770 protein-coding genes, 1 tRNA gene, 51 pseudogenes and 1 riboswitch (2 of these 823 cut by a window edge) are annotated in these 915,564 nt (G+C 69.9%); of the genes and pseudogenes, 402 read left to right on the forward strand and 420 right to left on the reverse strand.

The genetic code is table 11. The features are described from left to right. The 4 genes and pseudogenes from OG568_RS43340 to paaN form a co-directional block, all read right to left on the reverse strand. A protein-coding gene (locus OG568_RS43340; RefSeq protein ID WP_329535508.1) for a 3-hydroxyacyl-CoA dehydrogenase family protein crosses the window boundary here: on the reverse strand, positions 1–375 show its start. Its footprint begins 501 nt before the window's first position; the window shows 375 of its 876 coding nt (coding positions 1–375); the start codon lies at positions 373–375; its stop codon lies off the left edge, out of view. Then, positions 372–1,125: pseudogene (locus tag OG568_RS43345) on the reverse strand (enoyl-CoA hydratase/isomerase family protein). Before OG568_RS43345 ends, OG568_RS43340 begins: the two are co-directional and overlap by 4 nt. After that, complete coding sequence (locus OG568_RS43350; protein ID WP_329535509.1) at positions 1,122–2,345, reverse strand: thiolase family protein; 1,224 nt, start codon at positions 2,343–2,345, stop codon at positions 1,122–1,124. Before OG568_RS43350 ends, OG568_RS43345 begins: the two are co-directional and overlap by 4 nt. Next, entirely contained in the window at positions 2,338–4,062 is a 1,725-nt protein-coding gene (gene paaN, locus OG568_RS43355) for a phenylacetic acid degradation protein PaaN (protein WP_329535510.1), read from the reverse strand. The genes OG568_RS43350 and paaN overlap by 8 nt, the downstream gene beginning before the upstream one ends. A gap of 148 nt (positions 4,063–4,210) precedes the next feature. Between paaN and paaI the strand changes: the two genes are divergently transcribed. Together paaI and paaK are read left to right on the forward strand one after the other, a co-directional pair. Beyond that, the gene (gene paaI, locus OG568_RS43360; protein WP_266622170.1) at positions 4,211–4,600 is read left to right on the forward strand and encodes a hydroxyphenylacetyl-CoA thioesterase PaaI; all 390 of its coding nucleotides are present in this window, start codon (positions 4,211–4,213) and stop codon (positions 4,598–4,600) included. Then, entirely contained in the window at positions 4,597–5,952 is a 1,356-nt protein-coding gene (paaK, locus tag OG568_RS43365; protein WP_329535511.1) for a phenylacetate--CoA ligase PaaK, read from the forward strand. The genes paaI and paaK overlap by 4 nt, the downstream gene beginning before the upstream one ends. A 71-nt stretch (positions 5,953–6,023) precedes the next feature. Here the strand turns inward: paaK and OG568_RS43370 are convergent, their stop codons facing one another. Both OG568_RS43370 and OG568_RS43375 read right to left on the reverse strand, forming a co-directional pair. After that, entirely contained in the window at positions 6,024–6,374 is a 351-nt protein-coding gene (locus tag OG568_RS43370) for a hypothetical protein (protein WP_329535512.1), read from the reverse strand. 4 nt (positions 6,375–6,378) lie between these two features. After that, positions 6,379–7,026, reverse strand: coding sequence for a TetR/AcrR family transcriptional regulator (locus OG568_RS43375; protein ID WP_329535513.1), 648 nt, complete (start codon positions 7,024–7,026; stop codon positions 6,379–6,381). A 152-nt stretch (positions 7,027–7,178) separates the two neighbouring features. Between OG568_RS43375 and OG568_RS43380 the strand changes: the two genes are divergently transcribed. The 3 genes from OG568_RS43380 (at position 7,179) to OG568_RS43390 (ending at position 10,399) form a co-directional block, all read left to right on the forward strand. Further along, positions 7,179–8,210, forward strand: coding sequence for a medium chain dehydrogenase/reductase family protein (locus OG568_RS43380; protein WP_329535514.1), 1,032 nt, complete (start codon positions 7,179–7,181; stop codon positions 8,208–8,210). A gap of 136 nt (positions 8,211–8,346) precedes the next feature. Beyond that, positions 8,347–8,934 (forward strand): ester cyclase, encoded by a 588-nt coding sequence (locus OG568_RS43385; RefSeq protein WP_329535515.1) that lies wholly within the window; start codon positions 8,347–8,349, stop codon positions 8,932–8,934. Positions 8,935–9,295: 361 nt separating this feature from the next. Beyond that, positions 9,296–10,399, forward strand: a complete 1,104-nt coding sequence (locus OG568_RS43390; RefSeq protein ID WP_329535516.1) for a PP2C family protein-serine/threonine phosphatase — start codon at positions 9,296–9,298, stop codon at positions 10,397–10,399. 10 nt (positions 10,400–10,409) lie between these two features. Here OG568_RS43390 and OG568_RS43395 read toward each other — a convergent pair whose 3' ends face one another. The 3 genes from OG568_RS43395 to OG568_RS43405 all read right to left on the reverse strand — a co-directional run bounded on the left by OG568_RS43395 (position 10,410) and on the right by OG568_RS43405 (position 11,760). Continuing rightward, positions 10,410–10,670, reverse strand: coding sequence for a hypothetical protein (locus tag OG568_RS43395; protein WP_329535517.1), 261 nt, complete (start codon positions 10,668–10,670; stop codon positions 10,410–10,412). Beyond that, positions 10,657–10,923, reverse strand: a complete 267-nt coding sequence (locus tag OG568_RS43400; protein WP_266580011.1) for a DUF6400 family protein — start codon at positions 10,921–10,923, stop codon at positions 10,657–10,659. Before OG568_RS43400 ends, OG568_RS43395 begins: the two co-directional genes overlap by 14 nt. A 132-nt stretch (positions 10,924–11,055) precedes the next feature. After that, a complete protein-coding gene (locus OG568_RS43405) occupies positions 11,056–11,760 on the reverse strand; it encodes a GAF and ANTAR domain-containing protein (RefSeq protein ID WP_329371699.1) in 705 nt (234 codons plus the stop codon). A 255-nt stretch (positions 11,761–12,015) separates the two neighbouring features. On the opposite strand from OG568_RS43405, the gene OG568_RS43410 reads away from it, so the two are divergent. From OG568_RS43410 to OG568_RS43420, 3 genes are all read left to right on the forward strand, one after another. Next, positions 12,016–12,276, forward strand: coding sequence for a WhiB family transcriptional regulator (locus tag OG568_RS43410; protein WP_266417899.1), 261 nt, complete (start codon positions 12,016–12,018; stop codon positions 12,274–12,276). 55 nt (positions 12,277–12,331) lie between these two features. Then, positions 12,332–12,766, forward strand: a complete 435-nt coding sequence (locus OG568_RS43415; protein ID WP_329535518.1) for an ATP-binding protein — start codon at positions 12,332–12,334, stop codon at positions 12,764–12,766. A 269-nt stretch (positions 12,767–13,035) separates the two neighbouring features. Next, positions 13,036–13,371 carry a hypothetical protein gene (locus OG568_RS43420; RefSeq protein ID WP_266417902.1) on the forward strand — a complete coding sequence of 112 codons (336 nt, stop codon included), beginning with the start codon at positions 13,036–13,038 and terminating at the stop codon, positions 13,369–13,371. A gap of 110 nt (positions 13,372–13,481) precedes the next feature. On the opposite strand, the gene OG568_RS43425 is transcribed toward OG568_RS43420, so the two are convergent. From OG568_RS43425 to OG568_RS43435, 3 genes are all read right to left on the reverse strand, one after another. Beyond that, positions 13,482–13,937, reverse strand: a complete 456-nt coding sequence (locus tag OG568_RS43425; protein ID WP_329535519.1) for an ATP-binding protein — start codon at positions 13,935–13,937, stop codon at positions 13,482–13,484. Positions 13,938–14,149: 212 nt separating this feature from the next. Beyond that, positions 14,150–14,548 (reverse strand): hypothetical protein, encoded by a 399-nt coding sequence (locus tag OG568_RS43430; RefSeq protein WP_329535520.1) that lies wholly within the window; start codon positions 14,546–14,548, stop codon positions 14,150–14,152. A gap of 166 nt (positions 14,549–14,714) precedes the next feature. Beyond that, positions 14,715–15,605 carry an LLM class F420-dependent oxidoreductase gene (locus tag OG568_RS43435; RefSeq protein ID WP_266579999.1) on the reverse strand — a complete coding sequence of 297 codons (891 nt, stop codon included), beginning with the start codon at positions 15,603–15,605 and terminating at the stop codon, positions 14,715–14,717. Between the two features lie 121 nt (positions 15,606–15,726). Between OG568_RS43435 and OG568_RS43440 the strand changes: the two genes are divergently transcribed. From OG568_RS43440 to hypE, 16 genes are all read left to right on the forward strand, one after another. Next, complete coding sequence (locus OG568_RS43440) at positions 15,727–17,358, forward strand: family 43 glycosylhydrolase (RefSeq protein WP_329535521.1); 1,632 nt, start codon at positions 15,727–15,729, stop codon at positions 17,356–17,358. A gap of 162 nt (positions 17,359–17,520) precedes the next feature. After that, positions 17,521–19,338, forward strand: a complete 1,818-nt coding sequence (locus tag OG568_RS43445; RefSeq protein WP_329536606.1) for an enoyl-CoA hydratase-related protein — start codon at positions 17,521–17,523, stop codon at positions 19,336–19,338. Between the two features lie 49 nt (positions 19,339–19,387). Beyond that, positions 19,388–20,476, forward strand: a complete 1,089-nt coding sequence (locus tag OG568_RS43450; RefSeq protein ID WP_329535522.1) for a hydrogenase expression protein HypE — start codon at positions 19,388–19,390, stop codon at positions 20,474–20,476. Positions 20,477–20,561: 85 nt separating this feature from the next. Then, positions 20,562–22,346, forward strand: coding sequence for a nickel-dependent hydrogenase large subunit (locus tag OG568_RS43455; RefSeq protein WP_329535523.1), 1,785 nt, complete (start codon positions 20,562–20,564; stop codon positions 22,344–22,346). Next, on the forward strand, positions 22,343–22,954 hold the full coding sequence (locus OG568_RS43460) for a hypothetical protein (protein WP_329535524.1): 612 nt from the start codon (positions 22,343–22,345) through the stop codon (positions 22,952–22,954). The genes OG568_RS43455 and OG568_RS43460 overlap by 4 nt, the downstream gene beginning before the upstream one ends. After that, positions 22,951–23,607, forward strand: coding sequence for a DUF5947 family protein (locus tag OG568_RS43465; protein ID WP_329535525.1), 657 nt, complete (start codon positions 22,951–22,953; stop codon positions 23,605–23,607). Before OG568_RS43460 ends, OG568_RS43465 begins: the two co-directional genes overlap by 4 nt. Further along, on the forward strand, positions 23,604–24,302 hold the full coding sequence (locus OG568_RS43470) for a DUF6084 family protein (RefSeq protein WP_329535526.1): 699 nt from the start codon (positions 23,604–23,606) through the stop codon (positions 24,300–24,302). The genes OG568_RS43465 and OG568_RS43470 overlap by 4 nt, the downstream gene beginning before the upstream one ends. Continuing rightward, a complete protein-coding gene (locus OG568_RS43475; protein ID WP_329535527.1) occupies positions 24,299–25,747 on the forward strand; it encodes a hypothetical protein in 1,449 nt (482 codons plus the stop codon). Before OG568_RS43470 ends, OG568_RS43475 begins: the two co-directional genes overlap by 4 nt. Beyond that, positions 25,744–26,304: a hydrogenase maturation protease gene (locus OG568_RS43480; RefSeq protein WP_329535528.1), complete on the forward strand. Its 561-nt coding sequence runs from the start codon at positions 25,744–25,746 to the stop codon at positions 26,302–26,304. The genes OG568_RS43475 and OG568_RS43480 overlap by 4 nt, the downstream gene beginning before the upstream one ends. Before the next feature lie 11 nt (positions 26,305–26,315). Further along, positions 26,316–26,420, forward strand: coding sequence for a DUF6893 family small protein (locus OG568_RS61580; RefSeq protein ID WP_373558897.1), 105 nt, complete (start codon positions 26,316–26,318; stop codon positions 26,418–26,420). Positions 26,421–26,576: 156 nt separating this feature from the next. Continuing rightward, the gene (hypA, locus tag OG568_RS43485) at positions 26,577–26,972 is read left to right on the forward strand and encodes a hydrogenase maturation nickel metallochaperone HypA (RefSeq protein WP_329535529.1); all 396 of its coding nucleotides are present in this window, start codon (positions 26,577–26,579) and stop codon (positions 26,970–26,972) included. Positions 26,973–26,975: 3 nt separating this feature from the next. Further along, complete coding sequence (gene hypB / locus OG568_RS43490; RefSeq protein WP_329535530.1) at positions 26,976–27,746, forward strand: hydrogenase nickel incorporation protein HypB; 771 nt, start codon at positions 26,976–26,978, stop codon at positions 27,744–27,746. Next, complete coding sequence (hypF, locus tag OG568_RS43495) at positions 27,743–30,202, forward strand: carbamoyltransferase HypF (protein ID WP_329535531.1); 2,460 nt, start codon at positions 27,743–27,745, stop codon at positions 30,200–30,202. The genes hypB and hypF overlap by 4 nt, the downstream gene beginning before the upstream one ends. 20 nt (positions 30,203–30,222) lie before the next feature. Next, positions 30,223–30,531 (forward strand): HypC/HybG/HupF family hydrogenase formation chaperone, encoded by a 309-nt coding sequence (locus tag OG568_RS43500; RefSeq protein WP_266579982.1) that lies wholly within the window; start codon positions 30,223–30,225, stop codon positions 30,529–30,531. After that, the gene (gene hypD / locus OG568_RS43505; protein ID WP_329535532.1) at positions 30,528–31,652 is read left to right on the forward strand and encodes a hydrogenase formation protein HypD; all 1,125 of its coding nucleotides are present in this window, start codon (positions 30,528–30,530) and stop codon (positions 31,650–31,652) included. The genes OG568_RS43500 and hypD overlap by 4 nt, the downstream gene beginning before the upstream one ends. Positions 31,653–31,743: 91 nt before the next feature. Next, the gene (gene hypE / locus OG568_RS43510) at positions 31,744–32,733 is read left to right on the forward strand and encodes a hydrogenase expression/formation protein HypE (RefSeq protein ID WP_266422093.1); all 990 of its coding nucleotides are present in this window, start codon (positions 31,744–31,746) and stop codon (positions 32,731–32,733) included. Positions 32,734–32,848: 115 nt separating this feature from the next. Here the strand turns inward: hypE and OG568_RS43515 are convergent, their stop codons facing one another. Further along, entirely contained in the window at positions 32,849–33,643 is a 795-nt protein-coding gene (locus OG568_RS43515) for a COG4705 family protein (RefSeq protein ID WP_329535533.1), read from the reverse strand. Positions 33,644–33,926: 283 nt separating this feature from the next. On the opposite strand from OG568_RS43515, the gene OG568_RS43520 reads away from it, so the two are divergent. Continuing rightward, positions 33,927–34,418, forward strand: a complete 492-nt coding sequence (locus OG568_RS43520; RefSeq protein WP_329535534.1) for a VOC family protein — start codon at positions 33,927–33,929, stop codon at positions 34,416–34,418. Continuing rightward, a complete protein-coding gene (locus OG568_RS43525; RefSeq protein WP_329535535.1) occupies positions 34,415–35,251 on the forward strand; it encodes an SDR family oxidoreductase in 837 nt (278 codons plus the stop codon). The genes OG568_RS43520 and OG568_RS43525 overlap by 4 nt, the downstream gene beginning before the upstream one ends. A gap of 153 nt (positions 35,252–35,404) precedes the next feature. Here OG568_RS43525 and OG568_RS43530 read toward each other — a convergent pair whose 3' ends face one another. Both OG568_RS43530 and OG568_RS43535 read right to left on the reverse strand, forming a co-directional pair. Next, positions 35,405–35,593, reverse strand: coding sequence for a ferredoxin (locus tag OG568_RS43530; protein WP_329535536.1), 189 nt, complete (start codon positions 35,591–35,593; stop codon positions 35,405–35,407). Beyond that, positions 35,590–36,879: a cytochrome P450 gene (locus tag OG568_RS43535; protein ID WP_329535537.1), complete on the reverse strand. Its 1,290-nt coding sequence runs from the start codon at positions 36,877–36,879 to the stop codon at positions 35,590–35,592. Before OG568_RS43535 ends, OG568_RS43530 begins: the two co-directional genes overlap by 4 nt. A 538-nt stretch (positions 36,880–37,417) precedes the next feature. On the opposite strand from OG568_RS43535, the gene OG568_RS43540 reads away from it, so the two are divergent. Further along, positions 37,418–38,212 carry an RNA polymerase sigma factor SigF gene (locus OG568_RS43540; protein ID WP_329535538.1) on the forward strand — a complete coding sequence of 265 codons (795 nt, stop codon included), beginning with the start codon at positions 37,418–37,420 and terminating at the stop codon, positions 38,210–38,212. A gap of 178 nt (positions 38,213–38,390) precedes the next feature. Here the strand turns inward: OG568_RS43540 and OG568_RS43545 are convergent, their stop codons facing one another. The 3 genes from OG568_RS43545 to OG568_RS43555 all read right to left on the reverse strand — a co-directional run bounded on the left by OG568_RS43545 (position 38,391) and on the right by OG568_RS43555 (position 40,984). Then, positions 38,391–38,765: an ANTAR domain-containing protein gene (locus tag OG568_RS43545; RefSeq protein WP_329535539.1), complete on the reverse strand. Its 375-nt coding sequence runs from the start codon at positions 38,763–38,765 to the stop codon at positions 38,391–38,393. A 113-nt stretch (positions 38,766–38,878) separates the two neighbouring features. Then, the gene (locus OG568_RS43550) at positions 38,879–40,189 is read right to left on the reverse strand and encodes an FtsX-like permease family protein (RefSeq protein WP_329535540.1); all 1,311 of its coding nucleotides are present in this window, start codon (positions 40,187–40,189) and stop codon (positions 38,879–38,881) included. Positions 40,190–40,192: 3 nt separating this feature from the next. Further along, the gene (locus OG568_RS43555) at positions 40,193–40,984 is read right to left on the reverse strand and encodes an ABC transporter ATP-binding protein (protein WP_329535541.1); all 792 of its coding nucleotides are present in this window, start codon (positions 40,982–40,984) and stop codon (positions 40,193–40,195) included. Positions 40,985–41,144: 160 nt separating this feature from the next. Between OG568_RS43555 and OG568_RS43560 the strand changes: the two genes are divergently transcribed. The 3 genes from OG568_RS43560 to OG568_RS43570 are packed head-to-tail and all read left to right on the forward strand — an operon-like array spanning position 41,145 to position 43,425. Continuing rightward, entirely contained in the window at positions 41,145–41,825 is a 681-nt protein-coding gene (locus OG568_RS43560) for an ABC transporter permease (protein ID WP_329535542.1), read from the forward strand. Beyond that, on the forward strand, positions 41,822–42,493 hold the full coding sequence (locus tag OG568_RS43565) for an ABC transporter permease (RefSeq protein ID WP_329535543.1): 672 nt from the start codon (positions 41,822–41,824) through the stop codon (positions 42,491–42,493). Before OG568_RS43560 ends, OG568_RS43565 begins: the two co-directional genes overlap by 4 nt. Then, complete coding sequence (locus OG568_RS43570) at positions 42,490–43,425, forward strand: ABC transporter substrate-binding protein (protein ID WP_329535544.1); 936 nt, start codon at positions 42,490–42,492, stop codon at positions 43,423–43,425. Before OG568_RS43565 ends, OG568_RS43570 begins: the two co-directional genes overlap by 4 nt. 5 nt (positions 43,426–43,430) lie before the next feature. Here the strand turns inward: OG568_RS43570 and OG568_RS43575 are convergent, their stop codons facing one another. Beyond that, on the reverse strand, positions 43,431–44,270 hold the full coding sequence (locus OG568_RS43575) for a DUF1206 domain-containing protein (protein ID WP_329535545.1): 840 nt from the start codon (positions 44,268–44,270) through the stop codon (positions 43,431–43,433). 352 nt (positions 44,271–44,622) lie between these two features. On the opposite strand from OG568_RS43575, the gene OG568_RS43580 reads away from it, so the two are divergent. The 3 genes from OG568_RS43580 to OG568_RS43590 are packed head-to-tail and all read left to right on the forward strand — an operon-like array spanning position 44,623 to position 46,219. Beyond that, a complete protein-coding gene (locus tag OG568_RS43580) occupies positions 44,623–45,219 on the forward strand; it encodes a hypothetical protein (protein WP_329535546.1) in 597 nt (198 codons plus the stop codon). Next, entirely contained in the window at positions 45,216–45,605 is a 390-nt protein-coding gene (locus tag OG568_RS43585) for a hypothetical protein (protein ID WP_329535547.1), read from the forward strand. Before OG568_RS43580 ends, OG568_RS43585 begins: the two co-directional genes overlap by 4 nt. 29 nt (positions 45,606–45,634) lie before the next feature. Then, the gene (locus tag OG568_RS43590) at positions 45,635–46,219 is read left to right on the forward strand and encodes an RBBP9/YdeN family alpha/beta hydrolase (protein ID WP_329535548.1); all 585 of its coding nucleotides are present in this window, start codon (positions 45,635–45,637) and stop codon (positions 46,217–46,219) included. Between the two features lie 125 nt (positions 46,220–46,344). On the opposite strand, the gene OG568_RS43595 is transcribed toward OG568_RS43590, so the two are convergent. The 7 genes from OG568_RS43595 to rhaI form a co-directional block, all read right to left on the reverse strand. Next, positions 46,345–47,499 (reverse strand): ABC transporter ATP-binding protein, encoded by a 1,155-nt coding sequence (locus tag OG568_RS43595; protein WP_329535549.1) that lies wholly within the window; start codon positions 47,497–47,499, stop codon positions 46,345–46,347. 22 nt (positions 47,500–47,521) lie between these two features. Beyond that, a complete protein-coding gene (locus OG568_RS43600) occupies positions 47,522–48,169 on the reverse strand; it encodes a LutC/YkgG family protein (RefSeq protein ID WP_266417948.1) in 648 nt (215 codons plus the stop codon). Continuing rightward, positions 48,166–49,668, reverse strand: a complete 1,503-nt coding sequence (locus OG568_RS43605; protein WP_329535550.1) for a LutB/LldF family L-lactate oxidation iron-sulfur protein — start codon at positions 49,666–49,668, stop codon at positions 48,166–48,168. Before OG568_RS43605 ends, OG568_RS43600 begins: the two co-directional genes overlap by 4 nt. After that, entirely contained in the window at positions 49,665–50,420 is a 756-nt protein-coding gene (locus tag OG568_RS43610; protein WP_329535551.1) for a (Fe-S)-binding protein, read from the reverse strand. The genes OG568_RS43605 and OG568_RS43610 overlap by 4 nt, the downstream gene beginning before the upstream one ends. Positions 50,421–50,585: 165 nt before the next feature. After that, positions 50,586–52,034, reverse strand: coding sequence for a rhamnulokinase (locus tag OG568_RS43615; protein ID WP_329535552.1), 1,449 nt, complete (start codon positions 52,032–52,034; stop codon positions 50,586–50,588). Next, entirely contained in the window at positions 52,031–54,070 is a 2,040-nt protein-coding gene (locus tag OG568_RS43620; protein ID WP_329535553.1) for a bifunctional aldolase/short-chain dehydrogenase, read from the reverse strand. The genes OG568_RS43615 and OG568_RS43620 overlap by 4 nt, the downstream gene beginning before the upstream one ends. 170 nt (positions 54,071–54,240) lie before the next feature. Then, complete coding sequence (rhaI, locus tag OG568_RS43625; RefSeq protein WP_266579948.1) at positions 54,241–55,401, reverse strand: L-rhamnose isomerase; 1,161 nt, start codon at positions 55,399–55,401, stop codon at positions 54,241–54,243. Between the two features lie 340 nt (positions 55,402–55,741). Between rhaI and OG568_RS43630 the strand changes: the two genes are divergently transcribed. From OG568_RS43630 to OG568_RS43670, 9 genes are all read left to right on the forward strand, one after another. Next, positions 55,742–57,259, forward strand: a complete 1,518-nt coding sequence (locus OG568_RS43630; protein WP_329535554.1) for a sugar ABC transporter ATP-binding protein — start codon at positions 55,742–55,744, stop codon at positions 57,257–57,259. A 103-nt stretch (positions 57,260–57,362) separates the two neighbouring features. After that, the gene (locus tag OG568_RS43635; RefSeq protein WP_266579942.1) at positions 57,363–58,403 is read left to right on the forward strand and encodes an ABC transporter permease; all 1,041 of its coding nucleotides are present in this window, start codon (positions 57,363–57,365) and stop codon (positions 58,401–58,403) included. Beyond that, complete coding sequence (locus tag OG568_RS43640; protein WP_266622086.1) at positions 58,396–59,373, forward strand: ABC transporter permease; 978 nt, start codon at positions 58,396–58,398, stop codon at positions 59,371–59,373. Before OG568_RS43635 ends, OG568_RS43640 begins: the two co-directional genes overlap by 8 nt. 124 nt (positions 59,374–59,497) lie before the next feature. After that, positions 59,498–60,580: a rhamnose ABC transporter substrate-binding protein gene (gene rhaS, locus OG568_RS43645; RefSeq protein ID WP_266417962.1), complete on the forward strand. Its 1,083-nt coding sequence runs from the start codon at positions 59,498–59,500 to the stop codon at positions 60,578–60,580. A gap of 17 nt (positions 60,581–60,597) precedes the next feature. After that, positions 60,598–60,918 (forward strand): L-rhamnose mutarotase, encoded by a 321-nt coding sequence (locus tag OG568_RS43650; RefSeq protein ID WP_060899292.1) that lies wholly within the window; start codon positions 60,598–60,600, stop codon positions 60,916–60,918. A 64-nt stretch (positions 60,919–60,982) separates the two neighbouring features. After that, the gene (locus OG568_RS43655) at positions 60,983–62,407 is read left to right on the forward strand and encodes a BNR repeat-containing protein (protein WP_329535555.1); all 1,425 of its coding nucleotides are present in this window, start codon (positions 60,983–60,985) and stop codon (positions 62,405–62,407) included. Between the two features lie 76 nt (positions 62,408–62,483). Then, positions 62,484–63,509, forward strand: a complete 1,026-nt coding sequence (locus OG568_RS43660) for a LacI family DNA-binding transcriptional regulator (protein ID WP_266417968.1) — start codon at positions 62,484–62,486, stop codon at positions 63,507–63,509. A 135-nt stretch (positions 63,510–63,644) separates the two neighbouring features. Continuing rightward, positions 63,645–64,946 carry an alpha/beta fold hydrolase gene (locus OG568_RS43665; protein ID WP_329535556.1) on the forward strand — a complete coding sequence of 434 codons (1,302 nt, stop codon included), beginning with the start codon at positions 63,645–63,647 and terminating at the stop codon, positions 64,944–64,946. A 179-nt stretch (positions 64,947–65,125) separates the two neighbouring features. Continuing rightward, complete coding sequence (locus OG568_RS43670) at positions 65,126–65,968, forward strand: pentapeptide repeat-containing protein (RefSeq protein ID WP_329535557.1); 843 nt, start codon at positions 65,126–65,128, stop codon at positions 65,966–65,968. On the opposite strand, the gene OG568_RS43675 is transcribed toward OG568_RS43670, so the two are convergent. Next, entirely contained in the window at positions 65,936–67,420 is a 1,485-nt protein-coding gene (locus OG568_RS43675; protein WP_329535558.1) for a cytochrome P450, read from the reverse strand. The two genes, OG568_RS43670 and OG568_RS43675, sit on opposite strands and share 33 nt — an antisense overlap. A 122-nt stretch (positions 67,421–67,542) precedes the next feature. Between OG568_RS43675 and OG568_RS43680 the strand changes: the two genes are divergently transcribed. Both OG568_RS43680 and OG568_RS43685 read left to right on the forward strand, forming a co-directional pair. Further along, positions 67,543–68,160: a TetR/AcrR family transcriptional regulator gene (locus OG568_RS43680; RefSeq protein ID WP_266579929.1), complete on the forward strand. Its 618-nt coding sequence runs from the start codon at positions 67,543–67,545 to the stop codon at positions 68,158–68,160. 98 nt (positions 68,161–68,258) lie between these two features. Next, complete coding sequence (locus OG568_RS43685) at positions 68,259–68,984, forward strand: DUF2470 domain-containing protein (protein ID WP_329536607.1); 726 nt, start codon at positions 68,259–68,261, stop codon at positions 68,982–68,984. Here the strand turns inward: OG568_RS43685 and OG568_RS43690 are convergent. The 3 genes from OG568_RS43690 to OG568_RS43700 form a co-directional block, all read right to left on the reverse strand. Then, positions 68,952–70,172, reverse strand: coding sequence for a lactonase family protein (locus OG568_RS43690; RefSeq protein WP_329535559.1), 1,221 nt, complete (start codon positions 70,170–70,172; stop codon positions 68,952–68,954). The genes OG568_RS43685 and OG568_RS43690 overlap by 33 nt on opposite strands. Positions 70,173–70,289: 117 nt before the next feature. Next, complete coding sequence (locus tag OG568_RS43695) at positions 70,290–71,330, reverse strand: hypothetical protein (protein ID WP_329535560.1); 1,041 nt, start codon at positions 71,328–71,330, stop codon at positions 70,290–70,292. A 51-nt stretch (positions 71,331–71,381) separates the two neighbouring features. Further along, entirely contained in the window at positions 71,382–72,653 is a 1,272-nt protein-coding gene (locus OG568_RS43700) for an FUSC family protein (protein WP_329535561.1), read from the reverse strand. 234 nt (positions 72,654–72,887) lie between these two features. Between OG568_RS43700 and OG568_RS43705 the strand changes: the two genes are divergently transcribed. Both OG568_RS43705 and OG568_RS43710 read left to right on the forward strand, forming a co-directional pair. Then, entirely contained in the window at positions 72,888–73,781 is an 894-nt protein-coding gene (locus OG568_RS43705; protein WP_329535562.1) for a DUF3626 domain-containing protein, read from the forward strand. A gap of 165 nt (positions 73,782–73,946) precedes the next feature. Then, a complete protein-coding gene (locus tag OG568_RS43710; RefSeq protein ID WP_329535563.1) occupies positions 73,947–74,930 on the forward strand; it encodes a phosphotransferase family protein in 984 nt (327 codons plus the stop codon). 79 nt (positions 74,931–75,009) lie between these two features. Here OG568_RS43710 and OG568_RS43715 read toward each other — a convergent pair whose 3' ends face one another. From OG568_RS43715 to OG568_RS43730, 4 genes are read right to left on the reverse strand one after another with little or no spacing between them, the layout of a single operon-like run. After that, the gene (locus OG568_RS43715) at positions 75,010–76,368 is read right to left on the reverse strand and encodes a GH1 family beta-glucosidase (RefSeq protein WP_329535564.1); all 1,359 of its coding nucleotides are present in this window, start codon (positions 76,366–76,368) and stop codon (positions 75,010–75,012) included. Between the two features lie 29 nt (positions 76,369–76,397). Continuing rightward, positions 76,398–77,237: a carbohydrate ABC transporter permease gene (locus OG568_RS43720; protein ID WP_266422099.1), complete on the reverse strand. Its 840-nt coding sequence runs from the start codon at positions 77,235–77,237 to the stop codon at positions 76,398–76,400. Positions 77,238–77,283: 46 nt separating this feature from the next. Then, positions 77,284–78,285 (reverse strand): carbohydrate ABC transporter permease, encoded by a 1,002-nt coding sequence (locus tag OG568_RS43725; RefSeq protein WP_329535565.1) that lies wholly within the window; start codon positions 78,283–78,285, stop codon positions 77,284–77,286. 14 nt (positions 78,286–78,299) lie between these two features. Next, on the reverse strand, positions 78,300–79,616 hold the full coding sequence (locus tag OG568_RS43730) for an ABC transporter substrate-binding protein (RefSeq protein ID WP_266579913.1): 1,317 nt from the start codon (positions 79,614–79,616) through the stop codon (positions 78,300–78,302). A gap of 169 nt (positions 79,617–79,785) precedes the next feature. Here OG568_RS43730 and OG568_RS43735 point away from each other — a divergent pair, with 169 nt between their 5' ends. Both OG568_RS43735 and OG568_RS43740 read left to right on the forward strand, forming a co-directional pair. Next, positions 79,786–81,216, forward strand: a complete 1,431-nt coding sequence (locus OG568_RS43735; protein ID WP_329535566.1) for an ROK family transcriptional regulator — start codon at positions 79,786–79,788, stop codon at positions 81,214–81,216. Between the two features lie 341 nt (positions 81,217–81,557). Continuing rightward, positions 81,558–82,391, forward strand: a complete 834-nt coding sequence (locus OG568_RS43740) for an alpha/beta fold hydrolase (RefSeq protein ID WP_329535567.1) — start codon at positions 81,558–81,560, stop codon at positions 82,389–82,391. A gap of 13 nt (positions 82,392–82,404) precedes the next feature. Here the strand turns inward: OG568_RS43740 and OG568_RS43745 are convergent, their stop codons facing one another. Next, complete coding sequence (locus OG568_RS43745; protein WP_329535568.1) at positions 82,405–83,364, reverse strand: SDR family NAD(P)-dependent oxidoreductase; 960 nt, start codon at positions 83,362–83,364, stop codon at positions 82,405–82,407. A gap of 397 nt (positions 83,365–83,761) precedes the next feature. After that, positions 83,762–84,796, reverse strand: coding sequence for a PHP domain-containing protein (locus OG568_RS43750; RefSeq protein ID WP_329535569.1), 1,035 nt, complete (start codon positions 84,794–84,796; stop codon positions 83,762–83,764). Positions 84,797–84,965: 169 nt separating this feature from the next. On the opposite strand from OG568_RS43750, the gene OG568_RS43755 reads away from it, so the two are divergent. The 4 genes from OG568_RS43755 (at position 84,966) to OG568_RS43770 (ending at position 86,948) form a co-directional block, all read left to right on the forward strand. Beyond that, the gene (locus OG568_RS43755; RefSeq protein ID WP_266417990.1) at positions 84,966–85,202 is read left to right on the forward strand and encodes a hypothetical protein; all 237 of its coding nucleotides are present in this window, start codon (positions 84,966–84,968) and stop codon (positions 85,200–85,202) included. A 232-nt stretch (positions 85,203–85,434) separates the two neighbouring features. After that, the gene (locus OG568_RS43760; RefSeq protein ID WP_329535570.1) at positions 85,435–85,821 is read left to right on the forward strand and encodes a hypothetical protein; all 387 of its coding nucleotides are present in this window, start codon (positions 85,435–85,437) and stop codon (positions 85,819–85,821) included. 3 nt (positions 85,822–85,824) lie between these two features. Then, the gene (locus OG568_RS43765) at positions 85,825–86,574 is read left to right on the forward strand and encodes a hypothetical protein (RefSeq protein ID WP_329535571.1); all 750 of its coding nucleotides are present in this window, start codon (positions 85,825–85,827) and stop codon (positions 86,572–86,574) included. Continuing rightward, a complete protein-coding gene (locus OG568_RS43770; RefSeq protein ID WP_385502288.1) occupies positions 86,571–86,948 on the forward strand; it encodes a peptidase inhibitor family I36 protein in 378 nt (125 codons plus the stop codon). The genes OG568_RS43765 and OG568_RS43770 overlap by 4 nt, the downstream gene beginning before the upstream one ends. Positions 86,949–87,023: 75 nt before the next feature. On the opposite strand, the gene OG568_RS43775 is transcribed toward OG568_RS43770, so the two are convergent. The 4 genes from OG568_RS43775 to OG568_RS43790 all read right to left on the reverse strand — a co-directional run bounded on the left by OG568_RS43775 (position 87,024) and on the right by OG568_RS43790 (position 93,023). Then, positions 87,024–87,605 (reverse strand): VanZ family protein, encoded by a 582-nt coding sequence (locus tag OG568_RS43775; RefSeq protein WP_329535572.1) that lies wholly within the window; start codon positions 87,603–87,605, stop codon positions 87,024–87,026. A gap of 128 nt (positions 87,606–87,733) precedes the next feature. After that, entirely contained in the window at positions 87,734–88,396 is a 663-nt protein-coding gene (locus tag OG568_RS43780; protein ID WP_266579901.1) for a DUF4230 domain-containing protein, read from the reverse strand. A gap of 184 nt (positions 88,397–88,580) precedes the next feature. Continuing rightward, on the reverse strand, positions 88,581–90,086 hold the full coding sequence (gene arfA, locus OG568_RS43785) for an arabinosylfuranosidase ArfA (RefSeq protein ID WP_329535573.1): 1,506 nt from the start codon (positions 90,084–90,086) through the stop codon (positions 88,581–88,583). Positions 90,087–90,137: 51 nt separating this feature from the next. Continuing rightward, positions 90,138–93,023 (reverse strand): glycoside hydrolase family 2 TIM barrel-domain containing protein, encoded by a 2,886-nt coding sequence (locus tag OG568_RS43790; RefSeq protein WP_329535574.1) that lies wholly within the window; start codon positions 93,021–93,023, stop codon positions 90,138–90,140. A 325-nt stretch (positions 93,024–93,348) separates the two neighbouring features. On the opposite strand from OG568_RS43790, the gene OG568_RS43795 reads away from it, so the two are divergent. The 8 genes from OG568_RS43795 to OG568_RS43830 all read left to right on the forward strand — a co-directional run bounded on the left by OG568_RS43795 (position 93,349) and on the right by OG568_RS43830 (position 102,665). Then, positions 93,349–94,674, forward strand: a complete 1,326-nt coding sequence (locus OG568_RS43795) for an ABC transporter substrate-binding protein (RefSeq protein ID WP_329535575.1) — start codon at positions 93,349–93,351, stop codon at positions 94,672–94,674. Continuing rightward, a complete protein-coding gene (locus tag OG568_RS43800; RefSeq protein ID WP_329535576.1) occupies positions 94,671–95,624 on the forward strand; it encodes a carbohydrate ABC transporter permease in 954 nt (317 codons plus the stop codon). Before OG568_RS43795 ends, OG568_RS43800 begins: the two co-directional genes overlap by 4 nt. Further along, positions 95,621–96,568 carry a carbohydrate ABC transporter permease gene (locus OG568_RS43805; RefSeq protein WP_434481680.1) on the forward strand — a complete coding sequence of 316 codons (948 nt, stop codon included), beginning with the start codon at positions 95,621–95,623 and terminating at the stop codon, positions 96,566–96,568. The genes OG568_RS43800 and OG568_RS43805 overlap by 4 nt, the downstream gene beginning before the upstream one ends. 64 nt (positions 96,569–96,632) lie before the next feature. Beyond that, a complete protein-coding gene (locus tag OG568_RS43810) occupies positions 96,633–97,532 on the forward strand; it encodes a 5-dehydro-4-deoxyglucarate dehydratase (protein ID WP_329535577.1) in 900 nt (299 codons plus the stop codon). After that, entirely contained in the window at positions 97,529–98,770 is a 1,242-nt protein-coding gene (locus tag OG568_RS43815) for a glucarate dehydratase family protein (protein WP_329535578.1), read from the forward strand. Before OG568_RS43810 ends, OG568_RS43815 begins: the two co-directional genes overlap by 4 nt. Then, on the forward strand, positions 98,764–99,975 hold the full coding sequence (locus OG568_RS43820; RefSeq protein WP_329535579.1) for a hypothetical protein: 1,212 nt from the start codon (positions 98,764–98,766) through the stop codon (positions 99,973–99,975). The genes OG568_RS43815 and OG568_RS43820 overlap by 7 nt, the downstream gene beginning before the upstream one ends. Before the next feature lie 230 nt (positions 99,976–100,205). Continuing rightward, entirely contained in the window at positions 100,206–101,159 is a 954-nt protein-coding gene (locus tag OG568_RS43825) for a ribose-phosphate diphosphokinase (protein WP_266418006.1), read from the forward strand. A 276-nt stretch (positions 101,160–101,435) separates the two neighbouring features. Beyond that, positions 101,436–102,665, forward strand: a complete 1,230-nt coding sequence (locus OG568_RS43830; protein WP_329535580.1) for a ricin-type beta-trefoil lectin domain protein — start codon at positions 101,436–101,438, stop codon at positions 102,663–102,665. A 157-nt stretch (positions 102,666–102,822) separates the two neighbouring features. On the opposite strand, the gene OG568_RS43835 is transcribed toward OG568_RS43830, so the two are convergent. Beyond that, a complete protein-coding gene (locus OG568_RS43835; RefSeq protein ID WP_266418008.1) occupies positions 102,823–103,203 on the reverse strand; it encodes an anti-sigma factor antagonist in 381 nt (126 codons plus the stop codon). Between the two features lie 164 nt (positions 103,204–103,367). Next, complete coding sequence (locus OG568_RS43840; protein WP_266418010.1) at positions 103,368–103,805, reverse strand: MarR family winged helix-turn-helix transcriptional regulator; 438 nt, start codon at positions 103,803–103,805, stop codon at positions 103,368–103,370. 168 nt (positions 103,806–103,973) lie between these two features. On the opposite strand from OG568_RS43840, the gene OG568_RS43845 reads away from it, so the two are divergent. Continuing rightward, positions 103,974–105,431 (forward strand): aldehyde dehydrogenase family protein, encoded by a 1,458-nt coding sequence (locus OG568_RS43845; RefSeq protein WP_329535581.1) that lies wholly within the window; start codon positions 103,974–103,976, stop codon positions 105,429–105,431. A 33-nt stretch (positions 105,432–105,464) separates the two neighbouring features. Beyond that, entirely contained in the window at positions 105,465–106,571 is a 1,107-nt protein-coding gene (locus OG568_RS43850) for an NAD(P)-dependent alcohol dehydrogenase (protein ID WP_329535582.1), read from the forward strand. A 21-nt stretch (positions 106,572–106,592) separates the two neighbouring features. Here the strand turns inward: OG568_RS43850 and OG568_RS43855 are convergent, their stop codons facing one another. Then, positions 106,593–107,543 (reverse strand): NADP-dependent oxidoreductase, encoded by a 951-nt coding sequence (locus OG568_RS43855; protein ID WP_329535583.1) that lies wholly within the window; start codon positions 107,541–107,543, stop codon positions 106,593–106,595. A gap of 69 nt (positions 107,544–107,612) precedes the next feature. Here OG568_RS43855 and OG568_RS43860 point away from each other — a divergent pair, with 69 nt between their 5' ends. After that, positions 107,613–108,560, forward strand: a complete 948-nt coding sequence (locus OG568_RS43860) for a GlxA family transcriptional regulator (RefSeq protein ID WP_329535584.1) — start codon at positions 107,613–107,615, stop codon at positions 108,558–108,560. Positions 108,561–108,673: 113 nt separating this feature from the next. Further along, a complete protein-coding gene (locus OG568_RS43865; RefSeq protein ID WP_329535585.1) occupies positions 108,674–109,528 on the forward strand; it encodes a hypothetical protein in 855 nt (284 codons plus the stop codon). Positions 109,529–109,532: 4 nt separating this feature from the next. Here OG568_RS43865 and OG568_RS43870 read toward each other — a convergent pair whose 3' ends face one another. The 4 genes from OG568_RS43870 to OG568_RS43885 form a co-directional block, all read right to left on the reverse strand. After that, positions 109,533–110,087 (reverse strand): TetR/AcrR family transcriptional regulator, encoded by a 555-nt coding sequence (locus OG568_RS43870; RefSeq protein ID WP_266579887.1) that lies wholly within the window; start codon positions 110,085–110,087, stop codon positions 109,533–109,535. Continuing rightward, entirely contained in the window at positions 110,084–110,446 is a 363-nt protein-coding gene (locus OG568_RS43875; RefSeq protein WP_101403984.1) for a DUF1304 domain-containing protein, read from the reverse strand. The genes OG568_RS43870 and OG568_RS43875 overlap by 4 nt, the downstream gene beginning before the upstream one ends. Before the next feature lie 135 nt (positions 110,447–110,581). After that, positions 110,582–112,240 (reverse strand): amidohydrolase, encoded by a 1,659-nt coding sequence (locus tag OG568_RS43880; RefSeq protein ID WP_329535586.1) that lies wholly within the window; start codon positions 112,238–112,240, stop codon positions 110,582–110,584. Between the two features lie 12 nt (positions 112,241–112,252). Next, positions 112,253–113,746: an APC family permease gene (locus OG568_RS43885; RefSeq protein ID WP_329535587.1), complete on the reverse strand. Its 1,494-nt coding sequence runs from the start codon at positions 113,744–113,746 to the stop codon at positions 112,253–112,255. Positions 113,747–113,897: 151 nt separating this feature from the next. Here OG568_RS43885 and OG568_RS43890 point away from each other — a divergent pair, with 151 nt between their 5' ends. Next, on the forward strand, positions 113,898–114,659 hold the full coding sequence (locus OG568_RS43890; protein ID WP_266422105.1) for a TetR/AcrR family transcriptional regulator: 762 nt from the start codon (positions 113,898–113,900) through the stop codon (positions 114,657–114,659). A gap of 22 nt (positions 114,660–114,681) precedes the next feature. After that, complete coding sequence (locus tag OG568_RS43895; RefSeq protein ID WP_329535588.1) at positions 114,682–115,143, forward strand: pyridoxamine 5'-phosphate oxidase family protein; 462 nt, start codon at positions 114,682–114,684, stop codon at positions 115,141–115,143. A gap of 34 nt (positions 115,144–115,177) precedes the next feature. Here OG568_RS43895 and OG568_RS43900 read toward each other — a convergent pair whose 3' ends face one another. From OG568_RS43900 to OG568_RS43910, 3 genes are all read right to left on the reverse strand, one after another. Next, the gene (locus OG568_RS43900) at positions 115,178–115,495 is read right to left on the reverse strand and encodes a DUF4235 domain-containing protein (RefSeq protein WP_329535589.1); all 318 of its coding nucleotides are present in this window, start codon (positions 115,493–115,495) and stop codon (positions 115,178–115,180) included. A 246-nt stretch (positions 115,496–115,741) separates the two neighbouring features. After that, positions 115,742–116,185 carry a nitroreductase family deazaflavin-dependent oxidoreductase gene (locus OG568_RS43905; RefSeq protein ID WP_329535590.1) on the reverse strand — a complete coding sequence of 148 codons (444 nt, stop codon included), beginning with the start codon at positions 116,183–116,185 and terminating at the stop codon, positions 115,742–115,744. A 121-nt stretch (positions 116,186–116,306) separates the two neighbouring features. Next, complete coding sequence (locus OG568_RS43910; protein ID WP_329535591.1) at positions 116,307–116,939, reverse strand: LysE family transporter; 633 nt, start codon at positions 116,937–116,939, stop codon at positions 116,307–116,309. A 406-nt stretch (positions 116,940–117,345) separates the two neighbouring features. Between OG568_RS43910 and OG568_RS43915 the strand changes: the two genes are divergently transcribed. Then, positions 117,346–118,533 carry a cytochrome P450 gene (locus tag OG568_RS43915; protein ID WP_329535592.1) on the forward strand — a complete coding sequence of 396 codons (1,188 nt, stop codon included), beginning with the start codon at positions 117,346–117,348 and terminating at the stop codon, positions 118,531–118,533. Positions 118,534–118,552: 19 nt separating this feature from the next. After that, the gene (locus OG568_RS43920) at positions 118,553–118,747 is read left to right on the forward strand and encodes a ferredoxin (RefSeq protein ID WP_329536608.1); all 195 of its coding nucleotides are present in this window, start codon (positions 118,553–118,555) and stop codon (positions 118,745–118,747) included. Between the two features lie 33 nt (positions 118,748–118,780). Here OG568_RS43920 and OG568_RS43925 read toward each other — a convergent pair whose 3' ends face one another. Then, entirely contained in the window at positions 118,781–119,362 is a 582-nt protein-coding gene (locus OG568_RS43925) for a TetR/AcrR family transcriptional regulator (RefSeq protein ID WP_329535593.1), read from the reverse strand. A gap of 130 nt (positions 119,363–119,492) precedes the next feature. Here OG568_RS43925 and OG568_RS43930 point away from each other — a divergent pair, with 130 nt between their 5' ends. Together OG568_RS43930 and OG568_RS43935 are read left to right on the forward strand one after the other, a co-directional pair. Continuing rightward, a complete protein-coding gene (locus OG568_RS43930) occupies positions 119,493–119,951 on the forward strand; it encodes a nuclear transport factor 2 family protein (RefSeq protein ID WP_329535594.1) in 459 nt (152 codons plus the stop codon). A gap of 42 nt (positions 119,952–119,993) precedes the next feature. Next, a complete protein-coding gene (locus OG568_RS43935; protein ID WP_329535595.1) occupies positions 119,994–120,527 on the forward strand; it encodes a flavoprotein in 534 nt (177 codons plus the stop codon). A 10-nt stretch (positions 120,528–120,537) separates the two neighbouring features. On the opposite strand, the gene OG568_RS43940 is transcribed toward OG568_RS43935, so the two are convergent. Both OG568_RS43940 and OG568_RS43945 read right to left on the reverse strand, forming a co-directional pair. Further along, a complete protein-coding gene (locus OG568_RS43940) occupies positions 120,538–122,229 on the reverse strand; it encodes a phospholipid carrier-dependent glycosyltransferase (RefSeq protein ID WP_443077822.1) in 1,692 nt (563 codons plus the stop codon). Between the two features lie 115 nt (positions 122,230–122,344). Then, positions 122,345–123,145, reverse strand: a complete 801-nt coding sequence (locus OG568_RS43945; RefSeq protein WP_329535596.1) for an endo alpha-1,4 polygalactosaminidase — start codon at positions 123,143–123,145, stop codon at positions 122,345–122,347. Between the two features lie 355 nt (positions 123,146–123,500). Between OG568_RS43945 and OG568_RS43950 the strand changes: the two genes are divergently transcribed. Further along, positions 123,501–124,106, forward strand: a complete 606-nt coding sequence (locus OG568_RS43950) for an NADPH-dependent F420 reductase (RefSeq protein WP_329535597.1) — start codon at positions 123,501–123,503, stop codon at positions 124,104–124,106. 21 nt (positions 124,107–124,127) lie between these two features. Beyond that, positions 124,128–125,051, forward strand: coding sequence for an alpha/beta hydrolase (locus OG568_RS43955; protein WP_329535598.1), 924 nt, complete (start codon positions 124,128–124,130; stop codon positions 125,049–125,051). 2 nt (positions 125,052–125,053) lie between these two features. On the opposite strand, the gene OG568_RS43960 is transcribed toward OG568_RS43955, so the two are convergent. Continuing rightward, entirely contained in the window at positions 125,054–125,863 is an 810-nt protein-coding gene (locus OG568_RS43960) for a phytanoyl-CoA dioxygenase family protein (RefSeq protein ID WP_329535599.1), read from the reverse strand. A 65-nt stretch (positions 125,864–125,928) separates the two neighbouring features. On the opposite strand from OG568_RS43960, the gene OG568_RS43965 reads away from it, so the two are divergent. Beyond that, positions 125,929–126,885: a helix-turn-helix domain-containing protein gene (locus OG568_RS43965; RefSeq protein WP_329535600.1), complete on the forward strand. Its 957-nt coding sequence runs from the start codon at positions 125,929–125,931 to the stop codon at positions 126,883–126,885. On the opposite strand, the gene OG568_RS43970 is transcribed toward OG568_RS43965, so the two are convergent. The 3 genes from OG568_RS43970 to OG568_RS43980 are packed head-to-tail and all read right to left on the reverse strand — an operon-like array spanning position 126,815 to position 131,114. After that, positions 126,815–127,339, reverse strand: coding sequence for a universal stress protein (locus OG568_RS43970; RefSeq protein WP_329535601.1), 525 nt, complete (start codon positions 127,337–127,339; stop codon positions 126,815–126,817). The genes OG568_RS43965 and OG568_RS43970 overlap by 71 nt on opposite strands. A 35-nt stretch (positions 127,340–127,374) precedes the next feature. Then, positions 127,375–128,670, reverse strand: a complete 1,296-nt coding sequence (locus tag OG568_RS43975; protein WP_329536610.1) for an arsenic transporter — start codon at positions 128,668–128,670, stop codon at positions 127,375–127,377. Between the two features lie 59 nt (positions 128,671–128,729). Further along, the gene (locus OG568_RS43980) at positions 128,730–131,114 is read right to left on the reverse strand and encodes a SpoIIE family protein phosphatase (protein WP_329535602.1); all 2,385 of its coding nucleotides are present in this window, start codon (positions 131,112–131,114) and stop codon (positions 128,730–128,732) included. 254 nt (positions 131,115–131,368) lie between these two features. On the opposite strand from OG568_RS43980, the gene OG568_RS43985 reads away from it, so the two are divergent. Next, on the forward strand, positions 131,369–134,467 hold the full coding sequence (locus tag OG568_RS43985; protein WP_329535603.1) for a glycoside hydrolase family 2 TIM barrel-domain containing protein: 3,099 nt from the start codon (positions 131,369–131,371) through the stop codon (positions 134,465–134,467). On the opposite strand, the gene qcrB (OG568_RS43990) is transcribed toward OG568_RS43985, so the two are convergent. Both qcrB (OG568_RS43990) and sigJ (OG568_RS43995) read right to left on the reverse strand, forming a co-directional pair. Continuing rightward, complete coding sequence (qcrB, locus tag OG568_RS43990; RefSeq protein ID WP_329535604.1) at positions 134,378–135,925, reverse strand: cytochrome bc1 complex cytochrome b subunit; 1,548 nt, start codon at positions 135,923–135,925, stop codon at positions 134,378–134,380. The genes OG568_RS43985 and qcrB (OG568_RS43990) overlap by 90 nt on opposite strands. Then, positions 135,922–136,893, reverse strand: coding sequence for an RNA polymerase sigma factor SigJ (sigJ, locus tag OG568_RS43995; protein ID WP_329535605.1), 972 nt, complete (start codon positions 136,891–136,893; stop codon positions 135,922–135,924). The genes qcrB (OG568_RS43990) and sigJ (OG568_RS43995) overlap by 4 nt, the downstream gene beginning before the upstream one ends. 173 nt (positions 136,894–137,066) lie before the next feature. Here sigJ (OG568_RS43995) and OG568_RS44000 point away from each other — a divergent pair, with 173 nt between their 5' ends. The 4 genes from OG568_RS44000 (at position 137,067) to OG568_RS44015 (ending at position 142,126) form a co-directional block, all read left to right on the forward strand. Further along, positions 137,067–138,692, forward strand: a complete 1,626-nt coding sequence (locus OG568_RS44000) for an MFS transporter (protein ID WP_329535606.1) — start codon at positions 137,067–137,069, stop codon at positions 138,690–138,692. Then, on the forward strand, positions 138,689–139,318 hold the full coding sequence (locus OG568_RS44005) for a hemerythrin domain-containing protein (protein WP_329535607.1): 630 nt from the start codon (positions 138,689–138,691) through the stop codon (positions 139,316–139,318). Before OG568_RS44000 ends, OG568_RS44005 begins: the two co-directional genes overlap by 4 nt. A gap of 7 nt (positions 139,319–139,325) precedes the next feature. Further along, positions 139,326–139,517: a hypothetical protein gene (locus OG568_RS44010; protein WP_329536611.1), complete on the forward strand. Its 192-nt coding sequence runs from the start codon at positions 139,326–139,328 to the stop codon at positions 139,515–139,517. A 695-nt stretch (positions 139,518–140,212) separates the two neighbouring features. After that, complete coding sequence (locus OG568_RS44015; protein WP_329535608.1) at positions 140,213–142,126, forward strand: RICIN domain-containing protein; 1,914 nt, start codon at positions 140,213–140,215, stop codon at positions 142,124–142,126. A 23-nt stretch (positions 142,127–142,149) separates the two neighbouring features. Here OG568_RS44015 and OG568_RS44020 read toward each other — a convergent pair whose 3' ends face one another. Then, entirely contained in the window at positions 142,150–143,160 is a 1,011-nt protein-coding gene (locus tag OG568_RS44020) for a 2-hydroxyacid dehydrogenase (RefSeq protein WP_329535609.1), read from the reverse strand. Then, positions 143,157–144,326: a lactate 2-monooxygenase gene (locus OG568_RS44025; protein WP_329535610.1), complete on the reverse strand. Its 1,170-nt coding sequence runs from the start codon at positions 144,324–144,326 to the stop codon at positions 143,157–143,159. The genes OG568_RS44020 and OG568_RS44025 overlap by 4 nt, the downstream gene beginning before the upstream one ends. A gap of 113 nt (positions 144,327–144,439) precedes the next feature. Between OG568_RS44025 and OG568_RS44030 the strand changes: the two genes are divergently transcribed. After that, the gene (locus OG568_RS44030) at positions 144,440–145,618 is read left to right on the forward strand and encodes a helix-turn-helix domain-containing protein (RefSeq protein WP_329535611.1); all 1,179 of its coding nucleotides are present in this window, start codon (positions 144,440–144,442) and stop codon (positions 145,616–145,618) included. A gap of 122 nt (positions 145,619–145,740) precedes the next feature. Here the strand turns inward: OG568_RS44030 and OG568_RS44035 are convergent, their stop codons facing one another. The 5 genes from OG568_RS44035 to OG568_RS44055 form a co-directional block, all read right to left on the reverse strand. Next, the gene (locus tag OG568_RS44035) at positions 145,741–146,430 is read right to left on the reverse strand and encodes a cyclase family protein (protein ID WP_329535612.1); all 690 of its coding nucleotides are present in this window, start codon (positions 146,428–146,430) and stop codon (positions 145,741–145,743) included. Between the two features lie 7 nt (positions 146,431–146,437). Continuing rightward, positions 146,438–148,021 carry a purine-cytosine permease family protein gene (locus OG568_RS44040; RefSeq protein ID WP_266418075.1) on the reverse strand — a complete coding sequence of 528 codons (1,584 nt, stop codon included), beginning with the start codon at positions 148,019–148,021 and terminating at the stop codon, positions 146,438–146,440. A gap of 230 nt (positions 148,022–148,251) precedes the next feature. After that, positions 148,252–148,698: a TIGR03668 family PPOX class F420-dependent oxidoreductase gene (locus OG568_RS44045; RefSeq protein ID WP_329535613.1), complete on the reverse strand. Its 447-nt coding sequence runs from the start codon at positions 148,696–148,698 to the stop codon at positions 148,252–148,254. Positions 148,699–148,763: 65 nt separating this feature from the next. Then, positions 148,764–149,591, reverse strand: a complete 828-nt coding sequence (locus OG568_RS44050; RefSeq protein ID WP_329535614.1) for an LLM class F420-dependent oxidoreductase — start codon at positions 149,589–149,591, stop codon at positions 148,764–148,766. 50 nt (positions 149,592–149,641) lie between these two features. Beyond that, positions 149,642–150,193, reverse strand: a complete 552-nt coding sequence (locus tag OG568_RS44055; protein ID WP_329535615.1) for a hypothetical protein — start codon at positions 150,191–150,193, stop codon at positions 149,642–149,644. 311 nt (positions 150,194–150,504) lie between these two features. Here OG568_RS44055 and OG568_RS44060 point away from each other — a divergent pair, with 311 nt between their 5' ends. The 6 genes from OG568_RS44060 to OG568_RS44085 all read left to right on the forward strand — a co-directional run bounded on the left by OG568_RS44060 (position 150,505) and on the right by OG568_RS44085 (position 158,174). Next, positions 150,505–150,999: a subtilase-type protease inhibitor gene (locus tag OG568_RS44060; protein WP_329535616.1), complete on the forward strand. Its 495-nt coding sequence runs from the start codon at positions 150,505–150,507 to the stop codon at positions 150,997–150,999. Positions 151,000–151,398: 399 nt separating this feature from the next. Then, on the forward strand, positions 151,399–152,253 hold the full coding sequence (locus OG568_RS44065) for an ABC transporter permease (protein ID WP_329535617.1): 855 nt from the start codon (positions 151,399–151,401) through the stop codon (positions 152,251–152,253). After that, complete coding sequence (locus tag OG568_RS44070; RefSeq protein WP_266418088.1) at positions 152,250–153,137, forward strand: carbohydrate ABC transporter permease; 888 nt, start codon at positions 152,250–152,252, stop codon at positions 153,135–153,137. Before OG568_RS44065 ends, OG568_RS44070 begins: the two co-directional genes overlap by 4 nt. 29 nt (positions 153,138–153,166) lie before the next feature. Beyond that, entirely contained in the window at positions 153,167–154,816 is a 1,650-nt protein-coding gene (locus OG568_RS44075; protein WP_329535618.1) for a sugar ABC transporter substrate-binding protein, read from the forward strand. A gap of 58 nt (positions 154,817–154,874) precedes the next feature. Continuing rightward, complete coding sequence (locus OG568_RS44080; protein WP_329371963.1) at positions 154,875–155,933, forward strand: LacI family DNA-binding transcriptional regulator; 1,059 nt, start codon at positions 154,875–154,877, stop codon at positions 155,931–155,933. 291 nt (positions 155,934–156,224) lie between these two features. Then, positions 156,225–158,174 (forward strand): DUF2264 domain-containing protein, encoded by a 1,950-nt coding sequence (locus tag OG568_RS44085; protein WP_329535619.1) that lies wholly within the window; start codon positions 156,225–156,227, stop codon positions 158,172–158,174. Positions 158,175–158,196: 22 nt separating this feature from the next. Here the strand turns inward: OG568_RS44085 and OG568_RS44090 are convergent. Beyond that, positions 158,197–158,490, reverse strand: a pseudogene (locus OG568_RS44090) (STAS domain-containing protein); the annotation flags it as partial. Positions 158,491–158,634: 144 nt separating this feature from the next. Here OG568_RS44090 and OG568_RS44095 point away from each other — a divergent pair. After that, positions 158,635–160,227 (forward strand): bifunctional phosphatase PAP2/diacylglycerol kinase family protein, encoded by a 1,593-nt coding sequence (locus tag OG568_RS44095; protein WP_329535621.1) that lies wholly within the window; start codon positions 158,635–158,637, stop codon positions 160,225–160,227. An 11-nt stretch (positions 160,228–160,238) separates the two neighbouring features. Here OG568_RS44095 and OG568_RS44100 read toward each other — a convergent pair whose 3' ends face one another. Continuing rightward, positions 160,239–161,738, reverse strand: coding sequence for an MFS transporter (locus tag OG568_RS44100; protein ID WP_329535622.1), 1,500 nt, complete (start codon positions 161,736–161,738; stop codon positions 160,239–160,241). Positions 161,739–161,951: 213 nt separating this feature from the next. On the opposite strand from OG568_RS44100, the gene OG568_RS44105 reads away from it, so the two are divergent. Together OG568_RS44105 and OG568_RS44110 are read left to right on the forward strand one after the other, a co-directional pair. Beyond that, complete coding sequence (locus OG568_RS44105; protein WP_266418101.1) at positions 161,952–162,305, forward strand: ArsR/SmtB family transcription factor; 354 nt, start codon at positions 161,952–161,954, stop codon at positions 162,303–162,305. Positions 162,306–162,310: 5 nt separating this feature from the next. Further along, the gene (locus tag OG568_RS44110) at positions 162,311–162,847 is read left to right on the forward strand and encodes an SRPBCC family protein (protein WP_329535623.1); all 537 of its coding nucleotides are present in this window, start codon (positions 162,311–162,313) and stop codon (positions 162,845–162,847) included. Between the two features lie 22 nt (positions 162,848–162,869). On the opposite strand, the gene OG568_RS44115 is transcribed toward OG568_RS44110, so the two are convergent. The 5 genes from OG568_RS44115 to OG568_RS44135 form a co-directional block, all read right to left on the reverse strand. Continuing rightward, positions 162,870–165,695, reverse strand: coding sequence for an NHLP bacteriocin export ABC transporter permease/ATPase subunit (locus OG568_RS44115; RefSeq protein WP_329535624.1), 2,826 nt, complete (start codon positions 165,693–165,695; stop codon positions 162,870–162,872). A 1-nt stretch (position 165,696) separates the two neighbouring features. Further along, complete coding sequence (locus OG568_RS44120; RefSeq protein WP_266579807.1) at positions 165,697–167,919, reverse strand: NHLP family bacteriocin export ABC transporter peptidase/permease/ATPase subunit; 2,223 nt, start codon at positions 167,917–167,919, stop codon at positions 165,697–165,699. Then, a complete protein-coding gene (locus OG568_RS44125) occupies positions 167,916–168,725 on the reverse strand; it encodes an HlyD family efflux transporter periplasmic adaptor subunit (protein WP_266579805.1) in 810 nt (269 codons plus the stop codon). The genes OG568_RS44120 and OG568_RS44125 overlap by 4 nt, the downstream gene beginning before the upstream one ends. Before the next feature lie 92 nt (positions 168,726–168,817). Continuing rightward, a complete protein-coding gene (locus OG568_RS44130) occupies positions 168,818–169,033 on the reverse strand; it encodes a type A2 lantipeptide (RefSeq protein ID WP_329535625.1) in 216 nt (71 codons plus the stop codon). Between the two features lie 504 nt (positions 169,034–169,537). Continuing rightward, complete coding sequence (locus OG568_RS44135; protein WP_329535626.1) at positions 169,538–169,951, reverse strand: PaaI family thioesterase; 414 nt, start codon at positions 169,949–169,951, stop codon at positions 169,538–169,540. A gap of 196 nt (positions 169,952–170,147) precedes the next feature. On the opposite strand from OG568_RS44135, the gene OG568_RS44140 reads away from it, so the two are divergent. After that, positions 170,148–171,527, forward strand: a complete 1,380-nt coding sequence (locus OG568_RS44140) for a S1 family peptidase (RefSeq protein WP_329535627.1) — start codon at positions 170,148–170,150, stop codon at positions 171,525–171,527. A gap of 161 nt (positions 171,528–171,688) precedes the next feature. Here OG568_RS44140 and OG568_RS44145 read toward each other — a convergent pair whose 3' ends face one another. Next, the gene (locus tag OG568_RS44145) at positions 171,689–173,854 is read right to left on the reverse strand and encodes a SpoIIE family protein phosphatase (protein ID WP_329535628.1); all 2,166 of its coding nucleotides are present in this window, start codon (positions 173,852–173,854) and stop codon (positions 171,689–171,691) included. A 179-nt stretch (positions 173,855–174,033) separates the two neighbouring features. Between OG568_RS44145 and OG568_RS44150 the strand changes: the two genes are divergently transcribed. The 4 genes from OG568_RS44150 to OG568_RS44165 all read left to right on the forward strand — a co-directional run bounded on the left by OG568_RS44150 (position 174,034) and on the right by OG568_RS44165 (position 179,855). Beyond that, positions 174,034–176,469, forward strand: coding sequence for a SpoIIE family protein phosphatase (locus OG568_RS44150; RefSeq protein ID WP_329535629.1), 2,436 nt, complete (start codon positions 174,034–174,036; stop codon positions 176,467–176,469). A gap of 65 nt (positions 176,470–176,534) precedes the next feature. Further along, the gene (locus tag OG568_RS44155; protein ID WP_329535630.1) at positions 176,535–178,055 is read left to right on the forward strand and encodes a HEAT repeat domain-containing protein; all 1,521 of its coding nucleotides are present in this window, start codon (positions 176,535–176,537) and stop codon (positions 178,053–178,055) included. A gap of 105 nt (positions 178,056–178,160) precedes the next feature. Then, positions 178,161–179,327 (forward strand): acyltransferase family protein, encoded by a 1,167-nt coding sequence (locus OG568_RS44160; RefSeq protein WP_329535631.1) that lies wholly within the window; start codon positions 178,161–178,163, stop codon positions 179,325–179,327. A gap of 27 nt (positions 179,328–179,354) precedes the next feature. Beyond that, the gene (locus OG568_RS44165) at positions 179,355–179,855 is read left to right on the forward strand and encodes a metallophosphoesterase family protein (protein ID WP_329535632.1); all 501 of its coding nucleotides are present in this window, start codon (positions 179,355–179,357) and stop codon (positions 179,853–179,855) included. 5 nt (positions 179,856–179,860) lie between these two features. On the opposite strand, the gene OG568_RS44170 is transcribed toward OG568_RS44165, so the two are convergent. From OG568_RS44170 to OG568_RS44200, 7 genes are all read right to left on the reverse strand, one after another. Beyond that, the gene (locus OG568_RS44170; RefSeq protein WP_329535633.1) at positions 179,861–180,541 is read right to left on the reverse strand and encodes an SRPBCC family protein; all 681 of its coding nucleotides are present in this window, start codon (positions 180,539–180,541) and stop codon (positions 179,861–179,863) included. Beyond that, complete coding sequence (locus tag OG568_RS44175) at positions 180,525–181,664, reverse strand: XdhC/CoxI family protein (protein ID WP_329535634.1); 1,140 nt, start codon at positions 181,662–181,664, stop codon at positions 180,525–180,527. Before OG568_RS44175 ends, OG568_RS44170 begins: the two co-directional genes overlap by 17 nt. A 33-nt stretch (positions 181,665–181,697) precedes the next feature. Continuing rightward, a complete protein-coding gene (locus tag OG568_RS44180; RefSeq protein WP_329536612.1) occupies positions 181,698–182,810 on the reverse strand; it encodes a vWA domain-containing protein in 1,113 nt (370 codons plus the stop codon). Between the two features lie 101 nt (positions 182,811–182,911). Continuing rightward, positions 182,912–183,796: an AAA family ATPase gene (locus OG568_RS44185; RefSeq protein ID WP_329535635.1), complete on the reverse strand. Its 885-nt coding sequence runs from the start codon at positions 183,794–183,796 to the stop codon at positions 182,912–182,914. A gap of 5 nt (positions 183,797–183,801) precedes the next feature. After that, a complete protein-coding gene (locus OG568_RS44190; protein WP_329535637.1) occupies positions 183,802–184,653 on the reverse strand; it encodes an FAD binding domain-containing protein in 852 nt (283 codons plus the stop codon). Continuing rightward, on the reverse strand, positions 184,650–187,052 hold the full coding sequence (locus OG568_RS44195) for a xanthine dehydrogenase family protein molybdopterin-binding subunit (RefSeq protein ID WP_329535638.1): 2,403 nt from the start codon (positions 187,050–187,052) through the stop codon (positions 184,650–184,652). Before OG568_RS44195 ends, OG568_RS44190 begins: the two co-directional genes overlap by 4 nt. Continuing rightward, positions 187,049–187,519: a (2Fe-2S)-binding protein gene (locus OG568_RS44200; protein WP_266579779.1), complete on the reverse strand. Its 471-nt coding sequence runs from the start codon at positions 187,517–187,519 to the stop codon at positions 187,049–187,051. The genes OG568_RS44195 and OG568_RS44200 overlap by 4 nt, the downstream gene beginning before the upstream one ends. 247 nt (positions 187,520–187,766) lie before the next feature. Here OG568_RS44200 and OG568_RS44205 point away from each other — a divergent pair, with 247 nt between their 5' ends. Then, complete coding sequence (locus OG568_RS44205; RefSeq protein ID WP_329535639.1) at positions 187,767–189,752, forward strand: translation factor GTPase family protein; 1,986 nt, start codon at positions 187,767–187,769, stop codon at positions 189,750–189,752. Positions 189,753–189,856: 104 nt separating this feature from the next. Further along, positions 189,857–191,725: a cellulase family glycosylhydrolase gene (locus OG568_RS44210; RefSeq protein WP_329535640.1), complete on the forward strand. Its 1,869-nt coding sequence runs from the start codon at positions 189,857–189,859 to the stop codon at positions 191,723–191,725. Here the strand turns inward: OG568_RS44210 and OG568_RS44215 are convergent. Continuing rightward, positions 191,718–192,986: a YncE family protein gene (locus tag OG568_RS44215; protein WP_329535641.1), complete on the reverse strand. Its 1,269-nt coding sequence runs from the start codon at positions 192,984–192,986 to the stop codon at positions 191,718–191,720. The genes OG568_RS44210 and OG568_RS44215 overlap by 8 nt on opposite strands. Positions 192,987–193,159: 173 nt before the next feature. Between OG568_RS44215 and OG568_RS44220 the strand changes: the two genes are divergently transcribed. After that, positions 193,160–193,822, forward strand: a complete 663-nt coding sequence (locus OG568_RS44220) for a TetR/AcrR family transcriptional regulator (RefSeq protein WP_329535642.1) — start codon at positions 193,160–193,162, stop codon at positions 193,820–193,822. Positions 193,823–194,238: 416 nt separating this feature from the next. On the opposite strand, the gene OG568_RS44225 is transcribed toward OG568_RS44220, so the two are convergent. Further along, positions 194,239–194,586, reverse strand: a complete 348-nt coding sequence (locus OG568_RS44225; RefSeq protein WP_329535643.1) for a hypothetical protein — start codon at positions 194,584–194,586, stop codon at positions 194,239–194,241. Next, the gene (ctaD, locus tag OG568_RS44230) at positions 194,583–196,268 is read right to left on the reverse strand and encodes an aa3-type cytochrome oxidase subunit I (protein WP_329535644.1); all 1,686 of its coding nucleotides are present in this window, start codon (positions 196,266–196,268) and stop codon (positions 194,583–194,585) included. The genes OG568_RS44225 and ctaD overlap by 4 nt, the downstream gene beginning before the upstream one ends. Before the next feature lie 105 nt (positions 196,269–196,373). Here ctaD and OG568_RS44235 point away from each other — a divergent pair, with 105 nt between their 5' ends. Next, positions 196,374–196,937 carry an RNA polymerase sigma factor gene (locus OG568_RS44235; protein ID WP_329535645.1) on the forward strand — a complete coding sequence of 188 codons (564 nt, stop codon included), beginning with the start codon at positions 196,374–196,376 and terminating at the stop codon, positions 196,935–196,937. Continuing rightward, positions 196,930–197,910, forward strand: a complete 981-nt coding sequence (locus OG568_RS44240) for a CU044_5270 family protein (protein WP_329535646.1) — start codon at positions 196,930–196,932, stop codon at positions 197,908–197,910. The genes OG568_RS44235 and OG568_RS44240 overlap by 8 nt, the downstream gene beginning before the upstream one ends. 55 nt (positions 197,911–197,965) lie before the next feature. Here OG568_RS44240 and OG568_RS44245 read toward each other — a convergent pair whose 3' ends face one another. Continuing rightward, positions 197,966–198,817: a bifunctional 5,10-methylenetetrahydrofolate dehydrogenase/5,10-methenyltetrahydrofolate cyclohydrolase gene (locus tag OG568_RS44245; protein ID WP_329535647.1), complete on the reverse strand. Its 852-nt coding sequence runs from the start codon at positions 198,815–198,817 to the stop codon at positions 197,966–197,968. A 23-nt stretch (positions 198,818–198,840) separates the two neighbouring features. Continuing rightward, positions 198,841–198,927, reverse strand: a riboswitch (ZMP/ZTP riboswitch). 17 nt (positions 198,928–198,944) lie between these two features. Then, complete coding sequence (locus tag OG568_RS44250) at positions 198,945–199,106, reverse strand: hypothetical protein (RefSeq protein ID WP_329535648.1); 162 nt, start codon at positions 199,104–199,106, stop codon at positions 198,945–198,947. A 41-nt stretch (positions 199,107–199,147) separates the two neighbouring features. Between OG568_RS44250 and OG568_RS44255 the strand changes: the two genes are divergently transcribed. Continuing rightward, on the forward strand, positions 199,148–199,747 hold the full coding sequence (locus OG568_RS44255) for a MarR family winged helix-turn-helix transcriptional regulator (protein ID WP_329535649.1): 600 nt from the start codon (positions 199,148–199,150) through the stop codon (positions 199,745–199,747). 24 nt (positions 199,748–199,771) lie between these two features. On the opposite strand, the gene OG568_RS44260 is transcribed toward OG568_RS44255, so the two are convergent. Next, complete coding sequence (locus OG568_RS44260; RefSeq protein WP_266418162.1) at positions 199,772–200,137, reverse strand: nuclear transport factor 2 family protein; 366 nt, start codon at positions 200,135–200,137, stop codon at positions 199,772–199,774. Positions 200,138–200,309: 172 nt separating this feature from the next. On the opposite strand from OG568_RS44260, the gene OG568_RS44265 reads away from it, so the two are divergent. After that, positions 200,310–200,606, forward strand: a complete 297-nt coding sequence (locus OG568_RS44265; protein ID WP_329535650.1) for a hypothetical protein — start codon at positions 200,310–200,312, stop codon at positions 200,604–200,606. Positions 200,607–200,757: 151 nt separating this feature from the next. Here OG568_RS44265 and OG568_RS44270 read toward each other — a convergent pair whose 3' ends face one another. Continuing rightward, complete coding sequence (locus tag OG568_RS44270; RefSeq protein WP_329535651.1) at positions 200,758–202,512, reverse strand: ABC transporter ATP-binding protein; 1,755 nt, start codon at positions 202,510–202,512, stop codon at positions 200,758–200,760. A gap of 863 nt (positions 202,513–203,375) precedes the next feature. Between OG568_RS44270 and chvE the strand changes: the two genes are divergently transcribed. Both chvE and OG568_RS44280 read left to right on the forward strand, forming a co-directional pair. Next, positions 203,376–204,464: a multiple monosaccharide ABC transporter substrate-binding protein gene (chvE, locus tag OG568_RS44275; RefSeq protein WP_329536613.1), complete on the forward strand. Its 1,089-nt coding sequence runs from the start codon at positions 203,376–203,378 to the stop codon at positions 204,462–204,464. Positions 204,465–204,864: 400 nt separating this feature from the next. After that, positions 204,865–205,137 carry a hypothetical protein gene (locus OG568_RS44280; protein ID WP_329536670.1) on the forward strand — a complete coding sequence of 91 codons (273 nt, stop codon included), beginning with the start codon at positions 204,865–204,867 and terminating at the stop codon, positions 205,135–205,137. 72 nt (positions 205,138–205,209) lie between these two features. Here the strand turns inward: OG568_RS44280 and OG568_RS44285 are convergent. Continuing rightward, a tRNA-Met gene (locus OG568_RS44285) sits at positions 205,210–205,283 on the reverse strand. A gap of 188 nt (positions 205,284–205,471) precedes the next feature. Here OG568_RS44285 and OG568_RS44290 point away from each other — a divergent pair. From OG568_RS44290 to OG568_RS44300, 3 genes are all read left to right on the forward strand, one after another. Continuing rightward, positions 205,472–206,557 (forward strand): S-(hydroxymethyl)mycothiol dehydrogenase, encoded by a 1,086-nt coding sequence (locus OG568_RS44290; RefSeq protein WP_266418170.1) that lies wholly within the window; start codon positions 205,472–205,474, stop codon positions 206,555–206,557. Then, a complete protein-coding gene (locus OG568_RS44295; protein ID WP_329535652.1) occupies positions 206,557–207,186 on the forward strand; it encodes an MBL fold metallo-hydrolase in 630 nt (209 codons plus the stop codon). Before OG568_RS44290 ends, OG568_RS44295 begins: the two co-directional genes overlap by 1 nt. 125 nt (positions 207,187–207,311) lie before the next feature. Further along, positions 207,312–208,226 carry an SDR family oxidoreductase gene (locus tag OG568_RS44300; RefSeq protein WP_329535653.1) on the forward strand — a complete coding sequence of 305 codons (915 nt, stop codon included), beginning with the start codon at positions 207,312–207,314 and terminating at the stop codon, positions 208,224–208,226. Between the two features lie 2 nt (positions 208,227–208,228). On the opposite strand, the gene OG568_RS44305 is transcribed toward OG568_RS44300, so the two are convergent. After that, positions 208,229–208,765, reverse strand: coding sequence for a hypothetical protein (locus OG568_RS44305; protein WP_329535654.1), 537 nt, complete (start codon positions 208,763–208,765; stop codon positions 208,229–208,231). A gap of 18 nt (positions 208,766–208,783) precedes the next feature. Here OG568_RS44305 and OG568_RS44310 point away from each other — a divergent pair, with 18 nt between their 5' ends. Beyond that, positions 208,784–209,560, forward strand: a complete 777-nt coding sequence (locus OG568_RS44310) for an SDR family NAD(P)-dependent oxidoreductase (RefSeq protein WP_329535655.1) — start codon at positions 208,784–208,786, stop codon at positions 209,558–209,560. Here OG568_RS44310 and OG568_RS44315 read toward each other — a convergent pair. After that, complete coding sequence (locus tag OG568_RS44315) at positions 209,550–210,944, reverse strand: pyridoxal phosphate-dependent decarboxylase family protein (RefSeq protein ID WP_329535656.1); 1,395 nt, start codon at positions 210,942–210,944, stop codon at positions 209,550–209,552. The two genes, OG568_RS44310 and OG568_RS44315, sit on opposite strands and share 11 nt — an antisense overlap. Before the next feature lie 181 nt (positions 210,945–211,125). Here OG568_RS44315 and OG568_RS44320 point away from each other — a divergent pair, with 181 nt between their 5' ends. Then, positions 211,126–211,821 carry a L,D-transpeptidase family protein gene (locus OG568_RS44320; protein WP_329374184.1) on the forward strand — a complete coding sequence of 232 codons (696 nt, stop codon included), beginning with the start codon at positions 211,126–211,128 and terminating at the stop codon, positions 211,819–211,821. A 28-nt stretch (positions 211,822–211,849) separates the two neighbouring features. Here OG568_RS44320 and OG568_RS44325 read toward each other — a convergent pair whose 3' ends face one another. After that, positions 211,850–213,052 carry a Gfo/Idh/MocA family protein gene (locus OG568_RS44325; RefSeq protein WP_329535657.1) on the reverse strand — a complete coding sequence of 401 codons (1,203 nt, stop codon included), beginning with the start codon at positions 213,050–213,052 and terminating at the stop codon, positions 211,850–211,852. Positions 213,053–213,236: 184 nt separating this feature from the next. On the opposite strand from OG568_RS44325, the gene OG568_RS44330 reads away from it, so the two are divergent. Next, a complete protein-coding gene (locus OG568_RS44330) occupies positions 213,237–214,409 on the forward strand; it encodes an ROK family transcriptional regulator (RefSeq protein ID WP_329535658.1) in 1,173 nt (390 codons plus the stop codon). Positions 214,410–214,512: 103 nt separating this feature from the next. Next, positions 214,513–214,701, forward strand: a complete 189-nt coding sequence (locus tag OG568_RS44335; protein WP_266579732.1) for a hypothetical protein — start codon at positions 214,513–214,515, stop codon at positions 214,699–214,701. 88 nt (positions 214,702–214,789) lie between these two features. Here OG568_RS44335 and OG568_RS44340 read toward each other — a convergent pair whose 3' ends face one another. Then, the gene (locus tag OG568_RS44340; protein WP_266418188.1) at positions 214,790–216,169 is read right to left on the reverse strand and encodes a S1 family peptidase; all 1,380 of its coding nucleotides are present in this window, start codon (positions 216,167–216,169) and stop codon (positions 214,790–214,792) included. Between the two features lie 219 nt (positions 216,170–216,388). On the opposite strand from OG568_RS44340, the gene OG568_RS44345 reads away from it, so the two are divergent. Next, entirely contained in the window at positions 216,389–216,730 is a 342-nt protein-coding gene (locus OG568_RS44345) for a type 1 glutamine amidotransferase domain-containing protein (RefSeq protein ID WP_329535659.1), read from the forward strand. Between the two features lie 182 nt (positions 216,731–216,912). Further along, positions 216,913–217,173, forward strand: coding sequence for a hypothetical protein (locus OG568_RS44350; protein ID WP_329535660.1), 261 nt, complete (start codon positions 216,913–216,915; stop codon positions 217,171–217,173). A 3-nt stretch (positions 217,174–217,176) separates the two neighbouring features. On the opposite strand, the gene OG568_RS44355 is transcribed toward OG568_RS44350, so the two are convergent. Then, on the reverse strand, positions 217,177–218,523 hold the full coding sequence (locus OG568_RS44355; RefSeq protein WP_329535661.1) for an NAD(P)/FAD-dependent oxidoreductase: 1,347 nt from the start codon (positions 218,521–218,523) through the stop codon (positions 217,177–217,179). A gap of 225 nt (positions 218,524–218,748) precedes the next feature. Between OG568_RS44355 and OG568_RS44360 the strand changes: the two genes are divergently transcribed. Both OG568_RS44360 and OG568_RS44365 read left to right on the forward strand, forming a co-directional pair. Further along, positions 218,749–219,387, forward strand: coding sequence for an HAD family acid phosphatase (locus tag OG568_RS44360; RefSeq protein ID WP_329535662.1), 639 nt, complete (start codon positions 218,749–218,751; stop codon positions 219,385–219,387). A gap of 44 nt (positions 219,388–219,431) precedes the next feature. Further along, positions 219,432–219,818, forward strand: a complete 387-nt coding sequence (locus tag OG568_RS44365; protein ID WP_266579722.1) for a PPOX class F420-dependent oxidoreductase — start codon at positions 219,432–219,434, stop codon at positions 219,816–219,818. A gap of 60 nt (positions 219,819–219,878) precedes the next feature. Here the strand turns inward: OG568_RS44365 and sigJ (OG568_RS44370) are convergent, their stop codons facing one another. Genes sigJ (OG568_RS44370) through OG568_RS44380 form a run of 3 tightly spaced genes read right to left on the reverse strand, consistent with a single transcriptional unit; the run spans position 219,879 to position 222,098 of the window. After that, complete coding sequence (gene sigJ / locus OG568_RS44370) at positions 219,879–220,814, reverse strand: RNA polymerase sigma factor SigJ (protein WP_329535664.1); 936 nt, start codon at positions 220,812–220,814, stop codon at positions 219,879–219,881. 7 nt (positions 220,815–220,821) lie between these two features. Further along, entirely contained in the window at positions 220,822–221,676 is an 855-nt protein-coding gene (locus OG568_RS44375; RefSeq protein WP_329535665.1) for an SDR family oxidoreductase, read from the reverse strand. Beyond that, positions 221,673–222,098 carry a hypothetical protein gene (locus OG568_RS44380; RefSeq protein WP_329535666.1) on the reverse strand — a complete coding sequence of 142 codons (426 nt, stop codon included), beginning with the start codon at positions 222,096–222,098 and terminating at the stop codon, positions 221,673–221,675. Before OG568_RS44380 ends, OG568_RS44375 begins: the two co-directional genes overlap by 4 nt. A gap of 399 nt (positions 222,099–222,497) precedes the next feature. Here OG568_RS44380 and OG568_RS44385 point away from each other — a divergent pair, with 399 nt between their 5' ends. Both OG568_RS44385 and OG568_RS44390 read left to right on the forward strand, forming a co-directional pair. Further along, a complete protein-coding gene (locus OG568_RS44385; RefSeq protein ID WP_329535667.1) occupies positions 222,498–223,478 on the forward strand; it encodes a pectate lyase family protein in 981 nt (326 codons plus the stop codon). 32 nt (positions 223,479–223,510) lie between these two features. Further along, positions 223,511–224,317 (forward strand): pectate lyase, encoded by an 807-nt coding sequence (locus tag OG568_RS44390; RefSeq protein ID WP_329535668.1) that lies wholly within the window; start codon positions 223,511–223,513, stop codon positions 224,315–224,317. A gap of 62 nt (positions 224,318–224,379) precedes the next feature. On the opposite strand, the gene OG568_RS44395 is transcribed toward OG568_RS44390, so the two are convergent. After that, positions 224,380–224,805: a Zn-ribbon domain-containing OB-fold protein gene (locus OG568_RS44395; RefSeq protein ID WP_385072033.1), complete on the reverse strand. Its 426-nt coding sequence runs from the start codon at positions 224,803–224,805 to the stop codon at positions 224,380–224,382. A gap of 136 nt (positions 224,806–224,941) precedes the next feature. Then, positions 224,942–225,616, reverse strand: coding sequence for a TetR family transcriptional regulator (locus tag OG568_RS44400; protein ID WP_329536614.1), 675 nt, complete (start codon positions 225,614–225,616; stop codon positions 224,942–224,944). A gap of 425 nt (positions 225,617–226,041) precedes the next feature. Between OG568_RS44400 and OG568_RS44405 the strand changes: the two genes are divergently transcribed. Further along, positions 226,042–226,983 (forward strand): LAETG motif-containing sortase-dependent surface protein, encoded by a 942-nt coding sequence (locus tag OG568_RS44405; RefSeq protein ID WP_266652053.1) that lies wholly within the window; start codon positions 226,042–226,044, stop codon positions 226,981–226,983. A gap of 217 nt (positions 226,984–227,200) precedes the next feature. Here OG568_RS44405 and OG568_RS44410 read toward each other — a convergent pair whose 3' ends face one another. Then, positions 227,201–227,551, reverse strand: coding sequence for a VOC family protein (locus OG568_RS44410; protein ID WP_266418210.1), 351 nt, complete (start codon positions 227,549–227,551; stop codon positions 227,201–227,203). 272 nt (positions 227,552–227,823) lie between these two features. On the opposite strand from OG568_RS44410, the gene OG568_RS44415 reads away from it, so the two are divergent. Together OG568_RS44415 and OG568_RS44420 are read left to right on the forward strand one after the other, a co-directional pair. After that, on the forward strand, positions 227,824–228,390 hold the full coding sequence (locus OG568_RS44415) for a flavin reductase family protein (RefSeq protein ID WP_329535669.1): 567 nt from the start codon (positions 227,824–227,826) through the stop codon (positions 228,388–228,390). 79 nt (positions 228,391–228,469) lie between these two features. Beyond that, positions 228,470–230,134: a Na+/H+ antiporter gene (locus OG568_RS44420; protein WP_329535670.1), complete on the forward strand. Its 1,665-nt coding sequence runs from the start codon at positions 228,470–228,472 to the stop codon at positions 230,132–230,134. 76 nt (positions 230,135–230,210) lie between these two features. On the opposite strand, the gene OG568_RS44425 is transcribed toward OG568_RS44420, so the two are convergent. Next, positions 230,211–232,925 carry an NB-ARC domain-containing protein gene (locus OG568_RS44425; protein WP_329535671.1) on the reverse strand — a complete coding sequence of 905 codons (2,715 nt, stop codon included), beginning with the start codon at positions 232,923–232,925 and terminating at the stop codon, positions 230,211–230,213. Positions 232,926–233,325: 400 nt separating this feature from the next. On the opposite strand from OG568_RS44425, the gene OG568_RS44430 reads away from it, so the two are divergent. After that, positions 233,326–233,637, forward strand: coding sequence for a tetratricopeptide repeat protein (locus tag OG568_RS44430; RefSeq protein ID WP_329535672.1), 312 nt, complete (start codon positions 233,326–233,328; stop codon positions 233,635–233,637). Between the two features lie 239 nt (positions 233,638–233,876). Beyond that, the gene (locus OG568_RS44435; protein ID WP_329535673.1) at positions 233,877–234,500 is read left to right on the forward strand and encodes a TetR/AcrR family transcriptional regulator; all 624 of its coding nucleotides are present in this window, start codon (positions 233,877–233,879) and stop codon (positions 234,498–234,500) included. Between the two features lie 307 nt (positions 234,501–234,807). On the opposite strand, the gene OG568_RS44440 is transcribed toward OG568_RS44435, so the two are convergent. Beyond that, on the reverse strand, positions 234,808–235,584 hold the full coding sequence (locus OG568_RS44440) for an SDR family oxidoreductase (protein WP_329535674.1): 777 nt from the start codon (positions 235,582–235,584) through the stop codon (positions 234,808–234,810). On the opposite strand from OG568_RS44440, the gene OG568_RS44445 reads away from it, so the two are divergent. After that, positions 235,583–235,708 carry a hypothetical protein gene (locus OG568_RS44445; protein WP_329535675.1) on the forward strand — a complete coding sequence of 42 codons (126 nt, stop codon included), beginning with the start codon at positions 235,583–235,585 and terminating at the stop codon, positions 235,706–235,708. The two genes, OG568_RS44440 and OG568_RS44445, sit on opposite strands and share 2 nt — an antisense overlap. A 47-nt stretch (positions 235,709–235,755) precedes the next feature. Here the strand turns inward: OG568_RS44445 and OG568_RS44450 are convergent, their stop codons facing one another. After that, the gene (locus OG568_RS44450) at positions 235,756–236,595 is read right to left on the reverse strand and encodes an SDR family NAD(P)-dependent oxidoreductase (RefSeq protein ID WP_329535676.1); all 840 of its coding nucleotides are present in this window, start codon (positions 236,593–236,595) and stop codon (positions 235,756–235,758) included. Positions 236,596–237,053: 458 nt separating this feature from the next. Here OG568_RS44450 and OG568_RS44455 point away from each other — a divergent pair, with 458 nt between their 5' ends. Both OG568_RS44455 and OG568_RS44460 read left to right on the forward strand, forming a co-directional pair. Continuing rightward, on the forward strand, positions 237,054–237,953 hold the full coding sequence (locus OG568_RS44455; protein WP_329535677.1) for a helix-turn-helix transcriptional regulator: 900 nt from the start codon (positions 237,054–237,056) through the stop codon (positions 237,951–237,953). Between the two features lie 516 nt (positions 237,954–238,469). After that, positions 238,470–238,835, forward strand: a complete 366-nt coding sequence (locus OG568_RS44460; RefSeq protein WP_329535678.1) for a hypothetical protein — start codon at positions 238,470–238,472, stop codon at positions 238,833–238,835. Positions 238,836–238,931: 96 nt separating this feature from the next. Here OG568_RS44460 and OG568_RS44465 read toward each other — a convergent pair whose 3' ends face one another. The 3 genes from OG568_RS44465 to OG568_RS44475 form a co-directional block, all read right to left on the reverse strand. After that, positions 238,932–239,849 (reverse strand): aminoglycoside phosphotransferase family protein, encoded by a 918-nt coding sequence (locus OG568_RS44465; protein WP_329535679.1) that lies wholly within the window; start codon positions 239,847–239,849, stop codon positions 238,932–238,934. 80 nt (positions 239,850–239,929) lie between these two features. After that, the gene (locus tag OG568_RS44470) at positions 239,930–240,319 is read right to left on the reverse strand and encodes a luciferase domain-containing protein (protein ID WP_329535680.1); all 390 of its coding nucleotides are present in this window, start codon (positions 240,317–240,319) and stop codon (positions 239,930–239,932) included. Positions 240,320–240,478: 159 nt separating this feature from the next. Then, a complete protein-coding gene (locus OG568_RS44475; protein WP_329535681.1) occupies positions 240,479–241,159 on the reverse strand; it encodes a DUF6445 family protein in 681 nt (226 codons plus the stop codon). 208 nt (positions 241,160–241,367) lie between these two features. On the opposite strand from OG568_RS44475, the gene rpmF reads away from it, so the two are divergent. The 3 genes from rpmF (at position 241,368) to OG568_RS44490 (ending at position 242,986) form a co-directional block, all read left to right on the forward strand. Then, positions 241,368–241,538 carry a 50S ribosomal protein L32 gene (rpmF, locus tag OG568_RS44480; RefSeq protein WP_329535682.1) on the forward strand — a complete coding sequence of 57 codons (171 nt, stop codon included), beginning with the start codon at positions 241,368–241,370 and terminating at the stop codon, positions 241,536–241,538. Position 241,539: 1 nt separating this feature from the next. Continuing rightward, complete coding sequence (locus OG568_RS44485) at positions 241,540–242,502, forward strand: ATP-binding protein (protein WP_329535683.1); 963 nt, start codon at positions 241,540–241,542, stop codon at positions 242,500–242,502. Between the two features lie 91 nt (positions 242,503–242,593). Beyond that, a complete protein-coding gene (locus OG568_RS44490; RefSeq protein WP_329535684.1) occupies positions 242,594–242,986 on the forward strand; it encodes an SCO5389 family protein in 393 nt (130 codons plus the stop codon). Here the strand turns inward: OG568_RS44490 and OG568_RS44495 are convergent. Continuing rightward, positions 242,963–245,479 carry a SpoIIE family protein phosphatase gene (locus OG568_RS44495; RefSeq protein ID WP_329535685.1) on the reverse strand — a complete coding sequence of 839 codons (2,517 nt, stop codon included), beginning with the start codon at positions 245,477–245,479 and terminating at the stop codon, positions 242,963–242,965. The two genes, OG568_RS44490 and OG568_RS44495, sit on opposite strands and share 24 nt — an antisense overlap. Positions 245,480–245,646: 167 nt before the next feature. Between OG568_RS44495 and OG568_RS44500 the strand changes: the two genes are divergently transcribed. Continuing rightward, positions 245,647–246,417 (forward strand): peptidoglycan-binding domain-containing protein, encoded by a 771-nt coding sequence (locus OG568_RS44500; RefSeq protein ID WP_329535686.1) that lies wholly within the window; start codon positions 245,647–245,649, stop codon positions 246,415–246,417. A gap of 31 nt (positions 246,418–246,448) precedes the next feature. Here OG568_RS44500 and OG568_RS44505 read toward each other — a convergent pair whose 3' ends face one another. From OG568_RS44505 to nac, 6 genes are all read right to left on the reverse strand, one after another. Beyond that, positions 246,449–247,303: an alpha/beta fold hydrolase gene (locus OG568_RS44505; protein ID WP_329535687.1), complete on the reverse strand. Its 855-nt coding sequence runs from the start codon at positions 247,301–247,303 to the stop codon at positions 246,449–246,451. Further along, positions 247,300–247,560, reverse strand: a complete 261-nt coding sequence (locus OG568_RS44510; protein WP_329535688.1) for a hypothetical protein — start codon at positions 247,558–247,560, stop codon at positions 247,300–247,302. The genes OG568_RS44505 and OG568_RS44510 overlap by 4 nt, the downstream gene beginning before the upstream one ends. Positions 247,561–247,674: 114 nt before the next feature. Continuing rightward, a complete protein-coding gene (locus OG568_RS44515; RefSeq protein WP_329535689.1) occupies positions 247,675–248,736 on the reverse strand; it encodes an L-idonate 5-dehydrogenase in 1,062 nt (353 codons plus the stop codon). Between the two features lie 23 nt (positions 248,737–248,759). After that, the gene (locus OG568_RS44520; protein ID WP_329535690.1) at positions 248,760–249,530 is read right to left on the reverse strand and encodes an SDR family oxidoreductase; all 771 of its coding nucleotides are present in this window, start codon (positions 249,528–249,530) and stop codon (positions 248,760–248,762) included. Next, complete coding sequence (locus OG568_RS44525) at positions 249,527–250,546, reverse strand: 2-hydroxyacid dehydrogenase (RefSeq protein WP_329535691.1); 1,020 nt, start codon at positions 250,544–250,546, stop codon at positions 249,527–249,529. The genes OG568_RS44520 and OG568_RS44525 overlap by 4 nt, the downstream gene beginning before the upstream one ends. 145 nt (positions 250,547–250,691) lie before the next feature. After that, complete coding sequence (nac, locus tag OG568_RS44530; protein WP_266418255.1) at positions 250,692–251,630, reverse strand: nitrogen assimilation transcriptional regulator NAC; 939 nt, start codon at positions 251,628–251,630, stop codon at positions 250,692–250,694. Between the two features lie 322 nt (positions 251,631–251,952). Between nac and OG568_RS44535 the strand changes: the two genes are divergently transcribed. From OG568_RS44535 to OG568_RS44590, 12 genes and pseudogenes are all read left to right on the forward strand, one after another. Next, a complete protein-coding gene (locus tag OG568_RS44535; RefSeq protein WP_329535692.1) occupies positions 251,953–252,735 on the forward strand; it encodes a LamB/YcsF family protein in 783 nt (260 codons plus the stop codon). Position 252,736: 1 nt separating this feature from the next. Further along, positions 252,737–253,450, forward strand: a complete 714-nt coding sequence (locus OG568_RS44540; RefSeq protein ID WP_329535693.1) for a 5-oxoprolinase subunit B family protein — start codon at positions 252,737–252,739, stop codon at positions 253,448–253,450. Further along, positions 253,443–254,429: a biotin-dependent carboxyltransferase family protein gene (locus OG568_RS44545; RefSeq protein ID WP_329535694.1), complete on the forward strand. Its 987-nt coding sequence runs from the start codon at positions 253,443–253,445 to the stop codon at positions 254,427–254,429. The genes OG568_RS44540 and OG568_RS44545 overlap by 8 nt, the downstream gene beginning before the upstream one ends. Before the next feature lie 90 nt (positions 254,430–254,519). After that, on the forward strand, positions 254,520–255,830 hold the full coding sequence (locus tag OG568_RS44550) for an MFS transporter (RefSeq protein WP_329535695.1): 1,311 nt from the start codon (positions 254,520–254,522) through the stop codon (positions 255,828–255,830). Between the two features lie 53 nt (positions 255,831–255,883). Further along, positions 255,884–256,627, forward strand: coding sequence for an SDR family oxidoreductase (locus OG568_RS44555; protein WP_168499282.1), 744 nt, complete (start codon positions 255,884–255,886; stop codon positions 256,625–256,627). A gap of 4 nt (positions 256,628–256,631) precedes the next feature. Beyond that, positions 256,632–257,876 carry an aspartate transaminase gene (locus OG568_RS44560; protein WP_329535696.1) on the forward strand — a complete coding sequence of 415 codons (1,245 nt, stop codon included), beginning with the start codon at positions 256,632–256,634 and terminating at the stop codon, positions 257,874–257,876. Between the two features lie 9 nt (positions 257,877–257,885). Further along, complete coding sequence (locus tag OG568_RS44565) at positions 257,886–258,560, forward strand: 4-carboxy-4-hydroxy-2-oxoadipate aldolase/oxaloacetate decarboxylase (RefSeq protein WP_266579659.1); 675 nt, start codon at positions 257,886–257,888, stop codon at positions 258,558–258,560. Between the two features lie 243 nt (positions 258,561–258,803). Then, positions 258,804–259,301 (forward strand): annotated as a pseudogene (locus OG568_RS44570) (hypothetical protein); the annotation flags it as partial. Positions 259,302–259,391: 90 nt separating this feature from the next. Further along, a complete protein-coding gene (locus OG568_RS44575) occupies positions 259,392–260,732 on the forward strand; it encodes a hypothetical protein (RefSeq protein WP_329536615.1) in 1,341 nt (446 codons plus the stop codon). After that, a complete protein-coding gene (locus OG568_RS44580) occupies positions 260,729–262,156 on the forward strand; it encodes a vWA domain-containing protein (protein ID WP_329535697.1) in 1,428 nt (475 codons plus the stop codon). The genes OG568_RS44575 and OG568_RS44580 overlap by 4 nt, the downstream gene beginning before the upstream one ends. 59 nt (positions 262,157–262,215) lie before the next feature. Continuing rightward, positions 262,216–263,328 (forward strand): ATP-binding protein, encoded by a 1,113-nt coding sequence (locus tag OG568_RS44585; protein WP_266418272.1) that lies wholly within the window; start codon positions 262,216–262,218, stop codon positions 263,326–263,328. Beyond that, positions 263,325–266,150 (forward strand): hypothetical protein, encoded by a 2,826-nt coding sequence (locus OG568_RS44590; protein ID WP_329535698.1) that lies wholly within the window; start codon positions 263,325–263,327, stop codon positions 266,148–266,150. The genes OG568_RS44585 and OG568_RS44590 overlap by 4 nt, the downstream gene beginning before the upstream one ends. Positions 266,151–266,178: 28 nt before the next feature. Here OG568_RS44590 and OG568_RS44595 read toward each other — a convergent pair whose 3' ends face one another. Further along, positions 266,179–267,087, reverse strand: coding sequence for an SGNH/GDSL hydrolase family protein (locus OG568_RS44595; protein WP_329535699.1), 909 nt, complete (start codon positions 267,085–267,087; stop codon positions 266,179–266,181). 313 nt (positions 267,088–267,400) lie between these two features. On the opposite strand from OG568_RS44595, the gene OG568_RS44600 reads away from it, so the two are divergent. Together OG568_RS44600 and OG568_RS44605 are read left to right on the forward strand one after the other, a co-directional pair. Continuing rightward, entirely contained in the window at positions 267,401–270,370 is a 2,970-nt protein-coding gene (locus OG568_RS44600) for an aminotransferase (RefSeq protein WP_329535700.1), read from the forward strand. Between the two features lie 8 nt (positions 270,371–270,378). Continuing rightward, positions 270,379–271,410, forward strand: a complete 1,032-nt coding sequence (locus OG568_RS44605; protein ID WP_329535701.1) for a LacI family DNA-binding transcriptional regulator — start codon at positions 270,379–270,381, stop codon at positions 271,408–271,410. 96 nt (positions 271,411–271,506) lie between these two features. Here the strand turns inward: OG568_RS44605 and OG568_RS44610 are convergent, their stop codons facing one another. The 11 genes from OG568_RS44610 to eccD all read right to left on the reverse strand — a co-directional run bounded on the left by OG568_RS44610 (position 271,507) and on the right by eccD (position 297,390). After that, positions 271,507–272,721 carry an RICIN domain-containing protein gene (locus tag OG568_RS44610; RefSeq protein ID WP_329535702.1) on the reverse strand — a complete coding sequence of 405 codons (1,215 nt, stop codon included), beginning with the start codon at positions 272,719–272,721 and terminating at the stop codon, positions 271,507–271,509. A gap of 75 nt (positions 272,722–272,796) precedes the next feature. Further along, a complete protein-coding gene (locus OG568_RS44615) occupies positions 272,797–273,453 on the reverse strand; it encodes a type VII secretion system-associated protein (protein ID WP_329535703.1) in 657 nt (218 codons plus the stop codon). 184 nt (positions 273,454–273,637) lie between these two features. Beyond that, positions 273,638–289,408, reverse strand: a complete 15,771-nt coding sequence (locus OG568_RS44620) for a hypothetical protein (protein ID WP_329535704.1) — start codon at positions 289,406–289,408, stop codon at positions 273,638–273,640. 6 nt (positions 289,409–289,414) lie between these two features. Beyond that, entirely contained in the window at positions 289,415–289,765 is a 351-nt protein-coding gene (locus tag OG568_RS44625; RefSeq protein ID WP_266418284.1) for a hypothetical protein, read from the reverse strand. Continuing rightward, positions 289,758–290,270, reverse strand: a complete 513-nt coding sequence (locus OG568_RS44630) for a YbaB/EbfC family nucleoid-associated protein (RefSeq protein ID WP_329535705.1) — start codon at positions 290,268–290,270, stop codon at positions 289,758–289,760. The genes OG568_RS44625 and OG568_RS44630 overlap by 8 nt, the downstream gene beginning before the upstream one ends. Then, on the reverse strand, positions 290,267–292,933 hold the full coding sequence (locus OG568_RS44635) for an AAWKG family protein (RefSeq protein ID WP_329535706.1): 2,667 nt from the start codon (positions 292,931–292,933) through the stop codon (positions 290,267–290,269). The genes OG568_RS44630 and OG568_RS44635 overlap by 4 nt, the downstream gene beginning before the upstream one ends. A gap of 99 nt (positions 292,934–293,032) precedes the next feature. After that, a complete protein-coding gene (locus tag OG568_RS44640) occupies positions 293,033–293,485 on the reverse strand; it encodes a type VII secretion system-associated protein (RefSeq protein WP_266579645.1) in 453 nt (150 codons plus the stop codon). A gap of 97 nt (positions 293,486–293,582) precedes the next feature. Then, positions 293,583–293,906 carry a WXG100 family type VII secretion target gene (locus OG568_RS44645; RefSeq protein WP_266418292.1) on the reverse strand — a complete coding sequence of 108 codons (324 nt, stop codon included), beginning with the start codon at positions 293,904–293,906 and terminating at the stop codon, positions 293,583–293,585. Between the two features lie 49 nt (positions 293,907–293,955). Continuing rightward, positions 293,956–294,297 (reverse strand): hypothetical protein, encoded by a 342-nt coding sequence (locus OG568_RS44650; RefSeq protein ID WP_266418294.1) that lies wholly within the window; start codon positions 294,295–294,297, stop codon positions 293,956–293,958. 106 nt (positions 294,298–294,403) lie between these two features. After that, positions 294,404–295,954, reverse strand: coding sequence for a type VII secretion protein EccB (gene eccB, locus OG568_RS44655; RefSeq protein ID WP_329535707.1), 1,551 nt, complete (start codon positions 295,952–295,954; stop codon positions 294,404–294,406). 35 nt (positions 295,955–295,989) lie between these two features. Beyond that, positions 295,990–297,390 carry a type VII secretion integral membrane protein EccD gene (gene eccD / locus OG568_RS44660; protein WP_329372231.1) on the reverse strand — a complete coding sequence of 467 codons (1,401 nt, stop codon included), beginning with the start codon at positions 297,388–297,390 and terminating at the stop codon, positions 295,990–295,992. A gap of 224 nt (positions 297,391–297,614) precedes the next feature. Here eccD and eccCa point away from each other — a divergent pair, with 224 nt between their 5' ends. Continuing rightward, complete coding sequence (gene eccCa / locus OG568_RS44665) at positions 297,615–301,535, forward strand: type VII secretion protein EccCa (RefSeq protein WP_329536616.1); 3,921 nt, start codon at positions 297,615–297,617, stop codon at positions 301,533–301,535. Between the two features lie 64 nt (positions 301,536–301,599). Here eccCa and OG568_RS44670 read toward each other — a convergent pair whose 3' ends face one another. Both OG568_RS44670 and OG568_RS44675 read right to left on the reverse strand, forming a co-directional pair. After that, a complete protein-coding gene (locus OG568_RS44670; RefSeq protein ID WP_329535708.1) occupies positions 301,600–302,790 on the reverse strand; it encodes a S8 family serine peptidase in 1,191 nt (396 codons plus the stop codon). 69 nt (positions 302,791–302,859) lie between these two features. Next, entirely contained in the window at positions 302,860–306,177 is a 3,318-nt protein-coding gene (locus OG568_RS44675; protein WP_329535709.1) for a right-handed parallel beta-helix repeat-containing protein, read from the reverse strand. Positions 306,178–306,687: 510 nt separating this feature from the next. On the opposite strand from OG568_RS44675, the gene OG568_RS44680 reads away from it, so the two are divergent. Then, positions 306,688–307,533, forward strand: coding sequence for an MIP/aquaporin family protein (locus OG568_RS44680; protein ID WP_329535710.1), 846 nt, complete (start codon positions 306,688–306,690; stop codon positions 307,531–307,533). Positions 307,534–307,681: 148 nt separating this feature from the next. On the opposite strand, the pseudogene OG568_RS61585 reads toward OG568_RS44680, so the two are convergent. After that, a pseudogene (locus OG568_RS61585) lies at positions 307,682–307,762 on the reverse strand (ArsR family transcriptional regulator); the annotation flags it as partial. Positions 307,763–307,925: 163 nt separating this feature from the next. On the opposite strand from OG568_RS61585, the gene OG568_RS44690 reads away from it, so the two are divergent. After that, a complete protein-coding gene (locus tag OG568_RS44690) occupies positions 307,926–308,354 on the forward strand; it encodes a LysR substrate-binding domain-containing protein (protein WP_329535711.1) in 429 nt (142 codons plus the stop codon). Between the two features lie 42 nt (positions 308,355–308,396). On the opposite strand, the gene OG568_RS44695 is transcribed toward OG568_RS44690, so the two are convergent. Beyond that, entirely contained in the window at positions 308,397–309,152 is a 756-nt protein-coding gene (locus OG568_RS44695) for an SDR family NAD(P)-dependent oxidoreductase (RefSeq protein ID WP_329535712.1), read from the reverse strand. Between the two features lie 296 nt (positions 309,153–309,448). Here OG568_RS44695 and OG568_RS44700 point away from each other — a divergent pair, with 296 nt between their 5' ends. The 6 genes from OG568_RS44700 to OG568_RS44725 all read left to right on the forward strand — a co-directional run bounded on the left by OG568_RS44700 (position 309,449) and on the right by OG568_RS44725 (position 314,379). Further along, entirely contained in the window at positions 309,449–309,778 is a 330-nt protein-coding gene (locus tag OG568_RS44700) for an SDR family NAD(P)-dependent oxidoreductase (RefSeq protein WP_329535713.1), read from the forward strand. Further along, positions 309,775–309,990, forward strand: coding sequence for an SDR family oxidoreductase (locus OG568_RS44705; protein WP_329535714.1), 216 nt, complete (start codon positions 309,775–309,777; stop codon positions 309,988–309,990). The genes OG568_RS44700 and OG568_RS44705 overlap by 4 nt, the downstream gene beginning before the upstream one ends. Positions 309,991–310,318: 328 nt before the next feature. Beyond that, on the forward strand, positions 310,319–311,221 hold the full coding sequence (locus tag OG568_RS44710) for a GNAT family N-acetyltransferase (RefSeq protein ID WP_329535715.1): 903 nt from the start codon (positions 310,319–310,321) through the stop codon (positions 311,219–311,221). A gap of 235 nt (positions 311,222–311,456) precedes the next feature. Next, complete coding sequence (locus tag OG568_RS44715; protein ID WP_329535716.1) at positions 311,457–312,785, forward strand: cytochrome P450; 1,329 nt, start codon at positions 311,457–311,459, stop codon at positions 312,783–312,785. Between the two features lie 273 nt (positions 312,786–313,058). Further along, positions 313,059–313,304 carry a hypothetical protein gene (locus tag OG568_RS44720; protein ID WP_329535717.1) on the forward strand — a complete coding sequence of 82 codons (246 nt, stop codon included), beginning with the start codon at positions 313,059–313,061 and terminating at the stop codon, positions 313,302–313,304. Beyond that, complete coding sequence (locus OG568_RS44725; protein ID WP_266579636.1) at positions 313,297–314,379, forward strand: response regulator; 1,083 nt, start codon at positions 313,297–313,299, stop codon at positions 314,377–314,379. The genes OG568_RS44720 and OG568_RS44725 overlap by 8 nt, the downstream gene beginning before the upstream one ends. Before the next feature lie 111 nt (positions 314,380–314,490). Here the strand turns inward: OG568_RS44725 and OG568_RS44730 are convergent, their stop codons facing one another. The 9 genes from OG568_RS44730 to OG568_RS44770 form a co-directional block, all read right to left on the reverse strand. Beyond that, the gene (locus OG568_RS44730; protein ID WP_329535718.1) at positions 314,491–317,034 is read right to left on the reverse strand and encodes an alpha-L-rhamnosidase-related protein; all 2,544 of its coding nucleotides are present in this window, start codon (positions 317,032–317,034) and stop codon (positions 314,491–314,493) included. A gap of 1,073 nt (positions 317,035–318,107) precedes the next feature. Beyond that, positions 318,108–318,506 carry a phosphotransferase gene (locus OG568_RS44735; protein WP_329535719.1) on the reverse strand — a complete coding sequence of 133 codons (399 nt, stop codon included), beginning with the start codon at positions 318,504–318,506 and terminating at the stop codon, positions 318,108–318,110. Beyond that, the gene (locus tag OG568_RS44740; protein WP_329535720.1) at positions 318,496–319,485 is read right to left on the reverse strand and encodes an alpha/beta fold hydrolase; all 990 of its coding nucleotides are present in this window, start codon (positions 319,483–319,485) and stop codon (positions 318,496–318,498) included. Before OG568_RS44740 ends, OG568_RS44735 begins: the two co-directional genes overlap by 11 nt. A gap of 17 nt (positions 319,486–319,502) precedes the next feature. Then, positions 319,503–319,733, reverse strand: a complete 231-nt coding sequence (locus OG568_RS44745; RefSeq protein ID WP_329535721.1) for a hypothetical protein — start codon at positions 319,731–319,733, stop codon at positions 319,503–319,505. A gap of 12 nt (positions 319,734–319,745) precedes the next feature. Continuing rightward, the gene (locus OG568_RS44750) at positions 319,746–320,102 is read right to left on the reverse strand and encodes a DUF6204 family protein (RefSeq protein WP_329535722.1); all 357 of its coding nucleotides are present in this window, start codon (positions 320,100–320,102) and stop codon (positions 319,746–319,748) included. A gap of 121 nt (positions 320,103–320,223) precedes the next feature. After that, positions 320,224–320,961 (reverse strand): 2OG-Fe(II) oxygenase, encoded by a 738-nt coding sequence (locus OG568_RS44755; protein WP_329535723.1) that lies wholly within the window; start codon positions 320,959–320,961, stop codon positions 320,224–320,226. Between the two features lie 14 nt (positions 320,962–320,975). After that, the gene (locus OG568_RS44760; protein WP_329535724.1) at positions 320,976–321,485 is read right to left on the reverse strand and encodes a methylated-DNA--[protein]-cysteine S-methyltransferase; all 510 of its coding nucleotides are present in this window, start codon (positions 321,483–321,485) and stop codon (positions 320,976–320,978) included. Positions 321,486–321,672: 187 nt separating this feature from the next. Further along, positions 321,673–323,622: a phosphatase PAP2 family protein gene (locus OG568_RS44765; protein WP_329535725.1), complete on the reverse strand. Its 1,950-nt coding sequence runs from the start codon at positions 323,620–323,622 to the stop codon at positions 321,673–321,675. 324 nt (positions 323,623–323,946) lie between these two features. Continuing rightward, positions 323,947–324,852 carry an N-acetylglucosamine kinase gene (locus tag OG568_RS44770; protein WP_329535726.1) on the reverse strand — a complete coding sequence of 302 codons (906 nt, stop codon included), beginning with the start codon at positions 324,850–324,852 and terminating at the stop codon, positions 323,947–323,949. A gap of 322 nt (positions 324,853–325,174) precedes the next feature. On the opposite strand from OG568_RS44770, the gene OG568_RS44775 reads away from it, so the two are divergent. From OG568_RS44775 to OG568_RS44800, 6 genes and pseudogenes are all read left to right on the forward strand, one after another. Beyond that, positions 325,175–326,308: an ROK family transcriptional regulator gene (locus OG568_RS44775; RefSeq protein WP_329535727.1), complete on the forward strand. Its 1,134-nt coding sequence runs from the start codon at positions 325,175–325,177 to the stop codon at positions 326,306–326,308. A gap of 274 nt (positions 326,309–326,582) precedes the next feature. Beyond that, positions 326,583–327,911, forward strand: coding sequence for an ABC transporter substrate-binding protein (locus OG568_RS44780; protein ID WP_329535728.1), 1,329 nt, complete (start codon positions 326,583–326,585; stop codon positions 327,909–327,911). A 120-nt stretch (positions 327,912–328,031) separates the two neighbouring features. Beyond that, positions 328,032–328,943, forward strand: coding sequence for a carbohydrate ABC transporter permease (locus OG568_RS44785; protein WP_266418340.1), 912 nt, complete (start codon positions 328,032–328,034; stop codon positions 328,941–328,943). Then, the gene (locus OG568_RS44790) at positions 328,940–329,842 is read left to right on the forward strand and encodes a carbohydrate ABC transporter permease (protein ID WP_329535729.1); all 903 of its coding nucleotides are present in this window, start codon (positions 328,940–328,942) and stop codon (positions 329,840–329,842) included. Before OG568_RS44785 ends, OG568_RS44790 begins: the two co-directional genes overlap by 4 nt. Continuing rightward, a pseudogene (locus OG568_RS44795) lies at positions 329,839–330,060 on the forward strand (hypothetical protein); the annotation flags it as partial. The gene OG568_RS44790 and the pseudogene OG568_RS44795, both read left to right, overlap by 4 nt. Beyond that, positions 330,054–330,503 (forward strand): annotated as a pseudogene (locus tag OG568_RS44800) (hypothetical protein); the annotation flags it as partial. The pseudogenes OG568_RS44795 and OG568_RS44800, both read left to right, overlap by 7 nt. On the opposite strand, the gene OG568_RS44805 reads toward OG568_RS44800, so the two are convergent. From OG568_RS44805 to OG568_RS44845, 9 genes are all read right to left on the reverse strand, one after another. After that, the gene (locus tag OG568_RS44805) at positions 330,433–331,131 is read right to left on the reverse strand and encodes a nucleoside/nucleotide kinase family protein (RefSeq protein ID WP_266579617.1); all 699 of its coding nucleotides are present in this window, start codon (positions 331,129–331,131) and stop codon (positions 330,433–330,435) included. The pseudogene OG568_RS44800 and the gene OG568_RS44805 overlap by 71 nt on opposite strands. After that, positions 331,128–331,292 (reverse strand): DUF6191 domain-containing protein, encoded by a 165-nt coding sequence (locus tag OG568_RS44810; RefSeq protein WP_329535730.1) that lies wholly within the window; start codon positions 331,290–331,292, stop codon positions 331,128–331,130. Before OG568_RS44810 ends, OG568_RS44805 begins: the two co-directional genes overlap by 4 nt. Positions 331,293–331,667: 375 nt before the next feature. After that, entirely contained in the window at positions 331,668–332,888 is a 1,221-nt protein-coding gene (locus tag OG568_RS44815) for a serine hydrolase domain-containing protein (protein WP_329535731.1), read from the reverse strand. A gap of 121 nt (positions 332,889–333,009) precedes the next feature. Beyond that, a complete protein-coding gene (locus OG568_RS44820) occupies positions 333,010–334,302 on the reverse strand; it encodes a CAP domain-containing protein (protein ID WP_329535732.1) in 1,293 nt (430 codons plus the stop codon). An 80-nt stretch (positions 334,303–334,382) separates the two neighbouring features. After that, positions 334,383–334,703 (reverse strand): DUF1232 domain-containing protein, encoded by a 321-nt coding sequence (locus OG568_RS44825; RefSeq protein WP_266418352.1) that lies wholly within the window; start codon positions 334,701–334,703, stop codon positions 334,383–334,385. Between the two features lie 88 nt (positions 334,704–334,791). After that, positions 334,792–335,226 (reverse strand): VOC family protein, encoded by a 435-nt coding sequence (locus OG568_RS44830; protein ID WP_266418354.1) that lies wholly within the window; start codon positions 335,224–335,226, stop codon positions 334,792–334,794. Positions 335,227–335,271: 45 nt separating this feature from the next. Further along, positions 335,272–336,180: an MBL fold metallo-hydrolase gene (locus tag OG568_RS44835; RefSeq protein WP_329535733.1), complete on the reverse strand. Its 909-nt coding sequence runs from the start codon at positions 336,178–336,180 to the stop codon at positions 335,272–335,274. Between the two features lie 50 nt (positions 336,181–336,230). Beyond that, positions 336,231–336,611, reverse strand: a complete 381-nt coding sequence (locus tag OG568_RS44840; RefSeq protein WP_266422140.1) for a hypothetical protein — start codon at positions 336,609–336,611, stop codon at positions 336,231–336,233. Between the two features lie 339 nt (positions 336,612–336,950). Continuing rightward, entirely contained in the window at positions 336,951–337,874 is a 924-nt protein-coding gene (locus OG568_RS44845) for a MurR/RpiR family transcriptional regulator (protein WP_266418358.1), read from the reverse strand. A gap of 290 nt (positions 337,875–338,164) precedes the next feature. Between OG568_RS44845 and OG568_RS44850 the strand changes: the two genes are divergently transcribed. Beyond that, positions 338,165–339,316: a glycoside hydrolase family 88 protein gene (locus OG568_RS44850; protein ID WP_329535734.1), complete on the forward strand. Its 1,152-nt coding sequence runs from the start codon at positions 338,165–338,167 to the stop codon at positions 339,314–339,316. Between the two features lie 53 nt (positions 339,317–339,369). On the opposite strand, the gene OG568_RS44855 is transcribed toward OG568_RS44850, so the two are convergent. The 3 genes from OG568_RS44855 to OG568_RS44865 all read right to left on the reverse strand — a co-directional run bounded on the left by OG568_RS44855 (position 339,370) and on the right by OG568_RS44865 (position 344,347). Beyond that, on the reverse strand, positions 339,370–340,662 hold the full coding sequence (locus OG568_RS44855; RefSeq protein WP_329535735.1) for a ThuA domain-containing protein: 1,293 nt from the start codon (positions 340,660–340,662) through the stop codon (positions 339,370–339,372). Between the two features lie 25 nt (positions 340,663–340,687). Beyond that, a complete protein-coding gene (locus tag OG568_RS44860) occupies positions 340,688–342,847 on the reverse strand; it encodes an RICIN domain-containing protein (RefSeq protein ID WP_329535736.1) in 2,160 nt (719 codons plus the stop codon). 111 nt (positions 342,848–342,958) lie between these two features. Beyond that, a complete protein-coding gene (locus OG568_RS44865; RefSeq protein ID WP_329535737.1) occupies positions 342,959–344,347 on the reverse strand; it encodes a ricin-type beta-trefoil lectin domain protein in 1,389 nt (462 codons plus the stop codon). A gap of 385 nt (positions 344,348–344,732) precedes the next feature. Here OG568_RS44865 and OG568_RS44870 point away from each other — a divergent pair, with 385 nt between their 5' ends. The 4 genes from OG568_RS44870 to OG568_RS44885 all read left to right on the forward strand — a co-directional run bounded on the left by OG568_RS44870 (position 344,733) and on the right by OG568_RS44885 (position 351,124). Further along, positions 344,733–345,389, forward strand: coding sequence for a TMEM175 family protein (locus tag OG568_RS44870; protein WP_329535738.1), 657 nt, complete (start codon positions 344,733–344,735; stop codon positions 345,387–345,389). A 179-nt stretch (positions 345,390–345,568) separates the two neighbouring features. Then, the gene (locus tag OG568_RS44875) at positions 345,569–346,552 is read left to right on the forward strand and encodes an aldo/keto reductase (RefSeq protein WP_329535739.1); all 984 of its coding nucleotides are present in this window, start codon (positions 345,569–345,571) and stop codon (positions 346,550–346,552) included. A 694-nt stretch (positions 346,553–347,246) separates the two neighbouring features. Continuing rightward, positions 347,247–348,425: an FAD-dependent oxidoreductase gene (locus tag OG568_RS44880; RefSeq protein WP_329535740.1), complete on the forward strand. Its 1,179-nt coding sequence runs from the start codon at positions 347,247–347,249 to the stop codon at positions 348,423–348,425. 257 nt (positions 348,426–348,682) lie between these two features. Next, entirely contained in the window at positions 348,683–351,124 is a 2,442-nt protein-coding gene (locus tag OG568_RS44885; protein WP_329535741.1) for a GH92 family glycosyl hydrolase, read from the forward strand. A gap of 51 nt (positions 351,125–351,175) precedes the next feature. On the opposite strand, the gene OG568_RS44890 is transcribed toward OG568_RS44885, so the two are convergent. Beyond that, positions 351,176–352,204: a hypothetical protein gene (locus tag OG568_RS44890; RefSeq protein ID WP_329535742.1), complete on the reverse strand. Its 1,029-nt coding sequence runs from the start codon at positions 352,202–352,204 to the stop codon at positions 351,176–351,178. Between the two features lie 238 nt (positions 352,205–352,442). Between OG568_RS44890 and tgmA the strand changes: the two genes are divergently transcribed. Beyond that, complete coding sequence (gene tgmA / locus OG568_RS44895; protein WP_060896220.1) at positions 352,443–352,634, forward strand: putative ATP-grasp-modified RiPP; 192 nt, start codon at positions 352,443–352,445, stop codon at positions 352,632–352,634. Between the two features lie 15 nt (positions 352,635–352,649). After that, the gene (gene tgmB / locus OG568_RS44900; protein ID WP_266418391.1) at positions 352,650–353,594 is read left to right on the forward strand and encodes an ATP-grasp ribosomal peptide maturase; all 945 of its coding nucleotides are present in this window, start codon (positions 352,650–352,652) and stop codon (positions 353,592–353,594) included. Between the two features lie 210 nt (positions 353,595–353,804). Here the strand turns inward: tgmB and OG568_RS44905 are convergent, their stop codons facing one another. The 3 genes from OG568_RS44905 to OG568_RS44915 all read right to left on the reverse strand — a co-directional run bounded on the left by OG568_RS44905 (position 353,805) and on the right by OG568_RS44915 (position 360,215). Further along, positions 353,805–355,439, reverse strand: a complete 1,635-nt coding sequence (locus OG568_RS44905; RefSeq protein WP_329535743.1) for a serine/threonine protein kinase — start codon at positions 355,437–355,439, stop codon at positions 353,805–353,807. Positions 355,440–355,605: 166 nt separating this feature from the next. Next, complete coding sequence (locus OG568_RS44910) at positions 355,606–356,832, reverse strand: 4-hydroxybenzoate 3-monooxygenase (protein WP_329535744.1); 1,227 nt, start codon at positions 356,830–356,832, stop codon at positions 355,606–355,608. Positions 356,833–356,939: 107 nt separating this feature from the next. Beyond that, positions 356,940–360,215 carry a family 78 glycoside hydrolase catalytic domain gene (locus OG568_RS44915; protein ID WP_329535745.1) on the reverse strand — a complete coding sequence of 1,092 codons (3,276 nt, stop codon included), beginning with the start codon at positions 360,213–360,215 and terminating at the stop codon, positions 356,940–356,942. 207 nt (positions 360,216–360,422) lie between these two features. Between OG568_RS44915 and OG568_RS44920 the strand changes: the two genes are divergently transcribed. From OG568_RS44920 to OG568_RS44960, 9 genes are all read left to right on the forward strand, one after another. Beyond that, complete coding sequence (locus OG568_RS44920; RefSeq protein ID WP_329535746.1) at positions 360,423–361,874, forward strand: serine hydrolase domain-containing protein; 1,452 nt, start codon at positions 360,423–360,425, stop codon at positions 361,872–361,874. A 491-nt stretch (positions 361,875–362,365) separates the two neighbouring features. Continuing rightward, entirely contained in the window at positions 362,366–363,391 is a 1,026-nt protein-coding gene (locus OG568_RS44925; RefSeq protein WP_329535747.1) for an alcohol dehydrogenase, read from the forward strand. Between the two features lie 190 nt (positions 363,392–363,581). Then, complete coding sequence (locus OG568_RS44930) at positions 363,582–364,856, forward strand: NAD(P)/FAD-dependent oxidoreductase (RefSeq protein ID WP_329535748.1); 1,275 nt, start codon at positions 363,582–363,584, stop codon at positions 364,854–364,856. A 225-nt stretch (positions 364,857–365,081) separates the two neighbouring features. Next, entirely contained in the window at positions 365,082–366,455 is a 1,374-nt protein-coding gene (locus OG568_RS44935; protein ID WP_329535749.1) for an MBL fold metallo-hydrolase, read from the forward strand. Positions 366,456–366,567: 112 nt separating this feature from the next. Next, entirely contained in the window at positions 366,568–366,927 is a 360-nt protein-coding gene (locus tag OG568_RS44940; protein ID WP_329535750.1) for a rhodanese-like domain-containing protein, read from the forward strand. Next, entirely contained in the window at positions 366,924–367,676 is a 753-nt protein-coding gene (locus OG568_RS44945; protein WP_329535751.1) for a sulfite exporter TauE/SafE family protein, read from the forward strand. The genes OG568_RS44940 and OG568_RS44945 overlap by 4 nt, the downstream gene beginning before the upstream one ends. A gap of 169 nt (positions 367,677–367,845) precedes the next feature. Further along, a complete protein-coding gene (locus OG568_RS44950; protein WP_329535753.1) occupies positions 367,846–368,436 on the forward strand; it encodes a rhodanese-like domain-containing protein in 591 nt (196 codons plus the stop codon). 159 nt (positions 368,437–368,595) lie between these two features. Continuing rightward, a complete protein-coding gene (locus OG568_RS44955; protein ID WP_266418410.1) occupies positions 368,596–368,970 on the forward strand; it encodes a hypothetical protein in 375 nt (124 codons plus the stop codon). A gap of 200 nt (positions 368,971–369,170) precedes the next feature. Beyond that, positions 369,171–369,530, forward strand: coding sequence for an ArsR/SmtB family transcription factor (locus OG568_RS44960; protein WP_266418412.1), 360 nt, complete (start codon positions 369,171–369,173; stop codon positions 369,528–369,530). A gap of 142 nt (positions 369,531–369,672) precedes the next feature. Here the strand turns inward: OG568_RS44960 and OG568_RS44965 are convergent, their stop codons facing one another. Next, complete coding sequence (locus tag OG568_RS44965; RefSeq protein ID WP_329535754.1) at positions 369,673–370,314, reverse strand: TetR/AcrR family transcriptional regulator; 642 nt, start codon at positions 370,312–370,314, stop codon at positions 369,673–369,675. Positions 370,315–370,386: 72 nt separating this feature from the next. Here OG568_RS44965 and OG568_RS44970 point away from each other — a divergent pair, with 72 nt between their 5' ends. Beyond that, entirely contained in the window at positions 370,387–371,085 is a 699-nt protein-coding gene (locus OG568_RS44970) for a carboxymuconolactone decarboxylase family protein (protein WP_329535755.1), read from the forward strand. A 26-nt stretch (positions 371,086–371,111) separates the two neighbouring features. On the opposite strand, the gene OG568_RS44975 is transcribed toward OG568_RS44970, so the two are convergent. Together OG568_RS44975 and OG568_RS44980 are read right to left on the reverse strand one after the other, a co-directional pair. Continuing rightward, positions 371,112–371,327 (reverse strand): hypothetical protein, encoded by a 216-nt coding sequence (locus OG568_RS44975; RefSeq protein ID WP_329535756.1) that lies wholly within the window; start codon positions 371,325–371,327, stop codon positions 371,112–371,114. A gap of 53 nt (positions 371,328–371,380) precedes the next feature. Continuing rightward, positions 371,381–372,163, reverse strand: a complete 783-nt coding sequence (locus OG568_RS44980; RefSeq protein WP_329535757.1) for a MerR family transcriptional regulator — start codon at positions 372,161–372,163, stop codon at positions 371,381–371,383. A gap of 801 nt (positions 372,164–372,964) precedes the next feature. Between OG568_RS44980 and OG568_RS44985 the strand changes: the two genes are divergently transcribed. The 3 genes and pseudogenes from OG568_RS44985 (at position 372,965) to OG568_RS44995 (ending at position 374,738) form a co-directional block, all read left to right on the forward strand. Then, positions 372,965–373,723 carry a hypothetical protein gene (locus tag OG568_RS44985; protein ID WP_329535758.1) on the forward strand — a complete coding sequence of 253 codons (759 nt, stop codon included), beginning with the start codon at positions 372,965–372,967 and terminating at the stop codon, positions 373,721–373,723. Positions 373,724–374,057: 334 nt separating this feature from the next. After that, positions 374,058–374,303: pseudogene (locus OG568_RS44990) on the forward strand (hypothetical protein); the annotation flags it as partial. Positions 374,304–374,324: 21 nt separating this feature from the next. Then, a complete protein-coding gene (locus OG568_RS44995) occupies positions 374,325–374,738 on the forward strand; it encodes a cytidine deaminase family protein (RefSeq protein WP_329535759.1) in 414 nt (137 codons plus the stop codon). Positions 374,739–375,049: 311 nt separating this feature from the next. On the opposite strand, the gene OG568_RS45000 is transcribed toward OG568_RS44995, so the two are convergent. Beyond that, entirely contained in the window at positions 375,050–375,652 is a 603-nt protein-coding gene (locus tag OG568_RS45000) for a hypothetical protein (RefSeq protein WP_329535760.1), read from the reverse strand. Between the two features lie 624 nt (positions 375,653–376,276). On the opposite strand from OG568_RS45000, the gene OG568_RS45005 reads away from it, so the two are divergent. Continuing rightward, entirely contained in the window at positions 376,277–376,441 is a 165-nt protein-coding gene (locus OG568_RS45005) for a hypothetical protein (protein ID WP_329535761.1), read from the forward strand. A gap of 737 nt (positions 376,442–377,178) precedes the next feature. Here the strand turns inward: OG568_RS45005 and OG568_RS45015 are convergent. The 4 genes and pseudogenes from OG568_RS45015 to OG568_RS45030 form a co-directional block, all read right to left on the reverse strand. Then, positions 377,179–377,676 carry a winged helix-turn-helix transcriptional regulator gene (locus tag OG568_RS45015; protein WP_329535762.1) on the reverse strand — a complete coding sequence of 166 codons (498 nt, stop codon included), beginning with the start codon at positions 377,674–377,676 and terminating at the stop codon, positions 377,179–377,181. 104 nt (positions 377,677–377,780) lie between these two features. Next, positions 377,781–378,534 (reverse strand): annotated as a pseudogene (locus tag OG568_RS45020) (LLM class flavin-dependent oxidoreductase). Continuing rightward, the gene (locus OG568_RS45025) at positions 378,531–379,055 is read right to left on the reverse strand and encodes an SRPBCC family protein (protein ID WP_329535763.1); all 525 of its coding nucleotides are present in this window, start codon (positions 379,053–379,055) and stop codon (positions 378,531–378,533) included. Before OG568_RS45025 ends, OG568_RS45020 begins: the two are co-directional and overlap by 4 nt. A gap of 100 nt (positions 379,056–379,155) precedes the next feature. Next, entirely contained in the window at positions 379,156–379,830 is a 675-nt protein-coding gene (locus OG568_RS45030; protein WP_329535764.1) for an acyl-CoA dehydrogenase family protein, read from the reverse strand. Between the two features lie 615 nt (positions 379,831–380,445). Between OG568_RS45030 and OG568_RS45035 the strand changes: the two genes are divergently transcribed. The 3 genes and pseudogenes from OG568_RS45035 to OG568_RS45045 form a co-directional block, all read left to right on the forward strand. Next, the gene (locus OG568_RS45035) at positions 380,446–380,868 is read left to right on the forward strand and encodes a nuclear transport factor 2 family protein (protein WP_329535765.1); all 423 of its coding nucleotides are present in this window, start codon (positions 380,446–380,448) and stop codon (positions 380,866–380,868) included. Positions 380,869–381,188: 320 nt separating this feature from the next. Further along, the gene (locus OG568_RS45040) at positions 381,189–381,821 is read left to right on the forward strand and encodes a hypothetical protein (protein WP_329535766.1); all 633 of its coding nucleotides are present in this window, start codon (positions 381,189–381,191) and stop codon (positions 381,819–381,821) included. A gap of 425 nt (positions 381,822–382,246) precedes the next feature. Then, a pseudogene (locus OG568_RS45045) lies at positions 382,247–382,486 on the forward strand (aldo/keto reductase); the annotation flags it as partial. Positions 382,487–382,532: 46 nt separating this feature from the next. Here OG568_RS45045 and OG568_RS45050 read toward each other — a convergent pair. Next, positions 382,533–383,084, reverse strand: coding sequence for a TetR/AcrR family transcriptional regulator (locus OG568_RS45050; RefSeq protein ID WP_329535767.1), 552 nt, complete (start codon positions 383,082–383,084; stop codon positions 382,533–382,535). Between the two features lie 93 nt (positions 383,085–383,177). Between OG568_RS45050 and OG568_RS45055 the strand changes: the two genes are divergently transcribed. After that, positions 383,178–383,657, forward strand: a complete 480-nt coding sequence (locus tag OG568_RS45055) for a hypothetical protein (RefSeq protein ID WP_329535768.1) — start codon at positions 383,178–383,180, stop codon at positions 383,655–383,657. 88 nt (positions 383,658–383,745) lie between these two features. On the opposite strand, the gene OG568_RS45060 is transcribed toward OG568_RS45055, so the two are convergent. Further along, positions 383,746–386,496: a SpoIIE family protein phosphatase gene (locus OG568_RS45060; protein WP_329535769.1), complete on the reverse strand. Its 2,751-nt coding sequence runs from the start codon at positions 386,494–386,496 to the stop codon at positions 383,746–383,748. A gap of 155 nt (positions 386,497–386,651) precedes the next feature. Here OG568_RS45060 and OG568_RS45065 point away from each other — a divergent pair, with 155 nt between their 5' ends. Continuing rightward, entirely contained in the window at positions 386,652–387,071 is a 420-nt protein-coding gene (locus OG568_RS45065) for a winged helix-turn-helix transcriptional regulator (RefSeq protein ID WP_266418437.1), read from the forward strand. A 57-nt stretch (positions 387,072–387,128) separates the two neighbouring features. Here the strand turns inward: OG568_RS45065 and OG568_RS45070 are convergent, their stop codons facing one another. The 3 genes from OG568_RS45070 to OG568_RS45080 form a co-directional block, all read right to left on the reverse strand. Beyond that, a complete protein-coding gene (locus tag OG568_RS45070) occupies positions 387,129–387,542 on the reverse strand; it encodes an SRPBCC family protein (RefSeq protein ID WP_329535770.1) in 414 nt (137 codons plus the stop codon). A 108-nt stretch (positions 387,543–387,650) separates the two neighbouring features. Then, complete coding sequence (locus tag OG568_RS45075) at positions 387,651–388,097, reverse strand: nitroreductase family deazaflavin-dependent oxidoreductase (RefSeq protein WP_266418441.1); 447 nt, start codon at positions 388,095–388,097, stop codon at positions 387,651–387,653. A 125-nt stretch (positions 388,098–388,222) separates the two neighbouring features. After that, a complete protein-coding gene (locus tag OG568_RS45080) occupies positions 388,223–388,837 on the reverse strand; it encodes a flavodoxin family protein (RefSeq protein WP_329535771.1) in 615 nt (204 codons plus the stop codon). Positions 388,838–389,051: 214 nt separating this feature from the next. On the opposite strand from OG568_RS45080, the gene OG568_RS45085 reads away from it, so the two are divergent. The 3 genes and pseudogenes from OG568_RS45085 to OG568_RS45095 all read left to right on the forward strand — a co-directional run. After that, positions 389,052–389,675 (forward strand): TetR/AcrR family transcriptional regulator, encoded by a 624-nt coding sequence (locus OG568_RS45085; protein ID WP_266579546.1) that lies wholly within the window; start codon positions 389,052–389,054, stop codon positions 389,673–389,675. Between the two features lie 695 nt (positions 389,676–390,370). Next, entirely contained in the window at positions 390,371–391,276 is a 906-nt protein-coding gene (locus OG568_RS45090) for a helix-turn-helix transcriptional regulator (RefSeq protein ID WP_329535772.1), read from the forward strand. Continuing rightward, positions 391,273–391,533: pseudogene (locus tag OG568_RS45095) on the forward strand (alcohol dehydrogenase catalytic domain-containing protein); the annotation flags it as partial. The gene OG568_RS45090 and the pseudogene OG568_RS45095, both read left to right, overlap by 4 nt. On the opposite strand, the gene OG568_RS45100 reads toward OG568_RS45095, so the two are convergent. From OG568_RS45100 to OG568_RS45120, 5 genes and pseudogenes are all read right to left on the reverse strand, one after another. Next, a complete protein-coding gene (locus tag OG568_RS45100) occupies positions 391,529–391,684 on the reverse strand; it encodes a hypothetical protein (RefSeq protein WP_329536617.1) in 156 nt (51 codons plus the stop codon). The pseudogene OG568_RS45095 and the gene OG568_RS45100 overlap by 5 nt on opposite strands. 230 nt (positions 391,685–391,914) lie before the next feature. Then, on the reverse strand, positions 391,915–392,523 hold the full coding sequence (locus OG568_RS45105) for a TIGR03086 family metal-binding protein (RefSeq protein ID WP_329535773.1): 609 nt from the start codon (positions 392,521–392,523) through the stop codon (positions 391,915–391,917). Between the two features lie 421 nt (positions 392,524–392,944). Next, complete coding sequence (locus OG568_RS45110; protein ID WP_266579538.1) at positions 392,945–393,853, reverse strand: MBL fold metallo-hydrolase; 909 nt, start codon at positions 393,851–393,853, stop codon at positions 392,945–392,947. Positions 393,854–394,268: 415 nt separating this feature from the next. Further along, positions 394,269–394,592, reverse strand: a pseudogene (locus tag OG568_RS45115) (alcohol dehydrogenase); the annotation flags it as partial. Positions 394,593–394,895: 303 nt separating this feature from the next. Next, positions 394,896–395,048 (reverse strand): hypothetical protein, encoded by a 153-nt coding sequence (locus OG568_RS45120; protein WP_329535774.1) that lies wholly within the window; start codon positions 395,046–395,048, stop codon positions 394,896–394,898. A 310-nt stretch (positions 395,049–395,358) separates the two neighbouring features. On the opposite strand from OG568_RS45120, the gene OG568_RS45125 reads away from it, so the two are divergent. The 3 genes from OG568_RS45125 (at position 395,359) to OG568_RS45135 (ending at position 397,349) form a co-directional block, all read left to right on the forward strand. Further along, complete coding sequence (locus OG568_RS45125; RefSeq protein WP_329372399.1) at positions 395,359–396,060, forward strand: SDR family oxidoreductase; 702 nt, start codon at positions 395,359–395,361, stop codon at positions 396,058–396,060. Positions 396,061–396,114: 54 nt separating this feature from the next. Next, positions 396,115–396,270, forward strand: a complete 156-nt coding sequence (locus OG568_RS45130) for a hypothetical protein (protein ID WP_329535775.1) — start codon at positions 396,115–396,117, stop codon at positions 396,268–396,270. A 95-nt stretch (positions 396,271–396,365) separates the two neighbouring features. Next, entirely contained in the window at positions 396,366–397,349 is a 984-nt protein-coding gene (locus OG568_RS45135; protein ID WP_329536618.1) for a patatin-like phospholipase family protein, read from the forward strand. 37 nt (positions 397,350–397,386) lie between these two features. Here the strand turns inward: OG568_RS45135 and OG568_RS45140 are convergent, their stop codons facing one another. From OG568_RS45140 to OG568_RS45170, 7 genes are all read right to left on the reverse strand, one after another. After that, a complete protein-coding gene (locus OG568_RS45140) occupies positions 397,387–398,070 on the reverse strand; it encodes a DUF169 domain-containing protein (RefSeq protein WP_329535776.1) in 684 nt (227 codons plus the stop codon). 32 nt (positions 398,071–398,102) lie between these two features. Next, the gene (locus OG568_RS45145) at positions 398,103–399,647 is read right to left on the reverse strand and encodes a linalool dehydratase/isomerase domain-containing protein (protein WP_329535777.1); all 1,545 of its coding nucleotides are present in this window, start codon (positions 399,645–399,647) and stop codon (positions 398,103–398,105) included. Positions 399,648–399,685: 38 nt separating this feature from the next. After that, positions 399,686–400,303: a hypothetical protein gene (locus OG568_RS45150; protein ID WP_329535778.1), complete on the reverse strand. Its 618-nt coding sequence runs from the start codon at positions 400,301–400,303 to the stop codon at positions 399,686–399,688. Beyond that, positions 400,300–401,178 carry an alpha/beta fold hydrolase gene (locus tag OG568_RS45155; protein ID WP_266418467.1) on the reverse strand — a complete coding sequence of 293 codons (879 nt, stop codon included), beginning with the start codon at positions 401,176–401,178 and terminating at the stop codon, positions 400,300–400,302. Before OG568_RS45155 ends, OG568_RS45150 begins: the two co-directional genes overlap by 4 nt. Positions 401,179–401,816: 638 nt before the next feature. Further along, entirely contained in the window at positions 401,817–402,539 is a 723-nt protein-coding gene (locus OG568_RS45160) for a hypothetical protein (RefSeq protein ID WP_329535779.1), read from the reverse strand. A gap of 123 nt (positions 402,540–402,662) precedes the next feature. Continuing rightward, positions 402,663–403,382, reverse strand: coding sequence for a hypothetical protein (locus OG568_RS45165; RefSeq protein WP_329535780.1), 720 nt, complete (start codon positions 403,380–403,382; stop codon positions 402,663–402,665). Positions 403,383–403,434: 52 nt separating this feature from the next. Continuing rightward, complete coding sequence (locus tag OG568_RS45170; RefSeq protein WP_329535781.1) at positions 403,435–404,163, reverse strand: alpha/beta fold hydrolase; 729 nt, start codon at positions 404,161–404,163, stop codon at positions 403,435–403,437. Between the two features lie 169 nt (positions 404,164–404,332). On the opposite strand from OG568_RS45170, the gene OG568_RS61590 reads away from it, so the two are divergent. Beyond that, entirely contained in the window at positions 404,333–404,758 is a 426-nt protein-coding gene (locus OG568_RS61590; protein ID WP_443077823.1) for an alpha/beta hydrolase, read from the forward strand. Here the strand turns inward: OG568_RS61590 and OG568_RS45180 are convergent. Then, positions 404,671–407,427, reverse strand: coding sequence for an AAA family ATPase (locus OG568_RS45180; protein ID WP_329535782.1), 2,757 nt, complete (start codon positions 407,425–407,427; stop codon positions 404,671–404,673). The two genes, OG568_RS61590 and OG568_RS45180, sit on opposite strands and share 88 nt — an antisense overlap. 224 nt (positions 407,428–407,651) lie before the next feature. Here OG568_RS45180 and OG568_RS45185 point away from each other — a divergent pair, with 224 nt between their 5' ends. Both OG568_RS45185 and OG568_RS45190 read left to right on the forward strand, forming a co-directional pair. Next, positions 407,652–408,212, forward strand: coding sequence for a winged helix-turn-helix transcriptional regulator (locus tag OG568_RS45185; protein WP_329535783.1), 561 nt, complete (start codon positions 407,652–407,654; stop codon positions 408,210–408,212). A 197-nt stretch (positions 408,213–408,409) separates the two neighbouring features. Continuing rightward, positions 408,410–408,832, forward strand: coding sequence for a tautomerase family protein (locus tag OG568_RS45190; protein WP_266418479.1), 423 nt, complete (start codon positions 408,410–408,412; stop codon positions 408,830–408,832). A gap of 270 nt (positions 408,833–409,102) precedes the next feature. Here OG568_RS45190 and OG568_RS45195 read toward each other — a convergent pair whose 3' ends face one another. Beyond that, positions 409,103–411,850 carry an Ig-like domain-containing protein gene (locus OG568_RS45195; RefSeq protein WP_329535784.1) on the reverse strand — a complete coding sequence of 916 codons (2,748 nt, stop codon included), beginning with the start codon at positions 411,848–411,850 and terminating at the stop codon, positions 409,103–409,105. Between the two features lie 570 nt (positions 411,851–412,420). After that, positions 412,421–412,642 carry a hypothetical protein gene (locus OG568_RS61595; protein ID WP_443077824.1) on the reverse strand — a complete coding sequence of 74 codons (222 nt, stop codon included), beginning with the start codon at positions 412,640–412,642 and terminating at the stop codon, positions 412,421–412,423. A gap of 42 nt (positions 412,643–412,684) precedes the next feature. Here OG568_RS61595 and OG568_RS61600 point away from each other — a divergent pair, with 42 nt between their 5' ends. Beyond that, positions 412,685–413,017, forward strand: a complete 333-nt coding sequence (locus tag OG568_RS61600) for a HupE/UreJ family protein (protein ID WP_443077825.1) — start codon at positions 412,685–412,687, stop codon at positions 413,015–413,017. Between the two features lie 228 nt (positions 413,018–413,245). Continuing rightward, positions 413,246–413,542: a hypothetical protein gene (locus OG568_RS45205; protein ID WP_329535786.1), complete on the forward strand. Its 297-nt coding sequence runs from the start codon at positions 413,246–413,248 to the stop codon at positions 413,540–413,542. 86 nt (positions 413,543–413,628) lie between these two features. Here the strand turns inward: OG568_RS45205 and OG568_RS45210 are convergent, their stop codons facing one another. The 10 genes from OG568_RS45210 to OG568_RS45255 all read right to left on the reverse strand — a co-directional run bounded on the left by OG568_RS45210 (position 413,629) and on the right by OG568_RS45255 (position 423,111). Further along, entirely contained in the window at positions 413,629–413,841 is a 213-nt protein-coding gene (locus OG568_RS45210) for a hypothetical protein (protein ID WP_329535787.1), read from the reverse strand. Positions 413,842–413,914: 73 nt separating this feature from the next. Then, positions 413,915–414,640, reverse strand: coding sequence for a flavin reductase family protein (locus OG568_RS45215; protein ID WP_329535788.1), 726 nt, complete (start codon positions 414,638–414,640; stop codon positions 413,915–413,917). A 170-nt stretch (positions 414,641–414,810) separates the two neighbouring features. Further along, positions 414,811–415,752: a D-2-hydroxyacid dehydrogenase family protein gene (locus OG568_RS45220; RefSeq protein ID WP_329535789.1), complete on the reverse strand. Its 942-nt coding sequence runs from the start codon at positions 415,750–415,752 to the stop codon at positions 414,811–414,813. Positions 415,753–416,038: 286 nt separating this feature from the next. After that, a complete protein-coding gene (locus OG568_RS45225) occupies positions 416,039–416,398 on the reverse strand; it encodes a hypothetical protein (RefSeq protein WP_329535790.1) in 360 nt (119 codons plus the stop codon). Between the two features lie 162 nt (positions 416,399–416,560). Next, complete coding sequence (locus OG568_RS45230; RefSeq protein WP_329535791.1) at positions 416,561–417,766, reverse strand: hypothetical protein; 1,206 nt, start codon at positions 417,764–417,766, stop codon at positions 416,561–416,563. Positions 417,767–417,819: 53 nt separating this feature from the next. Then, positions 417,820–419,022 carry an NAD(P)-dependent malic enzyme gene (locus OG568_RS45235; protein ID WP_329535792.1) on the reverse strand — a complete coding sequence of 401 codons (1,203 nt, stop codon included), beginning with the start codon at positions 419,020–419,022 and terminating at the stop codon, positions 417,820–417,822. A 392-nt stretch (positions 419,023–419,414) separates the two neighbouring features. Further along, positions 419,415–420,203, reverse strand: a complete 789-nt coding sequence (locus tag OG568_RS45240; protein ID WP_329535793.1) for an enoyl-CoA hydratase/isomerase family protein — start codon at positions 420,201–420,203, stop codon at positions 419,415–419,417. A gap of 32 nt (positions 420,204–420,235) precedes the next feature. Beyond that, positions 420,236–421,129: an alpha/beta hydrolase gene (locus tag OG568_RS45245; RefSeq protein ID WP_329535794.1), complete on the reverse strand. Its 894-nt coding sequence runs from the start codon at positions 421,127–421,129 to the stop codon at positions 420,236–420,238. Positions 421,130–421,189: 60 nt separating this feature from the next. Further along, positions 421,190–422,374 carry an alpha/beta fold hydrolase gene (locus OG568_RS45250; RefSeq protein ID WP_329535795.1) on the reverse strand — a complete coding sequence of 395 codons (1,185 nt, stop codon included), beginning with the start codon at positions 422,372–422,374 and terminating at the stop codon, positions 421,190–421,192. Between the two features lie 8 nt (positions 422,375–422,382). Beyond that, positions 422,383–423,111, reverse strand: coding sequence for a flavin reductase family protein (locus OG568_RS45255; protein WP_266579498.1), 729 nt, complete (start codon positions 423,109–423,111; stop codon positions 422,383–422,385). A gap of 250 nt (positions 423,112–423,361) precedes the next feature. Between OG568_RS45255 and OG568_RS45260 the strand changes: the two genes are divergently transcribed. Beyond that, on the forward strand, positions 423,362–424,030 hold the full coding sequence (locus OG568_RS45260) for a 2-dehydropantoate 2-reductase N-terminal domain-containing protein (RefSeq protein WP_329536619.1): 669 nt from the start codon (positions 423,362–423,364) through the stop codon (positions 424,028–424,030). Here OG568_RS45260 and OG568_RS45265 read toward each other — a convergent pair. Further along, positions 423,967–424,824, reverse strand: a complete 858-nt coding sequence (locus OG568_RS45265) for an MBL fold metallo-hydrolase (RefSeq protein WP_329535796.1) — start codon at positions 424,822–424,824, stop codon at positions 423,967–423,969. The genes OG568_RS45260 and OG568_RS45265 overlap by 64 nt on opposite strands. A 263-nt stretch (positions 424,825–425,087) precedes the next feature. On the opposite strand from OG568_RS45265, the gene OG568_RS45270 reads away from it, so the two are divergent. Further along, complete coding sequence (locus OG568_RS45270; protein ID WP_329535797.1) at positions 425,088–425,936, forward strand: MBL fold metallo-hydrolase; 849 nt, start codon at positions 425,088–425,090, stop codon at positions 425,934–425,936. 261 nt (positions 425,937–426,197) lie between these two features. After that, complete coding sequence (locus tag OG568_RS45275; protein ID WP_329535798.1) at positions 426,198–426,803, forward strand: CGNR zinc finger domain-containing protein; 606 nt, start codon at positions 426,198–426,200, stop codon at positions 426,801–426,803. 94 nt (positions 426,804–426,897) lie between these two features. Here OG568_RS45275 and OG568_RS45280 read toward each other — a convergent pair whose 3' ends face one another. From OG568_RS45280 to OG568_RS45300, 5 genes are all read right to left on the reverse strand, one after another. Beyond that, entirely contained in the window at positions 426,898–427,902 is a 1,005-nt protein-coding gene (locus tag OG568_RS45280; protein ID WP_329535799.1) for a zinc-binding dehydrogenase, read from the reverse strand. Positions 427,903–427,947: 45 nt separating this feature from the next. Further along, entirely contained in the window at positions 427,948–428,565 is a 618-nt protein-coding gene (locus OG568_RS45285; protein WP_329372447.1) for an NADPH-dependent F420 reductase, read from the reverse strand. Continuing rightward, positions 428,562–428,765, reverse strand: coding sequence for a hypothetical protein (locus OG568_RS45290; RefSeq protein ID WP_329535800.1), 204 nt, complete (start codon positions 428,763–428,765; stop codon positions 428,562–428,564). The genes OG568_RS45285 and OG568_RS45290 overlap by 4 nt, the downstream gene beginning before the upstream one ends. A gap of 444 nt (positions 428,766–429,209) precedes the next feature. Beyond that, positions 429,210–429,767 (reverse strand): hypothetical protein, encoded by a 558-nt coding sequence (locus OG568_RS45295; protein ID WP_329535801.1) that lies wholly within the window; start codon positions 429,765–429,767, stop codon positions 429,210–429,212. Positions 429,768–430,133: 366 nt separating this feature from the next. Beyond that, entirely contained in the window at positions 430,134–431,417 is a 1,284-nt protein-coding gene (locus OG568_RS45300) for a phosphatase PAP2 family protein (RefSeq protein ID WP_329535802.1), read from the reverse strand. 900 nt (positions 431,418–432,317) lie between these two features. On the opposite strand from OG568_RS45300, the gene OG568_RS45305 reads away from it, so the two are divergent. Continuing rightward, complete coding sequence (locus OG568_RS45305; protein ID WP_266418524.1) at positions 432,318–432,818, forward strand: VOC family protein; 501 nt, start codon at positions 432,318–432,320, stop codon at positions 432,816–432,818. A gap of 12 nt (positions 432,819–432,830) precedes the next feature. On the opposite strand, the gene OG568_RS45310 is transcribed toward OG568_RS45305, so the two are convergent. The 8 genes from OG568_RS45310 to OG568_RS45345 form a co-directional block, all read right to left on the reverse strand. Further along, the gene (locus OG568_RS45310; RefSeq protein ID WP_329372458.1) at positions 432,831–433,181 is read right to left on the reverse strand and encodes a UBP-type zinc finger domain-containing protein; all 351 of its coding nucleotides are present in this window, start codon (positions 433,179–433,181) and stop codon (positions 432,831–432,833) included. Beyond that, on the reverse strand, positions 433,178–434,626 hold the full coding sequence (locus OG568_RS45315) for an ATP-binding protein (protein ID WP_329535803.1): 1,449 nt from the start codon (positions 434,624–434,626) through the stop codon (positions 433,178–433,180). The genes OG568_RS45310 and OG568_RS45315 overlap by 4 nt, the downstream gene beginning before the upstream one ends. Continuing rightward, entirely contained in the window at positions 434,623–436,299 is a 1,677-nt protein-coding gene (locus OG568_RS45320; protein WP_329535804.1) for an FAD-dependent oxidoreductase, read from the reverse strand. Before OG568_RS45320 ends, OG568_RS45315 begins: the two co-directional genes overlap by 4 nt. 122 nt (positions 436,300–436,421) lie before the next feature. Next, on the reverse strand, positions 436,422–437,672 hold the full coding sequence (locus tag OG568_RS45325) for a DUF4032 domain-containing protein (RefSeq protein WP_266579472.1): 1,251 nt from the start codon (positions 437,670–437,672) through the stop codon (positions 436,422–436,424). 49 nt (positions 437,673–437,721) lie between these two features. Continuing rightward, positions 437,722–438,546: an amidohydrolase family protein gene (locus tag OG568_RS45330; RefSeq protein WP_329535805.1), complete on the reverse strand. Its 825-nt coding sequence runs from the start codon at positions 438,544–438,546 to the stop codon at positions 437,722–437,724. Between the two features lie 131 nt (positions 438,547–438,677). Further along, a complete protein-coding gene (locus OG568_RS45335) occupies positions 438,678–439,448 on the reverse strand; it encodes an N-formylglutamate amidohydrolase (RefSeq protein ID WP_329536620.1) in 771 nt (256 codons plus the stop codon). Positions 439,449–439,607: 159 nt separating this feature from the next. After that, complete coding sequence (locus tag OG568_RS45340; protein WP_266418536.1) at positions 439,608–440,066, reverse strand: cyclic nucleotide-binding domain-containing protein; 459 nt, start codon at positions 440,064–440,066, stop codon at positions 439,608–439,610. A 150-nt stretch (positions 440,067–440,216) separates the two neighbouring features. Next, positions 440,217–442,922 (reverse strand): SpoIIE family protein phosphatase, encoded by a 2,706-nt coding sequence (locus OG568_RS45345; RefSeq protein WP_329535806.1) that lies wholly within the window; start codon positions 442,920–442,922, stop codon positions 440,217–440,219. Positions 442,923–443,111: 189 nt separating this feature from the next. Here OG568_RS45345 and OG568_RS45350 point away from each other — a divergent pair, with 189 nt between their 5' ends. Then, positions 443,112–443,348 (forward strand): DUF6296 family protein, encoded by a 237-nt coding sequence (locus OG568_RS45350; RefSeq protein ID WP_266418540.1) that lies wholly within the window; start codon positions 443,112–443,114, stop codon positions 443,346–443,348. Here OG568_RS45350 and OG568_RS45355 read toward each other — a convergent pair. Continuing rightward, positions 443,306–444,529 carry an MFS transporter gene (locus OG568_RS45355; protein WP_329535807.1) on the reverse strand — a complete coding sequence of 408 codons (1,224 nt, stop codon included), beginning with the start codon at positions 444,527–444,529 and terminating at the stop codon, positions 443,306–443,308. The two genes, OG568_RS45350 and OG568_RS45355, sit on opposite strands and share 43 nt — an antisense overlap. Positions 444,530–444,750: 221 nt before the next feature. Here OG568_RS45355 and OG568_RS45360 point away from each other — a divergent pair, with 221 nt between their 5' ends. Then, a complete protein-coding gene (locus OG568_RS45360) occupies positions 444,751–445,746 on the forward strand; it encodes an ArsR/SmtB family transcription factor (protein ID WP_329535808.1) in 996 nt (331 codons plus the stop codon). Between the two features lie 41 nt (positions 445,747–445,787). Here OG568_RS45360 and OG568_RS45365 read toward each other — a convergent pair whose 3' ends face one another. Then, positions 445,788–446,588, reverse strand: coding sequence for a VOC family protein (locus OG568_RS45365; protein ID WP_329535809.1), 801 nt, complete (start codon positions 446,586–446,588; stop codon positions 445,788–445,790). Positions 446,589–446,817: 229 nt separating this feature from the next. Continuing rightward, positions 446,818–447,033, reverse strand: coding sequence for a DUF4177 domain-containing protein (locus OG568_RS45370; RefSeq protein ID WP_060898994.1), 216 nt, complete (start codon positions 447,031–447,033; stop codon positions 446,818–446,820). Positions 447,034–447,200: 167 nt separating this feature from the next. Between OG568_RS45370 and OG568_RS45375 the strand changes: the two genes are divergently transcribed. Next, positions 447,201–448,682 carry an aminotransferase class V-fold PLP-dependent enzyme gene (locus OG568_RS45375; RefSeq protein WP_329535810.1) on the forward strand — a complete coding sequence of 494 codons (1,482 nt, stop codon included), beginning with the start codon at positions 447,201–447,203 and terminating at the stop codon, positions 448,680–448,682. Between the two features lie 58 nt (positions 448,683–448,740). Here the strand turns inward: OG568_RS45375 and OG568_RS45380 are convergent, their stop codons facing one another. Both OG568_RS45380 and OG568_RS45385 read right to left on the reverse strand, forming a co-directional pair. Continuing rightward, positions 448,741–450,444, reverse strand: coding sequence for an ATP-binding cassette domain-containing protein (locus tag OG568_RS45380; protein ID WP_329535811.1), 1,704 nt, complete (start codon positions 450,442–450,444; stop codon positions 448,741–448,743). 84 nt (positions 450,445–450,528) lie between these two features. After that, positions 450,529–452,331 (reverse strand): acyltransferase, encoded by a 1,803-nt coding sequence (locus OG568_RS45385; RefSeq protein WP_329535812.1) that lies wholly within the window; start codon positions 452,329–452,331, stop codon positions 450,529–450,531. Positions 452,332–452,723: 392 nt separating this feature from the next. Here OG568_RS45385 and OG568_RS45390 point away from each other — a divergent pair, with 392 nt between their 5' ends. The 5 genes from OG568_RS45390 (at position 452,724) to OG568_RS45410 (ending at position 457,909) form a co-directional block, all read left to right on the forward strand. Beyond that, positions 452,724–453,443, forward strand: a complete 720-nt coding sequence (locus OG568_RS45390) for a hypothetical protein (RefSeq protein WP_329535813.1) — start codon at positions 452,724–452,726, stop codon at positions 453,441–453,443. A gap of 341 nt (positions 453,444–453,784) precedes the next feature. Continuing rightward, a complete protein-coding gene (locus OG568_RS45395) occupies positions 453,785–454,339 on the forward strand; it encodes a toxin-antitoxin system, toxin component (protein ID WP_329535814.1) in 555 nt (184 codons plus the stop codon). A 3-nt stretch (positions 454,340–454,342) separates the two neighbouring features. Then, complete coding sequence (locus tag OG568_RS45400; protein WP_329535815.1) at positions 454,343–455,038, forward strand: hypothetical protein; 696 nt, start codon at positions 454,343–454,345, stop codon at positions 455,036–455,038. 127 nt (positions 455,039–455,165) lie between these two features. Next, a complete protein-coding gene (locus tag OG568_RS45405; RefSeq protein ID WP_329535816.1) occupies positions 455,166–456,371 on the forward strand; it encodes an MAB_1171c family putative transporter in 1,206 nt (401 codons plus the stop codon). A gap of 137 nt (positions 456,372–456,508) precedes the next feature. Then, positions 456,509–457,909, forward strand: coding sequence for an FAD-dependent oxidoreductase (locus tag OG568_RS45410; RefSeq protein WP_329535817.1), 1,401 nt, complete (start codon positions 456,509–456,511; stop codon positions 457,907–457,909). Between the two features lie 48 nt (positions 457,910–457,957). Here OG568_RS45410 and OG568_RS45415 read toward each other — a convergent pair whose 3' ends face one another. Together OG568_RS45415 and OG568_RS45420 are read right to left on the reverse strand one after the other, a co-directional pair. Further along, entirely contained in the window at positions 457,958–459,058 is a 1,101-nt protein-coding gene (locus OG568_RS45415; RefSeq protein WP_443077909.1) for a M23 family metallopeptidase, read from the reverse strand. 110 nt (positions 459,059–459,168) lie between these two features. Then, complete coding sequence (locus OG568_RS45420; RefSeq protein ID WP_329535819.1) at positions 459,169–467,211, reverse strand: type I polyketide synthase; 8,043 nt, start codon at positions 467,209–467,211, stop codon at positions 459,169–459,171. 390 nt (positions 467,212–467,601) lie between these two features. Here OG568_RS45420 and OG568_RS45425 point away from each other — a divergent pair. Beyond that, a pseudogene (locus tag OG568_RS45425) lies at positions 467,602–467,820 on the forward strand (M55 family metallopeptidase); the annotation flags it as partial. Positions 467,821–467,904: 84 nt separating this feature from the next. Next, complete coding sequence (locus OG568_RS45430) at positions 467,905–468,339, forward strand: DUF1877 family protein (RefSeq protein ID WP_329535820.1); 435 nt, start codon at positions 467,905–467,907, stop codon at positions 468,337–468,339. 42 nt (positions 468,340–468,381) lie between these two features. Here the strand turns inward: OG568_RS45430 and OG568_RS45435 are convergent, their stop codons facing one another. Next, positions 468,382–468,987, reverse strand: coding sequence for a TetR family transcriptional regulator (locus OG568_RS45435; protein ID WP_329535821.1), 606 nt, complete (start codon positions 468,985–468,987; stop codon positions 468,382–468,384). 103 nt (positions 468,988–469,090) lie between these two features. Between OG568_RS45435 and OG568_RS45440 the strand changes: the two genes are divergently transcribed. Together OG568_RS45440 and OG568_RS45445 are read left to right on the forward strand one after the other, a co-directional pair. Next, a complete protein-coding gene (locus OG568_RS45440; RefSeq protein WP_329535822.1) occupies positions 469,091–470,071 on the forward strand; it encodes an aldo/keto reductase in 981 nt (326 codons plus the stop codon). Positions 470,072–470,296: 225 nt separating this feature from the next. Beyond that, positions 470,297–471,185, forward strand: a pseudogene (locus OG568_RS45445) (class I SAM-dependent methyltransferase). 293 nt (positions 471,186–471,478) lie between these two features. Here the strand turns inward: OG568_RS45445 and OG568_RS45450 are convergent. Beyond that, entirely contained in the window at positions 471,479–472,471 is a 993-nt protein-coding gene (locus tag OG568_RS45450; protein WP_266590893.1) for a LacI family DNA-binding transcriptional regulator, read from the reverse strand. Between the two features lie 282 nt (positions 472,472–472,753). On the opposite strand from OG568_RS45450, the gene OG568_RS45455 reads away from it, so the two are divergent. The 5 genes from OG568_RS45455 (at position 472,754) to OG568_RS45475 (ending at position 480,426) form a co-directional block, all read left to right on the forward strand. Next, entirely contained in the window at positions 472,754–473,680 is a 927-nt protein-coding gene (locus OG568_RS45455; protein WP_266579431.1) for a carbohydrate ABC transporter permease, read from the forward strand. Positions 473,681–473,684: 4 nt separating this feature from the next. Then, entirely contained in the window at positions 473,685–474,641 is a 957-nt protein-coding gene (locus tag OG568_RS45460) for a carbohydrate ABC transporter permease (RefSeq protein WP_266579429.1), read from the forward strand. Between the two features lie 100 nt (positions 474,642–474,741). Continuing rightward, the gene (locus OG568_RS45465; RefSeq protein WP_329535823.1) at positions 474,742–476,082 is read left to right on the forward strand and encodes an ABC transporter substrate-binding protein; all 1,341 of its coding nucleotides are present in this window, start codon (positions 474,742–474,744) and stop codon (positions 476,080–476,082) included. 107 nt (positions 476,083–476,189) lie between these two features. Then, positions 476,190–478,250 (forward strand): beta-galactosidase, encoded by a 2,061-nt coding sequence (locus tag OG568_RS45470; RefSeq protein ID WP_329535824.1) that lies wholly within the window; start codon positions 476,190–476,192, stop codon positions 478,248–478,250. A 109-nt stretch (positions 478,251–478,359) separates the two neighbouring features. After that, entirely contained in the window at positions 478,360–480,426 is a 2,067-nt protein-coding gene (locus OG568_RS45475; protein WP_329535825.1) for an RICIN domain-containing protein, read from the forward strand. Positions 480,427–480,520: 94 nt separating this feature from the next. Here OG568_RS45475 and OG568_RS45480 read toward each other — a convergent pair whose 3' ends face one another. The 3 genes from OG568_RS45480 to OG568_RS45490 form a co-directional block, all read right to left on the reverse strand. Next, on the reverse strand, positions 480,521–481,150 hold the full coding sequence (locus OG568_RS45480) for a DUF6629 family protein (RefSeq protein ID WP_329535826.1): 630 nt from the start codon (positions 481,148–481,150) through the stop codon (positions 480,521–480,523). Between the two features lie 118 nt (positions 481,151–481,268). Next, positions 481,269–483,659 (reverse strand): excinuclease ABC subunit UvrA, encoded by a 2,391-nt coding sequence (locus OG568_RS45485; protein ID WP_329535827.1) that lies wholly within the window; start codon positions 483,657–483,659, stop codon positions 481,269–481,271. Positions 483,660–483,892: 233 nt separating this feature from the next. Beyond that, the gene (locus OG568_RS45490) at positions 483,893–484,813 is read right to left on the reverse strand and encodes a LysR family transcriptional regulator (RefSeq protein ID WP_266418586.1); all 921 of its coding nucleotides are present in this window, start codon (positions 484,811–484,813) and stop codon (positions 483,893–483,895) included. A gap of 80 nt (positions 484,814–484,893) precedes the next feature. Between OG568_RS45490 and OG568_RS45495 the strand changes: the two genes are divergently transcribed. Continuing rightward, entirely contained in the window at positions 484,894–485,820 is a 927-nt protein-coding gene (locus OG568_RS45495; RefSeq protein ID WP_329535828.1) for a DMT family transporter, read from the forward strand. Between the two features lie 122 nt (positions 485,821–485,942). Here OG568_RS45495 and OG568_RS45500 read toward each other — a convergent pair whose 3' ends face one another. Next, entirely contained in the window at positions 485,943–486,662 is a 720-nt protein-coding gene (locus tag OG568_RS45500; RefSeq protein WP_329535829.1) for a DinB family protein, read from the reverse strand. A gap of 575 nt (positions 486,663–487,237) precedes the next feature. Then, positions 487,238–490,231 (reverse strand): glycosyl hydrolase, encoded by a 2,994-nt coding sequence (locus tag OG568_RS45505; RefSeq protein WP_329535830.1) that lies wholly within the window; start codon positions 490,229–490,231, stop codon positions 487,238–487,240. A gap of 249 nt (positions 490,232–490,480) precedes the next feature. Here OG568_RS45505 and OG568_RS45510 point away from each other — a divergent pair, with 249 nt between their 5' ends. After that, complete coding sequence (locus OG568_RS45510) at positions 490,481–491,173, forward strand: response regulator transcription factor (protein ID WP_266638638.1); 693 nt, start codon at positions 490,481–490,483, stop codon at positions 491,171–491,173. Further along, the gene (locus OG568_RS45515) at positions 491,170–493,041 is read left to right on the forward strand and encodes a sensor histidine kinase (protein ID WP_329535831.1); all 1,872 of its coding nucleotides are present in this window, start codon (positions 491,170–491,172) and stop codon (positions 493,039–493,041) included. The genes OG568_RS45510 and OG568_RS45515 overlap by 4 nt, the downstream gene beginning before the upstream one ends. 597 nt (positions 493,042–493,638) lie before the next feature. On the opposite strand, the gene OG568_RS45520 is transcribed toward OG568_RS45515, so the two are convergent. From OG568_RS45520 to OG568_RS45530, 3 genes and pseudogenes are all read right to left on the reverse strand, one after another. Further along, positions 493,639–495,540 (reverse strand): AMP-dependent synthetase/ligase, encoded by a 1,902-nt coding sequence (locus OG568_RS45520; RefSeq protein ID WP_329535832.1) that lies wholly within the window; start codon positions 495,538–495,540, stop codon positions 493,639–493,641. A 226-nt stretch (positions 495,541–495,766) separates the two neighbouring features. Beyond that, positions 495,767–496,282: pseudogene (locus OG568_RS45525) on the reverse strand (restriction endonuclease); the annotation flags it as partial. A gap of 121 nt (positions 496,283–496,403) precedes the next feature. Continuing rightward, a complete protein-coding gene (locus tag OG568_RS45530; protein ID WP_329536621.1) occupies positions 496,404–497,279 on the reverse strand; it encodes a carbohydrate kinase family protein in 876 nt (291 codons plus the stop codon). Positions 497,280–497,580: 301 nt separating this feature from the next. Here OG568_RS45530 and kstD point away from each other — a divergent pair, with 301 nt between their 5' ends. From kstD to OG568_RS45545, 3 genes are all read left to right on the forward strand, one after another. Continuing rightward, on the forward strand, positions 497,581–499,407 hold the full coding sequence (kstD, locus tag OG568_RS45535) for a 3-oxosteroid 1-dehydrogenase (protein WP_443077826.1): 1,827 nt from the start codon (positions 497,581–497,583) through the stop codon (positions 499,405–499,407). 62 nt (positions 499,408–499,469) lie between these two features. Further along, positions 499,470–499,988, forward strand: coding sequence for a GNAT family N-acetyltransferase (locus tag OG568_RS45540; RefSeq protein ID WP_329535834.1), 519 nt, complete (start codon positions 499,470–499,472; stop codon positions 499,986–499,988). 89 nt (positions 499,989–500,077) lie between these two features. Further along, the gene (locus OG568_RS45545; protein ID WP_329535835.1) at positions 500,078–500,674 is read left to right on the forward strand and encodes a DinB family protein; all 597 of its coding nucleotides are present in this window, start codon (positions 500,078–500,080) and stop codon (positions 500,672–500,674) included. A gap of 33 nt (positions 500,675–500,707) precedes the next feature. Here OG568_RS45545 and OG568_RS45550 read toward each other — a convergent pair whose 3' ends face one another. Then, complete coding sequence (locus tag OG568_RS45550; RefSeq protein ID WP_329535836.1) at positions 500,708–501,175, reverse strand: hypothetical protein; 468 nt, start codon at positions 501,173–501,175, stop codon at positions 500,708–500,710. Positions 501,176–501,421: 246 nt separating this feature from the next. Between OG568_RS45550 and OG568_RS45555 the strand changes: the two genes are divergently transcribed. Together OG568_RS45555 and OG568_RS45560 are read left to right on the forward strand one after the other, a co-directional pair. Further along, a complete protein-coding gene (locus tag OG568_RS45555; RefSeq protein WP_329535837.1) occupies positions 501,422–501,679 on the forward strand; it encodes a mycothiol transferase in 258 nt (85 codons plus the stop codon). Between the two features lie 34 nt (positions 501,680–501,713). Further along, a pseudogene (locus OG568_RS45560) lies at positions 501,714–502,165 on the forward strand (NUDIX hydrolase); the annotation flags it as partial. Positions 502,166–502,331: 166 nt separating this feature from the next. On the opposite strand, the gene OG568_RS45565 reads toward OG568_RS45560, so the two are convergent. Continuing rightward, complete coding sequence (locus tag OG568_RS45565; protein WP_329535838.1) at positions 502,332–502,949, reverse strand: hypothetical protein; 618 nt, start codon at positions 502,947–502,949, stop codon at positions 502,332–502,334. 374 nt (positions 502,950–503,323) lie between these two features. Here OG568_RS45565 and OG568_RS45570 point away from each other — a divergent pair, with 374 nt between their 5' ends. Continuing rightward, complete coding sequence (locus tag OG568_RS45570) at positions 503,324–503,557, forward strand: hypothetical protein (RefSeq protein ID WP_266418610.1); 234 nt, start codon at positions 503,324–503,326, stop codon at positions 503,555–503,557. Positions 503,558–503,716: 159 nt separating this feature from the next. Here the strand turns inward: OG568_RS45570 and OG568_RS45575 are convergent, their stop codons facing one another. From OG568_RS45575 to OG568_RS45585, 3 genes are all read right to left on the reverse strand, one after another. Then, a complete protein-coding gene (locus OG568_RS45575; protein WP_329535839.1) occupies positions 503,717–504,898 on the reverse strand; it encodes an amidase domain-containing protein in 1,182 nt (393 codons plus the stop codon). A gap of 255 nt (positions 504,899–505,153) precedes the next feature. Beyond that, positions 505,154–506,023 (reverse strand): alpha/beta fold hydrolase, encoded by an 870-nt coding sequence (locus OG568_RS45580; protein WP_329535840.1) that lies wholly within the window; start codon positions 506,021–506,023, stop codon positions 505,154–505,156. A gap of 187 nt (positions 506,024–506,210) precedes the next feature. Beyond that, positions 506,211–507,941, reverse strand: a complete 1,731-nt coding sequence (locus OG568_RS45585) for an MOSC and FAD-binding oxidoreductase domain-containing protein (protein WP_329535841.1) — start codon at positions 507,939–507,941, stop codon at positions 506,211–506,213. A gap of 59 nt (positions 507,942–508,000) precedes the next feature. Here OG568_RS45585 and OG568_RS45590 point away from each other — a divergent pair, with 59 nt between their 5' ends. Then, positions 508,001–508,177 (forward strand): hypothetical protein, encoded by a 177-nt coding sequence (locus OG568_RS45590; protein WP_266638626.1) that lies wholly within the window; start codon positions 508,001–508,003, stop codon positions 508,175–508,177. 113 nt (positions 508,178–508,290) lie between these two features. Here the strand turns inward: OG568_RS45590 and OG568_RS45595 are convergent, their stop codons facing one another. From OG568_RS45595 to OG568_RS45605, 3 genes are all read right to left on the reverse strand, one after another. Continuing rightward, positions 508,291–509,025, reverse strand: coding sequence for a DUF427 domain-containing protein (locus OG568_RS45595; RefSeq protein ID WP_329535842.1), 735 nt, complete (start codon positions 509,023–509,025; stop codon positions 508,291–508,293). After that, positions 509,018–509,182, reverse strand: coding sequence for a hypothetical protein (locus OG568_RS45600; protein ID WP_329535843.1), 165 nt, complete (start codon positions 509,180–509,182; stop codon positions 509,018–509,020). Before OG568_RS45600 ends, OG568_RS45595 begins: the two co-directional genes overlap by 8 nt. Positions 509,183–509,284: 102 nt before the next feature. Next, entirely contained in the window at positions 509,285–509,455 is a 171-nt protein-coding gene (locus OG568_RS45605) for a hypothetical protein (protein WP_329535844.1), read from the reverse strand. A 315-nt stretch (positions 509,456–509,770) separates the two neighbouring features. On the opposite strand from OG568_RS45605, the gene OG568_RS45610 reads away from it, so the two are divergent. Both OG568_RS45610 and OG568_RS45615 read left to right on the forward strand, forming a co-directional pair. Next, on the forward strand, positions 509,771–510,967 hold the full coding sequence (locus OG568_RS45610; RefSeq protein WP_329536622.1) for an NAD(P)/FAD-dependent oxidoreductase: 1,197 nt from the start codon (positions 509,771–509,773) through the stop codon (positions 510,965–510,967). 234 nt (positions 510,968–511,201) lie between these two features. Beyond that, entirely contained in the window at positions 511,202–512,098 is an 897-nt protein-coding gene (locus OG568_RS45615; protein WP_329535845.1) for an RNA polymerase sigma-70 factor, read from the forward strand. A 166-nt stretch (positions 512,099–512,264) separates the two neighbouring features. On the opposite strand, the gene OG568_RS45620 is transcribed toward OG568_RS45615, so the two are convergent. Continuing rightward, positions 512,265–512,594, reverse strand: a complete 330-nt coding sequence (locus OG568_RS45620; RefSeq protein ID WP_329535846.1) for an antibiotic biosynthesis monooxygenase family protein — start codon at positions 512,592–512,594, stop codon at positions 512,265–512,267. Positions 512,595–512,745: 151 nt separating this feature from the next. Then, positions 512,746–513,723, reverse strand: coding sequence for a cytochrome c oxidase assembly protein (locus tag OG568_RS45625; RefSeq protein ID WP_329535847.1), 978 nt, complete (start codon positions 513,721–513,723; stop codon positions 512,746–512,748). Positions 513,724–513,935: 212 nt separating this feature from the next. Here OG568_RS45625 and OG568_RS45630 point away from each other — a divergent pair, with 212 nt between their 5' ends. Further along, positions 513,936–514,625: a M24 family metallopeptidase gene (locus OG568_RS45630; protein ID WP_329535848.1), complete on the forward strand. Its 690-nt coding sequence runs from the start codon at positions 513,936–513,938 to the stop codon at positions 514,623–514,625. Between the two features lie 166 nt (positions 514,626–514,791). Here OG568_RS45630 and OG568_RS45635 read toward each other — a convergent pair whose 3' ends face one another. After that, complete coding sequence (locus OG568_RS45635; protein ID WP_329535849.1) at positions 514,792–515,139, reverse strand: hypothetical protein; 348 nt, start codon at positions 515,137–515,139, stop codon at positions 514,792–514,794. Between the two features lie 553 nt (positions 515,140–515,692). On the opposite strand from OG568_RS45635, the gene OG568_RS45640 reads away from it, so the two are divergent. The 5 genes from OG568_RS45640 to OG568_RS45660 all read left to right on the forward strand — a co-directional run bounded on the left by OG568_RS45640 (position 515,693) and on the right by OG568_RS45660 (position 520,750). Continuing rightward, on the forward strand, positions 515,693–518,365 hold the full coding sequence (locus tag OG568_RS45640; protein ID WP_329535851.1) for a LuxR C-terminal-related transcriptional regulator: 2,673 nt from the start codon (positions 515,693–515,695) through the stop codon (positions 518,363–518,365). A 260-nt stretch (positions 518,366–518,625) separates the two neighbouring features. Then, positions 518,626–519,144, forward strand: a complete 519-nt coding sequence (locus tag OG568_RS45645) for a hypothetical protein (RefSeq protein ID WP_329535852.1) — start codon at positions 518,626–518,628, stop codon at positions 519,142–519,144. A gap of 22 nt (positions 519,145–519,166) precedes the next feature. Then, complete coding sequence (locus OG568_RS45650) at positions 519,167–519,364, forward strand: hypothetical protein (RefSeq protein ID WP_266418638.1); 198 nt, start codon at positions 519,167–519,169, stop codon at positions 519,362–519,364. Positions 519,365–519,515: 151 nt separating this feature from the next. Continuing rightward, complete coding sequence (locus tag OG568_RS45655; RefSeq protein ID WP_329535853.1) at positions 519,516–520,178, forward strand: HdeD family acid-resistance protein; 663 nt, start codon at positions 519,516–519,518, stop codon at positions 520,176–520,178. Positions 520,179–520,294: 116 nt separating this feature from the next. Next, the gene (locus OG568_RS45660) at positions 520,295–520,750 is read left to right on the forward strand and encodes an SHOCT domain-containing protein (RefSeq protein WP_266579357.1); all 456 of its coding nucleotides are present in this window, start codon (positions 520,295–520,297) and stop codon (positions 520,748–520,750) included. Between the two features lie 46 nt (positions 520,751–520,796). Here the strand turns inward: OG568_RS45660 and OG568_RS45665 are convergent, their stop codons facing one another. From OG568_RS45665 to OG568_RS45675, 3 genes are all read right to left on the reverse strand, one after another. Continuing rightward, positions 520,797–523,055: a SpoIIE family protein phosphatase gene (locus OG568_RS45665; RefSeq protein ID WP_329536623.1), complete on the reverse strand. Its 2,259-nt coding sequence runs from the start codon at positions 523,053–523,055 to the stop codon at positions 520,797–520,799. Between the two features lie 254 nt (positions 523,056–523,309). Beyond that, positions 523,310–525,757 (reverse strand): SpoIIE family protein phosphatase, encoded by a 2,448-nt coding sequence (locus OG568_RS45670; RefSeq protein ID WP_443077827.1) that lies wholly within the window; start codon positions 525,755–525,757, stop codon positions 523,310–523,312. 180 nt (positions 525,758–525,937) lie between these two features. Then, entirely contained in the window at positions 525,938–526,639 is a 702-nt protein-coding gene (locus tag OG568_RS45675) for a CBS domain-containing protein (RefSeq protein ID WP_329535855.1), read from the reverse strand. Positions 526,640–526,900: 261 nt separating this feature from the next. Here OG568_RS45675 and OG568_RS45680 point away from each other — a divergent pair, with 261 nt between their 5' ends. The 3 genes and pseudogenes from OG568_RS45680 (at position 526,901) to OG568_RS45690 (ending at position 528,928) form a co-directional block, all read left to right on the forward strand. Continuing rightward, positions 526,901–527,785, forward strand: coding sequence for a universal stress protein (locus OG568_RS45680; RefSeq protein ID WP_329536624.1), 885 nt, complete (start codon positions 526,901–526,903; stop codon positions 527,783–527,785). Between the two features lie 85 nt (positions 527,786–527,870). Further along, positions 527,871–528,041, forward strand: a pseudogene (locus OG568_RS45685) (zinc-dependent alcohol dehydrogenase); the annotation flags it as partial. Positions 528,042–528,046: 5 nt separating this feature from the next. After that, complete coding sequence (locus OG568_RS45690) at positions 528,047–528,928, forward strand: universal stress protein (RefSeq protein WP_329535857.1); 882 nt, start codon at positions 528,047–528,049, stop codon at positions 528,926–528,928. Between the two features lie 5 nt (positions 528,929–528,933). On the opposite strand, the gene ppk2 is transcribed toward OG568_RS45690, so the two are convergent. After that, positions 528,934–529,737, reverse strand: a complete 804-nt coding sequence (gene ppk2 / locus OG568_RS45695) for a polyphosphate kinase 2 (RefSeq protein ID WP_266418657.1) — start codon at positions 529,735–529,737, stop codon at positions 528,934–528,936. Positions 529,738–529,834: 97 nt separating this feature from the next. On the opposite strand from ppk2, the gene OG568_RS45700 reads away from it, so the two are divergent. The 3 genes from OG568_RS45700 to OG568_RS45710 all read left to right on the forward strand — a co-directional run bounded on the left by OG568_RS45700 (position 529,835) and on the right by OG568_RS45710 (position 536,573). After that, complete coding sequence (locus tag OG568_RS45700) at positions 529,835–532,234, forward strand: phosphoketolase family protein (RefSeq protein ID WP_329535858.1); 2,400 nt, start codon at positions 529,835–529,837, stop codon at positions 532,232–532,234. 26 nt (positions 532,235–532,260) lie between these two features. Then, complete coding sequence (locus OG568_RS45705) at positions 532,261–534,645, forward strand: glycoside hydrolase family 65 protein (RefSeq protein ID WP_329535859.1); 2,385 nt, start codon at positions 532,261–532,263, stop codon at positions 534,643–534,645. 182 nt (positions 534,646–534,827) lie between these two features. Further along, positions 534,828–536,573, forward strand: a complete 1,746-nt coding sequence (locus tag OG568_RS45710) for a sensor histidine kinase (RefSeq protein ID WP_329535860.1) — start codon at positions 534,828–534,830, stop codon at positions 536,571–536,573. A 28-nt stretch (positions 536,574–536,601) separates the two neighbouring features. Here the strand turns inward: OG568_RS45710 and OG568_RS45715 are convergent, their stop codons facing one another. Together OG568_RS45715 and OG568_RS45720 are read right to left on the reverse strand one after the other, a co-directional pair. Next, positions 536,602–537,303, reverse strand: coding sequence for a response regulator transcription factor (locus OG568_RS45715; RefSeq protein ID WP_329535861.1), 702 nt, complete (start codon positions 537,301–537,303; stop codon positions 536,602–536,604). 208 nt (positions 537,304–537,511) lie between these two features. Next, a complete protein-coding gene (locus OG568_RS45720; RefSeq protein ID WP_329536625.1) occupies positions 537,512–537,976 on the reverse strand; it encodes a cyclic nucleotide-binding domain-containing protein in 465 nt (154 codons plus the stop codon). Positions 537,977–538,175: 199 nt separating this feature from the next. Between OG568_RS45720 and OG568_RS45725 the strand changes: the two genes are divergently transcribed. Further along, positions 538,176–539,084, forward strand: a complete 909-nt coding sequence (locus OG568_RS45725) for a universal stress protein (protein ID WP_329535862.1) — start codon at positions 538,176–538,178, stop codon at positions 539,082–539,084. Between the two features lie 75 nt (positions 539,085–539,159). On the opposite strand, the gene OG568_RS45730 is transcribed toward OG568_RS45725, so the two are convergent. After that, positions 539,160–539,750 carry an Rv1733c family protein gene (locus OG568_RS45730; RefSeq protein WP_329535863.1) on the reverse strand — a complete coding sequence of 197 codons (591 nt, stop codon included), beginning with the start codon at positions 539,748–539,750 and terminating at the stop codon, positions 539,160–539,162. Positions 539,751–540,065: 315 nt separating this feature from the next. Between OG568_RS45730 and OG568_RS45735 the strand changes: the two genes are divergently transcribed. The 3 genes from OG568_RS45735 to OG568_RS45745 all read left to right on the forward strand — a co-directional run bounded on the left by OG568_RS45735 (position 540,066) and on the right by OG568_RS45745 (position 542,378). Continuing rightward, entirely contained in the window at positions 540,066–541,136 is a 1,071-nt protein-coding gene (locus OG568_RS45735; RefSeq protein ID WP_266579333.1) for a zinc-dependent alcohol dehydrogenase family protein, read from the forward strand. A 20-nt stretch (positions 541,137–541,156) separates the two neighbouring features. Then, entirely contained in the window at positions 541,157–541,843 is a 687-nt protein-coding gene (locus tag OG568_RS45740) for a helix-turn-helix domain-containing protein (protein ID WP_266579331.1), read from the forward strand. 94 nt (positions 541,844–541,937) lie between these two features. Further along, positions 541,938–542,378 carry a pyridoxamine 5'-phosphate oxidase family protein gene (locus OG568_RS45745; protein WP_266579329.1) on the forward strand — a complete coding sequence of 147 codons (441 nt, stop codon included), beginning with the start codon at positions 541,938–541,940 and terminating at the stop codon, positions 542,376–542,378. Between the two features lie 33 nt (positions 542,379–542,411). On the opposite strand, the gene OG568_RS45750 is transcribed toward OG568_RS45745, so the two are convergent. After that, entirely contained in the window at positions 542,412–543,995 is a 1,584-nt protein-coding gene (locus OG568_RS45750) for an AbgT family transporter (protein ID WP_329535864.1), read from the reverse strand. Further along, complete coding sequence (locus tag OG568_RS45755) at positions 543,995–545,281, reverse strand: metal-dependent hydrolase family protein (RefSeq protein ID WP_329535865.1); 1,287 nt, start codon at positions 545,279–545,281, stop codon at positions 543,995–543,997. Before OG568_RS45755 ends, OG568_RS45750 begins: the two co-directional genes overlap by 1 nt. Positions 545,282–545,413: 132 nt before the next feature. Here OG568_RS45755 and OG568_RS45760 point away from each other — a divergent pair, with 132 nt between their 5' ends. From OG568_RS45760 to OG568_RS45770, 3 genes are all read left to right on the forward strand, one after another. Further along, positions 545,414–546,439, forward strand: coding sequence for an Lrp/AsnC family transcriptional regulator (locus OG568_RS45760; RefSeq protein ID WP_329535866.1), 1,026 nt, complete (start codon positions 545,414–545,416; stop codon positions 546,437–546,439). A gap of 109 nt (positions 546,440–546,548) precedes the next feature. Beyond that, complete coding sequence (locus OG568_RS45765; protein WP_329535867.1) at positions 546,549–547,100, forward strand: cysteine hydrolase family protein; 552 nt, start codon at positions 546,549–546,551, stop codon at positions 547,098–547,100. Further along, positions 547,097–548,023 carry a GlxA family transcriptional regulator gene (locus OG568_RS45770; protein ID WP_329535868.1) on the forward strand — a complete coding sequence of 309 codons (927 nt, stop codon included), beginning with the start codon at positions 547,097–547,099 and terminating at the stop codon, positions 548,021–548,023. Before OG568_RS45765 ends, OG568_RS45770 begins: the two co-directional genes overlap by 4 nt. Positions 548,024–548,214: 191 nt before the next feature. Here the strand turns inward: OG568_RS45770 and OG568_RS45775 are convergent, their stop codons facing one another. Further along, positions 548,215–548,835, reverse strand: coding sequence for a helix-turn-helix domain-containing protein (locus tag OG568_RS45775; protein WP_329535869.1), 621 nt, complete (start codon positions 548,833–548,835; stop codon positions 548,215–548,217). A 97-nt stretch (positions 548,836–548,932) separates the two neighbouring features. On the opposite strand from OG568_RS45775, the gene OG568_RS45780 reads away from it, so the two are divergent. The 5 genes from OG568_RS45780 to OG568_RS45800 all read left to right on the forward strand — a co-directional run bounded on the left by OG568_RS45780 (position 548,933) and on the right by OG568_RS45800 (position 553,530). After that, positions 548,933–550,414 carry an MFS transporter gene (locus OG568_RS45780; RefSeq protein WP_329535870.1) on the forward strand — a complete coding sequence of 494 codons (1,482 nt, stop codon included), beginning with the start codon at positions 548,933–548,935 and terminating at the stop codon, positions 550,412–550,414. A gap of 240 nt (positions 550,415–550,654) precedes the next feature. Beyond that, complete coding sequence (locus OG568_RS45785) at positions 550,655–550,858, forward strand: cold-shock protein (RefSeq protein WP_030872951.1); 204 nt, start codon at positions 550,655–550,657, stop codon at positions 550,856–550,858. 416 nt (positions 550,859–551,274) lie between these two features. Continuing rightward, complete coding sequence (locus OG568_RS45790; protein WP_329535871.1) at positions 551,275–552,795, forward strand: DEAD/DEAH box helicase; 1,521 nt, start codon at positions 551,275–551,277, stop codon at positions 552,793–552,795. 55 nt (positions 552,796–552,850) lie between these two features. Beyond that, entirely contained in the window at positions 552,851–553,153 is a 303-nt protein-coding gene (locus tag OG568_RS45795; RefSeq protein WP_329535872.1) for a CBS domain-containing protein, read from the forward strand. A gap of 59 nt (positions 553,154–553,212) precedes the next feature. Continuing rightward, on the forward strand, positions 553,213–553,530 hold the full coding sequence (locus OG568_RS45800; RefSeq protein WP_329535873.1) for an SCO5918 family protein: 318 nt from the start codon (positions 553,213–553,215) through the stop codon (positions 553,528–553,530). An 88-nt stretch (positions 553,531–553,618) separates the two neighbouring features. Here the strand turns inward: OG568_RS45800 and OG568_RS45805 are convergent, their stop codons facing one another. Next, complete coding sequence (locus OG568_RS45805) at positions 553,619–553,993, reverse strand: hypothetical protein (protein WP_329535874.1); 375 nt, start codon at positions 553,991–553,993, stop codon at positions 553,619–553,621. A gap of 542 nt (positions 553,994–554,535) precedes the next feature. On the opposite strand from OG568_RS45805, the gene OG568_RS45810 reads away from it, so the two are divergent. Continuing rightward, the gene (locus OG568_RS45810; protein WP_329535875.1) at positions 554,536–554,880 is read left to right on the forward strand and encodes a helix-turn-helix domain-containing protein; all 345 of its coding nucleotides are present in this window, start codon (positions 554,536–554,538) and stop codon (positions 554,878–554,880) included. Positions 554,881–555,049: 169 nt separating this feature from the next. Here OG568_RS45810 and OG568_RS45815 read toward each other — a convergent pair whose 3' ends face one another. The 4 genes from OG568_RS45815 to OG568_RS45830 are packed head-to-tail and all read right to left on the reverse strand — an operon-like array spanning position 555,050 to position 557,813. Then, a complete protein-coding gene (locus OG568_RS45815) occupies positions 555,050–555,511 on the reverse strand; it encodes a S26 family signal peptidase (RefSeq protein ID WP_329535876.1) in 462 nt (153 codons plus the stop codon). A gap of 25 nt (positions 555,512–555,536) precedes the next feature. Continuing rightward, complete coding sequence (locus tag OG568_RS45820; protein ID WP_329535877.1) at positions 555,537–557,423, reverse strand: ABC transporter ATP-binding protein; 1,887 nt, start codon at positions 557,421–557,423, stop codon at positions 555,537–555,539. Next, a complete protein-coding gene (locus OG568_RS45825) occupies positions 557,423–557,593 on the reverse strand; it encodes a hypothetical protein (protein WP_329535878.1) in 171 nt (56 codons plus the stop codon). Before OG568_RS45825 ends, OG568_RS45820 begins: the two co-directional genes overlap by 1 nt. 52 nt (positions 557,594–557,645) lie before the next feature. After that, positions 557,646–557,813 carry a hypothetical protein gene (locus OG568_RS45830; RefSeq protein WP_329535879.1) on the reverse strand — a complete coding sequence of 56 codons (168 nt, stop codon included), beginning with the start codon at positions 557,811–557,813 and terminating at the stop codon, positions 557,646–557,648. A 218-nt stretch (positions 557,814–558,031) separates the two neighbouring features. Between OG568_RS45830 and OG568_RS45835 the strand changes: the two genes are divergently transcribed. Beyond that, the gene (locus OG568_RS45835; RefSeq protein ID WP_329535880.1) at positions 558,032–558,592 is read left to right on the forward strand and encodes a MauE/DoxX family redox-associated membrane protein; all 561 of its coding nucleotides are present in this window, start codon (positions 558,032–558,034) and stop codon (positions 558,590–558,592) included. A 187-nt stretch (positions 558,593–558,779) separates the two neighbouring features. Then, positions 558,780–559,319 carry a hypothetical protein gene (locus tag OG568_RS45840; RefSeq protein WP_329535881.1) on the forward strand — a complete coding sequence of 180 codons (540 nt, stop codon included), beginning with the start codon at positions 558,780–558,782 and terminating at the stop codon, positions 559,317–559,319. 97 nt (positions 559,320–559,416) lie between these two features. Here OG568_RS45840 and OG568_RS45845 read toward each other — a convergent pair whose 3' ends face one another. From OG568_RS45845 to OG568_RS45855, 3 genes are all read right to left on the reverse strand, one after another. After that, on the reverse strand, positions 559,417–561,708 hold the full coding sequence (locus OG568_RS45845) for an FUSC family protein (protein ID WP_329535882.1): 2,292 nt from the start codon (positions 561,706–561,708) through the stop codon (positions 559,417–559,419). A 429-nt stretch (positions 561,709–562,137) separates the two neighbouring features. Continuing rightward, complete coding sequence (locus tag OG568_RS45850; protein WP_329535883.1) at positions 562,138–562,710, reverse strand: hypothetical protein; 573 nt, start codon at positions 562,708–562,710, stop codon at positions 562,138–562,140. Positions 562,711–562,792: 82 nt separating this feature from the next. Further along, positions 562,793–563,422 (reverse strand): carbonic anhydrase, encoded by a 630-nt coding sequence (locus OG568_RS45855; RefSeq protein WP_329535884.1) that lies wholly within the window; start codon positions 563,420–563,422, stop codon positions 562,793–562,795. 289 nt (positions 563,423–563,711) lie between these two features. Between OG568_RS45855 and OG568_RS45860 the strand changes: the two genes are divergently transcribed. From OG568_RS45860 to OG568_RS45870, 3 genes are all read left to right on the forward strand, one after another. After that, positions 563,712–564,125, forward strand: coding sequence for a protease complex subunit PrcB family protein (locus OG568_RS45860; RefSeq protein WP_329535885.1), 414 nt, complete (start codon positions 563,712–563,714; stop codon positions 564,123–564,125). 101 nt (positions 564,126–564,226) lie between these two features. Continuing rightward, positions 564,227–567,601 (forward strand): pyruvate carboxylase, encoded by a 3,375-nt coding sequence (locus OG568_RS45865; protein ID WP_266579286.1) that lies wholly within the window; start codon positions 564,227–564,229, stop codon positions 567,599–567,601. A 214-nt stretch (positions 567,602–567,815) separates the two neighbouring features. Next, positions 567,816–569,102, forward strand: a complete 1,287-nt coding sequence (locus OG568_RS45870) for an MFS transporter (RefSeq protein ID WP_329535886.1) — start codon at positions 567,816–567,818, stop codon at positions 569,100–569,102. Between the two features lie 105 nt (positions 569,103–569,207). Here OG568_RS45870 and OG568_RS45875 read toward each other — a convergent pair whose 3' ends face one another. Beyond that, on the reverse strand, positions 569,208–570,005 hold the full coding sequence (locus OG568_RS45875; RefSeq protein WP_329535887.1) for an SAM-dependent methyltransferase: 798 nt from the start codon (positions 570,003–570,005) through the stop codon (positions 569,208–569,210). Between the two features lie 255 nt (positions 570,006–570,260). On the opposite strand from OG568_RS45875, the gene OG568_RS45880 reads away from it, so the two are divergent. From OG568_RS45880 to OG568_RS45890, 3 genes are all read left to right on the forward strand, one after another. Further along, entirely contained in the window at positions 570,261–570,827 is a 567-nt protein-coding gene (locus OG568_RS45880; RefSeq protein WP_329535888.1) for a hypothetical protein, read from the forward strand. Between the two features lie 235 nt (positions 570,828–571,062). Further along, a complete protein-coding gene (locus tag OG568_RS45885; RefSeq protein ID WP_266418791.1) occupies positions 571,063–571,650 on the forward strand; it encodes an RNA polymerase sigma factor in 588 nt (195 codons plus the stop codon). Beyond that, entirely contained in the window at positions 571,640–572,395 is a 756-nt protein-coding gene (locus OG568_RS45890; protein WP_329535889.1) for a zf-HC2 domain-containing protein, read from the forward strand. The genes OG568_RS45885 and OG568_RS45890 overlap by 11 nt, the downstream gene beginning before the upstream one ends. Here the strand turns inward: OG568_RS45890 and OG568_RS45895 are convergent. The 4 genes from OG568_RS45895 to OG568_RS45910 form a co-directional block, all read right to left on the reverse strand. Then, a complete protein-coding gene (locus OG568_RS45895; protein WP_329535890.1) occupies positions 572,373–573,320 on the reverse strand; it encodes a serine/threonine-protein kinase in 948 nt (315 codons plus the stop codon). The genes OG568_RS45890 and OG568_RS45895 overlap by 23 nt on opposite strands. Beyond that, positions 573,317–575,179 (reverse strand): ABC transporter ATP-binding protein, encoded by a 1,863-nt coding sequence (locus tag OG568_RS45900; protein WP_329535891.1) that lies wholly within the window; start codon positions 575,177–575,179, stop codon positions 573,317–573,319. The genes OG568_RS45895 and OG568_RS45900 overlap by 4 nt, the downstream gene beginning before the upstream one ends. Positions 575,180–575,317: 138 nt before the next feature. Next, positions 575,318–575,473 carry a hypothetical protein gene (locus OG568_RS45905; protein WP_329535892.1) on the reverse strand — a complete coding sequence of 52 codons (156 nt, stop codon included), beginning with the start codon at positions 575,471–575,473 and terminating at the stop codon, positions 575,318–575,320. A gap of 119 nt (positions 575,474–575,592) precedes the next feature. Further along, entirely contained in the window at positions 575,593–576,609 is a 1,017-nt protein-coding gene (locus OG568_RS45910; protein ID WP_329535893.1) for a helix-turn-helix transcriptional regulator, read from the reverse strand. A gap of 118 nt (positions 576,610–576,727) precedes the next feature. On the opposite strand from OG568_RS45910, the gene OG568_RS45915 reads away from it, so the two are divergent. Beyond that, the gene (locus tag OG568_RS45915) at positions 576,728–577,312 is read left to right on the forward strand and encodes a DinB family protein (RefSeq protein WP_329536626.1); all 585 of its coding nucleotides are present in this window, start codon (positions 576,728–576,730) and stop codon (positions 577,310–577,312) included. Positions 577,313–577,383: 71 nt separating this feature from the next. Here OG568_RS45915 and OG568_RS45920 read toward each other — a convergent pair whose 3' ends face one another. The 3 genes from OG568_RS45920 to OG568_RS45930 form a co-directional block, all read right to left on the reverse strand. Continuing rightward, positions 577,384–578,364: a phosphotransferase enzyme family protein gene (locus tag OG568_RS45920; RefSeq protein WP_329535894.1), complete on the reverse strand. Its 981-nt coding sequence runs from the start codon at positions 578,362–578,364 to the stop codon at positions 577,384–577,386. A 220-nt stretch (positions 578,365–578,584) separates the two neighbouring features. Further along, positions 578,585–579,787, reverse strand: a complete 1,203-nt coding sequence (locus OG568_RS45925; protein ID WP_329535895.1) for an MFS transporter — start codon at positions 579,785–579,787, stop codon at positions 578,585–578,587. A gap of 107 nt (positions 579,788–579,894) precedes the next feature. After that, the gene (locus tag OG568_RS45930; protein WP_329535896.1) at positions 579,895–581,835 is read right to left on the reverse strand and encodes a glycoside hydrolase family 5 protein; all 1,941 of its coding nucleotides are present in this window, start codon (positions 581,833–581,835) and stop codon (positions 579,895–579,897) included. A 347-nt stretch (positions 581,836–582,182) separates the two neighbouring features. Between OG568_RS45930 and OG568_RS45935 the strand changes: the two genes are divergently transcribed. Next, positions 582,183–582,920 (forward strand): SAM-dependent methyltransferase, encoded by a 738-nt coding sequence (locus OG568_RS45935; protein WP_329535897.1) that lies wholly within the window; start codon positions 582,183–582,185, stop codon positions 582,918–582,920. 840 nt (positions 582,921–583,760) lie between these two features. On the opposite strand, the gene OG568_RS45940 is transcribed toward OG568_RS45935, so the two are convergent. Together OG568_RS45940 and OG568_RS45945 are read right to left on the reverse strand one after the other, a co-directional pair. Continuing rightward, positions 583,761–584,657 (reverse strand): RNA polymerase sigma-70 factor, encoded by an 897-nt coding sequence (locus OG568_RS45940; RefSeq protein ID WP_329535898.1) that lies wholly within the window; start codon positions 584,655–584,657, stop codon positions 583,761–583,763. A gap of 134 nt (positions 584,658–584,791) precedes the next feature. Then, positions 584,792–585,991 carry an NAD(P)/FAD-dependent oxidoreductase gene (locus OG568_RS45945; RefSeq protein WP_329535899.1) on the reverse strand — a complete coding sequence of 400 codons (1,200 nt, stop codon included), beginning with the start codon at positions 585,989–585,991 and terminating at the stop codon, positions 584,792–584,794. A 397-nt stretch (positions 585,992–586,388) separates the two neighbouring features. Here OG568_RS45945 and OG568_RS45950 point away from each other — a divergent pair, with 397 nt between their 5' ends. Next, positions 586,389–587,816: an alkaline phosphatase family protein gene (locus OG568_RS45950; protein ID WP_329535900.1), complete on the forward strand. Its 1,428-nt coding sequence runs from the start codon at positions 586,389–586,391 to the stop codon at positions 587,814–587,816. A gap of 145 nt (positions 587,817–587,961) precedes the next feature. Here OG568_RS45950 and OG568_RS45955 read toward each other — a convergent pair whose 3' ends face one another. Beyond that, positions 587,962–588,219, reverse strand: coding sequence for a hypothetical protein (locus OG568_RS45955; RefSeq protein WP_329535901.1), 258 nt, complete (start codon positions 588,217–588,219; stop codon positions 587,962–587,964). 279 nt (positions 588,220–588,498) lie between these two features. On the opposite strand from OG568_RS45955, the gene OG568_RS45960 reads away from it, so the two are divergent. Then, positions 588,499–588,822: a GNAT family N-acetyltransferase gene (locus OG568_RS45960; RefSeq protein ID WP_329536627.1), complete on the forward strand. Its 324-nt coding sequence runs from the start codon at positions 588,499–588,501 to the stop codon at positions 588,820–588,822. 176 nt (positions 588,823–588,998) lie between these two features. Here the strand turns inward: OG568_RS45960 and OG568_RS45965 are convergent, their stop codons facing one another. Next, complete coding sequence (locus tag OG568_RS45965) at positions 588,999–589,616, reverse strand: CGNR zinc finger domain-containing protein (protein ID WP_329535902.1); 618 nt, start codon at positions 589,614–589,616, stop codon at positions 588,999–589,001. 173 nt (positions 589,617–589,789) lie between these two features. Between OG568_RS45965 and OG568_RS45970 the strand changes: the two genes are divergently transcribed. Further along, complete coding sequence (locus tag OG568_RS45970) at positions 589,790–590,530, forward strand: metallophosphoesterase (protein WP_266418815.1); 741 nt, start codon at positions 589,790–589,792, stop codon at positions 590,528–590,530. Positions 590,531–590,775: 245 nt separating this feature from the next. Here the strand turns inward: OG568_RS45970 and OG568_RS45975 are convergent, their stop codons facing one another. The 3 genes from OG568_RS45975 to OG568_RS45985 all read right to left on the reverse strand — a co-directional run bounded on the left by OG568_RS45975 (position 590,776) and on the right by OG568_RS45985 (position 593,109). Continuing rightward, positions 590,776–591,210 (reverse strand): tetratricopeptide repeat protein, encoded by a 435-nt coding sequence (locus OG568_RS45975; RefSeq protein ID WP_329535903.1) that lies wholly within the window; start codon positions 591,208–591,210, stop codon positions 590,776–590,778. A 139-nt stretch (positions 591,211–591,349) separates the two neighbouring features. After that, positions 591,350–592,453, reverse strand: coding sequence for an LLM class flavin-dependent oxidoreductase (locus tag OG568_RS45980; RefSeq protein WP_329536628.1), 1,104 nt, complete (start codon positions 592,451–592,453; stop codon positions 591,350–591,352). A gap of 188 nt (positions 592,454–592,641) precedes the next feature. After that, entirely contained in the window at positions 592,642–593,109 is a 468-nt protein-coding gene (locus tag OG568_RS45985) for a MarR family winged helix-turn-helix transcriptional regulator (RefSeq protein ID WP_329535904.1), read from the reverse strand. 256 nt (positions 593,110–593,365) lie between these two features. Here OG568_RS45985 and OG568_RS45990 point away from each other — a divergent pair, with 256 nt between their 5' ends. The 5 genes and pseudogenes from OG568_RS45990 to OG568_RS46010 all read left to right on the forward strand — a co-directional run bounded on the left by OG568_RS45990 (position 593,366) and on the right by OG568_RS46010 (position 596,286). Next, the gene (locus OG568_RS45990) at positions 593,366–593,674 is read left to right on the forward strand and encodes a GNAT family N-acetyltransferase (RefSeq protein WP_266418821.1); all 309 of its coding nucleotides are present in this window, start codon (positions 593,366–593,368) and stop codon (positions 593,672–593,674) included. A 43-nt stretch (positions 593,675–593,717) separates the two neighbouring features. Then, positions 593,718–594,128, forward strand: a complete 411-nt coding sequence (locus tag OG568_RS45995; RefSeq protein ID WP_329535905.1) for a (4Fe-4S)-binding protein — start codon at positions 593,718–593,720, stop codon at positions 594,126–594,128. Positions 594,129–594,185: 57 nt separating this feature from the next. Continuing rightward, positions 594,186–595,106 (forward strand): NADP-dependent oxidoreductase, encoded by a 921-nt coding sequence (locus OG568_RS46000; RefSeq protein WP_329535906.1) that lies wholly within the window; start codon positions 594,186–594,188, stop codon positions 595,104–595,106. Positions 595,107–595,985: 879 nt separating this feature from the next. Next, positions 595,986–596,066 (forward strand): annotated as a pseudogene (locus OG568_RS61605) (hypothetical protein); the annotation flags it as partial. A gap of 67 nt (positions 596,067–596,133) precedes the next feature. Next, on the forward strand, positions 596,134–596,286 hold the full coding sequence (locus OG568_RS46010; RefSeq protein ID WP_329535908.1) for a hypothetical protein: 153 nt from the start codon (positions 596,134–596,136) through the stop codon (positions 596,284–596,286). On the opposite strand, the gene OG568_RS46015 is transcribed toward OG568_RS46010, so the two are convergent. From OG568_RS46015 to OG568_RS46025, 3 genes are all read right to left on the reverse strand, one after another. After that, positions 596,280–597,260, reverse strand: a complete 981-nt coding sequence (locus OG568_RS46015; RefSeq protein WP_329535909.1) for an NADPH:quinone reductase — start codon at positions 597,258–597,260, stop codon at positions 596,280–596,282. The two genes, OG568_RS46010 and OG568_RS46015, sit on opposite strands and share 7 nt — an antisense overlap. Positions 597,261–597,280: 20 nt before the next feature. Continuing rightward, a complete protein-coding gene (locus OG568_RS46020) occupies positions 597,281–597,811 on the reverse strand; it encodes a PadR family transcriptional regulator (protein WP_329535910.1) in 531 nt (176 codons plus the stop codon). Positions 597,812–598,445: 634 nt separating this feature from the next. Then, on the reverse strand, positions 598,446–599,681 hold the full coding sequence (locus OG568_RS46025) for a DUF2716 domain-containing protein (protein WP_329535911.1): 1,236 nt from the start codon (positions 599,679–599,681) through the stop codon (positions 598,446–598,448). 220 nt (positions 599,682–599,901) lie between these two features. Between OG568_RS46025 and OG568_RS46030 the strand changes: the two are divergent. Together OG568_RS46030 and OG568_RS46035 are read left to right on the forward strand one after the other, a co-directional pair. Beyond that, a pseudogene (locus OG568_RS46030) lies at positions 599,902–600,039 on the forward strand (IS5/IS1182 family transposase); the annotation flags it as partial. Between the two features lie 420 nt (positions 600,040–600,459). Beyond that, the gene (locus OG568_RS46035) at positions 600,460–600,978 is read left to right on the forward strand and encodes an HAD domain-containing protein (protein WP_329536629.1); all 519 of its coding nucleotides are present in this window, start codon (positions 600,460–600,462) and stop codon (positions 600,976–600,978) included. 16 nt (positions 600,979–600,994) lie between these two features. Here OG568_RS46035 and OG568_RS46040 read toward each other — a convergent pair whose 3' ends face one another. The 4 genes from OG568_RS46040 to OG568_RS46055 form a co-directional block, all read right to left on the reverse strand. Next, on the reverse strand, positions 600,995–602,113 hold the full coding sequence (locus tag OG568_RS46040) for a serine hydrolase domain-containing protein (protein ID WP_329535912.1): 1,119 nt from the start codon (positions 602,111–602,113) through the stop codon (positions 600,995–600,997). A gap of 110 nt (positions 602,114–602,223) precedes the next feature. Then, the gene (locus OG568_RS46045) at positions 602,224–603,030 is read right to left on the reverse strand and encodes a thioesterase family protein (RefSeq protein ID WP_329535913.1); all 807 of its coding nucleotides are present in this window, start codon (positions 603,028–603,030) and stop codon (positions 602,224–602,226) included. A gap of 66 nt (positions 603,031–603,096) precedes the next feature. Further along, complete coding sequence (locus OG568_RS46050; RefSeq protein WP_329535914.1) at positions 603,097–603,423, reverse strand: branched-chain amino acid transporter permease; 327 nt, start codon at positions 603,421–603,423, stop codon at positions 603,097–603,099. Next, positions 603,416–604,183 carry an AzlC family ABC transporter permease gene (locus OG568_RS46055; RefSeq protein WP_329535915.1) on the reverse strand — a complete coding sequence of 256 codons (768 nt, stop codon included), beginning with the start codon at positions 604,181–604,183 and terminating at the stop codon, positions 603,416–603,418. The genes OG568_RS46050 and OG568_RS46055 overlap by 8 nt, the downstream gene beginning before the upstream one ends. A 79-nt stretch (positions 604,184–604,262) precedes the next feature. Here OG568_RS46055 and OG568_RS46060 point away from each other — a divergent pair, with 79 nt between their 5' ends. Further along, positions 604,263–604,700 carry an Lrp/AsnC family transcriptional regulator gene (locus OG568_RS46060; protein ID WP_329535916.1) on the forward strand — a complete coding sequence of 146 codons (438 nt, stop codon included), beginning with the start codon at positions 604,263–604,265 and terminating at the stop codon, positions 604,698–604,700. Positions 604,701–604,849: 149 nt separating this feature from the next. Here OG568_RS46060 and OG568_RS46065 read toward each other — a convergent pair whose 3' ends face one another. The 6 genes from OG568_RS46065 to OG568_RS46095 all read right to left on the reverse strand — a co-directional run bounded on the left by OG568_RS46065 (position 604,850) and on the right by OG568_RS46095 (position 613,698). Continuing rightward, entirely contained in the window at positions 604,850–605,779 is a 930-nt protein-coding gene (locus tag OG568_RS46065) for an SDR family NAD(P)-dependent oxidoreductase (RefSeq protein WP_329535917.1), read from the reverse strand. 90 nt (positions 605,780–605,869) lie between these two features. Further along, on the reverse strand, positions 605,870–606,607 hold the full coding sequence (locus tag OG568_RS46070) for a carbonyl reductase (protein ID WP_443077828.1): 738 nt from the start codon (positions 606,605–606,607) through the stop codon (positions 605,870–605,872). Positions 606,608–606,691: 84 nt separating this feature from the next. Then, the gene (locus OG568_RS46080) at positions 606,692–609,055 is read right to left on the reverse strand and encodes an FdhF/YdeP family oxidoreductase (protein WP_329535918.1); all 2,364 of its coding nucleotides are present in this window, start codon (positions 609,053–609,055) and stop codon (positions 606,692–606,694) included. A 163-nt stretch (positions 609,056–609,218) separates the two neighbouring features. Continuing rightward, positions 609,219–611,609, reverse strand: a complete 2,391-nt coding sequence (locus OG568_RS46085) for an FUSC family protein (RefSeq protein WP_329535919.1) — start codon at positions 611,607–611,609, stop codon at positions 609,219–609,221. 48 nt (positions 611,610–611,657) lie between these two features. Beyond that, complete coding sequence (locus tag OG568_RS46090; RefSeq protein ID WP_329535920.1) at positions 611,658–612,284, reverse strand: DUF1345 domain-containing protein; 627 nt, start codon at positions 612,282–612,284, stop codon at positions 611,658–611,660. A gap of 184 nt (positions 612,285–612,468) precedes the next feature. Beyond that, complete coding sequence (locus OG568_RS46095; protein WP_329535921.1) at positions 612,469–613,698, reverse strand: glycosyltransferase; 1,230 nt, start codon at positions 613,696–613,698, stop codon at positions 612,469–612,471. A gap of 389 nt (positions 613,699–614,087) precedes the next feature. Here OG568_RS46095 and OG568_RS46100 point away from each other — a divergent pair, with 389 nt between their 5' ends. Beyond that, positions 614,088–614,459 carry a thioesterase family protein gene (locus tag OG568_RS46100; protein WP_329535922.1) on the forward strand — a complete coding sequence of 124 codons (372 nt, stop codon included), beginning with the start codon at positions 614,088–614,090 and terminating at the stop codon, positions 614,457–614,459. Between the two features lie 107 nt (positions 614,460–614,566). Here the strand turns inward: OG568_RS46100 and OG568_RS46105 are convergent, their stop codons facing one another. From OG568_RS46105 to OG568_RS46115, 3 genes are all read right to left on the reverse strand, one after another. Then, positions 614,567–614,950: an NUDIX hydrolase gene (locus tag OG568_RS46105; RefSeq protein WP_329535923.1), complete on the reverse strand. Its 384-nt coding sequence runs from the start codon at positions 614,948–614,950 to the stop codon at positions 614,567–614,569. 139 nt (positions 614,951–615,089) lie between these two features. Further along, positions 615,090–615,887 carry a family 1 encapsulin nanocompartment shell protein gene (locus OG568_RS46110; RefSeq protein ID WP_329536631.1) on the reverse strand — a complete coding sequence of 266 codons (798 nt, stop codon included), beginning with the start codon at positions 615,885–615,887 and terminating at the stop codon, positions 615,090–615,092. Positions 615,888–615,909: 22 nt separating this feature from the next. Then, complete coding sequence (locus OG568_RS46115) at positions 615,910–616,893, reverse strand: Dyp-type peroxidase (RefSeq protein WP_329535924.1); 984 nt, start codon at positions 616,891–616,893, stop codon at positions 615,910–615,912. A gap of 629 nt (positions 616,894–617,522) precedes the next feature. Between OG568_RS46115 and OG568_RS46120 the strand changes: the two genes are divergently transcribed. The 3 genes from OG568_RS46120 (at position 617,523) to OG568_RS46130 (ending at position 620,274) form a co-directional block, all read left to right on the forward strand. Beyond that, a complete protein-coding gene (locus OG568_RS46120) occupies positions 617,523–618,272 on the forward strand; it encodes a TolB family protein (protein WP_329535925.1) in 750 nt (249 codons plus the stop codon). After that, on the forward strand, positions 618,215–618,871 hold the full coding sequence (locus tag OG568_RS46125; protein WP_329535926.1) for a TolB family protein: 657 nt from the start codon (positions 618,215–618,217) through the stop codon (positions 618,869–618,871). The genes OG568_RS46120 and OG568_RS46125 overlap by 58 nt, the downstream gene beginning before the upstream one ends. Positions 618,872–618,993: 122 nt before the next feature. Further along, positions 618,994–620,274 carry a TolB family protein gene (locus tag OG568_RS46130; RefSeq protein ID WP_329535927.1) on the forward strand — a complete coding sequence of 427 codons (1,281 nt, stop codon included), beginning with the start codon at positions 618,994–618,996 and terminating at the stop codon, positions 620,272–620,274. Between the two features lie 503 nt (positions 620,275–620,777). On the opposite strand, the gene OG568_RS46135 is transcribed toward OG568_RS46130, so the two are convergent. Continuing rightward, entirely contained in the window at positions 620,778–622,031 is a 1,254-nt protein-coding gene (locus tag OG568_RS46135) for an MFS transporter (protein WP_329535928.1), read from the reverse strand. A 306-nt stretch (positions 622,032–622,337) separates the two neighbouring features. Then, positions 622,338–623,060 (reverse strand): TetR/AcrR family transcriptional regulator, encoded by a 723-nt coding sequence (locus tag OG568_RS46140; protein ID WP_329535929.1) that lies wholly within the window; start codon positions 623,058–623,060, stop codon positions 622,338–622,340. A gap of 62 nt (positions 623,061–623,122) precedes the next feature. On the opposite strand from OG568_RS46140, the gene OG568_RS46145 reads away from it, so the two are divergent. The 6 genes from OG568_RS46145 to OG568_RS61610 all read left to right on the forward strand — a co-directional run bounded on the left by OG568_RS46145 (position 623,123) and on the right by OG568_RS61610 (position 628,927). Continuing rightward, positions 623,123–624,751 carry an FAD-dependent oxidoreductase gene (locus OG568_RS46145; RefSeq protein WP_329535930.1) on the forward strand — a complete coding sequence of 543 codons (1,629 nt, stop codon included), beginning with the start codon at positions 623,123–623,125 and terminating at the stop codon, positions 624,749–624,751. Next, positions 624,748–624,918: a hypothetical protein gene (locus tag OG568_RS46150; RefSeq protein ID WP_329535931.1), complete on the forward strand. Its 171-nt coding sequence runs from the start codon at positions 624,748–624,750 to the stop codon at positions 624,916–624,918. Before OG568_RS46145 ends, OG568_RS46150 begins: the two co-directional genes overlap by 4 nt. Before the next feature lie 149 nt (positions 624,919–625,067). Further along, the gene (locus OG568_RS46155; protein ID WP_329535932.1) at positions 625,068–626,807 is read left to right on the forward strand and encodes a hypothetical protein; all 1,740 of its coding nucleotides are present in this window, start codon (positions 625,068–625,070) and stop codon (positions 626,805–626,807) included. 90 nt (positions 626,808–626,897) lie between these two features. Then, positions 626,898–627,833, forward strand: coding sequence for a MerR family transcriptional regulator (locus tag OG568_RS46160; RefSeq protein ID WP_329535933.1), 936 nt, complete (start codon positions 626,898–626,900; stop codon positions 627,831–627,833). A 77-nt stretch (positions 627,834–627,910) separates the two neighbouring features. Then, positions 627,911–628,480, forward strand: a complete 570-nt coding sequence (locus OG568_RS46165; RefSeq protein ID WP_329535934.1) for a GNAT family N-acetyltransferase — start codon at positions 627,911–627,913, stop codon at positions 628,478–628,480. A gap of 177 nt (positions 628,481–628,657) precedes the next feature. Continuing rightward, positions 628,658–628,927: an ATP-binding protein gene (locus OG568_RS61610; protein WP_443077829.1), complete on the forward strand. Its 270-nt coding sequence runs from the start codon at positions 628,658–628,660 to the stop codon at positions 628,925–628,927. A gap of 134 nt (positions 628,928–629,061) precedes the next feature. Here the strand turns inward: OG568_RS61610 and OG568_RS46175 are convergent, their stop codons facing one another. Beyond that, a complete protein-coding gene (locus tag OG568_RS46175; RefSeq protein WP_329535935.1) occupies positions 629,062–630,540 on the reverse strand; it encodes a hypothetical protein in 1,479 nt (492 codons plus the stop codon). A 108-nt stretch (positions 630,541–630,648) separates the two neighbouring features. On the opposite strand from OG568_RS46175, the gene OG568_RS46180 reads away from it, so the two are divergent. After that, positions 630,649–630,843 carry a hypothetical protein gene (locus tag OG568_RS46180; RefSeq protein WP_329535936.1) on the forward strand — a complete coding sequence of 65 codons (195 nt, stop codon included), beginning with the start codon at positions 630,649–630,651 and terminating at the stop codon, positions 630,841–630,843. Positions 630,844–630,880: 37 nt separating this feature from the next. Here OG568_RS46180 and OG568_RS46185 read toward each other — a convergent pair whose 3' ends face one another. Next, positions 630,881–631,228, reverse strand: a complete 348-nt coding sequence (locus OG568_RS46185; protein ID WP_329535937.1) for a VOC family protein — start codon at positions 631,226–631,228, stop codon at positions 630,881–630,883. 163 nt (positions 631,229–631,391) lie between these two features. On the opposite strand from OG568_RS46185, the gene OG568_RS46190 reads away from it, so the two are divergent. Then, positions 631,392–632,180, forward strand: coding sequence for an ArsR/SmtB family transcription factor (locus OG568_RS46190; protein ID WP_329536632.1), 789 nt, complete (start codon positions 631,392–631,394; stop codon positions 632,178–632,180). Between the two features lie 127 nt (positions 632,181–632,307). Here OG568_RS46190 and OG568_RS46195 read toward each other — a convergent pair whose 3' ends face one another. Both OG568_RS46195 and OG568_RS46200 read right to left on the reverse strand, forming a co-directional pair. After that, complete coding sequence (locus OG568_RS46195) at positions 632,308–633,999, reverse strand: acetolactate synthase large subunit (RefSeq protein ID WP_329535938.1); 1,692 nt, start codon at positions 633,997–633,999, stop codon at positions 632,308–632,310. A 201-nt stretch (positions 634,000–634,200) separates the two neighbouring features. Continuing rightward, positions 634,201–634,527: a hypothetical protein gene (locus tag OG568_RS46200; protein ID WP_329535939.1), complete on the reverse strand. Its 327-nt coding sequence runs from the start codon at positions 634,525–634,527 to the stop codon at positions 634,201–634,203. On the opposite strand from OG568_RS46200, the gene OG568_RS46205 reads away from it, so the two are divergent. Then, on the forward strand, positions 634,483–635,094 hold the full coding sequence (locus OG568_RS46205) for a LysR substrate-binding domain-containing protein (protein ID WP_329535940.1): 612 nt from the start codon (positions 634,483–634,485) through the stop codon (positions 635,092–635,094). The two genes, OG568_RS46200 and OG568_RS46205, sit on opposite strands and share 45 nt — an antisense overlap. A 139-nt stretch (positions 635,095–635,233) precedes the next feature. On the opposite strand, the gene OG568_RS46210 is transcribed toward OG568_RS46205, so the two are convergent. From OG568_RS46210 to OG568_RS46240, 7 genes and pseudogenes are all read right to left on the reverse strand, one after another. Further along, positions 635,234–636,145 carry an ABC transporter substrate-binding protein gene (locus OG568_RS46210; protein WP_329535941.1) on the reverse strand — a complete coding sequence of 304 codons (912 nt, stop codon included), beginning with the start codon at positions 636,143–636,145 and terminating at the stop codon, positions 635,234–635,236. 107 nt (positions 636,146–636,252) lie between these two features. Next, a complete protein-coding gene (locus OG568_RS46215) occupies positions 636,253–637,017 on the reverse strand; it encodes an SDR family NAD(P)-dependent oxidoreductase (protein WP_329535942.1) in 765 nt (254 codons plus the stop codon). Beyond that, positions 637,014–637,238 (reverse strand): hypothetical protein, encoded by a 225-nt coding sequence (locus OG568_RS46220; RefSeq protein ID WP_329535943.1) that lies wholly within the window; start codon positions 637,236–637,238, stop codon positions 637,014–637,016. Before OG568_RS46220 ends, OG568_RS46215 begins: the two co-directional genes overlap by 4 nt. After that, positions 637,220–637,360 (reverse strand): hypothetical protein, encoded by a 141-nt coding sequence (locus tag OG568_RS46225; protein ID WP_329535944.1) that lies wholly within the window; start codon positions 637,358–637,360, stop codon positions 637,220–637,222. Before OG568_RS46225 ends, OG568_RS46220 begins: the two co-directional genes overlap by 19 nt. A gap of 367 nt (positions 637,361–637,727) precedes the next feature. Beyond that, entirely contained in the window at positions 637,728–639,911 is a 2,184-nt protein-coding gene (locus OG568_RS46230; protein WP_329535945.1) for a SpoIIE family protein phosphatase, read from the reverse strand. 213 nt (positions 639,912–640,124) lie between these two features. Beyond that, positions 640,125–640,631: pseudogene (locus OG568_RS61615) on the reverse strand (alpha/beta hydrolase family protein); the annotation flags it as partial. Positions 640,632–641,146: 515 nt separating this feature from the next. Beyond that, positions 641,147–641,278 (reverse strand): annotated as a pseudogene (locus OG568_RS46240) (MBL fold metallo-hydrolase); the annotation flags it as partial. A gap of 335 nt (positions 641,279–641,613) precedes the next feature. Here OG568_RS46240 and OG568_RS46245 point away from each other — a divergent pair. The 4 genes from OG568_RS46245 (at position 641,614) to OG568_RS46260 (ending at position 644,669) form a co-directional block, all read left to right on the forward strand. Beyond that, entirely contained in the window at positions 641,614–642,849 is a 1,236-nt protein-coding gene (locus OG568_RS46245) for an aminotransferase class V-fold PLP-dependent enzyme (RefSeq protein ID WP_329535947.1), read from the forward strand. A gap of 255 nt (positions 642,850–643,104) precedes the next feature. Further along, the gene (locus OG568_RS46250) at positions 643,105–643,575 is read left to right on the forward strand and encodes a helix-turn-helix domain-containing protein (RefSeq protein WP_266624875.1); all 471 of its coding nucleotides are present in this window, start codon (positions 643,105–643,107) and stop codon (positions 643,573–643,575) included. Continuing rightward, positions 643,464–644,246, forward strand: a complete 783-nt coding sequence (locus OG568_RS46255) for an IS630 family transposase (protein ID WP_329534954.1) — start codon at positions 643,464–643,466, stop codon at positions 644,244–644,246. The genes OG568_RS46250 and OG568_RS46255 overlap by 112 nt, the downstream gene beginning before the upstream one ends. A 162-nt stretch (positions 644,247–644,408) precedes the next feature. Beyond that, complete coding sequence (locus OG568_RS46260; RefSeq protein WP_329535948.1) at positions 644,409–644,669, forward strand: hypothetical protein; 261 nt, start codon at positions 644,409–644,411, stop codon at positions 644,667–644,669. Here the strand turns inward: OG568_RS46260 and OG568_RS46265 are convergent. Then, on the reverse strand, positions 644,653–645,438 hold the full coding sequence (locus OG568_RS46265) for a TIGR03619 family F420-dependent LLM class oxidoreductase (RefSeq protein WP_329536633.1): 786 nt from the start codon (positions 645,436–645,438) through the stop codon (positions 644,653–644,655). The genes OG568_RS46260 and OG568_RS46265 overlap by 17 nt on opposite strands. Positions 645,439–645,487: 49 nt before the next feature. Here OG568_RS46265 and OG568_RS46270 point away from each other — a divergent pair, with 49 nt between their 5' ends. The 4 genes from OG568_RS46270 to OG568_RS46285 all read left to right on the forward strand — a co-directional run bounded on the left by OG568_RS46270 (position 645,488) and on the right by OG568_RS46285 (position 648,643). Continuing rightward, positions 645,488–645,859, forward strand: a complete 372-nt coding sequence (locus tag OG568_RS46270) for a hypothetical protein (RefSeq protein ID WP_329535949.1) — start codon at positions 645,488–645,490, stop codon at positions 645,857–645,859. A gap of 374 nt (positions 645,860–646,233) precedes the next feature. Further along, the gene (locus OG568_RS46275) at positions 646,234–647,463 is read left to right on the forward strand and encodes a sensor histidine kinase (protein WP_266579178.1); all 1,230 of its coding nucleotides are present in this window, start codon (positions 646,234–646,236) and stop codon (positions 647,461–647,463) included. Beyond that, positions 647,435–648,118: a response regulator transcription factor gene (locus OG568_RS46280; protein WP_266418907.1), complete on the forward strand. Its 684-nt coding sequence runs from the start codon at positions 647,435–647,437 to the stop codon at positions 648,116–648,118. Before OG568_RS46275 ends, OG568_RS46280 begins: the two co-directional genes overlap by 29 nt. A 147-nt stretch (positions 648,119–648,265) precedes the next feature. Continuing rightward, entirely contained in the window at positions 648,266–648,643 is a 378-nt protein-coding gene (locus OG568_RS46285) for a zf-HC2 domain-containing protein (protein ID WP_329535950.1), read from the forward strand. Between the two features lie 205 nt (positions 648,644–648,848). On the opposite strand, the gene OG568_RS46290 is transcribed toward OG568_RS46285, so the two are convergent. Continuing rightward, a complete protein-coding gene (locus OG568_RS46290) occupies positions 648,849–648,974 on the reverse strand; it encodes a hypothetical protein (RefSeq protein ID WP_329535951.1) in 126 nt (41 codons plus the stop codon). 460 nt (positions 648,975–649,434) lie between these two features. On the opposite strand from OG568_RS46290, the gene OG568_RS46295 reads away from it, so the two are divergent. From OG568_RS46295 to OG568_RS46320, 6 genes are all read left to right on the forward strand, one after another. Continuing rightward, entirely contained in the window at positions 649,435–649,728 is a 294-nt protein-coding gene (locus tag OG568_RS46295; RefSeq protein ID WP_329535952.1) for a hypothetical protein, read from the forward strand. Between the two features lie 88 nt (positions 649,729–649,816). Continuing rightward, a complete protein-coding gene (locus OG568_RS46300) occupies positions 649,817–650,722 on the forward strand; it encodes an NAD(P)H-binding protein (protein ID WP_329535953.1) in 906 nt (301 codons plus the stop codon). 145 nt (positions 650,723–650,867) lie between these two features. Next, positions 650,868–651,806 (forward strand): DMT family transporter, encoded by a 939-nt coding sequence (locus OG568_RS46305; RefSeq protein WP_329535954.1) that lies wholly within the window; start codon positions 650,868–650,870, stop codon positions 651,804–651,806. Positions 651,807–651,878: 72 nt separating this feature from the next. Beyond that, positions 651,879–652,883, forward strand: coding sequence for a LysR substrate-binding domain-containing protein (locus tag OG568_RS46310; protein WP_329535955.1), 1,005 nt, complete (start codon positions 651,879–651,881; stop codon positions 652,881–652,883). A 129-nt stretch (positions 652,884–653,012) separates the two neighbouring features. Further along, positions 653,013–655,100 (forward strand): xanthine dehydrogenase family protein molybdopterin-binding subunit, encoded by a 2,088-nt coding sequence (locus OG568_RS46315; protein ID WP_329536634.1) that lies wholly within the window; start codon positions 653,013–653,015, stop codon positions 655,098–655,100. A 21-nt stretch (positions 655,101–655,121) separates the two neighbouring features. Beyond that, positions 655,122–655,577, forward strand: coding sequence for a (2Fe-2S)-binding protein (locus tag OG568_RS46320; RefSeq protein WP_329535956.1), 456 nt, complete (start codon positions 655,122–655,124; stop codon positions 655,575–655,577). A gap of 62 nt (positions 655,578–655,639) precedes the next feature. On the opposite strand, the gene OG568_RS46325 is transcribed toward OG568_RS46320, so the two are convergent. The 5 genes from OG568_RS46325 to OG568_RS46345 all read right to left on the reverse strand — a co-directional run bounded on the left by OG568_RS46325 (position 655,640) and on the right by OG568_RS46345 (position 658,346). Then, positions 655,640–656,080, reverse strand: coding sequence for an OsmC family protein (locus tag OG568_RS46325; RefSeq protein WP_329535957.1), 441 nt, complete (start codon positions 656,078–656,080; stop codon positions 655,640–655,642). 97 nt (positions 656,081–656,177) lie between these two features. Next, positions 656,178–656,402 (reverse strand): hypothetical protein, encoded by a 225-nt coding sequence (locus OG568_RS46330; RefSeq protein WP_329535958.1) that lies wholly within the window; start codon positions 656,400–656,402, stop codon positions 656,178–656,180. After that, positions 656,399–657,034 (reverse strand): ParA family protein, encoded by a 636-nt coding sequence (locus OG568_RS46335; protein ID WP_323137000.1) that lies wholly within the window; start codon positions 657,032–657,034, stop codon positions 656,399–656,401. Before OG568_RS46335 ends, OG568_RS46330 begins: the two co-directional genes overlap by 4 nt. A 182-nt stretch (positions 657,035–657,216) precedes the next feature. After that, positions 657,217–657,690 carry a hypothetical protein gene (locus OG568_RS46340; RefSeq protein WP_266579161.1) on the reverse strand — a complete coding sequence of 158 codons (474 nt, stop codon included), beginning with the start codon at positions 657,688–657,690 and terminating at the stop codon, positions 657,217–657,219. Positions 657,691–657,770: 80 nt separating this feature from the next. Continuing rightward, the gene (locus OG568_RS46345; protein WP_329535959.1) at positions 657,771–658,346 is read right to left on the reverse strand and encodes an ATP-binding protein; all 576 of its coding nucleotides are present in this window, start codon (positions 658,344–658,346) and stop codon (positions 657,771–657,773) included. Positions 658,347–658,548: 202 nt separating this feature from the next. Here OG568_RS46345 and OG568_RS46350 point away from each other — a divergent pair, with 202 nt between their 5' ends. Further along, entirely contained in the window at positions 658,549–658,779 is a 231-nt protein-coding gene (locus OG568_RS46350; RefSeq protein ID WP_266579157.1) for a DUF397 domain-containing protein, read from the forward strand. Between the two features lie 98 nt (positions 658,780–658,877). After that, complete coding sequence (locus OG568_RS46355; protein ID WP_266418931.1) at positions 658,878–659,798, forward strand: helix-turn-helix domain-containing protein; 921 nt, start codon at positions 658,878–658,880, stop codon at positions 659,796–659,798. 104 nt (positions 659,799–659,902) lie between these two features. Here the strand turns inward: OG568_RS46355 and OG568_RS46360 are convergent, their stop codons facing one another. Then, positions 659,903–660,721: an SAM-dependent methyltransferase gene (locus OG568_RS46360; protein ID WP_329535960.1), complete on the reverse strand. Its 819-nt coding sequence runs from the start codon at positions 660,719–660,721 to the stop codon at positions 659,903–659,905. Positions 660,722–660,953: 232 nt separating this feature from the next. Here OG568_RS46360 and pgm point away from each other — a divergent pair, with 232 nt between their 5' ends. Further along, on the forward strand, positions 660,954–662,594 hold the full coding sequence (pgm, locus tag OG568_RS46365; protein WP_329535961.1) for a phosphoglucomutase (alpha-D-glucose-1,6-bisphosphate-dependent): 1,641 nt from the start codon (positions 660,954–660,956) through the stop codon (positions 662,592–662,594). 137 nt (positions 662,595–662,731) lie between these two features. Here the strand turns inward: pgm and OG568_RS46370 are convergent, their stop codons facing one another. From OG568_RS46370 to OG568_RS46380, 3 genes and pseudogenes are all read right to left on the reverse strand, one after another. Further along, positions 662,732–664,243 carry a PA domain-containing protein gene (locus OG568_RS46370; RefSeq protein ID WP_329535962.1) on the reverse strand — a complete coding sequence of 504 codons (1,512 nt, stop codon included), beginning with the start codon at positions 664,241–664,243 and terminating at the stop codon, positions 662,732–662,734. A 47-nt stretch (positions 664,244–664,290) separates the two neighbouring features. Then, positions 664,291–664,446, reverse strand: a pseudogene (locus tag OG568_RS46375) (FAD-dependent oxidoreductase); the annotation flags it as partial. Between the two features lie 173 nt (positions 664,447–664,619). Further along, entirely contained in the window at positions 664,620–665,237 is a 618-nt protein-coding gene (locus OG568_RS46380) for a TetR family transcriptional regulator (protein WP_329535963.1), read from the reverse strand. A gap of 95 nt (positions 665,238–665,332) precedes the next feature. Here OG568_RS46380 and OG568_RS46385 point away from each other — a divergent pair, with 95 nt between their 5' ends. Together OG568_RS46385 and OG568_RS46390 are read left to right on the forward strand one after the other, a co-directional pair. Continuing rightward, positions 665,333–666,373 (forward strand): NAD(P)-dependent alcohol dehydrogenase, encoded by a 1,041-nt coding sequence (locus OG568_RS46385; protein WP_329535965.1) that lies wholly within the window; start codon positions 665,333–665,335, stop codon positions 666,371–666,373. Between the two features lie 365 nt (positions 666,374–666,738). Beyond that, positions 666,739–668,829: a SpoIIE family protein phosphatase gene (locus OG568_RS46390; protein ID WP_329535966.1), complete on the forward strand. Its 2,091-nt coding sequence runs from the start codon at positions 666,739–666,741 to the stop codon at positions 668,827–668,829. Positions 668,830–668,883: 54 nt separating this feature from the next. Here the strand turns inward: OG568_RS46390 and OG568_RS46395 are convergent, their stop codons facing one another. From OG568_RS46395 to OG568_RS46410, 4 genes are all read right to left on the reverse strand, one after another. Continuing rightward, positions 668,884–670,047, reverse strand: coding sequence for a substrate-binding domain-containing protein (locus tag OG568_RS46395; RefSeq protein WP_443077830.1), 1,164 nt, complete (start codon positions 670,045–670,047; stop codon positions 668,884–668,886). A gap of 69 nt (positions 670,048–670,116) precedes the next feature. Beyond that, positions 670,117–671,256 (reverse strand): ABC transporter permease, encoded by a 1,140-nt coding sequence (locus tag OG568_RS46400; protein ID WP_329535967.1) that lies wholly within the window; start codon positions 671,254–671,256, stop codon positions 670,117–670,119. Next, complete coding sequence (locus OG568_RS46405) at positions 671,253–672,800, reverse strand: sugar ABC transporter ATP-binding protein (protein ID WP_443077910.1); 1,548 nt, start codon at positions 672,798–672,800, stop codon at positions 671,253–671,255. The genes OG568_RS46400 and OG568_RS46405 overlap by 4 nt, the downstream gene beginning before the upstream one ends. Before the next feature lie 211 nt (positions 672,801–673,011). Beyond that, complete coding sequence (locus OG568_RS46410) at positions 673,012–675,849, reverse strand: SpoIIE family protein phosphatase (RefSeq protein WP_443077911.1); 2,838 nt, start codon at positions 675,847–675,849, stop codon at positions 673,012–673,014. 739 nt (positions 675,850–676,588) lie between these two features. On the opposite strand from OG568_RS46410, the gene OG568_RS46415 reads away from it, so the two are divergent. Next, entirely contained in the window at positions 676,589–678,772 is a 2,184-nt protein-coding gene (locus tag OG568_RS46415) for an RICIN domain-containing protein (protein WP_329535970.1), read from the forward strand. A 44-nt stretch (positions 678,773–678,816) separates the two neighbouring features. On the opposite strand, the gene OG568_RS46420 is transcribed toward OG568_RS46415, so the two are convergent. The 8 genes and pseudogenes from OG568_RS46420 to OG568_RS46455 all read right to left on the reverse strand — a co-directional run bounded on the left by OG568_RS46420 (position 678,817) and on the right by OG568_RS46455 (position 689,248). Further along, a complete protein-coding gene (locus OG568_RS46420) occupies positions 678,817–679,860 on the reverse strand; it encodes a LacI family DNA-binding transcriptional regulator (RefSeq protein ID WP_266418985.1) in 1,044 nt (347 codons plus the stop codon). A 132-nt stretch (positions 679,861–679,992) separates the two neighbouring features. Then, positions 679,993–682,359 (reverse strand): glycoside hydrolase family 3 N-terminal domain-containing protein, encoded by a 2,367-nt coding sequence (locus tag OG568_RS46425; RefSeq protein ID WP_329535971.1) that lies wholly within the window; start codon positions 682,357–682,359, stop codon positions 679,993–679,995. Positions 682,360–682,473: 114 nt separating this feature from the next. Next, entirely contained in the window at positions 682,474–683,403 is a 930-nt protein-coding gene (locus OG568_RS46430; RefSeq protein WP_329535972.1) for a carbohydrate ABC transporter permease, read from the reverse strand. Continuing rightward, positions 683,400–684,308, reverse strand: coding sequence for a carbohydrate ABC transporter permease (locus OG568_RS46435; protein WP_329536636.1), 909 nt, complete (start codon positions 684,306–684,308; stop codon positions 683,400–683,402). Before OG568_RS46435 ends, OG568_RS46430 begins: the two co-directional genes overlap by 4 nt. 8 nt (positions 684,309–684,316) lie before the next feature. After that, positions 684,317–685,618 (reverse strand): extracellular solute-binding protein, encoded by a 1,302-nt coding sequence (locus OG568_RS46440; RefSeq protein WP_329535973.1) that lies wholly within the window; start codon positions 685,616–685,618, stop codon positions 684,317–684,319. Between the two features lie 489 nt (positions 685,619–686,107). After that, positions 686,108–687,580, reverse strand: a pseudogene (locus OG568_RS46445) (dihydrolipoyl dehydrogenase family protein). A 112-nt stretch (positions 687,581–687,692) separates the two neighbouring features. Then, the gene (locus OG568_RS46450) at positions 687,693–688,475 is read right to left on the reverse strand and encodes a maleylpyruvate isomerase family mycothiol-dependent enzyme (protein WP_329535974.1); all 783 of its coding nucleotides are present in this window, start codon (positions 688,473–688,475) and stop codon (positions 687,693–687,695) included. After that, positions 688,472–689,248: an enoyl-CoA hydratase/isomerase family protein gene (locus OG568_RS46455; RefSeq protein WP_329535975.1), complete on the reverse strand. Its 777-nt coding sequence runs from the start codon at positions 689,246–689,248 to the stop codon at positions 688,472–688,474. Before OG568_RS46455 ends, OG568_RS46450 begins: the two co-directional genes overlap by 4 nt. A 166-nt stretch (positions 689,249–689,414) precedes the next feature. On the opposite strand from OG568_RS46455, the gene OG568_RS46460 reads away from it, so the two are divergent. Continuing rightward, entirely contained in the window at positions 689,415–690,308 is an 894-nt protein-coding gene (locus OG568_RS46460; protein ID WP_329535976.1) for a LysR family transcriptional regulator, read from the forward strand. A gap of 13 nt (positions 690,309–690,321) precedes the next feature. Here OG568_RS46460 and OG568_RS46465 read toward each other — a convergent pair whose 3' ends face one another. Continuing rightward, positions 690,322–691,986, reverse strand: coding sequence for a tetratricopeptide repeat protein (locus tag OG568_RS46465; protein ID WP_329535977.1), 1,665 nt, complete (start codon positions 691,984–691,986; stop codon positions 690,322–690,324). A gap of 382 nt (positions 691,987–692,368) precedes the next feature. Here OG568_RS46465 and OG568_RS46470 point away from each other — a divergent pair, with 382 nt between their 5' ends. Beyond that, entirely contained in the window at positions 692,369–693,754 is a 1,386-nt protein-coding gene (locus tag OG568_RS46470) for an FG-GAP-like repeat-containing protein (RefSeq protein WP_329535978.1), read from the forward strand. Between the two features lie 318 nt (positions 693,755–694,072). Here the strand turns inward: OG568_RS46470 and OG568_RS46475 are convergent. Both OG568_RS46475 and OG568_RS46480 read right to left on the reverse strand, forming a co-directional pair. Further along, positions 694,073–694,529: pseudogene (locus OG568_RS46475) on the reverse strand (DUF5709 domain-containing protein). Between the two features lie 328 nt (positions 694,530–694,857). Next, entirely contained in the window at positions 694,858–695,025 is a 168-nt protein-coding gene (locus tag OG568_RS46480; protein WP_329536671.1) for a hypothetical protein, read from the reverse strand. Between the two features lie 105 nt (positions 695,026–695,130). On the opposite strand from OG568_RS46480, the pseudogene OG568_RS46485 reads away from it, so the two are divergent. Both OG568_RS46485 and OG568_RS46490 read left to right on the forward strand, forming a co-directional pair. Then, positions 695,131–696,051 (forward strand): annotated as a pseudogene (locus tag OG568_RS46485) (ADP-ribosylglycohydrolase family protein); the annotation flags it as partial. A gap of 704 nt (positions 696,052–696,755) precedes the next feature. Beyond that, positions 696,756–697,667, forward strand: a complete 912-nt coding sequence (locus OG568_RS46490) for a polysaccharide deacetylase family protein (protein WP_329535979.1) — start codon at positions 696,756–696,758, stop codon at positions 697,665–697,667. An 88-nt stretch (positions 697,668–697,755) separates the two neighbouring features. Here OG568_RS46490 and OG568_RS46495 read toward each other — a convergent pair whose 3' ends face one another. Continuing rightward, positions 697,756–698,346, reverse strand: coding sequence for a TetR/AcrR family transcriptional regulator (locus tag OG568_RS46495; RefSeq protein WP_329535980.1), 591 nt, complete (start codon positions 698,344–698,346; stop codon positions 697,756–697,758). Between the two features lie 125 nt (positions 698,347–698,471). Between OG568_RS46495 and OG568_RS46500 the strand changes: the two genes are divergently transcribed. The 5 genes from OG568_RS46500 (at position 698,472) to OG568_RS46520 (ending at position 703,237) form a co-directional block, all read left to right on the forward strand. Continuing rightward, positions 698,472–699,290 carry an SDR family NAD(P)-dependent oxidoreductase gene (locus tag OG568_RS46500; protein ID WP_329535981.1) on the forward strand — a complete coding sequence of 273 codons (819 nt, stop codon included), beginning with the start codon at positions 698,472–698,474 and terminating at the stop codon, positions 699,288–699,290. Positions 699,291–699,556: 266 nt separating this feature from the next. Continuing rightward, positions 699,557–700,636, forward strand: coding sequence for an NAD-dependent epimerase/dehydratase family protein (locus OG568_RS46505; RefSeq protein ID WP_329535982.1), 1,080 nt, complete (start codon positions 699,557–699,559; stop codon positions 700,634–700,636). A 59-nt stretch (positions 700,637–700,695) separates the two neighbouring features. Continuing rightward, the gene (locus OG568_RS46510) at positions 700,696–701,175 is read left to right on the forward strand and encodes a MarR family winged helix-turn-helix transcriptional regulator (protein WP_266579114.1); all 480 of its coding nucleotides are present in this window, start codon (positions 700,696–700,698) and stop codon (positions 701,173–701,175) included. After that, the gene (locus OG568_RS46515) at positions 701,172–702,650 is read left to right on the forward strand and encodes an MFS transporter (RefSeq protein WP_329535983.1); all 1,479 of its coding nucleotides are present in this window, start codon (positions 701,172–701,174) and stop codon (positions 702,648–702,650) included. Before OG568_RS46510 ends, OG568_RS46515 begins: the two co-directional genes overlap by 4 nt. Continuing rightward, positions 702,647–703,237 (forward strand): cysteine hydrolase family protein, encoded by a 591-nt coding sequence (locus OG568_RS46520; protein ID WP_329535984.1) that lies wholly within the window; start codon positions 702,647–702,649, stop codon positions 703,235–703,237. The genes OG568_RS46515 and OG568_RS46520 overlap by 4 nt, the downstream gene beginning before the upstream one ends. 71 nt (positions 703,238–703,308) lie before the next feature. Here OG568_RS46520 and OG568_RS46525 read toward each other — a convergent pair whose 3' ends face one another. Next, positions 703,309–703,770 (reverse strand): hypothetical protein, encoded by a 462-nt coding sequence (locus tag OG568_RS46525; RefSeq protein WP_329535985.1) that lies wholly within the window; start codon positions 703,768–703,770, stop codon positions 703,309–703,311. Positions 703,771–703,858: 88 nt separating this feature from the next. Between OG568_RS46525 and OG568_RS46530 the strand changes: the two genes are divergently transcribed. Next, a complete protein-coding gene (locus tag OG568_RS46530) occupies positions 703,859–705,034 on the forward strand; it encodes an epoxide hydrolase family protein (protein WP_329535986.1) in 1,176 nt (391 codons plus the stop codon). A gap of 127 nt (positions 705,035–705,161) precedes the next feature. Here OG568_RS46530 and OG568_RS46535 read toward each other — a convergent pair. Together OG568_RS46535 and OG568_RS46540 are read right to left on the reverse strand one after the other, a co-directional pair. After that, positions 705,162–705,491: pseudogene (locus OG568_RS46535) on the reverse strand (inositol 2-dehydrogenase); the annotation flags it as partial. Positions 705,492–705,624: 133 nt separating this feature from the next. Then, a complete protein-coding gene (locus tag OG568_RS46540; protein WP_329535987.1) occupies positions 705,625–706,407 on the reverse strand; it encodes a TIM barrel protein in 783 nt (260 codons plus the stop codon). Positions 706,408–706,584: 177 nt separating this feature from the next. Between OG568_RS46540 and OG568_RS46545 the strand changes: the two genes are divergently transcribed. Continuing rightward, complete coding sequence (locus OG568_RS46545; RefSeq protein WP_329535988.1) at positions 706,585–707,619, forward strand: LacI family DNA-binding transcriptional regulator; 1,035 nt, start codon at positions 706,585–706,587, stop codon at positions 707,617–707,619. Positions 707,620–707,837: 218 nt separating this feature from the next. On the opposite strand, the pseudogene OG568_RS46550 reads toward OG568_RS46545, so the two are convergent. Further along, positions 707,838–707,945, reverse strand: a pseudogene (locus OG568_RS46550) (cupin domain-containing protein); the annotation flags it as partial. 211 nt (positions 707,946–708,156) lie between these two features. Between OG568_RS46550 and OG568_RS46555 the strand changes: the two are divergent. The 3 genes from OG568_RS46555 (at position 708,157) to OG568_RS46565 (ending at position 711,039) form a co-directional block, all read left to right on the forward strand. After that, entirely contained in the window at positions 708,157–708,540 is a 384-nt protein-coding gene (locus OG568_RS46555; RefSeq protein ID WP_266579090.1) for a VOC family protein, read from the forward strand. 165 nt (positions 708,541–708,705) lie between these two features. Then, entirely contained in the window at positions 708,706–710,061 is a 1,356-nt protein-coding gene (locus OG568_RS46560) for an NAD(P)/FAD-dependent oxidoreductase (protein WP_329535989.1), read from the forward strand. 633 nt (positions 710,062–710,694) lie between these two features. Beyond that, a complete protein-coding gene (locus OG568_RS46565; RefSeq protein WP_329535990.1) occupies positions 710,695–711,039 on the forward strand; it encodes a hypothetical protein in 345 nt (114 codons plus the stop codon). 110 nt (positions 711,040–711,149) lie between these two features. Here OG568_RS46565 and OG568_RS46570 read toward each other — a convergent pair whose 3' ends face one another. Next, on the reverse strand, positions 711,150–712,094 hold the full coding sequence (locus OG568_RS46570) for an alpha/beta fold hydrolase (RefSeq protein ID WP_329535991.1): 945 nt from the start codon (positions 712,092–712,094) through the stop codon (positions 711,150–711,152). A 501-nt stretch (positions 712,095–712,595) separates the two neighbouring features. Between OG568_RS46570 and OG568_RS46575 the strand changes: the two are divergent. Beyond that, positions 712,596–712,985 (forward strand): annotated as a pseudogene (locus OG568_RS46575) (IS481 family transposase); the annotation flags it as partial. Between the two features lie 40 nt (positions 712,986–713,025). On the opposite strand, the gene OG568_RS46580 reads toward OG568_RS46575, so the two are convergent. From OG568_RS46580 to OG568_RS46595, 4 genes are all read right to left on the reverse strand, one after another. After that, positions 713,026–714,873 carry a S9 family peptidase gene (locus OG568_RS46580; RefSeq protein ID WP_329535992.1) on the reverse strand — a complete coding sequence of 616 codons (1,848 nt, stop codon included), beginning with the start codon at positions 714,871–714,873 and terminating at the stop codon, positions 713,026–713,028. 446 nt (positions 714,874–715,319) lie between these two features. After that, positions 715,320–715,910: a hypothetical protein gene (locus OG568_RS46585; RefSeq protein WP_329535993.1), complete on the reverse strand. Its 591-nt coding sequence runs from the start codon at positions 715,908–715,910 to the stop codon at positions 715,320–715,322. A 477-nt stretch (positions 715,911–716,387) separates the two neighbouring features. After that, positions 716,388–716,603, reverse strand: coding sequence for a hypothetical protein (locus OG568_RS46590; RefSeq protein ID WP_266419069.1), 216 nt, complete (start codon positions 716,601–716,603; stop codon positions 716,388–716,390). A 293-nt stretch (positions 716,604–716,896) separates the two neighbouring features. Beyond that, complete coding sequence (locus OG568_RS46595) at positions 716,897–717,328, reverse strand: cupin domain-containing protein (RefSeq protein ID WP_266579076.1); 432 nt, start codon at positions 717,326–717,328, stop codon at positions 716,897–716,899. A gap of 434 nt (positions 717,329–717,762) precedes the next feature. Between OG568_RS46595 and ilvC the strand changes: the two genes are divergently transcribed. After that, complete coding sequence (gene ilvC / locus OG568_RS46600; protein ID WP_266419075.1) at positions 717,763–718,761, forward strand: ketol-acid reductoisomerase; 999 nt, start codon at positions 717,763–717,765, stop codon at positions 718,759–718,761. A 5-nt stretch (positions 718,762–718,766) separates the two neighbouring features. Then, positions 718,767–719,261, forward strand: a complete 495-nt coding sequence (locus OG568_RS46605; protein ID WP_329535994.1) for an MEKHLA domain-containing protein — start codon at positions 718,767–718,769, stop codon at positions 719,259–719,261. Positions 719,262–719,773: 512 nt separating this feature from the next. On the opposite strand, the pseudogene OG568_RS61620 reads toward OG568_RS46605, so the two are convergent. Next, a pseudogene (locus OG568_RS61620) lies at positions 719,774–719,848 on the reverse strand (hypothetical protein); the annotation flags it as partial. A 439-nt stretch (positions 719,849–720,287) separates the two neighbouring features. On the opposite strand from OG568_RS61620, the pseudogene OG568_RS46610 reads away from it, so the two are divergent. From OG568_RS46610 to OG568_RS46625, 4 genes and pseudogenes are all read left to right on the forward strand, one after another. Next, positions 720,288–720,834, forward strand: a pseudogene (locus OG568_RS46610) (alpha/beta hydrolase fold domain-containing protein). A gap of 325 nt (positions 720,835–721,159) precedes the next feature. Beyond that, on the forward strand, positions 721,160–721,408 hold the full coding sequence (locus tag OG568_RS46615; RefSeq protein ID WP_329535995.1) for a hypothetical protein: 249 nt from the start codon (positions 721,160–721,162) through the stop codon (positions 721,406–721,408). A gap of 114 nt (positions 721,409–721,522) precedes the next feature. Beyond that, positions 721,523–722,029, forward strand: a complete 507-nt coding sequence (locus OG568_RS46620) for an SsgA family sporulation/cell division regulator (RefSeq protein WP_329535996.1) — start codon at positions 721,523–721,525, stop codon at positions 722,027–722,029. A 981-nt stretch (positions 722,030–723,010) separates the two neighbouring features. Then, a complete protein-coding gene (locus OG568_RS46625; RefSeq protein WP_329535997.1) occupies positions 723,011–725,752 on the forward strand; it encodes a helix-turn-helix transcriptional regulator in 2,742 nt (913 codons plus the stop codon). Between the two features lie 464 nt (positions 725,753–726,216). Here the strand turns inward: OG568_RS46625 and OG568_RS46630 are convergent, their stop codons facing one another. Then, positions 726,217–726,519 carry a DUF5133 domain-containing protein gene (locus tag OG568_RS46630; RefSeq protein ID WP_329535998.1) on the reverse strand — a complete coding sequence of 101 codons (303 nt, stop codon included), beginning with the start codon at positions 726,517–726,519 and terminating at the stop codon, positions 726,217–726,219. A 496-nt stretch (positions 726,520–727,015) separates the two neighbouring features. On the opposite strand from OG568_RS46630, the pseudogene OG568_RS46635 reads away from it, so the two are divergent. The 7 genes and pseudogenes from OG568_RS46635 to OG568_RS46665 form a co-directional block, all read left to right on the forward strand. Continuing rightward, positions 727,016–727,393, forward strand: a pseudogene (locus OG568_RS46635) (transposase); the annotation flags it as partial. A 547-nt stretch (positions 727,394–727,940) separates the two neighbouring features. Next, a pseudogene (locus OG568_RS46640) lies at positions 727,941–728,066 on the forward strand (transposase); the annotation flags it as partial. A 293-nt stretch (positions 728,067–728,359) separates the two neighbouring features. Beyond that, complete coding sequence (locus OG568_RS46645) at positions 728,360–728,764, forward strand: MarR family winged helix-turn-helix transcriptional regulator (protein WP_266419093.1); 405 nt, start codon at positions 728,360–728,362, stop codon at positions 728,762–728,764. Between the two features lie 39 nt (positions 728,765–728,803). Further along, positions 728,804–729,091, forward strand: a pseudogene (locus OG568_RS46650) (IS110 family transposase); the annotation flags it as partial. Positions 729,092–729,108: 17 nt separating this feature from the next. Continuing rightward, a pseudogene (locus OG568_RS46655) lies at positions 729,109–729,308 on the forward strand (IS5/IS1182 family transposase); the annotation flags it as partial. Between the two features lie 82 nt (positions 729,309–729,390). Next, positions 729,391–729,930, forward strand: a complete 540-nt coding sequence (locus OG568_RS46660) for a DUF1003 domain-containing protein (protein ID WP_329535999.1) — start codon at positions 729,391–729,393, stop codon at positions 729,928–729,930. Between the two features lie 774 nt (positions 729,931–730,704). Further along, positions 730,705–731,109 carry a cupin domain-containing protein gene (locus OG568_RS46665; RefSeq protein WP_329536000.1) on the forward strand — a complete coding sequence of 135 codons (405 nt, stop codon included), beginning with the start codon at positions 730,705–730,707 and terminating at the stop codon, positions 731,107–731,109. Between the two features lie 88 nt (positions 731,110–731,197). On the opposite strand, the pseudogene OG568_RS46670 reads toward OG568_RS46665, so the two are convergent. Next, positions 731,198–732,849 (reverse strand): annotated as a pseudogene (locus OG568_RS46670) (IS1182 family transposase). Positions 732,850–733,591: 742 nt separating this feature from the next. Between OG568_RS46670 and OG568_RS46680 the strand changes: the two are divergent. Continuing rightward, on the forward strand, positions 733,592–733,927 hold the full coding sequence (locus tag OG568_RS46680) for a DDE-type integrase/transposase/recombinase (RefSeq protein WP_329536002.1): 336 nt from the start codon (positions 733,592–733,594) through the stop codon (positions 733,925–733,927). Between the two features lie 277 nt (positions 733,928–734,204). Beyond that, positions 734,205–734,456, forward strand: coding sequence for a hypothetical protein (locus tag OG568_RS46685; protein WP_329536003.1), 252 nt, complete (start codon positions 734,205–734,207; stop codon positions 734,454–734,456). 94 nt (positions 734,457–734,550) lie between these two features. On the opposite strand, the gene OG568_RS46690 is transcribed toward OG568_RS46685, so the two are convergent. Continuing rightward, the gene (locus tag OG568_RS46690) at positions 734,551–735,390 is read right to left on the reverse strand and encodes an alpha/beta fold hydrolase (protein ID WP_329536004.1); all 840 of its coding nucleotides are present in this window, start codon (positions 735,388–735,390) and stop codon (positions 734,551–734,553) included. Between the two features lie 904 nt (positions 735,391–736,294). Further along, positions 736,295–736,768, reverse strand: a complete 474-nt coding sequence (locus OG568_RS46695) for a carboxymuconolactone decarboxylase family protein (RefSeq protein WP_329536005.1) — start codon at positions 736,766–736,768, stop codon at positions 736,295–736,297. Between the two features lie 603 nt (positions 736,769–737,371). On the opposite strand from OG568_RS46695, the gene OG568_RS46700 reads away from it, so the two are divergent. The 4 genes from OG568_RS46700 to OG568_RS46715 are packed head-to-tail and all read left to right on the forward strand — an operon-like array spanning position 737,372 to position 740,993. After that, the gene (locus OG568_RS46700; protein WP_329536006.1) at positions 737,372–738,349 is read left to right on the forward strand and encodes a patatin-like phospholipase family protein; all 978 of its coding nucleotides are present in this window, start codon (positions 737,372–737,374) and stop codon (positions 738,347–738,349) included. Next, the gene (locus OG568_RS46705) at positions 738,346–739,569 is read left to right on the forward strand and encodes a macrolide family glycosyltransferase (protein ID WP_329536007.1); all 1,224 of its coding nucleotides are present in this window, start codon (positions 738,346–738,348) and stop codon (positions 739,567–739,569) included. Before OG568_RS46700 ends, OG568_RS46705 begins: the two co-directional genes overlap by 4 nt. Before the next feature lie 3 nt (positions 739,570–739,572). Then, on the forward strand, positions 739,573–740,064 hold the full coding sequence (locus OG568_RS46710; protein WP_329536008.1) for a hypothetical protein: 492 nt from the start codon (positions 739,573–739,575) through the stop codon (positions 740,062–740,064). Further along, complete coding sequence (locus OG568_RS46715; RefSeq protein WP_329536009.1) at positions 740,061–740,993, forward strand: hypothetical protein; 933 nt, start codon at positions 740,061–740,063, stop codon at positions 740,991–740,993. Before OG568_RS46710 ends, OG568_RS46715 begins: the two co-directional genes overlap by 4 nt. A gap of 417 nt (positions 740,994–741,410) precedes the next feature. Here OG568_RS46715 and OG568_RS46720 read toward each other — a convergent pair whose 3' ends face one another. From OG568_RS46720 to OG568_RS46740, 5 genes and pseudogenes are all read right to left on the reverse strand, one after another. Continuing rightward, positions 741,411–742,340 (reverse strand): UTP--glucose-1-phosphate uridylyltransferase, encoded by a 930-nt coding sequence (locus OG568_RS46720; protein ID WP_329536637.1) that lies wholly within the window; start codon positions 742,338–742,340, stop codon positions 741,411–741,413. Positions 742,341–742,665: 325 nt separating this feature from the next. After that, positions 742,666–742,917, reverse strand: coding sequence for a hypothetical protein (locus OG568_RS46725; protein WP_329536010.1), 252 nt, complete (start codon positions 742,915–742,917; stop codon positions 742,666–742,668). 77 nt (positions 742,918–742,994) lie between these two features. Then, positions 742,995–743,102, reverse strand: a pseudogene (locus tag OG568_RS46730) (IS5/IS1182 family transposase); the annotation flags it as partial. 64 nt (positions 743,103–743,166) lie between these two features. Then, a pseudogene (locus tag OG568_RS46735) lies at positions 743,167–743,630 on the reverse strand (ISNCY family transposase); the annotation flags it as partial. Positions 743,631–743,916: 286 nt separating this feature from the next. Further along, positions 743,917–744,627, reverse strand: coding sequence for a sigma-70 family RNA polymerase sigma factor (locus OG568_RS46740; protein ID WP_329536011.1), 711 nt, complete (start codon positions 744,625–744,627; stop codon positions 743,917–743,919). A 1,459-nt stretch (positions 744,628–746,086) separates the two neighbouring features. On the opposite strand from OG568_RS46740, the gene OG568_RS46745 reads away from it, so the two are divergent. The 3 genes from OG568_RS46745 to OG568_RS46755 all read left to right on the forward strand — a co-directional run bounded on the left by OG568_RS46745 (position 746,087) and on the right by OG568_RS46755 (position 750,832). Beyond that, positions 746,087–746,998: a sigma factor-like helix-turn-helix DNA-binding protein gene (locus OG568_RS46745; protein ID WP_329536012.1), complete on the forward strand. Its 912-nt coding sequence runs from the start codon at positions 746,087–746,089 to the stop codon at positions 746,996–746,998. Positions 746,999–747,358: 360 nt separating this feature from the next. Beyond that, on the forward strand, positions 747,359–749,254 hold the full coding sequence (locus OG568_RS46750) for an N-acetylmuramoyl-L-alanine amidase (protein WP_443077831.1): 1,896 nt from the start codon (positions 747,359–747,361) through the stop codon (positions 749,252–749,254). A 645-nt stretch (positions 749,255–749,899) separates the two neighbouring features. Further along, positions 749,900–750,832 carry an RNA polymerase sigma-70 factor gene (locus tag OG568_RS46755; protein ID WP_329536013.1) on the forward strand — a complete coding sequence of 311 codons (933 nt, stop codon included), beginning with the start codon at positions 749,900–749,902 and terminating at the stop codon, positions 750,830–750,832. A 22-nt stretch (positions 750,833–750,854) separates the two neighbouring features. Here the strand turns inward: OG568_RS46755 and OG568_RS46760 are convergent, their stop codons facing one another. Continuing rightward, on the reverse strand, positions 750,855–751,826 hold the full coding sequence (locus OG568_RS46760) for an RNA polymerase subunit sigma (RefSeq protein WP_329536014.1): 972 nt from the start codon (positions 751,824–751,826) through the stop codon (positions 750,855–750,857). Between the two features lie 574 nt (positions 751,827–752,400). Between OG568_RS46760 and OG568_RS46765 the strand changes: the two genes are divergently transcribed. After that, a complete protein-coding gene (locus OG568_RS46765) occupies positions 752,401–752,691 on the forward strand; it encodes a WhiB family transcriptional regulator (RefSeq protein ID WP_329536015.1) in 291 nt (96 codons plus the stop codon). Between the two features lie 490 nt (positions 752,692–753,181). Next, positions 753,182–754,807, forward strand: coding sequence for a cytochrome bc1 complex cytochrome b subunit (gene qcrB, locus OG568_RS46770; RefSeq protein WP_329536016.1), 1,626 nt, complete (start codon positions 753,182–753,184; stop codon positions 754,805–754,807). 269 nt (positions 754,808–755,076) lie between these two features. On the opposite strand, the pseudogene OG568_RS61625 reads toward qcrB (OG568_RS46770), so the two are convergent. Then, positions 755,077–755,519 (reverse strand): annotated as a pseudogene (locus tag OG568_RS61625) (transposase); the annotation flags it as partial. A 151-nt stretch (positions 755,520–755,670) separates the two neighbouring features. Here OG568_RS61625 and OG568_RS46780 point away from each other — a divergent pair. Then, positions 755,671–756,528: an inositol monophosphatase family protein gene (locus OG568_RS46780; RefSeq protein ID WP_329536017.1), complete on the forward strand. Its 858-nt coding sequence runs from the start codon at positions 755,671–755,673 to the stop codon at positions 756,526–756,528. A gap of 57 nt (positions 756,529–756,585) precedes the next feature. On the opposite strand, the pseudogene OG568_RS61630 reads toward OG568_RS46780, so the two are convergent. Then, positions 756,586–756,777: pseudogene (locus OG568_RS61630) on the reverse strand (hypothetical protein); the annotation flags it as partial. Positions 756,778–756,875: 98 nt separating this feature from the next. On the opposite strand from OG568_RS61630, the gene OG568_RS46785 reads away from it, so the two are divergent. From OG568_RS46785 to OG568_RS46805, 5 genes and pseudogenes are all read left to right on the forward strand, one after another. Then, a complete protein-coding gene (locus tag OG568_RS46785; RefSeq protein WP_329536018.1) occupies positions 756,876–757,415 on the forward strand; it encodes a hypothetical protein in 540 nt (179 codons plus the stop codon). A gap of 429 nt (positions 757,416–757,844) precedes the next feature. Continuing rightward, positions 757,845–758,241: pseudogene (locus OG568_RS46790) on the forward strand (alpha/beta hydrolase fold domain-containing protein); the annotation flags it as partial. A gap of 285 nt (positions 758,242–758,526) precedes the next feature. After that, positions 758,527–758,900 (forward strand): annotated as a pseudogene (locus tag OG568_RS46795) (type 1 glutamine amidotransferase domain-containing protein); the annotation flags it as partial. Positions 758,901–759,114: 214 nt separating this feature from the next. After that, positions 759,115–760,032, forward strand: a complete 918-nt coding sequence (locus OG568_RS46800) for an acetoacetate decarboxylase family protein (protein ID WP_329536019.1) — start codon at positions 759,115–759,117, stop codon at positions 760,030–760,032. Between the two features lie 11 nt (positions 760,033–760,043). Continuing rightward, positions 760,044–761,645: a succinic semialdehyde dehydrogenase gene (locus OG568_RS46805; protein ID WP_329536020.1), complete on the forward strand. Its 1,602-nt coding sequence runs from the start codon at positions 760,044–760,046 to the stop codon at positions 761,643–761,645. A 607-nt stretch (positions 761,646–762,252) separates the two neighbouring features. Here OG568_RS46805 and OG568_RS46810 read toward each other — a convergent pair. After that, positions 762,253–763,509, reverse strand: coding sequence for an NADH:flavin oxidoreductase/NADH oxidase family protein (locus tag OG568_RS46810; protein WP_329536021.1), 1,257 nt, complete (start codon positions 763,507–763,509; stop codon positions 762,253–762,255). Positions 763,510–763,598: 89 nt separating this feature from the next. On the opposite strand from OG568_RS46810, the gene OG568_RS46815 reads away from it, so the two are divergent. Beyond that, positions 763,599–764,222 carry a TetR/AcrR family transcriptional regulator gene (locus OG568_RS46815; protein WP_329536022.1) on the forward strand — a complete coding sequence of 208 codons (624 nt, stop codon included), beginning with the start codon at positions 763,599–763,601 and terminating at the stop codon, positions 764,220–764,222. A 46-nt stretch (positions 764,223–764,268) separates the two neighbouring features. On the opposite strand, the gene OG568_RS46820 is transcribed toward OG568_RS46815, so the two are convergent. After that, positions 764,269–764,916 carry a histidine phosphatase family protein gene (locus tag OG568_RS46820; protein WP_329536023.1) on the reverse strand — a complete coding sequence of 216 codons (648 nt, stop codon included), beginning with the start codon at positions 764,914–764,916 and terminating at the stop codon, positions 764,269–764,271. A 516-nt stretch (positions 764,917–765,432) separates the two neighbouring features. Between OG568_RS46820 and OG568_RS46825 the strand changes: the two genes are divergently transcribed. After that, positions 765,433–766,392 (forward strand): NAD(P)H-quinone oxidoreductase, encoded by a 960-nt coding sequence (locus OG568_RS46825; protein WP_329536639.1) that lies wholly within the window; start codon positions 765,433–765,435, stop codon positions 766,390–766,392. 522 nt (positions 766,393–766,914) lie between these two features. On the opposite strand, the gene OG568_RS46830 is transcribed toward OG568_RS46825, so the two are convergent. From OG568_RS46830 to OG568_RS46845, 4 genes are all read right to left on the reverse strand, one after another. Further along, complete coding sequence (locus tag OG568_RS46830; protein ID WP_266419165.1) at positions 766,915–767,511, reverse strand: YceI family protein; 597 nt, start codon at positions 767,509–767,511, stop codon at positions 766,915–766,917. Positions 767,512–767,781: 270 nt separating this feature from the next. Beyond that, positions 767,782–768,528, reverse strand: a complete 747-nt coding sequence (locus OG568_RS46835) for an SDR family oxidoreductase (RefSeq protein ID WP_329536024.1) — start codon at positions 768,526–768,528, stop codon at positions 767,782–767,784. A gap of 292 nt (positions 768,529–768,820) precedes the next feature. Next, complete coding sequence (locus tag OG568_RS46840; protein WP_329536025.1) at positions 768,821–770,521, reverse strand: L-aspartate oxidase; 1,701 nt, start codon at positions 770,519–770,521, stop codon at positions 768,821–768,823. Between the two features lie 200 nt (positions 770,522–770,721). Continuing rightward, complete coding sequence (locus OG568_RS46845) at positions 770,722–771,945, reverse strand: NAD(P)/FAD-dependent oxidoreductase (protein WP_329536026.1); 1,224 nt, start codon at positions 771,943–771,945, stop codon at positions 770,722–770,724. 221 nt (positions 771,946–772,166) lie between these two features. Here OG568_RS46845 and fdxA point away from each other — a divergent pair. Beyond that, a pseudogene (gene fdxA, locus OG568_RS46850) lies at positions 772,167–772,475 on the forward strand (ferredoxin); the annotation flags it as partial. A 120-nt stretch (positions 772,476–772,595) separates the two neighbouring features. On the opposite strand, the gene OG568_RS46855 reads toward fdxA, so the two are convergent. The 5 genes from OG568_RS46855 to OG568_RS46875 form a co-directional block, all read right to left on the reverse strand. Further along, positions 772,596–773,018, reverse strand: a complete 423-nt coding sequence (locus OG568_RS46855; RefSeq protein WP_329536027.1) for an OsmC family protein — start codon at positions 773,016–773,018, stop codon at positions 772,596–772,598. A gap of 670 nt (positions 773,019–773,688) precedes the next feature. Then, the gene (locus OG568_RS46860; protein WP_329536028.1) at positions 773,689–774,186 is read right to left on the reverse strand and encodes an Ohr family peroxiredoxin; all 498 of its coding nucleotides are present in this window, start codon (positions 774,184–774,186) and stop codon (positions 773,689–773,691) included. A gap of 217 nt (positions 774,187–774,403) precedes the next feature. After that, positions 774,404–775,300, reverse strand: a complete 897-nt coding sequence (locus OG568_RS46865; protein ID WP_329536029.1) for an RNA polymerase sigma-70 factor — start codon at positions 775,298–775,300, stop codon at positions 774,404–774,406. A gap of 277 nt (positions 775,301–775,577) precedes the next feature. Then, positions 775,578–778,265 (reverse strand): pyruvate dehydrogenase (acetyl-transferring), homodimeric type, encoded by a 2,688-nt coding sequence (gene aceE, locus OG568_RS46870; RefSeq protein WP_329536030.1) that lies wholly within the window; start codon positions 778,263–778,265, stop codon positions 775,578–775,580. A gap of 120 nt (positions 778,266–778,385) precedes the next feature. Further along, positions 778,386–779,111 carry an SDR family oxidoreductase gene (locus OG568_RS46875; protein WP_329536031.1) on the reverse strand — a complete coding sequence of 242 codons (726 nt, stop codon included), beginning with the start codon at positions 779,109–779,111 and terminating at the stop codon, positions 778,386–778,388. A 466-nt stretch (positions 779,112–779,577) separates the two neighbouring features. Between OG568_RS46875 and OG568_RS46880 the strand changes: the two genes are divergently transcribed. Beyond that, positions 779,578–779,949: a cupin domain-containing protein gene (locus tag OG568_RS46880; RefSeq protein WP_329536640.1), complete on the forward strand. Its 372-nt coding sequence runs from the start codon at positions 779,578–779,580 to the stop codon at positions 779,947–779,949. Positions 779,950–780,717: 768 nt separating this feature from the next. Here OG568_RS46880 and OG568_RS46885 read toward each other — a convergent pair. The 3 genes and pseudogenes from OG568_RS46885 to OG568_RS46895 all read right to left on the reverse strand — a co-directional run bounded on the left by OG568_RS46885 (position 780,718) and on the right by OG568_RS46895 (position 782,856). Further along, positions 780,718–781,200, reverse strand: a complete 483-nt coding sequence (locus OG568_RS46885; RefSeq protein WP_266419187.1) for a cupin domain-containing protein — start codon at positions 781,198–781,200, stop codon at positions 780,718–780,720. A 467-nt stretch (positions 781,201–781,667) separates the two neighbouring features. Beyond that, positions 781,668–782,224: pseudogene (locus OG568_RS46890) on the reverse strand (SDR family NAD(P)-dependent oxidoreductase). A 158-nt stretch (positions 782,225–782,382) separates the two neighbouring features. Next, complete coding sequence (locus tag OG568_RS46895; RefSeq protein ID WP_329372971.1) at positions 782,383–782,856, reverse strand: carboxymuconolactone decarboxylase family protein; 474 nt, start codon at positions 782,854–782,856, stop codon at positions 782,383–782,385. A 422-nt stretch (positions 782,857–783,278) separates the two neighbouring features. Here OG568_RS46895 and OG568_RS46900 point away from each other — a divergent pair, with 422 nt between their 5' ends. Then, the gene (locus OG568_RS46900) at positions 783,279–783,593 is read left to right on the forward strand and encodes an ArsR/SmtB family transcription factor (protein ID WP_329536032.1); all 315 of its coding nucleotides are present in this window, start codon (positions 783,279–783,281) and stop codon (positions 783,591–783,593) included. 57 nt (positions 783,594–783,650) lie between these two features. On the opposite strand, the gene OG568_RS46905 is transcribed toward OG568_RS46900, so the two are convergent. Both OG568_RS46905 and OG568_RS46910 read right to left on the reverse strand, forming a co-directional pair. Next, entirely contained in the window at positions 783,651–784,475 is an 825-nt protein-coding gene (locus OG568_RS46905) for a helix-turn-helix transcriptional regulator (RefSeq protein WP_329536033.1), read from the reverse strand. A gap of 97 nt (positions 784,476–784,572) precedes the next feature. Continuing rightward, positions 784,573–785,505, reverse strand: a complete 933-nt coding sequence (locus tag OG568_RS46910; RefSeq protein ID WP_329536641.1) for an SDR family oxidoreductase — start codon at positions 785,503–785,505, stop codon at positions 784,573–784,575. A gap of 476 nt (positions 785,506–785,981) precedes the next feature. Between OG568_RS46910 and OG568_RS46915 the strand changes: the two genes are divergently transcribed. Continuing rightward, positions 785,982–786,329 (forward strand): alpha/beta fold hydrolase, encoded by a 348-nt coding sequence (locus tag OG568_RS46915; RefSeq protein ID WP_329536034.1) that lies wholly within the window; start codon positions 785,982–785,984, stop codon positions 786,327–786,329. Between the two features lie 212 nt (positions 786,330–786,541). Here OG568_RS46915 and OG568_RS46920 read toward each other — a convergent pair whose 3' ends face one another. Then, positions 786,542–787,003, reverse strand: coding sequence for an RrF2 family transcriptional regulator (locus OG568_RS46920; RefSeq protein WP_329536035.1), 462 nt, complete (start codon positions 787,001–787,003; stop codon positions 786,542–786,544). Positions 787,004–787,236: 233 nt separating this feature from the next. Between OG568_RS46920 and OG568_RS46925 the strand changes: the two genes are divergently transcribed. From OG568_RS46925 to OG568_RS46945, 5 genes and pseudogenes are all read left to right on the forward strand, one after another. Beyond that, positions 787,237–788,442: an NAD(P)/FAD-dependent oxidoreductase gene (locus OG568_RS46925; protein WP_329536036.1), complete on the forward strand. Its 1,206-nt coding sequence runs from the start codon at positions 787,237–787,239 to the stop codon at positions 788,440–788,442. Positions 788,443–788,900: 458 nt separating this feature from the next. Continuing rightward, a pseudogene (locus tag OG568_RS61635) lies at positions 788,901–789,032 on the forward strand (hypothetical protein); the annotation flags it as partial. A gap of 771 nt (positions 789,033–789,803) precedes the next feature. Beyond that, entirely contained in the window at positions 789,804–790,142 is a 339-nt protein-coding gene (locus OG568_RS46935) for a cupin domain-containing protein (RefSeq protein ID WP_329536038.1), read from the forward strand. Between the two features lie 592 nt (positions 790,143–790,734). Continuing rightward, a complete protein-coding gene (locus OG568_RS46940) occupies positions 790,735–790,938 on the forward strand; it encodes a cold-shock protein (RefSeq protein WP_266422220.1) in 204 nt (67 codons plus the stop codon). Between the two features lie 567 nt (positions 790,939–791,505). Next, the gene (locus tag OG568_RS46945; RefSeq protein ID WP_329536039.1) at positions 791,506–791,847 is read left to right on the forward strand and encodes a hypothetical protein; all 342 of its coding nucleotides are present in this window, start codon (positions 791,506–791,508) and stop codon (positions 791,845–791,847) included. A 471-nt stretch (positions 791,848–792,318) separates the two neighbouring features. Here the strand turns inward: OG568_RS46945 and OG568_RS46955 are convergent, their stop codons facing one another. The 3 genes from OG568_RS46955 to OG568_RS46965 all read right to left on the reverse strand — a co-directional run bounded on the left by OG568_RS46955 (position 792,319) and on the right by OG568_RS46965 (position 794,407). Continuing rightward, entirely contained in the window at positions 792,319–792,687 is a 369-nt protein-coding gene (locus tag OG568_RS46955; protein WP_329536040.1) for a nuclear transport factor 2 family protein, read from the reverse strand. A gap of 266 nt (positions 792,688–792,953) precedes the next feature. Continuing rightward, positions 792,954–793,367 (reverse strand): SRPBCC family protein, encoded by a 414-nt coding sequence (locus tag OG568_RS46960; protein ID WP_329536041.1) that lies wholly within the window; start codon positions 793,365–793,367, stop codon positions 792,954–792,956. A 29-nt stretch (positions 793,368–793,396) separates the two neighbouring features. Continuing rightward, a complete protein-coding gene (locus OG568_RS46965) occupies positions 793,397–794,407 on the reverse strand; it encodes an aldo/keto reductase (protein ID WP_329536042.1) in 1,011 nt (336 codons plus the stop codon). A gap of 147 nt (positions 794,408–794,554) precedes the next feature. Here OG568_RS46965 and OG568_RS46970 point away from each other — a divergent pair, with 147 nt between their 5' ends. From OG568_RS46970 to istB, 4 genes and pseudogenes are all read left to right on the forward strand, one after another. Further along, positions 794,555–795,454, forward strand: coding sequence for a LysR substrate-binding domain-containing protein (locus OG568_RS46970; RefSeq protein ID WP_329536043.1), 900 nt, complete (start codon positions 794,555–794,557; stop codon positions 795,452–795,454). A 129-nt stretch (positions 795,455–795,583) separates the two neighbouring features. Continuing rightward, a pseudogene (locus OG568_RS46975) lies at positions 795,584–795,694 on the forward strand (NADP-dependent oxidoreductase); the annotation flags it as partial. A 576-nt stretch (positions 795,695–796,270) separates the two neighbouring features. Continuing rightward, positions 796,271–797,551 (forward strand): IS21 family transposase, encoded by a 1,281-nt coding sequence (istA, locus tag OG568_RS46980; RefSeq protein ID WP_329533422.1) that lies wholly within the window; start codon positions 796,271–796,273, stop codon positions 797,549–797,551. Continuing rightward, positions 797,551–798,369: an IS21-like element helper ATPase IstB gene (istB, locus tag OG568_RS46985; protein ID WP_329533421.1), complete on the forward strand. Its 819-nt coding sequence runs from the start codon at positions 797,551–797,553 to the stop codon at positions 798,367–798,369. Before istA ends, istB begins: the two co-directional genes overlap by 1 nt. A gap of 24 nt (positions 798,370–798,393) precedes the next feature. On the opposite strand, the gene OG568_RS46990 is transcribed toward istB, so the two are convergent. Next, positions 798,394–798,678, reverse strand: a complete 285-nt coding sequence (locus OG568_RS46990) for a putative immunity protein (RefSeq protein ID WP_329536044.1) — start codon at positions 798,676–798,678, stop codon at positions 798,394–798,396. A gap of 29 nt (positions 798,679–798,707) precedes the next feature. Between OG568_RS46990 and OG568_RS46995 the strand changes: the two genes are divergently transcribed. Next, entirely contained in the window at positions 798,708–799,451 is a 744-nt protein-coding gene (locus tag OG568_RS46995) for a class I SAM-dependent methyltransferase (protein WP_329536045.1), read from the forward strand. Between the two features lie 151 nt (positions 799,452–799,602). Here the strand turns inward: OG568_RS46995 and OG568_RS47000 are convergent, their stop codons facing one another. Together OG568_RS47000 and OG568_RS47005 are read right to left on the reverse strand one after the other, a co-directional pair. Further along, positions 799,603–799,752, reverse strand: a complete 150-nt coding sequence (locus tag OG568_RS47000; protein WP_329536046.1) for a hypothetical protein — start codon at positions 799,750–799,752, stop codon at positions 799,603–799,605. A gap of 161 nt (positions 799,753–799,913) precedes the next feature. Continuing rightward, the gene (locus OG568_RS47005; protein WP_329536047.1) at positions 799,914–800,612 is read right to left on the reverse strand and encodes an SDR family oxidoreductase; all 699 of its coding nucleotides are present in this window, start codon (positions 800,610–800,612) and stop codon (positions 799,914–799,916) included. A 459-nt stretch (positions 800,613–801,071) separates the two neighbouring features. On the opposite strand from OG568_RS47005, the gene OG568_RS47010 reads away from it, so the two are divergent. Next, positions 801,072–802,613: an amidohydrolase gene (locus OG568_RS47010; protein WP_329536048.1), complete on the forward strand. Its 1,542-nt coding sequence runs from the start codon at positions 801,072–801,074 to the stop codon at positions 802,611–802,613. A gap of 74 nt (positions 802,614–802,687) precedes the next feature. Next, complete coding sequence (locus OG568_RS47015; RefSeq protein ID WP_329536049.1) at positions 802,688–803,344, forward strand: isochorismatase family protein; 657 nt, start codon at positions 802,688–802,690, stop codon at positions 803,342–803,344. 213 nt (positions 803,345–803,557) lie between these two features. On the opposite strand, the gene OG568_RS47020 is transcribed toward OG568_RS47015, so the two are convergent. Continuing rightward, positions 803,558–804,865, reverse strand: a complete 1,308-nt coding sequence (locus OG568_RS47020; RefSeq protein WP_443077832.1) for a lysine N(6)-hydroxylase/L-ornithine N(5)-oxygenase family protein — start codon at positions 804,863–804,865, stop codon at positions 803,558–803,560. A gap of 99 nt (positions 804,866–804,964) precedes the next feature. Here OG568_RS47020 and OG568_RS47025 point away from each other — a divergent pair, with 99 nt between their 5' ends. Further along, positions 804,965–805,918, forward strand: a complete 954-nt coding sequence (locus OG568_RS47025; protein ID WP_329536050.1) for a methionyl-tRNA formyltransferase — start codon at positions 804,965–804,967, stop codon at positions 805,916–805,918. A gap of 49 nt (positions 805,919–805,967) precedes the next feature. Here the strand turns inward: OG568_RS47025 and OG568_RS47030 are convergent, their stop codons facing one another. The 3 genes from OG568_RS47030 to OG568_RS47040 are packed head-to-tail and all read right to left on the reverse strand — an operon-like array spanning position 805,968 to position 809,048. Beyond that, positions 805,968–806,939 carry an ABC transporter ATP-binding protein gene (locus OG568_RS47030; protein ID WP_329536051.1) on the reverse strand — a complete coding sequence of 324 codons (972 nt, stop codon included), beginning with the start codon at positions 806,937–806,939 and terminating at the stop codon, positions 805,968–805,970. Between the two features lie 4 nt (positions 806,940–806,943). Next, positions 806,944–808,050: a FecCD family ABC transporter permease gene (locus tag OG568_RS47035; RefSeq protein WP_443077833.1), complete on the reverse strand. Its 1,107-nt coding sequence runs from the start codon at positions 808,048–808,050 to the stop codon at positions 806,944–806,946. Positions 808,051–808,052: 2 nt separating this feature from the next. Beyond that, positions 808,053–809,048: a FecCD family ABC transporter permease gene (locus tag OG568_RS47040; RefSeq protein ID WP_443077912.1), complete on the reverse strand. Its 996-nt coding sequence runs from the start codon at positions 809,046–809,048 to the stop codon at positions 808,053–808,055. 281 nt (positions 809,049–809,329) lie between these two features. Between OG568_RS47040 and OG568_RS47045 the strand changes: the two genes are divergently transcribed. After that, on the forward strand, positions 809,330–831,370 hold the full coding sequence (locus OG568_RS47045; RefSeq protein WP_329536052.1) for a non-ribosomal peptide synthase/polyketide synthase: 22,041 nt from the start codon (positions 809,330–809,332) through the stop codon (positions 831,368–831,370). A 56-nt stretch (positions 831,371–831,426) separates the two neighbouring features. Continuing rightward, entirely contained in the window at positions 831,427–831,630 is a 204-nt protein-coding gene (locus OG568_RS47050; protein WP_329536053.1) for an MbtH family protein, read from the forward strand. A gap of 80 nt (positions 831,631–831,710) precedes the next feature. Here OG568_RS47050 and OG568_RS47055 read toward each other — a convergent pair whose 3' ends face one another. The 3 genes from OG568_RS47055 to OG568_RS47065 form a co-directional block, all read right to left on the reverse strand. Continuing rightward, positions 831,711–832,793: an iron-siderophore ABC transporter substrate-binding protein gene (locus OG568_RS47055; RefSeq protein WP_329536054.1), complete on the reverse strand. Its 1,083-nt coding sequence runs from the start codon at positions 832,791–832,793 to the stop codon at positions 831,711–831,713. 79 nt (positions 832,794–832,872) lie between these two features. After that, on the reverse strand, positions 832,873–834,663 hold the full coding sequence (locus OG568_RS47060) for an ABC transporter ATP-binding protein (protein ID WP_329536055.1): 1,791 nt from the start codon (positions 834,661–834,663) through the stop codon (positions 832,873–832,875). Beyond that, positions 834,660–836,375 carry an ABC transporter ATP-binding protein gene (locus OG568_RS47065; protein WP_329536056.1) on the reverse strand — a complete coding sequence of 572 codons (1,716 nt, stop codon included), beginning with the start codon at positions 836,373–836,375 and terminating at the stop codon, positions 834,660–834,662. Before OG568_RS47065 ends, OG568_RS47060 begins: the two co-directional genes overlap by 4 nt. A gap of 159 nt (positions 836,376–836,534) precedes the next feature. On the opposite strand from OG568_RS47065, the gene OG568_RS47070 reads away from it, so the two are divergent. Continuing rightward, positions 836,535–838,145 (forward strand): adenosine deaminase family protein, encoded by a 1,611-nt coding sequence (locus OG568_RS47070; protein ID WP_329536057.1) that lies wholly within the window; start codon positions 836,535–836,537, stop codon positions 838,143–838,145. 214 nt (positions 838,146–838,359) lie between these two features. On the opposite strand, the gene OG568_RS47075 is transcribed toward OG568_RS47070, so the two are convergent. Continuing rightward, entirely contained in the window at positions 838,360–838,986 is a 627-nt protein-coding gene (locus OG568_RS47075; protein ID WP_329536058.1) for a TetR/AcrR family transcriptional regulator, read from the reverse strand. Positions 838,987–839,113: 127 nt separating this feature from the next. On the opposite strand from OG568_RS47075, the gene OG568_RS47080 reads away from it, so the two are divergent. After that, positions 839,114–840,070: an alpha/beta fold hydrolase gene (locus OG568_RS47080; RefSeq protein WP_329536059.1), complete on the forward strand. Its 957-nt coding sequence runs from the start codon at positions 839,114–839,116 to the stop codon at positions 840,068–840,070. Positions 840,071–840,371: 301 nt separating this feature from the next. Here the strand turns inward: OG568_RS47080 and OG568_RS47090 are convergent, their stop codons facing one another. Both OG568_RS47090 and OG568_RS47095 read right to left on the reverse strand, forming a co-directional pair. Next, complete coding sequence (locus OG568_RS47090; RefSeq protein ID WP_329536060.1) at positions 840,372–841,922, reverse strand: APC family permease; 1,551 nt, start codon at positions 841,920–841,922, stop codon at positions 840,372–840,374. A 618-nt stretch (positions 841,923–842,540) separates the two neighbouring features. After that, entirely contained in the window at positions 842,541–843,851 is a 1,311-nt protein-coding gene (locus OG568_RS47095; RefSeq protein ID WP_329536061.1) for a bifunctional pirin family protein/GNAT family N-acetyltransferase, read from the reverse strand. A 51-nt stretch (positions 843,852–843,902) separates the two neighbouring features. On the opposite strand from OG568_RS47095, the gene OG568_RS47100 reads away from it, so the two are divergent. After that, on the forward strand, positions 843,903–844,385 hold the full coding sequence (locus OG568_RS47100) for a carboxymuconolactone decarboxylase family protein (RefSeq protein WP_329536062.1): 483 nt from the start codon (positions 843,903–843,905) through the stop codon (positions 844,383–844,385). 126 nt (positions 844,386–844,511) lie between these two features. Here OG568_RS47100 and OG568_RS47105 read toward each other — a convergent pair whose 3' ends face one another. Next, a complete protein-coding gene (locus tag OG568_RS47105) occupies positions 844,512–845,096 on the reverse strand; it encodes a TetR/AcrR family transcriptional regulator (RefSeq protein WP_329536063.1) in 585 nt (194 codons plus the stop codon). Between the two features lie 285 nt (positions 845,097–845,381). On the opposite strand from OG568_RS47105, the gene OG568_RS47110 reads away from it, so the two are divergent. Beyond that, complete coding sequence (locus OG568_RS47110; RefSeq protein ID WP_329536064.1) at positions 845,382–846,146, forward strand: SDR family NAD(P)-dependent oxidoreductase; 765 nt, start codon at positions 845,382–845,384, stop codon at positions 846,144–846,146. Between the two features lie 113 nt (positions 846,147–846,259). Here the strand turns inward: OG568_RS47110 and OG568_RS47115 are convergent, their stop codons facing one another. The 5 genes from OG568_RS47115 to OG568_RS47135 form a co-directional block, all read right to left on the reverse strand. Beyond that, on the reverse strand, positions 846,260–847,648 hold the full coding sequence (locus OG568_RS47115; RefSeq protein ID WP_329536065.1) for a hypothetical protein: 1,389 nt from the start codon (positions 847,646–847,648) through the stop codon (positions 846,260–846,262). Next, entirely contained in the window at positions 847,645–848,871 is a 1,227-nt protein-coding gene (locus tag OG568_RS47120; RefSeq protein ID WP_329536644.1) for a bifunctional glycosyltransferase family 2/GtrA family protein, read from the reverse strand. Before OG568_RS47120 ends, OG568_RS47115 begins: the two co-directional genes overlap by 4 nt. A gap of 215 nt (positions 848,872–849,086) precedes the next feature. Then, entirely contained in the window at positions 849,087–849,614 is a 528-nt protein-coding gene (locus OG568_RS47125) for a hypothetical protein (protein WP_329536066.1), read from the reverse strand. A gap of 8 nt (positions 849,615–849,622) precedes the next feature. Further along, entirely contained in the window at positions 849,623–850,129 is a 507-nt protein-coding gene (locus tag OG568_RS47130; protein WP_329536067.1) for a SigE family RNA polymerase sigma factor, read from the reverse strand. A 415-nt stretch (positions 850,130–850,544) separates the two neighbouring features. Beyond that, on the reverse strand, positions 850,545–851,588 hold the full coding sequence (locus OG568_RS47135) for a LacI family DNA-binding transcriptional regulator (RefSeq protein ID WP_266578939.1): 1,044 nt from the start codon (positions 851,586–851,588) through the stop codon (positions 850,545–850,547). Positions 851,589–851,831: 243 nt separating this feature from the next. On the opposite strand from OG568_RS47135, the gene OG568_RS47140 reads away from it, so the two are divergent. The 8 genes and pseudogenes from OG568_RS47140 (at position 851,832) to OG568_RS47170 (ending at position 862,282) form a co-directional block, all read left to right on the forward strand. Beyond that, positions 851,832–853,148, forward strand: coding sequence for an ABC transporter substrate-binding protein (locus OG568_RS47140; RefSeq protein ID WP_329536068.1), 1,317 nt, complete (start codon positions 851,832–851,834; stop codon positions 853,146–853,148). 96 nt (positions 853,149–853,244) lie between these two features. Continuing rightward, on the forward strand, positions 853,245–854,129 hold the full coding sequence (locus OG568_RS47145) for a carbohydrate ABC transporter permease (protein ID WP_329536069.1): 885 nt from the start codon (positions 853,245–853,247) through the stop codon (positions 854,127–854,129). 3 nt (positions 854,130–854,132) lie between these two features. Continuing rightward, entirely contained in the window at positions 854,133–855,041 is a 909-nt protein-coding gene (locus OG568_RS47150; protein WP_329536070.1) for a carbohydrate ABC transporter permease, read from the forward strand. Positions 855,042–855,112: 71 nt separating this feature from the next. Then, positions 855,113–857,707, forward strand: a complete 2,595-nt coding sequence (locus OG568_RS47155; RefSeq protein WP_329536071.1) for a family 78 glycoside hydrolase catalytic domain — start codon at positions 855,113–855,115, stop codon at positions 857,705–857,707. A 450-nt stretch (positions 857,708–858,157) separates the two neighbouring features. Further along, positions 858,158–860,029, forward strand: a pseudogene (locus OG568_RS47160) (glycoside hydrolase family 3 protein); the annotation flags it as partial. A gap of 250 nt (positions 860,030–860,279) precedes the next feature. Continuing rightward, positions 860,280–860,519 (forward strand): fibronectin type III-like domain-contianing protein, encoded by a 240-nt coding sequence (locus OG568_RS61640; protein WP_443077913.1) that lies wholly within the window; start codon positions 860,280–860,282, stop codon positions 860,517–860,519. Positions 860,520–860,711: 192 nt separating this feature from the next. Then, positions 860,712–861,305: a helix-turn-helix domain-containing protein gene (locus OG568_RS47165; protein ID WP_329536073.1), complete on the forward strand. Its 594-nt coding sequence runs from the start codon at positions 860,712–860,714 to the stop codon at positions 861,303–861,305. 92 nt (positions 861,306–861,397) lie between these two features. Further along, positions 861,398–862,282 (forward strand): class I SAM-dependent methyltransferase, encoded by an 885-nt coding sequence (locus tag OG568_RS47170; protein WP_329536074.1) that lies wholly within the window; start codon positions 861,398–861,400, stop codon positions 862,280–862,282. Positions 862,283–862,316: 34 nt separating this feature from the next. Here the strand turns inward: OG568_RS47170 and OG568_RS47175 are convergent, their stop codons facing one another. The 3 genes from OG568_RS47175 to OG568_RS47185 form a co-directional block, all read right to left on the reverse strand. After that, positions 862,317–863,756, reverse strand: coding sequence for a gamma-aminobutyraldehyde dehydrogenase (locus OG568_RS47175; RefSeq protein ID WP_329536075.1), 1,440 nt, complete (start codon positions 863,754–863,756; stop codon positions 862,317–862,319). 16 nt (positions 863,757–863,772) lie between these two features. Next, positions 863,773–864,174 (reverse strand): nuclear transport factor 2 family protein, encoded by a 402-nt coding sequence (locus tag OG568_RS47180; RefSeq protein ID WP_266578921.1) that lies wholly within the window; start codon positions 864,172–864,174, stop codon positions 863,773–863,775. A 79-nt stretch (positions 864,175–864,253) separates the two neighbouring features. Continuing rightward, positions 864,254–865,789: a purine-cytosine permease family protein gene (locus OG568_RS47185; RefSeq protein WP_329536076.1), complete on the reverse strand. Its 1,536-nt coding sequence runs from the start codon at positions 865,787–865,789 to the stop codon at positions 864,254–864,256. A gap of 102 nt (positions 865,790–865,891) precedes the next feature. Between OG568_RS47185 and OG568_RS47190 the strand changes: the two genes are divergently transcribed. Beyond that, on the forward strand, positions 865,892–867,343 hold the full coding sequence (locus OG568_RS47190; RefSeq protein WP_266419282.1) for a PucR family transcriptional regulator: 1,452 nt from the start codon (positions 865,892–865,894) through the stop codon (positions 867,341–867,343). Between the two features lie 178 nt (positions 867,344–867,521). Here OG568_RS47190 and OG568_RS47195 read toward each other — a convergent pair whose 3' ends face one another. From OG568_RS47195 to OG568_RS47230, 8 genes are all read right to left on the reverse strand, one after another. Beyond that, the gene (locus tag OG568_RS47195; RefSeq protein WP_329536078.1) at positions 867,522–867,701 is read right to left on the reverse strand and encodes a hypothetical protein; all 180 of its coding nucleotides are present in this window, start codon (positions 867,699–867,701) and stop codon (positions 867,522–867,524) included. Positions 867,702–867,720: 19 nt separating this feature from the next. After that, on the reverse strand, positions 867,721–868,377 hold the full coding sequence (locus OG568_RS47200) for a maleylpyruvate isomerase N-terminal domain-containing protein (RefSeq protein ID WP_329536080.1): 657 nt from the start codon (positions 868,375–868,377) through the stop codon (positions 867,721–867,723). Between the two features lie 139 nt (positions 868,378–868,516). Beyond that, complete coding sequence (locus tag OG568_RS47205; RefSeq protein WP_329536081.1) at positions 868,517–869,518, reverse strand: PfkB family carbohydrate kinase; 1,002 nt, start codon at positions 869,516–869,518, stop codon at positions 868,517–868,519. Beyond that, positions 869,515–871,008 (reverse strand): purine-cytosine permease family protein, encoded by a 1,494-nt coding sequence (locus OG568_RS47210; RefSeq protein WP_329536083.1) that lies wholly within the window; start codon positions 871,006–871,008, stop codon positions 869,515–869,517. Before OG568_RS47210 ends, OG568_RS47205 begins: the two co-directional genes overlap by 4 nt. Before the next feature lie 79 nt (positions 871,009–871,087). Then, positions 871,088–872,095: an ADP-ribosylglycohydrolase family protein gene (locus tag OG568_RS47215; protein WP_329536084.1), complete on the reverse strand. Its 1,008-nt coding sequence runs from the start codon at positions 872,093–872,095 to the stop codon at positions 871,088–871,090. Between the two features lie 46 nt (positions 872,096–872,141). Beyond that, entirely contained in the window at positions 872,142–872,858 is a 717-nt protein-coding gene (locus tag OG568_RS47220) for a GntR family transcriptional regulator (protein ID WP_329536085.1), read from the reverse strand. Positions 872,859–873,222: 364 nt separating this feature from the next. After that, a complete protein-coding gene (locus OG568_RS47225; protein ID WP_329536086.1) occupies positions 873,223–874,089 on the reverse strand; it encodes an intradiol ring-cleavage dioxygenase in 867 nt (288 codons plus the stop codon). Positions 874,090–874,389: 300 nt separating this feature from the next. Then, complete coding sequence (locus tag OG568_RS47230) at positions 874,390–874,536, reverse strand: hypothetical protein (RefSeq protein ID WP_329536087.1); 147 nt, start codon at positions 874,534–874,536, stop codon at positions 874,390–874,392. Between the two features lie 220 nt (positions 874,537–874,756). Between OG568_RS47230 and OG568_RS47235 the strand changes: the two genes are divergently transcribed. Then, a complete protein-coding gene (locus OG568_RS47235; protein WP_329536088.1) occupies positions 874,757–875,530 on the forward strand; it encodes a hypothetical protein in 774 nt (257 codons plus the stop codon). Here the strand turns inward: OG568_RS47235 and OG568_RS47240 are convergent. The 6 genes from OG568_RS47240 to OG568_RS47265 form a co-directional block, all read right to left on the reverse strand. Further along, entirely contained in the window at positions 875,489–875,668 is a 180-nt protein-coding gene (locus OG568_RS47240) for a hypothetical protein (protein ID WP_329536089.1), read from the reverse strand. The genes OG568_RS47235 and OG568_RS47240 overlap by 42 nt on opposite strands. 374 nt (positions 875,669–876,042) lie before the next feature. Further along, a complete protein-coding gene (locus OG568_RS47245; RefSeq protein WP_329536090.1) occupies positions 876,043–876,258 on the reverse strand; it encodes a hypothetical protein in 216 nt (71 codons plus the stop codon). 184 nt (positions 876,259–876,442) lie between these two features. After that, on the reverse strand, positions 876,443–877,534 hold the full coding sequence (locus OG568_RS47250; RefSeq protein ID WP_329536091.1) for a hypothetical protein: 1,092 nt from the start codon (positions 877,532–877,534) through the stop codon (positions 876,443–876,445). Positions 877,535–877,820: 286 nt separating this feature from the next. After that, positions 877,821–878,822, reverse strand: a complete 1,002-nt coding sequence (locus OG568_RS47255; protein WP_329536092.1) for an alpha-hydroxy-acid oxidizing protein — start codon at positions 878,820–878,822, stop codon at positions 877,821–877,823. A gap of 117 nt (positions 878,823–878,939) precedes the next feature. Continuing rightward, the gene (locus OG568_RS47260) at positions 878,940–879,341 is read right to left on the reverse strand and encodes a tautomerase family protein (RefSeq protein ID WP_329536093.1); all 402 of its coding nucleotides are present in this window, start codon (positions 879,339–879,341) and stop codon (positions 878,940–878,942) included. A 141-nt stretch (positions 879,342–879,482) separates the two neighbouring features. Next, positions 879,483–880,280, reverse strand: a complete 798-nt coding sequence (locus tag OG568_RS47265; protein WP_329536094.1) for an acetoacetate decarboxylase family protein — start codon at positions 880,278–880,280, stop codon at positions 879,483–879,485. A gap of 112 nt (positions 880,281–880,392) precedes the next feature. Here OG568_RS47265 and OG568_RS47270 point away from each other — a divergent pair, with 112 nt between their 5' ends. Both OG568_RS47270 and OG568_RS47275 read left to right on the forward strand, forming a co-directional pair. Beyond that, positions 880,393–880,986 carry a TetR/AcrR family transcriptional regulator gene (locus OG568_RS47270; RefSeq protein ID WP_329536095.1) on the forward strand — a complete coding sequence of 198 codons (594 nt, stop codon included), beginning with the start codon at positions 880,393–880,395 and terminating at the stop codon, positions 880,984–880,986. 277 nt (positions 880,987–881,263) lie between these two features. Beyond that, on the forward strand, positions 881,264–881,671 hold the full coding sequence (locus OG568_RS47275; RefSeq protein ID WP_329536432.1) for a hypothetical protein: 408 nt from the start codon (positions 881,264–881,266) through the stop codon (positions 881,669–881,671). 27 nt (positions 881,672–881,698) lie between these two features. Here OG568_RS47275 and OG568_RS47280 read toward each other — a convergent pair whose 3' ends face one another. Beyond that, positions 881,699–882,910 (reverse strand): IS110 family transposase, encoded by a 1,212-nt coding sequence (locus OG568_RS47280; protein WP_329533076.1) that lies wholly within the window; start codon positions 882,908–882,910, stop codon positions 881,699–881,701. A 701-nt stretch (positions 882,911–883,611) separates the two neighbouring features. On the opposite strand from OG568_RS47280, the gene OG568_RS47285 reads away from it, so the two are divergent. Beyond that, on the forward strand, positions 883,612–884,154 hold the full coding sequence (locus OG568_RS47285; protein ID WP_329536096.1) for a DUF6882 domain-containing protein: 543 nt from the start codon (positions 883,612–883,614) through the stop codon (positions 884,152–884,154). Between the two features lie 88 nt (positions 884,155–884,242). Here OG568_RS47285 and OG568_RS47290 read toward each other — a convergent pair. Further along, positions 884,243–884,548 (reverse strand): annotated as a pseudogene (locus OG568_RS47290) (ATP-binding protein); the annotation flags it as partial. A gap of 427 nt (positions 884,549–884,975) precedes the next feature. Between OG568_RS47290 and OG568_RS47295 the strand changes: the two are divergent. The 3 genes and pseudogenes from OG568_RS47295 to OG568_RS61645 form a co-directional block, all read left to right on the forward strand. Then, the gene (locus tag OG568_RS47295; protein ID WP_329536098.1) at positions 884,976–885,881 is read left to right on the forward strand and encodes an aldo/keto reductase; all 906 of its coding nucleotides are present in this window, start codon (positions 884,976–884,978) and stop codon (positions 885,879–885,881) included. 38 nt (positions 885,882–885,919) lie between these two features. Continuing rightward, complete coding sequence (locus tag OG568_RS47300) at positions 885,920–886,261, forward strand: DUF5713 family protein (protein ID WP_329536099.1); 342 nt, start codon at positions 885,920–885,922, stop codon at positions 886,259–886,261. 697 nt (positions 886,262–886,958) lie between these two features. Further along, positions 886,959–887,363 (forward strand): annotated as a pseudogene (locus OG568_RS61645) (group II intron reverse transcriptase/maturase); the annotation flags it as partial. Between the two features lie 52 nt (positions 887,364–887,415). Here OG568_RS61645 and OG568_RS47305 read toward each other — a convergent pair. Beyond that, positions 887,416–888,714 (reverse strand): annotated as a pseudogene (locus tag OG568_RS47305) (FAD-dependent oxidoreductase); the annotation flags it as partial. A gap of 288 nt (positions 888,715–889,002) precedes the next feature. On the opposite strand from OG568_RS47305, the gene OG568_RS47310 reads away from it, so the two are divergent. Continuing rightward, on the forward strand, positions 889,003–889,869 hold the full coding sequence (locus OG568_RS47310) for an aldo/keto reductase (protein ID WP_329536101.1): 867 nt from the start codon (positions 889,003–889,005) through the stop codon (positions 889,867–889,869). A 308-nt stretch (positions 889,870–890,177) separates the two neighbouring features. Here the strand turns inward: OG568_RS47310 and OG568_RS47315 are convergent, their stop codons facing one another. From OG568_RS47315 to OG568_RS47370, 14 genes and pseudogenes are all read right to left on the reverse strand, one after another. Further along, the gene (locus tag OG568_RS47315) at positions 890,178–891,158 is read right to left on the reverse strand and encodes a hypothetical protein (protein WP_329536102.1); all 981 of its coding nucleotides are present in this window, start codon (positions 891,156–891,158) and stop codon (positions 890,178–890,180) included. A gap of 451 nt (positions 891,159–891,609) precedes the next feature. After that, positions 891,610–892,461: an alpha/beta fold hydrolase gene (locus OG568_RS47320; RefSeq protein WP_329536103.1), complete on the reverse strand. Its 852-nt coding sequence runs from the start codon at positions 892,459–892,461 to the stop codon at positions 891,610–891,612. A 97-nt stretch (positions 892,462–892,558) separates the two neighbouring features. Beyond that, positions 892,559–893,413 carry an alpha/beta fold hydrolase gene (locus OG568_RS47325; protein WP_329536104.1) on the reverse strand — a complete coding sequence of 285 codons (855 nt, stop codon included), beginning with the start codon at positions 893,411–893,413 and terminating at the stop codon, positions 892,559–892,561. A 352-nt stretch (positions 893,414–893,765) separates the two neighbouring features. Further along, complete coding sequence (locus OG568_RS47330) at positions 893,766–894,473, reverse strand: alpha/beta hydrolase (RefSeq protein WP_329536105.1); 708 nt, start codon at positions 894,471–894,473, stop codon at positions 893,766–893,768. 233 nt (positions 894,474–894,706) lie between these two features. After that, entirely contained in the window at positions 894,707–894,817 is a 111-nt protein-coding gene (locus tag OG568_RS61650; protein WP_443077834.1) for a hypothetical protein, read from the reverse strand. Between the two features lie 2 nt (positions 894,818–894,819). Next, positions 894,820–897,585: an AAA family ATPase gene (locus OG568_RS47335; protein ID WP_329536106.1), complete on the reverse strand. Its 2,766-nt coding sequence runs from the start codon at positions 897,583–897,585 to the stop codon at positions 894,820–894,822. 338 nt (positions 897,586–897,923) lie between these two features. Continuing rightward, positions 897,924–900,113 carry a helix-turn-helix transcriptional regulator gene (locus OG568_RS47340; protein WP_329536107.1) on the reverse strand — a complete coding sequence of 730 codons (2,190 nt, stop codon included), beginning with the start codon at positions 900,111–900,113 and terminating at the stop codon, positions 897,924–897,926. Positions 900,114–900,157: 44 nt separating this feature from the next. Next, the gene (locus OG568_RS47345; RefSeq protein ID WP_329536108.1) at positions 900,158–900,748 is read right to left on the reverse strand and encodes an ATP-binding protein; all 591 of its coding nucleotides are present in this window, start codon (positions 900,746–900,748) and stop codon (positions 900,158–900,160) included. Next, the gene (locus OG568_RS47350; RefSeq protein WP_329536109.1) at positions 900,720–900,968 is read right to left on the reverse strand and encodes a hypothetical protein; all 249 of its coding nucleotides are present in this window, start codon (positions 900,966–900,968) and stop codon (positions 900,720–900,722) included. The genes OG568_RS47345 and OG568_RS47350 overlap by 29 nt, the downstream gene beginning before the upstream one ends. A 106-nt stretch (positions 900,969–901,074) precedes the next feature. Then, positions 901,075–901,236 (reverse strand): annotated as a pseudogene (locus OG568_RS61655) (hypothetical protein); the annotation flags it as partial. A gap of 522 nt (positions 901,237–901,758) precedes the next feature. After that, positions 901,759–902,796 (reverse strand): nuclear transport factor 2 family protein, encoded by a 1,038-nt coding sequence (locus OG568_RS47355; RefSeq protein ID WP_329536645.1) that lies wholly within the window; start codon positions 902,794–902,796, stop codon positions 901,759–901,761. Beyond that, positions 902,783–903,565 carry an IS630 family transposase gene (locus OG568_RS47360; protein ID WP_266624874.1) on the reverse strand — a complete coding sequence of 261 codons (783 nt, stop codon included), beginning with the start codon at positions 903,563–903,565 and terminating at the stop codon, positions 902,783–902,785. The genes OG568_RS47355 and OG568_RS47360 overlap by 14 nt, the downstream gene beginning before the upstream one ends. Then, complete coding sequence (locus OG568_RS47365; RefSeq protein WP_266624875.1) at positions 903,454–903,924, reverse strand: helix-turn-helix domain-containing protein; 471 nt, start codon at positions 903,922–903,924, stop codon at positions 903,454–903,456. Before OG568_RS47365 ends, OG568_RS47360 begins: the two co-directional genes overlap by 112 nt. Before the next feature lie 570 nt (positions 903,925–904,494). Next, the gene (locus OG568_RS47370) at positions 904,495–904,905 is read right to left on the reverse strand and encodes a winged helix-turn-helix transcriptional regulator (RefSeq protein WP_329536110.1); all 411 of its coding nucleotides are present in this window, start codon (positions 904,903–904,905) and stop codon (positions 904,495–904,497) included. A 290-nt stretch (positions 904,906–905,195) separates the two neighbouring features. Here OG568_RS47370 and OG568_RS47375 point away from each other — a divergent pair, with 290 nt between their 5' ends. The 5 genes and pseudogenes from OG568_RS47375 (at position 905,196) to OG568_RS47395 (ending at position 910,086) form a co-directional block, all read left to right on the forward strand. Further along, positions 905,196–906,569: an MFS transporter gene (locus OG568_RS47375; RefSeq protein ID WP_329536111.1), complete on the forward strand. Its 1,374-nt coding sequence runs from the start codon at positions 905,196–905,198 to the stop codon at positions 906,567–906,569. 191 nt (positions 906,570–906,760) lie between these two features. Beyond that, positions 906,761–907,738 carry an LLM class F420-dependent oxidoreductase gene (locus OG568_RS47380; protein WP_329536112.1) on the forward strand — a complete coding sequence of 326 codons (978 nt, stop codon included), beginning with the start codon at positions 906,761–906,763 and terminating at the stop codon, positions 907,736–907,738. After that, positions 907,738–908,010: pseudogene (locus OG568_RS47385) on the forward strand (NADP-dependent oxidoreductase); the annotation flags it as partial. The gene OG568_RS47380 and the pseudogene OG568_RS47385, both read left to right, overlap by 1 nt. Positions 908,011–908,288: 278 nt before the next feature. Next, positions 908,289–908,744 carry a zinc-binding dehydrogenase gene (locus tag OG568_RS47390; RefSeq protein ID WP_329536113.1) on the forward strand — a complete coding sequence of 152 codons (456 nt, stop codon included), beginning with the start codon at positions 908,289–908,291 and terminating at the stop codon, positions 908,742–908,744. A gap of 355 nt (positions 908,745–909,099) precedes the next feature. Beyond that, a complete protein-coding gene (locus OG568_RS47395; protein ID WP_329536114.1) occupies positions 909,100–910,086 on the forward strand; it encodes an SDR family NAD(P)-dependent oxidoreductase in 987 nt (328 codons plus the stop codon). A 195-nt stretch (positions 910,087–910,281) separates the two neighbouring features. Here OG568_RS47395 and OG568_RS47400 read toward each other — a convergent pair whose 3' ends face one another. Then, a complete protein-coding gene (locus tag OG568_RS47400; protein WP_329536115.1) occupies positions 910,282–910,503 on the reverse strand; it encodes a hypothetical protein in 222 nt (73 codons plus the stop codon). 76 nt (positions 910,504–910,579) lie between these two features. Here OG568_RS47400 and OG568_RS47405 point away from each other — a divergent pair, with 76 nt between their 5' ends. Then, positions 910,580–910,951, forward strand: a complete 372-nt coding sequence (locus tag OG568_RS47405) for a hypothetical protein (RefSeq protein ID WP_329536116.1) — start codon at positions 910,580–910,582, stop codon at positions 910,949–910,951. A gap of 190 nt (positions 910,952–911,141) precedes the next feature. Here the strand turns inward: OG568_RS47405 and OG568_RS47410 are convergent, their stop codons facing one another. After that, a complete protein-coding gene (locus OG568_RS47410; protein WP_329536117.1) occupies positions 911,142–911,585 on the reverse strand; it encodes a MarR family winged helix-turn-helix transcriptional regulator in 444 nt (147 codons plus the stop codon). A 283-nt stretch (positions 911,586–911,868) separates the two neighbouring features. Between OG568_RS47410 and OG568_RS47415 the strand changes: the two genes are divergently transcribed. From OG568_RS47415 to OG568_RS47430, 4 genes and pseudogenes are all read left to right on the forward strand, one after another. Further along, complete coding sequence (locus tag OG568_RS47415) at positions 911,869–912,603, forward strand: acetoacetate decarboxylase (RefSeq protein WP_329536118.1); 735 nt, start codon at positions 911,869–911,871, stop codon at positions 912,601–912,603. Between the two features lie 36 nt (positions 912,604–912,639). After that, positions 912,640–913,593, forward strand: coding sequence for a 3-hydroxyacyl-CoA dehydrogenase NAD-binding domain-containing protein (locus OG568_RS47420; RefSeq protein WP_329536119.1), 954 nt, complete (start codon positions 912,640–912,642; stop codon positions 913,591–913,593). Positions 913,594–913,672: 79 nt separating this feature from the next. Beyond that, entirely contained in the window at positions 913,673–915,202 is a 1,530-nt protein-coding gene (locus OG568_RS47425) for a CoA transferase (RefSeq protein WP_329536120.1), read from the forward strand. A 337-nt stretch (positions 915,203–915,539) separates the two neighbouring features. Next, positions 915,540–915,564, forward strand: a pseudogene (locus OG568_RS47430) (IS5/IS1182 family transposase); its annotated part runs 304 nt beyond the window's last position; the annotation flags it as partial.

The following is a 915,564-nucleotide window of genomic DNA, read 5'->3' on the forward strand; positions in this document are numbered from 1 at the left end:
GCTGGCCAGGACGGTCGCCGGACTCAGGACCCGCTCGGCGGCGGCGAGCAGCCGGGCCTTGAGCGACGCGTCCTCGGGGACGGCCTCGACGACGAGATCGGACGTCGGCGGCAGCTCGTCGACCGAGCCCACGACAAAGACCCGGCCGAGCACCTCCTCGGCGGGCGAGCCGAGCCTGCCGCGCTCGGCGGCCCGCTTCAGCCCGGTGGCGACCCGGTCCAGCGCGGCGGCCGCGGCCTGCTCGCCGCTCTCCACGACGGTCACGGACGAGCCCGCGGCCGCGAACGACTGGGCGATGCCGGCGCCCATCCGGCCGCCGCCGATCACGCCCACGACGGAGGGTGCGGAGGCGGTGTCTGCCGTGGCGGTGTTCATGCCCTGCTCCTCTTCTCCAGGAAGCGGGTCATCCGCTCCCGCTTGTCCGCTCCCTCGAACAGCACGGCCTGCGCCAGGTCGTCGGCGATCGGATGGGCGCCCGGCGAGTCGACCACGAGCTTGGTCAGGCGCAGGGCCGCGGCCGAGGAGCGGGCCATCCGGTCCAGCAGCGCGTGCGCCTCGTCGAGGAGCCTGTCGGCCGGTACGACATCGATGACCAGCCCGGCCGCCAGCGCCGCCCGCGCGTCCAGGTTCCGTCCGGCGAGCAGCACCTGCTTGGCCACCGACTCGCCGACCAGCTCGGGCAGCCGCCAGCAGGCCCCCGCCGCGGCGAGGATGCCCAGGCCCGGCTCGGGGTTGCCGAACACCGCGTCCGGTCCCGCGATGCGCAGATCGCAGGCGTACGACAGTTCGGCGCCACCGCCCACCGCCCAGCGCCCAGCCGTCGACCGCGGCGACGGTCGGCATGGGCAGTCTGCGCACCCGCTCGAACAGACGGCTGTTGATGCCCCGCAAGGCATCGTCGCGGCCGCGTCGCAGCAGCTCGGCGATGTCGGCGCCGCCCGCGAAGACCCCGCCGTGCCCGGTCAGCAAGAGGAACTTCGGGTCACGTTCCAGCAGGTCGCAGACAGCGTGCAGTTCTCGGATCATCAGCCCGCTGATGGCGTTGCGGGCCTCGGGGCGGTGCAGGGTGACGACGACCCGGTCGTCGCGCTCCTCGACCACCAGCGTCTCGTACACGCCGCTCATACGCGCTCCACGAGCATCGCGACGCCCTGGCCGACACCCACGCACAGGGCGGCCAGACCCCGGCGGGCGTCCGCGCGCTCCAGCCGGCCGAGCAGCGTGAGCAGGATGCGGGCGCCGGAGCAGCCGAGGGGATGGCCGAGCGCGATGGCACCGCCGTCGGCGTTGACCCTCTCCTCGTCGAGCTTCAACCGCCGTATCACCGCGAGTGCCTGCGCGGCGAAGGCCTCGTTCAGCTCGACCGCGTCCAGGTCGCCGCTCTCCAGGCCGGCCCGGGCGAGGGCCTTCTCGGTGGCGGGGACGGGGCCGAGACCCATCAGGTTGGGCTGTACGCCGGCCGAGGCGGAGGTGATGATCCGGGCGCGAGGGGTGAGCCCGTACCGTTCGACGGCCGCGGCGCTCGCCACCACCAGCGCGGCGGCGCCGTCGGACAGCGGCGAGGAGGAACCGGCGGTGACGATGCCGTCGGGGCGGAAGATGGTCCGCAGGGTGCCGAGCTTCTCCAGGGTCGTACCCGGGCGTGGGCCCTCGTCGCGGGTGACCTCCCCGTCCTTCACCCGGACCGGCACGATCTCGCGGTCGAAGCGGCCGGCCTCCTGCGCGGCCACCGCCCGCTGGTGGCTGCGCAGTGCGAAGGCGTCGGAGTCGGCACGGGTGATGCCGTCGAGCGCGGCGACCTCCTCGGCGGTCTCCCCCATCGACAGGGTCACCTTCGCCGTCTCGGGGCCCGCGTCGGCGGTGACGGACCGGTCGGCGGCCGTGAAGCGCGGGTTGGTGAAGCGCCAGCCCAACGAGGTGTCGTGCACCTCGCCCGGCTTGGCCCACGGGGTGCCGGGCTTGGCCATCACCCAGGGCGCGCGGGTCATCGACTCCACACCGCCCGCGACGACCAGGTCGGCCTCACCGGACCGGATCGCCTGGGCCGCGCTCGCGACCGCCGTCAGCCCGGACGCGCACAGTCGGTTGACGGTGTAACCGGGCACGGTGTGCGGGAGACCGGCGAGCAGCACGGCCATACGGGCCACGTCACGGTTGTCCTCACCGGCCTGGTTGGCCGCACCGAGGATCACCTCGTCCACGGCCTCGCCCGGTATCCCACTGCGCCGCACCGCCTCGCCGACGACCAGGGCCGCCAGGTCGTCCGGCCGTACGGAGGCCAGCGCGCCGCCGTACCGGCCCTGCGGGGTGCGGGCGCCGTCGACCAGAAAGACCTCATCAGGCATGTGCGGACTCCTCGGTGTGTTCCTCGGCGGTGGCGGGCCGGCGCGACTGCAGCGTGGCGAAGCGGCCGGTGACGAAGGCGGGGTCGGAGAGGGTGGCGCTGGCCGCCGGGTTGGCGGCGCTGCCGTGGAAGTCGCTGAAGGCGGCGGACTGGTTGACGAAGACGCCGCCGGTGAGGTTCTCCGACAGGTGCACGCCCACGTCGAGGGCCGCCAGCTCGGCGGCTGCCAGCACGTCCTCGTCGGTGGAGTGGACGGCTGCGGTCAGTGCGCCGTGCGCGCGCACGGTCTCCCGGAAGATCCGCAGGCTGTGCTCGGTGGAGTCGGTGCCGATCACGAAGGAGATCGGCCCGAACCACTCGCGGGTGTAGGTCTCCCGGTCGGCGTCCGCGTCCAGCAGGGCGACCAGCGGCGTACGGACGACCGCCTCGGGGTGCTCCGGGTGCTCGACCGGCGCGGACGCCCGCACCGTACGGCCGAGCCCGGCCGCTTGTGCCAACCGCTCGCGCACCGCGTCGTTGACGATCGCGCCGAGCGTGCCGGCCGCCCGGGCGGGGTCGCCGAGCAGCTTGTCGAGCGCCGTGCCGAGGTCGGCGGCGAACTCGTCGGCGCTCTTCACGCCCTGGTCGGTGGCGAAGCCCTCGCGGGGGACGAGGAGGTTCTGCGGAGTGGTGCACATCTGGCCGCTGTAGAGGGACAGCGAGAAGGCCAGATTGCCCAGCAGCCCGCGGTAGTCGTCCGTCGAATCCAGGACGACGGTGTTCAGGCCCGCCTTCTCCGTGTACACGGCGGCTTGGCGGGCCTGGGTCTCCAGCCAGTCGCCGAAGGCGGTGGAGCCGGTGAAGTCGATGATCCGTACGTCCGGGTGGAGGGCGTACATCGAAGCCGTACGCTCCTCGGCGCTCTCCGCCGCCAGGATCACCAGGTTCGGATCGAAGCCGGCCTCGGCCAGCACCTCGCGTGCGATCCGCACGGTGATCGCCAGGGGCAGGACGGCGCCCGGGTGCGGCTTGACGACGACGGGGTTGCCGGTGACCAGGCTGGCGAACAGGCCGGGGTAGCCGTTCCAGGTCGGGAAGGTGTTGCAGGCGATCAGCAGCGCCACCCCGCGTCCGACCGGCGTGAACTTCTTCTCCATCACCAGCGGGCCGCCCTTGCGCTGCGGTTTGCTCCAGCGGGCCGCTCCCGGATGGCGCTTCTGCTCCGCCCAGGCGTACGCCACCGCTTCCAGACCGCGGTCCTGAGCGTGCGGTCCGCCCGCCTGGAACGCCATCACGAAGGCCTGGCCGGTGGTGTGCTGCACGGCGTGCGCGATCTCGAAACTCGCGGCGTTGAGCCGGGCCAGGATCTCCGCCGCCACACCGGCCCGGGTGTCGGGGCCCGCGGCACGCCAGGAACCGGTGGCGGCCTTCGCGGCGGCCACGGCCTCGTCCGGCGTGAGACGGGGGTAGGTGACACCGAGCGGGAAGCCGTACGGGGAGGTCTCGGTGGCCGGCACCGTGCCGCTCGCCGGGTGGCCGGTCAGCTCGAAGTGACCGCCCAGCCGCTCGTGGAAGGCGGCTTCCCCGGCCTTCGCCGCGTCCTCCCCGTACAGCGATTTGCTGGGCGACTCCGGATACGGGGTCCAGTGGCCGCGGTGCGCGGTGGCGGCGACCGCCTGCTCCAGCAGGGCGCGGTGCCGGGCGAAGAAGTCCGGGCGCTCGGGGCGGTTCTGGGGCATGCGTTCCACCTCTTGACAGGCAGTGGTGATGCTGGATTACTAGGCCGTGCCGAACGCTAACCGAATGTTCGGTCGGGACACAAGGTGGTGAAAACCGGTGACACGGGCCACAGGAACGACATCGGCCGAGGGGACGCCCACCGAGGCGATGTTCGCCGCGGACGAGGCGTCCCGGGCGCTGGGCATCGAGCTTCTCGATCAGGGCGAAGGGGCCGCCACGCTCCGGATGACCGTGACGCCGACGATGGTGAACGGACACAAGATCGCCCACGGCGGCTATCTGTTCCTGCTCGCCGACACCGCCTTCGCCTGCGCCTGCAACAGCCACGGACCCGTGACCGTCGCGGCCGGAGCCGACGTCGACTTCATCGCCCCGGCGTACGAGGGTGATGTCCTGGTGGCCACGGCGCGGGAGCGCACCCGGTTCGGCCGCAGCGGCATCTACGACGTGAGCGTGCTGCGCGGCGACGAGGTGATCCTGGAGTTCCGCGGACGCAGCCGCAGCATCAGAGGCACGACGACGAAGGAGTCGCGATGAACACCGCAGCGACGGCAGGCGCGGCCGCGGACCCCCGCCCGGCCCGCCTGGGAGAGCCGCTTCCCCAGGATCTGCTGGACGAGGGCGAGCGCCTCACCCGCGAGCAGCTGAGGGAGCTTCAACTCGACCGTCTGCGGGCGACGTTGCGGCACGCGTACGACAACGTGGAGCTGTACCGCAAGAAGTTCGACGAGGCCGGGGTCAAGCCCGACGACTGCCGCTCCCTGGCGGACCTGTCCCGGTTCCCCTTCACCACCAAGGCGGATCTGCGGGAGACCTACCCCTTCGGCATGTTCGCCGTCCCGATGGCGGACGTACGGCGCATCCACGCCTCCAGCGGCACCACGGGCCGCCCCACGGTCGTCGGATACACCGAGAACGACCTCTCCATGTGGGCCGACATGATCGCCCGCTCGATCCGCGCGGCCGGCGGCCGCGCGGGCCACAAGGTGCACATCTCCTACGGGTACGGCCTGTTCACCGGCGGCCTGGGCGCGCACTACGGCGCCGAGCGCGCCGGCTGTACGGTGATCCCGGCCTCCGGCGGTATGACGGCCCGCCAGGTGCAGATCATCCAGGACTTCGAGCCCGAGATCATCATGGTCACCCCGTCCTACATGCTCACCCTGCTCGACGAGTTCGAGAGGCAGGGCGTCGACCCGCGTACGACCTCCCTCCAGGTGGGCATCTTCGGGGCCGAGCCGTGGACGGAGGCGATGCGCCGGGAGATCGAGGAGCGCATGGACATCCACGCGGTCGACATCTACGGCCTGTCCGAGGTGATCGGCCCGGGGGTGGCGCAGGAGTGCGTCGAGACCAAGGACGGGCTGCATGTGTGGGAGGACCACTTCTACCCCGAGGTGGTCGATCCGTTCACCGGCGCCGTGCTGGCCGAGGGCGAGGAGGGCGAGGTGGTCTTCACCTCCCTCACCAAGGAGGCCCTGCCGATCATCCGCTACCGGACCCGCGACCTGTCCCGGCTGCTGCCCGGCACCGCCCGGCCCGCCTTCCGCCGCATCGAGAAGATCACCGGTCGCTCCGACGACATGATCATTCTGCGCGGTGTGAACGTCTTCCCCAGCCAGATCGAGGAGATCGTGCTGCGCACGCCCGGCGTCGCCCCGCACTTCCAGGTGCAGTTGACCCGGCGCGGCCGGATGGACCACATGACCGTCCGTGTCGAGGCGCGCCCCGGGGTCGGGAGCGAGCGGCGGGAGGCGGCCGCGAAGGAGATCGCCCAGGGTGTCAAGGACGGCGTGGGTGTCACCGTCGAGGTGACGATCGTCGACCCGGAGACATTGGAGCGCTCGCTGGGCAAGCTCCGCCGGGTGAAGGATCTCCGTCAGCAGTGACCGGCCGGTGACTGGCACGTCCCCGCCGTCGGCCGTGCGTCGGCTGCGGGGCGCAGGCACTCCTCCCGGCTTCAGGGGATGTCGGACGCGGCCTTCCGCAAGCGGCGGTCCGGCAGGGTGTCCAGTGCGGTCAGGTCGGGCTCGCCGAATTCACCGAACGCGGCCCGCGGGTTCCGTGCGTGGACGACCGCGGCCCGGTCGAGGACTTCGCGGCGGTGTCGGTGATGGCGGCGACGGCGACCCGGCGGTCGGTGGGGGCACGGGCGGCGCTCGACGTAGTCGGCCGTCTGAATCCGGTCGATCAGCCTGGTGATGCCGCTGGTGGTGAGCGCGATCTGGTCGGCCGGCGCGCCCCTGTCCTTCGGCGTCGCCAACTTCCTGATCCTGTGGTCGGGGTGGACCACGGACCGGAAACCGGGCATCGCGTCAGTGCGCCGACAGGTCGGCCAGTTCGGCGGCGAACATCAGGGCGGGGTCGAAGCCCATCCCGGTGAAGTGGCCCGCGAGCTCCAGAGACAGAACTCCGTGCAGCCGGGTCCAGAAGGCCAGGGCCCGGCGCAGGGCCTCGGGCGGGGCGGGGTGGCCGTCCGCCCACGCCCTGTGCGCTTCGACGTGTGTGTCGAACGGCGTCGCGGGGCCGCCGGGAGGCAGCGCGGCGCAGGCCTCGAGCAGGATCGTCATGATCTCGGACGCGATCACGGTGATGTCGTCCGGCGCGTGGTAGCCCGGTACGGGTGTGCCGTAGACGAGGAAGTACCGCTGCGGGTCCTCCAGGGCCCACCCGCGCAGGGCGTGCGCGAGCGCGACCGGGCCGGCACCGGATTCGGAGGCCGCGCGGAAGGTGTCGGCGAGGCTTCGGTACGCCTCCCTGACGAGATCGGTGATCAGCTCGTCGCGTCCGGCGCAGTACCGGTAGAGCGCGGGCCCGCTCATGCCCATCTGCCTGGCGATCGCGTTGAGGGAGAGCGCGGAAGCCCCCGCCGCGGCGATCTGCTCCCACGCCCGTTCCCTGATCTCCGCACGTACGTGGGCGCGGTAGCGCTCACGAGGGGTCCGCGCGCCTGTGTCGACCATTGGCCTGCCACCTTTCGGCCTTCGCGAAGATAGAGCATCAAGATTTAGTTAGAAGCTATCACGAAACTTCTTGACTCTCCCTGTCGCATCGAGTTATAACTTCTAACGAACGCAAGAGTGAGTAATCAACGCGGAGCGCAGTGGAGGTCGTCATGAACGCCGAAGGACTCGTCGAGGTCGTACTGCCGGGCAAGGTGGAGCCGGAAGGGCTGGAGATCCGGCACGGAGCCGTGCCCGTCGCGGGGCCCGGAGAGGTCGTGATCCGGATGGAGGCGACCGGTGTCTCCTTCGCGGAGCAGCAGATGCGCCGCGGCCGGTACTACGACCAGCCGGCGTTCCCGTTCGTGCCCGGCTACGACCTGGTCGGCACGGTCCTCACGGCCGGCGAGGGCGTAGAGCCCGGCCTGGCCGGGACCCGGGTGGCCGCGCTGGTCAAGGTCGGCGGCTGGGCCAGTCACGTGCTCGTCGAGGCGGCGGACGTGGTGCCGGTGCCCGACGGGGTCGGCGCGGCGGAGGCGGAGACCGTGGTGGTCAACGGCATCACCGCCTGGCAGATGCTGCACCGCAAGGCACGCATCCGCGCGGGGCAGACCATTCTGGTCCACGGTGCCAACGGTGGCGTCGGCTCGGTTCTGGTCCAGCTCGCCCACGCCGCGGGCGTGAAGGTGATCGGCACGGCGTCCGCGCGCCACCACGACGCGCTGCGGGAGCGGGGCGTCATCCCCGTCGACTACCGCACCGAGGACGTGGCCGCACGGGTCCGCGAGCTCGCCCCCGGCGGGGTGGACGCCGTCTTCGACCACGTCGGCGGCCGCAGCGCGGTCGACTCCTGGCACCTCCTCGCGCCCGGCGGCACGCTCGTCGCGTACGGCAGCGCCTCCACCCGGGACGACGAGGGCTCCAAGCAGTGGCCCGTGCTCAAGCTGCTCGGCCGGGTGTGGTTGTGGAACGCGCTGCCCAACCGCCGCCGCGCCTACTTCTTCAACGTCTGGGCCGGGCGGGCCCTGGCCAAGAACCGGTTCCGGGCCCGGCTGCGCGCCGACCTCACCCAGGTCTTCGGAGCCCTCCAGAGCGGTGACGTCACGGCCCAGATCGCCGCCCAACTGCCCCTCACCCGCGTCGGCGAAGCCCTGCGGCTGGCCGAGTCCGGCACCGTGGCCGGGAAGGTCGTACTGAACCCCTGACACGTGGTTCTGGTGCCGCCGATCGCACGCCCTTTCCCCGCACGCCCTTCCCCCTGCCTTCCCTTCACCTGCTTCCCCTTCCCTTGCCTTCCCTTCGCCTGTAGTCCCTCCATTACCCGAGACGCGAGGAACCGTCATGACCGCCACCCGCACCATCCGCACCACCCCGAGGCGCCACCGGGCGCGACTGCTCGTCCCCGCGGCGATCGCCGCCCTCGCCTTCACCGCCACGACGGCCGCCGCGGACACCGCACCGGCAACCGCGGCCGAGCGGACGGTCGCGGCCCACGACCGCCGGGGAGCCGAGCAGACGCCGAAGGCGATGCTCGACGCGTGGCTGCGGCTCTGGAACGGCGATTTCGCCCAGGCCCCGGGCATCATCTCGCCCGGGTTCCGGGTCCACGCCGCCCTCCTCGACGGCGGTGACGGCAGTTCCATCCGGGGCGTCGACGGCCTGGTGGCCTGGATCGGCCAGACCCGCGCGGCATTCCCCGACCTGCGCTTCACCATCGAGGTCCCCCCTCTGGTCGACGGCCGCTACGCATCCGTGCGCTGGACGGCCACCGGCACCTACGCCGGCGGCTTCCCCGGGGCCAAGGCCGAGCCCGGGACCGTGGTCACCTTCACCGGTACCGACACACTCCGCACCCGGGACGGCAGGTTCGTGGAGTACTGGGTCAACACCGACACCCTGAGCCTGCTCACCCAGCTCCAGGCACTCTGAAGCACTGCCTCCCGGAGCAGGGCGGTGACGGGTGTGTCGTCGGCAGGGTCCGGTGCTTGACATGCCGTTGAGTGGAGCAATGACCGGTACGCCGTGCCGGGGCCCAGCAGGCTGGGCGTCCTGCCGAAACCGTGTGCCAGGAGTTCCGTGTGAACAGGCTGCATCAAACGAGCCGTCAGTCGTGCCGTCCGCTCGCGGGCCCGCTCTCAGTGCACCCCCCCGCTTCGGCGACGTCCCCGCTCCCGCCCCTCGCACAGCGTCGCGGGACGCCGTGAGGTGGCGGGGCCGCGGCACGGAGGCGGGGAGCGCCGCGCCGCAGCCGGACAGCACGGGCCGCTCGCTGCCGGCACCGCCCGTGTGGATGCGCTGGCTACCCCTGTTCTACGTCGCGGCCGTTCTGTTGATCGAGCCCATCACGCCCGTGGAGTGGCCGGTGAGCTTCCTGCTGATCGCGCTCCCGTTGGTGGCCGCCTTCGCCCACGGACCCCTGACGGTCGTCGGTGTCACCGTCTTCGCCGTCGTGCTTGAGGGGGTTCTCGCCGGCACCCCGTGCTGTGCGGGACGTTCCGTCGGCGACCTGTTGTGGGACCGCCACTACGTGGCCGCCTACATCTGCACCGTCCTCGTCGGCACCCTGGGAACCATCCTGGCCGTCAGCAGGACGCGAAGGGAGCGCACGCTGGCCACCGTGCGCTTCGTGGCCGAGATCGCCCAGCGCGTGCTGCTCAGGCCCGTTCCGCACCGCGTCGGTGACATCCTGGTGGAGAGCTTCTACCTCTCCGCCGACGCGGAGGCACGTGTCGGCGGCGACCTCTACGAGGCGGTGCCCACGACGCACGGCCTCCGCCTCGTGATCGGCGACGTCCGAGGCAAGGGTCTGTTCGCCGTGGAGACCGCCGCCGCCCTGCTCGGTGCCTTCCGCGAAGCCGCCCACGACGAACCCGATCTCGCCGCCCTGGCGCGCCGGGTGGAGACCAGCGTGAGCCGCCGGGCCTCCTACTACCCCGGCAGCGACATGGCGGAGCGCTTCGTCACCGCGGTCTTCGCGGAAATCGTGACCCCCGCCCGTGTCGTGCGGATCGTCAACTGCGGCCACCCGCCCCCTCTGCTCATCAGCGGCGCCGAAGTCACCGAACTGGAGACGCGCCAGTCCTCACCGCCCCTGAACCTCGGCGTGCTCGTCGGAGAGCCCTACCACTCCGACGAACATCCCTTCCGGCCGGGCGATCAGCTCCTGCTGTACACCGACGGCGTCAGCGAGACACGCGACCGGGACGGCGTCTTCTACCCCCTCGTCGAGCGAGTCCGCTCCTGGGGCCTTCTCCCGCCCCGGGAACTCCTCGACCGTCTCCACCACGATCTGCTCGCCTACAGCGGCAACCGTCTCCACGACGACACGGCCGCCCTCGTCGCCTGCTACGTCCCCGACGAACGGCTGGCACCCACCGACCAGCACGCCCTCTGAGCCGGAGTGATCAGTGGGTATCCGGGCGGCCGCCGGTGATGCGGTTCCACAGGGAGCGGGTGGCGCCGAAGCCGCTCTCGTGGACCCACACATGCGTGCAGGACGGGCACTGAAGGTGGAGCAGGCTGCCGGTGTTGGAGAGCAGATAGCGCCAGTGGTCGGAGCAGGTACGCCGTTGCTCGCACGGTACGCATCCGCGACTGTCGTTGCAGTTCGGACAGCTCACCCAGGCGCGGCGCCCGCGGTCCGCCTGCGGGTCAAGCGGCAGCACGGCCGTCGCCCCGCGGGGGGAGCACCCCGGCCGCGACCAGGTCGTCGTACAGGCGCTGCTGCTCCTCGTCGAGACCGGAGTACAGCAGGTCGTACGCCGCCTCCTCGCCGCGCATGACCTCGATCGGGTCCCAGTCGGAACCGAGGGCGGCCAGGACCTGGGCCTGTCGTTGCCCCTCTTGAGCGGTGAGGTCGACGGAGAAGTCGACCAGCGCGGGGGTGTCGTCGGGAGGCGGGGGGTTATGTGGGGCCATGAAACAAAACTTAGGTATGCCTTCTTTGCCGGGGCAAGAGAGGGTGGCCGAAGTCACAGCAGGTCGGCGGCCGTTTCGACGGTCTTCGCCGGGTGGCCCGTGCCGGCTCGCCGCCCGCTGAGCCCGCGGCGGTCAGCTGGGCTTCTCGCCGGTCTCGCAGATGCGGCGGGCGATCTCGCGGAGTTTTATGTTGTGGTCCTGGGACGCCTTCTTGAGCAACTGGAAAGCGGTGTCCTCGGTCAGCTCGTAGCGCTCCATGAGGATGCCCATGGCCTCGCCGATCTCGTGACGGGTCTCCAGGGCGTCGCCGAGCTGCTGATGCGTACGGGCCGCGGAGAAGGCCACCGCGGCGTGCGAGGCGAGGATCCAGCCGGCACGCTGAGCGGCCTCGTCGAAGGTGTGCGGCCGACGGGAGTAGAGGTTGAGGGCGCCGAGCTCGTCGTCCTCGGTGAAGAGGAGGAAGCCCATCACGCTTCCCATGCCCAGCTTCCTCAGCTCGGGAGCGAAGCGGGACCAGCGCTCATGCGGCCGGTTCAGGTCCTCGATGGTGTAGATCTGCTGACGGTCGGTCACGGCGTCGAAGCACGGGCCTTCCCGCAGATCCTGCTGGATCCGGTCCGCGCGGCGCACCACGTCGCTCGTGGCGGCCAGGGGATGCACCTCACCCCGCCGCACGGTGAGGATGCCGGCGTCGTCGCATCCGTTGATGAGAACCGTCGCATGCTGCACAACGCGGTCCAAGGTGTCCTGGACCGAGTCCTGGGCCAGCAGATCCCGCGCCATTTCCGCCAGGGCGACGGCGAACTGCTCCCAGACCTCGCCGGGCTCGTGCGACATGTGCCACCTGCTTGTCCGTCGAAGCGCCGCCGTCGCTCATCCGCGGTCCCATCTTCCCACTCGGGCGTCCCCGCCGCGCCGGACGGGCATGGGGGCGCCGTACCCGTACACGGCTGTCCGCGTCGTCCTCGCTCAAACGGTGCCGTTTCCGCGAAACCGGCTGTTTCACAGGTGCGATCAAGGGTGACCCGAAGGAGGACCGAAATCCCACGAACAACAGATCGCGCGAGACCATCGCGATCTCAGGAGGCCCCCATGAACGACTGGCGCGAGTCCGCGGCCTGCCGGACCGTCGATCCCGATCTGTTCTTCCCCATCGGTAGCACCGGCCCCGCGCTGCCTCAGGTCGAAGAGGCGAAGGCGGTCTGCCGACGCTGCCCCGTCCGTGAGGAATGCCTTCGCTGGGCGCTCGACACGGGCCAGACCATCGGCGTCTGGGGCGGTACGAGTGAGACCGAACGACGCGCGCTGAGGCGGCGCACGGTCGCCCGTAGGTCCCGGGACTCCGGCGCGTAGGCACGCGGTCGCGAGGAGGAGGAGGACATCCCGCCGACGAGACCGGGGAGGCGCGATGGAAAGCGACCCCAATGGGGACGAGAAGGTGTCGGGCGCCGAGCCCGAGGGCCTCACCAGCGCTTTTCCCGGACAGCTGCGCAACGTGACCGACGCTCGTCTCGTGGCGGACGACTATCTGCGCGAACTCGCGCGGACGTCGCCGCCCGAGTCGGCCGAGCACTGGGACGACGTTCTGCTGGTGGTGACGGAGCTGGCCGCCAACACGGTCCAGTACGCTCCGGGACCTTTCGAGCTCCGGATCCGCCGCACCTTCGACGGTGTGCATGTCACGCTGCGCGACAGCAGCACCACGCCGCCCGCGGCTCGCCGCGTCGACCCGGCCCACGGCTCGGGCGGAATCGGCTGGCATCTGCTCCACGCGCTCTGCCAGCAGGTGAGTGTCGTGGTGCGGCCCGACGGCAAGGATGTGCACGCCTTCCTCCCCTGGTGAGCGTTGTCTCGCCCCTGCTGCCGCCCGCGCACAGACACCGCCGCACCAGCGGTGAACGGGATCGGAAACCCGGACGGGACCGGAACCGGGGAGCGTCCCGGAACAGTCCGACCGCATTGTCAGTGCCCTCCGCGACAATGCCGAGCAGCGAGAACGTCACCGCTCCCGGCGGTACGCGATCGAACCCGTCCGTCGAAAGGCCGCCCGCACATGACGCCCGCTCTCCGCCGCCGCGCCGTGCCGCGAGCCCTGAACGGAGGCCGCTGACGATGCTCCGATCCCTCCCGCGCTCGCCCGCGGCACTCAGCCCCGGTGGCGCCGAGGTCCTGCGTCTGATCACCGTGCAGCGCGTTCCCGTCTGCCTCACCGTGCATGCCAACGGGCGGCGACGGTACGGCTATTGGCAGCCTCTCAGTTCCGAGACGGGACGGGGAGGCTGTTACGTGGCCCTCCCCACGGACGAGTGCGACGTGCTGCATGCGGCGGGCCGGATCGAGCTGGGCGACCCGGTGGTGGACCCGGCGAAGACCACGTATCCGGTGCGCCCCGTCGTGCGAGGCGCACCCTCGGCGACCGGCACGCCCCGGCAGGCGCTCACGGCGTGAGCTCGATCAGCCTGCCGGGGCCCGTCGCGCGGACGGCTTCCCGTCGGCCAAGGCGTCTCCGGCCGCTCGTCCCGCCGCTGGTACGAAAGGTGGGAACCCCGTTAGGGGACTCATCGCGGTGTGAGCGGTACGACGGCCGTGATGCGTTTGCCGCCGGCGTGGAGCTCCGCGATGGTGATGTCGCGGGCGAGTCGGCAGATGATCGGCCAGCCATGGCCTCCGATCCTCATGGGTCCGAGGCCGTCGGCGTGCTCTGCCGGTGTGGGCAGTTCCCGGCTGTGGTCGCTCACCGACAGGCGTACTTCCCGGTCGACCAGCATCACCTCGAACTCGGTGACACCGCCGCCGTGCAGCATCGCGTTGGTGGTGAGTTCCGAGGCGACGAGCAGGGCGTCGCCGACGGCGATGTCATCGCCCGCGCCCTCGCGTCCGCCGGATCGCCGCGCGCCTTCGAGCGCGTGCCTGACCGCCTCGCGCACGTCGGCCGGACTGTGCGGTCCGGGTGAGCACGGTCGCCCCGGGGCGGTCGCCGGGTCGGTGGAGTCGGTCCGGTAGTCCGCGCACATTCCTCTCTCCTTTGCCTGAAAAGACATGGGCCCACCGCAAGTGGGTGCGGCGGGCCCTGGGCAAGGCGTGGTCCTCGGCCACTGGGTTCGACGGTGCGCTCCAGCACTACGCCTGACCTGGCAAGCCCAGTCCAAACCTGTCCGTTGGGGCAGGACGTCCTGCGGGGTTGCGATCCACTTCGGAAGGGCGGCGGAGGCGGGGGGGCGACCGGTCAGTACCAGGGCTGGTCGACCACCTGGGCGGGCTTCTTGCGGCGGCCGGCGATGAGGCCGCCGGCCGCACCCAGCGAGACCAGGCCCATGCCGACGGCGGCCATGATCCCCTTCGCGCCGTCCATGGTGAAGTAGCAGACCGCGGCCACGGCGCCGTTGAACAGGAACAGGAACCACAGCACCGGCGGCGTCGACAGGAACGCCTTGATCCTCGGCTTCTTCGCGATGCGCGAGCCCGCGACGAGTGACACGGCGACACCGGCGTACGTGGCCACGTCCTTCCGCGTGCCGTCGAGCACGGCACCGGAGGCGGAGCTCGCGGCGAGGCCGCCCACGAAGAACGACCAGAGCAGCAGGTTGGCGACGAACGACTTCACGGCGGCGAGCAGCGACTTCACGGGATTTTCCTTTGGAAGGGGACGCGCAGGTCCGTTGCGATCTCTGCCGTCAACGATCCCGTCGCCCGCCCGCCGCCACGAGGGGCCGGCCCCCCGGATCGATGGTGTAGCGCGTTACACCATCGATCCGGGGGCGCCGGCAAGGACCTGGAAGCGCGGGGGAGAGTCAGAGCAGCATGCCCGCCAGCCGCCGCCACTCCTCGCGCGGAAGGGAGTCGGGGGACTGCCCGGTCACCACCTGGATTGCCACGTGGTCCGCGCCCGCCGCGTGGAAGGCGTCAAGACGTGCGCGGATACGGTCCTCGTCGCCCCAGGCGAAAAGCGCGTCCACGAGACGGTCGCTGCCGCCGTCCGAGAAGTCGGACTCGGCGAAGCCCAGCCGCAGAAAACTGTCGGTGTAGTTCGGCAGCGACAGATAGAGGGCGAGGACGCCCCGGGCCAGAGCGCGGGCGCGGTCCGGGTCCGTCTCCAGGACGACCTTGAACTCCGGTGCCAGCAGCGGGACTTCGCCCAGGATCTCGCGGGCCTGCGCGGTGTGTTCCGGCGTCACCAGGTACGGGAGCGCCCCGGCGGCGCGGTCACGCGACAGCTTCAGCATCTTCGGGCCGAGGGCGGCGAGCATCCGGCGCCCGGCGGGCACTCCCACCGCGTCCAGCGCGTCCAGATGGGCGACCATGCTCGCGTAGGGGCGGCGGTACTGGTCCGCGAGCTTGGCGTGGCTCACCCCGAGGCCGAGCACGAAGCGCCCCAGGTGGGCCGTCTCCAGATCGGCGAAGCTCACCGCGCTCGCGGAGGCGTCCTGCGTCCAGATGCTCTGGATGCTGGTCCCCACGATGAGCCGCTCGGTCGCCGCGATGAGCGGCGCCGCGTTCTCCGCGGTGCTGCTGCCGCCCAACCAGACCGCTCCGAAGCCGAGTTGTTCCAGCTCGACGGCCGCCTCGGCGCGCTCGCCCGCTCGCTGCGGATCCTCTGATCGCAGACCCACGCTCCAGATGCCGTACCGCCCGACGGCCTCCTTCAGCGAGCGGACCTGGTTCTCGGTCGTGACGTCGTTCATCGATTCCGATCCCTTCGGTTACGGGTTCCCGGCGGCCGAACCACCGTTGCCTGCGAACGTGTTCGACACTACGGTCCTCTTCGATCACCCGCTCTCGATCATCGCCCCTCGAAGGAGACGTATGCGGCAGCGGACCGCGCAGGTTGTCCGGAACCCGGTCCTGGCCGGCTCGCATCCGGACCCGTCCATCCTCCGTGTGGGGGCCGATTTCTACCTGGCGACCTCGACGTTCGAGTGGTGTCCGGGCGTACGGCTGCACCATTCCAGGGACCTCGTGCACTGGCGGCCCCTGGGCGGTGCCCTGGACGGCACCCGATTGCTGGACCTGACCGGCTGCCCGGACTCCGGCGGTGTGTGGGCGCCGAACCTGAGCTACGCGGACGGCTTGTTCCACCTGGTCTACAGCAATGTGTCGACATACGCGGGCGGCTTCACCGACAGCCCCAACCACCTGGTCACCGCGGAGTCGATCGACGGGCCCTGGTCCGACCCGGTGCCGTTGCACGCGCGCGGTTTCGACGCCTCCCTCTTCCACGACGGCACCGACAGCCGGCTGCTGAACCTGGTCCACGACTGGCGTCCGGGCCACGGCGGTTCGGCCGGCCTGGAGGCGACCCGGTACGACCGCGCCACGCGCCGCCTGGTCGGCGAGCCCGAACCCGTCGTGCTGCCGCCGGGGGCCGACTGGATCGAGGGCCCCAACCTCTACCGCCGCGGCCCCTGGTACTACCTGCTCACCGCGGACGGCGGCACGGGCTACGACCACCAGGTCACCGTCGCCCGCTCGCGTGCCTTGACCGGCCCCTACGAACGCGACCCCGGGGGCCCGTTGATCACCGCCCGCCACGACCCGGATCTGCCCCTCCAGAAGGCCGGGCACGGCAGCCTGGTGGACACCCCCGGCGGCCTGTCGTATCTCGCCTATCTGGTCGCCCGGCCGCACGGCCGGCACGGACCGTGCGTCCTGGGCCGCGAGACCGCGCTGGCACCCGTCACCTGGACCCCGGACGGATGGCCGCGCACCCTCACGGGCCTGCCCGCCCTGGAGGTACCGGCCCCCGACGCGCTCGTCGACGGCGCCCCCTCACGCCCGGACGGCCATGGCGACCCGCAAGACCCGGCGGACTCCGACGGTTTCGACCGGCCGGTGCTGGGACCCCAGTGGTCCACGCTGCGCCGACCCCCGGCCCCCGACTGGCTGTCCCTGACCGACCGCGCCTCCCACCTGCGGCTGCGCGGCGGTCGCTCCCCGCAGAGCCTGATCGGCCCCAGCCTGGTGGCGCGCCGGGTGACCGCAGCACGCTGCGCGTTCGAGGCCACGATGGAGTACCGGCCGCGGACCTTCCAGCAACTGGCCGGGATCACCGCGTACTACAACACCCGCACCTGGTACTTCCTGCACGTCACCGCGGACGACGAGGGGCGCGCGGTGCTGCGCGTGGCGGCCCGCGACCGGGGCGCGCTCACCGTCGACGAAGCGGGCGGGGAACCTCTCGGCGCCACCACGCGGCTGCGCCTCGGTCTCGACCTCGACGGATCCGCCCTGCGCTTCCGCTACGACACGGGCCCCGGCTGGCGTCCCCTCGGCCCGCCGCTCGACGCGACCGTGCTGTCCGACGAACACGCCGAGGAGATGGAGGGCGACCAGATCCGCGCCCTCGGGTTCACCGGCGCGTTCGTCGGACTGTGGGCCTGGGACCTGACCGGGGGCGGCCTGCACGCCGACTTCGACGAGGCGACGTACCGCACCTGAAGCCCGCCGTTCGGCCCGGGCCGCGGGGCCGCCGGGTGGCGGGTTGCCGTCCGCTTTCGGGTGACCCCTCAGCCTGTCGTCGGGGCGGGGTGGTTCGGCGTGTCCGAGCATCGCAGTCGACCGGGGCGTCGCCGCCCGCACCGTCCGCCGCCGGAGCTCGCCGTGCACATCCTGCTCGTGGCCAGCGCCTTCAACAGCCTCACCCAGCGCGTCCACGCCGAACTGCGCGACCACGGGCACACGGTCGCGGTGGAACTCGCGCTGCCCGAGCGCCCGTTGGCCGAGGCCGTCCGGCGGCACACCCCGGACCTCGTGCTCGCGCCGATGCTGAAGACGGCGATCCCCCGCGAGGTGTGGGCCGCGTACCCGTGCTTCATCGTCCACCCTGGGCCCTTCGGGGACCGGGGGCCGTCCTCGCTGGACTGGGCGATCCAGCGGGGCGCCGACCGGTGGGGGGTGACGGTCCTTCAGGCCGACGAGGAGATGGACGCGGGGGACGTCTGGGCGTCCGTCGACTGCGCGGTCCCGCCGGTGGGCAAGAGCGAGCTGTACCGGGGTGAGATCGCCGACGCCGCGCTCACGGCCGTCCTGCTCGCCGTGGAGCGCTTCGCCTCCGGGACCCACACCCCGCGCCCGCAGGGCCCGGCCCACGCGGAGTACACCCCGGTGCGCATCCGCCCGTACCTCGGCCAGAGCGTCCGGCGGATCGACTGGGACGCCGACTCCACGGAGACCGTCCTGCGCAAGCTGCGCGCGGCGGACTCGCAGCCCGGTGTGCTGGACGTGCTCTGCGACGCCGAGTGGTACCTGCACGGCGGCCACCCCGAGGGCGGCCTGCGCGGCACCCCGGGGGAGTTGCTGGCCACCCGGGCCGGCGCGATCTGCCGGGCCACGACGGACGGCGCCGTCTGGATCCCCGAACTGCGGCGCAGGCGCGCTCCGGGACGGCCGCCCACGTACAGACTGCCCGCCGCACACGCTCTCGGCGACCGGCTGCCGTCGCTGCCGGAGCTCGCCGCGCCGGACTGCGCGGACCCGCGCCGGCGCACCTGGACGGACATCGGGTACCGGGAGGACGGGAACGTCGGAATCCTCTCGTTCTCGTTCCCCGGCGGAGCGATGAGCACCACGCAATGTCGACGCCTTCTCGACGCCTACCGACAGGCGTGCGCGCGGCCCACCTCGGTGCTGGTGCTCGGCGGGCAGCGGGACTTCTTCTCCAACGGAATCCACCTCAACGTCATCGAGGCGGCCGAGGACCCCGCCGCCGAGTCATGGGCCAACATCAACGCCATGGACGACCTCGTCGAGGCCGTCCTGACCACCACGGACCGGCTCGTGGTCTGCGCCGTCGCGGGCAACGCCGCGGCGGGCGGCATGATGCTCGCCCTCGCCGCCGACGAGGTCTGGTGCCGCACGGGCGCCGTACTCAACCCGCACTACCGGCTCATGGGTCTGTACGGCTCGGAGTACTGGACCTACACGTTGCCACGGCGTGTGGGCGCGGCGACGGCCGACCGGCTCCTGAGTGAGGCCCTGCCGATGAGCGCGGTCGGCGCCCGCGATCTCGGGCTCGTCGACCGGGTGGTCGACTGCGGTCCTGGGGACTTCGCCGCGGAGGTCGGCCGCCTAGCGGCCCGGCTCGCGGCACTGCCGGGATCGCCGTCCCGGATCGCCGCGAAGAAGGCGGAACTGGAACGCCAGGAGTGCGGCGAGCCCCTGGCCGCCTTCCGGGAGCGGGAGCTGGCCAGGATGCGCCGCACCTTCGACGACCCGGACGCCCCCTACCACGCACTGCGCCGCGCGTTCGTCCACAAGGAACGGCCGGCTCGCACCCCGCCGCACCTCGACCTCGCGACGACCACGACCACGGCCACCAGGGCAGGGGCGGCGGCGGACCGGTCCGCCCGGGCGCGGGTCACTGGATCGGCCCTGGATGACCTCCCGCCCCGGCCGGATGGCTGGTACCAAGAGAGCTGATGGTCGAAATATAAGCTTTTGTCCCTCACCTCCCCGAGGAGGCGGTTCCATGACAGCGGCGACACCCAGTACGGCCGACGCGACGAACGCCGGTGGTGCGCCCGCCGACGAGACGCCCACGATCCACATCCTCTGGATCAACGCCGGGCTGAGCTGCGACGGCGACTCCGTCGCGCTGACGGCGGCCATGCAGCCGAGCATCGAACAGATCGCGCTCAGCGATCTGCCGGGTCTGCCCAAGATCGCCGTCCACTGGCCCCTCATCGACTTCGAATGCGGTCCGGTCGGCGGCGCGGACACGTTCATCGAGTGGTTCTTCAAGGGGGAGCGGGGCGAGATCGATCCGTTCGTGCTGGTCGTCGAGGGATCCGTCCCCAACGAGTCGATCAAGCCCGAGGGCTACTGGTGCGGCTTCGGCGACAACCCCGAGACCGGCCAGCCGATGACGACCAGCGAGTGGATCGACCGGCTCGCGCCCAAGGCGCTCGCCGTCGTCGCCATCGGCACCTGTGCCACGTACGGTGGCATCCACGCCATGGCGGGCAACCCGACCGGTGCGATGGGCGTGCCCGACTACCTCGGCTGGGACTGGAAGTCGCACGCCGGCATCCCCATCGTGTGTGTCCCCGGCTGCCCCATCCAGCCCGACAACTTCGCCGAGACACTGACGTACCTGCTCTACCAGGCGGCCGGCTCCGCCCCGATGATCCCCCTCGACGACAAGCTGCGCCCGTCCTGGCTGTTCGGCGCCACCGTGCACGAGGGCTGCGACCGCGCGGGCTACTACGAGCAGGGCGAGTTCGCGACCACCTACGACTCGCCCAAGTGCCTGGTGAAGCTGGGCTGTTGGGGTCCGGTCGTCAAGTGCAACGTGCCCAAGCGGGGCTGGATGAACGGCATCGGCGGCTGCCCGAACGTCGGCGGCATCTGCATCGCCTGCACCATGCCCGGGTTCCCCGACAAGTTCATGCCGTTCATGGACGAACCTCCGGGTGCGAAGTTGTCCGTCACGGCCAGCGGCGCCTACGGGGCGGTGATCCGCAGACTCAGGTCGCTCACGACCAACACCGTGGACAAGGAGCCGAAGTGGCGCCACACGGGAGACAAGATCACCACCGGATACCGGCCGCCGTGGTGAACCCCCGCCCCACCTGAGACACAGCTCCACCAGCCCGTCCACACCCTCCCGGACCACCCGCGCGAAGAAGGGCACGACACACACGATGGCACCGAAGACGAAGGCGGCCGGAGACGGTAGCGGCCTGATGGAGATGGCCTGGGACCCGATCACGAGGATCGTGGGCAGCCTGGGCATCCACACGAAGATCGACTTCAAGCAGAAGCGGGTCGCGGAGTGCTACAGCACCTCGTCCGTCTTCCGCGGCTACAGCGTCTTCATGCGCGGCAAGGACCCTCGAGACGCGCACTTCATCACCAGCCGCATCTGCGGGATCTGTGGGGACAACCACGCCACCTGCTCGGTGTACGCGCAGAACATGGCGTACGGCGTGAAGCCCCCGCACCTCGGTGAGTGGATCATCAACCTCGGCGAGTCCGCCGAGTACATGTTCGACCACAACATCTTCCAGGAGAACCTGGTCGGGGTCGACTACTGCGAGAAGATGGTCAAGGAGACCAACCCGGGCGTCCTCGAACTCGCCGAGCGCACCGAGGCGCCGCACGCCGCCGAGCACGGATACCGCACCATCGCCGACATCATGAGGTCCCTGAACCCCCTCGAAGGCGAGTTCTACCGCGAGGCCCTCCAGGTGAGCCGCTACACCCGGGAGATGTTCTGCCTCATGGAGGGCCGCCATGTGCACCCCTCCACGCTCTACCCGGGCGGCGTCGGCACCATCGCCTCCGTCCAGCTCTTCACGGACTACCTCAGCCGGCTGATGCGCTACGTCGAGTTCATGAAGCGCGTCGTCCCCCTCCACGACGACCTGTTCGACTTCTTCTACGAGGCCCTGCCCGGGTACGAGGAAGTGGGGCGCCGGCGGGTGCTGCTCGGCTGCTGGGGCGCGCTCAACGACCCCGAGTACTGCGACTTCACCTACGCCAACATGACGGACTGGGGCCGGCGGATGTTCGTCACCCCCGGCATCATCGTGGACGGCAAGCTCGTCACCAACGACCTCACCAAGATCAACCTCGGCATCCGCATCCTGCTGGGCAGTTCGTACTACGAGGACTGGGAGGGGCAGGAGCAGTTCGTCACCCACGACCCGCTCGGCAACCCGGTCGACCCGCGCCACCCATGGAACCAGCACACCATTCCCGCCCCGCAGAAGCGGAACTTCGACGACAAGTACAGCTGGGTCATGTCGCCCCGCTGGTTCGACGGCAAGGAGCACCTGGCCCTCGACACCGGCGGCGGCCCCATCGCCCGCCTGTGGTCCACCGCCCTGTCGGGCCTCGTCGACACGGGCTATGTGAAGGCGACCGGCCACAGCGTGGTCATCAACCTGCCGCGCACGATGACCAAGCCCGAGACCACCTTCGAATGGCAGATCCCGCGCTGGAGCAACGCGCTGGAACGCAACCGCGCGCGCACCTACTTCCAGGCCTACACCGCCGCCGTCGCCCTGCACTTCGCGGAGAAGGCGCTGGAGGAGGTCCGCGCCGGACGCACCCAGACCTGGGAGAAGTTCGAGGTGCCCGAAGAGAGCATCGGCGTCGGCTTCACCGAGGCGGTCCGCGGTGTGCTCTCCCACCACATGGTGATCCGCGACGGCAAGATCGCCAACTACCACCCGTACCCGCCGACCCCGTGGAACGCCAGCACCCGGGACACCTACGGCACGCCCGGCCCGTACGAGGACGCCGTGCAGAACACGCCGATCTTCGAGGAGAACTCCCCGGAGAACTTCAAGGGCATCGACATCATGCGCGCCGTCCGCAGCTTCGACCCCTGTCTGCCGTGCGGCGTGCACATGTACGTCGGTGGCGGCAAGACCGTCCAGAAGATGCACATGCCCACCGGCCTGAGCGGACTGGGCGGATGAGCGCGGGCACGACCATCGACACGACCAAGGCGGCACCGGCGGTCGACGCGGTGCGCACCGGGCAGCGGATCGAGGATGTACTCGACCGGCTCGCCACCACCGGTGACCCGGCCACCCGCGCGGCGGCCGAGGAACTCGTCCAGGCCCTCATGGACTTCTACGGGGCGGGCCTGGCCCGGATGCTCCAGCTGCTGTCCGTGCCCGTGGGCCGCAGATCCCCCGGTGACCCCCTGGCGGGCCTGCTCGGCGACGAACTGGTCGCGAGCCTCCTCGTCCTGCACGACCTGCACCCCGAGGACCGGACGACCCGCATCACCCGCGCCCTCGACAGCGTCCGCGACCACGAACTGGACGTCGTGGACTTCGACGAGGACACGGGCACCCTCCGGCTGCGGGCGGCCGGAGGCGGCGGATGCGGCTGCGCGGCGAGCGGTACGACGGCCCAGCAGGCCGCCGAGGGCGCGCTGGCCTGCTTCGCGCCGGAGGTCACGGCGGTCGAGGTACAGGCCGCCGACCGGTCGGGGGAGCCCACGCTGCTCCAGATCGGCACCGGCCCCGGGACCCGCGCCGGCACCACCGCCCGCCCGGCCCCGGCGAAGACCTCATGAGCGCGCCCCCGGCTCCCCGCCCAGCCACGCGCGGCTCCGGGCTGCGCAGGTTCCTGACCGGCCGTGAACCGCGGCCGGAGCGCTGCGGGCTGTGCGCGGTGGCGGTGGACGAGGCACGCCACCGCCACCTGGTGGACACCGAGCACCGGGCCATCGTCTGCGCCTGTACGCCCTGCGGCCTGCTGATGGAACAGCCGGGCGCCGCCCTCGGCCGCTTCCGCGCGGTCCCGGACCGCTGTCTCACCGACCCGGACCACCACCTCGACGAGGGTGCCTGGGAGGCGCTGCAGATCCCGGTCGGCGTCGCCTTCTTCTTCCGCAACGCCGCGCTCGACCGGCTGGTGGCCCTCTACCCGAGCCCGGCCGGGGCCACCGAGAGCGAACTCGATCCGGCGACCTGGACCGCCGTCCTCGGCGACAGCCGTCTCGCCGAACTGCTCGAACCCGATGTGGAGGCGCTGCTGCTGCGCCGTCACGAGGGCCGCTGCGAGTGCTATCTCGTGCCCGTCGACATCTGCTACGAACTCGTGGGCCGGATGCGCCTGTTGTGGCAGGGCTTCGACGGCGGCGCCGAGGCCCGCGCCGCTCTCGACGCCTTCTTCGAGCACCTCGGCCGACGCGCCCGCCCCGTCCGCGAGGAGGGCCCGGCGTGACGGAGTTCGCCTTCACCTGCACCGGTGTGCGCGCCGACCGGTTCGCCGCCGGACCGACCCTGGTCTTCCGGCTGCGCATCACCGCGACCGGCGACCAACCGGTCCACGCCATGGCGCTGCGCTGCCAGATCCGCATCGAGCCCGCCAAGCGCGGCTACGAGACCGCGGAGGCCGACGGGCTCGCCGACCTCTTCGGTGAGCGCTCGCGCTGGGGCAGCACCCTCCAGCCGGTGCAGTTCGCCCAGGTCTCCGTCATGGTCCCCGCCTTCACCGGGGAGACCGAGACGGACCTCGTCGTACCGTGCACGTACGACATGGACATCGCCGCGACCCGCTACTTCGCCGCGCTGACCGGCGGCGAGGTGCCGCTGCTGATGCTGTTCTCCGGCACGGCGTTCACCGGAGCGGGCGGCTTCCGCGTCGAACCCGTCCCATGGGACCGGGAGGCGGTCTTCCGGATGCCGGTGGCCACCTGGCGGGAGATGGTCGAACAGCACTTCCCCGGCTGCGGCTGGATCCGGCTGCCCCGCGACACCATGGACGCCCTGCTCGCCTTCCGCTCCCGAGGGGCCCTGCCCTCCTGGGAGGCGACCGTGCGGGCCCTGCTCGACGAGAACGACGGGGCGGCTCCCGCACCACCCCGAAGATTCAGTCTCACCGGCATCACCAGCACCACCGGAAGGACCGCTCCGTGAGCGTGACCACGTTCGCCCCGGAGACCGAGGCACGCCTCGCCGTCGCCCGGCAGGTGGCCGACGCCGTCCTCTTCGAGGGCTATGTGCTCTACCCGTACCGTGCCTCGGCGGCCAAGAACCGGCTGCGCTGGCAGTTCGGCGTGCTCGTCCCGCCCGCCTGGGGCGCCGACTGCGAGGAGTACGACTTCCAGCACACCGAATGCCTGATGGAACCCAAGGCGGACGCCACCCTCGCGGTCGAGCTGCGCTTCCTGCGCGCCCGGCGCCGCACGGTCCAGCAGGCGCGTCCGGACGGCGGGTTCGACACGGTCCCCGAACTACGGCTCGGGGACCGGACCCTGGTCCCCTGGGACGAGGGAACGGAGGAACGCGTCGAGGCGGTGGTGCCGGTCGGCGAACTCCTGGGCGACGGCGTCAGGGTCCCCTTCGACCGACCGGCAGGTGAGGACACCGAGCCCGTCCTCGACGAGACCGGCCGCGTTGTCGGCCGGATGGTCCGCCGCTACGAGGAGACGAGCGGCGTACTCCGGTTGTCCGCGAGCGAACTCGACGGCCCCTACCGCGTACTGCGGCTGACCGCCATCGTCGAGAACACCAGCACCTGGACACCCCCGGACGGCACGGCGGCCGACCGGGACGCGGCGCTCCCGCGCTCCCTGGTCGCCGCCCACCTCCTGATGGGGCTGAGCGCGGGATCGTTCCTGTCGATGACGGATCCCCCCGAGTGGGCGAAGCGCGCGGTCGCGTCCTGCCGCAATCTTCACACCTGGCCCGTACTCGCCGGCGACCCGGGGCGCGGGGACGTGGTGCTGTCCTCGCCGATCATCCTGGAGGACCACCCGGCCATCGCGCCGGAGAGCCCCGGGGCCCTGTACGACGCCACCGAGATCGACGAGATCCTCGCCCTGCGCACCGCCGCGCTCACCGACGAGGAGAAACGCGAGGCCCGGGGCACCGACGACCGGGCGGCCGCCGTGATCGACCTGGCCGACACCATGCCGCCCGAGGTGCTGGAGCGCCTGCACGGGGCGGTGCGCAGTCTGCGCGAGGTGACGGGAGCGGGCGAGAAGACCGCGGTGGCGTCCGCTCCGGCCGCGGACGGCTTCCCCGACGAGTTCGGCGTGCCGCGTCCCGACACCCCGTGGTGGGACCCGGCGAGCGACGCCGGTTTCGACCCGGCGCGGGACCGGATCGACGTCGACGGCCGCTCGCTGGGCGCGGGAAGCCGAGTGCTGCTGCGACCTGGGCTGCGCCGCGCCGACGCACAGGACCTGTTCCTCGCGGGCCGTACGGCGAAGGTCGAGGCCGTGCTGCACGACGTGGACGGCGGAGTGCACCTGGCGGTGACGGTCGAGGACGATCCGGGCGCCGACATCCGCCGCGAACAGGGCCGCTTCCTCTACTTCCAGCCCGACGAGGTCGAACCGCTGGAGGACGAGGCATGAGCCTGCCCGCGGACCCACCCCGCCCGGAGCGCGGCAAGGTCCTCGTCGCCGGGATCGGGAACATCTTCCTCGGGGACGACGGCTTCGGCGTCGAAACCGTGCGCGCCCTCACCGGGCGGCAACTGCCTCCGCACGTCGAGGCCGTGGACATCGGCGTACGGGGCGTGCACCTCGCGTACAAGGTCCTCGACGGCTACGACACCCTGATCCTCGTGGACGCCACCGCGCGCGGCGAGCGACCCGGGACCCTGTACGTCATCGAACACGACAGCGCCGACGCGGGCGAGCCGCACGACGTACCGCTCGACGGACACCGGATGACCCCCGACACCGTGCTCGCGCTGCTGGAGACCCTCTGCGCCACAACCGGCGGGCAGCCGCCGCGCCGCACGCTGGTCGTGGGATGCGAACCCGCCTCCGTCGAGGAAGGTATCGGGCTCAGCCCGCCGGTGTCGGCCGCCGTACCGGAGGCCGTCCGGCTGATCGAAGAGTTGCTGCGGGCCGACGAACCGGGAGAGTCCGCGCCGCGGGCCACGGTCGGCGAAGCCGCGAAGTGAGGAGAGAAGCCATGATCAAGACCCTCGTCGGCGGCGCGCTGGCCGCCGTTGTCACCGCCGTCCTCGTGCAGATCCTGCCCGACCTCAGACGCTATCTGCGGATCCGCAGCATGTGAGCCGACGTGCTCCCGGCCGAACGCCCCTGCCGCGCGGCGCCGTTGCGGCGAACGGCGTACGCGGCCTGGCGGCGACGGCGTGCCGGTCCACCGCCCCCGGACGCCTCCCCTCTAATGAGGGGCGGCGGACGCCCTGCCCGAGACGGAGACCGGTCGATGCACGAGATGTCCCTCGCGATGGCGGTGATCGGCCAGGTGGAAGAGGCGGCGCAGCGGGCCGGTGACGTCACGGCCGTGCGCTCGGTACGGCTTCAGGTGGGCGAGCTGGCCGGTGTGGTGCCCGACGCCCTCGCCTTCTGCTTCGAACTGGCCTGCGCCGGAACCTTGCTGGAGGGCGCCGAACTGGTCACCGAAGCCGTGCCGGGACGGGCCCGCTGCGCACCCTGCGCGCACGAATGGGCCGTCGGCATGCCGCCCGCGCTGACCTGCCCGCGCTGCGAAGGAGCCACCACAGAGCTGCTGGCGGGCCGCGAACTCCAGATCCTCAGCGTGCAGTGGGAGGACGGCCCGGCGCACGCCCACCCCCGCGAACCGATCTCCGAGGAGCGCTGAACCATGTGTCGTGTGGTCGACCTGCAGCAGGCCGTCCTGGCCAAGAACGACGAGACCGCGCACACCCTGCGCACCGGCCTCGCCTCCCGCGGCACCACGGTCGTCAACCTGCTCTCCAGCCCCGGCAGCGGCAAGACCGCACTGCTGGAAAGGGAACTGGGGCTCGCACGGCAGCGGTCCGTGCCGGTCGCGGCGCTCACCGCCGACCTCGCCACCGAGAACGACGCGCAGCGGCTGGCCCGCTCGGGCGTCCCGGTCAAACAGGTCCTCACGGACGGGCTGTGCCACCTGGAGGCCGGGATGCTCGGCCGCCACCTGGAGGGCTGGCTGCCCGACGACACCCGGCTGCTGTTCGTCGAGAACGTCGGCAACCTCGTCTGCCCGGCCTCCTACGACCTCGGGGAGACTCTGAGAGTCGTGCTCGCCTCCGTGACCGAGGGCGAGGACAAGCCGCTCAAGTACCCCACCGCCTTCGGCCTCGCCCACCTGGTGGTGGTCACCAAGACCGACCTCGCCGAGGCCGTCGAGTTCGACGAGGCGGCGTTTCGCGCGAACGTCGAGCGGGTCAACCCCGGAGTGGACGTGCTGCAGACCTCGGCCCGCCGGGACCGGGGCGTCGGCGCCCTGCTCGACCGGGCGCTGGCGGCCGCGGACGGCGCCCCGCTCCACGAGCCCGTCATGGCACGCCGACCTGACGGCGCCTCGACCACCCACCATCACCACGGCCATGAGCACCCGCACGGCACCGGCGCCATGGCGCACTCCCACTCGTGAGCGGTTCCCCTTCTCCGGCCGCCGTCGCCGACGGGACACCGCTGCGCCGACGGGTCACCGTACGGGGCGTGGTGCAGGGCGTCGGCTTCCGCCCGTACGTCTACACCCTCGCCACCGGCCTCGAACTGTCCGGGCATGTCACCAACACCCCCGAGGGCGTCATCGCGGAGGTCGAGGGCGCCCCCTCGGCCGTCGCCCGCTTCTGCGACCGCATCGCCGTCCAGGCACCGCCGCTGGCCCGCGTGGACTCCGTGCACCACGACGACGTACCCGTCACCGGTGACACCGCGTTCACCATCCTCGCCTCCCGCACGGGCGGACCGGCGGGCACCCTGATCCCGCCGGACACGGCGACCTGTGCCGAGTGCCTGCGCGAACTCGCCGATCCCGCCGACCGGCGCCACCGCCACCCCTTCATCAACTGCACCCACTGCGGCCCCCGGTTCACCATCGTCACGGGCCTGCCCTACGACCGCTCCCACACCACCATGGCCGGATTCCCGATGTGCTCCGACTGCGCCCGGGAGTACGCGGATCCGGCCGACCGCCGCTTCCACGCGCAACCCGTCGCCTGCCCGCACTGCGGCCCGCGACTGCGGCTGCTCGCCCCCCGACCGGGCGTGAGCGGCCCTCCGGAGCCCGTCGCCGGAGCGGACCCGGTCGCCGAGGCCCGCCGGCTCCTGGCGGACGGCGCGATCCTCGCGGTCAAGGGCCTCGGCGGCTACCACCTGGCCTGCGACGCCACGAACCCCGCAGCCGTCGACCTACTGCGCCGACGCAAGGCCCGAGGGGACAAACCCTTCGCCGTCATGGCCCGGAGCCTCGACGACCTCTGGCACCTCGTACGGATCGGCGCCGAGGAGCGGAGCCTGCTCGTCGGCGCCATCCGCCCCATCGTGCTGCTGCGCCGCCGTACGGAGGTACCCGTGGCGGGGGCACCACGGCCCGCCGACTCCGTCGCGCCCGGCAGCCCCGACCTCGGCGCCATGCTGCCGTACACCCCCCTGCACCACCTGCTGTTCGGACTGCCCGGAGACCCCGAGGGCCCCCCGTTGCTCGTCATGACCAGCGGCAACGTGTCCGGTGAGCCGATCGTCACCGACGACCGGGAGGCGCTGGAGCGGCTGGCGGGGCTGGCCGACGGCTGGCTCACCCACGACCGGCCGATCCATGTGCCGTGCGACGACTCCGTGGTGCGGGTGTGCGACGGCGAGTTGTTGCCGCTGCGTCGCGCCCGCGGCTACGCACCGCTGCCGCTGACCCTGCCGGTCCCGGTGCGCCCGGCCCTCGCCGTCGGCGGGGACCTCAAGAACGTGCTCTGTCTCGGTGAGGGGCGCCGGGCCTGGCTGTCCGCCCATATCGGCGACATGGACGACCTCGCCACCCAGCACGCCTTCGAACGCGCCGCGGCCCAACTGGAGTCCATCACCCCGGTACGCCCCGAAGTGATCGCGGCCGACCGGCACCCCGGGTACCGCTCGGCGCGCTGGGCCGACCGGAACGCGGCGGGCCGGCCCGTCGTACGCGTCCAGCACCATCACGCCCATGTCGCCGCCGCGATGGCCGAACACGGGCTGGACGGCGGCCGGCCGGTGATCGGGGTCGCCTTCGACGGCACGGGCTACGGCGACGACGGCGCGGTGTGGGGCGGGGAGATCCTGCTCGCCGACTACGACGGCTTCACCCGGTTCGGGCACCTCGCGTATGTGCCGCTGCCCGGCGGTGACGCGGCGGTGCGGCGGCCGTACCGGATGGCGCTCGCGCAGCTGCGCGCGGCGGGGATCGGCTGGTCGGACGAGCTGGCCTGCGTGAGGGCCTGCCCGCCCGATGAACGGCTCGTGCTGGAGCGGCAGTTGGAGCGCGACCTGAACTGCGTTCCGACCTCCAGCATGGGCCGCCTCTTCGACGCCGTGTCCTCCCTCGCGGGCGTCTGTCACGAGTCCGGCTACGAGGCCCAGGCGGCGATGGAGCTGGAGGCCGCCGCGCTACGGGCACCCGCGGGGGATCCCGGCGTGTACACCTTCGCCCTCCGGCCACCCGGGCCGGGCGAGGGCGGGCTCCCGAGGACGTGTGGCGCACGCGGACCTGGCGTGGGCGGCCCGGCGGATCGGGGGCCCGTTGTCGCCGACCCCGCACCGGTGTTCGCCGCCATCGTGGCCGATCTGCGCGCGGGTGCCGGACCGGCCGCCGTCGCGGACCGCTTCCACCGGGCCGTCGCCGGTCTCGTGCACCGTGTCTGTGTGCTGGCCCGCGAACGGCACGCGGTCGAGACGGTGGCCCTGACCGGCGGTGTGTTCGCCAACTCCCTGCTGTCCTCGGCCTGCGCGGCGGCCCTGGGCGCGGACGGGTTCACGGTCCTGCGCCACCACCTGGTCCCGCCGGGCGACGGCGGCCTGGCCCTCGGGCAGCTCGTGGTGGCCGCGCGCGCCGAGGACCGAACCCGAGCCAACGACTGACCAACAGCGAGGAGAGGCCCATGTGCCTGGCGGTACCCGGCAGAGTGCTGGACATCGAGGAACGGGACGGCACCCGGATGGCCAACGTCGACTTCGGCGGTGTGGTCAAGGAGGTGTGCCTGGAGTACCTGCCCGACCTCAAGGTCGGCGAGTACGCCATCGTGCACGTCGGATTCGCCCTGCAGCGCCTCGACGAGGAGTCGGCGAAGCAGACGCTCGAACTGTTCGCCTCCCTCGGCCTGCTGCAGGAGGAGTTCGGCGACCCCTGGGAGTTGGCCGCGGAGGTGGGCGAGACCCTGCCGTCCGCGGGAGAGGAGGCGCGGAAGTGAAGTACATCGACGAGTTCCAGGACCCCGACCTGGCGCGTCGGCTGCTCGACGACATCCACTCCACGGTGACCAGGCCATGGGCGCTGATGGAGGTGTGCGGCGGACAGACGCACACCATCATCCGCCACGGCATCGACCAACTCCTGCCGGACCAGGTCGAGTTGATCCACGGGCCGGGTTGTCCCGTGTGTGTGACCCCCTTGGAGGTCATCGACAAGGCGCTGGAGATCGCCTCCCGGCCGGGGGTGATCTTCTGTTCCTTCGGCGACATGCTCCGTGTGCCCGGCACGGGACGGGACCTGTTCCAGGTACGGGGCGCGGGCGGCGATGTGCGGGTCGTGTACTCGCCGCTCGACGCCCTGCGGATCGCCCAGCAGAACCCCGATCGCGAGGTGGTCTTCTTCGGCATCGGCTTCGAGACGACCGCGCCGCCCAACGCGATGACGGTGTATCAGGCCCGCAAGCTCGGCATCCCGAACTTCAGTCTGCTGGTGTCCCACGTCCGCGTACCGCCCGCCATCGAGGCGATCATGCAGTCGCCGACCTGCCGCGTCCAGGGCTTCCTGGCGGCCGGGCACGTGTGCAGCGTGATGGGAGTGGGGGAGTACCCGGAGTTGGCGGAGCGCTTCCGCGTCCCGATCGTCGTGACCGGATTCGAACCCCTCGACATCCTCGAAGGCGTACGCCGGACCGTGGTGCAACTGGAGCGCGGCGAACACACCGTCGACAACGCCTACCCGCGTGCCGTCCGCCCGGAAGGGAACCCGGCCGCGCGGGCCATGCTGGAGGACGTCTTCGAGGTCACCGACCGGGCCTGGCGCGGCATCGGTGTGATCCCCGACAGCGGCTGGCGGCTGTCGGCGAAATACCGTGACCACGACGCCGAGTACCGCTTCTCGGTGGAGGGCATCCAGACCCGCGAACCGGCCGAATGCCGCAGCGGCGAGGTCCTGCAGGGACTGCTCAAGCCGCACGAGTGCGAGGCGTTCGGCACGCTCTGCACCCCCCGCACCCCGCTTGGCGCCACCATGGTCTCCAGCGAGGGCGCCTGCGCCGCGTACTACCTCTACCGGCGCCTGGACATCACCCCCGCGCCTCGGGAGGCGACCTCCGTTGTCTGAGACCATCGGCACCACCGAACTCCGTACGCCCGTACTCGATCCCGCCGCCTGGACCTGCCCGGCCCCGCTGCGCGATCAGCCGCGGGTCGTCATGGGCCACGGGGGAGGCGGGGCGCTGTCCGCCGAACTCGTCCAGCACGTCTTCGCGCCCGCCTTCGGAGGTGAGGTGCTCGCCCAGTTGGGCGACGCCGCGGCGCTGTCGCTGGGCGGTGTCCGGATGGCCTTCTCCACCGATTCCTTCGTGGTGAGGCCGCTGTTCTTCCCCGGCGGCAGCATCGGTGACCTCGCCGTCAACGGCACCGTCAACGATCTCGCCATGAGCGGCGCCCGGGCCGCGTACCTCTCCTGCGGCTTCATCCTGGAGGAGGGCGTCGAGATGGAGACCGTCGCCCGGGTGGCCGGGGCGCTCGGCGCGGCGGCGCGGACCGCGGGCGTCGAGGTCGCGACCGGCGACACGAAGGTGGTGGAGGCCGGTCACGGCGACGGGATCTTCATCAACACGGCCGGTATCGGGCTCATCCCGGCGGGTGTCGACCTGCGCCCGCAGCGGGTCGTGCCCGGCGATGTGGTGCTGGTCAGCGGCGCGATCGGCGTGCACGGCGTGGCGATCATGAGTGTGCGTGAGGGCCTGGAGTTCGGGGTGGAGATCGAGAGCGACTGTGCGGCGCTGGGCGGTCTGGTCGACGCCATGCTCGCCGTCACCCCGGATCTGCGTGTGCTGCGCGATCCCACGCGGGGTGGGCTGGCCGCCGCGCTGAACGAGATCGCGGCGGCCTCGGGCACCGGCGTCGTCATCCGGGAACGCGACGTCCCGGTCCCGCCGGCCGTCGCCAACGCCTGCGCCGTACTGGGCCTGGACCCGATGTACGTCGCCAACGAGGGCAAACTGGTGGCGTTCGTGCCCCGTGAGCACGCCGACGCCGTACTGGACGCCATGCGGGCGCATCCGCTGGGTACGGAGTCCAGGATCATCGGCGAGGTCGTGGACGCGCATCCGGGCATGGTGGTGGCCCGCACCGGACTGGGCGGCACCCGGGTGGTCGACCTGCCGATCGGGGAACAGCTGCCGAGGATCTGCTGACGCGTGGCGGGACGGCGGCGCGGGCGTCAGGTGATGAACCCCACGTGGACATGGTCGTGGTGGGTGTCGTCGAAGAAGTACTGACGGCCCGAGCCGCCCGCGCGGCCGGTGTCCCCTAGGCGAGGTGCTCCGCGTTCCCGACGTCGTTGCGGGACACGGCCAGGTAGGCGACGAAGCCGATGATGGCGACGGTCCAGGACAGGGTGACCGGTCCCAGCCCGAGCCCGAGGCCGCCGCGGGTGTGGCCGAGGGCCATCCAGTCGGCGACCGAGGCGCCGAGCGGGCGGGTGATGACATACGCGGTCCAGAAGGCGGCCACCGCGTTCAGGGCGCCCCACTTGTGCATGACGGCCGGGACGGCGATGGCGACGGCGTACAGGACGGCCGAGCCGAGGTAGCCGAGGCCGATCGTGGCGGAGAGGTCACCGGCGGCGGTGCCGAGCGCGAAGGTGGCCAGCACGGTGGCCCAGTAGAAGAGCTCGCGGCGGCGGGTGCGGACGCTGTGGATGGAGAGGGTCTTCTCGCTGGCGTACCAGACGGCGAACACGGCTGCCAGCGCGGCCATGAAGAAGGGGGTGGAGATCGTGTACGGGACGCCCAGGCCGACGTGCAGGACATCGGCGGCCATGGTGCCGAACACGCTGACCATCACGATCGCCGTCCAGTAGATCCAGGCGACGTAGCGACGGGCCTTGAGCTGGATGGTGAGTGCCACCACGAGGGCGAGCCCGCCGAGGCCGACGGCGGGGATCGGCCCGAGCTTCTTGGCGAGGAGGTCCGAGGCGGTCTCACCCATACCGGTGGTCAGCACCTTGATGACCCAGAAGTAGAGGGTGACTTCCGGAACCTTGCTCGCCAGATGGGCGGTGTCGGGTGCGCGACGGCGGCGGGTGAGGGGCTCTGTGCTCATGCCCGCACGATGACATGGCGAACAGCCCTGGTCACAGGGGTCTTTGCCATTGCTTTGGTGCTTCTGGTGCAGGAGTTGCCAGGGCCCGCGGCGGGCCTGAACACAACCTGAACACCCACGCCGCAACCCCCGGTTCCGTTGGGAAACGGCATGAATCTGTTGATATGAAGAAAGGTTGCGGAGAGGCCTTCCGTTGCGCTGCCCGACGACCTATGAGAATATCATTCTCATTTCAAAGAACGCACTTCTTAGCGGCGGTTGAACTCAACGACGAGGGAGACGTGTGGAAGCGACGGAGTACGGGCGGGCGGCCGTCGGCCGGGTACTGAAGGCTCAGGACCAGTTCCATCTCGGCATCGTCGTCGAGGACTTCGAGACGACCTTGGCCGAGTTCTCTTCCCTGTTCGGGTACACGTGGTGCGGCGAGATCAGCGGACCGGTTCCCGTGACGCTGCCGGGTGGAGACGCGGTGGTCGAACTCGGGTGTGTGTTCTCGACGACGACACCCCGTCTCGAGATCGTCCGGCGCGTCCCGGGGACCCTCTGGGAACCGGCGGCCGGCGGCGCCGTCCATCATGTCGGCTACTGGTCCGACGACGTCGCCGCGGACGCCTCCGAACTGGAACGCCACGGTTTCGTCCGGGAGGCGACGCGCAGGGGCGGCGACGGCGCCCCGTTCGCGTTCCTCCGCAGCCCGGCCAGCGGCTACCGCGTCGAACTGGTGAGCAGGGTGGCGCGGCAGGGCCTGGAGCGGTTGTGGGGAATGAGCGCATGACGACCGTCGGGATCGTCACCGGCGCCGGCCGCGGGATGGGGCTGGCCTGCGCGCAGCGACTCACCGACCAGGTGGACACGCTGCTTCTCGTCGACCGGGACGAGGCGACCGTGACCGCGGCCGCCAAGGACCTGTCCGCGACCGCTCAGGGCGCTGTCGTCGAACCGTTCGTCCTCGACATCACCGATGCCGAGGGCCTGGCCGGGCTCGCCGCGCGGGTCGGGGAACTGGGCACCCTGCGCGCCGTCGCCCACGCCGCGGGCATCTCGCCCACCATGGCCGACTGGCGTCGCATCTTCACCGTCGACCTCGTCGGGACCGCGCTGCTGGCCGAGACGCTCCGCCCGCTCGCCACCGAGGGCACGGCCCTGGTGTGCTTCGCGTCGATGGCCCCGCTACTCGGCGGCACCGACCCGGACCCGGCCGTCGACGCGGTGCTGGACGACCCGCTCGACGAGCGGTTCCTCGACCGCGTGCACGAGGCCGTCGGACCGCGCATCGAGGACACCGGCATCGCGTACGCGTGGGCCAAGCGCGGGGTGCACCGCTTCGTCCAGCGTGAGGCGGTGCGGATCGGGCCGCTCGGTGCCCGTATCTGCTCGGTGTCTCCCGGGCTGATCGACACTCCTCAGGGGCGGCAGGAATCCGCGAGCCATCCGGGGATGGAACTGCTGCTGCGGCAGACCCCGCTCGGCCGGCAGGGGCGGTCCGAGGACGTCGCCGCGGCCGTCGCCTTCCTGCTGTCGTCCGAGGCCGGATTCCTGAGCGGGATCGACCTCCTCGTGGACGGCGGTGTGTGCGCCGCCGTCCGGACGCGAGCCGGTCGCACGTGAGGCCGCCAGCACGCACGTGAGGACCCGTGAGTGCCCATGGGCGGTGGATTCAGGGCCCCGGCTCCTGGAGGGCAGCCGGCACGGCAACCGTACGGTCGTCCTCGAATTCGAGTCCGTGCAAGCGGCCCGCGCGATGTGCGCGGGCCGCGACCCTCAGTGCAGCGTGATGGCTCGCTCGGGGCAACTGCCCATCGCCGTACGCACGGTCTCCTCGAACTCGGCCGGTACCTCTGGAGCGAGTACGACCGCGTAGCCGTCGTCGGTCAGGTCGAACACCTCGGGGCAGAGCGACCAGCAGACCCCGTGTCCCCGGCAGCGGTCCTCGTCGACGTCCGCCTTCACCGCGCCGGCTCCTCGGCGAGGGTGAACTCGACGTTCAGGTGGGTCAGACCGCGCAGGATGTACGTCGGGATGTAGTGATACCGGCGCTCGCTCTCAGGGCCATGGACGCGCTCCGAGAGCCTGATGTCGGCCGTGCGGTCGAGGAGCCGCTCGATGGCCACCCGGCCCTCGGCGCGGGCCAGCGGCGCACCGGGGCAGGTGTGGATGCCCCGTCCGAAGGCGATGTGGTGGCGGGCGTTGGCGCGGGCCGGGTCGAAGGTGTCCGGCTGCTCGAAGTGGCGGGGGTCGCGGTTCGCGGCCCCGTTCAGCACCATCACCGTGGTGCCGGCCGGTATGTCGACACCGCCCACCGTGGTCGGCACCCTGGACAGCCGGAAGTCGCCCTTGATCGGGCTCTCCATCCGCAGCGCCTCTTCGATGAAGTTGGGGATGCGGTCGCGCTCCTCGCGCAGTCGCCGCTGCAGCTCCGGGCGCTCGACGAGCAGCTTGAGCGCGGAGCTGAGCAGCCGGACCGTGGTCTCCTGGCCCGCCGCGAAGAGATTGGTCGCCACCCGGGCCACATCGGCGACGTCCGGTGCAGAGCCGTCCGGGAACGTCGCCGAGGCCAGTCCGGAGAGCACGTCGCCCCGCGGTTCACGGCGCCGTTCCTCGACATAGGCCGCGAACCGCTCGTACAGATACTCCAGCGGCGTGTGCTCCATCTCCCGTTCCGTGCTGCCCACCCCGCCGTCCGTCTGCGGCCGGTGCTCCAGCCCCTTGACGAACTCCTCGTGGTCCTCGGCGGGCACGCCGAGCAGGTCGGTGATCACGCGCAGGGTGAACGGGCCCGCGAACCCGCTGATGAAGTCGCCCTCGCCGTGGGCGAGGAACGTGTCCAGCTGGCGGTCGGCCAGCCGCCACATCGCCGCCTCGTTCTCCTTGAGGCGTCGCGGTGTGATCAGCCGCATCAGCAGCGCGCGGTGGTCGGTGTGCGTCGGCGGGTCGAGCGTCGGAAGCTGGTCGCTGAAGGGGAGTTCGGCACGGTGCCGCTCGATGAGCTCGCTCACGTCGTCCCCTTCGAGCGGGACCGGGAACCCCGGGAAGGGGCCGCTCACCGAGAGGCACGACGAGAACGTCTCGCTGTCGTTGAACACTTGAATCGCTTCGTCGTACCCCGTCACCATCACCACGTCGTGGTGGCTCTCGCGCTGTACGGGACACTTCCCCCGCATCGCCTCGAAGTACGGGTAGGGGTCCGCGACGAGCCCGTCGTCCCGGAAGAAGTTCATCGCCTCGAAGTCGTTCACCGTGTGCAACGCTCCCTTCGGCACCGCGACGCGTGTGTCCCGGTGGTCGTGAATGGTGGGTCGGCAGGGCTCGGGCGGCCGTCGAGCCGGGTCAGGGCAGCGGTTCGGCGACGCGGCGGATCTCGGCGTGGGCGCATCGCGTCGGTCCTCCGATGCGGACGTCGCGTGAACAGTCACGATCCTGCTGGTGAGAACTATATTCTCTTCATTGAGTATTAGATTTTCATGGTGCGGCTGCCCCGTCAACGGTCGGCGGGGGGTCCGGGTGAATCCGACGGATACGGATTCGCGGACGATTCGTGACGCTCCGGAAACGCCCCCTCGCCCGGTGTCACTTCCTTCGGGTGATTCTCCGAGGTTTGATCCAGGATTGTTTGCGTGCCCGATATGGGGGAATTGTCACGTCAGTGCTTCGGACAGGAGGCACGTCCGTGGGAGCTGGCTCCGCCAGATCGCCGGTGTCTCCCGTCCGGTTTTTTGTGCGCGCCCTCCCATGGGGACTGTCCCGTCGGCAACCCCATAGGGAGTTGTGAGCACCATGCGCATGACGTCCGGCACCAAGCGACACCCGCACGACGACGCCCCCGACACCGCCGCGGCCTTCATCCGCCTCGCCGCCCTGCCCGACGGGCCCGAGCGGCAGGCGCTGCGCGAGCGGATCGTCCGGTCCTGGCTGCCCATGGCGGAGCGAGTGGCCCGCCGCTACCGGGGCAAGGGCGAGTCCGTCGAGGACCTCAACCAGGTCGCGGCACTCGGCCTGGTCAAGGCCGTCGACCGCTACGACCCCGAGCTCGGCAACGCCTTCGAGAGCTACGCCGTCCCGACCATCACCGGCGAGATCAAGCGTCACTTCCGCGACCACATGTGGACCCTGCACGTCCCGCGCCGCGTCCAGGACGTGCGCAACAGGGTGCGGACGGCCCTCAAGGACCTGTCGCAGACCATGCAGGGCCGACGGCCCACCGTCGCCGAGATCGCCACGTACGCGCATCTCAGCGAGGACGAGGTACGCACCGGTCTCGAGGCCCTGGACAGCTTCTCCGCCCTCTCCCTGGACGCCGAACTGCCCGGCGGGGACGACGGTTACGCGCTCACCGACGCGCTGGGCGCGCTCGACGACGGGTTCGACCTGGTCATCGACCGCGAGTCGGTGAAACCGGCCCTCCACGAGCTCCCCGAGCGCGAACGCACCATCCTCTACCTGCGTTTCTTCCAGGGCATGACGCAAAGCTGCATCGCCGATCAGCTCGGCATCTCGCAGATGCACGTCTCCCGCCTCCTCAGCAACTGCTGCGCCTCCGTGCGCGAACAGGTGCTCGCCGATGCGGCATGAACCACGGGCGGAACCGCGGGCGGAACCATGGGCGGGGGACACACCCGACCGCCCGGGGGGTTGCCCCGTCCGGACGGTCGGAGGCGAGCTCACTGCCGAACCCTCCCGGGAGCGGTTGGCCAGCGGGCCACCTCTCTCTGGACTACCTGGGTGGATCAGTTCCAAACAAATTCCGCGGCTACGGGGCGGGGGAACCCCCGGGGATCTGCGTGGGCCCGTACTTGTCGAGCGTCTCCTCCAGGACCGCGCGAATTTCGGGCGGCAGATCTCCCTGCCGCCCCCAGACGAGGATCATTTCCGCGATGGCGCGCAGCTTGACGTTCGTGTGCTGTGAGACTTCCTGGAGCACGGCCCAGCCCTGGTCGGGGGAGACCCGGCCGAGGGCGACCATCATGCCGATGGCCTGGTCCACCGTGGCGTGCGAGGTGACGGCTTCCGTCAGCTGGTCGACCTCCTCCCGCAGCTCGACGATCCGGTCCGTGGTGCCGGCGGGTACGGACTCCTGCGGGGCGTCGGGCGGATCGGCGCCTCCCGAACGGGTGTCTGACGTCATCGTCCCCTCCGGGGTCCGGATCCTGGCGGCGGAAACCGTCGTCCTTCGAATCCATCGTGGCGACTCGGCCGGGCAGGTGCCAGTGGGCAACGCCCCCGCGGTCCGCCGCCCGTTCACGCGACCAGGGTCACCGCCGCCACGGCCGGCGCCCGCAGGGTGCGGCGGGCCGTGAACAGGACGGTCCCGAGGGTCACCACGGCCGCGACCGCGACGACGGCGAGCCAGATGCCCGGTCCCCGGCCCGGCCACGGGGAGTCCGTACGCACGGCGGTGAACGCGAGGACCCCGGCGAGCCCGGTCAGGGTGCCGAAGAAGACGCCGGTCACCGTCAGGATCAGGCCCTCGGCGCCGACCGCGCCGAGCACCTGCCCCGGCGTCGCACCGGCCAGCCGCTGCTGCCCGAACTCCCGGCTGCGGTAAGTCGTCGCCGAGTACAGGGAGTTGATCAGCATGACGCAGCAGAAGACCACGATGACGCCGACGACCGTGAGGTTGAGCGTCTCGAGGTTCTTCGCGTCGACCGACTTGGGGACACCGGAGGCCCTGATCGCGTCGCTCTCGACCGCCTGCATGGTCAGCGTCGCCGACGCCATGCACGTGAAGAGGATCAGCGGCATCAGGACACCGGACATCTCCGTGGCACGCCGACGCAGGTTCCGTACGGCCAGATACCCGCTCGGGCCCGCGAGGGGCAGCCGGTCGAGCAGGCCCTCCAGCAGCCGCGGCGCCAGCAGCGCGCATCCCACGGACAGCAGGATCGCCCCGTACGCGGGAGGCGCCATCAGCGCGGCGTCCTCGGCCGAGAACGCGAAGGTGGAACAGACCGCCGCACCACCGACGAGCAGAGCCGCGTACGCGAGGAACGTCCGCGCCCCGCCCCGGGTGCGACGCCGGAGCGTCACCCGCCGCACCGCGAGGAACGCCGCGCCCGCCGCGGCCGACACCGTGATGCCGATGCCCGACGCGAGGGCGACGGTACCGAAGGAGTAGTCGACGGAGCGGCGGACCTGACCGCTGTCCTGGAAGACGCCCAGCAGGGCGCGTCCGCCGAGCATCGCCGGACCGATCGCCAGCACCGCACCCACCAGGGCGATCGCCACCGCCTCAGCCACTACCAGCCGGTTGATCTGTGCGGGAGTCGCCCCTGAGCACCTCAGCAGCTCCATCTCGGCACCGCGCTGACGGACGTTCACCGTCAGCGTCGAGGCGATCGCGAAGAACACCAGCAGGGTGCCGTAGCCGCCGACGACGCCCGCGGCGGTGGTCAGCGACTCCGCGCTCACGGAGTCCACCCCGGGCTGCCCGGCCGTGTCGTGCAGCGACTCGAAGGTCATGACGATCGCCGCGCCGAGGAAGGCGGACAGCAGGGTCGCCGTGGCGCGCCCGGGGCGCTGCCGGAGGGAACGCAGGGCCAGAGCGAACACGGCTCACACCCCCACCTTCGTGTCGTCACCGAGATGCGCCAGGCGCCCGGCCACGGCGTCCGCCGTCGGCGCGTGCAGCTGACCGGCCGGCCGCCCGTCCGCGAGGAACACGACCGCGTCGGCGTATGAGGCGGCGACCGGATCGTGCGTCACCATGACGACCGTCCTGCCGTGCACCCGCACGGCCTCCTGAAGCAGCCGCAGCACATCCCGTGCGCTACGGCTGTCGAGGGCACCGGTCGGCTCGTCCGCGAAGATCACCCGAGGCTCGGCGACCAGCGCCCGGGCGATCGCCACGCGCTGCTGCTGACCGCCGGAGAGCTGGTCGGGCAGGCTGCCGAGCCGCTCGCCCAGACCGACCGCCGTCAGGATCTCCCGCGCCCCGGCCCGGTCGACGCGCCGCCCGGCCAGCTTCAGCGGCAGGATCGTGTTCTGGGCGACGGTCAACGTCGGCAGCAGGTTGTACTGCTGGAAGACGAAACCGATCCTCTCGCGCCGGAACTTCGTCAGCTCGGCCTCCCCGCCGCCCGTCATCTCCACACCGTCGACCCGCACGATGCCCTTGTCGGGCCGCTCCAGCCCGGCCGCGCACCGCAGCAGCGTGGACTTGCCGGACCCCGAGGGCCCCATGACCGCGGTGAAGCTGCCCCGTGCCAGACCGAGGCTGACCTCGTCCAGCGCGGTCACGGCATTCTCCCCGGCGCCGTAGGTCTTGCCGACCTTGACCAGTCGCAGCGCCTCCCGGTCGGGTTCCGATTCGTTCGTACGTCGCGAGGTGCGGCGAAACATCGTCATCACTCTCCGTCCGGCACGCCCTGTGCCTCGCTCACGACGCTACGGAGCGCACGCCCGCCCCACATGGGGCACAGAACCCGTATCGCGGGGTGTACCCAGTGCCACCCCGTACGGGTCACCAGAACGCGCCGACCCCCGCCCGCCCCGATGCAATGGACGCGTGACCGCGCCCCCGGACGACTGTCTCGCCCGCAACGAGTGGATCTGCGGTGAGTATCTGAGCACGCGCCGCCAGATCCTCCTGGACGCGGTCGTCCAGCACCTCCAGCTCACGGCGGTCTCCGTCCTCGTCGGACTCGTCATCGCGGTGCCGCTCGCCGTCCTCGCCCGTCGCTGGGGCTGGGCGGCCGGACCGGTCCTGGCGGTGACCACGATCCTCTACACCATCCCGTCCCTCGCGATGTTCTCGCTGCTCCTGCCCGTGTACGGACTGTCGGCCACGCTGGTCGTCTCCGGCCTCGTCCTCTACTCACTGACCCTCCTCGTCCGGAACATCCTCGCGGGCCTGCGCGCCGTCCCCGAGGAGACCCGGCAGGCCGCGCGCGGCATGGGATACGGGCCCATCCGCCTCCTGCTCACCGTGGAACTGCCGCTCGCCGTGCCCGCCGCGATGGCCGGACTGCGCATCGCCACCGTCTCGGCGGTCTCGCTGGTGACGGTCGGCGCGATCGTCGGTTTCGGCGGCCTCGGCAACCTCATCTACGCGGGCATGAACACCTACTTCAAGGCGCAGGTCCTCACCGCGTCCGTGCTCTGCGTCGTCATCGCCGTCGCCGCGGACCTCCTCCTGATCGCGGTGCAGCGGCTCATCACCCCCTGGACCCGGGCGAACCGCGGATGAACACCCTGACCGGGGCCTGGGACTGGCTCACCGACCCCACGCACTGGTCCGGCGACGACGGCGTCTGGCACCGCCTCGCCCAGCACCTCGTCCTGACCGTCGTCTGCCTCGTCATCAGCTGCCTCATCGCGCTGCCCGTCGCCCTCGTCCTGGGCCACCTCGGCAAGGGCGGCGCGCTCGCCGTGAACATCTCCAACATCGGCCGCGCCGTCCCCACCTTCGCCGTACTGGTCCTCCTGCTGCTCACCCCGCTCGGCAAGTGGGGCGAGGGCCCGACCGTCGTCGCGCTGGTCCTCTTCGCCGTACCGCCGCTGCTCACCAACGCGTACGTGGGGATGCGCGAGGTCGACCGGAGCGTGGTGCGCGCGGCGCGGGGCATGGGGATGACGGGGCGGCAAATGCTGTTCCACGTCGAACTGCCCCTCGCGTTGCCCATGGTGATGACCGGTGTGCGGATCGCCGCCGTCCAACTCGTCGCGACCGCCACCATCGCCGCGCTCGCGGGCGGCGGCGGACTCGGCCGGATCATCACCGCGGGCTTCAACCTGGCGAGCACCCCGCAGGTCGTCGCCGGCGCGATCCTCGTCGCCGTGTTCGCCCTGATCGTCGAGGGGGTCTTCGAGATCGCCGAACGGCTGGCACCGCGCTGGGCGAGGGGTGTCCGATGAGGCGGGGCGGCGCCCTGCTGTGCCTGGTCCTGCTGACCGGATGCGGCACCGGCCCGTCCCTGGAGAACCGTGGCGCGGTCACCGCCTCGCCCGGCGACAGCAAGCACCTGACCATCGGCTCGGCGGGGTTCACCGAGAGCGACCTGCTCGCCCAGATGTACGCGCTGCTGCTCGACCAGGCCGGATACAAGACCTCCATGCTGACGGTCGCCAACCGCGAACTCTACGAACCCGCCCTGGAATCGGGCCAGATCGACGTCGTACCGGAGTACGCGGCCACCTTCGCGGACTGGCTGAACGCCAAGACCCACGGCGCGGGCGCCCCGCCGGTCGGCTCACCCGACCTCGCCACCACGATGAAGGCGCTCCGGGCGCTCGCCACACCGCGCGGCCTCACCGTCCTCGACCCCGGCAGGGCCGTCGACCAGAACGCCTTCGCGGTGACGAAGGCGTACGCCAGGCGGCATCACCTGAAGACCCTCAGCGACCTGGGCGCGTCGCATCTTCCGGTACGGCTCGCGGCGGGCGACGAATGCGTTCAACGGCCCTACTGCGAACCCGGGTTGAAGAAGACGTACGGCATCGACATCACCGGCGTCGACCCGAAGGGCGTGGGCACCACGCAGGCGAAGCGGGCCGTGCAGAGTGGTCAGGACCAGATGGTCCTGACCACGACGACGGACGCGACGCTGGACGAGTTCGGCCTCGTCCTCCTCGCCGACGACAAGCACCTGCAGAACGCCGACTACATCGTGCCCGTCGTCAACCGCTCACGCGCCGGCAGCGAGGGCGTCACCAAAGCGCTCGGCAAGCTCAACGACGTCCTCACCACCGCGGACCTGGCATCGATGAACCAACAGGTGGACAGCTGGCGCCGACTGCCCGCGGACGTGGCCCGGACCTATCTGAAGGACAAGGGCCTGCTGAAATGACGTGCTCAGACCCGGCGCCAGCGCGCCATCGCGAAGGAGAACAGACCGAACAGCACGAGTCCGGCGGCGACGCACACCAGCAGCCACGGTCCCGCCGGGGTGTGGGCGAACGAGCGGATCGTGTCGTCCAGCCCCTTCGCCCGGTCGGGTTCGTAGTCGATCGCCGCACGCACGGCGAAGCACCCCGCCGCGGCGAACACCAGCCCCCGCGCCGCACCGCCGCCCACGCCGGTCACATCCACCAACAGCCGTGTACGCGCCGACATCTGACCGAGCTTCAGCTTCTTGTGGTACTTGCGCAACACGGCCCGCCCGCCGATCAGCACACCCGCCACGACGATGCCGACTCCGGCGGCGCCGACGATCCACTGCCCCGCCGACAGGTCCAGCACCTTGGCCGTCACATCCCGCGACTGCTGGTCGCTCGAACCCTGCCCACCACTGCCCGAGCCCGCCGCGAACGACAGCACGGAGTAGGCGACGAACGCATAGAAGACGAACCGTACGGCGGACAGCAGCCGCTTCTTCGCCGCACGGCCGTCCGGCCCGACGCAGCCGAAGCACGCCTCGGACAGCCGCCACACGGCCATGCCGACGAGACCGATACCCAGCACCCACAGCAGCACCGCACCGAAGGGCTTCTGCGCGATCTCGGCGACGGCACCGTTGCGGTCCGCCTGCTTCTTCCCGTCCCCGAAGGCGATCCGCAGCGCCAGCACACCGACCAGCAGGTAGATCACGCCCCGCGCGGTCAGACCCGCCCGGGCGGCGTACTCCATCACCGGGCCCCTAGCCACGCGCCGAGCCTCGACGCGTCCGGTCCGTGCCACCGTACTTGCGTTCATGTGGACCTCCCGCGATCCGGGTGCCCGCGCATCGGAGGGGCACACATGCACGGAAGTGGCCTGATTGCGGTACTCCGATGCCGGATGAGGCCTTCCTCCCTGGGTTTGTCTCGCTACGCTTCAAGGAGGGGCTTCGCCACGGGGGGTTCATATGCCCAGTTCGGGATTCCGGTACGAGCACGAGCGCCGTCGCGCCGGCGCTTTGCCCCAGCCCGTCACTGAGACCGCGCCTGAGACGGTGGAGTCGATCCACAGGCCGGGAGCGACTGAGGTATCGGTAACGACGCCGTATGGTGAACCGCCGACGGTGGAGCCGGCGCAGAAGCCGGTTGCGTCTCCTGAAGTGGGCTCCGTGTTCATCGAGTCCTCCGGCACTGCCGAGGGTTTGTATGAGGCACTGCGCGCCGCCGGGCCCCCGCTCATCGACTACGGCGACTACGAGTCCTTGCTGCGCCTGGCCCGTGAACCGGGTCCCCAGCAGATCAGCCCCCTGCGTCCCGAAGAACCGACGACTCCGTTGGTCTACGTCTTCGGCCCGATCACCGACAGCCAGGTCGCGATCAACGCCCAAGGGGATGTGATCCAGAACCGGACCGACGTACGGCCCGAGCAGTTCTACCGGACGCAGTTCCAGCCGGCGCGGCGTGCCGACCCCGTACAGGTGGTGGAAACCGTGCGGGTCGAGGTCGAACGGCTGGGGCTGGACCTCTACTCGCAGTACGTCATTCGGCAGGCCGCAGCGGAGATCAAGGTGGAGCTGGCCCGCCCTCCGATCAATGAGGCGCGTGTCCGCGGGGCCGTCGAGCAGATCCTCGCCTGCCTGGCCCGGCAGCCCGGCGGCCGCCCTCTCACCGCCCGTCTGGCGGCCCTGGCCGCTCGCCTGGAGGCTGTCCTCGGTGCCGTCGGCAACACGGCGCAGGAGAACTCCGGTTCAGGAGGCGTACGTTGACGAGTTCGGGCGGTGCCCAGTTCTACGGGCCCATTCACGGCAGCCAGATCGCGATCGGCGGGCACAACGTCACCCAGCACCAGTACGTGACGGCCGACGAAGGGGCGAGCGCCCGGCTCGCCGAGGCCCTGCGGTCCGTGCTCGCGGCGCTGGAGACGCTCGGTCTGCCCGCCGAGGACGAAACGGCCGTGCGCCAGGACGCTCTGTCGGAGGCCGCCCGGTCGCAGCCGGACGTGGGACGCCTGCGCGGTCTGCTGGGCCGGATCAGGGACGTACTGGCATCGGTGGCGGCCGGCGCGGCCACCGGGGCCGCGGCGGGCGCCGGTACCGGAGCGGCCGAACTGGCGCACGCCGTGCTCGTCGACCTGCGGAACGCGCTGCCCTGAGTCCGCCGCCTCGTGGCCGATACTGAAGGATGACTTCGAACTCGCGTTCTTTCCTCATCCTACACGGCTGGCAGAACCACCGTCCCGTGGACCACTGGGAGCACTGGCTGGCGGACGAACTGACCGCCCGCGGCCACGCCGTCACCTACCCGCAGCTCCCGGACCCCGACCACCCGGACCTCGCGGTGTGGCTCGACCGGCTCCACGCCCACCTCGACTCCCTCGGGCACGAGCACGAGCGCGTGGTCGTCTGCCACAGCCTCGCCGTCCCGCTGTGGCTGCACGCGGTGGCCCGCGGCAGGGCCCGGGCCGACCGGGTCCTTCTCGTCGCGCCGCCGTCCGACGAGGTCATGGCCGGCTACGAGGACATCGCCGGGTTCGCCGGTTCCGGCGCCACCGCGGCGCACCTGCGCGCCGCCGCCCCCGTGACCCGGCTCGTGGCCGCCGACGACGACCCGTACTGCCCGGGCGGCGCGGCCAAGGAATACGGCGTGCCCCTCGGCCTCGACACCGACGTCATCCAGGGCGCCGCCCACCTGGACCTCGACGCGGGTTACGGCCCCTGGCCGTCGGTCCTCGACTGGTGCCTCGACCCCGAGGTACGCCTCGCGTGACGGACGCGCGCCCCGAAGGGGCGCGGGGCTGTGACAATGTGCGGCTCCGCCGCGTGGGCGCGCCCAGCCACATCGAACCCGCGGCGTCGAACAACCCGCATCCCCCGCCCGACCCAGCGGAGCGCTCACGCGTCGGAGACAGAGTCGAACGACACCTGCCCCCGCCGCACCCCCCGCGCATCCGCGTCCACCGACCGCCGCAGCGCCTCGTGGAGTTTCGCCGGGGTGAGTACGCCGAGGAAGCGGGCCCCGTCCAGTACCGCGACCCAGCCCGCGTCGTGCTGGAGCAGCACGCCGAAGGCCTGCTTCAGCGGGGCGCCCACCGGGACCCAGGAGTTCATACGGTGGGCGCGGTCGCCGACGGACCCGCCCGCCGCCAACTCCTCGACGCCCACCCACCCGTGCAGATCACCCTCCGCGTCCAGCACGACCGCCCATCGTGCTCCCTCCGCGTGCAAGCGGGCGACGGCCGTCCCGGCGGGCTCGTCCAGGCGGGCGACGGGCGGCTGTTCCAGGTCGCCGGGCTCGATCTCGGTGACCGACAGCCGCTTCAGCCCGCGGTCGGCGCCGACGAACTCGGCGACGTAGGGGGTGGCCGGGGTACCGAGGACGGCCCCCGGCGTGTCGAACTGCTCGATGCGGCCCTGCCCGTACACCGCGATGCGGTCGCCGAGCCGTACCGCCTCCTCGATGTCGTGCGTGACCAGCAGCACCGTCTTGCGCACGGCCTCCTGCATCCGCAGGAACTCGTCCTGCAACTGTTCCCGGACCACCGGGTCGACGGCCCCGAAGGGCTCGTCCATCAGCAGTACGGGCGGATCGGCGGCCAGCGCCCGGGCCACGCCGACCCGCTGGCGCTGGCCACCCGACAACTGTTCCGGATAGCGCGAGCCGTACGTCTTCGGGTCCAGGCCCACCAGTTCGAGCAGCTCCGCGGCGCGCGTCCGCGCCTTCGCCTTCTTCCAGCCGATGAGCGTCGGCACGGTCGCCGTGTTGTCGAGGATCGTCCGGTGCGGGAACAGGCCCACCTGCTGGATGACATATCCGATACGCCTCCGCAGCCGCACCGGGTCGACCGTGGCGACGTCCTCGCCGTTCACGAAGATCCGGCCCGAGGTCGGTTCGATCAGCCGGTTCACCATCATCATGGTCGTCGTCTTGCCGCAGCCCGACGGGCCGACGAGGGTGACGAGTTCGCCCTCCGCGACCTCGAACGAGAGGCCGTCCACGGCCGTCGTGCCGTCCGGATAGCGCTTGGTGACCTGTTCGAACCGGATCATCCCCTCACGCTAACCGCGCCGCTCACTCACCGCTCACCAGCACCACTTCCAGGGTGCGCGGACCGTGCACCCCCTCGACCCGGTCGAGCTCGATGTCGCTGGTCGCCGACGGGCCGGAGATCCAGGTCAGCGGGCGGGTCGGGTCGAGGCGCTCCAGGGCCTGGGGGACGGAGGAGACGACCTGGTCGGGGACGCGGACGACACAGATGTGGTGATCGGGGACCAGGGTGATGCGACGACGTCCCTGGTCCGGGCCGCCGTCCAGGACGAGGGTGCCGGTCTCGGCGATGGCGAGCGCGCACGCGGTCACGACGCTGTCGACGCGGTCCAGCTCGCCCGAGGTGTCCTCGGCCCGGTCCGGGACGCGCGTCACCTCCGTCGCCGCCAGCCATGCCTCGTCCAGGCCCGCCGGCACCACCACCGAGGTCGAGCCGTGCCCGGCGAGCAGCCCCGCGATCGTGCCCGCCAACTCGGCGGCCGCGCACCGGTGCACCAGCGCCCGGTAGTCGGCGAGGTTCTCGGCCAGCAGATCCACCGTCTGCTCGACGCTCCGGCCCCCGTGCTCGCGCAGATACCCGCGTTCGACGGCCTGCTCGTACGGAGTGTCGTCGCGCGGCACATCGGCGAGCGCGCGCCGCACCCGCCCCAGGATCAGATCCCTGCTGCTCACTTCGCCGCCCCCTTGTCGGTGTTCCCGCCGTGCGTACGCTGCCACCAGTCGCGGAACGGCTCCGCGGGGACCGTCGGCAGATCCCGGGTGCCGCTCCACGCCTTGCCCGGGCCGGGCAGCGAGCGCGGGTGGAAGCGGCGCGTCCGGGAGGCGAGCCGCTGGCCGGTGCGCAGTGCGCCGGGGTGGCTGAACGCCCAGCGTGCCGCCCGCATCGCCGCCCGCTCGGCCGCGTGCCCCTTGGCGGGTTTGAGTACGACCTTGTTGCCCTCCCGTGTCACCTGGCCGCCCTCGGCGACCCGTTCACGCAGGTGGACGAGGACTTCGGGGATGTCGATGGCGACCGGGCAGACCTCGTAGCACGCCCCGCAGAGCGAGGAGGCGTACGGGAGGGAGGCGTCGATCTCGCTCGCGGTGCCCCGGAGTTGAGGGCTGAGGATCGCGCCGATCGGGCCGGGGTAGACCGAGCCGTAGGCGTGGCCGCCCGCGCGCTCGTAGACCGGGCAGACGTTGAGACACGCCGAGCAGCGGATGCAGCGCAGGGCCTGGCGGCCGACCTCGTCGGCGAGCGTGTCGGAGCGGCCGTTGTCGATGAGGACCAGGTGGAAGGTCTGGGGGCCGTCCCCTTCCCCGGCTCCGCCGTCCCTCGTGCCCGTCCACATCGAGGTGTAGGGGTTCATGCGCTCGGCGGTCGACGAGCGGGGGAGGGTCTGGAGGAAGACCTCCAGGTCCTGCCAGGTCGGCACGATCTTCTCGATGCCGACGACCGAGATCAGGGTCTCGGGGAGGGTCAGGCACATCCGCCCGTTGCCCTCGGACTCCACGACCATCAGGGTGCCGGTCTCGGCGACCATGAAGTTGGCTCCGGAGATGCCGACCTTGGCGCGCAGGAACTTCTCGCGCAGGTGCAGCCTGGCGGCCTCGGCCAGTTCGGCGGGCGTGTCGGTGAGGCCTTCCGGCGCCGGGCGGCCCCACTCGCTCATCTCGCGGGCGAAGATGTCGCGGATCTCGCCGCGGTTGCGGTGGATGGCCGGGACGAGGATGTGGGAGGGCCGGTCCTTGCCCAACTGCACGATGAGTTCGGCGAGATCGGTCTCGTAGGCGTGGATGCCCTCGGCTTCCAGGGCTTCGTTGAGGCCGATCTCCTGCGTGGCCATCGACTTGACCTTGACGACCTCGCTCTCGCCGGTCATCTTCACCAGGTCGGCGACGATCCGGTTGGCCTCGTCGGCGTCGGCGGCCCAGTGCACGACACCCCCGGCCGCGGTGACCGACTCCTCCAACTGGACGAGGTAGCGGTCGAGATGACGGAGCGTGTGGTCCTTGATCTGCTTGCCGGCCTCGCGCAGGGCGGCCCAGTCGTCGAGTTCGGCGACGGCGACCGCGCGCTTGGCGCGGATGGTGTGGGTGGCGTGGCGCAGATTGCCGCGCAGGGTCGGGTTGTTGACCGCGTCGTGCGCGGCCACGGGGAAGGCCGGCATGCCGACGAAGGTGCCACTCATGCGCTCGGCTCCTCTTCCGTACCGGCCAGGATCTCCGCGATGTGCACCGGGCGCATCCGCGTCTCCAGCCGGGCCATCGTGCCGCCGATGTGCATCAGACAGGAGTTGTCGGCGGCGCACAGCACCTCCGCGTTCGTCGACTCCGCGTTGCGCACCTTGTCGGCGCCCATCGCCGCCGAGACATCGGCGTTCTTGACGGCGAACGTGCCACCGAACCCGCAGCACTCGTCCGCGCCGGGCAACTCGCGCAGTTCCAGCCCCTTGACGGCCTGGAGGAGCCGGCGCGGCCGGTCGCCGAGCCCGAGACTGCGCAGCCCGTGACAGGTGGGGTGGTAGGTGACGGTGTGCGGGTAGTACGCGCCGACGTCCGTCACGCCGAGCACGTCCACCAGGAACTCGGTGAGCTCGTACGTCTTCGGCACGACCGGGGCGAGGGTGGCCGCGAGGGTGTCCCCGCGGCCCTCCGCCCGCGCCCGCTCGCCCATCCGCGGATACAGCTCCCGCACCATCGCGCCGCACGACCCGGAGGGCGTCACGATCGCCTCGTACCCACCGAAGACATCGGAGAAATGCCGGGCCAGTGGCTCGGCCTCATGCCGGTATCCGGTGTTGTAGTGGGCCTGCCCGCAGCAGGTCTGCGCCATCGGGAAGTCGACGTCGACGCCCAGTCTGGTCAGCAGTTTCACCACGGCACGGCCGGTGTCCGGATAAAGCGTGTCGTTGACACAGGTCAGGAACAGGGCGACACGCATCGCGGCTCCTTGGGATCGATCATCGGATGAGTGCAGGGTACGCGGAGGACGAGCGCCAGGGGAGCCCCCGCTCATGGACACGGGCGAGTCCCCCCTCGCGGACGGGTGCAGGGCCCCGTCACGGGAGGGCGGGAGTTTCCGTTCACCCGCGGGTGAGCTTCCCGTTCACCCGCGGGTGAGCCGGTCCTCCGCGGAGTGCCAGGCCGCCGCGTCACCCCGGGGCTCGTACCGCCGCAACGGCTGCGTACGGGCGAGGAGTCGCCGCATCGACATACGGTCACCGACCAGACCGTGTGCGCGGGCCTGGACCAGGACGTTGCCGAGCGCGGCCGCTTCCGCCGGGCCCGCCACGACCGGCAGTCCGCAGGCGTCGGCGGTCAGTCGGCACAGGAGCTCGTTACGGGTGCCGCCGCCGACGATGTGGACGACGTCGACCGGGTGGTCGGCGAGAGCCTCGGCCTCGCGGATCGCCCGGCGATGGGCGAGCGCGAGCGAGTCGAGAATGCAGCGGGTGATCTCGGCGCGCGACTCGGGCACGGGCTGTCCCGACTCCCGGCAGGCGTCGGCGATCCGCTCCGGCATCCGGCCGGGTGCCAGGAAGGCGGCGTCGCCCGCGTCCACCACCGACCGCAGCGCGGGCACCTCGGCGGCGGCCCGCAGCAGCTCACCCAGATCGGGCCGCCCCCATTCCCGTACACACTCCTGGAGCAGCCACAGCCCCATGATGTTCCGCAGATAGCGGACCGTGCCGTCCAGCCCCAGTTCATTGGTGAAGTTGGCCGCCCGGCTCGCCTCGGTGAGGACCGGCCGCTCCAGCTCCAGGCCCGCGAGGGACCAGGTGCCGGTGCAGATGTACGCGAACCGTTCGCCCACCGCCGGCACGGCGGCCACCGCGGAGGCGGTGTCGTGCGAGCCGACGGTCGTCACCGGGACCGGGCCCCTCAGCCCGGTCTCCTCCAGGACCCGCGGGAGCAGCAGCCCGGCCGGGTCGCCCGGCTGCCGCAGCGGCGCGAACAGCGTGAGGTCGATGCCCAGCCGGTCCGCGAGGCCGTGGGACCAGTCGCGGGTGCGCGGATCGATGAGCTGGGTGGTCGAGGCGTTGGTGACCTCTGTGCCCGCCTCGCCCGTGAGCCAGTACGCGAGCAGGTCGGGAACGAGCAACAGCCTTTCAGCGGCGGCGAGTTGTGCCGTCGAGCGGGCCGCCGTGAGCTGGTACAGGGTGTTGAAGGGCGCGTACTGGAGCCCGGTCGTCGCGTACAGCTCGGCGGCGGGCACGGTGGCCCACACCTTCTCCGCGACCCCCTCGGTGCGGGCGTCGCGGTAGTGCACCGGGTTGCCTAGCAGGGCTCCGTCGGCGTCCAGCAGGCCGTAGTCCACGGCCCAGCTGTCGATGCCGACGGAGTCGACCTGCCCGGCCGCCCGCAGTCCGTCGAGCACCCCCGCGTACAGCGAGAGAATGTCCCAGCGCAGCCCCTCGGGAACCCGCACCGGCCGGTTCGGGAAGCGGTGCGCCTCCGTCAGCTCCAGGGCCTCGGGGCCGACGCGGCCGACCATGACGCGTCCGCTGGACGCGCCGAGGTCGACCGCGGCGAAGCTCTTCACGTACTCGCTCATCGCAGGAATGCCGCCGCGACACCCGCGTCGACCGGGACATGCAGACCGGTGGTGTGGGTCAGGTCCCCGCCCGTCAGAGCGAACACGGCGTTCGCCACGTGCTCGGGCAGCACCTCGCGCTTGAGGATGGTCCGCTGGGCGTAGAACTCGCCGAGCTTCTCCTCCTCGATGCCGTACGTGGCCGCGCGCTGCGCGCCCCAGCCGCCCGCGAAGATGCCCGAGCCGCGCACGACCCCGTCGGGGTTGATGCCGTTCACCCGGATACCGTGCTCGCCCAACTCGGCGGCAAGGAGCCGGACTTGATGCGCCTGATCGGCCTTGGTGGCGGAGTACGCGATGTTGTTCGGACCCGCGAAGACCGCGTTCTTGGACGCGATGTAGACGATGTCACCGCCCAGCCCTTGCGCGATCATCACCCGCGCCGCCTCCCTCGACACGAGGAAGGAGCCGCGGGCCATGATGTCGTGCTGGAGGTCCCAGTCCTTCGCGGTGGTCTCGAGCAGCGGCTTGGAGATGGAGATACCGGCGTTGTTCACCACCAGGTCGACACCGCCGAAGGCGAGCACCGCCGCCTCGAAGGCCTCGGCGATCTGCTCCTCGGAGGTCACGTCGACGGTGACGGCGACGGCCTTGTCGGGACCGCCCAGCGAAGTGGCGACCTCGGCCGCGTTCTCCGCGTTCAGGTCGGCGATCACCACGCAGGCGCCCTCGGCGACGAGCCGCTCGGCGATCGCCTTGCCGATCCCGCTGCCCGCCCCCGTCACCAGCGCCACCCGGGTGGCGAGCGCCTTCGGCTTCGGCATCCGCTGGAGCTTGGCCTCCTCCAGCGCCCAGTACTCGATGCGGAACTTCTCCGACTCCTCGATCGGCGCGTACGTCGAGACCGCCTCGGCGCCCCGCATCACGTTGATCGCGTTGACGTAGAACTCGCCGGCCACCCGCGCGGTCTGCTTGTCCTTGCCGAAGGAGAACATGCCGACACCGGGGACCAGCACGATCGCCGGGTCCGCGCCGCGCATCGCGGGGGAGTCGGCGTCGGCGTGCCGCTGGTAGTAGGCGGCGTACTCCTCGCGGTACTCGCCGTGAAGCTCCTTCAGCCGCGCGATCGCCGCGTCCAGTTCCACGGTCGGCGGCAGGTCGAGGACGAGCGGCCTGACCTTGGTCCGCAGGAAGTGGTCGGGGCAGGAGGTGCCGAGCGCGGCGAGCCGCGGGTGCTCGGCGCTCGCGAGGAAGTCGAGGACGACATCGGAGTCGGTGAAGTGGCCGACCTGCGGCCTGTCCTGGGAGGCGATGGCCCGGATGTACGGCGCCAGCGCCGCGGCCCGCTCCCGGCGCGGGGCGGCCTCCAGGGCCCTGTACCCCTCGACGGCGGGCCCGAAGGGCTCCGCCTTGCCACGCTCGACGAGGAACGCCTCGGCGGTGCGGATGATGTGCAGCGAGTTGCGCTCGCACTCCTGGGCCGTGTCACCCCACGCCGTGATGCCGTGCCCGCCCAGGACGCAGCCGATCGCCCGCGGGTTGGCCTCCTTGACCGCCGCGATGTCCAGACCCAGCTGGAAGCCCGGGCGGCGCCACGGCACCCACACCACACTGTCGCCGAAACACTCGGCGGTCAGCTTCTCGCCGTCCGCCGCACAGGCCAGCGCGATACCCGAGTCGGGGTGCAGATGGTCGACATGGGCCGCGTCCACCAGCCCGTGCATCGCCGTGTCGATGGACGGGGCCGCGCCGCCCTTGCCGTGCAGGCAGTAGTCGAACGCAGCGACCATCTCGTCCTCGCGCTCCACCCCCGGGTAGACCTCCGTCATCGCCCGCAGCCGGTCAAGCCGCAGCACGGCGAGGCCTGCCTCGGTCAGCGTCCCGAGGTCACCGCCCGATCCCTTCACCCACATCAGCTCGACATCACCCCCGGTCACGGGATCCGTGTCGGTGCCCTTGGCGGAGGTGTTGCCGCCCGCGTAGTTGGTGTTACGAGGATCAGCACCGAGCCGGTGCGAACGGGCCAACAGAGCGGCGGCTTCGGGATGGGATGCCATGTTCTTGGTCCTTAGAGAAAAGAAGAGTGAAGAGAGGTGACATACCTGTGCTGAGCGCCCCGTCAGGGGCGCGGGGCGTGACATTTTGCGGCTCCGCCGCGTGGGCGCGACCAGCCACATCCGGCCCGCGGCCTGCGACGAGCCGAACCAGGCGGACGAGACTCAGCCGCTCACGCCCCCCACCCCGCCTGCTGCCCACCCACCCGCTCCGCCGCGATCTTCTCCGCCCACCCGGACCGGCGGTACGCCGAGACGGGATCCGCGTCCAGCCCCAACTCCTCCCGCACCTCACCCAGCAACGGCCGTACATCGGTGTTGTACGCGTCCATGATCACCGCGTTCGCGGCGAGCACGTCCCCCGCACGCTGAGCGTCGGCCAGCGCCGCACCGTCCACGAGCAGTGCCTTGGCCGTCGCCTCCTGCACGTTCATCACGGAACGGATGATCGCCGGGATCTTCGCCTCGATGTTGTGGCACTGGTCGAGCATGAAGGCGACGTCCGGAGTGAAGCCACCGCCCCGGATCACCTCGTACATGATCCGGAACAGCTGGAAGGGATCGGCCGCCCCCACCATCAGGTCGTCATCGGCGTAGAACCGGGAGTTGAAGTCGAACGCGCCGAGCTTCCCCTCGCGCAGCAGCGTCGCGACGATGAACTCGATGTTGGTGCCGGGCGCGTGGTGCCCGGTGTCGACGACGACCTGCGCCTTGGGGCCGAGCTTGAGGCAGTGCGCGTACGCCGTGCCCCAGTCCGGGACGTCCGTCATGTAGAAGGCGGGCTCGAAGAACTTGTACTCCAGCAGCATCCGCTGGTCGTCCCCGAGCCGCTCGTAGACCTGGGCCAGGCCCTCGGCCAGCCGGTCCTGGCGCTCATGGATGTCGTCCTGACCGGGATAGTTCGTACCGTCGGCGAACCAGAGCTTCAGGTCCTTGGAACCCGTCGCGTCCATGATGTCGACACACTCGAGCAGGTGATCGACGGCCTTCCGGCGGACGGCGGCCTCCGGGTGGCAGATGGAGCCGAGCCTGTAGTCGTCGTCCTGGAAAGTGTTGGAGTTGATCGCGCCCAGCCTCAGGCCGCGCTCCTGCGCGTACTTCGCCAGCGCACCGTAGTCGTCGACCTTGTCCCAGGGGATGTGCAGAGCGACGGTCGGCGCGGCTCCCGTGAAGGCGTGCACCTGGGCGGCGTCGTCCAGTTTCTCGCGCGGATTGCGCGGGACTCCGGGCTGCGCGAACACCTTGAAGCGGGTTCCCGAGTTCCCGTACGCCCACGAGGGCGTCTCTACTGCCTGGGTCTTCAGGGCGGTCTTCACCGCGGCGAGCTCGGTCACTTCGGGGCTCCTGTGACTTCGGGTGTGATTCGGGTGTGGCTTCGGTTTCGAACGGCTTGTGGAGTCGGATCCGAACTGCGCTTCTGCCTGATCGGAACAGCTCTTCCGCCTGAAACGATCTGAAACGATTCAGAGCGCCGAAGTTATGAGCCCTCCGCAGGCGTGTCAACCCCCTGAGCGGAGACCGGCCTCCGTGACTCGGTTGTGACCTTCTGCTATCGAAAATTTCGATCCGAACCCATTGACGTGACCTGGGCAACCTGCCTAACGTCCCGGCAACCTAGTTGAAACCTTTCACGACGTCGTGAGGCCTCTCCGCCCGCGTCGTTGAGGAGCTCACATGACCCACCGGTCCGACGCGGGTCCGGCCCCCGTACTGGCGCTGGAGGACATCTCCAAGTCCTTCGGCGCGGTACGCGCCCTGCGGGACGTGTCCCTGGAACTGTTCCCCGGCGAGGTGCACGCTCTCGCCGGCGAGAACGGCGCGGGCAAGTCGACCCTCATCAAGACGCTCGCCGGCGTGCACCGACCGGACGCCGGCCAGGTGCTGCTGGACGGTGAGCCCACCGTCTTCCACGGTCCCGCCGACGCCCGCGACGCGGGCATCGCGGTGATCTACCAGGAGCCCACCCTCTTCCCCGACCTGTCGATCGCGGAGAACATCTTCATGGGCCGCCAGCCCCGGCGCGCCCTCGGCCGTATCGACCACAAGGCCACCCACGCGGCGACCGCCGCCCTGATGAAGCGACTCGGCGTCGAACTCGACCCCGACCGCCCGGCGCGCGGACTGTCCATCGCCGACCAGCAGATCGTCGAGATCGCCAAGGCGCTCTCCTTCGACGCCCGCGTCCTGATCATGGACGAGCCCACCGCCGCCCTCACCGGCAGCGAGGTGGCCCGCCTCTTCGGTGTCGTCCGCACCCTGCGGGAGCAGGGCTCCGCGGTGCTGTTCATCTCGCACCGTCTGGAGGAGATCTTCCAGATCTGCCAGCGGGTCACGACCCTGCGTGACGGGGCCTGGATCTCCAGCGAGCTCATCGACGGAATGACCGAGGACGACCTCGTACGCCGGATGGTCGGCCGTGACCTCGACGAGCTCTACCCCAAGCAGGACGTCGAGGCGGGCGAGGTCGCACTGAGCGTGCGCCGGCTGACCCGCGAGGGTGTCTTCACCGACATCTCCTTCGACGTGCGGCGCGGTGAGATCGTCGGTCTCGCCGGACTCGTCGGCGCCGGGCGTACGGAGGTCGCCCGGGCCGTCTTCGGCGTCGACCGCTGGGACGCCGGAGAGGTCGAGGTCGACGGGAAGTCACTGACGAACGGGGCGCCCTCCACGGCCATGGCCGCCGGGCTTGCCCTCGTCCCCGAGGACCGGCGCGCCCAGGGCCTGGTGATGGACATGTCCATCGAACGCAACATCGGGCTCACCGGGCTGCGTACGACCGTCAAGGCGGGGCTGGTGGACCGCGGCGCCGAACGCAGCCGCTCCCTCGACTGGGCGGTCAGACTCCAGGTGAAGTACGCCCGGATCGCGGACACCGTCTCCACGCTCTCCGGCGGCAACCAGCAGAAGGTCGTCCTCGCCAAGTGGCTGGCCACCGGCCCCAAGGTGCTGATCGTCGACGAGCCCACCCGGGGCATCGACGTCGGCACGAAGGCCGAGGTGCACCGGCTGCTCTCCGCGCTGGCCGCCGACGGGGTGGCCGTCCTGATGATCTCCTCCGACCTGCCCGAGATCCTCGGCATGGCCGACCGCGTGCTGGTGATGCACGAGGGCCGGCTCACCGCCGAGATATCCCGGTCCGAAGCCACCGAGGAGACCGTGATGGCCGCCGCGACGGGGAGGGCCGCCGCATGACCGCCACCAGGAACGTCACCCTCGGCGCGGCACCGGCACCGGCACCGGCAGCGGACGGGACGGCCGACCGTCAGACCCCGAACATCCCCCGGAGGGCCGCCGCATGACGGTGACCGCACCCAATCCCGCCCCCGCCGCCGAGGTGCCCAAGTCGAGCGGCACCCGGCTGGTGGACCGCGTCTTCAAGATGCGCGAACTCGCCATCCTGGTCGTCTTCCTGGTGATGATCGCCATCACCCAGATGGGCAACAGCGAGTTCCTGTCCGAGCAGGGCATCAAGGACCTGCTGCTGAACGCGACCATCCTGGTGCTGGTCGCCACCGGGCAGTCGCTGGTCGTGATCACGCGGAACGTCGACCTGTCGGTCGGCTCCATACTCGGCATCAGCGCCTTCGCGGCCGGCACCTATCTGCACGGCGGCGGCAACCCCGTCGTCGCGGTGTTCCTCGCCGTCCTGCTCGGCATCGGCTGCGGGCTGGTCAACGGTCTGCTGGTCAGCCTCGGCCAGGTGCCCGCGCTGGTCGTCACCCTCGGCACGCTCTACATCATCCGCGGCGTCGACTCCATCTGGGTCGGCTCCCGCCAGATCACCGCGGCCGACCTGCCCGGCGGCTTCGTCGACTTCGGTTCCGGCGGCATCTCGGCGGTCCCGTATCTCGCCCTGATCGCGCTGGCCGTGCTGGTGGTCACCGCGTACTACCTCAAGCACTTCGGCAGCGGTCGCGAGCTGTACGCGCTGGGCTCCAACCCGGAGGCCGCCCGGCTCGCCGGCATCCCCGTCCGCAAGCGGATCCTGGCCGCGTACATCCTCTGCGGCGGCCTCACCGGCCTCGCGGGCGCCCTGTACCTCGCCCGGTTCGGCAACGTCGACTCCGGCACCGGCACCGGCTATGAACTCACCGTCGTCAGCGCGGTCGTGGTCGGTGGTGTCGTCTTCACCGGCGGCTCCGGCAGCGTCTACGGCGCGGCGCTCGGCGGGCTGCTGCTCACCTCGATCAACAGCGTGCTGCCCGCGCTCGGCGTCAGCTCCGTGTGGGTGCTCGCCATCAACGGCATTCTGCTCATCCTCGCCATCGCGGTCGACCGGGTCGTCGCGCTGCGCGTGGCCTCCGCACTGAAGAAGAGGAACGCCCGCCATGGCTGACTCGTCCCTCGCGCGCGCCGTCCGCTGGGACACGGCCGTCGGCGCCCTCCTCATCGTCGTGCTGCTGTTCTCCTTCGGGTTCGTGGACGGGTTCGGCAACGCGCTCAACCTGTCGTTCCTGATCGGCAACACGCTGCCCATCGCGCTGATCGCGCTGCCGATGACCCTGCTCGTGGTGGCCGGGGAGATCGACCTCTCCGTCGCCTCCACGGCGGGACTCTCCGGCTCGGTGATGGGCGCCCTGTGGAACCAGGGCATGTCGATCGAGACGATCATCCCGCTGTGCCTGCTGCTCGGCGTGGTGTGCGGGCTGGTCAACGGTCTGCTGGTGACCCGGCTCGGGCTCTCGTCCCTCGCCGTCACCATCGGTACGCTCGCCGCCTACCGGGGCATCGCGCAGATCGTGCTCGGCTCGGACGCGGTGACCGACTTCCCCGCGCAGTACCAGGACTTCGCCTCCGGACGTATCGGGAACACCTTCGTCCCGCAGGCCTTCCTTCCCTTCCTTGTGCTCCTCGCGGCAGCGGTGGTAGTACTTCATGCCACGCCCTTCGGACGCTCGTCGTTCGCGATCGGCGCCAACGAGGAGGCCGCGCGGTTCGCCGGCATCCGCGTCAAGCGGCAGAAGCTGATCCTCTTCGTCGCCACCGGCTTCATGGCCTCCCTCACCGGCATCTTCTGGGCCCTGCACTACGCAAGCGCCCGCTACGACAACGCCACCGGCCTCGAGCTCTCCGTCATCGCCGCGGTCCTGCTCGGCGGTATCGACTTCGACGGTGGCAAGGGCACACTCGGCGGCGCGATCGCGGGAGTCTTCCTGCTCGGCGCGCTGCAGAACGTGATGAGCCTCCTGAACGTCTCCGCTCAGTCGCAGATCGTCGTCACCGGCGTTCTGCTCGTCATCTCCGTGCTCGGCCCCCGGGTCGCGCGGCAGATCTCCGTGGCCAGGGCGGCACGCTCCGCCGCATAGACCGTTCGAGAACCGCGGGACCTCCGTGCCCGGTCCCGCCCACGCGGCGGAGCCGCACATCCGATACAAGCCCCGCACCCCTTCAGGCGCACGCCGCACTCACCTCCGTCAAAAGGAACCCGCCATGCGCAAGTCATCCCTCCGCCGTACCGGCGCGGCGCTCGCCGCCGTGACCTCGCTCGCCCTGGCCGTCACCGCCTGCGGCGGCACCACCAAGAACGACGTGAAGAACGAGGGCGGCTCGGCCGCCGCGACCGGCAAGGCCGACCCGAACGCGGCCACCAAGAAGGGCCTCACGGTCGGCTTCCTGCCGAAGCAGGTCAACAACCCCTACTTCACCTCGGCGGACAAGGGCGGCGAGAAGGCGCTGACGGAACTGGGCTCCAAGTACAAGGAGGTCGGCCCCAGCAGCGCCACCGACACCTCCGGCCAGGTGAGCTACGTCAACACGCTCACCCAGCAGCAGGTCAACGCGATGGCCGTGTCCGCGCAGGACCCGGGTGCCCTGTGCACCGCGCTCAAGCAGGCCATGAGCAACAAGATCAAGGTCGTCACGTACGACTCCGACACGAAGCCCGAGTGCCGCAACGCCTTCGTGTCGCAGGCCAGTGGCGAGGACCTGGGCCGTACCGAGGTCCAGCTGCTCGCCGAGCAGATCGGTTACAAGGGCGAGATCGCGATCCTGTCCGCCGCGCAGACCGCGACGAACCAGAACGCCTGGATCGACTTCATGAAGGAGGAGCTGAAGGACCCCAAGTACAAGGACGTCAAGCTGGTCAAGGTCGCCTACGGCAACGACGACGCCCAGCAGTCCTTCCAGCAGACCCAGGGCCTGCTCCAGGAGCACCCGAACCTCAAGGGGATCATCTCCCCGACCACCGTCGGTATCAAGGCCGCGGCCCAGTACCTGTCCGGCTCCAAGTACAAGGGCAAGGTCAAGCTGACCGGCCTCGGCACCCCCAACGACATGCGCAAGTACGTCAAGAACGGCACCGTCGACGCCTTCGAGCTGTGGGACCCGGCGAAGCTCGGCGAGCTCGCCGCGCGTACGGCCGTGGCGCTGTCCTCGGGACAGATCACCGGCGCCGAGGGCGAGACCTTCAAGGCCGGTGACATGGGCTCGTTCACCATCGGCAAGGACGGCGTGATCAACCTGGGCAAGCCGACCGTCTTCAACGCCAAGAACATCGACCAGTTCAACTTCTAGGATCCGGGGATTCCTTGATGCAGCGTGTGTGCTTTCTGCTGAAGGTCCGTGCGGACCGCCTCGACGAGTACCGTGAGCGGCACGCCGCCGTGTGGCCCGAGATGCTCGACGCGCTCTCGGCCACCGGCTGGCACAACTACTCGCTCTTCCTGCGCGAGGACGGCCTGCTGGTCGGCTACTTGGAGACCGAGGACTTCGCGGCCGCGCAGGCCGGCATGGAAGCCACCGACATCAATGCCCGTTGGCAGGCGGAGATGGCGCCGTTCTTCGAATCGCTGGACGGCGCCAGACCCGACGAGGCCATGAAGCCCCTCACCGAGGTCTTCCATCTCGCCTGACACCCGCCGACACTCGCTGACACCTGCTGATACCCGCGCGAAGCCCCACTCAGGAGCCCCGCACATGAAGAGACGCACCCTGCTGGCCACCGCCGTGCTGACCGGCGTGGCGGGCCCCGGAGCCGCCGCCGGTCCGGCTCGCGCGGCCGATCCCGGGCCTTCGGTCACCCTCACCGGCAGTAGCCGACTGGACGCCCAGGCGCTGTACTTCGTGTCGTACGACGGCCTGGTCAACAACAACTCGTTCCAGAAGAACGGGCTGTTGACCTACAAGGGCTACCAGTACGCCGTCTGGTACACCACCGACCGCAGCGCGGTCGTCGCCCGCCGGGCGCTCGGCGCGACGAGTTGGTCGACGGTCAAGCTCGGACACCAGCTCAAGAGCTCCGACTCGCACAACGTGATCTCCATGGGCGTGTCGAGGACCGACGGCCGGCTGCACCTCAACATGGACTCCCACAGCGACGGCTTCTTCTACGTGAAGTCGGTGGCCGGGCTGCTCGACAGTCCCGCCTCCACCGCCTGGACCTCCGCGGTCTTCGGAGCCGTACAGACCTCGCTGGACGGGCTCGCGCTCACGACACAGTTCACCTACCCCCAGTTCATCTCCACGCCCGAAGGCAAGCTCCAGCTGAGCTACCGCGTGGGCATCTCCGGAAACGGGCGCAACGCCCTCGCGGAGTACGACGGCTCGGCCTGGACCGCTCTCGGGGAGTGGTCCGGCTCGACCGGCACATACACCAGCGAGCACGGCTCCAGCACCGCCCGCAACATGTACCTGCACGGCATCGACTACGACGTCGACGGACGCCTGCACGCCTTCTTCACCTGGCGCGAGCAGAACGGCGCCGTGATGTGCAACGGCGGCGGCATCACCAACCACGACACCGGCTACGTCTACTCGACCGACCGCGGCCGCACCTGGCGCAACGACGCGGGCACCGTCGTCGGCACCACGGGCGGCTCCGACACGGTGGCCGTCACCGACGCCGGGCTCGTCGTCGACGCGCTCAACCCCGACCACTCCCTGATGAACCAGGAGAGCCAGACCACCGACTCCGCCGGCCTGCCGCACGCGATCATCAGCTATGTGCCCGGCCGCTTCGGCCAGTGCACCACCGACTACGTCACCGACCGGACGAACAACGGCCGCGCCTTCCACCTCCGCAAGAACGCCTCGGGCAGCTGGACCAAGACCGAGATCCCGATCGCGCTCGGCTCCAGCCAGCGCACCAGGCTGATCCTGGACACGTACGACAACGCCTACGCGATCATGCCCTTCGGCCGGATCGCGGGCGCCTCGAAGTCCTCCGGGTACACGGACTGGAGCCTCCTGTACGACGGCGGCGGCCTCAACGCCTTCGGCGAGGTGGTGATCGACGAGACGCGCGTCACGCAGGACGGGACGCTGTCGGTCATGTACCAGGAGAAGTCCAGCGGGACCACGCCTTCGGCGCTCCACGTCGTCGATTTCCGGCTGCCCGCATGACCACCGAAGCCGGCGGACTCGCGGGTAATGTGAAGACCCACCCGCCGCTTCTCATTCCCTTGGAGGTTCCTGCCTGATGGCCCAGTCGGTGGGTATCAAGGACGTCGCCCGCGCCGCCGGAGTCTCCGTGGGCACGGTCTCCAACGTCATCAACCGTCCGGACACCGTGGCCTCGGAGACCCGGGCCCGTGTCCAGTCGGCCATAGACCGGCTCGGCTACGTCCGCAGCGAGTCCGCACGCCAGCTGCGGGCCGGGCGCAGCCGGATCATGGGCCTGCTCGTCCTCGACATGGGCAACCCCTTCTTCGTGGACGTGGCCCGCGGTGCCGAGCGCGCCGCGCGGGACGCCGGGCTCGGCGTGATGGTCTGCAACAGCGCGCAGAGCGCCGGCGAGGAGGCCGACTATCTGTCGCTCTTCGCCGAGCAGCGGGTGCGCGGCGTGCTGCTGACGCCCGCCGACGCGACCGGGCGCAACATCGCGGCGTTCCGCCGCAACGGCATCCCCTTCGTCCTGGTCGACCGGGTGGCCGAGGGCACCACCGAGTGCTCGGTCTCGGTCGACGACGTGGCGGGCGGCGCGCTGGCCGTACGGCATCTCGTCGACGCGGGCCATCGATCGATCGCGTACGTCAGCGGGCCGCCCGGCCTCAACCAGGTCAGGGACCGCCGCGTGGGCGCCCTGAACGCGCTCGCCGAGGCCGGCCTCCCGCCCACCGCGATGCGGGAGCTGCCCACCGAGCGCCTCGACGTGGCCGCGGGCCGCGACGCGGGCGCCCGGCTGCTGGGCCTCGCCGAGCGCCCGACCGCCGTCTTCTGCGCCAACGACCTGCTCGCGCTCGGCGTCCTGCAGGCCATGTACGCGGCGGGCGTCGGTGTCCCGGACGACCTCGCGATCGTCGGCTACGACGACATCGAGTTCGCCGCCGCGGCGGCCGTCCCGCTCACCTCCGTACGGCAGCCCGCGATGACCATGGGCGCCCTCGCCGCCGAACTGCTGCTGGAGGAGACCGAGGCCGAGACGGCGCCCACCCCGCACGAACACCGGCGCGTGGTGCTCCAGCCCGAGCTGGTGGTGCGCCGCTCCAGCCTGTCGGCGCGCTGACGCGCGGCACGGTCCGCGCGGCCCGGACTGCTGAGCCACCATTCAGTACGACTTTCTTGATCCCCGGTCTCGGCGGGTCGGCGATCATGTGCTCAACTGGGACGCAGCCTGGATCCGTACGTCTCGGGAGCACTGTTGACCGTCAGCTACCGCCAGCCCGGTGTCGTCCTCACCGACCACCGCTTCACCGTGCCCCTCGACCACGACGACCCGGCGGGGGAGAGCATCGAACTGTTCGCCCGCGAGGTCGTCGCGAGCGAGAAGGCGTGCCAGGACCTCCCCTGGCTGGTCTACCTCCAAGGTGGTCCCGGCTTCGGCGCCAACCGCTTCGTCGGCAAGCAGGCCTGGCTCGGCCGCGCGCTGAAGGAGTTCCGGGTGCTGCTGCTCGACCAGCGCGGCACCGGCCACTCCACGCCCGCCAATCGCCAGACGCTTCCGCTGCGCGGCGGCCCCGGCGCGCAGGCCGACTACCTCGCGCACTTCCGCGCCGACTCCATCGTCCGCGACTGCGAGGCCATCCGCCCCCGTCTCACCGGCGGCGCCCCCTGGACCGTACTCGGCCAGAGCTTCGGCGGCTTCTGCGCCGTGCACTACCTCTCGACGGCGCCCGAAGGCCTGCGCGCGGCCCTGATCACCGGCGGCCTGCCCTCCCTCGACGCGCACGCGGACGACGTGTACCGGGCCGCGTATCCCCGTATCGAACGCAAGGTCGCGGCACACTACGCGCGCTACCCCCAGGACATCGAGCGGGCCCGCCAGATCGCCGAGCACCTGGTTCGCCACGAACCGGTCCTGAGCAACGGCTACCGCCTGACCGTCGAGGCCTTCCAGTCCCTGGGCATCCTCCTCGGCGGCGGTGAGGGCAGCCACCGCCTGCACTACCTCCTCGAGGAGGCCTTCGTCCGCACCCCGCAGGGCCCGGCCCTCTCCGACGCCTTCCAGGAGGAGGTGCAGGGCCTCCTCTCCTACGCCGGCCACCCGCTGTACGCGCTCGTCCACGAGGCCTGCTACGCCCAGGGTGAGAGGCCGACCGCCTGGTCCGCCGAGCGGGTGCGCGCCGAGTTCCCGCAGTTCGACGCGGCGAAGGCTCTCGCGGACGACGGACCGCTGCTGTTCACCGGCGAGTCCGTGCACCCCTGGCTGTTCGACACCGACCCCGCGCTGCGTCCCCTCCGCGAGACCGCCGAGGAACTCGCCGCCCGCACCGACTGGCGGCCGCTGTACGACCCCGCCCGCCTCGCCGCCAACGAGGTGCCGGTGGCCGCGGCGGTCTACCACGACGACATGTACGTCGACCCGGAGCACTCCCTGCGCACGGCCCGTGCCATCGGTGGTCTGCGGACCTGGGTGACGAACGAGTTCGAGCACGACGGCGTACGGGTCGGCGGGCCGCGCGTCCTGGACCGTTTGCTGGCGCTGACACGCGACGAGGTCTGACCTCCGGTTCCTCGCCCCCGCCGCCCCTACCCGTCCCCTCCCCACTTGGGGGCTCCGCCCCCAAACCCCCGGTGTGTTCCCTGTGTGCGGGCGGGTGGGGGCTTGTCGCGCAGTTCCCCGCGCTCCTTATGAGCGCTGGCACGCACGGGGCACCCTCATCGGCTCAGTACGCTGGTCACATGCGAGAAGACAGCGGAACGGCAGTCGACGACCGGCTCCTTGAGTTGCGGGCCGACTGCGGTCGGTGTTTCGGGCTGTGCTGTGTCGCCCTGCCCTTCACCCGCTCGACGGACTTCGCGATCGACAAGCCCGCCGGAAAGCCCTGCCAGAACCTGCGGGCGGACTCCCGGTGCGGGATTCACACCCAGCTGAGGCAGAAGGGCTTCAGCGGATGCACGGTGTACGACTGTTTCGGCGCCGGACAGCAGGTCTCCCAGGTCACCTTCGGCGGCCAGGACTGGCACACGGGCTCGCGAGAGCGGGCCCAGCAGATGTTCGACGTGTTTCCGGTCGTCCGCCAGTTGCACGAACTGCTCTGGTACCTGAACGAGGCCCTGACCCTCCCCGCGGCCCGCCCGATCCACGCCGACATCCGCCGCGCCCTCGCGGAGACGCAACGGCTGACGGACCAATCCCCCCAGGAGCTGGGGGAGTTGGATGTCAACGCACACCGGCAGCAGGTCAACCCCCTCCTGCTGCGGACCAGCGAACTCGTGCGCGCCGGGGTCGGCCGCGGCAAGAAGAAGGAGCGTCGCGGCGCCGACCTCATGGGTGCCCGCCTCAAGGGCGCTGACCTGCGGGGTGCCAACCTGCGCGGCGCCTACCTCATCGCCGCCGACCTCACCGGCGCCGATCTGCGCGGCGCGGACCTGATCGGCGCCGATCTGCGCGACACCGATCTGACGGACGCGGACCTGACGGACGCGTTCTTCCTGACCCAGCCCCAGCTGAACGCGGCCCGAGGCAGTGCCGGGACCAGGCTGCCGCGGTCAGTCACCCGCCCGGGCCACTGGACGCAGTGACACGGAGTCCGGCGCGGGTGCCCGGTCTTCGAGGTGCAGCCGCAGCCCCTCCGGCATCAGCGTCAGCCGCTCGGCGATCCGCAGCCGGTAGTCCGGCTCGGGCCGCAGCTCGTAGCGGCGCAGCAGCAGGCCCAGGACGAGGGTCGCCTCGTGCAGCGCGAACTGCCGGCCGATGCAGGCCCGCGCCCCGGTGCCGAACGGCTTGAAGGTGTGGGCGGGCCGGGACCGTACGGCCCCCGGGTCGAAGCGGTCCGGGTCGAATTCCTCGGCGTTCGCGCCCCATACCTCCGGGTTGCGCTGCAGCAGCGTCGTCAGGACCAGGGTCCAGGCACCCGTCCGCATCGGGTGGACCCCGCCCAGCACGGTGTCCTCGCGGGCCTCGCGCGCGAAGCCGGGCGCCGTCGGCCACAGCCGTAGCGACTCGTCGAGGACCCGGCGGACGTAGCGCAACTTGGCGACCTGGTCGTAGGCGGGCAGGAGGGTGTCGCCCCAGACCCGGTCCACCTCGGCCCGTGCGCGGGCGGCGACGTCCGGGTGCTGGGCGAGATAGTGCAGGGCGAAGGAGAGCGCGCCCGAGGTCGTCTCGTGGCCGGCGATCAGGAAGGTGATCACCTGGCGTCGGATGTTCTCGGGCGTCAGCCGCTCCCCGGTCTCGGGATGGGCGGTCTCCAGCATCCGGTCGAGCAGGTCACCCTCGCCGGAGGAGTGCTGACGGGCCGCGACGACGGCGTCGACCGTCTGGTTGAGGTACGCCACGTGCTCCTCGTTGCGCCGGGTGGCCCCGCGCAGCAGTACCGGAGCCAGTGGTGCGGGGAGCACGTTGAGGCGCTGCGCGTAGGTCAGGGTGCCTACCATCGCGGTGACGAACGGGTGCGGCCTGGAGCGCTCGAAGGAGCCGAAGTCGTGGCCGAAGCCGGTGCGGGCGATGGTCTCCAGTGTCAGTTTCGTCATGTCGCCGGGTACGTCCACCGCCCGGCCCGCCGCGCGTTCCCCGTCCCAGCGCTCCATGAGCCGCTCGGTCACGGCGAGCATCATCGGGTGGTAGCCCTCCATGGCCTCACGGCTGAAGCCCGGAGCGAGGACGTCGTGGGCCAGTTGCCAGTTCGGTTCGTGGTTGTACGCCGTGAACAGACCGTCCCCGGCGACCGGCCGGAGGTTGGCGACCCCGAGGCCGACGTGCTTGGCGAACCGTGTCTCCTCCGCCAGCTCGGCCGCGAGCTCGGCGCCCCACACGAACACGATCTCCTTGCCGAAGCCCTTGCGCCGGAAGATCGGCCCGAGCCGGCGCCCGAATCGCATCGAGTCCTGCACCGGAGAGCGGACGTGCGCCCCGATCACATCCCCGACGAGGGGGAGCCGGTAGGGCGGGCGGGGGATGCGGTGCAGCTCGGGCCAGCCCAGCTCCGCGCTCCGGAACCCCTTGGGCAGCACGGCCCCTGTCGTCTCCGCCATGACGCGATCTCCCTTGTGCCTGCGGCACGTCGACGCTGCTGTCCTGACCATGTTGTACGCGGGTTCAATAGCGGTTTTCAGTGTGATCCCGTTGTTGAACCGACGTCAAGTAAGGTGCGGCCATGATGGGCGAACAGGGGGAGCGAGGAGAGCGGACGCGCCGTCGGCTGAGTACCGAGGAGCGCAGGGAGCAGCTGTTGTCCGTCGGGGCGCGGCTGTTCTCGGAGAGCCCGTACGACGAGGTGTGGATCGAGCAGGTCGCCGAGATCGCCGGGGTCTCGCGCGGGCTCCTGTATCACTACTTCCCGACCAAGCGGGACTTCTTCGCGGCCGTCGTGGAGCGTGAGAGCGAGCGGATGCTGCGGCTGACGGCGGCGGTGCCCGGCACTCCCGTCCGTGAGCAGTTGAGCGCCGGACTGGACACCTTCCTGGCGTACGTCGAGGCCCACGCGCACGGCTTCCGGGCCTTCCATCGCGCCGACGCGGCCGGTGACCAGGCCGTGCGCAAGGTCTATCAGAGGGCGCTGGCCGCGCAGGAGCGACAGATCCTGGCGGCGCTCGACGCGGACCCCGATGTTCCCGGAGGGATCGAGGACCGGCCCGAGCTGCGGATCGCCGTCCGCGGCTGGCTCGCCTTCACCACGGCCGTGTGCCTGGAATGGCTCAGGGGGTCGGAGCTGACGCGGGAGCAGCTGCGGGATCTGTGCGCGCGGGCGCTTCTGGGTGCCATCGCGCCGTAACTCGTTCGAGGGTCGCGGGCGCGGCGTGGTTGGCGTGCATCCGGATCTCCGATAGGTTAGGCAAGGCTTACCTAAGGGAGGTTGGGATGGGTGACCGCATGGGTGACCGTCATGGCTGGACGGCCGCGCCCGCCGCTGCTGAGCGCGCCCGCTCGGTGCTCGCCGCGGCATGGTCCTGCGCGGTGACCGCGGAGGGCGGCAGGGAGGAGCTCGTCGGCGCGCACACCGTCACCGCGGACGGCCGCGTGCTCCTGCACGTACCGGACGGCAGCACACTGACGGCCGCGGCGGTGTGCGCGCCGCGCGGGGAGCCCTCCGCCGTCCTGGAGTTCGCGGACGTCGCGCCCGTGCCGGTGCGGGGCCGGATCCGCGCCCGGCTCTGGATGGCCGGCCGGTTCGTCCTGGCGGACGGGCACCTGGAGTTCCGGCCCTCGCGCGTCGTGCTGCGCGGGGCGTCCGGCGCGCTCGTGGTGGACCTCGACGAGTTCGCGGACGCCGTCCCCGACCCGCTCGCTACGGCCGAGGCGAGCCTGCTCACCCATCTGGCCGACGCACATCCGGACGCCGTCGAGCGACTGACCCGCCTCGTCGAGCCCGACAGCCTGCACGGCGCGGTCCGCGTCCAGCCACTCGCCGTCGACCGGCACGGACTGACACTGCGGATCGAACGGGCGCGCGGCAACGGCGACGTACGCCTGCCCTTCCACTCGCCGGCCGACGACGTCTCGCAGCTCACCGAGCGGATGCATGTACTGCTCACGCAGGCGAGCTCCGCCTCCTGCCCCCGCGCGCTACAGCGGCAGCGCACAGACGGCGACGGGTGAGGCGAACGGCTCGCCCGCGCGCCGGAGTCCACCGCTCGCGCCGTCGACGTGGAAGACACTGACCGTGCTCGAGCGCTGGTTCGCCGTGAACAGCAGCCGCTCGTCCGGTGAGAAGGCGACGTGGCGCGGGAAGTCGCCGTCGACCGGCACGGTGTCCAGGAGCCGCAACCGGGCGCCGGCCGCCTCGACCGCGTACCGCGTCAGGCTGTTGTGGCCGCGGTTGGCGAGATAGGCGTACGACCCGTTCGACGTCACCAGGATCTGCGCCGGGTAGTTCGTACCCGTGCCCGTGCCGGTGGACTGCGGGTCGCCCGGGGTGAGCCGTCCGCTCGCCGGGTCGTACGCGCAGACCACGACCGTGTTGTCGACCTCGTTCGCGAGATAGGCGAAACGGCCTGCGGGGTGGAAGGTGAGATGGCGCGGCCCCGCGCCCGGCCGGGTGTGCGCCTGGGAGACCTCGGTGAGTGTTCCCTTCGCCTGGTCCAGACGGTAGGTGTAGACCGTGTCGGTGCCCAGGTCGACGGCGAGGACATGCCCGCCGTCGGGACTGGTGAGGAACTGGTGGGCGTGTGGGCCGTCCTGGCCGGGGCCCGGTGCCGGACTGGAATGTGTGACCAGGTCGGTGCGCTCACCGAGTGCGCCCGAGGCGTCGATGGGGTGCACGGCCACGCTGCCCGAGGTGTAGTTGGCGCTCAGCAGCCAGCGTCCGCTCGGATGCACGGAGAGATGACAGGGGCCCGCGCCACCGGTGCTCCGGGTGCCCAGCACTCGGTTGTCGGCGAGCCGTACCGCCGTCACGGCGCCCTCGGGCCGCTCGTCGACCGCGTACAGCGTGTGGCCCTTCGGATGTGCGGCGAGGTACGACGGGTCGCCGATGCCGGTGAGTGTGCCGGTGGCGGTGACGGAGCCCGTCGCTGTGCCGTACGTGGCCAGGCCGATCCCCTTCCCGCCGCCCGCGACCGAGGTGTAGGTGCCGAGGAACAGCCGGCGGACGGTGGAGCGGGCCGGCGCGGGGGCCGAGGTGGTGTGGGAGCCGTCGGCGGGTGGGGCCGTGGTCGCGGGGCGGGTGCGCGGCGCGGCCGGTGCCGGAACCGTCGTCGCCGCGGCGATCCCCGCCAGCGCTCCGACGAACCGGCGCCTGCGCCAGCCGCCGCCCGTGTCCCGCGCCGGATCTGCACCACTGTTCATACCTGCACCTCGGGTGTCGGTCGACTCGGTCGTCACAGCCACCTTGGCGTGCGACACCCGAGGAGAGCAAGTGCGGCAATGGATGTTGCGTCCTGTGCAATGACTGGGTGGAGCCGCCTACCAGTCTCCGTCCTCGACCGGCTTGCCCGGCGCGTCACCCAGCTGCTTCACCTGGTGGGGCGAGGGTTCCTGCCAGGGCTCGTGGTCGTCGCCGAGCCACTCGCCGACCGGCCGCACCGAGCTCAGGGAGTCGGTGGGGGCGATGTCCTGGGCCGTGCCGTCGTAGTACTCGAACCAGGGCAGCCCGGCCCGTGTGTAGGCCGCGCGGTCGACAGGGGACGGCGGGGGAGCCTCGCCCGTGATCCGGCGCCACTCGGGAGGCGTCACAAGATGTACGAACACCCGGCCGGCGGGCTCCCTGGCCCAGGCGCCGCGCGATCGCTCGTCCCGGTAGACCTCCTGGCGCATCGAGCCTCCCACGCCGAGTCCCATGGCCGGGGCGCTCCTCGGGTGGGCCGCCGAGGCGGGCGCGGCGGCCATCGCGGCGCCGGGAGCCGGCGGCGCGGCGCCAAAGGCGGACACGCTCGTCGCCGACCGCGTCCTCACGGTCCGGCGGCGCTCCCGCTCACGCCACTTCGCGAGCTCCGCGTCGTTCAGCCGGAAGGACTGCAGCTGCACGCCGCCCCACACCTCCTCGCCGGTGACCTGGCCCTCGACCGTGGCGCCGAGCCCCAGCGGCACGGCGACGAACTGGCGGACCGTGCCCTTCCCGGAGTTGATGCCGTCGAGCCACGGCTGGCGGGGGAGCACCACATAGTTCTGCGGGTCCTGGGTGAGCAGGGGGCTCCACGGCTTGCCCGAGACCGCGCACACCTTGCCCACCCCGACCTGCAACGCGGCCGGCTCCGTCGAGCCCGCGAAGCTCAGCCACATCGCCTCGCGCAGATACACCGGCAGCATCACACCGCCGCGCGCACGCCACTCGGCGGGCACGGTGTCCTCGTGGTCCTCGACGCGGCGCAGGGGGAACTCGCCGAGCCCCGGTGGCAGTTCGTGCGTGCCCGTCTCGGGCAGGCGCAGCGTCCGCATGAACCGGATCCGCACCCCGCCCGGCAAGCGCAGGGTGTTCCCGTCGATCCGCACAGCGTCGTCGGTCATCCGCCCGCTCCCCCCGTCGTCGCCCCCGCTCCTGACGCGGAACGGCTGTCCTCAGAGAGAACGACCGGAGACGGGGGGACGGTTCCGGTCCGAGCGCGGCCGTCGCGGCCCGCGGGGCATCCGAAGGCGCCGCCGCAGCCGGAGGAGATGGTGACGGCGCTCGCGTTCTGCGCGGGTGCCGCGGTCGAGCTCCTCCAGGAGCCGCCGTGAGCGGTGCTCCGTGTCCAGCTCGTCCAGGATGCGGTTGACCTCGGTGAGGACGGCGCCGTGCAGCTGCCACTGCCGGGCGTCCCGCTGCACCTCCTCCAGCAGCAGCTGGGCCAGCTTGTCACGGGTCGCCGCGGCCGTGGACAGCTCCGCGGCGAGCCGGGCCTCCGCCGACTCGGCGTTCTGGCTGATGTCCGTGGTCACCAGGACCGCGAAACTCACCACGGCGTCGCCCACTTCCGACAGCAGCTGCTCCAGCGTCGCCCCCACCTGCGGTTCGAACAGCGGGTCGGGATCGCGCTCCTTGGCGAGGTCGGTCAAGGTGCGGGCGAGCACCCGCAGCACCACCGTGCAGATCTCCAGCGTGTCGAGGCCGGTACGCAGCACGATCCGGTGCAGCAGGCCCTCCCGTACGCGCGGATTGAGCTTGAGGCTGTCCTCGGCCTGCCGGAGCGCCGCGTCCACCTGGACGATGTCGTGGTCCAGGCGGCGCGCCTCGTGCAGCCGGGCGGTCGCGTGCTCGACGGGAGTGCGGCCCGCCGCCTCCTCACCCATGCGCAACATCAACTGGCGTACCCGCCGTGCCAGATCCCCGATGGACTCGCCGGCCGCGCCCACCCACACAGGGGGAGCGAAGAGCAGATTGCAGCCGAGTCCGACCACCGCGCCGATCAGTGTCTCCAGCACCCTGGCCCAGGCCGTGTCCCCGACCCTGGTCACGCCGAGCACCAGCATCGCGCTGATCGCCACCTCGGGCACGAACTCGCTGACCCGGACGAGATGGCCGACGGCCAGCGAGGCGAGGATGAGCAGGGCCAGACTCCACCACGTCAGACCCACGAGAACGCTGAAGGCGATGGCGACGACGACACCCGCCACCACGGAGTTCACCCGGCGGATGCCGGTGGTGAGGGTGGCGTAGAGCGTGACCTGCACGACCAGGAGCGCGGTGAGCGGGGCGGTGAGCGGCGCGGGCTCCGGACTGAGCCGCAGCGCGATCACATACGCGACGGTCGCGGCCGCGGCCGACCGCACCGACTGGACGACCACGGGTTCCTGGTGCCACTTCCGCAACTGTGCACCTGCCATGGCCCACGCACCACGTACGTCTCGCATCCTTGGCCTTTTCCCTTTTCGCAGGCGTACCGAACGTGCCGATCGAGGACCGTAACTGTCCGCAAGGGAGCCTAGTTTGTTCTCGTCGGTCGGAAGGCGTCCAGGGGGGACCAGGAGTGAGCGGTCTCGCGGGCCTCGAACAAACGAGTTGCGGACGTCCCGTCCGGCCAGTGATCTTTAGGGATACCCCGGTGGGGGCGAGGACGTGAGGAGACAGGGCGGGGGAGGGGTCCGGTGGATCTCGGGGACGGTCGCACACCTCAGGAGCGGGCGCTGCGCCATGTCGCGGCTCGATCCCGCGGCCCGGCGGTGGATCCGGCGCTGCGCATCACCCTGAACTTCCACCCCGACCGGCTGGTGGGCGGGCTCCCGATCCTGGAGGCACTGGCCCGGGACGGCACGTACGTCTCGCAGTTCGTCACCGGCACGAGCAACGGCGGGCTCACCGCGCGCCCCGGCGGCGACCGCTGGCGCTGGGAGAGCCGGATCTTCGGCGCGGCGTACGACGCCGAACCCGCGCGCGAGCGCCCCGTGTACGGCGGACTGAACTTCCGGCGCCAGGTCGTCGGCGCGGCGCCCCGCTTCGGCTCCTCGCACTTGCGACTGACCGGTGCGGCGCTGCGGCGGACCACCTTCTGCTACCCCGACAGCGCGGCCGAGCCGTCCGCGTTCGGAGTCGCCGCCGGGATGTCACTGATCGAACTGGCCGAGGCGGACGAACAGGACGCGCTCAACGACTACATCGAGGCACAGGTGCACGGACCTGTCGACCTGGCCGGTGACACGGAGGCCCTGGTCCTGGACGCGAGCTACCGGGGCACGGCCGTCGAGGCGGCGGCTCGCCGGCTCCTGTGCCCCGTGGAGTGGCACCCCGGGTACCGGCTCCCGGTCGAGGAACTGCGCCGCCACCCGGACTTCCGCGGTCCCGAGTCCGTCGCGCTCGGCGCCCGCATCGCCGAGGACGGCCGGCTCGACCCCCGGATCATCGGGGACGCCGCCCGCACCGGCCGCCACGAACTGCAGGACCTGAAGATGGTGTGGCACTGCCTCGCGCGCTTCGGCGCCCCTCAGGGGGCGGTCGCCGCCGTGGGCGGCCACACTCCCCGAGTCAGTACGTCCAGCGCGTAGGCGCGTGCGACCAGTTCCGCGAGGCCTTCCGTACGCTGTACCAGGACCGTACGCCCGACGCGGACGAGGCGACCGCCGAGAGGTGGCTGAACGAGCTGATCGCGACCGGGCGTTACGTGGAGGACGTGTACGCGGCCGGGTGACCGAAAGGGCGGGGTGGAGCGTATGGCGGAGGACTCCTGGGAGCGGGCGCGGCGGGTTCTCGCGGCGGCCGGACTGTCGCCGGACCGCCTCGCCCGCTGCCGCCCGCTCGACGGTGGCACGTACAACACCGTCGAGGAACTCCTCCTCACCGACGGCACCCGCCAGGTGCTGAAGGTCCCGCCCCCGGAGACCGCCCCGGGCCTGCGCCATGAGCGCGAACTCCTGGTCTCCGAGGCGGAGTTCTACCGTTCGGCCGCCACCGTCGACGTACCGGCGCCGCGCGTCGTGGCCATGGGGGGCCGGCACCTCCTCATGACGGCCTGCCCGGGCCAGTCGTGGGACGGCACGCTCACTCCTGACGAACAGACCGCTCTCCGTGCGGAGTTGGGCGGTCTCGTGGCCCGGCTCCACCAGGTCACCGGCCCCGGGTTCGGCTACCCGTCCGGGGCCCTCGGCCCGCTCGCCCCCGACTGGCGCACCGCCTTCACCACCATGTACGACGCCGTCCTGGACGACGCCCGCCGCTATCGGGCCTGGCTGCCCCGGCCCGTGGAGGAGGTGGCCCGCACCGCGAAGGCGGCGTACGACTCCCTGGACGAGGTCACCACCCCCCGCCTGGTCCACTTCGACCTGTGGCGGGGCAACATCCTCGTGGACCGCTCGGACGGTACACCCCGGATCGGCGGCCTCATCGACGGCGAGCGCATGTTCTGGGGCGACCCCCTGGGGGACTTCGTCTCCCTCGCCCTCCTCGGTGACATCGAACAGGACACCGCCTTCCTGACCGGCTATCAGAACGCGGGAGGCAACGCGGACTTCGGCGCCGCGGCCCGCCAACGCCTCGCCCTCTACCGCAGTTACCTCTACCTGATCATGCTCATCGAGACCGTGCCCCGCGCCGTGGACGACGACCAGGTCGCCTGGGTCCGCGAGGCGGTGGCTCCGCAGCTCGTGGCGGCCCTGGAGGACATCGGCCGGCGTGGAGCCGGCCGGTCGAACGGATGACCTCGCACCCTAGCCTTCGGCTGGACGCGGGCTCCGGTCGAGGGAACACCCGCGTCCAGCGCGAAGGCCGGGACGTATGTCAGGCCGCGTTGCGCCTGCGCTCCCCGTGGGCCCGGATGATGTCCGCGTACCGGTGCCCGCTGCCCTTCACCGTGCGCCGCTGGGTCTCGTAGTCGACGTGCACGAGGCCGAAACGCTTGTCGTAGCCGTAGGCCCACTCGAAGTTGTCGAGCAGCGACCAGGCGAAGTATCCGGCGAGGGGAACGCCCTTCGCGGCCGCCGCGGCACAGGCGGCGAGGTGCTGCTCCAGGTACCGCGTGCGCTCGGGGTCGTCGACGGTGCCGTCGGGGCGGACGACGTCGGGATAGGCCGAGCCGTTCTCGGTGACGTACAGCTTACGGGCGCCGTAGTCGTCGGTGAGGCGGAGCAGCAGGCGCTCGATTCCGGAGGCGTCGACCTCCCAGTCCATGCCGGTGCGGGGGACACCGAGGCGGCGCACCGTGCGCACGCGCGGCGCGGGTCCTGAGGGGTCGTCGGCGACGGTGGACGGGAAGTAGTAGTTGAGGCCCAGCCAGTCCAGGGGCTGCGCGATGGTCTCCAAGTCGCCCGGAAGCTCCGGGAGTTCGACGCCGTAGACCTCACGCATGTCCGCCGGGAACCCGCGGCCGTGCACCGGGTCCAGCCACCAGCGGTTGGTGTGCCCGTCCAGCCGGCGAGCCGCCGCGACGTCCTCGGGACGGTCGGTGGCGGCCTCGACGCTGGAGAGGTTGTTGACGATGCCCACCTGTGCGTCCGGCGCTGCCGCCCGGATGGCCTGCACGGCCAGGCCATGGCCCAGGAGCAGGTGGTACGAGGCGCGGACCGCGACCGTCAGATCGGCGAGGCCGGGGGCCATCAGGCCCTCAAGGTGGCCGATCCAGGCCGAGCACAGCGGCTCGTTGAGCGTCGTCCAGTGCTGGACGCGGTCACCCAGACGTTCCGCGACGACCGAAGCGTACGAGGCGAAGTGGTGTGCCGTGTCGCGCACCGGCCACCCGCCCCGGTCCTGGAGCACCTGCGGCAGGTCCCAGTGGTAGAGGGTGACGGAGGGGGTGATGCCCGCCTCCAGCAGGGCGTCGATCAACTGGTCGTAGAAGTCCAGCCCCTTGGCGTTGACCGGGCCGTCGCCGCCCGGCACCACCCGGGGCCATGCGATGGACAACCGGTAGGCGTTCGTCCCCAGTTGACGCATGAGCGCGATGTCCTCGCGCCACCGGTGGTAGTGGTCGCAGGCGATGTCCCCGTAGTCACCGTTGTCGATCTTGCCGGGCGTGTGCGAGAACGTGTCCCAGATGGACGGGGAGCGGCCGTCCTCGGCGACGGCTCCCTCGATCTGGTAGGCCGACGTGGCCGTGCCCCACAGGAAGTCCTCGGGGAGTGCGGCAAGGTCGATGGTCACGGAAGTCCCTTCAGGGGAAGAGGAGTCGGTCACTTGACGGCTCCTGCCGTCAGGCCGGCGACGAGGTAGCGCTGGAGCAGCAGGAACCCGGCGACCACCGGGACGCTCACCACGAGCGAGGCGGCCATGATCTGGTTCCAGTACACGTTGTTGAGCGTGGAGTAGCCCTGGAGCCCGACGGCGAGCGTGCGCGTGGTCTCGTTGGTCATCACCGACGCGAACAGCACCTCGCCCCAGGCGGTCATGAAGGCGTAGACGGCGACGGCGACGATGCCCGGGATCGCGGCGGGCACGACCACCCGAAACAGCGCGCCGAGCGGCCCGCAGCCGTCCACCAGCGCCGCCTCGTCCAGATCGCGCGGCACCGAGTCGAAGTACCCGATCAGCATCCAGATCGAGAACGGCAGGGAGAAGGTGAGATAGGTGAGGATCAGGCCCCCGCGCGAGCCGAACAGCGCGATGCCCGTGGTGTTGCCGATGTTGACGTAGAGAAGGAAGAGCGGGAGGAGGAAGAGGATGCCGGGGAACATCTGCGTCGACAGCACGGTCACCGTGAAGACGCGCTTGCCGCGGAAGCTGTAGCGGCTCACCGCGTACGCCGCGAAGACCGCGATCACCACCGAGCAGACCGTCGCCGCGCCCGCCACGATCAGCGAGTTGACGAAGTACCTCGCCAGCGGGACCGTCGACCAGATGTCGATGTACGGGCGGATCGTCAGACCGCTCGGCAGCCAGCGGAACTTCCCCGACACGTCCGCGAGCGGCTTCAGGGAGCTGGAGACCATGACATAGACGGGAACCAGCACGAAGCCGGTGAGCAGGGTGAGGAAGATCCGCCGGGACCAGAGGAAGGACCGCGGGGGAGCCATCGGCGAGCGCGGCGCCTTCGAGGCGCCGGACGCCGCCTGTGCGGTGCTAGACATCGGCCGTCTTCCTTCCTCGGGAGGTCAGCAGCAGGTAGACGCCCGTCACGACGAGCAGGAAGAGCAGCAGCAGGACCGACATGGCCGATCCGGTGCCGAAGTTCCAGGTGACGAACGACGCCTGGTAGATGTGGACCGAGATGAGGTCCGCGGCCTCCGGAGCGGTCCTGCCGAACAGGACGTACGGCGTGTTGAAGTCGTTGAACGTCCACAGGAACAGGACCAGCACCAGTACCTGGTTGACCGGGCGCAGTGACGGCAGGGTGATGCGGCGCAGCCGCTGCCACAGACCGGCACCGTCGAGGGCTGCCGCCTCGTACAGCTCCCCGGGGATGTTCTGCAGGCCGGCCATGACGATGAGGAAGGCGAACGGCCAGCCCTTCCACACCGACACGGTGAGCAGGGCGTAGAAGCTGTTGTCGCCGATGAGCCAGAAGGACGGCTTGTCGGTGAGGTGCAGCTGGTCGTGCAGGACGTGGTTCACCAGGCCGTTGTCGTGCTGGAACATGAACACCCAGGTGATGACCGCCGCGTACACGGGCAGTGCGTACGGGACGAGGAAGAGCGCCCGCAGCAGACCGCGGCCGCGGAAGGTGTCCTGCATGTAGATCGCGGCCGCCGTGCCGATCAGCCAGCACAGGCCCACCGACAGCAGGGTGAAGCCGACGGTCACGAGGAACGAGTGCAGCAGCGCCTTGCCGACGGGCGCGCTGAAGTCCATCGACACCTTGTAGTTGTCGAAGCCGGACCAGGGCGCGGTGCCCCAGTCACGGATGTAGAACTGGGTGAGCTGCTTGAAGCTCATGAAGATGCCGATCACCATCGGCACCAGGTGGACCAGGAGTTCGAGAAGCAGGGCGGGCAGGAGCAACAGATAGGGCAGTCCGATGCGCCGGATCCGCCCGGAGCGGCGCGGCCCGCGCGCCGCACCGGGGGAGTCCTTGCGCACCGTCCGTTCGCCGGAGTCGGCGGAGGCGGCGGTCGTGGTGGTCATGAGGGTGTCCGCGCTCACTTCGCCGGCATCTGCTGCTGGGCCTTCTCGAGCTCCGCCTTCACCGACTCCGTGGTCACCGCGCGTCCGGCGGCCGCGTCCGCGAACAGCTCCTTGACGGCCGTACCGACCGCCGTCTCGAACTGGGACTCGTCGGCGACCTGGGGAAGCGCGACGGCGCTCTGGGCCAGGGTGTCCTTGAGGATCGCGTTCGCCGGGGTGTTGAAGGTGGCGTCCGTCTGGGACGTCTTCACCGGCGGGATCGTGCTGTACGCGGTGTTGAGGATCTTCTGCTCGGCGTCGCTCGTCATGAACTTCACGAACTTGGTGGCGCCGTCGAGGTTGTGGGTGTTCTTGAACACGGCCAGGTTGATGCCCGCGACCATCGAGTTGACGTTGGTGCCGGTTCCCGGGGCGCCGGACTGCACGGGGACGGGGGCGATGCCGTACGCGTCGTCACTCATGCCCTGTGACTTGAGGTTGGAGGACGCCGACTGCCACAGCAGCATCGCGGTCTTGCCCTTGGCGAAGTCGCTCACGGACTGGTTCTGGGCGTATTCGGCGTTGCCGGGCGCGATGATCTTGTCCTTGGCCATCAGGTCGACGTACTGCTTGACCGCCGCGACCGTGCCGTCCGAGGTGAAGTCCGGCTTGCCGTCCGCGGTGAAGAAGTCGGCGCCGTGCTGCTTGGCGAAGACGAAGGTGTGGTGGATGTTCTCCGAGGGGTTCGAACCTTCGGCTCCCAGGCCCCACTTGCCGTCCTTGGACAGCTTCTTGCCGTCGGCGATCAGCTCGTCCCAGGTGGCCGGCGGCTTCGCGAGCCCCGCGTCGGCGAACAACTTCTTGTTGTAGTAGAGCGCGTACGCCATCGAGTACAGCGGGACCGCGGCCGGGTCCTTGCCCTGCGCGCCCGTCGAGCCGAGCGCCGAGTCGACGAAGCGGTCCTTGCCGCCGATCTTGGCGAAGTTGCTCGCGTTCCACGGCAGCAGTGCGCCGGTGGCCTGCAGCGAGGCGCTCCAGGTGTTGCCTATGTTCAGGACGTCGGGGCCCTGACCCGACGTGGTCGCGGTGAGAATCCGGTTCAGCAGGTCCGACCAGGGGACGACCTCCACCTTGACCTTGATCCCGGTCTGCTTCTCGAACTTGTCGAGTTCGGGCTGGAGGACCTTCTTGTCGACCTCGATGCTGGCGCCCTGGTTGGAGGCCCAGTAGGTGAGCGTCTTCGGCGAGTCGTTGGACCCGCCGCCCGTCGACGAGCCGCCACCACAGGCGGTCACGGCGGTCAGCAGGGAGACGGTGACCGCACCGGCGGCCGCGGCTCGGATTCTGCGCATGGCTGCGTATGTCCCTTTCCCGGAGGGAGAGCCACGAAGGGCGCCCGCGTTCACTTCCTGAACGACCCTCATGGCTTAATTTAGGACGTGAGTTAAGACCCGGAAGAAAGTCGCGTCAAGGGATCGCGCAGGGGTATCTTGCAGGTCGGGCGGGCCGGAAGGGATTCACATGGCGGTGCGGAACGGGCGGACAGTGCGTGACCTGCGACGCGGCAATCGCACCGCCGTCCTGCAACGGTTGTATTTCGACGGCCCCATGAGCCGCTTCGAGCTGGGCCCGGCCACCGGCCTGAGTTCCGGTTCCGTCAGCAACGTGGTCGCGGAACTCGTCGCGGACGGTCTGGTCGAGGAGGCCGGAAGCGTCGACTCCGACGGCGGCCGCCCGCGTACGCTGCTGCGGGTCGTACCCGACAGCGGCCACATGATCGGCGTCGACGTGGGCGAGACCCGCGTCCGCGTGGAACTCTTCGACCTCACCCTCACCGAACTCGCCCGCACGGAACGGCCGCTGGAGCGGCAGGGATACGGGAGCGACCCGGCGCCGGAGAGGGAGGGACCGTCCGAGGGGGAGGGCGCAGCCGCGGCCGACCGGCCGACGGGGCGACCGGGTGGCGAGCTCGCCCCGGCTCCGGGCGGCGGACCGTCGTCGAAGCGCCGGGAATACGACGTGGACGTCATCGTCGGACACATCCGGGACGGCATCGCCGAGGTACTGGCCGAGGCGGGCATCGCCCCCGAGCGGCTGCTCGGCGTCGGTATCGGCGTCCCGGGAATCGTCGCCCGTACGCCGGAGGAGGGTGCGGTGGTGCACGGTCAGACGATCGGCTGGGACGCCGTCCCGCTGGAGTCCCTGCTCCGCTCGTCCTGCCGACTCCCCGACACCGTCCCGTACTTCGCGGACAACGGCGCCCGGACCCTGGGTCAGGCCGAGATGTGGTTCGGCGCCGGACGCGGCGCCCGCAACGCGGTCGTCGTCCTCTTCGGCTCGGGCGTCGGCGCCTGCCTGGTCACCGAGGACGTGGAGCACGGCCGCTCGGTGGAGTGGGGCCACCTGACGGTACGGGTCAGGGGACGCCGCTGCCGGTGCGGAGCCCTCGGCTGTCTGGAGGCCTACGCGGGCGCGGAGGCGCTTCTCGACCGCTGGCGTGAGGAGGGCGGACGCCCGCCGGAGGGTACCGACGAGGAGACCGCGCTCACCGCGATGCTCACCGCGGCGTATCCGACCGAGGAGGGTACCGAGCCCGATCCCGTGGCGCTCGCCGTCCTGGAGGAGACCGCCGAGTACCTGGGCGCGGGCCTGTCCGACCTGATCAACCTCTTCCAGCCCGAGCGCATCCTCATCGGCGGCTGGGCGGGCCTCCAGCTCGGCACCCGCTTTCTGCCCGCCGTCCGCCGGCACGCGGCCTCGTACGCCCTGCGCTACCCGGCCGAGCGCGTCTCCATCGACCTCGGGCGCCTCGGTCCGGACGCCGTGACGGTCGGCGCCGCGATCCTGCCGCTCGCCGACTTCTTCGCGCGGGGCGGCCGACGCGCCGAGCCGGTGAGCGAGGGCCCCTCCCCGGCCTGGCGCACCGCGCTGGAGGAGCGCGCCCCGCACTGATCGACAGGGCACCGCACGGATCCGGAGACACGGGGTTTCGGCGATCGTCTCCCGCGTGGAGTGCGCTACCGGCAGGGCAGGGCAGGGCAGGGCAGGGCAGCGCAGGGCGGGCACGGCGCTGCGTGCCGCCCGGATTCTCACGGTGGGTGGCGCTCTCACGGGAGCCCTCCTCGCCGGCCGTCACCGGGGCGCCGCCGCACTGTCCGGTGCGGAGGGAACAGGAAGGGATCGGGGTGGCGAGCGGTCGGCATGACCTCGGGGGTAATCGACCCGCCCCCGGCCCTCCGGAACCATGAAGGACGTACCCACTCGTCCCGCCACCGGATTCCGGGAGGTTTCCCATGCCGTACTTCGAGAGCCCCGTCGATGGCACCCGGCTGCACTTCGTCGACTACGGTCCCGCCACCGGGCAGGTGATCGTGTTCGTCAACAGCGCCTACTTCGGTACGGAGATGTGGGAGTACCAGATGCTGCCGCTCGCCGCGGAGGGCTACCGCTGCGTCGGCTTCGACCGGCGCGGCCACGGCCGGTCCGACGACGTGTGGGGCGGGTTCGACCTCGACAGCCTGGCCGACGACGTCGACGGGCTGCTGCGCCACCTCGACCTGTCCGACGTGACCCTGGTCGGGCACTCCGTGGGGACCGCCGAAGTCGTGCGTTGTCTGACGCGGCACGGCGTCGAGCGGGTGGCGCGGGTGGCACTGGTCGCGGGCATGGCGCCCGGGGCCGTCCGGTCCGCGGACCATCCGGGCGGCATCGACCCCGGCGTCGTCGAGGCCGGCAACCAGGTCTTCCGCCGTGACCGGGCCGCCTTCTTCGCGGACGGGGCCCGCTCGTTCTTCGCCCTCGACCTCCCCGGGAACGAACTCTCCCCGGCCTATGTGCAGTCCATGATCAACCGCTGCCACGGCGCCACCGCGCGCGGCGGGGCGGCGCTGGGAGACCTCGCGGCCACCCTGAACGTCGCCCCCGACCTGGCCAAGCTCGACCTGCCCGCGCTGGTCGTCCACGGCACCCACGACACCTCGGCGCCGCTGGACCTGACCGGCCGCCGGTCGGCCGAACTGCTGGCCGACAGCACGCTCAAGGTCTACGAGAACGCGGGCCACGGCCTCTTCGCCACCCACGCGGAACGTCTCCTCGCGGATCTGCGGGAGTTCATGACCCGCGCGTGACGCCCCGGGCGCGTCACGCGAACGCGTTCACCCCGGTCAGCTCCGCCGACAGCGCCCACAGTCGCGCGGCCTGCTCGGGGTCGATCGCGTAGTCGCGTACGCCGGTCCGCTCGCCGTCCGCCGGAGCGACCTCGGCGATGTCGCAGTCCTCGCAGTACACCCCGCCCAGGCCGGCCAGCTGGGGTGAGGTCGCGGCCCACACCTGGGTCGCCGCACCCTCCTGGGGCGACTTGAAGCCGGACGGGTTCAGCGGGTTGCCGTCCTCGTCGATCCAGCCGCGCTCCACCATCTCCTCCTTGGCCAGGTGGCGCTGCAGCGGGGTGAGGATGCCGCCGGGGTGGAGGGCGAAGGCCCGAACGCCGGAGTCCCGGCCGAGCCGGTCGAGGTGGACGGCGAACAGGACGTTCGCGGTCTTCGCCTGTCCGTACGCCTCCCACTTGTCGTAGCCGGTGCGCCAGTGCACGTCGTCCCAGCGGATCCCCGAGTTGTGGTGAGCGCCCGAGGAGACGGAGACGATTCGCGCGCCGCCCGGCTCGATCGCGGGCCACAGACGGTTCACGAGCGCGAAGTGGCCGAGGTGGTTGGTCGCGAACTGGGCCTCCCAGCCCGGACCGACGCGGGTCTCCGGGCAGGCCATGATCCCGGCGTTGTCGATGACGATGTCGATGGTGCGGCCGGAGGCGAGGAAGCGTTCGGCGAAGGCGCGGACGCTGTCGAGGTCGCCGAGGTCGAGCTCGTCCACCTCGACCCCCTCGATGCCCTCCACCGCCTCCCGGGCCACGTCCGGGCGGCGCGCCGGGACGACGACGTGGGCGCCCGCCTTGGTGAGCGCGCGGGTGGTCTCCAGGCCGAGCCCCGAGTACCCGCCGGTGACGAGGGCGAGCTTCCCGGTCAGGTCGATGCCCTGGAGGACGTCGTCGGCGGTGCTGTGGGCGCCGAACCCCGAGCCGATCTTGTGCTGTGCAGTGGTCATGCTCCGACGCTACGGATTGGAGAGCACTCGAAGTCAAGCGGAGGCCGCTGCTCACGGCGGGGGACGGGCGTGGCCAGGGGCATGAAAAGGCCCCGACCGGATGGGGGAATCTCGGTCGGGGCCGTCTGTGGTGGGCACGGATGGCGGTCGCCTCTGGGCGAAAGGCTCCACAGGGCTTCAGCCGAACGATCGTCCCTGTGGGCGAAAGGTGAGGCCCGAGGACACTGTTCCATCCACACCCACGGTTGGTTCAACGGGGAACTACCGGTGGGTGTTCCCGCGTGACCAGGGAAGACGCGGTGACGTACGTCACCCGGGGGAGGCAGGGAAGCGGGCGGGTTCTCGCGGCGCCGTACGGGCCACACGGCCGGGCGTATGTACGTCAGGCGTACGCCCGTCAGGCGCGTGTCACACGGGTCGGCGTCGTCCGCTCCCGGGTCCAGGCCAGCAGTTCGGCCTCGCTCCAGGTGGTGATCACGCGCTCGGCGGGCACCCCGCACTCCTCGGCCCGCGCGCAGCCGTGGATCTGCCAGTCGAGTTGACCGGGGGCGTGCGCGTCGGTGTCGATCGAGAACAGCGCGCCCGCGTCGAGCGCCCGGCGCAGCAGTCGGCGCGGTGGGTCGAGACGTTCCGGGCGGCAGTTGATCTCGACGGCCGTACCCGACTCCGCGCAGGCGGCGAAGACCGCGTCGGCGTCGAACCGCGACTCGGGCCGCCGCTCGGAGAGCAGCCGGCCGGTGCAGTGCCCGAGCACGTCCGCGAGCGGATCGCGTACGGCGGTGACCATGCGGCGGGTCATGGACCTGGCGTCCATGCGCAGCCTGGAGTGCACCGACACCACCACGACGTCCAGCAGCTCCAGCAGCTCCGGCTCCTGGTCGAGCGATCCGTCGTCGAGGATGTCGCACTCGATTCCGGTGAGCAGCCGGAACGGAGCCCACTGGCGGTTCAGCTCCGCCACCACCGCCAACTGCTCGCGCAGTCGCTCGGGGGACAGGCCCCGCGCCACGGTCAGCCGCGGCGAGTGGTCGGTGAGCACCGCCCACTCGTGCCCGAGGTCCGCGGCGGTCCGGCCCATCCTCTCGATCGGGCTGCCGCCGTCCGACCAGTCGGAGTGCAGATGGCAGTCGCCGCGCAGCAGCGCCCGCAGCCGCTCGCCCCCCTCGGCAGGCGGTGTCGCGGCCTCCTGCTCCAGCTTCTCGAGGTAGTCGGGCACCTGACCGGCCGCCGCCTCGCGTACGACCTGTGCCGACCTCGGCCCGATGCCCTTCAGCGACTCCAGGGTCCCGGCGGCGACCCGCTTCCCGACCTCCCCGGCGGGCAGCCCGGCCAGCACGGCCTCGGCGGTGCGGAAGGCCCGTATGCGATAGGTGGGGGCCTGGGCGCGCTCCAGCAGGAACGCGATCCGGTCCAGGGCTTCGACGGGATCCATCGCCACCACCTTCCGTGAGCTCCCCGCGCCTTCAAGCCTTGCCGAGCCGCCGTCGGCCCGCACGACGGAGCGCCGCCCACCTGGCCACTCGCCTCGCCGCTCACCCCGGCGCGCTCACCTAGACGTGCTCTCCTCGGCCCGCTCGCGGGAATCGATCTACGCTCTAGACATGACCGAAATCTCGAGCCCCCACATCTCCTACCCGCGGGTCATGGTGTTCGGGGTGCAGCCGTGCGAACCGCCGTTCCGGATCGTGGAGATCGACGGGGAAATGGCCGGCGAGGCGAAGTCGATCACCGATGTCCTGACGATCGCCGGCGCCTACGGGATCCACATCCATGATCTCGACGACCCCGACGCGGTGCGCTGGGTGGGCGGCGGCAAGTTCACCTGGTCGCACCACTAGTACGGGGACAGCGGGACACGGGGACGGCGAGACAGCGGGACAGCGGCTCGGGGAGCGCGCGGACCTCGGGTTTCGCGCCGGTGCGAGCTGTCACGGGAGGAAGTGACCCCGCACCCCAGGAAAGATCACCGATGGGCGGGAACCCGGCATGGGCCGATTCCCGCGAGGGCACGGTTGATCTTGCCGGGTGATCACGACCGCCCCGGCGCCCCCTCTTCCTCCGGGAGTCGTCATGCCCCGTGGCCTCGCCGCGCCCGCCGCCGCCCTCCTCGCCTCGACCGGCCTGCTGGCCTCGACCGTCCTCCTCGTCGCCGTACCGGCGAGCGCGGCGACGTCCGGCGCGTCGCGTGCCGGAGACGTGTGCTTCTGGACCGCCGCCGGCCAGCACGGCTCGTCGTGGTGCTACACCCCACCGGGCTACACGGACGTCCCGGAGTTCCTGCACGACAAGGCCGCCTCCTTCCGGTCCAACGCCGACACCGCCGTGTACGCCATCGACTGGGGCCGCGGCACCTGCTACGCCCGGCTGATCCGGGCGCACGACCTGGCCGACAACTGGCCCTGGGGCGCCCGGCTCGACGGCGTCGCCGACACCACCATGGGCTGCGAGGTCGGCTGACCCGTGCGACACCTTCGCGCGCTCGCCGCCGCGCTCGCGCTGCTGGCGCTGACGGGGTGCGCCACGGCGACCGCGCAGCGGGCCGTGCCCCCGCTGCCCAGGACCGAGCGCGACCGAGGCGACCTCATCGACACCGCCCAGCAGGTGCTCGTCGACCGCTGTCTGGCCCGGCAGGGACTGACCCTCCAGCACGCCTCGGCTCCGCAGCACGGCAGCGCCTCGGACCCACGAGAGCGCAGCGCCTCGGACCCGCCGGACCGCCGGCTGCAGGGCGCCCTCTTCGGCCGCGGCCGCCCCGAACTCTCCGTCACCCTCGCCACCGGCTACACCGTCACCGCCCACACGGACGGCTGCCTGGCCGCCGCCGAGCGCGAACTCTACGGCGACCAGCGGCTCTGGTTCCGTACCCGGGTCGTGGTGAACAACCTTCGGGCCGAAGCCCAGCAGCGCATGAAGCGTGACCCCGACTACCGCGACGCGACCGCCCGCTGGACCCGCTGCGCCACCCCGGCGCACGGGACCCGCCCGGGCCGCCCCGACCCCGCCGTCTCCACCCGCTGCGCCCGCGAGAGCGGCCTCACCCGGGTGCGGGCGCGGCTGGAACCGGTGCTGCTGGCCCGGGTCCGCGCAGAGCGGCACGGACAACTGACCACCTACCGGCAGCTGCGCACCCGCGCACTGCGCCGCGCGGCGGACCTGTACGCCGAGCGGACCGTCCAGGTAACCCTGAAGAAAGGCAGTGACCCTTCGTGATCACCAAGCGCCTCGCCCTCTTTGCCGCCGCGGCCCTGCTCGCCCTCACCGGCGGCCTCGCCCTGGCCACCCCCTCCGGCGCGGCCGACTGCCCCAGCGGCAACTTCTGCGTCTGGGAGAACGCCAACTTCGACGGCCAGCGTGCCAACTGGTCGGGGGACGACGGGTGGTGGGAGAGCTGGATCGCCGACACCGACTCCTCCTGGGCCAACCACGGCATCGGGGGACCCGGAATCAAGGACCATGTGAAGGTCTACGAGAACGCCTGGCAGGGCGGCGCCATGACGATCTGTCTCGGACCGGGGGAGGAGGTCGGCTACAACGCCGTGGCGAACGACCGCGGTGACTCGCACACCTGGTCCATGGGCTGCTGAGAGGCCGACCCCGGCAGATCGACGCCGTCCGCCCGCGGTAGGGACCGCGGGCGGCCGGTCATGCCGTGCGGACCCTCACGCCTTCGGGGCCTCGCGCCGGTTGCGCCAACTCCTCCGACGGGGCTTGGGGTGCACCGCCCGGCCGATCCGCCGTCCCAGCAGCAGATAACCCACCAGTGCTCCGGACGTGTTCAGGATGACGTCGTCGATGTCGAAGGCGCGCCCGGTGATCAGCGTGCCCTGGACCAGCTCGACCAGCAGCATCACCACCGCGGTGAGCAGCAGCACGCGCAGGATTCCCCGAGCCTTGGGAATCAGCACGGGCACCAGCACACCGAAGGGCACACCGAGCAGGATGTTCCCGCCGATCTGCTTCACGGCGTCGCGCAGCGCCGGCTGGTCGAGATAGGCCCGCAGCGAACTGCCGGGGTGCAGATTGGTGTGGATCAACGCCTTCGACGCCGGTGACGGCTCCAGCGTCAGCCGGGCCAGCGCGACCGCGAACGCCACCATGGCCACGAAGGCCAGCAGCATCACGAGCAGCCGCACCGGCAACGGGAGCGCCTTGCGCTCCTGCGCGGGTACCGATGACCGTCGACCGGATTTCGCCGTACCGGTGGTGCGCAGGGTGCTTGAGAGTGACGCCGTACGGACCATTCGATTCTCCCGGTTTCAACTGCCCTCTAGATAAGGGCGGTTACCCGCAAAGCGTCCTTCGATGCGCGACGCGTCTGGGAGCCCTGGCGTCGCCGGGGATCCTGAGCGGCTGACCGCCGGAGCCCGGCTCAGGCGTCGTAGCTCACGGTCACCTCCTTGAAGCCGAGGGAGCGCAGCAGGCCGTCGAGCATGCCGGTGGTGTTCTCCTCGGCCCGCTTGGTGAGCTGGCTGTCCTTCGCCGCCGTGCCGATGTGCTTGACCGCGAGTTTCTGTACGGCCTGCTCGCTGCCCGGGTTGTCGGAGAAGAGGTCGCCGAGCCGGTCCAGCAGTCCACGCTGTTTGGAGACGGCGTACGAGCGGTCGGGGTCGAGTGCGGGCTTGCCGAGGAACGCGTGCGGCAGCCGCAGGGTGGCCGTGGTGCGGTCGGAGTTGACCGTCACGTCCTTCTTGGTGAGCGAACCGAGGTCGACGTACGCCTCGACCGTGCCGGCCCCCACGTACAGCGTGCGGGTGCCGCGGATCGCGTCGGGCAGGTACTTGGCATCCTTCTCCAGGTCCACCACCACCTGGAAGTTGCCCGAGGCGGCGTCGTAACGGCTCATGTCCTGGATCGACTCGAGGAGGGCTGGTCCGGAGCGGTCGTGCGTCTCGGTGCCGAACAGGTCACGCAGCCCCGGGAGAACGGCCAGTCGCAGTCCGGCGAACAGCACCACGAGCACCAGCACGACGGCAGTGATCACCTTGGCCCACGCGGGCATGCGCTTGGGCAGGCGCTTGATGGACGACGTCATTCGACGGTCCTCCTTCCTGCTGACCGAATGCCCCCCAAATCCACTACTAGGCCGCTCTGTTGGCGGATTCGTGTCATCGACGGGAGCGCGGGCGGGAGCGCGTCCACTCCGGCGGCACCGACCAGCGCACTTCGCCGTACGCCGACGGAGCACCGTGTCCGCCCGCCGTACCGCATCTGCCGCACTACATCAGCCGGATCATGTTCCAGGAGAGGGGTTCCAGGACGGTGGTCAGGGTGCCGTCGTCCTGGAGGGTGGCGCCCTGGACGGGGTGCGGGGTGACCCGTTCCTGGTCGTCCAGGGTGTTGCGGGCGTCGGGGTCGGCGTCGGCGATCGCGGTGTGCTCGACGACCGTCGTCAGTCCCAGGCGGTTCAGGGCGACTTCGAGCGGCAGGGGCTCGGTCTGGCTGCGGTTGACCGCGAAGACGGTGACCGAGCCGTCGTCGGCGCGTACGGCGGTGGCGTGCAGCAGGTCGACCTCGCCGTACTTCTTCGTCTCGTAGGTCGGCGACACCGCGCGGACGTCGAGGACCTCTCCGCGCCCGTACTTCGCCGCCTGTGAGAAGGGGTAGAACGTGGTCTGGCGCCAGGCGGGGCCGCCGGGTTCCGTCATGATCGGGGCGATGACGTTGACGAGCTGGGCGAGGCAGGCGACGGTCACCCGGTCCGCGTGCCGCAGCAGCGCGATGAGCAGGGAGCCGAAGACGACCGCGTCGGTGACGGTGTAGACGTCCTCCAGGATGCGGGGGGCCTCCTGCCAGTCCTCGACCGGATGCGGGTTCGGGCGGCTCTGGTACCAGACGTTCCACTCGTCGAAGGAGAGGTTGATCTTCTTCTTCGACTTCAGCCGGGCGCCCACGTGGTCGCAGGTCGCCACCACGTTCTCGATGAAGGACTCGGTGTCGACGGCGGAGGCGAGGAAGGAGTCGCGGTCGCCGTCGGTCTCCTCGTAGTAGGCGTGCAGGGAGATGTAGTCGACGAGGTCGTACGTCTCGGCCAGCACGGTCGCCTCCCACGCGGCGAACGTCTCCATGTCCTGTCCCGAGGATCCGCACGCGACGAGTTCGAGGTCCGGCTCGATCTGGCGCATCGCGCGGGCGGTCTCGGCGGCCAGCCGGCCGTACTCCTCGGCCGTCTTGTGGCCGGTCTGCCAGGGCCCGTCCATCTCGTTGCCCAGACACCACAGACCGATACCGAACGGCTCCTTGTCGCCGTGCGCCACCCGCAGGTCCGAACGGGCCGTCCCGCCGGGGTGGTTGGCGTACTCCTGGAGCTCCAGGGCCTCGGCGACCCCACGCGTGCCGAGGTTGACCGCCATCATCGGCTCGGCCTGCGGGCCGAGCTTCCGCAGGAACGCGATGTACTCCGACAGGCCGAAACGGTTCGACTCGGTCGAGCGCCAGGCCAGGTCGAGGCGGCGGGGCCGCTCCTCGACCGGGCCCACCGAGTCCTCCCAGTTGTAGGCGGAGACGAAGTTCCCGCCGGGGTAGCGGATGGTGGTGACGCCCAGTTCGCGGACCAGTTCCAGGACGTCCGTGCGGAGGCCTTCGGCGTCTGCGGAGGGGTGGCCGGGTTCGTGGATGCCGGTGTAGACGCAGCGGCCGAGGTGTTCGACGAAGGAGCCGAAGAGGCGGGGGTTGACCTCGCCGATGGTGAAGGCGGGGTCCAGGGCGAAACGGGCGGTACGCATCTTTACCTTCCGGAGGTTCGGTTGTGTCAGTCGTACATGGGCAGGAACTGGTCAGTGCTGCCCGGCGGCCGGTGACAGTCCCGCGAAGGTGACGGTGAACGAGGCCGGGGTGGCCCGCAGTTGGTAGGGGGCGAGGACCCCGGGGCCGCAGGAGGCGGTGCCGATGCCGTGCTGTGCCAGGTCGAGGTTGACATGGAGCACGTCGCTCGGGGTGAGGTCGGTGGGGTGGCGGGCGGATTCGAGCTGCTCGGTGGTCCACCGCCGGGCGGTGAGTGCGAAGACGGGGTCTCCCTCGACGCGCAGGCCCGCGCCCTCCGCATCGCGGAAGTCGGCCCAGCGTACGTCGCCGCGGCTGCCGTTCTCCTGCGGGAAGACGTAGGGGGTCTGGAGCTGGTCGACCGTCGCCACGTACCGCCCCACGCGGGCGGCGCGGCGGGTGTCCGCGTAGGACTCGCCGGGGCCGGTGCCGAACCACTCGACGGTGGCCAGCCGGGCGGGCAGGCCCATACGCACCCCGAGTCGGGGGAGCGGGCAGGGCCACTCGCCGTCCGGGGTGATGTCGACGGTGAGGGTGAGCCGGGTGCCGTCGCTGGTCCAGCGGTAGTCGGCGTACAGGCCGAAGAAGCCCGCCGGCGGGGCGACCCTGGTCCTGACGAGCACTGATGTCTCGTCCACGGTGAGGGAGTCGTGACGGTGTTGTACGCGGTCGAGCGCGTGGCGGCGCCACTGGGTGGCGACGGACTGGGCTTCGTCCGGACCCCGGTCGTTGTCCGTGGTGGCCCGCCACAGATCCAGGCGTGGTGCGGTGACCTCGAACCCGTGAAGGGTGCGCAGTGTGCCGCGTACGGGGTCGAACGTCGCCGGGCCCAGGGTGATCTGCGACCGGCCGGGTACGGGGGAGACGGACGCCCGCGCCTGCGGCCGGGCGGGGACGGCCGCGAGCGCCTGGCCCCAGGCGACCTCGTGCCCGGCGGACGCCCACGGAGTGTCGGCGGCGAGGACCGCCCGGACCGTCCACCAGGCTTCCGCCGAGGCTTCCGGCGCTGCCGGGAGGGGGATCTCGGCCGACTCGCCGGGCCGCAGCGGCGGAACCGGTAGGGCGCCCTCCGCCACCGGGCGCCCCTCGACCGCGTAGGACCAGGTGAAGGCCAGCTGGGACAGGTCGGCGACGTCGTACTTGTTGGCGATGCGGACGGTGACCGCGGCGGTGTCGACCTCGATGCCGACCGGCTCGATGACCTTCTTGTACTCCAGCAGTCCCGGCGAGGGGCTCCGGTCGGGGAAGAGCAGGCCGTCGGCGCAGAAGTTTCCGTCGTGCAGGGTCTCGCCGAAATCGCCTCCGTAGGCGAAGAACTCCCGGCCCTCGGCGTCTTGGGTGCGCAGCCCGTGGTCGATCCACTCCCACACGAAGCCGCCCTGCAGCCGCTCGTACGTCTCGAAGAGCCGCTGGTACTCGGTGAGGCCCCCGGGGCCGTTGCCCATGGCATGCGCGTACTCGCACTGGATGAACGGCATGGCGCGCCGGCGGGCGTCGAGTTCGGGGTCGTCGAGGGGCTTCTCCTCCCGGCGGCCGATCAGTTCGACCTCCTCGTGCGAGGCGTACATCCGGCTGTAGACGTCGACGTACGCGCAGCTCCAGTCGCCCTCGTAGTGGATGAGGCGCCGCGGGTCGCGGGCCCGGATCCACTCGGACATGGCGGCCAGGTTGCGGCCGGTGCCGGATTCGTTGCCCAGGGACCACATGATGACGCTCGGGTGGTTCTTGTCCCGCTCGACCATCCGGGCGGCCCGGTCGACGAGGGCCTCCTCCCAGCGTGGGTCGTCGGCGGGGTTGCCGCGCCAGTCGTCGCCGCCGAAGCCGTGCGTCTCCAGGTCGGCCTCGTCGATCACCCAGAGGCCGAACTCGTCGCACAGGTCGAGGAAGTCGGGGTGCGGCGGGTAGTGGCTGGCGCGTACGGCGTTGATGTTGTGCTGCTTCATCAACAGCACGTCCTCGCGCATGGTGGAGTACGGGAGGGCGCGGCCGTGGTCGGGGTGGAACTCGTGGCGGTTGACGCCGCGCAGCAGGATCGGATTTCCGTTGACCTTGATCACGCCGTCCTCGACGGCGACGGTGCGGAAGCCGACCCGGAACGGGACGCGTTCGGCGTCGGTGGCCAGCACGGCGTCGTAGAGCCGGGGCACCTCGGCGGACCAGGGCTCCACGGGGAGGGTCGCGCTTTGACCGGTCGCGAGGTCGATGCCGAGTTCGGGGACGGTGATCCGGCCGCCCGGTGTGGCGTCCACGCGAAGCGTGCCCTCGCCGGTGACGTGGTCGAAGCCGGCGTGGACGAAGAAGTCGCGGACCGCGCCCATGGGGCGGTGGACGAGCTCCACGTCGCGGAAGATGCCGGCCAGCCACCACATGTCCTGGTCCTCGACATAGCTGCCGGACGACCACTGGTGGACGCGTACGGACAGGACGTTGCCGTGCCGTAGCAGGTGAGGGCCGGTGTCGAACTCGTGCGGCAGCCGACTTCCCTTGGCGGTGCCGAGCTCGTGGCCGTTGAGCCGGACCCGGTAGCAGGACTCCACGCCCTCGAAGCGCAGTAGGGACGCGCCGTCCTCGGGCCAGGAGACGGGCAGGTCGAAGGTGAGCCGGTAGTCGCCCGTGGGGTTGTCCGTGGGGACGCGGGGGGCGTCCACCGGGAAGGGGTAGCGGATGTTCGTGTACTGGGGCGAGCCGTGGCCGTGCAGAGCCCAGTGGGCGGGCACGGGGAGCACGTCCCACGACGGGTTCGGCGCCGCTTCGGCGGCGTCGGCCGCGGCGACGGACGGCGAGAGACGGAACTGCCAGTCGCCGTTCAGGGACAGCCGGTCCGCGTCGGAGCCGAACGCCGCGCGTGGCGTGAGTGCTCCGGCACCCGGCGCGAAGTCCTCGTAGTACGGCGCGGTCATCGTTCTCCTCGGGTGTTGCTCGACATTCGTGTTCCTGAACTGCGGAAGAGATCTCAGCGCTCTCGTGGGCGACTTTAGGCCACTGCGACGCGAGCCGACGGCGGGGTCTCCGTGCCGCTCGGTGGGCCTTCTGCCGCCAGTCCGTCGACAGGGGAAGGCGCAGTTCACATGCTGGACAGGGGTGCGCGAGGGCCGTCCGGCACCACATTGAACAGGATGATTCAGAGATCAACAAGGAGGTTGACAGCGGCCTGATCCGTTCCTACTGTCCGCATAGTGTTTCGAGTATGTAACCGGAATTCATCTATCTGAACCGATGGTGGACATGTTTAGACGCTCAGCCCGCCCCGCACAGTTCATGGCCCTGGCCTCGGTGGCGGTCGCCGGCTGCCTCTTGGCCGGCTGCTCCAGCAGCGGCGGCGGCAGCGCCAGTTCCTCGGGCGCCCTTGAGGTGTGGACCCGCAGTGACGCGGTGGACGCGAAGGCCTACACGAAGATCTTCGCCGCGTTCACCAAGAAGACCGGCATCAAGGTCGACTACAAGCCCGTCGTCGACTTCGACAAGCTGCTCCAGCAGCGGGCGGCCAGCAAGAACCTGCCGGACGTCACCGTCAACGACATGGGCAGCCTGGGGAACTACGAGTCCCAGGGCCTGCTGCAGGAGGTCGACAAGAGCTCGATCACCGGCGGCTCCGACCTCACCGAGAAGTCCTGGGACGGCGCCAAGGGCATCGACGGCAAGTACTACGGCATCCCCTTCTCCGCACAGGCGCAGGGCATGTACATCCGCAAGGACTGGCTGGCCAAGGTCGGCAAGAAGGCCCCCACCACCTGGGCCGAACTGCTCGACGTCGCCAAGGCGTTCACCACCAAGGACCCCGACGGCGACGGCAAGGCCGACACCTACGGCATCCTCTCCCCGGGCTCCACCACCAACGGCTACCTCGGCTGGTGGACCTCCAACTTCGTGTTCCAGGCCGGCGGCGAGTTCGTCGCCCCGACCAACGACGGCAAGTACGAGGCCAAGGCCGACTCCGACGCCACCGTCACCGGAGTGAAGTACGTCGAGGACATGTACTGCCACAGCAAGGTCGTACAGCCCGGCGCCCTCACCATGACCACCGGTGACTCCTACCCCTTCTTCGACCAGGGCAAGGTCGGCATCGTCCTCACCGGCCCCTACCAGTTCCCGCGCTTCGACGCGACGCCGGGCAAGGACAAGTACGAGGTCATTCCCGTCCCCAAGGGCCCCGCGGGCAACACCGTGCTCGCCGAGGGCGAGAACGTCTACCTGATGGCCGGTTCCAAGAAGACCGACCAGCAGAAGAAGCTGGCCGCTTACCTCATCTCGCCCGAGGCGCAGAAGATCGGCATGACCGCCCCCGGCGCGCCCGTCGTCCGGCTCTCCGTCAACAAGACGGTCGACAACAGCGCGGTGTACAAGGACGACCGCTGGAAGCCGTTCGAGGACGCCTACAACAACAGCTCCAAGCCGTTCCCGTCCGCGATCAACTACCAGCCGATCCGGCAGGACACCGCTGACGCGCTCAACAAGCTGTTCGCGAACTGCGGCACCGACGTCAAGGGTGCGATGACCACGCTCAACAGCACCCTGCAGCAAGAGCTGAAGTCCCAAGGGGCAGCCAAGTGACCCTGACCCAGGGGCACCCGGGCGCGACGGCGCAACCCGCCGCCGCGCCCGCGCGGGAGCGGCGGACCCCCCGGGGCCGCCGCCTCGGCGAGGGTCTGGTCCCGTGGCTGTTCATCGCCCCCGCACTGCTGCTCTTCACCGTCTTCAAGTACCTGCCGATGTTCGACGGGGTCCGCCTCAGCCTCTATGAGGTGCGCCCCTTCCTCGGCAACCTGTGGGTCGGACTCGACAACTACCGCGTCGTGTTCAGCGACGATCGGTTCCGCGCCGCCCTCGGCCACACCCTGCTGCTCGCCGTCGGCGGCACCATCGGCTCGGTGATCGTCGGATTCCTGCTCGCCCTGCTGCTGGAGGGCACCGCGCGGTCGCTGTGGTTCCTGCGCACCGCGGTCTTCCTCCCCGTCATCACGGCCACCGCCGTGGTCGGCGAGATCTGGCGGCTGCTCTACTACCCGACCGGCGACGGCTTCGTGAACACCGTGCTCAGCTTCCTGGGCATCGGTCCCCTGCACTTCCTCGACACCACGGGCAGCGCCATCTGGTCGGTCATGGCCGTCAGTATCTGGAGCGGCGGTCCGTACAACATGGTGATCGTGCTCGCCGGTCTCACCCAGGTGGACCGCGGACTCTACGAGGCAGCCGCGCTGGACGGCGCCACCACCTGGCAGCGCCTGCGCTACGTCACCCTCCCCGCGCTGCGCCCCGCCATAGCGATCCTGCTGACGCTCGCGGCGATCCGGAGCTTCCGCACGTTCACCGAGGTGTACGTCCTCACCGGCGGCGGGCCCGCCGGATCCACCGACGTGTGGATGACCCGGGTCTACGACCTCGGGTTCAACCGTAACGAGATCGGCGTGGCCTCCGCCGCCGCCACCGTGCTGTTCCTGGTCACGGTGGCCCTGACGGCGTCGATCCAGTGGTACCAGCGCCGGAAGGAGGCACAGCTGTGACCGCTCTCGACAAGCGGACCGGCACCAAGCAGCCCGCGACAGCCGCACGATCCGGCGGCCGCAGAAAGGGTGTCGGGGTCTCGCAGAGCGTGGAGACCGCACTCGGCTGGCGTACCGGAAGCAACCACATCGTCAGCATGGCGCTGCGCGGCGTGCTCAGCCTGGTCGCGCTGCTGCTCTTCGCCGGCCCGCTGATCGTGCTGTTCTCCGGGGCCTTCGACAAGAACCCGGACCCCACCAAGCTGTCGCTCATCCCCAACTCGCCCACCCTCTCCAACTTCACGCTCGCGGGAGAGCGCGGCGTCTGGCACTACCTCGGCAACTCGCTGGTCATCGCGGGCGGCGGACTGCTGCTCCAGGTGTCGGTCAGCGTCTTCGCCGCCTACGCCCTCGCCCGCAAGCGGTTCCGGGGACGCGCGATCATCTCCATGCTGTTCCTGATCACGATGATGCTCCCGGAGGAGGTCATCGCCATCCCGCTGTCGCTGATCATCGGCGACATCCCGGTGCTGCACATCAGCCTCAAGGGCACCCTGGTCGGCATGATCCTGCCGCTCGGGGCCTGGGGCTTCTCCATCTTCGTGATGACCGAGTTCATGCGGGAGCTCCCGATCGAACTGGAGGAGGCCGCCCGGATCGACGGCGCGGGCGAGATGCGGATCTTCGCACAGATCATCCTGCCGCTGTGCCGCCCGGCACTCGGTGTGATCACCGTCTTCGGCTTCATCATGATCTGGGACCAGTACCTGCTGCCGCTGATCGTCGCCAACGACCCGTCGGACTACCCCCTGTCGGTCGCCCTGTCGACCCTCCGCAGCGACACCACCGGCCCCGGCCTCGTCCTGGCCGGCGCCCTGCTCGCCCTGGTGCCGAGCCTGGTGGTCTATCTGCTGCTCCAGAAGTCGCTGATCAGTGGCATGACCGCTGGAGCGCTCAAGGGCTGATGCCCTTCCTCCGCACTGCCCGTACCGCGCTTCCTCACTCCTCACCTCAGTTGAAAGGCCCCGCATGCGACTCGCAGGAGTCCTGTTCTTCCCCGTCACCCCCTTCGCCGCGGACGGGGCGGTGGACGAGGCGGCTCTGACCACGCACATCAAGCAGGGGCTGGACGCCGGCCCCGGCGGAGTCTTCGCCGCCTGCGGCACCGGTGAGTTCCACGCCCTGGACCCGCTGGAGGCCGAGCAGGTCGTACGCACCGCTGTCCAGGTCACCGACGGCCGGGTGCCGGTCTTCGCGGGCGCCGGCGGACCGCTGCCGCTGGCCAAGGAGTACGTCCGCGCCGCCGAACGAGCCGACGCGGACGGGGTGTTGCTGCTGCCCCCGTATCTGGTGAAGTTCCCGGTCGACGGTCTGGTGCGGTACGTCGAGGAGATCGCCGCCGAGAGCTCGCTGCCCGTGATCGTCTATCAGCGGGGGAACGCCGTCTTCACCCCCGAGGCCGCTGCCCGGATCGCCGCGCTCCCGGGCGTCGTCGGCTTCAAGGACGGCACCGGCGACCTCGACCTGATGCAGCGGATCGTGCTCACCGTGCGCGCCGCCGTCGGCGAGGACTTCCAGTTCTTCAACGGCATGCCCACCGCCGAGATGACCGTGCCCGCCTACCGGGCCGTGGGAGTGGACCTCTGGTCCTCCGCCGTGTTCTGCTTCGCCCCCGAGATCTCGCTCGCCTTCCACCGCGCGGTCAGCGAGGGCGACACCGCCACCGTGGACCGGCTGCTCTCCGGGTTCTTCCAGCCGCTGGTCGAACTGCGTCACAAGGCGCCGGGGTACGCGGTCTCCTTGGTGAAGGCCGCCGTGCGGCTCGGCGGCCTGGAGGTCGGCGGAGTCCGTCCGCCACTGGTCGACCCGGCCCCGGAGCACCTTGAGCAGCTGCGGCAGATCATCACCGCTGGAAAGGAACTGGTGTGAGCGACGTGCGTATCAAGGACCTGGTGGTCACCCCGATCGCCTTTCGTGACCCCCCGCTGCTCAATGCGGACGGCGTGCACGAACCCTGGGCGCTGCGCTCCGTCATCCAGCTGGTCACCGAGGACGGCGTGATCGGACTCGGCGAGAGCTTCGGCGACGCCGTCCACCTGGAGCGGCTGGCCGCCCTGCGCCCGCATCTGGTCGGCACCAGCGTGTACGCCCTGGGCGAGCTGTACATCAAGGCCGCCGAGCTGTTCGACTACACCGGGGGCAGCATCAGCTCCTTCGACCTCGGCCGGGTGCACTCCGCCGTCGAGGTGGCCTGCCTGGACGTCCAGGGCAAGCTGGCCGGCCGTCCGGTGAGCGACCTGCTCGGCGGGGCGGTCCGCGAGGCCGTCCCGTTCAGCGCCTACCTCTTCTACAAGTGGGCCGGACACCCCGGAGCCGAGCCCGACGAATGGGGCGCGGCCCTCGACCCGCAGGGCGTGGTCGACCAGGCCCGCCGGATGATCGACCGCTACGGGTTCGAGTCCATCAAACTCAAGGGCGGCGTCTTCCCGCCGGACCAGGAGATCGCGGCCATCCGCGCACTCCGGGAGGCCTTCCCGGACCATCCGCTGCGGCTGGACCCCAACGTCGCCTGGACCGTGGAGACCTCGCTGCAGGTCGCCGAGGAGCTCGACGGCGTCGTCGAGTACCTGGAGGACCCGGTCCGGGGCATCCCCGCCATGGCCGAGGTCGCGGCCAAGGCCCCGATGCCGCTGGCCACCAACATGTGCGTGGTCGCCTTCAACCAGATTCCGCCCTCCGTGGCACACGGCGCGGTCCAGGTGATCCTGGGCGACCACCATTACTGGGGCGGCCTCACCAGGACCCGGCACCTCGGGACCATCTGCGAGACCTTCGGCATCGGCATGTCGATGCACTCCAACTCGCATCTGGGCATCAGCCTCGCGGCCATGACCCACCTCGCCGCGGCCACGCCCAACCTGACGTACGCGTGCGACACCCACTACCCGTGGAGTGCGCAGGACGACGTGGTGGTGCCGGGCGCACTGGAGTTCACCGAGGGCAGCCTCCGGGTGCCCACCGGTCCCGGGCTCGGCGTCGAACTCGACCAGGAGGTGCTCGGCAGGCTGCACGAGAACTACCTCACCTGCGGGCTGCGGCGCCGGGACGACACCGGGTACATGCGGCGGGTGAACCCGGACTTCGTGGCCGAGCTGCCGCGATGGTGACCGCGACCGCCTACCTCTACCCGTGGGACGTGGTGGGCGACCCCGCCGCCGCCGAGCGCGTGGCGGCCCTGGGCGTTGACTCCGTGGCGCTGGCGGCCGCGTACCACTCGGTACGGGCCGCCACGCCCTTCCACCCGCGGCACCGCATGGTCGACGCCTACCACGCCGCGCTGTACCTTCCGGTGCGCGAGAAGGTCTGGGCGGGGGCCCGGTTGGTCCCCGGCACACCCGGCTGGATGACACGGGACGACTCGTTCACCGCCGCCCGGGACGCTCTGCGCGCCGTCGGCCTCCCCGTACACGCGTGGACGGTGCTCACCCACAACACCCGGCTGGGCCGCGCCCACCCCGAGCTGTCCGTGCACAACGCCTTCGGCGACCGCTATCCGTACGCGCTGTGTCCGGCGTCGGCCCAGGTGCGGGAGTACTGCGCCACCCTGGTCGGCGAGATCCTCGACCAGGGGCGCCCCGACGGTCTGGTGCTCGAGGCGTGCGGCCCCCTGGGCCTCGGCCACGGCGGCCACCATGAGAAGACCGACGGCGCCGACTGGGACGCCGCCCGCGACCGGCTCCTGTCACTGTGCTTCTGCGTGGCCTGCCTGGGCCGCTACCGGGACGCGGGACTCGACGCCGACCGGCTGCGTGACCAGGTCAGGGCAGCCGTGGACGGCGGGGCGAGTGCCGCCGTGGACGCGCAGACCATGGCGGCGGTCGCCGGGGTACGCACCCGGCTGGCGGCCGACCTGCGACGTGCCGTGCTCGACGCCCGCGCCTCGCGTCCGACGGTCACGGTCGCGCTGCACGCGAGCGCGGACCCCTGGGCCACCGGGCCCTTCGCCACCCTGGTCGCCGGCACCGGCCCGGACCCGGAGCTCGACGTGCTGGTCGCCTCCGCGTGGACCGGCGCCCGGCAGGGTGTGGCCAACCTTGCCGCGCTGCGGGACCTCGCCGGGCCTGCCGCGCGGCTCGGGGCCTATCTTCCCGTCCTGCCCCCCAGGCCCGGGGACGCGCGGGCCCTGGCCGACGAATGGGCCGCCTGCCTCGACGCCGGCGCGGACGAGCTGCACCTTTACCATGCGGGCCTGGCGTCGCGGGCCCGCTTGACCGCCGCGGGTGAGGCGCTGAGCGCGGTCCGGGCCGCACCGCGCGACCCCGCCCGCGCGGCAGCGGAATCGAGGATGCCGTCACCGTCATCGAGCACGTAGTCGTACGGCGCGGCGATGGCGGTGGTGCCCCTGTTCGGGTCGATGGCGTTGAAGTCGGGGCCGCCACCCTGTCGGTCGCCGAGTACGACGCCATCAGCGCCCACGAACGCCGGACGGACCGAGTTTCCCCCGGTGGGAGTACCCGGCCAGGCCCAGTAGCATGAAGCACGCATCCCGGGTCGATCATGCCGACCGGCGGCGCACCCGGATCGATCTTGCGAGGAGCGGTCGTGCGTGACATCGCCGTGTTCAGCGGTAGTGCCCATCCCGAGCTGGCGGCAGAGGTCTGCGCCCATCTCGGTGTGCCCCTCAGCCCGACCCGGGTCAGCCGGTTCGCCAACGACTGCCTGGAGGTCCAGCTCCAGGCCAACTGTCGCGAGCGCGATGTGTTCCTCGTGCAGCCGCTGGTCACCCCCGTGCAGGAACACCTCGTCGAACTGTTGATGATGTGCGACGCGGCGCGTGGTGCCTCGGCCGGTCGGATCACCGTGGTCATGCCCCACTATTCGTACGCACGTTCAGACAAGAAGGACATGCCGCGGATCTCCATGGGCGGACGGCTGGTCGCCGACCTGCTGGTGGCGGCCGGAGCCAGCCGGGTGCTGGCGATGACACTGCACTCCCCGCAGGTCCACGGGTTCTTCTCGGTGCCGGTCGACCATCTGCACGCCCTGCGGGAGCTCGCCGCGCACTTCCGCGGCCACGATCTGTCGCGTACGACCGTGGTGTCGCCGGACCTGGGAAACGCCAAGGAGGCCGCCGCCTTCGCACGGCTGATCGGCGCCCAGGTGGCCGCCGGTGCCAAGCAGCGGTTCGCCGACGACCGGGTCAGCATCAGCTCGGTCATCGGTGAGATCACCGGGCGCGATGTCATCGTCCTCGACGACGAGATCGCCAAGGGCAGCACGGTCCTCGAACTCCTTGAGCGGCTGCGTGAGTTGGGCCCTCGCTCCATCCGGGTCGCCTGCACCCACGGACTGTTCGCGGCGGGCGCGCTCAAGCGGCTCAGCGAGCAGGAGGACGTCCTGGAGATCGTGTGCACCAACACCGTGCCGGTGCCGGACGAGGAGCACACCGAGAAGCTGCGGATCCTGTCCATCGCCCCGGCGCTCGCCGAGGCCGTGCGGCGCATTCACAACGGTGAGTCCGTCAGCGCCCTGTTCGACGCGCCCCCGAGTGAATAGACGGTTCGCCATGGAGGCCTGACCCGGCGTTCGGGTCCGCACATGGTTTCCGCGACACGAAAGCCATGCCCGTTGTAGGTGAATTGCGAAGGTATGCCTCAAAGGGATCGCCGCTAGCGGACATTGGTGGCGTCGAATGCGCCACGCCGCCTCTCACGTCCCCAACTCCTGGTCTGTACTAGGCTATTGACGCCCCCTTACCTCACTTCTTAAATCAAGGGGCGCGCACTCACCCCCCACCTCGCTCGGCGCACGCGTGCGTCGGAAGGGAGAGCCGTGGTCTCACCACGATCGCTCCGCAGATGTCTCTTCGCCGCCCTCTCCGCCATGCTGGTCGCGACCGTCGCGATCGGCCCGGCAAAGGCGGACGCCCCGAGTGCCGGGGCCGCAGCCGTGACGTTCTCCGACACCTTCGACGGGGCCGCCGGATCGGCCGTCGACTCCTCGAAGTGGCAGATCGAGACCGGCGACAACGTCAACAACCACGAGCGGCAGTACTACACCTCGGGCAACAAGAACGCGGCCCTGGACGGTCAGGGTCATCTGGTCATCACGGCCCGCAAGGAGAACCCGTCCAACTACCAGTGCTGGTACGGCACTTGCCAGTACACGTCGGCCCGTCTGAACACGTCCGGGAAGTTCTCCGCGCAGTACGGGCACGTCGAGGCCCGGATGAAGATCCCGCGCGGGCAGGGCATGTGGCCCGCGTTCTGGATGCTCGGCACACCGGTCAACTGGCCGGCCTCGGGCGAGATCGACGTCATGGAGAACGTCGGCTACGAGCCCTCCACGATCCACGGCACGATCCACGGCCCGGGCTACTCCGGCTCGGGCGGCATAGGCGCGGCCTACTCCCTGCCCAACGGCCAGGCCTTCGCCGACGCCTTCCACACCTTCGCCGTGGACTGGGCCCCCGACTCGATCACCTGGTCGGTGGACGGGACCGTCTACCAGCGGCGCACACCCGCCGATCTGGGCGGGAACACCTGGGTGTTCAACAAGCCGTTCTTCCTGATCCTGAACCTGGCGGTGGGTGGCGACTGGCCGGGCGACCCGAACAGCTCCACCGCCTTCCCGCAGCAACTGGTGGTGGACTCGGTGTCGGTGACCACCGGTGACACGGCCGCCGGCGTCGCGATCAAGGGGCTTGCCGGGAAGTGCGTGGACGTCGCCGCGGCGAACTCCGCCAACGGCACCCCCGTACAGCTCTACGACTGCAATGGCAGCGCCGCCCAGCAGTGGACGGTCGGCTCGGACGGGACGATCCGCGCGCTCGGCAAGTGCCTCGACATCACCGACAACGGGACGGCGGACGGTTCGACGGTCCAGTTGTGGGACTGCGGGGGCGGAGCGAACCAGAAGTGGGTCGTCTCCTCGGCGAACGACATCGTGAACCCGCAGGCGAACAAGTGCCTGGACGTGACGGGCGCCAACTCGGCCAACGGCACCCGGCTGCAGATCTATACCTGCAACGGCACCGCCGCCCAGAAGTGGACGGTCGGCTGAGCCGCAGGCCCTGAGTCTGCCCGGCGGGGCAGGCCGCAGGAAACGGGCGGTGCCTCATCGGCACCGGTGAGGCCTCCAGGATCGCCGTCCTGGAGGCCTTCGCATGCCTGGCCCCGACTCGCGGCAGTCGTCCCCGTCGCAGCAGGTCGGTCGGGAGTCATAACGTGCCCGACGTGGCCTCCGGCTGTCCCAGCGCCGCGTCCAGCGATGCCGAGGGCGGCAGGAGTCGGGCCAGGCCGGTCACCTTGAGGACGCGCAGCGTCAGTGGCCGGGTGCAGACCAGGTGCAGCCGGCCGCCCCGGTCGAGAACGCGGCTTCTGGCGCGGTACAGCAGGCGCAGCCCGGAGCAGTCGAAGAAGTCGACGGGCCGCAGGTCGATCACGATCTGCGGCTCCGGGTGCCCCGTCAGGGCGTCCAGGTGCGGAGTGATCTCCAGCGCCGCGACGATGTCGATCTCCCCGCGGAACTCCAGCACCGTGTGACCCCGTTCCCGGCGGACGCGTAGATGCCGGGTGGGCGGTGCGGGGTCGTGCGTCACGGCGACATCGCCTCCAACCGGCTGCTGGCCCACTCCTGGTGGCAGGGCCCGCAAAACCGTTCCCTGCTCTGCAAGTTACCCTCGATGGAGTGAATTTCAGCATGTTCGATTGACATATGTCTGCGATTTGGGCGGCGAGTTGTCTCCCGAATCGGCCGCGCGGGTCACGACAGTGCGTGCCACGCCTTGGACAGCGCCTGGCGGAACTGGTCCGTCTGGTGCGCGGTGAGGTCGCGGACCATGCGTTCCTCCAGCTCGCGCACCGCGTCGGTGAATCGTGCCAGCAGCTCGCGCCCCTCGTCGGTGAGCAGGATCAGCAGCTCGCGCCGGTTGTGCGGATTGCGCTCGCGGCGGATCAGTCCGCGGTTCTCCAGTGAGCGCACCAGGTCGGCCATCGACTGCGCGGTCACGAAGGAGTCCCGGGCGAGCTGTGCCGCCGAGAGGCCGTCGTGTCGTTCCAGCACGGTGAGCGAGGTGTACTGCAGTGCGGTGATCCCCGCCGGCTTCACCAGCTCGTCGAGGTGGGAGCGTACGACGAGCTCCACCTGCTTGACCATGTAGAGCAGGGACGGAGGTGCCTTCGTTACCTGGGTGCCGACCATGGGTTCATCCTAAGGCATTGACAGGAAACCTGTCCGTAATGAGACTGCGAACCAACAGGAATCCTGTTGGTTGAAATCTTGGCGATCAATGGTCGAGATCACGCGTCACGGCAGTTACGTCAGTTACGGCAATCACGGCATGCAGGCATCAAGGCTGAGGAGTGGGCAATGACGACCACCTTCGAGAGCGGGCCCGGGCGGCTGTTCATCGGCGGACAGTGGCGCGAGGCGGCGGACGGAGCGCGTACGGACGTGATCGATCCGTCCACCGGCCAGGTGGTCACGACGGTCGCCGAGGCGGCTGCGGCCGACGTGGACGCCGCCGTACGCGCCGCACGGGAGGCCTTCGACCGCGGCCCCTGGGCCGGACTGAGCGGACGTGAGCGGGGCCGGGTGCTGCACCGCGTCTCCGAGCTGATACGCCAGAACGCCGACGAACTCGCCGCCCTGGAGAGCCTCGACGTCGGCAAGCCCATCTCCCTGTGCCGCCCCGTCGACGTGCTCACCGCGGCCGACGAGTACGAGTACTGTGCCGCGCTCGCCCAGACCCTGGACGGCGCCACCCGCGACACCCCGCTGGGCGCCTTCGCCTACACGCGCCGGGGGCCGCTCGGCGTGGTCGCCGCGATCACGCCCTTCAACTTCCCGCTGATCCTGTCCAGTTCGAAGCTCGCCCCGGCCCTCGCGGCCGGGAACACCGTGGTGCACAAGCCCGCGGACGAGACCCCGCTCAGCGCCCTGTACATGGCCCGCCTGCTCCAGGAGGCCGGGGTCCCGGACGGTGTGGTGAACGTCGTCACCGGCAGTGGACCCGTCGCGGGCGAGGCGTTGCTGCGCAACCCCGGTATCGACAAGCTCGCCTTCACCGGGTCGACCGCCGTCGGCCGGCACGCCGCGAGCGTCGCGGGGGAGGCGCTCAAGCCGGTCACCATGGAACTGGGCGGCAACGCGGCCCACGTCGTCTTCGCGGACGCCGACCTGGAGAAGGCGGTCGGCGCGGTCATCAAGGGGTTCGTCTTCAACACCGGGCAGTTCTGCATGGGCGGCCCGCGGCTGCTGGTGGCGCGCTCGGTGTACAGCACCCTGCTGAACATCCTCGCCGACGCCGTGCCCGGCGTCCCGGTCGGCGACCCCCGGGCCCCCGAGACCGTCGTCGGTCCGATGGCGGGGGAGAAGCACCTCAAGAAGGTCGAGGAGTACGTGGAGCTGGCCCGCAAGGAGGGCGCCCGCATCGTCTGCGGCGGCGAGCGGCTCGACCTGAACGGCGGCTACTACTACAAGCCCACGGTCCTCGCGGGTCTGCCGAACGACTCCCGCGTGATCCAGGAGGAGATCTTCGGCCCGGTTCTCACCGTCCAGCCCTTCGACACCGAGGACGAGGCCGTCGAACTGGCCAACTCCACCCCGTACGGCCTGGCTTCGGGAATCCAGACCACCGACCTCACCCGCGCGCACCGCGTCGCCGACCGGCTCCAGGCGGGCATCGTCTGGATCAACGACTGGGCGATGCTCGACCCCGCGGTCCCCTTCGGCGGGGTCAAGGACTCCGGCTTCGGCCGGGAGTACGGTCCGGAGGCGCTCGCCGCCTACACCAAGGTCAAGTCCGTGGTCGTCTCGCTCGGCTGAGCCGCGCACCCCGCACGTAAGGGAGTTCGTACGATGTCCATCACCACGCGCGCGGCCGTGGTCGAGTCCTCAGGCGCGCCGTTCACGCTCGCCGATGTCGAACTCGACGAGCCCGGTTCCCGCGAAGTCCTCGTCCGCATGGTGGCGACCGGCCTGTGCCACACCGACCTCGGTGTGGCCGGCGGCGGTCTGCCCTTCCCCCTGCCCGGAGTCCTCGGCCACGAGGGAGCGGGCGTCGTCGAGGCCGTCGGCCCGGACGTGACCGGCGTCGCCCCCGGCGACCATGTCGTCCTGTCCTTCACCTCCTGCGGCGGTTGCCGCAACTGCCGTGACGGGCACCCCGCCTACTGCGCCACCTGGCTGCCGCTGAACCTCATCGGCGGCCGGCGTGCCGACGGCACCGGTACGATCAGCCGCGCCGGGGCCCCGCTCGGCGGCCACTTCTTCGGGCAGTCCTCCTTCGCCGAGCTGGCGCTGGTGGACGAGCGCGGCCTGGTCAAGGTCGACCCCGATGTGCCGCTGGAGTCCATCGCCCCTCTGGGCTGCGGGGTGCAGACCGGAGTGGGGGCGGTATGGAACGTGCTGAAGCCGAGGCTCGGCGACACCCTCGTCGTGCTCGGCGCCGGAGCCGTCGGCCTGTCCGCGGTGATGGCCGCGGCTCTGACCCCCGCCACGAGGATCATCGCCGTCGACCGGGTCGCCGAACGCCTCACCCTGGCCGCGGAGTTGGGCGCGACGCACACGGTCGACGCGGGCGAGGTGGATCCAGGCGAGGCCGTCGCGCTGCTGACGGACGGTCACGGAGCCGACGGTGTCGTCGAGACGACCGGCAGTGTCGCCGTACTGCGCCAGGGCGCCGACGCGCTCGCCGCGCGCGGCACCCTGGTCGTGGTCGGTGCCCCGCCCTTCGGCACCGAAGTCGCCCTGGACGTCAACGGGTTGATCCCCGGGAAACGGATCGTCGGCCTCACCCTGGGGGACGGCGAGACCCAGACCTTCATCCCCGCGCTGGTCCAGCTGGTGAAGGAAGGGCGGCTTCCGCTGCACCGCCTGATCAGCCGCTATCCCTTCGCGGACATCGAGCAGGCGGTGCGGGACATGAAGGCGGGCAAGACGATCAAGCCCGTGCTGACCTTCTAGGCGACAGCCCGTACTTGCCCCCTAGTCGACCGTGAGCACCAGCTTCCCCGTGGTCCGGCCGGTGTCGCCGAGCGCGTGCGCCTCGGCGGCATCGGCCAGCGGGAACGTCCCGGCGATCGTCGCGCGGAGCTTGCCCGCGTCGACGAGGTCCGCGATGGCCCGCATGCCCGCGTGGTCGGCCTCCACCAGCATCCGCGCCGCCCGCACACCGAGCCCCGCGGCTTCCTTGTAGAGCTCCTCCGACCCCATGGGCAGGATCGACACCACGATCCCGCCCTCGCGCAGCACCCGCAGGGAACGGAAGGTGTTCTCCCCGCCGATCGTGTCCAGGACGACGTCGACGTCCCGTACCGCCTCGGTGAAGTCGGTCTCCCGGTAGTCGATCAGCTCGTCGGCGCCGAGGCCACGCAGGAACTCGTGCTTGCCCGCGCTCGCCGTGCCGATCACGTACGCGCCCCGTGCCTTGGCGATCTGTACGGCCACATGTCCGACGCCGCCGGCCGCCGCGTGGACCAGTACCCGCTGCCCCGGCCGCACATCGGCCGTGTCGACCAGCGCCTGCCAGGCGGTCAGGGAGACCAGCGGCAGGGCGCCCGCCTCCGTGTGGTCGATCCCGGCCGGCTTGGGCGCGAAGGAGCGGGTGGGCGCGGTCACGTACTCGGCGTGCGAGCCGTGCCCGAACGGGTAGGGCAGCATGCCGAAGACCTCGTCGCCGGGCTCGTACAGGGTGACGCCGACCCCGACGGCCTCCACCACGCCGGAGACGTCCCAGCCCAGGACGAAGGGCGGCTGTCCCAGGAACCCGCCGGTCGCCCGGTGCTTCCAGTCGGTCGGGTTGACCCCGGCGGCCCGCACCCGCACCAGTACCTCGCTCGGCCCGGGCGCCGGCCGTTCCTTCTCCACTTCCTTGAGGACCTCGGTCCCGCCGAGGACGTCCTGACTGATCGCGCGCATCGTGTTCGAAGTGCTCATGAACCCAGCGTGCCGGGCCGGCGCGCTCCGTGAAATGGCAAGATTGCCAACCTTCGATAAGATCGTGCCATGAGGAAAGTGGAGCGAGTGGTCGTCCTGGCGCTGGACGGTGTCTATCCCTTCGAACTGGGCATCCCGAGTCGGATCTTCGGCGCGGCGGACGGCCGGTACGAGGTGCTGACCTGCACCGTCGACGGCCGGCCAGTGCGCTGCAACGCGGACTTCTCGGTCACCGTCGAGCACGGCCCCGAGGCGCTGGGCACGGCGGACACGGTGGTGATCCCCGCGATGGACCCGGCCGCCGTGACCGCGGAGCTCCCCGCCGAGGTCACCGCCGCGCTCGCGCTCATCCGCCCGGGCACCCGCATCGTCTCCATCTGCACGGGCGCGTTCGTACTGGCGGCGGCCGGTCTTCTGGACGGGCGGCGGGCGACCACGCACTGGCAGCTGGCCGACGAGTTCCGGCGCCTGTTCCCGCAGGTGTCCCTGGACGCGGACGTGCTCTTCGTGGACGACGGCACGATCCTCACCTCCGCCGGTGCCGCCTCCGGCGTCGACGTCTGTCTGCACATCCTGCGGGGCGACCACGGCAGCGAGCTGGCCAACAAGGTGGCCCGGCGCTGTGTGGTGCCGCCCTGGCGCGACGGCGGTCAGGCCCAGTACATCGAGCAGCCCGTTCCCGACGCCACGGCGACCAGCACGGCGGCGACCCGCGCGTGGGCGCTGGCCCGACTGGGTGACCCGCTGACCCTCGCCGATCTCGCCGGGCACGCCCGGATGAGCCCGCGCACCTTCGCCCGCCGTTTCAACGACGAAGTGGGCACGAGCCCCGGCCGCTGGCTCATCCAGCAGCGCGTCGCCCGGGCCCGCCACCTGCTGGAGGCCAGTGACCTCCCGGTGGACCAGATCGCGGGCGAGGTCGGCTTCGCGACGGGTACCTCGCTCCGCCAGCACCTGCACGCGGCGATCGGCGTCTCCCCGGGGGCCTACCGGCGTACGTTCCAAGCGGCTCGCTGAGCGACGGCCGGTCACCGTCCCTCGTACGAACGATCCGGTCCCTCGCACGAACGATCACGGTCCCTCGTGCGTCGGAGGAGGGACAGGGAGCGTGTGTAGAACAGGGGGCGGGGATGCGCAGAGGGATCGTGGCGGCGGTGGCGCTGGTGGGTCTGGTAGCGGTGGGGTGCGACGACGAGGGGGTGCGCGAGGACCTCGTCGTCACCGGTACGCCTCCCGCCACGCCGTACGCCGGGAGGCTGGACCTGCCGTTCGAGGAGAGCGCCGACGGTAGCGCGCACGAGGCCGAGGAGAGCTCGGGAGCGGCCGGGCGGGCGCTGGAGTGCGACGGCGAGATCTACTCGGGCGGCGGGGGCGACGGATGGGCCGAGAGCGACGGCGGCTCGACACCGGAGGAGGGCCTGAACGCCTACTTCGACATGGACCTGCCCGAACTGCCCGACCATGGCTACCGGGTGGAGCGAAGGGAGAAGGACCGTGTGTTGTTCTCGTACGACGTCGACGGCAGAACCAAGGTCGCCGTCGTCGTCGCCAAGGACCAGCCGCACCGCCCCGGTTGGGGCCCGGAGACCAACGCCTCCTGCGATCCGGCCGAACTCCCCGCGAGTTTCACGGACACCAGGTTCGAGATCTGGACCGACCGGGACGGCCGTCGCGTGCCCACCACGACGGTGAGCAGCTCGACGGGGCCGGAGCACTGCGACTGGGAGAGCGTCCACTTCCTCACGCTGGGCGAGGGCGAGGACGCCAGACAGTACGCCCGCGATCCGCGCGGGGCGCTCGGGAGCCACCTGCTCACCGCCGCGTACAAGGCAGACGTCGGTATGCCCGCCGCCGCGCACGACACCGGATACCGCTTCCGCGACTGGGCACTTTGGCTGACGGACGACAAGGCCATGGCGTACGTACGCACGCACCACGGGGTGGAAGCGTGGCCCGCCACGAAGGAGTGGGCGGCCTGCAAGTGAGGCCTCAGCGGCTCATGTGCAGGGCGACCAGCAACTGCCAGACCTGGTCGGCGACTTCCTCCGGCGTGCCCTGAAGCAGTCCGTGCAGCCAGTCGGCGAGGACCCCCGCGAAGGTGGCGGCGACCGCGGAGGCCACCAGCGGGGCGTCCGCGGCGCCCGCGAGGGTGCGCTCGGCCAGGCTGCGGGCGCGCAGGTCGCGGTGCAGGACGTGCCCGAGCGGTCCGCCCCCGCCCGGGCTGAGCAGCGCGCGGTAGAGGCCGGCGTGCGGGGCGAGGTCGGCGAAGAACGCGAGCAGGGCGGGCGGCGCGGACACCGGGTCGGGCCGCCCGCGCCACGCGTGCAGCGCCTCCACGGCCTCCCGTACGACATCGGCGCAGGCGTCGACGGCCAGCGCCTCCAGGTCGGCGTAGTGCACGTAGAAGGTGGCCCGGCCGACCCCCGCCCGCCGCACCAGCGCGGCGACGCCGACCTCCTCCAGCGGGCGCTCGGCGCACTCCGCGAGGAGCGCCCGGCGCAGCTTCTCGCGGGTGCGGGCGGCCCGCGGGTCCTCCGGTGTCACCGCGCGAGCAGGACGGCGGCCAGGGCGAGCGCGCCGGGCAGGGCCTGCGCGAAGAGGATGCGACGGTTGGCGGTGACCGCCCCGTACACCCCGGCGACCACGACGCACACCAGGAAGAACACCTGGACGCGGAACCCGGTCGGATCTGCGGCGATCAGCCCCCACACCAGGCCCGCCGCGAGAAACCCGTTGTAGAGCCCCTGGTTGGCGGCCATCGGCGCGGTCGCCCGCGCCATCTCCGGGTCGAAGCCGTGCAGGCCGCGCCCCGGCTTCTTCTCCCACAGGAACATCTCCATCACGAGGATGTACGCGTGCAGCGCGGCCACCAGGCCCACCAGCACGTTCGCGACCGTCTCCATCGTCAGCAAGCTCCCTCGTACGCGGTTGTCCACGGCGTGTGTGGACAGATGTTTCCTGGACAGGTGTCCACTATAGCTGGACGACTGTCCAGGAAGTCCCGCGTCACCGTCCTGGTCCGGAGGGGGCCGGTGGTCTCAGGCCCCGGATGCCGCGTGGACGCGCTCGCCTCCGACATAGGTCAGGGCGACCTTCGCGGACGCGATCTCCTCCGGCGGACCGGCGTACGGGTCGCGGTCCAGCACCACGAGATCGGCCAGTGCTCCAGCCCGTACGCTCCCGGTGTCGTCGAGGTGGTTGGCGTACGCCGATCCCGCCGTGTACGCCACGAGGGCGGCCGTCAGATCGATGCGCTCGGCGGGCAGGAACACCGGCCCGGTCCCTTCCGGGGCCACCCGGTTGACCGCGACGTGGATGCCCTGGAGCGGGTCGGCGCTGCTGACCGGCCAGTCGCTGCCCGCGGCGAGCCTCGCGCCGGACCGCAGCAGCGCCCCGAACGGGTACTGCCACGCGGCCCGTTCGGGCCCGAGGAAGGGCAGGGTCAGCTCGTCCATCTGCGGTTCGTGCGCGGCCCACAGGGGCTGGATGTTGGCCGTGGCGCCGAGACGCGCGAAGCGGGGTACGTCGTCGGGGTGCACCACCTGGAGATGGGCGAGGTGCGGACGCGTGTCGCTTCGCCCATTGGCCCTCCTTGCCGTCTCCACGGCGTCCAGGGCGTCGCGTACCGCCCGGTCGCCCAGGGCGTGGAAGTGACACTGGAAGCCGAGCGCATCCAACTCGGTTACGTACGAGGGCAGTTGGGCCGGGTCGATGAAGCTCTTCCCTCGATTGGCGGTGGCGCAGCCGCACCGGTCGAGATAGGGGTCCAGCAGCGCGGCGGTGCCGTTCTCGGCGACGCCGTCCAGCATCAGCTTGACGCTGCCGGCGCGGAACCGGCCGTGACTCAACGCGGCCCGCCGTTCCACGAGTTCGGGTATCTGCTCGACCCCGCGCTCCCGGTCCCACCACAGCGCGCCGACGACACGTGCGGTCAGCGAACCGTCGCGGGCCGCCGTCAGATAGGCGTCCGACGGGTCGTCCATCCCCACGAACGCGCCGACCAGCGCGTCCTGCCAGGCGGTGATCCCGAGCGCGTGCAGCTCCCGCTGGGCGTGCAGCAGCGCGGCGAGCCGGTCCGCCGCGGTGGCCCGGGGAGTGTGCCGCCCCACGTACTGCATGGCCCCTTCCTGGAGCATCCCGTTCGGCTCGCCCGAGGGGTCACGCTCGAACCGCCCGTCGGCCGGGTCGGGCGTGTCCCGGGTGACGCCCGCGAGCTCCAGGGCGCGGCTGTTGACCCAGGCCCCGTGGTGGTCCCGGTTCGGCAGGTACACCGGACGGTCCGGTACGACCGCGTCCAGCAGTTCCTTGGTCGGTGTGCCGCCGGCGAAGGCCTCCATGGACCAGCCGCCGCCCGTGATCCACTCCCGCTCCGGATGCGCGTCGGCGTAGGCCCGCACGGCGGCGAGAGTCTCCTCGGCGGTCCTCGCCCCCGTGAGGTCGCACTGACCGAGCTCCAGCCCCGCCGGGACCGGGTGGACGTGGGCGTCCTGGAAGCCGGGCAGGAGCAGCCGTCCCGCGAGGTCGACCACCTCCGTCCTCGGGCCGATCAGGTCGTGGACCTCGGAGTTTCCGACGGCGGTGATCCGGTCGCCGGTGACGGCGACGGCTGTCGCGCCGCGGCCCGCGGGACCTCCGGGAGCCTCGTGGCCCTCGGGGGTGAGGACCGGGCCGCCGGTGAAGAGGAGATCGGCGTGCATGTGCTTCTTCCCTTAGTTGGATGTGGCCAGCAGATGGGGTGCGTCGGCGTCGGTGCCGTGTCCCGTGCGGAAGTAGGGGGACTTGCGGACCCACTTCGCCCACGCGGCGGCCAGGAAACCGGAGGCGATCATCAGGGCGGGGGTGAGCAGCAGGAACCAGCCGTTGTCCGCGCTGACTTCGAAGTGGTCGGTGGAGGTGTAGAAGGACCAGGCGAGATAGCCGCCGAGCCCGAGCAGGGCCGCAGCGCTCAAGGAGGGCAGGACCACCGCCCGTACCCCCTGCCGCCAGTCCTCCCGCAGCAGGCCCCGGAAGCGCGCGGCGGCCGCGAGGGCGGTGAGGGCGTAGGACAGGGCGACGACGATCCCGACCGCGTTCACCGTCGCCATGATCATGTCGGCGAGCCGGGGGATCACCAGGGCGAGCGCCGCCACGGCCGTCGCCAGCGCGCCGATCAGCAGTGTCCCGGTCGCCGGAGTCCCGTACCGGGCGCTGACCTTGGACCACACCGGTCCGAGCGTACGGTCCCGGCTCATCGCGAACATCCCGCGAGCGGTCGGGATCACCCCGGCCTGCAGCGAGGCGACGGCCGAGAACATCAGGGCCACCAGGGGCAGCGCGGCCAGCGGCTGGGAGGCGAGCCGGTCGCCGAAGAACGCCAGCCCCTGTGCGCCGTGCCCCGCCAACTCCTGCTCGGACAGCACGCGTTGGAACGCGACCGAGCCCAGGAGGAACAGCCCGAGCATGGTGACCAGCGTGATGAGCCCAGCCCGCGAGGCGTCGCGCGGGTCGCGCACCTCCTCGTTCACGGTGAACGCCGCCTCGAAGCCCCAATAGCAGAACACCGACAGCAGCAGCCCCTGCGCCAGCGCCGACGCCGAGGGAATCGCGAACGGGTCGAACCAGCTCAGCCGGAACGGGTGCGGACCGGTGACGATGCCGTAGCCGCAGAAGCCCAGCAGCACGACGTACTCGAAGACGAGCAGCCCGCTCTGCAGCCGGGCCGCGGTCTTGACCCCGGTGACCGCGGTGAGGGTCACGGCGACGAGGACCACGATGCCCACCGCGGTCGTCTGGGCGGTGGAACCCGGGTCCAGCACCAGCCCCGCCACCCTGTGCAGGCCGGCCTCACCGGCCAGTTGGAGCATCGCCGAGCCGGTCACGGCCGTGGTGTACGCGAGGAACGCCACCGTGGCCACGATGTTCACCCAGCCGACCAGGAAACCGAGCCACGGGGTGAGCGAACGGCCCACCCACACATAGCCGTTGCCCGCGTTCGGCTCGACCCGGTTCAGCCGGCTGTAGGCACCGGCGATCCCGAGGATCGGCAGGAAGGCCAGCAGCATGATGGCGGGCAGGTGCAGCCCGACCACACCGGCCGTCACACCCAGCCCGATGCCGATGCTGGTGGTCGCCGCCGTGCTGGAGGCGGCGATGGCGACGCCGTCCACGACGCCGAGCGTCTTGCGCAGGGACGGGGGGTCCTCACCGTGGGGCTGCTGCGTCATGGCCTGCTCCGATCGCACCCGGGGGCCTGATTCAGGCCCGATGACCGGAAATGAAACTGCCCAGGGCCTTAACAGGTCAACGCCGTTGACATAAGGTGCCCGCATCGGAGGCAGATCCCGTACGGCATCGGAGGGAGAGTCCATGACGTCCATGAACGACCGGGTCGTCCCGCCCGCCGCACGGCGGCGCAGGCGCCCCACCAAGACCGGAGTCGTGCTCTCCGAGGAGCTGATCGTCGAGACCGCGCTGCGGCTGCTCAAGGAGCACGGCGCCGACGCCCTCACCGTCCGCCGCCTCGGTCTCGCACTCGGCGCCGACCCGACCGCCCTGTACCGGTACTTCCGCGACACCGACGACCTGCTCCTCGCCATCGCCGACGAACTGATCGGCCGCACCCTGCGCACGTGGCGCCCCGCCGGGGACTGGCGCGCCGACCTGCGGGACCTCGGCCTGCGGATGCACGCCGGGGCGCTGTCGCATCCACAGGCCGCGGTGCTCAGTTCCTACCGCGTCACCGGCCGGGTCCACGAGATCGAGGCCGTCGAGACCATCCTCGGCGTGCTGCGCGGAGCCGGTTTTCCGGACCCGGACGCGGTGCGGATCTACCACGCCTTCGTGGACCAGTCCCTGGCCTTCGCGGCCCTCGACGCGGCGAGCCTGGCGCTTCCGCGCGCCGCGCGCGACGCGGAGGCGGGCGTGTGGCGGGCGACGTACGCCCGGTTGCCCGCCGACACACACCCGCACATCGCGGCGACCGCCCGCCATCTGCTGACGGACATGCGTCGCAGCGCCTATCCGGTGGCCCTGGACATGCTGCTGACCGCGGCGGCGGCCTGCCTCGAAGAGGTCGCCGATCACGCCGGTCCTTCGCACGCCCGAGCGGAAGAGCCGATCTCTCCCACACCCGAGTAGCAGATCAGGAGACCGCCCGCCCATGAACCCGCCCGCCCGCTCCCCGAAGCAACGCAAGCACGACACCCTCCACCGGCTGGAGAACGACGTCGACTGCTGGGTGTCCACGGCCGACGGCGCCGGGGAAGCGCCGTACCTGATCCCGCTGTCCTTCCTCTGGGACGGCACGACCCTGCTGCTCGCCACCCCGGCCGCCAGTCCGACCGGCCGCAACCTGCGCGCGACCGGCAAGGTGCGCCTGGGTATCGGCCCGACCCGTGACGTGGTGCTCGTCGAGGGATCCGCCGAGGCGCTGGAACCCGCCGCGCTGCCGGACGGGGTCGGCGAGGCCTTCGCCGAGAAGACCGGCTTCGACCCGCGCGGACTCACCACGGCGTACCTCTACTTCCGTATCACCCCGCGGCGCGTGCAGGCCTGGCGCGAGGCCGACGAACTCACCGGGCGCGACCTCATGCGCGACGGGGAGTGGCTCGCGACGGACTGAAGTGGCGGACCTGGACGAGGTGGAACGCCGGTCCTCAGTCCCGGCCGCCCTTGTCCGACGACGGCCAGACCCCCGTCGAGCGTTCGACGGCCTTCGCGCCCGTACGGTCCGCGGCGCTGCGCGCCACCGCGAACAAGGCGCCCTGGAGGGCCGCGGCGAGCAGCACCTCGCCCCAGCCGCGGTCCTTGTCCAGGGCGTCAGGGGCGTCCTCCTCGTGGCGGATCGCCTTCCACGTCGCCCGGAAGGCGATCCCGGCGAGGGTGCCGCTCGCCCAGCTCAGCGCGAAGCCGAGGGGCTTGTAGGCGAGGGGGAGTTTGAGTTTCTTCGGCTTCTTCGACACCTTCTTGGACACCTGGGCCTCCTACTCGGTCGAAGCCGACGGTGTCACCGAATCGGGACGGCGGGTAGAGGGCGTGGGCCTACGCCGAAGTGTGAGGCGGGTACGCCGGGGAAACCGGCGCCGGCATGGTGGCGCACATGGTCACCGGTCAGGTCGTGGCGGCAGCGGAAAGCCCCGCCGCGACGGGGGAGCGCGGCGGGGCCTGAGGCACGGGTGCCCGGCGTGCGACGGATCATGCACGCCGGTTTCCAGGGAATTTCAGCCCGTCGGTTCCAGCACGAAGACGGGGATCTCACGGTCGGTCTTCTTCTGGTAGTCGGCGTACGGGGGGTACGCGGCGACCGCGCGCTCCCACCACTGCGCCTTCTCCTCGCCCGTGACCTCACGCGCCGTCATGTCCCGGCGTCCCGGGCCGTCCTGGAGCTCCACATGCGGATCGGACTGCACGTTGAAGTACCAGACCGGGTGCTTGGGGGCGCCGCCCTGCGAGGCGACCACCGCGTAGCGTCCGTCGTGCTCGACCCGCATCAGCGGGGTCTTGCGGATCTTGCCGCTCTTGGCACCCCGGGTCGTGAGAATGATGACCGGCAGTCCCGTGTCCAGCAGCGTGGTCCCCTCGGTGCCGCCGGAGCCCTCGTACAACTCCACCTGGTCGCGCACCCACTGCGTCGGGCTGGGCTCGTACTCACCCTCAAGAGGCATGACTTCCGTCCCATCGTTGTTGGTACTGATCCTGTCTGGGCATGATTCAACACCAGCGCGGACGCGAATCATCCGTACCTTCACCCCGCGGGTGCCCGCGGTGTCGGCGAGGGTCCCGCACTCATCGCGGGGCGACGAGCGTCCGTACCGCCAGCACCGTGATCACGCCACTCGACGCGAGCGCCGTGACCAGCCGCCCCCGTCGTCCCGTCAGCGCCCGGCCGAGCAGCGCGCCGCCGCCGGCGAGCAGGAGTTGCCAGCTCGCGGACGCCACGAACGCGGCGAGCACGAACACCGCCTGCTCCAGGGGGCGCACCGCCTCGGCCGTCCGGCTGCCGAGCACCAGTGCGGCGAAGTAGATCACGGTGGTGGGGTTGAGGAGGGTGATCCCGAGCAGGGTCAGGTACGCCCGCGCCGGGTGTACCGGGTCCCGTACGGACCGGGTCGCGAGTCGCTGTTCGCGGTACTGCCGCACCGCGCCGACCGCGCCCCGTACGGCCAGCGCGAGCAGCACCAGACCGGAGGCCCAGCGCAACGGCACGAGCACGGGTTCCAGCGCGGCCGCGAGCGCGGCGCCCCCGAGGGCGGCGACCAGGGCGTACAGCCCGTCGGCGGTCGCGACGCCCAGCGCGGCGCACCCGCCGGTTGTCAGGGACGTACGCGCGGTGAGGGAGACGAGATAGGTCGCGACCGCTCCGACGGGGATGGCGATGCCATAGCCCGCGAGAAGCCCCGCGACGAGCGCGGCGGTCACGACCGGGGAGGTGAGGGCCTCCGCGGACGGCCGGGCTGCTGCTGGACCCGCACCGGACGAGCGGCGGCGGAGGTCGGCGGCAGGAGGGCTTCGATCGTGGGCATGCGCAGATCCTGGGGCCCGTCGAGCCGCCCGTGCAAGCGAATTACGCGAGGACGTCACCGAGCCACGAAAGGCGGGTGTGTACCGTGGAGGAAGTGGTTGGATCGAGCCACACGCGCACCGTGGGCATGGCACCCGGGCGGCGACCGAGGCCAGTGCGGGCCCGGCGGCCGCCCCGACCGGCGACGGCGTTCGGCCAGTTGGTCCGTTCGGGGCATCTGGCCGGACTTCGGGTGGCTCCTATAGGTGCCTGGGGCATCTAATGAAGATCGGCAAGAGGGAACCATCGCTTGCGAGGTCACTCATGACAGAACCCGTTGCCTTCCCCCAGGACCGTACGTGTCCTTATCACCCGCCCACCGCCTACGACGCCCTGCGCGAGGCGCGCCCCCTGTCGCGTGTCTCCCTGTTCGACGGGCGCAACGTGTGGGTCGTCACCGCGCACAGCACCGCCCGTGAACTGCTCACCGATCCCCGGCTCTCCTCCGACCGCACCCGCCCGGAGTTCCCGATGCCCACGGAGCGGTTCGCCCAGTCCCGCAACCGCCGGGTCGCGCTGCTCGGGCTCGACGATCCCGCCCACCACACGCAGCGCCGCATGCTCGTTCCGAGCTTCACCCTGAAACGGACCGCGGCTCTGCGCCCGCGCATCCAGGAGACCGTCGACCGACTGCTCGACGCCATGGAGCGACAGGGCCCGCCCACCGAGCTGGTCAGCGCCTTCGCGCTGCCGGTGCCCTCGATGGTGATCTGCGCGCTGCTCGGCGTTCCGTACGCCGACCACGACTTCTTCGAGGAGCAGTCCCGCAGGCTGCTGCGCGGCCCGACCGCCGCGGACACCCAGGACGCGCGCGACCGGCTGGAGGCCTACTTCGGGGCGCTGATCGACCGCAAGCAGAAGGACCCGGGGGACGGGCTCCTCGACGAGCTCATCCACGAACAGCTGCGCGAGGGGACGTTGGACCGCGAGGAACTGATCAGCCTCGCGACGATCCTGCTGGTCGCCGGGCACGAGACGACCGCGAACATGATCTCGCTCGGTACGTTCACCCTGCTGCACCACCCCGAGCAGCTGGCGGAACTGCGCGCCGAGCCGACGCTCATGCCCGCCGCCGTGGAGGAGCTGCTGCGCTTCCTGTCCATCGCCGACGGGCTGCTGCGGGTGGCCACCGAGGACATCGAGGTGGGCGGGGCGACGATCCGCGCCGACGAGGGCGTGGTCTTCTCGACCTCCGTCATCAACCGTGACGCGGGAACCTTTCCCGAGCCGGACGCCCTGGACTGGCACCGGTCGGTCCGTCATCACGTCGCGTTCGGCTTCGGCATCCACCAGTGCCTCGGCCAGAACCTCGCCCGCGCCGAGATGGAGATCGCCCTGCTGTCGCTCTTCGACCGGTTGCCGGGACTGCGTCTGGCCGCGCCGGCGGAGGAGATCCCCTTCAAAGCGGGAGACACGATCCAGGGGATGCTGGAACTCCCCGTGACCTGGTAAGAGGCTGGTGGCCATGAGTATCGAGATCGCCATCGACAAGAGTGTCTGCATCGGCGCGGGACAGTGCGCGCTGACCGCGCCGGACGTCTTCACCCAGGACGACGACGGCTTCAGCGCGCTGTTGCCCGGCCGCGAGGACGGCGGCGGCGACCCATTGGTCCGGGAGGCCGCGCGGGCCTGCCCGGTGGGCGCCATCACCGTCTCCGAGAGCTGAGGACCGCCCGACGGGCGTCGAGGCCCAGCGGCCCTAAGGTCGCTGGGCCTCGATGAGCACCCGTGCCGCCCCGCGCGCCTGCTCGGCCGGCTCCGTGCCGCGTGTGATGCCCGCGGTGACCATGGCACCCTCGGCCAGCAGGAACAGCTGGTCGGTGACGGCGTCGGGAAGTCCCGCGGCGCTCGAGAGACCTTCCAGGTAGGCCTTGAACGCCCCCTTGTGGGCGCGGACTTGGGTGACCACGCGCGGCGAGGTCGCGCCGAGTTCGCCGTAGGAGTTGATCCAGGCGCACCCGCGGAAGTCGGGCTCGGCGAACCATCGCCCCAGCCATTCGAACACCGCCAGGATCCGCTGCTCGGGCTCCTCGTATCCGTCGACGTGCTCCGCCAGCCGCTGCCGCCAGCGCACGTCGCGCCGCTTCAGATACGCCTCGACCAGTAGTTCCTTCGCCGGGAACAGCTGGTAGAGCCGCTTGAGGGAGACCCCCGAGGCGCCGCGGATGTCGTCCATGCCGACGGTCTGGATGCCGCGGGCGTAGAACAGCTCCTCCGCGGCGTCCAACGCCTGTTCCCGGGCGGCTGCCAGGGCCTGTTCGCGGGCGGCTTCGGTGTCCATACGGGCTGCTCCTTGACGCGAGAACCAACGTTCTCTACGTTAGCAGTCGAGCGTGAGAACGCACGTTCTCTGTCTGTGTGGAACAGATCTGTGTGGACCAGATCCGCGTGGATCCGAGAAGGAGACCCCCGTGACCGACCGTCCGCCCCTCCCGCCCTTCACCCGTGAGACCGCGGCCCAGAAGGTCCAGGCCGCCGAGGATGCCTGGAACACCCGCGATCCCCACAAGGTCGCCCTCGCGTACTCCGAGGACTCGGTCTGGCGCAACCGCGACACCTTCGTCACCGGCCGCGCCGAGATCGTCGGACTGCTCACCGACAAGTGGGCGCGTGAACGCGAGTACGCCCTGCGCAAGGACCTGTGGGCCTTCGACGGCAAGCGCATCGCCGTCCGCTTCCAGTACGAGTCGCACGACGCCGACGGGCAGTGGTGGCGGTCGTACGGCAACGAGCTGTGGGAGTTCGACGAGCACGGGCTGATGACCCGGCGCGAGGCCGGCATCAACGACGTACGGATCGAGGAGCGCGAGCGCCGGATCTTCGGCCCACGACCGGAAACCGAACGCGGGGATTCCTTCCCGGTCCACTAGGCACTCCGACTTGACCCGCCGGACAGGCCCTAGGGTTCCCACGTGACCGAACACACCGAGAAGCCCTTCCTCTACGTCGTCGTGTGTGCGGCCGGTGTCGCGCGGGACGTCAGCAAACTGATCACCGCGGCACAGGAACGGAGCTGGGAGGTCGGCGTGATCGCCACCCCGCAGGGGCTCGGTTTCTTCGACGCGTCGGCCGTCGAGACGCAGACCGGTCGCCCGATCAGGTCCGCCTGGCGGGCCCCGGGTGACCCGCGCCCCTTCCCGGCCCCCGACGCGGTGGCCGTCGCCCCGGCCACCTTCAACACCGTCAACAAGTGGGCGGCCGGCATATCCGACACCCTCGCGCTCGGCACCCTGAACGAGGCGTACGGCCTCGGCGTCCCGATCGCCGTACTGCCCTGTGTGAGCGACGCGTTGGCGGCGCACCCCGCGTACCGGGGGAGCGTGGAGCGGCTGCGCGGGATGGGCGTCGGGTTCGGTGACCGCTACTCCGGGGGGCCCGGGGAGGACGGCCTGCGCGCGGAGTTCCCCTGGGGTGCGGTCCTGGACCTGCTCGATTCCCGCCCCTGACCCTCGAGGGTCACGGGCGACGGTAGATCGTGATGGAGTGGCCGACGTCGTCGATGGGTGTGGCGCCGTCGAGCAGTGCCGCCAGACGGTCGTCGGCCTTCGCGACGGCGGTGTCCGACACGGCGAGCAGTCCGTGCACCTGGCTCGGCGGCTCCTTGCGCGGATCGGCCGCCTCGATGCCGTAGTACGAGGGCACGCCACTGCCCTTGTAGACCAGCCAGACCCGCTCGTCGGGATACCGCTCGGCCAGGCGGTCGGCCAGACGGCCCAGGTCCTGCCCCCAGTCGACATTCGAGTCGTGCAGCCGCAGACGGGTCTGGGAAGGGCCGCCGAAGGCCTCGTTGGAGTACGGCAGGTAGTACGGGAACGCGCGCAGCGAGCTGATCGCGACGAAGCCGACCAGCGCCGCCGTGACGAGATGGGCCCAGCGTCGGCGCAGGGCGACGACCCCGGCCGCGGCCACCGCGAGGAACACCGGCACGAAGAGGGCGTATCTGACGCCGAGGTCCCGGGACCCGGTCATGGCCACGGCCAGCAGCACGGCCGGGGGGAGCAGGACGTACGGAGCGGCCGGGCGCAGCCGGGGCACGGCGGCCATCACGGCGAGGCCCATGAGCCAGAGCGCGATCATGCCGAGCGGTGTCTTCACCAGCAGCGCGGCCGGCAGGTAGTACCAGAGCGAGCCGTGGTAGAGCCGTCCGAACAGGAAGCCGGTCCACACGTCGTTCTCGAATCCGAACTGGATGCGCATCCCGTCGCGGTACGGCCGGGGAACGGGCAGCCGGTCGATGACGAGACCGCGCAGACCGTGCACGGCCGGAAGATCCGCGGGCGTCGTCCAGCGCAGCTGTGGGTCGACGACCAGGTAGGTCGCCCAGACGACGGCGAGCGCCACCAGCGCCGTACCGGCGGCCACCGCCACACCCAGGCCGACGAGCCGCGGTTGCGCACGCAGGCCCAGGCCGGGCGCGCGGCGTGCCTGCCAGAAGGAGAGGAACGCCAGCAGGAGCAGTACGGGCACCGCGGGCAGGGTGCTCATCTTGGTGGCGAGCGCCGCGCCGAGCAGCACTCCCGCGAGAGTGAGGTGCAGCAGGGGCCGCTGCCGCCGGGCCCGCCACACCAGCCACACCGACGTCAGCAGGAAACCGGACGCCGGTACGTCGAGTGTGGCGAGCGAGCCGTTGGTGATGACGTCGGGCGAGAACGCGTACAGCGCGAGCGCCACCAACCCGCCCACGGTGCCGACGAGTTCACGGGCGAAAGCGAGGACGACCAGACCGAACAGCAGCGTCAGCACGACCACCGGCAGCCGCGCCCACAGCATCACCCGCCAGGGATCGTTGCCCGACTCGTACAGCAGCCGCCGTCCGAGCTCCGTCTGATCATCCGTGGAGTGGGCGTCCAGGTGCGGATGGGCGAACACCAGCCCGGTCGCGATGATCAGTTTGCCCAGCGGCGGATGCTCGGGGTTGTAGCGCAGGCTGTGTTCCCGCACATAGGTCTCCGCCGTGCCCACGTACACCGGCTCGTCGATCGTCGGCGTCTGCTGCACGGCCGCGGTGACCATCGCGACCGCCATCTGGGCCAGCAGGGCGACCACGGCCAGCGCGAACAGCCACCGCCGGTGGCGCCGGAGCCCCTCGAAACGGCCCGGCGGTCTGGCGGCGGGCGTCGGCAGGCGGTCGTCCTGCCTGCTGGCCATGGATGTCGACATGCCCTTTGATACGTCCGCTCCGTGCGCACCCGCTCATCCGGAAACCGTCCGGCTTCGCAGCGAGTATGCACGGTGACCTCTCCCCGTCAGGGGTGCCCGTCCGTCAGCGCGTCCGCCGGACGTACCGCGCACTGCCCGGCGTCGACACCTGCACATCCCGGCGTACGATGCTCAGCCGGTCCCCGTAGCTCGCGAGGGCCTTGCGCAGACCGCTGTCGGTGTACTCGATGTCCACCACCCGGTCGTCGAACGCCTTTGCGTACGTACCGCACTCGTCGTACTGGCCGCACTCCTCGGCCACCGCGAAGTCGAGCTTGGTCCTCGACCTGAGCCCGGCCAGTTCCGAGGTGTTCTTCTGTCCGATGGCCAGACCCCGGGCGTGCGCGTGTGCCGACAGGAGGGTGATGAACGCGGTGGCGTCGTTCGCCGTCAGCAGCTTCCCCGAGCGGGTGTAGCTGTCGTAGTTGTCCGGCTCGACGGCGTCGAACCCCTTGTCGGCGCACTCGTCGACCCACCGGTTGACCCGAGCGGCGACCCGCTTGCGCTTGGCCGGCGTGCGGATGTCGAGGAGCGCCTCGTTCCAGTCGCGGTCCATGACGACCTTGCCGTGCGCGTCCCGCAGCAGCAGATCGGCCGGCCATGCCGCCCGCTCGTCCGGCTGCGCCTGGAAGGCGTTGACATAACAGATGTTGTACAGGCCGGGCGCGGGTGAGTCCGAACGGTCGCGGCTGACGACGCGGACACCGGACGGCGGCCGATAGGCGCCGCCGATCTGGTAGTCGAAGTCCGCGTGGAGCGGGGGGAGTTGTACGGCCTTCGGGGTCGACGGGGAAGCCTTACCCTGCTGGGGTGGTGTCCCCTTGTCCGATCCGGCCGTACAACTCACCAGCGTCGAGAGCGCCACCAGGGCGGCGGCCGCCCCGACGCCGGTGACGCGGGAAACACGTTGAGCGGGAATGTCGGCTCCATCGATCGCGGGTACGACCCCGCCTCGGACGCTCCCGCGGTCCTGGCGACTTCGGCCGGACTGGAACGGTGTCCGCCACCGGCTGGGCGCACCTCTGGGTGCCCGGCCGGGTGCCTTGGCACAACAGGATCAAATCGCCTGGACGACGCCCGCGTCAAGGCCGTGCCCCGCGTGCCCGCGCGGGTCATGGACCCGGCCGGTCACATGACACGAGCGCCACTGTGACCTGCGGCGTGATGCTGATGGTCACCCTCTCGTTGCAACCGCCGAACTCGAGGAAGAGGACACCCCCATGCCCATCGGAATCATCGGTGCCGGAGCCATCGGACAGGCCCTCGCCTATCGGTTCGTGGCGGCGGGCGAGCAGGTCGTCATCAGCAACAGCCGGGGCCCGCGGTCACTGCGGGACCTCGCCGCCTCGATCGGGCCGGCCCTGATGCCCGCCACCGTCGCGGAGTCGGCCAGGGAGGAGATCGTCGTCCTCGCCGTGCCGTGGCGGCAGATGAGCGAGGCAGTGGCCGCCGCCGACGTCCTCGACTGGCAGGAGCGGATCGTCATCGACACCACCAACCCGCTCGGACCGCCCGACTTCAAGGTCGCCGACCTCGGCGGCCGCACCTCCAGCGAGGTCGTCGCCGAACTCGTACCCGGAGCACGCCTGGTGAAGGCGTTCAACACGCTGACACCGGCGGTGCTCGGCTCCGATCCCCGTACCTTCGTCGGACGGCGGGTGATCTTCCTCTCGGGAAACCACCCCGGGGCCAACGAGCGTGTCAAGCGGCTGGCCGAGCGGGTGGGCTGGGCGGTCATCGACCTGGGCCCGCTGGCGTCCGGAGGACGGCTGCAACAGTTCCCGGGCGGCCCGCTGCCCACGCTCAATCTGCTGCTGGAGCCCTGACCCACGCCGTATTGTCACGACATGACCGGAGACCGCATCGAACTGGCCGTACACGACCACGGGGGTGACGGCCCACCCCTGCTCCTCCTGCATGGAGCCAGGCGCACGCTCGCCGACTGGGCCGCCGTGGCGCCGCTCCTCGTCCCCCGGCACCGGGTGCTCGCCGTGGACCTGCGCGGACACGGTCTCTCACCGTCGGGTACCTGGAGTCTCCGCCAGGTGCTGGACGACATCGAGGCGGTACTGGAGCGGTACGGCCTTCCCGGCGCACTGCCCGTCGGGCACTCGCTCGGCGGGATGATCGCCGTACGGTACGCGCTGGAGCACCCGGACGTCACGCCCGGCGCGGTGAACCTGGACGGATACGGCTGGGGGCGCCCCGACCAGTACGTGGGCCTCGACCCGGCGTACGTCGAGGAGCGCCTCACCCAGATGCGTCAGGCGGCGGCCGCGACGGTGTCCGGCGAACCGCTTCCGGCCGACGGCCTCAAGGATCTGCTCGCCGAGCAGCGCGCGCTCTCGGAGCAACTGGGCATCCCTTACGAGCTGTTGGAGGCGGGCCTGCTGCGCACCGTGCGGCCCGCGCCCGACGGACGGCTGGAGGTGCGCCCGCGACGCGCGCACGTACGGGAGATGCTGGCCGCCATCGACGCACTCGACCTCTTCGCCCTCTTCGACGCCTTCGCGAGGACGCGCCGGCCACTGCTGCTCGCACGAGCCGCGCGGCCCGTACCGCCCGCCCCCGGCATGTCCTGGTTCGACGAACTGATGACGGCGTACGGGAAGGGGCTCGCCCGGGATCTCGCCGAACTGGCCGCGCGGCGGCCCAGCGTGCGGGTCGTCGCGATCGACGGCACGCACGAGATGCTCCTGGAGAGCCCCGGCGCGGTCGCGAACGCACTCCTCGCCTTCACCTCCGCCGCGCTGCCCGAGCCGGGTGAATGACCTCAGTGCGGTGCCGCCGGGGCGAACTCCGTGCCGCACGGGCCCGCGCCCTCGCTCTCGGACAGGACGACGGGCTCGCCGCCCATCGTCAGCGTGGCGTAATGGCGGCCTATGCGGTCGGTGGAGCGGCCGACGTAATGGCCGATGAAGGAGCGGCGGAAGCGGTCGGCACTGCGGTTGGGGCCGGAGCCGTGCACCAGACTGCCGTTGAAGAACAGCACGTCGCCCGGGGCCATGTCGACGGGCACGGTCGTCAGACCGGGCGGCGGCGGGACGTACTCCCGTACGAAGGACACCTCCGCGTCCGCCTCCTCCGGGCAGAACAGGTCCATGCGGTGCGTGCCCGGCACCACCTCCAGACCGCCGTTCTCCCGGTCGATCACGTCACAGGCGATCCAGGCGGCCACACAGGTGCCCGGCTCGACCCGCAGATAGAAGTTGTCCTGGTGCAGCGCCTGACCGCGGGCCCCGGGCGGCTTGAAGTAGAACATGCTCTGCGCCGCCAGGACCTCCTCGCCGAGCAGGACCTCCAGGATCTCCCGCAGCCGGGGATCGAGCAGACGGCGCAGGGACAACTCGTTGATGCGGTGCGGATGCATGACCCGGGGGTGGGCGGCGAGCGGATCCGCCGGACCGCTCGCCGGGGTCGCCCGGGGCTCGAAGTGCCCCGGGACCGGCCCGGCGGCGTGCAGGGCCGTGAACTCGGCGCACAGCTCGTCGATCTCGGCGGCGGTGAACAGTCCGCGCGCCACCACGAACCCGTTCTCGTCGAAGTCCGACCTCCGCGGCCCGCTCATGTCCATGACTGCCATTTCGACCGTCCCTTCTCATTGGAGTCCCAGGTGCTTCACGCTAGGTCGATGAGCCTTTCGGGAGGATGTCCGTGCGTGCTGAGGAGTTGCCCGAGCCTGCTGCCCCGTCCCCGCCGCCGGGTCTGGTGACCGTCGGACGCTTCGACCAGCGAACGGGATACCGCGTCAACCGACCGCGGGGCAGCGACAGCTGGCTGTTCATCTGGACCACGGGCGGACGGGGACGGCTCCGGCAGGGGGCGGCCCGGACGGCGGCCGGCCCCGGAGACCTGGTGGTCCTGGGGCCCGGCGTGCCACAGCGCTACGCCGTCGAACCGGGCGCCGGACACTGGGCGTTCTGGTGGGCGCACTGCCAGGCCCGCCCGTCCTGGACCGGGTGGCTGCGGCCCTACGCCGTCGACGACGGGCTGTACGCCGTCGGACCCGCGCCCGGCCGGGAACGTATCGAAGCGGCGTTCTGCCGGATGCTCACCGACGCCCGCTGGACGGGACACGGCCCGCCGCCCGAGGACGCGGAGCCCCTCCCGGGCGAGGTCGCGGTCGCACATGGCACCGCCGCCCGGGAACTGGCCCTGTGCTCGCTGGAGGAGATCGTGCTGCTCGCCGCCGCCCGGGCGGAGCGGAGCCGCCCCGATCTCGACGACCGCGTCCGCCACGCGGAGGCGGTGATCGCCGCCGACCCGGGCGCGCCGCACACCGTCCGCTCACTGGCCGCGGCGGTCGCCCTCTCACCCTCCCGGTTCGCCCACCTCTTCACCGAGCAGCTCGGCCGCTCCCCGATGCGGGCCCTGCGTGAGTCCCGGCTGCTGCACGCGGCCCGGCTCCTGGAAGCCACCGAACTTCCGGTGGAACGGGTGGCCGCGGCCTCCGGTTTCACCAGCGTGTTCCACTTCAGCCGCGTCTTCCGGCAGCGGTACGGGACTCCACCGGGCGCCTACCGGAAGGGCAGCGCTAGGAGTGCGGCGAATGCGGGTGATCCGGAGGATGCGGGGGAGGCGGGAGAGGCGGGGGGATCGTCGTGACGGCCGGCGTGGCCTCGGGCCAGATCAGCAGCACCGGGCACGGCGCGTGGTCGACGACGAACCGCCCGGCCCGCCCCAGGCTGTGCGGTCCGAGCCGGGCACGGTCGCCGTCCCGGGCCACCACGAGCAGATCGGCGCCCTCGGCGGCGGCGACCACCTCACGCTCCGTGCGCCCGGTGCGCTCCATACGGGTGCAGGGGCGGCCGAGGCGGTCGGCCGCCGTGTCGAGCAGCCGCGCCGCCGACCGGGCGCCGAGGTCCTCCAGCCGGTCCCCGGGATCGCGCTCGACGTGGCCACGGCCGAGCAGTCCGGCGAAGGCGCCGTGCGCCAGTCCGGGCACCCCCGGCTCACTGACGTGCAGTAAGACGACCTCGGTCGCCCGCGGTGCGTGCGTGTGCACGGCGTCCACGCAGGCCGGCCAGGTCCCCTCGACGAGCCAGACGACGACCCTCATGAGCATCAGCCTCCGGCCCTCACTCGTGCGACGACTCAGCCCCCGATGACGTGGAGCGAGAACCACAGTGCCAGTACGGCGGGAACCAGCGCCGCCGGCACGGCGATCAGACCCAGCCGGGTGAACTCCCGCAGATCGACGCCGTGGTCGTGCTCATGCACGATACGCCGCCACAACAGGGTCGCCAGGGAACCGGCGTAGGTGAGGTTGGGGCCGATGTTGACCCCCAGCAGCACGGCCAGCACCGCGCCGGAGCCGGACGTGGCGGCCAGCGGCAGCAGCACCAGGACCGCGGGCAGGTTGTTGATGAGATTGGCGAGTACGGCGGCGAGCGCCGCGATCCCGAGCAGCGAGGGCAGTCCGCCGCCGTCCGGGAGGAGATGTCCGAGGGCGTCGGAGAGTCCGTTGTCGACCACCGCCCGGACGACGACGCCCAGCGCGAGCACGAACAGGAGGAAGGCCGGGGCGACGGCCCTCACCACGGTGAGCGGGGTGGCGCGCCCGCGCAGGAGGGCCCGGGCGGCGAGCACCAGCGCCCCCGCCGCGGCGGACCAGGCGGGGTCGATGCCCAGCGCGGAGGCGACGACGAACCCCGCCAGCGTGCAGCCCACGGTGACGAGCGCGAACAGCGGCAGCTCCGGCGGCTCCCCGGTCGTCGGCTCGGGCACGGCCGCGGCCAGGTCGCCCGCGAAGAAGCGCCGGAAGACGACGTACTCGGCCCCGATGGCGACCAGCCACGGCAGCACCATCAGTGCCGCGAACCGGGTGAAGCTGAGGCCGCTCGCGGAGAAGGCGAGCAGATTGGTGAGGTTGGAGACCGGCAGCAGCAGCGAGGCCGTGTTCGACAGATGGGTGCAGGCGTACACGTGCGGCTTCGGACGGGCGCCCATCCGGGCGGCGGTGGCGAACACGACGGGGGTGAGCAGCACGATGGTGGCGTCCAGGCTGAGTACCGCGGTGATCGCCGAGGCCAGCGCGAAGACCGCGGTCAGCAGGCGCCCCGGCCGTCCCGCCGCCCAGCGGGCCATCCAGGCACCGCAGGTGTGGAAGAGCCCCTCGTCGTCGCAGAACTTGGCGAGCACCAGCACCGCCGCCAGGAAGCCGATCACCGGCCCCAGGTGCCCCGCCTCCGCCTCCGCGTGGTCCCAGGAGATCGCGCCGGTGGCGATCACCAGCAGGGCCGCCGGGACGGCGACGACCGCCTCGGGCCAGCCGAACGGGCGGACCACCGCGCTGACGAGGACGGCGACGAGCAGGACGACGGACAGGGTTTCGGCGAGCGGGGTGTTCAGGGTTCGGTCCTCCGGGACACGGTCGAGGTGCCGGACCATCACATCAGACGCGGCACCCTGTGCCCCTCATCGGTCTCTTCGGACCTGCGCCGATGTCGTCAGAACTCGCCGGGGAGCGTCAGCTCCGCCCAGATCGTCTTGCGGTCGGCCGTGTGGCGGCTGCCCCAGCGCTGGGTGAGCTGGGCGACCAGGAGCAGCCCGCGCCCGCCCTCGTCGTAGGTCTTGGCCCGGCGCAGATGCGGCGCGGTGTGGCTGCTGTCGGAGACCTCGCAGATCAGGGTCTCGGCGTCGTGGATGAGCCGTAGCCGGATGGGCGGCTCGCCGTACCGGATCGCGTTGGTGACCAGCTCGCTCACCACGAGCTCGGCCGTGAACGTCGCCGCGCTCAGCTCCCAGGTGTCGAGCTGGTCGACGACCTGCTTGCGGATCGGCGCGACCAGGGCGGGGTCGGGGGGGATGTCCCAGGTCGACACCTGGGAGGGCGCGAGTCCGTGGGTCCTGGCGAGCAGCAGCGCCACGTCGTCCTGGGCCCCGCCCGCCGGAAGCAGGGTCTGGAGAATGGCGTGGCAGGCCCCTTCCAGGGAGGCCGCGGAGTCTGCCAGGGCCTGGCACAGCAGCTCGTGGTTGGCGTCGACGTCCCGCTCGCGGTTCTCGATCAGGCCGTCGGTGAACAGCGCGAGCACCGTGCCCTCGGGCAGGGCGAGTTCGACGGACTCGAAGGGCAGGCCGCCCAGGCCCAGCGGCGGACCGGCGGGCAGGTCGATCTGCCGGGGCGGGCCGCCGGGGGTGAGCATGACCGGCGGGGGGTGGCCGGCCCGGGCGAGGGCGCAGCGCCGCGAGACCGGGTCGTACACCGCGTACAGGCAGGTGGCGCCGACCTCGCCGGTGGTGCCCTCGGCGCCCGCCTCCGTGGAGAGCCGTACGACGAGGTCGTCGAGGTGGGTGAGCAGTTCGTCGGGGGCGAGGTCGATGTCGGCGAGCGTACGGACGGCGGTGCGCAGCCGTCCCATGGTGGCGGAGGCCTGGATGCCGTGGCCGACGACGTCTCCGACGACCATGGCGACCCGCATCCCGGACAGTGGGATCACGTCGAACCAGTCGCCGCCCACCCCGGCCCGTGCGGCGGGCAGATAGCGGGAGGCCGCCTCCACGGCGGCCGTCCGGGCCAGTGACTGGGGGAGCAGACTGCGCTGGAGGGCCAGGGCGGTCTCCCGTTCCCGGGAGAAGCGCCGGGCGTTGTCGATGCAGACGCCTGCCCTGGCCGTCACCTCCTCGGCCAGCAGCACGTCGTCGGGGGTGAAGGGACCGGGGTGCCGGAACCGGGTGAGGACGGCCACCCCGAGGGTCTGGCCGCGGGCCTTGATCGGCACCGACATGCTGGTGTGCAGGCCGTACTCGGCGATGCGCGAGCCGCGCACGTCGTCCCAGGAGAGCCACTCCGCCAGCGTGGCGGTGTCGTCGGGGGCGACGATCGTGCGGCCGGCCGTGAGGGAGTCCGCCTGCGGCGAGCGCGCGGGGTAGACGTCGACCCGGCCGGGCTCGACGACCGCCTCCGGGCAGCCCGGGTTCACCGACTGGTGGGCGGCGCGGCGCAGCGTGATCGGCTCGGACGGCGGCTCCGGGTGGGGCTCGCCGCCGTGCTCCGGCGGATCCAGCAGATCGACGCTGACGAAGTCGGCGAGGGCGGGTACACAGACGTCGGCGAGCTCCTGGGCCGTTCGGGTGACGTCGAGGGTGGTGCCGATGCGTACGCTGGCCTCGTTGACGAGTTGCAGTCGCTCCCGGGCGTTGTACTGCTCGGTGAAGTCGTGCGCGGCCAGGCACACCCCCCGCACCCGGCCGTCGGTGTCGGTCAGCGGGGCGATCCGGGCCATCCAGGCGTGCGCGTGGTACTCGCCGCCCGTCTGCATGAACGTCTCCACGTCACGACCGGTTCCGGAGACGAGCACCTCGTGCAGCTGTCTCTCGAGGGCCTCGCTCTCCTCCTTGCCGCCGATCTCGGAGATCCTGAGGCCCTGGATGCGGGATTCGGGGAGGCCGATCACATCGGCCATCGCGTCGTTCACCCCGAAGAGCCGCAGTCGGTCGTCGTAGACGGCCATCGGGCACGGGGACTGCGCCAGCACCGCCGTCGTCAGGGGGTCGTCCGGCGAGCGCGGGCCGCGGGCGTCCAGCGGGGTGACCACGAGCCAGGTGGCCGGGCCGCCGTCCCGTGGCTTCCTGCGGTGGGCGAGCAGCCACACGGAGACGGTGTGTCCGTCGCGGTGGCGCAGGTCGAGGTTGCCGTTCCAGCGGTTGCCGGTCGGTTCGGCCGGTATGGGTGTGTCCGTGGCCAGCAGATCGACGACGGGCCGCCCCTCGACCTCCTCCGGGGCATGCCCCAGTAGCCGGCGGGCTCCTTCGCTCCATCGGAGCAGGGTGCCGTTCCCGTCGATGACCGCCCGTGCTGTGGCGGCCTCGTCGAGGGGGTGGACCGGGCTCATCGTCGCCACTCCATTGCGCACACTCACGGTGAACAGGCGCGTCACTCGGGTTCCAGCCTAGTGCGTACGCGCGTTCCGCACCCGGCACACGGGCGGCCCCAGGGGTACATCGGTACGGCGGGTTCCGGCCGATGTGAGGCGCGAGGCGGAAGTGAGTGCCGCACCCTTGACGGGCCTGTGTGTCACACCGTCAGAATCTGTTTGTTCACGATCAGTTGTGATGACTTATGGGCCCTTGACTAGGGAGAGCCGCCATGACGGTCACTCGAAGATCGGTATTGATCGCAGGAACCGCCGTACCAGCGGCCGGATCGCTCCTGGGCGCCGCCGACGCCTGGGCGGACTCGCCGGGGCGCGCCGCGGGCCGCCGCTCGGTCGAGCTGCGCGACGGCTGGCGCTTCGCGCTGGTCAACCCGGGTGGGATCACCGACCCCACCGGTGCGTACGAGGGCGCCGCGCAACCCGACTACGACGACTCGGCGTGGCGGGAAGTCTCCGTTCCGCACGACTGGAGCATCGAGCAGACCCCCACCACGGAGCACGGCACCACCAGCGGCACGGGCTTCTTCCCGGGCGGCCTCGGCTGGTACCGCACCACCTTCACGCTGCCGCCCGCCCTCGCCGGCCGGTGGATCTCCGTGGAGTTCGACGGCGTCTACATGGACTCGCACGTCTACTGCAACGGCGAGGAGGTCGGCCATCACCCCTACGGTTACACGGGGTTCGCCTTCGACCTCACCGGTCTGCTGCACACGGACGGCACCACCGAGAACGTCATCGCGGTGAAGGTCCAGAACCAACTGCCCAGCAGCCGCTGGTACTCGGGCAGCGGCATCTACCGCGAGGCCCGGCTCGTCGTCACCGAACCGGTGCACGTCCAGCGCTGGGGCACGTATGTCACCACGCCGGACATCACGGCGGAGCGGGCGGTCGTACGGGTGCGCACGACCGTCGTCAACGAGTCCGGTGGCGCCGCCGAGGTCCAGGTGGTCTCGCGGATCGTCGACCCCGACGGACGCACGGCGGCCCGTACGTCCACCACGGTCCCGGTCACCGACCGCGCGGACGAGACCCATGAACTCACCGTCGCCGAGCCCAGGTTGTGGGACTTCACGACCCCGGACCACCGCTACACCGTGGAGACCGAACTGCGGGTCGGCGGCGCGAGGGTCGACACGTGCCGCACCCCCTTCGGCATCCGCACGTTCCGCTTCGACCCGGACGAGGGCTTCCACCTCAACGGCGTCCACGCCAAGATCAAGGGCGTCGACCTGCACCACGACCAGGGCGCGCTGGGCGCCGCGATCAGCGTCGACGCCGTCCGCCGGCAGATGACGATCATGAAGTCGATGGGCGTCAACGCCTTCCGCACCTCGCACAACCCGCCCTCGCCGCAGATGATCCAGGTCTGCGAGGAGCTCGGCATCGTGATGATGGTGGAGGCGTTCGACTGCTGGCGGACCGGCAAGACGAGGTACGACTACGGCCGGTTCTTCGACGAGTGGTGCGAGAAGGACGCCACCGAGATGGTCCTCGCGGCCCGCAACTCGCCCGCCGTGGTCCTGTGGTCCATCGGCAACGAGATCCCCGACTCCACCTCCACCTCCGGGCTCGCGATGGCGGACCGGATCATCGCCGCGGTCAAGGCGGCGGACGACACCCGGCCACTGGTCATCGGGTCGGACAAATACCGTCGCGTGCCCACGAAGGGCTCCGCGGCCGACCTCATGCTCGCCAAGCTGGACGGGCTCGGTCTCAACTACAACACCGCCAAGTCGGTGGACGACCTGCACGCCGCCTATCCGCACCTCTTCCTCTTCGAGTCGGAGTCGTCGTCCGAGACCTCGACCCGCTCCACCTACCAGGAGCCGGAGCACCTCAACACCGGCGAGAACCACACCCCCGGACGGCGCGCGGTCTCCTCGTACGACAACAACCTCGCGTCCTGGACGATGAGCGGCGAGTACGGGCACAAGAAGGACCGGGACCGCAAGTGGTTCGCGGGGGAGTTCCTGTGGTCGGGCATCGACTACATCGGGGAGCCCACGCCGTACGACGTGTTCCCGGTGAAGGCGTCCTTCTTCGGCGCGGTCGACACGGCGGGCTTCCCCAAGGACATGTACCACCTGTTCAGGAGCCAGTGGGTGAGCGAGCCCATGGTCCATCTGGTGCCCATGACCTGGAACCACGAGGCCGGGGACACGATCGAGGTCTGGGCGTACGCGAACGTCGACACCGTGGAGCTCTTCCTCAACGGTAAGTCCCTCGGCACAAGGAAGTTCGACACCAAGACGACGACCGACGGCCGTACCTACCTGGAGACCACCGAGGCGAGCGGCGACGACAAGACCTTCACCTCGGGCCCCTACCCGGGCAGTTACACCAGCCCGAACGGCAGTGCGGGCAAGCTCCACCTCACCTGGAAAGTGCCCTACGAGCCGGGTGAGCTGAAGGCGGTGGCCCGCCGAGGCGGCCGTACGGTCGCCACGGACGTCCTGCGCACCGCCGGGGCGCCGCACGCGATACACCTCACGTCCGACCGCAAGTCGCTCGCCGTCGACGGCCGTTCGCTGGTCTTCGTGACGGCCGAGGTCGTCGACGCCCGTGGTGTGGTCGTGCCCGACGCGGAGCACCTGATCGCCTTCGACATCGACGGCGGCTCGCTCGCCGGGCTCGACAACGGCCGGGAGGAGAGCGCCGAGCGCTATCAGGCGAGCACCCGAACGGCCTTCCACGGCAAGGCGCTCGCGATCGTACGATCCGGCACGCGGCCGGGCTCGCTCAAGGTGACGGCCCGCTCCGAGGGACTGCGGGGCGCCGCCCTCACCGTACGCACCACCTCGGCACGATCGAAGGCGACCACCCCGCCCGCCGCGTTCCGGCCGGACCCGGGTCCCGGCGCCCCGAACGAGTCACGCGCGGACGCCAGTTACTCGGGCCGTCCGGACACCCTGCCCGCCGCCATGCTCGACGGCGACGCGGCGACGGGGTGGTCCAACGCCTTCTACAAGTCGGCGACGGCCCTGCTGCCCGCCTTCAGCGGGGCCCGTCCCGAGGACTGGGTCTCGGTCACCTGGTCCCGTCCCCGCGCGGTCGACCGCGTCGAGGTCTCCTTCACCGTCGACGCGACGCACGCACTGCCCGCGTCGGTCGAGGTCGCGGTGTGGGACGGCAAGCGGTACGTGCCGGTGAAGGGGACGGCCGTCGACTGGGCCACCGCGTCCGACGCGCCGACCGTGATCACCTTCGACGGGGCAAGAGGCTCAGGGCTGCGGCTCCTCATGACGAGCGGGCACCCGGGCGCCACCGAGGGCGGGCTGCGGATCAGCCGTCTGGAGGTCCCGGTGATCTGACGCGTCCCGGTGCTCGTGCTCGGTCAGCGTGTGGAGTTCGGCCGGGCCGAGCGGGCGGTGCACCTCGACGTACTCGCCGTGCGGCAGGCGTCTGACGACGCCGGTCGCACGGCCGTGCGCCACCAGTTCCCGGTCCTGTTGCTGCAGCCCCAGGCAGACGCGGCGGGTGACCACGAAGACGACGGCCGGTACGACGAACACGGAGATCCGCACCGCCCAGGTGACGGTGTTGATCGACAGATGGAAGCGCGTCGCCACGATGTCGTTGCCGCCGCCCGCGAGCAGGATCAGATAGAGGCTGATCCACGCGGCTCCGATCGACGTACGGACCGGCCGGTTGCGCGGGCGGTCGAGGAGATGGTGCTCACGCCGGTCTCCCGTGACCCACGACTCGATGAACGGGTACACGCCGATGGCGACCAGGAGCAGCGGGAAGACGACGATGGGGATCAGCACGCCGAGCACGAGCGTGTGCCCGGCCACGGTGATCTCCCAGCCCGGCATGACGCGCACCAGGCCCTCGGCGAAGCCCAGGTACCAGTCCGGCTGGGCGCCCGTCGACACCTGGTCGGCGCGGTAAGGGCCGTACGACCAGACCGGGTTGATGGTCGCGACCGCCGAGATCAGCGCGAGGACACCGAACACCAGGAAGAAGAAGCCGCCCGCCTTCGCCAGATAGACGGGCAGGAACGGGGTGCCCACGACGTTGCGTTCGGTCTTCCCGGGGCCCGCGAACTGGGTGTGCTTGTGGTACACGACGAGGATCAGATGCACGACGACGAGCGCCGCCATGATCCCCGGAATCAGCAGGATGTGCAGCGAGTAGAAGCGGGCCACGATGTCGTGGCCGGGGAACTCCCCGCCGAACAGGAAGAACGACAGGTACGTGCCGACCACCGGCACCGACAGGATCGCCCCGTCCACGAACCTGAGCCCCGTCCCGGACAGCAGGTCGTCCGGCAGCGAGTAGCCGAAGAGGCCCTCGAACAGACCGAGGAGCAGCAGCGTCCAGCCGAACACCCAGTTCACCTCGCGGGGCCTGCGGAACGAGCCCGTGAAGAAGTGCCGCATCATGTGCGTCAGCATCGCGGCGAGGAAGACCAGCGCGGCCCAGTGGTGGAGCTGCCGGACCAGCAGTCCGCCGCGCACGTCGAAGCTGATGTGGAGCGTCGAGGCGTACGCCTCGGACATCCGGATGCCGTTCAGGGGGACGTAACCGCCGTGGTACGTCACCTCGTTCATGGAGGGGTGGAAGAACAGGGTCAGGTACACCCCGGTGAGGATCAGCACGACGAAGCTGTAGAGGCAGATCTCGCCGAGGAGGAAGGACCAGTGGTCCGGGAAGACCTTGCGCAGATAGCGCCTGCCGAGGGCGTACACACCGAGCCGGCCGTCGAACCAGTCGGCGACGCGTTCACCGGAGGACGCCTTCGCGGGTCGGTGCTCCGTGGCGGTCACGTGCGCTCCCCTTCCGCGACCCCGGTCTCCCGGTTCTCGTCGTCGCGCCGCACATGCGCGAGCTTCTCGGGATTGGTGACGATGTAGACGCCGGACACCTGCTCGCCGTCCGCGGTGAGGTCCATGACCATGACCGCGTACGGTGACTCGCCCGCGAAGAGCACGGCGGAGTCGTCGCCGTTGACACGTCGGTAGCGAATGTCGATTCCGGTGCCGCGGCCCGCGCGCCGGGTGGCGTAACCGGCGAACAGCCGCGCCGCCTTGTCCCGGCCGTGCACCGGACGCAGCCCGCCCGAGGCCTTCCCGCCGCCGTCCGTCCACACCGTGACGTCCGGTGCCAGGATCTCCATCAGCGCCACGATGTCCCCGCCGAGCGCGGCCTCGACGAAACGCTCGGTCGCCTGCCGGCGGACGCGCGGATGGGCCTGGTAGCGCGGCCGACGGGCGTGCACGTGTTCCCGCGCGCGGTGCGCGAGCTGGCGTACCGCCGCGGGGCTGCGGTCGATGACCTCCGCGATCTCGGTGTGCGCGTAGCCGAACACCTCGTTGAGGACGAAGACCGCGCGCTCCAGAGGGGTGAGGGACTCGAGGACCACGAGCATCGCCAGTGACACCGACTCCGAGCGCAGAGCCCGGTCGTCGGCCGAGTCCTCGGGGGCGGGCTCGTCGAGCAGCGGCTCCGGCAGCCAGGGGCCCACATACGTCTCGCGACGGCGGGTGATCGCGGCGCGCCGCGCGAGCGCGTGGTTCACGGCGATGCGTACGAGATAGGCGCGCGGGTTGGTGAAGCCCTCCAACGGGGTGCGCCGGGCGCGGCCCGTCCAGGACAGCCAGGTCTCCTGGAGTACGTCGTCGGTGTCGGCGACGCTGCCGAGGATGTTGTAGACGATCGCGAAGAGAAGCTCGCGGTGGTCGACGAACACCTGCGTCGCGCCGTCGGCCGTCCCGGTCGCGGGGCTTTCGGACATGCCTTGCCTCCCTTGGTGCGCTCACTACTGCGAGGGAAGAAGCGGGCCCGAATGTGACGTCCGGAGGGTGAAATGTGACGTACGTCTCATGGGGTCCGCTGGGCGTCACACCGGTCGAAGTCCACGCCCTCTTGACCGCGAGTCCGATGCCTCGACACAAGGAGACAGACACCGTGTTCAAGAAGTGGCACGACAAGTGGCACGGCAACCCATGGGCGATCCTCATCACGCTCTCCCTGGGCTTCTTCATGACCCTGCTCGACCTGACGATCGTGAACATCGCGATCCCCGACATGGGCCAGGACCTCGACGCCTCCCTCGACGAGATCCTGTGGGTCGTCAACGCCTACACCCTCGCCCTGGCCGTCCTGCTGATCACCGCGGGCCGCCTCGGCGACCTGCGTGGCAAACGCAACCTGTTCCTCGCGGGCGTCGCCCTCTTCACCCTCGCCAGCCTCGCCTGCGGCCTCGCGCGGGATCCGGCGCAGCTGATCGCGTTCCGCGCGGTCCAGGGCCTGGGCGCGGCGCTGCTCATGCCGCAGACCCTGTCGATCATCGCGGAGGTGTTCCCGGCCGACCGGCGGGGCGCCGCGATGGGCGTCTGGGGTGTGGTCGCGGGCGTCTCCGGGGCCCTCGGCCCGATCATCGGCGGTGAGCTGATCACCCACCTCGACTGGCGGTGGATCTTCTTCGTGAACCTGCCGCTCGGGGTCGTGGTGCTGGGCCTCGCCATAGCGATCATCCCCGGTTCACGGAGCACCGTGGGCCACCGCTTGGACACCCTGGGCGTGCTGCTCGCCTCAGGAGCCCTGTTCTGTCTGGCCTTCGGTCTGACCGAGGGACAGCGCTACGACTGGAACGCCTGGATCTGGTCGCTGTTCGGCGCGGCGGCACTTCTCCTCGCCGCCTTCCTCCGTCATGAGCGCGGCCAGCAGGGCGACGACCCTCTCGTCCCCTTCTCGCTCTTCAAGGACCGCGACTTCACCCTCATCAACTTCGTGGGCGTCACCGTGTCCTTCGGCGTGGTCGGGATGTTCCTGCCGCTGACGATCTACCTGCAGTCCGTACTGGGCTTCAGCGCGCTCAAGTCCGGGCTCGTGCTGCTGCCCCTCGCGCTCGGCTCGTTCGTGACGGCCGGGCCCGCCGGAGTCCTCGCGGACAAGATCGGCGGCAAGTTCATCCTGATGACCGGGCTGCTCGCCTGGACGGCGGCCCTGGTGTGGATCGTGGCCGCGGCCGACGTCGGGTCGAGCTGGACGGCGGTCGCCTTCCCGCTCTTCCTCGCGGGTCTGGGCGCGGGCTGCACCTTCGCACCGATGGCCACGGAGGTCATGCGCAACGTACCGGCGAGGCTCTCCGGAGCGGCGTCCGGCGTCAACAACGCGCTGCGGCAGGTCGGTTCGGTGCTCGCGGGCGCCGTCGTCGGCGCCGTGCTCCAGGCCCGGCTCGCCTCCTCGCTCACCGACCAGGCCCGGCAGCGCGCCGGACAGCTGCCCGCCGCGTACCGCGAGGGCTTCGTCGGCGGCTTCTCCCGGGCGGGCACCGACGTGAACGCGCGACAGGCGGCACGGCTGCCGAAGGGTGTGCCGCACGACATCGCCGACCGCATGCGCGCACTGGGCGGCCAGGTCTTCGGCCACGGCTTCGTGCACGCCATGGGTCCCGCCGTCCTGGTCTCGGCCGCCGTCCTGCTGACCGGCGCGCTCGCCTGTCTCGCCGTACGCCGCCACCGCGGACCGTCGGCCAACCCGCACGCCCTTCCCGTCCACGAACCCGCACTGGAGGAAGTGACCTCATGACCACGGAAGCCACAGCCGGCACCGTCGACCTCACCGTCATGTACGCCGCCCACGACGCCTTCCGCCGCGACCTGGAACGCCTCGGCGACGCGGCGGCCGACGGCACCGCCTTCACCCCCCAGGTCCGCGCGGGCTGGGACAACTTCAGGCATCAGCTGCACATCCACCACACCGCCGAGGACAGTGATCTGTGGCCGCGCGTGGAGCACAAGGTCGCGGGCCGCCCCCGGGACGTCGCGCTCCTGGCCGAGATGGAGGCGGAGCACGCTCTGCTCGACCCGCGGCTCACCGCCGTCGACGCGGCCCTGAAGGACCGGTCCGCCGAACTCCCCTTCCTGGTCCGCACGTTGGCGGCGACGCTCGACGACCACCTCGCCCATGAGGAGGAGAGTGCCCTGCCGCTCATCCGGGAGGTGCTGACGCCCGCGGACTGGGGCGCGTTCACCGGTCGTATCCGCAAGACGCAGGGCGTGCGCGGGGCCGCGGTCTTCGTACCGTGGATCGTCGACGGAGCGTCACCCGCCGACCGTGCCAGGTTCCTCGGCGCGCTGCCGCCGCCCGCACGGGTCCTCAACAAGCTGTTCTGGGACGCGGGTTACCGCAGGCGCGGGCTGTGGAGGGCCTGAGCGGCGGATCGCCGAGGAGCGCGGTACGTCGATGAAGGCCCCGGTGCGCGAGGCGGCCGCGGCCGACATCGTGCGGCACCGGGCGCTGAAGGAGGGCGCGGAGGTGTTCCGCCGCTTCTTCGCGGCGCACGCCGACGAGTTCGCGGCGGCCTTCCCCGAGGACGAACCTCCCGGCAGGGGTGAGGGACGGGCCGCCTGAGCGGATCTGAGACCGGCCGCGCGGCCCGCAACAGCTCCCGAGGCCGCCGGCCGAGGGCGGGAGGATCGGGGCCGGCGGCCGGTTTCGCGCGGGAGAGCCGCCGTCCTGCGCGGGGCCTCCGAGAAGGGCCGGGTTCCAGTGGACTACGGAGATCCGCGCGCCGGGACCGTGCGACGGGCTCCGGCGTGAGCGCGCGGTTCACACGGGGCGCATGGGCCTCGGCGCATGCGTGGAGCGCCTGAACACGGCCGACCATGACCGCGGCCACGAACGCGGTCACGAAGGCGGTCACGAAGGCGGTCACGAACGCGACCGTGAGCGGTCATGAACGGTCAAGAACGTGGTGGATGACATGGTGTATGAACATGGCGTATGCACCTGGTGCGCCGACGAGGTCCGTGAGCATGGTAGGGAAAATTTCGAAAGCCGGTGCGAGCGGCGCGAGTTGGCGCAGTTACTGACTATCTTTCAATATGCAGATGTTGCCCAAGCGCCTTGTTGGTCGTGAGCGTTTTGTGCGAGGCTGAACTTACCGCGCGGGTCAATGGCCGGGTATGAAATCGGTGTTCATTATTCCGGCCCGACGGCCATTTCCCCGGCGCTCCGTCAAAAAGGTATGCACCAGGCAGGGGCCCCCTTTTCGGCGACCAAGAAAATTCTGTGTACCACCTTGCACCGTGGAAGGAACCCGGTCTGTGCCCACCCCCCACCCCCCTCGTCCCTCCTATCCTCCCGGCGGCGCTCCCGGGGAGTCCGACGAAGGTCTCGCCGCCCGGCTGAGAGGCCGGATGGAGGGCGAGGCCACGCAATCCGTCGCACTGCTGATGGCGCGGCACTGGCAGCCGACGTACGACTACGCGGCCATCTGCCTCGCCTCTTCCTCGAACGTCGCCTCGATGGTCGCCGCGACCTCGTTCCACTACGCGCTCGACTGCCTCATACGCGGCGAGTCCGGCGCGGCCCTGCGGCCCCGGCTTCTCGTGACCGTGCGGGACACCGTCAACGAGTGGTCCGGGGAGGACCGGATATCCGGCGTTCTGCCGGATTTGAGGAAACCCGCCGGGGGGCGGGGTATGCGGGCCGCGCAGTCCATGACCGCCGAAAATCGGAAGCTCGCCGAGCGCTCTTTCCATGCCCTGCCGCCGCTCGCCCAGTGCCTGCTGTGGCACACCGAGGTCGAGGCCGAGCACATATCCGTACCGGCCGGTCTGTCGGGCCTCGACGTCGACACCGCGTCGGCCGCTCTGGAGCAGGCCCGCGAGCAATTCCGCCAGGGATGTGTGCGCGCCCACCGGGAACTCGCGCCGACCGAGGAATGCGGGTTCTACAACCGGCTCCTGGACGTCCCGATTCGTCGCGGCGGCGCCCTGCTGCCGGATGTCCGACAGCATCTGGGGGAGTGCCGCCACTGCCGTCATGCCGCCGAGCAACTCAGCCATTTCGAGCGCGGCTTGGGCATCCTGATCGCCGAAGCGGTGCTGGGATGGGGCGCTCGACGCTATCTCGACGCACGCCCGGGGCGCACGGGGCAAGCGGCGCGCTCCGAGGGAGGTCCCGCGTTCGACGCCGGACGTGTGAGCGGCGGCGAACGGCTGGGCGCGGGCGAACGTGAGGGTACCGGCGGGCGTCTCGGCACCGGTGGGCGTCCGGGGAGTGCCGGTCGGCATCGCCTGCTGGCACAGATTCCCGCACCGGGACGGCTGGCCCAGGTTGCCCAGAAGCACTCGAAGGCCTTGCTCACGGGGGCGGGCACGGCCTCGGCGGTGCTGCTCGTGAGCGTGCTCACCATCAGCCTGTGGTCCCACGACGAAGGTGGCGCCGATCCGGCCGCCTCCACGGGCGTCGGCAGCAGCCGCACCGTCTCACCCAGCCCCGTCACCCCGGGCCCCTCCGCCGACTCCTCGCCGCCGACCTCGGCCGGACTGCCCACCAGCACCGAGCAGACCCGGCTGCGCAACCTCGCCGCCGACCTCTGCCTCGACATCCGGGGCGGCAAGGCCAAGGCCGGTGCCGAGGCCGAGCTGGCCGTCTGCTCCTCGGCCTGGACCCAGCAGTGGTCGTACGAGAACGACGGCCTGCTCCGCAGCGTCGCCGACCCCACACTGTGCCTGGACTCGCACGCCGAGGACGGTGTCGTCGCCCTGGACCGCTGCGTCGCGAAGAGCGCCGCGCGGGGCGGTGACGTGCGCTACGACCTCACCGTGCGGGGCGAGTTGCTGTCCCGCTCGCGCGAGGGGCTGGCGATCACGCCCAGCTCCACCGACCCGAGCGCTGACATCGTGGTCAAGGACCGGGACGGCTCCGACGCACAGCGGTGGCGGACCGACTCCGACTCCGCCTCGACCGATCCCGGGTCGCTGTCGATCGCGGGGACGGCGAGTGCCTCGACCAGGCCGGTCAGCGAGTCGCCGTCCCCACACGCCACGGCCGATGAGCCGAGCGCCTCGCCCAGCGAGCCGCCGGCGGATGACCAGGGCGACCCGTCCGCGACCCCGTCGGAGTCCTCTGCCGAGCCCCGCTCCGTGACCGTCGACGACCGCACGAGCCCCCGGCCCGCGCTGTCACTGCCCGCCCAACTCTCCGCCGTTGTGGAGGGGTTGGGGCTCTAACGGGCAAGCGCGTCGGTCGGTGGTCAGGACACCACGTCCCGGGGCGGCTTGCCCGCCACGAAGTCGGCGGCGTTCTGGACCGCCGCCAGCGCGATCCGTACGAGCGTCTCGCGCGTGACGCCCGCGACATGCGGCGACAGCACCACGTTCGGGGACTTGAGCAACCGCAGGGCCGCGGTGGGAGGTTCGGGGTCGAAGACGTCGATGCCCGCCCCGGCCAGGGCGCCCGCCTCGAGCGCGTCCGCGAGGGCGTCCTGGTCGATCAGGGCGCCCCGCGAGGTGTTGACCACGAACGCGGTGGGCTTGAGGAGCGCGAGCCGCTCGGCGTTCAGCAGATGCCGTGTCTCCTCGGTGAGCGGTGCGTGCAGCGTGACGTAGTCCGACGTGCGCAGCAGTTCGTCGAGTTCGACATGGCGGGCGCCGCCGAGCCGCGCCTCGGCCTCCGCGCCGACGGACTGCGGACCGGCGTACACGATGCTCATGTCGAACGCGACCGCGCGCCGGGCGACCTCCTCGCCGATGTGGCCGAGCCCGACGATGCCGAGGGTCTTGCCGGACAGCTCGGTGATGGAACGCTGGAGCCGCGGCAGCGCCCAGTCGGCGTCGACGAGCGCGGTGTGCGCCGGGATCAGTTGCTTGGCGAGGGCCAGCATGAGGGCGAAGGTCTGCTCGGCCACGTTCTGCTTCTCGGCGCCGCTGGAGCCGATGTTGCACACCGGCACACCCTTCGCGCGGGCGGCGTCCAGATCGACGTAGTCGAAACCGTGGCTCGCGCACTGGACCAGTTCCAAGTCCGGTGCGGCGGCGAGGTGTTCGGCGGTCACCGGACCGAGGCCCGTGATGATGACATGGGCCTCGCGCAGTGCGGCCGGGTCCTCGTCGGTCGTCTCCACGACGGTGACACGGGCCTCGCCCGGGAAGACGGTGGCGAGCGCGGCACCGGCGGTGCGCCCGCCGACGTGGGGCGAGACCACGGCCAGAACGTTCTTCGCCACCCCGGCGACCGTCGTGTCGGTCGTGTTGGTCGTGCTCATGCGGTTTCCTCGATCAGGTCGTCGGGGCCGAGGCCGGCGGGGCGGGCGTGCCCGGACAGGGCGAGGGTCAGGTCGAACTCGGCGAGCAGGCAGCGGACGACGTGCTCGACGCCCGCCTGTCCGTCCAGGCCCAGCCCATAGGCGTACGGGCGCCCGACGAGTACGGCCCGCGCGCCGAGCGCGAGCGCCTTGAAGATGTCGTCGCCGGTGCGGATGCCGCTGTCGAACAGGACGGTCAGCCGTTCGCCCACCGCCTCGACCACGCGCGGCAGCGCATCGGCCGCCGCCACCGACCCCGCCACCTGTCGGCCGCCGTGGTTGGAGACGACCACGCCGTCCATCCCGGCGTCGGCGGCACGGCGGGCGTCGTCCGGGCGCAGGATGCCCTTGAGGACGATCGGCCCCTCCCAGTTCTCCCGCAGGAACGCCAGATCCGGCCAGGTCTTGCCCGGGTCCGCGAACATGCCGACGAAGTGCATCACGGCCGCGTTCGGGTCCTCGTGCACCGGCTTGGCCAGACCCGCCTGGAACGCCGGGTCGGAGAAGTAGTTCGCCGTGCCCACACCGTGCAGGAACGGCAGGTACGCCTGGTCGAGGTCGCGCGGGCGCCAGGCCAGCAGAGGAGTGTCGAGGGTGACGAACAGCGCGGTGTACCCCGCCGCCTTCGCCCGGTTCAGGAAGCTGCGGGTGACCTCGCGGTCCTTCGCCCAGTACAGCTGGAACCAGCGCTCCGCCTCACCCATCGCCTCCGCGACCTGCTCCATGGGCGTGCTGGACGCCGAGGACAGGATGTACGGGACGCCCTGCGCGGCGGCGGCCCGCGCGGCGGCGGACTCGGCGTCCGGATGCATGATCGACAGCACGCCCACGGGTGCGAGCGCCAGCGGCGCGGGCAGGGCGCGCCCCAACACCTCCACGGACAGGTCGCGTTCGTGTACGTCGCGCAGCATGCGCGGCACGATCCGGCGCCGGTCGAGGGCGGCCCGGTTGGCCCGGGCGGTGCTGCCGTTGCCCGCGCTGCCCGCCACATAGCCGACCGGACCGGGCCCGAGCCGCTGCTCGGTGAGCTCCTCCAGCCGGGTCAGATCGGTGGGCAGCCGCGGTACGGCGCCCGTCATTCCGTTCAGATAGATCTCGTACTGGAAGTCGGCCCAATGCTTAGCCATCCGTACGTCCCGCCTCTCGTCCCTGAGACCGCGCTGTACGCCGTCGATCCTGGCGAAGGTGACAAGGTCCGTCCACTGTGGTGCGCACATCGCGCGGCTGGAATCATCATCCTGTGACAAGTCAGCCCGTTGCCGCCAGGGAACACGTCCGGCAGGAGATGCTCGCCGATCCGCGCGTCGTGGCGGCGATCGTCTCGGCGGTCCACGAACAGGTCCCGGTGTACGCCGCGCTCGACGACAGTCGGCTGCCGGAGATACGGGCCATCGCGGCCTGGGGGCTGGAGCGGCTCCTCCACCTGTGGGTCACCGACGGCACCCTCGAACCGTCGGACCTGCGGCGCTTGCGCGGCATCGCGGCGGCGCGCGCGGCGGACGGGCGGCCCGTGCAGGCGGTGTTGCGGGCCTACCGGGTGGCGGCGACCGTCCTCACCCAGGAGATCGCGGCCCGCGCGCCCCGGCTCGCCGCCGCGGACGCCTTCGCCCTCACCCGGATGCTGCTGACCGCGCTCGACACCCTCTCCGAGGAGATGACCACGGCGTACGCCGCCACCGACGAGGACCTCGCGGCGGACCGCGACCGGGCGCTGCGGCTGCTGCTCGACGATCTGATCGCCGGGCGGCACGCCTCGGTGGGTGCGCTGAGCGACCGGTCGGCCCGGCTGGGGGTCCAACTCCCCGACCCCTACTGTCTGCTGGTGGCCGAGCCGGTGGGTACGGAGCGCCCCGACATGGCGCTCGACGCGGCGACGGGGCTGCTCGACGCGTTGGCCGTTCCGGGCGACGAGGCCGCCTCGACCGCGACGGTACGGGGCTCCCGTGCCGTGCTGTTGCTGCCGGGCGCGGCTGCCGCCGGGGCGGGAACCGTGCTGGGTGCGCGGTCCTGGCGGGGCTGTGCGATCACCGGGGAGAGCCTGGACCGGGTCGCCGTGGCGTATCGGCTCGCCGCCGACGCCCTCGACACGGCGCCCGGCCATGCCCACCGGGCGGGGCGTGTCCTCACCGACGCGGACGCCCATGTCCTCGCCCTGCTCGCCGGGCACGCGGCCGCCGCGCCGGACCACGTCGCCCGCCTCGTCCTCGGTCCGCTCACCGACCCGGGGCAGCGGCATCTCATGGAGGCGCTCACCGCGTACATCGACACCGGTTCGGCGAATGCCGCCGCGCGAGCGCTCCATCTGCACGCGCAGTCCCTGCGCTACCGGTTGCGCCGCATCCACGCCCTGACGTCCCGCGACCCCAGAGACCCCTGGCAACGCCTCACCCTGGACATCGCCCGCACGATCAGGCCATAGCCCGTCGCCCCCGCCGCCCCGGGGCTTTTAGGGGCGCGGGGAACTGCGCGACCAGCCCCCTCCCGCCCGCACCTGATGAACGCACCCGATGAACGCACCCGGCGAACGCGCCCGGGTGGGGACTACCCCGCGCGCGGCGTGATGCGGGCCGTTGCCCGGACCGGGCCCCCGTCCGCGCCGGCGAGGCGCATCGGGAACAGGAAGGCCTCGATCGAACATCCCGCGGCCTGCGCGTCCGCGACGCCGCCGAGCCCGGTCAGGTTCTCGGCGATCACACCCCCCGCACCGCACAGCACCCGGTGGGAGGGAAGATCCGCGGGACCGGTCGGGTCGACGCTCAGCGCGTCGATCCCGACGGTGAGGCAACCCGCCGCGACCACGGCCTCCGCCGCCTCGGGCGTGAGCCAGGGGTGGCCGAGGTAGTCCTCGGTTCCCCAGTGCCGTGACCACCCGGTGGCCAGCAGCAGGACCGAGCCGGGCCGCAGCCGCAGCAGGTCCAGGGCGGAGGTGAGCAGGTCGGGAGTGATCGGCGCCCGCGCGGGCAGCCCGCGGACGTCGGCGACGACCGCCGGCCCCGCGAACCGCTCCAGCGGCAGATCGTCCAGCGTGGGCCACGCCTCGTCCACGTGGTACGGCGCGTCGACATGCGTCCCGGACTGCGACCCCATGTGCAGCCGAAGGACGTTCACGCCGTGCTCGGCGACCCGCAGCGCCCTGGAGACCTCCACCTCCGGGTCACCGGGGTAGACGGGCATCCCGGTGACCACGGGCACGGACAGGTCGAGCCAGCTCTCCATCAGCGCATCAGCCATCAGCGCATCAACCGCCTTCGACGGCGAGGGCCGCGGGCGTGCCCTCGCTCTCCGTACCGGGACCGGTGATCGGCGGCACCGGCACGTCGATCGTACGGGCCAGCCGCGGGCCCTCGGGCCCGTACACCGCCCGGGGTTCGGGGAACAGTCGCAGCATCGCCAGGTACAGCACGGCGGCGACGGCCAGTGACAGCGGCAGGCTGATGTCGATGCCGTTCGCGAGGTCGCCCAGCGGTCCGACGAACTGGCCGGGGATGTTGGTGAACAGCACACCGACCACGGCGCCCACCCACCAGGCCGTCATGCCGCGCCAGTTCCAGCCGTGTGTGAACCAGTAACGGCCGCCGCGCTGACGGCGGTTGAAGACCTGGAGCGCGTCCGGGTCGTACCAGCCGCGCCGGGTGTAGAACCCGAGCATCATCACGACCATCCAGGGCGTGGTGCAGGTGATGATCATCGTGGCGAACGTCGAGATGGACTGCACCAGGTTGAAGCCGAAACGGCCGATGAAGATGAACGCGATCGACAGGACTCCGACCAGGATCGTCGCCTGGACCCGCGACAGCTTCGGGAACACCGACGAGAAGTCGAGCCCGGTGCCGTACAAGGACGTCGTGCCGGTCGACATGCCGCCGATCAGCGCGAGCAGACACACCGGGAGGAAGAACCAGCTCGGTGAGATGGCCAGCAGGCCGCCCACGAAGTCGGGGGCCGCCGGGTCGACGTACTTCGGTGCCTTGGCCGCGATGATGCTCGCGGTCGCGAGCCCGAAGACGAACGGCAGCAGGGTCGCGATCTGGGACAGGAACGCGGCTCCGACGACCTTGCGGCGCGGCGTGTTCGCCGGGATGTAGCGCGACCAGTCGCCCAGGAACGCGCCGAAGGACACCGGGTTCGACAGCACGATCAGCGCCGAGCCGATGAAGGAGGGCCAGAACAGCGCCTGCGTCGCCGAGTCGGCCGAGGCCGTGAAGGCGCCGGCGTACGAGGGATCGAAGTCACCGGCGAAGGCGATCGCGCCGAGCAGGAAGAGCAGGGTCGCCGAGGTCACCGCGATCTTGTTGACGAACAGCATGAACCGGAACCCGTACACGCACACCGCGAGCACCAGGCAGCCGAAGAGCGCGTACGCGACCACGTACGACAGATCGTTCTGCTCGAGTCCGAACAGCCGGTGCGCGCCGCCGACCAGGGCGTCGCCGGAGCTCCACACCGAGATCGAGAAGAAGGCGACGGCCGTGAGCAGCGACAGGAAGGAGCCGACGACCCGGCCGTGCACACCGAGGTGGGCGGAGGAGGCGACCGCGTTGTTGGTGCCGTTGACCGGGCCGAACATCGCCATCGGGCACAGGATCAGCGCGCCGACGACGACTCCGAGGAGGGTGGCCGCGAGCCCCTGCCAGAAGGAGAGGCCGAAGAGGATGGGGAAGGCCCCGAGGACGCAGGTGGAGAAGGTGTTCGCACCGCCGAAGGCGACTCTGAACAGGTCGAGCGGCGACGCGGTGCGGTCCGCGTCGGGGATGCGCTCGACGCCGTAGGTCTCCACCTCGGTGAGAGACGGTGACGACGTGGCGGGGGAGTTCTCGGACAAGGGGGTGCTCCAGCGAAGTGCCTGGGCCCGGACGCGGGCGATGGAGCGCGTGATGGCGCGAGGGGAGAACGGTCCCGCTGTCGCCGCTGGGATGTGCGATGGGAGCGGAAGCCGTCCTTGGGAGGTCTGCCGACGCTAAGGCCGGGCCGGTGACCTGCACCAGAAGGTAAAACGTCCATCTTGCGTGCCCGAGGTGGAGCATTCGTCCATTGCGGGGAGCGCCCGGTGGCTCAGCTCTCCGGGTACGGCTGCGGCGAGGCGCGCCAGCCCTGCCACCGGTGGATGGTGACGGCGATCACCGGACCGTCCGGCGGCCGCCGGCGGTACGGCGCGTACTTGTCGCGCAGCAGGGCGATCGCCGCGGGGTACTCGCCCGGTGTGCCGGGCGGCAGGACGCGGGCGTCACCGTCCGCCCGTACCCACCACAACCGGTCCCAGTCCTCGTCGTAGGCATCGACGAGCAGGCACACGGCCGGGTGGGCGGCGATGTTGCGCAGTCGCCGCAGCCGCTGTGACCTCTTGGGTTTGTGGTCGACGGCGGTGACGAGCTCACCGCCGCGCGCCGCGAAGACGAGTGGCACGAGGTGCGGGCGTCCCTCGGCGTCCACCGTAGCCAGGCGCGCCACCCGTGCCGCGACGAACCGGCGGCGCGCCTCCTCCTCGTCCATGTCCGGCACGGTGAGCTCCAATTCCCCGGCGGCCGGAGCGCGCTGAGCCCGGATTTCCCGGCGGCCGGAAGCGGTCAGCGGTAGGTGGACACGGCCTGGGCCAGTTCGTCCAGCGTGCGCAGTGTCTCGTCCTCCGGCTGGGTCGGCAGATCCAGCAGCACGCGGTCGACGCCGAGTTCCGCGTAGCTGTCGAGGGACGCCCGGTCCTGCCCGGCCCCGTAGACCACGACGGTCGGCCGGTCACCGGCCGTCTTGCGCATCTGTTCGATGCGCGCGCCCAGTTCCTTGGGGGGTACGCCGCTGGGCAGCCAGGCCGATCCGTACTCGGCGACGCGGGCGAAGGTACGCTCGCTGTTGCCCCCGACCCAGATGGGTGGGTGGGGCCGCTGGACGGGCTTGGGCCAGGAGTGGACCGGTGCGAAGTCGACGAAGTCGCCGTGGAACTCGGCCTCGTCCTTGGTCCACAGTTCGATCATGGCGCGAATCCGCTCGTCCATCAGCCGGCCGCGGGACGCCGGATCCGTGCCGTGGTTGCGCATCTCCTCCCGGTTCCAGCCGGCGCCGACACCGAACACGGCACGGCCGCCGGAGATCAGGTCGAGGGAGGCGATCTCCTTCGCGGTGGTGATCGGGTCACGCTGGACCACCAGGGCGATCCCCGTGCCCAGCAGCAGGTCGCGGGTCACGGAGGCGGCGGCGGCGAGCGCCACGAACGGATCGAGCGTGCGGTAGTAGAAGCGGGGCAGTTCGCCGCCCATCGGATACGGCGTTTCCCGGCTCACCGGAATGTGCGAGTGCTCGGCCAGCAGCAGCGTGTCGAACCCGCGCTCTTCCAGAGCGGGGCCCAGAGCTGCCGGAGCGATGCCCTCGTCGGTGATGAACGTCGACACTCCGAACTTCATCCGCGACCACCTCGTCTTGTCGGCTCTTGCCGTCAGTGTGACGTGGTCGGTCACTCCTCGCCGGGTGTGGCCTCCCGGGGCGTGGCGTCCGGACCCTGGGCCCGGACCCGCTGCACTTGCTCCAGCGAGTCGCGCAGTTCCGTCAGCCAGTCGTCGGTGTGGCGCTGGACGAGGCGGACGCACCAGGCGAGGGCGTCGCTGCGGCTGCGCGCCACCCCGGCGGCGATGAGGGTGTCGAGGACCTGACGCTCGGGCTGTCGCAGCCGGGTCATGACGGGCGCGGCGATGTGCGTGAACAGGGCGCGCTCACCCCCGCACTCCACACCCCAGGAGACCTTCTTGCGGAACCGGTGCTCGGCCTCCCGTGCCAGCGCGACCCGGTCCTCGCGGGTGCGCTCGCGGAACTCCTGGATACGGGCCTGGGCGGCCGCCTCCTTCTCGGTGTCCGAGGCGCCTTCGGCGAGCCCGGGCGCGGGGATGCGGCCGACGACGGTGATCTCCTCCCGGTCGACCGTGACCTCCACCAGGCTCTCGAAGAGGTCGTCGGGCAGGCGGCCGGCGAACCAGCCGCGCAGCTTCTCGTGCTGCTCTGGAGTAATCATGTAATGACGATTACTCCGTTGCAGTGACGATGCAAGGGGCTCAGCCGGGAGCTGAACACCGGAATGTTTCAGGCCTATTGCGGAGCCGGGGGGATCCGGCCAGGAGGGTGTCCTTGGCGATCAACAACCCCTCAGTTCCGGGGCTCGAACGTTCGAGTTTCGTTACTTCACGCCAGTGATTCAATACTCAAAGTTACCGAAACGCATGGGGTCGATGTGTGTTTCCGGTCCGGACTCGGCAGACTCGCGCTCGCCGCACCGGCACTCAACCGAGCCGGTACTGCATTCAATCGAGCGGAAGGATGCACACAATGCCGACCACCGCGCGCTGGGCAGCGACTCTCACCCTCACGGCCGCTGCCGTCTGCGGCCCCCTCGGGGGGCCCGCCCTCGCCACCACGGCCCCCGCGACTCAGACGACTGTGACCCAGACGGCTGCCACCCAGGCCCACGCCACCCCGGCTCTCGCCCCCTCCGGGCTCTACGCCCCCTCGGCCCTGGTACTCACCATGGGCCACGGAGAGACCGCCGCCACCGTCACCCCGGAGCGCGCGGTCACGCTGAACTGCGCCCCGACCCCCTCCGGCACCCACCCGGCCGCCTACGACGCCTGCGCCGAACTCCGCGCGGTGAACGGCGACTTCGACGCCCTGTCCCTGAGAGACGGGGCGCTGTGTACGCGGCAGTTCGACCCGGTGGTCGTCACGGTCGAGGGCGTCTGGCGGGGCAAGCGCGTCGCGTACGAACGGACTTTCGCCAACGAGTGCGTGAAGAACTCCTACGGGACGACCGTCTTCACGTTCTGAGGGACCGGGATCGCGCGGCCTGCGTGAGCGTCGACCGGGGGCAGTAGGTGGGGAGTGCGCACCCCGGCACGGAGTACGACGCGATCTCGCATCGGGGGTCGGTCAGGCGGAGTGGGGCCGCCGGCCGGCCCCCGACATCTGTCCGGCCGGCCGCGGCGCATGCCCGGCCGGCCTTCCTCGTGTCCTCAACTCGCGGTTGTGTCAGAAGTGTTGACCCCACACTGAAAACGTTTTAATTTCCCCTCACCCGACAGTCCCAGGTGAGGAGGCTCCGTGGCCGCGGTGTTGCGGGATCACACAGGTACGGAGGCGGTGGACCCTTCGCCTCGCCCTCCGGTCGAGGCCCGTCGAGGCTTAAAACGTTTTCATAAACGTGGCAGCAGGACGCTGTTCCTGCTGATGCTCCCCGGGCTCGCCTACTTCCTGGTGTTCCACTACGGCGCCCTGCTCGGCAACGTCATCGCGTTCAAGGACTACGTGCCGTTCGACGGCGTCTGGGGCAGCCGTTGGGTGGGCCTCGACAACTTCCGGCGGATGTTCGAGGACGGCGAGTTCTGGGACGCGGTCCTCAACACCCTCTGGATCGCGGTCCTCCAGATCGTCTTCTACTTCCCCGTCCCGCTCGGCCTCGCCCTCCTGCTGCACAGCCTCACCCGCAGCAGCATCCGCCGCTTCGTGCAGTCGGTGGCCTACCTGCCGCACTTCATCTCGTGGGTGATCGTCGTCGCCCTGTTCCAACAGGTCCTGGGCGACACGGGGATGGTGAACAGCTATCTCGGCGACGCCGGCCTGCACACCGTGGACATCATCGGCAACCCCGACGCCTTCAAACCGCTCGTCGTCGCCCAGGTCATCTGGAAGGACGCCGGCTGGGGCACGATCATCTTCCTCGCCGCCCTCTCCCAGGTCGACGAGCAGCAGTACGAGGCCGCGGCCATCGACGGCGCGGGCCCCTGGCGCCGCTTCTGGCACGTCACCCTGCCCGCCATCCGCGCCGTGATCGTGCTGCTGCTCATCATGCGGCTCGGCGACATCCTCTCCGCCGGCTTCGAACAGATGCTGCTCCAGCGCGACGCCGTCGGCCCGCAGGCCGCCGAGATCATCGACACCTTCGTCTACTACCAGGGCATCGTCGGCGGCGACTACGGATTCGCCGCCGCCGCGGGCCTGTTCAAGGGTGTCGTCGGCGCCCTGCTCGTCTACGCGGCCAACAAGGTCGCCCACCGCCTCGGCGAACAGGGGGTCTACCGGTGAGCACCCATGCCCGGCCCGGCTGGATGGAGAAGCCGAAGCCCGCGACCCAGGCCGCCAAGGCCGTCGCCCTCGTCGCCGTCGTCCTGCTGGTGTGCGTGCCGTTCCTCGTCATCCTGTCCACCTCGCTCGCCTCCCAGCGGGAGGTCGTCGCGAACGGCGGCTGGGTGCTCTGGCCCCAGCACCCCACCCTCAAGGCCTACCGCGACATCCTCGACGGCGGCATCGTCACCCATGCCCTCGGCGTCAGCGCGGGCGTCACCCTCGTCGGGACCCTGCTCAGCCTCGTCTGCACCGTCACCCTCGCCTACGCGCTGTCGCGCCCCGGTGTCTTCGGCGGCAAGCCGGTCCTGCTCCTGATCCTGTTCACCTTCCTCTTCCCCCCGGGCATGATCCCCGGCTTCCTGCTGGTCAAGGAGCTGGGCATGCTCGACTCGTACAGCTCGCTGATCCTGCCCGTGCTCGTGAACGTGTTCAACCTGGTCGTCCTGCGCGGCTTCTTCCAAGCGATCCCGGAGGAGCTGTACGAGGCCGCACGGCTGGACGGGGCGGGGGACTGGCGGGTGCTGTGGTCGGTCGTGCTGCCCCTGTCGAAGGCGGCCCTCGCCGTCGTCGGACTCTTCTACGCGGTGGCGTACTGGAACTCCTGGTTCTACGCCTCCCTCTACCTGGAGAGCGACCACTGGCCGCTCCAACAGGTGCTGCGCACCTATGTGGTGGCCGGATCCGGGCTCACCGACACGACGGTCGGCGAGGGCACGGTCAACGCGCCGCAGACCGTACAGATGGCGGTCCTGGTGATCGCCACCGTACCGATCCTGCTCGTCTATCCCTTCCTCCAGAAGTACTTCACCAAGGGCGTGCTCACCGGCGCCGTCAAGAGCTGACTCCGTCCACCAGGAAAGGTCGGTATCCCATGCCCTCCCTGTCCCGGCGCACCCTGCTGCGCTCGATGGCCGTCGGCGGCGCCGCGCTCGCCGCACCTGGCGCACTGGCCGCCTGCTCGACCGGCTCGGGTGACGGCGACGTCTCCAACGCGGGCAAAAAGCTGGCCCCTTGGCCCGCGTACAAGGCGTTCGCCGGCCCGAAGCCCGACCTCGCGCCCACCGACGCCGGCGTCCAGGCCGGATACACGGCCTACCCCAGCGACCTGGTCACGGCCGTCTCGGGCACACCGGGCGACGGCTCCACCATCAAGGTCATGTCGGTGACCTTCGGCACGCCGCCCAAACCGGCCTCCGCGAACCGGTTCTGGGCGGCGGTCGAGAAGGCGCTCGGCGTGAAGATCGAGTACACGATCATCTCGGGGACCGACTACCAGAAGAAGATGGCCACGGTGATGGCCGGTGACCCGGGCGAACTGCCCGACATCATCAACGTATTCTCCGGCTTCGTGCTGCCCCGGGAGGCCCAGTTCGTGCAGCGCAGGGCCGAGGACCTCACCCCGTACCTCTCCGGCGAGGCGATCGCGGACCACCCCAACCTCGCCAACATCCCCACCCACGCCTGGCGCGACATGGGCCGCATCGGCGGCCGCATCTACGGCATCCCCCTGGAACGCCCGCTGCCGGGCTCCACCCTCTGGCTCAACCAGGCCTTCTTCACCGACGCGGGGATGAAGGAGGGCTGGACCTCCCAGGACTTCGCCGCCGTCGCCAAGAAGGGCACCAGCGGCAAGAAGTACGCCCTCGGGGCCGCGACCGGCTCGCTGTTCGGCAACGCGGTGCACTCCGCCGCGCACAACGCGCCGCAGGGCTGGACCGTGGACAAGGACGGCACCTTCCACGCCAACTACGGCGACGAACGCTACAAGGCGGCGGTCGCCTACCAGGCGCAGCTCCGCAAGAACGGCTCCTACCACCCCGACGCCACCTCCCTCTCCCAGCCGGACCTGAGCACGCTCTTCCTCAACGGCACCGTCGGCTCCATGCAGGACGGCTTCGGCGGGTACCTTCCCAAGTACCTCGACTCCAAAGGCCTGTTGACCCCGGCCGCCGCGCTGCCGTACAGCGTGGACGGGACACCCGGCGGGATCGTCGCCGGCCGCCGCTCCTTCGGCTACACGATCCTGAAGAAGGCGAAGAAGGAACGCATCGAGCTTCTCCTGCGCGTCCTGAACTACCTCGCCGCGCCCTTCGGCAGCAAGGAGTGGGAACTCGTCCACTACGGCGTCGAGGGCACCCACTTCACCCGCGGCAAGGACGGCTCGCCCGAGGCCACCAAACTCGGCGACGTCGAGAACAACACCAACCTGCCGCTGAAGTACCTCGCCGAGGGGCCCCAGGTGCTGTTCGTGCCGGGCATGCCAGATGCCGTACGCGCCCTGCACGCCTGGCAGGTGAAGGTGATCCCGGTGGCGATCCGCAACGCGTCCTTCGGGTTGCAGTCCAGCACGTACACCGCCCAGGGCACCACGCTCAGGGCGCTGATGGACGACACCGTCACCGGCGTCATCGCGGGCCGCCTGCCGCTGTCCGAACTCGACGCCGCCGCGAAGAAGTGGCGCGATCGCGGCGGCGACAGAATGGCCGAGGAATTCGCGAAGGACTACGCCGCCAACACCTGAGGCGGCGGAGCCGGTTGAAGGAGAGGCACGGGGGATGGGCATGGGGATGGGGAGCGACATGACGTCGAAGGGGCGGGTCACGATCCGCGAGGTGGCCGAGCGGGCCGGAGTGTCCATGGCCACGGTCTCACGCGTGCTCAGCGGCAACCACCCGGTGCCCGCGTCCACCAGGGCCCGGGTGCTGCGCGCCGCCCGTGACCTCGACTACGTCGCCAACGCGCACGCCCGCGCCCTGGTCGGCGGCGGCCGCAAGATGGTCGCCGTCGTCCTGCGCCAGGTCACCAGCCCCTTCTACGCCCAGGTCGCCGAGGGTGTGGAGGCGGAGGCCGCCGCCCGCGGCTGGCTCTGCCTGGTCGGCACCACGGGCGGTGACCCCGGGCGCGAGCTGGAGTTCGTCCAGTTGATGCGCGAGGAGGGCGCCCAGCTGGTGATCCTGGTCGGCGGCGTCGTCGAGGACGACGCCTACCGGGAGCGCGTCGCGCACTACGCGCAGGCACTCGCCTCGTCCGGTGCGCGGCTCGTCCTGTGCGGGCGGCCCGCCCCCGACCCCGACATCCCGGCGCTCGTCGTCGAGTTCGACAACGAGGCCGGGGCGCGCGCGATCACCGGTCATCTGCTCTCCGCCGGCCATCGAAGGATCGTCTTCCTCGGCGGCCTGCCCGGCAACACGGCCCTCGACGCCCGCGTCGCCGGATACCGGGCCGCACTCGCCGAACACGGCCTGGGTCCCGAGGCCGCCCACGTCGTCGACTGCGGCCTGGGCCGGGCGGCGGGCCACCGCGCGATGACGGAACTGCTCAAAGGGGCAGAGAACCCGGGGCACTTCACCGCGGTCTTCGCCGGGGACGACATGGTCGCCGCCGGGGCCCTGCGGGCCATCGCCGACGCCGGTCTGCGCGTACCGGCGGACATCTCCGTCGTCGGCTACAACGACATCCCGCTCGCGGAGGACTTCAACCCCCCGCTCACCACCGTCCGCACCCCCGCCGAGGAACTCGGCCGCGCCGCCGTCCGCATCGCCCTGCGCGACCCCGAACACGCGGCGGGCGCCCACCACTTGCTCGGCACCCACATCGTCGTACGCGACAGCGTCCAACCTCCCCCGCCGGGGGCCTAGGGCCTGTCCGGCGGATCATGCCGCAGACGCGGGGCCTGGCACGCCCTCCCCCAGAGGGGGTACCCCCAGCGGCGTTGTCGTCACTCGCCGACTCCCCCACTCTCGACTTCTCCCCCAGTGCCTTAAGGGTCTGGGGTACCCCCAGAGCGGGGGACCCCCATCGCGTCGACTCCCTCCTCCGCCTTGCAGCTGCACGCACCAAGCCCCGCTCACCAGCGTCGATGAGGCGCCGCCTGTTTCCTGCGACTTGATCCGCCGGACAGGCCCTAGAGACGGAGGATCCACCCCCGTATGACCGTCCCGCATGTGTCGCTCACCGCCCCGACACACCTGCCGCCCCCCGACCCCACCACCTCACCGGTCACCGGTTGGACCCGGGCCCACTGGGAGGCGACCGCCGACCGCCTCCTGGACGGTCTGCTCCCTTACGCCTCACCCGGGTCGGCCCAGTACCGGCTCCCCGGCCGGGCCAGTCACTCCGGTCCCTGGTCCGACGGCCTCGAGGGCTACGCACGTTCCTTCCTGCTCGCCGCCTTCCGTATCGCGGGATCCGGCGGCGGGGTCGGTCCCGCGCTGATCGAGCGGTACGCGGCCGGGCTCACCGCCGGTACGGACCCGCACGGCCCGGACCGGTGGCCGCCCATCACCGACCGGGGCCAGCCCATGGTCGAGGCCGCGTCCGTCGCGATCGCCCTGCACGAGACGCGCCCCTGGATCTGGGACCGCCTCGACGACTCCGTACGCGGTCGCGTCGTCGACTGGCTGAGCGGCTTCATCGGCGCGACGGTCAACGACTCCAACTGGCGGCTCTTCCAGGTCATCACGGAGGAGTTCCTCGCCTCGGTCGGCGCCCCGCACAGCCGGGACGAGATCGACGCGGGGCTGGCGCGGCTGGGGGACTGGTACCGGGGGGAGGGCTGGTACACGGACGGCGACGGCCGCAAGTTCGACTACTACAACGCCTGGGCCCTGCACCTGTACCCGGTGCTGTGGGCGCGCGTCGCCGGATCGCGGGCCGACCCGGAACTGGTGGCCGAACACCGGGCCAGGCTGGCCGAGTTCCTCGGCGTCCACCAGTACTTCTTCGGCTCCGACGGCGCCCCCGTGCACCAGGGCCGCTCCCTCACCTACCGCTTCGCGACCGCCGCCCCCCTGTGGGCGGGAGCCCTCGCCGACGCGACCCCGCTGGCACCGGGTCTGACCCGACGCCTCGCCTCCGGAGCCCTGAAACACTTCGCCGAACGCGGCGTGCCCGACGAGAGGGGACTGCTGTCCCTCGGCTGGTACCGCCCCTTCCTCCCGGTCACCCAGCGCTACTCGGGACCCGCCTCCCCGTACTGGGCGAGCAAGGCGTTCCTCGGTCTGCTGCTCCCCGCCGACCACCCGGTGTGGACGGCCCCCGAGGAGCCGGGCCCGGTCGACACGGCCGACGCGTGTGTGGCGTTGCCCGTCCCGGGCTGGCTTGTGCAGTCGACGGCCGCCGACGGCGTCGTACGCCTGGTGAACCACGGCAGTGACCGGCTGCCGCCCCCGCCCGCACCGGACGAGGACAGCCCGCACTACACGAGGTTCGCCTACGCCAGCGCGGCCGCGCCCGACACCGAGGGGGCCGGGATCGACAACCACCTCGCACTGGTCGCGGCGGACGGCACGGAGTCCCGGCGCGGCCGGATCCATCCGCTGGGCGCGGTCGGGCGCCGCGCCGCCTCCTGGCACTCGGCGCATCTGGCGGGCACCGAGCACCGCATCGAGACGACCAGTGTGGTGCACGGTCCGTGGGAGGCCCGGGTGCACCGGGTGGCGGGGCCGCGGGGCGCGGTCGTACGCGAAGGGGGGTGGGCGCTGGCCGACGACGCCGGGCCGTTGGAGGAGGCCACCGGGCCCGGATGGGCGCGGGCGCGACGCCCGGACGGGCTGACGAGCGCGGTGGTCGGGCTGCTCGGCTGGGACGCGTCGGGGGACGGTCTGGTCGCGCGGGCCAGGGGCGCCAACGCCTATGGGGTCCATTCGGCGACTCCCCATCTCGCGCTGCCCGTTCACCCCGGTGGGGTCCATCTCCTCGTCACCCTGGTGGTCCTCGGCCAGGATCCCGAACTCGCCGGTGCGAGCGCCCGGGTCACGAGCGGGGGCGGGGTTCTGATCCGCTTTCCGGACGGGCGGGAGGAGGAACTGACGGGGGGCCTTGCCGGTGCGGCGTTTCCGGTGGTTCCGGCAGGTCCGCCAGCGGCGGAAACCTACTGAGCAGGCACGCGGCGCGCAGGAGGCGGTGGACGCGGGGCCCGTCGGAGACGACGCGGAGCCGTCCGCCGCGCTCCCGCGCCCTCGTCTCGGCGCGGCACAGTACGCGCAGGCCCGAGCAGTCGAAGAAGGCGACCCGGCGCAGATCGACGAGCACGTCCGGTTCGTCCCGGGCCGTCGCGGCCGACAGATGCTCGGCCAGCGCGTCCGCCGTCGCGATGTCGATCTCTCCCGTCACCTCGACCACGGTGAACGGACCGCGCGGATAGCTGTGGGCGTAGGGATTGGTCGAAGCAAGCCCGGAATCTGCGAGGGTCATTTGATCTCGCTAGCTACCCCGGCCTGGCCGGAAACATCCTCAGGTAGCCCTGGACACGAAATTTCCTCACTCGAACGGGTGAATATTGGGTGCGATGTATTGACTGGGGGTGCCGAGGTGGCCGGGGTGCCGTAGCCGTGGGGCATGAGTGTTCTCGCCGAATGGGACCGACGACTGTTCACGCGGGTGGCCGCGGCGCGGGTGCCGGCCGCGGATCCGGCGCTGCGGCGGCTCAGCCGCTCCGCCGATCACGGACGGCTGTGGCTGGCCACGGCGGCCGGCCTCGCGCTCCTCGGGGGCCGGGCGTCCCGCCGGGCGGCTCTGCGGGGCGTGGGTTCGCTCGCGATCGCCTCGTCGGCCGTCAACACCGTCGTGAAGTGGAGCACCCGGCGCCCCCGTCCGCTGCTGGAGCATGTGCCGTCGATCCGGCACCTCAAGCGTCAGCCGCACACCACCTCCTTCCCCTCCGGCCACTCCGCCTCGGCCGCGGCGTTCGCCACCGGGGTCGCGCTGGAGTCGGCCGGACTCGGCGCCCTGGTCGGGCCCTTCGCGGCCGCCGTCGCCTTCTCGCGGGTGTACGTCGGGGTGCACTACCCCGGGGACGTGCTGGCCGGGGTGGCGATCGGCGTCGGGGCCGCCGCGCTCACCTGCCGCTGGTGGCCGCCGCGCCCCGCGCTCCCGGCGTGCGAGCGGCCCTCGGTGTCCGCGCCCGCGCTGCCCGGCGGTGAGGGACTCGTCGTCCTCGTCAACGCCCGGGCAGGGACGGCGTCGCCCGGTACATCGGTGCCGCCCGCCGAGCGGCTGCGCGCACTGCTGCCCCGGGCCGAGCTGGTCGAGTGCGGCCCGGACGACGACTTCGCCACGCTGCTGGAGCGGGCGGCGGAGAGGGCCCTGGAGCGGGCCGGGGAAGCGGGCGGTGTCCTCGGTGTGTGCGGGGGCGACGGCAGCGTCAACGCGGCCGCCCGTGCGGCGGCCGGGCGGGGGCTCGCACTCGCGGTGTTTCCCGGCGGCACCCTCGACCACTTCGCCCAGGACGTCGGCGTACGGGATTTCGAGGACACCGCCGTAGCGCTCGCGCGGGGCGAGGCGGTGGCCGTGGACTTCGGCGTGGCGTGGTCGGGGGCCGGACAAGCGGTGCGGTTCCTCAACACCTTCAGCATCGGCCTGTACCCCGAACTCGTGCGGGTGCGTGAGCACTTGGAGGAACGCTGGGGCAAGTGGCCGGCGGCGGCAGGCGCTCTCGTGCGAGTGCTGCGCACCGCGACCCCCGTCGAGCTGAGCCTCAACGGACACCGCCGCCGACTGTGGCTGCTCTTCGCCGGCAACGGCCGCTACGAGCCCCAGGGCTTCGCCCCCACCTGTCGGCCCCGACTGGACGACGGACTGATCGACCTGCGCCTGATCGACGGCGAACACCGGCTCGCTCGCACCCGGGTGATCGTCTCCGCGCTCGCCGGTACGCTCGGCCGGTCCCGGGTCTATGGCACGGAGGTGGTGCCATGGGTCGAGCTGGCGGGGATCAGGGGTGCGGACACACTCGCGTACGACGGTGAAGTCGCGTCCGCGCCACAGGTGTTGAGGCTGGAGAAGGAACGGCGGGCGCTCGTCGTGTACCGGCCCCGCGCACCGCGCGACGAGCTGGCGCACGGGGCCCGGCCGGCCGCCGCGACCGCCCGCCGCGGACGTGACAGGGGCCGCCGTCTCCCTGCAGACGGCGGCCCCTCGGCCGGTGGGTGATCACACGGGGCTTACATGTGGACGACCCGCGCGGCGTCCGGGTCCGCGTCCAGGGTTCCGCGGCGGTAGAGCAGGAAGGCGATCACCGCGCCCGCGGCGAAGAAGCCCGCCGACCACCAGAAGGCGGTGGTGTAGCTCTCGATCGTCGCCTGTGCCTGGACCAGCTTGCTGGTCGCGTCCTTGCCGGCCAGATAGCTCGTCGCGGCGCTCGCGGCCAGCGTGTTCAGCAGCGCCGTACCGATCGAACCGCCCACCTGCTGCATGGTGTTGACCGTAGCGGAGGCCACACCCGCGTCCTCCGCGGCGATCCCGCTGGTGGCCAGCGACATGGCGGGCGGCATCACGATACCGAGGCCCGCGCCGATCAGCAGCAGCTGCGGCAGTACGGCGGTCGAGAAGTCCGAGGCCACACCTATGCCGGTCAGCCAGGCCATGCCGCCCACCGCGATCGCGAAGCCCGCCGGGATGACGACCTTCGGCCCGATCCGCGGCACCAGGACGGTGGTGGAGACCTGAGCCATGATCATCAGGGCCGCCATCATCGGCAGGAACGCCACGCCCGTCTTGGTGGGGCTGAAGCCCAGGTTCAGCTGCAGGTAGTAGGTGAGGAAGAGGAAGACGCCGAACATGCCCGCGCCGGTGATCAGAACGGTGACGAAGGACGCGGCACGGTTGCGGTCGAGCAGCACGCGCATCGGCAGCAGCGGGTGCTCGGCTCGGGTCTGCCACCAGGCGAACGCGCTCAGCAGGACGCCACCGGCGATGAGGAAGCCCCAGGTCTGGGGCGAACTCCAGTCGTGCGTCTCGGCGTTGGAGAAGCCGTAGACGAGGGCGAAGAGACCGGAGGAGACGAGCAGCGTGCCCGGCAGGTCGAGCTTGGAGTTCGCCGCGTCACGGTGGTTGCTCAGCAGTACCCAGCCGCCGGCGAAGGCGACGACCGCGAAGACGAGGTTGACGAACAGCGTCCAGCGCCAGTCGAGCGCGTCGGTCAGCAGACCGCCGAGCAGGAGGCCCACCGCGCCACCGGCGCCGGCGATCGCCCCGTAGACACTGAACGCCTTGGCGCGCTCCTTGGCGTCGGTGAACGTCGTGTTCAGCAGCGAGAGCGCGGCGGGCGCGAGCAGCGCGCCGAAGACGCCCTGCAGGGCGCGCGCGGTGACCAGCATCCCGAAGCTGGTGGAGGCGCCGCCGAGCACCGAGGCTCCGGCGAATCCCGCGATACCGATGAGGAAGGCGGGCTTGCGTCCGAAGAGGTCGGCGATGCGTCCGCCGAGCAGCAGCAGGGAGGCGAAGGCCAGTGAGTACGCCGTGACGATCCACTGCCGGTTGCCGTCGGAGAAGCCGAGGTCCGCCTGGGCGGAGGGGAGGGCGATGTTCACGATGGTGGCGTCGAGGACCACCATCAGCTGCGCGATGCCGATGATCGCGAGGATCCACCATCGCTTCGACGATGGAGTGGACGAGCCGTCCACGGTGTCCTTGCGGGCACCTTCGATCAGGGTCTGGGACATGGGAGAACCACTCCAGGGAAGTCGCTCAGGGGGCTACGGGATGACGAAGTCGTAAACGAAACCGTTTCGTACACATCGACAGTAGACCACCTCCAGCGAAACGGCAACGTTTCGCTGAGTGGGTGAGGCGGGCGTCACGGCGGCGGCCGGGCCGGTCGGCTGCCCAGTGTGTATGCCTTGACGGGAATATAACCAGCGGGGCATATTGAAGCCATGTCCGACGCCGCCCTCTGGACCGCCCTCGCAGACCCCCACCGTCGCGAGATCGTCGCGCTGCTCCTTGAGCGTCCGCGGCCGGTCGGAGAGATCGTGGAGGCGTGCGGTCTGAGTCAGCCGAGCACGTCGAAGCATCTGCGGGTACTCCGGGACGCGGGCCTGGTGCGCGTACGACAGGACGCGCAACGCCGTGTCTACGCCCTCGACCCGGCCCCGATCGCCACACTCGACGCCTGGCTGACCCCGTACCGGAAGCTGTGGAACGAGAGCCTGGACGCCCTCGGCCGCCGCCTGGACGAGACGGCGGGGGAGCCGTCGGACCCCCCGGAAGATCCCACCCCTAAGGACTGAGCCACATGTCCGCCGAACCCACCGCCCTCACCGGCGTCTACCTCACCCTCGACGACGGCCGCCCCGCCGTTCGCTTCAGCCGCACCTACGACCACCCCATCGACCGCGTCTGGCGCTTCGTGACCGACCCGGACGAACTGGCCCAGTGGTTCCCCTCCCGGGCGGAGATCGAGCTGCGCCCCGGCGGCGCCATCACGTTCAGCGGCGACCCGAACATGCCCGAGTCCACGGGCCGGGTCCTCGCCGTCGCCCCGCCCCGGCACCTCTCCTTCGACTGGGGAGGCGACGAACTCCGCTTCGATCTCGAGGCACTGGAGGAGAAGCGCACCCGCTTCACCCTCACCCACGTCCTCGCGGCCGAGAACACCGCCGCCCGCAATGGCGCCGGCTGGGAGGTGTGCCTCGCCGCCCTCGACGCCAAGGCCCGCGGCGAGCGCTTCGAGGGCCCGCACGCCGGGGCCACCGCGCCCTGGAAGGAGATCTACGCCCGCTACGTCGAGGCCGGGGTTCCGTCCGGTGCCCCGGTGCCGGGAATGGACTGACGACCGCCCCGATGGGCGGCCTTCAGGCGAGCTGCCGCCGCACCAGCTCGTGCAGCCGGCCGCCCGTGTCCGCGAGCAGGTGCGCGGGCGGGCCCTGCTGGGCGACCCGGCCGTCCTCCATCACGATGACGCGGTCCGCGTCCATCACCGTGGACAGCCGGTGCGCGATCACGATCCGGGTGGCGTTGAGCGCCCGGGTGCTCTCGATGACCGTGCGCTGGGTCTCGTTGTCGAGCGCGCTGGTCGCCTCGTCGAAGAAGAGGATGCGCGGCCGGCGGATGAGCGCCTGGGCGATCATCAGGCGCTGGCGCTGGCCGCCGGAGATCGCCCCGCTGCCGGAGACGATGGTGTGCAGCCCCATCGGCATCCGCCTGATGTCCTCGGCCAGGCCCGCCATCTCCGCCGCCGCCATCGCCTCCTCGGGCGTGTACGGCTCGGTGCCGCAGATGCAGTCCAGGATCGAGCCGGTGAACGGCTGCGCGTGCTGGAGCACCACACCGCACTGACGGCGTACGGCGGACTGGTCGAGCGCTCCCAGATCCTGGCCGTCGTAGAGCACACTGCCCGAGACCGGTTTGTCGAAGCCGATGAGCAGCCGCAGCAGCGTGGACTTTCCGCAGCCGCTGGGGCCGACGATCGCCACGAACTCGCCGGGCTTGATGTCGAACGACACGTCGTCCAGGACCAGCGGGCCGTCGTCGGTGTACCGGAAGGACAGCCGCCGGGCCTCGATCGCGCCCGACAGCACGCCGGGCCGGGTGCTCGCCACCCGTACCTCCGGCGTGGCGTCGAGCACCGGCTTGATCTCCTCGAACATCGGCAGCGCGGCCGCCGCCGACACGAACGCTCCGGTCACCTGGGTGACCGAGGTCAGCAGCATCGTCATCGACGTGCTGAAGGTCAGGAAGTCGGCGGCCGACAGCGAGCCGCTTGCCGGACCCGCGAGCAGCATGAACATCAGCAGCGAGCACAGCGGCAGATATACCGCGCCCATCACCGTCGTGAGGTTCTTGATGCGGCCGACCTTCTGCTGGAGCTCACGGCTGCGCGCGAACTCACCCGCCCAGGCGGCGTACGCGTAGTTCTCGGCCGCCGCCACCCGCAACTTGGGCAGGCCGCGCAGAGTCTGGAACGCCTGGTTGTTCAGCTTGTTGCTGAGCACGACCAGCCGCCGCTGCCACCGCACCTGCCACAGGCCGAGCCCGAGGAACGCGGCCGCGATGACGACCAGCATGCCGATCGCGGCGAGCGCCAGAGGCACGCTGTACCAAAGGAGCAGCCCCAGGTTCATCGCGCCGACCGTGGCCGCCTGTGCGAGCGTCGGTCCGACGCCCGCGAGGAGGCGGCGGATCGCGCTGATACCCATGGCGGCGCTGGCCAGCTCACCGGTCGAGCGGGACGTGAAGAACTTCGTGGGCAGCCTCAGCAGCCGGTCCCACACGGCCGGTTGGAGCGTCGCCTCGATCCGCCCCTCCATCCGCAGCAGCGTGAGGTTCTGCAGCAGCATGAACGCCGCCGACACGATGCTGGTGACCATGATGGCCAGACAGACCTGCACGATCAGGCCGTGCTGCGCCTTGGGCACGTACTCGCCGAGCACCTTGCCGGTGGCGATCGGCACCAGCGCGCCGATCGCGACGGTGACGAGACCGCTGATCGCGAGGTTGCGCAGATCGCCGCCCGTGCCCTGGAGGCAGAACCGCAGCAGCCGCAGCGGGCTCATCTTCCGCTCGGGCAGCGGACGGTAGAACATCACGGCCCGAGGCTCGAACTCCGGCGCGTTGGCCTTCTCGACCGGGGTCTCCCGCCCCGACGACGGCTGTACGGCCACGTATCCGCCGCGCCGCCACAGCAGCGCGACCGGGGAGCCCGACACGGCACGGTGGCCCACCAGCGGGCCGATGTTGTCGCGCCACCAGCGCCCGTCGAGGCGTACGGCACGGGTGCGGACACGCGAGGCGAGCGCGATCCGCTCCACCGGGTCGAGCCGGTCGCTCTCCGTGCCGCTCTGCGCCGACTCCGCGAGGGTGATCCCGCAGGCGCGGGCGACCAGCTTGCAGGCCGCGTACGTGGCATCCGCGTCGGCCGTCGTCGGGCGCTTCGACGGCTTGCCGATCGACGCCAGCAGGGTCCGGTCGGCCTGGGCGCGGACCGCCTCGCCCGCCTTGATGCCCGCCGCCGTACGGTCCTCGTGGCTGGCCTCCAACTGCTCGATCCAGCGGTCGAGCGTGGACAGCAGCCGGTGCTGCTGGCTGACCATGCCCTGCCAGACACCGGAGTCCATCAGCAGGTCGGCCGCCGCTTCCGCGCCGTACAGGGAGCCGTACTGGACGCTCCCGGGCGGCACCTGCATCCAGAAGACGTCGTCGTCGGTGAGCGCGGCGGCGTTCTCCGTGGCCATGGGTGCCTGGAAGAGGATGGAGAGGCTGCGACCGACGCCGAGGGCGAGGGCGTACTCCAGTGGACTCGACGTCGGCGGTACGTACTGGGCGTTGCCGTACTCGTCGTAGGACCAGGTCTGGGTGTCGACGGGCTGGTACAGCTCGCGCAGCACGATCCGGCGCACCACACAGTCCCGCAACGGCCGCCCCACGAGCGTGTGCTGGGGCCCGACGACCGGGCCGAGCAGCAGGGAGCCGGCCTCGAGGCGGCCGAGGTGGTGCCAGTGGCCCTGCTGGACGGCGTCGACGGCGAACAGGTCCATGGCGCCCGCCGCCACCAGCCACAGGACCTGCGGTCCTTCCAGATCGAGGCGGCCGAGGCCGGAGCAGTCGACCGGCGTACCCATGCCGCCGAGCGCGCCGAGAACCAGGTCTCCTTCGCGTGCGTCCTCGTGAACCGTGGTCATCTCATCGCTCCTTGACCAGCTCGGCGTAGGGACCGCCGGCCGCCACCAGGGCGTCGTGCCGCCCGCGTTCCACGATCGTGCCGTGCTGGAGCACGACGATCTCGTCACTGTCGCGCACGGTGCTGAGCCGGTGCGCGATCACCACACAGGCGCAGCCGCGCTTGCGCAGGTTGTCGATGACGGTCTGCTCGGTCTCGGCGTCCAGCGCGCTGGTCACCTCGTCGAGGACCAGGATGCTGGGCCTGCGCACCAACGCCCGTGCGATCTCCAGGCGTTGACGCTGGCCGCCGGAGAAGTTGCGGCCGTCCTGCTCGACCCGGCTGTGGATGCCGCCGGGGCGACGCGTGACCACGTCGTACAGCGCCGCGTCCTCCAGCGCCGCGACCACGGCGTCGTCCGGGATCGACGGATCCCACAGCGCCACGTTGTCGCGAACCGTCCCCTCGAAGAGGAACACGTCCTGGTCGACGAAGGAGACGGAGGCGGCGAGCGCGCCGCGCGGGATGTCCTCCAGCCGCTGACCGTCGATGCGGATCGTGCCCTCCCACGGGGCGTACAGGCCCGAGATCAGCCTGGAGACCGTGGACTTCCCGCTGCCCGAGCCGCCGACCAGCGCGACCTGCTGGCCCGGGCCGACCGTCAGCGAGAAGCCGGTCAGCAGGGGCTTGTCGAGCGGGCTGTAGCCGAACGTGATGTTCTCCAGCTCCACATGGCCCTGCAGCCGACGGGTGGACTCGCCACTGCCCGAGCGGGCGTAGAGCGGGTCGGCCTGGAAGTTCTCGACGTCCTTGAGACGGGCCACGTCGGCGGCGAAGTCCTGGATGCGGCCCGCCACGCCGTTGAGCCGGGTGAGCGGCGCGGTGAAGCGGGTCACCAGGGCCTGGAAGGCGACCAGCAGACCCACCGAGATATGGCCCTCGACCGCCCGCATACCGCCGATCCAGAGAATCAGCGCGGAGTTGAGCGTCGCCAGGGTCGGTGCGACCACGCCCAGCCAGGCGCTGGGCACTCCGAGGCGCTGCTGCTCCTCCAGGGTGGTCGCGTGCTGGCCCGCCCACTTGCGGAAGTAGCCGTCCTCCCCGCCGGTCGCCTTCATCGTCTCGATCAACTGGAGGCCGGTGTAGGCCGTGTTGGTGAGGCGCGCGTTGTCGGCGCGCAGCTTCGCCGTACGGGTCGCGCGCAGCCGGATCACCACGCGCATCGCGACCACGTTGAGCAGCGCCACACCGATGCCCACGGCCGTGAGCTGCGGGTCGTACGTGTAGAGGAGCACCGCGTACAGGACGACCACGACCGCGTCCACACCCGCCGCCGCGAGGTCGCGGGCCAGGGTCTCGGCCACCGCGTCGTTCGACTGGAGCCGCTGCACCAGGTCGGCCGGGCTGCGCTGGGAGAAGAAGGTGACGGGCAGCCGCAGCAGATGGCGCAGGAAGCGGGCGCTGGAGAGGGTGGAGGAGATGATCCGGCCGTGCAGCAGGTTCGCCTGCTGAAGCCAGGTCAGTACGACGGTCAGCACCACACAGGCGCCCATGGACGCGAACAGCACGCCCAGCAGCGAGGTCCGGCCACCGATCAGGTACGTGTCGATGTACGTCCGGCTCAGCGCGGGCACCGCCGCGCCGACCGCGACCAGCAGCAGGCTCGCCAGCACGGCCGCGGGCATCGTGCCCGAGGTGCCGCGCAGCCGGGCCGGCATGGCGCCCAGGACGCCCGGTTTGCGGCCGCCCTTGCGGAAGTCGGGCCCGGGCTCCATGACCAGCACCACGCCCGTGAAGCTGGTGTCGAAGTCCTCCATCGGCACGAAGCGGCGGCCCTTGCCGGGGTCGTTGATGTGCACGCCGCGCCGTCCGAAGCGGCGGCCCATGCCGTCGTAGACGACGTAGTGGTTGAACTCCCAGAACAGGATCGCGGGCGCCTGCACCTCGGCGAGCGCGGCCGTGTCCATCTGCATGCCCTTGGCCGTGAGGCCGTAACTGCGTGCCGCCTTCAGGAGGTTGCTGGCCCGGGAGCCGTCCCGGGAGACACCGCACGCGATGCGCAGCTCTTCGAGGGGGATGTGCCGGCCGTAGTGGCCGAGCACCATGGCGAGGGAGGCGGCGCCGCACTCCACGGCCTCCATCTGGAGGACGGTGGGGGTGCGGACCGTCTTCCCCGTCGCCTTGGGGACGGTGCGCTTGGGCGGGGCGGCGCGGCGTCTGCTCCGGGTGTCTGGGGCGGTGGTCACGGCAGGAGCCAATCGACGGGGCGCTGATCGGCCAGGCGGATCGAACCCGTGGCCAGAGTCATGGAGGTGAGCGCGAACGGCGGCCCGTCCGCCGAGGACCACTTCAGACCGCTCTTCGTCGCGGCGGAGCGGTCCAGGCGGACCAGGACGGCCACCGGCCGGCCCTTCTTGGTGAACTGCTCGCCCAGTTGGCTGTCACCGAGGAAGGAGGAGATCTGCTGGGGGGTCTCTACGCTCCTGCCGACCGCCTTCACATGCCCGCGCAGCACTCCGTACTGCTGGGTCGGCACCGACTGGACGGTGAGGTCGACCGCGGCGTTCGCGGGGATGGTGGCGGCGCTCTCGGCGGGGACGTACACCGTCGCGTAGAGCGGATCGTCGGCGTGGGCGACCTTCTCCACGGCGGCGACGTTCGCACCGGTCGAGATGATCGCGCCGATGGTGGCGGCGAGCGCGGTGACGCGGCCCGCGGCGACCGTGCGGACGACGGTCGTGCCGCCCTGCGCTGTACGGACCTTGAGCACAGGCGCGTTCGCGGGCAGTCGCTCACCCTCCTGGGCGACGACCTCGGTGACCTGCCCGGCGACGGGGCTCTGCAGGACGTAACTGCCCTCGCCGTGGGTGAGGACGGCCGGCGCGCTCACGGTGGACGCCACCGTGCCCGTGACAGCCCAGACGGACGCCGCCGCCATGACGACCACCGTCACCGACAGGGCGAGCCAGCCCTGGGGGCGCGCGAAGCGCACCGGAAGGTCGAGCTCTTCGGGCGACTGCAGCTTGGCGAGGGCCTGTTGGCGGAACTGCACGGGACTTCCCTCACCTGTTCGAGAGGTTTACGGCATCCGAGAAGTCCCGGAACCGGGGGGTGGTTCCGGGACTTCTCGGCAATGAAACGCGATCAGAGACCGGAGACCAGGCCCGTGACGGGGGCGGTGTTCAGACCGGTGACACCCTCGACGGTGCCGACAACCGTGTTCACCAGGCCGGAGACCGGGGCAACACCGTCGACCAGGCCGGTGACGGTGCCAACGGCGTTCAGCGACAGACCGCCGGAGACGTTGTCGAGGTCGGCGTCCGAGATCTCGGCGGTCTCAACACGGGGGGTGGAGTTCATGATGGAACTTCCCTTCGTATGGATATTCATAAGGGGGAGAGCGGCCCCCCTCTGGGACAGATGACGGCCGCCACCGCGGGGCGCGGCACCCGATTCCGGGAGCCGTGCGGCGCCCGTTGCCGGGAGCCTTGCTGCGACCTCCGCGGTGCAACGGATCAAAGCACGCTCGCGGCACACGCATCCAATCAACCAGCGCTCTCACCTGCGAACTTGAGCACGGCGGGGGCTCAACCGTGCAGGTGTGCGCACGTCTCGGGAGCCAGTTCTTCACATGCCGCACAGCATTGTTCCGTCCCCGCGCTTGCCGCCCCGCGGCCGAAAGGGACACTCCCACCGCAATGGCGCGGAGGGGGGCGCGCGACTGTGTAGATCCGCTGTCCACCGTGACGCGCCTGCGTATTCGATGTGCAGATTCCCTGAAGCCGGGATTCCGTTCCAGTCGGAGGACGGAGCGTCACCGTCCGGTAGCGGAACGTGTCACCCGAGCCCGTTGCCGCCCCGGACTCAGCCCAGGAGCGCGTACACGGTGCTCGCGCGCGCCGCGATCTCCCCGGAGCCGTCGGCGGTCATCGTGATGTCGGCGAAGGCCATCCGGCGGCCCAACTTGGTGAGGACCGCCTCGATGAGCACGTCCGCGTCCGTCACCGCGCGCTGGAAGCTGGTGGACTGCTGAACCGTCGTCATGGGGACGAAGGCGCCGCGCGCGGCCGACACCGCGATCACGGTCGCCGTGTCGGCCGCCGCCATCAGCGCCTGCCCCGACAGGGAGCCGCCCTCCCGCGAGAGCCGCGCGGACCAGGGCAGCCGCAGTACCGCACGGCCCTCGCTCAACTCCGCGACCGACAGGCCCAGATCGAGCACCCAGGGAGCGAAGTGCGAGGAGAGGATCTTGTCTGCTTCGGCGAGGCTCAGTGTCATACGGGGCATTGTTCCCCGCTCACTCGGCGTAAAGGCCCGATTGCCTCGTAATCCATGCCTTTGGTCGAACCAACTCTTCTCTTTTTTAAACGCAGTTGAACAACCCTCGGGGCCCACGCGTATCAACAGGCATCCAGGCGCCCCCCAGTCAGCCGCCGGACGGTGGCCTCGGCCCCGTCCCCAGGAGGTCAAAGAGTTGAGTCACAAAAGGATTCCCAAGCGCAAGGCCGCGATCGCTGTTGGAGGCGTTGCGGCGCTCGGAGCGGCGGCTCTGCTGCTGCCCAACGCCAACGCCTCGCAGACCGACGCGAAGGACGCCGCTCCCAAGGTGCTGAAGTCCGCGGACGCCTCGGACCTGGCTTCGCTCATCGCCTCCCAGATCGGTGAGGCTTTCGGTGGTGCGTACTACGACGCCTCGAAGCAGCAGGTCATCATCAATATCGTCGGCAACAACAGCAATGTGGTCAACGAGATCAAGAAGGCCGGCGCCGTTCCCCGCAGCGTCGACAACAGCATGTCCAAGCTGACGACCGCGGCCAAGACGCTCAAGGCCGACGCGACCATCCCCGGCACCGCCTGGTCCATCGACCCCAAGACGAACCAGGTCCAGGTCACCGCCGACAGCACCGTCACGGGTGCGAAGTGGGCCAAGCTGACGTCGACCGTCGACTCGCTCGGTTCAGGTGTCGCCACGGTCAAGAAGTCCGCCGGTACGTTCAAGACGTTCGTGTCGGGCGGTGACGCCATCTTCGCCCAGACGGATGCCGGCGGCGTCCGCTGCTCCCTCGGCTTCAATGTCACAGCGAGTGACGGTGCCCCCGCCTTCCTGACCGCCGGGCACTGCGGTGTCGCGGCCAAGCAGTGGTCGGACTCGCAGGACGGCCAGCCGATCGCGACCGTCGACCAGGCCACGTTCCCCGGTGCCGGCGACTTCTCCCTCGTGAAGTACGACGACCCCAACACCCAGACGGCGAGCGAGGTGAACGTCGGCAACGGGAAGACCGTCCAGATCACGCAGGCGGCGGACGCCACGGTCGGTCAGCAGGTCCTGCGGATGGGAAGCACCACCGGTCTGCACGACGGCTCGGTCACCGGTCTCGACGCCACGGTCAACTTCCAGAGCGAGACCGACCCGGGCGGCGTGGACACCGTCACCGGTCTCATACAGACCGATGTGTGCGCCGAGGCGGGCGACAGCGGCGGCTCCCTGTTCACGCAGGACGGCAGCGCGATCGGCCTGACCTCCGGCGGCAGCGGTGACTGCACCGTCGGCGGCGAGACCTTCTTCCAGCCCGTGACCGCCGCGCTTCAGGCGACCGGCGCGACGCTCGGTGCCGGTGACGCGGGTGCCGGTGATGCGGGTGCCGGTGACGCGAGCGCCGCGGCGACCGACCCGGCCGCGACCGACCCCGCGGCCACCGACCCGGCAGCCACGGACCCGGCGGCGACCGACCCCGCGGCCACGGACCCGGCGGCGACCGACGACCCGGCCGCGGGCGACCAGTCCGGGACCGGCGAGGAGCAGCCCAGCACCGGTATGGACGCCGGCTCCGGCCTGGTGACCAGCACCCCGTGACACCGGTGACCACGAGCCACTGACCCGGCCGTGCCGACACGGCCCGGTCGGCAGTGGAAGGGTCCGGCCCTCCGGCGGGAGGGCCGGACCCCACCGCGTTCCGGCTCCGCCCGCGAGAGCGCCGGACCCCGCGGGGTTCCGATACCGCTCAGTGATACCGCTCAGTCGTGCGGAAGCGCCCGCAGCAGAAGCAGCGCCACGTCGTCGAGCCGCTCCTGCGTCACCGCCCCGCCCTGTTCGACGAGAGTGTCGGCCAGCGCGTTCAGCGACAGGCCACCGGCCTCGGTGAGTTTCCGCCCGAAGTCGGCCAAGGCGTCCTCGATGTCCACACCGGGGGACTCGATCAGACCGTCGGTGTAGAGGGCGAGGACCGAACCGGGGGCGAACGGGACCTCGGTCGTCGGATACGTGGCGGCCGCGTCGATCCCCAGCAGTGGCCCACCGGCCAGGTCGAGCACCCGGACCCGCCCGTCCGGCCGCAGCAGCAGCGGAGGCGGATGACCCGCGCGCGACATGACGGCCACCTCGCGCGCCGGGTCGAGACGCAGATAGAGACAGCTCGCGAACAGCTCGGCCCCCAGGTCGATCAGCAGCCGGTTGGTGCTGCGCATGACCTCCTCCGGCGGCTGACCGACGGTTGTGTACGCGCGTACGGCCGTGCGGATCTGCCCCATCAGGCCCGCCGCCGTCACGTTGTGACCCTGCACGTCACCGATGACCGCCGAGGCCAGACCGTGCGAGGGCATCAGGTCGTAGAAGTCCCCGCCGATCTCCATCCCCTGGGTGGCCGGGAGATAGCGCGCGGCCGCCTCGATCGAGGGCAGCGACGGCAACGAGTGCGGCAACAGCGCGGCCTGCAGACCGTGCGCCAGCTGGAGCTTGGCGTCGTAGAGCAGGGCCCGCTCCAGGGCCTGCGCGATCAGACCGCTCAGGCTCGTCAGCACCGCCCGCTCCTCCGCCGGGAAGGTGCGCGGCTCCGCGTACGCGAGGACGCAGGTGCCCACCGGACGCCCGGACGCGATCAGCGGCAGATACGCCCACGCCGCCATACCGTCAGGCGTCGCGTGCAGGGACGGGTAGAGCCGCTCCAACTGCTGACGGGAGTCGAAGAAGGCCGGCAGCCCGGTCTTCAGCGCCTGGGCGCCCGGGGTCTGCGCGTTCAGCGGCACCCCGTGCCAGCGCTCCACGATGTGCGGGTCCGCGTACCCCCGGTGGCCGAGCACCCGCAGTCGGCCGGATCGCGAGCCGAGGAGGACCAGTGCCTTGCATCCCACGGCGGGCGCGATCTCGTCCGCCACCAGTTGCACCACGTCCTCCACGCCCACGGCCTGCGTGAGCGCCCCGGCCAGGCTCAGCACCTGGGAGATGGTCACCAGGCGCGGGGTGGTGTCGTCTTCGTGCCGAGGCCCGGTGCGCGCCATCTCGGCCACCGCGCGGGCCCGGGAGATGCGCACGCTCAGTCCGGTCGTACTGGGATAGAGCCGGAACGACAGCCAGTCGCCGGGCGGCCGCAGCGCCACGAACGACGTCACGTGCTGGCTGATCACCGCGGCCCGGTAGCGGTCCTCGTAGACGGGGTCGTTGAGCCAGGGCACCGATGCCCACAGGTGGGTGCCCAGCAGCCCGCTGACCGGGACGCCGAGCATGTCCGCCGTAGCGGCGTTGGCGAAGCTGATCCGGCCGTTCAGATCCAGCGCACACATCCCGTACGGCAGTCGCGCCACCATCCGCACGGCCTCCACCGTGCCGAGTGTGCCGAGCGTGCCGGTCGCCAGTGCCGTGGACGGCGCCAGCAGATCGGGTTCGGGGTGGAGCGGACGCTGCTTGGCCGCCGCCCGCTCCAGACGCAGTGCGAGCCGGGCGCAGGACGCGGTGAGATGGTCGCGTTCCCGGTCGGAGAGCTCCAGGGGATGCGAGCCCGGCCAGGTCACGAAGACAGCGCCGTACACGGTGCCCGCGGTCGCCACCGGGAGGGCGGCCAGTGCGAAGGGGTACGGCAGGACCATGGCGATCCGCGGGAAGCGGCGGGCCATCTCCTCCTCGCCGCCGACCCAGATCAGCCGCCGCTCGCGCACCGCCACGGCGACCGGGATCGGCGCGTTGAGCCCCACCCGCTCCCACGGCGCCGCGAACGCCCTGGGCATGCCCGCCATGACCGCCATCTCCAGCACGGGTTCACCCCGCGTCAGCAGGTACACCGCCCCGGAGTGGGCGTGGACCTCGTCCATCATCGACGCAAGTGTCAGCGACAGCAGTGGTCTTCCGACCGGCGTCGGCCGCCCCGCCGGCGCCTGCTCGGACCCCTGCCAGCCGGACACGCCGACCACCTCCTCGCAGGGCCGTGCGACGGGCCTCAGGGATCAAGGCTCCCTCGTGACGGCCCTTCCCGCACGGCGAGCGCCACACGCGGCACAGGGTGCCGCCGTCGGTCTCCGCCGCAGGCCCGAGGCTCCCGGAACGGTCACAGGGGCTGCGCGACGGTCCCGGAAGCGCTGTAATTGCGGACGTGGTCAGTGAGGGCGCTGCGGAACGCGGAAAGAGAACGCTGCGTGCCGAACTTGCCCTCAAGACGTCCACCCCCGGCCTGGACCCGCGCGAGCGACTACGCCGCGTTCTCGAACAGGCACTTGTCTTCGCGGGCGCGAGCGTCGTCGCGGTGTACTCGCCCACCGACAGCGGCGACGTGTTGTACCTGTCCGAGTCGGCGGGCGTGCCCAGGACGCTCTACGGCCTGCGCGACAGCTATGTCCTCACCGGCGGCTCCCCGGCTGCGGACGCGTACCGCGCGGGCCGGCCGCTGTGGCTCGCTCCGGCGGAGATCGCCGACTGCGCCGACGCCCGCGGGCTGCCGTCCCAGGACTTCTGGCTGGCGGTCCTGCCGCTGCCGAACGGCTGCTGCCTCGTCGCGGCCGGCGAGCGCCCGGGCGGCTTCGACGAGGAGGACCGGGAGTGCCTGGGTCTGGTCGCCGAGGCCGCCGTCTGCCCCTCGCCCGGTCCGCCGGGCACCCTCACCGCCCGGCCCACCAGCTCGTTCGACCTCGCCATGGACACCGGACACCTGGAGGTCGACAACGAGTTGCTGGAGCTGTTCGGCCTCGACCCGGCCGAGTTCGACGGCAAGGTCGAGAGGCTGCTGTCGATGACCGTCCCCGAGGACCTGCCGACGCTGATGTCCGTGGTGGAGGCGGACCACATGTCCATCGGCGACCGCGAGCTGGAGTTCCGTATCCTCCAGCCCTCCGGGGAGCCGAAGTGGCTCCGGCTGCGCGGCCGCCTCCTGCCCGGCGGAGAGGGACGCCCGGCGCACCTCGTGGGCACCGTCGCCGACGCCTCCAAGCTGCGTTCCGGTGTCAGCGACGTGGCCCGTGTCCAGCGGCTCGCCGCGGCCCTCGCCACCGCGGGCACCGTCCGGGACGTCGGCCGGGCCGTGGTGGCCGCGCTGCGGCGCCCGCTGCGGGCCGACCGGATCGCCCTCGCCGAGCTGGAGGGCGACCGCCTCGTCGTCACCCTCCTCGACCCGCCCGAACCGGAGGCCTGGCCGGAGCTGTGGCGTTCCGAGTGGCGCTCGGAGTGGCCCGACGCGCCCGTACGCGCCATGCCCACACTGGAGGCGGCCCTCAACGAGGGGCGCGCCGCCGTCTGGCCCGCCGGAGCACCCCTGGAACCGGCGCTCGCCGACGTCGGCCCCGGCGGTCTCGCCATCCTGCCGCTGCCCGCCGGCGGCCGGATGGCGGGTGCCTGTCTGATCGGCTGGGACGACCCCCACGAGTTCGGCCCCGACGAGCGGGCGCTGCTCACCGCGTCCGCGGGCCTCGCGGGCCAGGCCCTGACGCGCGCCCGCGCCTTCGACGCCGAGCACGAGCTGGTCGGCATGCTCCAGCGCTCCCTGCTGCCGCGCCGCCTGCCCCGGCTCCCGGGCGCGGTCGCCGTCGCCCGCTATCTGCCCACCACGGCGGGTCTGGAGGTCGGGGGCGACTGGTACGACGTGATTCCGCTGCCCGACAACCACGTCGCCCTCGTCATCGGCGACGTCCAGGGCCACAACGCCCAGGCGGCCACCCTGATGGGCCAGATGCGCACGGCCCTGCGCGCGTACGCCGTCGAGGGCCACCCGCCGGACGTGGTCGTGCAGCACGCCAACCGACTCCTCATGGACCTGGAGACCGACCTCTTCGTCACCTGCTGCTACGTCGACGTGGACCTGGAGGAGGGCACCGCCTGGTGCGTACGCGCCGGACACCACCCGCCCGTGCTGCGCCACCCGGACGGCACAACGGAGGTCGCCGAGTCCGAGGGCGGACCGCCGCTGGGCGTCGTCACCCAGGCCGACTTCCCGATGAGCCCGCTGCGACTCCAGCTCGGCACGATCCTCGCCCTGACCACGGACGGTCTCGTCGAGTCCGCCGAGGTCGACATCGAGGACGGACTGGACAGACTGGCCGGTGAGCTGGCCGCGTCCGACCCCGCCCACCTCGGAGTGGTGGCCGACGGACTGCTCACGGGCGCCAACCGCAGCGACGACGTCGCCCTCCTCCTGATGCGCTACGACGGTATGGCGACGCGCCCGCTGCGGGAGAGCTGGACGGTGTGGCGCGTCCCGGAGGCGGTCCGGCACGCGCGCCGCTTCACCCGCCGTACGCTGCGCTCCTGGGGTGTGCCCGACGACAAGATGGACGGCGTACTCCTCGCCGTCTCCGAACTCGTCACCAACGCCCTCGTACACACCGACGGACAGGTCAGACTCGACATCACCCTCATCAACCACCGCCTGCGGATCTCCGTCGCCGACACCTCACCCCGTACACCCATCAAGCCCACCAGCATCGGCTGGGAGGCCACCGGCGGCCGCGGCATCCTCCTGGTCGAGGCGATGTCGGCGGTCTGGGGCACCGTGCCGGTCAGCGGCGGCAAGCAGGTGTGGAGCGAAATCCCGCTGGACTGAGGGGGATAGGGTCGGGCACCTGGTGCTCCTGGGGGTGGGGCCGGTCTGCACGGGGGGCACTGCGCATGGTGAAGACGCCTGAGCGGATATGGGAGGAAGCCGACCTGGCCGCGCGGCGGCTGGCCGGGCTGGCGCTCAACCCCTCCACCCCCGAGGACGTCCTGCTGCGGCTGCTCGCCGACGGTCCGGCGGCGGTACGGATGGTGCTGTGCCGGGACCGGGACCTGCCCGACGCCGTCGTGGACGCGGCGATCGAGCACCCCGACACGTACACGCGCAGCTTCCTCGCCCGCAATCCCCACGTCGGTCCCGCCCAGCGGGTACGACTGATCGACGATCCGGAGTGGTTCGTCCGCGCCCACCTCGCCGACGGGCCCCGGATGCCTTTCGGGGTCAGGCCCGAGCCACTGCCCGACGAGGCCGTCGTCCACATGATCAGGACGTACGGGAACGACGAACTCGCCGGTTCCTTCTACCAGCAGATCTCCACCGAGCTGCTGCGGACCCTGCACAGGCACCCGGATGCGAAGGTCCGCCACTGGGGATTCGGCGCGTGGGACCGGCTGTCCGCCGACGCGCGGTCCGCGCTGCTGGCGGACCCCGACGTGGGCGTCCGGGACAGGGCGATGCGCCTTACGCGCGAGAAGGATCCGGCCTGGGTGGAGAGCGCGCTGCCCGCCCGGCCCTGCCACGCACGCACCGACATACTGTGCAACCGGCCCCTCACCAGAGCCGTCGTGGACCGCGTCCTGACCGCTCCGGCCGGGGAGAACGAGCGGGTGATGATCGCCTACAACCCCAGCCTCCCCGCCGATGTGGTGGCCCTCCTGGCCGCCGATCCGGACCCGGAGGTACGGGAGCGCATCGCGTACCGCGCCGACCTCGGCCCCGCCGAACGCCGTGCGCTCGCCGTGGACCCCGACCCCAAGGTGCGGCTCGCGGTGTCCGTGCACCCGGCGTTGAGCGAGGAGGAGCGGGCCGCGATCGACTACGAGGTGCCCATGGACTGCGGTTTCTACCATCGGCCCGCACCGTCGGTGCCACGGGACCCCGAAAGCGTGCGCGGGGACGCCCTGTCCGCCCACCCGGTGCTGCGCAGGAGGGCGGCCGGGGTCCACTCGCTCCCGCCGGCCCTCGTGGCACGCCTGGCCGAGGACGAGGACCTCGGCGTACGCGTCACACTCGCCCAGAACCATCCGGGCGCCCCCGCGGCCCTGCTGCTGCGCAGTTTCCTTGAGTACACCGGTTCCGACCGCGCGCACCTCGCCACCCGGCCGAACTTCCCGACCGCCCGACTGGCCGCCTTCGCCGACCATGAGGACCCCGAGGTCAGAGCCCTGGCCGCGCGCGACCCCGAGACCGCGCCGACCGTCCTGGAACGTCTCACCTGGGACCCGGACCCCGCCGTCCGGGCCGCGGCGGCCCGCCACCCGAACCTCCCGCGGGCCCGGCTGACGGAACTCCTCGACGACGAGGAGCTGGCCCATCCGGCCGCGGCGAACCCGGCGTTGGACGTGGCGACGATACGGTGGCTGTCGCGAACGCTCGAGGACCCGGCCGGGTCCTCCGTCGATACGCCGACATGAGCGGTCCGGCCCGCTCGGCTGCTCCAGCTCATCGACTCCGAGGCGTACAGGCCGATGATCGGACGGTAGGTGAACATAGGCCGGGGACGACACGTGAGAAGGAGTATGGGAACCCCACTCACCGTCTCTCCACCGCTGGAGCGGCCCGAAACGCGCGACCGCGGCCAGGTGCTGGGCCTTGACGGGCTCCGCGGTCTCGCCGCGCTGTACGTGTTGCTCTTTCACTGCTGGCTTCTGACCATGCCGGGCTTTCCCGCGAACTCGGGTCCCGCCTGGCTGGGCTGGCTGATGTACGGGCGCCTCGCCGTGGTCTTCTTCCTGGTGCTGTCCGGTTTCTCCCTGGCCATCTCGCCGGCCCGCAACGGCTGGCAGCTGGGCGGCGCTTCCCGGTTCCTGCGGCGCCGCGCGTGGCGGATCCTGCCTCCCTACTGGGCGGCACTCGCGTTGAGCCTGGTGGTTGCCTGGTTCGTGGTGCCCGCCTCGCATTTCGGACCGCCGACCGGCACCTCGATTCTGGTGTACGGCTTCGTGGTCCAGGACATGTTCACGGCCCCCACACCGAACGGGGCGTTCTGGTCGATCGGTGTCGAGGCGGAGCTCTATCTCGTCTTTCCGCTCCTCCTGCTCGTCCGACGGCGGCTGGGCGCGGTCGTCCTGGTCGCGGGCGTGACGCTCCTGGTGGTCGCGCGTGGCCTGCTGTCGCCGAACGCGTCCCCGGTGGAAGGCGTGAACTGGCTGACTCCGAATCTCGCCCCCGTATTCGTCGCGGGCCTGGTGGGTGCGGGGATCACCGTCGCACCGGAGAAGGTCCGGCGCCTGCCGTGGCACTGGTTCGCCGCCCTGGCCGCCTTGCCGGTACTGGCCCTTGTCGTCATCAAGGGGTCGGTGTGGACGGTGGACCACTATTTCTGGGTCGATCTCGTCGCCGCGCCCGCCATGACGATGATCATCGCGGCCGTCGCCACCGGCAGGCCCGCCTCCCTCATGCGGCTCCTGGCCACGCGCCCCATGCGCGGCCTGGGCGACTTCTCGTACAGCCTCTACCTGGTTCACCTGCCGATCGTCATGATCGTCTGCCGAAAGATCGCCCCACGGTTCGTATTGCCCGGCCTGCCCGCGTTCTGGTTCACGCTGGCACTGGCACTTCCCGCCTCGGTGCTGGGAGCCTGGCTGTTCGCCAAGGTGTTCGAGCTGCCTTTCAAGCGGAACCGATCATGGAAGTCCATGTTCTCGGCAGGCCGCGCGGTGACCCGACCGCACTCCTCGCGCTGACCCGACCGCACTTCTAGGGTGGGTGCCGTGCGTCTGCTCCTGATGTCCGACACCCATCTGCCCAAGCGGGCCAAGGCGCTGCCGTCGCAGCTGATGGCCGAACTCCCGTACGCCGACGTCGTCGTCCACGCGGGCGACTGGGTGGACACCGCCACCCTCGATCTGCTGGAGGAGCGGGCACGCAGGCTCATCGGGGTGTACGGCAACAACGACGGCCCGGCCCTGCGCGCCCGCCTACCCGAGGTCGCCCGCGTCGAACTGGACGGCCTGCACCTCGGTGTCGTCCACGAGACCGGTGCCGCCCAGGGCCGTGAGCGGCGCTGCGCCGAGCGCTACCCCGACCTCGACGTCCTGGTCTTCGGACACAGCCACATCCCCTGGGACACCACCACCGAAACGGGCCTGCGCCTGCTCAACCCGGGCTCCCCGACCGACCGCCGCCGCCAGCCGCACCACACGTACATGACAGCGACCGTGACCGACGGACGGCTGACCGAGGTGACTTTGCACCGTATCGAGTCCGGCTGAGGGACTCAGGCGTGCCGGTGCCGTCGTATGCGCAGGAAGACCAGTGCCAGTACGGCGGTGGCCGCCGCGACCGCCACGCGCTTGGCGACCGGAAGCCCGGCGGTCCGCAACAGGTCGATCGGTTCGACCGGTTCGACTGTTTCGACTGTTTCGACTGGCCGGACCGTTTCAACTGGCTGGACCGTTTCAACTTGCTGGACCGGTTGGACGGGTTGGACTGCTTGTACCGGCTCCGGCGGCGCCGGTTCGTTGAGGCGCCGCGCCAGACACTCCGCGAACTGCCCGACCAGCTTGTCGCCCACCTCCGCCATGACACCGCGACCGAACTGCGCCGGACGCCCCGTGACGGTCAGATCGGTCCGCACGGACACCGCCGTGCCGCCGTCGCGTCCGGCGAGCGTGCCCGTGACGGTGGCCCGTGCGGTGCCCTGGCCGCGGGTCTCCTTGCCGCTCGCGATCAGCACCATCCGGTGCGCGGACTCGTCCTGCTCCTCGAAGACGGCGGTGCCCCGGTATGTCACCGTGATGGGCCCCACCTTCACCTTCACCGAACCGGTCACGGTCTTGCCGTCGTAGTCGTCCACCGTCGCGCCGGGCATGCACGGGGCGATCCGTTCGACATCGAGAAGCACCCGCCAGACATCCTCGACGGGAACGGGGACGGTGAACTCATGGTGCAGTTCCATGCTGCTCTCCTCCGGTCGGATCGACGTGCCCGGGATGGATGGCCCCGCCCGTCGCCGTCAGTGGCGCACCGCTGCCGCCCCACCGCTGCGCGACGATCTCCGCGGCGACGGACACGGCCACCTCCTCCGGCGTACGGGCTCCGAGGTCGAGGCCGACCGGCGAGCGCAGCCGGGACAGCTCGCCCTCCGACAGACCGGCGTCGATGAGCCGTTTCCTGCGGTCGTCGTGGGTACGACGGCTGCCCATCGCCCCGATGTACGCGGCCGGGCGGCGCAGTGCCTCCTCCAGCAGGGGCACGTCGAACTTCGGGTCGTGGGTCAGGACGCAGATCACCGTGCGCGCGTCGGTCGTCGTACCCCGCAGATAGCGGTGCGGCCAGTCCACGACGACCTCCACACCCGCGGGGAACCGTTTCGCGGTGGCGAAGACCGGGCGGGCGTCGCACACCGTGACCCGGTAGCCGAGGAAGTCCCCGATACGGGCCACCGCGGCCGCGTAGTCGATCGCGCCGAAGACCAGCATGCGCGGCGGCGGCGCGAAGGAGTGCAGGAAGACGGTGACGGCGTCCTCGCGGCGCTCGCCGTGCGGACCGTAGTGCCGCCGGATCGTGGCCCCCTGGGCCAGTTCACCGCGGGCGTCGGCGGTGACGGCCACATCCAGACCGGTGGAGCCCAGCGAACCCGCCACCTCGTCCGGCCACACCGCGAGCGTGGCCCCGAGCGGCGCCGGTCCCTCGATCACCGTCGCCACGGTCACGGGCCGGCCGGTGGCCACCGACTCGGCCACCGCGGCGAAGGAGGGATCCTCGGCGGGCGTCACCCGGCGGATGAGGAGGGTGATCTCGCCGCCGCAGGTGAGCCCCACGGCGAACGCGTCCTCGTCGCTGTACCCGAAGGTCTCCAGGCGGGCCTCGCCGGAGGTCACCACCTCCTGGGCCAGCTCGAAGACCGCCCCCTCGACGCAGCCGCCGGACACGCTCCCCACGACCTCGTCGCCGGGCCCCACGGCCATGGCGGCTCCCGGGTCCCTGGGCGCGCTGCGGCTGACCGCGACCACCGTGGCGAGCCCGAAGGGGGAGCCCGCCGCGTACCACCGGTCCAGCGCCGGGAGGATCTCACGCATCGCTCGCTCCGCTCACCACAGGGTGTGTCCCACTCAAGAGTCCGCTCCTCTCACCACCGCCGCCAGCCGCTCCAGCGCGGCCGGGCTGTGTCCCTCGACGAACGCGTCCACGCTCGGCAGGGCCGCGGCCATCCCGCCGGCCAGCGGCGCGTAACCGGGTCGGGCCTTGCGCGGATTCGCCCAGATCACCCGGTGCGCGAGCCGGTGCAGACGGCGCATCTGGTCCGCGAGCAGGGCCGGATCGCCGCGCTCCCACCCGTCGGACAGCACCACGACCACCGCGCCGCGCGCCATGCCCCGCCGCCCCCACCGGTCCAGGAAGCCGCGCAGCATCTCACCCAGCCGGGTGCCGCCACGCCAGTCCGGAACCGCCGCCGCGAGCGCGGCCATCGCCGTGTCGGGATCGCGGTGCGCCAGCTCCCGGGTCACCCGGGTCAGCCGGGTACCGATCGTGAAGACCTCCGTGCGGGTGCCCCGCGCGGCCCCGCCGGTACGGGGGCCGTGGAGGGCCGCGTGCGCGAACCGCAGCAGCGCGTCCGCGTAGGGCCCCATCGAGCCGCTCACGTCCACGAGCAGCACCACCCGGCGCGGCCGGTCCGCTCGCGCGTGGTGCCGCAGCCGCGCCGGCTCCCCGCCGCCGCGCAGCAACTCCCGTACCGTGCGCCGCGGATCGACCGCGCCCCGCCGGGCCGGATGCCGCCGCGCGGTGCGCCGGGCCTCGCCCCGCAGGGTGAACGCGGCCCGCAGGCGCCGCAGTTGGTCGCGCTCGGCGGCGGTCAGCTCGGCGAAGTCCCGGTGGCGCAGTACGTCGGTGGAGTCGGCCAGCACGGCTACGGGTACGGCGTCCTCGGCCCGCGCCGCCGGGCGGGGCACCGTACCGGCGCCGCGCAGGACCGTCCGGGTCCGCGGCGGGGGAGCGGACCGGGCCGGGCCGGGGCCGGGCCGCCCGCCGAAGTACGCGGCGAAGACCCGCTCATAGCGCTCCAGGTCGTCCTGGCTTCCGCACAGGGTGAGCCGGCCCGCCCAGTACACGTCCGAGCGCACACCGGGATCGAGCACGTCGAGCGCGCCCAGGAAGGCCTGCACGCGGTCGGGCGAGGCGTCGACGCCCGCGGCGCGCAACGCCCGGGCGAACCCGACGACCACGGCGGACGCGTCGACGGCGCCCCGCTGTCCCTCCTCGCCCCCGCCGGGCCCGCGGTTCCGGCCACCCCTGTCGTCCCTCCGGTCGCTGCTGTTCACGCTGTTCACGTCTTTCGCGCCGTGAGGATCGCCGCCAGATCCAGCCCCCGCGCCCGCTCGGTGTCCTCCCGGTACTTCAGCACCGAGCCCAGCGTCGCCACCGCCAGCTCCGCGTCCACCTCGGTCGCTCCCAGCGCGTCCAGGGCCTCCGCCCAGTCGATGGTCTCGGCGACCCCGGGCGGCTTGACCAGGTCCTCGGCGCGCAGGGCCTGCGCGAGGGCGGTCACCTGCTCGGCCAGCCGCTCGGTGACCCGCGGCAACCTCCTGCGCACGATGGCGAGTTCACGGGCGAACCCGGGGTGGTCGAACCAGTGGTAGAGGCACCGTCGCTTCAGCGCGTCGTGCACTTCCCGTGTCCGGTTCGAGGTGAGCACCACGACGGGCGGCACCTGTGCCCGCAGGGTGCCCAGTTCGGGAATGGTGATGGTGTACTCGGACAGCAGCTCCAGCAGGAACGCCTCGAACTCGTCGTCCGCGCGGTCGATCTCGTCGACCAGCAGCACCGACGGCTGGGTCTCCAGCGCCCGCAGCAGGGGCCGGGTGACGAGGAACCGCCGGTCGTACAGCTCCCCTTCGAGCCGGTCGGCATCCGTCACGCCCGCCGCCTCGGCCGCCCGCAGGTGCAGCAGCTGACGCGGGAAGTCCCAGTCGTACAGGGCCTGGGAGGCGTCGATGCCCTCGTAGCACTGGAGCCGGATCAGCGGGGCGTCCATCGCCTCGGCCAGGGCGGACGCGAGCGCGGTCTTGCCCACGCCCGCGTCGCCCTCGCAGAACAGCGGCCGGTGCAGCCGCAGCGCCAGGAAGCAGGCCACGGCCAGCCCGTCGTCGACGAGATACCCCGTCTTCTCCAAGCGGGCCCGCACCTCCGCCGGACCGCTCACCTCGTGCATGCGCGCTACTCCAGGGCGGCCAGCACCGAGCGCCGCGTGAGCACCCGGGCCAGGTGCGCGCGGTACTCGGGAGAGGCCGACGGATCGGACGAGGGGTGCGTGCCCTCCGCCGCCGCCTCGGCGGCACGGGCCACCGCGCCCGGCTCGGCGTCCGCGCCGGCGAGCGCCTCCTCGGCGGCCGTGGCCCGCAGCGGCGTGGAGCCCATGTTGCTCAGCCCGATCCGGGACTCGGCGAGGTGCCCGTCGTCCCGCCGGACGAGCGCCGCCACGCCGACCACCGCCCAGGCCTGCGCGACCCGCTGGAACTTCTCGTAGTGGAAACCCCAGCCCTCGGTCGACGGGATCTCCACCCCCACCAGCAGTTCGTCCGGGTGCAGCGCGGTCTGCAGATAGTCGAGGAAGAACTCCCGGGCCGGGATCGCGCGCCGCCCGCCCGGTCCCACCGCGATCAGGGTCGCGTCGAGGGCAAGGATCACGGCGGGCAGGTCGGCGGCCGGATCGGCATGCGCGAGCGAACCGCCGAGGGTGCCGCGATGGCGTACGGCGGGATCGGCGACCGTGGCGGTGGCCGCCGCCAGCAGCCCGGCGTGCCGGCGCACCAGCGGGTCGCGGATGACGTCGTGGTGCGAGGTCATCGCGCCGATGACCAGCGTGCCGGCCTCCTCGCGGATCCCGCGCAGCTCCGGGATCCGGCCGATGTCGACGACCAGTTCGGGGAAGGCGAGCCGCAGCCGGAGCAGGGGCAGCAGGCTCTGGCCGCCGGCCAGCACCTTCGCGTCCTCGCCCGCGTCCGCGAGGGTGCGCACGGCCTCGTCGACGCTCGCGGGCCTCACGTAGTCGAATGCCGGGGGAATCATGCCGACGCCTCCTCACCGGAGCGGGCGGACCGAGCCGGGGCCTGGGCGGATCGAAGGGCTTCCCAGACCCGCTGCGGTGTGCAGGGCATCCGCACCTCGGTCACTCCGAGAGGGCGCAGCGCGTCCACGATCGCGTTGACGACGGCGGGCGTGGAGGCGATGGTCCCCGACTCTCCGACTCCCTTGGCACCCAGGGGATTCGAGGTCGCCGGAGTCTCCGTACGGGCCGTCACGAACTCGGGCAGGTCGACCGCCGAGGGCACGAGATAGTCGGCCATCGTGCCCGAGACGAGGTTGCCCTCGTCGTCGTACACGGCCTCCTCGTACAGCGCCTGCGCGATGCCCTGCGCCAGCCCGCCGTGCACCTGCCCCTCGACGATCATCGGGTTGATGACACTGCCGACGTCGTCGACACAGACGTACGAGCGGATGGTGGTCCGTCCGGTCTCGGTGTCGACCTCGACCGCGCACAGGTGGGTGCCGTGCGGGTAGGAGAAGTTGTCCGGGTCGACCAGGTGCTCGGCGTTGATGGTGGGCTCCATGCCGTCGGGCAGGTCGTGCGAGGAGAACGTCTCGAAGGCGACCTCCTGGATGGTCCTGCGCGCCTCGGGCGAGCCCTTCACGGAGAACACGCCGTGCGTGAACTCCAGGTCGTGTTCGCTCGCCTCGAGCAGATGCGCGGCCACCTTCCGCGCCTTCTCCACCACCTTCCGCGCGGCGTGGTGCACCGCGGCCCCGCCCACGACGAGCGAGCGTGAGCCGTAGGTGTCCATGCCCTGGGGCGCCGCCCTGGTGTCGCCGTGCACCACCTCGATGTCCTCGAAGGGCACCCCCAGCACATCGGCGGCGATCTGGCTCCAGCAGGTCACATGGCCCTGCCCGTGCGGGCTGGTGCCGGTGACCACCTCGACCTTTCCGGTGGGCAGCATGCGGATGCTCGCCGCCTCCCAGCCCCCGGCCGCGTACCGCAGGTCCCGCAACACCCGGCTGGGCGCGAGCCCGCACATCTCGGTGTACGTGGACACGCCGATGCCCAGGCGTACCAGGTCGCCGCGCCGGTTGCGGTCCGCCTGCTCGGCGCGCAGCTCGTCGTACCCGAAGAGCGCGAGCGCCTTGTCCGTGGCGGCCTCGTAGTTGCCGCTGTCGTAGGTCAGACCCGCGACCGACGTGTAGGGGAACTCCTCGTGCCGGATCCAGTTCAGGCGCCTCAACTCGATGGGATCCATACCGAGTTCGACGGCCAGCTCGTCCATGATCCGTTCGATGGCGTACGTCGCCTCGGGGCGCCCCGCGCCACGGTAGGCGTCGGTCGGCGTCCTGGTCGTGAAGACGCCGGTGCATGTGAAGTCGTACGCGTCCATCTTGTAGATCGCCGGGTACATGAAGGCGCCCAGGATCGGGATGCCCGGGGTGACGAGCATCAGATAGGCGCCCATGTCGGCGAGGAGGTCGACCTTGAGGCCGAGCAGCCTGCCCTCGCGGGTGGCGGCGATCTCGATGTCCTGGATCATGCCGCGGCCGTGGTGGGTCGCGAGATAGCCCTCGGAGCGCGACTCGGTCCACTTCACGGGCCGCCCGAGGCGCCGCGCGACGGCCAGGGCGAGGGCCTCCTCGCCGTACACCTGGAGCTTGGAGCCGAAGCCGCCGCCGACGTCGGGAGCGATCACGCGCAGCTTCTGCTCGGGGATGCCGGTGACGACGGCGAGCATGATCCGCAGGATGTGCGGGATCTGCGTGGCCGAGTAGACGGTGTACTCGCCGGAGGCCGCGAGCGGGGTGACCACGACGGCGCGCGGCTCCATGGCGTTGGGGATGAGCCGCTGCTGGAGGTAGCGGCGCTTCAGGACGACGTCCGCGCGCTCCCGCACGGCCGCGTAGCTCTCGCCGGTGGCCAGCGGCCAGACGTAGCAGCGGTTGGTGCCCTTGTCGGAGTGGACCAGCGGGGCGTCGTCGGCGAGGGCGGCCTCCAGGTCGAGCACCGGGGGCAGCGGTGTGTAGTCGACCTCGACGGCCTCCAGGGCGTCGGCGGCCGCGTACCGGTCGCGGGCCACGACGACGGCCACCGGGTCGCCCGCGTACCGGACCTCGTCGACCGCGATCGGCGGGTGGTCGGGCAGGACGATGTCCTCGGTGACCGGCCAGGCGCAGGGGAGCGAGCCGAGGCCCTCGGCGAGGTCCTGGCCGGTGAACGCGGCGACCACACCGGGGCGCTCGCGGGCGGGTGCGACGTCGATCCGGTCGATCCGGGCGTGTGCCATGGGGCTGCGCAGGATCGCCAGGTGGAGCAGTCCGTTGACGTCGATGTTGTCGGTCCAGTTGGTCTGCCCGGTGACCAGACGGGCGTCTTCCTTGCGCGGCCGGGAGCGGCCGACCTCGGGTTCGACGATCTGGTCCGTCACGGCGAGACCTCCTGTCCGGAGGCGGCGAGGACCGCGCGCACGATGTTCTGGTAGCCGGTGCACCGGCACAGGTTGCCCTCCAGGGCCTCCCGCACCTCCCGCGCGGCCGGGGCCGGGTTCTCGCGGAGCAGATCCCGGGCCGCCATGATCATCCCGGGGGTGCAGTAGCCGCACTGGAGCGCGTGCCGCTCGTGGAACGCCTTCTGGAGCGCGTGCCACTCACCGTCCTGCGCCAGCCCCTGGATGGTGGTCACTTCGCTCCCGTCCGCCTGGACGGCGAGGACCGAGCAGCTCTTGACGGTCTCCCCGTCCAGGTCGACCGTGCAGGCCCCGCAGTTCGACGTGTCGCAGCCGATCGGGGTGCCGGTCAGGCCCAGGTGGTCGCGCAGGTAGTGGACCAGGAGGAGGCGGGGTTCGACCTCGTCCTCGTACGTGGTGCCGTCCACCTTCACCGATATGCGGGTCATGTGCCCTCCCGGAGAGCCAGGTGAGGGTTATCAGCCATTTTACGTGATGTGCGTCACTCTAGGTCCACATGGGGAGGGCGGCGAGTGCTGCGGCAGGGGTTTGTTGAGCGTTAATCCGTTGCTGCCGGGCCTGGCCGCCTGCTGCACTGAGGAGGACGCGTCCACCAAGATCAGGGAGCAGCAATGCGCACACCGTTCATGTCCACCCAGGAAGGAATCACTCCCACTTCAAAGGACATGACACCCGGTGCATATGCTCAACCTGGGAATCCTGGCGCACGTAGACGCCGGTAAGACGAGCCTGACCGAGCGGCTGCTGCACTCGGTCGGAGTCATCGACGAGCTCGGCAGCGTCGACGACGGAAGCACCCAGACCGATTCGCTCGCGCTGGAGCGGCAGCGCGGCATCACCATCAAGTCCGCCGTGGTCTCCTTCGCCGTCGACGACGTGACGGTCAATCTGATCGACACCCCGGGACACCCGGACTTCATCGCCGAGGTGGAGCGGGTGCTGAGCGTGCTCGACGGCGCGGTGCTGGTGATCTCCGCCGTGGAGGGCGTACAGGCGCAGACCCGGGTGCTGATGCGGACGCTCAGGCGGCTGCGCATTCCGACGCTCGTCTTCGTCAACAAGATCGACCGCGGCGGGGCGTGCCCCGAGCGCGTGCTCGACGCCGTCGCGGCGCGGCTCACGCCGGCGATCGTCCCCATGGGTGAGGTCCGGGCGCAGGGCACACGGGACGCCCGCTTCAGCCTGTTCGACGAGGCGCGGCTCGGCGCGCCGCTGCTCGACCTGCTCGCCGAGCACGACGACGGGCTGCTCGCCGCGTATGTCGAGGGCCGGGTGTCGTACGACCTGATCCGCACCGCTCTGGTGCGGCAGACGGGGCAGACCCTGGTGCATCCCGTGTTCTTCGGCTCGGCCGTGACGGGCGCGGGGGTCGATGAACTGATCGCGGGGATCAAGGAGTTGCTGCCCCGCGCCGAGGCGGATGTCGACGGCCCGGTCTCGGGCAGCGTGTTCAAGGTCGAGCGCGGGCCCGCCGGGGAGAAGGTCGCGTACGCCCGGATGTTCTCCGGGACGCTACGGACCCGCGACCGGCTGCCGCTGGGCGACGGTGTGGAGGGCAGGGTCACGGCGATCAGCGTCTTCGACCGGGGTGCGGCGGTGCGTGAGCAGTCCGTGGCCGCGGGGCGGATCGGCAAGCTCTGGGGCCTCGCGGACATCCGCATCGGCGACACCATCGGTGTACCCCGGAAGTCGTCGGCCGGCGAGCACCACTTCTCGCCCCCGACCCTCGAAACCGTCGTCGAACCCCGCCGTCCGACCGACAAGGGCGCACTGCACGGCGCCCTCACCCAACTGGCCGAGCAGGACCCGCTGATCGATCTGCGCCAGGACGAGACGCGGGGGGAGATCTCCGTGTCGCTCTACGGAGAGGTGCAGAAGGAGGTCATCCAGGCGACTCTGGCCGATGAGTTCGGCATCGACGTCCTGTTCCGCGAGACGACACCGCTGTGCATCGAGCGGCCCTGCGGCAGTGGCGCGGCGGCCGAGTTCATCAAGAAGGACCCCAATCCCTTCCTCGCGACCGTCGGGCTGCGCATCGATCCGGCCCCGGTCGGCTCCGGGGTGCGGTTCCGGCTGGAGGTCGAGCTCGGAGCGATGCCGTACGCGTTCTTCAAGGCGGTCGAGGACACCGTGAAGGAGACGCTCGCGCAGGGAATCCACGGCTGGCAGGTGACGGACTGCACGGTCACCATGACCCACTCCGGCTATTGGCCCCGGCAGAGCCACGCCCACCAGGGTTTCGACAAGAGCATGTCCAGCACGGGCGCCGACTTCCGGAGCCTGACCCCGCTGGTGGTGATGGACGCGTTGCGAGCCGCGGGCACCCAGGTGTACGAGCCGATGCACCGCTTCAGGCTGGAAGCCCCGGCGGACACGCTGGGTGCGGTGCTGCCGGTGCTGGCGAAACAGGGAGCCGTCGCGGGGACCACCGAGCTGCGGGGCACTTCGTGCGTGCTGGAGGGCCGGATCCCGGTCGCCCGGGTTCATGGGCTGGAGCGGCAACTCCCCGGGCTGACCCGCGGTGAGGGCGAGCTGGAATGCGCCTTCGACCACTACGCGCCCGTCCTGCGGGGCACGGTCCCCGACCGGCCGCGCACCGACCTCAACCCGCTGGACCGGAAGGAGTATCTGCTGAACGTGACGCGGAGGGTCGGGGCCTGAGCCCGCACCCCGCGACGCGTCTCCCAAATGATCCCCAAAAGCTGAAACTTACTCTGGAGTCAGAAGTATTGACGCCTTCTTGCGCACCCGCGACTGTTGTGGACATGTCGAAGTTACGTGCGCGTCTGCTCGGCGTCCTTGTGCTCCTCACCGGCTTCCTCTCGGCGGCGGGCGCCCAGCCCGCCGCCGCGGACGGACTCCCCGACTCCCTGTGGTTCGACGCCCCGGCGGCGGCCACCCTCACGGTCGACAAGGGCCGATTCCTCGACGGACTCGGCCGCGAGGTCGTCCTGCGCGGCTACAACGTCTCCGGCGAGACGAAACTCGAAGAGAACAGCGGCCTGCCCTTCGCGTCGGTCGCCGACGCCAAGAAGTCCGCGACGGCCCTGCGGGCCCTCGGCGGCGGCAACTCCGTGCGCTTCCTGCTCTCCTGGGCCCACGCCGAACCCGTACGCGGCCAGGTCGACTCCACCTACCTCGCCGCCGCCACCGACCAGATACGCGCCTTCCTCGACGCCGGAATCCGCGTGTATCCCGACTTCCACCAGGACCTCTACTCCCGCTACCTCTTCAACTCGGGCAGCTGGTACACCGGAGACGGGGCCCCCAAGTGGGCCGTGGACGCCGGAAACTATCCGAGCGAGTCCTGCGGGATCTGCCTCTTCTGGGGTCAGAACATCACCCAGAACGGGGCGGTGAAGCAGGCACAGTACGACTTCTGGCACAACGCGTACGGCGTCCAGGACGCCTTCCTCACCACGGCCCAGGCCACCATGACCTACGTCAGACAGCACCTCACCACCGCCCAGTTCGCGGGCCTCGTCGGCTTCGACCCGTTCAACGAGCCGTACGCGGGCACCTACGACTCCGGGCAGACCAGCCGCACCTGGGAGCGGGACCTGCTCTGGCCGTTCTATGTGAAGTTCCGGGCCCGGATGGACGCGGCCGGCTGGCAGGACAAGCCCGCCTTCGTCGAAGCCAATCTCTTCTGGAACTCCAACATCGACTCCCAGAAGCAGGAGGGCGGCCTGCTCGACGCGGGCACACTCGGCCCGCGCTATGTCTTCAACACCCACTTCTACGACCAGAAGGCCATCTCGGGCATCCTCATGTGGGGCAACGCCGAGGACGGCCAGTACGCCACCGACTTCGGGACGGTCCGCGACCGCGCCTCGGCCGCGGGGACGACGGCGATCGTCAGCGAGTTCGGCCATCCGCTGTCGGGAACGGTCGCCGGCAAGGCCCCGACCGTCGACAAGGCGATGTACCAGGCCCTCGACTCCCGCCTCAAGGGCGCCACCTGGTGGACCAAACCGGCGTCCTCCGGCCCGGTGCTCTCCGGCAACCAGTGGCAGTGGGACATCTACAACGGCCGCCATCACGAGCTGATGAACGGCAACGCGAGCAAGGTTCTCACCTCCGGCGACGCCTGGAACGACGAGGACCTCTCCGCCGTACGCCTCGACGACTCCGGCACGGCCGTCCTGCGCCAGGACGCCCGCCTCCTCGACCGGCTCTATCCGAGCGCGACCTCGGGCAGCACGGTCGCCTTCACCTACGAGGACCGCTCCCGGGACGGCTCCACCACCCTGACCTGGAACCCGGTTCCGTCGTCCCTGCCGCACGTCTCCCAGCTGGTGGGATCGGGCCAGTACGGGCTGCTCCTGTGGCGCTCGGGCGGCGGCAGCGCTCCCACCGAACTCCATCTCCCGGCGTCCTTCCCGACCGCGACCACGACGGTGGTCTCCGACCTCGGGGCGACGATCTCCCCACCCGCGTACTCCACGACCACCCCGATCGCCGTGGCCCCCGAGCCGGGCGGTACCGGAAGCCGCCGACTGCTGCTCACGGCACCGGACTCGGGGACCCTGCACTACGCGCTGGTCACGAACGGGGCGACGGCTCCGTCCGCCGACCTGCTGAGCGCGGCCCGCTCAGAACTGACCTCGTGGGCCGCGACGGCGGTCAACTAGTCGAAGAACCGGTCCAGTTCGCCTCCACATGGCCGAGGCGAACACGCTGGGGATGGTCGCCGACCGGCACCGACACCGTCTTCTGCCCCGTGGCGAAGTCGATGGCGGTGACCTGGTCGGCGCCGCTCTCGGAGACGATGCAGTCCTTGCCGTCACCGCTGACGGTCGCCCAGTACGGCTTCGAGGCGGTGACGAGCGGACCCTCCTGGAGGGTGGTGCGGTCGACGACGGTCGCGTAGTCGTCCATCGTTCCCGCGACACACAGCTTGGTGCCGGAGGGGTTCATCGAAATTCCGTGGTGGCGCGAGTCGTTGACCCAGGTGGTGCGGTCCGTGCTGGTCGCCGGGTTCATCGGCAGGGTCTTCACCCGGGTGATCCGGTCGGTGGCCACGTCGTACTCCAGGAAGCCGTTGAAGAACGACACCTGGAAGTACAGCTTGGACTCGTCGGGGCTGAAGACGGCGGGCCGGACCGCGTCGGAGAAGTCGGTGAGGCCGATGGCGTCCAGCCGCTGGCGCATGTCGATCACCTTGACCTGCTTGTAGGTGGTCGCGTCGACGACGGTGATGTGCCGGTCGCCCTTCGTCCAGTCCTGCCAAGGGGCGTCGAGCGAGGTGTTCACATCGCCGATCGCCATGTTCCAGATGTACTTGCCGTCCCGCGTGAAGATGTTCTCGTGCGGCTTGTCGCCGGTGCCGAAGGAGCCCAGCTGCTTACCGGTGTTGATGTCGAGCACGTGCACGGTGTTCGCGGTCGACGCGGAGACCGCGACGCGGGTGCCGTCGGGGGAGACGGCCATGTGATCGGAGCGGTAACCCGACACGGGGAAACGCCAGTTGATCTTGTCGGTGGCGAGGTCGATCGAGACGACATCGGCGAAGCTGGGGCGGGAGACGACCACCGACTTGCCGTCGGGCGTGGAGTACATGTCGTCCACGAGCTGGTCGTGGCCCTCGCCGACGCCGTTGCGGATGGCCAGGAAGTAGATCCACTTGATCGGATCGGCGTTGATCTCCGCCATCCGTGCGTCCTTGTCCGGGACGACGTTGATCCGGCCGATCTTCGCGAAGTCACCGGTGGACTTGATCACGTCCGCGGTGCCGTCCCAGTTGTTGCCCACGAACATCACTTCGCGCAGGTCGGCTGCGGCGGCCTGCGCGGCGCTCTGCGCGGAGGCCGCGGTCGCCGTACCGCCGAGCGTGAAGGTGAGAGCGACGGCGGCGGCGAGCGTACAGAGGTGCCTGGGTCTGAGGACAGACATGGTGGGTCCCTTGTCGTAGGCGGGGGGTGCGGGCTCCGAAGACTCTGAACACGACTGAGTTCAGAGGTGACTTACTGGAAAGTAAGGAGGGGGCGCCCCTCTCCACAAGGGTCCGTGCACGACAAAATCGTCCTAGGGGCGAACGGTTCGTCCCAGTGGCGAGGGGGGAACACGTGGCGGGCAGGCTCAAACAGCCGACCGGCCGTTACGGAGGCAGGACCGCCGCGGAACGGCAGGCCGAGCGGCGCTCGCGCTTTCTGACCGCCGCGCTCCAACTCTTCGGCGACGGCCCGGGGTTCAGATCCACGACCATTGCGGCGCTGAGCGAGGCGGCGGGACTGTCGACGCGTCAGTTCTACGAGGAGTTCCGCACCCTCGAGGACGTGCTGGCCGCCCTCCACCTCCAGGTCAACGACTGGGCCGAGGAGGCGGCCCTCGCCGCCCTCACCGACGCGCAGGACCTGCCGCTCGCCGAGCGCGCCACCGCGATCTTCCGCGCCTATGCCGCGAACGTGACGGCGGACCCGCGCCGCATCCGCATCACCTTCGTCGAAATCATCGGCGTCAGCCCGCGCATGGAGGAGCAGCGGCTCGCCCGCCGGGCCCGCTGGGTCGAGTTCATCTGCGCCGAGGCGAACGCGGCCGCCGCCCGAGGTGAGGCGGTGCCGCGCGACTACCGGATCGCGGCCGCCGCCTTCATCGGCAGCGTCAACGGCCTGCTGCACGACTGGCGCGCCGGCTGGGTGGACGCGACGCTCGACGAGGTGGTCGAGGAACTGGTCCGACAACTGCTGGGGATCCTGCGACCGGCGGGATGGTGCCCGGAGCCTCCGTGACGTGACCTCGCCGTGGGTGCCGGTCGAGAGTCGAGGTGTCCCCTCGAACCCGGCGGTGAGCCCCTGGAGATCCACCGCCGGGCTCGGGACCGCGCGCCGTTCCCGTTCCCACGGCGCGGCGGGGCCGCCTCCGCGCGCGACCGTGGGCTTGCGCGGTCCGAGGGCCCAGGGGTGGAGATGTGAACACGGTTGCTCCCTGGGCACCGTCCGTCCTGTCCGACCGGGACCCGCCGCGTAGTCGTGTGCGTGCCGAACATCGCGCCTTGGTCGGTACGAGGACGACATCAACAAGTTCCGCGGCGAAGCGCACCGCATTCTGGATGAACTGGGTGGTGAAGAGCCCTACTTGTCGGTGATGCGGAATCTGGTGGACGACTCGTCCAGGATGCTTCTGCGCGCCGGTCTCGCTCCCGAGGTCACCGTCGGCTGACCGAGACGACGGTCATCAGGGTGAGAGCGGTACCGAGGAGGAACCCGGCACACAGGCGTCGACGCAGGGCGTGGTACGTCGCCTCGTATTCGGCGCGCAGTTCCCGGCCGCGTCGTGCCGTCCGTTCCCAGGAGCGGCGGGTGAGGGCCAGGTAGGTGTCCGTGAAGCGTTCCTCGAGCTCCTCGCGTTGGGTGTCCGTCAGCCACGCCAGGGAACGGCTGAGACGAGCCGCTTCCGCCCGGCCCTCGGCCTTGGTGGCCTCGATGAGCAGATGGCCCTCCAGTTCGTCGATGAGTGCCCGCGGGGCCGGCGGGCGGTCGTCCATGGTCGTCATCGCAGTTCCTTCCGGGGCGTCTCCAGCTGCGCGGCCGCTGCCGTGATCTCCGGGTGGTGCAGGTCGAAGGCGGGGGACTCGCTGCGGATGCGCGGCAGGGTGAGGAAGTTGTGGCGCGGCGGCGGGCAGGACGTGGCCCACTCCAGTGAGCGGCCGTATCCCCACGGGTCGTCGACCTCGACCTTCTCGCCGTACTTGGCGGTCTTCCAGATGTTGTAGAAGAACGGCAGCAGGGAACTGCCGAGGAGGAAGGAGAAGATGGTCGAGAGGGTGTTGAGGGTGGTCAAACCCTCCACCGCCAGGTAGTCGGGAATGCGGCGCTGCATACCGTTCGCACCCAGCCAGTGCTGCACCAGGAACGTGCCGTGGAATCCGACGAACAGCGTCCAGAAGGTGATCTTTCCGAGGCGCTCGTCGAGCATCTTGCCGGTGAACTTCGGCCACCAGAAGTGGAATCCGGAGAACATCGCGAACACGACCGTACCGAAGATCACGTAGTGGAAGTGCGCCACCACGAAGTACGAGTCCGAGACGGGAAAGTCCATCGGCGGCGAGGCGAGCATCACACCGGTCAGACCACCGAAGACGAAGGTGATCAGGAAGCCGGTGGCCCACAGCATCGGGGTCTCGAAACTCAGCGACCCCTTCCACATCGTTCCGATCCAGTTGAAGAACTTCACACCCGTCGGTACCGCGATCAGGAACGTCATGAAGGAGAAGAACGGGAGCAGTACGCCACCGGTGACGTACATGTGGTGCGCCCACACGGTCACGGACAGACCGGCGATCGAGATCGTCGCGGCGATCAGGCCCATGTAGCCGAACATCGGCTTGCGGGAGAACACCGGGATGACTTCGGAAATGATGCCGAAGAACGGCAGCGCGATGATGTACACCTCTGGATGGCCGAAGAACCAGAAGAGGTGTTGCCATAGCAAGGCTCCGCCATTTGCGGCGTCAAACACATGCGCACCGAATTTTCGGTCCGCCTCCAGCGCGAACAGGGCGGCGGCGAGCACGGGGAAGGCCAGCAGTACCAGGACACCCGTGAGCAGCACGTTCCATACGAAGATCGGCATGCGGAACATCGTCATGCCGGGGGCGCGCATGCAGATGATGGTGGTGATGAAGTTGACCGAGCCGAGGATCGTGCCGAAACCGGAGAGAGCCAGACCCATGATCCACATGTCGGCGCCGACACCCGGTGAGCGGACCGCGTCCGACAGCGGCGCGTACGCGAACCAGCCGAAGTCGGCCGCGCCCTGAGGCGTCAGAAAACCGCCCACGGCGATCAGCGAGCCGAGGAGATAGAGCCAGTACGCCAGCATGTTCAGCCGAGGGAACGCCACGTCGGGCGCGCCGATCTGCAGCGGCATGATCCAGTTCGCGAAACCGGCGAACAGCGGCGTCGCGAACATCAGCAGCATGATCGTGCCGTGCATCGTGAACGCCTGGTTGAACTGCTCGTTCGACATGATCTGCAGCCCAGGCCGGGCGAGCTCGGCGCGCATCAGCAGCGCCATCACCCCGCCGACGCAGAAGAAGCCGAACGCCGTGACCAGATACAGCGTGCCGATCGTCTTGTGATCCGTGGTGGTCAGCCACTTCACCGCGGCGAATCCAGGACGCCGCGCACGCGTGGGAAGGGCTGCGGGTGGCGTCGTGACTGTGGTGCTTTCCATGCCCCGCCTGTGTCCGGCGCCGGGCCCGCTGTCACACTTGAGTGAAGCGACGAGCGTCACACCGACACCTGTGACGATCGCGCACCTGCCGGACACATATGGACCATGAGCAACGACGAGACCTTCGCCGCTGCCTATCGCGAGCACTACTGGGCGGTCAGCCGCTATGTGGCGAGGCGACTGGACGGCCGGAGCAGTGATGTCGAGGAGGTGGTGGCGGAGGTCTTCACCGTCGCCTGGCGGCGCCGGTCCGACCTTCCGCCGTTCCCGCTTCCCTGGCTGTACGGGGTGGCACGCCACTGCCTGGCCAACGCCGTACGCGGTTACGGGCGCCGCCGCAGGCTCCTCGACCGGCTCGGCAACGACGAGAGCGCGCACGGCAGACAGATCGTCGACAGTCCCGACTCGTCGTCGCCGGGCGACTGGGTGCACGAGGCGCTGGCCCGGCTCTCCCCGGCCGACCAGGAGGTACTGCGCCTGACGGCCTGGGAGGAACTCGGCGTCGACGAGGTCGCCGTCGCCCTCGGCTGCGGCACCCGCGCCGCGACCATGCGCCTGCACCGCGCCCGCCGCCGGCTCAGAGCCGAGATCGACCGTATGCACGTCACCGTGGCCGCTGGCACCGCCCCGCCCGGCCGCGACACCTCGAAGGAGCACGGCCATGGCTGACGAACTCGACATCCTGCGCCGTGCCAACCCGGTGACCGCCGCCGACCCCCGCTTCCACGACCGCCCCCTCGACCAGCACGCGGAGCGTCGCCTCAACCGACTGCTGCACGGCGAACGGGACAGCGGGCGCCCCCGCCCGCTGCGCCGCTGGGTCTGGAGCGTCGCCGGCGCGGCCACCGTAGGCGTCGTCGTCCTGACGCTCACGCTGTCGGGATCGACCACCACCCCGGCCGTGGCCGCACCCCGCCCGCTGATGGTCGAGGCGGGCTCCACACCCGTACCCCTGGACCGGCTCGCCGACGCGGTGGCGGCGTCCGGCGGCTCGCTGCGGCTCGTCCAGGGCACCCACGTACAGACCTGGAGCATGGGCATGGGGCCCGGGGCCCGGCCGCCGATCACCGTCCCCGAGGAACGCGTGGTCCGCTGGAAGGCCGACGACAGCCACACGGAGCTCGTCGTGGCGACCGACCCCCGCCACCCGGGCAGGCCGGTCCTCACCGACGCCGACCCCGCCCCCCGCACGGTCGAGGACGGGCACGTCCTCAGCAGGCAGACCTACCCGCCGAGCTGGAGCGACGCCCCGCCGGTGGCCCCGCCGCCGCGCGACGCCGAGCGGCTGCGCTCCTACCTCGAGGAGATCGACCTCAGGGGGGCGATGGACACCTCCGGACTCCTCGACGCCGTCGGCGAGTTGCTGAACAACTGGACCCTCGGCACCCGCGAGGACGCCGCGCTGGTCCGTGTCCTCGCCGACGCGAAGGGGCTGCGCCCGGCCGGAGCGGTCACCGACCGGCTGGGCAGGCAGGGGCAGGCGTACGTGTACGACGACGCCGCGCACTCCACGCGACGGATGCTGATCCTCGACCCGAGGAGCGGCGCCGTACTCGGGATCGAGGACACCGTCACCAAGGACGATCCCGAGTACGGGGTCAAGGCCGGGGACGTGATGTCGTACAGCGCGTGGATGCGCTGAGCGGCCCGAAGCCCGGTGAGCGGACCGAAAACGCCGCAAGCGACGTCGAAATGCCTTACCGGAGGCCGAGTTGGCGCTCGGCCCCGGTCACGGTCTGCTCCAGCAGGACCGCGATCGTCATCGGGCCGACACCGCCCGGCACCGGCGTGATCAACCGGGCCCGCTCGCGGGCGGTGTCGAAGTCGACGTCGCCGACGTTCCCGGGGTTGTAGCCCGCGTCGATCACGACGGCTCCCGGCTTGATGTCCTCGCCGCGGATCAGCCGGGGCCGGCCCACGGCGGCCACCACGATGTCCGCCTCGCGCACGACCGAGGAGAGACCGGTCGTCCGCGAGTGGCAGTAGGTCACCGTCGCGTCGCGGCCGAGCAGCAGCATCCCGACCGGCTTGCCGAGGATCGCGCTGCGCCCCACCACGACGGCGCGCCTGCCGGCCGGGTCGACGTCGTACTCGTCGAGGAGTCGCATGATGCCGCCCGGGGTGCAGGACACGAAGCCCGGCAGCCCGAAGCTCATCGCCGAGTACGAGCTCAGCGTCACCCCGTCGACGTCCTTCTCCGGCGCGATGGCCTCGAACGCGGCGCGCTCGTCGATGTGCGGCCCGACGGGGTGCTGGAGCAGGATGCCGTGCACGGCCGGGTCGCCCGACAGCGCCTTCAGCGTGTCGACCAGCTCGGCCGTGGTGGTGTCGGCGGGCAGGGCGACGTGCCGGGACTCGATGCCGGCCTTGTGGCTGCGGTTCTGCTTCATCCGGACGTAGGTGACCGAGGCGGGATCCTCGCCGACCAGCACCGTCGCGAGACACGGTGCCGTCCCCGTGCGCCCGGTGAGTTCGGCCGCGCGCTTGGCGGTCTCTTCCACGATGCGGCGCGCGAGACCCGCGCCGTCCATGAGCTGGGCCTGGGACATGAGCTACTCCTGAGCGTCGCCGACACAATCGCCCAGGCGCGCGGCAAAGACCCGTTCGTCAGGCCGCTCCCCGGTGGTACTCCACCTCAGCGCCAGTCACGGCCCGCGACCAGAGTAGCTCGTACGATCAGCGGCCCGAGTCGGCGGCAGCGGCCGCGTCGAGCAGGCGCGTCGCACGTTCCCAGCGATCGCCGGTCCTCAACTCCCTTGCCGTGGCGCTGAGTTCGTGGCGCAGTACGACCGTACCAAGGGTAACTGCGGTGCTCGTCAGGGCAGCGAAATCAGTCATCAGGAAAACCATCCACAAGAAAACTGTTTACGGAGAGGCGCATGGAAGACGTGAAGGCGGGAGAGGCGAAGGTCGTGCACGGGCAGGCCTCGGCGGCGGACTCGGTCGACCGCCACGTCGCGGTCTGGGCGAAGGAACTCGACTGGATGGACCCGGTCAAGGAGGAGATCTTCGTCAGGCTCGCGATCCTGGCTCGGCGGGCGGCTCAGGCCCGCCGGGACATGCTCGACTCCGACGGGCTGCAGCACTGGCAGTTCAAGGTGCTGCTGATGCTGCGCAGACTCGGGCCGCCCTACGCGGCGAGCCCCTCGCAGCTCGCCGACATGCTCGGGCTGACCCGCGGCGCCCTGTCCGCGCGGCTCGGCCCGCTGGAAGGGGCGGGGCTGATCGCGCGTACGCACCACACGGCCGACCGGCGTCGCGTGGAGGTGCGGCTCACCGATGCCGGATACGCCGCATTCGAACAGCAGGCGGTGTCGGAGGACCGGGGTGAGAACGCACTGCTCGCAGTACTGACCCCAGCAGAGAAGCTGACGCTCGCAGACCTGCTGCGGAAACTGGTCGTGGCAGCCGACGCCGCTGCGGGCGCGAGCGGCCCATCGCGGCCTTCGCCGAGAAGGTCCAGGTCAGGCGAGAGTTGATCTGGACCTTCGGCCAGTTCCTTCCTACTCGTCCCATGCCTGCAGCAGCGTGTGTTCGACGATCTTGCCGTCGCGCAGCGAGACCATCGAGCTGGCGAGTACCCGCACGCCGTCCGGGTACTGGCAGGACTCGGTGAACGCGACGTGGTCGCCCTGGACGACACACTCTTCCAACTTGTGTGTCATGTCGCGGCTGTACACGTCGTTGAGCATCTCGGCGATCTCGCGTCGACCGTGTTTGACCATCGGGTGACTCGGCTGGGTATTGCGGTCGACGATGGTCATTTCCGCGTCGTCCGCGTAGAGCGACAGGAGATCCGCCGCATTGTGTCCTTCTATGCCCCGGCGTAGCGCTTCGGTGTCGAAGGCGGGGCCTGCCATGGTGCCCATGTCGACCTCCTTGGAAGGCCGCGGTCCGCCACCGAGGGGACCGCGAAGGGCCTCTCTACCGAGAGTGCTCTGCCCCACCGTTCACGGCAAGCCCAGCCGATGCGATGCGCCTCTCGGGTGAGGAGCGGGGGACAGCCGTGACCGTGCGCCGTCCGGGACTGTTGCTGCAAGCATGATCTCAACACGACGTATGGTCGCCGCCGTTGGTCTCGCCGTCGGTGTGACGGGCCTTGCCGCGCCGATGGCGTCCGCGGCCGCCGCCGAGGCTCCGGCCGCGGGGAAGCTGAACCCGATGACCCAGCTCGACGCGCTCGCCGCCAGTGGCATCCCCGCGGAGCACCAGGCCGACATCCCGCGGGTCGCCGACCAGCTGGCCGGACTCAACCGCCTGAACGACCTCAACCAGTTGCGCCAGGTCACCGACCTGGTCGCCCCTGTCACCGGACTCCTCCCGGGCCTCCAGGCCTAGGACCTGTCTTCTGGATCAGGTCTTCTGGATCAGGCCTGGGCCTGTCCCAGCCCGTGTCCGCCGCCGGCATCCCGTGCCGGGGGCGGATACGGGTCGGCGGCGGTCGAGTGAAGGAAACCTCACATGGAGAACGCGCGACGGTCCGCTCTCCTCAGCCCGCCGTCGCGAGGAACTGGGTCGCGGCCAGCTCCGCGTAGAGGGGGTCCCCGGCCACCAGTTCCCGATGGGTGCCCACGGCGCGTACGCGGCCCGCGTCCATCACGACGATACGGTCGGCCATCGTCACGGTGGACAGCCGGTGCGCGACCACCAGGACCGTGGTCGTACGGGCCACATCGGCGACCGTGTCGCGCAGCGCGGCCTCGTTCACCGCGTCGAGCTGTGAGGTCGCCTCGTCCAGGAGCAGCAGGCGGGGGTGGCGCAGCAGCGCGCGGGCGATCGCGACGCGCTGGCGTTCACCGCCGGACAGCCTGGTGCCACGGTGCCCGACGAGCGTGTCCAGGCCGCGCGGCAGCCGGGCGACCAGCCCGTCGAGCCGGGTCGTCTTCAGCACCCGGGTGACCTCGGTTTCGTCGGCCTCCGGATTGCCGAGGAGCAGGTTCTCGCGCAGGGAGCCGGACAGGACCGGGGCGTCCTGCTCCACGTACCCGATGGCCGACCGGAGCCGGGGCAGGTCCCACTCCTCCAGCGGGCGGCCGTCGACCGTGATGACGCCCGCCTCGGGGTCGTAGAATCGCTCGATCAAGGAGAACACGGTGGTCTTGCCCGCGCCGGAGGGGCCGACGAACGCGGTCATACCGCGGGCCGGGACGGCGAAGGTCACGCCGTGGTGGACGTACGGCAGGTCGTCGGCGTACCGGAAGCGGACGTCGTCGAAGGCGAGTGCGGCCGGTGCGGAGCCGGGGGCCGGCAGCGGCGCGGGCAGGGCGTCCGGTTCGGCGGGCAGCCGCAGCGCCTCCTGGATGCGGGCGAGCGCGGCGGCGCCGGTCTGGTACTGGGTGATCGCGCCGACGACCTGCTGGATCGGCGACATGAGATAGAAGACGTAGAGGAGGAAGGCGACCAGCGTGCCGACGTCGATCGCGCCGGTCGCGACCCGCGCGCCGCCCACCGCCAGGACCGTGATGAAGGCGATCTGCATCGCCAGCCCGGCCGTGTTGCCCGCGGCCGCCGACCACTTGGCGGCCCGTACGCTCTGCCGCCATGACTCCTCGGCCGCCGCGTGGACGGTCTGCTCCTCCCGGTGCTCGGCACCCGACGCCTTGACCGTGCGCAGCGCGCCGAGGATCCGCTCCAGCGAGGCGCCCATCACGCCGACGGCGTCCTGCGCCTGCTTGCTGGCCCGGTTGATGCGCGGCACGATCACGCCGAGCACCGTCCCCGCACACAGAATCACCCCCAGAGTGACGCCGAGCAGCACCACGTCGACCAGGCCCATCATCACCACCGTCGCCACCAGGGTGAGACCACCGGTGCCGATGCCCACGAGCGAATCGGTGGTGACCTCGCGCAGCAGCGTCGTGTCGGAGGTAATACGGGCCATCAGGTCGCCCGGTTCACTGCGGTCCACCGCCGGTATCCGCAGCCGCAGCAGATACGAGGAAAGAGCGCGCCGCGCGCCGAGCACCACCGACTCGGCGGTACGCCGCAGTACGTACGAACCCAGCGCCCCCACCGCGGCGTTGGTGACCACCAGTGCCGCCATGCCGATGAGCGCCCGCCCGATCGGCCGGTCGTGCGACAGGTCGGTGATGAGCCCCCGCGCCACCAGCGGCAGCACCAGGCCGGTGGCGCCGGTCGTCAGCGCCAGCAACGCGCCTGCCAGCAGGGCCCATCGATGCGGTCGTACGTACCCGAGAAGCAGCCGCCAGGCGGGCGGTCCGGCGTGCGGCTCAGCGATGCTCACGGTGCTCCTAGCGGGAGTTCGGTGCGGGGCGTTCAGGCTACGTCGGCGCGGCCCCCGGACGGGAACGGGTGGCCCGCCGCGCAGGGCGTCCGCGTCGCGGACCATGGCGAGCGTCAGCGGGGCCCGTCCTTGTCGGGCGGGCGGTCGTCGAGCACGCGGACCAGTACCTCGCCCGGGCCCGGTTCGCAGTACGTCGCGTTTTCGGAGCAATCTCCAGTGCCTTTACGGAACCGTACTTGTTCGACCCGTTGACACTTCGCGCCCTGCCTACTTAGAGTCACGCCATCGTTCCGAACGTGTGACGACATTTCGAACGGTTGAAAGGCAACTTCCTTGCGCATCACCGGAGTCGGTACACACGTGGACGTAACGTCGCGGCGCAACCTGGCGTGCTTTCAGACACGCGCCGGCAACGGGATCGCGATCATGAGCGTCGGCAAGACCCGGAAGCCCCGGGCCGGTCGGCGCACCCATCGGCGATCTGTGAGGCACCAAGGCTCCTGAGCATCGACCTCGCCCATGCGATCGACGGCTTGACCAGCCGTCACATCACGCAGATCCATGGGCAGTTCACTCCCGTGGAGACGCGCACCCAAGACCCTGACGACCTCGGCGGCCATGTGCGGATCCACAAGGTCGCCGGGCTGATCCGCCGCGGCGCACCGCTCCACCTGAAGGTCACGCTGTCCAGGGCGGCCGAGATCCACCCGTACGTCGCCATCTGCGGGTACCTGAGCCTGGACACGGCACGGCCGGCTCGCGCTCGACCCGCTCGCCGGCTGCCCGGCCCGCTCCACCGCCACTTCCCCACAGGCATCAGTTACGCCGTCTCTCAACGACGAGAAGAACAAGGAACGATCACCATGCACAACCGCAGAACCGTCCTCGCCGCCATTGTCGGAGCTGCCTCCTCCGCCCTCACCCTGTCCGCCTGCGGCGGCGAGAGCAGCACGGGCAGCTCCAAGGGCGGCACCATCGGCATCGCCATGCCGACCCAGGCCTCCGAGCGCTGGATCACCGACGGCAAGAGCATCGTGAAGAACCTGCAGGGCAATGGGTACAAGGCCAAGCTGGTCTACGGCGAGAACGAGCCGGCAACCCAGGTCTCCCAGATCGAGAACCTGATCACGCAGGGCGTCAGTGCGCTGATCATCGCGGCCATCGACAACACGTCGCTGACCAAAGTGCTCCAGAAGGCGGCCGACGCCAAGATCCCGGTGATCTCCTACGACCGGCTCATCCTCGGCACCAAGAACGTGACCTACTACGCCTCCTTCGACAACGAGCAGGTTGGCCGGCTCCAGGCCCGCTACATCATCGACCAGCTCGGCCTGGAGAAGGGCAAGGGCCCGTTCAACATCGAGCTGTTCGCCGGCTCCGCCGACGACAACAACACCAAGTACTTCTTCAGCGGCGCGTTGCACCTCCTGCAGCCGTTCCTGGACAGCAAGCAACTGGTCGTCCAGTCCGGTCAGACCGCGCTCAAGCAGATCACCACCCTGCGCTGGGACGGTGCCACCGCGCAGAAGCGCATGAACTCCATCCTCGCCACGACGTACAAGAGCAGGACGGTCGACGCGGTCCTGTCGCCGTACGACGGCATCTCCATCGGCGTCCTGGCAGCGCTGAGGGCGTACAACTACGGGTCCGTCAGCAAGCCCCTTCCGGTCATCACGGGGCAGGACGCCGAACTGGCCTCGGTGAAGTCGATCATCGCGGGTCAGCAGTCGCAGACCGTCTACAAGGACAGCCGCCAGCTCGCCGAGGTCGCCGCGAGCATGGTCGACGACGTGCTCAACGGCAGGAAGCCGCAGCTCAACGACACCAGGACCTATGACAACGGTGCCAAGGTCGTGCCCGCCTACCTGCTGCAGCCCATCAGCGTCGACAAGACCAACTACGACAGCGTTCTGGTTGCGACCGGCTACTACACCGACGCCGAGCTCAAGTAGCCGTACGACACCGGCGGAACGGTACGAGTAGAGCCCCCGTCGTCCGGCGGCTCTACTGTTCGGTGAGGCCCTCGGTCGTGATGAACAGCGGGTCGATGGCCGGGTGGGGCATGGACCCGAATGGGTTGGCGGCCGCCGGAGCGGGAGGCGAGCACGTCGTGCCGGCGGGCGTCGTCGCGCGGTGTGCCCCCGGGCACGCGTCGGCCGTCGAGCCACACCAGGTGGGCAGGACCTCGGGCGCATGCGGCGCGATCCGCTCCGGATGCGGCCCCTGGAGGGGCGGATACGTGGGCGCACCATGTCTTTCGCCCACCAGGCGGTATCGCGGCAAGGGAGCCGCTGCGCCGTCCACATGTACGCCGCGGCCGGCGCGCTGAGACCCCCACCCGAGGGGGATCCGATGAACCTGGATGAAGTCCCGTACGAGCGCCGCAAGTTGTCGGCCGTTGACGCGGGCAGTTCCTTGAAGGACATGACCGGAACGGACGGGGCGGTTGCCGGCGTCTCGGCACTGGTGCCGGTCGTCGGCTTCACCATCGCCGGCTGGCAACGGCGTCGCAGACGAGCTCTCGCTATCACCTTGGTCGCGGTGCAGGCGGCGAGGGTCTTCACTATCCGCCGTAGCCGCCGCGGAGGGGCTCTCGCTGCGCGCGTGTCTCACCCGTCTCGCTGACACGCCGCTGACTCCGGCCGAGCGGGTCGAAGAGAGGGGCCGGCACCATGGTGCCGGCCCCTCACACATCAGTAGCGGGGACAGGATTTGAACCTGCGACCTCTGGGTTATGAGCCCAGCGAGCTACCGAGCTGCTCCACCCCGCGTCGGATTCCTCTACCCTACGCCACTTATTCGGGCCTCGAGACCATGATCGGACGCCCGCCGCAGAGGCGGGCTGGCGGCTGGCCATTGACCGCCTGCGCACGCCACCTGGCGTTCTACCGGTCGGTTACCGGCGGGTCACACCGTAGGGTCGGTTGACGAACGTCGATCTACGGAAGGGTTCACCACCATGGCGCAGGAAGTACGTGGCGTGATCGCCCCGGGCAAGAACGAGCCGGTGCGCGTCGAGACCATCGTCGTGCCGGATCCGGGGCCTGGAGAGGCCGTCGTGAAGATCCAGGCGTGCGGGGTCTGCCACACCGACCTGCACTACAAGCAGGGCGGCATCAACGACGACTTCCCCTTCCTGCTCGGCCACGAGGCGTCCGGGATCGTGGAGTCGGTCGGCGACGGTGTCACGGACGTGGCTCCCGGCGACTTCGTGATCCTCAACTGGCGTGCGGTGTGCGGGCAGTGCCGCGCATGTCTGCGCGGGCGGCCCTGGTACTGCTTCAACACGCACAACGCCAAGCAGAAGATGACGCTCAAGGACGGCACCGAACTGTCCCCGGCCCTGGGCATCGGAGCCTTCGCGGAGAAGACCCTGGTCGCCGCCGGACAGTGCACCAAGGTCGACCCCGCGGTCTCCCCGGCGGTCGCCGGGCTGCTCGGCTGCGGCGTGATGGCCGGCATCGGTGCCGCCATCAACACCGGCAACGTCGGCCGTGGCGACTCCGTCGCCGTCATCGGCTGCGGTGGCGTCGGCAACGCGGCGATCGCCGGAGCCCGGCTGGCCGGAGCGGCGAAGATCATCGCCGTCGACATCGACGACCGGAAGCTCACCACCGCGTCGAAGCTCGGCGCGACCCACACCGTCAACTCCAGCTCGACCGACCCCGTCGAGGCGATCCAGGAACTCACCGGCGGCTTCGGGGCCGACGTCGTCATCGACGCGGTCGGCCGCCCGGAGACGTACAAGCAGGCCTTCTACGCCCGCGACCTCGCCGGCACGGTCGTCCTCGTCGGCGTACCCACCCCCGAGATGAAGCTCGAACTGCCCCTGATCGACGTCTTCGGACGCGGCGGCGCCCTCAAGTCGTCCTGGTACGGCGACTGCCTGCCGTCCCGCGACTTCCCGATGCTCATCGACCTGCACCTCCAGGGGCGACTGGACCTGGGCGCGTTCGTGACCGAGACGATCGCCCTGGACGGGATCGAGGCCGCCTTCGAGCGGATGCACCACGGTGACGTGCTGCGTTCGGTGGTGGTGCTGTGATGGGCGCCCGGGTCGAACACCTCGTCACCTCGGGCACGTTCTCGCTCGACGGCGGCACCTGGGACGTCGAGAACAACGTGTGGATCGTCGGCGACGACCACGAGGCGATCGTCATCGACGCCGCGCACGACGCCGACGCCATCGCCGAGGCGGTGGGCGACCGGCGGCTGCTGGCCATCGTGTGCACCCACGCGCACAACGACCACATCGACGCCGCGCCCGCCCTCGCCGAGCGGACCGGCGCCACGATCTGGCTCCACCCCGACGATCTGCCGCTGTGGAAGCAGACCCACCCCGACCGGCTCCCCGACGCCTGGCTGCAGGACGGACAGGTGATCGAGGCGGCCGGCGCCGACCTGACCGTCCTGCACACGCCCGGCCACGCCCCGGGCGCGGTCTGCCTCTACGACCCGGGGCTGGGCACCGTCTTCACCGGCGACACGCTCTTCCAGGGCGGGCCCGGAGCGACCGGGCGCTCCTTCTCCCACTTCCCGACGATCGTCGAGTCGATCCGCGAGCGTCTGCTCACCCTCCCGGCCGACACGGTCGTCCGCACCGGTCACGGGGACTCGACCACGATCGGTGCCGAGGCCCCACAGCTGGAGGAGTGGATCGCGCGCGGCCACTGAGCGGGAAGCGGGACCACCGCGACACACCGGCGAATCACGACAGGAGATGTCCGGCTTCCGCGGGACTCTCGTGGGGACACACGGGCGAAGGCAGCCCGTGAACCCCACGAGTACGGAGGTCGGACATGGCAGGGCCGTTGGACGGCAGGGTCGCGCTGGTCGCGGGCGCGACCCGCGGAGCGGGCCGAGGCATCGCGGTGGAACTCGGTGCGGCCGGTGCCACCGTGTACGTCACCGGACGCAGCACGCGCGAGCGACGTTCGGAGTACGACCGCCCCGAGACGATCGAGGACACGGCGGACCTGGTCACCGCGGCCGGAGGCGTCGGCATCGCGGTGCCCACCGACCATCTGGTCCCCGCCGAGGTCGAGGCCCTGGTCGCCCGCATCGCGGACGAACGGGGCCGCCTCGACCTCCTCGTCAACGACATCTGGGGCGGCGAGAAGGACTTCGAGTGGGACACCCCGCTCTGGGACACCGACCTCGACCAGGGCCTCGCGCTGCTGCGCCGGGCCGTCGAGACGCACGCGATCACCAGCCATCACGCACTGCCCCTGCTGCTGCGCACCCCCGGCGGCCTCGTCGTCGAGATGACCGACGGCACCGCCGAGTACAACCACGACACCTACCGAGTCTCCTTCTTCTACGACCTCGCCAAGGCGTCCGTCCTGCGCATGGCGTTCTCCCTGGGGCACGAACTCGGCCCGCGCGGTGCCACCGCGCTCGCGCTCACCCCCGGCTGGCTGCGCTCGGAGATGATGCTCGACACCTTCGACGTGAGCGAGGAGAACTGGCGGGACGGCCTCGAGCGCGTCCCGCACTTCGCCATCTCCGAGACGCCCTCCTACGTCGGCCGTGCCGTGGCCGCGCTGGCCGCCGACCCGGACGTCGCGCGCTGGAACGGCCGGTCCCTCTCCAGCGGGCAACTCGCCCAGGAGTACGGCTTCACCGACCGCGACGGCAGCAGGCCGGATGCCTGGCGCTATCTCGTCGAGGTCCAGGACGCGGGCAGGCCGGCGGATGTGACGGGGTACCGGTGAGCTCAGGTGGGACTCACCGGTTGCAGCGGCCAGCGCGCGGAGTGGCCCGGGGGCAGCGCCAGATCGTCCCGCACGGCCGCGTAGTAGCCCTCGCGTCCGGCGCGCTGCCGCTCCAACAGTGCCTGCCACGCCCGCGGGTCACGCGTCCCCTCGCGCAGGAACTGCTCCATCTCCATCACTCCGACCACCCACGTCCGGGCCCGCTCCACCACCTGCGGACTGCCGAGGAGGATCAGCGCCTCCCCGGACGGATCCCGCGCGACGGTGGCCTCGGCCAGCAGCGGCGCGGCCTCCTCCGGGGACAAGGGGTGAGGGTGCGGGTCATTGCCCAGGTATGACGCCACCCGGTAAGTCAGAGTGACGCTCTTCTTCAGCGACCGCGCGTAGTCGGCGTACACCGCGAGCCGCCGTTCCTCCCACCGGGCCGTCCGCTCCCGGTGGAAGCGCGCCCGATCGCCCCGAACGATCGCCAGATACGAGCCGAGGGCACCGATGACCACGCCGATCAGCGCCGGAAGTTGTTGTATGAACGCGGACATGAGCGCACGGTATCCGTCATGAGGCGATTCGAGGGATACGGAGTTCTGATCACGGGCGCGGCCCGCGGCATCGGCGCGGCCACCGCCCGCCGGCTGGCCGAGGAGGGCGCTCAGGTGCTCGTCACGGACGTGGACCCGGCCGAGGCGGCGAAGACGGCCGCCTCGATCCGTGAACTGGGGGGACGGGCCGAGGAGTTGGCGTGTGACGTGGGGGACAGGGCGGCGGTGGAGGCGGCCGTCGCGAACGCCGTGGACTCCTTCGGCTCGCTCGACGTCCTGGTGAACAACGCGTACGGGTGCTCTCCCGACGCCCCGCTCTTCGAGGACGAGCCGGACGAGGTGTGGGCCCGCGACCTCGACCTCACCCTGACCGGCGCGTACCGCTGCTGCCGCGCGGCCCTCCCGCACCTGGTGGCCTCGGGCCGGGGCGCCATCGTCAACATCGGCTCGGTGAACGGCCTCCAGGACTTCGGTAACCATGCCTACAGCGCGGCCAAGGCTGGCCTCATGTCCCTCACGCGCACCCTCGCCGGGCACGCGGCGCCCCGCGGGGTACGGGTCAACCTGGTCGCGCCGGGCACGGTCCGCACCCCGGCGTGGGAGGGCCGCGACGACGATCTCGCCCAGGCGTCGGGGATCTATCCGCTCGGACGGGTCGGTGAGCCGGACGACATCGCGGCCGCCGTCGCCTTCCTCGCCTCCCGGGACGCGGCGTGGATCACCGGGACCACGCTGTGCGTCGACGGCGGCCTCACGGCGGTCAACACGGGTTTCCAGAGCGCGGTCAGGCCGTGAGGGCGGCCGACCGCAGGACGGAGAACACCCTCTCGGTGTCGGCCTTGGTCGTACGCCAGTTGCTGAAGGCGGCCCGCAGCCCCTGAGTCCCCGCGTACACGGTCGGCGTCACGTAGGCCTCGCCCGAGGCCCCGACCGCCGCCGCCAGCGCGTGCACCCGCTCCCGCGTGGGCTCCTCCGCGAGGGTGAAGCAGACGACGTTGAGCCGGACGGGCGCCAGGAGCCGCAACTCCGGTACGTCCGTGATGCGTTCGCCCAGCAGCCGGGCGAGCGCGATGTTCCGCTCGACGATCTCGCGATGCCCCTCGCGTCCGTACGCCATCAGGGAGAACCACGCCGGGAGCGCCCGCAGCCGGCGCGAGTTCTCCGGCGTGAGGTGCAGGAAGTCGGGGTCGCCGGTCGGCAGGCCCAGGTACGGGGACTCGTTGTGGAAGACGCGGACCTGGAGGTCCTGGCGGCGCGTGAACTGCACGGCCGCGTCGTAGGGGACGTTGAGCCACTTGTGCAGGTCGACACAGACGGAGTCGGCCGCGTCGAGCCCGTCGACGAGATGCGCGTACGACGGTGACAGCGCGGCGAAGCCGCCGAACGCCGCGTCCACGTGCAGCCAGAAGTCGTACCGCTCCTTGAGTGCGGCGATGGCCCGCAGATCGTCGAAGTCGACGGTGTTCACGGTTCCGGCGTTCGCCACGACGACCGCCGGGCGCCCGTCGAGCCCGTCGAGAGCGGCGGCCAGACGCTCGACGTCGACGGCCTCGCGGTTCCCGGACAGCACCGGCACCGTACGCAGCCGGTCCCGGCCGATGCCCAGCACGGACAGCGCCTTGGTGACGCTGGAGTGCGGGGAGCCGGACAGCACGTCGACCGGTCCGAGCGCGGCGGCACCTTCCCGTGACACGGACACGCCCAGCCGCTCGCCCAGCCATTCCCGCGCGATCGCCAGACCGACCGTGTTCGAGACGGTCGCACCGGTCACGAACGCCCCGCTGTGCGCCTCGCCCAGTCCGAACAGCTCGCGCAGCCAGCCCACCGTCTCCCGCTCCAGCGCGCTCGCCGACGACCCGCCGCCGCCGGACACGTTCTGGTCGTACGCACCGGTCAGCCAGTCCCCGGTGAGCGAGGCGGGCGTCGCGCCGCCGGTGACGAAACCGAGGTAGCGCGGGCCCGCGGAAGCGGAGAATCCGGGCGCCCAGCGCTCGGTGAACCGGCTCAGCGCGCCCTGCGCGCCGCGCCCCTCGGCCGGCAGCGGCTCGGGGTCGGGCACCTCGCCGGGGTCGGCGACAGGACGCCCGTCGAGTCCGCCCACCTCCCCGGCGGCGAAGTCACGGGCGGACTGCAGGAGCTCGGGAAGCCGGGAGAGATCGTCGGCGAGTGTGCGATGCATGGCGGCAGCCTAGGTCGGGCGGCGCACCCGGAGCCTGGTCCAATTCGGGGTAACTGGACTGCCCCCAATGTCACCGTTTCGTCGCAGACCGGACAGCCGTACAACGCCTGTGCCCCGACGCGGGTCTAGCAGGCGCACAACGAGGGAAACACCGGTGAACACGCAGACAGAAGGGCCTGACATGGGGCACATACGCAGACGGGGAGCCGTCGCTCTGGGCATCACCGGACTGGTCGCGCCGCTGACGCTCGCGCTGGGCACGGCGCCCGCGCAGGCCGCGAGCTGCACGACACAGACCGGCCCGTACCAGAAGCAGGTGGAGAAGTTCCTCGGCCGACCGGTCGACGGCCGGCAGTCCACCGCCGACTGCAAGGCGATCCAGGCCTTCCAGACGAAGCACGGCATCACCCCGAACGCGGGCTACGCCGGGTCCGTCACCTGGGGCGTGATGGACCTGATGAACAAGCAGAAGGCCGTCGGCAACAAGCCCAACAAGGACGGCAAGTGCCCCGTCAACAAGGGCCGCATCGCCTGCGTCAACCTGACCCTCCAGCTCAGCTGGATCCAGGACGGCAGCAGGCTCGTCTACGGTCCGGTGCCGGTCCGCACGGGACGCGACGGCTACGAGACCCGCACCGGTCTGAAGAAGATCTACTGGCGGGACATCGACCACGTCTCGACCATCTACAACGTGCCCATGCCCTACAGCCAGTTCTTCGACGGCGGGCAGGCCTTCCACTCGGTCGGCCTGAGCATGTGGAACCCGCCCGGCTCACACGGCTGCGTCAACATGACCACGACCACCGCCAAGAAGTACTGGTCGCTGCTGAAGAACGGCGACGACGTCTTCGTCTACGGCCGCAAGCCGGGCACCTGACGGCGCCCGGCCGCGCCCGGGGACGTCATCACGCCTCGGGCGCGTCCCCGAAGTCCGGGATCTCCAGCCTGACCCCACCCTGCCGCGCGGACTCGTGCGCGACGATGCCCGGCAGGGTGTAGCGGGCCGCGACCCACGCGTTCACCGACGGCGGCGTCCGGGTGTTGACCGCGGTCACGAAGTCGTCCACCAGGAAGTGGTGGCTGCCCTCGTGCCCGTTGTGCAGGTGGTCGAACTCCCGGGGGAGCCGTGCCCGGTCGTGCACGGGCGCCGACCCGGACGTGAACGCGGCCCGCAGCGCCGGCGCGATGTGCTGGAGCGAGGGATCGTCGGGCGCCAGCGTCGGCTTGGGCTCGAGCAGCTCCGTGATGTCCCGCACCCCCTTCTTGTCCTGCCAGAAGCTCACCGTCGCGAGCTGTTCCATGCTGGCGTCGGTCCCGAACAACCGGAAACGCGACTCCCGGATGTGCGAGGGATAGCCGACCCGCCGGAACTCATTCGTACGGAACGAGCCGCCGCCCGCCACCTCGAACAGCGCGGTCGCGTTGGAGAAGTCATTGCCGAACTGGCTGACCTCCTTGTCGAACACCCCGTCCCCGCGCTCGTCACGCACCCCGATCGCCGACACACTCACCGCGTGCGTCCGCCAGGCGCCGAGCACCCCGCCCACCGAGTGCGTCGGGTACAGGAGCGGGGGATAGCTGGCGGTCGCCTTCCAGTTCTCACCGCCGCTGTACTGGTAGGCCTCGTAGAACCCGAGATCCATGTCATGGACGTAGTCGCCCTCGGCGTAGAACAGCCGCCCGAAGGCGCCCTCGGCGATCTGGTTGCGGGCGTGCACCGTCGCGGGGTTGTACTGGCTGGTCTCGCCCATCATGTACGTCAGTCCGGTCGCCCGTACCGCGTCGATGATCGCCGCGATCTCGTCCCGGGTGATGGCCATCGGCACCGCGGAGTACACATGCTTGCCCGCCCGGAGCCCCTGGAGCACCAGCGGCCCATGGGTCCAGCGCTGGGTGAAGATCGCGACGGCGTCCACCGCCTTCGACTCCAGCATCGCCTCGTACGAGGGGAAGGTGCCCGACAGCCCTTCGGCGGCCGCCAGTTCGTCCGCCCGCTCGGGGAGCAGATCGGTGACGTGGACATCGCCGACGCCGGGGTGGGCGAGGAACAGCTTCGCGAACTGGCCGGAGAACTGGCCGGCGCCGACGATGCCGAGAGAGAACGTCATCTGAGCAACATCCTTCACTGGTGGAGACTTCACGGGTCGGGCTCGTCCTGGCCCCATTTACTTTTGATGCGGAACAATCAAAGCGTCAAGGGTCCTGCGTGCATCTCTTCCGGCAGGCTGTGGGGCCATAGAATGACGCCATTACTTCTGAGACAGAATAAAACCTTGTGGGAGTCCGACCCTCATGACCACACATGCCGCCGCCAGCTGGCTGCCACTGAGTCCGGGTGAGCGCGCGGTGGCGATCGAGGTGCTCGTGCGCGGACCGCTGTCGCGCAGCGAGATCGCCCGCCGCCTGAACCTGTCGGCGGGCAGCCTCACCCGGCTGACCAAACCGCTGATCGAGTCCGGGCTGCTGATCGAGGCCGCCGAGTCGGGGGAGGGGGAGGGCGCGGAGTTACGGCAGGGGCGTCCCTCACGGCCGCTGGACGTCGTGGCCGAGTCCCGCTCCTTCATCGGATTCAAGGTCACCGAGGACATGGTCTACGGCGTCGTCACCACGTTGCGCAGCGACATCGTGGCGCGTCATGACCGCCCGCTCGCCACCCACGACCCGGCCGAAGTCGCCGACCTGTTGGCGGAGATGGCCGACGGGTTCGCCCGCGCCTTTCCCGGGCCGGCCGGAATCGGCATCGGAGTCGGCGGCCGTGTCGAGAAACGATCGGTCGTCGCCGAGTCGGCCTTCCTCGGCTGGACGGACGTCCCGCTGGCCGAACTCGTGGAACTGCGCACCGGGTTGCCCGTGGTCGTCGAGAACGACGTCGCCGCCCTCGTGGAGGCCGAGAGCTGGTTCGGCGCCGGCCGCGGACTCGACCGCTTCGCGGTCCTCACCATCGGCGCCGGGATCGGCTACGGCCTCGTCCTCGGCGGCAGCCGGGTCGCCTCCGCCGAGGACGGGCGGGGCGTGGCCCGCCGCTGGCTCGTGAACCCGTACGGCCCCCTCACTCCCGAAGGGGAACGCGGCAGCGCCATCTCCCTCCTGGGCATCCCCAGCATCCGCTACCAGGTCCGCGCCGCCACCGGCGAGGACCTGACCTACGAGGAGATCCTCGCCCGTGCCGCGGCGGGTGACCCCCTGCCGGCCCGCGTCCTCGACGAGGCGGCCCGCGCCCTCGGCACCCTCGTGGCGCAGATCGCCAACTTCGCCATGCCGCAGAAGATCCTGCTCGCCGGAGAGGGCGTCGGACTCCTCGACGTGGCGGGCCCGGTCGTGGAGGAGACGATCCTCACACACCGCCACCCACAGGCCGATCCGGTCAATCTGGAGACGAAGGTCTCCGACTTCCACGACTGGGCGCGCGGGGCCGCGGTGCTGGCCATCCAGGTGCTGGTGCTCGGTGCGGGGGAGGGACGGTGAGCAGGTGCGAAGGGTGATCCCACGTCGGACGAGTGATCAGGTTCACGGTCCGTAATGTCGCGAGGTGCACCTTTACTCACATCGCCTTCACGCCAAGGCCCGTATGCTTCACACCATGTCCACCACTCCTGGAACCGACTCCGTGCGGTCCGCCGCCGATGTCAACGAGGAGATCCGGGCCCTCTGGTTCCGGGCAGGTGGGACGCTGAGCATGGAGGAGCGCCGGGAGTACCAGCGGCTCGTCCTGGAGTGGGCGGAAGCCGCCCCCCAGTCGCCCACACAGGCGGCCTGATCTCGCTCGGCCGCCCCGCGAGCCCGTGACGAACGGGGCCTGACTCCTCTGCGAGTCTCGGCCCCGTTCCCCGTCCGCCGCTGCGGCCTCAGCCCCAACTCTGCGAGTACTGCCGCCGATAGCGGTTGCGGTCCTGTTCCGTACGGATGTAACGCGTGGCGACCAGCGCGATGATGCTGCCGGCGATGACCAGCAGCCCCGGGCCGATGTTCTGCGGGTCCGTGAGGCGGGCCAGGAGCGACTCGGAGGTGCCCCCCACTGCCTGGACCGAGCCCGGTGCGGCGGATCCCGGCACGGCCGCCGTGCCCTGCGAGGCCGCGGGAGCGGAGGAGGACTGGGCGGTGGCTCCCGCCGCGCCCTGGGCCGCGGCCCCCGGTCCGGTCAGTTTCACCCCAAGTGCCGTGAGGGCCTTGGTGATCGGCTGGAAGAACGTCGTACCTCCCGCGGTGCAGTCCCCGTTGCCCCCCGAGGTCACGCCGAGCGCGATGCCCTCGGAGAACAACGGCCCGCCGCTGTCGCCCGGTTCGGCGCACACATTGGTCTCGATCAGACCGGTCACGGTGCCCTCGGGGTAGTTGACCGTCGCGTTGAGAGCCTTCACCTGACCGTCGTGGAGTCCACTGGTACTGCCGCTGCGGAAGACCCGCTGGCCGACCGTCGCATCGGCGGTGCCGATGATCTGGACGCCCTTGCCGCCCCCGATCGAGACGACGTTGTTCCCGGTGTCGTTCTCGCCGTTGTTGTACTGGATGAGGGAGAAGTCACTGCCGGGGAACGCCGTGGTGATCGTCTGCCCCAGCTGCTTGGTGCCCTGGTTGTCGCCGAACCAGACGGAGCCGGCCGGCCCGCAGTGCCCGGCCGTCAGGATGAACTCGTTGCGCCCGTTGGTCACGTTGTAGCCCGCCGAACAGCGCCCGCCGGTCGAGAACATCGGCAGGGCGGCGTTGAGCCGCGTGGTGAACGTGCCCTCGGTCCGCTCCATGCGGACCGAACTGCCCATGCTCTCGGCGAGCTTCTTCATCCGGGACCAGTCGGCGGCGGAGACGGTGCGGTCGGCCTGCACCACCACCTCGTTGTTGACATAGTCCATGGCCCAGGCGGTGCCCGCGACCCGCGGCGCCGCCTTGAGCGCCTTCGTCACGGACTTGAGGTCCTCCATGCTGTGGCTCACGACCTTGGGGCGTGCGCCCGCCTTCTTCACCTCGGCCGCCGCGGCCGAGTCGGTCACCGCGACCACGGGGCGCCCGTCGGCGGCGATCCAACTGCCCGCCGTGCGCGAGGCACCCAGGGTCGACACCAGACCCGCGCCCTTGCCCGCGGCGGCCAGAGTGGCGCTCTGCGGGGCACGTGACGCGGCGGACGGCTCGCTCGCCATGGCGTGCGTCACCATCAACCCTCCGCAGAGGACCCCGCCGACGGCCGCGAGCCGCGCCCCCCGTCGGACGATCCGTCGTCGTGCGTGCCTCATGCATGGGCTCCCGAAGCCGTACGGTGCGGCGTCGACGCCGCCGGGGCTCCGGTCGTGAGCCCTCCTTCCATACGCGCGCCCGTGTCCTCGCGTTCACCCTCGGCCGTTCTCCGGTTCAAGGTTTGCCACCCGCTCCGCCGAACACGACCACTTCCGCCGGTTCATCCCCTTTGTTCGGCACCGCCGGGCCGGTGATTCGAGGCCTGCCATGATGGGCGCATGCGCGTGCTGATGCCGGTCCCCGACCGCGACTTCGACGTCACCGAGGTGTCCGTTCCCTGGCGGATCCTCACCGATGCGGGGCACGAGGTCGTGCTCGCCACCGAGCACGCGGGCACCCGGCCTGCGGCGGACCCACGACTGCTGACAGGGGTGCTCTTCGGACAACTGGGCGCCGCGGAGGAGCCCCGGCGGTTCTACGAGCAGCTCACCGGGTCACCGGAGTTCACCAGCACCGTCTCCTGGGCCGAGGCCGAGGCCGACGTCGTGGAGTACGACGGCCTGCTGCTGGGCCGGATCGAACTCTGGCCCAGCACTCCACCCTTCAGGGTGAAGGTGTAGGGCAGCCTGCCCGTAGCGGCCGGGAGGGCCGCAGCACCACGTTACGGTAGTCAGGTCCAACACCGTAGGTGTTGGACCTACCGCCGGACGGGCGGGAAGTCAGGCCTGCGGAGGCCTTGTCAGACTGACCTTCACCGGTCGGCAGGGGCCCGTGAAACAGGAACCCAAGGTGGTACCGCGTAGTGGTACGGACCGGAATCTCCTGCTCCGGGCAGGAGAGGGCGTCAATACCGCACCTATCCGGTGTATGTCGAGGACGAGGTCAGGGCGGCCCTCACCGTCCCGGCCACGTTCCCCGCACCCTCACCCGGCGCGGCACCGCCACCGACGACACGGACGCGTTCGTCGTCGAGGACGGCCGCTACCTCTCGGCCCGCTGGCCCGGTGACGCCTACCTCTTCGCCCGCCGCTACCTCGCTCTGCTGGGTGGCACGGCCGAGTGATGCCTAACGGCTCAGTCGGGCGGCGACCTCCTGCGGACTCAGGTACCTGTCGGTGTGCTCGAATTCCCGCAGGGTCCCCTTGCGGTCGGCGAGGAAGCCGGTGCGCACGAAGTCGTCGCCCGCGACCGCGTTGAGGAACCAGTTGACGCCCGTACGGAACCGGGCCGTGCCCGTGCGCAGCGCGTAGAGGTGGTATCCACGGGCCACGACCTGCGCGGGCACGCCCCTGAGACCGATACCGAGCGGCTTGGACACCGCGTCGTGGCCGCCGAGGTCGACGACCAGACCGAGGTCCTTGTGCTTGTATGGCGTCATGGGCTGCCCCCGCAGCAGCGCCGCCAGGTTCTTCGCCGCGTGCCGGCCCTGCCGGGCGGCGTGCTGGGCGGTCGGCGGGCAGTACGAACCGTCGGCCCTGGCCAGGTCGGGTACGGCGGCCGCGTCGCCCAGGGCGAAGACCCCGTCCAGGCCCGGCACCTTGAAGTTCGGCTCGACGAGGACCCGGCCGCGTACGGTCTCCGCGCCCAGCGAGTCGACCAGCGGACTCGCCGCGACACCGGCCGTCCACACCAGCGTCCGCGACGGCAGGACCCGGCCGTCCGTGAGAGTGATCTTGCCTTCCGTGACCGAGGCGACGGTCGTCTCGAGGGAGATATGCAGTCCGCGCTTGCTCAGCAGACGCATCGCACTCGCCCCGAGCTTGTCACCGAGCTCCGGGAGCAGCTTGGGGGCGACGTCCACCAGGTGCCACTTGATGAGCGCGGGATCGATGCGCGGGTGGTAGCGCTTCGACGCGGCGGTGGTCAGGCGCTGCAGACAGGCCGCGGTCTCGGCGCCCGCGTAACCGCCGCCGACCACCACGAACTGCAGTCGCGCCGCCCGCTCGTCCTCGTCCGAGGTGGCCGCCGCCAGGTCGAGTTGCGCGATCACGTGGTCGCGCAGATACACGGCCTGGGCGAGCGTCTTCATCCCGCGCGCCTCGTCGAGGAGGCCGGGGATGTCGAAGGTGCGGGTCACGCTGCCCGGGGTGAGTAGCAAGTAGTCGTACGACAGGTCGACGAACTCTCCTGTGATCTTGCGTACGACGCACCTCTTGGACGTGGGATCCACGCCGACCACCCCGCCCGGCAGAAACGTCGTGCGGCGCAGGATCCGGCGCAGCGAGGGGGCCACGGACTGCGGGGTGACGACACCGGCGGCGACGTGCGGCAGCAGCGGCAGGTAGAGCTGGTAGTCGGTGGGGCTGACCAGGGTGATCCGGGCGTCACCCGGCTGAAGCGCGTGCTCGAGCCCGCGTGCGCATTCGACACCGGCGAACCCGCCGCCGACGATCACGATGTTCGGTGCATCCATCCGAGCTGCCTCCTTCGTGGGCCGACATCGCGGCCCGCCGCCGGTGGCACCCAGGGTCACACGGGATGACCCTGGGTGCCACCCCGCGTAAGGGGGGGGGCGGCCACGAGATCTTCTACCGATCGGTAACTTCGTCTTCCCTTTTCGTACATCCTTAGGCACGATCATCTGTCCAGCGGCGAAGGTCGAGGCACCTCGCCGCTCCGACGTGAAAAGGGGACGGGCATGACAGGACGCGGTGTGGGGCGCCGGATCGGCGCGGTCTCGGCGGTCGTGGCGCTGGGCATCGGGGGGACGGTCACCGCTGCGGGGACCGCCGCCGCGGCTCCGGCCCAGACGGCGGTGACCGCGACGGTGACGACGGCCGCGGTCGGCTACGCCACCTGGCAGAGCGACGTCAAGGCGGTCATCGACCAGGCACGGCCCTACGTCGAGCAGCGCACCGCGAACGTCGCCGGGCAGAAGCTGGCCCTCGTCTTCGACATCGACAACACCACGCTGGAGACGGACTTCCACCCCTGGTACGAGCTGCCGACCCCGGCGGTCAAGCCCTCGCTCGACCTCGCCCGCTACGCGCGCTCCCGCGGCGTCGACATCTTCTTCATCAGCGCGCGCCCGGGCATCATCTCGTCCTTGACGCAGTGGAACCTGACGAGCGTCGGCTACCCGGTCTCCGGTCTCTACACGCGCGACCTGCCCGATCTGTTCGACGAGGTCAGCGCCTACAAGAGCAGCAAGCGCGCGGAGATCGAGTCGCTCGGCTACACGATCATCGCCAACGTCGGCAACAACGACTCCGACCTCGTCGGCGGCCACGCCGAGCGCACCTTCAAGCTGCCGGACTACGACGGCCAGCTGTCCTGAACGGGCGCCCTGGACTCCCGGCCGTGACTGCCTAGACTCCCCGCATGGACGACACGACGCTGGACACGCTCGGTTCGGGCAAGTTCCTGCTGATCACGAGCTATCGCAAGAACGGTACGGGAGTGGCGACGCCCGTGTGGGTGGTCCGGGACGGTGCGGCGCTCGGCGCCTGGACCAGCGCGGACTCCTGGAAGGTGAAGCGGATCCGTAACCGGGCCGACGTCCTGGTGGGCCCGTGCGACGCGCGGGGCAAGCCGACCGGCGAGCCGGTCCCGGCCACGGCGGAGATCCTCGACCAGGCCGGCTCCGCGCGCTACCGACAGCTGATCGCCGGCAAGTACGGCATCCTCGGCCGCCTCACCCTCTTCGGCAGCCGTCTGCGGCGCGGCGAGGGCGGCACGGTCGGGATTCGCATCTCCCTCACCACGTGATCGTGCGGCCGCGTCCTGTGTGACCGCACGATCACGCCCCTCGGGTGGCCGATCCGGTCCTCAGGGGGTTTCGTAGCCGGTCCAGGCGTGGAGTTTGTCGGGGTTGAGGACCATCCACAGGTCGCTGATCAGCCCGTCGTGGATGTCCAGGGCGAGGACGGCGATGGTGGTGCCGGCGATGTGGACGGTGATGCCGGGGGCGCCGTTGACGTCCTCCTCGACGAGCTCGAACTCGGATGCGTTGCGCATGAGGCCGAGGACGAGGCGGGCGACCTTGTCCCGGCCGATGACCGGGTGCAGGGCCGCGCGGACCTTGCCGCCTCCGTCGCTGCGTGACTCGACATCGGGGTCGAGCAGGGTGACGAGGGTGTCGAGGTCGCCGCTCTGGCAGGCCTGGCGGAACGCGGTGACGATCTGCCGGTGTTCCGGTGCGGTGCTGCCGCCGGGGCGCTGGTCGGCGATGCGCCGACGGGCGGAGGAGGCGAGTTGGCGGCAGGCGGCGGGGGTGCGGCCCACGGTGTCGGCGATCTCGGTGAAAGGCATGCCGAAGACGTCGTGGAGGACGAAGGCGACGCGTTCCGCCGGAGTGAACGACTCCAGGACCACCAGCATCCCCATGCTGACCGACTCGTCGAGGGTGATCCGGTCGGCCGGATCACCGCCGCCCTCGTCGGCGCCGGTGCTGCTCCACGTGGCACTGTGCCGGATGGGCTCGGGCAGCCATTCACCGGTGTAGCGCTCGCGGCGGACGCGTGCCGAGGCGAGGTGGTCGAGGCAGATCCGGGAGGCGACCCGGGTCAGCCACGCCAGCGGCGCGTCGATCCCCTGCTGCCCCTCCTCGGACAGGCTGTACCAGCGGGCGTAGGTCTCCTGGACCACGTCCTCGGCGTCCTGCACGGAACCGAGCATGCGGTAGCCGAGGTTGAGCAGCCGACGGCGCTCGGTCAGGAGGGAGCCGAGGGTGGGGTCCTGGGCGGGTTCCGGGGTCGTGGACACGGGTCCGTCATCCTTCCCGGACGGCGTGGTTGCCGGAGTGCTGGGTGACGAGCTGGGTGAGCCATTCGTCGAAGGTCTGGCTGCCGCGGGGGCCGGGGCCGGTGGGGAGCAGGCCGTCGCCGGTCATGGCGGTGCCGGTGGCGCCGGGCATCTTCACGGGCAGCAGCAGCCGGTGCTGGTGCCGGGCCCGCAGCAGCCGGCCCGTCATGTCGACGACCTGTTCGACACGCGGTCCGGCGAGTTCGGGTGCCATGCCCTGCGCGGGGGCCTGGACCAGTCGTACGAGGTGCTGGGCGACCTCGCGGGCGGCGACGGGCTGGGTCCGCATCCGGGGCACCACCGCGAGGGGTCCCGGAACGCGGTCGAGGGTCTGCTGGGCGAACTCGTGGAACTGGGTGGCGCGCAGCACCGTCCACGGTGTGCGCCCGCTCTCCAGTACCTTCTCCTGGCGCAGTTTTCCCTGGTAGTAGCCGAGGCCGACCCGGTCGATGCCGACGATCGACAGCAGGACGTGGTGGCGGACCCCGGCCTGTTCACCGGCGTCCAAGAGGGTGTGGGCGACCCGGTCGAAGAACGCGATGGCCTTCTTGCCGCTCGTGGTGGTCACGTTGCTGACGTCGATGACCGCCTCCGCGCCTGCCAGGGCCGCGTCGAGTCCGGTGCCGGTCACGAGGTCCACTCCCGTGGAGCGGGCCAGTACCACCGGGTGGTGCCCGGCCGCGGTCAGTTCCTCGACCACGTACCGTCCCACGAGTCCGGTCCCGCCTGCCACTGCCACCCGCATGCCGGGCCTCCCCTTCGCGCTCACGTCGCTGTTGTCACCCTGGGCACTGCCGTTGCCGCTGTTGTCGTTGTACGTCATCGCGTGTGGTCCCGTCGTACGGGGAGGGCCGGTACCAGCAGCAGGGCCGCCAGCAGGATGAGTGCGGCCAGGAAGACGACGTTGAGGATCTGGTCGCGTGTGTTGTACATGTCGAGGTGCTGGACGTGGTAGCTGAAGTGCAGCACGTTGAAGACCAGCCACACCGCACCCGTCGTCTGCACCAGCCGGGTGTTGTCCACGGAACGCAGGGTGATGGCCGTCAGGACGGCCAGGGCCAGGAACATGGCCCCGGCGTCCTTGGTGAGGTGTTCGTTGTAGGGGCCCAGCTGGGGCAGCCAGCTCAGTCCCAGGCCGGGGAAGTTCGCGTACCAGCTCGTGGGGGAGCAGTAGGCCCAGACGCCTGTGTACAGGCCGGTCACGGCCAGGAGGCCGAGAGCGGCGTACCGGATTTTCGAGTTCATGCCCCTATGACGAGACAGCCTCCTCGAATGTGAGGCGGACTGCCCCGACCGTGTGAAGTCGGGCGACGGCCATCGCGTGGAGGTCATGGCGGACGGCGCGAGGACCCGGGCGAGCCGAACGCCGGGTGAGCGGTCCGGCGCGGGAGTCGACCGGATGTGTTCTGCGCGGGGCGTTGACTAGAAAGCGCTTACCCCTTACGTTTCCCGTTCAGCAGCGTGACCCGCGCCTGACATGCCATATGCGAGACGTCAGATCTCCGAGCCGCATCACCTGGGAATGTGCGCACTCCCTGGAGCTGATGATTCTTGGTGTGAGTGTCACGAACGCCTCACGCTGTTCGCCATGGCGTACATCGTTCGCGTACATGACCTACGGCACTCTCGAAGGGACGCACCCGCATGCGTACTCGCCCCCCACCGACACGTACTCGCAGACCGGCCCTGGTCACGGCCACCGCGGCCGCCCTGGCCGTCACCGCCGCCCTCGTCCTCCCGTCGTCCGCCTCGGCCGCCGACACCTCGCCGGTCGGCTTCGGCGCCGGGACCACCGGTGGCGGGGTCGCCACCGCCGTCACCGTCTCCACCCTCGACGCCTTCGAGGCGGCCGTCACGGGCGACACCGCCAAGGTGGTACGCGTGAACGGCCTGATCACGCTCGGCGGCCAGGTCGACATCGGCTCCAACACCACCGTTCTCGGCTTGGGTTCGTCGTCCGGCTTCACCGGCGGCGGACTGCGGCTGAAGAAGGTGACCAACGTCGTCGTCCGCAACCTGAACGTCAGCAAGCCGCTCAAGCCGGCGGACGGCATCACCGTGCAGGCGTCGACGAAGGTGTGGATCGACCACAACTCCTTCTCGTCCGACCGTGATCACGGAAAGGACTACTACGACGGTCTGCTCGACATCAATCACGGCTCCGACTACGTCACCGTGTCCTGGAACACCTTCAAGGACCACTACAAGGGCTCGCTCGTCGGACACAGCGACAACAACGCGAGCGAGGACACCGGCCATCTGCGGGTGACGTACCACCACAACTGGTTCAACGACGTCAACTCCCGCATCCCCAGCCTGCGCTTCGGCACCGGCCACTTCTACGACAACTACGTCGTCGGGGCCGACACCGCCGTGCACTCCCGCATGGGCGCCCAGATGTTCGTCGAGAACAACGTCTTCCGCACCACGACGGTCGCCGTCACGACCAACCGCGACAGCGACGTCGACGGATACGCCAACCTGCGTGGGAACGACCTCGGCGGAGCCGCCACCGAGATCTCGCGGGTGGGCACCTTCACCACCCCGCCCTACGGCTACACCGCCGAGCCCGCCTCGAGTGTCGTCGCCTCGGTGACGTCCGGCGCGGGCGCCGGAAAGCTCTGATCGCCCCCACGCTCAGAAGGAGGAATCGGGACATGACCTCATCAGCACGCCCGCGCGCCCGTCGGCGCGCCCTCACGGGCTCTCTGGCCGCGGTCGGCCTGTCGGCTGTCATGATCATGGCAGGCGGCGGTCTGTCTCCGGCGAGTGCCGCCACCTGGCCCACCGCGAACGGCAGCCAGGCGGTCTCCGCCACCATCTCGGTCTCCGGTACCAAGGACTACGGGATGAAGCGGCTCTACGGCACCGGTGACCTGGGCTCCGACAGTCAGGACGAGGACCAGGGGCCGATCCTGGAGCTCGCCGCCGGCACCGTTCTGAAGAACGTCATCATCGGGGCCCCCGCCGCGGACGGCATCCACTGCCTGGGCAGCTGCACGCTGCAGAACGTGTGGTGGGAGGACGTCGGGGAGGACGCGGCGACATTCCTGGGGTCCTCGTCGTCCAACGTCTACACCGTCTCGGGCGGCGGCGCGAAGGAAGCCAGCGACAAGGTGTTCCAGTTCAACGGTGCCGGAACGCTGAACGTCTCGAACTTCGCGGTGCAGACCTTCGGTACGTTCGTCCGCTCGTGCGGCAACTGCAAGACGCAGTACAAGCGGGCGATCAACCTCAGCGGGATCGAGGCCACCTACAAGGGAAGCAAGCTTGTCGGCATCAACACCAACTACGGCGACAGCGCGACCCTGAAGGCCATCAGGATCGTCGGGGATTCCAGCAAGAAGATCATCCCCTGCCAGAAGTACATCGGCAACAACACGGGGGCCGAGCCGACCACGAACGGGACCGGCCCCGACAGTACGTACTGCAAGTACGCGACGTCCGACATCACGTACGGCTGAGGGTTCTCTCCCGGCGGCTGGACGAACTGGCGGCGCGCACCGGTTCGTTCAGCCGTCCCATGTCAACTCCAGCCTCGGTAGGGGCCGTCGACGAGCTGGAACACCGGCTGGCTGCGCACCGGATCCTGAGCGGTGGAGAGCTGGACCCGGTCGCCGCTGTGGACGTCGGCGGGCGCGCCCATCACCCGGCCGCGGACGGTGAATCCCTCCGCCATCTCAACGAGGGAGACGTTCCGCGCCGCCGGCGTGTTGCGGTGGACGACGGTGGCATGGCGCACGACACCGGCCCCCGCGCTCGCCTCCGTCCGCAGGTCACTGCCCGCGCAGACCGGGCAGAGAAGGCGGTGGTACATCGCCGTCCCGCACCAGCGGCACCGCTGGAAGAGAAGGGCGTCCGATGTTGACGTCCCGTTCGGCGTGGAGTCGGTACCGAGTACGTCCGTCGCGGGTCCGATGCCCGGGTGAAGGGCGATTCCTGGGTGGTACACGATGTCATCTCCCTGCGCTCGGCCGGAGTCTGGGGTGCCCGGATCGCCGCGCACGAGCCACAGGTTATGGCACTGAGTGCCACTCGTAAAGGCACTCGGTACCCTCAAAATGGGGAAGTGGGCGGGACGAGGTGTCTCAGTCCAGGCCGAGCGTGGACTCGATCTCCTGTACGACGCGCCACATCGGTGCCCCACGTCGGGAGATCACGACCACCACGTCCTCCCGTTCCTCGGCCGACGCGTCGCTGTTCCCGGGGGAGTGGCCGAACGAGCCCTGCACGTATCCCAGCGCGTGGTCCACGGCGGTGTCCGGATCGCTCTGTCCGTCCGAACGCAGCCAGGAGCGCAGGGCGTTGTTGTGCGCGGCGACCACTGCCGCCGCGACGACGTCGGCCTGCAGGGTGCCGTCGGGTCGGCCGACGAAGCGGCCGCGCAGATACTCCGCGAGAGCGCGCTCGTAACGCCAGACGACCGACAACTCGTACGCGCGCAGGCCGGGGACCTTCTTGGTGAGGCGGTAGCGCTGCACGGAGAAGGTCGGGTTCTCCGCGTACATGCGCAGGACCAGCCGGGCGGCGTCGCACACCTTTCGCACCGGTTCCTCCTCGCCGGTGCCGTCGCCCAGGAACGCCGTCATGTCGGTCAGGCAGCGCTCGTGGTCCGGGAAGACCACGTCCTCCTTGGACGGGAAGTAGCGGAAGAAGGACCGTCGGCCGACCCCGGCGAGCGCCACGATGTCGTCGACCGTGGTCTGTTCGTACCCGCGCTCCAGGAACAGCTGGAAGGCCGCCGCGACGAGGGCGTCCCGCATGGGCGGCTTCGCCGTCGTCGTGTCGGCGGTGTCACTGTGCCGGGGTCCCTCACTCATGGACGGAACCTAGCATCGCGTATCGAGGATGGCACTCAGTGCGCATGATCGAGGGAACTGAGTGCCCCTGGTGAAGGTGCTGGTCGCCGGTCCTGCCGCGCGCGGCAGGAGGGCCGGCCGGCCGCCGTCCGGTCGCCGCGGAATAGCTGATTCCTTGTGTGTCGGAAATGTGATGGTGCGTGAACTCGTCGTGTTTTCAGCGAAGTTGACAGCCTCTGCGCGGTGATCGACTATGTGGTCGAGCTGTGGCCCACGTGACCAGTGGGCCCAGTGTTTCTTCGACCACTCATCCCCGGTGCGGCCCCCGGCTGCTGTGCGCTGCCCTGTCGCCGACGACCGGGTCTTGGATTCATCAAGATGGGATCTGCATGTCCATAGCGAGACGTGTCACCCTTCGTTGCCTGCTGGGTACGGGTGTGGCGGCCCTCGCCCTCTCCGCGGCCACCACCAGCGCCTGGGCCACGGGTACCCCCGGTGGCGACGGCTGGGACAGCGGCAAGGGCGCCTACAAGCCCGGCCAGGGCGCGGGTACGGTGACCGCGGCGGATCGCTGCGAGTTCTCCGTGGACGGGACGAACTTCTACGACTCGGTCCGCGTCGACGACCAGAACCTGAAGCCCACCGAGGACGGCAAGGTGCACATCAAGGTGCGCGCGGCGGGCGACGCCGGGTCCTGCACCGCCTCGCTCGCGGCGTATCGCACCCACGGAGCCACCTTCAAGACCTCCGGTGAGCAGGTCTTCCACGACTTCGACAGCGTCAAGGTCAAGCCGGGCGAGACCGACTCCCTCGACATCGCGGTGCCCGACGCCGGCTGCTACGCGCAGATCGACCTCTACCGTGGCGCCGTGAAGTTCGACGGCAAGTTCGACGCCAACGACGGCTTCGAGCACGGCGACCTGCCCAAGGGTCCGGACCGCGCGGTCATCAAGGACAAGCTGATCATGGCGTGGAACGGCGGCAAGAACGACTGCACGGCGCAGCCGCCGAGCACGCCCGAGACGACCCCGCCGGCCTCGACTCCGCCCGCCGCCACGCCGCCCGCGGAGACTCCGGGCAGCCCGACCCCGACGACGCCCGACAAGCCGTCGACCCCGGAGACGACGCCGGCCACCCCGTCGGCCTCCGACTCGACCACGCCGCCGGCTCCCTCGCCCAACGGCGGCCAGTCGACCCCGCCCGGCGACCTCGCGGAGACGGGCGGTGGCAACGCCCTGCCGATCGCCGCCGGTGCCGCGGCCCTTCTCGTGGCCGGTGGAGCGATCACCGTGGTCTCCCGGCGCCGACGTTCGACGCGCATCAGCTCCTGACGTCTGACACCTGGCGTCTGACACCTGGCGTCTGACATCTGAAATCTGACATCTGAAATCTGTCATTTGTCATCTGTCGTCTGACGGCTGGAGTCATCGGATTTCGATGATGCTTCGACGGGCCCCGTCACTCACCGAGTACGTGAGTGACGGGGCCCGTCGTGTGATTCAGATCGATGTCCTGTTGCCAGGGCCCGTGCTCAAGTGCCGTGCCGCCTCACAGGTCGGTGGCCCGTTCATGGCGGGGCTCGTACAAGCCCACCTCGCCGCCACCAGGCAGACGGAACCTGGTCAGCCGCCCCCAGCGCGCATCGGTGACTGGCTGCGTGAACTCCACTCCCTTCGCGGCCAGGCTTTCCACGGTCGCGTCGACGTCGTCGCACATCAGATAGAGCTCCTGCGTCTCCGGGCCGTCCGTGGGATGCACGGCGATCTCGGTCGGCGGAAGTTTGAAGATCAGCCAGCCACCTCCCACGTCGACATGCGGATACTCCAGAACGTCCCTGAAGAAGACCCGGTCAGCTTCCGCGTCACGGCTGTAGATGATGACGTGGCCACCATTGATCATGCGGTCCAGGGTAGGTCCTGACACGGACGGCACGGCGCTGCGCCGTCACACAGAGTGTTGCGGTTCCTCACCGGTCGACCGGCACCGCGGGGCGAGCAGGAACACCGGTGCGCGCAGCCTGGTCCTCGCGCACCTAGGAAAACTCCGGCCCTTACAACCACCGATCATCCGGCCAGACTGGACGGGCAAAGGGCCGAGGACACCACCCCGTACATTCTCCGAAACAGCGACCGTCTCCTCGGCCGCGGCCCGTACGTCTCAGGAGAGCAGCGATGATCACTGTCAGTGATTTGCAGGAACACCCCTTGGATCAGGTCCACCGACTGATCGAGCCCGGCCCGGTGATCCTGGTGACCACACAGCACCGTGGCATCCCGAACGTGATGACCAACGGGTTCAACATGATGATCCGCCACGCCCCGCCGCTGATCGGCTGCACCATCGGACCGTGGGACCACAGCTACACCGCGCTGCGGGATACCGGGGAATGCGTCATCTCCATCCCCGGCAGCGAACTTGCCGAGACCACGGTCGACATCGGCAACTGCTCGGGCCAGGACGTGGACAAGTTCCAGGAGTTCGACCTGACCCCGCTGGCCGCACAGCAGGTCGAAGCACCGCTGATCGCCGAGTGTTTCGCGAACATCGAATGCAAGGTCGCCGACACCACCCTGGTCGGCGCCTACAGCCTGTTCGTCCTCGAAGCGGTCCGGGCCTGGGTGGATCCGTCCCAGCCGCACCCGCAGATGTTCCACCACCGCGGCGACGGCACCTTCACGCTGGACGGCGAAACCGTCGACCTCAAAGACCACATGACCAAGTGGCAATACCTCCTGTGAACGTCCTCGCCACCTGCCTCGCTTGCGGACCACCGTCTACCCGACGCCCGGAACACCCCCTCGGGATGAGGAACGACCCATGACAGGCCTCGAACTCATTGCCGTGGTCCTTGTCGCGGTGCTGCTGATGACCTGGCTGGCCCGCCGTCTCCACCTGAGCGAGCCGTTGATGCTTCTGGGCGGAGGCGTCCTCATCGGCCTCACCCCGCACTTCGACCGTGTCGACCTGCCGCCCGACGCGGTGCTTCTGGTCTTCTTGCCGGCACTCCTGTACTGGGAGGCGCTGACCACGTCGCTGCGCGAGATCAAGACGAACTTCCGGTCGATCGTCCTGCAGTCGACCGGCCTCGTTCTGGTGACCGCGCTTGCCGTAGCCGCGGTCGCGCATGCGCTCGGCTACGCATGGCCGATCGCCTTCGTCCTCGGAGCGGTGCTGGCACCCACTGACGTCGCGGCGGTCGCCGCGGTGGTGACCGCCATGCCGCGACGCATCGTGACACTGCTGCGCACTGAGAGCCTCCTCAACGACGGCACAGCCCTGGTGCTTCTCGCCGTGAGCCTGGAACTCCTCACCACAGGCGAGCCGTTCTCCTGGGCCGGCACCACGCTGCGCTTCGTGGAGTCCTACGCCGGCGGCGCGGTCATCGGCGCGGCGATCGCTCTGGCCCTGATCCCTGTGCGCCGACACCTGAAAGACCGCAGCCTGCACAGCGGCCTGAGCGTCGCCACCCCGTTCGTCGCCTTCCTGCCCGCCGAAGCCCTGCACGTCTCGGGCGTCCTTGCCGTGGTCACCTGCGCACTGGTCACCAGCCGCGTAGGACCCGGACTCATCCGTTCCGACGCCCGTTTGGAGGCCACCGCCTTCTGGGAAGTCACCGCGTTCCTGCTCAACGGTGCGCTGTTCGTCCTGGTCGGCATCCAGACGCCCGCCGCCGTCCGCGCGCTGGCCTCCATCTCGCTGCTTCAGGCGACCATGATTGCCGCCGCGGTCAGCGCGACCGTCATCGCCGCCCGCGTCGCATGGTTCTACACGGTCCCCTACCTGATCCGCCTGGTGGACCGCCGCAGGCAGCAACGTCAACGCCGCATCGGCGCACGACAACGACTGCCACTGGCGTGGGCCGGGATGCGCGGAGCGATCTCCCTCGCCGCAGCACTGTCGATCCCCGCGACAACGGCCGATGGCCAACCCCTGGCGCAGCGCGACGCGGTCATCTTCATCACCGTGGTGGTCATCACCGTCACCCTCGCCGTACTCGGTCCGGCCCTCCCGGCAGTCGTGCGCGGCGCGCGATTCACCGAAGACGCCGACGAGGCAGCGGAGGAGGCACTCGCCGTACGTCAACTGGCCCACACCGCGCTGGCAGAGCTGCCGGCCCTGGCCGACCGGTTCCCCGTGCCCGAGGCGATCACGGCCCACATCGCGAAAGACCTGCGCAAACAGGCCGCACCCGCTTCGGACCGAACCCACGACCAAGTACTTTGCCGCGAGCGTCAGATCAGCACCACATATGCGCTCGAGGCCGCGCTCCTCGGCGTCAAGCGTGCCGCACTGAACGACCTGCGCAACCAAGCATTGATCGATGACAACGTGGTGCGCCGGGTACAACGCCATCTGGACACCGAGGAGCAGCGCCTGAGCATGAGGATGTCCTTGCTCCAGTCGTCCGCCCACGGAGTCGGCGAGCAGGGAGATGGCATAGACCAAGGCGGCCCCCCGCCCCCTGAAAGAACATGCGGATGAACACAAGTACGCGGCTGGGCGGATGTCATCCGGCAGCCCCGTGTGTGCGGCCGCGACGAAGTGACTCCTGGTCGGCTCAGAAGAGCCGGAACCGATGTCGGGGAGGCTTCGGTATCGGCTGGGCCAGAGCTTCCAGCAGGACATCGGCCGGGGCTTGTGGGAAGGGCATCCCGGTTGCCTGGTAGAGGGTATGGGCCCGTTCGAGTGTGGTGAGCAGGTTCCGGTGGCGCTGTGCGGCACCGTAGAGGCGGGCGAGCCGGAGGGCGGCGACGGCTTCGCCGACCTGGTCCGGCAGCAGGTGTCGGTGGATGGAGACGGCTGATTCGGCGAGAGAGATCGCCTCGTCGAGGTTCTTTTCCTCCGCACGGAGCAAGGCCCGCACCGTCAACGCCCGGCCCAAGGCACGGTGATCGGAGTGCGACTCGGATCGCAGGCGCGCCTGTTGGACGAGGCCGGTGGCCGTCCGGCGGTCGCCGTCGTGCAGGGCCATCTCGGCCCGGCCGAGGAGGGCCCAGGTGCGAGCGCGGTGGTCGCCTACTTCTTCCATGATCAGCTCGGCGTCCGCGTAGTGGGCGCGGGCTTGTGCCCAGAGCGGATCGTCCGTAGGGCGGGCGGGGAGCTGCCCCGGCCATGGGCCGTCGTACCAGTGGCGGGGCAGGGGGCAGCCGCGCGTGATGCTCTCGGCCTCGGTATCGGCTCGGGTGCGCAGCACCCAAGCCACTCCACGGGGTTCGTCGTTCGCGGTGAACAGAGCCGCGGCTCGGTCGAGTTTGCCGAGCGCCGACGCGTACTCGCCGCGGTGGCGGCTGATGACGGCCTGTTCACGCAGGGTCCAGGCCAGCCCGCGCTCCAGGGGGAGGGAGCGGAAGATGTCCTCGGCGGTGGCCAGGCCGTCGGCACTCTCCCTCAGCCGGCCCTGCTGACGCCGCAGGATGGCCAAGTTGCCCAGGGCGTCGCTCAGTCCGTAGTCGTCGCCGAGGTCGCGGAAGAGGCCGATCGCTTCGGTGAAGCAGCTTTCGGCCCCTTGAAGATCGGTTCCCCCGTCGCGCAGGGCCTCTCCCATGTTGCGGAGCAAGGCGGCTCGTGCTCCGCCGTCCGCCAGACGACCGGCCGCGTCCAGAGCGAGCAGATGGGCCTGCCGGCTTTCCCGCCAACGCCACTGGTGTTCCAGGGAGACACTCATGGCGTCCGTGATCTCCCAGCACAGGTCCCACCAGCCGGCCGCGTGAGCATGTTTCACTGCCGCCAGCAGGACACCGCGCTCAACGTCGAACCATCTGATCGCATCTGTAGCAGTGCCTGGCAGCGCATCCGACGGTGGCGGATACCGGGCCGCGCCGTTGCGCCCGGTATGCCGCCGCCCGGCGGGGCGCAGAGCGGCGTCGGCCGTGTCCGCGGCGGCCAGATAGGCCCCCAAGAGGCGTTGAACGGCAGCGTCGGCCTCGGCCTGCGGCCGCTGGGTGGACAACTCCCGTGAGAACAGGCGGGCGAGGTCGTGCAGGACGATCCGCTCGCTCCCCGCCTCGGGCTGGTGGGCCCCTACGAGGTGGATGAGCAAGAGCCGGTCGAGGCAGGCGGCGGCAGTGGCAGAGTCGACGCCCAGCAGTGGTGCCAGGGCCCATGCGGGCAGACTGGGCGTCTCCAGCGCGGACAGCAGGCGAAACGCCTGCTGTTGCTGAGCGGAACATGCCTGGTAACTGGTCTGGAACACCGAGCGCACGGTGGTGTCGCCGAAACTCATCACATCCAAGCGACCACGCTCGTCAGTGAGATCGCGGGTGAGTCGGCTGACCGGACGGGTGGGGAACGCCGCCAGGCGGGCTCCTGCGACGCGGAGCGCGAGCGGGAGGCCTCCGCACAGCCGGATGACCTCCCGGCCGGCATCGGCTTCGGCAGCGATGCGTTCCGTCCCACAGATCCGGCCCAGCAGGTCCCAGGCCTCTTGCTCGGGGAGGGCCGCCAGCAGGGTGCGTTGCGTGACAGCGAGCACTGCCAGGGGCGTACGGCTGGTGATCAGCGTGGCGCACTGCCCGGTTCCTGGCAGCAGTGGCCGAACCTGCTCTTCGTCCGCGGCATTGTCCAGCAGGAGCAGAACGCGACGTGCGGCCAACTCGGAACGGAACAAGCCGGTTCGTCCCTCAGGGGTGTCCGGGATCGCCTCCGGGGACACGCCCAGGGACCGCAGAAAGGTGCCCAGCACCTCGTCAGGTGCCGCCGGGACCGGATCGGCTCCGCGGAGGTCGGCGAAGAGCTGACCATCGGGGAATACCGCCGCCAGACGATGGGCGACCTGCAACGCCGTGACCGTTTTTCCGATCCCGCCCGGACCGTGTATCAGACAGACCCTGCTCCCCGAGGGTGAACTCAGCTCCGCTTCCAGCAGGTGCCGCTCCCTGTCACGACCGGTGAAATCACCTGGTACGGGAGGAAGTTGACGGGGTACGGGGAGGTGGGCGGCGGGAGACAGAAAGCCGCCGTTCAGCACGGCGGCCCTGGCCGGCACAATGAGGGCCTCGAGCTCCCCTGCGGCGTGGGGGTCCGCGTGAAGTGCTTCCGCCAGCTGCTGCCGGACCAACCCGCGGGCCACCGGGGACACGCCGAGCTGCTCGACAGCTGACTCGCCGCCGTGCCCGTGCAGCCGTGTGACCATCCATGCCCGCAGCCTGCCCAGATGTTCCGCTGCCGCCTGCTCCGTACTCTCCGCTGCCCGGTCGGCCAGACCAGCGGCAATCCTCTTCGCGTACAGCACGGTCAGCGACACGGCCGCCGCGATCAGCTCTTCCAGCGTCATGCACCGCCTCCGATGGATGGGAACCCCAGGCCGACGTCCCGCGTGTGTGCTGCCCCCTGTCCCACCCAGGCATGCCCGGACAACCGCCATCGCAAGGATCGTCTGGGCGGCGATGCGGCGATGCGGCGATGCGGCGATGCGGCGATGCGGCCGATACGGCGGATGCCGTGCGGCGAAGTGGATGGGGGCCGGAGACGTATTCGACGCGTGTTGTTTAAGCGACGTGCGTTGCATACCGTGCGTGCATGAGAGTCGAAGTCTGGGCGGATGTCGTCTGTGCGTGGGCCTACATCGGGAAGCGTCGACTGGAGAGGGCGCTCTCGGGCCGGCAGGGGGAGCCCGTGTCGCGCAATTCCTGCGCGGCAGCGAAGGTGGGACGGAAAGGAGCCTTCCCGCGGAGGTGAGCCGCTTCCGGCAGTCCGAGGCACTGCTGGATCTCGGCGATCCGCTGGGCTGCCTCTTCATGCTCCGCCCACTCCTTGACGAGCAGGCGGATGACCGGGGTGTGCGTCTGCTGGCCGCGCGTGCGTACTTTCATTCCGCTCAACTGGGCAGGGCCGAAACAGCACTGGAGCAACTGGTTGCCGAGTCGCCCGACGACTCCTACGCCCGTCTGCTGCTCGGACGTGTACTGGAAAGGCAGGGGAGGGGCGATGACGCGGCCGTGCATCTGCGGATCGCGGCCGCCATGAATCCCGTGTACGGACGCTGACTTGAGCGCGGGGAGGGAAGGCGACGTGCGCAGGCGCGGCGAGGGCGACGGGAGCGAAGGCCTCGTCGATCTCCATGGCGTCGATGTCGTCCGCCGTCGGGCCGGCCTGCTTCAGTGCATGCCGAAGGAGTGCACGCCTGCCAGTACTCCGCCCCGACGCGGCTATACGACGCCTGTCGCTTAAATGACACGCGTTGCTTTTGCGGCGAGGGTCGTGGAAACTGATTGCCATGCAGAACATGTCGAACACACGTGGTGCCTCACGGGACCCCCGCGCCCGCCGGACAAGAGCGCAACTGCGTGCGGCTGTCCTGGAACTTACGACGGAGCGCGACCTGGAGACCGTCACCATGGCGGAGATCGCGGAGCGGGCCGAGGTGAACCGCGCGACGGTGTACCTCCACTACAAGGACCGGGAGGACCTCCTCCTCGATGCGACCGACAGCACCATGAGCGACATCGTCGACGCGGTGCGCGCCTGTCGGCTGGCCGCAGCAGGAGGGTTCCCGACCTCGGAGAGGGACCCCGCGCCCGGACATCTCGTCAAGCTGTTCACCCACGTCGACCGTCACCGCGCCCTCTACGGGCGCATGTTGGGGGAGGACGGCAGCCCCCGCTTCGTCGCCCGCCTGCATCGTCGGCTCGCCCAGGCGTGGTTCGAGCAACTCACCGCCGACGCCGACCCGGAGAAGGCGAACGAGGCGGTTCTCCAGGTGCGTGCCCAATACGTGAGCGGTGGGCTGATCGCGCTCATCACGCAGTGGGCGCAGGGCAGCTTCGGCGGTGTGGGCGGTCCGGACGGATCGACGGCCGTCGAGTATCTCTCGCATCTCGCCTGGTCCTTGATCCGTGGACGGGAATGACGTCGACGCGTCCGCGCACCCGCTCCGCGGGCGTCACGCCAAGGCCCTTGTCCCATCCGAATCGAGCGGTCGGGACTTGCTCCAATCAGCGGATCGCGCGGGCCGGTTGCGTCCGGGCAGCAGGCCTGACGCCGTCGGTCGGGTCCTCGTTGGCCACCATGGTGGTGTTCTGAGCCGAGCCACCCGAATCAGCCATGGGCCCGGCTGCGCATCGCCCCTGCCTCCGGAAGCGGCGGGCACGGCGCTCCTCCTCAAGCGCCTCGGTGGGGCTGCCCTGGAAGGTGGCAGCCCCACTGGATCCGATGACTCAGATGGCCTGGGCGGTGGGCATGATGGTGATCTCGGTGAGGTTGACGTGGCGGGGGACGGCGGCCATGAAGGCGATGGTTTCGGCGATGTCGGCGCTCTGGAGGCAGTCGATGTCGTGGATGAGGTCGGCCATCAGCTTGGAGGCGTCGGGGTCGGTGACGTGGTCGGGCAGTTCGGTGTCGACCATGCCGGGTTCGATGGTGGCGACGCGGACCATCTTGGGGCCGAGTTCGACGCGGAGGAGCCTGGTGAGGTGGCTGATGTAGGCCTTGGTGCCGGAGTAGATGGAGAACTTCGCAAGGATGCGGGTGGCCGCGATGGAGGAGGTGTTGATCAGGTCGGCGGGCTTGCCGTGGGCGGCGGAGTCGGTCAGGTGGGGGAGGAAGGCGGCGATGACGTTCATCAGGCCGCTGATGTTGAGGTCGATCTGGCGCTGCCAGTCGTCGACCTTGAGTTCCTCGATGCCGGAGATGAGCTGGACGCCGGCGTTGTTGAACACGAGGTCGGCCTTGCCGAAGCGTTCGGCTACCTGGTCGGCGGCGGTCTGGACGGCGGTGCGGTCGGTGACGTCGACGGCCAGGGCGAGGGCGGTTCCGCCGGAGGCCTCGATGCTCTTGACGACGTTCTCCAGTTTGTCCTTGCGCCGGGCGAGTACGACCACGGTGGCGCCGAGTTCGGCGAGTCGTTCGGCGGTGACGGCGCCCATGCCGCTGGAGGCGCCGGAGACGACAGCGACACGGCCGGCCAAGGGGGTTCCGGTGAGGAGAGCAGACATGACAGGTTCCTTCGCGTACGTGGTGGAAGTGGCGAACGCGGAATCCGCCGAGGGGGATCCGTCGCGGGCCGGGGGTGCCCGGCCGGGCCGCGAGGGGGGAGCTGACCCGGCCGAGCAGTTGTGAGGCCCCACGCGCAGGGGCGAGGGCGCGTACCCCGGCGATCGGTGAACTCAGGCGGCGTCGTCGTGGGCGGTGGCGGCGGACTTCTCGCGCCAGGGGGCGAGGTCGTCCTGCACCTGCTGGTACTTGACGTCGAGACGCTCGAGGGTGTCGCGTCCGAGGTAGAGGTGCGTGGGCAGCTTCTCGGTGGAAGCGACCTCGACGATGAGGGCGGCGCCCTTGACGGGGTCGCCGAGCTGGGCGTGGTTGGCCCGGTCGATCCAGTCCAGCGTCACGTGGGCGGGGGTGTCGTCGTAGTCGGCGATACGGTTCGCGGCGACCGACAGAGAACTGGCGTCGAGGAAGTCGGTGCGGAAGACCCCCGGCTCGACCACCATCGACTGGATCCCGAACGGCGCCATCTCGACGGACAGCGCTTCGCTGATGCCGGCGACCGCGAACTTCGACGCGCAGTACAGGCTGACACCGGGTTCACCCTCGAAACCCGACCGTGAACCGATGTGCACGAGCCTGCCGGAACCCTGCTTACGCATGACGGGCAGGACGGCGCGGGTGACGTTGATCAGGCCGAAGACATTCAGGTCGAACAGTGACCGGGCCTCCGCGTCGGTGATCTCCTCCAGCGCGCCCAGCAGGCCGCGGCCGGCGTTGTTCACCAGGACGTCGATGCCGCCGAACCGGTCCAGGGCCGCCTCAATGGCCTGCGGAATGCTGTCGTTGTCGGTCACATCCAGCGCGACCGCGAAAACCTTGTCGGAATTCTTCAGATCGGCCGGTACCCGCTCCGGGTTCCGTACGCCGACCACGACGTTGTTGCCTTCCGCCAGCGCTGCGCGGGCAATCTCCGCACCGATACCTCGGGATGCGCCGGTAACGAACCAAGTAGCCACGATCAGGCCTCTTTCTCTGCTTCTCTTTCACATGTTCATCGGGGTTTTCCTCCGACGCATTCGATTCTGTGAGGCATCGCAAGGGGCAGGAAGGCCGGGAGTTTCCTGGGAGAAATTTTCCCAGGCTACGGAGTGCCCCTTCCGCCGTCGGCTCTCTACGGGCTGGGCCGACAGCGGACGGCCCGCGTTGCGCGACCATGCCGGTGAGGAACCGCACCTGTACCGCGTGCCACCGCGCGTACGCGCCCCGTTCGTCGGCCCTTGTTGAGGAGCGGACCCGGAGGCAGGGATGCGTACCAGCACCCGCCGAACCCGGACCAGGGAACGCGATGCCGCGGGTGAGGAAAGCCAGAAAAGCGCGTCCGCTCACAGCCGCGAGACTGGGCCATCCTTTCCTGGGTGTGTTACGGCCACCCTTGCGTCTCCCCATGCCCGCGGGCATTGCGGAGAATGACGGCATGAACCAGATCGTGGAGCTGGGAGAATTTCTCCGTTCGTGCCGAGGCCGGATCAATCCCGCAGACGCGGGAATGCCCAAGTCCGCCCGGCGTCGTGTCCCGGGCCTGCGCCGTGAGGAGCTCGCCCAGTTGGCAGGCGTCAGCGTCGACTACTACACGCGCCTGGAGCAGGGGCGCTGCCGTACCGCCTCGCCGGAGATCCTCGAGTCTCTGGCGACGGCGTTGCGCCTCGACGAAACCGAGCACGCACACCTGTTCGACCTTGCGAATCGGCGCCCCACCCAGCCCCGGCGGTCCGTGCCTTCCCCGGCCGAGCAGGTCAGCCCAGCCGTCCATCAGCTGCTGACCACCCTGGATGCCGCCTACTGCCCCGCATTCGTGCTGGGCCGGCGCACCGACGTGGTGGCCTCCAACCCGCTCTCTCGTGCACTGATCGCCGACTTCGACGCCATGCCCGCGAACGAGCGCAACCAGAGCCGGTTCCTCTTCCTCAGCCCCGCCGCCCGCGAGCTGTACGCGGACTGGGAGACCGTCGCCGCGGACACCGCCGCCATGCTGCGCATGGACGCCGGGCGCCACCCCGAGGACCCGCAACTGGGCGAACTGGTCGGCGAACTCGCCGTGCGCAGTGAGTACTTCCGCGCGTGCTGGGCCGAGCGCAGGGTCCACGAGCGAACCGAGGGGACCAAGAGCTACCACCATCGCGTCGTCGGGGACCTCACCGTCACCTACCAAGCTCTCGCCCTGCCCGGCGACAGCAACCAGACCCTGTTCATCTACAGCACCGAGCCCGGCTCCTCCTCCGAAACCGCCCTGCGGCTCCTGGCGACCTGGTCGACCGAGCCCCTCACGGGCGGGGCCCGTACCGCCGTACCGAGCGAGCCGGACACCGCCGCCTGACGGCGAGTCGGCGCTACCGAGGCGAGCGAGCGCTGTCCAAGGTCTTCTCCTCGGCCGGGCTTGGCCCGGACGAAGGCCGCGTTGGTCAGCGGGCTCATATCGCGCCCTTCCACGGGCATGCTGATGAGCGCGCGACGCTGTGCGAATTGCTAGGACCTGCGGAGGACACCAGCACCACCGTGGCTCTCGCCCCACGTCCGACGCGCAGATCGGCCTGCAGACCGCGATCCCCCGCCGTCGACGCGGTCAACGCCCTCTACGGCACCGACCAGCAGTCCTCCCGCATCACTGACCGGCGGCCACGGTCCACGACCTGTTCGCCTTGCCTGGTGGCGTCTGCCGGGTGCGGCGGGGGCATCCGCTGACTGGGACTGCCTCTCCCAGGAAACCCTCGCCCTTCCTGCCCATCCGGCATCTGGGGAGACTCGAAGTCATCGGTGGTGGGAGCGGTCTTCGGGAAGCGCTCAGCCGGTACAACGCACAACCGTACAGACCAGCCTGAGAGTGGACACCGTCATGACAACCCTGACCACAGCTTCGGATCCCGCCTATTGCGGGAACCCGATGAACTCCGCGCGTTCTTCTGGCTCGGACGCCCCTCCGCGGGCGTTGCACGGTGACGAGCAGTGGCTGGTGGGCTTCCGTTTCCGGACTGCCACCGGCACGCTGATGCGGCATTACTACGTGGTTCCCCGGGCTGCGGGTGCTGAGCATGCCGCGCAGCTGGCGGCCCAGCGGGCCCGCAGTGCGGGGGAGCAGGAGAGGCGCGCGTTCGCCCTGGTCGACGAACGTTGGATCGAGGTCCGCCGGCTACGCCGCAGCGTCGTAGGCGACTGGCGCCTGGGGTTGCGTCCCGGGGAGTGGCGTACAGGTTCCGTCTGATGCGGGAGTCCGCCTCTGCGTCGGAGGCCGAGGATTTCGCGCTGGCTGTGGTGGTCATGGTCTCGTCGGTGACGGTGGCCTGCTCGGGCCGGTCGTTCAGCGGGCTGTCGCGGTGAGGCGTCGCAGGGCGGTGTGGGCGGGTGGGCCCCAGGTCGGCTTGCCACCGGGGCGGCCGTGGATGCCGGCCTCTCCGATGAGGATGCCGCCGAGGGCTTGCAGCACGGCCCAGCCGCGGGCGCGGCGCAGGGTCGCGGGGTCCGGGGTCGGCTGGTAGGCGGAGTGGAAGCGGTCGGTGGCGTCGTCCGGCAGGAGCACCCAAGCGGCGGCGAGGTCACAGGCCGGATCGCCCGCGCAGAGATCGCCGAAGTCGATCACGCCGCAGAAGGTGCCCTCCGCGGTGAGGACGTTGGCCGGATGCAGGTCGCCGTGGAGCCACAGTGCCGGGCCCGCCCAGGCGGGTGCGGCGACGGCGTCTTCCCAGACCGCGCGGACGGCATCCGGATCGGGGACCAGCCCCAGCTCGGTGGCCGAAGTGAGCTGCTTGGCGAACGGCTCGGCACGCTCGGCCAGCGGCCCCCCGCGGCCATAGCCGCCGACGGGCGCCGCGTCGGGAGCGGGCCGGTGAAGAGCCGTCAGGAAGGTGGCCAAGGTGTCGGCCGCCTCCGCAGCGCTCGTGGCGGGGGCGCGGTCGGCGGGTGCGCCCGGCACCCAGGTGGTGACGATCCAGGGGCGCGGGAACCGCTCGGAGGGCTCGCCGAGGCGTTGCGGGACGGGGACCTGCAGAGGAAGGCGCGGGGCGAGGGAGGGCACCCAGGTGTACTCCTTGCGCAGCAGCGCGTCCGCGGACTGCGTCGCCCAGGGCAACCGGACGGCGAGGTCGTCGCCGAGCCGCCACAGCTGGTTGTCCCAGCCACGCGCGCCGAGCCGCACAGGGCGATCGGCCAGGTCGGGGTGCTGGTCGCGCAGTAGATCCCGAACCAACTCCGCGGTGATCTCGATCTCGGTGTGCGTCATGCGGAGCAACGGTAGCCGGGGCCGCCCGCCCGTACTCAACCCGTTCGGGGTTCTCGCTGACGGCCCTCGTCGGCGGCGTCTCAGCCGACGCTGTCGCGCGGAAGCACCATGCCGCGGTGGTCGTTGCAGCCCGCCGACGGAGTGTCGCCCGGAACCGGCCATGTCTGGTGGGCCTGCAGAGCGAGGCTCACCAGGGTGAGGAGCAGGCTGATGTCGGCGTTGACTTCGAGGCGTATGGTCACCCACCGAGATTCGGGCACTAGGTGGACCGCGGTCGCACCCCTGAGATGATCCTGGAAGCGCTGAATGGCACGGGCCGTGAGGTGCAGGTCGACATCGTGATCCGAATGGAAATGCACGATCTCGCCCTGTGCCGAACTCAGCGCCCGTCCCGTGCCGCAGCTCGGCCGGGCCTCCGCGAGGTCCGGCCAGTTCGCCAGTTGCGTCATGGCACGCGAGGCCAACGTCATGCCCCCATCATGACGAGCTCACCGTCCGGCCACCAGGACTTGAGCATGCCTTAACCGAGCCGTAGCCGGCGCATGTCCGGAAATGGCGGGTGGAAGCCAAGGGCGTCTCTCCCCGCCGATCAACCACGCGCACCGCCATGACCGCTGGCCTACACGGGATCACGCCATCCAGAAGAAGACGGCGGTCATCCGCTTGTCCTCCATCGTGCTGCCCCAGTAGCCGGTGGCGCTGTGCATCAGGTTGGCGTTGTAGAGGAGCAGCCGGTTGTAGCGGTGCGGGACCTCGAGGTCCTCGACGAAGGAGTCCGGCGCCACGAACCGCGTGCCGAGCGCGTCGACGAGGTTGTTGTGCGGAGCCGCCACCACGTTCCCGCCGAGTCGGCCGCCGGGCAGGTTCTGCCGGTAGAAGCTTGTTCCGCAGCTCTTGGGTACGACCGGGTTGAGATAGAGCACGGCGGCGTAGCGGCACAGCGCGCGGGAGTCGGTGTGCGGCCGCGGTTGGCCCTCGTCCTTGCCGACCACCTGGACGCAGTTGTGGTTGAGCGTGCCCCCGGAGGGCGTGCTCTGCACCCACAGCTCCTTCGCGCCGGTGGCCCTCTTCACCAGCCGTTCCACATGGGCCAGTTCGCCCGGTTCGAGCCCCGGCATCGTCCGCAGGCCCGGCCAGCTCTCCGAGGTGTACGGGTAGCCCTTGGCCCAGTCGTCCTTGGCGAGACAGCGGGCCCGGACGGCGTCCACGTCGGGCAGCACATCGTCGAAGACCCAGTAGTCCCGGTCACGGGTCGGTTTCCGATACGGGAGGACAGGGAGGGCCGGAGTCCGTGGGGGGTGTGAGGACATGCGGCCGACCATAGTGGCGGCGTTGGTCACCACTCGCCATGAAATTGGTCAACAATCTGTCAACTTCCCTTGGTCGCAAGGCCGTCTGCGCCCCGTGCGCACCCCCCGCGCATGCTCCGTACGCAGCGCGACACGCCTCGGGCGCGGCATGGAAATGAGATCCATTTTCAGATAGCGTGAGCGGTGTCCACCTACCTTGGAGACCGACATGGCCGTTCCCAAACGCAAGATGTCCCGCAGCAACACCCGCCACCGCCGCGCCCGGTGGAAGGCCGCCACGGTGCAACTCGCCCCGATCGCCGTCGACGGCGCCACCCGCCTCGTACCGCAGCGACTGGCCAAGGCGTACGAGCGCGGCCTGCTGCGTCCGGAGGGCTGACATGCGCGCGGCCTTCGTCGGAAAGGGCGGCAGTGGCAAGACCACGCTGTCGGCGCTCTTCTCCCGTCAGTTGGCGCACTCCGGCGCGCCCGTCGTCGCCATCGACGGCGACATTAACCAGCACCTGGCACACGCCCTCGGCCTCGGCGACGGAGAGACCTTCGCCGCCCCGCCCCTCAGCGCGCGGCTCGGCGAGATCAAGACGCACCTGCGCGGCAGCAACCCGCGCATCACCTCGTCCGAGGCCATGGTCAAGACCACCCCGCCGGGCCGCGGCTCACGCCTGCTGCGTCTGCTCGGCGACGACCCGGTGCACACTCCGCACCTCCAACGGGTCGGCGGTGTACCGCTGATGGTCACCGGTGAGTTCGAGGAGAGCGATCTCGGTGTGGCCTGCTACCACTCCAAACTCGGAGCGGTGGAGCTGTACCTCAACCATCTCGTCGACGGCCCCGGCGAGTACGTCGTCGTCGACATGACCGCCGGGGCCGACGCCTTCGCCTCCGGGCTGTTCACCCGCTTCGACATGACCTTCCTGGTCGCCGAGCCGACCCGCAAGGGTGTCTCCGTCTACCGCCAGTACCGTGACCACGCCGAGGAGTTCGGCATCCCGATCGCGGTGATCGGCAACAAGGTCACCGGCGAGGACGACCTGCTCTTCCTCAAGGAACATGTCGGCGAGCACCTCCTGACGTACGTCCGGCACTCCTCATGGGTGCGCGCCCAGGAGCAGGGCCGACCACAGGGCGACCTCGAACCGCACATCATCCACGCGCTGCGCCAGATGCGGACGGCCCTGGACGCCCGTACCAAGGACTGGGCGGCCTTCCAGGAACACGCCGTCGCCTTCCACCTCCGCAACGCCGCGGCCTGGGCCGACCGGGCCACCGGGACCGACCTCTCCGCACAGATCGACCCCGGCTTCCGCCACGGCCCCGCAGCTCTCGAGCCGTCTGCCGACTGAACTCCCACGCACGACCCACGAACGAGCCGAGCGCGACCCGAGTACGACCCGGCGCACCACCGAACCACCTACCGACAGGACTGCCTCTCTCATGTCACTCGACGTCTCCCCGAAGCTGCTGGCCGAAGCCGAACGCGGTCCGGTCCGCGAAGCGGACTTCGTGGACACCGTCCGTACGTCCCTGCCGTACGCGTACGACCTCATCGCCGACCTGACCGCCCAACTCCACGACGGGACTGCCGAGTTCACCGACAACCACACCCCGCCGCCCTCCGAGAAGGAACGCGGTCAGCTGCTGCGGGCGCTCGCCAGCGACGCGATCCGCGGCAGTCTGGAGCGGCACTTCGGTGTCACCCTCGCCTTCATGAACTGCCACCGCGTCGCCGTCTTCCGCCCCGAGGACCGGGGCGGGGCGACCCACGCCCGGTTCACCTCGCTGCGCTCGCAGATCCTCAACCAGTCACCCGAGTTCCGCGACTGCTGAACCCGCGGCCACGCGTCCCCACGTCACATCACGGGCTGGGGGGGTCAGGGACTGCTCGGCCCAGATGACCTTTCCCTCGGGGGTGTAGCGGGTGCCCCAGCGGCGGGTGAACTGGGAGATGAGGAACAGCCCGCGGCCCCCCTCGTCGGTCGTCTTCGGGTGCCGCAGATGCGGGGCGGTCGCGCCGCCGTCGGAGACCTCACAGATCAGTGCCTGCTCGGTGATCAGACGCAGCCGGACCGGCCCCGAGGAGTACCGGATCGCGTTGGTGACGAGCTCGCTCACGACCAGCTCCGTGGTGAAGGCCAGCTCGTCCAGACCCCACGCGGTCAGCTGCTGCGTGGCCGCTTTCCTGGCCTCGGCGACCATGGCCGGGTCCGTGGACAGGTCCCAGGTGGCGACCTGCTCGGCGCTGAGCCGACGGGTGCGCGCCATCAGCAGCGCCACGTCGTCGTACGGCCGCGACGGCACGAGATCGTCCACGATCGTGCGGCACAGGCCGTCCAACGGCTGGTGGTGCGAGGCCAGTGCGTACCGCAGACGCTCCCGGCCCGCGTCGGGGTCCCGCCCCGTACGGGGCGTGGCGATCAGCCCGTCGGTGTGCAGGGCCAGCACACTGCCCTCCTCCAGGGTGAACTCCACCGACTCGAAGGGCAGCCCGGCGACGCCCAGCGCCGGACCGCGGGGAAGGTCGGCGAACGTGACGGTGTCGTCGGGAGCGATGACCGCGGGTGCGGGATGTCCCGCGGCCGCCATCGCGCACCGCCCGCTCACCGGGTCGTACACCACGTACAGACAGCTGGCTCCGACAGCCTGCATCCCGCTGGTGAGGGTGTCCGCGCCGGTGCCCTCCTCCCGGGCGGCCCGGCTGACCAGGTCGTCCAGGTGCGCGAGCACCTCCTCGGGCGGCAGGTCCAGATCCGCGAGGGTCTGTACGGCCGCCCGCAGCCGCCCCATGGCGGCGGCGCCGTCGATGCCGTGACCGGTCACCTCGCCCACCACCAGCGCCACCCGGGCCCCGGACAGCGGAATGACGTCGAACCAGTCCCCGGCGAGGCCGGTCAGCTCGTCCGCGGGCCGGTAGCAGGCCGAGACCTCCACCGCGTTCTGCTCGGGGAAGCGGTGCGGGAGCAGATTGCGCTGCAGGACGAGCGCCGCGTCGCGCTCACGGGTGTATCGGCGGGCGTTGTCGAGACACAGGGCCGCCCGGCCGACGAACTCCTCCGCCAGGGTCAGATCGTCCTCGTCGAACGGGTCCTCGCGGTCACGCCGGAAGAACGTGGTGATCCCCAGGGTGATGCCGCGGGCCCGGACGGGCACGACCATCGCGCTGTGCAGCCCGAGGTCGAGGAACGAGGCGGCCGGGCCCTCGCGGGCGCTCGTGCTCCACTTCCTGGCCAGCGGATCCAGCCGCGCCTCACGCCAGGACCGGCCCTCGGCCAGAGCACGCACCGGCGGAGAGGTCGCCTGGTACCTCGCGGCGTCACCCACCTCGACGGCGGTTTCGGGGATCCCGGCCCGGACCGACTGCTGCCCGGCACGCCGCAGCGACACCACGTCCGTGTCGCTCAGCCGGCCGGGCACCGGCTCGGCCCCCCTGAGCACGGACTCCAGCAGGTCCACGGTGACGAAGTCGGCCAGCCCCGGTACGGCGACATCGGCCAGCTCCTGTGCGGTCTGCAGGACGTCCAGGCTGCGCCCGATGTGCTCGCCGGCCCGGTCGAGCAGCGCCAGCCGCCTTCGCGCACGGTGACGATCGGTGACGTCGACGACGGTGTAGTACACCCCGATCGGACGGCCGTGGTCGTCCTCCAGCCGGATGAACGACAAGGAGTGGGCGCTCTCGCGGTGCGGCGCGGACCGTATGCGGCCGACGTGCTCGTACCCGACGACCGGCCTGCCGCTCTCCAGCACCTGGCGCATCTTCGCCTCGAGCGTCTCGGCGTCCAGGCCCGGCTGTATGTCGGCGAGCCTGCGCCCCAGCCGCCGGTGCGGCGGGCCCCCGCCGAACTGCTCCAGCGCGGCGTTCGACCACACATAGCGCAGGTCCGTGTCCACGATGGCGATGCCCACCGGTGAGCGGGCGTTCATCCGCTCCAGCACCGACCGGCTCATGTCCCAGCCGGGACCGTCGGCCAGATCGGCGAGCAGCACCACCCAGCGCGTGGGCCCGCCGCGCTCCCGTATCGGGACGACCCGGACCATCACCCGGACCGCGTGCCCGTCCCGGTGCAGCGCGGACAGCAGTCCGGCCCAGCCGTCGCCGTCGCGGCAGCGCGCCGCCAGCTCGGGGATCCGGGCCGCGTCCTCCGGGAGCAGCAGGTCGGCGGCCGGGCGGCCGAGGACCTCGGCGGATTCGTACCCCAGCAGCCGCTCGGCGTCCGCGGTCCAGCTGGTCACCGTCATCCGGGCGTCGAGCAGCAGCGGTGCGGCGTCCGCCATGTCGAAGCGCTGGCGGGCGGCCAGCACGTCTTGTTCCTCGCTCGCAGCCACGGCGACCCTCTCCGCTCCCCGAAGGTGGTCCTACCCCCTATGTGCCCATTCTTCACTTTGTACGACCATGTGGGCTCCGGGGCCTTGAGCACCGTTGAACCCCCAGGCCGGTGGCCGCGTATCACTCCACGGGGATGGCGTGAAACCGCACGCGGAAGGAGAGCAGTGTGCCTACACCGTCCGAACCAGGGCAGCCCGGGGGGCGACGGGCGATCGAGCCCACCTATGTTCAGCGGCGCCGCCGGACGGAGGCACTCGCGCAACTTCTGAAGGAGGTGCGGGAGGAGCAGAACGGGCCCGACCCGGACGAGAACTACGAGGTCATCGCGGTACCGGCCACAAAAGTCGCCGTCATGCCGCAGGTGGCCGAGGACGCGACCGAGGAACTTCCACCCGTCCTGGTGGGCGAGGACTACACCCAGGGTCACACCCGGGGCGGGAGACCGGTGGGGGCCCGCAGACCCGCAGCCGCTCCCGGCGTCCACCACGGGCGCGGGCCCGCGGGGCAGCCGACGCCCAGGTGGGGCGCGGGGCAGCGCCGCGCGGCGGTCGTCATCGGGGTCACGGGGGCGGCCCTCGTGGGCTTCGCCCTCGCGCTCCTGGTGCCCGGCGGCGACCAGGACGCCGGTGCACAGGCCGGGCGGCCCCCCACCGCCGCGCCCACGACATCCGCCGCCCCGGCCCCGTCCGGGAACGCCGACCCGGACGGCGCGGGCACCCTCCGCGAAGGGGACAGCGGCCCCGCGGTCAAGGAACTGCAGCAGCGGCTGCTGCGGATCCCGAACGTGTACGACCGCGGCTCCACGAACGGCACCTACGACTCCACGCTCACGGCCGCGGTCGCGCGCTTCCAGCTCTGGTACGGGATCCGGGGCGACGAGACGGGTGTCTACGGCAACGACACCCGCGCCGACCTCGAATCCCGCACGACGCTGTGACCCCGTACGGCTGCCGGGTGCGCCAGGACCGTCAGGTGGCCGCGGACGATCGGGTGAACTCCCTTATGGCCCGGGCGAGTTCCGTCGGCCGGTCCAGGGGGACGAGGGTGTAGCTGTCGTCGATCTCGACCAGCCGTCCCCGCGGCAGCAGCGCGGCGAGGCGCCGGCCGTGTTCGGGCGGCATCACCCGGTCGTCGCGCGCCCAGACGACGAGCGCGGGGCGGTCGAAGGCAGGTAGCCGTTCGGCCGCGGCGAGCAGCAGACCGGTGTCCGCCGCCGCCGCGCGCAGTGTGTGTACGGCGTCGCGGCGGATCTCCGGCCGCTCGAGGACCGGCCGGATCCACCGCGCGGTGGCGGCGTCTCCCCGGAGGGTCAGCCACCCGAAGGCGACCGGCATGCGGCGCAGCGGCCGCAGCCGCATCTGGCCCATGAACATCCCGAACAGCCGGGGCGGGAGCCTGCCGCTGAGGACGAGCGTCCGGCCCGTCAGCCCGGGCGGGAAGTTGTCGAAGGCGTCGCACGAGACGAGCACCACCGCTGCCACCCGTGCCGCACCGTCGGCCATCACGAGCTGGACGAGCGCTCCACCGGTGTCGTTGCCGACCAGGACGACGTCCCGCAGATCGAGGCGGTCGAGGAACTCCACGACCAGCCGGGCCACCCCGGGCAGCGACAGGTCGGCGTCGGCCCGCATTCCGTGCCGATGCGCCCCGAGCGGCAGGGTCGGCGCCACGCACCGGTGGTCGGCGGCGAGCTCGGCGATCGTCTCGTCCCACAGCGAGGCGTCCATCATCAGCCCGTGCAGCAGCACCAGTACCGGACCGGCGCCGCCCGTGTCGCGGTACGTGAGCGTCCCCGCCGACAGCTCGATCTCCCCCGTCGTCATCGACGCTCCCCGGAGGCGGTGGAGCCCACCGGGGAATCGAGCACAGGCCGGCGCCGGAACGACGACTCCACGCCGACCGCGACCTGCGGCAAGGGTGCGGTGAACGCGACGGAGACCTGCCGACCCGTCAACTGCTCGCTGATCGAGTCGAATCGGCGCGGTCGTCCACCGCTCCCACCGAATCCGAATCCGCGACTGCCACCACTGCTGAAACGGACCTTCTCGTCCCCGGACACCGGATCGGTCACGTCGTTCATAAGGGCCTCCTGAGCGCGTCTGCCGCGTCTTCGCCGAGCGTCTGCGTCCAAGAGGGTTCGTGAGGGCTCCGGTGTGACATCGCCGCGACGTCCCGTTCCTGGACCTCGGACGCGTCAGCGCGGCCGACGGCCTCCCGGGCGAACCGGGTCGGGCGCGGTCAGGTCCAGGAGGACCTTGGAGGCGACGGCCCGGTCGTGGGCGATGTCGAACGCGGCGCGGGCCTCGGCGAGCGGGAAAGTGTGCGTCACGACCGCGTCGACGGGCAGCCCCTGGGCCAGCAGGGCGATCGCCTCGTCGAACTCGGCGTCGAAGCGGAAGGCGCCCCGAAGCTCCAGTTCGCGGGTGACGGCGATGTTGCCCAGCAGGGGCACCTCGCCGGGTGGCAGCAGACCGAGGAGTACGACGGTGCCCCCGCGGCGTACTCGTTCGACGCAGCTTCGTAGACCCGCGGACGCTCCGGACGCCTCGACGGCGATGTCGAACGGGTCCGTCCACGCGTCGTTGTCGGGATCGTCCGCCCGTACCGTCGCGGTGGCCCCGGATGCGGCGGCGATGTGCAAGGGGGTGTCGAGGAGATCACTCACGACGACCTCGGCAGCGCCCCTGTGCCGTAGAACGGCGGTGACCAGGCAACCGATCGGCCCCGCCCCGGTGACCAGGACCCGCTTGCCCGTCACGTCACCGGCCCGGCGCACGGCGTGCAGGGCGACTGACAGGGGTTCGGCCAGGACGGCACGGCGCAGGACGAGCTCTGGTGGCAACGGGCGGATCTGTGCCGCGGGCACGGTGACGAGCTGCGCGAAGCCGCCTTGGACGTGGGGCGTGCGTGCGGCGCTGCCGAGGTAGCGGGTGTCGGCGCAGATGTTGCGGCGGCCGGCCGCGCAGTCGGGGCAGCGGTCGCACGGTGTGGCGGGGTGGACGGCCACCGGGGTTCCCACGGCCGGTCCCTCGCCGTCGGCTCCCAGGGCGGCGACGTGGCCGACGACCTCGTGTCCGAGCACCATCGGCTCCTGGACGGTGAAGTCGCCGACCCTGCCGTGGCGGTAGTAGTGCAGGTCTGATCCGCAGATTCCGCCGAGGGCGACGGCGACGGTCACCTGGCCGGGGCCGGGCGGGACGGGGGAGCGGTGCTCGACGCGGAGGTCTCCTGCCGCGTGGACGACGCAGGCTCGCATGATGGGGTCCTTCCGTTGCGGCGTCACAGGACGGAGAGCATGCCGCCGTCGACGTAGAGCAGTTGCCCGTTGACGAAGTCGGATGCGGGGGAGGCCAGGAAGATCAGGGCGCCCACGAGGTCGTCGACGTCGCCCCAGCGGCCGGCCGGTGTGCGACCGCGGACCCAGGCGCTGAACTCGTCGTCGGCCACCAGGGCCGAGGTGAGTTCGGTGGCGAAGTAGCCGGGTCCGATGCCGTTGACCTGGATGCCCAGCGGGCCCAGGTCGGCGCACATTCCCTTGGTGAGCATCTTCAGGCCGCCCTTGGTGGCGGAGTAGGCGGCGATACCGGGACGGACCGCTTCGCTCTGCAGCGAGCAGATGTTGACGATCTTGCCCTGGCCTCGAGGCGCCATGCGCCGTGCGACCTCGCGTCCCACGAGGAAGGCGCTGGTGAGGTTGGTGTCGAGGAGGCGGTGCCAGTCGGCGTCGGTGAACTCCAGGAACGGGCTGCGGTGTTGGACTCCCGTGTTGTTCACCAGGATGCCGATCGGTCCGATCTCGTCCTCGATACGGGCGATGCCCGCGGTGACGGCCGCCGAGTCCGTCACGTCGAAGGCGGCCGTGCGTACCCGGTTCCCGAACGAGGTCGCGAGTTCCGTAGCGGTCGCCTGCAGGGCGGCGGTGTTCCGTCCGTTGAGGACGACCGTGCAGCCGGCCTCCAGCAGGCCCTTGGCCAGCGCCCTGCCGATGCCGCGGCTGGAGCCGGTGACCAGGGCGGTCTTTCCGGTGATGTCGAACAGTGGGTGGCTCATGAGAGCGCTCCGGCGGTGCCGACGGAGGTGCCGACCGGGGTGCCCGGCACCGGCGGACTGCCGGGCAGGGGCGTTCGGGCGGGGCGTCCGGCGAGGACGTCGAGGATGTTGTCGACCGCCAGGTCGACCATGGCGGCCCGAGTGGCCTCGGTGGCCGACCCGATGTGGGGCAACGTGACCACGTGCGGCTCCGCCACCAGCGGCGACAACTCCGGTCCCATCGGCTCGCGTTCGAAGACGTCGAGCCCCGCGGAGTGCAACCGTCCCTCACGGACGGCATGGAGCAGGGCCTCCTCGTCCACGACACCGCCGCGCGAGGTGCTGACCAGTGTGGCCGTGGGCTTCATCGTGGCCAGTTCGCGGGCCGAGATCAGATGCCGTGTCTCCTCGGTCAGCGGCACGTGCAGCGACACGATGTCGGACTCGGCCAGCAGCGTAGTCAGACCCACCGAGGCCGACAGGTCGTCGTCGGGGACATAGGGGTCGTGGTGGAGCACACGCATGCCGAACCCATGGGCCCGTCGGGCCACCGCGCGGCCGATCTGTCCGTAGCCGATCAGGCCGAGGGTGGCTCCGTGGATGTCCAGGCCGAGGTAGTCGTGCATCCGGAACAGCTCCCAGGAGCCTTCCGCCAGGCTCGCCTCGGCGGCGCCGAGCCGACGGCGGGCGGCGAGGATCAGCGCGAAGGTGAGGTCGGCGGTGGTCTCCGCGAGCACGCCGGGCGTGTGGGTGACGACGATGCCGCGCTCGGCCGCGGCGGCCCGGTCGACGTTGTCGAATCCCATGCTCGCCAGCGCCACGACGCGCAGGCCGGGCCCCGCCGCGTCCATCAGCCCGCCGTCCACCAGGTCGTTCCCCAGTGCCAGCACGCCACTCACTCCGGAGGCGAGCGCGGCGAGGTCAGGGGGCCCGGGCTTCCCGGTCCCCGGCCAGGCCACCACGTCCGCCGCCTCGGACAGGCGGTCCAGACCGCGGCCGGGCAGGTTTTCACGGGTGGTGAGGACACGCTTTTTCATCTATGTCTCCAGTGACGAGCCGTGCATTGTCGACCGGCGTTTCCGAAATAATCCGGTTCCGAAAGAAGCGGGTTCTGGAAGAACCTGGTTCCCGAAAACGCTAGCCGGGGCGTTCACCGGAAACAAATAACGGATTCGTGTGACGCTATCGGCGATCCTTATTCCCGTCGAGGGAACCGGGGGACCCGTCAAAGGTGGTGATCAGTTCAAGGAAGAGATCGTGCACCGCCAAGGCGGGTTCCGACAGGGGCTGATTGTCCGACGTGACCACGGACAGCTTGACCTGGATGACGGGCTCCACGATCCGGCGCACGGACAGGGAGCGGACGTCGAGGATGGCGCGCGCCGCCGACCAGGGCAGGACCGTGGCACCGAGGCCCGCGTCCACGGCGTTGACGAGGGTCAGCGCGGATTCGACCTCGCCCACCACGTTCAGCTGGAGCGACGCCTGTTGGAAGGCGGCGTCCACGACCTGCCGGATCGTGTGGATACGGCTGGGCAGCAACAGGGGCACGCTCGTGAGTTCCTCCAGGCGCACCTCGCCCCCTCCCGGCGGGGCCGTTTCGCCGGGTGCGCCGATCAGGAACAGGTCCTCCGTGCGTACGGGCTCGAACTGCACACCCCGCAGCGGGCCGGCCCCGTAGATGAACGCCATGTCCATCCGGCCCGTCATGATCGCTTCGCTGATCACGCCGCCGAAGTTCTCGTTGATGTGCAGCAGGATGTCCGGGTAGCGCTCGCGCACGCTCTTGAGGAGCGGCAACGCCAGCGCCGCGCCCAGGCTGTAGGGCGCGAGGCCCACCGACACGCTGCCGGCGGGAGCCCGGCCGGAGACGTCGACGGCCGCGTGCGCGAGGTCCACCTGCCGGAGGATCAACTGGGCGTGCCGGTACAGGGCCCGGCCCGCCTCGGTCGGGGCGACCCCGCGTTTGCTGCGGATCAGCAACTGCTGCCCGAACTGTGCCTCCAGCGCGGACAGTTGCTGGCTGAGCGCGGGCTGTGCGATGTGCAGGATGTCGGCCGCGCGCGTGATGCTCCCCGCGTCGATGATCTTGATGAACGAGTACAGACGCCTGGTGTCCATGCGGCGGGCCTTCCACGGGGAGCGGAGCCTCATCGTAGGGAGGGGCCACCTCGAAGCACAGCCCCGGCGAGCCTCAGGTGTGAGGCGGGTCATAGCCGTTCGCGATAACGCCAGACCGAACACATATTGGCGGTCATGCGAGCAGGGGATTAAGTTGAGTCGAACATCCAACCGGAACCGCCCGACAAGGTCGAAGCAAGCCCGCGCCCAGCGATTCCTTCTGCTCTCGGTCATCGTTTGTGCCGGAGAAAAGCGGATCCTTTCCGGATATCACGAAGACGTGCTGACATCTCCCTTCCAGCATTCTCTCCCGGAGGACGTCATGACCCCCATGGTTGATCTCGTCGCCGATCTCGGCGAGGGATTCGGCGCGTACACGATGGGCGACGACGGAGCCCTTTTGGAGATGCTCACTTCCGCCAATGTGGCCTGTGGGTTCCATGCCGGTGATCCGCGCATCATGGACGCCACCGTTCGGACATGCGTGGAGAAGCGGGTGTCCGTGGGCGCTCATCCGAGCTTTCCCGACCTGGTCGGCTTCGGCCGCCGCGCGATGGACCTCACGCCGGAGGAGGTCCGTACGGATGTGCTGTACCAGATCGGCGCCCTCCAGGCGTTCGCCGTCGCGCACGGCACCCGGGTGCACCACGTCGCCCCGCACGGACGCCTGGGCAACCTGGTCGCCGTACGCCCCGACTACGCCCGTGCCGTCGTGGACGCCGTCGCCTCCCTGGACGCGTCGCTGATCATCCTCGCGCAGGACGGTGAACTCGCCGACGCGGCCCGCGCCCGCGGACTGCGCGTGGGCATCGTCGGTATCGCCGACCGCGCGTACCGCGACGACGGGACCCTCGTCCCCCGCTCCGAGCCCGGAGCGGTGATCCACGACCCGGACGAGGTCGCCCGGCGGACGCTGCGGATGGTCACCGAAGGCGTCATCCGCAGCGTCGACGGCACGGACGTCGAGGTCGCCTGCGACACCGTCCTGCTGCACGGAGACAGCCCCGGAGCGATCGCGCTCGCGAGCCGCATCCGTGCACAACTCCTCGCCGCCGGTGTCGAGATCACCTCTCTCGGCAAAGTACTGAGCGGCAAGGGCGTCTGACATGAACAACAACGTGGTGATCACGGACTGCGGCGACTCCGCCCTGGTCGCCAAGGCCGTGGGCCTGGACGCCGAAGCCGCCTGGCGGCTCGTCCACGCCCTCGCCGACGCCCTGGACGCCGTCCGGCTCCCCGGCGTCCACGACATGGTGCCCACCTACGACGCCCTGCTCGTGGAGTTCGACTGCGCCGGCACCGACCACGACACCGTAAGGCGCGTCCTGGCCCACGAGGCCGCCCGCCTCGGTCCGCACCCCGCGAGGACGACACCGCCCCGCCGCTTCGTCGTCCCCGTCGTCTACGGCGGCGAGTACGGGCCCGATCTGCCGGAGGTGGCCGCGCAACTCGGCCTGGCCGAGAGCGAGGTCGTCGCCATCCACTCCGGGACCGATCTCACCGTACGCTGCCTCGGCGCGCCCGCCGGTGCGCCGATGATGGACGGGCCGCCCTTCCCGGTACCGGTGCCGCGGCTGGCGTCGCCCCGCACCCGCGTCGACCCCGGCTCGGTCGCCGTCGCCGGACGGCAGGCGGTCATCTGTCCGATGCCCTCGCCCGGCGGCTGGCCGCTCCTCGGTCGCACCCCCGTACGCGTCCTCGACCCGCACCGCGACCCGATCACCGCGTACCAGCCCGGAGACACCTTCCGGTTCCTCCCCATCAGTCCTGAACAGTGGGACGAGTACGCCGACATGCCCCTGGCGGACTGCCATGGCTGACACCCTCACCATCCGCACCGCGGGCATCGTCACCGTGCAGGACCTCGGCCGGGTCGGCCGCTCCCGCTACGGTCTGCCCGCCAACGGAGCCGCCGACCAGCACTCGGCGCGCGTCGCCAACGTCCTGTGCGGCAACGACGAGCGCGCCCCGCTGCTGGAGATCACGGCCCTCGACTTCGCGTGCGTTCCCTCCAGCGACATCCTCATCGCCGTGACCGGCGCCCCCGCCGACGTGACCGTCGAAGGAACGGTCCGCCCGCAGTGGGAACCGGTGCCCGTGCGCGCCGGTGAGACCGTCCGGGTCACCGGCATCCGGCGCGGACTGCGCGTCTACCTGGCCGTGCTCGGCTCGTTCGAAGCCGACTGTCTACAGGGCAGTTGCGCTCCCGACACCATCCTGGGATTCGGCCCCACCCTGCGCAACGGCGACGAACTCGTCCTGCACGCGGCCTGCCCGCCCATCGACCACCCCTTCTCGCGGATCCCGCTGTTCCGCCTGCACGCACCCGTCCGCCCGTTCCCCACCACCTGGACCATCGACGTCACCGACGGCCCCGACCGGACCGAGTTCGGGAACACGGGACGGCGCCTGTTCGACGCACCCTTCACCGTCAGCCCGCAGAGCAACCACATCGGCCTGCGGCTGCGGGGCGAGGTACCCCGCCGCGTCACCAAGGGCGAGGTGCTCTCCCGCGGCGTCCCCATCGGGGCGATCGAAGTACCGGCAGGGGACGAACTCCTCGTGCTGCACCGCGGCCGCGGCGTCACGGCCGGCTACCCCGTCCTCGCCGTCGTCACCGCCACCGGACTGTCCGACCTGGGGCAGGTGCGCCCGGGGCAGACCATCCGCTTCCGCCACCGCACCCGCGACCAGGCGGTCATGGCCCACCGCTCGCAACGCAACGCCATCGACGCCCTGAGAGGCCGAGTCCGCACGGCCTTCGACACCCTGCGCATTCGCGCCCCCGTCGGCAGCTGAGTTGCCCGCTCCCCGCTCAGCAGCCCCCTTCGCCCGCCCGCACGGAGCCGAACGTCCCTCGTCCCCAGCCTGCTGCCAGACAGGAGAGCCATGAGCACCGTGGCCACTCAGCCGGTCCCCAACACCGTCGACCCCAGAACAGCCCGAAAGGTCACCCTCGCGGGATGCGTCGGGATCTTCGCCGAGCTCTACGACAACGGCATCTTCGGCTTCATGGCCGGAACGCTCGCCGCGGTCTTCTTCCCCGGCTCCGACAACGCCATCCAGCTCGTCTTCCTCGGTTACGCCGTCTCCTTCTTCTTCCGCCCCCTCGGCGCCGTCATCTGCGGCCACCTCGGCGACCGCATCGGACGCCAGCGGATGCTGGTCTTCGTCATCCTGCTCATCAGCGTCGCCACCGCGGCCATCGGCATCCTGCCCACCTACGCGAGCATCGGCGTCGCGGCGCCCGCCCTGCTGGTCCTGTTGCGCGTCGCACAGGGCTTCTCCGTCGGCGGTGAGGCGTCGGGCGCGATGAGCTTCCTCGCCGAGCACGCCCCGGAGGGCAAGCGGGGCCTCTACAGTAGCTATGCGCAGATCGCGTCGTTCCTCGCTCTGCTCACCGGCACGCTGATCGCCGCCGCCATGACCAGCGGACTCGGCACCGAACGCATGGAGTCGTGGGGCTGGCGCATCCCGTTCCTGCTCGCCGTCCCGCTCGGCATCACCGGCATCTACATCCGTAAGCGCATCAGTGACACGCCCAACTTCACACGCCTGCAGGATGAGGGCGGCCTGGCCAAGAACCCCCTCAAGGAGGCGTTCACCTCCGCCGAACACCGCCGAGCGATGCTGCTGGCCCTGTTCATCCCCCTGATGAACGGCTCCGGTTACTACGTCCTGTTCAGCTACATGCCGACCTTCATGAGCAGCGAGCTGGGCTTCGGCAAGGTCCAGGGGCTCCTCGTCACGGCCTCCAGCCTCGTCGCGATCTGTATCGCCATCCCGTACATGGGCCGCCTCTCCGACCGGGTCGGGCGCAAGAAGGTCATCGCCGCAGCCGCGATCACCATGGCCGTCGTCGGCGTCCCCTGTTACCTCCTCATCGGCACCGGCAACGTCGCCCTCGCCGTCGTCGGCGCCTGTGTCATGGCCGTCGTGTTCGCCGGACACACCGGCGTCATCCACATCCTGCTCGTCGAACTCTTCCCCACCCGCGTGCGCTACTCCGCCTACGGCCTGGGCTACAACGTCTCCTCCGCCCTCTTCGGCGGCACGGCCCCGCTGCTGATGACCTACCTCATCGACCGCACGGGCAACGTCAACATGCCGGCCTTCTACGCCGTCGTCACCGCCCTCGGCACGCTCATCGCCGTGTCCCGGGTGCGGGACCGGGCCCACCTGCCGCTGCGCGACGCCTGACGGACATCGCACCCGCACGCCCCCACATCAAGCACATCAAGGAGCACATCAGCATGCCCATCTCCGACTACAGGACGGCCCTCGTCACCGGAGCGTCGACCGGCATCGGAGCCGTGGTCGTCGAGCGACTCGCCAAGCGCGGCCTGGAGGTTCACGCCGTGGCCCGCAACGCCGAACGCCTCGACGCCCTCGCCGACGCCACCGGCTGCATCCCGCACGCCGTCGACATCACCGACACCGAGGCGCTCACCGCCGTCCTGGACGGCCTGGAGATCGACGTCCTCGTCAACAACGCGGGCGTCTCACGCACCGGCAACATCCTGACCGCCGACGAGTTCGCCGTCGACGAGCAGATCGCCGTCAACATCCAGGCGGTCCTGCACCTGGTGCGCCTGCTCATGCCCGGCATGGTCGAGCGCGACCTCGGCCACATCGTCAACATCAGCTCCATCGCCGGCGTCTACAACTTCGGCGGCAACACCATCTACCACGCCACCAAGGCAGCCGTGCACACCCTCTCCCGTCAGCTGCGTGTCGACGGCTACGGCCGCCGCGTCCGCGTCAGCGAGATCTGCCCGGGCCGTGTGGAGACGGAGATCTTCGGCCGCCTGCTCGGTGACATGGAGGCCGCCCAGCGTGAGTACTACGACGGCTACGAGTCCCTCAAGCCCGAAGACATCGCCGACGCCATCGAGTTCGCCGTCGACTCGCCCCGGCACGTCAACATCGGCCACATCGAGATCCTGCCCACCTTCCAGGTGCCCGGCGGCCTCAACTTCGAGCGCCGGGAAGGCTGATCACATGAACACGGCAGACCGTGCGAACACCGCGGAGCGGGTGCGCCGTATCAACCCCTCGCCCAGCACGGCGGCGGCGCAGCGCGTGCGCGAACTCAAGAGCCAGGGGCTCACCATCCTCGACCTGACCGTGGGCGAGCCCGACTTCGACACTCCCGACCACGTCAAGGCCGCCGCGATCCGGGCCATCGAGGCGGGCGAGACCAAGTACACCCCCGTGAACGGCACCCCGGCCCTGCGCGCCGCGATCGCCGGGAAACTCCGCGAGCGCCACGGCCTGGAGTTCACCGACGCGCGGATCACCGTCGGCGGCGGAGCCAAGCAGGTCATCTTCCTCGCCCTGATGGCCACCCTGGACGAAGAGGACGAGGTCATCGTCCCCGCCCCGTACTGGGTCTCCTATCCCGACATGGTCCGCGCCAACGACGGCACCCCGGTGGTCGTCGACTGCCCCGAGGCGGACGGCTTCAAGCTGACACCGGAGCGGCTCGCGGCGGCGATCACCGAGCGCACGCGCTGGGTCGTCCTCAACACCCCCGGCAACCCCACCGGATCCGCCTACGCCAGCGGCGAACTGCACGCACTGGCCCAGGTGTTGCTGGAACACCCCCACGTCCGCGTCCTCACCGACGAGATCTACGACGAGATCTGGTACGGCGACGAGGACACCCCGTCCCTGGCGGCCGTCGAACCCCGGCTGTCCGAGCGGGTGTTCCTCACCAACGGCGTCTCCAAGACGTACGCGATGACCGGGTGGCGCATCGGGTACGGGGTGGGCCCGACGGACCTGGTGACCGCGATCAACACGCTCCAGTCCCAGACCTCCTCCTGCCCCTCCTCCGTGAGCCAGGCCGCCGCGGCCGCCGCGCTCACGGGGCCCCAGGACTTCGTCCGGGACACCGTCCGTGTCTACCGCGCCCGCCGCGACGCGACCGTGAAGCTCATCAACGACGTACCCCGGCTCAGCTGCACCGTCCCCGACGGCGGCTTCTACCTCCTCGTCAACTGCCGAGACACCATGGGACAGTTGACGCCGGACGGCAGCCGCATCGAGAACGACGAGGACTTCGCCCGCTACCTCCTCGACAGCCGGCAGGTGGCGGTGATCCACGGAGCCGCGTACGGCGCACCCGGCTACTTCCGCATCTCCTTCGCGACGTCGACGGACGTCCTCACCGAGGCCTGCGAACGCATCGCGACGGCCTGCGCCGCACTGACCTCCGCTCCTTCCGCCGTTCCCTCCGCCTGAAAGGTCACCATGATCCGCGTCAGCACCAAGTTCGAGCGGCCGGAGCCCGCCGCGGTCGAGCGACTGAGCGCCTTCTCCTCGGCGACCATCCACGAGGCACAGGGCCGACTCGGGGCGCTGGACTCGGCCATCAAGCCGGTCGACCACCGGATGTCCCTGTGCGGCCCCGCCTTCACCGTCCAGTGCGCCCCACGCGACAACCTCATGCTGCAGACCGCCATCGCCTACGCACGCCCGGGGGACGTCGTGGTCGTGTCCGCCGGCGCCTACGAGGAGGCGGGCTCCTTCGGAGACGTCCTCGCCAACGCCTGCCAGGCCAAGGGCCTCGGCGGCCTGATCACCGACACGGGTGTCCGGGACACCGAGGACCTGCGCGCCCTGGGCTTCCCCGTCTTCTCCCGCAGTGTGTCCATCAAGGGCACGGTCAAGGAGACCGTTGGACCGATGTGCGAACCGGTCACCGTCGGCGGCGTGCTCGTCCGCCCCGGCGATGTGATGCGGGCCGACGCCGACGGCGTGGTCGTCGTCCGCCGCGAGGACGTCGCCGAGACGGTCGCCGCCTCACAGGAGCGGGTCGACGCCGAAGCGGGGTACATCGCGGCGTATCGGGCGGGCAGGACGGTCGTCGAAATCTGCGCTCTCGCGCCGCTTCTCGCGGCCAAGGGGCTGGTGATCGAGGACTAGAACCTGTCCGGCGGATCGACATCGGAGGGAGGCGACGGCGCCGGATCAGCACGGGTGAGCTGTCGCCTGGTGGTACGCGCCCGCCCCCTCGGGCGCCTCCCCGCCGACGAGCAGGCTCCGCGCACCGACCTTCCCACCTCGGCCGTCGTCCGCGAAACGGCGTTGTCAGTGGTCGCCACTATGTTCAGTCGTGTCCGGCCGAAGTGGCGCGGAAGTCCCCTCTGATGCATAGGAGATGGTGCGTTGTCGGATTGGGAGAGGTCGAGCACGGCACGGGTGACAGCGCCCGCGCGGCCGCGGAAGCTCGCCAAGGTGCCCTTCGTCGAGCTGGCCGACGGGCGCCTCCAGGGCGTGGTGTCCAGCGGCTCCGACATCGAGCGGGTCTACGTCTCGTCGGTCGCGGCCGGCACCTACGCGTTCGCCTGCAGCACCAACAACAACCGCCCCTGCGGCGGCGCGCGGGGCATGTTCTGCAACCACATCCGGGCCCTCGTCAACGAGGCGGTGCTGCAGTACGGCGCTGAGCGCGTCGCCCGCTACCTGAGGGTCGAGCTCGCGGACGGTGAGCCGAGCGGACAGACCATCGCCCACGTCATGGGCACCACCCGGCCGGCGCAGGGAGACACCAAGGCCGCCGCGCCCGTCTTCAGCCGGTTCCTGCGCCACCTGGCCTATCTGGAACTCGCGCCGACCACCGCACCGTTGCCGGAGATGCAGTGGTTCCCGCCGACCAGGGCGGTGCAGACGGGGGTGCCCCCGCGCGAGCTCGGTTCGAGCGTGGGGGAGGGCGCGGACCTGCTCTCCGACAGCATCACCGGGCTCGACGAAGCGATGGCGGCCGTGGACGCCTTCGACCAGGCTCTCGTCGCGGGCCTGCTCCGTCCACAACCCTCCCAGGCCGCCGGTCCGACCGAACTCGCGCACGCCGTCGCGGGGACACCACTGGCCGCCAGAGTTTCCGAGGCGGCGGAGAAGGCGGCGGCCGGAGCAGCCGACGAAGACCACTTCGTCGCCCTCGCCGCAGCCCGCACCGCACTGCTCGGCTCCGTCCACGACGCACTGATGACCCGCGTCACGGAGGTGACCGGTCGACCCCGCGGCGAGGAGACCGTCCCGGTGACCGGTGGGCAACAGGCGGCGAACCTGCTCGCCGCCGCCCGCGCCTGGCTCTGCGACCTCGCGCGCGCCGGATGGCAGGGAATCGACCACGAGGTGGTCTCCGGGGCGGCGCAAGTCGTCTCCGCGATGCTTCCGGACCCGTCGCTGCGCCGACTGGCGACGCTTCTCGACGGCTTCGCCGCCGAACTGGCCGCGTCCTGCCCGGGCTCCGCCCTGGAGAGGATCCCGGCACGCCGCTGGGGCGACCTCTGGGCACGCGGGATGCTGCTGACGCTGCCCGGTGCCGCCGACACGCCGACGCCGGGCAGCGCCACCGGTCGTCTGCTGCCCCTGGGAGTCGACCTGCAGGAACACGCGACCGCGGCGCAGGCCCAGGTCCACGCGGTGTTCGAACCCGCCGACGGCTCCGCGCCCGGCCTGGTGCGCGCCACCGTGTCGGTGCCCAAACCCGACACGGTCGTCGGAGCCGGCCTCTGGCGGCTGCTGCGCCCGCACATGTCGCTTCTGGCAGCCGTCGGCGCAGGCCGCTCGATGGAGCTCACCGACATGCCGGTCACCGCCGAGGGCGACCTGATCTGGAGCGACGAGCACGCCCGCCCGAGCGAGCCCGCCGACGCCTTCACCACCGCCCGCGTCGCCCTGTCCACCGCCGCCGACCCGGCGACCGCACCGCTGGACCGGCACCCGACGCGCATCGCCGCCCCCGTGTTCCTGGAGGGCTACGCCGCCCAGAAGGACGACGAGACACTGACGTTCACGGTCGCCGGACACGCTCTCGCCGTCGACACCGACCGCGTTCCGACCGCCGGCCCGCTCACCCCCGAGGCCGTCGCGACCTCGAACGCCTGCATAGGGCTGCTCCGCTGGGACGCCGGAACGTATCGCGTCCAGCCCCTGGCCGTGGAGACGACCGTGCGGAAGAAACCAGTCGCGCTCCACGCCGGGGCATGGGCCGGGGGCACGACCGACAAGGTCGGCGTCAGGGCCGAGAAGGCCGCCACCGACGCCGTGGCCGTGCTGCGGGAGCGCGCCGGAAGGCTGCTGCGGAAATGACCGACGCGACGACCCCGACCCACCCCGAGGTGGACCCCCACGACAACCGCCGTCAGGTTCTGTACTGGCGGCTCCTCGCCCGGCTCTTCGACCACGAGGAGCAGGCCACGCTGGAGTCGGCGAGCCTCGCCGTCGTCGAGGACATCGGCCTGCCGCCCGCGCTGCTGGACCCGGGTGCCTCCGTCGACTCGATCGTGCAGCGCCATCCTGAACTGGCCGCCGAGTTCGACGGTCTGATGGTGCCCGAGACCGACGACGAGGCCCAGGACCGGTCGGCCGAAGTACGGCGCGCGGCACTGGTGTCGAAGGTGCTGCTCAACGTCTTCGCCGCCGGCTCCGGCACGGTCACCGCCGGACAGCTGGCGCGCTGGCAGTCCGACGCGGGCTGGCTGGAGCGCGCCCTCGGCTGCAAGCCGGGCGAACTGCGCGGCGGCCGCGCGGGGGCGGGGTCCGGGGCGGGCGCCGCGGGACCCGGGGTCAGCCCGACCGGCACCGGCGGCCCGGGCACGACTCCCGACCTGAGCCGGCTGATTCCGGCGATCGGCCCGGAACTCGGCGCGATCGAGGCCGACCTCGTCAAGCGCATGCGCCTGCGCGAGGTACTGGCCGACCCCAGGCTCGCCGCGCAGCTGACCCCGAGCATGTCGCTCATCGAGCAACTGCTGCGGGACAAGAACAACCTCTCGGGCGTGGCCCTGGCCAACGCCAAGTCCCTGATCCGCCGATTCGTCGACGAGGTCGCCCAAGTGCTGCGCACCCAGGTGGAGAAGACCGCGGCGGGCGCACTGGACCGCTCCGTCCCGCCCAAGCGGGTGTTCCGCAACCTCGACCTCGACCGCACGATCTGGAAGAACCTCACCAACTGGAGCCCGGAGGAGGAGCGGTTGTACGTCGACCGCCTCTACTACCGGCACACCGCGCGCAAGACGACGCCCCAGCGGCTGATCGTCGTCGTGGACCAGTCGGGCTCGATGGTCGACTCGATGGTGAACTGCACCATCCTGGCGTCCATATTCGCCGGGCTGCCGAAGGTGGACGTCCATCTGATCGCGTACGACACCCAGGCGCTCGACCTCACACCATGGGTGCACGATCCCTTCGAGACCCTGCTGCGCACCAACCTCGGGGGCGGCACCGACGGCACGGTCGCCATGGCCCTGGCCCAGCCGAAGATCGCTGAGCCCCGTAACACCGTCGTGGTGTGGATCTCCGACTTCTACGAATGGCGGTCCGAGCCGCTGTTCGACAGCATGGCCGCCATCCACCGCTCGGGAGCCAAGTTCATCCCGGTCGGCTCGGTGACCAGCTCCGGACGCGGCAGCGTCAACCCGTGGTTCCGCGAGCGCTTCAAGGACCTCGGCACGCCGGTGCTCTCCGGCCACATCCGCAAGCTCGTCCACGAGCTCAAGACGTTCCTCGCGTAGGCGTTTCGCCCGCTCGGTTACTTCTCACTTACTTGTTTCCCGTTCAGAAAGGCTCTGTGATGTCCGAACTGCTGCGCGCCCCCGCCGAGATCAAGTTCGCCGAGGAACTGGACTGGCTGGAGTCCGTCGACGACAACCCCAAGCCCTTCTCCTGGCGGCTGTCCCCGAAGATGGTCCGTCTGTTCATCCTGGGCTCCGAGCGCTCCGACGGCCTGGACCGGGAGATCTCGCAGAAGTGGTTCGGCGACCGCAGTTTCGTCGAGCGGTCCATCGTCACGCTGGCCTCCGACCGTGGTCTGCTGCTCATCGGCGACCCCGGCACCGGAAAAAGCTGGCTGGCCGAGCTGCTGTCCGCCGCGATCTCCCGCAACTCCACGCTGGTGGTCCAGGGCACGGCCGGTACCACCGAGGACCACATCAAGTACTCCTGGAACGTGTCCATGGTCATCGCCAAGGGCCAGTCGAGGGAGTCGATGATCCCCTCGCCGATCATGACCGCGATGGAGACCGGCGCGATCGGCCGTTTCGAGGAACTCACGCGGTCCACCAGCGACGTGCAGGACGCGCTGATCTCGATCCTGTCCGAGAAGTACATCTCGGTTCCCGAGCTGGACAGCGACAACATCGTCTTCGCGCAGCCCGGCTTCTCGATCATCGCCACCGCCAACAGTCGTGACCGGGGTGTCAACGACCTGTCCTCGGCGCTCAAGCGGCGCTTCAACTTCGTACGCATCCCCGTGGTGACGAACAAGAAGAGCGAGGCGGAGATCGTCCGCTTCCGCACCGAGGAACTGCTGGGCCGTCACCAGATCGAGCTGGACGTGCCGCCGACCCTGCTCGACGTGCTGCTGCAGAGCTTCGCCGACCTGCGCGCCTCCGCCGCCGCGGCCGGCAGTGACGACGAGAAGCTGGAGTCCGCGCTGTCCACCGCAGAGCAGATCGGCGTGCTCGAGGACGCGATCCTGCACAGCAACTTCTTCGGCGAACGCGCCCTGACCGCCCACACCCTGGCCTCCTCGCTCGTCGGTTCACTGGCTCGACGCGAGCCCGAGGACCTGGCCATCCTCAACAAGTACCTGCACGGCGTGGTCGAGCCGCGCAGCAAGGAAGAGGGGGGATCCTGGCCGGAGTTCCTGGAGGGCGGCCGCGACGCGATCGCCACCCTGTCATGAGCGGCACGCACGAGAGCACGCACAAGAGCACGCATGAGGGCACCTTCGAAGCGCTGCGCGCGCAGTTGCAGGGGGCCGCCGCGACGCTGGCCGACGGGCCCGACGCCCTGGAGGGCATCCTCCTCGGCATCGTCGAGGACGTCGACCGCGCGGTGCGCGAGCCCCTGGAGATCTTCCCCGTCTGCCACCACTCGCCCGCCTCGGCGCTCGCCATGGCACGCCGGCTGCGGGAGAAACAGCCGAAGGTCGTGTACCTGGAGCTGTGCGAGGACATGGCGCCGCTGCTGACCGAACTGCGCAACTGCCGGCTCCCGGTGGCGGTCCAGGCCTTCGCGACCGAGATCGACGGCTTCCCGGCCGAGTGGTCCCCGCTGTCGGTGGTCGCACCGATCACCGAGGCCTCCGCCGAGTACCAGGCGATCGCCTACGCACTGGACACGCCCGGCGTCGAACTGGTCCTCGTCGACCGTTCCTCGGACCACGTCTTCCAGTGGGACGCGCGCGGGACGCACGCCGGCGAGAGCGCCGACCCCGACGCGCCGCCCGTCGAGGAGGAGGCCGCGCTGCACGGCGACGCGGTCGGCGTGGAGATCGGCGACCTGCGCCCGCGCTTCGCCGAACTGGAGGAACACCTGCTGCGGCACGGCAGGGTCCGGCACTGGTCGGAGTGGTGGCACCAGTACGTCGAACTGCCGCTCGGCGACAGCGACCACGACACCTACCGCCAGGTGATGCTCCTGATCGGCAGCCTCTTCCGGCGCCTCGCACCCGGCGACCCGCACCGGGTGCGGGTGGACGAGGACCGTGAGCGCTACATGTGGACCAGGATGCGTGAGCACCTGACCGCGACCGGCACCGATCCCGACGACTGCCTGTATGTCTGCGGAGCCTTCCACGCGGCCAGCAGGGTCGAGGAGTTCGGCGTCCACGGCACCGACACCTTCGAGATCGCCCCGCGCAGCGCGACCAAGTGGCAGCACGGGCTGATCCCGTCCAGCCACGCGGCGATCGAGGCGCAGTTCGGTCTTGCCGCCGGTTCGGTGTCGATCGCCGCGACCGTCTGGGCGAAGAACGTCAGCCGCACCCGCGTGAAGCCCTACCGCCTGGCGGGGCAGGCGGGAGCGAAGAAGTCGAAGGCGAAGAAGACCGTCGCCACGGCGGCTCCGGTACCGGCGCTCCCGCCCGCGGACAAGCTGACCGGCTTTCTGCGTCGGCCGCCCGTCCTCGACCGGCTGGACGAGGACGAACTCCTCGGCTGGTCCGTGGAGATCGTGCGCGCCGCGCGCCGCAACGGTTACCTCGCCTCCACCGCCGACGCCATCGCCGTGTTCGAGACGTCGATCCTGCTGGCCGGGATGCGCGACCGGGCCAGGCCGACTCCGTACGACTTCCAGGACGCGGCCGTCACCTGCATCGAGAAGGACACCGTGCCGGGCCGGCGCGATGTGCGTCGGCTCGTGGAGATCATGATGGGGGGCGACCGGGTCGGCCAGGTCGGCTACGACGCGCTGCCACCGCTGGCGCGCGACGTGCACGACCGGCTCGCGCCGCTGCAGTTGAAGCTCCAACAGCGAGGTGTGCAAAGGGCGTTGCTGAACATAGCCGCCCAGCCGGAACTGGAGCGGTGCTCCGACGTGTTGTGGATGCTCCGTCATCTGATGCCCCAGGGCGCTGCACGGCCGATCATGGGCGAGCGGAAGTTGGGGGAGCGGTCGATCCAGGAGTCGTGGGACCTGGCGCTGGGCACCCACCAGCGTGCGCTCATCGAGCTCGGCTACGAAGGCGTCAGCATCGAACAGGTCCTCGAACAGCGTCTGCGCCGGACGGCGTACGGACCGCAGGCCACCACGGCGACGGTTCTGGGCACCGTCGAGGACGCGACACTGTACCTGCGCAGCCGCCGCCTCGCGGACGAACTGGGCACCCGTGCCCTGGAGGTGCTGGCCACCGAACGCAGCGTCGACGGCGCGCCGGAGGTGCTGCGCCGGGTGCGCCGGCTGCTGGCGTACTACCGCACCAGCGAGCCGACGCTGCCGCCGTGGATCGAGTCCTTCGTCAAGACCGGGTACGCGCACTACTGCACCCTGCTGCCGACGGCGTTCACCGACGAGGACGCCACGGTCCGCCACGTGGCGGCGATGCTGGGCTTCCTGTTCAGCATGGAGAGCCTGGCACTGTCGCTGGGCTGTGACCGGACCCAACTGGAGCTGGCCGTCGGCCAGTCGCATCCGGCGGACCCCGCGAAGACCGCGCTGTTGTGGGCGGCGCAGACACAGCTGGGGACCCTCTCCCGCGCGGACCTTCGGACGAGGTGCGACGAGCTGCTGGGCAACCCCCTGGTGGTGCCCGCCTATCCGCGCTACCTGAGCGGCTTCGTACAGGCCCTGGAGCCCGTCCCGGCCCTCACCGACTTCGTGGTGGAAGCGGTGTCGAACGCTTTCGGACGGCTGCCGGACCCGGTGCTCCTGCCGTGGCTGCCCACGCTGATCAGCACGCTGCGCTCGAGCGGCACCGAGCTGGCCCCGCTCCTGATCCGGGAGGCCGGACGGATCTTCCCCGGCCGGTTGGCGGCGCTGGACGCGTGGGTGCCGCCGTGGCGGGCGGAGTCGGCGCCGCAGGCCCTGCCCTCGGCGCGGAGCGCGGGCGACCGCCGGGGTGTCGCGCTGCTCGCCGCCCACCCCGCGACGTGCGACGCGGTGGCGAGTCTGCTGGGCTGCGACGGTACGTGGCGGACGGCGGCCCCCGTCCCGTCCGGGGCGGCGCTGGTCGGTCTTCATCCCGATACGGCGGTGGCACTGGAGGCGCTGCTGGCCGGCCCCTGACATCAGGTCCGAGGAGATCAGCCGGGTGCTATTCGAGGCCGAAGTCCCCTGGCATCGGCCGGAGTTGGAAGAGCCGGGCGGGGACGGTGTCCGCGAGGACCTGGTAACCGGCCGGATTGAGGTGGAGGTGGTCGCCCACGTCGATCGCGGTCAGGAGACGGGCCGGTTGCCGGGGGTCCCGGGCCGCCCGGTCGAAGTCGACGACGGCGTCGAAGCGGCCGCTCGTGCGGATCCACTGGTTGACCGCCTGCCGGGAGGCCTCTCGGTACCCGGCCGCGTCGTCGTACCCGGTGTTGCCCCCGAAGGGAGTCAAGGTCGCTCCGTACACCCGGATGCCCTGTGCGTGAGCCCTCACGACGTTCTGTTCGTAGGCCGCGATCAGATCCGCCGTGACCTGTTTCTGGGCGGCTTCGGTGGGCTCGGCGGTGCCGATGTCGTTGACGCCCTCGAAGACCAGCAGCCACGCGACACCACTCGGCGCGAGGACGTCACGGTCGAGCCGGGCCAGAGCATTGGGTCCCAGCCCGTCGTGGAGCACGCGGTTGCCGCCGGCCGCCTGGTTGAGGATCGCGGTCCCGGACGAACTCTCCACGGAGACCGAGGTGATCGGCAGCGCCGCGCCGCCGAACGCGTTGGAGAAGCGCAGCCGCAGCTGCCGTCCGCCGACCGACACATGGACGGTCTGCCGCAGGGTCGCGTCGGCGAGCACCCGGCTGCCCTGCGTGAACGGCGCGGGCGGCATGTTGGCGGGTTCGGTGAGCTGCGGCATGGAGACCCAGGTGTTCACCCAATGCCCGTTCGACGGCTGATGCGTTGCGGTGGGGCGAGACGACCCGGGGCCGACGTCCGCCGCCCGTACGGCGGACGAGGCGACCACGAAGGCGGCCGCGAACAGCCCCGCGACCACCAGACTCACGATCGACGATCTTCGATTCATGGATGTGCGCCCTCCCTGATCCCCGTGATGCCGGGTTTCCAGTGATGCCGGTGAGGAAGCTGAACCGTTGCAGTGGCGCACGCTAAGGCATCCCGCCGGGAGGCCGGGCTACGCTTCCCGGCCGTTCTGCACCGGGTGGGTGCGGGGGCCGGTCCGGGTGCGGGTACGGGGGCGGCTTCGGGGCGGCCAGGAGATCGCCCACGGGATCGTTGACACACGTCAGCGGGCGAACCTACGGTTGCCGGAACGTTCCGGCACCCCTTGCGCCGGACCCCGCGCACGTGCGGCGTGCCGAACAGAAGCGAGCGACCCCATGGGCATTCCGTCCGCCGACTGGCTGGTGCGGCCGATCGGTCCTGTCGACGAAGCCGAGGTGGCGGCGGTGCTCGCGGAGCGGTTCGGGGTGACGGGAACCATCCAGGACCTGGGCAGTCAGCAGGACCGCAACTACCGCGTGCGTACGGGAACGGGGGACTACGTCCTCAAGATCGCGAACCCCGCCTCGGACCCGGCCGCGCTGCGCGCCCAGTGCGCGGCCGTGGAGCGCCTGTCCGACGTGCTGTCCGGACTGAGGCTGCCGAGAGCCCACGCCGGCGTCGACGGCGAGGTGGTGCAGCCGCTCAGCGCGGGCGGCGTGGACCTCGTGTGCCGTCTGCTGGACTACGTGCCCGGTGAGCCGATCATGGACAGCCGCTATCTCGCACCAGCGGTCGTGGCCAGGCTGGGCGAACTCGCCGGACGTGTCGTGGCCGGGCTCGCCGACTGCGAGGGCATCGAGCCGGAACGGCCCCTGCTGTGGGACCTGCGCAACGCGCTCAACGTGGTCGAGACGCTCGCACCCCACCTGCCCGACCAGGACCGGGCCGCGCGGGTGCTGCGCGCGTCCCGAGCCGCGCACACGTTGCTCGAGCCGTACGTGGACCGCCTGCCGGTACAGGTCATCCACGGCGACGTCACCGACAACAACGTGGTGTGCGAGCCGGCGAGGGACGGCCGCCGGATGCCGGTCGGCGTGATCGACTTCGGTGACCTCGGTCTCGGCTGGACGGTGGCCGAACTGGCGGTCACCTGTGCCTCCGTGCTCCATCATCACGGGGCCGGACCGGCATCGGTGCTGCCCGCCGTGCGGGCCTTCCACGCGGTGCGGCCCCTCGCGGACGAGGAACTGGACGTGCTGTGGCCACTGGTCGTGCTGCGGACCTCCGTCATGGTGGTGAGCGGCCAGTACGACACCCTGCTGGACCCCGGCAACAGCTATGCCTCGGTCGCGCTGGACCGCGAGTGGGCGATGTTCGAGGCCGCGGTGTCGGTCCCGACCGAGGCGATGACGGCCCAGTTGCGGCACGCCCTCGGCCGCCCGTTGGCACAGCTGATACCGGTGGCCGAACATGCGCTGCTGCCTGGCTTGCCGGACGACGTGGTCAGCCTCGACCTGTCCGTGACGAGCGAGGAACTGCACACGGGACGCTGGCTGGCGCCCGACGCCGAGACCGCCCTGGCCCGGGCCGCCCTCGCGGCGGGCCACACGGCCGCGCGGACCCGGCACGGCGAGTTCCGGCTCACGCGCACCACCGTCGACGACTCCGCCCCCGCCGCGACCTGCGCCCTCGGCGTGGAGCTCCATATCGCCCGTCCGACGGAGATACGGGCTCCCTGGGCGGGCACGGTCACCCGGTACGGCGACACCGGCATGACGCTGCGCACGGGAGGGTTGGACCTGCTGCTGGACGGCGTCGACGCACAGGTCCGGCCCGGACCCGTCACCGCCGGGCAACCGCTCGGAACGGTGGCCGACCGAGAAGGCGTATGGGTGCTGGGCGTCCAGCTCTCCCGACCGTGCGCCACCTGGGACCGACCGCCACGGTTCGCGACGCCGGACCTGGCCGCCGGATGGCTGGAGGTGTGCCCGGACCCGACCCGCCTCTTCCTCGTCCCGGACGCGTCGCCCTCCGCTCCCGACGACGCGCCGCTCACCGCCCGCGATGCCCAACAGGCCGTCGCGGAAGCGGAGTTGCTGGAGCGGCGCGACCAATCCTTCGCCACCGTCCAGGAGCACTACTTCGAGGCGCCGCCCCAGGTCGAACGCGGCTGGCGGCACCATCTGGTGGACACCCGGGGCCGCGGCTACCTCGACATGCTGAACAACGTGACCATCCTCGGCCACGGCCACCCCGGGCTCAGCGAAGCCGTACACCGACAGTGGCAGCGGCTGAACACCAACTCCCGCTTCCACTACGCCTCGGTGGTCGAGCTCTCCGAGCGGCTCACCGGACTCCTCCCGGCCGAGCTGGACACCGTGTTCCTGGTCAACAGCGGTTCCGAGGCCGTGGACCTGGCCCTCCGGCTCGCCTGGGCGACGACCGGCCGCCAGGACGTCGTCGCGGTCGAGGAGGCCTACCACGGCTGGACCTACGCGAGCGACGCGGTGTCGACCTCGATCGCCGACAACCCGAACGCCCTTGTCTCGCGGCCGCCGTGGGTGCACACCGTCGCGGCACCCAACTCCTACCGGGGCCGTCACCGGGGACCGCAGGCCCGGCGGTACGCTCCCGAAGCCGCCGCCCGGATCCGTGAACTGGCCGAACAGGGACGCCCCTTGGCCGCCTTCGTGTGCGAGCCGTACTACGGCAACGCGGGCGGCATGGCCCTCCCCGACGGCTATCTCCGGCAGGTGTACGAGGCCACCCGTGACGTCGGAGGGCTGTGCGTCGCCGACGAGGTCCAGGTCGGCTACGGCCGGCTCGGTTCGCACTTCTGGGGATTCGAACAGCAGGGCGTGGTGCCGGACATCGTGACCGTCGCCAAGGCGATGGGCAACGGGCATCCGCTGGGCGCGGTGATCACCCGGCGCGAGATCGCCGACGCCTACCGTACGCAGGGCTACTTCTTCTCCTCCGCGGGCGGCAGCCCGGTGAGTTCGGTGGTCGGGCTCACCGTTTTGGACGCACTGCGCGACGAGGACCTCCAGACCAACGCCTGTGACGTCGGTGGCTACTTGAAGGACCGGCTCCTCGAACTCGCCGAGCGGCACCCACTGATCGGCGCGGTGCACGGCTCGGGGCTGTATCTGGGCGTCGAGTTCGTCCGGGACCGCGAGAGCCTGGAACCGGCGACCGAGGAGACGTCCGCGATCTGCGACCGGCTGCGCGAAATCGGCGTGATCGTCCAGCCGACCTCGGACCGGCAGTGCGTGCTGAAGATCAAGCCACCGCTGTGCCTGACCCGACGGAGCGCCGACGTGTTCGCCGATGCCCTGGACGACGTACTGACGCACGGCTGGTGACACAGGAGATGCCGACTCCCGGATCCGCGGCCGTACCACCGCCCCGCCCTGGCACCCCGCCCACGATCGCCGACGTGGCGCGCGTGGCCGCGGTCTCCAAGACCACGGCCTCGGACGCCCTGCGCGGTCACGGCCGGGTGTCGGGACCGACCCGGGAGGCCGTGCTGGAGGCGGCCCGGCGGCTGGGCTACGCGCCCAACCGCAGCGCCCGCAGCCTGCGCACCTCCGTCACGGACACCGTCGCGCTCTACCTCCCGGAGTTCCTGACGAGCGCCGAGTACTCCATGGCGTTCGTGTTCGGAGTGGCGGAGCGGGCCGCGGGGGCGGGCCTGAACGTCACACTGCTGTCCTCAGGCCATCTGCCGCAGCACGGCACGGCGCCCCAGGTGGACGGGCTGGTGCTGTGCGACCCGGCGCCCGAGGACCCGGTGGTCCGGCACCTGATGAACACCGGACTGCCGGTCGTGACGGCCGAGCGGTACGCGGGTGACCAGCGGCCGACCGGTGTGGTCCGCTCCGACCACGAGGCGTCGATGACCGAACTGCTGGACCATCTGCGCGACCGCGGTGCCCGGCGGCCCGCGCTCATCGCCTCCGAAGCCACCTCCGACTGGTCCCTCACCCTCCAACGCACCCACGCCCGCTGGTGCGCCGACCACGGCGTACCCCTCGTCCTGCGCGAGGCGCCCATCGGCGCCGCCCCCGAGGCACTGCGGGGTGTCGCGCGGGACCTGCTCGCCCAGGAACCCGGGATCGACGCCGTCGTATGCGCTCCCGACGGTGCGGCCGCGGCCGTGCTGCCCGAACTGCGTGCCGCGGGTCGCACCGTGGGAGGGGACCTGCTGCTGGCATCCTGCGTGGACTGCTCGGCGATGCGCACGGCGGAGCCGCCGATCACCGCGATCGACCTGCGCCCCCGCTCGATGGGAGCCGAATGCGCCCGCCTCCTCTGCGAGATCCTGTCCGGCCGGACGCCACCGGGAACCGTACGCACCCTGCCCGTCGAACTGAACGTACGGGCGTCGACCGGCTCCTGGTAGTGCTTCGTCAGGTTCTGGTTCTGCTGTCCGGCAGGGGTCGGCCCCAGCACTCTCGCCGGCCCGGGGCCCTTGTCGCGGCGGCCAACCGCTCTCCGCTCAGCGGCTGCTCCACTTCTGGTTGTCCTGGCCGTTGCAGCTCCACAGTTGCAGGCGGGCACCGTTGGCCGTGCCCTCGTTCCTCACGTCCACGCACTTGTCGGCCTGAGGGTTGGTCAGGTCGTGGGAGGAGTTGAGGCGGAACTGCTGGGCGGGGTTGCCGCTGCAGTTGGCGAGCTGGATCGTCGCGCCGTCCGCGGTGGACCCCCACGCGACGTCCATGCACTTGCCCATGGCGCGCACCGTTCCGTCGGACATGAACTGCCACTTCATCCGGGCGCCGCTGCCGCAGTCCCAGATGTCGAGCGGAGTGCCGTCCTTGCCCTGGCCGCCGGACACGTCGATGCAGCGTCCGGAGGCGTGGCTGAAGATCGAGAGGCCCACGACCGTGGACGAGGAGGTGCCGGACGAGACCGAAGACCCGGACGACCCCGACGAGCCCGAAGAGCCGGAGGAGCCGGAGGAGCCGGAGGAGGCCTTGGTGCCGCCGGACGAAGGCGGCTTGCTCGCGGACGTCGGCTTCTTTCCGCCGGAGGACGTGGACGAGCCGTGCTGCCCGGCTGTCGAGGCCGAAGGCTCCGCGCCGCCGCCCGAGCCGCCCGCCTGCCCGACCGTGTCGTGCTTCGTCTTTCCATCCGGGGTTGTCCTGGCGGATCCCTCCGCGGACGGCGACGCCGAGTCGAAGGCGCCGAGAGCACCCGCGCCCGGCAGCGTGCCGCCCAGGACGGTGCCCGGCGTCACGCCGGCCCGGGTGACCCGGTCCTTGCCGTCGTCGTTCCCCCCGGTCACCAGGAACGGGACGGACACCAGCAGCGTGCCGACGATGGCGGCCCCGGCCAGCAGACTCTTGTGCGGCCGGCCGGGCTGGGCGGCGGACGCCGTGTCCGTGTCCGTACTGCCGGACACCTCTTCCTCGGCCGCCGCGGCGGCGGTGGTGGCCGTCGCCTCGGACTTCGCGGAGTCGGGGGCCGATTCGGCGGCGGTGGCGGCCTCCGGTTCGCTTCCGCCCTCACCGGCCTCGGCCGACGCCTGCGCCGTCTCCTCCGCCGCTTCCTCCGCCGCTCCCGCGTCCGGCGCGACCGGCTCGGGTTCGGGCTCGGGCGCGATCCGTGCCGTGGCGGTCGCGGTGGCCGTGGCCGTGGCGGTCTGCCGGGACTCCTCGGTCTCGGCCTGCGTCGGCTCGTTCGGGGAGTTCTGGAACGGGGAGGCCGTCATGGCGTCCTTCCGGTGAAGACGGTGGTGGGAGGTATGACGTGGGGTGCGGCACGTCAGGAGGGCCGAGCGTGTCGATCACGGGGCAACCGTTTCCGAGTTCCGCTCCGGGGCCGTCACAGCGAGCGCGTCCAGCAGCGCATCGGTTTCGATCAGCATGGTCACGGCGCCGGTCGGGTTGACGTACAGCCGGTGCCCCTTCGGCAGCCGCCCGACGAGATCGGCGACCGGCACGGTCTCGGAGGCGAGCAGTCCGGCCGAGCGAAGATGGTCGGGGGAGGTGAAGACAGGGATGACCGGGTGGCCGTCCGGCGTCCGTGCGGCGAGCGGCTCGCCGTTCGGACCGAGCAGCACGGCGACCTCCGCGGATGCCAGCAGGCGGGCGACGTCCTTGACGGGGCCGTATCCAGTGGACGCCCGTTGCACGGCTTCGTCCACCTCGTCCGTCGGCTCCGGCCAGCCGAGCGCGGCCGGGGAGGGGCGGTACTCCTCGTTGGCACGCCACTCCTCGATCTCGCCGCTCGTACCCGAGCGCCATTCGCCCGCCAGCGCCCAGGCGGGCGGGGGGCCTTCGCCGCGCCAGGCGGGATCGACCATGCCGAGCCAGTGGTCGGGGGCGAGCCGTGCGGCCTCCCGTACGTCGGCCGGTGCCTCGGGTGGTGGCGCGGCGGGAACCGGTGATTCCGGCGAGGACAGGGGCGAAGACGAGGCCCGTGGCGGTGGGCTGTCGCTCACTGCGTGACTCCTTCATGAACAAGGGTGCCCAGGGCGGGGAGGGTGCCCAGGGCGGGTTCGAACCGGAGCCGGACGCCCGTGTCACCGCCCGGTGTTTCCCTTGATGGGCACTCCTGGTGCGGGAGTTGTGGCTGTGACCACAATACGGCCGATCGCACCGCCGATGATCTCGGCCTCCGGGGTATCACCGCGACTCCTTCGCCGGTCTGGCCTCCATGTCGACCGTGCCCTCCGTGCCCTCTGCGTCGACCGTGTCGACCGGGCCGGCCACCGGGCCCAGCAGATAGCGGACGATCCGGTCCAGGTCCTCCACCGCGAAGCCCTTGATCTTCGCCCGGAGTTCGGCGGGCTTCTCCGCACGGATCGCGGGGGCGCCGTACACCCACGGCGGGCGCTTGAGGTCCGGGGCGGGGTTGTGGTCGCCGCCCTGCTCGCGCAGGCCGACCAGGAACTTGCCCGACCGCGTCGGCGGGGCGGTCACTGCCAGGCGCTCGTAGCCCGGGGCGAGACCGCCCGTCGTGGTGTGCAGGGAGTTCTGGGCGGCGTGCCACTTCTCCATCCGTTCGCCGCCCTCGCTGCCCGGCTCCTCCATGTAGCGGACGGAGTGCCCAGCCAGCGCCAGGGCCTCGAGGTTGCCGCTGCGGAACCCGAGGTGGCGGCCGGTGCGGCTTTCGCGCCGCAGGTACTCGTACAGCCGCATCTGGCCGATACGGGTGTCGCCGCCCCAACTCGCCGTCCCTCCCTTGTCGTTGACCCAGAAGTTGGTGAGGTCGTGGACGTCCAGGCCTTCCGCCCGCAACTCCCGTTCCATGTCCGGGTACTTGTGCGCGTGTCGCGGGTCGGCATAGGCGTCGCCCGCGATGACGACGAGCGGGCGCCGCCCCGTGCTGCCGCCTTCTTCCCGCAGTCGGGTCAGGATCTGGCGAACGCCCTGGTAGCCGGTGTCGTGCTCGACGTGCACATCGCCCTTCTTGCCGCTGAAGCGCGACCACAGGATGACGGTGTCCCGCTCGCGCGAGGGACAGATCCCGCGTTCAGCCAGCCAGTTTTCGACCGCGGTGCGCGCCGGGGCGGGGAAGCCCGCGTCGTCGAGCCGCCATGCGCCGCGCACCTTGCGGCGGACCTCGGCACCGAAGTGCTTGCCGATCCATGTCGTCCCGGAGCCCACCGGGATCACGAGGTTCTTCCGCTCCCTGCCAGTGAGACTGCGGCCCAGGATCTCGGCGGCCTTGGCCTCGGCCACTTTCTGCGGTTTGCCGTTGCCGAGTGGCACGAGGTGAACGCGTTCTGCTGGGATGTCGCTGTCGAGGTAGAACTGGTGGACGGCGGGGCCCTTGTCCTGCTGCTCCCGGCCGGGGATTCCGGTGATCACGGCGACGTGCAGGTTCGCGTCGGCGATGAGTGCGGCGGCGATGCCGAACTGGTCGCCGGTGGCGTATCCCGGCTGCCACAGCAACCGCTTCGGGTCCGGCTCGGAGTCCTCGACGCGCTTGCCGAGCGCCGCCGCCAGCTCGGGGTCGAGATCCGGTTTGCGCAGCACCAGGCGTGCCCGGTTCAGATCGTCGAGTCCGGCCTCGCGGAGCGGCATCGAGGGGACCAGGTTCCAGGCGATCGCGGCTCCGGCGTCGTGGTCCAGGCCGTCCACGTCCTCGCGGGAGACGGAGGTGTCCAGGAGGGCGGGAGCGTTGAGCCGTTCCCTGATGGCGTCGGTCAAGTCTGCGTCGGTCAGGTCGGTCCCGGTGAGGCCGCCGGTGGCGGTGTCGGTGTCGTCGTCTGCGTCGGCGTCTTGGCCACCGTTCTCGGTCAGCGGCTGACTGGTCGGCTCCTCAGCCTCCGAGGCCTTCAAGGTCTCCGGAGGCCGCGGGGACTTGGGGCGCGCCAGCAGGTATTCCGCGCCGCGCCGGTACAGCGTGACCGTCCGGCCGTCCACCGCGTCGGCGGGGGAGTGGATGCGGAAGGTGCCGTCCTCCGAGACGACGGTGACGGTGGCGCGGTGGACGGCGGCGGCGAGCTCGGCCGCGGCCAACGCGTTGCCGTCGTCCCAGTGCCGCGGGGTGTGCAGCTGTGTGCGGATCAGCGTCCGCTCCTGGCCCTCGGGCAGCCGTACGCCGTCGGGCAGCCGGCCGCCGTCGCGGCGGAACTCCTCGGCCTGCGCGGAGTCGAGGGTGACCCCGGCCCGCTCCAGCTCGGCGTGGGTGAAGGGGGAACGGCGGTCCAGTCGCGCGGACGGCGGGAGCGATCGGCCCTGGACCATGGCGACCGGATCGCGGTCGCGGTCGGGGTGGAGGGCGGTGGCGAGCGCGGACCAGAAGCCGTTGCCGTCGCCGGACGGCTCGACCAGCAGGTGGACGGTGCCGTCCGGAGCGGTGAGCGTGGCGGCGGCGCCGTCGGAAGTGGCGGTGATGCCGTAGCGGCCCGTTCCGGCGGCCGCTGACGCGTCGGTCCAGGGCACCTGACGGTGCGCGGGGCGCAGGGTCGGGGCGGCGGTTCGCCGGTCCCGCTCCGGCTCCGGTGCGGGTGGCTCGTCGACGGGGTGCGGCTCGGGTGCGGCCGGGGCGGGCAGCGGCGGCCGGTCGTCCGGTGCCGGGTCTCCCGCGTCCGGGATCGCGACCTGGAAGTGGCGGTCCTTCAGATGCAGGACGACGTGGGGGAGGACGTCGGTGCCGTCTTCGTCCGGCTCCTTCGCGTCCCGAGGCGCGAACTCCTGGAAGGTCCCCTCGGCGTGCACCACGGACACCCGCACCCCGAAGGTGCGGGCGGCCAGCGCCGGGAGGACGTCGGCGGCCCCGTGGCCCCACCCGGCGTCCTTGGTCGCGGCGCCGGACCGGCGCAGCTGCGCCGCCGCGAGTCCGCCACGCTGCTCATCGGGCAGTGCGGCGTGCAGCGGCATGTGGCCCGTGTCCTCGTACTCCCGGCGCTCGGGCGAACCCTCGTCGAAGGCGACCCCGGCGTCGAGCAGTTCGGCCGCGCCGAAGGTGTCCGAGGTGTCGGGGGCGGTGAAGTCGAGCAGGTCGGCGTTGTCCCGGTCGTCCAGCCGGTCGGCGAGCAGCCCACGCAAGCCGGTGATCATGTCCTGACGATCTGTCAGCGGCACCTGGTCGGCCAGTAGCTCGGGGGCGGCGTGGTGCAGGCCTTCGGCGAGGGAGTGGTAGAAGGCGTCGCCGTCGGAGGGTACGTCCCGGAGCGTGTAGGTCTTGCCGGAGGGGGAGGCGAGCGTGCCGGAGCCGGTGGTGTACGAGGCCGGCTGGGGCTTGCTCTTGGCGGGCGGCGGGTCGAAGGCGACCGGCGCCGGCTCGGCCACCGCGGCGCGCCGCTCGGCCGACAGCCGGTGCCAGCGATTGAGGCGGTCGGTCTCCGCCCGGACGCGGTGGAACTCGGCGGCCGCGGCCTCCGCCTCGCTCAGCCCCTTGCCCAGGGCGGTCCACTTCTGGTGCAGCTCACGCCGGGTCGTCCTGAGTCCGGCGGTCACCTCGCGCACCCGCCGCCGGGCGTCGTCCGCGTCCGGGGTGTTCGACAACTCCTTCTTCGCGGCGGCCAGTTCACGCTTCAGCCGCCGGTACCGGTCACGCGCCTCGGGCATCGCGCGGCGCTGCTTCCAGTACGCGTTGTCGGCGGCGACCCAGGCGTCGCTCGCCTTGGTGACCTTCCCCCAGGCGTCGGCGGCCTGCGGCGGGAAGGTGTCGTCCGAGACGAGGCCGAGATCCCGGGCGATGTCCTCGCGGACCCAGGCGAGGACCTGGGTCCGTGTCTCCACGGCCTGCGGGCCGGGCTTGACGTAACCGAACGGGCCCAGGTGGCGGCCGAGCCAGGAGCCGGCCGTGCTGTCCTTGAAGTGCCGGTCCACGTCGGCGACACCGAGCCAGCTCGTCGGTATGGCGAACAGGAAGCTGCGGCCGGCCTTGGGCTTGATGTTCAACTGGGCGCCTTCGGCACCGGCCAGCTTGCGGCCGTCGGTCTCGGTGGTGTTGACCCCGGTGCCGGAGGCCTGGGCGGTGGCGGAGCCGGCCGTGTCGGTGGCGAGGACGGGCTGCCCGCCCAGGGAGGAGTCCTGTACGCCGGTGCGGGAGACCGACGCGTCCCGGCTGTCGGTGTGGCGCTCGGCGCTCTCCATCGTGGTGTCCGGGGCCACCGCCAGCAGCCGGGCGCCCGCGAAGTCGGGCTTGGAGTAGAGCCGGTAGTCGCCCTGGGCGCCGCCCACGAAGGTGTCCTCGGTCAGCCCGGCCACCGGATAGCCGTCGGCGGTCGCGCTGTCCTCGAAGAAGGCGGCCAGTGCCGTGTTGCCGGTGCCGTCGTGCAGCGCGAGCGCGGAGGCCGTGCCCGGCCGGGTCAGCCCGCTGCGACGGGCCTTGGCCACCGCGGTGTCCAGCTCCTTGCCGGTCAGCTCACGCCGCCCGTCGTGGGCGGGGGCGACCGCGGTGCCGTACGCCTTCGCGACGGCCAGGTCCCCCGCCGCCCGCAGGCTGTCGAGGCCGACGATCCGGCGTACGTGGAAGCCGTTGACCGGGGGCCGGAAGGGCCGGTCGGCGCCGTCCGGGTGCGCTACCGCGCGCCAGGCGTCGACGGCCTGCGGGGTGACGCTGCCCTGCTGCCAGACGGTGGCGGCACGGGCGGGGATGTCCAGCTCGGGGGTGCCGAGCGGGTCACCCGGACCGGTGTCGGTGTGCGGGACCGTCAGGCTCAGGGGCAGCTGTTCGCGCAGCCGCCCGACCTCGCCTTCCTGCCGGGCGATCGTACGGCCGTCGAGGTCCAGGGTGAGGCGCAGCCGGTAGCCGGTGAGGTACTCGGCGTAGGGCTCGTTGGCGTAGAAGACGTGTGTCTTCATGCGGGCGGTGGAGCGGCTGGTGGAGGTGGTCTGCGAGGAGGTGCCGAGCTCGTTGTAGGTGGGCCCGGCGGCCGTGGCGGTCTTGTCCCCCGTCCGCACGCTCTCGCCGACGTTCAGGCCGATCGTGCGCGTACGGGTGGTGACCAGGCCCTCTTCGACCGTCTCGGTCGCGACCCGGTTGTCCTGCAGGGTGGCACTGTGGTCGAGCCCGTCGAACCGCGGCTCGTCCGCGATCAGTTCCACGCGGACGGAAGCGGTCCGCCCCCCGACGCGAATGTTGTGCCGGCCCCAGCCGCCGATCCGGGTGCGGGCCGCTGTTCCGCCGGAGGACAGCTGGTCGCGCAGGGCGCGCACGGCGCGCGGGGTGACCAGGGAGTGGACGCGGTCGCGGCTCGCGTCGTCGATGCCCAGGCCGCGCAGCTGCCGGTCGAAGTCGGCCAGCACCTGGGTGGTGTCCAGGGAGTTGACGGGATACGAGCCGAAGGGGTTGTCGCGCAGCCACTTGGGCTGACTCCAGACCCTGGCCGTGTAGCGCGGCACCTCGCCCATCCGGTCCTTGAGCAGCCCCAGCCGGTGCGCGGCCTTCTCCGGGAGGTGGCCCAGCCAGTCGGCGGAGAAAGTGAGCCGTCTGCCCGCCCAGGTGGTGCGATACCAGGTGGCGAGCGAGTGCAGCGGGGAGAGCACCCCGTCCGTGCGCACCGAGGCCGCGATGTCGTGCTGGGTGCCCCCGGCCACCAGTACCTTGTGGCCTTCGGCGTCGCGGTCCATCTCCGAGGTCACGGTACGGGTCACGGTGCGTGAGACGGCGCGGGACCGGCCCAGGCGTCCCAGCAGGCCGTACGAGCCGCCGAGCGAGGGCCCGACGGGGTGGGTGTGGGTGAGCGTGCCGGCGCCGGCGAGGGTGAAGGTCTGGGTGGTGGTCACCGCGCCGGAGGCCTGGATGTCGCTGCCGAGCGTCTGTTCCGTCTCGATCTTGACGGGCTGGGAGACGACCACGGGGTCGACGACCCGCGTCCGGTGCACCAGCGCGCCCAGCCGGTTGAGGTAGGGGCCCTTCCCGAACAGCCCGCTGATCCGTGAGCCGGCCGGTCCGGACGTCTGGTCGAAGCCGGAGGTGAGGTACTGCGGCTGGAACGGCCGCACCGCGGCGTCGTGCGCGGACGCCCCGATCTCCGCGAAGTGCCACGAGCCGCCCGAGGCGTCCCGCATGACACCTTCGACGGCGGTGGCGAGCTCCTCGTGCGCGCCGACGCTGACGGTCTGGTACGGCTGGTCGCCGAACGGGTCCGCGCCGTGGCCCGCGGCCACTTCACGCGTGTCACCGGTTGCCAGGGCCTTGGCCTGTGCGGCATCCAGCGTCTCGGTCCGCGGCGGTGCGGTCGAGGCCGGCGCCGTGTGCGGGTCGGTGTCCGGGGTGTGCTCGTCGGGCACGGAGAGCACCACCCGGCCCACCACCGGCTTGCCGAGGAGGTCGGCCTCCGCCTCGCGCCGCACCAGGAAACGGGTGCCGAGCAGCCCCAGCGAGCCGATACCCCGCCACAGACTGCGCGGACGCCAGTAACCACCGCTCTCGGCGGTCAACTCCAGCCGATAACTGTGCAGATGGGAGGGGCTCGCGCTGACCGCCATGGGCTCGTACGACACCGTGGCCCCGTAACCCGTCTTGCGGCCCTGCTGCCGGCCCCACCGCGGACCGACCTGGACGGTGCCGATGTTGGAGGGGGCGCCGATGTTGTCCTTACCCGCGTCGCGCACCGACAGACTGACGTCGAAGCCGCCCTCCACGGTGCGGACCACGTTCTGCTGGCCGTCCAGGCGCTCGGTGCCGGGGGCGCTGCCGCGCAGGATGAGGTCGTTCTGGGTGCCCTCGTACCGCCGGTCGGACAGCTTGCCGTCGATCCAGATCCAGCGATAGGCGCGGGTGAAGCGACCCGGGTCGACCAGGCCGATCCGCACGCCGGTCGTGGTGAGCGCCTCGAGATTGCCCGTGACGCCGTGCTGGGAAAGGGTGTTGATGACGGTCAGGGTGTTCTGTAGCGCCATGCGGTAGTGCTCGGCGTTGCGCCAGCGACTGTCGGACGGGTCGCCGAGCTCCTCCAGTGGGGCGAGCATGCCGGGGTATCTGCGCGCGGCCGCCCGGATCACCTGGTCGGTGAACGAGTTCAGCAGGGTGAGCGGACGGGCCGAACCGTCACCGTCGGCGGCGGGGCGGACCAGATCGCCGTTGTCGTAGGTGAACGCCTCGGGCCGGCTCATGCCCAGCACGGCGGGTCTGTCCTTGGTCAGATAGACCGGGGCGAAGGGCTCGTTGCGGCCACGGCGACGCAGGGTGGTGCCGTCGTCCCAGCCCGCGTGACGGCGCGCCTCGGTACGCGTCATACGGTCCAGGCTCCAGGTGGTGAACGGCGTCGCCTCCCGGTCTCCCGTCCTGCGCACGTAGACGGTCTTGCCGACCCGATAGAGGTCCGTCGGGACCTTCTTGGCCCGGCCCACGATCTTGCGGCCGCCCGAGCCGCCGAACACGCCGCTGTGTGTGGTGCTGCGTCCGTATCGGCCGACCGCCCCGAACATGGCCCGCAGGTTGGCGGCGTGGCCGAAGAAGCCCAGCAGGTCGAAGCTGGGACCGATCGCGGCGTTGACCTCCTGGGTGTACGTCTTGGACAGCGTCCGCTCGTTCTTGACGGTCTGCTGGATGGTGCTGCGCATCTCGCCGGCGGCCGTCTCGGTGAGCAGCACGGCCTTTCCGGGCACCACCCGCTCCACGACGAACGCGCCCAGCGGGGAACGGGAGTCGTCCTCGCCGAACAGCTGCCGGCCGGCGACCTTGCCGTGCGCCAGCCGGTCCGCCATGCGGTGGAAGGTCTCCGAGGTGAAGAAGCCGGTGATCTCGTCGTAGGCGGCGCTGCCGGGCGTAGCGTTCGCCCGGGCTACGGCCCAGTCACGGATCTCCTTGACCGAGCCGTAGCCCTCGGTGTGCACCAGCCGGTAGTCGGTCTCCGGGCCGAGGGTCATCGTGCGCGGTGCCCGGCCGGGCTCGGCCGGCGAGGTCTCGCTGTCCGACAGCCGTACGGCCAGCCCGCCCCGGACCCCGAAGACCAGATGGGTCTCGCCCGGCGAGAACGGCCTCGGCAGCCCGGAGGACGCGACGGCGGACGGCGCGCCGCTCAGGGACACCTCGTACTGCACGTCGTCCAGATGCAGATGGGAGCCGTCCGTCATACGGGTCTCGACCTGGCTGAGCGTCTGGTCCTGCATCCCGTACTCGTACGAGCGGTTGAGCGCGAGGGCACCGCCGACGCGCCCGTACGCCACGGCTCCGGACGGCGGACCGATGCCGACGGACGGTGCCACCTGGAACGTCGTGCTCACGGTCTTGGCCGCCCCGGTGGTGACCTGGCTGCGCTGGCCCTCGTCCACCTTCACGGGGACACCGTGCACGTCGGTGAACCGCTCCCAGTTGCCGTGCGGCCGGGTGGTCACCCGCAGTACCCGGATCTGCCCCGTCCCGTCCCGGAAGGGCGGCGACTCGTAGCCGTCGCCGTGGAAGACGCGCGGCGTGGTGCGCAGCGCCTGTTCCAGGTGGGCCAGGGGATCGCCCGGCCCGGGGTGTGGCGAGCGCCGCAGTCCCATCCGGTCGCCGATCTCGCGGACGACGTCCTCGATGCCGCGCAGGGTGACCTGGCTGTGGCCGTAGCTGCCGCCCGTGGTGTCGTCGGTGCCGTCCCCGGTGAGGTAGGCGGGCAGGCGGCTGCCGTCGCTGAAGACCACCGGCCCTCCGGAGCGGGACGGCGGGAGCAGCGAACGGTCCAGCCGGGGCGGGCGGTGCGTGTCGAGCTGGGATTCGATCCGGGCGAACGGATCGCCGGTCTTGGTAGCGGGCTTGGCGCCGGTGTCCGGGCCGCCCTTGGTGCCGGGAGCGAAGTGGACCTTCTTCTTCGGTGGCGTCGGCGAGGGCGTGGAACCGCCCGGAGCCTCGGTGAGCGCGACGGCCGAGTAGTGGTCGGTGCCGTTGTAGTGGACGTACACCGGGCCGGGGGTGCCCTCGCTCAGATGGTGGTCCGGGGCACCGTCCTGGACCACGACCACGTCAAGGCCGATGCTTCGGGCGACTGCGGGCAGCGCGCGGTCGAAGAACGGGGTGGCCCAGAGGCGGACGTCGCGGATCGCGCGCTCGACGAGGTCCCCGGTCGTGGCTCCGGCGACCTCGGACAGGGCCGGAGCCGTCCGTGCCCAGCGCGGGTAGGCGGTCTTCAGGAGCCGCTGCCAGTGCTCCCGCGCCGCCGCGTCGTTCCCGCGCAACTCCGCGATGAGCCGGGTGCGCAGGAGGTCCTGGTGGTACTGGTCGGCGAGCCGGGCCCGTTGAGCGGCGGGGGCGCTGTCGACCCGGGCTCGCTGGTCGGGGGTGAGGCCGGGCAGCGGTGCTCCACCGAGGACATGGCGCAGCGTGCCGGTGTCCAGGTCCCCGGCCAGGACGTCCAGCGGATCCATCCGCAGGGGCTCTTCGTCCCGCAGGCCGGAGCCGGCGAACCAGTCCGCCGCGTGATCACGGAGTTGACGGACCGTCATGGTGCTTACGGGGGAGGCCGGGTGCTGACGGGCGGCGCTCGCCAGTACCGAGGTGAAGAAGCAGTCGCCGTCACCGGCCACGCTCAGCACGTCGAGTCCGGGCCGCCCGGCGCCCGGGGGGATCCGCCGGGTCACCGGGCGCTCCGCGGTCGCTTCCGGTGACGCTTTCGTGCCACCGTCCATGACGGCGTACGAGACCGGTGAACTCTCCCCGGAGGGCACCGCGGCGGCGGGGGGCGTGGCCGGGGAGGAGGACACGGACAACTGGTTCAGCGCAGTGCCCGGGTCGGCGTCGCGGGCGGTGCTCGCGGCGGCCAGGACGGCGGTGAGGTGGGCGGGTGCGGGCGGCGCCGTGTCCGGCAGCCCCAGCACATCGCGGGTGATGCGGCGCAGCAGGTCGGGGGTCATCCGGCCGTCCGTGTAGCGGGCGGCGGAGCCGTCGGGGCCGCCGTTCCAGCGCAGCGCGTCCAGGGCCGCCAGGCCCCGCAGCAGAGCCGGGTGGTCGGCGGAGTCCTCGATGCCGGTACCGAAGGTGCCCCGCAGGGTCCGTACGAGCTGGAGGGTACGCGTCCGCGCCCAGGGGTCCGCGGGCCCCGGGCCGTCGTGCAGCCCGGCACCGCGGGCCAGGTCGTCCAGGGCGTCACCGGCCGGTTCGGGGGTGAAGGCCGCCCAGGCACCCGGTGTGCCGTCGGAGTCCAGATAGAGGATCGGCCGCACTCGGCCCGAGCTGTCGAGGGCCGTACCGGCCTCGGTGCTCGGGGCGTGGACGACCCGCCCGGTCAGGTTGGCCACGTGCTGGGCGACGGGCAGACCGCCGTGCTCGGGCGGGCGGCCGGTCGAGCACGAATACAGCACGATGGGCCGGTCCTTGGGACCGAGATCCTGCCCGCGCTCCAGAAGACGGGCCAGCTCCTTGCCCGTGACCTGCACGGTCGTACCGTCGGACAGGGCCAGGGTGACCCGGGTCGCGGTGCCGTGCCCGGCGAAGAAGGTCGCGTTCCCGTTCTGCCAGGGCAGGGCATGCGGGGAGCCGACGAGGGCGGCCCTGTCGGAGCGGTGGTCGGAGTACGTCCCGCCGGTGAGCACCGCGGGCATCCGCCGCTCGCGCCGCGCCCAGTCGTTGGTGGTGTACGACGCCTGGCCCACGGGCCGGCCGTCGCTTCCCGCCAGCGTGAGCCGACGCAGCTCGTTGTCCGGGACCGTGCGGTCGTCCAGGGTACGTAGGGAGGGGCCGGTGTCCGTGGGACCGGCGGCCCGGATCACGATGCGGGTGGGAGGGGCGGCCGGGGACGGTGTTCCGGGCTCGCCGACGACCTCGTCGTTGCCGGAGCGCGCACCGATACCGCTTTCGGTGAGCACACCGGACGTCGCGTTGCGCAGGCTGGTGATCCAGTCGTCGAACGGCTTGGTGACGAAGACGTCCAGCATCGCGGCAGTCGCCTGCTGCCGTTCCACCGAAGCCTTGACCTCGCTGCGTGACATCCCTCGGGCGGCGGACGCCACGACCGCGGAGTATTTCGCCACGAGTTCTTCCTGCAGTTCTCCGCGCCGCCTCGGGAAAGTCCTCGTGTAGTCGTGGAGCGTCTGGAAATCGGTGACGTCTTCGAGCTGTCCGATCTCCTCGGTGATGTGCTCATTGACGCGATTGAAGATGTCCTGAAGCACGGCGGCTTCCGCGCCTGACGGCTTCGTTTCGGAGATGTCCCTGCGGAACACGTTCAGGAGTGACGTCGGGTCGTCGCGCTCGCTCCGTGCCTTGCTCTGATGGAGTGCGGAGACAGTCCGGGGGTGCGGTGCGGCGGCCTCGTCCCGCAGAAGGTCGATCCAGTTCTTCGCCGGATGGTGGATGAACTCCTCCACCATCCGCTGCGCGAGATCGCGTCGCTTGACGACGGCCTCACGTTCCTCCCGCGAGACCCGGCCCGCGCCCGTGCCGGCCTGGACGATCAGGCTTTCGAGCTGATCGCGCACCGCGCCGCGCTGGGCCTTGAACCCGTCCGCGTAGGAACGGAGGGTGTCGAAATCGGTGACCTGCCCAAGCTGCTCGATCTCCCCGTCGATGTGCTCGTCGATGGCACGGAAGAGGAGAGACAGCGTTTCCACATCGCCGCCTGCCGGGCGAGTGTCCAGGATCTTTCTGCGCAACTGCTGAAGGGGCCAGTTGTACTGGTCGCGCTCGCTGCGCGCCATGGCCTGGTAGAACGCCGCGGTGTGCCGAAGCTCGCCACCGGACTCAAGGATCAGGGGACGGTTGCGGAACTCCCCGAAGGTGATGGAGTCCTTCGACTTGGCACTGGTCTGGTTCTCCTGGCTGAGGATCTCCCACCCGTCCGGACCATGCCACAACATGTTCGCGACCTCGAAGAGTTGCTCGTCCCCGGCCGTCAGGTCGCCCCGGTAGTACTCGCCATGGCCGAACCAGTCGGTCGGCCGCATGGCACGCCGGAAATCGACGGGATGGCGGATGTTCGACTCCGGCGACTGGTAATGCCACACCGTGAAACGATCCGGATCCGAGTTGCGCGTCACCACGAACGCACAGCCGTTCATGGCGGGCGTCACGACCAGACCGGGACCGGATCCGCTGCCAGGATTCCGCGGAACATCGGTATGCCCGATATTTCGCTCAGGATCAGACGTGGGACCCGTCAGATAGGGAACGAAAGCGGCTTCCACGTAGCCGTGATCGCCACGGACGGCGGGGAGCGCGTCTGCCGGCAGACCGAACGACTTCACGCCCGCGTAGTGACGTGCGTACCACTCGACAGCGGGTGCCATCACATACACGGGCAGCCCGTTGGTGTCCCGCCGCCCATCCGTGACCACGACAAACCTGTGCTGATCCAGAGCCGGATCGGCCAGACCTCTGATGAAGGCGCGACGAGCATTCGTATCGAGCCCAGGAGCGTGAAGTGCCAGCCCCTGATCGAGATCCATGGTGAGAACATTCGAGCCCAGGAACTCCTTGGGGCTCTGGGTCAGTTCCTGCTCCGCACGGAACTCCCCGTCCGTCACCGGGGGGTCTGAAGCCGCCCCGGCGGTGCCGCTTTCGGTGAGGACGCCGGACGTGGGCTGGGAGTCCAGCAGGTCCGTGAAGTCCGTGAAGTCGCCGAAGTCCTCCTCGGAGGTGTCCGATGCGGCGGAATCCTGGGGCTGCGGGGCCTCGACGGTGGTGCCGGAGACGACGGTCGGCGCGGGCGGAGGCGCGGACACCGTAGGGACCGGGCTCGGTGCTCCGGACTCCGGCGATGCTGTCTCAGGCGCCGGTGCCGGTGCCGATATCGGTTCCGGTGCCGGCCGCGGATCGTGGGAGACCGTGCGCAGGGGCGTCGGAGAGGCGGTGGAGACGTGGGCGTGTGCGCCGGAGAAGACGAGGTTCAGGGCTTGGAGCACCTGGTCGTTGCGGGGATCCCGGGCCTGGGCGGCGAGCCCCTTGAAGTAGGCGTGCAGTCCCGCCCCTTCGTCCAGCGACTCCCTGATCGCGGCTCCGATGACCTCGCTCTGCTCAGGGCGGGGAGCCACCGAGTACGCGTTCGTCGCCTCCCGAACGACGGCCTCCTGCTCGGCGCGGTAGCCGTGGACCGCGTCCCGCAGCCGCGCCATCTGGTCGGTGGTGACCACGACTTCGACCGGATCCCGCATCTGCTGTTTGAACTGCCGCGTGTCGTTCGGGTCGTAGGCCACCATCCGCCGGACGGTGTCGTCGTCCCCGAGGATGTCGGTGATCCGTTCCGTGGGCAGCACATCGGTGAGCCGCCGCATCTCGTCCTGCGTCAGCAGCCGGCCACCCTCCTGCGCGGGGAGCGAGCGCAGCACCGAGTCGGCCGTCTGAGCCGCCTGGAGCTCCTCCCACCCGGAGGAGTCCTTCAGACGGGCACCCCACTCGCTCTCGCGGACGACGGCGTCGGTGACGTTCTGGAGCCGGTCGGCGGCGTCGGGGTCGAGCCGGTCGTACGGCGTGTGATGGGTCAGTACGGAGAAGAAGGGCCGGCCCAGGAGCTGTACCAGATTGCTGGTGTTGGCGCCCTCCAGGACGGCGGGCAGCGAGCCGAGTTGGTACACCTGCCGGAACACGTCCTGCGGCAGCCGTCCGCCGTTCACGACCAGCACCTGGTCCGGGCCCAGACCGGTGATCCTGGCGGCCAGGTCCGGGTCCCCCAGGTCGGCGTGGACGAGCCAGTCCGTGGTGTGCCGGGGAGCGAAGGGCACGGTGGCGTCGCCGAGCGTCAGCACCACCGAGGGCTTGCCGAGTCCCGCCTCGTGCACCCCGCCGGCCAGCGCGCTCACGGCGGAGGCACGGCCGGGGGCGGCCACGTTGTGCAGCCCGTAGACCGGCATCAGGTCGGCCCGGTCGCCGCGGACCGCGTTCGCCAGGGCCCGCAGACCCTCGCCGCGCGCGCCGCCGACCTGGGTGGTGATCAGGGTGTCCAGCTCGGGTCCGGTCAGTGTCGGGACGTGGAAGCGGTACAGGGCGCTGCCCGGGATCGGCGGGGTGTCCGTTCCGTCGTTCTCCCAGTCGTGGACCGTGACCGGCGAGTCAGGTCCGGACCGGGTGTAGAGCAGACGGTGCGACCCGTCCCAGGCGTACGGCTTCAGTACGACCGCGCGGTCGGACCCGACGAAGTCCAGGAAGTTCTTGGCCGTGTCCGGGTCGGGGTCGAGGCGGTCGCTCGCCGCCACCAGGACCAGGGAGTCCCCGTTGCTCGTGCCGGGGGAAGCGGGCTGCGGGGAACCCGAGTCGAAGGTGCCCGTCTGCCAGTCGATCTGCTGGTTCATCGTGTCCGGGACCAGCAGCCTCAGCCGGTCCTGCACGCTCTCCGGCGCGATCACCGTGATGCGCCCCGGATAGCCCAGCTCGTGGAGGGAGTCCATCAGCATGGTGGCCGCCGCCTGGTGACCGAAGTTCGCGGCGTCGTCCACGACGACCGTCACCCCTGGCAGCGAGGCGAGCTGGTCGTGCACCATACGGCGCGTGTCCAGCTCTTCCGGCGACGGTACGGACCCGTCGCGGTGCCCCGCGATCTCGTCGAGCAGCGCCTGATGCTCGACGGGTGAGGCGTGCGCGGAGTCGAACAGCCGCCGCCAGGCGTCGTGTTCGGCCGTGGGGTGGGTCTGGGCCGGGGCGGGCGGCTGGGTCGTGTGCGACGTGGGGGTCCGCGGGGGAGTGTTCCCGCTCTCCGTGAGAACGTCGGTGGTGGGACTCTCCGTGCCGCTCTGATCGGTCTGCTCGGACCGGTGCATAGGGTCCTCGGAGCTGGAGCTGGAGCTGGAGCTGGAGCTGGAGCTGGAGCTGGAGATGGAGTCGGGCAGAGAACGCGTACGAGTGCCAGAACCAGAAGGACCAGGAACCGATGTGCCACCCGTTCCTGACGCGCCCCCCGTTCCTGATGTGCCACCCGTTCCAGATGTGCTACTCGCTCCCGACGTGCCACCCGCTCCCGACGTGCCCCGCGTACCGCCGCCCTCCAGGTCGTCCGAGACCTGTCGCGTAGTGTTCCGGTCCCCACCCAAGTCGCTGGTCACGGCGGGCGTGTTGAACCCGAATGTGTTCCTGACCCAGTTCCCGGTACCGGCCGCTCCCTCGCTCAGTGAGTTCTCGACCTTGCCGCTGATGCCCGCGCCGAGGAAGGTGTCCCAGCTGGTCGACCAGTTACCGGTGAACAGACCGCTGCCCAGGAACTCGGCGAGTGCCTCGGACCCGCCTTCGGTGACGAAGTCCCGGCTGTCCCGGCCCAGGTCCCGCACTATGTGGTCCGGCGAGAAGCGGGAGTTGTTGCCGCCGATGTTGCCGAGGTCGTTCTTGACCGTCTTCGACGCGACGTCGTTGGCGAAGTCCTTGCCGAAGGGGCTGTTCTTGAAGTCGTTCTTGAAGAACTTGCCCAGGGTGTCCCCCACGTGGGAGAAGGCCCCGTGGAAGAGGGAGGCGAAGGCGCCGAAAGCGCCGTCCTGGGCGATCTGGGCCCAGTCGAAGCCCTTGGGCCGGCGGCCGTCGGGGCCGGCGACCATCATGGCGAGCCGGACCGCGAAGGTCATGAACGCCTCTTCGAACGCCTCGCTCAGCGTCGGCATCAGATGCGTCCGCTTCAGCAGCGTATCCATGACCGTCAGGACGACCACGCGGCTGCGGGCCCTGGCCACGGCGGCGTCGCCCGCGGACGAGCCACCGCTGAAGATGGACATCACCAGAATGATGGCGAGTTCGATGAGCAGCCGGATCAGCTCGGCGATGATCTGCCACTTGGACTCGGTGATGTTCATCGACGTCTGGGCGCGCCCCTCGGCGATCTCGTCCAGTTGGTCGGCGAAGTCCTTGAGGTAGTTCGTGCCGCCGTCGTTCACGAACAGGTTCATGGCCCGTACGTAGTTGTTCCCGACCTGGGGCGGCAGCGCCCTGCCCGTACCGACGACCGACTGCTCGATGACGTCGGACAGTTCCAGCACTCGCTTGCTCAGCCGCTTGTACGGCAGATGGCTGGCGTACGCCTGGTCCTCGTTCGCCTGCAGCAGCCTTTCGCCGATGAGGACGAACAGGAGGTTGTTGAGCTGGGGCGAGGCCTCGATCGCCATGCAGGCTCAGTGCCTTCCGCCGGTGTGTCCGCCGCCGGACGACTCATGGATGGCGTCCAGGTTTCCGCCCTGGGTGGTCAGGATGTTCTTCAGGTTCTCGGTCGTGCCGTTGGCGACGGAGACGATGGCGTCGCGCAGGGCCTGCCCGGTGTCCGCCGAGCCGTCGCGCTCCTTCTTCTCCTGCGGGACGACTTCCCTGGCGAAACTGTCGCTGGTGCCCGGCCAGTCCCGGGTGAGGTTCACCTCGTTCACGAAGTCCCGGATCATCTCCTGCGCGATGGTGCTGATCTGGTCGATCTGCCGGACGCCACCCTGGATCCGGGCGGGGTCGGCGAAGTAGGAGTTGCCCTCAGCCATGGTGGTTCGCTTCCTCCGCGTCCTCGTCGATCTCGTCCCGCAGCCGGTGGTCGTTCGTCCGCCCGGCGGTGCCCCGCGGGTCCTCCAGTACGGCGGGGCCGAAGATCTTCGCCCAGTCGACGTCGACTCCGGTCAGCTCCGGCACGGTGGTGCTGGGCCGGGTGTAGGGCTCGAACGTCTCCTTCACCCGGCGGGACATCTGTGTGCGGGCTTGTTCCGCCGACTCCAGCACGCTGGCGGCGAGTTCGGCCGCCGCCATGGTGCGGTACTTGCCGTCCAGGAACTTCAGCCCGGTCAGCTCGCCCTGCGGACCGACGGTGACTTCCACCGCCCGGTCCCTGGACCGCACCGTGACGGACGCCTGCCGCAGCTCCTCCTCCGCCTTGGCCACGCCCGCCTGCACGTTCTCCAGCTCGGTCATCGCCTCGGCCAGGCGCTGCTGAATCGACAGGGCCCGCACCGGCTCCTGACGGCCCGACCCCGCCGCGTTCCCGGACCCGGTCATCGGCCGATCACCGCCGGGGCGCCGCCCTCGTCGGTTCCCCAGACGTCCTCGTCCTCGGGCACCCAGCTGGACCGCTCCCGGTCGCCGCTCTCGGTGGACTGGTTCCCCTGGCCGGCCGCGGGCGAGCCGCCCGGCGCGTAGGGCGAACCGGAGCTGCTGGTGGGGGTGGAGCCGCGGGTGAGGATCATCTCCCGCTCCTCCTCGTCCCCGCTCGCCCGTGAACGGGAGACGGTCGGGCGGCGCAGCGCCGCGCCGCCGGTCTCGTCCAGCACCTTGCGGACCCGTTCGCTGCTCGACGAGTTGTTGGCGCCGCCCATCCCGCCGAGGCCGCCCGGGTTCAACGGGGTGCCGCCGGTGGGCTGTCCGGCGGCACTGCCGGCCGTCAGGGCGGAGCCGGCGGGTGCGCCGAGAGCGCCTCCGGTGAACGGGGTGCTGTCGTAGTCGTCGTATGCGAGGTCGTCACCGCCGAGGCCGTCGGAGCCGGAGTTGAGACCGCCGGAGTTCAGTGATCCGGAATTCAGAGATCCCGAGTTAAGGGAGCCCGAGTTCAGGCTGCCGGAGTTCAAGGACGTCGAACCGTCGAGTCCCTTCAGGCCGTTGAGGCTGTTCAGATCGGTGGAGGACCCGCTGTTCGAGTGGTGGGAAAGACCGTCGGTGCCCGAGCCGAGACCCGTATTGAGGTGGGTCGTGGTCGTCGAGCCGTCGGGGTGGGTGGTGGTCGCGGCCCCGGTGGTGGGGTTGAGCGTGGTGCTGGTGCCGTCCGGGAACTTCGTGGTGAGGGTGCCGTCGGCGTTGAGCGTCGTCGTGGAGCCGTCGGGGTTGGTGAAGGTGTCGCCCACGTTGAGCCGGCTGGTGGTGACCCGGCCGTTCGGGGAGGTCGTCGTCATCGTGCCGGTGGCCGGGTTGAACGTGGTCCGGCTGCCGTCGGGGAAGTCGGTGGTGAGGGTGCCGTCGGCGTTCAGCCGCGTCGTGCCGCCGCCCGGGTTGGTGAGGCTGCTCGAACCGCCGTTGTTGAGCTCGGAATTGAGGCCCAGGTCGTTGAGACTCGAGGAGAGCGTCGAACCCGGCCCGGTGTTGAGGTTGGACGTGCCGCCGTTCAGCCCGGAGTTCCCGTCGAGGCCCCCATTGAGACTGGTGATCAGGCTGTTCGGGCCGTTCAGCCCGCCGCCGATGTTGCCCAGGCCGTTGTTGAGGCCGGTGGTGATGTTGCCCAGGCTGTTGTTGAGGCCGTTGCCTATGTTCCCCAGGCCGTCGTTCAGCCCGTCGCCGATGTTCCCGAGGCCGTTGTTGAGGTTGGTCCCGAGATTGTTGAGGTTGTTCCCGAGGTTGTTCAGACCGTCGTTCAGGTTCTGCTGATTGTTGTTCAGGGTGTTGTTGAGATCCTGCTGATTCTTGTTGAGCTGGTCCTGGTTGAGTTGGTTCTGTTCCTGCTGGTAGAACTGCGTCAGGGACGAGGTGTCCTTGGTCTTCAGCGGCTCCTCGAATTCCGAGCTCGCGTCGATCCAGTTGCCGTTGAGCGTGGACAGCGACTGTGTGGCGACCGGCACCAGCGTCTGGTTCACATAGTTGTTCCAGCGCTCGACCGCGGCCTCACCGAGCTTCTTCCAGGACTGGATGTCGTTGAGGCTGCCGTAGGTCGGGTGGTTCTCCAGGAATCCCGCACGAGTCGAATAGCTGCTGTAGCTGCCCGCCTCGCCGCCGTATGTGGTGGTCTCCTCGATGTACGGCACGTTGTTCGCCAGTACCCAGGCGGACAGGTCGTCCAGCAGTTCCAGCACCGAACGGTGCGGATCGTGCTCCGAGGTGTTGGCCCACGTCGTCCACGCGTTCTGGAGGTTCGTGAGCTCCGCGACCAGTTGCTGCTGGGCCATCGCCAGCGTGTCGCCGAACGTCGACTTGGGGGAGTAGCCGCTCAGCGTGGTGTGGGCGGCCTGGTGGTCGACCCCGCCGAGCTGCTCCACATAGCTGTCGTAGTTCTTGTGCAGCTGGTGGACCAAATGCCAGAAGACGCCCGCCGCCTGGCCCTTCCACGACGACTGTTCGCTGCCCAGCGACGTCTCCCACTGCTCCAGGTGGGCGGCCTGGTCGATGAAGAACTTGGTCGCCCGGTCGAAGGCCTGGGCCGTCCGCTCGAACGAGTTCAGATCGACGGCCTCCGCGTCGGCCACGGGGGCTCCGGCGTACGAGAAGCCCCGAGTGGTGTGGTCCGCGAGCAGTTTGTCGAGCGCCGCCTTCGCACCGCTGATGTACTGCGACATGGGGCCGGAGTCCCACTGGTCGCCGTAGTGGCCGGTGAACGCACCGCCGTTGATCATCTCGCCCGAGTCGAGCAGCCGCGCCCTGCCGTTGGCGTCGTCGGGCACCCCGATCAGGACGATCCGCGCCCGGTGCATCTGCACTCCGCTGTGCGCACCGTCCCCGCCGGCCGTGTAGAAGACGAGGTCGTAGTCCTCGCCGTCGTGCTTCATCCAGCCGCTGATGGCGGAGTAGTCCTCGGCCGTGACCGCCCGGACATCCATGGACTGGATGTCCATGCGGAAGAGCGGAATGCCTTCCTTGCTCTTGAGCTTGTCGAAGACCGTCTTGCGACTGGGCACGGGATAGCCGGTGTAGAGGGTGACGGCCTTGCCCCAGTAGTCGTCGGCGTCGTTGGTGGCTGGCATGGCACGTGGCTCCGCGGAGATGGGGGAACGGGTGGGCGGGCGCTGTCCGGCGGGACCGGGGAGTTCATGGCGGGGGCGCTGTCCGGCGGGACCGGGGAGCTATGTGGTGGTGCTGTTCGATCCGCCCGTGTCGCCCAGGTCGCTGTCGACGTCGGAGAAGATGTCGAGCAGCTTCTCCCCGTCGATCGACGTCAGGTTGCTGCCCTGGGTCTTGAGCAGCGTTCTGATGGTCTCCCGCAGGTCCGAGTCGATGTCCTTGAACAGGGTCTTCTGCGCCCCGAAGATGTCGTCGACCGACTGGGCCATGTCCTTGATCTTCGAGATCAGGGTGGCGCCGTGCACGTCGTCGCCTCCGGCCATCAGACCGATGGCCAGGAACGGGTTCTCCTGAAGCGTGCCCGGCGTGTTGCGGCCGTCCAGAAGGCTCTTGAGTGCCTGCGCGCCCGCCGGGTCGTCCTTGCGGATCTTTTCCAGCTCGGTGATGAAATCGGCCAGATCTCCGTCGACGAACGCCTGGAGCCCGGGTGAGTCGAGGTGTGTCAGGTCCGCCATGGCGTCCTCCTGCTCTGCGTCCTGCTGGGGTGCCGGGCCCGCCGTCGCGGCGCGGCGGCCGGACGGCGAACGGCGTGGTGGGGGAACGGGCGGCGGCTCAGCGGCCGATCGTGACCTCGGACCACATCTGCGACAGGGAGTTCTCGCTGTACTTGTAGTTGTTGGAGATGTCCGTCAGCAGGCCGGCGTGCGAGGTGAGCAACTGCTCCATGTTCCGGACCGCCTCGTCCCAGGCGGCCTGCTTCTGCGTGTAGGTCTCGGCGTCGGAGCCGTACCAGGTCTTCTTCAGTTCGCTCAGCTCGGCTTCGAGCGACGACAGGGTGTTCGCGATCGCCCTGGTCTGCTGGACCATGTCGTCGGCCGCGTTCTCCATGTGGCGGTAGTCGACGTAGATCTGGCCGTCGGTCAGGTTGTCGGGCATCTGTGGTCTCGTCTCGGTCGTCGGTACGGGGACGTGGCGTACGGCCGGGTCAGGAGCCGGTCAGCTGGTGGAAGGCCGAGTCGGACGCGTTGTACGCCTGGTTGATCGCGTCGTTGGAGGAGCCCTGGGCCTTGCCGTGCTCGACGAGGCTCGTGTTGAGCTTGTCGACCATGTCTTCCAGGTTCCGCAGGATGACGTTGACCTGGTCGTCCCACTGCTGCAGGAGCTGCCCGTACTGACCGCCGTCGCTGCCCTGATAGCCGCTGGACAGGGTCGCGCGGGTGCCGTCCACGTCCTGACGTGCCTTCATGATCCCGGAGAAGGCGGACTCGAGCGCCTGGATGCCGTTCCGTGTCGCCTGTTCACTTGACTGCTGGCCATCGCCTGCCATGGTCTGCCTCTCGATGGATCGGATGATCTGTTTCTGATGAGACTAGAGTTGCCGCGGAGGAAGCAGCAACGAGCCCGGGAAATCTGTTCCTTCAGTGGTCCAATGTTCAACGTCCGTAACCTGAAGGCAACTTGGTGCCCAGTGCGCCGACGTTCGGCCCGCCGGGCGCTGCTCCGCCCGTGGCGCAGCCCGGCGGGGTGGTCGCCGCTCCCGCGCCGCCGCCGGCGGCCGTCTCCGGGCTCAGGTCCGGCCCTGACGGCAGCATCGAAAGCAGCGGTGAGGGCAGCGCCTCGACGTCGCTCTGGGCGTAGCCGAGGGACTGCAGCGCCGCCGCCGACGGCACGCGGTATTTGACACCGTTGTCCGCGACCAAGTAGGTCGTGTCGCCCACGGCCGTGCCGTCCGCGCCGAGCGCCCGTACGAGAGCGCCGTGACCCGGCCGTACGACGGTGGCGTCCACCCGCAGACAGGCCGCCGTCACCTCCGCGGAGTCCGGCTGGGTGACCGGGCCGAGCGAGGTGACGGGTACCAGCACCGTGGTGACCTTGGTGCCCGTCTCACCGGGCTCCACCCGGGCGCAGGCCGAGGAACCCTCCGCGACGTCCACCGCGCGCGGCGGGGAGTCGGGCAGCCCGGCGGAGGCGGGGGAGCGGCCCTCGCTGCCGGGGGCGGCGTGATCCTTCAACGCCGCGGCCCCGATCACCGCGGCGGCGGGCACCGCTCCGCCGTACGCCTTCTCGCGGGTGTCCGGGTCGCCGAGCACGAGGGCGGCGCCGGTGTCGGTGAGCGGCACCAGCCCCTCGCGCCGCAGCAGGTAGTACTGAGCGTTCGAGCCGGGCACCCGCACCTGGAACACCTGGCCCACCTTGCTGCGCTGTCCGCCCAGCGAGGGCCCCGTGTCGCCCCGGCCGGGAACGGCGGGCGCGGCCAGGTCGGGACCGGAGGCCAGGGCGTCGAGGAAGGCCGCGGACACCGGGCGCGGGGCGACCGAGCCGTAGCCGAGGGAGACCGCGGCCCCGGAGGCCTTGTCCAGCCGCAGCCGGCTGCCCCGCCACACCAGGTACGTCGCCTTGTCGGGCCCGGTCACCACGATGCCCCGGTCGGTGCCCACGCCGGTGCCGTCCGTGGGGGCGCCGGCGACCACCGTGGTGACCGCGGTCGGCACACCGCTCCCCGCGTCGTTCGGGACGGAGCCGACGGCGGAGCAGACCTGCCACGCTCCGCCGTCCAGGTCACCGGCGTCCGGCACGGAGTCCGGGGCGCCGGGGATGCCCACCGGGGCGCCCACGGGCGTGTCCCGCAGCGAGGCGGTGCGCACGTCGGTGGTCTTGAGGTCGGCGCCACCGACCAGCAGGGCCGAGGCGTAGTTGCGTACGGGCCTGAGACGGCCGTCGACATAGAGATAACGGGCGCCGGTGTCCTTGTTGACTATCAGGCCGTTCGCGGTGCGCCAGGAGTCGTTGCCCCCGGGGTTGATCAGCCCGTACACCACGGCGCCCGCCGAGATCACCACGGCGATGACGGTGCCGATGACGACGCCACGAGTGGTGCGCCCGAGCGGGCTCTCCGGGGCGTCCGGGTCGGCCAGCAGCATGCCGGAGGTCAGCCGGCTCATGACGAAGGCGTGGGCCTGGACCTGGTCGCGTTTGGACTGCATGATCGCCTATCTACCGATTCCCTGTGGTCCGCCGGTCAGCCGTTGATCGCCCGCAGGGCGCCGAAGACACCGATCACCCACAGCGTCAGCGGCAACAGGCCGATCGCCAGCAGGGAGTGGAGCAGCTCGCCCGCCCGGCCCCAGTACGGCGCCATGCGCCGGCCCGGAACGGTCCAGGAGACGATCGCCAGCACGGCGGCCAGCGCGAGCAGCCCCGCGACGAGCGTCGGCCGCGCGGCCGTGTCCAGCGCGGCGGCGCCCTGAACGGCCAGCAGGAACACACCCCAGGTGCCGGGTACGACCAGGGTGAGCCGCTGCCCGACGTTGACCATGCCCCGCCCGTGCAGCAGCAGGAGCAGCGACAGCGCCACCGCGGTGAGCGCCTCGGCGAGGCTGGGCCGCCGGGCCAGCGCGACCAGACAGCCGGCGCAGACGACACCGGTCGCGCCGTAGAGCGCGGTCATCCAGCCGCTCGCCAACTCGGTGCGGGTGGCCACGTCCTGGCCGTGATACGGCTCGATGCCCTCCTGCAACTGCTGCGGGCTGGTCGGCAGTGCGGGCATCCGCATGCCCGCCAGCCGGAACGACAGGGCCGGTACGAAGCCGCCGAAGAGGACGACGGCCGCCGCGACCGCGGCCGAGGCGGCGTCGACGGACACGTCCAGCACACTCATCAACGCACCCGCGACCGCCGCGGTGATCGCCACCACGGCGGTGGCCAGGAAGAACGGGGTGTACACGGCCGCCGCCGCCAGAGCCAGCACCGCGCCCCCGGCCCCCGCGGCGCCCGCGGCCAGCAGCCGGGCGCCGAGCACATGGTGGGCGTGGGCTCCGGACATCTCGCCGCCGGGCAGCAGCCAGCCGGCCAAAGCCAGGCTGGGCGCGGCGAGGAAGCCCAGGGTCGCGCCGGCCGCCGCGTCGCCCACCGCGCGGCTGGCGGAGGCGGCGCCCGCGAGCAGCAGCAGCCCGGCGACGCCCGCGGCGGCGGCACGGGCGGTCACCGGGCCGCCCGGCCAGGCAAGGACGCCCAGTCCTGTCAGGACGGTGAGGACGACCATGGTGCGCAGCAGACGCCGGCTCGTCTCCGGGGTCCAGCCGTGCAGGCGGTCCCGGGTGACACCCGCGATGCCGTCGACGAGGTCGTCCAGGCGCACCTCGGGCAGCGCCTCGGTGTGCGGACGCAGATAGAGGACCTCGCCGTCCTTCAGGTCGAGGGTCTCCAGGGTGCCTTCGTCGTCGAGCGGGCGGCCGCCGGGGCGTTGCAGCACCCAGCCGCCGTGCTCCAGGCCACTCTCCTCCAGTTCCTCACCCGCGTAACGCAGCAGGATCGGAAGGAGATCGGCGACCGGGACGTCCGCGGGCACCGCGAGGTCGAGCGATGTGGCAGGGGCACGGACGGTGAGGCGGCACAGGCCCGCCACCGAGCTGTCAGTCATGAAAGGGGTCAGGCCTCCGGGGAGAGTCTCCGACGAGACTTGGACCTAGGTGTGATGCACATGCAGACTACTGATAACACTGGGGCTGGTGTGAACGGCCTCGGGGTTTTCACTGCTTGACCTCCCGTCAAAGCATCCCGTCCGTCTACGGCGCCACCGTAAAAGGAGCCGGTTCGTTGAGCGTTGTCCTCTTTCGCCGCCCTGCCCGCCGACGCGGCCCGGACATGCCCGAGGGTGAGCTGAATCTCCAGGAGCCGCCGACGCTGCCGGAGACCGTGCCGGACAACTCGGCCGTGTGGACCTATCTGCCCATGGCGATGATGTCCGTCTCCATGATGCTGATCTTCGTCCGGCCCGGAGCCTCGGCCAGTGTCTTCACCTACATGGCGCTCGGCATGATGGTCCTGGCCGCGGCCGCCATGATGGTCGGTCAGGTGATGCGCAAGAGCAGCGACCGCAAGCAGCGGCTGCGCGGCGAGCGGCGCGACTACCTGCGGTATCTGTCCCAGACCCGGCGCAAGGTTCACCGGGCCGTGTTCGAACAGCAACGCGCGCTGGCCTGGCGGCATCCGGCACCGGCCACCCTCCGCTCGATGGTGCGCACCACCAGACTGTGGGAGCGCCGGCCCAAGGACGACGACTTCGGCGAGGTCCGCATCGCCGTCGGCGACCAGCAGCTGGGAATGCGGCTGACGCCGCTGTCGACCAAACCGGTGGAAGACCTCGACCCGCTGTCCGCACACGCGCTGCGCCGGTTCGTACGCGCCTACAGCACCGTGCCCGACCAGCCGATCGCGTTGTATCTGCGGTCCTGGTCGCGGGTGTTGCTGCGCGGCGACGAGCAGGCGGTACGGTCCGCGGTGCGGGCCGCGCTGTGCCAGCTGGCGCTCTTCCACCCGCCGGAGGAGCTGTGGATCGCGCTGTGCGTCTCGGACGAACGGCGTGCCGAGTGGGAGTGGGCCAAGTGGCTGCCGCACAGCCTGCACCCTCAGGAGCAGGACGGCGCCGGACCCGCCCGGATGGTGGCGTCGGCCTTCAACGACCTGGAGGACCTGCTGGGCGCCGAGTTCGCGGAGCGCCCCGCCTTCGACCCGGACGCGCTGCCCGGCCGTGACGAGCCGTTCACCGTGATCGTGGTGGACGGGGTCACCGTGCCTGCCGGACACCGGCTGGACGGGCCCGGTTTCCGCAACACGGTCGTGTGCGACCTGTCCGGTGCCCTGCGCTGGCGACCGGGGCGCACCACGCTCCGGCTGGACGTGCGCGGCGACTCCCTGCGGCTGGTCCGCACCGACAGCGACCGCAAGGAGCAGACGACCCCGCTGGGCCGTCCCGACGCGATCGGCCCGAAGGGGGCCGAGGCGCTGGCCCGGATGCTGGCGCCGTACCGGATGAGCCTGACCGCCGACACCGCGGAGCCACTGTCCAAGGACGTGGAACTGACCACCCTGCTCGGCATCCCCGATCTGCACCGCCACGAACCGGCCACGCTGTGGCAGCGCAACACCGGAGCGGCCCGGCTGCGGGTGCCCGTCGCGGTCGGCGCCGACGGCGCCCCGGTCGAACTGGACATCAAGGAGTCCGCGCAGGGCGGCATGGGCCCGCACGGCATGCTGATCGGGGCGACCGGTTCCGGCAAGAGCGAACTGCTGCGCACCCTCGTACTCGGCCTCGCCCTCACGAACTCCTCGGAAACGCTCAACTTCGTCCTGGTGGACTTCAAGGGCGGCGCGACCTTCCTCGGCCTGGACGAACTGCCCCACACCTCCGCGGTGATCACCAACCTGGCGGACGAGGTCGCGCTCGTCGAGCGCATGCAGGACGCGCTCCACGGCGAGTTGATACGCCGACAGGAACTGCTGCGGGCAGCGGGCAACTACACCTCGGCGCTGGAGTACGAGAAGGCGCGGGCGGCCGGCGCGGCCCTGGATCCGCTGCCGAGCCTCTTCGTGGTGGTCGACGAGTTCAGCGAACTGCTCGCCACGCACCGGGAGTTCATGGACCTGTTCGTGATGATCGGCCGCCTCGGCCGCTCCCTCGGGGTGCATCTGCTGCTCGCCTCGCAGCGCCTGGACGAGGGGCGCATGCACCAGCTGGAGAGCCATCTCTCGTACCGCATCGGTCTGCGTACCTTCTCGGCCATGGAGAGCCGGGGTGTGCTGGGCGTACCGGACGCCTACCAGCTGCCGTCACAGCCGGGCGCCGGGTTCCTCAAAAGCGGCGTGGAGGCGCTGACCCGCTTCCGGGCGGCGTACGTCTCCGGCGGCTACCGCCGGCGCCGGGGCGCGGCCGCGCAGGCGCGGGTGGCCAGCCAGGTGGTGCCGTGGACGGCGGGCTGGGTGGTGCCGCGCGCCCCGGTCCAACTGCCCGACCCGGCGCCGGAGGCCGCAGAGGAGGACGAGACCGCTCCCTCACTGCTGTCGGTGGCCCTGGACCGGCTGCGTGACTCCGGGCCGCCCGCCCACGAGGTGTGGCTGCCGCCGTTGGGACTGCCGCCCACCTTGGACACGCTGCTGCCCGGACTCGAACCGGACGCCGAGCGCGGTCTCGTCGCGGCGAGGTGGCCGGGAACGGGACAACTGCGCGTGCCGGTCGGCCTGGTGGACAAGCCCTTCGACCAGCGACGCGACCCGCTCGTGGTGGACCTCGCCGGCAGCGGCGGGCACCTCGGTGTCGCGGGTGGTTCACAGAGCGGCAAGTCGACCGTGCTGCGCACGCTGATCGCCGCGCTCGCCCTCACCCACACCCCGCGCGAAGTGCAGTTCTACTGCCTCGACTTCGGCGGCGGCACGCTCAGCGCCCTCGCCGGGCTGCCGCACGTCGGCGGGGTCGCGGCCCGGCTGGACAGCGAACGGATCACCCGTACGGTCGCCGAGGTCACCGCGGTGCTCAACCACCGCGAGCAGTTCTTCCTGGACCACAACATCGACTCGATGGCGACCTACCGCAGGCGCCGCGCGGCCGGCGAGTTCGCCGACGAACCGCACGGCGACGTCTTCCTCGTGGTGGACGGCTGGTCGACGGTCCGTCAGGACTTCGACACCCTCATCCCGACCTTCAACCAGATCGCCGCCCGCGGTCTGAACTACGGCATCCACCTGGTCGTAGCCGCCGCCCGCTGGATGGAGCTGTCCGCCCAGGTCCGCGACCAGATCGCCACCCGGCTGGAACTGCGGCTCGGCGACACCATGGACTCGGTGGTCGACGTCCGCAAGGCGGCCACCGTGCCGCGCTCGCCCGGCCGCGGTCTGACGACCGACGGAAAGCTGCACTTCCTCGCGGCCCTCCCGCGCATCGACGGCACCGAGAGCGCCGAGGATCTCAGCGAGGGGGTGGCCGAACTGGTTGAGCGCATCGCGTCGCACCGTACGGGACCCGCCGCCCCGCCCGTACGGATGCTGCCGCACCGCCTGCCCGCCGCCGAACTGCCCGCGCCGGAACTGGCGGACGGCCTGAGGATCCCGCTCGGCCTCGACGAGGAGACACTGTCCCCGGTCTGGCACGACTTCAGCCGCACCCCGCACCTAGTCGGCGTCGGTGACACCGAGAGCGGCAAGACCAACCTGCTGCGGCTGGTCGCCTCGGCCATCACCACCCGCTACAGCCCGGACGAGGCCCGCATCCTGGTCGTGGACTACCGGCGCGAGCTGGTCGAGGCGGTACCGCAGGAGTACCGCCTCGGGCATGCCGTCTCGGTCGACGGCCTCCGGGAGCTGGTGGGCGGCTCGGCACGCGCCATCAAGACCAGGCTGCCCGGCCCGGACATCACCCCGGCCCGCATGCGCCAGGCCGACTGGTGGACGGGCCCGCGACTGTTCGTCCTGATCGACGACTACGACATGGTCGGCGGCAGCAACGCCTACGACCACCCCTTCGCCCCGCTCTTCGACCATCTCGCCCTGGGCCACGAGGTGGGCCTGCACATGGTCGTCGTCCGCTCGGCCACGGGCGCGGGACGGGGACTGAACGACCAACTGCTGCGCCGGCTCGACGAGGTCAACACACCGGGGCTGCTGATGTCCTGCCCGCCGTCCGAGGGCTACGTCTTCGGCAACACCAAGCCGCGCAACCTGCCGCCGGGGCGGGCGCAGCGCATCGTCCGGCGCAAGGCGACGCTGATCCAGACGGCGCTCGTGGGGGAGTGACCCGACCCGACCCGACCCGACCTGTCCCGACCCGTCCCGACGCAACCCGGTCGGGACGGGACGGTCAGTGCCGGGACGGGCGCCAGCCGCGCGCCCGGCCACGGGGGACGACCACCGCGGCCCAGGCGACCAGCAGGACGATGCCGCCGCCTCCCGCGGCCAGCAGTACCGCGCGCCGCGTCGCGCGGGCATCGGCCTCGTCGGACGGGAGACTCACCGGCTCGGCGGCCGCGGCACGGGCGACGCCGGTGGACACGTCCCGTACGGACGTGAGGGCCGCGTACGGATCCAGCCGCGGCACGTCGGCCGGGTAGGCGGTCGTCGTCAGTCGCCTGACGATCTCCGCGGCCGTCAGATCGGGATGCGCGGCACGCAGGAGGGCCGCCGTGCCGGCGACGTAACCCGCGGCGAGGGACGCCCCGGAGCCGATGAAGTGGCCCGTCCCCTTGGGTCCGGTGCCGACGACTCCGTCACCCGGCGCCGCCAGGCCGGCGCTGCGGGGCGTGTACGCGCCGTCCGGCCGTTTGCCGTCGACGTCGACGTCGAGGACCGACAGGACGCCCGCTTCGGCAGCGGGCCAGTAGTCCTGGGGCGGCGGTGCGGAGGACGACTTGACGGCCGTGGGGGCGTCGGGGACCGCGGCGGCCACGATCAGGGCGTCGTGTTCGGCGGCGTGCCGCACCGCGGACGTCAGCGCCTTGGAGCTCTGCGCGAGGGCCGGCGACACCTCGATGACCTTCACCCCGGCGTCCACCGCGGCCCGGATGCCCGCCGCGACCGTCGCGGTGGTCGCCTTCCCGCGGTCGTCCGTCCCCCGTACGCCGAGAACGCGCGCTCCTTGGGCGACCCCGGCGAAGCGGACGCCCTTCGCCGGCGCGGCGGCGATGAGTCCGGCGACGAAACTGCCGTGGCCCACACAGTCCGTGCCCGCCCCGTCGGCCGCCTTGACACGTCCCTTCAGGGCCGGCGCCTGCTGCGACACCCCCGTGTCGACGACCGCCACGGTCACTCCGGCACCGTTGCCCAGCTGCCAGGTCCGTGCGAGGTCCAGGCTCTGCTGTTCCCACGGCACCGCCGAGGCGACGTTGCCCGACGCACCGGTGCAGCCGGCCCCGTCGGCGAGCTGTGACTTCAGCACGGGCAGCCGTACGGTGGCGCCCGCCGCGGTGGCCGAGGGAGCGCTCACCCCCAGCGCCGTCACCGTGGTGAGGAGGAGCGGCATCACGGGCCGCAAGGAAGGGGGGAGGCGACGCATGACACGCATCCTAGAGCGTGTCATGAACGCCTCCGGCCCCTCCCATATCCGTGCCCCCGCGGGCTTCTGTCACTCGGCCGGTTCCTGCCACGGCAGGTCCTGTGCCAGCAGCAGTCGCAGGTCGTCGATGCCCGGAGCCGCCATCGTGCTGAGCCGCCCGGCCTGACGGGTCATCATGCCCTCCAGTACCTGCCGGGCGAGCCGCGCGTTGCCGAACGAGCGGTCGCGTGGCAGCGAGTTGAAGTACTTCCGCAGCACCTGTCCCGTACCGGGCCCGCATTCGTACCCCGCCGCCGTGGCGTGCTGCCGCACGATGGTGACCAACTCGTCGGAGGAGTAGTCGGGGAACTCCACTCGCCGGGAGAAGCGGGACGACAGACCGGGGTTGGAGGACAGGAAGTGCTCCATCTCCTGGGTGTAGCCGGCGACGATGACCACGACCTCGTCCCGGTGGTCCTCCATGAGCTTGAGCAGCGTGTCCACCGCCTCCCGCCCGAAGTCGGAACCGGCGGACGGCCCGGTGGGGGTCAGGGTGTACGCCTCGTCGACGAACAGCACACCGCCCAGGGCGCGTTCGAAGACCTCGCGGGTGAGCTGCGCGGTGTGGCCCACGTACCGGCCCACCAGGTCCGCGCGGGAGACCTCGACGAGCTGGCCGCGCGGCAGCACGCCCAGCGAGACGAGCAGTCTGCCGTAGAGCCGGGCGACGGTGGTCTTGCCCGTGCCGGGCGGTCCGGTGAAGACGAGGTGGTGGCTGATGCGCGGCACGGGCAGCCCGGCGGCCGCCCGCTGCCGTGCGGTGGACAGCAGGTTGACCAGGTCGGTGACGTCCCGCTTGACGGCGGCCAGGCCGACCAGGTCGCCCAGTTGAGCCAGCGGATCGCTCTCCCCGCCCGCCCCGGCCTCGTCGGACGCCGCGGCCTCCTCGCCGAGGTCCTCCGGCAGCAGCACGGTCAGGTCCCGCTCGGTGACATCGGGCTGCGTGGCCAGACGGAACGCCTGCCGGTCCACCATCTCCTCGAACACCCGCCGCGCCGCACGCCCGTTGCCGAAGCCTGCGTCCTTCGGCATCCGCTCGAAGTGCAGGGCGAGTGCCTTGCGGGTGGTGTCGTCCAGCTCGTACTGGTGCTGGACACACATGCTCTCCATGATCGCCACCAGCTCGGGCACCGAGTAGTTCTCGAACTCGACGGTGCGCGAGAAGCGGGACGCCAGACCGGGGTTGGAGGAGAGGAAGGCCTCCATCTCGGCGGAGTACCCGGCGGCGACCACCACGATGTCCTCGCGATGGTCCTCCATGAGCTTCAGCAGGGTGTCCACGGCTTCCCGCCCGAAGTCCGCCCCGGAGCCACGGCCGTCGGACAGCAGGGTGTAGGCCTCGTCCACGAACAGCACCCCGCCCAGCGCCCTGGTGAACGTCTCGGTGGTCTTGATGGCGGTACCGCCGACGATCTGCGCGACCAGGTCGGCCCGGGAGACCTCGACCAGATGGCCGGAGCGCAGTGCTCCCAACTCCGCGAGGATGGTGCCGTACAAGCGGGCCACAGTGGTCTTTCCGGTACCGGGCGGCCCGGCGAAGACGAGGTGGCGGCTCATCGGCGGTGCGGACATGCCGAGTTGGGCGCGCCGCTGCGCGAGCTGGGTGAGGTTGACGAGCGTACGGACCTGGTGCTTGACGTTGTCCAGGCCGATGAGTCCGTCGAGCGCGGCCAGCGGCCCGTCCTCGCGGGTGAGCCCCCCGTCGTCGTGTCCGCCGCCGGCCGCCGGGTCGGTGCCCTCGGCATCGCCGATGCCCCACGCGTCCCGCTTTCCGTTCCCGGTGCTGGTCAGCCCTTCGACGGCGAGCCGGTCGCCGGGCCTGGCCTGGACGAGGCCGCCGCCGGTGTTGTCACGGGCGGTGCAGTTGACGACGGAGACCGGGGCGGTGCTCTCGATCTGGAAGCCGTTCTTGGCGCTCCCGGCGACCTCACACGCGTTGAAGGACCCCCGGCCGCCGTCGGAGACCAGCACACCATGGCCGGTGCTGCCGTTCACGTGTATGCGGGTGGCGGTGAGTTCACCGTCTCCGTCCACGGTGATCCCGCTCTCCGCGGGGGCCTGGACCTTGCAGTCCCGTACGGTCATGATGCCGCCCGGGCCGACCGAAAGGCCGCTCGCGGACGGCGAGACGACGGTGCCGCCGCCGACGTACACGTTGCCGTCGTCCTCGACCCGGATGCCCGTGCCGCCCGCACGGTCGATCTCGCAGTCCTCCAGGCGGCCCCGGCCGTCCTTGACGATCTCCACGCCATGGCCGCCCGGCGCGCTGATTCGGGCGCGGCGCACCAGCGGGTTGGCGCCGGAGCGTATGGAGATGCCCGCACCGGCCGCGTCGATGATCTCCAGCCGGTCCAGTTCGGCCGCCGAGTCCTCCTCCAACAGCACGGCGGTCCCGGCACAGTCACGGACCGTCAGGCCGACCAGAACGGGAGAGGCGGACCCCGTCACCCGCAGCGCGGGTGCCTGCGCCGCGTCCAGCCAGCAGTCCTCGAAGGTGCCGCGGGAGCGCTCGGTGACCAGCAGCGCGTGGCTCTTGGTACGGGCGGTACGGCAGCGGCGCAGCAGCGGGTCGGTGCCTTTGCCCAGGACGATGCCGGGGCCGGAGGTGCCCATGACCCGTACGTCCTCCAGCACCGTACGGGCCTGGCTGGTCAGGTGGATGCCTGTGCTGGTGTCGTGCACGACCGTGCGCAGCACCTGGGTGGTGCAGCGGTCCTCCAGCGCGATGGCCGGGCTGTCGGTGGAGGAGATGTCGCACTCCTCGACGGAACCCTGCGCCTCGCCGTTGGCGAGCACGCCGTTGCCACGGGCGTCGCGGATGGTGCAGCCGCGCACGGTGATCCGGCCGCTCTCGCCGATCACCACCCCGGAGGTACCGAGATGTTCGAGGGTGCAGGACTCGATGGAGCTGTCCACCGCGGAGGTGACGACGACCCCGGCGCCGCCCGGATTGCTGATCCGGCAGTCCCGCATGGCCAGCGAGCCGCTGCCGCGGGCGAGCAGCGCGGCCCAGGCCGCGCCCGTGACCTCGCAGCCGTCCATCGCGACCTGCCCGCGTGGGGCGTCGACGACCGGCAACTCCTCGTCCCGGCCGCGCAGCACGAGGTCGTTGAGCATCACGGCGTCCGCCTTGAGGACGACCGCGCTGCCCCGGCGGGGGGCTATCTCGACGGTGCCGCGGGCCTGTTCGGCCACGATGGTGACCGGGACGGTGATGGTCAGGTTCTCCGCGTACGTGCCGGGGAGCACGCTGATGACGGCGCCACTGCGTGCCCTCGCCAGGGCCTCGCCGATCGTCCGATAGCCGTCCGGCCGCTCCTGGCCGACCGTCAGCAACTGGCGTGACAAGCGCGAAACCTCCTGTAGACGGCACCGAGGGGTCACCGAACCGGGGTGCCTGACGGTGCCTGACGCGGGCGGCACCATCATGCAGGGCGAGGGTGGGAACGGGCCAGGGAAGGCCAGTCCTGCCACTGTTTCACAGGAGATCGCACAGGGGCGCACCGGACCGGCGAAGCGGGGCGGCGCCCGTACGCCCGCGGACGACCAAGGCCACCTCGCCAAGGCCACCTCGTCAAGGGCACCATCACGACCACCGGAACCCGCTACCACACCTGGACCGGCCGGACCATCGCGGTCCGTGCCAGGCCCGTGCGAGGGTCCATGTCGCACAGGGCCGGGACGGCCCCCCAACGTGCCAGGGCGGCCGGCCCCGAAGGGGGCGTCCCATCGCAGGACCGGGCCTGAGCGAATAAAATTACCCTGTCTGTGCGGTTATTTCTTGATCGTCCTATCCTGCTACCAGGAGGACTCGGGCAGTCGACGGGCCGGTCCTGGGCCGGCGGGAAGCGAGCTTCCATGACTGAGCGGTTGAGCAGGATGGGGTTGGTCGGTGAAATGGCGGCCGAGTTCTGCGGCACCATGATCCTCATCCTCTTCGGTTGCGGCGTGGTGGCCCAGGTGGTGGCCGGCGGAGCGCTCACGACTCCACCGGGCGGTCTCGGAAACCACGACAGCATCTCCTGGGCGTGGGGCCTCGGCGTCACCTTGGGTGTCTACGTCGCGGCACGGCTGAGCGGTGCCCATCTCAACCCCGCGGTGACCGTCGCCCTGGCCGCGTTCAAGGGCTTCCCGTGGAGCAAGGTGGCGCCCTACGCACTGGCACAGACGGCCGGCGCCTTCGTAGCGGCCCTCCTCGTGCGGTGGAACTACACCGAAGCGCTGGCGAAGGCCGACCCCGGTCACACCTTCAAGACGCAGATCGCGTTCTCCACGCTCCCCGCCAACGGCAACCCGAATCTGCCGGTCTACGAGTGGGGCGCGTTTCGCGACCAGGTCATGGGCACCGCCATCCTGCTACTGCTGATCCTGGCCATCACGGACATGCTCAACACACCCCCTGGCGCCAACATGGCCCCGTTCATCATCGGCCTGGTCGTCGTGGCCATCGGCATGGCCTGGGGTACCAACGCGGGCTACGCGATCAATCCGGCACGTGACTTCGGCCCCCGTCTGGCCAGTTTCCTCACGGGGTACGGCGGAGCATGGCGAGATCAGTACGGGAACTTCTACTTCTGGGTGCCGATCCTCGGTCCACTGGTCGGCGGTCTGGTCGGCGCGGCCCTGTACAAGTTCTTCGTCGGCCGGTTCCTGCCGACAGCGGAACCGGAGCCCCCGGGACGCGTCCCCGCCCCCGGGGACTGACATCAAGGTCCGGTCGTCGGGACGGCCGGCTGTCGGATCGGGCGTGGGCGGACGTCTGCGCGCGGACCAGATCGAGCAAGCCGGGAAAGCGACTCTCGAGTTCCGCCCGGCGGAGCATGACCTTGCGGCTGTTGCCGTAGTCGATCTGCCGTATCAACCCGGCCTCCCGCAGGACCCGGAGATGGTGCGTGAGCGTCGACTTGGTATTCCTCCCCAATACCTGATCCACCGTAGCCGGACGGGCCCCGGGTGGCCCGGCTGGGCGCCAGTCCGAGAGGCCCCCGCGGTGCGGTTCTGCTTATGGCCGCGAAAAGCAGCCGCAATGACGTTGAGGGAATCTCCTGATCAGCCCGGTAATTGACGGTCTTCGACGGGGGCAGGAGTTCGACGCGATGCTGGTCAACCGGGAGAATCTGGGCGTGCTGCTGGCCGAGCCACAGGCAGCCGAGCTCGCCGGGCCGAAGGGGATCGCGCTGGATGCCCTGGCCGGACTGGAGTGGGTGGCCTTTCCCCGTTCGGACGGTCCCGCCTGGTACGACGAACTGACCGCGATCCTGCACAGCCACGGCCTTGATCCAGGAGCGCGGCCACCGGAAGGGCAGCGGCTCATCGCCGAAGTGAAACTGGCGGCCGTCGCCGCCGGACACGCCTTCGCGTGCGCTCCGCCGGACTGGTCGCAGCCCCTTCCCGACGGTGTGGCGTGGTCACCGCTGGTCGGTCACCCCCTCATCCGCCGGACGTGGGCGGTGTGGCCGACCGACTCGCGACGACAGGATCTGGGCCGCCTCATCGCCGCGTTCGAACAACCGTCCAATGGATGATTCACGGCAGGGGGACAGGGCCCGGCCCGGGCGGGCGCTCGCTCAGACGGCGCTGCGACCACCGTCGACGGGCAGGACCGCGCCCTGCACGAAGCTGCTCGTCGCGTCGTCCGCCAGGTACACGATCGCCGCCGCGATCTCCGCGGCGGACGCCGGCCGTCCGGCGGGCGCCTGGGCGGCCAGGCGCCGCAGGTCCTCCTCGCTCTGGGCGGTGGTCTCGGTCCGGGTGGGGCCGACCTGTACGGCGTTCACCCGCACCCCGCGCGGGCCGTATTCGGCTGCCCACGCCTTCGTCAGCAGGTTCAGCGCCGCCTTGCTCGACCCGTACAGCGCCATTCCCGAGTAGCCGAGCACGGCCGCGACGGTGCTCACGTTGACGATCGCTCCGCCACCCCGCTCAGCCATCCCCGGGGCCAGTTCGGCCACCAGGTAGAAGGGGGCCTTGACGTTGAGGGCGTGTACGGCGTCGAAGAGGCTCTCCTCCATGTCCTCCGTCGGCCCGAAGGGGTAGATGCCCGCGTTGTTGACCAGCACGTCGACCCGGCCACCGCCCAGCCCGAGCGCGTCCTGCGCCAGTTGTCGCACTCCCTGGGTGTCGCGCAGGTCAGCGCCCACGAAATCGGCCTTCCCGCCGCGCTTTTGGATCGCGCTCACCACCTCCTTGCCGCGGGCGCTGTCGCGGCCTGCCACCAATACGTGTGCACCCCGCTCGGCCAGCGCTTCCGCTGTGGCCGAGCCGATGCCGCTGGTCGCCCCGGTGACGAGTGCGACCTTCCCTTGCATCGATGCAGACGCCATGACCGGATCCTTCGTCGACGATGAGGTACGCGGTCAGCGGCCCCGAAGTGGCCATGGACGTGACACACAGCCGAGTGGACGTATGCACCTCGGCCGCGCCCCGAGCGGGGTACTTCACGCCATCCTTTTGCGACGGCCCCGTCATGGCCGCCGCACTTCCACAGCATCACCTCCGGCCGCGCGCCGCAACCGGTGCTCCGCACGTGGTCCAGGCAGCAGGCAGCAGGCAGCAGGCGGCAGGCGGTCGGTTATACCGGCTATCGCGACGGCCTATGGCCGGCGCGGAATCCCCCTGAATGAGCCGACGCTTTACCCAATTGCCACCCGACGAGGTGGCATGGAATCCGGCCCGAAAACCATCATCGGTTTTGGCGCGCCAGGTCCGTATCGACCATCTGCAACTTCCAGGGTGGAGTGAAAAAACTATGGGACTGTTGGACGGCAAGGTTGCCCTGATCACTGGTGGCACGTCCGGGATCGGCCGGATCAGCGCGCTTCTGTTCGCGCAGGAAGGCGCGAGGGTGGCCATCACCGGGCGGCGGGAAGACGCGGGCCGGGCAGTGGTCGAGGAGATCACGCGGGATGGCGGCGAGGCGCTGTTGATCCAGGCCGACGCCACACCGTGAACCCGACCATCATCCGTACACCGCTGACCGAGGGCGGAATCACAACGACGGAGGACGGATCCGAATACCACCCGCACGGGGAAATGATCCCCCTCGGCCGTATCGGTGAGGCGGACGAGGTTGCCCAGGTGGTGCTCTTCCTCCTCTCCGACCGGGCCTCCTTCGTCACCGGACAGTCGGTCATGGTGGACGGCGGACAGAGCGTGAACTGAGTGCCGGCGCCCGGTGTCCTGCTCGAACAGGACACCGGGCGCCAGGCAGCAGACCCCGCGGAGAACCGGTGGAAGGTGACAGGCGGCAGTTGAACCTGTGGGACCACCAGTGCCCCAAGTCCCGCTCGGGGGAGCCGAGATGGGGTGCGTGCGGCGGTACGGCTGCTGTTGTCGGCGATTCGATGACGCTGTTACGCTGTGTTCGCGTCCTCGAGCGCAACAAGGAGGTGGGAACCGTGAGCCGACTGACTCTCATGTGCTCCCACCCCGTTCCGAGGGCGCCGAGGATCTGAACGGGAGCGCGTCGCTGCCCGAAAGGACCTCTCACATGACCGATCTGGTCATTCGCCCCCTCGCCGTAGGCGAGGAAGCACTATTCGAGTCTCTGCCCGATCCCGGTCTGGTCGGCTTTGCCGCCTTCGGCGACACCTACAGTGGGATGGCCGCCGCCGGTGAGTACCGCCCCGAGTGGACCTGGGTGGCCCTGCGCGACGGCGTCGTCGTCGCGCGTGCCGCATGGTGGGCCGGGCCGAAGGACGCCGACCCGCTCGCCCTTGACTGGTTCGACTTCACGGACGCCGATGCGGCCGCACAACTGCTCCGCACCTCACCGCTGTACGCCCAGTACTCCCTCAAACTGCCGCCCGGCTGGCGCGACATCCCCACGGTCCGTGAGCAGGCCCAGGCCCGCATCGACGCGGCTGTCGCCGCAGGTCTGTCCCCTCTGGTCGAGCGCTTTCGCTACCGCTGGACGCCGGACTGCGGCGTGCCCGCGCGCCCGGGCCGCCTCGAATTCCGTACCGAGCCCGACGACGCGGCGGTCCTCGACGTCTTCCGCCGTATCCACCAAGGCAGTCTCGACGTCCATGTGCGCCGCACCATCGCCGCATCCGGGCTGGAGGCGGCCGCCCAGGAAGAGCTGGACTATTTGCGCTGGTTGCCGAGCCCGCGCGAGTGGTGGCGCCTGGCCTACAACCCCGCCGGGGAGCTCGTCGGCCTGAGCGTCCCCGGCCGCCACTACGGGGACCCTCTCATCGGCTATATCGGCGTGGTGCCCGAGCACCGCGGCCACGGATACGCCTATGACCTGCTCGTCGAGGCCACGCACATGCTCGCCGACGAGGGCGTGGACCGTATCGTGGCCGGGACGGACCAGACCAACGTCCCGATGGCCGCCCACTTCGCGAGGGCCGGATACCCGATCGCCCAGGAACGCATCGACCTGATATAGCCCAGCGGCAGTGACGCCGGAAGCGGGTGCGGGACTCGGGCTGTGACAGCCGAGTCGGTGGTTCTGTGGCGTGACGACGGCGGGGTGCCGGACGACGCGGTGCTGCTCCGCGTCGCCGAGAAGGTGCTGCCGACGGTCCCGGGGTGGGCTGTCACCGGATGTGCCCGCTCCCGTACAGTCCGTGGTATCGACGCTTCGCTACGGCCGAAACCGGCGGTCGACCAGGAGAGGAAACATGGACACCGAAGCCAGCCCCGGCTCCCTTCCGTACCTTCCCGGAACGGGGCGGCCGGTCCCCGAGGCGGAGCCCGAACTCGTGGAGCGGTGGCGATCGGGGGGAGGCGAACTGGTCGAGCTGCTGTCCCAGGTGCGGGAGAGGCTCGGCGGCGTCGCCGCGTTCCGCCTCGGGCCGGCCCCCACCGTTCTCGTCACCGACCCGCAGGCGGTCCAGCATGTACTCGCCCGGCACCCGGAGCGGTACGTCAAGCGCTCCCACCGCGCCCGTCTGCTGATCGGCGACGGCGTCCTCGCCGCCACGGGTGAGGCGTGGAAGCGTCAACGCCGCCTGTTGCAGTCCCAGTTCACCGGCACCGGGATGCGCCGCTACGAACAGCGGATCACCGAGGCCGCCCGGACCACCGCCGGGCGCTGGGACGGGTACGCCCGTACCGGGCAGACCCTCGACATCGGGCAGGAGATGCGCCGCTTCGCCCTGGACGCCATCTGGCGCTCCCTCACCGGCCACCCCCTCGACGACGGGACCGAACGCGAACTGGCCGCCGTGGCAGCCGTGGCGACCGCCCTCCCGACCCTGCCCGCCGACGCCACCGACGCCCAGGACGCCGTCGCCGCCGATCTCGCCCGGATCGACGCGGTCGCCCGGCACGCCATCGAGGCCGCCCGCGGCGGGGAGGCCGGTCCCGACGGCCCGGGCCTGCTGCACGTCCTGATCGACGCCGCCACCGAGCGCCCCGAGTACACGGACCGGCTGATCCGCGACGAGCTGGTCACGTTGCTCGTGGCCGGGCACGAGACCACCGCCACCACCCTGACCTGGCTCTACCTGCTCCTCGACCAGCACCCCGCCGCCCGCGAACAAGCGCTCGCCGGCGGCGAAGGCTCGGCGCAACGCCGCCAGGCCATCCAGGCTCTGGTCCACGAGGCGCTCCGGCTCTACCCGTCCGCCTGGATCCTGCCCCGCCACGCCGCCGAGGACGACACCCTCGCCGGCTACGCCGTCGAGGCGGGCACGGATATCCTGATCTGCCCGTACCTCACACACCGCGATCCCGAACTGTGGCCGGAGCCAGAGCACTTCGACCCTCGGCGCTTCACCACCCCGGACGGCCGACCTGCCCACCCGGGCGCCTACTTCCCCTTCGGCATCGGTCCCCGCGCGTGCCTCGGTCTGCAATTCGCGCTCCGCGAATCGACCGTCCTGCTCGAACACCTGCTGCCGGTCCACACGCCGGCCTTCCACTCCACTCCCACGAAGGCGGTGTACGGGATCACCGTCCGCCCCGACGGCCCCACCCCCGCAACCCTGGTACCGACACTCACCTGAAGGACCGTGACGTCATTCTGGTCATTGAAGGGGAGCAACGTTGCAACGCAACGGCCCGGCAACAGGCAGGCCCGTCGCGGCTTCGATCAGCCAAAATGCCTACAGCGAAGGGGAGTTGGAGCAGTGGCAACAGGATTCGTCGTTGCGTCCGTCCCCTGATCACGGACCGCAACGGTTCCGATGTCCGCCATTCTGAGATTGCCCCTCTCGCGATCCGCTGGACGGGTGACAGGTCCTGTCGCTGTGCGGTGGGCCGAATGAATGGAGGCCTTGATGGACGGACCACTGCTGTCGGTGAGAACGACCTTGGTGTTCCTGCTCGCATTACTCGTCGGCGCGACGGCAGGCGGGCTGACCGCACTCGCGGGTGAAAGCACGCCGCGGGGCCTGCTCGCGGGCCTCGCCGCCGCCGGACTGGCGGTTCCCTTCTTCAACCGCCTCATCGACATCGAGGGCAGCGGGAGCCGACAGCACCGGAACGCGGGTGCCGGAGTCAGGGAGGGGGACGGAAATGGGTGAGCTGCGACCGCTGGGGCACGACCTTCCGGATGCTTCCCGTGCTCTCGCCCAAGCCCTACGGGAGCTGTTCGAGGGAATGGAGGTGTCCGTACGCAGGTACGCCGCCCGGCGGCAGCGCGATCCGGGGACGTTCTCCCGCTATCTGAACGGCACCCGCTTACCCCCGTGGCAGGTGATCACGGACCTCTTCACCGATCTCGCCCAGCACCGAGGAACCGCGGTCACCACCGAGGCCATCGAGTTGGTACGCGGGCTGTACGGGTCGGCCGTCGACGCCGCGTCCTCTCCCAAGCACGCGGTGGAGATCCTGGAGCAGCAACTGGCCGACGCCGACCGGGTGTCCCGACGGTCGAGCGTCCGCGGCGACGTCCTCGGTGACGCTCTGTTGGACCGCACACACCGCATCGCCGACCTGGAGGTGCGCCTCAATCAGCTGGAAGCCGACTGGAGCGCCGAGCGCAAGCGAGCGGACGAGCTCGCGGCGGCCCACCCCGACGTCTCCGGCCTGCTGCGGGAACGCGACATCCTGCAGCTCGACGTCGAGCGATTGGGAGCCGAGCTCCGCGAGGCCCGAGCGCAGCGCGCCGCGGCCGAGGACCGCTGCGATCTGCTCGAACGTCAACTGGACGCCGTCGAGGAATCCACGGCCGCGCTGCCCGCCGTCACGACCCCCCAGGACATGCCCAAGGTTCTCGTCGTCGACGACCAGCCGAGCAACCTGCTCGCGATGACCGCGGTGTTGGCGACGCTCGACCAGGAGCTCGTCACCGTCTCTTCCGGGCGAGAAGCACTCAAAGCGCTGCTCGATCACGACGACTTCGCGGTCATCATCATGGACGTACAAATGCCGGAGATGGACGGCTACGAGACATGCGCACACATCAAGCGCCGCCCTCGAACCCGCGACGTGCCCATCATCTTCCTCACCGCGATGGGCATGGACTCGGAGCACTCCGCCCGCGGATACGCGGCCGGCGCCGTCGACTACATCAGCAAGCCCTTCGACCCCTGGGCGCTGCGCGCCAAGGTCGCCGTATTCACCTCCATCTACCTGGAGCGCCGCACGCAACAGTGATCCCTGCGGGTGGCGACCGGCCCGGGACGGCCTTCGGCGGACACCATCGGGCCGAAGACCGGCGCCCCGCCTCAGAGTCGCCGCGCCGGCCGTCACCCCGAACGGAAGACCTCAGTGGCGAGGTGTCACGGTGAAGTGGTGAGTTCCGGCGTGCAGAGCGGTGATCGTGACGTAGCCATCGACGACCTTCACGTCACCATGCGCGGCGCGGTGTCCGTCCCACACCTTGTTCCCGTTGACCCGTACCACCACGTCCTTGGCCGCTTGCGGGAGGACGACCACACCGACGGTGTGCTTCGGCGCATGGACGGTCAGCTTGAACCGCGCGCGGGAGTTGGTCCACGCGGTCCCCAGCGGACCGTACGGGGTGGGCAGTTCACCTTGCGCCCAGGCGACGCTCCCCGGGTGGGGGCGCACCGTCCACTCGGTGTAGCCCGGCGAGGTCGGCTGGGCGCCCAGGAGCTCGTGCGTCAACGCCGGCAGCACACCCGTCGACCACCCGTGGGCCATGCTGGTGAAACCGTCCTCGTAGAGGGACCCGTTGGGGCCGATGCCCTCCCAGTTGGTGACGCCCGGGTCATGGCTGTCCATCCAGCCGTAGGTGCGCCGGATCTGGTCCAATGCGGAGTCCGTGCGCCCGGTCAGAAAGCGGGCGACGATCTCCGGGTACGAGGTGAACGCGTACACGCGCTGCGAGGCGCCACCGAAAATGGTGTCGTTGTCCATGAAGGCATTGCCGTAGCGCAGTTGTGTGGTGGCATCGAGATGCGCGAGAGCGCTGGTGGCGCGCTCGGAGTCGGCGACCCCCGCGGTGATGGCGATGGCGTTGCCGTCCTGTGCGTGCCGGACCGGGCCGGTCGCGGAGTCGAGGTAGGCGCCCGCCGACTCGTCCCACAGATAGGTGTTGACGGCCCGGATGACGTCGTCGGCGCGTCGTGCCCATCGTGTCGCGTCCGCGTCGTGCCCCAGCCACCGTGCCAGGCGCGCCGCGTCGTTGAGGGCCTGGACGTAAAGGGCGTTGTAGTAGGTGATCCGGCCGGTGCGGTCCAGGAAGGCGTAGTCGCCATAGCCCCCGGTGTCGTTGAGTCCCTTGCTGAGCAGTCCGGCCGTGTCGGTGACGCTGGGGTACCAGCCGTCCAGGACTTTCAGCAGGTTCGGGTAGTACTGGGCAGCGTAGGACCGGTCCCCGGTGTACAGGATGTAGTCCCAGCTGCAGGTCACCCACCACAGGGGATAGTCGAAGAGGTGGAGGTCGTAATTGGCGATGGACGCCGGGGGGATCCAGCCGTCGGCCCGCTGGTGGTCGGCGAGGTCCGCCAGGACGTTGCGAGCCGCGACCGCGGCGTCGTCGTGCGTGAGGTAAAGGGTGCGCGCGGACACCGCGAGGTCGCCGACGTAGGGGTCGCGGTCCCGCTTGGCGCCGTCTTGCAGAACCAGCTTTCCCTCGAGCGACGCGCTCCAGGCGTTGCGAGGATCGACGTCGTCACGGCGGAACGTGTCGGTGACAAGCTCATTGGTGTACGACGCGCCGTACCAGTAGCGGTTCAAGTCCTCCTCGGAGCACTCGAACCAGCCACGGTAGGTGTCCGGTGTCCCCAGATAGGCGCTGAACTCCAGGACGACGGAATCGACCGAGACCGTGCCCCAGGGCTGCGCCGCGGGGGCGTCGGTGGCCAGGGCATCCAGAGTGATCTTCAGGTACCGGAATCCGTGCAGTCCGTCCGCGTAGACCTTGTCTCCGGCCTGGAAGCCCTTGCGGTCGAGCCAGTCGGCGCCCTGGGCGGGAACGGCGAACTGGTCGGTTCCCTTGCCCGCTCCGCCGGCCTGGTCGGAGCGCGTGAAGTCGGAGCGGTCGCCCAAGAACTGCTTCGTCTCCGAGAAGGCCAGGCGCACCCCCGGAGAGTTGTCGGAGGCCGAGGCGAAGCGGACACGCGGGTACCCCACGACAACCTTGCCGAAGTCGAGCGTCACACTCGGTGCGGCGACCACCGCGATCGGCTCGGGCCACACCTCGTTGACACGGGTGAAAGCGCCGTGCGGCGTGTCCTGGACCGCGGTCACCGTGATACGGATCCGGGTGGTGGTCACCGCCGCCGCGAACGGCACCGCACGCTGGACGACATCGTTGTCTGCGATCGTGGCGACGGTCCGCCACTGCTCGTCCTGCCAGGCCTCGACAGTGAAATCGGTCGGCACGCCATCGCTGTTGGAGACGAGCGTGAGACCGGACAACTCCTTCGGGGCAGGCAGAGTGATGGTCAGCGTGTCGGGCCCGGCGCCTATCGTGTCGTCGTTCCAGAACGTGTCCGGGTTTCCGTCGATGGCGTTGTCGGCCACGTAGGTGCGCGGCTGCCCGTCATTCCCGTTGTTGCCCGCGTGTGCGGAGGACGCCTCGGCCACTGTCCCCTCGGGCCACCTGGGCGGGACCGCCGGCTTCTCGCGGCGCAGGACGGTCGCGGCACCGCCCGCTCGCAGCAGGGCGTCGGGCCGTCGTACATCGCCGGTGGTGGCGATGACCCGGACCGGCCGCACGGTGGGCGAGGGGGGAGCCTGCACGTAGCGGTGCCAGGATCGGCTCCGCTCAGCGGCCCCGGGCGCGGCCTTCTCCTGGGGAGCCGCGGCGGCCGATGCGGCCGCAGCTCCGGAAACAGTCATGGACAGCGCCACGGCGCTGGCTCCCGCCACCACCACTGCGCGCCGGCCTGGGCCTGGCTGCGGAGCCTGCTCGACACTCGGGCACATGCTGCCTCATCTCTGGAACACTGGTCGTTGAAACGATTCAATCCTGTGGGGTGAGGTGAAGTTATCGCAGAGCGTTCGCGCCGTACAGAGATCGCACAGGACGAGTCGCTCTTCGCGTGGGAATAGGCAGAAATGACCTGGTCGCCCCAGGGGGCGTGGGGCAGGCGCCTTCCGCCCCACGTGCCACGCGCCCGCTCGGCGATTCTTGCCCGACCGTCAGAGTCTGAAGTGGAGAAGCCGAGTTCAGCTCGGTGTCGAGGGTGGTCGGCCCCACGGGAGTCGCCGCACAGCGTCGTCCAGGACTGCGGTGAAAACCTTTCCCCGCGCCCGCCGACGCCACGAGCCGGACACTTGCCGCAGGCCGGTGCGGTCACATGGAATGCCGGATCACAGGCCGCCCGGCGCGGACACCGAAAACGTTTCACGACACCCTTCGGCCGTGCGGACAAGACGGCGGGCGCCACGGAATGCCGGGGGCGCTTCAGATCGCCGGATCGCCGGTAGTAGTGAATCCATGAAGCGATCTGCGGATGCACGGCGGCAGTGAGACGTGCGTCCGATTGCGTGTCCAACCGCGCATCCAGATGGGCGCCTTGCGCGAGATCCAAGACGCGTACGGTCAGACCGAGCGTCAACTGCCTGGCGCGTTCGACGGCTGATGCCCGAGCTGGAGCGGGGCGAGGGCGGCTCGAGCGATTCGGCTGTCGGAGCGGCCGCCCTCAGCGCAAGTGAAAGAACGTCTCAGGACAGGAGTCCCAACGTGCGGAAAGCAAGGCGAGGCACCGATCTCCCGCCCCTCCCCGACAGTGAGGAGGAGGACGGCCCCGTCGGCGCGAGCCGACGACGGCCCACCTGCCGGGCCGGCCGACGTCCCGCCGACGTCCGCCCGGCAGGTCCCCGTACGACCGCTGGACTGGAGCTCCTGCGCCCACTGCTCCATGGTGCACCCACGCCCGTCGGACCAGTGAGGGTCGCGGACGGACCCCTTACCCGGGATCCCCCCGTTCCAGCCGGGCCAGGGTCGCGCGGCCGCGTTCGACGATCTCGGGATCGTGGTGGGGGACACCCCAGGAGATAGTGCTCGCGGCATCGAGCGCGGACAGACAGCGAAGGGAGCGCTCCTCCTTGTCGGTGAGCTCGCGGCCGTAGCCCTCGAAGAACGCGGCGCGCAGGTCGGGTCGGCCCACCCACGGGCCGCAGGCCAGGAGGACCATGTCGAAGACCACGGCATGCGGCCTGGCCCGCTCCAGATCGACCACCGCCAGTCTGCCGGGCCCGGTGTCGAGCAGCCAGTTGCGCTCCTGGAAGTCGCCATGCACATATCCGTGGGGCAGCGGGCCCAGCCGTGTGACGCCGACACGGTGCCGGTGAACGTCACCTGTCACTCGTGACCTGGGCGAGCCAGTCGATCAGGATCCGGTTGACGTCCTCGGGCCGTTCCTGCTGGATCCAGTGGCCGCAGTCGTCGAGGAGGTGGGAGGAGAGCAGACCGGGAAGCGTGGTGGGGTAGGCCGCGATCGCGTCGGCCAGCCAGGTCGTGGAGGCGTCCCGGCCGCCGCCGATGAACAGCGAGGGCTGGGTGACGGGCGCGCCGTCGTGGTCGGCCAGGTCCTCCCAGTCCCGGTCCATGTTCCGGTAGCGGTTCAGCGCCCCGGTCATCCCGGTCCGCTCGAACTCTCCCGCGTAGACATCGAGGTCGTGCTCGTCGAGCCAGTGAGGGAGCCGCCCGGCGGGGAAGCGGTCGCGCTGAGCGCCCCCGGGGCTCACGAAGTGGGGGTCCGGCGCGCCGGGTGCGGGCATGGTGTCGGCGGACAGTGCCGCGTACAGGCCCGCGAGCCAGCCGCGGACGTCGGGCTCGATCTCGGCCTCGGCCCTACCGGGCTCCTGGAAGTAGGAGACGTAGAACTCCTCGTCCCCGCCCATCTGCGCGAAGATCTCGCTGGGACGCGGGCCGCCGCGCGGGGTGTAGGGCACGCTGAGCAGTCCGACCGCCCGGAACAGGTCGGGGCGGACGAGGGCGGAGACGGCGGCGATGTTCGCGCCCCAGTCGTGCCCGACGACGATGGCGGACTCCTCACCCAGGGCTTCCACCACGGCGACGTTGTCCTCCACCAGCTCGAGGATCCGGTACGCGGTCGGCGCCTCGGGCTTGGAGGAGCGGCCGTAGCCGCGGACGTCGAGGGCGACCGCCCGGTAGCCGGCCGCGGCGAGCGCGGGAAGCTGGTGGCGCCAGGAGTACCAGGACTCCGGAAAGCCGTGAACGAGCAGGACCAGCGGGCCGGTTCCCTGCTCCACCAGATGAGTCCGCCCGGCGGGTGAGGGGACAAGACGGTGGATAAGGTCTGTTGCGGACGACTGCGGCACGGATCCTCCCAGGGGGCTCAACGCGTGGCCGTCGCGGCGAACAGGCCGCGTGGCCCGTTCGCCACGCGGCCTCCGGTACTACCGCCGATCATGCGGCGGTCGGCGTGGCGCGGGCCAAACCTGTTGCCGATTCGGCAAAACCGGTCCCGGCCATGGGACGCGTCGGTGATCGCTTCGGAGACGACGGGCGTGCGGGCAGGTTCGCCGCCGAACCGATCCGCGAGCGCCTCGCACGGCTCACCGCTCACGGACCGCAGAGCCTAGACGCCCTGCGCGGCGGCGCGGCGCTGCCGTTTGCCGAGTGGGGCCTGGGACAGGTCCTCGGCCTTCGACCTGAGGTTCTTGTATCCGTAGCCGCGCTCGGTCAGCCACGCTTCCGCGGCGGCTTCGGCGCGCTCGGTCGCCTCCAGGATGTCCTCCTCCGCCTCTCCCGAGTCCTGGAACCGGAAGGTGAAGGCAGGCCGGGCCGCGAGGTCGTAGCTGAGGTGTCCCTCGGGGGTGAAGGCGGCGTGCAGCACGTCGTGCTCGGACGCGCGGGCCAGGAGCTCGGCGCGTTGATCCGCGCCGAGCCCGTCGAAGACGCCGCGGACGGTGACGCGGAAGGTACGTGTGCTCATCCGGCGAGCCTAACCAGCGGGTTCGCCGGGTCACCACCGTGTTTTCCGCGCGACGGCGCGGGGACGGTGCGAGGCCCACGTCGTCTGCCCGGTCGGGGCCGCCGCCGCTTCGGCGCGGATGTCACGCGGCGTCGTGGAAGACCAGGCCCAGCGTGTGGCGCCGCCCGGAACGGACGGTGCTCACGCCGTGCCGCATCGGTCCGGTCGACCAGCCGCGCCGGGAGGCGACGGGCCGGTCGCGGGTGGTGAAGACCAGCCCGTGTCCCTGCGGGAGGGTCGTGGAAGATCCCCGCGACTGCGCCCGGGGGCGCTGCTCGGTCATGATGAACTCGCCGCCGGCGAAGTCGACTCCGGGGGCGTCGAGGCCGATGACGACCTGGAGCGGAAACACCATCGCGCCGAACACATCGCGGTGCAGCGCGTTCCAGTCACCGGGCCCGTAACGCAGCAGGATCTGCGCGGACTTGGCCTGCCCGGCCGCGTGACACATCGCCAGCCACTCCTCCAGGTCCTCGGGCCAGGGGGCGGGCTGTCGGAGTTTGTCGGCCCAGTCCCGGGCGACGGGCAACAGCCGCGGATAGAACACCTCGCGCAACTGCCTTACCGCGTCCGGCAGTTCGTGGGTGAAGTAGCGGTACTCGCCGGAACCGAAGCGGTGGCGGGCCATGTCGACGGTGGTGCGGAAGCGGTCGGTCTCGTCGTAGAGCGCCGTGATCCCGTGGCATTCGTCGGGGGTCAGCAGCCGAGCGGTCAGTGCGTGCCCGTGCTCGTTCAGCTCGTCGGTCAGCGCCGTCCAGTCGTCGGCCACCACGCGGTCGGCCACGTGGCCCGCCAGATGGGTGGTGTCGAGCGTGTTCATGATGGTGACGATCCTCAGGTGGCCGGGCGTGCGTGCTCCAGGTTCAGAAGCTGGCGCTTGCGTTCCAGACCGGCGGCGTACCCAGTGAGGGAGCCGCCCGCGCCGATCACGCGATGGCAGGGGCGCACGAGCAGCAGCGGGTTCGCGCCGATCGCCGTGCCCACGGCGCGCACGGCGGCCCTCGACGCGCCGATCCGCGCGGCGATCTCGCCGTAGCTGACGGTCGTGCCGTACGGGACGGTCTCCAGCGCCTTCCACACCCGCTGCTGGAAGTCGCTGCCCGCGCCGCTCACGTATTCGATGTCGAAGCTGGTCAGCGCCCCGTCGAAGTACGAGCGCAGCTGCGAGACGATCTCGGCGAACGCCTGGTCGTCCCGGGTCCAGCCGTCCTGGACGACGGCGCCGGACTTCTGGCCTGGCATGGACAGCGAGACCAGCGCCGTGCCGCCCTTCGCGGTGGCCGATTCCTCGCCCACCAGCAGCAGCTCGCCCAGTGGGCTGTCGATCGTTGTGTACACCGGCATCGGTCGTGTCCTTTCGAAGTGTGTCCGTGCTGTCCACTCTGCGACATGGCCGCCGCCACGGCTGGCGGAAATCGGACGCGGCGCACGGGAGCGAAGGCGCGCGGGAACGACGAGGGCCCGTGGACCGTTCACGCACGGTCCACGGGCCCTGTCGCTCAGCTCATCCCATCATCCCGGCATCGGGGGATCAGTGCCGTACGAGTCGCACGGACAGTCCGTCCACCGAGTACACGGGCACGGCCCGGTACCCGTCCGCCTGGACCGTGATACGGGCGAACTGGCCCCGCAGCGACGACGTCCGGAGCACCGGGATCGTGGCGCCGGAGACCGGCGGGCGGTCGGCGTCCAGCCGGAGCGTGAGCGCGCTGTCCCTGCCCAGTACCACCCGGCGCTCCACCGTCAGCGCGGGCGCGCGGCCCGCACGGAGCGTCGCCTCCAGGCTCGCGCCGGACTCCTGCGTGTAGCTGCCATGTACACGTACTGGCGACGTCGCACTCACCCGCAGCGTTCCGCCGTTCACCCGCACGTCGCCGCACCCCAGCGCGGTGGACGAACCGGCGGTCAGCACGCCCGCCTCCAGCACGGTGCCGCCTGTGTGGGCGTTGTCGCCCGTCAGGGTCAGCGCACCGGTGCCGCGCTTGACGAGCCGGCCGCACCCCGAGATGTCGTTGCGCCAGGCGTCGGCCGCGCTGAAGCCCCCGTCGGCGGCGTTCATGGTGACGTTCACATCGGACTCGAACGCCCCGTACCCGTCGGCGGCGGCGAACAGGTTGAGCCGGCCCCACTGCTCGAAGCCGTCGAGGAGCACGTACCCGGAGGGCAGGGCGGTCGTGCGGAGCACCTCGCGGCGCTGGGCGGCGTCGAGGTAGGGCAGCCGCGTCTCCAGCAGGACCTCGGCGCCCTTGGGCACGGTCATGCCCTCGGAGCGGCCGTGCCGGGTGAGGACGTATGTCAGGCGCGGCGTGAGCGCGCGGGCGTTGGCGGCCCGGTCGGCGTACGGATCGGTGGCGACGCCCGCCGAGTGCGCGTAGGCGTACAGGGTGTCCGCCGTCGTACCGGTCCGCTGCTGGAAGTACGCGGCGGCCTGGGCGCGTGCCGCGGCCTTGAGGGCGGCGTTGGCCGGGTCGGCCAGCGTGGCGGCGGCCAGGGCCGTGGCCATGATCCGGCCGCCGAGGACATCGACGGTGGAGTGCATGCCCGCCATGATGCGGGTGTGGCTGAGCTCGTAGGCGCGCGCCACCAACTCCTGGAAACGCTCCGGCACCGCGTACGCGTACGCCAGCCCCGCCAGGTGGAAGGCGTTCGTGTGACCGCTGGGGAACCCGCCGTCGTCGACCGCGGGGGTGCCGCGCTGCCACAGCAGTTGCGGGGCGACGATCACGTCGGAGTCGTAGACCGGGAAGCCGAGCGCGTCGACCTTGCCCGTGTCGACGACCTCGCTGTTCTCGTTCATGCGCCACGGACGCGGGTACTGGAAGGCGTACTTGGACGGGTTGCCGGAGGCGTACGGCCCGCGCACGGTGTCGACCAGCTCGGCGACCTTGCCGAGCGCCGAGTCGTGCGAACCCGCACCCAGCGCGGAACCGGCGGGCGCGTCGGCCGGCACGGCGTCGTTGATCTTGCCGGAGGGGGTGGAGTCGGGAGCGCTGGTGATCGACGTGACCGCCATGGCGCCCGACTTGTAGAGCTCGGCGAGCGGGCCAAGACCGGCGATCATCGCGTAACTCTGGTGCTGCCGGTCGTAGATGAACGCCTCCTTCGCCTGCGCGTCGGTGCGGGCGTGCGTGATGCGGGCGCAGTAACGCATGTTGGCGCGCAACACCTCGGGCATGAGCGGCGTGCCGGTGTTCCAGGCACCGCCGGTCTTCCACACCTTGCTCATGCCACCGAGGATCCGGACCACCGCGTTGGTCTCGGGCGTCAGGTTGGTGATGACGTTGGTGGTGTAGTCGTCCACGAAGGCGGCGGGGCCCGTCGCGGCCTTCGCGTCCGCGGCGCCGAGCCAGGTGACGACCGTCGGAGCGGCCAGCACCCCGGCCGAAACCCCGAGCGAGTTCCGCAGGAACACCCGTCGGTTCAAGGCGCGTTCACGGACGGAGGCCGAGGAGGCGGACTGGTGCCCGGCTGGTGACGGCATGGATGTGCCTCTCCTGAGGGGAAATGGCGTCCTCGTCGGCCGGGTGAAGTCGTGAAGCGACCGTGCCCCTGCGGTGAGGACGAGTGATATGAGCGAAGATCTACGGCTGGTTCATGTCACGCTTGCGAAGCTCGGTGGGCGGTGAGGTGTCGTACGGGCGAATGCGCCGACCCTGTGTGCCCGCTGTACGGGCGAACGCGCCTGCGGCGCACGCTGTTTGTCCGCCGCCCACGCCTCGGCGGCGTTCGCTGCCGCGTGGGGTGCCGGTCGTCCCGCGAGCAACGCACCACCCCGTTCCCTTCATATGAGGGCATGCGGTTCCCTCTATATGAGGGCTTGCGCCAACGCCACGGCCCCCTCGACCGGCGCCACCCGCAGCGGCCTGGGGCGTGCCCCGGGTACGGCCTCGGCGAGTGACGTCGAGAAGGAGGTGTACAGGGCGGGCTGGGAAAGCACGGTGCCGCCGGCGACCACCACGTCGTCGACGGCGACCCCACGCTCGGCGAGCCGGACGACGAGCGCGGCCAGGGACCGGCCCCCGTCCGCGATCACCGACCGTGCGATCCGGGAACCCCGCTCCGCCGCCGTGAAGACGACGGGCGCGTGCCGACCCCACTCGGCCGACACATTCGTGGCGCTCTCCAGCGCGGCACCCAGGGCGGGTACCTCACTCACCCCGAACGCGGCGATGAGCCCCCGCGCGAGTTCGTCAGGGGCTTCACCACGGTCGTGCGCCGTCCACACGGCGCGCGCCGCTTCCCGTACGAGACCGGCGGAGCCGCCCTCGTCGCCGAGCGCCGCACCCCAGCCGCCGACCTGGACGGGGCTGCCGTCGGCCAGCCGCCCCACCGCCACCGAACCGGTACCGGCCACGAGACCGACACCCTTGTCCAGCCCCGCGGCGGGAACGAGGAGTTCGGCGTCGCCCACCACCATGACGGGTATGTCGAGGACCTCTCGCAGCGCGGCGGCGATGCCGGCGCACTGGCGGGGGGTCTCACAGGCGTGCCCGCCGACGGCCAGTGCGGCTGGGCGGGTGTCGACGGGCAGGGCCTCGTGGGCCAGTGCCGTCAGCCAGCGGGCGGCGGCGGCCGGTTCGTGCGGCCGCCAGCCGCTGCTCGGCCGGACGTGATCGGCGACCGGGTTCGCGCCGACGAGGGCGCGGAGATGGGTCTTGGTGCCACCCACGTCGATACCGACCACGAGCGGGGAAGAAGGAGTGTCCTGCACGGATCCTCTTTCGTCGTCTGGGCGAAGAGCGCCGAAGAACATGGCGCTGTGCTGTGACGGCGGGCGAACCGTGTCTGGCCGAACAGGATTTGAGCGAGTCGGGAAGCCCCGGGACGGGCTTCTTGCGGAGCACGGCAGGCGAGTACCGTGGACTTCGTTAGGAAGTTAACTAACGAAGTACAGTGCGTCAAGAGTTGTCGCGCAGTGGATCAACGGGACGCCGCCGGAGGGCGGGACCGCGCGGCACGAGGGCATCGCATCGCCGCATCCCGTCACCCGGGGAGCGCGGCCCCTGACCCCTGGGGGAACTGTGGAACACGTCGTGGCTAAGGCCCCCCGCCTCACCGAGAGCGCCGGTGCGGTGTTCGCCGTGCTGGCCGAGGCCGGCCGCGCCACCCGGCCGCAGCTCGCGAGCCTCGCCGGCCTGTCCAAGCCGACGGTCTCCGCCGCCGTCGCGGAACTGGAGAGCGCCCGGCTGGCCACCCACTCCGGCACCGCGTCCAGCGGCACCGGCCGCTCCGCCGCCGTATACGGCCTCGGTCCCGCCTCCGGCTCGGTCCTCGCCGTCGACCTCGGCCCGGCCCGCACCCGGGTGCGCGGCTGCGCCCTGGACGGGACCCTGCTCGCCGAGGCGACCACCCCTCGGACCCGGGCCCCCGACGCCGTGCGCGAGGCGCTGGCCGCGCTGCCCGCCGACGCCCCGCTGCGGGCCATCGTGGTCGCCGTCGGTGACGTCACCGAGTCCGACCGTGCGGGCGGCGGCATGCGCCCGGCGACCGCCAAGGCCGGGCCCGTCTTCGACGCCGTGTCGGTCGCGCTGCCGCCGGGCGTGCCCGTCCACCTGGAGAACAACGTCAACTGCGCGGCCCTCGCCGAACTCCAGGAGGGTGCCGCCCGGGGCCGCCGTACCTTCGGTTATCTGCGGATCGGCGTCGGTATCGGTCTGGGCATCGTCATCGGCGGCAAGGTGCTGCGCGGGGCGAACGGCGCGGCCGGTGAGCTGGCCCGGCTGCCGTATCCCTGGGACGACGACCGGGAGCCCCGTCAGGAGGCCCTGGAGGCCTACGTCGGCTCGCACGCCCTGCTGCGCCGGGCCGCCGAGGCTTGGCGGGATACCGACGGCCCCTGCCCCCGTACCGTCGAGCGGCTCTTCGCGCTGGCCGCGGCGGGTCGGGAACCCGCCCGTGGGCTCGTCGCCCGGCACGCCGCCGACGTGGGCCGGCTGGCCGCCGCGGTGGCCGCCGTACTGGATCCGGGACTGATCGTCCTCGGCGGCAGCACCGGCGCGGATCCCCAGCTCCTGCCCGGGGTACGGGCCGAACTGGGCCGGCTCAGCTGGCCCACCGAGGTGGTCAGCAGCCAGATCGGCGATCTCGGTACTGTGGTGGGTGCCGCCGGGCTCGCCGTGGCCAAGGGAGTCCAAACCGTGACCGAAGGCGCGCAGGTGAAGGATTGACGGTTTCCTTATCGGTCTGCCAATGTCCGGACAAGCGCTTTCTAAGTCGGCCGGGACGCCGACTCCGGGTGAGCCTTCAGCCCGTACGCGAAGTACGGCAGCCGCACGAGGGCGTGCTTGTGCGACGTCGGCCGTCATGGCCGGGGACCCCACCCGTCAAGGCGACACGGCCGGGCGAGGCCGTGCCCCCGGAAAGCGAAATTTCCCTCAAAATGCACCCGTGCCGCCTCGGCTGGCGCCGTGCTTCTTCCGCTACGACGAAAAGGGATTGAAGATGACCACTGTGGGTGTGCGGCACTCTCGCCGACTCGGCCGCGGCGGCGTGCGCCGCCTGGTTCCTCTCGCTGCCGTGGCCACGGCAGGAGCCCTGCTGCTCTCCGCCTGTGGGTCGGGTTCCGGCTCGGGCGGAACCGCGAAGTCGCTGACCTTCTGGATCTCCACGGTTCCGGGGCAGGACGCGGGCTGGAAGAAGCTGGTGGCGCAGTACAAGAAGGAAACCGGCGTCAACGTCAAGCTCGTCAACATCCCCTACGACGGCTACCCGACGAAGCTCCACAACGCCGCGCAGGCGAACTCCCTGCCCGACGTGGCGGACGTGCCCGCGCTGGACCCGATCTGGTCGAGCAAGCTGATCGACCTCAGCTCCATCGCCAACAACAAGACTAACAAGATCAACGCCAACTTCCTCGCCAAGGACTCGTCCGGGAAGGTGCTGTCCATCCCCTCGGACGTCACCGCGTCCGGCCTGTTCATCAACGAGACGCTGTTCAAGAAGGCCGGCGTCGCCGTCCCGACCTCGCCCCAGAACACCTGGACCTGGACCGACTTCATCAAGGCGGCGAACACGGTCCGCGAGAAGACCGGCGCCAAGTACTCCCTGACGTTCGACCAGTCACCGTCCCGGCTGCGCGCCATGGTGTACGAGATGGGCGGGCAGTACGTCCACGCGGACTCCTCCGGCAAGTTCTCGGTGGACGCGGCGACCAAGAAGGCCGTGAAGTACTTCGTCGGCCTCAACGACGACAAGACCATGCCGAAGTCGGTGTGGACCAGCGGCGCCGACCCGTCCGCCATGTTCCAGAGCGGCGACGTGGTCGCCTACTGGTCCGGCGTGTGGCAGGTTCCCGCCTTCGCGGAGAGCATCAAGAAGTTCGACTGGGCGAGCGTCCCGACTCCCGCCGAGCCGGTGCAGGCCAGTGACGTCAACAGCGGCGGCATGATGGTGGGCTTCAACAACAACGGCGCCGCGGCCACCGCCGCGAAGAAGTTCATGTCCTGGGTGTACGAGCCGAAGCAGTACACCGAGCTGGTCGAGACCTCCGGGTTCCTCCCGGTCGAGAGCGGTCTGAACCCGAAGTACCCCTTCACCTCCGAGGCGGCGCAGGCGGCGTTCAAGCTGTACAACGAGGAGATCCCGCTCTACGCCCCGATCTCGGGTTACTTCAACGGCGCGCAGACGAACTGGGTGCTGAAGGGCAAGAGCCTCGCCACCGATCCGACCAAGACGGAGCTCGGCAAGGCGATCAACGGCCAGCAGTCGGTCGACAAGGCCCTGGACAACATCGTGGACGGCTACAACCAGGCGGTCGGCAGCGGATCGTAGGCCAGAGGGCCCGGGCGGCGGTTGTCGAGACACCCGCCGCCCGGCCCTGGTCGCCCACGTGATGCCGGGCTCACGGCGTGAGCCCACAGCAATCCATCCACCAGCACGGAAGTCAGGAAGATGACAAAAAGCGCCGCGGACGTGTCCGTGAGGCCACCCAGGAGACGCAGCACCTACACCCTCGCGCCGCTCGTCCTCATCGCGGCCAATGTCGTGCTCTTCGCGCTGTTCTTCGTGTGGCCGGCGGTGATCGGGCTCGTCTACTCCTTCACGAACTACACCGGTGTGGGGGCGTTCCAGTTCATCGGACTGGACAACTACCACAACCTGTTCGGGGACTCCGCCTTCTACGACGCGCTGACCCGGACGCTGCTGTACACCGTCCTCTTCGTTCCCCTGAACTTCGCGCTCTCGCTGCTCGCCGCCAACCTGCTGGTGAGCAAGCACGCCAAGGGCGCGTCCGTCGCCCGTGTCATCTTCTTCATCCCGTGGCTGCTGTCGCCCATCGTCGTGGGTGTCCTGTGGCGGTGGCTGTTCGGCGAGAACTTCGGACTGGTCAACTACGTCATCGAGAAGTTCGGCGGGGCCGCCGTTCCGTGGCAGTCGAACGCGGACCTGTCGCTGCTGGTGGTGGTGTTCGCGGCATCCTGGGCCTGGACGGGCTTCTCGATGCTGCTGTTCATCGCGGCGATCAAGAACGTGCCGGTGTCGTACTACGAGGCGGCCTCGCTCGACGGCGCCGGCCCCTGGCGCCAGTTCATCAGCATCACGCTGCCGAGCATCGCGCCCACCTCGTTCATCGTGATCCTGCTCAACACGATCAACGCGATGAAGGAATACCCGGTGTTCGTCTCCCTCAACAACGGCGGACCCGGAACGTCGAACAACCTGCTTGTCCAGTACATCTATCAGACCGGCTTCCAACGGGGCCAGATCGGCTACGCGAGCGCCGCGTCATTCGTGCTCATGCTCATCCTGATGGCCGTCGCGATCATCCAGCTGATCGTCAACCGGCGGGTGGAGAACCGATGACAACCACAGACATGCCACGCAAGGTCGACGCCGATCCCGGTCGGGCCGTTTCCAAAAGGCGGCCCCGCGGTGCGGGCAGTGGTGGGCTCCGGCGGGCGGTACCCGCGACGACATTGCTGTGGATCCTGGCGTGTCTCTACGGGCTGCCGGTGCTGTGGTTCATCCTCAGCTCCCTCAAACCGGCCGGGGACCTGTTCTCCTATCCGTTGACGTTCGTTCCGCACCACCCCACCCTGTCGGGTTACTCCCAGGCGTGGCGCAGTGCCAACTTCTCCCAGTACTTCATCAACACGACCATCGTGTGCGTGATCACGACGATCCTCACGGTGGGAGCCAGCTGCTGCACCGGGTACGCGCTGGCCAAGTACGACAACAAATGGCTCAAGGCGTTCTTCATCTGCATCCTGGCCACCACGATGCTGCCGGGCGAGGTCATGCTCGCCCCCGAGTTCCTGGTGGTCCGCAACCTCGGCCTCTACAACTCGTTCGCCGGCATCGTCCTCCCGGCCGTGCTCACCGCGACCGGATGCTTCATGTTCCGCCAGTTCTTCCTGACGGTTCCCGACGAACTCGTGGAAGCCGCACGCATCGACGGCGCCCGCGAACTGTCGATCTTCCTGCGGATCATGGTGCCGCTCTCCCGGCCCATCATGCTGACCCTCGCCATCCTGTCCTTCCAGTGGCGGTGGAACGACTACATCTGGCCGCTTCTGATGCTGAACGACCCCAACAAGTTCACCGTGCAGATCGGCATCCAGAGCATCGTCGGCGCGCAGAACATCAACTGGTCGGTCCTGCTCGGCGCATCGGTCATCTCCATGATCCCCCTGATCGTCATCTTCCTGGTCTTCCAGCGCTACGTCATGGGCGCCGACATCAATGCCGGCCTGAAGGACTGACCTCGTCCACCCCGCTCGACCAGGAGTTCGTCCGCGCGGTGGCCGGCGCAGCCGACCGGCTGGCCGCCCCGCCGGCGGCCGGCCCCGACGAGGTACCCGCCGGTGCGACCCACCGCGCTCTGGCACGCCGGGTCAAGAGCCTGGTCGCGGCGTACCGTTCCACGGACTCGGCACCGCACGGCAGCAGGCAGGTTGTTGCCGCCACGATGGCCCACCTCGGCACCAACTGTGCGCGGGCACCGTCTCGGTGGCCTTCGACGACCGGATGACCGCCTCGCTGGTCGAGGCGGCGGGCACGTACCGCCTGCCCGCCGCGGTCAACCGCCGGCACGGGTTCGGCTCGGCCGTCGACGGCTTCCTGCTGAGCCGCTCCATGGGCGAGGTACCGGTGAGCGACCGGCTGACACATCCGCGCGGGGACGGCGTGGACCATTTCGACGCCCGCTCGGAGGCGACCCAGGAGGAGGCGGCCTTGGCCCTGGCCACCGACCCGCGCGGCCACGGCAACCCCGACGAGGGCCGACGCCAGCTCGTCACCTCCACCGCACTCGAGGCCGACCCGGCGGGACTGACGATCCGCACCGAGGCGTTCAGCGCACTGATCGGGAATCCCGCGGGCGATGCCCGAGGGGAACCCGCGCCGGAACTCCGGCGGCGGTGACCTCCGCGCCGACGACCAGGTCGGCACGGTCCCGTGTCGCGGCGACCAGATCGGCGTTGCGCTGGTCCGTGCCGAGCACCCAGGCCACCGCCGTGTCGTGGTCCTTGCCGAACTCCTCGTGGCGGGCGACGAGACGGCGTACGCGCTCTTGCGCGTCGAGCTCGCAGAACCACACCTCGTCCAGCTGCGACCGTACGCGCGCCCACGCACCGTCCTCAAGGAGAAGGTAGTTGCCTTCGGTGATGACCAGGCGGGCGCTGCGGGGGACCGGGACGGCGCCCGCGATCGGCTGCTCAAGAGTGCGTTCGAAGCCCGGCGCGTAGACGATGTCGTCGTCCTGCTCGTCGCGCAGCCTGCGCAACAGCGCCGCGTACCCCGCCGCGTCGAAGGTGTCCGGAGCGCCCTTGCGGTCCCGGCGGCCCAGCCGGTCCAGCTCGGCGTCCGCGAGATGGAACCCGTCCATCGGCACCTGCGCGACCTGGCCCGGCGCGTTGCCGTTCAGCTCCCGGACCAGGCGCTGTGCCAGCGTCGTCTTGCCCGCGCCGGGGCTGCCGGCGATACCGAGGATCGCGCGCCGCCCGGGACGCACCAGCGCGGCGGCCCGCTCCACGAGGTCGTCGAAGGTCATGAGCGGATCCCTCGGACGAGTGCCGTCCCGGCGGCCAGGTCGATCGACGTACGGTGCGGGGGAGCCCCGTCCGCCTCGTCCCGCAGCAGCTGGTCGGCGAAGGCCGCTAGGGTCAACAGGATGACCGGTCCCGGCAGTGTCGTGAAGACGGCGATTCCCATGTCACCAGTATCAGGGTGCGAGGGTGTGTTTCGGCCAGGCTCCGGCGGCCTCGGGTCTGGGGGCCGGTCATTCCGCCTATGCTCATCAGGCTGTTGAATATTGGTCAATAAAGGGCGCCGCCGTCGTCGTCCACGGGGAGAACGTCATGTCGCAGCACAGCCCTACGCTTGCCCCCCGCAGCTACCGGGCGTATTTCGACCATCTGCTCGCCTGCCAGAAATGCAGCGCGCCCCCGAGGCGATGCGACGAAGGCAGCGCCCTGTACCGGACCTACCGGTCCGACCTGAAGAAGTCATGAGCCCGGTTCAGGGGCGGATCCGCACCCCGGCGGAGGGGTGCGGCCGGACGGTCGGGTCCGGCCGCACCTTCGCGCGTCAGTCGCGGGCGATGCCCGGCGCGATGTCCTCGTAGCGCTCCACGGTGGTCGCCGAGGAGGTCGCGCTGCGCAGCTTCGCGGTCGTCGACTTGCCGCAGAACGCGGATTCCAGCGTGCGGGCCATCGTATTCAACACGTCCACGTTGTTGGAGGTGTTGGCGAGCGCGGTGACGCTGCGCTTGCCGTCCTTCGAGGCGAAGGCGTACGTGTAGTAGCCCTGCACGGTGCCCGTGTGGCCGTACACCGAGATACCGCAGGACAGATCACGGCGGCGCAGGCCGAGGCCGTACCCCTGGGTGCTGTTGACCGTCGTCCACTGCTGCATCTGCGCGAGCTGCGCGGCGGACATGAGCTGCCCGCTCATCAGCGCGGAGAAGAACGTGTCCAGGTCCTGCGTGCTGGAGATGACCGCGCCCGCGCTCTGCGCCCAGGACACCGTCTGCTCGGTGGAGTCGACCAGGGCCCCACCGGCCTCGTCCGGCGTGAGGTAGCCGTTGGCGTGCGTGCCCGGGATGGCGGTGTCGGGGTGCACGTAGAAGGTGTCGGTCAGATTCAGCGGAGTGAAGATCCGGTTCTGGTACTCCGTGGCCACGGAGTGGCCGGTGAGCTTCTCGATGAGCATGCCCGCGACGACGAAGTTCGTGTTGGAGTACGAATAGGCCGCGCCCGGGGCGTTGGTGACCGCGTGCTTCAGGGACAGGGTGACCAGGTCCTGGTAGCTGAAGACCTTGTTGCGGACGGACTCGAAGCCCGGGACCGTCTGCGCGAACATGTCGTTGGTGTAGTCGTACAGCCCACTGCGGTGGCTCATCACCTGGCGTACGGTGATCCGGTTGTCGGGCAGCAGCCCGGGCAGATAGGTGTTCACCGAAGCGTCCAGGTCGAGCTTGCCCTCGTCCACCAGTTGCAGCAGGACCACGGCGGAGAAGCTCTTGGTGACGCTGCCGACGCGGAAGCGGTCGGTCGTGGTGATGGCACGCCCGGTGGCCCGGTCGGCGACTCCCTCCGACAGCCGGTGGATCGTGCCGTTGTCGTCGACCCGCACCATCGCGCCGGGGGCTCCCTGGGACAGGGCCGTGTGCAGCACCGCCTGCAGACCGGCGTCGTCGGGTGCCGGCAGACCCGCGGCCGCTGCGGTGCCGGCCTGTGCGGGGACTGCGAGGAGGGCCAACAGCGCCGCGCTCAGCGCCGTACCTCTGCCCACCATTGCTGAGACCATCTGATTCTTCTCCCGAGTTCCCTCTGTGTACCGCGCCGCGGATGCGAACGTCGGCACCATCTGTACGCGCAGGAACGGCAGATGGGTTGCACGTCACGCGAAGGAAGGCGGAAATGATCTTTCAGTGGCTGAAAAGCTGCGTCCAGTAGGTGCCCGCCGCGCCGCCGCCCGCGAGGCCGATGCCTATGTGGGTGAAGTCGGGCTTGAGGATGTTGGCACGGTGGCCCGGGCTGTTCATCCAGCCGCGGACGACTTCGGCGGGGGAGCGCTGGCCACAGGCGATGTTCTCCCCGATGGTGCGGCGACTCGAGCCCGCGGTGGCCGCCCGGTCCCAGGGCCGGCTGCCGTCGGGGGAGGTGTGGGAGTAGAAGGCGCGGGCCACCATGTCGTCGCTGTGCGCCTGGGCCGCGGTGGTGAGCGGGGCGTCGACGGCCAGCGGCGCCAGGCCCTGTGCGGCTCGCTCGGCGTTGGTCAGCGCGACCACCTCACCCGCCGTCCGCCGCAGGCCCCCGTGGCTGAAGGGCCGGGCCCACAGCGCCGTCCAGTACACGTCGCCGGAGCGCTGGTCGCGGACGTACGCCAGCCCCGCCTGGCTGTACGCCGGGTTGTACAACGTGTCGCGGGACTGTTCGGTGGTGAGGCAGTACTCCACGAACTCGCCCGGGGTGCGCGGGCCGGAGACGAGGTGCTCGCCGACGGTCAGATACGCGTACCCGGCGGACGTGATGCGCTGGTAGACGGAGATCCCGTGGGCGTTCTCGGAGCTGAGGAGCCCGCGTGCCGCCATGTCGGAGGCGTGCGCCCGCGCCGCGGAGGCGAGCCGTGCGTCGAGGGAGACGGGAGGGGAACCGGCCGCGGCGCGGACGGAGTTGACCAGGTCGAGGAAGCCGTCAGGGTCGGGAGCCGCCACCGGCGCCGGGTCGCCCTCGGTGGCGTCCTCGACGACCTCGACCCCGAAGTCCCGCGCGATACCGGCCAGTCCGTCCGCGTACCCCTGGCCCAGCGCGCGCAGCTTCCACGCCGTGCCGCGTCGGTAGATCTCGGCGAGCAGCAGCACGGTCTCGCGCTGCGGACGCGGGGGTGTGAACCGGGCGAGGGTGTGGCCGCCGGGACCGGTGACGTGCAGGGTGGGAGCGGGCAGCCGGCCCAGCGGCGTACCGGGGTCGGCCGGACTGACGACCACGGTGACACGGCTTGCCCCGGAGCGCAGGCGCGGCGGGTCGATCGTGAGGTGCTCCCCGGCCAGTCGGGCGCCCGGCACTGTCGGCTGGTTGTAGAACACGAAGTCCGCGTCGCCGCGCACCTTGCCGCTGTCGTCGGTGATGAGCGCGGAGACGTCGAAGGGACCCGGCACCCGGATCGTCAGGGTGCCGGCCGGCAGGGGCACATTGCCCCCGGCAACCAGCTCGCTCATCGTGCCGCCCGTCGAAGTGATGATCCCCGCGGACCACCGGCCCGGGCACACCCGCTCCCGCTTCCCGCCCGCTCACCTCGTCAACGCCCCGTTCGCTCCCGAGGGTTCCCGCGCTTTTCGGTACCGTGCGCGTCGATCGCCTCGGGAGGGCGCAACGACCGCAGTGCGAACAGGAGTACGCCGATGTCGTCCAGGTAGATGGGGTCGGGCAGCAGGTCGGTCGGCAGCAGGAGATAGGCGACGGCACCCCAGAAGATCCAGCGGGATCCCGTCGGAAGTCCGGCGCGCCGCAGGTCGCGGCGGGTACGCACGAGCCGCACCAGGATCGCGATCGCCACCCCGAGCGCGGCGGCACCCAGGATCGCGACGATGACGACCACCGTCCATGCCGTGGAGTCCATGAGTTCCGTCCAGAGTTCTCGTAGGGCTGTTCCTTGCCTTCGTGTTCCCGCTCGCGCGGTTCGTATCGCCCCCGGAAGACCGGCCGGTTCAGGCCGAGGCGGCGGCGACGCAGAACTCGTTGCCCTCCGGGTCGGCCATCACGACGTGGTGCCCGTCGAACTCCTCCAGGACGGAGCCGCCCGCCTCCACGAGCCGCTCGGACTCCGCCCTGATCCGCGCCCACCGTTCCTCGGGACCGCCGTGCCCCGGCACGCGGACGTCGATGTGCAGGCGGTTCTTGGCCGTCTTCGGCTCGGGAACCTTGAGGATGGACAACCGGGGGCCGACGCCGTCGGGATCGCAGAGCCAGGCACCGTCGTCCGCGGAGTCGTCCTCCGGCAGGTCGAACTGCGCGAGCCACTCCTCACGGGTGGTGAAGGGAGCGGGCGGGGGCTCGTCGATGTACCCGAGTGCCGTCTTCCAGAACTCGGCGAGGAGTTTCGCGTCCGCGCAATCAAGGGTCAGATCGATTCTGGCTGCCATGACATGACCGTACTGCGCACCCCTGACAGTCCGGCCGTACGGCTTCTACTCCCCCCGGGGAACGTCACGGCGGCAGAGAACGAAGTCGTCGAAGACGTGTCGGCCGGAGCGGTCACCGACGGTCTCGATGGCAGCGCGGATGTCGCGCAGCTGATCCGTCGTCATCTGCAGGGGCGGCTCGTCGGGCTGGTAGGTGGTGCGGACGGGATAGTCCTGACCCGGTTGCCGGGTCATCTCGATGTGGCAGCCGAGCACGTGGGTGACCGGCCGCTGGGCACAGAAGTCGATCAGGCGGTCGACGGTGCGGGTGAACGCGGCCCAGTCCTCGACGTACAGACGGCCGGGATAGACCGTGTCACCGGTGAGGAGGAAGCCGGTCCAGGGGTCGAAGAACGTCACCGCGGCCGCGTGGTGGCCCGGCGTGGCCAGGCACTCCAGGACCCGGCCGCCGAGATCGACGTGGGCGACGCCTTCGGAGTCGTCGTCGAAGCCGAAGAACGGCCAGGCCGTGTCGAGGGCGGCGTCGACGACCGTGGTGCCGGGGCGGTCGGCGAACTGTCCGTCCCCCGCGATGTGGTCGCCGTGGGGGTGGGTGTGCAGCACCAACAGCTCGTAACCGTCCCGGGGGCGGGCGGTCAGCCACGCTTCCATCAGCTCGTCCACCACCCGCCGCAGCGGGAAGTACGCGGCCGAGGCCGTGGCGCCGGTGTCGATCAGCACGGCTCGCGCCTCGCCGAACAGCAGGAACAGGAACGGCGCCTCGTAGTCGACGGCCATGTTCTGCCGCAGGATCATCGTGTGCGCGTCGTGGGCGTGGACCTGGATGTCGGGATCGGTGTTGTGCTTGGCCGACGGGGATCCGTGGATCCACCGCACGTCCAGGGCCCGCGAACCCGCGGACTCCTCCGCTGCTCCACCGTTCGTCTGATCGGTCCTCGGCCTCTGGGTGTCCACGACGTCTCCTGGTGATGATCCCGCCGGGACCACCACCTGGACCCGGGACCTCAGTTTCGCGCGGGGCTGTGGTCGACGAGCGCCTGGGTGACCGCTCGGACGCTGCGGGCGATGTGGTTGAGCTGCAGGACTTCGGCGGCGTACATCTTGATGGTGTGCTCGATGACCGATTCGTGCAGGCCGAGGGCCGGAAGTTCGGACCGGGCGGTCTGCAGGGCGGTCCGGGCGACCCGGATCTCGTGCTGCACCTGGATCTGGGCGTGGCGGGCGAGCAGCACGGGGTGCTTCATGAGCGCCGGGTAACTCGCGTAGCGGGCCGGCACCAGTTCGCGCAGCCACTTGGTCGCGGAGCGCTCCCAGTCGAAGCTGCCAGGGGTCTTGACCTGGCACGGCCAGTCCGAGGTGATCGGGGAGTACGTCGTGAGGGCCATGTTCATCGCTTCCGGGTCACGTCGGCGGCAAGGGGTCAGCGGGTTGTGGGCGGCCCCGGTCTAGGGGATGGCCGGGGCCGCCACCGCGGGCACCCGCTCACGCGGGGCCCGTCCGAACATCCGGGGCCCCATGCGGGTAGGAGCGGACGGCCCCGGATGGCCGTAGGACGTGACCCGGAGGCCTCCTGGTCGCATCCGCGAGCAGTATTTATATATGCCGCCGGATGCGCAAGAACATGAAAAAATTCATGCACGATATGGGTCGAATGATCCCGTGATGCCGTGGTGACAGGGGGTGCGCGAGAGGGGAGCCGCGCCGGTTCAGTCCTTCGCGCCGGGTCAGTCCTTGAGGAAGAAGTGGTGCTGCTCCGCGATCTGCTCGTACTCCTCCAGTCGGGCCTGTGTCCGTTCCGGGTCGGCGTCGGACATGGCCTGGAGGAGTGCCGCCGACATCATGACGGGGGCGGCGTAGGAGTCGAAGACGAGGCGGGCCCCGGTGCCGACGGTGAAAGTGGCGTCGGCCTCGTCCGCGAGCGGCCCGAGCCCCAGGTCGGTGATCAGGGCGACCTTCAACCCCGCACTGCGGGCGACCCGTACCGCGGTCAGCGTCTCCTGGGCGTGCCGGGGCATCCCGAACGCGAGCAGCCAGGTGCCGCCCGCCTCGCGCGACTGGAGCAGCGCGTCGTAGGCGACGCTCCCGCCCCGCGTCACCAACCGTACATCGGGGTGGATGCGGCGGGCGGCGTACGCGAAGTACTCGGCCAGCGACACCGAGATGCGCAGTCCGAGGATGGTGAGCGGGGTCGACCGGGACAGCGCGCGGCCGATGGTGATCACCTGGTCCGGATCGGCGAAGTCGCGGCGCAGGTTCTCGAGGTTCTCGATCTCGGCGTCCACCGCCAACTGCAGCTCGTTGCCCTGGTCCTCCGCGGGCGCGCCCGGGGTGCTGGAGAGCGTGCTGAGTGCGATGGCCTGCAGTTTCTCCCGCAGTGCGGGGTAGCCGCTGAAGCCGACCGCCGCGGCGAAGCGGGTCACCGACGGCTGGCTCACCCCGACGCGCTCCGCGAGATCGGTGATCGACAGGAACGCCGCCTCGGTGATGTGCTCGATCAGGTACTGGGCGATGCGGCGCTGCCCGGGCGAGAGCCGGGGGCCGTCGAACAACTCCCTGAGCTGGGACGTGGGTGCCGCGCCCGCCTCCGGAGCAGTCTTCCCCGAGGTGATCGCGGACGCCTGAGCGCGTGCCTGCTGCGGCGATGGCACCGATGTGCCTCCTTCGTGTCCCACGAGAACTCAACATAGCTCACGGACCGTGCTGACCAGGGCATGGACGACCACACGCAGTAGCTCGGCGGACATGGAACGTGAGGTCGCGGGCCTGGTGGGCGACATGGGCCGGTGCGAGCGGGAAACCATACCGTCGGGATTTCGCTCCATGAAGATCGCATCAGGATGTGAACCTGGCCTGATCCGCGACAAGTTGACGACGGGCCATGGACACCGGCTGAGGCGGGTGTTGAGGATGTGAGTCCCCATCCGTAGGAGTTGTTCATATGCGTAGACGACGCCTGTTGACTGGTGGAGCCGCCCTCACGGCCGCCGCCGCGCTCCAGCCCGCCCTCACGGGAACCGCGCAAGCCGCTCCACCCGCCGGGCCGCTGCCGTCGAGAGGCGCGGTCGTGGCCGTTCTGCGGCGCGTGGCCGACCAGTGGATCGGCGCGCACACGGACCCCGGCGACAACGGCTGGGCCAACGCCACCTTCTTCAGCGGACTGCTCGCCCTCCAGCGCCTGACCGGCAGCCCGCGCTATCTGGCGTACGCCAGGAACTGGGCCGAGAAGCACGCGTACGGCCTCAACGGCGGGGTCACCACGCGCCATGCCGACAACCACAACGTCGGGCAGGCCTACCTCGACCTGTACGAGATCGAGCCGGAGGAGAGCAAGATCTCCGCCATCGAGGAGTCGCTCCACCGCATGGTCTACACCGACCAGCCGGACAAGAACGACGACTGGTGGTGGGACGATGCCCTGCACATGGCGATGCCTCCGTTCGCCAGGATCGGAGCGCTCCGCGGCGACCCCCAGTACTGGCAGAAGCTGTACGCCCTCTACGACCACACCAAGCGCGTCGAGGGCGGCCCCGGCTTGTACGACGACGCCACCGGGCTCTGGTACCGGGACAAGCGATTCCTCCCCGGGCTCCCCGGAGCGATCCTCTCGCCCGCGGGCAAGCCGGTGGTCTGGTCGCGCGGCAACGGCTGGGTGGCGGGCGGGCACGCCAAGACGCTCAAGGCGCTGCCGCCCGGTGAGCGGCACACCGGCGAATACAGCGACACCCTCGTACGCCTGGTGACGGCCGTCGCCGGGATCCAGCGCACCGACGGCTTCTGGAACGTCAACCTGGCCGACGCCACCCATCTGCCCGGCCCGGAGACCAGCGGCACCTCCTTCTTCCTCTATGGCACCTCCTACGCGATTCGCGCCGGCCTCGTCGACCGGCGCGCCTACGTCCCCGTCGCGGCCCGTGCCTGGAACGGCCTCGTCACCACGGCCGTACACCCCGACGGCTTCCTCGGCTACGTCCAGAACGTCGGCGACCGTCCGGAATCCAGCCAGCCCGTCACCTACGACAGCACCGCGAACTTCGGCGTGGGCGCCTTCCTGCTCGCCGGCACCGAACTCGCCCGCCTGGCACATCCCTGACGCGACGCACCGGTGCCCCCGCCACATACGGCGGGGGCACCGGTCCCTCGCTGTCAGGGCTGCGCGGTGAGCGTGAAACTCTGGGCCGCGGAGCCGTCGCAGGTGCGCTGGGTGAGCTGGACGCTGTTCGTCGAGGCGCTCGCCGCCGTCAGGCACTTGCCGCTGTGGCGAGCGGTGAAGTGGTAGCGCCCGGTGCTCTCCTTCACCGGTAGCCACTGCTGGTTCTGTCCACCCGAGTAACTCCACAGCTGGAGCGGCGCGTTGTCGGCCGTCGAGACACCGGTCACGTCGATGACCTGCTGTGGATCGACACGGATGGCGGCCTGCCGGTACCCGCTGTCGGTCGAGCGGAACTGGAACTGCTGGGCCTGGGTGCCGTTGCAGGTGTACTGCTGGATCACGGTCCCGTTCGCCGTGGCGGCCGAACGGGCGTCCACACAGGTGCCGTTGCCGGAGTTCGTCAGCGAGTACCAGGCGGTCTCGGAGGGGGAGTCAGCCGGGGGCGTGCCGGTGTCCGCTCCTCCCAGCCACTTCAGTCCGTCGAGCAGGAACTGATTCTGTGTCGCACTCGCGAACGTCGACGACAGGCGCGTGTTGGTCGTGTAGTTCATCGCGTTGTGGCCGAAGTTCGCGTACAGCATCTTGTACTGCGTGTTGGTCCACAGGATCGGGTAATAGCCGCTGTACCAGGACTGGTTGGGATCCGTTCCGACCGGGAAGCTGCTGGGATCGATCGAGGCCAGGATCTTGATGTTCGGGTTCTGCCGCAGATCGTTGGACCAGCTATACCACTCGCTGACCGACGAGGTGAACGTAGCCGGCAGATTCTTGGTGGCCGGCTGCGTACGGTCCTCGACCTTCAGGGTCACCGACGTCGGACCCCAGGTGTTCGACTGGAAGTTCCCGGAGCCGAGGAACTGGTTGTGGTACCAGGACCAGCTCGCGGCGTCGGTCGTGAAGGCGGAGACATGGAAGCCCATCCAGGCGCCGCCGCCCCGCATGTACGCCTCGAAACCGGCCCGTTGGGCGGAAGTCTGCGGCAAGTCGTCGAGGAACAGCACGACTTGATAGGCGTTGACACCGCCGTTGCTGAGCAGGTCCCAGTTGGTGCTGGCCGTGTAGGTGAAGCCGTTCGCCGCGGCCTGCTGCGGGAACCAGACGTTGGCCTCCTTGTCGAAGTCGATGTGCGCCGCGTCGTAGGTACCGCTGTAGAGGGCGAGCACCTTGAACGGAGTCGCGGCGGCGCTCGCGTGGGCGGCGGGCGGCACCGCGAGGCCGAGCAGGGCCGCCAGCAGCAGGAGGATCCGTAAGGCCGCGCGGGTGGAACCGGATCTGATGGTGTGCATCTGGTGAGCGTTCCTTTCGTGCGGTTTACGGGAAGTTGGTGAGGTAGGCGACGTTGGTGCTGGAGTTGGACGGTCCGCCGGTGCTGTTGATGATGTGGCTGATGGTGCCGACACCGCCCAGTGAGACGGTCACCATGTCGTGGAACTTGACGCCCGACACGCTCGGCACCTCGAAGGCGTGATCGGCGACCACACTCGAGTTGGCGCTGAAGTAGCAGTAGCTGCCCAGTCCCCACGCCTCGTGGGAGGTGACGGAGGCGGCGACCTTGTAGGCGGGATAGCCCTTTCCGGTGCCGTTCATCCAGGAGGCCTGGTTCGGCGGGTCGTAGGGCATCTCGTTCTGGAAGAAGTACGTTCTGCCGCCGTTGCCGTTCCAGATGACCTGAGTCTTCTGGTAGTGCTCGACGAACAGGCCGTACGCGGTCACGTTGTTGCCGTTGACGGTCAGGCCGTTGTCCGCCGTGTTGGTCGTCCAGCCGACCGTGCCGGAGTTGCCGTGGTCGGCCCGCCAGATCCAGGTGTGGTCGATGATCGTGTTGGCGCTGTTGATCACCAGCGAATTGGTCGCCTTGCCGACGGTGGCGCCGCCGATCCGGATGAAGACGTCGGACAGCTGTGTCGGGTCGGCCGCGTGGGTGGCGGACGAACCGGCCGGGCCGATCTGCATCAGCGTGGCGGAGTTGGTGGTACCCGCGTCGATCAGCAGGCCCGCCAGCTGGATGCCGTCCACGTCGGCGGTGGTGACGGCGGTGATCCCGCCGTCCGGCACGAAGGTGGCCAGGCCCATGCCCAGCACCACCGTGTCGGCGCGCGTGATGTTGATCGTCTGGTTGAGGTGGTAGACGCCGGGTGTGACCAGCAGGTTCTTGCCCGCCGCGAGGGCGGAGTTCATGTCGGCCGCGGTGGCGCCGGGCTTGACGATGTAGAACTGGTCGATCGGCATGGACTTGCCCGCCGGGGTCTTCCCGCTCCATGTGGTGCCCACGGCGTTGGACTGCAGCCCGGGCACGAACACCTGATAGGCGCCCGCGCTGTCGACGTACAGGAACGGCTTCTCGCGGATCGTCGGGGAGCTGGCGACGTTGGTGTACGTCGGGAAGGACTGGGCGGGTGCGCCCTGGTCGCCGACGAAGACCATGTTCCAGTTGGAGCCGGACCAGCTGCCCATCTGTGAGTTCCGGGTGAGGAACTGCTGCTGGGTGCCGGACTGGATCTGTCCGTCGACCTTGGTGTCGGAGATGAAGCCGCCGCTGGACCAGCCGCCGTCGTCAAGTGCGAGGTTGCCGCGCACGTGCATGCGCCGGTACGGGGCGGCCTGGGAGACGGCCCAACGGTCGGTGCCGCCCGTGGGGTTGACCGACAGGTTCTCGGCGTCGCGCCAGAAGTTCTGCGTGGCGTTGCCCTGGAACCAGTCGGCCTCCGCGTGCACGGAACCGTTGATGGTCACGTCGTCCGGCGAGAAGCCCAGGCCTGCGACCTGCGTGTAGAAGCCGACGTTGGCATTGGCGCTGTAGGTGCCGGGCTTGAACAGCAGGGCCTGGCGGGCCGAGCCGAACTGGTTGGTCTCCTGCTGGGAGAAGACCGAGTCCAGCTTGGACTGGATACTGGACGCCGACATCGACGGGTCGAACACCGTCACGTTGGGACCGAAGTCCGGAGTGCCCGGCGGGTTCGTCGTGCCGCCGCCCAGGGTGAAGGACTGCGCGGCCGTGCCGTTGCAGGTGTACTGCGCCAACTGCACGCTGTCCGAAGTGGAGGCGCTCGGGACGTCCAGACACTTCCCGCTGTTGCGGTTGACGAAGTGGTAGGCGCCGTCCGCCTCGGCGACCGGCAGCCACTGCTGGTTGTTGCCGCCGGAGTACGTCCACAGCTGGACGGGCGCGGAGTCGGCGGTGGAGACGCCGGTGACGTCCCAGGCCTTTGTGGCGTCCAGGTTGCTGTTCACGCGGTAGTAGCCGCCGCTGGTGGCCACCAGCTGCCAGTTCTGAGCGGTGCTGCCGTTGCACGTGTACTGCTGGACGGCGGTGCCGTCGGCACTCGCGGCCGAGCGGGCGTCGACGCACTTGCCGCTGCCCTTGTTGACCACGGTGGTGTAGCCGGTCGGGATGGCGGCGGCCGCCGCGCTCGCCGAGTCCTGCGAGGCGAACTCGATGCCGGACACGGTGGTCGCCACGAGCGCGGCCACGGTCACAACCCTCGGTATCCGGTGGCGACCGGACAGTCTCTTCCGTCTGGGCACGGATATGGGCACGGATTTCTCCTGTGGTGATGGGGTGTGGAGGGGGGAGCGCGTCCGTCAGCCGGTGTACTTGGCGAAGATGCTGGTGAACTGCCAGGCGTTCTGGGCCACACCGGAGCAGGTGTCGTCGTTCGGGTAGCTGCCCGGGCAGGGGCGGTCACGGTTGGCCGACCAGAACGTCAGCCGCGCGAGGTGGTGCTGCTGCGCGTAGCCGAGGATGGTCTGGAAGTCGGCGGTGGTGACGGTTTCGTTGTTGTCGGTGATGCCGTTCATGGAGGAGATGCCCATGTCCCGGTACGCCTGGTCGTCGCTGTAGCCGTACGCGTTCTTGAGGGCCGTCTTCAGACCCTCCGCGGCCCTCTGGGTCAGCGTGCCCATGTTCTGGCCGGCGCCGCCGAAGTCGAACGGCATGATCGTCCAGGCGTCCACGGTCAGTTTGGCTGCCGAGGCCCGGTTGATCAGGCTGGTGTCGGGGCCGCTCTGCCCGGTGCCGATGGTGACGTACACCTTGATGCCCGGGTTGTTGGCCTTCACGGTCTTGAGCGCGTCCACGGTGCGCTGCTGGACCGTCGTGTTGCTGTAGGCGTCGGCCTCGATGTCGATGTCGATCGCCTTGAGCCCGTACGCGTTGATGACCTTCTGGTACGCGGCGGCCAGTTCTCCGGCGCTGGAGCAGGAGCTCTCCAGCTTGTTGCCGCTGTAGCCGCCGAACGACGGGACGACGTCACCGCCGCCTGCCCGCACGGTGTTGACGGTCTGCTGGTCGACGCCGCCGGTCAGCGCGCGGCTGCCGTCCCACTGCGGGTTGCAGTAGCCGTTGCTCAGGACGAACGCGAGCGTGAACCACTTGACCCCGGTCGCGTTCATGACAGTCGTGGGGCTGGGCGGGTTGCCCCAGCCGTTGTAGAGGTACGGGGCGACGGCCATCGGCGCGGAGGGAGGCGTGCCTCCGCCGTCGGCGGCGGGCGCGGTCCACTTCTGGTTGGCGGCGCCGGTGCAGGTCCAGAGCTGGATCGGCGTGGCGTTGGCCGAGGTGTTGCCGGTGACGTCGGCGCACTTGTCGGCCTGCGGATTGACGAGGTCGCGGGCGGAGGAGACCGTCCACTTCTGGTTGGCGCCGCCTGCGCAGTCCCACAGTTGGAGCTTGGCCCCGTCCGCGGTCGAGTTGCCGGCGACGTCAAGACACTTGCCGAGGGCCCGTACGGTCCCGTCGGAGCCGACGGTCCACTGCTGGGCGGTGGTGCCGTTGCAGTCGTAGAGCTGAACGGCCGTGCCGTTCGCGGAGTTCGCGCCGGCCACGTCCAGGCACTTGCCCGCGAGTCCGGTGATCGTCCCGGTGGCGGCCGCGGCGGGGGAGACGCTCAGAGCGCCGGCGGAGAGAGCGAAAACCGCTGTGGTCAGGGTGGCGCGCAGTGCGGCGGAGCGCGCAAGGGATTGTCTTGCCATCAGAGGGTCACAGCCCTTCGGGGAGGCTGAATGTGGGGGGTGTTCACGTCCGTGAATGTCGAGTGCATCCATGGAGCTGTAGTGATCGGTGAACCTAAAGGTCTGAACCAGGATCGTCAAGAGATGAAGCATGGCTGGCGTCGAATTGACCTGTATTCACAAGGAGTTGAACGCTCGAACCCTCCCAGGGACGGCAAACAGCCGACGTTCCACGCGGAGGGGTGGGCGGTGTGAGGTTCGTCCGGCCGGGCGGTTTTCGGTCTGGCAAAGGAACTTCTCGGCTTCGTCCGGGGCGGGAGTGCACGGGAGTGGTCGCCTGTACTCTGACCGCTCGCCGTCCCCGCGGACGCCAACAGGCGTTCCCCACACCCCTGGTGCACTTCTGATGACCAATCGTGTCCAGCGCCCTCCCCGCCGCGACGCCATGATGGATCCCGATCGACTCGTCACCTTCGGCGACGCGGTGATCGCGATCGCCATCACGCTGCTCGCGCTCGACATCACCGTTCCCGAGGGACTGGCCGACGGCGAGGTCGGAGCCGCGCTGAGGGACGCCCTGCCCAAGTTCGGGGCGTATCTGCTGAGTTTCGCCGTCATCGGCGCCCTGTGGCTGGGCCAGCACGCGCTCTTCCGGCAGATCGCCGCGCTCGACAGCTGGCTGCTCCGCCTCTATCTCGCTCTGCTCGCCGTCGTGGCCGCGCTCCCGTTCCCCACGCGCCTCATCAGCGAGTACGGCGACACCTCTGTGGCCACCTCGGTCTACGCGGCGACGATCGTCCTGGCCGTCGGGCTGCTCACGGCCATGTCCGCCCGCCTGTGGGTCAGTCCGGCCCTTGCCAAGCCGACCGTGCTCCCCGTGCAGTTCAGGCAGTCGGTCCTGAGGGGCCTCCTGACCGTCCTCGTCTTCGCCACCTCGATTCCGGTGTCGCTCGCCTCGCCGACGGCGGCCAAGTACTGGTGGCTCCTCACGGTTCCCGCGCGTCTGCTGTTCCGCGAGACGAGCGCGCCCGCCCAGGAGCAGCCGATCGCTGCCGCCGAGTGAGACCGCCGCACTTCGCCCTTCACTTTCTGAATGGTCGGTCACACGGTTCACGGTGCGTGATGGTTGACACGCATCACCGGCTCGTCGAAACGATTCAGTTATGTGAGTGAATGACGCACGGTTGCGCCGCGTGGGGGGCGCGAGCGGGCACGGGTGCGTGGAGATGTCAGACTGACGGCATGGACGAGCGTGAATTCGGCAGGTCAGGGCAGAAGGCATCGGTCATCGGTCTCGGTACGTGGCAGCTCGGCGCCGACTGGGGCGACGTGAGCGCGCAGGACGCCGAGGCGGTGCTGGAGACGGCGGCGGAGTCGGGGGTGACCTTCTTCGACACCGCTGACGTGTACGGCGACGGGCGCAGTGAGCAGGCGATCGCGTCCTTCCTCAGTGGCCGACCCGACCTCCACGTGATGGTGGCGACGAAGATGGGCCGCCGGGTCGAGCAGATTCCGCAGAACTACGTCCTCGACAACTTCCGTGCGTGGAACGACCGGTCGCGGCGCAACCTCGGCGTCGACCGCATCGACCTCGTGCAGCTGCACTGCCCGCCGACCCCCGTCTACTCGTCGGACGAGGTCTTCGACGCGCTGGACACGCTGGTCGAGGAGGAGCGGATCGCCGCCTACGGGGTGAGTGTCGAGACCTGTGACGAGGCGCTGACCGCGATCGCGCGGCCGAACGTGGCCAGCGTGCAGATCATCCTGAACCCGTTCCGCATGAAGCCCTTGCGGCAGGTTCTGCCGGCGGCCCGGGAGGCGGGCGTCGCGATCATCGCCCGCGTTCCGCTGGCCTCCGGACTGCTCTCCGGCAGGTACACCAAGGACACGGTGTTCGCGGCGGACGACCACCGGACGTACAACCGTCACGGGGAGGCCTTCGACCAGGGCGAGACCTTCTCCGGCGTCGACTTCGTGACCGGCGTGGAGGCGGCGGCCGAGTTCTCCGCCCTCGCCCCGGAGGGCGTCACGCCGGCCCAGCTGGCGCTGCGCTGGATCATCCAGCAGCCCGGCGTGACCACGGTGATCCCGGGCGCCCGTTCGCCCGAACAGGCCCACGCCAACGCGACCGCCGCGAAGCTTCCGGCGCTGCCGGGGGAGACGCTGGACGCGATCGAGGAACTCTACGACCGACGGATCAAGGAGCAGGTGGAGGGCCGCTGGTAACGCCCCTGCGGGGGTCGGCCGCGCGACGGGGCCCGCGGTGGTCTCGGCTCTTCTGTGTGGGCTCGGGGGAGCGCCGTCCGCACCCCCGGCCCCCGCGGGTGAGCTTCGATGTGGGTGCCGCCCGCGGCCTCGGTCGCAGTGCGACGCGGCCCGCGAGAACGACTGAGCGTTGACTTAATGCTGGGCGGCCTTCCGACTGCCGCACCCGGTCTCGGACGGGACCGCCCGCTACCGGGCTTCCGGCGTGGCTGCCCGCACCCGGTATCAGCCGGGGCTGCCCGCCGGGAGTCAGGGTCGGTGGCTCGCCGCCCCGGCTTCCCGGCTTCCCGGATTGAGGTCCGTGGCCCCGGGCCGCACCGGCGGCGTGTCCATTCCGGACAGCCCCTATCTACCGGCATCTACCGGTATCTACCGGATCTACCGGCTCGCCACGTAATGATCCCCTTGTCTCTTCTCTCCGTGAGCGCGGAGAGCACCTGGTCGTGCGGTCGGCCGAGGGGCGGTACGGACACCCGCGGGCCGATCTGGGTGGCCAGACCCTGTCTCAGTGAGCCGGGCTGAAGTCCGGGCAGGGGTGGGTTCCTCGCGTCTCATGGGAACGAACGCGATCGCTAGATACTTGTTCGCGACGAACATGTTCGCTACCTTTGTGGTGACAGAAGGATCGAGTCACCCGTTCCGAAGGAGCGTCACCTTGTCCACTCACCACCCCATCGCCGTCGTCGGCGCCGGTCTCGGCGGCCTCGCTCTCGCCCGCGTCCTGCACCTGAACGGCATCGAGTCCGCCGTCTTCGACCTCGACGCCTCACCGGCCGCCCGTACGCAGGGCGGCATGCTGGACATACACGAGGACTCCGGGCAGGCCGCGTTGCGGGCCGCCGGTCTCCACGACGAGTTCCGGGCGATCATCCATCCCGGTGGCGAGGCCATGCGCATCCTCGACCAGGAGGCCACCGTCCGGATGGCGGACGACGGTGAGGGCGAGGGCGACGCACGGCCCGAGGTGGACCGGGGAGTGCTGCGCGACCTCCTGCTCGGCTCCCTGCCCGACGGCACGGTCCGCTGGGGCGCGAAGGTCACCGGCGTACGGACGCTCGATGACGGCCGCCACGAGGTGACGTTCGCCGACGGGCGGACGATCACCGCCGGCCTGCTGATCGGCGCCGACGGCGCCTGGTCGAAGGTGCGGCCGCTCGTCTCGGACGCCACCCCCGCCTACCTCGACCTCTCCTTCGTCGAGGCGCACCTCCTCGACGCCGACACCCGGCACCCGGACAGCGCCGCTGTCGTGGGCGGCGGCATGATGTTCGCGCTCGCCGAGGGGCACGGCTTTCTCGCCCACCGCACCCCCGACGGCTCGCTGCACGTCTACGCCGCGCTGCGCACGCCGGTCGACTGGGCCATGTCCGGCCCCATCGACTTCACGGACACCGAAGCGGCCAAGGCGAGTCTCCTGGAACACTTCGAAGGCTGGGACACGCGGCTGCGGGCGCTGATCGCCGACGCGGACGGGGCGCTCGTGGCCCGCCCGGTCCACGCCCTGCCGGTCGGACACCGCTGGGACCGCGTCCCGGGTGTCACCCTGCTCGGAGACGCCGCGCACCTGATGTCGCCGTTCGCCGGCGAGGGCGCCAACCTGGCCATGCTCGACGGCGCCGAACTCGCGACGGCCATCGCCGCCCACCCCGACGACATGGAGAAGGCTCTGACGGTGTACGAGCAGGCGCTGTTCCCGCGCAGCGAGGCCGCGGCGGCCGCATCGGCGGAGAACCTCGACCTCTGCTTCGCCCCGCACGCACCCCAGCCGCTCGTCGACCAGATGGCCTTCTACCGCGCGGCGGCCGAGACGGCGATGGCGGACGCGACCGACTGAGACCCACCCGCGGCCCCACCTGCCGCAACTCCACACCCCCGCCCCACCCGCGGGCCTCACGTGCCCGAGCTCCGCACCCCCGCCCCCACCCGCACCCTTCATCACCCCGTAACCAGCAGTCCGCATACGGCACTTCCGACTCATCCGACCGGCATCTATCCTCGCGCCCGGACCGGCCACCGGGGCTGCCAGCCGTCGGGAGAGACCGGTCCGACCCGTCATCGCACCTCCTCGTCCGACGGAAGGCGACACCACGTATGCGCCCCCAATGGCTGCGCACAGCAAGACAGTTCGCCAGTCGCACCGCAAGCAGGTCCGCCGCCGTGGCCGTGACCACGGCGGTCGTCCTGGCCCTTCCCGGCCCCGTGGACGCGGCCAGCCTCCCGCCCCAGCGGCCGGTCTCCGCCGTGGACCCGCTGATCGGATCGGCGAACGGCGGCAACACCTACCCCGGCGCCACCCTCCCGTACGGGATGATCGCCTGGTCCCCGACCAGTACCACCGGCGATCAGACCAGCACGGGGGCCGCCAACGGCTACCAGTACGACACCACCCGCATCCGCGGTCTGAGCCTCACCCATGTCAACGGCGCCGGCTGCAACCCGGGCGCCGCCGGTGACGTACCGATCATGCCGTTCGTCGGTGACGTGACCTCCTCGCCGTCCGCGGACACCAAGGACGCGGTCTACGCCGCCGACTTCACGCACGCCGACGAGAAGGCCGTACCCGGTCGCTACACCCTCGGTCTCAAGACGGGCGCCACCGCCGACCTGGCCGTCAGCCGGCGCGCCGGTGTCGCCGACTTCAGCTTCCCGAGCGACCGTCCCGCCAACCTGCTGTTCCGCGTCTCCAACTCCCTCAACGGCAGCGAGGACGCGCACGCCGACATCGACGCCGCGCACCGCAAGGTGACCGGCTGGGTCCTCACCGGCGCCTTCTGTGGACGCCGCGCCAACGGCGGCACGAACAACCGCAAGAGCTACTACAAGCTCTACTTCAGCGCCTCCTTCGACCGTGCCTTCTCCGACTTCGGTACGTGGAAGGACGGCACGCTGTCGGCGGGTTCGACCTCCGCCTCGGGAGGCGAGGGGTACGCCACCGGGGCAGCCCGCGCGGGCCGCGGTTCCGGCGGATACGTCGGGTTCGACACCAGCTCTGACAACGATGTCCACATGCGGATCGGGATCTCGTACGTCAGTCCCGGCGGCGCCGAGGCCAACCTCCGCGGAGAGATCCCGTCGCACGCGAGCGTCGCCCAGGTGGCCGACGCGGGTGCCCGCGCCTGGGACCGTGAACTGAGCACCGTACGCGTCGGGGGCGGCACGTCCGCCCAGCGCACCACCTTCTACACCGCGCTCTACCACGCGCTGATGCAGCCCGACCTGATCAGCGACGCGGACGGCCGCTACTACGGCATGGACGGCTCGGTGCACCGCCTCGCCCGTGGTCAGCGCGCGCAGTACAGCAACTTCTCCGGCTGGGACCAGTACCGCGCCCAGATACAACTGCTCGCCCTGCTCAAGCCGAGGATCGCGGGCGACTTCGCCCAGTCCCTCTACAACTTCGCGCAGCAGAACAACGGGGTCTGGGACCGCTGGGTGCACATCAGCGGTGCCACCCACGTCATGACCGGCGATCCCTCGGCGGCCACCCTGGCCACCTTCTACGCCATGGGCGTGCGCAACTTCGACTACGAGGGAGCCTTCGACTCGCTGGTCCGTCAGGCCACCGTGCCGAACGCCGACGGCCTCTCGGACGCGGGCTGCCCCGGACAGTGCGTGGGCCAACGCCCCAATCTCGCCCAGTACTTGACCTCGCACTACGCCGCGCAGGACGTCTGCCACTGCTGGGGAGGCGCCGCCGAGACCCTTGAGGACGCGGTCGCCGACTCCGCACTCGCGCGGTGGGCGAAGCTGATCGGCCGTGACCAGGAGGCCACCGTGTTCGCCGAGCGCGGCGCCTACTGGCGCAATGTCTTCAACCCCGCCGCCACCCCCGACGCCGGCTACATCCAGGCCCGCAGGCTCGACGGCTCCTGGGTGGGCCCGTTCAACCCGGGCAGCGACCTCGGCTTCGCCCAGGGCACCAGCGCCACGTACACCTGGATGGTGCCGCAGGACGTCCAGGGTCTGGCGGCCGCGATGGGCGGCCGGGAGAAGGCCGCCGCCCGCCTCGACGGGTTCTTCCACGCGGCGGACGGCTCTTGGTCGGTGCGCGGCGGCGACCCGCTGCGCTACGACCCGACCAACGAACCCGGCATCCACGCGCCCTGGCTGTACAACGCCCTCGGACAGCCCTGGAAGACGCAGGCCACGGTGCGGCAGATCCTCGACACCGTGTACGGGACCGGGCCTTCGGGGCTACCGGGCAACGACGACCTGGGCACCATGTCCGCCTGGTACGTCTTCTCCGCCCTCGGCCTGTATCCCCAGACCCCGGGCAGCGCCTCGATGCTGCTGGGCGCCCCGCTCTTCCCGAGCGCGGTCGTGGACCGTCCGGGCGGCGCCGACCTCACCATCGCCGCACCCGGCGCGGACGCCGCGCACCCGTACATCGACGCCGTACGGGTCAACGGGCGCCCCACGCAACGCTCCTGGACGGATGCCGGCCTGACGACCAAGGGCGGCAGGATCGCCTTCCGGCTCGCCGGACAGCCCAACACCCAGTGGGCGACCGACCCGGCAGGTCTGCCGCGGTGAACCCGGTGGTCTCCCGGGGACAGGCCGTTCCCGGGAGGCCACCGGCACGGCTCACTGCCCGGGAGCCGCGCTCCGAAGCGCCGTGATGCAGGAGCCGATCGCCTGCTGGAGCTCCTCCAGGCGCTGCACCATGTCGTCCTCGTAGATGTCGTCGGCGTCGTCGAAGGTCAGCTCCTCGAAGACCTTCGTGGCCTTCTGCAGGCTGCTGTAGAACTTCGTGCGACGCTCCTGGACGCGCAGTTCGGGGTCCGCCTCGACGGTCTCGACGACGAGGTTCTTCATGGTGTCGTACGCCTCGGTCGCCCACTCGCCGGTGTCCTCGCCCTCGTCCAGCTCGTCGAGGAGGGAGAGGTGGCGCTCGGCCTCGGAGCGGAGTTCGGCCGGGGCGTCGAGGGTCTGTCCGGCCGGTGTCCTGATCTGGCCCTTCTCCGCGATCTGGCGGACGTAGCCGATGCGGTCGGCCGCCCTGGTCTCGGTGGCGACGGCCTTCTTCAGCTCGTCGGTGCGGGCGATGTCACGGGCCAGCTCGGCCTGCAGCGCCGGGTCCTCCTTCACCCGGTCGAGGAGCGCGGCCCGGGCCGCCTGGGCCGTGGAGGGGTCGGCCAGGATGGCGGCCCGCAGCGCGGTGGGGTTCTCGGCGACCTCCAGGGCCTTGGTGGGGCGGATGCCCTCGGCCTCGGCGGCCTCGGTGATGGCGCTGCCGCGCTCGGAGGAGGCGCTGGAACGGGAGACGTAGTACGTCTGCCACACCTCGGCGTCCGGCAGGTCGATGTCCTGGCCCGGGACGAGGATTTCGAAGTGTGGTACGAGACCGTCGTCGGCGGCCCTGTCCCAGGCCTTGTAGTAGCGCATCACCCGTTCGGGGGAGCAACCGGCCAGCTCGGCGAACTCCCTCGCGGACACCTTCGGCGTCTCGTCGGCGGACTGGCCGCCGGGGCGCACACTGCGCGCCACCTTCAGGGCGAAGGTCCAGCCGCCGGTTCGCGCATAGGCCCCGAAGTCGCGTGCGTCACACGAGATGGGGTCCAACACGCCCTGGATCGGGGCGGATTGGGCACTCGGATCGAGAACTGCGGTCACCGGGAACTCTCCTGGGTGAGACGACGTCTAGATTACAGAGAATGAAGCCTTGGCCGAAGCTTTCGGCCTGGGCCAAGCAGACAACCAAGCACACACACGTGCAATACGGAAACTAGCAAGCCTGAAACGACGCGATGTGATGCCCTTCACCCCGATGTGGCGGAAAGTGATGAATTCCTTACGGTCGTGACACGTAGGGGAGGGTGCAGAACATCGTGAGATGGCGGGAGGATCCTTCGTGCGACCGTTCACCCTCAACTACGCCTTGCCCACAGGGCATTCGGCCGCAATACCCCCGTACCACTTCGACGTGTCCCTGCAGCTGAACGTGCTGCCGGACGGCCGCCCGGCCGTCAGTGACCATGCTCTCCTCATGGCCACCGGCACGACCACCTCGACCGCCGGTTCTCAGACGCACTTCGACGACTGACGGTCCCGCACTCACATGACGGTACTCATACTCACGGCGGAGCAGGACGTCACCGCCGACATGGTCGTGGCCAGGCTGCACGAGCAGGGCGTGCCCATGGTGCGCCTGGACCCGGCCGACCTGCCGGGCAAGGCGGTGCTGTCCGCGGACTACGCGCACGGCGACTTCGACGGCTACCTCTCGGTCAACGGCCATGTCCTCAGCATGGGTGGCCTGCGCTCCGTGTGGGTACGCCGGCCGGGTGAACCCGCGGCGCACGCGGCGGAGCCCTCGCCGTGGCTCACCGCGGAGACCAGGCAGGCCCTGTTCGGCATGCTCTACTCCGCCTCCACCCGCTGGATGAACCACCCGCGCCGGGCCGAGCAGGCCCGGCACAAGCCCTGGCAGCTGAGGGTGGCCCACAGCAGCGGGTTCGCGGTGCCGCCGACCGTGATCACCACCGCACCACGGGTGGCCCAGCAGTTCGTGGAGGAGTACCGGCAGGTGGTGGTGAAGTCCGCCTCCGGGCCGCCGCCCGGCGAACCCCCGGTGGCCCTGCCGACCACGCTGATCGGCCCCGACGCGGACTTCTCCGGCGTCGCGGCCGGTCCCGCGCTGCTTCAGCAGTACATCCCCAAGCGGGCCGACATCCGGCTCACCTGTATCGGGAACCAGCTGTTCGCCGCACGGAAGGTCGCCGAGGCCGGGCAGGTCGACGGGCGCTTCGGCGACACCGGACACGGCTGGGAGCCCACCCCGGTGCCGGGCCGTATCTCCCGCTCGGTCCAGGAGTACACGGCGTTCACCGGACTCGCGTACGCCGCCTTCGACTTCGCCGAGGACGAGGACGGCGTCTGGTGGTTCCTGGAGGGCAACCAGGGCGGCCAGTTCGGCTTCATCGAACTGGAGACCGGCCAGCCCATCTCCGAGGCGGTCGCGGTCTGGCTCTCCCAAAGAAGACCGGCTGCCAAGGGCCATTGACGCGCGTCAACCCGGCTCGACCCTCGATCCTCGACCTGCGCGGCGGGGCCCGGCCCCGTTCACGAGGCGGGCACCGCGTCGAGGCGGCGGCTCCACCCGCCGCACGTACCGCCGTACGGGGCTCAGCCGCGCGCCGCGGGCGGGTAGAGGTCGCCGGCCGATGCCGGCGCGCGATCCGCACGGTCTGCTGTGCGTCGAAGACGTAGTCCCTCACCGTGATGTGCCCTTGAAGGTCCGCAGGAACGTGGCCTGGGCGGCTCGGTTGGCGGTGGTGTCCCAGTCGGCGGCGGGGGTCGTCCACCGCAGCGAGAAGCCCTCGTGGTCGCTGATGAGGAACCCACGCCCGAACGTGCGCTCACGGACGCCGCCGGTCGTCGACAGCCACTCCATGTCGGCCCCCTGGTAGCCCTGGTAAGTGACGGCGCGGATGTCACCCAGCCGCTCGTAGGCGATGGAATCGTCGCGCAGCGAGGCGTCCACCTCGCGCCAGACCGCGACGGGGTCCGAGGCGAGCTGGGTGCTGTGGGTGACGACCAGCGTGCGTGGGTCCCCGCTCGCGCCGAGCGTGACCCGATAGGAGCCGTCGGCGGAACTCTCGGTCCGCACCGGCTTCCAGCCCTTGGGCAGCTCGACGGAGAAGCCCTGGGGCGCGGTGTAACGGAAGAAGCCGGCCGGCGGATCCTGGGTGACGGTGTGGGACGGCGAAGGGGAGGCGGAACCGGACGAGGAAGGAGAAGGGGAGGCGGACGCCGACGGGGCCTGCTGGGGGACGGTACTGCTGGGCGCGGCGCTCGGCGTGGGCGACGGCTTGGCGGAAACCGTGGGGGAAGGCGCGGCGCCGGACGCGGACGTGCCGCGCTCGGACAGTCCGCCCGCCGCGGTGAGCCCGGCGAAGCAGACGGCCGTCACGGCCAGCGCCCCGCCCAGCAGCACCGGGCGGCTGAGGGGCCGCTTGCCCCACACCCGCCCCGTGGGCGGGGTGCCGAGGTCCCGGAAGATCGGCAGGGTCTCGGTGGGCATCGAGTCCTCGTCGTGTTCCGCCTTGAGGATGCGCGTGAGCGCCTCCCGTACGACCGACTCGGGCACCCGTTCCACGGGATCCCTGCGCAGGAGTCCCTGAATGGCCGGACTGAGCGGCCCGGCGCCCAACGGGGCCCGGATGGGCAGCCGTTCCACGGCGCGCAACGTCGCTTCGAGGCCGCCCCGGTCCCGGATGGCCGGTCGGCCCTCGACCATCTCGTACATGATCGCGCCCAGCGCCCACAGATCCGTGGCCGGTCCACCGCCCTCCCCACGGGCCTGCTCGGGAGAGGCGTACGACGGTGCCGTCACGCGCGGCGACGCGGTGGTTCCCATCAGCCCGAAGCCGGCCACCGTGACCCCGCCATGCTCCTCCACCCACACCTGGCCGGGACTGAGGTCGCCGTGTGTGATCCCCTCCCGATGGGCCGTGCCCAGGACGTCGAGGACACCGAGCCCGATCCGGGCCGCCCGCACGTAGTCCACCGGGCCGTGCCCGAGGAGCGCGCCCAGCGGAACGCCCTCCGGCCGTGCGGTGACCGTCCACAGGAATTCGTTGTCCTCGACGACGTCGACCACGACGGGCACCCGCCCGGGGCAGACCAGTCCCAGGGCCTCGGACTCCCGGGTGATCCGGACGGCGGTGCGCAGCTCCGCCTCCTCACGGAGATGCGCCGGGAGGCGGGAGCGCGTCAGGGTGACCGGCCGCTCGGACTCGACGTCCTGACCGTGCCAGGCGTCGCGCCCCTCCTCGTGGTGGACGGCCTCCCGCAGTCGGTATCTTCCGGCGACCAACTCATCCGTGGAGACTTGCACCTTGACCATGGTCATCCCTCGCTGCGCACCGGATTCTCACCTTTCCCGGTTGTACGGCGGATGTGACGTTGTGTGTTCAACGGAAGGCGATACCAGGGGCCCGTTTTTCCGGAATTCTTTGCGCGTAGCGCACGCGTGCGAAAAAATTCAGGCCCCATCCGCACAGCGGTTCCTCTCACGGTGCCGTCGGACCGGTGTCCTTGCCGATGTACGACTCGGCGAAGGTGGCCGCCGCCGCGGGTGAGCCGAGGATCCGGCGCAGGCGGGCTCTCGCAGAACCGGCCCGGAAGGGATCGTCCGAGGACGGTCCGTGCAGCAACTCCGCGAGCCACTGCGAGAATTCCTGGTACTCCCACACTCGCCGCAGACAAGCCGCCGAGTAGCCGCGCAGTCCGCCGGTCTCCCCCCTGAGGTAGTAGGCGACGAGCGCGTCGGCCAGCAACAGGGCGTCGTGCAGCGCGAGGTTCATGCCCTTCGCGGCGATCGGCGCGACGAGGTGCGCGGAGTCGCCCGCCAGGAACAGCCGCCCGTACGTCATCGGCTCCACGACGTAGCTGTGCATGTCGAGGACCCGCTTCTCGATCAGCGGACCCTCGGTGAGCGGAGGCGCTCCGGCGGCCGACAGTCTGGCGTGCAGCTCGGACCAGACGCGGTCGTGCGACCAGTTCTCCGGGTTCTCGCCGGGTGCCACCTCCAGGTAGTACCGGGTGACCTCGGGGCTGCGGGCCATATGGGCGCCGAACCCACGCGGGTGGACACCGAAGACGACGCAGTCGCTGGACGGCGGCGCCTCGGCGAGCAGCGCCAGCCAGCCGACCCCGTAGTCGAACCGGGCCACCGTGCCCCGGTCCGGGGTCACATGGGTGCGGGTCACTCCGCGCGCGCCGTCGCAGCCGGCGACGATCTCACAGTCGATCCGCCGGCGCTCACCCGTCCCCGGATCGGTGTAGAGCACCGCGGGCCGGTCGCCGTCGATGTCGTGCAGGGCCACGTCCCGCACCCCGAAACGGATGTCGCCGCCCTTCACATCGGCGTACTCGCGCACCAGGTCCGTCACCAGCAGCGGCTGCGGATAGACGAAGTGCCGGTCCCCGGACAGCGCGGCGTACCGGAAGCGGTGCCGCTCGCCGTCGATGCGGAACTCGCACTCGCTGTGCGCCTGCGCCCGCTCCACCAGCCGGTCGGCCAGCCCCCGTCGGCGCAGTGCCCGCACCGCCCACTCCTCGATGAATCCGGCGCGGGGCCGCTGTTCGACGAACTCCCGGCTCTCGGTCTCCAGGACCACACAGTCGACGGACGCGGCCCGAAGGATGTTGGCGACGGTGAGCCCGGCCGGTCCGGCACCGATGATGACGACGGGGACGCGCGGCGTCGGCGCGGATGTGGGGGAGGGGTTGATCATCTCGGCATTATGGCGGCGGTCCGACAGGCCCCCACACCCCCTGCGCAACCCTCTGACACGGCCCGCACAACCCCTCCGCCCCGGCCCGTGGCATGCCTGGACAGACCCTAGACACGCGCCACGAACTCCCAACTCCCGTGCGGTACCGCGTATACGACGAATCCAGGCTCCGAACGTACCCACTTGGCTCCGTCCGGCGACGTGACGGCCGACCGACCGGCCGCCGGTACATGCACCTCCGCCGTCGCCCCGACCGGCACCCCCACCGACAGCCGGGTCGTCCCGTCCACGACGGACCACGCGGCCGCCGCCCGGCCGCGCACCGTGTGCACCGAGGTACGGGCCCAGTTCACGCCCGTACGGCCGTCCGGGCGGACCGTGAAGGTGCGGTAGCCGGCGTCGCCGGGGCGCAGGCCCGCCACGTTCTCGTAGAGCCACTGCACCACGGTGCCAAGGAAGTAGTGGTCCCGGGAGCGGGAGTCGAGCGGCCACATCTCCCACATGGTGTCGGCGCCGTTGTCGAACCAGTACCCCCAGCCGGGGTAGGTGCGCTGGGTGGCGAGGGCGCGGGCCACCTCGGGATGCCCCTGGGCCGAGAGCTCACGCAGCAGCACGCTGGTGCCGAGGGCCCCCGTGTCGAGGTGGTTGCCGCGCCGTGAGATGTCGGCGAGGAGCGAGTCGACCACGCTCGCCCGGGCGCCGGGCGGGACGAGCCCGAAGGCCAGCGGGACGCAGTTGCTGGTCTGGCGGTAGTCGGGGTCCTTCGCCGTGCGGTAGTGGCCCTCCGGACCGAGGAACGCCGCGTTGAAGGCCTCCTTCAGCGCGGCGGCCGCCTCGCGGTAGCGGTCCGCCGCCTCGGTGTCGTGCAGCAGATCGGCGAGTTCCGCGGTGCCGGTGAGCGCGCGGTGCAGATAGGCGGTGGCGGTCAGGCGGGTGTCCTCGGGCGGGTTGCCGCCGTATCCCGGTGGCAGCCAGTCGCCGAGCGCTGTCACCGCGAGGCCGTCCTGGAGGCGCCCGATCTCCCAGTCCAGGTAGCGGGTGAGCGGCGCCCAGTGGTCACGGGCGAGCCGCTCGTCTCCGTACACGCGGTACATCTCCCGCAGCAGGAAGGGGTACACCGTCGTCCACTCGGGAGCGGGGGCCAGATCGTGGTAGCCCCAGCCACCGCTCGGCACGATCACCGGCAGCTGCCCTTTGGCGTTCTGACTGTCCCTCAGGTCGCCCAGCCACTTCGTCAGGAAGCGGTGCACACCGAAGGCGTACGCCATCACGGGCGCGCCGAGCTGTGCGTCGCCGGTCCAGCCGTTCTTCTCGTACACGGGAGTGTCCGTCGGTATGCCGTGGAGGTTGTTGAGGACGGTGCGGCGCATCGCCCGGTCCAGCTGCTCGTAGAACGGTTCGGAGCAGGCGAACGTGCTCGTCGACGCCACCCGTGTGTGCACGACCCGGCCGAGCACCTGCTCGGGCCCCGGCTTCGCGGGCAGCCCGCTGACCTGCACGTAACGGAAGCCCTTGTACGAGAACTTGGGCTCCCACACCTCGTCCGTACCGCCGCCCGCACACACGTACTCGTCCGTCTGGCAGCGGCCCGGCACCAGGTCGTTGCGGGCGATCACACCGCCGTCGGCGTTCAGTCGTTCCCCGTGGGCCAGCCGGACGGTCGTCCCCGCCTCGGCACGCACGGTCAGCCGGGTCCAGCCCGCGAGTGTCCGCCCCATGTCGACGACGTACACGCCCTGGCTCAACTCACTGATGTCCACCGGGCGTACGGTTTCAGCCACCTCGATCGGGTCGTGCTCCTGAGCGCGCAGGGTGCCCTTGGGCGCCGTCTGTCGCTGGGCCTCCTGCCAGGAGCGGTCGTCGAATCCGGCGCGCGTCCAGCCCAGGGGTGCCTTGCGGGCGTCGTAGGTCTCGCCCGCGTACAGCGAGTTGGAGAGTGTCGGTCCGTCGGTGATCCGCCAGGTGCCGTCGGTGGCGACGGTGGTGCGCGAGCCGTCCGGGTGGTCGATCTCCAACTGCGCCAGCAGCCGGGGTTCGCCGTGCCAGGGCGCTCGGTTCCAGTTCCACGCGGTGGGTGTGGTCAGGCCGAAGAAGCCGCGTCCGAGCGTGACCCCGATCGCGTTGGCACCGCGCCGGACGTGGTCCGTGACGTCGTGCACCGCGTAGAGCACCGTCTCCTCGTAGTCGGTGAAGCCGGGGTCGAGGACCTGACGGCCGACGCGGACGCCGTTGATCTCGGCCTCGTAGTACGCGAGTCCGCTGATGTGGAGCCGGGCGCGCACGACGTCCTTCGGGACGCTGAACGTCCGGCGCAGCAGGGGAGCGGGCTGTTCGGGGACGCCGATGGACACGCCGGTGCCCCAGGGGCCCTGTCCCCAGGGCGCGAGAACGGCGGCCCCCGACCAACCCGTGTCGTCGAAGTCGGGTCGCTGCCAGCCCTGTTGCTCTCCGTCGACGCAGCGCCAGCCGTCACCGGTGACGAGCTCGACCGTGTCGCCGGACGTGGTCTCCACGATCATGCGCAGCAGGAGCCCGCCCGGATTGGCGGAGCCGTTGTCGCGGTTGGTCGCGACGGCGGCGACCACGATCCGCCCGCCGCTAACCCCGCGTACCTGCTCGGTGACGTCGGCGAGATGTCCGGTGCGCCAGGCGTCCGTCTGCTGGGGCTGATGCAGGACCTGCTGTCCGTCGACGTAGAGCGTGAAGTCGTCGTCGGCCGTGGCCACCAGCCTCGCCCCGCGCACCTCGCTGCCGGTGGGGAGGGTGGTCGCGGTACGGAACCAACGGGGCCCGACGGGGGCGGAGCCGGTGGTCGAGCCGGGCGACCAGATCCAGGACGCCCCGTCGAAGCCGGGCGGCTCGGGCAGGGCCGCCGCCCCGATCCAGCACCCCTGCCAGCCGTCCTTCGGCAATGTCGTCTCCCACCAGCGCGGGGCGCTCCACGCCGTCGGGCGGCCTTCGCCGTCCCACGCCCTGACCTGCCAGTGGTAGCGGGTACGGGGGCGCAGCGCGGGCCCCGCGTAGGCGATGCCGACGCTGCGGTCCGACTCGACACGCCCCGAGTCCCAGACCAGGTGCCGTCCCTCGCGCAGGTCCTTCTCGGCGAGCGCCACCCGCACCCGGTACGCGGACTGTCGCGCGCCCCGTCCGGGAGCGGTCAACTCCCAGGTGAGTCTGGGGTGTTCGACCTCGGTACCGAGAAGCGTCTCGGCGTACTCGACGGTCGTGCGGTCGATGCGCAGCCCACCCTCGCGCGGAGTGCCGGCGCTCGCCCCGGGTGTCGCGGAGGCGGTGCGGGCGCCCCCGGACCCGAGTGCGACGGTGGCGCCCGCTCCGACGGCGGAGCCGCGCAGGAAGACGCGGCGGTTCCAATCCTTGGCCATGTGTCGCCCCTCGATGATGAAGCGATGATTGAAACGTTTCACTGCGGTGTCGACGATCCTATGCGCCAGGTCACTTCAGCCTCAAGGGTCCTGCACGCACCTCATGGGCAGCCTCATGGACAGACGGTGTCCGCCGACGGAAAGATGACAAATGCACGCAACACCGCTCGCTCCCGTCACCGCCCGAGCCGCCCGGAGGCCGCCTTCATGAGCGCCCGTCCCCTGCCCGTCAGCACCCCCGCCGCCCAGGGGGTGGACGCCGCGGGCATCCACGCCTTCCTCGACGCCGTCGAGGCGGCGCCGGACATCGAACCGCACAGCCTGATGATCCTGCGCCACGGGCACCTGGTGGCCTCCGGCTGGTGGGCGCCGTACACGCCCGACCGCCGCCATCTGCTCTACTCGCTCAGCAAGAGCTTCACCTCGACGGCCGCCGGATTCGCCGTCGCCGAAGGGCTGTTGCGCCTGGACGACCCCGTGATCTCGTACTTCCCCGAGTTCGAGGCCGACATCACCGACCCGCGCAGCCGCGCCATGCTCGTACGCCATGTGGCCGCCATGGCCAGCGGCCACCTCGAAGAGACCTACGCGACCTCGATCCGGCGCGACCGCGAGGAGATCGTACGGGGATTCCTGCTCTTCCCGCCCGACCGGGACCCCGGGACCGTCTTCGCCTACAACCAGCCCTGTACCTACACCCTCGCCGCGATCATCCAGCGCGTGGCCGGCCAGTCGTTGACGGAGTATCTGCGGCCCCGGCTGTTCGACCCGCTGGGCATCGGCGACACGGGCTGGCTGCAGCGGCCGCCCGGACGCGACCTCGGCTTCAGCGGGCTGCACGCCACGACGGACGCGATCGCCCGGCTCGGCCAGTTCTACCTGCAGGACGGCGTCTGGGAGGGGCGGCGGCTGCTTCCGTCCTCATGGATCGCGGAAGCGACCCGCGCGCACATCCCGACCGCGGACGGCACGCAAGAGGGCGAGCTGTCGGACTGGCAGCACGGATACGGTTTCCAGTTCTGGATGGGCCGGCACGGGTACCGGGGCGACGGCGCGTACGGGCAGTTCTGCATCGTCCTGCCCGAGCAGGACGCGGTGATCGCGACGACCGCGGCGACCGAGGACATGCAGGGGCTGCTGAACCTGGTGTGGCGCCACCTCCTCCCGGCGTTCGGCGCCGAACCGCTCCCGGGCGCGGCGGACGAGGGCGTGCGCCGCCGCCTCGCGCAGCTGGCCCTGCCACCCGTCGAGGCGAGCCCCGAGCCGCCGGCGCGGGGCGACGGCTGGAGGAGCGTCGTGTTCGCGCCGAAGGACGGTGAGTGCCCGCAGCAGCGGACCCTGACGGGCGTCACGGTCACCGCCGACGCGGACGGGAAGAGCTGGGACGTGTCACTCGCGGAGGACGACGAGCCCATCGAGCTGCGGCTCGGCACGGCCGGCTGGACCGTCGCCGCGGGCGGCCCGCCCGCGGCGGTGAGCGGAGGCTGGACGGACCAGGACACCCTGAGCCTCGACGTGCTGTTCCTGGAGACCCCGCACCGACTGACCGTGACCTGCTCGCTGCCGGACCGCACGTTCGCCGTGCGCTGGCACACGACACCGATCCACGGCGGCCGACTGCGTTCGCTCCGGGCGCCCGTGGGGGATCGGGTGCGGTAGCCGAGGCGGGGACGTTTCGACGGCGGGCGTCACGGGGCGCCATGGCGGCGGTGCCGCGCCGTGATCGCGCGGCTCGCGAGTGGCGGCCCGTACTCGCCGAAGGTGTCTCCGCCGTGTTCCGGTGCTGCTCCGCCGTGCCGCCGTGCCGCCGTGCTGCTCCGCCGTGCTGCTCCGTCGGCGCGGGCAGCGCGCTCGTTCCGGTGGCGTCGGCGCGGCGCGCGGCGGACGGCGAACTCGCCGAGCGTCCTGCTGTGGCCTGAAGTAGCGTGAGGTTACCGGCGCCCGTCCGTGGCCTGCCGAGGCTCGGTAGGGGCTCCCGTGCGGCCGCCGACCGACGACATCACCGCGGTGAAGCAGGCCGATCAGGTTCGCGAGCCGATCGGGTTCGCGTGTTGGTCCGCGTGCGACGCGCGCGTCTGTCACCAGCCGGCGTGACGACCTGCGGGCGGAGCGCTTCGAGATCAGACCGACTCTCCAAGGCAGGGATCCGGATGACTACCTATCGTGTCGCGCAGGTGACCACCCCCGGCGGTTCGTTCCAGGTCGTCGAGCGTGAGGTGTCGCAGCCGGGCCCCGGACACGTACGGGTCGTCGTCGACGCCTGCGGGGTGTGCCACAGCGACACCATGTTCGTCAACGCCGGCGTCCCCGGAGTGACCTTTCCGGTGGTCCCCGGGCATGAGGTCGCCGGGCGGATCGCGGAGCTGGGTGAGGGGACACAGGACCGGGGCTGGCAGGTGGGTGACCGGGTGGCGGTGGGCTGGTTCGGCGGCTCCTGCGGCCACTGCACGCCCTGCCGGCAGGGCGACTTCATCGTGTGCGTGAACCTGAAGGTCCCTGGATGGGCGTACGACGGTGGCTACGCCGAGACGGTGGTCGTACCCGTGGACGCGCTGGCCCGGATCCCCGACGCGCTGGCGGCCACCGACGCGGCGCCCCTGGCCTGCGCGGGCGTCACCGTGTACAACGGCATGCGGCACAGCGCGGCACGGCCGGGTGACCTGGTCGCCATACTCGGCATCGGCGGCCTGGGGCACCTGGGGGTGAAGTACGCGGCCGCGATGGGATTCGAGACCGTGGCCATCGCCCGTGGTGCCGACAAGGCCGACTTCGCCAAGCAGCTCGGCGCGCACCACTACATCGACAGCACGGCCGGGACTCCGGTCGCCGAGGCACTGCAGTCCCTCGGCGGCGCGCAGGTCGTCCTGGCCACCGCGTCGAACTCCGCCGCCATCACCGCGACCGTCGACGGACTGCGTGCCCGCGGTGAGCTGGTGGTCCTCGGCGTGGACGCGGAGCCGCTCGGTATCAGCCCGGTCCAGCTGCTGCTGGCGGGCAAGGCCGTCCGCGGCCACCCCAGCGGCACCTCGCAGGACATCCAGGACACCATGGAGTTCAGCGCCCTGCACGGCATCCGTCCGATGACCGAGGTCGTGACGTTGAACGAGACCGACGAGGCGTACCAGAAGATGCTCTCCGGCGCCGCCCGCTTCCGGATGGTGCTCACGATGAGCTGACCGAGCTGACGCGGCAGCCTCACGGGATCCTGCGCGAGGCTGCCCAACCAGCAGTCGGCATATATGTCAACTCCCGTTGTCTGTAGGGCAATTAATCGACCGCACATTGGTCCCGTCGTCGTGCGTGGCCTAGCATCAGGCTCATCTGATACCCCTGGGGGTATACCTCAAGGAATCCGAGGAGCCGTCCATGTCCTCCAGCCACTCCGCCTCCAGCCACTCCGCCTCCAGCCACTCCGCCTCCAGCCACTCCGCCTCCGGCGTCGCCCGTGACCGCTTCCAGGTGTTGATCGTCGGAGGTGGAACCGCGGGCATCACCGTCGCCGCCCGCCTACGGCGCGCCGGTGTCACCGGCATCGCGGTGCTCGAACCGGCCGACGTCCACTGGTATCAGCCGTTGTGGACCCTGGTGGGCGGCGGTCGGGCCCCACTCGGTGTCACCCGCCGTCCGGAGGCCGCGGTGATACCCCGGCAGGTGTGCTGGATCCGCGAGGCCGCCACCGCCGTCGACCCCGAGGCGCGGACCGTCACCACCGCCGCGCACCGTGTCATTGGTTACGACCACCTCGTGATGGCCCCCGGTCTCCGACTGGACTGGGGCGCGACCCCCGGCCTCGACGCCGCCGTCGGACACGGTGCCGTTTCCAGCAACTACGCTTTCCAGCACGCCCCGTACACCTGGGAACTCATCCGTGACCTGCGCTCGGGCACCGCTGTCTTCACCCAGCCGAGCGGACCGGTCAAATGCGGCGGCGCCCCGCAGAAGATCGCCTATCTGGCCGCCGATCACTGGCGCAGGCAGGGGGTCCTGGATCGCATCCGGGTGGTCCTTGTTCTGCCCGCCGACTCCATGTTCGGCGTACCGGTCTGGCGCCGTGCCCTCGAGCGCGTCGCCGACCGTTACGGGATCGAGGTCCGGCTGAACTCCGAGATGACCGCCGTCGACGGCACGGACCGCCGGCTGACCGTGGCCGACCATTCCACCGGCACCGAGGAGAGTCTCGCGTTCGACCTGCTCCATGCCGTACCGCCGCAGAGCGCCCCCGACTGGGTCGAGCGCGGCCCGCTGGCCGACCCCGCGAGTCCCTACGGCTACGTCGAAGTCGACAAGTACACCCTGCAACACCCGCGGCACCGCAATGTCTTCGCCCTCGGCGACGTGGCCAACCTGCCCACCTCCAAGACCGGTGCCGCCGTCCGCAAGCAGGCTCCCGTCGTGGTGGCGAACCTGCTGGCCGAGATCGACGGCGCGCGCCGTGAGCGGCGCCGCTACGACGGTTATACGTCGTGCCCGTTGGTCACGGCCCGCGACAAGGTGCTGCTCGCCGAGTTCGACTACGACCAGCGCCCCACCCCCAGCATCCCCCTGCTGGACACCACCAAGGAGCGCCGCGACATGTGGCTGCTCAAGCGGTACGGCCTGCCGGCCCTGTACTGGCACGGCATGCTCAAGGGCCTCGTCTAGGGCGCCGTCGGCGTCACGCGCGGTCGCTGACCGGTTGCCGCCGTCCCTGAAACACCACCGCGAACACCACCGCGAACACCACCGCGAACACCACCGCGAACGCCACCGCGAACATCACCGTGAATACCCTCGCGGATACCTCGCTGGATACCCCCCTGGGTATCTCTGTTACGGTGATTTCCCAGATACCCCCCGGGGTACTTTCATTCAGAAGGAGCCGAACCCGTGTTCTTCGTCGACACCCTGGAGTTCGAGGGCCTGGGCAACCGCAGCTACCTGGCCGGCGGGCCTGGCGAGGCAGTCGTGGTCGATCCCCCGCGGGACATCGATCAGGTCATCGCCGCGGCCGCCCGGCGAGGTGTGCGGATCGCGTACGTGGCCGAGACGCACCTGCACAACGACTACGTGAGCGGCGGGCTCGAACTGGCCCGGGTCACCGGTGCCCGCTATCTGGTCCCGGCCGCCGCCTCGGTGGCCTTCGCCCGCACCCCGGTCGTCGACGGCGACACCGTCACGGTCGACCGGGGCCTGGTCCTGAGGGCACTGGCCACCCCGGGCCACACCCCGCACCACACGGCCTATGTCCTGGAAGAGGACGGGCACGGGGTGGCCGCCTTCACCGGCGGATCACTGCTGATCGGTACGGTCGGGCGGCCGGACCTGGTCGAACCGCGGCTGACCGAGCAGTTGGCCCGCGCCCAGCACGCCTCGGCCCACCGTCTGGCCGAGGAGCTGGACGACGAGGTGCCGGTGCTGCCCACGCACGGGTTCGGCAGTTTCTGCTCCGGCTCCCAGGCCGAGGGGGACACCTCCACGATCGGGCGGGAACGCAGGACCAACGAAGCCCTGACCCGCGACGTGGACACCTTCGTCGCCGACCTACTCGCTGGTCTGGACGATGTCCCGGCGTACTACGCGCACATGGGCCCGGCGAACGCCGCGGGCCCGGCGCCCGTCGACCTCACCCCGCCACGCCCGGCCGACGCGGGACAGATCGCCCAGCGGCTGGCGGCCGGTGAATGGGTGGTCGACCTGCGTAACCGTGTCGCGTTCGCCCAGGGGCACGTCGCCGGCTCCCTCAACTTCGAGGGCGAGGGCAAGCCGGCCACCTACCTGGCCTGGCTGATCCCGTGGGGAAAGCCCGTCACGCTGCTCGCCGACACACCCGAGCGGATCGCCGCGGCGCAGCGGGAACTGGTCCGGGTCGGCATCGACCGGCCGGTCGCCGCCGCCACCGGCAGCCCGCGGGACTGGGTGCCCGGCGGAGTGGGGCTACGGTCCTTCCCGCGCGCCACCTTCGCCGACCTCGCCGCCCGCCGCGGCCGAGGAGAGGACGTGCTGGTGCTGGACGTGCGGCGCGACTCCGAGCGCGCGGGCGGCTTTATTGAGGGCTCGGTGCACATCCCCGTCCATGAGCTGCCCGGCCGTATCGGGGAGGTGCCCGCGGGGGAGGTGTGGGTGCACTGCGCGGGCGGGATGCGCGCCGCGATCGCCGCGTCCTTCCTGGACGCCACGGGACGCGCCGTGGTCGCCGTCGACGACGCCTTCGCCGCCGCCGCCGAGGCCGGACTGACGCTCACCCGGTCCGGTACGGACTGACGCTCATCAGGTCCGGTACGGACTGACGCTCACCCGGCCCCGTACGGACTGTCCCTCAGCGAGTCCCGCACGGACCGCCCCCGCCGCACCACCCCTTCGGAGTGATGAACCCATGTTCTTCCGCAGTCGCGTCTCCCGTCGCCTCGTCCCTGTCCAGGCCCACCGACGGACCGCCCTCGGCGAGGCCGTCCTGCTCGACGTCCGTGAAACCGCCGAGTGGGAGGCGGGGCACGCACCGGATGCGCTGCACCTGCCCCTGTCGCGGCTGGTGGCGGGGGAAGCCCTGCCACCCATCGCTCAGGGCAGGCCCGTCGTGGCGGTCTGCCGTTCCGGCCGGCGTTCCCGGCAGGCCGTCGAGATCCTGACCGGCCGCGGCGTGAAGGCCACCGATGTCACCGGCGGAATGGTCGCCTGGGCGCGGGACGGTCTGCCGGTGGCCGGCCCGGACGGAGACGACGGTGTCATAGCGTGAGCGCGTTCGTCCTGGCGCTCCTCGCGGGGGCCCTGGTCGGTCTCGCGCTGGGCGCGCTGGGCGGTGGAGGCAGCGTCCTCGCGGTGCCCGCCCTGATCTACCTGCTCGGTTTCACCCCGGCCGCGGCCACCACCGCGAGTCTGCTGATCGTCACCGCCACCTCGCTCACGGCCCTGTTCGGCCACGCCCGCGGCGGCCATGTGCGGTGGCGGGCAGGCAGCCTGTTCGCGGCCGCCGGGATCCTCCCGGCCGTGGTGGCAGGGGCGGCCTCGGCCCAGCTGCCACAGCCGCTGCTGATCGCCGCTTTCGCCGCCGTGGCGGCCCTGGCGGCCATCCGCATGCTGCGCCCCTCCCGGGCCGTGTCCCCTGCGGAGCCCAGCGCGGTGCGACCTGCCAAGGCCCTCGGCACCGGAGCCGGGCTGGGCGCGCTGACCGGACTGCTGGGGGTGGGCGGCGGTTTCCTCGCCGTGCCGGCCCTGGTCACCGTCCTGGCCTTCGAGATGCAGGCCGCCATCGGCACCAGCCTGCTGATCATCTCGGTCAACTCGCTGGCCTCGCTGCTCACCCGCGGTGCCACGACGTCAGGCCTGGACTGGACCTTGATCGCCCCCTTCACCGGGACCGCGATCCTGGGTGCCTGGGACGGCAAACGCCTCGGCGGCAAGGTCTCCGGGCCCATGCTTCAGCGCGTCTTCGCCGTGGTCCTGTTGGCGGTGGCCGCGTTCATGCTCGTCGATGCCCTGACCTGACCTGACCTGACCTGACCTGACCCGGGCCGGCCCCGCGCCCTGCGCAGCCGGTTGACCACCGTCTTCAGTTCCTCGGCTGCCATCGCCAGTTCCACAAGCACTCCCCGCATATACCCCCATGGGTATCCCGTCCGTGGGCCTGAAGCACCAGAAAGAGAAGGAAATTCCCGTGACCCCCACTTCCCTCGCCCCGGACCAGGCCCACGCCCGGCTCCACGAACTGACCGTCATCGACGTGCGTACCTCCGGCGAGTACGCCTCGGGCCACATAGCGGGCGCCCACAACATCCCCCTGGACCACCTGGACACGGCCCTGCCCGTGCTGAAGTCCGCCGCCGGGCGTGGTGAGCTCCTCGTGGTGTGTGCCTCCGGCGCCCGCTCGGCCCAGGCCTGCGCCACCCTCGCCGCACACGGCATCCCCGCCGCCACCCTCACCGGTGGCACCACCGCCTGGAGCCGGCACGGACACGACCTGCACCGTTCCGCCGACGCCCGCGCCGTCTGGCCCATGGACCGTCAGGTCCGCTTCGTCGCCGGGTCCCTGGTCCTCACCGGACTCGCCGTCGGGCAACGGTGGGCAACGGCCCGCTGGTTGTCCGTCGGCGTCGCCGGAGGTCTGGTGCACTCCGCTGTCAGCGGCAGCTGCGCCATGGCCCGAGTCCTGGCCAGGCTCCCGCTCAACCAGCCCCGCGCCACCGACCTCGACGCCACCCTCGCCGTACTGGCCGACTCCGACGACCTGACCGCATCAGGACAGTAGTAGTCGAAAGACGGTGCCGCCGCGATCATCTCCGATCGCCAGACGTCAGCCTCGGAGATACTCCCGTCGGCGCCTCGGTCGTCCGCATACGGTGCGGTCACGCGGCGGGACGGGCATCGCCGATCCCGCCGCACAGCCGACAACCGAAGGGGAGGCGCTATGGCGAGTGTGGAAGTGTCGCTGAAGGAAATGATGACCGCGGTCGAGGGAGCGTTGGGGGCGGCCGTCGTCGACTACACCAGCGGCATGGCGCTGGGCACACTGGGCGGAGGCAAGGACCTCGACCTCACGATCGCTGCCGCGGGCAACACGGATGTCGTACGCGCGAAGGTGCGCACCATGGAACAGCTGGGTCTCAAGAGCCGGATCGAAGACATCCTGATCACTCTCGAATCGCAGTACCACCTCATCCGACCGGCCACCGGACGCTCCGGCAACGGTCTGTTCCTCTACCTCGTGCTCGACAAGGCGCGTTCGAACCTGGCGATGGCCCGCCACCAACTCAAGCGCGTCGAGGAGCAGCTGGAAGTCTAGGTCGGCCGGATCCTCGGGCCGAAGTGCGCCCATGATGTGAAGACTTCTTCAAGTCACCACATCAGCATGATCCCAACAAGCGGATGCGCGCGGCCGTGAGCGAGAAGGATCGGTAGCGACGGACACATCCTGCGGCGGCGCCTTCCGGGCGTCGCCGCACCAGGTGAAGACCATCCCCACGTGGCAGGGAGCGAGCACCGATGCGGGTCCCCCTCTACCAGGCCAAGGCAGAGTTCTTCCGCATGCTGGGACACCCCGTGCGCATCAGGGTCCTCGAACTGCTGCAGCACGGGCCCGTCCCGGTACGCGACCTGCTCGCCGACATCGACATCGAGCCGTCCAGCCTGTCGCAGCAGCTGGCCGTCCTGCGTCGTTCCGGCATTGTGGTGTCCATCCGCGAGGGTTCCACGGTCAGCTACGCGCTGGCCGGCGGCGACGTCGCGGAACTCCTGCGCGCGGCCCGCCGCATCCTCACGGAGCTGCTGGCAGGGCAGAACGAACTGCTGGTCGAACTGCGGCAGAACGACACGTCGCTGCCACCGGTGTCTTCCAGCGGCTGACCCAGTGAGGGGCCGTGGGCCGCACCGCGCGCCGTGGGCCTGCCCACGGGGGACGACCAAGTCCTGCGTAGGGCCCGCAGCTCAAAACCCGGCGTCGCGGGACGCGCTGCCGTGTGCGGCGACAGGGCCACACACCGCTCCGTCACCCTTTCGCGGGCGGCACACCGACCAGTTTGGCCAGGAACCGGTCGACCTGCTCCTCCAACGGAGGCCAGGGCAGCTCGGGTTGGTTGACGCGCAGCGACACCGCGCCATGGACGGCCGTCCGCAGATCCAGGGATACGGTCTCGGCGTCGCCCCGCGGCGCCAGTCCGGCGTCCATGCAGCGGCGGATCGCCGCGGTCGTGCGCTCGGCCATCTCCTCCTTGAAGGACATGTCCGTGCGCCGGTTGAGCGTGCTCTCGTGCAGCACCTTGTACAGCCCCGGGTGCTCGCGGGACCACGCGCCGAGCAGCGCCGTGCGGGCGCGCAGCGCGGCCACCGGGTCGGTGGCGCCGGACTCCGCCTCGTCCACGGCGCGCAGCAGGTCCGTGTGGCAGCGCTCCAGCGTGGCCAGCACCAGTGCGTCGCGGTCGGCGAAGTGGATGTAGACGGATGTCGCGGCGATGCCGACCTCACGAGCGACGGCGCGCAGCGACAGCGCCTCGTCGTCGGCGAGTTCGTCCAGCAGACGCAAGGCCGCGTCGACGATCTCGGCGCGCAGCCGCTCGCCCTGGCCTCGCGGGTTGCGGCCGCGCGAGGTGGTCCGGGCGGTCTTCCGGGCCGGGGGGGTGGTCGCGTCCATGGTTCGGCATTGTATGGGACGGCTTGTAGGGCTACGGTTGTAGCGCTACAGGCGTTCACATAGGGAGTCGCCATGACATTGCCGACCCAGAGCACGATCGTCGAGCTGGACCCGGTGTTCGCGGAGATGGCCGCCGCGAGCTTTCGACTCGCCGGAGCGGGCCCGGAACTGACGCCACGTGAGCGCATCCTGCTCAGCCTCGTCGCCGACGTGTGCGAACAGGTCCTCGGAATGCCGTACGAACTGCATGTGCGAGCCGCCCTGGACCAGGGCATCGACGCCGACGACCTGCGTGAACTGCTCCGCTTCATCGCCTACGACAGCGGGTACCCGGCGGCGCTGGCCGCTCTCGAGCGGCTGGCCGAGATCGAGCGCGAGCACGGCCTGCCCGGACCGACCGGTCAGGGCCACGAGGTGAACGCGGACGGCACCGGCAGCCCGCTTCCCGTCGCGATGCGTGCCCAGGTGCAAGCCCTGGACCCGGGGCTGGCCGACTACATGGACCTGCAGTCACGCATGCGGGCGGGCATGTCCCGCATCAGCGTCCGCGAGCGTGCGTTCGCCACGATGACGGTGGACGTCCTCTACCAGACCCTCCAGGAAAGCTTCCGCGCCCACGTCGGCCGCGCCCTCGGCGCGGGGGCGACACCGGCTGAGGTCCGCGCCGCCGTCCGCGTCACCGCGACGTTCGGAATGACACGAACCTGGCGCGCCTTGAACGTCCTCGACGTGCTGCTCGCCGAGCGGGAGGGACGGGACGGGAGTGACTGAGTGGGAGGTCTCCGTCGACCCCACCGTCACACGGTGTTCGTGCAGCCGGAACCGGTCTCCGACGGCCTCGGTTTCAGGAGGAAGAAGCTGCTGGCGGCGTGCACCACAAGCGCAACGGGCAGGGCAAGGAGAAGGGTCCACGGCACCGCGCCGACCGCGGCCAGGAGGCAGATGACCGGAACGGCGAGGAGAGTGGGGAACGTGGAGGCCAGGGCCATGCGCATACGACTTCGGGGGTTCATGGACAGACTCCTTTGGTAAATGAAGATGCCAGGGGGACCACGGCACGTGCCCGTCAGGCGGGGTTGTTGCGAGCGCGGTCCAAGTAGTCGGCGAGCTTTCGCCAGTCGTCAGCCGGAGCACCGGAATCTCCGGACATGGCGGCTGGATCGTCATGCCAGGCAGCCCTTACACCAGCGGAAATACCGGCATCACCGCCAGTGAACAACGCGCTCAGCTCATCCATGCGGGCCACCAGTCGGCGGACCTTCTGGTCAGCGGGAGGAGTTCCAGCCGCACGGAGCCGTTCGGCCCTGCGGTACAGCTCGGGCCACTCGACCTCAAGCAGGTAATGCGTCGCGGGTCCCAGGGCGGCGGCACGAGTCCGCATGACGTGAATCTGGTCGGCATCCAGGTGGCGGCCCAGCGTGTGCTCGCCCTCCGGACCGGTGCCGCCGATCGCCCGCAGCGCATCGAGCAGAGCCGAGACTGTGGGGGCCTGGTCGGCCGACAGCTCGTCACCAAGCCGCACGAGCCGCTCCCGCAGGACACCGAGCGCAGCGATAGACGCCTCCACACCGGCCAAGTGGTCCCGGACCAACCGCGCCGGGTCGACCCCGGCATCGAGGCAGAGGGCGACGGTGTCCAGAGCCAGCCCCAGACTACGGAGCGCCAGCACCTGATACAGACGGACGAGGTCTTCCTCGGTGTATTCCCTGTGTCCTCCCGTGGTGCGCTGTGAGGGGCTGAGCAGACCGATGGTGTCCCAGTGGTGCAGCGTGCGCACGGTCAGCCCGCTGGCCTCGGCGAGCCGGCCTACCTTCCAGGTCGCAGAAGTAGTCATGAAGCAACGATGCATCCTCACACCGCGTGAGGTTCAAGCCGTGACAGCGACCGACACTGCTTCTCAAACGCAGACGTAGGGCTTCGGGTCGGTGTTCCAAGCGGCGATCCCGTTGCGGATGTTCCTGCTCCAGGGCTTGGACGGACCTGTGGATCGGACTGGTCGGCGCCGCTGTGCAGGTCCTCTGGCGGCAGTGCTTCGGCGGCGAGTACGGCGTGGTGCACAGGCGGGACCGTGCGAAGCTCGGCCAGGCCCGCCTGGTCCGGGGCCATCGGCGTTTCGCCGCCTGTGACTTCGCGCGATGGATGGCCAGGGGCGCGCGACGACGTCCGGCGGTCCACGCGGTCTGGACCCAGCCGGCCGTGCGCATTGTGGCGACTTTCTGGCTGAGTGCCGAATGGGTGCGGTGGACCGACTCAGCCACTTCGGTGATGGTCATGGGTCCGCAGGCATGGAGCCGGAGCCGGAGCAGTTCCATGACGAAGCCTTATTTGAGCCTGTCGATCTGTTGCTCGGAGTAGATCCGGGCGATATCGGCGTCCATCGACGCTTGGAGCAGGCGCAAGGGCCGCCAGAGGCTCTGCCAGTTGCGGCCCCGCTTTCGTACGACGCCCGATGAACTCGCACCTCACGAAGCCACATAGCGGATGTGCGGGTGGTGGTGTCGCGCCGGGCGCCCAAGCGTGTCTGAGGATCACGTTGCCCGGATACGGCAAGGACCAGTGACCTCCGGCTGCCAGTCGATCTCCTTGTCTGGTTGATCGCGGCTGGAAGAGACTGATGTCCTTTCGGTGGGGAACGGCGGGGGGACCAGCGATGACCACGACGAGAATCGACACCGTCCGGGGTGCGGACGGACCGCCGCCCCCGCCGAGGGCCGGCCGCAACCGACTGGTGGGTGCGGCGCTGATCGTTCTGTCCCTGGCCGCTGCGCTCACCTGCTTTTTCGTCTTCACCATCTGGCTGCCCAACGATCGCACTCTGTACCGGGAGTACAAGGCGGCCGAGGCGTGCCCCGCCCGCAGGGTGATACCGAGGTCGGAGGACTGCCTACGGAAGGTCACCTTCACCGTCGAGGGCACCCGGAAGACCACCAAGAACATGCGGGCGACCCTGCTCGGCCCGGAACCCTTCCCGAGGATGGTCGTGCCGTTCGGCGACCGGGGGCCGGTGTTGAGCGGGCTTCAACAGGGGGACCGGGTCTCGGGTACCGTGTGGCGCGGCGTAGTCGTGGTGGTCGCCGAGGGGGACGTCCGGCAGAATTCCGCCGACGCGCCTCGCGACGAACCCCAGATGACAGCTGCCGTCGGCACGTTCGCGGGGCTGCTGGCGGCGTTGGCGCTGATGTTCGGTGCGATGCATCTGGCCAGGCCGCGCGACCCCGGACTCTTCACCTGGCGCCCGTACGGCAAGTGGCTGCTCATCGTCACGGGGGCCACCTGCACCGTCGTGGGTCTGTCCACCGTGTGGACGGGCCTTCCGTGGTTGCTCGTGCCCACGGTCTGCGGGGCGGTCGTCGCAGGTACGGCGTGGTTCCTCCACCGAGACCTGCGGCTCGGACGGGTCGGCCGGTAGAACGGGCATGACATTGCGAAGGGGGCGGCCCGCGCGGTGGGCGACCCGTGGTCTTCTTGAGTACGGGCATGAACTGCGGCTGTCCGCGGCCTGCCCCTCAGCCAGGACGAACGTTGTCGCTCCTCCCACTCGGGAGCGGGAGTCGCGTTCGGTGAGTTCGCGGTGAGCCAGAACAAGCAGGTCGTCCGACAGGCGGGTTTGGCCGGCGTCAATCACCTCGAGCACGGCCCAACCGGGCCCGCGTTCTGGCGCTTCGGCCGTGAGGACCGACAGAACCTCTGGGACGTGACCGGCAACCCCCGCCGGGATGTATGACTCACGAGGGCCGCCTACGTGTTCGCGGGTCGGCGACTGGGCCGCGGCCAACAACGTCGAACTCGCCTGCACACCGACCAGCAGCTCGTGGCTGAGCCGCATCGAAGCCCAGCGCACCGCCCTGCGCCGCTTCACGTTGGACGGCACCGACCACAGCAGCCACAAAGAACAGGGCAGCATGATTCGCTGCTACATCATCCGGCGGAACAAGCACGCCGCCGATATTCGCTTGCACACCATCGTCACTCGGGTCAACGTCGCCTGACACCTGACGAAGGCAGAGAAGATGACCACGCAGACCCACCACGTCGACCACGAACTCATCCAGGCCGCGGCGCACATCGCTCGCACTCGCTGTCGAGGCGACAACCACACCATGGCAGCCGCAGCCCGCGCCCAGGACGGCCGGATCGTGACCGCGGTGAACGCCTACCACTTCACGGGAGGACCCTGCGCCGAGCTGGTCCTCATCGGCGCGGCAGCCGCCCAGGGCGCCTACGAGCTGGACACGATCGTCGCCGTGGGCGACCGCGACCGGGGTGTTGTTCCCCCGTGCGGCCGGTGCCGTCAGGTCCTCCTCGACTACTTCCCCTCCCTCAAGGTCATCGTCGGTGAAGGGGACCGCATCCGAACCGTCCGTGTCACCGACTTGCTCCCCGAAAGCTACATCTGGGCCGACCACCAGCTCGACGCCGAGTAAGCCGCGCCACTCAGCACGAGCTGGTACCGCCGGCCGACAACAGGGCGAACGTTGCCTGGTGCGGCACCGGCTGGCGGATCCCAGTGATGAGCTGATCAGGCAGTGGCCGCCGCTCCGCAGCGCACCCCGGTGCTGGGCTGCCTGTTCGGCCGCAGCAGTGCCGCTACCACCGAAGTCGTGGGACCGGCCGGTGTACTTGGTGCCGTCCCCGTCCCGTACTGCTGTACGCCGGCTGGGCCCGCACGATCACGTTCGGGCCGGGGCGTCACGGACCGCGGTCAGGTGGCGAGGCCGGGGACTCCTGCGGATGCTCAGCCTGCCACTGCCTTCTGCTGCGGCTCGGCGGGAGCGGGCTCCGAGGCGGCCACGGTGGTGTAGAAGACCGACGAGCCCTGCTTGGTGCGGTGGGCATGGCTCTTGGCGACCAGCCCTTCGAGGGTGGTGCGCACGACCGTGGTCTTCACGCTGCGGTCGGGGTGGGCCTGCGTGAGCGCGGTAGTGATCTCGGCGGCGGAACGCGGCTCGCTCTGCTGCTCCAGGTGGCCGCGGATCAGCTCGACGAGGGTCGGCTTGGCGGCTGTCTCGGACGCCTTCACGGACGCCTTCACGGACGAAGCCTTGGCAGCGGGCTTCTTGGCAGTCGTCTTCTTCGGCTTGCTCTGCTTGGGTTCGGCGGAGGCCTGGTGAGGCACGGACGGCGCGGCTGCCTCAGCGGCGGGGGCCGCAGTGCCGAGAGCCTGCTGCATGTTCACCAGCACGGTGTGGTCTTGCCGCAGGGCACGCAACTGCTCCTGCAGGGCCTCGATCTCCTGACCGACACGGTCCTGCTCCTTGGTATTGCGCTCAAGGTCGCCCGTCACCTGGGCGATGTACTGTGAGGCCAGTTCTGTGGAGTGGGTCTGGCTTTCAGACATGACATGGGCCTTTCTGTAGTCCGCGGGCATGGCGGTCAAGGCAGGAGCCATGTGCGCGAACGGATGGAGGTGGGTGTCCCGTCTGAGATGACCGGATCACCCGCAGGACACAACTGCCGCAGCATGCGGCAGTCTAGAGATAGTACGCACGAGGGCAACCAGATGTTCCTGTCGTGTGATGCCTCACTCTCCTTTGCAGGGTGAGCAGTCGGCAGCGGCGGAGCATGTGACGCAGCTGCCGACCGGTGTGCTGTCACTGCTGAACCGCCGCGTGGCCCACCCTGACCTGGAGAGACAGGCGCCGGGCGACTTCGTCGACATCTCGGCAGTAGCGCTGGCAGTCGGCGAGCGCGAAGTCACCAGTCGGTCCAGGAATTCCTCGAATTGGTGGGGTGAATGGTCACACAGATGTGCGAGAACCTCCATGTCGGTACTGCCGGCCTCGCCCGATGTGCAGGTGGCCGGGACCACTGCGGTCAGTTGCACACGCGTGCTCGCACACGACGTCCCCGTCTCAGAGTGAAGACTGCGGCATCAACCAGTTGTGGCCGCACAGGCGCATGCCGCGGAGCAGACCGTCGGGCGGCGGGGGAGGAGAAGCGGGGCAGCGCGGCGGCGAGACAGGTGAACATTTCTCGCACACGCCGCTGCTCGTCCGGCCCGTACGGCCGCTCGCTGCACCCGGGATCCGGCCTGTTGGAGGCGGACTTCGGGCGGGCGGTGCTCAGCGGCGCGGAGGGCACGACGGCGGTGTGGCTCGTGGCGGAGGCACCTCCAGGCGCGGATTGAAGGGGAGAGTGACGAGCCCATACGGCTTTCCCAACTCGCACATCGACGACACCCACAGCGACCACCTGCCCCGTCGGATGATGGAGTGACGATCTTTCCGCCCGACCCCGACCCCGACCTCACCGCGCTGCGCCGAGCGTGACGGTCGCGAGGCTGAGGAACGAGCGCGGATGGACCTTCGACGAACTCGCCGGCCGCAGCGGCCTCCCAGGCCCGCGCCACCGTCACTGTCACCGCTGCCCGCAGCCCGTCCTGCCCCCCGCTGGTTCCATCAGGTCGAAGCATTGGGATCGAAAACGTGGTGGCCAACGGCGAGTTGGTGATCATGCGGCTCGCACCCGCGCCTGCGCGGAGCGGGTCTCGTCTCCTGCCTGCGGGAGGACGTAGGGCCGCTGACGTGAGGCCTACGCAACGACCTCGCCGCCCCGAATCGCTGGTCGCGGTGGCGCCGCGTCGAACCGCGGCAAGGCCGACAAAGACCCGGCGGAGTGGCTGCCGAGCCCCGAAGTGCCGTGCCGCTGTCCGTCGGAGTGGGGCGGCGCCAGAAACGATGGGGTCTGACCGCCGACGCCGACGACGCAGCTGTGCCGACCCAGCTCGTCGAGGCCTGCCTGACCCAACCGTCGATTGCCAGACCGCCCCCTGAACCACACGCTCCGCCGAAAACACGCGGTTCGCGAGGGAACGCGCCCGGACACGCTGCGGCCGCCTCGGCGCCGAGGACGGCCTGGGCCCTCTCAGGCGGTGAAGCGGCTCTGGATGTCCGGGCGCTCGGCGAGGTGCTGGGGATAGCCAGGGCCGAGGCACGGGTGGGTGTCGTCGGCTGTCATCGGTTCCTCGCAGGAGGCGCAAACGACCTCGGCGTCGCTCTGGTGACCGCAGCGGTCATGGTGGAAGACCACCGGCGGTCCCTGCTCGCCGCTGAGCCAGCGGGTGCCCCACGCGTTCATGGCAGCCAACACGCCGAAGAAGTCGCGCCCCTTGTCCGTGAGTACATAGTCGTAGCGCACTGGCTTGTGCTGGTAGGCCTTCTTCTCCATGAGGCCCTCATCGACGAGGCGGCGCAGACGGTCGGTCAGGGTGTTGCGAGCGATGCCGAGCTCCTGCTGGAACGCGTCGAACCGCTTGATCCCGTAGAAGGCCTCCCGCAGGACCAGCGGCGTCCACCAGTCCCCGAGCATGTCCATGGAGCGCGCGACTGAGCGCGACCAGTTCGCGAAAGAGGTCCGCCTCATGACCTCAGCATCGAGCGCCACATCGATGGCGACCAGCCGTCGTCGTGCCGGGCCGGGTCCGGCTCGAGCGTCGACCCGACGGGCGGCGTCATCGAGCGCTCGGGTTACCGGCCGGGCTCGCGCTCCAGGGCGCGGACCAGGTCGAGGGCCCGGCCCAGGGCGGTGAGCCGGGCATCCAGCGTCTCGCCGGCGGGGTAGAGGCGAACGGTGTCGACACCGGCGTCGCGCCACACCCGCAGCCGGTCCCGCACCATGTCCTCGGTGCCGATGAGCGTGGTGCCCAGCATCATCTCGTCGGTGACCAGTTCGGCCGCGCCGTCCCGGTCGCCGGCCTGCCAGCGCTCGCGGACCTCGGCGGCGACGTCGGCCCAGCCCTGGCGGCTGTATGCGTTGTTGTAGAAGTTGGTGCTCGCGGAGCCCATGCCGCCCAGGTTGAAGGCCAGTTCGTTCTTCCGGCCGGCCACCATCGTCCGCAGTGCGTCCTCGTCCTCGGCGAAGGCCACCTCGGCGCCCTGACAGATGTCGAAGTCCGCGCGTGAGCGGCCGGAAGCGGTGAGGCCCGAATCCAGGTGGTCGAAGTAGGCCTCTTTGGCGCCCTCGGGCACGAAGCCGGTGCCGAGCCAGCCGTCGGCGATCTCGCCGGTCATTTGCAGCATCTTGGGCGAGAGCGTCGCCAGGTAGATCGGGATGTCGTGCTCGGCGCGCGGCGAGATACCCCAGCGGCGACGGTGCCTCGGATCCCCATGCCTCCGCCACCCAGCAGATGTTCAGGCCCAGCTTCTCCGCCTCGATGACGAAGTCCACCGTCTCCGGCCAACTGCCCACGGATACCTCGATCGTGGTCGACGTACGCGTCACACACTCGCCTTTCCGGACTTCTCCGCAAGCATCTTGATCGCCGTGAGAGTGACGCCGATGTTGGTCTCGAACTCCCGCATTCGCACGAAGACGATCTTCTGTTCCTTCTCCGGCATGCGGTCAATGGCAAACGAAAGACCGGAGCGGCCCGGTCCCAGCTGCATCCACTGCCGCAGCAGCGTCCCGCCGTCCTTGGGGTCGAGGGTGAATCGCCAGATCGCCGAAGGCTGCTCGGGGTCCTCAACCGCCCAGGCGAACACCCTGGGCGGCTCGTACTCCACAACGTGGGAGGTGGTGGCCCACTCACCCAGCGCCTCGTGGCTGCTCCGGCCCACAAAGCGGACCCCCGGCGCGGGTTGTGTCGCCCCGTCCAGCCACTCCACCGACTGCAACTCCGCGCTCAGGCTCGGCATCAGCTCGATGTCGGTCACCAGCCCCCACACCCGTTCCGGCGGGGCGGCGATCCAGATCGGTACCTCGACCGTCGGCTTGTCCGCGTAGCGTGCGCCCGTCCATTCCATGGCCCGGCGGCCTCCTCATTCGGTAGTGAAGATCCCCGTAGGGTAGGGGTCTGAACGGCGCATGCCGCTCGCCGCGATGTGACAGCCAGTAAGGCCGATGTCAGGACGGATCCGCCGATCCGAGGAGGCGGTCGGCGAGTACGTCGAGCCGGTGGGCCGGCGAGCCTAGTAGTGAGCGCCGCGCTCGGGCGCGCCTGAGCAGTACGTGGGACCGGTGCTCCCAGGTGAAGTCGATGCCCCCATGGGTCTGCAGGGCGTCGGCCGTCACTGCCTCGACCGCGGTACGAGCCGCCACGTCGGCGTCAGCACGCTTGCCGTCGATGGCGTGGGCCGCCTCTCGGACGAGCATCCAGGCGGCGTCGAGCTGGACGGACCGGTCGGCGAGTACGTGCTTGATGGCCTGGAACGATCCGATCGGCCGGCCGAACTGCCGACGCTGCCCGGCATACTCAACGGCGCCTTCCAGTGCGCGTCGCCCGGTGCCGATGAGCTCGGCTGCCAGCACGGTGAGCAGGCGGGCGACCGTATGTGCGCCGAGGGGTCCGAGCGGTAGGGCGGGCGCGCCGGTCAGCCGCAGGCTCGCCATCGGCTCGGTGACGTCCAGCGACTCCACGGAGGTCCGCACGGTGGTCGGTTCGGCGAGTTCCACGAGGACCGGCCGCGCCGGGGCGCCGACCTCGTCGGCGAAAGCCAGGAGGTCTGCCTGCCGGAGTTCCCGTTCGCTGAACTCGGCACCGATGACACCGACCGCCCTGCCGTCATCGACACTTCCCATCGCGGCCACACCTGCGGTCAGTTGACCGCCGCGATGACGTGGCCGTCATCTTCACCCCCAACTGCCCGGAGTAGCCCGCACTGCCCGGAGTACCCCGCGGTCTTCCATGGTGTGCTGAGCGTCGGCGCCGTCTGCTCACCGGCGGTTCAGTTCGCTGACGGTACGTCTCGGTCTCCATCGACGTGACCGCATGGATCGGTGAGCAGACCGGTAATCGGACGCCCCACGGAGCATGACAGCGCCGGCCGCCGACTTGGCCGGGGGTTCGGGCTGCGGCGAGGCCGTCCAGCCGCGAGGGGTTCGCGCTGGAACTCGGCGAGGGCGGAGAGCGTGCCGAACATCGCGCGGCCCCACCGCGGCGGTGTCGATGCCCTGCTCGATGACCTACAGGTCCATCCCGCGCTCGAGCGGCTCGCTACGGGGGTGACCAGGGCAGACCTGGCCGGGGCGAACGATCGGACTCCCGCTTCCTGACCGCACGTGGATCTTCGCCTTTCCGGAGGCTGTCTGAGAGCGCCTTGCGCCGAGCTCCGGCATCGCGATTTGTTGACCGATCGGACCACATCATGTTTCGATAGTGGTCCAATCGGTCAACAAACCCGGTGGAGGATTCCGATGCACCAGACTCAGACTCAGACGGAGCGGAACAAGGCCGTCATCCTCGAGTTCCTGACGACCGCGTTCAGCTCCAAGGACTTCACCGCGCTGGACCGGTACCTGCACCCGGACTACGTGCAGCACAACCCGTTCATCCCGGCGGCCAAGGCCGGGCTGCGTGGGTTCATCGCCGGCCTGCCCGACGCCACCCGCTACGAGCCGGGAGCGATCATCGCCGAGGGGGACCTGGTCATGGTCCACGGCCGGTACTCCGGCGGACTCGACAAGCCCCTCATCGGGATCGACATCTTCCGTTTCGAAGACGGCCTGGTGGTGGAGCACTGGGACGTCCTGCAGGACGAGGTGGCCGCGCGGGACACCGTCGCGGGCAACCCCATGTTCACCAACCCTCAGGCCGGCCAGGCCGACCGGCAGGCCTGACTCGGAGGCGTGACGCCTCGGGTACGTACTCCGAGTCGGCGCCCGACGTACACCCGACACCGACCCCGGCGAGACCCCGCCGACCCCACGGCACGCCAACCTGGTGCCGGGGCACGGTGTCCACGCCGCTTCTCGCGGCCACTCCCGCCGCATACGCGCCGAACGCGCGCCACAGGCGAACGCCGCAGGAACATTGACACGCAAGCAGCGTCACTCACCACGGAGGCCCACCCATGGCGAACCTATTGGATCTTGTTCTTGAGGCCCACGGCGGCCTCCGGCGGTGGCAAGAAGCAAGAACCATCCACGCCAAGGGGTCCATGGGCGGGCTCCTGTGGACCCTCCGCGGCCGGCAGGGAATCCTCGCCACGGCCGACATGACCGTTGACGTGCAGCGGCAGCGCGTGGTCTTCGAGGGCTTCACCGGCCCGGAGCTGCGCGGCGTATTCACGCCCGGCCGAGTCGCGGTCGAGGGGCGGGACGGCGAGGTCGTGGCCGAGCGGACCTCCCCACGGGAAGCCTTCGCCGGCCACGGCCCGGACACCCCCTGGGACCAGCTCCATGTGCTGTACTTCGCGGGCTACGCCATGTGGAACTACCTCACGGCTCCCTACCTGCTGACGCGCCCCGGCGTTGTGGTGGAGGAGCTGGAGCCCTGGCAGGAAGTCGGCGAGAACTGGCGACGGCTGCGCGCGACCTTCCCTGACACTCTCGCAACGCATGCCAGAGAGCAGATCTTCTACTACGACACCACCGGGCTGCTGCGCCGTCATGACTACGCGGCCGACGTACTCGGCGGCGCGCCGGCTGCGCATCTGTGCCAGAAGCACGCAACGGTGTCGGGACTGGTCTTCCCGACTCACCGGTACGTCCTGCCCATGCAGGAGGATGCGCGGGTTCTGCCCGAGCCGGTCCTCGTCACCATCGATCTCACCGAGATCTCTGTTGCCTGACCACGACACGAGTACACCCCCGCGTCGGCGTCGCCCAAGCGGGTAGCCGTTCATCGCCGGCCTGACTTCCTTCACCTCTGCACCTGTGATCCACGTCCGCCCGCCGACCTTGAAGCTCAGAAATTTGCGTCAGGGCATGTGGGTGCTAAGCTCACTTAAAGCGCATGCTCGTGCGTTAAGTTTCGGGTCGGGATGGTCCGGATGTCGTGATCGGCAAGGTGACGGAGAGCCGCACCTTACGTGGCCACATCCCGAGAAGCCACCGAATCCGGGCCACGGGAGCGACTGGCACTGACTGCTGACCCACCGCACTCAACAGCGTCGGCGCTCTGCCCGCCGCGCCTCGCCTGCCGGCCACGCAAGCGCTCGCGCCGGGCGTTCGTTCAATGAGCGAGTGCAGGCCGTGGTACAGGAATCCGCACGGCCTCCCATGGTTCCCGATCGCCACCGGCCAACTGGCGCGCCCGGGCGGCCCACTGGACACTCTCGCCAAGGAGCTCGGCGCGAGCCCCTCCCAGCTGGCCCTGGCCTGGCTGCTGCGGCGCTCCCCGGTGATGCTGCCCATTCCCGGTACCTCCCGTGTGACCCACCTGGAGGAGAACATCCGGGCCGCGCAGGTCGCCTTGTCCGACGCCCGGTTCCGGGCGCTCGGTCAGGCGCTCTGACCGTCACCCGGCGTCGGCCGGTCTCGCCGCTTTGCGTGGCGGGGGATCAGGCGGAGCGGTTGCAGAGTTCGTCGACGTACGTACGCGCATCCACCTCGGACAGTGTCCAGGGCAGGAAGATGACCCGGTAGATGATCGGGGCCACCAGCCGGTCGATGACGTCGTCGCCGCTGAAAGTGCTGCCGGGACGTGCGGCGAAGCCGGCTGCCTCCGTCCGCCGGTCGCGCAGGCAGTCCGACTCGCTCTCACCCGCCGCGGCGGCCCCGCCGCGCAAGAGGGCGGCGTTCACCGGGGTGCTGTAGTGGCTGATCAGTTCCTGTGCCCATGCGATCAGATCGGCACGCAGGTCTCCGGTGTCGGGAAGGCCGCGCTCCGGGTCGAGGTGGTAGGTCGCCAGGTCGTTGATCATGGTCCGCGCGTCGCCCCAGCGTCGGTAGATGCTCGAGTGATTCACTCCCGCGCGCTCCGCGACCATGGGGATGGTGACGGCGTCACTGCCCTGTTCGGCGATCAGTTCCTCGACGGCCTTCCTGATGGACATGAGCACCACGGCGCTGCGGCCGCCGGTGCGCCGCCGCGGGGACGATTCTGCAACCATGCACCCCACTATAACGCACACCGCTTGGCATTAACCCTCCTTCGGGTCTACAGTGAAATTAATGCACAATACTTGGCCTTAGGGGGCTCTGAGGTGTCCCGCACCGAATCAAGGCATGACCGCATCCCCGGCCTGAACGGCGCCACGGCCTTCGTCGAGCCCGCGGCGGCCGCCGTGGCCGGCCTCTTCCTCGGCCGACTGACATCTCGCCGCACCGTCTTCGTCGGCGGTGCGGGTGTGCTGCTGGGAACCGTGGTGATCGAGGCCGGTGTCGCCACCGGAATGCTGTCTCTGCTGTGGGTGGGAGGCGTCATCGGCGGCGTGGGCTTCGGCGCCTCGTTCTCCGGCGCCATCCGGACCATCGCCCCGCTCGTGCAACCCCACCAGAGGGCAGGGCTCTTCGCATCCATCTACCTGGTCGCCTACCTGAGCTTCGGAGTGCCGGCAATCATCGCGGGACTCCTGATCGCTCCGGTCGGTCTGCAGGGCACCGTCCTCGGCTACGGTGTCGCCATCCTCGTCGCCGCAACCCTCGGCCTGGTCGCGCAGTACCGCGTCAATGCGCGCGGCTGACCCGGCAAGCGCGCAGGTTGCCGGGGCGGTACGGCTGGCGGCAGGCAGGCGGCTGGTCGACGTCTCCCATCGGGATCGGGAGCCCGCCTCACACGGACTCGTACGAGACTCGCTCACCAAGCGGGTCGGCGGACAAGAGCTGCTCGGTCCAGATGCACTTGCCGGACCCTGTGTAGCGGGCGCCCCACCGGCTGGTCACAGCGGCGATCAGCTGGAGCCCGCGGCCGTTCTCGTCGGTGTCAGCCGCTCGACGGATTCTGGGCATCGCGGGGCTGGCGTCTGCGACTTCGCAGATGAGGGTTCGGCCGCGCAGCAGCCGCAGGGTGATCGGCCCTCTTGCATGGCGGACAACATTGCCGACGAGCTCGCTGGCGACGAGTTCGGTAGTCATGATCAGCTCATCCAGGTTCCAGGCGGCGAGCTGGGCTCGGACATGCGCGCGGGCCTGGCCGGCGGCTGTGGGGTCGTCCTGCAGCTGCAGGCAGGAGATGTTCTCCGGAGCCAGCGCCTGGGTGCGGGCCACGAGCAGTGCGCTGTCATCGCGGCTGCGCTGGTCGGGCAGCAGGGTGGCGATCAGGCGGTCGCACAGGTCGTCGAGGCTCTCTGTCACCTGAACGTGGGCGGGGCGAAGGTGACAGGCGAGGCGGCCCATGCCCTCGGCGATGTCCAGTCCGCCGGATTCGACGAGGCCGTCGGTGTAGAGCGCGACGATCGAGCCGTCGGGCAGGCTGAACTCGGCCGTGTCGAAGGGCGGGGTGGCGGCGCCGAGCGGGGGGTTGACAGGCAGGTCCGGGAAGTAGCTGGTTCCGTCGGGCCGGAGGATGACGGGCGGGGGATGGCCGGCGGTGATGGCCTGGCACATGCGGCTGACCGGGTCGTAGACGATGCAGAGGCAGGTGGCGTAGAAGCCGTCCCCGAGGCCGCTGACGATTTCGTTGAGATGGAAGAAAAGCTCGTCCAGAGGCTGCTCGAGATCAGCGAGCGTATGGCCCGCGGTGCGCAGTCGGCCCATGGTGACGGCCTCGGACACGCCGTGCCCCATGACGTCTCCGACGACCAGAGCGACCTGCTCGGCCGACAGCGGGATGACGTCGTACCAGTCGCCGCCGGCAACCGTGCCGTCACCGGCGGGCTGGTAACGGGCGGAGGCGGTCACAGCGGGCAGGGCCGGCAGACACCGCGGGAGCAAACCGCGCTGGAGTTCCTGGGCCCGGCGGTGCTCGGCGTCGTACAGCCGGGCGCGCTCCATGGCCTGGGCGACCATGCCGCTCATGGCCGCGAACAGAGTGCGTTCCTCGTGGCTGAAGGCGTGCCGATGCTCGTAGATGACGCAGGAAGCACCCACGGTGCGCCCGGAGGCGATCAGCGGCAGGATCGCCCATGCCTGGGCCCCGATCGCAGCGGGCAGGTCGGCAAGCGCCGGGAAGCGGCTGATGAACTCCTCCGCGGACGAGATGAAGTCCAAAGTGCCGTCGATGAAGGCTTGGGTAGACGCCGGAAGCTCTGCGATGCGGGCGTCTTCGAAGCGGCGGAGACTCTCCCTGGGGCCGGCACTGCCCATCAGAAACGCTCGGCCGTTTTCGTGAGTCCAGACGCTGACACCTTTGGCGCCGAACAGGGGCACCATGTGGGTGGCCATCACATCGGCCACGTCATGTCCGGTGACCGCACCGGCGAGGGCTCGGGTCAACTCCACGAGGCGCATGGTGCGTTCGATGGCAGTGCCCTCGGCGGAGGCCTCGTCGGCTTGCAGGTGCCGGGCGCTGCTGATGTCGGTGACGCACAGGGCCAGGCCGTCCGACAACGGGGCCAGTCGCACATGCAGCCGTCGGCCGGTGTACGTGCGTATGTCCAGCTCGGTCGGTCTGCCCTCGGCCGCTGCTTGTCTGCCGGCTTCCTCCATGCCGGGCGAGCACAGCGCCGGAACCGCATCCCACAGCACCTGCCCGAGCAACTGCCGCGACGGGGCAAGCAGGCGCTCGGCGTTCGGATGGGCAAAGATGATCCGCCAGGAGCGGTCGACGGCCAGGAACCCGTTGTGCACAGCCCACAGGGCTTGCTCCGTCGGTTCCTCGGTCGGGTGGCCCGAGGTGATGTCACGCACGAACCCGGCCAGGCGCGGACCGGAGCCGTCGTCGGCACTCGATGCCTGGCCCCGGACCTCCATCCGGCGCATGCCGGTATCCGGCCGGCGGACCCGAAATTCCGCCTGGCACAGCGTGCGGGCGCGGATGGCCTGGTCGGCCCGCGCCAGCACCTGCGGGAGATCCTGCGGGTGGACCAGTCGCCGCCAGGTACGGATCTGCCCGTCGAACCCCTTCGCGTCGATCCCCAGGATGCCGAGCGCGGCACCGTCCCAGATCACCGTGCCGGTACCGAAATCCCAGCCCCAGAATCCTGCGGGGAGTTCCGCGGTGTCGCGGTCAGCCGGGCGTCCCGCATCCTCAGGTTGAGGAGGTCCCGGACTGTCGCGCAGGCAGTCGGCGATCCAGCTTGCCACGGCGGTCAGTTGCTGGTGCAGGGCCGGCGCCTCCGGCATCGGGGTGAAGACGGACAGTACGCCGAGGGGCTCGTCCGAGGCTGGTACCGGCACCGAGAGCAGTCCGGCTCCTGAGGGCACTCCAGGCAAGCGCGCGGCGAATTCGGGTCGCGTCGGCGCCGTCCATGCCGGGGCGTCGGTGCGTACGGCGTATGCGGGAGCCTCCGGCGAGTGGCGGTCGATCTCTTCCCAGCGTTGCGTCGCCGCCCCCTCGACGTTGCTCTCCACCGCCAAGTACAGGCTGCTGCTCCCCAGGGGCCCGAGGTGCACCATGCCGCCCATGGCCTGAGCCACTGCCATCGCGCGGTCCAGTCCGAGCCGTAGCGTGTCGCAAGCGTTCAAATCCGCGCGAAATGTCGGAGATTCCAACTTTCGTGATGGGGTAAGAGCTTGCTGGAGACCATGACTCCAGAAGAGTTCATGGGTCTCTTGGTTCCCTGGTATACAATGCGGTCATGGTAGAGCAGGAGCGGTCAGTGACCATCGACTCGGACCGGCCGATGGACATCCTCGATGCGGCCTGTCCCAGTCGCGATGTCTTTGTGGACCTGGCCGACAAGTGGGCCCTGCTGATGCTGGCGAGCCTGCGGGACCGTGGTGCCCAGCGGTACTCGGAACTGCAGCGGTCTCTGGGTGGGATCAGCCGGAAGATGCTGTCGCAGACGCTGCGGACGCTGGAACGTGACGGGCTGGTCCTGCGCAGCGTCGACCCCGAGGTCTTGCCGCCTTTGGTGCTGTACGGGCTGACCGACCTAGGCAGTGAGATCGCCGAGGAGACCCGGGCCCTGTGTTCTTGGACCGAGAAGCGGGCCGCGCGCGTGCATGCGGCCCGCGTCGCCTACGACGAGCGCCACGCCTCCGACCAGAGGGTGTGAGCCGACTCCGGCGGTGAGCGGCCGGGACCGGACCGCGCGGGCTGTTCCGCCGTATCGTCAGGTGCCGAGCATGGTGGTGATGCGGTCCAGGCATGCCTGGTAGAAGCCGCCCACCGCGGCCGCGGCCTCGTCGGCGGGGACGCCGGGGACAGGCTCGAAGGACCCTGTCCACTCGATCGCAGACCGGTCCGGCCCGTCCTCGACGACCGCGATCCTGGCGGTGAAGTCGACCACCGGAACCGGGCCGGGGTCGTCGAAGCGGTAGTGGTGGAACCACTTCCCCTCGTCGATCAACCGCTCGACGAGCCGTCCGCCGTCTTGCATGGTGAGTGTGCGGGTCCGCCGGTCGGTGTCCGGGACGGTGTCGGCGACGCCGGGCATCCAGGCTTCCACGGAATAGAAGTCCCCGATGAGACCCCACACCGCGGAGGCGGGTGCTGAGTAGCGCTGCTTCTTGCTGAAGGTCGTCATGTGCTCGTTCTCCGGTCGACAATTGGGTGAGCCGTCGGGGTGGCGCGGGTTCGTGGGTGTCCGGGTGGGGCGGTGCCGTTCGGTGTGCCCCACCCGGGTGAGGGTCGGTCAGCGCTTGTCTGTGACCGGCTCGAGGACGAAGAGCGGGATGTCGCGGTCGGTCCCCGCCCGGTATTTGACGAAGTCCGGGTAGGCGGCGTCCGCGCGCTTCCACCATTCGGCCTTCTCCTCGCCGTGGAGCTCGCGGGCGGTCATGTCCTGCTTGACCGTTCGGTCCTGCACTTCGACAAGGGGATGGGCGACTACGTTCCGGTACCAGGAAGGGTGTGTGTCGGCGCCTCCGTTGGAGGCGGCCACCGCGTAGGAGCCGTTGTGCTCGACCCGCATCAGGGGCATCTTGCGGATCTTTCCGGACTTCACGCCCTTGGTGGTCAGGATGATGACCGGCAGGTCCAGGAAGGTCCCGCCTTCCGCGCCGTCGGTGGCCTCGTACTGCGCGACCTGGTCGCGCACCCACGAGGTGGCGCTCGGCTCGTACTCACCGTGCAGAGGCATCGGTCGTGCTCCTAGTCAGTCGTTCTTCATGGCACGGACCGTGAGGATCCTCGCGGTCCTGGTAAGGGAAGGGCTTTTTCGCCAGAAGGCCCCTGGAGTGCCGGGAATCGGGGTGCCGGGATGGGTCAGGCGGTGACTTCAGCCAGGGCGGCCCGGCCGACGGTGAGGGCTGCGGCCTGTGCGGTGACCCGCGCCCCGAGGTGTTCGGCGGTGGCGATGTCGGCGTCGTGCACCGTCTCGATGCCACCGTCCTGGGGGGTCTGGGCGCCCGCACCGACCCAGAAGCCCAGCCGGTTGAGGTCGTTTTCGCTGGCCTGGAGGGCGTTCCAGCCCGGAGCCAGTCCCAGGCCCACCCAGATCATGCGGTGCTGGGCGGCGAAGGCGGCCAGGAAGTTCAGGGTGTTGAGCTTGTCACCACTCTTGGAGGCGGAGTTGGTGAAGCCGGCGGCGATCTTGTCCGCCCAGGTGCCGTTGAGGTACCTGCCGCTACTGGCCTCGGCGAACGCGTGGAAGCCCGCGGATGCGCCGCCCATGTAGGTCGGCGTCCCGAAGATCACTGCGTCGGCCGTGTCCAGCTCGTGCCACTGCTCGTCGGTGATGGCGTCCACCGCGACGAACGTCACGTGTGCGCCGGCCTTCTCGGCGCCGTGCTGGACGGCCTCGGCGAGGACGGCGGTGTGTCCGTATCCGGAGTGGAAGGCGACAACTACGCGCGGCTGGGGGGCAATGACCTGGGACATCTGGGACTCCTTGGTAAGTCGAACGACGCGGTTCGCGTCGTGGTCTCTAAAGTAGACCAAACCTCCATTGGTGTTCAAATAAAAAATAGAGTCCAGGTGCCCGGTGGAGTTTATGGAGGTGGTGTCGGGTGTGCCGGGGTGGGGGCGGTCGTGCGCCAGGCCACGACGGCAGCCGTTGTGGTCCAGGTGGACCACAACGGCGTACCCTGGCGGCATGGGAAGAAGACGAGGCTTCGACGAGACCGCTGTACTGAATGTCGTACGCGACCAGTTCTGGACGACTGGATTCGCCGGCACGTCCACCTATGACCTCATGGAAGCAACCGGACTGGGCAAGGGCAGCATCTACAAGGCGTTCGGCAACAAGCACGACCTGTACGTGCGTGTCTTCTCCGACTACTGCCAGGACCTCGTCGCCCAGGCCCGCGAGCAGCTGCAGGGCGGCCCGAAAGCGGTACTTCCCTCGCCGATGGCGCGACTCGAGCGCTACCTCGTCTCCCTCGCCAGCGCCTTCGCCGGCGAGTCGCCCCACCGTGGATGCTTCCTCACCAAGGTCACCGCGGACCGTGCCGGTGAGGACGAGGACGTGGCGCGGACGGCCCGCCGCGCGTTCGACGATCTCGCCGGCGTCCTCGCGGGCGCGATCCGCGACGCCCAGGACGCGGGGGAAGTGGCCGACCATGTCGACTCCTCGAGCCTGGGGTATCTGCTGCTGAGCGTCATCAGGGGCATCGATTCCATTGCCAAGGCGGATGTCGACGCGGCGACGCTCGAGCAGGCGGCGCGATCCGCCGTGGCCCTGATCCCGAGGGCAGAACCACCTCGTGCGGAGGTCTGACCCGCGTCGAAGCGCCTGGCCTGCTGCCGGATGGGCAGGCGCCGCGTCATAAGGGCCGGGTCAAGCACATGCCTTGTGGGCTGTGGGGCGTCAATGGGTGGCGGCAGCGGCCTGCTGTGGGTCGAGGGTGGCCGTGAGCAGTCCGGCTTCGAGTGTGAGGGTCCGGTGGCGCCGGGTGAGGTGACGGTCCAGCAGAGTGCTGCCCATGGCGGTGACGGCGAAGGCTGCGCCGATCCAGGCAGGCTGTGCCCGCCAGTCCGAGTCCGGTGTTGATGACGAGACCGGAGACTACGGGCTCCGGAAAGTGCGGTGGTGGCGTGGGCGACCCACAGCCGCGGCACCCTCAGCGAGCGCAGTTCCGTGCCCAGGTGGGGCCGCATGAACTCCGAGGTGCCCTGAGCGAAGATGCCCAGCCCGAGGACATGGATGACGAACGGCATGATCCAGCTGCTCCGTAAGGTGGTCGAAGGACGAACCAGGTGGCTTCCACTCGCTCCCCACGGTCACCACACGCGGGTGAGGGCTCCGCTTCCAGCCGTACAGCGCAGGTGAGGCGGCGCCGGCATCCCGGTTCACATCCAGCGTCGCGTCCTTCATGCCCATGCGGATCCCGTGCGCGCGCCTTGCTGAACCTAGGTCCAGGTGGTCCACCTTCACCGACCCCGTCACGGCGCTGCGGTGCTAACACTGGATACATGAAACAGAACGGCGAACTTGGTGACTTCCTGCGCTCGCGACGGGCGCGTCTGCACCCCGAGGACGCGGGGGTGGGCTTCAGCGGCGGCGCGCGCCGGGTGCCGGGACTGCGCCGCGAGGAGGTCGCGCACCTGGCCGGGGTGAGTACGGACTACTACGCCCGCCTCGAACAGGGCCGACACCCCCACGTCTCGGAGACGGTGCTGGAGGCTGTGGCTCGCGCTCTGCGCCTGGACGACCTCGAACGCGGCTACCTCTTCGAGCTCGCCCGGCCCAAGACACCTGGTCCGGGCCGGCGCCGTGCGGCCCGCGTGCCGCGGGTGCGGCCGGCGGTCCACGGCATGCTGGACGTTCTGAACAACGTCTCTCCGGCCCTTGTCATCAACCACCACAGCGACGTCCTGGCGGGCAACCACCTCGCCCACGCGCTGATCACCGACTTCGACACGCTGCCGTACCGCGAGCGCAACCTCGCCCGCTTCGTCCTGCTCCACCCCGCCGCCCGCGATCTGTACATGGACTGGGACAAAGTCGCCGAGACGTTCGTCGCCAGCCTGCGTCTGGCGGCCGGCCGTCAACCCGACGACCCCCGGCTGAACGAGCTGGTCGGGGAGCTGTCCATCAAGGTGCCCCAGTTCCACACCTGGTGGGCAAGCCACCGTGTGGACCAGTGTGCTCACGGCACCCAGCGCCTCCGTCACCCCGTGGTCGGCGAACTCACGCTTTCCTACGAAACGCTGGCCCTTCCCGCCGATCCCGACCAGATCATCTGCCTCTACACCGCCGAACCCGGCTCCGCCTCCGCGGAGACGCTCCGGCTGCTCGCCAGCTGGAGCGCCCCGGCAGACGCAGAGGCATCCTCTTCTTCCGGGCACGGCACGGCGCATCGGAACACCGCGTCATGAGCCGCGCCGTCCGTTTCCATGAGACGGGTGGCCCCGAGGTCCTGCGGCTCGAGAAGATCCCCGCCCCGGTTCCCGGTGCGGGTGAAGTCCTCATCCACACCCGGGCGTTGGGGCTGAACCGGGCGGAATCGATGTTCCGCCGGGGCGAATACGGCGTCGCCCCGGCCTTTCCGTCCGGTATCGGCTACGAGGTCGCCGGCGTGGTCGCGGCGGTCGGGGACGGGGGCAGGGGGTCCCGTGTGGGCCAGGCCGTCAGCGTGGTGCCGTCCTTCCCCATGACCGACTACCCGATGCACGGTGAAGCGGTCCTCGCTCCCGTGCACGCCGTCGTCGCCCGCCGGCCTCCAGGTAGCGATGGGCCTCCGCGATGGCACCGAGGGGGAAAGTCGTGTCGGTGACGGGGGCCAGTTCTCCCTTGGCGAGGCCATCACGGACGTAGTCGACCGCAGCGGCTCGCCGTGCGTCGTCGCCAGGTCGGCAAGATCGTCATCACGGTCACCCCCGAGGACGGAACGACGTCGTGACGTCGGCTTCAATGCCATCAGGCGGGACTCCTACGTGAAGTCACACCTGATGCATGGCACTCCCCACACCACCGGCAATCAGTCTTGCTCGTCACACCGGACGCAGTCGCAGAACTATCGCGTGGGTCGGGTCCATCGGGGGTCCCTGCCGGTCAGGCCCAGTGCGCGGTCGAACAGGGGCGCGTCGGTCTCTTGCGGCGCCTCGTCGCCGAGAAGGCCCAGGCCGCGCATACGGGGTGCCTCGCGTGAGTAGGTGTCGAACGCGGTGGTGGCCAAGGATGCGGGGATGTTGATGGACTGCCCGGTGGCCACTGCCACATCCCAGGCATGGATGGCGAATTCGGCGATGAGGATCCCGCCGAGCGCGGTGGCGGCCATGGGCGGTCCGCCGACGCTCGCCTCCCCTTCCCACGCCGTCGGCGCGGACCAGGCACTCACTGCCGGATCCGCCTTTTCAGCCACCAGTCCAGCCCAGTCGGACTCCGGGTGTCCGGCGAGAAAAGGCATCGGGTCGGCAGTCAGCAGGCTGGGATCCGGTGCCGCCCGGGTGCCCGCGTCCCTCGTCAGCAAGAGCATCATGCCGATGTGATTCACAAGGTCTCGCACCGTGAATTCCGAACAAGGGGTCGGATCTTGGTACTGGTCCACGGACACATCGCTGACCACGTCAAGGGCCAGATCGATGCTCTGCGCCAACAAGTCCACCCTGGTCGATTGCCGCATGTGGCGTTCCCTCCTTCTGGCGCCCCAGGCCGGGGCGAACGGTCCTGATGAGATGGTCTGTCAGACGATGTCGTATGACGATGTTGTATGTGGTGATCGCACGTTCGGCTGTGTATGGCGCTTCGTCCGAACGGCTCCTGGTCGACTGCCAAGTCGCTGATGACGCAGGAGCTGGTGCGCCCGAGGTTCGGCGGCACTCAGCGCTGTGATGCCTCTGGCGGGGTGGGCCTCCGTATTCCGGAGCGCCCCAAGTACGCCCGACGTGAGGGCCAATAGGAGGGGGCGTGGGCGAACACACGGTTCCGACTCGGGTCCGGCGGACGCCGGGCCGACGGCAGGTGGTCGAGCCGGAGAGTTCCTGGCCGCCGGCCTGCCGCAGGCCCGGTCCGCGTCACGTCCCCTCACTGCACAGGACATCGTCTTAGTCGAGGAAGAGGCTCCATGCGACGGCGTTGAGGTTGTCGGCGAGGAAGATGTCGGTCCCTCCCAGGCGCTTGTCATAGTTCGGCATCAGCTCGGCAGCGCGGGCGACGACCGCGTCCATCCAGACCTTCAGTTCGGCCTGCTTGTTGTTCGCCGGCACCTTGTGGGCGGCCGCGGCCTCCCTCAGGTCGACCGTCTGCAGCGCCTCGGCCGCGGACTTCCGCAGGTCGTTGATGTAGTCACGGTTCGTCGCCACGTCGTCGGGCGTGCCGAACAGGGACATGTGACCGCTGACGATGGTGTCGAAGTCGTACTCCAGCAGCTGATCCATGGCCTCGAAGTACGCGGGCACATGGGCGGAGAAGACGAGGCGGAAGAACGGCGGGTTCTTGACGGAGAAGCTGTCGATCGCCGCCATGGTCCTCAGTTCCGGGACGTGGATGAACAGGTTGCCCGCCTGGTGCCAGTCGCCCGTGTAGTCCAGGGTGAACCGGGTCCCGTCGATGTCCAGCGTCTTGTGCGGACCGCTGAAGGTCACGTTCGGCAGCGGACGGCGGTCGTCGTGCGCCTCCTCGATGAACCGGCCGGTCAGCTCGTGGCCGATGATCTGCAGACCGTCCCGGTTGAGCTGGTGAGCCGCACCGATGTGGTCGGCGTGCGAGTGGCTGTAGATCAGGTGTGTGAGCGGCTTCGGGGTGACCGACTCGATCGCCGCCAGCAGATTCTCGCCTCCCAGAGCCGGAGGAGCGTCCACGAGGACGACCCCCTTCTTGGTCTCCAGGAACATCGTGTTGACCATGCCCTGGGTGACGCCGTAGGCACCGCCACCCAGATCGGTCACGACGAACCCGGACTCCGGGATGTCCGGACCAAGGGCGAACTCGGGCATGGGCTTGAATGCGGTCATCAGGTATTTCCTTTCCGGGCCACCCGTCCGGCAGACGGGTGAAATGATGTGACAGTGAGTGGAAGGTGATCGAGGGCCCTGTGCGGTCACAGACCTAAGGGCCTGCGGCAGTCGGGCCCCCGATCACGGTCATGGGATTTCAGGACCACACGGTCGTTGATCGCCGTGTGGTTGCCTGACCAGTCCGGCGGTCGCTCGGACGGCGACCGGACCGGCGCGGCAGCGGCGCTGCCATCCCGATTCACATCCAGCGTCGCGCCCTTCATGCCCTTGTGGACCCCGTACGCGCGCCTTGCTGAACCTAGGTCCAGGTGGTCCACCTTCACCGAACCCATAGGGGCACTTCAGCGGTAAGACCTGATTGCATGGTTCACAACGGCAAGCCGGGCACGCCGTGAGGGGTAAGCCTCGGGTGTCAGCCGGCCGTGAGCACCATCCGGAAGCGGGCCTTGCCGGCGAGCATCTTCTGGTAGGCCTCGTCGGTACGGTCCAGTGGCACGGCCTCGGTTATCGGTCGGATGCCGTGCAGGGTGCTGAACGCCATGGTGTCCTCGACGTCCTGCGAGGTGCCGGCCGGGTGGCCGCGGACGATGTAGGCGCCCATGAGTAGTTGGGCCGGGTTGACGCCCAGCGGCGCGGTGTCCGCGCCGATCACCACGAGCTCCCCGCGGGGGGCCAGGCCGTCCACGGTGGCCGTGATGGCCTCGGAGTTCCCGGCGGTGGCCAGGACGGGCCCTGCAGGGAGGCTCTTGACCAGATCGAAGAGTCCCTCCCGGCCGGGCGCGAAGTGGGCGTTGTGCTGGACGTAGTCGGGGGACCAGAACCGCTCGGCAGCCGCGTAGTCCCGCCTGTTGAACAGAGCGTCGAAAGCTTCACGGACGATGGCCTTGTTCCTGTCTTCGACGGTGCTCATGGGGAAATCACCTTCTGTCTGCCGCTCGCAGAAATGGGCGCAAGCGCCCTGGAAGACTGGCAGGTCGAGCTGCGCACCGCCGACCGGACGCTGTCTGAGCTTTGGGATTTACTCCGATCGGTCGGGTATTCAGTCCTTGCCGAGGAGTTTCCTCGCGGTCTGCACGATCTTCTTGTCGGTGTGGGCGTGCCCGCCGATGCCCCAGCCGCCCGGAACGGCCTCGGGGGCCCCTTGTGGGGAGATGCCGTTGCCGTCGATGCTCGTCGGAGTCGCGACGATCAACGACGGTGTTCAGTGCCACGTTTCGTAAATTTCGGGACATTTAAGTCAATGGCCGGCCCTGGTCTTCCTCCACTACTGGGGTGGCTCCCACCGCACCTGGCGAGGTCCCAGACCAGCTCGCCTCCCACATCAGCGCGTTCGTCACCCGGCTCTAGCTTCTTGCCCGTGGCAGCCGCCGCGGACGGCGCTGTCGTCGCGGCGGGGGAACTCGTGTTCATGCCGGCCAGGGAGCGTCGTCGACTTGCCCGTAGAAACCGATCGGTTTACGGTGACCTGAAACTGATCGGTTTCCATGTTTGAGGAGAAGGCCATGACCGCGATCGCGGGCTCGACCGTCCTGGTCACCGGGGGCAGCAGGGGCATCGGCAAGGCTCTGGTCGAAGACCTGTACACGCGGGGCGCCAAGAAGGTGTACGCCACCGCCCGCGACCCGAGGACCGTCACCCACCCCGACGCCGTCGCGCTGGCCCTTGAGGTCACGGACCCGGCCTCGGTGGCCGCCGCCGCGGCGGCCGCGCCGGACGTCACGATCCTGATCAACAACGCGGGCGCGGCCGTCGCCGCCTCCTACTTGACGTCGCCGATCGAGGACGTGCGCCGCGAGTTCGAGACCAACTTCTACGGACCGCTGTACACCACCAGGGCCTTTGTCCCGATCATCGAGGCCAACGGCGGCGGCCACCTGCTCAACGTGCACTCGGTTGTGTCCTGGATCGCCCTCGGCGGCTCCTACAGCGCGTCCAAGGCCGCGTTCTGGTCCCAGACCAACTCCCTGCGCCTGGACCTCAAGCCCCGCGGTATCAACGTCACCGGACTGCACGTCGGTTACGTCGACACCGACCTGGCCGCCCGCATCGACGCCCCCAAGTCTTCCCCTGCAAGCGTCGCCGCGCTGACCCTGGACGGCGTCGAAACCGACGCTTACGAGGTGCTGGCCGACGAGGTGACCCGCCAGGTCAAGGCCGGCTTGTCCGGCGACCTCGGCGCGCTCTACCCGCAGCTTGCGCACTGATCACTCGGAGCCCAGGTCGGGCCTCGAAAACCACTGCGGAGAAGGACGCAAGCCATGAACTCCGCCACCGTCACCCAGACGTTCGCCGAGGAGACCACCACCACCGCCGACATCGTCGCTCGGATGGTCGATCTCCGCCCCGGCTGGGAGAACCGCCGCATACTGTGGCACTCGGCCAAGGCCGCCACCGCCCGCAAGGCCGACCAGTAGCAGCCGAGTGACACCGGGGCGGCGCCCACGCCGCGCCGTCCCCGACCCTGCGCGCAGTTCCCGCCCCCGAGCAGCCCCCTGGAGCCGTGACCACGATGACGACGACCGCCACACCTGCTGCGGCGAGAGAGCCCGAGGTGCCGCACCCGGTCTGGCGCGTGCTCACCGAGCGCGCACAGGCCGACAGCCGACCCGGCGCACGCACCGACGGGCACCGCGTCGCACTGGCCATCGAGGGCGGCGGGATGCGCGGCATCATTGCCGGCGGGATGTCCCTGGCGCTGCACGAACTCGGCCTGACCAACGGCTTCGACGCCGTCTACGGAGCCTCCGCCGGCGCCGCGTCCGGAGCGTGGCTGCTGAGCAGCAGCCCGCAGTCGTTGCGCTTCTGGGCGGAGCCCCGCTACGCCAGAACGGTGATCCGGCGCTCGAACCCTCTGCGCGGGCGGCCGCTCGTAGACCTGCACGCCTTCTACGAGGTGCTCTACCGCTACGGCGACCGCGACCGCGGCTTCGCGCCGATGGACTTCGCCTCGATCCTGGCCAGCGACATCGAGTACCACCCGCTGGCCACCGATGCCGCCACCGGGGACTCCACCGACCTGCGGCCCTTCATCGGCGACGCCGCGGAGTTGCGCCTGGCGCTGCGGGCCAGCGCCGCCCTGCCGCTCCTGGCGGGCGACCCCGTGCTGCTGGGAGGGCGCCGGTTCTACGACGCGGGCGTCTCCGAGTCCGTGCCCTACCGAACCGCGCTGGCCCAGGGCGCGACCCATGTCATGGTGCTGCGATCCCGGCGTGAGATCGACGTGGCGCGCCCCTCGCGCTCCGCCCCGGTCATCGCCAAGACTTTTCTGCGCCGTGAGCCTGCGGCCTTGCGCAAGGTGTTCCTCGACCGCGAGGCGCGCCTGGCCGAAGACGACGCCTGCCTGGCCCACCACCCGGCGATCGTCTCGATCCGCCCCGCCCCGGGCACACCGCAGGTCGGCCGCCTGGCTCGCCAGGGCGACCTCCTCGAAACCGCGCTGGAAGCCGGGCGCGCCGCCGTCCACGAGGCTCACAGCCACCTGTACGACGCCTGAACCCCAGCGGCCACTGACTCCCGAGAGGAATCCAGCCCTAGTCGAGCGTGGCGAAGCGCCGACGGTCGGCGGCGGCATAGTCGGCGGCCGTCTGGTCGGCGGCAACGGCCTGCCGCAGGCGGTCGATGACCGTGGGCAGGCTCGCGGCGGGCAGCGCGCAGGTCATCTCCTGCGCGGGAAGGCCGGTACGGGCGCGGCTGACCGCGCATCCCGGGCTGACCGCTATCTGGCCGCTGTAGGCCAGCGGAATGATCTGGCATTGCGGCCTGGTGGCGAGCCGCAGGTCCGGGCATGCGCCCTGGAGTGTCATGAGCGAGGCAGGTGAGAGCTGGACGAGCACGATGTCCGGGCTGGCCGCGACGGTGAGCGGTTCGTAGCGGATCGACGTTGGCCGGAACGGCAGGCGCCCGACGAGGTCGAAGTCCGCTGGGGTGATCCATCCACTGCTGATCAGGGCGGCGGTGTCGGCCCCGGAAGCGGCGGTGGCCATGTCGATCAGGCCGTGTGTGTAGCTTCCGGTGCTGCAGTTGGCGTGGTCCGCGGCGCGCGTGTCGAGGGATTGTCGCTGGGCGGGTTCCCAGAAGCAGCAGCCTGCGGGCTGGGCGGGGAGACCGCTGTCGCTGGAGGTGGCGGGCTGTGTGTCGAAGGTGATCGCGACTGGCGGGTGTGCGAGGCCGAGCAGTTCGATGAGCGGGGCCGCCCACGCGGATGCGGATGTCATAGAGGCACCTTTCATGTGTGGGGGACTGTTTTTCATGTGTCGGGACTGTTCTGCCGGGAGCTGCCACCCGGGAAGGCGACGCGGATCTGGTGGTCACCGATGTCGAGGTCGAGCCGGATGGAATCGCCACTGGTGACGTGCCAGCCGGTCGAGTCCTGGTTGTCGACGGTGACCGAAACCTCAGCGGGACTGGGCAGTTGATCGATGGTGAAACTGGTGGGTTTTCCTCGCTGAGAGGATGCTGTGGCCGCGGTCTCGATGGTGAGTACGCGCCGGGCCATGTCGTTCTGGGCGCGCCGGATGCTGATGTTGGGGTAGTCGACGCCGCGGAGTCGCGGTTCCGACGCCGACGCGAGCAGGGGTTCGTTGAAGATCCGCCACCACGATCCCGGGCTGCCGCACTCGGCGAGCATCAGGATGGCGTTGACCTGCCCGCGGGGCCAGGTGGAGTCGTAGCCGAACCAGAATCCGAATCGGTCGTTCTCCTCGCCGAAGAACCGGGGCTGGTATGTGCTCTCGATGTAGTCCCGGATGCGATCCTCGGTGGCGGTGTCCTTCACCTCATGTGCCATCCACATGGCCGTGCTGAGGTGGTTGGGGTCGGCCTGGAGCCTGCTCAGCGAGAGATTCGGGTCGGACCAGCCGAGTCGCCGCATCGCCAGCTCGTAGATCCACAGAGAGAACTCGCGGTCCTGCGGGTACATGTACAGCAGGCAGGGGAACACCCCGTGGGCCACGGAGGGTCCGGGCAGCGAGTGGAGGCGTTGCTCCATCGGGTCGTAGTAGAGCGCGAAGGTGCGCAGCTCGCCGGAGCGGGTCAGGCCCATGTAGTGCCGACGGAGGTAGTCGAACCAGCGCGGGACAGGCTCGCTCAGGGTGGTTCCGAGCTGCGCGTCGTAGAGTTTGAGCCCGAGCCCGGTGGCGCTGACGCAGAACGGCCAGATCTTGGTGTTCTCGCAGTGCGGGCCCTGGGGGCGGCTACGGAACTGGGCTGAGATGAATTCCGCGATCCGCGCGTGGGTCCAGGTGAACTGGCGGTTCTGATATCCGGTGATCTCGAGTGGTCGGTGCTCGGTGGCATCTCCGGAGACGTAGCGGCGTATGCCGAGGAGCAGGTTCAGCCAGCCCCGGTAGAAGACGTTCCCGTCGGCGCCGCAGGGGTCGGGCTGCAGTCCCCAGGGTTCGATCCCGTTTCCGGTCCAGCCCGGTACCGCGTAGCGGCCGCGAAGCGGTTCGGGGATGAAGGTCTGCCACGCGGGGGGATAGCGGTCCGCACCGGGATCGGGCCCGATCAGTGTGCACCAGTCGACTGCGCCCCAGAACGAGGTGTAGCGGCGGATGAGTTCGTCCGAGATGCGGGTGTAGACCTCCCGCCATGCCGGGGTTGCCTCGAGCATGACCGGGAGGACGTATGACATGTTGTGGACGTCGAATCGGGGGAAGGAGCACATGGGCGGCGCGGTGTAGCGGTCCCACCACGGGAGGGGTTCACCCTGGTCGCTCCAGTCGTCCGGGGTGGTCGCCTTGTCCCATATGAACCGCAGCCAGCCCAGAGCGCGGTCGTTCAGCCCGGGCATCGGCATTGCCTCCTCAGGAGTCTGGGCGCGTGTGCTCTTCAGGGCTCCCGCATCGGTTCGCCGTTGGTCCCGCGTACGATCCACAGCTTGGCCCGTGCGTTCCAGGCACCGGTCCACCGCGGGTCCAGTTGCCGTACGGCCGGCTCGATGGTGATCTTCTCGACACCGTTCGCGGCGGGGTCGTGCGCCACGTAGGCGCCCGGGAGGGCCCGCCGGGCAGGATCGGACTCGCCGATGGGCACCACTTTCCGGATCAGGCCGCGGAACCACATCAGGAGCAGATGGTTGCCCTCGACGCGGACGGTTCCGCGGATGCGGTCACGCATGATGGCGTCGATCGCGTCGCGCGACATCAGGTCACGAAGCGCGTGACCGCTGCCGGGGAAGCGGACGGCGAAGTCGGGTGCGGCGGCCCTGCCCGCCGAGGTGGAGACGCGGCGCCGCTGAGCGTCGAAGTCCCAGTGCCGTGCGGGACCGTCGTCGGCGGAGATCTCGACCGTGAGACTGCGCGTGATCTGGGACCGGAGCGCTGCGCTGAACCGCGCCGCCAGCACCAGCCCGTGCCCGAGCCACCACAGCAGCACCCGCAGCCCGGTGACCGCCGCCGCATGTGATGCTCGCTGCCGCCCGCGTACCTGGCTGGTCGTGTCCATCATGGGGCCTTTTCTTCGCCCGCACCGGACAGGAAACTGTGGACCAGCGCGGCGAATTCCTCGGGCCACTGCCAGAGGAAGCCGTGTCCGGAGTCGGGGTAGATCCTGACGCGTGCGTCGGGCAGGTGCTTGGCCAGCAGCCAGGAGTTCGGCGTCGGGATCATGATGTCGTTGTCACCGTTGGCGACCAGAACCGGCTGGGTGATCCCGGCCAGCCGGTCCAGCTGGGGCGGGTCGGGGATACCCCATTCGGTGATGGCGTCCATCTGGGCGTCGCGGGCCTGCAGGCCTGCGGGCTTGTCCCGGTCTTCCGTGCGGGAGGCGCGCCGCTCCAGGTACTCCCGGCCCTTTTGCTGGCTGGTCGGGGTGATGTCGAAGAACAGGGAGAGCAGATCCTCGGGATGGTTGTCGGCGACGTTGGCGAGGGACTGGACGTCGTTGATCCAGCCGTGCATCAGCACGCCGCTGCGCGGCCCGGTGCCGGCCAGCACGAGCCGACGGACCAGCTGGGGACGGATCAGGGTGAGTTCCTGGGCGACCATCCCACCGATGGAGAACCCGAACAGATCGATCCTGGGCAGCCCGAGCGCCTCGACGAAGGTGATGGCATCGCGGGCCATCCCGGTGATGGTGGGCGGCACCGTCCCGGATGACAGGCCGACACCGGCGTTGTCGACCGGGATGACCTCGCGGTGGGAGGCGAGGGCGCCGAGCAGCAACGGGTCCCAGTTGTCCAGGTTGCCGCGGAAGTGCTGCAGCATCACCAGCGGCAGCACGCCGGGGGAGGGAGTGCCGAACCGCCGATAGGCGTAGGTGACTCCGTTGGCACCCTCAACGAACTGGTTCGGGGCGGTCAGCGCGATGTCGCTGGTCGACATGATCAATCAACTCTTCCGTTTCGGTCGCTTCTGGATCCCGGCTCACCCCGCACGGGCAAGCGCGCAGTTCGGCCGAGACGTGCAACCGCGACCCGCAGCCAGCCGGCTCGCCATCACCCCCATCAGGTGACCGGGACGATGTGACGGGGTGTGATCCGCCATGGCCGCGTTGTGCCTGAATGTGGGTGGCTGGAGCGAGGCCTCATGGGGCCTCCCCTTGCGCGGGCTGGCCTCTCGCTCTTGCGAGCGGGCTTCGCCGACGTTGCCTTGGGAAAGGCACAGATCGAGCCTATGGCGCAGCCCGCCACGTCGCATCTTGAGCTGCTCTAAAGGGTGTTGTAGAAGCCTATGAGGCGTGGATGTGGCAGTGCGAGCGGCTGCTGAAGGTGGTGTGGGAACGGTCCTGGAGGTGGCCCGCCGTGGCGTGGTGTCCGCCGGCTGAGCGGGTGCTGCTGGTGTCTGTCTGGCACCCCGCTCACGTCGCCCCTGTCTGCACCACGCCGACTGTCGGTGACGCCCACGGCCCCGGTCGCCGGGCCGTGTCGCAGAGTCCGTGCGGCTCGGAAGAGCACCGCTTCACCGCGTCGCGGGCGGTGACAGATGGAGGCGTCGTGCGGCGCCGCGCTCGACCGGTGCTGTCAGAAGCAGTGGACGTCGCTCAGGTCGATACTGATCATGAGGTGATCGTGGTCAGGACGCCCGTCGGACCGGCGGAGATACGCGCGACGCCTGGTGGGGAACTTGATTCCGTTTGCTTCGTCGATGTCGTAGACGTACTGCGCGGCCGCGAAGCCGCCAGCGATGTCAACGTGGTAGTCATGGCGCCTGAGTAGACAGTCGTCCCCGAAGTAGAAGTCCTGCACGGTGCTGTGGCTTGCGATGTCGTCCGGGAAAGTGACCCGCAGATGACGCCATCGCTCGGTTGACGACTCGTTCCACGGTTCGGCCTCCTCTACGCCCATGCCGTTCATGATCGCGAAGAACGGCGTGGTCAGGTACGTCCACAGGGCGTAGCCGTTGAAGTAGGCGCGGTCCAGTGGATCCCAGGGCGTTTCCAGGGTGTGTCCCCGGAATGACGCTCGTGGATTGGAACGTTCGGCTACGACGGTGCCGTCGGCGCGTTCGATCGCGATGCGATCGGGTGTGAAGTCTGAGCGCTGTTCGGGAGCCCCGAAGGGGCGCACCGAGGCGTGTTCCTTGTGCGTGTCGACAGTCATCCGGCGCGGCTGGAGGTCCTGGGGCAGGCCCTTGGCCGCAAAGAGCTCTCCGTCACTGACGATGGTGGCAGTCACGGTGGTGAGCTGGTCCCACCGCTCCGTGCCGCCATGGGCCTTGAGAACCTCTGAAAGCAGGTTGCTCATATCTCCTCCAACAGCCAGGTCCGAGCCGGGATTGCCCGGACGAGCCGTTTGCTCCGCATGAGGATCAACTTCACCGACACCATGATGCCCAGGAATCTGCTTGTTGCCTCCCGGCCCTGTCCGTCACGTGAGGTAAGCGTCTTCGATGTCGATCGCGAGAGAGGTGGACTTGCGAGCCCGGGTTCCGTTCGGGTTGCGTACGTAGACCCGGTGCCGAGTAGGTATGACGATCCCGTCGAAACGTCGGTGCAGCGAGGCATAGTGCACCGCCGGGCTCGGGCCGAGCAGTTCGAAACCGAAGTCGGTACGCCGTAGGAGGCCCGATTCGTCGAAGTACATGGTCTGCTGTTTCGACGGGGTGGCGAATGTCTCCGGATAGGTGACGCGGAGGGCCGGCCAGGTGGCTCTCCCCTCGTACCAGGGTTCTGCTTCCTCGGTGTGGATGTCCTCGCGCAGCAGGTGGAACGGGCAGGTGAGGTAGTTCCAGAGGACTTCCGCCGTGAAATACCCGGCGTGGAAGTCGTCCCACGGTGTCTGCCGGGTGTGAAAGTCGAACCGGGCCCGGGGACGGGATTGCTCGGCCACCAGGGCGCCATTGTCCTGCTGGATGGTCTGGCGCTGTGGTTCCCACGTGATGCAGAGCCCAGGTTGGGGATAGGGAGCGATGGTCACGCGTTGTGTACGTGTACCCCCGGTCATGACAAGTTCTCCGAACGCGCCTTGTTTGCCTTTCACCGCCCAGATCGCCCCGTGGACGTGGGATCGGGCGCGGAATCTGGAGAGCGTGCGCCAGTGCTCGACTCCGCCGTGGGCTTGAATCGCCCGAGCGAGCAGGTCCTGCATGGCGCCACCCTCCAGCTTCCGGTTCTCAACCCTTGGAGCCGCGCGCCGGGTGTCACCCGATCTCGCTGAGCGCTCCGACGATGATCTGAGCCACTTCGTCCGCGTGGGAGAGCGCGATGGCGTGCGAGCCGCCGGCGATCTCGGTGACGGTCGATCCCATGCGCTTGGCCGCAGCACGCTCGGCGTCGGGGTTGATCGCGTGGTCGGCGCCGGCGACGACGAACCAGCTTGGCAGCCTCTTCCAGCCCGGCTCGACCGCCAGGGGTTCGCCGAACGCCACATCGGCGGCGGGGCGTTGGCTGACGGCGAGCACGGCGGCCTCGTCGTCGGGCAGGTCCGCACAGAACACCGAGTGGAACTGCTCCGGCTGGATGTAGAACTCCGTGCCGGTCTCCGCGCCGCGCGGGAAGGTGCGCGGCAGAAGGGAGCTGTCCAACTCGGCGGGCGGGAAGGCCTCGTTCGAGCCGAGGGTGGACACGCCCTGGTCGACACCGAAGGAGGCGACGAAGACCAGCCCCTTGGCGTTCTCAGCCTTGGCCGATGCGTAGGTGATCACCGGGCCGCCGTAGGAGTGGCCGACCAGCAGCACAGGGCCGTCGATCTGGCTGACGACGCTCGCGATGTACTCACCGTCGGCGGTGAGGCCCCGCAGCGGGTTGGGCGGCGCAACGGCTGCCACGCCCGCTGCGTCCAGGCGGGACACCACGCGGGACCAGCTCGTTGAGTCCGCGAACGCGCCGTGCACGAGCACCACGGTGGCCGACGATGCGGGTGACGTCATGGTCGTCTTCCTCTCGGTTCCTCCGGCGACCTCGGCTTTCGGCGCGGCCCCCGGGCCAGAGTGTGGGCGGGCGCCCCTGCACGGGCGTACGCCGTCGGAACCACGCTCCGGCAAAGGGCACCCCGCGGCATCCCGTGCGGTCCGTAGTCGGCAGCCGACCTCATCACGCGTGCTGCGGAGCACGTGGTCACACCCCTCCCACCATGACTCGCTCCTGCAGACCATCGACGGTCCTGTCGTCCTGGTCGGCCACTCCTACGGTGGCGCCGTCATCACCGAGGCCGCCGCCGGTCTCAACAACGTCAAGGTCCTGGTCTACGTTGCGGCTTTCGCTCTCGACAAGGGCGAAGGCGCAGCGACCGTGCTACCGGCGGACAAGTATCCGGGCTCACTGCTGACCCCCGACAAGCTGGTGGTCCGCGAGTACCCCGACTCCTCCGCACAGGGAGGCACCAACGCCGGTCATTCTCGACGCGGCGACATCAAACCGCTGACCGGCGACACGTCCTATGCCGAGATGATGCGATCCCGCCGGCCGGACAGCTCGCGCCGGGAGTGGACGTCGAGTTTCCGGAACACCTTGCGCAGGTGGTAATCCACTGTGTGCACGCTGAGGAAGAGCTGGGCCGCTATCTCCGCGTTGGTGGCCCCGCTGGCTGCCAGGCGAGCGACACGCGCCTCCTGGGCAGTCAGATCATCACCGCTGCCCGAGGCGCTCGCACCGGTCTCGACCGGATCGCCGGCGGCCGCCAGTTCCTGCGCGGTTCTGGCGGCGTATCCACCGGCACCCATGGCGTCGAAGAGCTCGTAGGCGATCCGCAGTTCGTGACGGGCCTCTTTGGCCCTTCGCTCGCGGCGCAGCCATTCCCCGTACAGCTGATGGCTGCGAGCTCTGCGTGACGGCCCCCGGGCGTCCTCGTGATGCTCAATGGCCTGCAGATACAGCGCTTCCGCCGATGAAGGATCTGCGATGGTCAGCGCCTGAGCCCGGGCGAGGTCGCCGAGCAAGCCCGGGACAGGGGTTCGGTCGGCCAACCGGGACAGGCGCTCCACCAGGAGCATCGCCTCGTCCTTCTTACCGCAGCGGATCGCGGCCTCCACCATGTCAACCACGGCGAACTTGACCTGGCAGGTGTCGCCGATGTGCTCCTCCAGGCTGAGGTAAGCCTCGAGATACCGGCCCCGGCTCAGCTCGACCACGCAACGGGCATAGTCACAGAAGACCAGCTGGTAGCCCTGGCCGGTACGGGCGGCGTGCTCCCGGACAGCCTCGCTCAGTGTGCGGGCCGCCTCGAACCGGCCGCGCCACGCGGCGATGAGCAGGGCACCGAGGTACAACTGCGAGCCTCGCGCCTCCTCCAGCGCGGCGCGCTGGTCGAACAGCCGCTCCGACTCCGCGAGGCGGCCGGCGATCAGCTCGGACAAGGCCGTGTGGCTGAGGGCCAGGGCCATCGGGATGACGGCGCCCTGGCGCCCGGCTTCCGCTTGCATCCGCCACGCGAGGTCGTGCAGGGCCATGTCGTCGCCGAGCATGGTCGCGTGCGAGCAGGCCGCGGCCAGCCACTGGAACAGTTCGGGAGTGGTCGACTCCTCACCCCGTACCGCCTCGATGGCCTGCTGCAGCCGTGGGCCGGCGCTGCCCAGCCCTTCGAGATGCACCGCCGTGTCGGCCTCCAGCACCACGTCACCCGTCGTGACCGGCATCCCGGTGGGCAGCGGCAGGGAGCGCACGGTCTCGGCCACGTTCAGGCGCGACGCACCCTGCGGCGCAAGCGAGCCGCTGATCTGCGCCTGGACGAGTGCCTCGACGAGCATGTCCCGTGCCATACGGATGTCCACGGCGCCCAGTTCCCGCGCCGCGGTCAGCAGCGCGGAGGTCGCGGCCGCCGGAGCGCCGGTCAGCCTGTGGATCCGCGCCTGAACGCGCTGTACCAAGCTGTTGTAACCCCGGTCCTCACGGTAGGCGGCCGCTTCATCCAGCAGGGCCTGCGCTCTCCCGGGCGAGCCGGCCACGGCGGCGGCTTCCGCCGCCCCCAGCAGACGACGGGCCCGGGTGGGCAGGTCGGACGTCAAGGACGCGCCTCGCGCCAGAAGTGTCGAAGTGCCGGTCCAGTCACCACGGTCGCGAGTGCGCTCCGCGGCACGCTCCAGCTCCGTCGCGATGTCCTCGTCGGGGTCGGTTGCCGCTGCCGCCAGATGCCAGGCGCGCAGGTCGATCTCGCCGAGGCCTCCCGCGACGTCGGCCAAAGCCGCGTGCACCCGCGCACGCTGTGCCAGCGGGGCACCGTAATACACGGCCGAACGAATAAGCGGATGGCGGAACTTGACCGTCTCCCGGATCGAGAGCAGATTCTGCTCCTCGGCGGCTGCCGCGGCCGACGCGTCGAAACCCAGTGCCGGACCGGCCCGCCACAGTACGTTCGGATCACTCGTCGGATCGGCGGCTGAGGTCAGCAGCAGAGTCCGGGTCCGAGCCGGCAATGTCAGCACTTCGCGCAAATAGAGCCGTTCCAACGCCCGTCCGAGAGGGACAGGATCGGGCAGGGGTGCCTCACCGCTGAGTTCGTGGGCTTTCAGTTCCCGGGCCGCCTCGATCAAGGCGAGGGGGTTTCCTTCCGTGGAGGCGACGATGTGTGCACGGGCGTAGGGATCGAGCACACCGGGGACCACCGATTCCAACAGCTGGCCGGCTGCCTCAGGACTGAGGTCGGCGACGGTCAACTCGGCCAGTCCCGCCAGATGGTCGATGCGGTCGGTCTGGTCGCGTGACGCGAACACCATCGCGACCGAGTCGGCGTACAGGCGGCGAGCCACGAACGCGAGTACCGCGGCGGACTCCTCGTCGAGCCAGTGGGCGTCGTCCACCAGACACAGCAGAGGTCTGTCGCCGGCACGCGCGGCAAGCAGCCCGAGCGAGGCCAGCGCGACGAGGAAGCGGTCGGGCGGGCTCATCCGTTCCTGCAGTCCGAAGACCTGGCAGAGCGCCTCACGCTGTGGATCGGGCAGCTTGGGCAGCTGGGACAGATGCGGCCCGAGCAGCTGGTGCAGCGCGGCGAAACCCAACTCGGCCTCGGACTCCACGGCGTCAAAGCGCATGACCTCGAAATCACCGTCGGCCAAAGCCTGAACGTGATCGAGCAGTGTGCTCTTGCCGGTCCCAGGTCCGCCCCGCAGCACGAGGACCGCACTCTTCCCGTGCCGGGCGGCGTCGAGGGCTGCGGTCAGCCGATCGCATTCCTTGTCCCGCCCGAACAGCTCAACCACTGATCAACCCCAAGGTGCTCGATGGGGGCCGGCTTGCGCAGCTCCCTGGCGCGCGTGAGTCCGATCAACAGACTCACATCCCATCCTGGCCAGCATCGGAGGCCTTGTCCAATCACCGGAGCGGTTCCAACTTATCGGACGGTGGTCAGCACGAGCCGCGATGATCACGGCCCCGATGGATCCAATCATTGGACCCATGGCGCCTTCTGTGGTTGCATGGCAGTGTGCTGCCCAGTACTTACGAACGTCAGGATTGCTCGCTGGCACGCGCGCTTGAGGTAGTAGGTGAGCGCTGGACGCTGCTGGTCATGCGGGACGCCTTCTACGGTGTTCGCCGGTTCAACGATTTCTCCGCGCACCTCGACGCGCCGCGGTCCGTGCTGAGTGCCCGGCTGGCCGCCCTGGTCGATGCAGGCCTGCTTGAACGTCGGCCCGACCCGGATCATGGTGGGCGCCAACTGTATGAGGTGACGGACAAAGGAAAGACGCTGTGGCCGCCTCTGTACGCCCTCTGCGCGTGGGGCGAGGCATATGCGGCCGATGGCCGCGAGCTACGCCGGATGTTCGCGCACGCAGACTGTGGCGAGCGGCTTGACCCCACCGCACGCTGTGCCGCATGCGACGTAGTCCCAGAGCCGCAGGACGTCATGGTGCTCCCCCTGGGAAACCCGGGGGAGGGAGCACGCACGGATCCGGTTGCCATGGGGCTACGAGAGCCTCATCGCTTGCTCGATCCGCTGCCGGGTGCGAGTGCTCGGCTGGGAAAGCGGTCCACAGGCAGCTGAACAGCCAAGTGCCTGCGCCGTCGAGATCAAGAATCACGACTGGCTGCGGTCCCTACGCACATATGCGTACGGACTACGTGCGTCACGGGATTGCCGGGACCCCGCATGGCAGACACGCTCACCAAGCGGGTCATTGGCCCGCCATTTCATAGAAAACGTGCAGAAAATCAATACGCTACAGAGCGGGGAGCGGTCTCATGCCCATGATCGACGTGTACGCAGCCAAGGGGATCATCAAGGACCGCAAGGGGCTGGCCCAGGATCTCGCACAGGCGATCATGCGCTGGGAGAAGGTCCCCGCCATCTCGTTCTTCACGGACAACACAGCCGCGTTCATCCACGAGTTGGACGCGGACAGCTTCTCCACCGCGGGCGGCGGCAATGATCACGTACGCGTCGCCGTCACCACCAACGCGAGCGCACTCGATCGGGAGCAGCAACTCGGCCTGGTCAAGGAGATCTCGGAACTGGTGGCCTCGGCCGCGGGGGATCCCACCCTTGCCGAGCGCACCTGGGTCGCTCTGACCGAGGCGGTCCCCGGGGGCTGGGGTATCGGCGGTCACGCCTACACGAATGAGGAGATCGTCCAGCACGTGCGCGGGCTGCTCGGCAAGAGCTGAACCCGACACCCCACCACACGGTGAGCCGGAAGAGGGGCCACCGTGTGGTGGGGTGTCATTGAGGAAGCGGGACGGTGCCAGGTCCTGTCCGGCGGATTCACGACAGCGCGGTCAGAGCCCTGAAACGCCGACGGCTGATATGGAGACCGAGACCTCGCTGATGCAGATGGCGCAGCCTCCGTGCGGCGGATCCTTCCACCGCACGGAGGCTTTCCGTTGCCCGGATTCCAGTGGGTTCGAACCCCCGCTGTTGGGCGGCGCGTCCAGCGGTTACCGGGACGTGGAGTTGTCGATTTCGAAGCCGTCGAAGGTGGCGTAGGTGCCCGAGAGCTTGGTCACCACGATGGTGTGGACACCGGCGGCGAGGGCGGTGCTGGTGTAGACGGCGACATCGGTGTGGCGCGCACCGTCGGCAGGCACCGTGTCGACGACGGTGGCGGGCCCGCCGTCGATCGACACACCGATGTTGCCCTGATCGGTGTACTGCTCACCGAACACCTTGATCCCGGTGCCGATGAACGTGTACGTGATGCTGCTGCCGTCGGACGTCGCGTAGTGGACGTCGTCGTCGTGGTCGCCGTAGCCTCGGCTTCCCAAGTAGTCCCAGGTGTTGTAGACGATCGACGGATCGGTGTCGTTGAGGCGTATCGCGGCCGGCGGGGTGCCGACGTGGACAAGGACGGCTGCCGACGGCTTGGACGTGGCTCCGTCCTTGTCGGACTGCGTGGCGGACAGAGCCTGCTGGCCGGGCGAGAGGTCGGTGAGCGTGCACGACCAGGTGCCGTCGGCGGCAGCGGTTGTGGTGCAGCCTGCCTGGTGGGTGCTGTCGGTGACCGCGACGGTGTTGCCGCCCACCGCTGTACCGCGCACCGTGAAGGTGTCCGCCAGGCCGGTGGTGCCGCCCGTGGGGGCGGTGATGACCGGACGGGGTACGTAGGTGCCGACGGTGACGTCCGTACCGTCGGCTCCGGTCGGTACCGTGGCGATCAGGAAGCCGGAGGAGATCCGTTCGACGTCGGTCGCGCGCCGGTCGCCGAAGTACACCGGGGTGCTGGGTGAGAAGCCGGCTCCGGCGATGAGGACCCGTTCGGTTGAGGAGCCGGCGGCGACGGGCGTCGGCGCGGAGATATAGCTCGCTTCGAGGGGGAGGCCGCCCACCAGCGACTCGTGTCCGTCGGTCACGCCCGCGTGGGCGAGGAGGGAGACGGGGATGTCACCCGGGCCCGGCGACGCGGGGATGGTGGTGTTGTCGCTGGCGTGGGAGTCGATGGGCTGCGTGCAGATGTAGCTCTCCGTGGGGTCGGAGAAGTAGTTGCCGGTGACCCAGAAGTGGCCGGTGGGCGAGCAGCCGCCCTGGGCGCCGAGCGCGGCCAGCGGGTGGAACTCGACGTTGCCGCTGAAGCTGATCCACTCCGAACCGGCGTCGTCGTAGAAGGCGTTGAAGCGTGAGCCGTCGTTGTAGACGACGTTGCCGGTGACGTGCAGGCCGTGGGCCAGGGTGGCCGTCGCGTCGATGGTGCCGTCGGCCTGGTAGACGTACTCCGCCTGGTGGCCTTCGATGTAGATCGCGCCGCCGTCGTCGAGGACCTGCATGATGTTGAAGATCAGGTTGTTGCTGATCGTGTTGTCGGCGTTGATGTTGGTCGAGTTCTGGGGATGGTTGGCGTCGTCGACGTGGCCCTGGATGACGCCCGCGGTGATTCCGGTGTACGGCAGGTCGTAGAGCTCGTTGTGCGTGATCGTGGTGTGACGGCTGAACAGCAGCGTGATGCCGCAGGCCGAGCGGTATTCGGTGCCGACGTCGTGGATCACGTTGTTCGAGACCGTGGTGTGGTCCAGGATCTCGTTCGTTCCGACCTGGTCGGCCTGCACGGTCTTCGGGTCAGGGGTGCAATGATCCTTGATCACCGAGGCCGGCGTGACGGTGGGAGTCGGGTCGTAGGTGCAGCCCAGTGACAGCGCGGTGGAGGCGATCCCGGTGAACTCGTTGCCGTCGATGACGTTGCGCGATCCCCCGTACATGAAACTCAGGCCGGTGCCCCCGAGGTTGATGAATCGGTCTCCGGTGATCGTCACATGACTGGCCCCGGTGAAGGCGACGTTGGCCAGGGGCTGGGTGAGCGCGCCCCACGGGCAGCTGCCGGCGGGTGCGGAGAAGGTGCACAGCCCCTGGTTGTTGTCGCCGGTTCTGTGCAGGTTGCTCTGCACGTCGGCGAAGCCCACCGGTGACGAGGGGCCGTTCCAGGTGGCGTACGAGAACTGGAGGCCCGCGAAGGTGATGTCGTGCAGGGGTCTGGCCAGGCTGCCGGCACCTTGCACCAGCTTCTCCAGGCGGGGCAGTTCGACGTCCAGGCCGGCCATCCGCTGACCGCTCTTGGGTGTGTAGTAGAGCGTGTCGGTGGAGCTGTCCAGGAACCACTGACCGCGCGTCAGAAGACCGCGGGCGCCCCGGATCGTGTCCGGCAGCCGTGAGGTGGACATCGATGGCAGGCCGCCGGTGCCCTGGCTGAACGGGGCGATGTCGGTGACGTTGGTCCAGCAGGGCTGGTCCATGACCAGCGCGCTGCCGGACATCCGTGCGACCCCGCACTTGGAGTCGGTCCACGCGCCGTTGCCCGCGGGATAGTCGAACTCGACCTGCGCCAGTTGCGCGGGGGTGAGGTGTGCGAACCAGGCCAGGGCCGCCGCGTCGTTCGACAGGTCGTAGCCTGTGGCCGACCCGGTCCAATTGCCCGTGAAGTGCAGGGCCGCCGGGGTGGCCTGGGCGATGGGGGCTTCCCTGTCATTCACGTAGAGCTGACGAGTGGCGCTGCCGTGGGGCACGCGGGCGGCCCACACGCCGGTACTTCCCACCTCGTGCCAGGCGGTGACCCGGGAGGCGCCGGAGATGACCGGGTGGGCGCCGGGCGCGGCCTCCCACACCACGGGGTGCGCGGGCCTGCCGGAGTCCTCCGCGCCGAACTTCCACGTCTTGCTCAACCGGTAAGTGCCACCGAGGAGTTCGACCCTGGGGTTCACGGGGTTCCGACCGTGCTCAAGACCGCGTACTTCGGCCTGCGCGGTGGTCAGGGAACACGGATTCCTCGATGTGCACGCCGCACCGTGGCCGTCAGGCGCGGCCCACAGCACCGATGCGGTGGCGGCCCGCGCCGGACTTGCCGACACGCCCAGCGCTCCCGCGCCGACCAGTCCGAATGCGAGTACAGAACCAAGGATCTTGCACGTCGACGCCATCCACTTCATGACCGCTCCGGGATCCGTCAAGCCGCGGGCACGCCCGCAGGAAGACCAAGACATCCGATGAATGGAGTCAACCTGGCAGCCTCCGCTTGACGGTGTCAACTGGTCGCATGGGGTTCGATGCAAGGGAAGTGGCTCCGTGTAGGAAAATTTGGAGCAATGGATCGGATGTATGGTCGGTTTTGTGCGATCGGGTGATCGGGCGCGTGGTCGAGTGGTCGCTGTGGGAGCGGTGCGCGAAGGCAGCGCCTCGCGGTAGCTCGGGGTGCGAAGCCAACCGAGGAGCCCGGCGGGGGTCTGTCAAACGAGCGGCTCTGTCACGTAATCGGAAGTGGCGAAGCGTGGCGACTACTGGAGGAGGATGTGGTGGCGGAGCAGGGTGAACCCGGCCCGTCCACGTATCGAACTCCCCCGGGCCTCACCCAAAGGCATCGTCAACGCCCGTCCGCTGCACCCCTTGCCGATGTCGATCGCCAATCTGGAGCAGGCCACGGCGGCCACCGCGGCCACGGAGAGGACCGCACCCGCCATGGACTGCGCCATCGTGGCGAAGTTCGACCTCAGCGGCATCCAGGAAAGGCGTTCATCGCCTTCAGCATCCTGGTCGGGGCTGTGCACGCCGTTCGTCCGATCCTCCCCGGACGCGAGGCCGTCATCGCCGGCTTCTTCGGACTCGGACACGGCATGGCGTTTTCCCTCGTCCTCGCCGACATGCACCTCTCCACCGCCCAACTCTCTTCCAGCTCGGCGGGATTCAACCTCGGGATCGAGGCAATGCAACTCCTGCTCGTTCTCCTCTGCACAGCTGCGCTCTCCGCGCTCTGGACAGGCATCCTTCACCGCCGCGGCCGAGGAGTGACCTGGGAGGGTCATGAAGCAGACCCTCCCAGGACTCCGGTGCTGACGCCTCGCGGCGTCAACGAGGCGTCGCAGCGGAGTGGTTGACGGATGGTAGAGCGGTCTCGTCGTAAGACGCTTGTCGCCGCTGCGATGCCGCTGGGACAGCGGGGAAGTCGACGGGTGCCCAGTGTGGTCGGCAGGAACGCCCCCGACTCGGCCCTGAGCGCAGTTTGACGAGCCCGTGCCGCTGGTCCTTCCAGCCGTGAACGCCTCTGCGGAGCAGGTGGGTTGCCGATTTCGTAGGTGCGTACGCGGCTGATTATGATCTTCGTCGTGACTGTGCAGAATTCTGACAAGACGCTTTCCCGTAAACAGAGACTTCAGGAGAAGCAGCGCCGCCAGTTGTCGGTGGTCGACACCGTGGACAAGGCCGAGGTGAAGGTCCGCAAGGCGGAGGCCGAGCTGGCCGTGGCTGTCGCCGAGGCGGTGCAGGTGTTCGGCGACGAACGGTCCGCGTCCGAGGGGCTCGATATGCCGGTCGAAGCGATCCGGCGCTTCCTTGGTATGGCGAAGGACGAAGCGGCCGCTGCCGGTAACGTCGCCGAGGACGAGGTCGCTGACAATCCCTGAGCTCGGCGTTCAATCAGTGCGCCGAAGCCTGGTGCCGACCTTGTGATGGGCAGGCAGGGCTGTACACCTTCGGTGCCCGGACACACTCATGGTCCGGGCACCGCACCGTTCGTCTTGATCGGGCTGCAGTTCCTGCCAGGTGCTGTCGTACCCACGTCGGCAGCGTCGCCGACGCGACCTTCCTGCGCACCGCTCTGACACCCTTGGCGGGCCGGCGACGTGAAGGGCTTGTCGAGCACGTCGTCGCGGCTCTCGCCGGTCGGCAAAAACGGGACGTCGCCGACCGGCTTGCGGCTCACGCGCTGTCCCAGACGCCGCGGCGTAGGAACCGCACATCATTGCGCCCGATCCGCTCCGTCTTCATCCTCGCTCTCACTTTCCGGGAGCGGACGTAGAGCCCGAGGGGGACCAGTCCTTGGTGTCGATCGGGGACCAGTCGGTCGGCCTCGCGTCCAGGCGCTCCATCCGGCGCCCGCGCCGCGCCGCGAGCAGTTCCTCGTCAAGGGGTGTGGTGAAGACGTTGTCGACCAGGGTGTATTCGGCGGCGAGTCGGCCGACGGCCGGCAGCGCGGCGGTGTCGATGCGCCCGCGCTCCAGATACAGGTCGTCCCTGATGTGGAACCGCACCACCCTGCCCCACGCGACATGATCGACCCCGTCGTCCCCGACCGGAATGATGCGGTCGACGACGCACTCGAAGGAGATCGGCGCCCCCTTGACCCGGGGCGCGCGCACCACCACGGACGGCTCCTTCTCCAGCCCGAGCGCCTCGAACTCGTCCACACCCGGGTCGAACTCGAACGCCGAACTGTGCATGGCGTCGGCCTGCGGCAGCGTCGCCAGGTTGGTGACGAATTCCCCAGTGTCACGGATGTTGTTGTACGTATCCTTCAGCGTCTGCCCGTCGGCATGCGGCTGCAGTGTCAGCGAGACCATGGGCGGCTTCCGCCCGGCAGCGGTGAAGAAGGAGACGGGTGCGAGGTTGGCGACGCCCTCGAGGGAGACCGTGCTGACCCAGGCCACGGCGCGCGGAATGATGCTGCCGATCAGCAGTTTGTACGCGTGAGTGGAGTCGAGTTCTGCAGCGTCAATGATCATTTGAGACCTCCATCGGTTGCGGCACGGCCCTTGGAGTCAACTGCGGCGACACGTGTGCAGACGCGACCCGCGAGGCAGCGCCAGAGAGGAGGGAAAGGCTGGTCCGGCACTCCTCGTCGAGCCCTCCCTCAATAGGCGACGGCGCTTCCCGGGGCGCACGTTGCGGACCGTCAAGTCAGCATGCGAACAGGGGTTCCGGCATTCCATGCGGCGATGTCCTCGACCGCGTCCCGATAGAAGACCTCATACAGATCCCGACTTACGTAGCCGATATGGGGTGTCACCACAGCGTTGCTCAGTGAACGCAGAGGGTGATCGGCCGGCAGTGGTTCGCGATCGAAGACATCCAGCGCCGCTGAACCGATCCTCTTCTCGCCCAATGCCCTGAGCAGCGCCGCCTCGTCCACCACGGGCCCGCGCGAGGTATTCACCAAAATCGCCGTCGACTTCATGAGGCCCAGTTCGTGCTCACCGACGAGGCCTCGAGTGCGCTCGCTGAGTACCACGTGAATACTCAATACATCGGAGCGCATGAACAATTTGTCTCGCGAAACGTATGTCGCTCCCTTCGCCTGTGCGTCCGCGGGTGTCAGGTTCTCGCTCCAGGCAATGGTCTCCATGCCGAAAGCACGCCCGATCTCCGCTACCGCAGTCCCCAATCGCCCGAGGCCCAGAATGCCCAGAGTGGCCCCCCTGAGGCTCACCCCCAGCCCCTCTTGCCACCCACCTCGGCGAACGGAGTCCACCTGCTGTGGGATCAAGCGTGCCGCGGAAAGAACGAGCCCCCAGGTGAGTTCAACCGTCGGGTACGAGAAATATCCCGTACCGCACACGGTGATACCCAAACGGTGTGCGGCATCCAGATCGATTGCCGCGTTGACCGGCCCGGTGGTCACGAGCAACTTCAGACGTGGCAATTTGTTCAGGGTTGAGGACGGAAAGGGAGTCCGCTCTCGCATGGCCACCACTACCTCGTACTCGGCGAGCGCGGTCACAACCGCCCCCTCGTTTTCGAAGGCTTCAGTGAAGACATGCACCTCGGCGTGGAGCGAATCCCAGTCGGCCAGACCCAGCGCAACGCCTTGATAGTCGTCCAGAATCGCGATTCGCATGTGGTTTCCTCTCGTTTTTGACCATCGGGCCGAAGTGTCGGTGGGTGGGGTTTGACCTTCTTGGTGCGGCTGGTCCGGCGAGGAGATGACCGATCCGGTGGGGACAGTGTGTTGTGACGGCACAAGAGTCAGACGTTTCGATGGTTTCCAGGTTCGCACTCATGCCTCGGTATGAGGAATCACGTGCGGCACGTGGTGTCCGTGACCGTGTGTGCTACGGAATACCGGAGGCGAGACATCGGGCGACGGCAGGGAGCGGGAGGCGCGGCTGGAGCGTGAGCGGCGGTCAGCCGCTGAGTTTGCTCGGGATGCCGCGTCGAAGCGAGGACCGGGCCCGGCGCCACCCAGCCACCTCAACAGAATCCGACACCGAACAGTGCACCGACAGGTCAGAGCCGAGGCCGTACGTCGCGGCGACGTCGAACCGGTCATGGAGCGCCGCCGCGATCAGCTTCGCGGCGGCGACGCCAGATGCCTGCCTTTCGGCGGAGGCCTCCGACTGCCGGCGGCCGATGTTCTTGCCTCGCGGCGTCAGCCACTTGTGCAGCAGCGTCGAGTGCACCGAGACATCCGCCTTCCGGAGTCGATCACCGAGGGCGCGGAGGTCGATCTGCCCGGCCTCAGCAGCTTCGCCGTCGGCCTGCATGGCGACTTCAACGCGGTGACGCCGGGCTGACCACCGACTGACGGCTCGAGTACCGCGTGAAGGCGTTCAGCCGGACAGGATGTCCGCAGCTGACCGGGGCGGGTGGGCGCGCTGGTGGTGCCGTGGCCCTCTCCTGGCTGTTGTCACATCGGTCAGACGCGGTCAGACGAAGCTTTCTGCGGTCGTGCCGGGATCTTTCGGCGGCACGGTGAACGCCGGGTGCCGTGTGGTGCCGTTGCCTGGTGCGGAGTGTCCTTCGTCGGTGTCGGCCCAGTGGGTCGTGGGTGTGTCGTCGGTTGTGGCCCGGTGTGGTGTGGGGCGGTCCTCTCCGGCCCGGTGCGGGGTCGGGGCGGTCCGGGGCTGGGGCGGTACGGGGGCCGCCGGGCGTTGTTTGGTGGTGCGGAAGGCCAGCAGGACTGCGGAACCCGCGGCCCACAGGATGAGTGTCGCCAGCGGGGCGAGGACGTGGGAGCTCTGGAAGTAGCTGAGGTCGGCGATGGCGCGCACGGCGGCGCCGGGGGGCAGCAGTGCCGACAGGGTCCGGGCTCCGCTGGGCATCAGGTCGGTGCCGACGGTTGCGCCGCTGGTGGAGTTGCCGACGGTCAGCAGCAGCAAGGTGGCGAGGGGGATACCGAGGGGCCCGACGTAGGTGGCCAGCATCTTCGTGGTGAAGGCGGCGGCGGCGGCCAGCAGGGCCAGGACGAAGGCGAGTGGGAGATACGGTGCGGGGACGGCGTCGAGGATGGGGCCGGCGATGGCGGCCGCGACAAGGCCCGACGCCGCGGCGAAGACGGCCATCAGGGTGAAGCGGTGCCGCAGGTGGAGCAGGCTGCTGAGTCCCACGACGCTCTGGGCGAGGGCGAATCCGGAGAGAGTCACTCCGAAGGAGACGTAGAACCCGGCCAGGCCGCGGGCGTCGTATCGGGCGAGCGGCACGATGTCGGAGACGCTGAGGTGTTGGTCGGCGCCGTGTGCGTAGGCGGTGACGAGTTTGGTGACCGCGGTGGTCGTGGACAGGCCGTTCGCGCTGGCGACGTCGAGTTTCAGGTCCTTGGCGTGAGGGCCGGTGCCGAGCACGGCCCCCACGTCGCGGTGGCGCAGTGCGTCGCGTGCCTCGGCGGTGGAGTCGGCGCGCCGGACGTCGATCGAGTCCCCCAGGGCCTGCTGGACCTTGTTCGCCAGCCGGGGGCCCGTGACCGCCACGGGGATCTGGTGGGGCTGGGGGTCGCGCATGAGTCCGACGTAGCAGCTGACGAACGCGGCGACGATGACCAGGCCGATCAGGAACGGCTGCAGCCAGACGCGGATGGGCTGGCGGCGCCGGTGATGTGGGGGGTGGGGCTGGGGATGCACTCCGGGTTTCTCCATGACTGGTGGGTGATCGACGACCGTGGGACCGTTCGGGGTGACCGCTGGGTGGTTCACCGCCGGGTCACTCCCTCGAGCCGGGCGGCGGTGGCGACGGCCTCGGCGACCGCGGGGGCCACTCGTGGGTCGAAGGGGGAAGGGATGATGTGGTCGGGGCGCAGCTCGTCGGCGACCACGGAGGCGAGGGCATCGGCGGCGGCGAGTTTCATGCCGGGGGTGATGCGGCTGGCGCGGACGCGGAGGGCCCCGGGGAAGATGCCGGGGAAGGCGAGAACGTTGTTGATCTGGTTGGGGTAGTCGCTGCGGCCGGTGGCCACGACGGCCGCGTAGCCGCGGGCGATGTCGGGGTGGATTTCCGGGGTGGGATTGGCCATGGCGAAGATGAACGCTCCCTTGGCCATGGTGGCGACGGCGGTTTCGGGGACCGTGCCGCCGGAGACGCCGATGAAGACGTCGGCGTCGGCGAGGGCGTCCTGCAGCGTGCCGGCGAGTCCTGCCCGGTTGGTGTTTTCCGCGAGGTCGCGCTTGACGTCGGTCAGGTCGGTGCGGCCTGGGTGGATGATGCCGGTCCGGTCGGCGACGGCGATGTCCCCGATCCCTGCCTCTGTGAGGATCTTGGCGATGGCGACGCCGGCCGCGCCGGCGCCGGAGATGACCGCGCGCAGGTCGGCGAGGTCGCGGCCGGTGAGCCGGGCGGCGTTGCGCAGGGCGGCGAGGGTGACGATGGCCGTGCCGTGCTGGTCGTCGTGGAAGACGGGGATGTCGAGGCGTTCCTGGAGCCTGCGTTCGATCTCGAAGCACCGGGGGGCGGAGATGTCCTCGAGGTTGATGCCGCCGAAGGAGGGGGCGAGGCGGGCCACTGTTTCCACGATCTCGTCCACGTCGGTGGTGGCCAGTGCGACGGGGACCGCGTCCACGGCGCCGAACTGCTTGAACAGGACCGCTTTGCCCTCCATGACCGGCAGCGAGGCCTGCGGCCCGATGTTGCCCAGGCCGAGCACGGCGGAGCCGTCGGTGACGACGGCGACGGTGTGGGAGGCCCAGGTGTAGTCGTGAACGAGTTCGGGCTGCTCGACGATCGCGGTGCACACCTCGGCGACGCCGGGGGTGTAGGCGAGGGAGAGGTCGTCGCTGTCGCGCAGCGGCACGGTCGATGTGATCGCCATCTTGCCGCGGCGGTGCAGGGCGAAGACCGGCTTGCTGTCCCGGCCGGTGGCTTCGCCGTGCCCGGCTGACGTGGCGCTTTCTGCGTTCATGACTGCTGTTCCTTCGTGCGCGTCGCGCCTGCCTGCCCCGGGCAGACGAACGCGAGGGCTGCGGTGGAGGTCCCTTCCCCCGGCTGGTGCCGTACGGGACGGCGCGGCGCGGTTGCTCGCGGCCGGCCCGTACGGGCAGGCGCCCGCGGCCGCGGGCCGACGTCGTGCGCCGTGGGGCCGGGGGCCTTGCGGCCCGGCTGCGGCCCGGCCCGGCCCGGGCCGTGGCGCGGCCGCGCTGCCGGGCCACGGTGCCGGTCATGGGGGCCGGTCACGGTGGGTGCCGTGCACCCGGCACCCACCACCCATCGGCGGGTGCCGGCGGCAGGGGGGCCTGATGCCTGGGGGAGGGGTCCTGCGGTTTTCTGTGGTGGTGTGGGTGGGCCCGGGGCCGGTCAGTGGCCCTGGAAGTCGACGGCGGGCCGAGGCTGCTTCGCCTTGAAGGCCTTGACGGCGGAGGCGAGGCCCTTCTTGACGTCGTCGGTTTCGAACAGCGGCATGGCGATGTCGAACATCGCCTCGTCCGCGGCGGAGACACCGCCGACGGTCCAGGCGCGCAGCAGGGCCTTGTGCGCGGCGTAGGCACGGGTGGGTCCCTTGGCCACCTTGCGAGCGAAGGCGGTCGCCTCGGCCAGCAGGGTGTCGTCGGCGACGACCCGGTTGACGACACCGGCGTCGGCCATGACCCTGGCGGGCACCTGCTCGGAGGTGAGTGCCCATTCCGCGGCGCGTGCCCGGCCCGCACGCTCGGCGACCCGGTAGATCCCGCCGAGCAGGGTGACGATGCCCAGGGTCTGCTCGGGGTGGCCGAAGCGGGCCGTCTCGCCGGCGAAGATCACGTCGGCGCGGAGCGCGAGTTCCAGACCGCCGCCGAAGCACAGCCCGTGGACGGCGGCGATCACCGGCAGCGGGAGCCGCTCGAGCTGGTTGAAGACCTGCATGTAGCGCTCGAAGAGGGTCCGCAGTTCGCGTACGTCCGTATCCGGCCAGTCGACGATGTCGCCGCCGAAGCTGAAGTCCGGGCCTTCGGCGCGCACCAGCACCGCGCGGGCGTCGCTGTGGCCGATCGCCTCCAGCGCTTCGGCGAGGTCGGTGGCCATCTGTGGGTCGATGCGGTTCTGCGGCGGGTTGGTCAGGACCAGCGTGGCGAGGCCGTCGTCGATGGAGTAGGTCAGATGGGGCATGGTTCGTCCTTGCACTCTGTCGGGGGCGCTCGTCAGGAGAGGTGCCGGTGGAACCAGTCGAGGGCGCCGCTGCTCGCCTGGTCGAACTCGGTGGTGTACGGGTCGAAGTGGCCGCCGGGGATGATCTGCAGCCGCTTGGGCTCCAGGGCCTGCTCGAAGGCCGCGAGCCCCGTGTCGGTGAGGGTCACGGTGTCGTTGTCGGCGATCACCATGAGCAGCGGCGTGGGGGAGACCCGGCTGATCCAGGTCCCCGGCTCGTACATGCGGGCCAGCCGGTTGGAGCGGACCGTGACCTCGTTGCTCCACACGCCCTCCGGTACGGGCTGGAGGTAGAAGTCGATGGCCTCCCGCGTGCGGTAGGAGGCGGGCACGGCCGGGTCGTCGCCGACGACGGCCTGGGTGCGGGGGGCCTCGCCGCGGGCCTGGGCGCGCTCGTCCTCGTCGAAGGCCGCCTCCACCTTCGCGACCGCTTCCGGCGCGATGCGGCGCCGCCCCTGCTCGAAGCCGCTGATGGTCGGCACCTGGGAGACCACGGCGCGCAGCCGCCGGTCGGTGGCGCCCAGCACGATCGCGTGGCCACCGGCGTAGCTGGTGCCCCACAGGCCGATCCGGCCGGCGTCGGTCTCGGGCCGGCTCTCCAGGTAGGAGATGGCGCGGCGCCAGTCGGCGATCTGCCGCCAGGGTTCGATGTCCTGCCGGGGAAGGCCGTCGCTGGCCCCGAAGTTGCGGTGGTCGTGCAGCAGGACGACGAACCCCGCCTCGGCGAAGGCCCGCGCGAAAGGCTCCAGGCCGTGGTCCCTGACCCCGGCGTAGCCGTGGGCCATGGTGATCGCCGGGTGCGGGCCGGGACCGTCCGGCAGGAAGAGCCAGCCGCGCAGCGTGACCCCGCCGTCGGCGTCGAATGCGACATCCTCGCGCTGGACCATGGAACAACCTCCTCGGTGCGACCAGGGCCGGGCCCTGGTCGGAATGACGGAAACGGGGGCTCAGCCCTGGTGGAAGTACTCGGCGTCGAGTACGCCCGCAAGCCTGCGGCCCAGTTCGGCGGAGAACCGGTGGACGGCGCCGAGCGGCCGGTGGTGGATGGCGGCCCGGACGATCTGTCCGTCCGCGTCCTTCGTCAGGATCGTCACGCCGTCGATCTGTGTGCCGCCGAACGCGGTGGCGTGCCACTCCAGGTAGGAGCGCTCCCCGTTGACGGTCTGCTGGGTGAAGACGAGAGAGTCGTAGATCGTGCTCGCCGCGGCCATCACGTTCTTGACCTGGTCGCGGCCCTCGACCGGGCGGGTGAGGATGCTCGCCTCCAGCGTCACGCCGGCGGCGAACGCGTCGCTGAACGCGTTGGCCGACTTCTCCTCGAAGGCGTTGGTCCAGTCCGACGCGCGCACGACGGGCAGCACACCGGCCAGGAAGCGGTCGAGGTGGCCTGCGACGGTGGCCGGCTGCTCCAGGTGGGCCCAGTGCCCGGCCCGGCCGACCGTGACCGTCTGGGGCGCGGCGAACCGAGGTGCTACTCCCTGGGCGACCAGCTCGGCGGTGACGAAGCCGTCGTCCTCGCCGCGCACGATGAGTACGGGGCCGGTGTACCGGCTGGGCCGCTCGCCCGCCGGGTGCCCGTTGTTCCAGCAGTCGGCGGCCTCCCGTACGGTCTCGGGACGGATCCGAGTGCCGCTCACCACCAGCCGGTCGAGCTCAGCCTCCGCCAGCGCGGCCGACAGTTGCGTCCTGACCGCGCGCTGGGCGTCGCCGTCGCCGCCCAGGGAACGGAAGGTGTCCATCACCTCGTCGGGCTGCCGGGTGCCGGCCAGCGGGATCGGGGTGACCAGGACCAGGCCGAGAGCCCGGTCGGGGTGCCGCGCCGCCACCAGCTCGGCCACCGCCGATCCCATGCTCTGCCCGACGATCACGAAGGGCTTGCCGAGGGCCTCGGCCACGGCGCCCACCTCGTCGGCGAACCGGTCGTAGGTGAACGGCCCGCTCGCCTGCGTGCGGTCCCCGCTCCCGGCCAGGTCGAGGGTGACGCATTCGACGCCGGGGGTGGTGAGTTCGCCGATCAGGCCGTCCCAGACGTACTGGTCGTCCAGGAAGCCGTGGACGAACACCACGGCGAAGTCTCCCTCGCCCTGCCGCCGGAACCGCACATCGCTCGTTCCGATCCGCTCTGTCCTCATTGCTGTGCTCACTTTCCGGGAGCGACCCTGACCTCGCCCGAGGGGGACCATTCCTTGGTGTTGATCGGGGACCAGTCGGCGGGCCGTCCGTCCAGGCGCTGCATCCGCTGGTCGTGCCGGGCTTCGAGCAGTTCCTTGTCCAGGGGCGTGGTGAAGACGTTCTCGACCAGGGTGTACTCGGCGGCCAGGCGTCCCACGGCCGGGAGGGCGGCGGTGTCGATCCGGCCCCGCTCCAGGTAGAGGTCGTCCCGGACGTGGAAGCGCACCACCCGGCCCCACACCACGTGGTCGACCATGTCGTCCCCGACGGGGATGATCCGGTCGACGACGCACTCGAAGGAGATCGGCGCATCCTTGACCCGGGGTGCGCGCACCACCTCGGACGGCTCCTTGTCCAGGCCGAGCGCCTCGAACTCGTCCACGTCCGGCTCGAACCCGAACGCCGAACCGTGCATGGCGTCCGCCTGTGGCAGCGTCACCAGGTTGGTGACGAACTCGCCGGTGTCACGGATGTTGATGAAGGTGTCCTTCAGCGTGACGCCGTCCGACTTCGGCTGCAGCGTGATCGAGACCATGGGCGGCTTCCTGCCGACGGCGGTGAAGAAGGAGATGGGCGCGAGGTTGGCCACACCCTCGGTCGACACCGTGCTGACCCAGGCCAGGGCGCGCGGGATGATGCTTCCGATCAGCAGTTTGTACGCGTGGGTGGCGTCGAGTTCCGCTGCGTCAATGATCATCGTCAGACCTCCATCGGTGGGGACGCGGCATGGGAACAGCGCTGCGCGCCGTACGACCACTGCCGGGAGAACGGCTCATGGGTGGCGCCGGAGAGGGGTGCCGCACCTCAAGCTCCCGTTAGAAATAAGCGTATGCCTATTGGCTATGTCGCGCAAGTCGGACATTACGGCACCTCTCTGCCGCGATGGGGGTCTGTAAGAACATAGCCGTACCGTGTTTGCCTCTGGCGAAAGTGTGGCGGCGCCCGCTGTGGCGACGCCCTGCGAGGAGTTGGCGGCCCCCTATGACGTCGTCCTGCTGGCGGTCAAGGCCACCGGGCTCGAGCGGGCCGTCGACGACATGGCGGCCGCGGTCGGTCCGCACTCCCTCGTCGTCCCCCTCCTCAACGGGGTCCGGCACGTCGATGTCCTGGCCGCACGCTTCGGCGACCAGGCCGTCCCGGGCGGTGTGTCGAAGGTGGCGACCACACTCGACGCCCAAGGGGACATCGTCCGCCTCGCCCCGTGCCGAGACCGAGCACATCTACGGAGACCTGGTCCTGCGCGCCCACCGGCTCGGGCTCACCGTTCCGCTGCTCGATCTGGTCGCCATGTATCTGCGCCTGCACCAGAACCGCATCGAGGGTGCCCGTCTCACCTGAGCCGTGCCCTGCCCTCGAGGTGTGCCCTGCTCTCGAACCCCCGAGGTCGTTCCGGTACGCCCGCAGCCGCACACCCCGAAGTCGAGGGGGAGACGGGCCGTCGACAACGTGAGTGCACCCGGGTCGTCGGCGACCGCATCCAGGATCGTCGGGTCCTCGGACGTCGCCACGGGCGCCCATGGCGCCGCACTGTCGCCACGACGGCTGCTCCCGGTCACTTTCCCAGGAGCCCGACCGCTCCGTACCACACCGGACCCGGGTTGAGCAGATCCGGGTAGAGCCCTGTCATCCCGTCGAAGAACTCGCGGGCGGTCGGGTGTTCGTCGAGCAGTCGGATGGCGTCCAGCAGGTACTGCCGGGTCCGGTCGAGAATGGCGGGGTCGTCCGGCAGGTCTTTGTTCTTGTGGCCGGCCACGACCGAGCGCGGCTCGAGCGCGGCGACGCGATCGATGGCCGCAAGCCATTTCTGCAGGCCGCCATCGCCGCCTTCGAGGATGTACTGGTGCACCCCGTTGTAGGCGACGTCGCCGGCGACTACGAGACCGATGGACGGTACGTGCAGAACGGACGTCTGGTCGGTGTCCGTGTGCCCGACCTCGACGGCCTGGACGAGGTTGCGCTCCAGTTGGAAGCCGTCGGCGGGAATGGGCTGGGCCAGAACCGGGCTGTCGGGGATCAGGCCGGGAAAGCGTTTGTCCCACATCTGTTCACGCCCGTCGGTGGCCTGCTGGCGCATGATCTCGATGGTGCCGCGGGTCGCGTAGACGGTGACGCCGTGGAATCGCTTCACGAGTTCCGCGGTGCCGAACCAGTGATCGCCGTGCCCGTGGGTGGAGTAGATGTGGGTCAGGCGCCTGCCGGACCGCTCGACCCAGTCACCGACCTGTTCGATCTGGTCACGGGTGAAAGGCGGATCGACCAGGACGGCGTCCTCTTCCCCGAAGATCAGCGTCGAGGTCAGCGGTGAGGAGACGAGCCCGTCGCCGTTCGGCAGACGTTCCTCGCCGGCCCGGGGTGTGCCGTCCGAGACGAAGGTCTCGTACGTCAGAGAGCTGGGCGCGGATGCGGTCATGATGACTCCTTCCTGAGGGGCGACGTGCGGCCCGCGCGGTCGTCCGGTCACGTACCTGCGGCGGCGGACCGCTTGCGCAGTGGAATTCAATGCCTGCACAGCGACGACCCAAGTGACATAATCATACGCAGATTGACTCTGTCATTGAGTCGAGTTACTTTCGGCTGGAGAAGTACGACAGGCCAGGCAGCATTCACAGGTACCGACATGTCTGATCGGTTACATCTCTGTTGTCGCTGCCTCTGAGTCCCAAGGAAGCGATCATGCCCGGAGCGCACCTGAGTTGGAGTGTCCACGTAGCGCCGTCGATCCCCACCGAGATCGCGGACCTGCCGCCGGACGTCCCCCGGCGCATGTGGTCGCCCATCACGGCCACACTGATCACGGGCGAGCGCGACGCGGTGCTGGTCGACGCGCTGATGACCGCCGAGCAGGCCGACCGGCTGGCCGACTGGGTCGCGGCGAGCGGCATGAACCTCACCACGGTCTACGTGACCCACGGGCACGGTGACCACTGGTTCGGGCTGGGCACCCTTCTTGAGCGCTTCCCGGGGGCGCGCGCAGTGGCGACGCCGGCGGTGGTCGAGCAGATGAAGAAGCAGATGGCGCCGGAGTTCGTCGCGTCGTTCTGGGACAAGCGCTTCCCCGGCCAGATCCCGGACAGGCTCGTGGCCGCGGAGCCGCTGGCCGGTGATCGGCTGGAGCTGGAGGGTCACGACCTCGTCGTCGTCGGACTCGGGCACACGGACACCGATGACACCACCTGTCTGCATGTGCCGTCGATCGGCTTGGTCGTGGCCGGAGACGCCGTCTACAACGATGTGCACCTCTATCTCGCCGAATCGCCCGCGGAGGGTCGCCGAGCCTGGCTGGACGCGCTCGACACCATCGCCGCGCTGGAGCCGGAAGCGGTGGTCGCGGGACACAAGAACCCCGACCGTCCTGATGACCCGAAGGCAATCGCCGAGACCCGGCGCTATATCCACGACTTCGAGGCGGTCGCAGAGCGCACCACGACCACGCTCGACCTTTACCGAGGCATGTTGGAACTGCATCCCGGCCGGGTCAACCGGGGCGCACTGTGGGGCTCGGCGCGGTCCGCCAAGGGCTGAGCGGCCGGGCCTGGCCGCCCGGTCCCGCAGCGGTCGGGGCGCCCGGGGCGAGCAGGCGTCACTGAGTGCATATCCGACGTCCAGATGCTTCTGTTCGCGACTCGCCCAAGCGGCGCGGCCCGCATGGGCGAACCGGCCGGACGCTACCTGGAACTTCGGGAAGCCGGCACTCGTCATGTGGAGAGTTACACTTCCAAACGTAATAAGTGAATAGGCTACGGGCATGTTGCCGTAGCTGCCGTCATCGAAAGAGGTCCGCGAATGTCCTGGACTGCGACAGCCCGATACGGCCTGGAGCCCGCCCCGGGCGGGCTTGCCTTCGTGCAGGACCTGCTCAACACACTGTCCGCCGGAAAGCCCCGGGAGCCCGACCTTCTGGAGACCGTTGAGGGCGCCCGTGCCTGGCTTGACCAGGCATTGAAGAGCTGGAGTAGCGCGACCCACCGGCCCGCACCCGGCATCGAACTGACAGCCGAGGACCTGCAGGGCCTCCGCGACTTCCGTCATGACCTGGGACAGAGCCTCCACGCGCAGCCCGGTGACCCGGCGGCGGAGCCCGGCCCGGCGGCTTCGCTGATGACCTTGCCCACCGGTCTGCGGCTCGACGAAAACGGGGCCATCTACGCTGAGCCCCGCGGCACGGGATGGCGGCAGGCGGCGTCGCTCGCGCTCATCGAGGCCTACGAGGCGCAGTGCACCGATACGCTGCGCCGCCTGAAGTCTTGCCGAAACACGCGCTGCCTGACTGCCTTCTACGACCGCTCCCGCAACAACAGTGGCGTCTGGCACGACGTCCACGTCTGCGGCAACGCGGCCAACCTGCGCAACTATCGTGCGCGCAAGCGGGCCGGCGCCGACCAGGCCTGACAGTCGACTGCCCGGCGCGGTCCGCGCCGTTGTGCCTCGGTTGTCGGCACGTGTCGTTTGTCGCACGATCTTGCCGTCCGGGTAGGGGCAGCCATCAAGGGCGGATGAGGACGGAGCCGATCTTGCCGGGCCGTACCGCGTGCTCCACGGCATCGGCCAGCTCGCCGAGGGGGTACGTGGCGGCCACGTCGAACTGGTCCTTGAGCGTCAGCGCGATCTGCGTCGCGGCAGCCACGTCGGATGCCCGCCTCTCGGGGGAGGCCTCGTACAGCCACCGGCCCAGGGTCGCGCCGCGCAGCGTCAGTGACTTGTGCAGCAGCGTCGACGCGTGCACCGAGATCGGCTCCTCGGCGAGCTCCCCGTAGCTGACCAGTTTCCCGCCCGGCGCCAACAGGTCCAGAAGGCCTTCAGTCAGCTTCCCGCCGACCGGGTCGAAGGCCACACTGACCGGGCGGCCGCCGGCTGCCCTGCGGACCTCGTCGGTCCAGCCTGCATGTTCTGTCGCCACGACCGGGACGTCCGGGAACCGTTTGCGCAGCTCGGCGGCGCCGCGCTCGCTGCGGACGACGTTGACCAGGCCCATGTTGTGGAACTGGCACACACCCGTGACCAGCCGCCCGACCGACGAGCCCGCGGCCGTCTGCACCAGAACACCGTCGTATCCGAAGGCCAGGTGCTCCTGCGCCTGCCGCCGCAGCATCACCGCGGTGAGCGGGTTCACCAGCATCTGCGCGGCGACCTCGTCCGGCAGCTCGTCCGGCACGGGGACGATCATCTCGGCGTCCGCCAGGATCCACTGCGACCATCCCCCCGGCAGGGGAAAGACCGCTACGCGGCCGCCGACCTCGACGCCCGCTGCCCCGTGCGTACCCGGGCCGATGGCCTCCACCACGCCGGTCGCTTCCGCGCCCACCGGAACCGGCTCCGCAGCCGTCCCGGGGTAGGACTCGACGGCGAGGAGATCACCACGGTGCACCGGGAAGGCCATGGTGCGGATGAGGACCTGACCGCGCACAGGTGCTTCCGGCTCGGGCTCCTCGATGACGGTCAGGACGTCGGCGGGTGACCCGCCACGGGTGTGGACGACACGACGGTTCATGATTGTCCTCCTCCTGCGCGCTGGTGTGTGGGCTTGACCGGTGCGTCAGCCGACGTCCTGGAGCAGCAGGTGCTTTCCGCTGAGTGCACCGTCCAGCTGCATCAGCCGGCCGCCCTCCCGTAGACCGCCAAGGTCCAGGACGGCGAATCCGAATGTGTCCAGCAAGTCGGCCACCACGGCCTTCGCATCGGCGTCATCACCCGCGTAGAAGGCCACTTGTCGTCCTTCGGCATGCCGGGGGTCAGCGGCGATGAACGGGGCGAACAAGGTGTTGAGAGCCTTCACGACCCGAGCGCCGGGAAGGTGCTGGGCGACCCACTCGCTGCCCGTGAGGTCACCGACGTCGTACCGGCCCCGCCAGGGGTTGGCCGCCGCGAACTGATTCGTCGTGTCGACGACGATCTTCCCGGCCCAGGAGGTGAGGCCGGTCAGTTCCGGCACGGCGAAGAACGGCACCGAGAGGAAAACGACCTCGGGCTTCACCGCCTCCTCGGCCGTGGCCGCGTGGGCCAGTGGCCCCAGCCTCTCCACGAGGGCGTCCAAAGTCTTCGGGCCCCGGCTGTTGCCTATGACCACCTCATGGCCGTGGCGGACGGCCTTGTCGGCGACCGCCTGTCCCACCTCTCCTGCGCCGAGTACGCCAATGGTGCTGTGTGTGATCATGTGCTGTTCCTTGATCGTGAGCGAAGACCGTCCGGGCTGTCGCCGTAGCCCTGGGCGAGCAGCAGGTCGTGGTGGTCCAGTGGGGCGTACTCGACCTGGACCCGCGCCTGGCCTGCGGCGGGAGCCCCCGGCTCGGGAACGTCGACGACCTTCAGACTCTGCTCAGGCTCCCCGAACCGGGTGAGGTGAATCGCGAGCATCTGGCTTGTCTCCTTGGGTGTCGCCGACGACGCGCAGGGCGGGCGACTTCCTTGGCTTCCATGTCCCGCGGCCCTGCCTCCGGAGGCCCTCGGATGCGGTCGACTCACCGCTGCCGAAGCGCAGCCTGTACTCAGGCTGCCACCCCCGCTGCGGTCCCACATCACGTGCAGTTCGTGGTGGTCCTCGGCGCACGACTACGTGATCGCTGGAGACCAGACGGGTGAGAACACCAGGAGGTCGTCGCGTCATCACCAGGTTGATCCGGTGAAGGGTGCGCCGCAGGCCGACGTGTGGTCGGTCGAGGTCCGACGGCCGGTCGACGGACGCCGCACTACTGGCGGGCACCCGGGAGTGTGTGCCCGAAACCTGGCAGGAGGCGTTCGTCGGCCACTGTCCAATTCAGGTACCAGTAGGAAGGACGACCTCCGGATTTGCTGTCAGCCTCATGGCGAACCGCGCCTTCGGCACCCGTGGGTGGCCCTCCAGCGGGGGGCGTCGTCGTCGGGCCGATCGGGGCCGGCGAAGTGGAACGGCACGTCGAACCGCTCGGCCAGGGCACGACCGACCGTCTCCGCTTCCTGCGCTTCGGGCCATGGCGGGACTTCGCCGTTGAACAGTCGCAGATCACTGCCGTGCCGGATGGTGGCGAGCCGGTGCTCGGCAGCCGGGACGTCTGTGAGCGCCATCAGGTCCACGCACCAGCCCTCGGTGTCACCGTCCCACAGTGCCTCGATGGCCACCGTCCGGCCGGGCAACGCCTGGATCTTCTCCGTGAGCGTCACCAGGTTCAGCGGCGGGGTCGGATATCCCTCGAACCGTCGGCCCAGCTCCCCGTAGCGCTCTGCCACCACATCGAGCGTTTCATACAGGCCCGGCCTGGATTCGGCTCGGAACGCCTCACGCACGCGGGCGACTGCCGCGATCCGGTGGTCCCGCTGGATCAGACCGTCCACAGCGGAGCGTTCGGCGGCCGACAGCGAGGCCCGGATCGGGGAGTCCATGACCGTATTCAAGCCGTATCGTCTACGCGCCCCAACTCGGGTCGCCCTAGGACCTGTCCGTGTTTGAGGAGTGTTTGAGGTCCTGGTCTCTGACGTGTCGTCGGCGGAGTGGTTGGGTGTATGTGCCGGGGAGGACGGATCAGATCGACAGTGGCCGCGCCGGGCTCCGCGCGACAGACATCGGGCAGTCCGGCCAACAACTGGCCGTCGGTACCGGATTCGACGGCGAGGACACGGCCTCTACATGACGCCCGGATCGGGAATCGCCGGACATGGGCGCCGCCTTCGGCTGATTCTGTGCTCCGACCAAGGACGCACTGACCAGCACGAAGACCGCGCGGCGACGAGCAGTTCGAGCAATGTGACTCAGACCAGTTCGGGCTGCGGTGTCGGTTGCCGTGTTGGTGCGGCCTTCGGATCCCACAGCCTGGTGGTCCGCACGTAGAGGTGGATCACCGAGGTCATCGCCAGAATGAGAAGTGGTCCAAACACCCACGCATGTTCGGCCATCTCCATCGGCAGATAGCGATAGGACAGCAAGAGTGCGGCGAAGACCGTTGCACTGTAGGTGACCAGTTGGATTCCTGACCTGTCCCAGCCACGGTCGAGCGAGCGCAGCGCTGACTCTATCGTGAGCGTGAACACCACGCCGGCGATGATATCCGCGCCGTAGTGGTAGCCGAATCCCAGTGTTGCGCCGAGCGTGGCTATCAGCCAGAACGCACCTGCGCATCGCAGAATTCGTGGGCCCCTGCGGGAGTGAATGAAGATCGCGGTAGCCCACGCTGTGTGCAGGCTCGGCATGCAGTTGCGTGGGGTGATCTCGTCGAACGGCATGTGGTGCGGGGTGATGATCGGCGGCGCCGTGTTCGGCCATATGTTGCTCACCGCCCAGTGCCCGCCGTCAGCGCCGTAGGCGAAGACCGGGCCGACCACCGGGAAGATCATGTAGATGCCCGGCCCGAGGAGGCCGATGACCAGAAAGGTGCGCACCAGATGATGGCGCGGGAAGCGGCGCTCGACCGCCACGTCACGTAGCTGGTACATCGCGACGATGACCGCGGCCATCGCCAGCTGAACGTAGACGTAGTCGAGGACATGGGCGCCGATCGGGCCGGTGGCCGCGACCATCCGGCCCACCACCCACGAGGGGTTGCCCAGCGCGTGATCGGCGGTCGCCACGTACTGGTCGAGCACGGCCGGGCGGGTCTTCGACGTGATGAGTAGCCAGGCGTCGCCGGTCTTGCGGCCGGTCACCAGCAGCAGGCCCAGCCCGACAGCCTTGAGCAGCAGAACACGTTCCCGGCCTGTGCGGCGCGTGACAGCGATGACGCCATAGCCCAAAATCACCCACAACGCGCCGTTCCCGAAGGGGTGGCCGGTGGTCACCTCGGCGTCGACCGACCACCGCACCAGAAAGATGGCGACGTCGATACCGATCGCGACCCCAGCTGCGATGAACCGTTGCCGCCAGGTGAGCACCACCATCATCAACGCCATACCGGCGTACAGCAGGAAACCCGATTTGGGGGCGAATATCACCTCTCGTGCCTGGTTGGTGATCGGCCCCGGTAGGCCGTAGCGACGCGCGGCGATCTCCAGTGCGATGAGGAATCCGAGGGTCGCCACACCTGCCGCGGTCCACAGCATCGCCCGTGGTTGACGCCACGCGGCGAACGTATTTCTCCAGTTTATTCGCGAAAACACCCGCGATGCTCTAGGTATCAAGTGTTTGGCCGATTTGTTAGATGTTGGTTGAATAGGTCACCCTTTATGCCGGATAGCACGGTTTTCCGGTGAAGGGCGGGCGATCAGGGCACTCGTTGTGAGTTCGAGCATGCTATCGGAGCGGTGATGGTGGGCTTCGCTGGTCAAGGGTGGTCCGAAGGGCGGCCGATCCTGCGCTCGATGGCGGGCATCGAGGGCGTCACCGGACTACCCAATGGCTCTCAGTGGCGATCAGTGGCTCTCAAGTGTGTGTGCTCATCGGGACGGTGCTGGCGAAGAAGGCGCGCGCGAGGACGCGGTCCGCCGCGTCGCACGCCTTCCGGCCGACGGCCAGGGCCTCCTCGTATCGGCTCAAGACCCGTAATCCGGAGGTGAGTTCGCCCAGCACGCGCGCCCGCACCAGGGGGACGCCGCACCGACGCCCGCTCCCGGCGCGTGGGCGCTGGACGGCGGTACGCCGCCACGCGCATCCCGGTCCACGCCAGCGCCTCGTCCAGTCGGTCCAGGCCGAACCGTGCCTGTGTCCGCGGATGCGGCAGGGACGCCCGCCGCGCCGGTGACCGCCGTACGTCCGGCACGGCCGGCGCCGTCTCCGCCCAGGCCGGCCGATTCCTCGGTAACGGCGGCAGTGCGCGCACCAACCCCATCCGTTCCGCCCCCTCTTGGACCGTCAACCAACCGTGACCGCCACCGGCCGGAGTCTGATCGAACCGGGCCCGCTCACCGACGAGCCGCGACCCCGACGACGCCGAACGGTGGCCCACGCACGGCCGAGAGGTCTAGAGTGGGAACAAAGTGGTTGAATGGCGGACGGAGTATCCCATGAGTGCACCTGAGCCCCTGGACCTCGCGGCGATCGAGGCGGAACGTACGCGCATCCGCGACACGCATCTGGCCTCGGACCGGCCGGCCAGTTCGGCGCGCGGAGTGCACCACGTGGCGCTGCTCTCCGCGGACGTCGAGCGGACCGTCCGCTTCTACCAGGGCATCCTGGAGTTCCCGCTCACCGAGGTGATCGAGAACCGCGACTACAAGGGTTCCACCCACTTCTTCTTCGACGTCGGCAACGGCAATCTGCTGGCCTTCTTCGACTTTCCCGGCCTCGACCTCGGCCCCTACGCCGAGGTGCTCGGCGGACTGCACCACCTGGCCATCTCGGTCGACCCCACCACCTGGCAACGGCTGCGCGAACGGCTCGGCGCCGCCGGGGTCGACTACGAGGAGGAGAGCGGTACTTCGCTCTACTTCCGTGATCCCGACGGCGCCCGCGTCGAACTCCTCGCCGAGTCGCTCGGCGAGATGTACGGCAACTCCGTGCTCTGACCTCGCGGCAGGTCAGCGCAGCGTTTCCGCCCAGTTCGCCGGTACCCGCCCCGCAGGACCCGGTACCGGCTGGTCCTCGGGGTGGCACACCGGGGGAGCGAGTTCCGGGCCCGACTCGTACATCTCGGACGTGTCGTAGTTCCAGAACCAGGACTCGCCGGGTTCGAAGCTGCGGATGATGGGATGGCCGGTGCTCTGCGCGTGCGCCGTGGCGTGCTTGGCGGGCGAATCGTCGCAACAGCCGATGTGGCCGCACTGCGTACAGCGACGCAGATGGAACCACCAGCCGCCGACAGCGTCGCAGTCCCCGCACCCCGTACCGCTCGGCGGGACGCTCGGGTCGATTCCGGCGGGATGGGTCATGAAGGCTCCTCGGGTATTTCGGTGTCCGCGGCGGTCAGGGGAAGGCGGACCAGGAAGCGAGTGTCGCCCGGGACGGACTGCACCTGAAGACTCCCGTGGTGCTTGTTGACGACGATCCGCCACGAGATGTCCAGACCGAGCCCGGTGCCCTCACCCACCGGCTTGGTGGTGAAGAACGGGTCGAAGATGCGGTCGCGGATCTCGGGCGGTACCCCGGGACCGGTGTCGCGGAACTCGACGAGCAGATCGTCGTGGTCGAGCGCGGTGCGCACGGTCAGGGTCCCCTCGCCGTCCATCGCCGAGACGGCGTTGTCGATGAGGTTCGTCCACACCTGGTTCAACTCGCCCGGATATGCGGGGATCTTGGGCAGCGTACGGTCGAACTCCTTGACGAGCTTGACGCCGGAGCCGATCTTCCCGGAGAGCATCATCAGCGTGCTGCCCAGCAGTTCGTGGACGTCGACGACCTGATAGGGCGCCCGGTCCAGCTGCGAGTACTGCTTGGCCGCCTCCACGAGGTGCGAGATACGGGTCGTGGAGTCCTCGATCTCGTTCATGAGGAGCTCGGTCTCCACGGTGTAGTTCAGCCAGTGGACCGCGCCCTGGAGCGTCTCCTCGTCCACGTCCGCCGCGACCTGGTCCAGCCAGTCCGTGTCGAGCCCCGCCTGCACGAACGTCGGCGCGATCTGCCAGCCGCCCGTGATGTCGTGGTCGTCCATCCAGTCGGCGAGCGCGTCCTCCCGGTCGGAGGCCTCCAGCGGGCTCAGCGGCGTGGCCTTGGCGACCTGCTCGGCGGTCCGCTCCTGGACCTCCATGAGGGTTTCCAGGGTGTCGCGCTCGAACGGGCCCGCGGCGATCGCGCCGAGCTTCCGCCGCATCTTCGCGACCCGCTCACGCAGCGCGGAGGTGGCCCGGACCGCCGCCGCGGCCGGATTGTTGAGCTCGTGGGTCAGCCCGGCCGACAGCGAACCGAGTGCCAGCAGTCGTTCGCGCTGCCCGATGGTCCGCTGGGTGTTCTGGGTGCCGTAGAACAGCCCTTCCAGCAGATGTACGGCCATGGGGAACCAGTCCCGCATGATCGAGGAGAAGGTCTCGGCAGGCAGGATGAAGAACCGGGAGGGCACCGTGACGCGGACGGAGCCCATGTAGCGCGCCCGATCCGGGCCGCCCACATAGGCCTGGGTGGCCCCCGCGTACACCCCGCGCTGGGAGCTGCGCGTGGTCTCCACGTCGTCGCCGCCGACCCGGCGTGACATCACGAGAGTGCCTTCGAGGAGCACGAAGAAGCAGGTGGCCGGCTCGCCCTCGGTGTAGACGGGACCGGGGTCGAACTCCTCGACCCGGCCTTCCCTGCACAGCCGCTCCAGCTGGTCCGTGTCCAGCTTCTCGAAGAGGAACAGCGTGCTGAGCTCCGCCATGTCGCACGGCATCGGCCGCCCGCTCACGACTGCTCCAGATAACGGTGGACGAGCATGACGGCCATGGCTCCCTCTCCGACCGCGGAAGCGACCCGCTTCGCGGACTCGGCACGCGCGTCCCCGGCCACGAACACGCCGGGAATGTTGGTCTCCAGGTGGTAGGGCGGCCGGTCCAGCTCCCAGCCCTTGGGCGGCTGCCCGTCGGGGGTCATGTCCGGCCCCGCCGGGATGAATCCGCGTCCGTCCCGCACCACCGTTCCCTCCAGCCAGTCGGTGAGCGGGGCCGCGCCGATGAACACGAACATCCACTGTGCGTCGACGAGTTCGGTGTGCCCGCTCGTCACGTCCCGCAGGGTGAGCTGCTCCAGATGGTCCGAGCCGTGCGCCGAGTCCACGACCGTGCCGGTCCGCACCGAGATGTTGGGCGCTTCCTCGATCTGCTGGATCAGATAGTGCGACATCGAGGCGGACAACGACGTCCCGCGTACGAGGAGGGTGACCGACTTGGCGCCTCGCGACAGGTACATGGCAGCCTGCCCGGCCGAGTTCGCCCCGCCCACGATGTAGACGTCGTGGCCCTGGCACGCGGCCGCCTCGGTCAGCGCCGAACCGTAGAAGACCCCGCATCCGGTGAGATCCGCCAGGCCGGGCGCCTCCAGCTGCCGGTACGACACACCGGTCGCCAGAATCACCGCGTGCGCGGAGATCGCCGAGCCGTCCGAGAAGCGGATGGTGCGGGACGCTCCGGTGACCTCGAGGCCGGTCACCTCGCGCGCGGTGAGGATCTCGGCGCCGAACTTCGCCGCCTGCCGGCGCGCCCGGTCGGTGAGCTGGCCCCCGGACACCCCGTCCGGGAAGCCGAGGTAGTTCTCGATGCGCGAGCTCTGCCCGGCCTGCCCGCCGGTGGCCGACCGCTCCACGAGCACGGTCCGCAGCCCCTCGGACGCCCCGTAGACGGCCGCTCCGAGTCCGGCCGGACCGCCGCCGATGACGACGAGGTCGTAGAACTCCGACGTCGGCGTCGTGGCCAGCCCGACCTTCGCCGCGAGATCCGGGTCGGCGGGCTCGATCAGTGGCGTGCCGTCCGGTGTGATCACCAGCGGCAGCCGCTCCCCGTCCTGGCCGGCGGCGGACAGCAGCCGCTGCCCTTCCGGCGTGTCGGACGAGTACCAGCGGTACGGCACCTGGTTGCGGGCCAGGAACTCCCGTACGTCCGAGGAGCGCGCCGACCACCGGTGTCCGACCACCTTGCAGGTCGGCACGGGCCGGAAGTCGCTGGTCCGCCAGGCGTCCAGGAGATCGTCGAGGACCGGGTAGAGCTTCTCCTCCGGCGGATCCCACGGCTTGAGCAGATAGTGGTCCAGATCGATCACGTTGATCGCGTCGATCGCCGCGTTCGTGTCCGCGTACGCGGTCAGCAGCACCCGGCGCGCGCCCGGGTACACGTCGAGGGCCTGCTCCAGGAACTCGATGCCGTTCATCTGCGGCATCCGGTAGTCGGCGAGGATCACCGCCACCTGGTCACCCCGCAGCTTCAGCTCCCGGAGCGCGTCGAGCGCGGTCTCCCCGGACTCCGCGCGCACGATCCGGTGCGACTCGCCGTAGCGGCGCCTGAGGTCGCGCGCCACGGCGCGCGACACCCCGGGATCGTCATCCACGGTCAGAATGACGGTCCGCGCTGTACTGGCGGCCTGTGCCATACGTCTCCCACCCCGAGCGGATCAGTGTCGTCCCGGCCGATGCGTACGCCGCACGGCCGGTACACGCTCAATCGTAAGTACGATCGCTCGCCGCCGCTCAGGAACTGTCCGGAGCAGGTCGCTCACGCGGGCTCGGTGGGGGCCTCGGCCGGTGGCAGCAGGGACTCCCGCGTCTTGGGGAGAATGTTGGTGACGTAGTCCTCCACGGCGGTGTCCAGGCCGATGTCGTGCTGGGCCTGCTCGGACAGGTACCAGCGGTGTTCGAGCAGCTCGTGGTAGATCTCCGCCGGGTCCATGGAGCCGCGCAGGTCCAGCGGCACCGCCCGGACGGTCGGCCGGAACACGTCCCGCACCCAGCGGTGGGCGAGGACCTCCGGGCGGGCGGCCAGGGGGTCGCCGGGCGCGTAGTCGTCCTGGGTGACCATCCAGCTCTCCAGGTCGTTCAGGAGCCGGCGCGCCTGGTTCTCCTCGGCGTCGAGCCCGGTCAGCCGCAGCAGCTGGCGCTGGTGATGGCCCGCGTCGACGACCTTGGGCACGAAGGTCACCGTGTCCCCGTTCGAGGAGTGCGCGATCTGCATCTCGGCGACATCGAAACCGAGGTCGTTGAGGCGCCGGATCCGGCGGTCGATGTAGTGGTGCTTGCCCGCCGGGTAGACGGACGTGCGGGTCAGCTCCTCCCACAGGCTCTGGTAGCGCGCGCAGATCTCCGTGCCGAACTCGATCGGGTCGACGGAGGGGTGCAGGGCCCCGGACGCCTCCAGGTCCAGCAGTTCCCCACTGATGTTGACACGGGCGAGATCGAGGTCGTACTCCCGCTGCCCACTGCTCAGTTGCGGGTGCAGCTCCCCGGTCTCGGCGTCGACGAGATACGCCGCGTACGCTCCGGCGTCGCGCCTGAACAGCGTGTTCGACAGCGAGCAGTCGCCCCATGCGAACCCCGCCAGATGCAGCCGCACCAGCAGCACGGCCAGCGCGTCCATCAGGCGGTGCATGGTGGCGGGCCGCATGGTCGTCTCGAACATCGACCGGTACGGCATCGAGCCGCCGAGGTGCCGGGTGATGAGGACGGGCTCCAGCGGTCCGCCCTCGCCGTCGGTGCGCCCGGTGACCACGGCGAGCGGGTCCACGGCGGGGATGGAGAGCCGGTCCAGGCTGCGCAGCAGCTCGTACTCGCGCAGGGCGGGCCGCTCGGCGAGCTCCTTGACGGCCACGACCTCGGTTCCGGCGCGGGCGTAGCGCACCACGTGGCGTGAGATGCCGCGCGGCAGGGGGACCAGGTAGTGCTCCGGCCACTCCTCCAGCGGCAGCTGCCAGGGCAGTTCGAGCAGGAGCGCGGGGTGCTCCGGGTTGGTGGCGCTGATCTGCAAAGCCATCGACGGGCTGCCCTCACCTCGGGGTCGAGCGTGTATCTGAACCCAGCATCTATGAATGATCCCCGAGGCGGAAGACACGGCGGGCGTTGCCCGACAGGAACAGCTCGGTGGTCTCCTCGTCGAGACGCAGGTCAGGAAGGTGTTCGAGGGCCTGACTCGGTGTGATCATGGGGTAGTTGGAGCCGAAGAGGACCTTGCGCCGTCCCCGCCCGCGCAGATAGTCGACCAGCTCGGTCGGGTAGCGGCGGGCGGTGTAGGCGCTGGTGTCGATGTGGACGTTGGCGTGTTTGTCGGCCACCGAGATCATCTCCGTGGTCCACGGGTAGCCGATGTGCCCGCAGACGATGGTCAGCTCGGGGAAGTCCAGCGCGACCTGGTCGATGTACGGGATCGGCCGGCCCCTCTCGGAGGGGCGCAGCGGTCCGGTGTGTCCGACCTGGGTGCAGAACGGGATGCCCAGCTCGACGCAGGCGGTGTACAGCGGGTAGTAGAGCCGGTCGGTGGGCGGCAGCTGCCACAGCCACGGCACGATCCTGAGGGCCACGAAGCCCAGCTCCTGGACGGCCCGCCGCAGCTCCCGCACGGCCGCGACGGGCTTGGTCAGGTCCGCGCCCGCCACCCCGCGCAGCCGCCCTTCGGACCGCGCGACGAACTCGGCGACCTCGTCGTTGTCGATGAGGGGCCCCTGCGGTCCGTACCAGGCCGCGGACAGCCCGACCTCCACGTCGGCCGCCGCCAGCGCCGCCACCGTGACCTTCACCGGAAGCGGCTCCTCCAGCAGCCTCATGCCGGTCCAGCGTCGCAGCGACTCGAACATCTCGTGGTTGGAGTGGCGCAGTGCGGGGTGCTGCATCCACGCGTCGACGACCGGCATGATCCCGTACCCTCCCCGGGCTCGTGGCCAAGCGATTGCTCATCCCGACCCTAGGGGGGTCCGCGCGCGCAGTCAGTACTTCACGGGAGAGGAAACCAGGGACTCGGGCCTCAGCCGGACCTGTTGGCGCTTCACTCGCTGACCATGGCGTCGACGAGAGCCGTCAGCGCCGAGGTGAGCCGCGAGAATCCCGGGCCCGTGGGGCCTCCTGGTTCGGTCATGTACGTGTCCCGTCGGATCTCCACCATCAGGGCGGTGACCCGCGGATCCCTCTCGTAGTAGCGCAGCGGGACGTACGCGCCGGAGAACGGACTGTCGATCCCGACGCCGCTCAGGCCCGCGAACGCCTTCTCCGCGAGGGCGATCAGCTCGGGTGGGGTGTGAAAGGAGTCGGTCCCCAGACAGACCTGCGGCCGCGGACCGTCGCCGTGCAGTTCGTACGGCATCCGGGCCGCCGGATACGAGTGGACGTCGACGATCACCGCCCGCCCGGCGACGGCGAGCCGGTCCGCCACCGCCGCCGTCATGGCGGCCGCGTACGGGTGGAAGTAGCGGTCGATCAGTGGTCGCGGGTCGATGTCGGCGGACCGCAGAGGTGCGCGATGGGTCGTCCGTGTGTAGACGGCGCCCATCCCGACGGACAGCATCTCCTCCCGTTCGTCGGGAAAGCGTTCGGGATCGACCACCAGTCGGGACAGTCGGTTCACGAACCGCCACGGCGTGACCACGGCCGCCCGCGCCGCGGCCGCGGCCAGCTCCGCGGTGTGCGCGTCCGTGATGTGGTCCAACTCCCGCTCCAGCGCGGCGTCGTCGAGCCCGATGCCGGCGCGCACCGGCGCCGGAATGCGTCGCGAGGAGTGCGGGACGTGCAGGATGACGGGGGAGTCGGGGGCACCGGGCAGGAGCTCGAAGGAGTCGGCCGCCCCGTCGGGACCGGGGGCACCGTCGGGCCCGGTAGCCCTGCCGGGACCGGGAGCTCCCTCGCCGTCAGGAGTCGCGTTGTGGTCAGGAGTCTGGTTCACGTGAGATTCCTATCGCAGCCAGGCTCCCGGCCGCGCGCATCAGCGCACGCCGCCACCACCGTGGCGCGCGTAGTGCTCGATCAGGGCCGCCCGGGTCGTCTCCAGCCGGTGTGCGAGGATCGCGGCGATCGTCCGGGTCAGCGACAACTCCAGCGCCGGATCCTGCGCGCAGAGCGTGCGCACCTCCGCGGCATCGAACTCGTACGCGCGTACAGGACTGAACGCCTCGGCGCCGAAGTCCCAGTGGTGCGGCGGGAACAGCCATGACCAGCCGAGCAGATCGCCGGGACCCAGTGTCGCCACGGAAATGCGTCGCTCCCCGACGACCTTTTGGTACAGGGAGACCGTTCCGGAGCGGACCACCCAGAAGCGGTCCGCGGTTCCCCCTGCCTCGAAGATCTTTCCGTCCGCCGGGAAGGAGACCTCCCGGGCCAGGGACATCAGTCGTTCCCGATGGTCGGGGGCGAGGGCGGGCAGCAGCCGGAGAGCAGTGGGCATCGCGGACCTCCATCGCACCGCCGCAGGGCCCCGTGGACGCGACGGCACATGTCGTACCGGTATATCCCGTCACCCTCCATTGGACCGGCAACCACGGAATTCGTCGCGCCGGGGGACCGGATCGAGGCCGTGCGCCCTTCCGCGGGCCGCTCAGGACAGCGGTTGTTCGGCCCAGATGACCTTCCCGGCCTGGGTGTAGCGGGTGCCCCACCGCTCGGCGAGCTGGGCGACGAGGAACAGGCCGCGCCCGCCCTCGTCCGTGGTGGCCGCGTACCGCAGGCGGGGTGAGGTGCTGCTGCTGTCGGAGACCTCGCAGATCAGACTGCGGTCACGCAGCACGCGGACCTGGATGGTGCCGCTCCCGTAGCGGATCGCATTGGTGACCAGTTCGCTGAGGATCAGTTCGGTGGTGAACGCCATGTCGTCCAGGCCCCACTCCGCGAGCTGCCGGGTGACCGAGGCGCGTACCTCTCCGACGGCCGCCGGTTCGGACGGTACCTCCCACTCGGCGATGTGCTCGCCGCCGAGCGCGCGGGTGCCCGCGACGATCAGGGCGATGTCGTCGCTCGGCCGGGCCGGGAGCAGGGCGTCGAGGGCGGCCTGGCAGGTGTCCTCCGGTGACCGGTCGGTCCCCGCGAGGGCGGCGCGCAGGAGCTCGAGCCCCTCGTCGATGTCCCGTTCCCGGTTCTCGACGAGCCCGTCGGTGTAGAGCACCAGGCGGCTGCCCTCCTCCAGCTTGAGCTCCGCCGTCTCGAACGGCAGACCCCCGAGCCCCAGCGGGGGCCCGGCGGGCACGTCGGGGAACTCCACGCTGCCGTCGGGCCGGACCAGCGCCGGGGGCGGATGGCCGGCCCGGGCGACGGTGCAGAGCTGGGAGGCCGGGTCGTAGACGGCGTACAGGCAGGTGGCGCCGGTGATCGCGGCGCTGCTGTCCGCCGCCGCCTCGTCCTGGTCGATGCGGCCGACCAGCTCGTCGAGGAGCCCGAGGATCTCGTCGGGCGGCAGGTCCAGGGCGGAGAAGTTGTGGACGGCGGTTCGCAGACGTCCCATCGTGGCCGCCGCGTGCAGTCCGTGGCCGACGACATCGCCCACGACGACCGCGACCCGGGTGCCGGACAGCGGCAGCACGTCGAACCAGTCCCCGCCCACTCCCGCCTGCGCCGGAAGGTAGCGGTAGGCGATGTCCAGGGCGCTCTGCTCGGGGAGGTTGCGCGGCAGCAGACTGCGCTGCAGCGTCACGGCCATGGTGTGCTCGCGCGTGTAGCGGCGAGCGTTGTCGATGGAGACGGCGGCACGGGCGACCAGTTCCTCGGCGAGGGCCAGCTCCTCCTCGTCGAAGGGCTCGGGCTTCTGGGCGCGCCAGAAGTTGACGACGCCCATCACCAGGGGGCCCACCCGCAGGGGCACGGTGATCAGCGAGTGGATGCCGTAGTCCACGACCTGCGTCGTGCGTTCCAGGTCCTGGGCGAGCCAGCCGGGGGCCTCTTCGAGGTCGGGCTCGACGACGGCCTCGCCCGTGCGCAGGCTCCGGGCCTGGGGGGTGGAGGCGATGAAGCGGATCTTCTCGCCCACCGGGTAGAGCGGGGCGTCCTCGCGGATTCCGCTGCTCGCGGTACGGCGCAGCTCGGTGACCCCGTCGGGCTCCTGCCCGTTCAGAACGGCGTCCGCCAGGTCCACGGTCGCGAAGTCCGCGAACCGCGGAACGGCCACCTCCGCCAGCGTCTCGGCGGTGCGGGTCACGTCCAGGCTGGTACCGACGCCCACCCCGATGTCGTACAGGAGCTTGAGGCGCTCGCGGGCCACCTCGGCCCGGCCGGACAGCGCGCGCAGCTCGGTCGAGTCGCGCAGGGTGGCGACACTGCCGGGCGGGCCGCCCTGGAGGTCCGTGGGCCGCTGGTTGATGGCCAGCAGCCGGTCCCCGACCAGGTGCACCTCGTCGGTGGCCACCCGTCCCGAGGCCAGCAGCTCGGCGGTGTCCGCCTCGAGACCCAGTTCCAGGACATGCCGGCCCTCGGCGTCGGAAGGCAGATCGAGCAGGCGCTGGGCCTCGTCGTTGGCGAGCAGCAGCCGTCCCTCGCCGCCGGCGATGATCACTCCCTCCCGTACGGCGTGCAGCACCGCGTCGTGGTGCTCGTACATCCGGGTCATCTCGTACGGGCCCAGGCCGTGCGTCTGGCGCATCAGGCGCCGGCTCACGAGCGCCGTCCCGGCGGTGGCCAGGGCGAGCGCCGCGGCCGCGGCACCCAGCAGGAGGGGCAGCTGCCGGTTCGCCGCTCCGCCCACGCTGGCGGTCGTGATACCGGCCGACACCATGCCCACGACCTTGCCGTCGGGCGCCTTGATGGGAACCGTGGCCTGCACCAGCGGCCCGATGGTCCCGTTGATCTCCTCGGTGATGGACTGGCCGGCCAGCACGGGCGCGATGTTCCCGACGAACTTCTTTCCGATCCGGTCCTGTTTGGGGTGGGTGTAGCGGATCCCGTCGGTGTTCATCACGACGATGAAGTCCATGTGGGACCGCTTGCGGGCGGCCTCGGCCCGCGGCTGCAGCTCGAGCGTGGGGTGGGGGCTGCTCAGAGCCTCGCGGGTGCCGGGTGCGTTGGCGAACGTCTCCGCGACGGCCAGCGAACGGTTGCGGGCCTCCTGCGTGCTGTCGTGCCGCACCTGCAGCACCAGCGCCACCACCGCGGAGACGATCAGCAGCAGCACGATCGCCACTTGCAGTACGAACACCTGGCCCGCGACACTGCGCCCGCCCAGCGCTGAGCGGGATCCCGACGCGGGTCCGCGCCGCGTGCGCGGACCGCCTGGGCGAGGGGTCGACTGAGCCTGGGATCGACCCAAGAGTCGGACCATGTGCCTATGTCTACACTGCCGGGCGCCCCGGGGCGAGGGGCATCACGTGGTGTGGCAGAGGCCGGTCAGGACCCCGTGGTGCGGGCCGCTCGGCGAGTGATGCTGTCGGGCTGTTCCGGCCGCATCATGGAGGTGGGTCGATATGACCGCATATGTATCTCTGACGTGTCTCGGGTACGGGAGGTCGTCATGCACACTCCGGACCGTTACCGGTTGGTCTTCACCCATCAGGAATCAGGCGTCGGCGTCATCACCGACGAGGTGGTGGTCGAGCGGACCGACTCCTTCGGGCCGGGCGGGAACCCGGTGTACTCGGACCCCACCGGCATCCTCCGCGCCGAGATCAGCGCGGCGGGGGAAGTGCGGATGCTGGCCAGCGGCGGTTACCAGTCGCCGATGGTGCCCACCGCCGAACCACTGTCCTGACCGCCGGCCCTCGTCCGCGACCGGCCGGTCGCGGGCCAGGTCAGCACGGCCAGGGCACCGAGGGTGAGCACTCCGCCCACCAGGAACGTCCCGCGCACCCCGGCGACGTGGAGCAGCGCGCCCCCGGTGAGCGCGCCCGCCGCGACGCCCGCGTTGAAGGCGGCCGAGTTCGAGGCGAGGGCCAGCTCCGTTCGCCCGGGCGCGACTTGGAGGACCTGACTCTGCGTGGCCATGAAGACGGGGCCCACGGAGGCGCCCAGCAGCATCAGCAGGGCGACGGCCGCCGCCTGGCTGCGCCCACCGCCCAGGTAGAGGCCGAGCAGGGCCACCGCCTGGGCCGCCACGGGGACCGTCAGGGTTCCGCGCGGGAAGCGGTCGAGGAGCGGACCGGCCGCCGAGACGCCCGCGATGCCCGCCACGCCGAACGCCAGCAGTACGGCGCTCACCGAATCCCTGGAGAAACCGCTCACCTCGTCGAGGAAGGCGACGACGTACGTGAATCCCGCGAAGGCGCCGGTCACCGACAACGCGGTGGTCGCCAGCACCACGGCGAACCGGCGGGTGTCGGGAGTCGTCCCGTACGCCGCATGCCCTTCCTCGGGGCGCGAAGTCGGCAGCAGGACGGCGACGGCGACGAGCGCGACGAGGCCGAGCGCCCCGAGCACCAGGAAGGGCGCCCGCCAGCCGCCGTGTCCGCCCAGCCAGGTACCGGCCGGAACCCCGAGCACCGTGGCGAGCGAGCCTCCGACGGACAGCAGCCCGATCACCCGCCCGCGCCGTTCGGGCGGGTACAACCCCACGGCGACCGGGCCCATCACCGCCCAGAACAGCGCCTGGGCCAGCGCGGTCGCGATCCGTGCCGCGAGCAGGAATCCGTACGACAGGCCGTCCAGGGCCGACATCCAGCTGGCCAGCACGAGCAGTCCCAGCAGGCCCGACAGCAGATGGCGGCGCGGGATCGACCGGGTCACGTGCGCGACGGGCAGCGAGACGGCGGCCACGGTCAGGCCGTAGCCGGTGACGAGCAGTCCGACGGAGGCGAGCGACACACGCAGGTCGTCCGCGATGAGCGGGAGCAGCCCGACGGGCAGATTCTCCGTGGTGTTGAAGGTGAACGCGGCCAGCATGAGCGCGGCGACGACGGCGGCCCTGCGCCAGGCGGTGAGACGTACGCTCGCCATCCACGAGCCTTTCTGCGAAGTGTTGTTGAAGCGCTTGTTGAGACGGTCTGTCGAGCGGTGTGTTTGAGGGGCGGTGAGGGCGTGAGGGGTGGCCGGACGCGGCCACGGGCCAGCGTGCGGCGTCCTCGCGCGGCCCACTACTCTTTCGGCTGGAGCCGAATCGCTCAGCCAAAGCCCCGTGAGCCCGTCGCAGGCTCGGCCGAGGCTTCCCGGAGGCCGTTTTGCCGCTGACCCTGCACCTTGGCACCGACGATCTGACGCGCTGCCGGTTCGCGGTGTCCCCGCTCTGCCAGACGCACGAGGCGCTGCGCATGCTGCGGCGCCCGGACCGGCACGCCTTCCACCGCGACTGGCTGCGCCGCGTACGCGATGTCCTGGCGGGCCTGGACCTGTCGGAGCTGTGGCTGTTCATCCCGCGCAAGGGCGGCTACACCCCGGACTTCCTGGGCCCTCCGCCGCGGACGCCGAACGCCTCCTTCGACGAGGAGCTGGCCCTGATGCGCGCCACCGATCCCGCCATGGCCCGTACGGAGCTGGCGCGTTCGCTCGCCTGCACACCCGGCGCCGCCGCAACGCCGTACGGCCGTACGGCGCTGGAGGACCCGGCGGGCACCGTGCGACGCCTCGCCGACCTCACCGAGCGGGCCTGGCACGCGCTGCTCGCTCCGGACTGGCCCCGCCACCAGGCCCTTCTGGAGGCCGATATCGCCTACCGCTCACGGCAGTTGGCGGACGGCGGCCTCGAAGCGCTCTTCGGCGATCTGCACCCGGAGGTCGAGTGGGCGGACGACACCCTCACCCTGCGCATGTACGCCGACCTGAAGGAGGCGCAGGGGCCCGACGGGCGGGGTGTGCTGCTGATGCCCAGCGTCTTCGTGCGGCCGGACGTGGTGAGCGGCTTCGCCCGGCCCTGGCAGCCGACGGTGATCTATCCGGCCCGGGGCGCGGGTGCCCCGCCGACCGGGGCCGCTCCCGCCGAGGCGCCCGCAGCCCTGGCCCGGCTGCTCGGACCCCACCGTGCCGCCGTCCTCGTCGGCCTCGACGGCCCCGCCTCGACCACGACCCTGGCGAACCGCCACGATCTGGCCCCCTCGTCCGTCTCGGCCCACCTCTCGGTGCTGCGCGAGGCCGGATTGCTGGTGTCGCACCGACAGGGTCAGTACGTCCTCTACGAGCGCACGGCGCTGGGGGACGCGCTGGCGGCCAGGGGCCGGTGAACCGTCCGGCGCCCTGGGAGATCGGATACCCGGCGGATGAGTTACCCGGCGCCCTTGGAAGTGACGGTGAAGTGCGCTCCGTCGGGGTCGGTCAGGATGGCCTCGGTCGAGCCGACGCCCTGCTGGTGGGCCGTGCCGCCGTGGGCGCGCGTGGCCCGGGCGGCGGCCTCCACGTCGTCGACGGTGAAATGGATCTGCCAGTGCGGCCGGATCGTCGGGTCGGGCGCCGCCCCGACGGCGCCGGAGTGGATACGGGCCACGACGTCGCCCCGGCTGCGCAGTACGACCTCGTTGTCCTCGTAGTGGACCTCGCAGGACCCGGGGGCCGAGGAGGCCCACTCCAGGACCTCCGCGTAGAAGATGGCGGCGTCGAAGGCGTCGCGGGTGTGCAGCCGTACGAAGACCGGTGCCGCGCGGCGCCACTCCTCCCAGCCGGCCACCAGCTCGCCCTCCCAGATGCCGAACACCGCTCCGTCCCGGTCGGCCAGCAGCGCCGCCCGCCCCGGCGGGAACGAGATCGGCCCCACCGCCGTCGTACCCCCGCGCTCCTGGCTGCGGGACACCGTCTCGTCCGCACTCGCCACCGCGAAGTACGGGGTCCACGTGGCCATTCCCGGTCCGAAGTCGGACATCGCCGAGACTCCCGCGACCGGCACCCCGTTGACCCGTGCGAACCGGTACTTCCTGCCCAATTTGCCCGCGTGCCACTCCCAGCCCAGTACGGCGTGGTAGAAATCCTGCGCGGCCTGCAGATCGCGTGTGGCCAGGCTGACCCAGCAGGGCGCTCCGAACACCGAGTGGCTGGAGACAACCGCACGGGCGAGTGTTCCGTCGCTCTTCATCGCTGTACCGTCCTGACCTCACTGGTCGGCAGCGGCTGGACGCGAGTACTCCGGGGTGTCGGTGGCCTACGCCCGGCGACCGACATCCGCCCAGCCCGGGGAGGCCTTCCGCACCGGAAGGCCTCCGACGGCTCAGGAGCACCTGCGGATCCGCTGTCCCATCAGTTCCAGCATCCCCCGCGGCGGCCTCCCGCGCACCATACAGGTGCATAAGCGGGCATAAACGGACCTATCCCAGGGGTCGCTCAAAGGTCAGGAGCAGCCCCTCCACCGCGCCGGGGCCTATGCGGCCCTTGACGTCGGCGGACGTGATCGCCTTGAGCGCCCAGCCGTCCCCGGCGTGCTTGTTCAGAACCTTCTCCAGCTTGTCGCTGTCCAGCGCGTCGCCGATGAGTGACTCCCGGAAGGTGACGACCTTGTACTCGTACGTGTAAGCGTTGCTCATGACTGCGGGATTCTCCTGCGGTTCGAACGGCATGGCCGGGCCCACCCAATCACTGTTCGTCGCCGTGGCACAGGGGAGGGCCCGGTCCGTACGGATACCTTTGTTGAAGCTTCACGGAGGGCCGGTTTCAGGGCGTTGGTGAAGGACCGGCCGGGCGGAGGGGACTCATGGACAAGGCGCGGAGCAGCGGCCACATAGGCACCACCGGAGACGAAGGGGGCGTCGACGGCTTCGCCGGGTTACGGACGCGCGACTTCGGCTACCTCGACGAGGGCGGTCACACCTACCTCGACCACACGGGCGCGGGGCTCCCGCCGCGCTCGCTCGTCACGGGCAGTGCCGAACGCATCACCACCGGGTTGTTCGGCAACCCGCACTCCGAGAGCCCGGCCTCCCGTGCCTCGGGACTCCTGCTCGCCGAGGCCCGCCGTGCCGTGCTCCGGCACTTCGACGCCGATCCCGCCGAGTACGCCGTGATCTTCACGCCCAACGCCACGGGCGCGCTGCGCCTGGTCGGCGAGGCGTATCCGTTCGCGCGCGGGCGCAGGCTGGTGATGTCGCTGGACAACCACAACTCGGTCAACGGTCTGCGCGAGTACGCGCGAGCCAGGGGAGCCGCGACAGCGTACGTCCCGGTGAGCGGCTCCGGCCTGCGGATCGACGAGGAACGGCTGTGGGAGGCGCTCAGCGCGCGCGGACGCGGTCCCGGGCGCCACCTGAGCCGCCTGAGCCGAAGGGGAGGCCCCGGGCCGCGCGGGCTGCTGGCCTACCCGGCCCAGAGCAACTTCACCGGTGTCCAGCATCCGCTGGAGTGGATCGCACGGGCGCAGGAGCACGGCTACGACGTCCTGCTCGACGCGGCCGCCTTCGTGCCGACGAACCCGCTCGACCTCGGCCGCTTCCACCCGGACTTCACCGTGGTCAGCTGGTACAAGGTCTTCGGCCACCCCACCGGCATCGGCAGTCTGATCGCCCGCCGGGAGGCCCTCGCCAAGCTGCGCCGGCCCTGGTTCTCCGGTGGCACGATCTACGCGGTCAGCGCCCAGGCGCAGTGGCACGTCCTCGCGGACGACGAGGCGGCCTTCGAGGACGGCACGGTGAACTTCCTGTCCGTCCCGGACGTCACCGCCGGGCTGGAGTGGATCGACCGCCTCGGCATGGACCGGGTGCACGCCCACATCGCCGCCCTCACCGGCCGACTGCTCGCCGGCCTTGGGACGTTGTGCCACAGCGACGGTTCCCCGATGGTCCGCGTGTACGGCCCTCTGGACGCCGGGGCGGCCCGGGGCGGCACGGTCGCGCTGAACCTGCTGGGGGCGGACGGCCGGATCGTCGACGAACGCGTCGTCACCCGTGACAGCGCCGCGCGCGGCATCTCGCTGCGGACCGGCTGTTTCTGCAACCCGGGTGCCGGCGAGGCGGCGTTCGCTCTCCCGCTGCGTCGGCTGCGCTCGGCCGCGGGCAGGCAACTCGGTTCGATGGAGGAGTACTTGAGCCTGCTGCAGCTGCCCTCGGCGGGTGCCGTGCGCATCTCCCTGGGCGTGTCGTCCCAGCCGAGGGACATCGAGACGTTCCTGACGTTCGTGACACAGACCTACCGCGACCGGGTGCCGGGGGTGGCGGGGCTGGCGGCTCGGGTGGGGTGCTGAGGGTCCGCCGGGGGTGACGGTCGAGCAAGGCCCGTGAAGGGGCCGCCGGGCCCGCCGCTCAGCGTCCCGCCCGGCTCCGCACCGCGCCCTGTCGGCACGTGCGCACCAGGACCGCCCACGTCACCGCCAGGAACAGCACGGTGAACCCCGCCAGGATCAACCAGCCGCGGCTCGCCGGATGACCGAACGAGTCCCCGTACGAGTCAAGCAACGGCGGTCCCAGGGGCGACGCGCCCGTGCCCCACAACGATTCCAGACCGACCCCGCTGCCGAGTGCCTCGAACGCCCACCGGTTGGTCATGGCCCAGCTGATCGCCTCCCCGGCGCCGGTCATCCGCGGCACCGGTACGAACGCCCCCGAGAACAGCACCTGCGGGAAGCACAGCAGCGGCAGCATCAGCGTCGCCTGGCCCGGCTCCGTCACCGCGGCCGAGGCGAGCAGCCCCAGCGCGAGGGCCGCCGCCGAGGCCAGCACGCTGGAGACGAACAGCGAACCGTACGTGCCCCACCCGGCCGCCGGCAGCCGGTCCAGCGCCCTCAGCACCACCAGCAGCAGTACGTCGGCCACCGCGAGCACCGGCAGCATGGTGGTCAGCTTCGACGCGACGTAGGGGCCGATCCGCAGCCCGGCCAGCCATTCCCGGCGCAGCACGGGCAACTCGGTGCAGATCTGCAGCAGACCGTACGTCAGCCCGAAGAAGAACGCCCCGAACGCGATCCAGAACATGATCATCGCGGTCGATCCAGGGTCCGGCGCCGCGCGATCGAATGCTCCCGCCCGGAACAGCACCGCGAACATGGCCACGATCATCACCGGCGAACCGGCGAGCACGGCGACGGAGAGCCGGTTGTGCAGCAGCAGCGCGGTACCGCGACGGGTGAGCAGCGCCCATTGCCGCACGGCACCAACTCGCCGGACAGGAGGGGGACCTGACGGTGTGCCGGCGATATCCACCGCCGACGGATCCGCGCGCTCGACCCGTACTCCTTCCGCCACCGCCTCGTACACCTCCTCGACCGTGCCCACCCCGAACGCCCCGCACAGCGCCCCCGGTTCACCGGCGTACGCGACCTCGCCGCCGGGGGAGAGGAACACCACCTGGTCGCCGCGGAGCAGGTCGGCGAGGGTGTGGGTGGTGAGGACGACGGTGGTGCCGTCCTCGGCCAGCGCACGCAGGGTCCGCAGCAGGGCGGCGCCGGTCACCGGATCGAGCCCGGAGGTGGGCTCGTCGAGGAAGAGAACCCTGGGGCGGGTGAGCAACTCGGCGGCGATACTGGCCCGTTTGCGCTCCCCGCCGCTCAGCGCGTGCACGGGCGTCGCCGCCCGGGAGGAGAGACCGAGAGCCTCCAGGACCCGGTCCACGCTCGCGGCGACGGCCTCGGGCGTCGTGCCCGGCGGCATGCGCAGACCCGCCGCGTACACCAGCGTCCGGCGCAGCGGCAACTCGCGGTGGATGATGTCCTCCTGCGGCACGAATCCGAACTCGGGTCCGGGTGGCCCCGGTTGGGTCCCGTCGTGCAGGACGGTCCCTTCCGTCGGCGCGCGCAGCCCGGCGAGCGTCTGCAACAGGATCGTCTTGCCCGCCCCGCTGCTCCCGGCGATCACCGTGAGCCGCCCGGGCGCGAGGTCGAGGGACACGTCGTGCAGGACACTCCCCGCACCGTGTATGCGCTGCCCGACCGAACGCGCCTGTATGCGCAGGCCGTTGGCCGAGGTGACGGAGGCTTCGGCGGACGAGGGTGGCTGCATGGGCGTCGGCATGGGTGCAGCATGCCAGTAGGTGCCGCACCGCGCGGCCCGACCGTACGGGCACGCCCACCGGGAGGGCGGGGCGCGTCGCGCGACCTACCCGGGCGTCGCGAACCCCGGCGACCGGGCGGGCTCCGGGCGATGGACGCCGCGCGGCCGGTATCCGAGCCGGTCCGCCACCCCCACCAGATCCGCCAGCAGCCATACGATCGCGAGCCACATCTCGGTGCCCTGGAGCCCCGGCTCCCGTCCCGGACCCGCACCGCCCTCGCCCGCCGGACCAAAACCGAACCCTGCGCCGTCCCGCCACCGCCCCAGCGCCCGCGTCAACCGCTCCCCGGCCCAGGCCCGCACCTCGGCCTCCCGATGCCCGCTGCGCCGCCCCGCGAGCCACAGGGGATGCGCCACGTCCAGCACGTTGCAGGCGTTCTCCCGGCCGGTCGCGAACCAGCGCTGATCGCGGCCATGGGCCAGTACGGTGTCCACGACCCGCTCCGCGTACGGCACATCGAGCCCGAACTGGGCGTAGGAGCCCCGGGTGAGCCGGTAGTAGCCGTTGACCAGCTGCAACCGGCCCGCGACGGGCGACTCGGCCGCGCCCCACATCCCCGTCCACGGGTCCACCCGTGTGGTGAGCCAGCCGAACAGCGCCTCCAGCGTGCCCGGTTCCCCGCCCCCGACGCCGAGCTCCAGATTGCGATGGGCGCCGGTCGCCCAGCAGTCCACCCACGCGCCGGCGGACCAGGTGCGCGTCCGCCACGGCAGCGAGTCCAGCCGTGCGAGCAGCTGATCGGCCGTCATGCGCCGTACCACGTGCACCGGTTGCGCGAGGTGGGAGCCCAGCAGGTCCAGGGCGTAGCCGACGGCCAGCACGTGGTACTCGGCGGTGCCGTCATCGATCCAGCCGTCGGCGGCCGGCTCGGGCAGTACCCCCGGACCGCCGTCCGGTGTGCACTTGGGCACCAGCCCACTGCCGGGATCCTGCAGGGACCGTAGGCGCTCGGCGTGTTCCTCGGCGGCCAACTGCTCCGGAGGCGAGCCCAGCAGCAGGTCGGCGATCTCGACGGCGTCACAGTGCGCTCGGACGGTCACGGGAGCGCCCGGCCGGTCGACATAGCGACCGGTGTCGGGGTTCCAGCAACGGGCGATGAGATCGGCGGCCTGCGCCCGGGCCCGGTCGGCGAACCGGGCGACGGCGTCCCCCAAGCCGTCTGGCAGGTCACCCGGGAGGCCGCCTGACACGACCCCAGCGAGGCCACCTTGCACACTGCCCGAGAGCCCGCCCGGCAGATCGCCCGGGACCACTCGGTCCCGCCGTGGTCCGGCCTGGGCGCGGCGATCGCGCAACGGGCGGGCCGGGTTGCCCGCCGCGACCGTCCACGGCGCCAGATCCTTGGTGACGACCGCACCCGCGCCCACCACGCAGTGGTCGCCGATCGTCACCCCGTCCAGGATGACGACGTGCGAGCCGATCCACACGTCGTCGCCGACGGTGATGCCCTTGCTGGTGAGCGGCTGCCGGTGCACCGGCAGGTCGGGGGCGAAGCCGTGGTTGAAGCCGAGCAGCGAACTGTGCGCGCCGACCCGGACCCCGTCGCCGAGCGTGATCCGGCCCCGGACGGTGGCATACGGGTTGACCGTGCAGTCGTCGCCCGCGGTCACCTCGCCGGTGACGTAGGCATGCCCGGCGATGTAGGAGCGCGCGCCGAGGCGCAGTGCGTCGGTGAAGATCCCGGCGGCCGGAGAGACGTAACAGCGCGGCCCGAGGCGCGCGCCTGATTCCGCCAGCCGCCGCTGGTGCGCGTCCTGCGCGGCCCGCTGCCCGGCGGAGGCGCGATCCGCGAAATCCCAGGGGCAGTAGTCGAAGTAGGCGTCGTCGGGGGCGGTTTCCGCGTCCATTGCACGGGAGTCTAGAGAGCGCTTGCTGCCCGGGCAATGCCTGTCGATGCCTGGCAATGCCCGTCGATGCGAGTTGCACGCGATGCGGCCGGCGTCGGCGGGAATCCGCCCGGGCCGCGGCCGCACACCCCGTGATGGTGTACCGCCGCAGCCCGGAACACTCCGTGAGACCGGCGCCGGAGCGCACACGAGCTCCCCCATACCCGTGGCGCGACGGCCGGTCCGCACGTCGTGTCGTGATCCTGCAATCCCGGGCCAGCCATGTCAACTGATCTAGTCGCGTACGGCTATTGGAGTATCTGCCGCTCTGGTCGGCCGGGCTCGGCAACCGCTAAGGTCTCGGAAGCCGACGAGCAGTTCGCGCCCCCCGTCCGACACCAGGAGACCTGCCGGTGAGAGAAACGCGCCCGGCGCTCGCCGAGACCCTCCGTCGTATCGGCTCCCTCGTCGGCGACGGGCGCAGCCGCGACGACGTGCTGGACGTGGCACACCTCTCGAACGAAAGCGGCGTTCCTCAAGACGTCGTCAGGATGCTCCTGGACGGCGAGGAGCCCCCCGCCGAGGACGTCACCGACCGGATCATCCGCCGCATCGTCCACCTGCGCGAGACACGCCTGCGCCCCGACGGGACCCGGCACTCCTACGACGAGATCGCCGCCTCCTACGGGGCCTCTCGGGCATCCCTGTCGAACCTCGTCAACAGCCGCCGTAAGACGCCCTCCCTGGAGACGCCCTCCCAGGAGAGTGCCTCGCAGCGGACGGCGGAGCGGCGCCCGGCCCGCTCCGGCGGCCCGTTGGCATCCACGCAGGCCGGCATCGAGACGTTCTTCTTCGGACAGCCCAACGGCTGGCTCTCCGCCGAACCGCGGGCCTCGCTCGACAACGCGCTCCAGCCCATCCTGCACGGCCTGGAGCGGCAGGCGGCCGATCCGATGGCTCGGCTGCGCAGCACCCACGGGCTGCGGGAGCTGGCCGCGCGCGCACCGCAATTGGCCGAAGACGAGCTTCAGTTGGTGACTGACTGGATCGACACCATCCTGCAGCGCAGAAACGCTCAGAGGGCGCAGAGTTCAGGACCGGACAGTCCGCACACCGAAACGCGCCGATCATGAGGACACCCGGTCGTACGCAGGCAGGATGCCGCCCGAGGCGGGAGGTTCAGGCCGCGCCCTCCGTCGGCCGCAGCCACCGGCCGGTGTCCTGCGACCGGGCCGGACCGGGTCCAGAGCGCATCGGACGCGCCAGGTCCACATGGGTGTGTATCCCGCTTGATCGCCATTTGATCCCCCGCAGCTTGCTGCACACCGCAGAGCCTGGCGTGGCCGACAAGGCACCAGGTTTGGCATATTTGCAGGCCGAGTTGGGCGTACCTTCGGCCGGGTGGGTGCAGACAGGGTGGGATCGGCGGGCGCCGTGCGACGGTGCCCCATGCTGAAGTTGGCGGGGGAGAGCGGTGCGCACAGGCAGAGCCAAGGAGATGCGGAACCTGATCGGCCGGTTGGCCGACGGAGTGAGCCTCCCCGTACCCGCCGCTCCCGACGCGCTGTTCGACGCGCTCATCGCGGTCGTCTCCGACATCAGGGGCCGTGAGGTCGTCCTCCTCAAAGAGGAGTTCCCGCACCGCACCGCCACGGGACTGTGGCTCGACATGCCGGACCACGACATCGTCCTCGTGGACAAGCGGGCAGCGCCTGTCCACCAACTGGCCATCCTCTGCCACGAGATCTGGCACATGATCAAGGGCGATTGCGGCCACCACGCCGCGGGGGTCTCCGTCGCCGCACGCGTGCTGAGCGGCCGGGCCGATGTGCAGCAGACGGTGAGGGCCGCGGCCGCGCGCACCGAGTTCCACGAACGATCGGAACAGGAAGCCGAGACCTTCGCCCTGCGGGCGGTGACGCACCTGCGGATCTGGCTGGAAGGGGAACCCGGCGGTGTCGACACGGACCGGTCCCGGATCGCCGGCCGGATCGGCGCCTCACTGGGACACCGCCGGTCCCAGGTCTGAGCCGTGAACGCCTCGCGCTCCTACATACCCGTGCCGGCCCTGTGGGCCGGCCTCGGAGTGAAACTGCCGGATCTGATCCGGACCTGGCGTGACCCACTGATCCGCTCGGTCTGCTGGGTGATCCTCCTGGGAGGGGCTGGATTCCTCTTCGCGGCCCCGCCCACCGTCGCCGGCGTGAACAGAGCGAGCGGCATCCCGAATCTCGCCGCCCCGCTGGACTACGCCATCGTCAGTGCCTACAGCGCCGCCTGTCTGCTGCTGATCCTTCACTGGCGCGGAGGACCGGCCGACCACGTGCGCCGTCTCGCCCGGCGCCGGCAGATCGGCTGCACGGTGCTGGTCACCGTGATCATCGTCCTCTTCGTGGCGGGGGACGCCCCCGTCGAGCGCCGTACGGATCTCGACACCTACTACACGACCACGCCCTGGATCGGGCAGATGATCGCGCTGTACCTGCTCGGTCACATGACCGCCACGGTGGCCACCACGGCGCTGTGTCGGGTGATCGCCGTCGTCGTTCGCGCCCGGCCCGACGGCCGACCCGTCGAACCCGCCGTACCCGACCACTCGGCAGGTCTCATGGCGCGCGCCACCTTGGTGGGCGTGGCGCATGCGTTGCGTACGTCTCCCATCGTTGCGGCGGCCCGCGCGGCCGTGGTGGCCGCCGCGGCCCCGACTGACGAAAGAACCCCGTCATGAGCGTTCACGGCGTGCCCCCGCGCCGGCCCGTTCCTCCGCCGGAGGCGCCCCGGCGGGCCACGGCGCCGCTTGCGCCCTCCGGGCGGCGACCGATCCCACGTACATCCCCGGAAGGCAGGCAGGTCTAGTGGACAGCGGCATCGTCTTCTACATTCCCGGCGCTCTTCTCCTGCTCGCCGCGGGACTGAAACTGTCGTCGGGCACCGGCCTCTGGCGCGATTCCTTGGTCGCGCCGAGCAACGCGATCCTGCTGGTCGGCTCCGCCGTGTGCGTGCTGTCCGCGCCGCCCACGATCCGGTATGTCAATGACGCGACCGGCGTCGCGAACTTCAGTGCCCCGCTGGTGTATGCGGGCATGACGGCGCTCAGCGCGAGCTACCTCATCCTCATGATCCGCTGGAAGGGCGGGCCACCCGAGACGCAACAGCGGGCCGCCCGGCTCGTATGGGTCGTCTACGGACTGGTCATCGCGGGCATCTGGGTCCTGTTCGCCCTGGCCGAGGTACCGGTGGAACGGACCCAGGACCTGGACACGTACTACGCCAACACGCCCTGCATGCGCGAAATGATCGTGCTGTACATGGTCGCGCACACGGCCGCCACCGTCACGCTCGCCGTCATGAGCGTGAGCTGGCTGCGAGAGGTACGCGGTGTGACCCGCGCCGGTCTGATCCTGCTCGTCGTCGGCCTCACGTTCGACACGGGCTACCAGATCGCCAAGTACGCGGCCATGGCGGCACGTTGGAACGGCGTCGACTGGGACTTCCTCTCCACCGACGTGTCCCCTCCGCTCGTCATGCTCGCCGGCATCACCACCGCCGGCGGCTTCGCCGTCCCCCGGGTCGGGCCGCCGATGGCCGACAATCTGCGTGCGTGGCGGCGCTACCGGCTGCTGAAGCCCCTGTGGGCGGAAATGCACACGCTGCGCGCGCCGACCGAGGGGATCATCCGCTGGTGGGATCCGCCGGTCGTGCGCCTGGCACGCCAGGAGATCGCCATCTGGGACGGCGTTCTGGCCTGCTCGCCCTACCTCGATGACCAGGTGCGCACGACCGCGTACGCAGAGGCCGTGGCGTCGGTCACCGCCGACGGCACCTCCGAAGTCCGCACACCGCACCAGGCCACGGTGGTGGCCGAGGCGGCCATGCTCGCTGCCGCCCGTGTACGGGTTTCCCACCAGGGCGGCGCGAAGGTACCGGCCAGAGCGGGGACCCTGCAGTCCATTTCCGAACCGCGACTGATGGTGCGTCTGTCGCGGGCGCTGTCCTCGTCTCCGATCGTGGCCGACGCACGGCGACAGGCCGCCGCCCGGGTGGCCACCAGTCATGACTGACAGCGCGCACGCTCATCGGCCATTCCCCGGCCGGTCGGCATCTTCCCGTGAAACCTGTCGCGCCTGACGCGCCGCGGCGGACGGTTGAGCAAGGTCTGCCGTCCGTTCACTCCCTGCAACAGAAAAGAGTGCACCCTATGTCGTCGTCTGCCAGAACTGCCTCCCGCCGCACCGCGGTGGTCATCGGAGGGGGTATGACGGGCATGCTCGCCGCAGCCGTGCTCGCCGACTTCGCAGACGTGCGGATCATCGAACGCGATGTGCTGCCCGACGGCCCTCACCCTCGCAAGGGACTGCCGCAGGCCCGGCATGCCCATGTGCTGTGGTCCGGCGGCGTGAAAGCCCTCGATGACCTTCTGCCCGGTATCGTCGGCGAACTCGTCGACCAGGGCGCCCACACACCGCGCATCATGACCGACCTCGTGTCCAAGGCCCCCTCGGGGCAGTGGTTCCGCAGGTTCACCCACGCCCGCCACACGAGCCTCCTGTGCAGCCGTGACCTCCTCGACGCTGTGATCCGCACCAGGGTCCTGCGGGACCACCGCATCACCCTCCTCCAGCAGACCGAACTGCTCGCCCTGGTGGGCGACGGGGACCGGGTGACCGGCGTCCGTGTACGCGCGGACCAGTCCGAAACGTCCATCACGGCCGACCTGGTGGTCGACGCGAGCGGTCGTGCCAGCCGCGCCCCCGTCTGGCTGGGGGAACTCGGACTTCCTCCGGTTCACGAGCGCACGGTCGACGCCGGTATCGGCTACGCCAGCAGGATCTACCGCGCACCCGGCAGCGCCGGGGACGGCTTTCCCATCGTCAACGTCCAGGCCGATCCCCGTCGGATCCCCGGCCGCGGCGGCATCATCGTCCCCATAGAGGGCGGCCGATGGCTCGTGACGCTCTGCGGATCCCGCGGCGGGCAGCCCAGCAGCGACAACGACGAGTTCATGCCCTTCGCCCTGAGCCTGCCGCACCCCGTCATCGGCGAACTGCTGGCGAACGCCGAACCCGAGACCGACGTCATCACCACTCGTAGTACCGCCAACAAGCGGAGGTACTACGAGAAGGCCACCCGCTGGCCCGATGGCTTCGCCGTGCTCGGGGACGCCGTCGCCGGCTACAACCCCGTCTACGGCCACGGGCTGAGCGCCGCCGCCCAGAGCGTGATCGCCCTGCGCCGCGTCCTGCGGCGACAGGACCTCGGCGCACCCGGCACCGCCCGGCGCGTCCAAAGAGCCGCGGCACGGCCGGTCGAGAACGCCTGGAGCCTGGCCGTGGGCCAGGACGTGTTCTACCCGGACGCCAGCGACCAGCCTCCCACCCGGCTCGAAAGGACCCTCGCCGCCTTCGTCGACAAAGCCGTCGACGCCGGCTCACGCAACCCCCACGCCCTGCGCATCCTCCTGGACGTGATGAGCATGGAAAAACCGCCCGCCCGACTGCTCATGCCCGACATGCTGGCGCTCGTCTACCTGGGCCGGAAGACGCCGCCCCTGGAAGGCCCGCCGCTGACGAAGCACGAGCGCGAAGCCACCGCCACCTGAACTCACCCCCGTCGAGGGGCAGTCGTGCGTCCCCGCTCCCGTCGGCCGTCAGGAGCCGGCGGCGAGCCACGGCATCGGGTCGGTGTACGTTCCGTCGACGAGTACCTCGAAGTGGAGGTGCGGACCGGTCGACAGACCGGTCGAGCCGACGAAACCGATCACGGTTCCGGCTTCGACGCTCTGGCCCGAAGTGACCTGAAGGACCGACAGGTGGTTGTACGTCGTCTCCACCCGCCTTCCGCCGATGGTGCCGTGATCGATCACGATGCGGTTGCCGTAGGCCTTGGTCATGGCAGCGAACACGACCTGCCCCTGCCGTGCGGCGGATATCGGGGCCCCCTGCGGCGCGGCGAAGTCCACGCCCGTGTGCAGCTTGGTCACACCTGTGAGGGGGTGTTGGCGGGTGCCGAAGGGTGAGGTGACCACGAGGGAGGTGAGCGGCGGTGCCAGCACCGCCTTCGTCGTCCCGCTGCCGGAACTCCCGGTGTCCACCCGGTCGTACGTTTTGTATCGGGGGAACAGGGCCTTGACCTCGGTGACGTACGTCCGCGCCTTCGTGGGGACGTGCCCCGCCCGGGTCACCGAGTCCGTGCCCACCGTGTAGGCGGCGAGGGTGAGATCGAGGAGCTCTCCGGTGACCGTTCCATGGGTTCTGAGACGGGTGACCTTCTCGGCGAGAGCGCAGTCCTCGCGGGCGAGCGCCATGATGGCGTCCACCGGGTCGCGCGGCGAGGACCGTTTGTTGCCGTCCTCGTCCTTGCCCCAGGTCCGCCACTGCGCGTCGGTGAACCCGGCGATCCCCGTCTCACCCGAGAGCGTCGCGAAGTCGGTGTCCCAGCTGGAGCGTTGTTCGATCTGGGCCGCGAGGACGGACGGTTTCAAGGCCGTGCACGTCTTGGCCGCCGCGCGCAGCCAAGGGACATAGGCCGCCTCGACATGCTCGGCGACCGCGCCGTCCGCGACCACCGCGTTGTTCGTACTGGGGTCCGGCGACAGAAGCGTGGTCAACCGGCCCGTCGCCGTCATGAACCCGGCGACCCCCAGCACGGCGGTCAGCCCCGGCAGAGCCAGCAGCGTGAACGGACCGGGACGACGTCTGCGCCGGGTACGCCCGGCCCCGGGCTCGGGCGGCGACTCGGGTGTACTGATGCTCACCAGGGGACGCTAGCGTTTCGCCCGCCGGACTTCAGGAGGAGCAGAGGCAAGGGCCCATGTCCGTTCGGGCATACCTCCGCGGGCAGGAGAACGCATCGCAGCGCTCATGTGGTCCTACCTCGGCCCGGAGCGAGTGCGTCGATCCAGTCGCGGACGGCCCGGGCCGTCGTCGGGGCGTTCTCCTCCAGCACGCCGAGATGGCTGCCCGGGGTGTCCACCGTGTCGTGGGGGAGCGGCCAGGACGACCGCCACCGCTCCGGCATGTCCGGCAGTGGCTCGGTGGCGCGCACCAACACCGTGGGGACCTGGGTGGATCGAGGACGCCAGCCGCGGAACATGCGGGTGTACGCGCCCAGCGACAGCAGCGTCAGATCGTCCACGGCGGTGTCGAACCGCTCGCCGACGGCCAGTGGCATCCGGGCGGGCATCGCGAGCAGCCAGGGCTCGGCCTCCCGATCGGGGGTGACGTGGTACGAGTCCACCAGCACGAGTCCGGCCGGGGGCGTACCGTCGGCTGCCAGGCGGGCGGTGACCGCGTGGGCGGCCGAACCGCCCATGGAGTGGCCCACGACGACGTAGGGGTGATCGCCGAGATACCGCCGGACGGTCGTGGCGTGCAGTTCGGCCAGGGTCCCGAGGTCCCGCGCCACGGCGGCTCCGGTGTCGACGCCGGGGTGCCGCAGCTCGAAGACGTCCCGCTCGCCGTCGAAACGGCGGGCGAGCCCCGCGTACCAGGGCCGGCCGAGGTGGGTGGCGAAGCCGGGAACGCAGACGAGAGCCGGACCGCCCGCCCCGGAGGCCAGTCGCCACGGCGGTATCGCGTGCCGGGCGGCGTCGTCGTGGCCGAAGGTGGGTGCGGCGAGGGAAGCGCTCACCAGAAGGTGCATGGCGGAGACGACGTCGCCCGTTTCGCAGACCTGCCGATAGAGGGTCGGCAGCGACATGCCGGTTCCGCGGCGGCGCTCGACCGGCGGGACGGTGGCCCCCGGAGAAGCCGGACCGTCGGACCGCGCTGACTCGGGCTGGGCAGTGCCCGCCGGTTGCACCGGTTGCACCGGTTGCACCGGTTGTGCAGGGGAGTTGGGGCGGAGGGCGGGTTCATGACGCCGATCGCCCTCCGGTGGCGCGGCGGCAGCGGCAACGTCGGGCAGGACGCCGCTGAGCTCGGCGTACACGTGATCCGCGAGCCGCTCCGCGGTCGGCCAGTCGTACGCGACCGTGGCCGCCAGCGGGATCCCGGTCAGCAGGCTCAGCCGGTTGCGCAGCAGGACGCTCATCAGCGAGTCGAGGCCCAGGTCCGGGAAGTCCCTGTCGACGGCGTCGGCTTGGGTATGACCGAGTACCGCGGCGACCTCGGCCCGGACCAGTTCCACCAGCGCGGGCGTCCGCTCGGACGGGGGCAGTGCCGCGAGGCGGTCCCGCCAGGCCCCGGCGACGCCGTCCGGCTCCGCCGTCCCGCTCGGTACCCCGTTCGCCCCCTTGGGCGAGGCCGTCCGCCGGTCGGGGCGCAGCAGCCCGCGCAACGGCGGCGGAACGGGTGTCCCGGCCGGCAACGCTCCCGGCGAGCGGTCCAGCGGCAGCGGTGCGAGGACCGGCTCCCCGCACCCGAGTGCGGCGTCGAACAGTGCCAGCGCCTGTTCCGGGGAGACCGCACGCACCGCCCCGCCGTGAACCCGGCCCGCGCGCGTCGCCATTCCGTCGTCGTCGGCCCAAGGGCCCCAGGCCAGGGACAGCGCGGGGAGGCCGAGAGCGGCGCGGTGACGGGCCAGGGCGTCCAGGAAGGAGTTCGCGGCCGCGTAGTTGGCCTGGCCGGGGTTGCCGAGCAGCCCGGCGGCCGAGGAGAACAGCACGAAGTGCGACAGGGGCAGGTCTTTCGTGAGGTCGTGCAGATGCCAGGCCGCGTCGGCCTTGGGTCGCAGTACGGTCGTCAGCCGCTCGGGCGTCATCGCCTCCAGCACGCCGTCGTCCAGGACCCCGGCCGTGTGCACGACGGCGCTGAGGTCGGGCCCGAACTCCTTGATGAGGGCGGCCAGTCGACTTCGCTCGGCGGTGTCGCAGGCCACCAGGTCCACCCGCGCACCCGCTCCCTCGAGCTCGGCGCGCAGCGCCTGTGCCCCCGGCGCCCGCTCTCCCCGCCGACTGGCGAGCACGAGACGCCGTACCCCGTGCCGATCGACCAGATGGCGGGCCAGCAGCGCACCCAGGGACCCGGTGCCGCCGGTGATCAGGACGGTGCCCCGACCGAGGGAGCCGTCCGTCGCCGCCCCGGTCGTGGCCGCCAGCCGGGGGACACTCAACATTCCTTCCCGGATGGCCAGTTGGGGTTCCCCCGCGGAGAGGGCGGCAGGAAGCAGCCGTAGCGACTCGGGCCGGCCGTCCACATCCACGAGCGTGAGGCGCCCGGGATACTCGGCCTGCGCGGTCCGCAGCAGCCCCCAGACCGTCGCGGCCGGCAGGTCCGGTGTCACATCGGCGGCGCCGCGCGTGACCACGGCCAGCCGCCCGGAACCGGCGAGCCGCGCACGCAGCAGATCCAGTGCCCGTACGGTCAGCGCGTGGGCCGCGACGGCGGGGTCGGTCCCCTCGTCGGCACGGGCCGACAAGGACACCACGACCACCTCCGGAGCGTCCGCGGACCCGGACGCCATGTCCCTGCGCGGCAGGAACGCGGCCAGCCCCAGGTCGTCGGGTTCCCCCACCGCGACGGCGGGTCCCTCGCCGACAGCCGGAACGCCGGTCCACCGCGGCCTGTACAGCTCTCCGACCGGGGCGACACCCGTCTGCGGCACCGGTTGTGTCGTCATCGATTCAAGCCGGGCCACGGGCGCGCCCGAGGGCGTGGCGAGGTCGAGGCCGACCGTGTCCGGGCCGGTGTTCCTGATGCGTACGCGCAGTGCCGTGGCCCCGGTCGCGCGCAGTGTCAGGCCCTGCCAGGCGAACGGCAGCCGGGCCGGTCCGGAGGGCGGCTCGGCAAGCAGTCCCGCGTGCAGGGCGGCATCCAGCAGCGCCGGGTGGAGCGCGTGACGCCGGGCGTCCGGGAGCGACACCGGGCCGACCTCGGCGAACAGCTCCTCGCCGCGCCGCCACAGGGCCGTGACGCCCCGGAACGCCGGCCCGTAGGCGAGACCGGTGGCGGCCAGCCGTTCGTAGGCGCCGGTGAGATCCACGGGCGTGGCATCCGGAGGCGGCCACGCGGAGAGCGAGGCCGGGCGCTCCAGGGCACCTGGAACCGCCGGTCCGAGGCGACCGGTCGCATGGTGCGTCCAGGCGCCGAGCGCACCGGACTCCTCCGGTCGCGCGTACACGTCCGCCGTGCGCCGTCCGGCGCCGTCCGGCTCTCCCAGGGCCACCTGGACCTGGATCCGCTCGTCGTCGGCGGCGGGCAGGAACAGCGGCGTCAGGAGGGCGAGATCCTCCAGTACGGCGAGACCGCACGCGTCGCCCGCGTGGAGCACGAGGTCGGCGAACGCGGCCCCGGGCACCAGGGTGTGTCCGCCCACGACATGGTCGCGCAGCCACGGCTGGGCCGTGCCGGACAGCCGGCCACCGCACAGGACACGTTCCGTCCCCGGCACGGTGACCGTCTGCGTGAGCAGCGGATGACCGGAATCGTCTGCCGGGTCGGTGGCGGTCTCGGACAGCCAGTAGCGCTGCCGCTGGAAGGGATAGGTCGGCAGGTCGACCCGGCGGGCACCGCTGTCCGCGTACACCCGGGGCCAGTCCACCGGCACACCGTGGACGTGGAGTTGACCGAGCATGTCGAACAGCGTCCGCGGCTCGGGGGCACCCCGCCGGGCGGCGGCCGCGAACAGCAGGTCCGCGTCGCTCTCGGCCAGACCCGTCGTCGCCTGGGCCGTGAGGTGCGCGTCCGGCCCGATCTCGGCGAACGCGGTCACCCGCCCGTCGTACGCCAGCCAGCGCACGGCGTCCCCGAACCGCACGGCCTCGCGGGCGTGCCGTACCCAGTACTCGGCCGACCGCAGCTCGTCCGCGGCGGCCGGACGTCCCGTCAACCCGGAAAGCACCGGGATGCGGGGCGGACCGTACGTCAATCCGCCTGCGACACGGCCGAATTCGGCGAGCATCGGCTCCATCAGCGCGGAGTGGAAGGCGTGGCTGACGCGCAACCGGACGGTACGGCGTCCGCGCTCGGCGAAGCGCTGAGCGAGCGCGAGGACGGGTCCCTCCACACCGGAGACCACGACCGCGCGGGGGCCGTTCACGGCCGCGACCGAGGTCCCGTCGGTCAGCTCACGGATCACCTCCGCCTCGGTGGCGTCGAGCGCCACCATGGCGCCGCCCTCGGGCAGTTCCCGCATCAACTGCCCCCGGGCCGCCACCAGTTCGACGGCGTCCCGCTCGGACAGGATGCCCGCGGCGTGCGCCGCCGCCAGCTCCCCGATCGAATGTCCGGCCAGGAAGTCCGGCCGTACGCCCCAGGACTCCAGCAGGCGGAAGACGGACACCTCGAACGCGAACAGGGCCGCCTGGGCGAAGTCCGTACGATCCAGCAGCGCGCTCTCGTCGGCGTGCCGGAGCACCGAGCGCAACGGGCGTTCCACGTGCGCGTCGAAGCGGTCGCACAAGGCGTTGAAGGTGTCGGAGAAGACCGGGAAGGCATCGGACAACTCCCGTCCCATGCCGAGGCGTTGGGCGCCCTGACCGGTGAACAGCAGGGCCGACCGGCCGGCGGAGTACGCCGTGCGCGGCGCGGTGGCCGCCGCCAGCGCGTCCAGGGCGCTCAGTGTCCCCACGCGGTCGTCGGCGGCGACGGCGGCCCGGTGGGGGAGCGCGACCCGGGCGGTGGCATGGGTGAACGCCACGTCGATCGGAGCGAGTTCGGGACGCTCCCGCAGTGCGGCCGCGGTTTGTGCGGCCTGAGCCCGCAGCGCGGCCGGGCTCGCGGCGGAGAGCAGCAGCGGCGGTGCCGCCGCGCCGCGAGGGGGCGGCGCCTCGACGACCGTGCTCGCCTCGGCCTCTTCCAGGATCACGTGCGCGTTGGTCCCGCCGATGCCGAACGCCGACACCGCGGCCCGTCGCGGACGCCCGGCCACGGGCCGCCACTCCTCCTCCTGGGACAGCAGTCGGACGGCGCCCGACGACCAGTCCACCCGAGGCGACGGCTCGTCGGCGTGCAACGTTCGAGGGAGCCGTCCGTGGCGCATCGCCAGTACGGTCTTGATGACACCGCCCACGCCGGCCGCGGCCTGGGTGTGCCCGAGGTTGGACTTCAACGAGCCCAGCCACAGTGGGCGCCCGTCGGGCCGGCCCTGCCCGTACGTGTCCAGCAGTGCCCGTGCCTCGATCGGATCGCCGAGCGCGGTGCCCGTGCCGTGCGCCTCCACCGCGTCCACATCCGCCGGGGACAACCCCGCGTCGGCGAGCGCCGAACGGATCACCCGTTGCTGCGCCGGCCCGTTGGGGGCGGTCAGCCCGTTGGACGCGCCGTCGGAGTTGACGGCCGAGCCGCGCAGCACGGCCAGCACAGGATGCCCGTTGCGCCGTGCGTCGGACAGCCGCTCCAGCAGGACCAGACCCACGCCCTCGCCCCAGGCGGTGCCGTCGGCCGCCGCGGAGAAGGGTTTGCAGCGCCCGTCGGGAGCCAGCCCGCGCAGCCTGCTGAACGCGACGAACGGGCCGGGCGAGGCCATGACCGTGACCCCGCCCGCGACGGCCAGTGAGCACTCGCCGTCGCGCAGGGACCGTACGGCCGAATGCATCGCCACCAGCGAGGACGAACACGCGGTGTCCACGGTCACGGCGGGCCCGCGCAGCCCCAGCGTGTACGCGATCCGCCCGGAGGCGACGCTGCCCGCCGAGCCGAGGGCGAGATGGGCCTCCAGCTCGTGTCCGCCGCGGCTCAGGAGGCGGCGCCCGTAGTCGGCGTGCATCACGCCGACGAAGACACCGGTGTCGCTGCCGCGCAGCCCCGACGCGTCGAGCCCCGCGCGTTCCAGCAGCTCCCAGCCGGTCTCCAGCAGCAGCCGTTGCTGTGGATCGGTGGCCAGCGCCTCGCGGGGCGACATGTTGAAGAAGGCCGCGTCGAAGTCGGCCGGCCGGCGCAGGAAGCCGCCCCTGCGGGTGATGGAGGTGCCCAGCCGGTCGGGGTCGGGATCGTACAAGGTGGCCGTGTCCCAGCCACGGTCGGTGGGGAAGTCCGAGGTCGCGTCGGTGCCGTCCGCGACGAGCCGCCACAGATCCTCCGGGGACTGAACGCCCCCCGGGTAGCGGCACGCCATGGCCACGACGGCGATGGGCTCCCCGGGCTCGACGCGGGGCCCGCCGCCGGACGTGCGCGCGGGCCTGGGCCGAATGTCGCCGTGCAGCGCTTCGCGCACCAGGTCCGCCGCGGCCGCCGGTGTCGGATGGTCGAACACCAGCGTCGCGGGCAGCTCGAGCCCGGTCGCCGTGCCCAGCCGGTCGCGCAGCAGCACACCGCCGAGCGAGGTGAGTCCCTGCGCCATGAAGGGCAGTTCGGGATCGAGGGACTGCGCGGGGACGTCGAGCGCGCGGGCGGTCTCCTCGAGTACCAGGTCCAGTACGGCGTCGGACGCGGCCGCCAGCCGCTCGCGCAGCGCCGTGGACGCGGCCGTGCGTTCGGCGGCGAGCCGCTCCGTCAACTGCTCGGCGAGCGCGGACCGGACGATCTTGCCGGACGGGGTACGGGGGATGGCAGCGGCCGGGTAGATCTCGTCCGGCACCTTGAAATCGGACAGCCGCTCCCGGCAGTCGGCGAGCGCCCGCGCCGTGTCGACCCCGTCCGGTCCTGGCACGACGAAGGCGACCGGTACCTCGCCCAGTACGTCGTGCCGCCGGCCGACGACAGCGGCGTCGGTGATGTCGGGACGGGCCAGCAGCACTTGCTCGACCTCGGACGGGTTGATGTTCTCCCCGCCCCGGATGATGAGTTCCTTGACCCGGCCGGTGACATGGAGATGGCCGTTCGTGCCGAGCCGGCCCAGGTCCCCGGTGCGGTACCAGCCGTCGGTGAACATCTTGGCGGTGGCTTCGGGACGGTTGTGATAGCCGGTCATCACTCCGGGGCTACGGAGCCAGATCTCCCCTTCGGCCCCGTCGGCGACCTCGGTACCGGTGGACGGATCGGTCAGGCGCACCACGAGCCCTGGCAGAGGGGGACCGCTGGAGGCATCGTCACGGGGGCCGTCGAGCCGTTGGACCGCGATCTTCCAGGTCTCCGTGGAACCGTAACCGTCGAGCAGGGGAGCGGCCAGGACGCGGCCGATCTCCGCCTTCAGCTCAGGGGGACAGGGCGCGCCCGCGGTGACACACAGGCGCAGCGCCGAAGAGACGGGGGCCGCCGTCTCCCGCAGCGACTCCAGCAGGAGGCGATAGGTGGCGGGCACCCCGCCCAGCACGGTGAAGGGTTCGGCGGCCAGTGCCTCGGCGACGTTCGCACCCGGAGCGAGGAGGCGCGCGCTCGCACCGACCGAGATCACCCCCAGCAGGCACAGCGAGTGGGCGTAGGCGTGGAACATGGGCAGGGGCCACAACAGGTGGTCCTCCTCCCGCAGTTCGTGCGCCCGCACATAGGCCGCCGCCACCGACCACAGGGCGGCACGCTGTGTGGAGACCACGCCCTTGCTGTCCCCGGTCGTGCCCGAGGTGTAGAGAATCCACGCCGGATCGTCGAGACCGAGGTCGTCCCGGGGTGCCACGCCGGGATCCGTCCCGGCCAGGTCCTCGAAGACGAGCGCGCCGGCGGGCAGATCGCCCGGGCCGACCACGGCTGTCCGTAACTCGGTTCGCTCAGCCATCAGTCGGGCGACCTGGGTGGCGAGTGTCTCCTCGGTGATCACCAGGACGGCGCCGCTGTCGTCGAGGAAATGCCCCAGTTCCTCGTCCGACGCACCGGGGTTCAGCAGTACGCCGACCGCTCCGGCCCGCAGCACCCCGAGGCAGGCCTCCACGAGTTCCACCCGGTTGCCCAGATGGATCGCGACCCGCTCCCCGCGCCGCACCCCGAGCCGGGTGAGATGTCCCGCCAGCCGACCGGTGCGCTCCTCCAACTCCCGGTAGGTGACGGCGCGACGGCCGTCCGCGTAGGCGGTCTTGCCTCCCAGCCGAGCCGAGTGCTCCCGCAGAGCGGCGGGCAGCGCGCGCACCGACTCGTCCTGGAATTCGGTCATTCCCCACCCCTACGACGTCGACCGCAGACCACTCGCCGTCACCGTACGTCAGCCGAACGTCCGTTCAGCGTCGCCAGGGCCTCGCGGCGCGTCGGCCGCCACGGCTGCGCTATGATGATCTCAAGCGTTCTGCCGGAACTCCTGGCGGTGCGACGTGCGTTGGTGGTCCAAGGAAAGACGCCCCGCTTCCTGCGGGGAAATGCAGGTGCAAGGCCTGCCCGGCGCTCCACATGACCCCGCCTCCGAAAATCCGGAGGCGGGGTTTCTCGTTCGGTCCGAGTCCGGACCGGTGATGCGTGCGCAGTGCCCTGACCGCCTCGGTAGCGCCTCCGGTTCGTGGTCGATGAGTTCGTACGCGGTCGCGGTGCTGTCGAGCAGGCTCCCTGAGTGATGAAGGTGCTGGTCTCCGTTGACTTGGAGGGCGTCTCGGGGTTCGTGCATCCCAGCGAGACGAATCCTGATCGCTACGGTTACGAGCGTGGTCGGGCATTGACGACGTCCGAGGCGAACGCCGTTGTCGCCAGCGTCCTGGACGCCGAACCCGCTGCCGTGGTGTGGGTCACCGACGAGCATGGGTCACTCCGTGGTCTGCTGCCGGAGGAGCTTGACCACTGACACAGTGCCTGCTCCCGTTGAGGACCACGGACACGGGGTTCATCGGAGGGGGCGGCCATGGATATGACACTGCGAAGGATGCCTCCGCAAGACGCGGAGCGAGGTTTCGGATGGGTCGTTTCTCGGTTCTCCGGGCCCGGTGGCGACGCGAAGGCGGAATGTTCTCCCGGCCGGGACTGGGAAACCCTTGAGCGCATCCTGCTTGCGGAGGGGCCCGCGGAAGTGAGCGCGCTCCCCATCACGATGGGGGATCTGCTGGGCGACGACGACCTCGGCACCGCGTGTTTCTACCTCCCGCCGGACGAAGTGCCGATCGCGGTGCGTTTCCTGTCCTCCGTCGACTTCGAACGGGCAGTCGCCGACCAGGCGAACGCGATAGCCGGCACCTTCCGAAACCATGACGTCCCGCAGGGATATTTGGAGGTTTTGGTCAGTCGGCTGGAGGAGATCCGAGATCTGTACGCCGCGGCCGAGCAGGCGGGTGAGGGCGTCGCCAAACTGGTCCGAGGCTGACAGACGAGAGCGCCGGCTCGGAACCTGAAGGGAACGCCACCCTCAGTCCGCCCTCGGGAACAAGCGCTGCACCGCCTCCACGACCGCGGCGCGGCGGGCGCTGACAGCGGGGTCGCGGGCCTGTTCGACCTCGAAGGAGCGCAGCTCGATCTGGCTCAACCAGGTAGTGGCGATCTGGTTGACGAGGGCGATGACATCGATCGGATCCCAGGCGGGGTCGAGGTGCCCGGCGTCCTGGGCCCGGCGGAGCTGGTCGAGCTTGTGGGCGAGAGCCACCCGTGTGGGGTCGTCCAGATGGGACTGCGTGGCGTCGGCCAGTTCCAGGCGCCCCCAGCCGATCATCCGGAAGTGCTCCGGTTGGCCGATGAAGTAGTCGAACAGGCGCCCGGCGTATCCGGGCAGGTCGGCCGGGTCCATGCGGGTGGCGTCGGCGACGGCGGCCAGCTCCCGCCCGGCGACGAACGCGTACAGCGCTTCCTTGCTGCGGAAGTGGGCGTAGACGCGCTCCTTGCTGGTACGGGCCTCCTTCGCGATGCGATCGACCCGCGCACCGGCGATCCCGTACCGGGAGAACTCGGCCTTCGCCGCGGCGACGATCCGCTCACGTGTCGAGTCGGAGTCGGCGGGGGGCACGGTCGCGTCAGTCATGACCTCAGGGTATCCAGCCAAACCGTTTCGTTTGGCATCTGGGCCCGCGCATGCCTAGAGTCCATACCGAACCGTTTGGTTTGACTCGCCACTGGAGAAACTCATGCAGCAGCGCACACTCGGCCGGCAGGGACTGCGCGTCTCCGCGCTCGGCCTCGGCACCATGGGCATGTCCATCGCCTACGGGCCGTCCGACGACGACGAGGGCATCGCCACGATCCGCCGCGCCCACGACGTCGGCGTCACGCTCTTCGACACCGCTGAGCTCTACGGCGGCGGCGCCAACGAGGCGCTGCTCGGCAAAGCGGTCAAGGACTTCCGCGACGAGGTCGTCCTGGCCACCAAGTTCGGCTTCGACCTGACCAAGGAGCCCATCGGCTCCGGCCTCAACAGCCGCCCCGACAACATCCGCAAGGTCACCGAGAACAGCCTCCGGCTGCTCCAGACCGACCGGATCGATGTCCTCTACCAGCACCGTGTCGACCCGGACGTGCCGATCGAGGAGGTCGCCGGAACCGTCGGTGAGCTCATCGCTCAGGGCAAGGTGAAGTACTTCGGGCTGAGCGAGGCGGGCGAGGACACCATCCGGCGTGCCCACGCCGTCACCCCGGTCTCGGTCCTGCAGACGGAGTACTCGATCTTCGAGCGCGACGTGGAGGAGAAGATCCTGCCCGTGGTACGGGAGCTGGGCATCGGCTTCGTGCCCTACTCCCCGCTCGGCCGCGGCTTCCTCACCAACGCCGTCAAGCCCGGCGCCGAGTACGCCGAGGACGACATGCGCCGCTGGGACGAACGCTTCCAGGGCGAGAACTTCGCGTACAACCTGCGCGCCACCCAGCAGCTGAAGGACCTGGCCGCCGCGAAGGGCATCACCGTCGCCCAGCTCGCCCTCGCCTGGCTGCTCACCCAGGGTGAGGACATCGTCCCGATCCCCGGCACCCGCAGCGCGACCCGGGTGGAGGAGAACGCGGGCGCCGCCGGGGTCGACCTCACGTCGGCCGACCTGCGACACATCGTCGAGATCCTCCCCCACGGCTCGGCCGGCAGCCGCTACCCCGCCGCCATGATGCCCACCGACTGGTGACGCCGGCAGCTTCGTGCCGGGTGTCGACCGCGTCCCCCGCGCGGTCGACACCCGCCGACCCGACCATCCAGGTCCGACGGCGGGGGCGGTGGTGATGGCGGTGACCGGCGACGACCACGTGGTCCTGAGCACGCGACTGGTCCTCCGGCAGTCCGGGCGTTCGCTATCTTGACCGGGTGCGGCGACCGTCGTCGGGCAGTCCTGGGTTTCTGTGAAGGGTGGCGGATGGCGGTGGCCGTCGGCTGGGAGTGGGACGACACGTTGTTCTCGGGAACAGCCCCCTACTACCAGCGGGGAAGACTCCCGTACGCCGCCGGCCTCGCGGACGCGCTCGCCGAGGTTCTGCAACTGGACGGTCAGGGGCGCCTGATCGACGTGGGATGCGGACCGGGCACCCTGGCACTGAGCCTGGCGCACCTGTTCGGTGAGATCGTCGGTGTGGACCCGGACAGCGAGATGATCTCCGAAGCCGCGCGCGGCGCCGTCGAGGCGGGGGTGACCGGAAAATCGCGGTGGGTACGGATCCGGGCCGAGGAGCTGCCCGCGGGTCTGGGGACGTGCACCGTGGCGACCTTCGGTCAGTCCTTCCACTGGATGGATCGCGACCTGGTCGCGATCCATCCAGTGGAAGGATCGCGACCTGGTCGCGGCGACCATCAGGGACATGCTCCTGCCGGGCGGGGCGCTCGTGCACATCGCGGACCTGAAGACGGAGCGTCGATCCGTCGACGGTCTCCCGTATCCGGCAGTGCCCGGTGCGGCGATGGACGAGCTGGTCAGGCACTACCTCGGACCGGTACGACGAGCCGGGCGCGGGGTGCTGCCGCAGGGCACGCCCGGCGGCGAGGCGGCGGTGTTCACGCGCGCGGGACTGTCCGGCCCTCAGCGTCGTGTCGTTCCCGGCGGGCAGGCGCTCGAGCGCACATGCGATGACGTCGTCGCGGGGGTGTTCTCGATGTCGTTCTCGGCTCCGCACCTGTTCGGCGCGCGCCGTGACGCCTTCGAGTCGGATCTGCGTCGTCTGCTGCGGGAGGTGTCCCCGTCGGGCCGGTTCTCCGAACGCCTTCCGAGCACCGAGGTCTTCGTCTGGGGGAAGAGCCCCGCTGGGCCGTGATCAGGCAGTCGGCTGCCTGAGTCACGGCCGCCGGACGCGATCGCGGGGTGGCGCGGCGGCCGAGGTGGGTGCCGGGCCACGGATCACCCCTCGGCCTCCTCACCGTTTCCGAAGCACCGTTCGACCTGCCACGCAGCGCCGACCCAGGCTTCCCTCACACGCTCGATGGCGGCCTCACCCGCCGAGCGGTCCGCCGATCTGCTCTGTCCCCACCGATCGGTTCCGTCCCACCGACAGAAGACTCCAGTCCCTTTTCGGCGCCGCCGACAGCCACAGCGGCGCGGCGAGGAACCTCACGCATCCCCGGACGGCGGAGCCGTGCTCCCCCGCACCACCAGCTTCGTGGGGACGAGCGTGGTGCCGTGTTCCGGTCCGCCGTGGCGCATCCGCCGCAGGACGCCCTCGACGCACAGGCGTCCCACCTCGGCGAAGTCCTGGTGGACCGTGGTCAGCGGCGGCAGGAAGGAGCCGGCCTCGGGGATGTCGTCGAAGCCGATGACGCTGACGTCGTCGGGGATCTTCCGGCCGCGTTCGTGCAGGGCGCGCAGAAGCCCCAGTGCCATCTGGTCGTTGGCGGCGAACACGGCCGTACAGTCGCGCTCGTCGGCGAGCCGCAGGCCCGCACGGTAGCCGGACTCCGCCGACCAGTCGCCGCGCACGAGGGGTGGCGGGACGCGGCCCGCCTCGGTGAGGGCGGCTTGCCAGGCGTCGGTGCGGCGCTGTGCCGCGAAGGACTCCTCGGGTCCGGCCAGATGCCAGACCGTGCCATGGCCGAGGTCCAGGAGGTGACGTACGGCGGCCCGCGCTCCACCGGCCTGGTCGGTGTCGACCACGGCGTAGCGGTCGCCCGCGTCCGAGTCGGCGACGACGACCTGGACGTGCGGGGGCAGGGAGATGGTCGCCGCGTCGAGCAGATGCACCTCCATGATGGCGATGACCGCGTCGACGGCGAGTTCTCCGAGCCGGGAGAAGGCTCCGCGCACCTCGTCCTGGGTGGGCACGGCGACCGGCAGCAGCGTGACGGCGTAGCCCTCCTGTGCCGCGGAGGTGGCGATCGCCTCCAGGGTGCGCATGTTGCCCGTGGTGGAGAGGTTGAAGGTGATGACGCCGATGGTGCGGAACTCGCCGCGCTTCAGGGCACGGGCCGCGCTGTTGGGCCGGTAGCCCAGCTCCTTCATCGCCGCCAGCACCTGCCCGCGGGTCTCCTCGTTCACCCCCGCGTAACCATTGGACACACGGGAGACCGTCTGCGAGGACACCCCGGCCAGGCGTGCGACATCCGCCATGGACGCGGTCTGCGTGCGACGCACCGCCCGTTTTCCCTTGCGCCCACGGGACCGTTCCGTCCCCGTCGAGGCGCTGTCCGCAGTGTCCACCCGTCTCCTTTGTTACCCGGGTCGCAGTTTCGTCAGACGACCCTTGACCACCGACATTGGCGCAGTGTAGACATGCCGCCATCAGATGTTTACGTAAACATAACAGCCCTCGACGCGAAGGGGGACGGCATGTTTACGTAAACATCGCGACGGCTGAGACGCCGGTTCCGAGATGGACGAGCGAGGAACGACATGACGACGCTACAACCGCCGGTGGCTGCGAAGCGCCCGCCGGCCCGGCCTTCGGCGAAGCGGGACCGCCGTTCGTGGACGGGATGGGGGTTCATCGGCCCCTTCGCGGCCGTCTTTGCCCTTGTCTTCCTGGCCCCCATCGTCTACTCGATCTACCTGAGTCTCTTCCGCGACCAGCTGATCGGCGGCAACACCTTCGTCGGCCTGGACAACTACACGCAGGCACTGAAGGACGACCAGTTCTGGTCCTCGCTGAGCCGGGTCTCGCTGTTCCTGGTGATCCAGGTGCCGATCATGCTCGGCATCGCCCTGTTCGTGGCACTCGCTCTGGACAGCGGCCGCCTGTACGGCCGGGACTTCTTCCGGATCTCGATCTTCCTGCCGTACGCGGTGCCCGCCGTGGTCGCCACCCTGATGTGGGGCTTCATGTACGGCACCCGGTTCGGCCTGGTGGGCGACATCAACAGCGCCTTCGACATCACCCTGCCCGACCCGCTCTCCGCGAACCTGGTCCTGGCGTCGATCGGCAACATCGTCACCTGGGAGTTCGTCGGCTACAACATGCTGATCTTCTACTCTGCGCTGCGGGTCATCCCGGCCTCGCTGTACGAGGCCGCGGAGATCGACGGCGCCGGGCAGTTCCGCGTCATCACGGCCATCAAGCTCCCCGCGATCCGCGGCGCCCTGGTCATCGCGACGATCTTCTCGATCATCGGCAGCTTCCAGCTGTTCAACGAGCCGAGCATCCTGCGGCCGCTGGCGCGCAACGCCATCACGACGGACTACACCCCGAACTTCTACACGTACTCACTGTCCTTCAACGGGCAGCAGCACAACTACTCCGCGGCGGTCGCCATCATCATGGGGCTGATCACCATGGTCATCGCCTATGTCGTGCAGCTCCGCGGCATGCGCAAGGGAGCGTGACCCAATGAGCAGCACGAGCAGCCCCGTCACCACCGGGTCCCACTCCGCACCCGCCCCGGCCGGCGGCGGCTCCAAGGGCAGGCCCCGACTGCGCACCCCCCGCAAGAACGCGTCCAGGCGCCCCAAACGCAGCATTCTGCTGACCGTGCTCACCGGTTTGATCCTGGTCTACACGGTGGTGCCCCTGCTGTGGCTGGTCATCAGCGCCACCAAGACCCAGGAAGGACTCGCCAACTCGTCCGGACTGTGGTTCAGCCACAAGTTCGCCCTCTGGAGCAACATCCACGACACGTTCACGTACCACGACGGCATCTTCGTCCGCTGGCTGCTGAACACCCTGCTGTACGTCGTGCTCGGCGCCGGCGGCGCCACCCTTCTGGCGATCCTGGGCGGCTACGCGCTGGCGAAGTTCCAGTTCCCCGGAAAGCGCGCCGTCTTCGCCGTGGTCATCGGTGCCGTGGCCGTCCCCGGCACCGCCCTGGCGGTACCCACCTTCCTGATGTTCAGCAAGATGGGGCTGACCGACACACCGTGGGCGGTGATCATCCCCTCGCTCGTGTCGCCCTTCGGTCTGTATCTGATGTGGGTCTTCGCCTCCGAGGCCATCCCCACCGAACTGATGGAGGCCGCCCGCATCGACGGGGCGGGCGAGATCCGCACCTTCTTCCAGGTGGCCCTGCCGCTGCTCGCCCCGGGCACCGTGACCGTTCTGCTCTTCACGACGGTCGCGACCTGGAACAACTACTTCCTGCCGCTGATCATGCTCAAGGATCCGAAGTGGTACCCCCTGACCCTGGGCCTGGACGCCTGGAACTCCCAGGCCCAGACGATCGGCGGCGACGTGATCTTCAACCTGGTGATCACCGGTTCGCTGCTCACCATCGTGCCGCTGATCGCCGCGTTCCTGCTGCTGCAGAAGTACTGGCAGTCCGGGCTCGCCGCCGGAAGCGTCAAGGAATAGCCCGACCTCAGGCCCCCACCCCCCGCAGCCTCACCTCTTTCACCCTCACTCTGTTCCACCCATGAAGAAGTCCCACCCACGAAGAAGTGGAAGCACCTCCATGCGCAGAACCTCCGGCCGCCTGCTGCGCGGCTTGACCCTCCTCTCCGTCCTCGCCCTGGGGGCGACCGCCTGCGGAGGCTCCGACGACGACAGCTCCGGCCAGAAGGCGGTGTCCGCCACGGACATCCAGGCGGCCCTCAAGAAGGGCGGCACGGTCAACGTCTGGGCCTGGGAGCCCACGCTGAAGACGGTCGCCGCCGACTTCCAGAAGAAGTACCCCAAGGTCAAGATCAACCTCGTCAGCGAGCGGTCCGGCGACAAGCACTACACCGCCCTGTCGAACGCCATCTCGGCCGGGAAGGGCGTGCCCGACGTCGCGCAGGTCGAGTACTTCGCGCTGAGCCAGTACGCCCTCACCAAGGGCCTCAGCGACCTGGCCCCCTACGGCGCCGACAAGCTCGCCGCCAAGTACACCCCGGGTCCGTGGAACGCCGTGAGCGAGGGCGACAAGGTCTACGGCCTGCCGATGGACTCCGGCCCCATGGCGATGTTCTACAACAAGAAGGTCTTCGACAAGTACAAGATCGCCGTCCCGACCACCTGGGACGAGTACGTCGACGCGGCCCGCAAGCTGCACAAGGCCGACCCCAAGGTCTACATCGCCAACGACGCCGGCGACGCGGGCTTCACCACCAGCATGCTGTGGCAGGCCGGTTCGCGCCCCTACAAGGTCGACGGCACCAAGGTGACGGTCAACTTCGAGGACGCGGGCGCCAAGAAGTACACCGACACCTGGCAGAAGCTCATCGACGAGAAGCTCGTCTCGCCCATCAACGGCTGGACCGACGACTGGTACAAGGGCCTCGGCGACGGCACCATCGCCACCCTGACCACCGGCGCCTGGATGCCCGCCAACTTCGTCTCCGGCGTGCCGAGCGCCTCCGGTGACTGGCGAGCGGCCCCGATGCCGCAGTGGACCAAGGGCGACAAGGCCAGCGCGGAGAACGGCGGCAGCTCCCTCACCCTGCCCGCCCTGGGCAAGAACAAGGAACTCGCCTACGCGTTCGTCGAGTACGCCAACTCCGGCGACGGCGTGCAGACCCGCATCAAGCAGGGCGCCTTCCCGGCGACCAAGGCGGAGCTCCAGTCCACCGAGTTCCAGAACACCAAGTTCGACTACTTCGGCGGCCAGGAAGCCAACAAGATCTTCGCCGACTCCGCCGCCAACGTCGCCAGCGACTGGTCGTACCTGCCCTTCCAGCAGTACGCCAACTCGATCTTCAACGACACCGTCGGCAAGGCCTACATCTCCGGGACCAAGCTGGCCGACGGCCTGAAGTCCTGGCAGGAAGCCTCCATCAAGTACGGCAACGAGCAGGGCTTCACCGTCTCGAAGTAACCGGCATCTCCTCGGGAGCCGCCGCTGAGCAGCAGGCGCTCGGCGGCGGCCGCCCGGAAGCAACCACGTACCTCGCGCCACCCCGTGCAGTAACCGGAAGGACCACCATGATCTCCACCCTCCTGTCCCAGTTGCGGCACGGGCCGGACGGTGACGCCACCCCCCGCCTCGCGTACGGCGCCGACTACAACCCGGAGCAGTGGACGCGAGAGGTGTGGGAGGAGGACATACGGCTCATGCAGGAGGCGGGCGTCAACATCGTCTCCGTGGCGATCTTCTCCTGGGCCCGCATCCAGCCCGCCGAGAACGAGTGGGACTTCGGCTGGCTCGACGAGGTCATGGACCTGCTGCACGCGGGAGGCATCGGGGTCGACCTGGCCACCGCCACCGCCTCCCCGCCGCCCTGGCTCAGCACCGCCCACCCGGAGATCCTTCCGGTCACCGCCTCCGGCGAGACGCTGTGGCCCGGGGCGCGCCAGCACTGGCGTCCCACCTCGCCCGTCTTCCGCGAGCACGCGCTGCGCCTGGTGCGGAAGATGGCCGAGCGCTACGCGAACCATCCCGCGCTGGTCGCCTGGCACGTCTCCAACGAGCTCGGCTGCCACAACGTCTACGACTACTCCGACGACGCAGCCCGCGCCTTCCGCGACTGGCTGCGCGCCCGCTACACCACCCTCGCCGCCCTCAACCACGCCTGGGGCACGGCGTTCTGGTCCCAGCGCTACAGCGACTGGGAGCAGATCCTGCCGCCCCGGCTGGCCGCCTCCCACCCGAACCCCACCCAGCAGCTGGACTTCAAGCGCTTCTCCTCCGACGTGCTGAAGGACCATCTGCGCGCGGAGCGGGACGTGCTGCGCGAGCTCACGCCCGATGTTCCGGTCACCACCAACTTCATGGTGATGGGCAACACCAAGGGAATGAACTACGCGGACTGGGCCGCCGAGATCGACTTCGTCTCCAACGACCACTACGTGGTGCCCGGCCCGCAGGACCGCGACGAGCTGTCCTTCTCCGCCAACCTCGTCAGCGGCATCGCCGGTGGCCGTCCCTGGTTCCTGATGGAGCACTCCACCAGCGCCGTGAACTGGCAGCCGATCAACGTGGCCAAGCGGCCGGGCGACCTCGCCCGTGACTCGCTGGTGCACGTCGCCCACGGCGCCGACGCGGTGTGCTTCTTCCAGTGGCGCCAGTCGGCGGCCGGCGCCGAGAAGTACCACTCGGCGATGGTGCCGCACGCCGGTGCCGACAGCGAGGTCTTCCGCGCGGTGACCGGCCTCGGACAGACCCTCAAGACCCTCGCCCCGGTCGCCGGGACCGAGCGTGAGCCGGCCCGGGTCGGAATCGTCTTCGACTGGGACTCGTGGTGGGCGAGCGAGCAGGACTCCCACCCCACCGCCCAGCTCAGCTACCGGCAGGAGGCGCTGGACTGGTACTCCGCGCTGCTCGCCCTCGGCATCCGGGCCGACGTCGTCACCACGCAGACCGAACTCGACCGCTACCAGGTCCTGATCACGCCGGTCCTGCACGTCATGCCGGCCCCGCTCGCCAAGGAGCTCACCCGGTACGCCGAGAACGGCGGCCACCTGGTCACCACGTACTTCTCCGGCGTCGTCGACGAGAACGACCACATCTGGCTCGGCGGCTACCCGGGCGCTCTGCGCGAGCTGCTCGGCATCCGCATCGAGGAGTTCGGCCCGCTGCTCGACGCCGAGACGGTCGACGTCGACCTGGACGGCGTGGACGGTGCCGCCACCGGCACCCTGTGGACCGATCGGATCAGCGTCACCGACCCCGCGGTGGAGGTGCTGGCCCACTACCGTGGCGGCACGTACGCCGACCGCCCCGCCGTCACCCGGCGCCCGACGGGCCAGGGCTCGGCCGCGTACGTCTCCACCCGGCTCGGCACGGACGGTCTCACCGCCCTGCTGCCCAAGCTGCTCGACCCGGCCGGTGTGCACAGTGAGCTGCCGGACGACGCGCGGGGAAGCGTCGAGCTGATCGTGCGCCGGAGCGCGGACAGCCGCTATCTGTTCCTGGTCAACCGGACCGACGAGACGGTGCCGCTGACCGGACTCACCGGAGACCTGCTGGTCGGCCGTACGGACGACGACGGCACCGTCGTCCTCTCCCCCCGGGATGTCGCCGTACTGCGGCAGCCCGCCCTCTGACGGCCCTCGAACAGCGAGCACGGCCCCCCGTTCGAGGGTTAGCCGGCGTGTCCCCACCCGGGGGCACGCCGGTCCATCGCAGCGACCACCTACGAGTTGGGAGCACACGTTGGCACGCCGTACTCGCACAAGACGGCTTCTGGGAACCATCGCAGGCACCGCGCTGGCCACCGGGGCAGCCCTGGTCACCGCCCCGCCGACGAGCGCGGAGACCGCGCCGTCGGCAGCCGCGTCCGTGACCGTCCGGCCGGATCCCTCGTACAAGGCGCAGAGCTTCGAGGGCTGGGGCACCAGCCTTGTCTGGTTCGCCAACGCCACCGGCGACTACCCGGCGCCGATCCGCGAAAAGCTCGCCGAGCTCCTCTTCGGCGACGACGGCCTCAATCTGAACATCGCCCGCTACAACATCGGCGGCGGCAACGCCCCCGACGTCGGGAACTACCTCCGGGCCGGCGGCGCGGTCGAGGGCTGGTGGAAGGCCCCGGACGGCACCACCCGTACGGACACCGACTGGTGGAGCGCCGACGACGTGGCCGACTGGAACCCGAACGCCGACGCCACCCAGCGCTGGTGGGTGGACCGGATCAAGAAGGACATCACCCACTGGGAGACGTTCAGCAACTCGCCGCCCTGGTTCATGACCACCAGCGGCTACGTCTCCGGCGGCTTCAACTCCTCCGCCGACCAGCTCAAGGCCGACTCCGTCGACGACTTCGCCGCCTATCTGGCGGGCGCGACCAAGCGGCTGGAGAAGGCGAGCGGCATCAAGGTCGACACCCTCGACCCGTTCAACGAGCCGAACACGAACTACTGGGGTACGCGTCTGGGAGCGGACGGGCAGCCGGCCGGCGGCCGCCAGGAGGGCGCGCACATCGGCCCCGAGCTCCAGCAGCAGGTGATACGCGCGCTGGCCCCCGCCCTCAAGAGGGCGAAGACCGGCACGAAGATCTCCGCGATGGACGAGACCAACTCCAGCCTCTTCACGCAGAACTGGAACACGTACCCCCAGGACGTGCGTGACCTGGTCGGCCAGTTGAACGTCCACACCTACGGAACGGGTGGCCGTACCAGCGTGCGCGACCTGGCCAAGGCGGCGGACAAGCCGCTGTGGATGAGCGAGGTCGAGGGCGACTGGGGCGACGGCCAGAGCTTCACGGACATGCGGCCGGGCCTGGGCCTGGCCCAGCAGATGGTCAACGACCTGCGCGAACTCGAGCCCAAGGCCTGGGTGTTCTGGCAGCCGGTCGAGGACTACGACAACATGAAGCCCGGCGGCGAGTCCGCCAAGGGCGGCAACTGGGGCAGCGTCCAGATCCCGTTCAGCTGCACGTCCGCGGACACCCTCGCGACCTGCCCCATCTACACGAACACGAAGTTCGACACCGCCCGCAACTTCACCCACTACATCAAGCCGGGCGACCGGCTGATCAAGACCGACGACACGTCCAGCGCGGCCGCGGTCTCCAAGAGCGGCAACGGGGCGACCGTCGTCCACGTCAACAGCACCACCAGCCCGCGAACGGTCACCATCGACCTGTCCAAGTTCGGCCACATCGCGCGGCACGCGACGGTGACTCCCGTGGTGACCAGCGCCGACGGCAAGTTGGCACGCCAGACCCCCGTCGCGGTCGCCGACCGGCAGGCCACCTTCACCGTGCCCGCCCAGTCCGTGACCTCCTTCGTCGTCAAGGGCGTGTCGGGCGTCGCCAAGGACGCCGCTCTGCTGAAGAAGGGGCACACCTACTCCCTGACCGGCGTCCAGAGCGGCAAGGCGCTCACCGTCGCGGACGACGGCAGCAAGCTCGTCATCAAGACGGCGAGCACGGACGCGGCCACGGTCACCGGCCAGCGGTGGCAGCTGCGACAGATCAGCGGCCACACCGGCAACCGGCAGCGGTACGTGTTCACCAACCCGGTGGAGGGCAAGCGGCTGGCCGTGCGCGACGGCGCCCCGGTCCTGGAGGCCGACAGCGGTCCTCGTGACGCGGCGACGCAGTGGATCATGTCGACGACCGGTGACGGCACCTGGACCCTCGTCAACGCCGCGACCGGAAGGCTCCTGGAGGTGGGCGGTCAGGCCACCGCCGACGGATCCGCCGTCACGACATGGACGCCGAACTCCGGCTCCAACCAGCGGTGGACGGTGTCCGACGTGACCGACGGGGCCGGCTCCTAGCCCTACGGCGGCATCCGTCTCCGCGCCCACCCCTGACACTCCGGGCGGTCGCGGAGACGGATGCGTCGTCGACCACGTGAAATTCCTTGAGCCCTCAGCGCCCCGTACTCGGCCCGACCGGGTGCCGACGCACCCAGACGAGCAGCGCCACCGAACACACCGCGGCGAACGCGCACCAGGTCGACACGAACTCCAGCTCCCACAGCACCCAGCAGATCAGCGCGCCCGCGCCCATCAGCACACCGAGCAGGACAAGTCCACGGTCGCCGGAGAGCAGGAGAGAGCCGACGGTGGCCAGGAGATAGCCGGCGACGAGCAGTTCAGGATCGTTCAGATGCACGACGTAGCCGAGGGTGTGGCCGCGGACCTCAGCCCGCACGGGGCGGGTCACGAGGGCGTACGCGAGTGCGGCGGCGGTCGCGAGGCCGACCGCCAGGGGGACCGTCAGCCTGCGCCGCGCGTGCGGGGGCGCCGCGCACATCGCACCGGCCGGGACCCACACCGCGAGCAGCGGCAGCGCGATGACGGCCCAGGCGACGGTGGCGGGGCCCGTACCCCCGCCGGAGTCCCAGACCGCGGACTCCACGATCTGATGCGCCCCGAGGATCAACGGCAGCGCGGCCAGCGGCAGATCGCGGGATCGCCGCACGCGCGCCACGCAGGCCACCCCGACCGCGGCGATCCCGACACCGGCGGCCAGGTCGGCTGTCGCACTCCAACACATCGCGTCACCAGGGGGTCGGCCGTCATGTGATTACACCTTTACGGTGACCAAGGTAGTGCCGCCGTCGGCCGGGGGCGCGGGAGCCCGCACGGGGGTCCTCATCCGGCCGAGTGGGGACTCAGGTACCGACGTAGGTCGCGAGGTGCTCGCCGGTGAGGGTGGAGCGGTCGGCGACGAGGTCGGCGGGGGTGCCCTCGAAGACGATCCGGCCGCCGTCGTGGCCGGCGCCGGGGCCGAGGTCGATGATCCAGTCGGCGTGGGCCATGACCGCCTGGTGGTGCTCCACGACGATGACCGACTTGCCCGCGTCGACGAGCCGGTCGAGCAGGCCGAGCAGCTGCTCGACGTCGGCGAGGTGGAGTCCGGCGGTCGGCTCGTCGAGTACGTAGACCCCGCCCTTCTCCGCCATGTGGGTGGCCAGCTTGAGCCGCTGCCGCTCGCCGCCGGACAGTGTGGTGAGCGGCTGGCCGAGGCTGAGGTAGCCGAGACCGACGTCGGCGAGTCGGGTGAGGACGCGGTGAGCGGCCGGCGTGTGCGCCTCACCGGCGCCGAAGAACTCCTCGGCCTCGGTCACCGACATCGCGAGCACCTCACTGATGTCGCGGCCGCCGAGGTGGTAGTCGAGGACCGAAGCCTGGAACCGCTTCCCCTCGCACTCCTCACAGGTGGTGGCGACCCCGGCCATCATCGCCAGGTCGGTGTAGATGACGCCGGCGCCGTTGCAGGTGGGGCAGGCGCCCTCGGAGTTGGCACTGAACAACGCCGGCTTCACGCCGTTGGCCTTGGCGAACGCCTTGCGGATCGGGTCGAGCAGTCCGGTGTACGTCGCCGGGTTGCTCCGCCTGGAGCCACGGATCGCGCCCTGGTCGACCGACACCACACCCTCGCCGGCCGGGATCGATCCGTGCACGAGCGAGCTCTTGCCGGAGCCGGCGACGCCGGTCACGACCGCGAGCACCCCGAGCGGGATGTCGACGTCGACGCCGCGCAGGTTGTGCGTCGACGCACCGCGGATCTCCAGGGTGCCGGTGGGCTTGCGCACCGTCTCCTTGACGGCGGCCCGGTCGTCGAAGTGGCGGCCGGTGATGGTGCCGCCGGTCCGCAGCCCCTCGACGGTGCCCTCGAAGCAGACGGTGCCGCCCGCCGTACCGGCGCCGGGACCGAGGTCGACGACATGGTCGGCGATCGCGATCGTCTCCGGCTTGTGTTCCACGACGAGCACCGTGTTGCCCTTGTCCCGCAGCCGCAGCAGCAGGTCGTTCATCCGCTGGATGTCATGCGGGTGCAGGCCGATGGTGGGCTCGTCGAAGACGTAGGTGACGTCGGTGAGCGAGGAGCCGAGGTGGCGGATCATCTTGACGCGCTGCGCCTCGCCGCCGGACAGCGTGCCCGCCGGGCGGTCGAGCGAGAGGTAGCCGAGGCCGATCTCCACGAACGAGTCGAGGGTCTGCTGCAACGCGGTGAGCAGCGGCGCCACCGACGGCTCGTCGAGACCGCGGATCCACTCGGCCAGGTCGCTGATCTGCATCGCGCAGGCGTCGGCGATGCTGGTCCGGTTGATCTTCGACGACCGGGCCCCCTCGTTGAGCCGGGTGCCGTCGCACTCGGGGCAGGTGGTGAAGGTGACCGCCCGGTCCACGAACTCCCGGATGTGCGGCTGCATGCCCTCCCGGTCCTTGGCGAGCATCGACTTCTGGATCCGCGGGATCAGACCCTCGTAGGTCATGTTGATGCCCGCGATCTTCATCCTGGTCGGCTCGCGGTGGAGGAAGTCCTGCAACTCCTTCTTGGTGAACTTGCGGATCGGCTTGTCCGCGTCGAAGAAGCCCGACTCGCTGTAGAGACGGGAGTTCCAGCCGCCCCCCGTGTAGCCGGGGATGGTGATCGCACCCTCGGAGAGCGACTTGGAGTCGTCGTAGAGCTGGGTGAGGTCGAGATCGGTGACCGTGCCGCGGCCTTCGCAGCGCGGACACATGCCGCCGGTGATACTGAAGCTGCGGCGCTCCTTCACCTTCTGTCCGCCGCGTTCCATGGTGACCGCACCCGCCCCGCTGATCGAGGCGACGTTGAAGGAGAACGCCTTGGGCGAGCCGATGTGCGGCTTCCCGAGCCGGCTGAAGAGGATGCGCAGCATCGCGTTGGCGTCGGTGGCGGTGCCGACCGTGGAGCGGGGGTCCGCGCCCAGCCGCTGCTGGTCGACGGTGATCACGGTGGTCAGCCCGTCGAGGACGTCGACCTCCGGCCGCGCCAGCGTCGGCATGAAGCCCTGCACGAAGGCGCTGTACGTCTCGTTGATCAGCCGTTGCGACTCCGCGGCGATCGTGTTGAACACCAGCGAGCTCTTGCCCGAGCCGGAGACACCGGTGAACACCGTCAGCCGACGCTTCGGGATCTCGATGCTGACGTCCTTGAGATTGTTCTCGCGCGCGCCGTGCACGCGGATCAGATCGTGGCTGTCGGCAGCATGCGGCGCAGGCGACTGCGTGTCCGTCCTCGTGGCCATGCTCATCGTGTCTCCATCTGTTCGGTGGGGCCGCCCGCACGGTCTCCGTCGGCGTCGCCTGGCCGGATCCGACCAGCCCCGAGGGTAACGTCTGGTTTTCCCGTGCCGGGGCCCGGACCGCGATGTCCGTGGCCGTCACGCTAGCCGCGGCGTGCTGACCGGCGCTTCTCGAATCCTGACCGATCCGGTCACCTGCTTCGCCACCCAGGACGGCGTCCCCGTCGTCGCACGCGTCGCGTTCACGTCCGAGGCGCGTTGCTGTCCCGCCGCTGGATCGTCGCGGCCGCACGGTGCAGTTCGGTGAGGACCGTTCGTACGGCCCTTCGCGCGGCACGTTCGGGGCGATGGAGCACGTCGATGTGGCGTCGGGTGTGCACGCCGCTGAGAGGTCTGAGGACCAGTGCGGGGTGTGGACGCGTGGTCCAGCGGGGCATCAGGGCCAGGCCGGCTCCGGCGGCGACGGCTTCGGCGACCACCGCGAATTCGTTGATGCGATGGACGATGTCGAGCCGCCGGTTCGCGGCGCTCGCGATGGCGTCGATGGTGGCCATCAGCGGGAACCCGTCGTGAACGGTGATCCAGGGTTGGTCCGCGACGTCTCGCGGGGTCAGACGTCGTTTGGCGGTCAGGGGGTGGTCGACCGGCAGGGCGATGTCCAGCGGTTCACGCAGCAGTGTGTCGGCGGTGACCGTGTCCGGCCAGGGCGGCGCCTGGCCGAGGTGATGGGCGAGTACGAGGTCGTAGTCCCGGGTCAGTCGCGGAAAGTGGTCCTGCGGGACGTCCTCGTCGGCGAGCGAGAGCCGTGGACGTCCAGGTCCGGCCCCGCCGAGCAGCAGGAGCGGGAAGAACGTGGAGGCCGCGCTGTGGAAGGCCGCGACCGATACACCCGCGTCCGGCTGGTCGACGAATTCGTCGATCGCGTGCCGCGCCGTGGCCATCGCGGTCTCCACCTCGATCGCGGCACGGGCCAGGGCTTGCCCGGCATCGGTGAGTACCAGCCGCCGGCCGTCACGTTCGGTCAGCGGAACGGGGATCGAGCGTTGCAGCAGCCGTAGCTGTTGGGAGATCGCCGAGGGCGTCATCAGCAGCGCCTCGGCGGTGGCGGTGACGCTTCCCGACTCGCCGAGTTCCCGCAAGATCTGCAACTGCCGTTCATTCACCTGCTCAGTGTAGTGATGCTTCAGGGTTGGTGAAGAACATCGTTCTTGGCTTCAGAGTGGGAACAGTGCAGCGTAGGGGCGTGTTCTCCACCCGCCGCACTGACGCAGTGCTTCTCCTTGTCGCCGTTGTCTGGGGCTCCAGCTATCTGGCCGCGAAGACAGCCACCCATGCCCTGCCGGTCCTGGTGGTGCTGTTCGCGCGGTACGCGATCTCCGCGATCGCCTGCCTCGCTCTCGTCGCCACCCGCCGTCGGGAGGGGCGGTACACGCCGGACGAAGTTCGTGTCGGGGCTTTGCTGGGGGTCACTCAGGCCGCTGTCCTGGTTCTGGAGACGTACGGTGTCGCGCACACCAGCGCGGCCAACGCCGGCCTGATCATCAGCCTCACCATCGTGCTCACCCCGCTGCTGGACCGCACGACGGACGGCGGACGGCTGCCCCCGCGCTTCTTCGCCGCCACGGGTGTGTGCCTGGCGGCCGTCGCGCTGCTCATGTCCGGCAGCGGCTTCCACACGCCCCGGATCGGCGACGTGCTGATGCTCGCCGCGGCGGTGGTGCGCGCGGCGCATGTCGCGCTCGTGGGGCGGCTCACGGAGGGGCGCGTCGTGCGGCCGTTGCAGCTGACGACCGTTCAGACGGGTGTCGGCTCGGCGCTGTTCGTCGTGCCCGCCGCGAGTGCCCTGCCGACGCTGACCCGGGTCGATGCCGCGCTCTGGGGCCAGCTCGTGTATCTCGCCCTGTTCTGCAGCGTGTTCGCCTTCCTCGCGCAGACCTGGGCGGTGCAGAACAGCTCTGCCAGCCGGGCCAGTCTGCTGCTGGGCACCGAACCGGTCTGGGCGGTCGTGGTCGGCGTCTGCCTGGGCGGCGAAGGGTTCACCGTCCTTGCCGGCCTCGGGGCGGCGCTCATGGTCACCGGGACGTACTGGGGACAGAACATCGAACGCACCCACCGCACCGCCGACATCGAGGAGTCCCCACGCCGGACAACGGCACCTACGAGCGCCTGATCAGCGTGTCCAGAACTCTGTGTGTGCCTGTGGTTTCCGGGCTTTTCGGGCGCGGCGTGGCCGTGTGCGGTCGCCGGCGAGTGGATCCGAACCGCCGTGGAACATCCTCGCGGCGCCCGGGCCTACCCACCACTGGTGAAGCGGGCCCGCCACAGGTCGCGGAGCAGCGCGATCTCGGCCATGTGGTGGATGAATTCGAGGTTGGCCCCCGACAGCACGGTGATGAAGGGGTCGTCGGGGTCGGAGCCGTACGGGTACTGCGAGAAGCCGACCGTGTCGAGCTGCTCGTCGGTGACGGCGGCGACGCTGTCACGCCAGCGGTCGATCACCGCCCAGAACCGCTCGAGTGCCAAGGCGGCGGAGGGGGTGAAGTCGACCAGCAGTTTCGGCTCGTGCCGACGTTCGCCGAAGGTCCACTCCCATGGGCCCGCGAAGTGGAAGTGCAGGTGGCCCAGCCGCCAGGCGATGGTGGTGACCGGCGTTTTGTCAGGCTCCGGCGTACCGGTGTGGGCGAGGACCTGCTCGACCCGCTCGACACTCACGCTCCAGTCATCGGCGATCTTGGCGACGGTCATGCCGTCAGCCGCCTGCCGGGCAACCTCGGCGTACTCGCTCGCCGGGATGTCCGCCGCGCCCAGGTCGAGCACCCACTCGCCCGGCCCGAACGCCCTGGGCGTCACCGCCTCGCCCCGGCGCCGGATCGACCAGGAACCGGGCACGGGCTCCCACAGGTACTCCTCGTCGCTGAGCCCGGTCAGTCGCACCTGGGCCATCTCCCTGGCGTGGTCGAACTGGTCGAGCAGTAAGCCCAAACGGTCGGTCCGGGTGTTCTCAGTCTGCATGCCAGGTTCCCTTTGTGGTCGCGTCGCGTATCTCACCGCGCTCAGGCGGAAGTTAACGGCCCACCTCACGGGGCGCGACCGATTTACCCACCCACCAAGCCCCGTAGTCTGCTCTGAGGCGCAACGATGTGATCTTCGGCGGGAGACTCTCATGATGAGCGGCAGCAGGTCCAGCACGGATGTCGGCGGTAGCCACATCGGACTGGTCGTGACGATCAGACGAGGCGGCTGCCGACGGTCGGGAGGAGTTCCGTCCGCTCGGTGAGTTCAGCCCCCAGGAACGGGAGAGAGATCGTCACTCTGCCGCCGACGATCGACGCACGCTGTTCGGCAACCACAAGCTACGGCCCCCCATTCCGCGGCTTCGGGCCGCCGAGAGTTCGGTCGCCGGACTCGATACCGGCGACCTGGACCCACGTCGCTGGGGCACGGCGGCCCTTTCCTCATGCGGCGTCTGTGACCGAGCGGTCGAGCTCGGCGGGCTCCACCCGGTCCCAATCTCGCTGCGGGTGGCCACGGACGTTCTGCCCCTGCTGGTCAACGCATGTTCGGCGCAGCGCCGGGGCCGCGGTCCGTCAGTCGAGCCGTGCCTCGCCGTACGGCAGCAGCCGTACCGGGCCGAGCAACCCGTACGCCTGTCGTGCCGTACCGCCGTAGACCGCGGGGTCGCTGACCCGCAGCCGGTTGGAGAGCGGCGTGGCGACCTCGACCTCGATGACGTTGACCCCGCGCCGGAGCAGGTCGCCCAGGTCCACCACCGGATGGATCTGGTCGACAGGGTCGAGGCGGTGGCCGTTCACGGTGATCCGGCAGGTGTCGGTCACGGTGCCCAGTTCCAGGCGGGCGCCGTGGCCACCGGTCCAGCCGTTGTCGAGGGTGACCGTGGTGCGGTAGAGGCCGATTCCGGAGACGTCCGCGAGCTCGGTGATCTGCGACCAGGGCAGCAGTGCGTCGAGGGTGAGGTCGTGGTCGACGACGGTGGTGCGGTAGGCCGTGACGCCCGGCCGCCAGTCCTGCACGCGCAGCTGCCAGGAGGTGAGATCCATCGGCGCGGGGACGCTCTTGAGTGTCGTCCGCACGGTGCGGCCGGACGAGAGGACGGAGCTGTACGTGCCTGCCGTGGCCGCCCGGACGGTGAGTCCCGCGTCGGTGAAGCGCACCTCGTCCGCCTCGCTGTCGACGGCGTGCGGACGGCTGCCGGTGCGGTCGCCGAAGAGGCCGGGGCGGCCGAGGGCCAGGATCAGGGTCTCGGCGGGCTGGAGGGTGACGCGAGCGGTGACGGTGTCGCCGTCCTCGGTGTAGCGGGCGAGGCGCTCGGCCTTTCCGGTCCACGGGTCGAGGAGATAGGGCACGGCGCCCGCCTGCGTGCGGCGCAGGGTGATCTCGTGGCCGATCGCGGCCACCGGCGGCTTGACGGTCTCGGCGTGCTTGCCGTTGCACAGGTAGTAGTAGTCGACACCGTCGGCCACGCGGTGGGCGTTGAGCAGGGTGGAGGAGGACGCGTAGCGCACGTCCGGCACCACCCCGAGGTCGTCGAGAGCGGTGGGGACGGCCGACTTGTCGGCGACCTGGCGCACCAGCGGCAGGGCCAGCAACTCGGCCACGACAGAACGCAGTTCGTCGCCCTCGCCGCTGTCGGGGACGCCGGACGGCACGACGGAGTCCCAGGCGCCGAGCAGTACGACGGGCAGTCCGGCGCGGGCGAGGCGCAGCAGGGCGCGGGCGTCGGACAGGGCCAGGGTGACCGTGGAGCCGTAGAAGAAGTCGCCCTCGACGAACAGGGCCTTGTACGCCGGGCCTTCGGGTGCGAGGCGCCCGTGGCGCACGGTGGCGGCGGGCAGGTCGAGCAGTGGCCCGCTGAGGAACTGGTGGGTCCAGCCCAGGGGGATGCCCGTCGCGGTGAACCAGGAGGCGCCGATGCCGGTGGCGGTGTATCCCGTCTGCCGGAACACCGCGACGTCGACGCGCGGACGGCCGGTCCGCAACACCTGGTGGACCCGGCCCAGATACCCCGACACATCCTCGACGTGCCGCCAGGTCGGATGTCTCGGCCCCCAGGACTCGCCGTAGCCGACGGTCCCCTTGTACGGGGTGAAGGCCGCGTACCCGGGCCAGTTCACGCCCGGCAACTCGGCGTAGGAGAAGCCGTGGACGACCGTCTGGTTGACCCCCGCCGCATAGGCGCCGCCCATGGTGCGCAGGAACTTCTGCCAGGTGGTGTTGTACGCCCCGCCGGCGTAGGCGCCCGCCTCGCAGGACAGCACCGTATGCCCGGCCATGTCACGGCCGCCCGCCAGACAGCGGTAGTCGTCGAGGTTCTTGAAGCCGAGGGATTCGCCCTCGGGGATGTCCAGGAGCGCGGCCGAGGCGATCGCGTCGGTCTGCAGACCGTAGGGCTGGGATCGCAGTTCGAGGCTGAGGGAGTGGGCCCAGGTACGCAGGGCCGTCACGTGGTGCCGGTTGAAGAGGACGGACACCGTCTCCCAGAAGTCGTGCCGGATCTGCCGGGTGACGGCGGCTTCGAACGCGAAGACCTGGCTGCCGTGGTTCAGGATCACGGCGGGCAGCAGCGGCAGCAGGGAGCGGCCGGTGTGGGCGAGGAACGCGTCGGGGAGGCCGGACGTCCACTGGAGCCCGTCGGTCTCCAGCTCGATGGAGTCCTCGAAGAGCGCCCCGCCGGAGACCTTGAGCAGGCGCCGGACGGTGGGAGAGAGGAGGTGCGCCTCCCAGTAGTCGGTCACCGCGCGGGTGCCGGCCGCGCTGAAGTGGTCGACCACGTACGCGGCCGGGGCGGTGTGCGGGCCGCCCTCCGGGGTCTGCCCGGAACCGCGTACCCAGTAGGAGACGATCACCCAGCTGCCGTCGTCGGGCACGGTCCAGGTGAGGGCACCGTCGGTGACGGCGCCGGTGAGGTCGAACACCGAGTCGAGGTCGAGCCCCGTCTCCTTGCGGGTGGAGTTCGCGGTGTTCACCCGGGCGGCCTGGACCAGGAGCAGCCGCTGCCGGGTCACACCGGACGCGGCGGCGTGGACCGGGGGCGGCACGGCTCCGGAGTAGGTGGATCCCGCCGTCAACGTGACCGTTCCGTAGGCGAGTTCCTTGACCGCCGCCTCGCTGTCCGGCGTGATGCCGGGGACCGCCGCGGGCCAGCTCGGACCGATCGTCAGATCGACGGTGAGGCCGCGCCGGGCCGCCTGGCCGAGCGCCGCCTCCACTCCCGTCACCCACGCCGCGCTGCCCCAGCCGTGCCGCGCGGTGTCCAGAACCGCGGGGTCCGTGACGCTGTGATGGACCGCGGCTATCTCGGCCCCGCCGAAACCGGCGTCGGCGATCTGGTCGATCTCCCGTCTGATCTCGTCGGGCTGTACCAGGCCGTCCGGCCACCACCAGCGGAACTTCGGCCGCACCGCGCGCCCGGGCGCCGCGAACGGCAGCCCCGCGGCGGTCGCGGCCCCCGCGGGTGCGGGCAGGCTCCAGTCGAGTGTGCCGACCGCCGCCGTGGCCACGGCGACCGAGAGGAGAGTGCGGCGGGGGAGTCCCGAACGGCGGTCCGGGGTGTCGTTGCTCATGGATCTCGTCCACTCTCTCGAAGGGCAGCACAAACAGGGCCCCTTCGGGCCCACGCTTTTGAATCGTTTAAATCCTCCGGGAAGCTACGGCCCCGGATCGGAGAGCGTCAAGATCCGTGCACACCTCGGACAACGATCGCGTCAGGTGGCATGCGTGAGCTTCGCAGGCGGATATCAGAAAGTTGTCAGGGTGTGGGAAGCCTCTCTCGCCTCCCTGCTTCCCGAGCACAGACGCTTACTATCGGCCGCGTGTGCGCATATGTGCTGGTCGCGGAAGACGACGAGAAGCAGGCGGAGCTGATACGCCGCTCACTGCTGCAGGAGGGACACACCGCGACCGTGGTCCATGACGGCGGGGCCGCGCTCGACGAGGTACGGCGGCACAAGCCCGACCTCGTCGTCCTCGACCTGATGCTGCCCGTGATCGACGGGTTCGGGGTGTGCCGGGTGCTGCGCCGGGACGACGACATCCCCGTCCTCATGCTCACCGCCCGCTCCACCGAGGACGACGTCCTGCTCGGCCTGGAACTCGGCGCGGACGACTACATGACCAAGCCCTACAGCCCGCGCGAACTGATGGCCCGGATCCGTACGGTCCTACGGCGCAGCGGACGCCCGGCCACCGGACAGGAACGGGTCATCCGCGCCGCCGGCATCACCGTCGATCCAGTCCGGCACGAGGTGCGCTGCGACGGCTCACGCGTGGAGTGCACGCCGGGCGAGTACGAGATCCTGCGCGCCATGACCGCGGAACCCGAGCGGGTGTTCTCCCGGCGGCAGTTGCTCCAGCACACCCGGGGGATCGACCGGGCCTCCACCGAACGGGCCATCGACGTGCACATCATGAACCTGCGCAAGAAGATCGAGGCGGATCCCCGCAGGCCCACGCGGCTGCTGACGGTGTTCGGCGTCGGGTACAAGCTCAGCGGTGAGCGCGGATGAACTCCGGCATACCGCTGCGCAAGAGGCTGCTCGTACGGCTGATCATCACCTCGGTGCTCATCGCCCTGTGCTCGGTCGCGGCGACGGCGTGGCTCGCGGTGCAGACGACGACCCGCGCCATCCAGGAGGAACAGGGGCAGGCCCTCGCCGACGACACGGACATCCTCCGGCAGCTCAGCGGATACGCCGCCACCCACCCGAGCTGGTCGGGCGTCCAGGACACCCTGCGCCGGCTGTCGGCCACCATGGGGCGACGGATCGCGCTGACGACGCCGGACCGTAAGCCGATCGCCGACTCCGCGAAGTCCCACACCGCGCTGCCGCCCGGGGCCGCCGCCACGGTCGACCCCCTGCACACGGACACCGACTCGGAACCCGGGGCTCAGCTCAGCGGAATCGACCCGCGTGCGGTGGGACCGTATCGGCTGACGGCCAAGGAGCACGCACGCCTCGACGTGCTGGCGAGGAAACGGCAGGCGTGTTACCGACGCAACCATTTCGAGACCACACTCAGCTGGATGCCGAGCGGCCGACCCCTTCTGACGGACACGGGCAAAACCGTCAAGGACGACCAAGCGGTCTCCGAGTGCGAGGACGGACAGGTCAACATCCTCATGCCCACCGAGCAGACCGCCCAGGACGAGCTGACCCGCATCGTCCAGGAGTGCCTGCGGCGCAAGCACGTGGCCCGGCCCTCGTCCCAGGCCGTCTACCTCCACTTCTCGATCCTGACTCCGCAGCCGCAGTTCGACCTGGGGGAAACGGCGGCCCATGGGCTGCCTACGGCGACCCGGACGGAGAGCGACGAGTGCCTCACCGACGCGCGTCGCGAGCAGCTCGACCCCGATGTCGCGCCCGTCGCCGAGCTGTTCCTGGGCACGGGGGACAGCGCCGTCCCGCACTTCGACATGTCGAACACCAACAAGGCCAAGATCGTTGGAGTCGCCGGTCTCGTCCTCGCCCTCACGGTCGCCGTGACCGCGCTGGTCGCCACCAGGCTCGTACGACCGCTGCGCGCACTGACGCAGGCCGCGCAGCAGCCGCCGGAGCAGCACGTACGGGTTCCCGTGACCACCCGGGACGAGACGGGCATCCTGGCGCTGGCGTTCAACGAGCTGGCCGAGCGCCGTGAACGCATGGAGGCCCAGCGCAAGGCGATGGTCAGCGACATCGCGCATGAACTGCGCACCCCGCTGACCAACATCCGCGGCTGGCTGGAGGTGACCCGTGACGGCATCGTCGACCCCGACCCGGAACTGCTCGCCTCCCTGCACGAGGAGGCGGTGCTCCTCCAGCGGGTCATCGACGACCTTCAGGACCTCGCGGCGGCCGACGCGGGCACCCTCACCCTGCACCGCGAGGCCGTCCGCGCCGACGAGCTGCTCGAACAGGTCGCCGCGGCACACCGGGTGGGGGCGGAGGCGGTGGGCATCAAGCTGCGCAGGGCGGTCGACGCGGCGCCCTCGCTCACGGGGGAGGGGACGCCGTGGCTCGACGCGGACCCGATGCGGATGCGGCAGGCGCTCGGCAATCTGGTCTCCAACGCGATACGGCACACCCCGGCCGACGGCACCATCACGCTCTCCGTGCGACGGCAGGACGACGGGCAGGTCGCACTCGAAGTGGCGGACACCGGCAGCGGTATCGCCGAAGAGGATCTCCCCAGCGTCTTCGACCGGTTCTGGCGGGCCGAGAAGTCCCGTAGCCGGCGCACCGGAGGCAGTGGGCTCGGCCTGTCCATCGTCCGCCAGCTCGTGGCCGCCCACGGCGGTACCGTCGCGGTGACGAGCGAACTCGGCGCCGGAACGGTCTTCACCCTGAGGCTGCCCGCCACCAACCCGCCGGTTGACGCGGAGGAGGGCCGCTGACCTGCGCAGGGTGGTGGTGGCGGTACCAGGATGCGCGTTCCCCCTCACAGGAGGGATCTGGTTACCCCGGCGCCCTGGGAGCACTGTGGTCACATGAACACCACCAGGATGCCGGGGGCCGGAATCCGTGTCACGCCCCTGCGATCGCTCGCGGGACGCACCTATGTCCCGCGCCGCGGAAGAAGTGGAAGAGACGCAGAGAGGTCACCGGGGTCAGAGAGTCAGGCTCCAGCTGTCCAGGTATCCGAGGTCGACGGCGTAGGTCGCGTGCGCCTGTGTGCCGGTGTCCCAGACGAAGTCCTGCACTAGGGCCTGTCTGACAATTCCCGCCTGCCTGGCGACGCCATGCACGCTCCCCCACTGCCTCAACGGCGTGGGAGGTGCCCCCACTCGCCGCACCGGCCCCAGACCCGAGTACATCCAGTACGCGGGACTGGGGCCGGTGCGGCGAGAGTGCGCACCTGACGCCGCCAGGCCGCCCTTCGGGCGACGACGGGAATCGTCAGACAGGCCCTAGCAGCGCGGTGCCGTCGTCGCCGACCAGGCTGATGACTCGGCCACTTCCCGACCCCGGGAAGTGGCCGATGTGGAGTTTCCTCACCGGAATACGTTGTCGGAATCGTCCCAGATCGACGGTTCGCTCGGCGTGTGCTCCCGCGGGACCCTTGACGAGGTCTGGTACATCGCGTCGATCTCGGCGGCGAAACGCCGGGAGATGGCGTCCCGGCGCAGCTTCATCGACGGGGTCAGCAGGCCGTTGGTCTGGTCGAAGGGTTCGGAGACGACACGGAACACCCGGATGGACTCCGAGCGGGACACGGTGCTGTTGGCCGCCGCGACGGCGCGTCTGACCTCCTCCCGCAGCTCGTTCTCCTCCCGCGCGTCCCGTGCCGACGGGTCCCCCTTGGACCAGGTCACGCGCCAGTGCGCGAGGAAGTCGGGATCAAGGGTGATGAGGGCGCCCACACACGGCCGGTTGTCGCCCACGACGACCGCCTGATGGATCAAGGGGTGGACGCGCAGCCGCTCTTCGAGGACCGCGGGAGCCACGCTCTTGCCACCGCTCGTGATGATGATGTCCTTCTTGCGGCCGGTGATGGCGAGATAGCCCTCGGCGTCGAGGTGGCCGATGTCCCCCGTGGCCAGCCAGCCGTCCCGGAACGCGGCGTACGTGGACGGGGGGTCGTTGACGTAGCCCTGGAACACCGAGGGCCCCCACACCAGGATCTCCCCGTCCTCGGCCACCTGGATCTCCGTACCGGGCAGGGCGCGGCCGACCGTTCCGAACTTCTCGCGCCCCGCGGGGTGGGCCGTGACGCCGCCGGCTGTCTCGGTGAGCCCGTACCCGTCGTGGACGAAGATCCCGATGCCCGCGTAGAAGAGGGCGAGTTCCCGGTTGAGCGGGGAGCCGCCCGACACCGCGCCGCACACTCGTCCCCCCAGGGAGGCTCGCAGCTTCCGGTAGACGGTCTTCTCGTAGAGGGTGTGCTGCAGGCGCAGGTCGAAGCCGGGGCCGGGGCCGGTGCCCAGCCGCTGGCGTTCGGTGGCCGCCGCGAAGTCCTTCGCCGTCTGGACGGCACGCTCGAACAGGGCCCCGCGGCCGGCCTGTTGCGCTGTGCGCAGGAAGTTCTTGTAGATCCTCTCGAAGACGAACGGCACGGCGTAGAGGTAGGTCGGGCGGAAGGAGAGCAGCGCCGCGGAGAGCGTCTCCTCGCTGAGATCGGGCTCGTGTCCCAGCAGGATGCCGCCCCGCAGACAGAGCCCCTGCACCATGATGCCGTACACGTGCGAAAAGGGCAGGAAGGCGAGGATGGCGGGCTGCTCACCAGGGGGAGCGATCGTGTGTCTCCAGCCCGCGAGAAGGGTGTCGCACGGGCTCGCGAGGTTGCGATGGGTGAGGGCGCAGCCCTTGGGATGGCCCGTCGTACCGGAGGTGTAGGCGATGACCGCCGTCGAGTCGGGCAGCACGATGCGGCGCAGCGAGTCCACCGTCGTCGTCGAGATCGCCCGGCCCCGCTCGACCAGCCCTGCCAGAGCCCCGGCGTCCAACTGCCAGACGTGGCGCAGCGACGGGAGTGACGCGCACGCCGAGCCGACCGTCATGATGCCCTGCTCGTCCTCGACGACCACGGCGACACAGCCCGCGTCCTGGAGGATCCAGGCGACCTGCTCGTGCGACGAGGCCGGGTAGATGGGCACGACCTCGGCGCCCACCGCCCACAGCGCGTAGCTGAGTACGGTCCACTCGTAGCGCGTACGCGCCATGACCGCCACCCGGTTCCCCGGGCGCAGGCCGGACACGACCAACCCCCGGGCCAGATCGACCACTTCATCCCACAGCTCGGCCGCGGTCACCGTCGTCCAGGTGCCGGGATCGTCGTCGAGGCGGCGTGCGATCTGTGGCAGGTCCGGCTCGCGGCGAGCCGTTTCGAAGAGACTGTCGGCGAGTCCACCCTGCATCACTGTCGCAGCCGGTGAAGGATTTTCGAACGCGTGCATCGCCGCTCCACAATTCTCCTCGACATGGCCCCACCGAGGGGCTGCGGTGCCGAGGATTCACGAATCTAGCCCAGACCAACCACGACTGTGCCGGATTCAGGCAGCAGTTCGTCTACCGATGAGGTTACGGTCGGTTCAAGGACCTCCCGTGCTCGGGATCCGGTCGGCGACGAGTTCCCCGCGCGGTCGCGTGAGGCGGTCGCGCGGTGGGGCGCGACCGTCCCGGTCAGGCCGGAGCGGACGGTCCGCGGGGCGGCGGCAACGCCCGCAGCAGCTCCCACAGCGGCTGCGATCCGGCGGCTCAGCAGGCGAGCGACCGGCGGTCCACGAGATGCAGACGCTGCTGCTCGGCGAAGTCCCGGGCAGGAGCGGTGATCCGCCCGTTGGTCACCATGGCCGCCACGTCGGCCAGGTGCACGGGACGGGCGGTACCGTTGAGCACCTGCAGGTCCGGCGTGCCCACGGCGGACCCGCGCTCCCCGTCGCGACGGTGTTTGCACTGGATGACCCAACGCCGCCCGAACGGATCCGTCGCCTTCACGTCCGCGCCGAGATCACCGCGCCCACCGACCCGGGCGGCGTCCGGGCAGCCGTCCCGGCGCATCAGCTCCCGTATCGCCTGCTCGAACTCCTGGTGCTGCAAGGCGTCCGACTGCGCGATCGCATACCGCAGCCCGCGCGCCCGCACCTCCCGCCAGTGCGCACGGTCCCGGCGCAGGCGCAGCCAACCGGCGCCCACGAGTCAACGCCAACAGCCTTGCTTCCGCCTGCTGTTGGCGCCTGCTCGGCCGCCGGGCGCCGCCTGACGGGCGATCGCCGCCGTGTCACCGGACACCGCGCTTCACCGGACGCCATGCTTCCGGTCACGGGTGGCTCAGGAGCGCTTCCCGGGAGATGAGGGCGGTCGAGCCCGGTGCCGTACAGGCGTGGGCGCCCGCGACCGCCCCGAGCCGGGCGCACTCGTGTACGTCCCGGCCGGTGAGCCTGCCGTACAGGAAGCCACAGACGTAGGCGTCACCCGCGCCGTTGGAGTCCACCACCGGCGCGAGCGGAACGACGGCCGGAATGTGCTGGGGATCGGGGCCGCCGTCGCTGGTGAGGACGTAGGAGCCGTCCGCGCCGGCCGTGGCGACCACCGTACGGGCCCGCCCGGCGCGGAGGATCTCCCGCATCAGCGCGGGCGTGTCCTCGCCCGCGCCCGCCGCGCTGAAGAAGACGAGGTCGGAGCGGAGGGCGAACTCCCGGTGGTGGTCCGCGAGGCCGTCCCAGTCGTGCAGATCGGTGGAGACGGGGACGCCGAGTTCCTCGATGTCGTCGTAGAGGAAACGCCCGAAATTCATGATGGAGAGGTGGACGTGGCGGGCGCGCCGCAGCCGCGGCAGGTAGAAGTCCCGGGGCATCCGCAGATCCGCCGGGTCGCGTCCGTCGTAGAAGGACATCCGCCGGCCCGACGCGTCCACCAGGTTGACCGCGCGCCGCGTTCCCGCGGGGGAGATCAGCGGGACGAACTCCACACCGCCCTTGGCCATCCGCTCGCGCACCTGCGCGCCGATCCAGTCGTCACCGATGTAGTCGAGCAACCCGGCCTTGAGGCCGAGTGCACGGGCGCCGAGTGCGACGTTCCCCCCGGTGTGACCGGGCCACTCCTCGATCGGGCCGACGTGGACGGAGTCCGCGAACGGGACCGGCAAGGCATCGACGCGGACGACGGTGTCCACGCCACTGCCGCCGACCACCAGTACGTCGTATGTACCGTGCTGGTCGTCCGCGTTGTACCGGTCACGGTCGTATGCGCTGTGCCGGTCGTCTTCCGCATGTTGTGGAATCACAGATCCATCTGCCCTCTCCTTCCCCGCCGCCCCCAGTATGGTCGGCGACCACGGACAACGTGCCGCGCCCGCCTCCCGGCTTACCCCTTGACTTCACAAGACCACCGCGCGACATTCCTGACTCCGTATCAGAACCGGGACGCCGCAGGCGCGTTGCTTCCCGGGGCACAGCACGCTCGCCCATTCCTTCGCCCGGCTGGAGCGCCCTGCCATGTCCACAAGCGCGGACCCTGCGAGACATACCGAAGCCGCCTCTGCGTACTCGACCGCTTCCACCTCGGGACCCGGCCCGTCGCGTCGCCAGGTGCTCGGCGTGGCGACAGGAACCGGGCTCGCGCTCGCTGCCGGCCTGCCAGGCGGCGCCGACGCGGCCGATCTGCCCCTGCTCGGCACGTACGACGTCGTGGTGATCGGCTCCGGAGCGGCAGGGATGACCGCCGCGCTGACGGCCGCGAAACAGGGACTGAGCTGCGTCGTCGTCGAGAAGGCGCCCACGTTCGGGGGCTCGGCGGCGCGCTCCGGCGCGGGCATCTGGATCCCGAACAACCCGGTGATCCTCGCCGCGGGGGTGCCGGACACCCCCGCCAAGGCTGCCACCTACCTCGCGGCGGTCGTCGGCCCTGACGTCTCCACCGCACGCCAACAGGCCTTTCTCGGCCACGGCCCTGCCATGATCTCCTTCGTCATGGCGAACAGCCCGCTCCGTTTCCGCTGGATGGAGGGGTACAGCGACTACTACCCCGAGTTCCCCGGCGGGCTGCCCGGCGGCCGCTCCATCGAACCCGACCAGCTCGACGGAAACATCCTCGGTGCCGAGCTCGCCCACCTGAACCCGTCGTACATGACCGTCCCGACCGGCATGGTCGTCTTCAGCTCCGACTACAAGTGGCTCACGCTCGCCGCGGTCAGCGTGAAGGGAGCGGCCGTCGCCACCACCTGCCTGGCCCGCGGCACCCAGGCGGCCCTCCTCGGCCAGAAGCCCCTCACCATGGGGCAGTCGCTGGCGGCCGGCCTGCGCGCCGGGCTGCTCGCGGCCCAGGTTCCGGTGTGGCTGAACACCCCGCTGTCCGACCTGTACCTGGAGAACGGCACCGCCACGGGAGCCGTGGTCACCAGGAACGGCACCCCGGGCCTGATCAGAGCCCGGCACGGGGTGATCGTCGGCTCGGGCGGCTTCGAGCACAACGCCGCCATGCGCGACCAGTACCAGCGACAGCCCATCGGCACCGAGTGGACGGTCGGCGCCAAGGAGAACACCGGCGACGGGATCCAGGCGGGTCAGCGGGCCGGCGCGGCGCTCGACCTGATGGACGACGCATGGTGGGGCCCGGCGATCCCGCTGCCCGACCAGCCGTACTTCTGCCTCGCCGAACGCACCCTGCCCGGCGGGCTCCTCGTCAACGCCGCCGGCGCGCGCTTCGTCAACGAAGCGGCCCCCTACAGCGACGTCGTGCACATCATGTACGACCGTGACACCAACGCGCCCGACATCCCGGCCTGGCTGATCGTCGACCAGAACTACCGCAACCGCTACCTCTTCAAGGACGTGCTGCCGACCTTCACCTTCCCCGACGCGTGGTACACGTCCGGCGCCGCCCACAAGGCATGGACCCTCGACGCCCTCGCCGGGCAGATCGGCATGCCCGCGGCCGCGCTCCGCACCACCGTCAACCGTTTCAACACCCTTGCCCAGAACGGCAACGACAGCGACTTCCACCGCGGCGACAGCGCCTACGACCACTACTACACCGACCCCGCGATCCTCCCCAACTCCTGCCTCGCGCCCCTGTGGCTCGCCCCCTTCTACGCCTTCAAGATCGTCCCGGGTGACCTGGGCACGAAGGGCGGCCTGCGCACGGATGCCAGGGCGCGCGTACTGCGGCCGGACGGATCCGTCATCCCCGGTCTGTACGCCGCCGGAAACGCCAGCGCGGCGGTCATGGGCCACAGTTACGCGGGCGCGGGTTCGACGATCGGCCCGGCGATGACCTTCGGCTACATCGCGGCGCTGGACATCGCGGCCGGCGCGGGCGCCTGAAGGATGTGCAGGGCACCAACGGACCGTGGGGTGGCTGACCGTGGTCGTGTGATGCTGTCGTCATGACTGATCAATGTGACATTGTCGTCGTCCGCCGGCCAGGTCAGGGAGCTTTCGTCGAGGAGGGGCTGGCCGAGTTGTTGACGGCCTACCATCTGCGGACCGAGGCCGAGAAGGGCGAGGCCGTCAGCGATGTGAGCGGGCTGCCTGAGCGCTACCGCGCGGAAGTACTGGGCCCGCGGGCCGCGTTCGGCGACGGTGTCGTACTGGTGGCGCTGAGCGGGTACACCGCGGTGGGCTGCCTCGTGGTAACCGCTCCCGTCAGCGGGCGGTCGGAGATCAAGAGGCTCTGGACGGACCCCGCGTTCCGGGGCCGCGGCATCGCGTCCGATCTGCTCGGTGCAGCTCTCGCGCATGCCGGGGAAAGCGGAGTCAGCACGGTACGGCTGTCGGTGTGGAAGTGGCGATCGGGCGCCATCGCCCTCTACGAGCGGTTCGGTTTCACCGTGACCGAGTCGTGGGACGAGCGAGAGCAGTTGGTGTGCATGGAGCGCGCGGTAGGAGCAGATGCCGCCGTCTGAGCGGAACTCGAGGGAACCCACGGGAGCTCGTGCGACGGGCAGGCCTTTGCGTGCCCGGACTGTCAGTGGTGGCTGGGAGACTGCGGGACATGAACGAATCGAAAGAGAAGGCGGATCTTCTCCGCTATCTGCAGGCCGCCCGCGACGCCCTGCTGTGGAAGCTCGACGGGCTTTCGGAGTACGACATCCGCCGTCCGCTGACGCCGACCGGAACGAATCTGTTGGGGCTGGTCAAGCATGTCGCCGGAGTGGAGCTGGGGTACTTCGGTGACACCTTCGGGCGGCCGTTCTTCGACGAGCCGCCGCTCTGGTTCGCGGCGGACGCCGAGCTCAGCGCGGACATGTGGGCCGAAGTGGACGAGTCGCGCGATCAGATCGTCGGGCTCTATCGCCAGGCGTGGAAGCACTCGGACACCACGATCGAGACCCTGGCGCTCGACGCGATCGGGCGCGTGGCGTGGTGGCCCGAGGACCGCAGAGAGGTGACGCTGCACCACGTCCTGGTGCGCGTGATAGCCGACACCCACCGGCACGCGGGCCACGCCGACATTCTCCGGGAGTCCATCGACGGGGCCGTCGGGATGTGGGAAGGGAACGACGGCATGCCGTCGGGCGATCCGTCATGGTGGGAGAAGCACCGAAGCCGACTGGAGCGCATCGCGCGGGAATCCGTCGGCCGCGATTGATGCCGCTCGCATGCCGCCTTCTTGCAGCGGAGCTCAGTTCCACAGCGGCAGGTCGACCTTTTGCGTGAATCCGTCCGGCCTGTTGTCGGTGTAGATGAGGCTCATCTGGGTGTAGTGCGGCAAGTCGGGGTGCTTCTTCCAGGGCTGTGGGTCGTCGAGCAGCACGGTCACCGCGTACGAGTGGAATTTGCCCGCGGCGCAGTACGGCTTGCAGTCGTTCACCTCGTTGATGCCCGTGGCCACAGCGGAGTCCGTGCCCCAATGTGACCAGTGGAGCGAGGTGAGGCGGCTGTTGCCGTCACCGCACGCGAGGATGAAATCGGTGGGGCGCACCTGCTGGCGCCAGAAGCAGTCGACGATCACGGGCTGCCAGGTCTGGCGCTCCACGGGGTGCGCGGACAGTGGTGACGTGGCCGGGGCGGAGGAGGCTGTTCCGGAGATTGCCGCGAGTGACACGGCGGCACAGAACGTGACTGCTGTCCTCATGGTGTGTCTTGGCATGTCGGCTCCCAGTCGCAATCTCTTTCGACCCACGGGCCCCGGCGCCTGGTCCGCCCCTCGCGGCGGTCGGCTCCTCTATCGACGCTACGACGCTGCCGGAGGTTGCACCACTCGCACGGAGTAACGCGTGCTCCCTCCCAGCGACGAGATACCGGATGTAGAGACCGGGTGACGGCGACGTCCGGCGCGTAGAGCGACCCTCACCGCGGCCCCACCGTCACCGACAAGCTCCGAAGGAGGGACGGCATGCTCGTCGGATTTCGCACGGCACGGCGGGCGACGCCGGAACTGAAGTGCGCCGGTCTGGAAGGGGATTTGGCTCGACGGAACGCCGGGCCCGCCACGCTCTCGCTGCCCGGACGCGTACGCCATCTCGCCGACGTGGAACGCCGATGGTTCAGGCAGGTCCTCGCCGCTCAAGACGCGCCACCGCGTTCCTCGTCGTCGGCGGAACCAGACGCCGATCTTCTCCGTGAGCGTATCGACGGGGCGATCGGCGTCTGACAGCGTGTCCGCCATGGGAGAGCTGGTGGAGTGAGTGGACGAGCAGGATCATGTACTGGGGGTGGTGGGTCGAGGTGAGGCCATCCGCCGAAGGTGGCTGCACCGGGTTGCCACCACAGTCTGTCGCGATCCTGACGGTCGGATCCTTGTTCACCGGCGCCCCGACCGTGTTTCCCGCTTCCCCGGCCAGTACAACTGGCTGGTCGGAGGTGCGTGGGCGTGGGCGAGTCCTACCCGGCAGCCGCCTCTCGCGAACTCGCCGAAGAACTGGGGGTCGACGCACCGGCGCGGTTCCTCTTGAAGTATCTGTGCAGGGGCGCGATCAGCCCGTACTGGCTCGGTCTGCACGAGGCGGTCATCGATCAGCCGGTCGTACCGGATGCCTCGGAGATCGCCTGGCACACCTGGCTCACCCCGGCTGAACTGCGCGCTGCGATGCACGACACGATGTTCGTCCCCGACGCCCGCGACGCGTTCGACCGGTACCAGGAGGAGAAGGACCGTGTCCGCCGCATGGGCCTTGCTCCCCCTGACTCAAGGGAGATACGCGCGGTCAGCGCCAAGTGGTCGGAGGGGAACGACCTTTTCCCGCCACTGAGCTGTACCGGCTCCGCGAACAGCGGACCGGGCTCGGGTCACCTGGTGGCGCTCCCTATCGCCCGCGACCAGTAGGTAGTCGATGCGGTGCGCCGATGGACAGGTCCGCGTTGAGCTTCGCGGTCAGGGGAGTGGCGAGAGAGGGAGCGTGCTGAGAGAGCCACTGCCCGGCAAGGGCCAGGAATCCGGTGAGCTTGTCCTGAACGGTTCGCAGGAGGTCGGGCAGTTCGGCCACGGGGATGTCGACCGGGTGTGTAGCCGCCCCTTTCGTGTCCGGCCACAGCCGAATCAACGATCCGACGCGCTCGGCATGTGGTGCGGGGTCGTGGCCGAGCCAGATCTGCTCGCCCTGCGTCAGACCGCCCCAGTCGCGCCAGTTTTCCAGGCCGAAGCAGCATCCTGGCCACACCATGGCACCGGTCGTGGAGTCATGGACGCGGAGACCGCCTGGTGCGATGACGGATTCAGTCTCGGCGAGATGGCGCAGTCGTCTGATGCCGGCTCCGGGTTCGGTGACCGGGTCGTCGGAGGCGTCCTGGTTGTAGCCGACCAGAATCGCCATCGCCGTACCGACTTCCATCGCCGACAGCCGACCGGAGAGGGCCAGGAAGCGGTCCGTGCCCAGGCCGGCGACAGGCCATAGGGCGAAGTCGTCGGCTTCGTAGGCCTCCATACGAGAATGTAATTCTCGCATGTTGAAATAGTATTCTCGCGGTGGCGGTGTCAGATGTCGAACGGTGGATGTGGGCAGCTATCCGGGAGTGCCGTGACATTGCGGCGGGTCGAACGTCGATGATCTCGACGGGATCATCGAACGCGGTGTGGCCCGCGGGGGTCGTGTGCGGCGCGGTCTCATCCCCGCTGGACCTGATGGACGGCGCAATGCGGGTATACGATCAGATTGTGCGCGGTGAGCAGGGCGGATTACCTGTACGGCGTCTTCCTGAAGGGCTGCGCGTCGGGTCGGTGGTGAGTCACCGCCTCCTGGCGTAGGCCCGGCGTCCGTCGGGAACTCCGGTCCTGATGAGCGCCGCGTAAGGAGTGCTCATGACCAGTCCACACGAGATCGATCCGCGCGCTCTCAATGATCCGCGCAACGTCTATCCGACCGACGAAGAGTTCTACGCGAGCGGGCGCCCGGCCGGTGCTGCACTGCCGGAGGACCGGCCCCGTGGAGGAGGGCCCGCGACGCCGCTGAAGCGTCGGGGGACGTGGGCGACTGTCGCGCTCGTCGCCGGCATCATCCTGCTGATCCTCGTCGGGATCGCATTGTTCCCGTGAGCGATCGAGCGTAGCCGAAACCACCGTCCCGAATGAGTGAGGTGGTGCGTCTCTGACCACGTAGGACACGGTCCTGGACCGTGTCCTACGTGGTCACGGGGGCCCGAAAGGAACGGGAGCCGGACACTGGGACCGGCTCCCGCCCCCTGAGGGGACCGCTCAGGTGCGGTAGGCGTAGTACGCCGCGTTCGGGTACGACGCGATGATGCTCGCCACCGACCTGTTGTAGGTGTTGGTGGAGTGGTACGTCACGTACGGCACGCCCTGCGGGCTGCGGTAGGTGACGATCATGCTGTGGTCCTTGGACCCGTCCTTGTTGAAGTCCATTTGCAGCACGTCGCCCACGTCCAACTGGTAGACGTTGGCGAGGCTGGTGACCCGCTTGGAGGACAGGGCGAACCACGAGAACTCGTTGACGCCGACGAACGAGTCCGACTGGATGTCGGAGGTGCCGAACCACTTGTGGAAGTCGTTCGTGTAGCCGGGGACGTGCTTCCAGCCGCCTGCCTTCAGGGACTGGCTGACGAAGTTGGTGCAGTCGCCCCCGGCACCATGCCCGTTGAAGTCCGGGTAAGCCGGGTTGTAGTTGTTCCAGTACTTGGCCGCGTACGCCGCCATGGCCTTGTAGTCGTAGCCGGAGGCCGAGAAGTTCTTCGGCTTGGCCGGCGCCGGCAATGTGGTCACGGAGCGGGTCGCCGTGGGCGGGGCGTCGTCGGCGGCGGTCTTCGGTGCCGCGGCGAACGTCGTCGCGGCGACCTGGTTGACCGCCACGCCGTCGTCGGTGTCGCGGACGCCGGTGAGCTGCCAGTCGCCCGTGCGGTCGGCCTTGAACGTCAGCTCGTGGTGCGCCTGGAAGCCAGTGGTCTTCGGCTCGTTGCCCTTGACCTTCTCGTACGTCAACGTCGTGGTCTCGGTGACGTCGACCGTGGCGTGACGGCCCTTCAGCCGCGTACGGTCCAGCGAGACGCTCGTGTTGGCCGAGCTGTACTTCTCGCCGAGCGACTCCAGGCGGGACTTGCGGCCCCGCAACTGTGACAGCGCGGAGTTCTCTTCGCGCGACAGTGTGGAGGACACCCGCACGTCGCCGGAGAACCGCGACGACAGAGTGGTGTTCCGCTTGGTCTTGCCACTGTCGACCAGGGCGTCCGTACGGTCGGTGAAGACCGCGTCCGCCAGCCGTTGGAAGGTGGCTTTGGTCGACGCGTCCACGGCGGGATCGGCGACACTCGACGCGCCCGCGGTCCAGTTGGGCAGCAGCGCCGCGCCGGCGACGACCGAGGCGGCGACCGCCGTGACTATGGTCGCCCGTCGCCGCTTACGGCTCAGTTTCCTTGATCTCAATGATGTTCCCCTCTACGCCGGTACTCGATACCGGGAGCCGCATCCTCGCACGGCATGTGCGGCTGCTGTGAAGGGGGTTGCCGAAGTGGCACAACCGCAACCTGCGAGGGGTCTCGGCTCCACCCTCGCGAGGGGCTGTCACCTCGAAGCCTGCTCAAGCGCGGCGACTTGGCCCACGGCGGTCGCCTCGGCGATCGAAGTCCGTATTCGGTACGAAGGGGCTCTTACCGGCGTCGGCGACACACGGGCCGTGTGTCAGGCGGTGACGCGGGCGAGGAAGTCGCGGATGTACCCGGCGATCTCCTCCAGGTGGCTCTCCAGGGCGAAGTGTCCGGACTCGATGAGGTGGATCTCGGCGTCGGGCAGATCGCGCTGGAACGCGCGGGCTCCGTCGGGGCCGAAAATCTCGTCGTTGGCGCCCCACACGGCCAACAGCGGTACCTGGCTGTCGCGGAAGTACTGCTGCAGTTGCGGGTAGAGGGCGACGTTGGTCGGATAGTCCCGGAACAGCGCGAGCTGGATGGCGTCGTTGCCGGGGCGGTCGAGCAGCGCTTGGTCGATGGTCCAGGTGTCCGGGCTGACGAGGCTGGGATCCGCGACTCCGTTGAGGTACTGCCAGCGGGTCAGTTCGAGGGTCAGGACCCCGCGGAGGGGGGCTTCGTTCTCGGGCGTCGGGTTGTCGGTGTAAGCGAACAGCCCGTCCCAGAATGCCTTGACCAACCCATCGGTGTACGCGTTGCCGTTCTGCGTGATGATCGCGGTGATGCTCTGCGGAGACCGAGTGGCGAGCCGCCAGGTGATCGGCGCTCCGTAGTCCTGCGCGTAGACCGCGAACCGGTCGACACCGAGCTGTTCCAGCAGGCCGGCGGTCACGTCGGTCAGCGCGTCGAAGGTGTAGTCGAACTCGTCGACGGTCGGCATGGCCGACTGGCCGAATCCGATCATGTCGGGCGCGATGACGCGGTAGGTGTCGGCGAGTTCCGGGATGAGGTTCCGGAACATGTGAGAGCTCGTGGGGAAGCCGTGCAGCAGCACGAGCGCCGGCGACCGCGGGTCTCCGGCCTCTCGGTAGAAGACGTCCATGCCGTTGACGGTGGCGGTGCGGTGATGCACGACGCTGCTCATTTCAACCTCCGAAGTTGGTTTGAATGGTTAGTCGCACTCCAGCATGCGAGATCTAACCTGTCAAGTCATCTTTGATGGTTAGATGCGCGAGTCGAGACTTGCGATGGCATTCGAAATCCGCGCTCGACGATCGGGATGGGCACGTGGAGCGGTCCACGGATGCTGGGCGAACCTTCAGGAGGGGGCCTCACAGATCCAGAAGGACATCGGCGGTGGGGATGCTGCAGCACGGCAGCGCTTCACCCGGGGCGGGATCCTCCAGGGGCGGCGTCGTGTACTCGACCTGACCGGTGAGCAGGGGAGTGGCGCAGGTGTGGCACACCCCCGTACGGCAGGACCAGCGAGTGGGGACATCGCATGCCTCCGCCAGCTCCAGAAGGGTCGCGTACCGGTCGGACCAGCCGGTTGACAGGCCGCTGCGGGCGAAGGTGACGGAGGGCCCGGTGCCCCGTGGGCCGGGCGGCTGGTGAGGATGTCCGGAACCTGTGTGGGTGATGCCGGGGTTGATGGCTGCCAGGGCTCCGAAGACTTCGGTGTGGATGTTCGAACCGTTCAGCCCCGCCAGCTGGAGCCCGGACGTCACCGCCGACATGAAGCCCTCGGGGCCGCACAGATAGGCGTGCGCATCGGCGGGAATGCCCAGCTCTCGGATGCCTTCGCTGGTCATGCGTCCGTGTGTGATGTCCGGCCCCTCGTCGATCGCGAGGTCCGGGGTGGTGTAGTAGATGAAGGCGCGGGCGTGGGGCAGGCGGGCGAGGAGTTGCCGGGTCTCTTCCGCGAAGGGCTGTTGGCCGGGGTCCCGTGCGGTGTGCACCCACCACACGGCTCGGGAGCTGTGGTCGCGGGCCAGTCGGTACAGCATCGCCAGGACGGGAGTGACGCCGATGCCGGCCGAGAACAGCGCCACGGGTGTGTGGTCATCGGCGAGTACGAACGTCCCGCGAGGGGCGGCTGCTTCGATGACGTCGCCTCGGTGCAGATGTGTGTGGAGCCAGGTGCTGGCCGTGCCGTGGTCTTCGCGTTTGACGCTGATCCGGTACTCGGCGGCATCGGGGGCGGAGGACAGCGAATAGGAACGCACCAGTCCGGGTCGGCCGTCTCCGGGGATCCGTACGGTCAGGTACTGGCCGGGCGCGGCCGGGGGCAGCTCCTGTGAGTCCGCGGCCCGCAGGTGGAACGAGGACACCGTGGGGGTCTCGGGCACGACCTGGGTCACGCGCAGCTGTCTGAAGCCCGTCCAGCCCGGCGCGGCGGGAGCGGGGCCGGGCGGCTGGTCGAGCCGCCCGCTCATCTCCTGGAAGGACTGCCGCCATCCGGGGCTGAGCGCCTCGATCGCCAGGGCGGCACGCAGTCTGGCGGGATCAGGGTCCGGAAGGTAGAGGAGGGCATCGGTGTCGGCGACGGTCAGCGACCCTCTGCCGGTGCGGGTCCGTGTGATCCGGTCTCCTGCCCGGACCCGGCCCTCGTTGATGACGCGGAGGTAGAAGCCGGGGCGGTGATGGGCGACCAGCAGGGAAGCCATGCGCGGTTCGTTCAGCCGCATGCCGACGCGGTAACAGGTCACGCGCGGCTGGGTGACCTCGAACTCGGCTTCGCCGATGCGGTAGCGATCGCCGATGCACACCTCGTCGTCCGCCAGCCCGTCGACGGTGAAGTTCTCCCCGAACTGGCCGAACTCGAGATCGTCGCGCTCGAGAACCTTGCGCCAGTACGCGTAGGACTGCGTCTGATAGACGAGGACTGCCCGCTGCTCCCCGCCATGCCCCTGAAGGTCGCCCTGGCCGTCTCCGTCGACGTTGAGACGGCGCACCATCAGGGGGCCGTCGACGGGATGTTTCCACGCTCCCGTGTGTACCGTCCTGCCGCGCCAGGGCACGTCCTTCGGTCGTCCCACATTGAGTGAGCGCAGGGTCGCCATCTCATCCTCCTGGTGCGGTGCGGGAGGCGAAGAAGCCTATAAAAAGGTACAAAAGTAGTGTGAGTAAGAATCCCGAAATCCCGCAGAACATGGAGAAATGGGCTGACCGGATCCGGACGGTCTCCTCGACTTCCGATCCTCAGGCGGCCCGGAAGCTGGCCGGTGACATCTACCGCGCCGCACAGGAAGATCTCGATGCCGAACGTGCCCGGGCGGAGTACGAACGCGAGGAATGAGCCTGTCCGCCCCGTCGATACATCACGCCTCACGGTGAGGGGCGACCCTCGCCGCGAGGCTCGTCGCCAGGCTGATGCCGGTCAAGGGCACGCTCTCACCGTGCAAAGCCGCTTCAGTGGGAGAGGGCCTCGTCGGTTCCGAGGCCGCGGTCGACGCCGTGAGGCACCACCTGCTGTCCCGGTTCGAGGTGCAGCCGCTCACCGTCGAGGTAGACCTCGACCTTGTCGGGCTCGAAGGAGACCAGGTCGTCGACGCGCCCGACCTCGGTGTAGGCCTCGCGGTACGACCATGCCGCCTTCTTGGCCTCGCCGATGTCGTAGTAGCTGGCCAGCCCCTTGTAGGGGCAGAACGTCTGACCCTCCACCGGCGTCAGTTCCTTCTCCTGGATGTCCTCGCGCGGCACGTACCACCGCGGTGCGAACCCGGACTCGTAGAGCACCAGCGGCCGGGTGGTCCGCGCGATCGCCTTGTCCCCCGAGCGCACCTCCAGGGTGCGGGACGTGTCGCGGATGTCGATGCGGTGATAGGCGTCCGCCGCGTGCCCGAGGATCCGTTCGTCCTCCTCGTAGAAGGCGTCCATGGCCCTCCAGGCGAAGGCGACACGCCCCTCCAGCTCGCCGGCGTACGAGGGGAGCCCCGTGAACTGCCACGCCGCACGTTCGGTGCGACGGCCCCCGGCGTCCACCGCGAACCAGGACGTCTCGCCGAGCTCGCGGTGCTGGGTGGTGTGCCCGCTCGCATCGAGAACGTCGGAACGCAATGACGAGAGCGGGAAGTGCTCCTGCCTCCCCGGCTGGACGGCGGCACCACTGCCGCTCCCCTCCCGGGAGACCGGCGCCTCACGCAAGGGCGGCGACCCTGGGCTCGTAGGCGCCGGCCATGTCGGCAAGGCGCTGGGTATGGCGGACTGCGGCGACCATGTCCGAGGCCGCGGTGGACAGCGGCAGGCGGCACTGGTGGACAAGCGTGTCCGGGCCCTCGACGGACTGGGAGTTCTTCGACATCGACGTCCCAACTCCCTTCGGCGGCCCACCGGTTACGCCGTGATCCGGCCACGGTCACCGATCTGTCCGGTTGGTATGACGACCCGCCGGGGTGCGGTGCGGTCAGCCTCGCTCCGCGAGCCGCTTCAGCTTCGCGCGCACCGCCTCGACCTGCCCGGGCAGCGTTCCCTTGCCCAGGGCGACGCTCACCTCTGCGGCCTTGACCGGCTTCGCGACACCGGCCACCACCCGCGTGATCGCCTGGTAGCCCTTGGGCGGGACGTCCTGGTCCATGCCCTCTTCACGCGGTGGGATCAGGCGCGTGCCGCCCGCCCCGGACGCCGTGGTGACGCGCTCCAGCTCCGCACGGCCGGCGCGGCCGCCACCGAGCCGTGTCAGGCCGAATACAGCGGGCTGGGCCCCACTTGCCCGCTACCGCGAGACTGCCCGGCTCCTGTCCGATCTCGTCAGGGCCGCGTTACGCCACTCGCGGCGGAAGGAGGCGTCGTTTCCGCCGCGTCCGATGTGCGCTACGTCTCATCCGTGGGCTGTTATCCGGGGCGCGCGGCTGGTGTCTCCATGCCGAGTCCACAACGCGAGGGAGACATGATGAACGAGAACGTCGAGGTGGTCGTCGTCGGCGGCGGGTACGGGGGCGTGACGGCGGCCAACAGCCTGGCTCGGCGCGATGGCGTGTCGGTGACCGTGGTCAATCCGCGTCCCGACTTCGTCGAGCGGATCCGCCTGCATCAGCTCGTGACCGGCTCCGATGACGCGGTCGTGGGCTTCGGTGAGGTTCTGGGCGGGAACGTCCGGCTGGTGGTCGACACCGCGACCCGGATCGACGCTGCCGAGCGTCAGGTGTCGCTGGCGGGCGGTGGCACGGTCTCCTACGACTACCTCGTCTACGCGGTGGGCAGCGGCGCCTCCGCCCCCGACGTGCCCGGAGCGGCGGAGTTCGCTCATTGGGTGTCGGACCTCGAGGGGGCGGAACGACTGCGGTCGGCGCTGGCCGCGTCGGCCGCGTCGGCCGCCTCGGCTCCGGTGACCGTGGTCGGGGCCGGCCCGACCGGCCTGGAGACCGCCGCCGAGCTGGCGGAGGCGGGCCGCAAGGTCACCCTGGTCTGCGGCAAGGTGCTCGGCCCCTCCCTGCATGCCCGAGTCCGCCGCCCGGTCGCCCGCCGGCTCACCAAGCTGGGTGTGACCGTCCTCGAAGGACCCGGTGCGCAGGTGACGGAAGTGACACGCGACGGCGTACGGCTCGACGACGGCCGCGAGCTGCCCAGCGCGGTGACGATCTGGACCGCGGGATTCCGTGTCCCGGACCTGGCCGCCCGCAGCGGGCTGCGCACCGACGCCGAAGGCCGCCTGGTCACCGACGCGACGCTGACCAGTGTGGACGACGTGCGCATCGTCGCCGCTGGGGACGCGGCGGTGATGACGGACCTGCCGTTCAGGATGAGCTGCCAGGCCGCCGTGCAGCTGGGCCCGGCAGCCGCCGCCACGATCCTGCGCCGGATCGCGGGGAAAACACCCGCTCCCGTCCGGATGTTCTTCGCCGGGCAGTGCCTCAGCCTCGGCCGGAAGGAGGGCGTCACCCAGTTCTCCTACCCGAACGACAGGGTGAACGCGCTCCGCATCAGCGGGCGGCCCGGTGCCGGCGTCAAGGAGATCGCCTGCCGGTTCACCCTCAACAAGTTGGTGTCCGGGGCACGCAAGGCCAGTTCCCGCGCATCCCACGGCGACAGCACCGACCACCTGGAATCCCCTCAGCCGCAACACCGCACGACGCCGTCCAACACCTGACGCCGCAAAGCACACGCCGCGGCCTCATAGGCCGTGGCCGGGCGCCGGGGCGCCATTCCCACCAGCCCGACCAGCCCGACCAGCCCGACCAGCCCGACCAGCCCGCCCACCCCGTGTGGTCTGATCAGTGGGGAGGCTGCTGCCGACGACCCCGTCATCAGACCGGGTACATGTTCCACGGCCAGGCCTGCTTCCGGCCCATGGGGCCGACCACGAGAGAGCGAAGCGCACGACATGAACGACCACGTCACCGACCCCGCGACGGAGGCCTTCGTCGCCCACCGCGACCTGCTGTTCACCGTCGCCTACGAGATGCTCGGATCGGCGGCGGATGCCGAGGACGTCCTCCAGGAGGCCTGGCTGCGGTGGGTCAAGGTCGACCTGACACAGGTGCGGGACCAGCGCGCCTACCTGGTACGGATCACGACCCGGCAAGCACTCAACCGGCTACGCACCCTCAAACGGCGCAAGGAGGCCTACGTCGGCCCCTGGCTGCCCGAGCCCCTGCTCACCGCGCCGGACGTGGCCGAGGACGTCGAACTGTCCGAGAACCTGTCGCTGGCACTCATGTTCATCCTCGAAACCCTCTCACCGACCGAACGCGCCGTCTTCGTACTGCACGAGGTCTTCGACATCGGCTACGACGACATCGCGGCCGCGATCGACAAGAGCCCCTCCGCCGCACGCCAGATCGCCTACCGCGCCCGCCAACACGTCGACGCCCGTCGGCCGCGCACACCGGCTTCCCCGGAAGAAGCCCGGGAAGCGTTGAATTCGTTCCAGCGCGCGCTCGTGACCGGGGACTTGCAGGGGTTGCTCGACGTACTCGCCCCGGACGTTGTTTTCGTCAGCGACGGCGGCGGCCTCAGGCTGGCGGCCCTGCGGCCGGTCGTCGGCGCCGACAAGGTGCTCCGTTACATGGCCGGCAGTGTCGACAAGGCAGGCGGCATCCTCACCAGTGAGTCCACGACGGTCAACGGCAACCCCGGACTCATCCTGCGTCTGGACGGCGTGATCGACGGCGTGCTGGCCTTCAGCGTGGAGAACGCCCGTGCCACCGGCCTCTACTACGTCCGCAACCCCGAAAAACTCACCCGCATCGAGTCCGAAACACCCCTCACCTCCCGCTGACCGTCCCCCGCGACACGGCCGACCGAGGTGCGCGGTAGCGCAGGCGTCGCGGAACAAGCCGCTGACTGCCGCCGAGAAGCAGGCGAACCGGCTGGTCAGCCGGGACCAGTGGGGACCTTACGGCCGTAGCCGGGCAGCCGTCCGCGGACGGCTGCCCGGCGTCCAGTCACGCGCCGGTCGGCGCCGCCTGCTGCACGACCTCGAACGACCACAGCGTGGACCCGCTCGCCGCGGGCTTGGGGTGCTCACCACTCCCCGCGTCACCGCCCTGATGGGCCGCCTTCATGGGGCCCTCCATCCAGGCCTGGAAGGACTCCTCGTCACGCCACCGCGTGTAGACGAGGTAGCTGTCGGTGCCTTCGACGGGGCGGAGGAGTTCGAACCATTCGAACCCGTCGGAGTTCTCCACGGCATGGGCACGGGAAGCGAAGCGCTTCTCCAGTGTCTCCCGCTGCTCGGCCGGGACGGTCAGTACGTTGATCTTGACTACGCTCATGGCCCCATCCTGCCGCACGGCGCTCCGTGGACGAGGAGCGGCTCGTGCATGACGCTCGTGCATGACGCGATTCCGGCGGGCGCCGTCGTCCGCCCGCCGGGACGCGGCCACTCGGCGGTGAGTTGAGAGAGGACCACCCCATCGCCGTGTGTCAACGACCCGGCCGCTGGTGCCGGATGCGCTGGGCGACTTCGCTGTTCTCGGTCTCCCACCACGGACGTACGAGTTCCGACGCCTGTGCCGCTCCCGGTGCGCGCGCCGCCGGGACCAGCTCCGCCTCCAGACGACGGTCCAGTGCGACGGTCTCGGCGCGTTCGGTACGGGCCCACTGCGCCAGGATCGCGAGGAGGAAGGGCAGTGCCACCAACTCGGCGATGCCGATCATCGCGCCACCGCCGAGCTGCTGGTCATGGAGCACGTCCGGTGCCCAGGACGGCGCGTGACGGAGGTACCAGGCCCCGGCGATGAGCGTGCCGTGGGTCATCACCACGATGCCCGGTACGGCGTCGATGATCCCGTCGAGGAACACCAGCGCCGCCCGGACCGGATGGGAACACCATCCCGGCAGTGCCTCTTCGCGGGTGAGCATCGGCAGGACGAACAGGCTTCCGGCGAGCAGCAGGTGCAGATACATCACCTCATGCAGCCAGTCGTGGCCCAGGGCGGTCTCGAAGTGCGGCGTGAAGTACACCGTCAGCTCCGTCGTGAGGACCAGAGCCGTGCTCACCAGTGGGAAAGTGAGCAGGCGCAGCAGCCGTCCGGTCAGCGCCCGCTGCACACGTCCGGCGGCGTGCTCGGGCAGGGAACGCAGTGCCAGCCGCAGTGGATCGCCCAGGGCCAGCCCGAGCGGTGCGACCAGGTCGAGGAGGACGTTCTGGACGGCGGCCGGCCAGAACAGCGCGTGGTCGTACACGGCCAGGGCGGACATCGTGGCCACGACGAGGGTGCCCAGGCCGAGCAGCGCGAAGGCGGCGACGCGCGCCATGGGCCAGGGTTCACCCCGGCGTTTCAGCCGCAGCACGCCCCAGCCGTACAGTGCGCCCAGGGCAACGACCAGCAAGAGCGCGGGCACGTCCAGCTGCCATGAGGCGAAGAGCCGCCCCACGGTGAGCTGTGGCGGATTCTCCATCGCGTTCTACCTCCACGGCATGCCGGATCTGCCGTGGCACTCTATGCGGCGCACGACCGGCCCCGGCCCGCGCACACACCGGACTCGCCGCCGTCACACCGAGCTCATACCCAACCCACACCAGTAAGGGCGCGAATCCTGCGGCCCGACCTGGGGCGGGGGCGTACGAATACGGTTGCCGGGCCGTGGGCCGGGCACCTACGGTCAGCCGTATGGACGGGGAATCGACGCGCGCGGCGCGGTTGCTGGAGGCTCAGGCGAGGGCGGCCGAGCTGTTCGCGGAGATCGAGTCGCGCGGGCTGGTCGCCCGTGGGGAGGGCGAGCGGGCGGTCAGCGACCGGATCCGCGATCTGGCGAACGAACTGTTCGGCACGACCCGACACTGGCACAAGCGGATCGTGCGCTCGGGGCCGAACACACTGGTGCCGTACAAGGAGAATCCGCCGGACCGGGTGATCGGCGCCGACGACATCGTGTTCGCCGACTTCGGGCCGATCTTCGAGGAGTACGAGGCCGACTTCGGGCGGACGTTCGTGCTCGGCGACGATCCGGTCAAGCGGCGGCTGCGCGACGACCTGCCCGAGGTCTTCGCGGCCGGGCGCCGCTTCTTCGAGAGCGATCCGGACATCACCGGCAAGCGGCTGTACGCCGAGGTCGAGCGGCTGGCGGCGGACGCCGGGTGGGAGCTGGGCGGCTGGCACGCCGGGCACCTGGTCGGCGAGTTCCCGCACGAGACCATTGACGGCGCGGACGTGGAGTCGTACATCGCGCCGGGCAACGACACCCCTCTGCGGCGCACCGACAAGGCCGGGCGCCGCTGCCACTGGATCCTCGAGATCCATCTTGTGGACCGTGCAAGGGGGTTCGGAGGCTTCTACGAGGAGCTGCTCGACCTCGGCTGAGCCGCCGCGGGCGTCGACGCGCATGTTCTCGAAGACGGTCGCGCCGAGGGCCTGGGCCGCTCCGCCTTCGACCTGGCCGCGGCACTGGGGGGAGACCGCCTGACGGTCCACTCTTGGCAGACGGTACTTGGCTGCACGCGCTGACTGCCCCGCCGTGGGCCAGGGCCTAGATACGCAGCAGCCGTTGCGTGATCTCCCTGTACTGCCTCAGCGCGTGCCTGAGTTCGTCGGCGTGTGTCTCGGGGTCCTGGTCCTGCCAGCCCGCGTGGAGGACACGCCGCCGTTCCGCGAGGACGCTCATCAGTTGGGCGGTGACCTCGTCGAATGCGGTCTCGGCCTCTTCCAACGCCTCAAGCGGGCTGTCGGCGAAGGTGTTGAGGGCGTGTTGAAGGTGCTGGGCGAGCTCGGCCCGCGCGTCCGAGGGGAGCAGCGGCTCCGGGCCCGGCGTACGACGCCCGGTGGAACCGGGCCGTTTGTCCGGAGGCTGCTGGGCGCGTGACTGGTCGTACATCATCGTGTGCCACTTTCCTGTACGTCGTGCCGGCCGGGGGCGCCCTGGGCGGGGCCGGGTCCTGCGCAGGTCCGAAGGGTGCTTCACCCGCCGGCGATCACGGCTGCCATGGTCGGTGGGGTGTGCCACCGGAGCGGTACGTGCTCCGCACCGTGCTGTCAGTCAACGCTCGGCAACTGACCGTGTCAACGTGATGTCGACAGGCGCGAGTTCGGGCGGCTGGGCAGGGACATGGATGGGGTGCAGGCGCCGGTGGAGCGTGTGGACGAGCGTGAGGGGGGGTGGGGCTGTCCGGGTCGCGTCCGCCGACGCGGGCGGGGCCGCCCTGCTGGGACTCCATTCATGATCTGCCGGCCGTGGATCGTGGACCTGTGCGGCCCGGGCCGTCATGCGTGGGTGAGCTCATTCGTGAGCGCTGCGCGCTCGGGTCCCTTGTCGACCGTGGTCCCTCGGTAGGTCGTCCCACCGTCCTCGCTGCCCCGCGCTCGGCTCGGACCGGGCGGGACGGGAGTGAGAAGAGCGCCGCCCGTGATCCGACCGGATAATGGTGAGCGTCATGGCTGGGATCGAGGAGAGCGGCCAGGGGGCGACCGACGCATGGGTCGATCCCATGGGCGACCCGTTTCTGCACACGCGGTTCGCCCTGCCGACGAGGCCGGCCACGTTCCTGCGGCGGGAGCGGCTGGTCGGACACCTCGACCAGGCTCTGCTGACACCGTTGACGGTGGTCAACGGCGCGGCCGGGGCGGGGAAGACCCTGCTGGTCGCCGATTGGGTCACAAGGCTGGGGCGGCCGGTCGCCTGGTTCACCGCCGACGCCGGGGATCAGCGGCCCGGAATGTTCTGGGCGTACGTGCTCCAGGCGCTGCGGGCCTCGGGCGTACCGGTCCCCGGCGACATCCGCTGTCCCGCCGACGCGAGCCGGGTGGACCGCAAGCTGCTGGCACGGCTCGCCGCCGAGCTCAGCGGACGCGACCGGCCCGCGCTCGTCGTGCTCGACGAATACGACCGCGTGAGCGCGCCGGAGATCGCGGAGCAGCTGGAGTTCGTCTTGCGTCATGCCGGACCGGGAATGCGCCTCATCCTCGTCACCCGCACCGAGCCGCTGCTGCCGGTGCACCGTTACCGGGCGGCCGGCGATCTGACGGAGATCCGGAACGCGGAACTGGCTTTCACACCGGAGGAGGCGGCCTTACTCCTGGAGCTGCACGGCCTGCGTCTGTCCGCGCACGCCGTGGGGGCACTCGTGGATCGCACCGGGGGGTGGGCGGCCGGCCTGCGGCTGTGCGCCCTGGCCGCACGGGAGAGCCCGGATCCGCAGACGTACCTGAAGGAGTTCGAGGCAGGACGGAGTACGGTCGCCGACTACCTCCTGGCCGAGGTGCTCAAGAGCCGAACGGCCGAGACTCAGGACCTCCTGCTGCGTGTCAGCGTCCTGGAGCGTCTCTGCCCCGATCTGGCCGACGCGCTGACGGAGCGTACCGACGCCGAGCCCGTTCTGGCCCAGTTGCACCGTGAGAACGCGTTCGTCGAGGACCTCGGACACTCGTGGTACCGCCTCCATCCCCTGTTCAGGGAGATCCTCCGGGCTCATCTGCGGGTGCGCTGTCCTGGGCTGGAGCCCGAACTCCACCGGCGGGCCGCCCGGTGGCTGCTGCGCTCCGGATCCCTCCCGGAGACGATCGCCCATGGCGCCGCCGCGGGCGACTGGGAGTTCACGGCCGGTGCCTTCGTCGACGACCTGGCGATCGGGCAGCTCTTCACCGGGCTGCGCCGCGACGAGCTGACCGAGCTGTTCTCCCGGATGGGACCCGAGGCCACGAGCCCCGCGACCGACATCGTCCGAGCGGCCGGGGACCTGTCCCGGTGCGACCTCGACCGGGGCCTGGCCCGTCTGCACCACGCGGAGGCGAGGCTGGCCACGGACGTGCCCGACCCGGCCGACGACGCGCCCGGCCCGGCGGCGGCAATGCTGAGCTGCGCGCTGCTGGAAGCCCTGGCGGCCCGTATGGCCGGCTCCCTGGAACAGGCGGAAACGGCCGCGGAGGCGGCCGAGGAACTGAGACGGGCGGTTCCTGCCCACCTCTTGGAGCAGCATCCCGAACTCACCGCACTGCTGCTGACCCATCTGGGCTCGACGCGTCTGTGGGCCGGGCGCTTCGAGGATGCGCGCACCGCGCTGTCCGCGGCGGCGGGATGTTCCGGCGGGGCCTCGACGGCGCTTGTGCGAGAGGAGTCCTTGGGTCTCCTGGCGCTGATCGACTACCTGCGCGGCTGGCTCGGCAGGGCGGAGCACAAGGCATCGGCGGCGGTGACCGATTCCGAGCGGTTCGGTCTGTGCGGGCCGTCCGGCTCGGGCATCGGGCGGCTGGTCCTGGCCGCCGTGGCTGTCGACCGCGACGAACTCGCCCAGGCCCGGGCCCTCCTCGACGAGGCGGTCGGATCGCGCCTTGCGGTACGGGACCCGGTGACGGCCGCTGCCCGGTCCATGGTGACGGCACGTCTGCTGCTGGCCCGAGGCAAGACGCGAGCCGCCCTGGCAGCGGTGGATCCGGCGGTCGTCGCGGACGTGGCGTCACCCTGGGCGCGGGCTCATGCCGCTCTGGTCGCCTCCGTCGCGCACCTGGCCGAGGGCCGGCCGGACATGGCCGCCGAGGTGTTGCGACAGGTCACGGACGGCCAGCCGGCCTGTGTGGTGCAGGCGGCGCGGGCCCAGCTCGCGGCGGGGCGCCCCGGTGCCGCGCTCGACCTGCTCGACCGTCTGCGCACCGAGGGTGCGGCCGGTCCGGCGGTGACCGTGCGGGCCACGTTGGTACGGGCGCAGGCCGTACTGGAGGCCGGGGACTTCGCCGCCGCGGGCAAGCTTGTCGGCCAGGCGCTCCTGGAGGCCCGGCGTGAGCGACTGCGGCGCCCCTTCGTCGAGGCCGGACCGTGGATCCGACGCCTCCTGGGGACGGCGCCGCTGCTGCCACTGGCCGCGGGCTGGATCACGACCGGCGAGCCGCCCCGGCCCGACGCGCCCGCGCCGCTCGTGGTGCAGGAGTTGAGCGGACGCGAACGCGACGTTCTCCAGCGACTGGCCCAGATGATGTCGACGGAGGAGATCGCGGCCGACCTCTGCGTGTCGGTGAACACGGTCAAGACCCACCTCAAGAGCGTCTACCGGAAACTGGCGGTGAACCGGCGCAACGAAGCGGTGCGCCGGGCGCGCGAGCTGCGGCTGCTGTGAGCCCGTGCCGGTGAGCACCCTCGCCCGTCACGGGTGAGGCGCGGGGCGAACCGTTCGGATGCGATAGGAGTGGCGGCCGAGCATGCGGGCCGCTGCCCGGCCGAATCGACGGCTGCCCGGGCCGACTCGGTGCCCGGAACCCGTCCTTCACCGTGCTGGGTCACCTGCCGACCGGACGGGCGGGTCGTCCGAAGCATCCCGAATCGGGCGATGCTGCCGATGCCCTGCGCCCGGTGCGCTGAATCGGAGAGAAGGCCCTGATGTCCCGGACCGAACCTGCCGCGGTCTCGGCGGCCGACGCCGACCACCGGGCACAAGCCGACTACACCGGTGGTGTCTACGGGTCCATGCTCGCCGCATCGGTGGTGATCGGCACCGGCACGCTGGGCTCGTTCCCTCACCTGGAGCTCGCGGTGCTGCTGTTGGGCACCGGTGTGGCGTTCTGGATCGCGCACGTGCACGCGCAGCTGTTCGGGGCGCGTCTGGCGCGGCAGTCCCTGGACCGGCGGACCGTCATCGAGGTGTGCCGCGCGGAGTGGCCGATCGTCAAGGCCGCCGTCCCGCCGACCGTGGCCGTGGCCGTCAGCCCACTCCTGGGCCTCGGCCTGCAGGGCACCTTCTGGCTGGCGCTCGCCGTCGCCGTGGCCGGGCAGGTGGGCTGGTCGGCGGCCGCGGCACGTCGTGCCGGGGCCTCCTGGTCCCTCACGGCCGTCACTGCCTTGATCAATCTGCTGCTCGGCCTGCTGATCATCTCGTTCAAGGTCTTCCTGACCCATTGAATCGCGCCCATGGGAGCAGCTCATGCGCTACGAGATCCGTGTCGACGGACATATGTCGGAGACGCTGACCAAGGCGTTTCCGGAGATGGATCACGTGGTGATGTCCGGCCAGACCGTCCTGTTCGGCCCCGTCGTCGACGAGGCACAGCTGTACGGGCTGCTGGCCCGCTGTCAGTCGCTGGGACTGCACATCGTGGAGATGCGCCGACTACCGGAGTGAGCGGACGTACGCCGTCCCGGGGATACGGACGATCACCCGCCGGGGGTGACCCGGCAGCCGACGGCGTGCGGGACGCTGACCCGGTGACATCCCCGCACACCGTCCCGTCGGCGGTCCGGCGACGACCCGCTCGACCGCGTGAGGAGGAGCCATGACCCAGTCGCGTGGTCCGGCACCAGGTACCGAACCGGGGCCCAGGTCCGAGGGGGCGGCCTCCGCGCCACCCGCCGACCCCGAGGAACTGCTGTCGGGACTCGGCCGCTCATGGACCTGGATCCTGGGTTCGGCGATCTCGACGCTGGTGCCGGGCGTCCTGGTACTGGTGTGGCCGGAGGAGACCCTGCACATCCTCGCGGTACTCATCGGTCTGTATCTGATCGTGGCCGGGGCGTTCCGCTTCGTGGCGCTCTTCGGCCGGCAGGGGCACGGCGAGCGGCTCCCCGGGCTGCTGATTTCGGTGCTGTTCGTCCTGGCGGGGGTGCTGTGCCTGAGGAACCCGCTGCAGACCATCGCCGCGCTCTCGCTGATCGTCGGCGTCGTCTGGCTCGTGTCCGGCATGTTGACCGCCTACACGGCCATGGCCATGACGGACCTCCCGCACCGTGGCGTGGTCTTCTGCGCCGCGGCGCTCGGCATCGTCGCGGGGGTCGTGGTGCTGGCCCTGCCGACCGAGTCCGCCCGTGCCCTGACCCGGCTGCTCGGCCTCTGGCTCGTGCTGCTCGGCCTGATCGAACTCGTCCTCGCCTTCGCCTGGCGGGCCGCACTCCGCCGCGCACGTGCGGTGGACCCGTACGGCTCCGCCCAGCCGCGCTGAGACCGCGCACGAACGCTCACCTCACCCGCCTCGGGTGAGGCTGCACGACCCTTGCCGTGCGCATGGTGAAACGGCAGGGACGACCGCCGGGCGAACGCCCGGAATGGAGGAGTGACATGAGCACACAGATGTACCTGGCGTACGACTACCCGCTGCTGAGCGTCTTCTGGAGCATGCTGTGGTTCTTCCTGTGGATCATGTGGTTCATCCTGCTCTTCCGGATCATCGTCGACATCTTCCGTGACGACGAGCTGAGCGGTTGGGCCAAGGCCGGCTGGCTCCTGTTCGTCATCCTCCTGCCCTTCCTGGGTGTCCTCGTCTACGTGATCGCCCGCGGCAAGAACATGGGTCGCCGAGAGGTGACCCAGGCCCGCGCGCAGCAGGAGGCCTTCGACTCCTACATCCGGCAGACGGCGGCCGGCGGAATCAGCAGTGTCGACGAACTCGCCAAACTGTCCGAGATCCGGGCCCGCGGCGACATCACGGACGACGAGTTCCGCAGGGCCAAGGAACTCGTCCTGAGCGGTCACGGTCCGTCCAGCGGCTCGGGCACCGCCACCTCCGGCCACTGAGCGCCGGACGAGACGACGCCGGGCAGCACGATGACGGCGGATGCGCTCACAGCGCGAGGGTGAACCAGGTGGTCTTGCCGTCGTCGGTGGGCCGTACACCCCAGTTGTCGGCGAGCGCGCGGACGAGGATCAGCCCGCGCCCGGATTCGTCGTCGTCGGCCGCGAAGCGGGGTTGGGGCAACTGCGGGCTGTGGTCACCGACTTCGACGGTGAGATCCGTGGTCGTCCGGCACAGGTGCAGCCCGATGGGGCCCTGGGCGTGTTGGACGGCGTTGGTGAGGACTTCGGACAGCAGGAGCCGCGCGTCGTCGGCTCTTGTGGTGCAGCCCCAGGAGGTGAGGGCCTTGCTGAGGAAGGCCCGGCCCTCGGGGACGGAGTCGGGGACCGCCGGAAGGTCGAGGGTGACGGCGGCCAGAGGCGCGTCGGGCAGCCGGGTCAGCAGCAGGGTGACGTCGTCGTTGTGGCCCTCGGCGTCCGGCAGCAAGGTGGTCAGGAGGTGGTCGGCGGCCACTTCCAGGTCGGGAGCGGTGGTGAACAGCTCGCTCAGTGTGGTGGTGAGCCGGCAGAGCTGGTCCTCGATGTCGCTGCCGGGGGTTTCGATCAGCCCGTCGGTGTAGAGCACGAGGGTGGCGCCGGGCGGCATGACCGCGCTGCACTGTTGGTAGAGGACACCGCCCACGCCGAGGGGCGCGTTGACGGGCGCGGGCAACGCACGGGCGCCCTCGCCCGAAGTGGCCACCAGAGTGGGCAGATGTCCGGCGGAGCAGATCGTCACCTCGCCCGCGTCGGCCGCGATCACCAGGTAGCAGCAGGTGACCAGTTGGTCCGGGACGTCGAGGTCGGCGACGGCGGCGTCGAGGGCCTGCATGAGCTGGCGCGGCTGCATTCCGGTCTTGGCCAGGGCGTGCGCGGCGGAACGCAACTGGCCCATGACGGCGGCGGCTTCCAGCCCGCGTCCCATCACGTCGCCGATCAGGACGCCGACGCGGCCGGCACCCAGCGGGATCAGGTCGAACCAGTCTCCGCCCACCCCGGCGCCCTGGGTGGCGGGCCGGTAGCGGCTGGCGGTCGTGAGACCGGGGATGGCGGGCGGAGTGCCCATCAGACTGCGCTGCAAGGTCAGGGCGATGTGCCGTTGTTGTTCGTACAGGACGGTCAGCTCGGCTTCGGCCCGCTTGCGATCGCTGATGTCGCGGACGATGGCACACGCGCCGACGACCTTGCCGTCGGGGGCGCGGGTCGGCCACAGCGTGATGTCGACGTCGAGCAAGTCGCCGTAGCGGGTGACCCGTAGTGTCTCGAAGTGCTCGACCTTCTCCCCGTCGCGCAACTGGTTCATCAGGGCGTCGATCTCGTGGCTGCAGTCGGGCGGGGCCAGGAGGGACACGTGCCGGCCCATGACCTGGGTCCGCGTGTAGCCGTAGAGGCGTTGGGCGGCGGCGTTCCAGTAGGTGATGTGGCCGTCGAGGGTCTTGGCGAGGATCGCGTCCTGGGAGGACTCCACGAGCGCGGCCAGCTCGTTGATGCGTTCTTCGGCGGCCTTGCGGTCGCTGACGTCGCGGACGGCGGCGGAGACGAGGAGGCCGTCGGTGGTCTCCAGGGGGCTGAGGCTGATCTCGACGGGGAATTCGGTGCCGTCCTTGCGCAGGCCGTGCAGTTCGAGACCGGCGCCCATGGGGCGTACCTGGCGGTTGTCGGCGTAGCTGGTGCGGTGTGCGGTGTGGTGGGTTCGGAAGCGGTCGGGTACCAGTAAGTCCACTGAGCGGCCGAGGAGTTCCTCACGGCCGTAGCCGAAGAGCGCCTCGGTCTGGGCGTTGACGAGTCTGATCGTCCCGGTGTCGTCCACGATGACCATGGCGTCCGGCGCCGCCTCCAGCAATCCCCGGAACCGTTCTTCGGCGGCCTTGCGGTCGCTGACGTCGCGGACGGCGGCGGAGACGAGGAGGCCGTCGGTGGTCTCCAGGGGGCTGAGGCTGATCTCGACGGGGAATTCGGTGCCGTCCTTGCGCAGGCCGTGCAGTTCGAGACCGGCGCCCATGGGGCGTACCTGGCGGTTGTCGGCGTAGCTGGTGCGGTGTGCGGTGTGGTGGGTTCGGAAGCGGTCGGGTACCAGTAAGTCCACTGAGCGGCCGAGGAGTTCCTCACGGCCGTAGCCGAAGAGCGCCTCGGTCTGGGCGTTGACGAGTCTGATCGTCCCGGTGTCGTCCACGATGATCATGGCGTCGGGTGCCGCTTCGAGGAGCCCCCGAAATCTGTCCTCGGCGCCTCCCGAACCGGTGGCGCACTCCCCGGCACAGCAGGCCACCGCAGCGCAGCCCGAGACTGGGTTCGGTGCGGCCGAAGCCGTGCTGATCGTCTCTCCCACGTTCGCCCCCCACGGACCCGCTGCATGGGGTCGCTCGGGCCATCTCAGCGCACTTGGGCCACGATCACTCGGGCATGTCTCATTCTGGCCGCACTGCGGTCGATCGTGTCTGCCGTGAGCGCGGGCAACGTCCGACTGCAGACATCTTCGGTCGTGAGTCGCCCCGCCGGTGTGCAACGCGTTCGGCGAGCGGATCAGCCCGCCTGCCCCTGGACGCCGATCTCCGCCCAGATCGACTTCCCTCCGGGCAGCTGGCGCGTGCCCCAGCGCTCGGCGAACTGAGCCACGAGCATCAATCCTCGCCCGCCCTCGTCGAAGATGCGCGCTCGCCGCATGTGCGGGGCGGTGCTGCTGCCGTCGGAGACCTCGCAGATGAGCACGTTGTCGCGGATCAGACGCAGCTGAATGGGAGGACCGCCGTAGCGGATCGCGTTGGTGACCAGCTCGCTCACCACCAGTTCGGCGGTGTAGGAGACCTCGTGCAGTCCCCACTCCGCCAGGAGGCGGGAGACCTCGTCGCGCGCGCCCGCCACGGCGGCCGGGTCGGGAGCCAGGTCCCAGCTGGCGACCCGGCCCTCGTCGAGGGCGCAGGTGCGCGCGAGGAGCAGGGCGACGTCGTCCGACGGCTGCGAGGGGAGCAGGGTCTGGATCAGGTCGTCGCACTGGGCCTCCAGCGAGCGAGCGGGCCGCTCCAGGCGCTGGCGCAGCAGCGCCATCCCCTTGTCCAGGTCGTGTTCGGGGACGTCGAGGAGGCCGTCCGTGTACAGCGCGAGCAGACTGCCTCGGGGCACCTCCCATTCGACCGCTTCGAACGGCAGCCCGCCCACTCCCAATGGAGGGCCGACGGGCAGGTCGACGAAGTCCGCCGTGCCGTCGGGCGTCACCACGGCGGGCGGGGGATGACCTGCCGCGGCGGCCGTACAGCGGCGCGAGACCGGGTCGTAGACCACGTACAGGCAGGTGGCGATGAAATCGGTGACGACATCGAGCTCCGAGTCCGTGACGATACCGTTCTCCGTCCCGAGGTGGGCGATCAGGTCGTCCAGGTGGACGAGGAGTTCCTCGGGAGGCAGGTCGACGTCCGCCAGAGTGCGTACCGCGGTCCGCAGCCGCCCCATGGTGGCGGAGGCACGCAGACCGTGGCCCACCACGTCTCCGACGACCAAGGCGACGCGGGCGCCCGACAGAGGGATCACATCGAACCAGTCGCCGCCCAGCCCGGCCCGGGAACGAGCCGGCAGGTAGCGGTACGCCACCTCCACGGCCTCCTGGGCGGCGAGCCGCTGCGGAAGCAGACTTCGTTGCAGGGCCAGGGCGGTGTTCCGCTCGCGGGTGAAGCGGCGGGCGTTGTCCACGGACACGGCGGCGCGTGCGGCGATCTCCTCCGCGAGGAGCAGATCGTCCTCGGTGAAGGGGTCCTGGCGCCGGTGGCGGACGAGCACGGCCACCCCGAGCGTGAGGCTTCGGGCGCTCAGCGGGACAACCATGATCGAGTGCATTCCGAAGGCGCGGACCTTCACCGCGCGCCTGGGATCGGCCGCCTGCCAGCTCTCGACGGCTTCGTCCAGGGTGCGGTGCAGCGAGGAGAGCCCCGTGAGCAGGCAGCGGGCGGGTGGCGAGGATTCCGGGTAGTAGTCCACGTCTCCCGGCCTGATCACCGACTCGGGGACGCCGGGAAGGACGGACTGCTGCGCGGCGCGGCGCAGACCGATGGCGTCCTCGCAGAGCGGCCCGGGCTCGAAGCCGCGGAGCAGTGAGTCCAGCAGGTCGATACTGATGAAGTCGGCGAGCCGGCCCACCGCCACGTCGGCCATTTCCTGAGCCGTGCGCGTCACATCGAGAGTGTTGCCGACCTGTGTGCTGATGTCGTTCAGCAGGGCGAGTCGCTCTCGGGCCCGGTGCTGTTCGGTGTCGTCGAGCGCGATGAGCTGTACGTGTCGCACCTTTCCCGCGGGGTTTTTGACGGGGGACAGAGTGACGGCCCAGAACCGTCCCTGGCCTCCGGGCCGGGGTGGGCCGTGTACGTGGAAGAACTCCGGTTTCCCGGTGTCGAACACTCGGCGCATACCGGCTTCGATCGTGGTGCAGATACGGGGAGGCAGGAGGTCGGCGGCCCGCCGACCGCGCATCTGCCGCTCCGTGAGACCCAGTTGGTGGGCCGCGCCGGCGCTGCCCCGCAGGACCCGCAACTGGGCGTCGTAGATCATCACGGGCAGGTGGCACTGCGCGAAGGCTTCCTCCGTCGTCACGTCGTCCTCGTTCGGATGTGGCTTCTGGCACGGACGCGACTGGTGTGGCGGCGAGGCCACGACGAGCCATTGTGTTCCACCCTCGCGGTCGAGTGACGCGTACGCCCGCAGCTCGGCTTCCGTGCGGTGGCCGTCGCGGTGTCGCAGACGGGTCGCCCCGCTCCGTCCCTCGATGATCGCGGAGAAATCCACGGGGGCGTCGGCGGTGCAGCACAGCAGACGTGCCGCGGGACGCCCTACGACGTCCTCGTACGGGTAACCGAGCAACCGCTGTGCGCCAGTGCTCCACCCCGTCACGGTCCCTCGCGCGTCGACGACTGCCGTGGCCGAGGTGACCGGATCCGGGAGCTGACCGAGGCCGTTTCCCAGGGGGCTGGCATTCTCCATGTCCATTCATCGCCCATCCCGCTCCCCGGGTCTCTCGGGTCCTGGGGAGACACAGCAGGGGCCGCGGGTCGGCGAAACGTCGCGTCCCGTCGCGTCGGCCCCTCCCTCACTTGTATCTCCCCCTGAGCGCACACGCAGGTCGGCGGCCGACTCCGCCGCGCGCGAAGGTGCCGCCGCACCGCACCGTCAAGGCGACAGTTGGGCGTGGCGCGGGGAGTCGGCGTACAGGGTCTCGGAGGTGTCGTCGGTCCGGTGGCTCAGCTGTTCCGTGACGTCCACCACTCCGTCAACGCCCTGGCACAGCCGCACGGCGACGGGGATGAGGGATTTCCGTGCGACGGTCCCCTTCAGGGAGACCCGTCCGTCCACGACACGCACGGTCACCGAGTCGGGCGCGATGCCCAGCGTGCGGACCAGTACGTCCCCGGAGATCTCCTCGCGGATGGCACTGTCACCGCGCAGGAACACCCGCAGCAGGTCGGCGCGGCTGATCAGCCCGACCAGCCGGTCGGCTTCGTCCACCACCGGCAGCCGCTTGACGCGGTAGCGCTCCATCACCTGCGCGGCCTCCACCACCGTCCACTGGGGCCGGGCCGTGACGGCAGGGCTGTTCATCAGCCCTCGGGCGCTGATCGCCTCCTGTTTGGCCTGGTCGACGGGGCGCGGGTGCAGGACCGGCAGCAGGCCCGCGGGGTCCACCAGGCCCGCCTCTTTGCGCAGCAGATCCGCCTCGGAGACGACGCCCACGGGCCGGTCGTCACCGTCCACGACCGGTACCGCCGTGATGTCGTACTCGGCCAGAAGTTTGGCGATCTCCTTGAAGCCGGCGTCCTCCCGCACTCGTACGACCGAAGTCGTCATCAGATCGCTCACCATGCGGTGCTGCATGACTTCCGCCTCCTTCGTCACGTGCCTTCCCCTCCACTGTGCGGTGCTCCGGGCCGTCACCCCATGGGCCGGTCGGCCCCGGCCACGGCCGACCGGTCCCCCCGGGGCGGCCGCCCCGCGCCCGCCCCGGGGTCCATAGGGCCGATCGGCCCTTTCCGGGGACCTGCGGCCCCTGCACCGCGAACCCTCCTGACACGACGCTGGAACATGACACGACGCTGGAACCGGGATCTCGCGATCCCGGTTCAGGAGGTGGAGATCATGTCCCGCACCACCGTCACCGTAGGTCTCGACGGCTCGCCGGAGAGTCGTGCCGCCGCCGACTGGGCGGCCCGTGAGGCGAAGCTCCGGGGGCTGCCGTTGAAGCTGGTCAACGTCTGGGAGCCCGCCCCGGAACCCCTCGCCCAGGCCCCGCTGCTCGGCCCCGAGACCCATCAGCACTGGACCGAACACATACCGCGTGAAGCGGCCGACGGGGTGCGGGCGGCCCACCCGGAGGTCGACGTGCTCATCGAGCAGGTCACCGGGCGGCCGGCCGAGGTACTGGCCGACGCCGCGAAGGACGGCGAACTGCTGGTGCTCGGATCCCGCGGCCTGAGCGGGGTGGGCGGATTCATCGTCGGCTCCGTCGGCCTGGCCGTCGTGGCACACGCCGAGCGTCCGGTCGTCCTCGTACGGGCCGAAGGAGACACCTCGGGCACCGACGTCGGCGTCCCGCCCTCGCGGCCCGTCGTGCTCGGACTCGACACCAGGGCTCCCGACGACACCCTGATCGGCTTTGCCTTCGAAGCGGCCCTCCTGCACGGCACTTCGCTCCGTGTCGTGCACGGCTGGGACGCGCCGCCCTACATCGGGCACGGTATGGCCCCGGATTTCGAACTGGACGCCCAGATCGCCGCGGAGCAGGACGCCGCCCTGACAGAGGTGCTGCGTCCCTGGAAGCAGAAGTTCCCGGACCTGGAGGTCGTTTCGGACTCGCTGTCCGGGAAAGCGGCCGATCACCTGGTCGACGCCTCCCACGAGGCTTCGCTGGTCGTCGTCGGCCGCCGCATCCGCCGTTCCCCGCTCGGCGCCCACATCGGGCCCGTCGCCCACGCCGTACTGCACCACGCCACCGCCCCCGTCGCGGTGGTCCCGCACGACTGACGTCCGGCACGACCGATCACCCGGCACGACCCACCATCAGACACGACTTACCATCCGAGGAGAGACCCTCATGAAAGCGGCAGTTCGGCAGGATCCGGTCGAGGTCTTCGAACTGCACGCGGCGGGCCGCACCCGGGCCGTCCGCGAGTCCCGGCCCCTCGTCTCCGTCGACGAGTCGATCGACGCGGTGCCGCGCGGCCAGGACAAGGCCCGGATCGTCTTCGACTTCGGTGAAGACTTCGGTGAAGGACGGTGAGGACGGTGGAACTGCCACTGGTCGTGGGCGTCGACGACTCGGAGCCCAGCCTGCGCGCCGTGGACTGGGCGACGGACGAGGCCGCGCTGCGCGGCGTACCGCTGCGCCTGGTGTACGCCTCGCTGTGGGAGCGCTACGAGGGCGCCGCGCAGGGCCTCGACAGGTCCCCGGAGCAGGTGATGGCGGACAACGTCGTGGAGGCCGCCGCACAGCGCGCCCACCGGCGGGCCCCCGAGGCGAAGGTCACCACCGACATCCTGCCGGACGACGCGGTGAGCGTGCTGCTGAACGAGGCGCACACCGCTGCCGCGCTGGTCGTCGGGTCGCGCGGCCGCAGCGGCCTCGCCGAACTGCTGCTCGGCTCGGTCAGCCTCACGGTCGCCGGCCGAGCCGCCTGCCCGGTGATCGTGCTGCGCGGCAACCAGGACAACCAGGCAAGGGCGGGGACGCACCGGCGCGTGATCCTCGGAGTCGGGGAGGGGCCGCACGACACGGCGGCCACACGCTTCGCCTTCGAGGAGGCCGAGGTGCGCGGGGCCGCACTGGACGCCCTACGGGCCTGGCGCTGTCCGGCGTACGAGAGCACCGACGACCCCCTGCTCGAGGGCGAACCGGCCCGTTTGCACGAGCAGCGGGCCGCGGAGATCCTGGAGTCGGCGCTGAGCGAGGCCGCGGCCGAGCACCCGACCATCGAACTGCGCCGCAGGACCGCCGAGGGCAGCGTCCGCCGGGTCCTGCTGGACGCCTCGGACGACGCCGACCTGCTGGTCGTCGGAGTCCGCCGCCACCACCACCACGGACTCGCCGGACTCCAGCTCGGCCGGGTCGCCCACACGCTCCTGCACCACTCCGCCTGCCCGGTCGCCGTCGTACCGCAACGGGGGTGAGCGGCTCAGAGGGTCGCCGCGTGGTCGGGGACGTACGTCTGCAGATCGCGCGGCGGGCGCACATAGCCCGTCGACGGCGGCCGGGGCGGCAGTTCGAGAACCGGTGGCTTCACCTCGTGGTACGGAACGGAGCCGAGCAGGTGGGCGATCATGTTCAGGCGGGCCCGGCGCTTGTCGTCGCTCTCCACGACGTACCACGGAGCCTCCGACACGTCCGTGTGCACCAGCATCTCGTCCTTGGCCCGGGAGTACGCCTCCCAGCGGGTGATCGACTCCAGGTCCATCGGGGACAGCTTCCAGCGCCGCGTCGGGTCCTTCAGCCGGCGCCGGAACCGCTTCTGCTGCTCCGCGTCGCTCACCGAGAACCAGTACTTGCGCAGCAGGATCCCCTCCTCGACCAGCATCCGTTCGAAGATCGGGCACTGACGCAGGAAGAGCTGGTGCTCCTCCTTCGTACAGAAGCCCATGACGTGCTCGACGCCGGCGCGGTTGTACCAGCTCCGGTCGAACAGGACGATCTCACCGGCGGCGGGCAGATGCTCGACATACCGCTGGAAGTACCACTGGGTGCGCTGGCGCTCGGTGGGCTTGGGCAGCGCCACGGTCCGTGCGACGCGCGGATTGAGGAGCTCCGACACCCGCTTGATCGTGCCGCCCTTGCCCGCCGCGTCCCGGCCCTCGAAGACCACCACGAGCCGGGCGCCCTCGGTGCGCACCCACTCCTGAAGCTTGACCAGCTCCGTCTGCAGGCGCAGCAGCTCCCGCTCGTACGCCTCAACCGGCACCTTCGCCGTCTTCTCGCCGGCCATGCCGCCTCCTCCGCTCGATCACGCACACCGATGCCACGCCCCGCGACACGCCCTGCGACACACCTCGTGACGCACCTCGATGACTTACGGAGTCACCATGCCCAAGGTCGAACCGCCCAAGGTCGAACACCAGGACAGCACCGTACTGACCGACGACGAACTGCGCACCCTGGACGCCCACTGGCGGGCCGCCAACTACCTTGCCGTGGGCCAGATCTACCTGCTCGCCAACCCGCTGCTGACCGAGCCCCTGACCCCCGCGCACATCAAGCCGCGGCTGCTCGGCCACTGGGGCACCTCACCCGGCCTCAACCTGGTGTACACGCACCTCAACCGGGTGATCAAGGCCCGTGCTCTGGACGCGCTGTGCGTGTGGGGCCCGGGTCACGGCGGGCCCGCGGTCCTCGCCAACTCCTGGCTGGAGGGGACCTACAGCGAGACGTACCCGAGCGTCTCGCGGGACGCGGCGGGCATGGAGAGGCTGTTCAGGCAGTTCTCGTTCCCCGGCGGGGTGCCCAGCCATGTCGCGCCCGAGACACCGGGCTCGATCCACGAGGGCGGTGAGCTCGGCTACTCGCTGGCGCACGCCTACGGGGCCGCCTTCGACAACCCGGACCTGCTGGTCACCTGCGTGATCGGCGACGGCGAGGCGGAGACCGGGCCGCTGGCCGCGTCCTGGCACTCCAACAAGTTCCTCGACCCGGTCCACGACGGCGCCGTGCTGCCGATCCTGCACCTCAACGGCTACAAGATCGCCAACCCGACCGTCCTGTCCCGGCTCCCGGAGACCGAACTCGACGAGCTGCTGCGCGGCTACGGCCACGACCCGATCCACGTCACCGGCGACGACCCGCACCAGGTCCACCACGCGATGGCGGACGCCTTCGACCAGGCCCTGGACCGCATCGCGCTGATGCAGCGCACCGCCCGCGAGGACGGTGTGACGGAGCGGGTGCGCTGGCCCATGATCGTGCTGCGCACCCCGAAGGGCTGGACGGGACCGGCGCAGGTCGACGGCGTGCCCGTCGAGGGCACCTGGCGCGCCCATCAGGTACCGCTGGCCGGGGTCCGCGAAAACCCGGAACACCTGAGGCAGTTGGAGACCTGGCTGCGCTCGTACCGTCCCGAGGAACTCTTCGACACCGAGGGACGCCCCGTCGCCGACGTCCTCGCCTGCGTGCCTGATGGCTCGAAGCGCCTCGGCGCCACCCCGCACGCCAACGGCGGTCTGCTCGTCCGCGATCTGCCGATCCCCTCCCTCGACCGCTTCGCCGTCCCCGTCGACAAGCCGGGCGCCACCCTGCATGAGCCCACCCGGGTCCTCGGCGGCCTCCTGGAACAGGTCATGAAGGACACCTCCCACCGCCGCGACTTCCGGCTGGTGGGCCCCGACGAGACCGCCTCCAACCGGCTGGGAGCCGTCCTCGGCGCCAGCGGCAAGGCGTGGCAGGCCCAGATCCTCCAGGTGGACGAGCACCTGGACCGGCACGGCCGGGTGATGGAGATCCTCTCCGAACACCTCTGCCAGGGCTGGCTGGAGGGCTACACACTGACCGGCCGGCACGGGCTGTTCTCCTGCTACGAGGCGTTCGTGCACATCGTCGACTCGATGGTCAACCAGCACATCAAGTGGCTCAAGACGTCGAGGGAGTTGACGTGGCGTGCCCCGATCGCCTCCCTCAACTACCTGCTCACCTCGCACGTCTGGCGCCAGGACCACAACGGCTTCTCGCACCAGGACCCCGGCTTCGTCGACCACGTCCTCAACAAGAGCCCCGAGGTCGTACGGGTCTATCTGCCGCCGGACGCCAACACCCTGCTGTCGGTGGCGGACCACGTCCTGCGCAGCCGCGACTACGTCAACGTCGTCGTGGCGGGCAAGCAGCCCTGCTTCGACTGGCTCTCCATGGACCAGGCCCGCGCCCACTGCGCCCGCGGCGCCGGGATCTGGGAGTGGGCGGGCTCGGCGAACGGGGACCGCGAACCGGACGTCGTCCTCGCCTGCGCGGGTGACGTCCCCACCCAGGAGATCCTGGCCGCCTCCGACCTGCTCCGACGCCATCTGCCCGAGCTGGCCGTGCGCGTCGTCAACGTCGTCGACATGACCCGGCTGCTGCCGCGCGAGGAACACCCGCACGGAATGGGCGACTTCGAGTACGACGGGCTGTTCACCACCGACAAGCCGGTGATCTTCGCCTACCACGGTTACCCCTGGCTGATCCACCGGCTCGCCTACGGCCGCAGCGGCCACGCCAACCTGCATGTACGCGGCTACAAGGAGATGGGTACCACCACGACCCCGTTCGACATGGTCGTCCGCAACGACCTGGACCGGTATCGCCTCGTCATGGACGTGATCGACCGCGTCCCCGGCCTCGACGTCCGCGCCGCCGCCGTCCGCCAGCAGATGGCGGACGCCCGCACCCGCCACCACGCCTGGATCCGCGACCACGGCACCGACCTGCCCGAGGTCGCCGACTGGACCTGGACCGGATGATCATCCACTCCCGAAGAGGAGGAGGAATGAAGGAACACGACTGGTCCTGGACGTACGAGGGTTACGAACCCGCGCAGGAGCGGCTGCGCGAAGCGCTGTGCACCCTCGGGAACGGCTACTTCGCCACCCGGGGCGCGGCTCCCGAGTGCGCGGCGGACTCCGTCCACTACCCGGGCACGTACGCGGCTGGCTGTTACAACAGGCTCACCTCGGAGGTGGCCGGACGCCGGGTCGAGAACGAGGACATGGTCAACCTCCCCAACTGGCTGCCGCTCAGGCTCCGTACCGCCTCCGGGACCTGGCTCACGCCCGACACCCACAAGCCTCTCGACCACCGCCAGAACCTGGACCTGCGCGCGGGCGTCCTGGAACGTACCCTGCGGTACGAGGCTGAGGAGGGCCGTTGCCTCGCCGTACGGCAGGTGCGGCTTGTTCACATGGCCGACCCTCATCTCGCCGCGCTGCGCACGGAGTTGACGGCTCAAGGCTGGTCCGGGGAGGTCGAGATCGAGACCGCGCTCGACGGGACGGTCGCCAACACCGGAGTGGAGCGTTACCGTTCCCTCGCCTCCCGGCACCTCGCGGACGTCCGCACCGGCACCGCGGCACCGGACACGGTCTGGCTGGAGTGCCGGACGAGCGCCTCCGACATCAGGATCGGCCTGGCGGCCCGCACGGCCGCCGACGTGCCCGCCCGGACCGTGGACGCACCCGAGGACGGGCGGGCGGCGCAGCTCCTGCGGCTCTCCCTGACCGACGGCCGGACGGTCACGGTCGACAAGACCGTCGCCCTGCACACCTCCCACGACGCGGCCATCAAGGACCCCGCGCACGCCGCCCTGGACCGGGTCGGCCGCGCCCCGGACTTCGCGACCCTGCTGGACTCCCACCGCACGGCCTGGCAACAGCTGTGGAACAACGCCGAGTTGGACGTGCCTGACAGTGCGGGCCCGGTGCTGCGGCTGCACCTGTTCCACCTGCTCCAGACGCTCTCCCCGCACACCGCGGAGCTGGACGTCGGTGTCCCGGCGCGCGGTCTGCACGGGGAGGCCTACCGCGGGCACGTCTTCTGGGACGAGCTGTTCGTCCTGCCGTACCTCAACCTGCACTTCCCAGAGGTCTCCCGCGCCCTGCTCACCTACCGCCACCGCCGTCTCGAGCAGGCCTGCCGGGCCGCACTCGACGCCGGGCACGCCGGTGCGATGTATCCGTGGCAGAGCGGCAGCGACGGCAGGGAGGAGACCCAGCAACTGCACCTCAATCCGCGCTCCGGGCGCTGGCTGCCCGATCACTCGCGGCTCCAGCACCACGTCGGTTCGGCGATCGCGTACAACGTGTGGCAGTACTGCGAGGCGAGCGGCGACACCGAGTTCCTGCACACCAAAGGCGTCGAGATGCTCGTACAGATCGCCCGCTTCTGGGCCGGTCTCGCGGCGTACGACGGGACGCTCGGCCGGTACCGGATCCGCGGCGTCATGGGCCCCGACGAGTACCACGACGCCTACCCCGGCGCCGAGCGGCCCGGACTCGACGACAACGCGTACACGAACGTCACCGCGGCCTGGGTGCTCGCCCGCACCCTCGACGTCCTGTACGACCTGCCCGACCTGCCGCGCCGCGACCTCTGCGAGCGCACCGGCCTCGACGCGGCCGAACTCGACGGCTGGCAGGAGGTCTCCCGGAAGCTGTACGTGCCCTTTCACGCCGGGGTGATCAGCCAGTTCGAGGGCTATCACGCACTGGAGGAGCTGGACTGGGACGGTTACCGGGCACGGTACGGTGACATCCGGCGGCTCGACCGGATCCTGGAGGCCGAGGGCGACAGCGTCAACCGCTACCAGGCCTCCAAACAGGCGGACGTCCTGATGCTGGGCTACCTCTTCTCGCCCGCCGAGCTCGGCGGCCTCTTCCGCAGACTCGGGCACGAGGTGGACGACACGCTGTGGCGGCGCACCGTCGACCACTACCTGAGCCGCACGAGTCACGGCTCGACACTGAGCAGCCTGGTGCACGGGTGGGTGCTGGCCCGGGCGCGGCGCGCCGACGCGTGGACGTTCGTGCACGAGGCCCTGGCCGGGGACATCGCCGATCTGCAGGGCGGCACCACGGGGGAGGGCATCCACCTCGGCGCCATGGCCGGCACCCTCGATCTCGTCCAGCGCTGTCTGACCGGTCTGGAGACCCGGGGCGGCGCGCTGCGGCTCGATCCGGTGCCGCTTCCGGAGTTGTCCGAGTACGGCTTCGCCATCCGCTACCGCGGCCATCGTGGGGTACGACTGCGCCTGACGGCGGACCGGTTGACGATGACCGTGCCCCCGTCCGACCAGGACCCGATCGACGTCGCCCTCGCGGACCGCACCGTGTCCTTGGCGCCCGGGGAATCCTGCGCCCTCACCCTGCCGGACCGGTGACCGGACGGTCCCGCGGACGACGTCACCGTGTTCAGCGCCGACGAGCTCGACCGATGGCCTGAACCACGTTCAGGACTCCCCTGGTCGGGTGGTGTGCGGCGCTGCCGGGGCATCCCAGGCAGTACCGTGAGGGCAGGCGAACTGGTGCGCGGCCTTGTCCGCTTGATGGGCCGGAGGAAGCGATGGGCGCGGACACACCCGCGGTACCCGAGCAGCATCTGCCCAGGCTTCGGCTCGACGAACTGCTCGGCGAGCTCCAGGTGCGCATCGACGCCGTCCGTGGCACTCGGGACCGCCTGCACAGCCTGCTGGAGGCCGTCCTGTCGGTCGGACGGGAGCTGGACCTGCCGCAGGTGCTGCGCAGCATCGTCGAGGCCGCCGTCGTCCTGGTGGACGCCGAGTACGGGGCCCTGGGCGTGATCGGCGGCGACCAGAAGCTGTCCGCGTTCATCACCGTCGGCATCGACGAGGAGCTACGGTCCGAGATCGGGGCGCTGCCCAGCGGACACGGGCTCCTGGGCGAGCTGATCCGGCATCCGGCGCCCCTGAGGCTGCCGGAGCTCTCCGAGCACCCCGAGTCGTACGGCTTTCCCGCCCACCACCCGCCGATGCACTCCTTCCTCGGCGTACCCATCCGGGTGCGCGACGAGGTGTTCGGAAACCTGTATCTGACCCAGAAGCGCAGCGAGAGAGAGTTCGACGCGGAGGACGAGTCCGTCCTGTCGACGCTGGCCGTGGCCGCCGGGGTCGCCATCGAGAACGCGCGACTCTACGAGGAGACCAGGCTCCGCGAACGCTGGCAGCGGGCCAGCGGGAAGGTCACCAGCGTCCTGCTCACCGGCGCGCCGGGGGCGGAGGTGCTGGAGCTGATCGTCGACGAGGCCCGGAAGATCGTCTCCGCGGACATGGGAATGATCGCGGAGAGCGTGCCGGGCGAGGAGGCGCTGCGGCCCGCGCTGGCCGTCGGGCTCGGCGCGGAGGAGCGCCGCGGCCTGGTGATGTCGGCCAGAGGAGGCTTTGTCGGAGCCGCGCTGAGCTCCGCGGAGCCGGTGGTCAGCGCCGACATCGAACACGACCCCCGCGCAGGAGAGGGCGTGGCCCAGTGGGCCGGGCTCGGACCCGTCGTAGCGGTGCCGCTCGGCATCAGCGGGAAGGCCCGGGGTGTGCTGCTGCTCGGGCGGGTCCAGGGCGGTACACCCTTCGGCGATGTGGACACGGGACCGCTGCTCGGGTTCGCCGACCAGGCCGCACTGGCGCTGGAGCTTGCCGAGCGACGGCGGGACGCGGAACAGATCGCGCTGCTCAAGGACCGCGACCGCATCGCCCGGGACCTGCACGACCTCGCCATTCAGCGGCTCTTCGCGGCCGGCATGACACTGCAGAGCGCCCAGCGCTTCATGGAACACGCCGAGGGCATGGAGCGCCTGACGCGGACCGTCGACGACCTCGACGACACCATCAAGATCATCCGGTCCACGATCTTCGGCCTGCGGACGCACGACGGAGGCGGCAGGGAGCGCAGCGGCCTCCGTGCCCGGGTCTCCGAGGCGGTCACGTCCTCGACCACGTCGTTCGGGTTCCCGCCCGCGCTGCGGATCGAGGGGCTCGTCGAGACCGATGTCCCCGCCGAGATCGCCGACCACGCCGTCGCGGTGCTCAGCGAGGCGCTGAGCAACGCGGCCCGGCACTCCGGAGCGCACGCCGTGGACGTCCGACTCCAGTGCGCCGCGGGCGAGTTGACGCTCACGGTGACGGACGACGGCTGCGGGATGTCCGGTGACGTCCAGCGCAGCGGGCTGAAGAACATGGAGGAGCGGGCCGTCTCCCTCGGCGGTGCGTTGACCCTCGGCGAACGGCCCGAGGGCGGGGGTACGCGGCTGGTGTGGCGGGTACCGGTGGGCGCGTCGCGTGGTTCCACGCGCCCCTGAAGGGCCCCCGGAAGCAACGGGGCAACGGTCAGCGGGTCTGGTGGTCGGCGGTGTCGGGGTGTTCGAGCTGGCTGGCCAGCACCGCCGCCTGGACCCTGCGCTGGACGCCGAGCTTGGCCAGCAGCCGCGAGATGTGGTTCTTCACCGTCTTCTCGGACAGATAGAGCTTCCTGCCGATCTCACGGTTGGTGAGCCCGTCCCCGATGAGCGCGAGGATGTCGCGCTCACGGGGCGAGAGACTGGCGAGCTCGGGAGCGAGTGCCGGGGCCTCGGTGGGGTCCGCGCGCAGGGACCGCATCAACCGGGCCGTCGTCGTGGGGTCCAGCATCGACTGACCGGAGGCCACCGTGCGGACCGCCGCGACCAGGTCGGAGCCCTTGATCTGCTTGAGCACATAACCGGAAGCTCCTGCCATGATCGCGTCGAGCAGGGCCTCCTCGTCGTCGAAGGACGTCAGCATCAGACAGGCCAGTTCCGGCATCTGGCTGCGCAGCTCCCGGCAGACGCTGATCCCGTCGCCGTCCGGCAGCCGTACGTCCAGGACGGCCACGTGCGGTCGCAGCGCCGGGCCGCGCACCAGCGCGTGCTCGACGCTGCCCGCGTCGCCGACCACCGAGATGTCCGGCTCGGCGTCCAGGAGATCGGTCAGACCGCGGCGCACCACCTCATGGTCGTCCAGCAGGAAGACCCGGATGGGGTTCTGTTCCGTGAAGGTGCGCGCCTCGGCCATGACGACCCCTTGTTCGGTTTCAGCGGCGGACTGTGGACCACGAGCTCGCTTTGACGACGATCATCACCTTCCGGGGCCGACCGCACCAGGGCCGACCGGCCCCACTTGGGCGCGGTCTTCGTATCCGCCCCCGCTCGCTGCTCCGGTCCGCGGGTCGAGCCCCTGAGCTCGAACTCCACGTCCGCCCCTCGGTGGATCGGCGACGTGGTCAGCGAAGACTTCCGCTGCCGTAGGGCGCGTACATGTCCAACAGCCGGGTCCTGGCCGACCGCAGACGGTGGGCGACCGTGTCTCCCACCCACTGGCTCACGGCCATTCCCAGCGCCGGATCGGCCTGGCACATGGCGCGGACGACTTCGGCGTCGAACTCGTACGCGCGCACCGGGCTCATGGCTTCGGCGCCCAGGTGCCAGGTGTGCGGTCCGAACAGCCAGGACCAGCCGACGAGTTCACTGTGCCCGAGGGTCTCGATGACGGCCGCGCGGCGGCCGGGCACGCGCATGTCGAGGGCCACCGTGCCGGTACGGATGATCCAGAACCGGTCCGCTCGCCGGCCCTCCTCGATCAGGCGGGTTCCCTGGGGGAACGACACCTCCCGGGCGATGTGCATCAGCCGTTCGCCGTGCTCGGCGGGCAGGACCCGCAGCATGCTGGAAGCGGTGGAAGCGTTCATGATCGTGTCCTCTTCCTCGAGCTCCTCTTCCAGGAGCGCGACCCCTGCCGTCTCCAATCTCTTCTCCGGGCCCCGCTTCCGCCATGGGCCGAAGGGCCCCCGGAAGGGCCTGCCCGGCCCCTGCACCCGAGCTCGGCCCGGTATCAGGATCGAGAGGGAGTGGAGGAATCCACCGGCATGCGCGCAGGAGGTGCGGACCATGCTTCGACACGTCGCCGCGGGGATCGACGGTTCTCCCGAAGGCCTGGCCGCCGCGCACTGGGCGGCCAGGGAAGCCGTGCGCCGAGGTACGGCGCTGCGCCTGGTGCATGCCTGGGACTGGCAGCCGCGGCCGGCTCCGACCGTGCCCGCGGACATGTCGCAGCGGTCCTGGGCCGAGGACATGCTGACCCAGGCATCGGACAGCGTGCGCGCCGCGCACAGCGGCCTGCGGGTCATCACCCACTCGGCCGCCGACGCACCGGTCGGGGCCCTGCTCGCGGCGGCCGAAGAGGCCGATCTGCTGGTCCTCGGCTCCCGTGGGATCAGCGGCGTCGCGGGGTTCCTGACCGGGTCGGTGTCACAACGAGTGGTCGCCAGGTCACCGCGCCCCGTGGTGCTGGTGCGGGCGGGGGAGTGCACCGCCGACGAGCACTTCTCGGCGGTGGACGGAATCTCCCCCGAGGAGATACCCGAGACCCCGTACCGCGATGTCGTGGTCGGCCTCGACACGGACCGGCCCTGCGACGAACTCATCGGGTTCGCCTTCGACGCCGCCCGACGCCGTGCCGCCCCGCTCCGCGTGGTCCATGCCTTCAGCGCGCCGCCCGCCTACGCGGCGGTGGACAGGCTCGGCCCGGTGAACGGCCCCGCGCTGCTCGCCGAGCACGAGCGCGCCGTGACCGCGGCGCTGCGCCCCTGGTCCGAGAAGTTCCCCGAGGTCGCCGTGACCGAGACCGTCGCCGAAGGCCGTGCGGCCGGCGAGCTGATCCACGCCTCGGCCGGCGCGGCCCTCCTCGTGGTGGGCCGACGGGTGCGGGAGACCGGGCTCGGCACCCACCTCGGCTCCGTCGCACACGCCGTACTGCACCACGCGCCCTGCCCCGTCGCGGTCGTCCCGCATGTCTGAACCGCCTCGGAGGATGTGAGCGACGACCAGATACGTGTACGACTCCGAGGGCGGCCCCCGCGCGGTCGTTGTGCCTCACGTGGTCTTGCGCCGCCACTGCGGTCCGACCTGGTCCCACTCACGCCCCCACTGGTCGTAGCGCCGCTGGTCGAGCCGCCACTGCGTGAGGCGCCCGGCGGCGAAGGCCAGGCCGCCGAAGGCGACCGCGGCCGCGGTACCGAGACAGGCCGCCTCGGCGGCCGCCGCGGACGCGGTCGGCGGCTGCGTGGTGGGCTGCTCCTTGCTGTTCAGCCAGACGACGACCTTCGAGCCGGCCCGGTGGCCGTAGTCCACCAGGGCCCGGCCGGTATGGGTCGAGCCGTCCGTCGCCGTCCAACGGACCGTCGCCCGGACGCGGTCGTAGGGCGTCCCCGCCTCGATGCCCACCCCCGACGTCGGCGCGGTGGTCGCCACAACGACCGCCCGGACCGCGTGCCGCTCGTGCCGAAGCCGCGCGAAGGACGCGTCGGCGGCATGGGCCGTCAACAGGCCGGTCAGGGTGCCGCCGATCGCGATGACCAGCCAGACGACCAGCACGATCCAGGCCTCGACGACGTCGTCGTGCCGTCGCAGGGGGTTGCTCCGCCACCGCCAGAGCAGCTGCCTCACACGCTTGGTCCCGCGCATCCGACCGCACCTCCTCCTCATCGTCGTCCTGGACTGGACGGTGCCGCCGGGAAACGCGCGGCGGCAGGGGCCGACCAGACGGCATCACGGCCCCGCCCGGTCCCGCAATGGGGACCGATCGGCCCAAGCGGGCGACAGTCGTCGCGCTCAGGCTGGACATACAAGGCCAACCCGTGCGTGAGGAGGCCGCGCAGCGGCGTCCCACCGCCCTCGGAGCCGTTGAGGCCGACGAGGAGGGGTGGTGGCGCGGATGGGGGCGCTCGCAGACCGTCGTCCCCCGCCACCGGTGTCCGCCAGGCCCAGAAAGGGGTCGTCATGAAAGCACTCGTGTTCCACGGTTCCGGAGAGTCCGCGTGGGAGGACGTCGCGGACCCCGGTATCCAGGATGCCACCGACGCGATCGTCCGCGTCGACGCCGTCACGATCTGCGGAACCGACCTGCACATCCTCAAGGGCGACGTACCGGAGGTGCGCCCCGGAACGGTGCTCGGACACGAGGCCGTCGGGGAGGTCGTCGAAGCGGGCGGTGACGTCCGCTCGGTCCGCCCCGGTGATCGTGTCCTGGTCTCGTGCATCACGGCGTGCGGCCGCTGCCGCTACTGCCGGGAAGGCACGTACGGGCAGTGCCGCGGGGGCGGGGGCTGGATCCTCGGCCATTTGATCAACGGCACACAGGCCGAGTACGTCCGCGTCCCGTATGCCGATCTGTCGACGTATCCGCTGCCCGGGGCGGTGGACAGCAAGGACGCCGTGCTGTTGGCCGACGTCTTCCCCACGGCCTATGAGGTGGGCGTGCTGAACGGGCGGGTACTGCCCGCGGACACCGTCGTCGTGGTCGGAGCGGGGCCCATCGGGCTCGCCGCGATCGCCACGGCACGGCTCTACACCCCTCAGAGGATCATCGCCGTGGATCCGGCCCCGGCCAGGCTCGATGCCGCCAAGCGCTTCGGCGCCGACGCGGTGGCCTCGGCGGGGGAGGAGGCGGAGCAGTTGGTCGCCGACCTCACCGAGGGGCTGGGGGCCGACGTGGCCATCGAGGCGGTGGGGGTGCCGGCGAGCTTCGAGGCGTGTACGCGCATGGTGCGGCCCGGCGGACACGTGGCCAACGTCGGCGTGCACGGCAAGCCCGCGACACTCCGGCTCGAAGACCTGTGGACCAAGAACGTGACGATCACCACCGGCCTGGTCGACACGTACTCCACGCCCACCCTGCTGCGCATGATGGCCGCCGGGCAGCTCCCCACGTCCTACCTGGTCACCCACATCTTCCCGCTGGACGCGATGGAGGAGGCGTACGAGATCTTCGCGCGGGCCGCGGACACCGGCGCGCTCAAGGTCGTCCTGGGCGAGCCGCAGCACGACGCCCTGACGGTCAGGACGCCTTGAACGGGAGGAAGTGAACGGCCATGTGCGAACAGACACCGCCGAACGCCGCGCCCACCGCCGCGGACAGCGCACGGGGCGACATCGGGCGTCGGATCGCTCAGCGACGCGAGGAAATGGGACTGACCCGGGAGGAGACGGCTTCCCGGGCGGGCACTGCTCCGGGCTACGTCCGCTACCTGGAGGAGCAGTCCACCGCGATGCCCGGGACCGCCGTCCTCATCCGGCTCGCGGACGTGTTGGGCACGAGCGTGGCGGCCCTGCGCGGAGGCGACGCCGATCTGCCGGCCGGCATCGGCCGGGCCGCCGGCCACCCCGAGCTGGTCGAACTGGGTGCCGAGGAGTGCCGTACCCGGCTCTCCAGGCACGGCGTCGGCAGGATCGCGATGGACACCCCCGACGGACCGACCATCGTCCCCCTGAACTACACCGTGATCGACGGTGCGGTCCTGTTCAGGACGGCACCTGACGCCGTGCCCGCCACAGCCGTCGGGGCGCACGTCGCCTTCGAGGTCGACCACATCGACGAGGCACTCAGCCAAGGGTGGAGCGTGCTCATCCGTGGCTTCGCCCGGGCCGTGACGGACCCCGACGCCGTACGGCGGCTGACGGAGCTCGCGTACAGCGGTCCATGGGCGGGTGGCGAGCGCGACGTATGGGTGCGCCTCGAGCCCGCCGAGATCACCGGGCGCCGGATCGCGGTGCGGTGACCTGATGGGCCGGTCGCGGGCACCGAAGGGCGGCCGCTCCCAGGCCGCCCCGGACCGAAAGGCGCCACCACCCCCGTGAAAGTCGAACCCGGTGATGAATCCCAACGACGGCTTCCGTGAACTCGACCGCCAGGAGTGCCTGCGTCTGCTGGAGCGGACACCGATCGGCCGCGTCGTCCACACGCGCCATGCCCTGCCCGCCGTCCTGCCGGTCAACTTCTGCCTGGACATCGACTCCGCGGTACTGATGCGTACGTCCGCCGACTCGGAACTGGCCGCCGCGGTCGACGGCGTGGTGATCGCCTTCGAGGCGGACGAGGTGGATGCGGCGGCGCACTCCGGCTGGAGTGTCGTGGTCACCGGCCGCGCGGCGGTGGTGACCGATCCCGTCGAGCACGGCCGGCTGACCCGGACCGGACCGCGCTCATGGGTGGCATCGCCCAAGGAGGTCTTCATCCGCATCGAGCCCGAGTTGGTGACCGGCCGCCAACTCGTCGGAGGGCACACGGTCTACGGCGTCGACCTCTCCTCCTGAGCGGCTCCGCCGCCCGCACCGGTGCGCCGGACATCACTTGAGGCCGATGTGGGCACCGGGTCCGAGGGGTAGATCGAATCCGTAGAAGATCCCCAGGATCGCCAACCACACCACCAGGAACGGCACGACGAAGATGGCGAGCCGGGAGATGAGCGTGCCGAGCCTGGCCTCCGGCTCGTACTGGCGCAGCATCGCCAGGATGAGGAAGAGATAGGGGTTCATCGGTGTGATGGCGCCCGTCGCGGAGTCGCCGATGCGGAAGGCGGCCTGGCTGAGGGCGGGGCTCATGCCCATCAGCATGAACGCCGGGATGAACACGGGCCCGACCAGGGACCACAGGGCCGAGCCGGAGACGACGAAGAGGTTGAGGCAGGACGCCAGCAGGACGAAGGCGAGGATCGCCCAGAAGCCGGTCACGCCGACGGAGTCGAAGAGCGCGGCGGCCTTCACGGCCAGCAGCACTCCGAGGTTCGACCAGTTGAAGAGCGCGATGACCTGGGCGGCGACGAACATCATCACGATGTAGCCGGACATGTTCTTCACCGAGTCGGTCACGGCCGTGACCACGTCCTCGGTGCCGGTGAGCGTCTTGACCGTGAACCCGTAGGTCAGTCCCGCCAGCAGGAACGCGCCGAACAGGACCGGGACGACGCCGCTGAGCAGCGGTGAGGGCACGAACGCCCCGCCCTCACCGCGCAGCGGCGCGCCCGGCGGCAGCCACAGGGCGAGGACCGCACCCAGATACAGAACGACGACGATGCCGGTGGCCAGCAGTCCCCGGCGCTGTACCGGGGTGAGGGCGAGTTCCTCCTGCCGGTCCTCTCCCACGACCGGCTGGTCCGTGTCCTGGTAGGGGCTGAGACGCGGTTCCAGGACGCGGCTGATGAGGAATCCGCCGAGGAGGGCGAGCACGATGCTGGTCGAGGCGGTGAAGAAGTAGTTGATGAGCAGATGGATGTGGAGCCCCTGGGCGGCCGGGAGTACCGAGGCGGCCTGCTGGGTGATGCCGACGTAGAGGGCGTCGAGCGAGCCGACGGTGAATCCGGCGGCGTAGCCCGCGGTGACGCACGCGAAGGCGCCGATGAGACCGGCGACGGGATGGCGTCCGGCGCTCTTGAACACCAGGGCCGCCAAGGGCGGCAGGACGATGGCGCCCACGTCGCTCATCATGTGCGCCTGGCTGGCGATGAGCGCCACCGCGTACGGGAGCACGGCACGCGGCACCCGGGCGAGGGTGGCCCGCATCGCGGTCTCCAGCAGGCCGGTCTTCTCCGCGAGTCCGACCACCATGATCAGGACCAGCACGGCACCGATCGGCGGGAACGTCGCGAAGTTGGGGATCAGGTTCTCCACCAGCCAGCGCAGCCCCTCACCGGTGAACAGCCCGGTGACCGGCTTGGTGTCATGGGTGCCGGGGACGGCGACGGAGACGTCGCCGAGGGCGAGGGCGGTGGAGACCAGGCCCAGGAGGACGAAGAGCCCGGCGAACAGGACGATCGGGTTGGGCAGGGCGTTGCCCGCCCGCTCGATCAGGGAGAGCATCCGGTCGAGGCCGGCGGGCCGCTCGGCGTCCGGGGACTTGCTGTCCGGGGTGGGGAGGCCGGTCACTGCGGACATCAGAGCCGCCTTCCTGTCGGAGCCGCCCGCAGCAGGTCCTTGCGGACGATGCCGTCCTGGATGACGCAGACGACGTTGGCGGGATCACCGAGGATGACGATGTCCTTGAGCGGATCGCCGTCGCAGACGATGAGGTCCGCGGTGCGGCCTGCGGTGAGCGTGCCGAACCGGTCGGCGACGCCGAGGAGTTCGGCGGAGGTGCGGGTGCCGGCGACGATGGCCGCCATGGGGTCCATGCCCAGATCCACCAAATAGCTCAGTTCCATCAGGTTCACGCCGTGCGGGCCGACGGCGGCGTCGGTGCCGAGCGCGATGCGGGCACCGTACTCGATGGCGCGGGCGATGTTCTCCTTGGTGATGCCGGACCAGCGGATCTTCTTCTGGTAGTGGTAGTCCGGCATCGTGGCCTTGTTGATGCCCGCGTACACGGTGGACAGCGTGGGCACGACGAAGACGCCGCGCTCGCCCGCCAGGTCCAGGGCCCGCTCGTCGATGCCGTAGCCGTGCTCGATGCTGGTGACACCTCCGCGGAGGGCGTTGAGGATCCCGGCGTTGCCCTGGGCGTGTGCGGCGACCGGCTTGCCGCCGTGGCGGCGCGCCTCGTCGACGACGGCACGGATCTCCTCCTCCAGCAGGCCCTCGTCGTCGGGCTGGTCGTAGGGGCTGCCCATGCCACCCGTGGCGCAGATCTTCACCACGTCGGCGCCCTCGCGCAGCACTCGGCGCACCGCGAGGCGGGCCTCGTCGGCGGTGTCCGCGATCTCCGACATGCCCGCGCTCAGGTCGGTGCCGTCCGGGAGGCGCACATCGGCGTGACCGCCGGTGTGGCTGATGACGCGGACGGCCGTGTGCAGCCGCGGACCTACGATCCGGCCGGTCTCGACGGCCGTGCGATAGCCCGCGGACAGACCGGCCAGGTCACGGGCGTGGGTGATCCCGGCGTCGAGGGTCTGCCGCATCCGGGTGGCCGTGTCCAGGGTGACCAGGACCGGGTCGAGCTCGGCACGGCGCCCGGGGTGCGCCCCGTGCGCGTAGGCGAGGTGCACGTGGCAGTCGAAGAAGCCGGGCAGTACGCTGCGGCCACCGGCGTCGACGGTCCGTACCGAGGCGGGGTCCTCCGGCACCTCCGGCGCCGTGGCGGCGGGTCCCGCGTAGACGATGGTTCCGTCGGGGTCGGCGACGACGACGGCGTTGTCCACGGGCGCTGCCCCCGTGCCGTCGATGAGCCGGGCGTTGTGGACACGCAGAGCGGTCCTGGTGATCTCTTGTGTTCGGGCATCCGTCATGGCGGGCGGAATCACTCCTCCGATATCAAGGACAGGCGAAGGGAGTGTGGAATGCGCAAGAAAACTCCGTGTGACGGTGCAGATTTCGGCTTCGAATCCCCTGGGACGCGCAGGAACGCGCCGCCCGGGGGAGTGCAGGAATTTGCCACGCCGGGACTGGACGAACTCGACCGCGCCGTCGTGCACGCGCTGCAGATTCGGCCCCGAGCCTCATGGACGCTGATCGGCGATGTGCTCGGCGTCGATCCGGTGACCGCCGCGCGGCGCTGGCAGCGGCTGACCGAGGCGGGACTTGCCTGGGTGACGGCCTACCCGCGGCTGTCCGACTCCCGGATCGTGGTGAGCGCGATCGTCGAGGTCGACACGGAGCCGGGCGCCGCGGAGCAGGTGGCCCAGGCTCTCGCGGCGGACGCGGCGGTGGTGAACGTCAAGCTCATGGCCGGCGGACGGGACCTGGTGGCCGCGGTCCAGGTCCGGGACCTGAACGAGCTGGCACGCCTCAACACCCTTCTGTTCCAGGGAACTCCCGGGGTACGGACCACCCGTACGCATGTGTCCACGGGCGTGTCCACCGAGGGCAGCCGGTGGCGACTGCGCAGTCTGGATGCCGCCCAGTGCGCGCGGATCGAGGCGGCCACGACCTTGGACACCCCGACCGTGGGGGCGGGGGAGACAGAGTGGGACGCCCTCGACGCGCGTCTGGTGGAACTCCTGAGCACCGACGGTCGTATGTCCCTGAGCAGGCTGGCGACCGTGGCCGACGCGGGCGTGACGACGGTGCGCCGCAGGCTCCAGTCGCTCCTGCTGTCAGGCGTGAGCCTGCGCTGCGACCTGGCCCGGCCGCTGTCCGGGTGGCCCCTGTCCGCGGTGTACTTCGCCTCCGTACCGGGTCGGTACCTGGAGGAGACGAGCCGGGTACTGGCCGGCGTACGGGTGGTCCGGTCGTGTGCGATCACGGCGGGGCCGAACAACCTGGTGATCGATGTCTGGCTGCGCGAACTGGCCGACGTGCATTCCTTTGAGGCCCATCTGTCACGGCAGTTGCCCCGTCTGACCATCGGCGACCGGTCGGTGGTGCTGCGCACGGTCAAGCACATGGGCCGACTGCTGGGCGAGGACGGCCACTGCGTCGGCGTGGTCCCGCTGCGTCTGCCCTAGGTCCTGTCGTCCGAACTGCCGGTCCTCGCGCACCACTGACCGGATCGTTCCGGTGTCGGCCTGGATCAGGCCTGCGGATCCGGTATCGGCCCAGGCCAGAATGGGGGACATGAACCGAGCGCTGATCGTGATCGATGTCCAGGAATCCTTCCGAGCCCGCCCGCTGTGGGAGCAGATCGCCAATCCGAAGATCGCGGAACCCGTCAACCGTCTGGTGCGACTCGCCCGCGCCAACGACGACATGGTCGTCTGGGTCCTCCACACCGAGCCCGGCAGTGGCGGGGTCTTCGACCCGGCCCAGGGGCACGTCCGACTGCTGGACGAACTGGAGCAGCCGCAGTCGGGTGAGCCGGTTCTGTACAAGACCTCCCACAACGCCTTCACCACCACCAATCTGCAACAACTGCTCACCGAGGCGGGCGTGCGCGAACTGACCGTCTGCGGCATCCGCACCGAGCAGTGCGTGGAAACCACGACCCGGGTGGGAAGCGACCTCGGATACCGCATGGTCTTCGTCACCGACGCCACCACCACCAATCCGATCGGCGACCTCGGCGCCGACGCGATCATCGAGCGTACGGAGGCCGTCCTGCGTGACCGGTTCGCCCGGATCTCCACGGTGGCCGAACGAGAGGCGGAGCTGGGAGCATCCGAGGCGTGAGCCATGTCGTCTTCGTCCTCGTGCCCGGCGTCCACCTGCTCGACCTCGCCGGACCGGCCCAGGTCTTCGGCACGGCGGGGGACTTCGGACAGCCCTACCGGCTGAGCTATGTCGCCGATCAGGAGCAGGTGCTCAGCGCCCAGGGCCTGCCGCTGGCCGCGCACACCCAGTGGCCGGAGCTGAGCGACGACGACCTTGTCGTGGTGCCGGGCTGGAGGGCGCCCACCCTGCGCGGCGGGCCGGAGCTGAGCCAGTCCACGCTCGAGCGGCTACGAGCCCACCACACCGTCGGGGGCACCGTCGCCAGCGTGTGCGCCGGGGCCGAGGCGCTCGGCCTGGCGGGGCTGCTGGACGGGCGCAGGTGCACCACGCACCATCACCTTCAGGACGAGCTGGCGGCCCGGCACCCCCGGGCGATCGTGGTGCGGGATGTGCTGTTCACCACCGACGACCGGGTGGTGACGTCGGCCGGTATCGCCAGCGGCATCGACCTGGCGCTGCACCTGCTGGCCGTCCGCCACGGCCCGGCACTCGCTGCCCAGGTGGCGCGGGACATGGTCGTCTACGCGCGCCGCAACGGCCACGAGCCACAGGCCAGCGCCATGTTGCGGCACCGGTCCCACCTGGACGACACCGTTCACCGCGCTCAGGACCTCATCGACGCGCGCTTCGCCGAACCGCTGCCGCTGGCCCATGTGGCCGCCAGCGTCGGCGTCAGTGAACGCACCCTGACCCGGATGTTCCACCGTGCTACAGGCGGCCTGACGCCGCTGCGCTACCAGCAGACCCTGAGACTGGAGCGCGCGGAGCACCTGATCGGTCACGGCACGACGGTGGAAACCGCGGCTCGTGAGGTGGGCTTCCAGGACGTTCGGATGCTGCGCCGGCTGCGTTCCCGAGCGCCTTCCGGGACGACGGGGTGAGCCTTCCCGGCAGTCATGTGATCCGTTCCACGGGTGGGTGGTTCACGGGCGGGCAAGAGGTGACCCAGCGGGCCGGGTCCCCGTCGGTGGAGTGGCGCAGACGGGGCGCGAGTTGAGCTTCCCAGCACGCGCTTCCCACGCGGCGTCATCGACCAGGGGTGAGCGGGACCGCTCCCGCTCGGTGAGGACGCTCATGACGAGGTGCCGTCGGCCGTCGCGTCGGCCGTCGGACCGGGATCGGATGCGGACGGTTTCGCGCGGACCACGGCTTGATCGCCCCGTGGTCCGAAGAGGTGCAGGATCTCCACGGCGCTCGTGTTCGCCGGACCGAACCAGTGCGGTTGCCTGGTGTCGAACTCGGCGACCTCGCCCGGGTGGAGTGTGCATTCCTGTTCCCCGAGGACGAGGCGCAGCTCGCCCGCGAGGACGTAGAGCCACTCGTAGCCGTCGTGGGTCACCAACGCCGGTTCGCGGGGAGCCAGTACCTGCTTGAACACCTGTACCCGACCCGGGTACTGCGTCAGGGGTACAAGAACGCTGCCGTGGCCTTTGCGCAGGGGCTTGAGGTGCACCCGAGGGTCACCGGTGGCCGGCGCGGCCACCAGTTGGTCGAGTGCGACCCGGTGCGTACGTGCGAGCGGGATGAGCAGTTCCAGGGTCGGGCGTCGTTTGCCCGACTCGAGACGCGACAGGGTACTCACCGACATTCCGGTCGTCGCCGCGAGCGCCTCCAGTGTGAGCCCGCGGTCCCGGCGCAGCGTGCGCAGCCGGGGGCCGATGCCGTCGATTATCTGTTCTAGTTCCGCGTCCATGGAGTCCAGTTTGCGGTCTTCGCAAATCTGGTGGGCGGCGGGTGTCCTCCGGCCCGAGCCTTGCCGGGCAGCCGCTTCCGGACGTGAGAGGTACACAGTGACCGCGACCACCCATCCCATCAAGCCACTTGACCCCGTTCAGCCCGTTCTGAGCGCACGCAGACGCTGGACGGTGCTGGCCGTCTGCTGTCTGAGCATGTTCCTGGTGGGCCTGGACACCACCATCGTCAATGTCGGACTGCCGGCGATCGGGCACGGTCTGGGTATCGGGACCCGCAGCCTCGAATGGACCGTCGACGCGTACACCCTGGTCCTGGCCAGTCTCCTGATCTCCTCCGGCGCGCTGGCGGACCGCTTCGGACGCCGGCGGGTGTTCCAGTTCGGACTGGTCGTGTTCGGTGCGGCCTCGCTGCTCTGCGCGATCGCCCCTTCGGCGGGTGTGCTGATCGCGGCCCGTGCCGTCCAGGGAGTCGGCGCCTCGATGCTCAGTCCCGTGGCTCTGGCGATCGTGGTGAACGCGATGCCCGACCCGAGGGAGCGCGCACAGGCGATCGGTGTCTGGGCGTCCGTCTTCGGGCTCAGCATGGCCGCCGGTCCCGTCACGGGCGGCGCTCTCATCGCGGGCTTCGGTTGGCGGTCGGTGTTCTGGATCAACGCACCGGTCATCGTGGCCGCCCTCGTGCTCACCGCGGTGTTCGTGCCGGAGTCCCGGGCACCGCGGGCGCAGCGGCTCGACCTCCCCGGCCAGGCCCTTCTGGTCGTGGTCATCGGCGTCTCGGTGGGCGTCCTCATCGAGGGACCGCGCATCGGCTGGACGTCGCTTCCGGCGCTGGCCGCCTACGCGAGCGCCGCCGTGGCCGCGATCGGATTCGCGTGGGTCGAGTCCCACCGGAGCGAGCCGCTGATGGATCTACGGCTCTACCGGCATCCGGTCTTCAGCAGCGCCGTCCTCGGCGCGGTGGCGGTCTTCGTCGCCCTCAACGTGACGTTCCTGCTCAATACCTTCTACCTGCAGCACGCTCGGGGGTGGACACCACTGGCCGCCGGGGTGGCGACCTTGCCCATGGCCTTCGGAGCGACCGTCTGCGCACCCCTGTCCGGCCGCCTGGTCGGTCGTGTCGGACCGCGGTTGCCGCTTGTCCTGGCGGGCGGCTTCATCACGGTGGGCGGACTCTGTCTGGTCGGGCTCGACCAGCACACGAACGTGCTCCTGCTCTTGGTGGCCTACTTGCTGATCGGCGTCGGGTTCGGTTTCGCCAACGCTCCGATCACCAACACCGCGGTGAGCGGACTGCCTGCCGGCCGTGCCGGCGTGGCCGGAGCGATCACGTCCACCGCACGCCAGCTCGGCTCCGCGCTCGGGACAGCCATCGCCGGGGGCCTGGTCGCGGGTACCGCGCCGGCGGGACTCGCGCACGCGTCCCGCCCGGGCTGGATCCTGGTCGCCACCTGCGGACTCTTCCTCCTCCTCGTGGCCCACGCGGCACGGCCGAAGAAGGACGAGGTGCGCCCCGCCTCTCCGCAACCGCGGCGAGCCGATATCTATGCTCGTGAAGTGAGAAAATGGCGGAAGGCGTAACGAGGCTTCCTGTCCGGACAGACAAGCGGAGTTATTCACGGCACATGATCGATCGCGACGTGCTACTGTTGATCGCAGTTGCAGTTGTGGTTCCCGAAATCTTGCAAGTGTCCTCACCGGCTTCATCTGTCGGTGGAGCTCTTTTTCGGCTCCGGTGATTTTTCCGGCGGGATAATCATCACGGCGACGCGGAGTCCGCACATCGCGAAACTCCGAACACCGTCCCGAAGGAGATTTGACATGGCTGCTGGCACCGTGAAGTGGTTCAACGCGGAAAAGGGCTTCGGCTTCATCGAGCAGGACGGTGGCGGCGCGGACGTCTTCGCCCACTACTCGAACATCGCGGCCCAGGGCTTCCGTGAGCTGTCGGAGGGCCAGAAGGTGACCTTCGACATCGCGCAGGGCCAGAAGGGCCCGACGGCTGAGAACATCGTTCCCGCCTGACGCTGACACGTACTTCGCAGCTGGGGCCCGCACCTTGGGGTGCGGGCCCCAGCTCGCCGCTTTTCGGGGAGCGGTCTCTTCGTCAGGGCCGTGGTGATGTCACCCGCGGCATGATTCAGAGGGGGCAAGGCCCCCTCGGGAATGCTCCACCGAATCCCTCGGGACTCCACCCAAGACTCCGGCCGCAGATCCGTCAGGGCCTCCCCTCGTGGAATGCCCCGCCTTGTTTTCGGGATCGCGCTGCTGTTTTCGGCGGCGTATTCCGAGAATATTCGCTGCTGATCCGACCTGATCCGACCTGATCCAGTCCGATCCGATCCGGCTCCGCATTATTTTCGGCTCGTTCTTGCGATTCTCTGCGCTGCTCATTCGCTGCGGGAATTCCTTGATACGCGCCACATCAAGGAAGGTTCCACATGAACCGCACGCGTACAAACGATCGCTTCGCCCGCACCCGCACCGGAAGTTCTGGTTCCCAAAGGGGCGGCGGCCACTTCGGGGGCGCACCCTCCAGTCGCTCCGGCGCGCCCCGCCGGCCGAAGGGTTATGGACGTCAACAGACCGCCGTGCAAGGCGAGTTCGCGCCGCCGACGACGATCACACCCGCGCTGCCCGCCGTCGAGGCGTTCGCCGATCTCGGGCTGCCGGCACCGTTGCTGGCCGAGCTCGGCCGCGCAGGCGTGACCGTACCGTTCCCGATCCAGGCGGCGACCCTGCCGAACTCCGTCGCGGGCCGCGACGTACTCGGCCGTGGCCGCACCGGTTCCGGCAAGACCCTCGCCTTCGGTCTCGCCATGCTGGCCCGTACGGCCGGTCGGCGCGCCGAGCCGCGACAGCCGCTGGCCCTGGTCCTCGTACCCACCCGGGAGCTGGCCCAGCAGGTCACCGACGCGCTCACCCCGTACGCCCGATCCGTGAGAGTGCGGCTGGCCACGGTGGTCGGCGGGATGTCGATCGGCCGACAGGCCAGTGCGCTGCGCGGCGGCGCCGAGGTCGTCGTAGCGACGCCGGGGCGGCTCAAGGACCTCATCGACCGTGGCGAATGCCGCCTGGGCCAGGTCGACATCACCGTCCTCGACGAGGCCGACCAGATGGCCGACATGGGTTTCATGCCCCAGGTCACCGCGCTGCTCGACCAGGTGCGTCCCGAGGGGCAGCGGATGCTGTTCTCGGCCACCCTGGACCGCAATGTCGACCTGCTCGTCCGCCGCTACCTGACCGACCCGGTCGTCCACTCCGTCGACCCCTCCGCGGGTGCGGTCACGACCATGGAGCACCACGTACTCCACGTGCACGGCGCGGACAAGCAGCGGACGACCACCGAGATCGCCGCACGTGAGGGCCGGGTGATCATGTTCCTGGACACCAAGCACGCGGTGGACCGTCTCACCGAGCATCTGCTGAACAGCGGCGTCCGCGCCGCGGCCCTGCACGGCGGGAAGTCCCAGCCGCAGCGCACCCGGACGCTGGCCCAGTTCAAGACGGGGCATGTGACGGTGCTCGTGGCGACCAATGTCGCGGCGCGCGGGATCCACGTCGACAACCTCGACCTGGTCGTGAACGTGGATCCGCCCACCGACCCCAAGGACTATCTGCACCGTGGCGGCCGCACGGCCCGCGCCGGCGAGTCCGGCAGCGTCGTCACCCTGGTGACGCCCAATCAGCGACGCGATATGAGCCGACTGATGGCTGCCGCCAGGATCACTCCCCAGACCACCCAAGTGCGCTCGGGTGAAGCGGAGTTGAGCCGCATCACCGGTGCCCAGGCTCCCTCGGGCATCGCGGTCACCATCACCGCGCCGGTCGTGGAACGTCCTCGGCGCGGGTCCGGTTCCCCGTCCCGGGGCCGCCGCGGCGGCACCGCCCAGGGCCGATCCAACGGCGAGGCGGCACGCCGCGCACCGCGGAGGTCGTCCGGCTCCGAAGCGGCTGCCTAGTGCGTCGTAGGGCGTCGTGATCGGAAACCCCACCCGTCCATTCAGGAGGCACTCTTTGACACTGGCTCAGACGCGGCGACGCCCCATCGATCCCGCGCCCACGAACGTGGCCGACGTCCTGGACGCATCCGGACCGCGGGTCGGTGACGACATGACCGTCGAGGTGGCCTTGTTCCTGATGGCCAGTGCCCGTGTCGGGTACCTGCTCCTGTGCGATCAGGACGACCACTGCACAGGTTCGGTCACGCGGGCCCAACTCGCCTCGGTCCGCGACAACCCCGCGTACACGGACCGGATCCGGGTACGGGACGTCCTCGAACAGGGCCGCGGCCCGTGCGCCCCCGCCCTCTCCCGCTGATCCGCCTCACCCGATCGGCATCGGCCCCGTTCCTCCCTCTTCCTTCCCTGCGAGGCATCATGCGCTGCGTCATCGCCCGGTTTCCCTTCGACCTTTCCAAGAGCGGGGTGCTTGCCTCCATGAAGGGCGTCAAGCCCGAGCCCGTCACGGGTGAGTCCGTGCTCATCGGCCGTCGCCACTACCCCGTCAAGCAAGTGGGCGAAGTCATCACCAGGCAGGACCGCCGTGACTTCACCAGCGGGGAAGTCACCCGGGCCATGACACGCCTCGGTTTCACCTGCCGAGGCGCCCACGAGCCCGCACCCGCCACGCGCGTCCTGACGCCGTTGCAGACCGCGTCGGCGCTGCTCGGCAGCTCCATGCCGGTGGAACCGTGAGAACCGGCGGAAGCCGATGGAGGACTGGCGGAAGCTGACGCCAGGACAGTGACGAGGGCCCTGCCGACATACGCCGGCAGGGCCCTCCTCACTGGTCGGAGTAACTGAAGTCGCCCACCGTCCAGGCACTGACGTCCTTGATCGCGACGCGATACATCCCGCCCGTCTCGGGAATCCCGACGCTGCCCTGCAGGATCCGGGCGAGGTGGAAGTGCAGATGCGTGGGGGACCCGCCATGCTCGGGTCGGCCCACTGTCCGGTCGGCGGAGAAGACGTCGGAGAAGGGGCCGAGTCGGTCCGAGTCCTTCAGGACGTCCGAGACGCGCTCCCTCCACACGGCTTCGGGAGCCAGCCGCCCTGTGATGACGGCGCCGCCGGCCACCACGGTCAATGACATCTGATTGCTCTGCTCGGACTCCACCAGGGCGCAGAGATCCACGAGCAGCTCGTCAGGGTTCGACATGAGAGCCGATTCTATTCGGTGCGCGATCCGGGCGCCGAAGTCGGCCGATCGCCGCGCCCACGCCGTCACCTGCCCAGAAGCTCCACAGGACAGAGCATATCTATGCCTCGGGACACCAAAAATCTACGTTTGACAGAGTAGACATTGGGCGGTTGCGTGATTAGTGTTTCTCTAGTAGTGCAGAAGTCCGCAGGTCGGCGTGACTGTGGAGTCTCGAAGCCAAGTTGTCAGCGGGACGGTGACGAGACCGACGGCCGCACCGGCCTGGCAAGTGAGTTGATTCAGAGGAAGAACGGAAGGAGCAGGCGCCATCAGGATCGCCCGGCCGACGAGCACGAGGTCGGGTGCCGCAAGACCCCGGAATGGAAGGTGGTCCCCGGTCACGCATCCGCGACCCCGCATTCCCGCCCCCTCACCGGGGCCAGGTAGCGGAAACAAGAGGTCGGCAGAGCAGTAGAGCCGGCAGATGGTGTTCAATTTCCTTCGGGGCCCTGGTGCCGTACGGCATCGGGGCCCCTCGACGCGTTGCACAACGAGGTGAAATGACAGCAGATACTCCACTGAGTGGTCGCCTGGACGACGACGACTACCCCGCGTACACGATGGGCCGGGCCGCCGAGATGCTCGGCACCACTCCCGGCTTCCTCCGAGCCATCGGCGAAGCCCGTCTGATCACTCCGCTCCGCTCGGAGGGCGGGCACCGGAGGTACTCCCGCTACCAGCTCCGGATCGCCGCTCGAGCCCGCGAACTCGTCGACAGGGGGACCCCGGTCGAGGCTGCTTGCCGCATTGTCATCCTCGAGGACCAACTCGAGGAAGCGCAGCGCATCAACGCCGAGTACCGCCGCGCCGCGAGCGAGGCGTCCGGCACTTCCCGTTCCGGCTGAGCGCGTACGACCCCACCACGCATGCCTCCAGGGGACCGCGGCCGCGCTCCGCGGCGGGCCGCACCGTGCAACGGAGTCGACGCGCCGTACCCTGTCCTCCCGTGGGGGAGGGCGGGGACGTGATCCGTGGGTGTCGATTCGCCCCATCCGCGGCGTGGTGGTCGCAGCTTCACCTCGGTGACGATTCCGGTGCGGGGGCGCGGGTGAGAACCACGCCCAGCAGGGACGACTCGGGGACGTAACCGAAGTGGCGGGAGTCCTGTGTGCGGGCGGCGTCACCTCGGACGATCAGGGAACCGGACGGCACCAGTCCGCCGTCCGGGGCTCCGACGACGTCGCGTACGTCGGTTGGCACGGGATCGCCGGGCAGCGCGGAGACCCGCTTGACCAGCCAGGCCAGGGCGTCGCCGCCGTCGCCGAACGGGAGGGGGTTGCGGAAGACCACCGCGTCGCCGCGCCGTACGCGTGTGGTGCGCCGCACCAGCAGCCGGTCGCCGTCGGCGAAGGTCGGGGCCATGCTCGATCCGGTGACCCTGATGAGGGCGACGCGTGAACGCAGTACGCGTACGGAGAGGAGCAGCAGCCCCGCGCCCGCCGCCAGCGCCAGCGTGGTCCGTCCGGCCCCCGTCATGTGACCGCCTTCCGGTGCGGGCGGCTCATGTGGCCGCCTCCGTGGTCCTGCGCCGGTCGCCGCGCTCGGCGTAGCCCGCCGCCTGGAGGCCGAACAGCCGGGCGTAGTGCCCGCCGCCCAGGGCCATCAGCTCGTCGTGGGAGCCGAGTTCGGCGATCCGGCCGTCGACCAGTACGGCGATGGCGTCCGCCTCGCGCAGGGCGCCGAGCCGGTGCGAGACCAGCAGCGCGGTCCGGTCGCGGCGGTGACGACTGAGCGTGCGGTGCACCTCGTGCTCGGCCTCCGGGTCCAGACCCGAGCTGGGCTCGTCCAGGATCAGCAGATCGGCGTCGCCGCGCATCAACGAGCGGGCCAGTGCGACCCGTTGCCACTGCCCGCCGGAGAGGGTGACCCCAACGGTGCCGTCCTCCTCGTCGAGGTGGACGCGGCTGAGCTGGGTCTCGTACCCGTCGGGGAGTTTGCGCAGGGTCGTGTCGATGCCGGCGAGTCTCGCGCTGTCGCGGATGCGCTCCAGGTCCTCGCGGTACGGCAGATCGCCGATGCCGACGTTCTCGGCCGCGGAGAGGTCGTACGTCATGTAGTCCTGGAACGTCACGCCGATCCGGCGGCGCAGCTCGGCCACGTCCATGGTCCGGATGTCGGTGCCGTCCCAGAGGACCGTGCCGCGTTCGGGGTCGTAGAACCGGCAGAGCAGCTTGATGAGGGTGCTCTTGCCGGCGCCGTTGCGGCCCACCAGGCCCATCGCGGTCCCCGCCGGGACGGTCAGGTTCACCCCGCGCAGCACCCAGGGGCCGGACGTGTCGTAGCGGAACCAGACGTCGCGCAGTTCGATTCGCCCGGTGAGCGCCGGTACCGGGGCCTCGCCCCGGGTCAGGTCGTCGGGGGTGTCGAGCAGGTCGAGATAGTGGCCGAAGAGCCGGACACCCTCCGCGGCCGCCCCGGCCTGCAGCACGATCCCGGTGAACGCCCCCTGCACTCCCGCGGCGGCGGCTATGAACAACGTCACATCGCCGACCGTGAATCTGCCGCGGGCCGCGCCCGCGACCACGATGACCGTACCGAGCCCGGCGACCAGGGCGTTGAGCGCGGCGAAGCCCGACTGCACCAGGGCGCCACGCCGGGCCACCGCGAGCTCGGCCTCGGTGGCGTCGCTCAGCGCGCGGACCAGCCGGCCGTGCAGGAAGCCGCCGAGGCCGAACAGCCGGATCTCCTTGGCGGCGCGGGGGTCGGTCAGCAGCGAGCGGTAGAAGAGGTGTCGGCGCAGCCGGGCCGAGGTCAACTCCCAGACCGCCACCTGGCGGCGGGCCAGCGACAACCGGGCCAGCAGTGCGGCGGCGCCGACAAGGAACAAAAGGCTCACCATCGGGGGCCAGACGGCGAGCAGGGCGCCCGTGAAGCCGCTCAGCGCGGCCACCGAACGCACGGCCTCCTGCGTGAACATGGTGATGTTGTGCGGTGCGTCCTCCGAGGCCTGCTGGGCGAGCCGCAGCCGGTCGTGGAAGGCGGGGTCCTCGAACCGCCGCAGTCCGCGGAACTCGTCGACCTTGGCGAACAGGGTCCTTTCGACTTCGACGACGAGCCGTCTGCACACCAACTCATCCAAGTAGGCGGCCAGTTGCAGAAGGACGGCGGAGAGCGCCCCGAGTGCGGCCGTGGCGATGCCGAGTTTGACGGCGTGCCCCGCGTCGGCGTGGGCACCGCGGCCGAGTTCGTCGAAGAGCAGCTTGGCGAGCCAGGCGGCGGCGGCCGGAGTCACCCCGACTCCCACGGTCACCCCGAACAGCAGCGAGGCGCCGACGGGCGTGCCGCGGAACTGGAGGGCTACCGCCGCCCACGCGGCGCGGGCCCGCAGCCGGTTCCCCGGAGGCGAAGCCGCCTCCGGGGAACCGGCAGGTGGGTCGGAGTGCGTCATCAGCACGTGTTGCTGCGCTTGGTGCACACACCGTTACAGGCGAATCGGTACTGGTGTCCGCCCTTGCAATAGCAGAGCTGACCCACCTCGGGGATGCAGGCCCCCGCAGGCTGCTCGTCGAGTACGAGCCGCAGCAGCCGGTCGCCCATCGTGCCGATCATTCGCCTCATGACTACCTCCTGGTCGTGCGACGTGATGTGTCGGGATGGGATGGCGGCTGGGTCAGCAGGTGCCGTCCTTCACACAGGGGCCGTTGCAGCTGAAGACGTACCGGACATGGTTCGTGCACTTGCAGAAAGTGCCGTGCTCCGGGACACAGGCGCCGGCCCGGTCCTCCTTCAGCAGCATGCCCAGCAGTCTGTCGCCCATCGTGCCGATCACACGGGTCATCACGGACCTCCCTCGTAGGGTGAAGACCGGACCAGGGGTAAGGTCCGGCCGGTGCAGAAGTTATGTTGCGAGGCCAATTGAGCGCAAGGGTGCGGAAGTTGACGGATTGCTTCCAGTTTCACCTGTGGAGATGTGGGCGGAAAGGGGCCACTGTTGCTCATGTCGACTTGGGGCTACATTGCCTCTGATCCACTCGTCCCGGGAGGTGAGAGCTGCTCGTGGCCTACGCCCTACTTGCCGTCAGACTCCTCGTCGGCATCGTGTTCGCGGCATCCGCGACCGGAAAACTACGAGGCGCCGCGGCCTTCCGCGGCTTCGAGGACTCCGCCCGTTCCATGGGCGTCCCGGCCCGCCTGAGCCGCCCCGTGGCAGTGGCCGTCGTCGCGGGGGAGTGCGCCGCGGTGGTGCTGCTCACCCTGGGACCCGGCGGCGCGCCCGGGTTCGTCCTGACACTGCTGCTGCTCGCCGCGTTCACCGCCGGAATCCTCCGTACGCTCCGCACCGGAACCAAGGCGTCCTGCGCCTGCTTCGGCGCTTCCACCGTGCCGATCGGCTGCCGCCACGTGATCCGCAACGGCGTGCTGCTCGTCCTCGCCGCGTTCGGCCTGGCCGCCGCGCTGGCGGGAACACCGGCGCCGACCCAGGCGGCGGGCGTGCTCATCGCGGCATTCGGTGCGCTGGTGGGCGCTCTGCTCGTGATCTTCACGGACGAGTTGGGCACGTTGTTCGACGACGGCGCCCCACGCCCCTCGGGACGCGTCCGCCGATCCGCCCCGTAGGCGACAACCATCCTGATGTCCCACGTGGTCGAAGTTCCCGCACCACCGTGGCGGCCATCGCGACGCACAAGCCGCAGCCGCCGCACCACGGCGCGCGGCACACGCCCGAGCCGCCGCGCCTTCGCACCCCGCGATTCCGAAGGGCGGAAACCCCGCCCCACGATGACACGAGACCCCGGAGTCACCCATGCCCTTTCTGGTCACCGCCGTCGTCCTCATCGCCTTGCTCTGTCTGCTGAACCTGCTGCTCACCTTCGGCGTCATCCGCAAACTCCGCGCCCAGGCCGGCGAGAAGTCCGACAGGGTGGTGGACGGCCTGATCATCCCGGCCGGCTCCGCCGTCCCCGGCTTCTCCGCCGTCACCACCGCCGGTGAGCGGATCACCCGCCAAAGCCTCGGCGAGACCATGCTCGGCTTCTTCTCGCCCAACTGCCGTGCCTGCAAGGAGCGGCTGCCGCTCTTCGTGGAGCAGGCCCGCACCACCGCCCGCGAGACCGGTCGCAGCGTCCTCGCCGTCGTGCACGGCACCGAGGAGGAGGCACGCGAGCAGGTGACGGCGCTGTCCGAGGTCGCCCACGTCGTGGTCGAGCCCGGCGACGGGCCGCTCGGCGAAGCCTTCGACATCACCGGGTACCCGGTCTTCGGCCTGATCACCGTGGACGGCACCCTCAGCGCCACCGCCTTCGACCCGGGCCGCCTGCCGGCGCCCTCCAAGGCCGCGGTCTGACGCGGGACAGCGCCCCGTCGCCTCGGCGCGGCCCGGACCACCCACCACCCCCCTCCGCTCACGCACGCACCCCGGGGGGTCGGTGCGCCACCCCGGGTCAGGACCGCCCTTCGGACGTCGCCGCGGCGGCCAGGGCCGGCTGGAGCCGGCGGGCGGCGTCGAGGTGGTCGGCGGTCCAGATCATGCGGACGGCCGTGTCCGTGGCCTGCCCGCGCTCGTCGCTGAGGTCGCGGCGGAGGGATTCGACCAGCTGCGCCTCGGCCGCGGGGTTGCGCGGCAGCGGATCCCGGACGGTGGTGTCGCGGCCGAGGCCGGCGGCCAGATCCCGGTACCAGCCGGAGATCTGGCCCGCGGCGCTCAGCAGGACGAGTCCGGCCTCGGCCCGGTTCGGCTCACTCTCCAGCTCGCCGGCACGCCGCCACAGGCCAAGGACCGCGTCCGCCGCGAGGCGCAGCCCCACGATGCCGGTGACCAGGGTGGTCATATCGGCCAGGGGCACCGGTTTGGCGCCGCGTTCGGCCAGATAGCTGCGGAACGCGTCGTCGAGCCTGCGCGCGGCGGCGGCCGCCTCGACGCCCTCCCGCAGCGCGACTTCGTCCGACGGGGGCGCGGTGCCGCAGCGACCGATGGCGTACTGCACCGCGCCCGCCAGGTACCGGGCGCTGTCCGTGTACGCCTCGGCGAGCGCCCGGTCGACGGCCGCCGTGGCGCCGCGCGGCCAGAAGAACAGGCCCACCAGCACGCTCACCGCGCAGCCGATGGCGATGTCCTGGATCCGCAGCAGCACGATGTGCCAGTCGGGATCATGGCCGATGTTGAACAGGATGACGAGGGTGACGGTGAACGACGCCTGACCGGCGGCGAAGGAGATGGCGGCGGGGGCGATGCCGGCGAGGAACACGGCTAGCGGCAGCAGGAACCAGAGCGCCGTGCCATGGTGTCCGATGAGTTGCAGCAGCGCGGTGCCGATGACCGAACCGGCGAGGGTGCCGCCCACCGCGCGGACCGCGTTCTGCCCGGTGTTGAGGGCGTTCGAGCGCAGCACCGACAGGGTTCCCAGGAGCACCCAGAACGAGTGCTGGACGCTGGTCACGTTGGCGAGGCCGACAGCGATACCGAGGCCGAGTGCTCCCCGCAGACTGTTGTGCAGCCAGACCGACTGGGACTGAAGGTGGGCGGCGGCCCGCTCGCGCGCCGCCGCCAGCGGTTGGGTCACGGCACCGGGCTCCCGGCCCAGCAGGCGTTCGGACCAGCCGCGGCGTTCGGCGGCCGCGGACAGGTCCACGTTGTCCGCGATCTGCAGCGTCGCGAAGCCGAGCTCCTGCGCGCGGAACGAAAGGTCCAGTGCGCCGATGACCGGGTGCACCTGCGAGGGGGTGCCGGCTCCGTCCCGGCCCACGGGCAGTCTGGTGGTGGCGTTGTGCTCCATGTCCGCCATGGCCCTGCGCAGGTGCTCCGAGGCGGCGTGCAGGCCGTCCGGCGAGCCGCGCGGGGTGTCGAGCAGCGTGGCCACCTCATCGAGTACGGCCGCGGCGGCCCGCCGTACGAACCGGGCGTCGATGTCGCAGGCCGGGTGACCGTCGAGCGGGGGCGCGCTGTCGGCCAGGATGCTGCTGAGCCAGGTCAGTTCGTCGACCAGGCGGACGAGGGCGCGCGAGCCGGTGGACAGGCCGGTGGGACGGTAAGGGGTGGCGTCGAAGACGGTGCGCAGCTCGGCCGCCGCGGCGGCGGCCTCGTCGGCTCTGGTACGGCACTGGACGGTGCTCGGCGCGCCGGGGCCGCCCCCCAGGAGGGACGCGTCGGTGCGCAGCTGCTCGGCGGCCGCACGGCAGACCCGGGCGGCGGGTGCGCTGAGGGGATCCGTGGTGGGACGGGGCCACAGCAGGGTGATCGCGAGCATGGCGGCGGCTGCCGCGAGGCCCGCTCCCGCGAGCCGCTCGGGAAGCTCGGCGAACGGGACGGGTGAGGTCACCGGGAGGATGAAGGCCAGCAGCAGCGCGGTCGAGGCGCCCGCGAGGACGGAGCTGACCACGCCGGAGAACAGCACCAGGAAACCGATGACCACCATGGCGGCGACCGCGAGCCAGGTCTCGTCGGCCACGAGCGTACCGAGACAGATCAGGACGGCCCACGCCACCGCGAGGCCGAGGTGGGCGCGGAGCCGCTGCACCATCGGACCGGTGAAATCCACGAGCAGCAGCATCGAGAACGCACCGAACGCGGCGAAGGTCGCCATCGTCGCTGAGCCGATGACCTGGCCGCACAGGGCGAACAGAGCGGGCATGACGATCGCGGTCCGCCCGGCACGCCGTGTCGCCGCCAGCTCGGGATCGTGGTCGCGCAGCCACGAGACCGCCGACCCCGGACGGATTGGGCTGGATGTCCGCACGTGCCCGCCCACCTCCTTCGACAGGGCCTCCGCCCCACCGAGTGTGACGTCTCTCCCCACGTGACGTCACCCGAACGCGACCTCCGTCGGTGCCGAGAGCTTGGGCGGGGGCGGGCCGGCGAGTCGACCACGCGAGGACGAGGACGTACTCGTAGCCCTCTTTGAAGACGAACGGGCTGGGCCGGGTCTCCTTGCCGCGTTCCAGGCGCACGTTGAAGTCCATGTTCATGCGTTTCAGCCGGCCCCTGGGTTTGGAACCCGAGGTCGTGGCGGTGGTGACCGTCACCGGGCTCGTGGCCCTGGTCCCGGCGGCGGCGTCATGCTCCGCCATCGCGGCAAGCCGTCGGCGCTCCTCCTTCTCTCGCGGAGACCACCGGCACCGAGGAGGCGCTCAAGGCGCCGTGTTCCGTGCTTGACCGGAGCGAGCGGTCAGCGAGTGAACGCCTCGTTCAGGCGGACGTTGTAGCCGTCCTCTTCCATGAGGACGACGGTGACGCCGAAGGGGGAGGGATGGTCCAGTTCGAGCGGGATGAAGGAGTAGTCGACCGCGGCCTGGACGGGAAGGAGCAGTTCGCCGCCCGGCCGCGGCTCGATGGCGGGCTGCCATTCCGGCTCGACCGAGTCACTGCCGTCGGGGGAGTGGGCCGGGAGCCGCTCGGTGTAGGGGAACTGGTGGAGCACATGGCCGTCCTTGGTGGCGTGCACCATGTTCAGACACGGCACCGGGCCGGTGGTCGGCAACTGGCAGGCGGTGGCGACGTCGCGGGTCTCCCAGGCGAGAACGACTTCGTCGGCGCCTGCCGCCGCGGCGATGTTGGCGAGTTCGGCGATGCCGGTGAGCGCGTCCTCGCCGGGCTCGGTCGGCCGAACCCAGATCAGGCCGACCAACTCACCACGTACCAGGGGCATGATGACCGGCCGAGGCACGGTGCCCCCGCCGAGCTCCGCGGCGTACGCGCTCTTCATCGACTCCACCAGCGCGTCCCATGTCTGCGTTTCCATGAACTCGCCCTCACTGCCGGCCTGTTTCCGATCAGGCTGACCCTGTCATGCCGACCGTGCCTCCGCCAGCGGCCCGGACCGGTCAGGCAGGCGCGCCGGCCAGGACTTCCACCTTGCCGGTGTCGAGCGAGTAGTAGGCGCCGACCACGGCGAGGGCACCCTTCCCCACGAAGGGGGCCAGGTCCTGATTGGAGCGCAGGTCGGCAGCGGTCAGCGTGACCTGTGCGCGGGCCATGGACTCCACCGGGTCGCCACCGCCCGCGTGGACCGCCTGCTCGTACGCCGGACGCAAGGCCTTGGCGATCGCCTCCAGATTGCCGGGCAGCGGTTTGCCGTCCCGGATGGACTTGTACGCCGCCTCGACGGCGCCGCAACGTTGATGCCCGAGGACCACGATGAGCGGAGTGCCACTCGTCATGGGCCCGTATTCGACGGAACCCGTGACCACCGGGCCGATGGCCGCTCCGCCCGTGCGCATCACGTACAGGTCACCCAGCCCGGTGTCGAAGAGGAGTTCGGGCGGTACCCGGGAGTCGATGCACGACAGGATCGACCCGAAAGGTTCCTGCTTCTGGGCCACGAACTGGCGACGGTTCGGATCCCGGTCGGGGTGTCGAAGGTCGCCGCTCACCCAGCGTTCGTTGCCCTCCGTCAGTCTGGTGAACGCCGCGGCGGGCGTGGTCGGCCGCTCTTCGGGCGAAGCGCTGGTCACCGACGGGGCGGCACTCGTCGGTGAGCATCCCGCGAGTGTGACCGTGGCGGACGCGAGGCCGCCGATGAGAAGAACTCTGCGATCCGGCTGTCCCGCTCTGTCCATCGGCCCTGACCCTTCAGTCCGTCGTGACGTCTCTGTACGTCTTGACCAGGGGCGATTGTGCGGCGCGAGGGCGGAACCGGACGGCAGGCACAAGCGGGCGTGGGCCGCTTCGCCACCGATGGCCCACAGAATCCAGTACTGAGCGGATATGGGACGGCGTCAGCGGTTGCGTGAGGATGGACGTATGACACCTCGACGCACTGGTGAGATCGCGTTCGACCATCTGGTGAAGGGGCACCACTGCGGCGTGCGGGTCGCGACCGCGACGGTCGTCAGGGACCAGGAGACCTGGAACGGTCTGTGGCGGAGCGTCACATTTGGCAGCTCCTCCCCGTCGGAGCCGCCCGCCGTGGACTGGGCGTCGCGGATGGTGGTGTTCGTGGGGATCGGCACCCGCAACACGGGCGGCTATCAAGTGGAGATCACGCGCCTGTACGAGGAGGACGATGCCATCCGCGTGTATATGCGGGAGACCTGCCCGGGTCCCCGGGCAATGGTCACGTGCGCCTTGACGCACCCGTTTCACGCGGTGACTTCGGCCCGTCGACCCGACCACGTGGTCTTCGACTTCCGCCTGGAGATCGTGACCAGAGAGTGAGCGGGCCAACCCTCCGGGCGGGAGTGGCCGGGTTCACATGGCATAACGGGGGCGTCACCGACAGCATGGTCCTCGTCACCGGCAGGCCGAAGGGATCCAGGATGTTCCGCAAGGTGCTGGTCGCCAACCGCGGCGAGATTGCGATTCGCGCGTTCCGCGCAGGTTATGAACTGGGCGCGCGAACCGTGGCCGTCTTCCCCCACGAGGACCGCAACTCGTTGCACCGGCTGAAGGCCGACGAGGCCTACGAGATCGGCGAGCCGGGGCACCCGGTGCGGGCCTATCTCTCCGTGGAGGAGGTCGTCCGTGCCGCACGCAAGGCGGGCGCGGACGCCGTCTACCCGGGCTACGGGTTCCTGTCCGAGAACCCGGAACTGGCGCGCGCCTGCGAAGAGGCGGGCATCACGTTCGTCGGCCCGGACGCCGCGACTTTGGAGCTGACGGGGAACAAGGCCCGCGCGGTGGCGGCCGCCCGGGCGGCCGGAGTGCCGGTCCTCGGCTCCTCGGCGCCCTCCAACGACATCGACGAACTGGTCCGTGCCGCCGACGACGTCGGTTTTCCCGTGTTCGTCAAGGCGGTCGCGGGCGGCGGAGGGCGCGGCATGCGGCGGGTCGAGGACCCGGCCGCGCTGCGTGAGTCCATCGAGGCGGCCTCCCGTGAGGCGGCGTCGGCGTTCGGCGACCCCACCGTCTTCCTCGAGAAGGCCGTCGTCGATCCGCGCCACATCGAGGTGCAGATCCTCGCCGACGGGCAGGGCAACGTCATGCACCTGTTCGAGCGGGACTGCTCGGTGCAGCGGCGCCACCAGAAGGTGATCGAGCTGGCGCCCGCGCCCAACCTCGATCCGGCGCTGCGGGACCGGATGTGCGCCGACGCGGTGCGCTTCGCCCGCGAGATCGGCTACCGCAACGCGGGCACCGTGGAGTTCCTGCTCGACCGGGACGGCAACCACGTCTTCATCGAGATGAACCCGCGCATCCAGGTGGAACACACGGTGACGGAGGAGGTCACCGACGTCGATCTGGTGCAGGCCCAGCTGCGCATCGCCGCCGGCGAGTCGCTGGCGGATCTCGGGCTCTCCCAGGAGACGGTCACCCTGCGCGGTGCCGCTCTGCAGTGCCGTATCACCACCGAGGATCCCGCCAACGGCTTCCGCCCGGACACCGGCCGGATCAGCGCCTACCGTTCGCCGGGCGGCTCCGGCATCCGTCTGGACGGCGGTACCACCCACGCCGGTACGGAGATCAGCGCGCACTTCGACTCGATGCTCGTCAAGCTCACCTGCCGGGGCCGGGACTTCAAAGCCGCGATCGGCCGGGCCCGGCGTGCGGTGGCCGAGTTCCGCATCCGCGGCGTCGCCACGAACATTCCGTTCCTCCAAGCAGTGCTGGACGACCCCGACTTCCAGGCCGGACGGGTCACGACGTCGTTCATCGAACAGCGACCGCACCTGCTCACCGCCCGCCACTCCGCCGACCGCGGCACCAAGCTGCTCACCTACCTCGCCGACGTCACGGTGAACAAGCCCCACGGCGAACGCCCCGAGCTGATCGACCCGGTCACCAAGCTGCCGCCGCTGCCCGCGGGCGAGCCACCCGCGGGTTCCCGGCAGCGCCTCGTCGAACTCGGCCCGGAAGGCTTCGCCCGTCGGCTGCGCGAGTCGCCGACCATCGGCGTCACCGACACCACCTTCCGCGACGCCCACCAGTCCCTGCTCGCCACCCGGGTGCGCACCAAGGACCTCCTCGCCGTCGCCCCGGCCGTGGCCCGGACCCTGCCCGAGCTGCTGTCCCTGGAATGCTGGGGCGGCGCCACCTACGACGTCGCCCTGCGCTTCCTCGCCGAGGACCCCTGGGAACGCCTGGCGGCCCTGCGGGAGGCCGTGCCCAACATCTGCCTCCAGATGCTGCTGCGCGGCCGCAACACCGTGGGCTACACGCCGTACCCGACCGAGGTGACCGACGCCTTCGTCCAGGAGGCCGCGGCCACCGGCATCGACATCTTCCGCATCTTCGACGCGCTCAACGACGTCGGCCAGATGCGGCCGGCCATCGACGCCGTACGGGAGACCGGGACGGCGATCGCCGAGGTCGCCCTGTGTTACACCTCCGACCTGTCCGACCCGTCGGAGCGGCTCTACACCCTGGACTACTACCTCCGTCTCGCCGAGCAGATCGTGGACGCGGGCGCGCACGTCCTGGCCGTCAAGGACATGGCCGGTCTGCTGCGGGCACCCGCGGCGGCCACGCTCGTGTCGGCGCTGCGCCGCGAGTTCGACCTGCCGGTGCACCTGCACACCCACGACACCGCGGGCGGTCAGCTCGCCACCTACCTCGCCGCGATCCAGGCCGGTGCCGACGCGGTGGACGGCGCGGTCGCCTCCATGGCGGGCACCACCTCACAGCCGTCGCTGTCGGCGATCGTCGCCGCCACCGACCACTCCGACCGCCCCACTGGCCTGGACCTGGGAGCCGTCGGTGACCTGGAGCCGTACTGGGAGAGCGTCCGAAGGATCTACGCGCCCTTCGAGGCGGGCCTGGCCTCGCCGACCGGACGCGTCTACCACCACGAGATCCCCGGCGGCCAGCTGTCCAACCTGCGCACCCAGGCGGTCGCCCTCGGCCTCGGCGACCGCTTCGAGGACATCGAGGCGATGTACGAGGCGGCCGACCGAATCCTGGGCCGCCTGGTCAAGGTCACCCCGTCGTCCAAGGTGGTCGGCGACCTCGCCCTGCATCTGGTCGGTGCCGGGGTGCGGCCCGAGGACTTCGAGGAGACGCCCGACAGGTTCGACATCCCCGACTCCGTCATCGGCTTCCTGCGCGGCGAACTGGGGACCCCGCCCGGCGGCTGGCCGGAGCCGTTCCGCACCAAGGCGCTCCAGGGCCGCGCGGCGGCCAAGCCCGTGCAGGAGCTGACCGCCGAGGACCGTACGGGCCTGGAGAAGTCCCGGCGCTCGACCCTCAACCGGCTGCTGTTCCCCGGGCCGACGCGCGACTTCGAGACGCGCCGCCAGGCCTACGGCGACACCAGCGTGCTGGACAGCAAGGACTTCTTCTACGGGCTGCGTCCCGCCAAGGAGTACGCCGTCGACCTCGAGCCCGGCGTGCGGCTTCTCATCGAGCTCCAGGCCATCGGCGAAGCGGACGAACGCGGTATGCGCACCGTGATGTCTTCCCTGAACGGTCAACTGCGGCCGATCCAGGTCCGTGACAACGCGGCTGCTTCCGACGTACCGGTGACAGAGAAGGCCGACCGCGCCAACTCCGGGCACGTGGCGGCGCCGTTCGCCGGTGTGGTGACGCTTGGGGTCGCCGAGGGAGACGAGGTGGAGGCCGGTGCGACCGTGGCCACCATCGAGGCGATGAAGATGGAAGCCTCGATCACCGCCCCGAAGGCCGGCCGGGTGACCAGGCTGGCCATCAACCGGATTCAGCAGGTGGAAGGCGGCGACCTGCTCATCGAGGTCGGCTGAGGTTCGTGTCACGGCCCACGCGTGCACCGAGCACGCGTGGGCCGTCAGAACCGACTCGCGGCCGCTCCGCCCGAGCTTCGACGGGTGAACGGCCCGTCATCGACCGGGGTGTGACGGTGTCTCACCCGGATCTCCAGCATGCCTGCCGTACACACGAGGAAAACCGGCAGGGCGGGTTGTGGGAGCTCACGGCATGATGCCTCGGGTGGACCCGATGAATGAAACACCGGACCGGCCCCGAACGGGGTGGGGAGTACTCGCCCAAAGGGATTTCCGCCTGCTCTGGGTAGGCGAATCCGTGAGCGGGTTGGGCAACAGCGTCACCGCCGTGGCCTTGCCGCTGATCGCGGTCGAGGTGTTGGACGCCGACTCCACCGCCGTCGGTCTGCTTGCCGCGGCGGTCTGGCTGCCCTGGCTGCTGGTGGGTCTGCCCGTGGGCGCATGGGTGGACCGGATACGCAAACGGCCACTGATGATGGCCTGCGATCTGGTGGCCGGCGCGGCGCTGTTGAGCATTCCGTCGGCGGTGTGGCTCGACGCGCTCACCCTTCAGCACATGGTCGTCGTCGCGCTGATCTGCGGTGCCGCGGCGGTGTGCTTCGACACCGCCTACCACTCGTACATCCGGATCGTGCTCGACGGCCGTGACCTCTTGGAAGGCAACGCCAAACTACAGGGCAGCGAGTCCGCCGTCCGCGTTGCGGGCCCGGGGGTGGCGGGGCTGCTCGCCCAGGCGTTCGGCGCGGTCACCGGGCTCCTGGCCGACGCGGTGACGTTCCTGATCTCCGTGGTCTGCCTGAAGCGGATCGAGGTGGTCGAGCCGGACCGCGCTCCCGACGAGGAACGCGCCCCACTCCGACGGCAGATCATCGAAGGGCTCCGGTTCGTGGGCCGGGACCCGTACTTGCGTCCGATGGCCACCTGGGGCGCCGCGATCAACATGGCGCTGATGGGTTACCAGGCGGTCCAGGTCGTGTTCCTGGTCCGCACCGTCGGGTTGAACCCGGCCTTGGTCGGGATGCTGCTGACCAGCGGCGGTGTCGGTGGCATCGTGGGCGCCCTGATCGCCAGCAGGTTCAGCCGGCGGTTCGGCAGCGCGCGCGGGCTGCTTCTCCTCCAGGCCGTCACCGCGCCGTTCGCGCTGCTGATGCCGATGACCACGGCGGGGCCGGGACTACTGCTGTTCGCGATGGGCGGCTTCCTCGTCGGAATCGGGATCTCCGTGGCCAACATCGTGGTCGGCAGCTTCCGGCAGACCTACTGCCCGCCGCACATGCTCGGCCGGGTCGTGGCGACGACCATGATGATCAACCACAGCACCATTCCGGTCGGGTCCCTGCTCGGCGGCGTGCTCGGCGACACGGTCGGGTACCGGTCGGCCATGTGGATCATGACGGGTCTCGTCGCACCCTGCTGGCTCATCCTCGTGATGAGCCCGATGCGCCGCGAGCGCGACCTGCCGGGGACCTACGAGCTGGAACAGGCGCACGCCGAGGGGTGATCCGAGCGCTTCGGCTGGACATCTTGGATGTCCTGGACTTTCGGGCACATCCCGAACATCCGGCTCACCGCGATGATCGCCAACTCCTGGGCCGGCGATGGCGGTTCAGCCGGTCTTGCGAGCCACGCCCCCGTAGAAGCCGATCTCGTCGGACCTTGCCGGAGGCGTGGCGTCCGGGCGCCAGAACGGGACCTGGGCCAGGCCGGGCTCGACCAGTTCGAAGCCGTCGAAGAAGCGCTCGACCTCGGTGCGGGTCCGCAGGTTCAGCGTCGCGGTGGCGTTGTTGTAGACGGCCTGCGCTTCGCTGCGGTCGGCGAAGTCGCCCGTGGCGTGCGAGAGCACAAGGAAGCTGCCGGCCGGCAGTGCGTCGCGAAGGGTGGCGACGGCCTGCTCGGGCTTCTCCGCGTCGGTGATGAAGTGGAGGATGGCGACGAGGAGCAGGGCGACCGGTTCGTCGAAGTCGATGACCCGGCGGACGTCTGGGTGGTCGATGATGGCCCGGGGGTCACGCAGGTCGGCCAGTACGATGCTGGTCGCGCCGGAGCGGCTGAGCAGTGCGTCGCCGTGCGCCTTCACGATCGGGTCGTTGTCGACATACGCGACGCGCACGTCCGGGGCCGCCTGCTGGGCGGTCTCATGCACGTTCGGGGCGGTGGGCAGCCCGGTACCGACGTCGAGGATCTGACGGACGCCGCTGCTGACGACGTAACGGACGGCGCGCTGCAGGAAGGCGCGGTTGGCCTGCACGCCGATCCGCACCTCGGGCGCCGCGGAAGCGAGTTGGTCGCCGGCCCGTTGGTCGACCTCGTAATTGTCCTTGCCGCCCAGCAGGTAGTCGTAGATCCGCGCAGGGTGCGGCCTGCTGGTGTCTATCTCCGCGGTGCGGAAGTCGTCCTGCCTCACGCTGCGCTCCTTTCGACGACCGCCCCGACCACCTTGCCCACGAGCGGCTGACGACAGCTTCCCATATCAACTGTCCTGCGTATGACCGCAGTTACTGGTACGAGCGACGCGGTCACGCTCGGTGCGCTCAGGGGGTCGCCGTGATCGGCGAGTGCGTCGGGTGCCGGTTCGGCGCCCGTCGACACACGGCCCTACCCGGCATGGCAGAGTCATGCCATGCCTCTTTCGATGTCTGGTCGGCGCGGTAGCGCAACGATGACGGGGCTGGCCCTTGTCGCCGTCCTGTGTCTCAACGGCTGCGGCGAGCAGCACGCCACGGACTCGACGGCCGGAGCCGCCACGAGCTCACCTCGGAGCTCCGCTTCGGGCGCGTCGGGAGCCTCGCCGTACGTGGAACCGGGGGCCGGCGACGGTGCTCCTCACTACAACGAGAACAACGGCTACCGCCGCCCAGGAGACATGTCTCCCGCCAGTGCACGGGACGCGGCGAAGGAAGCCGATCGCATCAGGCCGGTTCTGAAGCGGCTGTGGGAGCAGAAGAAGTGGGACCCCGCGACGGTGCGTGCGGCACTGGTCCCGCTCGGCTACGAGGAAGGGCGGACCGGGGCGAAGGGGGAACCGCTCGACGGGACCCTGACCGTCCGGGCGATGTTCTCGCGCTACACGGACGGTCACGAAGTCACGCCCGAGGGAGCGTTGGTCGGCCTTCGCGTCCATGACGACGCCTGTGTCACGGCGTTTGTGCAGAAGTCCAACTACGGGGTGACGACCAACGGCCCGTACTTGGAGACCGGGTGCTTCGAGCCGCCCTACGGCCACTGAGCGCCCCGGCGGGAGCACGGCCGACAGGCCCTGGCTGACCGAGAGCGCCACCACGGTCACGGTCCGACCGCACTCTTCGGCGACCGTCCAGGTCGCCCTGAGGGCCGGCCCATGTCCTGCGCCCGTCACACCCGCCGTTGCCCGCGCCGCGCAGGCGCAAGCGCGGGAGAATCGGAGGGTGAGGTTCCGTGACAGCCGGGCAATCTCCTGGCGAGGGCGGGCCGTATATATGGGTATGTCGAGATTGCGGTTCCCCGTGGGCCGTCTCCCGGACGAGGCCCTGCTGTCCGGGCTGGCCACCGGCGACCCGGAGCTGGCCGTCACCTTCGTACGGAGGTTCCAGCACACGGTCTTCGGCGTCGCGGTCGCCGTCACCGGGGACACACAGCTCGCCGAGGACATCGCCCAGCAGACCTTCGAACGCGCCTGGCGGCACGCGCAGATCTACGACGCGCGGCGCGGTTCGGTGAAGACCTGGCTGACGACGATCGCGCACAACCTCGCCATCGACGCCGTGCGCGCGCGGCGGCCGGAACCGGTGGCGCCGGAGGACCTCGACGCGATCCTGGGAGTCATCAGTGACACCCCCGAACAGCACGTCCTGGCCGACGAGGCGTCCTCCCAGCTGCGGGCGGCGGTGGCGGAACTGCCCCGCGAACAGGGCCGCGCGCTGGTGATGGCGAGCATCTACGGCATGACGGCCCAGCAGGTTGCCGACTGGGAGAACATCCCACTGGGCACCGCGAAGACGCGCATCAGGACCGCGATGGGGAAGCTGCGCACCACGCTCGCGTCCCCGAAGCGAGGCGACCATGTCCACTGACACGACCTGCGAGAAGCTGCGGGAGATCGGCGCCGAACTCGCCCTCGGCATACTGCCGGGACGCGAGCGGGCCGCAGCGGTCGCCCACCTCGACCGATGCGCGGACTGCCGTGAATACGTCGAGCAGCTGACACTCGTCGGCGACGGGCTGATCGGACTGCTGCCGGGCTGTGAGCCGCCGGTCGGCTTCGAGACCCGGGTGGCGCAGGCGCTGACCCAGGCGACGCCGCCCCAGGACGGCCGGGCGCGCGTCCACGGGTCGGGAGCCCGGCGCAGGGGTTTCGGCAAGCGGCTTCGGCTCCGGCTCGCCTCCGCGGTGGCCGCGCTCGTCCTCGCCGTCGGATTCGGCGGCTGGGCGGTCGGAACGGTGATCGAGAACGTGGTCGCCGGCGCCTCCCGGTCCACCGGCGAGGAGGCCGAGATGCTGCATGGCGATCTGACCTCGGCCGCGGTCCCCAGGCAGTCGGCCGGCGAGGTGTACGCCCATGTGGGCTCCCCGGGCTGGATCTACATGACCGTCGACTTCACCGGCGCGCACACCCGGTACAGCGGCATGGTCTCCTGTCTGCTGGAGCGGCGCGACGGCGGCACTGTCCGGGTGGGCACCTTCACCCTGCACGAGGGCAGCGGGTTCTGGGGCGGCCCGACCCCCGTCGACCCCGCGGCCGTGTCCGGCGCCCGTTTGACGTCGCCCGACGGCACCGTGCTCGCCACCGCCGACCTCACGACGGGCGGGGAAACGTAGCGACGTCCCCGGTTCCCGGTTCCTCCCTCGAGGGCGTGCGGGGGCCGTACCCCGGGAGGATCGCGCCGAGCGACGCGGCCAGTTCGGTGACCGTCGGCCGGGTCGACGGGTCCATCTCCAGACAACCGTCGACGGCCGACGCGAGTGCGCGGGGCAGCCGCCGCCGCGAGCCGATCGGCGGTGCGGCCACCTCCAGCTGTGGACACCAGTGGTGATCTCCGTCGTTCGTGCTCTCCGCGGTCCCGCGGGGGTCGAAGGGCACGTCGCCGCTCGCCACCTCGTACAACGTGATGCCGATGCCCCACACGTCGGCAGCGGCTGTCAGGTGGCCCCCGCGCGCCTGCTCCGGCGCGAGGTAGCGGAACGTGCCCAACCCGGCCGGTGCGCGCCCGGGCGGCCGCGCCACGCTGAGGTCGAGTACCTTCGCATGGCCGCAGTCCACCACCACGTTGGACGGCTTGAGGTCCAGGTGCAGCAGGCCTCGGCCATGCAGGTAGTGGACCGCGGAGCACAACTGCACGCCGAGGAGGGCCACGTCATAGGCCGCCGGTCGCCGTCGCAGCCGGTGGACGAGATGGGAGAGCGTCTCCCCGGTCAGCGTCTCCAGGACGACGAGCGGCTCCGGCCACTCCAGGGTCTCGTACGCGCGCACCAGGTGCGGATGGCTGAAGGTGCACAGCCACCTGCCCTCCCGCAGCAGCCGGGCACGCGGCCGAGCCTCGTCGCGGCGGTCAGGACGGACGACCTTGACGACACACCGGCAGGCCCGCTCGTCGCTCCAGACGTCGTACAGGTCCAGCCATCCCGTGCGCATGAGGTGCCGCAGGATCTCGTAGCCCGGCGCCGGACGGGTGCCCGGGGTCAGGGGCGGGGCAGCCGGTTCCCCAGCCGCGGGTGCCCGCACCTGAGCGCGCACCCCGGTCACGACGGCACCGTCCCCGGCAGCGGGCCGGCCGCCCGGGCGGGGCCGGGTACGGCGTGCAGACGGTGCAGACCGGCGTACGTACCGCCGCGCCCGAGCAGGTCGTCGTGCGTCCCGGTCTCCAGGACCCGCCCGTGTTCGAGCACCACGATCCGCGTGGCGTCACGGACGGTGAGCAGGTTGTGCGAGATGACCACGGTCGTCCGCCCGGCCATCAGACGGCGCAGCGGGTCCATGACGCGCAGGCCCGACCGGGCGTCGAGGCCGGTGGTCGGTTCGTCCAGCAGCAGCACGGGCGCGTCCCTGATCATCGCGCGCGCGATCGCGAGGCGCTGGCACTGTCCGCCGGACAGCGTCCGGCCCCGCTGGCCGACCATCGTGTCGTAGCCGTCGGGAAGCAGCCGGATGAAGTCGTCGGCGTCGGCGGCGCGGGCCGCCGCGACGATCTCCGCATCCGTCGCGCCGGGTCGGCCGTAGGCGATGTTCTCCCGCACCGTGCCGTGGAAGACCAGCGTCTCCTGCAGGACCACCGCGAGGCTCTCCCGCACGTCGGACAGGGCCAGCTCCCGCAGGTCGGTCCCGTCGAGCCGGACCGCGCCCCGGTCGGGGTCGTAGAACCGCAACTGCAGCTTGGCGACCGTGGACTTGCCCGCGCCGCTGGCCCCGACCAGCGCCAGGGTCTCGCCGGGGGAGACGTGGAACGACACCTCCGACAGCGCCAAGGCCGACGTGCCGGGGTAGCGGAAGGACACGCCGTCGAACTCGACCTCGCCCCGGGCCCGGCCGATCCGGTGGGCGTCGGCGGCCTCGACGACCTGGGGGCGCTGGTCCAGCAACTCGATGATCCGTTCCGCGGAGGCCGAGGCGGCGTAGAAGGTGTTGCCGAGGCGGGACAGGTCGTGGATCGGGCTGTAGAGCCTGCCGATCAGGGCCAGGAAGACCAGCAGTCCACCCAGTGTGAGCTGGCCCTGAGCCAGCTTCCAGGTGCCGAGGCCCATGACGGCGAGGCCACCGGACACCTCGATGAGCTCGACCACGGGCCGGTAGACGGCACGGACGCGTGCCGTGGTCATCGAGGCCTGGAACTTGCCGACGCTCTCACGTTCGAAGCGGCGCTCCTCCCAGCTCTGCCGGTTGTACGCCTGGACCAGGGCCACGTTCCCCAGTGACTCCTCGGTGACGGCGCTGAGCGAGCCGCTGCGGCGCCTGCGCTCTCGGGACGCCTCCCTTACCAGCCGGGAGAAGTGCCGGGCGGCGCGCCAGAACAGCGGCACGATGACAAGTGAGAGGAGGGTCAGGTCCCAGCGCAGGTAGAACAGCAGCCCGAGGAAGATGCCCAGCCGGATCAGGTCGTAGAGGGCGTCCGCCACACCGGAGAGCAGGAACGTCTCGACGGCGTCGACGTCACCCGTGACGCGCGACAGAACATCGCCGAGCCGCCGCCGCTCGAAGAACCCGAGAGAGAGCTGCTGGACATGCCGGAACACGTCGGCGCGCAGGGCCAGCAGGAAGCTTTCGCCGACCCACGTGGCCGTCATGTCGTCGGCGAATCCCAGAACGCCGGAGGCGAGGACGAGCCCCAGGTAGACCGGTGCGATCCAGAGGAACGGTCGCAGGTCCCGTGGGACCAGCACGTCGTCCACCACGATTTTGAAGAGCCACAGTTCGGCCGCGTCGACCAGGGGACCGGCGAGACTGAACAGCACGAGCGGCACGAGCCAGCGCCGTCGGCCACGGGTGTAGGGCCAGAAGCGCCGGAACACCTCGCGCGGCGGCACCTGCGGCGCGGCCGTCACCAGGGGCGCGGACTCCTCGCCCACCGACAGCAGCCGCCCCAGAACATGGCTCGGGACACGCTTCATCGCATGCGTCCGTCATCCGTCCGTTCCTCGTCCGTCCGTTCCTCGTCCGTCCGTTCCTCGTCCGTCCGTGGACCCTCGCACGGACGAGGAGGCGGACCGGCGCCGGTCGGTCCTCCGGTCGCCGGTCCGCTCCGGCTTTCACTCGTCGTGACCGGACCGGTGGTCCTCGTTGTCGGAATGACGGCGGTGATGCCTGTTCATCGAGTGCTCGTCGTGACCCGAGGTGTCGTCCCTCCCGTGGTCGTGGTCGTGGTCGCCGTGTCTGGCAGGGAAGAGATCGCTGAAGATGGCCATGGCATTCCTCCCGCTGGGATGTGCCTTGTATCGGATACGGCCCCGAGTGTCGTTTGGATGCCTTATTGAAGTAAATAGATGGTTTTGTTCCACTTCATTTCCCGCGCCACGTCAGTTCGTCAGTCCGTCGATCCGTCCGTCGAGCCGTCGATCGCGGCGTTGGCGTAGCGGCGGGCCAAGTGCGCGAAGGCGTCCTTGAGTTCGGTCGGCCCGACGACCTTCATATCGGCGTCGAACCTTCCGAGGGCGGCGGCCAGGCCGGGCCATGACCACGAGCCCAGGACGAGGCGGCACCGGTCCGGGCCGAGTTCCTCGACGATTCCCTCTCGGGTGTGGCGCAGGACGACGGCGGCGGGGAGATCGAGGATCACCTCGCCTCGGCAGGGCCAGCCGCCGGAGCCGTCCGAGCCCTGGAACCTGCTGGTCACGAAGGCGGCCACGGTCCCTCCGGGCAGTTCACGCGGGGTGAAGCGGGGGCCCGTGGGGGTGCGCGGGGTGATCCGGTCGACACGGAAGGTGCGCCAGTCGTCGCGATCGAGGTCCCAGGCGACGAGGTACCAGCGCCCGCTCCAGGTGACGAGGTGGTGGGGCTGCACCCGGCGCGGCGGAACCTCGGAGGGGTCGCCGTCGCCGGTTCCCGCCGGGGACGCGGGGGCGTAGTCGAAACGCAGCACTTCGCGGGCGTGGACGGCGTCGCCGAGCGTCATGAGCACGCCGCTGTCGACCTGTTGGTTCGGCCGGGTCACGGGCCGCTCGACGGCGGTGACCCGGAGGGTTTCGATACGGCGGCGCAGTCGTGCGGGCATGACCTGTCGGACGGTGTTCAACGCGCGCGCCGCCGCTTCCTCGATGCCGGCACCGGTGGTGGTGGCGATCTGGAGCGCGACGGCGAGGGCGACGGCCTGGTCGTCGTCGAACAGCAACGGCGGCAGTTGTGTGCCGGCGTCGAGCCGGTACCCCCCGTCAGGTCCTTTGGTGGCCACGATGGGGTAGCCGAGCTCACGAAGGCGGTCGACATCGCGGCGTACGGTGCGCGGGCTGACGTCCAACCGGTCGGCCAGCAGCGCCCCCGGCCAGTCCCGGCGCGCTTGGAGCAGCGAGAGCAGCGACAGCAGCCGCGCTGAGGTCTTCTGCATGACGCGCATGATGCCCCGAGAAGCGGTCACAACCTGTCCGCTTCTCCTGTGACTGTTCTCCGTGCCGGACAACAGCGACGGCCGACCGGACAACGACGAACAGAAGGACCCGATCACCGTGACCGCCACGACCACGCCCTCCACGCACTCCCCACTCGACGACGAGCGGGCCGACCTGCTCGCCCAGCTCGCCACCGCGCGAGCCGCCCTGACCAACACGACGCGCGGGCTCGGCGACGAGCAGGCCGGCGAGCACCCGACCGTCAGCGCGCTGTGCCTGGGCGGCCTCATCAAGCACGTCGCGTCCACCGAGGAAGGATGGATGCGCTTCGCGGTCGACGGCCCGTCGGCGTTGCGTTACGACCTGCCCGACGGTGTCACCTGGGCCGATCTCACGGCCGGTACCGCACGCGAGTTCCCGCAGTGGGCGATCGACCACCAGAACGACTTCCGGATGCTGCCCGGTGAGACGCTGGCCGGGATCGTCGAGCGCTACGAGCAGGTCGCCGCCCGGAGCGAGAAGGTCATCGCCTCCTTGCCCGACCTGTCGACGACGCATCCGCTGCCGGAGGCGCCCTGGAACGAGCCGGGAGCGGTACGCAGCGTGCGCCGGGTGCTGATGCACGTCATCGCCGAGACCGCCCAGCACGCCGGGCACGCCGACATCCTGCGCGAGACGCTCGACGGGCAGACGTCGACCTGACCGGTGACGGACCTCGACCGGGCGGCGGCCGTTCGTCGGCCGCCGCCCAGCCGAGGGAGGGCCCGTGCCGGCTACCGTACGTCCTCGAGCGCTGCGGTCAACCGGGACACGACCTCCAGGTCCGGCATGCGGCGCAGGGAGGCGACGACCTGGCCGCTCGCGAACTCGCGCTGCGCGGCGGTCATGGTCTGGTCGATGGCGCACTCGGCCTGTACGTGGACGAAGTTCAGGGCCGTCGCGAACAGCATGGAGAACGACTGCGGACCCGCGATGGCGGCGCGGCCCCCGGCACTCCAATAAGCTCGCGCCAATCTCCGGGCGGAATCGAGGTTGACCTGATTACCGCCCGACCATACGTACACGGCACGTGCGAACTCGCGTTCCGCCGAGGTGACCCCGGCGTTGTCCCAATCGAGGAGGACCGGCCCATCCGGGCCGACCAGAACGTTCTGGGGCTGCAGGTCGAGATGTGACGTCACCAGATCGCCGGGGCCCGCCGGTGTCACCCAGTGCGCCAGCTCTGCCGCGGAGGTGTCGATGAACCGCCCCAACGCGTCCGACCACGGCAGGCCGGCCTGATGAACCTGCTTGTGCAGGGCTTTCCACTCGGTGTCCTGAGGGCACCGCTCGTACCAGGAACCCGGCGCCTCGGTCGCGCCCTCTCCCGCCCTGTGGAGGAGTGCCATGGTGCGGCCGAACCAGTCCAGTATGTCCGGGTCGGACGCGTCCGCCCCGGCGCCGTCGATCCAGTCGTACAGCTTGACGTAGGACCCGCCTGAAGACGCGGTGACTTGGGAGACGTGTGCGCCGTGGCGATTGGGAATGAGCCGCGGCGACGCGATTCCCAGGTCCTCGGCGGCCTGCCGTAACGCGGCCTCCCGGTGGACCTGTTCCTCGTCGCAGCCGAAGAGGAGCTCCTTGACCGCCCATGCGGAGCCGATCCCGGAGAACCTCCAGATCTGGCCCAACGCGCCACGAGTGACGGGCGTCATGGTCCACGGCCCGGCACCGAGCTCGTAGGTCTCCGCTATGTAGTCGGCTGTGAAGTGCATTGAGGACCCTCTCCGAACGCTGATGGCCGAGCTTCGTTGCCGGACCGATGGAGTCGACCTCATCACAGCCCGAACGAGCTCAATCCATCAACAACTTTTGAGTGAGTCACGAGCACGCGGCTCTCGCATCCCTCGCGGGACCGGGCCGCCGCAGAACGGTACTCGCCGTGTTCGCCCACCACGCCCTCCTCCCGGTATTCTTCTCGCAGTACTGGGTCAGCTAGGTGCTGTCCCCGGTCCCGGCCGGTACCGGTCGCCGCAGCAGGTACGCGCCCGCGGTCGAGACCAGTACGGCCATGCAGGCGATGAACACCAGCCCCGCGCCCTCCAGGCCGATCGGACGCGCCAGTACCCCCACACCGATCACCGGCACCGAGATACCCGCGTAAGCCACCACGAACAGCGTCGAGATCACCGCCGCGCGCTGATCCGCGGGAGACGCCCCCGCCACCGCCGACAGCGCCCCGCGAAACGCCAGCCCCTGCCCGCCCCCGCCGACGATCGCGCTCAGCACCACCAGCGCCAGCAGGTCCCACCGCAGCGCGCCCGCGAGCAGCGCCAGCCCGGCGAGGAGCCCGGCGCAGCCCAGGGGCAGCGATCGCCCCACCCCGACCCGGCCGACGGCGAGCTGTCCGGCCGTCGAGGCGAAGAAGGCCAGTGCGACGACCAGCCCGCTGACGGCGTGGTTGCGCACGTTCAGGGACTGTGCGAGGAACGCCGGGCTGACCGACGTGAACACCCCGAACAACGCGAAGCCCACGAACGAGGCGATCGCCGCCGGCCCGAACACCGTCCGCACCTGCGGGGGCAGGCCGGGCCGTTGCGGCCGTACGGCGCTCAGCGGCCGCCGCTCCCGCACGGTCTCCGGAAGCCACAGCAGGACGCCGGCCGAGCAGGCCACCAGGGCGAGGTGCACGGCGAACGGGAGGTACAGCGGCCAGTCCGCGTACTGCGCGAGCACTCCGGAGAGCAGCGGACCGCAGCCCAGCCCGCCGATGTTGGCGGCCGTCGCCACGAACGTGGCCCGGGAGGCGCCGCCGTACGGTGCCAGCTCCATCACGTACGCCGTGGCAGCCCCCGTGAACAGGCCGGCGGACAGTCCCGACAGCAGCCGCCCCGCATACAGCCACCCCAGCCCGGTGGCGACCAGGAAACAGCCGGCGCTGGCCGCCGAGAACCCCAGGCCCCACAGCAGCACCGGACGCCTGCCCATGGCGTCCGAGGCGTTCCCCGCCAGCAGCAGCACGCCGATGACCCCGAAGGCGTACACGGCGTACACGATGGTGACCGTCAGCTCGGAGAACCCGAACTTCTCCTGGTAGAGGCCGTATAGGGGGGTCGGCAGCGTGGTGCCGACCATGCACACGGCGAACACCGCCCCGCTGAGCAAACACTGGAGCCACCCTCGGCGATCACCGTCCATGCCGCCGACGGTAACCCCGCACACGGCCGCGGCCCGGTCGGGCCGCGGCCGCGGCGCGCCTCAAACACCCACCTGCGGCGATTCGGAGCTGAGGGGCGGTGAGGGGCTCAGGGCTCCAGCGGAGTGCACAACAGGGCGGCGGGGCCCGCGGTGCTGCCCACACGGGTGGTGAAGGCGATACCGGCGGCGTACTCGTTGGCGGAACACTGGCCCTTGTACGCGCCGTAGGCGAAGTCGCCGCCCGCCATGTCGGCGGGTCGGTTGTCGGAGCGGTCGAACCAGACAGTCCGTCCGGTGCCCCCCAGAGGGATGCGGGCGGGTGCGCACAGGGCCGCCGACAAGCGGTCACCGCGGCGGCTGTAGCCGATGAGGAACTGCCCGGCGGGGCACTGGAGTTTGGTGTAACCGCCGGCCCAGTCACCGCCCGCGGGCACGTGGCGTTCGTCGGTGACGACCGTCTGGGCGTTGCCCGTGGCTCGCAGGTCGCCGGCGGTGGTGTCGGTGCACAGGCCACGGCCGGCGGTGTGGCTGAGGCCGATCAGCCGCAGGCCGTCGGGGCAGGCGGCCTTGTAGGCCCCCGAATCCCAGTCGCCGCCGGCCCGTACCCGCAGAGACTGCACATGGTCGCCGTGGTCGGTGGCGAGCATGCGCCAGACAGGGACCGGCGTGATCGACCCGGTGCGGGTGGGAGAGGTCATGAGGTGACTCCAGGCGGTGCCGCGCCAGTCGCCCTGGTCGAGGATGCCGTACCGTCGCCCCGCGGTGTCGTAGCGCAGCAGGGCCCAGTCGTCGTGGCCCTCCCAGCCGACCAGGGGCCAGTAGGCGAAGTCGGCGTCATGGTCGGCGAAGTAGTCGGTGATGTTGCCGAACCAGGTACGGGCCGCCGTGCCCGTCTCATTGGCGCCTATGCCGAATTCGCTGATCCACACGGGCGCGGTGTAGTGCTGTCCTTCCGTGGTGACGAAGAAGGCCTGGTCGGCGAGGACCTGGTACAGCTGGTCGCGGGTCAGGTCCTGGTAGCGGGCGTCGTGGGTCTCGCCGATTCCGGTGGCGCCGCTGTGCCGGGGGCCGGTGTAGCCGTAGAAGTGGGCGGAGTAGACCAGCTTGTGGGCGTCCACGAGGGTGTGCGAGAGCGTGCGCACGGGGGTGAGGGTGGGCCGGTCGTGCGGCAGCCCGTCGACGGGCACGCCGGTCCAGTTGATGCCCTCGATGACGATGAGGAGGTTGGGGTTGGCCTCGGTGAGGATGCGGTCCGCGGCTTGCTGGGCGGCCGCGTACCAGTCGTGGCCGTCGCCCAGGCCCCAGTTGGGGTCGTCCAGCACGTCGCGGCGTACCTCGTTGTACAGGTCGGCGCCCACGACACGGGAGTCGGTGGCGTAGCGGCGGGCCATGAAGACCCAGTCGTCCGCCCACTGTTGGGTGGACTGGCTGCTGTTCCACCGTTCGTTGCCGTCGATGCCGCAGCACCAACGGGAGGTGTTCGTATGGTTGTTGAGGATGACCGCGAACCCGCTCTGGGTGAGGGCGGCCACGACGGCGTCGTAGATCTGCAGAGGCGTCCTGCCGCGCAGTTGCGGATTGGCGGCGACGGCCACGTCCGGCACGGGTGCTGTCGTATGGATCATCTCGTTGGAGAACGGCAGCCGGACGCTGTTGATGCCGAGTTCGTGGAAGTCGGCGAGCAGTTCGGGCAGCGAGGCTCGGTCCAGGCCGAGGGGGATGCCGTAGGAGTCCTGCCCGGCGTGGTGGTTGGCGGGGTCGGTGCTGCTGCCGCTTCCGGTCCACGAGCCCTGTGCGCCGTCCCAGTTGGCCGACTTCAGCCGGAAGCGGTTTCCCTGGGCGTCGACGATGTACCGGCCCTGGGTCGACAGCGGCGGCTGCCAGGTGTCGGCCGCCTGGGCGGTGGCCTGGGGGAGGGCCTTGGGGGCGACGGGTTTCGGGGCGGAGGGTTTCGGGGCGGCGGCGACTGCCGTCGGCGCTGTGGTCAGCAGCGCGAGAACCGCTGTCACTGATGTCAGGTACTTGACAAGTCTACTGTTGGGCGGCATCAGGTTCCTCTACGGGAGCAGGGTGGTGAGGCTGGCGAATCGGTGTCGCGAGGGACGGGGGCGCCGAGGCGAGCGACACGCTTTCCAGAGTGACATCAATGACGGACCTGGTCACCGGTCTTGGCGGCGGCAGTCAGCCTGTAAAGCCTATAAGGGGACGGTAGTCGGGTCGACCTCAGTTGTCGCGGGCGCCCTCTTCCCGAGCCGACGCGGCCTCATCCGTTCGATCCGCCCTCTCCGTTCGATCCGCCCTCTCTGGTGGACCCGCCCCAGCGGTCCTATCTGTTCGGCGTGACCCGGGAGGAAAAGCAGGTGCGTGCGGCCTCCGCTCATGCCAGGCTGCGCCGGTGAACCGTGAACAGATCTCCAGGCTTGCCCATACGGATCATCCGATTGCGGCCCCGCTCGACGACGACGCGGTGCGCCAGCTGCTGGAACGCGGCATCCCGCGAGGCGACGCTCGTGTACTCGACCTCGGCTGCGGTGGTGGGGAGTGGCTCCTGCGTGCCCTGGCCACCTACCCGCGACTGCGGGCGGAGGGTGTCGACACCTCCGAGAGCGCGCTGGCACATGCGCGGAGGACCGCGCGCGTCCTGGGCCTTCAAGAGCGCCTCGTCCTCCACCACGAGGATGCCACGGACTTCGCTGCCCCACACGCGTTCGACCTGGTCGTCAGTGTCGGGGCCACGCATGCCTTCGGAGGCCTGCTCGCCACCCTCGCGGCGGCACGCAAGCACCTGGCCCCCGGCGGACGTGTTCTGATCGGTGACGGAATCTGGACACATGAGCCTTCTCCCGAGGCCGTTGAGATGCTCGGCGACCTCGCCGACCTGCCGACCACGATGGACCGCGTCATCTCCGACGGATGGACACCCGTCGACGGGCACATCAGCACGCGCCGGGAGCTCGACGACTACGAATGGGCCTGGACGGGGTCGCTGGCCTCATGGGCTTTGGACCACCGCGACGATCCGGACAGTTCCCAGGCGCTGGCGGCAGCCACCACCCACCGCGGCGAATGGCTGCGTGTCTACCGGGACGTCTTCGGCTTCGTCTGCCTGATCCTGCGCCCGACGTCCGACTGAAGCGGTCACACGACCCCGAACACCTTGACCCTCGCAACCTGCTTGATGCTCGTCACCTGGCAGCCCCCGGTAACCGTGTTGGCGGGGAGGCGGTCCAGAATCGGGCAGGGACGTCCCCAAGCTGCTCGAAGCGTCCTCCCTGCTGGTCCCGAGGGAGGACGGCACCATCCGGGCCGATCTCACCCTCCGTCCGGCTGCCGAAGCCCGACGGCAGACGCCCATCGCCGGTGCCGGCGTCCCGCGACCGATGTGGGACATCGGAAACCGAACCCCGACCGGCGAACCGGTGCTCGACATCGCGCGCCTCTGGGTGGAGTTCACGCCCGTCCTGGAGCCCGGTGGGCGAGCCCCGATGCGACTCGCTCCGCTCGATGCTTCGCGGTGGCGACGCCTTCGGCCCGGCCAAGTCCGCGCGGCCGTCGACCGGCTGGGGGCCGGGCAGATCCCTCCGGGCGGGGCATGCGGCGTCAAGACGTCGCCCGCGAGGCGGGCTTCTCCCGCGCGTCTCCCGACCGGACCCTGGGGCCGTCTCAAGGGCGAGTTCGAGTGACGTCGAGCCGCCGCCCGGGCGGCCGTGCCGGGCACCAGCCCGATCCCCGCGAGATCCGCATCGCGCGGCCGCGGGGCACCAGCCGATTCCCGCGAGGCCCGCATCGCGCGACGCGGGGCCTCAACTCGACCAGCGGCTCAGCAGCGAGCTCGCCCGCACGCACACCGAGTTCACCCTCCTCAAGGAGCGTCGACCTTACGTTCCCGGCCCCGGCCCCGGCCCCTGCCCCGGCCCCTGCCCCAGCCCCGATCCCGGCCGCCTGCCCGCCGCGGCTGTTCCGCCACCGGTATTCATCGCAGGGTGAGCGGGGTCTCGGATTCGACTCGGGACAACTTGGCCGGGTTGCGGACGTAGTAGATACCGGTGATGCGTGCGTCCTCGACGCGGGTCGCCATGACGCCGTCGATCTCGCCGTTCAGGCGTAGGACGAGTGCCGGGTTGCCGTTGACCATGGTGGGCTCACTGGTGAGCGTGCCCTTGGCCTTGCCGGTGCCGCCGAGAATGTAGCGGCCCACTTTCTCGGCACCGATGACCGGCCGCAGCCCGGCCTGCTTGACGCCGCCGCCGTCACCCACGAAGACCACCTCCGGGGCGAGCACACCGATGAGGTCTTGCAGGTCCCCGGTTTCGAGCGCGTGCTGGAACGACTCCAGGGCGGCCCGGGTCTTGCTCGCGGAGACCACCTCGCGAGGGCGGCGGGCATCGACGTGCCGACGGGCGCGGTGCGCGATCTGGCGGACGGCCGCGGGGCTCTTGCCGACGGCGGCCGCGATCTCCTCGTAGCTGACATCGAACACCTCGCGCAGTACGAAGACGGCGCGTTCGGTCGGCGACAGCGTTTCGAGGACGAGCATCATCGCCATCGACACGCTCTCGGCGAGCTCGACGTCCTGGGCCACGTCGGGCGCGGTGAGCAGCGGCTCGGGAAGCCAGGGGCCGACGTACGCCTCCTTGCGGCGCTTCATGGTGCGCAGGCGGTTGAGCGACTGCCGGGTCGCGATCCGGACGAGGTAAGCGCGCTGGTCGTGCACCTGCCCCAGGTCGACCTCGACCCACCGCAGCCAGGTTTCCTGGAGAACGTCTTCGGCGTCGGCCGCCGATCCGAGCATCTCGTAGGCGACGGTGAAGAGCAGGTTGCGGTGGGCGACGAACGTCTCGGTCGCCGGGTCGGTGGCGTGGTCGCTCATATCTCGATCCCTTTCCCGCGTGGCCAGGGCTGGTCGACGCGGACATTCAAGCGTGCATCCACAACAAGGTCCTCTTTCGCTGGTGGCCGTTCGATCCACACCCCGCGTCTCGGTCGTGATCGGCCGGACAGGGCCTAGGCTGCCCGTTCGGCGGTGGCCGGCGTTTCGCCACGCTTGGCCTGCAGCAGGTGCCGGCGCTTGGCATCCTTGGTCCACCAGGTGCGCGAACCGGGCTTGCGCGCCTCGTACGCCAACTGCCAGGGGATGCCCTTGCAGATGAGCTCCTTGAGCTTCGCGCCCGGGCGGCCGCCGAGGTAGTACCTCTTGGCGGTGTCGTCCCTGCCGGTGAGCTGAAAGACACCGGCGCGGCGCCCCAGGCTGATGCACTGGCTGACGAACCCCACGTCGATGGGTGCGGGCTGCTCACCCGCGAGCCGACTGAGCACCGTTTCGGCGGCCTGCGGGCCCAACTGAACCGAGGCCTGGCAGCTCATCCGGAACGGCAGGTCCGACGGGGCCGCCGAGTCCCCGGCCGCGACGATGCGCACGTCGTCCACGCTCGTCAAGGTCTCGTCCGTGAGCAGGCGGCCCAAGGAGTCTGTGCTCAGCCCGCTGCGCGCGGCCAGGTCCGGCACGCCGAATCCGGCGGTCCAGATGGTCACCTCGCTCGGCAGTTCGCGGCCGCCACTGAGCCGTACGGCAGCGCGAGTCACCGTCGTCACTTTCGCGTCGGGGCCTTCGAGTACGGTCACACCGAGTCCGGCCAACCGCTTGGCGACCGAGCGTCGACCGCGAGGGTGCAGGGAGGGGCCGAGCACCCCGCCGCAGACCAGGGTCACGGTTCGGCCCGCCTCCGCCAGCTCGGCGGCGGTCTCGATGCCGGTCGCGCCGGCTCCGACAACGGTCACCGCGGCCGTCGCGGGCGCGGCGTCGACGACCGACCGCAGCCGCTGTGCCTCCTCCAGGCCGGCGATCGGGTAGGCGAACTCGGCCGCACCAGGCACCTGCGGATCGGCGCTGCCACTGCCCACCGCGTAGACCAGATAGTCGTAGCCGACCGTGCCGCCGGTCGCCAACGTCACGCTCCGCTCGGCCGCGTCGATCCGGGTCACGGTGTCGACGACCAGCCGGACGCGCTCGCCCAGGACCTTTCGGTAGTCGACGACCGCGTCGTGGGATCCACCCACCAGTTGGTGCAGACGGATCCGCTCGACGAAGGTCCGGCGCGGGTTGATCAACGTAACGGTCACGTCGTCGCGCTGCGTCAGGCGATTGGCCGCCATGACGCCGGCGTATCCGCCGCCGATCACGACCACATCAGTGTTCTCACTCATGGTGTCTCCTCCGTTTCCAGGGGGTCGGCCTCAAGACACCGCGTCATCGATGGCTGTGACAAGCTGTGAGGCAGGTCACTCCACGGGCGTGCGCTCGGCCGGGAGATCACCTGATCCGCCCAGACCTGGGGGCGAACAACACCGCGAAGACCGCGAGGAACACGGTCGCCGACGTCATGCCGCCACCCCCATGAGGGCGTTGCGGCGCGCGACGTCGACACGCGCCATCCGAGACACACGGGCCGGGTCGACTCCGTCAGCTCATGCACCTTTGTCCACATGATCACCGTGCGCCTCCGCCCACACGCCGATTCCTCCGAGCAGAGTGATCCAGCAGGTCGGGGCGTGTGTGTACCGACCTGCCGAAGAGCCGACGCAGCCTCAAGAAGGGGTGTTCATGGCAGGGTTGACTCGTCGTAGACTCCTGGGGTCCGCTGCCGGTGTGCTGGGCGGCGCCGCGGCGCTCTCCCTCCTCCCGCCGAGCGTCCAGAAAGCCGTCGCGGCCGGGCCGCCGAAGCACGGCTCGCTGCGCGACATCGAACACGTCGTCATGCTGATGCAGGAGAACCGGTCGTTCGACCACTACTTCGGCACACTGTCCGGCGTCCGCGGCTTCGCCGACCCGCACGCGCTGAACCTCGACACCGGCCGGTCGGTCTTCTACCAGCCCGACACGGTGAACCCGAAGGGGTATCTGCTCCCCTTCCACCTCGACACCCACACGTCCAGCGCCCAGGCGATCCCGTCCACCAGCCATGCGTGGGCGGTGCAGCACGAGGCGTGGAACGGCGGGAAGATGGACCGCTGGCTGCCGGCCCACCGCAAGGCGGACGGGATCAACGGCCCGTACGTGATGGGCTACTACACCCGCGAGGACATCCCCTTCCAGTTCGCCCTCGCCGAGACCTTCACCATCTGCGACAACTACTTCTGCTCGGTGTTCGGGCCGACCTGGCCCAACCGGCTGTACTGGATGACCGGCACGATCGACCCGGGCGGCACGCGGGGCGGGCCGGTCCTCGTCAACAAGGCGCCGACGCCGTACCGGTGGACGACGTACGCGGAGCGGCTCCAGGCGGCCGGGGTCAGCTGGAAGGTGTACCAGCAGGACGACAATTACGGCTGCAACATGCTGGAGCAGTTCGCGAACTTCCGTGCGGCGGCGCCGGGGTCTGACCTGTACGAGCGTGGTGTACGCCCCCAGCCGGAGGGCACGTTCGAGGACGACGCGCGGGGCGACCGGCTGCCGGCCGTGTCCTGGATCATGCCGACGAGGCATCAGTCCGAACACCCTGACTACCTACCCGCCGCGGGCGCCGATTTCGTCGCGTCGAAGATCGAGGCGATCGCCTCCGACCCGAAGGTCTGGGGCAAGACCGCGTTCATCCTGAACTACGACGAGAACGATGGCCTGTTCGACCACGTGCCGCCGCCGACGCCTCCTGCCGGAACCGCCGACGAGTTCGTCCAGGGGCTGCCCATCGGAGGCGGCTTCCGCGTCCCCGCGATCATCGTCTCGCCCTGGACGGTCGGCGGCTGGGTGGCCTCGGAGGGCTTCGACCACACCTCGGCACTGCGGTTCCTGGAACAGTTCACCGGAGTCCAGGAGCCGAACATCAGCACCTGGCGCCGCGCCGCCTTCGGCGACTTCACCTCCGCCTTCCGCTTCACGCAGCCACAACCGCTGCCGCCGCTTCTGCCCGACGACACGGCGCGGCAACTGGAGAAGGCGAAGGAGCAAGTGGCGATCTTGCCCGCACCCACCCTTCCGGGCGCCGACCAGTCCTTCCCGCACCAGGAGACGGGAGACCGGCCGCACGTCTGACGGCCGTGCACCCGACCGTTCTCGGTCGTGACGTCGCGCCGGGAGCGGGTTTGCGGTCAGACCCCGTGCGGGCTGGGAAGCCGGTCGGCGCCATCGAACAGGCAGTTGCCTTTATGGCGCGGCGGCATCGGGAGAACAGTCCGGATCAGGAAGCGACCGTAGCGTTCAGGCCGTAGTCCAGTTCCGCACCATCGACCAGCACCGCCTCGACCGTGCGCGTACTGGGGTCGATGTCGGCCACGATCCCGTCCCCGGCGTAGCGGGGGTAGCCCGAGGAGCCAGTCTCGCCTGTCGCCTCGACGACCGCCGATCGTACGGCCGAGTCCTCCACGGAGGCGTCGCCTCTGTCCTCGACGTGTTCAGGGACCAACAAGATCTTGAAGTGCTGCGGCTCTGTAGTCATGCTCCGGTATTTAATCGCCTGTCCCGCCCATCGCGGGAAAGGCGCACGACAGATCTGCGCAATCAGGCTCCGTCGGATGGGTTTCCCCACCCAGCACGGAGGAACGGCAGGGATCGAAACACCCGTCCGTCGCCCCTGACCGCCGGGAGATCGACCGTACCGACAGGGCGTGCGACCCACGGGCACTGTCAGTACTACCTCGACGCCATGGACCCAAGCCGCGAAGAGTCCGGGTGGAAGACATGCATCGCCGAGACACGGTGGCCATAGTCGGGAGTACTGGTAGCCGAAACCGAGGCGGGAATCGTTGGATTCGCGAGTTTCAGCCCATCGCGGGAGACCCCCGACATCGCGGAAATCGGCACGCTTTACGCGATGCCCGAGGTCTGGGGCACCGCGACCGGAAAACAGTTGATGCCGGCCACGTTGACGACTCTCGGACAGGCCGACTACACGCAAGCCACCTTGTGGGTCCTGGAGGACAACGAACGCGCCCGGCGCTTCTACGAAGCCGCCGGCCGGCGCGCAGACGGCGCAGCCGTGGAGGACACCACCGGTGGGGCCTCTCTCAACAAGTTGCGCCACCGCCGCCCTCTTGTCTGACCCGCTCACCGTCCTGCCCGTCCAAGGCACCAGGAAGCGGCGTGGTCGCGAGGTGGGGTCGAACTCACTGAACCGGTTCCGCGGAGCACGACGACGGCCCCTTGAGATACCCCCGAGAACCCTTCCGTTCGCATGAACTCACGGCACTTCGCGGCCTTGGGGGTCCCCCCCGACGATCAGGACGGGGCGGAACCGCCATCAACTGTCGTGCGCTGACGCCTGTAGTGGCGGGCCGCTCGGGCACGGTTCCCGCACGACGGCTTGCACCACTCCTGCCGCCCGTGACTCTTGACGAAGTAGCGCACACAGCGGGGCGCGGTGCAGGATCGCAACCGCATGCGCTGCGGGCCGCTGAGAAAGTCGATGGCGGCTCGGGCCAGGGCCGCGACAAGTCGAACGTGCGGATCGTTCTCCGCCGACAGCAGCCGGGCGGTAGGTACTCCCTCGGCGGGCCAGTCCATCTGGGGAGCGACCGGTTCCCGCGCGGCAACCGTATTGAGGTGGGCCAGTGCCTGGTCGGCAGGCATCAGGCGATGGACGTCCGCCGGGCTGGGGGGAGCGGGGCTGACCGCCCGGGCGAACAGGGCCCGGACTGCCTGCCGAAGCTCGATGATCCAGAGCCTGAGGGTTTCATCCGCTGCGAGTTCTCCAGCCGGAATGCGGCCGGCCAGCAGATCCCCCTGCTCTTGGATCCAGCGCGTTGTTCCCCGGACCGTGGCGAGGTCATCGGCGACGCCGCCGTCTCCGTCGTGACGGATCGTGCTCGCCAGTTCCAATGCCAGCCAGCGCTCCACAAGGCATCCCCTTCCCTCTCGGTGCCCGGTCGTCAACCACTTGATCACATCCCTGCGCACACCCTAAGGTCCCTAACGGAAAATCAAAAACTTCCGTTAGGGACTGGGGTGGGTGGCGACACCTGCCCCGGCACAGGCCGGCGGCAGGGTCCGCCACTGGAGGAGATGGCGGAATGACGCTGCTTGCACAAATCAGCGACCTGCACCTGGACGGCAGCGAGAGGGCGACCCGACGCGCCACCCGTGTCATGGACCACCTGCGGGCCCTGCCCCACCCGGTCGACGCGCTCCTCGTCACCGGGGACATCGCCGATCACGGCGCGGAGGCCGAGTACGAGGAAGCGGCTCAGATCCTGACCGCGCCCTTCCCTGTGCTCACCTGCCCCGGAAACCACGACGCGCGACCGGCCTACCGCAAGGCCCTGCTCGGAGACGCACCCGACCAGGGCCCCATCAACCAGGCCCACCACATCGCCGGCACCACCATCCTGATGTGCGACTCCACCATCCCGGGCCGCGACGAAGGACGTCTCGACGCCCAAACACTCGCCTGGATCGACACCACCCTCACCGCACTGCCGCAGGACGCCACGGCGCTGATCGCCTTCCACCAGCCGCCGGTCGAACTCCATCACCCACTGCCCGACTCCGGCATGCTCGAAGAGCCCGGACAACTGGCCGACCTGCTGGGCGCGCACCCGCAGGTCGCCGCCGTCCTCACCGGCCACGCCCACACCGCGGCCGCGTCGACCTTCGCCGCGCGTCCGCTGATCGTCGGACCGGCCATCACGTGGACCTTGCGCCTGCCCTGGGAGAGCGATCACGCCGCAGACCGCGACCAACCGCCCGGCCTCGCGTTCCACATCCTTGACGACGACCGGCGCCTGACCACCCACTACCGCGTCGTACTCTGATCCCCCGCTGACACGATCCGGAGGCATCGTGGTCCATCCCCGCGCCGTCGCCGGGTTCCGGTGGCGGCTGTTGCCCTGCTCCCCCCAAGACAGCCTGGCCCTGCTGAGTCAGCACGTCACCTCAGGAGTTTCAGGGCCTTGACGCAGTCGCCGTGGGCTGGCGCTGAGTGCGGAGGATCCGGTGGGATCCCCCCCGCAGTGCGCCCGGTCGCGTCTCTGCGCGCGGGAGGCGAGAAGTACGTTGCTCAGAGGCTGTCGGCGGGGAGTTCGCCGGTGAACGCGGCGGCCATACGGAGCCAGGTCGCGGCCTCGTCGTGGCGCGCCTGGCGTTCCAGGGTGCGTCCGAGCATCAAGTGGGCGTAGTGCTCGACCGGGTCGCGGTCGATGATCTGGCGCAACTGCTCCTCGGCCCGCCCCAGTTGCGCGGAGTGGTAGTACGCGCGGGCCAGCAGCAGCCGGGGGCCGGTCTGCTCGGGGACTTCCTCGACGACGGCAGCGAGTAGCTTGGCGGCGCCGGTGTAGTCCTTGGCCCCGAAGCGCGCTTGGGCCCGCTCCCAGCGCTCGACGGTGGTCTCCTCGTGGGGGACACCGACGCCGTTGTCGAAGAGGTGCCGGGCGGTTGCCCAGCGGTCGGCCGCGACATCGCCGTTCGGCTGGTAGTCGTCGAGGTTGTCGATCATGACGTATCCCTTCCTGGAGTTGTGTGCGGCAGCCGTCCGGCGTCCTCGGAGCCGGGACGGCCGCTGTCGAAGTCCTCGACGGCCTACGGGACTTCGGCCTGGTGTTCCTCGCGAGCGGGCTCTCGCGCAGTGCGCAGACTCAGCCGGTCGACCCCGCGGACATGCGCTCGGCGTCGCGAGCGGCGACCAGCGATGAGTGAGTGGGAGCGTCGGGCACGGTGGCCGGTCGGTTCTTGGCGAATTCCTTGCGCAGGACGGGTATGACTTCTTCGCCGAGGATGTCGAGCTGTTCCAGCACGGTCTTCAGGGGTACGCCGACGCCGTCGACGTTGAACAACTGGCGCTGGTAGTCGCCGAAGTGCTCGCGGAAGGTGAGCGTCTTCTCGATGACCTGCTGGGGGCTGCCGACGGTCAGTGGTGTCTCGTCCATGTACTGCTCCAGGGAGGGGCCGCCACCCATCTGGGGTGAGTTGTCGAAGTAGGGGCGGAACTCGCGTACGGCGTCCTGGGAGTTGTGGCGCATGTAGATGTGGCCGCCGACGCCGACGATGGCCTGTTCGGGGGTGCCGTGGCCGTAGTGGGCGTAGCGCTCGCGGTAGAGGTTGATCAGCTTCTGGAAGTGCTCCTTGGGCCAGAAGATGTTGTTGGCGAAGAAGCCGTCGCCGTAGTAGGCGGCCTGTTCGGCGATCTCGGGGGAGCGGATGGAGCCGTGCCAGACGAACGGGGGTACGTCGTCCAGTGGGCGGGGGGTGGAGGTGAAGGACTGCAGAGGCGTGCGGAAGTGGCCCTCCCAGTCGACGACTTCCTGGCGCCACAGTTGGTGCAGCAGCGCGTAGTTCTCGATGGCGAGCGGGATGCCCTGGCGGATGTCCTTGCCGAACCAGGGGTAGACCGGGCCGGTGTTGCCGCGACCCATCATGAGGTCCACCCGCCCGTCGGCGAGGTGCTGGAGCATCGCGTAGTCCTCGGCGATCTTCACCGGGTCGTTGGTGGTGATCAGTGTGGTGGCCGTGGAGAGGATGATGCGGTCGGTGCGCGCGGCGATCCAGCCCAGCATGGTGGTGGGGGAGGAGGGTACGAACGGCCGGTTGTGGTGTTCACCGGTCGCTAAGACGTCCATGCCCACCTCCTCGGCCTTCTGTGCGATGGTCACCATCGCCTTGATCCGCTCGTGCTCGGTCGGTGTCCGGCCGGTGGTCGGATCGGTGGTCACGTCACCGACGGTGAAGATCCCGAACTGCATCGCACCCATCTCCATATGGTTGATGTATCAACTCGATCTGTGAACGTGACGCCGAGCGCTGGTATTCCAGCGGTTCGCTCGGGAGTCCCCGCCCCTCCAGGAGCGTCGGTCTCGCCTCGCGAGGGGAGTGGTCGATGAGTCGATTCCGGCCCCGTGGATCGGCGACTGCGCACCGGTCGCTCGCTCGGTCAGTCCGGCTGCTTCTCCATGTGCTCCAGGACACGGTTCGAGATCTGGGCGAGCGTGCTGAGCTCTTCCTGGGTCAAGGCCTCGACGAAGAGTCGGCGGACGTGTTCGACATGGAGGGGGGCGGCGGCTTCGATCGCCGCGTAGCCGGCCGGGGTGGCGACGACGAACGCTCCGCGGCCGTCGTCGGGGCACTCCTCCCTGGTCACCAGGCCGCGCTTGGCCATGCGTGTGACCTGGTGGGACATCCGGCTCTTCTCCCACTCGACCAGCTTGGTCAATTCCAGGAAGCGCAGCCGTCCGCCGCCTTCTTCGGTGAGCTTGGCGAGCACGATGTAGTCGGCGGCGGACATCTTGGAGTCGGTCTGCACCCGGCGAGACAGTCGGCCGATGAGCTTCTCCTGCATGCGGATAAAACTGTCCCAGGCAGCCTTCTGCTCGGGGTCGAGCCAGCGCGGTGTCTCGTTCATGAGCGAAGTGTAACGAGATTGTTGACAGCTCACCTATCTGTCTGCATCCGGGCCCGATGGGGCGGTTCTGGAGGAGTGCGGCGGCCGGGTGCAAGAAGCTGATCACCGCCGGGCTCGGAAACTGTCGAGTGAACGGTGATGATCCGGTCCGGTGGGGAGAATAAGTTGATGCATCAACTGAGTGGGGTTAGTGTGGGTGGGCGGACCGACGGGACTGCCGTGGGGTCGAGCGGGATCAGGACCAAGAGGAGGACACATGGCGGTCGAAGTGAGCGACGTGCCCGGAGCGAAGCGCTACGAGGCCCGCGTCGACGGAGAGTCCAGGGTCGCCGGCGTCGCGGAGTACATCCGTACGACGGAACTCGTCGCGTTCGTGCACACCGAGGTCGCGCCGGAGTATGAGGGCAGGGGCGTCGGATCCGCACTGGTCCGCACCGCCCTCGACGAGGCACGCGCCTCGGGGCTGCGCGTGCTGGCCACGTGTCACTTCTTCGCGGGCTGGATCGCGCGCCATCCCGAGTACCAGGACCTGCTGTACCAGTCCCGGAGCAAGGTCAGCGACTGAACGAACGACCGAACAGCCGAACACGGCGGTGACGGAGGCCGGTATGAGCGGGGGAGCCGATATCAGGGCGTACGAGGGGCGGTCGACCACGGTCACCTTCGAGGCCGGGCGCTGCCTGCACGCCGCCGAATGTGTTCATGGCCTGCCGGAAGTGTTCGACACGGCCAGGCGCCCGTGGATCCAGCCGGACGGTGCCGCCGCCGACCGCGTGGCCGAAGTGGTACGACGCTGCCCCTCGGGCGCGCTGCGTTACCGACTCGCGGACGGCGGGACGGAGTCCCCCAACCGGCCCACGCACATCACCCGCAACGCCATCGGGCAACTGACCGTGCGCGGTGAGCTGAGCGTGGACACCGCGGAAGGTACGCGCGCCGAGACCAGGGCGATCCTGTGCGCCTGCGGGCGGAGCGGCCGTCAGCCGTACTGCGATCACTCGGGGCCCTGCGGTGAGTGATGCCGTTGTGCCCAGCCCCCAACAGTAATTGCCCCTGACAGCTTGGAGTCGAAGCAGATGTCTCTCGCAGCGCAGTTCTCCGAGTACGGCAGCACCGACGTGCTGAGTGTTGTGGATGTGCCGCCGCCCACCCCCGGCCCCGGCCAGGTGCGGCTCGCGGTGCGGGCCGCGGGCGTCAACCCGATCGACTGGAAGATCCTGCATGGCTATATGAGCCAGGTGATGCCCCTCGACCTTCCGGCAGGTCTCGGGTCCGACGTGGCCGGCGTGGTCGACCAGCTCGGAGAGGGAGTGACCGCGTTCAGCGTGGGGGACGAGGTGTTGGGGGCCTCCGTCACCCCGTCCTACGCCCAGTTCGCGCTCGCCGACCCCGCCGTGCTGGTCGCCAAACCGGCCACCGTCCCGTGGGAGGTGGCCGGGACCCTTGCGGGCCCGGGCATCACCGCCTGGGAGGCGCTCAACAAGCTCGAGATCGCCAAGGGGGAGACCCTGCTGGTTCATGCCGCCGCCGGCGGCGTGGGCACGTTCGCCGTGCAGCTGGCCGTGGCCCGCGGCGCGCGGGTGATCGGCACCGCGAGCGAGCCCCGCCACGAACAGCTGCGCTCGCTGGGTGCGGAACCCGTCACGTATGGCGCGGGGCTGGTCGACCGGGTACGGGCCATCACCCCTCAGGGCGTGGACGCGGTTCTCGACGCCTCCGGCCGCGGTGAGATCCCGGCCTCGATCGAGCTCGCGGGCGGACCGGCGCGTGTCCTCACCCTCGTGGCGTTCGACGCGGCAGACACCGGCATCCAGGTCCACACGGGCGTGGCGGGGGAGAGCGGCGCCCCAGCCCTTCGGGACATCCTGGCACTCATGGAAGAGGAGCGACTGAGGGTCCCGATCTGGCGTACCTTCCCCCTGGCGGAGGCGGCGGCTGCGCTGCGGATGAGCCAGGCGGGGCGTCTGGGAGGCAAGATCGTCCTGCTTCCGGCGTGAGGACCCACTCCAGATTCCAGGGCTGATTGGTTGCGCAGTCAGACGTTGCGGACTGACTCGTCGAAGACCTGCGATCAGCGGGGCCGGGAACGTCGGCTTCGCTCCGAGGGTGCGCGGCAAGGCCGTCTACGACGGCCGCAGACGGCCGCAAGAGGAGGCATGTCGTGAGCTCGTTCGGAGCGCCCGTGGTGATGAGCCGGGGTGACGCGGAATCCCCGCTGGTCGTGCTTGTGCACGGACGTGGCCCGCGGGAGAGCGAGATCATCGGGCTGGCTGACGCGCTGCCTCCGGCCTGTCCTACGCGGCGGTACGTGCCCCCATCGCCGAACACGGCGGGTTCGCCTGGTTCGCCGACCGCGCGCGGGGCGAGCACGACCAGGTCATTCCGCGCGAGCTGCTCGACAGGACCTGGGACTACCTGACCGCACGGTCGGGGGCCCCGACGGTCGCCCGGCGTGATCCGGTGGGTCATGGGATCGCTCGCGGCGCGCTCGCCGTCCTGGCGGACTGGCTCGCCGAACGTCTTGCCTTTCTCGCGCGGGAGAGCAGTAACCCCGCATCGGAACCGGTGTGTTGGGGGAACGGCCTTCCGGCCGGACTGCCCGACCGTGTCGGCCCGCGTCCCGAGGCCAGTACGACCGTTCCCCAGCAGCAGCTCACCGACCACGCGCCGGTGGAGCTCCAGGAGAAGCTGTTCGCCCGAGTCGCCGCGCTGCCCTCGGTGTACAGCCGTCCATCGGCGATCTCCGTACCGGGCGCACGTGGTTTCATGCTCGACGCACCACAGCCCGGCCCCGCCGAGGCGTTCCTCGTGCCGCAGGCGCGGGAGTTCGCCCATCTGCACCCCGAGGCGACGGTTCGCTGCATGTGGCACTGCCGGTGCGGTTGGCCGCCGACGCGATCGAACGTGGCTGGGCCGTGGCCCACCCGCTCGCCGGAATCAGGCTGACCCCAGGAATGGTGCTCGTCCACGGGCCCCGCGACGAGGCCGAACTGGACGTCGTCACCGCCATCGTCATGACCAGTCATGCCTGGGCCGCGGGACTGTCTCCCCGGACCGGCGGCGGAACGGAACCCGCACCGGCGCCGGGTCGCCTCCGCCTCCGCGTTCGGCACGCTCGCCGTCACCGCCGTCTCCAGGGGCAGCGGCATGGCCGAGGCCGCCGGCGCTGGTCAGTGAGGGACTGTGACCAGCACCCGGCCGCGTCCGCCGGTGTCGACACGGTCATGGGCCTTGGCGATGTCCTCGAGCGGGCAGCGGTCGCCGATGTCGATGGTGAGGGCGCCGACGGCGGCCGCGGCGGTGAGGTCCCGGGCGGCCTGGCGTTTGGCCGCGGTGGGGAAGTCGTCGCTGCCGAGCAGGCGCAGGGTGACGTTGTTGAACAGCAGCGGCCAGAAGGGGAGTTCGGTGCGGTCGGCGTGGGTGCCGTACGCGGCGACGACGGCGTCGAGTGCGACGACGGCGTTGTCGAGGTCGGCGTTGGCGGACAGGGACACCTCGACGACACGGTGGACGCCCTCGGGCGCGTACGAGCGGATCGCCGTTGCCGGATGGGCGGAGTCGAGGGCGACGGCGTGGGAGACGACGGCCGGGTCGACGCGGTCCAGGTCGCCGCCGTGCCGGACGGTGCCGATGACGGTGGCGCCGCCCCAGCGGGCGAGCTGGGCGGCCAGGGAGCCGACGCCGCCGAGAACACCGTGCACGAGGATGATCCGGCCGTCGACCGGGCCGTCGGCGAACACGGCGCGGTGGGCGGTGATGCCGGGGATACCCAGGCTTGCGCCGAGTTCGTCGCTGAGGTGGTCGGGGAGCCGTACGGCCTGATGATCGGGTACGACGGTGTACTGGGCGGCGGTGCCGAAGGGCCGGTAGGACTGGGCGCCGTAGACCCAGACCCGCTCTCCCGCGCGGAGGGGGTCGACTCCCTCGCCGATCTCGTCGATGACGCCGGCGGCGTCGCTGTGCGGGACGACCCTCGGGTACGGCATCGAGGAGCCGTGCCAGCCGCGCCGCTTCTTGGTGTCGCCGGGATTGACGCCCGACACGTTCACACGGACCCGCACCTCACCGGGACCGGGCTGGGGGTCGGGCAGTTCGCCGACGTTCAGGACGTCGATGGCGGGGCCGTGTTGGTCGTACCAGGACGCGAGCATGGAAGTACCTCCGGTGTCTGTCAGGGGTTCTCGGGTGGCGCCTCGCCCAACTCCTCGCGGATCCAGGCGCGTTCGGCGCGGCTGGTGGCGCGGGCGGTGAGCATCATGCCGCGCCGGTAGGGATCGGCGACCTCCTCGGCGCGTACGGGCCGGTCTCCGTCGTAGAAGAAGCTCGCCGGCTCCTCCAGGAACAGCAGACGCCTGCGCAGCACCGCATGTCGTTCGGCCGCGTCGGGGAGCAGGGAGAGGAAGGACAGCACCGTGTGGAACCGGGTGTGGTCGGTGATCTCGTGGTCGGCCGGCTTGCGCAGGCGATCGAGCATCTCGGTGCGGCCGGCCTCGGTCAGGCTGAGCACGTAGCGGGCGCCGCCCGACTGGGGGTCCGCCCGCCGCTCGAGAAGACCCGCCTTGGCGAGACGGTTGATGGCCGGGTAGAGGCTGCCGTCACTGACCGGTCGGGTGTAGCCGGTCAGGTGGGAGACACGGCGGCGCAGCTCATGACCCGGCAAGGCGCCTTCGGCGAGGAAGCCCAGTATGGCGAGTTCCAGCATGGGGCCGATCGTCTCACAATCACATCGAATCGATATTCGTATCGAAACGATGCTACGGCCAGGCCGCGCGGCCGGCCCGCCGCGTGCCTCCATGTGGGGGGCGGCGTTCTCGACGGTGGTCGAGTGGTACGACTTCACGCTGTAGGTGTTCATGACCACCGTGCTGTCCCGTGCCTTCTTCGGCCCGGCGCGCTGGTGTTCGGCCATGCAGGTGACCGGTTAGGGCGGCGCGAGGTCCTGCTGGCCTCGATGTCGGTGATGCAGTGCGGGAAGGACGAGGGCCGTGGCGCTTCTCCGGCTTGGCCGCATAGGGGCCGAGAACGCCCAAGCGGGGATGAGACATGTCCGACCGATTCTCCTCGGGCACGAGCTCCGTGTGATCGTCTCGGGGCTGGTCGACCTGCCACCCTTCATCGAGTTCTCGGCGGGCGCGCCGCTGGTCGGCGGCTCTCGCAGCCGGCGATTGATGGCAGTCACCGGTCGGGGGTCGTTCTCGTCGTGAAAGCGGAGATCACCGTCGCACGGTAGGTGACACACAATCGGTTGTCCCTGATATTTGCGAAACCACCGGCCTCGCGAGGACTATTCGATGATTCGGTAGTGGTGGCGTCTCGCTTGGGGCCGTCGGGAATGGTCATGGGCCGCCTTCTGATTCGTAAGTCCAAACGTTGCCGACGTTGCGGCCGCCCCGGCGCATCACGGTACCGAGGATGGCTGTGAGATCGTCCTCGACCTCGGTCAGGAGCTCGGCGCCGAAGACGCACAAGGACTCTTCCCATGGGTGCCAGAAGGTGCCCATGCGCAGGTCGCGGGTGAGGAGCTTGTAGTACTCGCCTTCCCAGCACGCGACGCCCGGCCAGGTCGGCTGCCCTGGCCCGCCAACGCACGTGGGGTCGAAACGGTAACCCTGGTGCCACCAACTGACCGAGTAGAGCTGCTCGCCGGGGCGGACGTGGGCGCGCAGGCCGCGTTCGATGACGTCCTGGAGGCGCGCCACCCGATGGTCGTCCGGGAGGTCCCGCCTCAGGCGGTAGGTGTGACGAGTGTCGGTGACATCCCCGACGTGCCAGGTGACGGAGTCGGACGGCTCGTCAATGGCCGGGTAGTAGGTGTAGCTGGGATTGAAAGCGAACAGGGACTTGAACTCGTCGCACAGCGCGTCGTGATCCCGATCGTCGAACAACATGGACACCGGGCGGGAGCTGGCGGGTGGCATGCCGTTCGGCGTCCACGCGTAGACGCGTACGGTCGAGACAGCGCGGAAGCCGGCTGCGAGAAGGGCATCCAGGACCGGGCCGGTCGGCGCCTCGGCCGTGAGATAGCGGCGGTCCGGCGCCGGGCCTGTGCCCATGTGGAGGTTCCGGCTGTTGCGGGCCCAGCGGACCCAGTGAGGGAGGAAATCTGCGTGGGGGCCGGTCAAACCCCGAACGGCCGCGAACTCTGTCGATCCCACGGCCTCCGCCCAGCCTGCGCCGACGATGCTGGTCTCTGTCTCCAGGAGCTGGACGTTCAGGCCCCAGTTCAGCAAGTTCCCGTGGTCCTCGCGGATGTCCGCGAGGCCGCGCGCGTAGGGACCGCAGGCCTCGACCAGATGGTCCAGCTCGCGAAGTCGGCGGTAGCCGTAGCCCAGCTTGCGCACACGCATGCCCCTCGCCGGTGCCACCTCACCAACCAGTTCGCCGAGTTCAGCGATGAGCAGCGTCCGCGTCGGTCCGACGGCCGTGAAACCGGCGGCGCGCAGCGGCTCGTCCATCTGGATCGGGTCGTGACTGTAGGCCCGCCACTCGGCGGGCTCGCACCGGGTGGCGAACGCCTCTTGCTGCCGACGGATCAGCCCGGTGACTTCCGTTGGGGCGGTCCCGTCGGGCAAGGGGGAGTGTCGAACGGTGCCGTGCGTGCCGTAGTGAGTCCGAATCGCCGGTCCGTCCCGCTCGACCACGGCTCCTACCGGCGCCCGCTCCGGGATATGCCCTCGCACCTGCTCGTCATACGCTGTCAGCAGCGCGTCCACCCCATTCATCAAGCCCCTGGCCCGGCGGACACCTGTCCACGGCCATGGCGATTATCGGGACCATCGCCAACGGCAGCCACGCCGTTGTGACGAAACGGGGCGAACGATCAACCGGCTCAAGAGCTTTCGAGCCGTGGTAACCCGCTAGGACAAGAGAGCCTACGTCTTCCACGGCACGGTCACCGTCGTCGCGATCCGGCTGCGGCTCCACCCATGAGGCGCAGCCAGGCCGCTGGGGACGCATGACCGGACGGTTGGCGGACGTGTACTCGTCCGCGACGGTGAAGACGCCGACACATCCCGGGCATTCCGCTCTGCCGAACAGGTAGGCAATTCCGCTGGCGAGGACATCCTGCCCATCGCGGACAGCGAGCTGATGCATCCACCGGCCGGTTCCGGTGAGTTCCTCGGCGGCTGCCGGCCGCAGGTCCGGTCGGATCTCCTCACCCCCGTTCCACACCTGCGAATAGCACCCGAAGCCGCCGATGACAATCGTCACCCCCACGCCACAGTGGGGACAGTCCACGTTTCTTCATCGGCAGGCAGCAGGGCTACTTCAACCCGGACCTGTCGGTGGAAGACGGGCTGAGTGCAGACGCAGCTGCTCGTCGGCGCGAAGAGCCGATACCGTGCAGCCATGACCGGTGCCGGAGAGCGCCCGCTCCTCTTCCTGGACGTCGATGGAACGCTCCTGCCCTATGGCGGAGCGCGGCTTCCATCGACCCCTGAAGGATGGGACGACTGGCAGGACATGTCGAATCCTCAGCTGGCAGAGATCGACCTTGGGCACGGTGCCCGTCTGCTGGCGCTGCCCTGCGTTCTGATGTGGGCCACCGCATGGAGGGAAAGTGCCAACGAGGTGATAGCTCCGCTGCTCGGGCTGCCTCGGCTTCCGGTGGCCGACTTGCCGGACGTGCCGGAGGAGTTCGAGGCCGGCGTGCTGAACTGGAAGACCGAAGCCCTCGTTCAAGCTGCCGCAGGACGCCCGTTCATCTGGGTCGACGACGGGATCACCGATCTCGATCACGCATGGGTGTCAACGCACCATCGCGGGCACGCCCTCCTCCACCGTGTCGATTCCGCGATCGGCCTGACGGTTACGGACTTTGCGGTCATCGATGACTGGCTGCGAGAGCGGCGTACTGAGGCTCAGTAGTGGTACTGGGACCCGGTCATCGCCCGGCGCCCAGGCCCTTGAGCCCGTCGTAGGCCGCCATCACCATCTCGAGTCCCCGGTAGTCGTCCCCGGTCTCGCGCATCTGGTTCGTCACGTACGACACCGCCATGCGCGCGTCGGGCTCGATCATGACCGTCGAGCCGCCCCAGCCACTCCAGCCGTAGGTGTTGCCGAACAGGCCGTACCCCATGCCGTACCGCATCGGCATGCCCAGGATGTGGTCCTCGCCGCGGAACTGTTCCTCCCACGCACGGTCGCAGCCCGCCCGCGACAGCAGCCGCACCCCACGCGCCGTGCCGCCGCACGCCATCACCGACTGCACGAGCGCGACCGAGCGGGCATTGCCGAATCCGCTCGCCGCGGGGATCTGCGCGCGGCGCCAGGCGACGCTGTTCCCGTCACGGACCCGTACCCCGCCTTCAACGGCAGGAGTTGCGGTTTTGCCGGGCGCGCTCGCGACATAGTCCTCGTCGCGCGACAGCGGCGGGATCGAGAGCGCGACCCGGTGGTCGTGTTCGGCGGACAGCCCGATGTGGAAGTCCGCGCCCAGCGGCCCGGCCACCTCGTCGGCGAAGAACTCACCCAGGGTGCGGCCGGTGATCCGGCGCACGACCTCGCCGACGAGGAACCCCTGGGTGAGGGAGTGGTATCCCGCCGTGGTGCCCGGCTCCCACCGCGGAGCCTGCGCGGCGAGCCGCGCCGTGGCGGTCGGCCAGTCGTAGAGATCGTCGGCCGTTGTCGACCCGTCCCAGTCGGGCAGGCCCGCGGTGTGCGCGAGCAGATGCCGCACCAGCACCCCGCCCTTGCCCGCCGCGGCGAACTCCGGCCAGTACCGCGCGACCGGCGCGGTCAGGTCGAGCTCGCCGCGGTCGGCCAGGACGAGGGCACACAGTGCCGTCATCGTCTTGGTGACCGACCAGACGCCTGCGATCGTGTCGCGTTGCCACGGGTTCGTGCGGTCCGCGTCGGCGAATCCACCCCAGACGTCCACCACCGGCTCGCCGTCCACGAAGACCGCCACCGAGGCACCCACGTCCCCGGCGTCCAGCAACTCGGCCAGCGCGTCGGGTACCGCGGAGAACAGATCGTCGTACGAACCCTGAATCTCGGCCATGCGTGGAACCTAGCCCGCACCGCACCACCACGGTCAACCGAATTTCCGGCACGATGCCGCGCCCGGCGCGTGTGCCACTCCCGGATGACATCGCTTGGTACCGCGGTTCGTCACCGGTGGGGCATGGGGCGGACGGTGAGGATCTGCTGGGCGTGTCCGACCGGGCCGTTGAGGTCGTGCAGGACGGTGCTGGTGAGGCCTTGGCCGGTGGGGCCGAAGGTGACCGTGGTGTCCAAGCCGGTCCAGTGGCCCTCGGGTTGGCGGTGGAGGTGGACCGTCAGGTCGACGTTGGGGTACATCCAGGCGGTGGGCGGCTGTCGTACGGCGATGCCGTTGGCGGTGTCGACGAGGGCGAGGTAGGACGCGAGCGTGCTGCTGGGCTCGCCGGCGACGAGGTCGACGCGGGTGGAGATCCAGGCGGTCGTGCGGCCCGGCGCGGGTGGTGCGAGCGGGCGGACGTCCAGGGAGGCGATGTACCCGCCGGGCCACACCGAGGTCATCGGCCACGGGGCGAGAGCCTCGGGAGGGGCGAGCCGGTCGTCGGGGCCGGCGGCGACGGCCGAGGTGTCGACGGTGGCGAGGAGCCAGGCACGAGCCCGGACCACGGGCCGGCCTGCGATGAGCACGACGGCTTCGATCAACTCGATGGTGCGGCCTGGACGGACGGTGTCCACCCGGATCTCGCACTCGTCGAGGGCGAGACGGCCCAGGATGTCGTAACTGATCCGGGCCGGTACCAGGCCGGTGTCCGGTCGCGCGGCCAGGTGGCGGTCGATGGCGTGGACGACGAGGCCGCCGAGCGGGCTGAAGTGCTGTTCGTCGGGGTCCCAGGCGCCGCCCGCGTGGGCCGTCGGCTTGTAGCGGTGCTCGTCGATGCGCTCGTAGTAGCTGTCGGGGACCGGGGTGCCGGTGTTCAACGGACGTTTCTCCTCGGGCTGTTCGCAGGGCTCGTCAAGGGGGCAAAGAGTCAAAGGGGCAAAGAGTCAAAGGGTGTTGAGCAGGACGACGTAGACGGCGGTGCCTATGCCCACGCTCAGGATCGTTCGGCGGCCGAAGCCCAGATGGACGCCGATGGTGACGGCGACCGCGAGCAGCGCATAGCCCGTTCCGTGCGGGTCGTGCGTGATCGTGCCGTGCAGGGCCGTCACGGCGAGGATCGCGAGGATACCGACCGGCATCCACACCGACAGCTGCCGCACCATCGCCGAGCCGCGCAGGGTGCGCAGCACCGCGAAGGGCAGGGCGCGCAGGGCGAGGGTGATGCTGAAGACGATCGCCAGGACGGCGACGAGGTACGGGGTGCTAGGCATCGGCGGTCTCCTGGGTGGGCCGGCGAGCAGTGAGCGTGTGGCGCACCAGGAGCAGGCCGACGAACATCAGCAACGCGGTGAACATGGCGAGCCCGGGCGTCAGTACGAGCGCGACGGTGGCACTCGCACCGGCGAGCAGGACGGAGGGGATCTCGCCGCGGGAGCGGAACGCGTCCAGGGTGAGCACGGTGAACAGGGCGCACAGAGCGAACTCCAGGCCCTTGATCGGCGCGGGCAGCGCGGCGCCGAGCGCGACCCCGACCAGACCGCCGCCGACCCAGTAGGTCTCGCAGGCGATCTGCATCGCCAGCAGCCGGGGCGCCGAGCGTTCCGCCTCGGGCAGGGAGGCACTGACGGCGTATGCCTCGTCGATCATCGCGTAGACGGCGTACGCCTTCGCGACCGGGTGCTTGACGAGGTGGAGGGGGAAGGAGAAGGCGTAGAAGACGTGCCGGAAGTTGACCACGAGGACGGTCAGTGCGACCGCGGCCAGCGGAGTGACGGTGGCCATCATGCCGACCAGCAGCAGTTCCAGGGAGCCGGCGAAGGCGGCCAGGGACAGGGCGGGAGCGAGCCACCAGGGGAGGCCCGCCTGGATGATCAACAGGCCGAGGGCGATGCCCAGGGGGAAGATCCCGAGACCCGCGGAGAAGGAATCGTGGACCCCCAGGGTGATCTGGTGGCGCCGGTCGGCTGGAGCCCGAGCCGCGACCGGGGCGGCGTCCGGTGTGGCTGTGCGGGACGGAACGTCGTGGTGCATGTGTTTATCGTCCCGGAAATCGCATGACATGTGGTTGCAAAGATTGCTCGCCGGGTGGTTCGGAGTGCAATCTTCTGTCATGGATGCGATCGATCTGGCAATCATTGCCGAGCTGGAGCGGGACGGGCGGCTGACCAACGTCGAGCTGGCGCAGCGGGTCGGGCTCACGACCGGGCCGTGCCTGCGGCGCGTCCAGCGACTGGAGGCCGACGGGGTCATCCGCGGGTACCGGGCTGTCATCGAGCCCACCGCCGTGGGCCGCTCCTTCGAGGTGCTCATCGACCTCAGCCTCGAAGCACAGGACGCGGAGACGGTCGAGCGCTTCGAGCGGACCCTGACGCAGGCCGAGGAGGTCATCGAACTGCGCAGGCTGTTCGGCAGCCCGGACTACTTCGTCCGCGTGGCAGTCGCGGACCTGCCCGCCTACGAGACCTTCCTCAGCCGGCACGTCATGACCATTCCTCGGATCAAGAACGTCACCTCACACTTCACGATGAAGACCGTGAAGCCGGCCTGACGGAATGATCCGACATCACCTGCCCCAGAGCGATGTGCTCGCTGAGCATTCGGGTGAGGACTTCGGTGTGTCCGACCTCGAGGTGTCACGAAGGAGCGAGCGTCGCCCCGGCGCGGCGGGCCGCGTGCGGTGCCGCCCGCCGGGAGGGTTCAACGGGAGTTGGCCAGCAACTGCTCCGACAGCGTCCAGAGCCGTCGTGCGTTGTCCGGGGCGACGGCGTAGCGGGCGACACCCTGCAGCGTGCCGGAGCGACGGTCGATGACCTCGGTCTCGTCGCAGTCGACGAAGTAGCGGCCGCCGACACCCTCGAGGAGCGGGGACGTGGCGAGAAGCACCGAGGTGGCGGCGCCCTGCTCGACGGTCTTGATGAGGTGGGCCGGAACCCTCCCGCTGCCGCGGCCGCCGGTGTGGCGCTGGAGGTTGGTGTAGATGGCGCCCGGCATCAGCGCGTTGGCGGTGATGCCGTCGCCGGCCCAGCGCCGGGTCGCCTCCACCGCGAAGAGGACGCCCGCGGTCTTGGACTGACCGTAGGCGAGCCATGGATCGTAGGGACGGAAAGCGAAGTTGACGTCGTCGAACACCACCGGGGACTGCTGATGACCCGTGGAGCTGACCACGACGATGCGGACGGCGCCGTCGGCGGCCAACGCGCCGTGCAGGCCAGTGGCGAGAGCGAAGTGGCCGAGGTGGTTGGTGGCGAACTGCCGCTCCCAGCCCTGTTCGGCGTACTCCTCGGGACAGGCCATGACACCCGCGTTGTTCACCAGCACGTGCAGGGGGCCCTCCCAGGCGGCGGTGAACGCGGCGACGGACGCGGGATCGGCCAGGTTCAGATGTGCGACACGCACCTCCTGGTTGCCGGTCGAACCGGTGATGTCCTTGGCGACACGTTCACCCGCCGCCATGTCCCGGACGGCGAGGGTGACTTCCGCACCGGTACCGGCCAGGGCGTGCGCCGTTGCCGCCCCGAGGCCGGACGAGGCTCCGGTCACCACCACGCGGCGGCCGGTGAGGTCGATTCCCTGCGCGACCTCGGTGGCCGTGCTGGAGAAACCGAACGGGGTCGTGATGATGCTCAAGGGTGAACTCCTTGCCGTGTGCTGAAGTTGCCATGCGCTGAAGCCGCCGTGCGCACGAGTCGCTGTGCCGGTGCGCGCGGCCTTCTGTGGTCAGGGCCTGACCAGTTGGTCCTGCTCCGTCGGCGGAGTTCCGCCGTGCCAGGGCAGGGCCTTGCCGAAGCGGATCAGCTCGCCGTAGAGGGCGGGATCGACTTGCTCGGCGAAGACCAGGTCGAGCACCGCACGGGCGGCCTCGGAAGGGGACTGGGCCTGGCTGAAGTCGCTGAACCAGGGCCGGGAGGTGGCCGTGTCGACCATGCCGGGGCACACGGAGGCGATCAGGGTGTTGTCGGCGAGGTCGTGCTCGCGGCGTTCGGCCGCGACCGCGCGGACAGCGGCGACCTGGGCCACCTTCGAGGGCACGTTCAGCCAGCGTGGCCAGCCCGCCTCCTGGGCGGTCTTGTGGTGGATGGCGCTGCGCCAGGATTCGACGGCGTACTCGACCTGGTCGAGGCTCGCGCCGTCGAACAGGTGGTGCAGCCGTGGATCGAGGTGGCCGAGAGTGCCCAGGCTGCTGGCCACGACGATCAGCCGACCGCCCGGGCGCAGGACGGGGCCGTACGAGCGCAGGAAAGCGTGGGTGGCGGTGTTCGAGACATCGATGACTTCGTCGGCGCGTTCGGCCTGGGACTCGTCGGGCAGTATCCGGGTGACGGCGTTGGAGATCACGACGTCGACCCCGCCGTGCCGCCCGCACTCGCCTCCGCCGCGCCGCCAGGTGTACGCATCCTGCCCGTGCGCGGTGGGCCCCAGGAGCAGCGGCGCCTGTTCCTGGCCCGTCTTCCCCACCCGCCGACCGAAGCGGTCACCCGCGTGGCAGCCGCCCTCCGTGCCGCGGCCCTCGACGGCGACACGCCGGGCTCAGACCGCTCCTCAGGCGCTGCTCGTACCTGAGTCACCCGGGGCGACACGGACCTTGACGTTCTTCATCAGTGGCTGAGCGCTCTGCGTGCTGTAGTCGGCCGCACCGATGAGGGCGTTCATTTCGGGCATGTACCCCGCCGCGCAGCCGCGGGGCATGTCGTAGCTCAACGCCCGGTACCCGGTGAGGGAGCGCTTGCTGCCGTCCTTGGAGGTGGCCGTGATGTCGACCAGGCTGCCGGGAGTGATGCCGCGGGAGCGCATGTCGGCGCGGTTCATGAGGATGAGCGTGCGCAGGTTCTTGATGCCCCGATAGCGGTCGTCGTCGGAGTAGATGGTCGTGTTCCACTGGTCGTGGGAGCGCATCGTCTGCAGAACCAGCATGTCGTCCTGGGGCACCACGTCCGGCAGCACGGCGGCGGAGAACTCGGCCCGGCCGGACGGGGTGAGGAAGACGAGTTCGCGGGCCGGTTGCTTGATCCGGAACCCCAGCGGCAGTCGGACGCGGCGGTTGAAGTCCTCGAAGCCGTCCAGGGCTTGGGCCATGGTGTCCCGGATGCGGTCGTAGTCCTCGATGTACTGCTCCCACGGGACGGCGCTGTCGGGAAGAGTCGCCCGTGCCATGCTGGCGATGATGGCGGGTTCGGACAGCAGATGCGGCGACGCCGGGCGCTTCATGCCGAGCGACAGGTGCACCATGCTCATGGAGTCCTCGACGGACGTGGACTGCAGCCCACGGCGCTGGTGGTCCTTCTCCGTCCGCCCGAGGCACGGCAGGATGAGTGCCTTCCTTCCGTGGATCAGATGGCTGCGATTCAGCTTCGTGCTGACGTGGACCGTCAGTTCGCAGCGCCGAAGTCCTTCCGCGGTGTACATGGTGTCGGGTGCGGCCATCGCGAAGTTGCCGCCCATTCCGACGAACACCTTGACCGTGCCCCGGTGCATCCCCTCGACCACGCCGACCGTGTCCAGCCCGTGGGCACGGGGAGGGTCGATGCCGCAGACGTCGGCGAGCCGGTCGAGGAACTCGGGCGTGGGCCGGTGGTCGATGCCGCACGTACGGTTCCCCTGCACGTTGCTGTGCCCACGCACGGGCGAGGGCCCGGTGCCCTCGCGCCCCAGGTTCCCGCGCAGCAGCAGGAGGTTGACGATCTCCCGGACGGTGTCCACACCGTGTTCGTGCTGGGACACTCCCAGACACCAGCTGATCAGGGTCCGGTCGGCCCGCGAATACACTTCGGCGGCCTTCAGGATGTCCGCACGCGTCAGCCCGGACTGGCGCTCCAGCTCCTGCCACGGTGTCGCCTCGCACAGGGCCCGGTACTCCTCGAATCCCTGTGTGTGACGGTCGATGAACTCGCGGTCGAGTGCCTTCGGGTTCGAGGTCGATTCGTCGATCACGGCCTTGGCCATGCCGCGCAGGAGCGCCATGTCGCCGCCCGCACGGACCTGGAGGTTGAGCGTGCTCGTGCGCGTCGACTTGAACAGGGCCATGTCGACGAACTCGTGCGGGACGATGGTCCGGGTGGCGGCCGCCTCGATCAGCGGATTCACGTGCACGATCTGGGCACCCCGCCGGTATGCCTCGGCGAGCGCGGTCAGCATGCGCGGAGCGTTGGAGGCCGCGTTGACGCCCATGATGAACAGGGCGTCGGCACTCTCCCAGTCCGCGAGGTCGGCCGTGCCCTTTCCGGTGCCGAGCGACGCCTGCAGCGCACGCCCGGACGCCTCGTGGCACATGTTGGAGCAGTCGGGCAGATTGTTGGTGCCGTACTCGCGAGCCATCAACTGGTACAGGAACGTCGCCTCGTTGCCGAGGCGTCCTGACGTGTAGAAAGCAGCCTTGTTCGGGTCGTCGAGGGCCCGCAGCTCGCTTCCGATGAGCTCGAACGCGGCCTTCCAGGTGACGGGCTCGTAGTGGTCCGTGTCCTCGTTGTAGACCATCGGCTCCGTCAGCCTGCCCTGGTCCTCCAGCGCGAAATCGGTCCACGTCGCCAGCTCCGAGACGGAGTGTGCGGCGAAGAGCTCACGTCCCGCTCGCTTGGGTGTCATCTCCCACGTGACGTGCTTGATGCCGTTCTCACAGATGTCGAGCTTGAGGCCCTTGGTGTCGTCGGGCCATGCGCACCCCGGACAGTCGAACCCCCCGCCCTCGTGGTTCATCTTGAAAATGGCGCGTGGCCCGTCGATCAGCTCGCGCTCCCGCATGAGGACGCGTGTGACGCTCTTGGCGGCGCCCCAGCCGGCCGCCGGATGGTGGTAGGCCCGCTGCGACGGCTGCTTCTCGGTGGGGGGACCCTCGCCTCCGGCAGGTGCCCCCGTACTGCGCGGGGGTTCGTTCTCCGTGACCGCCTTGTCGGTATCCGAGGTAGCCATGCTCATCAACCCTTCGGGGACTACGGTGATGAGGTTGGGGGGACTGCGGCATTCGGGTATTAAATGATCCACAACGTATGTGGAAACGCTACAACCATCTCGTGGCTCGCTCAAACGGGCCACTTGCTCGGACGGACCCCGTGGTTGGCATGCGGTCCGCCGTTCAGCGGGACGGCCCGAGCCGGTTCAAGAACTCCTGGGGGGTGATGGCGGGACCTCCCTCGGGTTTCACGACAGGAATGACCTCGTCGTCGTACCGGACAACGGGTGTTCCCACCACGCCGAAGGATTCGAAATCCCCGATCACTTCTCCGGCCCAGGTGAGATACGTGTCGTCCGTGACCTTTCTGTCGAATTCGGCGTTCCTCAGTCCGCGCACTTTGTCGGCAAGGGACAGCAACACCGAGACGTCGGCGAATTGATCATCAGCAGGGGGAAACGGCTGGGCAGCGAAAAGCGTCGCCAAATAGTCGAAGAACTTTCGCTGCCCCATGTCGCTCGCCGCTGCCAGCGCGCTCAGAGCACGCTGAGAACCGCTGCCGCCCACCGTGTCGTCGATGGTCCCCGCGAAATGAAACTTCGCGACGAGGTTTCCTGCGTCAGCCGCTCGACGAATGGTGCCGAGAAGGCTGTCCGCCACGCGGCGGCTGGCCCGGTCGCGCAACTCGACGAACATGTCGAGCACGTGGGGTGCGTCCAGGCCGCCGTAGTACAGGGTGGTGCCGTTCGCGCCGGTCGAATGCGCGGGGGTCATGGCACGAGTTCGGCACGGACGGCAATAAAGAGCATGGCGACCGACTGTTTGATGAAGGTGTTCGAGCAGCGCATAGGCGCGCTGCTCCGCCGCTGCCAGTTCGGCGGGGTCGACATCTGCCGCGTACAACTCCCCGGCGGCGGCGTCGTCCGCCTCGCGCAATTCCACCACCGCTGCGGCCAGCTGTGTCTGAACGGCAGGGTGCGATACGGCGGCGGAGTCGGCCAGTGTCTGTTCGGCACGTTCGGACGCCTCGTCGCACACGGCCAGCGCTCGGTGCACACGCGCCGCCGGACGCCCATGGACCACCAGCAGCGCACATGCCAGACCGATGAGGATGCCGAGGACACTGCCCAGCGTCCGGTCGTAGACGAGCGTTCCCATCGGGGCCGGGGAGGCCAGGTCACTCATCAGCAGTGCCAGCGGGGTGAGGAAGACGACGCCGAGGCCGTAGTTCCGGGCCACGGTGTATTCCAGCAGGAACTCGAAGACCACGATCAGGGCGACGAGAGCTGTCGGCGGCGGGTGCGTCGCCAGCACGCCGAACGCGATCAAGAGCCCGGCTGCCGTGCCCAAGGTGCGTTGCAAGGCACGCTGCAAGGTGGCACGGACGTTGACCGAATGCAGTACGGCGGCTGCGGAGAGTGCGGCCCAGTAGCCGTGTCCAAAGCTCAGGAACGCGGCCAGTCCTCCTGCCATGCCTGTGCCGATGGCCATCCGGAGCGCGGGGACGACAAGCACCGCGACATGACCCGGGCTGCCGGCACCGGTCCCCACCGCCAGTTCCGCGGCGCGCCGAGACGCGCGATCGGCCTCTGCCGGACGGGCGGTTGCCGCGTCGCCGTACAGGGGATACAGGGACGTCAGCTGTGGCAGAGGGGAAGGAAGGCGGCGGTACCTGAGGGTCAGGAGCCGGGCCTGCGCATGCAGATACCGGGCTGTCGTGGCATCGGGCGTCCGCTGGCGTGCCGAGGTGATCAGGAGTGACCAGGCCAGGTCGGCGAGAAGGACACAGGTCGTGCTCCGCTCGCCGCGTCGCCGGCCGGTTGTCAGGGGACTCAGGCCGAGCGATTGGTACGCCTGGAGGACAGCGGCGGTTGCCCGGTGTCGTGTGTGCCGCGCTCCACCGGCTCCTCCGCCCGGTTCAAGCAGGTCGGCGAGTTCTCTCAGGGCCACCGCCACCGCGAGGCGCTGCGGACGGTCCGGGTGTACGGCCCAACCCACCAGAGCCAGTCCCCAGGCCGTGACAGCCCCCGTTGCGGCGAGCCCTGTCTGGGCGAGCACGTCGCTGAGACCGACGGCTGGGCCGTTGGCCGCCACGGCGAACGAGAAGAGCATCAGCACGGCGCCGAGGCCACTGAGCCGCGTCGCATCGCAGAGGAACTTCGCCAGGCCGGCCGTCACTGCCATCGCGGCGATCACCACGGCAGTGCCGAAACCTCCCGCTCGTGGATCGGTCAGCGCGGCGAGCGCCGCACCGCAGCCGACGCACATCGTCATGGCCACCGCGGTCGCGGCGAGGACGCGGGCGCGACGGCGGTAGGGCAGGTTGCGCCCGAATGTGGTGGTGAAGGCGCCCAGCATGGGATAGACGGCGAGCGCGGTACGTCCGGAGAACACCAACGCCGATGCGGGCAGTGCCATGGCCAGCGCCGCGCGCAGCGCGAAGAGGAGCGCTCCGTCCACTTGGTGCAGGGTGAGCGAGCCACGAGGCGAGAGCACGCGCGTCAGCCGTGCGGCGGAAGATCCCGGGCCGGCGGCGGCTGAGGCGGGAGAATCGGTGCGGTGACGGTGGGGCATCGTTGTCCGTCATGTGGAAGTGCGGTATCCCAGCGGACTTCTTCGAGATCAGTGAACGAGGATTCCTGCGAAAAGGTTGATGGCGGTGGCCAGAATACTGGTGCCGAAGACGTACGACAGCAGTGTGTGCCGTAGCACGATCGAGCGGATCGTCGCACTTGAGACGTCGGTGTCGGAGACCTGGTAGGTCATACCGAGGTTATAGCTGAAGTAGAAGAAGTCCCTGTACGCCGGCGGCTGGTCGGAGTTGAAATCGATTCCGCCCGCGGAAGGCAGGTAGTAGAGGTACGCGTAGCGGGTGGCGTACATCAGATGCAGTGCCGTCCAGGCCATGAACACGCCGAGCAGCGCCATCGCGGCGTGGCCGCTGTCGGAGTTGCCGAGCAGGAATACCACGATGCCGACCAGGCCGCACAGAGCGACCGTGACGACGACGATTTCCTCGGCGAGGGGGCGCAGATCCTCGCGTCGGGCGTTACGGCGGGTCGCGACGGCGTCCATGGGCCACAGCACCATCCAGCCGACCACGACGAAGAATGTCTGGGTCGCGGCGATACCCGAGAGAATGGCCAGCGGTGTGTCGCTCGATAAGCCGACGGCCACGCCGACCGCCGCTCCGACGGCGACTGCGGCGGCGAGCCGTGGGACTGCGGAAAGCGACAAACGGATGCTCACGCTCACAAGCCACAACGGTAGTGGGTCGTACCTGTTCGGCACGGCAAGAGCGGGGTCAGGGGCTTATGGCATCAGGCCGGGTGCGAGTGCTCGGCCTGGGATCGTGGATGACGACTCGTGGACCCTCCGGAAGACTGTCGCCGAGTTCGGGAAGCCGGAACCTGGCTCGACATGTCCGCGTGGTTCACGCGGACACGGGCGGCCTTTCCCCGCTGACCGCGTCGAGCAGCAGCTTCGCGGCCACCGTCGCACCGTCGGTGCGGACCGTGGCGGCCACGGCGGTCGCTCGTGCCCGGGTCTCGGGGGTCAGGGCCGTCCTGAGCGCGGCCGTCAGGGACTCGGTGGTTGGAGCGGGGCCGTCGTGTGCCGCGCCGATGCCCAGGTCGGCCACCCGGCCGGCCCAGTACGGCTGGTCCACCATCTGGGGTACGACCACCTGGGGCGCGCCGGCCCGGGCGGCCGTCGTCGTGGTGCCCGCGCCGCCGTGGTGCACGACGGCGGCCACCCGGCCGAACAGTGCCTGCTGATTGACCTCGCCGACAGCGAAGCAGTCGTCCTGGTCGTCGATCAGGGCCAGGTCGGCCCAGCCGCGGGCCACGACCGCGCGGCGGCCCTGCGCGCGGATGGCCTCGATGGCCGCCCGGGCGACGTCCTTCGGAGCGCGCATGCTGCCGAAGCCCACATAGACCGGCGGTGCGCCGGCGTCCAGGAACGCCATCAGCTCGGCGGGGAGCGGGCGTTCGTCGGGCAGGATCCACGCGCCGGTCTGCACGACGTCGAGGTCCGCCGATTCCTGCCACGGCCCCAGGACCGGGTCCGCCGCCAGCCACGGGCAGTCGGTGAAGACGTGGTCGCGGACGTCGGCCACCGGTGGCAGGCCGATCGACGCCCGGTTCTCGTTGAGTGCCGCGCCGAACAGTTCCTGAATGCCCTGGGCGTCCAGGTCCCACAGCGCCCTGTTGTCGGCCAACTCCGGCGGTAACGGCCAGCCCGGACGCTGCGAAGGCGGGTGGTGCGGCGACGGCAGGGCGACCGGCTGGTAGCTCGCGTACACGTAGCGGATACCCAGCTTCTCGGCCACCGACCGCGCGGCGACCTGCATCAAGCCGGCCGCCACCAGCGCGTCACATCCCTCGGCCGCCGCGGCGACCGTGTCGAACTGCGCGGCGACCAACTCGACGCGACGCCGGGACAGATCCGCCGCCGGCGGCGGCGTCGCCCCGTGCATGATCGGGCGCACCGGCTCGCCGATCGGCACCAGCGGCACGCCGACCCCGGCCAGCAGCTCCGCGAACTCCTTGTCCGGCGGGGCACACACCCGCACCTCCGCGCCGAGTTCCCGCAACCGCAACGCGAGTCCCGCCAGCGGTTCGACGTCCCCGCGCGACCCATACGTCGTCAACAACACACGCATCCGGACTCCCGTTTCCGTAAGTTGTGGCCTCGGCCGGCGATTCTGCGGCACGACCCGGGCCTTGCCGCAAGCCCCAGATCTCCCACGATGGACTGGCCCCGCGCGTGAGCGGACGGGGGGTGTCGTGAGCTCTACGGGACGGGAACCTCTCCATCGAAGGCGACGCGGAAATCTCCGGGCTGCTTGGCCATGCGCAGTGGTATGTCGACTCCGGCACGTTCACGGAGTGAGCATGCCTGAGAAATTCTGTATCCAGAAAAGTTCACCGGAGGGCTTCGCGTCATGTCACGGAACAGCGTGACTTATAAACAGGAACCGATCTTGATAAAGCCACCGGGTGACGGTTCCCGTAAGTGCGAGTAGTCGCACTGGGGAGTTAGCGTAGCGATATGCGTCATGAAGTGACCGATGCCGATACCGCCGTGACGGTGGGCAGCGGTGACGTGCCTGTGCTGTCCACTCCGAGGCTCATCGCGTGGATGGAGGCGGCAACCGTGCAGGCCGCCGCGCCGTTCACCAGAACGGGTCAGACCTCTGTCGGGACCGCGGTGCGTATCGAGCACTTCCGTGCCACGCCGGTGGGCGGTCGGGTGGAGGTCATCGCCGAACCGCCTGCCGCCGAGGCAGGCGGACGGCTCACTTTCCTCCTGCGAGTACTCGACGGCTCCGGAGAGCTTGTGGCGGCGGGAGAGATCGACCGGGTGATCGTCGATCGGCGGCGATTCCTCGCGCGGGCACTCGGCCGTGAGACGCACCGCTGATCGGTCCTCGATATGGACCGGTGATCAATACGAGCGGTGATCGATACGGAGCGCTGTCCGCCAAGGCGTGCCCACGCCGGACAGAGACGCCACGACGACCGCACCCACTACACGGGTGTATGGCCCTTGAGGTAGTCGCGCACGGCTTCGGGCAGCCCCGCGTCGATGGCTTCGGCGAACGGAGCCCAGCGGATCCGCTCCGGGGTGAGTCGCGCCTCCGCCGAGGGGGACTGGCTCAACAGTTGGCACACCACGGCAGGCCGTGCGACGTCATCTCGAGTCGCTCCCCGCGGCCGTAGAACCGATGAGCCGTCGACCAGATACCCGGTGAGCTCGTAGACGAGGCGCGCCGCGCCGGCCTCCGCCGATTCGGCGGGCTGCGGAGCGCCTGACGGCAGCCCCCAGCCGTCCTGCGCGGCCACCATCAGGAGACGTCCGTCGTACACGACGACCGCGTCCACCACACCCCGGTCAGCCTGCTCCAGTGCCATGGCCCAACTGCCCCTCTCCCTTTCGCGCGACCGGCCGACCGGCCCCGTCCGAGCCCCCTTTCCTACCCTGGCCGCACCGGTTCACGCGGTACCGCCGCACGGGCGAGTGCCGGCCGCGCGCTGCTCGGCTGCCGTTCTGTCATGAGCGGAGTGCCACCACGGCCTCGTCGGTGTACACGAGGAAGGTCAGGCTCTGGCGGAAGTACAACTCGATCTCGTTCGCGTCATGCGCGGTGTAGCCGATCGCGAGGTCCTCACCGAGTCGCAGTTCGAAGTCCCCACCGCGTGTGGACAGCAGAAAACCGCCGTTGATCGCGGGCGTCCAGATCGGCGGGGCGTCCAGCATCCGACTGAGATGTTCCGTGATCGGATAGCCGTGATCGGACGTCTCGCTCACCAAGGTGTACGCGTCGGCGCCCAGCAGCAGCGAATACGGGCCGGCGACTCCGGCCAGACGCAGGGTCGTCAGCGCGCGGCTGACAGCATCCGGGTAGTCACGTGTCTCCGCCGGCAGGCCGTGCACCGGATGGGAGGTACGGCTGCGCAGCCCGTCGATGCCCGCTGCCTCGTACCCCTCGAAGACGGCCCGGTCCTCGGTGAAGGCCATGGCGCGTGCCGCGTCCTTGACCGGTTGCCAGTCGGAGTCGTTCGAGCCGCGCTCGACGTCGTCCACCGCGTCGCGACCGACCTTGAAGGGGACGCGCAGTTCGACCAGGGGCTGGGCTTGACGCAGGAGCGCGGTGACGCCCGGTCCGGGCGCTTCGATGCGGGCGAGATGGCCAGTGCCGACCGAGGCCAGCGCGGGACCATCGGGTCCGGTGACGTCCACGACACGACGGCCCCCCACGTTGCGCTGGAACGTGCGGCGGGCTTCCTCCTCGATCTGTGCCCATGCCTGGGGCGTGATCGGCGCGAGTTCGCGGTGCAGGTTGCTCATACCGTTGGGCGTGGACACGTGATCAGGCTCCTTTGAGACTGCCGATCCCCAGGGAGCCCTCGGTCGTCGGCGCGCCGGTGGGCGCGGCGGGTGGGTCGTCGAGGAAATCGGCGCTGGGTACGTAGAACAGACAGCCGGTGACCGCCGTGGAAAAGTCGAGGATGCGATCGTGAGAATGGGGGTGGTCACCGAGGAACATGTTCCTCAGCATCTGTTCGGTGACCTCCGGAGTGCGCGCATAGCCGATGAAATAGGTGCCGAACTCCCTTTGTCCGATGCTGCCGAACGGCATGTTGTCGCGGACGATCTTCCGTTCGTTTCCCTCCGCGTCGGTGATGGTGTTCAGCGCGACATGAGAGTCCGGTGGTTTGATGTCGTCCGGAATTTCGACGTTCGCCAGTTTTGTGCGGCCGATGACTTTCTCCTGTTCCTGCGTGGGCAACGTGTTCCAGGCGGCGAGGTCGTGCACGTACTTCTGAACGATCACATAGCTGCCGCCCGCGAAATCGCGGTCCTCGTCACCGATGAACACCGCGTCGGCCGCGACGTCACCCTCGGGGTTCTCGGTGCCGTCGACGAAGCCGAGGAGGTCGCGCTCGTCGAAGTACTTGAAACCGTGCACCTCGTCCACCACGGCGACCGCTCCGTAGAGGCGTTCGCCGATCAACTGGGCCAGTTCGAAACAGAGATCCATGTGGTGCGCTCGCACATGGAAGAGCAGGTCACCAGGGGTGGACGGGGCTCGGTGCCGGGAGCCCGCCAACGCCACGAAGGGATGCAGATCGCGCGGGCGGGGTCCCTCGAAGAGCCGGTCCCATGCGGCGGAGCCGATGCCGACGACGCAACTCAGCTCCGCATCCGGAGCTCGGAAACCGACCGATCGCCGCAACCCGGCCACATCCTGGAGCAGGTCGCGAACAGCGGGCTCGCCGCCGGGTGCCATGGTGCACACGAGGAACAGGGCGGCTTTGGCGGGCGGGGCGATCACGAACTGCGACTCAACCACGGAGCCTGCCTCCTACTTGTCGTGGCTATGGCGCTACGCTCAGCAGGATAGGTGAGGAAACAAAATAAATACTAGGATTGGATCAGCCCATCCGCTACCGCGCCGCGCCCCGTCGGCTGGGCGATACGCGAGGCCTTCTGCCGGCCGACTTTCGCAAAGGCGCCAATCTCGCCTCTGCTTCAAGAATTGACTACATCTCGCGGCCGTCGGGTTCAAGTCGGCAGTGAGGTTTTCTCAACGGGCAACGGACCAGTCCGCGGTAACCAACGGGCCAGTCCGCGGTAACCGGAGAGCCACGGCATCCTCCACTCGCTCACCCACGGAGAGGCCGACGGCGAGGAGTTCGTTGGCGAGGGCCATGGCTTCGTCAACTCTGCTGCGAAGTGCCCGGATCCTCGCCCCGAAGTGTCTCCATCCATGTGGCGTTCGGCCTCCGGGGGACCGGGCGTGGGTTTTCGGCCATCTGCGGGACGTCCTGGACGAGGGTCTCCTCGCGGACGTCTGATGTTGCGCCCGAGTTGTACTCAATTCTGGGGATTGACCCTGTGCGTGATGGTGCGCTTGCCTCGAAGAGAGCCCTCGGCGCGGGGCCGGGGGAGATGCGTCAACGGGGAAACACAGGGGGAATCGTGTTCAGAACCATGCGCGGGGTGTCCGTCGCGGTGCTCACGGGGGCGATGGTCGCACTGTCGGCCACGTCGGCCACGTCGGCCACGTCGGCCACGTCGGCCACGTCGGCCACGTCGGCCACGTCGGCCACGTCGGCCACGTCGGCCACCTCGGCGCCGAAGCCGGAGACCGAGCGGGTCACACTGTCGGCGACGGGGGAGCAGGGCGACGACGACTCGTACGGACCGCGATTCAGTGCCGACGGCCGCTTCGCGGTCTTCGCGGCGTACGCGTCCAACCTGGTGCCCGGCGACACCAACGGCTTCCTTGACGTGTTCGTGCGCGACCTGCGCAAGGGGACCGTCGAGCGGGTCAGCGTCAGTTCGGACGGCGCGCAGGCCGACAGCGAGTCGTCCGCGCAGGCCATCAGTGCCGACGGGCGGTACATCCTGTTCCGCTCCAACGCCAGGAACCTGGTCCGCTGGGACAACCCGCCCACGAACACCGCGGCCGACGACATCTACCTGCACGACCGGCGAACCGGCGCCACGGAGCGGATCAGCGTCGCCCTCGACGGAGGTTCCGCCTTCGCGGCCGGCGCCACGATGTCGGCGGACGCCCGCTACATCGCCTTCAACGCCAAGGCCGACCGGATGGAGACCCCGGCGACCTCTTCGGAGCCGTGTACGTCCTCGACCGCCACACCGGCGTCGTGGAGCGGATCACCAACCGGGACCGCCCGGACAACCCCGCGCTCCTGCAGGGTCTGAGCGCCGACGGCCGCTACGTGGCGTACACGCAGCTCGTGCCGCGCAGCTCGTACGGTCGCACGTGGGTGCACGACCGCCGCACCGGCACGGAGGAACAGGTCAACGTCAAGCCGGACGGCACCCCGGTACAGCGGTACGCGATGCCCGCCTCGTTCTCCGCGGACGACCGGACCATCGCATTCGACTACTGGGGAGATGAGGAACTGGTCCCAGGTGAAACCCCCAGTACCGCCTCCACCGTCTACGTCCGCGACCTGCGCAAGGGTGTCACCCGGCGGGTCAATGCCGGTCCCGCCGGCGAGGACCGGGCGCGCGAGCCCCTGCTCAGCCCGGACGGGCGGTATGTGGCCTATCAGGCGGATCCCCGTCTGGCGGACGGGCGGCTCGGGCCGGCCAATGTCTACCTCCGCGACCTGGGCACCGGCACCACGCGTCTGGTCAGCAAGTCCGTCGTCGGTGGGCCCGTCTCGGACGTCCCCGTGGCGGTCGCCTCGTTGAGCGCAGGAGCCCGGCGCATCGGCCTCGGCAGCGAATCGGCGCAGCTCGTCCCCGACGACACCAACGGTCACTACGACGGCTTCGTGCGTCGCCTTCGCTGAACTGCTCCGTCATGCATGGGACTTGGAGGGACCAGAAAGGAAAGGAACTGACTCGCACGGAACAACAGAGGTATACGCACAGACCGACATGGCACTTGGACGGAACAACAGGAGGACCTTCCATGCATTTCGCACGCCGCACCACACTGAGCGCCGCCGTGGTGGCCGCTCTCGCCGGCACCGTGTTACCGGCCGCCGCACAGCACTCCTCACCCGGCCCCACCCGGGCCAGCGTCGCCACCGACGGGCGGCAGGCCGACGGCCCCTCCGTCGCACCCGCGCTCAGTGCGAACGGCCGCTACATCGCCTTCGTCTCGTCCGCCGCCAACCTGGTCCGGGGGGACACGAACGGAGTCGCCGACGTCTTCGTGCACGACCTGCGCACCGGCCGTACCCAGCGCGTCGCCGAGGGCCCGGCGACGGGCGTGGCGCTCAGTGGCGACGGCCGTGACGTCGTCCTGGCCACCACGGCCGCGCTCACAAAGGACGACGACAACGGCCTCGACGACATCTACCTCTACGACCGCCGCACCCACCGGACCGAGCGCATCAGCCACGGCCACCCGGACGCCCCGCCCCGCAACCGGCTGAACTACTCGCCCGCCATCAGCGCGAACGGCAGGGTCGTCGCGTACACCACCGCGACCCCGGACGCCGCGCCCGGCGACACCAACGGTCGGGACGACGTGATCGTCCACGATCGGCGCACGGGGAAGAACCAACTGGTCCAGTACCGTACAGACGGGGCCCTCGGCGACGGCGACTCCCTCTCGGCGTCGCTCAGCGCCGACGGCCGCCAGGTCGCCTTCGAGACGGCGGACCAGCTGGACCCGAACCACGACTGGACGCACGCCAGGAACGTCTATGTCCGCGACCGGCTGAAGGGCACGACGGAGCAGATCAGCCGGCCCACCCGCTTCGTCTACAAGGAGAGCTCGTTCGGCTCGTCGATCAGCGCGAACGGCCGGATGTTCGCCTTCTCGTCCAACGTCGGCTCCCTGGTGCCCGGCGACAACAACAATGCCACCGACGTGTTCGCCTTCGACCGGAAGAACCAGACGACCGTGCGCGTCAGCACCGCGGCAGACGGCACCCAGGCCAACGGGGTGAGCTCCGCCGCGAGTCTGAGCGGGGACGGCCGCCGCGTCGCCTTCGTCTCGGCGGCCACCAACCTCGTCCCCGGCGACACCAACGGCCTCGCCGACGTCTTCGTCAAGGACCTGAGGACCGGCGCGGTCGAGCGGGTGAGCGTGGCGGCCGACGGCACCGAGGCGGACAGGCCCGCGGTGGGCTCCACGTCGCTGAGCGACCACCGGATCGCCTTCTCCTCGGCGGCCACCAACCTCGTCCGCGGCGACACCAATGACACCACCGACGTCTTCACGGTATCCCGCACGAGCTGATGGGTCGACAGGGCATCCAGCCCCACGACACATGTGGGCGCAACCCTGCCACCACCGCGCGGCGCCGGCCGCATGCCACGGCTGCCTTCGCCGCTGCGATGAATTTGAGCGGGTCTTCCTGCCCGATCAACCGGCGCGGGCGGACGCCGAACAGCCATCGGCTGCCGTCCGGCCGGACCAATCGCTTGTTCTCTTGCCACGGCGCGAGTTGGGGGTGCGAGGCGACTGGTGGGACGGTCGGACGCAAGCCGTGGGAGATCGAAGTCGTGGACCTGCTGAACATGTCCACAGGAGAATGGTCGCTCCCGCGGTGCGAGTGGCACCGGGCCCACGTCCCAGGTCCACGCGCTGTGGACTACGGTTGCCAGCGCCCTGTTGTCGCCCGCCACGGCCGTCCGTACGAAAACGTCATCTCGGGCCAGGGCCCCACCTGGATCGGGGAGCATCGAATGATCGTGGCGAGCTCCAGGGTGCCTCGGCAACTCCCCATGGACCTCAATCCGTCAGGAGCCCTGAGCTGCCGTGAAAGGCTCGAGTTCATCGGCGGCGCGGGCCTCCCGCGTGCGGGACACCGCGAGTACGAGTGCCTGAAGGACCGCTCCAGACAGGCCCACCCACAAAGCGAACCGATAGCTGACCTGGTCGGCGAGCAATCCGCCCACCGGCGCCCCGACCGCCACCATCCCCCAATTGAACGAGCGGATGGTGGCGTTCATCCGTCCGCGCAGTCGGTCGGGCGTCACTGACTGGCGATAGCTCAACTCGACCGGGCTTTCGATCGAGATCGCCAAGGACACCAGAAAGAAGGCCAGCGATACCGAGAACAGCCCCCACGCCCCACGCTCAGCCAGGACCAGCGGCAGCCAGCCGACGGCGGCGACGACGCGGAACGCGATCAAGGTGGCACCGACGTCCAGCTTCCGCGACACCCGCTCCGAGAGTGCACCACCGAGCACCGCACCGAGCCCCGCGCAGGCGTAGGTCACTCCCAGACCGAAGTCCCCGATCCTCAGCTCACGCAGCGCGTAGACCACGAAGACCGTACTCACGATGGTGTTGAAGAGGAGCATCGCGTGCGAGGTCAGAGCGATGGACGAAAGCGTGCGATGACGGTAGACCCAGGCCACCCCTTCACGCAGCTCCCTGCCAAGGCTGCGCCGCGCGCCTCGATCGGGAACGGGATCGTGGGCTTGTACCGAGGTGAGCAGCAGGCCTGACATCAGATAGGTGACGGCGTCCACGAGCACGGCGAGCGGCGCGCCGACGAACTTGATCAGCACTCCGGCGATCAGCGGCCCGGTCGATCCGGCCACCGCGTCGGCCTGACCCATACGGGCATACCCCGCGTTGAGAAGTTCTTTGGGTACCAGCCGCGGCACATAGGACTGATTGGCCGCGTCGAAGAACAGACAGAGCACCCCGAAGGCGAAGACGCATACGCACAGTGTGGCGATGCTCAACCGGTCCAGCGCATACAACAGGGGAATCACGCCGAGCAGGGCGGCCCTGCCCAGATCCATGGCCACCATCATCGGCTTGCGTCGGCAACGATCCACCAGCACCCCGGCCACGAGGCCGAAGAGCAGGTAGGGAGCCCAGCGGGCCGCGTTCACCAGGCCCACCTGCGTGGCGGATGCACTCAACGTGACGGCGGTAAGGATCTGTAGGGCGAGCCCTGTTACCTGCGAACCGAAGGCCGAGACCGCGGAGGCGGTCCAAAAGCGTATGTACCCAGGGACATCGACCAGACGCGGCATGATCGGACCGTATCAGCGGAGCACTTCCGCACCGCAGTTGTTGAGCGGCAAGGGCCGACATCCCGCTCAAGAACGGCTGCGAGCCAACCCGCCGGCGGCCAAGCCCGCGCTCGGCGTCCCTCGGTGCCTGCCTGGGTCACTCGCGTACTGTGCCGAGCGGACTTGCTCTACGGAAGATGCTGGACGCCGGATGCGAGTGGACCCGGGTCCCCGCCGCGGCGGCCGCTTCAGAAGCAGTCCGGTCGTGGCTCACCCGTGCTGATGAGGCGCCGTCGCTTCCCTCCGGCTTGATCCGCCGGACAGGTCCTAGCGGTGGGCGACGCCGTCGATCATCAGGGCGAGGGTGAAGTCGAACCGGTCGTGGCCCTCGCCGGCGGTGAGCTCGGCCGCGTAGCGGGTGGTGTGAGGGAAGGTCTCGGCAGGCAGCGTGGTCAGACGGCGCTGGAGCTCGTCGGTGTCGACGACCCATTCCGCCTCGTTGTGGACCTTGCGCTGGTTCACGATGGAGATCTCCAGGCAGTAGGCGGCCACGTACAACAAGAGGGCGTCGATGGTCCAGGCGGCGGCCTGCGGGGCGACGCCGCCGACGAGCAGGATCGCCAGCATTCCTTCGCTGACGCGCACGGTCTCGAGGTCGGTGGGGGCCATGGCGAGCGCGGCGCGGGAGATACCGGGGAATTTCAGGTACTGGTCGCGAATCTGGATGCACACGCGGCGGATCTGCTCCCGCCAGGCCGCGGGGTCGGGCTCGGGGAGTACGAGTTCGGCGCACAGCCGCCCGATGAGCAGCTCGTCGAGGTCGGCCTTGTTGACCACGTGGGCGTAGAGCGAGGCGGGTCCGGTGTCGAGCGCGCCGGCCAGCCGGCGCATGGTCAGTGCCTCATAGCCCTCTGTGGCGACGACACCCAGCGCGGTGTCGATGACCTGTTCCACGGTGATCGGGTCCTTGCGGCGCCGCGGCCTGGTGGCGGCTTTGGCCTCGGGGTTCGGCGGCTGGTGGCGTGCCGCGCGTCGTTCTCTCGGGTTCACCCGGTCATCATAGCTTGACACGAACAGTGTTCGTATATAGAACACTGTTCGTGACAATGAAGATGAATGCGAATCAGGACGTGGACGTGACCGTGGTCGGCGCCGGGCCGGTGGGCCTCGTGCTCGCCGCCGAGCTGGCGCTCTCCGGGGCGACGGTGCAGGTATTCGAGCGACTGGCCGAGCCGAACGAGGCGATGAAGGCGGGGTCGATCAACGTGCCGACGGCCGAGGCACTCGACCGCCGAGGCCTGCTCCCTGCCGCCGAACAGGTGCAGCGCGAGATGCTCGAGCGGGTGGGGTCGTTCGCCCGCACGGCCGACGACGACCAACCGCCCGGTGGCGGCCGACGAGCACCGGACACGCGGTTCACGGGGCATTTCGCCGGAATGGTCCTCGACGCCGACCTCACGGACTGGTCCGACCCCGACCTCGCCGCACACACCGCGGTCGCCGGAGCGAGGATGGTGCCGCAGCGCGAGCTGGAGGAACTGCTGGCCGGGCATGTCGCGCGACTTGGCGTACCGGTGCGTCGTGGGGTGGAGGTCACCGCGCTCGAAGACACCGGTGACGGCGTTCTCGTCGGCACCACCGCCGGCACGGTGCGCACCAGGTGGCTCGTCGGGTGCGACGGCGGGCGCAGCACCGTGCGCCGCCTCGCGGGCATCGACTTCCCCGGCACCGACCCCGAACTCACCGGACATCTGGCGGTCGCCGACATCGCCGACCCGGAGAAGCTCGCGAACGGATGGGCGTGGTCGACCCGGGGGGCGTACCGCTACGGGCCACAGCCCGGGCGGGTGGTCACCGTGGAGTTCGACGGCGCTCCCGCCGACCTCCCCCACGCTCGGCTCCGCTCGCGCGGGGGGACCCCCGTGGCGCCGGTCACCCTTGAGGAGTTGCAGACCAGTCTGCGCCGGGTCTCGGGCACCGACATCACGCTGACCGCGCTGCGCGGCGCCGCGACCCGCTGGAGCGACAACGCCCGCCAGGCCGCGACCTACCGGTCGGGGCGGGTGCTGCTGGCCGGCGACGCCGCGCACGTGCACTCACCGTTCGGCGGTCAGGGGCTCAATCTCGGGGTCGGCGACGCGATGAACCTCGGTTGGAAGCTCGGTGCCGTGGTCGCCGGGTGGGCACCCGAAGGGTTGCTCGACACCTACGACGCCGAGCGTCGTCCCCTTGGCGCCTGGGTGCTGGACTGGACGCGGGCCCAGATCGGGGTGATGCGCGGGGACGCCAAGTCGGCCGCGCTCCGGGAGGTCGTCGGCGACTTGCTGAGCACTCGGGAGGGCACGACCTACGCGGTCAAGAAGATCTCCGGCGTCACGCAACGCATCGACCTGCCCGGCGACCATCCGCTGGTCGGGCGGTTCGCCCCCGACCTGTGGCTGAAGGACGGCTCTCGTCTGGTCGACCACGGTCACGGCGGCGGGTTCCTGCTGCTCGACCGCACTCCGGACGGTGCGTTCGCCCGCCTCGCCGCGGCCTGGGCCGGGCGAGTAAGCAGCGTGACCGACGACCACGCGACGCCCACCGGGGTGTTGGTACGCCCGGACGGGGTGGTCGCCTGGGCCTCCGACACCACCGGCATCGCCGCCGTCACCGGCCTCGAAGACGCCCTGCACCGATGGACCGGCGCGCCGGCGGCCCCCGCAAACAGGGAAACGCGCGGCTCGACTCCACGTTCATGACCCGTGTGCTGCTCGAACTCGGCGCCGAGCCGATGCTCCCGCGGGGTGTGACGGTCCTGGACTTCAGCCCGGTCGAACCGCTCGCGGCGCGGTGGGGAGGTAGCCGCGAGCCCAGCGCGCCAACTCCCGCTCGATCCACCGCGCGAGGGCCGTCCCGGCACCGTTGAAAGGGCCCGCCCGCGCCGTGCCCGGGCTGGCCCTTTCAACGCCCTTCGCTGTCGGGGCGGGAGACGGCTTCGGAACAGGCCGCACACCCAGGGCCCACCGTCACTTCTGCCTCGAGCCCGTTGTCAGTGGCGCCCCGTATGGTCCGATCATGAGTGTTCCCGCCGTTGAGGACTCGTGGGTCCGTATCGATACCTGGCTGCTGCGGCATGCGCCCGTCAGCCACGCCCTGCTGCGTCCGCCGGCGTCGCCGTCGGAGATCAGGGCGGCCGAGCGCACGCTCGGGGTCCGCTTCCACCCCGACCTGGTGGCCTCGCTGAGCTGTCACGACGGCGTGGAACTCCAGCCAGGGACACCCGTGTTGGCGCACTACGGTCCACCGTCCCGCGTCGCGGACATCGTCAAGAGCACCAAGTTCCTGCGCGGCGTCGGCGCGAGCGTCCCGGACGACGACGCCCTCGACGAGGACGACGAGGACTACGACGAACTCGCCACGTACTGGCACCACGACTGGCTGCTCATCACCCTCGGCGTCGGCTGGCAGTCCTCCGACGGCCTGTTCCTCTCCTGCTACCCCAGCCACAACTGGGGCCGCCTCGGCCGCTACTTCGACGAGGACACTCCCTCGTTCACAGGGTGGGCGTCCCTGCGCCACGCACTGGCCGACCTCGCGGACGCCCTGGAAAGAGGCCGCCCGTTCAACGGCCGGACCCCGCTGGCGTACGAGGGCGTCCTGCTGTGGGACCACGAGACGACCGCCGTCCCCGACCCGGTCTCCCCGCTCGCGCTGGCCGCCGGGTCCGCAGAACCGGAGCCGGAGCCGCCGGCTCCCGCCGAGCCGCTCTTCGCTCCGGAGCGCCGGTCGAGCGGCGCGTACCTCGTCATGGTCCGGCACAGGACCCCGACCCCGCCCCCGCCGACTCAGCCCGACGTCGTCTTCGCGGAGCACCTCACCCCGGCCGAACTGCTGCGCAGGCTGGGCGCGATACCCGACACCGTCCGCCCCCGCACGCGCGCCCGGGCCCAGGCGGCGGCGAACTCGCCGTGGGCGGCGTACCGTCCGATGGTCCGCGCGGGCAGCGCCGGCGGATGGACCTACGCGACCCAGGAGGGCGGCGCCGCCCAGTTCACCCGCCCGGAGGTGCTGCGCAGGGTCTCCGCGGACACACGCGCGGTCGCCCTGACCAGGCGAGGCCCGGAGGTCCAGGTCACGGTCATCGAGGACGGCGTACCGGGGCCCGAGGGCGTGCGCCATGTCCTGTCGCCGCGCGAGGGCGGCAGCGACTCCTGGCCCGGGTCGACGGCGACGTACGCCCGCTTCCTGGCCGAACTGGAGGGGGAGTTCGGCATCATGTACCGGCCGGACGACGACACCGACGCGGAGCTGACGAGCGCCCTGCTCCTGCCGGTGCTGGAGGACGTCGACCGGGACGCGAACCGGTACGTCGCCAATGTCCGGGATTTCGACCTGGCCGCACTGATCGAGCGGACACCGCCTGACCGTCTGCGCACGGTGATGGGCGCACAGCTGAGGCGACTGGCGGCGGAGACCCGGTTCGACGTGTACGACGAGGTGAGCGACGCGCTGGCCCGCACCGCCCGTGGCGAGACGGTCGACCTTGCCCCGGACAGCCCCCTGGACCTACGCATCCGCACACTCACCGCGGAGGCGTCGGCGGCCCGGCAGATGGTGAGTGGGCAGCGCGCCTGGCACGACGACAACGACCCCGTGACGCAGTCCGATTTCAGTGCGTGGGCGCTGCGGGTGCAGGCGGCACGCGCACTGCGGGAGTTCGTCGATGCGGGGGCGCCGGCGGCCGCCGCGACGATCCTGTCTCTGCGGATGTCCGCGCACTGGAGGACGGAGTTGGCAGCGGACCTGGAGGGGTGAGAAGCAGAAGCAGGCAGCGGGCAGGACGGGGTGTGGAGACGTCCGGCGCGGGCTTGAGTCTCCTGCAGGGGGAGACAGGAAGGTGAGCTCATGGACGGCGGCATCCTCTACTCGATCGGTGAACTGGCCCAGCGCACCGGGCTGACAGTCAAGACGGTCCGGTTCTACTCCGATCGCGGCATAGTGGCGCCTGCTGACCGCACCCACGCCGGCTATCGGCGCTACGCCCCGGATGCCGTCGCTCGCCTTGCCCTCGTGCGGACACTGCGCGAACTGGGAGTCGGCCTCGACACGATTCGGCGGGTCGTGGATCAGGAACTCTCCCTCAGCGAAGTCGCCGCGGAGCACGCCGCCGCACTGGACGTGCAGATCAGCATTCTGCGTCTGCGACGGGCGGTGCTGACGGCTGCTGCCGAACGCGAGCCCACCCCCAAGGAGATGGAACTCATGCACCAGTTGGCCACGCTGTCCGAAGCCGAACGCCGAAGCCTGATCGACGACTTCCTCGACACCGTCTTCGAAGGCCTCGGCAACGGCTCCCACTATGCCGCAGCTCGACGCTCCATGACACCCGAGCTCCCCGACAACCCCACAGACGATCAGGTCAGGGCATGGGTGGAGCTGGCCGAACTGTCCCTGGACCCGGATTTCCGCGCCAGTCTGCGGCGCCTGACTGAAGACCATGTGGCCGACCTGCCCGACGGCACCCCTACCCCACCGCGACCGGACATGGTCGCCGTCGCTCGTGATCTCGTGAGACCGGCCATGACGTGCGGCATCAGCCCGGATTCGCCCCAGGCCGATCCTGTCGTCGCAGCGCTCACCGCTCACTGCGCGCTCGCCCACGGCCGCCCCGATGACGCCGACCTGCACCGGTGGCTGCTGCGTCGTCTGGAAGCCGCGAGCGATCCGGACAGGGACGAGTACCTCCGGCTGCTCGCGCTGATCAACGACTGGCCAGTACCGGAACGTCTCGCCCCGGCGATGGACTGGTCCGTCACAGCTTTGCGGATACGGGCAGCTTGATGGCGCGACGACCCAACAGCCCTGCCGTACAGCCGGACGTGGCCATGAAAGCCACCGCGGCCACGTACCATCGCCCGATGGACAAGATCAGCGCGCGGCTGGAGGCAGACGCCACACCGTCGGCCCCCGCTCTCATACTGCGTCCCTGGAGCGCGACGGACGCCGCCGACCTGGTTGAGCTGTATCAGGATGACGTCCTGCGCCGATGGACGAGCTCAACGGTGAACGACGAGGCGAGCGCGGCAGAGTGGATCGAGGACCAGCAACGAGCCTGGGAGAGGGAAGACCGCTTCGGATTTGCCGTCATGGAATCCCAAGTTGCGGGCGTCGAGGGACAGTTGGCGGGTCACGTGGTCCTCAAGAACGTCACCCCGGGCGCTTCGTCCGCCGAGGTCGGCTACTGGACCGCGGCGCATGCGCGCGGCCGGGGAGTGGCGCCCCGAGCACTGCAGGCGTTGACGCACTGGGCCTTCACCGCCCTCCCCGGTGACGGACTGAAGCGTCTTGAACTCTTGCATCAAGTGGACAACACAGCCTCATGCAGCGTCGCGCAGAAGAGCGGATACGAGCTGATCACGCTCCTGCCCGCGGCACCGCCCGCATACCCCCTCGCCGGTCACCTGCACATACGTGAGCGCGACCGCTGACCCGGCCGGGTAGCGGCCCCGGCGTCCTCATGCGCAGCAGTGGCCCGTGGCCGTGGGCCCCGGCGCACCTACGGGAGCTGCGCCGCGCGTCCCACAAGGTCGCCGAGGGCCACCTGGACACCCGCCTCGCCAGTCAACGGCTCCGACGAACTCGCCGACGACGAGGACGCGACCAGGATGGCCCCGGACACCGCCACGGCCGTACGGCTCGAAACGAGGTGGGCGGTCATCGAGGTGCGGGACAGCGGACCGGGCATTCCCGCCGACATCCTGCCGCGCGTCTTCGACCGCTCCTGCACGTCGGACACCGCCCGGACCAGAACGGAAGGCAGCGGCCTCGGACTGTCGATCTGCGGTATCCCGGAGACCGGTGTCGTGGAGGTCGGAGAACCCGCCACCGGCATCCGGCCGGCCCAGGTCCTCCTGCCGTGGGGACTGGGCGGCTGACCGGGACCGCACGTGTCCAACTGATCTGTACAGCCGACGCCGCCCGCCTCATCGCGTCCCCGGACGCCGACACCGCGTCGACGAGAGTGACCGTGATCCTCATCCGGACATGGCGCTGACCAGAGGTGCTGAACCTAGGACCGGTCCGGCAGGGGGAGTTCGACGCCGTCGAAGGCGAGATCCGCCGGGACGGCCTCGTCCACGGCACGGGTCAGCCGGTGCCCGCCGCGGTACCAGGCCGGGTCGACTCCGATGCTGCAGCCGCACCGGCCGATCAGGTTGCGCTCGGGACCCCACCGTTCGAGCGCGATGACGTCGTCGAAGCGGAGTTCGTGGTAGACGCCGGGTGTGCACGACACCACCGACCTGGGCGTAAGAACCACCCAGTGCCGTTCCGCGGCGCGCCTGAACGCGCGTTTCCCCAGGTGTTCGCGGAACTCCTGCCCCCGCGGGGGGATTTCGTCCCAGGTCCAGCAGGAGGTGCACCACAGTCGGCGGCCGTTCGGGCCGGGGAGGTGGAGGAGCAGCCCCGCCGGGACGACCAACTGGGCCCTCTCCATGGCCCGTTGCCAGGAGTCGCGCACGTCCTGGGGGGTGACGCCCTCCAGGGCGCGGCGTCGGCTGCCCTCATCGAGGAAAGGGATCCCGAACAGCTCGCTACGGGCCGCGTCGTCGAGGGTGCGTGCTCGCGGCGGAGGGTCCTCCGGCAGGGAACGGTGCCGGGCCACCTCGGCCGGAGCGGGTTCGTCCCTGGCCAGGCTCAGCGCCTGTGACCACATCGTCGCAGCCACGTCCTCGGCACCGCCGGCGGGGCCTGAGGCGAGGAGCAGTCGGACGACCGTGACGGAGTCGTGCAGCGCTGTGGCCGCCTCAGCCGGGACGGCGGACACCCGCCGGCCGGCGAGGGCGGCGGTCACCCGTTCCCGGAGGATCCGGTGGGCGACCGCCATGGCCACGGACCCGACGGGGGCCTCGGCGGACAGCGCGACGCCGTCGATGTTCCGGTGGGTCCAGGAGGCGCGCGGATAGCGAGCCTGAGGTGCGAAACGGCGCGGGCGCTCGCCCGGGGGCAGCGGGAGCCGCAGGCCGGCGGGGTTCGGTCCGGTCAGGGTCAGGACGGCATTGGCCCGGGTGAACCAGGCCGCGGCGTGCCCGAGCAGCGTGTCCGCACTCGGCAGGTGGTGCTGGCTGCGCTCGTGACCCTCCAGGCCGGAGGCCTGCGATCCGTACTGGGCGTTCAGCGCACCGACGGTCCGCGGGCCGTCGACGGACCGGGCGACCTCGCCGTCGAGCGTGTGCGCCATCTCGCCGAGCCGGTCGGCAGGCAAGTCGGACAGCGCCAGGCAGAGTGCCCCCAGGCAGTCGGAGACTTCTTCGCGAGTACCCGAGACCGTGAACCGCGTCTCCTCGATGCCGGTGGACACGACGGGCTCGGCCCCGTCCGGGAGCCGCTGTCGTCTCGCGTGCACGGCGAGGGCGGCGACCAGGCGGCTGATGCCGAGCGTGCGGTACGTCTCGTCGCGGGCTCCGACGCCGAAGCGCAGGGTGGCGTGGAGCGGCCCGGGTTCGGGGAACCGGAGGACGGGTACGCCGTCGACGTTGCTGCGGTACATGGCCGCACCCTAACCAGGACGTATGTTCGGCCCCCGGGCGGGCTGCCGGGCCGCGGGCCCGCTTGCCCGGTCGGGTTCGGGTCGGTGGTGACCTGGCGTCGAGCCCAGATGGTGTTGCTCTCGGCGCAGGGCGTGGACGTGCCCACGATCGCGTCAACGGATGAAGAACTGGAAGGCCAGTACGGATCCTGGCTGCGTGGTCAAGAACGATTCGTCGGCGCCCGATGCGGGGGATGGTTCGCTGATGACGGCGACCGGGAAGCCGGCTGCGGTGAAGGCGGCGGTGCGGTCATGGGGCGCTGAGGCCAGCACTTCACGGGGCGTGTGGTGTCAGGGCACGTCATCGATGGCTCAGCACATTGACCACCCGCCCGTTGGGATCCCTGACGAAGAACCGGCGCACTCCCCACTCTTCGTCCTGCAAGGGGTGCACGATCTCCGCCCCACTCGCACGCATGACCTCATAGGCCGCGTCCACATTATCCACCTCCACACTCATGTCGGGAGTGACCGGTGCCGTCCTGTCACTGCTCATGAGGCTGATCTGTGCTGCCGGGTTGGACGGGGAGGCAAGCGTCACGATCCAGCCGTGGTTCATGACCTCCTCGAAGCCCAGCAGACCGTAGAACTCCTGGCTTTCCTGCACGACTTCCGACCGGATGTTGGGCACGACACGACGAACGGTCATCGACGACTCCAAGTGAGAGCAAACCTGTCTCCATGCCTCAACAGGAGTACTACGCCACACCCTCCGCCACGCACACTCCGTGAAGACAGGCCAACGAAGACCGCCATTGACATTATGCAGGCAAGTACCTGCATAATGAGGTGTGAGCCTCGAAGCTAGAGCGATGGACTTGGTTTTCAAAGCGCTGGCCGACCCCACCCGGCGACTCCTGCTCGACCGTCTGCGTGAGCACAACGGCCAGACACTCGGCGAGCTGTGTGAACGCTTGGACATGGCGCGTCAGTCCGCGACGCAACATCTCGACATCCTGGAGCGGGCTAATCTCGTGACCGTCGTGCGACGGGGACGGGAGCGGCTCCACTACCTCAACCCGACACCGATCCACGAGATGGAGGAGCGCTGGATATCGGGGTTCGACAAACCCCGCCTGCAAGCGATCAGTGCCATCAAGAACCAGGCAGAGGAGCATGCCATGACCAACGGACCCACGTCCGTGCCGACCTACGTCTATGTCACCTACATCCGCGCAAGCGCGGAGCAGGTGTGGCAAGCCCTGACGGACGCGGACCTGACGGCGCGCTACTGGGGACACGCCAATGTCTCCGACTGGCAGCCGGGCTCGACCTGGGAGCATCGACGCGTCGACGGCTCAGGCGCCGTCGATGTCGTCGGTCAAGTGATCAAGGCCGAGCCCCCGACGTGCTTGGTCATCACCTTCGAGGACGCCCCCGACGCTGAATCGCCGAGAGAGCCGTCGGTTGTCACCTTTCTGGTCGAACCGCACGAGGACATCGTCCGCCTCACGGTGACCCACGAGCATCTCCCCAACCAGGAGATGCTCAACGGCATCTCGCGCGGATGGCCGGCCGTGTTGGCGAACCTCAAGTCGCTGCTCGAGACCGGCGATGTCCTCCCGCAGGCGCCATGGGAGATGTCTCCCGGGCACGCCTGAGACGGCACTCGCCACAGCCCTTCCCGTATTCACTCCGCGGGCGACCACAGAACCCCGCGTACGACCGGATCTTCCCTCTACGGTGGTCACTCGCCCGCACTGTCCGACGCGCGAGCCCAGCGGCAGGTCAAAACGGGCCGTGGAGGCTGCCGAGCCTGTCGGTCAGACGCAGATTCTCGGAGTAGTCGACGGGGCAGGCGATCACGGAGACCGCGTCGTCGTCGAGGGCGCGGCGCAGCACGGGCAGCAGTTGGTCGGCGGACTCGATCGCGTAGCCGCGTGCGCCGAAGCTTTCGGCGTAGGCGACCAGGTCCGGGTTGGTGAACCGGGTGTGGCTGTGGCGGCCGAGTTCGAGTTCCATCTTCCAGGTGATCAGGCCGTATTCCTCGTCCACCAGAACGAGGACGACCAGCGGGACGGACTCGCGGATGGCGGTCTCCAACTCCTGGGAGTTCATCAGGAACGAGCCGTCGCCCATCATCGCCAGCACTCGTCGGTCCGGCCGGGCCAGCTTGGCGGCGATGGCGCCCGGCAGCGTGAACCCCATGGTGGACAGGCCGTTGGAGACCAGGCAGGTGTCCGGTTCGTAGGTCGGGTAGAGGCGGGACATCCACATTTTTCCGGCGCCGGTGTCGGCGAGCACGATGTCGTGACGGTCCAGCGCGGTGCGGACATCGGACACCACGCGCTGCGGCACCAGGGGGAACGCGTCGTTGCCGCGTCCGTACCGGAGTTCTTCATCGAGCAGTGCACGGATCCTCGCGCTGCTTCCGGACTCGTAGGTGAGTCCTTGGGGCAGTGCGGCCCCGAGTGCGTCCAGCCCCTCCGACAGGTCACCTACGATGCCCACCGCGACCGGGTAGTGGGCGTCCACCTCGGCCGGGAAACGATGCACGTGCAGGATCCGCTTGTCGCCGCCCGGATTGATCCTGGCCGGGTCGAACTCCTGGATCTCGTACCCCACGCAGACCAGCACGTCGGCCGTGTCGAAGCCGAAGTTGCCGTAGTCGTGGTGCATGAAGCCGACCGCGCCCAGGGCGTGGGGGTGGTCGTCGGGGAAGACGCCCTTGCCGTGAAACGTGGTCGCGACCGGGAGGTTCAGTCGCTCGGCGAACCGCACGAGGGCGGCCGAGGCCCCGGCTCTGGCGGCGCCGTGGCCCGCCAGCACCACAGGGCGCCGTGCAGTGGTGAGCACGTCGACCGCTCGCGCGATCTGGGAGGGGGACGGCGCGCCGGCATACACCGTGTTGATCTGCAGGGGTGCCAGCGACTCGGCGGGACGCTGCGTCTCGATGTCCTCCGGCACGGCCAGGAACACGGCGCCGGGGCGCTCGCTCTGGGCGGTCTTGAACGCCTTGCGCGTCATCTCCGGCACCGCGTCCGGACACGTGATGCCGGCCGCCCACTGGGTGACGGGAGCGAACATCGACACCAGGTCGATGACCTGGTGCGACTCCTTGTGGACACGGCGCAGGGAGCCCTGGGCGGCCAGGGCCACCATCGGCGCGCTGTTGGTCGTGGCGTCCGCGGTGCCGAGCAGTAGATTGATCGCGCCGGGCCCCAGCGTGGCCGAACACACCCCGGCCCGGCCGGTCAGCCGCCCGTAGATCTCCGCCATGAACGAGGCGGCCTGCTCGTGGCGGACCAGGACGTACCGGATCCCGGAATCGTTCAGGGCGTCGACGAAGCGGATGTTCTCCTCACCGGGAATCCCGAAAACGTACTCCACGCCCTCGGCCCGCAGACACCGCACCAACAGGTGCGCGACGTCCTCGACTCCTGCCGTGTTCCGCGATCCGGTCGCGCCTTCGGTACCCATGAGACGAAACGTAGGCATTCCCGCCCGTCCCGGCCACTCATCAGCCGCCGACCAAGGTGGCGGGTGACCGGTACCAACCCGAGCGCAAGCTCACGCACCGCAAGGGCCGCCTGGGCCATTCGGAGGCGTTGCGGTCGGCGGTCGGCCCGCACGCCGGAGCCGGATACGGACGGCGTGCCATCGCGAATCGGCCTCACCCGTTCACCGGGCGTGCCGGTGTGACCTCCGCGTCGAGCCGACGGCGCCCGTGCGGAGCGCCGCGACGACTGCCAGGACAGCCCCGACAGAAAGCGCCGCCGCGAAGACGATCACCGCGGCTTCGATGGTGAGATGGCCGAGCACGATGCTGAACAGGACCGGCGGAACTCCCATACCGGCGTAGCAGGAGACGAAGAACATCGCCAGGACTCCGGCCCTGGAGTCGGGCAGGGCGACCGAACTGGCAGTGCCGACACCGCCCTTGAACAGCGCGCCTCGCAGCGGGTGTCCCTCACCGACGCCGGGGCGGCGCTGCTGCCCGAGGCCCATGCCGCGCTGGACGCCGTGTGGGCCGCCCGCGACGCGGTACGCGGAAACCAGGGCACACTTCGAGGCGCCATCGACATCGGGTCCATGACCGCTGCGGCTGTCATGGACCTCCCCGCCCTGCTCCTGGTGCCGACCGGCCATCGGCTGGCCTCTCGGCGGCGCGTGGCCCTGCATGAACTCGCTGATGAGGAATTCGTCGACTTCCCTCCGGGATCCGGCAGCCGCGATCTGGTGGATCAGGCATTCACCACGGCCGGGGTGCGCCGCAGGGTGTCCGTGGAGGCCGACATAGCGTCTGCCGCGGCCTACGTCCGATGCGGATTGGGCATCACGCTCCTGCCGGAGTTCGCCGTACCCGACACCCCCGACCTCAGTGTCCTGGCCGTCGGCGACGAAACGCTGCGCTGGACCCTGTCGATCGCCACCTCGTCGACGCGGCGCCCCAGTGCACCTCTTCGCGCGCTTCTCGAGCTCGCCGACGCATACGCATCCACGGCACCGGAGGAGCCTGACCTGCACGACCTCGGGTCCGGAGACCGGAAGTCGGCGACAGATCACAAGGAGTGACGTTCTCGATGAATGCGCCGGGCGGCGTCGGCGACGGCCTCTGTTCGGAAACCATCGTCGGCGTCCACCACCGCTGCCACACGGCACTCGGCGGCGACCCACCGATCTGCCGTGTGAACAACGCTGCGGGTCGATACTCCTACGGTGTGGTGGTTGTGGTGCGGTAGAAATCGGCTGCGGTGAAGGTGGCGGGGACGCCGAGTTCGGCGGCGACCGCGGTGATGGCGGTGTCGCCGACGGCGAGGTCGGCTTGGCCGTCAGTGGTGAAGTGCGGTGCGATGAACGACTTGTAGTGGGCCCGGATTTCGTCCGCGGTGTGTCCGCCGAGGAATGTCTGCATGTGCCGCACTGTGGTGTCGGGGTCGTTGTGGATGACCTGTAGGGCGCGCCGGTGGGCGCGGAGGACGGCTTGGACCGCGGGGTCGTTGGGGTCGGTGTAGGTGGGGTCGACGGCCAGGCCCACGGTGGGGATCTGGAAGTGGTCGCCGACCCAGCCGAGTACGTGCCAGCCGTGTTCGGCTGCTACTGCCTCTGGTGCCATGGTGCTGCCGACCAGGGCGGCGTCGATGCTGCCGTCGTGCAGTCGGCGCAGGTCCATGCCGTAGTCGCCGGGCATGCGGACGATGGTGTCGATGTCGCGGTCCGGGTCGAGGCCTGCCTTGCGCAGCACGATCCGGGTGAAGCATCCGGGTGCGGTGTGGGGGGCGTGTACCGCCAGCCGTCGGCCGGCCAGGTCGGCCAGGGAGGTCAGGCCGGGGCGGGCGAGGAACCAGAACAGCGGGCGGTGGGTGTTGACGTTGAGTGCGACCCAGGGGGTGGCGTCGGTCAGTCGGGACAGCAGGGCCCGGCCGAGTCCGATGGTGGCGCCGCGGCGCAGCCGCTCCTCGTCCCAGGTGCAGCCGTCGCGCAGTGCGACGTGGACGCCTTCCTGGGCGTAGTAGTCCTCCTGGTCGGCGATGTAGGCGGCCAGTTCCTCGTGCAGGCCCCGTCCGACGTAGGCGAGATCGATCGTGTACATGAACGTTCCCTTGATCGTGTCAGTCAGCGTCATGCGCCCGCGCGTGTCGCGGGCGCGGCGGTCCACGGTGGTGAGGGGTCGGTGTGCCGGTTCGTGCTGGACCGGGATGGTGTGGCCCCTGCGCGGTGAACAGTGGGGTGTCAGTACATGGACATTCCGCCGTTGACCGCGGCCGTGGTACCGGTCATGAAGGCGTTGTCCTCGCCCGCGTAGAAGGCGACCGCTTGGGCGACGTCGGCGGGGTGTGCCAGGCGGCCCACGGGGGTGGCGGCCACCTGCCGCTGCTTGTGTGCATCGTCGAACACATCCGTCATGCGGGCCATCCGGGTGTCCTCCACCGGGCCGGCCGCGACGATGTTGACCGTGATGCCCTGCGGGCCCAGTTCGTGCGCGAGATACCGGCCGAACTGCTCCAGCGCCGCCTTGGACGTGCCCAGCGCGATCATGTTCTCCCGCGGCCGACGGCTGAGGCCGGTACTGATATAGATCATGCGTCCCCAGCCCTGTTCGGTCATGGCGGGCAGGACCGCCTTGGTGACGGCGAACGCCGCATGCATCTCGGCGTCGAGCTTGCCGCCCAGTTCCTCCCACGTCATGTCCTGGAACGACTTGACCGCATACGGGATCAACGCGTTGTGCACGAGCACGTCGATGCCGCCCCAGGCCGCCCGCACCTGCCCGACCATGTTCTCGACCGCGGCCACCTCGCGTACATCGGCCTGTACGGCCATGGCCTGGCCGCCCTCGGCCTCGATACCGGCGACGACCTCCTCGGCCGCCTTGCTGCTGCTGAGGTAGTTGACCACCACGCGCATTCCCCGCGCGGCCAGCAGGCGCGCGGTGGCCGCACCGATTCCACTGCTGGCCCCTGTCACCAATGCCACCCTGCCGGCTGTCCCGGTCATGAGCCCACCTCCTGCTCGTCATTGCGGGCCGTCGGATTGACCGCCCGGGGTTGTCCATCGCCGATACCGGTGTGTGCCGGGCGGATCGCCCCGTAGAGCACGGTGTCGACGGTCGCCCGCAACAGAGCGACCGCCGCCCAGTCGAGTTCGTGCGGCAACTGCGAGGTGAGCAGCCGCTCCAACGCGCCGCGGGTGATCTCACTCAGCAGCTCGGGCGGCACCGGTAGTAGTCGATGCCGGTGTCCGTCCCGATCACCGCGTCCACACGCTGTTCCACGTACTGGCGGAGCAGCGCATCGCCCCGCTCCGTCGCGAGCTGAGCCGATCCGCCGGCCGCCTCCACGATGGCGTCAGCATGCTGCCCGTCACGCTCGGAAACTTAAGGAACTGATCGAGTTTCCATAGTTTCCATCGTGGTAGCCCGCCTCCGTGCTGTCAAGGCTCCTCGCCCGCACTCATTGAGGTGCCGAACCGGCACCTTGCACCGGCGGCATCGCAGCTGCCGGACGCAGCGGGCCCGGTGCGGTCGCCCGCGCCGGGCCGAGGTGTGCGTGGAGCGGTTTCCGTAACCCTCGCTGCCTGTTTGGCGGCACCTCTTTTGAGCACGCAGGCCCTACCGACAGGCCTGTAAGTACGTAGTGCCTACCGGCACTTGACGGAGGGATGCGCGATGAGCGGTGACCAGATCGGCCGTCGGAACTACGGGTGTCCTATCCGGCGGTGGCGAGACCGATGAGCAGCAAGGCGATGTCGTCCGTCCGGGTGGCGGTTTGCCGTGCATGGTCGATCAAGACTGTGGCCAGTCGGTCCATGGGCTGGGGCCAGGCCTGGGCGAGTTGGGCGGCCAGCCCGGTCATGGCGTCGCCCAGGTCCACTCCGGGAGTCTCGATGAGTCCGTCGGTGTACAGGGCGAGGACGGTGCCGGGCGTCAGGGGGATCTCGGTGGAGGGATAGTCCGCGTGGGGATCGATACCGAGCAGTAGCCCGGGCGGCAGGGCAAGGACCTCGGCGTGCCCGTCCGGGTACCGCAGTACCGGCGGGGGATGCCCGGCAGTGGCCAGGACGGCCCGGTGGCGTGCGAGGTCGAGATGGGCGTACAGGCAGCTGACGAAGCGGCCCGGGTCCATGTCGACCAGCTGGCGGTTGGCCCGTGCGAGGGCCTGCGCCGGTGTGGCCCCGGCGAGGGCGTGGGAGCGGATGGCGGGGCGGATCCGACCCATGAGTGCGGCGGCGGTGAGGTTGTGGCCTTGAACGTCACCGATGACTGCGGCCGCGATGGTGTCGCTCACCCGGACCAGGTCGTAGAAGTCGCCGCCGATGTCCATGCCGCGGACGCTGGGCAGATAACGGGCGGCCGCGTTCAGTCCGGGAAGGTCCGGCAGCGAGTCGGGGAGCAGGGCCGCTTGCAGGGTCTGCGCGAGCTCCTTGCTGGTGTCGTACAGGTGGGCCCGTTCCAGCGCCTGCGCGATCAGTCCCGCGAGTGCGGTGAAGACGACCCGCTGTTGGTCGGGGAAAGGGTGGGGGCGGTCGAAGGCGAACACGCACGAGCCCACCGGGCGCCCGGAGGCGATCAATGGCAGAAAGGCCCAGGCATGGAGACCGTCCTGGCGGGGGGCGGACGGACAGGCCCGGGACAGCTCCTCGATGGTGGTGAAGAAGCTGGGCACGCCGGTGGCGAGGACCTGGACCGCGGGTGCCGGGAAGGTCAGCGGCGCTCCGTCGAATTGCTCCAAGAGCCGGGCGGGGTATCCGCGACAGCCGATGACGCGCATTCTTCCGTCCTCGGCCGCGAGCAGGGCCACGGTCTGGGCTCCGAAGGCCGGCAGCATCTCTTCGGTGATCAGATCGACCACGTCGCCCACGCCCACGGCTTCGGAGAGGGCGGTGGCCAGGTGCAGCACCCGGTAGGCCTCGCCCAGGCGAATCGGTTCACCCTGGGGCGCCCCTGCCCTGGCGGGCGCGGCCTGCGAGGCCCCGCCCGGATCGGTCGGCGAGATACGCACGCTCACCCCGGACCCGTCAGGGTAGAGCTCGAATGCGAGCCACCGCTCCGGCGCGATCATGGTGGTGAAGCGGCTGGGCTGCCGACTGACCACGGCGGCGCGGAAGCGGTCCTCGAAGGCGGCCGGTTCGGTGCACCAGGGCAAGGACTGCCAGGGGCGTGTACCGATCAGATCGGGGATGCTGCCGCCGAGGAGGGTGGCGGCGGTGGTGCTGATGTACGTGAACCTGCCCTCGAGGTCGAGCGAGCAACTGCCCTCCGGCAGCCGTTCGGCGAAGTCCGCGGCGGCCAGCGCCTCGGCGGGCGCCGGCCTGCGGGCGGGCGACTGCGGCAGGCTACGTGGTGCCGGTCCGGGACTGAGGGGGTGGCCGGTGTCGGCGGCGTCACGTAGGAATCGCCCGAGACGTCGACCGGCGACACGGACCCGCTCGGGGCTCGGACTGGCGGTCCCGGTCCCGGACGCGTCGGAGCCGGACCAGAACAGCAGCAGCGTGCCCCAGGCCGTGGTGCCGGTGAGGATCGGCGCCGCGGCCACCGCATGGTGGTACGGCAGGGCGATCGCCTGGCGCGGGTAGCGACGGGCGAGCTCCTGGGGGGCGGCGAGCCAGACCAACCGCCGCTCGCGCACCGCCTCGGCCACCGGAACGGGACTGGACAGCGCCACCCCGAACCAGGGCGCGAGATACTCCGCCGGTATCCCTGCGGTCACCTCCAGCCGTAGCGCCTGTCTGTCGGGCGCCAGCAGGAAGACCGCTCCCGCATGCACGCCCGTGTCGCGCACGGCGAGTTCCAGCAGCCGGTCCAGCTCGGCCCGGCGTACCGAATCGGTGGTGGACGAAGGGGGGCGGGACCCGTCGGGCTGTGCGGCGCCGTCTTCCCGTATGGCGCACATACCAGCACCGTACGTCCGCACCGGCCGACCCCGCGCGGGAAGCCCGGCTGTCGACCCCCATCGTGTGGTGCGGAAGCCTTGGCCGACCGGTGGCTCGTGGCCCAAGCGCCGTGAGGTCGCCCGCTCCCGGACCGCCTCGCCGCCTGCCGCGGTCGACGCCCTCACGTGGGGCCTGCTCGGACCGGACCACGGGCGTAACGGTCGGCCCGCGCGGCGAGCATGATCGCGACATAGCGGGCGTCGGCACGATCGGTGAGCAGATGGTCGGCGCCGTCGATCGATGAACGACTTGGGGTGCCGTGCCGCGTCGAGGATCCGCTGAGCATTCTCCACACCCACCGTGACCTCGAGTATCCGGTGAGCGGAGGCCAGCACCGCCGCGCCGCCCAGGGAATGCCCGATGAGGATCGACGGTGCCGCGAAGTGCCTGCGCAAATGGTCCGCGGCACGCACGAGATCGTCCACATCGGAGCTGAACGTACTGTCGGCGAAGTCGCCCCCGGACTCACCGAGGCCGGTGAAATCCACACTGAAGACCGCGATTCCGCGTTCGGCCAGCTCCCGGGAGATCCGAGCGGCCGCCAGCCAGTCCTTGCCACACGTGAGGCAGGGGACGAATACGGCGTACGCCCAAGGCGTCCCCTCCGGCAGATCCAGGCGCGCCACCAGAGGAACGCCCCGCGAACCGACGAATTCGATTTTCCTACGGCGCCTGGCCATCCCAGTATTCCACGTCCCAATCTCAACATAGTCGCATATAACCCGCCAATGATTCGCCGGCCCGTAATAGCCGCTTGGCGGAGCAGCCGTATCGGATGTCTTGAACCCCCGAACCTCTCACGTTCAGCCGTTCGCGAGGATTCGTGCCAGGTGTGTGTCCAGGTCGAGATGAAAGCGCTCGCTGCCCGGTGACGCTGCGGCCTCGGTCCATTGCAGGAATGACTTGATTTCGGGCAGTTGGACGGTCAAGACTGCTGTACCTGTCAACCGTTCCGTGAGCAGCTCGCGAGCGAATACCCACTCAATTGTTTCCCGCTGGCGGCGGCCGGTGTCCGTCCCGGATGCGGCGCATTTCCTGTCTGGCAGAGTAGATCGGCAAGACGCTGAGACGCATCGCATGATCTAGTGATTGGTCCGACTGGCAGATCGGGTCTCCGCATCACGGTCCCCGAACCCTTGGCTGCCCGACACCTCATACGACACGGACGGTCACCTGCGCGCCGGTGGCCGGCCTGCGCGAAGTGGGTGCCGAGGACCAGGGTGTCCGTGTCGGCGAGGGAGTCGAGCAGTTCGCGTCGCGAGGCCTCGGACTGCTCCGGGTCGATGTCGACGCACGCGCCGCCGGCAGGGTGGGCGAGTCGCTGGGGCGGCCTGCGGGAACTGCTGTCCGACGTGGCGGTCGAGCGCCCACGGCCCGAGACGCCCTGCTCGACCGACCGCTGACCGAACGCCTCCGCAACAGGCATGGTCGACGTCATGCGCCGTGCGTCGTGGGAGTCGGGCGGTGTGCTCCACTCAGCGGCATGTCAGGGAGAATCAGGGGCGCGCCTTCGTCATATGTATGGTGTCCGGGGTCCGCGGTCGTCCGGGCATATGAGCCGGCCAGCCGTTGCCGGAGTGTCTTCGCGCCACGCCCCTGCCACGACGCACCGCGGTACCCCGACGGACCGCGCCGCACCGGCCGCAACGAACAAGGAGTCAAGTGAGCAAGACCGAGGTCGTCACGGTGCCCCGCCCCCTTCTGCTGGACGACGGCCGGCCCGCCATCCACGCCTGGACACTCGACCCTGAGATGCGCCACCTCAACCACGGCTCCTTCGGCGCGGTCCCGATGATTGCCCAGCAGCGCCAGAACGAGCTGCGGGCCGAGATGGACCGGGCCCCGGTCGTATGGTTCCCGGGACTGCCGGACCGGATGGCCGCGGTGCGTGCGGAGATCGCCACGTTCTTGCGGGTCGACGCCGGCGACCTGGCCCTCGTGCCCAACGCGAGTGCAGGCGCCAGCACCGTCTACGCGGCGCTGGCCGCGCGGCCGGGCGGCGACATCGTGGTCACCGACCACGGCTACGGGGCGGTCACCATGGGGGCGGAGCGACTGGCACGCGGTTGGGGCACGCGGGTGCGCACGGCCCGGGTACCGCTGGCGGCCGACGCGGAGCGGGCCTACGAGGCGGTCATGGCCGAGGTGGACGACTCGACCGGGCTCATCGTCCTCGACCAGATCACATCGGCGACGGCCCGACGGATGCCGGTCGAACGCGTCGGCGCCGAAGCGGCGCGGCGCGGTATCCCGCTGCTGGTCGACGGCGCGCACGCCCCCGGGCTGCTCGCCGCCCCGCTGGAGGGCCTGGTCTGCGACGCCTGGGTCGGCAACCTGCACAAGTGGGGGTGCACGCCCCGCGGCACGGCGGCGCTCGTCGTCCGGGGCCCGCTGCGCGAGGACCTCCATCCGCTGATCGACTCCTGGAACGCGGCCGAACCCTTCCCGGAGCGCTTCGACCAGCAGGGCACGCTGGACGCCACCGGCTCGCTGGCCGCGCCCACGGCACTCGACTTCATCGAGCACACCTGGGGATGGCAGACGGCACGTCAGTACATGGACGAGCTGGCCGAGCACGGTGCCCGGATCGTCGGGGCCGCGTTCGCCGGCGGTCCCGCGGAACCCATCGACGTCGGCATGCCCGTACCCGGTATGCGGCTGGTTCGGCTCCCCGACGGGCTGGGCACCACCCGCATCGAGGCCGACGCCCTGCGGGACCGGGCCAGCGCCGAACTGGGCCTGGAGGCCGCCTTCACCAGCTTCGACGGGATCGGCTACCTACGGCTGTCCGCGCACGTCTACAACACCCCGGCCGACTACGAGTACTTCGCCGAGGAGTGTGTCCCCGTCGTCCGCGCGTGGGCTCGGGAAGCCCGCCGCTCCGGGAGTACGCGCTAGTGCCGCGGCAGGCAACGTTCGCCCCGTCGCGACGCCCGGCACGCCCTCTCGCCGCACCGGCCGAAAGCCCAAGTACGTCCAGTACGAGGACTTCCGGCCGGCACGCCGAGAGCACGCACCGGACGCCGCTCCTTGACGGGCAAACGTTGCCTGCCGCGGCACTAGTAGCGTGTCGCTGCTTAGGTATGGGCTGTTTGATTGAGAGGCTTGCGTCTGGCAGATTCCTCTCCCGCTCTGCCGGACAGGACTGGTGCGATGGGTTCGCAGAAGAAGAGGCCGGTGGTGCTGACCGCGCAGGACCGCGAGGAGTTGGTCCGGGTGACCACGACGGGGGTTCATCCGGCCTCGGTAATCAGGCGGGCGAGGGTGCTGCTCGCACTCGACACCTCTGCAGGCGGGATCGGCTCGCAGGAGGTGATCGCGGCCCGGCTCGGCGTCTCCGGTGAGACGTTGCGGCTGGTCGCCAAGCGTTTCACCGAAACCGGTGGCGATGTTCACGCCACCATCGCGCGGAAGAAGCGCGACCTCCCGCCGGTGCCCTCACCGGTGACCGGTGAGGTCGAAGCCCGGCTGATCGCGATGGCGTGCTCACAGCCACCCCAGGGCTATACCCGGTGGTCGCTGCGGCTGCTGGAGAAGCACGTCGCACTGGTCGAAGACATCCCCGATCTGGACCATTCCACCATCGGCCGGGTCTTAAAAAAACGGAACTGCGTCCTCACCTGAAGAAGTGCTGGACCATCCCACCACGGGCGAACGCGGAGTTCGCGGCCCGGATGGAAGACGTACTGGCCGTCTATGCCCGGCCCTATGACCCGGCACGTCCGGTCGTGTGCATGGACGAGAAGCCCTACCAGCTCCTCGGCCATGTCCGCGACCCGCTCCCGGCCCGCCCAGGTCACGACGCCTGCCAGGACAGCGAGTACATCCGCTGCGGCACGTGCTCGATCTTCGTATGGGTCGAACCCCTGCGCGGGTGGCGTCGAGTTCAGGCACTGTCCCAGAGGACCCGGATCGACTGGGCCGGCCAGGTCAGGCAGCTGCTGAGCGTGGACTACCCCGATGCCGAGACGGTTGTGCTGGTGATGGACAACCTCAACACCCACGGCATCGCCTCACTGTACGAGGCATTCGAACCAGAAGAGGCCTTCGCCCTGGCTCAGCGCCTCGAGATCCACCACACGCCCAAGCACGGGTCATGGCTCAACATCGCCGAGATCGAACTCTCCGCGCTGACCAGGCAATGTCTCGACCGCCGGATCGGCGACCTCGACACCCTCAACACCGAACTCTCAGCCTGGCAGAACGCCACCAACACCGACCAACGTCAGGTGGACTGGCAGTTCACCACCCACGACGCACGCATCAAACTGCGCCACCTCTATCCCAGGAATTAGCTGCGACAGTCTACTAGCTGTCGGACGGCCGAGAAGACGGGGTTGGCGAGCCACTCGCCGTGCGCCTGGGGACGATCCGGGTCGGAGACGGGGGACGGCCATGGCGGTTGTCGCGCGGTGCACGGGGTTGGGTTCACCTGAGTCGCTGCGGAGGGCTTTCGCGTGACCGGCGTGGACCCGCAGCGGCCGGTGCCTGAAGTGTGCGGGGGCGGCGGACTTGGCCGCCGCCTCGGGCCGGTGCGGCAGCGAGATCCGGTGCAGCACGAGACAGCGACTGTTCCGTCCGTCAACGTCGTCCAGGACCTCGCGCAGGACCTCGTCGATGGCTTCAAGCTCGTGCTGGTCGGGTCGGGCGTCCGGACCGGAGTGTGTGCCACGTGCCACCTGAAGCTGAAAGCCCCGTCGGCTACCGGTAGTCGCTGACAAGTGCGGCGAACATGTCGAGCATGCGCAGAGTCTCGGGCTCGGGCTGGGTCGGCAGCGAAAGTGCTACGTGGTCAGCTCCCGCCTCCGCGTAAGCGGCGATGAGTTCGGACCTGGCCGACACGGACGCCACCATCACCGGCTTGTCCCCAGCGACCTCGGCCAACCGGTTCAACTGGGACGGGACGCGGGCCGGGTGGCCCACCGAGTGCGGCATCCAGCCATCGCCGTGCGCCGCCACGCTGGCCAACGCCGCCTCGCCATCGCCACCAATGTAAATGGGCGGATGCGGGCGTTGTACCGGCTTGGGCCAAGAGAAAATCGGGTCGAAGCCAATGTGCTCGCCGTGGAACTCGGCCTTGTCCTTGCTCCAGATCTCCTTGATCGCGGCCAACTGTTCGTTCAGCAGCTGTCCCCGCGTGCGTGGATCCGTGCCGTGATTGCGCATCTCCTCACGGCTCCAGCCCGTGCCCACGCCGAAGATCACCAGGCCGCCGGACACCAGGTCCAGGCTGGCTACCTGCTTGGCGGTATGAATCACATCGCGCTGGACCAGCAGAGCCACTCCGGTTCCCAGCACCAGGTTGTCGGTCACCGCCGCGGCCGCCGTCAACGCGACGAATGGGTCGAGCGTGCGGTAATACACCCTGGGCAGCGCCCCGCCCCCGGGAAACGGCGCGCGACTTCGGGGGCACTTCATCCTGCGGTATCGCCGGCCCAAACCCCTTTCGGGCACCGTCGAAACGATGGCATGAGCGACGGCGCGCAGCCGATAGTGATGTCCTTTCCGGCGACCGGTTCAGACATGGGGGAACGACATGCGCAGAATCTTCCGCGGCGTCGCCGCGTTGGCGATCGCGGCGACCGCCGTCGTGGCGATGAGCGGCACGGCGCGGGCGAAGCCCGCCGAAGGCGACTGGAACGGTTGCCCGTACGGAGCCGTCTGCATCTGGGGCCAGGACCGCAACCCGTACCTCGACCCCCACCCGACCAACGTGTACTGGAGCTACGGCGCCCACAACCTGAGCAGCCAGTACGGCGACCACTACGTCTTCAACAACCAGTACGGCGGTGCCAGCATGAGCCTGTGCACCGGCTACAACGGCGTCGGCTGCCATGTGGCGCTCGAGGTGCAGGAAATCGGGAGCTTCAACCTGACGCCCTACAACTCGGTGACCCTCGACCGGTAGCCCATTCACTGCCCGGGGACCGCACTCGGAACCGCGAACGACGGTGGCGAACGCTCGCGTCGAAGGCATCGTCCGCTCCTGGACCGTGGACGGACCGGCCTGCGCATGACGTCTTTCGTGGACATGCCCTCCGCGGTGCGTCTGGCGACGTAGTCCCTGGTCCGTGAGCCGCGTTGCATGCGGCCCACGGACGATGGCTCAGAGGGCGCTGTTGGCATGCCGGTCTCCCTTGGCCAACGCTCGGTCTGCCCCTGAGCCTGGCCACGTCCCGGGGGACACAGCTCGAATCCGCGGGTCAGGCAACGGCGCTCCGGGGGTGGCACCTGCCGTGGCGAGATGATGCCCGACCCGGCCACCGACCCTACGGTGATGGCATGACGGTACTCAACGGCTGGAGGCGGCAAGGGCGATCCGGGAACCGCGCGGTCGACGCCCTGGGCGTGGCTGTGCTGTGCGTGCTGTCGGTCGTGGCTGCCTCGGTCGACCCGCACGAGCACGAGTTCGTGTTGCGCTGGTCCGCCGTGGTGCTGGCTACCGTGGGCTGCTCCGCGCTGATCTGGCGGCGGCGTCACCCGTTCGGCGTACTGGTCGTCGCCGTTGGCTGCGGGGTGGCTTTTCAGGTGCTCGGGTTCCGGGAGAGCCCGCTGGTGACAAGCCCGGTTCTGGTGTCCGTCTACAACGTGGCCGTGCTGACCGACCGGCGCACTGCCTGGACCGCGGCAGCCGCTTCGGCTGCCGTCATGGTGGGCGCTGTCGCGGTGTGGTCCTCGAATTCGTGGCTGGACCCGGACAAGGCTGCGATGCTGGCCTGGACGGCCCTGCCGGCCGCCGTCGGGGACGGGCTGCGCTCGCGGCGCGCCTATGTGGCGGCCGTGGAGGAACGGGCGGAGCAGGCCGAGCGTACTCGCGAGCAGGAAGCACAGCAGCGAGTGGCAGCCGAACGTGTACGGATCGCACGCGAGCTGCACGACATCGTCGCGCACCACATCGCCTTGATCAACGCCCAGGCAGGCGTCGCCGTTCATCTGTTGGACCAGCGTCCGGAACAGATCCTGACGGCGTTGGAGAACATCCGGGACACCAGCCGCTCCGCGCTGGACGAACTACGGGTGACGGTAGGCCTGCTGAGGCAGTCCGACGAGCCGGTGGCGCCCCGCGACCCGATGCCGGGCCTTGCGCAGGTACCAGCACTTCTGGCGTCGTTCGAACGCGCCGGGCTGGCCGTGAGCCACATGCGGCGGGGCACCACCGAACCGCTGGAGCCGGCGGTCGAACTGGCCGCGTACCGCATCGTGCAGGAGTCCTTGACCAATGTGCGCAAGCACGCCGGGGCCGACCATGCCCGGCTCTGCCTGCACTATGACCGTGAACGGCTGACGATCACCGTCGAGGACGACGGGTGCGCCGGACCGCACCACCCTCGCCCGGGGGCCGGTCACGGGCTGATCGGGATGCGTGAGCGGGCTACCACGATCGGGGGCACGCTGCATGCGGGACCGCGCCCCGAGGGCGGGTTCACCGTGACCGCCGAACTGCCGCTGCGCCCCAGCCCGGCGCGGGATCGGAGACATGAGGATGACGATTCGCGTACTGCTTGCCGATGACCAGGCCCTGCTGCGGGGGACCTTCCGCATGCTGTTCGACGCCACGGAAGACATGGAGACCGTGGCCGAGGCGTCCAACGGCCGCGAGGCAGTCGAGCTGGCCGGTGCGCAGCGCCCCGATGTGGTCCTGATGGACATCCGCATGCCGGAGATGGACGGCCTCGAGGCGACACGGCTCATCACGGAGTCTGAGGACCTCGCAGAGGTGAAGGTGCTCATCCTGACCACCTTCGAAGATGACGAGCACGTCGCCGACGCACTGCGAGCGGGTGCGAGCGGCTTTCTCGGCAAGGGAGCACGACCAGAGGAGCTCCTCGATGCCGTTCGCACGGTCGCGGACGGCGAGGCGCTGCTGTCCCCGTCAGCGACGCGAGCGCTGATCACTCGTTTTCTGGCCCAGCCGGATCCATGCCCGGCGGCCGTGCACGAGCGGCTGGAGAGCCTGACACCGAGGGAACGCGACGTCACGAGCCTGGTCGCACTGGGTCTGTCCAACGACGAGATCGCCGAGCGCCTGTTCGTCAGCCCGCTGACCGCCAAGACCCACATCAACCGGGCCATGACCAAGCTGGCAGCTCGTGACCGCGCCCAGCTCGTGGTCATCGCCTACCAGTGCGGGCTGGTCAGTCCGGCTACGGAACCAGAGCCCGCATAGTCGTCGGCGCGGTGCGTCCCCCTCCTGTCCCAGCCGTAGGCCGACGTACCGCATACCGCAGCCGTGGTAGCCGGAAGTCGCTGCGTGGGGACGACGCGCTGAGGGCCGCTCCTGGGAGAAGGTGAAACCCTGAACGGAGGTTTCGCCATGACCGAAGCCCACTGCCTGACCAAGAAGTCCGACGAGAACACGGCCGTCGAGGAATGCCGGACGATCCGTGAACTTCTGGCCCGAAACGAACGCGAGTCCCTCGCACCCGATGAGGCGAGCGCGGTGCGGGCTCACCTGGCAACCTGCACCACGTGCCGGGACGAGTGCGATCGTCTCGCAGTCGTGCCCGCACACCTGTCTCTTCTGCGCGACGCCCTGGCCTGCGGCAGAGGCCGAAACGCGCGGACACACGCGGCCAACGGGCCTGACTGCGGCCACGCGTTCCCTCGTCACCGCAGGCCACACCGGTCGGCCCCGACCAGGCAGCTCACGCTGTCTCAATGGGTCAACAGGACCACGTCGCCCATCAGGTGAGCGGACCTCGCGGAAGCGAGGACATGCCTGGGGCGGAACGGCAAGGAGGCCTATTGAGTGGCTGCGCCGGACCCCTCGGCCAGCGCGCGGCGACTGGAGCCGACACCAGTCGGACGACCGCCTTCTCCTCGCTGTCCTGCGCGGCCGACTGGACCAGAACCGCTTCCGCGTCCTGGTCACCGGCAAGGGCACACTCGTCAACGCGCTACTCGAACGCGACGTCCTGCCCGCCGGACCCGTACCGGTGACCGCGCTCGTCTTGCGACTGTGCGCCCCACTGCCCTCGGACGGCGGCGAGCTCGTCGACGCCCCGGGCGCCGGATCCGTCCATGAAGTCTCCGCCATGGGTGCGGTGGTTCCCTCCGGCGCCAGACGCCGGCCCCGCTGCCCGCTGCCCGCCGTCTGCTGTTGGGCTCGTCCGGGACCTCCTGCCAGGTCCCCTCGGCCGGGTGGGACGGCTGCCCGGACACCCTCGGGCCGCACCCCCAGCGGGCGGGCGCCGATCCGCCCGGCTCGGAGTCCGCCGCCTGCTGGGCTTCGCCCACGGCCTTCCACAGGGGTAGCGCCGTTTTCATTCGGGAGATGCCGTCCGGCGTGATGGTGGCGATCCGTGCGCGGCGGTCGGCTGCGACGGCGGCCGGCGTGATCGTCATCTCTCCGCGAGCGCGGAGCTGCTGCAGGATGCTGAACTGCGTGGCACGAAGACCGACCGGGGCGAGGGCCTTGTCGTAGGCCGCTCCGAGCTGCGCCTGTAGATCGCCAGAGCGGACGGTACGTCCACCACGGCGGCAGTGAAAACCCTCGTCGGCGCCTATGCCCACGGCGCGGACGAACGCGTCACCATTGAGGACGTCGTCCCGCCGGCCCACTACGGCGCCCGAGGACTCACCGGCTTCTACGTAGCCTTCGGCCCGCTGGTCTTCACGCTCACCGTCCTGGCGGGTGGGACCGCCTTCACCACCAAGTCGCTCCGTACCCACCTCGGCCCAGTCGGTCTCCCGGTCGCCACGCTCGTGCTCCGCACCGTCGGCAACGCCACCAGCGGTGCCACCATCGGTGTCGATCTGCCGCCCACCGCGGCCTGACCTGTGTCCCCGCGGTCCGCAGACCCTGCACCCATCACTCACGTTCGAATCCCACACTCAGCAGCCCAGATCAGAAGGAGATCGACCGATGACCGCCAGCGACCTTGTTCTCATCGCCAATGCCGGTGACGTCGGCCGCACGGCCCTGGAACAACTGCGCGCACAGGACGTGCCGGTCCGTGCCATGGTCCGCCGCGACGACGATCGTGCGGCGAAGCTGCGTGCGCTCGGTGCGGAGGTCGTCGTGGGCGATCTGACACGGCCCGAGAGCGTGGCGGCCGCGCTGGAAGGTGTCGGGAGAATGTACTTCGCGATGCCCGTGTCGCCGGATCATCTGCTGGCGACAACCGTGGTGGCCAGCGTGGCGCGCGAACATGCGGGCCTGGAGGCTCTGGTGGGCATGTCGCAGATGACGGTGTCGCAGATGACCGCCACCAGTACCGCGGAGTCGCACCAGCAGCGGCTGCACTGGCTCGGGGAGCAGGTACTGAACTGGTCGGGCCTGCCGGTGGTGCACATCCGGCCGACGTCGTTCCTGGACAACCCGCTGTTCACCACGCTCGCGGCACGGTCGATCCGGGAGAACGGCACGATCGCGCTGCCCTTCGGCACCGGGCACACCTCGCCGGTCGCCGTCGTCGACGTCGCCCGGGTGGTCTCCACCGTGCTCCGCGACCCGGTTCCGCACATCGGCCATGTCTACGAGCTGACGGGACCGCGCACGGTCGACATGACCGAGATGGCCGAGGAGTTCTCGCGGGCGCTGGGTCGCCCGGTGTCCTATGTGGACGTGCCGCTGGACCGGTGGCGGGCCGAGGTACTTGCCAAGGCGGAACTGCCGCCGCACACCGAACAGCACGTCGCCACCATGGCCCGCCTGCACCGGGAGAACCGCTACGACCGCGCGTCCGACGACGTCGAGCGGGTGACAGGCGTACCGGCCGAGTCGGTCGAGACGTTCGTGGCTGCTCGCAAGGACTTCTACCTGGGCTGAGCCGCTCCGCCCGGCTCCACCCGCCGACCACAGGAGCAGCGCCCCCTGGGGCTTTCCGGCGGAGAGTCATTAAGTAAGTCGGACTGAAGCTTTCTGAAACAAAGGCTAACTGGAGCTTTTCATTCTGGTCGGCGATGGTGGGGTCATGTCCGCACGCATCGCCTCTCCCCGCTTCCTCGCCCTGGTCGGCACCGTTGTGCTCTGGGCTTCGGCGTTTCCCGCCATCCGGGTGGGTATCGACGGCCTGGGAGTGGCGGCGCTGTCACTCCTGCGGCTCCTGATCGCCGCCGTCGCGTTGCTCGCCGTGGCACCCTTCGCGAAGGTACGGCTGCCGCGACGCGGCGATCTGCCGCTGATCACTCTGTGCGGGGCCACCGGCATGACCGCGTACCAGGTCCTGCTCAACTGGGGCGAAGTGCATGTGGAGGCCGGGACCGCGAGTCTGCTGATCGCGATCGCCCCCGTCTTCAGCGTGCTGCTGGGGAGTCTGTTCCTCGGTGAGCGGCTCACCCGCAGCATCGTCGTCGCGCTGGCCGGCGCGGCCGTCGTCAGCCTGGGCGAGGGCACCAGCGGGTTCTCCGTCGCGGCCCTCGTCATCCTGGCGGCAGCCCTGGTCCAAGGGGTGTACCACTTCGCGAGCAAGCCCCTGCTGCGCCACCGCACAGGTCTGGAGGTCGCCACATACGCGATGGTCGCGGGTACGGTCTTCGCGTTGCCCCTGGTCCCCGCCGCCTGGCACGCGGCCGTCCACGCCCAGGCCGCCGCACTGGCCTCCGCCGCCTACCTGGGCCTGCTGCCGTCCGCTCTCGGCTTCGTCATCTGGGCCTACGCGGTTGCCCGGCTGCCACTGGCGGTCTCCACCGCGGCCCTGTACCTGGTGCCGCCGGTGGCACTGATCGTCTCCTTCGTCTCGCTGGCGGAGGTACCCCGTCCCATCGCACTGGTCGGCGGAGCCATAAGTGTCGCGGGCGTGATCCTGATCAGCCGGCACAAGCAGAGCCACAGTCCCACCGACGTCCCCGCCGTGGACTGGGCCGAGCCCGCTGCCCAGCAGGCGGCCAGCGTGCCGGCACCGGCACGGTGAAAGCGCCCGCCGCACCGGGGCGCCCCTGCGTTCCCGCGCGCCGCCGACCCCGATTCGAGCAAGGAGCCGCTTGTGCTTGACGTACGCCGCCTGCGCATCCTCCAGCACCTGGCCGCCTATGGAACCGTCGCGGCCACGGCGGATGCGCTGCATCTGACGGCACCGGCGGTATCCCAGCATCTCGCCGCCCTGCAGAAGGAGGCCGGCACGCCCGTCGTCGAGAAGCACGGTCGCACGCTGCGTCTGACCGCCGCAGGGGAACTCCTGGTGGCCCACACCGAGGTCATCCTGGCAGAGCTCGCGGCAGCCGAGTCCGGCCTGGCCGCGCTGCAGAGCGGCCGCCGAGGCACGGTACGGATCAGCGCCTTCGCCTCCGCCGCCCGCACCCTCGTTCCGCCCTTGTTCGAACGTCTCGCCGACTCCGACCCCGACCGTGGCGCTGACAGCCATACCGGTTTCGCTCGGGATCTCTCGCTGCGGCTCTCCGTTCAGGAGCCCGACGAAGCCCTCGACGAGCTTCACAAACGCTCCACCGACCTCGCCCTGGTACACAGCTACAGCGTGCTGCCACGCAGCGTCCCCGCCGTGTGGGAGCAAACAGTCCTGATGGAGGAACCGGTCCTCCTCGCCCTGCACCCCGATCGGGCCGCAGTGGAGGGACTCGCCGCCGGGCAGCCCGCGGACCTGTCCCGTCTGGCGCAGCTGCCGTGGCTGACCCCCGGCCCGGAGACCTCCTGCTACGAGATGATCCAGCGGGCTTGCGGCGCGGCCGGTTTCGTCCCGGACATCCGGGCCTCCAGCAGTGATTTCTCCGTGCTGACGGCTCTGGCCGCCGTCGACGCGGGCGCCGTTCTGGTTCCCCGTATGGCTCTGCCGGACAACACAGCGCCGCTCAGCCTTCACCCCCTGGTCCGTCCCGTGTCCCGGACCGTCTTCACGGTCAGCCGCGCGGGCACCGGCAAGCACCCCGACCTTCGGGCCGTGCTGGACCTGCTGCACGAGACGGCCACGGCGCTCGACGACAGGGACGGCAGCCGACCCGACGGGGCGTCAGCTCCCTCGCGCCGTCCGTCGTGATGCCAGGACGCCGGGAACCCGGCCGCCCCACGCAACCTTGAAGAGCGCTGACCCCTCATACCAAGGGAACCCGCCCGGGTACGTGGAGAGGAGCGCCTGTTGGCCCGTCAGTTGTCCCGCCGGAAGTTCATGGTCTACTCGCTCGCGGCGTCCACCTTGACCGTCGCGGCGCCCATCGGCTGCGACACGTCGTCGGCGGAGGGCGTCGAGCCCACCGCGGCAGGGATGGACGGGCCGTCCCGCGTCCTGGCGACCGGCGCCGACGAGGAGATGCTGGTCCTGGAGGTCACCATCGCCAACAAGGTGGTCGTACGACTGCCGCGCGTCGAGGTCGGCCAGGGCATCACGACCGCGGTCGCCATGATGATCGCCGAGGAACTGGACGCCCGGCTCGCCGATGTCGACATCCCGCTCGCCGAGGCCCGCGCCAAGGGGAACCAGTCCACTGGTGGCTCGAACTCCGTCAGTTCCCTGTACGGCCCCGCCCGCGCGCTCGCCGCCACCGCCCGGGCCCGGCTGGTGACCGCGGCCGCCCGGCGCTGGCACCTGCCCGCCCGGAGCCTGCGTACCCGCGACACGATGGTGGTCGCTCCCGACGGCCGTACGGCCACCTTCGGGTCACTGACCGCGGCCGCCGCCCGGATCCACCGGCCCGACGTGTCGAGCAAGCCCAAGCCCGCGTCCCAGCACAAGGTGATCGGACGGCCGACGGGCCGGATCGACGCGCGGGACATCGTCACCGGCAGGGCGAAGTACGCCGGGGACCTGGAGGTGGCCGAGGCGAAGCCGACCGTGGTCGCCCGGCCGCCGACGCTCGGCGGGAGGCTCGTCTCGGTCGACGACCGGGCGGCTCGTGCGATGCCCGGCGTCCACACGGTGGTCAAGGTCGGCGGCGGTGTCGCCGTGGTGGCGGAGTCCTTCCACCACGCTTTCAAGGCCCGCGACGCTCTGCGCATCACCTGGGCGCCCGGGCCGTTGGCATCGTTGTCCGACGCCGCCATCCGGTCCCGGCTACGGGCCGCCGTTCCCTCGCTCGGCACTGCGCCGCGCGGATCGGCGCAGGTCGAGGGCGAGTTCGAGTTCGCCTTCGTCAGTCATGCCCCGATGGAGGTGCTCACCGCGGTGGCGGACGTCCGCGCCGACCGTGCCGAGATCTGGTTCTCCTCCCAGACCCCGATGGACGCGCGGGAAAGCATCGCCTCGGCGATCGGACTGCCGAAGTCGAAGGTCCGGGTCCACGTCGTCCGGGGTGGCGGCTCGTTCGGACGGCGGCTGAACTACGACGCCGCGATCGAGGCGGCCCTGATCTCGAAGGCGGCCCGGCGGCCGGTGAAACTGATGTGGAGCCGTGCGGACGACATCCGGCACGGCCGGATGCGCCCGGCCTCCCATCACCGGATCCGCGCCAGCCATGCGCAGGGCAGGGTGGTGGCCTTCGGCCATGCGATGGCCTCGGTGAGCGAGTCGTACGCGCAGCAGGGCCTGACCGCTCAGGGCGGTGTGAGCGCTGTGGCCGTCGGCCCGCTGCCCAGCGACAGCGGCCTCTACAACTTCGGGCGCGTCTCCGGGGATTCGGGCTCGGTCGAGCTCGCGATGCCCCTCGGCGCCTGGCGGTCGGTGGACTCCGGGACGATGCGCACCGCGGAGGAGATCGTCGTCGACGAGGTCGCCGCGAGGCTGGGCAAGGACCCGGTGGCCTTCCGGCGCGGCACGCTCAGGAGCAAGGCGGTCAAAGCCGTACTCGACAAGGTCGCGACCGCCGGAAGCTGGGGTCGGCACCTGCCGTCCGGCCACGCGCAGGGTGTGGCTGTCCACGAGGAATACGGCTCCTGCGTGGCCTGCCTGGTCGAGATCGACGCCACCGACCCGAAGAATCCCCGGGTGACCAAGGTGGTGATGGCGGCCGATGTCGGAACGGCCGTCAACCCGCGCGGACTCGAGGCCCAGCTCATGGGTACCGCCGTCGACGGCATCTCCACCGTGCTGCGGGCCGGACTGCACATCGACCGGGGTGCGGTGCGCGAGGGCAGCTTCGCCGACTTCCGCTATGCCCGCCAGCAGCACTCTCCGCTGCGATTCGAGGCGCACATCATGCCGTCACGGCGGGAGCCCGGCGGGGCAGGCGAACTCGGCGTGCCGGCCGCGGCCGGCGCCGTGGCGAACGCCTATGCCCGCGCGACCCGCACCAAGCCCCGCCGCTTCCCGATCAACTTCTGATCGCTGTCCGAGAAGGTACTGATGCCCTCCTATTCCTTCGTCCTCAACGGGAAGCCGGTCACCGTCGAGGCCCCCGCCGACATGCCGCTCCTGTGGGTACTGCGCGACATGCTGCACGTCACCGGCCCCAAGTACGGCTGCGGCGTGGGCGTTTGCCGTGCCTGCACCAGCCACCTCGACGGGGCGGAGATCCAGCCCTGCGTCGTCCCGGTCGCCGATTGCGCGGACCGCGGGGTCACCACCATCGAGGGCCTGGCCGACGGCGACACCTTGCACCCCGTACAACAGGCGTGGCTCGACTGCGATGTCGCTCAGTGCGGCTTCTGCCAGCCGGGCCAGATCATGGCCGCCGTGGCCCTGCTCAAGAAGACGCCCCAGCCCACGGACGACGACATCGACCGTATCGAGAACGTCTGCCGCTGCGGCACGTACTCCCGGATCCGCGAAGCGATCAAGAAAGCCTCCGCCCACGGTTGACCGGCCGCGGGTGCCCCTACGGCTGAGGCACGCGGTCGCGTTCGGTCCGGTTCCGGGTGAGGTCAGGCGTCCGCGATCGTCGCGGTGACGGGCGTGCCGATCTCGACCGTGCGGCTGACCGTGCAGAGCCGGTCGTGGGAGGTCTTGACCGCCCGGGGGAGGATCGTGCGGGCGCGGTCGCCGAGGTCGCCGTCCGGGAAGGCGACGGAGAAGGTGACCACGAGGTCGGTCATCCGGTTTCCCGACTCGTCACCGATCTTGTTGCCGGTCACGCTGACGGTGAACCCGGTGGGCTCCGCGTGGCGTGCGGTGGCGACATCGACGTCGGCAGCGGTGCAGCCCCCGATCGCGGCGAGCAACAGCTCGACCGGGGTGAAGTCGGCGCCGCCGTCGGGATCGGAGCTGGTGCCGAAACTGATCGTGCCGCCGCGCGGGTTCGTCGCGGTGAAGTGGCCGGTGCGGGTCCGCTCGATGGCGACGGAGCGCCGGGTGTTGTCGGTCATGCCTACGACACTAACGCGCAGGTTGCGACACCCGGTCCAGCCGACTGCGTAACGCGAAGAAACGGCCCCGGGCGGCCCAGGTCTGCACGGCCTCGGCTTACGGGGTGCTTCGCAGGGGGCGCAGTACCGCGGAGCCGGCCCGCAGGATCGCGGATACGGGTGATCCCACCCATCGGGTCAGTTCGCGCGGCAGGGCGGGGTCGAGTTCGATGGTCACCCGGACGTATCGGGTGTGCAGCTGAGTGACCTTGACGGCACGGGGTGCGGCGGCTTCCGGTCCGCGCTGCAATGCGGCTCGGTAGGTGTCCTTGCGCTGGTTCACGCCTTGTCCTGACGTTTGATGAGTTCGTCTGCGAGGTCCATGTACGCCGAGCCCTTCACCTCGACCGGGCTGCCGAACGACTGGGCGTACAGATCGAGCCGCGGGATATGGGTGGACAACACGTCGAAGCCCCGCTCGATGAGAGCTTCGCGGGCGTCGGCGTCGGGACCGGTGCGCGTGGCCTCGGGCCGATTCGTGCGGTTCAGCAGGACGGCGGCGCGGGCCGGCTGGGCCCGCAACGACTGTACGTCGCTCATCTCGCTGCCGATGGGCGCCATGCGATCCAGCTCGATGGGAGCTGGGGTCAGCGGCACGATCCACTCGCTCGCGTACCTCATGATGCTCCGGGCGATGTGGGCGTGGTCCTCCAGCTGCGGGGCGTCGAACACCACGGCCTGTCGACTGCCGAGGAAGTCGTTCACGCGCCGGTGCACATCGCCCACCGGGAAGGCGATCACAGGAAACGGGAAGCCTCCTGCCAGTTCGCTCCAACGCAGAGCGGAGGAGGCGGGGTCACTGTCCACCAGCAGGGGTGAGAGGCCCGACTCGTGCAGTGCGTGGGCCAGCCATACTGCGCTGGTCGTCTTTCCCACTCCGGGTTTCAGATTCACAAAGGCATAGCTCAGCGACACAAGACGCAACGCTAGTGGCCACGAGCGGCCGGCCGACGTCGGCGCGGCACGCGAACTCCTTATTCACCCTGCGGCGCCATGAATCATTCGGAGGGGCTAACGCGGGAACGTGCGGGTCCCGGCCGCCCCGGGCGGCGCGAGGAGCCGCTCGACTCCACAAGTCCTCGGTACTGAGCGGCGAGTCAGTCGGCGAGTGCGGAGGCCAGTTCCTCGGCCGCTTGTACGAGTTCCTTGTCAGGTTCGCCGAGCAGGCCCTGGATGGTCCCGCGGTGCGCGCGTACGGCTCGGCGGGCTTCGCGTTCCCACTCCACGTAGTTCTCGCGGCGATTGAGCAGCTTGGGGTAGGCGATGGCCGTAATCTCCCACTGCCGGGCGTCGGCGATGTTCTTCAGCAGCTGAAGGATTTGCACACGGCAGGGGACTTGAGGGAGCTGGGCGAGTTCGCACAGGAAGGGGACCGTGGCCGCGGTGGCCTGGTCCACGACGAAGCCGTACTGGCAGATGCGTTGTCGGAGACGCACGAGCGCGGCGACCGCGGTGGCCTCGTCACCGGAGGTGATCGTGGCGAGCAGGAGGGGGATGCCCATGGCGGACCCCGTGGAATCCTGGAGCTCGCGCCAGGGGACGTGTCTCAGGTTCTTCAGGATTGTCTCCATGTCCGCTCCCACGAGAGGCGTTGCGTGATGCCGTGCGCCGGAACGCCCTGCCGATGCAGCGCGTGTCATGTCGGCCCCTGTCAGGGCGGTGATGTCGGCCGGGAAGGAGGAGTCGGCAGCATGGCCCAGACGGTCTTGCCCGCACGGGAGCGAGTCCAGCCCCAGTGCTCCGACAGTTCTTCGACGATGCGCAGGCCGCGTCCGTGGACTTCCAGCGGGGCGTCCGCGCGGGGGTAGACGGGCGGGCCGTCGTACTGATCGGTGACGGCGCACACGAGATGGGCGCGTCGAAGAGTCAGATTCAGCCGCACGTCGCTGTGCCCGTCGGGGGAGTTCGGTGCCGCGTGCAGCACCGCGTTGGTGGCCAGTTCGTTGACGACGAGGACGGCGTCGTCACTGCGCTGGTCGAATGCCCAGTGGTCAAGGGTGCGGCGGGTGAAGGCGCGTGCTTGGGCGAGTCCCTGGCGAGTGTCGGTGATGCACAGGCTGGCGGTTCTGGGTGAGGTGCGCGCGGGCTCGCTCGTCCCGGGCTGCCCCTGACCCGAGATGGAGGAGCGCGTTCCCTCCAGGAGCGAACCGGCCTGAGCGGTTCGGCCCGACGACGGTGCAGCCTTGCCGCTTGCGAAGCCTGGTGCTTGGCGTGCAGGTAACGACACGACATCTCCCTGATGCGACGTCAGGCCCGGTGCGCCAACGGTGCGGTTGACGCCCCAGCTATTATCCATCCCGACAGCGCCCGTCGTGCAATTTCACGGGAAATTGCACGGATGGTGGCTGGGTCAGGGCCGTACGGGTTCGGTCCGACCCGGTGGGCGGCCGACCTGTACACCGTGGTGGAACGTGAGCAAGGAGAGTGCGGTGCCGTCAGTGCGAAACGGAATGCGGGCCAGTTCACTGGACGTCCGCTGGGTGAAGAGCCGGCACAGTAACGCCGAGGGCAACTGCGTCGAGGTGGCATCCCTGGCCGAGGGGGGTGTGGCGCTGCGTAACTCGCGCGACCCCGACGGGCCCGCTCTCATCTACACATCGGCTGAAATGGCCGCTTTCCTGGCCGGGGCGAAGGAGGGGGAGTTCGATCATCTGGTGTGAAGTGGAATCGAACGATTCCACTTCTGCCGGCGCGTGCGACAGAAGACCGCGGGATGCGAGGATGGACTCCGTCGTCTGCCGTTCTACAGGGAGTCAGGATGTCCGTCGAGTCACCTCGTGTCTCCCGCCTCGAACCGTATCTGAAGCGGACCGAGCCCGCTCCGACCCTGCTGAAGATGCTGGTCGGTGTCCAGCTTGCGGGCATCCGCGAAGACGCCGGCCTCGCGCAGGAACAGGCAGCTCGGGCCATCGGGTTCAGCCCGGCGAAGCTGTCGCGCATCGAGGCCGGAAAGGGCCGTCGGCCGCCCACGGAAGGGGACGTCCGCGCGCTGCTGGAGCTCTACGAAACCGGCGACCACGAGGCGTCGGTTCTGCTCCAGCTGCTGCAGCGGGCCGGTGAGCCGGGGTGGTGGCAGCGCTACGACAAGCGGTTGATGCCCGAGTGGTTCGATCGGCTGGTGGGGCTGCAGGAGGCCGCTGCCGCCATCCGCACCTTCGAGATCCAGTACGTCCCCGGTCTGCTGCAGACTCCGGCCTACACCAGAGCGGTTGTGGAACGCGGCCTGCCGACGGCTCCGGCCGGTGAGGTGCAGCGTCGTGTCGATTTGCGCATGCGCCGACGTGAGCTGCTGCATCGCGAGGACGGCCCTCAACTGTGGGCGATCATCGACGAGTCGGTCCTGTTGCGCGTGCTGGGCAGCCGTGAGGTGATGCGTGAGCAGCTCGAGTACCTCCTGGAGATGGCTCAGCGTCCCCAAGTGACGTTGCAGATTGTGCCCTTGGACGTGACCAACGCGTCCGCGCCCGCCATCCCGATCACCTACTTGCGCTTCGGCGGCCTCGATCTCCCCGACATCGTCTACCTGGAGCACATCAGGAGCGCCAACTTCCTGGAGGACCGGGACGAGACCGAGGAGTACCGACTGGCTCTGGACCGCCTGGGAGACGAAGCCCTCACCCCGCGCGAGTCGCTGACGCTGTTGCAGGAGACGACCGCAGGGCGCTATTCCGCCTCTTGACCGCCTCCGGCTCCACCGTCCGAAGCCCGGTGGAGCCGAAGTGACGTGCCTCTCGAGAGTGGCCGTCCCGCTGCATCAGCGCAAAGGGACAACCCTCACCGGTCTCATCGGATGCGGCCGACGCCGCCGAACTCGACCCATTCCTGGGTGAGCTGACGGGGCGCGACCTCGCTGTCGGGCCGCCAGGTGGATACCTCAACCAGGCCAGGCTCCAGGATGTCGAGGTCCTCGAACCACTCCGCTACGTCCTTCTCCTGACGGACCCTGCCCCAATGCCCCTGGGTCGCCTGATCCATGAAATCGCTGACGAACTCCCGGACCTTCGCGTCCTCGCTGACCAGCTGGCACATCACCATGCAGCTGCCGGGCACGAGCTGTTCAGCCACCCGGCGGGCCACGGCGGGCGGACCGTCGCTCTCCCCGTCCGGAATGCAGTGGAAGACCGAGTTGAACAGCACGGCCACCGGCTGTGAGAAGTCGATCAGGCGCTGGGTGTCCGGGTGGGAGAAGATCTTCTCCGTGTCGCGCAGGTCCGCATGTATCACCGTGGTGCGGTCGTTCTGGTCCAGCAGAGCCCTGCCGTGCACCAGCACCATCGGATCGTTGTCGACGTACACCACGCGCGAGGAGGGATCGACGCGTTGCGCGACCTGGTGGACGTTGTCCTGGGTGGGCAGACCGGACCCGTGGTCGAGGAACTGCCTGATTCCGTACTCGGCCGCCAACGCCCCGACGACCCGCTGCAGGAAGCGCCGGTTGTTCAGCGCCAAGGCGCGTGTGCTGGGTACGACCTTGTCCAGCTCGGCGCAGGCTGCCCGATCGGCCGCGTAGTTGTCCTTGCCGCCCAGATAGTGGTCGTACATGCGAGCGGCCGTGGGTACGGTGGCGTCGATCTTCGTGGACAACTGATTTCCAGCCTGCATCGTTCCCCCAGCTCCAAGCGGCTTCTAGTGGCTTGGCTTGACAGACAATACATCCTAGGCAATGGGCAATTGGGGATACCAGTCTGTTGACCAAGGATCTCCGGGACAGCATCCGCGGGACCCGCCGGCCCGGTGCGTCTCCAGTCATCGCCGTGGCACCGTGCGGCTGCGGGGCCCGGTGAGGAAACATGGGACCGCAAGTGATGAAAAACCGAGGTGGAGGTGCGGGTACATGCAGCACGAACGAGCGGGCACTCCGGCCGGTCCCGAGGACCTCGTCGACGTGGCCCGGTTGGTCACAGCGTATTACGCGCTGCACCCCGACCCGGCGGAACCCGGCCAGCGCGTGGCCTTCGGTACGTCCGGACATCGCGGGTCGTCACTGGCGACCGCGTTCAACGAGGACCACATCGCCGCGACGAGTCAGGCCATCTGCGAGTACCGCGAGGGCCAGGGCATCGACGGTCCCCTCTTCCTGGGCGCCGACACCCATGCGCTGTCGGAGCCCGCGAAGGTCACCGCGCTGGAGGTATTCGCGGCCAACGATGTGTCGGTGTTCCTCGACAGCGCGGACGGCTACACGCCCACTCCGGCTGTCTCGCACGCCATTCTCGCCCACAACCGCGGACGGTCCTCGGGCCTCGCGGACGGGGTCGTGGTCACTCCCTCCCACAATCCGCCCGCCGACGGAGGCTTCAAGTACAACCCGCCGAACGGCGGCCCGGCGGGCTCCGAGGCGACCTCGTGGATCCAGGACCGGGCCAACGAACTCATCGAGGGCGGCCTCAAGGGCGTACGGCGCATTCCTTACACGAGGGCGCTGGCCGCCCCCGGCACCGGCCGCTACGACTTCCTTGGCACCTACGTGGCCGATCTGCCGCACGTGCTGGACCTGGACGCGATCCGCGCGGCCGGTGTGCAGATCGGCGCGGATCCCCTGGGCGGGGCATCGGTCGCCTATTGGGGGCGCATCGCCGAAGAGCACGCGCTCGACCTGACCGTGGTCAACCCGCTCACCGACCCCACCTGGCGATTCATGACGCTGGACTGGGACGGCAAGATCCGTATGGACTGTTCGTCGCCCTACGCCATGGCCTCGCTCATCGAGCGGCGCGACCGCTTCCGCATCGCCACGGGCAACGACGCCGACGCGGACCGCCACGGGATCGTCACACCGGACGCCGGGCTCATGAACCCCAACCACTACCTCAGCGCCGCCATCTCCTACCTGTACTCCCACCGGGAACAGTGGCCCGCGGACACGGGGATCGGCAAGACGCTGGTGTCGTCCGGGATGATCGACAGGGTCGCCGCCGACCTGGGCCGTCAACTGGTCGAAGTCCCCGTGGGGTTCAAGTGGTTCGTGGATGGTCTGGTCAGCGGCTCACTCGGGTTCGGCGGGGAGGAGTCGGCCGGCGCGTCCTTCCTGCGCCGCGACGGTTCGGTGTGGACCACCGACAAGGACGGCATCATCCTGGCCCTGCTCGCCTCCGAGATCACGGCGGTGACCGGGAAGACCCCCTCCGAGCACTACACCGCGCTGACCGGGCGTTTCGGTGCCCCCGCGTACGAGCGCATCGACGCCCCGGCTTCCCGTGAGGAGAAGGCCCTCCTCGCGAAGCTCTCGCCCGCGCAGGTCAGCACGGACACCCTTGCCGGAGAAGCGGTCACCGCGGTGCTCACCCATGCTCCGGGCAATGGCGCGCCGATCGGCGGCATCAAGGTGACCACCGCCAACGCCTGGTTTGCGGCCCGTCCGTCGGGTACCGAGGACGTGTACAAGATCTACGCTGAGTCGTTCCTCGGAGCCGATCATCTGCGCCAGGTACAGGAGGAGGCGAAGTCCGTGGTCTCGGCGGCATTGAGCGGCTGACACCGCACGTGTGACCTGACTGGATCCGGACAAGGGCTGTTCATCTGAACAGCCCTTGTCCGTGGCGTGATTCGCCTCTTTGCCGGTGAGGCCGCGAGCTGTGGTCCCGCCCGGCGAGGTTGCTGGGTCAGGTGACGTCAGCGCAGGCCGAAGGCCCGGGTGATCGTCTGCGAGACGGTGTCGTCGTCACTGTCCCGGGCGGTGACCCGGAGGCTGACGAAGCAGGCCGTTCTCGGCGCGCGCAGGGCTGTTCGCCATCCGGCGCCGTTGTGGCGCAGGTCCGGCCGCTGCCAGGCCGCCCCGTCGTCGTACGAAACCTCGAGGGAGACCTTCCCGATGGCAGCCGTCGTGCCCTCCATGGGGGAGGCGGTCACCGTCAGGTCGGCGTGCCGGTCAGCCCGACCCGCCGCGTCGGCGTCTACCCCGTAGTCGAGCTGGATCAGAGGCAGGGGCGTGGCCTCGTCCGTGGCGGCGGAGGCGAAGTTCCACTCGGTCAGCGTGTGCGTCGAGTACGGGTTGGCCCAGGTGCCACGGCTGTTGTCGACCACCAGGCGGTAGGGCAGCCGTTCCGGCGCGAGGCCGGCGACCAGCAGCTTCTCGGCGTTGCTCCAGTCGAGTTCCTGATCGCCCTGGTAGAGCGTCTCCCGGTCATCGACGTCGAAGTTGGCGTAGGCGTCGCCGACATGGCCCGCGCCGGAGTCGCCCCAGCCGGGCGCCGGGACCAGCATCGTGTCCAGGTAGCGTCCTGGCTGGTTGCCGCCGGCCGCACTCATCCGGGGGCGCTGGATCGGCCCGAACCAGCTGACCTTGCTGGTCGTCCCGGCCGGGTAGTGCAGGACGTCCATCGACAACTGACCGGTCTCGCCGTAGATACCGGCCGCGTCCAGCCAGTCGGAGTCCCCTGCGACCCAGTCCGTCCGATGCCCTTGGGTGGGCGCGGGGAGCGGTACCCAGACGTCGTCCCAGTCCGCGGACATGGTCTTGAGGAACTCGTACGCCTGGCCCTCCCGCCGGTAGTTGCGGAACGAGACGTCCACGCGTGCCAGGTCGCTCGGCTTCACCGTCCAGGTCGGATCCGCCGGGACACCGCCCGCCCAGTGGTGCACCAGGTCGTAGACGTAGTCGGTGGTGGGGTGCGAGGTGACCGTCAGCTCGATTCTGCTCCGCTGGAGCGCGTCGATCAGGGGACCGCCCTGGTCGGCGTCGAGCGTTGCCACCGTCAGCGCGGGCGGGTGCAGGGTGCTCCCGGTGATGTTGTCCCAGGGGCTCAGCCGGCCGTCTCCGTCGTTGACGACCAGGAGCACCCGTGCGCCCGCTGCCGCGGCGGCTGCCGCCTGCTCCTTGATCCCCACGGAGTCGCTTCGCCGTACCACCGCGATCTTGCCGTGGACGTCGTGCCGGGCGAGGTCTTCGGCCGTCCCTTCACCGGCGAAGACCGCCGTCAGCTTCCGCGTGCCGGCCGGCAACGGCGTTGCCGCGCGCTCGACCGGCAGGTCCTTGTAGGTCTTCGTCTTCGTGCCCAGGGTCAGGGCCGGCTGCTCAAGGCGGAAGCGGGCACCGAACGCGAACCCGGCTGCCTTCCCGGCGGTCGGGAGCGCCCAGACGCTGTCGTACGCCTCGAGACCGTAGTCCCTGTCACCGGGAAGCATCGTGCAGGTGGAGGTCGAACTGTCGGAGAACTCCTGGCGGACGTCCAGCGCATGCCGTTGCTCGCGAGCGTGAGGAAGGCGCCCATGTCCTCGGCCGACTCGGGGTGCGCCTCGTACACGGTGACGTCGAAACCTGCCTTGTGCAGGGCCAAGGCCGTCGCCGTACCGGCGATACCGCCTCCGATGACAAGAATCTCCGTCATGTCGTATCCCCTGGTACCCGTTCGGTTCACGCGCGTTGCACCTGTGCAGTGTCGAACGCGTGGGGAACTGGGGTGAGTTCCAGGGCAGTCCCTCGAACTCCTCGACGGGGAACGGGCGTTCATGGCGGGAAGCGGGCGTGAGGTGGGACCGGCGGTGTACCGCACCGTGGGGATCAGCCGGGGCCGATGTCCTGGCTCCCGTTTGGGTCGGCTGCCACGGCGCGGTGGACGCTCTCGCGGAGCAGGGCCCGACGCTGCTCGTGCACTTCGGGGGGCTCCTCGGCGGTTGCCGCGTAGACGTTGCTGACCGGCGACCAGGCCATGGACATGGCGATGACCATGGCCATCACGTCGAACGGGTCTCCCGGGCGCACCAGGCCGGCGGCCTGGGCTTCGATGATGGCCCGCAGCTTGCGGTCGTCGAGGCGGTCGGGGTCGTCCACCAAGTGCCCGGTCGGACGGCGCTCCAGACGTGCCCAGGTGGCCAGCCGGATCAGGTCCGGGCGGCGGAGGTACTCGTCGTAGAGGCGTACGGCCCAGTCCGCAAGGTCGGTGGCGTCGATCGGCACGACGTTCACGATGCGCTCCAGTGAGCCGAAGAAGATGGCGTCGAAGAGCCCTTCCTTGTTTCCGAAGTAGGCGTAGAGCTGGGCCTTGTTCGTGCGTGCGGCGGCCACGATCCGCTCAATACGCGCTCCGGCGATCCCGTGCTCGGCGAACTCGCGGGTCGCCACATCGAGGATTCGCTGGTACGTCGCCGCTCCGCGTGAGCTCAGGGGCCGGTCTGTCATGTCCGTAGGCTACCAAACAGAACAGTTGGTTTGCCTGGCGGGGCGAGTGTGTCTATCTTGAGATAGACCGAACAGTCTGTTTAAGGAGATGTACCGTGCGGACAACAACCGGCTGGCAGGCGGACGGCCCGACGGCGACGCTGCGACGGACACCGATAGAGCGGCGCGACCTGCGCGCGGACGACCTCGCGATCCGGGTGGACTACTGCGGTGTCTGCCACACCGATCTGCACGCCGTCCGCGGCCACGACGCTGAAGGGGGTCACCTGGTGCCGGGGCACGAGTTCACGGGCGTGGTGGCCGAGACAGGGTCTGCCGTCACAGGCTTCTCCGTCGGTGACCCCGTGGCGGTCGGCAACATCGTCGATTCGTGCGGGGAGTGTTCCATGTGCCGGGCCGGCCAGGAGAACTTCTGCCATGCCTTCCCGACCCTGACTTACGGAGGTGTCGACCGGCGCGACGGATCCACCACCTTGGGAGGCTACTCCCGTGAGTACGTCGTCCGCGAACGGTTCGCCTACCGGCTTCCCACCGGTCTGGATCCCGCCGCTGCCGCGCCTCTGCTCTGCGCCGGGATCACCGTCTGGGAACCCCTGCACACCCTGGGCGTGGGGCCTGGCAGTCGCGTCGCCGTGGCGGGACTGGGGGGTCTGGGACATCTCGCGGTCAAGATCGCCGTGGCGCTCGGCGCCGACACCTCGGTCATCAGCCGCTCACCCGACAAGGCCGAGGACGCTCGTCGGCTCGGCGCCCACGGTCTCATTGTCTCCACGGACCCGGAACAGATGGCCGACGCCCGTGACCGGTTCGACGTCGTCATCGACACCATCTCCGCCCCGCATGACCTGGGCCCCTATCTCCGCCTGGTGGCCATGGACGGGACGCTCAGCCACCTCGGGCACCTCGGACCCGTCACGGTGGAGACCATCGACCTGCTCGTGGGACGCAAGAAGCTCAGCTCCGCGGGCAGCGGCGGCAGGCCCGCGACCGTCGCCATGCTGGATTTCTGCGCCGAGCACGGCATCACCGCGGACATCGAGCTCCTCCCCTCGGCGCGCGTGAACGAGGCCCTCGACCGCCTCGGACGCAACGACGTCCGCTACCGCTTCGTACTCGACATGTCCGACCTGGACTGAGCCGTCACGCCGCGGGCACCTCGTTCGCGGCCGACATCACCGGAGTCGTGGAGCCCGGGAGCGTCGCCATGATCAATCGCGCGGTGTTCTCGGTCCGGCGCCGGCGCAAGGACCTGCCACCCGTATGCGCCGGCACCGATCACGCGGTGCGACGGCGGGGGTGTGCAGGGTGAAGGCTCTCCTCTCCGCAGCGGCCGTTTCGGTCCTCCATGTCGGGACCGTGCCGACCGTGTCGTGCGGTCCGGGTGTGTAGTCCGGCGGTCGTGGGGGACCATGGAAGGCGACGCGCCTGTGGAGACAGGCAGGCCGCGCTCCAGGTCGGCGGATGGCCCCGCGTGCCGCCGGCCGCGGAAGGAGTGCCTGTGATGAGCGAAGCCGAATGGCATCCGTCCAGCATCGACTGGGCTCGCACCCACCGGGACCGTGAGCCGTTGCAGCCGAGCGGGCTGATGGACCTTCTCGGCGTCGCGGCGACACTGCTGGACGCGGACGGACGGATCGTCCTGTGGAGTCCCCAGGCAGAGGAACTGTACGGGTACACCGCGGAGGAGGCGCTCGGACAGTACGCCGCACTGCTCCTGGTGCGTGAAGAGGACTGGGACTGGGTGATCAAGAAGTTCGCCGAGGTCATGGAGACCGGCCAGAGCTGGGGCGGCACGTTTCCCATCCGGTGCAAGGACGGGAGCATACGGCTCGTGGAACTGCGCAACACACGGCTGCTGGACGACCGCGGCGACTTCTACGCCCTCGGGCTCGGCACCGACTCACCCACACTTCGCGAGGTGGAGCGGGATGTCGCCCTGTCCACCCGACTGGTCTCCCAGTCCCCGTTCGGGCTGGCGATCCTTGACACCGACCTCAGGTACCTGGCCGTCAACCCGGCGCTGGAGCGGATGCACGGCGTCCCCGCGAAAGAGCACCTCGGCCACCATTACCGCGAGATCATGAGCGCCGACAAGTTCGACGGGATCGAGGCCGCGATGAGGCGGGTCCTCGAGACCGGGGTGCCCCTGCTCGACGAGTCCACCGTCGTCGGCTTCACCCCGGCAGACCCGGAACGACGGCACGCGTGGTCGATCTCGGTCTACCGGCTGGACGACACCCAGGGCCGTGTTCTCGGGGTGGCCGAACTGGTGGTGGACGTCAGCGAGCGGTACAGGTCGGCCATGGAGGCCACCGAGACCCGGCGGCGTCTGGCCCTGATCGCCGACGGTTCCGCTCGCATCGGCACCACTCTGGAGGTCGAGGAGACAGCCCGGGAGCTGGCCGAAGTGACCGTTCCCGAGTTCGCCGACATGGTCGCCGTCGACGTGCTCGACTCCGTCCTCGACGAGCACTGCCCTGCCTCCGACAACGGCCCCGCTCTCTTCCGGGCCCTCGCGGTGAAGGCCGCCTACCCCACCGAAGCCGTCCGGGCCGCCGATCCGCCCGGGAACATCACCTCCTATGCAGCCGATCGCGTGGCCACCCGATGTGTGCGCACCGGCCGCCCCATCCTGATCCCCCACGCCGATGGCGACGACCTGACGCGTATCGCCGGCGACGACCGCGCCGCCGCGCTGCTGGCCCGGGCCGGGGTGCACTCCTACATGGCCGTCCCGCTGACCGCACGCGGCACCGTCCTGGGCTTCCTTGGTCTCTCCCGTGCTCGGGATCCGCGGCCCTTCGACGAGGACGACCTCTCCATCGCCACCGAGCTGGCATTCCGCGCCGCGGTGTGCATCGACAACGCCCGCACGCACCAGAGCGTGCGCACCGCCGCCGAGACCCTGCAGCGCAGCCTGCTCCCCGACCACCCGTCGAGCCTTCCCGGCCTGCAGGTCGCCTCCCGCTACGTCCCGGCACAGGCCGCGTATGAGATCGGCGGCGACTGGTACGACGTCCTCCCGCTCGGCGGCGACAAGACCGCCCTGGTCGTGGGCGACGTCATGGGCAGCGGCATCGACGCCGCCGCGGCCATGGGTCGCCTGCGCACCGCCACGGCCGCCTTCGCCAGTCTCGATCTGGAGCCCGCCCGGGTTCTGGAGCAGCTCGACTCGATCACCTCCGGGCTGGAGCAGTACATCGCCACGTGCCTCTACGCCGCCTACGATCCCCACCGCGGGGAGTGCCTCATCGCCAACGCCGGCCACCTGCCTCCTGTCCTCCTGCGCTGCGGCGAGCGCCCCCGGCTGCTCGACCTGCCGGCCGGTATCCCGCTGGGAGTCGGCGGTGTCCCGTTCGAGGCGACCGCCGTCGAATTCGGCCCGGGAGACGGGCTGGTCCTGTACACGGACGGTCTGGTCGAAACCCGCCATCACCCCATCGACGAACGCCTCGCGGTCCTTGTCCACGCCCTCGACGTCGCCGAATGCCCGTTGGAGGAAACGTGCGACCGGCTGCTTGAGGGCCTGCGCCATCCGCACGACCGCGACGACGTCGCTCTGCTGATAGCCCGCGCGGTACGTGAGCGGTGACGACATGCGGGGCCTGCCCGGCCGGGGGAGGCCGCGGTCGGAGTCGTGCGGCTGTTACTCGCCCCAGATCTTCCGGTACGCGTCCCGATAGCCCGACGGGTCCCAGGCCGTGGCCCCGTGGCTGTTGTCGGCCGTGGTGATGTGGACGGGAGCCACGTATCCGCTGGCGGGCCGGCCTGAGAAGGCGCGATTGAACTCGTCGACGATCTGCCAGCCCTGCAGGGACAGCGGCTCGGGGACGGTGGCGGCCTGGTAATGCCTGCTGTTGATGCGCTGGAAGGCGGAGGGGTCGCCGTCGCCGGCGCCGATGTTGAAGGGGGGCCCGGACCCTTTCCGGCCCGCGGCACGGAAGGCGGGGGCCGCGTCGGCGAAGTACAGATCGTTGATGGCGACGGAGTGGGTCCATGTGCTCCCGAAGCGGGACAGCAGGGAGGAGATCTCCCGGGGAGTGCGGCTGCTCGCGTCCGAGATGGGGATGTTCTCGTACGACAGGAGCTTCACGCCCGAGCAGGTGGCGAGATCCTTCCGGATCAGCTCGGACTTGTTCCTGGCGAAGGGGATCGAGGCGTCGGTGATGAGCACGACCCCGGCGTGGCCGTCGGAGTGCGAAATGATCCACTGGGCGCTGATGCCGGCCACGTCCTCGACCCGGGTGGTGACGTTGGTGAAGAGTTCGGGCCTTCGGCTGGGTCCGGGGGCGGCGACCGCGTGCCAGCCGATGAGCGGGATGCCTGCCTTGTCGGCCTGCGCGAGCTGCAGCGACGTCGAGTTGGGGTCGAAGCCGCCGATGACGATGCCCGAGGGTTTGAGGGCCAAGGCCGTGCTCATCGCCGCCTGGACGCCGGCGGGCGTGCCTTCGCCGTCGATCACCCTGACGTTCCAGCCGATGACCCGTGCGGCTTCCCGCAGACCGTTCGCGGCGCCCGCGACGCCGGGATTGGTCATGGTCTGGGCGACGTAGACGATGGTCTTGCCGGAGACGGCCGTGGGGCCGCTGGTCGGCCCGCTCCAGGGGACGTCGGTCCTTTCCGCCTCTCTGATGGCGGCCTGGGCACGGGCCCGGACCGCGGGGCAGCCGTTCGGGCGCGTGGGGGAGTCCCCCGGGCCGCTCGACGAACCGCGTTCGCAGCCCGCGAGGACCGTTGTCGCGGCGAGCAGGGTGGTGACGACGGACCACGCCTTCATGACGCCGGGAGTGGCTCTGCGGTTGCCGTGCACGGGAGCTCCTCGCGGAGGAATGGGCGGGACGATGCGGCCGAGGGCACCCGGTGACACCCGTGGCGCGGGTCATGGAGCGGTCCCCGCCGCACCGCCGTCCCCCGTCGGCGAGGACGGCGGCGGGGGCGCCGCGGCGGGCGAGTCGCGGGCCACCACGGCGCCGGTGCGCAGGCGGCGGGCGGAGTAGCCGGACAGACCGACTGCCACGAGCAGGGTGGCACCGTAGAACAGCGGAATCGTCCAGAAGCCGGCGCCCATCTGACCGATGCCGGTGAGGCCGACGGCGAGGACGGCGACGGCGACGACGGTGCCCATGGCGTTGGGGCGGCCGGGTTTGAGCGCGGTGGAGCCGAGGAGGGCGGCGGCGAAGGCGGGCAGCAGGTAGTCGAGGCCGACGCTGGGATTGCCGATCTGCTGCTGGGCCGCGAGCAGCACACCGGCGAGGCCGACGATCAGTCCCGATGCGGTGAACGCGTGGACGGAGTATCTGCGCGTCGGGATACCGATGAGGTCGGCGGCGCGCGGGTTGGAACCGATGACGTACAGGCACCGGCCGAACGGCAGCCGTTCCAGCACGAGCCAGAGCGCGACGGCGAGCCCGAGCACGTAGAAGGCGGGGAGGGGAAGACCGAGGAACGTGGAGTCGTAGAGGTCGGTGAAGGCGGTCGGCAGGCCCTGGGGGCCGGGGACGATCCGAGCACCGTCGGTGATCCAGCCGGTCACGGCGTACAGCATGCTGCCGGTTCCGAGCGTGGCGATGAAGGAGTCGATGCGGCCGAACTCGACGATGACACCGTTGAGGACGCCCACGACCGCCCCACCGAGGATCACCGCGAGGCAGGCGAGCGGCCAGGGCCACCCGTCGTTGACGACGAGTCGCATCACCATGACGTGGGCCAGACCGAGGCCGTAGCCGAGGGAGAGGTCGAAGTTGCCCGTCACGATGGGGACCGTGGCGGCGAGTGCCAGCACGGCCGGGATCGACTGGGTGGACAGGATCGCGTCGACGGTGTCCAGCGTGGGGAAGATGCGTGGCAGGGCGAGGGAGAAGACCAGGAAGAGCAAGCCGGTGAGGGCCAGGAGACCGTACCTGCCGATGAGGTGCCCGCCCGGTCCGCGCGGTCGCGGTGGCCTGCCCGGTCGGCCGAAGCGGCGCAGCGGCCCGGGTCGTTGCGGCCGGGGTGGGGGAGCGGAGGGAGAGTCCGTCATGCGGTGGTCGCGGTTCCGGAGACCGGCATGGCCGACGCCGCCCGGGTGAGCCCGGCGACGGTGAGGGCCGGACCGCTCAGCTCGGCCGTCACGGACCCGCGGACGAAGACCAGGGCGCGTCGGCACACGCCCGCGACCTCCTCGAAATCGGTGGAGATGAGCAGGACGGCGAGGCCGGCGGCCAGCCTGTCGTCGAGCAGGCGGTAGATCGCGGCCTTGGCGCCGATGTCCACGCTCGCGGTGGGCTCCTCGAGGATCAGCAGGCGCGGGCCGACCGGGAGCCACCGGCCGATCACGACCTTCTGCTGGTTTCCGCCGGACAGGGTGGCGATGGGAGCCTCGCTGTCGCGGGGCTGCACCGAGAGCCGTTCGATCAGACCGGCGGCCTCCGCGCGTTCGCGGCGGGGGCTGATCCAGCTCAGCGCCGACAGGCCGCCTGCACGGGGGTTGGCCAGGAGGTTCTCCCGTACGGTCAGCTCGGCGGCGCAGCCCTCGCGCTGTCTGTCTCCGCTCACGAAGCCCACACCCAGCCGGACGGCAGCTGCGACCGTACGCGGGCTGTACGGCTGACCGCCGAGCAGGACCCGCCCGTCGAGGACGGGCCGGGAACCGGCCAGGGCTCGGCCCAGGTCCATGTGCCCGGCGCCCGAGAGCCCGACCAGGCCCAGGACTTCCCCGGCCCTGAGTTCCAGGCTGACGGGTCCCGCGCCCGCGGTCTGTACGCCGTCGAGGGTCAGGACGGTCCGGGTGTCGGCCGGGATGGTGGCGGGCCGGTGGTCGGACAGTTCTTCGCCGACGATGTCGTGCACCAGACGGGCGGGGCTGCGGCCCGCCAGCGGGCCGTGGCTGACCAGGTGGCCGTCGCGCAGGACGGCGAAGGTGTCGGCGACCTTGTACACCTCGTCGAGCCGGTGGCTGACGTAGAGAATGCCGTGCCCCCGGTCGCGCAGGGCATGGAGCACGCGGAAGAGCCGGGCGCAGTCGGCGGCGGGGAGTCGGGCGGTCGGCTCGTCGAGGACGATGAGCTTCGCGTGTGCCGCCAGGGCTCGGGCGATGGCGACCAGCGAGCGCTCGGCGGGGGCGAGTCGGGCGATCGACGCGTCGGGGTCGAGATGTCCGGCGACGATCCTCAGGGCGTCGGCGCAGCGCTCCCGGGTCCGCCGCCAGGAAACCAGGCCGGCGCGTCGGGGATACCCGGTGCCCAGGGCGATGTTCTCGGCGACCGTCATCCACTCCACGAGGCCGAGGTCCTGGTGGATGAAGGACATGCTGTGGGCGGCGGCATGGCTCCCGAGCGGGTGCCCGTCCACCGTGATCCGCCCCGTGTCGGCGTGGTGGACGCCGGCGAGGATCTTGATGAGCGTGGACTTTCCGGCGCCGTTGGGACCCAGGAGGGCGAGGACGCTGCCGGCGTGGACGTCGAGGTCGACCCCGGCCAGTGCGAGGGTCCCGCCGAACCGCTTGCCGAGCCCGCGGATGCGGACCAGAGGTTCCGCCCCGAAAGGCGGGACGTCCTTCGGGGAAGTGCCGGGAGCGTCATGCACGGACATCTCCGAGGGGTCGTCTGGCTGGTTCTTCCCGACTTTCATCGTCGATACCAATGGGGCGAATCGGAGTATTTCAGATATCTTGCCCGCTTCCGCGACTCCAGCGAGTCAGTGGGCCGCCCAGGCGATCCGCGTGTCCGACGGTCGCCTCGCGCGTGGCCGGTGGTGGAGTCCGCTGGATGACGAGCGGATTCGCGCGCTCGGTCCCTCAGGCGCCGTCGAGCCCGCATTCGGCCCAGATGACCTTGCCCTCGGGCAGGTAGCGCGTACCCCAGCTCTGCGCCAGCTGCGCGACGAGGAACAGGCCACGGCCGCCCTCGTCGGTGCTGGCCGCCCGGCGCAGGTGCGGAGCGGTGTTGCTGGTGTCGGAGACCTCGCAGATCAGGGTGCGGCCGTGGAGCAGGCGTACCCGGATGGGCCCGGCGCCGTGGCGGATGGCGTTGGTCACCAGCTCGCTGAGCATCAGTTCGGCGGCGAACGCGGTCTCGTCGAGTCCCCAGTCGGCCAGTTGCCGGAGGGCGGCGGCGCGGACTTCACTGACCCGGGCCGGGTCGGCGGGCAGGTCCCAGGTGGCGATCCGGTGGGGGTCCAGGGCGTGGGTGCGGGCGACGAGCAGGGCGATGTCGTCACCGGGGTGGGCGGGCGCGACGGTGTCCAGGACCGTCTGACAGGTCTGCTCCGGTGTGTGCTCCGGGTGGGCCAGGGCACCGCGCAGCTTGTCGAGGACCATGTCCACGTCGCGGTGCCGGTCCTCGATGAGCCCGTCCGTGTAAAGGAGCAGCCGGCTGCCCTCGGGGAGGTGGATCTCGGCGGCTTCGAACGGCAGGCCCCCCAGGCCGAGGGGCGGTCCGGCGGGCAGGTCGGGGAACGACACGGTGCCGTCGGGCCACACCAGCGCGGGCGGAGGGTGGCCGGCCCGGGCCATGGTGCACTGCTGTGAGGTCGGGTCGTAGATGGCGTACAGGCAGGTCGCGCCGATGACGCCGGTACCGGCGGCGGGTTCCTCCCGGTCCAGGCGTCCCACGAGGTTGTCGAGGTGGGTGAGGACTTCGTCCGGGGGGAAGTCGAGTTCGGCGAAGCTGCGTGCGGCGGTGCGAAGCTGGCCCATGGTGGCGGCGGAGAGCATGCCGTGGCCGACGACGTCCCCGACGAAGAGGCCGATACGGGTGCCGGAGAGGGGGAAGACGTCGTACCAGTCCCCGCCCACGTCGGATTCGGCGGGCAGGTAGCGATGGGCGACCTCGACGGCGTCCTGATCGGGCAGATCGTGCGGCAGCAGGCTGCGCTGCAGGGTCAGGACCATGGTGCGTTCGCGCGTGTAGCGGCGGGCGTTGTCGATGGACAGGGCGGCCCGGTTGGCGAGTTCCAGGCCCAGCGAGCGGTCGTCGTCCCCGAAGGGGGCGGGGTCCTGCGCACGGTAGAAGCTGGCGATGCCCAGGACCACGCCGCGGGCGGCCAGGGGGACCGCGATGAGGGAGTGGACGTGGGTGAGCAGCCGTTCGGTGTGCTCGGGGTCCTGGGCGAGCCAACCCGCGGCGGCCTTCAGATCCGGTTCCAGTACTGCCTGCCCGCTGGTCAGGCAGCGCATCTGGGGCGTGGTCAGACCGAAGTCGACCTGCTCGCCCACCGGGCTGAAGGGCAGGTCGTCGCGGATGCCGTGGACCACCGTACGGTGCAGGTCACTGCGGGGGTCGGCGGACTCCTCGCCGCGCAGTACGGCCTCCGGCAGGTCGATGGTGACGAAGTCGGCCAGTCGTGGCACCGCCGTCTCGGCGAGTTCCTGGGCGGTGCGGCGCACGTCCAGGGTGGTGCCTATGCGGGCGCTGGCCTCGGACAGCAGTTCCAGGCGGCGGCGCGCGGCCACGGCGTACGTCCCCACGCGCGGTTCCCCCACCATCACGAGCCCTCTGGCCTGGGGCGGGGAGTCCGACTGGTCGTCCACGACGCGACCCCTGCCGACGGTGCCGAACAGGCCGCGCGCGACGTCGGGAAGGCGTCTGGACAGTGCGGTGATGGACAGACGCCCGGGCGTCGCCGCGGCAGGAACGAGCCGGGGCAGCGGGGCGGTGGTGACCATGGCGAGGTCGCCGGGGAAATCCGGCGGCACGTCGACCTGGCTCAGGGCGGCGAGAGGCACGCGCGGTGAGGGGCTGGGGAGAACGGCCTCGATGGCGACACCCTCCACCCCTGAGCCACTCGTCATCGGACGGCTCAGGAGGGTGACCCGCCGACCGTCGAACAGGGACACGTCGACGGCGGCCCGCTGCCCGCTGGAGATCAGCTCGGCGGCCCGCTCCGTGAGGACCACCCGGTCACGGGGGAGCAGCTCAGGGGCCAGTTCGTCCACCCCGATGGTGCGGTGAAAGCCGGCGGAGGCTTCGGCTCTGGTGTCCAGGTACGCCCGCAACAGCGCGCGCTCACGCGCGGAACTCTGCCCCAGCAGCCGCCGCTCGATGGCCCGGGCCGCCTTGCGCAGCGTGATCGCCAGCGCCGGGTCTTCGGCGCTGCTGGGATAGCCGAAGCACAAGACGCCCTCGATACGACCGCTGAGCGGATCGCGGACGGGAAGCGCGCGGCAGGCGCTTCGCTGAGAGCGCTCGGCGAAGTGCTCGGCTCCGTGTACCCGGATGAGTTGCCGCTCCGCCAGTGCGAGACCGATGCCGTTGGTGCCGGCGACCCGTTCGGCGAACACGAATCCGGGGACGCGTTGGAACGCCGGGAGGCTTCTGGCCAGCGACGCCTCTCCGAAGCGGCGCAGGAGGACCGTCCCGTTCGCATCGGCGACGGAGATGTTCATCTTGCTGCCGGCGAACATGGCCTGCAGCTGGTCGAGCACGGGGACGGCCGCGCGGACGATCCGGCCGTCCCGGTCGAAATCGTCCCGGAAGGGAAGGTCGGCCTGGTCCGGCGAGAGGCCGAGGGAGCGACTGCGCCGCCACGAACTCAAGATCGATGTGCGCACGTCCGCGTCGACCGGCTCACCCTGAAGAAACCGCTCACGGGAACGGGCAGGCTCTGTGCCGCCTGTCGCGCGCCCCGGCGGCATCGGTTTCCCGCCGGACAGAACCACGCTTCGCCTCACTGGCGCCTTCGGCAACCAAGTCGAAAATAACCTGGTATCCACGAGAATACGGTTATTGCGCATATCAGTCACGATTTACGGTCCTCGCACGCGCCATGACCGCAGGGGCTCCACCGGACCGCGACCGGGTCGCCGGGCGAGCCCGTGCCGTCCGAGTGATCAGAGGACGGCGGGCAGGTCGCTCCCTGGGCTCGCGCATGACGGAGATGTGCCCGAGCTCTCCCGCGTGGACGGATGCGCTGTCGGCCACGGGGCCGTAGCGATCTTCCGGTCCATCGGCGATTTCGGTGACCCCGAGGTGCCGACGGTGTCGCCACCGGACACCGCTCATGGGCTGCCCCGGTCCGGACCGGGGCCGGCACCCCGCCTCGCCACCCGGTCAACACCCGGTGACGGTCGGTTCGCGAAATAGTTTCGGAAACGTGGCGGTGACATGACGGCGTCATGTCCCAATACTGTCTCCATCCGGCTCACGCCTCGTTGAGCGGAATTCTCATCCGTGAGTAACCGGGGCTGTCGGCCTCACACTCCGTCAATCGGTAGTCCACGATACGGACTTCGTGCAGTGAACAAATGTCGATCAGGCGCGGACGGCGCCGGTCGACCACTGGCAGCTGTCGACCCGTGCCGAACCTCGCACCGCCCCTTTCGCAGGATGGCCGCCAACCAAACGTCCAGAGGAATTCCATTGATACAGGCATTGATGCAGAAATTGGCACGGAAGGCTCTCGCGTCAGTGACAGCCATCGGCATCGGCTCGGCGTTCGTCATCGCCTCCGCCGTGGGTGCGTCGGCATATCAGCCGATCCCGTCGAACTTGTACGTGGCGGACAATCCCGCCGCGTGCAACAAGAACCCCTGCGTTCTGTACCCGAAGTCGGCCCAGCTTCCGAGCGGCCGGATCGTGGCGTCGTTCGAGAACGATCAGACCGCTCCGGTGGGTCAGACGATGCCCGTCTACAAGAGTGACGACGCGGGTACGAGCTGGCAGAAGCTGGCTGATGTCAAAGCACCCGCGTACCTGTCGAGCGACGCCAAGTACGCGAAGTACACGAGCAATTGGACGAACCCGTATCTCTACGTGCTCCCGCAGAACGTCGGAAACCTGAGCGCCGGCACGCTGCTTCTCGCGAGTGTGGTCTCGGGGGACGATTACTACTACAAGGAGCAGAAGGCCGCCAATCCCAGCTGGACGCCGACCAGTGACGGCGACCGAAAGGACGTGGCGCTCGCGCTGTACTCCAGCACCGACGACGGTGCGACCTGGAACATCGTCAACATCATCGCCACCGGCGGATGGCAGGGCGGCAGCGCGGGAAGCCCCGGACGCGTCTCGACCGCCAACACCCACGCGCAGATCGACCCGGTGTGGGAGCCGCACCTGGTCGCCCGGAACGGCCAACTCGTCACCTACTACTCGGACGAGAACGACTACCTCGGCTACAACGCCACCACCGGCGTGCCGACCCTCGACCCCGACAACGACACGGCGACGGACTCGGGCGGCCAGGTCCTCGTGCACAGGACCTGGGACGGCAGCGGCACGTCCTGGAGCCAGCCGGTCGTCGACGTCCCCGGTGACACCGTGAACAACAGCGGCAAGACGGAGATCGGTGGCGGACGTCCCGGCATGACGACGATCGCTCCGACCACCGACGGCAAATGGCTGCTCACCTACGAGTACTGGGGCGGCGGAACGAACGTCCGATACAGGACTGCCGACGACCCGCTGAAGTTCTACGCGGCCAGTGACGCCGCGATCACCAGCCTGCCCGTGCCTTCCGGCGGACGCACCCTGGCCACGGGCGGCAGCCCGGTGCTCCTTCCGATGCCGGACGGACGGATCGTCTACAACGCGGCGGGCAGCGGCAGCGTCTGGGTGAACGAGTCCGGTCTCAGCACCGGGGCCTGGAAGGAGTACCAGACACCGATCGCCGCCGGGTACAGCCGCACTCTCCAGTACGTCGCGGGCACGGGACGCGTTCTTGTCCTTCAGGCCTCGTGGAGCGGCGGAAGCGTCGGGCCGGTGCGCTACGCCGAGGTCGACCTCGGCCGGTCCGACGGTGCGTACGACACGCTCGTCAACCGCCTGACCGGTCAGGTTCTCAGCCCCGACACCGGGAAGACGCAGGACGCGAACCTCACCGGAAACGTCCCCGACCTCGTCCTCAAGGCCCGCAGCGCCACGGACGACTCGCAGCGCTGGCATCTCACGGCCAAGGGCGCCAACGTGACCCTGCTCAACAAGACGGGCGGCCGCTCGGTCGCCATCTGGACCGGCACCGCGACGGCCGGTCAGAAGCTGGCCCAGTGGGTCGACGACGGAGCCACCGACAAACAGTGGACCCTCGTCGCGTCGCCGACCAGCGGGTACTACAAGCTCCGCTCGGTCCTCAACACCAGCCTCTACATGACCGGAGCGACCGCGGGCGGCTCCGTCACCGTGGCGGCGTCGACCAGCGACGGCTCGCAGGACTGGCAGCTGGTCCAGGACCCTCTCCCCACGGACTCGACCTTCCCCCTGAAGGGCGCCAACTCCGGCCGCTGCCTCGACGTCCCGAACGGTCAGACCGGCGTCCAGGTCCAGATCTACGACTGCTCGGGCAACGCCTACCAGACCATCACCCAGACCACAGCCGGCGAACTCCGCGTCTCCGGCAACTGCCTCGCCGCGAACGGTGACGGGACCACCGCGGGCACCAAGCTCATCCTCTGGGCCTGCAACGGGAAGACCAGCCAGAAGTGGTGGTTCCGGCTGGACGGATCCGTCGTCAACCGCTCCAACGGTCTGGCCATCGACGTGACCAACTGGGCGACGGCCAACGGGTCGCCCGTGGAACTGTGGACGGCTCTCGGCAACGCCACCCAGAGGTGGAGCCGGGGATAGCCGGTCGGGGCGGGGTGCGTACCCGCACCCCGCCCGAACGGCTGTCAGCGGGATCGGTCCGCGTGCCGGGGAACGGACGTCGACGTCCGCAGCACCAGTTCCGTCGCCAGCTCGATCCGCGGGGACACGGGCGGCCGGCCCTCGGCGAGCTGCATGAGGACCCGAGTCGCCTCGTGCCCCAGTTCCTCGAACGGCTGGCGCACCGCACTCAGGGGCGGACAGGCCATGGCCGCGACCAGAGTGTCGTCGAAGGACATGACGGCCAGATCGTCCGGTACACCGAACCCCTCCTGGCGTGCGGCCTCCAGTACGCCGAGGGCCTGTGCGTCGCTGGCCGCGAAGACGGCCGTGGGCGGCTCGTCGCAGCGCAGGATCTGCAGGCTGGCGGCCAGCGCCTCGTCGTAGTCGAAGTCGGTGGAGCGGACGATCGCGGGATCGTAGACGATTCTCGCTTCCTCCAGGGCGGCCCGATAGCCGTGCAGACGAGCCGCCCCGGCCAGGGAGTGGGACCGGCCCGCGACCATGCCGATCCGGGTGTGCCCGAGCCCGAGGAGGTGCTGCATCGCGTCCCTGGCGCCGTTCCAGTTGGTCACCCCGATGCTCGGGATGTCCAGGGACGGCGCGCTGAGCGGGTCGATCAGCACCACCGGGAGGCGCTGCTCGACGATACGGCGCTGGTCGTCCTCGGCCAGCATCGAGATCACGATGATCAGCCCGGCAGCACCGAGTGCCACGCACTCCTCCAGCCACCGTGAGATGGGCCGCCGACTCGTCGTCCCGGTCACCACGTTGATGCCGAGCTCGCCGGCCGCGTCCACGATGCCGCGGGCGACTTCCAGCGTGTAGGGCCCGGACATGTCCCGGAACACCGCGATGATCTGCCGGGGCCGGGCGGACTCGCGCTCCCACGGGCGGACGTACCCGTTGCGCGCCAGCAGCTCCTCCACGCGGGCCCGGGTCGCCGCACCGACGTCACGGCGCCGGTGCACCACCTTGGACACGGTGCTGAGAGACACCCCCGCCTCGGCGGCGATGCCCGTCAGCAGCCCGTACTGCGCCTCCAGATGAGCCTTGCCCTGAGCTGCCACCCGATGCCCGCCCCATTGCCGACACCGATGCGCCGAACACGCATCGAATCCCTGGTCAGAACCTGCGCCGCAAGCTAACGGGACCGTATGCCCAGGGGCAAGACCGGTGCCGCCGCTCCCGTGCCCGCCCGGCTACTCCCGCTCGACGGTCACCTGCACGGTGTGGTGTCGTACGACCGTCGCGTCCCGTTCCTCGCCGACGAGGTGGACCGTGCCCCGCGCCGGGGTGTCCAGGCTCGACGACCCCGCGTACAGCAGGATCTCGCCGGGCTCGACGACGCGATGCCCCGCCAGGCCGGTGAAGGCCAGTCGGTCGGTGTGCACGGCGAAGCGGACGGTGGTGCTCTCGCCGGGGACGAGGTGCAGCTTGGCGAAGGCCAGCAGCGCCCGCATCGGCCGGGTGACCTGGGCGACCGGGTCGACGGCGTACAGCTGGACCGTCTCGGCGCCGGGCAGGGAACCCGTGTTCCGCACCCGCGCGGAGACGGTGAACTCCCCCTCCGTCGGCACCTGTTCGTGGTCGACGGTCATCGCGTCGATCTCGAAGGCGGTGTACGACAGCCCGTGCCCGAAGGGGAAGGCGGGTGTCGGATCGAGGTTGGACAGCCAGTTCTGGCGGTCGGCGAGCGGCGGGTGGAGATAGGTGTAGGGCTGGCCGCCGGGGGACAGGGGGAGCTGTACCGGCAGCTTTCCGCTGAAGTTCGCCGTACCGGAGAGGAGTTCGGCCACCGCCCGTCCGCCCTCCTCGCCGGGCAGGAAGACCTGCACCATCGCGGCGGCGTCGGTCGCGAACCGCCCGACGGCGTAGGGACGTCCACTGCTGACCACCAGGACGACAGGCTTGCCGGTCGCGAGGAGCGCCTCGACCAACTCCTCCTGTACGCCGGGCAGTCGCAGTTCCTCGACATCGCAGCCTTCGCCGGAGGTGCCCACGCCGAACATGCCGGCCTTGTCCCCGACGACCAGGACGGTCACGTCGGCGGAGGAGCAGGCCGCCACGGCGGCAGGGATGCCGCCGCGGTCCTCGTCGCGGATCGGGCAGCCCTCGGCGAACTGCCAGTCCACATCCGGTAGTTCGGTGGTCAGCGCGGTCCGCAGGGACACGGCGTGCACCCCGTTGCCGAGGTCGTCGCGGTCGGCGAGGACGTGGTTGGGGAAGCTGTAGCAGCCGAACATGGTGCGGACGTCGTCGGCGCACGGACCGATCAGGGCGATCCGCCCGGCCGAGGGGAGGGGCAGGGTTCCGTCGTTGGTCAGCAGCACGGCGCTCGACTGGGCGACCGCGTGCGCGAGTTGACGGTGCGTCGGCTTGTCCAGGTCGAGCGCGCCGGCGCGCAGGGCGGGCGGGCGGGGATCCCAGTCGGGGTCGAGCAGCCCGAGCTCGATCTTCTGCCGCAGTACCCGGCGGACCGCCCGGTCGACCGCGCTCTCGGCCACCTGTCCCTTCTCCACGGCGCCGACCAGCGCCGTACCGAAGCCGCGCTGGTCGGGCAGTTCGACATCCATCCCGGCCCGCAGGGCGAGGGCGCCGGCCGCGGGCAGGTCGGCCGCCACCCGGTGGGCGTTCACCAGGAACGGCAGCGACCAGTAGTCGGAGACGACGGTGCCCTCGAAACCCCACTGGTCACGGAGCACGGACGTCAGCAGCCACTCGCTGGCGGCGGGAGCCACGCCGTCGATCTCGGCGTACGAGTTCATGACGGACCCCACGCCCGCGGCGACGAGCCGTTCGAAGGGCGGCAGGATGACGTCGAACAGCTCCCGGCGGCCGATCTGCGCGGGCGCGTGATTGCGGCCGCCCATGGAGGCCGAGTACCCGGCGAAGTGCTTGAGGGTGGCGACCACCCCCGCGCTCTGCACGCCCAGGACATACGCCTCGGCCAACTCGCCGACCAGGTAGGGGTCTTCGCCGAAAGTCTCCTCGCAGCGGCCCCAGCGGTAGTCGCGGATCACGTCGACGACAGGGGCCAACCCCTGGTGGACACCGGCCTCCGCCATGTCGGAGCCGATGGCCTCGCCGACCCGGCGGATCAGCGCGGGGTCGAAGGTGGCCGCCATGCCCAGCGAGGTGGGGTAGATCGTGGCGCCGTAGGCGGTGAAGCCGGTCAGGCACTCGTCGTGTGCCATGGCCGGGATGCCGAAGCGGCTCTGCGCCATGACCTGCCGCTGGTGCCCGGCCAGGAGGCGGGCGTGTTCCAGGGCGGGCCGGGGGAGTGTGCCGTAGGGGCGGGTGAGCTGGCCCAGACCGTGCCGGGCGGTTTCGTCGAGGTCGCCGACCCGGCCGAAATGGTTGCTGCCCGGGGCGACTTCGGGACCGTCCGCCTCGATGTCCTCCCAGGTGCTGCTCAGCTGCGCGACCTTCTCGGGCAGGGTGAGCCGGGCGAGCAGCGCCTCGACACGGTCGTCGACCGGCAGGGTGGGGTCGGTCCAGGGGCGGTCGGACCCGGTGCCGTCTCCCGGGTGGGGGAGGCCGCCGTGGTCCGGAATGGTGGTCGTCATTCACGACTCCTCGGGGAGGTACGGGGGCACGCGTCGCAGCGGCCGGGGGTCCACCCGGCCGCCGTCGCGGGACGCGTTGCTGTGAAGGAGGTGGGGACGCGGACGCGGGGCCCGCTACTTGGAGAATCCGGCGGTGAGGCCGGCGACGAGCTGGCGTCGGGCGAGCACGAACACCACGAGCATGGGCAGGGTGGAGAGCACCACCGCGGCCATGGTCGCCGGGACGTTGATACCGAACTGGCCCCGGTAGAGCGTCAGGGCGAGCGGCAGCACCGCCTTGTCGCCGCTCTGGGTGAGGATCAGTGGGAAGAGGAAGCCGTTCCAGACCTGGAGGCCGTCGTACACGGCGACCGTCACCAGTGCCGGGCGGGCCAGCGGCGCCGCGAGCGACACCAGCATGCGCCAGTCGCCCGCGCCGTCGACGACCATCGCCTCGAACAGGGAACGCGGCACGTCCCGCAGGAAGCTGACCAGGATCATCACCGTGATCGGCAGCGCGAACGCCACCGACGGCAGCACGATCGCCGCCAGGCTGTCGTACAGCTGCATCCGGATGATCAGCAGGTACACCGGGATGATGACCGCCTGCAACGGGATCGCCAGACCCAGCAGGAACAGTCGGAAGGTCACCTGCGACCAGCGGCTGCCGGAGTTGCGGACGATCGCGAACGCGGCCATCAGGGCGGCGACGACGGTGAACACGACCGTCGCCACGGTCACGACGGCGCTGTTGAGCAGATAGGTCGCGAAGTCGCCGTCCAGGACGGTCCGGTAGTTCGCCAGTGTCGGGTTGCCGGGCAGGGCCAGCGGACTCGCGGTGGTGAAGTCCGTACTGCTGCGCAGGCTGGTCACGACGAGCCAGTAGACGGGTAGGACGACCAGCGCCGTCCACAGCAGCGCGGCACCGCCGGTGACGGCACGGCGCAGGGCCGTGGCCGCCCGGTGCGGCCAGGGCGCCCGCCGTGCAGGGGCCGCACGCCCGGCGGTGTTTGCCCCGTCGTCCTCGCCGACGCCCGTGCGGGTCCGTGTCAGGGTGGTGCTCACAGGCCCTCCTGTTGGCTGTCCATCCGGGTGAACCCGGACAGGCGGGTGGTCAGCAGCGACAGACCGAGGCCGAACGCCACCAGGAGGGTGGCGACCGCGCTGGCCCGGCCCATGTCGTGCGCCTGGAAACCCGTGATGTACATGGCCAGCGGCAGCACGCGGGTGGCGGTGCCCGGACCGCCGGTGCCGCCGGACAGCACGAAGATCAGGTCGAAGTACGTCAGCGAGCCCACCAGCATCAGCGTGCTGGAAGTGACCATCGTGTACTTCAACTGAGGCAGTGTGATGCGCAGGAACCGGGTCGCGGGACCGGCGCCGTCGATCGCGGCGGCCTCGTAGAGCGCGGTCGGGATCTGCCGTATCCCGGCCTGGTAGAGCAGTGCGTGGAACGGTACGAACTGCCAGGCGATCACGAAGATCACCGTATACAGCGCGAGGTCGGGCGAGCCGAGCAGCGGCCTCGCCAGCCAGTGCAGTCCGGGCGTGGCGCCGATGCCGAACGAGGGGTCGAGCAGGGCCTGCCAGGTCAGTCCGATCGCCACGGCGGACAGCAGCAGCGGCAGGAACCAGAGCACCGCGAAGAGCGAGCGCAGACGTCCGTTCGGTGCCTGGAAGACGCCCAGCGCGAGCGCCAGGGGCGTCTGGACCAGCCAACTGATCGCCATCACCTTGACGGTGAGCCACAGCGCCTGCCAGGTCGCGCCGTCCGTCAGGACAGCACTCCAGTTGCCCGCGCCGGCCCAGCCGATGGAGCCGAGGCCGTCCCAGCGGGCGAAGCCGAGCGCCACCACGCCCACGAGGGGGACCAGTCCGAACAGACCGAAGAGGAGCAGGGCGGGGGCCACCATGAGAGCGCCACTGAAGCGGCGCCCGCCACGGCCGGTCGTACGGGGCGCGCGAAGCATGGTGGCCACTACGAGCCCGCCTTGCTCATGTTCGCACCGAACTGCTCCGGCTTGATCTGCCGCAGGAACGACTTGTCGACGTTGGTCAGCAGAGGGTCGGCCTGGTCCGAGGGCAGGGCCTGGTCCCAGGAGAGCTGGAAGTTCGGGGCGTTCTGCACCAGACCGTAGACGAACGTCAGCCACGCCTTGTCGGCCGACTTCGTCGCCGCCAGCTTCGACTCCAGACCGTTGACCGGCGGCACGCTGCCCGACGCCAGGTAGGCGTTGATCTGGGAGTCGTTGAGGACGTAGTCCTTCAGGTAGGCGAGTGCCGCGGACTTGTGCGCGCTCGACGCGTTCAGCGACAGGAAGTTCGAAGGGTTGCCGACGATGTTCTTCGCGCTGCCCGCGCCGCCGGTCAGCGCCGGGAAGGCGACATAGCCCAGGTCCTTCTTGGCGAAGTCCGGCGCGGCCTTGACGAGGTTGGCGTACTCCCAGGTGCCCATCAGCTCCATGCCCGCCTTGCCGGTGTAGAGCAGGGCCGTGGAGGCACCCTGGTCGTAGTTCACGGAGGAGGCGTTGTTCCCGAACGCGCCGGCCTTGGCCAGGTCCTGGAGGTACTGATTGGCCTTGGTGACCGCCGGATCCGTCCACGCCGCGGCGTCACCGGAAGCTATCTTCGAGAACGCCTCGGATCCGCCCGTACGGTCGAGCAGGTACTCCAGGTACATCAGCGTGGGCCACTTGGAGTTCGCCGCGAGGGACACCGGAATCACTCCGTCACCCTTCAGCTTCCCCACGGCCGTCATCAGCTCGTCGTACGTCTTCGGCGGCTCGACGCCCGCGCTCTTGAGGACCTTCTTGTTGTAGTAGAGGACGACCGGGGCGAGGCCGTTGGCGGGCACGCCGTAGACCTTGCCGCGGAACGTGGCGCTCTGCATCACGCTCGGCGTGAACCGGTCCGTGTTCAGCTGCGCGGTCGTCAGCGCGTCGACCTTGCCCGCCTTGACGTAGTCGTCCAGCGCGCCGCCGCCCCAGTTGAAGAAGAGGTCCGGCGCCTGGTTCGCGCCGAAGGCCACCCGCAGCTTCTGCTTGTAGTCGTCGTTCGCGTACAGCCGCAGCGTGATCTTCTCGTCGGGGTGGTCCTTGTTGTAGGCGTCGACGGACTCCTTCAGGATCGTCTGGTCGTTCAGTGCCCACATCGTCAGGCCCTTCGCCGACGTCGTCGTGGACGGCCCCGAAGTCCCGCACGCGGCGAGGCCTATGGCCGCCGCGACGGTGACGGCGGACGCGACGACGCGCCGGCCTCTGATGTTCCGGAATCCGCGCATGTTCTGCCTCATCTCTCTGCACGCCGGGGGTGCGTCAGGCAGATCGGAAAGCATTACGAAAGGCTTTCGTGTGTACCGCCGAGGCGGTCTGCCTGCTGGATCGGGAGACTGACACGCCCTTCACACCCGGGACAAGGAGGGGAAATGCCTCGGTTACGAAAGACTTTCGTGAGACGGACCCCGCCCGTGGACACGGGCGGGGTCCGGCATCGCATGCGCTGATGACCTCCTGCTCGCGACGCTCGCGCACACGCTCGTGGTCGTGCGCGGCATCCGCCGACAGGATCGGTGGACTAGTGCCGCGGCAGGCAACGTTCGCCCCGTCGCGACGCCCGGCACGCCCTCTCGCCGCACCGGCCGAAAGCCCAAGTACGTCCGGTCCGTCGACGGGGCCTTCCGGCCGGCACTCCCCCAGCCTTCGGCCGGGGGGACCCCCAGAGCACGCACCGGACGCCGCTCCTTGACGGGCAAACGTTGCCTGCCGCGGCACTAGCTCTTGTAGGCCTTGAGCATGAACAGCCAGATTTCGCTGACGGTGGGGAAGCAGGCGACGGCGTGCCGCAGTCGCTTGAGGGGGATCTCGCCCGCGACGGCGACGGTTGCGGAGTGCAGCAGTTCGCTGACGCCGGGGCCGACGAAGGTCACCCCGAGGAGGACCTCACGGTCGAGGTCGACGACCATGCGGGCTTGGCCCCGGTAGCCGTCGGCGTACAGGTTCGCTCCCTGGGCCTGGGCGAAGTCCACGTCGACCACGGAGATGCGGTGGCCGGCTCCGGTGGCCTGTTCGGCGGACAGGCCCACGGCGGCGGCCTCGGGATCGGAGAAGAAGACCTGCGGCACGGCGTGCTGGTCGGCGGTGGTGGCGTGGTCGCCCCAAGGCTCGTTGTCGAGCGGCAGTCCCTTGGCGCGGGCTCCGATCGCGTCGCCCGCGGTCCGCGCCTGGTACTTGCCCTGGTGGGTGAGCAAGGCGCGGTAGTTGACGTCACCGAGGGCGTAGAGCCAGGTGCCCTCCACTCCTCGGACCAGACACGTCTCGTCGACATCGAGCCAGGAGCCGGGGGCCAGGCCCACGGTCTCCAGGCCGATGTCGTCGGTGCGCGGCGCCCGACCGGTGGCGAACATGACCTCATCGGCCTCCAGCAGGCTCCCGTCGTCGAGGCTCAGGGTGACCGGGCCCGCCGGGTCGGGGCGGCTCAGCCCGGTCACCGAGACGCCGATGCGTACGTCCGCGCCCGCCTCGGTGAGCCCTTGGGTGACCGCGTCGCCGACGAACCGCTCCATCCGGGGCAGCAGCGCGCGGCGGGCCAGCAGGGTGACCTGGGCGCCAAGGCCCTGCCACAGGGTGGCCATTTCCACGCCCACCCCTCCACCGCCGACGATGGCGAGCCGGCCGGGTACGTGGCTGGAGTCGGTGCCCTCGCGGTTGGTCCACGGACGGGCTTCCTCGATGCCTGGTACGTCGGGCAGTACGGGGCGGCTGCCGGTGGCGACGGCGACCGCGTGGCGGGCGTTGAGGGTGCGGCGCCCGCTGTCGGAGGCGGTGACGGTCACCCGGCGCGGTCCGTCGATCCGGCCCTGCCCGCGGAACAGATCGGCGCCGATGGACTTGACCCAGTCGGCCTGCCCGGAATCGTCCCAGTCGGTGACGTAGTGATCGCGCCGGGCGAAGACCCTGGCGGTGTCGAGCCGTCCGGTGACCGCCTGGCGGGCACCGTCCACCCGGCGTGCGTCCGAGACGGCGATGACCGGCCGCAGCAGTGCCTTGCTGGGCACGCAGGCTCAGTACGAGCACTCACCGCCGACCAGTTCACGCTCGGCCACGGCGACGGTCAGCCCGGCCGCGCGGGCGTGGTCGGCGGCGTTCTGGCCGACCGGGCCGGCCCCGAGCACGATCACGTCATAGGTGTCTTCCGCGGTGTCTCTCGCGGCGGCTTCTGGAGTGATTTCGGGTGAAGTGTTCATGATTCCATCGTTCCTCGGGACGTGGCGATCCGCTCGGCTCACCGGCCGGCGGGGCGTGGCGGATCGCAAGCTCCACTGTCGGCGGTGACGGCTGTGGCAGATCGGAGGCCGGTCAAAAACCGGGGAAGAGCGTCCGCAGGTCGTCGAGGGTGATCGAACCGGTCGCGGCCAGGGGGTCCTGGGGGCGGTTGCGGCCGTAGATGAGCCGCAGTACCGACTCTGCGGGTCCGGTCAGGCGGGCGGTGGGGTCGGCGGGAGGGGGCGGGTAGAGGTGGAGTTCGGTGTCCATGTCGAGGAGCAGCGTCCGCTGGGGGTCGGTGAGCTGGACCTGGACGCGCCGCGGTGCGAGGCGGGTGAGGGCGTCGGCGTTACGGAAGCGGGTGGCCACCAGGTCGATCCGCTCCCAGAGCAGCACCACGTCGGCCGCGTCGAGCACCGCCCGCTCGTCCAGCGCGACCATGACGTCCCAGGCGTGCACGGCCTGCTCGGACAGCCGGTAGCCGACGTATGACGCCAGATCGAGCAGGCCGGCGAAGTACGGGACCCGCAGTGACGTGCGCTGCTCGGCGTCGACCGAGTCCAGGAGCGCCAGATGGCGTTCGTCGGCCTCCAGCCACGCGGCGCGCTGTTCGACGGGGGACATCGCGTCCCACCGCTCCCACACCGGCACCAGTTCCTCGCGGACCGGGCCCCGCTCGTCACCCTTGAGGCCGCGTTCCACGAGCGCGGTGGAGATCTCCGCGCCGCTGCCCAGGTGGGACAGCACCTGCCCGATGGTCCAGCCCTCGGCGAACGAGGCCTCGGCGAGCCGGCCGGGCGGCAGGTCGGCGACGGCGTGTCTCAGCCGCCGGGACGAGTCGCGCAGTGCGCCGATCCCGCGGTCGGCGGCGGTCACGCCGCGTCCCCGGTCCGGTACGCGAGGTCGGCCGCGGTGAGGCCCTCGAGCGCCATGCCCAGCTGGGTGCCTTCGGCCATGCGGCGGCTGATCCGCTGCCGCAGGGTGACGGCCAGGTAGCGGGTGAGCAGTTGCGGCTTGGCGGCGAGCTGCTCGGCGAGTTCCAGGGCCCGGGGCAGCACCCGCTCCAGCGGCAGCACCTCGGCGACGGCGCCCCACCGTTCGGCCTGTTCGGCGGTGAAGGAGCCCTGGGTGAGGGTGAGATAGCGGGTGCGGTTGACGCCGATGGCCTCCTCCCAGGCGATCTGGATGCCGTCGCCGGGCACGATGCCGAACGTCAGGTGGGGGAAGTCGGAGAAGACGGTGGTGTCCGCGGCCACGACGATGTCGGCCAGCAGCGCGTATTCGCTGTGTACGGAGGCCGGGCCGTTCACGGCGACGACGATCGGCATTTCCAGATCGACCAGGCGCTGCATCACCCGACGGCCCTCGGCGACGGTGCGGTCCCACTGAGTGGGCTTGGTGATGTCCCCCAGGCTGGCGCCGTCGATCTCGGTCATGAAGCGGTCCCCGGTGCCGGTCAGCACCAGGACCCGGTTGTCGCGGTCCTCGCCGATCTCGAACAGGGCGCGGGGAAAGTCGGTGTGCAGCTGTCCGGTGAAGGCGGCCGGGCCGCCGTCGGTGTGGAAGCGCAGGGTCAGCACTCCGGAGTCCGTGCGGCTCAGGGCGATGTTCCTGAAGGCGGTGAAGTATTCAGGTGTCGCGCCGGTCATGGTCACTCCTATGGTGGCGCGGCGCCGTCGTGCGCCGCTCCTCCACACAACCACCTGGACCGGCCGGTCCGTAGCGTTCGTCCAGTCGCTCCGGGACCACCCCCCATCAGGGATGCTTATGGTGTCCGGTCGTGCCGCGACACGTCGATGTGGTGCGATGGGGACCATGGAGCTTCGGGACATGCGGGCGTTCGTGGCGGTGGTGGAGGAGGGCGCCCTGTCCGCGGCGGCCCGGCGGCTCCACATGAGCCAGCCGCGGCTCTCCCAGATGGTGCTCGCGCTGGAGCGGGAGTTCGGAGTGGGCCTGTTGGTGCGCAGCTCGACCGGGGTCCAGCCGACCGAGGCCGGCGCCGCCCTGCTCACCGAGTCCCGCGCGGTGCTCGCCCGTTACGACCAAGCCGTCGCCGCCGTCGCCCGGCACAGACTACCGGGCGGCTCCATTCTGCGACTCGGCATCCCACTCGAACTGTCCCCCGGGTTCCTGACCCGCCCGCTGGCGGCACTCGCGGACGCGTATCCCGAAACTCGGGTGGAACCCCGGCACATGTCCACCGCGGAGCAGGTGGCGGCCCTGCGCGCCGGGGAACTCGACATCGGCCTGCTGCGCGAGCGCCCCTCCGGGGGTGACCTGGACGCGATCAAGGTCATGGAGGAGAGGCTGGGCGTGCTGCTCGCGGCCGAGCGGGCCGCCGAACTGTCCAGCCCGGAAGGTGTACGGCTCGACTCCCTCGCCGGACTCCACTGGATCGGCTTCCCCCGCTCCGGAAGCCCGGTCTGGTACGACGAGGTCACCGCCGTACTGCGCGGACACGGCATCGCCACCGAAACCTCAGCCGTCGCAGGTCAGGTGCTCCTCGCCGAAGTCAAGCTGGCGGCGGTGAGCGACGGGACGGCCTTCGCCCTGGCGCCGCACTGGTTCCACCCCTTGCCCGAGAGCGTCGTCTGGCAGCCCCTGGCAGGCGACCCTCTGGTGCGTCGGACCTGGGCGGTGTGGCAGGCCACGTCGCACCGACAGGACCTCGGCCGTTTCGTCGTGGCGTTGGGAAGCGACAGTGGGTGAGGCGCCGGTCGGTTCATCCTGAGTCGGTCGGCAGCGGGGTGTCGCGTCGGCAGAAGCAGGACGCCTCGACGGGGACGTCCGCGAGTGCGGTGGCCACGGCGAGTTGCTGGGCGACGATGCGGGCTTCCCCCGTCTTGCCGAGTCGCACAAGGCATTCGTGGAAGCCGTGAAGGGCCCAGACGTTTCCCGGATGTTGCGAGGACCTGGGCAGAGTGTCGTCGACGCCGAGGTCGGCCCGGTACACGGCCTCGGCCTCCTCGACTCGGCCCCGTTCCAGCAGGAGCGCCCCGTAGGCGTGACGAGTCGGCTGCATCCAGCCCCACGGTTCGTCGTAGGGCAGGTGGTCGTCGAGTTCGATGGAGCGCTCCAGGCAGGCGAAGGCGAGATCGTACTCGCCCTTTCGGTACTCGAGTTCGCCGTCGAGCATGGCGGAGGCGATCGCCAGGATGTCCCGGCAGGTGTTGTTGAACAGCATCCGCGTCTCGGGAACCCGTGCGGCCGCCCCGCGGAACAGTTCTCGTTCGGCCTCGGCCTCGACGGTCGCCCCGGTGGCGGAGTACGCCACGCCGCGCGCGTAGTGCAGCATCGCCGTGGTGACGCAGTACAGCTCCGGGTCGGAGGGCATCGGCAGCGCGAGGATCTCCGCCCACCGGCCGAACCGGATCAGTACGTGCACCCGCATGGCGAGGAACCCCTCCAGCCAGTCGGCCATGGGCGGGCTTTCCACGCGCAGCAGTTCCTCGGGGATGGACTCCTCGAGCCGCGAGGCCGTTTCCAGCGCCGTTCTGGACTGGCCGAGGAACATCGCGCCGTAGATCTTGAAGTGATAGTTGTGCGAGCGGTACAGCGTGTAGAAGTTCATCGCGCCGGCCCGTCGCAGGTACTTCTCGTCCGCGTCGATCGCGGCACTGTTGGCCGACACGACCCGTCGGTAGTCCCCGCACAGCACGTCGAGGTGTGAGGGCATGTGGTGCAGGTGCCCCGCGTCCGGTACCAGGCCCGGCAGCCGGTCGGCGACGGCGAGGGCCTTCTCCGGTGTCGACGACATCTCCATCAGGTGGATGTACATGTGCAGGATGCCCGGGTGACGGAGACCGGTCTCGGTCAGCAACGCGCGGTCGAGGACGGCCTTCGCCTCCAGGGTGCGCGCGCCGGGAGCGGGCTCGCCCGTGCGCAGGTCCCACAGCTGCCACGGGGTGAGGTTCATCAGCGCGTCCGCGTAGAGCGTGGCGACGTCGAGGTCGTCGGGCGCGAGTTCGTACACGGCACGCATGGCCTCGGCATAGGGCTCGTTCCAGACGGAACAGTCCTCCACGGCGCGCGAGGCGGGATAGCGCTCGCGCAGCGCCTCGATGAGGGCGCGCTCGATCGGAGTGGTCCCTTCACGGAGCGCGTGAGCCTGTTCGACGGCGGCGTGCGTCCGTTCCACCGTGTGCCGCAGTTCGACGTCGTCGAAGAACTCCCAGGGTTTGTTGTAGTTGGGGCCCAGGGCGTATGCGACACCCCAGTACGCCATGGCGCAGTCGGGATCCGCGGCCGCCGCCGATTCGAAGCAGGTGACCGCCTCTTCGTGGTTGAACGCGTAACTCCACACCAGACCGCGGTCGAACCAGCACTGCGCTTTTGGCGAACGGGTCGACACGGGCCGGGTCAAGGTCCCGAGGTCGAAGTAGTCCATGAGGATCTCCTGCAGAGGGATGCGACTCGACGACGTCCGGAGCCCGGTGTGCCCCGGTACTGCATGTGGCAACCAGTTCTGATGATGCCCGAGAGCGACCGGCGGGCTCGCGGTACCGGCCATACGAGTCGCTCGAAGGAGGCTTTCCGCGCGCCGGCTCCGACAGTCACACCGACGATTCGGCGATGAGCTCGCCGGTACTTCCTGCCGCACGTCGTCCCGAGCGGAGGCGAGGCTGTCCGGCCAGGATGAATCCGAGGTGAATGGACGGCGTACAACCGTTGGCGCCCCGCGTGGGTCTTGTTGGTTGCCGAGCGTATGAGAAGCGCGGCCGACCGCCCTCCACTCCAAGGGGTTTGTCTTGCCATCCCGAAGATTCCATGTGTCCGCTGCCGCTTTCGCCGCTGCCGTCATCGCCGTGACGGGGGCGGCCCCTGTGGTGTCCTATGCCGAAGACGCCTCGGCGGGCGCCCTCGCCGTCGGTTCCGCGGCGTCCGTGCGTGCCGACTTCGACGGTGACGGATACACCGATGTCGCCATCGCCGCCCCCGGCGGCATTGTCAACGGCAAGTCCGGCGCCGGATACTTCGCCGTCGTCTACGGCATGGCCGAAGGCCCCAACGGGGTCAAGCGCCAGGTGATCAGCCAGGACCGCTACGGGATACCCGGCATGGCGGAGACGGGCGACCACTTCGGCGGCCAGCTCACGGCGGCCGACCTGGACGGCGACGGATTCACCGACCTGGTCGTAGGGGCCCCGGGCGAGGACGTCGGCAGTGCGCGTGACGTCGGGCTGCAGACCGTCGTGTGGGGAGGTGTGGGTGGCCTCGCCACCGCCACCACGGTCGGCCAGGGCCGGGCGGAGACCCGGGCCGGTGACTTCGACGGGGACGGGCATCTGGACCTGGCGACGGCCTATCAGATGCGGTTCGGGCCCTTCAGCCGTAGCGGTGCGGCGGCCCGCACCGGACCCCTCGTCGACCTGGACGTCCGTGTCTACGCGATGGAAGCGGGCGATGTGGACGGCGACGGCACCACCGACCTGGTGGTCAGCAGCGGTCCGTGGGACTCGGACGACGGGGGGGCGCCCGCGCCGCCCCGTCTGCGACTGCTGAAGGGGACCAAGAACGGTCTGGTGGCAGGGCCGTTCATCGCCTATCCCGACACCGTGTCCGCGGACAGCATCGCCCTCGGTGACATCGACGCCGACGGACGCCAGGATGTCGTCTTCGGCCGCAGCACGGCGGCAGGCGGCGGCCTGGTGGGCGTGGTACGGGGCACAGCGAACGGGCTCGCGCCGCGGGCCACACTGATCGGCCAGAACACTCCCGGCGTCCCCGGCGCGGGGGAGAGCGGCGACCGCTTCGGCACCGACGTCTCTGTCGGCGACGTCACCGGCGACGGTTACGCCGACGTCGTCGCCGGTGTCCCCGGCGAGGACCTCGCCGGCCGGACCGACGCCGGCAGCTTCGCCGTCCTCAGGGGCAGCGCGACGGGTCTCTCCAGCACCAGGGTTCAGGTCCTCAGCCAGAACACGGCCGGGGTGCCCGGTACGGCCGAGAAAGGGGACCGGTTCGGCAGCCGCACCGCCGTTGTCGGCGGGTACGTCGCTGTCTCGGCACCGGAGGAGAACAGCGGCTCGGGGGCCGTGTGGGTCTTTCGCGGTGCCGCCTCAGGTGTCACCGCGACCAGGTCGGTGAGCTTCGGACCGCACACACTCGCCGCGCCCGTCCCCGGCGCACGCTTCGGCGCCGCCTTCCAGCGCTGACGCCCGCCTCACGTCGCACCGACGTCCGCTCGCTCGATCAGGACGGCCTGGCTCGGGCGAGCTCCGCGGGTCGCGGAGCGCAGGCCGGCTTGGCCGCGTATGAGGCCGGCGTCGCTCCCACCCCGCGGCACCCTGTCGGGCAGGAGTGACAGGTCAGCGACAGCGCCTGCCCGCCGTCGGTGAGCACCACGGCCCGGTCGGCCGCGGTCGCGCCGGGATCATGCCCGGTGCCGCGCGGCCGACCACCGGCGCGGTGCGTCGGTGAGATCCCCGGGCAGGCGGGACCGGGCAGGGCAGACGGGAATTTGACGACAGGACCTAGAAGGACTCGGAGTCGGGGATCACGTGTATCGCGGCCTCCTCGGCCGAGGCGCCCGCCCCGTCGACGCCCGCGTCGTAGGCGATCAGGTCCTTCTCGGTGTCTTCGTGAGCGCCCTCGTCCGGCGCGATCAGGCGGCCGGCCCGCCGGTCTCCGACCTCGTCGTCGATGAGTTCCCCGTCGCCGTCCCAAAGGTCCCCGATGCCGTCGCCGACCTGGACGGCGACATCCGGTATTTCCTCGGCGAGCCGCTCGTCCAGGCTCTCCCCGCGCTGCCGCCGTGACGCCGCTGTGCTCCACACCCCAAGGCCTCTCCGGGGGTGAGTAGCCCTCGTCGAGCGCCTCGTCGACGCCGCGGTCGTCGAGGGTGTCCGAGACGTCCAGCAGCCCGGCGTCGTCCTGTACCTCCGACCCGTCCGGCTGGTAGACCTCATCACCCATCGCCTCATAGGCCATGCTCGCTCCACTGTTCGGTGCTCCCTGCCAGGAATCTGACGGGAACACGGTTGTCCGGACCCGAGGGAACTCTCCTGGGCGGAGTCGGAAACTCACACTAGGACAGTAGGGCGCGGCAGGTCTGCCTCTCAGCGCACCAGGTCTGTTCCCCCAACGCACCATGCCCAGGGCTCTCATCCGCCATGCCCCCGGCTGCTCGCCAGGCGGGAAGCCGGGGCACAGCACATCCCGCGCCGACGGCGCGTGTACGAAGTCACCTGCGCGGACCGACCGCGTCCAGCCCCGACGGCCGCGGCGACAGCCCGCGCGGCCGGCATCGGCGGAGCGGTCACGCCGAGTCGCGACCCGTCCCTGGACAGCCGGTCTCGCCGATTTCCCCGGCCAGGTCCGACAGCGTGGTCTCCGCGTTCAACGACGATTCGTGGCCGCATCCGCGGACGTAGGCGCCTGCCGCCGAGAAGAGGACGGAGTACTCGCCCCCCGAGCCGTCGCGCATCGAGGCCAAAGTCACCACGCACCGGTTGAATACGCGAGCCCACCAGTGCAGAGGGCCGGCAATTGATGTGGCGCCGCGGCAGGCCCGCTTGGCAGGATGTGGGCGATGCCCACTGAGCCCCCTTTCCTCGATCCTTCCGCCATCCCTTCCTTCGATCACCGCTCCGCCGCCCGCGATGCCCTGCGCGGCCTGGCGGTGGGTGACGCCTTCGGCGCCCAGTTCTTCGTACCGGACAATCTCCCCGGCCTGCGGGAGCGGCGGTTGCCCGCCGCGGAGTGGCCGTGGACGGACGACACGGAGATGGCCTGCTCGGTCTTCGAGGTGCTGCGCCGACGTGGCAGCGTGGACCAGTACGAACTGGCGCACGGCTTCGCCCGCAGGCATGACTTCGACCGCGGCTACGGTCCGGCGATGAACCGGCTGCTGCGCCTGGTCCGCGAGGGCGGAAGGTGGCAGGAGCTGGCCGCTGAACTGTTCGACGGCCAGGGGTCGTGGGGCAATGGGGCCGCGATGCGGGTGGCGCCCTTGGGCGCGTGGTTCGCCGTGGACCTCGCCGAGGCAGCAGCGCAGGCCGGGCGGTCGGCGCGGGTGACACACACCCATCCGGAGGCGGTGGCCGGGGCGGTCGCCGTGGCGGTGGGAGCCGCGTGCGCGGCCCGCGGGCGCGTTCGGCCGGTGACCGGAGCCCAGTTGCTGGCGGCGGTGGAGGAGCTGACGCCGGAGGGACGGGTCCGTTCGGGGGTGGCCGAGGCGCGCGAGCTGCTGAGCCAGCCGCACGCCGAGTACGCGGCACACCGGTTGGGCAACGGGCGGCAGGTGAGCGCGGTGGACACGGTGCCCTTCGCGTTGTGGTGCGCGGCCCGGCACCTGGAGGACTTCGCGGCGGCGTTGTGGGCGTGTGCCTCGGTGGGTGGGGATGTCGACACCACCTGCGCGATCGTCGGGGGGATCGTCGCCGCGCGGGTGGGCACGGCGGGGATACCCGCTGCGTGGCGGGCCGCGTCCGAGGCGCTGCCGGAGTGGGTGGCGGAGGACGAGCTCGGTGAGGACCTCAGCCGTGCGGGGCTGCGCCGCGACATGACGCCACTGCGCCGCCCCGAGCCGGTTCCGGTGCCGGAGCTGGTGTGGACGCCGGGGCAGTGGCAGCGCGTCCGGCACGGCGTGCGGTCGCTGAGCATGGATGAGAAGTGGAATGCGTACCTGGAGGACGATCAGCTGATGCTGCACCGCAGTTGGACGGGTCGTGGCATCTTCCGGGTGACCGTGGCCGAGGACCCGTTCGGTCGGCGGCCGGTGGCCGCGTTGGTCGAGTCGGACCCGGAGCTGTACCGCCGGGGCGGCGACGAGGCGGAGAGCGCCTTCCTGGAACTCTTCCTGCGTGCCTGGTACATGGACGATTCCCGGCCCGAACTGTGGGATCGCTACCAGGAGTTGCGTCGCGCCGAGGCGACGAGGGAGCAGCGGCCGGCGGAGGGGACCGCCTGATCGGCGAGCGGGCGCGGCCCCGCCACCAAGGGGGTGGCGGGCCGGGAGCGGCTGTCAACCCCGGCCTGGGGGAGCAGGACGACGAGCGGCGCGCACCGCTGCCGGGACCCGCGACCAGTGCGGCACGTGATCCCTACGGGATTGTTGGCGAACCCTTGCCGCCGTCTTACTGATCATGTCTCTTCCGCCGCGTACGGTTCCCGTAACGGGGTGTCCCGTCAATGACCTTCGAGCAAGGGGAACGGATGACACCCAGTCGCCGAGCGGTGCTGGCGGCCATGGCGGGAAGCATGCTCGCCGGCTGTGCGGGCCCCCAGAGCACGGCCAACGGCGTCGCGTCCGCCACCGGTTCCCCCTCCGTACCCGCAGCGATCGCAACCGGCACGAGAGCCCCGGCCTCCAGCGCCCCGGCCTCCAGCCCCTCGGCCACCGCACCCAGCGCGTCAGGCGCCGTCACCCGCGCCGACATCGTGGCCCGCTACGGGCACGCGGTGCCGCACACCTGGGGCTTCGACGCCCCCACCGTGGTCCACGCGCTGCCGACCGCCACACGCGTGATCGCCCTGACCTTCGACGCGTGCGGAGGCCCGGGCGGAAGCGGCTACGACCGTGCGTTGATCGACTTCCTGCGTAGAAGGGAGATACCGGCGACCCTGTTCATCAACTCCCGCTGGATCGACGCCAACCCCGCCGTCTTCCGCCGACTGGCCGCCGAGCCGTTGTTCGAGATCGCCAACCATGGCACCCGGCACCGCCCCCTGTCGGTCACAGGGCGCTCCGCCTACGGCATCCCCGGCACCCGCAGCGCCGCCGAGGTCTACGAAGAGATCACCGGCAACCGGACCAAGCTCACCCGGTTGCTGGGCGCGCCGCCACGCTTCTTCCGGTCCGGCACCGCCTACTGCGACGACGTCGCGGCACGGATCGTCAACGCCCTGGGAGAACGCTTCGTCAGCTTCACGGTCAACGGCGACGGCGGTGCCACCTTCACCCCCGAGCAGGTCCGTACCACCGTCGCCGGCGCCCCCGGCGGATCCATCGTCATCGGCCACATGAACCACCCCCGGGGCGGCACCGCCCGAGGCATCACTGCTGCCGTCCCCCGGTTGCTGGCCACCGGCCACAGCTTCACCCGTCTTTCGGACGCACTGCACTGACGACGCGTCCGCGGCGTCGGCGGCGAGTCAGCGCACCTCCGGTGCCGGCCACGCCCCCCGCCGGGCAGCGGCAGCACAGTGGACGCAGTCAGCCGGGGGGACAGGCGGGTCCCGCCTCGCGGAGGCAGCGTTCGAGGCGCCGCTTGAAGTCGTCGAAGGACTCGTCCACGGGCCAGGTCTGATAGGCGGTGAAGGTGGCGGTCACCGCGAGGTTCAGCCGCAACGTCACGGTCAGCTCGTCGTACTCGCTCTCGCTGTTGCGGCCTGCCACCCAGTCGCGCAGGTCGGAGAAGAACTGCTCGCCGAAGCTCTGGCCCGACTGGGCGAGGGTGGGTGACTGGGCCTTGAGGGCGCGCTGGAGCGGCATACGCTCGCGCAGGCTTTCGCAGAACCCCGTCAGGATCGCGGTGAGCGAGTCCCAGAGCGGCTCGTCGGCGGGCCGCCCGTTCATCAGCGCCCGCCAATCGCTTCGCTCTTCGGGGTCCTGGTCGAAGACGACGGCCTCCTTGCTGGCGAAGTAGTTGAAGAAGGTGGCGCGCGAGATGTTCGCCGCTGCTGCTATCTGCTCGACGGTCGTGGCCTCGTAGCCCCCCTCGTCGAAGAGCCGCAGGGCGGCGGACCGGATGGCGCGCCAGGTCGCCAGCTTCTTGCGCTCCCGCAGATTCATGGTTCCTGCCATGCGCGTCATTGTACGTTTCCATTTATGGACGAGTTCATATTTGGACGAGTCTAAATTTTGGGGTTACGGTGGAGCAGGCCCCGGAGGCCAGTTCCGGAAGGCCGACCCCAAAGGAGTCTTGAGTCATGAGCAAGGTCTGGTTCATCACCGGTACGTCTCGCGGCCTCGGTCGCGCGTTCGCCGAGTCCGCGCTGGAGCGTGGCGACAAGGTCGCCGCGACCGCCAGGAACGTGGCCGCACTGAGCGATCTGGTCACCAAGTACGGCGACGACGCGGTCCTGCCGCTGGCGCTGGACGTCACCGACAAGGCGGCCGTCGCCGCCGCGGTGTCCGCCGCGCACGAGAAGTTCGGCCGCCTGGATGTCGTCGTCAACAACGCCGGCTTCGGACTGTTCGGCATGGTCGAGGAGATCACTGAGCAGCAGCTGCGCGACCAGATGGAGACGAACCTCTTTGGCGCGTTCTGGGTCAGTCAGACGGTGCTGCCGATCCTGCGCAGGCAGGGCAGCGGCCACATCGTGCAGATATCGTCCGTCGGCGGCGTCGCCGCGTTCCCGTCACTGGGCGCCTACCACGCCTCCAAGTGGGCGCTCGAGGGCTTCAGCGAGTCCCTCGCCCAGGAAGTCGCCGGAGCCGGGATCAAGGTCACCATCGTCGAGCCGGGCGGCTTCAGCACCGACTGGGGCGGCTCCTCCGCCACTCAGGCCGACCCGAACCCGGCCTACGACCAGGTCCGCGAGGCCATCGCGGCCCGTTTCGGCGATGCCCGCTACTCCGCCCCTGCCGACGCCGGTGCCGCACTGCTGCACATCGTCGACGCCGAGAACCCGCCGCTGCGGGTCCTGTTCGGTACGGAACCCATCGAGATCATCGAGCCCCTCTACGCCCAGCGCCTTCAGACCTGGGCCGACGGGCAGCACGTCTCCCGGATCGCGCAGGGCTGACCGGCCAGGCGGCGCGGGTGCCGTGCCCGGTCACGTACAGCAACAACCGGACGAAGGGTTTCCCCCTCTGTCCCGGGCGGGAAATCGGCGCGTTCCGACGCTTGGGCGATGCCGCTGAAGCGCTGTGCGTGCGGTGATCCCGCGTCGGAAAACATGCGGATCGAGTCGTGTGGAGCGCTCTTTCCGATGATTCCGGGTAACCCGGCCGGACCGGTGGTCCCGGGCGCGGCCGGCCATCGCCACTTCACTGTGAAGGACTGAACAAAATGAGCACAGAAGACTTCACCCTCTCCCTCCCCGAAGGGGAGAAGGTCCTGGTCACCGGCGGCAGCGGCTTCGTCGGCAGTCACACGGCCGTCCGCCTGCTGCGCGAGGGGCACCACATCCGTGTGGCGGTCCGGGGGCCCGCACAGGAGGCTCAAGTGCGGGCGGCCCTTCACCAGGCCGGGGTCGATCCGGCGGACCTGCTGGAGTTCGCTGTCGCGGACCTCAGCGCCGACGACGGCTGGGCACAGGCCATGGACGGGGTCGCGCACGTCCTGCACCACGCGTCGCCCTTCCCGCCCACTCCCCCCGAGACGGAGGACGAAGTCATCCTCCCCGCCCGCGACGGTGCGCTGCGAGTGATCGCTGCCGCCCGGAACGCCGGGATCCCACGGGTCGTGATGACGTCCTCCTTCGCCGCGGTCGGGTACACCCTGACGCCCGACGACCACTACACGGAGGAGAACTGGACCGACCCGGACACCCCGGGGCTGCCCGCTTACCACAAGTCGAAGGTGCTGGCCGAGGCGGCGGCGTGGGACTACGTCCGGACCAACGGTGGCATCGAGTTGGTAGTCGTCAACCCCACCGGTATCTTCGGTCCCCAGCTGGTGGACCGGCCCTCCGGCTCGATCGGACTGATCAAGGCCCTGATGGCCGGTGAGATGTCCGTGGTGCCGGTCTGGAACTTCGGGGTCGTCGATGTACGTGACGTCGTGGACCTGCATCTGCGCGCCATGTTGCACCCGAAGGCGGCGGGCGAGCGATTCCTCGCCAACAGCGGGTCGTCGAGTCTCTTCGCCATCGCGAACATCCTTCGTGAGCACTTCCCCGCCGCGGCCGATCGGCTGCCCGCCTCGGAACTGACCATCGAGCAGGTGCGCGAGGCCGCGAAGACCGAGCCCGCGCTGCGGGACGCCGCCGTTCTGGAGGGCCGGATCCCTGACATCAGCAACGAGAAGGCCCGTTCCGTACTGGGCTGGGAGCCCCTGGATGTCGGCGACACCATCGTGGCAACCGCTGACAGCCTGATCCGGCTGGGTGCCGTCACCCTGCCGGGGAACGACATCTCCACCTCGTGACCGAAAAAACTCGACAAGTAACTTGGCAAAGTTGCTTGTCGAGTTTTATGGTGGGGTACATGAACGCGAACGCCGATCCGCAACAGCCCGCCGTGTCCGCCGCGACCGCGCAGCGTCTCCAGGACGCGATGAAGCGGCTGCGCGCACGCCTGCGCGCGGAGTCGGGACAGCATGCGACAGGCCTGACCGCCACGCAGCTCGGTGTCCTGGTGAGCGTCGTTCGGGAGGGCCCCGTCACGGCGGCCCGGCTCGCCGCGGTGGAGCACGTCAGCGCGCAGGCCATTGCGCAGAGCCTGGCCGTGCTCAAGGCCGCCGGGCTGGTCCACGGCGAGCCCGACCCCAAGGACGGCCGCAAGAAGCTGATGAGTGCCGACCCGTCGGCGACCGAGCTGATCGACAAGCTCCTGACCGGCCGCGCCTCCTTCCTGGCGCGCGCCATCGACCAGGTCGTCGCTCCGGACGAGCGCGAGGACGTGGAGAAGGCGATCGAGCTGCTGGAGCGGCTCGCCGCCGCCGACCTCGGTGGTGGCGCGATATGAAGGCCGCCGTCACTCAGGTCGGCGCCTCGGTGGACGAGGTCAAACGCGACTCCTTCGCGTGGCCGTTCACCACGCCGCTGTACGCGGGCTCCGCCCTCAACCCGGTCAACAGCTCCATCATCGCGACCGCCATGGTCCCCATCGCCGCCGACCTGAACGTCTCGGTCGGCAGCACCGCCGTCCTCGTCTCCTCGCTCTACCTGGCCAGCGCCGTCGCCCAGCCCACCGCGGGCAAGCTGGCCGAGGTGCTCGGACCGCGCCGGATCTTCCTCTCCGGCATCGTGCTGGTCCTGCTCGGTGGGCTGGTCGGCGGCTTCGGCCAGAATCTCGCGATGCTGACCGTCGCCCGGGTCCTGATCGGCGTCGGCACCTCGGCGGCGTTCCCCTGCGCGATGGTGATGATCCGGCGCCGCGCCCAGGACGCCGGCCTGGACGCCCCGCCGGGCGGAGTGCTGGGCGGCCTCGCGATCGCCGGCATGGCCACCGCCGCCATCGGCCCGCCGATCGGCGGGCTCCTGGTGGGCGTCGCGGGCTGGCGCTGGGCCTTCCTCATCAACATCCCGATCACCGTGATCGCCCTGGTGATGGCGGTGCGCTGGCTTCCCGAGGATCCGCCGCTCGACCGCGCGGACAGCGGCTTGCGCAACGTGGCCGACCGGATCGACCTGCTCGGCATCCTCGGCTTCGCCACCTCCATGACCGCGCTGGTCGTCTTCCTGACGGGCCTGCCGGACCTCGACTGGATCGCGCTCGTCGTCTTCGTCGTGGCCGCCGCACCCACCGTCGTATGGGAACTGCGCACGAGCGCGCCGTTCTTCGACTTCCGCGGTCTGGCCGCCAACGGCGCCCTCGCCCGCACCTACCTGAGGCAGGCCCTCACCCTGCTCGGCGTCTACTCCGTGATGTACGGCATGACCCAGTGGATGGAGGCCGCGCACGGCTTCTCCACGGTGCAGGCGGGACTCCTGCTGCTGCCGATGGGCGCCGTGTCCGCGCTGCTCTCGAGCCCGCTCGCCCGCCGCAACCTGGTGCGCGGCCCGCTGGTCGTGGCGGCCCTGAGCATGCTGGTCGGCTCGGCAGGCATCATGCTGCTCACCTCGACCAGCCCGGCGATCGTCATCGTCCTGGTCTCCCTGATCTTCGGCGTCACCTCCGCCGCCACCACGGTCGGCAATCAGACCGCCCTCTACCTCTCGGCACCGGCCGACCAGATCGGCACCGCGTCCGGCCTGTTCCGGACCTTCGGCTACCTCGGCACCATCACCTCGTCCGTCAACGGCAGCATCGTCTTCCGTGACGGCGCGAGCGACCAAGGGCTGCACTCCCTCGGCCTCGTCCTGGTCGCGGCGGGCGTCGCCGTCCTGCTGCTGACCGTCCTCGACCGGCGCCTCATGAGGCGTGGCCGGAACCGACAGACCGGCACCATCAACACCCCCCACACCTCTGAACAACCCACCAAGGAGAACCACACGTGAGCACCACCCCCGCCCTCGACCCTCAGCGGACTGCCCTGCTGGCCATGGACTTCCAGAACGGGATCATCGGCCACGTCCCGGACGCAGGCGTGCTCGTCGAGCGGGTCGGCGGCGCCATCGCCGACGTCCGTGCCGCCGGCGGCACCATCGGCTACGTCCGCGTCGCCTTCACCGACGACGACTGGGCCGCGGTCCCCGAGAGCAACAAGTCCTTCAGCGCGGTCGCCGCCGCGAAGATGCTCCACCACGAGGAGGCCGCCACCCAGATCGACGCGCGGATCGCCCCCGAGGACGGCGACATCGTCGTACGCAAGATCCGCTACGGCGCGGGCTCCACCACCGACCTCCACGAGCAGCTGCGCGACCGCGACATCGACACCCTGATCCTCTCCGGCATCAGCACCAGCGGAGTCGTCCTGTCCACCCTCATCGACGTCGCCGACCGCGACTACCGCGTCTACGTCCTGACCGACGGCGTCGCCGACCCCGACCCCGAAGTCAATCGGATCCTGGTCAACGACGTGTTCCCCTCTCGCGCCCACGTGATCGACACGACTCAGCTGCCCGAGCTGCTCAGGGCCGTCTGAAGCGGCAGCCCTCTGAGGACTGGCTGTTCCGTCCATGGAGGTTGGTGAAATGCGTGCGCGGCAGGCCCGAGTCAGGTCAGCGCCAGGCAGACCGCGAAGGGAACGGGGATGAGCACGGCGGTTGCCAGCCACGCTCCGAGTCGTCGTCGACGACGAAGCGGCAGGATCACATCGACGGCGAACACCAACGCCAGCATGAACACTCCGGTCACCGCCAGGAGGAACATGACGACACCGGCATGATCCAGGGTCGTGAAGTTGCAGTTGGCGAGACCGGGTCTGACGGCGTCCTGCGGCGTCCTGCAGTCCATCGGCAGGTACTCGGTCAGCAGCCACCAGGCGAGATAGAGCGGCACGATCGCGGGAACTCCCAGCGCGAGGTTCACCAAACCGGGCACAACGACGCCGCCGTTCGTCCGAACCTCGCGCCCCGCATGAACATCTTCCCCGTACTCAGTCATCGCTCCCCATCCGCAGCCCGTATCGGCGGGGTGTGAGACAACCAAGATCCACGCTCCGGTTCCGTCGCGCACAGCTCCGGCTCCGTCGTATCTGACGGGGGAGCAGGTCGCGTCGGTGGCACACGGGTTGCGGCGCGACTCTCTCGGTAGAGTGCGTTTCATGCCGGATGCCCCGCCCCGCCCGGAGCCGTTCGTACCGCAGACGGCTCCCGAGGTGCTCGACGACCTCCGTGCGCGGCTGCGCGCGACGCGCTGGCCGGACACGCCCGAGGACGCCGGGTGGTCGCTCGGGACCGATCTCGCCTACCTCCGCGAGCTCGTCGCCTACTGGGCGGACGAGTTCGACTGGCCTGCGCAGGAGGCGGCGCTCGCCCGTTTCCCCCGCTTCCGCGTCGAGCTCGGCGGGCTCGGCATCCACTTCGTGCACGTTCGCGCCGCCGCGCCGGCCGGGCCCGTCCTGCCACTGGTCCTCAGCCACGGCTGGCCGGACTCGTTCTGGCGCTATTCGAAAGTCATCCCACTCCTCACCGACCCCGGCGCGCACGGCGCCGACCCCGCCGACGCGTTCGACGTGGTCGTGCCCGACATGCCGGGCTACGGGTACTCCGACCGCCCCACCGGTCCGCCCCTCGACTCCATCGCGGTCGCGGGCCTGTGGGCTGAGCTCATGGACGTCCTCGGCCACCCGCGGTTCGGTGCGGCAGGTGGTGACATGGGCAGCCATGTGAGCCGCTACCTCGGGCTCGACCACCCCGACCGGGTCGTGGCAGTCCACCGTACCGACGCGGGCGTGCCCGTCTACACCGGCGATCCGGCGGACCTCACGCCCGAGGAGCGCGCCTGGATCGAGGGCGCCGGGGCCTGGGGCGCGACGGAGGGCGCCTACGCCGCCATGCACCGCACGAAGCCCCAGACCGCCGCCTTCGGTCTCACCGACTCGCCGGCCGGGCTCGCCGCGTGGATCGTCGAGAAGCTCCGGGCATGGAGCGACTGCGACGGAGACGTCGAGCGGCGCTTCACGAAGGACGAGATCCTCACGAACGTGACGCTCTACTGGCTCACGGGAACGATCGGCTCGTCGATGCGCATGTACCGCGCGAACGCCGCGATCGCGCCCGCGCAGCACGCCGGCCGGGTCGAGGTGCCGTCCGGTTTCTCGCTCTTTCCCGGCGACGTCGTCCGCCCGCCGCGGGCGTGGCTCGAACGCACGGCGAACGTCGTACGCGTGACCGAGCCCGCGCGCGGCGGGCACTTCGCGCCGTTCGAGGAGCCCGAGCTCTACGCGGAGGAGCTGCGCACGTTCTTCCGCCCCTACCGGGCGGCGGCGCCGGGCTGAGGGCACCGCCGTCCGATAGGGCGGGGTTCATCGCAGGCGAGCGGCCCGTGCTGGGGCGGAAGAACGTCGGTCTTGTCAGAGCCGGGGTGCTTCAACAGCCGTCCGACGCCGCTGGGGAGTTGCTTCGTCAGCGGTAGCGGGCGGGGCGGTCGACGAGTTCCACCTCGATGCGGCGGCCCTCGGTCTGGGCGCGGACGCCCGCTTCGATCGCGCTCGGCCCGGCGACCCCGCCGCGCCGGGTTGCGTCGACCCACGCCTGGACTTGGCGGTCCTAGGCTTCTTCGAACCGCTCGACGAAACCGGACGTGACCGTGCCGCCCCAGCGTCCGCCGGTGTTGACGAGCATGTCGTGCCGGTCACCGATCCGGGCGGTGCCGTCCTCGCGGACAGCCTCGGCCTGGATCTGGTAGCCGTAGCGCGCGTTGACGTAGATCTCGACATCGACCAGGGCGCCGCCCTGTTGAGGTCGAAGGTCGCGACCTTGGCCTAGCTGCCCGCATCCGACACCGGCCCTGAGGCCGGGGTGCGGGAGCCTGTGCCGCCTGGCCAGGTCAGGCCGGCTGCGGGGGGTTTCGGTACGCCGTGGGGCGTCAAAGGGCGAAGGCGGAGCGGAAACGCTCCAGTGCGAGTTCGCTGTCGTCGGAGGCCCATGCCTCCATGGCGACCGTGCCGTCGTAACCGAGCTCCACCAGAGCGCGGGCGACAGCGGGGTAGTTGATCTCTCCGGTGCCGGGTTCGCGGCGGCCAGGCACGTCGGCCACCTGGATCTCGCCGATCAGACCCGCGCCATGCGCCCGGCGGATCAGCTCGATGAGATTCCCCTCACCGATCTGGGCGTGATAAAGGTCCAGATTCATTCGCAGTCCGGGCCGGTCCACCGCCGCGACCAGGGCAAGCGTGTCGGCGGCCCGCGCGAACGGAACGCCCGGGTGGTCGACGGCGGTGTTGAGGTTCTCCAAGGTGAAGGTGACGCCCGCGTTCTCGCCCAGCTCGGCGAGGCGGGTGAGCGTACGGTGGGCGGCGATCCACATCTCCCCGGTGGCCTCGCCCGCCACCGGGACCACGGGCAGGCCCTGGCCATCCAGACCAGTGCCGTGCAGGTTGAGGCGGGGACAGCCCAGATGCTCGGCCGCCTTCACCGACTCCTCCGCGGTGCGCAGGAGTTCGGCCGCCCCGTCCTCGTCGGTCAGACGACCGCGGATGTAGCCGGTCATCGAGGAGAACTCGGCCGGGCTACGGGCCAGGGCGTCGAGATCGTGCCGGGTCCAGTCCCAGATCTCCACTTGGAAGCCGAGTTCGTGGATGCGCCGTGCTCTCTCCGCGATCGGGAGCTCCCGGAAGACCATCTCGGCACACACCGCCAACGTGTACATCGCGACTCCGTGACTAGAACGTTCTAAGCGAGCAGTAGAAGTACGCCAGTCGCCGAATGTCCTGTCAAGGGTCTGCACGGGTATCCGATGTAGAACGTTGCAGTCCCATTGACCAGTGCGTTCGTCCGTCGTCTACGATCGGCCCGGAACAGGACACCTCGATCAGGAAGGGCGACGGTGCCATCGACTCCCGAGGTTCCGGACGGAAAGCGGCCGACGCTCACCGATCTCGCGGCGCGGGCGGGTGTGTCCACCGCACTGGCTTCCATCGTCATGCGGGGCGCCAAGGGGGCGAGTGCGGCCAGCCGTGAGCGTGTGCAGCAGGCAGCCCGGGAGATCGGCTACCGGCCCGACACCAGGGCGCGGCTGCTGCGCAGCAACCGCTCGCATCTGCTCGGCGTGCAGTTCGACCTGCAACAGCCGTTCCACGCCGACATGGTGGAGGCCCTCTATGCCGCGGGGGAGTCCGCGGGATACCAGATCGCGCTGAGCGCCGTCGCCCCCAGCCGCGGCGAGCAGCACGCAGTGGAGACCCTGCTCACCGACCGCTGCGAGGCACTGATCCTGCTCAGCCCGCGTGTCGCCACGGCCCGGCTGGCGGAGCTCGCGGCACGCCTGCCGGTCGTGTCCGTGGCCAGACGGGTGCGCCCACGAGTCGCGGGCGTGGATGTCGTCCGTACGGCCGACGACGAAGGCGCCCGCCAGGCGGTCGACCACCTGGTCGCGCTGGGTCACCACGACATCGTCCATATCGACGGAGGCAGGGTGCCGGGCGCGGCCGAGCGGCGCCGCGGCTACCGAACGGCCATGAGCCGGCACGGCCTCGCCGACCGGGTCCGCCTCATTCCGGGGGGCCTGACCGAGGAGGACGGCGCCGCAGCCGCCCGTACGCTCCTCGCCGACGCCTCCCGGCCCACCGCCGTCCTCGCCTTCAACGACCACTGCGCCACCGGCGTCCTCGACGCCTTCCTGCGCGCCCGGGTAGGCGTGCCCGACGAGATCTCGGTCGTCGGTTTCGACGACAGCCATCTGGCGCGCCTGACCCATATCGACCTCACCACCGTGGGGCAGGAAGTCCCGCGCATGGCGCGCTCGGCGGTGGAGCGGGCCATCGCGCGGGTGGAGGGTACGGCGACGGACGGCGACGGTGAGATCGTCATCACGCCGCATCTCGTCACGCGCAGCACCACGGCCGCTCCCCGCCTCGACTGACCCGCGCGCCCCAGGTGCCGTATCGGGGTCTGGCCGAGCGCGTCTCGGAAGGTTCGGGCGAAGGCCGCCCGGGAGAGTCTGCTGATCTCGGCGAGCTCGAGGACCGACCACGCGTGCCCGGCGTCTTCGTGTATGGCTTGCGACGCCGCGTTCAACCGGGGGTCCGCCGACGCCCGGTACCAACGAGGTGCGGCGCTGCTCTGCCGGAAACTCGTACGGATGGCAAGAACCAGAAGGATGTCGAGGAGCCGGTCCAGCACAGTGGGCTGACCTGGCTCAGGGGAAGCCAGTTCGCGGGACAGCAGGCCGATCACGTCGCGCAGGGGATCGCCGGCGGCTGCCGAAAGTGGGACGCCGGGCCGTGTCCGAGCTCTACCGCGGCGGCTCCGAGACGGTGGCCCAGGTTCCGCGTAGACGGATCTGGTGCTGTGTCAGGCAACGTTCGCCCGGTTGCGCGGGGCGAGTTGAACCGATACGAACCCAACGGGTGTGGACGGCGTCTCGGTGCGACGTGAGCGCCCTGGGATAGCCTCGAGCATGCGATCTCGAACAGGCGGCATGTGGTGGGGGACCGCGATCGAAGCGCCGGACCCCGACGCTTTGGCCGGCTTCTACGCGGAACTGCTGGATTGGCCGATCGCTCACAAGGAGCCCGGAACAGTCGTCGTCGCTGCGCCGCAAGGGGCGATCTACCTCGTGTTTCAGCAGACCACCGGATACCAGCCCCCTGTGTGGCCACCGGTCGACGGCGACCAGCGCCCGATGATGCACCTCGACTTCCAGGTGGGCGACCTGGACGACGCGGTTTCTGAGGCAGTCGCCATGGGAGCCTCGCTGGCGTCGGTTCAGCCACAAGAGAATGTTCGAGTGCTCTTCGACCCCGCCGGGCATCCCTTCTGCCTGTGCCGCGATGATGCCTAGGGCCTGTCCGGCGGATCATGCCGCGGACGCGGGGCTTGGCACGCCCTCCCCCCAGAGGGGGTACCCCCAGCAGGCGCCGTACCTGCGGGGCTCCGCCGCCAGGGCATGTCACACCACCATGCCTCGCCCGGTCTATCTGGTGTCGAACAACAACCAGAGGGAATCATGCGTGAGATTGTGATTGTTGGTGGCGGCTACGCAGGTTTCTACACTGCGTGGGGTCTTGAGAAGACGCTGCGCAAAGGCGAGGCACGGGTCACGGTGGTCGACCCGCGTCCTTACATGACCTACCAGCCCTTCCTCCCAGAGGTGACGGCTGGATCGATCGAGGCACGTCACGCCGCCGTGTCGATGCGTCGGCACCTGCGCAGCACCCGACTGATCGCAGGGAGCGTGACCAAGATCAGCAACGCGGACCGGACCGTCACCGTCCGGCCCGCGAGCGGAGCCGACTACGAACTCCCATATGACACCCTCGTGGTCACCGCCGGTGCGGTGACCCGCACTTTCCCCATACCTGGCCTGGAACAGCATGCGATCGGCCTGAAGCACGTGGAGGAGGCGGTGGCCATTCGCGACCGCCTGATGACCGCGTTTGACCAAGCAGCGTCATTGCCGCCGGGTGCCGAACGGCGAAAGCTGCTCACCGTGACGTTCGTAGGCGGCGGATTCTCCGGTGTCGAGGGCTTCGGTGAACTGCTGTCGCTGGCGACCGCGATGCTCAAGTCCTATCCGGAACTGAGCTTCGACGACCTGTCCTTCCATCTGGTCGAGGCCCGGGGCCGCATCCTGCCCGAGGTGGGAGACAAGCCCGGCGCCTGGGTGGTGCGCTCCTTGGAACGCCGCGGCGCGCACGTTCACCTGAACACGCAGCTCGTCTCCACCGAAGACGGGCACGTCGTGCTCTCCAGCGGAGAGGAGTTCGATTCGGGGCTGATCGTCTGGACCGCGGGTAACGCCTCGAACCCGGTGGTGCACAACCACACGGATCTGCCGGTCGACGAGCGCGGCCTGCTCGTGGTCCGCGCCGATCTTCGTGTGGGTACCGACAGCGAGCCCGTGCCGGAGGTGTGGGCGGCCGGAGACGATGCGGCCGTCCCCGACCTGGCTTCGCCCGTACCAGGGGCGCACACGGTGCCGAACGCCCAGCACGCCGTACGGCAGGGCAAGCGCCTCGCCAAGAACATCGCAGCCAGTCTGCACGGGGGCAGAATCCGAAACTACCGCCACAGCAGTCTGGGAGTAGTGGCGACGTTGGGGCTGGGCCGGGGCATCTTCCAGTACAAGAGCATCGTCATCAAGGGACTTCCCGCCTGGCTGATGCACCGGGGCTATCACGTCCTGGCCGTGCCCACCTGGGAGCGCAAGGTCCGCGTTCTCACCGTCTGGCTCACCGCCGCCCTGTACGGCCGGGACCTCGTCTCCCTGGCCTCCGTTCAGCACCCACGGGACGCATTCGTCACGAGCGGCAGGCCGCAGCGCTCCGGCGAGAGCCGGGTGAGCGACCACACGGCGGGATGAGCGTGGCGAAAAGGCCCAACGGCTGACGGGCCGCACGGAGGCATGGGCCGGCGCATGCCCTCGGAGTGATGGATCCGACCCGCTGATGAGTGGGCGCCGCCAGCCGTCTCGTGGCCCGCTCGCGGGACCGCGGCCATGTCGCGACGCGTACCTCGACGCACGATCGCAGGAACGCACGATCGCAGGAACGCGTCGCGACGGCGTCGGCCGCGAGAGCACGTGTCACAGACGGACGAGCTTTCCGGTCTTTCGATGTGAAGGCCGCACCACCGAAACGGTGCGGTGGACGGTGTCCTTGCAGCTTCCCTGAAAGGGCTGCCTCCGCATCAGGCGAAGGGTTTGTCTATGAAGGTCGTTGTGGTCGGCGACACCGGCCTCCTGGGCCTCGCCCACACCGCCGCCGCTCGGTGAAGGGCGTTGCTGATGGCGGCTCTGTATGCCGACGGCCGCGTCCGGCAGGCCGGTCGCCGATGAGACCCCAGGAGCTACGGCCGTCCGCTTGAGCCGGCGACGTCGTGCCGGCACACACCCCACGACCCGGTTCACCGGGATCTGCCATGCATCCCCGGCATTCGACCTGTCCGGACCCGGTATCGCCGGGACCGGGTTTCCTGTTCCCCTCTGGAGTACACCATGGACGCGAGTCAGGAGGCCGCACGCGGCCTGAGCGACATCGAAGAGTTTCTCTACCAGGAGGCTCATCTGGAAGCCGCGCATCGGCGCGTAGCAGAATTCACCGAACGAGTGCTGGGGCTGACCCAGCAGCAGAAAACGGATATCGAGCAGTGGTATCTCGAAGAGCAGAGATACGTTGCCCGCATGGTGACCGAGCACATAGCTGACAGCATCAACGTGGTGGAAGAGCTACACCACAACAGCTTCGGGCGATGGCTCCGAGGGACGCTGATCGCGATGGTCCTGATCACCGTGGCGTTGATCTGTACGTGTGTCGTTGTGATCCTGGGATCGTCAGGCTGAACCACCGGCGTTGCTCGGCCCGCCTCTGTTCCCGGGCCAGGCCGCGAGCACGACCTCGGAAGTCGGCAGCAGTGGGTCCACGGCCCGGCTCGCGCAAGTACTGCGTCAGCTCACTCGGTCCCCCCGTGGTCAGGGGCGAGGAACGTGACCACTGCCGTGGCGAACGCTTCTGGATTCTCGACGTGCCCCAGGTGACCGGTCTTGTCCAGGACCACGAGCTGCGCCCCGGGGACCTCGTCGTGGATCATCTGTGCCCAGCGCGGCCCGCAGATGAAGTCCGCCTCTCCGACCAGAACCAGCGTGGGCGCGCTGACGCCGGCCAGCTCGCCCCGGACGTCGAACGGCGGGCCTTCGCCCCGTGCGGGTGCGGCATACATACGCAGCATCTGGCGTGCGGGGCCGAACTCGTCCTCGCGCCCCCAGTAGTCGTAGAAGTAGGTGGGAAGGAAGGAGCGCAGCACCGAGGTCGCGCCGTCGTCGTCGAGCCGGCCGAGTGGTGCGGTGAGACCGGCGACGTAGGTGGCCACCTCGGGGTGTTCGGCGACATGGCGCTGCGCGAATCGTTCCATGTTGGCCACCGCGACAGACCAGAAGTCATCGCCGGTCACCGGTGAGGTGTCGTACAAGATCAAGGATGCGACATGTTCCGGATGGTCAAGCGCGTACCGCTGAGCGACAAACCCTCCGTGTGAATGCCCGAGCAGAGCGACTTCGGGCAGGTCGAGGTGCTCGATCACCGCGTGAAGAAAGCGGGTGTACGTGGCCAGGTTGTATTCGCGCGCGTCCGGCAGCCGACCGGATGCGCCGGTGCCGACGGGCTCGACATAGACCATGGTCAGGTCCTGCTCGAGCAGGGGCATGCGCAGGTACTCCCAGCCGATACCGGGCCCTCCGGAGTGGGCGATGCACACCGGACCGGTACCGGCGACGTGATAACGCTGCTCGATGACAGACGATCCGTGCCGGACGGCGATGGTGTGAGTGCCCGGGGACAGCGGTGAGTCCTGCTCTTCGACAGGGGACTGGGGCGGCGTCGGTTCAGGGGAGACGTTCACACTTCCAGATGTTGCGCCAACAACAGAGCTTGATCAAGTCATTGTGAAATGTGTCATCACACTGTTACGGCGTGGATGGCAAGGCGATCACCCCGACGTAACCCTGTCCACTTCATCTGCTTCCACCCGAAGAGATTTGCCCTCTACTTTGCCCCATATGGAGATGAGATGGCGAGCTGTCGAGCACCTCTGTCAACGTCGTTGACACTGTCTTCAACACGGTGTCAACGTGGTCAGTAAGGCAGTAAAGCTTTGATAGGGTCATCACAGTGTTTCGGACGCCAGTGTCACATCCCCCGTGACTGGTGATCGGAACGCCACCTGCGACTAGAGCCCGCAGGTGAAGTCCCGGGTGCCACGGATCCCCCGATGAGTGGCACCCGGGACCGTAGCGGACGACTTGTCGCAGGGCAGGGCTCTTGGTGTATTGATCACGAGCGTTGTTGACACCGGCAGGGCTTGATCATGGCGAAGACCTCCAGTGCGGTGGAGGTGTCCAGGCCCGCATCGACCGTGCACCGCATCCTGGCCCGCCACGGCCTCGACCGGCTCGCGTTCCTGGACCGGCCCACCGGGCAGGCCATTCGCCGCTACGAACGTGACCGGCCCGGCGAGCTGATCCGCATAGACGTCAAGAAGCTCGGCCGCATCCCCGACGGCGGCCACAAGGTCCTGGGCCGCCAGGCCGGCCGCTCCCGTCGCGCCCGCCGCGCCGGCATGGGCTTCGACTACGTCCACTCCGCCGTCGACGACCACTCCCGCCTGGCCTACAGCGAGATCCACGCGGACGGGAAGGCCGCCACCTGCGCCGCCTTCCCGCGCCGGACCGCGGCCTTCTTCGCCGTATCGGGCATCGACCGCATCGAAAGGGTCCTGACCGACCTCGGCGCGACCGGCAAACTCACTTCAGCCGTGTGAACAACCCTGCGGGTCAATACACCTGGGGCACAGCGAAACCGAACACCTCGGCGTAGAACCGCAGTTCCCCCTCCAGGCACGCCATCAGCGTCGACTGCCGACGGAAGCCGTGTCCCTCACCCTTGAAGGTGCGGTACTCATACCGTCCCGAGTGCGAGGACAGCGCACTGACGAAGGCTTCTGCCTGAGGAGGCGGGCAGACCACGTCCTGCGTTCCCTGAAAGAGAAGCAGTGGTACGCCGATGCGGTCTGCGTGACGGATCGGGGACCGGGCACGGTAGAGGTCCGTTCGGTGCTTCGGGCCGATGAGTGTGTTCAGGTAGTGCGACTCGAAGTCGTGTGTCTCTCCTGCGGCGAGGGACAGAAGATCCACCACGGGATAGAAGAGGGTGGCACACGCGTAGAGATCGCACGCCGCGACCGAGAGTACGGCGGTGAACCCGCCGGCGCTGCCGCCACGGATCGCCACTCGTCCGGCGGCTGCCGTGCCCTCATCGATCAGGGCCTGGGCGACGACTACGCAGTCCTCGACATCCACCACGCCCCACTGCCCGCGCAGCCGTTCACGGTAGACGCGGCCGTATCCGGGGGTGCCCCCGTAATTGACCTCCGCCACTGCGATGCCCCGCGAGGTGAAGTACGCGATCTCCGGATTGAGAGCGAGGGGAGCTCGGAGACCTGGACCACCGTGCGCCCAGATCACCAGCGGAGGCACCTCGTTCGGCGGACCCGTGAATCCAGGATTGCGTGGGGGATGCACCTGAGCATGGACCACACGGCCATCAGAGCCTGCGAAGACCCGGGGTACGGATGCCGGCAGGTATTCGACGCCCACCGTGAACCTGGGCTCAGGACCCACGCTCCGGACCGTCAGCGAAGCCGCGTTCACCTCCACGACCTCATAGGGGGAGTGGCGTCCGGCGGCCACGCCGACGATCCGGTCCCCGGCGGCATCGAGGTGGGGCAGCCATTCGTTTGCGGGCCCCGGTACATCGAGGAGTTCCCCGCGATCGGGGTCCAGGACGGCGAGCCGCTGCCCTCCCACTCCGTGCAGGACGGCGAAGCGGCCGTCGGACAGCGGCCAGAACCACCGGAGTCCCAAGCGCTGAAGGCCGGCGAACTCTTCGTCCGCCCGGTAGAGCGACCGCCTGTCACCTGTGTCCGGGTCCACCGCGTACAGGTTCCACCACCCGGTGTCTTCACAGGCCGCGACCAGGGTGCCGTTCGCCGACCATTCCGCCTGGGCAACCGGATCGCCGGGCCCGCCCGTCAGTGTCCGAGCCTGCCGCATGAAGCCGTCGTCGGTCACCTCGGCGATGCGCAGTTCAGCCGCGTCCCAGGGCATGTGGGGGTGATCCCAGGCGAGCCATGCGGCACGCCGTCCGTCGGGAGAGAACCGCGCCTGGGAGACAAAGCGATGTGCTGCGGGCGACAGCTCTCTGACAGCCGAGCGGTCCGCGGCCGCCGACCCGTTCAGCGGTACCGCGACGTGGACTCGCCGGACGTCACCGGTACCCTCACCGGTGAACTCCTCCAGCACACAGCGGACTTCACCCCGTTGGAGATCCAGGACGGGCTCGGCCCAGCGAAGGCCTCCACCTACCGACGACACCGGGGTCAGCGGAAAGGGCGCGCTGCGCACACCCCGCTCGACACGGAAGGCGTACAGCCGCTGGTCCCCGCAGTGGACGAAGACAGCAAGCGTTCCCGTCCCGCTTCCCGCGGCGGCCCAGGGGCGGCCGCCGTACTCGATGACGCGGCTGCGTACATCCCAGGGCGGAGGCAGCAGCGCTTCCGTCACACCGTCCGCGCGTCGGCGTACGAGCGCCGTGCGGCCGTCCTCCTCGGGACGGGGTTCCACCCACCACACCTCGTCGCCGACCAAGCCGACGTACGACGGTGCCGCGATCTGACCGGCGGCCAGACCTGCCGTGGCTGTCCGACCGCTGATGGGCGAGTGCCACGATCCGAAGGGAGCCACCGTCCTCACAGGGCAGCCACCCGGCGAGAGACCGCGGTGCACCGGGCACTGATGTTCATGGGGCTCCAACTCGATCATGCCTGCCGGGTTGCAGCGCATTCATGGATACGGTTCCTGTCGGCGGCTTCCGCGCAGGCCGAGGCCTCCTCCTCGCAAACCGGCAATGGACGGTACGAAAGAGAGCCATCCGCAACGACTGGCAACGACTGCGCCACGCTTCGAGGCCACGTCGGCAAAGGTGTGGTCATCACCTTCGCGGACGCCGCGCATGCCACACTCGGGCAGCGGGAACCGCCTGTTGTCTGCGGCCCTGCGACGGTCAGGCCCTAGGAACGTTTGGCGCGGTAGAGGCCTCGGCCGGTTCGCTGGACACGGGACGTACCGACGAGACGGTCGAGTGTGCTGCGGACCCCGTTGATGCTTCCGCTGTCGGAGTCACGACCGAGAGCCGCGGCGACATCCCGGGCCCGTACGTCGACGTCGCCGACTTCGGCGAAGTACGCCATGATCTGCTCGGTGAGCTTGCCGTACTGCTTCTGCCTGTCCGAGTCGGAGTCGGTGGCAGCGGGACGTTCGACGTCCTTGCCGGTCTCCGACTTCCGAGCTCGCGGCGCGGACTTCGTTGTGACGTCCGCGGGCTCAAAGGAGGCGGTGTCTGTTTGCGGTGCGACTGGCGTCGCAGCTCGGCCTCGTTCCGGGACCGCGACTCCGGCCGTGTCCGTCGAGGCCGCGGCGGCCGGCGTGATCATCAAGACCTCAAGGGCGCTGAGGGCCCGCTGTACCGAGCCGAGATGCGCCACGACCGCGGCCAGTTCTCTTTCCAGCGCCTGCTTCTGGATCTGCAGGCGAGCGAGGTCCTCTTGAAGGCTCTCAGCGGTGATCTCGATGTTATGCGCCGTACGGGTTACAGAGACCATGTGATCCTCTCATCCTCAACCCTTTGTGCCGCGCCCCGGCTCACCTGCGGTGTCGCTCGGTATGGACGCGGGAATGGGTACCCCTACGACATCATATGCAGTGGCTCATCCGGGATGTAGATGCATCGGACGGGCACTACGGATTCGACAAGAGACTGACCTCACCGATGACGGGGCACGAAACAGGGCAGGTCACATGCCGCTGAAAGGCTGCCCCAGAGGTGGTAGGGACGGCGGAGCCACCGGGGAAGCTGAGGATGGTCCGGCACGTACTGAACAGGATCGGACCAATTATTGCCACTGTTCGTGGCAAACGCAATGGATATGAAAACACTTGCTGTCGGCAATTTGAGCTCTTCTGCCTGCCGGTCCGCCCGTTCACGGCCAGCAGGGCGTGGAACGTTTTGTCCCATTTCGGCGCGCGCCATCCCGGCACGCGTCGTCTGTGGCCCCGTCGACATCCTTCCGGCCGGGCGATCAGCCGTGGTCCACACTGTCCGCAGCTTCGGCGGAGGCGGATGGCGCGCGGCCCAGCAGACGCAGCGACTCGGAGACGGCCTCGATGCATGCGTCGACCGTGTCGATTTCCTCTTGGAGCATGCGGAGACGGGCCTCCAGCAGCGCGGCCTCGGTTGCCAGGGACACACTGGCGGCGGCTGGGTCGGAGTGCTTGTCAGGGTCTCGTCGTGGCATCAGGCGTCTTTCTGCGGCTCAAGCCGGGAGTCGTACGAAACCGGAGTCGGTGAGGACGGGCACAAGAACACCGCGCGGCGGGGCCGCTCCACGCATCGGTGGTCTCTGGTTCCGGAGGCCATACGTGCTCCCTTTCTCGCTGCGAGGGCCTGTGCGAACGACGCGCAAGCCGCCACCCGGATTGACCGAACAGCCGTGGGAGGTGTGACAGCCGCGCGCCGTGGGGACCACGCACCGGCAGCTGTACCGGCGCGCCGTGGACACCGGCGCACCGGTACAGCTACGGAGAAGGACTACTCGAAGCCACAGCCCGGGTTGGCGGCGTCGCGGGAGAAGGGCGCGCCGTGCGGTAGGACGTAGAGAACCTCAAGGACGACGTCCGTGGTGCCGAGGTTCCGGCCGATGTGCACGTGGTCGCTACCGGAAGGCTCCTTCAGGGAACTCCCCCTGGCGTACACGCCGTCGGACGCGCATGTGGAATCGAAGTGACTGAGGGTCCCCTGCTCGACGTACGCGTACAGAGTGCCGTCGTGGAAGTGCCAACCGGTCGCCTGGCCCGGCGGAATGGTGACTTCCCGCAGAATGTAGTCGTTCCCGCCGATCGTGGACTGGGCGATGACCTTGCCAGTCACGCCGGGACCCCCTGGGGTGGCGTATGCGACCCCAGGAAGGGACAGACCGGCGATAAGAGCGCCAACGGCTCCTATGCGGGAAAGATTGCGCATGTTCTCTCCATCTCATGGTGAGTACGGTGAATGTCGGGTTCTATGCAGATCACTGCCCGGTCGATGACGTCACGGTTGCTATCCGGAGCTGACCGACCGGCCCGCGCCTCACCCTAGGCCACGACCGAGCACATGGTTGAAGTGTTCACCAGGCCATCACAGCAACGTGTGAGATAGTGTTTTCTCCGCCGGTGAACAACGGGCGCAACCCGAGTTGGTCCCATCCATGAGGGCTGGGGCCATTGTTGGCCGGACATAGTCAGCCGGGCAGATGCCCGACACGCCCGCACGAGCAGTATCAAGCGTGGACGGGCGCTCTCTTGCCCGGCGTTTCCTTTTTCTTCCTCCCCGAAGGTGCGGTGCCACCCATCTCAGTCCTGGCACGGACGCCGCCCGGGGGGAACTTCTTCCATCGTGAGGGAAAGGTGTTTCCCATGGCCGAGCTGTTCTACGACGACGACGCCGATCTGTCCATCATCCAGGGCCGCAAGGTCGCGGTCATCGGCTACGGCAGCCAGGGCCACGCCCACGCGCTGTCGCTGCGCGATTCGGGTGTCGACGTCCGCGTGGGTCTGCACGAGGGCTCCAAGTCCAAGGCGAAGGCCGAGGAGCAGGGCCTGCGTGTGGTGACGCCGTCGGAGGCCGCCGCCGAGGCCGACGTCATCATGATCCTGGTGCCGGACCCGATCCAGGCGCAGGTCTACGAGGAGTCCATCAAGGACAACCTGAAGGACGGCGACGCGCTGTTCTTCGGCCACGGTCTGAACATCCGTTTCGGCTTCATCAAGCCCCCGGCCGGTGTCGACGTCGCCATGGTCGCCCCCAAGGGCCCGGGTCACCTGGTGCGCCGCCAGTACGAGGAGGGTCGCGGTGTTCCCTGCATCGCGGCCGTGGAGCAGGACTCGACGGGCGGCGCGTTCCCGCTGGCCCTGTCGTACGCCAAGGGCATCGGCGGTACCCGTGCGGGCGTCATCAAGACGACCTTCACGGAGGAGACCGAGACCGACCTGTTCGGTGAGCAGGCCGTGCTGTGCGGTGGCACCGCGGCGCTGGTGAAGGCGGGCTTCGAGACGCTGACCGAGGCCGGCTACCAGCCGGAGATCGCGTACTTCGAGTGCCTGCACGAGCTGAAGCTGATCGTGGACCTCATGTACGAGGGCGGTCTGGAGAAGATGCGCTGGTCGGTCTCCGAGACCGCCGAGTGGGGCGACTACGTCACCGGCCCGCGGATCATCACCGACGCCACCAAGGCCGAGATGAAGAAGGTCCTCGCGGAGATCCAGGACGGCACCTTCGCCCGGAACTGGATGGAGGAGTACCACTCGGGTCTGAAGAAGTACAACGAGTACAAGACGCAGGACGAGAACAGCCTCCTGGAGACCACCGGCAAGGAGCTCCGCAAGCTCATGTCGTGGGTCAACGACGAGGCGTAAGCCTCATGGCCGACAGCCCTCTTGAAACAGTTCCCGCTGCGGGCGGACCTGACTTCGCGCAACTGCTGCTGAGCAGTCATCTGACCCTCACCGGCCGTCCTTTGTGCTTACCGCATTGGGCGTCGCTGCAAGAAGCGGCGTATTGGCTCTACGCCGAGGCGCCCTTTGGGCTCCTGGCCCATGGCACGGGCCCCGACCCTAAGTTCTTTTACGCCAACCGAACGGCTCAGCGGTGCTTCGGCTACCCGTGGGAGGAGTTCGTCGGCATGCCGTCCCGTTTGTCGGCGTCCTCTCGCCGTCAGGAAGACCGGGACACCTTCGTACGGTCCGTGAGTGAACACGGCTGCGCCGATGGCTACGACGGGCTGCGCAGGACCAGGAGCGGCGAAGAGTTCTGGATAAGAGACGTGACGATGTGGGACCTCGCTGATCCTGCGGGAGACGGACAAGGGCAGGCCGCGGTCTTCCGCGACTGGTCCCCGCCCGTGCGGCCAAGGTGATGGACGCGCGGTGAGCGCCCGCCCGCCGCCCGTGCGGCAGGCGGGCGCTCACCGCGCGTGGCAGCCCGCCTGCCGCGGGAGGAGCGCACTGCCACGGTCATGGCCACGTGTGCGTCACACCGTTCGAACCGCCACTGCATGCCCGTAGACCCGGGCCAGGCCACGGAACTCCGCGGGCTTCGGCGGGGCCCGGACGGGCTTCGGCTTCGCGGTGGGTGTGGATGATGCAGCGTGGGCCGAGGCGGCCAAGGTCGGCGGCCGTGTCCAGAGCATCGACGACCAGGTCGGCACGGTGGTGATCGGCCATGGAGTAGCCGATGATCTCGCGGGTCGCGAGATCCAGCCAGGTCGCCAGGTACTGCCAGCCCTCGGCGGCGAGCCTGCGGTTTCTTCAGTTCCTCGCGCTCGGCCGTACTGAGCGCGTCACCGGCCGGTGCGGACGTCCCCGCCGGGAGAGTGAGGCTCCATCGGCCCTCTCCACCCAGCCTCGCAGACTCTCCCGAGCTGACGCCGAGTTCTCGGGCGACCTCGGTCACCGTCCGGCCCGAGGAGGCTATGAGCGCGACCGCGTCGCGCTTGAACTCCTCCGGATACCGCTTCTGGTAGTTGCTTCCATCTCAAGAACTGGCGGGCCCTGGCCTGCCACCTCGGCCGCCGTAAGCACATGAGCGACACGGTGCAGGCCATCGCCGGCCTGCTGTCACATCAGCAGAGCACGGACCTGACGTCGGCTCAGCAGACGTGAAACCGGAGCCCAAGCGAACTCCTCGACGCGTCACTCGCCAACCATGCACGAGCTCGTTGGCCGAAGCAACAGTCGTGGATCCGAGCCCAGTTCATATCCCGAATTGAACCGCCCGCTGTCGGGACAGCTCGTGAGCGAAATTTCAGTGCCCTTTCGCGGTGCGCGCCATGATCCGAATGTCGGTGTCGCCAGCCGTTTCCCGGGCGTGTGTCACACCGGTAGCAGGTGCCCTGTCTTAGAAGGGGAAGCAGGAAGAGCCTGCCGACCCAGGGAGGGTAGTGATGGCCAAGCCCGTTCTTGAGCCCGTGGCGCAGGAGCTCGCGGAGGCGACGGCCAGCCCGCCGTTCCTGTACGAGCTCGGCCCGGAGGGTGCCCGGAAGGTCCTGGACGACCTGCAGGCCGTGCCGGTGGCGAAGTTGGACGTGGAGGAGAAGTGGATCACGGCGTGCCCGCCGCGGTGGTGATGTGCGGGTACGCATCGTCAAGCCCGTCGGTGGCCAGGGCATGCTGTCGGCCGTCCGCTGCGGGCATGGTGGCTGGGTCCTCGACAACGTCGGCATGGCCTGGTTCTGGGACTGCTACACCACCGATCCCGCCCAGCGGGCGGAGATCACCGCCTCGCCGCTGCGGGCGAGCCTGGAGGAGCTGCGGGGCCTGCCGCCCGCGCTCGTCATCGTCGACGAGAACGACGTGCTGCGGGACGAGGGCGAGGCCTACGCCCGCAAGCTGACCCAGGCCACAACAGCCGTGATCACGCAGGCCATTCACACCCTGCACACCGCAGGCACGGCAATTGACGGTCTCCCGCAGCTCAACCGCTACATCTGAACACTGTTCACCAACCCCCACAGTCACGATGAGCACTGTGGGCGAGCCGATCCACACGGTCGCCTTGGCATTTTGCCAAACCGTGCACGGGAGACCGGTCGATTCATCGAGCCGAGCCAATCCGAGACCGCAGCACGTTTCAGGTGCGTCCCGGAACTCCTGACCGCTCGCCGACTCCGGTTTGCCTCTCGGTGACGTACGGCAGCGTCCTGCCGCAACCGCAGCCATGTCCATGGGTCCGGACACGGCCGAAACCTCTGCCTCGAAAGAGCCTCTCATGAACCACCGTTCGTTTTACCGACATGCCCGGACTCCTCTCTCCCTCATGGCCACCGCTACGGTCGCCACCGCACTCTTCGCTGCATCGGTCGTCCCGGCGAGCTCCGAAGAAGCCACTTCCTCGCAGCACCGCAAGCCGACCGTCGTACTCGTCCACGGCGCGTTCGCCGACTCCACCAGCTGGAACGGCGTCGTCAAGAAGCTGAAGCTGGACGGCTATCCGGTGATCGCCGCGGCCAACCCGCTGCGCGGGCTGAGCAGGGACGCCGCTTACCTCAGGGAATTCCTGGCCTGAGTAACACGATCTACCGGAGCAGAGGCGACCTACCGAACCACCCGTTGCGCAATTCATGGCTCTGCGTGGATACCGATCAGTATCCATCGCGGGAAGACGGGAGGGGATGAATCGATGAGTGAAAAAATCTTCGAGAGCGACGACGATCTGGGGTGTACTCGCAAAGATCGAAAATACCGGAAAGATGTCCAGGCACGGTGGGTGGACATTCATCCCGAGCCGGTGACGTTCCGAACGCTCGTGGCTCTTGTCGAAGAGGAGACGCATCTGTCGGTCCCGACAGATCTCCGATACGAAAGTGGCGAGCCGTACTCGGTTTTCATGGTATTTAATGCGGACACCGATATGACCGTTGAGTGGGAATTCGGACGCGAGCTTCTGCTGGCTGGCGAGCAGCGGCTCAGCGGTGTCGGTGACGTCCAAGTGTGGCCTTCCGAAATCTTTGATTGTGGACTTGTGTACATCTCGTTTCGCTCGGGTCAAGAAAGATTTGTTGTAGCCGCCTCGGCGGAAGCAATTGGCGTATTTCTTGAACGTACCTTTGAGGTCGTACCCTTGGAGCGCGAGGCAAGTTTCTTGGGTATCGAAAGCGTCGTCACCCAGTTGCTGAACGAAGCATGACGAGGTGCATTTTCAGGTAAATTGCGCCGATGAGGCACACAAGGCAATGAGCAGACCGATGCGGCAAGGATGGCTCGGGAGCAGTTGCGGCGTCAGCCATGAGTCGTCTCAAAAGCGGGCATACCGGTGTGTGCTCGAGACCACTTCGCCGTCGCTCCAGTCTGTCTGAGACCCGGTCCGCCTCCTTGTGAAGCGGAAGGACTGGGCGGCCGCAGCCAACCCGCCGGGCGAGCGAGCGCGATCACGCGTCGCCGACACAGGGTTTCGAGGGCGGAGACCTGGGGCTCGCAGGGAAACTCGTCGCAGGTCCGAACTGCCATCGGCGACCGGGGGATCTGCCATTCACGCGTGATCCGGGCCGGACTACAGCTTCCGGGCGTCGGAACGTTCATCCCGATCGGATGGACCTGACCGCCAGCCGACAGCGTCCCGAATCGGCCGAAGGTTGCACCGGCGGCCCAGGCCTGGTGCTGGTCGCCGGGGCCCTTCTGACCAGCGGGTTGCCTGGACCCGCTGGTAGCGGGTCCTGAGGGGGCAGGGTCTGACCGCCTCGGCATGTCCCCAGCACAGCGACCGATCGCGGGTCCTCACCTGCCGCACCGAGTCACGCCACGAGCGGCAGTCGAGGTCTTTCCCGGACGTCGGCGGGCATCCACCCCGTCCGTGCTTCCGTCCTCCCCTTCGGGGCCACGATCGGGGGACCGGTAACATGTGGTCCCTAGTGACCGTTGCCTGAGGAAAGCTTCACATGCCGAGCTCGATGTCTGCTGTGCCGATGGCCGAGCGTCCGGCCATGCCTGAGCGTTCTGTCGTCACGCTGGTCAGCGGTGACGGGAGCGGCGCTGGTGGGTGCGGCTGGAGGGCGGTGGGGGCTGTCTCTTCGTCGCCTGCTTCGGTCGCGCCTACGGTCTGGGCGTGGGGCGTGCGTGCTGGGGCGGGGCTGTCGGAGATGCCACAGAAGCTGGCGCGTGTAGACGTCCGATGATCGGCCGGGATGGGGAGTTGCGAGCCTTGCGGGGGCTGCTGGCGGATGCGGCGGCCGGGCATGGTGGGGCGTTGCATGTCCACGGTTCTGCTGGTGTCGGCAAGTCGGCTTTGCTGCGTGCGGTCGCTGCCGAGGCCGCCGAGGGCGGTTTCAGGGTGCTGAGCACGTCCGGGGTGGAGACCGAGCAGTGGCTGCCGTTCGCGGCGCTGCAGTTGCTGGTGCAACCGGCCGTCCGTGGTGTCGAGAACCTGCCGGCCCCGCACCGGGAGGCGCTGAGTGACGCGTTCGGCGCCACGGAGAGCGAGCCGGGTATATACCGGGTTGCGCTGGCTGTTCTCGAACTGTTGGCCGACTCGGCCGCCCAGCAACCGCTTCTGCTGCTTGTCGATGATCTGCAGTGGATCGACTCGTCCAGCCGGGACGTGCTCAGGTTCGTCGCCCGCCGTACCCGTGACCTCTCCATACTGGTCATAGGTGCCTCCCGGGTCCGCTCTCCTGACTCCTCCAGCCCGAGTGTGCACCCGGACCTCGCTCTGGAACCGCTCGGGTGGAATGCGGCCGGGGAGCTGCTCGATGCCGGGGCGCCCGGCCTGCCGGCGCCGGTACGGGCCATGATCCTGGAGCGTGCCGCGGGTAATCCGCTGGCCCTGGTCGAGCTGCCCAAAGCGGTGCAGGGCATGTCCGCGCAGATGGACGATCTGCCCTTGACCCAGCGGCTGGAGGACGCGTTCGCAGCGCGTACGGACTCGGCGAGCCGGGAGTGCCGCACGTTCCTGCTGGCCCTGGCCGCTGAGCCGAACGCGCCGCTGAACCGGCTGCTGGAGGTGTCGAGTCTTCTTTCCGGCTCGGAGGTCCGTGTGGAAACACTGCAGGAGGCGGTCGACGCGGGCCTGGTCTCCCTGGTCGGCTATACCCCCGAGTTCCGCCATCCGCTGATGCGCTCGGCGATCTACACCCGCGCCGCGCTCGCCGACCGGCTGGCTACTCACCGTGCCCTCGCGGCGGTGATGGACGGCACGCCTGAGCGCCAGCTCATTCACCTGGCCGCCTCGGCGCTCGGCCCGGACGAGGAACTGGCCGCCCGGCTGGAGCGTTTCGCCGACGCGTCGCAGGCCGCAGGCAAGGTGGCGGTGGCCGTCCCGGCTCTGCGCCAGGCGGCCGAGCTCGTCCATGACCCACGCCGCCGGACCGGGATCCTGATCCGTGCGGTCGAGCTGGCCAGCGAGATCAACGACCGTATCCACACCCAGATGCTGCTGGACCGCGCCGACCCGGGCGTGCTCGGCCGGGTGGAGCGGGCGCGTCTGATGGTGGTGTCCGACAAGGCCGCATTCGAACCGGACGAGCCGCACCGGCGGATTCAGGACATGGTCACCACGGCGGGTGGAGCATTCGACGCCGGGAGCGCGGATGTCGCCGAGGACCTGCTGTGGCGTGCCGCCTCACGATGCTTTTTCCAGGACGGCGACACGCATGTACGCGCTCAGGCCGCAGCCGAACTGGATCGGTGGAACCCCGATCCGGACGCCCCTCACGCTCTGATGGTGCGGGCGTACACCGAACCGTACCGACACGGGGCCGACGTCATCGCACGCTTCGAAGCCCTCACCCCAGACCGCCAGGACGGCAGGGGCCTGCATTTCCTCGGCAGCGGCGCGATGTCCATCGGCGACCTCAACCGTGCCACCGGATACTTGGCACTGGCGGCCACGGCGTGGCGATCACAGGGGCGGCTCGGTCTGCTCGCCCGATCCCTGGCCGCCAGCTGGCCGCGGCCGTACCTCGGGCAGCTCGACCAGGCACGCGAGGAGTCCGCCGAAGGCCTCGCCCTGGCCGAGGAGACCGGGGAATGGATCATGTGGCTGGGCCTGAAAGCGACGGCCGGCCTGGTGGCGGCGCTGCGCGGCGAGACCGACGCCGCGGCACGAGCGGTCCGCGAACTGCGCGCCCACAGCCTGTTCTCCGGCATGCCGTTCGCCACTGTGACAGCGCAGCAGACCGACGGCCTGCTCGCTCTCTTCGACGGCCGCCCCGTGGAGGCCTACGACCTTCTCGCGCGCGCATTCGATCCGGCTGACCCGCACTACCACTCGGTGCGCCGCTGGCTGCTCGCACCGGACCTGGCGGACGCCGCGGTGGCCGCGGGCACCACCGAACAGGCCCGTGAACTGCTGGCCGAACTACCGGAGCTGGCCGGCCGGCTGCCCTCGGAAATGATGGTGGTCGCGCACGCATACACCGACGCGGTACTGGCACCGGACGACACAGCGCAGGAACGCTACACCGCGGCGATCGCCGCACTGCCGACCAGCTGGACACTGGCGCGTGCCCAGCTGCACCTGCACCACGGCCGCTGGCTACGCAGGCAACGCCGCAACGTGGACGCGCGGCACCCACTGCGACTCGCCCGCGACGAGTTCGACCGGATCGGCGCGCAGCCCTGGGCCGAAATGGCCCGCGAACAACTGCGTGCCGCCGGCGAGTCAAGCGGCCGGCGGCACCCCAACACGAGCGAGCAGCTGTCGGCCCAGGAAATGCAGATAGCCGAGCTCGCGTCACAGGGGCTGAGCAACCGGGAGATCGGCCAGCGCCTGTTCATCTCCCACCGCACCGTCGGAGCCCACCTGTACCGGATCTACCCACGCCTGGGCATCACCAGCCGGGGCAAGCTCGCCACCGTGCTCGCAGCCCTCCACGAAGAACACCCCGAAACCGACCTGCCTGACAGCACAGAATGAACTGCCACCGTCCCACTCCGACACGAATCCTCCCGTGCGGCTCGTACCAGCGCGCTTCGTGAATCGCGGTCGATCTTGCGCCGGCGGGACAGGCCGAGGGCGAAGGAGATCAGGGCCAGTCCCCGCTGCCTGCATCGTGGGTTTGCTGGTTTCCCCGTGACGTGGCCGACGTGGGCGGCGGCCAGAGTCTCGTGTCCCGAATTTGCCATCGGGTGTGCCATTGAGGTGATCACGGCTGTTCCGGTGGCGGACCAGAGACTTCGGCGACTGCGCTCAGTCGGGTCGTGTCCCACTGTATGGTGCAGCCGCGATCACGACGGAGAGTAGGTCATGCGCACAATCAAGCGGCCCGACATTCGAGCTCGCCTGATGCGCCATCAGATAGGGGCGATGGTCACGAAAACCGGCGCGCAGGCCTGGCTTTGGTGAAAGGCGCGGCACCATGGGCGATAGCGCTGCAGGTGCTATCGCCTGATGCGCCGGCTCCTCCGCCCGGTCCCGGCCACAAGCAGAGTGTCGGCCGCCGCTATGGCCGCGTGCACGCTCCGGGTTCCCATCATGACGCACAGCGTGTAACTGACGTCCTCGAGCTCGCGTGCGCATTCCAACTCCTCGTTTTCGGCGAGCGAGATCTGCAGGGACGCGTACCGGGTCAACAGCCCTCTGACGACCTTCGGATCTGGAACGAGTAGCACAGCGAGGCTCTCTCCTTCGATGAGTGCCTCGTCCTCGGCGGAAGTCGCGCCCGCTGACTCGTTGCTTGACACTGTCTTGCACCTCCGTGGTTGTCGACCTGCATAGGCGAATGATCGTCTACCGCCGGGTGGTGGGTTGGTATGCCAACATCTCACCCTCGGCGGCGACAGCGTCCGTGTATTCGAGGCTCATACCGCTGCCTCGAAGTGAAGACCGAATGCGCACAGCTTCTGTGACGGATTTCGCTGCCCAGACTCGTAGTAGAGACAGTGCCATCCTTGTGGGGTGACCGTGCCACCCGTCACGAGCGCCACATCGTTAGGGCGCCATATGGCGCTATTCCACTCAGTGTCACAACAGCCGTGCAAGCACTGTCGTGTGTAGTGCACGTGAGTGGTCCGTCGTCACCAGGACACGATCTGAGTCGCTGACGGCTGCGTCCTGCGAAGTGCTGCACGGGCTCCCGCCTGATCCGGGCGCTCGCCCCGGCGTTGGGGTGAGGGCTCGGAAACAAGAACGGCCACCGGCTGATCTTCGAGATGTCGAGCCACGAAGGAGATCAGCACGATGAGCGCACCAGACAGTCTGTCCCTGCACGCCCTCGCGGAGGACAACCCAGGCTCGGCGAGCCCCGATCTGCTGCGCGCGATGGTCAAGACGTTTGCCGACGCACTCATGCCCGCGGAGGCCGACGCACTTCGCAACGCCGAGTACGGAGAGGTCAGCGAGAACAGAGTCAACCACCGTAACGGTTACGGCCCGCGCGAGTGGGACACCAGGGTCGGCACCGTGGAACTCGTCATCCACAGGCCCTAGCTGTCGAAGTGTCAGGTCTCGGCGATGGTCCCGCACTTGGACGAGCAGGTGGCCGTGTTCCCCAACCGGCCCCTGGACCAGGGGCCTTACGCGTTCGTCTGGGTGGATGCGCTGACCCGGCAGATGCGGCATGACTCCAGTTGGCAGGCGCAGGCCCGAGTCGGCTTGGACATCTACGGATTCCAGATCGACTGGAACGACCACGTGGTGCACCGCCCCCGCGGAAAGACATCGATCCACCGGTCAACGTGGCGAACCAAGATCGGAGAGGAGGCGATCCATGTGGAGTTCTCCAAATCGGACTGCACACGGTGTCCTGCCCTGCCTCAATGCACTTGCGCCACGCGGGAACAGCGTCAACTCATGCTGCACCAACGGGGAGATCCACAAGGCCCTGCACCGCGTCCACTCAGCTCGGGAGACAACTGAGGGGAAAGAACAGCACGCGATGCGCACCGGTGTCGAAGCACCATCTCCCAAGCAGCACGGGCCTTCGTCCTGTGCAGATGCCGCTACCGCGGCATAGACAAGCCCCGCCTGCAACATACGCTCACCGCGGCCGCGATCAGCATCGCCTGTACTGACGCTTGGTTCACAGGCACCCCTCACGCCAGCAGTTGATCTTCTCGGCCGCACCCCAGGCCGCCGCGGCCTGAGTCGAATTCGCCAACAGGGCCAGATCTGGTCGAACAACCCGCAGGAGCGGCTCAACAAGCACATCCGGCGTCGCACCGACGTGGCCGGCATCGTCCCCGACCGCACCGCCCTGCTCCGCCTGGTCGGCGCCGTCCTGGCCGAGCAGAACAGGACCGGACTGCTGGCCACTGTGAGCATTCCGAGCGGAAGAATCGGAACATTCCAGACAAGTCGCATGGCGCGGTAGGCAGTGCGCAAGGTGTCCGAGGAGATCGCATGGGTGATCGCCATCGCCTTGAGGGTAGGCGCACCCCTTTTAATATCAAACGATACCGTATCGAACGAATCGATGGCTGATAATGTGCCACCATGAAAGCTGGTCTCCCTATTTTCCTCACGGAATCATCACCTCGCGTGGGGCCGAGTGCCCCCGGGAGCGCCTCGCCCTTCGCTCTCAGCTTGCTGCTGCGCCAGGCGCACTGGAGCGCGGCCGGGGTGATGGAGGAGGCGCTTCGGCCGCTCGGCATCGAGTTGCGGCATTTCGCCGTGCTGATCGTGCTGGTCGACCGCGGGCCCACGGTGCAGCGGGACCTGGCGGCGGCGACGGGGTCCGACAAGGCGGGAATCATGCGGGTCGTGGACGACCTGGAACGCAAGGGGCTGGCCGTACGTAAGAGCGTTCCGGGGGACCGGCGGGTGCGGGCGGTGGAGATCACGCCTCAGGGGCTCGAGCTCTTCGACGCGGCTCATGTGGCGGCGGAGCCGCTGGCCGAGCGTCTGGTCGCCGAACTGGGGCCCGGCGAGTCCGAGCGGCTGACGGATCTGCTGACCCGGATTGCCCATCCCGCAGGCGGCCAGGCGTAAGCGCGCCGGCCGCCTGCCGCGTGGGCGCACTTCGTGCCGTCGCGGCAGGCGGCCAACGGTGAGCCGGAACTCCTCCAGCTGCTCGGCGATGTCCTGGACATCGCCGACGGTTACCCAGGTCACGTGGGCGATGGACATGGCCGGCGGCGAGCGCGGTCTGCCGATCGCCCTCCTGGTCAACGACGGTCAGGAACTCGTCACATACCCGACATAGCGGTCAACCGGGCCACCGACAGCTACCGCGGCGCCGACAAGACCGACGCCCGGGACGCCCGCGTGAACGCCGACCGGGCCCGCGTGCGCCGCGGACTGCAATTGATCCGCCCGGCGACGACGCGGAGCCCCCGGAGATCCGCGGCTTCCGAGTCGTCAAAAGACGCTGGGTCATGGAACGCGGCATCGGATGGATCACGATGCACCGCCGCCCGGCCCGCGACCACGAGACCCTCTATGCCAGCCCCGAAGCCGCGATCCACATCACCTCGATCAAAACCCTTGCCAAGCGCATAAGGACGAGACCACCCCCACCTGGCGAGGAGCCTATTGGGAAATAAAGGGCATTGCGCCTACATCAAACGTTCCCTTAGGGCAGCCTGACCGTAGGTGAAGGTGCCGGGTCGGGCAGGATGGGCGACATGAAGTGGGACTTTGACGGTCACGACAACCCTTCGCTCCCTGGCGGGAGCGCCGCTCGACAACCCGTTGTCCACATTCCTCACGAGCGGGTCCAGTTCGCCCGGATGCGTACCTCGCAGGACCGGGTCGCCGACGCGATCACCTCGTTCGCGGGGACGATGCTGTTTGTCTACCTCCACACTGTCTGGTTCACGGTGTGGATCGCACTGAACGAGGGCCTGCTCGGGAAGGGAGGGATCTTCGACCCGTATCCCTTCGGGCTGCTCACCATGATCGTCAGCCTGGAGGCGATCTTCCTGTCCACATTCGTCATGGTCAGCCAGAACCGCCAGGCGGCGCGGGAGAACGTGCGGGCCGATCTGGACTTCGAGACAAACCTGCGCTCCGAAGTATGGTCGATCCACATAGGGAAGGCGCTGGGACTCGACTCGCAACAGATCGAGCAGCATGTCCAGGAGGTCATCGCGCAGAGCAAAGCGGGTATCGACGGTACGCCGCGCGCGACACCGGTCGACCCCCGGAATCTCTGATCTCCTCGCCCGGCAGAGCGTGGGCAACTCCCTCGTAGAGCCAGACAGCTGTGGCTCCACCGTACCCACTGCCTATCCGTCAGGTCGCAGACGCAACGAATCCGGGTGGGAACGCCTGGAAGGCCGAGCAGGGGCATGGATGGTCACCCCATAGAGTCCAGGTCCCTGTCATGTCACAGATCCATTGGCTCCTGTCTGTTGTTACGAACCGGAGGCGGCAGCATGCGAATCGAGGGTGGGTGCCTGCCGCGCCAATGCTTGGTCCAGCTGTAACTGCTATGACTGGCACGACGCCGAGGGATGAAGCTCGGCGTCTGGGAGCGGGAGTCCAACTCGGCTCCACCCAACTCGGGAGAGTCCGGAGCCCCCATCAGACCCGGAGTGCTTCAGGGCGTGGCAACCGGCCAGGTGTGTGCGCCCCGGGCAGATATCCGCGTACTCACCAGCCTTGATCCACTACACCGCGAGCGCGGACACCATCCTGTTGTGACAGCGTTCGACGCCGGGATTGCCACGGTGTGATGCGTTCTCGATGCTGCGGGCTCTCGACAGGAGGCAGGGTGGTCTCGGGACTCTCCGTGCGAGGCGGGAGCCTCGCGGCGTGTCACAGATGCGGGTCCTGATTTGTCTTCCCTGCGAAGTAAGTTATGTGAGCCCGGAACTGACGAACACAGTCACCGTGAACGAGAGGTCGGTATACCGGCCCAGGGGGCGGCGGCCGACGAGAGTCGTCCGTTCCGGGCAAGCCCATGGAGGTGTAGCAAAGTGCACGAGATGGACTCAGCGGACGGGTTCGGACCCAAGATGCTGGCGGACGTCAAGCCGCCGTTCATTCCCGAGGGTGCTTCGGGAATGACCGTACTCGTCGAGTGGGCTCCCGGTGACCCGGGGACGCCTCCGCACCGCCACTCGGGGCCGTGTTTCGGCTACGTGATCGAGGGCGAGCTCCGGTGGGAGCTCGAGGGTGAGCCGGAGCGCGTGCTCAAGGCCGGTGACACATTCTGGGAGCCGGGCGGTGACGTGATCCACTACCAGAACGGCAATGCCCTGTCGGACGCGCCGGCCAAGTACATCGTGTTCATGATGTGCGCGCCAGGCCAGCCGATGCTCACGCTGGTCGACGAGGAAGAACTGAAGGATCGGGCCCACCTGCGCGCCCCGCGGCCCTCCGCAGGCTGACCCGCGTGCTCGATACGGAGAGACGGAGCCCGGGGCCCTGATCTGGGATGCTGTTGGTTAATTCGGGCCTGGTTGCTTCGCCCCGTCGTTATGCGGCGGGGCGGAGTGCTGTCAGGGGGCTGGTGCGGGTGCGGGCTCTTGGTGTGCCGGTGAGCCAGGCATTGATGCGGATGAGGTTGACGGCGGCGCCGGTGAGCTGGTGCTGGAGACTGGTCTTCGCCAGGCCGCGGTAGCGGGTTCTGCGCAGGCCGCAGGCGTTCACTGCTTGGGAGATGGTGCCTTCAACGCCGGCACGGATCTTATAGCGGTCCTTCCACCCGTCGGTCGCCTGGAGCTTTCGCGCCTGCTGGAGTGCTTCATATTCGTCGCGGGGTCGGAGGTTGATCTCCCGCCGCCGAGGCTTGGCGGAGTTGACGCATTCCCGCAGCTGGGGACAGGTGCCGCAGTCGGCCGGAGAGAACCGGACCCGGATGGTCGGCAGTCCCTCCTCGGAGTTGCGCTGGGCCCATTGCGTACTGACAACGCCGTTCGGGCAGGTCACGTGCTGGTTGTCCCAGTCGATGGTGAACGCGTCCTGGCCGAAGGCGGCATCGCCGCGGGCGTGCGGCACGGTCACCGCTTTCAGCGGTCCGTGCAGGTCGACCCGATGGTCACGGCCGGCCGTCACCAAGGCGCCACCGTTGGCATAGCCGGTATCCACCCAGTGCTCGCCCGGCAGCAGATCCCGCCGGGCGAGTTCTGCGTGGACCGGGGCGGCCATCCGGTCGTCAGAGACACTGCCCAGGGTGGTCACCACGCCCGTGACCAGATGCGGGGTGTCGTCCTCACACGTCTCGGTGAGGTGGACCTTGTAACCGTCCCAGTTGATGTCGCGCTTTCCGCCGGTGCGAACTTCCAGGTCATAGGGGGTCACCAGGCGCATCAGGCCCGGTGGCCGGTCTTTTGGGTCCCGGCGGGCCACCTCCCCGTCAACCAGGTGGAAGTACTGCACCCACACCTGCCGCAGCACCTCGACTTCCGGCAGTTCCCGCAGGCCCGGTGGCGCGTCCTGGGCCCAGACGTTCCGCAGCAGGTGCATGCCGTCGTCGCCGACCCGCCGATACGTCTGGTCCCGGCGAGACCGGTCCTTGGGGAAACGGGAGTCCTCGGCCCGGGTGGCGTAGTGCTTGAACCATTCCGGCCGGGCGCACGCGCTCAGCCGGCCCGGCTCGGCCAGAGCTACGGCATTCAGCGCGGAGCGCAGGGTTTCCGCGACCAGTTCCAGCTGGTTCAGCTCGCGCACCGCGGACAGCACGTGGGTGGAGTCGGTCCGTGCCCGGCCCCGGGCGGTGATCAGTCCCTGTCGCCGGGCGGCCGCCAGGACCGTGTCCAGGATCTCCCGGCCGCCGTCGGCTCCGACGAGCCGGTCCCGGAACTCCGAGAGCACCGAGTAGTCGAATCCGGCATCGGCCAACTCCAGCCCGAGCGCGTACTTCCAGTCGATACGAGCCCTCACCGCCTCCGCGGCCTGCCGGTCGGTCAGCGCCTCCACGAACTGCAACACCAGCACCATCGCCAGTCGCCCCGGTGACCAAGCCGGTTTCCCCGCGCAGGAAACAGGCCGGCGAACTGCTCGTCGCTGAACAACGACCCCAGTTCGTCCCGCACCCGGATCGCCAGGCTCCCTTTTGGGAACGCGGCCCGCGCCACCCGCACCGTCTCCGCCGGGATCTCCCCAGACCCCTTCGGCTGCATCGACATCCGCACCCACCCCATACGACAACGTCGGCCTTCAAGACCACAACCGGGTCTTGAAGGCCGACGTCACGCACAGGCCCGAATTAACCAACAGCATCCCAGATCAGGGTCCCGGGCTCCGACGTGTGGCTGGCGAGCTGGAGACCAGCTCCGCCGGCCACACGGCTGGACGGCTTCGCGCGGCTCGCCGGGCCGGAGCCGACGCGCTTGCTGCCTAGATCGCTTACACCACTTGGCGGGACGCCATCCGGGCTGGAATTGCGCTGTGTGAGCGATCACGAAATTCATCAGGTGGGGCGGGTTCTGTGAGGTCCCACGAGAACGTTGACGTCTTGCGCTCGGGACATCCGCGCGTGGTCGGCCGAGCAGCGGTTCCGGGCGGTGCGGGAGGTGCTGACCGGTTCGCCGATCACGGATGTCGCGGTTCGGTACGGGGTTTCCCGTCAGGCGGTGCACGGCGGGCGTCGCAGGTATGAGGCGGGGTGGCGGGCACGATGACGTGTCCCGGCGCCCGCACAGCAGTCCGCATCGGCCAACAGCCGAAGTCGAAGTCCTGGTCTGTGAGTTGCGCAGGGCTCACCCGCGCTGGGACGCCCGGAGGATCTCCTACGGGATCGAGGTCCGGGGCGTGACGCCGGTGCCGTCCAAAGCCGCCGGCCACCCGCTACTCACCCGTAACAGCTTGATCGTTTTGCAGGAACAGCGGCACGCCCGCAAGTACGAGCGATGACAACGTGCGGCGCCGATGCACCTGTGGCAACTGGACCTGGTCGGCGGGATCTATCTCGCTGACGGGCGCGAGAGCAGGATGCTGACCGGCATCGACGACCACTCCCGTTTCCTGGTCGTAGCAGCGGTACTCGCCGTCCCCTCCGTACGCGCGGTCTGTGAGGCGTTCACCGCGGCCATGCGTACCCACGGGAGCCCCTCCGCAGTGCTGACCGACCACGGCAAGCAGTTCACCGGCCGCTGCACCAAGCCGATTCACGCCGAAGTGCTCTTCGAACGCGTCTGCCGTGAGAACGGCATCACCGGCCGGCGGATCAAGCCGTGCTCGCCCACCACGACCGGCAAGATCTAACGCTTCCCTCGCACCCTGCGCCGCGAACGCCAGGACGGCTGCGGGCCGTTCGCTGATCTATCGGCCGCCCAGGGCGCCATCGACCCTGGGTTCATGCCCATAATGACGAGTGCGCCCACCAGGCCCTGGACATGGCCACCCCCTCCAGCCTGTTGCGACCCAAGCCGCCTCGGGCCGTGGCCTCCGGCTCCTCGCTTACGTCGCCCCGCAGTCCCGCAGGTGGGCCCGATCAGTCCGGCCGAGCAGGTCCCGATCACCCGCGCCCCATATCCAGCTCATGGGCAACCGTCCCCGCCTACTCGGTGCCGGCGACGAGGACCTTGTCGTCCAGACGGCCACGACCGCCCACGTTCTGGTTTCCGTCGACCCCGGGCAGCAAGAGATCCGGCTCATCGACGTGGACAATCTCGGTCTCGTATCGGCAGTCGAATCCGCGCCGGTGCATACCCCGGTGTACGGGGCACCGGAGATCGTGGCGGGCGCAGCGGGGCCGCCACGCTGGCTGACGCGCACGTACTCGGCGTGCTGATCTTTCGAGACCCTCATAGCGATCCACCGGTTTCGAGCTGACGACGAACGGGTGGGGCGGCACAACTGGCCGCCCCACCCGTGGAGTGCGTCGGTCAGCTGACCGTTCGCGCCGCTTCCTCGATGACGCGGGTGACGGCGCCCGGGTGGGACACGGTCACCGCGTGGGAGGACTTGACCTCCGTAGTGTGGGTGTTGGCGCGCTTGGCCATGTAACTCTGAAGCTTCCAGGGGATTATCTGGTCATTGGTGGCCACCAGGTCCCAGGACGGGATGGTCCTCCAGGCGGGCTCGGAAGCACCTTCATTGAGAGCGGTGCCGGTCGCGGGACGCTGGGTGACCGCCATGGTGTCAGCGATGCTCGCGGGGACATCCGCGGCGAACTGGTGGTGGAACTTGGACTGGTCGATGTACAGGTCGACGTCCTGGGAGCCGTCAGGCTTGGTGATCGGGACCGGGCGCAGAGCCTCGCCGATCGTGCTGCCGAACTTGCTTGCCAGTTCATTGGCGCTCTCGCCCTTGTCAGGGAGGAAAGCGGAGGCGTACACCAGTGCCTTGACGTTGGCGGAGCCGTAGGCGGCGTTGCTGATCACCGCTCCGCCGTAGGAGTGCCCGACAAGAACCACCGGCCCGTCGATGCCGGCCAGGACCTCCTTGACGTAGGCGGCGTCGCCGCTCAGCGAGCGCAGCGGATTCGCCACGGCCACTACCGAGTAGCCGTCCTCCTTCAGCCTCTTGATGACGCCGTTCCAGCTGGAGGCGTCGGCGAACGCGCCGTGGACGAGTACCACGGTGGGCTTGTGCTCCTGCGAGGAAGTGGTCTTCGCGGCGCTCGCCGGACCGACCGACGTAGCGAACAGGGCGGCGGCGACCGTTGCCGTGGCCATGAGGGTCAGAGGGATGCGAATACGTCGGTAACGCGAATGGCGGTGCATGAGAAAGAAGCCCTTTCGAGGGAGAGGTTTCAGCTATGTCCGGACAGATGGACATGGCCGCGGTCGCGGCAGGATGCTGCCGTAAGTCATGGGGACAGACCGTGGGCGGCAAGCGGGAAGATGTCCGGGGCTTGCGAGGAACCGGCTACGGCCGAGCATCGGCTCGACTCGGCAAATCGATCGGATTCCCATGCGCGCCTTCGCAGGGTGCCGAAGCCACCGTGCTGCAGCAGCCAACACTCGGAGAGGATGATTGCCACATCCGTGGAAAGGCCACGGTGGTGCGCCGCGATGACATCGTATTGCTGAGTGAGCAGACAGCCGCTGCCCTAGGTCAGGCCTGGGACCTGTCGTCACATACTCGTCTGCTGGGCGACGCCTGGCACGTACTCTCGCCGCACGGGGCGAAAGTCCGAGTGCGTCCAGTGTGAGGACTTCCGCCTGGCGTGCAGATGGGATCACCAGGGGCTGCCCGGGAAGCCGGTACGAGATGGCCGGGTTTCTTGTCGGCGGGCACGGGTACCGAACTGCCGCGTCTGGCGCGGTGTAGCCGGACCGAATGAGGTCGCCGTCCGGGTACATCCTTGAAACCGCACCTGGCGACTGGACGACTGAGTGTCTGCAGCAAGCGAGCAAGCACAAGGGCGGCGAGGAGCCCGTTGGTAAAGGTGGGACGGCGATGGCTGAGTGCATGCGGTGACTGGGCCGCGACATGCCCAATTCGACCAGAGAAGGCGTGTCTACGGCCTGCCCTGGCCGACCAATGGTGATCCTGGGCGGCGAGGCGGCCGAGGCGGCGAAGCCATGGTTGAGTGGGACCGGTTGACACCGGTGGTCCGTCTCCCGCTGCAGGTCGGGGCGGCGTGGAGACGGACTGTACGTGTCCGGCCGGGACAGGCGCCGGTCAGCCGAACTGGCCGGGCTGGTAGTCCCCGGCGGGCTGCTGGTTGATGACGTTGATGCGGTTGTAGGCGTTGATGACGGCGATGAGGGAGATCAGCGCGACCAGCTGCTCCTCGTCGAAGTGCTTGGCGGCGTTCGCCCAGACCGCGTCCGTGACACCACCGGCTGCGTCGGCGATGCGGGTGCCCTGTTCGGTCAGTTCCAGTGCGGCGCGCTCGGCCTCGGTGAAGACCGTGGCCTCACGCCAGGCCGCGACCAGGTTGAGGCGCTGCGGGGACTCGCCCGCCACGGTGGCGTCCTTGGTGTGCATGTCGGTGCAGAAGCCACAGCCGTTGATCTGGCTCGCGCGAATCTTCACCAGCTCCTGTACAACGGCTGGCAGCGTTGAGTCCGAAACCGCCTTGCCGGCCGAGTTGATGTGCCTCATCACCTTCCCGGCGAGGGGGTTGCCGAAGTAGTTGAGACGCGATTCCACGATGATCTCCTATCCATGTCGGGGTACGCACTACTGACCGGGATAGCGGACTAAGTGTGACAGGAAGCCGGGCGTGGTGTGCGTCTCATCGGCCGCTCGTTGCCTTCGCCCCGAGGGCGGCGGCCTGCGTTGCGGACCGGCAGAGCCAATTCGGAGCCACCGCCCCTGCCCCATCAGGGGAAGCGCCCCCAACAGTCAAGTACTGGTCGGTCGCGGGTGTGCGGGTATCGGCGGGTGTGGGCTTCGTTGACGGTCCGCTGGCCGTGCGTGGTGAAGGCTGATGTGTCGGCGGCGGCTTTACGCCGTGCGACGAGGGCTCGGGTCGAAGCCATTGGCGTTGCTGTTCGACCCGTGGCGCGGGTTCATGGACCCGTGCTCCAACGACCCATCCGCCGCCGAACTGTTCACCGACTTGTTCACCCTCACGGTGTCACAGACAGGGTGGCCTCCCGGTCGTTGTTGGGGAACCGATCCGATTCGGTGCCGTGGGGAGAAAGGCGGATCATGAAGGTTACTTGTCGCCGGAGATCAGTCTTGTTGGGACATTTTGGCTTCAACAGGACCGGCTTGGCGAGTCGTCGTGGCCATAAGAGGCGTCGAACCATGGCGGGCGACAAGGAGACGCGTCCGCTGTCATCGATCGAGCCGCCCGGGGACCCGACGTCGACGGTCTTGCGCACCCTGCCTCGTCCCGTTGCCGTGGTGGTGGGCGCCGGTGGCGTGCTCGGAGCGGCGCATGTTGGTGTCGGGTACGCGCTGGAGCAGCGCGGATTCGTCCCGGACATGATCATCGGAACCTCGGTGGGCGCCCTCATCGGGGCGATCGGGGCCGCCCACCCCGACGGGGCCGCGCCGTGGCTGGACCACGTGTGGACCCAGTTGCGTCGCCGTGAGGTGTTTTCGCTCGGCCACCTGTCCTCACGGGGCAGCCTCTTCACCGATCGCGGCTTGCGTCGGCTGATCGCCCGGGCTGGGCTGCCGTCGCGGATCGAGCAGTTGGCGGTCCCGTTCACCGCGGTGGCCATGGACCTGGGCACCGGTGCTCCGGCGCTGCTCGACCACGGTGACCTCGAGTCCGCGCTGCTGGCCAGCGCAGCCATTCCCGGGATCCTGCCCCCGGTGGAGCGTGAGGGCCGGACGCTCGTCGACGGCGGGGTGATCGCCTATGTCCCGGTACTGGCGGCCCTCCAGGCCGGAGCGGCCAGCGTGGTGGTGCTGTCGACCGGGCCGGAGAGTTCGCCATTGCGCCCGACCATCCCGCGCCGACGTGCCAGTGCGATCGCCGCCAGGGCCGGGCTGCTGTTGATGCACCATCAGATCGAGCGTGATCTGCACGAGGTGTCCCAGCACATTCCGACCGTCGTGCTGCCGACCGGCATCGAGAACTGGCCGGCCCCGTGGGACTTCGGCGATTCCCAGCGGCTGATCACCACCGCGTCCCTCGCGGCGGGGCGCTTTCTCGACGGGCTGCGCATCAGTGGGCCGGGCCTGTATCGGGTCGACGATCCACCGGCGACACCGGCGACACCGGCGGGCTCGGACAAGGCACGGACTACTTCCGTATCGGGGGTCGGCCGGTGAGCAGCATCGCGTTCCTCAACATCGCCATGCACGGGCACGTCAATCCGACGCTGCCGGTCATAGCCGAGCTTGTTCGGCGTGGCCACTCCGTCACGTATTACACCTCGCCCGCGTTCGCGGAGGAGATCGAGGCCACCGGTGCGACCGTGTGCCTCTACCCCGGGGGTGACCAACCGCTCCCCGATCCGCCGATGCCGCTCACGATGCTGGACGGACTCGCGGGCACCGCCGTGGGTCTGCTGCCTGCCGTGCTTTCCGATCTGCGTCGCCTCCGGCCCGACCTGATCGTCCACGGCGCCGCCTGCCCCTGGGGCGCAGTCGCCGCCCGCGAACTCGAGGTACCGGCAGCGGCGTTGTTCACCACGTTTGCGTTCAACAGGCATGTGCCCAGCCTCAGCCGCGTCTCGCGGGAACTGCTGGCCACGGCGGCGACCCGGCCCCGCAATGTCCAGAGCTACGTGCGGTCGCGGTGGGAGCTGTACCGCCGCTACAGCACCCGCGGGTTGCCCCTGGTCGACCTGACCAACGTACGCCAGCCGCTCAACCTGGTCTTCACCTCGCGCGCGTTCCAAGTCGCCGTCGACACCTTCGACCAGTCGTACCAGTTCGTCGGCCCAAGCCTTGGCGCCCGTCCACACGACCCGTCGTTCCCGACCGATCGACTGCAAGCCCCGGTGCTGTACGCCTCGCTGGGCACGGTGTTCAACGCCCACCCGCGGCTACTGCGCAGCTTCGTCACCGCGCTCGCCCCGCTGGGCGGTACCGTGATCGTCGCCACCGGGCAGACCGATCCCGCCGCCCTGGGGCCGTTGCCGGCCAACGTGCTCGCCCGCCGCTTCGTGCCGCAACCGGAGGTGCTGGCCCGCGCCGCGCTGTTCGTCACCCATGGCGGGATGAACAGCGTCAACGAGGCCATGCATGCCGGGGTGCCGATGCTGGTGGTCCCGCAGGGCGCAGATCAACCGCTGGTGGCCCGGCGGGTTGTCGAGCTCGGCGTCGGCCTGTCGATCCGTACAGAGGACGCCGCCCCGGGACCCGTGAACGTACTGGCCCGACGCCTGCTCGAAGAACCAGGCTTCCGGGACGCGGCTGCCACCTTGCAGGTCGCCCAGCGCGAGGCCGGCGGCTATATGCGCGCCGCCGACGAACTCGAGCGCTACCTGCTCCGGGTCGGCCGGGTCGGCCGACCGACACCGTCGGATTCCCCACAGGAGCGCTGACTGATGTCGTCCGCTGTTGTCGTCCTGGTGCTGCTCGCCGGGCTGTCTGAATCCGCCGGACGGATCCTGCCCATGGTAGCCACCCGGTACAGCGCGTCTCGGCCCATTGTGGCCGTCGGGCTACTGCTGACCGGTGCCATGGTCGAGGCCGCTGTGATCGCGCTGTGGCCACGGACCGCATCGGCCGTTGCCGAGCTGGCGCTGTCCGCTCCATCGTCACCCGCCGAGCTGACCTGGACACCCGGCATGGTGGCCCCGCTGGTTCTCGCCGCTGTCCTCGCATTCCCGATGCTCGGGCCCCTGCTGCACCTGCTGCTCATCGTGGGGGTCGGAGCCGGCCTCGTCACCCCACTGTCCGAGATGACGGATCTGGGCTGGTGGGCTGCCGCGGGCTGCGTGGCCGTAGCAGGAGTCGGGCTTGCCGGTGCCGTCGAAGTTGTTCGGAACCTGCTCGTGAAGGTCAGTGCCAGCGGGGCGCGGGAGCTGCTGACGTGACCTGGTTCCCGCTCATTGTCCTGGTGCTCGGTCCGGTCCTGCTCGCCGAAGCTCTGGTGGCCCGTTACGAGGTGCTGGCCTACAGCGCCGGCTGGCGGGCCCCTACCACCGAGCTTCCGGAGGGTGTGCCCTACGCCCGGGGTGCCGACCCTGACAGTCCTCCGGATGCCTACCTGGTCTACCTGGACGGCATTGGGAAACGCCGTGTCCGCGACACCCGGGACGGCGGCCAGCTGGTCAAGGCCGTGATCGCCGGGGCGCCGGAGCTGCGGGTACTGGGTCAGGTGCAGCCCTACTCGCCGCTGGCCGACCCGCTTGCTGATCGGCCGGTGTGGGCGCGGCTGCGTCGCCGCATCGGGCTGCTGTTGTTCCTGCACAATGTCATGCAGATCTTCGTCGCCGCCGACCACCGGTACCGCCCCTTGTACAACCGGGCCGTCGGCTCCCAGATCGCCACTCAGCTCCGGCTGGCCGGCTACGAGGCCGACAGCGGTATCCCCGTGGTGCTGCTCAGCTACAGCGGCGGCGCCCAGGTCGCCACCGGCGCGGTCGAGGAACTGCACACCCAGCTACGCTCCCCGCTCCTGCTGATCACGCTCGGTGGCTTCCACAACGGCGCCAACGATCTCACCCATGCCGAACACGTGCATCGGCTCACCAGCGCGAGCGACCGAATTGAGCGGCTCGGGACCTGGATCTTCCCTCAGCGCTGGCGGCTGTTGCGCGGTAGCGGATGGAACCGGGCCCGCCGCGCCGGGAAGATCACCGTGCATCGGCTCGACCCGGCCACCCACCTCGGGACGCGCAGCTACATCAGCCCGACGCCTCAGCCGCCCGACGGCCGTAGCTACCTCGAGCGCACCACCGACACTGTGATCGCGCTCATCCGCGCCTACCACAGCGCGACCGTGGCGACAGACGACCCGTAGCCATGAGGCCCGACCAGAGCGCCCAGCCCAGGGTTCGGAACGCTTGGTGCGAAGCCGACCTTGCCGGGCGTCTCCGCCGCGGCGTCGTCGGCGCAGGATCCCCGGTTTCGCTGACCGGGGATCCACTGCTCTACAGGCCACGGCGCCAGGGAGCGAATCCGACTCGTTCCCTGCCGCCATCCCCAACTCTTGTGGAACGAGCGGGCCTTGGGATGCCCGGTCAATGAGCAGGACGAGGAGCGTCCCCTGTGGTGCTACCTGATCGGTGAGTAACCGCGCACGGCCCAAAGTCGCTCTTCCGCCAAGCCACGTGTCGTGCTGATCGATGACGGGTGCGACGACGCGTTGGGGTATCACGAGGTGCTCCCTGTCCTGGGCCCGCTCGCTGCGGGCGGGCCCAGGACGGAAAGCGGCTGGTCAGATGTTGGTTTCCGCCTGGATGGCGGCAGTACGGTCGACGTCGAGTTCAGCGACGAGGCCGCGTAGGACGGGGCCGTACTCGGGATGAGCGAGGGCGAACGCCATTTGCGCGACCAGGTAGTCGGCCGGGTTACCGGTGTCGTACCAGCGGCCCTGGATGACCTGCCCGTACACCGCGCGGGTGGAGGCGTATGCGTTGATGGCGTGGGTCAGGTAGACCTCGCCGGTCTTGTGCTCGTACCAGCGGCGCGTCTGCTCGCGCAGTTCGTCGATGATGCCGGGGGTGACAACGTAGCCGCCGATGGCCGCGTATGACGACGGGGCGGCAGTGGGCTCGGGCTTTTCGACCAGGCCGGTGATGCGTAGTTGGCCGTCTCCGAGGTCTTCTTTGACTATGGGCACGCCATAGCGCTGGGAGTGGGTGGGGTCCATCGGCATGAGGGCCAGCACCGGGCAGCCGGTCTGCTCATACGCGCGGATCAGTTGCTGGGCGCGGGGGACCTCGGCCACGAAGACGTCGTCGGGCCACAGAACCAGCACCGGCTCGTCGCCGAAGGCACGGGCAGCGTTCAGCACCGGGGTGCCATTGCCGTACGGGCCGTACTGGTCGAGATAGGTGATGTGGCCCTGGCGGGCCAGCTCGGTGACCTCCTCAACCGCGTCCGCGTAGGCTGTCTTGCCGTCTGCGCGAAGTTGTTCGACGAGGGCCGGGTTGGGGCGAAAGTGGTCCTGGATGAGGCTCTTGCCGCCGGAGACGACGATGGTGATGTCGGTGATACCGGAATCGACCAGCTCGCGCACCGTGTGCTCGATGACCGGCTTGTCGCCGACCGGGAGCATCTCCTTCGGTGTCGCCTTCGTCAGGGGCAACAGGCGGGAGCCGAGTCCGGCGGCGGGGATCACGGCCCTTCGAATCGTCGGGGACATCATGTCTCTCTCGGTTGAGCGGCACACCGTACCGAGCGGCACGGCACACGCCGACGCTATCAATGCCCGCCGCAGCCCCCGCGATCGCCCGTTTCACCGACCGCCGCGGGAATCACCGGCACAGGAATGTATCGGGGTATTTAGGCACCGCGAAGTCCCCGTTGGTGTCGATCGCCGCGGCGCCATGGGCCCGCGGTCGCGCAGCCCTGGGACGAAGTCTTTCATCGGGCTCAGTATGTGAAGGTTCCTCCGCTAATAGGTCACTTCATGCCACATGCTAATCCCGTCAGGCACGACCCCATACACGCTAGAGGCGACTGCACCATCAGTAAAACGACTTAATGGTCGCGCGGAGAGGCACGGTGGGGACCTCGGGGGCCGGCGCGCGGGCGGCGACGACGGGCGCCTGGAGGCGGAAGTCGACAGTCGTGCGGATGTCGTCGGCCGACAGCCCGGTCAGGGGGTCGGTGCCGCTGATGCCGCCCGCGGTGACGAGCACCTGGTCGGCGTGTCCTGCCCAGTCGAAGACTTCGGCGAGGGTCTGCTTGTCTCCGCCGTCACCGGCAACGTCCAGCACGGCGTGGTCGGTATCCTCAGCCAGGCTCGCGCTGTACACCCGGGAGAGGGCGGCCTTCAGCCGGTCGGGGTCGCTATGCGGTGGCAGCCGAGCGGATGGTTCGGGTGGTACACCGGCGGCTCGGGCAGCAGGGTCGCGAATTGGTCCCAGAGCGGTTCGGCCAGCCACGATGGCAGCGCGGGCACAGGTCTCCTCAGTGATCGCGGAGCGTCGCAACTCCATGAGTTGTTTGGTGCCCACAGGAACGGTCCAGGTCAGAAGGGTCAGCGATGCCCGGCGGAAGCCGAAGCCACGCTGAGGTGACTTATCCGGGCTTTGACACCGACTCTCCAGTTACGCATCCGCTGGAACGGGCGGCTACGTTCGTGCACTTGGCGAGCCTTTCCCGGAGTTCTGTTGCGTTGGAGCCCGACTTGCTGGACCCCCAGCTCGATGAGCGCCTGGTTGCTTGCCGCGGTGTCGGGGGCCACGGTCAGCGACCACGGCTCCCGTCACCCGGCCGATCAGCGCCGTCACCCACTCGACCGAAGGCACCAACTGCGGGGCATCGGCCAGGTTCCCGCCAGCCGTAACGCGGTCTGCTCCAGCAGGCGCGTGGTGCCCGCCACCGAGTCGGCGAGCTCACTGACCAGGTATGTCAGCCGTCTCGGAACCGGGTCCGCCCGACGGCGCCGACTGCCTTGATCCGGCGCACCAGCCGACCGTGCTTCGGCTCAGCAAGTCGCCCCAGCAGGAGGCCCGACTGCTTCAGGGGCAAGTAGCCACTGCTGGATTCCTCAAACGGTGTACACATATCGGTGCCGTAGTCGGCGGGTTGGCGGTGCACGTCTGCCCGGATCCGTTCCTCCTCGGTGATCCGCCGTTTGCGTACCTGCCCGTCCAGGTCATCCAGTCCCCGCAGGCCTGAGCGGTTGAAGCGGTGCCAGCCAGCAGCCGACCGATTTCTGGCAGTAGCCCAACTCCGCAGCGACGTATACCCAGCGAAAGAGGAATTCAGCACTAGGGTTGAACGCAGGCCAGTTTCATGTTGTGGCGAGTGTGCTGCCGAGTGTAGGTACTCCGCTTCACAGCACGGATTTGATCCCGGCCAGTGTCGACAGCCAGCACATTCTCCAGGCCGGTGAGATCGCCTGACTGCGCTGCGGCGACGAACGCGTCCAGAAGTCGCTGGTGCTCCGCCGGGCTTACTGGTCTGCGTCGTCCAGTGAAAAGACGTTTGCCGGCTCGGCTGACGATCTGGCGGGTGTTGACCTGACTGAGCTGGAGATTGTCGGCGATCAGACTGTAGGGGTACTCGAACGCCACGCGGAGCAAGTAAGCAGCCCGTTCCGTGGGGTCCAACTTCTCGAGGAGCAGGCGGAGGGCCAGTTCCACTGCCTCTGCTCGCTCAACTCGGGTGACCGGGTCCGGTCCGGTGTCGATCGCCTCAGCCAGCCAGGGGCTGGCGCCAGCCTCACGACGTGAACGGGCGGACTGGGCCACATTGAGGGCCAGACGGGCTGTGGTCCGCGCAAGAAAGGCCGGTGGATCCAGCACCCGTGCACGGTCTGTGTTCTGCCAGCGCAGCCATGTGTCCTGCACGACGTCCTCGGCCTCGGTCGCGCTCCCCAGTATGCGGTGCGCAATACGAAAGAGCCTTGGGCGGAATGCAACGAAAGCGGACGCCGCATCCTCCAGCGTATTGGCGGCAGGCATCTTCGTGGAATGCATAAGGTCTCCTTGATCCACGTCTCTTTGCTGTAGTTCTCGTCCAGAAAACTCACCCAGGCAGCAATAGTCGAAGAAGCGGAATGCGCAGTGCTGGTAAAGCTACGTATACCGCCCTCGGGAGCGAGATCCCTGCGTATCTGCCGCTGCGTAGTGACCTGAGTGGACGGGAACCAGCATCTATTGGCGCCCCGAGCCCAAACATCGGTCATCCGACTGCGCCTTGCGCATGGGGCATGGCCAGAGGTAGGAGAAAGCCTTGAGCAGTGCCCTTCGAGCACCTTCCGGACGGATCGGGCGTGACACGGCCGCGTGGGTTCGCCGCCTTGTTCGGGATGGCGGCGAGTTGATGACGTAATCCGGCTCGGCTCCTGACGAGCGCGTCATGCACTCGGAGGTCGTGCGGCGGCGGTCAGGCACCGTTCGCCGTGAACGTCATAGTCACTTGACTGATGCCTAGACCTCGACCGGCCCCAGGTTCCGAGCAGCCCGAGCTACAACAGCAGATGGCTGCTTGCCGCACCGGCCATTGTGCGTTCAGGGCTCTGTGCGGACCCGACGAGTACTGATCAGCAAGCGCGCTGTGGCGTCCGCGCGCGACCACCGGAGTCGCCGTCACACGCGAACGTCGGCTGGCACTACCTCGTTCGGGCTTCCTTCCTCCTTCAGGACCAGGCTGGGCGTCGCCGCGGGCTTGCCGGGAATGGGCAGAGGTTCGCCATTGGGGAGGAAGGGGTGTTTCCCGTGGCGAGTTGTTCTACGACGACGCCGACCTGTCCGCAGCCTTTCGTGACTGGTCGCCAGCCGTGCGGCCAAGGTGATGGACGCGCGGTGAACGCCTGCCCGCCTGTCACGGGAGGAGCACACGTGCCATGGTCACGGCCACATCAACAGGCACCCTGGTCTCCCGCCCCTGAGCAGCAGGACGACTGCGGTGCTCCGCGGTCCCAGCAATGAGATGCGATGGTGTCACAACATCTGCCTGCCTCCGGTCTAGCTGTCGAGCCGACAGAAGGAGGGAGAGCGGTGCGTGAAGTCCTTCATTGCCGAACACTCCCGCTCAGCGGGGCGGGAGCGCCGCCCGAGCGGATACACGACCAGCTCACCCTTCTGCGTGCCCGCGGACGACATGCCGGCGCTTCGTCCAGGAGCGCTCCGACTGACCGAGGACTTGACAATTGTCTACCTCCTTCGTGGCGCTGCGCTCCTGCGGCTCCGGTGGCCGCCACGTGCGCATCACACCGTTCAAACCGTCAACCCCGTGCCCGTAGACCCGGGCCGGGCTTCGGTGTCCGGAGGCCGAAATGGGGGAACTGTTACGGCGTCCGCTGACGCCGGACGTATTGCCGAGCTACACGCGTGGGCCGAAGGGGGAACGCTGATGTCCCATCGTGCACGGACCCGTCGCCTGGATGACTGCTGCGGTGGCCGTGTTGGTGCCGTGCGAGAGTGAGGATGCCGTATGGAGCATGGTGACGCGGTGCCGATCGCGGAGTTGCTTGAGGAGCGTCGGTATCTGCTGGATGTCGCCCGCTGGATGCTGGGCAGCGGCAGTGAGGCGGAGAGCGCTGTCGATGAGACCTACCAGCGGTGGTACGAGCTGGCCGAGGCGGCCCGTGAGCTGATCACGACGCCCCGGTCCTGGCTCGCGAAGGTGGTGGGTGGCATCTGTCTGAGCCGGCTCGCCCTGCCCGGCCGGGCTGATGACGCCGGCCGGACGGCGGGGGCCGCTGCAGGACCCCGGACGGCTGGACATCCTGTTTCCACGCCGGAGGAGGAGGCCAGCCGGGTTCTGCTGGATGCTCTGGACTCTCTGTCCCCGGCCGAGCGGGCGGCGTTCGTGCTCAACGATGTCTTCGGGATGGCACCCGATACGGTCGCCGACATCGTGGGACGCACCGAGCCGGAGGTCGCCGAACTCGCCGACCGGGCACGCCACTGTCTTCGGGCACAGCGTTCACGTCCCACCACGCCGCAGGAGCACGACGCCCTCGCCCGTGCCGTCCGTCAGGCCTGCCTGACCGAGGACGCCGACCTGCTGGCCTCACTGCTCTGCCCGGACGCCACGGCGTTCTTCGACGGCGGCGGCAAGGTCCGCGCGCTGGTCAGACCCGTACACGGCGGTGAACAGGTCGCACACAGCCTGCTCACACTCCTCGCCCGCCGCCCCCACACCACACTGACCACCCACTCCGTCAACGGCCGCACCGGCCTCGTCGCCCGCTACGGCCACCAGGTCGCCGCCGTCATCAGCCTCGACATCGCCGACCACCACATCACCCAGATCTGGGTCGTCCTCAACCCCGACAAACTCCGCTCCTGGAACCAACCCCCACCCCCAAACCCGACGTCCCGTCCTGACGGCCCCTGGTAGCGGAAACAACGAGCGGACGTGCATCTGAACGGGCGTCGGCCAGGAGTCGGAGAACCTTCCGGACATGGCTGATTCGCACTCTACTTTCCCTGACATGACTTTGTTTCAATGTGAATGCTGTGTGACGAAGGTACGCCTCGCAGGGTTTCCCCGAGCTGTCCAGCGTCGAGAATTCGAGCCGTGCGGCCCCGAAAAAAGTGTGATGTGTCCGCGCAGGACGGGCGACGCTTCTCATCATGTACAGTGCAATGCTGGCCTCCAACAGCAGGGCTCTGGCGCTTAGTTCGCCCCCAGCGGTGCCATGGCGAATCCAGCGGCTGCTCAGAGCTCATCACCATCATGTGAAAGCAAGGTATTGCAGTGCACAAGCGCAAGCCGCGATGGCGGCTGCCACTCATGATCACGGCAGGTGTGCTGGCGGCAGCGAGTATCACCGCCGTTCCGCTGCTGGCCCAAGCCTCCGAAACGGACGGGCAGACTGCCGACCGCCAGCAGGCGTTCGAGCACGCCGCAGCCGAGTACGACGTTCCCCTGTCGGTCCTTCTAGGTGTGGCCTACCACGAGTCGGCCTGGGAAGCGCACCCCGGCGAACACAGCACCAGCGGCGGCTACGGTCCGATGCATCTGACGGACGTGACCCCCGAGATGATGGCCGGTGGTGACGCGGGAGCGGCCGGCCGCGGAGATGTGAAGGAGATGGCCGCCGACCCCTCCCTGCACACCCTCCAGGCGGCGGCGAAGCTGACCGGCCTTCCCGCCGAGAAGCTGCGCGACGATGAGGTCGCCAACATACGCGGCGGTGCCGCTCTGCTGGCCTCCTACGCGAAGGCCACGACCGGTCGCACCCCGGCCGATCCAGGCCAGTGGTATGCCGCGGTTGCCCGCTACAGCGGCTCCAAGCAGGAGCGCGGGGCAAAGGTGTTCACCGACCGCGTCTTCGCGACGGTCAAGAAGGGTGTCGGCGAGACGACCCAGGACGGGCAGCGAGTCCGGCTGAACGCCGTTGCGGATGTGCGGCCGGCCACGAGTCAGCTGGCCGGGCTTCACCTGAAGGCGACGTCCGCCGCGGAGACCGAGTGCCCGCCGACGCTTGACTGCACCTTCATTCCAGCTGCCTCTGCCAACGGGCAGGTGTCCAACCGGCCCGCCAACAACATCCGGATCGATTCCATTGTCATCCATGACACCGAATCGTCCTACGAGTCGGCCATCAACACCTTCCAGACGCCCGGCGGCGGTTCGGCGCACTACGTGATCCGGTCGTCCGACGGTGCCGTGACCCAAATGGTGCCCACCAAGGACCTCTCCTTCCACGCGGGCAACTACTCGACCAACATGCACTCGATCGGTATCGAGCATGAGGGCTACGCCGCGTCTGGGGGCACTTGGTACACCCAGACCGAGTACGAGAGCAGCGCTGAACTCGTCGCATACCTGGCCGACCGCTTCGACATTCCGCTGGATCGGCAGCACATCATCGGGCACGACAACGTCGCTGGACCGACGTCTTCACTCGTCTCCGCCATGCACTGGGATCCGGGCCCGTCCTGGGACTGGGAGCGCTACATGGGTCTCCTCCATGCTCCCGTGCGTGGCGCTCACGGCGTAGGACCGATCGGGTCGGCGGTCACCATCACCCCCGGCTTCGCCCGGAACCAGCAGACTGTGCAGGTCTGTCCATCTGACGATCCGACGGGTGCCACGCCCGAATGCACCGACCGGCGCCAGCCGTCGAACTTCGTCTACCTGCGCACAGCACCCAGCAGCACCGCCCCGCTCTTCGGTGACCAGGCCATTCACACGGACGGTGTCGGCACCAACCGGGTCAACGACTGGGGCAGCACCGCGCAGGCAGGGCAACAGTTCGTCGTCGCGGGCCGCCAGGGTGACTGGACAGCCATTTGGTTCAGCGGTACCAAGGTGTGGTTCCACAACCCGAAGGGATGCAACACGACCCCTGCTTATGGTGTGACCGTGGTCAAGGCTGCGGGGGCCTCGTCCTCGGCGGTGTACGGCAGCAGCTACCCGGACAAGGACGAATATCCCACCGGGCTTTCGCCCTCCACTCAGGCTCCGTTGAGTTTCTACACCGTTCCCGCTGGTCAGGCGTACGTCGCGACCAGTGCCCCTGCGGCCACCGACGACTACTTCCCCTCCAGCGGCAGTGTCGTGACCGGTGGCAAGAAGATGTACACCATTCAGTACAACCATCGAGTCGGGCTGGTGTACGAGTCCGACGTGACCACGGCAGACTGACCGTCTGACCGAGCGTCTTGGGCCGATAGGTAGATCAGGCACAGCGGCCCCCGCGGGCGGCGCCGTTCCTTCGGGCGGCGCCGTTTCCGCGTTCGTCCGGCCGTGTGCCGCTTTGTCGTTCCGGCGGGCTGGAGCCCATGGTGTGATTGCACCGTGTTACAGGCATCCGCCCTGGTCCGGACGTAGACCGACCCAACCAATGACCAACAACGTGGCAGTGCTTTAATGACGCCATTGGGAACGATTCCACGGTCGCGGGTCGGCATTATGTGCGGATTGCTCCCTGTATGAACCTTTTGCCTGAAGGTATGTTTTGACTCGATGAGCCGGCGATGAGCCCAGGAAAACACTGTGTTTCTGGATGTCTGCCGTCTTGGTGACGGTCGGCAGCACCCGACTGCCCCAGTTCTGTCACAGGAACGGGTCGATCCCGGTCTATGGAGCAGAGGCGATTGGAGCAGGCGTGACTATCAGTGACCACAGTCGCAGCACCCGAACAAGCCGTGCAGCGCATATCACCCGGCAGCGCCGCAGCACCCAGAAACAAGTCCTGGGACCGGTTGTCGGAGCCGTCCGTGCCCACTAGGTCGCCGCGTGGGCACGTCATGAGGCACCCGCAACCGGAGGAACGGAGACCACAGGAGTATGCATTCCGAGCTGTGCCCCACGACAAGCACTCTTGAAGAGGCGGTCGCTGTATTTGTGCAGCACCGGACACGTCTTTTCGGAATCGCCTACCGCGTGCTGGGCAGTGTGGTCGAGGCCGAAGACGTGGTCCAGGAAGTGTGGTTGCGCTGGCAGAAGACCGACCGCTCCGTGGTGATCAGCCCGGTGGCCTTCCTCTCGAGTACGACGACCCGCTTGGCCATCAACGTCGCGCAGTCAGCGCGGGTGCGTCGGGAAACCTACGTCGGACCGTGGCTGCCTGAGCCCATCGACACGAGCTCGGACCCGGAGGTGGGCGCGCAACGTGCGGAGGCTCTGGAGCTGGCTCTGCTGCTGGTCTTGGAGAAGTTGAGTCCCACTGAGCGTGCCGCATACGTACTGCGCGAAGCGTTCGACTACGGCTATCCCGAGATCGCTGAAATCCTTCAACTCAGCGTCGTCAACGTGCGGAAGATCGTAAGCCGGGCTCGCAAGCACCTGTCGGCCGAGCAGCGGGAGAGCGTGGACACGGCAGAGCACCGACGTCTTCTGCACGCCTTCGTCTCAGCGGCCCGAACGGGGGATGTGGCCTCACTGGAAGCCCTCCTCGCCCCGGATGCCGTCAGTCTGTCCGATGGCAACGGTATCCGGGGTGCCGCTCGTATACCCGTCCTGGGCCGTGCACGCGTGGCCAACCTGGCGACCGCCACTCCGAGGTTCTGGCGGGAAGCGGACCCCAGATTGGTCGACGCCAACGGCCGTACAGGCATGATGATCTACCGAGACGGCGATCCTGCCGCGTTCGTGACGATAGCCGCTTCGAAGGAAGGCATCTACAAGCTGATGTGGGTGTTCAACCCGAGCAAGATCGCCGCGTTCTTTGATTCGCGCTCCCGCTTCGCGGTAGCTCAGTCCCCGGCAGATGCTCTGTGACTGCGATGGTGTGATGAGGCGGTCATTGCGGAACAGTTGCTGGGAAGTCACGGCCTCCTGTACTGGCCGTCACCCTGTTTCGGTCGGCGTTGGTGTGATCGGGCCATGCCGGGTTTGGGGGTGGGGGTTGGTTCCAGGAGCGGAGTTTGTCGGGGTTGAGGACGACCCAGATCTGGGTGATGTGGTGGTCGGCGATGTCGAGGCTGATGACGGCGGCGACCTGGTGGCCGTAGCGGGCGACGAGGCCGGTGCGGCCGTTGACGGAGTGGGTGGTCAGTGTGGTGTGGGGGCGGCGGGCGAGGAGTGTGAGCAGGCTGTGTGCGACCTGTTCACCGCCGTGTACGGGTCTGACCAGCGCGCGGACCTTGCCGCCGCCGTCGAAGAACGCCGTGGCGTCCGGGCAGAGCAGTGAGGCCAGCAGGTCGGCGTCCTCGGTCAGGCAGGCCTGACGGACGGCACGGGCGAGGGCGTCGTGCTCCTGCGGCGTGGTGGGACGTGAACGCTGTGCCCGAAGACAGTGGCGTGCCCGGTCGGCGAGTTCGGCGACCTCCGGCTCGGTGCGTCCCACGATGTCGGCGACCGTATCGGGTGCCATCCCGAAGACATCGTTGAGCACGAACGCCGCCCGCTCGGCCGGGGACAGAGAGTCCAGAGCATCCAGCAGAACCCGGCTGGCCTCCTCCTCCGGCGTGGAAACAGGATGTCCAGCCGTCCGGGGTCCTGCAGCGGCCCCCGCCGTCCGGCCGGCGTCATCAGCCCGGCCGGGCAGGGCGAGCCGGCTCAGACAGATGCCACCCACCACCTTCGCGAGCCAGGACCGGGGCGTCGTGATCAGCTCACGGGCCGCCTCGGCCAGCTCGTACCACCGCTGGTAGGTCTCATCGACAGCGCTCTCCGCCTCACTGCCGCTGCCCAGCATCCAGCGGGCGACATCCAGCAGATACCGACGCTCCTCAAGCAACTCCGCGATCGGCACCGCGTCACCATGCTCCATACGGCATCCTCACTCTCGCACGGCACCAACACGGCCGCACATATCGACCGCGTCGTAGTTCAGGCGGGCTTGATCGACAACGGCGTAGCGACGGCAGGATGCCACCATGCGTACTCCGGCACCCCGAGAAGGGGGCTGTAGTAGCCAATGGCTGAGTCCTTGCGTACGACGCATCTCTTTCATTTCTCTGCTCAACCCGTTAGACCGAGCATGTATGGATCGTGTGACATGGGCTTCCGCGCACGATCATGTGGACTCGGGCACCACCCGCTTACGCCGCGTGCGCTGAGACGCTGATCCCGCACGATCTCTCGGGCATCCCGGCAGGGGGGCGGCAGAGGCAGGGCTCACCAGCGTGTCCGTCCCCGCGGCTGCGTCCCGGCCACTCGGCCCAGTGCAGATCATCGCCTTCAGCGCCACGCGCCGCGCGGCTGTATGTCACAGATGCGTCGGTCACCCGGTCTCACGTGACAGCCCCCGGCAACTCCTTCTACGGACGCGAAAGACCATGATCGAACTCGGGGCTTCCTGCCGAATTTCGCAATCGCCCGGAACTGTGGAGGTTTCCTGTCCTATGACTGTCGAACGAGCGGATTACGCCGTGTACTGGCGCGAACGGGCAGCTTGCCTCCATGAAGACCCTGATCTGTTCTTCCCCATAGGAAACAGTGGTCCGACACTTGAGCAGATTGACGGAGCGAAGGCCGTGTGTGGCCGTTGCCCGGTCGTGGAGCAGTGCCTCAACTGGGCCGTGCGGGTGGGGGAGATGGAAGGTGTCTGGGGCGGTACGACAGGGAGCGAACGCCGCGCGATGAGGCGGCGTCAGGCCTACCGGGCCAAGGGCACGGTCGCAACGGCTGCGTGATGTTCCCAGCACCCGTACCGTGCCGGCCTCGAAACGAGACAGCTTCAACGGGCCTGCGGCCACAGACTCCGTGAGGAAGCCTGCCGGGGAACGGCCGGGCAGCGCCACGACCGGCGTGTCACATCCACGCCTCATGCCCGGTCATATGGGTGGAAGCAGTCCAGGAGCCTGCCGACGCTAGGAGTGCAGTGATGAGCATGGCCGTTCTTGAGCCCGCGGCTCAGGAGCTTATGGCGATGACGGGCGGCCCGTCGTTGCCCCATGTGCCCGTTCCAGGAGATGCCCGGCGGGTGCTGGATGACGGGCATTTCGTAAGCGGACGTCGCGCATATCGACCGTGACGGGCCGCGTGAAAACGGACGGAAACAAACGCGATGCCCAGCCCGTCTCTAATTCGCCACCAGTGGGAACCGGCCCTGCCGCAGAAGACGTGAAATCTGCGAAATCTAACGCACTTCCTTTTTGACGATTTACGAATGGTGGTAGAGGCATGGGTGACGGGAGTCAGGAAAAAGAAGTGCGGCAAGAAAGCAAGGGTGAAAAGGTTGCAGAATGGGCCGATGGGCGCCTGGGTGTATACAGCCGGGTCAGGGCAAATGCGCGAAGAGCGTTCCCTGACCACTGGTCGTTCATGCTGGGCGAGATCTGCCTCTACAGCTTCATTATCATCGTGGTCACAGGTGTGTATCTGACGCTGTACTTCCATCCGTCGATGAAGGAAGTGACATATCAAGGCAGCTATGCGCCGCTGAAGGGCCAGATGGTGTCAGAGGCGTTCGACTCAACTATGCACATATCTTTTGATGTGCGTGGTGGCCTGCTGGTCCGGCAGATCCACCACTGGGCAGCCCTGGTCTTTGTCGCCGCCATACTCGTCCACATGATGCGCGTATTCTTTACGGGCGCGTTCCGTAAGCCTCGTGAGCTCAACTGGATTTTCGGATTCCTGCTGCTGGTGTTGGGAATGTTCGGAGGGCTGACGGGATATGACCTTCCGGATGACCTCCTGTCCGGGACCGGACTCGCGGTCGTGAACGGAACAATCCTTTCCATCCCGATCGTCGGAACCTACCTCTCGATGTTCCTTTTCGGAGGCGAGTTTCCGGGGAACGATCTGGTGGCGCGCTTCAATGCAATCCACGTTCTGCTCATCCCCGCCCTCATGGTGGGACTGCTTGCCGCCCATCTGGTGTTGGTCCTCTACCACAAGCACACACAGTATCCGGGTCCGGGACGCAGCAACAAGAATGTTGTGGGCCTGCCGCTTCAGGTGCGCGCCGTGAAGTCCGCAGGATTCTTCTTCCTGGTTGCCGGCGGCATCCTCATCATCGCTTCCGCCGTGCAGATCAACCCCATCTGGCAGTATGGCCCCCACCGTGCCGACCAGGTTTCGGCAGGCTCGCAGCCCGACTGGTACATGGGCGTGGCAGATGGACTTCTGCGCGTCATGCCTGGCTGGGAAATCGCCTTCTGGGGCCACACCCTGGCTCTTGACAACCTGATCCCGCTGGTGGCGGGCGTTGGTCTCTTCCTTGCCATGGGCGCGTACCCGTTCATCGAGTCCTGGGTGACCGGTGACGATCGTGACCAGCATCTCCTCGACAGACCACGCAACCGCCCGGTACGAACGGGACTTGGCGTCGCGTGGATCAGTTTCTATCTGGTGGCCCTGATCGGTGCCGCGAACGACATCATTGCCATTCGTCTTCACGTCGCGGTTGAGTCGGTGACGTGGGCAGTTCGGATCGGTCTCTTCATCGTGCCTGTCCTGGCCTACGTCGTGGCGAAACGGTGCGCACTCGGGCTCCAGCGTCAAGACCGCGAGAAAGTGCTGCACGGTCGCGAGACCGGCATTATCAAGCGTTTGCCGAACGGCGAGTTCATCGAGGTGCACGAGCCACTCGGGCAGGAACAACTGCACGTTCTCACACAGCATGAGCAATACAAGCCGATCGGTCCCGACTCCACGGGAATCGAGGGAGGACCGGATACCAACTCCAGCCTTACCTGGCGTCTGCGTGCCCGCCTCAGCCAGAGGCTCTACGGTGAAGGCACGCAGATCACCAAGCCGACGGCGCAGGAGTACGAGGAGATCACCAGCGGGCACCAACACTGATCACATCGCGGGTGCCGGTCCTCACCTCGCCGGGGTACGGACCGTTGCTCGCTCCAGGGCCCGTGTTGCTCGGGGCGGTGTCTCTGCGCTGTCCGCACAGCGCCGTCGAGGGCCGTCGCACCCAGCAGCGGGTCTGGACGGTCACAGCAGAGCCGCCTCGTGGGTCCATGGATCTGCCCGTCTGCTGCTCCTCTCTGGGCGCCCAAGGCTTGCCCCGTAACTGATCTTGAGGTCGATGCGTGCGGCCAGCGGCGATGAGCTCCGCCCCTCTATCCGATGAGGGCGAGGTTGTGCAGGCGCGCGATGCCGAGCATGGCGTGGTGTACTCCGTCGCCCTGAGGCTGCAGTCGCGGAGGATCTGACTCGAAATTGGCTGCGCGAGGGCAGGGTTGATTGCCCCGGCGGTAGGGCTGGGGTGGGGGAGGCTTGCGGTCGTGGCGGTTGCCCGGCAGTGGCCGGCCGACCACCACGACCAGGCGACTGTGTCGGCGTCGACGACGACCTGATGGTTGGTGGAGTACCGACAGTTCTTGGACCGCTCGGCCACCGTGTGGTCGCGGGTGGGCACCAGAGTTCCGTCCACGATGAGCACGGTGTCCTTGCGGAGCCGCTTGCGGGGCTGAAGCGCCAGCAGCGGACCGAGGCGGTCGACTGTTCGGCCAGCCGCGGACTTTGAGATGCCGAACGCTGGGGCGAACTGGCGCAATGTCAGGGGCAAAGCAGCGTGGGTTCAGTCCGGTGAACGGGGAAATCCAGGACGGCTCCGACGCTGTGAGCACAGCAGCCACGCCTTGATAATCTCACCGCGCCTGCACGCTCCCGCCGGAGCCTCAACGGCGAACCACGGTGGGAAGGGCAGCCTCGTGACGGACCCGGCAGACCTGGAACTGGCGCACCACCTCGCCGACCAGGCGGATGCCATCGCCCGACGCTACTTCTCGACCGCCACCATCGAATCCCGGACCAAGAGCGACGGGAGCCCCGTCACTGACGCCGACCGGGAGATCGAAATCGTCCTTCGCTCCTTGATCCGCCAGGAGCATCCCGACGACGCGTTCATCGGTGAGGAGTTCGGCGCCCATGGGCGCGGCAGACGGCGCTGGATCATCGACGCCATCGACGGCACCGCGAGCTTCCTCGCCGGCGAACCGGAGTGGAGCACACTGATCGCTGTCGAGGAGGACGGCCGCATCACCCTGGGCATGGTCTCCGCCCCTGCCCTGGGCCGTCGGTGGTGGGCCAGGCCGGACTCGGGCTCCTGGACAGGGCCATGCCCCTCGAACCCGGCCGCACCGGCGCACCGGTTGGCCCTCATCGAAGGCGGTAATGCCCAGAACGCAGCCATCGGCATCTGGCCGCCTCCGTCCAGACTGAACCAGCGGGAACGAGTCGTGGCCGCGAGACTGGCCCGGGGCGTCTCGCAGGTCCGACCGCTGCTCGACTGGACCACAGCGGATCCCACCGCGCCAGCGCCTCGCAAACCGTCCGCCGGATCCGGCACCTGCCACGGCGCCCTCCTGGTCGCGACCGGTCAGCTGGACGCCTTCTTCCTCCTGGGAGCCGGCCCCTGGGACATCGCCCCGCTGATCCCCATCGTCCAAGAAGCCGGCGGCACTTTCAGCGACCTCACCGGCCAGTACCGGACCGACACCGGAGCCGCGCTGTTCGCCCGCCCCGGACTCCACCAACAACTCCTGGACATCGCCGTGACCGCCAACTGAGCGATCTCCGCCCACGGATACGTCGCCTCGCCCTGCACAGTGGTTACGGGACAAGTCTTAGCCAAGGTCTCCATCTTCACGAGCACCTTCCAGGGCCTGCGGCCGTGGGTGCCTTCGACGTACCGAGCGTTGGGAGATGAGCCAGTAGATGAACGCCGCAGGTATTTCAACTTCGCTCGGCAGATCCCTCAAGAGGGCATGGAGTTGCTCGAGGGTGCGCGCTTCGTAGGCCGCGACCACCCGTTCTTCAAGTTCGGGAAGCGCGCAAGGCTGGTGATGTGCTCCTCGCTGTCATTCATGGCGACCTCTCAGGGCGGGGGGGGAGCGGCGTCTGGGGATGGGCGGTCTTGCAGGTCGGCGACCGCGGTAACCACCCGCGTCCAGACCCCTGGAGCGTCGCGGACACCGACCTCGCCGTCGACGGACTGCTGATCGACTTCAAGAGCACCCGGTACACCCGCACACTCTGCCAGGCCGAAGCGTGTCCGCTGATCGGCTACCTGCTGCTCGACATCGCCGATCAGTACCGGATCGACACCGTCGGCCTGTACCTGTCGCGCTTCGGCATGCTCGCCAGCCGGCTGATGGAGGAAAACCTGGAACTGCTCGGTGCCTGCCGCCGCGACATCGCCGTCTTCCGAGGCGCGTTCATCGAGCTGCTCGAAAGCCGCACGGTCGACGACGAACCGTACGAGCAGGAGGAGGAAGACCGTGTACGGCGGCTGCTGCGGCGCCTGGCCCCCGTGATATTTCCCGCCCGGTGCCACCCGATCGGGCACGTAGGGGGACGGGCGACTGCCTGTGTACCGTTACGGCGATGGAGTCGGCCTCCTACGCCGGGCGAATCGACGCCCGGCTACCCAGAGGTTGATCAGGAACAGCACTGATCCGGCTATGGGCCAGCCCAAGGATCCACCGTCTCGGTAGGTCGCGATGCCCACCAGCAACAGCATCGCGCCGATCGCCACACCCATCAGGTCGAGGAGGACGTCCGCCGACCTCACGATCTTCGAAAGGTTAACCACGGCTTGATCGTGACAGGTGACCCGCTCGCGGCCAAGGGCGAGTCTCTTCCGCGACCCGTATGTCTGCCGCGCGGTCGGCGGAGTGACTTTGGCCGGGAACCGCTGACACACTGCCAAACTCTCCTGGCGAGCGGCCAAGGTCTTCTGCCAGAGGCCATCCAGGTCCTGCTGCTCGGTGGCTGGTTGCCGTCGTGGTGGCGGCGCTGCTCGGGGTCCTGGTGATGGCCGTCGGGTGGTGGCTGGGGTGGTGCCGTCGGTGCGCAGGCGTCGCCGCTGCACGCCGCCCCCGGAGACACCTCGCGCATCGCGGTCGCCGGCGAGTCGGTCGGTGGCTGTATGTCAGCGGTGTTCGCGCTGATGAACAAGGAGCGCGGCGGGGTCGATCGCAGGGCCCCGGTGCTGCTGCACCCGGTGGCCGACGCCGACTTCGACACCCCGTCCTCTCTGCAGTTCGCCGAGGGCTACTACCTCACCCGCGACGGCATGAGGTGGTTCTGGGACGCCTACACCACCGATGACGCCCAGCGCACCGAGGTGTACGCCTCCCCGCTGCACGCTTCCCTGGACCAGCTCCGGGGACTGCCCACCACCCTGTTCATCACCGACGAGGCCGACGTACTGTGCGACGAGGGCGAGCAGTACGCGAACAAGGCTGCGCGAGGCCGGGGCGGACGTGACCTCGGTACGTAGCGGACGAAGTTGCGTTGGGAGATGCCGGCCGCATTGGCGATGTCGGCGACGGTGACCTGCTCGAAGCCGGAGATGACCGCTCAGGTCCATTTCCCGTGATGGCGGCTGGAGGACACTCCACGCGAGACCTCGGCGGATGCCCGCTTGGCCGGCACGGCAGTCGGAGACCGCAGAGGGAGACATGCAGATGACCAAGGCTCTTTTCGTCGTGTCCGCAGCCGATCACTGGACGCTGAACGACGGAACGGAACACCCCTCGGGATTCTGAGGTGAGGAACTGGCGATGCCGCACAAGATTTTCACCGAAGCCGAGTGGGAGATCACCGTCGCCACCCCTGGCGCAAGGCCCCCACGCTGGACCGGCTGAGCATGTCCCGCACCGCGGGAATGCCGTCGAAGTTGCGTGAGGTCGTCCGGTACCTGGCCTACGACCCGGTCTCGGGGGCGCTGCTCACGCAGGTGCCGCGCTTGGGCAAGCCGCTGGCGCTGCTGTGCCATGCGCCCGCCGCGACGCCGGCGGCCGAGAACGAGGACGGCTCATGGCCGTTCGCCGTTCGCCGGATACCGGATACCGGATACCGGATGACGGGCCTGTCGAACACTGAGGAGAAGTTCAACAGCTTCGGCCGCAAGGCTCCCTGGCTGCTGGGCGAACGGCCCGATGTGTGCGGCCGCCTCCCGGTTCGCGGCGTCCGTCGGCTGTACGGGTAGCCGTCTTTGGGCCGTCGCTCCGCGGCCGGCCGTGACGGAACCTCTGCTGCTGCCGCCGTTGTCGCTGCCGCGGTTCTCGGCGAGTGGGTGTTGACGGTGCTTACATCGCTGGTTGGCCTCATGTGAGCACTGCTAACATGTGAGTGAGGGAGCTGCACGGATGTCATCGCCTCAGCAGGAAACAACCAAGGTCGACCTGGGTGGCCGCACGGTCAGGGTCCCCAAGGGGGGTCTGTACGACCGCTATCGGATGGACACTGATCTCGACGCGGTCGCCCGTGATCCCCGCGTCAGCGGAGTGGACTTCTTCCGGCGCCTGCCGAAGGCGAAGGTCGACTCGGCGATCGGTCCGACGCTGACGCCGAACTTCTACTACCGCATCTCGACCGCCCGGCTGACGATGCTCGCCCGCTCCCGCGCGATTCGTGCCCGGCTGCCCGGGGAACTGGCGCCGCTGGAGGTCGCGCCGGGGGTGGGGCTGGTCTCGGTGATGTTCTTCAGCTACGAGGTGTGCGACATCGACTTCTACACCGAGGCCGCCGTCGGGATCGCCGTGAAGCCCGCCCGGCACGGCAGGTTCGGCTTCTTCGACCTCGTCGCCGGCCTGAAGAACGAGCGCCTCGACTCCTATGTGCTGTCCCTACCGGTGAGCACGGAGATCGCCCAGGTGCGCGGCCACGACGGCTACGGCTTCCCCAAGTGGGTCACCGGCCTCGATGTCGACATCGACGCCGGCCGGACGACCGCACGGGTGGCCAATGACGCGGGCGGAACGGACCTGTCCCTCTCGGCGGCCACGCCGGTGCAGACCGTGTACCCGAGCGGGGAGCGGGTCTCAACCCTCACCTCCTACACGTCGATCAACGGCGCGTGGCACTCGACGCTGAGCCAGACCAACGTGCTGTCGTCCGGCACCGCGCTGCTTCCACGCGACGTCCAACTCCAGGTCGGTGAGGGCCGTATGGCAGATGACCTGCGATCGCTCCGCCCGATCAGGACGGTCCAGCTCGACGTCGTGACCGAGGGACAGCTCGCCCTGCACATGCCGGTCCCCACCTCGGTCCAGAGCCGGAAGTAAGGAGCCCTGCCATGGTCACCGACCACGCCACCCTTCCCACCACCACCACCCGCGGCACCGGCTTGCCCGCCTCGCTGGCTCCGGCCCGGATCGAGCGTCTGGCAGCGCGCGTTGCTGCCGCAGCGGATGCCGCGCGGGTCACCACCACCGCCCCCTACACCGGTGTCTCGCTGGCGGACCTGCCGGTCTCGACGCCCGCGGACGTCGAGGACACGTTTGCACGTGCCCGCATCGCTCAGAAAGCCTGGGCCGCCATATCCCTGAGCCAGCGGAAGAGGATCCTGCTGCGGTTCCACGACCTGGTGCTGGCCCGCCAGGATGAGGCGCTGGATCTGATGCAGGCCGAGAACGGCAAGACCCGCCGCGACGCGTTCCTCGAAGTGATGGACACGGCGATCACTTCCCGCTACTACGCGCGCAACGGCGCCAAGTACCTGGAGCCCAAGCGCCGTCGTGGCGCGATCCCGGTGCTGACCCACACCACGGAGCTGCGCCATCCCAAGGGTGTCGTCGCCATCGTCTCCCCGTGGAACTATCCGCTGAGCATGGCTGCCGGCGACGCCATCGCGGCCCTCATGGCGGGTAACGCCGTCGTCCAGAAGCCCGACACGCAGACCGCCCTCAGCGCGCTGTGGGCAGTGGACCTGATGCATGAGGCCGGCCTGCCGGCCGGTGTGTGGCAGATGGTGGTGGGCCGGGGCAGCTCCATCGGCGGTGCGTTGATGGCCAACGCCGACTTCATGATGTTCACCGGTTCCACCGCCAGCGGACGCAAGATCGCACGCGATGCCGGCGAACGCCTCATCGGTGCGTCCCTGGAGCTCGGTGGCAAGAACCCGATGATCGTCCTCGACGATGCGGACATCGAAAAGGCCGCCGACGGCGCGGTCGCCGCGTGCTTCCCCTCAACCGGCCAGCTGTGTATCTCCATCGAGCGCCTGTACGTGGCCGAGTCCATCCGCGACCGGTTCATCGCCGCGTTCGTCGCCCGTACTCAGCAGCTCAAGATCGGTGCCGCCTACGACTACAGCATCGACGTCGGCAGCCTCACCACCCCGTCCCAGCTGGACACTGTCACCGCACACGTCGACGACGCCGTCGCCAAGGGCGCCACCGTCCTCGCCGGCGGTAGGGCGCGGCCGGACCTGGGGCCGCTGTTCTACGAACCGACCATCCTCACCGACGTCACCCCCGACATGACGCTGTACGACGACGAGACCTTCGGGCCCGTCGTCTCGGTCCACCCCTTCCGCACCGTCGATGAAGCGGTCGCGCGGGCCAACGCCACGCCGTACGGCCTCAACGCCAGCGTCTGGACCCGCGACGGAGCCCAGGGCCGGGCCGTGGCCGCCCGCGTGCGCGCGGGCACCGTCAACGTCAATGAGGCTTTCGCCGCCGCGTGGGGGAGCATCGACGCACCGATGGGCGGCATGGGCGACTCCGGACTCGGCCGCCGCCACGGTGCCGACGGAATCCTCAAGTACACCGAGGCCCAGTCCGTCGCCCACCAGCGCATCCAAGGGTTCTACCCGCCGGCCGGGATCTCTCCCGAAACCTGGGCCACGCTGCTGACCGGCGCCCTGAAGGTCCTGAAGGCCGTCGGCGTTCGCTGAAGTGCCGGAGACCAGGCGACCGCGGCTTCGATCAAGTTGCAGTCAACACCGGGCGCCGGCCGACCAGGTCCAGGAATGCAGGGCGGTGGTGCCGGACCGCAGGGGTCGAGCACATCGATGCACGTGCGGGCTGCGGCCGCCGCCCGCACGTGCATCTCCGCATGGCGGAGCGCCACCGATGCGGCAGACGACACCGACGGGCACATCTTGGGCGGTGGCCCACCGTTCCCCTGCCGGTCCAGGCCGGTCGGCCTCCGACGCCCGCCGCAGGAGGAGACCGGCCCGAACCCCGGGGCGCGTAGGCGGCCGCCTTGTTGAAGGTGCAGATGCGCGGGGGCGGGGCGCGGCAAGCTCCGGCTCGCGGACTTTCGGCCGATGCCGCTGGAACTCCACGACCCCGAGGACTTGGACAGCGAGAGTGGCCACCCGCCTGCGCTTGATTTCACGCGGCGGATGGCCACCGGAGTTTCACGGGGGAGGGGTTCGCGCGCCGCCGCGCTGTCGGGCGGGCCGTGAACCGGTTCAAAAGTCCCGAGTCGCTGCTCCCCCTCGCGATGAGCGCGGCAGACGCGGCCGGGGGTGGGTACGGGTTCGTCCGCTGGATCGGCTACGCGCGGCTCGCGGTGGTGGTTTCCCGCGAGGTGAGCCACGCGCGGTAGCGGCGCAGTGCCTGTCGCTGCCGGCGCCATTCGGTGAGCAGGGCGTACGCGGGGTGGGTGTTGGGCCTGGGGCGGCTTCCGCGGGCGATGCGGCGCAGCTGGTGACGGACCTGCGCCATGCTCGCGGCGGAAGCCAGCGCCTTGTCGGACCAGGTCACCGGCCTCAGCTGCCGGTCGGCCTCACGGTCGTGGCGCCAGCGGTCCGGCAGGTTCGGGGTGAGGGCGAGAGCGGTGCCCATCCCGACGAGCGCCACGCCACTGCCGAGGACCGTCTCGGCGGTGTCGCGCCGGGTGATGCCGCCGGTGAGCATCAGCGGCAGCGGGCTGGTCGTGACCAGGTCCCTGGCCAGGTCCAGGAAGTACGCCTCACGGGCCTGGGTGCGCGCGTCGGCGGGGCGGCCGGACATCGCGGGACTCTCGTAACTGCCGCCAGAGAGTTCGACCAGGTCGACGCCGAGCGGTTCGAGCATCGCGATCACCTGTCGCGCGTCGTCGGCGTCGAATCCGCCGCGCTGGAAGTCGGCGGAGTTGAGCTTCACCGCGACCGCGAAGGACGGCGAGACCGCGGCGCGCACGGCGCGGACGACGTCCAGCAGCATCCGGGCCCGGTTCTCCAGGGACCCGCCCCACTGGTCGGTGCGCTGGTTGACCAGGGGGGACAGGAACTGCGAGAGCAGGTAGCCGTGCGCGGCGTGGATCTCCACACCGTCGAACCCCGCCTTCTCGGCACGGTGGGCCGTGACCGCGTACCGCGTCACGGTGGTCTCGATCTGCTCGGGGGTCATGGCGACAGGGCGGCCGAAACGGCTGCTGTGCTTTCCCAGGTCGACTCCCACCGCGGACGGGCCCCATACGACTCCGGGCATGTCCGCCTGGATCTGGCGGCCCGGGTGATTGATCTGCATCCATATCGCTCCGCCGCCGGACTTGCCGGCCGTGGCCCATTCGGTGAACGGCTCCAGCGGGACGGCGTCGTCGAGCACGACGCCGGCGGGACCGGTCAGCGCCTCGGCGTGCACCATGACGTTCCCGGTGATCAGCAGTCCGGCACCGCCGGTGGCCCAGTGCCGGTACAGCGACAACAGCTGCCCGTCGGGCAGCTGGCCGTCGCCGGCCATGTTCTCCTCCATGGCCGCCTTCGCGATCCGGTTGCCCAATACCTGCCCGGAGCGCAGGGGCAGCGGTGAGTACAGCTCACTGGCCATCCGGATTCTCCTCTTCATCGACTACAATGTTTGCACCGTTCACATTAGGCGATCAATGTGCACGGTGTAAACATGAGAGAGGGTGTCCCATGCCACAAGCGAGCGACTCGTACCACCACGGCGATCTGCGCGCCGCCTGCCTGCGCGCTGCACGGGAACTACTGGAGGAGGACGGCAGCGCCGGACTGTCCCTGCGCGCGGTCGCGCGGCGGGCCGGTGTGTCGGCGACGGCCCCCTACCGTCACTACGCGGACCGCGACGCACTTGTCTCCTCGGTCGCCGCCGAGGGGTACCGGGAACTCGCCGGATATCTGTCCGCGGCCCGTCCCTCGCCGGCGACACCTGACGACCTCGCCGCGGTCGCCGTCGCCTACGTCCGCTTCGCACTCGACCACCCGGCGATGTTCCGGGTGATGTTCGCCGAACCCTGCGATCCCGGCAACGAGGAACGCGCCGCTGCGACCGCCGCCCTCTCCGAGTACGTCCGCGCCCTCGTCCGCAGCGTCTTCCCCGGCGCCGACCCGGAGGCGCTGGCGACCCCGGTGTGGGCCCTGGTCCACGGCCTGGCCTTCCTGCACCTCGACGGCAAGCTCGACACCTCCACCCCCGAAGTGGTCGCCCACCAGGTCCGTACAGCCGTTTCCGCGCTGATCGCCATCTCCCAGGTGACGTCAAAAGCGGCGGCCGCGGCGCCGGAGCAGGCAAAGGCGTAGTCGGCGCATGACCGCGGGGCCGCCCAGGCGGGCAGGAGAGGCGGTCTCAGCGGTAGGTGAGCAGCCGACGCTGGTGACCTGCGAAGTGGGCGTGATCGTTGAAGGTCAGCAGGCTGGTCCCGGATCTGCCCACCGCAAGCGTCGTGATGGAGGCGTTGACGGTGACACGGTTGAGCGCGACGACCCCCTCGGGCGGCAGCGGCAGCAAGGTGCCGCACAGCGCGGCGAGAAGGCCGCCAGAGGTGACGACGACCGCGTCACGGCCACGCCCGAGCGTGGCGGACAACTCGGCTTGAGCGGCCGCCGCCCCCTCGGCGAAGGAGTCCCAGGTCGTGCCGTCGACCGCGCCGGGCTCCGCCATCCATGCCAGCAACGCGCGATCGAGCACATCCTGAACGGCATGGGTGTGGCTCGCCGAGGGTGCGTAACGGGCCAGCAGGGCGAGGTGGTCGTACTCGTTCCAGCGCGGATCCTGGCGGAGAGGCTGCCTGAATCGGGCCGTCTCCGCGATGAGGCGCGCCGTGTCGCGTTGGCGGGTGAGAGTTCCCGATACGAGGTGCGGGTCGCGCAGGTCACGGCGGGCCAACTCCCGTCCGACCGCGACGGCTTGGGCGCGGCCGAGGTCGGACAGGGCGTCGTAGTCCTCCGCACCGAAGGACGCCTGACCATGACGGACGAGACAGATGAGCGGCACAGAGATACTCCCGCGTCGGCCTGTTGATGTGCGCAGTGTACACATCCGGTTCTCCGGTGAACCACGGCACCCGCCGGGCGTTGTCGGGCCTCTCGTGCCGCCGCTCCTCTCCGTGTCGGCGACCAACCTCGCGCGTCGATGGCGGCGACGGGATGCCGCGCCAGATCCGCGAACGGCGACATTCATGGGGTTGAGGCTGTCGCCGCCGCACTGCGCGGCGAGGTTGGGCGCGGCCCCTGCTGCGCGGAGTGCTGGGATCCCTTCCGTCGCCCGTGCCCGCTCTGCCCTCGGGCGAAGCCTGCAAGTCCGTTCGAGCAGGGGCGGCTCACGCTGTGGAGCAGTCCTGGAGCGGCGATCCGCAGCGATGTTGACACTGCACACTTCGGAACCTAATGTGTGTACCGTAAACATTGGCTCCTGGTGGCCATCGGACATAAAGCGTTCTCCGACCCGCTCTCGATATCGAGAGCGCTACGTCCCAGGAGTCCTTCACTTCACCCATGTGAACGGAGCGCCATGAAGGCAGTGTCGATCAAGGAGCCTGGCGGCCCGGAAGTCCTCGAGTGGACCGAGGTCGAGGATCCGACGCCCGCGTCCGGAGAAGTCATCATCGACGTGGTGGCCACAGCCCTGAACCGGGCGGATGTCATGCAGCGGATGGGCCTGTACCCCGTGCCGCCGGGAACGTCGCCGTATCCGGGACTGGAGGTCTCCGGCCGCATCGGCGCCCTGGGCGAAAACGTATCCGGCTGGCAGGTGGGCGATGAGGTCTGCGCACTGCTGACAGGCGGCGGCTACGCGCAGAAGGTCTCCGTCCCGGCAGGACAGCTGCTGACGGTGCCCAAGTCGATCGGACTGGTCGAGGCTGCGGGCCTGCCGGAGGCGGCCGCCACGGTGTGGTCGAACATCGTCATGACCGCAGCACTGAAGGAGGGTGAGACCTTCCTCATGCACGGCGGTGCCGGAGGGGTCGGCACCATGGCGATCCAGATCGCCAAGGCGCTGGGCGCCCACGTCGTCACCACCGTCGGCAGCCCTGAGAAGGCCACCCGGGCGCGGGAGTTGGGCGCTGATGTGACGATCGACCACCGCCGGCAGGACTTCGCCGAGTACGGCCCCTACGACGTGATCCTGGATGTCATCGGCGGCCAGTACCTCGAACGGAACGTCCCGACCCTGGCCGCCGACGGACGGTTGGTCATCATCGGCCTGCAGAACGGTCTGGAAGGCCAACTCAACCTTGCCGAGCTGGTGTTCAAGCGCATTTCGGTACATGGCACCACCCTGCGCACCCGGTCCGCGGCGCAGAAGGCCGCAGTCATCGCCGAAGTCCAGAAGGAAGTCTGGCCGATGATCGAGAACGGATCGGTGCAGCTGGTTGCCGACAAGACGTTGCCCATGGCGGAAGCCGCCGAAGCGCACCGTCTCATGGAGGCAGGCGGGCACGTCGGCAAAATCCTGCTGGTGAACGACTGAAACGCAATCCCAGGCCAGGGTGATCGAACATCGACGCCCTGTCCGTCTGGGAGGGCGTGCCATACCCGGACCTGGTCGACCTGCACCTGGCTCACACCCGCACCTACCGGGCCCTGGCCAGTGCGTCTCCTGGCTTACGGCCGCTGAACGGGGGGAAGCTCCTGCAGAGCGTCGGAGATGGTTCTCATCCGCTCGGTGAGGTGTACGAGTTGCCGGCGAAGCTCGTTGACACGGGCCTCCAACTCGGTCGCTTCTGCGGCTAGCGACACGACTGTGGCTGCGATGTCGCTTCGGATCTCAGTGGCTCGGCTCATCGTATGTCCTTCTGCGGCAGAGACCGGATGGATGTGGGCGTCGCGCCCCCACGGAGTCATGTGCCGGGTGGGAAGGCCTGTCCCGGCCGGGGACCGGGCGGAGACGGTGTGGCGCGGCATCCCATAGGGGTGCCCGGTGAGAAGTGCTGCCGGCGCATGTCACGCTCGCTGAGCCGGGCAGCTGATGCTCTGACAGGCGCTTCCCGGTCTAGGCGGCTTCTCTCTGGACCAGTTGTACAGCGGAGACGCCGAGAACCAACTGCACCTTGTCGCTGACCAGGACCCCACCTGTCGCCAGTGCCGTGTTCCAGCCAAGCCCCCAGTCGGAGCGGTTCAGGGTGGCCGTACCCTCGAAGCCGACACGGTTCTGTCCATGGACGTCCCGGCTCGCTCCACCGCACTCGAGGTCGATGTGAAGGGGCAGTTCGATGTCCTTGATCCGGAGGTAACCCAACAGGCGGAATCGGTTGTCTCCGGCATTGACGATTCCGGTGGAACGGAAGCTCATGAGAGGGAACGACGCTGAGTCGAGGAAGTCCGGGCCGGTGATGTGCGCGTCCCGTTCCTGAAACCCTGTGTCCACACTGCCGGTCTGGACACTGAGATAGGCCTCGGAGCGGGCGGGATGGAGCCCATCGAGCTTGAGGAGCCCCTCGAAGGCGGTGAATCTTCCACGCACGTCGGTGATCATGGCGTGCCGGATGGAAAATCCGATCGTGCTGTGGACCGGGTCAATGGCGTAGACGCCGGTCAGCCCTTCAAAGGGAGCTGTACGAGAAATAGTTGTTTCCTTGCGGTTGAACATGGGAGCCGGTTCCTTCGTGCGGGGAGTTCAGATAGGGGCGAATTTCGGTGCACTGCGGCCGTACAGTCGAATTCAGGGCTGCTTTTCGAGCGAAGTGCTGCCGGTCATGAACGTCGAAGCCTGGACCCACGAGAGATGAAGAAACGGATCGTCCTGGCAAGGAAGGCCAAGGCAGTGGCCGTATGCGATGGTGCGGTGATGCGGTGGAGTGAACCTGCGGCCGGAGCGCAGGGGTGGCCCCTGCGCTCCGGCAGGGGCCACCCGCAGGGCTTACTGCTGCTGCGCGACCCAGTCGGCGAACCGGGTCTCGGCGATGTGCGCGTCCGAACCGGGCAGGAGCGTGGTCTCCTGCAGCTGGGCACCGGCGTACGGGGCCTTCGGGTCCGTGACGACCGTGCGGGGGTCGTTCTTGCTGGCGAGTGCCTCACGGAGGAGCTCGTCGAGCTGGAACACGTCGGGGCCGGCGACCTCCACCACGCCGTTGGCCGGGGCGCCGACCGCAGTGCGACCGACAGCGGCGGCCACGTCGTCGGAGTGGATGGGCTGGATCTTGACGGGGGCCAGAAGCACGGTGTCGCCCTCGGTCGAGATGTCCGCGAGCCCCTTCATGAACTCGAAGAACTGCGTGGCGTGGACGATGGAGTACGGGACGCCCGACTCCTTGATCAGCTCTTCCTGGGCCTGCTTGGCACGGAAGTACCCGCTCTCCTGCAGGCGGTCGGTGCCGACCACGGACAGCGCCACGTGGTGCGTCACGCCGGCCTCGGACTCCGCCTTCAGGAGGTTGGCCGTGGAGGTGCGGAAGAAGTTCATGACGTCTTCGTCCGACCACGAGGGGGAGTTCGACACGTCGACCACGACCGACGCACCCTGCAGAACCTCGGCCAGACCCTCGCCCGTCAGCGTGTTGACGCCGGTGTTGGGCGAAGCCGCGACCGCCTCGTGACCGTTCTCGTTGAGCTTGCCGACCAGCTTCGAACCGATGAGCCCGGTTCCACCGATCACTACGACCTTCATAATGGATTCCTCTCGGAGGTTTTCATGGTGCGGCGCGCATCCTGTGATGAGTTGCTCGCCGTTGCTGAAAAAATTCTGTCTGCACTAGAAGTGACAGGACAGTGGATCTACTTGTGACGGGTTTCGCCGCCATCGAGAAAATTTCTTGATGCGGCCCTCAGAAGCCCGGCTGTACGAGGCAGCGCGGCTGTTCATTCGCTCGCCTCACGACCCCGTCGGCGGTCACTTAGCGCGCTCGAACCAGAGCACACGGTCATGCCGCCTTGGCGTGACTCGTAGGGTTGTACAAGGGTTATTCGACGAGCTTTCCATGGGTCGAGACCTCCTGCATCAGAGAGGCAATCTCGTCCGGGATGGCCGGAATGCTCTCGCGGGTGATCCCCGTCGTCGGAGACCACACGAGATTGACCTGCAGAGCGGGATCCATGTCCGGATAGTCGCTGCGGTTGTGGCAGCCCCGGGTCTCACGACGCTCAAGCGCTGCTTCGAGCGTGGCCCGGGCTGCCAGAGCGGAGGACTTGAGGTCGAAGGCGTGCGCGAGATCCTGGTAGCCGGCGATGTCGGGATGGATACCGACGTTCTCCATCCTCTTCTCGATCGCACCGAGCTCTGCCAGTCCGGCGCCCAGGCCCTCTTCGTCGCGTACGACTCCCGCGTGCTCGGTCATGGTGTTGCGGATGGCACGTTGCAAGGCGCGCACGTTCTCCGGCCCGTCGGCTGCGAGAAGATCGTCGATTTCCGCGCGAGCCTGCGCTATTGCCGATGCCGACCGCGGCTGTGCCGTCAGTGACTGCGAGTAGGCGGCGGCTGCCTGGCCCGTGATGCGGCCAAAGACCAGCAGCTCTATGAGGCTGTTCCCACCGAGGCGGTTGGCGCCGTGCAGCCCGCTCGATGCCTCACCGATGGCGTACAGGCCACGGACGTCCGTGCTGTGGTCCTCGGGACGCACCCACACCCCGCCCATCGAGTAGTGCGCGGTGGGCGCGATCTCGATCGGTTCGCGGGTGATGTCCAGCATCTGCAGGTCCAGAAGAGTCTGGTAGACGCGGGGGAGCCGCGTCATGATCGTCTGCCGTGGCAGGTGGGAGACGTCGAGCCACACGCCTCCCTTGGGGGTCCCCCGCCCCTCCTTGATCTCCGTGTAGGCGGCCAGGGCCACGCGGTCGCGGGTGGACAGTTCCATCCGGACGGGGTCGTAGCGGTTCATGAACCGTTCCCCGAGCGCGTTGCGCAGGATCCCGCCTTCACCCCGGGCGGCCTCGCTGACCAGGGTGCCGGCCGCGTTCTCCGGCTCGATGATCCCGGACGGGTGGAACTGGACCAGTTCAGCGTCGCGCAGGCGGGCTCCGGCCTCCACGGCAAGGCGGAAGGAGTCACCCGTGTTCTCGTCGCGGCGCGAGGACGTGCGCCGCCAGATACGGGTATGGCCACCCGCCGCAAGAATGACGGCGTCGGCGTGGATCAGGTAACGCCTTCCATTCGCGAGGTCGAAGCCGTAGGCACCGAAGACAGCGCCGTCATGCACCAGGAGCCGGGTGATGTAGACACCGTCGAGCACGGGGATCTTGAGCTGATCCGCGCGCCTGATGAGCGTGCGCTGGATCTCCAGACCGGTGTAGTCGCCGGCGAAGGCGGTCCGCCGGAACTTGTGGGCGCCGAAGAAGCGCTGGGAGATACGGCCGTCCTCTTCCCTGGCGAACGCCATGCCGTACCGTTCCAGGTCGCCGATGCCCTGGGCGGCTCCCTGAGTGACGATCTGGGTGGTGCGAGGGTCGGCGAGCAGATAACTCTCCTTGAGAGTGTCCGCCGCGTGCTGCTGCCAGCTGTCCTCGGGATCCATGGTGGCCAGGGCCGCGTTGATTCCCCCGGCAGCGAGTGCCGTATGGGTGTCCTCCTTGGGTCGCTTGCCGACCGCGAGGACGTCGATGCCGGACTCAGCCAGTTCGATTGCCGCTCGCAGCCCAGCGCCTCCGGTGCCGATCACCAGCACCATGGTGGAAAGATGTTGTTCGGCGATAGCCACGGTCCACTCCGATCGTCTGGGTTGTCACCCACTACGACCGGATCGTCCCCGGATTTGTGACAGCCCTCCGGTGCCGGTGCGCCGGTGAATCCGTGGCGGGCAGTGCCCGCCGACGCCGACGAGAGCGAGAGCCGACCTGCGTCCGGCCCGCTCTCGCCCGAGCCGCGACGTCACGGCAGGATGTGGTCCAGGGGTACGTCCGGGTCGGCGAGAAGTGCGTCGTCGATGTCCGAGCCCGATGTGATGAGGGACCGGATCGGGTCAATGACATCCCACACGTTGACGTTCATGCCTGCCAGCACCCGGTTCCCCGCCATCCAGAACGCGATGAACCGCCGTTCGGACGGCTCACCGCGGAACACCACGCGGTCGTAGCCCCCTGGTTCCGTGTAACCCGTGTACTCCATTCCGAGGTCGTACTGATCGGTGTAGAAGTACGGCAGCCTGTCGTAGACAGCGTCCTTGCCGAGCATGCTGAGCGCCGCCACCTCCGGCTGATGCAATGCGTTGGCCCAGTGCTCGACCCGGAGGTGGCGGCCGAGCAGCGGGTGGTACGCGTTGGCGACATCGCCTGCGGCGTAGATGTCGGCTGCTGAAGTCCGCAGATGCTCGTCGGTGACGATGCCGTTCTGCACGTCCAGGCCCGCCTCCTGGGCCAGTTGGACGTTGGGGGTGATGCCGATGCCCACGACCACGGCATCCGCGGCGAGGTGTCTGCCGTCGGCGAGCCGCACCCCGTCCACCCGGCCGTGCGTTCCGGTGAGGGACTCCACCTGCACGTTGGGCAGCAGATGGACTCCGTGATCAGTATGGAGAGCGGCGAACACTTCGGCCGCTTCGCGCCCGAGTACCTTCAGCAGGGGAAGCTCCGAGTGCTCGAGCACAGTTACCTCGGCGCCGGCCATCCGGGCGGCCGCGGCGGTCTCGAGACCGATCCATCCTGCACCGATCACGACGATCTTCGCCCCTGCGGTGAAGGCGGACTTGAGCCGTTCGCTGTCTCCCACACGGCGCAGATACAGAACGTTGTCGAGGTCCGCTCCGGGGACGGTCAGACGACGTGGGGACGAGCCGGTGGCCAGGAGCAGCTTGGTGTAGGAGACCTGACGTCCGTCGTCCAGGTGCACCTGCCGTGCCCGAATGTCGACCGTGCGCGCATAGGTGTCCAGCATCAGTTCGACGTTGTGCTCCCTGTACCAGTCATCAGGGTGCACGAAGATCGAGTCGCGCTCCTCCTTGCCCAGCAGGTAGCCCTTGGACAGGGGCGGCCGGATGTAGGGCTTCTCACTCTCGTCGCCGATGATGACGAGCGGGCCGTCGTGGCCGTGCTCGCGCAGTGCCTCGGCCGCCTTGGCCGCGGCCAGACCGCCACCGACAATCACGAAAGTGTTCATGGGGTTCCTCATCTCAGATGTCGCATGCTGCGAGTCATGTTGGAATGGTCATCCATCGGACCGTGAAGTCCTTCGTACTGTGACAACTCCGCCACCACCCGGGCGTGATACACGCCGACTGTCACAACATCTTGAGCGTCATGGTCATACTTTCAGCCGGATGACTGCCCGTCGTGAGCCGGCCGACCGCTGATGATCTCCGTCGGACGGAGGGGGAGAAGATGACGTACGTGATTGCGGAGCCTTGCGTCGACGTCAAGGACAGAGCGTGCCTCACCGAGTGCCCTGTGGACTGCATCTATGAGGGCGGTCGGACGCTCTACATCAACCCCGCGGAGTGCGTGGACTGCCATGCTTGCGAGCCGGTCTGCCCGGTCGAGGCCATCTTCTACGAAGAGGACGTCCCACAGCACTGGGCGCAGTACACAACCATCAACGCCGAGTACTTCGAGACGTCCTCCGGTCAGCAGAGCGAGCCGTACGTCGTTGAGGGCGACCACCGCCTGATCGCCCAGTTGCCACCGCGGAGTTCACACAAGAAGGACATCGCTGTCTTCAGCATTCGCAAGGAAGAGGCTGCTGACGCCGACCTGTGGTTCCCGTCCTGACAAGACGCCGTCCAGGGCCCGTCTCATGGTTGACTCCGGGGGTCATTCCGGCAGTGTCCGGCTGCGGGATACGCGAGGCCTCGTCAGAACAGTGGGAACCGTGACGATCGAGACCTCCCTGGACAGGAGACGTTGCACAGGACAGCGACCGGCGACCGCCAGCAGTTGCCTTATGTGGTCGGGCTCCAGATCGCCGGTCAACTGGACGTTCTTGACGATCTGCCCTTGCGCATCGAACCGCACTGCGACCTCGACATGGTCGAGCGGCCAGCTGTGCCGGTCCGCGAACGCCCGGACGGTCATGGAGGTACACGACCCGAGCGCGGCCAGGAGCAACTCTTTGGGGGTGGGGCCGGTATCGGTGCTGATGGGCTGTGGTTCGTCCGCAGTCAGCGTGTGAGGGCCGACTGTAATGGAGCGGGCGAGACGCGGGCCTTCTTCTACTGACACGGTGCGTGCGCTCATCAGTCTTCCTTTCGGGGGAGGTACACCGCTGTGCGACCGGTGATCACCAAGCGGGGTGGCGGGTTACGGCGGGGTGCAGTGACTCGCCCTTCACTGCAAAGACAGGAAGGCTCGCGCTCATGTGACACATTGCCCGGACGACTCCGGGCGAGGCGTCGCCGCCAGGTGCCCGGGGCTGGGTGAACGAGACCTGCCCACCGAAGATGGTCGGAGACTGTCACACCGCGCAGCACGGCCTGGTCTTACAGACGGACCAGGCCCGAACGCCACCGCGGAGAAAGAGAGCCATGCGCGACGAATCCCGAGTCATCGGTATCGGGCCTGAGGACGTCGAACGCGCTGCGGCCCTGCACCTCAGGTGCTCCGTGCATACGTTGTGGAGCCGGTATCACCGGGCGATGGGTGATACCCGTTCCCACCCGCGTAGACTCCTGACACGTCTGGGCTCGGCACCCGTCTCCTGCACCATGCCGGTCGGCAGCGGAGCGTTGTTGCGCAGAGCCGTCGTGTGCTGTCGTGCTGCACACGACGGCTACGTAAACAGCCTAAAACGGCACGCAGTTGGGCAACCTGCGCCGGTGTCCTTGGCCGACGGCCGTGTGTTCATCGGCATCGGACGATCGTGGACCTGCCCGGCGTCGTAGGGTAGACGGGAATGTGACGACAGGGCCTAGGAAGCCAGGGTGATGGTCGTCGGCGTTCCCTGCCAGGCCATCCTCGCGTAGGGGCACAGCGAATCGGCCTTCTTCAGGAGCGGAGAGGCGACCTCGGAATCGATGCCCGGCCACTTGACCACCAGGTCCACGCACAACAAGTAGCCGCCGTCTTCCGGGTCCCGCCCGAATGCCACGGTCGCGTCCACGGAGATCGCGGCAGGATCGAGAGCCGCCTGTCGTGCCACCAGGCTCAGTGCTCCGTGGAAGCAGGCGGCGAAGCCGGCGGCGAACAACTGCTCGGGATTCGTCCCCTGGCCGTCTCCTCCCAGTTCGGCAGGCATGCGCAGGTTGAGATCCAAGAGTCCGTCGTCCGAGAGTGCCCTCCCCGATGCCCGCCCGTGACTCGCTACCCCGCCACTCACAGCCACCGTCGTGGTGTAGATGGGGGCGAAGGACTCTCCGTCGAAGTCCTTGTCGGTGGACAGATCGGGCAAGCGGATCTGCTCGTTCATCGCGCGGCTCCGTCAACCGGCATCTCAGGCTTACCCGCGATGCCGGACTCCCGACGATGGGCAGAGCGCTCCAAGCCAGCTATTCTAAATGCCATACTTTATTCACCTTTCGGCGCGGCGAACTTCCGGGTTCCAGTTCCAGACAATTAGTTGACCGACTAGCCGCTCTGCTTGTGACACTCCGGCCGAGAGGAGATCGGCCGATGTCGGGACGGCCTCAGCTGTCCAGTGAAGACACGTAGGGGGCCAGTTTGGCTGGATTCATTACCCACATGATGCGTTCGATTCCTTCTGCCGACACATCGATGGACAGCAGAGCCACCGTGTTTCCATCGGCTGAAATCAGGACGGACGGACTGCCGTTGGCCTCGACCCAGCGAACGTCTGCCTGCGGCCAGAAACGTGGGGCGAAAGCGACAAGGTACTTGGAGACGTGTGGACGCCCGACGACCGGAATCTTGGATGCGCCACGCATCCCTCCGCCGTCGGCGTAGCTGACCACGTCCGCGGCGAGAACGTCCTCGAGCGCCGACAGACTGCCGGTCTGTGCCGCGGTGAGGAAGACCTCCAACAGCCTTCGGTGAGCGGCGGAGTCGACCGGCTCCCTGCGTTCCGCCGTCAGATGCTTCCGAGCGCGGCTCACCAACTGACGCGTATTGGCTTCGCTTGTCTCCAGGATGTCCGCGATCCGCTTGTACGGGTAGTCGAAGGCTTCCCTCAGAACGTAGGCGGCCCGTTCCACGGGGTTCAGCTTCTCCAGGAGGAAGAGAACCGCCAGGTCGAGTGCCTCTGCCCGTTCCGCACCCAACTGTGGATCCACGCTTGTGTCGACTGGCTCCGGAAGCCAGGGGCCGGTGTAGGCCTCACGCCGCATCCTGGCGGACTGGGCGTAGTTGATCGCCAGACGGGCGGTGACCGTAGCCAGGAACGCCCCCGGATCCTGGATGCCGGAGCGGTCGGTGTTCTGCCACCGCAGCCACGCATCTTGCACGATGTCCTCGGCTTCCACAGAGCTGCCGAGCACGCGGTACGCGATGCCGAAGAGCCGAGGACGTGCTGCGACGAACTCCCTCGTCGCCTGGTCGAGGGAGCCTGTGTCGTCTCCGGCGCTCATGGATCTCCTCCAGCTCTGGATCACCATGCTACAAGCCGTCACAGCAGGACGCGCGTCTCAGGCCCTGTAGCGAGAAGGCTGGGAGGCGATCATAGATGTGATAGTGGCCAACGCACTGTTTGCCCAGCAAACGCATCTCTGGAGCGATGTCTGCTTCCTGCGTCCACACCGTGTGGGGAGGACTTCATGGCCGCCTCATGTCGCCGGCGTGAGCCGAGGGCCGGAATTGCGCCAGGTCTGTTTCCGGTATGCGAGAAATGGACGGCGACCAAGGTGCTCATCCCTGCCAGCCGTAGCGAGCGCGGGCTTCGGCAACCGTCTCAGGGTCGACGGCACCGGCCCGCGCCAACTGGTCCAGGGCGGCGATCACGATCGACTCGGCGTCCACTCGGAAATAGCGGCGCACGGCATCACGGGTGTCCGACAGGCCGAAGCCATCCGTTCCCAGCGACGAGTAGTCCTGTTCGACCCACTGGCTGATCTGATCGGGCACCTGCCGCATCCAGTCGCTGACCGCCAGAACGGGCCCTCGTGCGCCCGACAGCGTCGTGGTCACGTACGGGATGCGCCCCTCACCCCGCAGCCGTGCCCTGTCGGCATTCAACGCATCGCGGCGCAGCTCCGTCCACGACGTCACTGACCAGACGTCAGCGTGGACTCCCCACTGGGACACGAGAAGTTCCTGGGCCTTCAATGCCCAATGGATGGCCGTACCGGAGGCGAGCAACTGGATTCGCGGTCCTGCGTCGAGGGGCTCTGCCTCCTGGAACCGGTAGATGCCCCGCACGATCCCCTCTTCGATCGATGGCCCGGTGGGCATGGCCGGCTGCTGCTTGGGCTCGTTGTAGACCGTCAGGTAGTAGAAGATGTCTTCGGGCTGGTCCCCGTACATCCGTCGCAGCCCTTCCTTGACGATCACCGCGATCTCATAGGCGAAGGCCGGGTCGTAGCTGACGGCGGCCGGGTTCGTGGAGGCCAGCAGATGGGAATGCCCGTCGGCATGCTGCAGACCTTCGCCGGTCATCGTCGTGCGGCCGGCCGTCGCTCCGACGGCGAAGCCGCGGCCCATCTGGTCTGCCAGGGCCCAGAACTGGTCGCCCGTCCGCTGGAACCCGAACATGGCATAGAAGATGTAGAAGGGGATCATGGGTTCGCCGTGTGTGGCGTACGACGTCGCAGCGGCGGTGAACTCGGCCAGTGAGCCGGCTTCGGTGATGCCCTCGTCGATGAGCTGGCCGTCCTTGGCCTCCCTGTAGTGCAGGAGTTGATCGACGTCGACCGGCTCGTAGTTCTGACCCTCAGGCGAGTAGATCCCGGCCGTCGGGAACAGGGATTCCATACCGAATGTACGTGCCTCGTCGGGGACGATGGGCACCCAGCGCCGCCCCGTCTCCTCGACCCGCATCAGGTCCTTGACCAGCCGGACCAGAGCCATGGTGGTGGCCACCTCTTGTTTGCCGAAGCCCTTCTGGAGGGCTTCGAAGGGGCCGGACGGCGGCTGCTTCAGCGGCTTGGCCACCACCCTTCGTACCGGGACGGGGCCTGCCAGAGCAGAACGCCGGTCGCGCAGATACCGCACCTCTTCCGAGTCCTCACCGGGGTGCCAGTACGGCACCAGGTCCCCGCTCAGCGCGCTGTCCGGGATGGGCAGTTCCAGCGTGTCACGCATCTGACGGAACTGGGCCATGGTCAGCTTCTTCATCTGGTGGTTGGCGTTGCGGGACTCGAAGTGCGACCCCAACGTGTGGCCCTTCACCGTCTGGGCGAGGACGACCGTGGGCTTGCCCCTGTGCTCGACCGCGGCCCTGTAGGCGGCATAGACCTTGAGCGGTTCGTGTCCGCCCCGGGAGTTTTCGAACAGGTCCGTGAGCTGAGTGTCACTCAGGCTCGCAGCGAGGCGGGACAGCTCATCGCCGACAAAGAAGTGTTTGCGTATGTAGGCGGCGTCCCGTGCGGCGTACGTCTGGAGTTGGGCATCGGGTATCTCGCCGAGGCGGTGGACGAGGGAGCCGTCGGTGTCGCGCTGCAGCACGGGGTCCCAGGCCTCGCCCCAGAGAGTCTTCACCACATGCCAGCCCGCGCCGTGGAACCGGGCCTCGAGCTCCTGCACAATCTTGGAATTCGACCGCACCGGACCGTCCAGCCGCTGCAGATTGCAGTTGATGACGAAGGTGAGGTTGTCGAGACCCTCACGGGCGGCCAGGGCCAGCGCGGCCGTCGCCTCGGGCTCGTCCGCTTCCCCGTCTCCGAGGAAGGCCCATACGTGCGACCCGGAGGTATCCTTGATGCCCCTGTTGTGCAGATAGCGGTTGAATCTGGCCTGGTAGATGGCGGCAAGAGGGCCGAGCCCCATGGAGACGGTCGGAAACTCCCACAGCCAAGGCAGCCGCCGGGGGTGCGGGTAGGACGGCAGACCGTGACCGTCGGCCTCCCGCCGGAAACCGTCCAGCTGCTCCTCGCGCAGTCGGCCCTCCAGGAACACCCGTGCGTAGATGCCGGGCGAGGCATGCCCCTGAAGGTACAGCTGGTCCCCGGAACCGTCCCCCTCCTTGCCTCTGAAGAAGTGATTGAACCCGATCTCGTAGAGCCATGCGGCCGACGCGTAGGTCGAGATGTGGCCGCCGAGACCCAGGTGGGAACCGCGGGTGACCATCGCGGCCGCGTTCCACCGGTTCAGGGCGGTGATGCGGGACTCCATGGCGATGTCGCCCGGGAAGGCAGGCTGGGACGACGCCGGGATCGTGTTGATGTAGTCCGAGGACAGCAGCCCCGGGAGGGCTACTCCGGACCTGGCCGCGTACTCGTGCACGCGCCGCAGCAGGTACACGGCGCGTTCGGGCCCGGCATGTCTGATGACGGCGTCGAGTGATGCCTGCCATTCCCGCGTTTCCTCGGCGTCACGGTCGGGCAGCTGGTCGAGTTCACTTGTCGTGGAGGATTCTGTGGGCCGAGTCGGATCGCTCATGGGAGAGTTCCTGTCAAAGCGTGGGGAGGGGAAGACGGACGGCGCCGCGGGCGCAGAGGCGCCTTCGGCGGCCGCCGGGAAGAGACATACGTGGGGAAGTCGCCGCCACGTCCGCACACGTCAGCGCTGCGCGAGCCACTTGCTGAAGGGCGTGTGAGCGATGTGGAGAAGGGCGCGTTCCTCGAACTCGTCACCGAAGAGCCCGGCGTGCTCGTCGATGACGACGATCCGCGTGTCCCTCCGGGCGGCCAGCACCTTCACCGCGAGGTCATCGAGGCGGTACTCCTCGGGGCCGACCACATCGAGCGTGCCGAACAGCGGCAGTCCCACCGCGACATGCGCGACCGCGGCAGCGATATCCGCTGTCGCTACGGGACGTACCAGAGCCGGCGCGACGTGGAACCCGTCCTGGTGCGTGTCAGCGAGAGCCATGGCGTCAACGGATTCGAAGGACAGCGCGGCACGCACGATCGAATGAGGGATCGGAGAGTGCCGTACCTGGTCCTCCTGCAGCAGTTTCGCGCGGAAGTAACCCGACCGCAGTCGATCTGCTCCCGCCATCGACAGGACCACATGATGCTCGACGCCTGCCGAGGCCGCCGAGGCCAGGAGGTTGGCCGTTGCGGTACTGAAGAACTGCTGAGCGGCTTCCTCCGTTCGCACAGGCGCATCGGTGACGTCCACCACCACCTCAGCGCCGCGCAAGGCCTCGTCGAGACCGTTCCCCGTGATCACATCAACCCCATGGCGGCGTGAAACGGGCACGACCTCCACACCATGGTCACGGAGCCTGGCAACCGTTTCGGAGCCGATCAGCCCCGTGGCTCCTGCGACAACGACTCTCATCTGGGTCCCTTCCCATCGAGGGGTCAGCGACCCCGCTATGTCATCTTGGTGACGGCGAAGTCAGCCACGTGCACTACATACGACAGAGCGCGAACCGCTGTTGTGACACTGAGCGGATCACTGGCACGACACACCCACTGGACGCGGCGGCCTTCGTGCCTGCGCGGCGTTCACCCGCGCGGACAGATCCCCGGCCTACGCTTCGAGCGGAGCACAGAAGGCATCGGCATGTGTCACAGGAGTGCGGTGTGTTCGGTCTTCACCAAGAGGTAGCCGAGTGAGCCGCCTGGAACGCACGGGCGCTATTACGGCCGCGCGAGAGGCGGTACACCACCTTCGCAACCCGGCGGCACATGTCATCTACTTGACAGGGCAACAACTACGGAGGTGGGACACAGTGTCGAGCAAGGACTCAAAAGGCGAGAGCGACAAGCCGCGTTCCGAGACGTGGAAGACCGCAGCGGCCATGCTGCAGGACGTCAAGCCGCCCCACATCCCCGAGGGCGCCTCGGGCATGACCATCCTCGTCGAGTGGCCGCCTGGTGACCCGGGCACTCCTCCGCACCGCCACTCGGGGCCGGCGTTCGGGTACGTGATGGAGGGCGAGGCGCGCTTTGAGCTGGAGGGCGAGCCGGAACGCGTGGTCAAGGCCGGTGAGACGTTCTGGGAGCCGGGCGGTGACGTGATCCACTACCAGGACGGCAATGCCCGAACGGATGCACGGTGCCGGTTCCTCGTGACCATGCTGTGCGCGCCGGGTGCGCCGATGCTCACGCTGGTCGACGAGGAGGAACTGGCGCAGCGGGCCCACTTGCGTGCCTCGCGCCCCGCGGACTGACCGGCGGCTTCTTTGCTCGGGCAGATCGGCTCCTATCGAAGCAGACCCGCTCCGTGGGAGGCTCCGGGTGGAGCGTGTGGATCGACGGTCGCCCGACGTATGACCGGGCCTAGCCGACGCGCGACTCGACGTCACCAGGGCCCAGCACACCCCAAGACCGAACATCCCAAGGACATGTGTGAACGACAGCCCCGACGCCGGTTGGAACGGGTCTCCGACGCCCCGCAGGCAGCTCCGCGCACGCTGCCTCCTGCGAACCTCCGCACCGGTGTGGCTCGCTCTGCTGACTCTGGCAGCGGTAGTGAGCACGGCCGCCTGCGATCGGGCGGGCGGGCAAGCGACGGGCGATCGCGTAGCCGTAGGCCGGGAATGCCGCTCCACACTGGCGCAGGGTCTACAGCTCTCCTGCGGAACATACGGATTCGGGGACCTTCGCTATGTCTGCCGGACCACGGACACCAGCGGCCATCGGTGCCTTCCGACCACGGCCGTGACGGTGCGCAACACAGGGCGCTCCGCCGTCCTGGTGACGGTCGTCAAAGGGCCCAGGCAGGGCATCCGTGAACAGAGCGGAGAACAAACGCTCGCTCCCGGGCAGTCGGCTGTTCTCCGCCCCGGTGCACGAGAGTTCCTCTTCGACATCACCCTGGGCAATACGGGGAGCGCACGGGGAAGCCTGCTGGTGATGAGAGTGCAGTGATGCCTGTGCACAGCGAAGACTGGTCGATCGGTCGCCCCAAATGACGGTCTTGACGCGACTGTTGCCGGTTACTCCACGAAGTACGAGTCGTGCTTGTCGAAGAACTGGGCGCGCTCCTCGTCCGTGGCATCGGCCAGCTGCGAAAGCCCCTCGAAATACTCTTCACGCGGTGCTCCCGGAGTGAAGAGCAGAAGCATGTCGGCCGGCGCGTCGGAGTCGTTACGGAAGGCGTGCAGTCCGCCCTGCGGCACATGCAGGAAGTCGCCCTGTTGCGCGTCGATCCACTGTTCGCCGTTGAAAAGACGAACAGTGCCGTTGAGGATGAAGAAGGACTCCGAGATGGTCTTGTGGAAATGAGTCTTGGGGCCACCCGCCTTCGCGCTCATCTCGACTCGGTAGAGTCCGTATTCGCCTCGCGTGGTGGTTGTGGTCGCCAGGTAGTGAATGGCGTCCTTACCGGCCGTGCCGACATTCGGGGGAGTGTCCGCCGGCCTGAAATTCGCGTTGATCTCGCCTGTGTCTCCCGTGTACACCTGCTTGGGGTACGACATGCGAACCATCCCTTCCGTACTTTGGATGCGCAACGACGCTCTGATGGGGCACGTGCGGACCACGCTCGTGGTGGCAATCGGCCATTCTCGGTGTGCCCGAGACCACGCCCCTCACACAAGAGACCGAGCACCCCCAGCGGGTGTGACATCTCTTCGGCTGGCTGTCGGCGGTAGACCGCCATTGCGATCGGCTACTCCTCAGCGCGGAGTGGTGTGAGATGAGGATCATGCGGATGGCATTTCCTTCCTCCACTCGGCGCTGTCTCAGCGTGAGAGTCCACAAACCAGGCTATCTTCACGACCGAGGCCGCGCTGAAGGCGAACATGGCAATCGGTCAGGATTCAGGCCCCCCGCACCATCACACCGATCGACGCGACACACGACAACGTTGGTGCGGATCATGTCTCTCTCAGCGTCAGCTGCGCCGATGAAGCAGGTGCGCGTGTCGGAGTGGCCGTGCAGCGGCTCAGACGAGCTCAAGTCCCCCGTCAATCGTCAGCACTTGACCGGTGACGTGTGTGCTCAGGGGATCGGCGATACGCAGGATCCATTTCGCGACATCCTTCGGGTTGCCGAGACGGCCCGTCGGGATGCGGTCGCGTTCACCCGCCCCCCTTCCGATGCGAGCTCGAGCGCCCAGCTGCGGGTCAGTTGCTCCATGGCGCTCTTGGTGGCGGCGTAGTGGGCACCTCCAGCCATGGGGCGGTGACCGTAGGTGCTCGAGATGTTGACGATTGAACCCGACGAGTCACGCAGGTGCGGCAGGGCCGCATGGGCGAGCATGCTCGGGGCCGTCACGTTGAGGGCGAACAGTCTGGTGATCACTGCTCGGTCCGTCTCGGCCAGGGGCATCACGGCCGTGGTGCCGGCGTTGTTCACGAGCAGGTCGAGTCGGCCCCACCGCTCGACGGCGGCCGCGACGACTGTGTCCGCAGCGCCCTCCTCGCAGATGTCGAGCGGCGGAATCGCGATGTTGGTGTGCGCGCGAGCCGTCTCCTCCAGGGGGTCCTTGCGGCGTCCCACACCGAGGACGTGTGCCCCTGACTCGGCCAAGGCGATCGAATTGGCTGTGAAGTGGCGAAGTCATGGTCCAGTGGGACCGGTTGACGCAAGTGGTCCGTCTCCCGCCGCAGGTCGGGGTGGCGTGGAGACGGACCGTATGCGTCCGGGATGGCGGCCGGTCAGCCGAACTGGCCGGGCTGGTAGTCCCCGGCGGGCTGCTGGTTGATGACGTTGATGCGGTTGTAGGCGTTGATGACGGCGATGAGGGAGATCAGCGCGACCAGCTGCTCCTCGTCGAAGTGCTTGGCGGCGTTCGCCCAGACCGCGTCCGTGACGCCACCGGCTGCGTCGGCGATGCGGGTGCCCTGTTCGGTCAGTTCCAGTGCGGCGCGCTCGGCCTCGGTGAAGACCGTGGCCTCACGCCAGGCCGCGACCAGGTTGAGGCGCTGCGGGGTCTCGCCCGCGACGGTGGCGTCCTTGGTGTGCATGTCGGTGCAGAAGCCACAGCCGTTGATCTGGCTCGCGCGAATCTTCACGAGCTCCTGGACCAGGGGCGGCAGGGTCGAGTCCGAGACTGCCTTGTTGGCCGAGTTGATGTGCTTCAGCACCTTGCCGGCGAGAGGGTTGCCGAAGTAGTTGAGACGCGATTCCATGGTTTATCTCCTAGCCATGTTGCGGGTACAAAGTACTGACCGGGATGACCGGGCGAACTGTGACAGGGAGCCGTGTGTGACGTGCGTCTCATCCGTCGAGTTGTCGGCGGTCAGGTGAAGGCGACCGGGGTCGCCGACGGCCACCGCTGTGCATGCGCCGACCGTGACGACGTACGCCGGGCGTCATCGTCGAACGTGGCGCTCGCAGGCTTTGCCGGGTCTCGGCACGGGGGTGCGATACACACCGGACCCCGGCGGCCGTCTGCGAGATCCCACTCTCATCTGCAGTACGACATTGTTGTTGAGCCGCAAACAGTGGTGAAGCCGACCATCCCTTCAAGAGTCCGACGTTCGTACGACATCGAACGACCGATGCTCTGCTCGCCATGCCCGCTCCCTCGTCACCACCGTCTCAGGGCGAGATGACCTTGCCGCGCCTGCTGGGCGCACTCAGTGACCCGACGCGGCTCGGTATCGTCCGAGTGTTGTCCGACGGCGCCGAGCGCGGGTGGGGACAGCTGCGCGCCCCTGTGGCCAAGTCCACCCTGAGCCATCACCTCAAGGTGCTGCGGGAGGCGGGCGTCGCGCGGACTCGCCAGGACGGCACTCGCTGCTTCGTGACCCTGCGCCGCGACAGCCTCGATGCGCGCTTCCCCGGACTGTTGCCGGCCCTGCTGTCCGCAGCCATCGCCGAGGACGTCGGCGCACACGTGACGGAAAGCGACGACGAGGAGTGACTGGGCCGTCTCCCCGTCCGCCTTGCGCCGCACCGTACATCGCGGGTTTCGGCTGTACTAGCCACCGAGGACGGACAGGAACTGCAGTCTTGCGTGGCTCTCCGTGCCCGGTACCGCGGTGAACACCAGAAGTCGCTGTGACTGGTCAGGGTCGACCAGCGTTTGGCAGTGCACCTCCAAGATCCCCAGTTCCGGGTGCTGGAAGCGTTTGGGTGCGCAGTAGGGGCCGAGAACCGGGTGTTCACGCCAGAGCGCGGCGAATTCAGGACTTGCCGTCTGCAGTGCGCCGACGAGGTCGGCGGTGCGCGAGTCGCCACCGTCCCGTACGTACGCGCCATAGAGGTCCGCCACCAGCAGGCGGCTCTGTTCGGCGTGGTCGCTCTCGGGACGGATCAGCCGGGAGGTGGGATCGGTGAACCATCGGTAGTGCAGACTGCGGGCCCGTCCGGTGAAAGCAGTCTCGTCACCCAACAGCGCGACCGCCATGCGCGTCTGCTTCAGCGTCTCGCCCAGGTGGTTGACCACCTGAGCGGGAGTGTCTCCGAGCCGGTCGAGGATGCGCATCATCCCCGGGGTGATGTGATCGCCGCGCCGCGCCCTTTGGGGAACGGCGTGGCCGGCGAGGTGAAACAGATGATCCCGTTCCTCAAGGGACAGATGCAGACCGCGGGCGATCGAGGCGAGCATCTGTTCCGAGGGATTGGGCCCCCGCGGTTGTTCGATCCTGCTGTAGTAGTCGACCGACATGTCGCACAGTGCGGCGACTTCCTCTCGACGCAGCCCGCCGGTTCGCCGGCGCCGTCCGCGTGGCAGTCCGACGTCCTCCGGCTGAAGGGCCTCACGCCGTGCTCTGAGGAACGCCGCCAATTCGGTTCTGTCCACTGTTGTTCGTCCTGTTCGTCCTGTCCGTTCAAAGAAGATCTTCCTGACCTTCCTGACCTTCCTGATCTTCCTGAGCTGCCTGATGGCACCGGCTTTCTCAGACGGCTGCGAATGTGACCCCCGTCAGACGCTCGGAGATCCGCCACAGCCGGGCTGCGTCCGCCTCGCTCCGGGCCGACTTGTAGATCGCCAGCTCGGTGGGGCCGCCGGTGAACTGCCCGAGACCGTCAGGGCCATAGAGGAGCCCGCCCTTCGACCGCGGGCTCGTGGCCGCGTACAGGGGCGGAAGCAGACCTGCGTCGACCGAATGCACCAGGACGCCCCAGCGAGCCAGCTGCTTCATGATTGCCTCATAGGGAGCGGGACGGGTGCGGCCGAGGTTGGGCCCGGAGGCGTAGAGATTGGTCAACGTCGTGCCGGGATGAGCGGCGTTGCTGACAACGCCCCATCCACCCACCGTACTGAGGCGATCCAACTCGAGGGCGAACAACAGATTGGCCAACTTGGACAAGTTGTAGGCACGCACCGGCGAGTAGCGTTTCTCGCTCTGCAGGTCGTCCCAGTCGATCCGGCCGCTGCGCGCGGCGCTGCTGGTCAGGGTGGTCACCCGGGCCCGACCGGCCCGCAGCAACGGCATCAGGCGCCCGGTGAGCGCCACATGGCCGAGATAGTTGGTTCCGAACTGCAGCTCGTACCCGTCCGCTGTCGTGTGCCGGGTGGCAGGTGCCATCACTCCCGCATTGTTGATCAGAAGATCGATCGGCCTTCCTTCTGCCTGCAGCGTGTCAGCGAGGCGTTCGATCGATTCCAGTGAAGCCAGGTCGAGGACGCGGGTGGAGACCTGCGCCTTGGGACCGGCGGCCTGGATCCGCTGAAGAGCGGTGGCGCCTTTGGACGCGTTGCGGACCGGCAGAACCACTTCGGCGCCCGCGCGGGCGAGCCGTTCGGTCAGCCCGAGCCCGATTCCGTCGCTCGCCCCGGTCACCACGGCGAGCTTTCCGTGCAGATCGGGTACGGATACTTCTTTCATCGCATGCTCCCTGCGTGCAGTCGTGAACGTTGTCAGGTCACAAGGGTCCGCGCAGGGGATGGCATGATCCATGTGGTGCTCAACCATGGATTGACAGGGCATGGCACAGACGAGGGGCCGTTGCCGCTGGAAGCGGCAGTCCGCCGCAGGGACGGATATGACCCGGTGTGACAAGGTGTTGCTTCACACGGTATGTTCGCCGCGCGCCTCGATACATGGTTGCACAGCTGTGCTGCGGCATCACCGGCATCGGACCGAACGCCGACCACCGCGACGCTGATACGTCGTTGGGCTTCACTTCCGCGTCCACGGACACGCGCGGCTGCAACACCAGGAGCCAGCCCTTTTGTCTCTGCTCGGAGACCTCCTACCGCGAAGGATTGGACCGTGCCGGCAATCTTGATCCACGGCGTCCCTGACACCCATCGTCCACCAAAGAGGAATACGTCGACTGGCTCATCGAACGGCTGGAGTCCGTGTCCTTCGCCAAGGACCTGGTGGCCGGCCTCGACGTCCCTGCTGAGCCGGGCGAGGAGATGGTCAGCCATGTGGATGGACCGATGAAGGACAGCATCCTCAAGCTCTACCGCTCCGCGCTGATGATCGGAGCCGAGTGGGAACCGGCGCCGGCGAACGTGTCCGCGCCGGCCCTGGTGTTCTGGGGCGCGCTCGACCCGGTCTGCCAGGTCGAGTTCGGCGAAAAGCTCGGCCTCGCCGTGCGGGCCTCCCAGGTCATGGGGCTCGACTGCAACCACTGGACGGTGCTGCAGAAGCCGGCCGAGGTCGCCGTGACCCTTGAGGCGCACTGGAACCAGCCCAAGTAGACGTGCGCCGGAACCAGCTCAAGTGGACGCGCACGCTGCGTGCGGCGAGTCGTCCTGGATGTGTATGCCAGGCGCCCTCGGCGACAGCCGGTGCCGCCGGACCGGTGAGACCACAGCTGCGGCAATCACCCTTGGGCCAGTTACCGGCAGTGCGCGCTCGCGGGCTGCCCGCGGTCGCTTCTCGACAGCGGTTGCGGCCTCGTTGCGCGCACTCAGTTCAGCGCAGAGCGCACTACCTGCCGTGTCATCGGGGTGCGGTCCAACTCCGCCCTGATATCGGCAAGACTCTGGGCGGACAGCGCCTGGCGCCACGCCTGTTCCGCCCGACGCATGGCTGCGTTGACGGCACACGCGTCGGTCGGCGGCGGTGACAGCTCGCCGATCTTGCCGCAGCAACGGATCTCGGTGCAGTGAAAGAGCTGCGTACCGCCCTCGATGGCCTCCACCACATCCAGAAGGGTGATGGCCTCAAGGGGCTTGGCCAGACGGAAACCTCCGCGCGGGCCGGGCACCGAGACCACCAGCTCGGCTCGGGCGAGTTGTTGCAGTTGCTTGTTCAAGTATGAGGGCGAGAGGCCGTGAGCCTCGGCGAGCTGGCCGCTGCCCACGGGGCCGCCACCGATCATGTCCAGGTTGAGCAGGGTGTGCAGAGCCCACTCGACCCCTTTAGCCATTCGCATATTACGGACATTACATGTCCAGGACCGAACGGTGTAGCGGGCCCCTGTGTGCGGGCCTCCGCCCCGGACCGCAGGGCGGTGGCGCCGCGAAAATCTTGACACTCAATATCCAGGATATGTAATGTCCAGAATTAGCGATGCGGGCCCCAGTGGGAGGTCACCGCGGTAGGCAGCCCCTGCTCACAGAGCACCGGCTCATCACTTCGGCTTCGAAAACGGAGAAGTTCATGAAAGATGTCCTGATCATCGGCGGCGGATTTGCCGGCGTGTGGAGCGCGGCAGGAGTCGTACGCGCCGCCCGTGAAGCAGGTGGTTCGGGCGACGAACTGCGGGTGACGCTGGTCAGCGGCGGCGATGACCTGGTCATCCGCCCTCGCCTGTACGAGGAGGCCCCGGAGGGGATGCGGGTCGCTCTGGACCGCGTTCTCGGCCCGATCGGTGTACGCCGCATAACGGCGACCGTCACGGGGATCGACACCGAGGCGCACACGGTACGTGCCGTCGGGCGCACCGGTGAGGAACTGGACCTGGCCTACGACAAGCTGGTGTTGGCCACGGGCAGCCAGCTCGTGCGCCCCGACTTCCCCGGCTCGCAGGAAATCTTCGACGTCGACACCCTTCCCGCGGCGGCCGCACTCGACAACCACCTGCGTCGGCTGCCTGAGCAGGCGCCGTCCCAGGGCCGCTACACGGCCGTCGTGGTCGGTGCCGGCTTCACCGGCCTGGAGATCGCCACCGCGCTGGGTGAACGGCTCCAAGCGATCGCCGACCGCCAGGGCGCGGCGGAAGACGTACGGGTCGTTCTCGTCGACCGCTCCGACGTCGTCGGCCCGGAGCTCGGCGACGGTCCGCGCCCTCACGTCCACGCCGCGATTGACGAACTGAAGATCGAACGGCGCCTGGGGCGCACCGTGGCGTCGGCGACCTGGCAGGACGTCACCCTCTCGGACGGTGAAGTGATCCCCGCGGCAACGGTCGTATGGACGGCCGGCATGGCCGCGAGCCCCCTCACAGCCCAGATCCCGGGCGAACGTGATCGGCTGGGACGACTGAGCGTGGACGCGTACCTGCAGGTGATCGGAGTGCCCGACGTCTACGCAGCCGGCGACACCGCACTCGCCCCCGCGGAAGACGGGCACTCCACGTTGCAGTCCTGCCAGCATGCCCTGCCTATGGGCAAGTTCGCTGGTCACAACGTGGCAGCCGAGCTTCTGGGCAACGCCCTGCTGCCCTTCGCTCCCGACCCCTACACCACCTGCCTGGATCTCGGTCCCGCCGGCGCCGTCTTCACGGAAGGCTGGGACCGCAAGATCGCGCTGACTGGACAGGAAGCGAAGACCCTCAAGCAGAACATCAACGCGCTGTGGATCTACCCGCCGACTGACGACCCGGAGCAGTTCCTCGCCCAGGCAGGTCGCTTCTCCAACGGCTGACAGCCGGCCCCGGCCTAGAAGGTCAGCCGACCACGTACCACCGCCTGACACGGCCGAACCGCCCGGCGCGCAGGGGATCTCCGTCCCGTGCGCGCCGGGCTGTCACCTGTAGCGCCGGTCGGTGAACGCGCGTCGCGGCGGGAAGCTACCGCAAGCGCGCGTGTTGATTACCTGGGCCCGGAGGTTCCACGCCGTCCGGGGCCCGATGCCTGCCCCCGGACGCCGGCTCCGAGCCGAGCACGCTCAGCGCGGCATGTTGGAGCGGCTCCTGCGGCAGTACGCCAGCGAGGTCGACTGGTGGCGTCATGGCATCTGGTCGCTGCGGCTGGACCCGCGCACCCCGCGGCGCGAACATGAACCGCGCGCCAACACCCCGGTCCGCAGGGGCGACATCACCCCGCTCTCGCTACGGGAGGGGGCGAAATTCTCCCCTGCATCCCCGGGTCATCGAACAACGCATGCGCCGCCGGCCCGGTCTGGCACACCGCAGTCCGGACGGCACGCAGGGCGGCTTGGACCACGCCAGAGGCCTGGTCCGCGTCGGAGTCACCGACTTCGCCCAGCAGACCCTCGGTGACGTGATCGACGTAGCCCGGCCTGAGCCTGGCGAAACGGTGCAGGCGGGCCAGACCTGTGGCGACATCGAACAGCCGGACCACGGTGAAGAAACCGCTGGCCCGATGCCGGACTCGGTCTCGGTGCCGGAGCTGCTCCGCACGCGGCAGCGATCCGTCGGCGGGCCGCTGCGGCCCGATCAGGTGCTGCTGGGGCGGCGGCGGGTAGTTCTCAGGGATGGCGAAGAAGGCGAAGAAGAGGACGGGTTCCCTCACTGGGCTGGTGCGGCTGATGAAGCAGAAGGTGGTCGATGGCTTACCCGGGCCGGACGGCGTCCGGATCCGGTACGCGGCAGCGGAGGAGGCCGAGGTGGTCACCGTGACGCTGAAGACGGCCGGCGGCGACCTCGAAACCGGCCACCTCGAAGCGCTCGCCCCGGGCGGTGCGGGACGTGGCTGCCGGACGGGCTCGCGGGCGCCGATCTGATCGCCTCGCTCGTTCGGGCAGGGTCGGCCGGAGGCCTGCAGTCGGCGGCGGCCTCTTCGGGAATCCCGACGGAACGTCGAACTCTCCACGCGATCGAGTGAACCCCCACTCATCAGCGCCGCAGGTCAGGAGAGAGGATGCGCCGAACAGAACGAACCGGCGGGAGTCCCGGCAAACGGCAAGGGAACAACCTTCACGCACACCCGTTAGGTGGACATGAGCGTCAAGCCTGGTGGTGGCGCTCCTCGTACGTCACGTTTCCAGCGGGCTCCGGCCAACCCCGGCTCCTTACTCCTCACTGCTCACAGAAGGTCACTGTCATGAAGAACGAGCGGGAATTCTTCTCACCGGACGCCATGCAGTGGCGCACAGGGCCGCAGCCCGGGACCGCCGAGAGGATTCTGAGCAGGGACGAGGCCGATCCGGAGGTGCTGACCCGGTTGGTGCGCTGGGAGCCCGGCCTGGACACCTCGCTCTCCGGTGTGATCCGGCACGAGTGGGTCGAGGAGGTCTATCTACTCGAAGGCGACCTGCATGACCTGACCCTGGATCAGACCTTCTGCGCCGGAGACTTCGCCGCCCGGCCCCCGGGCATGGAACACGGCCCGTACCGGACAACCGGAGGGTGCGTGATGTTGGAGATCCGCTACCGGCCATAGAGCGTGTGCCGGGTTCTGGTCTTCAGCGGAGGCTACGGAGCCAGCTGATCGCGCCGCCTAGGTGAGGTCCGGCGAGGTAGCTGGTCGGGGGCTTGTCTCAGTGGGTAGCGAGTTCGCGCCACTCCTTGATCTTCACGACGGTCGTCTGCCGGTCTGGGGTCGCAGCCCGTCTTACGACCGGGCCGGGCGGTGCGGGACAGCGGTGTGGCGGGCCGAAAGCCAGGTCTGCCTGCAGTACTTCTGGGGCTGGCTGGTCGGCCGCACCGCATTAGGGGACGGCGGCGGATGGTCTGTCGGTGGTGTGGGTGGGGAAGCGCGCCTGACGACGGCTGAAACGGCCCGGGCGCCGGGAGGGCGAGTGCGGTGGATCGGCGCGCTGATCGATGCCGTCCGGTGCACGCTCTCTGGCCGAGATCTTGGACGTTACTCTCTGGTGGCGGCTGGCTTTGCCGTGTAGCGTCGCTGACAGATGTCGTGGTTCGCATGATCTGCCCGCGCTCCGGCGTGGGCGTTTTGCTGTGCAGTGCCGGACCAGGACGATCACCTCCGGGTCCGCGCGGTGCGGACCCGATCGCGACTGAAAGGCACCGGCATGGCCAGCGGAACCGTCAAGTGGTTCAACGCCGAAAAGGGTTTCGGCTTCATCGCGCAGGAAGGCGGCGGCCCGGACGTCTTCGCGCACTACTCCAACATCAACGCCTCCGGCTTCCGTGAGTTGCAGGAAGGTCAGGCCGTGACCTTCGACGTGACGCAGGGCCAGAAGGGCCCGCAGGCGGAGAACATCACGCCTGTCTGACCTCGACCTCGCGGCGAGGGATGTCACTAGGGGCCCCGGAGCACGTGCTCCGGGGCCCCTAGGACCTGTCCGGCCGGTCATGCCGCAGACGCGGGGTCTCTCGCCGACCGGCCCGAGCCGAGGCGCCGACTCTCGTACCAACTCTCGTACCAACCGATGGACGAGCGGCAGGCCTTGTCCCGCACCGCCGCTCCGCTCCGAGTCGATCACCTAGAGGACCACGCCCTTCGCCTCGTCATCTGCGGCGAGTGCGGATGGCACCTGGACTCCGTCGGCTCGTAAGGTGCGTTCGCTCTCGGCACAGCCACCGGTACTCAGCGCTGGGGCCCACTGCTCCCCACCCCCCTTTGGAGCCCTCCACACCACGCCCGCGATTGATGGCAACACGCTGTACGTCGGCTGCCGGGACAGGCACCTGTGGGCGGTCGACGCGGAGAACGGCCGGGTGCGGGGCGGGACGCTGGGCGAGTACAGGACAAAGCGAACTGTAGTGGGAGCCCCGGAACCGGACAGTGGCGGCCGGGCGTCAGGACACACGGCACACAACGACAAGGGGAGTGGACGAACATGGTGCACATACGTCGGCGGCTGCGTACAGGCACGGTTGTCCTCAGCGGCGTGGCATTGCTCGCCGTGGCCCTCGCGGGTTGCTCCTCCTCGGGATCGTCCAAACGCTGCGTCGACCGCGGCAGCTACAGCTCCGCCAAGGGATACAAGGTCGTCGAGAACAAGAACTGCTCGTCCGTGAAGGCCGCCGTCGACGGCGCCTGGTACTACGGCGGCACGGAGAAGAAGCACTGGGTCAGCGGCGGCTCCTTCACCAAGCCCGCCAAGACGTCCGGCACTTCGCACAGCGGCAAGAAGTCCAAGAAGAGCAAGAGCAGGAGCAAGGCCAAGACCAGGCACTGACCCGGCGCCCGGACCATCGGACGCCGAACACGGCCCGCAGTCGGTCCAGCCCCCCGTCCAGGTCCTCCTTCCGCCTCGTCGCACTCGTCCACCTGCCGGACGGCCGCCAAGCACGTTCAGTTGCGCGACGCCCTCATACGGACCGTCTTCGGCCCCCGCCTCCATGAAATGCGTGAGGTGATGGCCGACGTCCAAGTACTCCACCATCTTCGCTTCGTCCGGTTCGCCGGAGGATCGCACCTGAGCATTCAGCGGTCTCACCATCGCCCGCGACCTCACCCGCTGTCACCACGGCACGCTCACCCTCACGGGCCGGGCACCTGGCGCATGTTTTCTGCTGCGCCTGCCCCAGGCGCCCGCCCAGCCCAGGCGGGGAACAGTGTGCGCTCCGCGGTGCGAACGGCAGGGCCGTCATGGACGTCAAGCTGGGCAAGGCCTCTGACGGCGTTGCCCGTTCGGGGGCCTCGTTGGTCAGTCGCCGGTGATCAGGGTGTACCGGACGGTCTGCGCCTGGATGAGGCCGTCCCGGAAGACGAAGGTGTCGACGCCGTCCTCCACACGCGCCGTGGGGCTGGTGGCCGACCACTCCAGGAAGAGGACCTCGTCGGCGAAACGCGGCGTCAACTGCCAGTCGGCGTCGGGTAGATCGGCCAGCAGGGCACCGATGCCTTCCTTGGCGCCTTCCCTCCCTCGCAGGATGCCCCGGGGGGTGATGAAGACCGCGTCGCCTGCGTAGTTGGCACTGATGCTGTCCAGATCTCCCGTGCCGAGTCGGCGCCCATGGTCGGCGAAGACCTCTTCGGGGGTGCGGGGGCCGGCCGGGGTAGGGGGCTTGGTCATGTCGTTGTCCTTCGTTGTATTGCTGGTGTTTCGGCAGCTATGGGCGTCGCAGGTCTCCGCCGCGGGCATCTCTGGTCAGGCTCCCTGAGCGCGTTCCACACAACGCGGCGCCACAGGTGGGCCGGGCCCGTTCGCCAGGAGGGCCGGCGACGGAACAGACGACCTCGCCTGCGATGGTCGGGTGCGGACCCTGCCTGGTCAGCCAGGCAAGCGGAGTCGGCGCCATGCGCAACCGGACGGCGCCACCGAGCATCCCGTGTCCGTGTTCACGCGTCGAGTGTCTTCTTCAGTGCGGCCAGCCCCTCGGTGTAGATGCCGTGGAACAGGGTGATCGCTTCTTCCTCGCTCGTCCCTGCCGGCGTGAAGGTGCCGGCCCACTCCACACGGCTCTCCTCGCCGGACACTTCGTGCACGGTGAGGGTGGAGCGGTAGCCGGTGACGGGGAACGGGGCCTGGAGAATGGAGTAGCTGTACGTGCGCGCCTGGTTGTCGAACTCTTCGAGGCGTTCGACGATGACGCCGCCTTCGTCGTTCTTGAGGCTGCGGACGCGGCCGCCCTCGCTGAGCGTGCTCACGGGAATATAGGGCAGCCAGTCAGGCAGGGAGTCGAAGCCGCCGATGAGCTGCCAGACGCGCGCGGCGGGTACGGGGAGGTCGATGGTCGCGGTCGTAGTTGCCATGGTCGTCTCCTGAACAGGTGAGGTAGAGGTCAGGCGCTGGGTACGGGGGCGTCCTGAGCGATCAGTCCCTCCGTGCGCAGAGCCGTCCAGAAGGCCGCCGGGACCTTCTCGCCGAGTGCGGCGACGTCCTCTACGATGCGGCTCGGCCGGGAGGCGCCGGGGATGGCCGTGGCGACCGCGGGGTGGGCGAGGGAGAACTGCAGCGCCGCCGCCTTGATGCCGACGCCGTGCTGCCCTGCGAGTGCCTTGATGCGCTCCACCTTGGCGATCACCGGGGCGGGGGCCTTCTGGTACTCGAAGTGCTGCCCGCCGGCCAGGACGCCGGAGCTGTACGGTCCGCCGACGACGATGTCGACGTTCTGGGCCTTCGCGGCCGGCAGCAGCCGCTGCAGGGCGCGCTCGTGGTCGAGCAGCGTGTAGCGGCCGGCCAGGAGGAACGCGTCCGGCTTCGGCTCGTCGAGGTCCAGCGTCAGCTCCAGGGGCTCGACCCGGTTGACCCCAAGGCCCCAGGCCCTGATCACGCCGTCGTCGCGCAGCTTCTGCAGCACCCGGAATGCCCCGGTACGCGCGGTTTCGTATGCGGCGAGCCACTCGTCACCGTAGAAGTCCTGCGCGACGTCGTGCACCCACACGATGTCGAGGCGGTCTGTCTTCAGTCGCTTGAGGCTGTCCTCGATGGAGCGCAGCGTGGCGTCGGCCGAGTAGTCGTTGACCATCTTGTTGGGGCGTCCGTGTTCGAACAGTCCGCCCTTCTCGCCCAGGTCGCGGGCGGAGGGATCCTCGATCTCGTCGAGGATGACGCGGCCGACCTTCGTGCTCAGGACGAATTCGTCGCGGGGGCGGCCGGCCAGCGCTTCACCGAGCCGGATCTCGGAAAGACCCGCGCCGTAGAAGGGCGCGGTGTCGAAGTAGCGGATGCCATTGTCCCAGGCGGCGTCCACGGTGGCCGCGGCCTCCTCGTCGGGTATTGCCCGGAACATGTTCCCCAGCGGTGCGGTGCCGAAGCCCAGGTCGCCGGGCAGGAAGGACTTGATGGCCATGGTGTAGATCCTTGCTGTACGAGATGTGACGGATGTTCTTTCCATGCAGTTTGCGCAATCCGTCGGTCTGACACGTTCGAGGCTAGGATCTAGACTTGAGACTGTCCAAGACTTACTTGGACACACTTGAGTCCTTAGAGGTCTAACATGCTTGACCTGCGGCAACTCCGCTACTTCGTCGCCGTCGCCGAGACCGAACACGTCGGCCAGGCCGCCGAGCGGCTGCACATCTCCCAGTCACCGCTGAGCCGGCAGATCGCGCAACTCGAGCAGAACCTGGGCCTCACCCTGTTCGAACGCGGCCAGCAAAGGATCCGGCTCACCCGGGACGGCCAGGTCTTCCTGGCCGAAGCCCGCGCGCTACTGCGGCACGCGGATCGTCTGGAGAACCTGGGCCGTCGGCTGGGCCGCGGAGAAGAGGGCGGCCTGTGCATCGGCTACGTCTCAGATGCCATGCACACCGGCATCCTGCCCGGCGCACTACGCGCTCTGCACAACGAACGCCCCGGCATACACATCGCTCTGTACAATCTTCCGCCCACCGAGCAGTTCGAAGGCCTGCGGCAGCGCAGCCTCGACATCGCGCTCGTCCATGAACCTCCGACCGCGGATGACCCTGACCTGCTTGCCGCGCCCCTGCTGGAGGACCCGCTGCTCCTCGCTCTGCCCGCAGGGCATCCACTCGTCGACCAGGAAAAGGTGACTCCCGCGGACCTCGACGGTCAGCCGTGGATCGCGGTCGAGAATGCCCAGGACCCGGCCTGGCGGGACACATTCGTCGCCACCTGTACGGCAGCCGGCTTCACGCCCGACATCCGCCTCGACGCCGCCGAGCCGCTGACCGCGCTCGGCCTGGTCGCCTCCGGGCTCGGACTCGCACTCGTGCAGAAGAGCATGGTGCGCGCCACCACTGAGGATGTCGCGGTGCGTGAGCTTCCCTGGCACGACACCTGCATCCAACTGTGGGCCGCATGGCACCGGGTGGACCTGCGGCCCCTGGTGACATCGTTCCGCGCCACGGTCCTGAGTACGAGCAGCACCGTCTAGCCCAACGTCCAGCCCTCCACTCCCTCATGGAGGTCGACTTCCCGCTTCTCCCGGGCTGGGACGCGGCCGGGGCCGACGAGAGCATGGGCTTCGACATGGACCAATTCCGCCCGGCCGACGAGCACAACCCATGCCTCCTTACGGAGCCTGGGCGCCGAGCCGGTGGCGTACGGGCCCGGACTCGCCCATCGCGTAAGGGAGTTGGCGCCGGACGGGGTGGATGCGGCGCTGGACTGCGCGGACATCGACGCCGTCGACATTCCACCGTTCGGTCCTCGCGCCCGGGACGGGCCCGAACCCCTGCGCGTGCGCACCTGGACGTGCACGCACTGATCGCCCTCAGGTGCGGAGAGCGGCGTCGAGATCGCGAATGAACTCGCCCACACGCCCGCCTCCGGGAGGTGCGGCGGGCAGACGTCCGAGCACCGCGGTGACCGCTGTCGGCGCGTGCTGACGCGCCCATGCAAGGGTCCCCGCAGTGACACTCCGATCTTCCGCGACTGCCAGCTCCTCTGCTCGTGCCGCATGCGCTGCCGCACCGAGAATGTGTTTCACCTGATGAGCGCTGGCCCTGGGATGAAGGTACGCGGCGGCGGCCGCATGGCTCGCCGCTTGTGCCGCGTCGACCGCAGCGGGTGTAGCGGCCTCTTGTGCCGCTCTGTACGCCGCCCACGCGCTCTGCCGCAGAGCACCCGTGCGCCGGCCGCCACCGGTGTCGGCGACGGGTGAATCGTGACCCTCTGACGGCGGATCAAAACTGACCCACTTCGTGGTCTTCTGACCAACCTGATCTTGATCGAAGGTCAGGAGAAGAGGGTGATTTCCGTGGAGGACTGGGCAGAGATCCGCAGGCTGCACCGGGCCGAGCAGATGCCGATCCGGGCGATCGCCCGGCAGCTGGGCATCTCGAAGAACACCGTGAAGCGGGCCCTGGCCACCAACCGGCCACCGCTCTACTCCCGGCCGGCGAAGGGTTCGGCGGTCGACACGGTCGAGCCGCAGATCCGGGAGCTTTTGAAGCAGACTCCGACGATGCCCGCGACGGTGATCGCCGAGCGGATCGGCTGGGACCGTGGCATGACCGTCCTCAAGGAACGCGTACGCGAGCTGCGGCCCGCCTATCTGCCCGTCGATCCGGTCTCACGCACCACCTATCAGCCCGGCGAGCTGGCCCAGTGCGACCTGTGGTTCCCACCCGTCGACATCCCGCTCGGATACGGGCAGTCCGGCCGTCCTCCAGTGCTCGTGATGGTCTCGGGATACTCGCGGATCATCGCCGCACGGATGCTGCCCACCCGCACCACCGGCGACCTGATCGACGGCCACTGGAAGCTGCTGACCGGCTGGAACGCGGTCCCGCGGATGCTGGTCTGGGACAACGAGGCCGGCATCGGCCGCGGCAAGGTGACCGGCGACTTCGCCGCATTCGCGGGCCTGCTCGCCACCCGGATCTACCTCTGCCGGCCCCGTGATCCAGAAGCGAAAGGGCTGGTGGAGCGGGCCAACGGTTACCTGGAGACGAGCTTCCTGCCGGGCCGCACCTTCACCGGGCCCGACGACTTCACCACCCAGCTGACCGCCTGGCTGGCCATCGCCAACCGGCGCCAGCACCGCACCCTGGGCGCCCGCCCCGTCGACCGGTGGGAAGCCGACCGGGCCCAGATGCTCACGCTGCCGCCGGTCGACCCGCCGCGCTGGTGGCGTTTCGCCACCCGCATCGGCCGCGACCACTACATCCGCGTCGACACCTGCGACTACTCCGTGCACCCCCTGGCCATCGGCAAGAAAGTCCAGGTCCGCACCGACACCGACGAGGTCGTCGTGACCCTCGCCCCCGGCGGGGCGGAAGTCGCCCGCCATCCACGGTGCTGGGCCAAGCAGCAGACCATCACCGACCCGGTCCATGCCCGCGCCGCCGCCGTTCTGCGCGGCGACTACCGCCACCACCAAGCCTCCCAGGCCCAGGCCGCCCGCCGGCACAACGCCGCCACCGCCAGTGATCTCGTCGAGGTCGAACAACGCCAACTCGACTCCTATGACCGCATGTTCACCCTCATCGAGGGCGGCGGCCAAGCCGATGATCCGGAGGTCTCCTGATGCCCACCACCAAGACCGCCGCCGCGGCGGCGGGGCCCAGGACCGGCCGTCAGACCGCCGCCGACCTGTCCTTCCTGGCCCGGGCGATGAAGGCCCCGGCCCTGCTGGACGCCGCCGAACGCCTGGCCGAACGCGCCCTGAAGGAGACCTGGACCCACACCGAGTTCCTCGTCGCCTGCCTCCAGCGGGAGGTCTCCGCCCGCGAGTCCCACGGCGGCGAGGCCCGCATCCGCACCGCCCGCTTCCCCGCGATCAAGACGATCGAGGAACTCGACATCACCCATCTGCGCGGCATAACGCGCCAACAGCTCGCCCATCTGGGCACGTTGGACTTCATCGCCGCGAAGGACAACGCTGTTTTTCTGGGACCGCCGGGAACCGGGAAGACACACCTGGCGATCGGACTCGCGGTCCGCGCCTGCCAGGCCGGCCACCGGGTCGCGTTCGCCACCGCCGCCGAATGGGTCGACCGCCTGGCCGCCGCCCACCACGCCGGACACCTCCAGACCGAGCTCACCAAACTGTCCCGCTATCCGCTGATCGTGGTCGACGAGGTCGGCTACATCCCCTTCGAAGCCGAGGCCGCGAACCTGTTCTTCCAGCTGGTCTCGAACCGATACGAGAGAGCGAGTGTGATCGTCACGAGCAACAAACCCTTCGGACGCTGGGGCGAGGTCTTCGGCGACGAGACCGTGGCCGCCGCCATGATCGACCGCCTCGTCCACCACGCCGAGGTCCACTCCCTCAAAGGCGACTCCTACCGCATGCGAGGACGCCAACTCGGACGCGTCCCCACCGCCACACACGACACCGACTGAACACCGGCAACCAGACCCGGTGGGTCAGAACTCGACCGCCCACACCGGGTCAGGATTCAGCCGCCGCCGACAACCGGCGAAGGCGTCTGCTGCGTCGATGGCGTCGCGCGGGCGGGTGTCAGTGGGAAGACTCTGTTCGAAGATCGACAGCGCCCTGCGCGCGCAATCAGCCGCGTAGCCCGCGATCTCACGAAGTTCGTGTTCGCGCAGCTCAATCTTGTCTGATTCGGTTGGCACGGCTCCATCTTGCCGCAGGCCGCCAACCGAGGCGGAGACGCCCTCATGGCCGCGTACAAATTCGCTGGACATCGCGTAGGCCGGCGGCGAGCGTTGACGGAATGCAGCAGGAGAAGATCTGGGACGCCGATGCCGCCCGGCGCTATGACACGCCCGGCTCAGGCATGTTCGCACCCGAGGTATTGGAACCGACCGTGGACCGTCTCGCCCGGCTCGCAGGGGACGGAGCAGCGCTTGAGTTCGCTGTCGGGACCGGCCGGGTAGCCGTTCCGCTCGCCGGGCGAGGAGTCTCTGTCACCGGCATAGAGTTGTCGCTCCCGATGGTGGAGCAACTGCGAACCAAGGCAGATGAAGCAGCGATCCCGGTGATCATCGGTGACATGGCGACCACCGTCGCCCCCGGCAAGTACACCCTTGTCTACCTCGTCTACAACACGATCTCCAACCTGCTCACCCAAGACGAGCAGGTCCAGTGCTTCCGCAACGCTGCCCGCCACCTCGTGCCTGGTGGTCGGTTCGTGATCGAGCTCTGGGTACCCGAGTTGCGCAAGCTCCCGCCGGGTCAAACGGCAACCGTCTGGGAGTCCGAACCCGGCTACATCGGTTTGGACACCTACGACGTTCTGCGCCAGCACGTGGTGTCGCACCACTTCCGCTTCGATGACAGCGAGCAGGCGCGGTTGTTCCGCAGCCCGCATCGGTACATCTGGCCGGCCGAACTCGACCTCATGGCCCAGCTGGCCGGATTCGACCTGGAGACCAGGCATGCGGACTGGGACGGCGCCGCATTCACCGCCGAGTCGCGTTCTCACGTCTCCGTCTACCGAATCCCGCCAGGGCAGTAGCTCCGCCATGGCCGCCTCGCCATCAGCGTCGGCCTCGGCCATACCGCTCCGCTGTACGTCGGCGCCGGCATCGTCCTGATCGGTCTTGTCGTGATGTCGGTTGCCGCGCGTCGATCGGGCCGGTCAGAGTCCGACACCACGGACCGCCGCCCTATGGCCTGACCGGGACGTCGGCGAATCGCTTGTGCGGTTCGGCGGCACCGCGGTCGCTGTGGACGACGTGGACGAGCGCCAGATTGTGCACCTGGGACGCGTTCGTCGTCAGCAGCAGTCCGGCCGGCCAGCCCGCGGCGGTCCGCACCAGAAGACCGTCGTGTCCCAGGTCAGGTGCGCCCGCGGCTCACGGCGCGGCATCAGCGTGATGGAGTGTTGCAACGGGAGGGGATGCGCACCTGCCAAGTGCGCCCCCGCCCGAGGCCAAGAGTGGCTGTCTCGCCGCTCCCGAGCCGTCTTCCGTCTCGTTCACGCGGTCGGGTAGAGGAGTTCCAGGGGGCCGGACAGTGCGGCGCGCACCCTTCGGGCGGTTTCGTCCACGAGTACCTCCAACTCGTCGCGGCTGATCGCGTCCATGGTCTGTGCCGCGACTTCCTCAGCCTCCACCTTCGGAGCGTCGACTTCGGCGGTGGCGTCGGTGTCCACATAGCCCACGTGCACACCGATGACCATCGTCCCCTGCTCACGCAGCCCCATGCGCAGCGCGTTGGTGATCGACCATTGGGCGGCCTTCGACGCCGCGTAACCGGGGAACCGGTTGTTCGCCCGCCATGAGGCCACCGAGAGCATGTTCACCAGGGCTCCGCCACCGTTGGCGGCGAGGACGGGCGCGAAAGCGCGCGAGACCGCCCAGGTGCCCAGATAGTTCACCTCCAGCTCTTTCCGCGCGCCCTCCAAAGAGCCCTCCAGGAGGTCCGGCCCGGCCTGGATGCCGGCATTGTTGATCACGATGGTCGCGTCGGACGCCGTCATCGCCGCGGCCGCGATCTGGTCCGGGTCGGTGACGTCCAGGCGCAGTGGTTCCAGTCCGGGCGCTTCGAAGTCGTCGGGGCTGCGGACGCCCGCGTACACCTTGGCGGCGCCCCGTGCCAGCAGAGCGTGCGTGAATGCCCGGCCGATTCCCCGGTTCGCGCCGGTCACCAGCGCAACTGATCCTTCGATTTCCATCGGACACCTCGTTCCACGGTTCACCTGTCCGGGCGTGTGCTGTCCGAACCAAGGCGGCGCTGCCGAGGCGCCGCCTCTCTACTCATCCTGGCGCCTGTGGCGTGGCATCACATCATGTGGGGTTCGTGGCGGTGCTCAGCACACGGCTTCGTAACGGCCGGCGGCAGTATGTGCTGGCAGCGGAGGACCGACGGTGTTGATCAGGTCCTGTAACTGTGTGGGTGGCTAAGTGCCCTTCGCGGGGCAGGGACTGTCAGTTGAGACCGACAGGAGACGGGATACGACCAGCGAGGTAAGGTAAGGCTAAGTTTACTTGATGGGTGTTCGGTTGGGGATGCCCTCTGCCTTCCTCTGGGCGGGGCGATCACGTCGACTCGCTGACCGCGTCGGCACGTCTCCGGCGTGGGCGCATCCATGGCAGTCCCGTCGAGACCGTGTGTCGCCGCAGATGGAGGCTTTATGACGGACTTCGTAAGCGCCCAGAGCAGGCTCCCCGGAGGAGACCTGTCCCCGGCGACCGCGCTGACGCTCGACCGGGTGCGGCTCGGTGCGGGAGGACCGCTCGTCCGCCTGCGTGTGGCGGGCGGCAGGATCACCCATGTCGTCGCGGACGAGGGCGCCGGGGGTCGAGCGATACCGTCCGGCGGTGAGCGCGTCCTCGATCTGGAGGGGCGGGTGCTGCTGCCGGGCCTGTGGGACGCCCACGTACACATGGCGGAGTGGGCGAGTGTCCGGCACCGGCTGGACCTGTCCGGAATCGCTTCCGCGCGGGCGGTGGCCGACATCGTGCGGGAACGTGGCGGCGGGGCGTCCGACGGCACGGTGCTCTTCGGGTACGGGTTCCGGGACGGGTTGTGGCCCGACGCCCCGCACAAGCGACTCCTCGACGCGGCCCTGCCCGATCGGCCGGTCGCCCTGGTCAGCGCCGATCTGCACGCCGCGTGGCTGAACTCCGCCTGCCTCGCCCTTGTCGGCCAGGGCGACCATCCCACCGGTCTGGTCAGGGAACACGAGTGCCACGAGGTCCTGTCCGCCCTCCCCGAGGTACCGTCCGGGGTGCTCGACGGCTGGATCGCGGACGCCTGCGAGGCCGCGGCCGCGCGCGGGGTCACCGGCGTCATCGACTTCCAGTACGGCGACACGGTCGAGGACTGGGAGCGGCGCTCGGCCGAGTCCACGCCGGCCGTGCGGGTGTCGGCTGCGGTCTATCCGAGCCGCCTGGACACGGCCGTGGAGCGTGGACTGCGCACCGGGACCGAGATCGGTGCGGGTGGGAGCCTGGTACGGACGGGCCCGCTGAAGCTCTTCACCGACGGCTCACTCAACACCCGTACCGCCCTGTGCCGCGATCCCTATCCGGGGCTTGCGGGCACGGACGGTTCCCACGGTATCGAGGAGACGTCACCGCAGGAGCTGGTGCGGCTCATGCGGCGGGCCGCCGCGCACGGAATCGAGCCGGCGGTGCACGCCATCGGTGACCGCGCCAACACCGTGGCCCTGGACGCCTTCGAGGCGGTGCGCTGCCGTGGCCGGATCGAACACGCGCAGTTGCTGAGCCCCGAAGACCTCCCGAGATTCGCGCGGTTGGGTGTCACGGCGGGGGTGCAGCCCCGGCACGCGACGGATGACCGTGACGTGGCGGACCGGCACTGGGCCGGGCGCACCGAGCGGGCCTTCGCCTATGCCGATCTGCTGGCCGCCGGGGCCCGTCTGGAGTTCGGTTCGGACGCCCCGGTCTCGCCGCTCGACCCCTGGCTCGCCATCGCGTCGGCCGTCAGCCGTACCGATGACGATCGCCCCGCGTGGCACCCGGAGCAGCGCCTGTCCGTCCCGGACGCGCTCGTCGCGGCGGCCCGCGGGCGCCGGCTCATCAGGGTCGGGGACCCCGCCGACCTGGTGGTCGTGGACGTGGACCCGCTGAAGGCCGACACGGACACCCTGCGCACGATGCCCGTGCACGCCACGATGACGGACGGCCGCTGGACCCATGGGCCGTACTGAGGCGGGGCGCGGCGTCGTGGCGTCGCGCTGCGCGCTCCTGCCACCGTTCGACGACCAGTGAAAGGCCGATGCACATGTCGTCCCCCGACATGGCCCCGTATGTCATGCCCGACCCCGCCACGCTGCCTCCGGACCGGTCGGGATGGGCCATCGACCCGCGTCGCGCGGCCCTGTTGGTCCTGAACGTCCAGAACCACTTGCTGCACGTGTTGCGGGAGTCTTCCGCGCCGGCCGATCAACTCGTCGCCGGAGTAGGAGCGTTGACGGAATCGGCGCGGGCGGCGGGGATTCCCGTTCTGTACACCGTCGGAACCGCCGAGCGGGAGCCGACCGGGCGCGGGATCGCCTTCGGGCACCCGCGTTTCCCCGGGGACGACGACTCCCGTGCCGTCGTGGACGCGATCCGACCGCAGGTCGGCGACAGCGTACTGGCGGCGAAGAGGTTCAGCGCCTTCGCCGGCACCGGGCTGCGCCGCCGCCTCGCCGAGGTGGGGCGCGATCAGCCGGTGATCGTCGGGGTGTTCGCGCGGACGCAGGTGCTGCTGACCGCGGCCGACGCGTGGATGCAGGACATGGAGCCGTTCGTCGTGGCGGACGCGGTGGCGGACCGGGCGCGCGACGATCACCGGATGGCCGTGGACTGGATCGCGGCCACCTGTGGGGCCGTCAGTACAGTGCGTGGGGTGGCGGACGTGTTCGGCGGGCCGGATTCCCTGGCCCGGGTGACTTGAAGCTGGGTCGGACCCCGAGGCATGGCGTGAAGCCTGCCATGGGACCCCGAGGCATGGCGTGAAGCCTGCCGTGCGACGACCCCGGGACACGACGCGCAACCCACGCACCGGGTGATAGCGGAGCCGGCTACCCCATCGCACGGTCGTCATGGCACGAAAGCCCTGGGCCCGGACGGGACCGTACCGTCCGGGCCCAGGAGAGTCCTGGTGGGGTCAGTCCGCGGTCCGCCCGGCCAGTACGGAGCGGTGGATCTCGTCCGCCCGGACCGCGACGGTCGACAGCAGGGTGCTGGTCAGTCCGTGGGTGTGTTCGGTTCCGCCCTGGAGGTAGAGGCCGGCGGTCACCTCCGGTGCCGTCTCGACACGATGGTCCCGGCCCACACGGATCGCGTCCCCGTCGTCCCTGAGGCAGAGCTTGGCCGCCTCACCCAGCAGGGACGCGAGGTCGCGGGGCCGGTAGCCGGTGGCGAGCACGAGCACGTCGGCGGGCAGCACCTGCCGCTCGCCGGTGGGCAGGAACTCGACGGCGATGTCGAGACCGCCGTCGATACCGGGGGCGACGGCCCGGACGCGGGAGACGTTGAGGAAGCGCAGCCGCTCCCGCCCGGCCACCTTCTCCTGGTACGCGGTGGCGTACAGCGACTCGATCAACTCCATGTCGACCACGGAGTAGTTGGTGGAGCGGTGGTAGTCGAGCAGCGACTGTTTGACCTCCGAGGGCGCCGAGAAGTAGACGTCGACCGCCTCCGGGTCGAAGATGCGGTTGGCGAACGGGCTGTCGTCGGCCGGGGTGTAGCCGTACTTGGCGAAGACCGAGCACACCTCGGCGTCCGGGAAGGCGCGGTGCAGGTAGTCCACCGCCTCGGCGGCGCTCTGGCCGGCGCCGAGCACGACGGCGCGCCGTACCGGAGTGCCCGTGTCGGCCAGCCGGGTGGCGCGTGGGATCAACTCGCTGTTGTGCCAGACGCGTTCGGTCAGCTCGAGACCCGGCGGAACATGCGGTTCCAGCCCCATCGCCACGCTGATGTTGCGGGCCCGACGGGTCACGACCGTACCGGGACGGGCGGTTTCGCGGCTGGTCACGTCGAAGTGGACCACCCGACCGTCGTCGTCGCGGACCGGGTCGACGGCGATGACCTCACTGCCGTACGAGACCAGGTGGGAGACCCGCTCCGCGGCCCACTCGAAGTACTCGTGGAACTCCATCCGCAGGGGGAAGAGGGTTTTCTGGTTCAGGAAGTCGATCAGCCTGCCCCGTTCTCGCAGGAAGCACAGGAAGCTGTAGTCGCTGGTCGGGTTGCGCAGGGTGACGAGGTCCTTGAGGAAGGACACCTGCATCGTGGCGTCGTCGATCAGCATGCCCCGGTGCCAGCCGAAGCGTGGCTGGCGCTCCAGGAACAGCGCGCCCAGGCGACGGTCCGCCGGAAGGCTCTTGTTGTGCTCCTCAACCGCTATCGACAGAGCGAGATTTGACGGACCGAAACCGATTCCGAGGACGTTGTGGACAACTTCGGAATCCATGAGCGGTGACTTCACCGTGGCATCGCCTCCCTCAGGCAGCCACATGCTAGATAAGGTAAGGCTTACCTTGCAATGGAGTCGTTGAAGGGAAGGACCGTCATGCGGGTCGTCATGCTCGGCTACCAGACCTGGGGTCACCGCACGCTTCAGGCGTTGCTGGACTCCGACCACGAGGTGGTTCTCGTCGTCACCCATCCGAAGAGCGAGCATGCCTACGAGAAGATCTGGGACGACAACGTCGCCGAACTCGCCGAGAAGAACGACGTCCCCGTCCTGCTGCGCAACCGCCCCGACGACGCCGAACTCCTCGACGCCGTACGGGATGCCCGGCCGGACATCATCGTGGCCAACAACTGGCGGACCTGGCTGCCCCCGGAGCTGTTCGACCTCCCGCCGCACGGCACCCTCAACGTCCACGACTCGCTGCTGCCGTCGTACGCCGGGTTCTCCCCGATCATCTGGGCGCTCCTCAACGACGAGCCGCGCGTCGGCGTGACCGCGCACCGCATGAACGCCGAACTCGACGCCGGGGACGTCCTGATACAGCGGTCGGTGCCGGTCGGGCCCACCGACACGGCGACCGACCTGTTCCACCGGACCGTCGACCTGATCGCGCCCATCGTGCGCGAGTCGCTCGACCTGATCGCCGCGGGCCGGGACGTCGGCCAGTGGGTGCCGCAGGACCGCGGCCGGGCCAGTTTCTTCCACAAGCGCTCGGCGGAGGACAGCCGCATCGACTGGAGTTGGCCCGCGGAGCGCCTGGAGCGGCTCGTGCGGGCCCAGTCGGACCCGTACCCGAACGCGTACGCCTTCCATCGCGGTCAGCGGCTGAGGATCGTCTCCGCCGCCGTGTCGGAGGGGCGCTACGGCGGCACCCCGGGCCGGATCTTCATCCGCGAGGGAGACGGCGTGGTCGTGGTGGCGGGTGCCGAGGCCCACACGGGGCGCTGCCGGGGCCTGCTGGTGCGGCGGGTGCGCACCGACGACGGGACCGAGTACGCGGCCGCCGACTACTTCCGCACCATGGGTGGGTACTTGACGTCCCGCCCCTGAGGGAGCACATGGGTCCCCGCCGCTCGACGGCGGGGACCTCGTCGCCGTCTCAGTCGACGGCCGACGCCGAAACGGCCTCCTCGGCCCGGGAGCTGTCGCCGTCGTGGTGGTGCCGCCCCAGCGGGATGACCAGCGGTGTGCCGCTGACCGGGTCGGGAGTGATCCGGCAGCGCAGGTCGAAGACGTCCTCGACGGTGGCCTCGGTGACCACCTCGGCGGGCGTGCCCTCGGCGACGATGCGGCCCGCCTTCATGGCGATGACGTGATCGGCGTACCGGCACGCCTGGTTGAGGTCGTGCAACACCATGACCACGGTGCGGCCCTCGCGCCGGTTGAGGTCCGTGATGAGGTCCAGTACGTCGATCTGGTGGGCGAGGTCGAGATAGGTCGTCGGTTCGTCCAGCAGCAGGACGGGGGTGCCCTGGGCGACGGCCATCGCGATCCACGCGCGCTGCCGCTGGCCGCCGGAGAGCTCGTCGACCGGGCGGTCGGCGAGGTCGGTCAGGCCGGTCGCCGCGAGTGCCGCGGTGACGGCCTCCTCGTCCGCCGCGGACCACTGCCGCCACCAGGTCTGGTGCGGTGAACGGCCCCTGCCCACCAGGTCGAGGACGGTCAGCCCCTCCGGCGCGACCGGCGTCTGCGGCAGGAGGCCGAGTTTGCGCGCGAGTTCGCGGGTGGGCACGGAGCGCAGCGCGGCGCCGTCGAGTTCCACGACACCCTGGCGTGGGGTCAGCAGCCGGGCGAGCGCGCGCAACAGGGTCGATTTGCCACAGGCGTTGGCCCCGACGACGGCCGTGATCCGGCCGGTCGGCACGGTGAGGTCCAGATCCTCCACCACGGCCCGTCCGTCGTAGGCGAGATGCAGGTTCCGGGCCCGCAACTCGGGCCCGGAAGTGGTCGGGTGAGGGGAGCCGGATCCGTTCGGTCCCGGTGTGCCGGTGCTGAGTCCGGCGGGACGCGGGATGCCGGTGCCGGCCTCCGGGTCGGACGTCCGCGGGGTACGCGGGTCGGTGGTCGACATGCGATCAGCCTCCAGAGCCCGCGCGGTTGGCGCGGATGAGCAGCCACAGCAGGACCGGCGCGCCGAGGGCGCCGGTGACGATCCCGACCGACAGTTCCGTCCCGGGGATCGCCTCGCGTGCGAGGAGATCGGAGCCGAGGACGACGAACGCGCCGGTGAGACCGGAGACGAGCGGGGGCGGCGACGAGACGCCCGCCAGCCGCTGGGCGATCTGCGGGCAGGCCAGGGCCACGAAGGCCACCGGACCGGCCGCCGCCGTGCCGAACGCGACCAGCCCCACCCCGGTCAGCAGCAGCGCCAGCCGGACGGACTGGACGGGGGTGCCGAGCCCGGCGGCCACGTCGTCGCCGAGCATGAGCGTGCGCATCCAGCGGCCCATGCCCAGGGTGACCGGCAGGAGTACGGCCATGGCGAGGGCCAGGGAGTCCACCTGGTCCCAGGTCCGCCCGTTGAGGTTGCCGACCAGCCAGCCGATGGCCTCCTGCGCCTCGAACCGGTTGCCCCGGGCCACGAGGAAGTCGGTGGCGCTGGTGCAGATCCAGGACACGCCGATGCCGACGAGGATGATGCGGTACCCGGTGGCCCCGCCCTTCCACGCCAGCGCGTACACGAGCAGCGCGGTCGCCAGGGCGCCGAGCAGTCCCAGCGTGGACAGTCCGAGTCCGCCGGTCCGGCCGAGGACCACGGCCGCCACGACGGCCGTTCCGGCGCCCTCGGTCAGCCCGATCATGTCAGGGCTGGCCAGCGGGTTACGGGTCATCGTCTGGAACACGGCCCCGGAGACCCCGAACGCGATGCCGACCAGCAGCCCGGTCAGGGCGCGCGGCAGCCGTAGATCCTGTACGACGATGACGGTGCCGGGGTCGCCCGCGCCGCCGAGTGCTCTGACGACGTCGGTGAAGGCCACGGGATAGTCGCCGATGGTCAGGCCCCAGCAGAACAACAGGAACGCGCCCACGGCGACGAGCATCCCGGTCAGCACCAGGCGTGGGCGCAGTACGCCGGACACCGGGGGGACGGTCAGCCGGAACGGCCGGCCGCGCAGGGCGGACGGCGCGCGGGCGGGCGGTGCCGGGGTGCCTGGAGTGGCTGGGGGGGACTGTGCGGGCACGCTCACACCTCCGCGAGTTTCCGGCGGCGGACCAGGGCGATGAAGAACGGGCCGCCGAGGAAGGCGACGAGGACTCCGGCCTGGATCTCCGTGGGGCGGGCCACCATCCGGCCCAGGATGTCGGCGGACAGCAGCAGTACGGGCGCGAGCGCGGCGGACAGCGGCAGCAGCCAGCGGTGGTCGGGGCCGATCCCGGCGTACTGGGCGAGGACTCGGGCGATGTGCGGGACGACCAGGCCGAGGAAGACCACGGGACCGATGACGGCGACCGACGCGCCGGTCAGGAGCATGACCGCGGTGACTCCCTGGAGGCGTACCAGACCGAGCCGCCGCCCCAGGGAAGCGGCCACGTCGTCGCCGAGGGCCAGGCTGTTGAGGGCGGGCGCGCAGGACAGGGCCAGGACGGCGCCGACGGCGAGGAAGGGCAGGATGCGCAGCAGGTCACCGGAGTCCCGGTCGGCCAGCGTGCCGGCCGACCAGAAGCGGTAGCGGTCCAGCGCGTCCTGGTCGGTCAGTACCACGGCACTGGTGAGGGACGACAGCAGTGAGGTGACGGCGACTCCGGCGAGCGCCAGTTTGACCGGGGTGGCGCCGGAACGGCCCAGCCGCCCCAGGAAGAAGACCAGGACACTCGCGACGAGCGCCCCGGCGAACGCGAACCACACATAGCCGTACAGCGACGAGACCCCGAACACCGCGACCGCCACCACGATCGCGAAGGACGCCCCGGCGCTGACCCCGAGGATCCCCGGGTCCGCGAGGGGGTTGCGGGTGAGGGCCTGCATGAGCGCGCCGGACAGGCCGAGCGCGGCGCCGGTCGTCAGGCCGAGCAGGGTGCGGGGCACGCGCACCGACCAGATGACGTTGTCGATGAGACGACTCGGCGGATGGCCGAGAACCGAGCGTACGACCTGGTCGAGCGGGACGCTGAGCGCGCCCAGTGCCACGGACAGCAGGGACAGGAGGACGAGGAGGGTGACGGTCAGTGTCACCAGCACCGTGGAGCGAAGCCTTCTGCCTGAAGCCACTTGCCGGTCTCCATGTCGTCGCCCGGGTTGTCGCCGGGGCGCTGGCGGGTCATCTTCCGTGCTGGAAACCCCCGTTGACGGACCACCGGACGATCCTGTCAGCAGGTTAGGCGAGCATAACCTCAGCTGCTGTGACTTGGGCCGGCGGATCCAGAAGGGGTCTACCAAGTAAGGCAATCCTTACCTTACTATGCGAGCGGTCGCGGCTCCGCTGAGCCGTTCCACACCGCAATGGGGAGGCACGGGCAGCTGTGTCGGGCAACACGCGTTCTTCTGCACGGGCAAGGGCGGCGGACGACTTCTGGCGGCGGCGGTTCGCGTCTCCGGTGCCGGAGACCTCGCTCCCACTGGACTTTCCCCAACCGTCTCGCCCGGAGGGGCCGGTGTCCCGCGCGCGGCGTGCGGCCGTGCTCGACGTGACAGCCGACGAGATGACCCGGCTCGCCGCCTTCGTGGCCCTGCTGCACCGCTACGGCGGCACGGCGGCGACCGAGGTGACGGTCGCCCACGAGGGACTTCCGCTGCGCGTCGCGGTCGACGGCGACACGGCGTTCGCCGACCTGCGCGAGCGCGTCACGGCCGCGTGCGCGCAGGCCGTGACCCATCACCTGCCGACCGCCGAGCTGCTACGACTGCTCGCCCCCGAACCCTTCCGCGGCGGCGGCCTGTTGTGCGCCACGGGCTCCGGACCCGCGCCCTGGGACGAGGGTGGCCCGCTCGATCTGGCCCTGACCGTGACCGACGGGGAGGTGTCGGCGGACTACCGCGCCGACCTCTTCACACCCGACACCGTCGACCGAATCCTCGGCCACTACCGCACGCTCCTCGCCGACGCCCTCGCCCGCCCGGCCACCCCGGTCGCCGACCTGGAACTCCTGGGCGAGGAAGAGCGGCACCGGATCCTGCGCGACTGGAACGACACCGCGCACGCCGTACCCGCGCTCACCTGGCCGCGGATGTTCGCCGACCAGGTCGCCGCGCGCCCGCACGAGGTGGCCCTCGTCCACGAGGACGTCCGCCTCACCTACGCCGAACTCGACGCCCGAGCCGCCCGGTTGGCGCACGCCCTGGTGGCCCGGGGCGCCGGCCCGGAACAGGTCGTCGCCCTCGCCGTACCGCGCTCGGCCGACATGATCGTCGCCGAGGTCGCCGTGCTGAAGGCGGGCGCGGCCTATCTGCCCGTCGACACGGACTACCCGGCCGACCGCATCGCCTACATGCTCGCCGACGCCCGGCCGGTCTGCCTCGTCACCACCGCCGAGATGGTGCCCGACCTCCCGCCGGGCATCGATCCGCTCGTCCTCGACGCCCCGGACACGGTCGCCGAACTGGCCGCCCACCCCGCCCACGACCCTTCGGCCGCCGACGGGTTGACGGTCGCGCACGCGGCCTACGTGATCTACACCTCCGGCTCCACCGGCCGTCCCAAGGGCACGGTGCTCTCCCACGCGGGCGTCGCCAAGCTCGTCGCCACCCAGCGGGAGCGCTTCGGGATCGGCCCGCACAGCCGGGTCCTGCAGTTCGCCTCGCCCAGCTTCGACGTGGCGTTCTGGGACCTGTGCCTCGGCCTGCTGTCCGGGGGCCGCCTGGTCGTCGTGCCCGCCGACCGCCGGGTGCCGGGCGCGCCGCTCGCCGACTACGCGAACGAGCACGGCATCACTTTCATGATCCTGCCGCCCGCGCTGCTCGCCGCCATGCCCGAGGACGTACGACTCCCGCCGGAGGCCACCCTGCTGGCCGGGACGGAGCGGGTCTCGCCCGAGCTGGTCGGGCGGTACGCGCGTGGCCGGATGATGTTCAACGCCTACGGCCCGACCGAGGCCACCACCAACTCCACGCTGGGCCTGTGCGATCCGGACACCCCGCCCGGCACCATCGTGCCCATCGGCGTGCCCGACCCCGGCACCCGCGCCTACGTCCTCGACGACCGGCTGCGGCCCGTGCCCGCCGGGGTCACCGGGGAGCTGTACCTCGGCGGCGCCGGACTCGCCCGCGGCTACCTGGGTCGCCCCGGCCTGACCGCCGAACGCTTCGTCGCCGACCCGTTCGGTGCCCCCGGCGACCGCCTCTACCGCACCGGCGACCTCGTGCGCTGGAAGGCGGACGGACGACTGGAGTTCCACGGCCGCGCGGACAGCCAGGTCAAGATCCGCGGCTTCCGCATCGAACCCGGCGAGATCGAGTCCGTCCTGCGCTCGCACCCGGCCGTCGACCAGGCCGCGGTCGTCGTCCGCGAGGACCACCCCGGCGAACGCCGGCTCGCCGCCTACGTCGTGCCCTCGCTGGACGCCGACACGAGCCCCGACGAAGGCGTCGCCGACTGGAAGGACCTGCACGAACTTCTGTACTCCGCCGCCGGATCGGAGGGCTTCGAGGAGAACTTCGCCGGCTGGAACAGCATGTACGACGGGCTGCCCATCCCCCTCGCCGACATGCGCGAGTGGCGGGAGGCGACCCTCGACCGGATCCGCGCACTGCGGCCCCGGCGCGTCCTGGAGATCGGCGTCGGCAGCGGACTACTGCTCTCCCGGCTCGCCCCGGACTGTGAGGCGTACTGGGGCACCGACCTGTCCGAGGAAGCCGTACACGCCCTGGAATCCCAGGTGTCCGCCGTCCCCGAACTCGCCGACCGTGTCACCCTGTTGGCCCGGCCCGCGCACGACCTCTCCGGACTGCCGGAGGGTCACTTCGACACGATCGTCGTCAACTCCGTGGTCCAGTACTTCCCCGGCGGCGACTACCTCACCGGCGTACTCCGTGACGCCGCCGCGCTGTTGGCACCCGGCGGTGCCCTCTTCGTCGGCGACGTACGCAACCTACGGCTCCTGCGCACCCTGAGCGCGGCGGTCGAGCGCGGACGGGTTCGGGACGAGGCGGACGGCGACAAGGAGGCCTTGCGTGCCGCCGTGGACCGGGCCGTCGCCTGGGAGGGCGAACTCCTCGTCGACCCGGACTACTTCGCCGCCCTCGACGGTCTCAGCGCGGACATCCGGATCAAGCGCGGCACGCACCACAACGAACTCACCCGGTACCGGTACGACGTGGTCCTGCGGCCGCGGCGCGAGGTCCTCGAGGAGACACCAGAGTCGCCCTGGCCCGCGCTCGGTTCGCTCCGCGCCCTCGACGAACTGCTCGGCGAGCGCCCGCACCGACTGCGCGTCACCGGCATCCCCAACGCCCGCCTCGCCGACGACCTGGCAGCGCTGGGCGCCCTCGACGACAGCAGCAGGCCCGCAGCCGGACCGCACGGCGTGGACCCCGAATCCCTGTACGAGACCGCCGCACGGCACGGCTACGAGGCGACGCTCACCTGGAACGGTGACGCCGAGGACGGCAGCCTGGACGCCGTGCTCGCCCCCGCCGGGGACAGCCCCGCCGTCGTCCACTACCGCCCCGGAAGCGGTCACCCGCTCACCAACCGTCCGGCGCCCTTCCGAAACGTCACCGCCCTGATGGCGGCACTGCGGGCGCACGCCGCCGAGTACCTGCCCGACTACATGGTCCCGGCCGCCTTCGTCCCGCTGGACCGGCTGCCCGTCACACCCAGCGGCAAGCTCGACGCCGCCGCGCTGCCCGTGCCGGACCTCACCCGGCTCAGCGCCGGGCGGGCGCCCGAGACGGCTCGTGAGCGGCTGCTGTGCGACCTGTACGCACGGGCACTCGAAGCGCCGTCGGTGAGCGTCGACGACGACTTCTTCGCGCTCGGCGGTGACAGCATCGTCGCCGTCCAACTCCTCATCCTCGCCCGCCGGGCGGGCCTGGAACTGACCCCGCGCGACGTCTTCCGCCACCGAACGGTCGCGGAACTCGCCGCCGTCGCCCGTACAGGGGCGTCCGACCTCATCGATGACACCCCGTGGAAGACGCTGAGCGAGGACGAACTCGCCGCAGTCCAGGGCGAGTACACCATCGACGTCGAGGAGACACTGCCCCTCGGCCCGCTCCAGGAGGGTTTCTTCTTCCACGCCCTGGTGGACGGCGCCGAACACGACGCGTACGTCGTGCAGCAGGTCATCGAGCTGTCCGGACCGGTCGACGGCGCCCTTCTGCGTGCGGCGGCGCAGCGGCTCCTGGACCGGCACGCCCCGCTGCGCGCCTGCTTCCGGCAGATGCCCGACGGCCGGCCCGTCCAGCTCATCGCCGCCGGGCTCGAGCTGCCCTGGCGCGAGGTCGACCTGGCCGCGCAGGACGACGGCACGGTCCGGCGCGCCCTCGCCGAGGCCGTCGCCGCCGACGAACGCGCCCACCGCTTCGACCTCACCAGGCCCCCGCTGGTCCGGTGTGCGCTCATCCGGTTCGGGGAGGACCGCGGTCGTCTGATCCTGACGTTCCATCACATCGTCGCGGACGGCTGGTCCCTGCCGGTCCTGCACCGCGAACTGCTCGCCCTGTACGGCGAGAACCCGACGCCCCTGCCCGAAGTCGCGCCCTACCGCGCCTACCTCCGCCGGATCGCCGGTGCCGACCGCGAGGCCGCCCGAGCCGCCTGGCGCACCACGCTCGCCGGCGTCAAGGAACCCACCCGGCTGGTCGAGGCCCCCGCGCCCGCCGGACCGGTCGAACCCGCCCAGATCCGCCTCGAGTTGTCCGAGCGTGTCACCGCCCGGCTCGCCGCCCGCGCCCGGGAACGCGGAGTGACCCTCGGCACCCTCGTCCAGGGAGCCTGGGGACTGCTCCTGGGTCGTATGACGGGCCGTCAGGACGTGTTGTTCGGCACCACCGTCGCCGGCCGTGACGCCGCCGTCGATGGCATCGAGTCGATGATCGGCCTGTTCATCAACACGCTGCCCACCCGGCTGCGCTGGGCCCCCGGCGACACCCTCGGCGGGCTGCTGGACCGGCTCCAGGAGGAGCAGAGCGCGCTCCTCGACCACCAGCACCTCGGCCTCGCCGACATCCAGCGGGCCGCCGGGCACACGGGCGGCGGTGAACTCTTCGACACCCTCGTGGTGTTCGAGAACTACCCCGGCGGCGAGGGCGCCACGGGTATCACCGACCCCACCGGCACGATCGCCGTCGCCGGGCACGCCTTCCACGACGCCGTGCACTACCCCCTGGCCCTCATCGTCAAGCCCGGCCGCCGTCTCGACCTGCGCCTGAAGCACCACGCTCGACGCCTCGACGCCGACACCGTGCAGTCCCTCGCCGACCGGCTCACCCTCGTCCTGCACGCCCTGGCCGACGACCCGGCCGCCCGGGTCGCCGACCTCGAACTGCTCACCGCGGACGAACTGGCCGGCGCGCACCCGGCGGGGGAGTGCCGGCCGGTCCCGGCCACCACGCTCGCCGCCGCGTTCGCCGCGCAGGCCGCGCGCACCCCCGACGCCACCGCCGTCGTCTTCGACGGCACGACCACCCTCACCTACGCCGAACTCGACGCACGTGCCGAGGGGCTGGCCACACGGCTACGGGCCAAGGGCGCCGGCCGGGAGCGGTTCGTCGCCGTCGCCGTACCCCGCTCGGCCGAGCTGATGGTGGCGCTGCTGGCCGTCCTGAAGTCGGGGGCCGCCTATCTGCCCCTCGACCTGGACTACCCGCCCGAGCGGCTCGCGTACATGCTGACCGACTCGGGGGCGACCACGGTCGTCACGACACGAGGGGACGCGGGACGCCTTCCGCCGGTCGAGGGCCTGGACGTGCTCACGGTCGACACGGACACGACGGACCCCCTGCCGGACCGGGTCCCGGACCCCGCCCGCCCCGACGACCCCGCCTACCTCATCTACACCTCCGGCTCCACAGGCCGCCCCAAGGGCGTCGTCGTCACCCACCGCGCCATCACCAACCGGCTGGCCTGGATGCAGGGCGCGTACGGACTGACCGCCGACGACCGGGTGCTGCAAAAGACGCCGGCCGGCTTCGACGTGAGCGTCTGGGAGTTCTTCTGGGCGCTGTGCGAGGGCGCCGCCGTCGTCCTCGCCGCGCCGGACGGCCACCGCGACCCCGCCTACCTGGCCCGTCTGATCCGGGCCGAGGGCGTGACGACGATGCACTTCGTGCCGTCGATGCTGGCGGCGTTCCTCGCGTCCGACGAGGTCACCGCCGACGCCGCGTGGGCGGGCAGCCTGCGCCGCGTGTTCAGCAGCGGCGAGGCCCTGCCCGGGTCGGACGCCCGCCGCTGGCGGGACCTCACCGAGGTCCCGCTGCACAACCTGTACGGCCCCACCGAGGCCGCCGTCGACGTGACGCACCACGCCTACGACGGCGCGTCCGACACCACGGTGCCCATCGGCCGGCCCGTCTGGAACACCGGCCTGCGCGTGCTGGACACCTGCCTGCGCCCGGTCCCCGACGGGGTGCCCGGCGAGCTCTACCTGACCGGCGTCCAGCTGGCCCGCGGCTACCACCGGCGCCCCGCGCTCACCGCGGACCGGTTCGTCGCCGACCCGTACGCCACCGAGCCCGGCGCCCGCATGTACCGCACCGGCGACCTGGTGCGCCGCCGCCCCGACGGGACGATCGACTACCTCGGCCGCACCGACCGGCAGGTCAAGCTGCGCGGCAACCGGGTCGAACTCGGAGAGATCGAGGCCGAGTTGACCCGCCACCCGGCCGTCGCGCGTGGCGCGGTCGTCGTCCGCGACCAGCGCCTCGTCGCCTACGCGGTCCCGGCATCCGGAGCCGTCGTCGAACCCGCCGAGCTGCGCGACGCCCTGGCGGACGCGCTCCCCGCGCCTCTGGTCCCGGAGGCCTACGTCGTTCTCGCCGACCTCCCGCTCACCCCCAACGGCAAGCTCGACCAGGCCGCGCTGCCCGCCCCCGAGGCCGAACGCGCCGCCCGCCGGGATCCCGCCGGGCCGCTGGAGCGGCAACTCATCGAGATCTTCAGGGTCGTTCTGGGCATCGAGGACGCGGGCCCCGACGACGACTTCTTCCGGCTCGGCGGCGACAGCATCAGCTCCATCGGCGTCGCCAGCCGGGCCCGGGGGGCCGGCCTGGACCTCAGCCCGCGCGACGTGTTCACCCACCGCACCCCCGCGGCCCTGGCGGCGGCAGTCACCGAGACCGTGACCACGGCGGCTGCCCCGAACACCGGCGCCGCCCTCACCCTCACCGCCGCCGAACACGCCCGTGTCCGCGCCCTGGCCGCCCCGGCGGCGGTCGCCGACGTATGGCCGCTGGCCCCCCTCCAGGAGGGCCTGTTCTTCCACTCCGCGTACGACGAGGGCGCCCTCGACGTCTACACCGTCCACGAGACCTTCGACTTCACCACCCGGCTCGACACCGCCCGGCTGCGGGCCGCCGTCCGCACGCTCCTCGCCCGGAACCCGGGCCTGCGCGCGGGCTTCACCAGCGACGGACTCGACCAGCCGGTGCAGTTCATCGTCGAGGACCCGGACATCCCGCTCGACGAGGTCGACCTCTCCCAGCTCACGGCAGCCGAACAGGACGTACGACTGCGCGAGTTGACCGACGCCGAGCGCAACCGCCGCTTCGACCTGTCGGCGCCCCCGCTGTTCCGGCTGCTCCTGCTGCGCCTCGGCGCGGAGCGTGGCGACCGGCTCGTCATCGGCCGCCACCTGATCCTCTGGGACGGCTGGTCGGCCTGGCTGTTCCTCGACGAACTGTTCGCGCTCTACGAGACGGGTGGCGACGCGACCGCCCTGCCCGCGCCCGGCAGCTACCGCGACTACCTGACCTGGCTGGAGCGGCAGGACGACACCGCCGCCACGGCCGCCTGGCGCACCGCCCTGGCCGGTCTCGACGAGCCCACCCTGCTGGCCCCGGCCGCCACCGACGGCCTCGAACCGGTCATCCCCGACCAGCTCGACATACGCCTGCCCGCCGCACTCGGCGACCGGCTGCGCGAGACGGGCCGCGCCCACGGCCTGACCCTCAACACGCTCTTCAACGCGGCCTGGGGACTCACCCTCGCCTCCGCCACCGGCCGCGCCGACGTCGTGTTCGGCACCACCGTCGCCGGCCGGCCCAGCGAGGTCCCGGACGTCGGGAACATCATCGGCCTGTTCCTCAACACCGTCCCCACCCGGATCGCCCTCGACCCCGCCGAACCGGTCCTCGGCCTGCTCCGCCGCATCCAGGGCGAACGGCTCGACCTGATGCCCTACGAGCACCTCAGTCTCGGCGTGCTCCAGGCCGAGACCGGACACCGCAAGCTCTTCGACACGCTGTTCGTGCTGCGCAACAACGACACCGTGGAGCGGTTGGAGGAACTGCGCACCCGGCACGGCGCCACGGCCGTCGCCAACGTCGACGCCACCCACTACCCGGCCAACCTCGTGATCACCCCGGGCCGCGAGATCGCCGTCACCCTCACCCACCGCCCCGACCTCGTCCCGGCGGACCGCGCGCAGGCCCTCCTCGACCGCTTCGCGCTGCTCGTCGACCGCCTCACCGCCGACCTCACGGCACCGGTCGGCTCGCTCGACCCGCTGCTGCCCGCCGAACACGAGGCGCTGCGGCGGGAGGCGGCGGCGAGCCGGGTCCCCGACCCCGAGGACACCATCGCCGACCTGCTGGCCGCACAGGCCGGGCGCACCCCGGACGAGCGTGCCCTCGTCTTCGGCGAGCGCACCCTGACGTACGCCGAACTCGACGCGGCCGTCAACCGCATGGCCCGGCTGCTGATCGACCGAGGCGCGGGCCCCGAGAAGGTCGTCGCTCTCGCCCTCCCGCGCTCCCTCGACATGGTGGTCGCGCTCTTCGCGGTCCTGCGCACTGGAGCCGCCTATCTGCCCCTGGAGTTGGACCATCCGGCCGACCGCCTGTCCCTGATGCTGGCCGACGCCCGCCCTCTCCTGCTGCTCAGCACCAAGGCCGTATCCGCCACGCTGGACGGCGAGACGACCCGCGTCCTGCTCGACGACCCGGAAACCAAGCGGGAGCTGAGGAGCCAGTCGGAGGCGCCCGTCCATCGCCGCTTCAGCCTCGAACACCCCGCCTACGTCATCTACACCTCCGGCTCCACCGGCCGCCCCAAGGGCGTCGTCACCCCCTACCGGGGCCTGACGAACATGCAGTTGAACCACCAGAAGGAGATCTTCGAGCCCGCCATCGCCTCGGCGGGCGGGCGGCGGCTGCGCATCGCGCACACCGTGTCCTTCGCCTTCGACATGTCGTGGGAAGAGCTGCTGTGGCTGGTCGAGGGCCACGAAGTGCACGTCTGTGACGAGGAGTTGAGGCGTGACGCCGAGGCGCTGGTCGCCTACTGCGAGCGGCACCGCGTCGACGTCGTCAACGTCACCCCCACCTACGCCCGCCTCCTCATCGAACAGGGCCTGCTGGAGGGCCACGTCCCGCCGCTGGTGCTCCTGGGCGGCGAGGCCGTGCCGGAGACGGTGTGGGCGGCCCTGCGCGACACCGAGGGCACGTACGGCTACAACCTGTACGGGCCGACCGAGTACACCATCAACACCCTCGGCGGCGGCACCCTCGACAGCGACACCCCCACGGTCGGCCGCCCGATTCGGGGCACCCGCGCCCACATCCTCGACGCCTGGCTGCGCCCGGTGCCCGACGGGGTGCCCGGCGAGCTGTACATCGCCGGAATCGGCCTGGCCCGCGGCTACCTGGACCGGCCCGCGCTGACCGCCGAACGCTTCGTCGCCGACCCGTTCGGGGACCCCGGGGAGCGCATGTACCGCACCGGCGACCTGGTGCGCCGCAACCCGGACGGCAACCTCGACTTCCTCGGCCGCACCGACGACCAGGTCAAGATCCGCGGCTACCGCATCGAACCCGGCGAGATCGAGACCGCCCTCAGCCGCCACCCGCTGGTCGCCCAGGCCGCCGTGGTCGTCCGCGACGAACGCCTCGTCGGCTACGTCGTGCCCTCCGGCGCGGACTCGGCCGAGCGCACCGCCGCCGAGGCCGCCCAGGTCGGGGAGTGGCAGGAGATCTACTCCGACGAGTACGAGGAGATCGGCACCGCCGTCTTCACCGAGCGGTACGACGGCTGGGACAGCTCCTACGACGGGCAGCCCATCCCCTTCGAGGAGATGCACGAGTGGCGCGAGGCCACCCTCGCCCGCATCGGCGCGCTCCGCCCCCGTCGCATCCTCGAAATCGGTGTCGGATCGGGCCTGTTGCTCTCCCGGCTCGCCCCGGACGCCGAGGCGTACTGGGCGACCGACTTCGCCGCCCCCGTCATCCGCAAGATCGGCGAGGAGGTACGGCGCGACCCCGCTCTGGCCGCCAAGGTGGAGCTGCGCTGCCGGCCGGCCGAGGACCTGAGGGGTCTACCCACCGGCTACTTCGACACGATCGTCATCAACTCCGTCATCCAGTACTTCCCGAGCATCGAGCACCTCACCGCCGTCCTGCGCGGCGCCATGGACCTGCTCGCGCCCGGCGGCGCCCTGTTCGTCGGTGACGTACGCAACCTGCGCCTCGCCCGCACCTTCCACACGGAGATCCAGCACGCCCGCGGCACCACCGACGCCGACCCGGAGCGGGCCGTCGAACGCGGTCTGCGCCTGGAGAAGGAACTCCTCGTCGACCCCGACTACTTCACCACCCTCGGCTACGGGGTCGACCTGCGCACCAAGCGCGGGCACCACCACAACGAGCTCACCCGCCACCGCTACGACGTCGTCCTGTACGCCGATGAACCGGACGTACGGCTGGACGGCGCACCTGCCGTCGACTGGGCCACGGCCGACACCATCGGTGAACTCGTCGACGGCAACTGGTCCACGGCCGAGGACATCGGCGAACTTCTGCGCGGCAACCGGTCGGCGAACGGCCGTATCGCGCAACCCCCGGGCGACGATCGGCCCAAGGCACTGCGCGTCACCGGTGTGCCCGACGGCCGCACGACCGACGGGGGCGTCGACCCGGAGGACCTGCACGCACTCGGCAGGGCGGCCGGGTACGAGGTGCTGACGACCTGGTCGGGGGAGGCCCGCACATACGACGCCGTGTTCCTGACGTCCGCCGAACCGCGCCTGACCGGCGGCCTGTTCCGCCCCGGCGGCGGTACCCGCCCCTACGCCAACGACCCGACAGCCGCTCGCGAGGCCAGCGCCCTGGTGCGGCGGCTGCGCGAGGACCTGGGCCGGGAACTGCCCGACTACATGGTCCCGGCCGCCTTCGTCACCGTCGACGGCCTGCCCATGAACGCCAACGGCAAGCTCGACGTGCGCGCCCTGCCCGACGCCGAGCCCGCCGTCGCCCTCGGCGGCGGGCGTGGACCGCGCACCCGGCAGGAAGAGGTGTTGTGCCGCCTGTTCGCCGAGGTGCTCGGACTGCCCGAGGTCGGCGCGGAGGACAACTTCTTCGACCTGGGAGGGCATTCGCTGCTCGCCACCCGGCTGGTCAGCCGCGCCCGCACCGAACTGGGCGCCGAACTCGCCATCCGCGACCTCTTCGAGGCGCCCACCCCGGCCCTGCTCGCGGGGCGGGCCGACCAGGCGAGCCCGGCCCGCCCCGCGGTCACCCCGGTCACCGACCGGCCCGCCCGCATCCCACTGTCGGCCGCCCAGCGACGGCTGTTGCTGGTCGAGCAGATCACCGGCAGCGGGGTCGCCTACAACTTCCCGCTGGTCGTCCGGCTGCGTGGCGGCCTCGACACCGACGCCCTGGCCGCCGCCCTGCGGGACGTGGCCGGCCGGCACGAGGCGTTGCGGACCGTGTTCCCGACGTATGAGGGCGAGCCCTACCAGCGGATCGTCCCGGCCGACGAGGCGATCCCCGTCTGCACGGTCGTCGACTGCGCGGAGGACGAACTGCCCGCGCTGATCGAGTCCGCCCAGCGCCGCCCCTTCGACCTCACCGACGAACTCCGGCTGCGCTGCGAGGTGTTCCGGCTCGGGCAGGACGAGCACGTGGTGGCCGTCGTCCTGCACCACATCACCACCGACGAGTGGTCCGACCGCCCCTTCCTCGCCGACCTCGACGCCGCCTACGCGGCCCGCCGCGAGGGACGGGCGCCCGACTGGGCGCCGCTGCCGGTGCAGTACGCCGACTACACCCTCTGGCAGGAACACGTCCTCGACCAGCTCGGTGAGCGGCAGCTCGACTACTGGACCGAGGTGTTGCGCGGCGCACCGGAGGAGCTGACACTGCCCCTGGACCGGCCTCGCCCCGCAGCACCCACCGGGGGCGGCGGCACCGTACGCCGTGCCGTGCCCGCGGAGACCGGCCATGCCCTGCGCGACCTGTCCGCCGCCACCGGCACGAGCATGTTCATGCTGCTCCAGGCCGCCACCGCCGCGCTCCTGCACCGGCTGGGCGCGGGCGACGACATCCCGCTCGGCGCCCCCATCGCGGGCCGTACCGACAGCGGGCTCGACGACCTGGTCGGCTTCTTCGTCAACACCCTCGTCCTGCGCACCGACCTGTCCGGCCCGGCCGACGACCTGACGTTCCGCCGGCTCCTCCGCCGGGTGAGGGAGTCCTCCCTCGGCGCGTTCGAGCACCAGGACATCCCCTTCGACCGGGTGGTCGAGGCCGTCAACCCGCCCCGCGTGACCGGCCGCAACCCCCTCTTCCAGGTCATGCTCGGCTACCACCACCGCCCCGACGGCGACCCGGACACCCTGCTCGGACTGCCCGCCGACTGGTACGACATGGACACCGGCACGGCCAAGTTCGACCTCGACTTCACCTTCGTCGACGAGTCCGACGCCTCCAGGCGCATCACGCTGCTCCTGGAGTACGCCACCGACCTGGCCGACCGGGAGACCGCCGCCCTGCTCGCGGAACGGCTCGTCCTCCTCCTCGACCGGGCCGCCCGCACCCCGGACGCCCCGCTGGCCGACCTCGACATCCTCACCCCCGACGAGCACGCCGACGCCGTCGGCGCCTGGAACGACACCACGCACCCGGTCGAGACCCGCTCCGTCCCCGAGATCCTCGCCGACACGGCCCGCCGTCACCCCGGGCGCACGGCGCTGGTCACCGGCCCGGGCGACTCACCGACCCGCACCTCGTTCGCCGAACTCCAGGCCTGTGTAGACGAGTTGGCGGCACGTCTGCACGCGCACGGCGCCGGACCCGGCACGGTCGTCGGCCTCGCGCTGCCCCGGCACGAGATGGTCCCCGCCCTCCTCGGCGTGCTCGCCTCCGGGGCCGCCTACCTCCCCCTCGACCCCGAACACCCCGCCGACCGCCTGGAGTTCATGCTCACGGACGCGGCCCCCGTCTGCCTGCTCACCACCACCGCACTCGCCGGACGCCTCCCGGACGCACCGGCCGTACCGCGCGTGCTGCTCGACGCCCCCTGGCCGGCGGCCGAACGGACCCCGGACGGCCCGCCACCGCACCCGCGGCAGGCCGCCTACACCATCTACACCTCCGGCTCCACCGGCCGCCCCAAGGGCGTCATCGGCACCCACCGCGGTCTGAGCAACCTCTACGCATCCCACCTGCGCGACCTGATCGAACCGGCTGTCCGCGACACCGGACGGGACGCGCTGCGCGCGGTCCACGTGGCCTCGTTCAGCTTCGACGGCTCCTGGGAGCCACTGCTGTGGCTGCTCGCCGGCCACGAACTGCACGTCGTCGACGAGCCGGCCATGCTGGACCCGGCCGCCCTGTTGCACCGCCTCGCCCTGTCCGAGATCGACTTCGTCGACCTGACTCCCACCTATCTGCGCGAGCTGCTCCACCACGGCTTCCTGACCCCCGGCGCCCCGGTTCCGTCCGTCATCGCCGTCGGCGGCGAGGCCACCCCGCCCGCCCTGTGGCAGCGCCTGACCGCCCTGCCCGACACGGCCGTGCACGACCTGTACGGCCCCACCGAGTGCGCGGTCGACGCCTACGGCTGGCATCACGGCAGCACCGACTGGGCCGCCCCGCTGGACAACATCCGCGCCCACGTCCTCGACGACCGCCTGCGCCCCGTCCCGGTCGGCGTGCCGGGCGAGCTGTACCTCGCGGGCGAGGGCCTGGCCCGCGGCTATCTGGGCCGACCGGGCCTGACCGCCGAACGGTTCGTGGCCGACCCGTTCGGGGCGCCCGGTGAGCGTATGTACCGCACCGGGGACCTGGCGCGCCGCCGGCCCGACGGCACGCTCGTCTTCCTCGGCCGCGCCGACGACCAGGTCAAGCTGCGCGCCTTCCGCATCGAACTCGGCGAGATCGAGGCCAAGCTGACCGGGCACCCCGCCGTCTCCGCCGCCGCGGTCGTCGTACGGGAGGACCGGCCCGGCTCGCCCCGCCTGGTCGCCTACGTCGTCGCGGACCGCACGAGCGAGCAGACCCCGGACCCCGCCGCGCTGCGCGCCCACACCGCCGCCATCCTCCCTGCACCCATGGTGCCCGCGGCCTTCGTCACCGTCGACGCGCTGCCCCGCACCGTGAACGGCAAACTCGACACCGCCGCCCTGCCGGCCCCGGACCCCACGGCCACCGCGGTCACCGGCGGACGCCTGCCACGCACCCCGGGCGAGGAGCTGCTGTGCGCGCAGTTCGCAGCCGTCCTCGGCGTCGAACGCGTCGGCCCCGACGACGACTTCTTCGCGCTCGGCGGCCACTCGCTCGTCGCGATGCGGCTGGTCAGCCGTATGCGCGCGGTCCTCGGGGGAGACGTGTCGCTGCGCGCGGTCTTCGACGCGCCGACGCCCGCCCGGCTCGCCGCCCGACTCGACGCGGGCCGCACCGCCGCCCGTCCCGCACTCGACGCCGGACGCCCGCGCCCCGAGCGGCTGCCCCTGTCCTTCGCCCAACGGCGGCTGTGGCTGCTGCACCAGGTGGAGGGCCCCAACCCGGCCTACAACATTCCGGCCGTCTGGCGGCTCACCGGCCCCCTGGACCGGGAGGCCCTCGAAGCCGCCCTGAACGACGTCGTCGCCCGGCACGCGCCGCTGCGGACCGTGTTCCCGGCAGTGGACGGGGTGCCCTACCAGCACGTCCTGGACCCGGAGCAGGCCCACGTCCAGCTCTCCACCGCCCCCCACGAGGACCTTGCCGCGCAGGCAGCCCACCCCTTCGACCTCGAACGCGAACTCCCGCTGCGCGCCGTCCTGTTCCACACGGACACGGACGAACACCTGCTGCTGCTCCTCCTGCACCACATCGCCACCGACGAGTGGTCCGACCGCCCGCTGCTCGCCGACCTCGGCACCGCCTACGCGGCCCGGACCGAGGGCCGGGCGCCCGACTGGACGCCGCTGCCCGCTAGTTACACCGACTACACCCTCTGGCAGCACGACCTCCTGGAGGCGACCGGCGCCGACCTGCTGGCCCATTGGACCGGCGCCCTCAGGGGGCTTCCGGCGGAGCTGAACCTCCCCGCCGACCGCCCGCGCCCCGCCGAGTCCAGCAGGCGCGGTGGCACCGTCGGCTTCACCGTCTCGCCCCGCCTGGAACATGCCCTGCGCGCCCTCGCCCGCGACCACGGCGTCAGCATGTTCATGGTCGCCCAGGCATCCGTGGCCGCACTGCTGCACCGACTCGGCGCCGGCGACGACATCCCCCTCGGCGCCCCGGTGTCCGGCCGCGGCGACGAGGCCCTCGAAGACCTGGTCGGCTTCTTCGTCAACTCCCTGGTGCTGCGTACCGACCTGTCCGGCGACCCCACCTTCGCCGACCTGCTCGCCCGCGTCCGCGAAACCGACCTGGCCGCCTACGAGCACCAGGACCTGCCCTTCGAACGGTTGGTGGAGGCGCTCAACCCCGAACGCTCCCTCGCCCGGCACCCGTTGTTCCAAGTGATGGTCGTACACCTCGCGGGCCAGAGCGACGGACCCGTCCTGCCCGGACTGACCGCTCGCCGGGAGACCGTGGGCCAGGACAGCGCCAAGTTCGACCTCAGCTTCGACTTCGTCGAACGGGGCGACGGTGCCGGCATCCAGGGCTGGATCGAGTACAGCGCCGACCTCTTCGACGCCACCACCGCCGAACTCCTCGCACGGCGGCTGGAGTCGCTCCTGGAGCAGATCGCCGCCGACCCCGGCCGACGCGTCGGCACGCTCGACGTCCTGCGCGACGACGAACACGCCCTCGTCCTCACCGACTGGAACGACACCGTCCGGGCCGTCCCCGACCTCACGCTGCCGGAACTGTTCCGTGCCCAGGCCGCCCGCACCCCCGAGGCCACGGCGCTCGTCTTCGAGGACACCGCCCTCACCTACGCCGAACTCGACCTCCGGGTGGAGCGGCTCGCGCACACCCTCGCCGCGCACGGGGCACGGGCCGAGGCTCTCGTCGCCGTCGCCCTGCCGCGTTCCCTCGCCCTCGTGGTGACCCTGCTCGCCGTCCACCGCGCGGGCGCCGCCTATCTGCCCCTCGACACCGGCTACCCGGCCGACCGGCTCGCGTACACGCTCACCGACGCTCGCCCGGTCTGCCTGGTCACCGCGGAGGGCGTCACGCTCCCGGACACCGACGTGCCCACCCTCACGGTGGATGCGAACGGCACCCCCGAGTGCCCGGCGCACGCACCCCTGCCCACCGCCCACGACCCCCGCCACCCCGCCTACGTCATCTACACCTCCGGTTCCACGGGCCGCCCCAAGGGCGTCACCGTCCCCCACCAGGGCATCGCCAACCGGCTCCTGTGGATGCAGGACACCTACCGTCTCGACTCCGGCGACCGGGTGCTGCAGAAGACCCCGGCCGGGTTCGACGTGTCGGTGTGGGAGTTCTTCTGGCCGCTCATCACCGGCGCCACCCTGGTCGTGGCCCGACCAGAAGGCCACCAGGAGCCGGCCTACCTGGCCGAGCTGATCAGGCGTCAGCACATCACCACGGCCCACTTCGTGCCGTCGATGCTGCGCGCCTTCCTCGCCGAGCCCACCGCCGCCCTGTGCACCGGCCTGCGCCACGTCATGTGCAGCGGCGAGGCGTTGCCCTCCCCGCTGGCCGCCCGCTTCCACCAGGTCCTCCCGGGCAGCCGGCTGCACAACCTGTACGGCCCCACGGAGGCGTCCGTCGACGTGACCGCCCACGAGGTGCCCGACGACCCGGCCACCGTGCCGATCGGCCGCCCGGTGTGGAACACCCGCACCTACGTCCTCGACGCCGGCCTGCGTCCGGTGCCGCCCGGTGTCGCGGGAGAGCTGTACCTGGCGGGCGCCCAGTTGGCCCGCGGCTACCTGGGCCGCCCCGGCCTGACCGCCGAGCGGTTCGTCGCCGACCCGTACACCGACGCGCCCGGCGCCCGGATGTACCGCACCGGGGACCTGGCCCGCTGGACCCGGGACGGCGAACTGGAGTACCTCGGCCGCGCCGACGACCAGGTCAAACTGCGTGGCTTCCGGATCGAGCTCGGCGAGATCGAGAGCGTGCTCGCTGCCCATGAGAGCGTCGCGCACGCCACCGTCGTCGTAGGGGACGAACGGCTCGTGGCGTACGCCGTCCCGGCCCCCGGCACGACGGCCGACCCCGCCGTCCTGCGCGCCCACGCCGCGGCCACCCTGCCTGAGTACATGGTCCCGGCCGCCGTGGTCACCCTCGACGCCCTCCCGCTCACCCCGAACGGCAAGCTCGACCACCGGGCGCTGCCTGCCCCGGACTTCGCCGCCGAGGTGACCGACACCCGGCCGCGGACCCCGCTGGAGGAGACCCTGGGCGCCCTCGTCGCCGAGGTGCTCGGCCTCGAACGAGTCGGCGTGGAAGACGACTTCTTCTCCCTCGGCGGGGACAGCATTGTCGCCATGCAACTGGTCGCCCGGGCCCGTGCCGCCGGGCTGGCGTTCAGCCCGCGCGACGTGTTCCGGCACAAGTCGGTTGCGGGGCTGGCCACGGTGGCGACCACGACCCTGGACGAACGGATCGACACCACCGCCCTGCTCGACCTCACCGCCGCCGAACGCGCGGAGCTCGCCGCCCTGCCCGCCGGTACCGAGGCCCTGCCCGTCTCCCCGCTCCAGGCCGGACTGCTCTTCCACGCGGCCCTGGACTCCGGCGACGAGGAACCGGACGTCTATACCGTCCAGATCTCCTACGACCTCGAAGGCCCCGTCGACGCCGACCGGCTGCGCGCCGCAGCGCAGGACCTGCTCGACGCCCACGAGAACCTCCGCAGCGGCTTCCGGTACCTGTCCTCCGGACGCCCTGTGGCCGTCGTACCGCGCACCGCCGTACTGCCCTGGCGGCAGCTCGACCTCACCGGCGGCGCTGGTGACGAGGCGGCCTGGACCCGGCTGCTCGGGCAGGAGCGGCGCCGGTTCGACCCCGAACGCCCCCCGCTGCTGCGGCTGTTGCTGGCCTGGCTCGGCCCGGACCGGCACCGGCTCGTGCTCTCGCACCAGCACCTCCTGTTGGACGGCTGGTCACTGCCCCTGCTCACCGCCGAACTGTGGGCGCGCTACGAGGGCCGCACCCCGGCCGCACCGGCTCCCTACCGCGAGCATCTGCGGCTGCTGGCCGCCCAGGACCCGGCCGCCTCGACCGCCGCGTGGACCGAAGCGCTCGACGGCCTCGTCGAACCCACCCGGCTGGCGCCCGCCGACCGCGACCGTGCCGCCGCCGTACCGCACACCCACACCGTCGAACTGGACCCGGACCGCACGGCGGAGCTGGAGGCGTTCGCCCGGCACCGGGGCGTCACCCTCAACACCCTCGTCCAGGCCGCCTGGGGCGTGCTCCTCGGCCGGCTCACCGGCCGGGACGACGTCGTGTTCGGCGCCACCGCCGCAGGCCGCTCGCCCGAGCTGCCCGGGGCCGAGTCGATGATCGGCCTGTTCATCAACACCGTGCCGGTACGGGTACGCGTCCGCCCGCAGGAAAGCACGGCCACCCTGCTGGAGCGGCTCCAGGACGAACAGTCCCGGCTCATCGCCCACCAGCACTTCGGCCTCGCCGACATCCAGCGGGCCGCCGGGCTCGGCGAACTCTTCGACACCCTGGTGGTGTTCGAGTCGTATCCGGTGTCCGACGCCGCCGAGGAGGGTGTCGGGCCGCGCGTCACCGTCCTCGACCACGAGGACTCCACCCACTACCCGTTCACGTGGGCGGTCGAGCCCGCCGAGCGGCTCCGGCTGACCGCCGAGTACCGTCCCGACCTGTTCGAACCGGCCGTCGTACGACGGATCACCGCCGGCCTCACCACTCTCCTCATCGGCATGGCGGCCGAACCCGACCGCCCCGTGGGCCGCCTCGACCTGCTCGGCCCCGCCGGCCGACACACCGTCGTCGAGACCTGGAACGACACCGCACTGCCCGCGCCGGAGCACGAACGGCAGGGCACCGTGCCCGCGTTGTTCGCGGCACAGGCCGCCGCGAGCCCCGACGCGGTCGCCGTCACCGACGGCCGTACGACCTGGACGTTCGCCGAACTCGACGTGCGCGCCGACCGGTTGGCGCGGATCCTGGCCGGACACGGGGCCGGGCCTGAGCGGATCGTGGCCCTCGCGTTGCCCCGCACCGCCGACCACATCGCCGCGATCCTCGCCGTGATGAAGGCGGGCGCCGCCTACCTGCCCCTCGACCCCGACCTGCCCGCGTCCCGGCTGACCGGCATGCTCGACGACGCCCGCCCGGTCATGATCCTGGCCACGGGGGAGACCGCCGCCGCGCTGCCCGCCACCGACGTGCCCGTCCTGCGCCTCGACACCCGGGCCGACGGACTGCCGGAGGCGGAGCCCGTCGCCCCCGGCCCCGACCACCCTGCCTACGTCATCTACACCTCCGGCTCCACCGGCCGCCCCAAGGGCGTCGTCGTCACCCAGAGCGGGCTCGCCAACCTCTTCCACAGCCACCGCCACGACCTGCACGACGTCGCCAGGCGCCGCACCGGACGACGGCATCTGCGGGTCGGCCACGCGTGGTCGTTCTCCTTCGACGCCTCCTGGCAGCCGCAGCTGTGGCTGCTGGACGGGCACGCCCTGCACATCGCGGACGACGAGATTCGCCGCGACCCCGAACTCCTCGCCACCTTCATCCGCGACCAGGCGATCGACTTCATCGAGGTCACCCCGTCCCTGCTCGCCCAGATGGCGGACAGCGGTCTGATCACGCCCGAGGGTGACTGCCCGCTCGCGGTGGTCGGCTTCGGCGGCGAGGCCGTACCCGACGCGTTGTGGGCGCGGCTCGCCGCACTGCCGGACACCGAGGCGTTCAACCTGTACGGCCCCACCGAGGCCACCGTCGACGCGCTCGTCGGCCGGGTCCGCGACAGCGCGAGCCCGGTCGTCGGCCGCCCGGTCCACCACTCCCGCGCCTACGTGCTGGACACCGCTCTGCGCCCGGTCCCGCCCGGCGTCACCGGGGAGCTGTACCTGTCCGGACCGGGCCTGGCCCGCGGGTACCTCGGTCGCCCGGCACTCACCGCCGCACGCTTCGTCGCCGACCCGTACGCCACCGAACCCGGCGCCCGGATGTACCGCACCGGCGACCTGGCCCGCTGGACCGAGGACGGCCGGCTGGAGTTCGCCGGCCGCACCGACGACCAGGTCAAGATCCGCGGCTACCGGGTCGAACTCGCCGAGATCGAGGCCGCGTTGCGCACCCACCCGGCCGTCGCGCAGTCGGTCGTCGTGGCCCGCGAACACCGGCCCGGTGTACGGCAGCTCATCGCGTACGCGGTCGTCCAGGACGGCGCGGAGGATCCGGCCGCTCTGCGCGCGCACGTGGCCGCCGTTCTGCCCGACTACATGGTCCCGGCCGCGGTGGTCGCCCTTGACCGGCTGCCGCTGATGTCCAACGGCAAGCTCGACCGGGCTGCCCTGCCCGCCCCCGACTTCACCGGGGCGGGCGGTGGCAGGGCCCCGGAGAACGACACCGAGCGCACCCTGCGCGACCTGTTCGCGGACGCCCTCGGCCTGCCCGCCGAGACGCTCGGCACGGACGACGACTTCTTCTCCTTCGGCGGCGACAGCATCATCGCGATGCAACTGGTCGCCCGGGCCCGCTCCGGCGGCCTGCGGGTCACCCCGCGCCAGGTCTTCCAGCACCGAACCGTCGCGGCCCTGGCCGCCGTCGCCGTCCCGCTCGGCACCGAGGAACGGCACGCCGTTCACGACGACGGCACCGGCACCGTCCCGCTCACCCCGATCATGCGCGCCCTGCTCGATCGCGGCGGCCCCATCGCCGCCTACCACCAGGCGGCCCTGGTCCGCACCCCGGCCGACCTGACCGAGCCCGGTCTGCTGGCCGTGCTCAAGGCGCTCGCCGACCGGCACGACATGCTCCGCGCCCGACTCGTCCGCCACCCGGTGGGGACCTTGCGGGTTGCCCCGGCGCAGGACACCGACGTCAGCGGCTGGCTCACCCGGGCCGACGTACACGGCGCGGACGAGGCCGGACTGCGTACGGCCATCTCCCGCCACGCCGAAACGGCCCGGGCCGGGCTCGACCCCGACGCCGGGGCGATGGTGCGGGCGGTCTGGTTCGACGCCGGACCCGGGCACCCCGGCCAGCTGCTGATCCTCGTCCACCACCTGGTGATCGACGGCGTCTCCTGGCGCGTACTGCTGCCCGACTTGGCCACCGCCTGGGCAGCGGTCAGAGACGGTCGTACGGCCGAACTGGCGCCCGTGGAGCTGTCGTTCGCCCGCTGGGCGCGCCTGCTCGGGACCCGCGCCGCCGATCCCGCCGCCGAGGACGAGCTGCCGTGGTGGACCTCCACCCTTGCCGCGGGCGCCGACCTCCCCCTGGCCCGCCCGCTCGACCCGGCCCGGGACACGGTCGCCACCACCCGCTATCTCTCCCTGACCCTGCCCGCCGACCTCACCGGCCCGCTGCTGAGCCGGGTCCCGGCCGCGTTCGGCGCCACCGCCAACGACGTCCTGCTCACCGCGTTCGCTCTCGCCGTCGGCGACTGGCGGGCCCGGACGCTGGGCGCGCGGCGACCGGGCGGACCCGTCCTGGTCGACCTGGAGGGCCACGGCCGCGAGGAGGAACTCGCGGGCGACTCCGATCTGTCCCGCACGGTCGGCTGGTTCACCAGCGTCGTCCCGGTGCGGCTCGACCCGGGCGGCGCCGACCCGGCGGACGCCTTCGCGGGTGGCCCCGCGCTGGACGCCGCCCTGGCCCGGATCCGCGCCCACCTCACCGCGCTGCCCACGGCCGGGATCGGCCACGGACTGCTGCGTCACCTCAACCCCGGGACCGGCCCGCGCCTCGCCCAACTCGGCGAGCCGCAGATCGAGTTCAACTACATGGGCCGCTTCGACCACCCGGAGGCCGCCGACTGGTCCTACGCCACCGAGGACGACGCCGCCGACCTCGACGCCGACCCGGGCATGCCGATGTCCCACGCCCTGACCCTGAACGCCCTCACCGAGGACCGACCCGAAGGACCGGAACTCAGCGCCCACTGGGCGTACGCGGCCGAACTCCTCACCGAGGACGCGGTACGGGACCTGGCACACACCTGGTTCCGGGCGCTGGAGGCGGTGGTACGGCGGGCCGCCGCAGTGAACCGGCCCGACGACCGGGCCTGACCGACTCGCACGTACCCACGAGAACAGATCAGACCAGAAAGGCAAGGACCCCCGACATGAGCAACCCGTTCGAGAACCCCGACGGCGTCTACTCCGTCCTCGTCAACGACGAGGGCCAGTACAGCCTGTGGCCCGACTTCGTGGACGTCCCGGCCGGCTGGACGGTCGCGCACGGCCCGGCGGGCCGCCAGGAGTGCCTGGACCACATCGAGACCAACTGGACGGACATGCGACCCAAGAGCCTCGTCGACGGAGTCTGAGACACGGATGGGGGGCGGGCCCGTGTTCTTCGGGCCCGCCCCCCATCCGCATGTTCAGGAAGCCGACGGTCGACGACGGTTCAGGAAGCAGGCTGTCCCACCTTCGTCGCGGTCTTGCCGTCCTCCGCCGCCGCGAGCTGCGGCACCATGCGCTCCAGGACGTAGGGGATGCTCAACACGGTCGACAGGGACACCGCGTTGCCGTAGTCACTGGTCTCCTTGATGAAGACCTCGCGGCCCTGCTTCACCACGTTCAGGTCGGCGTAGACCTTGTCGCTGTGCAGCTTGGCGACCGCCGAGGTGGTGTCCGGCACGATCCACACGTCGACGTCCTGGTCGAGCAGGTCGAAGCGCTCCTTGCTGATGTTCGCGCCGAACTGGTCCCCGATCACCTTGTCGAGGTCCTTCGGCAGCGAGAAGCCGAGGTCGGACAGGAACCGGGAGCGCGGGTCCTGGCTGCCGAAGACGAACGTGCCCTCGTACGGGGTCGCCATCACCGCCGAGGCCCCGGCGAACGCCGGGTTGGCCTTTTTCGCCGCGGCGAACTTGTCCTCGACGCCCGACACCAGCGTCTTGGCCTCGGTCTCCTTGCCGAGCGCCTTGCCGATCTCCTCGGTCTGCTGCTGCCACGGCACGCCGTAGTTGTTGTACGCCTTCGGCTGGGCCACGACCGGCGCGAACTTCGACAGACTCTCGTACTGGGACTTGGTCAGCCCCGAGTAGACGGCGAGGATCAGATCGGGCTTCAGGGCGGCTATCTTCTCCACCTGGGGACCGGTGCCGGTGTCCTTGAGGACGGTCGGCGCCGCCGCGCCGCCCAGCTTGTCCTGGGCCCACGGACCGACGGCGCCCTTGTAGCCGCCCAGCCACTCGGTCGTCGCGACCGGCACCTTGCCCAGGGCGAGGACGGCGTCCTGGTCGGTGAGGCCGACGGTGACGATCCGCTTGGGCTCGGACTTGATCGTCGTACTGCCGAACTTGTGGTCGAGCGTCACGGGGTAGGCGCCGGCGACGGACTTCGAGTCCGACCCCGACGTGCCGGAGGAGGACGAGCCGGAGCCGGAGCCGGAGTCGGAGGAGCCGCAGCCGACCGCCGTGACGGCCAGCAGGACTACGGAGGCGAGCAGACCGGACAGCCGTGAGGCTCTGGTGACGCGGGTCATCGGGTGATCCTTCTGTTCGTCGCGGTGGGGTCGGCGGGGGGTGGCTGAGTCGCGGAGCGGGTGGTCGAGCGGACCTGGGTCAGGGGTGGGCGCCGGGGGAGCGGCTGCCGGACCAGGCGTGCCACAGGGCGGCGTACGGCCCCCCGGCGACGAGCAGTTCGTCGTGCGTGCCGCTCTCCACGACCCGGCCTTCGCTCAGGACGACCACCCGGTCGGCGGCGGCGGCCTGGCTGAGCCGGTGCGCCACGACCAGCGCCGTACGGCCCCGCAGAGCCCGCTCGGCGGCCTCGTCGAGCTGACGGGCGCCCGAACTGCCCGCCTCGGCGGTCGCCTCGTCGAGCACGACGACGGGCGGGTCGGCCAACAGCAGGCGGGCCAGCGCCAGTTGCTGGGCCCGGTCGGCGGTCAGCCGGTGGCCGCCGTCGCCGACGACCGTGTCCAGACCCTCCGGCAGTGCCTCGGCCCAGGCGAGGGCACCCACCGTGGCCAGCGCCTCCCGCAGTTCCTCGTCGTCCGCCTCCGGGCGGGCCAGCCGCAGGTCGTCGGCGAGCGGACCGGCGAAGACGTGGACCTCCTGCGTGACGAGCCCCACCAGGCGCCCGGACTCGTACGGTTCGGCGCCGCCGACGTCGACCCGGCCCTCCTCCGGGCGGTGCAGTCCGGCCACCAGCTTGGCGAGGGTGGTCTTGCCCGCGCCGGTCGTACCGACCAGCGCGACCCGTTCCTTGGGCCGGATCTCCAGGTCGACACCGTGCAGCACCGGGCGGCCGGGCACATACGCGTGGGTGACGGCGGTCAGTGTCACGGACGGGTCGGCCAGGGCTGTCGTGGGGTCGCCCACGCGCTCCGAGACCGCGGGCGCCGGTTCGTCCACCACCCCGACCAGCCGGGCCAGTCCGGCCGTCGCCGACTGGGCGTCGTCGAGCAGCACGAGCGCGGTGTTGACCGGTCCGAAGAGGCTGTGGAAGTAGAGCGCGGCGGCCGTGGCCGTGCCGACCGAGGCGGAGCCGGAGCGCACCAGCAGGAACCCGGTGACCAGGACTGCGGTGAGGCCCATGTACTCGGCGATGTGCAGCCGGCTGTAGAAGCGCAGTACCAGCTGCACCCCCCTCATCGTCAGCTCCACCGACGCCCGCGAGCGGTCGGTGACCCGTCGCGTGTGGCCGGCCTGAAGCCCGTACGCCCGTACGGTCCGGGCCCCGCCGATGGTGTCCAGCAGCTGCTGCTGCTGTGCCCCGGTGGCGATGCGCTCCTTGGCGTACAGGGGCACGGCGTTGCGCACGTACCAGCGAGCCGTGTGCGCCTGTACGGGCAGGGCGACGAGCGCGGCGAGCAGGAACCGCCAGTCCAGCAGGGCGAGGGCGACCAGGGTCAGCACGATCGACAGCGCGGAGCGCGCCAGCTCGGGCAGGGCGCCGCGTACCGCGTCGGCGACCCGGGACACATCACGGGTGACGCGGGCGTTGAGGTCGCCGGAGCCCGCCTTCTCGAGCCGCTTCAGAGGCAGTGACAGGGCACGTTCCACGAACAGTTCGCGCAGCCGGGCGAGCACGGTCTCGCCGAGCCGGGACACCAGGGACATGCCCAGCGCGGTCGTGACGCCCTGCACCACGGCCACGCAGGCCAGCGCGACCACGGGCAGAGTGAGCGCGTCGGGGGAACGGCGCTCGGTGACCACGTCGACGATGTGGCCGAGCAGTGGCTGGGTGAGCAGTCCGACGGATGTGGCGAGCACCATCAGGCCGAACCCGGCGGCAGCCAACCCCCGGTGCGGGCCCAGAAGTTCACGTACCGCGGCCCGGGTACGGGCGGGACTGGCCGTGGGCAGCAGCGTACGTTCGGGATCCGTCTGCTCGAATTCCGTCGTCATGCCAGCACCGCCGTCCGGTAGGTCGCGTCGGCTCGTACGAGTTCCGCGTGCGTGCCCTCGGCCCCGACCCGGCCGCCGTCGAGGAGGACCACCCGGTCGGTGACGGCGAGCAGCGCCGGGTTGTTGGTCACGACGACCGTGGTGCGTCCCTGGCGGATCTCACGCAGTCCGTCGGCGATGCGTGCCTCGGTCACCGCGTCCACGGCCGTGGTCGGATCGTGCACGACCAGGACGGGTGACCCCGCGCGCAGGGCCCGTGCCAGCAGGACGCGCTGGCGCTGCCCGCCCGACAGGGACCGGCCGCCCTCGCCGACACCGGTGGCGGCGCCGTGCGGCAGGGAGCGGGCCACCTCGTCGGCGTGTGCGGCGGCCATGGCGCGCTCGGTCCGGAGATCCGGCTCCCCTTCCGCCAGGTCGCTTTCCTCTCCCGGAGCCACGTTCGCGGCCAGTGAGCCATCGAACAGCACGGCGTCGTGGGCGGCCACCAGTACCGCCGCCCGCAGCCCCACCGGATCAAGCCGGGTCAACGGCACGCCGTCCAGCTCGACCGAGCCCGACTCCGGGTCCGTCTCCCGGCCCAGGCAGCGCAACAGGGCCTCGGCACAGGCCGGATCCGTCACGGCGATCCCGGTCAGCCGGCCCGCCGGCAGATCGAGGTCGACGCCGTCCAGCCCACCGAGCCGTACGCCGCGCAGCCGCAGCTCCCCGCGCAGCGGGTCCGGTACCGGGGCGTCCCCGTCCGCGACGGCGGGTACCGAGGCCAGCACCTCCGCGACCCGGGCGGCCGACGCGCGGCCCTGCGCCAGGTCGGCGTTGACCCAGGCGAGCGTCTCCAACGGCCCCAGCAGGAAGAGTGCGAGGCCCACCGCGGACACCAGCTGACCCAGCGTCAGGGAGCCGTCGAGCGCCAACCGCCCGCCCACCAGGGCTATCAGCGCGATGAACCCACCGGTGAGGGCCAGGACGAGCCCGGTCTGCCAGGACTCGGCACGTGCCGCGCGCAGGGTGGCCGCGAGGGAGACACGGCTGGTACGGCGGTAACGCTCGACGGCCGCCTGCTGGGCGCCCAGCCCCTTCAGCACCCGGATCCCGGCCACCAGGTCGGCGGCCACCCCCGAAGCGTGGGCGGCCCGGTCCTGCTCGGCCTCGCTGCGGCGCTCCAGCGGCTTGCTCAGCAGATGCCCCAGCCACAGCAGTACGGGTGTGCCCAGGAGCACGATCAGCCCGAGCGTCACGGACGTCAGCAGCAGCGCCAGGGCGCTCGCGGTGACGCCCGCGACGGCCCAGATCCCGCTCATCAGCGCCATGTTGACCGCGCCGACCCGCTTGGCGTCCTCGGTGGCGACGTTGGCCAGTTCGCCGGGCAGCCGTCCTTCCTCGGCGCCCCCGCGGGCATCCAGCACCCGGCGTACGATCGCCAGGCGGAGCGTGTGCGCGGCCTCTTCGGCGCCGCGTTCACCGGCCCGCGCACCCAGCCGGAAACTCCACGACAGCGCGACGTACATGACGGCCAGGACGGCCAGCCAGAGGATCAGACGCCCGGTGTCCCGCCCGGCCACGGCCTGGTCGATGACGACACCGATGAGCACGGGTACCAGGGCTTCCCCCAACTGGTGGATGCACCCGAGTGCCGCGCCGAGACCGACGCGCCGTGCCTGCCCTCTGATCGAGCGTGTCAGGACGTCCCGCCCCGACGGTTCCCCTGCTCTCACCAGCCACCCTCCGGAACCGGTCAACTTAGGTAAGGCTACTCTAAGTGAATGAGGGGAAGTCAATGCTTCTCTACATCGCGGTAGTCAGATGCACCGCCCGGGTGACAAGCGGCATGTCGGACATTCGCATCGCGCTCCGACTGCCGGAGGATCACCGGCATGCCTCTGTCAGCTCTGTCTTGCGCGCGGCGCCGCACCGCTCGGCTCGCGCCGGTCCTGGGTGCCGCACTGGCGCTCACCCTGGCGTCCACTCAGGCGTCCCAGGCCGGAGGGAGAGAGGCGAACGGACCCACTCGCGCCGAGTCCGGTGTCTCGGCGTATCTGCGAAGTGTGCGCGACCGCCCCGAGGCGCTGGCCGCCTTCTTCAGGGCCTTGCCCAAGGGCGCAGACCTCCACAACCACCTTGGGGGCGCGGCGACCACCGAGCTGCTCTTGAGACTCGCGGTCGAGGCCGGCTACTGCATCGACAGGACCACCCTCACCGCGAGCGCGCCGCCCTGTACGGGCAACACCCGCCCGGCGGCCGACACGGCCACCGACCCCGGTTTCCGGCGCCAGGTCATCCGCGCCTGGTCTATGCAGGACTTCACGCCCGGTCAGGGCGAGAGCGGCCACGACCACTTCTTCGCCACATTCGGGAAATTCGGCGCGGTCGGCGCACTCCATCCCGGACGGCTACTGGCCGAGGTCTCCACCTCGGCCGCGAAGCAGCACCAGTTCTACCTCGAGACCATGCTGACCCCCGCCTACTCCGGGGTCGCCGCCCTCGCCGCCAAGGTTGGGTACGACAGCGACCTGACACGGCTGCGCAACAAGCTGCTGGCCCACGGCGGCATGGACGCCGTCGTCCAGCAGGCGATGAGCGAGACGGACTCGATGCTCAAGGAGTTCCGTACCGCCGCGCACTGCGATACCCACCACCCCGACGCCGGGTGCGCGCTGCCGGTACGGTTCATCTCCCAGGTGTCGCGAGGCGGACCGCGCGAGCTGGTTTTCGCCCAGATGCTGCTCGGCATGGAACTGGCCCGGCGCGACCACCGCTTCGTCTCGCTGAACCTTGTGCAGCCCGAGGACGGTCCGGTGGCGCTCGCCGACTACCGTCTGCACATGCGCATGTTGAACCACCTGCGCGGTGTGTATTCCGACGTCCCTCTCACCCTGCACGCGGGAGAGCTCGTCCCCGGCCTGGTCAAGCCCGAGGACTTGCGCTTCCATATCCGCGACGCCGTACGCACCGCCCGCACCGACCGCGTCGGCCACGGCGTCGACATCCGCCACGAGGACGACTACCGGGAACTGCTGCGCCTCATGGCCCGGCGCCATGTCCTGGTGGAAGTCCCGCTCACCAGCAACGCGCAGATCCTGGGCGTCACGGGGCCGGAACACCCCTTCCCGCTGTACCGGCGATACGACGTCCCGGTCGCCCTGGCCACCGACGACCCCGGCGTCGAACGAACCGACATCAGCCGCGAGTACCAGCGGGCCGCGCTCACCTACCAGCTCGACTACCGGGCGCTGAAGGACCTGGCCCGCACTTCGGTGGAGTACGGCTTCCTGCAGGGCCGCAGTCTGTGGCGCGACCGCGACGGCCACCAGGTCGTTCCGGAGTGCGCCGGAGACCGCCTCGGCGATCCCACCCCCGGCCAGCGCTGCGCCCAGTTCCTCGCGTCCAGTGCCAAGGGCGCGGTGGAATGGAAGCAGGAGGACGCTTTCCGCGCCTTCGAATCCGAGCTCCGCACCGCCAACGCGCCTGTCGTAGCCGCACGATGATCCGCCACCGACAGGCCGGACGCACCGGCCTCGCCTGACGCACCGTCAACTCCTCGTGCATGAACGAGGTCGGGGTCCGGTCCCTTCAGGCGATGGGGGGTGCCGTATCCGGCGAAGCTGAACCAGAAGGTCAGTCCTGGTGGTCAGTCCTGTGAACCAGCACGTGGGCCGGAGAGCGGCGCGTCCGGTGTGCGCCGGGGGGCGGCGGCCGAGGTCATGCGGGCGGCGGGGAGTACCCGGGGCTCGCGAAGATCCGGTCCAGATGATGGCGCAGTACCGCGACGGCCGACTCCGGCCCACGCTGGCCCACGAGGATGCTGGTCCCCATGCCCGCCGCCATGGCCAGGAGGCTGATGGCCTCCGTGCGCGCGTCGATGTCACGGTCGGCCAGACCGGATTCCTGCGCTTGCCGAAGCAGGCGGGTCAGGGCGTTCTCGGCGGCGTCGGGGTTGTCGATGAACGGTTGGGCGGCGAGTGCCTCGTCGGTCACGGACAGGATCGAGTACGAACTGTAGAGCAGGTGGAAGGTGCGGCTTTCCTCGTCGGTCGGGAGTGAGGCCAGCAGCAGCGCCTCGATGGTCGCGCGTGGGCCCGGGTCCTGACCGGCGGCGCGAAGGCGGGCGCCCACGCGCGCGGTGAAAAGGCCGGTCAGATGCTGCAGTCCGTAAAAGAGCAGTTTCTCTTTGGTCTGGAAGTAGTACTGCACGAGTCGGAGCGACACTCCGGCCTCGGAGGCCACGTCGCGCATGCCGACCGCGTGCAGCCCGCGCCGTCCGGCGACCCGGATGAGCGCCTCGGCGATCTGGGTGCGCCGTTCCTCGTGGTCCACGAGCTTTGGCATGGGTCGTGTCTCCGCCCGTCGATGGTCACTTCGCCGTCCGGATCTTCCCGGACCCTTTTATGGTACCGCCGTATCATCTTCGTGATACGGTCGTATCACAAAGAGTCGATCTCCCCGGAGGTGCCCTGTGTCCGCGCACACGACCCGAACCAGCCCACGCCGCGACATCGGTCACTACGTCAACGACACCTTGCGCGACCGGTACTTCGCCGCCTGTGACGTCCTCTACGCCATGGGTGCGCCCGCCCGCTCCGAGACGGACGTGGAGACGAGCTTCGGCACCACGCACGTCTACCGGTACGGTCCCGCGGACCCCGCTGACGACTCCCGTACGCCAGTCGTCCTGATCCACGGTTCCGGAGGCTGCTCCGCCCAGTGGTACCCCAACACCCCCGGCCTCGGTGCCGAACGCCCCGTGTACGCGCTCGACACCCCTGGCGACCCCGGCCGCAGCGTCCACCGCGAACCGATGTGGCAGCCGGAGCGTGCGGCCCAGTGGCTCGACGAGGCGCTCGACGCCCTCGGCCTCGACCGGGTGCACCTCGTCGGCTCCTCCTACGGTGGCTGGCTGGTGCTCAACCAGGCGCACCGCAAGCCCGGCAGGCTCGCCTCGGTCGCCCTGCTCGACCCCGGCGGTCTGGAGAAGGTGGGCCTGCGCTTCTTCGTCTGGATCTTCGTCAGCCTCTTCGCGACCTTCGCGCCCAAAGCGCTGCGCCCGCGTCTCGCCTCCTGGCTGGAGCAGCCGGTACTCGTGGTTCCTGAGCTGCGCGCGTGGATCCAGGCGAGCGTCCGGGCCTTCCGGATACGCCGCCCCGCGCCGCTGCCGCTGACCGAGGACGAGTTGCGCGGCATCCGGACGCCGCTCTACCTCGTCCTCGGCAAGCGAAGCCTGCTTGTGCACCCGAAGCGGCAACTGGAGCGCGTGCCACGTCTGGTCCCCGGAGCCCGCGCCGAGATCATCGCCGACACCGGCCACGGCCCCGCGATCGACCACCCCGACCTGCTCAACGCCCGGATGCTGGGTTTCATGGAGGACGTCGACTCCCTCAGCCCGACCACGGATCGCGGCGACGTCGACGCGTAACCCGACGCCCAGCGGAATCGGCGCGCGGCTGGTGGCCGGACGCCGATACCCGTCAGGTCAGGCCGGTGATGTGACGGCCCGGCCGAGACGCCGGGCGAAGAACCGGACCGCGCTGTCGGCCTCGAACCTGGGCGGTCTTCGGTGCCGATCTCCGGAAGTTCCTGGAGGGCGTCCAGGGCCGCCTGCCACTGCGGCACGGCGCGCTCCGCCAGAGGGGCGTTGTACCGGACGACGAAACGCCGGACGGGCCCGACAGGCCCGGACAGGGCCCGCCGGTCCGTCCGGCGTCGTGAGCGGATGCTCAGCTCTGGGTTACTCCCGCGGCGCCCGCCTTCTTGGCCTCGGCCCGGGTCGGTGCGCCGAACGCCCAGAAGATCACGCCCGTGATGATGAAGACGGCCAGCGGCACCGCCTCCGTCAGCAGATAGGTCCAGCGTTCGCCATAGCTCCAGCCGTCCGGCCGGAAGTCCGAACTGAACCAGTCGAAGGGCGCGCCCGGGACCAGCAGTTGCACCGATGCGAACAGGATGAGCAGCGTCAGCACGATCGTGATCGGCCAGGCGGCGGGCGCCCGGTAGGCGCGCTCCACCTGCGGGTACTTGCGGCGGAGCACCGGCAGCGCCGGGAAGATGCCGAGGTAGCTGATGAGTGTCGTGGAGACGGCGAGCCCGAGCACGGCTCCGAAGAGTTTGCCCGCGTCACCGTCGGTGAGCTGGTGGGCGAGGATCAGCACGCCGGTGGAGAGCACTCCGCTGAGCAGGTTGACCCGGACCGGCGTGCCGAACCGCTCGGAGATCACACCCAGGCCGCGCGGCGCGGCGCCGTCGTACCCGGAGACCGCCAGCGCGCGGTCCGAGCCCATGATCCAGGTGACGCCCGAGGACAGCACGGTCAGGATGAACATCACTGCGGCCAGATCGCCCAGCACGGTCCCGGCCCCGCTGAGGGTGACCGTGCCGTCGGAGGCGACGTGGCCGCCGTAGACGGTGAACACCTGCCGGATGGCGTCGAGGAAGCCGCCGAGACCAGTGATGGCCTTGACCGGGAGGACCAGCAGGATGCCGAGAATCGGCAGGCCGTACAGCAGGACGCCGAGCCCGGCGGCGCGGAAGATGCCGTACGGGATGTCCTTCTGCGCGTCGGTCATCTCGTCGCCGGCGGTGTTGGGCAATTCGAAGCCGACGTAGTTGAACATCAGGACCGGAACCAGGCCGACGAAGCCGGCATACGTCGGGGAGAAGTCGCCGAAGCCAAAACCGTGCAGGCCGTGTTTGAAGGCGTAGATGACCACGGTGAGCGTGAAAAGGCCGAGCAGTACGAAACGGGACCACGCCCCGGCGGTGGGGATCCACTTGCCGACATCGAAGGAGAGGATCGCCGCGAGCACGCCCACCCAGATGAATATCAGGGTGAAGACGTAGAAGGCGGGGGTGCTCAGATCCTTTCCGTCATTGAAGAAGGTGGTGAACGCGGCGACCGCCGAGACGGAGAGGGTGCCGCCGAGCCAGACCGGATTGGTCACCCAGTAAAGGAAGTTGTTGACCGCTCCGGCCAGCCGCCCGAAGGCTCGGCTGGTCCAGATGTACGGGCCGCCCTCCTCCGCGAAGGCCGTGCCCAGTTCCGCGGTGAGCAGCGCTGAGGGCACGAAGAAGATGACCGCCAGCACGATCAGCCAGGTGAACGCCTCCGCCCCGGAGGCAGCCACCGTACCGATGGTGTCGAGGCCGACGAGGGTGCAGACCAGGAAGAACAGGATGTCGAAGCGGCCGAAGTGTTTGCGGAGTTTGTTCCGTTCGGACGCCGCCGCGAGAGTGGTGGTATCCACCTCGATTTTGGACAGGCCAGCGGACACCCGGACCTCCTGCTGATAAGCAACGATATGTTTGCCACATCGTGTATCGGCGCTCCGACGGGCGACAAGAGTCGAATCCAATTCTTGACCAAATCCCAAGTTCGGCGCACCATCGGAAACGTCGCCGAAATGTACTCGCCACGTTACGGGGAAAGTCGGTAACAGTGTGGAGTGACCGCCCGAATCGGTCCACACATGGCGATTTCGAACCCGGCGGCTCGGGTTGACCGCGGTCACGCGGTCGGGGTTCTCGGCCGGCTCGTCGGCGGCACCACCGGCCGACGCCCGCGCACCCGTGTTGTCGAACGCCGGGACCGGCCCAGTCCGCGGTCCTTTGGCTCGGCGCGAATACCGTCCGGCGGTTTCTTCTGGGCCTGTCCGACGAGCCGCTCGGTCGGCGTGACTGCGGACGAGGGCGTCCAGCCACGTGTCGATGCAGGCCGGCTCCGCCTCCCGGCCCCGCGTCGGCACCCGCGCGGCACCGGCACCCGCGGCCGGCACCGGTACCCGCGGCAGGCACCGGTACCGGCCTCGGGTGTGCAGCGCGGGCAGCGGTGTGGGCCCTTCACGCACAGTTTGTGACGCCTCGCGCCCGAGTCCTCGCAATGAGGTGCGGGGTCAGCCCAGTTCCGCGTCCAGCCATGCCAGGACCTCGGGGGTCACGGGCTCGGTGATGTCGGCGAACTCGTCGTGCTTCTTCAGGAACTTCGCGACGTAGGGGCACACGGGCACGATCCGCATGCCCAGGTCGCGCACGTCGGTGAGCGCGTACTGGACCAACTGCGCGGCCAGGCCCTGCCCGGCGAAGGCGTCGTCGATCTCCGTGTGGAAAAAGACGCGCTGTTCACCGCGGTCGCGGTAGGCGGTGAGGCCGGCCCGCTTGCCGGCGACCAGGATTTCGTAGCGATGCCTGGCGTCGTTCCGCTCGACGGTCGCAGCGGCGGGAGACGCGGGAGACTCGGTCATGGGGTGTCCTTCGGGTGCGGGGCGGCGACGCGGCGGGTTGCCGCGCGGCGTGATGACGGCATTCGGAAGAACGGGAGCGGGAAGACGGTCCCCTGGGTATCCCTCGACGGCGCCGAAGCGATCGGAGGCGTTCGCCCAGTCCTCCCGGGCACGGACGATGTCCTCGTGGCTACGGCCGATGAAGTTCCACCACATGACGATCTGCTCCTCGAACGGGGTTCCGCCGAGCAGCACGGTGCGAGCCGGGCCGTCCGACTCGTTCGTCAACGTCAGAGCGGTGGCTCCGGGCTGGGCGTAGCCCAACTCGGCCGGACGCAGCAAGGTGTCGGCCATGCGGACGTCCCCGTGGTCGACGAGCAGTCCGTGCTCGAAGCCGGGGTCCACGGCGAACGTCACCGTCGCGCGAGGCTCGAGGACGATCTCGGCGCCGAGCAGGGGTGTGAAGGTGGCCACGGGGGACTCCTGACCGGCGAGGGAGCCCAGGAAGACCCGGATCTCGGCCCCGTCGATCCGTAGGGGCTCGGGTACGTGGTGCTGGAAGTTCCGCTCGGCGTGCCGGTGTTCCTCGGGCAGCGCCACCCACAGCTGGACGCCGTGCAGGATCGTGGTCCGCGGCGTGGACACCTCCGAGTGGCTGATGCCGTGCCCGCCCGTCATGAGGTTCAGCTCGCCGGGCCGTACGTACGCGTGGCTGCCGAGGCTGTCGCGGTGCTCGATCTCTCCGCTGAACAGCCAGCTCACCGTCTGCAGTCCGGTGTGCGGATGCGGGGCGACCTCCATGCCGCCCGTCTCGGCGATGTCGTCGGGACCGTAGTGGTCGGCGAAGCACCAGGCTCCGATCAGGGTCCGCGCGCGCTGCGGCAACGTACGCCGCACGGTCATCGCGCGCGGGCCGCCCAGGGGTACGTCACGTGGGGAGAGGACGTCGACATCGCTCACTGGGGGACCGCCTTCCGTGGCCATGATAGTTTCGTATTCAACCATGCTTGGAGCATAGTAGGACGGAGTCCGGGGTTGAGCGGCCACGCGACAGGATCCGCGACGCAGCGGATCTTCATCGACAAGCAGAGTCCGAAGGCGTACCACGCGATGGTCCAGACGTCGGAAGCGGTGCGCGCGACAGCCGCCGACGTGGGGCTCGACCGAACCCTGGTGGAGCTGATCAACCTCCGGGTGTCGCAGATCAACGGCTGCGCCTACTGCCTCAACGTGCACACCCGGGCCGCTCTGCGCGCGGGCGAGACGGTGCAGCGACTCGGAGTGCTGGCCGCCTGGCGGGACACGGAACTGTTCACTCCCGCGGAACGGGCGGCCCTCGCGCTGGCCGAGGCGACGACCGAGCCGACCGACGCCGCCGCGCAGGAATCCGCCTGGGCGGCCGCCCGTGACGCCCTCACCGACGACCAGATCTCCGCGGTGATCTGGGTGGCGATCACCATCAACGCGTTCAACCGGGTCTCGATCATGAGCAAGCATCCGGTGCGTACGGAACAGTGATCCCACCGGGGGCCACCGCGGTTCGGCAGGCCCCCTTCATCGGTTCTTCTTCGGACAACTCCCTTTCGGGCAACTCCCTGTCGCGATCTGTGCGGGCCTCGGGGTGCGGCGCTGCGGCGTCACCGGTCAGTCCGACAGGATGCCGTGCAGCAGCAGGTCGATGAGCTTCGCCGCGAGATCGGGCCGACCCTCGGTGCCGGCGATGAGGCTGATTCCGCCGAGCGCCATGAGTACGTCATGGGCCCCCACTTGCGCCCGGGTGACCCCCTGGTCGGCACCGGCGGCGAGGAGGTGGTCGATCGCCCCGGTGAGGTTGGCGCGGGTCTGCAGCCGCTCGCCGTCGTCGGTCAGCACCACGCGGAGCGCGTCGGCCATGCCGTGTTTGGCGGCCATGAAGTCCATGAAGCGCTCCATCCATGCCTTCAGGGCGCGCGCCGGGGGGAGTGAAGCCGCGAGTTCGGGCGCCGCTTCGCACAAGAGTTGCACTTCGTGGCGGTACGTCGCCTCGATCAGCAGTTCCTTGGAAGGGAACCGCCGATAGAGCGTGCCGACGCCGACGCCGGCCTCGCGGGCGATGTCCTTGACCGAGGCGTCGAATCCGTCGCGGGCGAAGGCGGCTGCCGCGGCTTCCAACAGCCGGTCTTCGTTGCGCTGGGCGTCGGCTCGCAGCGGCCGGTGTCGCCTTGTTGCGTCGTTCTTGTTGTCGGCCAATCCCCGCTCCATCCTCTGACACTTGCAACCGGAACCGGTTCCGCTTATGGTCCAACCGGAACCAGTTCCGGATAACAGGTTACTGCGGCTCCGGGCATGGTCGCGTGTACGGCCGTATCCGGCCGTATCTCCGAGACGCATGAGCCTTCCTCGCCCGCACACGGGCAGGGGACACACGCCCAAGGCGGGCCGGTGCCGACCCGGCAGACCCCCTCAGTCGGCTGCGGAGCGGCGACATTCTCGCGCCCTGGCAGGCCGCGCACACGACACATGGAGGATGACGACATGAACGGACGACTGCGGGACACGGTGGCGCTGGTGACCGGTGCCGGCAGCGGTATCGGCGAAGCGACCGCGCGCGCCCTTGCCACGGAGGGTGCGGCCGTCGCCGTCCTCGGACGGCGACGTGAGCGGCTGCAGGAGCTCGCGGACAAGGTCCGGGCCGAGGGAGGTACAGCCTTCGTCGTCGTGGCCGATATCACCGACCAGCAGCGGGCCGCGGCGGCTGTGGAGAGCGTGGTGGCCGAATTGGGGCGCCTGGACACGGTCGTCAACAACGCCGGCTTCATGGGCGTCGGGCAGGCCGTGGACTCGCCGCTCGAGGAGTGGGAGCGGATGCTCGAGGTCAATGTCCAGGGCCTGCTGTACATCACCCACGCCGCGCTGCCGCACCTCCTGCGCGCCGCGGAGGACTCCCCGCGGCGGCTGGCGGACCTGGTCAACATCAGTTCAACCGCGGGCCGGGTCGCCCGGCCCGGGACGGCCGTCTACAACCTGACGAAGTTCGGCGTCAACGGATTCACCGAAGCCCTGCGGCAGGAGGTCATGCACAAGCGCGTCCGGGTGAGCGTGGTCGAGCCCGGCACCGTGGACACCGAGCTGAGCACGCACCTCCGCGACGGTGTGCGGCAGGCGATCGAGCGTCAGATCGACGGCATGGAACTGCTGCGCCCCGAGGACATCGCCGACGCGGTCTCCTACATCGTCACTCGGGACCGCCGGGTGGCCGTCAACGAGATCCTCGTACGCGCCGGCGAACAGACCTGGTGACGAGGCGGAGGTGAGGTTCGGCCAACCCGCCCCGAGCCGTCGGGGCCGCACATGGCAGTTGATGGACGCCGCCACCCGGGCCCGCGGCGAGTATCCGTACGACTGCATGGCGGTTACGGAACCCCGAGTTCGAACAGGGCGTATCCCGCGTACGAGCCGGAGGCGAGCGCGGCGATTCCGAGGACTGTGCACAGCACCGGCGTGCTGAGCCGGCGCATGGCGACGGCGCACGGGATGAACAAGGGGAAGGCCGGGAGAAGGTAGCGGGAGATGTTGCCGAAGATCTGCTGGCTACCCAGGACGAGCGCGATCGTCAGGAGGGTGTGGACGACGAGGACCGCCGGCGGGCGGAGCCGGAGCAGCAAGGGCAGGACGATCAGGGCCAGCAGGACGGTACCGACGCCGATGAGGTCTTCGTAGGGGTACGCGAAGAGGTAGTCGAAGTGACCCACCGGGAGGGAGGCGAACACGTCGAGGGTGTGCTTGCCGTAGTCGAACGTGTGGGCCCAGGCGCCTTCCTGGAGTGTGAAGTACCCGCCGTAGTCGCCCATCCGGTGTCCCACCCAACCGAGGTAGCCGAGCAGGCCGAGGGGGGCGATCGCGACGGCGGCCAGTGGGCGCACAACCGTGGCCCGACGCCTCGTCCTGTCCGGGCCGGGGGCGTCTCCCCAGCGGCGGACCTCCCGCCGTTGCCGGCGTATGGCCAGCAGCGCCGCGACGGTGAGCGCCGCGATCAGCGCGGTGGCCGTCGGACGAGTGAGACCCGCGGCGCAGGTCAGGATGCCGGCGGTGAGCCAGCGGTGCCGCATGACGGCGTAGCAGGCCCAGGCCGCGAGGGCGACGTAGAGGGACTCCGAGTAGGCCGACCACTCCATACCGGATCCGGGCCACACGGCCCAGAGCCCGGCCGCGGCCAGCCCGGCCCGTCGACCGCCGATCCGCGCGGTGACGGCGTGGATCGCCAGCGCGGCGACGAACGAGGCGGCGACCGAGACCAGCAGGCCGGCGCCGAGCAGACCCAGGCCGGTGCCGGAGGAGACCAGTCGCATCAGGGCGGGGTACAGCGGGAAGAACGCCGCGGAGTTGCCCTCGATGGTGATCAGGCCGCCCGCACCGGGTACCGGCACGAGCGCGGGGTGGTAGCCGTGCGCGGCGATCTGCTGGTACCACCAGCCGTCCCAGGTGGCCAGGACGTCCCAGGTATGGGCACCGCCGCCGAAGCGTGGGTTCTTCTTGCGGAAGTCCCCGGAGGAGTCCAGCAGATACATGAAGACGCAGAAGCCGATGAGCTTCAGCGCACCGTACAGCGCGAGCACCGGACCGTAGTGCTCGGCCGCCCCGCACAGTCGCACCCACCACCCGCGGGCGGTGGCGGCGAAGGTGGGGGAGGGGGCAGGGGCCGGGCCGGAGTCGTACGGCGGTTCCGTGATCGGCGAACGGCCGTCGGTGCGGACCTCGTCGCCCCCGTACGACGGAGCGTTCGCGAGGATCGGTTCGTTCATCGGGGCGCGGCTCCCGTTCCGTTGCCGCGGGAGGCGGCGGTGAACACCCAGCCCCGCAGGAGCAGGAAGCGCAGCAGTGTCGCGACCAGGTTGGCGATGATGAGCACGGCGACTTCCGTGGCCCGCCCGGGCCCTGGCGCCCAGCGGTGCAGCGCGGCGAGCGAGCCGCTGGTGAGCGCCAGGCCGAGGCCGAAGACCGCCAGACCCTTGGCCTGCTGGCGCAGCGCGTCACCCCGCCCGCGCAGCCCGAAGGTGAGCCGCCGGTTCGCGGCCGTGTTCGCGACGGCGCAGACCAGCAGCGCCCACGCGTTGGCGCCCTGCGGTCCCGCCACCGGTCGCAGGGCCGCGTAGAGGAGGACGTACCCGACCGTGCTCACCACGCCGACGGCGCCGAAGCGCAGCAACTGGGCGGCCAGGGGGCCCGGCGGGTCACCTCCGGTGGTGCGCCGCAGTTCCTCCGTCGGGAGCGTGCCACGGGCGAGCGCCCTGCCGATCCTGGCGATGCCGCGCAGGTCGGCCACGGCCGTCGAGACCAGGTCGACCCGGCTGTCGGGGTCGTCCACCCAGTCGACGGGCACCTCGTGGATGCGTAGCCCGGCCCGCTCGGCGATGACCAGCAGTTCGGTGTCGAAGAACCACTCCGAGTCCTCCACCAGGGGCAGCAGCCGCTCCGCGACGTCGCGCCGGACCGCTTTGAAGCCGCACTGCGCGTCGGAGAAGCCGACGGCGAGGGTGGAACGCAGCAGGACGTTGTAGCAACGGGAGATGATCTCCCGTTTGGGACCGCGTATCACCCGGGAGCCGCGGGCCAGTCGGGTGCCGATGGCCATGTCGGAGTGGCCGGAGATCAGCGGGGCGACCAGCGGGAGCAGCGCGTTCAGTTCGGTGGACAGATCCACGTCCAGGTAGGCCAGCACCGGGGCCCGCGAGCGCGACCAGGCGACACGCAGAGCTCGGCCGCGCCCCTTCTCGGCCAGCCGTATCCACTCGGTCTCCGGCAGCTCGGCGGCCAGCCGGGCCGCGATCCGCGGGGTGTCGTCGGTGCTGGCGTTGTCGGCGACGGTGATGCGGAACGGGTACGGGAACGTCTCACGCAGGTGCGCGTGCAGCCGCCGCACGCTCGGCTCCAGATCCGTCTCCTCGTTGAACACGGGGACGACCACGTCCAGTACGGGTTCCGGGTGGTCCACCGGCAGCGGCAGGCGGAGCGGCAGTCGGTCCATGGGCAGTCCCGTCGCGAGGTTCATCGGGGCGGACCGTACGGTCTTTGTCACGTTTCATCCAGATTTCTGTGCTGCGGCAGGGCATGCCGAAGGCGCTCACGGCGGAGCCGCGATGACTGAGTACGTCTGCGCGGAGGAGGGGTAAGGGGCGGTGCGGCGGTTCGGGAGGGGAGCGGCCGGGACGACGGTGTGGCTCGGCGGCCGGTGAGCGGCGGCTACCCGGCGGCGGCCGTGCTGACGAACGACGACGGCTCGAGGGTCGTCGTCGCCGGCGCCGACGGCGTGATACTCCCGGTCGGCGAGGCCGGGACGGTGGCCGGAGGACTGACGGTCGCGGTCCCGGAGGGATCGGCGGCGACCGAGTTCGAGCTCTCTACAGCGCTCCCTGTCGTGGTCGGTGCCGTGGGCGTGGTCGGTGCAGTGGGCGTGCTGGGGGCCGACCCGGTGGGAGCTCCGCTGAAGGGCTTGGTCGGTGACGGCGTGATGGTCGGGGAGAAGGAGCCGGTCGCGGGCCGCGGCGCGGGGGCCTGGGGCTGGTCGCGGTCCGGCGTGTGCGGCAGCAGGAACAGGCCGAGGCCGAGCCCGGCGGCCACCAATACGGAGCCCACGGCCCTCTGCGCCGCGCGGACCCGGCGGCGGACGAGGACGCCCGTCCTGAGTCGGTCACGGTGCGCGGGCTCAAAGGGGGTGTACTCCTGGGCGTCGCGCATGATCCGCGCCAACTCCCGCTCGAAGTGATCCATGCTTCCCTTCACCCCACCGGCTCGATGACATCGGCCAGGATCTGACGCAGGCGCGCCACACCGCGTGACGCGTGGGACCGGGCGGTGCCCAACGGGCATCCCAGAGCCTCCGCGACCTGTTTTTCGGGCAGGTCCTGGTAGTAGCGCAGCACCACGGCGGCCCGCTGCCGGGCCGGCAATTGAGCGAGGGCCGCCTCCAGCCGCGACCGCTCCACCACGGTGGCGGACTCGTCCCCGGTCTGCGCCAGGTCGGGCAGTTGCTCCACCGGGCGCTCGCCCCACCACCGCCGACGGGCGGAGCGGGCGGCCGCGCGCGCCAGGACCTTGCGTACGTACGCCTCGGGCGCCTCGTCCGCGACCTTCGGCCAGACGAACCAGAGCTTGACCAGGGCTTCCTGGAGCAGGTCCTCGGCGCGGTGCCGGTCACCTCCACAGAGCAGGCGCGCGAGGTGGAACAACGCCGACCAACGGGCCGCAACGAACCCGTCGAAACCCTCGGCCTGAGCCTGTTCCATCCGCACCGTCCCCGCCCTTGCCAGCTTCGTACACCTGGAGAAAGACGTTGATGGGCGCCTCGCTATGCACCGCCGGCACGTGATGCGCGTCACGTCCGGTGGGGAGGCCGCAGTGCGGGCCCCTCGCCTTGGGCCGGGTCCAGGGCTGGAGCCACAGCGGCGTGCCGACGTACGGCACCCGCACCGTGGCATCGAAACGGCCCGAGGTGGCGAGGGGAGCGTACTTCCGTTGTGTACGCCTGACGGGGATCGCCAGACGCGGATCACGCTGTTCGCCGGACGTCCTCTGGACGACGAACTCGTTGTCGCCGGCGGCCTGTTCGTCATGAACTCCCGGGACGGCGCTCGGGTGCCACCGCGTACACCACGGAATGCGCCGGATTTCACGACGACATCTCATCCGGAGGCCGCAGTTCTAGGAGCGCGGCGCCGATGTGCTGCGGCGGACGACGAGGCGGGGCGTCATCGTCGTCTGCACCGCGTGTTCACGGCGTCCCTCCACCCGTTCGATGAGCAGCCGCGCCGCGGTGGCGCCCATGTTGTGGCCGGCCTGGTCGACGCTGGTGAGCTGGACGGTGGCGAGGTCGGCGACGGCGGTGTTGTTGTAGCCGACGAGGGAGATGTCTTCGGGTACGCGCAGCCCCAGTTCGTGCGCGGCGCGCCACACGCCCAAGGCGGCGACGTCCGCACCGGCCATGATCGCTGTCGGCCTGTCCTCGCCGGTCAGCAGGCTCATGCCCGCTTTGTAGCCACCCTCGTCGGAGTAGGCCGCGCGGCAGATGCGGGTCTGTGCGGCCAGACCGTGGCGTCCCATGGCCTCCGCGTATCCGTTGGACAGCACGATCTCAGGGGTGCGTGCCCAGCGGCTCGACCGGGTTCCGGGCGAGGAGACCAGGGCGATGTCGCGATGGCCGAGCGACACCAGGTGGTCCACCACCAGTCCGGCGCCCGCCGCGTCCGCGTCGACGACCGAGTCGTGGTGCGCGGAGATGTCGTGGTGGCCGATGACGACCGTGGGCGTGGACTGGGCCGTTGCCAGTACCTCCGCCCGCTGGGTGCTGGGGGCGATCAGGATCAGGCCGTCCATCTGGCGGTCGACCATGGACTCGATGGTCTTGCCCTGGGCGGCGGCGCCGAATCCCGCCGCGCCGATCAGCACCGTGTACTCGCTGTCGCGCAGCTCGTCGCGGATGCCGTCGAGGATGTCGGCGAAGAAGGTGTTGCGGATGTTGTCCAGCAGGACGCCGATCGTGTAGGTGCGGCCGCGCATGCCGCGTGCGGCCGCGTGCGGCCGGTAGTCGAGCTCGGCGATGGCCGCGCGGACCTTCTCCTGCATGGCCGCGCTGACGCCGTAGGCGTTGCGCATCACCTTGGAGACCGCAGCGGTCGACACCCCCGCGTGCCGCGCGACATCCGTGATCGTCACACGCTTCTTCCGCGGCTGCGAGTCCTGCTGCATGCGTGCTGCCCCCTGCTTCTACTCCTGCTGGAGATAACGGTCTACACGATGAACTGTCCTGGGCGCCAGATGCGGGCGCCTTTTCTTCGATGTTACGCCCGGATGTCTTGACGGCGGAGAGTGCTGCGTGCACTGTGGTGCGCACTTCGGAGTGGAGAACGTTCCACAAAAATCCTCCGTTCAGGCTTTCGTGGCAAAGCGCCCGCCGACCGCCTTCATTTCAACGATGACAGGGAGCATGTTGTGATCACCGACTCGTCCCGTGCCAGGAGAGCCCGCACCGCCGGTCTGACCGCGAGTGCCGCCGCGATGACCCTCTTCGTCTCTGCCTGCGGAGGTACGGGCGGCGGCTCGGCCTCGTCGCCGAAGAACTTCAGTTACCTGACGAACGTGGAGAACACGACGGTCAAGACGGCGCTGACCACGCTGTCCAAGGGAGTATGCGCCGCGGACAACAAGGCGCTGCCCCTGAAGGTGGAGACCGTTCCGCAGACGAGCCTGGACCAGAAGCTGCAACTGCTCGCCGGTCAGAACGCGTTGCCGGTCCAGTTCGCCGCCGGCAACGCCCCCGCGCTCACCGATCGGCTCTACAAGTCGGGCAAGGTCGCCGACTTGGAGACGAAGCTGAAGGAGCTCGGCGTCTACGACCAGGTCGAGCCCGCCGCGATCTCCACCATCAAGGCGTTGTACGGCGGCAAGATGGAGGTCCTGCCGTACGAGTACAACATCGAGGGGATCTTCTACAACAAGAAGATCTTCAGTGCGAACGGCCTCTCCGTGCCCACCACTTGGGATGAAATGGTGGCGGACGCCGCCAAGTTGCAGGCCAGCGGTGTCCAGCCGTTCTCCGCGTCGGGGCAGCAGGGCTGGCCGATCACCCGCCTGGTCAGCTCCTACCTGTACCGCAGCCTGGGCCCGGACGCGCTGAAGGACGTGGCTGACGGCAAGGCCAAGCTGACCGATCCCGCCTATGTGAAGGCCGCGCAGGAAGTCGCCGATCTCGGCAAGAAGGGCTACTTCGGCAAGGGCGTCGGCTCGATCGACTACGACACCGCGTTCAACCAGTTCCTGACCGGCAAGGCAGCCATGTTCTACATGGGCACCTGGGCGCTGACGAACATCGCCGATCCCAAGCAGGACCAGGTGGGTGCCGCGAACATCGGCTTCATGCCCTTCCCCGCCGTATCCGGCGGCAAGGGATCCATCGACCAGTACCCGTCCAACGTCGGCCTGGCGATGACCCTCGGCAAGGGGACTTTCGACAGCAAGGTCGGCAACTGGGTCAAGTGCGTCGCCAAGAACTACGGCAGCACCGCACTCAAGGACCAGGGGTCCATCTCGGGCTTCAAGGCCAACACCCCGGTCAAGGACCCGAACCAGCTCACCACCCAGGTCCGTAAGACCATCGGCGACTCGAAGCAGAACGTGCTCTGGTTCGAGGCCCTGTTCAGCACCAAGGCCACCACCGTGAGCCAGACCAACGCGGCCGGCCTGGTGAGCGGCAGCCTGAGCCCCGAGAAGTTCATGGGGACCGTACAGGACGCCCTGTCCGGCAAGTGAGGTCGAGCGCTGATGACTCGGGGGCCATACCGACCGGCCCCTGAGCAGCGCCCTCCACTGCCAGGCATGCCTCTTCGACGAAGTGGACTTTCCGTCATGCACCGCGTACTCGGTGACCGCAGGGCCATCCTGATCCTGGTAGGTCCCGCTCTCCTCGTCTACTCCCTGATCATGCTGGTTCCGATGGTGTGGTCACTGGGCTATTCCTTCACCAAGGGCAACACCATCGACGGCTTCACCGGCAATGGTGTGGAGAACTTCCACCGGCTGTTCACCGACCCGGCCGTACGGGACGCCCTGTGGTTCACCGCCAAATACGCGGTCACCGTGACCATCGGGCAGGTCCTGGCCGGCTACCTCCTGGCCCTGCTCTATGTCTTCTTCCTCAAGCGTGCCTCCGCCCTCATCCGCACCCTCGTGTTCTTCCCCGTGGTGCTGCCCACCGTGGCGGTCGGCCTGCTGTTCCAGAAGTTCTTCCAGGTCGCTCCGCAGACCGGCCCGGTCAACTCGCTGCTCAACGCGATCGGTCTGGATTCCATCGACTGGTTCGGCAGCACGGGCCACGCCTTCTGGGTGCTGATCATCATGGACATCTGGCGCTCGATGGGCTTCTACGCCGTCCTGCTGTTCGCGGGTTTGGTCGACATCCCCGAGGAGATCCTCGAATCGGCACGTCTGGACGGCGCCTCGGGACTGAGGCTCGTACGCCACATCGTGCTGCCGATGTCGTTCCCGGTGCTGATGTCGTCGCTGATCTTCAGCATCAACGGCACGCTGAAGGCCTTCGACTCCATCGTCGCCCTCACCAACGGCGGTCCCGGCAACGGCACCACGCCGCTCACGCTCTATATGTTCCAGACGTCGTTCACCTACAGCGACTACGGCTACGGAAGCACCATCGCCCTGCTGCTGACCGTGGTGTGTCTGCTGGTGACCCTGGTCGTCTTCCGCGTCTCGCGCCGCGACCTCACGAAGGGCTGACCCATGGCCATCGACACGCCTCACCAGACCACGGCGGCCACGGGCGACAACCGTACGCGGGCCGGCTTCTCCGCCCGTCCTCGGCGGCGCCGTTCCGGACGCCTGTGGGTCAAGACCGTTGTCGCCCTGCTGCTGGTCGTCGAGGTCTACCCGCTGGTGTGGATGTTCCTGACCTCGCTGAAGTCCAACAGTGACTACCTCAACCACTCCACCTGGAGCCTGCCGACGAAGTGGGAGTGGGGCAACTACAGCGAGGCCTGGACCACCGGCCACATCGGGCTCTACGTCAGGAACAGCCTGCTGGCCGTCCTCCCGTCCCTCGCGCTGATCCTCCTGCTCGGCACCGCCGCCGGATTCGCCCTGCAGGTCATGGTCTGGAAGGGCCGCAGCCTCACCCTCCTGATCTTCCTCGCGGGCATCATGGTGCCCTCCCAGATGATCCTGCTGCCCCTGTTCACCGTGTACTTCCAGTCCGGACTCTCGGGCACGCTGTGGCCGCTGATCCTCACCTACACCGGCACGGGCCTGCCGCTCACGGTGTTCATGATGGCCACGTACTACAAGACGGTGCCCCGTGAGCTGTTCGAGGCGGCCACCATCGACGGCGCCGGCATCCTGCGCTCCTTCTGGACCATCAGCATCCCCATGGTCCGCAACGCGATCCTGACCGTCGGCCTGGTGCAGTTCTTCTTCATCTGGAACGACCTGCTGATCGCGCTGACCTTCACCAACAACCAGGACCTGCGCACCATCCAGGTCGGCCTGCTCAACTTCACCGGCGACTTCGGAGCCACCCAGTACGGACCGCTCTTCGCCGCCATCTGCATCAACGTCTTCGGCACCCTCGTGATCTACCTCTTCCTCAACCAGAAGGTGATGAAGGGCCTGACCGGCGGAGCCGTGAAGGGCTGACGACCGCCGCGCCCCCTCCTCGGCACCGCGCGGGTCGTCCCAAGCCCACCTCAAGGAAGGTCTCCCACTTGATGTCCCCCCAGCCTGCCCCGGTCACGTTCGAGCACCTGCGTGACGGTCTCGGCATCGGCGTCGCCGAACCCCGCCTGTCCTGGGTGCTGCCGCCCGGCAGCCGGACCCAGGAGGCGTACGAACTCGAACTCGACCGCGACGGCGTCACCTACCGAACCGGCCGGATTCCCGGCGCCGACCAGGTCCTCGTGCCCTGGCCCGGACAGCCCCTGGCCTCCCGGCAGTGCGTGAGCGTCCGCGTGCGCGTGTGGACCGCCGACGGCTCAGAGCCGTCCCCGTGGAGCGTGCCCAGCACGGTCGAGGCCGGACTGCTGCACGCATCCGACTGGAGCGCCGTCCCCGTCGGCGCCTCCTGGCCCGAGGATCCGGGCAGCGATCGGCGCCCGGCCCGCGTCCGCAGGGACTTCACCCTCGACGCATCGGTCGCACGCGCCCGCCTGTACGTCACGGCACATGGCCTGTATGAGACGGAGATCAACGGCCGCCGCGTCGGCGACGACGCGCTGTCCCCGGGCTGGACGGTGTACGGCGAGCGCCTGCGCTACCGCACCTACGACGTGACCGACCATCTCACCGAGGGCGCCAACACCATCGGCGCCTGGCTCGGCGACGGCTGGTACCGCGGCCGTATCGGCTTCGACGGCGGATACCGCAACCTCTACGGCACCGACCAGTCCCTCACCGCCCAACTGGAGATCACCCACGACGACGGCACCACCACCGTCGTCGCCACCGACACCGAGTGGAACGCCGCCTTCGGACCGATCCTCGCCACCGGTCTCTACGAAGGCGAGACCTTCGACGCCCGTCTGCACGACCCGAACTGGTCCACACCGCAGCCCCGGACCGCCGGCGACTGGACCCCCGTCACCACCGGCCGACGGGACCCACGCACCCTCATCGCCCCCAAGAGCCCCCCGGTGCGCTGCACCGAGGAGATACCGCCGGTCACGGTCACCGCCGAGCGCGACGGCCGTCACCTGCTCGACTTCGGCCAGAACCTCGTCGGCCGGCTGCGTGTCACCGTCGACGGCCCGGTGGGCACCACCATCACCCTGCGGCATGCCGAGGTCGTCGAGGACGGCGAACTCGCCACCCGCCCGTTGCGGGGAGCGGCTGCCACCGACACCCTCATCCTGGCAGGCGACGGACCGATCACGTGGGAGCCGCGTTTCACCCTGCACGGCTTCCGCCACGCCGAAATCACCGGATGGCCGGGCGAGTTGGCGGACGACGCCGTTGTCGCCCGGGTGTATCACACCGACATGCGACGCACCGGCTGGTTCGAATGCAGTGATGACCTGGTCAACCGGCTGCACGAGAACGTCGTGTGGAGCATGCGTGGGAACTTCGTCGACATCCCCACCGACTGCCCCCAGCGCGACGAACGCCTGGGCTGGACCGGCGACATTCAGGTCTTCGCTCCGACCGCGAGCTTTCTGTACGACTGCGCCGGAATGCTGGACTCCTGGCTCGCCGACGTCGCGGTGGAACAACTGCCCGACGGCACCGTCCCCTGGTACGTACCCGTCATCCCCGGCGGTCCGCAATGGACCCCCATCCAACCCGGCGCGGCCTGGGGCGACGTCGCCACCCTCACCCCCTGGGTGCTCCACCAGCGCTTCGGCGACCTCGAACTGCTGCGCCGCCACTTCCCCATGGGACGCGCATGGGTCGATCTCATGGAACGACTCGCCGGCCCGAGCCGACTGTGGGACACCGGCGCACAGCTGGGGGACTGGCTGGACCCCATCGCGCCGCCCGACGACCCGGCGGCCACTCGAACCGACCGCCACCTCGTCGCCACCGCCTACTTCGCCTGGTCCGCCCGCCATCTTGCCTGGTCGGCAGGCAAGTTGGGCTATGCGGAGGTGGCAGACCAGTACGGAACGCTCGCTGACGAGGTTGCCGAGGCCTTCCGCCGGCGCTACGTCCTGACCTCCGGCCGCATGACCAGCGACAGCCCCACCGCCTACTCGATCGCCTTGGTGTTCGGGCTCCTCGACGACGCCGTCCAGCGTCGGCTCGCCGGTGACCGCCTGGCGGAACTGGTACTTGAGGACGACGCCCGCATCGCGACCGGCTTCGTCGGCACCCCCCTCATCTGCGACGCCCTCACCGACGCGGGACACCTCGACGTCGCCTACCAGCTGCTGACCCAGACCGAATGCCCCTCCTGGCTGTACCCGGTCACCATGGGCGCGACGACCATCTGGGAACGCTGGGACAGCCTCCGCCCCGACGGCACCCTCAATCCCGGCGGCATGACCTCCTTCAACCACTACGCGCTCGGCGCCGTCGCGGACTGGCTCCACCGCGTCGTCGGCGGCATCGAACTTACCGCACCGGGTTACCGCACCATCACCTTCCGGCCTCGCCCGGGAGGCGGCATCACCTGGGCCAAGGCCCGCCACGAGACCCCCTACGGGACGGCCGCCGTGTCGTGGCAGCTGACCGCGACCGGCATGACCGCACACATCACCGTGCCCGATGGATGCGAAGGCCGCGTCGAACTGCCCGGCTGCGTACCTCTCGCCGTAGGCCCTGGTGAGCATCACCTCGACACCAGCGACCTCGACCGCGCTGCCGCCTGACCTCACCTCAGCCCACGTCAGGCATACCCGCACACCTGAAGCTCTTCTCCCGCCGCTCGCCACGTCTCCCGTACCGAGCCGAGTGGGCGGCCGGAGAAGGAGAGAGGGGCGGCGTCGGAACTGTCCTGACGCAGGCCCGGCGCCGCTCACCCACCCCCTCTGACATCCCGCACCAGGCCGCGCTGCGGACGACGAGCGGCCGCCACGTACCAACTCGTGTTCCAGCACCCGCTTCCACTCGAAGGAGAGTGTGACGTGAACCGTCCCAGAGGTATGACTCGGCGCGAAGCCGTCGCCGTGTCCGTAGCCGCTCTGGGAGGAGCCGCGGTGATGACCGCCGGACTCCCCACCGCCGCAGCCGCGGCACCCTTGACCGCTGCCGAGGCCGACCAGCCGTGGCAGGACAGAAGGAAGTCCGCCGCCCGGCGCGCCGACGCATTGCTCGAAGCCATGACCTTCGAGGAGCAGGTCGTCCTCGTCACCGCCGTCGAAGTCGCCGACTTCAAGCCCCTGGAGCACCTCGGCATCCCGGCGATGACCCGTGTGGACGCCTCCGACGGTCTGCGCGGCGACACCGGAGTGACCGCCTTCCCCGCCCCCAACGCGCTGGCCGCCACCTTCGACACCGACCTCGCCGAGAAGTACGGCACGGCGATCGGCGTCGAGGCTCGCGGCAAGGGCTGGAACGTCCTGCTCGGCCCCACCGTCGACATCGACCGCAACCCACGCAACGGCCGCGAGTCCGAGGCCTACGGAGAGGACCCCCTCGTCAGCGGCCTGATGGGAGCTGCCGTAGCCAAGGGCTTCCAGAAGAACGACGTCATCGCTCAGCTGAAGCACTTCACGGTCTACAACCAGGAAGAGGGCCGCAACTCCCTGGACGTGATCGTCTCGGAGCGGGCGCTGCGCGAGGTCTACTACCCGGCGTTCGAGCACGCGATCCGCGACGGCGGCGCGTTGTCCGTGATGGGCTCCTATCCGAGGGTCAACGGGGTCTACGCCTGCCAGAACGAACACATCATCACCGCCCTGAAGCAGGACCTCGGCCTCAAGGGCTACCTCGGCACCGACTACTACCCGTCGGGCGACAGGGTCGAGGAGATCAAGGCGGGCGTCGACTCGGCGGCTCTCACCCCGGACACCCCGAAGGAAGCCTTCACCGACGGCCGTATCCCCAAGGAACGCACCACCGACGCCGCCCGCCGGATCCTGTACGCCCTGTTCGCCTCCGGTGCCTACGACAACCCCCTGCCCGCGGTTCCGGCCGCGACCGTGACCACCGATGCCCACCAGGCACTCGCCCGCATCACCGGCGAGCAGGCCACGGTGCTGCTGAAGAACGCAGACGGTCTGCTGCCCCTGTCGAAGCGGAAGACGATCGCGGTCATCGGCCCGGCCGGCAAGGACGCGATGACCGGCGTCGAGGGATCCTCCTACGTCGACCCCGGAGACTTCACCACCGCCGTGGACGCCATCAGGGCCAAGGCCGGTGCCGGCCGTGTCCTGTTCGCCCAAGGCAGTCTCGGCGATGTGGCCTTGCCGACGATCCCGGGGGATGTCTTCACAGCGCCCGACGGCAGTCCGGGCCTGCACGCCGAGTTCTTCGCCGGCGAGTTCTTCGCCGGCGATCCGCTGGCCACCACGACCGCGGCGAACGTCGACTTCCGGTGGGGCAATCCCGTCAGCGGCCTGCCGTCGACATGGTCGGCCCGCTGGACCGGCCGTATCACCCCGCCCACCACCGGCTGGGTCCGCTTCTCCACACTTCTGTCCGGCGCGGCCAAGCTCGTCGTCGACGGAGTCACCGTCTTCGACAACTCCCGCTTTCTGTGGGACTCCTTCTTCGGCCCCAAGGAGTGCGCCCTCGGCGGCGTCACCCAGCTCACCGCGGGCAAACCCGTTGACATCACCGTCGAGTACACCACCAAGGACGCCGGGTTCTACGGACCCAGCATGAAGCTGTGCTGGCAGCCCGACTCCCTCATACCCGCGGCCGTCGAGACGGCGAAGGAGGCCGACGTCGCCGTGGTGTTCGTCAACAACTACACCGGCGAGGCCATCGACCGCGACGACCTCGCCCTGCCCGGCGACCAGAACCAGCTCATCGACGCGGTCGCGGCGGTCAACCCCGACACCGTCGTCGTTCTCAACACCTCCGGCCCCATGCTGATGCCGTGGCTGGGTCGGGCGAGGACCGTCCTGCAGGCCTGGTACCAGGGAGCCGCGACCGGTACCAGTATCGCCAACATCCTGTACGGGGACGCCGAGCCGGGCGGCCGCCTGCCGGTCACCTTCCCCGCGAACGAGGAGCAGGGCCCGTCCACGTACAGGGGGGGGCAAGAACGACAGCGCCAACGGCAGCATCACCTACGACGAGGGCATCTACGTCGGCTACAAGTGGTACGACAAGCACCATGCCAAGCCGCTCTTCCCCTTCGGCTACGGCCTGTCCTACACCTCCTTCAGCCACGACCGCCTCCGCGTCACGGACCGCGGACGTGGAGACCTGGCGGCCGAGGTGAGCGTCGAGGTCCGCAATACCGGTCGGCGCACCGGCTCCGACGTGGTCCAGGTGTACATCGGACACCTGCCGACGAACGTCGACACCCCGGCCAAGAAGCTCGCCGGTTTCGCCAAGGTCACCCTGAAGCCGGGAGAGCGGCGAACGGTCAGCGTCCCCGTCACCCGACGCACCCTGTCCTACTGGGACGAGTCCAAGAACCGCTGGGTGACTCCCAGCGGCAAGGTCAGCGTGTACGTCGGCAGTTCAGCCGCCGACGTGGAGTACGCAGGCACCGTCACCGTCAAGTAGCCACACCCCGCCCCGCTCCTCCGTATCCCCTTACGGGCGGGCGGGGCCCGGCGCATGCCCGACGCAGACCACCATGGTCCCGAACGACCGAGGCACACACGTACGGTCGGTCCGCGAGCCGGCCGCCGCCGTCAGCCGACCGGTTCTGTTTCGTTCACCGCCACTTTGCTGTTGAGGCATACGATGTTGCCTATGACGCAAGAAAGCGGTGAGCTGGACAGTCTGGTACGCAAACGCATCCGCGCCCTGCGCGTGGCCCAGGGCTGGTCCCTGGAGGAGCTGGCCTCCCGCGCCCGGGTCAGCCAGTCCACGCTCAGCCGCATCGAGAACGGGCAGCGCCGTCTGGCCCTGGACCAGCTCGTCACCCTCGCCCGCGCCCTGGACACCTCCCTCGATCAACTGGTCGAGACCGCCACGGACGACGTCGTCTCCAACCCGATGATCGACGGAGCCCACGGGCTGATGCGCTGGCCCATCAAGGCGGAACCCGGCATGTCGGTCGTACGCCAGCGCATGACCGACCCGCCGCCCGACAATCCCGCGCGCATGCGCGCCCACCCGGGCCGCGAATGGCTCGTCGTCCTCTCCGGCACCGCGACCCTGCTCCTGGGCAACCGGCGCTTCCGGATCGAGACCAACCAGGCGGCGGAGTTCCCCACGATGCTCCCGCACGCCATCGGCGCCGAGGGCGGACCGTGCGAGATCCTGGGCATCTTCGACCGCGACGCCCGGCGCGGCCACCAGCGCGGCGAGGACGTCGGGAAAGCGAACCGCCCGTCACCGTGACCGTTTGCGTGTTGCGCAGTCCAGCGGGCCATCGCCTTGCGTATTCCGCAACCCGCCGGGCCCCTCGCGCACGGGCCGCTTAGCTTGGGCGCATGAACCACCCCTCCTCGCACACAGCGCACCACGGCCCGCACCATGTTCACCGGCACGAGTACGAGTACGAGCACGACGCAGGCGACCAGGCGGAGATCCTCGACCTGGACGCGGAAGTGCTCGCCGAACACATCGCGTCCATCACCGCCTGGCTGCCCATCGGGACCGGCCCCCGCCGCATCGTGGATCTCGGCTGCGGGACCGGAGCCGGCACCCTCGCTCTGCTCGAGCGCTTTCCCGAGGCAGAGGTGACGGCCGTCGACGTCTCGGCCGCCCACCTGCACCGCCTGCGGGAGAAGGCAGCCGCCGCTGGAGCGGACGACCGCGTGCGTGTCGTACAGGCCGATCTCGACGCGGCGGCGTGGCCCGAACTCGGCAGGCCGGAGCTGGTCTGGGCATCGGCCTCCATGCATCACATGCCCGACCCCGACCGCACCCTGCGCCAGGTCCACGACCTGTTGGCGCCGGGCGGGTTGTTCGCTGTCGTCGAGCTGGCAGGCTTCCCCCGGTTTCTGCCCGAAGGCGCCCCGGAAGACGCTCCCGGTCTCGAGGAGCGCTGCCATGCGGCGCTCGACCACCATCTCGCCGAGCAGGTCCCCCACCGCGGCGCCGACTGGGGACCCAAGCTGACAAGGGCCGGTTTCACCGTCGACGGCGAACGCACCGTCACCGTCGACATCGGCCCACCCCACACCGACGCGGCAGGCCGCTACGCGTTCAGCAGTCTGCGCCGCATGCGCGGCGGCGTCGCATCCGCCCTGACGGTCGATGACCTGACCGCTCTCGACGAGCTGCTCGACACCGACAGCCCTCACAGCATCCTGCGCCGCAGCGACCTGAGGGTGCGCACCGAGCGCACGGTGTGGGCCGCACGCCGCACCTGACCCTCGCCGTTCCGGATACGCGGGTTCCTGGACGTCAGAGCGACGTCATGACGTGCTTGATCCGGGTGTAGTCCTCGAAGCCGTACGCGGAGAGGTCCTTGCCGTAGCCGGACTTCTTGAACCCGCCGTGCGGCATCTCGGCGACCAGGGCCATGTGGGTGTTGATCCACACACAGCCGAAGTCGAGGTTCTTCGACATCCGCATCGCCCGCGCGTGGTCCTTCGTCCACACCGAGGAGGCCAGTGCGTAGTCGACGCCGTTGGCGTACCGCACGGCCTGGGCCTCGTCCGTGAAGGACTGGACGGTGATGACCGGACCGAAGACCTCGTTCTGGATGATCTCGTCGTCCTGCTCGAGTCCGGAGACCACGGTGGGGGCGTAGAAGTAGCCCTTCTCGCCGACGCGGTGGCCCCCCGCCTCGATCCTGGCGTGCTCGGGGAGGCGCTCGATGAACCCGCTGACCTGGGCGAGCTGGCCCGCGTTGTTCAGCGGTCCGTACAGCACGTCCTCGTCGTCCGGCTGTCCGGTCCTGGTGTCGGCCGCGGCCTTGGCGAAGGCGGCGACGAACTCGTCGTGGACCGACTCGTGGACCAGGACGCGGGTCGCGGCCGTGCAGTCCTGACCGGCGTTGAAGAAGCCGCCGACCACCAGGTCCTCGACCGCCTTCGCCAGGTCGGCGTCCTCGAAGATCACGGCCGGGGCCTTGCCGCCCAGCTCCAGGTGGACCCGCTTGAGGTCCTTGGCCGCGCTCTGGGCGACCTGTATGCCGGCACGTACCGAACCGGTGATGGAGGCCATCGCGGGCGTCGGGTGCTCCACCATCAAGCGGCCGGTCTCACGGTCGCCGCAGATCACGTTGAAGATTCCGCGGGGCAGTGCCAGCTCCTCCAGGACACCGCCGATGATCTCGGCGATCAGCACAGTGGAGGCCGGGGTGGTGTCCGAGGGCTTGAGGACCACCGCGTTGCCCGCCGCGAGCGCCGGGGCGAACTTCCACACCGCCATCAGCAGCGGGTAGTTCCACGGCGCGACCTGCGCGCAGACGCCGACCGGCTCGCGGCGGATGATGGAGGTCATCCCCTCCATGTACTCGCCGGCCGAGCGGCCCTCCAGCATGCGGGCCGCGCCCGCGAAGAAGCGGACCTGGTCGATGGCGGGGGCGAGTTCCTCACTGCGGGTGAGGTGGAGCGGCTTGCCGGTGTCCCGGCTCTCGGCGGCGACCAGTTCGTCGGCCCGTGCCTCCATCGCGTCGGCGATCTTCAGCAGCGCGCGCTGCCGCACGGACGGGGTGGTGTCGCGCCAGACGGGGAACGCCGCGGCCGCGGCCGCCATCGCCGCGTCGACGTCCGCAGCCCCCGAGAGCGGGGAGGTCGCGTAGACGTCACCGGTGGTGGGGTCCACCACATCGAGTGTGCGGCCGTCCGAGGCGTCCGCGAACGCACCGTCGATGTAGTTGCGGAAGATGGTGCTCATAGAACGTCTCTCCTGGTCAGGCGGCGGTACGGGCGGACAGGTGCTCGTGGACGGCGACCCAGCCGCCGTCGTCGGCCCGGGCGAAGACGATGGTCTCCCGCTCGTGGACCGTCTCCTCCCCGGCGTTGGTGGCGACCCGGGTCTCGACATCGTGACTGAAGACGGCCGTGTCGCCGAAAGGCTGGATCAGCTGTGCGGACGAAATGCAGCCGAGGATGCGGAACCCGTCCTGTTCCACCCACTGCTGCCAGAGCGCGCGGTACTCGGCCGTGGAGCCGAGCCGCTGCGGGGTGGTGTGGAAGATGAAGGTCGCGTCGGGGGCGAAGGCGCCGAAGTAGTCATCGAGGCGGCCCTCGGCGAAGGCGGCGACGAGCGCGTCCGCGGCGGTCCGGACTTCCTGGACGGTGGTGGTGCTCATGCACGGCTCCTGGTCAGGGGCGTACGGCGGTCGGGGCCGGAACGCCGGGTGTTCGGTTACTGAGGGTGATGATGAGGTCTCAGCGGGCCACGGCGGGCTCGGTGACGGTCTCCTCGACGCCGCCGGTGATCGGCGGCACCGGGGCATCCGACGCCCGGACGAAGCGGGGTCCGGCCGGTCCGTACACGGCGCGCGGCTCGGGGAACAGAGTGAGCAGGGCGAGGTAGAGCACGATCGCGAGGGCGAGGCCGACCGGCAGCGAGATGTCCGTACCGCCCGCGAGGTTGCCGAGCGGGCCGACGAACTGGCCGGGCAGGTTGGTGAAGAGGAGGGCCACGACGGCGGAGACGAGCCAGGTGGACATGCCGCGCCAGTTCCAGCCGTGCGTGAACCAGTAGCGGCCACCGCGCTGGCGCCGGTTGAAGACCTGCAGCGCGTCCGCGTCGTACCAGCCGCGCCGGGTCACATAGCCGAGCGTCATGACGATCATCCACGGTGCCGTGCAGGTGATGATCAGCGTGGCGAAGGTGGAGATGGACTGCGCGAGGTTGAGCGCGAAGCGGCCGACGAAGATGAACGCGATGGACAGGGCGCCGATGAAGAAGGTGGCCTGGACCCGGCTGAAGCGGGTGAAGACGCTGGAGAAGTCGAGCCCCGTGCCGTACAGGGACGTCGTGCCGGTGGAGAGGCCGCCGATCAGGGCGATCAGGCAGAGCGGCAGGAAGTACCAGCCGGGTGAGATCGCGAGCAGTCCGCCCACGTAGTTCGGGGCGGCCGGGTCGACGTACTTCGCGGCCTTCGACGCGATGATCGACGCGGTGGTCAGGCCGAAGAGGAACGGCAGCAGGGTGGCGATCTGGGCGAGGAACGCGGCCCCCATCACCCGGCGGCGCGGGGTCTCGGCCGGGATGTAGCGGGACCAGTCACCGAGGAACGCGCCGAAGGAGACCGGGTTGGAGAGCACGATCAGCGCGGCCCCGATGAACGACGGCCAGAACAGAGGGTCGGCGGTGGAGGCGAAGGTCCCCGGGTAACCGGGGTCGAAGTCGCCCGCGAACGCGAAGGCACCGAGCACGAAGAGGGCCGACGCCGCCAGTACCGCGATCTTGTTGACCAGCAGCATGAAGCGGAAGCCATAGACACAGACGACCAGGACGAGCCCGGCGAAGATCGCGTACGCGATGCTGTAGCTGGCGTCCGACTCGGGGACGTGGACGAGCCGGTGCGCGCCGCCGACGAGTGCGTCCCCCGAGGACCACACCGAGATCGAGAAGAACGCGATCGCGGTGAGCAGGGAGAGGAACGAGCCGACGACCCGGCCGTGCACGCCCAGGTGCGCGGAGGAGGAGACGGCGTTGTTCGTGCCGTTGGCGGGGCCGAACAGTGCCATCGGGGCCAGCAGCAGCGCACCCGCCACGAGGCCGAGGACGGTCGCCGCGACACCCTGCCAGAAGGAGAGGCCGAAGAGGATCGGGAAGGCGCCCAGCACACAGGTCGCGAAGGTGTTGGCACCGCCGAAGGCGAGCCGGAACAGATCGATCGGGCGGGCCGTGCGGTCCGTGTCCGGGATCCGCTCGACACCATAGGTCTCGATTTCGGTGATCGAGGTCGTCACGGGCGCTTCGCCTTCCGTTCATGCAGGGGACGGTTTCACAGTCTGTGGCCCACGGATGACCAGCGACAATTGTGTCCATCACAGAGGCGTACGCTGTTTTATGTGGCCAGCAACAAACTCACCGTCCGGGATCTGCTCTCCTTCCCGGCACTCCAGCTCTCCGTGAAGGCCGGCAGCGGTGGTCTGGACCGGTCGGTGTCCTGGGCGCACGCCAGCGAACTCACCGATCCGACGCCCTGGCTCCTGGGCGCCGAGGTGATCATGACGACGGGCCTGGCGGTGCCCCGTACCGCGGCCGGACAGCGCGCCTACCTGGAGCGGCTGGACGACGCCGGGGTATCCGCTCTCGCGCTCTCCGCGCAGCTGGACATGCCCCCGCTGCACGACGCGTTCTTCCGGGCGGCGGAGAAGCGGGACTTCCCCGTCCTCGAAGTGCCGCTCGCCGTCCCGTTCATCGCTGTCGCCCAGGAAGTCGCGGCGGCGGCCCAGGAGGACGCCCGGCACCGGCTGGGCGCGCAGCTCCAGGTCTTCGGCGCGCTGCGCTGGCTGGTCGCCGAGGACCTCGACACGCCGACACTTCTGCGCCGTCTCGAAGGCCTGTCGGGTTACGACGTCTACCTCTGCACACCGCAGGGCCGCCCGCTCCTGCCCGGCGTTCCCGTGCCGGATCCCGCTGTCCTGCCCGCTTCCGTCGACGCTCCACCCACGATCCCCGGCGGATTCGTCCTCCCGGTGCCCGCGCCCGGCGGCCCGGCGGGCTTTCTCGTCGCATACGAGCGTCAGGGCGCCCAGCCCGGGGGACTCGCCGTCGTCCAGCACATCGCCACCGTGGCGGCGCTGCGACTGGCGATGGTCCGCAACGAGCGCGAGACGCTGCGCCGCGAGGGCGCGGAGACGCTCGCCGAACTACTGCAGGAGGTGCTCGACCCGGAGGCGGCGCGCCGTCGGCTCGCCCGGCACGCGATCGAGGGCGACACCGTGCTCCTCGTCGTACGCCACACCACTGACGAGGCGCTGTTGCGCTGTCTGGAGGACCAACCGCATCTGCTGCTCACCCGAGGTGAGGACCGCTACGTCCTGGGGGCACCGGAGCTGGCCGTGGCCGTCGGTGAGCTGTCGGGCGTGGCGGCCGGGATCAGCCGCTCCTTCCTGCCGGGCACCGCGCTGAAGGTGGCTCAGCGCGAGGCGCTCTGGGCGGTCTCCAAGGCCGTGGAGTCGGGGCGGCCCGTCGTCCGGTACGGCGACGACTCGACGGGCCGGTGGCTGCCCGACGATCCCGCTGTCCTGACCGCGTTGGTCGAGCACGTGCTCGGCGGGGTCCTGCGCTACGACGAGGCCCATGACTCGCAGTTGCTCGTCTCCGCCCGCACCTGGATGGAGCGCGACCGCCGTACCGAGACGGCCGCGGCGGCGCTCCACATCCATCCGAACACCCTCGCCTACCGGCTGCGCCGCTTCGGCGCTCTCACCGATCGTGATCTGACGTCGACGGGGGCGCTGGCCGAGGTCTGGCTGGCGATCCAGGCAGCGGGGGCGCTGGGCCTCACCGACTGAGCGGGTTCACCGCCTCGACAGCAAGGGCGGCAGTGCGGGCCGGGGCTGGGAGCGGGTTCTCACGTCTCCTGCCGGGCCAGCGGGGCGGATGAGATTCCGGCGAGGACAGGGCCGGATTCGGCCCGCCCCCTGACCGCGCTCTCGGCGGCCGCGCACGGTCGAGGCTGATAGCTGTCAGTCAGTCGGAGCCGCCGTCGGTGTCCGCGGCCCGAGCCTCTATGAACACGTGGCTTCCCAGCACGAGTTGCCGGCCGAGATCATGATCGGCACGATGGAGCAGCTCATCGCGGACAACGTCGCGGCCGTCGCAGGCACCGACGATGTACGGGAGCAGTCGCGCGGCGCGGTGAAGGCGCACAGCAAGAGACACCTGAGCGCTATGCCCGGGGTGTGCCGTCCCAGCGCCATGTGGTCAGACGAGGGCGCCCATGCAGTTCGGCGCGTCCGGTGGCCCACAACAGGGTGGGCCAGGGATCCGTGGACCCCGGGGCGTTCGGAAACAGCCGGGCGAGCACCCGCGCGCACAGATCGGCGGGTGGGTTCCAGGCCGGCCCGAGCCCTTGGGTCAGGTCGTGCGTGTGCACCAGCGTCTCCACGATCCCCATCGCAGCGAAACCCTCGGCGTCGGAGATGCCGAAGACGTGGTGGGCGCGCACCTGCGGCGGCGTCGAGCGCACCATGGCGATCAGCAGCGCGCCGCTCGCCTCCAGCACCTGCAACAGTCCGGCGGGCCCCGCCTCGCGGTCCGCGTGAATGACGTTCGCCGGGCCGCCGGGCCGCCGACTCTCCCACACGAAGGGCACCTCGCCATCCAAGGGCGGTGTTCTGGGACCCAGTTGCGCGGCGTATGCGAAGAGGTCGTCGCTGAGGTGCTCGACGGTCTCCCAGCAGTCCCATTCCAGCGAACCCGCCTTACCGCCCCACGCGGCTGGGGGCGCCTCGCGAAGGACTGCAACAGCGAGCTGCACGGCAAGGTCGAGGTCGTCCGCGGTGACGGGCGACGGGGAGGGGCCAATCTCGGTTGATCGGGACATGGCACGACCGTATCCCGACTGGAAGGAGTCACGCCCTCCCCTTCGAGCAGCAAGGACCGGTGACGACACGTGTGCCACGGCCGATGCGTGGTACATGCCACGCCACCACGCTCCCGGTGCGGAGGAGCGCGCCGGCGAGTTACCGCCGGAGCGCCGACGTCAGCTGCGCCGCCGGTGGATCCCCGTTGAGGAAGTCGAGCAACTCGCCGAGGGTCGGTCCGGTGGCGGGGCCGTGCCGGGTGACCGCGAAGGCGGCCGCGGCGTTGGCGCCCTGCGCGGCGGCGGTCACGTCCAGCCCGTGGCCGAGGAGGGCCAGGAAGGCTCCCGCGTGGGCGTCGCCCGCGCCGTTGCTGTCGACCGCGGTCACCCGGCGGCCGGGGATGTGCTGGGCGTCGCCGCCGGGCGGGACCAGCCAGCAGCCGTCCGCGTCGGCCCGCAGCAGCACCCCGGTGCGGGGACCCAGCTGGGCGGCGAGCGCGGCCGCCGCGTCATGGGCGTCGGGCAGTCCGGTCAGCAATCGCCCTTCACGCTGGTTGCAGCTGACCCAGTCGCAGCGCGCGAGGACGGGTTTCAGCACCTCCTCGGGGATCTGTGCGACCAGCGGCCCCGGATCGAGGAAGACCTGGGTGTGCTCCGGCAGCCGCGCCACGAGCGAGGCCAGGATCGGCCTGTTGACCGGGTAGGCGAGCCCGTATCCGGAGATCTGCACCATGTCGCCGGGGCGTAGCGCGGCGAGCACGGCCGTGGCGTCGGCCTCGGTCAACCGGGCCTCCGCGCCGAGGCTGGTGGTGAAGGTGCGTTCGCCGTCGTCGTCGACGAAGGCGACGCAGAATCCGGTGTCCGTCTCCGTGATCGGAGGCAGCACCAGTTCGATGCCTTCCCGGGTGAGGTCCGCCCGTACCCGGTCGCCGAACGGCCCTGTGCCGTGGGCGCCCGCATACAGGGCCGGCAGGCCCAGGCGGCGGGCGGCGGTGAGGGCGTTGAAGCCGCCGCCCGTGGTGAGGGCGGTGTCGCTGGAGATGATGTCGCCGCCGCGTTCGGGCAGTGCGGGTACCCGCATCACCAGGTCGACGATGGCATTGCCGACCAGGACCAGCCGGTTGCCCGTGACGTCGCCGTCGACGCCGTTCTGACTGTTCATGAGGTCTCCTGCGCGGCCGGAGCGGAAAGGACCTGCTCCTGGGGGTGCTGTTCGGATGTCTCCAGCCGGGCGGTGCCGTCCAGCCCGCGCAGCAGCGCGTAGACGCCGGCCGCGAGCGCGAGGGTTACGACCCACCCCAGCCCGTTGGTGCCGATCCAGCTGTGGGCGAGCGGCCCGGAGAACCACACGTCGGTCGCGCTGGTGCCCGCCTCGGTGAACAGCAGGCCCACCACGATGGCCGCCGCCCAGGAGATCATCGCCGCCCAGGCCACCCCGCCGCGGAACCAGTAGCGGCTGGAGCGTCCGAGGTTCATCAGGGCGTCGTTGTCGTAGGACCGAGGGCTCATGAGGTCGACCGCGAAGATACCCACCCAGGCGTTGATCGGCACGGCGAGGATGGTGAGAAAGGTGATGAACGGGCCGTAGAAGTCGTTGGCGATCAGCATGAAGTAGATCCCGCCCGCGAACGTGACGACGACGTCCAGGCCGACGGCGAAGGTGCGCCGGACCCGTATGCCCAGGGTGATCACGGTGAGTCCGGCCGAGTAGACGGACAGGTGGTTGGAGAGCAGCAGCCCTCCGAAGGCGGCGATGAGATACGGGATGGACATCCACGAGGGCAGCATCGCGTTGATCGCCGAGACCGGGTCGGAGGCGGAGGCCAGGTCCGGCTCACCCGCCGCGAGCAGTGAGCCCAGCGAGATCAGTACGACCAGCGGGATACCGGCGCCGAAGGCGGAGGCGGCGACCAGCCTTCCGCCGGGGACCCGCCGGGGCAGGTAACGGGCGTAGTCGGCCCCCGCGTTGGCCCAGCCGATGCCGGTCCCGGCGGCGATCATGCCGGTGCCCACGACCATCGAACTCACCGGCCCGACCGGCGCGTGGACGACCTTGCTCCAGTCCACCGTGGCGGCGAGGAAGGCGATCACGATCAGGTTGAGCATGCCGAAGAGGTATGTGGCCCACTTGCTGATCCACATGATGGTGGCGTGTCCGAGGCCGCTGATCAGCAGGGTGCAGCCGATGAAGACCAGCAGACACACCACCGTGAGCACGGTGTTCCGCCGGATACCGAAGGCGACATCGAGCAGTGCCAGCAGGGCGAAGGCGGCCGTGGTGGTGTTGATGGTCTCCCAACCGAGCCGGCTCATCCAGGTGATCAGTGTCGGGCCCGCGTTGCCACGTACCCCGAACACCGCCCGGGAGAGGGTGAGCGCCGGCGCCCCGCCCCGCTTGCCGGCGATGCTGAGCGCCCCCACCAGGGCGAAGGAGCCGAACGACCCGAGCACGGCCACGACGGCCGCCTGCCAGATGTTCAGGCCGCGGAAGCTGACCAGCGCCGCGCCGAGCGGCAGGCCGAGGATGCTGATGTTCGCGGCGAACCAGGTCCAGAACATCTGTCCGGCGTGGCCGCGGCGCTCGGTGTCCGGGACCGGTTCGATGCCTCTGGTCTCCACGGTCCCGACGCGGTCGTTGTCTGAAGCCGCCATAGTGGTACCTGTCTTTCTCTCCGGCCTCTCCGGGCTGTCTGGCCGGTGCTCCGGTGCGGGTTGGTGCGCGGGCATGTGGTCACTCGGCCGGATCGGCGCGCAGCGCGAGCAGGGCGGTGGCCAGCGGTTCCAGGTCGAGCCCGTTGACCGAGCGCAGGGTGGCCAGTGCCTCGGCGGGCAGGCCCGAAGCTCCGCTGATGGCGCCGGCGATGGCTCCGGCGATGGCGCCGATGGTGTCGCAGTCGCCGCCGAGGTTCGCCGACAGCAGGCAGGCCCGCCATGGGTCGCCCTCGGCCAGGGCCAGTACGGCGAAGGCCGCGGGGACCGACTCCTGGCTGGCGACGCTGGTGCCGATCAGGTCGCATACGCGGTCCAGGGCCTGCTCCTCGGGCAGGCCGCGGACCAGGTCCACGGCCCAGGCGATACGGGCGGCGATATCGGCGCCGGCGACCCAGTGGCCGCGCTCCGCACCGGCCGCGGCCGCCGTGATCGCCGCGGCGAAGGCGTCCTCCAGGCCACCGCCGTCGATGCCCCGGCTCACCGCGGCGGCCACGGCGGCGGCGGAGGCGATGCCGATGGTGGTGTCATGGGTGACCTGGCACGCCGCCGCGACCTGGTCGAGGAAGCGTTCCAGCGGTGTGTGGGAGAAGGCGACGCCGACGGGGGTGATTCGCATGGCCGCGCCGTTGGTGGCGCCGAACTTGCCCGCCTCCTCCGGCGGAACGCCGCGGGATACGGCGTCCAGGGCGGCCTTGGTGGAGGGGCCGAGCAGGTCGAAGGAGCCCTTGACCTTCATGTCGCGCTCCCACTCCAGGAGCTCGTGTGCGAGCCGCAGGGGGTCGATGCGTCCACCGGACTCGGTGAGCAGCCGGCCGACGATGACGGCCTGGTCGGTGTCGTCAGTGACCGAACCGGCAGGCATTCCGGCACTCACCGGATTGTCCGACGGGCCGGGCTCGAAGCCGGTGACGGTGCCGAACCGGGCGACGATCGACCGCCGGGACATGATCTGGGTGGGCATCCCCAGGGCGTCGCCCATGGCCAGGCCGTACAGGGCGCCGAGCGCGCGGTCATATTGGTGGTTCATTCGGGCTTCCTGTGGGGGTGCGGATGTACGTCGGATATGAGCCGGCTCATTCCGGCTGCTCACCGAAGCCGAGGTGCAGCTGGAAACGGGCGGGGTCCAGCAGGCTGGTCACCTGCTCCACGACCCGGCCGTCCGCTCCGCGGCTGACCCGGCGGGTGCTGAGCCAGACCTCCCCCTCCGGACGGCGGAGCAGCGCCGCCTCGTCGGCGGTCAGCGGCCGCACGGACGCCCACTCGTCGCCATGGGTGGCGCGCAGCCCGGCCGCGGCCAGGGTCTTGGTCAGCGAGTCGTCCAGCAGCCCGTCGCGCGGGACGTCGGCCAGGGCGGGGACCAGCGGAACCCTGCTGCGCTCCAGTGCGACGGGAGTGCCCTGCGGCAGCACGCGCAAGCGGTCGAGCGCCATGAATTCGGTTTCCTCGACGCCGAGTTCCTCGGCCAGTCGGGCATCGCGCACCGCATCGAGGCGGAGTGTCTCCGTGGTGATCCGGGCGCCCTGGTCGGCCAGCGCCCTGGTCCATCCCAGGCGGTTGTCCAGCAGGCTGCCGTCGAAGGCGACGAACGAGCCGACACCCGCGTGCGTGGAGATCAGGCCTTGCCTGCTGAGCTCGTCCAGCGCCTGGCGGACGGTGGTCCGGCTGACCGCGAAGCGCCGGGTGAGCGCGTGTTCGCCGGGCAGCCTGCTACCCGGCTCCAGAGCGCCGCTGTGGATCTCGCCGGCCAGGACACGGGCGATGCGCTGATGCTTGAGGACCTCTTTAGGCATGGCTGGAAGTTAGCCATACATGTCCAGTCCTGTCTAGTGTCATGGCTGCGCACAATGCGGCACAGGAGACGTGGCTGCGCTGTGACGACTCGGCGACCCGGCCCACGTCGCCTGCCCGGGAGGGGGCGTGGAATTCGACGCGAGGAGCGCGGTGCATTGCACCGCGGGCCGGCGGCGCCCGGAGGCCGGACGCATCAGCACCGGGAACGGCCCCGTCGTCGGGAGCACTCCTCACGGTGGTTCCGCCCGGCGGACCGGACGGTTACGGTCTTCGTCCAGGCCGCCGGGCGGGTGGGGTCGATCAGCCGGGGTGGAGATGGCTGAGAGAGGGACGACTGCTCGGCCGGTGGGGGGTGTCGGCGGGTCAGCCGGTGCTGTCCACGCCGACCGTGAGGGTTGCCGTGTAGCCGTCGGAGACGCTGGTGCCGAGTGCGGTGAGGGTCAGCAGGCCCGAGGATGCGCCGGCGTCGTCGTAGATGCTGTCGTCCTTGAGCAGGGTCTCCGCGGTGGTGTTGTCCGAGTACGGCGAGACGGCCTGGATCTCCGCGTTGATGTCCGCGTCGAAGAAGAGCTGGCCGGTGTGGATGACCTCGCCACCGGTGTAGGAGTCGTCGGTGAGTGTCACGTCCGTGTGCACCCGCATATGGACGTGGACGGCGCGCGACACGTAGTGGCCGGGCCAGATCGAGGTGATCGAGCACTGACCGTTCTCGTCGGTCGTCTGTCCGCCGCGCAGGAAGGTGCCGTCGTCCTCCTCGTCGTGGCCGTTGCCGCCGACGTAGCCCGAGTACTCTCCCAGCGAATCGCAGTGCCAGATCTCGACCAGGGCGTCGGCGATCGGTGCACAGTCGTTTCCGGTGTCGACGACCGTGAAGGTGTACTGGACCTCGACTCCCTCTTTGTCCTCCCTGATGTCCTTGCGGACGAGGGCACCGTCGAGGGAGTACGGACCCTCGGTGACCTCGGCGGTAAGGGTGCAGACGGTGGTGGTTGCGGTCGCTGAGGCGGAGGCCGTGCCCGGCGTGGCGGCCTCCGGGGTGGACTGCTGGCTGGACTGCTGGGTGGAGAGCGGATCGGCCGAGGCGAGCCCGGCCACCGCGAGGCCGCCGACGACGGCGGCGGTGCCGCCGCCGATGAGGACCCGGCGCCGCTGGACGCTCTTGTCCCGGCGGTGTTTGGCGGACTCCTGGCCCGAGTTCTGCTGCTGGTGTTGCTCGTGGTTTCCAGTCATGGGTAAGGAAGCTAAGGGTGAATCTGAGGAAATCCTTGATGTGCGGCTGTGAATATGCTGGGCAACCGGGTCTCCAAATGGGCTTGATTCACAGGGAGTTGGGGGCTCGGAAGGATGGCGGCGGCAGTGAACCGACCACGCTTGGCCGATCGGCGTGTAGACCAGACAAATAGGCGGTCTCGTCCAGCCATTTGATGCCGCGGAGGCCTGGACCGGCAGTTGGGCCGCAGTCCAGTTGAACATGCGTGGTCCCTCGGTGCCGTCGCCGCACGCGATGCGCTGCCAGACACTCCTGGATGCTCAGCCGGCCTCGGCGGCGGGGTGTGCACTGCCGAGCGCCTGCTGCGTGTTCACGAGCACGGTGTGGTCGTGCTGCCGGGCATGCAACTGCTCCTGCGGGGCTTCGATTTCCTGGCCCGCGGGCGCGGCGCTGAAAGCAGGAGCCATGTGCGAACGGGATGTTCGTGTCGAGTGCCATCCCGCGATCCACGGCCGCGACTGACGTTTCCCCATGACCAGACCACCGAGCAGACACGCCACGCCAACAGTCGCATGACCAACGGCTTTTGGTAGAGCCAGTAAGTCAGCCGCATAGAGGTGAGCGTTCAGGCTTGGAGGCGCGTGAAACCCGGTGCCACGTTATTGAGAGCCATGCGAACATCACCAGGTGACCGACGATGAGGAGCTGTTCGCCGCCGACCTGATCGGCAAGCGTCTGCTGGGGGTGACCGCGGCCTGGCACCACTATGCCGATGAGGAGCCGTCGCTGCTGCATCTGTGGCTCCATCTGGAAGGGCTCGGCCCGGTCCACTTCCACACACCCAGCACTGGTCTGTCGCTGAGAATCGACCAGCCGCACGAGCCGTACTCGATGGAGCAGTACGGCAGCGTCGTGGTCGTCGAGGACTCGCCTGACCTGTCGGCGACCCGGTTCATCGGTGAGCCGGTCCGCTCGGTCCGAGAGATCAGCTATCGGGACGCCCGCATTGACTTCGTGGCGGGACTCACGCTCCAGTTCCCCGGCGGGAGCATCCGCCTACTCGCCCTCGACGACGAGCTCGTCCTCGCCCACGACCAGCATCTGGGCTCTGTCGAGGCCGACTTGCACGAGGATGTGATCCTCGCCCGAGTGGTGCAGACCAGCGAACGCTTCCCGTCGCAGTGGGACGCGTGGACGACTGGCGGCCAGTACCTGTATCTGCGCTACCGGCACGGAGAGGGGACCGTCGAGCAGCATCCGAGCGAGGACACCGACACATGGGACGGTGAGGAGTCCAGGCTCTGGACGAAGTGGGTCGATGGGACCGACGGTGGAGGCATCGACCTCACCGACTTCCTCGCCGTGGCCGGCCTACGGCTGGCATCCGACGCCGAGACCGTTTCGGGTGGGGGCGCCGGCTCACCGCATCCGGGCTGGGCCGCCCATCACGGCGGGCAGTAGTTCGGCCGCGGTCTCCCACGCCGCGAGGAGGACCGCCTGCGCTTCCTTGAGCGTCAGCAGGGTCGAGGTCTTGGGGGAAAGGGCGGCCGCCCAGGCACTGGTGGTGCTCTGGAGCAGTAGCTCGGCGCATGTCAGCACGTGGCGATTCCATCGTGGTGGGAAGGGCCGCCATCACCGCCGGGGTCAGGGCCGGGACGCCGTCCGGGGCGGCGAGCGCGTTGTGGGGGAGTGCCTGTTCGAGTTTCCAGACCGGCTCCGACACCGCGACCGGCGCCTGCCAGCCCCTCGGTCGCAGTACCCAGCCGGGCTCTGCTTCGTCTTCGGCGGTGAAGTGCCGCACGACGCCTGGGCCGTGGGCATACGCCTCACTGTGCGCTTGCCCGAGACCGCGGAGCGCAGCCGCTCGTACGCCGCGCGCTTCCGCTCGCGGGCCGGCGGGCCCCGGCCCACACGCGGCTGCGGGCCGGAGGTGCTGGGCTGGGCGTCGGCGACGGCCTGGCGGACGAGCTCGGTCAGGGCCGGGAGCCCCTGGGCTGCCCGATATGGCGTATCCCGGCCGAGAGCAGGCGCTGGATCTCCGTCCTGGGCAGCCAGTGGGTGCCGTCGGCATCGCGCACCGGTACCGCCCCCGTGTCGGGTTGGTTGACCGTGTTTGCCGACGGGGGCCGCGACGACGAAGACGGTGTCGGCCGCCTGCCGCCGTTGAGCCGCGTGGCGATCCCGGGCATCGGATTCGATTCCTCCCAAGACCGTAAGCAGGCAGGCGCACGTGGTTCTTCTTTCGCAGTGTCCGAACCAGGTGCCGGAGTCCTCAGCCGTGTCCAGGTAGTGCATGAGCCGCTCTACCTCGTCCAGGGGACCGTGCGTGCGGTCGTTGTCGCGGCTGACGTGCAGGACGACGGTGAGGCGTCATCAATCCGCCCACCCTCCTGCTGCCAGCTCCTCGGCCGCGGATGCCTGGAGGGCTTCGGGGCCGGGGTGGGGGCGCGGCTTGCGCTTCCTCTCGGCACGAGCGGCCAGGAGGGTCAGGACGACCCCGGCGGCCAGCCACAGCCACAGGGCGAGGAGGTGGGAGCCGAGCCCGGCGTGGTCGAAGTAGAGGGCGCTGCGTGTGCCCTCGACGAATGCGGCGCCGTTCCAGAAGGAGTGCAGCGTTCCGTAGAAGGTGTTCTGCAGCTCCGGTCCCGTGAGGCCGCCGGCGCTGGTCAGGTTGAGCATGACGAACAAGCCCATCAGGGCCAGCGGGGTCAGCTGCTTGAGGAAGGTCTGCAGTCCGAGTCCGATGGCGACGACACCGGCGCTGTAGAGCAGAAACATGGCCCAGATGGTCCCGTAGGAGTGGTCGACGACGTCGAAGACGGGGCCGGCGAGAAAGATGGCGATCGCGCTGATGGCGAGGGAGACCCCGAGGCCCAGAGCCGCACGGACGCGCATGCTGAGCATGCCTGCCGCGGGAGCCAGCGTCAGCGCGCCGATGTAGGACGCGATGCTGAGGGCGATCAGGATGAAGAACAGGCCGCCGCCACCCGGGTCTCCTTTAGCGAGCGGGGCGACGTCGGTGACCTTCAGGGACACACCCTGCTGGTCGGTGACCATGCGGAAGATGGTCTCGGTCGCGTTCGCGGCGGCATTGGAGCCGGCCCTGGCAATCATGAGTTCGGGGTGCGACGGGGCCGGGACGAAGGCGCCGACGAGGTCATGGTCCATCAGGTGCGCTCTGGCCTGTTGCCGGGTGGGCACGGTGATGACGTTCAGGCTGTCCCCGGCCTTGTCCTTGATGGTCTGCGCCAAGACCTTGGTCTTGGGTGTCGTGCCCACGATCGCCACCTTCAGCTCGTTGGGCTGTGGATGGTGAAAGGCGCTGAGGTAGGTGACGCCCAGCCCCAGACATACCAGCACTGGGCCGATCAGGTGGACGGCCATGCGGACGACGGTGGCGCGCCGACTGGGGGAGGCGCGGTGTGTTCGTGCTGTTTCGGGGCGGGTGGCGGTCGGAGTGGTCATGGAAGGCCGGCTTCTTGTACGTGGATGCGAGAGCGCGCTGTGCCGGCGGGTGGCACGGCGCGGAGAGACCTGGCGGGCTGCCGTGGGAGCCGCCGTGCCCGGCTCTGTCACCGGGGTCGGACAGCACAGTGGTTGGCCTCTTGGGCAGTCGGCCCGGTCGGTCCGTCAGGGGTTCTGCGCGGGCGAGAGGATTGAGGGGCAGGTGTCAGGCGGTGGGCAGCCACTCCGGGCGGCCCGAGCCGCGCGGGACAAGGATGTGCCGGTAGGCGCCGGGGGTCCGACATCTTCACCTGGTCGGTGACGCCCTGGTAGTGACCGAGCGGGGTCTCGGCGGTGAAGGTCTCGGGGTCGGGGTAGGCGTCGAGCCCGCCGCTGCCGCGACGCCGGACAGGAGCTCCAGTGTCGAGATGCCCGAGTTCGCCTGACGGCCACCGTGGTTGGTGACGTAGATGACGTCGGCGCCGTTGTCGATCGCCAGACGGGCGTCGTCGGGGTGCTGGATGCCTTTCACCGCGATCGGGAGCTTGGTCCGCGTACGGATCCAGCGGAGGTCTTCCCAGGTCAGCGGGTGCTGGAAGATCTTCGCGTAGTGGCGCAGGGTGGCCGGCCGGTCCTCGTGCGGAGCCCTCTCCGGGTGCTTGGTGAAGTTCTCGTCCGAGTAGTAGTTCTGCATGCAGAAGCCGCGGAACTGCGGGAAGTTGCCGCGCTCCAGGCCCATCGGGCGGTAGCCCAGGGACCAGGAGTCGACGGTCATCAGCAGGCCCGAGTAGCCGCTGGCCTCGGCGCGGTGGATGAGGCTGGCCGCCAGCTCACGGTCGTTGGGCAGGTACAGCTGGTGGAAACCGGGCGTGTCGCCGGTGTGCTTGATGACCTCTTCCATCGGAGCCTGGGAGAAGGTCGACAGCGAGAACGGCACACTGGTGGCGGCCGATGCCCGGGCCGCGGCGATGTCGCCCTGGAAGTCGGGGGAACACAGGCCCACCAGGCCGATCGGCGGCATGAAGATCGGAGAGTCGAAGTGCTGTCCGAACAGGTCGATCGACAGGTCGCGCTCAGGCGGGCTGACCATCATCCGGGGAATGATGCCGTAACGCTTGTACGCGTCGATGTTCTCCTGCTGCGTGCGCCCGTCACCGGAGGCCGCCGAGACGTAGCGGTACACCCGGTCGGGGAGCGCCTCGGCCGCCTTGCGCTGGACCGCCTCGGCGTCGAACGGGTATCGCGAGGTGACACCGTTCACGGCGTCGAAATAGACGCCGATTTGAAAGTCGCCGAAATTGTTCGACATTGCATGTCAGCCTTTCCGTGTGTTTTGGAGAAGCTGTTCCCCCGTTCCCTGCTGCCGGTCTTTTGTCACGGGTCTCCTACATACGAACCGATCGGCCGTCTTCCGGCCGCTCCTGCTTTACGCCTCGTGGCGGCTCAGCCATTCCTTCTCCTGGCCGGGGTCGGGCAGGACGTGGCCGGCTTCGACGGCGGAGCGTGCGGGGCTGTCCTGGATCACCACGAGGATGTGGTGCTCGGATATTCCGGTGACGCGGGATGCCGCGGCCGAGAGCTCGAGTGCCAGGCGGGTCGTCTCCTCTTGTGGGTGGCCGCGGCGTGCCCAGCCGCTGATCAGGAGCGGCGCTCCTGGTTCTCCGCCGACGTAGACGTTGTCCTGGGGCAGTTCGCAGAAGACGACGTTGACGTAGGCGGGCGGGACGTGGTTGATCTCCGCGTGGATCCTGGTGATCTCGGCGGCCAGGTCGCCCTTGGCGCCGGCCTTCAGTGTTCCCTCGGCGGTGGTGCAGGTGTAAATGGGCATGTCGGCTCCTGGCATGTGCGGGCTGGGGGGCGTGCCCCCCGGGGCGTCGGGGGGCGCGGCCGCGTCGGGGGTGGTTCGTCCGGGGGGTGGGGCCACCGGGGTGGTGCCCGGTGGCCGGGGGCTTGGTGGTGTCCGGGGTGGTCAGTTGCTGTGGTCGGTGAGGGTCTTGAGGTCGGTGACCGTGTAGGCGAGGTCGAAGTGGAATCCCTTGCCGGTGCGCTGGACGGGCAGGTCGGCGAGTTCTTCGCCGTGGGCCGGGAGGAAGGCGAGGTCGGCGGTGCCCACCCAGGCGTCGCTGATCGCGGTGTTGTCCAGGACGGACATGACCAGTTCGTGGACGGCGGGCTGGTCGTGCTGTCCGGCGGCCAGGCGGGGGAAGTGGCGGAGGTTGACCACGGGGCGGTTCATCAGGGTGGCGGGGTCGGGGACCGGCTGTTCGAGGGTGACCCTGGCTTCGGCGATGCGCTGTCCGGCGGCGGAGGCGGTGGCGCCGAACTGTCCGCCCGGGCCGAGGACCGGGGTGCCGGGGCCGCCGACGGAGTAGGCGCGGGTCTGGTGGACGGCGCCGAGCTTCTTGGGGAAGCCCTGGACCCAGCCGCGGGCCATGGCGGAGTCGTTGTCGACGTAGATGTAGGGGCACCAGGCCACGGGGGCGCCGTTGTGGCGGGCGTCCAGGGTGATGAGGAACTCCCGGTACTGCGAGCGTGCGGGGTCGAGGTATTCCAGGCCCGTGGACGAGTACTGCCAGTCGATGAACATCGCGACGCCGCGGCCGGCGGAGTCCGGGTCGGGGGTCAGGCCCTCGGGCAGGGTCGCCGCGGCGGCGGCCGGGTCGGTGAAGAACTCCACACCCACCACGGTGCCGGCGTAGTGCCACGGCGGGGCGGGCGCCAGGTTCGCGATGCCACGGGGAGACAGAGGAACGGTGTAACCCTTCATGCCACGTCCTTCGAGAAGAAACTGAATGAAACGATACGTAGCGTTTCATTGACGATGATGCGACGGTAACACGCCTTGACCCGCGAGTGCAACGATCCGTATCGTTCTAGTCATGACACTCGTCTTCTCCTCAGGTTCCGTGGCCGGTGGGCCTCGTTCTGTTTCAAAGATCCTTGCCGCGGCGCGGGATGTCCTGTCGGGGCAGGGTTACCCGGCGCTGACCATCGAGGCCGTCGCGGCGGCCGCGGGCGTCGGCAAATCGACCATCTACCGCTGGTGGCCCAGTAAGGAGGCGCTCGTCGCCGACGCGCTCGCCGAGATCTTCCGCGCCGAGGAGATCCCTGATCTGGGCGACACCAACGCCGAACTGCGCCGCGCCGTCGACATGACCATCGACAACTACGCCAACGAGGACATGGCCACCTCGCTGCCCGCACTCGCCGGTGGCCTCCTCCCTCACCCCGAACTCATGACCCGGTTCCGGGAGGCTTTCCTGTACCGCAAGCGCGAGAACGTCGCCGCCGCGCTGCGCCGCGGAATCCAACGCGGTGACCTGCCCGACGATCTCGACATCGATCTCGTCCAGGACCTCTGGGCCGGCACCGTCCTCTACCGACGGCTCATGACCGGCTCCCCCCTCGGCACCGACCTCGCCGAATACCTGGTTCAACTCGTCACCAAGAGTCCTCCGCTGCTCCCTCACTGAGAAGGGGCGGTCCCGCCGATGTTGAACCCGCGTGAGGACGTGGTCCGGTGCCCCGGACGACTGGATCAACATGCGGGCCAGAGCGACCAGTTGCGAATCCACCAGCGCCAGATGCGAACGCGCGAGGCGATGCTCTGCGAGCAGGCTCCCCCCGAGGAGCAGCGGATCATCGGATCCGGGGGGGGGTGCCTCTATGTTCTTCGTCAAGCGTCTGGGCAGCCTCTGCCCGGGGTTCGATCTTCTCTGTGGGGCGTGAGACTGTCTGGTCGTGCCAGAGATGACGAGTGGGTTGGAGGCAGCCTTGGCTGAGGCGTCGTCTCCTTCGTGGACCCAGCGTGTTCGTGCCGGGCGTGACCTTGCTTCCTTCGCTGATGTTTCTGAGGCTGCGGAAGCGTTGGTGGGGCTGCTGCTGGACGTCGAGGACACGGCGGTGACCCGGCAGACGGCAGAGGCTTTGACCCGGGTGGGGACGGTGGCCGCCATAAGGCTTATCGCTCTCGCGGTTGCCGAGGCTGACGACAACCAGGCCGAGTGGCTGCAGACCGGGGTGCATGACGCGCTCGTGGGACCGGGCGGTGTGCCGGACGTCGCAGCGGCCTGCGGGAAGCTCGCCCGGGACCCGGAAGAAGCTGTCCGTCGGGGGGCCGCAGATATCTCGGCATGGGCAGACGACCCATGGTGTTGATCTGCGTCAGCCTTCCTGTGGACTGGTTCATGCAGCCGTCGCCTGGGGGACGCGGGGTTCGTAGAAGGTGCCGTCGCGGAGCATGGCGAACAGGACGCTGATGCGTTGGCGGGCGAGGCGGAGGAGGGCTTGGGTGTGGGTCTTTCCGCGGGCCCGGCATCGGTCGTAGTAGGTGCGGGAGGCGGGATCGGCGTTCATGCAGGCGAAGGCGGAGAGGAACATGGCGCGTTTGAGCTGCCGGTTTCCGCCTCGTGGTGCGTGTTCGCCGTGGATCGAGGTGCCCGACGACTTCGTGGTCGGGGCAAGTCCGGCGTAGGAGGCGAGGTGGGCTGCGGTGGGGAAGCTGGTGCCGTCGCCGACGGTGACCAGCAGGACGGCGGCGGTCCTGACGCCGACGCCGGGCATCGATGTCAGGACCGGGGAAAGAGGGTGTGCCTCCAGCAGGGCGTTGATCTGGGCTTCCAGGGCCCGGCGTTGTTCGTGGACCGCGGCGAGCGAGCGGGCCAGGGAGGGCACGACGATGTCGAGGGTGCCGGTCCCCGGGACCACGACGGTCTGTTCGTCCAACGCGTCGAAGACGTCGTCGATCAGCCGGGCGGCCATGCGCGGGGCCTTGGGCCGGATGAGCTCGACGAGCCTGCGGCGGCCGGCTTTGCGCAGGGCGGTCGGGGAGCCGTAGCGCTCCAGCAGCCAGGTGACGGCCTGGTGGTCCAGACGCGGGCCCAGGACGCGTTCCAGCGACGGGTGGAACTGGGTGAGCAGGCCGCGTATCCGGTTGGAAGTGCGGGTGGCCTCGGCGGCAAGGTCCTGGTCGAAGCCCACGAGCACGGTCAGTTCGGCGGTGATCTCGTCGGTGAGTTCCAGCGAGCGCAGGGTGTGCGGCAGGGTGCGGGCGGCGTCCGCGATGACCGCGGCATCCTTCGCGTCGGTCTTGGCCTCGCCCGGGTAGAGGTCGGCGATCCGGCGCATGGCCAGTCCGGGCAGGTAGGCGACCTTGCAGCCCGCGTCCCGGGCCACGGTGAGCGGGAGGGCGCCGATGGAGGCGGGCTGGTCCACGATCACCAGGACGGTGCCGAACTTGGCCTTGAGCTTGTCGAAGACGGCCCGCAGCTTCGGCTCGCTGTTGGGCAGCTGCTTGTCGAGGACCTTCTTCCCGGCCGGGGTGAGCCCGTGGCCGTGATGAGCACTCTTGCCGACGTCCAGGCCGAGGAACACGCCCACGTCTTCGGGGTCGAACATCGCGCCCTTCCCAGGGTGTTGAACGTGCCGGCCTCGGCGGTGGTGTCGTACGCGCGCATCCACGTTATGCAGACCTGCCGCCCGCGAGCTGTCCGGCATTGCGCCGGACCGGGCGGTGGCCGGACCTCTCATCAGCGTCTCCGACGGCACCTCCCAGGCCCGGCGACACCACCCCCCAGGTCATGCCTTCGACAGGGGGCAAAAGTCATACCGGGCCCGGAGGCCAGCGGCCCTCTTGCAGGACCGCGAAAAACATAACGGGGCAGTTGACCGCGGACTCCCGGATGCGTGGCAACGGGTGCTCTTCGGCGTGCTTCACGACTCCCCACGCACGACCTGCGCACGCTGGGGGCATCCATCAAGGAGATCCGTCGGTTGCCGCAAGAGCACAAGGTGAACCGCTCCGGGATGGGTGGAAGCTCTACGCGTTGACTCCAGCCGCCCTGGGGGGTTTGATCAGCTCCGTTTTGTAGAGGCCGATCCGGGACTCGGCGTACGTCGACACTCTCGCCGACCTCGGTGTCACCAAAGACGTGGACGACCGGCAGTCCCTCGTGGCGATGGAGCGGCACAAGTGTTGACGATCGCGTACGTAATCCGCCATGGCTGTGGTCACGTAATTCCCCACCTTGTCGGCCGGTACGGCGCCTCGGCTTGAGGGGGCCGTCGGCTGGCCAATGACCTCTGGCAGACTTCGCGGCATGGGGTTGTTCAAGCGGGCCAACAAGCCAGACAGTGCTGCTCAGGCCGTGGATCAGGCGGATCTGAGCATCCTGTTGCTGCAGGGCGAAGACATGATCGATAAACTGGCTCGTGCGCACATGTCCTGGGGGCTGGGCTCGGCGGACCGCTGGGGCCTGGATCAGAGGACCGGCCTCATCACCTGGACCTTCCCCGAAAAGACCGCGACGGCGCCCGCGCAGATCCTCGGCAGTTTCAGCCCCTCGTCGGGCTCGTGGCTGTGGGCGTGGGCGAACAAGAGCATCCTCCCCGAGATGAGCCGCGACGCCCGAATCGTCCGAGACTGGGCAGAGGCCCACGGTCACCGCTCCCTCGCCCAAGCGGAGATCGATGCCGACGAGCAGGCTGCGGCGAGCCTCGTGGCTCTGGCTGTCCGGCTCACCAAGGCGACTGGTTTCTATCGGGGTCCAGGAGGCAATTCCGTCGCGATCATCACGTTCGGCCCGGTCACGCTGACGGCTGCGGATGGCAGCACCTCCACCTTCAACATCAATATCGACTAGCGGACCCGGCAACTCTGCGCCCGGAGGTGTCGGTGCCTGACCCTCAGCAGGCCAGACGCCTAAACCTGTGATCCGGCGGCCGACCTGCCTATGAGGTTGTCTTCTCCTTCTTGTCGGCGGGGTTCCTGGGGCGCTTGTTGGGGCGGTAGCTGGGGCCGTTCATGATGACCTGGTGGCTGGCATTGATGAGCCGGTCCAGGAGGGACTCGGCGACGACGGGATGGGGGAAGAGCGGATACCAGTCGCTGGGCGCCCGGTTGCTGGTGCTGATCAACGACCGGCCCTGACGTCCGGAGACGAGTTCGTAGGGGTCGTCGGCCCGGGCCGCGGTCAGCTGGCGCCTCGCGAAGTCGTCGAGGATGAGCAGGCCGGGGCGGATGAGTTCGCGGATCTGGGCGGTGGGCAGTTTCGGGGAAGCCGTGAAGTCGAACCAACTGCCCCCCGACAGAGCACTGCCAGGGGAATTGATCATGGAGTAGAAGCTGTCGACCGGGTTCATGCTGTCCGTTGTCCAGTGGCGACTACGTCGCGCCGTCATGGCATGCGTCCGCAGAGGAAATTCACCGACGACGACAGGCTCGGCAGCGCGGCGCCGCTTCGTGACCGAGTACGGACCGGCTGGCTGCGCCGACGCGGGGGTGGTGACGAAGGCCGAGCGGGTCACGGGTCGGACGACGCTCATCGATTATCTGCATCAGGGGATCGCAAGGATTGATTGGACTCATGCTGATGCGCTGATCAGGCTGGATGGGTAGTTCGGTGTTCGGTCTCCGGATCGCCAGCCACCTGACCGTCTATGCACATCGAGAGAAGAGCGCAGCATGTCCGTCGGCTATCGCCAACTCGGCAACTCCGGTTTGCCCGTGTCCAGTGTTGGGCTCGGCTGCAGCAACCTCGGCAGGCCCAACACCGCCAGCTTCACCCAGGAGGATGCCAACGCCGTTGTGCGAGCTGCCCTCGAGGTCGGCATCACCCTTTTCGATGTCGCGGACACCTACGGCACACCGCCCGGGCTGAGCGAACAACTCCTTGGAGAGGCGCTGAAGGGCCACCGCGACGACGTTGTGATCGCCACCAAGTTCGGCATGGACACGGAGGGGGCCAATGGCCGTGACTTCGGAGTCCGCGGCTCCCGCCGCTACATCGTCCGCGCCGTCGAGGAGTCGCTGTGCCGGCTGGGCACCGACCGGATCGATCTGTACCAGTTCCACACCCCCGATCTGGTCACGCCGATCGAGGAAACCCTGGCCGCGCTCGACAGCCTGGTGCAGCAGGGCAAGGTGCTCTACATCGGCCACTCCAACTTCGCCGGATGGCAGATCGCCCAGGCCGAGTATCTCGCCCGCCAGTTCGGCACCGCCCGCTTCGTCGCCCCGCAGAACCACTACAACCTGCTGGACCGCCGTGCGGAGCTCGAAGTACTGCCCGCCGCCCAGGCGTTCGGGCTGGGCGTCCTGCCCTACTACCCGCTGTCCAGCGGGCTGCTGACCGGCAAGTACTCCTCCGGCAGGGCTCCCGAAGGGGCGCGGCTGACCCACTTCCGCCAGGACGACTTCGAGAACGCCGACCTGGCACAGCTCGCGGCCTTCGGTGACTTCGCCGAGAAGCGCGGCCTCAACGACAGGCTGCACAACGGAGTCACCAAACGGAGGTCGAGTACGCAGCCTGCTGGTCACGAGCGGTCTGGCGTACATGGGCGGCTTCGTTGTCAGTGGTGCCGTGCATGATCGGCGCGTCAGTTGTTCTACGGGGATGGGGAAGCGCCATGCCGATCACGAACCAGCAGGTATCAGGGCACGCGTTTCTGCGGCAGATGTATGCGGACTCGTACTTTCCCGATCACGTCGTCGACCGAGGCAGGGCGATCCTGTTGCGGCTGTGCGAGCGGATTGAGGCTGTGCAGCCGTCGGATCTGGAGGCCCTGTATGCGCTCGCCCAGGCCGCAACAGAGGAATTCAACCGCTTGGAGGCGGAGTTCGAGGCCGCCGGGAGTGAGATCGAGACGGTTGCGCGCGAGGTGATCGCTGAGGATTTCTGGTTTGTCGCGTCGGCATACGGGTTCACGGACGCGGATGTAGAGGAGCTGATCGCCACCCGGGACTGGTGAACAACGACCGGAGGGCCATCTGCTGGCGAGAGCCATTCGTTGAGAGCTGCGATCAGCACGGTCGCCTCGTGGCGGACGGCGAGCTTGTCGTATCTCGTGGGTGCGCCACGAGGCGCTATGGAATCGAGTGAGGTGAGAGACCTTCACCGCCGGGTTGTCGCAGCAATTCGGCTGAAGCTGGGGGCAGTTCGGCTCGGGGGATGCCGAGCCGAGCGGTAAGCAGCCCTGACAACGTCGGGACGGGCTGGCACTGCCAGACGGTCCGGGTCCGGCTAGCGAGACGGGAAGGTGCACGCGAGGAATCAGTGCTTGACGCCCCGTAATTACGACACCGGCTCGAACCTGGCGGATCTGGGCCGGAAGCAGTGCACGACCACCGCTGGCCGGTGGTCGACTCCGAAGCAGATTCCACGTATCGGTGGGGAGGCCACGCCGAAAGCCTGCGGCGTAAGCGTGTCGATGCTGCCGGGGTAGAGCTGAGCACCTCACCCGTCGATCGATTCCGTGGTGAACGTGGGAACTGCCCGCGGGCGCCCCAAGCCGGACCTCCAGTTCGGTCGAGGGCAGGCCCATCGCCGGCTGATGACCGTCGGGCAGGACGGAGGCTCCGTAGTACTCGGAGGCCGGGAGAGCCGGCCACATGGGGAAGGGGGCCAGCAAGTCGGCAGTAGGCTGGAATGCCAGGAGGTTATCGCCGGTGAATACCGACGAGCTGGAGTGGGCCTTGATGAAGGCCGAGCGCCGGGTACTGGAGATTCAGACCAAGCTGCACCGTTGGGCTGCTGATGATTCTCATCGCAGGTTCGACGATCTGTTCAACCTCGTGGCCGATCCTGCCTTCCTGTTGGTGGCGTGGGATCGTGTCCGGGGGAACAAGGGTGCCCGCACGGCCGGAGTGGACGGGAAGGCCGCTCACTCCATCGAGGCCGTTCAGGGAGTCGAGGTGTTTCTCGGCAGGCTGCGGAGTCAGCTTAAAGACCGCAGCTTCCGGCCGGTTCCCGTCCGTGAGCGGATGATTCCCAAGGCGAACGGCAAGCTCCGTCGCCTAGGGATTCCGACTGTGGCGGACCGGGTGGTCCAGGCGTCCTTGAAACTGGTACTCGTACATGGATCTTCGGATTGGAGGTGATCGCGTCGATCAGGTAGCGGGACATCGAATGCTCGAGGTCGTGTCCCCGTATCAGGAGGTACACCGGATCGGATGTCCGGGCCAGGAACATCGCTGCTTGGCCTGCCGAGTTCGCGCCGCCGATCACGGCCACGGGCCGCCCGGGCGCGTACCTTGCCTCAGCGACCGTCGCGGAGTAGTAGACGCCGTTGCCCTCCCAGGTTTCGATCCCGGGGACAGCCAGGCGCCGATAGTCGACTCCGGTGGAGATGACGACGTCGCGCGCCCTGAAAGCCCGTCCGTCGTCGCAGGTGACGATGTGTATGCCGTTCTGACTGGCGAAGGCCGCCGCCCGGGCGTTCCGGTGGAGCCGGACCCCGAACTTCGCCGCCTGGATCGTCCTCCGCGCAGCCAGCTCGGCACCCGAGAGACCGGCCGGAAATCCGAGGTAGTTCTCAATTCTGGAGGACGTACCAGCCTGGCCGCCGAAGGCCGCCGCATCGATGAGAGTGGTCTGTAGCCCTTCCGAGGCGCCGTACATCGCTGCCGCCAGACCGCCGGGGCCACCGCCGACAACGAGCAGGTCACCGACATCCTGGTCGTCGTCATCGACCGCGGTGAGCGGCTCTCCGAACTCCGCGGCGATGTCGGCCGGCTGTGGATTGCGCAGCAGAGGCCGGCCGGGGATGAGGACGATAGGAAGGTCTGTCACAGGTATCCGGAGTTCTCGCAGAAGCGCCTCGGCCTCTGGCTGCTCTTCGAGATCCATCCAGTGCAAGGCTGTTCGGCTGAGCGAGAACGACTGCAGAAGCGCTCGGCAGCGTTCGTCGTACCGGGAACCGATGAGTGTGAGTCCTGCGCCCCTGCGCATCAGGTTCGCCCGGCGCTCCAGGAACGTCCGCAGGATGTATTCACTGAGGCCGGCGTCCTGCGCGACGAGCATGTGAATCTGATGGACCGGCACTCGCAGCAGTCGACCCGGGGTCTTCATGACACCTGCAAAGCGGGAGTGCTCTCCCGTCAGCATGCCTATCTCGCCCAGGAACTCCGCGGGCCCGTATGACGCGACCAGTCGCTCGTGCGCCTCACCGAGCCGGTCGACGATATCCGCAGACCCCTCGAGGACGACAAAGAAGTCGTAGGACGCATCGCCCGCTGAGAAGAGGATCTCGCCGGAGTTCGCCGGAAACTCTGATCCGAGCGCTGCCAGTCTCTTGAGTTGGTCGCCGGAGAGCGGTGCGACCGGGGCCCATGCCGAGTGCTCGCCTCGTTCGACGGGGTCCATGTGGTGCCTTCTCTCGCTGGTGGGCAAGCACGGGTGGGCCCGTCCTTCGGGTTGTTCCATCCTCTGCCGGGGCTGTCTACCTGTCCCTCATCCAAAGAGGTGACGTCCGGGCCTCGGGCACCCATGCCCTGCCCGGTCAGCTTGCGGCGCGTCGGTCGCCCTGGGCTGTGGCTCCTACCTCCATTGGCTGACCAGACGGGTCGTAGGCAGCGGTGGATCACCGTCGACCAGGATCGCCTGAATATGTGAGGGACCGGAAGAGCGTGAGGTGGGAGGTTGACTCACGTCGGCTCGGCCCACGCCGCCGTCGTCCCCAGATCTCAGCACGTGTGGAAAGAAGGAATCCTGGTGAGCACCACTCCCTCCCCAGCAGCGTCTTCCGGCACCTTCCTGCTCGGCGGTGATCTGCCGGTGCATCGCCTCGGATTCGGCGCGATGCGCATCACCGGGCCCGGCGTCTGGGGCGAACCGCAGGACCCCGACGAGGCGGTGAGGGTGCTGCGTCGGCTGGTCGAGCTCGGGGTGACGTTCATCGACACGGCGGACTCCTACGGTCCGTCCGTCAGCGAGCGGCTGATCAAGCAGGCGCTGCATCCGTACCCCGTCGATCTGGTCATCGCGACAAAGGGCGGTTTCACCCGGCCCGGTCCGGGCTTGTGGCAGCCGAACGGCCGGCCCGAGTACCTGAGGCAGCAGGCCGAGCTGAGCCTGCGGAACCTCGGTGTCGAGCGCATCGACCTGTACCAGCTGCACCGCATCGACCCGACGGTGCCGGTCGAAGAGTCCCTCGGCGAGCTGGCACGGCTCCAGCAAGAGGGAAAGATCCGGCACATCGGTCTGTCCCAGGTCTCGGTGGCCGAGCTCGAACAGGCCCGAGGGGCCGCCGAGATCGTGTCGGTCCAGAACCTCTACAACCTCGCCGACCGTACCTCCGAAGACGTCCTCGACTACTGCGAAGCCGAGAACCTCGCGTTCATCCCGTGGTTCCCCATCGCGACCGGCACGCTCGCCGAACCCAGTGGCCCGCTGGCGACGATCAGCAAGAGCCACGGCGCGACGCCATCCCAGCTCGCACTCGCCTGGCTATTGCGCCGATCCCCAGTGATCCTGCCCATTCCCGGCACGTCGTCGGTTGCCCACATAGAGGAGAACGTCGCAGCGGCCTCGGTGCGGCTTTCGGACGAGGAGTTCGAAGCATTGACGAGCGCCGTCTGAGGCAGTCACATCCGCCGCTGGAGACTCCTGGCACCCGTGACAGTGGTCACGGGTGCCAGATCGCTCCGAAGTCGAGATCCTCGAGGTCCTCGACAGCTCGCGGCTGAAGATATCGAAGCGGCCCAGGGCCTGCGGTGGCAGTGCGATGGATCGCCTGGATCAGTCCTGTGTCGTCGTAGGCCAGCATGGTCAGCCCGAGACCAGGTCGCCGAGTCGGCCGGAAGTCAACGGCATGGGCATGATGGGGAAGACGGTCCGGCCGAGGCACAGCGGCGAGGAACAGCAAGGCCGGACCGCCAGCGTCCTTCCTAGGCCCTGTCGTGTCCGCGGTGGAAGTGCGTGGTGAGGATGTTGGGCTTCGCGTCGAGGACGAAAGCGGCGCTGAGGACGTAGAGCCTGGTGCCGCGCAGGGCGACCGAGGTCGGTCCCCGCAGGCCGTCCTCGCCGGTGAGGGTGATCGAGTGGCTGCCGTCCTCGGGGTGGATCAGCGCGACCTCGTTGGCGATGTTGAGAGCGCCCACCACGTCGTCGGAATGGCCGACGAATTCGAAGTCGTCGAGGAACGGGAGCCCCGTCGCTCTGGGCTGCGCTGGCGCGGCGCTGCCGTCCGGTTTGATCGGCACGCGAAGCAGCACGCCCTGGGCGGAGTTCGACACCCAGACCGCGCCCTTGTGCACCTTGAGTCCGTTGACGCCGAGCTGGCTTGTCGGCTCGTAGGCCGCTCCGGACGCCCAGGCGGTGGGGGTTCCGCCGGTGATGGGGGCGCGCCAGATGATCCCGCGGGTCGAGTCGGCGATGAACAACCGGCCGGTCCGCTCGTCCAGCGCCATGCCGTTGGGGAGGCTCGAGGCGCTGAGCGGGATGACGCGCTGGGGCTTGCCGCCCGGCCTGATGCGCCAGATGCCGGTGAGGGTGTCGTCGCCGGTCGCGTAACCGACGTACAGGGTGCCGTCGTCGGTGCGGACCAGCCCCGTGGCGAGATTGAAGCCCAGCGCCGGGGTGTTGACTCCGCCGTCGGCCGGCTGTGGGAGGGAGGCCAGCAGCCGCCGGTGCCCGCCCGGTGCCACCTCCTGTATTTGCGCAGCTCTGGACAGCACGACATTCAGCTTGCCGTCCGGCGTCACGACCACGTTCTCCGGCTGCTGCCCCGCCTCACGGTCGTACTCGACGAGTACGCGCGGATGAGAGGCGGGGAAGGTGGCAGCCGCCGCCGGCTGCGCGGTGAGGGACAGCGCCGCCACCCCCGCGATGGCCGCCGACACGAGACTTCTTGCGATCGGAACGTGCATGTTCATTACTCCTTGAGTAATTACCAAAGGCGCATCAGGGTTTCCTGGCCGGACCATGCAGGGCGCGATGGGGGAGGGATCGGGGTCGTGCCGCACCTGCTTCGGTTGTGAGGCGATGTCGATGAAGTTGCTGGATTGGCTTTGAAGGCTTGGGTCACTGCCTTCCGGATGTCGCGGTAGTACCCGAGCTCGAACTGAACGTCGGCATGACAGCCGATGTCTCCGTCAGGCGACGGTCTCGGTCGGGCGCGGGAGCGCGCGGCCCCTCTCCTACGTGGACGAGGGTGGCGAAGACTCCGACCTTGACCCAGTACGAGCGCTCCGAGAGTTTCCGCAGGACGAAGGGCTCAGTCATGGTGCGCCTCGCCGCCCGTGGTCGACGGGAAAGTGGGGAGGGCTCGGAGCGAGTCCGCGGCGACGCGCGGCGCTGACGGGTTCCTCGATAGCGGGCCTAGGAGTCCAGGAACTTGTGCACGTCGGCCGCGAAGGACGGCGCGTGCTGGAAGAGGAAACCGTGGGCGGAGTCCGGGTACAGCTTCACGAACGCGTCGGGAATCAGGGCGGCGGTGAGGTGCGAGTACCAGGGAAGGATCATCCGGTCGTCGTCGCCGTTGGCGATGAAGACCGGCTGTTCGATCGCGGCGAGCCGCTGGAGCAGCCCGAAGTTCGGCGTTCCCCACTTCAGGACCGCGTCGTACTGGGCGTTCCGGGTCTGCCAGGTGGTCTGTTCGTCGCGTCCCTCGGTCCGGGCGTAGATCCTGCCCAGGCACCGCTGGCCGGCGGCCCGGCTTGCGGGCGAGTCGGTGAAGAACCCGTGGAGGTAGCCTTCGGCGTCAGTGGTCGGCTCACCCACCGCGCCGATGATGTCGGGTGCCCAGCCGTGCATGCCGGGTGCGCCCTGGGGCGCGGTCGAGGCCAGGACCAGCTTCGCTATCAGCGACGGCCTCATGAGCGCCATCTCCTGCGCGATGAAGCTGCCGATGGAGAATCCGAGCAGGTCGATCCTGTCGAGGCCGAGCGCCTCGACGAAGGTGATCGCGTCGTCGGCCATCTGCGCGAACGTGGTGGGAGTGGATCCGGTCGTCGCGGCCACTCCCACGTTGTCGAAGGCGATGACGTCGCGCGAAGCCGCCAGCGCGTCGATGAGGCCGGGGTCCCAGTTGTCGAGGTTTCCCCGGAAGTGCTGCAGGAGGACCAGCGGGAGGCCGCCCTGGGGACCCAGGCGCCGATAGGCGTAGTTGACTCCGTTCGATCCCTCGGCGGTCGTGGTATTGACGTCCAGGTATTTGATGCTGTGCTCCATTGCCGTTCCCATCTGTGTGGCTTGGTGCGGGGACGGGGTGACGGGGCGCGTGCGTACTTCCCCTCTCGTCACCCCGGACACTCGGGGCCGGGCGGTGTCAGGCCGCCGAACCCACTCGGGCGTACTCGCCGGCGATCCAGTCGGCGATGACCGCGCCGTAGTCGGCCGCGCTCTGCTCCCAGGGGAAGTGCCCGGAGTCGAAGCTGGCCAGGCGGCTGTTCGGCAGCCGCTCGTGCAGGTACGTGCCGTTGGACGGCGGCACGAGCTCGTCGTGTTCGGCGTTCATCACCTGCACCGGGGTGGTGATGAACGGCAGCAGTTCACCCAGCACCGGCAGTTCCACGGGGTAGGCGCGCACGTAGCGCGCGGACTCGGCGAATCTGCCGTCCTCATAGGCGGTGACGTAGTCCTCCCAGACCTCAGGCTCCCTGGTGCGAGGTGCCGCAGGCTCCACGGCGGCGCCCACCGAGGTGCGGCTGTCGAAGTCCTTGAGGAAATCGGTGTCGGGAGCCGCGATCATGTCGGCGAGGGCGCCTGACACCTCGAGCGGGTACGCCGCCCCACCGCTGCCGACGATGACCGAGGCCACCGACCCGGGATGGCGGCCGGCCAGGAACGGCGCCGCGCCGGTTCCCACGTCCGGGGCCAGCAGGTGCGGTGTCTCCAGGCCCCAGCCGCCGATCAGCTCGTGCAGAAACTGCGCCATCGCCGACGGCGTGAACAGCTCGGTACGTCCCTCGGAGTGTCCGAACCCCGGCAGGTCGACGGCCACCAGCCGGGTCACCGGCGCCAACTGGTCCCAGATACGCCGGAACGCGAAGAGGCTCTCCGGCCACGGGCTCGTCATGAGCAGCGTCGGTCCCGACTGCTCGCCGGTGTCGACGAAGCGGATCGCCAGACCGTCGACCGACCTGGTCTGGAGGGCATGGCCGGCCAATGCGGTAGTCGTCATGCTGTTCATCCCTTTCGAGGTCGTTCTTCCTTGAGGCATGTGTGCGGTCGTCCGCGTTGTCATGCCAGGTCTGCTTCAAGCAGATCACCGCGTCCCCCGGCCTCGACATCACGTGAACAGGTGAGGCGGGGTGGGCGGGCGGGGCCGGGAAACCTGTTCCTCCACCTCCTCTTCTCCCCGCATGTGCCCGCATATTTCGACGCCGTGGACCACATGCTCGAGTACGACTTCTTCAGCTCTCCAGGTCCGGGGGCGCGTCCACGCCGACGCACGGCTTCGTCACCAGGAACATGTGACTTCTCTTCCGGTCACCGCTTCCGTTCCCTCCCCCGAACAATTGAGGGCTGTACGGTCAGGAGGCGGGGCGGAGTTGTTCGGCGATCCAGGACGCCGCGAACCTCGTCCACGTGGCCGCGTCGCCGGCGCCCTCGGCGAGTCCCAGGCTATGAGGGCCGTGGGCGTACACGTGCGCGGTGTGCGGGACGTCGTGCGCGGCCAGGGCCGCGGCGAGGCGGTAGGTGTGCTCGGGCGGGACGTAGATGTCCTCGGCGGTGTGCCAGAGAAAGAAGGGCGGCGACGCCGTGGTCACCAACGCATCGAGTGAGGCCGCGCGGCGCAGTTCCGGCGAGGCGTCCTCGCCCAGAAGGATCATCCGCGAAGGCCGGTACGTCTCGGTCTCCATCGACGTGATCGCGTAGCCGAGGACAGCGAACTGGACTGACTCGCGTGGGTCATCGGTCGGTGCCAGGGCCGCCAACCCCGCAAGGTGTCCGCCGGCCGAGAAGCCGACCACTCCGATACGGTCAGCGCCCTGCTCGCGTCGACGCCGGATCTCAGCACGCAACGCCAGAAGGGGCGCGGGATGCCGCACGTTCAGCGGATACCGGAAGACGCTGGTCGACAAGCCCAGCCCAGAGAGCCATGAGGCGATCGGCTCCGCTTCGTGCGCCGCGTGCGCCGCATAACCACCACCGGGCAGCACGATCAGGTGGGCCGCTGAGGACCGAACCCCGCTGGCACGCCCGCGAGTTGCTTGTGTTGTGTCACGCTGATCGCTCACGGACAACCTCCTCCTGCCGCCCGCGGACGCCGCGACCGGCCCTCACCCGCGAGGTTGAACCAAGGTCATCACTACACGGAGCTCCTCGCCATCACGCGAACAGGTGAGGCGAAGCGCCGGCACTCTCGGACGGTCGTCGTCCCATCCTTCGCGGACAAGACACCGGAACGCGCTGGACCGCAGGGGATCAGCCCGACGCGGGCCGGTGCCTCAGGGCGAGACCCGGCCGCGCTTCACTCTCCCATGATCTGTCCGTGGTACTGGCTGCTCAGCTGGGCCCGGGACCGTACGTCGAGCTTGGCGAAGATGGACCGGGCGTGGGTGCCGACCCTGTTCGTCGACACCCTCAGCTCGGCGGCGACTTGTTTGTTGGAGTACCCGTGCCTATGAGGCGGGCCACCGTGCGCTCGGCCTCGGTCAAGGCCGCCCACCCGACTGCCGTGCCGGGCTCGGCGGCCACCCAGCCGGCGCGCCGGACGCCGGCCTTGCGCAGCGCCTGCTGGACGCGCAGCATCGGGCCGACCGCGCCGCACTGCCGATACGTCTCCCAGGCCTGGTCCAGCTGCGTGATCCCGTCAGCACGCTGCCGCTCGCCGAGCAGGTGGTTGCCCAGGTCCTCTCGCGCCCCGGCCAGGAGCAGCGGACGGGGCCCGGTGGCCAAGACGTCGACGGCGTGGCGGAGCAGGTCACCGTCTCGCCCGGCCATGCCCTGGATGTGTGCCGCGATGCCTTCGAAACTGGCCACGCCGGGATTCCTGGCCGCGCCGGTCTCTGCCAGCGACTGCACCTCTTCGAGGAACACCGCGTCGTCGTCGGCGACGCCGATCCGGGCCAGGATCGGCAGCCAGCCCGGCTTCCAGGGCCAGGCGTCGCGTTCGGCGTGGGCCGAGCGCACCAGAGGCGACACCAACCGGATCGCGGCGGCCGGCTCGCCCGCGGCGGCGGTCAGCCAACCGCGGGTCAGCAGCAGTGGCGGGGCGTGGTCCTCGTCGGCGGGGGTCGGCCCGTTCCCGTCGAGGGCGAGCTCCTTCCGGGCGTCGTCCAACCGCCCACGGTGCAACGCGACCATGCCCACGATCGACGCCGCCTCCAGCTCGCACATCCGCGAGCCGAGTTCGCGAGCCAGGGTGACCAGGGTTCGGGCGCCCGCCTCGGCTTCGTCCAGGCGGCCCAGGTTGTAGTCCTGCCAGATCTGCGCGTACAGCAGTGCGGGCAGCACCGAGGCCGGGTGCCCGAAAGACTCGCTCCAGGCCTGCTTCAGCAGCGCCTCGGCGTCGTGGTAGCGGTCCAGGTGCTGCAGCGCCATGATCTCCTGGGCGAAGAACACCGGCTGGGACTCGGCGCGCAGCTGGCGAAAGTACGACAGAGAGCCGACGTGGTCGGCGCCGTTGCGGCTGATCTCGGCCAGGGCGTGCAGCGCGGTGACGTGGGCTTCATGGTCGTCCAGCCGCTGAGCGTCGGCCAGCGCCGCCTCGGCCTGAGGACGCATCGCCCCGGCTCCCCGCAGTCGGCCCTCCACGAGTGCCTGTAGGGCCGTCAGCCGGACCCGCGACGCAGGGGTCAAGTCGGGCCTGGCCAGGGTCGAGGCGCAGCGCGCCGCCGCCGACTCCCAGCGGCCCGCCAGCCACAGAGCTCTGGCGAGTACGAGCTCGATGCGCCCCACCGACTCACCGTCGTCCAGGTGCGCCAGGACCAGGTCGCCGACCGCCACCGCGTCATCGCAGCGCTGGACCAGGCCCAGAACCCGGACGCACTGCTCACCGAGGGCGAGGTACGCCGGATCGGTAGGTCGAAGCGCACGGAATGCCGTCAAGGCCAGTTCGCCGGCCGCTTGTGGCGTGGCTGCCGCGAGATCGACCGCAGACTGCATGACGGTCGTCGCGCACTGCGTCTCGCCGGGCTCGATGCCCTCTCGGGCGTGGACGGCGACCAGCGAACTCTCAGCGCCGGCGGCGGCCAACTGCGCTGCGCAGCGCCGGTGCAGGGCGCGCCGGGCCGACTCCGTCAGGTCCGTGTACACAGCCTCGCGTACCAAGCGGTGCCGGAACGCGATCCCGCCGGACTGCCAGGCCAGCAGGCCGGCACCGATCGCCTCGTCCAGCGCGGCGGCGGTCTCCACGGGGGAGAGGCCGGTCAAGTCCCGTATGTCACGTGGCGTCGTCGGCTGACTGAGGACAGCCAGGACCTGGATCATGTCGACAGTCCGCGGGCTGAGGTCCAGCAGCGTACGGTGCAACGCCTGGGCCACCTGCCGTGGGACCGGTGCCGGCTTCGACGCGGATGGCGCAGGCGTCTCGTCGTCCCTGTCGCGCGTGTCGGCCAGTGAGTCGATGACCTGCACAGCCAGGAAGGGGCTGCCGTCCACTCGCGTCAAGAGTTCGGCGGCAGCGGCTGAGGGCGGCGCACCGAGCCGGTCACGGGCGATGTCCAGGATCGCTTCGGTCGGCAGTGGCTGCAGATCCAGCCGTTCGATGGTGACCTGGCCGGCTCTGGAGCCGCTCAGGGCGCTCAGATCGTTCAGAGCGCTGTCTTGTGCAGTCCGTCCGACCAGCAGCCAGACGATCGGGAACGACGCCAGCCGGAACGGCAGGGTCCGCAAGAGAAACCGGGTGAGTTGGTCCGCTCGCTCGAGGTCGTCCAGCAGCAGGAGGACCGGGCCCGCACCGGTGGCGGCCTCCAACCGGTTGCCTGCCGCTTCGAGGAGCAGCAACGGTTCGTCCACCAGAGAGACCAGCTCTCTCAACTCGTCACCGCTGAGGAGCGGGTGAGCACCGTGACGCATCGCAAGCAGGAGCGGTGCGCCGGGGGAGAGCTGCCCGATCGCATCAGCGTTGGCCGTACCGGTCCGGAAGCGCAGCGCTCCGGCCTCGGTAGTGATCGCGCGGGCCAGCATCGACTTGCCCGTCCCCGGCTCGCCGGTGATGATCAAGATCTGCTCGTGCCCCCTACGCGCCGTCGCACGGAGCATGCGCAGAGCCGTCGTCATCTCCTCGGTACGGCCTCGCAGGATGTCGCCGCCGGGCGCACGCCGTGGAGCGGGATCCATCTGTACGGATCGCGTGCTCGCACCGTCCCGCTCCACGTCTGCCAGACCGGTCACTGAGCTGCCCATGGTCTTGCCTCCTTGCGGCATCTGCGCTTCGGTCGACCTGCGATGAAGAATCCCCCGGAGACCAGCCCTGCCGAATCACTCGATCGAGCCATACGTCCCGTGCAGCCCTGCCCTGCACGGCCATGAGCAGCACCGACAGCCAGGCCGAAGTGGTCCCGGACATAGGAGACGGCGCGGCTGGCACCCATAACGGGGCTCCCGGGACAGTCGCTTGTCGCTTCAGTCCGTCTCGGCATTGCCGGCGACGCCGCACAGCGACCCAGGAGCCGCTCCGGTCACCGCGCCGCAGCCGAAGGACCGCCGACTGGAAGGTCACCCGGCGGTGCGGGGCACCGATGTCAGGTTGGGTCGGTACCCCGGAGGTCAACTCGTTCTCTTCCCGCGTCGAGTGCTCCGAGACGGGCCAGCTCGACCCGGGACTTGATCCCAAGCTTGGAGAAGACATGCCGTAGGTGGCTGTTCACCGTGTGCGGCGACAAGAACAGCCGCTCGGCGACCTCGCGGTTGGTCAGTCCCTGGGCGACGAGTTTGGCCACCGATTCCTCGGCCGCGGTCATCGCGGCCCAGCCGCGAGTGGCCGGTTCACGGACGACGAGCCGCCGGCGAATGCCGAGGTCGCGCAGTTGGCTGCGGACCCGCCGTGCGTCCCAGACCGCCCCGAGGTCCGTGTAGCCGGCCAGGGCTTGCCCCAGGGCGGCCACTCCGGCCTCGTGGTCGGAGGTGAGAAGGCAGCTGCCGAGATCCTCGGTGGCCATGGCCCACTCCAGTGGTCGGCGGCACCGCTCGAAGCCGTCGGCACCCGCGCGCAGTTCGCGAGCGTCATTCGACAGCAGGCCCTGGACATACGCGCGAGTCGCCGCTGTCGCCAACGAGCCGCTGTTCGCCGCAGCGCGTCGTCGCACGTTGGCCAGCGCGAGTTGGGCGAGCGGATCGTCCCCCGTGGCGGCCGCGATTCTGGCCAGAACCATCTCGTCGGTGGGGTCTTGCGGGAACCGTGGAAGCGCAGGTCCGTCCGCGAGACCTGCCAGCCAGTCACGTGCCGACTTCATGTCGCCGTCGCCCATGGCGGTCAGCGCGAGCATCCAGGCAGCATGCTGCTTGATCACCGGTGCTCCGCGCGCGAGCATCACCTTGCCGATCTCGCGGGCCCGGCGCAGCTGCCGAGTGTCGGCCATGTGCATGGCCGCTCGAGCCATCGCGCACAGCCCCGCTCCGTCCAGCGCCGCCACGGCGCGAGTGCCGTCCTCAAGCTCGAATCGGCCTTCCAGTACGGCGGCGGCCTCGGAGATGCGGCCGAACCGCAGCCACAGACGGGCCTGCCAGGTCTCGTAGAGCTCATAGATCCAGTCCTGGCGATCGCGCTGCGCCGAGGCGAGTCCATCCCGCGCGATTGCGAACGCCTCGTCCTCCCGGTCGAGGTGGGACATGATCTCGCCGCAGTACATCTGGACCATCCGGATCCGGGTGTTCTCACCGGCCGCCAGGCCTTCGCGAGCCGTGTTCGTGAACAACTCGACGGCCTCGTCGAACCGTTCGTCGGCATAGGCGAGGCCGGCCTCGGCGACGCCGAGGATGAGTAATGCACGGGGATCGTCGGTCGCGGCAGCAGCTTCGCGCGCTTGAGGCATTGACCGCAGCGCTTCCTCGATCCGTCCACCGACCAGGAGGTTGTAGGCAAGGCACGACAGGTGAGCAGCCCGTAGCGGCGGTGAGACGTCCGGGAGGTTGAGCGCTCGGCGGCCCGCTTCGACACGGGCATCGGCGGAGATGGCGAACATGCCGGCGATACTGAGGCGCACCTGCGCTTCCTGTTCGGCGGGCAGGGTGTCGCGCAATGCGGCGTCGGCGAACGTGATTGCCTCACTGGAGTTCCCGCTCGTGTGAAGCGCCACAGCGGCGATGCTGACGATCTCTCCCCGCTGTGGGTGCTGGAGTGGGGAGAGATCCAGTGCCCGGCAGGCGAAATCCGCGGCGGTCGCGGCGTCGGTGACGACGACCGCCTTGGCAGCCTGCAGCAGGGTCGTGATCGCTACCGCGTCACCCGGCTCGGCGCTGGCAGCGAGTTGGTGCGCGACCTCAACAGGAAGTGCGCCATGTTCCAGCAGGACGGTCGCGGCTTGGCGATCCAGCGCGCAGCGTGCACTGACCGGGACGCTGGCCCGGACCGCCTCGCGGGTGATGTCGTGCCAGAAGGCCAGCTTGGCGTCGCGCTCGATGAACAGGTCCGCGTCCAGGAGCTCGCCGACCGGCGCGAGGAGGTCCGGTGTCGGACGATCGAGCATCTCTGCCATGCCCGTGAAGGAGAAACGCCGACCCAGTGAGGCGGCGACGATGACCGCTTCCCGGGCCGGCACGGAGAGGTGCGCCAGACGCTCGCGCATCTTGTGTGCGACACGGCGTGGCAGCCGGGTGTCGCGGACGTCGGCGAGGCCGCCGACGATCTCGATGCGCTCTTCCTCCTGAAGTCCCAGGAGGGTCTCGACGAGGAGAAACGGGTTTCCGGCTGCCCGCTTGGCGAGCGCGAGCACGTTCCGGCCCGGCTCCGCGCCGAGAATTTCCGCCGCGATCGCGGCTACGGCCTTGGTCCGCAGCGGGCCGAGGCGACCCTGTGCAGGTCTCGGCTTTCGAGGTAGTCCAGAGTTCTGGCGATCGGCGTCGGTTGAGGAGTCGGCCGTGCGGCGATGATCCAGACGACAGGGACGTCGCGCAGCCGAAGGGGCAACTCACGTAGTGCCGCCGCCGTACCGGCGTCGACCCAGTGGGCATCGTCCACGCACACGGCGAGCGGCGCCTGGAGGGCACTCTTCTCGAGGAGGGCCTCGATGTCGCGAAGCAGCCAGAACCGCTGGTTCGGTTGTGGCGGGGGCGGGAGATCCTGCCGGGAGAGAAGTGGTTCGCGTCCGCCGAACAGCGCTGACAGCAGCGCGGACATCTCGACGGCGCTTTCGTTCGGCTCGGCCGCGACACTGCCTGTCCGGACTCCTAAACGATCGGCCATGGCCTTGGCCTCCGCCAGCAGCCGGGTCTTGCCGATGCCGGCACCGCCGGTGACCACGACGGTGCTGCCGTGTCCCTCGGTGACTCGTCGGAGTTCGTTCTCGATGATTCCGAGCTCGCCGGAGCGGCCGCGGAGTTCACAGGGCCACCATCGTTCCCTGTTCATCGACCGTCCCCTTTGACCCTTTGCCGAATAAAAGCAAGACGCTGGATTCGCGTCCTCGGCACCGGGCCTCGACGTAGAGCAGCGCACTCACGATGAGTGCGCAGAGTACCAAGCGAATGGGGTTGATCACCAGCAAGTGAATCTGAATTCCGGAGGCCTCAACCACCAGGGAGGCCGGATCGACGACGCTCGGTCCCACTCGGGCCTTCTGGCTCAACATGCCCGGTCGGATAAACGTGCATAGGGCAGTTAAATGTGCAGGGGTGGTCGAAGCTTGTAGGCGCCAACGCTGTCGGCGGGTTCGAACTCGCCGACGCAGCAGTCACTTACGGGCCGCACGGCAAGTGATGCCTCGTCAGGTGTGGTCGTGGTGTTCGTCGAGCGATGGCCGCCGATCGACTGATCTGATTCAACGCACGATCGGCCTCGGTGGGCCCACCCCAAACTCCGAATTCTTTCCGTGTGGATATTACGAAATCGGCGCACTTCTCTCGGGCCGGAAACCCGAGGTGTCAAGGGCTAGCTTCTTCCGAGCTCGGAGATCCAGTCCTCACTCGCCCGGAGGAGAGGGGAAAATGGAATTGCCAGTCAGCCTGGCCCACGTCCGGCAGTCGTTCCTTTCTATTCCTTGCGGAAGCGTTGTTCTTTTCGTGACTGGACGATAGGCGGAACCTGACGCGCCGAAACGGAAGAGCAGCGACGAGCCGGCGAATGGCGGTCGAGGCGGCCGGCGGTGAGTCCGAGGACCGAGGCATCCGACAGTTCGCCGCACTCGGACCCGAGCTACGGTTGTGACGGCGGTCGCATAAAGGTGTGGCGCGCGGCTCGCTCCAGTCGCTGCGCACCGACCGCCGCGCGGAGTGAGCAAGACACATGGACCGAGTGCCCAGCAGGGGTAGGGGCCCGCGAACCGGAGGGAACCGCAGGTTCCGCGCAAGGGAACATGTTTGTGTCTCGGTTCGGCCATACGACAACGCGTCCTCGAGCGCTGCACCCGGAGTTGCGCTCTGTCAGCTGAAGAAGGGATCGTCGACGACGTGCGCCCAGCCGCCGTCGGGCTGCCGCCGGAGGATCTCGCTCGTGTTGGAGACGACTGCTTCCGGCGCGACCCCGGTCAGTGTGGCGGTGTTGGATACCAAGGCGACGTCGTCGACCACACGGAGGTCGCGCAGCTCCAGCTTGAGTTGGGCACCGCTGTCGATCAACTGCCGCAGGGCATGCCGGATAGCCTCTGTGCCGACAACGTGCTCGCCTGGTGCGGGAACGAAGTGGGCGTTCGGCTCGTAGAGCGACACGAGGCCCTCGAGGTCTCCGGCCCGGAGGTACTCCATGAACAAGGTCGCCACCGCCTCGGGGGTTTCAGCACGCCGTCGACGGTCGGTGCCGATGGGTTTGTCGCCCCAACCGGCCGTGGCAAGCAGGTCGTACCAGTCGGGATGGGCGCCGTACGGCAGATGGCGGCGCAACAACTGGCCGGCAAAAGTCATCGGGCTTGCCTTCTGGGGCTTGACCTTGGCCTGGCTGAGGACGGCTTCGGTGAGCCCGTACCCCAGGTCGGCGCGCGGAAGCAGCACGTGTACGTCGTCGGCGAGGCCGGCGGGGATACTCTCGCGGCCCGCACCGAGGATGTCGGTGAGGATGCCCGCCTGGGTCATGGACACTTCGGGCCCCTTCCGCTCGGCGATGCCGTCGGACGTGTGCAGGGCGATGGCGTCCCAGGCGATCTCTGCGCGTCGTTCGTCGACTCCGTGTTCCCGTAGAAAGGCTGCCGCGGTGTCGGCCCCGTCGACCTCGAAACGCTGGTCGCCGTTCCCTGCCTCGCTCAACCCGACGTCGTGCAGGACGCAGCTGAGGAAGAGGAGTTCGTCGTCGTAGTCCGAGCCTGCCCGCAGGCCGCGGTGCGCGGCGTGGGCGCGGGCGAAGACGTAGCTGCGGATGCTGTGGTGGAGGATGAACTCGGGTGTGGCGCGTGCGGTGAACGCGAATGCCTCTCGGGCGATCTCCGAGTCGGGAAGGGCTAGTAGACTGTCGCAGCTAATTCCTGGGATAGAGGTGGCGCAGTTTGATGCGTGCGTCGTGGGTGGTGAACTGCCAGTCCACCTGACGTTGGTCGGTGTTGGTGGCGTTCTGCCAGGCTGAGAGTTCGGTGTTGAGGGTGTCGAGGTCGCCGATCCGGCGGTCGAGACATTGCCTGGTCAGCGCGGAGAGTTCGATCTCGGCGATGTTGAGCCATGACCCGTGCTTGGGCGTGTGGTGGATCTCGAGGCGCTGAGCCAGGGCGAAGGCCTCTTCTGGTTCGAATGCCTCGTACAGTGAGGCGATGCCGTGGGTGTTGAGGTTGTCCATCACCAGCACAACCGTCTCGGCATCGGGGTAGTCCACGCTCAGCAGCTGCCTGACCTGGCCGGCCCAGTCGATCCGGGTCCTCTGGGACAGTGCCTGAACTCGACGCCACCCGCGCAGGGGTTCGACCCATACGAAGATCGAGCACGTGCCGCAGCGGATGTACTCGCTGTCCTGGCAGGCGTCGTGACCTGGGCGGGCCGGGAGCGGGTCGCGGACATGGCCGAGGAGCTGGTAGGGCTTCTCGTCCATGCACACGACCGGACGTGCCGGGTCATAGGGCCGGGCATAGACGGCCAGTACGTCTTCCATCCGGGCCGCGAACTCCGCGTTCGCCCGTGGTGGGATGGTCCAGCACTTCTTCAGGTGAGGACGCAGTTCCGTTTTTTTAAGACCCGGCCGATGGTGGAATGGTCCAGATCGGGGATGTCCTCGACCAGTGCGACGTGCTTCTCCAGCAGCCGCAGCGACCACCGGGTATAGCCCTGGGGTGGCTGTGAGCACGCCATCGCGATCAGCCGGGCTTCGACCTCACCGGTCACCGGTGAGGGCACCGGCGGGAGGTCGCGCTTCTTCCGCGCGATGGTGGCGTGAACATCGCCACCGGTTTCGGTGAAACGCTTGGCGACCAGCCGCAACGTCTCACCGGAGACGCCGAGCCGGGCCGCGATCACCTCCTGCGAGCCGATCCCGCCTGCAGAGGTGTCGAGTGCGAGCAGCACCCTCGCCCGCCTGATTACCGAGGCCGGATGAACCCCCGTCGTGGTCACCCGGACCAACTCCTCGCGGTCCTGCGCGGTCAGCACCACCGGCCTCTTCTTCTGCGAACCCATCGCACCAGTCCTGTCCGGCAGAGCGGGAGAGGAATCTGCCAGACGCAAGCCTCTCAATCAAACAGCCCATACCTAAGCAGCGACACGCTACTAGGGCCGCGGCACACCTCAATCAGATCCACTCCCATGAGCCAGCGAAGGGTCCTGAGCGAAGGGTCCTGTCCGAGCCCTGCGCCACCCGCAGCTGCAGGAAATCACTGATGTGGCGAGCGACTTGTGCCGCTTCACCATCTCCCACCGGGTAACCCCGTCGGCCTCGCTGCCGAGGTCGCTGTCGCCCAAGGCCCGGCTGTTCTACGCCGTCGGCATGCAGACGGCCCGGATCGACCGGATCATCGAACACGCCGGTGCCGCCAAGGCCACACCTTCGGTGACAAGGAACAGCTCATCCGCGCGCATCTCGACTCCCGGCGCCGGAGACGACCGAGCGGCTGCTGCGCTGACGCCCTGCGAGTACCGGTCCTCCCCTCGGTGGCCGTCTCAGCGCGCGGCAAACAGCTCGGCGTGGCCAGAGAACCGACGGCGATCACCGCCGGGGTGGCCCGCGGTCCGTCACTCGACTGGAGACACTCAGCCGGCGATGCGCTGGTCGTAGGCGGCGCGTGCGGCGTGGACCTGGGCGGCGCGGTCGTGGGTCCAGGTGCAGAGGACGCGGGTTTCGTCGGCGATCTCGCTGCCGAGGTCGGTGAGCCCGTACAGGACCAGAGGCGGCGTGGCGTTCGGGTCAACCGTCCTGACGACGAGCCCATCGCGTTCGAGAGTGCGCAGGGTCTGCGAGAACATCTTGCGGCTGATCCCGCCGATGGAGCGCTGCAGCTCGGAGAACCGCTGGACACCGCGCTCCCGCAGGCTCAGCAGCATCAGCAAGGCCCACTTGTCGGCCAGATCCACGAAGACGTCACGGCTGGGGCAAGCCGCGTCGAGGATGTCCATCGGCCGTTCGGGGGCGAGGGTGATCGGTGGCTGCTCCTGCTGTGACATACCCTCCAGAATACATCGGTACCCCTGAGGGGTGTTGGTCTCCAATAGAGGTTATGCCGCCTTTGCTGAAGGCGCCAGTGGCCGGTACCTCGCCAGCGTCCGGGTCGGCAAGGCCGCGGCCGGTTGCACCAATTCCGCCTCCAAGAGCGGCGACAAGCTCAACCCCCTCGGCTTCATGACCCTTCTCGCGGCCCGGGGCCAAATGGCCTTGCATGCCGTCCGTCAGGTCGGCATGCGGGGGATGGCTCTGTGGCCGTCGACCTCACGGTAAAGCACGAGACTTTGCGTTAATGCCCTCTCGGGTCTACGCTGCTTCTAACGCACAGATCCTGGGCTTAGGGAGCTTCAAGGTGTTCCGCGTCGTCGAATCAAGGCTTGACCGAAACCCGGTCCCAGTAAGCCCTGAGCCTGTCCGGGCCCGGAGGCTGCTCCCACCTACTGCTGCGTTCGCAGGGTCGGGTGCCGTCTTCGCGGCGCTCTATGTGGCCGCAGGCGCACCCACACCCCTGTTGGTCGTTTTTGAGCAGCAGTGGCACTTCCCCGCTTGGGTGTTGACGGTCGCCTTCGCTTCCTACGCGCTCGGCCTGCTGGCGGCCCTGCTGGTCGCCGGATCGCTGTCCGACCACATCGGACGTCGGCCCGTCCTGGTCGGGTCGCTTCTCGTGGAGCTCGGCGCGATGGTCATGTTCGTCTTCGCTCCGGACATCGGCTGGCTGATCGCGGCCCGCACCGTCCAGGGCATCGCCACCGGGGCAGCCACGAGTGCCTTCTCGGCCTCGGTCGTGGAACATGCCCCGGAGCACCACAAAAAGCTGGGGACGATCATCACCAGCATCGCTCCGGCCGGCGGGCTGGGTCTGGGAGCCCTGCTGACGGGCATAGCGGTCCAGTTCAGCGGCCACGCGAGTGTGATCGTGTTCACGGCCCTCGCGGTGATCATGGCCGTCGGCACGGGTGTCGCCGCGTTCTCCGCCGAGACGGTCTCCACCCGCCCGGGAGCGGTGCGTTCCCTGATTCCGCGCGTCTCCGTTCCCAAGGCCGCACGCCGTGAGTTCGCGGCGAGCATTCCCGTTCACATGGCCGCATGGATGCTGGCCGGCCTGTTCATGGGGCTTGTCCCCACCATCATCCGCGACCTGCTCGGCCTGCACAGCGGTCTCCCGAACGGCGCCACGGCCTTCGTCGAGCCCGCGGCGGCCGCTATGGCCGGCCTCTTCCTCGGCCGTCTGGCAGCACGCCGCACCGTCTTCGTCGGCGGTACGGGCGTCTTGCTGGGTACCGCGGTGAACATGACCGGTGTCGCCACCGGAACACTCCCACTGCTGTGGGTGGGAGGCATCATCGGAGGCGTGGGCGTCGGCGCCTCCTTCTCCGGCGCCATCCGCACCATCACCCCACTGGTTCAGCCCCACCAGAGGGCCGGACTCTTCGCATCCGTCTACCTGATCGCCTACTTGAGCTTCGGGGTACCGGCGATCATCGCGGGACTCCTGATCGCCCCCGTCGGCCTGCCGGCCACCGTCCTCGGCTACGGCGTCGCCATCCTCGTCGCGGCCGCCCTTGGGCTGCTCGCGCAGTACCGCATCCACACGCACCGCTCACCGATGGAGCACACACCGCCGCCCCGCCCTTCAGTGAGCGTCGAACAGTGGGCCCGAAAGTGATCACGACATCCGCTCTCGGTCCTGAACAGGCCGCCAACGAGCACCGACCGTCACTCAGGCACCCAGCCAGGCCGTGTGAGCGGCGGCCTGACCAGCCCTGGGCGCCCTTGCCGGTGGCGCCGGGCCAGGAAAGATCCACACGCAAAGACCCTCAGCACGAGCAGGCCGTTCATCTCAGCGAGGAGGAAACGATGCACTCCGCACATCGCACTGCACCACCGCAGGCCCTGGGCCGCTTCGGAATCTTCAGCCACGAACTGCGCTCCGAAGACCCGACACTTCAAGACCAGCGGCGCCACGCGGCAGCAGAACTCGAGGATCTCGGCTTCGGCGCGATCTGGCTCGGCGGCAACAGCAACGTGCACCACGCGGCGAAGCTGGCCGCGTCGACCGAACACATCGCCCTGGCGACCGGCATCCTCAACATCTGGTACGAGGACGCCGACGCGGTGGCCCGGCAGCGGGCCGAGCTGGAGCATGCCTACCCCAACCGCTTCCTTCTGGGTCTGGGCGCGAGCCACGCGCAACTGGCCCAGAACTACCAGCGGCCCTACTCCACGATGGTGGAGTACCTCGATGCCCTCGACAACGCCGCCACACCCGTCCCCGCCGACCGCCGGATCCTGGCGGCGCTCGGCCCGAAGATGCTGCGCCTTGCCCGAGACCGGGCCGCCGGCGCCCATCCTGCCCTGGTCACGCCTGAATACATCGAGCAGGCCCGGGGTGTCCTGGGTGACGGTCCGCTCCTGGCACCCGTGGTCACCGTGATCCTGGAGAGCGAGCCCGCGAGGGCACGCGAGATCGCACGCGGTCACCTCGACCTGTACCTCCAACTGCCCAACTACATCGCCAGCTTCGAACGCCTGGGCTTCACCGACGAAGACTTCACCGGTGGCGGCAGCGACCGTCTGGTCGACGCCCTCGCCACCTGGGGCACCGACGACGCGATCAGCACCCGCCTCGCCGAATTCCACACTGCCGGCGCCGACCACCTGGCCCTGCAACTCATCACCGCGGAGGGAAGCGAGACCCCGCCGCGGGCCCAGTGGCGCCGCCTCGCCGACCTCACCGGCATCACCCAGGACGAGGCACCCCGCACCGAGTCCGCCGGTGGCCTTCCCAAGTTCGGCGACGACCACATCCCGTCGGGCCAGGGGAGGGCAGAATGATGACTGGCATCAATCGCCAATTCCGCCTCGCGGCCCGCCCGGTCGGCGTGTTCAAGGACTCTGACTTCGAGCTTGCCCGGACACCGGTACCCGTGCCCGGTGAAGGGGAGCTGCTGGTCAAGGTCACACACCTGTCGATCGATCCTGCCATGCGTGGCTGGATGAACGCAGGACACGTCACACCGGTTGAGGTCGGAGCGGTCATGCGGGCGATCACGATCGGACAGGTCGTGAACTCCCGCCACCCCGGTTTCACAGAAGGCGACTTCGTCCACGGCAGGTTCGGAGTCCAGGAATTCGCCCTGTCGGACGGAACAGGGGTCTACAAAGTCCATCCCGGGGACGGCAGGTCGCTCGCGGCATACCTCGGCGTCCTGGGAATGACCGGTATGACCGCCTACTTCGGGCTCCTGGACGTCGGCCGGCTGGCCGCAGGCGACGTGGTGCTCGTGTCGGGAGCGGCCGGAGCCGTCGGAAGCGTCGCCGGTCAGATCGCAAAGACCAGGGCGCTCACGTCATCGGAATCGCCGGCGGTCCCGAGAAATGCCGCATGCTCGTCGACCGTCTCGGGTTCAGCGCTGCCATCGACTACAAACGTGACGACTTTCTCGATCAGCTGCGCGACCACACCCCCCGATACGTCGACGTGTTCTTCGACAACGTCGGTGGGGATATTCTCAACCAGGGAATCACTCGCCTCACTCGCGGCGCGCGAGTCGTGATCAGCGGCGCGATTTCCCAGTACGACAACGCCGACGAGGTCATGGGCCCGAGCAACTACTTGACACTGCTGTACCGGAGCGCCTCCATGGCGGGGATCGCGGTCCCTGAATTCACCGACCGGTATCCAAAGGCGATGGTGGACATCTCCGACTGGCTCGCCACCGGTCAGCTGACGAGTATCGAGGACACGGTACAAGGCGACATCGAGACATTCCCGACCACGCTCAGACGACTGTTCACCGGCAAGAACACAGGCAAGCTCGTACTCGAACTCGAGCACTAGTCGTGGACATGACAGACGTAGATCGTCACCTGCCCTACCGGGCGGAAGCGTGACAGCTTCAGATGCACGGACGCGGAGATGCTACTGATATGAACGGAAAGCGCGTATGGCAGCCGCGATTCGGCGCCGAATTGTTATCGGTGAAACGGTCAAAATAATCGGCTCATATTCCGCCACCGCGCCAATCATCGCCTGGCATGGCTCTTGCACGCCTGCGACGGCCGGTGGGATCACCAGTAAACCCTCCTGCCCGAGGACACGTAAAACACGGTCTTTCACCGGTCCGCCGGACCGAGCATCTCTCACCTATTCAGGTGAGGGACGGGCAGTCGATCAGAGAGTGATACTTGAGGTCATGACATCTACCCAGTGCATTCAAACCCCATTCGGAGAAGAGTCGACGGCCGCCGAGGTAATCGAAGGCATCGACCTTTCCGGCAAGCACGCGGTCGTCACCGGCGCCGCGTCGGGTCTCGGCGCCGAGACCGCCCGCGCCCTCGCAAGCGCCGGCGCCTCGGTGACGCTCGCGGTCCGCAACACGGACGCCGGCGAGCGCGTCGCGACCGACATCCGTAAGGCGACCGGCAATGACGCCGTCCATGTCAGTCCACTCGACCTCGTGGATCAGGCGTCGATCGCTGCCTTCACGAGCACCTGGGCCGGGCCACTGCACATCCTGGTCAACAACGCCGGCGTGATGGCGCTGCCGACGCTCGACCTCACGCCGGACGGCTGGGAGGAGCAGTTCGCGGCCAACCACCTCGGCCACTTCGCGCTCGCGCTCGGCCTCCACGACGCGCTCGCGGCAGCCGGCAACGCGCGCATCGTGTCGCTGAGCTCCCGCGGCCACCACGCCGCAACGGTCGAATTCGACGACATCAACTTCAGCTCCCGCCCGTACGACCCGTGGCTCGCCTATGGACAGTCGAAGACCGCCAACGTTCTCTTCGCGGTCGGAGCGACCAGCCACTGGGCAGCCGACGGGATCACCGCCAACGCCGTCCACCCCGGCGTGATCATGGGGACGAATCTGTCTCGCTACATGGACCCGGAGCAGGCCGCACAGTTGCGCGCCCTTGAGGCGGCCGGGGAGACCGGGTCGATCCAAGGCGCGCCGTTCCGGTTCAAGACCATCGCCCAAGGTGCCGCGACGAGCGTGTTGGTCGCGACCTCCCCCCAGTTGGAGGGCATCGGTGGTCGCTACTTCGAGGACTGCAACGAGGCGGAGACGCTGACGCCTGAGGCAGTGGGAACCTCCTCCGGGGGCGCGGCCCCATACGCGCTCGACCCGGACGCCGCCGAGCGCCTTTGGGCGCTGTCGCTCGCGGCAGTGGGCGCGTGAGCTGAGTCCTCAGACAAGAGAGCGACGCTGAACTCGGGGCGCCGATTTCGGCAGAGGCGATTACGTTCAGCGAGCACAGGATTCCACCGACGGCGACTCGCGCTCGGCTGGGAGCCCCCGGCCGAGCGCCGGCGGGAGCGCCCCGGGGCTCGTCGAGCCCTCTGCGGGCCCGTCTTCGGGTTCCCGGGCTCCCGCCTACGTTCGCGCGCCAGGGAGCAAGTTCTCGGGCGTTCCGAGGCCGAGTCGTGAAGCCGGCGGCGATCTTGCCGACCCCTTTGCCGTCAACGAACCGACGGCCGGTGGCCTCTGCGAATCGGGGAAGTCGGCGGACGCATCGCCCATGTAGGTGGGCGTTCCGAACACCACGGCATCGGCGGCATCGAGTTCGCTCCACTGTTCATCGGTGACGGTGTCCACGGGGGTGAATGCGACGTCGGCACTGGCTTCCTCGGGCCTCGACGCCCCGATGTAGCGCTTCGGCGAGGACAGTGGGGTGGGCCGCACACCTGGCCGGGGTGAGCACGGACTACTGCGCCCGCCCGTCCGACCTGTGTACGCGGGTGTGCGCAACCCCGACGGCTTCCGGGAGTTGGGAATCGAGCCGCTATGTCTCGATGTCACCGACGAGAACCAGATCACGGACGCCGTCACCGCGGCGTCCGACGCGGCCATCGTCATCAACAATGCCGGCATCCAGGCCGGGCCGGCTCTGCTGGAGGGATCCTTGGAAGGCGCGCGGCGCGAGATGGAGGTGACCCTGGACGCGATCGGCCGCGACGAGCCCGAGATATTGGTCGATGAACTTTCCCGCCGGGTGCGTGCGGCGTTGTCCGGCCCGGTGGAGCTCCTGGAGCCGACGCCGTAACCGTGCGGCCGATTCGAGAGCCACGGTGTACGGCGGCTCCGCCCGCTTCAGCCCACGGACTTGGGCGGACTCCGTCTGGTCGTCCGTGTCTCGCCGCTCGGCCTCACGAGAGAGGACGCGCCTGCCCCGCAGCACGGGGACGTTGCCGTCTGCGCCCTCGTGCGGCGTTCGATCGGCGGTTCTCCGGTGCTCAGGATTGCTCCGGTGGGGCGGAGGAGGCGGCGTTGTAGCGGGCGAGCAGGCTGCGCAGGGTGCGGACCTCGTCCGGGGACCAGCCTTCGGTGCGCGTGTCGACCTCGCGGTGCATGAGGGCGTCGGCGCGGGCGAGGAGTTCCCGACCACGGTCGCTGGGGTGCAGCAGCTGGACGCGATGGTTGTCCGGGGCGGCGTCGCGTACCACCAGGCCGGCGCGCTGCAGGGCGGCGACCTGGCGGCTTATCGTCGACTTGTTGATGCCGTAGAGGCCGACCAGGTCCACTGCGCGGGCTCCGTTGCGTTCGGCCATCTCGGACAGCAGAGAGTAGTCGACGAAGCTCAGGTCGGGATGGAGCCGTTCGGCGTTGGCGCGGAAACGCCGGGAGAGAGTCACCAGCTCGCGGACGAGTTCCGGGATCTCCCGGTCGCCATCGGCCACGTGTATGTCCGTCCCTTCGGTCCGAGTGCCCCGTCGCCGGGGCGCTGCCCGTTGCCGTCAGACCGGCCGGCCCGGGCGATGCATGGTCCCATGCGTGATCATACGTGTCGCACGATCGTCAGTTGCATTTTGCATCAGTGCCGGCCGAGGGCTACATTGATTGGGTTGCAAAATGCAACTTGAGGCCCGCCGGGCACCCTCCGAGGGTGAGTCAACGAGGGTGTGCGGTGCTTCGGTCGTTATCGCCCCCTTGGGTCAAGGGGCGGGAAGGCAGGCGAGAGTCATGCGAGCTGAGGATGTCGTCCGTGTACCGACCACACCACTGGATGCCCCGGCTTTCCCCATGGGCCCGTATCGGTTCACGGACCGCGAGTACCTGAACATCACCTACCGGACGGATCCCGAGGCACTGGAGAGGGTCGTGCCGCAGCCACTGCGTGTGGTGGAGCCGCTGGTCCGTTTCGAGGTCATGCGGATGCCTGACGTCACGGGGCTGGGTGATTACACGGAGTCCGGCCAGCTCGCAGTCGTCGACTATGAGGGCGAGCTGGGTGAGTACAGCCTGTCGATGTACGTGGACAACTTCCCGGCCATCGCCAGCGGGCGCGAGATCGGCGCCTTCCCGAAGAAGCTCGGCCAACCGCGGCTCTACGTCGATCACGACACCCTCGTCGGCACCCTCGACTACGGCTCGCTGCCGGTCGCCCGCGCGACCATGGGGTACAAGCACGCGCCACTGGCCACGGAGAAGGCGCGAGACGAGCTCACGCGGCCGACATTCATGCTCAAGAAGCTGCCGCACTACGACGGGTCACCGCGTATCTGCGAGCTCGTCCGGTCGCAGATCAGCGACCTCGCCGTCAAGGGCTCGTGGAGCGGTCCCGCCCGTCTGCAGCTCTTCGCCCACGCCCTGGCCCCGCTCGCGGACCTGCCGGTCCTTGAGGTGGTCTCCGTCTCCCACATCCTTACCGACCTCACCCTGGGCCGGGCCAGGGTCGTCCACGACTACCTGGCTTGATCCAGACCATACGTTCGAGCGCAGAGAGGCTCCCCCATGTCCGAGAACGGCAGCATCGCCGGAATCCACACCGGCACCGTGGTCGGGGCAGGTGTCATCGGCGCCTCCTGGGCGGCGCTGTTCCTGGCCCGTGGGCTGTCTGTCATCGTCAGCGACCCGCAGCCAGACGTCCAGGAGGCCGTGTACGCCCATGTCGCGGGGGCCGCGCCCGCCCTGACAGCGCTCGGGCTGGACACCACGGATCTCACCGCCCGCCTGACCTTCGAGCCCGATCTCGCCACCGCGGTCCGCCAGGCGGACCTGGTGCAGGAGAACGGGCCGGAACGGCTGGACGTCAAGCACCAGATGTGGCGCACCATCGAGGCCAACGCGCCCGCCGGTTGTCTGTTCGCCACCTCCACCTCCGGCATCCCCGCCACCGAGATTGCCACCGCCCTCGATGCCCCCGAACGGCTCGTCGTCGGCCACCCCTTCAACCCGCCGCATCTGGTGCCGCTGGTGGAGGTCGTACCAGGCGAGTGGACCTCCGCCGAGACGACCGAACGTGCCCGTGCCTTCTACCGCGCGCTCGGCAAGCGGCCGCAGGTGCTGCGCGAGGAGATACCCGGCTTCGTCGCCAACCGGCTGCAGGCGGCGCTCTTCCGTGAGTGCGTGCATCTCGTGAGCGAGGGCGTGGTCACCATGCAGGAGTTGGACGACATTGTCACCTCCTCCATCGGCCAGCGGTGGGCGGTCGCCGGCCCCTTCCGCTCCTTCCACCTCGGCGGCGGCGAGGGAGGCATGGCCCACTTCATGAGTCACCTCGGCGTCGGCATGGAGCGCCGCTGGGCCGCCATGGCGCAGGAGAAGGTCGTCTTCGACGAGCCCACCAAGCAGCTACTGACCGAACAGGCCAAGGACTTCGGCGGCACCATCGACGAACTCACCGCCGAACGCGACCGCAAGCAGATCGCCCTCATGCGCGCCCTCGCCGAGACCTTCGACGCCTGAACCACTGCACCCGGGCGCGATCCACCACTCCCGCCAGCACCAGCACCACCCTCACCACGACGCAAAGGCTGCCGTATCCATGAGTGCCGACGAACTCACCGCCCGCATCCAGAAGGCCATCGCCAATCCGCTCACCAGCGACGACGGCTTCGACATCCACCAGGCTCTGCGTGATGTCCTCGTCCCGGTCGGCCTGCATCCCGAGGACAGCGGAGGGAAGATCACCTTCATCGGCAGCGACCCGATCGTCCCGAGCATCATGCGCCTGGGCGCCGTTCCCGCGCTCGGTTTGACGGCCAAGTCCGTTGCCCTGGCCGCACTCTGGCGGCACCGCGGCGGCGAAGGCCAGGACATCACGATGGATCTGCGCAAGGCCCCACACCGGCTCTGCCCCTTCTACGACAAGAAGTGGGAACTGCTCAACGGTTACCCGGGTGGCACGCCCTCGGATCCGGCCAACCCCATGGGCTTCGACTTCTACCAGGCGCGCGACGGCCGTTGGGTCATGCCCCTCAACCCCTATCCGAAAATCAAGAACGCCGCCTACAAGCTGCTGCGTGCCTGGCCCGAGAAGCAGGCCGTCGCGGACGCCATCGCCCAGTGGAACGCCGCCGACCTGGAGCAGGCCGGTGACGAGATCGGCGTGGTCATGCCGATGCTCCGCACCACCGAGGAGTTCCTCCGGCATCCGGCATACGACTACATCGCGCGAGAGCCGCTCATCAAGATCGAGAAGATCGGCGACAGCGAGCCCGAACCCCTGCCCGCCGCCGTCGACCAGCCGCTCTCGGGCATACGCGCCCTGGGCATGGGCCACGTCATCGCCGGCGCCGGCGTCGGCCGGGACCTGGCCCAGCACGGCGCAGACGTGCTGAACATCTGGCGGCCCGACGAACTGGAGCACGACTCCACGTACAACACCGCCAACGTCGGCGTCCGCTCCACCACCATCGACCCCTACAGCCCCGAGGGACGGGCGCGGATCCACAATCTGCTGCGCGACGCCGACCTCTTCTACGCCAATCGCCGCCCCGGCTACCTGGAGCAGATCGGCCTGAGCGCCGAGGAGGCCGCGGCAATCCGCCCCGGAATCATCCACCTCAGCATCTCCCTCGCGGGCGATACCGGCCCATGGGCCCACCGTGTCGGCTTCGACCAGACCGCCGGGGCGCTCACCGGCATCATGCTCATGGAGGGCGAGGACGGCGTCAACGCCCGGCCGGCCAGTACGCCCGCCCTGCCGTACATCAAAGTCGTCAACGACTACGTCCTCTCCTGGCTGGCCACCACCGGCGCGCTCGCCGCCCTGATGCGCCGCGCCACCGACGGCGGCAGCTACCGCGTCACCCTCAACCTCACCCGCATCGCCACCTGGATCCTCAGCCTCGGTGTCTTCGACCGTGCCTACGCCCACGAGGTCGCCCTCGACCCCGACTCCGGATCCCCGCACGCCTACCTCGATCCGGACACCTTCACCGCCGACACCCCCTGTGGCCACTACCAAGGCGTCACCGACCAGGTGACCATGTCCAAGACCCCCGGCCGCTTCCGCGACATCTTGCTCCCCCGCGGCAGCAGCGCCCCTGTCTGGCTGCCCCGCCACAGCTGACCGGCACCGACTCGCGGCTCATCGGGAGCGAGTGCGGAAGTCTCGACCAGAAGAACCTCCCCATTGATGGGTTCGGTGGATACCGCCTTGTCCGCCTGAATCTCACCTGTGCGGCTAGGGTCTGTCCGGCGGATCAAGTCGCAGGAAACAGGCGGCGCCTCATCGACGCTGCCAAGCCCCGCGTCTGCTGCATGATCCGCCGGACAGGCCCTAGGAACCCCGGATCGATAAGCCATGTGATGGCGGTGCAGCTCAGGGGTGTCCCGTAACTGCTGTTCACGGGCGTCGCAACCGTCCTGGGCAGCCCCGTTCACCGAGCTGAGACCGCGGCAGGTCGCCCCGCGAGCGGTTGCGCAAGGACG

Source organism: Streptomyces sp. NBC_01450 (assembly GCF_036227505.1).
Taxonomy (GTDB): domain Bacteria; phylum Actinomycetota; class Actinomycetes; order Streptomycetales; family Streptomycetaceae; genus Streptomyces.

What these genes read in the sequence shown, in the direction of transcription:
- OG568_RS43350 (WP_329535509.1), bottom strand. Translation starts at nt 2,345, where the DNA reads ATGCCTGATGAGGTCTTTCTGGTCGACGGCGCCCGCACCCCGCAGGGC.
- paaN (WP_329535510.1), bottom strand. Translation starts at nt 4,062, where the DNA reads ATGCCCCAGAACCGCCCCGAGCGCCCGGACTTCTTCGCCCGGCACCGC.
- paaI (WP_266622170.1), top strand. Translation starts at nt 4,211, where the DNA reads ATGTTCGCCGCGGACGAGGCGTCCCGGGCGCTGGGCATCGAGCTTCTC.
- paaK (WP_329535511.1), top strand. Translation starts at nt 4,597, where the DNA reads ATGAACACCGCAGCGACGGCAGGCGCGGCCGCGGACCCCCGCCCGGCC.
- OG568_RS43370 (WP_329535512.1), bottom strand. Translation starts at nt 6,374, where the DNA reads ATGCCCGGTTTCCGGTCCGTGGTCCACCCCGACCACAGGATCAGGAAG.
- OG568_RS43375 (WP_329535513.1), bottom strand. Translation starts at nt 7,026, where the DNA reads ATGGTCGACACAGGCGCGCGGACCCCTCGTGAGCGCTACCGCGCCCAC.
- OG568_RS43380 (WP_329535514.1), top strand. Translation starts at nt 7,179, where the DNA reads ATGAACGCCGAAGGACTCGTCGAGGTCGTACTGCCGGGCAAGGTGGAG.
- OG568_RS43385 (WP_329535515.1), top strand. Translation starts at nt 8,347, where the DNA reads ATGACCGCCACCCGCACCATCCGCACCACCCCGAGGCGCCACCGGGCG.
- OG568_RS43390 (WP_329535516.1), top strand. Translation starts at nt 9,296, where the DNA reads ATGCGCTGGCTACCCCTGTTCTACGTCGCGGCCGTTCTGTTGATCGAG.
- OG568_RS43400 (WP_266580011.1), bottom strand. Translation starts at nt 10,923, where the DNA reads ATGGCCCCACATAACCCCCCGCCTCCCGACGACACCCCCGCGCTGGTC.
- OG568_RS43405 (WP_329371699.1), bottom strand. Translation starts at nt 11,760, where the DNA reads ATGTCGCACGAGCCCGGCGAGGTCTGGGAGCAGTTCGCCGTCGCCCTG.
- OG568_RS43410 (WP_266417899.1), top strand. Translation starts at nt 12,016, where the DNA reads ATGAACGACTGGCGCGAGTCCGCGGCCTGCCGGACCGTCGATCCCGAT.
- OG568_RS43415 (WP_329535518.1), top strand. Translation starts at nt 12,332, where the DNA reads ATGGAAAGCGACCCCAATGGGGACGAGAAGGTGTCGGGCGCCGAGCCC.
- OG568_RS43420 (WP_266417902.1), top strand. Translation starts at nt 13,036, where the DNA reads ATGCTCCGATCCCTCCCGCGCTCGCCCGCGGCACTCAGCCCCGGTGGC.
- OG568_RS43425 (WP_329535519.1), bottom strand. Translation starts at nt 13,937, where the DNA reads ATGTGCGCGGACTACCGGACCGACTCCACCGACCCGGCGACCGCCCCG.
- OG568_RS43435 (WP_266579999.1), bottom strand. Translation starts at nt 15,605, where the DNA reads ATGAACGACGTCACGACCGAGAACCAGGTCCGCTCGCTGAAGGAGGCC.
- OG568_RS43440 (WP_329535521.1), top strand. Translation starts at nt 15,727, where the DNA reads ATGCGGCAGCGGACCGCGCAGGTTGTCCGGAACCCGGTCCTGGCCGGC.
- OG568_RS43450 (WP_329535522.1), top strand. Translation starts at nt 19,388, where the DNA reads ATGACAGCGGCGACACCCAGTACGGCCGACGCGACGAACGCCGGTGGT.
- OG568_RS43455 (WP_329535523.1), top strand. Translation starts at nt 20,562, where the DNA reads ATGGCACCGAAGACGAAGGCGGCCGGAGACGGTAGCGGCCTGATGGAG.
- OG568_RS43460 (WP_329535524.1), top strand. Translation starts at nt 22,343, where the DNA reads ATGAGCGCGGGCACGACCATCGACACGACCAAGGCGGCACCGGCGGTC.
- OG568_RS43465 (WP_329535525.1), top strand. Translation starts at nt 22,951, where the DNA reads ATGAGCGCGCCCCCGGCTCCCCGCCCAGCCACGCGCGGCTCCGGGCTG.
- OG568_RS43480 (WP_329535528.1), top strand. Translation starts at nt 25,744, where the DNA reads ATGAGCCTGCCCGCGGACCCACCCCGCCCGGAGCGCGGCAAGGTCCTC.
- OG568_RS61580 (WP_373558897.1), top strand. Translation starts at nt 26,316, where the DNA reads ATGATCAAGACCCTCGTCGGCGGCGCGCTGGCCGCCGTTGTCACCGCC.
- hypA (WP_329535529.1), top strand. Translation starts at nt 26,577, where the DNA reads ATGCACGAGATGTCCCTCGCGATGGCGGTGATCGGCCAGGTGGAAGAG.
- hypB (WP_329535530.1), top strand. Translation starts at nt 26,976, where the DNA reads ATGTGTCGTGTGGTCGACCTGCAGCAGGCCGTCCTGGCCAAGAACGAC.
- OG568_RS43500 (WP_266579982.1), top strand. Translation starts at nt 30,223, where the DNA reads ATGTGCCTGGCGGTACCCGGCAGAGTGCTGGACATCGAGGAACGGGAC.
- hypE (WP_266422093.1), top strand. Translation starts at nt 31,744, where the DNA reads ATGGGCCACGGGGGAGGCGGGGCGCTGTCCGCCGAACTCGTCCAGCAC.
- OG568_RS43515 (WP_329535533.1), bottom strand. Translation starts at nt 33,643, where the DNA reads ATGAGCACAGAGCCCCTCACCCGCCGCCGTCGCGCACCCGACACCGCC.
- OG568_RS43525 (WP_329535535.1), top strand. Translation starts at nt 34,415, where the DNA reads ATGACGACCGTCGGGATCGTCACCGGCGCCGGCCGCGGGATGGGGCTG.
- OG568_RS43540 (WP_329535538.1), top strand. Translation starts at nt 37,418, where the DNA reads ATGCGCATGACGTCCGGCACCAAGCGACACCCGCACGACGACGCCCCC.
- OG568_RS43545 (WP_329535539.1), bottom strand. Translation starts at nt 38,765, where the DNA reads ATGACGTCAGACACCCGTTCGGGAGGCGCCGATCCGCCCGACGCCCCG.
- OG568_RS43555 (WP_329535541.1), bottom strand. Translation starts at nt 40,984, where the DNA reads ATGACGATGTTTCGCCGCACCTCGCGACGTACGAACGAATCGGAACCC.
- OG568_RS43565 (WP_329535543.1), top strand. Translation starts at nt 41,822, where the DNA reads ATGAACACCCTGACCGGGGCCTGGGACTGGCTCACCGACCCCACGCAC.
- OG568_RS43570 (WP_329535544.1), top strand. Translation starts at nt 42,490, where the DNA reads ATGAGGCGGGGCGGCGCCCTGCTGTGCCTGGTCCTGCTGACCGGATGC.
- OG568_RS43575 (WP_329535545.1), bottom strand. Translation starts at nt 44,270, where the DNA reads ATGAACGCAAGTACGGTGGCACGGACCGGACGCGTCGAGGCTCGGCGC.
- OG568_RS43590 (WP_329535548.1), top strand. Translation starts at nt 45,635, where the DNA reads ATGACTTCGAACTCGCGTTCTTTCCTCATCCTACACGGCTGGCAGAAC.
- OG568_RS43595 (WP_329535549.1), bottom strand. Translation starts at nt 47,499, where the DNA reads ATGATCCGGTTCGAACAGGTCACCAAGCGCTATCCGGACGGCACGACG.
- OG568_RS43605 (WP_329535550.1), bottom strand. Translation starts at nt 49,668, where the DNA reads ATGAGTGGCACCTTCGTCGGCATGCCGGCCTTCCCCGTGGCCGCGCAC.
- OG568_RS43610 (WP_329535551.1), bottom strand. Translation starts at nt 50,420, where the DNA reads ATGCGTGTCGCCCTGTTCCTGACCTGTGTCAACGACACGCTTTATCCG.
- OG568_RS43615 (WP_329535552.1), bottom strand. Translation starts at nt 52,034, where the DNA reads ATGAGCGAGTACGTGAAGAGCTTCGCCGCGGTCGACCTCGGCGCGTCC.
- OG568_RS43620 (WP_329535553.1), bottom strand. Translation starts at nt 54,070, where the DNA reads ATGGCATCCCATCCCGAAGCCGCCGCTCTGTTGGCCCGTTCGCACCGG.
- OG568_RS43630 (WP_329535554.1), top strand. Translation starts at nt 55,742, where the DNA reads ATGACCCACCGGTCCGACGCGGGTCCGGCCCCCGTACTGGCGCTGGAG.
- OG568_RS43635 (WP_266579942.1), top strand. Translation starts at nt 57,363, where the DNA reads ATGACGGTGACCGCACCCAATCCCGCCCCCGCCGCCGAGGTGCCCAAG.
- OG568_RS43640 (WP_266622086.1), top strand. Translation starts at nt 58,396, where the DNA reads ATGGCTGACTCGTCCCTCGCGCGCGCCGTCCGCTGGGACACGGCCGTC.
- rhaS (WP_266417962.1), top strand. Translation starts at nt 59,498, where the DNA reads ATGCGCAAGTCATCCCTCCGCCGTACCGGCGCGGCGCTCGCCGCCGTG.
- OG568_RS43650 (WP_060899292.1), top strand. Translation starts at nt 60,598, where the DNA reads ATGCAGCGTGTGTGCTTTCTGCTGAAGGTCCGTGCGGACCGCCTCGAC.
- OG568_RS43655 (WP_329535555.1), top strand. Translation starts at nt 60,983, where the DNA reads ATGAAGAGACGCACCCTGCTGGCCACCGCCGTGCTGACCGGCGTGGCG.
- OG568_RS43660 (WP_266417968.1), top strand. Translation starts at nt 62,484, where the DNA reads ATGGCCCAGTCGGTGGGTATCAAGGACGTCGCCCGCGCCGCCGGAGTC.
- OG568_RS43670 (WP_329535557.1), top strand. Translation starts at nt 65,126, where the DNA reads ATGCGAGAAGACAGCGGAACGGCAGTCGACGACCGGCTCCTTGAGTTG.
- OG568_RS43675 (WP_329535558.1), bottom strand. Translation starts at nt 67,420, where the DNA reads ATGGCGGAGACGACAGGGGCCGTGCTGCCCAAGGGGTTCCGGAGCGCG.
- OG568_RS43680 (WP_266579929.1), top strand. Translation starts at nt 67,543, where the DNA reads ATGATGGGCGAACAGGGGGAGCGAGGAGAGCGGACGCGCCGTCGGCTG.
- OG568_RS43685 (WP_329536607.1), top strand. Translation starts at nt 68,259, where the DNA reads ATGGGTGACCGTCATGGCTGGACGGCCGCGCCCGCCGCTGCTGAGCGC.
- OG568_RS43690 (WP_329535559.1), bottom strand. Translation starts at nt 70,172, where the DNA reads ATGAACAGTGGTGCAGATCCGGCGCGGGACACGGGCGGCGGCTGGCGC.
- OG568_RS43695 (WP_329535560.1), bottom strand. Translation starts at nt 71,330, where the DNA reads ATGACCGACGACGCTGTGCGGATCGACGGGAACACCCTGCGCTTGCCG.
- OG568_RS43700 (WP_329535561.1), bottom strand. Translation starts at nt 72,653, where the DNA reads ATGCGAGACGTACGTGGTGCGTGGGCCATGGCAGGTGCACAGTTGCGG.
- OG568_RS43710 (WP_329535563.1), top strand. Translation starts at nt 73,947, where the DNA reads ATGGCGGAGGACTCCTGGGAGCGGGCGCGGCGGGTTCTCGCGGCGGCC.
- OG568_RS43720 (WP_266422099.1), bottom strand. Translation starts at nt 77,237, where the DNA reads ATGGCTCCCCCGCGGTCCTTCCTCTGGTCCCGGCGGATCTTCCTCACC.
- OG568_RS43725 (WP_329535565.1), bottom strand. Translation starts at nt 78,285, where the DNA reads ATGACCACCACGACCGCCGCCTCCGCCGACTCCGGCGAACGGACGGTG.
- OG568_RS43730 (WP_266579913.1), bottom strand. Translation starts at nt 79,616, where the DNA reads ATGCGCAGAATCCGAGCCGCGGCCGCCGGTGCGGTCACCGTCTCCCTG.
- OG568_RS43735 (WP_329535566.1), top strand. Translation starts at nt 79,786, where the DNA reads ATGGCGGTGCGGAACGGGCGGACAGTGCGTGACCTGCGACGCGGCAAT.
- OG568_RS43740 (WP_329535567.1), top strand. Translation starts at nt 81,558, where the DNA reads ATGCCGTACTTCGAGAGCCCCGTCGATGGCACCCGGCTGCACTTCGTC.
- OG568_RS43745 (WP_329535568.1), bottom strand. Translation starts at nt 83,364, where the DNA reads ATGACCACTGCACAGCACAAGATCGGCTCGGGGTTCGGCGCCCACAGC.
- OG568_RS43750 (WP_329535569.1), bottom strand. Translation starts at nt 84,796, where the DNA reads ATGGATCCCGTCGAAGCCCTGGACCGGATCGCGTTCCTGCTGGAGCGC.
- OG568_RS43755 (WP_266417990.1), top strand. Translation starts at nt 84,966, where the DNA reads ATGACCGAAATCTCGAGCCCCCACATCTCCTACCCGCGGGTCATGGTG.
- OG568_RS43760 (WP_329535570.1), top strand. Translation starts at nt 85,435, where the DNA reads ATGCCCCGTGGCCTCGCCGCGCCCGCCGCCGCCCTCCTCGCCTCGACC.
- OG568_RS43775 (WP_329535572.1), bottom strand. Translation starts at nt 87,605, where the DNA reads ATGGTCCGTACGGCGTCACTCTCAAGCACCCTGCGCACCACCGGTACG.
- OG568_RS43780 (WP_266579901.1), bottom strand. Translation starts at nt 88,396, where the DNA reads ATGACGTCGTCCATCAAGCGCCTGCCCAAGCGCATGCCCGCGTGGGCC.
- arfA (WP_329535573.1), bottom strand. Translation starts at nt 90,086, where the DNA reads ATGCGTACCGCCCGTTTCGCCCTGGACCCCGCCTTCACCATCGGCGAG.
- OG568_RS43790 (WP_329535574.1), bottom strand. Translation starts at nt 93,023, where the DNA reads ATGACCGCGCCGTACTACGAGGACTTCGCGCCGGGTGCCGGAGCACTC.
- OG568_RS43795 (WP_329535575.1), top strand. Translation starts at nt 93,349, where the DNA reads ATGTTTAGACGCTCAGCCCGCCCCGCACAGTTCATGGCCCTGGCCTCG.
- OG568_RS43810 (WP_329535577.1), top strand. Translation starts at nt 96,633, where the DNA reads ATGCGACTCGCAGGAGTCCTGTTCTTCCCCGTCACCCCCTTCGCCGCG.
- OG568_RS43820 (WP_329535579.1), top strand. Translation starts at nt 98,764, where the DNA reads ATGGTGACCGCGACCGCCTACCTCTACCCGTGGGACGTGGTGGGCGAC.
- OG568_RS43840 (WP_266418010.1), bottom strand. Translation starts at nt 103,805, where the DNA reads ATGGTCGGCACCCAGGTAACGAAGGCACCTCCGTCCCTGCTCTACATG.
- OG568_RS43845 (WP_329535581.1), top strand. Translation starts at nt 103,974, where the DNA reads ATGACGACCACCTTCGAGAGCGGGCCCGGGCGGCTGTTCATCGGCGGA.
- OG568_RS43850 (WP_329535582.1), top strand. Translation starts at nt 105,465, where the DNA reads ATGTCCATCACCACGCGCGCGGCCGTGGTCGAGTCCTCAGGCGCGCCG.
- OG568_RS43855 (WP_329535583.1), bottom strand. Translation starts at nt 107,543, where the DNA reads ATGAGCACTTCGAACACGATGCGCGCGATCAGTCAGGACGTCCTCGGC.
- OG568_RS43860 (WP_329535584.1), top strand. Translation starts at nt 107,613, where the DNA reads ATGAGGAAAGTGGAGCGAGTGGTCGTCCTGGCGCTGGACGGTGTCTAT.
- OG568_RS43865 (WP_329535585.1), top strand. Translation starts at nt 108,674, where the DNA reads ATGCGCAGAGGGATCGTGGCGGCGGTGGCGCTGGTGGGTCTGGTAGCG.
- OG568_RS43875 (WP_101403984.1), bottom strand. Translation starts at nt 110,446, where the DNA reads ATGGAGACGGTCGCGAACGTGCTGGTGGGCCTGGTGGCCGCGCTGCAC.
- OG568_RS43880 (WP_329535586.1), bottom strand. Translation starts at nt 112,240, where the DNA reads ATGCACGCCGATCTCCTCTTCACCGGCGGCCCGGTCCTCACCCCCGAG.
- OG568_RS43885 (WP_329535587.1), bottom strand. Translation starts at nt 113,746, where the DNA reads ATGACGCAGCAGCCCCACGGTGAGGACCCCCCGTCCCTGCGCAAGACG.
- OG568_RS43890 (WP_266422105.1), top strand. Translation starts at nt 113,898, where the DNA reads ATGAACGACCGGGTCGTCCCGCCCGCCGCACGGCGGCGCAGGCGCCCC.
- OG568_RS43895 (WP_329535588.1), top strand. Translation starts at nt 114,682, where the DNA reads ATGAACCCGCCCGCCCGCTCCCCGAAGCAACGCAAGCACGACACCCTC.
- OG568_RS43905 (WP_329535590.1), bottom strand. Translation starts at nt 116,185, where the DNA reads ATGCCTCTTGAGGGTGAGTACGAGCCCAGCCCGACGCAGTGGGTGCGC.
- OG568_RS43915 (WP_329535592.1), top strand. Translation starts at nt 117,346, where the DNA reads ATGACAGAACCCGTTGCCTTCCCCCAGGACCGTACGTGTCCTTATCAC.
- OG568_RS43925 (WP_329535593.1), bottom strand. Translation starts at nt 119,362, where the DNA reads ATGGACACCGAAGCCGCCCGCGAACAGGCCCTGGCAGCCGCCCGGGAA.
- OG568_RS43940 (WP_443077822.1), bottom strand. Translation starts at nt 122,229, where the DNA reads ATGGCCAGCAGGCAGGACGACCGCCTGCCGACGCCCGCCGCCAGACCG.
- OG568_RS43950 (WP_329535597.1), top strand. Translation starts at nt 123,501, where the DNA reads ATGCCCATCGGAATCATCGGTGCCGGAGCCATCGGACAGGCCCTCGCC.
- OG568_RS43955 (WP_329535598.1), top strand. Translation starts at nt 124,128, where the DNA reads ATGACCGGAGACCGCATCGAACTGGCCGTACACGACCACGGGGGTGAC.
- OG568_RS43960 (WP_329535599.1), bottom strand. Translation starts at nt 125,863, where the DNA reads ATGGCAGTCATGGACATGAGCGGGCCGCGGAGGTCGGACTTCGACGAG.
- OG568_RS43965 (WP_329535600.1), top strand. Translation starts at nt 125,929, where the DNA reads ATGTCCGTGCGTGCTGAGGAGTTGCCCGAGCCTGCTGCCCCGTCCCCG.
- OG568_RS43970 (WP_329535601.1), bottom strand. Translation starts at nt 127,339, where the DNA reads ATGAGGGTCGTCGTCTGGCTCGTCGAGGGGACCTGGCCGGCCTGCGTG.
- OG568_RS43975 (WP_329536610.1), bottom strand. Translation starts at nt 128,670, where the DNA reads ATGGTCCGGCACCTCGACCGTGTCCCGGAGGACCGAACCCTGAACACC.
- OG568_RS43980 (WP_329535602.1), bottom strand. Translation starts at nt 131,114, where the DNA reads ATGAGCCCGGTCCACCCCCTCGACGAGGCCGCCACAGCACGGGCGGTC.
- OG568_RS43985 (WP_329535603.1), top strand. Translation starts at nt 131,369, where the DNA reads ATGACGGTCACTCGAAGATCGGTATTGATCGCAGGAACCGCCGTACCA.
- sigJ (WP_329535605.1), bottom strand. Translation starts at nt 136,893, where the DNA reads ATGTCCGAAAGCCCCGCGACCGGGACGGCCGACGGCGCGACGCAGGTG.
- OG568_RS44005 (WP_329535607.1), top strand. Translation starts at nt 138,689, where the DNA reads ATGACCACGGAAGCCACAGCCGGCACCGTCGACCTCACCGTCATGTAC.
- OG568_RS44020 (WP_329535609.1), bottom strand. Translation starts at nt 143,160, where the DNA reads ATGAGCACGACCAACACGACCGACACGACGGTCGCCGGGGTGGCGAAG.
- OG568_RS44025 (WP_329535610.1), bottom strand. Translation starts at nt 144,326, where the DNA reads ATGGCTAAGCATTGGGCCGACTTCCAGTACGAGATCTATCTGAACGGA.
- OG568_RS44035 (WP_329535612.1), bottom strand. Translation starts at nt 146,430, where the DNA reads ATGGCTGATGCGCTGATGGAGAGCTGGCTCGACCTGTCCGTGCCCGTG.
- OG568_RS44050 (WP_329535614.1), bottom strand. Translation starts at nt 149,591, where the DNA reads ATGAAGTTCGGAGTGTCGACGTTCATCACCGACGAGGGCATCGCTCCG.
- OG568_RS44055 (WP_329535615.1), bottom strand. Translation starts at nt 150,193, where the DNA reads ATGATTACTCCAGAGCAGCACGAGAAGCTGCGCGGCTGGTTCGCCGGC.
- OG568_RS44060 (WP_329535616.1), top strand. Translation starts at nt 150,505, where the DNA reads ATGCCGACCACCGCGCGCTGGGCAGCGACTCTCACCCTCACGGCCGCT.
- OG568_RS44065 (WP_329535617.1), top strand. Translation starts at nt 151,399, where the DNA reads ATGCTCCCCGGGCTCGCCTACTTCCTGGTGTTCCACTACGGCGCCCTG.
- OG568_RS44075 (WP_329535618.1), top strand. Translation starts at nt 153,167, where the DNA reads ATGCCCTCCCTGTCCCGGCGCACCCTGCTGCGCTCGATGGCCGTCGGC.
- OG568_RS44080 (WP_329371963.1), top strand. Translation starts at nt 154,875, where the DNA reads ATGACGTCGAAGGGGCGGGTCACGATCCGCGAGGTGGCCGAGCGGGCC.
- OG568_RS44085 (WP_329535619.1), top strand. Translation starts at nt 156,225, where the DNA reads ATGACCGTCCCGCATGTGTCGCTCACCGCCCCGACACACCTGCCGCCC.
- OG568_RS44095 (WP_329535621.1), top strand. Translation starts at nt 158,635, where the DNA reads ATGAGTGTTCTCGCCGAATGGGACCGACGACTGTTCACGCGGGTGGCC.
- OG568_RS44100 (WP_329535622.1), bottom strand. Translation starts at nt 161,738, where the DNA reads ATGTCCCAGACCCTGATCGAAGGTGCCCGCAAGGACACCGTGGACGGC.
- OG568_RS44105 (WP_266418101.1), top strand. Translation starts at nt 161,952, where the DNA reads ATGTCCGACGCCGCCCTCTGGACCGCCCTCGCAGACCCCCACCGTCGC.
- OG568_RS44110 (WP_329535623.1), top strand. Translation starts at nt 162,311, where the DNA reads ATGTCCGCCGAACCCACCGCCCTCACCGGCGTCTACCTCACCCTCGAC.
- OG568_RS44115 (WP_329535624.1), bottom strand. Translation starts at nt 165,695, where the DNA reads ATGACCACGGTTCACGAGGACGCACGCGAAGGAGACCTGGTTCTCGGC.
- OG568_RS44130 (WP_329535625.1), bottom strand. Translation starts at nt 169,033, where the DNA reads ATGAACTCCACCCCCCGTGTTGAGACCGCCGAGATCTCGGACGCCGAC.
- OG568_RS44135 (WP_329535626.1), bottom strand. Translation starts at nt 169,951, where the DNA reads ATGACACTGAGCCTCGCCGAAGCAGACAAGATCCTCTCCTCGCACTTC.
- OG568_RS44155 (WP_329535630.1), top strand. Translation starts at nt 176,535, where the DNA reads ATGGTGAAGACGCCTGAGCGGATATGGGAGGAAGCCGACCTGGCCGCG.
- OG568_RS44160 (WP_329535631.1), top strand. Translation starts at nt 178,161, where the DNA reads ATGGGAACCCCACTCACCGTCTCTCCACCGCTGGAGCGGCCCGAAACG.
- OG568_RS44170 (WP_329535633.1), bottom strand. Translation starts at nt 180,541, where the DNA reads ATGGAACTGCACCATGAGTTCACCGTCCCCGTTCCCGTCGAGGATGTC.
- OG568_RS44175 (WP_329535634.1), bottom strand. Translation starts at nt 181,664, where the DNA reads ATGCGTGAGATCCTCCCGGCGCTGGACCGGTGGTACGCGGCGGGCTCC.
- OG568_RS44185 (WP_329535635.1), bottom strand. Translation starts at nt 183,796, where the DNA reads ATGCACGAGGTGAGCGGTCCGGCGGAGGTGCGGGCCCGCTTGGAGAAG.
- OG568_RS44190 (WP_329535637.1), bottom strand. Translation starts at nt 184,653, where the DNA reads ATGATTCCCCCGGCATTCGACTACGTGAGGCCCGCGAGCGTCGACGAG.
- OG568_RS44200 (WP_266579779.1), bottom strand. Translation starts at nt 187,519, where the DNA reads ATGACCCGCATATCGGTGAAGGTGGACGGCACCACGTACGAGGACGAG.
- OG568_RS44210 (WP_329535640.1), top strand. Translation starts at nt 189,857, where the DNA reads ATGTCGAAGTTACGTGCGCGTCTGCTCGGCGTCCTTGTGCTCCTCACC.
- OG568_RS44215 (WP_329535641.1), bottom strand. Translation starts at nt 192,986, where the DNA reads ATGTCTGTCCTCAGACCCAGGCACCTCTGTACGCTCGCCGCCGCCGTC.
- OG568_RS44225 (WP_329535643.1), bottom strand. Translation starts at nt 194,586, where the DNA reads ATGACGACCATGGACGACCGCCCGCCGGCCCCGCGGGCACTCATCGAC.
- ctaD (WP_329535644.1), bottom strand. Translation starts at nt 196,268, where the DNA reads ATGGAAAGCACCACAGTCACGACGCCACCCGCAGCCCTTCCCACGCGT.
- OG568_RS44235 (WP_329535645.1), top strand. Translation starts at nt 196,374, where the DNA reads ATGAGCAACGACGAGACCTTCGCCGCTGCCTATCGCGAGCACTACTGG.
- OG568_RS44240 (WP_329535646.1), top strand. Translation starts at nt 196,930, where the DNA reads ATGGCTGACGAACTCGACATCCTGCGCCGTGCCAACCCGGTGACCGCC.
- OG568_RS44245 (WP_329535647.1), bottom strand. Translation starts at nt 198,817, where the DNA reads ATGTCCCAGGCCCAGCTCATGGACGGCGCGGGTCTCGCGCGCCGCATC.
- OG568_RS44250 (WP_329535648.1), bottom strand. Translation starts at nt 199,106, where the DNA reads ATGACTGATTTCGCTGCCCTGACGAGCACCGCAGTTACCCTTGGTACG.
- OG568_RS44255 (WP_329535649.1), top strand. Translation starts at nt 199,148, where the DNA reads ATGGAAGACGTGAAGGCGGGAGAGGCGAAGGTCGTGCACGGGCAGGCC.
- OG568_RS44260 (WP_266418162.1), bottom strand. Translation starts at nt 200,137, where the DNA reads ATGGGCACCATGGCAGGCCCCGCCTTCGACACCGAAGCGCTACGCCGG.
- OG568_RS44265 (WP_329535650.1), top strand. Translation starts at nt 200,310, where the DNA reads ATGATCTCAACACGACGTATGGTCGCCGCCGTTGGTCTCGCCGTCGGT.
- chvE (WP_329536613.1), top strand. Translation starts at nt 203,376, where the DNA reads ATGCACAACCGCAGAACCGTCCTCGCCGCCATTGTCGGAGCTGCCTCC.
- OG568_RS44280 (WP_329536670.1), top strand. Translation starts at nt 204,865, where the DNA reads ATGAACCTGGATGAAGTCCCGTACGAGCGCCGCAAGTTGTCGGCCGTT.
- OG568_RS44290 (WP_266418170.1), top strand. Translation starts at nt 205,472, where the DNA reads ATGGCGCAGGAAGTACGTGGCGTGATCGCCCCGGGCAAGAACGAGCCG.
- OG568_RS44295 (WP_329535652.1), top strand. Translation starts at nt 206,557, where the DNA reads ATGGGCGCCCGGGTCGAACACCTCGTCACCTCGGGCACGTTCTCGCTC.
- OG568_RS44300 (WP_329535653.1), top strand. Translation starts at nt 207,312, where the DNA reads ATGGCAGGGCCGTTGGACGGCAGGGTCGCGCTGGTCGCGGGCGCGACC.
- OG568_RS44305 (WP_329535654.1), bottom strand. Translation starts at nt 208,765, where the DNA reads ATGTCCGCGTTCATACAACAACTTCCGGCGCTGATCGGCGTGGTCATC.
- OG568_RS44310 (WP_329535655.1), top strand. Translation starts at nt 208,784, where the DNA reads ATGAGGCGATTCGAGGGATACGGAGTTCTGATCACGGGCGCGGCCCGC.
- OG568_RS44315 (WP_329535656.1), bottom strand. Translation starts at nt 210,944, where the DNA reads ATGCATCGCACACTCGCCGACGATCTCTCCCGGCTTCCCGAGCTCCTG.
- OG568_RS44320 (WP_329374184.1), top strand. Translation starts at nt 211,126, where the DNA reads ATGGGGCACATACGCAGACGGGGAGCCGTCGCTCTGGGCATCACCGGA.
- OG568_RS44325 (WP_329535657.1), bottom strand. Translation starts at nt 213,052, where the DNA reads ATGACGTTCTCTCTCGGCATCGTCGGCGCCGGCCAGTTCTCCGGCCAG.
- OG568_RS44330 (WP_329535658.1), top strand. Translation starts at nt 213,237, where the DNA reads ATGACCACACATGCCGCCGCCAGCTGGCTGCCACTGAGTCCGGGTGAG.
- OG568_RS44335 (WP_266579732.1), top strand. Translation starts at nt 214,513, where the DNA reads ATGCTTCACACCATGTCCACCACTCCTGGAACCGACTCCGTGCGGTCC.
- OG568_RS44340 (WP_266418188.1), bottom strand. Translation starts at nt 216,169, where the DNA reads ATGAGGCACGCACGACGACGGATCGTCCGACGGGGGGCGCGGCTCGCG.
- OG568_RS44345 (WP_329535659.1), top strand. Translation starts at nt 216,389, where the DNA reads ATGCGCGTGCTGATGCCGGTCCCCGACCGCGACTTCGACGTCACCGAG.
- OG568_RS44355 (WP_329535661.1), bottom strand. Translation starts at nt 218,523, where the DNA reads ATGGATGCACCGAACATCGTGATCGTCGGCGGCGGGTTCGCCGGTGTC.
- OG568_RS44360 (WP_329535662.1), top strand. Translation starts at nt 218,749, where the DNA reads ATGACAGGACGCGGTGTGGGGCGCCGGATCGGCGCGGTCTCGGCGGTC.
- OG568_RS44365 (WP_266579722.1), top strand. Translation starts at nt 219,432, where the DNA reads ATGGACGACACGACGCTGGACACGCTCGGTTCGGGCAAGTTCCTGCTG.
- OG568_RS44375 (WP_329535665.1), bottom strand. Translation starts at nt 221,676, where the DNA reads ATGACGTACAACGACAACAGCGGCAACGGCAGTGCCCAGGGTGACAAC.
- OG568_RS44380 (WP_329535666.1), bottom strand. Translation starts at nt 222,098, where the DNA reads ATGAACTCGAAAATCCGGTACGCCGCTCTCGGCCTCCTGGCCGTGACC.
- OG568_RS44385 (WP_329535667.1), top strand. Translation starts at nt 222,498, where the DNA reads ATGCGTACTCGCCCCCCACCGACACGTACTCGCAGACCGGCCCTGGTC.
- OG568_RS44390 (WP_329535668.1), top strand. Translation starts at nt 223,511, where the DNA reads ATGACCTCATCAGCACGCCCGCGCGCCCGTCGGCGCGCCCTCACGGGC.
- OG568_RS44400 (WP_329536614.1), bottom strand. Translation starts at nt 225,616, where the DNA reads ATGCGGGACGCCCTCGTCGCGGCGGCCTTCCAGCTGTTCCTGGAGCGC.
- OG568_RS44405 (WP_266652053.1), top strand. Translation starts at nt 226,042, where the DNA reads ATGTCCATAGCGAGACGTGTCACCCTTCGTTGCCTGCTGGGTACGGGT.
- OG568_RS44410 (WP_266418210.1), bottom strand. Translation starts at nt 227,551, where the DNA reads ATGATCAATGGTGGCCACGTCATCATCTACAGCCGTGACGCGGAAGCT.
- OG568_RS44415 (WP_329535669.1), top strand. Translation starts at nt 227,824, where the DNA reads ATGATCACTGTCAGTGATTTGCAGGAACACCCCTTGGATCAGGTCCAC.
- OG568_RS44420 (WP_329535670.1), top strand. Translation starts at nt 228,470, where the DNA reads ATGACAGGCCTCGAACTCATTGCCGTGGTCCTTGTCGCGGTGCTGCTG.
- OG568_RS44425 (WP_329535671.1), bottom strand. Translation starts at nt 232,925, where the DNA reads ATGACGCTGGAAGAGCTGATCGCGGCGGCCGTGTCGCTGACCGTGCTG.
- OG568_RS44435 (WP_329535673.1), top strand. Translation starts at nt 233,877, where the DNA reads ATGTCGAACACACGTGGTGCCTCACGGGACCCCCGCGCCCGCCGGACA.
- OG568_RS44445 (WP_329535675.1), top strand. Translation starts at nt 235,583, where the DNA reads ATGACAGGTTCCTTCGCGTACGTGGTGGAAGTGGCGAACGCGGAATCC.
- OG568_RS44440 (WP_329535674.1), bottom strand. Translation starts at nt 235,584, where the DNA reads ATGTCTGCTCTCCTCACCGGAACCCCCTTGGCCGGCCGTGTCGCTGTC.
- OG568_RS44455 (WP_329535677.1), top strand. Translation starts at nt 237,054, where the DNA reads ATGAACCAGATCGTGGAGCTGGGAGAATTTCTCCGTTCGTGCCGAGGC.
- OG568_RS44460 (WP_329535678.1), top strand. Translation starts at nt 238,470, where the DNA reads ATGACAACCCTGACCACAGCTTCGGATCCCGCCTATTGCGGGAACCCG.
- OG568_RS44465 (WP_329535679.1), bottom strand. Translation starts at nt 239,849, where the DNA reads ATGACGCACACCGAGATCGAGATCACCGCGGAGTTGGTTCGGGATCTA.
- OG568_RS44470 (WP_329535680.1), bottom strand. Translation starts at nt 240,319, where the DNA reads ATGACGTTGGCCTCGCGTGCCATGACGCAACTGGCGAACTGGCCGGAC.
- OG568_RS44475 (WP_329535681.1), bottom strand. Translation starts at nt 241,159, where the DNA reads ATGTCCTCACACCCCCCACGGACTCCGGCCCTCCCTGTCCTCCCGTAT.
- rpmF (WP_329535682.1), top strand. Translation starts at nt 241,368, where the DNA reads ATGGCCGTTCCCAAACGCAAGATGTCCCGCAGCAACACCCGCCACCGC.
- OG568_RS44485 (WP_329535683.1), top strand. Translation starts at nt 241,540, where the DNA reads ATGCGCGCGGCCTTCGTCGGAAAGGGCGGCAGTGGCAAGACCACGCTG.
- OG568_RS44490 (WP_329535684.1), top strand. Translation starts at nt 242,594, where the DNA reads ATGTCACTCGACGTCTCCCCGAAGCTGCTGGCCGAAGCCGAACGCGGT.
- OG568_RS44505 (WP_329535687.1), bottom strand. Translation starts at nt 247,303, where the DNA reads ATGACGACGGGGGAGATCGAGCTGTCGGCGGGGACGCTCACGTACCGC.
- OG568_RS44510 (WP_329535688.1), bottom strand. Translation starts at nt 247,560, where the DNA reads ATGAACGACGTGACCGATCCGGTGTCCGGGGACGAGAAGGTCCGTTTC.
- OG568_RS44515 (WP_329535689.1), bottom strand. Translation starts at nt 248,736, where the DNA reads ATGCGAGCCTGCGTCGTCCACGCGGCAGGAGACCTCCGCGTCGAGCAC.
- OG568_RS44520 (WP_329535690.1), bottom strand. Translation starts at nt 249,530, where the DNA reads ATGAGCCACCCACTGTTCGACATCACCGGAAAGACCGCCCTGGTCACC.
- OG568_RS44525 (WP_329535691.1), bottom strand. Translation starts at nt 250,546, where the DNA reads ATGAAAAAGCGTGTCCTCACCACCCGTGAAAACCTGCCCGGCCGCGGT.
- nac (WP_266418255.1), bottom strand. Translation starts at nt 251,630, where the DNA reads ATGGACACCAGGCGTCTGTACTCGTTCATCAAGATCATCGACGCGGGG.
- OG568_RS44535 (WP_329535692.1), top strand. Translation starts at nt 251,953, where the DNA reads ATGACCCCCATGGTTGATCTCGTCGCCGATCTCGGCGAGGGATTCGGC.
- OG568_RS44540 (WP_329535693.1), top strand. Translation starts at nt 252,737, where the DNA reads ATGAACAACAACGTGGTGATCACGGACTGCGGCGACTCCGCCCTGGTC.
- OG568_RS44545 (WP_329535694.1), top strand. Translation starts at nt 253,443, where the DNA reads ATGGCTGACACCCTCACCATCCGCACCGCGGGCATCGTCACCGTGCAG.
- OG568_RS44550 (WP_329535695.1), top strand. Translation starts at nt 254,520, where the DNA reads ATGAGCACCGTGGCCACTCAGCCGGTCCCCAACACCGTCGACCCCAGA.
- OG568_RS44555 (WP_168499282.1), top strand. Translation starts at nt 255,884, where the DNA reads ATGCCCATCTCCGACTACAGGACGGCCCTCGTCACCGGAGCGTCGACC.
- OG568_RS44560 (WP_329535696.1), top strand. Translation starts at nt 256,632, where the DNA reads ATGAACACGGCAGACCGTGCGAACACCGCGGAGCGGGTGCGCCGTATC.
- OG568_RS44565 (WP_266579659.1), top strand. Translation starts at nt 257,886, where the DNA reads ATGATCCGCGTCAGCACCAAGTTCGAGCGGCCGGAGCCCGCCGCGGTC.
- OG568_RS44575 (WP_329536615.1), top strand. Translation starts at nt 259,392, where the DNA reads ATGGCGGCCGTGGACGCCTTCGACCAGGCTCTCGTCGCGGGCCTGCTC.
- OG568_RS44580 (WP_329535697.1), top strand. Translation starts at nt 260,729, where the DNA reads ATGACCGACGCGACGACCCCGACCCACCCCGAGGTGGACCCCCACGAC.
- OG568_RS44585 (WP_266418272.1), top strand. Translation starts at nt 262,216, where the DNA reads ATGTCCGAACTGCTGCGCGCCCCCGCCGAGATCAAGTTCGCCGAGGAA.
- OG568_RS44590 (WP_329535698.1), top strand. Translation starts at nt 263,325, where the DNA reads ATGAGCGGCACGCACGAGAGCACGCACAAGAGCACGCATGAGGGCACC.
- OG568_RS44595 (WP_329535699.1), bottom strand. Translation starts at nt 267,087, where the DNA reads ATGAATCGAAGATCGTCGATCGTGAGTCTGGTGGTCGCGGGGCTGTTC.
- OG568_RS44600 (WP_329535700.1), top strand. Translation starts at nt 267,401, where the DNA reads ATGGGCATTCCGTCCGCCGACTGGCTGGTGCGGCCGATCGGTCCTGTC.
- OG568_RS44605 (WP_329535701.1), top strand. Translation starts at nt 270,379, where the DNA reads ATGCCGACTCCCGGATCCGCGGCCGTACCACCGCCCCGCCCTGGCACC.
- OG568_RS44610 (WP_329535702.1), bottom strand. Translation starts at nt 272,721, where the DNA reads ATGACGGCCTCCCCGTTCCAGAACTCCCCGAACGAGCCGACGCAGGCC.
- OG568_RS44620 (WP_329535704.1), bottom strand. Translation starts at nt 289,408, where the DNA reads ATGGCGATCGAGGCCTCGCCCCAGCTCAACAACCTCCTGTTCGTCCTC.
- OG568_RS44625 (WP_266418284.1), bottom strand. Translation starts at nt 289,765, where the DNA reads ATGGCTGAGGGCAACTCCTACTTCGCCGACCCCGCCCGGATCCAGGGT.
- OG568_RS44630 (WP_329535705.1), bottom strand. Translation starts at nt 290,270, where the DNA reads ATGACCGGGTCCGGGAACGCGGCGGGGTCGGGCCGTCAGGAGCCGGTG.
- OG568_RS44635 (WP_329535706.1), bottom strand. Translation starts at nt 292,933, where the DNA reads ATGCCAGCCACCAACGACGCCGACGACTACTGGGGCAAGGCCGTCACC.
- OG568_RS44640 (WP_266579645.1), bottom strand. Translation starts at nt 293,485, where the DNA reads ATGGCGGACCTGACACACCTCGACTCACCCGGGCTCCAGGCGTTCGTC.
- OG568_RS44645 (WP_266418292.1), bottom strand. Translation starts at nt 293,906, where the DNA reads ATGCCCGACAACCTGACCGACGGCCAGATCTACGTCGACTACCGCCAC.
- OG568_RS44650 (WP_266418294.1), bottom strand. Translation starts at nt 294,297, where the DNA reads ATGGCAGGCGATGGCCAGCAGTCAAGTGAACAGGCGACACGGAACGGC.
- eccB (WP_329535707.1), bottom strand. Translation starts at nt 295,954, where the DNA reads ATGCAGTCCAAACGCGACCAGGTCCAGGCCCACGCCTTCGTCATGAGC.
- eccD (WP_329372231.1), bottom strand. Translation starts at nt 297,390, where the DNA reads ATGACTGACAGCTCGGTGGCGGGCCTGTGCCGCCTCACCGTCCGTGCC.
- eccCa (WP_329536616.1), top strand. Translation starts at nt 297,615, where the DNA reads ATGCCCGAGGGTGAGCTGAATCTCCAGGAGCCGCCGACGCTGCCGGAG.
- OG568_RS44670 (WP_329535708.1), bottom strand. Translation starts at nt 302,790, where the DNA reads ATGCGTCGCCTCCCCCCTTCCTTGCGGCCCGTGATGCCGCTCCTCCTC.
- OG568_RS44680 (WP_329535710.1), top strand. Translation starts at nt 306,688, where the DNA reads ATGACTGAGCGGTTGAGCAGGATGGGGTTGGTCGGTGAAATGGCGGCC.
- OG568_RS44690 (WP_329535711.1), top strand. Translation starts at nt 307,926, where the DNA reads ATGCTGGTCAACCGGGAGAATCTGGGCGTGCTGCTGGCCGAGCCACAG.
- OG568_RS44695 (WP_329535712.1), bottom strand. Translation starts at nt 309,152, where the DNA reads ATGGCGTCTGCATCGATGCAAGGGAAGGTCGCACTCGTCACCGGGGCG.
- OG568_RS44700 (WP_329535713.1), top strand. Translation starts at nt 309,449, where the DNA reads ATGAGCCGACGCTTTACCCAATTGCCACCCGACGAGGTGGCATGGAAT.
- OG568_RS44710 (WP_329535715.1), top strand. Translation starts at nt 310,319, where the DNA reads ATGACCGATCTGGTCATTCGCCCCCTCGCCGTAGGCGAGGAAGCACTA.
- OG568_RS44715 (WP_329535716.1), top strand. Translation starts at nt 311,457, where the DNA reads ATGGACACCGAAGCCAGCCCCGGCTCCCTTCCGTACCTTCCCGGAACG.
- OG568_RS44720 (WP_329535717.1), top strand. Translation starts at nt 313,059, where the DNA reads ATGGACGGACCACTGCTGTCGGTGAGAACGACCTTGGTGTTCCTGCTC.
- OG568_RS44725 (WP_266579636.1), top strand. Translation starts at nt 313,297, where the DNA reads ATGGGTGAGCTGCGACCGCTGGGGCACGACCTTCCGGATGCTTCCCGT.
- OG568_RS44730 (WP_329535718.1), bottom strand. Translation starts at nt 317,034, where the DNA reads ATGACTGTTTCCGGAGCTGCGGCCGCATCGGCCGCCGCGGCTCCCCAG.
- OG568_RS44750 (WP_329535722.1), bottom strand. Translation starts at nt 320,102, where the DNA reads ATGAGCACACGTACCTTCCGCGTCACCGTCCGCGGCGTCTTCGACGGG.
- OG568_RS44755 (WP_329535723.1), bottom strand. Translation starts at nt 320,961, where the DNA reads ATGAACACGCTCGACACCACCCATCTGGCGGGCCACGTGGCCGACCGC.
- OG568_RS44760 (WP_329535724.1), bottom strand. Translation starts at nt 321,485, where the DNA reads ATGCCGGTGTACACAACGATCGACAGCCCACTGGGCGAGCTGCTGCTG.
- OG568_RS44765 (WP_329535725.1), bottom strand. Translation starts at nt 323,622, where the DNA reads ATGCCGTCACCAGCCGGGCACCAGTCCGCCTCCTCGGCCTCCGTCCGT.
- OG568_RS44780 (WP_329535728.1), top strand. Translation starts at nt 326,583, where the DNA reads ATGACCACTGTGGGTGTGCGGCACTCTCGCCGACTCGGCCGCGGCGGC.
- OG568_RS44785 (WP_266418340.1), top strand. Translation starts at nt 328,032, where the DNA reads ATGACAAAAAGCGCCGCGGACGTGTCCGTGAGGCCACCCAGGAGACGC.
- OG568_RS44790 (WP_329535729.1), top strand. Translation starts at nt 328,940, where the DNA reads ATGACAACCACAGACATGCCACGCAAGGTCGACGCCGATCCCGGTCGG.
- OG568_RS44805 (WP_266579617.1), bottom strand. Translation starts at nt 331,131, where the DNA reads ATGACCTTCGACGACCTCGTGGAGCGGGCCGCCGCGCTGGTGCGTCCC.
- OG568_RS44810 (WP_329535730.1), bottom strand. Translation starts at nt 331,292, where the DNA reads ATGGGAATCGCCGTCTTCACGACACTGCCGGGACCGGTCATCCTGTTG.
- OG568_RS44815 (WP_329535731.1), bottom strand. Translation starts at nt 332,888, where the DNA reads ATGGTCTCAGCAATGGTGGGCAGAGGTACGGCGCTGAGCGCGGCGCTG.
- OG568_RS44820 (WP_329535732.1), bottom strand. Translation starts at nt 334,302, where the DNA reads ATGAGCGAGCTGGTTGCCGGGGGCAATGTGCCCCTGCCGGCCGGCACC.
- OG568_RS44825 (WP_266418352.1), bottom strand. Translation starts at nt 334,703, where the DNA reads ATGGACTCCACGGCATGGACGGTGGTCGTCATCGTCGCGATCCTGGGT.
- OG568_RS44830 (WP_266418354.1), bottom strand. Translation starts at nt 335,226, where the DNA reads ATGGCAGCCAGAATCGATCTGACCCTTGATTGCGCGGACGCGAAACTC.
- OG568_RS44840 (WP_266422140.1), bottom strand. Translation starts at nt 336,611, where the DNA reads ATGGCCCTCACGACGTACTCCCCGATCACCTCGGACTGGCCGTGCCAG.
- OG568_RS44850 (WP_329535734.1), top strand. Translation starts at nt 338,165, where the DNA reads ATGCGTAGACGACGCCTGTTGACTGGTGGAGCCGCCCTCACGGCCGCC.
- OG568_RS44855 (WP_329535735.1), bottom strand. Translation starts at nt 340,662, where the DNA reads ATGCACACCATCAGATCCGGTTCCACCCGCGCGGCCTTACGGATCCTC.
- OG568_RS44865 (WP_329535737.1), bottom strand. Translation starts at nt 344,347, where the DNA reads ATGGCAAGACAATCCCTTGCGCGCTCCGCCGCACTGCGCGCCACCCTG.
- OG568_RS44870 (WP_329535738.1), top strand. Translation starts at nt 344,733, where the DNA reads ATGACCAATCGTGTCCAGCGCCCTCCCCGCCGCGACGCCATGATGGAT.
- OG568_RS44875 (WP_329535739.1), top strand. Translation starts at nt 345,569, where the DNA reads ATGGACGAGCGTGAATTCGGCAGGTCAGGGCAGAAGGCATCGGTCATC.
- OG568_RS44885 (WP_329535741.1), top strand. Translation starts at nt 348,683, where the DNA reads ATGCGCCCCCAATGGCTGCGCACAGCAAGACAGTTCGCCAGTCGCACC.
- tgmB (WP_266418391.1), top strand. Translation starts at nt 352,650, where the DNA reads ATGACGGTACTCATACTCACGGCGGAGCAGGACGTCACCGCCGACATG.
- OG568_RS44905 (WP_329535743.1), bottom strand. Translation starts at nt 355,439, where the DNA reads ATGGTCAAGGTGCAAGTCTCCACGGATGAGTTGGTCGCCGGAAGATAC.
- OG568_RS44910 (WP_329535744.1), bottom strand. Translation starts at nt 356,832, where the DNA reads ATGATCAACCCCTCCCCCACATCCGCGCCGACGCCGCGCGTCCCCGTC.
- OG568_RS44915 (WP_329535745.1), bottom strand. Translation starts at nt 360,215, where the DNA reads ATGGCCAAGGATTGGAACCGCCGCGTCTTCCTGCGCGGCTCCGCCGTC.
- OG568_RS44920 (WP_329535746.1), top strand. Translation starts at nt 360,423, where the DNA reads ATGAGCGCCCGTCCCCTGCCCGTCAGCACCCCCGCCGCCCAGGGGGTG.
- OG568_RS44925 (WP_329535747.1), top strand. Translation starts at nt 362,366, where the DNA reads ATGACTACCTATCGTGTCGCGCAGGTGACCACCCCCGGCGGTTCGTTC.
- OG568_RS44930 (WP_329535748.1), top strand. Translation starts at nt 363,582, where the DNA reads ATGTCCTCCAGCCACTCCGCCTCCAGCCACTCCGCCTCCAGCCACTCC.
- OG568_RS44940 (WP_329535750.1), top strand. Translation starts at nt 366,568, where the DNA reads ATGTTCTTCCGCAGTCGCGTCTCCCGTCGCCTCGTCCCTGTCCAGGCC.
- OG568_RS44955 (WP_266418410.1), top strand. Translation starts at nt 368,596, where the DNA reads ATGGCGAGTGTGGAAGTGTCGCTGAAGGAAATGATGACCGCGGTCGAG.
- OG568_RS44960 (WP_266418412.1), top strand. Translation starts at nt 369,171, where the DNA reads ATGCGGGTCCCCCTCTACCAGGCCAAGGCAGAGTTCTTCCGCATGCTG.
- OG568_RS44965 (WP_329535754.1), bottom strand. Translation starts at nt 370,314, where the DNA reads ATGGACGCGACCACCCCCCCGGCCCGGAAGACCGCCCGGACCACCTCG.
- OG568_RS44970 (WP_329535755.1), top strand. Translation starts at nt 370,387, where the DNA reads ATGACATTGCCGACCCAGAGCACGATCGTCGAGCTGGACCCGGTGTTC.
- OG568_RS44975 (WP_329535756.1), bottom strand. Translation starts at nt 371,327, where the DNA reads ATGAACCCCCGAAGTCGTATGCGCATGGCCCTGGCCTCCACGTTCCCC.
- OG568_RS44980 (WP_329535757.1), bottom strand. Translation starts at nt 372,163, where the DNA reads ATGCATCGTTGCTTCATGACTACTTCTGCGACCTGGAAGGTAGGCCGG.
- OG568_RS44985 (WP_329535758.1), top strand. Translation starts at nt 372,965, where the DNA reads ATGACCACGACGAGAATCGACACCGTCCGGGGTGCGGACGGACCGCCG.
- OG568_RS44995 (WP_329535759.1), top strand. Translation starts at nt 374,325, where the DNA reads ATGACCACGCAGACCCACCACGTCGACCACGAACTCATCCAGGCCGCG.
- OG568_RS45000 (WP_329535760.1), bottom strand. Translation starts at nt 375,652, where the DNA reads ATGTCTGAAAGCCAGACCCACTCCACAGAACTGGCCTCACAGTACATC.
- OG568_RS45015 (WP_329535762.1), bottom strand. Translation starts at nt 377,676, where the DNA reads ATGAGGCGGACCTCTTTCGCGAACTGGTCGCGCTCAGTCGCGCGCTCC.
- OG568_RS45025 (WP_329535763.1), bottom strand. Translation starts at nt 379,055, where the DNA reads ATGGAATGGACGGGCGCACGCTACGCGGACAAGCCGACGGTCGAGGTA.
- OG568_RS45030 (WP_329535764.1), bottom strand. Translation starts at nt 379,830, where the DNA reads ATGGGAAGTGTCGATGACGGCAGGGCGGTCGGTGTCATCGGTGCCGAG.
- OG568_RS45035 (WP_329535765.1), top strand. Translation starts at nt 380,446, where the DNA reads ATGCACCAGACTCAGACTCAGACGGAGCGGAACAAGGCCGTCATCCTC.
- OG568_RS45040 (WP_329535766.1), top strand. Translation starts at nt 381,189, where the DNA reads ATGGGCGGGCTCCTGTGGACCCTCCGCGGCCGGCAGGGAATCCTCGCC.
- OG568_RS45050 (WP_329535767.1), bottom strand. Translation starts at nt 383,084, where the DNA reads ATGGTTGCAGAATCGTCCCCGCGGCGGCGCACCGGCGGCCGCAGCGCC.
- OG568_RS45060 (WP_329535769.1), bottom strand. Translation starts at nt 386,496, where the DNA reads ATGGCAGTGGCTCAGGCCATGGGCGGCATGGTGCACCTCGGGCCCCTG.
- OG568_RS45065 (WP_266418437.1), top strand. Translation starts at nt 386,652, where the DNA reads ATGGTAGAGCAGGAGCGGTCAGTGACCATCGACTCGGACCGGCCGATG.
- OG568_RS45070 (WP_329535770.1), bottom strand. Translation starts at nt 387,542, where the DNA reads ATGACGACCTTCAGCAAGAAGCAGCGCTACTCAGCACCCGCCTCCGCG.
- OG568_RS45075 (WP_266418441.1), bottom strand. Translation starts at nt 388,097, where the DNA reads ATGCCTCTGCACGGTGAGTACGAGCCGAGCGCCACCTCGTGGGTGCGC.
- OG568_RS45080 (WP_329535771.1), bottom strand. Translation starts at nt 388,837, where the DNA reads ATGTCCCAGGTCATTGCCCCCCAGCCGCGCGTAGTTGTCGCCTTCCAC.
- OG568_RS45085 (WP_266579546.1), top strand. Translation starts at nt 389,052, where the DNA reads ATGGGAAGAAGACGAGGCTTCGACGAGACCGCTGTACTGAATGTCGTA.
- OG568_RS45090 (WP_329535772.1), top strand. Translation starts at nt 390,371, where the DNA reads ATGAAACAGAACGGCGAACTTGGTGACTTCCTGCGCTCGCGACGGGCG.
- OG568_RS45105 (WP_329535773.1), bottom strand. Translation starts at nt 392,523, where the DNA reads ATGCGGCAATCGACCAGGGTGGACTTGTTGGCGCAGAGCATCGATCTG.
- OG568_RS45110 (WP_266579538.1), bottom strand. Translation starts at nt 393,853, where the DNA reads ATGACCGCATTCAAGCCCATGCCCGAGTTCGCCCTTGGTCCGGACATC.
- OG568_RS45125 (WP_329372399.1), top strand. Translation starts at nt 395,359, where the DNA reads ATGACCGCGATCGCGGGCTCGACCGTCCTGGTCACCGGGGGCAGCAGG.
- OG568_RS45130 (WP_329535775.1), top strand. Translation starts at nt 396,115, where the DNA reads ATGAACTCCGCCACCGTCACCCAGACGTTCGCCGAGGAGACCACCACC.
- OG568_RS45135 (WP_329536618.1), top strand. Translation starts at nt 396,366, where the DNA reads ATGACGACGACCGCCACACCTGCTGCGGCGAGAGAGCCCGAGGTGCCG.
- OG568_RS45140 (WP_329535776.1), bottom strand. Translation starts at nt 398,070, where the DNA reads ATGACATCCGCATCCGCGTGGGCGGCCCCGCTCATCGAACTGCTCGGC.
- OG568_RS45145 (WP_329535777.1), bottom strand. Translation starts at nt 399,647, where the DNA reads ATGCCCGGGCTGAACGACCGCGCTCTGGGCTGGCTGCGGTTCATATGG.
- OG568_RS45150 (WP_329535778.1), bottom strand. Translation starts at nt 400,303, where the DNA reads ATGATGGACACGACCAGCCAGGTACGCGGGCGGCAGCGAGCATCACAT.
- OG568_RS45155 (WP_266418467.1), bottom strand. Translation starts at nt 401,178, where the DNA reads ATGTCGACCAGCGACATCGCGCTGACCGCCCCGAACCAGTTCGTTGAG.
- OG568_RS45160 (WP_329535779.1), bottom strand. Translation starts at nt 402,539, where the DNA reads ATGAGCAACCTGCTTTCAGAGGTTCTCAAGGCCCATGGCGGCACGGAG.
- OG568_RS45165 (WP_329535780.1), bottom strand. Translation starts at nt 403,382, where the DNA reads ATGCAGGACCTGCTCGCTCGGGCGATTCAAGCCCACGGCGGAGTCGAG.
- OG568_RS45170 (WP_329535781.1), bottom strand. Translation starts at nt 404,163, where the DNA reads ATGACGTCACCCGCATCGTCGGCCACCGTGGTGCTCGTGCACGGCGCG.
- OG568_RS45190 (WP_266418479.1), top strand. Translation starts at nt 408,410, where the DNA reads ATGCCCATGATCGACGTGTACGCAGCCAAGGGGATCATCAAGGACCGC.
- OG568_RS61595 (WP_443077824.1), bottom strand. Translation starts at nt 412,642, where the DNA reads ATGCCGCTGAGGTCGAACTTCGCCACGATGGCGCAGTCCATGGCGGGT.
- OG568_RS45215 (WP_329535788.1), bottom strand. Translation starts at nt 414,640, where the DNA reads ATGATCATTGACGCTGCAGAACTCGACTCCACTCACGCGTACAAACTG.
- OG568_RS45220 (WP_329535789.1), bottom strand. Translation starts at nt 415,752, where the DNA reads ATGCGAATCGCGATTCTGGACGACTATCAAGGCGTTGCGCTGGGTCTG.
- OG568_RS45225 (WP_329535790.1), bottom strand. Translation starts at nt 416,398, where the DNA reads ATGCAGGCCGACGGCGAAGCTGCTGAGGCCGGGCAGATCGACCTCCGC.
- OG568_RS45230 (WP_329535791.1), bottom strand. Translation starts at nt 417,766, where the DNA reads ATGGAGAAACCCGGAGTGCATCCCCAGCCCCACCCCCCACATCACCGG.
- OG568_RS45235 (WP_329535792.1), bottom strand. Translation starts at nt 419,022, where the DNA reads ATGAACGCAGAAAGCGCCACGTCAGCCGGGCACGGCGAAGCCACCGGC.
- OG568_RS45240 (WP_329535793.1), bottom strand. Translation starts at nt 420,203, where the DNA reads ATGCCCCATCTGACCTACTCCATCGACGACGGCCTCGCCACGCTGGTC.
- OG568_RS45245 (WP_329535794.1), bottom strand. Translation starts at nt 421,129, where the DNA reads ATGGTCCAGCGCGAGGATGTCGCATTCGACGCCGACGGCGGGGTCACG.
- OG568_RS45250 (WP_329535795.1), bottom strand. Translation starts at nt 422,374, where the DNA reads ATGAGGACAGAGCGGATCGGAACGAGCGATGTGCGGTTCCGGCGGCAG.
- OG568_RS45255 (WP_266579498.1), bottom strand. Translation starts at nt 423,111, where the DNA reads ATGATCATTGACGCAGCGGAACTCGACGCCACCCACGCGTACAAACTG.
- OG568_RS45265 (WP_329535796.1), bottom strand. Translation starts at nt 424,824, where the DNA reads ATGACCGCATCCGCGCCCAGCTCTCTGACGTACGAGACCTTCGTCTCG.
- OG568_RS45270 (WP_329535797.1), top strand. Translation starts at nt 425,088, where the DNA reads ATGCCCGGAGCGCACCTGAGTTGGAGTGTCCACGTAGCGCCGTCGATC.
- OG568_RS45275 (WP_329535798.1), top strand. Translation starts at nt 426,198, where the DNA reads ATGTCCTGGACTGCGACAGCCCGATACGGCCTGGAGCCCGCCCCGGGC.
- OG568_RS45280 (WP_329535799.1), bottom strand. Translation starts at nt 427,902, where the DNA reads ATGAACCGTCGTGTCGTCCACACCCGTGGCGGGTCACCCGCCGACGTC.
- OG568_RS45285 (WP_329372447.1), bottom strand. Translation starts at nt 428,565, where the DNA reads ATGATCACACACAGCACCATTGGCGTACTCGGCGCAGGAGAGGTGGGA.
- OG568_RS45290 (WP_329535800.1), bottom strand. Translation starts at nt 428,765, where the DNA reads ATGCTCGCGATTCACCTCACCCGGTTCGGGGAGCCTGAGCAGAGTCTG.
- OG568_RS45295 (WP_329535801.1), bottom strand. Translation starts at nt 429,767, where the DNA reads ATGGACTCCCCGATCCGGGCCTCGCTGTCGGCCGCCGAACGCTCCGCT.
- OG568_RS45300 (WP_329535802.1), bottom strand. Translation starts at nt 431,417, where the DNA reads ATGCTGTGGACCGCGGCAGGTGTGGCGACCCTCGGATTCCTCATCGCA.
- OG568_RS45305 (WP_266418524.1), top strand. Translation starts at nt 432,318, where the DNA reads ATGAGTGCACCTGAGCCCCTGGACCTCGCGGCGATCGAGGCGGAACGT.
- OG568_RS45310 (WP_329372458.1), bottom strand. Translation starts at nt 433,181, where the DNA reads ATGACCCATCCCGCCGGAATCGACCCGAGCGTCCCGCCGAGCGGTACG.
- OG568_RS45320 (WP_329535804.1), bottom strand. Translation starts at nt 436,299, where the DNA reads ATGGCACAGGCCGCCAGTACAGCGCGGACCGTCATTCTGACCGTGGAT.
- OG568_RS45325 (WP_266579472.1), bottom strand. Translation starts at nt 437,672, where the DNA reads ATGGCTTTGCAGATCAGCGCCACCAACCCGGAGCACCCCGCGCTCCTG.
- OG568_RS45330 (WP_329535805.1), bottom strand. Translation starts at nt 438,546, where the DNA reads ATGCCGGTCGTCGACGCGTGGATGCAGCACCCCGCACTGCGCCACTCC.
- OG568_RS45340 (WP_266418536.1), bottom strand. Translation starts at nt 440,066, where the DNA reads ATGCCCACTGCTCTCCGGCTGCTGCCCGCCCTCGCCCCCGACCATCGG.
- OG568_RS45345 (WP_329535806.1), bottom strand. Translation starts at nt 442,922, where the DNA reads ATGGTCCGACTCTTGGGTCGATCCCAGGCTCAGTCGACCCCTCGCCCA.
- OG568_RS45350 (WP_266418540.1), top strand. Translation starts at nt 443,112, where the DNA reads ATGCACACTCCGGACCGTTACCGGTTGGTCTTCACCCATCAGGAATCA.
- OG568_RS45355 (WP_329535807.1), bottom strand. Translation starts at nt 444,529, where the DNA reads ATGGCGAGCGTACGTCTCACCGCCTGGCGCAGGGCCGCCGTCGTCGCC.
- OG568_RS45365 (WP_329535809.1), bottom strand. Translation starts at nt 446,588, where the DNA reads ATGAAGAGCGACGGAACACTCGCCCGTGCGGTTGTCTCCAGCCACTCG.
- OG568_RS45370 (WP_060898994.1), bottom strand. Translation starts at nt 447,033, where the DNA reads ATGAGCAACGCTTACACGTACGAGTACAAGGTCGTCACCTTCCGGGAG.
- OG568_RS45375 (WP_329535810.1), top strand. Translation starts at nt 447,201, where the DNA reads ATGGACAAGGCGCGGAGCAGCGGCCACATAGGCACCACCGGAGACGAA.
- OG568_RS45380 (WP_329535811.1), bottom strand. Translation starts at nt 450,444, where the DNA reads ATGCCGACGCCCATGCAGCCACCCTCGTCCGCCGAAGCCTCCGTCACC.
- OG568_RS45385 (WP_329535812.1), bottom strand. Translation starts at nt 452,331, where the DNA reads ATGGACGCGGAAACCGCCCCCGACGACGCCTACTTCGACTACTGCCCC.
- OG568_RS45410 (WP_329535817.1), top strand. Translation starts at nt 456,509, where the DNA reads ATGTCGTCGTCTGCCAGAACTGCCTCCCGCCGCACCGCGGTGGTCATC.
- OG568_RS45420 (WP_329535819.1), bottom strand. Translation starts at nt 467,211, where the DNA reads ATGACCGAATTCCAGGACGAGTCGGTGCGCGCGCTGCCCGCCGCTCTG.
- OG568_RS45430 (WP_329535820.1), top strand. Translation starts at nt 467,905, where the DNA reads ATGCCTCCGCAAGACGCGGAGCGAGGTTTCGGATGGGTCGTTTCTCGG.
- OG568_RS45435 (WP_329535821.1), bottom strand. Translation starts at nt 468,987, where the DNA reads ATGACTGACGCGACCGTGCCCCCCGCCGACTCCGACTCGACACGTGAG.
- OG568_RS45440 (WP_329535822.1), top strand. Translation starts at nt 469,091, where the DNA reads ATGCAGCAGCGCACACTCGGCCGGCAGGGACTGCGCGTCTCCGCGCTC.
- OG568_RS45450 (WP_266590893.1), bottom strand. Translation starts at nt 472,471, where the DNA reads ATGGCGGATGTCGCACGCCTGGCCGGGGTGTCCTCGCAGACGGTCTCC.
- OG568_RS45455 (WP_266579431.1), top strand. Translation starts at nt 472,754, where the DNA reads ATGACGACGCTACAACCGCCGGTGGCTGCGAAGCGCCCGCCGGCCCGG.
- OG568_RS45460 (WP_266579429.1), top strand. Translation starts at nt 473,685, where the DNA reads ATGAGCAGCACGAGCAGCCCCGTCACCACCGGGTCCCACTCCGCACCC.
- OG568_RS45465 (WP_329535823.1), top strand. Translation starts at nt 474,742, where the DNA reads ATGCGCAGAACCTCCGGCCGCCTGCTGCGCGGCTTGACCCTCCTCTCC.
- OG568_RS45470 (WP_329535824.1), top strand. Translation starts at nt 476,190, where the DNA reads ATGATCTCCACCCTCCTGTCCCAGTTGCGGCACGGGCCGGACGGTGAC.
- OG568_RS45480 (WP_329535826.1), bottom strand. Translation starts at nt 481,150, where the DNA reads ATGTGTTGGAGTGCGACAGCCGACCTGGCCGCCGGTGTCGGGATCGCC.
- OG568_RS45485 (WP_329535827.1), bottom strand. Translation starts at nt 483,659, where the DNA reads ATGAGCATGGCCACGAGGACGGACACGCAGTCGCCTGCGCCGCATGCT.
- OG568_RS45500 (WP_329535829.1), bottom strand. Translation starts at nt 486,662, where the DNA reads ATGCAGACTGAGAACACCCGGACCGACCGTTTGGGCTTACTGCTCGAC.
- OG568_RS45505 (WP_329535830.1), bottom strand. Translation starts at nt 490,231, where the DNA reads ATGAGCAACGACACCCCGGACCGCCGTTCGGGACTCCCCCGCCGCACT.
- OG568_RS45515 (WP_329535831.1), top strand. Translation starts at nt 491,170, where the DNA reads ATGAACTCCGGCATACCGCTGCGCAAGAGGCTGCTCGTACGGCTGATC.
- OG568_RS45520 (WP_329535832.1), bottom strand. Translation starts at nt 495,540, where the DNA reads ATGCACGCGTTCGAAAATCCTTCACCGGCTGCGACAGTGATGCAGGGT.
- kstD (WP_443077826.1), top strand. Translation starts at nt 497,581, where the DNA reads ATGTCCACAAGCGCGGACCCTGCGAGACATACCGAAGCCGCCTCTGCG.
- OG568_RS45540 (WP_329535834.1), top strand. Translation starts at nt 499,470, where the DNA reads ATGACTGATCAATGTGACATTGTCGTCGTCCGCCGGCCAGGTCAGGGA.
- OG568_RS45545 (WP_329535835.1), top strand. Translation starts at nt 500,078, where the DNA reads ATGAACGAATCGAAAGAGAAGGCGGATCTTCTCCGCTATCTGCAGGCC.
- OG568_RS45550 (WP_329535836.1), bottom strand. Translation starts at nt 501,175, where the DNA reads ATGCCAAGACACACCATGAGGACAGCAGTCACGTTCTGTGCCGCCGTG.
- OG568_RS45555 (WP_329535837.1), top strand. Translation starts at nt 501,422, where the DNA reads ATGCTCGTCGGATTTCGCACGGCACGGCGGGCGACGCCGGAACTGAAG.
- OG568_RS45565 (WP_329535838.1), bottom strand. Translation starts at nt 502,949, where the DNA reads ATGGAGGCCTACGAAGCCGACGACTTCGCCCTATGGCCTGTCGCCGGC.
- OG568_RS45570 (WP_266418610.1), top strand. Translation starts at nt 503,324, where the DNA reads ATGACCAGTCCACACGAGATCGATCCGCGCGCTCTCAATGATCCGCGC.
- OG568_RS45580 (WP_329535840.1), bottom strand. Translation starts at nt 506,023, where the DNA reads ATGAGCAGCGTCGTGCATCACCGCACCGCCACCGTCAACGGCATGGAC.
- OG568_RS45585 (WP_329535841.1), bottom strand. Translation starts at nt 507,941, where the DNA reads ATGGCGACCCTGCGCTCACTCAATGTGGGACGACCGAAGGACGTGCCC.
- OG568_RS45600 (WP_329535843.1), bottom strand. Translation starts at nt 509,182, where the DNA reads ATGTCGAAGAACTCCCAGTCCGTCGAGGGCCCGGACACGCTTGTCCAC.
- OG568_RS45605 (WP_329535844.1), bottom strand. Translation starts at nt 509,455, where the DNA reads ATGGACCAGGACGTCCCGCCCAAGGGCTACCAGGCGATCACGCGGGTG.
- OG568_RS45610 (WP_329536622.1), top strand. Translation starts at nt 509,771, where the DNA reads ATGAACGAGAACGTCGAGGTGGTCGTCGTCGGCGGCGGGTACGGGGGC.
- OG568_RS45615 (WP_329535845.1), top strand. Translation starts at nt 511,202, where the DNA reads ATGAACGACCACGTCACCGACCCCGCGACGGAGGCCTTCGTCGCCCAC.
- OG568_RS45620 (WP_329535846.1), bottom strand. Translation starts at nt 512,594, where the DNA reads ATGAGCGTAGTCAAGATCAACGTACTGACCGTCCCGGCCGAGCAGCGG.
- OG568_RS45625 (WP_329535847.1), bottom strand. Translation starts at nt 513,723, where the DNA reads ATGGAGAATCCGCCACAGCTCACCGTGGGGCGGCTCTTCGCCTCATGG.
- OG568_RS45630 (WP_329535848.1), top strand. Translation starts at nt 513,936, where the DNA reads ATGGACGGGGAATCGACGCGCGCGGCGCGGTTGCTGGAGGCTCAGGCG.
- OG568_RS45635 (WP_329535849.1), bottom strand. Translation starts at nt 515,139, where the DNA reads ATGATGTACGACCAGTCACGCGCCCAGCAGCCTCCGGACAAACGGCCC.
- OG568_RS45640 (WP_329535851.1), top strand. Translation starts at nt 515,693, where the DNA reads ATGGCTGGGATCGAGGAGAGCGGCCAGGGGGCGACCGACGCATGGGTC.
- OG568_RS45645 (WP_329535852.1), top strand. Translation starts at nt 518,626, where the DNA reads ATGTCCCGGACCGAACCTGCCGCGGTCTCGGCGGCCGACGCCGACCAC.
- OG568_RS45650 (WP_266418638.1), top strand. Translation starts at nt 519,167, where the DNA reads ATGCGCTACGAGATCCGTGTCGACGGACATATGTCGGAGACGCTGACC.
- OG568_RS45655 (WP_329535853.1), top strand. Translation starts at nt 519,516, where the DNA reads ATGACCCAGTCGCGTGGTCCGGCACCAGGTACCGAACCGGGGCCCAGG.
- OG568_RS45660 (WP_266579357.1), top strand. Translation starts at nt 520,295, where the DNA reads ATGAGCACACAGATGTACCTGGCGTACGACTACCCGCTGCTGAGCGTC.
- OG568_RS45670 (WP_443077827.1), bottom strand. Translation starts at nt 525,757, where the DNA reads ATGGACATGGAGAATGCCAGCCCCCTGGGAAACGGCCTCGGTCAGCTC.
- OG568_RS45675 (WP_329535855.1), bottom strand. Translation starts at nt 526,639, where the DNA reads ATGCAGCACCGCATGGTGAGCGATCTGATGACGACTTCGGTCGTACGA.
- OG568_RS45680 (WP_329536624.1), top strand. Translation starts at nt 526,901, where the DNA reads ATGTCCCGCACCACCGTCACCGTAGGTCTCGACGGCTCGCCGGAGAGT.
- ppk2 (WP_266418657.1), bottom strand. Translation starts at nt 529,737, where the DNA reads ATGGCCGGCGAGAAGACGGCGAAGGTGCCGGTTGAGGCGTACGAGCGG.
- OG568_RS45700 (WP_329535858.1), top strand. Translation starts at nt 529,835, where the DNA reads ATGCCCAAGGTCGAACCGCCCAAGGTCGAACACCAGGACAGCACCGTA.
- OG568_RS45705 (WP_329535859.1), top strand. Translation starts at nt 532,261, where the DNA reads ATGAAGGAACACGACTGGTCCTGGACGTACGAGGGTTACGAACCCGCG.
- OG568_RS45710 (WP_329535860.1), top strand. Translation starts at nt 534,828, where the DNA reads ATGGGCGCGGACACACCCGCGGTACCCGAGCAGCATCTGCCCAGGCTT.
- OG568_RS45715 (WP_329535861.1), bottom strand. Translation starts at nt 537,303, where the DNA reads ATGGCCGAGGCGCGCACCTTCACGGAACAGAACCCCATCCGGGTCTTC.
- OG568_RS45720 (WP_329536625.1), bottom strand. Translation starts at nt 537,976, where the DNA reads ATGAACGCTTCCACCGCTTCCAGCATGCTGCGGGTCCTGCCCGCCGAG.
- OG568_RS45725 (WP_329535862.1), top strand. Translation starts at nt 538,176, where the DNA reads ATGCTTCGACACGTCGCCGCGGGGATCGACGGTTCTCCCGAAGGCCTG.
- OG568_RS45730 (WP_329535863.1), bottom strand. Translation starts at nt 539,750, where the DNA reads ATGCGCGGGACCAAGCGTGTGAGGCAGCTGCTCTGGCGGTGGCGGAGC.
- OG568_RS45735 (WP_266579333.1), top strand. Translation starts at nt 540,066, where the DNA reads ATGAAAGCACTCGTGTTCCACGGTTCCGGAGAGTCCGCGTGGGAGGAC.
- OG568_RS45740 (WP_266579331.1), top strand. Translation starts at nt 541,157, where the DNA reads ATGTGCGAACAGACACCGCCGAACGCCGCGCCCACCGCCGCGGACAGC.
- OG568_RS45745 (WP_266579329.1), top strand. Translation starts at nt 541,938, where the DNA reads ATGAATCCCAACGACGGCTTCCGTGAACTCGACCGCCAGGAGTGCCTG.
- OG568_RS45750 (WP_329535864.1), bottom strand. Translation starts at nt 543,995, where the DNA reads ATGTCCGCAGTGACCGGCCTCCCCACCCCGGACAGCAAGTCCCCGGAC.
- OG568_RS45755 (WP_329535865.1), bottom strand. Translation starts at nt 545,281, where the DNA reads ATGACGGATGCCCGAACACAAGAGATCACCAGGACCGCTCTGCGTGTC.
- OG568_RS45765 (WP_329535867.1), top strand. Translation starts at nt 546,549, where the DNA reads ATGAACCGAGCGCTGATCGTGATCGATGTCCAGGAATCCTTCCGAGCC.
- OG568_RS45775 (WP_329535869.1), bottom strand. Translation starts at nt 548,835, where the DNA reads ATGGACGCGGAACTAGAACAGATAATCGACGGCATCGGCCCCCGGCTG.
- OG568_RS45785 (WP_030872951.1), top strand. Translation starts at nt 550,655, where the DNA reads ATGGCTGCTGGCACCGTGAAGTGGTTCAACGCGGAAAAGGGCTTCGGC.
- OG568_RS45790 (WP_329535871.1), top strand. Translation starts at nt 551,275, where the DNA reads ATGAACCGCACGCGTACAAACGATCGCTTCGCCCGCACCCGCACCGGA.
- OG568_RS45800 (WP_329535873.1), top strand. Translation starts at nt 553,213, where the DNA reads ATGCGCTGCGTCATCGCCCGGTTTCCCTTCGACCTTTCCAAGAGCGGG.
- OG568_RS45805 (WP_329535874.1), bottom strand. Translation starts at nt 553,993, where the DNA reads ATGTCGAACCCTGACGAGCTGCTCGTGGATCTCTGCGCCCTGGTGGAG.
- OG568_RS45810 (WP_329535875.1), top strand. Translation starts at nt 554,536, where the DNA reads ATGACAGCAGATACTCCACTGAGTGGTCGCCTGGACGACGACGACTAC.
- OG568_RS45815 (WP_329535876.1), bottom strand. Translation starts at nt 555,511, where the DNA reads ATGACGGGGGCCGGACGGACCACGCTGGCGCTGGCGGCGGGCGCGGGG.
- OG568_RS45820 (WP_329535877.1), bottom strand. Translation starts at nt 557,423, where the DNA reads ATGACGCACTCCGACCCACCTGCCGGTTCCCCGGAGGCGGCTTCGCCT.
- OG568_RS45825 (WP_329535878.1), bottom strand. Translation starts at nt 557,593, where the DNA reads ATGAGGCGAATGATCGGCACGATGGGCGACCGGCTGCTGCGGCTCGTA.
- OG568_RS45830 (WP_329535879.1), bottom strand. Translation starts at nt 557,813, where the DNA reads ATGACCCGTGTGATCGGCACGATGGGCGACAGACTGCTGGGCATGCTG.
- OG568_RS45840 (WP_329535881.1), top strand. Translation starts at nt 558,780, where the DNA reads ATGCCCTTTCTGGTCACCGCCGTCGTCCTCATCGCCTTGCTCTGTCTG.
- OG568_RS45850 (WP_329535883.1), bottom strand. Translation starts at nt 562,710, where the DNA reads ATGGAAACGCAGACATGGGACGCGCTGGTGGAGTCGATGAAGAGCGCG.
- OG568_RS45860 (WP_329535885.1), top strand. Translation starts at nt 563,712, where the DNA reads ATGACACCTCGACGCACTGGTGAGATCGCGTTCGACCATCTGGTGAAG.
- OG568_RS45865 (WP_266579286.1), top strand. Translation starts at nt 564,227, where the DNA reads ATGTTCCGCAAGGTGCTGGTCGCCAACCGCGGCGAGATTGCGATTCGC.
- OG568_RS45870 (WP_329535886.1), top strand. Translation starts at nt 567,816, where the DNA reads ATGAATGAAACACCGGACCGGCCCCGAACGGGGTGGGGAGTACTCGCC.
- OG568_RS45880 (WP_329535888.1), top strand. Translation starts at nt 570,261, where the DNA reads ATGACGGGGCTGGCCCTTGTCGCCGTCCTGTGTCTCAACGGCTGCGGC.
- OG568_RS45885 (WP_266418791.1), top strand. Translation starts at nt 571,063, where the DNA reads ATGTCGAGATTGCGGTTCCCCGTGGGCCGTCTCCCGGACGAGGCCCTG.
- OG568_RS45890 (WP_329535889.1), top strand. Translation starts at nt 571,640, where the DNA reads ATGTCCACTGACACGACCTGCGAGAAGCTGCGGGAGATCGGCGCCGAA.
- OG568_RS45900 (WP_329535891.1), bottom strand. Translation starts at nt 575,179, where the DNA reads ATGAAGCGTGTCCCGAGCCATGTTCTGGGGCGGCTGCTGTCGGTGGGC.
- OG568_RS45905 (WP_329535892.1), bottom strand. Translation starts at nt 575,473, where the DNA reads ATGGCCATCTTCAGCGATCTCTTCCCTGCCAGACACGGCGACCACGAC.
- OG568_RS45910 (WP_329535893.1), bottom strand. Translation starts at nt 576,609, where the DNA reads ATGCAGAAGACCTCAGCGCGGCTGCTGTCGCTGCTCTCGCTGCTCCAA.
- OG568_RS45920 (WP_329535894.1), bottom strand. Translation starts at nt 578,364, where the DNA reads ATGCACTTCACAGCCGACTACATAGCGGAGACCTACGAGCTCGGTGCC.
- OG568_RS45925 (WP_329535895.1), bottom strand. Translation starts at nt 579,787, where the DNA reads ATGGACGGTGATCGCCGAGGGTGGCTCCAGTGTTTGCTCAGCGGGGCG.
- OG568_RS45930 (WP_329535896.1), bottom strand. Translation starts at nt 581,835, where the DNA reads ATGCCGCCCAACAGTAGACTTGTCAAGTACCTGACATCAGTGACAGCG.
- OG568_RS45940 (WP_329535898.1), bottom strand. Translation starts at nt 584,657, where the DNA reads ATGAGCGACCACGCCACCGACCCGGCGACCGAGACGTTCGTCGCCCAC.
- OG568_RS45945 (WP_329535899.1), bottom strand. Translation starts at nt 585,991, where the DNA reads ATGAGTGAGAACACTGATGTGGTCGTGATCGGCGGCGGATACGCCGGC.
- OG568_RS45950 (WP_329535900.1), top strand. Translation starts at nt 586,389, where the DNA reads ATGGCAGGGTTGACTCGTCGTAGACTCCTGGGGTCCGCTGCCGGTGTG.
- OG568_RS45955 (WP_329535901.1), bottom strand. Translation starts at nt 588,219, where the DNA reads ATGACTACAGAGCCGCAGCACTTCAAGATCTTGTTGGTCCCTGAACAC.
- OG568_RS45970 (WP_266418815.1), top strand. Translation starts at nt 589,790, where the DNA reads ATGACGCTGCTTGCACAAATCAGCGACCTGCACCTGGACGGCAGCGAG.
- OG568_RS45975 (WP_329535903.1), bottom strand. Translation starts at nt 591,210, where the DNA reads ATGATCGACAACCTCGACGACTACCAGCCGAACGGCGATGTCGCGGCC.
- OG568_RS45980 (WP_329536628.1), bottom strand. Translation starts at nt 592,453, where the DNA reads ATGCAGTTCGGGATCTTCACCGTCGGTGACGTGACCACCGATCCGACC.
- OG568_RS45985 (WP_329535904.1), bottom strand. Translation starts at nt 593,109, where the DNA reads ATGAACGAGACACCGCGCTGGCTCGACCCCGAGCAGAAGGCTGCCTGG.
- OG568_RS45990 (WP_266418821.1), top strand. Translation starts at nt 593,366, where the DNA reads ATGGCGGTCGAAGTGAGCGACGTGCCCGGAGCGAAGCGCTACGAGGCC.
- OG568_RS45995 (WP_329535905.1), top strand. Translation starts at nt 593,718, where the DNA reads ATGAGCGGGGGAGCCGATATCAGGGCGTACGAGGGGCGGTCGACCACG.
- OG568_RS46000 (WP_329535906.1), top strand. Translation starts at nt 594,186, where the DNA reads ATGTCTCTCGCAGCGCAGTTCTCCGAGTACGGCAGCACCGACGTGCTG.
- OG568_RS46010 (WP_329535908.1), top strand. Translation starts at nt 596,134, where the DNA reads ATGCCTGGGCCGCGGGACTGTCTCCCCGGACCGGCGGCGGAACGGAAC.
- OG568_RS46015 (WP_329535909.1), bottom strand. Translation starts at nt 597,260, where the DNA reads ATGCTCGCGTCCTGGTACGACCAACACGGCCCCGCCATCGACGTCCTG.
- OG568_RS46020 (WP_329535910.1), bottom strand. Translation starts at nt 597,811, where the DNA reads ATGCTGGAACTCGCCATACTGGGCTTCCTCGCCGAAGGCGCCTTGCCG.
- OG568_RS46035 (WP_329536629.1), top strand. Translation starts at nt 600,460, where the DNA reads ATGACCGGTGCCGGAGAGCGCCCGCTCCTCTTCCTGGACGTCGATGGA.
- OG568_RS46040 (WP_329535912.1), bottom strand. Translation starts at nt 602,113, where the DNA reads ATGGCCGAGATTCAGGGTTCGTACGACGATCTGTTCTCCGCGGTACCC.
- OG568_RS46050 (WP_329535914.1), bottom strand. Translation starts at nt 603,423, where the DNA reads ATGCCTAGCACCCCGTACCTCGTCGCCGTCCTGGCGATCGTCTTCAGC.
- OG568_RS46055 (WP_329535915.1), bottom strand. Translation starts at nt 604,183, where the DNA reads ATGCACCACGACGTTCCGTCCCGCACAGCCACACCGGACGCCGCCCCG.
- OG568_RS46060 (WP_329535916.1), top strand. Translation starts at nt 604,263, where the DNA reads ATGGATGCGATCGATCTGGCAATCATTGCCGAGCTGGAGCGGGACGGG.
- OG568_RS46080 (WP_329535918.1), bottom strand. Translation starts at nt 609,055, where the DNA reads ATGGCTACCTCGGATACCGACAAGGCGGTCACGGAGAACGAACCCCCG.
- OG568_RS46085 (WP_329535919.1), bottom strand. Translation starts at nt 611,609, where the DNA reads ATGCCCCACCGTCACCGCACCGATTCTCCCGCCTCAGCCGCCGCCGGC.
- OG568_RS46095 (WP_329535921.1), bottom strand. Translation starts at nt 613,698, where the DNA reads ATGCGTGTGTTGTTGACGACGTATGGGTCGCGCGGGGACGTCGAACCG.
- OG568_RS46100 (WP_329535922.1), top strand. Translation starts at nt 614,088, where the DNA reads ATGCGTCATGAAGTGACCGATGCCGATACCGCCGTGACGGTGGGCAGC.
- OG568_RS46105 (WP_329535923.1), bottom strand. Translation starts at nt 614,950, where the DNA reads ATGGCACTGGAGCAGGCTGACCGGGGTGTGGTGGACGCGGTCGTCGTG.
- OG568_RS46110 (WP_329536631.1), bottom strand. Translation starts at nt 615,887, where the DNA reads ATGAGCAACCTGCACCGCGAACTCGCGCCGATCACGCCCCAGGCATGG.
- OG568_RS46130 (WP_329535927.1), top strand. Translation starts at nt 618,994, where the DNA reads ATGCATTTCGCACGCCGCACCACACTGAGCGCCGCCGTGGTGGCCGCT.
- OG568_RS46135 (WP_329535928.1), bottom strand. Translation starts at nt 622,031, where the DNA reads ATGCCGCGTCTGGTCGATGTCCCTGGGTACATACGCTTTTGGACCGCC.
- OG568_RS46145 (WP_329535930.1), top strand. Translation starts at nt 623,123, where the DNA reads ATGAATGCGAATCAGGACGTGGACGTGACCGTGGTCGGCGCCGGGCCG.
- OG568_RS46150 (WP_329535931.1), top strand. Translation starts at nt 624,748, where the DNA reads ATGACCCGTGTGCTGCTCGAACTCGGCGCCGAGCCGATGCTCCCGCGG.
- OG568_RS46155 (WP_329535932.1), top strand. Translation starts at nt 625,068, where the DNA reads ATGAGTGTTCCCGCCGTTGAGGACTCGTGGGTCCGTATCGATACCTGG.
- OG568_RS46160 (WP_329535933.1), top strand. Translation starts at nt 626,898, where the DNA reads ATGGACGGCGGCATCCTCTACTCGATCGGTGAACTGGCCCAGCGCACC.
- OG568_RS46165 (WP_329535934.1), top strand. Translation starts at nt 627,911, where the DNA reads ATGGACAAGATCAGCGCGCGGCTGGAGGCAGACGCCACACCGTCGGCC.
- OG568_RS61610 (WP_443077829.1), top strand. Translation starts at nt 628,658, where the DNA reads ATGGCCCCGGACACCGCCACGGCCGTACGGCTCGAAACGAGGTGGGCG.
- OG568_RS46175 (WP_329535935.1), bottom strand. Translation starts at nt 630,540, where the DNA reads ATGTACCGCAGCAACGTCGACGGCGTACCCGTCCTCCGGTTCCCCGAA.
- OG568_RS46180 (WP_329535936.1), top strand. Translation starts at nt 630,649, where the DNA reads ATGGTGTTGCTCTCGGCGCAGGGCGTGGACGTGCCCACGATCGCGTCA.
- OG568_RS46185 (WP_329535937.1), bottom strand. Translation starts at nt 631,228, where the DNA reads ATGACCGTTCGTCGTGTCGTGCCCAACATCCGGTCGGAAGTCGTGCAG.
- OG568_RS46190 (WP_329536632.1), top strand. Translation starts at nt 631,392, where the DNA reads ATGGACTTGGTTTTCAAAGCGCTGGCCGACCCCACCCGGCGACTCCTG.
- OG568_RS46195 (WP_329535938.1), bottom strand. Translation starts at nt 633,999, where the DNA reads ATGGGTACCGAAGGCGCGACCGGATCGCGGAACACGGCAGGAGTCGAG.
- OG568_RS46200 (WP_329535939.1), bottom strand. Translation starts at nt 634,527, where the DNA reads ATGGGCCTCGGGCAGCAGCGCCGCCCCGGCGTCGGTGAGGGACACCCG.
- OG568_RS46210 (WP_329535941.1), bottom strand. Translation starts at nt 636,145, where the DNA reads ATGACGCTGACTGACACGATCAAGGGAACGTTCATGTACACGATCGAT.
- OG568_RS46215 (WP_329535942.1), bottom strand. Translation starts at nt 637,017, where the DNA reads ATGACCGGGACAGCCGGCAGGGTGGCATTGGTGACAGGGGCCAGCAGT.
- OG568_RS46230 (WP_329535945.1), bottom strand. Translation starts at nt 639,911, where the DNA reads ATGTGCGCCATACGGGAAGACGGCGCCGCACAGCCCGACGGGTCCCGC.
- OG568_RS46250 (WP_266624875.1), top strand. Translation starts at nt 643,105, where the DNA reads ATGGGTTCGCAGAAGAAGAGGCCGGTGGTGCTGACCGCGCAGGACCGC.
- OG568_RS46270 (WP_329535949.1), top strand. Translation starts at nt 645,488, where the DNA reads ATGCGCAGAATCTTCCGCGGCGTCGCCGCGTTGGCGATCGCGGCGACC.
- OG568_RS46275 (WP_266579178.1), top strand. Translation starts at nt 646,234, where the DNA reads ATGACGGTACTCAACGGCTGGAGGCGGCAAGGGCGATCCGGGAACCGC.
- OG568_RS46280 (WP_266418907.1), top strand. Translation starts at nt 647,435, where the DNA reads ATGACGATTCGCGTACTGCTTGCCGATGACCAGGCCCTGCTGCGGGGG.
- OG568_RS46285 (WP_329535950.1), top strand. Translation starts at nt 648,266, where the DNA reads ATGACCGAAGCCCACTGCCTGACCAAGAAGTCCGACGAGAACACGGCC.
- OG568_RS46290 (WP_329535951.1), bottom strand. Translation starts at nt 648,974, where the DNA reads ATGGACGGATCCGGCGCCCGGGGCGTCGACGAGCTCGCCGCCGTCCGA.
- OG568_RS46300 (WP_329535953.1), top strand. Translation starts at nt 649,817, where the DNA reads ATGACCGCCAGCGACCTTGTTCTCATCGCCAATGCCGGTGACGTCGGC.
- OG568_RS46305 (WP_329535954.1), top strand. Translation starts at nt 650,868, where the DNA reads ATGTCCGCACGCATCGCCTCTCCCCGCTTCCTCGCCCTGGTCGGCACC.
- OG568_RS46315 (WP_329536634.1), top strand. Translation starts at nt 653,013, where the DNA reads ATGGTCTACTCGCTCGCGGCGTCCACCTTGACCGTCGCGGCGCCCATC.
- OG568_RS46320 (WP_329535956.1), top strand. Translation starts at nt 655,122, where the DNA reads ATGCCCTCCTATTCCTTCGTCCTCAACGGGAAGCCGGTCACCGTCGAG.
- OG568_RS46325 (WP_329535957.1), bottom strand. Translation starts at nt 656,080, where the DNA reads ATGACCGACAACACCCGGCGCTCCGTCGCCATCGAGCGGACCCGCACC.
- OG568_RS46340 (WP_266579161.1), bottom strand. Translation starts at nt 657,690, where the DNA reads ATGGAGACAATCCTGAAGAACCTGAGACACGTCCCCTGGCGCGAGCTC.
- OG568_RS46355 (WP_266418931.1), top strand. Translation starts at nt 658,878, where the DNA reads ATGTCCGTCGAGTCACCTCGTGTCTCCCGCCTCGAACCGTATCTGAAG.
- OG568_RS46360 (WP_329535960.1), bottom strand. Translation starts at nt 660,721, where the DNA reads ATGCAGGCTGGAAATCAGTTGTCCACGAAGATCGACGCCACCGTACCC.
- pgm (WP_329535961.1), top strand. Translation starts at nt 660,954, where the DNA reads ATGCAGCACGAACGAGCGGGCACTCCGGCCGGTCCCGAGGACCTCGTC.
- OG568_RS46370 (WP_329535962.1), bottom strand. Translation starts at nt 664,243, where the DNA reads ATGCTTCCCGGTGACAGGGACTACGGTCTCGAGGCGTACGACAGCGTC.
- OG568_RS46380 (WP_329535963.1), bottom strand. Translation starts at nt 665,237, where the DNA reads ATGACAGACCGGCCCCTGAGCTCACGCGGAGCGGCGACGTACCAGCGA.
- OG568_RS46390 (WP_329535966.1), top strand. Translation starts at nt 666,739, where the DNA reads ATGAGCGAAGCCGAATGGCATCCGTCCAGCATCGACTGGGCTCGCACC.
- OG568_RS46400 (WP_329535967.1), bottom strand. Translation starts at nt 671,256, where the DNA reads ATGACGGACTCTCCCTCCGCTCCCCCACCCCGGCCGCAACGACCCGGG.
- OG568_RS46410 (WP_443077911.1), bottom strand. Translation starts at nt 675,849, where the DNA reads ATGCCGCCGGGGCGCGCGACAGGCGGCACAGAGCCTGCCCGTTCCCGT.
- OG568_RS46415 (WP_329535970.1), top strand. Translation starts at nt 676,589, where the DNA reads ATGCAGAAATTGGCACGGAAGGCTCTCGCGTCAGTGACAGCCATCGGC.
- OG568_RS46425 (WP_329535971.1), bottom strand. Translation starts at nt 682,359, where the DNA reads ATGACGACCACCATTCCGGACCACGGCGGCCTCCCCCACCCGGGAGAC.
- OG568_RS46435 (WP_329536636.1), bottom strand. Translation starts at nt 684,308, where the DNA reads ATGCTTCGCGCGCCCCGTACGACCGGCCGTGGCGGGCGCCGCTTCAGT.
- OG568_RS46440 (WP_329535973.1), bottom strand. Translation starts at nt 685,618, where the DNA reads ATGCGCGGATTCCGGAACATCAGAGGCCGGCGCGTCGTCGCGTCCGCC.
- OG568_RS46455 (WP_329535975.1), bottom strand. Translation starts at nt 689,248, where the DNA reads ATGACCGGCGCGACACCTGAATACTTCACCGCCTTCAGGAACATCGCC.
- OG568_RS46460 (WP_329535976.1), top strand. Translation starts at nt 689,415, where the DNA reads ATGGAGCTTCGGGACATGCGGGCGTTCGTGGCGGTGGTGGAGGAGGGC.
- OG568_RS46465 (WP_329535977.1), bottom strand. Translation starts at nt 691,986, where the DNA reads ATGGACTACTTCGACCTCGGGACCTTGACCCGGCCCGTGTCGACCCGT.
- OG568_RS46480 (WP_329536671.1), bottom strand. Translation starts at nt 695,025, where the DNA reads ATGCGCGACGGCTCGGGGGGCGAGTACTCCGTCCTCTTCTCGGCGGCA.
- OG568_RS46490 (WP_329535979.1), top strand. Translation starts at nt 696,756, where the DNA reads ATGACACCCAGTCGCCGAGCGGTGCTGGCGGCCATGGCGGGAAGCATG.
- OG568_RS46495 (WP_329535980.1), bottom strand. Translation starts at nt 698,346, where the DNA reads ATGGCAGGAACCATGAATCTGCGGGAGCGCAAGAAGCTGGCGACCTGG.
- OG568_RS46500 (WP_329535981.1), top strand. Translation starts at nt 698,472, where the DNA reads ATGAGCAAGGTCTGGTTCATCACCGGTACGTCTCGCGGCCTCGGTCGC.
- OG568_RS46505 (WP_329535982.1), top strand. Translation starts at nt 699,557, where the DNA reads ATGAGCACAGAAGACTTCACCCTCTCCCTCCCCGAAGGGGAGAAGGTC.
- OG568_RS46510 (WP_266579114.1), top strand. Translation starts at nt 700,696, where the DNA reads ATGAACGCGAACGCCGATCCGCAACAGCCCGCCGTGTCCGCCGCGACC.
- OG568_RS46515 (WP_329535983.1), top strand. Translation starts at nt 701,172, where the DNA reads ATGAAGGCCGCCGTCACTCAGGTCGGCGCCTCGGTGGACGAGGTCAAA.
- OG568_RS46530 (WP_329535986.1), top strand. Translation starts at nt 703,859, where the DNA reads ATGCCGGATGCCCCGCCCCGCCCGGAGCCGTTCGTACCGCAGACGGCT.
- OG568_RS46540 (WP_329535987.1), bottom strand. Translation starts at nt 706,407, where the DNA reads ATGTACACGTTGGCGGTGTGTGCCGAGATGGTCTTCCGGGAGCTCCCG.
- OG568_RS46555 (WP_266579090.1), top strand. Translation starts at nt 708,157, where the DNA reads ATGCGATCTCGAACAGGCGGCATGTGGTGGGGGACCGCGATCGAAGCG.
- OG568_RS46560 (WP_329535989.1), top strand. Translation starts at nt 708,706, where the DNA reads ATGCGTGAGATTGTGATTGTTGGTGGCGGCTACGCAGGTTTCTACACT.
- OG568_RS46565 (WP_329535990.1), top strand. Translation starts at nt 710,695, where the DNA reads ATGGACGCGAGTCAGGAGGCCGCACGCGGCCTGAGCGACATCGAAGAG.
- OG568_RS46585 (WP_329535993.1), bottom strand. Translation starts at nt 715,910, where the DNA reads ATGGTCTCTGTAACCCGTACGGCGCATAACATCGAGATCACCGCTGAG.
- OG568_RS46590 (WP_266419069.1), bottom strand. Translation starts at nt 716,603, where the DNA reads ATGCCACGACGAGACCCTGACAAGCACTCCGACCCAGCCGCCGCCAGT.
- OG568_RS46595 (WP_266579076.1), bottom strand. Translation starts at nt 717,328, where the DNA reads ATGCGCAATCTTTCCCGCATAGGAGCCGTTGGCGCTCTTATCGCCGGT.
- ilvC (WP_266419075.1), top strand. Translation starts at nt 717,763, where the DNA reads ATGGCCGAGCTGTTCTACGACGACGACGCCGATCTGTCCATCATCCAG.
- OG568_RS46605 (WP_329535994.1), top strand. Translation starts at nt 718,767, where the DNA reads ATGGCCGACAGCCCTCTTGAAACAGTTCCCGCTGCGGGCGGACCTGAC.
- OG568_RS46615 (WP_329535995.1), top strand. Translation starts at nt 721,160, where the DNA reads ATGGCCACCGCTACGGTCGCCACCGCACTCTTCGCTGCATCGGTCGTC.
- OG568_RS46620 (WP_329535996.1), top strand. Translation starts at nt 721,523, where the DNA reads ATGAGTGAAAAAATCTTCGAGAGCGACGACGATCTGGGGTGTACTCGC.
- OG568_RS46625 (WP_329535997.1), top strand. Translation starts at nt 723,011, where the DNA reads ATGATCGGCCGGGATGGGGAGTTGCGAGCCTTGCGGGGGCTGCTGGCG.
- OG568_RS46660 (WP_329535999.1), top strand. Translation starts at nt 729,391, where the DNA reads ATGGGCGACATGAAGTGGGACTTTGACGGTCACGACAACCCTTCGCTC.
- OG568_RS46665 (WP_329536000.1), top strand. Translation starts at nt 730,705, where the DNA reads ATGGACTCAGCGGACGGGTTCGGACCCAAGATGCTGGCGGACGTCAAG.
- OG568_RS46680 (WP_329536002.1), top strand. Translation starts at nt 733,592, where the DNA reads ATGCACCTGTGGCAACTGGACCTGGTCGGCGGGATCTATCTCGCTGAC.
- OG568_RS46685 (WP_329536003.1), top strand. Translation starts at nt 734,205, where the DNA reads ATGGGCAACCGTCCCCGCCTACTCGGTGCCGGCGACGAGGACCTTGTC.
- OG568_RS46690 (WP_329536004.1), bottom strand. Translation starts at nt 735,390, where the DNA reads ATGCACCGCCATTCGCGTTACCGACGTATTCGCATCCCTCTGACCCTC.
- OG568_RS46700 (WP_329536006.1), top strand. Translation starts at nt 737,372, where the DNA reads ATGGCGGGCGACAAGGAGACGCGTCCGCTGTCATCGATCGAGCCGCCC.
- OG568_RS46710 (WP_329536008.1), top strand. Translation starts at nt 739,573, where the DNA reads ATGTCGTCCGCTGTTGTCGTCCTGGTGCTGCTCGCCGGGCTGTCTGAA.
- OG568_RS46720 (WP_329536637.1), bottom strand. Translation starts at nt 742,340, where the DNA reads ATGTCCCCGACGATTCGAAGGGCCGTGATCCCCGCCGCCGGACTCGGC.
- OG568_RS46740 (WP_329536011.1), bottom strand. Translation starts at nt 744,627, where the DNA reads ATGCATTCCACGAAGATGCCTGCCGCCAATACGCTGGAGGATGCGGCG.
- OG568_RS46745 (WP_329536012.1), top strand. Translation starts at nt 746,087, where the DNA reads ATGGAGCATGGTGACGCGGTGCCGATCGCGGAGTTGCTTGAGGAGCGT.
- OG568_RS46755 (WP_329536013.1), top strand. Translation starts at nt 749,900, where the DNA reads ATGCATTCCGAGCTGTGCCCCACGACAAGCACTCTTGAAGAGGCGGTC.
- OG568_RS46760 (WP_329536014.1), bottom strand. Translation starts at nt 751,826, where the DNA reads ATGGAGCATGGTGACGCGGTGCCGATCGCGGAGTTGCTTGAGGAGCGT.
- OG568_RS46765 (WP_329536015.1), top strand. Translation starts at nt 752,401, where the DNA reads ATGACTGTCGAACGAGCGGATTACGCCGTGTACTGGCGCGAACGGGCA.
- qcrB (WP_329536016.1), top strand. Translation starts at nt 753,182, where the DNA reads ATGGGTGACGGGAGTCAGGAAAAAGAAGTGCGGCAAGAAAGCAAGGGT.
- OG568_RS46800 (WP_329536019.1), top strand. Translation starts at nt 759,115, where the DNA reads ATGTCATCGCCTCAGCAGGAAACAACCAAGGTCGACCTGGGTGGCCGC.
- OG568_RS46805 (WP_329536020.1), top strand. Translation starts at nt 760,044, where the DNA reads ATGGTCACCGACCACGCCACCCTTCCCACCACCACCACCCGCGGCACC.
- OG568_RS46810 (WP_329536021.1), bottom strand. Translation starts at nt 763,509, where the DNA reads ATGGCCAGTGAGCTGTACTCACCGCTGCCCCTGCGCTCCGGGCAGGTA.
- OG568_RS46815 (WP_329536022.1), top strand. Translation starts at nt 763,599, where the DNA reads ATGCCACAAGCGAGCGACTCGTACCACCACGGCGATCTGCGCGCCGCC.
- OG568_RS46825 (WP_329536639.1), top strand. Translation starts at nt 765,433, where the DNA reads ATGAAGGCAGTGTCGATCAAGGAGCCTGGCGGCCCGGAAGTCCTCGAG.
- OG568_RS46830 (WP_266419165.1), bottom strand. Translation starts at nt 767,511, where the DNA reads ATGTTCAACCGCAAGGAAACAACTATTTCTCGTACAGCTCCCTTTGAA.
- OG568_RS46835 (WP_329536024.1), bottom strand. Translation starts at nt 768,528, where the DNA reads ATGAAGGTCGTAGTGATCGGTGGAACCGGGCTCATCGGTTCGAAGCTG.
- OG568_RS46840 (WP_329536025.1), bottom strand. Translation starts at nt 770,521, where the DNA reads ATGGTGCTGGTGATCGGCACCGGAGGCGCTGGGCTGCGAGCGGCAATC.
- OG568_RS46845 (WP_329536026.1), bottom strand. Translation starts at nt 771,945, where the DNA reads ATGAACACTTTCGTGATTGTCGGTGGCGGTCTGGCCGCGGCCAAGGCG.
- OG568_RS46855 (WP_329536027.1), bottom strand. Translation starts at nt 773,018, where the DNA reads ATGAGCGCACGCACCGTGTCAGTAGAAGAAGGCCCGCGTCTCGCCCGC.
- OG568_RS46860 (WP_329536028.1), bottom strand. Translation starts at nt 774,186, where the DNA reads ATGAACGAGCAGATCCGCTTGCCCGATCTGTCCACCGACAAGGACTTC.
- OG568_RS46865 (WP_329536029.1), bottom strand. Translation starts at nt 775,300, where the DNA reads ATGAGCGCCGGAGACGACACAGGCTCCCTCGACCAGGCGACGAGGGAG.
- aceE (WP_329536030.1), bottom strand. Translation starts at nt 778,265, where the DNA reads ATGAGCGATCCGACTCGGCCCACAGAATCCTCCACGACAAGTGAACTC.
- OG568_RS46875 (WP_329536031.1), bottom strand. Translation starts at nt 779,111, where the DNA reads ATGAGAGTCGTTGTCGCAGGAGCCACGGGGCTGATCGGCTCCGAAACG.
- OG568_RS46880 (WP_329536640.1), top strand. Translation starts at nt 779,578, where the DNA reads ATGCTGCAGGACGTCAAGCCGCCCCACATCCCCGAGGGCGCCTCGGGC.
- OG568_RS46885 (WP_266419187.1), bottom strand. Translation starts at nt 781,200, where the DNA reads ATGTCGTACCCCAAGCAGGTGTACACGGGAGACACAGGCGAGATCAAC.
- OG568_RS46895 (WP_329372971.1), bottom strand. Translation starts at nt 782,856, where the DNA reads ATGGAATCGCGTCTCAACTACTTCGGCAACCCTCTCGCCGGCAAGGTG.
- OG568_RS46900 (WP_329536032.1), top strand. Translation starts at nt 783,279, where the DNA reads ATGACCTTGCCGCGCCTGCTGGGCGCACTCAGTGACCCGACGCGGCTC.
- OG568_RS46910 (WP_329536641.1), bottom strand. Translation starts at nt 785,505, where the DNA reads ATGAAAGAAGTATCCGTACCCGATCTGCACGGAAAGCTCGCCGTGGTG.
- OG568_RS46920 (WP_329536035.1), bottom strand. Translation starts at nt 787,003, where the DNA reads ATGGCTAAAGGGGTCGAGTGGGCTCTGCACACCCTGCTCAACCTGGAC.
- OG568_RS46925 (WP_329536036.1), top strand. Translation starts at nt 787,237, where the DNA reads ATGAAAGATGTCCTGATCATCGGCGGCGGATTTGCCGGCGTGTGGAGC.
- OG568_RS46935 (WP_329536038.1), top strand. Translation starts at nt 789,804, where the DNA reads ATGAAGAACGAGCGGGAATTCTTCTCACCGGACGCCATGCAGTGGCGC.
- OG568_RS46940 (WP_266422220.1), top strand. Translation starts at nt 790,735, where the DNA reads ATGGCCAGCGGAACCGTCAAGTGGTTCAACGCCGAAAAGGGTTTCGGC.
- OG568_RS46945 (WP_329536039.1), top strand. Translation starts at nt 791,506, where the DNA reads ATGGTGCACATACGTCGGCGGCTGCGTACAGGCACGGTTGTCCTCAGC.
- OG568_RS46955 (WP_329536040.1), bottom strand. Translation starts at nt 792,687, where the DNA reads ATGACCAAGCCCCCTACCCCGGCCGGCCCCCGCACCCCCGAAGAGGTC.
- OG568_RS46960 (WP_329536041.1), bottom strand. Translation starts at nt 793,367, where the DNA reads ATGGCAACTACGACCGCGACCATCGACCTCCCCGTACCCGCCGCGCGC.
- OG568_RS46965 (WP_329536042.1), bottom strand. Translation starts at nt 794,407, where the DNA reads ATGGCCATCAAGTCCTTCCTGCCCGGCGACCTGGGCTTCGGCACCGCA.
- OG568_RS46970 (WP_329536043.1), top strand. Translation starts at nt 794,555, where the DNA reads ATGCTTGACCTGCGGCAACTCCGCTACTTCGTCGCCGTCGCCGAGACC.
- istB (WP_329533421.1), top strand. Translation starts at nt 797,551, where the DNA reads ATGCCCACCACCAAGACCGCCGCCGCGGCGGCGGGGCCCAGGACCGGC.
- OG568_RS46990 (WP_329536044.1), bottom strand. Translation starts at nt 798,678, where the DNA reads ATGTCCAGCGAATTTGTACGCGGCCATGAGGGCGTCTCCGCCTCGGTT.
- OG568_RS46995 (WP_329536045.1), top strand. Translation starts at nt 798,708, where the DNA reads ATGCAGCAGGAGAAGATCTGGGACGCCGATGCCGCCCGGCGCTATGAC.
- OG568_RS47005 (WP_329536047.1), bottom strand. Translation starts at nt 800,612, where the DNA reads ATGGAAATCGAAGGATCAGTTGCGCTGGTGACCGGCGCGAACCGGGGA.
- OG568_RS47010 (WP_329536048.1), top strand. Translation starts at nt 801,072, where the DNA reads ATGACGGACTTCGTAAGCGCCCAGAGCAGGCTCCCCGGAGGAGACCTG.
- OG568_RS47015 (WP_329536049.1), top strand. Translation starts at nt 802,688, where the DNA reads ATGTCGTCCCCCGACATGGCCCCGTATGTCATGCCCGACCCCGCCACG.
- OG568_RS47020 (WP_443077832.1), bottom strand. Translation starts at nt 804,865, where the DNA reads ATGGATTCCGAAGTTGTCCACAACGTCCTCGGAATCGGTTTCGGTCCG.
- OG568_RS47025 (WP_329536050.1), top strand. Translation starts at nt 804,965, where the DNA reads ATGCGGGTCGTCATGCTCGGCTACCAGACCTGGGGTCACCGCACGCTT.
- OG568_RS47030 (WP_329536051.1), bottom strand. Translation starts at nt 806,939, where the DNA reads ATGTCGACCACCGACCCGCGTACCCCGCGGACGTCCGACCCGGAGGCC.
- OG568_RS47050 (WP_329536053.1), top strand. Translation starts at nt 831,427, where the DNA reads ATGAGCAACCCGTTCGAGAACCCCGACGGCGTCTACTCCGTCCTCGTC.
- OG568_RS47055 (WP_329536054.1), bottom strand. Translation starts at nt 832,793, where the DNA reads ATGACCCGCGTCACCAGAGCCTCACGGCTGTCCGGTCTGCTCGCCTCC.
- OG568_RS47060 (WP_329536055.1), bottom strand. Translation starts at nt 834,663, where the DNA reads ATGACGACGGAATTCGAGCAGACGGATCCCGAACGTACGCTGCTGCCC.
- OG568_RS47070 (WP_329536057.1), top strand. Translation starts at nt 836,535, where the DNA reads ATGCCTCTGTCAGCTCTGTCTTGCGCGCGGCGCCGCACCGCTCGGCTC.
- OG568_RS47075 (WP_329536058.1), bottom strand. Translation starts at nt 838,986, where the DNA reads ATGCCAAAGCTCGTGGACCACGAGGAACGGCGCACCCAGATCGCCGAG.
- OG568_RS47095 (WP_329536061.1), bottom strand. Translation starts at nt 843,851, where the DNA reads ATGGCCACGGAAGGCGGTCCCCCAGTGAGCGATGTCGACGTCCTCTCC.
- OG568_RS47110 (WP_329536064.1), top strand. Translation starts at nt 845,382, where the DNA reads ATGAACGGACGACTGCGGGACACGGTGGCGCTGGTGACCGGTGCCGGC.
- OG568_RS47115 (WP_329536065.1), bottom strand. Translation starts at nt 847,648, where the DNA reads ATGAACGAACCGATCCTCGCGAACGCTCCGTCGTACGGGGGCGACGAG.
- OG568_RS47120 (WP_329536644.1), bottom strand. Translation starts at nt 848,871, where the DNA reads ATGGACCGACTGCCGCTCCGCCTGCCGCTGCCGGTGGACCACCCGGAA.
- OG568_RS47125 (WP_329536066.1), bottom strand. Translation starts at nt 849,614, where the DNA reads ATGGATCACTTCGAGCGGGAGTTGGCGCGGATCATGCGCGACGCCCAG.
- OG568_RS47130 (WP_329536067.1), bottom strand. Translation starts at nt 850,129, where the DNA reads ATGGAACAGGCTCAGGCCGAGGGTTTCGACGGGTTCGTTGCGGCCCGT.
- OG568_RS47135 (WP_266578939.1), bottom strand. Translation starts at nt 851,588, where the DNA reads ATGCAGCAGGACTCGCAGCCGCGGAAGAAGCGTGTGACGATCACGGAT.
- OG568_RS47145 (WP_329536069.1), top strand. Translation starts at nt 853,245, where the DNA reads ATGCACCGCGTACTCGGTGACCGCAGGGCCATCCTGATCCTGGTAGGT.
- OG568_RS47150 (WP_329536070.1), top strand. Translation starts at nt 854,133, where the DNA reads ATGGCCATCGACACGCCTCACCAGACCACGGCGGCCACGGGCGACAAC.
- OG568_RS47155 (WP_329536071.1), top strand. Translation starts at nt 855,113, where the DNA reads ATGTCCCCCCAGCCTGCCCCGGTCACGTTCGAGCACCTGCGTGACGGT.
- OG568_RS47165 (WP_329536073.1), top strand. Translation starts at nt 860,712, where the DNA reads ATGACGCAAGAAAGCGGTGAGCTGGACAGTCTGGTACGCAAACGCATC.
- OG568_RS47170 (WP_329536074.1), top strand. Translation starts at nt 861,398, where the DNA reads ATGAACCACCCCTCCTCGCACACAGCGCACCACGGCCCGCACCATGTT.
- OG568_RS47175 (WP_329536075.1), bottom strand. Translation starts at nt 863,756, where the DNA reads ATGAGCACCATCTTCCGCAACTACATCGACGGTGCGTTCGCGGACGCC.
- OG568_RS47180 (WP_266578921.1), bottom strand. Translation starts at nt 864,174, where the DNA reads ATGAGCACCACCACCGTCCAGGAAGTCCGGACCGCCGCGGACGCGCTC.
- OG568_RS47200 (WP_329536080.1), bottom strand. Translation starts at nt 868,377, where the DNA reads ATGTCCCGATCAACCGAGATTGGCCCCTCCCCGTCGCCCGTCACCGCG.
- OG568_RS47205 (WP_329536081.1), bottom strand. Translation starts at nt 869,518, where the DNA reads ATGAACAGTCAGAACGGCGTCGACGGCGACGTCACGGGCAACCGGCTG.
- OG568_RS47210 (WP_329536083.1), bottom strand. Translation starts at nt 871,008, where the DNA reads ATGGCGGCTTCAGACAACGACCGCGTCGGGACCGTGGAGACCAGAGGC.
- OG568_RS47215 (WP_329536084.1), bottom strand. Translation starts at nt 872,095, where the DNA reads ATGAACCACCAATATGACCGCGCGCTCGGCGCCCTGTACGGCCTGGCC.
- OG568_RS47220 (WP_329536085.1), bottom strand. Translation starts at nt 872,858, where the DNA reads ATGCCTAAAGAGGTCCTCAAGCATCAGCGCATCGCCCGTGTCCTGGCC.
- OG568_RS47225 (WP_329536086.1), bottom strand. Translation starts at nt 874,089, where the DNA reads ATGACTGGAAACCACGAGCAACACCAGCAGCAGAACTCGGGCCAGGAG.
- OG568_RS47230 (WP_329536087.1), bottom strand. Translation starts at nt 874,536, where the DNA reads ATGGCTCCTGCTTTCAGCGCCGCGCCCGCGGGCCAGGAAATCGAAGCC.
- OG568_RS47245 (WP_329536090.1), bottom strand. Translation starts at nt 876,258, where the DNA reads ATGCCCGGGATCGCCACGCGGCTCAACGGCGGCAGGCGGCCGACACCG.
- OG568_RS47250 (WP_329536091.1), bottom strand. Translation starts at nt 877,534, where the DNA reads ATGACCACTCCGACCGCCACCCGCCCCGAAACAGCACGAACACACCGC.
- OG568_RS47255 (WP_329536092.1), bottom strand. Translation starts at nt 878,822, where the DNA reads ATGTCGAACAATTTCGGCGACTTTCAAATCGGCGTCTATTTCGACGCC.
- OG568_RS47260 (WP_329536093.1), bottom strand. Translation starts at nt 879,341, where the DNA reads ATGCCCATTTACACCTGCACCACCGCCGAGGGAACACTGAAGGCCGGC.
- OG568_RS47265 (WP_329536094.1), bottom strand. Translation starts at nt 880,280, where the DNA reads ATGAAGGGTTACACCGTTCCTCTGTCTCCCCGTGGCATCGCGAACCTG.
- OG568_RS47270 (WP_329536095.1), top strand. Translation starts at nt 880,393, where the DNA reads ATGACACTCGTCTTCTCCTCAGGTTCCGTGGCCGGTGGGCCTCGTTCT.
- OG568_RS47275 (WP_329536432.1), top strand. Translation starts at nt 881,264, where the DNA reads ATGACGAGTGGGTTGGAGGCAGCCTTGGCTGAGGCGTCGTCTCCTTCG.
- OG568_RS47280 (WP_329533076.1), bottom strand. Translation starts at nt 882,910, where the DNA reads ATGTTCGACCCCGAAGACGTGGGCGTGTTCCTCGGCCTGGACGTCGGC.
- OG568_RS47285 (WP_329536096.1), top strand. Translation starts at nt 883,612, where the DNA reads ATGGGGTTGTTCAAGCGGGCCAACAAGCCAGACAGTGCTGCTCAGGCC.
- OG568_RS47295 (WP_329536098.1), top strand. Translation starts at nt 884,976, where the DNA reads ATGTCCGTCGGCTATCGCCAACTCGGCAACTCCGGTTTGCCCGTGTCC.
- OG568_RS47300 (WP_329536099.1), top strand. Translation starts at nt 885,920, where the DNA reads ATGCCGATCACGAACCAGCAGGTATCAGGGCACGCGTTTCTGCGGCAG.
- OG568_RS47315 (WP_329536102.1), bottom strand. Translation starts at nt 891,158, where the DNA reads ATGCACGTTCCGATCGCAAGAAGTCTCGTGTCGGCGGCCATCGCGGGG.
- OG568_RS47320 (WP_329536103.1), bottom strand. Translation starts at nt 892,461, where the DNA reads ATGGAGCACAGCATCAAATACCTGGACGTCAATACCACGACCGCCGAG.
- OG568_RS47325 (WP_329536104.1), bottom strand. Translation starts at nt 893,413, where the DNA reads ATGACGACTACCGCATTGGCCGGCCATGCCCTCCAGACCAGGTCGGTC.
- OG568_RS47335 (WP_329536106.1), bottom strand. Translation starts at nt 897,585, where the DNA reads ATGGGCAGCTCAGTGACCGGTCTGGCAGACGTGGAGCGGGACGGTGCG.
- OG568_RS47345 (WP_329536108.1), bottom strand. Translation starts at nt 900,748, where the DNA reads ATGAACAGGGAACGATGGTGGCCCTGTGAACTCCGCGGCCGCTCCGGC.
- OG568_RS47350 (WP_329536109.1), bottom strand. Translation starts at nt 900,968, where the DNA reads ATGTTGAGCCAGAAGGCCCGAGTGGGACCGAGCGTCGTCGATCCGGCC.
- OG568_RS47365 (WP_266624875.1), bottom strand. Translation starts at nt 903,924, where the DNA reads ATGGGTTCGCAGAAGAAGAGGCCGGTGGTGCTGACCGCGCAGGACCGC.
- OG568_RS47370 (WP_329536110.1), bottom strand. Translation starts at nt 904,905, where the DNA reads ATGTCACAGCAGGAGCAGCCACCGATCACCCTCGCCCCCGAACGGCCG.
- OG568_RS47375 (WP_329536111.1), top strand. Translation starts at nt 905,196, where the DNA reads ATGCCCTCTCGGGTCTACGCTGCTTCTAACGCACAGATCCTGGGCTTA.
- OG568_RS47380 (WP_329536112.1), top strand. Translation starts at nt 906,761, where the DNA reads ATGCACTCCGCACATCGCACTGCACCACCGCAGGCCCTGGGCCGCTTC.
- OG568_RS47390 (WP_329536113.1), top strand. Translation starts at nt 908,289, where the DNA reads ATGCTCGTCGACCGTCTCGGGTTCAGCGCTGCCATCGACTACAAACGT.
- OG568_RS47395 (WP_329536114.1), top strand. Translation starts at nt 909,100, where the DNA reads ATGACATCTACCCAGTGCATTCAAACCCCATTCGGAGAAGAGTCGACG.
- OG568_RS47415 (WP_329536118.1), top strand. Translation starts at nt 911,869, where the DNA reads ATGCGAGCTGAGGATGTCGTCCGTGTACCGACCACACCACTGGATGCC.
- OG568_RS47420 (WP_329536119.1), top strand. Translation starts at nt 912,640, where the DNA reads ATGTCCGAGAACGGCAGCATCGCCGGAATCCACACCGGCACCGTGGTC.
- OG568_RS47425 (WP_329536120.1), top strand. Translation starts at nt 913,673, where the DNA reads ATGAGTGCCGACGAACTCACCGCCCGCATCCAGAAGGCCATCGCCAAT.